The organism is Paracidovorax wautersii (assembly GCF_031453675.1).
Taxonomy (GTDB): Bacteria; Pseudomonadota; Gammaproteobacteria; order Burkholderiales; family Burkholderiaceae_C; genus Paracidovorax.
Window position 1 is genome coordinate 680011 of the sequence record NZ_JAVIZX010000001.1, and the last position, 905089, is coordinate 1585099.

A 905089-nucleotide genomic window follows, 5' to 3' on the forward strand; every position below is an offset into this window, starting at 1 on the left:
TCAGCCAGACCTCCTTGCAGTCCACCCCCAGTGCAGCGCCTCCCAGGCGCATCAGCGGGGTGGCGCGGATGAAGTCCTGCTGGGCGGACAGGCGTTGCTGGGCGGCAGAGATGGCGGCGCGGTCGATCATGGAAAAAGTATCCTCGTGTCGGGCAAACCGTGCAGTTTAGGGCGACGCGAACCTCGGGGGCCCGTTGCAACCAGGCGATACACAATCACCGCACAGAAGCGCCCTGCCGCTGCCGATAACATGGGCAGGGACTGCGACGCACCGGGCGTGCGCAGGCCATTCCCCCGGCAGGAGGTTCCGATGTTTTTCGTGTTCGGCCCATCAGGGCAGATGTACCGCGGCGGGCCCGAACAGCTGTCCAGCGTGGCACCGGTGCGGCGCGTGCAGCGGCCGCAGGCCCTGCGCACGCGCAGCGAAGAGCTGCCGCTGCCGGACCCCGCCTTCGTGCCCCCGGCGCCCACCCCACCACCGCCAGCCGCCAAGGACATCCGCACGCAGGAGGCCGTCAACGCGTACGCCCAGACGGAACAGGGGCCGCAGCAGGCGCGGCAGCCGCTGTCTCGGGTGCGGGATGTGATGACCCAGGGCGCGCTCTCCGTGCCGCCCGACGTGCGCGTGAACGACGCCTGGCAGACGCTGGCGGAGCACCACATCGCCCAGGCCCCCGTGCTCGACGCGCAGGGACGGGTCGTCGGCCTGCTGCTGCGCGCCGACATGGCCCCGCTGGACCTGCTGCCGGAACCCGGCAGCGTGAAGGACGCCATCGCCCTGGCCCGCCGCCCCGTGGCCGAGGTGATGGTGAGCCCGGTGCCGACGGTGGCCGAGGACACCGACCTGCGCCGAGTGGCCAGCGTGCTGCTGGACACGGGCCTGCCCGGCCTGCCGGTGACGGACGAGTTCGGGCGCATGACGGGCTTCGTGTCGCGCACCGACATCCTGCGCGCGGTGGCGGCCGACCCGCCGCTTGATCTCTGGAGCTGAGCGAGCCCGCTCGCCCCGGCGGCAGGCACACCCGCCACAGCGGCCAGAAACGACGAGGCCGCCCGCGGGCGGCCTGTTACAGAGGGTGGCAGGGCAGACGGCGCAAGCCGCCTCCCGCCATGCCGTTATTCGGCAGCCGTTGCGCCCGCCGTTTCCTCCAGCTCCACCGGCGGCACGCGGATGGCCAGCACCTTGTCGATGGTCTTGCCGTCCATGTCGACCACCTCGAAGCGCCAGTCTTCCCACTGCACGGTGTCGGTCACCTTGGGCAGTTTGCCCGTCAGCAGCATCACCATGCCGCTGAGCGTGTGGTAGCGGCCGCGGTCTTCCTCGGGCACGGTGTCCAGGTCGAGGCGATCCTTCAGCTCCGGCACGGGGATGTGGCCGTCCAGCAGCCAGCTGCCATCCTCGCGCTTCACGGCCCAGGAGGTCTCCGGGTCGCGCGCCTGGAATTCGCCGGTGATCGCCTCGATCAGGTCTTGCAGCGTGACGATGCCCTGCACCTCGCCGTACTCGTCGATGACGAAGGCCATGTGCACATCCGACAGGCGGAAGTTGTCCAGCAGCTCCATGCCGGTGATGGTCTCGGGCACGTACAGCGCCGTCTGCAGCGGCTGGGAGGCGAGTTCGCGCACCTCGGCGCCGCCCTCGCGCAGCGAGCGCGACAGCCACTGGCGCGCGTTCAGCACGCCCAGGATGTTCTCCATGCCGCCGCGCACCACCGGAAAGCGGGCGTGGTCGGATTCCTCGATGCGGCGCAGGTTCTCCTCAAAGGGCTCCTCCACGTCGAGGAAGGCCACATCGGCGCGGGGCACCATCAGCGAACCGATCTGGCGGTCGTCCAGGCGGAACACGTTGCGCACCATCTGGTGCTCGTGCGACTCGATCACGCCGGCGCTCGTGCCTTCGGCCAGCACGGCGTGGATCTCGGCCTCGGTCACCGCGCTGGCGGTGTTTTCCTTCACGCCCAACAGGCGCAGCAGCGTCTGCGTGGAGATGGACAGCAGGCGCACGAACGGCTTGGTGGCAATGGCCAGCCAGTTGATCGGGCGGGCCACCAGGCGGGCCAGGGTCTCGGGATAGCTCTGGCCCAGACGCTTGGGCACCAGCTCGCCGACGACGATCGAGAAGTAGGTGATCAGCACCACCACCAGACCGGTGGACAGGTAGCCGGCGTATCGGGTTTCCACGCCCACGCCGATGAGCCATTCGCTCAGGGGCTGCGCCAGCGCGGCCTCGCCCACGATACCGTTGAGCACGCCGATCGACGTGATGCCGATCTGGATGGTGGACAGGAAGCGGGTGGGGTCCTCCCCCAGCTTGACGGCTGCGACGGCGCCGCTATCGCCCTCATCGATCAGCTTCTGCAACCGCGTTTTGCGGGCGGAGACCAGAGCCAGCTCCGACATGGCGAACACGCCATTGAGCAGGATGAGGGCGAACAGTATTGCTATTTCCATAAAGGGGAAGCCCTGGGTGCTTCCTCGGGTGTGAACAAGCCTCTGATTGTAAGAAGTCACAGCCCGCGCAGGGTTTTACCCCTGCCGGGCCGTCAGGCGGGCGCCAGCCTGGGGGCCCCGCCGCCGGTTTCATCGCAGGGGGAGAATATGACCAAAACGACCTCCAGCGCTTATCCATCAAGCGCAAGCAGCTATCAAAATCATTGCAAGCGGCACCGCGCCGGGCGCTGCGGCAGGGCCCGCGCGCAGGCCGTCAGTGGGCGGCAGGGCCGGTTTCGGGGGTGCGCTGCGTGATCTCCAGCCCCGTGGCCGCGTCGATCTTCAGGCCCTTGGGCAGCGGGAATTTGATGGTTTCCTCGATGCCGTCCATCTTGCGCACCGACACGGCGCCCAGCGCCTTGATGCGGTCGATCACCTGGCGCACCAGGATCTCGGGCGCCGAGGCGCCGGCGGTCAGCCCCACGCGGGCCACGCCCTCGAACCAGACGGACTGCAGTTCCTCCGCACTGTCGACCATGTAGGCCGAGGTGCCCAGGCGTTCGGCCAGCTCGCGCAGGCGGTTGCTGTTGGAGCTGGTGGGGCTGCCCACCACGATCACCAGGTCCACCTGCGGGCTCATGATCTTGATGGCGTCCTGCCGGTTCTGCGTGGCGTAGCAGATGTCCTGCTGCTTGGGCTCGCGCACCCGCGGAAAGCGGGCACGCACGGCGGCGGTGATCTCGGCCGCATCGTCCACGCTCAGCGTGGTCTGCGTGACCACGGCCAGCTTCTCGGTCTGGCCGGGCTGCACGCGGGCCACGTCGGCCACGTCTTCCACCAGGTGGATGCCGTAGTCCAGCTGGCCCATCGTGCCCTCGACCTCGGGGTGGCCCTTGTGGCCGATCATGATGAACTCGTAGCCTTCCTTGGCGAGCTTGGCCACCTCGACGTGCACCTTGGTGACCAGCGGACAGGTCGCGTCGAAGATGGAAAAGCCCCGCGCCCGGGCCTCTTCCTGCACGGCCTTGCTCACGCCGTGAGCGCTGAAGACGAGCGTGGCGCCGGGCGGCACGTCGGACAGCTCTTCGATGAAGATCGCGCCCTTGGCCTTGAGGTCGTTCACCACGTAGGTGTTGTGCACGATCTCATGGCGCACGTAGATGGGCGCCCCGAACTTCTGCAGCGCGCGCTCCACGATCTCGATGGCGCGGTCCACGCCGGCGCAGAAGCCGCGCGGCTCGGCGAGGATGATTTCCTGGGGGGTGTTCATGCGCTCACAGCACCCCGATGAGCTGCACCTCGAAGGTGACCGGCACGCCGGACAGCGGGTGGTTGAAGTCGAACTTCACCGCGCCGTCCTCGCGCACCTCCAGCACCACGCCGGCGTACTGCCCCGTGCCGTCGGGCGTGGGGAACTGCACCACATCGCCCAGCGTGTACTGCTCGTCCGGGTCGCCCAGCTCGTTCAGCAGCTTGCGCGCCACCCATTGCTGCATGTCGGGGTTGCGGTCGCCGAAGGCCTCGCCGGCCGGCAGCGTGAACGTGGTGCGCGTGCCTTCGGCCAGGCCGAGCAGGCACTGCTCCATGGCCGGCGAGAGCTCCCCTGCGCCCAGCGACAGCGTCGCCGGCTTGTCGCCGAAGGTGTTGATCACGTCGCCCGCCGGACCGGCCAGGCGGTAGTGCAGCGTGAGGAAGGAACCGGGCTGCACGGTCGGGACGTCAGCGGCGGCGGAAACGGGGGAGGAAGAAGTCATGGGGCTCTCGATAAACTGCCCCCATTGTAAAAAACCGGGGTAACCCCCTTGGGCGTGGGCCCGGGCGGCGGCGCAGCCCCTGCCGCCATGTCGCTCAAGAACCTGCCTGCCGATGCGCAGCCGCGCGAGAAACTCCTGGCCCGGGGCGCCTCGGCGCTGACCGACGGCGAGCTGTTGGCCCTCCTGCTGCGCACCGGCATCGTGGGCAAGGGCGTGCTGCAGATGGCGCAGGAACTGCTTGACCCGCCTCAAGCCGACCGCGCCACGGGGCGTGTGACCGGCGGCTTCGGCGGCATTGCCGGCCTGCTGCACGCCAGCGCCGACGACCTGAAACGCATCAAGGGCCTGGGCCCCGCCAAGCGCGCCGAACTGGTGGCCGTGCTGGAGCTGGCGCGCCGCGCCCTGGCGCAGCAGCTGCGCGAGCGCGAGGTGTTCAGCTCCCCCGGCGCCGTGAAGGAGTACCTGCAGCTGCACCTGGCCGCCAAGGGACACGAAGTCTTCGCCGTGCTGTTCCTGGACAGCCAGAACCGGCTGGTGGCGATGGAGGAACTGTTCCGCGGCACGCTCACGCAAACGTCGGTGTACCCCCGCGAAGTGGTGCTCCGCGCCCTGCACCACGGCGCCGCCGCCGTCGTGCTGGCCCACAACCACCCCAGCGGCAGCGTCCAGCCCAGCCGCGCCGACGAGGCGCTGACGAAGACGCTCAAGACCACGCTGGCCCTGGTGGACGTGCGCGTGCTCGACCATGTAATCGTGGCGCCCGGTGCGGCGCTGTCCATGGCCGAAGAGGGGCTGGTGTAGGCAGCCTGCGAAGACCTTGCACTCCATGGCCTGGAACCCATCACGTTTTCGCGCCGCGTTGCCGGCCCTGCTGGCGGCCGTGCTGGCCGCTGGCTGCGCGTCCCCTGGAGCCCCACCGGCCCCCACCGCCCCGCCCGGCCTGCGCCTGATCGGCACCGCCGCCATCCCACCCGGCACCGACGTGCTGGGCACCCCCTTCGGCGGCATCTCGGGCATCGATTACGACCCGGCCACCGGCCGCTGGCTGCTCATCAGCGACGACCGCTCCGCGCTGCAGCCGGCGCGCGTCTACACGGCGCAGCTGCACTACACGGCCCACGGGCTCGATACGCCGGTGCTCACCGGCACGTACACGCTGCGGCATGCCAACGGGCGGCCCTATCCCTCGCCCCGCCGCCCCGAGGCGGGCATGGACGTGCCCGATGCCGAGGCCGTGCGCTGGCTGCCCGGCAGCGGCGGGCACTTCCTGTGGACCAGCGAGGGCGATTTCGCGCGCGGTTTCGGCCCGCAGCTGCGCGAGAATCGGCTGGGCGGCAGCGCCGTTCGCGACCTGCCCCTGCCCGACAGCTTCCAGCCCGATCCGGCGCACCGCCGCGGCCCGCGCGCCAACACCACGCTGGAAGGCCTGGCCTTCGCGCCCGATGGCCGCACCGCCTGGCTGGGCATGGAGATGGCGTGGCGGCAGGATGGCCCCGTGCCCACGCCGGGCGCGCCCGGCGGGCCGCTGCGCATCACGGCACTGGACGTGGCGACCGGCCGGCCGCTGCGCCAGATCGCCTACGTGCCGGACGCCGTGCACCACGCCCGGCGCATCCCCTGGGGGCCGCAGCTGAACGGCGTGAGCGAGATCCTGGACGACGGCCCGCACCACCTGCTGGTGCTGGAGCGCAGCTACAGCGCAGGCGCCGGTTTCGGCGCGCGCCTGTACCGCATCGACACCCGTACCGGCACGGACACCCAGGCGCTACCCGCCCTGGCGCCCGGCAACCATGTGCCGGTATCCAAGACGCTGGTAGCCGACCTCGCCACGCTGGGCGCGGGCGCGCTCGACAACCTGGAAGGCATGGCCTGGGGCCCGCCGCTGGCCGGCGGGGGGCGGGTGATCGTGTTCGTCAGTGACGACAACTTCAACCCCGCGCAGACCACGCAGTTCATCGCAGTGGAGTACCCGCCCGGCGGCGCCGAGGGCCGCTGAGCGCCAAGCCGGGCGCGCCCCGGCCGCAGCGCCGGGAAGGGGTTTGCTTTTCAGGTACAACCGGCGTTCCATGACCGTCAAAGTCCGTTCGCTGCAGGATCTGCAGCCGCTGCGCAAGGCCCTGGCCGACGCCGCCGCGCGTGAGGCCGAGCGCCTGCGCGAGCGGCAGGAGGCGGCGCGCCGCGCGCGCGCCGAGCGCATGCTGTTCCAGGACGCGGTCGGGCCCGTGCAGGCGCTGCGCGGCACGCAGGAGCGGCGCTGGCACGCGCCCGAGCCCCCCGAGCCGCTGCCCGTGCAGCGCGCACTGGACGAGGAACGCGTGCTGCTCGAATCCATCAGCGACGAGTTCGATGTGGCCACCTTGCTGGACGTGGACGACCAGCTGAGCTTTCGGCGCCCCGGCATCGGCGTGGATGTGACGCGCCGGCTGCGTGCCGGGCAGTGGAGCATCCAGCGCCAGCTCGATCTGCACGGCCTGCGCACCGACGAGGCGCGCGAGGCGCTGGGCGCCTTCATCCGCCTGGCGCACCGCACTGGGCTGCGCTGCGTGCGCGTCGTGCATGGCAAGGGCCTGGGCTCGCCGGGCAGGACGCCGGTGCTCAAGAGCCGTGTGCAGCGCTGGCTGGTGCAGAAGCAGGAGGTGCTCGCCTTCGTGCAGGCCCGCCCGGCCGAAGGCGGAGCCGGTGCTCTGGTGGTGCTGCTGCAGCCCGGCCGCCGGCGCACCGGCGGCTGAAGGCTTGCTGGCGCCCCCCGCACTTGGCGCCCGAAAATTCACAGCGAAAACAGGCTGTAGCGCCCGTCCATCAAGCGCAATAAGCTACTTTATTAATAGCAAAAATACGCTGGAGCGCATGGGCGCCCACGCGCCGGCCGCAGGCGCGGGCGCTGCTCGGGGCAGCCGCCGCACGCCGCCCGGGAACCTAGGGAACCTCTGCACGAATCACCGCGCCGTGTGCATCTGCGGCCTCGGGCAGTCTGCGGCGTTGCAAAGACTCGCAATAGCCACGCTATTGCTGCGTTTTGCGCCTTGCATCCCCTCCCGATCCGCAGCGCCCACTTGTCGCTCGATTCGTGCAGCGGTTCCCTAGCGCGACAGGTCGACCGCGTACTTCGAGGTGCCCTTGCCCGAGCCGTCGTCTGCCGCCACCAGCGCGATGTTGGCCAGGCCCGCCGCCTGCGCCACCGTGAGCGCGCCCGGGCCGGAGCTGAACACCACCGGGCCGGCCGTGGCCACCCGCGTGAAGCGCCAGCTCTTGGCCGCCCCGTTGGCGGCGCGGGTGACGGACGGGTTCTTGCGGATGTAGTCGATCACCACGTCGCGGTTGGCATCGGGCGACGCCCAGATGGTGGCCGAGCCGTCCAGCTTGTCGATGAAGCTCTTGCCGCTGGTGGCGCGGTAGTTGTTGGTGGCGATCACGAACTCCTGCGCCGGGTTGATGGCCGCGCCCAGATAGGTGAGGTTCTTGATGCGGCTGCCCTGCGGCTGCGTCACATCGATCTCGTACTGCACATCGGCGCTGGTGAACATGTCGAAGTTGTAGCCCGGGAAGGTGCTGATGAGCGCCTGCTCGGCCGTCCTGGCCGGGTCGATCCGGTTGAAGCGCCGGGCCGCGGCTTCGAGCCAGTTCTTGATGTCGGCGCCGTTCACCTTCACCGCATACACCGTGTTGGGATAGAGGTACAGGTCGGCCGCGTTGTTGATCGCCAGCGGGCCCACGGCCACGTCGGTGTAGTCGGCCGCGCCCTGGAAGCCCGACTTGAACGGCGCGCTCACCGACAGCACCGGCAGGCTGGCGTACTGCGGCAGGTTGGCCTGGAGGTATGCCGCCACGTAGGCCTGCTGGGCCTGGTTCACGATCTGGATGGCGCCCGGATCGCCCACGTCGGCGAACAGCGTGCTCATGCGGAAGTCGGTGCTGCCGATGGGCGTCTTCACGTAGGCAATGGCGGCCTGGTGCTGCGGCTCCACCAGCGGGGCGACGGTGGGGTCGGCGTCCACGAAGGTGGCGGCGCCGGCCGCGTTCTTGCCCTGGATGTTGCGCAGTTCCGATCGGGTGGCAGCCTTGTCCACGCTCCAGGCCTTGCCGTCCCACTTCAGCGCCATGCGGACCACGCCCAGCGCCTTGCCCCACGAGCTGGCCATGACGGCGGGCACGCCGTTGATGGTGCCGGCCTGGTTGTCCACGCCTGCCTGTGCGTAGGCGGGCGTGGCGGCCGTGTCGGGGAACACGCTGTGCTGGTGGCCCATCACCATGGCGTCGATGCCCGGCACCTGGGACAGGTACAGGCCGGGGTTCTCCATGGTGGGCGAATAGGCCGAGGCATCGAGCCCGCCGTGCAGCAGCGCGACGACGATGTCGGCGCCCTTGGCGCGCAGCTCGGGCACGTACTTCCGGGCGGATTCGACCGCGCCTTCGGTGGTGATCTTGCCTTCGAGGTAGCGCTTGTCCCAGTTCAGGATGCCGGGCGTGGTGAAGCCGATCACGCCGATCTTGATGGGCAGCTTCACGTCCTTGCCGTCGGCGCCCTTGGCGGCCAGCGTGCGCTCGAGCACCACATACGGCTGCACCAGCGGCTGGCCCGTCTTGCGGCTGTAGACGTTGGCCAGCGCCACGGGATAGCCGTTGCCGGCGCACTTGAGCGCGGCATCGACGCCGTCCACCTGCAGCCCGCCGCCCAGCACCTGGTTGAGGAAGGGCAGGCCGTAATTGAACTCGTGGTTGCCCAGCGTGCCGGCGTCGAAGCCCAACGCGCCCATGGCCTTGTACATCGACAGCTGCTGCGCGCAGGCGATGGGCTTCACCACCGCCTCGTAGTCGGCCAGCGCCGTGCCCTGGATGGTGTCGCCGTTGTCCACCAGCAGGGTGTTGGCGAACTCGCTGCGCGCCTGGCGCACCAGCGTGGCCGTGCGCTCGAAGCCGTAGGTCTTGTCCTCGGCCAGCTTGAAGTAGTCGTAGCTGCGCACATTGAAGTGCAGGTCGGTGGTTTCCAGCACCGCGAGCGTGGCCGTGGCGGCCTGCGGTTGCGGCGTCGGCGGCGTGCCGCCACCGGCCGTGCTGTCGCCATCGTCGCTGCCGCCGCAGGCCGCCAGGACGGCGGCACCGATCAGGGCGGCGCAGGCCGCGCGGCGCGGGAGAAAGATTGTGGTGTGAAAGGAGTCGTGCAGACGCATGCGGAAACCCATCCGATCAAGGAAAAGGGGCAGTGTCCCGGCGGGTGTTGACAGGCGTTTGACGGTCTGTTGACAGCCGCCTGACACGGCCGTGACGGCCAGGCGCCGCACGCTGCGGCCGCTATGATGTCGGCCCTCCATGTCCGCCCCTTTGCTCCTGCTCCGCTGGCTCGTGCTGGCCCTGTGCTTCCACACGGTGGCCGGGGTGCCGCTGCACGAGGCACAGCACCTGCGCGAGGCCGCCACGGCAACGCTGGTGGTGGTGGTGGCCCATGCCGACGCGGATGCCGCCCCCCTGGGCACGCCGTCCACGGACCCGGAACAGAACCAGGATGCCGAGGCCCACGGCCTGTGCACTTGGTGCCACGCCTATGCCAGCCAGGACCAGGGCCTGCCGGCCCACGCTCTGCCGCTGGCCGCACGCGCCCCGCCGGTGCTGCGCGCCCTCACCGGCGCGGTGGCGGTCGCCCACCCGGGCCACTGGCGCTTTGCCGCGCGCGACCCGCCGGCGTACCGGGCGGCCCTCGGCTGAATGGGGCGGACCCGGCGCGGCGACGTGGCGTTCATTGAACGCCGCGTCCCCGTGACGCAGCGCACGGTGCGGTAGACGCACCCCTGCCCGGAACACGGGCCCCCATCCTGCCTCGCCAGGCCGGCGCCGCCCTGCCCCGCGTTCCCTGTGCGGCCTCGCAGCCTCTGCGCCCGTCCGTCCGTCCGTTCCCGAGCCGGGCCGGACCCGCGCTGCGCCGTGCAGGGCCTTAGAGCCTGTTCACGATCACAGGGGATCGCGTTGAAGCGCAATCGGGATGAGTGGATGCTGCGGATGCGCCGCATGGGCTCGTGCCCATGCAAGCAGCCGGGGCCTCCAATCGCCCGATTTCGCTCCAACCCTTCGGGCAGTGGCCTTTGCGGGCGGTCTGCGGCGTTGCGGCGCTGGTGGATAGCCGAGCTATCCACGGCGCACCGCGCCTTGCACCCCATCCCGCAAAGGCCGCTGCGCGACCCCAGGAAGATCGTCAACAGGCTCTTAGAACCCTCCTCTCGATCCAATTCGCCTGCAGGCGGGCACTCCGGCGGCGGCACGCTGCCGGGGCGGCACGCCTGCGCTTGCCCTCACGGCACGGGGCGCTGCGGCGCCCCGGCCTTCCGTTCTTTTGCCCACCATGATCCACCACCCTGACCGGGCCCGCGCCAGTGCGCGCCCTGCTCTGCACCCCACCTTGCAGTCGCTCCTGCATCCCCTGGCGCTGGCGGCGGCCGCGTTCTGCGCTGGCCCCGCCCTGGCGCAGGACGCCGCGCCGGCAGATGCGGCCGCCATCGCCATCCCCCCCGCCGAGCCGGCGGCCGAGATGGCCACCATCGACATCGTCGGCCGTACCGAGTCCGGCGCCTACCACGCGGCCGAGGCGGCAGGCGCCAAGTCCGATCTGCCGCTGCGCGAGCTGCCTCAATCGGTGCGCATCGTCACGCGCCAGGCCATCGATGACCTGGGCGCCACCAAGCTCGACGAGGTGCTCGACTACGTGGGCGGGGTCTCGCGCCAGAACAACTTCGGCGGGCTGTGGGACAACTTCGCCATCCGCGGCCTGCCGGGCAATGAGAACACCGGCACGGCCACGCTGCTCAACGGCTTTGCCTCCAGCCGCGGCTTCAACGCGCCGCGCGACCTGGCGAGCGTGGAGCGCATCGAATTCCTCAAGGGTCCGGCCGCCGCGCTCTACGGCAGCAGCGAACCCGGCGGCACGCTCAACATCGTCTCCAAGCGCCCGCAGTGGAAGAGCGCCACCGCCGTGGAAGGCTATGCCGGCAGCCACGGCCTGCGCCGCGGTGCGCTGGACAGCACCGGCCCGCTGGGCGACCGCCTGGCCTACCGCCTGAACGTGGCCGTGGAAGACCGGGACAGCTTCCGCGACCACATCCAGGCCGAGCGGCGCGTGATCGCTCCAGCCTTCACCTGGAAGCTGGGCCGCGACTCGCTGCTGGAATACACCGGCGAGTTCCTGCGCCACGCCACGCCGCTGGACCGGGGCGTGACCGCCGTCAACGGCCGCCTGGGCGCCGTCTCCACCAGCCGCTTCCTGGGCGAGCCCGCGGACGGCGACGTGACGGTGGACAACCAGACGCACCAGTGGGTGCTGAGCCATGAGTGGAACGCCGCCTGGCGCAGCCGGTTCGGGCTGTCGTACCGCGAGACCTCCGTGGAAGGCTATTCCACCGAGGCCACCGCGCTGCGCGCCGACGGCCGCACGCTCACGCGCCAGCGGCGCTTTCGCGACTACACGTCCGACGACGTGGCGCTGCAGGCCGAACTGCAGGGCACGCTGGCCACCGGCGCCGTCGAGCACGAACTGCTGCTGGGCGTGGAGTCCTTCCGCTTCCACATGGATTCGCTGATGCTGCGCGCCAACCCGACTGCCGCCGCGCCCTATGCCATCGACATCCTCGCGCCGGTCTACGGCCAGGCCCAGCCCGTGCCCCAGCCCAACACCGACACCCGCGAACGCCAGCGCGCCACGGCCTTCTACGTGCAGGACGCGATCAAGCTCGCGCCGCAGTGGCGCCTGCTGGCGGGCGTGCGCGTGGACCGCACCGACCAGTCGCTGGACAACCGGCGCACCGGCCGCACCGACCGCCAGAGCCCCACGGCCACCTCGCCCCGGCTGGGCGTGAGCTGGCTGCCCACGCCGCAGTGGACGGTGTATGCGAATGCCGGCCGCTCGTTCCGGCCCAACGCCGGATCGGATGCCGCGCAGCGCGCCTTCGACCCCGAGCGCGGGCGCGCGCTGGAGCTGGGCGCCAAGTGGGAGAGCGCCGACCAGCGCATGGGTGCCACGGCCGCCCTGTTCGACATCCGCAAGCGCAACGTGCTCACGGCCGACCCAGCCAACAGCGGCTTCTCGGCCGCGGCCGGCGAGGTGCGCAGCCGCGGCGTGGAGCTGGACCTGGCCGGCCAGCTGTCGGCGCGCTGGCGCCTGAACGCCAGCCTGGTGGTGAACGACGTGGAGATCGCGCGGGACAACACGCTGGAGGTCGGCGGCCGCCTGCTGAACGTGCCGCGGGTGAACGGCAGCGTGCTGGCGATGTACGAGGACGCGCTGGCCGGCGGCCAGCGCTACGGCGTGGGTGCGGGCGCGACCTACATGGGCCGCCGCCTGGGCCAGGCCCGCACGCAGGCCGAGGCCAATGCCGGCACGCCCGCCTTCGATCTGCCGGCCTACACCACCGCCAAGCTGGTCGCCTACTGGCGGCTCACGCCCGCGGTGCGCCTGACGCTGGACGTGGACAACGTCTTCGACCGTAGCTACTACACCAGTTCGGTCAGCAGCCTGTGGGTGGCGCCCGGCAGCGGCCGGGCGGTGACGGTGGGGCTGCAGGCGCGGTTCTGAACGCAAGGGCCGGCGCGGCGCGGCAGCGCCGGCCCGCGCGGCCGGCGCTCAGCCGCCGCGGTTGCGCATCCAGTCTGCCGTACCCATGAAGCTCTCGGCCAGGCGCGTGCGCAGCGCCTCGGGCACGCCGGTCTCGCCCATGGCCTGGTCCATGCACGCCACCCACTCGTCGCGCTCCTTGATGCCGATCGAGAACGGCAGGTGCCGCGCGCGCAGGCGCGGGTGGCCGAAGCGGCTCTGGTAGTGGTCCGGCCCGCCCAGCCAGCCGCACAGGAACCAGAAGAGCTTGTCGCGGGCCTCGTCCAGCGTGGAGCCGTGCGCGGCGCGCAGCGCGGCGTAGGCGGGCTCCAGGTCCATCAGGTCGTAGAAACGGTCCACCAGGGCGCGCACCCGGGGTTCGCCGCCGATCCATTCGAACGGCGTAGCGGCGGCGGGGCGGGCGGAAGAGGGGCTGTCGTCGTCAACGGGCATGGCGGTGCGGAAATTGGAATGAAATGTGCCTGCAGCGCTTATCCATCAAGCGCAAGCAGCTATCAAAAGATGAGCAAACCATCGGATCAGCGGACCGGTGCCGCGTCCAGCCGGGCGGCCAGCGCATCCAGCACGGGCGCGATGGCAGGGCCTACGCGGATCTGCGGGTTGGAAAAGCCGTCGTCCTTGCCGGCGTCGATCTCGCGCTGGCGGATCAGCGGCACGGCGCGGGCGAAGGCCTGGGTGAACGAGTGCGTCTGGCGCAGCTGCTCGTCGAACACCGCGCGGCCGAAGAAGGTCAGCTCCGACAGGCGGCCGCAGCCGTACGAGGTGTGCGTGGCGTCCGCCGCCGTCATCACCAGCGTGGCCTCGGTGGCCAGCGGCTCGATCCAGCCGCCTGAATAGCAGGCCGACACGGCGACCACCCGGTGGCGGATGCCGGCCTGGTCGAGCAGCCGGCGCAGCAGTTCGGGAGTGACGGGCTCCACCTCCAGCGGCCAGTGGTCGGCGGCCAGCCGGTGGTCCTGCCCGCCGTGCGAGGTGAGGTAGACCACCAGCACGTCGTGCGCGCGGTCCATGCGGGCGCCCAGGGCGGCCACGGCGCGCTCCAGGTTGCGCGGTGTGGCCCAGACGTGCGTGGCCGCGGTGTCGGCATGGTTGAGCAGCTGGAGCACGCGCCCGCGCGCGCCGAAACGCTCTTCCAGCAGCTCGCGCACCATCGTGCTTTCGCGGCGGAACACGTTCTCGCCGGCGAAGGGGGCGAACACCAGGCCGTACACATCCACCACGCCATCGCGCTGCGGCACCAGGGCCTGCACCTGCCGCTCCCACAGCGCCTGCTGCGCCTCGAAGACCTCTTGCGACAGGCGCAGCGGCTCGGGCTCGAGCTCGGGGGCAGTGTCTGCATCGGGCTCGGCGTCGCCTTCGGCCCACACCGGGGCCTCCGGCGCTGCCTCGGTCCAGGACGGGCCGGGGTAGGTCCACAGTCCGGCGCCCGTCAGCACCACGGTCGCCAGCGTGAACAGGGCCAGTCGCGTGCGGGTGACGAAGAACGCCGCGCTCATGCGCAGCACAGCCACCAGGCCCAGCAGCACCAGGGCGAGCATGGCGCCGTCCAGCGCGCTCGGCCCCGGCCAGGCACCGGGATAGCGTACGGCCCACACCTGCAGCGCGCTCGACAGCAACAGCACTGGCAGCGGCGCCCACGAGGAGAGCGCGAACCAGGCCGCCAAGCGCCCGCCGCCACCGGCCGGCCCCGTGCCGCGCGGCAGGGCGCACCAGGCGCACCACAGCAAAGCCAGGCTGATCCACCAGGGCGCCAGCCAGGCGGCGGGCTCGAACTGCGCGGGCCCGGGCACGGTGAAGCGTTCGGCCGCCAACAGCGCCGCGGCCGGCAGCGCCACCAGCACCAGCAGCTGCCACGGGCCGGGGGCGGCATCGCCCGTGCGGGGGCGGAGGAAGGCTGCGCCCCGCAGGCCCTCCGCCATCCAGCGCCACAGCGGCAGCCGGCACGCGGGCTGCGGACCGGAAGATCCGGAAGGTGCGGGTGCAGTTGGCGGCACGGGCGGGGCCGGCGGCGTGCCGGCGTGGGCGGGGGGCAGGCCGGAGGCCGGGGAATCAGACATGGCGGGAATCATGCCACCGCCCGGGGCGTGCGCTGCCCCACGGCGCGGGAAGCAGCCACACCGGCGATCAGCATGAAAATGGCCCGCAGCGCTTTCTACACAAGCGCAATCAGCTATTCAATCAATAGCATTCCGCGATGCAGCGGACGGGGCGTGGGGCACGCCGCACGCACCCCACCGGCTCAGTCGGCCGCGCGCCGCAGCGTGTCCACCACCGGGCGGCGCAGCACCTCGCGCAGGCCCCACCAGCCCGCAGCCAGGGCCAGCACGGCGCCGGCCAGCGCACCGGCCAGCGGCACCCAGGGCGTGGCCGTCCAGGCGAAGTCGAACACGTAGCGCGCCAGCGCCCAGCCCACGGCCACCGCGACGAAGCTCGCCAGGAAGCCGGCCAGCAGGCCCACGCCGGCCAGCTCCGCGCGCTGCACTTGGCGCAGCAGCCGCGCCTGGGCGCCCACGGCGCGCATGATGGCGAACTCGCGCGCCCGCTCCTCGCGCGTGGCCGTCACCGCGGCGAACAGCACCACCAGCCCGGCGGCCAGCGTGAAGCCGAAGAGGAACTCCACCGCGCGGATCACCTGGCCCAGCACGCCCTGCACCTGGGCCAGCGTGGCGCTCATGTCCACGTTGGTGATGTTGGGGAATTCGCGCACCAGGGCGTTGTCGAAGCCAGGAGTGCTGGGCGCACGGTAGGCCGCCAGATACGTCGCAGGCAAGTCGGCCAGCTGGTCCACCGTGTACATGACGAAGAAGTTGGCGCGCAGCGAGCCCCAGTCCACCTTGCGCAGGCTGGTGATGCGCGCCTCGCTCGGAATGCCGCCGATGTCGAAGCGCAGCGTGTCGCCGAGCTTCAGGCCCAGCGTCTCGGCGATGCCCTCCTCCACGCTGACTTCGCCCGCGGCGCCGGGCGTCCAGGTGCCCGCCGTGATCTGGTTGTGCCCGGGCGCCTGCGCGGCGTTGGAGAGGTTGAACTCGCGGTCCACCAGGCGCTTGGCGCGGTCCTCGGTGTAGTCGTCCATGCCCACGTCGCGCCCGTTGATGGCCACCAGCCGGCCGCGGATCATGGGGTACCAGTCGTAGCGCGACACGCCGGCGCCGCGCAGCGTCTGCTGGAAGGCGTCGGCCTGCTCGGGCATCACGTTGATGACGAAGCGGTTGGGCGCGTCGGGCGGCGTGGCCTTCTGCCAGCTGCCGATGAGGTCGGTGCGCAGCAGCACCAGCAGCACCAGGGCCAGCAGGCCCACGGCCAGGCTGCTCACCTGCACCACCGCATACACCGGCCGGGCGGAGATCTGCCGCGTGGCCAACACCAGCCAGCGCGGGGCCGTGGCCTCGTTCACGCTCCGGCGCAGCAGCTTCACGGCCAGCCAGGCCAGGCCGGCGAACAGCAGTACCGCGCCGGCGAAGCCGCCCACGGCGATCAGGCCCAGCTTCAGGTCGCTGCTCACCGCCAGCAGCAGCGCGGCGAAGCCCGCCACCCCCACGCCCAGCACCAGCGCGGAGGCCGGCTTGAGGCCGCCCAGGTCGCGCCGGATCACGCGCAGCGGCGGCACCTGGGCCAGCTGCAGGACCGGCGGCAGGCCGAAGGCGAACATCAGCGTGAGCCCCATGCCCAGGCCGAAGGCCACGGGCCACGGACCGGGCGCGGGCAGCGCCGTTTCCACCAGCCCCGCCAGCAGCGCCACGAAGGCGAAGTGCACGGCAAAGCCCAGCAGCACGCCCAGCGCGCTGGCGAACAGGCCCACCAGGCCGAACTCCACGACGTACCCGCCCGCGATGGTGCGCTGGCTCTGCCCCAGCACGCGCAGCAGGGCCGCGCCGTCCAGGTGCTGGCTGGCGAAGCCACGCGCCGCCAGCGCCACGGCCACGGCGGACAGCAGGGCCGCCAGCAGCGCCACCAGGTTGAGGAATTTCTGCGCCCGGTCCAGCGTCTGGCGCATCTCGGGCCGGCCGGTGTCCAGCGACTCCAGCCGCACGCCGTGCACCTCGGGGCGCTTGAGGGTCTCGGCGGCCCAGTCGCTGAACTGCTGCACCGCCCGGGTCTCGCCCGCCACGGCGAAGCGGTAGGTCAGGCGGCTGGCGGGCTGCACCAGGCCGGTGGCCGGCAGGTCGGCCGCGTTCACCATGACGCGCGGCGCAAAGCTCATGAACCCGGCGCCGCGGTCGGGCTCCAGGGTGATGATGCGGGCGATGCGCAGCTGCGCGTCCCCCAGCAGCAGCGGGTCGCCCATCGCCAGGCCCAGCGCCTCCAGCAGGGGCGCGTCCACCCACGCCTCGCCGCGCGCCGGGATCTCGTCCGTGGCTTGGCCGGCCGCGCCCGGCGCCGGGGCCACCTGCAGGCGGCCCCGCAGCGGGTAGCCGGCCTCCACGCTCTTGAGGGCCACCAGCCGGCTGGCCCCGCCCTGCGCATCGTCCGCCCGGCCCATGGTGGGAAAGCCCAGCGTGGTCACGCTGCGCAGGCCCAGGGCGCGGGCGCGCTCGGTGAATGCAGCCGGGGTCGGGTTGTCGCTCACCACCACGGCATCGCCGCCCAGCAGCTGCAGCGCATCGCGCTCCAGCCCGCGCTGCAGGCGGTCGGCGAAGAAGCCCACCGAAGTGAGCGCCGCCACCGCCAGCGTGACGGCGACGATCAGCAGGCGCAGTTCGCCCGCGCGCAGGTCGCGCCACAGGGTCCGCCAGCCCAGGGACAGGACGTGTTTCAGCATGGTGGATGCACTCCTCGCGGCAACATCGAAAGCAACTTGGGGTCGATCAAAGAAAAGAGGCAGCAACGGGAACGGCGCACACGGGCGTGGCCGCCGCTTCCGGCCCGCTCAGACATAGCGCACGGCGGCAGGCGGGCGGCACATGCCCCACAGCTGCATGCCGGCCTCGCGGGCCAGCTGCAGCGCCAGCCCCGTGGGCGCGGAGATGGTGGCCAGCGCCGGCACGCCCAGGCGCGCGCATTTGCGCACCAGCTCGTAGCTGGTGCGGCTGGTCATGACGACGAAGCCCGGTTCCTCCAGCCGGCCGGCCAGCGCCAGGCGTCCGAGCAGTTTGTCGAGGGCGTTGTGGCGGCCCACGTCTTCGAGCACGTCGGTGAGCTGCCCGTCGGGCGTCGCCCAGCCGGCGGCATGCAGGGAGCCTGCCTGGGCATTGAGCACCTGCAGCGGCCCCAGTGCGGTGAACGCGCGGGCCAGCGTCTCCACATCCAGCCCGGCCACCCAGGGCGGCACCGGCACCGTCTCGGGATGCAGGTCCAGCGCCTGCAGGCTGTCGATGCCGCAGACGCCGCAGCCCGTGCGGCCCGCCAGGGCGCGCCGGTGCTCCTTGAGCCGGGCGAACTGGCGCGGCGCGATCTCCATGTGCACCGAGCAGCTCACGTCGGGCGTGCCTTCGCCATGGGTGAAGACTTCCAGGTCGCGGCAGTCCGCCGGGTCGACGACGATGCCTTCGCTGAGGGCGAAGCCCACGGCGAAAGCCTCCAGATCCTGCGGCGTGGCCATCATGACGGCATGCGAGATGTCGTTGAACACCAGCGCCACCGGCACCTCGGCGGCCACCGTGCGCTGCTGCGGCGCCGACGTGGCAGCGCCCGGCGCATCCTGCGGCGGCAGGCGCCAGGCCGCCACGGGCACCTCCCGCAGGGGCGCCGGCGTGCCATCGGCACCGGATGTGACGGGGGCCGCACACGCGGCTGAGGACGACTCTTGCATGGCCCGTACCATAACAGCCCGCCCCTGTCATGACGCAGCGCACACCTCGGGTTTGTTGAGGAAATTCGCCCCCGCGCGTAATAATGGCCGCGTCGTACAGGAGCCACGATGTCGCGCGCATCCAGCCACTCGCATCCCGGCAGCTTCCCGCTGTTGCGGACACCGCCTTGCCGGCCGGCCGCCCCCGCTTCCCATCGTTTCGCTTCTTCGTCTTCGAACCTGTTTCGGGCCAGCATCGCGCGTGCGCGTCGGTCTCGTGTGACAGGCGTTGCCCGCTTGCGGGCCATGCTCGGTTGCCACCTGGAATCCACCCGATGAAACACCCCCTCTCCCCGGGGCAGGAGGACATGTCATGGACATGAACCGCCGCCACTTCTTCCGCGTCAGCGGCGCCGGCCTGGTCGGCTCCAGTCTCGTCGCGATGGGCTTCTCGCCCGCCACGGCCCTGGCCGACGTGCGCCAGTACAAGCTGGCGCAGACCACGGTCACGCGCCAGACCTGCACCTACTGCTCGGTCGGCTGCGGCATCCTCATGTACTCGCTGGGCGACGGCGCCAAGAACGCCAAGCTGTCGGTCATGCACGTCGAGGGCGATCCGGACCATCCGGTGAACCGCGGCACGCTGTGCCCTAAGGGCGCCAGCCTGCTGGACATCGTGCACAGCCCCAACCGCCTGCTGTACCCCGAGTACCGCGCGCCGGGCTCCAACGAGTGGAAGCGCATGTCCTGGGACGATGCGCTCACCCGCATCGCCAAGCACCTGAAGGACGACCGCGACGCCCACTTCGTCGAGAAGGCGGAAGACGGCACGACGGTCAACCGCTGGCTCACCACCGGCATGCTGGCCGCCTCGGCCGCCAGCAGCGAAGCCGGATACATCACCCACAAAGTGGCCCGCTCCTGGGGCCTGCTGGCATTCGACAACCAAGCCCGTGTTTGACACGGCCCGACGGTGGCAGGTCTTGCCCCGACGTTTGGCCGTGGAGCGATGACGAACCATTGGGTCGACATCAAGAACGCGGATGTGATTTTGGTCATGGGCGGCAATGCCGCCGAGGCGCACCCGTGCGGCTTCAAGTGGGTGACCGAGGCGAAGGCGCACAACAAGGCGTACTTCATGGTGGTGGACCCGCGCTTCAACCGCTCGGCATCGGTGGCGGATTTCTACGCCCCCATCCGGTCGGGCAGCGACATCGCCTTCCTGGGCGGGGTGATCAACTACCTGCTCTCGAACGACAAGATCCACCACGAGTACGTGAAGAACTACACGGACTTCTCGTTCATCGTGCGCAGCGACTTCGACTTCGTCGACGGCATCTTCTCGGGCTACAACCAGGAAAAGCGCACCTACGAGAAGGCCAGCTGGGACTATGAGCTGGGGGCCGACGGGTTCGTCAAGACCGACCCCACGCTGCAGGACCCGCGCTGCGTGTACCAGCTGATGAAGAAGCACTACGCGCGCTACACGCCCGAGAAGGTGGAGAGCGTCTGCGGAACGCCTAGGGCCAAGTTCCTGCACATCTGCGAGAAGATGGCATCGACGGCCGTGCCCGGCCGCGCCATGACCATCCTGTACGCGCTGGGCTGGACGCAGCACTCCATCGGCGCGCAGATCCTGCGCACCGGCGCCATGGTGCAGCTGCTGCTGGGCAATATCGGCGTGGCGGGCGGCGGCATGAATGCGCTGCGCGGCCACTCCAACATCCAGGGCCTGACGGACCTGGGCCTGCTGTCTTCGAGCCTGCCCGGCTACCTGACCCTGCCCTCCCAGGTGGAGCAGGACTACGGCAAGTACATCGAGGCCCGCACCCAGAAGCCGATGCGCGCCGGCCAGATGAGCTACTGGCAGAACTACTCCAAGTTCCACGTGAGCCTGATGAAGGCCTGGTGGGGCCCTGCTGCCACGGCCGAGAACAACTGGGCCTACGACTACCTGCCCAAGCTCGACAAGCAGTACGACATGCTGCAGATCTTCGAGATGATGAACGAGGGCAAGGTCAACGGCTACCTGGCGCAGGGCTTCAACCCGCTGGCGGCGCTGTCCAACAAGGATCGCGTGCGCAGCGGCCTCGCCAAGCTCAAGTTCCTGGTCATCATGGACCCGCTGGCCACGGAGACCTCGGAGTTCTGGAAGAACCACGGCGAGTACAACGACGTGGACGCCTCCCAGATCCAGACCGAGGTGTTCCGCCTGCCCACGACCTGCTTCGCCGAGGAAGAAGGCTCGGTGGTCAGCTCCTCGCGCGTGCTGCAGTGGCACTGGAAGGCTGCCGAGCCCCCCGGCGAGGCGCACACCGACATCCACATCATGTCGGAGCTGCACATGCGCCTGAAGGCGCTCTACCAGAAGGACGGCGGCAAGTTCCCCGACCCCATCGTCAACCTCTGGTGGCCCTACGCCCAGCCGCACGAACCCACGGCCGCGGAAGTGGCCAAGGAATACAACGGCCGCGCGCTGGTGGACCTGGTCGACCCCAAAGACCCGACCAAGGTGCTGCGCAAGGCCGGCGAGCAGGTTTCCGGTTTCGGCGAGCTGCGCGACGACGGCACCACGATCAGCGGCTGCTGGATCTACGCGGGCGCGTGGACGCAGGCCGGCAACCAGATGGGCCGGCGCGACAACTCCGACCCGACCGGCATCGGCAACACGCTGAACTGGGCCTGGGCCTGGCCGGCCAACCGCCGCATTCTGTACAACCGTGCGTCGTGCGATCCGAGCGGCAAGCCGTTCAACCCGAAGCGCAAGGTGGTCAGCTGGAACGGCAGCGCCTGGGGCGGGGCCGACGTGCCCGACTTCGGCGCCAACCTGGCGCCCGAAACCGGTGCCGGCCCGTTCATCATGAACCCCGAGGGCGTGGCCCGTTTCTTCGCCCGTAAGGGTCTGAACGAAGGCCCGTTCCCCGAGCACTACGAGCCGTTCGACACGCCGCTGGGCTACAACCCCATGCACCCGAACAACAAGCAGGCCACCAGCAGTCCGGCGGCCCGCGTGTTCCCGGCCATCTGGGATACGTTCGGCGCAGCCAAGGACTTCCCGCACGTCGGCACCACGTACCGGCTGACCGAGCACTTCCATTACTGGACCAAGCACGCGCTGCTGAACGCCATCACCCAGCCCGAGCAGTTCGTCGAGATCGGCGAGGCGCTGGCGCAGGAAGTGGGCGTGAAGTCGGGCGAGCGGGTGAAGGTGAGCTCCAAGCGCGGCTACATCAAGGCCGTGGCCATGGTCACCAAGCGCATCAAGCCGATGCAGATCGAAGGCAAGACGGTGCATCACGTCGGCATTCCGATCCACTGGGGATTCAAGGGTCTGACCAAGCCGGGCTTCCTGGCCAACACGCTGACGCCTTTCGTGGGCGACGGCAACACCAACACCCCTGAGTTCAAGACCTTCCTGGTCAAGGTGGAAAAGGTCTGAGGAGCCGCCCATGTCATCACTGCAATCACTCGACATCAAGCGCCGCTCCGCCACCACCACGCCGTCGCCCAGCATCCGCGAGGCGCACGGCGGGGGCGAGGTCGCCAAGCTCATCGACGTCTCCAAGTGCATCGGCTGCAAGGCCTGCCAGACGGCGTGCATGGAGTGGAACGACCTGCGCGACAACGTGGGCACGGCCGCGGCCGGCGTCTACGACAACCCCACCGACCTCACCGAGCACTCGTGGACCGTGATGCGGTTCACCGAGTACGAGAACGAGGCCACGGGCAACCTGGAATGGCTGATCCGCAAGGACGGCTGCATGCACTGCGAGGACCCGGGCTGCCTGAAGGCCTGCCCCTCGCCCGGAGCCATCGTGCAGTACGCCAACGGCATCGTGGACTTCCAGGAAGAGCATTGCGTGGGCTGCGGCTACTGCGTGACGGGCTGCCCGTTCAACGTGCCGCGCATCTCCAAGAAGGACCACAAGGCCTACAAGTGCACGCTGTGCTCCGACCGCGTGGCGGTGGGCCAGGAGCCCGCCTGCGTGAAGACCTGCCCCACCGGCGCCATCATGTTCGGCACCAAGAAGGCGATGAAGGACCAGGCCGCCGAGCGCATCGAGGACCTGAAGGAACGCGGCTTCGAGAAGGCCGGCCTCTACGACCCGGCCGGCGTAGGCGGCACGCACGTCATGTACGTGCTGCACCACGGCGACCAGCCGTCGCTGTACCACGGCCTGCCCAACGAGCCGAAGATCAGCCCGATGGTCAGCCTGTGGAAGGGCGTCTCCAAGCCGCTGGCCATGGCGGCGCTGGGCGTGGCCGCCGTGGGCAGCCTGTTCCACTACATCACCAAGGGCCCCAACGACGTCTCCAAGGACCTGGAAGACGAGATGGAGCGCAAGGATGAGGAAGCCGAGGCGCGGGCCCGCGCTGCCACCCAGGAGGACCGGCCATGAGACGCAACCCCCGCGACCTGCAGCGCTACACGGCCTCCGAACGCGCCAACCACTGGATCGTAGGCATCTGCTTCATCCTGCTGGCGCTGTCGGGCCTGGCGTTCTTCCACCCGGCCTTCTTCCCGCTGACCGCCCTGTTCGGCGGCGGGCCGTGGACGCGCATCCTGCACCCGTACATCGGCGTGGTGATGGCGCTGTTCTTCATCCTGATGGCGCTGCGCTTCTGGCGGCTGAACGTGATCGAGCGGCGCGACATCGAGTGGCTGAAGAACGTCGACAAGATGGTGGACGGCAACGACCACCACATGCCCGAGCAGGGCAAATACAACGGCGGCCAGAAGGTGCTGTTCTGGGGCCTGGTGGTCGGCATGGCCGTCATCCTGGTCACGGGCGTGCTGATGTGGCGGGCCTGGTGGGCGCCGCCCATCACGGTGATCCGCGTGGCCTCGGTGCTGCATGCCGTGGCGGCGGTGTGGATGATCGGCCTGATCATCCTGCACGTGTACGCCGCCATCTGGACGCGCGGCACCATCCGCGCCATGCTCTACGGCACCGTGACCCGCGCCTGGGCCAAGCAGCACCACCGCGGCTGGTACCGCAAGGTCACTGGAGATGACAGTTAACCCCCTGAGTACCCCGCAACGAAGCACGCTTTGGTGAAAAACTGATACGCTGCTTTTGCCCTGCCGCCGGCGCAGTCGCTGCCCCGGCGGCAGTTCTCTTTCTGGAGTTCCGTTCCGTGCAAACACGCATTCTTCAACCGGGTGAAATCGAGACGCTGGACCGCACCAGCCCCATCCGCGTGCGCCTGCCGCAGCCAGCCAGCCTGTTCGCCGACCGCGCCGCGCGGCTGCTGCAGCGGGCCGAGGGCAATCCCATCGGCGACTACCTGCGCTTCGTGGCGCAGCTGGTGAAGGCCCAGCAGCAGGCCGCGGCCGCGGTGCAGACCGCCCCGCCCGACGCCGCCGCCATCGCCCAGGCGCAGGAACACTCCATGCCCCTGCTGCCGGCCGCCAGCCATGTCGACCCGGCCTGGCACGGCGTGCTCGACGGCATCCTGGCCGCGGTGCGCGAGAGCCCTGCCGTGCCCGAGGCGCTGGCCCCGGTGCTCGCCACGCTGCAGGCCCAGTCCGCCGCCGAGCGCGACACGCTGGCGCGCCGCGTGCTGGTGGGCCTGGTCAGCGAGCCCGAGGAACTGGCCGCCGCGCCGCTGGTCATGGCCGCGCTGCAGGTGGTGTTCGCCGACCGCGCCAGCCGCCTGAGCCTGGCCGACATTCCCTACACCGACCCGGCCACCGTCTGCCCCGTGTGCGGCACAGCGCCCGTGGCCAGCGTGCTGCGCATCGGCGGGCGCGAGGCCGGCCTGCGCTACCTGCACTGCGGCACCTGCTGCACCGAATGGCACATGGTGCGCGTGAAGTGCACGCACTGCGAGTCCACCAAGGGCGTGCGCTACCAGGGCCTGCAGAGCGAAGGCAGCGACCAGAAGGACGAAGTGGTGCTGGCCGAGACCTGCGACGCCTGCCACACCTACCGCAAGATCGCCAACCAGGAGAAGGACCCGCACGCCGAGCCCCTGGCCGACGACCTGGCCACGCTGCTGCTCGATCTGCTGATGGGCGAGACCGACTTCGCCCGCGCCAGCACCAACCCTTTCCTGCCCCTGGCCGACGTGGACGCCACGCCGCCGGCCGCGGACGGCACTGCGGCATGAGCGCCGCCGCGCCGGCCCAGCCGCTGCGCCTTCCCGCCGTGGACCGGGTGCTGTCGGCGCCTGCATTCCGCGCCCTGGCCGTCGACTACGGCACCCGCCTGACCACCGACACCCTGCGCGGCGTGATGGATGCCCTGCGGCCCGCCGTGGTGGCGGGCCAGGCCACGGCAGAGCAGATCGAACCCGCGGCGCTGGCCGCCCAGGTGCGCGCACAGCTCGACGCCCGTTTCGCCCCGCGCCTGAAGGCCGTGTTCAACCTCACCGGCACGGTGCTGCACACCAACCTGGGCCGCGCGCTGCTGCCCGACGCGGCCGTGCAGGCCGTGGTGCAGGCGCTGACCACGCCGGCCAATCTTGAATTCGACCTGGCCACCGGCGGCCGCGGCGACCGCGACGACCTGGTGAACGACCTGCTGCGCGAGCTGACGGGCGCCGAGGCCGCTACGGTGGTCAACAACAACGCCGCGGCCGTGCTGCTCACGCTGAACGCACTGGCCGCGCGCAAGGAAGTGATCGTCTCGCGCGGCGAGCTGGTTGAGATCGGCGGCGCCTTCCGCATCCCGGACATCATGGCCCGTGCCGGCGCCAAGCTGGTCGAGGTGGGCACCACCAACCGCACGCACGCCAAGGACTATGCCGAGGCCATCACCGAGCGCACCGCCCTGGTGATGAAGGTGCATTGCAGCAACTACGCGGTGACCGGCTTCACCAAGAGCGTGGGCGAGGCCGAGGTGGCACAGATCGCCCACGCGCGCGGCGTGCCGCTGGTGGTCGATCTGGGCAGCGGCACCCTGGTGGACCTGTCGCAATGGGGCCTGCCGCATGAGGCCACCGTGCGCGAGACCATCGCGGCCGGTGCCGACCTGGTCACCTTCAGCGGCGACAAGCTGCTGGGCGGCCCGCAGGCCGGGCTCATCGTGGGCCGCAAGGACCTGATCGCCAAGATCAAGAAGAACCCGCTCAAGCGCGCGCTGCGCGTGGGCAAGCTCACGCTGGCCGCGCTGGAGCCGGTGCTGCGCCTGTACCTGCGGCCCGAGCAACTGCCCGAGCAGCTGACCACGCTGCGCCTCTTCACCCGCCCGCAGGCCGACATGCGCGCCCAGGCCGATGCGCTGACCGCCCCGCTGCAGGCCGCCGTGGGCACGGGCTACACCGTGCATGCCGATGCCGTGTTCAGCCAGATCGGCAGCGGCGCCCTGCCCGTGGAGACGCTGCCCAGCTACGGCCTGGCGATCCGCCCGGTGAATGTCAAGCGCGCCGGCCGCGCACTGGGCCACCTCGAAGCCGCCCTGCGCGCCCTGCCCCGCCCCGTGATCGGCCACATCGCCAACGACACCCTGTGGCTGGACCTGCGCTGCCTGGAGGCGCGCGACGTGCCGGCCTTCACCGCCCAGCTGCCGCTGCTGGCCGAGGCGCTGGCGCAGGAATGATGATCCCTGTTGAACATCAAGTAAAAACAGGCTCCATCGCTTATCCATCAAGCGCAAGCAGCTATCAATTTTGAAAATGACGCAGCCGCAGGACTCCCGCCCATGATCATCGGCACCGCCGGCCATATCGACCACGGCAAGACCTCGCTGGTGCGCGCGCTCACCGGCGTGGAGACCGACCGCCTGCCCGAGGAAAAGCGCCGCGGCATCTCCATCGAGCTGGGCTACGCCTACCTGCATGTGCCCAGCAGCGAGGCCCCGGACGCCAGCGGCCCCCACCACCGCGCGGCCCTGTCGCTGGGCTTCGTGGACGTGCCCGGACACGAGCGCCTGCTGCACACCATGCTGGCGGGCGCCACCGGCATCGCCCACGCCTTGCTGGTGGTGGCCGCCGACGACGGCGTGATGCCGCAGACCCGCGAGCATCTGGCCGTGGTCGCGCTGCTCGGCGTGGCCCAGGGCACCGTCGCCATCACCAAGATCGACCGGCTGGACGCCAACACCCGCGCCGACCGGCTGCGCGCCGTACGCGCCGAAGTGGCGGCGCTGCTGGCGCCGACGCGGCTGGCGGGCGCGCCCGTGTTCCACGTCTCCGCCACCACCGGCGAAGGCATCGGCCCGCTGCGCGACCACCTGCTGGAGGTGGCCGCCCGCATGGACTCGGCACCCGCCGTGGGTGGCGCCGGCTCCACCACCGACGCCCCGCCCGCCTTCCGCCTGGCCGTGGACCGCGCCTTCACCCTGGCCGGCGTGGGCACCGTCGTCACCGGCACGGTCGCCAGCGGCAGCGCCCGCGTGGGCGACGAGCTGCAGATCGCCCCCGGTGGCCGCAGCGTGCGGCTGCGCGGCATCCACGCGCAGAACCAGCCGGCCGAGGTGGCCGCCGCCGGCCAGCGCTGCGCCCTGGCGCTGCACGGCGTGGCCAAGGACGAGGTGGGCCGCGGCGACTGGGTCTGCGCACCCGCCATCGGCCTGGCCACCACCCGCATCGACGTGGAATGCACGCTCTGGCCGGACGAGCCCAAGGCCCTGCGCTCCGGCACGCCCGTGCACGTGCACCTCGCTACCTCCGACGTAATGGGCAGCATCGCCCTGCTGCAGGGCGACACCCTGGCGCCCGGCGCCACGGCGCTGGCCCAGCTGGTGCTGCACGGCACCGTGGCCGCCTGGCACGGCGACCGCGGCGTGCTGCGTGATGCCTCGGCCACGCGCACGCTGGGCGGCATCCGCGTGCTCGACCCGCACGCGCCGCAGCGCTGGCGCCGCACCCCCGAGCGGCTGGCCCTGCTGGCCGCCCAGGCGCTGCCCGCTCGCGCAGACCGCATCGCCGCCCTGCTGGCCCAGGCCCCGCTGGGCCTGGACCTGGCCGCCACCGCCCGCGCCGAGGGCCTGGCCCGGCCGGACGACCTGCCCCTGCCGCCCGGCGCCGTGCCCATCGTCGGTGCCGGTGCCGGTGCCGGCCTCGTCGCCATCGCCCCGGCCGCGCTGGCCGCCCTGCAGGCGCAGGCCGTGGAGAAGCTGCGCGCCTTCCACGCCAGCACGCCGGAAGAGATCGGCCCCGACACCCGCCGCATCAAGCGCCTGGCCGCCCCGCGCGCCAGCGACGCGCTGTGGCAGCACGCCATCGACAGCCTGGTGGCGCAGGGCGCCATCGCGCGCAGCCACCACTGGCTGCATTTGCCGGACCACGCGGCCCGCATGAACGCGGCGGAAGAGCAGCTCGCGCAGCGCCTGATGCCCGCCCTGGCCGAAGGCGCGTTCGACCCGCCCTGGGTGCGCACCCTCGCCAAGGATCTGAACGTGGCTGAGGCCGTGGTGCGCCAGACCCTGGCCAGCATGGCGCGCCGGGGCATGGTCTTCCAGGTGGTGAAAGACCTGTACTATCCCGTCACCACGGTCGAGCAGCTGGCCGCCATCGCCCGCCGATGCATCGCGCAGGAGGGCAGCGGCACCGAACAGGGCCTGCAGGCCGCCAGCTTCCGCGACGCCACCGGCCTGGGCCGCAAACGCGCCATCCAGCTGCTGGAGTTCTTCGACCGCGTGGGCTTCACCCGCCGCGTGAAGGACGCGCACCTGCTGCGCCCCGGCACGCCGCTGTTCGGCGACCGCGGCTGATGCGGTGCGCGGTGGGTTGAGCGTTGGATGGATCGATTGATTAGATGAAGAGATGCTTTCGGCTGCAACGGCCGGAAGCCATGGAAGGGAAGCGCTCCCGGTGGGGCGCCCGGGCTTCAAACCCGGTGGACTGCGCCACGCGTGGTCGGTGGGTTCGACTCCCTCTCCCTTCCGCCCCACCGAGGCACAAAGGCGTTTATGACTCTAGATCCTTGGTCGGCAAATCCCGTTTGGCAAAATTTTTCCTCACTTGTTCGGGAAGCACATTCAGCCGAAGTTGCCCCCACAACAATGGAGCGCTCTCATCACCTGACGGCGGCCCTTTACTTTGGGATAGCAACCCTTGAAGCCTTCCTGAACCGTGTCATGCGAGCACATCTTGCTGCATCTAAAAGCGAACACGTGATTCTTGAAGTTCTACGTAAAGGACGATTCCTCGCCAAGCTGGATAAGTGGCCTCTAGAAATCATCGGAATCCGCCCTGCATTCCCTCAGCAGCAGAGAGATTTAATTGGACTATGCAACGATGTCCGGGGGAATCTAACGCACCCTAAAACGCTTGGTTATGACATTTATAAGCAGCTGCTCACAGTTCGCCCCGACGAGCTTGTTGATGCCGTAGCGACCTATATCGTTACGTTTCACGCAGCACAGCGAACACGTTTTCCTTATTGGATTTTTGGCTGGAACTACCTTAATCCCAGTCCCAGAACGCATGAGATATTTCTCATACATGATCAACAATTTAGTTTCTCACTACGCGCCTTAGGCTTTGATGTCCCTGCTTCCGACGCCATTCGCTCTGAAGCGTGGAGAGATCTGTACCTTAAGTCGTTGGAGGGCTACATAGCAATCAAGAATGCGCTTGACAAAACGTCGGGCTGTGAGCCAAAGGCTATTCCGTTCCCGCATCAGCCAACACTATGTCGTCGCTGGTGGATGGCAGAACATCACAGAAGCTGCGGCCATGTAAGTAAAGAATCGATTGCAGCTGCAAAGCGACTGGACAATATGTAATTCATTACCTATTCAGGACCGCTGTGTCGCGTTCTTATGGCTTACTCGCGAGCAGATGTGCGGGCCCCGCCTCCACTCGCCCCACTACCGCAGCCTCCCCAAACCCTTCCCGCTCAAACACTCCGAGCACGTCTCCCACTGACTCAGGCGCACACGCCACCAACAGCCCGCCCGATGTCTGCGGATCGGTGATCAAGCTCTGCGTTACCGCCGGTAGCCCTTCCGCCAGCACCACGTCCTTGCCATAGCCCGCCCAGTTGCGCCCGCTGGCGCCGGTGATGAAACCCGCCTCCGCCAGCTCCAACACCCCCGGCAGCAGCGGCACCCGGCTCCAATCGATATGCACCGTCACGCCCGCGCCGCGGGCCATTTCCAGGCCGTGGCCGGCCAGGCCGAAGCCCGTCACGTCGGTGATGGCGTGTACGCCGGGCAGTGCGGCCAGCAGCGGGCCAGGGGTGTTCAGGCGCGTCGTGCTGGCGATCATGGCGCGGTAGTGGGCGTCGCTCAGCTGCTCTTTCTTGAGTGCGGCGCTGTACACCCCCACGCCCAGCGGTTTGCCCAGCACCAGCACGTCGCCGGGCTGTGCGCCGGCGTTGCGGCGCACGCGGTCGGGGTGCACCAGGCCCATGGCGACCAGGCCGTAGATGGGTTCCACCGAGTCGATGGTGTGGCCGCCCGCGATGGGAATGCCCGCCGCGCGGCACACATCCTGCCCGCCCCGCACGATGGCGCCGATCACGTCCAGCGGTAGCTGGTTCACCGGCATGGCGACCAGGGCCAGCGCCATGATGGGTTGGCCGCCCATGGCGTACACATCGCTGAGCGCGTTGGTGGCGGCGATGCGGCCGAACTCGTACGGGTCATCCACGATGGGCATGAAGAAGTCGGTGGTGGCCACCAGCGCCTGCGTGTCGTTCAGGCGGTAGACGGCGGCGTCGTCGGCGGTTTCGATGCCGACCATCAGCTCGGGCGGCACGAAGCTTGCGGCGCCGCTGGACTTCAATATCTCCGACAGCACGCCCGGCGCGATCTTGCAGCCGCAGCCGCCGCCGTGCGACAGCGAGGTGAGGCGGGGGCCACCCGTCGGGGAAGAGGCTTGCGTCGGTGCGGCAGCGGCAGCGTTCATGGCAAAGAGGCTCGGGGCAATCGGGGGCCGTCAGTGTGCAACACCCCCGGCAGGGCCGCGCGCCATCCCCGCACCTGCGGTCGAGTTTTGTGCGCCGCACACCGGTTTGGCGGGCAAAAGTGGGATCATGCTGCGCCTGCTGCCTCACTGCGCCCTGCGCGCAGCCGATCAACACCCGGCCCCAGAACGATGACGACCACCCACAAGGAGTGCCCCCATGCAACGCCGCCACTTCCTCCAGTTCTCCGCCGCCACGCCCTTCGCCGGCGCCCTGGCACTGCCCGGCCTGGCCAGCGCCGCCGCGGCTACCGGCCCATCGGCCAGCGCCTGGCGCACCTATGACGTGACTACGCAGATCGACCTGGCCGAGCGCACCGCGCAGGGCCGCGTGTGGGTGCCGCTGCCGGCGCGCCAGTTGGGCGCGGGCCACAGCGTGCACCAGCGCGTGCTGGAGACGCGCTTCGAGGCCCCCGGCGCCCAGCGCGCCGAGATCGTCACCGGCACGGGCGGGGCCCAAATGCTGGCCGTGCAGTGGGCTGACCCTAGCGCACCGCAGCAGGTCAAGCTGGTGAACCGCGTGGCCCTGCGCGACCGCGCCGCCGACCTGGGTGCCACCACGCCCGTGCGCGCCGCCAGCGCTGCCGAACTGCGCCCCTGGCTGCAGCCCAGCACGCTCAAGCCCACCGACGGTGTGGTCGGCGAGACGGCCCGCAAGATCGTGGCCGACGCCGGCGCGCAGACCGATATAGAGAAGGGAAAGGCCATCTACGACTGGATCGTGGCCAACTGCCAGCGCGTGGGCAGCGTGCGCGGCTGCGGCACGGGCGATGCGGCCTATGTGCTGACCAGCGGCAACCTGGGCGGCAAGTGCGCCGACCTGAACGGCCTGTTCGTGGCCCTGGCGCGCGCCAGCGGCGTGCCGGCACGCGATGTGTACGGCGTGCGCGTGGACGATTCGGCCCACGGCTACAAGAGCCTGGGCAAGAGCGGCGACATCAGCCGCGCCCAGCACTGCCGCGCCGAGTTCTACGCGCAAGGCTACGGCTGGGTGCCGGTGGACCCGGCGGACGTGCGCAAGGTGATGCTGGAAGAAGCGCCCGGCGGCCTGCCTAAGACGGACGCCCGCGTGCGCGCCGCCAACGCCATGCTCTTCGGCGCCTGGGAGATGAACTGGATGGGCTACAACAGCGCCGAAGACGTGCGCCTGCCCGGCGCGCAGCAGGCGGCGGCCCCGCTCGCCTTCCTGATGTATCCCCACGGCGAGACCGCCCAGGGCCGGCTGGACAGCCTGGACCCGGCCACCTTCCGCTACACCATCCAATCCACCCGGGTGTGATCCTCCCCCTGAGGCGCTGCGCGCCTTCCCCCTCTCTCTTCGCGCTACGCGCTGCGGGAGGGGGACGCAGCCACCGCGGCGGGGCGGCCCTTGCGGGGCTGCCCGCGCCTGGGCCGCACCCGCTTCAAACGATGCGCACAGTGCTTTGCGCCCTAGAAGTCCGGTGAAACCATTGCACCGTAGGACCGACCTGCGGCGCCGCCACGCCCTCGCGCTGGCGCTGGGCGCTGCCTTGAGCGGCATGGCCGGCGCGCGCCAAGCGGGGGCGGTCACGGCGGCAGGGCCAGGCCCGGATGCGGGCGACACCGCACTGCAGCCCTGGCAGCCTGCGCAGGCGCCCGCGCTGCAGGCCACCGATCTGGCCACGGGCCAGCGCCGCAGCCTGGCCGATTTCGCCGGCCGCCCGCTGCTGGTGAACGTGTGGGCCACGTGGTGCGGTCCCTGCCGCGTGGAGATGCCCGGCCTGAACGCGCTGGCCGAGCGGCTGGGGCCTGAGGGCCTGCAGTTCGTGGCGCTCAACCATGGCGAGATGCCGGAGCGCGTGCAGCGCTTTCTGGCCGAGGTGCCCGTGCGCGGCACCGTCCTGCTGGACCGCAGCCAACTGCTGCTCAAGGCCTGGAGCGGCGGCCTGTCGCTGCCGGCCACCTTTCTCTTCGACGCGCAGGGCCGGCCGCGGCTGTGGGCGCAGGGCGAACGGGACTGGAGCCATCCGGACCTGGTGCGGGCCGTGCGTTCGGCGCTGACTTGATTGCAAGCCAAATCGGCCTCTAGCGCTTATTCAGCAAGCGCATGCAGCTATTATTTAAATAGCATCTTGGTTAGTAAATGGGCTGCAGGGCGCCCCTTTACACAGGCGTTCTGCATCACGGCATCAGCGCTGCGGAGGCCGCGCCCGCTGCACGACTCTTTAGGGCCCCGATCACCGGCCCCTCACCGCTTGCGCGCCGGCACACCCGCTGCTGCGGCAGCCTGCAGGCGCCGTGCGGCGACGGCAGCGACTACGCCCAGCGCCAGCAGCAGGCCATCCACGCCCCACACGGCGGCCGGCGTGTGGGCGATGGTGGCCGCGCCATAGGCCCCCGTCGTCCAAGCGTTGAGCGCCACGCAGGCCGGTGCCAGCACGGCGATGGCGCGGGCCTGGTCCCGCCAGGCCCGCGCACCGCGCAGATCCGTGTGCAGCAGCCCCGCGTGCAGCAGGCTGCCCAGCCAAACTGCACAGAACGCGGCGACCTCCAGCGCACCCCGGTCCAGCGCCAGGCCGGCGACGTTGACGGACGCATGGGCCGGCAGCAGGCGGTTGGCGGCCAGGTAGGCCAGCGTGGCCACGACCAGGCCGGCGGTGCCGGCCACGCTCAGCGCCGCCACCACGCGCCCGCCGGCATGCGGCGGCGTGCGGGCGCGGCGCGTGGCCAGCCAGTAGACCTGGCCGGTGGCGATCATCACGCAGCCGCACAGGCCCAGGCCGAAGTACAGCCAGCGCAGCAGCGCGTGCTCGAACTGCACGAAATGCAGGCCCGACAGAAAGCGCTGCACGCCCATGGCGGGCGCGGCCTCGAAGCGCTGCAGCAGCCGGCCGGTGCCGGCGTCGAAGTAGAGCTGACCGAGGTTCATCGACACCTCGCGCGCGTACGAGCGGCGGAACTCGACATAGCTGTCCGCGCGGCCTGGCTTCCACACGCGCACGAAGTACGGCTCCGCACCGCCGCCCCACACTTGGCGCGCCTGCGCTGCCATGGCGTCGAGCGAGGCCAGCGGCGCTGCCGCTGCGGGCGCCGCGCCGCCAGTTCCTGCAACGCCCGCGCCTGCGTCGCCCTGCCCGCGCGGCGGCCGGTAGCGCCCGTAGCCGTCGGCCTGCACAGCGGCCCGGGCCTGCGCGCCGGTGCCGTACACGCCCACATGCGCCTGAGGAAAGTAGATGGCCCAGAAGATCACCAGCCCCGACAGGGTGATGGCGAAGTGGAACGGCAGCGCCGCCACGCCCGTGAGGTTGTGCAGGTCCAGGCTGCTGCGCGGCAGCCGCTTGCGCGGGCGGAAGGTGAAGAAGTCGGCCAGCAGCTTGCGGTGGATGACCACGCCGCTCACCAGCAGCACCAGCATGCCCATGCCGGCGATGCCCACCAGCCACTTGCCCACGCCGTTCCAGTCGATGTGCAGGCCGTAGTGGAACGGGAAGAAGAAGCCGCTGGCGCCCCAGGTGCCCGCATCGGGGAGCACAGCCAGCGTGGCCGGGTCTAAGTGGCGCTGCTCGCGTGCGCCCTCGCGGGTCTGCCACGACAGGCGCAGCACGGGCGTGCGCGCGGTGGGCCAATCGATGCGCCACTGCCGGGCGCCCTCCGGCACGTGGGCCTGCGCCAGCGGCACCAGCGCGTCGAGCCGGGGCGGGGCCTGCGGCGCGGCCAGGCGCGTGGCGGGCATCATCCAGCGGTCGAGCTCGCGATCGAACACGCTGAGCGTGCCCATCCAGAAGATGGCGAACAGCAGCACGCCCAGCACGATGCCGGCCCAGGTGTGCACGCCGCCCAGGCGCTGGCGGTAGCCCGCGCCGCTCATGCCGCCGGCCCCAGCCGGGCGCACCACGCCAGCAGCGCGCACGCGCCGGCCAGGCCGCCCAACACGGCGGCCAGCCGGCGCAGGCTAGGGCAGGCCAGCGCCCACATCAGCAGAACCAGATAGGCGGGAAAGCCCAGCATGCCGGCCGTCACCACCGCCTCGGACCGCGCCATGCCGGCCCGCGCCAGCAGCGCGGCGCCGCCCATGACGGCCAGCGCGGTAACGGCGTAGCCGCCCGCGATGGCGACCAGCGCGCGCACGGCGGCCATCGCCCGGGCCATCGCCACGGAGCGGTGTCCTGCCGCCGCCTTCGCCACGCCCTGCCCTCTGCGCGTCAGAAGTCGAGCGAGTAGCCCAGCGTGAGCGTGCGGCCCCGCCCGGCGAAGTAGCGCAGCGGCTCCACCAGCGCGCTCTGCGAGTAGTAGGTGATGTAGTTGCGGTTGAACAGGTTGGCGACGGCCAGGCGCAGCGTGCCCTTCTTGTCGGCCAGCTTGTAGTTCATGCTGGCGTCCACCAGCGTGTAGCCGGTGAACTTCTTGGCCGGGTCGTCGAAGGTCTTGCTGAAGGCGTGCTGCACCTGCACGAAGGACGACAGCTGCCCGGTCCACTGCGCCGTCCACGAGGCCAGCAGCCGGTCGGGCGAGACATTCAGGCCGTCGAGCCGTGCGTCCAGCGTGCCGTTGTCATCGCTGTCGTAGCGGCCCTTGGTGTGCACGTAAGACAGCTTGCCCTTGTGGGCGCGGTTGAAGCGGTAGCCCAGGCTGGTGTCCACGCCGTCGATGCGGTTCTTCTCGCGCGCCAGCATGAAGGCGTCGTTCACGCGGATCACGCGGCTGCCGTAGTCGGACGACGAGCGGAACCAGCTCGCCTCGGCCTCCCAGGGGCCGCGCTTGAAGCGCGCGCCCAGCTCCACGCTCTTGGTCACGATGGGGCTCAGGCTCTGCATGTCGTCCACATCCTGGCCGGGCGTGTTGATGGCGCGCAGCACGCGGCCCACGTCGGGCATGCCGAAGCCTTCGGAGTAGCTGGCGAAGAGGTTCCAGTCCTTGGTGGGCTCGAAGACCACGCCGGCGTTGTAGAGCGTCTCGTTGAAGTCCAGCTTGCCGCCCTGCACGGCCACGCGGTTGTAGCGGGCCAGGGTGCGGTAGGAGTCGATGCGCAGGTCCGCAGACTCGCGGCGCACGCCGCCGTGCAGCGTCCATTTCTCGAACGGCTTGTACTCGCCCTGCACGAACAGCGACAGGTTGCGGTACTCGGACTCGGGCACATAGGTGCGGCCCGTGCCGTACAGGTCCTGCTTGCCCTTGTCCACCAGTGTGTCGAAGCCGGTGGTGAGCTTGAGCCGGTTGTCCAGCAGGTCGGCCTTGGTCAGCGTGACCTTGCTGCCCAGCTTCTTGGAGACGGCGCGCGACTGGTCGTACAGCCGGCCCACCGGCGCAATAGTGGCGTCCTGGAAGGTGGCCGAGTTGTCGGCACCGAACAGCCCCTCGAAATCCTGGTGGAACACCATGGCGGACAGCTCCATGCCGGCCAGGTCGTAGTGGTTGTAGCTGATGCTGGAGGTCCACACATCGTTCCACGGCGGCGTGCCCTCGGGCGTGCCGCGTACGGACGTGGTGGGCAGGCCCGTGGCGCGGTTGCCGGCCACGGCGAGGTAGTTGGCCTCGGACTTGATCTTGTAGCGGTTCAGCGAGAACTGCAGGCGCTGGTTGTCGTCCAGCCACCAGCCGATCTTGCCCAGCACGTCGTAGCTGCGCGAATCCATCAGGTCGCCCTGCGTGTTGTCCGCGCCGATGGAGCGGCCCTTGGCGTCGCGGTACAGGCCCTGGTCTTCGGCCGCGATGGCGAAGAGGTAGTCCAGGCGGTCCTGCCGGCCGCTGGCGCGGTAGGTGGTCTTGTAGCCCATCACGTCACCGCCGATGTCGGACGTGGGCATGGTGGCCTGCACGTCCACGTGCTGGTTGAAGGCGCCGTTCTCGGGCCGCTTGGTGATCAGGTTGATGGTGCCGCCCGTGGCGCCCAGACCGTTGACGGCGTTGGCGCCCTGCACCACCTCGATGCGTTCGACCATGGAGAAGTCGATGGTGTGCGCCTCGCGCCCCGTCGGGCGGATGGGGTTGGACTGCGGCACGCCGTCGATCAGGATCAGCGGGGTGCGGCCGCGCAGCGTCTCGCCGCTGCCGTTCATCTTGCCGCGGCTGGGGGTGTACGACGGAATCAGGTTGCTGAGCACATCGGACGAGTTGGTGGACAGGGCCAGTTGGCGGTCGATGTCGGCCTTGCCGATGATCTGCACCGTCTGCGGGGCCTTCTCGGCCTCGATGTTGGAGCGGGACGCCTGGACGACGACCGTCTCCAGGGCCTCGCCCTCCGCGGGCAAGGACGCGGCATCGGAGGCGGCCACCACGGCTGCGGCCTCCGGCGCCGCTGCTGCGGCCGCAGCAGGGGCCGGGCGTGCCGCGGGTGCCGCGGCGGGCACGGCCGGCGCGAGCAAGTAGCCCGCTTCGGTCTTCTGGATGGAATAGCCCGTGCCCTGCAGCAGGCGGGCGAAGCCTTCGTCCACGCCGTAGCGGCCGTCCAGGCCCTGCGTGCGCAGGCCGGCCACGCGCTGCGGGTCCACCACCAGCGCCACGCCCGCCTGCTGGGCGAAGCGGTTGAGGGCCGGCGCCAGCGGCCCGGCCGGGATGCTGAACGCCTGCGCATTCACCGCGCCGGGTGCCTGGGCATGCGCGCCGCCCGCCATGGCGGCAAGGGCCAGAGACAGGGAGAGCGCCAGGGGAGACAGGCAGCCGCGGCGGGCTGAAACGCTTTGCGTCGCGCATGGGAGGAGGTCCTTTTCCGTTTTCCGTTGAGTTCAACCGCCTTGACGGATGGCGAACGGAAAAGTGGAACCAGCCGCTAAAAATTTTTCTGGAGGACCGGTCAGGACGCCGGCTGCAGGTCCACCCAGACCCAGCGCGACGCCACGGATCGCAGGCGCAGCTGCGGAAAGTTCTGCTGCAGCAGGCGCAGCGCCTGCGCCGTGTCGTCTAGCGGCAGCACGCCCGAGACGCGGATGGCGGCCAGCGCCGCGCGGTCGAACTGCAGCGGCCCGGGGTGGTGCGGCGCCAGGCGGTCCAGCACCTCCGGCAGCGGCCGGTCGTGCACCACCAGCTGGTGCCGCTGCCAGCCCTGCTCCACGCCCTCCGGGTCCATGTCCTCCACCGCGCCGATGCCCTCGGCGCCGACATGCACGCGCTGGCCGGCCTGCACGACCACGGGCTTGCGCACCGCGGCGGCGCCATTGCCGTCATCGGGGGCCTGCACCGCCACGCGCGACTCCAGCATCTCCAGCGTCAGGCCGCCGTCATCGTAGGTGACGGCAAAGCGCGTGCCCAGGGCGCGGATGCGGCCGAGCGGCGTCTGCACGTAGAAGGGGCGCGTGGCGTCCTTGGCCACATCGACCAGCAGGCTGCCGCGCACCAGCTCGACCACGCGCTCGCGCTCGTCCGCGCGCCAGTGGATGGCGGCCACGCCGCTCAGGGTGAGCTGGGATCCGTCGCTCAGCGTGTGGCGGCGCCACTCGCCGGCGCTGCTGCGCACGTCGGCCCACAGGTGCGCGGGCGGGTGGCTGTGCAGCGCCAGCCACGAGGGCACGGCCAGCAGCGCCACCAGAGCCACGGCACCGGCGGCACGGCCCAGGGCCCGGCGCCGGCGGCTCTGGGCGCCCGGCTGCACCGCGTTCAGCGCCGCCCGGGCGGCCTGCGCATCGGCAGCGCCGGGGCCGGCGGCCTGCCGTACGCGGCCGATGAAGGCCTCCAGCCGGGCCGCGGCTTCCGCATGCTGCGGGCTTTGCGCGCGCCAGGCCGCAAAGCCGCGCTGCGCCCGGGCGCGCTCGTCCGCGTCGTCGCTGTCGAGCCCCACGATCCAGCCGGCGGCCTGCTCGGCCAGATCGGCCGGCGGTGCGTCGTCCCAGGCCCGCACCGCCGTCAGCCCTGCAGAACGCGCTGGCAATGGGCCAGCGCCTGGATGAGGTACTTCTGCACCATCTTGGTGGACACGCCCAGTTCGGCAGCCGCCACCGCGTGGGTGTGGCCTTCCAGGTAGCACAGCAGGAAGGCCTGGCGTGCCTTGGGCGCCAGCCCGTCGAGCGCGGCCTCGATCTGCAGCAGCGCCTCGACGGTCTGCGCCACCTCCTCGGCCGACGGTGCGGCGTCGAAGGTGGCCGCGGACGCGGCGGCTAATTCCTCCAGGTAGGTCTTTTCGATCAGGCGGCGGCGGGCCTCGTCGATCAGCAGCCGCTTGGCCGTGGTGACCAGGTAGGCGCGCGGCTCGCGCACGCCCAGCAGCGCGTCGCGCGAGCCGAGGATGCGCACGAAGGTGTCCTGCGCCACGTCGGCCGCATGGTGGCCGCAGCCGAGCCGGCGCCGCAGCCAGCCAAACAGCCATCCGTGATGTTCGCCATACAGCGCCTGCATTTGCAGCCGGTGCTGCTGCGCGGCCGCGTCCACCGCTGACATTGCCACCTCCAGTCCGCTCGCGGACCGCCATTGCGTTTGAGAATCCTTCTCATCTTACCGCACGTCGCCTTCGCACCCGCCGGCGCCTGTGCGGAAAGCGCGGGCCTGGGACTGGCAGGCGCTGCAGACGGCTGGTACCCGGCGGGCGGCAGAGCGGCCCCCTCTGCGGCAAGCGGTCCGCAGAAAGCGGATTCAAGGCACTTCGGCCTCCATCGCTTACCTAGCAAGCGCATGTAGCTATTAATTAAATAGCATTCACAATCGCGCTGCCGAAGGGGGATGGGCGTGGGCGGTTGCCAGGTGGCCCTCCGCGGCTACCCGCCCCGCGAGAAGGCCGAAGCCCGCGCCACCTGGTCCGCCGTGGGCCGCACGCCGGTGTACAGGGCGAACTGCTCGGCCGCCTGCAGCGCGATTACCTCCGCGCCGGTAAGGACTGGGCGGCCCTGGCGGCGGGCTTCGGCGATCAGCGGCGTCTCGGCCGGCAGGGCCACCACGTCGAACACCCAGGTCGCGCCCGCCACCTGCGCGGGCGTGAAGGCCAGCGCCTGGGCCTGGGCACCGCCCGCCATGCCGAGGGGCGTGGCGTTGACCAGCACATCGGCCGCGATGTCGCCCTGCGCATCGCCCTGCCAGGCGTAGCCGTGGGCGGCGGCCAGCGCCCGGCCGGCCACCGCGTTGCGGGCCACCACCGTGCCCTGGCGCAGGCCGGCATCGACCAGCGCGGCCAGCACCGCACGCGCCATGCCGCCGCTGCCGCGCACGGCCACCCGCAGGCCGGGCGGCACGCCGTGCTGCGCCAGCAAGGCCCGCACGGCGAGGTAGTCGGTGTTGTAGGCCACCAGGCGGCCGCCCTCGTTCACCAGCGTGTTCACCGACTGCAGCCGCGCGGCCGACGGGTCCAGCGCGTCGGCCAGCGGGATCACCGCCTCCTTGAAGGGCATGGAGATGGCACAGCCGCGCACGCCCAGGGCGCGCACGCCGGCGATCGCCGCCGACAGGTCGGTGGTGGTGAACGCCTTGTAGACGTAGTCCAGCCCCAGTTCCTCGTACAGGAAGTTGTGGAAGCGCGTGCCGATGCTGCTGGGCCGCGCGGCCAGGGACATGCACAGCTGCGTGTCCTTCGTCAGGCGCAGCGTCATGCCGCGGGCCCTGTGGCTGCCGCCGCCGCTGCCGGCGGCAGCCGCCGCTTGAGCACGCCCAGCGCCAGCCCCGTCACCACGGACCCGGCCACGATGGCGGCGGCATACAGCAGCACGTGGTTGACGGCGTTGGGAATGGCCAGCACGAAGATGCCGCCATGCGGCGCCTGCAGGCCGATGTTCCATGCCATCGACAGGCCGCCGGCCACGGCCGAGCCCAGCACGCAGGCCGGAATGACGCGCAGCGGATCGCGCGCCACGAAGGGAATGGCGCCCTCGGTGATGAAGGCCAGGCCCAGCACGGCCGACGCCTTGGACGCCTCGCGCTCCTCGGCCGTGAAGCGGCTCTTGAACAGCCAGCACGCCAGGGCGATGCCCAGCGGCGGCGTCATGCCGGCCGCCATGGCCGCGGCCATGGGGTTGGCCACGCCGCTGGCAATCAGCGTGGTGGAGAACACGTAGGCCGCCTTGTTCACCGGCCCGCCCATGTCGAAGGCCATCATGGCGCCCAGGATGATGCCCAGCAGCACGGCGCTGCCGGTCTGCAGGCCCTTGAGCCAGTCGGTCAGCGCGCCCATCACGGCGGCCATGGGCGCGCCGATCACCATCATCATCAGCACGCCGACGATGGCCGCGCCCAGCAGCGGCAGGATCAGCACGGGCTTGAGCCCGTCGAGCCCGCGCGGCAGGCGGATCCACCGGTTCAGCCAGTGCACGGAATACCCGGCGATGAACCCCGCCGCGATGGCGCCCAGAAAGCCCGCCCCCACGGTGCCGGCCAGCAGCCCGCCGATCATGCCGGGCGCAATGCCGGGCCGGTCGGCGATGGAATAGGCGATGTAGCCCGCCAGCGCCGGCAGCATGAGCGCGAAGCCCGCCTTGGCCCCCACCTGGAACAGCACCCAGCCCAGCGTGCCCTTGTGCGCGTCGTCGTACACGTAGATGCCGCCCAGCGCGAACGCCAGCGCGATCAGCAGGCCGCCCGCCACCACGAAGGGCAGCATGAACGACACGCCGGTCATCAGGTGCTTGTAGGCGCCCGCGGATTCACGCGGGGCCGCCGCGCCGGGCGCCGTACCGCTGCCCGCCTGCGCCGCTGCCGGTGCGGCCGGGCCGCCCCACACCGCGGCCTGCGCGCGCGCCTGGGCGAACACCGCCGCCGCATCGTGGATGGCGGCCTTGGTGCCGGTGGCGTACAGGCGCTTGCCGGCGAAGCGGTCGCGGTTGACCTGGGTGTCCGCCGCGATCACCACCAGGTCAGCCGCCGCGATGTCGGCCGCGGTGAGGGTGTTCTGCGCGCCGACGGAACCCTGCGTCTCCACCTTGATGCGGTGGCCCAGGGCCTGCGCGCCCTGCTCCAGCGCCTCGGCGGCCATGAAGGTGTGGGCCACGCCCGTGGGGCAGGAGGTGATGGCGACGATGTTCAACGGGCCGGCCGGGGTCTGCGCCGCCGCGGCAGAAGGCGCCGCTGCGGCAGGCAGGGCAGCGCCCGCAGCGCCGGTGCTCCGGGCCAGCGCCTCGCGCACCACGCGGGCGGCATCGGCCAGCACGGCCTGGGGCGTGGCCTCGTGCACAGGCGCGGCCAGTTGGCCCAGCAGTTCCTGCCGGTCCACGGGCATGTCGGCCGCCACGATGACGGCGGCGGCGCCAGCAAGCTCAGCATCGCTGAACGCGCCCTGCGTGCCCAGGCTGCTGTGCACGCTGAGCGCCAGCCGGTGGCCGGCGTTTTCCGCCGCGGCGCGCAGCGCCTCGGCCACCATGAAGCTGTGGGCCGGGCCGGCCTGGCTCGCGGCGATGGCAATGAGTTGGGCCATGGTGGGGGTCTCCTGCGTTCAGATCGGCTGCGCCGAGATGGCCGCGGCCAGGGCGTCCACCTCGCGGCGGGGCGGCAGGCCGGGCGCGATGCGCTGGATGCGCGCAGCCGCGCAGGCCATGCCGAAGAGGGCGGCGCCGGGCATGGGCTGCCCTTGCGACAGCGCAGCCAGCGTGCCGGCCACCAGCGCGTCGCCCGCGCCCACGGTGGTGGCCACGGGCACGCGCGGCGCGGCGGCATGCCAGCAGTGCGCAGCCGTGGCGATGACGGCGCCCTCGCCGCCCAGCGACACGGCCATCTGCCCCACGCCGAAGTCCTGGCACAGCCCGCGCGCGGCGGCGGCCACCTCGGCCCGCGTCGGCAGCCCGTGGCCGGCCAGCTCTTCCAGTTCGGCCTGGTTGGGTTTGATGAAGGCGACCGGCACCACCGCGCCGCGGGCCGGATCGGCCAGCACGCGCAGCAGGTCCCGCAGCACGGCGCCGCCGGTGTCGATGGCGATGTGCGCGCCCTGCGCATGCAGGGCGCGGGCGATGCGCTCCCACACGCCGGCATCGGCACCGGGGGGCAGGCTGCCGGCCAGCTCGCACCAGTCGCCGGGCTGCACGCGCTCGGCCAGCAGGGCGAGCAGCCCGGCCTCGGCGTGGGCCAGCGCATCGGGCGCCAGCGACAGGCCCGGCAGGTTGATGTCGGTGGAGTCGCCGCGCGACGCGTCGGCGATCTTGATGTTGGTGCGGGTGGCGCCGGGCAGGCGCAGCATGGCGTCGTCGATGCCGCGGGCCGCGAAGGCGTCGACGAACACACCGTCGTTGTCCGCGCCCAGCCAGCCGGTGGCGGTGACGGACCGGCCCAGCGCGGCCAGCACGGCCGCCACGCCCACGCCCTTGCCGCCGGCCTCGCGCTGGTCGCCCTGGGCGCGGTGGACGGCGCCGGGCACCAGCGCGGCCACGCGCACGGTGTGGTCGATGGCGGGGTTGAGCGTGATGGTGAAGAGGCGCGGATCAGCCATGGCGGGCTCCTGCGGCGGACCCGGCCCGACTCTTCAAGCCAAATCGGCCTCCAGCGCTTATTCCATCAGCGCAAGCAGCTATTGATTGCATAGCATCATCCTTTCGATGGCGCAGGGTTCAGGAAGCCGCCGCAGGTCGCAGCTCGGCGCCCAGGGCGCGCACCTCGTCGGCCGTGTCCACCTGCAGCGCGCGCTGGGCCAGCGCCTGCAGCTCGGCCAGGCTGTGGCGGCGCAGCAGGGCCTTGACGGTGCCGATGTCGCCGGTGCTCATGCTGAGCTCGTCCACCCCCAGGCCCACCAGCAGCGCGGCGCCCAGCGGCTCGCCGGCCAGCCCCCCGCACACGCCCACCCAGCGGCCGTGCGGGCGGGCGCCGGCCACCGTGCGCTTGATGAGGCGCAGCACGGCGGGGTGCAGGCTGTCGGCCATGCCGGCCAGCTCGGGGTGCTGGCGGTCCACCGCCAGCGTGTACTGGGTGAGGTCGTTGGTGCCGATGGAGAAGAAGTCCACATGCGCGGCCAGCCGGTCGGCGATGAGCGCGGCCGATGGCACCTCGATCATGATGCCCACCGGCACGGCAGGCGCCTTCAGTTCGGCGCGCACGGCTTCCATGCGCTGCCGCAGCGTGCGCACCTCTTCGACCGTGCTGATCATGGGGAACATCACCTGCAGCGGGCCGTGCCGCGCGGCGCGGTACAGCGCCCGCAGCTGGGGCACCAACAGGTCGTCGCGCCGCAGCGCCAGCCGCGCGCCGCGCACGCCGAGGAAGGGGTTGTCCTCCACCGGCAGGTCCAGGTGCGGCACCTGCTTGTCGCCGCCGATGTCCAGCGTGCGCACCACCAGGGGCTTGCCCTGCAAGGCCTCCGCCATGGCGCGGTAGGCCCTGTACTGGGCGTCTTCGTCGGGCACCGTGTCGCGCTCCAGAAAGAGGAACTCGGTGCGCATCAGCCCCACGCCCTCGGCGCCGGCCTCCAGCGCTTTCACCGCCTGGTCGGCGCGGTTGGCATTGGCGGCGATCTCCACCGTGTGGCCGTCGGTGGTGGTGGCGGGCTGCTGGCGGGTGCGGGCCTCTTCCTCCTGGCGGCGCGCCAGCCGGGCGATGCGCTCGCGCGCTTCGATCAGCGCGGTCTCGCTCGGGCCCACGTAGAGCCGGCCGCGGTAGCCGTCGAGGATGGCAACGGCGCCGGCCAGCGCGGGCGCCGACGTATCGCCCGCACCGTCCGGCAGCACGCCCGGGCCGGCCGCCACCACGGCGGGCAGGCCCAGCGCGCGCGCCAGGATGGCGGTGTGCGCCGTGGGGCCGCCGCGCGCAGTGCAGAAGCCGCGCACGCGGCTGGTGTCGATCTGCGCGGTGACGGAGGGCGAGAGGTCGTCGGCCAGCAGGATGGCGTCGTGCGGCCAGGCAGCGGCCACGTCGGCGGACTCGTGCCCGCGGCCCAGCAGGTGGCGCAGCACGCGCTCGCCCACGTCCTGCAGGTCGGCTGCGCGGGCGGCCAGGGTGGCGTCGGCCAGGGCGCGCTGCGCGGCCACGCGCTCGGCCATGGCATGGCGCCAGGCCCAGGCGGCGCCGTGGCGCTGCACCACCTGGCGGCTCACGGCCTGCAGCAGGTCGGCATCCTGCAGCAGGCCCTGGTGCGCGGTGAAGATGGCGGCCTGCTCGGCGCGGCCGCCGGCCTTCGCATCGTCCGCCAGTTGCTGCAACTGGCCCAGCGCAGCGGCCAGCGCGCGGTCCAGCTGGGCGGCTTCCTCGGCGATGGTGGTGAAGCGGTCTTCCACTTCCAGCTCGGTGCCTGCGGCCTGCACCAGCGTGCCCACCACCAGCCCGGGGCTGGCGGCGATGCCCGTGAAGGTGCGGCGCGCGGCGGGCTGCCAGTCGCCCAGCTCCGCGCCCAGCCCCTGGGCCTGCGCCTGCCGCGCGGCGGACAGTTCGGCCTGCCGGCTTTCCTCCTCGCCCAAGCGCTGGATGGTGGCGTGCAGCGTGGAGAGTGCCGCCGCCGCGTCCGTGCCCTGGGCCGACAGGCGCAGCTGTGCGCCCCGCCCGGCGCCCAGGCCCAGCAGCGCGGCCACGCTCTTGGCGTCGGCCACCGTGTCGCCGCAGCGCACATGCACCCGCGCGCTGAAGCGGCCGGCCACGCGGGCCCATTCGCCGGCGGGGCGCGCGTGCAGGCCGTTGGGGTAGTTCAAGGACAGCTCGCGGCCCAGGGGAAAGTCCTCCAGCACCGGCGGGGCGCCGCTGCCGCCCTGCGCACCGCCCATGGCATCGTCGCCTGTGAGGGCGCGCACGATCTCCCCGGCGTCGGTGGTCGTGGCCAGCCGGCGCATCAGCGCACCGTCGCGCATCACGCGGGTGAGACGGCGCAGCACCTGGATGTGCTCGTCCGACGACGCGGCGATCGCCACCACCAGGTGCGCCTGCTTGGCGTCGTCGCCCCAGCGCACGCCGGCCGGCACCTGCAGCACGGCCAGGCCGGTGCGGCGCACCAGGTGCTTGTCTTCCACCATGCCATGGGGAATGGCCAGGCCCTCGCCCAGAAAGGTGTTGGCCACCTTCTCGCGCTGCAGCAGGCTGTCGACATAGGCAGGCTGAATGTGGCCGGCCTGGGCCAGCAAGGCGCCTGCGGCCCGCACGGCGTCTTCGCGGTTGTGCGGGGCCGCGCCCAGGCGCACCTCGACCGGAATGGTGGACATGGCAATGTCTCCTGCGAAATTTGGTATCGATTCCAAAATGGGATTATGGGCTGCTCCTCTGGCTGCCAGCAAGCACTCTCGACGGCCCCACGCCTGAAAACCAAGGGAAAACACTGATCCGAAGGGTCTCTGCGCAGCCGTGGAGGACCCGAATGAACGCCTTGGTTCACCCGCGCTTTCCAACCTTGTGAGGAATCGATACCATTTCAGACGGTTCGTATTCCTTCTTTCGTCCCCACCCTTCTCAGGAGCCATCCGCGTGGCCAGCATCAAGGACGTGGCGCAACGCGCCGGCGTATCCACCACCACCGTCTCGCGCGTGCTCAGCACGCCCGGGGCCGTGCGCGCGCCGCTGCGCGAGCAGGTGGAGCGCGCCATCGCCGAACTGGCCTACCGCCCCAACCTGGCGGCACGCCGCCTGCGCCAGCGCCGTGCCTCGCTGGTGGGCTTGATCGTTTCGGACATCCGCAGCGCTTTCTTCACCGACGTGGGCCGCGCCGTGGAAGACGTGGCCTACCGCCACGGGCTGCGGCTCATCCTGTGCAACAGCGACGAAGACCCGGCCAAGGAGCAGTCGTACCTGGAACTGATGGCCGACGAGCAGGCCAGTGGCGTGATCCTGTCGCCCACCATGGCCGGCCTCAAGCAGCTGCGCCCGCAGGCCTGGCCCTTCCCCCTGGTGCTGGTGGACCGGGCGCTGGACACCACGCGCGCCGACCGCGTGGTGCTGGACAACCACGCCGCCGCCCGCCGCGCCACCGAGCATCTGCTGGACAACGGCTACCGCCGCATCGCCCTGCTGGCGGGCACCCACAGCACCACCGGGCAGCAGCGCCACGCCGGCTATGCAGAGGCCCTGGCCGCCCGCAGCCTGGCGCCGCAGCCGGTGTGGATGGACCCGACGCGCGAGGCCGGCGAACACGCCACGGCCCAGCTGCTGTCCGGCCCCGACCGGCCCGATGCGCTACTGGCCACCAACGGCCTGCTGCTGCTGGGCGCCCTGCAGGCCGTGCAGGCCGCCGGCCTGCGCCCGCCGCACGACATTGGCATCGCGGGCTTCGACAACAACGACTGGACTTCGTTGCCTGCGCTGGATGTCACCACGGTGGCGCAGCCCACCTACGACATCGGCCGCACGGCGGCGGAGCTGCTGCTGCAGCGCATGCAGGACCCGGCGCGGCCGGTGCGGCAGGTGGTGCTGGAAGGGGCGCTGGTGGTGCGGGGGTCCAGCGCGGGGCGCATTGCGGGGACCGTCAGACCCTGGCCACGAGGTCCGTGAGCAGCCAAAGCGCCATCCCCAGCATCGCCATCGCTGTCACCGCATCCACCATGCGCCAGCTCCTGGACGAGATCAGCCAGTGGCTGGCACCTCTTGCCAGAGCCACCCACGCAGTGAACCAGACGATGGACGCAAGAAAAGCGCCGGCAGAGAACGTCAGGCTGGCCGTGGCGGGAAGCGCCGCCCCCACCGAGCCCAGAATGACCATGGTGTCGAGCCACGAGGCAGGATTGCCAAGCGACATGGCCAGAAGACGACGTATCCACCTTCGGTCGCAGGGTTGTGCCGCAGGCGCCAGCGCGTCGGCAGACCCCAGGGCAGCAGCGCGCGCCGCTTGCAGGGCATGACCCGTGAGCAATGCCACTCCAGCAGCCTGCAAGAGCACCTGGAGAGCCGGGAAGGTTTCCAGCGCGGCAGAGACGCCCAGGACGCCCACCGCAATCAGGACCAGGTCGCTACCGCTGCTGATGGCGACGAGCGTCGCGCGAGAACGGCCCAAAAGGGCTTCACGAAAAACGAGAACGTCTTTAGGACCGGGACAGATGAAGAGGCCCAGGGCAAGCAAGAAGCCTTGCATGGCGGCAGCAGAGAGGTCGAGCATGTCGGAAGAACCGACAACCTCTCAAGCTGGACCGGTGGGTCAAAGAATGCCCAGGATTTTATCTGTGGCCCGGCTCATGCGGCAGGGCCTGCGGCTCAGCGGCCCGGTCAAGCCACCCGCGGCTTCACCTTCCCCGCCGCCAGCTTGGCATTGGCACGCGCGGTGTCTACATCGGCAGCCCGCGCCACGGCCACGCCCATGCGCCGCTTGGTGAAGCTCTCCGGCTTGCCGAAGAGGCGCAGATCGGTGCCGGGCACGGCCAGGGCTTCATCGACGCCGTCGAAGGCGATGCCTTGCGCATCCACGCCGCCGTAGATCACGGCGCTGGCGCCGGGGTTGCGCAGGCTGGGGTCCACCGGCAGGCCCAGGATGGCGCGGGCGTGCAGTTCGAATTCGCTCTGGTGCTGGGTGGCCAGGGTGACCAGGCCGGTGTCGTGCGGGCGCGGGCTGACCTCGCTGAACCAGACCTCGTCGCCCTTCACGAACAGCTCCACGCCGAACAGGCCCAGGCCCGAGGGCTGGCCGTCCAGGCCGCGGCCCAGATCGTCGGTCACGGCCTTGGCGATGTCCTTGGCGCGCTGCAGCGCCAGCGATGGCATGGGCTGGGGCTGCCAGCTTTCCACGTAGTCGCCGCTGACCTGCTTGTGGCCGATGGGTTCGCAGAAGGATGTCTGGATGCTGCCGTCGGCGGCTTTGGCGCGCACGGTGAGCAGGGTGATCTCGTATTCGAAGTCGATGAAGCCTTCGACGATGACGCGGCCATGGCTCACGCGGCCGCCGGCCATGGCGTAGTCCCAGGCCTTTTGCACGTCGGGCGGGCCGTCGAGCTTGCTCTGGCCCTTGCCGGAGCTGCTCATCACAGGCTTGACCACGCAGGGGAAGCCGATGGCGGGCTGGCCGTCGGTGCCGTCGATGGCAGCCTGCAGTTCCTCCACCGAATCGCAGAAGCGGTAGGGGCTGGTGGGCAGGCCCAGCGTTTCAGCGGCCAGGCGGCGGATGCCTTCACGGTCCATGGTGAGGCGCGCGGCGCGGGCCGTGGGAATGACGCGCACGGTGCCGGCGGCTTCCAGCTCTTCGAGCATGGGGGTGGCAATGGCCTCGATCTCCGGCACGACCAGGTGCGGACGCTCGGCTTCGACCAGGCCCTTGAGCTGCGCCGGATCGCTCATGGTGATGGTGCGCGCATGGTGCGCCACCTGCTGGCCGGGCGCGTTCTCGTACCGATCCACGGCAATCGTTTCGACACCCAGGCGCTGCAGGGCGATGAGGACTTCCTTGCCCAGTTCACCGCTGCCGAGCAGCATCACTTTGGTGGCGGAGGGCGAGAGGGGGGTGCCGAGGGTGGTCATGGGCAGATCAGGGCAGAAAGTTGGAGGGAGGGAGAGCGCCCAGTGGTGGGCGCTACACAGCCCGCGATGATAGAGCGACTGCGCTCCGCGGGGCACTGTCATCCATGGCGTTACTGCCGTCCGCGCCGCACGAGCGCGGTAAGGCTCCCTGCGCAGAACTCTAAGGGCTACGCTTCAAGCCAAGACCCGCGGCCTCCACCACTGGCACGGCCCAAGACCAGCAGCAGCCGAGCAAGGGCCGCCCCGCAGCGAGGGCTGCGTCCCCCTGCCCGCCGTGCGCAGCAAGGCGAGAGCGGGGGGAAGGCGCGCAGCGCCTCAGGGGGGTGTGCCGATGTCAATACTGCTTGTACGGCAGGAACTTCCCCGACAGCACCACGTTCACCCGGTCGCCCTTGGGATCGGCCTCGCGCTGGATGTCCATGCTGAAGTCGATGGCGCTCATGATGCCGTCGCCGAACTCTTCATGGATCAGCTCCTTGATGGTGGTTCCGTACACGCTCACCACCTCGTACCAGCGGTAGATCAGCGGATCGGTGGGCACGGGCGTGGGCAGGGAGCCCTTGTAGGGCACGACCTGCAGCCACTTCTGCTCTTCGGCCGTGAGCCCGAAGATCTTGCCGACGATCTTGGCTTGTGCGGGCGTGGCCGTCATCTGGCCCAGGCACAGGGCCGTCGTCCACTCCTTGGACTGGCCCACCTTCTTGGCGATGTCGGCCCATTGCAGGCCCTTGGACACTTTGGTGCTGATGATTTTTTCGGTCACTTCGAGACGGTTCATGGCTTGTGCCTCCGGTGGTGTGGAAAGAAGAGAAAGAGGAAGAGGAAGAAGAAGGAAAAAGGAAGAGCGCGGGCGAGCCGCTCAGTGCGCGTGGGCCCGCGTGACGAGGAAGTCGACGATGTGGTTGCGCAGCGCGTAGTAGCCGTCCAGGTGGTGCAGCCCGCTGCGGGTGCGGCTGCGGGGCAGCGGGTTGGCGACGACCTCGGCGATGCCGCCGGGCACATAGCTGGCGGGCGTGTCGCTGCCGTTGCGCATGAGCAGGATGCGGTCGGCCAGCAGGATGGCCTCGTCCACGTCGTGGGTGATCATGAAGACGGTCTGCTGCGTCTCGCGCACGATGCCCATCAGCTCGTCCTGGATGGTTCCGCGCGTGAGCGCGTCCAGGGCGCCAAAAGGCTCGTCCAGCAGCAGCATCTTGGGCTGGATGGAGAACGCCCGGGCAATGCCCACGCGCTGCTTCATGCCGCCAGACAGCTGCGACGGTTTCTTGTCGATGGCCGGCAGCAGGCCCACCATGGCGACGAACTTCTCCACGTGCGCCTTCACCTGTGCGGCCGTCCAGTCGGGCCAGCGCGACTTGACGGCGAAGGCGATGTTCTGGCGCACCGTGAGCCACGGCATGAGGGCGTGGCTCTGGAACACCACGCCGCGCTCCAGGCCCGGGCCGTCCACCTCGCGCCCGTCCATGAAGACGTGGCCCGCCGTGGCGCTGTCCAGGCCGGCCAGCACGTTCAGGATGGTGGTCTTGCCGCAGCCCGAGTGGCCGATGATGCAGACGAACTCGCCACGCGCGATCTCGAACGACACGTCGGCGAACACCGGCCGCGTGGGCGCGTAGGCCTTGCCGAGGCGCTCGATCTGCAGAAAGCGCGGAGCTGAGGATGCTGCCGCGTTTGCTGCTGTTGCGGCGGTGGCCACGCCGGGCTGGGCGGCTGCAGGGGCCATGGCGTTCTCATTCCACATAGGTCACCGCCTTCTGCAGGCCGGCGAAGGCCAGGTCGAGCAGCATGCCCACCACGCCGATCACCACGATGGCGAAGATCACGTTGGAGAGCGACAGGTTGTTCCACTCGTTCCACACGAAGTAGCCGATGCCGGTGCCGCCCACCAGCATCTCGGCGGCCACGATCACCAGCCAGGCAATGCCCATGCTGATGCGCATGCCCGTGAGGATGGTGGGCGCGGCGGCGGGCAGGATCACCAGGAAGGCCTTGCGCAGGGGCGAGACCTCCAGCGTGCGCGCCACGTTGAGCCATTCGCGCTTGACGGACGCCACGCCGAAGGCGGTGTTCAGCAGCATGGGCCAGACCGAGCAGATGAAGATCACGAAGATGCCCGAGATGGACGAATCCTTGATCGTGTAGAGCGCCAGCGGCATCCACGCCAGCGGGCTGATGGGCTTGAGCACCTGGATGAAGGGCGCGAAGGCGCGGTCGAGCAGCGGGCTCATGCCGATCACGAAGCCCAGCGGCACCGCCACCAGGCAGGCCAGCGCGAAGCCCAGCCCCACGCGCGCCAGCGAATGGCCGAGCTGGATCAGAAAGCCCTTGTCATTAGGCCCGTTGTCGTACAGCGGATCGGCCAGGTGCTTCCAGGCCGTGGCCCCGAACTGCGCGGGCGTGGGAAAGCCGCTGGCGGACGCACCGCCCCCGCTGCCGCCCGGGTCCTTGCCCAGCATCTTCTGGTATTCGATTTCCTCGGCGGTCAGGCTTGCCGCAGGGCTGCCGGCACCGGCTGTGTGCTGCGTGGCCGCCGCCCACAGGCCCAGCAGCGCCAGCAGCAGAAAGGCCGACACCAGGGCCGCCTTGATGGAGAGCGAGGCGCGCATGGCTCAGCCCTGCCGGCGAATGGGAAAGCCCTGCAGGTAGGCTTCCGGCTGGGCGGGGTCGAACGTCTTGCCCATGATGGTGAAGGGTGGGTACGCGCCGTCGGGCACCTTCTGGCCCAGCTCCTTCATGTGCTTCTTCGCGTCGGTCAGCAGGAACACCTTCTCGGCGATCTGCTTGTAGTTCACGTCGCCCTTGAGGTAGCCCCAGCGCTTCATCTGCGTGAGCATCCACACCGCCATGCTCTGCCACGGGATGGGGTCGAAGTCGGCGCGGTCGGGCACGTTCTGGATCTTGCCCAGGCCATCGGCGAATTTGCCCGTCAGCACCTGCGTGAGCACCGTTTCGGGTTGGTTGAGGTACTGGGAAGGTGCGATGACCTTGGCGATCAGCTCGCGGTTCTCCGCCTTGCGCGCCATAGCTGCCGCGGTGAGGACGGCACGGTAGAGCGCGGCAAAGGTCTGCGGGTTCTTCTGGATGAATTCGGTGCTGGTGCCGAAGGCGCAGCACGGGTGGCCGCTCCACAGGTCCTTGGTGAGCAGGTGCAGGAAGCCGATCTCCTCGTACACCGCGCGCTGGTTGAACGGGTCGGGGCCGAGGTAGCCGTCGATGTTGCCGGCCCGCAGGTTGGCCACCATCTCGGGCGGCGGCACCACGCGGATCTGGATGTCGGTGTCGGGGTTCAGGCCGTGCTCCGCCACGTAGTAGCGCAGCAGGAAGTTGTGCATGCTGTACTCGAACGGCACCGCGAACTTGAAGCCCTTCCACAGCTTGGGATCGCGCTTGTCCTTGTGCTTGTTCGCCAGGGTGATGGCCTGGCCGTTGGTGTTCTGGATGGTCGCCACATTCATGGGCACGGCGTTGGAGCCGGCGCCCAACGAGATCGCCAGCGGCATGGGGCTCAGGAAGTGCGTGGCGTCGTACTCCTTGTTGAGCATCTTGTCGCGGATGAGCGCCCAGCCGGCGGTCTTCACCACCTCCACGTTCAGCCCTTGCTGCTTGTAGAAGCCCAGGGGGTGGGCCATGATCAGCGGCGTGGCGCAGGTGATCGGGATGAAGCCGATCTTGAGATCCTTCTTCTCGATGGCGCCCTTCTCTTGCGCCATGGCCTGCAGGCTGGCCACGGGCAGCACGCTGCCGATGGCGGCCATGGCCGTGCCCTTGCCCACGGCGCGCAGGAAGCGGCGGCGCACCGCGTCGTGCGGAAAGAGCGCCTTGACCAGCGTGGCCTCGATGAACTCCTGGCTGTAGGCCTCGAAATCGGCGGTAAGGCTGCGCTCGCGCAGCGTGGCGGTGGCCTGCGCCGCCGCTTCGGCCTGGTGATCGGCCACGCTGTGGTCGCGGCCGCAGGAGCAGCGCATCATCAGCGGGCGATCGGCGTCGTAGGGCGAGAAGTAGTCGGACATGGGGCACCTCCGTGAAGACTGAAGACGATGCCGGCCTTCTCGCAAGCGGCGGGCCAGAACGCGCCCTGCCGGCCCCGGTGCAGCGATTTCATGCCCCCAAGCCCTACGGCCCGTAGTGCCAGCCCTACACGCTTTGCCGCCGATCCGCCGTGGATCAGCCGCCGGCGGCCTGCTGCGCCAGCAGGGCCAGTTCCACATCGTTGCGCGCGCCGGTCTTTTCCAGGATGCGGGCGCGGTAGGTGCTCACCGTGTTGGACGCCAGCCGCAATTGCGCACCGATTTCGCCCACGCTGTGCCCTGCGGTGAGAAGGCGAAAGACCTGGTACTCCCGGTGCGACAAGGCCTCCACCCCCGCCGCCCGGCCCCCGGCCGACCGCACCGCGCTGGTGCGGCCCACGGCGCCGGCCAGCGCCTGGGCTGCCGCATCCGACAGGTAGCAGCCGCCACCCGCCACCTTGCGCACCGCGGCCACCATGTCGTCCGGGTCGGCGCTCTTGTGCAGGTAGCCGGCCGCGCCCATCTGCAGGCAGCGTGCGGCGTACTGGCGTTCGGGGTAGGTGCTGAGCATCAGCACGGGCAGGTCGGGCCAGCGGCGGCGCAGGGTCTGCAGCACCTCCAGGCCGTCCAGTCCGGGCATGGCGATGTCCAGCAGCACCAGGTCCAGCCCAGTACGGCCGGCCAGCGCCTGCACGCGATCGAGCACGTCGTCCCCTTGCGTGGCCTCGGCGGCGATGAGGATCTCGGGCGCGCCGTTGGCCGGGTCGCACAGCACCTGGCGCAGCCCCTCGCGCACGATGCGGTGGTCATCGCACAGCAGCAGGCGGATGGGCGCGGCGCCCCCGGTCATGCCGGCGCCCCGCGCCGTGGTGCGGCAACCGCCCAAGGCACCTCCAGCAGCAGGCAGGTGCCCGCGCCGGGTGCGCTGGTGATGTGCAGCTGCCCGCCGAGTTGCCGCGCGCGCTCGCGCATGCCCATCACGCCGTAGGACGTGGGCGCCTCCAGCGCCTGACGCTCCACGCCTACGCCGTCGTCCTGTACACGCAGCTGCAGATGCCCCCCGCGCACCGCGATGTCCACCGCCACGGCGCCGGCGCGCGCGTGTCGGCCGATGTTGCTCAGGATCTCCTGGAAGATGCGGAACACCGCCGTGGCGTCGTCGTCGGGGAGGCCCCCGCCCGACCCGGGCACGGCGCAACGCCAGTCCAGCGCCATCTCGGCCGCCTGCGCAAACTCCTGGGCCTGCCATTCCAGCGCGGCCCACAGGCCCTGGTGGTCCAGGATGCTGGGGCGCAGGTCGGTGATGATGCGGCCCACGTTGTCCACGGCGGTCTCGATCGACCGGCTCATGTTCTGGCACTTGCAGCGCATCTGCGAGCGCATGGCGTCCGCGTCGCTGGCACTGCGCTGGGCCTGCTCGCCCAGCCGCTTGTGCAGCCAGTTCACGTCCATCTTCAGGGCCACCAGCAGGCTGCCCAGTTCGTCGTGCACCTCGCGCGCGATACGGGTGCGCTCTTCTTCGCGCACCCGTTCGGAATAGGCGGACAGCTCCCGCAGCTGCTGCAGCGCCTGCGACAGGGCCTGCGTGCGCTCGGCCACGCGCAGTTCCAGCCCGTCGTGGGCGCGCTGCAGTTCCTCGGCCGCGTGGCGGCGGGCCGTGATGTCCACGAAGGCGATCACCGCGCCCTGCACCGCCCCGTCCTCCACGATGGGGTGGCTGGAGTACTCCACCGCGAAGCTGCTGCCGTCCTGGCGCCAGAACACCTCGTTGTCCAGCCGGCAGGGCATGCCGCGGCGGAAGGCGTTGAAGATCGGGCAGTCCGCCTCGGCATAGTGGGCGCCGTCGGCATGGGAATGGTGCGTGAGCGCATGCATGTTGCGGCCCAGCACGGCCGGCGGTGCGCTGCCGATCATGCGCGCCGCGGCCTGGTTGATGAACATGCAGTTGCCGGCCAGGTCGATGCCGAACACGCCTTCATCGGTGGAATCGAGCAGCAGGCGCAGGCGGTGCTCCCAGGGGGTGTGCCCCGGGCCCGGCCATGCCACGTCCTGTGTCGTCTCCATGGCGACCAGGCAAGCAATGGGCATGCCCGGCACTGCCGATACCATCAGGGCATCCTTTTTCCTGACTTACCTTCGAAACAGAGGCATTCGATATGACGATCAGCACAGTGGGCATCATCGGCGCGGGCACCATGGGCAACGGCATCGCGCAGGCGTGCGCGGTTTCCGGCATCGACGTAGTGATGGTGGACATCTCCGACGCTGCGGTGCAGAAGGGCCTGGCCACCGTGGCCGGCAGCCTGGACCGGCTCATCAAGAAGGAAAAATGCACCGAGGCGGACAAGGCCGCCGCCCTGGCCCGCATCAAGACCTCGACGAACTACGACGACCTGAAGGCCGCGCAGCTCGTCATCGAGGCCGCCACCGAAAACCACGACCTGAAGGTCAAGATCCTCAAACAGGTCGATGCGCTCGTGGGACCCGAGGTGCTCATCGCCTCCAACACCTCGTCCATCTCCATCACCCAGCTGGCCGCCGTCACGTCCCGCCCGGACAAGTTCATCGGCATGCACTTCTTCAACCCGGTTCCGATGATGGCGCTGGTGGAGATCATCCGCGGCCTGCAGACCAGCGATGCCACGCACGACACGGTCAAGGCGCTGTCCGAGAAGCTCGGCAAGAGCCCCATCACCGTGAAGAACGCGCCGGGCTTCGTGGTCAACCGCATCCTGGTGCCGATGATCAACGAGGCCTTCTTCGTGCTGGCCGAAGGGCTGGCTACGGCCGAGGACATCGACGCCGGCATGAAGCTGGGCTGCAACCAGCCCATCGGCCCGCTGGCGCTGGCCGACATGATCGGCCTGGACGTGTGCCTGGCCGTGATGAACGTGTACCTGGAAGAGTTCGGCGACAGCAAGTACCGCCCCTGCCCGCTGCTCAAGGAATACGTGGCCGCCGGCCGCCTGGGCCGCAAGACGGGCCGCGGCGTGTACGCCTACTGATCAGGCTGGCAGGGCGCGCTCCGAAACGGCCGCGCCGATGCGCGCGGCACACGCCTGCATGGCGCCCACCACGGTCTGCAGCCGCGCCTCCGGCAGGCGCGAGGAGATCGTGGTGACCGCGATGCCGGCCACGGTCTTGCCGGCGGGCGTGCGCACGGGCACCGCGACGGCGCGCGTACCCCGCACCACGCCGTTGGCGGCATAGGCATAGCCCTGCACCCGTGCCTGAGCGCCGCGCTCCAGGATCTCGGCCGCCTGCAGCCGCAGGCCACGCAGCCGGCCGGCATTGCGCTCCATGATCTGCACCGCCTCCGGGTAGTCGAGCGCGGCCAGCAGCACCACCCCGCTGACCCCGACACCCAGCAGCCGGCGCGCCCCCACCTCGATCGACAGCACCTTGATCGGGTAGCTGCCGAGCGCACGGTCCAGGCACACGGAGTCATCGCCGTTGCGGATGGTCAGGAAGCAGGTGTCACCCAGCTCCTCGCTCAGGGCGCGCAGGTAAGGCGCGGCCAGCGACCGGAGGGGCAGGCCGGCGGGCCGGGCCAGCCCCATCAGCGAAACCTCCCGCCCGATCCGATAGCGGCGCGTGGCCGCGTCGTGCTCCACGGCGCCCTCGCCCACCAGTGCCCGCAGGATGCGGTGGGCGGTGGGGCGGTTCAGGCCGGTGGCGCCGGCCACATCGGTGAGCCGCACCCCATGCTCCTGCCCCGCCGCCACGATGCGCAGCACGGCCACCGCGCGGCGGATGCTCTGCGCGCCGTCACGGCGGTCGTGCGGGGCAGCCGCCGGCATCAGGCCCCGCCGCCCACCACGGTCTTGGCCGTCTGAGCCATGCCGCGCAAGGTGATGATCTCGCCGAGCGTGGCGTAGTTGGGCCCGCCGATGCGGCACACCGGGTCCAGCGCGCGCGTGTCGATCTTGCCCGCCTGCAGCAGGTCGCTGCGGACATGGAAAGCCAGCACCTCGCCCACGAAGAACTCCGCCCCGGTGAGTCCGAAGGGAATGACGCGCTCGAGCCGGCATTCCATCGACACCGGTGCATCGGCCAGCCGCGGCACGGCGATGTGGCCGCTCGGCACCGTGGCCAGGCCCAGCAGTTCGGCCTCGCTCACGTCCGGCGCATGCTCGGCGCTGCTCTCATGGATGGCATGCAGTTGCCCGCCATGCCCGATGTTCACCACGTATTCCCCACGTTCGTGGATGTGCGCGCCCGTGTCCTTGAGGCGCCCGGCCTTGCGGCCGATGTTCACCCCCAGCAGCGGCGGCTTGTTGGACACGAAGGTGAAGCACGAGAACGGCGCCAGGTTGACGACGCCCTGCGCCGACAGGGTCGTGATCCAGGCGATGGGCCGCGGCACGACGATGCCGCTCATCAGGCGATAGGTGGCCTCCGGATCGAGGGAGTCCGCGGCAAGGGTCGTGTGCGAAGGGGTCATGGTGCGTACGGCAGGTTCGGTCCGCCCTCGAAAACGGGCGCTGGCCGCCATTGTGCAAATCGCGGGCGCGGCCAGGCCATGCCGAAGCACCCAATCGTTCCACCATGTGGACGTTTTGGCGATACCGGCATTGTTGCGAGCGGGGTGCGCGGCCTACGATGCATTCACAACGAGACCAGGGCGGCCGCACCGCGGCACAGCCCCCAACGGAGACATCGCATGCACCGAAGATCCATCCTGCGCGCAGGCCTGCTCGCCTGCACCCTGGCCGCCCCGCTGGCCCACGCCCAGCCGCCGGGCAGCTGGCCCGACAAGCCCGTCAAGCTGGTCTTGCCCTACCCACCAGGGGGCAACGTGGACGGGGCCGCCCGCATCATCAGCGAGCAGCTGCAGCAACGCCTGGGCCAGCCCTTCGTGGTGGACAACCGCCCCGGTGCCGGCGGGCTCATCGCGGGCGAGGCGGTCGCCAAGGCCGAACCCGATGGCTACACCTTCTTCATGGGCGCCAATGGTCCGGTGCTGTTCTCGCCGCTGATCTTCAAGCGCAACGTCTACGACTGGAAGAAGGACTTCGTGCCGGTCAGCTCCGTGTCGTTCACGCCGCTGCTGCTGCAGGTGCATCCCAAGGTGCGCTTTCGCACGCTGGGCGAGCTGCTCGAGGCCGCCAAGGTCAAGGGCAACGACGTGATCATGGCCTCGCCGGGCGCCGGCACCACCAACCACCTGGTGAGCGAATACCTGCAGCGCGAAAGCGGCGCCCGCTGGACCACCGCGCACTACAAGGGCAACGCGCCCGCCACTACCGATCTGCTGGGCGGGCAGGTGCAGTTCAACTTCGACCAGCTGTCGGTCGCACTGCCCTTCGTGCAGGCAGGCCGCACCCGCGTGCTGGCCGTGACCTCGCCGCAGCGCCTGCCCCAGTTGCCCGACGTGCCCACGCTCGCCGAGTCGGGCTTTCCCCGCTTCAGCGCCGAGACCTTCACCGGCCTGCTCGCGCCCAAGGGCACCTCGCCGCAGATCGTGCAGCGGCTGTCCGCCACGCTGCAGCAGATCCTGGCCGACAAGGCCGTGCAGGAGCGCTTCCGCGCGCTCGGCTCGGAGGCCCGCGCCAGCACGCCCCAGCAATTCACCCAGTACCTGACCCAGGAAGACCAGCGATGGACACCGATCATCCAGCAAGCGCAGATCACGGCCGACTGAGCCGGCAGGCCCCGGCCGCGCGTACCAGCATCCACATCGGCGACTTCAGCCACAAGAACCCCATTCCGGCCGCGTGCCGCGTCGGCCCGCTGCTGGAGAGCGGCAGCGTGCTGGGCACCGACCCGGCCACGGGGGAGATTGCGCCCACCATCGAAGCGCAATGCCGCTTCATGCTGGACAACGTGCGCCGCATCGTCGAGGCGGCCGGCGGCAGCACGGCGGACATCGCCAAGCTGACCGTCTGGATGAAGGACCGCAGCCAGCGCCCGGCGCTGAACGCCCCGTGGCTGGCGATGTTCCCCGACCCGGCCTCGCGCCCGGCGCGCCACGCCATCCACGCGCCCGAACTCGACATGGGCAAGCTCATCGAGTGCAGCTTCACCGCCTATATCGCCTGAGCCCCCACACCCCGCGCCAACGCCCCCAAGACGCCCCATGCCCGACTACCTGCCCTTCGATCCGCAGCCCCGCGCGCCGGTGCCGCTGCCGCCCCCGCTGGCCTGCGACAGCCAGTTCCATGTGTTCGGTCCGCCCGCGCAGTACCCCGTGCGCGCCGGCGCTGCCTACGAGATGCCCTCCGCCACCTGGCAGGTGGCCCAGCGCCTGCATGCCACCCTGGGCATCACCCGGGGCGTGATCGTCCAGGCCACCACCTATGGCGCCGACCATGCGGTGGTGCTGGACGCCCTGGCCGCGCTCAATGCGGGCGGCGGGCCCAGCCGCTACCGGGGCTGTGCCAACGCGGCGGTGCTGCTGGATCGGGACGACGCCTACCTGCAGCGGCTGCACGAGGCCGGTGTGCGCGGCGCGCGGTTCACGCGCGGCGGCCTGGGCATCTCGTTCACGCCGGCGCAGATGGAGCGCGCCCTGGCACGGGTCGAGGAACTGGGCTGGTACGTGAAGGTGCAGCCCGAGCCCACCGGCATCGCCGAGCAGATGCAGCCCTTCGAGCACCTGCAGGTCCCCGTGGTGATGGACCACATGGGGCGCATCGACCCGTCGCGCGGCGACGCCGACCCCAGCCTGGCCTGCGTGCTGCGCCTGCTGGAGCGCGGCAATGTGTGGGTGATGCTGTCGCTGTCGGAAAAGCTGTCCCGCCAGGGCTTCCCGTGGGACGACGTGGTGCCGCTCGCCCAGCGGCTCATCGCCGCCGCGCCGGAGCGCTGCATCTGGGGCAGCGACTGGCCCCACCCCGTGTCGGTCAGGCAGCCGCCGAACGAAGGCGATCTGCTGGAACTGCTGTACCGCTTCACGCCCGACGCCGCCACGCGCGAGCGCGTCCTCGTCACCAACCCTGCCCGCCTGTTCGGGTTCGACACCGACTGACCCATGAAACTGCTGAGCTATACCTACCAAGGCCGCCCGGGTTGGGGCGCCGTGGCACCGTCGCCCGACGGGCGATCCACCCATGTCGTGGACCTCGGCGCCCGGCTGCCCTATGGCAGCGTGATGGCGCTGCTGGCCGGGGGCGAAGAAGCCATGGCCCGGGCCCGCGCCGCGCTCGGCGAGGCCACGCAGCCCGACCACGCGCTCGACGCGCTGGTGCTGGACCTGCCCGTACCGCAGCCGCGCAAGATCCTGTGCATCGGCGTCAACTACGCCCACCGCAACGCCGAGTACAAGGACGGCAGCGACCTGCCGCGCTACCCAAGCATCTTCATGCGCGTGCCCGGCTCCTTCGTCGGCCATGGCAGCGCCCTGCTGCAGCCGCACGAGTCGCAGCAGCTCGACTACGAAGGCGAGATCGCCATCATCATCGGCCGGGGCGGGCGCCGCATTCCGCAGGCCGACGCACTGGAACACATCGCCGGCGTGACCTGTGCCAACGAGGGCACGGTGCGCGACTGGGTGCACCACGCCAAGTTCAACGTCACGCAGGGCAAGAACTTCCAGGCGTCGGGCGCCATGGGTCCGTGGCTGGTGACGGCGGACGAATTTCCTCAGGGCTACGGCGGCCTGCGCGTGCAGACCCGCGTGAACGGCGAGACGCGGCAGGACGACACCACGGCCCGCCTGATGTTCGACTTCGCCTACCTGATCCACTACTGCTCGACCTTCACCGCGCTGGAGCCTGGCGACGTCATCGTGACCGGCACGCCCACCGGCGCAGGCATCCGCTTCGACCCGCCGCGCTTTCTGCGCCCGGGCGACGTGGTCGAGGTGGAAGTGAGCGGCGTGGGCACGCTGCGCAATGCCGTGGAGGCCGAAGCATGAGCGCGCCCGCCGCCCCCTTCGCCTTGACGCCGCAGCAGATCGATGCCGCGGCCGCCCAGCTGGATGCCGCCGAGCGCACGCGTGTGCCCTGCCGCCAGCTTTCCGCGCAGTACCCCGCCATGGGCATCGACGACGCGTATGCGGTACAGGCGGCTTGGATGCAGCTCAAGCGCGGCCAGGGCCGGCGCGTGCTGGGCCACAAGATCGGCCTGACCTCCAAGGCCATGCAGCGCGCGGTGCGCATTGCCGAGCCCGACTTCGGCACGCTGCTGGACGACATGTTCCACCGCGACGGCGCGGTCATTCCCACCGACCGCTTCCTGCAGCTGCGCATCGAGGCGGAGCTGGCCTTCGTGCTCGGCAAGCCGCTCTCGGGCCCCGACTGCACGCTGTTCCAGGTGCTGGACGCCACGGCCTACATCACGCCGGCGCTGGAGATCCTGGACGCCCGCATCCAGCGCGTGGACCCGGACACCGGCGCCACGCGCACGGTGGTGGACACCATCTCCGACAACGCCGCCAACGCCGCGCTGGTGCTGGGCGGCCGCCCCTTCAAGCCCGACCTGCTGGACGTGGACCTGCGGCGCATCGGCGCCATCGTCAGCAAGAACGGCGAGGTCGAGGAGACGGGCCTGGCCGCCGGGGTGCTCAACCACCCGGCCTACGGCGTCGCGTGGCTCGCCAACCGGCTGCACCGCCAGGGCGTGGCGCTGCAGGCCGGCGAGGTGGTGCTGGCGGGCTCGTTCATCCGCCCGATCGAGGTGGCGCGGGGCGACACCGTCGTGGCAGACTACGGCGAGTTCGGCACCGTGTCCTGCCACTTCGGCTGAGCCGCAGCGGCCCAAGCGCGGCCCGGCCTACCCGCCCGCCCATCGATCGCCCTCCTGCCTTCGCCTCCATGCCCACACCCAACCGCTTCAAACGCGCCCTCGCCGCCGGCCAGCCCCAGATCGGCCTGTGGTCCACGCTGGCATCGCCCTACGTCACCGAAATGCTCGCGGGGTCGGGTTTCGACTGGATGCTGCTCGACACCGAACACACGCCCAGCGACGTGCCGCTGATGCTGCAGCAACTGCAGGCGCTGGATGCCGAGCCCGCGCGCCACACCGCCGCCGTGGTGCGCCCGGCGTGGAACGACCCCGTGCTCATCAAGCGCTACCTGGACATCGGCGCGCAGACGCTGCTGCTGCCCTTCGTGCAGAACGCCGACGAGGCCCGCGCCGCCGTCGCCGCCACGCGCTACGCACCGCAAGGCGCCCGCGGCATGGGCGGATCGGTGCGCGCGTCGCGCTTCGGCCGCGACACCGCCTATGCACACGGGGCCGCGCAGGAGCTGTGCGTGCTGGTGCAGGTGGAGACGGCCGAGGCGCTGACCCACATCGAGGCGATCGCGGCCGTGCCGGGCGTGGACGGCATCTTCATCGGACCCGCCGACCTGGCGGCCAGCATGGGCCACGCGGGCCAGTCCGGCCACCCGGAAGTGCGCGCCGCCATTGCGGAGGCGATCACGCGCATCCGCGCCGCAGGCCGGGCGCCGGGCATCCTGGTGACGGACGAGGCCTGGGCGCGGGAATGCCTCGACCAGGGCGCCCTGTTCGTGGCCGTGGGCATCGACATGCTGCTGCTGCGCCAGGCGGCGGACGCCCTGGCAGCACGCTTGCGCCCCGGAGCAGTCGCGCCCGCGGTGGCCTCGCGGTACTGAGCCTGGGTGCGGCGCCAGCGCCGTAGCGAAGGTACCGCAGGCCGTCAATATTCATAGCATGGTGCGCTCTCCCTTAGGGCACTTCAAAGCTATTTGGCTTTGAAGCCCTTGTGGATCAAGCGCAGTGCGCTACTTTTTTTTTGGAGCACCTCCACCCAGCGCTAAGGCCCACCGTCGCTGCCGGCTGCGGGGGGACGGAGAGCCACGGTATCCGAGTGACAGGGCACGGGTAGCGGCACAGGCAGCGGCAGCAACATTGCCCGTGCCTGATCGCTGGCCTCCAGCCGCTAGTCGCGGCCGTACTTCGACTCCCACTGCGCATCGCGGGTGCAGAGAAATACGATGCCTTCGATGAAAGCCACGCACGAAGGAATGAAGGTCCAGACGAAGAGCAGGTAGAACAGCCCCCACCACTGACCCAGGTAGAAGCGGTGGATGCCAAGCCCTCCGAGAAAGAGCGCCAGCAGGCTTGCAACCAGCTTGCTCTTGCCCGGCGCTGCCGCCGGAGCGCGCTGCTCGGCACCGCAGTGCGGGCAGGCCCGCGCGCTGCTGTGGATCTCTTTGCCGCAACCCCGGCAAAACACCATTCCCTGCATATCTCTTCTCTTTCTGAAGCTGTGCAACAGCTCCGTTCAATGGACGGAGGCGCCCAGCGCCCCCAGCAGCCCGATGGCGCCCAGGACGATCCCGGCGATCGACATGCCCCGTCCCCGGGTCTGTGTGGCGACGCCCGAAATGCCGAGCACCAGCGCCACGCCGGACAGGAACAGCAGGCCCCGGACGGTGTCGGCGTCCCACGCGGTGTCGTCCAGCATGGCAAGCGCGGCGACGACGCCGCACACCAGCGCCGGTACGGGCAGCCACAGCGTTCCGCCCGGCTCCGAGGCTCCCGGTGCATGGTCTCGGCGCGCGACGGCCGCGCCCTGCGCGGCCCCGCAGTGCGGGCAGGTCGCGGCGGTTTCGTGCAGTTCCCGTCCGCAGCCCCTGCAGAACACCATGGCCTTTCGTTCCGCGCCTTGCATGTCAGCTGCCCTCCCAAGCGGTGCGGAAGGCCACCGTGTCTCCCGGTGCGACCACGCTGCCGGGCGCAGGAGCGATCCGGTACGGGCATCCGTAGCCCGGAAAGTCGGCGTCGTCCGGGCCGTGGACGGCCGCAGGCGCCGGGGTGAGCCCGACCTGCCGCAGCAGATCCGCATAACCCCGGTCGCAGTCGTCACGCGGCCTGGGTACGGCCACACCGTTTCTGCCTGTGGCAAGGGCAGCGCCCTCGCCCTGCGAGGGCAAGGAAACCAGCAGGCCGCCGGAGAATTCGGTGGGCGCCCCCTCCTTGCGCACGATGAGCCGCTGGGCATCCGTCTGCACCGCCACGGCTTCGGAACACCCATCGACCACGGCAGTGCTCGCGACGCGCTCCTCTCGCAGGTCGTAGCTGAACGCATAGGTGGTCGCGGGGCAGGATTGGCCGTATTCACCCGTCGAGACGACCAACAGGACGAGACTGTCGCCATACCGATAGGCGGCGTTCACATGGACATAGCCCGTCAGGCCCACGTCCGGCACCACCGACTCCATCAGGTTGACGGCCCCCCGCGCGGTAGCGCGCTCGATCGCCACGCCCCCCAGTTCCCCGCGGTGACGCAGCTGCAGCAAGCCGCCGATGCCGTCTGCGGAGACCTCCAGGGGAACATAGGGCGTGACTGCGGCGCCAGCCGGTGGGGTCGCGCTGGATACCCCTTCGGCGGAAGGCGCCGCAGGCTCCTCGAAAAGGCGCTTGGACCAGACCTCTGCGTCCGCATCGTTGCCGCGGGACTGGAGGACATAGCCCACCGCGATCGCAGCGCCCACGGCCAGCACGATGCCCAGAACCGCCACACCCCAGAGAGACCACTGCTTCTGCACGCGGTTGAAGTGCTCCACGCTCTCCCATTCGCGGTTGCGCCAGGCCCACTCGCGGCCCTTGACCCCGAGCACGACCGCGACGATGAAGCCCACCCAGGGAATCAGCGCCAGCAGACCGATCCAGGTGCGGTTACCGATGGCCCACACCCAGCTGAGGAGAAACGCGCCCCACGACCACCCTGCCACCCCGGGCGGCAAAGAGGCGTCTTCGCGCTTCACGTAGCGCTGCGGCGCTCCGCAGTGCGGGCAGGCCTGCGCGCCCACTTCCAGGGGTTTGCCGCAACCCCGACAAAATTGATGCCTCATCGTCGGTACTCCTGCCTCAGGCCAGCGTGCCGAGCAACGCGGCGGCGAAGCACACCACCCAGACGATGAAATAGGCCGGGGGCTGGTGCCCCAGCAGCGCAGCTCGCTTGAAGAGGTAGACCGGAACCAGGAATGCAGAGCCCAGGCGCTGGGTATCGACACCAGCCTTCGCCAAGCGCTTTTCATCGGTGACGCACAGCCCAATGTTCAGCAGCAGCGGGACCCAGAAGTAGCGCCCGCTGCCCAGCGCCGTCTCCGCCGCGTAGGCGGTGGCATGCAAGGCATGGGCAAGGACCCATGCCAACGCCTTGCCGATCAGCGGCGCGAAAGCCAGTGTCCAAACCACTGCATCCCCATGTGCCGCAGCCTTTGCTCCGGCCGAGCCCGGTCGTCCGTCCTCGTGGCCCTGGAACGCCCCGCAGTGCGGGCACGCGCTCGCGCTGTCATGGATTTACTTGCCGCACCCGCGGCAAAACACCATCGCCATTTCCCACCTCCCTCTTGTTGTGAAACCTTCGCCCTTCGGTGCAACACACCCGTACCACTGCGGCACCGAGCCCAGCGCCATGGCCTACAGGCAGCTTCGCCGCCCGCCTGCCGCCCGATGCCGCACTGCGTTCAGGATGCGCAGGCAGCCACGCACTCAGGGATGTCGCCCTGAATTCATCCGAAAAGGGACATTTTTTGTCAACTGTAATGGATTTTTACAGCGAGTTCCGTTGCCCACTCCGACGCCTATGAACGAAAAGCAGGAGTTCAGCCAACGGTTGCGGTCCGCCATGGAGGCCCAGCGACTGGCCCCGAGCGCGGCCGTGCTGGAACGCGAATTCAATTTGCGCTGGTCAGGCAACCCCATCCGCCGCCAAGCCGCGTGGAAGTGGCTCAACGGCGAGGCCATTCCCACGCAGGACAAGCTCCAGGAGCTGTCGCGCTGGCTGAAGGTGGAGCCGCATCAGCTGCGCTTCGGCGATCAAGTGCTGAGACACCTGCGGGTCGAACAGAAACGCTGGGACGAAGGCGTCGGCTATGTGGAGCGCGAGACCTTCGACGCCTTCCTGCAATTGCCTGCGCCGCAGCGCAAGCTGATCCGCGAGGTCATCCTGACCTTTGCCCAAGTGCACCGTAACGCGGACGGCAAGGACGAGTCCTAGGGCTCGCACCTTTGCGCACGCGCGCCAAGCCAGCGCCCCCTTTGCCCGCGGCGGCACGACCAGAGACGCCATCCGCATCGTCCCGCGTCTTCCACCGGGCATCCATCAAATTGCACGCAATTCAATTTTGCGCAATAATTCACCCCATGCCCCGCACCAGCGCCCTGTCCGCCACATCCAGTCCCGCCGCCCTGCTGCTGGACAACCAGGTCTGCTTTGCACTGTATTCGGCGTCGCTGGCCATGACCAAGCTCTACAAGCCGCTGCTGGACGGCATCGGGCTGACGTATCCGCAGTACGTGGTGATGCTGGCCCTGTGGGAGCGCGACGGCACGACCGTGTCCGAACTGGGCGGCCGCCTGTTCCTCGACTCCGGCACGCTCACGCCGCTGCTCAAGCGGCTGGAGTCGGCCGGCCTGCTGGCACGCCTGCGCGACGCGGAGGACGAGCGCCGCGTGCGCATCACGCTCACCACCGCCGGCCGCGCGCTGCGCAGCCAGGCCGAGGCCATTCCGGCCTGCGTGCTGGAAAGCTCTCAGTGCTCGGTGCCGCAACTCCAGGCGCTGACGCGCGAACTCGCCGACCTGCGCAACCGCATCACCCAGCGGCCCGGCTGATCCCGGACCGCACTTTTCCCCGGCCTCCGTGCCTCTTTTCGTTCATCTCCCACCGCAAAGGAAGTCACCATGACCACGCTCGACAAAGTTCTGTACACCGCCCGCGCCCACACCACCGGCGGCCGCGATGGCGCCTCGCGCACCGACGACGGCCGCCTGGACGTGAAGCTGTCTTCGCCCGGCACGAGCGGCACGGGCACCAACCCCGAGCAGCTCTTCGCTGCGGGCTACTCGGCCTGCTTCATCGGCGCGCTGAAGGCGGTGGGCGGCAAGATCGGCATCGCCGTGCCGCAGGATGTGTCGGTGGACGCCGAAGTGGACCTGGGCCCCATCCCCAACGCCTACGGCATCGCCGCGCGCCTGAAGGTCAGCCTGCCCGGCCTGGACAAGGAAAAGGCCCAGCAATTGGTGGACGCCGCCCACCAGGTGTGCCCCTACTCCAACGCCACGCGCGGCAACATCGATGTGACGATCACGCTGGCCTGATCCTTCGGGCTCCGCCGCCGCGCAGAGCCCCCGGATCACCGAGCCGCCACCGCCTCGAAACGGGCGCTGGCGGCTTTTTTGCGTCCTGCGGCCCACCCGACGGGCACGCTGCGGCGATTGCCCCAATAATGGGCGGCTGGGCGCCAGACCGCAGGCCGCCCTGGCACCGCCCACCGGCCGTGCCGCCCGTGCAGCCCCACGCCGCGCCCATCCGGCACGCGCCGCAAGACCGCCTTCAGCCAGCCGGCGCTTGGCCGATTTGGCAAGCCCCGCCCGACGCCCGCCCGAATCCACACCGCCATGAAGTTCGCCCTGCTGTCCGACATCCACGCCAACCGGCAGGCGCTCGACGCTTGCCTTGCGCACGCGCGCAGCCAGGCCGTGGACCAGTTCGCCCTGCTCGGCGACATGGTGGGCTACGGCGCCGAGCCGGCCGCCGTGGTGGAGCAGGCCATGCGGCTGGCCAGCGACGGCGCCCTGTGCGTGCTGGGCAACCACGACGCAGCGGCGCTCGAGCCGCCCAGCGCCGCACAGAGCCTGGGCGACCAGAGTTCGCAATGGACGCACCTGCAGCTCGGCGCCACGCACCGCGCCTTTCTCGCCGGCCTGCCGCTGACCGCGCGGCTGGGCGCCAGCGCCCTGCTGGTGCACGCCAGCGCCGACCACCCGGCCCGCTGGCACTATGTGACCGATGCCAACGCCGCCGAGCGCAGCATGGCCGCCGCCGCACTGATGGACCCGGCCATCCGCTACGTGTTCTGCGGCCATGTGCACGAACAGGCGCTGTATTTCCTGACGCCCACCGCCAAGCTCATGCGCTTCACGCCCGAGCCCGGCGTGCCGGTGCCCGTGCCGCCGCACCGGCAATGGCTGGTGATCGCCGGATCGGTGGGCCAGCCCCGCGACGGCGATGCCCGTGCCATGTATGCCGTGTTCGACAGCGGCGCCGCCACCATCACCTTCCACCGCGTGCCCTACGACCAGGCCGCCGCGGCTGCCGCCGTGCGGGCCACACCCCTGCCCGCCTTCTTCGCCGACCGGCTGGAGGTCGGCCGCTGAGCGCGCCCGGCCTCGCTCCACCGCCCCTGGCGCTCCCCTCCTCTCCATTCCGCGCATTCCCATGAAACTGCTGGCGCCCGGCACCCTGGTGGACGGCTTCGTCGTGCACGAGTGCATCCACGCCGGCGGCATGGCGCACATCTACCGCGTGGCCTGCCAGGACGCGGCCCAGGACCCGGGCTTTCCGCTCGCCATGAAGGTGCCGCGCATGACGGCCGGCGACGGCGCCGAGAACATCGTCAGTTTCGAGATCGAACTGCAGATCCTGCCTGCGCTCAGCGGCAGCCACGTGCCGCGCTTCGTCGCGGCGGGGGACCTGGCCCGCATGCCCTATCTGGTGATGGAGTACGTGGAGGGCCACACGCTGCAGCATTGGCTCGACCAGGCCCAGCGCCCGGACGCCGAAACCCTCGCGCGGCTGGGCGCGGCCATGGCGCTGGCAGCGCACAGCCTGCACCAGCAGAACGTCTGCCACCTGGACCTCAAGCCTGCCAACGTGCTGGTGCGGCCGGACGGCAGCGTGGTGCTGCTCGACTTCGGCCTCTCGTGCCACGCGCACTACCCCGATCTGCTGGCCGAGGAAATGCGCGAGGCCGTCGGCTCCCCCGCCTGGATCGCCCCCGAGCAGGTGGTGGGCGTGCGCGGCGACCTGCGCAGCGACCTGTTCGCCATCGGCGTGATCCTGTACGAGCTGGCCACCGGCGAGCTGCCCTTCGGCGCGCCCACCACCAAGGGCGGCTTGCGCCAGCGCCTGTGGATGACGCCCGCCCCGCCGCGCCAGCACCGGCCCGACCTGCCCGCGTGGCTGCAGGAGGCCATCCTGCGCTGCCTGGAGCCCGAGGCCGCGCAGCGCTACCCCAGCGCCGCGCACCTGGCCTTCGACCTGGCGCACCCGGAGCAGATTCCCGTCACCGAGCGCGGCCAGCGCCTGCGCGGACCGGGTCTGCGGGTGCACTTCAAGCGCTGGATCAAGGCCGCGGGCATGCACTACCAGCCCAGCCCGCTGCCCGCACGCCAGATCGAGGACGTGCCCATCCTGATGGTGGCCGTGCCGCACGACCATGCGACCGATGCCACGCTGCAGTCGCTGCGCCAGGCCGTGGCGCGCTCGCTGGGCATCCGGCCCGGCGCGCGGCTGGCCTGCGTGACGGTGATCTCGCCCTCGGCCAGCAGCGCCAGCGACCCGGACCGCAGCGAGACCACGCTGCAGCGCCTGCACCTGGTGCGGCTCAAGCAATGGGCGGCCGGGCTCGACCTGACGGGCCACAGCGCCAGCTACCACGTGATCGAAGCCAGCGACGTGGCCCAGGCGCTGGTGCGCTACGCCCAGGGCAACCGCGTCAGCATGATCATCGTGGGCGCAGCCACGCACGGCCTGCAGCTGCAGCGCTTCATCGATACCGTGCCCATCCGCGTGGCGCGCGACGCGCCGTGCACCGTCATCCTCGTCAAGCAACCGGTGGCGGTGGACGACTGAAGCGCAGCGGGCGCAACGCCGCGGCCTGGGCGGCGTCGCCGACAATGCGCGCATGGATCCAATGCCCGGCGGCAACGCCGCTTTACCTTCTTCGTCCTCTTCGCCCACCCACCCGTACGAAAGCCTCACGCCCGACCTGGTGCTGGACGCGCTCGCCAGCGTGGGCCAATACGGCGACGGCCGGCTGATGGCCCTGGGCTCGTACGAGAACCGCGTCTATCAGGTGTCGCTGGAAGACGGCACGCGCGTGGTCGCCAAGTTCTACCGCCCCGGCCGCTGGAGCGAGGCACAGATCGTGGAGGAACACGCCTTCGCCCTGGAGCTGGCCGAGGCCGAGGTGCCCATGGTGGCGCCGCTCGCCATCGACGGGCGCACGCTGCACCAGCATGCGGGGTTCGCCTTCTCCATCAGTCCCTGGCGCGGCGGCCGCCGGCCTGAGCTGGACGACTTCGAGGTGCTGGAATGGATCGGCCGCTTTCTCGCCCGCATCCACACCGTGGGCGCTGCGCGCCCGTTCCAGCACCGCCCTGCGCTCGATCTGCAGACCTTCGGGCGCGAGCCCTTCGACGGGCTGCTGGCCGCGCAGATCATTCCGCTGGACCAGCAGTCCGCCTGGCGCAGCGCCTGCGAGAAAGCTCTTGATTTGATAGCTGCAAGCGCTGATGGATCAAGCGCTGCAGGCACATTTGGCTTGAACTCTGCACGCCAGCTGCGCCTGCACGGCGACTGCCACCCCGGCAACGTGCTGTGGACGCCGCTGGACGAGTACGGCCGCGGCGGCCCGCACTTCGTGGACCTGGACGACGCCCGCACCGGCCCCGCCGTGCAGGACCTGTGGATGCTGCTCTCCGGCGACCGCCGCCAGCGCACGGTGCAACTGTCCGCCCTGCTGGACGGCTACGAGCAGTTCCGCAGCTTCGACCGCCGCGAGCTGGCGCTTATCGAGCCCCTGCGCACGCTGCGCCTGATCCACTACAGCGCCTGGCTGGCGCGCCGCTGGGCGGACCCGATCTTCCCGATCAACTTCCCCTGGTTCGGCAGCAGCGACTACTGGCGCGGGCAGGTGGACATGTTGCACGAGCAGATCGAAGCCATGGGCGAAGAACCGCTCGCCGCATGACAGGCTGACAGCGGAGCTGCCGGCTTGCGGCGCATCCGAACCAGCCGGGGTTCGGCGGGGCTGCCGCCCCGCAGCCGCAGCAGTAGCAGCAGGGGCCCGTCGGCTCGATATCCTGCCTCGGCCGGGTCTGTTCTGAGCCGCCGAAACCCGCGTGGCGTCTAGAACTCCGCGTGCAGGCGCGCCGAGAGCACGTCCACCGGCCCGCGGTCCCGGTTGTAGCCCGGCCGCTGGATGTGCTGGGCTCCGAGCGACACCGCCGAATGCAGCGTCCCCACAGCGGTCGGCACCGGCGGCATCTCCACGCGGTAAAAGGCTTCCCACACCCGCTCGCTGCCGTAGCGCAGGGCGCCATCGCCCAGGAACGCACCGTGCCCGCCTGCTGCCAGGTAGCCGCGGTGGCCGTCCGACAGGCCGTTGACCGCCAGCGCCGCGCCCATGCGGTCGGCCGGGCGGCCCCAGGCCGCGCCGGACCATTGGCCACCGGCGGACCACTGGCGATCGATCTCGGTGAAGGCAAACGTCTCCTGGCGCCCCCCGCTGCGGCTGGCGCGCACGAAGACGCCGGCATCGGCCCCCAGCGGCACCTCCAGCGTGGCCGCCCAGCCGCGCTTGGTCTGCAGGCGCCGCACGTCACCGACGTCCGGCACCGCACCAGTGGCGCGCACCTGGGCCAGCGCGTCGTGGAACGCCCCCATCACCGCCCGGTTGCGGAACAGCAGCACCCGGCCGCGCAGGGGTCCCGCGGGCAGCGCCAGGGGCAGATCGGACTCGACCTCGACCTGGTCCCCGTAATGCCGCCGCCATCCACGGTCCAGCGCGGGGCCGTTGGACTCCCGGGGCTGCAGCGCGCGACCGCCGCGCACCGTCCACTGCGGCGTGCGGTACTCCAGGATGCCGGCCCAGGTGTAGCCCCGCGCATCGGCCGCGTAGTCCCAGGCGCCCGGCGCCATGAAAGACCAGTTGAGGAACTGCTCGCGCGGGTCCTTGGCGTAAGGGTTGGGATCGAAATAGTCCAGCAGCGAGAGATTGCCCGCCACCAGCGTCCAGCGGTTCGCCGTGACGGTGCCGCCCATCTCGTTGAAGTCGGGATCTATGCGCTCGGCCTCGCCCCCGGCATTCCAGCGCTGCAACAGGAACAGCCGCGCCCGGTAGGCCTTAAGCTGCGCCCCGGACGAACGTGCCAATTCGCCATTGGAGAGCCCGCCCGCACCGGACAGATGGGACAGGGGCACGCCCTGAGCGGCCTCCGGGTTGAAGTGGATCTGCGCGCCGTCCCAGGCCCGCAGCGCCAGGTCTGCCGTGGCGGTGAACGAATAGGACCGCTCCCGCCCGGGTACCAGGCTGTTGGGGCCGGTATAGGCAGCGGCGAAGGACGGCTTGCGCTGCCACACGTAGGTGCTCTGCGCATGCAGCGCCAGCGGCGCATCGTCCTGGCCCTGATCGGCGGTAGGAGTCGCCGCCGCCTGTCCCGCCATCAGGGCGGTGGCGAGGGCAAGCGCAAGAGCAAGGACATCGGCGCGGGGGCGGCGCTGCGCCACGGAAGAAGGAGCGGCTCGCGTGAACATGGGCCGGCATTCTGGCTGTGCTCCATGGAGCTTTCGTGTACGTTCTGCCGGTGTGGTGCCAACGCTACGAGACAAACCGTGCCGGCGCCGGTCCGAGCAGCCGCAGCCCGAATAGCGGAGGACGAAGCGCGGACGGGCTGGCAGGCATGACCACCTGCCAGCCCCGCCGCAATGCTCACACCAGCAGCGCATTCACCCGCTTCACATACGCAGCAGGGTCTTCGGGCAACCCGCCTTCGGCCAGCACCGCCTGGTCGAACAGGATGTTCGCCAGGTCGTGGAAGTGCACGCTGCCGTCCAGCTTCTTGACCAGGGCGTGCTCGGGATTCACCTCCAGCACCGGCTTGGACTGCGGGGCTTCCTGTCCGGCCTGCTTCAGCAGGCGGGCGAGCTGGTTGCTCATGCCGTCGTCCTGCACGACCAGGCAGGCGGGCGAATCGACCAGGCGGGTGGTCACGCGCACGTCCTCGGCCTTGTCCTTGAGCGCCTCCTTGAGCTGGGCGAGCACGGGCTTGAAGGCTTCGGCGGCCTCTTCGGCGGCCTTCTTCTCGGCTTCGTCCTGGAGCTTGCCCAGGTCCACAGCGCCCTTGGCGACGGACTGCAGCGGGGTGCCGTCGAACTCGTGCAGGTAGTTCAGCGCCCACTCGTCCACGCGGTCGGTCATCAACAGCACCTCGATGCCCTTCTTCTTGAAGACTTCGAGCTGCGGGCTGTTCTTGGCCGCGGCCAGCGTGTCGGCCGTGATGTAGTAGATGGCCTCCTGGCCTTCCTTCATGCGGGCCTTGTAGTCCGCGAACGAGACGGACACGCCGTCGCTTTGCGTGGACGCGAAGCGCAGCAGCTTGGCCAGGCGGTCGCGGTTGCCGAAGTCTTCGCCCAGGCCTTCCTTGAGCACCGCGCCGAACTCGGCGTAGAACTGGCTGTACTTGCCTTCCTTGGCCTTGTCTTCCTCGCTCACCACGTCGGTCACGCCGTCGGCGCCTTCGCCAGCGGTATGGCGGTCATGCTTGGCCAGGTCTTCCAGCATGGAGAGCACGCGCTTGGTGGAGCCTTCGCGGATGGCGCGCACGTCGCGGCTTTCCTGCAGCAGTTCGCGGCTCACGTTGAGCGGCAGATCGGCCGAGTCGATCACGCCCTTCACGAAACGCAGGTAGGTCGGCATGAGCGCCTCGGCGTCGTCCATGATGAAGACGCGCTTCACGTAGAGCTTCACGCCGGCCTTTTTGTCGCGGTTCCACAGGTCGAACGGCGCCTTGGCGGGGATGTAGAGCAGCTGCGTGTACTCGGTGTTGCCCTCCACGCGGTTGTGGCTCCAGGTGAGCGGGTTCTCGTGGTCGTGGCTGATGGCCTTGTAGAACTCCTGGTACTGCTCGTCGGTCACGTCCTTCTTGGCACGCGTCCACAGGGCGCTGGCCTTGTTCACGGCCTCCCACTCGCCCGTCTTGACCATCTGGCCGGGATCGCCTTCCTTCTCGCCGTCCTTCCACTCTTCCTTTTCCATCAGGATGGGCAGGCTGATGTGGTCGGAGTACTTGCTGATGACCTGCTTGAGTTTCCAGGCGTTCAGGTATTCCTCGGCGTCGTCGCGCAGGTGCAGGATGATGCTGGTGCCCCGCTGGGCGCGGGTGATGGTCTCCACCTCGAAGTCGCCGGTGCCGCCGCTGATCCAGCGCACGCCTTCTTCGGGCGCGAGCCCCGCACGGCGGGATTCGACCGTGATCTTGTCGGCCACGATGAAGCCCGAATAGAAGCCCACGCCGAACTGGCCGATCAGCTGGGCATCCTGCTTCTGGTCGCCCGACAGGCGGCTCATGAAGTCCTTGGTGCCGCTCTTGGCGATCGTCCCCAGGTGGTCGATGGCCTCCTGCTGGCTCATGCCGATGCCGTTGTCGGTGATGGTCAGCGTCTTGGCGGCCTTGTCGAAGGAGACACGCACTTCCAGATTCGGCGCGTCCTCGTACAGGGCGGCGTTGTTCAAGGCCTCGAACCGCAGCTTGTCGCAGGCGTCGGACGCGTTGGAGATCAGCTCGCGCAGGAAGATTTCCTGGTTGGAGTACAGCGAGTGGGTGACCAGGTGCAGCAGTTGCGCCACTTCGGCCTGGAAGGAATGGGTTTGCTTGCTCATGGTGATTCGTTCGGAGTCAGGAACCGGATGAAAAAGGGAACGCCCCGCCAGTTAGGGGCCAGCCCGGGATTATCAAGGGGCCGCAGGGCGCCGCCCCTCGGCCATGCCGGCGCGCCCCGAAGGCCCGGCCCTGGCTAGTCCGCAGCCAGGGGGCCGCTGAGGAGCGCCATGAGCCGCTCATCCACGTAGTGCCCGTCGCCTGCGCGCCGGTAGAAGCCACGCAGCGTGCCCTCGTGCACGAACCCCAGCTTTTCGTAGAACCGGATGGCCTGGGGGTTGTCGGCCTCGGCACACAGTTCGATGCGCAGCACGCCCATCGCCTGCAGGTCGCGAACGGCGCCCAGAACCATCTCGCGCGCCACGCCCTGCCCGTGCCAGTGCGGATCCACGGCCAGGGTGCCCAGGCTCGCCACATGCTGCGCGCGGCCGGGATAGCGGGTGGTCTTGTAGAAGCCGGCCAGGCGGCCGTCCCGCTCGTAGACGTAGAAGCTGCCGCTGGCGCACAGCGCCTCGAAGAGCGGCCCGAACTCGGCCAGCGGCATGGGGTCGTAGCCCAGGAAGGGGATGACGCGCTCATGCATGTAGAGCGCGTACACGGCGGAAAGGTCGGAGGGGTTTGCAAGCCTGCGCATGGGGAGTCTCGGTTCTTGGGGCGGGGAGCCCGCCTGTGGGACGGCCGGCTGACCGACGATAGCAGGGGCCGTCACACCCCCTCCCCGCCGCGCCCCCTCCCCGTCACACGCCCCGCCACCGCACACACCCTGCGCCGCCACCGCAGGATCGGCGAAGATCTCCCGCCGAGCGGCCGGGCGCCGGGTGCCCTGGCATTCCCGTGCGGTACGCCGCACGGCCTCAGCGGTCGGGCTGCCACCTAGACGGCACATTCCCGTCCTTTTCCCGCTTTTTTAGTTTCAAGCAAGGCACCACCACCATGCGTCTATCGGATCAATGGGTTCTCGTCACGGGCGGCGCCCGGGGCCTCGGCGAGGCCATCACCCGGGCCCTCGCACGCGAAGGGGCGGGCGTGGTCATCAATTACCACCGCAGCGCCGCGGCCGCACAGGCGCTGGCCGAAGCACTCGGCCCGCGCGCCCTGGCCCTGCAGGCCGACGTGACCGATGCCGACGCCGTGCGGCGCCTGTTCGCCCAGGCGCAGGAGCGCACCGGCCAGGCCATCACCGGCGTGGTCAACAACGCGCTGGCGGACTTCCGCTTCGACGGCGACGCCCGGCCGCCGCTGGCCGACATGCCTTGGCAGCGCATGGCCCAGCAGTTCGAGGGGGCCGTGAAGGGCGCGCTCAACACCATGCAGGCCGCCCTGCCCGGCATGCGGGCGCAAAGGTTCGGCCGCGTGGTGAACGTGGGCACCAACCTGTTCCAGAACCCGGTGGTGCCGTACCACGACTACACGGCGTCGAAGGCCGCGCTGCTGGCGCTCACGCGCACGGCGGCGAACGACCTGGGGCCGGACGGCATCACGGTGAACATGGTCTCCGGCGGGCTCTTGCGCACCACCGACGCCAGCAGCGCCACGCCCGAGGCGGTGTTCGACCTGATCGCCGGCCTCACGCCGCTGCGCCACGTCACCACGCCCGCGGAGTTCGCCGACGCGGTGCTGTTCTTCCTCTCGCCCTGGGCGCGCGCCGTGACGGGGCAGAACCTGGTGGTGGACGGGGGGCTGGTGAAGGGCTGATCGCCGCCAGCCGCCCTCACGCTTACCAGTAGTACTTGAAGCTCACGTTGGCCTCGCGGTCCACGCCGCGAAAGATGCCTGCGTAGTAGGTCTTGTTGAACAGGTTGTTGATGGTCAGCGCGATGCGATATTTGGGCACTTCGTAGGCCAACGACAGATCGGCCACGGTGACGGCGTCGTTGACGTTCAGGCTGCCGTTGGCGGCCACGTTGTAGGGAGAGCGGCCCTTATAACGCACCCCACCGGCCACCATCACGCCCGGCAAGGCGCGTGGGCGGTAGTCCAGCCACACGTTGGCCATATGGCGGGTGGTCTGCATGGTCTGGCGGCCCACTTCGGCGGGGCGGGTGCTTTGTGTGGTGCGCGGGTCCAGCCAGGTGTAGCTGGCCAGGCTGCTCAGCTCGCGCGTCAGGCCCACCCGGGCGTCCAGCTCCACGCCCGTCGACCGCACTTCGCCTGTCTGGACGCTGAAGCGTGGGCGGTCCGGGTCCTGCGTGATGACGTTGGTCTGGCGCAGGTCAAAGACCGAGGCGGTGATCAGCGTGCTGCTGCCTGGGGGCTGGTACTTCACCCCCACCTCGTACTGCTTGCCACGGCGCGGCTGGAAGGCGCTGCCATCGTAGGCCAGGCCCGTCGTGGGATCGAACGAGGTGGCGTAGCTCGCGTACGGCGCCCAGCCGCTGTCGAACTGGTAGAGCACGCCGGCAGTGCCGGTGGTCGCGCTGTCGCTCATGCGCGGCTGGGTGGTGCTGTTCTGGGTGGTGCGGGCCGTGTCGTGGCGCAGGCTCAGGTTGGCGATCCAGCCGTTCCACTGCAACTGGTTGAGCGTGTAGATGCCGGTCTGGCGCAGGTCGGAGTTGCTGTCCTCCAGTTCCGGCACGGCAATGGACTGGCCGTAGCGCGGCGCGTCCAGGTCCAGGTTGGGCACATCCCAGCCAAACCCCAGGCCGCCGCGTTCCTTGTACTTGTTGTGGTCCAGGCCAAGCGCCAGGCGGTGCTGCACCTCGCCCCAGCGCAGGTCCTTCTGCGCCCGGTTGTCGATGGCCAGCGTCGTGCCCTTGGTGAGCTGCGCCAGGTTGGCGCGCGAGACGTTGTGGCCGTCCTCCAGCACATCCATGGCATAGATGTGGCGGTAGTCGATGTCGATCTTGGAGTAGCGCAGGTTCTGCATCAGTTGCCAGCCGCTGTCGGTCTGGTGCTTGAACTCGTAGCCCAGCGATTGGGTGTCGCGGTCGAAGCGGTCGAAGGCCGGGTCACCCGCCGTCAGCTTGGGGGAGACGTTCTTGATCTGCGGATAGGTGAACAGGCTCGGCCACCAGGACTTGGGCGTGCCGCGCTCGCGCGAGTAGGTGCCCAGCACGGTGAGCTGGGTCTGGCCCGAGAGGTTCCAGCGTAGCGAAGGCGCGATCGAGATGCGGTCGTCGCGCGAGCCTACGGTGCGGCCATCGCTGTCGCGCCCCTTGAGGTTCAGGCGGTACAGCACATCGCCGTTCTCGCTCAGCGCCCCGCCCAGGTCGGCCGTGAGCTGGGCGCGCTGGTAGCGGCCGTACGAAATGCCAACGCTGTTGACATGATCGGCCTCGGGCTTTTTGGACACCACGTTGATCACGCCGCCGGGCCGTCCCTGGCCGAAGAGCACGGAGGCCGGGCCCTTGACGACCTCGATGCTGTCGAGCTCGTCGATCTCGTCGTTCCACGATCCGTAGGTGCCGGCCGAGAACTGGCGCAGCCCGTCCTTGTAGTAGGAGCTGCCGTCGCTGAAGCCGCGGATGATGGCCCCGGTCATGCGCAGGTCGGCGCCCGTGACCTCGGTGGACACGCCGGCCGTGTACGACAGCGCCTGCTCGATGCTCTTGGGGGCCTGCGTCTTGATCTGCTCCTGGCTGACGATGGAGATGGAACGCGGCGTCTCCATCAGCGTGCTCCCCAGCTTGGTGGCAGTGGCGCGGCTGACCGCATAGCCTTTCACGGGGCCTTCGCCACCCGCTGGCTCGGCCTGCGCAGTCACCGTGACGGGCGCGAGCGTGGCGATGCCGCTCGGGCCGGCCTGAGCCACGCGCCGCAGCGCCCAGCCGCCGTTGCCCTGGCGCACGGCCTGCCATTCGGTGCCGGCCAGCAGCGCGCCGAAGGCGCCGTCCACCGTGTAGCTGCCGCTCAGGCCGCGGCTGATCTGGCCCACCGTCTGCTCCGGCGTGAAGGTGAGCGCCACGCCCGCCTGGGCGGCGGCGCTGCGCAGGGCCGCGTCCAGCGGGCCCGAGGGAATGTCGTAGCTGTGCTGCTGCCCCGTCTGGGCATGGGCGGCAGTGCCTGCCATCGACAGAGCGGTGGCAGCGCCCGCGGCCAGCGTCCATTGCACGGCACGGGCCAATGCGCGGTGGCGGGCCGCCGGCAGGGCGGACGAAGCGAAACGGCGGGCGGGCCGCGGGCGGTGGTGCGTAGGCATGGTGTGCGGGTTTCCTTGAATCCGGTGCGTTGAACAAAGCTCTCGGAACAAGGACGCGCGGCGCGCGCGATCGGGTCACCCTGGGGCGGAATTTTTCGCCTTCGCTACGCTATCGATAGCTGCCTGCGCTTATTTCATAGGCGCTTGATGCCAAAAACGCTCCAGGAAAGTTTCTGCGACATCAAGGCCCGCGGGGCTCCGCCGCCGCCGCCTCCACCACCACCCACCAGCGCGTGCGCCAGCGCACTTGCACGGGCAGCGAATTGGGCAGCATGGCCAGCACGGCATCGGTGTCGGCGGGCTCGCCGGGCGCGTCGGCCCCATCCAAGGGGAACACGCCGGAAAAGCGCAGGCCCGCCACCTCGGGCGCGGCGCGCAGCCAGCCCGGGCGGTAGCGGCCCAGCTCGGCCAGGAAGTCGTCGAGCCGCTGGTTGCCCACCCACAGTTGGCCGCGGCTCCAGGCGGCCTCGCGCTCGCCGGCCACGGTCGGCGCCAGCGCGCGCGTACGCTCGAAGGCCGCGGCCTGGCCGGCGTCCAGGCGCAGCGGCGCGGCGCCCGGGGCCGCACTGGCGGGGCGGATTTCCACCGCGCCCTCGAACACGGCCACGCGCGTCCACGCATCGTCCTGGCGCACGGAAAAGCGCGTGCCCAGCGCGCGCACGCGGCCTTCGGCCGTCTCGACGACGAAGGGGCGCGCGCCCCACTCGCCCGCCGGGTGGCCGGTGGTGAACAGCGCCTCGCCGTGCAGCAGCCGCACGCGGCGCTCGGCACCGCTCCAGTGCAGGGCGACGGCGCTGCGCGTGCCCAGCAGCAGTTCGGTGCCGTCGGGCAGGGTGTGGCGGCGGCGTTCGCCGGTGCCGGTGGCGTAGTCGGCCGCCAGTTGCTGCCACTGCGGCGTGCGCGTGGCCAGCCAGCCGGCGCCGGCCGCCGTGCCCACGCCGGCGATCACGCCCAGCAGGCGGCGACGCGCAGCCACGGGGCGCGAGCCGTGCAGCGGCGACAGGCTGCGGTAGGCCGCGCCGCCGGCATTCAGGCCGGGCAGCGCGCCGGTGACGGTCTGCAGGTGCTGCCACGCGCGGGCGTGGTCGGCGTGGGCGTCGTGCCATTGGCGCCAGCGGGCCTGGTCGGCGGCCGTGGCCTCGCCGGAGCGCAGCAGCGTGAACCAGTCGGCGGCGGCGCCAGCCACGGCCGCGTCCAATGGCTGGCCGCCCGCGCGAAGCTGCCTGACCGCGCCCGGCGCGGGCACGGTCAGGCGTGGAAGGGAGGTTCGGGAGGGCATGGCGGCCTGCTGTTCAGAACATCAAGAGGAAGCACTGACGGTGCGCTTGCGCGAGGTAGCGCTTCACCGAGGTCATCGATACGCCCAGCCGCTCGGCGATGGCGGCATAGGTCAGGCCTTCCAGGTGCGCCAGCAGAAAGGCCTCGCGCGCCCGGGGCGCCAGGGCGTCCAGCACCTGGTCCACCGCCTGCAGGGATTCGAGGGCGATCAGGCGCTCTTCGGGCGACGGGGCCAGGCCGTCCGGCATCAGCGCCAGCGCGTCGAGGTAGGCGCGCTCCAGCACGCGCCGCCGGTAGTGGCGGATGACGAGGTGCTTGGCGATGGTGGACAGGAATGGCCGCGGCTGCTCGATGCGTGCCGCCATGCCGGAGGCAATGACGTTGACGAAGGTGTCGTGCGCGATGTCCGACGCCTCGAACGCATTGCCCAGCTTGCCGCGCAGCCAGGCCTGCAGCCAGCCGTGGTGCTCGACGTACAGGGTGTGGACGGGATCGGCCGGAGCGGCAGGCGAAGAGGCGGTCACGGGGAACAGGTTGCGGCCACGCCGCGCGTCAACTTGAGAATGGTTCGCATTCTACGTGCCACCCTGCGGCACCGGGCAGAACCACGCTACGGCGGCGATGGCCCGATGTACATTCGCTCACATGAACGATCGCGTGCCCCGCCCCGGCCCTGGCGGCCTCTCCGCCACCGCGCCGCATTTCCTGCCCGACGGCACGCCCACGCACCCGTTGCTGAGCGGGACGGACTGGGCCCACTCTTCGCTTGGCGATCCCGCCGCTTGGCCGCGGCCGTTGCGGGCGGCGGTGTCCCAGGTGATGGACTCGGTGGCGCCGATGTGGCTGGCCTGGGGGCCGCGCCTGGGCATGGTCTACAACGGGCCCTACGCGGACATGCTGGGCGGCAAGCATCCCCGGGCCATGGGCGCGCCGCTGGACGCCGTCTGGGCCGAGGTCTGGCCGGACGTGGGCGAGCTGGTGGCCACGACCCTGGCGGGCCAGGCGTTGTACCGCGAGGACCTGCCGCTGGTGGTGAACCGGCGCGGCCACGACGAACCCGCCTGGTTCAGCTTTTCCTACACGCCGCTGCGCGACGAGGACGGGCGCGTGCAAGGCGTGCTCTGCACCGTCTGGGAAACCACCGACAAGATGCTGGCCCAGCGCCAGCTGGCCGAGAGCGAGTCGCGCCTGAAGGCGCTGACGCTGGCCACTGCCAATGCCGTCTACCGCATGAACGCCGACTGGAGCCGCCTGCTCGAGGTCAACGGCCAGGGCTTTGTGGCCGACACCGCGGAGCCGACCGCCCACTGGGTGGAAGAGTACGTGGCGCCCGAGGACCGCGACCGCGTGCGCGCGGCCATCGCCGAGGCCATGGCGACGCGCGGCCTGCTGGAGCTGGAACACCGCGTGTACCGCGTGGACGGCAGCATCGGCTGGGTCCTGTCGCGCGCCATGCCGCTGCTGGATGCGCAGGGCGAGGTGACGGAGTGGTTCGGCACGGCCACCGACCTGACCGCCCGCAAGGCCACCGAGCTGGCGCTGTACGAGAGCGAACGCCAGCTGCGCACGCTGTTCGAGACCATCGACGAGGGTTTTTGCGTGATCGAGTTCCTCGACGGGCCGCACGGTCCGCTGAGCGATTACGTGCACGTCTCGGCCAACCCGGCCTACCAGGCCAACGCCGGCATCGCCAACGTGGTGGGCCAGCGCGTGCGCGACATGGTGCCCCAGGAAGCCGACGCGTGGGTGGAGATCTACCGCAAGGTGCTGGTCACGGGCGAGCCGGTGCGCTTCGAGCGCGAACTGGTCAAGACCGGCCGCTACCTGGAGCTGGCGGCCTTCCGCGTGGAGCCCGTGGAGCGCCGCCAGGTGGCCGTGCTGTTCCAGGACGTGACGCAGCGCCACCGCGCCGAGCGCGCGCTGCGCGAGCTGAACAACGAGCTGGAGCAGCGCGTGGCCAGCGAGGTGGCCGAGCGGCTCAAGACCGAGGAGGCCCTGCGCCAGGCCCAGAAGATGGAGGCCGTGGGCCAGCTCACCGGCGGCATCGCGCACGACTTCAACAACATGCTGGCGGTGGTGCTGGGCTCGCTGGAGCTGCTGGACCGCCGCTTCGCCGCCGGCGAGCCGCGCGCCAAGCGCTACATCGACGCGGCCCGCGACGGCGCCCGGCGCGCCGCGCAACTCACGCAGCGGCTGCTCGCCTTCTCGCGACGGCAGCCGCTCAGCCCGGTGCCGCTGGATGCCAACCAGCTCGTCGCCGGCATGTCGGACATGCTGCGCCACTCGCTGGGCGGCGCGATCCGGCTGGAGACGGTGCTCGCCGGCGGCCTGTGGCGCATCCATGCCGACCGCAACCAGCTGGAGAGCGTCATCCTCAACCTGGCCGTCAACGGCCGAGACGCCATGGGCGATCTGGCCGATGGCGGCGGGCGCCTGACCATCGAGACCGCCAACGCCCACCTGGACGAGCGCTACGCCGCGGAGCACCTGGGCGTGGCGCCCGGCCAGTACGTGCTGATCGCTGTGAGCGACACCGGCGCCGGCATGCCGCCCGAGGTGATCGCCAAGGCCTTCGATCCCTTCTTCACCACCAAGGAGGTGGGCAAGGGCACGGGGCTGGGCCTGAGCCAGGTGTATGGCTTCATCAAGCAGTCGAGCGGGCACGTCAAGATCTACTCCGAAGTGGGCGCAGGCACGACCGTGAAGGTGTACCTGCCGCGGCGGGTGGACCCGGCCCTCGAAGAAGAGGCCGCGGCCGGCGGCGACGCGGCGCTGCCGCGCGGCGATGCGCAGGAGTGGGTGCTGGTCGTGGAGGACGAGCCGGCCGTGCGGCAGCTGTCCGTGGATGCGCTCGGCCTGCTCGGCTACCGCGTGCTGGAGGCCGACGGCGCCGCGGCCGCACTGAAGCTCATCGACGCGCATCCGGAGATCGCCCTGCTCTTCACCGACGTGGTCATGCCCGACGTGAACGGCCGCAAGCTGGCCGAAGAGGCACTGCGCCGCCGCCCGCAGCTCAAGGTGCTGTTCACCACCGGCTACACGCGCAATGCCGTGGTGCACAACGGCGTGCTGGACGCCGGCGTGCGCCTGATCGGCAAGCCCTACACGCTGGAAGACCTGGCGGTGCGGGTGCGCGAGGCGCTGGACGCGCCCCACACCGGGCTCCAACCTGCGGGCAGCTGACCGGAGCGCTGCGCAACGGCGGACCGCCTCAAAATTGATAGCTGCTTGCGCTTATTTTCTAAGGGATTCAATATCAAACGATGCTGAAGTCCTTTGCCAGCAAGCGCAAGTCGCTCCTCTTTTTGATCAGAACCGCTCGTTCGGCCCCAAGTAGCGCCACTGCCCCGCCGGCAGGTTGCCCAGCACCACGCCGCCGATGCGGATGCGCTTGAGGCCCACCACCTTCAGGCCGACCAGCTCGCACATGCGGCGGATCTGGCGCTTCTTGCCCTCCGTCAGCACGAAGCGCAGCTGCTCGGGGTTCTGCCACTCCACCTTGGCGGGCTTGAGCGCCTGGCCGTCCAGCGACAGGCCGTGGCACAGCCGCGCCAGCTGCTCGCGCGGGAAGGCGGCCTGCACGTCGGTGACCACATCGCCGTACTGCACGCGCACCAGGTATTCCTTGTCCACCGACGAATCCTCGCCGATCAGGTGGCGCGCCACGCGGCCGTCCTGCGTGAGCACCAGCAGGCCGACGGAATCGATGTCGAGCCGGCCGCACGGCGCCAGGCCGCGCAGCTGCGGCGGCGAGAAGCGGTTGCGGCTCGGGTCCTCGCGCCAGTGCGTGCGCGGGTTGATCAGCGCCACGGCGGGCGTGTGGCCGTCCTCCGCCTGGCCGCTCACATAGCCCATGGGCTTGTGCAGCAGGATGGTGACCTTCTGCTCCTGGAAGCCCTGCGCCACGCGCTCCACCTCGATGCGGTCGGTGGGCATGACCTGCAGCCCCATGGGCGCGACCACGCCGTTGACCTTGACCCATCCCTGGGCGATCCAGTCGTCCGCCTCGCGGCGCGAACACAGGCCCAGGTCGGCCATGCGCTTGTTCAGGCGCAGCGTGTCGCCGACCGCCACCGGGGCCGCGGCCCTCGACGGCGCGCCCGGGGCCACGCGCGCCCGCGCCGGGGCACCACCGGCCGCGGGGCGTGCGGCCCCGCCCTGCCCCGCCGGCCGCGCGGGCGCACCCGGGGCGGCGGGCCGGCCGAAGCCGCCCGGCGCGGCGGGTCGCGCGGAGCCTCCTGGCGCAGCGGAACGCGGTCCATTCGAAGGCGCCGCGGAGCGCGGTGAACTGGAAGGCACTGCGGAGCGCGGCGAACCAGGCGGGACCGCGGAGCGCGGTCCGGGCCGCGCGCCCGGCTGGGCCCGTGCCGGCGCGCGCGCGGGCGCCGGTGCCGGGGTGGCGCCCCGGCGCACCGGGGGCTGGACGGGCGCCGAGCCTTCGGGGCGGCGCAGCGTGGCGCGCGCCGGCTGGGAGGCGTCGGCCGGCGTAGGGGCAGCGGAGGGGGCGGAAGCGGGAGGGCGGGACGGCGTATCGGGCATGGGCCCTATTGTCTCGCGCCCGCAGCGACGCCGCCGTCGTGCCAGGCCAGGAACGCCTCCACCGGCAGCGGCTTGCTGATGTAGTAGCCCTGCGCGTCGTCGCAGCTCAGCGCCTGCAGCCGCTCCAGGATGGGGGCCGTCTCCACCCCCTCGGCCACCACGGTGAGGCCGAGGTTGTGGGCCAGGTCGATGGTGGAGCGCACGATCTGCGCATCGCCGTCGTCGGTGGCCATGCCCATCACGAACGACTTGTCGATCTTGAGTTCGTCCACCGGCAGCCGCTTGAGGTAGCCGAGCGACGAGTAGCCGGTGCCGAAGTCGTCGATGGACAGCTTGAAGCCCTGCTCGGACAGGCGGTTGAGCATGGCCTCGGCACGCTGCGGGTCGTCCATGATCGCGCTCTCGGTGATCTCCAGGCAGAACTGCGACGCACCGATGCCATGGCGCTCCAGCAACGCGCCCAGCTTGTGGCTCAGCTCCGGGTCCAGCAGGTCGCGCGTGGACAGGTTGACCGAGATGCGCAGCCCCAGGCTCCGCACGCGCGGATCGGCCAGCAGGGCCGCCGCCTGCCCGAAGATCCACAGCGTGAGCTGGCGCACGAAGCCCGTCTGCTCGGCGAACGGAATGAACAGCATCGGCGGCACCAGGCCGCGCTCGGGGTGCTGCCAGCGCACCAGCGCCTCGGCGGCGGTGCCCGGCTGGCCGTTGAGCGATACCTTGGGCTGCAGGTACAGGCGCAGTTCATCGCGGTCGATGGCGCGGCGCAGCTCGGTCAGCAGCGACAGCGTCTCCGGGCTGGTCGAGTCCAGCGAGGCGTCGTACTGCTGCGCGCCGCTGAGCCGGCGCTTGGCCGCGTACATGGCGATCTCGGCGTGGCTGAGCAGCGTGTCGGCATCGGCAGCGGGACCGGGCCAGCAGGCGAAGCCGATGCCGGCGCTCAGGTCGATGGTCTGGTCGTCGAAGGCCAGCGGCGTCTCGAAGGCGTGGGCAATGCGCTGCGCCATCTCCCGCGCGGCTGCCGCATCGGCCTGCGGCATCAGCATGGCGAACTCGTTCCCGCCCAGGCGCGCCACCACGTCCTGCGGCGAGCGCGCCTGCTGGCGGATGCGCTCGGCCACGGCCCGCAGCAGCCGGTCGCCCATGGCATAGCCCAGTACTTCGTTCACATGCTTGAAGCGGTCCAGGTCGAGCGTCAATACCGCGAGCGGCGCAGCGGCGCTGCCGTCCTCTCCGGCGGCGATGGCCTGCATGAGCGCCCGGCGGAAGCGCTCCCGGTTGGGCAGGCCGGTGAGGCGGTCGGTGTCGGCCAGGTGCTGGATCTCCGCCTGCTGGCTGGCGATGTCGATGCGCATGCGGTCGAACGAGCGCGCCAGCGTGCCGATCTCGTCCTTGCGCCGGGTGTGGCCCATGGGCACGGCGTAGTCACCGCGCGACAGGCCGCGCGTGGCCTCGATCAGCGAGCGCAGCGGCACCGCCAGGCGCAGCGCCATGGCCCCGGTGCCCAGGGCGAACAGCAGCACGCCGCCCAGCGTGATCGCGCCCAGCAGCACCTGCAGCCGGCGGTACGGGGCCAGCACCTGGTCGACGGACCGCAGGATGAGCGTCTGCACGTCGCCACCGACGCTGGGCAGGGGCACCGGGCGCGCCAGCAGCGTGCCGTCCCGCGTCGCCAACTCCGCCACGGGACCGCGTTCGCGCAGCACGTCCATGGCCTGCGCGGGCAGCGTGCTTACCGGCACCGTGGTGCCGCCCTGCGCCCCCGTGACCAGGACCGCCACGTCCACCGACAGCAGCTGCTTCATTTCATCGGCCAGCGCCTGGCTCACCGGAAAGCCCATCAGCACCCAGCCGATCACCACCGGCGCGCGCAAAGGCACCAGCACGAACTGGTACGGCCGCCCGTCCATCACCACGATCTGGCTGCCCTGGAACTGCTGCGACAAGGCCGGGATCACCTCGGTGAGCACCGACCCGTAGCGGTCGGACCCCTGGCCCAGGCTGACCGAGACCAGGTGCATGCGCGTGTCGAGCAAGGCCGTCACCGACGCACCGATCCGCTGGCCGTGGTTCTCCAGCACCGACTGGATGGTCTCCACCTCGCCAGAATTGACGGCCGAACGGAAGCCGTAGTCCGCCGCCAGCAGGGTGGCGCTTTGCTGCAGCCGCTCGGCGTTCTCCTCCACCAGCCGGCGCCACACGTTCTCGTCCAGGTCCAGCGCCTGCGCCACCTGGCTGCGGGCGTTCTGCTCGATGGAGGCCCGCACCACGGTGAAGCCCGCCACCTGCACGACCAGCAGCAGCAGGAGCGACAGCCCCACCAGCCGCACGATCAGGCTGCTGCGCAGCCGGGCCTGCTTCACGGCGCCGCCCCCTGCAGCTTGACCACCAGCGGCGCAGCGGCCGTGGCGGCCTCGGTCACGGTGATCGCCTGGTCGTGCGGCGCCGCGCCGACCGGCAGGCCGGCATGCCACACGCGCAGGCGGTATGCGCCGGGCGGCACCTTGTCCAGCCGGGCGACCGGCGCGGCCGCACTGGTCTGGGCGTAGAACGGCGTGTCGACCACCAGCAGCCAAGCCACCATCTGGTCATGGATGTTGCAGCCCAGCACCACCACGCCGGGCTGGTCGAACAGCACGGGGTTGGCGGGTGTGCCCGCGTACAGCTTGAGCTCGAACTTCTTGGCCGGAGAGAACGAGTACACGTGGTGCCGCACGGTGTCGTGGTTGGGAAAGCGCACCTCGGTGCCGACCGGGATCACCATCACGTCGGGCACGAACTGGCGCTTCTGCTGCACCATCTCCACGCCCTGGGCCGGGCGGACCAGCTTGCGCGCCTCGGCCGACTCCAGGAACACGATGGCGCCTGCCAGCGGCTTGCCGCTGCCGTCCTGAACTGCCACCTGCACGGTGGCTCCGATCGCATGCGCCGCCGCACCCGCGAGCAGCAGTGCCCCCACGGCCTGCGCCCACCGCCGCCATCCGCCCGAACCACGATGCATGACGCCCCCAAAATGTAACAACGCCCGTCGCGTGCCGCAGGCTCCGCAGCAGGTTGCACCAAAACCAGCCGCGAATCAACTGCTATTGATAATGTAGCTAACTGTGCATGCACCATGAGCGCCACGATGTCCACATGGAAAGCACTGTCATACGCCACCGGCGCGAAGGGGCTTACCATCCGCCCCGCGCGCTCGCCTGCCGCTTTGTAACAGGAGCGGAGAGCCTGCGTGCCTGCGGCCCTGTCGATGGCCGGGTACGCAGGCACTGTTTTTGCTGCGCTCATTCTGCTTTCCCGCGTACTGCTTCCCAAGGATTCCACCATGTCGTTCGTCGCCCGTTTCAGGTCCCTGTCCATTTCATGGAGGCTCGGGCTGGGCTTTGGCGGCATGCTGCTGCTGGTGATCGCCGTAGCCGGCGTCGGCCAGCTGTCGGTCGCGCAGATGCAGGGCCAGCTGCGGGAGATGACGGGCCCCAGCGCCACCAAGATGCGGCTGGTCAACAGCATGCTGGAGAGCACCAGCGCGCTGGGCCTGCAGAGCCGATCGGCCGCCATGCTCAACGAGGTCGACCCTAAGAGCGCCGCCGAACAGACCGCTGCCGTGGGACGGTCGATGGAGCAGTACACCCGCCAGCAGGCCGAACTGCAAAAACTGCTGGGCGACAGCGCACACGCCAGCGCCGCCGAGCGCCAGCTGTTCGCCGAGATCCAGGCCCTGGCGCAGCAGGCCCGCCCCGAGCTGGATTCCGCCATCAAGGCCACCAACGATGGCGACACCGTCAGCGCCACGCTGGGCCTGATGACGCGGCTGGCGCCCGTCGAGGCGAAGTGGCGCGCCAAGCTGGCCGAGATGATCGAGCTGCAGAACACGGAGAACGCCGAGGCCGTGGCAGCCGCCGAGCAGACGCAGGGCCGGGCCCGCCTGGTCAGCGGCGCGCTGGTGGCGCTGGGACTGGCCCTGGGCGCCCTGATCGCCTGGCGCACCACGCGCAGCATCACCGCGCCCATCGGCCGCGCCGTGGTGGTGGCCGAGCGCATCGCCCGGGGCGACCTCACCTCGCAGGTGGAGGTGCGCATCCACGACGAAACGGGCCGCCTGCTGGAAGCCGTGGCCGCCATGCAGGAGCGGCTGCGCGCCCTGGTGGGCGAGATCGGCGCGGCGGCGGACTCGATCCTGCTGGCCAGCTCCGAGGTGGCCTCGGGCAACCTCGACCTGAGCCAGCGCACCGAGAGCACGTCGCGCAGCCTGCAGGAGGCCGCCTCCGCGCTGGGCGACGTGACGCAGACGGTGGGCCAGAGCGCCGATGCCTCTCGCCAGGCCAACCACATGACGGCGACGGCCTCCGACGCCGCCACGCGCGGCGGCGCCGTGGTCTCGCAGGTGGTGCAGACCATGGACACCATCAGCGCCAGCTCGCGCAAGATCGCCGACATCATCAGCGTCATCGACGGCATCGCCTTCCAGACCAACATCCTGGCGCTCAATGCGGCCGTGGAAGCGGCCCGCGCCGGCGAGCAGGGCCGTGGCTTCGCCGTGGTGGCGGGCGAGGTGCGCAGCCTGGCCGGCCGCAGTGCCGAGGCCGCGCGCGAGATCAAGGCCCTGATCCTGGCCAGCGCCACCCATGTGCAGGAGGGCAGCGCGCAGGTGAACCACGCCGGCGCCACCATCCAGGAGCTGGTGCAGTCGGTGCGCCGCGTCTCGGACATCATGGGCGAGATCACCGCCGCCGCGCAGGAGCAGAGCGAACGCATCGGCCTGGTGAGCCAGTCCATGGGCACGCTGGAGAACATGACGCAGCAGAACGCGGCGCTGGTGGAACAGAGCTCGGCCGCCGCCGACAGCCTCAAGGAGCAGGCCGCGCGCCTGACGCGCGTGGTGGGCAACTTCCGCCTCACGCGCGAAGCCGCCGGCGCCCGCGACTGGGAACCGGCCGACGCCACGCCGGCACCACCCGCCACGCCCGCCCTGGGCCGGGCGCCCCAGCGGCCCGCTCTGGCACGCTGAACGCCCTGCGGCGCCCCCCTGGACGGGCGCCGCAGGCCCAGCGGTTCAGGCCCGGTCCGGCCGGTTCACGCAGCGGCCGCCGCGGCCGCCCCATCGGCCGAAGCGTCCCGCCGGCTCCCGCGGGTGACGAAGCCGCCGCTGCGCAGCGCCTCCAGGTCCAGCACGCGCAGCCCGCCGTACTCCACGCGGATGGCGCCCTGCGCCTCCAGTGCGGCCAGCGCCTCGTTCACGCGCTGGCGCGACAGGCCCACCAGGTACGCCAGCTCCTGCTGGGTGATGCGCAGCACCTCGCCCAGCCCCGGGTAGAGCACCGGGTTGAACAAGGCGGCCAGGCTGCGCGCCACGCGCACGTCCGGGTTGGCCATGCGGTCGATCTCGCGCGCGGCGATGAACTGCCCCAGCCGCTCGTTGAGCTGGTTCATCACGAAGCGGTTGAAGCCGATGGAATGGTCCAGCAGCCAGTGGAAGGTGTCGATCGGCAGGCCCGCCACCACGCTCCTGCGCAGCGCCTGGATGTTGTAGCGGTAGGGCTCGCGCTTGACGGCCGTGCCCTCGCCGAACCAGCCGCCCGGCGGGATGCCGGCAAAGGTCATGGTCTGGCCCTGCTCGTTGTCGGTGCTCATCTTGAGCAGCCCCTCGACCACGCCGAACCAGTAGGTCACGGGTCGGCCGATGCGGCAGACGTAATCGCCGGCCAGCGCATCGCCCACCAGCAGCGCCTCGACGGCGCAGGCGCGCTCGGCCGGCAGCAGCGACGCCAGCCACGGAATGCCGTCCAGCTCCCGCTCCGAGGGCGGCCGCCGGCGCTGGTGAAGGGATGCGTCCTGGTTCATGCGCGGAGCATGGCGCAGGAGAGCGCGCCTGCGGCACCGGGATTACCACGATGGCCAGCCCGTTCGCGGCGGCCGAGGACACCGGCCGCGGCGCGCCCCAAAGCAGAACTATCAAATTAATAGCTGGTGGCGCTTATATCCATTGGGCTGGGCGGCATATTTGCCCATACCACCCGCGCCATCAGCGCGACGGCATGCCGTAGCGATAGCCCTGGAACGACCAGACCGTGCGTTCGGGTTCGATGCGCTCCAGCCGCAGCCCGGGCGCGGCCTGGTCGCCCTCGTGCAGCACCTGGCCGTTGACGATGGCCATGCGGTAGCCCGCGTTGCTGGAATAGGTCACGCCGGCGATCTGCAGGTTGGGCAACTGCGCGCGCACGGCCTGGGGCAGGTCGTCCTGCGCGAACACGGTGCCCGTCACGCGGGCCGCGGGCGCAGCCCGTTCGGGGGTGGCAGCGGGACCGTTCCCTGCAGCGGCGGGCCGCCCGGCGTCTTCCGCCCGCGCGCGCTCGGCCGGCGCGGCGGGCTGCGCGCGCGGAGCGGGCGCGGCCGCGGGCACGGGGGCCTGGCGGAGCGGCGGGGCGGGCGGTCGCTCGGCTTTCACCGGCGCAGGGGCCGGCGCCGGCGGCACCGCCGTGGCAGTGCGCGTGGACGGCTGCGTACCCGTGCCCGTGGTCGCTGGTACTCCCGTCGTTGCGGGTGCGGGTGCCGGTGCCGTTTCGGCCACCGGGGCTGGGGCCGACGGCGGCGCCGCCAGCACCACCCGCTCGCCCGCCGGTGCCGCGGCAGGCCGCTGCAGCCACCAGCCGGCGCCGGCCGCCGCCGCGGCCAGCAGCGCCAGGGCGGCGACGAGCGCCGTGCGGCGCCCGCCCGCGGCATTGGGCGGCAACGGGCCATCGGGCACGGGCGCGGGTTGGGAGTGCAGCCCGGGCACGGCGCCGCGGCTGCGTTCGGTTTCCGCGCGGCGCAGCGCGTCGAGGATGTAGGACATGGATCAGGTTCCTGCGCGCAGGCGCGGTTCGCTCACACCGGCGGCGCGGTTGAGCAGCATGAGGGTCAGGGGGCCGGCCTGGCCGTCCGGCACCAGGCCCTGGGCGACCTGGAAGCGGTGGATGCGGGCGCGGCGCGCCTCGGCGCCGGCCGACACCCGGGCGGGGGCCGAGGCGGCGCCGGCCGGGCCTGTGCCGGCGACGGCGGCGGCCAGCTGCTGGTCCAGCCAGGCCAGGGCGGCCGGGGTGTCGGCGCGTTCGCTGCCGTCGGGCACGCCGGGCGGCGCGCGCCAGTAGGTGGCGATGTCGCCCTGCCACAGCGGGCCCAGCGCGGCCACGGGCACCTGCACCGTGCGTCCGCCACCGCCTTCCAGCGTGGCGGTGTCACCGTCCAGGCGGCGCAGCAGCACGCCCACGCCCCCGGCGCTGCCGGTGCCTGCCGGGAAGAGCGTCAACACCACCGGCCGGTCGAGCTGGCGCACCAGGGCCAAGCCTGCGCGGCGGTTGCGGTAGCAGCGCAGGCCCTCACCCAACATGGCGGCGCAGGGATCAGCGCCGGCAGCCACCGGCGGGGTGCCCCAGGCGGCGGCCAGGGTGCGCAGCGCGCCGGCCTCATCCCAGGGCTGCTGCTGCAGGAAGGCCTGCAGAGCCGCGGCGTCCGGCAGCGGCGCGGCGGCCGCGCCCCCGGCGGCGCTGGCCGCCGACGCGCTGGTGGCCGGCACGCGGGCCGCAGCCACCACGGACGTCTGCCCGGGCGACTTGCTCCCGCCGGTTCCGCCGGCCCAGCCGCCCAGTGCCCAGACCACGCCGGCCATGGCCGCCGCGCCGGCCACCGCGGCGCCACCGGCCAGGGCCCAGCGCGCAGCGCCCCCCGTGGGCCGCGGGGCCGCCGGGCCGAACACCTCCTGCGCGGCCTGCTGCACGATGGGCTCGGTCACCGTGCGCGTGCCGCTGGCGTAGGCGCCCAGCAAGGCCCGGTCGCACAGCAGGTTGATGCGCCGCGGCACGCCGCGTGACAGCGCATGCACGCGCTGCAGCGCACGGCGGTCGAACGGCACGGGGCCGGCCAGGCCCGCCACGGCCATGCGGTGGGCGATGTACTGCTGCGTCTCGGGCAGGCTCAGCGCGTCGAGGTGGAAGCGGGCGATCACGCGCTGCGCCAGCTGCTCCAGCGCGGGGTCGGCCACCATGCCGCGCAGCTCGGGCTGCCCGATCAGGATGATCTGCAGCAGCTTGCGTTCGCTGGTCTCCAGGTTGGTCAGCAGGCGCAGCTGCTCCAGCACGTCGGGCGAGAGGTTCTGCGCCTCGTCGATGACCAGCACGTTGTTGCGCCCGGCCGCATGCTGCGCCAGCAGGAAGGCATTGAGCGGGTCGATGCAGTCCTTGACCGTTTCGCCGCCCGGGGTGGACGGCGCATGGGCCACGCCGAACTCGTCGCAGATCGAGCGCAGCAGCTCGTTCACCGTGAGCTTGGGATTGAAGATGTAGGCGACGTTGCAGTGCGCCGGGATCTGCTCCAGGAAGCAGCGGCACACCGTGGTCTTGCCCGTGCCGATGTCGCCGGTGAGCAGCACGAAGCCGCCGCCCGCATCCAGCCCGTAGAGCAGATGGGCCAGCGCCTCGCGGTGGCGCTCGCTCATGAACAGGTAGCGGGGGTCGGGGGCGATGGAGAACGGCGCGTGCTGCAGGCCGAAGAACGGGACGTACATGGCCGCGAGGATACCGCCACCGCGTGGCACGCCCCGCAGGGCAAGGCCACCGTCGGCGCAGCGGTGCGCCGGGATGCGAGGCAGGGTTAGACCCGTCAGGAGTTTCCCGCAAATTGTCGTCGCGAAGACATGGGAGCGTCAAAGCGCTTCCTACCATGCATTGCATAGCGGGGGCACATCCCGCAGCCGCCGCGGCGGCCCGCCCCGCCACACCGTCCCACCAGGAGAGGTATGAGCACCACGTTCCCCCAACTGCTGCTGCGCCACGCGGCCGAGCGCCCCGCCGCCGCCGCGCTGCGCGAGAAGGAGTACGGCATCTGGCAGACCTACAGCTGGTCGGCCCTGGCGCAGCTGGTGGAAGGGCTGGCCGCCGGCTTGCATGCCGCGGGGCTGCAGCGCGGCGAGCACCTGGTGGTGATCGGCGCCAACCGGCCGCGCCTGTACGCCACCATGCTGGCCGCGCAGTCGCTGGGCGCCATCCCCGTACCGCTGTACCAGGACGCGGTGGCCGCCGAGTGCGCCTACCCGCTGAACAACGCCGAGGTGCGCTTCTGCGTGGTGGAAGACCAGGAGCAGGTGGACAAGCTGCTGGAGATCCGCGAGCAGTGCCCCGCCGTCACGCACATCTTCTATGACGACCCGCGCGGCCTGCGCAACTACGCCGAGCCCGGCCTGCAGGCGCTGGATGCGCTCGCCGCCGCCGGCCAGGCCCTGCTGGCGCGCGAAAGCGGCTGGTTCGCCGCCCGGGTGGCCGAGACGCAGCCCCAGGACGTGGCCGCCATGTTCTTCACGTCGGGCACCACCGGCAACCCCAAGGGCGTAGTGCACACGCATGCCACGCTGCTGGACCGCGCCCAGGCCGGCGCCGAGTTCGACCGGCTGGGCAGCGACGAGGAAGTGCTGGCCTACCTGCCGCCGGCCTGGATCGGCCAGAACATCTTCAGCTACGCGCAGTGGCTGGCCTGCGGCTACGTGGTGAACTGCCCTGAATCGGCTGCCACGGTGACCATCGACCTGAAGGAAGTCGGCCCCACGTACTACTTCGCGCCGCCGCGCGTGTTCGAAGGCTTGCTGACCAGCGTGATGATCCGCATGGAAGACGCGGGCGCGCTCAAGCGCCGCATGTTCCACACCTGCATGGCGCTCGCGCGCCGCGTGGGCCCGGCGCTGCGCGACGGCCAGCCCGTGGGCTGGCTGGACCGCCTGCGCTATGCCATCGGCGATCTGCTGGTGTACGGCCCGCTGCGCAACACGCTGGGCTTTTCCCGCGTGCGCGTGGCCTACACGGCGGGCGAAGCCATCGGGCCCGACCTGTTCACCTTCTACCGCTCGATCGGCATCAACCTCAAGCAGCTCTACGGCTCCACCGAGACCGCCGTGTTCGTCTGCCTGCAGCCCGACACCGAGGCCCGGGCCGATACGGTGGGCGTGCCGATCCGCGGCGTGGAGATCAAGGTGGCCGACAACGGCGAGATCCTCGTCAAGTCGGCCGGCCTGCTGCGCGAGTACTACAAGAACCCCACGGCCACGGCCGAGGTGCTGACCGAAGACGGCTGGTACCGCACCAGCGACGCAGGCTTTCTCGACGCACAGGGGCACCTCAAGATCATCGACCGCATCAAGGACGTGGGCCGCCTCTCCGGAGGTGCCAACGACGGCGCCATGTTCGCCCCCAAGTACGTGGAGAACAAGCTCAAGTTCTTCCCGTACATCAAGGAGGCCGTGGCCCTGGGGGACCAGCGCGAGAAGGTGTGCGCGCTCATCAACATCGACTTCGACGCCGTGGGCAACTGGGCCGAGCGCCGCAACCTGCCCTACGCCGGCTATACCGATCTGGCGGCCAAGCCCGAGGTGTACGAGCTGATCCGCGACTGCATCGAGAAGGTGAACGCCGACCTGGCCACCGACGAGCGCCTGGCCGGCAGCCAGGTGAGCCGCTTCCTGGTGCTGCACAAGGAGCTGGACGCCGACGATGGCGAACTCACCCGCACCAACAAGGTCCGCCGCGGCTTCATCGCAGACAAGTACGGCGTGCTGGTGGACGCGCTGTACGCCGGGCGCACCTCGCAGTTCATCGAGACACAGGTGAAGTTCGAGGACGGCCGCACCGGCCGCGTCAGCGCCGACCTGGTGCTGATGGATGCCAAGACCTTCACCCCCGCCCGCCGGGCCGCCTGAGACCGACGCAGGGAAGAGACCAGCAGATGACCACCAAGAAGATCGGCGACGTCATTCTCGACGTCCGCAACATCAGCCTGCGGTTCGGCGGCGTGAAGGCGCTCACCGACATCTCGTTCGATGTGCGCGAGCACGAGATCCGCTCCATCATCGGCCCCAACGGCGCCGGCAAGAGCAGCATGCTCAACTGCATCAACGGCGTGTACACGCCGTCCGAGGGCTCCATCACCTTCCGCGGCAAGACCTTCGACCACATGAACAGCCGCCAGGTGGCCGAGATGGGCGTGGCACGCACCTTCCAGAACCTGGCCCTCTTCAAGGGCATGAGCGTGCTGGACAACATCATGTCCGGCCGCAACCTCAAGATCAAAAGCAACCTGCTGCTGCAGGCCCTGCGCGTGGGCCCGGCCGTGGCCGAGGAAATCCGCCACCGCGAGGTGGTCGAACGCATCATCGACTTCCTGGAGATCCAGGCCTGGCGCAAGGCGCCCGTGGGCCAGCTGCCCTACGGCCTGCAGAAACGCGTGGACCTGGGCCGCGCGCTGGCCATGGAGCCGCAGGTGCTGCTGCTCGACGAGCCCATGGCCGGCATGAACGTGGAGGAGAAGCAGGACATGTGCCGCTTCATCCTCGACGTGAACGACGAGTTCGGCACCACCATCGTGCTGATCGAGCACGACATGGGCGTGGTGATGGACATCTCCGACCGCGTGGTGGTGCTTGACTACGGCAAGAAGATCGGCGACGGCGCACCCGAAGAAGTGCGTGCTAACGAAGACGTCATCCGCGCCTACCTGGGCGCCAGCCACTGATACCGGGAGTCAAGCATGGGATTTTTCCTCGAAACGGTATTCGGTGGCCTGATGGCCGGCATGCTCTACGCACTGGTGGCGCTGGGCTTCGTGCTGATCTTCAAGGCCTCGGGGGTCTTCAACTTCGCGCAGGGGGCGATGGTGCTGTTCGCGGCCCTGGCGATGGCGCGCTTCGCGGAATGGTTTCCGCAGTGGTTCGGCTTCAGCAGCTTGCTGCTGGCCAACCTGATGGCGTTCTGCGCGGCCGTGCTCTGCATGATCGGCGTGGCCTGGCTGGTGGAGCGCCTGGCGCTGCGCCGGCTGGTGAACCAGGAGGGCATCACGCTGCTGATGGCCACGCTGGGCATCACCTACTTCCTCGACGGAGCAGGCCAGCTCATCTTCGGCAGCGCCACCTACAAGATCGACGTCGGCATGCCCAAGGACCCGATGATCGTGCTGGAGAACGTCTTCGAAGGCGGCCTGCTGCTGTCCAAGGAAGACCTCTACGCCGCGCTGGTGGCGGCGATGCTGGTGGCCCTGCTGTCGGTGTTCTTCCAGAAGACCCGCACCGGCCGCGCGCTGCGCGCCGTGGCGGACGACCACCAGGCGGCGCAGTCCATCGGCATTCCGCTGTCGCGCATCTGGGTGATCGTCTGGTCGGTGGGCGGCATCGTCGCGCTGGTGGCCGGCATCATCTGGGGCAGCAAGCTGGGCGTGCAGTTCTCCATCTCGCTGGTGGCGCTGAAGGCCTTTCCGGTGGTGATCCTGGGTGGCCTCACCTCGGTGCCCGGCGCCATCGTCGGCGGGCTGGTGATCGGCGTGGGCGAGAAGCTCTCCGAGATCTACCTGGGTCCGTTCCTGGGCGGCGGCATCGAGAACTGGTTCGCCTATGTGCTGGCCCTGGCCTTCCTGCTGGTCCGGCCGCAAGGGCTGTTCGGCGACAAAATTATTGATCGCGTCTGACGCGGTGACATAGGAGCAAACGAATATGTTCTACCGCGAGAACGGCCAGTTCAAAAGCAACTACCGCGCCGACATGGGGCTGTTCCCCGTCGCGCAGGACCGGTGGGCCATCCTGGGCCTGCTGGCACTGGCCTTCGTGCTGGTGCCGCTGATGGGCAGCGACTACTTCTTTCGCGCCATCGCCATACCCTTTCTGATCCTGTCGCTCGCGGCCATCGGGCTGAACATCCTGGTGGGCTACTGCGGCCAAATCTCGCTGGGCACGGGCGCCTTCATGGCCGTGGGTGCGTATGCGGCCTACAACCTGCAGGCGCGCATCGACGGCATGCCGCTGCTGCTGGCGCTGCTGGGCGGCGGCCTGGTGTCCACGGTGTTCGGCGTGCTGTTCGGCATTCCCAGCCTGCGCATCCGCGGACTGTACCTGGCCGTGGCCACACTGGCCGCGCAGTTCTTCACCGACTGGTTCACCAACCGCGTGAAGTGGGTAACGAATGACTCGTCCTCGGGCTCGGTCAGCGTGGGTGGCCTGGACATCCTGGGCTACGCCATCCAGACGCCCGTGCAGAAATACCTGCTGTGCCTGGGCTTCGTGGTGGTGTTCGCGCTGCTGGCCAAGAACCTGGTGCGCAGCGCCATCGGCCGCGAGTGGATGGCCATGCGGGACATGGACGTGGCCGCAGCCGTCATCGGCATCCGCCCTGTGTACGCCAAGCTCTCGGCCTTCGCGGTCAGCAGCTTCATCGTGGGCGTGGCGGGCGGGCTGTGGGGCTTCGTGCACCTGGGCTCGTGGGAGCCGGCGGCCTTCGGGATCGAGCGCTCGTTCCAGCTGCTCTTCATGATCATCATCGGCGGGCTGGGCTCCATCTCGGGCACGTTCTTCGGCGCGGCCTTCATCGTGCTGCTGCCGCTGCTGCTGAACTACGTGCCGCACTGGCTCGGCCTGCCCATTTCGACCGCGACGGCCACCCATGTGGAACACATGATCTTCGGCGCGCTCATCGTCTTCTTCCTCATCGTCGAACCCCACGGCCTGGCGCGGCTGTGGTCCACCGCCCGGCAGAAGCTGCGGCTGTGGCCTTTCCCGCATTGATCCCCGCGGCCAATGCACTCACTGCTCCCAGCGTCCGTGTCCCGTTCTTCATTCACCACAAGCGCACCCCAGGTGCCATCATCCTTAGGAGACAAAGCCATGCAACTCAAGCAAAGAATCGCGCTGGCCACTGCGGCCGGTGTCACCGCCCTGGCAGCCTTCGTGCCGCTGGCGGCACAGGCCCAGGCCGCCGCCGAGCAGTTCGTGCCGCTGATGGTCTACCGCACCGGGCAGTTCGCGCCGCTGGGCATTCCATGGGCCGACGGCAAGCAGGACTACCTGAAGCTGGTGAACGCCCGCGACGGCGGCGTGAACGGCGTGAAGATCGCCTTCGAAGAGTGCGAGACGGCGTACGACGCCGCCAAGGGCGTGGAATGCTATGAACGCCTGAAGGGCAAGGGCAGCGGCGCATCGGGCTTCGATACGCAGTCCACCGGCATCACCTTCGCCGTGACCGACAAGGCCTTCGTGGACAAGATCCCCGTGGAGACCATGGGCTACGGCCTGTCGCAGTCGGTGGACGGCACGGTGTTCGAGTGGAACTTCCCGCTGCTGGGCACCTACTGGACGGCCGCCGACGTGATGCTGCAGGACATCGCCAAGAAGGAAAAGGGCAGCCTCAAGGGCAAGAAGATCGCGCTGGTCTACCACGACAGCCCCTACGGCAAGGAGCCCATTCCGCTGCTGCAAAAGCGCGCCGAGGCCGACGGCTTCACGCTCAGCACCTTCCCCGTCACGCCCCCCGGCGTGGAGCAGAAGTCGACCTGGCTGCAGATCCGCCAGCAAAAGCCCGACTACGTGCTGTTCTGGTCGGCCGGCGTGATGACGCCCGCCGGCATCCGCGAGGCGCAGGCCAGCGGCTACCCGCGCGAGAAGATCTACGCCATCTGGTGGGCCGGCTCCGACCATGACGTGAAGGACATCGGCGCGGGCGCCAAGGGCTACAACGCCGTCACCGTGCACAACAGCGCGGCCAAGGACAAGGTGCACGACGACCTGAAGAAGTTCGTCTACGACAAGGGCCAGGGCACGGGCGCCGCCACCGGCATCGCCACGCTGGCGCACACGCGCGGCATGATGATTTCCATGCTGCAGGTGGAGGCCATCCGCGCCGCGCAGGAGAAGTACGGCAAGGGCAAGGTGCTCACGCCCGAGCAGGTGCGCTGGGGCTTCGAGAACCTGGACCTCACGGCCGACAAGCTCAAGGCCCTGGGCTTCGGCGAGATCATGCGGCCCGTGAAGACGTCCTGCGCCAACCACATGGGCAGCGACTGGGCGCGCATCGTGCAGTGGGACGGCGGCAAGTGGGACATCAAGTCCGACTGGTACCAGGCCGACAAGACGCACATCGATCCGCTGGTCAAGGAGTACGCGGCCAAGTACGCCAAGGACAAGAACGTAAAACCACGGACGTGCACCCCCTGAGTCGCTGACGCGCCTTCCCCCTCTCTCGCTGCGCGGGAGGGGGACGACACCCTCGGTGCGGGGCCGCCCTTCCTCGGTGTCCCTCGCCCCCATGTCACAGGCCGCGCCAGTGGCTGGCGTGGTGGCTACGTTTGAATCTAAAAGAGGAATGGAATGACAACCACGACTGAATCGGCCGCACCGCTGCTCGTCGTCAACGGCATCGAGGTCATCTACAACCATGTGATCCTGGTGCTCAAGGGCGTGTCGCTGACGGTGCCCGAAGGTTCCATCGTCGCGCTGCTGGGCGGCAATGGCGCAGGCAAGACGACCACGCTGCGCGCCATCTCCAACCTGCTGGCGGGCGAACGGGGCGAGGTCACCAAGGGCAGCATCACGCTGCGCGGCGAGCGCATCGAGCAGCTCTCCCCCGCCGGCCTGGTGGACCGGGGCGTGGTGCAGGTCATGGAAGGCCGCCACTGTTTTGCCCACCTGACCATCGAAGAGAACCTGCTCACGGGCGCCTACACCCGGCGCGACCGGGGGGAGGTCGCCGCCAACCTGGAGAAGGTCTATGCCTACTTCCCGCGCCTGAAGACGCGGCGCACCAGCCAGGCGGCGTACACCTCGGGCGGCGAGCAGCAGATGTGCGCCATCGGCCGCGCGCTGATGGCCAACCCCAAGATGGTGCTGCTGGACGAACCCTCCATGGGCCTGGCACCGCAGATCGTGGACGAGGTCTTCGCCATCGTGAAGGACCTCAACGCCAAGGAGCGCGTGACTTTTCTGCTGGCCGAGCAGAACACGTCGATGGCACTGCGCAATGCCGACTACGGCTACATCCTGGAGAACGGCCGCGTGGTGATGGACGGCGCCGCCGCCGCCCTGGCGACCAACGAGGACGTCAAGGAGTTCTACCTGGGCATGGGCGGCGGCGAGCGGCGCAGCTTCAAGGACGTGAAGAGCTACAAGCGGCGCAAGCGGTGGCTGGCGTAGGGATGAACAACCCCCTGAGCGGCTGCGCCGCTTCCCCCTTCTCTCGTCTCGCTGTGCGAGTCGGGAAGGGGGACGACGCCAGCGCGGCGGGGCGGCCCTTGCGCGGCGTCTGCTGGCCTGGGCCGCGCTGCGGTGGAAGCTGCTTCCCATAGTCGCCACAAGCAAATACTCCTTATTTCATAGCTACTTGCGCTTGATGGATAAGCGCTAGAGGCCGATTTCATTCAAAACGCATTGGAGCCCCAGGCATGAGCACGTTCTATGACGACCTGGAAACCCGCAGCCCGCAGGAGCGCGAGGCCGCGTTGCTGGCCGCGCTGCCGGGGCAGATCGCGCATGCGCAGCAGCGGTCGGAGGCGTTCGCCGGGATCCTGGCCGGGGTGGATTCGGCGCAGGTCACCAGCCGGGCCGCGCTGGCGCGGCTGCCGGTCACGCGCAAGCACGAACTGCTGGAGCGCCAGCAGGCACAGCGCGCAGCGGGCGGCAATGTGTTCGGCGGCTTCAGCGCGGTGGCTTTCGGCGCCGGCATGCCGCGCGTGTTCGCCAGCCCGGGCCCCATCTACGAGCCGGAAGGGACGCGGCGCGACTACTGGCGCATGGCGCGGGCCATCCACGCGGCGGGCTTCCGCGCGGGCGAGCTGGTGCACAACAGCTTCAGCTACCACTTCGTGCCGGCCGGCTCCATGATGGAAACCGGCGCGCAGGCCCTGGGTTGCACGGTGTTCGCGGGCGGCACAGGCCAGACCGAGCAGCAGGTGCAGGCCATGGACGAATTGCGGCCTGCCGGCTACATCGGCACGCCGAGCTTTCTGAAGCTCATCCTGGAAAAGGCCGAGTCGCTCGGCGTTGCGCTGCCCAGCGTGGGCAAGGCGCTGGTGTCCGGCGAGGCCTTCCCGCCCTCGCTGCGCGACTGGTTCGCTGCACGCGGCGTGCAGGGCTACCAGTGCTATGCCACGGCCGACCTGGGTCTGATCGCGTACGAGACCAGCGCCCGCGAGGGGCTGGTGGTGGACGAGGGCGTGATCGTCGAAATCGTGCGCCCCGGCACCGGCGACCCGGTCCCGGAGGGCGAGGTGGGCGAACTGGTGGTGACCACCCTCAACCCCGACTACCCGCTGGTGCGCTTCGGCACCGGCGATCTGTCGGCCGTGCTGCCCGGCGCCTGCCCCACCGGCCGCACCAACACGCGCATCAAGGGCTGGATGGGCCGGGCCGACCAGACGACCAAGGTGCGCGGCATGTTCGTGCACCCGGGCCAGATCGCCGCGGTCACCAAGCGCTTTCCGCAGGTGCAGCGCGCGCGGCTGGTGGTGAGCGGCGAGATGGCCAACGACCAGATGGTGCTGCGGGTGGAAACCACCGAGACGGACGGCGGCCTGGCCCGCCAGATGGAAGAGGCCATCCGCGACGTGACCAAGCTGCGCGGCGAAGTGCAGATGGTGGCGCCCGGCACGCTGCCCAACGATGGCAAGGTCATCGAAGACGCCCGCAGCTACCGCTGAAGACCTGCCCGCCAACGCCTAGCCAATCAATATTGCTGGCGGCTTACAACGCAATTTTCATAGCGCCACAACAAGCAACAGCAAGCGCTCCAGGTCAAAAAACCTTCGAACACAGATCCCCTGAAGGCTAGTGATTACCTTGATGCTCTGCACAAAACGCGCCGATATCATGGCGCGTCTATAAAAAGGAGCATCATGAAAACCTCGTTCAAACTGGCCTGCGTCGCAGCGGCAGCCGCCGTGTCTTTCGGTGCCGCGGCACAGGACTTTCCCGCTGCCAACCGTTCGGTCACCATCGTGGTGCCCTTCGCCGCCGGCGGCCCGACCGACCGCGTGGCCCGCGACCTGGCAGAAGCCATGCGCAAGCCCCTGGGCGGCACGAGCGTGGTGATCGACAACGCCGTGGGCGCCGGCAGCTCCATCGGCACGGCCAAGGTGGCCCGCGCCGCACCGGACGGCTACACGCTGCTGCTGAACCACATCGCCATGTCGACGATGCCTTCGCTGTACCGCAAGCTGTCGTTCAACGTGGCCAACGACTTCGAGTACCTGGGCATCATCAACGACGTGCCGATGACGCTCATCGCACGCCCCAACATGCCGGCCAACAACTACAAGGAACTGGCCGCCTGGATCGCTCAGAACAAGGGCAAGGTCAACCTGGGCAACGCCGGCCTGGGCGCTGCGTCGCACCTGTGCGGCCTGATGTTCCAGAACGCCATCAAGACGGAAATGACCACCATCGCCTACAAGGGCACGGCACCGGCCATCACCGACCTGATCGGCGGCCAGATCGATCTGCTGTGCGACCAGACGACCAACACCACCTCGCAGATCGAAGGCAAGAAGGTCAAGGCCTATGCCGTCACGACGTCCAAGCGCCTGACCACGCCTTCGCTGAAGGACCTGCCCACGCTGGCCGAAGCCGGCGTGCCGAACTTCGAAGTGACCATCTGGCACGGCCTGTATGCGCCCAAGGGCACGCCCGCGCCCATTCTGGCCAAGCTGAACGAGGCCATGAAGGCTGCGCTGAAGGACCCCGAGTTCATCAAGAAGCAGGAAGGCCTGGGCGCCGTGGTCGCCAGCGACAAGCGCATCGAGCCCGCCGAACACAAGAAGTTCGTGCAGGCCGAGATCGAGAAGTGGGGCACGGTCATCAAGGCCGCCGGCACCTACGCCGACTGATCCTTCTTCCGGCATACAGGGGCGGCAAGCCAGCCCCTCTCTGCAGCCGCCTGCGCACCCGTGCCAGGCGGCTTTTTCGTGGGCGATGCAGCAGCACCGTGGCCGCAGAGCAAGCCATGTGCGATGGCTCCCACCGCACATCGAGACAGGGGGTTTTCACCAGCGGCCGGAGCGAGGCTTCACCTGTACAACGGGACGCAGCCTCACTTCACAGGAACCCTCCGCATGTTGTCTTTCGCAGTGGCTCCGCGCCGCAGGCTGCTGGCGCTGAGCGCCCTCGCCTCCCTCACCCTGTGGACCGGCACGGCTTGGAGCCAGGCGCCCGGCTGGCCCACCAAACCCGTGCGCATCGTCGTGCCGTTCGCACCGGGTGGCACGACCGACATCCTGGCCCGTGCCGTCGCACCCGAGCTTTCCAAGGCCTTCGGCCAGCAGTTCATCGTGGACAACCGCGGCGGCGCCGGCGGCAACATCGGCGCCGAGGTGGTCGCCAAATCACCGGCCGACGGCTACACGCTGCTGATGGGCACGGTGGGCACGCACGGCATCAACCGCGCGCTCTACAGCAAGCTGCCCTACGACCCGATCAAGGACTTCGTGCCCATCACCCTGGTCGCCGCCGTGCCCAACGTGATGGAGATGAATGCCGAGAAGGCCAAGGCGCTGGGCATCGCCAACGTGCAGGACTTCATCCGCTATGCCAAGGCGAACCCGGGCAAGCTCAACATGGCCTCCAGCGGCAACGGCACGTCCATCCATCTGGCGGGCGAACTGTTCAAGAGCATGACCGGCACCTACATGCTGCACATGCCCTACCGCGGCTCGGGCCCCGCCCTGCTGGACATGGTGGGCGGCAACATGGATGTGATGTTCGACAACCTGCCGTCGTCCATGGCGCAGATCAAGGCCGGCAAGCTGGTCGCCCTGGCCGTGACCAGCGCGCAGCGCTCGGCCGCCCTGCCCGACGTGCCCACGGTGGAAGAGGCCGGCGGGCCGGCGCTCAAGGGCTTCGAGGCCAGCTCCTGGTTCGGCCTCCTGGCGCCGGCGGGCACGCCGGCCGACATCGTCAACCGCATCCAGCAGGAGACCGCCAAGGCGCTGGCCACGCCCGCCGTCAAGGAACGGCTGCTGGCCCAGGGCGCCATTCCCGGCGGCAAGAGTCCGCAGGACTTCGAGCGCCACATCGACGCCGAACACCGCAAGTGGGCGCAGGTGGTCAAGGCCTCCGGCGCCAAGGTGGACTGACCGCCAGCCCGCGCGCCGCGCAAGGCGCAGGCTGCGAGGCAGCCGGCGCCCGGCGGACGCGGCGCTCACCAGGTGACGTCGTAGCCCTCGGCGGCGCTGCGGCGCAGGATGTCGATCAGCGGCGTGGCGCGCTGGCGCAGGCTGATGCTTTCGCTACGCTCCTGCGGCTCGTCGTCCTTCGCCTCCGGGGCGGAGGCCTCGGCGGTGCGCTGCGACCGTTGGGCCTCCTCGGAGGCGACGGCGGCCTCCAAGGCCGCGATGGCCGAAGGAATCTGCGCCGCCGTCACGATGCCGTGCGGGTCGGGCGATTTGCCGATGATCTGCAGCAGTTGCCGGCCATTAGGCTCCAGCATGATGACGTCGGCGGTGGCGCGGGATTTGAATTTGTAGAGCATCCGGTTCTTTTCTGGTGGATCGGTTCAGGACAAGGGAAAAGCAGGGAAAGCGTTCGCTGCGGGGCCGGCAGCCCCGCCGTAGATGTATTCGCGGTGGAAAGGATAGTCCGATTGCGCACCGCGCAGGGCGCCGTGCTCGATATCCCCGTCGGGCCGTGCCGCCAGCATCTGGTGCAGCGCCATCCAGCCGCGCTCGAAGCCCATGGCGCTGCCCGCCAGGTAGAGGCGGTAGGCGCGCAGCACGCGCTCGCCCTGCTCCGGCCCGGCCTGCGCCGTGAGGATCTGCCGGGCGGCGTCGAGCTGCCCCTCCAGCGCATCGGACCAGGCCCACAGCGTGCGCGCGTAATGCGGGCGCAGGTTCTCGGTGTCCACCATTTCCAGGCCCGCGGCCGCCATGTCGTGCAGCACCGTGCTCACATGCAGCAGCTCGCCGCCGGGAAAGATGTACTTCTCGACGAAATCGCCCATGCCGGCGCCCAGCTGGGCGTTGTCGACGCCGCCCGCGGTGATGCCGTGGTTGAGCAGCAGCCCGCCCGGCCGCAGCAGCCCGCGCACATGGGTGAAGTACTCCGGCATGCGGGCGCGGCCCACGTGTTCGAACATGCCGACGGAAGCGATCTTGTCGTAGTGGGCCGTCGCTTGCAGCTGCCGGTAGTCACGCAGTTCCACGCGCACGCGGCCTTGCAGGCCGCGCTCGTCGATGAGCCGCTGTACGTGCGCATGCTGGTTGCGCGACAGCGTGATGCCCGTGCCATCCACGCCGTAGTGCTCGGCGGCCCACAGCAACAGGCCGCCCCAGCCGGCGCCGATGTCCAGGAAACGCTCGCCCGGCCGCAGCCGCAGCTTGCGGCAGATCAGGTCGAGCTTGGCCTCTTGCGCCTGGGCCAGCGACAGGTCGGCAGCGCGGTAATAAGCGCACGAGTACACGCGCCGGGGGTCGAGCCACAAAGCGTAGAAGTCGTCGGAGAGGTCGTAGTGGAACTGGATCTGCCGCGCGTCGCGGTCCGGCGTGTGCGCGGCCCGCGAGCGCACCCAGGCGATGACCCGGGACCACCAGTCCGCGTGCGCGCGCGCCGGATCGCCCCGCAGCAAGCTGGCGGCATCGGCCATCAGGTCGCGCATGCGGCCCTCCAGTGCCACCCGGCCTTCGACGATGGCCGCCCCCACATCGCCCACATCGCCCAGCACCAGGGCGGACAGGGCCACCCGGTCGCGAAAGCGCAGCACGACGGGCGCGTCGGGCGACCCCAGCCGCTCACCGCTCGGCAGCTCCAGCGCCAGGCCCACCGGCAGAGCGGCGAGCCGGGCCTCCAGGGCGTGCTGCAGATGCTTCATGGAGGGCATTCTTGGAGCTTGCCCGGCCAGCGTCAATGGATGTTGTCTGACATGCGCCCCGTGCTGCACCAGCCGCTGTCCCTGCCGGCCTCCGACAAGAACGCCCTGGCATGGGCGCCGGCGCCGCAGGGCGGGTTTCCGGCGGCGGCGCCACCTATGGCCTAATAGCGTGTTTTCATCTTTCTCAGCAGGAGCCTCGAATGGGCAACAAGATCGTTACCGAAGCCGACCGCAAGCGCACCCCCGCCCCCAAGCCGCTGCCCGGCATGAGCCTGCCCACGCCCGGCCGTGGCCAGCGCGTGAGCCTGGAGCGTGGCGTGGCCACGCGCAGCAAGAAGAACCCGGGCAAGCGCTCCAAGAAGGGCGGCTGATCCCTGTGCCTGCGTCCGCGCAGGCCGCAATCCGCAGGAAAGCCCGCCACCCGGCGGGCTTTTTCTTTGCGCGGTGCAAGAGCGTGTTTACGATCTTCCAGGGGTCGCGCTGCGGCGGTGCACAATGGGCTCCCCTTCGCCAGGAGCAGCGCATGCCCCCCACCGCCCCACCGCCTTCCGACGATGCCGCCGCGCTGTATGCCACGCTGCAGGCCGGCCCCCTCGCCGGCCAGGCCGTGACCACGCTGCGCATCGGCGGCTCGCACACCACGCTGGCCAGCGGGGACGGCACCGCCGAGCCGGCGCTGCGGTCGCTGAACATCGGCTCCCGCGTGACCGCCGCGACCTGCTTCAGCCACAGCCCGCCCACGGGCGCCGAACTGGAAGGCGCGATCGCGCTGGTAGAAGACGCCGTCATGCCCGCCCGCGACATGCTCGCCGCCGGCTCCACGCTGTACACGGCAGATGCCGGCATCCGCCAGATCGCCATTGCCGCCGGGCTGGAGGCCCAGCCCGAGATGCAGCTCACGCTCGACGATGTGGAGCGCACCTTCGGCCACGTGGCCGCCGTCGCCGAGGGCCGGCCGCCCGCCGAGGACGATTGGAGCCTGGACCCGGCCTTTGCCGTCACGCTGCTCATCCTGCGCGAGAGCATGCAGCACCTGGCATTCGGCCACATCGTGATCCGCTCCGACGGGGTGCTGTAGGCGCGACGCGGCCGCTAGGTGACGCACGCCAACGCGCCGCTCATTGCAGGAAGGCCAGCAGCACCCAGGCGATCCACCCCCAAAACGATGCGTGCTTGCTTCGCCGGGCCGCCTCGGGGGTGATAGGCCACAGCTCCACGCGCCGCCACATCAGCATGGTGGCGCATGCCACCAGCAGAATCAGGACCACCGCCAGAAGCACCGAAGACCACACGGCTCCAGCGGTGATGGCCAGCACCAGGCCAAACATCGTCAGGCACGCGATGCCGCTGGACGTGCTGGCCAGCGCGTGGCTCAGCCGACCGCACCGCGGGCAGGTGCAGGGAGCCCCGCGGCTCGACCAGCGCACGCTCCGCCCCGTCAGGCTGGGCTGCCTGCAATGGGGACAGAGGTGGCGCATGGGAAATCAGCCGAGCCGAGGCGTCGGCAATTCGAATGCGTCGCGCGCCTGCTGCGCCCGGGCGCGCGTGGCGCAGCCTTCGAAATGGTCGTTCACCAGCCCCATGGCCTGCATGAAGGCGTACATGGTGGTGGGGCCGACGAAGCTCCAGCCGCGCTTCTTCAGGTCCTTGGAGAGGGCCACCGATGCGGCCGACGTGGTCATCGCCCGCGCGGCGTCCGCGGTCAAGCGCTCGGGCCGTCCCGCGGCGGCGGCCGGCGCAAAGCCCCACACGTAGCGCGCCAGCGTGCCGTGCTCCTGGCGCAGTTCCAGCACGCGCCGGGCATTGTTGATGGTCGATTCGATCTTGCCGCGGTGGCGCACGATGCCGGCGTCGGCCAGCAGGCGCTCCACGTCCGCCGGGCCGAAGCGCGCCACCTGCTCGGCATCGAACTGGGCGAAGCCCGCGCGGAAGGCCTCCCGCTTGTTCAGGATGGTGATCCAGCTCAGGCCCGCCTGGAAGCCTTCGAGGCACAGCTTCTCGAACAGCCGCCGGTCGTCCGCGACGGGAAAGCCCCATTCATGGTCGTGGTAGTGGCGGTACAGCGGCGTGGCCCGGCACCAGCCGCAGCGCGGGCAGCCTGCGGCATCGGTGAAGAGGCCGGTGGCAGGGTCCACGGGCGACAGGGCGGACGCATCCGCGGCGAGGGTGTCCACAGGCACAGACAGAGGGGGCATGGACCGGATTCTGCCCTCCCGTCGCGGACTTTGGCGGTCGGCGCGGCACACGGGTTCGCTATCCTTGGACGTCTGGGGTGCGCCTGCGCCGTCCCCGCCCACGCTCTGACTGCATGACGCCACCTGCTTCGCCCCGCCACCCCTGGCCCGCCCTCTCCCGCCCCGCACGCCCCATGGCGGTTGCCATGGCCGCCGTGGTCACCGGCATGCTGCTGGGCGGGTGTGCCGCCACGCGCGACTCGGCCGCCTACTACTGGCAGTCCGTGCGCGGGCACCTGCAGCTGATGCAGGCCGCCCAGCCCATCGACGACTGGATCGGCCGGCCGGACACGGCCGAGCCGCTGCGCCAGCGCCTGCGGCTCGCCCAGGAAGCCCGCCGGTTCGCCAGCGCAGAGCTGGCCCTGCCCGACAACGCCAGCTACCGCCGCTATGCCGACCTGGGCCGCCGGGCCGCGGTATTCAACGTGGTGGCGGCCGGGCCTTATTCGCTCACCCTGCACACCTGGTGCTTCCCCGTCACGGGCTGCATCGGCTACCGCGGCTACTTCGCCGAGGCGGACGCCCAGGCCGAGGCCGCGCGGCTGGCGCAGCAGCAGGGGCTGGAGGTGGCGGTGTACGGCGTGCCCGCCTACTCCACGCTGGGCTACACCAACTGGCTGGGCGGCGATCCGCTGCTCAACACCTTCATCGCCTGGCCCGAGGGCGAGTTCGTGCGGCTGCTGTTCCATGAGCTGGCCCACCAGGTGGTCTACGCCCAGGGCGACACGCTGTTCAACGAATCCTTCGCCACCGCCGTGGAGCGGCTGGGGGTGGAGCGCTGGCTGGCCGAGAAATCCACGCCGCAGGCGCGCGCCGACTTCGCCGCCAGCGAGGCGCGCCGCGCCGCCTTCCGCGCCCTGACGCGCGACACCCGGGAGCGGCTGCGCGCCATTTATGAAACAAATCAGCCTCCAGCGCAATCACAGCAATCGCTGGCAGCTATGAAATCTGAAGCAATGCAGCAATTCCGCGACCGCTACGCCGCCCTGCGCGCGCAGTGGCTGGCCGCGCAGGCCACGCCCCAGCAGCTGACCGGGCTGGACCGCTGGGTGCACGAGGCCAACAACGCCAGCTTCGGCGCCCAGGCCGCCTACGACGATCTGGTGCCGGCCTTCACCGCGCTGTACGAGCGCGAGGGCCGCGACTTCCCCCGCTTCTACGAGGCCGTGCGCGCCCTCAGCCGCCTGCCGCAGGCTGCACGCCACGCCGCACTGCAGGCCCTGGCTCCAAGCCCCGCCTGAGCGCGCTTATCTTCTTTTTGCCATCCAGCCGGAGATCGCCTTTGCCCGACATCCACATCCACCGCCCGCACCAGCTCGGCCTGCCGCAGGCCCGCCTGGCCGCCCGCCGCTGGGCCGACAAGGCCCGCGACAAATTCGACATGGAATGCACCTACGTCGAGGCGCCGGCACCTGGCGACGGTGGCGAGGCGGCCGCGCCGGACACGCTGCACTTCCAGCGCCCCGGCATGCAGGGCACGCTGCAGGTGGCGGCGGACGGCTTCGAACTGCAGGCGGAGCTGGGCTTTCTGTTCTCGGCGTTCAAGGAGCGCATCGAGCAGGAACTGCAGGCGCAGTTCGACAAACTGCTGCTGCAACCCGCGGGCTGACCGGGCCAGCGCCCGGGCGCGACGGACGCAGCATCGGTGCGCCCCGGAGGGCGCTCCGCTCAGCGCAGCGATTCGATCAGGTCGATGTACTGCTGCTGTGCGGCCTCGGCCCCCGTGCCCTTGAGCTTTTCCCAGGCATCCCACTTCGCGCGGCCGACCACGTCGGAAAAGCTGGGCTTCTTCTCGGTGTTGTCACCCGCCGTGGCCTGCTTGTACAGGGCGTAGATCTTCAGCAGCGTGGGGTTGTCGGGGCGTTCGCTGAGGTTCTTGGAGTTGGCAACGGCCGCTTCGAAGGCGGCATTCAGATCGGACATGGGACGGTCTCCTGCTAATGAAGCGCCCATCTTACGGCCCTTTCGAACGACCGTGCTTTTTTAGAAGGTTTCCCAGTCCGCCTCGTTGCTGGACCGCGCCGGACCACGTGGGGCCGCAGGGGGCGGCAGTGCCGGCCCGGCCGCGGCAGCAGAGCGCGAAGCCACCGCTGCCGCCGGCGCAGGGCCGGCCACCCGCGCAGACGGCGGCGCCGGCACCCGCGGGGCCGGCGGAACGGGCACCGGACGGGCAGCCGCCGGGGCCGCGACGGGGCGCACCTCGTCATAGGCCGCCGCTGCGCCATCCCCCGCCAGCCGGAACACGGCCGTGGCCCGCACCAGGGCCTGGGCCTGGCTGCTGAGGCTGCTGGCGGCGGCGGCCATCTCCTCGACCAGGGCGGCGTTCTGCTGCGTGGCCTGGTCCACATGGGTGATGGCCTCGCTGATCTGGTCCACGCCCGCGCTCTGCTCTGCGCTGGCCGCGCTGATCTCGCCCATGAGGTCCGTCGCGCGCCGGATGGAGCCCACCACCTCGGCCATGGTCTTGCCGGCCTGCTCGACCAGGGCGCTGCCGCGGTCCACGCGGCCCACGCTGGCCGTGATCAGCCCCTTGATCTCCTTGGCCGCCTCGGCGCTGCGGCTGGCCAGGCTGCGCACCTCGGACGCCACCACGGCGAAGCCGCGGCCCTGCTCGCCCGCCCGGGCCGCCTCCACCGCGGCATTGAGCGCCAGGATGTTGGTCTGGAAGGCGATGCTGTCGATCACGCCAATGATCTCGCTGATGCGGCCGCTGCTGTCCTGGATGCCGCGCATGGTCTCCACCACCTCGGCCACCTCGGCGCCGCCGCGCTCGGCGACGGACGAGGCCGTCTGTGCCAGTTCGTTGGCGCGGCGGGCGCTGTCGGCGTTCTGCCGCACGGTCGAGCCGAGCTGCTCCATGGAGGCAGCCGTCTGCTGCAGGGCCGAGGCCTGCCGCTCGGTGCGGGCGGACAGGTCGTGGTTGCCGGCGTCGATCTCGCTGCTGGCGCCGGACACGCTCTGTGCGCTGTCGCGCACCGTCTGCACCACGGCCGCCAGGCGGCTGCTCATGCTCCCCAGTCCTGCCATGATGCTGCGCTCATCGCCGGACCGCAGCGGAATCTCGGTGGCCAGGTCACCGCCGGCCACCGCCAGCGTGACGCGCTTGAGGTCGGACGGGTCACCGCCCAGGTCGCGCACCACCGAACGCAGATAGAGGGCCAGCCCGAGCAGCCCCGCGGCGACGATGAGCATGCCGCCCAGCGCCAGCGCGCGGTCGGTCGCCGCCAGCTCCTTGATCTCGTTGATGCGCGAGGACAGGCGCTCGCCCTGGCGCTCCTTCTCGGCGGCCAGCGGCGCCAGCAGCCGGTTGCGCGCGGGGATGGTCTGGTCGACGAGGAAGGCGAAGGCCTCCTCCTTGCGGCCGGCCTGGATGAGCGCCAGGTTCTGTTCGCCCACGGCCCAGAACGCCTGCATCAGGCCCGGCAGCGGGGCGAAGGCCCGGCGGCCCTCTTCGGAAATCATGTCGTCGCCCAGCCCCTTGAGCGTGGACTCCAGCAGGCGCCGCTTCTCGCCGATGTCGGCCAGCGTCTCGCCCAGCTCGGCCGGGGAGCGGGCCAGGATGGCATGCCGCAGCTGCAGCGATACCCGGGTCACGTTGAGCTCCAGCGCGGCAATGCGCTGCAACTGCGGCACGTTGGTGGCGCGCACCACCTCGGCGTCGTCCCTCAGCTGGCCCATCATGACCCAGATGGTCACGGTCATGGCGGCCAGCAGCGTGAGGATGCCGCCGTTGATCAGCACGAGACGGCGCGCGAGCGTCCGAGCTCCGGGAGTACGAGTCTGCATGAACCCTCCTGCCATTGAAATTGTTCGAGAACGCGTGCCGCGGTCTGCTGGACTGCGGCACGCGCAAGACCCTGTGCGGCTGGCCACCGCATGTAACGCATTGTTCTGTGGCTGGAAGAAAAACGCCAGTCCCGCGTGCGACCTGCGAAAAACATGCCACGGAAGCCCTGCGGTAGACAGAGCTGCAAGGCGGGGGTCAGGTGGGTGAGCGGCGGCTTTTGCGTAGGCGGCTGCCGCCGGCTGAGGGGGCGGACCGATCCGGGCGCCGGAAGGCGGCGGCGCGGTGGTCACACAGTGCCCCAAGAATTACGTATAGCCCCGCTGCGCGGGCGGGGCGGATTCGGAATGCAGAGCGGACGGCAGAGCGGGCCCTGCGGCGGAATGCGGGCCTCCGCGTGCGCGGCAGAGCGGAAGGGGCCAGCGGGGCGATTCACGGCACCGCACCGCACGGCACGGCGTTGCCGATGGGCTCTGGCTGTCCGAGCTCAAACTTCCTAGAGCGCTTCAAAAAGAAGAGCGGCTTGCGCTTGCCCCGTCATCAACTCAAGGTCTTTTACCCCTCAATTCAAGACAGAGAAAGCGCAAGCCGCTCCTGTTTTAGAAGCAGCACGCCCGCAGAGCCTGCCGCCGCGCCGCGGCCGTCAGGCGGCCTGGGCGCCCCTGGAGGCCAGCCAGTCCTGGGCCAGCCGCACCCAGTAGGTGGCGCCCAGGGGGATCAGGTCGTCGTTGAAGTCGTAGCTGGGGTTGTGCAGCGTGCAGGGGCCGCCGCCGTGGCCCATGGCGCGGTGGTCGCCGTCGCCGTTGGCGATGAAGCAGTACGCGCCCGGCTTGGCCTGCAGCATGAAGGCGAAGTCTTCGGCGCCCATGGTGGGCTCCTGCGGCACCACGTTCTCTTCGCCCACGATGCTCTGCATGATCTTGCGGGCGAACTCGGCCTCGGCCGGCGAGTTGACGGTGGGCGGGTAGTTGCGCACGAACTCGAACTCGCACGTTGCGTCGTGCGCGGCGCAGGTGTGCTCGGCCACCTGCTTCATGCGGCGCTCGATCATGTCCAGCACCTCGATGCTGAAGGTGCGCACCGTGCCCTGCAGTTCGCAGCTGTCGGGCACCACGTTGGTGGCCTCGCCCGTGTGGATCATCGTCACCGAGATCACGCCCGCATCCACCGGCTTCTTGTTGCGGCTGATGATGTTCTGGAAAGCCTGCACCATCAGGCAGGCCACGGGCACGGGGTCGATGCCCATGTGCGGCATGGCGGCGTGGCTGCCCTTGCCGCGGACGGTGATCTTGAACTCGTTGCTGGACGCCATCACCGGGCCGGGGCTCACGGCGAACTGGCCGGCCTTCATGCCGGGCCAGTTGTGCATGCCGAACACGGCCTGCATGGGGAACTGCTCGAACAGGCCGTCCTCGATCATCACGCGCGCGCCGCCGCCGCCTTCTTCGGCCGGCTGGAAGATCAGGTAGACCGTGCCGTCGAAGTCGCGGTGCTTGGCGAAGTGCTGCGCCGCGGCCAGCAGCATGGCCGTGTGGCCATCGTGGCCGCAGGCGTGCATCTTGCCGGCGTGCTTGCTGGCGTGCTCGAAGGTGTTGAACTCGGTGATGGGCAGCGCGTCGATGTCGGCGCGCAGGCCGATGGCATGGCCGCTGGCACCGCCGTCGCGACCGTGCACGATGCCCACCACGCCGGTCTTGCCCAGGCCGCGGTGGATCGGGATGCCCCATTCGGTCAGCTTGCCGGCCACCACGTCTGCGGTGCGCACTTCTTCGAAGCACAGTTCCGGGTGCGCGTGGATGTCGCGCCGGACAGCGGCGATCGCCGCGGCTTCGGTCACGATGGAGTCGATGATTTTCATATGCTATGTTCCTTGCAGCAAAGGCGGGGGCTGTCGGTGGGGCAGTCTAGCCCGCACCTCCGTTCCCTGCCATTCGGGGTTATTCGCCCCGCACCACGATGATCTCCGACCACGCCCTCGCACTGGCCCAGTCCCTGGTCCGCATGAACACGGTGAGCCAGAATTCGAACCTGGAACTCATCGACTTCATCCAGCAGCAACTGGCGCGCCTGGGCGTGAAGAGCCGGCTGACCTACAACGCCAGCAAGACCAAGGCCAATCTGTTCGCGACGCTGGGCGAAGGCAAGCCGGCTGGCGTCATCCTCTCGGGCCACACCGACACGGTGCCGTGGGACGGCCAGGACTGGACGGTGGACCCGTTGAGCGCCTTGGTGCAAGAAGGGCCGGAAGGCCCGAGCCTGTACGGCCGCGGCAGCGCCGACATGAAGGCCTTCATCGCCATCGCCCTGTCGCAGGCCGAAGCCTTCTTGAACAGCGATGCGCCCTTCGCCATCCACTACGCCTTCAGCTATGACGAAGAGGTGGGCTGCTTCGGTGCCAAGGAGCTCATTGCCGACCTGAAGGACGCGGGCATCCGCCCGTTGGCCTGCATCGTGGGCGAGCCGACCCGCATGGTGCCGGCCATCGCGCACAAGGGCGTGTACCGCTACAAGTGCTGCGTGCGCGGCAAGGAGGCGCATTCGTCGCTCACGCCGCATTCGGTGAACGCCATCGAGATGGCCGCACGCGTGGTGGGCCGGGTGCGCGACATGGCCGAGGGCTTCGAGCGCGAGGAGCCCCGCTTCGAGGGTTTCGACGTGCCCTTCTCCACCGCCAGCGTGGGCCAGTTCCACGGCGGCATCGCCGACAACGTGGTGCCGCGCGATGCGGAGTTCCGCTACGAATTCCGCGACCTGCCCACGGCCGATGCCGCGCAGATGCAGAGCCAGGTGGTGGCGTACGCCCGGTCGCTGGAGCCCGCCATGCAGAAGGTCGCGCCGCAGACGGGTTTCTCGTTCGAGACGATCTGCGAGATTCCGAGCTTTCTGGGCAGCAAGGACGACGCCGTGACGCGGCTGGCGCAGCGGCTGGCCCACGAGGCCGGCACCACGCTGGTGGCCTTCGGCACCGAGGCCGGGCTGTTCAAGAACGCCGGCATTCCCACCGTGGTGTGCGGCCCCGGCAGCATCCAGCAGGCGCACCAGCCGGACGAATACGTGAGCCTGGACCAGCTGGCCCGCTGCGAGGCCTTCATGCGCGGGCTGGCCGGCACGCGCACGCTGGACTGAGCGGCGCCGCGGTGCGCGGCAGCCCAGCGCGGCCCTCCCGAACAACAGCCGAACCAGGGCTGCCAGTAGCGAGGGCCGCATCCCCTGCCCTCCATGCCAAGCACAGCGAGAGCGAGGAACAGCACGCCTCAATCGAAGGCTTGCGCCCAGCAGCCGCCCCTCGTCGCAGGCCTTTGAAACCGGCGCGGCCCATTCCAGCGACAGCCAAGCAAGGGCCGCCCCGCAGCGAGGGCTGCGTCCCCCTGCCCGCGTGCGCAGCACGGCGAGAGCGGGGGGAAGGCGCGCAGCGCCTCAGGGGGGTGCTTTCAGATCACACCAGCACGCGCCCGTCGGCCTTGAGCATCGACATCTCGACGAAGCGCGAGCCGGAATGGTTGTTGCCGCTGAACGCCAGTTGGAAGCCCGACACCTGCGGTCCGACCGACTCCAGTCCGTTGATGAGCGCATCGCGCGATGCCTTGTCACCCGCGCGGCGCAGGCCCTCGGCGAACACGCGGGCCGCCAGGTAGCCTTCCAGGGTCGAATAGTTGGGCTTGACGGCGCCGCCGCCCTTCTTGATGGCGTCCAGGAATTCGCGGGACACCTGCTTGGTCGTCTGGAAGGGCGACGGCATCACCTGCGACACCACCACGCCATCGGCCTCGGCACCCAGCGCATCGGCCAGCGCCTGCGTGCCCACGAACGACAGGTTGTAGAACTTGCCGCCATAGCCGGCCTTGCGCGCAGCGCGGATGAAGGCCGCGCTGGCGGCGTACGTGGCCACCTGCAGCACGGCCTGGGGCGATGCCGCCACCAGCGTCTTGACGGCAGCCGCCACGTCTTCGGAGTTGCGCTCCACCGTGGCCACGGCGGCGGGCTTGAGCTGGTGCTCGGCCAGGGCCTTGGTCATGCCCTCCAGTCCGGCGCGACCGTAGCTGTCGTTCTGGTGGAACACGCCGATGCGCTGCATGCCCAGGTTGACGAGCTGGCGCGCGATGACGGCCGTCTCGTCGTTGTACGAGGCACGCACGTGGAACACCAGCCGGTTGAAGGGCTGGCGCAGCGCCTCGGCCCCCGTGAAGGGCGCGAAGAACGGCAGCTTCCCCTGGGTGGCCAGCGGCAGGGCCGCCAGGCTGGTGGGCGTGCCGACATAGCCGAACAGCGCGAACACGTCGTCGGCGATGAACTTGCGCGTGTTGGCGGCGCAGCGCTCGGGGTCATAGCCGTCGTCCAGCGTGCGCAGCTCGATGGTGCGCCGGCCCTGGGCGTTGTGCTGGTCGAAATACAGCTTGGCGCCCGCCTGGAACTGCACGCCCAGCTGGGCCGCCGGGCCGGTGAGCGGAGCCGACTGGCCCAGCACCACGGTGTCGCCCTGCGCACGCGCCAGCGAGAAGCCGCCCAGTGCCGCAGCGCCCAGGCCGATCGAAAATTGTCTCCGCCCCCACATATCGTTGTCCTTCATGGTGAAATGCCCGTCTGGTGCGTCCCCTGCGGATCCAGCCACCGGCCATGGAGTGCCCCACGCGGCGCGGCGCGCCCTTCCGTGACATGGTCACGCGAAAGGGCGGCGCGGCCCGGATGGGAGCACACCACGGTGGGTGCGGTGGCTTGCAGGAAACAGAACACCAGGGGCTTGGAAAAGGCCGTGCCACTCCCGCACAGCCAAGGCCCCGCAATGGCGATCCTCGCCGCCTGGCGGTCATCAGAGACCACAGGAGGGCGGGACCGTATTAGGGTTTGTACTTACTCAGATTATGACCAGCCTCACGACCGAAAGGCAACAGGTGCGCGGCGCCTGCCCCCACGACTGCCCCGATACCTGTGCCTTGCTCACCACAGTCGAGGCCGGCGTGGCCGTGCGCGTACAGGGCAATCCGGCCCATGAGCACACCAACGGCGTGCTCTGCGCCAAGGTGTCGAAGTACGCCGAGCGCACCAACCATCCGGACCGCATCCTCACCCCGCTCAGGCGCAGCGGCCCCAAGGGCAGCGGCCAGTTCACGCCCGTCAGCTGGGACGAGGCCCTGGGCGACATCGCCCATCGGCTGGGCGAGATCGCCGCCCGCGCGCCCCAGGCCATCCTGCCCTACAGCTACGCCGGCACCATGGGCCTGGTGCAGGGCGAGAGCATGGACCGGCGCTTCTTCCACCAGCTGGGCGCGTCCTTCCTGGGCCGCACCATCTGCTCCACGGCGGGTGGCGAGGGACTGATGTACACGCTGGGTGCCAAGGTGGGCATGAAGGTGGAGCATTTCGCCGAGTCGCAGCTGATCATCATCTGGGGCAGCAACTCCATCGGCAGCAACCTGCACTTCTGGCGCTATGCCCAGCAGGCCAAGCGCAATGGCGCCAAGCTGGTGTGCATCGACCCGCGCAAGACCGAAACCGCCGACAAGTGCCAGGAGCACCTGCAGATCCTGCCGGGCACCGACGGCGCGCTGGCGCTGGCGCTGATCCACGAGCTGATCCAGCACGACTGGCTGGACCACGACTACATCGCCCAGCACACCACCGGCTGGGAAGGCCTGCGAGAGCGTGCGCTCACCTTCACCCCGGAGCGCGCTGCGGCGATCTGCGGTATTCCGGCCGAACAGATCCGCCAGCTGGCGCGCGACTACGGCACGACCAAGCCGGCCGCCATCCGCCTGAACTACGGAATGCAGCGCGCGCACGGCGGCGGCAACGCCACGCGCGCCATCGTCTGCCTGCCGGCGCTGACCGGCGCCTGGCGCCACCGCGCGGGCGGCGTGCTGTTCTCCAGCTCGGGCCACTACCCGGTGCAGCGGGGGGCCCTGCAGCGCCCCGACCTGCTGGCCGGCGCCACGCCGCGCACCATCAACATGGTGACCATCGGCGACGACCTGCTCAAGGGCACCTCGCCCGCCTTCGGTCCCCGGATCGAAGCCGTGGTGGTCTACAACAGCAACCCCGTGGCCGTGGCGCCCGATTCCGCCAAGGTGGTGCAGGGGTTCGAGCGCGAGGACCTGTTCACCGTGGTGCTGGAGCACTTCCAGACCGACACGGCCGACTACGCCGACTACATCCTGCCGGCCACCACGCAGCTGGAGCACTGGGACGTGCACCTGTCGTACGGCCACACCGATGTGCTGCTGAACCGCCCGGCGATCCAGCCCATGGGCGAAGCCCGCGCCAACACGCAGATCTTCCGCGACCTGGCCGCGCGCATGGGTTTCACCGGGCCCTGCTTTGCCGACGACGACGAAACGCTGTGCCGCCAGGCCTATGGCGACCGGGTGGACTTCCAGCAGCTGCTGGACATCGGCTTCGCGCCGCTGGCCATCGACGAAGCGCCGTTCGCCCACGGCGGTTTCCCCACGCCCTCGGGCAAGGTGGAGATCTACAGCGAGCGCCTGGCCGCACAGGGCCTGGACCCGCTGCCCAGCTACGTGGCCAACCACGAGCCCGCCGGCGGCTCGGTCCGCTACCCGCTGGCGATGATCTCGCCGCCGGCGCGCAACTTCCTCAACTCCACCTTCGTGAACGTGACCAGCCTGCGCAACATCGAGAGCGAGCCGGTGCTGGAGATCCACCCCGACGACGCCGCCCCGCGCGGCATTGCCGACGGCAGCGTGGTGCGCATCTTCAACGACCGCGGCAGCTACGAATGCCGCGCCGCGGTGAATGCACGGGCGCGCCCCGGCGTGGTCAACGGCTTGGGCATCTGGTGGCGCAAGTTCGGCCTGAACGGCACCAACGTGAACGAGCTGACGAGCCAGGCCCTGACCGACCTGGGCGCGGCGCCCACGTTCTACGACTGCGCGGTGCAGGTGGAGCTGCGCGCCAGCTGAGCCACCCAGACGCTCCCAAAAATATAGCTGCCAGCGCTTACTGAATAAGCGCTGGCAGCTATATTTATGCCCAATCAGTGGGCGTGGCCGTGGTCGTGCCCCGCAGACGGCGCCTTCGCACTGCGCGCATCCAGCGCCAGGAAGTGGTGCACCACCGGCTTGTCCGGCCCCTGGTGGTAGCGCAGCGCTTCGGCCTGCAGGTCGGCGTCGGCCTTGGACACGCGGCCATGCTGGCGCAGGTGCTCGGCCCACGATTCGACCAGGAACCACTCGATCACCCGGCCCGGCTCGCCCGTGTGCTCGGCTACGCCCCAGGCGTAGGCACCGTCGCGGCGGCGTTCCTGCGCCACATGCTGCATGGCCTGGAAGAAGGCGGGCAGGTCTTCGCGGCGGATGCGGTAGTCGATCTGGATCATCACCGGGCCCCGGTCGTGCGCCACCGGTTCGGCCAGCAGCGGCTCGGGCCAGTGGTTGGAGGGCTGCAGGTCGGCCTCGCCGGCGGGCAGCCTCACGCGGTGGAAGAGGAAGGACACCGCCACCAGCCCGGCCGCGCCGACCAGCAGCGTGGTGGGCAAGCCCAGCTGGCCTGCCACCAGGCCCCAGCCCAGGCTGCCCGCGGCCATGGCGCCGTTGAACACCATCAGGTAGATCGCCAGGCCCCGGCCGCGCACCCAGTTCGGCAGCACCGCCTGCGCCACCCCGTTGAACGTGGTCAGCGCCAGGATCCAGCCCAGGCCCAGCACCAGCATCAGGGCCACGGCAGCCCACTGGGGCGGCGCCATCGCCAGCACGCCCATCACGGCGGCGGTCACGAGGGAGGCCAGCAGCACCAGGCCATCGGTATTCAAACGCTTGCGCAATTGGGGCAGCAGCACCGCGCCCAGGATGGCACCTGCGCCCACGGCGCCCAGCATCACGCCGTAGAAGCCGGCCGTGCCGCCCAGCATGCGGCGCGCCACCAGGGGCAGCAGCGCCCAGACCGAGCTGGCGAACAGAAAGAACACCGCCGCGCGCAGCAGCACCACGTGCAGTTCTCGGCTGGCGCGGGCATAGCGCACGCCGGCCCGGAAGGCGCCGAAGAACTGCTCGTTCAGGCCCGAGGCTTCGGCCTTGGGGCGCTTCCACCAGATCAGCGCGGCGATCACGAACACGTAGCTCAGCACGTCCAGGCCATAGGCCGCCGCCGCGCCGAAGCTGGCCAGCAGCAAGCCACCCGCCGCAGGGCCGATGGCGCGGGCGATGTTGATGCCCAGCGAGTTCAGCGCCACGGCGCTCTTCAGTTCGCTGCGCGGCACCAGCTCGGGCACGATGGACTGCCAGGTCGGGCCCATCAGCGCGGCGCCGATGCCGCCGACGAAGGTCAGCGCCACCAGGTATTCCACCGTGAGGGTGTTCGTCTGCGCCAGCACCAGCAGCGTGCCGCTGACGGCGCCCAGCAGCACCTGCACGCCGATCAGGAAGCGGCGGCGGTCCAGGATGTCGGACAGCACACCGGCGGGAATCGCCAGCAGAAAGACCGGCAGCGTGGCCGCCGTCTGGATCAGCGCCACGGCGGTGGGGCTGGACGACAGCTCCGTCACCATCCAGGCGCTGGCCACATCGCGCATGAAGCTGCCGATGTTGCCCAGCACCGTGGCGGCCCACAGCACGGCGAAGACGGGAATGACGAGCGGCGCGAAGCTGCCCGATGCTTTGGTAGCGGTGTTGGTGTTGTTGTCAGCCACGGTGGCCTCCCAGGTCGTGCCAGGCGACGAGCAACATGCCGCCCACCAGGCCCCAATGTTCAAAGAATGCGTTGGCGCTGCGCTGCCGTTCGGGCGGCGCCTCGGTCCAGAAACGGTCGGCCAGAAAGGCCGCGATGACGGTGAATCCCGCCAGGGCCAGCGCCCCCGCCCAGCGGTACCAGCCCGACACGATGAGCGCCGAAGCGCCCAGTTGCAGCGCGATGGTGGCCACGGCGATCGGCGCGGCGGGTGCCAGGCCGAAGCGCCGCATCTCGGCCACGGCGCCGCGAAAGTCGCGGGCCTTGTCCCAGCCGCCCTGCAGGTAGGCCGCACACAGGCACAGCAGGGCCAGCGACTGCACCCAGGGCGCGGTGGCGGCGGTGCGCAATGCGTCCACGGTCACACCGCCCAGCAGGCGCAACCTAAAGCGCCCCAGAAGCCCTTGAGGTCGGACACGGGCAGCTTGCTGCTCCAGGCCGTGGCATGCGCGTGGCCATGCATGTTGCAGCTGCTGGCGCAGCCGCAATTCGCTGCCGCGTTGCGCATCACCGATTGCAGCGGCGCGCCTTCCTGCACGCCCCAGGCGCCGTAGCCGCGAAAGGTGCGCACGGGCGACCAGTCTGGCATGGCCAGCGGCGGGGCCGATTCGTCGAACTCGGCGAAGTCGCCCACGCCGTAGACCACCTTGCCGCCCACCACGGTGAGCAGCGACGAGGTGTCGGCGATCTCGGACTCGGGGCAGGCGAAGAAGTCGCGGTCGGGCACGGTCAGGTCGGCCAGTTGGCCCACTTCGATGCGGCCCTTCTTGCCCTGCTCGTTGCTGAACCAGGTGACGTTCTCGGTCCACATGCGCAGGGCCTGATCGCGCGTCAGGCAGTTGCGCTGCGGCGTGAGCTGCAGGCCGCCCACGGTCTTGCCGGTGACAAGCCACGACAGCGACACCCAGGGGTTGTAGCTGGCCACGCGGGTGGCGTCGGTGCCGGCAGAGACGTTTACGCCCTTCTCCAGCATGCGCTTGACGGGCGGCGTGGCCTCGGCCGCAGCGGCGCCGTAGCGTTCGACGAAGTACTCGCCCTGGTAGGCCATGCGGTGCTGCACGGCCACGCCGCCGCCCAATGCGGCGATGCGGTCGATGGACTTTTCCGAGATGGTTTCGGCGTGGTCGAAGAACCAGTTCAGGCCGGCCAGCGGCGTGTCTTCATTGATCTTCTCGAACACGTTCAGTGCGCGGTCGATGGTCTCGTCGTACGTGGCGTGCATGCGCCAGGGCCAGCGGTTCTGCGCGAGGATGCGCACCACTTCTTCCAGCTCGCCTTCCATGCCGGGCGCCAGCTCGGGCTGGGGCTGGCGGAAGTCCTCGAAGTCGGCGGCGGAGAACACCAGCATCTCGCCCGCGCCGTTGTGGCGGAAGTAGTCGGTGCCCTGCTTGTACTGCGAGGTGGCCGTCCAGCGCAGAAAGTCGTCCTTCTCTTCCTTGGGTTTTTGCGTGAACAGGTTGTAGGCCAGGCGGATGGTGAGCTGGTCGGCATCGGCCAGCTCCTGGATCACGTCGTAATCGTCGGGGTAGTTCTGCATGCCGCCGCCCGCGTCGATGGCGCCGGTCACGCCCAGGCGGTTCAGCTCGCGCATGAAGTGGCGCGTGGAGTTGACCTGGTAGTCGCGCGGCAGCTTGGGGCCCTTGGCCAGCGTGGCGTAGAGGATGGCCGCATTGGGTTTGGCCAGCAGCAGCCCCGTGGGGTTGCCAGCGCTGTCGCGCACGATCTCGCCGCCGGGGGGCGACGGCGTGTCCTTGGTATAGCCCACGGCGCGCAGGGCGGCGCCGTTGAGCAGCGCGCGGTCGTACAGGTGCAGGATGAACACGGGCGTATCGGGCGCCACCGCATTCAGTTCGGCCAACGTGGGCAGACGCTTCTCCACGAACTGGTGTTCGGTGAAGCCGCCCACCACGCGCACCCACTGGGGCGCGGGGGTCACGTCCACCTGGGCCTTGAGCATGGCCATGGCATCGGCCAGGCTCTTCACCCCGTCCCAGCGCAGTTCCATGTTGAAGTTGAGCCCGCCGCGGATGATGTGCAGGTGGTTGTCGATCAGCCCCGGCAGCACGCTGCGGCCGCCCAGGTCGATGACCCGGGTCTGCGGGCCGGCCAGCGCCATCACCTCGCGGTCGTCGCCGACCTTCGTGAAGCGCCCTGCGGCAATGGCAACGGCGCTGGCCGTGGGATTGGCGCGGTCCAGCGTGGTGAAGCGGCCATTGCGCAGGATCAGGTCAGGGGTGGTGGCGGGTGGCGTCATGGTTCAGGCCTTCAAGAATTTCAGCAGTGGCAGAGCGCAAAAAAAGCAGGCACGGACTGCGCTGCAGCCCATGCCTATGTCATCAACCCTCGTGGGCGTTGAACATGGTTTTCGCGTACGTGATGCCCAGGCCATAGCCGCCGCCGAACTTCTTGGCGATGCCGGTCGTCATGTCGTACGTGTCGCCACGGGCCCAGTCGCGCTGCATTTCCAGCAAGTACTGCAGGGCGGTGATGGGCTGGGCGCCGGCCTGCACCATGCGCTCCATGGCGCGGTTATGGGCTTCGGTGGAAATGTCGCCGCAGGCATCGGCGATCACGTACACCTCGAAGCCCTGGTCGATGGCCGACAGGGCCGGGCCGACGATACACACACTGGTCCACAGGCCGGCCAGCACGATGCGGGGCTTGCCGATCTCGTTCACTTTCTTGATGACGGCTTCGTCTTCCCAGGTGTTCATGGACGTGCGGTCCAGCAGGGCCTGGCCGGGGAAAGGCGCGGTCACTTCGTCGAACATCGGGCCGGAGAAGCTCTTTTCGGCCACCGTGGTGAGGATGGTCGAGGCGCCGAAGCCGGCGGCGGCCGAGGCCACCAGGGCGGCGTTGGAGCGCAGCTGCACCGGGTCGATGGAGTGCGTGGCGAAGGCCATCTGCGACTGGAAGTCGATCATGATCAGCGTGTGGTCATGCGGGTTCAGCAGCTTGGCACCGGGCTTGGCGACGGCGACGGGACGGGCGATGGAAGCGTTGGCGTTGGTCATGGAAGGCTCCTGAAAGATCAAAGGTTAAGAAAGTAAAAAGACAGGGAAAAAACGACGGGGAAACAGGGAAATTCGGCGGGCCGGGCGGGGCTTCCCCCGCCCGTTACCTCAATGGGGCATGGTGGGCAGCTCGTTGGGGCGCAGGTCGAACACCAGCACCTCGGCGTTTTCGCCCTTGGCGAAGTGCAGGTCGCCGGCGTTGCGGATGCGGGCGCCGTCGCCTTCGTCCAGCCGCTCGCCGTTCACTTCGACGCTGCCGCGGGCCACGTGCACATAGACGTTGCGGTTGGCACCGATGGCCAGGTCGGCCGATTCATCCCCGTTGAACAGGCCGGCGTAGACCCGGGCGTCCTGGTGCACGGCCAGCGAACCGTTCGTGCCTTCCGGCGAGATGATCTGGCGCAGCTGGCCGCGCTTGTCGGCTTCGGTGAAGTGCACCTGCTGGTAGCGGGGCTGGGCACCGACCTTGTTCGGCACGATCCAGATCTGCAGGAAGTGCACGGGCTCTTCGGCCGAGTGGTTGAACTCGCTGTGCTGCACGCCGGTGCCGGCGCTCATCATCTGCACGTCGCCGGGACGGATCACCGAGCCCGTGCCCATCGAATCCTTGTGTTCCAGCGCGCCTTCCAGCACGTAGGAGAAGATTTCCATGTCGCGGTGGGCATGGGTGCCGAAGCCCTTCGAAGGCGTCACGCGGTCGTCGTTGATGACCAGCAGGTCGGAGAAACCTTGCTGGTTGGCATCGCGGTAGTGGCCGAACGAGAACGTGTGGCGGGAGTGCAGCCAGCCGTGGTTGGCGTTGCCGCGGTGGTGGGCTTTGCGGATGTCGAGCATGGTTTCAGTCCTTTCTACAATCGATGGGATTCACACTGAGCCTTGGGGGCCTGTTGCCTGGATTTCTCTAGGCTTCAGTGCTGCTGTGAATGAAGTATCTGGCGCCTTGACGTCGATCAGGTTGAAACGTTTGGGCCGCAATCATCGATAATTTCGATGATCCAAATCAAGGCGGTTTTGCCATGCTGAAACTCTCCCTGGAAGCCATCGAACTGGTGGACGCCATCGCCCGGCACGGCTCGTTCGCCGGGGCTTCCGAACGGCTGCACAAGGTGCCGTCCACGATCTCGTACGCCATCGCCAAGCTGGAGGAACAGCTGGGCTTTGCCCTGTTCACCCGCAACGGGCCGCGCGTGACGCTCACCCCCGCCGGGCAGGAAATGATCAAGGAGGGCCGCTGGCTGCTGGTGGGCGCCAAGCAGCTGGAATCGCGCATGCGGCAGATCGCCACGGGCTTCGAGTCCGAGGTGCGGCTGGTCCACGATTCGCTGATTCCCACGCACGCCTTCAACCAGGACATCTGCGCGTTCGAAGACCTGAACTGCGGCACGCGCCTGCGCATCGGCTGCGACGTGATGACCGGCACCTGGGAGGCCCTGCGCGAGGGCCGCGCCGACATCGTGGTGGCGGCCGGGGAAGGCCCGGCCGGCGGCGGCTACAAGGCCGTGCCGGTGGGCACGCTGCAGTTCGTGTTCTGCGTGACGGCCACACACCCGCTGGCCCAGCTCAAGCGCCCGCTCACGCGCGGCGACCTGCTGGAGCACACGGCCGTGGTGGTGGGCGACGGCGCACGGTCATCGAACGACCGGACCATCGGCCTGCTCTCGGGGCAGCGCCGCATCATCGTGCCGCACATGCACGCCAAGATCGCCGCGCAGGCCGCCGGCCTGGGACACGGCTTCCTGCCCCGCGCCTGCGTGCGCACCGAACTGGAAACCGGCATCCTGGTGGAGCTGGAGGTGGAGGCCCCGCGTCCGGACGAGCCCTTCTTCCTGGCCTGGCGGCCGGAGCACATGGGCGAGGCGCTGAAGTGGTGGCGCCAGCGCCTGGACCGGCCGCTGCTGCCGGGCATCCTGCCGTTTTGAAGGCGCCGCGACGGCCTGAGCCCGCGCACAAGCCATGGGGGCCGCACTGAAAGGCTGGGCCCGTCGCATCTAGCGCGATGGCGTCACCCTATTCCACCGGGCGGAGGCGGTGGACGCCAAAAGCGCCCAACGCTATTCATTCAATAGCAATCAGCGATTACCCAGCAGGCGCCAGAGGCCGATTTACCTCCTGACCAGCCGCATCACTTCAGCAACTGCAGCAGCGCCTTGGCGGCCGGCTCGGACGATGCGGGGTTCTGCCCCGTCACCAGCAGGCCGTCGGTCAGCACGAAGGGGGCCCAGTCGGCGCCCTTGGCGTATTCGCCGCCGTTGGCCTTGAGCATGTCCTCGACCAGGAACGGCACGATCTGGGTGAGCTGCACGCCCTCTTCCTCGGTGTTGGTGAAGCCCGTCACCTTGCGGCCTTTGACGAGCGGTTCGCCGCCGGGCGCCTTGGTGTGGCGCAGCACGCCGGGCGCGTGGCAGACCAGGGCCAGCGGCTTCTGGGCGGCCAAGGTCTGCTCGATCAGCGCGATGGACTGCGCGTCTTCCGCCAGGTCCCACAGCGGGCCGTGGCCGCCGGGGTAGAAGACGGCGTCGAAGTCTGCGGCTTTCACGCTGGACAGCGGCACGGTGGTGGCCAGGTGCTTCTGCGCCTCGGCATCGGCCTTGAAGCGGCGGGTGGCTTCGGTCTGGGCGTCGGGCTCGTCGCTCTTGGGGTCCAGCGGGGGCTGGCCACCCTTCGGCGAGGCCAGCGTGATCTGCGCACCGGCGTCCTTGAAGGCGTAGTACGGCGCGGCGAATTCTTCCAGCCAGAAACCGGTTTTCTTGCCGGTGTCGCCGAGCTGGTCGTGGGAGGTCAGAACCATGAGGATGTGGGCCATGTCGGGGTCGCTTTCTTGTACAGGAAGGGGACAGCAAACAACAAACAGGCCCGCACGGTAGCAGCGTTCGCGGCTGCGCCGCTGGGCTGCACGCCGGAACGCGGTTGCGGCCTACAGGGCCGCTTCCAGCACGCGGCGACTCACCTCGGGCGTCACGTCGCGGTGCTCGCCCAGTTGCGTCATGCCGTGCGCCTGCAGCTGCGCGATGACGGCGTCCACCGTCTCGCCGCCCAGCCGGTAGGCCGACAGGCGGGTGGGAATGCCCAGGCTCTCGAAGAAGGCGCGCGTGCGTTCGATGGCGGCGTCGATGCGCGCGTCCTCGCTGCCTTCGCGCAGGTCCCACACGCGCTCGGCATATTGCAGCAGCTTGGCGCGCTTGGCGTCGCGCCGCTCGTTCAGCATGGCGGGCAGCACCAGCGCCAGCGTGCGCGCGTGGTCGATGTGGTGCAGCGCCGTCAGCTCGTGGCCGATCATGTGCGTCGCCCAGTCCTGCGGCACGCCCACGCCGATCAGGCCGTTGAGCGCCATGGTGGCCGCCCACATGAGCGAGGCGCGGTCGTCGTACACCGGTTCGGGCGCGGCCACGATGCGCGGACCCACCTCGATCAGCGTGCGCAGCAGGCCTTCGGCAAAACGGTCCTGCACCGGCGCGTTGGCCGGGTAGGTGAGGTACTGCTCCATGGTGTGCACGTAGGCATCCACCACGCCGTTGGCCAGCTGCTTGATCGGCAGGGTGTATGTCTTGGCCGGGTCCAGCACCGAGAAGCGCGGGTAGGTGTGCGGGCTGCTGAAGGCCAGCTTGGAGCCGCGCTCGCGGTGGGTGATGACGGAGCCGTTGTTCATCTCCGAGCCCGTGGCCGGCAGCGTGAGCACGGTGCCGAAGGGCAGCGCCGCGTGGATGTTGCGGCCGCGCTTCTGCAAAATCTCCCACGGGTCGCCGTCGAAGCAAACCGCCGCGGCGATGAACTTGGCCGCGTCGATCACCGAGCCGCCGCCCACGGCCAGCAGAAAGTCGAAGCCGCCCTCGCGCACGCGCTGCACGGCCTGCAGGCAGGTCTCGAAGCTGGGGTTGGGCTCGATGCCGCTGAAGGTGTCGTGCACCCGCCCGTCCAGCGCCTGCCGCGCGCGCCCCAGCGTGCCCGAGCGCTCGGCGCTGGCGCCGCCCACCAGGATCAGCACCCGCGCCTGGGCGGGCACATGCTGGCCGATGTCGGCGATGCGGCCTTGGCCGAAGAGGATGCGGGTGGGGTTGTGGAAGTCGAAATTGAGCATGGCAGGCGGCTCCGGTGGAAGGGGTGCGCCCGGCCGGCCCCGCGCGGAGGGCCGAGCGCTGCAGCGCGGCCGGGATACTATCAAAAAAATAGCTAGAAGCGCACGCCAGTATTGCGCCAGAGCCCGATTTGACTATCAACTCTCAAAGCCCATAGCAGGAACCATCGTGCGGACGGGCGGGCGCCGGGAGGGCGGCCCGCGCCGGCGGGTGGTTTGACGGGGGTCAAGAGGGGCTCAGCCCCCGGGCTGGCAGGTGCCATCCGCCCCTTTCCGGCCGGCCTTCAGGCAACGGAAGGCAGCCGGGCGACCGCGTGCAACGGGCTGCGGCGCCCTCTGCGCAGGGCTGGCGCCAGCGCAGCCGCCACGCCGCTGCGCGGCCCGATCAGTCCAGCTTCACGCCGGCGGCCTTGATGGTCTCGCCCCAGCGGCGGGACTCGGCCCGTGCCATGGCGCGGAACTGCTCGGGCGTGCCGGGCAGCGCCTCCATGCCGAAGTCCTGCATGCGCTTGGCCACGGCCGGCGTGGCCAGGGCCTGGTTGATCTCTGCGTTCAGCCGGGTGGTGAGCGCGGCGGGCAGACCCGCCGGGGCCAGCACGCCCTGGAAGGCATAGACCTCGGTGTTCGGCACGCCGGCTTCGGCCAGCGTGGGCACGTCGGGCAGGGCCGCCACGCGGCGTGCCGAGCCGATGGCCAGCGCCCGCACCTTGCCGGCCTGGATCACGGGCAGGCCGGCCGCCAGGTCCAGGAACATGCACGGCACCTGGCCGCCCATCACGTCCTGCAGCGCGGGGGCCGCGCCGCGGTAGGGAATGTGCGTCAGGAAGGTCTGCGTGCGGTTCTTGAACATCTCCATCGCCAGGTGGTGCGGCGAGCCGTTGCCGGGCGAGGCGTAGTTGAGCTTGCCCGGGTTCGCCTTGGCATAGGCGATGAAGTCCTTGAGCGTCTTCGCCGCGAAGCCCGGGTGCACCACCAGTGCCAGCGGAAAGCGCGACAGCCCGCCGATGTACGTGAAGTCCTTCTCGGGGCTGAAGGGCAGCTTGCTGAACAGGTGCTCGTTGTAGGCCAGCAAGGCGTTGTCGGCCGACATCAGCGTGTAGCCGTCCGGCTTGGCCGTGGCCACCATCTGCGCACCGATGTTGGTGGACGCGCCGGGGCGGTTGTCCACCACGATCTGCTGGCCCAGCGGGCCGCGCATCGCCTCGGCCATGGTGCGGGCCAGCACGTCGGTGCCGCCGCCGGCCGGGTACGGCACGACCCAGCGGATGGGCTGGTTCGGATAGTCGGCCTGGGCGAACGCGCCCGGCGCGGCCGCTGCGCCGGCCAGGGCCAGGGCGTTCTGGAGCAGGTGTCTGCGCTGCATGGTGTTTGTCTCCTGTGTCGTGGGATGGAAGGCGGCCCCGGCCGCCGCGCCGCGCTACTTCTTTGGTAGCTGGTGGCGCTTACTGCTATTGCCTTGGCGGCCCTTTGGACGGTGAATCGGGTGCCGATGCCGGTGCCGTCGCGGCGAAGCGCACCCGCTCCACGCGGAAGCCCCGGGCCGCCAGCAGCGTGGGCAGCCCCTGCGGGCCGACCATGTGCAACGCGCCCACGGCGGCGAACACGCGCTGCCCCGCGCGGTGCTGGGCGGCGATGGCATCGGCCAGGCCCGGGTTGCGGCCGGTCACCAGGCGATCGAAGTCCTCGCGCTCCTCGGCCGTGTCCATGCACTGGCACCAGCTGCCGTAGTTCTCCAGCAGCTGCGTGCGCCCGTCGGACCAGGCCTGGACGAGCGTGCGCAGCGTGCCGCGCACGCTGCCGCCTTCCAGCGCCTGCAGGCCGGCCTCCACGGCCGCCACCGTGCGGACCGGATCGTCCGAGGTCAGCGCCTGCATCTGCTGCGCGGGCGTTTCCAGCGACACCACGGGCTTGCGCAGCCCCCGCGCCAGGCCGGCGAGCACGAAGTCGGTACCGTAGGCGGCGTCGATGCCGTCCCACTGCGCCGCCATCACGGCGAGCGAGACCACCTGCAGCTCCGGCCGCAGCTCGGCCAAGCCCGCCTCGGCGCAGGCGGCCGTACGTTGCGCATCCAGGCGGCGTTCCAGTGCCGGCGGCAGGGGCGGAGCGTTCGGCGGCTGGCGCATGGCCGCGACCAGGGCCTGGCCGACGGCCGGGTCCAGCAGATCCAGCTCCAGGGCGACGCGGTCGCTGGCACGCACGGCCGCCAGCACCTGCGGGCCGGGCAGCATCCAGTCGCGGTAGGCGGCATGCACGGTGCCGTACAGCCAGCTGGTGCGGCCGCCCTGCTCCACCCGCCACAGCACGCCCCGGTCCTGCGCGCGGCGCAGTCCCTGGGGAATGGTGGCCGGGTCCAGCGGCACGGCGGCAGGCGGGCAGGCGGCCGCGGGCCCAGGGAGGGAGGCAGCCGCCGCCGCGGGCGCCGGCACCCCGGCCGTGGCGGGCTGCGCGCCGGCCAGGGCGGGCCACAGCAGCGCCCAGCCGCAGGCCCATGCCAGCCGGCGGCGCAGGGCGGCGCGCAGCAGGCCTGCTGCGCCAGCGCTCATGCGGCCGGCCCTGCGATGGCCTGGTCGATGGCGCCGAAGACGCTCTGGCCGGCCGCGTTCTTCATCTCGATGCGGATGGTGTCGCCGAACTTCATGAATTCCGTGGACGGCTTGCCGTCCTGGATGGTCTCGATGCAGCGCTTTTCGGCGATGCAGCTGTAGCCCTTGGGCCACTCCATGCGGCCGTTCTGCTCCACGCCCTTGTTGCTGACCGTGCCGCTGCCGACGATGGAGCCGGCGCGCACGTTGCGGGTCTTGGCGATGTGGGCGATCAGCTGGCCGAAGTGGAAGGTCATCTCCGGGCCGGCGTCGCACAGGCCGACCTTGCGGCCGTTCCAGGTGGACTGCAGCGGCAGGTGCAGGCGCCCTTCGCGCCAGGCATCGCCCAGTTCGTCGAGCGTGACGGCCACGGGGCCGAAGGCCGTTGCCGGCTTGGACTGGAAGAAGCCGAAGCCCTTGGCCAGCTCGGCGGGAATGAGATTGCGCAGCGAGACGTCGTTGGCGATCATGACCAGGCGGATGCCGTCCAGCGCCTGCTCGGGCGTCACGCCCATCTTCACGTCGCCGGTGACCACGGCGATCTCGGCCTCGAAATCGATGCCCATGGCCTCGCTGGGCACCACCACGTCGTCGCACGGGCCGATGAAGTCGTCGCTGCCGCCCTGGTACATCAGCGGATCGGTGTAGAAGCTCTCGGGCACCTCGGCGTTGCGCGCCTTGCGCACCAGCTCCACGTGGTTGATGTAGGCCGAGCCGTCCGCCCACTGGTAGGCACGCGGCAGCGGAGCCATGCACTGGGCGGGATCGAACGGGAAGCCATGGCGCGAGCGGCCGGCGTTGAGCTGGTCGTACAGGTCCTGCAGCTGGGGCGAGAGGAAGCCCCAGTCGTCCAGCACCTGCTGCATCTTGCTGGCGATGCCGGTCGCATAATGGGCCGTGCCCAGGTCGCGGGAGACGACGACCAGCTGGCCGTCACGGGATCCGTCTTTGTAGGTGGCGAGCTTCATGCGATCAGGTCCACTTTTTTTCGTCTCCGCGCGGTGCGGCGCCGCGGCCACCCGCAGGCGTCTGGCATTGCCGCAGACCGCCGGCCTTACCCAGCACGAATTACGATTGGGTAAATTGATTTAACTAAACAAAACCTCGAAATTCTAGAACAGATGGACAAGGAACGTGCAGGGATCCAGTCGGTCGAGGTGGGGTTCGCGCTGCTGGACGGGCTGACCCGCGCCCGCGGCCCGCTGATGCTCAAGGACCTGGCCGCCGCCGCCGGCATGAGCGCCGCCAAGGCCCACCGCTACCTGGTGAGTTTCCAGCGCCTGGGCCTGGTGGTACAGGACGCGCGCACCGCCCGCTACGACCTGGGCCCGGCCGCGCTCAAGCTGGGGCTGGCCTCGCTGGCGCGGCTGGACGCCATGCGCCTGGCGCGCGAGCGCATGCCCGCGCTGATGGAGACCATCGGCCACACCCTGGCCCTGGCCGTGTGGGGCAACCGCGGCCCGACCATCGTGCACTGGGAGGAGTCGCCCCAGGCCGTGACCGCCAATCTGCGCCTGGGCGACGTGATGCCGCTGCTGTCGTCCGCCACGGGGCGCTGCTTCGCGGCGTTTCTGCCACGCGAAACCACCGCCGCGCTGCTGCAGGAGGAACTGCAGCAGCACGCCGCGCGCCTGGGCCGCACCGACCTGCCCACCGACGCCGCGGCCGTGGACGCGCTGCTGCACGAGGTGCGAGAGCGCGGCTCGGCCCGCGTGGTGGACACGCTCCTGCCCGGCATCGTCGCCTTCTGCGCCCCGGTGTTCGATGCCGACGGGCACCTGGCACTGGGCATCACCACGCTGGGCTCGGTCGCCACATTCGACACGGCCTGGGGCGGCGCCATCGACGCGCCGCTGCAGGCCGCCGCAGCCCAGCTCTCGTGCGATCTCGGCCGGCTGGACGGCGAGGCGGCGCAGCGCTGATGCCCCGCCGCGCGCTGCTCTGGCTCACCGCCGCGGTGCTGGCACTGCACTGGCTGGTGCTGCGCGGCCTGCCGCTGGGCGGCAGCGATGCCGATGCCGGCGCGCCGCAGCCGCTGGCCTTTCAGACACGCATGGTGGAGCCACCACCCCCTCCACCGCCGCCGCCTCCACCGTCCGTGCAGGAACCCGCGCCGGCTCCCCCGCCCCGCCCCGCCCCGGTGCGCAAGCCGCCACCACCGCCCCAGCCGCCCGCCCCGGCGCCCGTGCCAGCGGCCGCACCGCAGGAGCGAGCGCCTGCCGCCGAGGGGCCGGACATGCCGCAGCCCGCCCCCGCGGCGCCAGCGGAGGCCGTCCCCGCCGACGAGGGCATCGCCTCCCCCGCCGATCCGGCCTTGGCCGCTGCCTCCGCCGCGCAGGCGCCTGCCTCGCAGCGCGCAGAACCGGCCACGGCAACGGCCGCAGCGCCCGAGCCGGTCGCCGCAGCCTCCGCCGCCGAGGCCCCGGAGGCCTCCGACGCCGGCATCGACATCCGCCCACCGGGCGCCGCCAGCAATACGGCCGCAGGGGCCCCGCCGCCCGTGAAGTTGCCCGACCCGGCGCGGCTGGCGTTCGACGTCAGCGGCCAGGCCAAGGGCTTCAACTACAACGCCGGGGCCGAGTTGGTCTGGCGCCATGACGGCGCGGGCTACGAGGCGCGGCAGGAGGTCAAGGCCTTCTTGCTCGGCTCACGCGCCCAGACCAGCCGCGGCCAGATCACCGCCGCCGGCCTGCAGCCCGAGCGCTTCGGCGACAAGTCGCGCAGTGAACAGGCCGCGCATTTCGACTTCGGAGTCGGCAAGGTGGTGTTCAGCGCCAACACGCCGCAGGCGGGCGTCAGCCCCGGCGCGCAGGACCGGCTGAGCGTGTTCATCCAGCTCGGCGCCCTGCTGGCCGCCGCACCCGACCGCTACCCGCCCGGCACCCGTATCACGCTGACCACCGTCAGCGCGCGCAACGCCGACCGCTGGACCTTTACCGTGGAAGGCGCCGAAACGCTGGACCTGCCCGCCGGCCCCACGCCGGCCCTCAAACTGCAGCGCCTGCCCCGCAAGGACCACGACCAGAAGGCCGAGCTATGGCTGGGCACGCATTTGGGCTATCTGCCGGTGCGCATCCGCCTCACGCAATCGAACGGCGACTACGCCGACCTGCGGCTGAGCGACCACGGCACGCCCTGATGCCCCGCCGCGCGAGCCTGGGCCGCTGTACGCATCCGCCCACACCGGCGTGGGACGAATCCCCCAAAAGGCCCGCGAGCCCGCGCCGCCCGGTTTTCCGTGAAATACTGTGTTCCAGCAGCGCCCACAGGCCAGGGCTTGAACTGGCCGCCGGGGCTGCCATCTGAATCAGACGTACTGACAGGGGGAACTCCATGCACATGCTCTACGACTCTGACTCTTTTGTGGTGGTCCACATGCAGCCCGACGCGGGCCGCGAGGACGCCGAACTCGCCAGCCCGCTGGTCCCCCAGCTGGGACGGCACGGCTTTGAGATCGTGGACAAGCGCTCCGGCAAGGAGGTCTACCTCGACGGCTCCTGGGCCGAGATGTTCCAGGAGCAGATCCTGGCCTGGCAGCGCGACACGCCCACCCAGGAAGAGGTGGACGACACCCTGGACGGCTACGTAGGCCTGGCGCAGAACCCGGTCGTCGTGCACTAGATGACAACCCCCTGAGCGACTGCGTCGCTTTCCCTTCTCTCGGCTGCGCCGGGAAAGGGGACGACGCCAGTGGCCGGGCGAAGCCCGTTCCACGGCGTCTGCTGGTGGGGGGCGCGCAAGGCCTCTGCGCTGTGGGCAAACCTCAGCGTTCAAGGCCGCTGAAGGCCTAGCGCGGCCGTCGCCGACACACCATACCCAGCAGGACAACCCACACCGAGGCAAGAGCCGAGACCGGCAGCAACGCCGCAAGGGTTTTCAGCCCGCAGCCGTGGCCGGCCCCTGCGGCGGGTAGATCCACCGGTACATCGGCTCCACGATCAGCAGCACCGCGATCAGCCTGCAGACCTGGAAGGCGGTAACCACCGGCACGCCGAGCTGCAGCACCTTGGCGGTGATCGACATTTCTGCGATGCCGCCGGGCGACGTGCCCAGCACCATCGTCACCCAGTGCAGCCCGGTGACCCAGGACAGCGCCACGGCAAACAGGCCGCACAGCAGCATCAGCACCACCGTGCCCACGGCGATCGAGCCCAGCCAGCGCGGCGCGGTGTGCAGGAAATCCGCGCGAAAGCGCACGCCCAGGCTGACGCCGATGACCAGCTGCGCCGCATTCACCAGCGCTTGCGGCACGGCCGACAGCGTGATGCCGCACAGCGCGATGGCCATGGACACCACCAGCGCGCCCATGAACCACGGATTGGCACGGCCCAGCCAGCGCATCACCAGCGCCCCGGCCCCCGTGGCGGCCGCCAGCAGCGCCAGCCCGGCCGGATCGACCGTGCGCACCGCGGGCGGCAGCGTGTCCAGCCCATGCAGTCCGCTCCACTGCAGCGCGAAGGGAATCGTCACCGTCACGATGACCAGCCGCAGGCTGTGGCTGGCGGCCACCAGATCGGTGCGGGCGTTCTCGCGCTCGGACAGCAGCGTCATCTCCGATGCCGCGCCGATGGCCCCCGCGAAATAGCTCGTCGGGCGGAGCATCGCCGCCGGCACGCCGTGCATGCGCGGTGCATGCAACCGGTACAACCAGGCACCGAAGAGCCAGCCCAGCGCCAGCGCCCAGACAATGCCCAGCACGATCGCCCACCACAGCCCCGCGATCAGCGCGCCCACCTGCGGCGTGAAGTACAGCCCCAGGGCCGCGCCGATGGTCCACTGCCCGGCATTGCGCAACGGTCCGGCGCTGTCGGTCGGCGCACCGGCCATGGACAGCAGCGAGGTGGCGAGCAGCGGCCCGATCATCCAGGGCAGCGGCGTGTGCAGCGCCACGCAGGCCGCGGCCGCGATCCACGCAATGGCAAGGGTGAGGACGACGCGGGCGGGGAAAGGCAGGGACGGCAGCGGGCGCATGGGCGGCGGGAACGGCGAAGGCAGCAGGCGGGCAGGCAGACAGACAGGCCGTCCCGCAGGTGCCGGGCATCCGGCGCCCAGGTCCGGCGCAGACCATGCGGAGGCGGGCGGGAAGGCCTGCCAAGTATCGCCCAGCGGTGCAGGACCCGGCATGGCAGGGCGGGAGATTACGGGCTCTACAGGCCGCCAGCCCTTGTGGAATCAGCGCAGTCAGCTATTAAACCAAGAGCATGCATCTGCATGCCGCTCTGGGTGGCCGGCCCAGACGGAGAATTCTTCAGGGTCCTACAGGGCTCCAGCCCTTTCTGCACCAACGCAGACAGCTATCGAAAACAGAGCATCCAGCCTAGAGGTGCCTACAACGGCAGCCCGGCACGGGGGGCGCAACCGTGCGTAGAGCGAGGCCGGCCCTCAGCGCCCCCCGCGGCGCCGTGCCATTTCCTGGCCCATCTGCTGCACGGTGTCCGGCGCCAGCAGGGCCTGGGCGGCGGGGTAGACGGTGGCGTCTTCGTGCCGCAGGTGGTCGGCGTACAGCGCGGCGAACCGGTCGAAGGCCGCTTCATGGTCCGGCGCAAAGGCGTCGAGGCTCCCTCGCGCCAGGGCCTGCAGCGGCCCGCGCGCTGCGTCCCAGGCCGCGGCCATGGCGATGTGGTCGCGCTGCAGCTGGCGCACGAGCTGGGCAACCGCCTCGGCGGCTTGTGCCCCGCCATCGCTGTGGCCGGCGCCGGCGCGCGCCAGCAGAGGCGGGAAGACGTGCCGCTCCTCATCCTCATGGTGCAGCGGCGCCGCGATGTCGAAGTAGCGCAGCACATCCTGCGCCGCCTGCCGGGCGGACGCATCGCCGCCGTGGCTGCGCACATGGGCGCGCAGCCGCTGCAGCAGATCGAGCGAGCGCAGCACGCGTTCGTGGCAGGCCTCCAGCATCTCGAAGGGCTGCTCGAAACCCACGCCCGGCGAGCGCACACCGGGAAGCGACACCCGCGCGGTCATGGGCGGCCCATTTTTCGGTGCGCGGCGGCAGAGGGCGACGGCCCCAGGCAGCGGCCAGAAACACTTTGGCGCCAAAGGGGCCGCCCCGGCGCCGCGCGCTGCCCGGCGCAGGGACAGGGGCGGAGACAGAGGTGCGGCGGACGCTGCCGTTGCGGCTGCGCCTGCGCGGCGCACGGCGGTTGGGGGGAGCGAAAGAGAGGCCCATGCATGGAAACAGTCCGCAGGTCGGAACGGTACAAAGGAAGCGCTACAAAGAAAGGACGCGGCGGCGTTGCGGCACGAGCATGGCGGTCAGGCGTCAAGGCGCCACGGCCGGCGGCAGATGCAGCCCCGGCACCGGAGCGCCTTGGGGCCGGAGCGTGGACGTGTACGCATCGACGGCGGGGCGCGCCCGCGGCGCCTTGGCCACCACCACCGTGCCCAGGCTGACGAAGCACAGCGCCTGCTCGGCCGCGCGCAGACCGAACAGCGTGCGCAGCGCCTGCGACTGCAAGGACTGCCCGCTGGTCAGCGCGGAGCCGAAGCCCAGCGCCGTGGCCATGAGCAGCAGGTTCTGCACGGCGCAGCCAGCGGACACCCAGCGCTCCGGCGCAGGCACGGCGGCATCGGCCTGCGCGGCATCGACCACTACGAGCAACAGTTCCGGGCTGCGGTAGGCCTTCTCGCGCGCCTGGGCCAGCGCCTCGGGCTCCGCGGCGGGCTCGCGCTCCCGCAGCGCCTGCGCGAAGGCCTCGGCCAGCGCGTCCCGCGCATCGGCCGGCACCCGCACGAAGCGCCACGGCTGCAAGCGGCCATGGTCGGGCGCATGCGCCGCGGCGCCGACGATGGCGGCGAGCTGCTGCGCGTCCGGCCCGGGCGTGCCCAGACGGCGCGGCAGGGTCGTCTGCCGGGCTTGCAGCAGCACCTGCAACGCGGCGGCGGCCTGCAGGGGCTCGGGCCCGATCTCCGATTCCGCGGAACGACCGGCAGGCCCCTCGGTCTCGCCCGCCGCCGGCAGCGGCTCAGCGTCCTGCAGGCGTGCGCTCATCCGCAGCTGCCCAGCTGGCCGCATTGCGTGCAGTAGTCGCAGCCGTCCTTGCGGATGACCGCGTGGGCACCGCATTCGCCGCACTTCTTGCCGGCCATGGCGGGCGGCATGCCGGTGGGCATGGGTGGCTCGTCCAGCGGCAGCACCTGCTGGGCAGGCGCCTCGGCGCGGCGGGACAGGATGTTCTGGATGGCATAGGCCATGGCCGCCACCTCGGAGTCGTGCCACATCGGGACCTGCGTGCCGTCGTCCTTGCGGTGGGTGCCCAGGCGCACGGGGCCGCGGTCCCAGGCGACCTTGCGCATGTCGGACAGGGCCCGCTCCAGGAAGCCGCCGCGCGCCGCCAGCGACAGCAGGCGCATGCTGGAGGTGATCCACTGCTGCGACTCGCCGCTCTGGCCCACCGGCATGAAGAACTCGATGGCGCGGTCCACCGTGCTGCCGCGGCCGTCGGGCACGGGCAGGAAGGAGACGATGAGGTACAGCGTCTTGTGGCCCTCCTGCGTCCAGTACTCGATCTTCTCGGCCACGGCGGCCAGGCCGCCCTTGGGACGGGTTTCGACCACCACGCGCATCGGGTCCACCGGGGGCGCGGCCACCGGCGCCGGGGCCGGCGCGGCGGCCGCGGGGGCCTCGGCCGGCGCAGAAGCCGGCGTGGCCTCCAGCACGGCGCCCAGGATGGCGTTGGGCCGGTACGTGGCCAGACCTTTCAGGCGGGCGCGCCAGGCCTGCAGGTACAGGCCCTTGAAGTCTTCGTAGGGATAGTCCGCCGGTACGTTGACGGTCTTGGAGATGGCCGTGTCCACGTAGGGCTGCACGGCCTCCATCATCGCCACGTGCTCGGTGGCCGACATGGCGAGCGCCGAGACGAAATAGTCGGGCAGCCGGTCCACGTCCCCGCCCAGCGAGCGGTACAGGCGCCAGGCGTGGTCTTCCACCGCGTACTCGCTCCGGCTGCCGTCGGCCTCGCGCTTGCGGCGGGTGTAGGTCCAGGAGAACGGCGGTTCGATGCCGTTGGAGGCGTTGTCCGCGAAGGCCAGGCTCACCGTGCCCGTGGGCGCGATGGACAGCAGGTGGCTGTTGCGGATGCCGTGCTGGCGGATGGCCTCCTGCAGCGCCTGCGGCAGCCGGCTGGCGAAGGTGCCCGGCGCCAGGTAGCCCTCGGCGTCGAAACGGGGGAAGGGGCCCTTTTCCTTGGCCAGCTCGACCGAGGCCGCATAGGCCGCATCGCGCATGTGCTGGGCAATGCGCACCGCCATGTCGCGGCCTTCCTGGCGGTCGTAGCGCAGGCGCAGCATGGCCAGGGTGTTGCCCATGCCCGTGAAGCCCACGCCGATGCGCCGCTTGGCCGCCGATTCCTCGCGCTGCTGCGGCAGCGGCCAGAAGGTCACGTCGAGCACGTTGTCCAGCGCCCGCACCTGCGTGGCCACGGCGCGGCCGAAGGCCTCGAAATCGAACGACGGGGCCTCGCCCTGCAGGCCGAAGGGATGGCGCACGAAGCGGGTGAGGATGACCGGCCCCAGGTCGCAGCAGCCGTAGGACGGCAGGGGTTGCTCGCCGCAGGGGTTGGTGGCGGCGATGTCCTCGCAGTAGCGCAGGTTGTTGTCTTCGTTGATGCGGTCCAGGAAGAGGATCCCCGGCTCGGCGAAGTCGTAGGCCGACGTCATCACGGTGTCCCACAGCTCGCGCGCAGGCACGGTGCGGTACACCCACACCCCGTCCTCGCGCAGCCGCGCGCCCCCGGCCTTCAGCGCTTCGCCGGGCTCGGCGCGGTGCACCAGATCCCAGGGGCCATCGGCCTCCACGGCCGCCATGAACTCGCCGGGCACGGCCACGGAGACGTTGAAGTTGTTCCAGCGGCCCGGCGTGCGCTTGGCGGTGATGAAGTCCAGCACGTCCGGGTGGTCGATGCGCAGCACGCCCATCTGCGCGCCGCGGCGTGCGCCCGCGCTCTCCACCGTGGAGCACGACTGGTCGAACACGTTGATGTAGCTGCACGGCCCGGACGCCTGCGAGGCCGTGCCCTTGACGCGGGCGCCCCGCGGCCGGATGCGCGAGAAGTCGTAGCCCACGCCACCGCCGCGCCGCATGGTCTCGGCGGCCTCGCGCAGGGCTTCGTAGATGCCGGGGTAGCCGCCGTCGTCCACGCCCTGGATGCAGTCGCCCACGGGCTGCACGAAGCAGTTGATGAGCGTGGCCTGGATGTCCGTGCCGGCCGCACTCATGATGCGGCCCGCGCCGATGGCGCCGGCGCGCAGGTTGTCCAGGAACAGGGCCTCGCAGCGTGCGCGCTGCGCCGCGGGCTCGACCGAGGCCAGCGCCCGCGCCACGCGGCGGTAGAGCACCTCCACATCGTCCTCGCCCGGCTTGAGGTATTTCTCGCGCAGGACATCCAGGCTGATGGGCTGGGTGGGCAGGGGGGTGGCCGGAACGCTCAGGGCCAGGGGATCGGTGTCTCGTTTCATGTCGCAAGCTCCGTGTGCGGTGTTGTACCCAGGACGGCGACCGCCTTTCTACACCCGGGCGCCTGCCGGCGTGTGGACAAATGTCAATCGATCAAGACGGGTCCATCGTGCCAGGCACCGGGTGGTGGGGCGGGTGCGCTGCGCGCCGGCTGGAGCGGCCAAGCGGGCGGCACCTGCGCCCCCTGCCACCGCTCCGGACCGGCGCACGTCGCCGTCCTCCATGCGGCCGTGCCGCCGGACGCCAGACCTTTCCGGCCCAGGCAGCGGCGGCGCTACCGTCCTCGCTGGGAGCGGCGCGGCGCGGTGGGTCCGGGCGGCAGGTTCCTGGCTGGGGAGAAACCACACCATACGCCGCCCCGATAGCCTCACCGCCACTGTGGCCGGCCGTCTTGCCGGCCCGGCTCCGTGTCCGCGCACCGACCCGCGGCCCCCGAAGAGGCCCGGCGGCACCCGCGGGGGCAGCACTTTCTTTCCGCAATGCAAAAAATGGCGTCCCACTGTTGCCAAGGCGTGAACACAGTGGTGTCGCGCATCTCCTTGGTGGGGAGGGCGCCCGGCGGCACACTGACCGCCTTTGTCATCTGGAATCCTTCCATGTCTTCTGTCCCGTCCCATTCCGCCCCACAGGCCGCCTCCGGTGCGCCGGCCGATGCCTCCGGCCTCATCGAACGCCTGCAATGGCGCTACGCCACCAAGAAGATGGACCCGGCGCTCAAGGTGCCTGCCGACCGGCTCGACCGCATCCTGGAGGCCGCCCGCCTGGCGCCCACGTCCAGCGGCCTGCAGCCGTTCGAAATCATCGTGGTGACCGACCCGGCCGTGCGCGCACGCATCCAGGCCATCGCCTGGAACCAGGCCCAGATCGTGGACGGATCCCACCTGTTGGTCTTCGCCGCATGGGACAACTACACGCCCGAGCGCATCAACGCGATGTTCGACTACACCAACGAAGTGCGCGGCTTCAAGAACGAAGGCTGGGAGAACTACCGCCAGATGCTGCTGAACACCTATCCGCAGCGCGACGCGGAGGTGAACTTCCAGCACGCGGCACGGCAGGCCTACATCGGCCTGGGCGCCGCCCTGATCGCCGCGGCGCACGAAAGCGTCGACAGCACGCCCATGGAAGGCTTCGAGCCCAAGGCACTGGACGAGATCCTGGGTCTGGGCGAACGCCACCTGCGCAGCGTAGCGCTGCTGCCCCTGGGCTACCGCGCAACGCAGGGCGATTGGCTGGTGAACCTGACCAAGGTCCGCCGTCCGCGCGAGCAGTTCATCTCCCAGGTCTGATCAGAGACAGGGCTCTTGCGGGCTGCCGCTGCGGCGGCCCGGGGGCTGGGTAGGCCGCGCTAGGATGCCGCCATGCCCTCTTCCGACCGAACCCCTCGCACGGGGCGATCCGCTCTGGCGGCGGCCTGTTCCCTGGCGGCCCTGGCCGCCGCGCTGGCAGGTTGCGCCACTCCTGCAGCGCAGGCCCCCGCCCCGTGGCCGGCGCAGATCGCCACGCTGTTGCCCACCGACATCCTGCTCATCGGCGAGCAGCACGATGCCCCCGCACACCAGCAGTTGCAGCGCGAAGCCGTGCAGTGGCTGGCCGCGCGCCAGCAGCTGGCGGCCCTGGTGATGGAAATGGCCGAGGCGGGCCACAGCACGCAAGGCCTGCCCCGCGACGCCAGCGAGGCGCAGGTGCAGCAGGCGCTCGCCTGGCAGGACCGGGCCTGGCCGTGGGCCCACTACGGGCCGGTCGCCATGGCCGCGGTGCAGGCCGGCGTGCCGGTGCTGGGCGGCAACCTGCCGCGCGCGCAGATGCGGGACGCCCTGCGCGACGAGCGCTGGGACGGCCACCTGCCGCCGCAGGCGCTGCAGCAGCAGTACCAGGCGCTGCGCGATGGCCACTGCGGCCTCCTTCCTGAATCGCAGATCCCCGGCATGGCCCGCATCCAGATCGCGCGGGACGCCAGCATGGCGCGCGTGGCCGCGGCGGCGCGCGCGCCCGGCCGCGTGGTGGTGCTGGTCGCTGGCGGCGGCCATGTGCTGCGCCACCAGGGCGTGCCCACGCACTGGCCGGCCGGTTTGACGTCCAAAGTGGCACTGGCCCAATCAGGGCCAGCGCAGACAGCTACAAATTCCGAAGCAGACCTGGTCCTCCCCACCCCTGCGCTGCCGCCACAGGACCCCTGCGCCGACCTGCGCCGTGGCCTGGCCGGCTCCGGCGGCGCGCCGGCGGCTACGACGCCTGCTGCGCCAGCCGCAGCACCTGCGCCTGCAGCTGGGCGGTGAACACATCGGCCGGCAGGGGCCGGTCGCACAGATAGCCCTGGAAGCTGTCGCAGCCGCGCTCGCGCAAGAAGGCGAGCTGCGCGTCCGTCTCCACGCCCTCGGCCAGCACCGACAGCCCCAGGCTGTGGCCCATGGCGATGATGGCCGTGCAGATGGCCATGTCGTCGGCGTTCTGCGGCAGGTCCTTGATGAAGCCGCGGTCGATCTTGAGCACGTCGATCGGAAAGCGCTTGAGGTGGGCGAGCGATGAATAGCCCGTGCCGAAGTCGTCCACCGCCATGCGGACGCCCAGCTCGCGCAGGCGCAGCAGCACCTGGCGCGCCTCCTCGGGGCGCTCGGCCAGCGCGCTTTCGGTGATCTCCAGCTCCAGCAGCGTGGCGGGGTAGCCGGTGTCGCGCAGCGCCGCCGCGGCGCAGCCGACCAGGTCGGTGAGGTGGAACTGGCGTGGCGACACGTTGAGCGCCAGCGTCAGCGCCGGCAGGCCGGCCTCGCGCCAGCGCTGGCCCTGGTGGCAGACCTCGCGCATCACCCATTCGCCCAACGGTCCGATGACGCCGGAGCTTTCGGCCACCGGAATGAAGCGCGTGGGCGAGATCGGTCCCTCCTGCGGGTCCACCCAGCGCACCAGCGCCTCGGCGCCGGTGATGCGGCCTGTGGCGATGTCCACCTGCGGTTGGTAGTACAGCTTGAGGTGGCCCAGGGCCAGGGCCTGGCGCAGGCGCGACTCCAGCGCCAGGCGCTCGCGCGCGGCGGCCGTCATGCGCTCGTCGAAGAAGCACCACGCGCCGCGCCCGCGCGCCTTGGCGCCGTACACGGCCGCGTGCGCGCCCTGCAGCAGGGTCTGCGCCGTGGCGGCGTGCTCGGGAAAGAGGCAGATGCCCACGCTAGCGCCGGCCACCACCTCGAAGCCCTCGGGCGAGCGCCACGGGTCGGCCGCCGCGGCGATCATGTCGCGCGCCACGTCGGCGGCCTCCTCGTCGCTGCGCAGGTGGCGCGCCAGCACGCCCAATTCGTCGCCGGCCACGCGGCTGAGCAGGTAGCCGGGCCGCATGGCCGCCTGCACCTTGCGCGCGATGTGCCTGAGCACCTGGTCGCCCGTGGCGTGGCCGTAGCTGTCGTTCACGTCCTTGAAGCGGTCCAGGTTCAGCAGCAGCACGGCCATGTGCTCGCCGCTCGCGCGGGCCTCGTGCATCGCCTGCTCCAGCTGGTGCGCGAACCAGTTGCGGTTGGCCAGTTCGGTCAGCGGGTCGTTGTGCGCCAGGAACTCCAGGCGCTGGTGCCGCGCCTTCTCCTCGGAGATGTCGGTGAACATGCACACGTAGTGCGTGACCTTGCCCGCCGCGTCGCGCACGCTGGAAAGGGACATGTGCTCGGGGAAGACCTCGCCGTTCTTGCGCCGGTTCCAGATCTCGCCCTGCCAGTGGCCGGTGCGCACCAGGCGCTCCCACAGGGCCTCGTAGAAGATGCGGTCGTGCCGGCCGGACTTGAACAGCCGCGGCGTCTTGCCCAGCAGCTCGCGCTCGGTGTAGCCCATCAGCCGGGTGAAGGCGGCATTGACGGACAGGATGCGGTTCTGCGCATCGGTCACCACCACGCCCTCGACCGTGTTGTCCACCACCGTCGCGGCCAGGCGCTGGCGCTCCTCGTCGCGCCGCTGGTCGCTCTGGTCGGTGAGGATGCCGGTGAAGCGCTCCGGCCGGCCCATGTCGTCCAGGTGGCGCATGCCCCGCGCCATGAACCAGCGGAACTCCCCGTCGAAGCAGCGCAGCCGCGCACTCTCGGCAAACGGCTCGCCCGCCGCCAGCGCATAGCGGATGGAGGCCACCACGCGGCGCCGGTCGTCGGCATGCAGGCGGTGCAGCCAGTGGAAGTCGCGGCCGAAGTCGGTGCCCCCGTAGTGCAGCAGCCGCTGCACCCCGGCCGAGAAGCTGAGCTGGCGCCGCGGCAGGTCGCAGTCCCAGATGCCGCCGCCGCTGCCCTCCAGCGCCAGGCGCAGGCGCGTCTCGCTGCGCTCCAGCGCCAGGCGCGCATCGCGGATCTCGCTCATGTCCTGCAGCACGCAGACGAGGTGCTCGGGCCCCGTGCCATCGCCGCGCGGGGCCAGCGTGGTCGTGCCCAGCAGGGGCACGATCCGGCCGTCGCTGGCGCGGCGGCAGAGGTATTCGCCCACGTAGTGGTCGATCTGGCCGGACAGCAGGCGCTGCAGCTGCAGTTGCAGCGCGGCCCAGTCGGCATCGCTGCACTGCACCACGTCGCGGAAGTTGAGCGCATCCACCGTCTGCAGCGGCAGGGCCAGCAGGTGGCGCAGCCGCTCGTTCACCCACAGCACCCGGCCGGTGAGCGCGATGCGCGCGATGCCGGCGGGGGAATAGCGCACCATCAGGTCGCGCTCCCGGCGCAGGAAGCGGCGCGCCGCCTGCTCGGCGCGCACGCGGCGCAGCTGGCGCCACAGCAGGCCGGCCGCGGCCAGCACGAGCAGCGAGTCGCCCACGCGCCGCGCCAGGCGCAGGGCCTGCGCGTCGCCGGCCAGCGGTGCCAGCAGCGCATCGGCCCCCCACACCCACAGTGCGCCGGCCACGGCGGCGACCAGCGCACCCGCCCAAGGGGCGGAAAACCGGGCGGCCGGCGTGTCCCTGTCCATGAAACTCCTCTTCACACCATCCGGTGGCCGGGCCGTGCTGCGACAATCGCGGGGCTATGACCCAAGCCTACATTCTCACCCTGTCCTGCCCCGACCGCCTGGGGCTGGTGCACGCCGTCTCGGGATTCCTGCTGGAACAGGGCGGCAACATCGAAGAGGCCGCCCAATACAACGACCACGCGACCGGCCTGTTCTTCATGCGCCTGCAGTTCGCGTGCAGCACCCTCGACCAGTCCACGCTGCGCGAGCGCCTGGCGGCCTTTGCCGAGCCGCACCAGATGCGCTGGCATCTGCACGCCGCCAACGCGCCGGTCAAGACCGTCATCATGGTCAGCCGCGAAGGCCACTGCCTGAACGATCTGCTGTTCCGCTGGAAGTCGGGCCTGCTGCCGGTGCATATTGCCGCCATCATCAGCAATCACCGCGACTTCTACCAGCTGGCCGCCAGCTACAACGTGCCGTTCCATCACATTCCCGTGACAAAGGACAACAAGGCGCAGGCCGAGGCGCGGCAGTTCGAAATCATCGAACAGGAAGGCGCCGAGCTGGTCGTGCTGGCGCGCTACATGCAGGTGCTGTCGGACGACCTGTGCCGCAAGCTCGAAGGCCGGGCGATCAACATCCACCACAGCTTCCTGCCCAGCTTCAAGGGCGCCAAGCCCTACTACCAGGCCCATGACCGCGGCGTGAAGCTCATCGGCGCCACCGCCCACTACGTGACGGCCGACCTGGACGAAGGCCCGATCATCGAGCAGGACGTGGCCCGCGCCGACCACACCGACACGGTGGAAGACCTCACGGCCCGCGGCCGCGACACCGAGAGCCAGGTGCTGGCCCGCGCGGTGAAGTGGCACACCGAGCACCGCGTGCTGCTCAACGGCCACAAGACGGTCGTGTTCCGCTGAGCCCCGGACGCCGCTGCCGCTGGGGCGGCGGCGGTTGCTGCCGCTTCAGGCACGGCGGGCGGCCGCGCCCCTTGGCCGGCCGGTGCGCCGCATGCCGGCAGGGCGTGCTCGCCAGCTTACGGCTTTCGTTTGATCAAAAACATAGCGCCTTGCGCTTGACCCGCCTTGGATTCAGACACATAAGTGCCTGAAGTCCTTATAAATCAGGTGCATGCAGCTATGTTTTCAATAGCTCACGCCATCAGCCACGGGCGTGCGTCCAGCGCCGGCTGGCGAAGCGCGCCAGCGCATCCAGCCAGAAGCCCAGCACGCCGATGGTGAGAATGCCCGCCGTCAGCTCGTCGTAGGCCAGGCGATCGCGCGTGTCCAGGATGAAATAGCCCAGGCCGGCAGACACGCCCAGCATCTCGGCCGGCACCAGCACGATCCAGCCGATGCCCACGGCGAGGCGAAAGCCCGTGAGCACGTGCGTGACGATGCCCGGCAGCACCACGCGCGTGACCACCTCCCAGCGCGTGGCCGACAGGCTGGCCGCCAGCCGCAGCCAGGCCGGATCCAGCGCGGCGACACCGGCGGCGGTGTTCAGCATCACCGGCCAGACGGCGGCGAAGGCGAGCAGGAAGACCACCGGTGCCTCGCCCACGCCCAGCGCCATCACGGCCAGCGGCATCCACGACAGCGGGGACACCATGCGCAGAAACTGGAACACCGTGCCGCTGATGCGCGCGAACAGCGGCGACATGCCGAGCAGCACGCCCAGCGGCACGCCCACCGCCAGGGCCACGCCCAGCGCAATGAAGATGCGCTGCAGGCTGATGGCGATGTGGTGCCACAGGCTGCCGTCCGCCAGCAGCCGCCACCACGCCGCCAGCCCCGCCTGCGGCGAGAACGCGTCGCGGATGGCCGCCACGTCCGACAGCTGGCGCGCGCCCAGCGCCCACAGCCCGAGCGCGATGCCGAAGCCCAGCAGCGGCCAGCCGATGCGGCCGGCCCATCGTCGTGCCGCGCCGGCCATCAGACGGCGATGGTCTCGGTGCGGGTGAACGCGGCCGGCGCGCCGAACGCGGCCAGCCCGCCCACCTGCGCCAGCGCGGCCTTCACGAAGCGGTCGTCCACCAGGTCGCGCGCGGCGAAGGCCGGATCGAGCTGCTGCAGGAAGGCGGCGTCGCCTTCGACCTGGGTGGCGCGCAGCGCACGCACCAGTTCCTCGGTGTACGAAGGGTACGGGTAGGGCTGGAAGTCGATGCGCCGCTGGTACCAGCCCTTGTGCTTGACCACGCCGGCCTGCTCGTAGCCCGCGTAGTCCGACGCGGCCAGCACCTTGGACAGCACGGGCAGGCCGTGCGGCGTGTACTTGCCCTCGCCCGTGCTGGCCAGCAGCTTGGCGGTGTCGAGCTGGTTGTTGCGCGTCCACAGCTGGGCCTTGACGAGGGCATTGGTCACGCGCTGGGCCCACTCGGGGCGCTCGGCCACATCGCGTTCGGCCAGCGTCACCAGGCAGCAGGCGTGGTTCTTCCACACGTCGCCGATGAAGCGCAGCACCTTGCCGATCTTGAGGTTCTCGGCCGCGGCGTTGAAGGGCTCGGCCACGATGTAGCCGGCCACCGACTTGGCCGCCAGCGCCGACACCATCTCGGCCGGTGCCAGCACCACCAGGTTCACCTCCTTGGCGCCCAGCGCTGCGCTGCGCGGCTTGGACACGGGCGTGAGCCCTTCGGCGCGCAGGATCTGCTGCAGCACGATGTTGTGGATGGAGTACCAGAACGGGATCGCCACGGTCTTGCCGCCCAGGTCGCCCACGGCGTTGATCTCGTTGGCCACCGTGAGGGCCGAGCCGTTGACGTGGTTCCACGCCACCACCTTGGCCGGAAACTTCGAGCCGTAGCGCACCCACAGCGTGGTGGGCGACAGCAGGTGCACCACGTTCACCTGGCCGGCGATGAAGGCCTCGACGATCTGCGCCCACGAGCGGAACAGGCGCGGCTTCTCGGTGCGCAGGCCCTCGGCCTCGAACAGCTGACGGCCGTGCGCCACCAGCAGCGGCGTGGCGTCGGTGATGGGCAGGTAGCCGATGCGCACGGGCACATCGTCGCCCTTGAAGGACTGGGCCCGCGCGTCGCCCGCACGCAGCAGCGGCGTGGCGGCGGCGCCGCTCAGCGCGGCGATGCGCAGCCAGTCGCGCCGCGTGATGCCGCAGTCGCACTGGCTGGAGGCGCAGAGGTGCTGGTAGTTCAGCGATTCAGGGGAGCGGTGGTGGGACATGGGAAAGACCTTTCACGATGCCGATGGGAGAGGGGGAATACAGAAGCAGAAGCAAGGACGCTTACAGCGCCTGCGCCACAACGTGCGTGTCGTGCAGCGCGGCGAGGATGTCCAGCCGCAGCGCCGTGGTGGCCGCCGGGTGCGCATGGCGCGGGCGCGGAATGTCCACGCGCCATTCGCGCACCAGCGTGCCCGGCTGCCCCGCGACGCCGCCGCGCGGGCCCATCAGCACGATGCGGTCGGCCACCAGGATGGCCTCGTCGATGTCGTGCGTGACCAGCAGCGCGGCCGTGTGCCAGCGGTGCACCAGCTCCACCAGCAGGTCCTGCATGCCGGTGCGGGTGATGGCATCGAGCGCCGAGAACGGCTCGTCGGCCAGCAGCAGGCGCGGCTCGCGCGCCAGAGCCCGGGCCAGGGCCACGCGCTGCGCCATGCCGCCCGACAGCGCCGCCGGGTACAGGCGCTCGCTGCCCTGCAGTCCCACGGCGGCCAGGCAGGTCTGCACGCGCCCGCGCAGCGTGGCCGCGTCGATGGCCGGCTGGTGCTTGAAGTCGAGCCCGAACGCGGTGTTGGCAGCCACGTTCAGCCAGGGCAGCAGGCTGGCCTGCTGGAACACCACCGCCGCGCGCGGGTGCGGTGCCGTCAGCGGGGCGCCCAGAAACTCCACCGCGCCCTGCGTGGGCGGCTGCAGGCCCGCCAGCGTGCGCAGCAGCGTGGACTTGCCACAGCCGCTGCCGCCCAGCAGCGCGACGATCTCGCGGGCGTCGATGGCGATGGACACGTCCTCGAATACCGGCGCGCCGCCGCCCGCGTACCGGAAAGACAGGCCCGTGCCGCGCAGCGCGATGCCGGCACCCGCCTCGGCAGGCGGCTCGGACGACCCGATCGGAGGGGGCTGCGTGGCCAGCGCCATCAGGCCGCCACCCCGGCAGCGGCGGCCGCGGCGACCCCGGTGGCCGCGGGGGCCTGAACACCGGCCTGCGCCAGCGCCGCCTGCAATTGCGTGAGGCTGGGCGTGATCACGGGGATGAAGGCCGACTCGCGCCAGCGCCGGCCGAAGTCGGGCGCGCGGTCCAGCAGATAGGCCTTGCCGCCCGTGGCCTGCAGTTCGAGCTGCAGCGCCTCCTGCACCAGCGCGGCCAGCTGCAGCCGCACCTGGAACAGTGGCACGGGCTGGGCCTCGAACTGCCCGCTGAGCAATCCGTGGTCGATGGCCGCCACCGCGGCCTGCAGCGCCGCCTGCGCCGCACCGATGCGGGGCGCCAGCACCGCGCGGGCATCGCCCATGTGCTGCTGGGCCGATGCCAGCGCGGCCTGCGCCAGGCCGATGGACATGCCGCACTGCATGGCCAGGAAGCCGGGGCGCGCCGCCCGCAGGAAGCGCGGCCCGTCCACGGCCAGCACGGCGCTGGCGGGCACGGCCGCGCCCTGCAGGTCGATGGCGGCCGTGTGCGTGCCGCGCAGCGCGAGCAGGTCCAGATCGGCGCTGCGGCGCACGCCGGCGCTGCGGCTGTCGATGGACACGATGACCGGTGCATCGGTGCCCGGCACCCGCACCGCCGCCGCGACGAGGAAGCCGTCGGCATGCAGGTTGGTCACCCAGTGCATGCGGCCGCTCACCGACCAGCCGCCATGGCCGCCGCCCGTGCCGCCTTCTGCGGGCGTGGCCTGCAGTTGCAGCGGTTCGATGCAGGACAGGTACTTCATCGCGTTGGACAGGCCCGTGGCCCCGGCCTGCGTGCCGGCCAGCAGCGCGGGCAGGTGCGCTTGCTGCAGCGCGGGGCTGCCGCCCTGCAGCACGAAGTCGATGTAGCAGCGCTGCCCCCAGAGCACGAACGCGGCGGCCAGCGACAGGCGCGCCACCTCGGCGATGGCGGCCACGGCGTCGCGCGTGTCGCCGCCCGCACCGCCTTGCGCGGCCGGCACGCCCACGCGCAGCAGGCCGGCATCGCCCAGCCGGCGCAGCACCTCGGGCGCGGCGGCGGCGCTGGTGTCCAGCGCGGCGGCCTGCGCGGCCAGCCAGTCGCGGGTGGCCTGCGGCACGAAGCGCAGGGTCTGATCGATGGCGGCGCTCATGCGGCGAAGCGGCCGTGCGCGAACGGCTGCAGTTCGGGGTTGATGTCGCTCTGCGCCAGGTTGTTGGCGAAGTTGCACAGCGTGGCCAGGCTCACGCCCAGCACCACTTCGAGCGCCTGGTCGTCGCCATAGCCGGCCGCGCGCCAGGCGGCCAGTGCCGGATCGGGCACCGCGCCGCGCGTGGCGATGACGGCCGTGGTGAAGGCGGCCACGGCATCCAGCCGCGCGTCGCCGGTGGGCTGGCCGTTCTGCAGCGCCAGCACCTGCACGCCGGGCAGTTGCGCCTTCTTGGTGGCGACGGCCGTGTGCCCCGCCACGCAGAAGCCGCAGCCGTGGATGCGCGCGGCCGTGATCTGCACCACCTCGCGTTCGGCCAGCGGCAGGCTGGCACGGCCGTTGATGCCGGAGACCGTAAGATAGGTCTCCAGCGCCACGGGCGCATCGGCCAGCACGCCAATCAGGTTGGGCAGGTAGCCGTTGTTGGCGATGGCCCGCTCCATCAGCGGGCGGCTGGCTTCGGGGGCGGTCGCGAGGGTGTGCTGCGGGGTGCGGCTCATACAGTCTCCGGTCGGGAAGGGGGAGCGGTCCATTGTGCGATCGCGGGGACGAAAAGCCCTGCCCCACCGTCCCGCTTTTATGCCCCAGCGTCACATCCGCGTGCCGGTAGCCCGGCTGTCACGCGTCAATGCGGCGGCCGGGCGCCCGGCTGCATGCGCAGGCGCTGCCAGGCGCCGGGCTGCAGGCCGTTGGCCTTCTTGAACGCCCGGGAGAACGCCGCATACGACTGGTAGCCGACGTGTTCGGCGGCGCGGGCGATGCTTTCGCCGCGCTCCATGCGCTGCGCCGCCACCTGCATGCGCAGCGTGGCGAGGAACTGCGCCGGCGCCACGCCGCACGCGCTCTGGAATGCGCGGAAGAAGCGCGCGCGGGACATGTGCACGGCCTGCGCCATCTGCTCCACTGTCCACGCCTGGCCCGGCGCATCCAGCAGGCGCGCCAGCAACGGCGCCAGGGCCGGGTCGCGCAGCAGCCGCCACAGGCCGGCGGGCACGGAGCCCTCGCGCGCGGCGTGGCGCACCACGTAGAAGAAGAGCAGGTCCGTCAGCCGCGCCACGACGGGCGACAGCGCGGCGTCCGCGCCGTGCGCCGCGTGCGCCGACCGCGCCTCGCGCAGCATGCAGTCCACCAGCAGGGCGGCCGGCGCCGCATCGCCCGCGGCCCGCAGCACCAGCACCTGCGGCAGCGCGCGCAGCAGCAGGGCGCTGAGCGATCCGGTGAACTGGAAGAAGCCGCAGGCCAGCCCCGTGCCCTCGGCCGCACCCGCGGCGCCGGACGCCAGGGGCCGCATGGCCGGGCCCGCGCAGGCCGGCAGCGGCGCATCGGGCTGCGGCGACAGCGCATGCGGCGTGTCGGCCAGCAGAAAGACGCCATCGCCAGACGCCAGCGCCAGCGGCGGCTGGCCCGGCCGGTGCAGGTAGCACTGCCCGTGCAGCACGATGTGGAAGCCCGCCATGGCATGGCCAGCGGTGGAGGCACGCCAGCTTTCGCCGCAGTAGCGGCCCACATGGAACACGGTGGTCTCCCATTGCAGGCCGGCCAGCAGGCGGTCGATGGTGTGGTCGATGTCGGCAGGCAGGGGAGAGGCGGGACCGGTAGAGCAGGCGGTGGGCATGGCAGCGGATGGGGTGGCAGGGCGGACCTGCCATGCTCGCGCTGCGGGGCGGTCGCGTGAAATGCCATGCTCGCATATGCTTGCTCGCTGGGCGCATGAGCCCAGCCGCCCCGCCTATCCGCCGTTGCGCGAGTGGGCCGCTGCATGCGAGCATTCCCATCCGCCTGCCGCGCGCGCCGCCTGCGCACCGGCCGCCGCCCTTGCCACCACCGAGCCCATGCCACCGTCCACCGACCGCTTCACCTCCTCCGGCCGCCGCATCCCGCCCATCCAGTGCCTGCTCACCTTCGAGGCGCTGGCGCGTCTGCGCAGCGTGACCCAGACGGCCGAGGAGCTGTGCGTGACGCCCAGCGCCGTGAGCCATCGCGTCAAGCAGCTCGAACAGCTGCTGGGCACGCGCCTGTTCGGCCGGGCGGACTTTTCCCTCACCACCGAGGGCAGCGCCTACCTGTCGCAGGTGCGCGAGGGCCTGACCGCGCTGCAGCGCTTTCCCGGCACGGCCAGCGCGCCCGGCAAGCGCCGGCTGAAGCTGGCGGTGACGCCCACGTTCGCGCGGGCCATCCTCATCCCGCGGCTGCGCCAGTTCACCGACACCTATCCCGAGATCGACCTGGCGCTGCAGGTCTCCATCCCGCTGCTCGACGTGGTGGCCGAGGACGCGGACCTGGTGGTGCGCTTCGGTCCCGGCCACTACGCCGACATGGAGCATGTGGAGATCGCGCGCGACGTGGTCACGCCGCTGGCCTCGCCCGCCTTCGTGCGCGAGCACGGCCCCTTCGAGCGGCCCGAGGACCTGGAGCACGTGCCCCTGCTGCGCAGCCCGCTGGAGCCGTGGCGCAGCTGGTTCGCCGCCTGCAAGCTCGACTGGCCCGCGCCCACCGAGGGCTCGCAGTTCAACGACATCGGCCTGATGTGCGACGCCGCCGCCGCCGGCATGGGCGTGGCCCTGGTGCGCCTGAAGCTGGGCGCGCCCTGGCTGGACCAGGGCACGCTGGTGCGGCTGTTCGACATCCAGGCCGACAGCCCGCACGCGCATTACCTGTGCTGGCGCACCGGCACCATGGACCGCTGGGAATGCGCCGCCTTCGCCGAATGGCTGCGCCGGGCCATGGCCTGACTGCCCAGGCATTCATGCCAAAAAGGCCTCTGACGCTTATTTGACAAGCGCATGCAGCTATAATTTATATAGCAAACTGCTTTCTTGCCGGCGCGACCGCCTTCCCGCAGCTCCTCCACGCCCCGCCCCCTTACGCCCCGCCCCGATCCCACCCCATGGCCCTGCCGCAAGACGTCTCCTTCAAGAAGCGCTACCCCACCCTGGAGCAGAACGCGGTGCTCAACGCCACCGCCCGCGCGGTGCTGGTGAGCGCGCTGGCCGGCACCGGCAAGACCACCACGCTGGCGATCCAGGCGGCCGATCTGCTGCGCGCCCACCCGCGCAGCCGCATCCTGATGCTGGCGTACTCCGAGGCCGGGCTGGGCGCCATCGTGCGCCGGCTGGAGCAGTTTCTGCCCGCCGTGCCGCGCGAAGTGCAGGTCATGACCGTGGAGCAGCTGTGCGCCGGCGTGCTGCAATCGCAGGGCGACGCCGTGGATCGCGTGACCGAGCCGCTGCAGCGCCAGCAGCTGATCCGCCAGGCCCATGCCGCGCTGCTGCAGGAGCGCGGGGCGCACGGTGCGGACGCCGCCGAAAGCCTGGCGGGCGAGCTGGACGTGGAAGCCTTCACCGCGTTCGAGGCCCTGGCCAAGCAGCGCCTGCTGCTGCGCGACATCGCGGACTCGGGCCTGGGCCCGCAGGCCTACTGCGAGGAACATGCGCTGGACTACGGCCTGTACCTGCTGCTGCTCAAGTACGAGCGCCTGCGCCGCGGCCTGCAGGACGAGCCGGTGTTCTACGCGCCGGGCGACTGCACCTACGAGGTCGCCCTGCAGCTCGGCGCGCTCGACCTCGGCGCCGTGTTCGCGCCCTTGCAGGGCCGGTTCGACGCCGTGCTGTTCGACGAGCTGCAGGATCTGGACGAGGCCGCCCTGCAGGTGCTGCGCGCGCTGGTGGCGGGCGGCAACGGCCGCTTCGTCGGCGCGGGCGACTTCAACCAGCACATCCTGCCCGGCGCGTTCTCGGTCTTCGGCGACGGGCTGGCGCGCATCCGCCAGGCGCTGCCGGCCGACGCGCAGGTGCTCACGCTGCGCACCACCTACCGCTTCGGCAACGCCATCTGCCAGGCGCTGAACCCGCTGTTCGACGTGGCGTTTGCCGCGCACTACCCGAACAAGCCGGCCGGGTTCGAGCCGCGCCGCTACGTGGACGACGCCGACTGCGCGCGGCAGCTGCTGGAGATCCACGCGGCCGTGCTGCGCCAGCCGGCGCGGCCCGCCGGTCCTGCAGGCACGCCCGCCCCGGCGCCCTGCCTGAACGTGGTGCTGCGCTCGCCCGAGGATTCGGTGCTGCTGGAGTGGGTCTTCGCGCACGAAGGCGTGCACTACGCCTGCCTGGGGCTCAAGCGCTTCTACCAGCGCCGCGAGATCGCCCTGGTGCTGGCCCTCATGGCCGCCCTGCCCGGCTGCGGCGCCACGGTGCGGCTGACCCAGGGCATCCTCAGCAGCGCCATCGAGGGCCTGCTGCGCTACGCGCGCCGCACCAGCCAGCCCGACCCGGACGTGCTGGCCAACGGCCGCTTCGACCTGCAGGCGCTGGACAAGGAATCGCCCATGGAGCGCGACACGCGCGCCGTGGCGGCCGAGCTGATCGGCAAGCCGGCGCTGCTGCGGCAGTTTCTGCTGCGCGCAAGCTTCGACCCCAACGCGCCCGTGGCCTCGGCCGCCATAGAGCAGTGGCTGGAGCTGCCGCCCGCGGCCTGCGCCGACGCGGGCCTCCTGTGCACGCACCCGCTGCTGCTGCGCTTCTTCGCCCAGGCCCCCCTGAACCCCGACGAGCGGCGCCACATCCTGGACAGCCTGCAGGCGCTGGCCCGCATCTGCGCCGGCCTGGCCGTCGACGAATTCCTGGGCCGGCTGGCGCTCATGGTGAACGCCAGCATTGCGCAGCACCGCCAGCAGGAGCAGCCCAGCCTGCAACTGCTGACGGTGGAGCGCAGCAAGGGCCACGAATACGATCACGTGGCCGTGCCCCTGGTGGAGCGCGGGCGCTTCCCCCGCAGCGCCGCCGCGCAGGAGGCGTACCGCGAACGCAACCGCCTCTACGTGGCCATGACACGGGCCCGCCACCGGCTGTGGCTGCTGGAGGGCGAGAAGCGGCCGGTGAGCCCGGGGCCGGTCTGACGGCCGGGGCCAGAGCGGCCCTCCAGCCCAATCGGCCTCCAGCGCTTATTCGACGAGCGCATGCAGCTCACTTATCAATAGCATTGAGGACTGGCAGCCAATTCACGGCGCGCTGCAAGAAAACTCACGCACGGGCGCACGGCCTTCCTCTACAGTGGCGGGCATGAGCGCCGCCGTTGCCCCCTCCTCCGCATCCCCCGGCTCCACCAGCCCTGCCCCCCCGGCAACGCCCAGCGAACGGGCCGCGCGGCAGGCGCAGGTCGTCCAGGCCCTGGGCGCCCACCTGCCCGCGCACACCCTGCTCTGGCATGCGGAAGACACCACGCCGTACGAATGCGATGGCTTGACCGCCTACCGCCAGCGCCCGCTGGTGGTCTGCCTGCCCGAGACCGAGGCGCAGGTCCAGGCCGTGCTGCGCACCTGCCACGCGCTGCAGGTGCCGGTGGTGGCGCGCGGCGCCGGCACGGGCCTGTCGGGCGGCGCCATGCCGCACGCCATGGGCGTGACGCTGTCGCTGGCGCGCTTCAACCGCATCCTGCAGGTCGACCCGGTCAGCCGCACGGCCCGCGTGCAGTGCGGCGTGCGCAACCTGGCCATCAGCGAGGCGGCCGCGCCCTTCCAGCTGTACTACGCGCCCGACCCGTCCAGCCAGATCGCCTGCACCATCGGCGGCAACATCGCCGAGAACTCGGGCGGCGTGCACTGCCTGAAGTACGGTCTGACGGTGCACAACGTGCTGCAGGTGCGGGGCTACACCATGGAGGGCGAGCCCGTCACCTTCGGCAGCGAGGCGCTGGACGCACCCGGCTACGACCTGCTGGCCGCCGTGATCGGCAGCGAGGGCATGCTGGCCGTGGCCACCGAGATCACGGTCAAACTCATCCCCAAGCCGCAGCTGGCGCGCTGCATCATGGCCAGCTTCGACGACGTGCGCCGCGCGGGCGATGCGGTGGCCGCCGTGATCGCGGCCGGCATCATCCCCGCCGGACTGGAGATGATGGACAAGCCCATGACGGCCGCGGTCGAGGACTTCGTGCGCGCCGGCTACGACCTGGAGGCCGCCGCGATCCTGCTGTGCGAATCCGACGGCACGCCGGAAGAGGTGGAGGAAGAGATCGGCCGCATGAGCGAGGTGCTGCGCGCCGCCGGCGCCACCGCCATCACCGTGAGCCAGAGCGAGGCCGAGCGCCTGCGCTTCTGGAGCGGCCGCAAGAACGCTTTCCCGGCCAGCGGCCGCATCAGCCCCGATTACATGTGCCTCGATTCGACCATCCCGCGCAAGCGCCTGGCCGACATCCTGCTCGCCATCCAGGAGATGGAGAAGAAGTACCGCCTGCGCTGCGTGAACGTGTTCCACGCCGGCGACGGCAACCTGCACCCGCTGGTGCTGTTCGACGCCAACGACCCGGACGAACTGCACCGCTGCGAACTCTTCGGCGCCGACATCCTGGAGACCAGCGTGGCCATGGGCGGCACCGTGTCGGGCGAGCACGGCGTGGGCGTGGAGAAGCTCAACAGCATGTGCACCCAGTTCACCACCGAGGAGAACGCCCAGATGTTCGCCCTCAAGGCCGCATTCGATCCGGCCGGGCTGCTCAACCCCGGCAAGGTGATTCCCACGCTGCACCGCTGCGCGGAGTACGGAAAGATGCTGGTGCGCGCCGGGCAGATCAGCCGCCCGGACCTGCCGCGGTTCTGACCGGCCGCCCGGCCGCGCTGACAAGGCCGGCCCGGGACACTTGGCTGCCAATTCCGGGCGAGATCGAATCCGGCAGGCACGCTCGCCCCGCACCGCCGGCACCGCGGTCCTACTCTCCACCGCCGCCGCGGCCCTTCACGCCATGCTCCTGCGCGTGCAGGTCCCGCAGGCGCTGCGTGTTGTCCAGCATGCGGCGGATCTGCTCGCGGGTCAGTGGTGGAGGCGACCGCCGCCGCCCGCCCCCCAGCCGCGGCTCGGCCGAGGGGGGCCGTAGATCTGGCGACGCCGCCAGGACACCCGGGGTTCTCTGCTCGCTTTTTTTAGGCATTCCGCTCCCCTGCTCAAAAAGGCGGCACCCGCGGGCTACATTGCGCATCGCGCACGGTCTGCGCTCCCCCAACCCGTCGGCACCCACCTACGCGCCCAGTGTGGTCTGTTCTGCACTGTCACGTAACTATAAATCAAACAGCAACGTGACTCACACGCACAATTACGCCACACCGCCCCCGTCTCCCTAGGGTGCGCGCATGGACAACGCCAAGCAGGAATTCGCGCAGCGGTTACGCGATGCCATGGTCGCCGCCGGTTACGAACCGCGGGCGGCGGTGCTCGAACGCGAGTTCAATACCCGCCACTGGGGCAAGCCCATGACGCTTCACGGCGTGCGGCGGTGGCTGGTCGGGGAGACCCTTCCCGACCACAGAAAACTGACCACGCTGGCGGACTGGCTGCAGATCCCGGTGCAACAGCTCGGCTGGGGCGGCGACAGTGCCGCACCGCAAGCCCGCGAGCGCCAGGCGCCCTGGCATACGGCCGTGGGCTACCAGGACCGGGAGCTGTTCGATCTGTACCTGCGCCTGCCGGTGCCCAAGCGCCGCCTGGCGCGGGAGGTCATCTTGGCCATCGCCAAAGCCCATGCGGCAGAAGAGGCTGAGCAGCGCACGGCCCACCCCTAGGAAGCCTTCCCTGCCTCCGCCCCGGCAAGGCCGGGGGCCCGCGTCAGCCCCCGATGGTGCCGCGTGCCAGGGCGTACAGCTCCCGCGCATGCGACAGCGCGAAGAGCACCAGGCCGATGAGCCCGCCGACCACCGTGCCGTTGATGCGGATGTACTGGAGGTCGCGCCCGATGTGCAGTTCCACCAGGTGCGCCATCTCCTGCGCATCCCAGCGCTGCACGGTCGCGCGGATGTGCTCCGCCACGGACTGGGCCACGTCCGGCGCCCACTGCGCCGCCCACAGTTCCAGCCGCACATTCAGGCGCACGCGCAGGGCCGCATCGCCCGCCAGCGACATGCCCAGCCACTGCCCCATGTCGGCCACCTTGCGCGATATCTCGGACGATTCGTCGTGCAGGTCGCGCTGCAGGCTGGCGCGCAGGCTGCCCCACAGTTCTTGCACGTAGGCGCCCAGCGTCTGGTCGTTCAGCAGGTACAGGCGGATCTCTTCGCCGCGGCGGCCCCAGTCCGGGTCGGACTGCAGGCGCTGCACCAGGCGCTGCACGGTGGCGTCCAGCGTGTCGCGCAGCTGGTGCTGCGGGTCCTTGGCCACCTCTTGCAGCAGGCTCTCGATGGCATGGGCGATGGCGCCTGCGCCCTTGCTGCCCAGCCAGTCGGTGGGCAGCACCTTCTGCTTGAGCGGGTGCTCGCGCTTGATCCACTGCACCAGGGTGTCGGCGATGAAGGTGCGCGTCTCGGCCGACTGCAGCATGGTGCCCAGCCGGCCGAGCAGATCGTCCAGCAGCGCCTGGTGGCGCCCGTTGTGGGTGAGAGCCCCCAGCGCGGCGCCCATGGAGCGGCTCAGGTCCAGGCGGCCGATGAGGGAACGCAGCGCCTGGGCGAGCAGCTCCTGGATCTTCACGTCCTCGACCGTGTCGAGGGCGGCCAGCGCCAGCCGCGCAACCTGGCGGCCCAGCAGGCCGGCGTTGCCCGCCGAGGTGAGCCACTTCGCCAGCATGTCGGCCGGGTCGTGCCGGCGGATCATGGCGACCAGCGAGGGCCCGTCGAGGAATTCGTCTCGCACGAACTCGGACAGGTTGCCGCCGATGCGGTCCTTGTTGCGGGCGATGATGTCCGTGTGGCGCTGCAGTCCGGGCAGGGGAATGCGCCGGAACAGGGCCGAGACGGCGAACCAGTCGGCCAGGGCACCGACCATGGCGGCCTCGGCCACGGCGCGCACGCCCTCGACGGCCAGGCCGCGGGGAAAGAGATAGGTCAGGGCGAAGACGGCGACCACCGCCAGCAGCAGGCCACTGGCCTGCCACTTTGCGCGCCGAAGCAGCGCCTCATGGTTCTTTTGCGCAGCTTGCATGGGCGCAGAATAGCCGCGCGCCCCCGCCCTGGGCAAGCCGCAGGGCTTTGCCGACACAGCCGGCGCGCGGTCAGGCGGCCGGCAGCACCTTGTCCAGCGCGGTGCGCAGATGGCCCACCGTACGGTCCACGTGGTGCCACTTCTCCAGGCCGAACAGCCCGACGCGGAAGGTCTGGAAGTCCGCGCCCTCGCCGCACTGCAGCGGCACGCCGGCCGCCGCCTGCAGTCCGACCTCGGCGAACTTCTTGCCGTTCTGGATGCCGGGGTCGGTGGTGTAGCTCACCACCACGCCGGGCGCCTTGTAGCCGTCGGCGGCCACGCTGGGCAGCCCGCGCGACTCCAGCAGCTGGCGCACCTTGGCGCCCAGTTCGATCTGCTCTTCGCGCACCTTGTCGAAGCCGTAGTCGCGCGTCTCCAGCATCACGTCGCGCAGCTGCACCAGCGCATCCGTGGGCATGGTGGTGTGGTAGGCGTGCTGGCCCTTTTCGTAGCCCTCGGCGATCTGCATCCACTTCTTGAGGTCGCACGAGAAGCTGGAGCTTTGCGTGCCCTCGATGGCCTGGCGGGCGCGCTCGCTGAGCATCACCATCGCGCAGCAGGGCGAGCCGCTCCAGCCTTTTTGCGGCGCGCTGATCAGCACGTCCACGCCGGTGGCCTGCATGTCCACCCACATGGCGCCGGAGGCCACGCAATCGAGCACGAACAGCGCGCCCACTTCGTGCGCGGCCGCAGACACGGTGCGCAGATAGTCGTCGGGCAGGAGGATGCCGCTGGCCGTCTCCACGTGCGGCGCGAACACCACCTTGGGCCGTTCGGCGCGGATGGCGGCGGCCACCTCCTCGGCCGGGCAGGGCGCCCACGGCGCCTGCGGACCCTCGCCCTGCGGGCGCGCCTTGCACACCACCGCGCCGCCTCCCAGGCCGCCGGCGTCGAAGATCTGGCTCCAGCGGTAGCTGAACCAGCCGTTGCGCACGATCAGCACCTTCTCGCGGTTGGCGAACTGGCGGGCCACGGCCTCCATGCCGAAGGTGCCGCTGCCGGGCACCAGCACGGCCGTGTGCGCGTGGTAGACGGACTTGAGCGTGGCGAGGATGTCCTGCATCACGCCGGTGAAGCGGCGGGACATGTGGTTGAGGGCGCGGTCGGTGTAGACGACCGAGAATTCGAGCAGGCCGTCGGGGTCGACGTGGGACAGCAGTCCGGGCATGGTTTTTCTCTCCGAGACAGGGAAGTTGGCCGACGCGCGGGCGGCGACTGCCGGCCTAGACTCGGCCAGCTTAGCACGCGTGGTGGAGGGCGCAGCGAGGGTGCGGGCAGCGTCCGCACGGGCTCCGGCCGGACCGGGCGCGCCCGGCATTTACCCGATCTTTACCCTCGCGCCAAGGTTGGGCCACACCGCCTTGGCACACTCGCCGTGCCGGCCCTGCTCCGGCCTGAACGGCTTCTACAGACACCCATGCTTCAACTTCGCCGCATTCCTCCCGCCTTGCGCATCGTGCTTGCCCTCGCCGTCGTGGCGGCCCTCGCCGTCGGGGCCAAGCTGCTCTTCTTCCCCGCCAAGCAGGCACCGCGCTTCGTCACTGCCACGGTCACCCGCGGCAGCATCGAGGACGCCGTGCTCGCCACGGGCACGGTGCAGGCCTTCAAGCAGGTGAGCGTCGGCGCACAGGTGTCGGGCCAGGTGAAATCGCTCAAGGTCCAGCTGGGCCAGCGGGTGAAGAAGGGCGAGCTGATCGCGGAGATCGATTCCATCACCCAGCAGAACAACGTGCGCAACGCCGAGGCAGCCCTGGAGAACGTGCGCGCCCAGCTGGCCGCGCAGCAGGCCTCGCTGATCGAGGCCGAGCTGGGCTACAAGCGCCAGAAGCAGTTGCTGGACGCCGACGCCGGCTCGCGTGCCGACTTCGAGGCGGCCGAAGCCACGCGCAACACCACGCGCGCCAACATCGCCGCGCTGCAGGCCCAGATCAAGCAGGCCGGCATCACGGCCGACACGGCCAAGGTCAACCTGGGCTACACCAAGATCGTGTCCCCCATCGACGGCATCGTGGTGGCCCTGGTGGTGCAGGAAGGCCAGACCGTCAACGCCAACCAGACCACGCCGACGATCATCAAGGTGGCGCAGCTGGACACCGTGACGGTGAAGACGCAGATATCAGAAGCGGACGTGATCAAGGTGAAGCCCGGCCTGCCCGTGTACTTCACCATCCTGGGCGACCCGGACACCCGCTACAACGCCGAGCTGCGCACCATCGAGCCGGCCACCGACGCGATCCTGACGGAGACCACGTCCTCGTCGTCGAGCAGTTCCACGGCCAGCAGCTCGACCACCGCCATCTACTACAACGGCCTGTTCGATGTCCCCAACCCCGACAACAAGCTGCGCATCTCGATGACGGCGCAGGTGTCCATCGTGCGCGCCCAGGCCAAGGACGCGCTGCTCATCCCGTCGTCCGCACTGGGCCAGCGTTCGCGCGAGGGCTACACGGTGCGCGTGCTGGACGCGCAGGGCCAGCCCCAGGCGCGCAAGGTGCGCGTGGGCATCAACAACAACGTGAACGCCGAGGTCACCGAGGGCCTGGCCGAAGGCGACCAGGTGGTGGTGGCCGAGTCGGCCGCGCCGGGCGCCGGGGGCCAGACCAACATGCGCCGTCCGCCCATGCGCCTGTGAGGACGGCGCCATGAAGCAAGACCCCATCCACCCCACCACGCCCCCCGGGGCGCCGGCGGCGTCTGCCGGCACCCCGCTGCTGGAGATCCGCGAGCTGCGGCGCGAATTCCCGGCGGGCGAGGGCACGATCGCCGTGCTCAAGGACATCAACCTGTCCATCCACGCCGGCGAGATGGTCGCCATCGTGGGACAGTCCGGTTCGGGCAAATCCACGCTGATGAATATCCTGGGCTGCCTGGACAAACCCACCGCCGGCACCTACCGCGTGGCCGGCCGCGCCACCGGCCAGCTGGGCCCGGACGAGCTGGCGGCCCTGCGCCGCGAGTACTTCGGCTTCATCTTCCAGCGCTACCACCTGCTGGGCGACCTGACGGCGCGCGGCAACGTGGAAGTGCCGGCCATCTACGCGGGCACGCCGGCCGCCGCCCGGCACGACCGCGCCGCCGCCCTGCTGGGCCGGCTGGGCCTGGCCGAGCGGACGGCCCACCGGCCCGGCCAGCTGTCGGGCGGCCAGCAGCAGCGCGTGTCGATTGCGCGCGCGCTGATGAACGGCGGCAGCGTGATCCTGGCGGACGAACCCACCGGCGCGCTGGACACGGCCAGCGGCGAAGAGGTGATGAAGATCCTGCAGGAACTGCACGCCGAGGGCCACACCATCATCATCGTGACCCACGACATGGCGGTGGCCGAGCATGCCGAGCGGATCATCGAGATCCGCGACGGCGAGATCATCGGCGACCGGCCCACGGCCCGCATGGCCGACCAGCCGGCCCGCGTCGCCGCGCCCGCCCTGCCCCCGCGGCCGGCGGGCCGCAACGGCGTCGGCGCGCTGCGCGACCGCTTCGTCGAGGCCTTCCAGATGGCGCTGCTGGCGATGAACGCGCACCGGCTGCGCACCTTCCTCACCATGCTGGGCATCATCATCGGCATCGCCTCCGTGGTGGCCGTGGTGGCGCTGGGCGAGGGCTCCCGGCAGCAGGTGCTCAAGAACATCAGCTCCATCGGCACCAACACCATCGAGATCTTCTCGGGTTCGGGCTTCGGGGATACCCGGGCCTCGCGCGTGCGCACCCTGGTGCCTGCGGATGCCGAGGTGCTGGCCCGCCAGAGCTATGTGGACAGCGTGACGCCCACGCTCAGCGCATCGGTCACCGGGCGCTACCGCAACATCGAGGCGGCGATGACCGTGATGGGCGCGGGCGAGCAGTACTTCCGCGTGAAGGGCGTGAAGATCGCGCAGGGCAGCCCGTTCGGCGCGGACAACGTGGCGCGGCGCGAGCAGGTCGCCGTGATCGACGACAACACCCGCAAGACGCTGTTCCCCAACACCCCCGACCCGGTGGGCGAGGTGATCCTGCTGGGCAGCGTGCCGGTGCGCGTGATCGGCGTGGCGGCCAAGAGCGAGTCGGCCTTCGGAAACACCGAGGCGCTCAACGTCTTCGTGCCCTACACCACGGCCATGAGCCGCATCGTCAACCAGAACTACCTGCGCAGCATCACGGTGCGGGTGCGCGACGACGCGCCCACCAGCGCCGCGGAACAGGGCATCAACCAGATCCTGGAACGCCGCCACGGCCGCAAGGACTTCTACGTGCTGAACACGGACAGCATCCGCCAGACCATCGAGGCGACGACGCAGACGATGACGCTGCTCATCAGCTCCATCGCGGTCATCTCGCTGGTCGTGGGCGGCATCGGGGTGATGAACATCATGCTCGTCTCGGTCACCGAGCGCACGCGGGAGATCGGCGTGCGCATGGCCGTCGGTGCGCGCCAGAGCGACATCCAGCAGCAGTTCCTCATCGAAGCGGTGCTGGTGTGCCTGATCGGCGGCGTGCTGGGCATCCTGGCGGCCCTGGGCTTCGGCCAGATCTTCGCCCGCACCAGCAGCGATTTCCAGATGGTGTACTCGCACGGCTCGATGGCCGCCGCCTTCCTCTGCGCCACGCTGATCGGCGTGGTCTTCGGCTTCCTGCCCGCGCGCAGCGCCGCCCGTCTTGACCCTGTCGAAGCCCTGGCCCGCGAATGACCCTCCACCGCTCTTCCCCCTTCTTGCGCCCTGCCGCGCTGGCCCTGGCCCTGCTGCTGGCCGGCTGCTCGTCCCTGCGGACGCCGTACGAGGCCCCCGCCGTGGCCATCCCCACGCAGTGGCAGCACGCCACAGGCCCCGCCGCCGCCAACGGCGCCCGCGATGCCCAGGCCGCCACGGGCGCGTGGTGGAAGGCCTTCAACGACCCGGTGCTCGACAGCCTGGTCGAATCTGCCCTCGCCCGCAACAACGACCTGGCCGTGGCCACCATCCGCGTGCGCCGCGCGCAGCTGCAGGCGCGCCTGGCCGAGCACCGGCCACAGTTCAACGCCAGCACCAACGCCCGCACCAGCCGGCCCGTCGACGGCGGCGCCAGCACGCGCTCCAATTCCGTCTCGCTGGGCGTGAGTTACGAGGTCGACCTGTGGAACCGCCTGGGTGCCTCGCTGGACGTGGCCCGCTGGGAAGCGCTGGCCACCGTGCAGGACCGCGAGGCCACGGCCCAGGCCCTGGTGGGCACCACGGCCACGCTGTACTGGCAGCTGGGCTACTACAGCCAGCGCCTGGCGGCGGCGTCGGAAAGCATCGCCTATGCCGAGCGCACCCTGGCGCTGGTGCAGGCGCAATACGACGCGGGCGCCGTCTCGTCGCTGGAGGTGGCCGAGTCGCGCCAGAGCCTGGCCAGCCAGCGCGCCAGCCTGGCACTGCTGCAGCAGCAGTACGTGGAAACCTCCAATGCCCTGGTGCTGCTGTTCGACGGCTCGGCCATCGGGCCGGCCGCCCCGGGCTGGAGCGCGCCGCGGGCCTTGCCGACCCAGCCGCTGCCCGAGGTCTCCGCCGGGCTGCCCGCCGAACTGCTCGCCCGCCGGCCCGACCTGCGCGCGGCCGAGCTGCGGCTGCGCGAGGCCCTGGCGTCCGTGGACGCCACGCGCCTGTCGTACTACCCGCAGTTCTCGCTCACCGGCGCGCTGGGTGGATCCAGCGCCTCGCTGGGCAATGTGCTGGCCAACCCGATCGCCACGCTGGGCGCGGGATTGGTGCTGCCCTTCCTGAACCGCACGGAGATGCAGGTCAGCACCGACATCGCCCGCGCGGACTACGAGCAGGCCGTGGTCACCTTCCGACAGACGCTCTACCAGGCGCTCACCGACGTGGACAACGCCCTGTCGGCCCGCCTGCGGTACGAGGAACAGGCGGCCCAGCTGGAACAGTCGCTGGCCGATGCCCGCCGCGCCGAGCAGCTCTACGAGGTGCGCTACCGCGCGGGTGCCGTCGCCCTCAAGCCCTGGCTGGACGCCCAGGAAAAGCGCCGTTCCGCCGAGACGGCCCTGGCGGAAAACCGGCTCAACCGCCTGAGCAACCACGCCACGCTGTTCCAGGCGCTGGGCGGGGGTCTCTGACGCAAAGCCAGCGCCCCGACCGCGGCGGCCAGGCCGCCGGTGCGCGCCACCGCTGAGAACACCCGCACGCGCGCCCCGGAGCGCGGGGCGCTGGCGAGAGGCGGTCCTGCGGCGCCTCGGCGACGGCAGTATTCTTGGCGCCCGACCCGCCGCACGGCCCGCACACCCCAGCGGGCCCCGATCCCCTCCCCCCAAGGACCTTGCCCATGCCAGACTTTCGCAGCGACACCGTCACCCAACCCACCGCCGCCATGCGCGATGCCATGCTCCGTGCGCCCTTGGGTGACGACGTGTTCGGCGACGACCCCTCCGTGAACGCGCTGCAGGACCATGCGGCGCAGCGGCTGGGCTTCGAGGCCGCGCTGTTCGCACCGTCGGGCACGCAGACCAACCTGATCGCCCTGATGGGCCATTGCCAGCGCGGCGACGAGGCCATCGTGGGCCAGAGCTGGCACACCTACCGCTGGGAAGGCGGCGGCATGGCCGTGCTGGGTTCCATCCAGCCGCAGCCGGTGGAGACCCAGCCCGACGGCACGCTGCGCGTGGCGGACATCGCCGCGGCCATCAAGCCGGACGACCCGCACTTCGCGCGCACCCGGCTGGTGGTGCTGGAGAACACCACCGGCGGCCAGGTGCTGCCCACGCCCTACATCGCCGAGGTGGCGCAGCTGGCGCGCTCGCGCGGGCTGGCCATGCACCTGGACGGCGCGCGCGTGTTCAACGCCGCGGCCGCGAATGCCACGGCCCAGGGCACGGATGTGTACGACGAGGCGCGCGCCATCTGCGCGCACTTCGACACCGCCTCCGTGTGCCTGAGCAAGGGCCTGGGCGCGCCGGTGGGCTCGCTGCTGCTGGGCCCGCGCGACTTCATTCGCCAGGCGCGGCGCACCCGCAAGATCCTGGGCGGCGCAATGCGGCAGTCGGGCATCCTCGCCGCCGCCGGCCTGCATGCGCTGGAGCACCATGTGCGCCGCCTGGCCGACGACCATGCCCTGGCGCGCGCGCTGGCCGATGGCCTGGCCGAGGCGGGCCGCAGCCACCCCGTGCTGGCGGGCAAGCTGCAGGTGGCGTCCGCCCACACCAACATCCTGTTCACCGACGTGCACGCCGATGTGGCGGCGGACTTCACCGCCTGGCTGGCGCAGCACCAGGTGCGCGTGACCAGCGGGCTGTACGGTAGCCAGGTGCGCCTGCGCTGGGTCTGCCACCTGGACGTGGGGCCGCAGGACGTGGCCGACACGCTGGACTGCATCCACCGCTTCGGCACCGCATAACTCCTGATTTGATAGCTGCTTGCGCTTATCCCATAAGCGCCAGAGCCCGATTTGGCTTGAAATCGAGCGCAGGGCAGTAATTAGGCCGCGGGGTAGTGGCGTTCTCCGAAGATGCCGCTACCCACCCGCACCAGCGTGCTGCCGGCGCGCACGGCGGCTTCCAGATCGGCCGTCATGCCCAGCGACAGCGTGTCCACCGCGCCCAGGCCCTCGCCCTCCAGGGCGCGCACGGCGTCGAACACCGCCCGCACGCGGCCCATCACCGCGTCCTGCGCCGGTCCGGCGGGCAGCGCATCCGGAATGCTCATCACGCCGCGCAGGCACAGGCGGGGCAAGGCCGCCACCGCGCGGGCCAGGGCCACCGCGTCTTCGGGCGACACGCCGGCCTTGGTGGCGCCGCCATCCACATTCACCTGGATGCACACCTGCAGCGGCGGCAGGTGCGCGGGCCGCTGGTCCGACAGGCGCTGCGCCGTCTTGAGCCGGTCCACCGTGTGTACCCAGTCGAAGTGCTCGGCCACCAGGCGCGTCTTGTTGCTCTGCACGGGGCCGATGCAGTGCCATTCCAGCGGCCCGGGCAGTTGCATCGCCGCCACCTGGGCCATCTTGTCCACGGCCTCCTGGATGTAGTTCTCGCCGAAGCAGCGCTGGCCGGCCAGCGCCGCCGCGCGCACCGCATCCGCGCCGAAGGTCTTGGAGACGGCCAGCAGCGCCACGCTGCCCTGCGCGCGCCCCGCATCGGCACACGCCTGGCGCACGCGGGCCTGCACGGTCTGGAGGTTGTGATCGATCGTCGTCATAATGAGTGACCAAGCGTATCAAACGATCGAGGGACTCCGTGGACATCACCCAACTGCTCGCTTTCGGCGTCAAGAACAAGGCGTCGGACCTGCACCTTTCGGCTGGCCTGCCGCCCATGATCCGGGTCCACGGCGACGTGCGGCGCATCAATGTGGACGCGCTGGACCACAAGACGGTGCACGCCATGGTCTACGACATCATGAACGACCAGCAGCGCAAGATCTACGAGGAGTTCCTCGAGATCGACTTCTCGTTCGAGATCGAAGGGCTGGCGCGCTTTCGCGTCAACGCCTTCAACCAGAACCGCGGCGCCGCTGCGGTGTTCCGCACGATTCCCAGCAAGATCCTCACGCTTGAGCAGCTCAACGCGCCCAAGATCTTCGCCGACCTGGCGCTCAAGCCGCGCGGCCTGGTGCTGGTGACCGGCCCCACGGGCTCGGGCAAGTCCACCACGCTCGCGGCGATGGTGAACTACCTCAACGAGAACGAGTACGGCCACATCCTCACGGTGGAGGACCCGATCGAATTCGTGCACGAGTCCAAGAAGTGCCTGATCAACCAGCGCGAAGTGGGTCCGATGACGCTTTCGTTCGCTGCAGCGCTCAAGTCCGCGCTGCGCGAAGACCCGGACGCGATTCTGGTCGGCGAAATGCGCGACCTGGAGACCATCCGCCTGGCGATGACGGCGGCCGAAACCGGGCATCTGGTCTTCGGCACGCTGCACACGTCCAGCGCCGCCAAGACCATCGACCGGATCATCGACGTCTTCCCCGCGGAAGAAAAGGAGATGGTGCGCGCCATGCTGTCCGAGTCGCTGCAGGCCGTGATCTCGCAGACGCTGTGCAAGACCAAGGACGGCTCCGGCCGCGTCGCTGCGCACGAGATCATGCTGGGCACCAGCGCCATCCGCAACCTGATCCGCGAAGCCAAGGTCGCTCAGATGTACTCGGCCATCCAGACGGGCAACAGCATGGGCATGCAGACGCTGGACCAGAACCTGACCGACCTGGTGCGCCGCAACATCATCAGCCCGGCGGAAGCCCGCGGCAAGGCCAAGATCCCCGACAACTTCCCCGGCTGACCGGCCCCACCTCCCGGCCGTCCGCTGGCGGCCGCACCCATCGCACGACTGCACCACTGGAGCACACCATGAAAGGCATCCTGGGCCTGCTGAAGGCCAAATCCCGCAAGGGCCCGGAAGACCACGGCGACTCGGTCTTCTTCACCACGGCCTTCGCGGGCCAGGGGGTGGACGACTCCATGCTGGTGCCGTGGGAAGCGCGCGCCGTCGAGGTGGGCGCCAAGCGCCTGCCCGCCAGCCGCGGCGGCAAGCTGCTGCAGGCGCTGTGGGCCAAAGACCGGTACATGGCACACCTCGACAAGGATGCGGTGGAGCGCATGGAGCGCTTCTTCGAGTTCGCCGCCGTGCCGGCAAGCCGCGACGTGATCCGCCAGGACGAATACGGCAACTTCATGGTGGTGCTGCTGACCGGCACCATCGCCGTGGACCGCCTGCAGCCCTGGGGCGAGCACCTGCGCCTGGCGGAGACGCGGCCGGGCGACATCCTGGGAGAGATGTCGCTGCTGGACAGCGGCATCCGCTTCTCGGCCTGCACCACGCTGACCGACTGCGAAATCGCCGTGCTGAGCGCGGAGGCCATGGACGACATGATGTCCAAGGATCCTCAGCTGGCCGCCAGCCTGGTGGCCCTGCTGGCCCGCAAACTGTCGCTGCGCCTGCGGGTGGTGAGCGCCCGGCTGAGCGAGCACCAGAAATGACACCGCAACACGGACAGCGCGCACCGGCACGGAAGGAAGTCTGATGGAACGCGATCAGGCCAGTAAATTCATCAACGATCTGCTCAAGCTGATGGTCAGCCGCGGGGGCAGCGATCTTTTCGTCACCGCCGAATTCCCGCCGGCCATCAAGGTCGACGGCAAGGTCACCAAGGTCTCGCCGCAGCCCCTGACGCCCGCCCATACGCTGACGCTGGCGCGCTCCATCATGAGCGACAAGCAGGTGGCGGACTTCGAGCGCACCAAGGAGTGCAACTTCGCCATCTCGCCTGCCGGCATCGGGCGCTTCCGCGTCAACGCCTTCATCCAGCAGGGGCGCGTCGGCATGGTGCTGCGGACCATTCCGCTCACGCTGCCGACCATCGACGGCCTGGGTGTGCCGCAGGTGCTCAAGGAAGTCACCATGACCAAGCGCGGCCTGTGCATCCTGGTCGGCGCGACGGGATCGGGCAAGTCCACGACCCTGGCGGCCATGGTGGACTGGCGCAACGAGAACTCCTTCGGCCACATCGTGACGGTGGAGGACCCCATCGAATTCGTGCACCCGCACAAGAACTGCGTGGTCACTCAGCGCGAGGTGGGGCTGGACACGGACAGCTGGGAGGCGGCCCTCAAGAATTCGCTGCGCCAGGCGCCCGACGTGATCCTCATGGGCGAGATCCGCGACCGCGAGACCATGGAGCACGCCATCGTCTTCTCCGAGACCGGCCACCTGTGCCTGGCCACGCTGCACGCCAACAGTGCCAACCAGGCGCTGGACCGCATCGTCAACTTCTTCCCCGAGGAGCGCCGCGCGCAGTTGCTGATGGACCTGTCCCTGAACCTGCGCGCCATGGTCTCGCAGCGCCTGATCCCCAAGCAGGACGGCAAGGGCCGCGCTGCCGCCGTCGAGGTGCTGCTGAATACGCCGCTGATCGCCGACCTGATCTTCAAAGGCGATGTGGTCGAGATCAAGGAGATCATGAAGAAGAGCCGCAACCTGGGCATGCAGACCTTCGACCAGTCGCTCTTCGACCTGTTCGAGGCCAACGTCATCAGCTATGAGGACGCACTGCGCAATGCCGATTCGCTCAACGACCTGCGACTGCAGATCAAGCTCAACAGCCAGCGCGCCAAGACCACCGACCTGGCCGCGGGCACCGAGCATTTCGCCATCGTCTGACCGCACCGCCTTTTGACCGGCCCGCCCGACCGGCGGGCTTTTTCTTTCAAGGAGACACCCCGTGACCAGCATCAACACCCGCAGCTACGACGCCGCACCCGCCCGCCGCGTGGCCTTCCTCGGACTGGGCGTCATGGGCTTCCCCATGGCCGGCCATCTGGCACGCGCCGGCCACCAGGTCACGGTCTACAACCGCTCGCCGGCGAAGGCCGAGGCCTGGCAGCAGGAGTTCAACGGGGCCGGCCATGCGCCCACGCCGCGCGAGGCCGCCCAGGGCGCGGACATCGTCTTCTGCTGCGTGGGCAACGACGATGACCTGCGCGCCGTGACGCTGGGCGCGGACGGCGCCTTCGCCGGGATGCAACCCGGGGCCATCTTCGTGGACCACACGACCGCCTCGGCCGAGGTCGCCCGCGAGCTCTGCGGCGCCGCCCGCACGCTGGGCCTGCAGTTCATCGACGCGCCCGTATCGGGGGGACAGGCCGGCGCGCAGAACGGCCAGCTCACGGTGATGTGCGGTGGCGATGCGGCCGCCTTCGATGCCGTCCGCCCCACCGCCCTGGCCTTCTCACGCGCGTTCACGCGTATCGGCGACAGCGGCGCCGGCCAGTTGGCGAAGATGGTGAACCAGATCTGCATCGCCGGCGTCGTGCAAGGCCTGTCCGAGGCCATCGCCTTCGGGCAGCACGCGGGCCTGGACATGCCCCTCGTGCTGGACGTCATCAGCAAGGGCGCGGCGCAAAGCTGGCAGATGGAGAACCGGGGCAAGACGATGGTCGAAGGCCGCTTCGACTTCGGCTTCGCCGTGGACTGGATGCGCAAGGACCTGGGCCTGGTGCTGGACGAATCCAAGCGCAACGGTGCGCGGCTGCCCCTGACGGCGCTGGTGGACCAGTTCTATGCGGACGTACAGCAGGCGGGCGGACAGCGCTGGGACACCTCCAGCCTGATTACCCGCCTGGCCCGCAAGAAGGGCTGATCGGAGCCATCGCACCGGCCCGCGCGAAGCGGGCGCGGAGCGCTGCCGTCAGTTGCGCGGCGCGGTGGCCGCAGCCGGGTCCTGCGTCACCGGGGCCAGCTGCTGTTGCTGGACCGTTCCGCGCCGCAGGTCGTCGTCCGAGACGATCTCGAACACGCGCACCACCTTGCGCACGCCGTTGACGCCGCGGGCAATGTCGGTGGCGCGCGTGGCTTCGCGCTGGCTCACCCGGCCCATGAGATACACGACCTCCCGCTCGGTCACCACCTTGAAGGCACTGGCGTAGAGATCCTTGGCATCGACAAAGCTCGCGCGCACCTTGCCGGTGATGAAGGTGTCGTTGGAGCGCTGCGTCAGCGAGGTGTTGGGCATCACGGCCACATCGTTCACCACCGACCGAACGTTCTCCACGCCCAGCACGATCTGCTCGGCCCGCTGCTGGTCCGCGGCCGTCGCGGCCTCGCCGGTCAGCAGCACCTGGCGGTTGTAGCTGGTCACGTTGATGTGGGCCCGCTCGCCAAGTTGCTCGCGGATGCGGTTGGCGGCGCGCAGTTCAATGCCTTCGTCCTCCACCTGCGAGCCTGTCGTACGCCGGTCGGCCGCCATCATGGTGCCGACCGCGGCCCCCCCGATCACGATGGGCGCGCAGGCTGACAACGCACCTGCCAGGGCACACACCGCCAGCACCGTGCAGGCAGTCCGGGACATCTTCGACTTCATAGAGGTATCTCCTGTTCACCAAGTAACTGGGCGTCCACGCCATCGCACAGGCAGTGCAGGACGAGGGCATGGACTTCACGCACGCGCGCAGCGCGGTCATGCGGTACGCAGATCTGCACGTCGGTTTCGCGCAGCAGGCCGGCCAATGCGCCGCCGGTACGCCCGCTCAGCGCGATCACCGTCATGTCCCGCTCGTGCGCGGCCTGGGCGGCATCCAACAGGGCATCCTCGTCGCCGGTCGCGGTGATCGCGAGGAGTACATCGCCCGCCTGTCCCAGCGCACGCACCTGCCGGGCCAGGGCTGCCGCATCGGCCTTGCCTGCCGAAGGTCCCAGTGGGAGTGCGGCCAGCTCCGGACGTTCCCTTTCCAGCCCATCCACACAGAAGGCGGCGAACTGCTGGGCTTGCACGGCGGAGAGTCCTCCACCACAGGCGAGGACCTTTCCCCCGCCGGTGACGCAGGCCAGTATGGCCTGGACGGCCGAGGCAATGGGGTGGCTGAGGGCTTGCGCGGCCTGGTACTTCAGATCAGCGCTGTCAATGAAATGCTGTTGGATGCGTTGCTCGAGCATGGGCCGCCGATGATACCTGCGCATGCCTTCGCCGCTGTTGCAATCGGTAGGCGGCGAGCGGGGTGGACCACCGCAGCGTCCGGAAGCCGCAGGATGGTCTGCGGCAGCAGGCCAGAGCCAGAGCGAGGGCCAGAGTGAATGCTCCGCCGCCGAACCACCAGCGACGGCAACCCAAGCCGCTCAGGCAGCGTCGAAGGCCGCTCGCAGCCAGGTCAATTCGGCCGGCTCCACCAGCACGACATCGAACCGGCAAGGCGGTGGAGACGCCCAGCGCATCAGGAAATGGCGCGCCGCCAGCACGACGCGGGCCTGTTTGACCGCACCGATGCTTCCTCCCGCGCCGCCGAAGGCCGCACTCGAACGCTGCCGCACCTCGACGAACACCAGCGTGCCGTCGCCCTCGCGCATGACCAGGTCGATTTCGCCGCCGCCGCGCCCGGGCGTCCGATAATTGCGCTCGACCAGACGCAGGCCCGCCTTCTGCAGATAGCCCAACGCGCGGTCTTCGGCCGCATTTCCGCGGTCCCGCGTCGAGCCGGCCGCCACCGCCGGGGCCGCGCCCCTTTTGTTCTTGCCGAGGAATCCCATTGAGCGCCTCTTTCGCTTCAGCCCTGAACGCCGCACGTGAAGCGTCCGGTGCGCAGCATTATCCGCAAGGCGCCTTGTACGTGGTCGCCACGCCCATCGGCAATCTGGCGGACATCACGCTAAGGGCCCTGCATGTGCTGCAGACGGTCGATGCCATCGCCTGCGAGGACACGCGCCACACCCAGTCGCTGCTGCGGGCCTACGGCATCGACCGCAGCGGTTCGGCATGGCTGGCCGTGCACCAGCACAACGAAGCGCAAGCAGCCCAGCAGGTGGTGGAACGCCTGCAGCAGGGGCAACGCATTGCCTACGTCAGCGATGCAGGGACCCCGGGCGTGAGCGATCCGGGGGCACGGCTGGTCGCCGCCGTACGGGCCGCGGGACTGCGCAGCATTCCGCTGCCTGGCGCCAGCAGCGTGACGGCAGCACTGAGCGTCGCCGGCGCGGTGGCCGGGAAGACCGAGACCGGCGGATTCCTCTTCGCGGGTTTCCTGCCCACCAAGGCCCTCGAGCGCAGCACCGCCGTGCAGCACCTGGCCCAGGAGCCGCGCTGCGTGGCAGTGCTGGAAGCGCCCCACCGCATCCGCGACTTGGCCGAGGCCCTCGGCACGCTCGGCGTACGCCAGGTCACGCTGGCGCGAGAGCTGACCAAGCAATTCGAAGAGATCGTGACCCTGCAGGCGCAGGCGCTGGCAGGTTGGCTGGCGGAGAATGAGCAACGCGCGCGCGGAGAGTTCGTGGTTCTGCTCCATCCGCTGCAGGCGGCGCCGGCGGACGATGGGCAGGGCCTACGCGTGCTTCGGCTGCTGCTGGGAGAACTGCCGGTCAAGACGGCGGTGAAACTGGCGGCGGAGATCACCGGCGGCTCACGCAACGTTCTTTACGAGCAGGCACTCCAGCTCAAGCGCGGCGACGGTGCCGACGGCGAGGACTGAGCTTCCCGTCCGATCTGCCACCCCACGGGACCGCATGCCCGCAGGCTGGCATCAACCGCGCTGGGTCCAGGCCAGCCCCGACGCCACGCCACCGAACAGGTCGCCCTCCACCTGGGGTGTCGACGGAAACACCTCGTGCAGCGCGTCTCGCAACGCCTGCAGCGCGGAGGATCCGCCGGTGAGATAGATAGCACCGATGTCGGCCGGCACGACGCCGGCCAAGTGCACGCACTCCAGGGCACAGTCCGCGATCTGGGCGAGTGCCGAATGCAGGTGCCCCGTCAGGTGCTGCGGCCCGATCTCTGCGCCGAGGCCGGCCGCCAGCCAATCGAGCTCCAGGGTTGCCGCAGCCCGCGTCTGCGAAGCCTGGATCTTGGCCTGCTCCACGGCATGGACCAGGCGGTGTCCCCACCGCTCATTCAATACCGTCATCAAGCGGTCGTGCAACTGCGATTGCGCGTAATCGGAGCGCAACTGTTGCGCGTCCCGAAGCGCCTTCGCCGAGTATTGCCACGGTATGAGGTGCCAGGTGGCCAGGTCGAAGAAGACCCGGCTGGGTACTTCGCGACCGTGTGGGCCCTGGTGCCTGAATCCCAGCAGCGGCATCACCTGTTCGAGGTGGAGCTTGCGGTCGAAATCCGTACCGCCGATATGCACGCCCGTCGTCGCCAGGACGTCGGCCGAGCGGTCGGCGCGCTGGGCCCTCTGGGGCCCCAGCCGCACGACCGTGAAATCGGACGTGCCACCACCGATATCCACCACCAGCACCAGTTGCTCTGCACTGAGGCGCTGCTCGTAATCGAGCGCGGCAGCGATCGGCTCCAGCTGAAACTCGATCTGCGCGAACCCGGCCCGAGCCGCCGCGTCGCGCAGCGCCTCTTGCGCGGCCCCGTCCCGCAGCGGGTTGTCGTCCACGAAGTGCACAGGCCGTCCCAGTACGAGGCGCTCCGGGAGCGCTCCGAATTCGGCGACGACGCGGTCCGCAAGATGCTGCAGGAACATGGCGACGATGTCGCGGTAGCTCACCAAGCGGCCGTGCACGGAAGTCTTGTCCTCCAGCAGGGCGCTTCCCAGCAGGCTTTTGAGAGAGCGCATCAGGCGACCGTCGAACCCCTCCAGGTAGTGCCGCAAGGCATCCCGTCCAAAATGGGTTTGCGCAGTCTCGTGGTTGAAGAAGAGCGCGGTAGGCATGACGTCGCCGCCCGGCTCCAGAGGCAACAAGCGGACGGCGGCCTCCCCGTGCCGGCGCAGGGCGACCGCCGAATTCGAGGTTCCGAAGTCGATTCCCAGGGTGTATCCGTTCAACATATCCAGAAACTCAAAGGGCGGCAGCGCGACGACAAAGGGGAGCCGCACCAGATAGGCGAGCGCGGTGAAGCGAGACGCCTCGCCCCACCCGGTCTCCCTGGCTGCCATCAACGCAAAAACAAAAAAGGCCCGCTGAAATCAGCGGGCCTTTTGTCTGTTTGGTTGCGCGAGAAGGATTTGAACCTCCGACCTTTGGGTTATGAGCCCAACGAGCTACCAGACTGCTCCATCGCGCGGCAAGACAGAAATTATAACCTACTTTTAGGCTTGTGCCGAATCCGTCGTTTCAGCGGCAGGTGCATCCGCACGCTCGACGAGCTCGACGAAGGCCATCGGCGCGTTGTCGCCGACGCGGAAGCCCATCTTCAGAATGCGGGTGTAGCCACCGGGACGGGTCTTGAAGCGGGGGCCCAGGTCGTTGAACAGCTTGGTGACGCTGTCGCGGTCACGCAGGCGGTTGAAAGCCAGGCGGCGGTTCGCCACGGTGTCTTCCTTGGCCAGGGTGATCATGGGCTCGATCACGCGGCGCAGTTCCTTGGCCTTGGGCAGGGTCGTCTTGATGGCCTCGTGCTCGATGAGCGAGTTCATCATGTTCTGCAGCATCGCAAGGCGGTGCGAGCTGGTGCGGTTGAGTTTGCGGAGTCCGTGTCCGTGGCGCATGGTGCTTTTCCTTATCAGTCAATTAAAACGGGCAGCCGTATCAGGTACTGCCCGCAGCACTGGGTCCCCGAAATGGGGAGCCCGGGATTATAGATCAGCGCTTGTCCAGACCAGCCGGTGGCCAGTTCTCGAGCTTCATGCCCAGCGTCAAGCCGCGCGAAGCCAGCACTTCCTTGATCTCGTTGAGCGACTTGCGACCCAGGTTCGGGGTCTTGAGCAGTTCGTTCTCGGTACGCTGGATCAGGTCGCCGATGTAGTAGATGTTCTCTGCCTTGAGGCAGTTGGCCGAACGCACGGTGAGTTCCAGTTCGTCCACAGGACGCAGCAGGATCGGATCGAACGTGGCGTTGCCGCGGGCGCTGGCGGGCGCATCGAAAGCAGCCAGTTCACCGCCTTCGAGCTGTGCGAACACAGCCAGCTGCTCCACCAAGATCTTGGCGGATGCACGCACGGCGTCTTCTGCCGTAATGGCGCCGTTGGTTTCGATTTCGACCACCAGCTTGTCCAGATCGGTACGCTGCTCCACACGGGCGCTTTCGACCGTGTAGCTCACACGCTTGACCGGCGAGAACGAAGCGTCCAGCACAATGCGGCCGATCGACTTGGTCGACTCGTCAGCATAGCGGCGCAGGTTTCCGGGCACATAGCCACGGCCCTTCTCCACCTTGATCTGCATGTCGAGCTTGCCGCCGGCAGACAGATGGGCGATCACATGGTCAGGATTGACGATCTCGACGTCGTGAGGCGTCTGGATGTCGCGGGCCGTTACCACGCCTTCGCCGTCCTTGCGCAGGCTCAGCGTGACTTCGTCACGGTTGTGGAGCTTGAACACCACGCCCTTCAGGTTCAGAAGAATGTTGACCACATCTTCCTGGACACCGTCGATCGACGAGTACTCGTGCAGAACGCCTGCGATCGTGACTTCCGTTGCTGCGTAACCCACCATAGACGAGAGCAGCACACGACGGATGGCGTTCCCCAGCGTGTGACCATAACCCCGCTCGAATGGCTCCAATGCCACCTTGGCGCGGTTGTGGCCAAGCTGCTCGACATTGATTGCCTTGGGCTTCAGCAAATTGGTTTGCATGCAGACTTCCTCTCAATACCCCCAGCTCGTTACACCGGTAAGGCTGGTGAAGCGCCTAAACCGCGATGCCTCGCGGTTCAGGTACGGTTTTCTCGTAAATAGATCAGCGACGATTAGCGCGAGTACAACTCAACGATCAGGGATTCGTTGATGTCGGCACCGAACTCGTCACGGTCCGGCGTCTTCTTGAAGATGCCTTCGGCCTTGTCGACACTGACTTCCAGCCAAGCGGGAATGCCCACTTGCTGTGCCAGTTGCAGGGCTTCGACCACACGGGCCTGCTTCTTGGACTTTTCGCGCACGGCCACCACGTCACCGGTCTTGACCAGGTAGGACGCGATGTTCACGGATTGACCGTTCACGGTGATCGCCTTGTGCGACACCAGCTGGCGGGCTTCTGCGCGGGTCGAGCCGAAGCCCATGCGGTACACCACGTTATCCAGGCGGGACTCCAGCAAGAACAGCAGGTTGGCGCCGGTGTTGCCCTTGCGGCGATCGGCTGCCTCGAAGTAGCGGCGGAATTGCTTTTCCAGCACGCCGTACATGCGCTTGACCTTCTGCTTTTCGCGCAGCTGCAGACCGTAGTCGGAGGTGCGTTGGCCAGAGGTACGGCCGTGTTGGCCGGGCTTGGAGTCGAACTTGGCCTTGTCCGCGATGGAGCGGCGGGCGCTCTTCAGGAACAGGTCGGTGCCTTCACGGCGGGAGAGTTTGGCCTTGGGGCCGAGGTAACGTGCCACTTGAGCTTCCTTTTATTGTCATCTGCCGCAATGCAATTGCGGGAGCCAGCGGCGCGCAAGGCAGCCACTGGCGGTGGGCTTCATGAAGAGAATCAGATACGGCGGCGCTTTTGAGGGCGGCAGCCGTTATGGGGAACCGGCGTCACATCGGAAATGGACGTGATGCGGATACCCAGCGCACCGAGTGCGCGCACAGACGATTCACGACCGGGACCGGGGCCCTTGATCTCGACGTCCAGGTTCTTGATGCCTTGTTCAATGGCAGCACGCCCCGCCACTTCCGAAGCCACCTGGGCTGCGAAAGGGGTCGACTTGCGCGAGCCCTTGAAACCCTGGCCGCCGGACGACGCCCACGACAGGGCATTGCCCTGGCGATCGGTGATGGTGATGATCGTGTTGTTGAAGGAGGCATGCACGTGGGCGATGCCGTCCGACACGTTCTTACGAACCTTTTTGCGAACACGCTGAGCAGCGTTATTGGCGGGAGATTTAGCCATGTTGATCTCTCAATCTCTTTACTTCTTCAGTGCCGCTGCGCCCTTGCGCGGACCCTTGCGGGTGCGGGCGTTGGTACGCGTACGCTGACCACGCATGGGCAGGCCACGGCGGTGACGGAAACCGCGGTAGCAGCCGATGTCCATCAAGCGCTTGATGTTCATCGTGGTTTCGCGGCGCAGGTCACCTTCAATGGTGAACTGGGCGATTTGGTCGCGAATTTTTTCCAGATCGGCGTCCGTCAGATCCTTGATCTTCTTGGAATACTCGATACCGGTTGCTTCGCAGATCTTGCGAGCGCGGGTGCGACCGATGCCAAAAATGGCGGTCAGACCGATTTCCGCGTGCTTGTGCGGCGGAATGTTGATACCAGCGATACGTGCCATATGCGTCCTCTAATACTTTCCAATCAACCCTGGCGCTGCTTGTGACGCAGATCCGTGCAGATCACGCGCACCACACCCTTGCGGCGGATGATCTTGCAGTTGCGGCAGATTTTCTTGACCGAAGCCGAAACTCTCATTTCATTCTCCTAAAACTTGTCCACTCGTTCCGGCCTCAGCGCGGAACACAAAACTTGTGCCCGCGATGGATCGATGGGCATCAAAAATCGTTCAGTCCCCAGGCGAACCCGCGATGATACCGCAGTTGCCTGGTTGACTCCTAACCTCAGGTTCCGGGTGTTGCTTTGAAGTTGGCCTTCTTGAGCAAGGACTCGTACTGCTGCGACATCATGTAGTTCTGCACCTGGGCCATGAAGTCCATGGTGACGACAACGATGATCAACAGCGAAGTCCCTCCGAAGTAGAACGGAACGTTGTACTTCAGGATCAGGAACTCGGGCAGCAGACAGACGAACGTGATGTACACGGCCCCGGCAAGGGTCAGGCGCACCAGGATCTTGTCGATGTAGCGGGCCGTCTGGTCACCAGGACGAATCCCGGGGATGAATGCACCGCTCTTCTTCAGGTTGTCTGCCGTTTCACGGCTGTTGAACACCAGCGCCGTATAGAAGAAGCAGAAGAACACGATGGCCGCGGCGTAAAACATCACGTACACGGGCTGACCAGGGGTCAAAGCGGCCGAGATGTCACGCAGCCAGCGCATCGACTCGCCCGCGCTGAACCAGTTCACCACCGTCGCCGGCAGCAAGATGATCGACGAGGCAAAGATCGGCGGGATCACGCCAGCCATGTTCAGCTTCAAGGGCAGATGCGACGACTGGCCGCCATAGACCTTGTTGCCCACCTGGCGCCGCGCATAGTTGACCAGAATCTTCCGTTGACCGCGCTCGACAAACACCACGAAGTACGTCACCAGACCCACGACGATCACGATGAAGATGGCGGCCAGGATGCTCATCGCACCCGTGCGAACCAACTCCAGCAGACCGCCGATCGAGCTGGGCAGCCCTGCAGCAATACCAGCAAAGATCAGGATGGAGATACCGTTACCCAGGCCGCGCTCGGTGATCTGCTCGCCCAGCCACATGAGGAACATCGTTCCAGCCGTGAGGCTCACGACGGCCGTCATGCGGAAGCCGAAGCCAGGGCTCAGCACCAGACCGGCAGAGCTTTCCAGCGCCACGGCAATGCCGAGGGACTGGAAGATCGCCAGACCAAGCGTCCCATAGCGCGTGTACTGCGTGATCTTGCGACGGCCAGCTTCGCCTTCCTTCTTCAACTGCTCAAACGCCGGGAGGACGTACGTCATCAGCTGCATGATGATCGACGCCGAGATGTACGGCATGATCCCCAGTGCGAACACCGTGAAGCGCGACAGCGCTCCACCCGAGAACATATTGAACAGATTCAGAATGCCGCCTTGCTGGCCACTGAACAGCTGCTGAAGCTGCGCCGGATCAATGCCCGGAACGGGGATATGCGCCCCGATCCGGTACACGACCAACGCGAGCAGCAGAAAAACCAGCCGCCGACGCAGGTCGCCGAACTTTCCGGTCTTTGCAATTTGAGCTGCGTTAGTAGCCACGGATGCGTTCCTTCAGAACCAAATCAGGCCAGGCTGCCACCGGCAGCTTCGATCGCGGCCTTGGCACCTGCAGTGGCGCCGATGCCGGTCAGCTTGACAGCCTTCGTCAGAGAGCCGCTGTTGATGACCTTGACCACCTTGGCCAGCTGGCCCACCACACCGGCGGTCTTCAGCGCCAGCAGGTCGACTTCAGCCAGGCCCAGCTGCTCCAGGGTGCTCAGCGTCACCTCTGCATTGAACTTCAGCAGGTGCGACTTGAAGCCACGCTTGGGCAGACGGCGCTGCAAAGGCATTTGACCGCCTTCAAAGCCGACCTTGTGGTAGCCACCGGAACGCGACTTCTGACCCTTGTGCCCACGGCCAGCGGTCTTGCCCAGGCCAGAGCCGATGCCACGGCCGACACGGCGCTTGGCATGCTTGGCTCCTGCTGCGGGCTTGATGCTATTGAGTTCCATCATCAACCTCTCAGAGGACCTTGACCAGATAGCTGATCTTGTTAATCATGCCGCGCACTTCGGGGCTGTCCTGCAGTTCGCTGATGCTGTTCAGCTTGCGCAGGCCCAGACCGCGAACGGTGGCGCGGTGCGATTCCTTGGTGCCGATCGGGCTGCGCACCAGTTGAATCTTGACGGTTTGTTGCGTAGTCATTTGCTCAGCTCCGTTCAGGCGAAGATGTCTTCGACCGACTTGCCGCGCTTGGCTGCCACTTCCGAAGGGGTCGTGGAGTGCACCAGCGCGTCGAAGGTGGCGCGGACCATGTTGTACGGGTTGGACGAACCATGGCTCTTGGCCACGATGTCGGTGATACCCAGCACTTCGAACACGGCGCGCATCGGGCCGCCTGCGATGATGCCGGTACCCTTGGGAGCCGGAGCCATCATCACGTGAGCGGCACCATGGTGGCCCGTCACCTGGTGATGGATCGTGCCGTTCTTCAGCGACACCTTCACCAGATTGCGACGGGCTTCTTCCATCGCCTTTTGCACGGCAGCAGGCACTTCCTTCGACTTGCCCTTGCCCATGCCCACGCGGCCGTCACCGTCGCCAACCACGGTCAGTGCAGCGAAACCGAGAATACGGCCGCCCTTCACGACTTTGGTGACGCGGTTCACCGCGATCATTTTTTCCCGCAGACCGTCGTCTTGGCCTTCGCTCTGCACTTTGGGTTGGAATTTAGCCATTTTGTATTTCGCTCCGCTTAGAACTGCAGGCCGGCTTCACGGGCTGCGTCGGCCAAAGCCTTGACGCGGCCGTGGTAGGCGAAACCTGCGCGATCGAACGCCACCTTCTCGACACCAGCGGCCTTCGCCTTCTCCGCGATGCGCTTGCCGATGGCCTGGGCTGCGGCGGCATTGCCACCCTTGCCCGAGCCGCCGAGTTCCTTGCGGACATCGGCTTCGGCCGTGGATGCGCTGGCCAGCACCTTGGTGCCGTCGCCGGAGATCACACTGGCGTAGATATGGAGGTTCGTACGGTTCACCGTCAGACGGGCCACGCCTTGCTGGGCAATGCGGATACGGGTCTGACGTGCACGACGAAGACGCTGCTCTTTCTTGGTCAACATGCTGCAGCTCCTTACTTCTTCTTGGTCTCTTTGATCGTGACTTTTTCGTCCGCATAGCGGATGCCCTTGCCCTTGTAGGGCTCAGGCGGACGAACGGCACGGATCTCAGCGGCCAATTGGCCGACGCGTTGGCGGTCGGCACCCTTGATCACGATTTCGGTCGGCGTCGGGGTGGCCACCGTGATGCCAGCGGGCATCTCGAAGTTCACCGGGTGCGAGTAGCCAACGTTCAGGTTGAGCTTGGCGCCGGAAGCCTGGGCCTTGTAGCCCACGCCGATCAGGCTCAGCTTCTTCTCGAAGCCCTTGCTCACACCCACCACCATGTTGTTCACCAACTGGCGGAACGTGCCGCTCATCGCATTTGCTTCACGCGACTCGTTGACAGGCTCAAAGCTGAGCTTGCCTTCCTTGTTGGACAGCTTCACCAGGCGATTGGGGGTCAGCGACAGCGTGCCGCCGGAACCCTTCACACTGATTTGGTCATCCTTGATGGACACATCCACACCTGCGGGGATGGTCACCGGCGCTTTACCTACACGGGACATTTCAGTTTCTCCTCAATGCCACGTTAAGCGACGTAGCAAAGCACTTCGCCGCCGACACCGGTGGCACGCGCCTTGCGATCGGTCATCACGCCCTTGGGCGTCGTGACGATAGCCACACCCAGACCGTTCATGACTTGCGGAATGGAATCGCGGCCCTTGTACACACGCAGGCCAGGACGGCTTACGCGCTCGATGCGCTCGATCACCGGACGGCCGGCGTAGTACTTCAGCGAAATTTCGAGTTCGGACTTGCCAGCTTCGGTCTTGACTTCGAAGCCGTCGATATAACCTTCGTCCTTCAGCACCTGGGCGATGGCGATCTTCACCTTGGAAGAAGGCACGGCCACGGTGGTCTTGGAGACCATCTGTGCGTTACGGATGCGGGTCAGCAAGTCAGCGATGGGATCACTCATGCTCATGTTGTATCTCTCCTGCTTGCTTACCAGCTGGCCTTGGTGACACCGGGGATGTCACCGGCGAAAGCCAGTTCACGGATCTTCGCGCGGGCCAGACCGAACTGGCGGAACGTGCCGCGGGGACGACCGGTGATTTCGCAACGGTTGCGTTGACGCGTGGGGTTGGCGTTGCGGGGGAGCTTCTGCAGGCCCAGACGGGCTGCGTCACGCTCTTCGTCGCTACGCTTGGCATCGCCAGCGATCGCCTTCAGTTCGGCGTACTTGGCTGCGTATTTGGCGGCCAGTTTTTCGCGCTTCAGTTCGCGCTGGATCAAAGCTACTTTTGCCATACGCTGCCTTTAGTTCTTGAAGGGGAAACGGAAACCAGCGAGAAGCGCCTTGGCTTCTTCGTCGGTCTTGGCCGTCGTGGTGATGCTAATGTTGAGACCGCGCAAGGCATCCACCTTGTCGTACTCGATCTCAGGGAAGATGATCTGTTCTTTGACGCCGATGTTGTAGTTGCCACGGCCATCGAAGGCGCGGCCGGAAATACCACGGAAGTCACGGACGCGGGGCAGGGCCACGGTCACGAAACGGTCCAGGAATTCATACATCTGAACGCCACGCAGGGTCACCATGCAGCCGATGGCCTGGCCTTCGCGGATCTTGAAGCCGGCGATAGCCTTCTTGGCCTTCGTCACCACGGGCTTCTGGCCAGCGATCTTGGTCAGGTCGGCGACGGCGTTGTCCATCACCTTCTTGTCGGAAACCGCTTCGCTCACACCCATGTTCAGGGTGATCTTGGTCAGGCGGGGCACCTCCATGGGCGAGGTGTAGCCGAACTGCTTGGTGAGTTCGGGAGCGATCTTGTCGCGGTACTGTTGTTGCAGTCGTGCCATGTTGACTCCTTACGCCGCCTTGATTTCCGCGCCGCTGGACTTGAACACGCGAACGCGCGAACCATCCGCCTGCACCTTGAAACCCACGCGGTCAGCCTTGCCCGATGCGGCATTGAAGATGGCCACGTTGGACTGGTGGATAGGCATTGCCTTTTCCACGATGCCGCCGGTCGTACCCTTCATGGGGTTCGGCTTGACGTGCTTCTTGACCAGGTTGATGCCATCGATGACCAGATAGGAGTCATCCTTGCGCAGCGACACCGTGCCGCGCTTGCCCTTGTCGCGCCCGGTGAGCACGATCACTTCGTCGCCCTTGCGAATCTTGTTCATGGCGCGTCCTCAGAGAACTTCAGGAGCCAGGGACACGATCTTCATGAAGCGCTCGGTACGCAGTTCACGCGTCACGGGGCCGAAGATGCGGGTGCCGATGGGCTCCAGCTTTGCATTCAGCAACACAGCTGCGTTGCCATCGAATTTGACGAGCGAACCGTCGCCGCGACGGATGCCCTTGGCGGTGCGGACCACCACAGCGCTGTAGACCTCGCCTTTTTTGACGCGGCCACGCGGAGCGGCTTCCTTGATGGTCACCTTGATGATGTCGCCCACGCTGGCATAACGACGCTTGGAACCACCCAGCACCTTGATGCACAGGACGGACTTCGCGCCGGTGTTGTCGGCGACGTCTAACCGAGATTCTGTCTGGATCATTTCAATATTCCCAACTTGCACCAGAAGATCGACAGCCCCAGAGAACCTCTCAAGGGCCGAAATCAGCCAGTCAGTCTTGGGCCCGTCGTCCACGCCGCAAACCATTTGCAGCGCTTCCGTCTGGGCAGAAACCTCGCGCTTTGAACGCGAAGCCCTCGATTGTGGCAAAACCGCAGGCTTGCGTCAAGCGGCTTTTATGCAGGCACGGCTGCGTACTGTTGCGCCAGAGTCAGGAACGGCTCCAACTGCGGGTCTTGCCCGAGTTCGTCGCGCAGGATGGCCGCCACGGCAGGCGCTAACGTGGCCGCCAACCGGGCATCCAGGAACAGCACCCGGGCCCGGCGCGCCAGCACATCCTCGACGGTCCGGGCGTACTCATGGCGTGCGGCGAAGCGCACCATGGCTTCCGTCAGGCCGTCCGCCAGCACGGTGGAGGCGCCGGGCAGGGACTGAACGGCGTCGGCCTCGGTCCCGTAGGAATGCAACCCCTGGGCGTCGCTCAGGCGGTGCTGGACTCCGCCCCGGGGCGCGCCCACCACCGGCAGCTGGTTCGTGACGCCCGCGGGGCGTGACGGCAGGATGCGCTCGTCGAAGCACTTCTGCAGCACGTCCTCGGCCATGGCGCGGTAGGTCGTCCACTTGCCGCCGGTCACTGTCACCAGACCGCTGCGGCTCACTGCCACCGTGTGTTCGCGGCTGATGCTCTTGGTATTGCCGCCATCTTCGTCCTGCGGCTTGACCAGGGGGCGCAGACCGACCCAGATGCTGCGCACGTCCGTCGCCTGGGGTGCACGCCGCAGGTAGCGGGCGGATTCGCCCAGGATGAAAGCGACCTCTTCACGCAGCGCCAGGGGTTCGCGGGCCAGATCCTGGCGCGGGCTGTCCGTGGTGCCCAGGATGAGCTTGCCCAGCCACGGCACCGCAAACAGCACCCGGCCGTCGGCCGTCTTGGGCACCATCAGGGCGTGGTCGGAGGGGAGGAACTCACGGTCCACCACGATGTGCACACCCTGGCTGGGCGCCACCATGGGCTTGGCCGGGTGCCCGGTGGCTTCGCCGTCCTGCGCCCGCAGGCCGTCCACCCACACACCTGTGGCGTTGACGACACACTTCGCACGCACTTCGTAGCGCTGACCGGTTTCGGCGTCCTCGCACACCAGGCCGGCGACACGGCCTTCGGCATGGAGCAGCGCACGGGCCGGGCAGTAGTTCACCAGCAGCGCGCCATGCGCTGCGGCCGTGCGGGCCAGCGCCAGGGCCAGCCGGGCATCGTCGAACTGGCCGTCCCAGTACTTGACGCCGCCCTTCAGGCCATCGGGCAGGGCCGTGGGCAGATGGCGCAAAGCCTCGGAGCGGCCCAGGAATTCGGTGGCACCCAGGCCGGCCTTGCCGGCCAGGGCGTCGTACATCTTCAGCCCCACGCCGTAGAAAGGCGTTTCCCAGAACTTGTAGGAGGGCATCACGAAGGGCAGCGGCTGCGCCAGGTGGGGCGCATTGTTCAGCAGCGTGGTGCGCTCGTGCAGCGCCTCGCGCACCAGGGCGATGTTGCCCTGCGCCAGATAGCGGACGCCGCCGTGCACCAGCTTGGTCGCGCGGGACGAGGTGCCTTTGGCGAAGTCGTGGGATTCCACCAGCACGACACTGAACCCCCGGGCTGCCGCATCCAGAGCGACGCCCAGGCCCGTGGCGCCGCCGCCGATCACCGCCAAATCGTAGGCATGCGGCTGCGCGAGGCGGGCAAGCAGATCGGCACGGCGGGTGGGCAAGGGGGTGGTTTCGGTGTGCATGGAGAAAGACAGGGCCTGCACAGCAGGCTGTTCAGAACGATTAAGGGTTATCCCTTGATTGTCCAACCAAAAGACGCGCGGCCCGGGCACCTGAGATCAAGGGCCAGGGCCTGCGCGGGGTTTATCAGAGCGGCCGGAGCGCTCAATGCGCACCGGCCGCCCACGGGGGTCAGCGGGTCTTGCCGTCCTTCCAGGCTTGCAACAGCTTGTCGTAGGCGATGGTTTCGCCCTTGGGCTTTTCATTCGCCAGCTTCTTCCAGGGGGCCTGTTTGTCGCTCAGCCACTTGTTGGGGTCGCCCTTGGGGTTGAGCTTGGGCGCGCAATGGGCCATGCCGGCGCGCTCCAGGCGGGCCATCACCTGGTCCATCTCGTCGGCCAGCGTGTCCATGGCGCCCTGGGGCGTCTTCTCACCCGTGACGGCCTGTGCCACGTTCTTCCACCACAGCTGGGCCAGCTTGGGGTAGTCGGGCACGTTGGTGCCGGTGGGCGACCAGGCCACGCGGGCCGGGCTGCGGTAGAACTCCACCAGGCCGCCCAGCTTGGGCGCCGCGTCGGTCATGGCCTTGGACTGGATGTCGGATTCGCGGATCGGGGTCAGGCCCACCAGCGTCTTCTTGAGCGAGGTGGTCTTGGCCGTCACGAACTGGGCATACAGCCAGGCGGCCGCCGTCTTGTTGGCGTCGTGGCCCTTGAAGAACGACCACGAACCCACGTCCTGGTAGCCGTTCTGCATGCCGGGCTTCCAGTACGGGCCGTTCGGGCCGGGCGCCATGCGCCACTTGGGAGTGCCGTCGGCATTCACCACCGGCAGGCCGGGCTTGACCATGTCGGCCGTGAAGGCGGTGTACCAGAAGATCTGCTGGGCGATCTGGCCCTGCGCAGGCACCGGGCCCGACTCGCCGAAGGTCATGCCCATGGCTTCCTTGGGCGCGTACTTCTTCATCCAGTCCACGTACTTGGTCAGTGCGTAGACGGCGGCAGGCGAGTTGGTCGCGCCCCCGCGGGACACGGCTGCGCCGACAGGCGTGCACTTGTCGTCCGCCACGCGGATGCCCCATTCATCGATCGGCAGGCCGTTGGGTGCGCCGATGTCGGCGGTACCGGCCATGGACAGCCAGGCGTCGGTGAAACGCCAGCCCAGGGACGGGTCCTTCTTGCCGTAGTCCATGTGGCCGTAGATGGGCTTGCCGTCGATCTGCTTCACGTCATTGGTGAAGAACTCGGCGATGTCCTCGTACGCGCTCCAGTTGAGCGGCACGCCCAGGTCGTAGCCGTACTTGGCCTTGAACTTGTCCTTGATGTCCTTGCGCTCGAACAGGTCGGCGCGGAACCAGTACAGGTTGGCGAACTGCTGGTCGGGCAGCTGGTAGAGCTTGCCGTCGGGCGCCGTGGTGAACTTGGTGCCGATGAAGTCCTTGAGGTCGAGGCCCGGGTTGGTCCACTCCTTGCCCGCACCGGCCATGTAGTCGGTCAGGTTCATCATCTTGCCGTAGCGGTAGTGCGTGCCGATCAGGTCGGAGTCGCTGATCCAGCCGTCATAGATCGACTTGCCCGACTGCATGGACGTCTGCAGCTTCTCGACCACGTCGCCTTCCTGGATCAGGTCGTGCTTGACGGTGATGCCCGTGATCTCGGCAAACGCCTTGGCCAGGGTCTTGGATTCGTATTCATGGGTGGTGATGGTCTCGGACACCACCGAGATTTCCTTCACGCCCTTGGCCTGCAGCTTCTTGGCGGCGTCGATGAACCACTTCATCTCGGCCATCTGCTGGTCCTTGCTCAGCGTGGACGGCTGGAATTCGCTGTCGATCCACTTCTTGGCCTCGGCCTCACCGGCCCAGGCGGCCTGCCCCATCGCCATGGCCGCGGCGGCAAACGCCAGGGCGGTGTAACGCATCTTCATGTCGGTCTCCTCTTTGGATGGAATGTCCCCTGCTCACACTGCTTGGGCTGCCGGCCCCGGGGAACGGGGGGCCGGCAGGCACTGGAATCGAACGGACGTTCTCAGCCCTTGCGCATCACCAGCGCCAGCACCAGCATCGACGCCACGAAGCTGATCCACACCGAGGGCTCCTGCTCCAGGCCGAACCAGCCCGTCATGCGCCCGGCCAGGCCCACGAAGATCAGGTTGATGTAGGCGGCCAGCAGCAGGCCGATGAACAGCCGGTCGCCACGCGTGGTGGCGATGGGCAGAAAGCCCTTGCGCAGCGTGGTGGGAGACTTGACCTCCCAGACCGTCATGCCCGCGAGCATGAGCACGATGCACAGGAAAAAAACGGCCACAGGCGTGGTCCAGGCCATCCACTCAAACATGGTCGCCCCCCTGAGCGCCTGCCGCGCTTCCCCCGGAGGGGACGCAGCCAGTGGCCGGGCAAAGCCCGTTCCACGGCTGCTGCTGGCCTGGCGTTGCGCGCAAGCTCTGCGCTGAAGCTCGTTGTTTCATGCTCTGGGCCCCCTTCTATTTCAGACCCGCCCCATGGCGAAGCCTTTGGCGATGTAGTGGCGCACGAACCAGATCACGATGGCGCCCGGCACGATGGTCAGCACACCGGCCGCGGCCAGCGTGGCCCAGTCCATGCCCGAGGCGCTGACCGTGCGTGTCATGGTCGCCACGATGGGCTTGGCGTTCACGCTGGTGAGCGTGCGGGCCAGCAGCAGCTCCACCCAGCTGAACATGAAGCAGAAGAACGCCGCCACGCCCACGCCGGCCTTGATCAGCGGCAGGAAGATGGTGGCAAAGAAGCGCGGGAAGCTGTAGCCGTCGATGTAGGCCGTCTCGTCGATCTCGCGCGGAATGCCGCTCATGAAGCCTTCCAGGATCCACACCGCCAGCGGCACGTTGAACAGCAGGTGCGCCAGGGCCACGGCGATGTGCGTGTCCATCAGCCCCACGGTGGTGTAGAGCTGGAAGAACGGCAGCAGGAACACGGCCGGCGGCGTCATGCGGTTGGTCAGCAGCCAGAAGAAGACGTGCTTGTCGCCCAGGAACTGGTAGCGGCTGAACGCATACGCGGCCGGCAGCGCGACGGTGACCGAAATCACCGTGTTGATGGCCACGTAGATCAGGCTGTTGATGTAGCCCGAGTACCAGGACTCGTCGGTGAAGATGGTCTTGTAGTTGTCCCAGGTGAAGTGCTGGGGAAAGAACGAGAACGTGGACAGGATCTCCGCGTTCGTCTTGAAGCTCATGTTGACCATCCAGTAGATGGGCAGCAGGGCGAAGAGCAGGTACGCGAACAGGAAGATCGTCCGCTTGCGGAAACGGCGCTCAGGCATGATTACTCCTGTTTTTATAGCTGCATGCGCTTATCCAATAAGCGCTGGAGGCACTTTTGACCATTATTCCTGGCCCTCCGGCTTCTCGGTGCCCACGCGCTGCATCCAGTTGTAGAGGATGAAGCACAGCAGCAGGATGATGAGGAAGTAGATCAGCGAGAACGCCGCCGCCGGCCCCAGGTCGAACTGGCCCACGGCCTTCTGCGTGAGGTACTGGCTGAGGAAGGTGGTGGCATTGCCCGGCCCGCCGCCCGTCAGCACGAAGGGCTCGGTGTAGATCATGAAGCTGTCCATGAAGCGCAGCAGCACGGCGATCATCAGCACGCCGCGCATCTTGGGCAGCTGGATGTAGCGGAACACGGCGAACTTGCTCGCCCCGTCGATGCGCGCGGCCTGGTAGTACGCATCGGGGATGGAGCGCAGCCCGGCAAAGCACAGCAGCGCCACCAGCGGCGTCCAGTGCCACACGTCCATGGCCAGCACCGTCAGCCACGCCTGGGTGGCGTTGCCGGTGTAGCTGTAGTCGATGCCCACGTACTGCAGCGCCGCGCCCAGCAGGCCGATGTCGGCCCGGCCGTAGATCTGCCAGATGGTGCCCACGACGTTCCAGGGGATCAGCAGCGACAGCGCCACCACCACCAGCACGGCCGACGACTTCCAGCCCTGCGCGGGCATGGACAGCGCCAGGCAGATGCCCAGCGGGATCTCCACCGCCAGCACGGCCAGCGAGAAGGTGATCTGCCGCAGCAGCGCGGCGTGCAGCTCTTCGTCGCGCATCACCGCGGCGAACCATTCGGTGCCGACGAACACGCGGCGCTCGGGCGAGATGATGTCCTGCACCGAGTAGTTCACCACGGTCATCAACGGCAGGATGGCCGAGAACGCCACGCAGATGATCACCGGCAGGATGAGGAACCAGGCCTTCTGGTTCACGGGTTTGGTAGTCACGCTCATGCCAGAGTCTCCATAAGACTGATGCCAGCCACAGCACATGGCACGGGCGCAGCGCCATCAGCGGGACGCCCAGCAAGGGCCGCCCCGCAGCAAAGGGCGTCGTCCCCCTCACAGGGGGAAGCCGCGCAGCGGCTCAGGGGGTAGGCCGTCATCCCAGCAGCTCCTCGTTCTGGTAATAGCAGGTGTGGGGCCCCAGCACCTGCAGCCACACGGTGCCGCCGGCCGGGGGCAGCGGCAGCCCAGGGCCTACGCGGGCCTTGAGCAGGTGCTCGCCCAGGCGCGCCGTCAGCAGCTGGTAGGTGCCGATGTCCTGCACCTTCTCCACCACGCCGGGCAGCGCGCCGGCCTGGCCTTCGGCGGCCACAGCCAGGTATTCGGGGCGCACGCCCACCTTCAGATCGCCGCCTGGCAACGCCCGGCCGTCCGGCGGCGCCAGCGGCAGCCCGGCCACCGACAGCTGCCCGCCGGGCGCCGCCGTGGCGGGCAGGAAATTCATGCCCGGCGAGCCGATGAAGTGGCCGACGAAGGTGTGCTGGGGCCGCTCGAAGAGCGCGTCCGCCGCGCCCACCTGCACGGCGCGCCCCCGCGTCATCACCACCACCTCTTCGGCGAAGGTCAGCGCCTCCACCTGGTCGTGGGTGACGTAGATCAGCGTGAGCTTCAGCTCGTGGTGGATCTGCTTGAGCTTGCGGCGCAGCTGCCATTTGAGGTGCGGGTCGATCACGGTGAGCGGCTCGTCGAACAGCACCGCGCTCACGTCCTCGCGCACCAGGCCGCGGCCCAGGGAGATCTTCTGCTTCTGGTCGGCCGACAGGCCGGCCGCGCGCATGTCCAGTTGGTGGCTCATCTCCAGCATCTCCGCGATCTGGCCCACGCGCTGGCGGATGCGATCGGCCGGCACCTTGCGGTTCTTGAGCGGGAACGCCAGGTTCTCGGCCACCGTCATGGTGTCGTAGATCACCGGGAACTGGAACACCTGCGCGATGTTGCGCTCCTGCGGGCTGGCGCGGGTGACGTCGCGGCCGTCGAACAGCACGCGCCCCTGCGAGGGCACCAGCAGGCCGGACATGATGTTGAGCATGGTCGTCTTGCCGCAGCCCGAGGGGCCCAGCAGCGCGTAGGCGCCGCCGTCGCGGAACTCCATGGACAGCGGCAGCAGCGCGTAGTCGCTGTCCTGCTGCGGATTCGGCTTGTAAGAATGGGCCAGGTCGAGCTGGATGCGCGCCATGTCAGATCCCTCCCCGGCGCTGTGGCGCGCGCAGCAAGGCGCCGTCCGCGCCGAATACGTAGACATCGGCCGGCGACAGGTGCAGCACCAGCGATTCGCCCAGCTCGAAGTAATGCACGCCCGTGAACTGCGCCACTATCTCGCCCCAGGGCGTGTCGGCATGCACGAAGGTGTCCGAGCCCGAGATCTCCGCCAGCTCCACACGGCCGGTGATCGCCACGTCGCCCTCCCGCGGGCGGGCGTGCAGCGCACTGGCGCGCACCCCCAGCGTCAGTCCGGTCGCCGGTGCGTCCGCCAGCGCGGCGTCCGGCAGGGCGAGCACATCGGCACCGGCGGCCCGCACGCCGCCGGGCACGCGCTCGGCCGGCACCAGGTTCATCGGAGGATCGCTGAAGGCCCGCGCCACGCGCAGTGATGCGGGCGCGTGGAAGACCTCGGCCGTGGGGCCGTACTGCAGCAGTTCGCCCTCGTGCAGCACGGCGGTGTACCCGCCCAGGAGCAGCGCCTCGGCCGGCTCGGTGGTGGCGTAGACCACAGTGGAGTCGCCCGCCGCGAACAGCTGGGTCAGCTCGTCGCGCAGCTCTTCCCGCAGCTTGTAGTCCAGGTTGACCAGGGGTTCGTCCAGCAGCATCAGCGGCGCCCCCTTGGCCAGGGCGCGCGCCAGCGCCACACGCTGCTGCTGGCCGCCGGAAAGCTCTGCGGGATGGCGCTGCAGGAACATGTCGATGTGCAGCCGCTCGGCGAGGGAGCGCACGCGGGCGTCGACGTTCTTCTCGCCCCGCAGCTTCAGCGGCGAGGCGATGTTATCCGCCACCGTCATGGACGGGTAGTTGATGAACTGCTGGTAGACCATGGCCACGTTGCGCTCGCGCACCGGCACGCCGGTCACGTCGGCTCCGTCCACCAGCACCCGCCCGTGGGTCGGAGCGTCCAGCCCCGCCATGATGCGCATCAGGCTGGTCTTGCCTGCCTGCGTGGCCCCGAGCAGCACGGTGACCGCCCCGCTCTGCAGCGACAGGCCCATCTCGTGCAGCCAGGTCTGTGCCCCTACCCGCTTGCCGATGCTCTCCAATACCAGCTGCATGCAGCCACCCCTTGTTTGGTGTGACGCCAGCGCCGGTGCACGCTCGTGCAACGCCCGCTGCGCCAGGGCCAAGATCGTTCGATTGCGATCATTCTTGTTGCTTTGTGAGCGTTTCGAATCAAGGTTTACCCTGGGACTTTTCGTTTTGGTTCGCTTGCACACGGAACGAAAGGCATCAGCACCCCGTCGCAATTTACGAACGACCGTGCGTTTACCAGAGGTCCAACGCAAATACATCGCCGGGTTTTCCCCTGTCTCTAATGCAGCAAGCTCGGTAAAGCCACTCTTTACCGATTGAAACGTACCCCCTAGTCTCTGCTTCCACGGCACCACCCATTTCCTGGACCTGCCGAACCCATTCACCTTGCAACTCGGAGACGTTATGAAAAAAACCCATGCGCTGTCGGCAGTGGCTCTCGCCTGTGTGTCGTCTGTGGCGATGGCCCAGGCCACCACGCCCGGCGCAAGCAGCGTGATGATCTATGGTCTGGTCGACGTGGGCATCAACCACATCACCGGCGCACCCGGCGGCAGCATGACGCGCGTGACCAGCGGCAACATGGAAGGCTCGCGGCTCGGCTTCAAGGGCAGCGAAGACCTGGGCGGCGGTTACAAGGCCATCTTCACCATGGAAGCGCGCCTGGAAGCCGACACCGGCGGCCTGAGCAACCGCCCCATCTCCGGCGGCCGCCTGCCCGACCGCCTGAGCACGGCCACCTCGCTGGGCCTGCCCGCTGCGCTGCAGCCTGCCGTGACCGCGGTGGCCGGCCAGATCGGCAACTCCGTCGGCGTCAACCTGAACAACAGCTTCTTCGACCGCCAGATCTTCACCGGTCTGGTCACGCCGTTCGGCCAGTTCACCGTGGGCCGCCAGTACACGCCCGGCTACCTGGCCACAGCGAACTTCGATGTGATGAAGACCGAGTCCAGCCTGTCCCTGGGCCAGCTGGTGGCGATCCCCGCCTCGTTCGACATCCGGATCAGCAACTCGCTGCAGTACGGCCTGCAGGTCGGCGGCCTCACCGCCACGGCCATGTATGCCGCCGGCGAAGTGGCCGGCCGCACCACCGCACGGCGTCTGCTGGGCGCGATGGCCATCTACAAGGGTGACGGCTACTCCTTCGGCGGCGGCTACAACACCCGCAACAACGAACTGGGCCAGAAGTCCCTGACCACGGCCGTCATCGGCGCCACCGTGGACGTGGGCCCCGGCACGCTGACGGGCCAGTACGCAACCATCAAGGACAACAACCCGAGCGACTTCTCGGCCATCGCGGCGGGCCTGGCGGCCAACCCGGCCACGGCGCCCGTGGCCACCCTGGTGCAGAACGCCTTCCTGCAGGGCTTCCGCCAGGACACCCACCTGTACCAGATCGGCTACCGACTGACGAGCGGCCCGCACACCGTGGCCGTGGCCTACAACAACATGGACGACCGCCGGCCCTTCAATGCCGACCGCTACTCCTACGGCGCGGCCTACACGTATGCGCTGTCCAAGCGCACCGACCTGAATGCCGTGGTGACGCACCTGGAGAACAAGAACACCTCGCAGGATCTGCTGGGTGGCAACGGCTTCCTGGGCGGCGTGGCCTCGGCCCCGGGCAAGGACGTCAACAGCGTCACGCTGTCGATCCGCCACCGCTTCTGATCGGCGGCGCAGCACCGGCGGTCACTCGGACCGCTGGTTCGCTCGCTTCACCCGACCCACGATCCTCCACCCGGAGGATTTTTTTTGTCCGCTCGCGGAGCCTGCATGGCGGCGGGCCGCGCAGGCCTTGCATCGTCGCTCGCCGGGACGCTCCGGCCTGCGGATTCAGCGCGTTTGATCGCCGAGCGTGTTGCTTTGTGAGTGTTTCCACCCCACGTTTACCCTGGACCTTTTCGTTTGGGTTCGCTTTACAGTGAGGGCGGCAGTCCTTTCTCTGTGTTTCGGGCTGCTGCTAGCCGCTGGAAGCCCCGCCGTGAACACCAACCCCCGCCAACTGCGACTGCTTGAAGAAGTGCGCACCCGCCAGTCCGCCACGGTGGAACAACTGGCCGACACGCTGGGCGTGACGCTGCAGACCGTGCGGCGCGACGTGCAGCGGCTGGCGGAGCTGGGGCTGGTACGCCGCTTCCATGGCGGCGTGCGGGTGCCGGCCTCGACCGTCGAGAACCTGGGCCATCTGCAGCGCGAAACGCTGCATGCCGAAGGCAAGGCGCGCATCGCCCGCGCGGTGGCCAGCCAGGTGCCCAACGACTGCTCGCTGATCCTCAACATCGGCACCACCACCGAGGCCATCGCCCGGGCGCTGATGCACCACCGGGGCCTGCGCGTCATCACCAACAACCTGAACGTGGCAGCCATCCTGGCGGGCAACCCCGATTGCGAGGTGACAGTGGCCGGCGGCGTGGTGCGCGCGCGCGACCGCGGCATCGTGGGCGAGGCGGCGGTGGACTTCATCCGCCAGTTCAAGGTGGACATCGCGCTCATCGGCATCTCCGGCATCGAGCCCGACGGCTCCCTGCGCGACTTCGACCTGCGCGAGGTGAAGGTGGCCCAGACCATCATCGCCCACGCCCGCGAGGTCTGGCTGGCCGCCGACCACAGCAAGTTCAACCGGCCGGCGATGGTGCAGGTGGCCACGCTGGCGCAGATCGACCGCTTCTTCACCGACGCCCCGGCGCCCGAGCCCTTCCCGGCCCTGCTGCGCGAGGCGGGCGTGGACCTTGATGTGGCGCCGTGAATGGGGAACGCCCCCCTGAGGCGCTGCGCGCCTTCCCCCCGCTCTCGCCGTGCTGCGCACGGCGGGCAGGGGGATGCAGCCGTCGCTGCGGGGCGGCCCTTGCTTGGCTGCTGCTGGGCGGGGCCGCGCCGGCACCCACCGCCGTTGACGATGGATGCCCCGAAGAATGACAACCCCGACACGGGGCGCATCGTTCTCTCGCTCTCGCCGTGCTGCGCACGGCGGGCAGGGGGACACAGCCCTCGCTGCGGGGCGGCCCTTGCTTGGCTGCTGCGGGGCGAGGCCGCGCCTGCATCCACCCTCGTTGACGACGGATGCCCCGGAGAATGACATCCCCACGCGGGGCGCATCGTTCCCTCGCCCTCGCCGTGCTGCGCACGGCGGGCAGGGGGACGCAGCCGTCGCTGCGGGGCGGCCCTTGCTTGGCTGCTGCTGGGCGGGGCCGCTCTGGTATCCACCGCCGTTGACGATGGATGCCCCGAAGAATGACATCCCGGCATGGGGCTCATCGTTCTCTCGCCTTCGCCGCGGCAGTCTTGGAGGCCTTCGATGGCGCACCAGGGGGCCTTTGCCCCGTGCAGCGTCGCGCTCTTTTCACCGCTGGCGACGGCCGCCTTGGCGGGCGCGCTGCCGTATCCTCGGCGGCTATGACGATTTTCTTGTCCGTGCGCCTGCCGGGCGCTTGCGGCCCCGCTGCGGGGCGATCGCAGACCCTCGGGGCTTGCACCACGCATGCCGCTGTACGCCGCTGCGCCACAGCGCTGCCGCACACGGCGGCGGACGGCTGCACTCCCACGCGCTAGCCCGCCATGGACAGCACGCTGCACATCCGTGACGCACAGCCCTCCGATGCCGCCGCGCTGGCCGGCCTGCTCGGCGGCATGGGCTGGTTCACGGTCTATGCGGATTCGACGCCCGCCCAGGCCGAGGAACGGCTGCGCGCGCTGATCCAGTCCGCCGCAGGCGGGCAGCACGGCCTGCTGCTGGTGGCCGAGGACGGCGCGCAGCCGCGGCTGCTCGGCTACTGCGCCGTGCACTGGCTGCCGGTGGCGATCCAGCTGGGCTGGGAAGCCTATGTCAGCGAGTTGTTCGTGGCCGAGTCCGCGCGCGGCACGGGCGCCGGCAGCGCCCTGCTCGATGCCGCCGTGCAGGCGGCCCGCGAACGCCAGTGCGTCCGCATCTGGCTGATCAACAACCGCGAGCGCCCGTCCTATGCGCGGGGCTTCTACCCCCGGCACGGTTGGACCGAGCAGGCGGAGATGGCCCGCTTCGTCCTGCCGCTGGCAGCGCCGCCGCAACCTTCCGGAGACTCCCTGCCATGACAAACAAATCCACCACCACCTACCTGCTCGCCCTCGACCAGGGCACCTCCAGCTCGCGCAGCATCGTCTTCGACGACCGCGGCCGCATCGTGGCCCAGGCGCAGCTGGAGCTGCCCCAGATCTATCCCCAGCCCGGCTGGGTGGAGCACGACCCGCTGGAGATCTGGCGCACGCAGATCGCCACCGCCCGCCAGGCGCTGGAGCAGGCCGGGCTGCAGGCCGGCGACATCCGCGCTCTGGGCATCACCAACCAGCGCGAGACCGCCGTGCTGTGGAACCGCCGCACCGGCAAGCCCGTGCACCATGCCATCGTCTGGCAGGACCGGCGCGCAGAACCGCTGTGCGCCGAGCTGCGCAGCCAGGGCCACGAGGCCACCATCCAAGCCAAGACCGGGCTGCGCGTGGATGCGTATTTCTCCGCCACCAAGCTGCGCTGGCTGCTCGACAACGTGCCCGGCGCGCGGGCTGCGGCCGATGCCGGCGAGCTGGCCTTCGGAACGGTGGACAGCTGGCTCATCTGGCAGCTCACGGGCGGCAAGGTGCATGTGACGGATGTGAGCAACGCCGCCCGCACTATGCTGTTCAACGTGCACACCAACGACTGGGACGATGACCTGCTTGGCCTGCTGCGCATCCCGCGCAGCCTGCTGCCGCGCGTGCAGCCGTCCAGCAGCGATTTCGGCACCACCGACAGCGCCCTGTTGGGCGGCGGCATCGCCATCGGCGGCGTGGCGGGCGACCAGCAGAGCGCGCTCTTCGGCCAGGCGTGCTTTTCGGCCGGCATGGCCAAGAACACCTATGGCACGGGCTGCTTCCTGCTGATGCACACGGGCCATTCCTTCCAGACGTCCAGCAACGGCCTGCTGACCACCAGCGCGGCCCAGGCCACGGCGCGGCCCGAGTACGCCATGGAGGGCAGCGTGTTCGTGGGCGGCGCCGTGGTGCAGTGGCTGCGCGACGGCCTGCGCGCCATTTCGTCCAGCAGCGAGGTGCAGTCCCTGGCCGAGAGCGTGCCCGATTCGGGCGGCGTGATGATGGTGCCCGCCTTCACCGGCCTGGGCGCGCCCTACTGGAAGCCCGAGGCGCGCGGCACCATCACCGGCCTGACGCGCGGCACCACCATCGCGCACATCGCGCGCGCCTCGCTGGAGAGCATCGCCTACCAGAGCGCCGCCCTGCTGCAGGCCATGAGCCGCGACGCGGTGGCCGCCGGCGGCGCGCCGGTGAGCGAGCTGCGCGTGGACGGCGGCGCCTGCGTGAACGATCTGCTGATGCAGTTCCAGGCCGACCTGCTGGGCATTCCCGTGGTGCGCCCCGAGGTGGTGGAGACAACCGCCCTGGGCGCCGCCTACCTGGCCGGCCTGTCGTGCGGTGTGTACCGCGGCACCGAGGAGCTGTCCGCCCTGTGGCGCGCGCAGCGGCGCTTTCTGCCCACGCTGGGCTCGGCCCGCGCGCAGGCGCTCATGGCGCAATGGGAGCACGCCGTGGCACAGGCCACGCTGCCGCAGTAAAAAAAACATAGCACGCTGCGCTTACCCCTACTAGCTTTGCATGCCATTCAGCATCAAAAACCAAGAGGGGCAAGCGCAAGCAGCTATTTATTCAATAGCAAATCTCCGACGGCCGCGCCTTCCTGCGCAGGCCGCCGCGTACCGCCGCTGGCGCGCCCCGCCAGGCGCGACAATGCGGACCACCTTTTCCCTCCACCCCCTCTGCAGCAGCCCACCGCCATGAGCGCCCATTCACCCTCCCCTTCCGCTCCGTCCTCCTCGCAGCCCGTGATCGCCTTCATCGGCGGCGGCAACATGGCCAGCGCCATCATCGGCGGGCTGATCCGGCAAGGGCTGCCGCCCCACGCAGATCGAGGTCGTCGAGCCCTTCGGCGAGGCCCGCGCGGCGCTGCTGCGCGCCCACGGCATCACGGCGCTGGTCAAGCCCGGCCCGCAGCTGGAGCGCGCGCGGCTGGTGGTCTGGGCCGTCAAGCCGCAGACCTTCCGCGAGGCGGCCACCGAAGCCCGCGCCTTCACGCCCGAGGCCGTGCACCTGAGCGTGGCCGCCGGCATCCGCAGCGGCACCATTGCCGAGTGGCTGGGCACCGAGCGCGTGGTGCGCGCCATGCCCAACACGCCGGCGCTGATCGGCAAGGGCATGACCGCGTTGTTCGCCCGCCCGGGGCTGACGCCCGCCGAGCATGCCTCGGTCGAGCAGGTGATCGCCCCCACCGGCGACTTCCTGTGGGTGGACGACGAGAAGCACCTCGATGCCGTGACCGCGCTGTCGGGCTCGGGCCCGGCCTATGTGTTCTTCTTCCTGGAGGCCATGATCCAGGCCGGCGCCGACATGGGCCTCACGCGCGAGCAGGCGCACAAGCTGGCCGTGGGCACCTTCGTCGGCGCCTCCGAGCTGGCGCGCAAGTCGGACGAGCCGCCGGAGCTGCTGCGCCAGCGCGTCACCTCCAAGGGCGGCACGACGTATGCGGCCATCACCTCGCTGGAGCAGGACCAGGTGCACCTGCAGTTCATGCGCGCGCTGCACGCGGCCAAGCACCGGGCGCGGGAGCTGGGCGAAGAATTTGGGACATCCCCCTGAGCGGCTGCGCCGCTTCCCCCTTCTCTCATCGCTGCGCGATGGGAAGGGGGACGACGCCGTCGCTGCGGGGCGGCCCTTGCTGGGCGTCTACGGCCTTGGCCGCGCCGGTGGCAAAGGTTGTGTGCGATGCGGGCGCCGTAAGCCCTGCCCGAGGCAGGGCTGGAGCAATGGCCCAATATGCCGCTAGCGCCCTTGGATAAAGCGCAAACAGCTATCAAATCAAGAGCACATCAGCGCAGCGCGTAGCTGGCGGCAATGCCGGCGAAGAGCGTGAAGCCGATCCAGTGGTTCTGGCGGAAGGCGGTGAAGCAGCCTTCGCGCGTACGGCGGCGGATGAGGGTGAAGTGCCAGGCCACCTGGGCCAGCACCGCCGCGATCGCCAGCCAGAAGGGCCAGCCCAGGGCGAGGGGTGCCAGGGCCGCGGCCCAGATCGCCACCAGCAGCAGGTAGAAGGCGACGATGGCGGGCACGTCGAAGCGGCCCAGGGTGATGGCCGAGGTCTTCATGCCGATCCTGAGGTCGTCGTCGCGGTCCACCATGGCGTATTCGGTGTCGTAGGCCAGCACCCAGAACAGATTGCCCAGCACCAGCCACAGCGCCAGCCAGGGCACGTCGCGGCCCACGGCGGTGAAGGCCATCGGGATGCCCATGCTGAAGGCCACGCCCAGCACCGCCTGGGGCATCGAGAAGAAGCGCTTGGTGAACGGGTAGAGGATGGTCACGGCCAGCGCCGGCACCGACCAGGCGATGGTGGCCGCGTTGGTGGTCAGCACCAGGGCAAAGGCCACCAGCGCCAGCACGGCGCCCACGGCCAGCGCCTCGCGCACCGACACGGCGCCGCTGGTGATGGGCCGCTGCGCCGTGCGCTTGACGTGTCGGTCGAAGTCGCGGTCGGCCACGTCGTTCACGCAGCAGCCGGCGCTGCGCATGAGGATGGTGCCCAGCGTGAACACCGCCAGCAGGTGCCAGCCCGGAAAGCCGTCCGCCGCGATCCACAGCGCCGCCAGCGTGGGCCACAGCAGCAGCAGCCAGCCGGCGGGGCGGCTCCAGCGGATCAGGTCGAGGTAGAGCGCAAGGCGCGACGGGGGCGTGGCGGTGGTCGGCATGACAAGACAGGGGCGGAAAGGAAAACGCCCGCAGGCGCGGGCGTGGCGGGCTGCGGCGAACCGCGAGCTTAGAGCATGTTCATCACGGTCGCGCAGCGATCGCGCAGGCCGCAGGGGCGCATCACTCTTCCAGCAGCGAGCGCAGCATCCAGGCGGTCTGCTCGTGCACCGTCAGGCGCTGGGTCAGCAGGTCGGCCGTGGGCTCGTCGCTGGCCTTGTCGGCGATGGGGAACAGCTCGCGGGCCGTGCGGGCCACGGCTTCATGGCCTTCGACCAGGATGCGCACCATCTCCAGCGCCTGGGGCGGCGTGCTGGGGGCGTCAGGCAGCGTGGTCAGCTTGCCGAACTGGGCATAGGAGCCCGGCGCCGCGTGGCCCAGCGAGCGGATGCGCTCGGCGACCGGGTCGACGGCGTTCCACAGCTCGGTGTACTGGCCCATGAACATGGTGTGCAGCGTGTTGAACATCGGGCCCGTCACGTTCCAGTGGAAGTTGTGGGTCGTCAGGTACAGCGTGTAGGTGTCGGCCAGCAGGCGCGACAGGCCCTGGGCGATGGCCGCGCGGTCCTTGTCGCTGATGCCGATGTTGATGCGGGGCGCGCCCGTCTTGCTGAGGGGGGTCTTGGTGGCGGTCGTCTTGGCCATGGTCGCTCCTTGCGTGCAGTGGAAAACTCGGGGAAGCCTGCCCCGGCCAGCGTTGCCACGGCCGGGCGCAGTCCTGCGGAAACTGTAGCGCAAGCGCCAGGCCCGTCCCTGCGCGGGGACAAATGAAGTGCGGCGTCGCAGGCGGCCGGGCGGCTGCGCAGGCGCGTGGGCGGAAGAGGAAAGAAGCCGGCGTCAGGACAGGCGCGTCACGCCAGGCAGTTCGCAGGCGTACACGGCGTTGCGCAGCGCGGCGATGGCCTCGTAGCGCGTGAAGCTGCGGCGCCAGGCCAGCACCACGCGGCGCATGGGCGGCGGGCTGCCGTCGGCCTCGACGATGGGCATGTAGCGGATGTGCGTGTCGTCGCTCTTGCGGCGCTTGGAGCCGGCGTGCAGCGCATCGCGCGGCACCGACAGGCGGGGCACCAGGGTGACCCCCATGCCGGCCGAGACCATGTGCTTGATGGTCTCCAGCGACGAGCCCTCGAACGTACGGCGGATGCCTTCGGCATTGCTCGCATAGCGGGCGAACTCGGGGCACACCTCCAGCACGTGGTCGCGGAAGCAGTGGCCTGCGCCCAGCAGCAGCATCGTCTCGCTCTTGAGTTCCGACGTGGAGATGCTCTTGCGTTCCGCCAGCGCATGGCTGCTGGGCACGGCAGCCATGAAGGGCTCGTCGTACAGCGGCGCCATGGCCAGACCGGTGTCGGGAAACGGCTCGGCCAGGATGGCGCAGTCGATCTCGCCCGTGCGCAGCATCTCCAGCAGCTTCACGGTGAAGTTCTCCTGCAGCATCAGCGGCATCTGCGGCGTGCGCGCGATGGAGTGGCGCACCAGCTCGGGCAGCAGGTAGGGGCCGATGGTGTAGATCACGCCCAGCGTCAGCGGGCCGGCCAGCGGGTCCTTGCCGCGCTTGGCGATCTCCTTGATGGCGGCGGCCTGCTCCAGCACGCTCTGCGCCTGGCGCACGATTTCCTCGCCCAGCGACGTCACCGACACATCGCCCGCGCTGCGCTCGAACAGCTTCACCTCCAGCTCGTCCTCCAGCTTCTTCACGGCGACGGACAGCGTGGGCTGCGAGACGTAGCAGGCGTCGGCCGCGCGGCCGAAGTGCTTTTCCCGCGCGACGGCGACGATGTACTTGAGTTCGGTGAGGGTCATGGGCGGAGCGGCGGGTGAACCTGCGATTGTGCGCCAACTCGGCCGCCCGCGCCGCCGACCGTTCCGCAGAGCGGGCGACACCAGCGCGGACCGGTTCCTACCCTGGGGAACAGGGCGCGACCGCAGGCGCTGCGGCAGCGCGGCTTCGGCAACGCCACACGGCCGCCAGCCCACGCTGGCTGTACCGCCCTTCGCCCCAGGCCCATGGAGTCCCACGGCGCCTTGCGCCTTGTCAGCCCCGTGACCGGAGAGCCGCGCCGACGGTGCCTGATGCCCTTACCATCGGCGGCCGCATGCACGCAGGTGCGGCGTTTACAGAGCCGGGCCGGCCACGCGCGCACCCAGGCTCCATACCAACCAAGAGAGGGAGATTCCAATGAAACGATCGTATTTCGCCTGCATGGCGCTGGTGGCCGCCGCGGCTCTGACGGCCTGTGGCGGCGGAGGTGGCGACGACGGCGGCAGCAATGACCCGCGCGCCGATGCCATCGACAAGTATGTGGGCACGTGGAGCAATTGCTTCGCCGACAGCGGCGTGTCCGCCCGCCTCACGGCCACGTTCACCAAGACCTCGGCCACCGCCGGCAACTACACGCTGACGGCCGTGGGCTACCCCAGCACCAACTGCACCGGCACCAGCCCCGCCGGCGCCTCGAGCACGGACACCGGCACGGCCGCGCTGCAAGGCACCAAGGCCATCGGCGCGGAAACCGTGGACAGGATCCTCTTCACCAGCCCCACCCAGGGCCAGGACAAGCAGGTGGCGGTGATCCGCAACCAGCAACTGGTGCTGGGGCTGTCTGCCGACGACGGCGGCGCGGTCGACGCGGAGGGCTACCCCAACACGCTGGACAACGTTGTTCTGCTCAAGCAGTAAGCACCTGTTCTGTGAACGCCCGCCGGCGGCCTCACGCCTTCAGGAAATCCGACTTCCCCCCCAGCCAGCGCTGCACATGGCGTTCGGCCAGGGCGGGGTAGCGGTCCAGCATCACCGGCGCCAGTTCGCGCGCCCATTCCAGCAGAACCGTGTCGGTCGCCAGATCGGCGAAGCGCAGCAGCGCGTCGCCCGACTGCCGCGCGCCCAGGAATTCGCCCGGCCCGCGGATGTCCAGATCGCGCCGGGCGATCTCGAAGCCGTCGTTGGTCTCGGCCATGGCCTTGAGGCGGTCGCGCGCGGTCTCGCCCAGGCGGCCGCTGTCGTTGGTCGAATACAGCAGCACGCAGGCCGATGCCGCAGCGCCCCGACCCACGCGCCCGCGCAGCTGGTGGAGCTGGCTGAGGCCGAAGCGCTCGGCATGTTCGATCACCATCAGCGAGGCGTTGGGCACATCCACCCCCACCTCGATCACCGTCGTGCTGACCAGCACCCCCATCTGGCCGCCCTTGAACAGCTCCATCACCGCCTTCTTCTCGGCGCTGGGCATGCGCGAGTGCAGCAGGCCGACCGCCACGCCGGGCAGGGCCTCACTCAGGTCGGCGTGGGTGGCCGTGGCGTTGGACAGGTCCAGCGCCTCGCTCTCTTCGATCAGCGGGCACACCCAGTACACCTGCCGGCCGCCGGCCACCTGCGCGCCGATGCGTTCGATGACTTCGTCCTTGCGGCTGTCGGCAATCAGCTTGGTGACGATGGGCGTGCGGCCGGGCGGCAGCTCGTCGATGGTGGAGACGTCCAGGTCGGCGTAGTAGCTCATGGCCAGCGTGCGCGGGATGGGCGTCGCGCTCATCATCAGCAGGTGCGGCTCCATCGCAACCGTCTGCCCCCACGCTCCGCCGCTGCGCGGGTCACTGCCCCCCGAGGGGGCTGCATCGCCTTGGGGCGGCCCGGCGACGATGCCTGCGCCCAGCTTCTTGCGCAGCGCCAGCCGCTGGGCCACGCCGAAGCGGTGCTGCTCGTCGATCACGGCCAGGGCGAGGTTTCTGAACTGCACCTGGTCCTGGATGACGGCGTGCGTGCCCACGACCAGGGCCGCCTCGCCGCTCTCGACCAGCGCCAGCATGGCCGCGCGCTCCTTCTTTTTCTGACCGCCGGCCAGCCAGGCCACCTTCTTGCCGTGCGCAGCCAGCAGCGGCTCCAGCCAGCCGATGAGCTTGGCGAAGTGCTGCTCGGCCAGGATTTCGGTGGGCGCCATCAGCGCGCACTGCCAGCCCGCGTCCATGCACACGGCGGCCGCCAGGGCGGCCACCACCGTCTTGCCTGAACCCACGTCGCCCTGCAGCAGCCGGTGCATGGGCACGGGCCGCGCCAGGTCGCGGGCGATCTCCTCGCCCACGCGGCGCTGGGCGCCGGTCAGGCCGAAGGGCAGCACCGCCAGCAGCTGTTCATGCAGGGGCGCGGCAGCGCCGCCGGCCTGCGGGCGCAGCACGGGCGCCCGCAAGCGGTCGCGCTCGCGCTTGGACTGCTGCTGCGACAGCTGCTGGGCCAGCAGCTCCTCGGCCTTCAGGCGCTGCCAGGCAGGATGGCTGTGGTCCTGCAGCGTGGCCAGGGCGACGTCGGGTGTGGGGTGGTGCAAAAAAGTGAGCGCCTCGCGCAGATTCCATAAGCGCTGCAGGCCGTTTTGGCCATAAGCCCGCGCCACCGGCGGCTCCACGCCCGGCGGCAGCGTCTCGGACAGGTCTACGCGCAGCAGCGCGCCCACCACCGCCCGCCGCAGGTAGGCCTGGGGCAACTGCGCCACGGTGGGGTAGACGGGCGTCAGCGCCGCCGGCAGCTCGCCGCCGGCCAGGCGGAAGGCCGGGTGCAGCATCTGCCGCCCCCAGAAGCCGCCCTTGATCTCCCCGCGCACGCGCAGGCGCGCGCCCACCGACAGCGTCTTCTGGTGCGAGGGGTAGAAGCTGAAGAAGCGCAGCTCGCAGTTGCCGGTGTCGTCCTCCACCGTCACCACCAGCTGGCGGCGCGGGCGCATCTGGATATCGGACGAGACGACCGTGGCCTCGATCTGCACCGTGTCGCCGTCGCGCGCGTTGCGGATCGGGGTGATGCGGGTCTCGTCCTCGTAGCGCAGCGGCAGGTGCAGCGCCAGGTCGATGTCGCGCGTCAGGCCGAGCTTGTGCAGCGCCTTCTGGGCCGGGCTCGGGGCCTTGGCAGGCGGGCGCGCGGCCGCGGCGCCGCCCGGAATGGCAGGGACGCTACGGGCGGGCGGCATGGATCGTGGAATCTGTGAAAAAGGACAGCGCCGGCATGGACGGAAAAGGCTACCATGGCGCCGCGCTCCCGGGACCCTGCGGGCGCATTCCGTCCTCTCGCCTTCGATCATGCTCAAGCGCATCCATGTCCAGCATCTGTCCCTCGGCATGTACCTGCACCAGTTCTGCGGCTCATGGATGGACCACCCGTTCTGGAAAGCCGGGTTCGTCATCAAGGAGCCGAAGGATCTCGCGCGCATCCTGGGCAGCGGCATCCAGGAGGTGTGGATCGACGTGGCACGCGGCCTGGACGTGGCCGGCGGAGTCGCCTCCACCAGCCGGGCCGAGGCCGACGCCCAGATCGAGACCGACTTCGCCACCCTGCAGGACCTGCCGCCCCCGCCGCCTGCCGCCCCCGAGCCGCTGACGCCCCCCCGCTCCCGGAATCGCGCCCCTGCCACCATGCAGGCCGAGCTGCACGCCGCTGCGGGCATCTGCGTGCAGGCCAAGCAGGCCATGGTGTCGATGTTCACCGAGGCGCGCATGGGCCGTGCCGTGGAGACCGCCAGCGCCCAGGCCCTGGTGGACGAGATCGCGGACTCCGTCGCCCGCAACGCGAGCGCCCTCATCAGCCTGGCCCGGCTCAAGACGGCGGACGACTACACCTACATGCATTCGGTAGCCGTGTGCGCGCTGATGATCGCGCTGGCGCGCCAGATCGGGCTGGACGAGGCGCAGACGCGCACCGCCGGCATGGCCGGGCTGCTGCACGATATCGGCAAGGCGGCGATTCCGCTGTCAGTGCTGAACAAGCCCGGCCGGCTCACCGACGAAGAATTCACCGTGGTGCGCAGCCACCCCGAACGCGGCTGGCGCATGCTGCAGGCGGCCGGCGGCGTGGAGGAGGCCGTGATGGACGCCTGCCTGCACCACCACGAGAAGGTCGACGGGACGGGCTACCCCCACCGCCTGGCGAAAGACCAGATCAGCCTGGTGGCGCGCATGGCGGCCATCTGCGACGTGTACGACGCCATCACCTCCGACCGGCCCTACAAGCGCGGCTGGGATCCGTCCGAGTCCCTGCGCCGCATGGCCGAATGGAGCCGCGACCATTTCGACGCGCGGCTGTTCCAGGCGTTCGTGAAGAGCATCGGCATCTACCCCGTGGGCTCGCTGGTGCGGCTGACCTCGGGCCGCATCGGGGTGGTCACGGAGCAGGGCGCGGGCTCGCTGACCGCTCCGCGCGTCAAGGTGTTTTTCTCCACCCGCTCCGGCATGCGCATTCCGCCCGAGGTGCTCGACCTGGCCGCGCCCGGCTGCGCCGAGAAGATCGTCGCGCGGGAAGACCCCGACCAGTGGCGCTTTCCCGATCTGGCGCAGCTGTGGACCGGGGCGCCGCACGAGGCCTGAGAACGTGTTGACGATCTCCCTGGGGCCGCGCAGTGACGTTTGCGGGATGGGATGCAAGGCGCGGTATGCCGCCAATAGCTCGGCTATTGGCAAGTGCCGCAACGCCGCAGACCGCCCGCAAACGCCACTGCCCGAAGGGTTGGAGCGAAATCGGGCGATTGAACGCCTCGAATGCTTGCATGGGCATGAGCCCATGCGGCGCATCCGAGACATCCACTCATTCCGATTGCGCTTCAACGCGGCCCCTGCGAGATCGTCAACACGTTCTGAGGCCCGGCCACGGCGCGCCCCATTCCGGAGCCGGAGCAGCCCGCGGCGGCCGTCGGCCATGAACCGCCGGAGCCCCGCGACGCGCCGGCACTGGAGGGCACGATTTCTGCATGGGCGGGTGTTCCTTCATTCCGGACACCGACATGACCCGCTTTCACACGACGCGCCGCAGCGTGCTCCAGGCCCTCGGCGCGGGCGCTGCGGCGTTCGCGCTGCCGGCGCGCGCGCAATGGCCTGACAAACCGATCAAGATCATCGTGACCTTTCCGCCCGGCGGGGGCAGCGACGTCGTCGCGCGGCTGATGGCCGAGCAGCTGGCGAAGAAGCTGGGGCAGCCGGTCGTGGTCGACAACAAGCCCGGGGCGGGCGGCACCATCGGCGGCGCCCTGGTTGCAGCCTCGCCGGCCGACGGCTACACCCTCATGCTGTCCAACACCACGCCGATCGCCCTGGGTCCGTTCACCGTCGAGAAGCAGCCCTACGATCCCCTGACCGCCTTCACGCACGTGGCCTCGCTGGGGGGCGCGCCGCTCGTGGTCATGGCCAGCAAGCCGTCGGGCATCAAGAGCTTTGCCGAGTTCGAAGCGGCGGCGCGCAAGGCCGGGCCGATGGACTTCGGTTCGGGCGGGCCCGGCTCCGTCGGCCACATCCACGGCGAGCTGATGAAGAAGGCGCTCGGGATCAACCTGGTGCACGTGCCGTACCGGGGCGGTGCACCCATGACCACCGACCTGATCGCCAACACGATCCCGATCGGCATCGACGTCGTCACCGCCTACGTGCCCTTCTTCAAGAGCGGCCAGCTGGTGCCGCTGGCCGTCACCGGCGCGCAGCGTTCGCCGCTACTGCCGGACGTTCCCTCCGTCACGGAACTGAACCGGCCCACGCTGGTGCTGGAGAATTTCTTCGGCCTGTCCGGCCCGGCCCGGCTCCCGTCCGACATCACGGCCCGGCTGCATGCCGCGTGCAACGAGGTGCTGGTGCTGCCCGAGGTCCAGAAACGCCTGATCGACCTCGGCATCGTCGCCCGGCCCGAGACCACGGCTGCGTTCGAAGCCCTCGTCAAGGCCCAGGTCGGCACCTTCGAGCCGGCGGTGAAAGGCGCCGGCATCCGGCTGTAGCGGCAGCGGCCCGCGCACGGGCGTGGGACAATCCGGCATCCGACGGCGCCCTGCAGGCGCCGTTTCCGTTTTCTCCTTGGCACGGGCCTGTCAGGCCCTCAAGACATGTCGACCCCTGCCCGCACCTTCACGCTCAGCGACTTCGATTTCGAACTGCCCCCGCAGCTCATCGCCCAACACCCCGCCGCCGAACGCAGCGCCTCGCGCCTGCTCGACGGCCGCGCCACCGATCCGGTGGACCGCATCTTCCGCGAGCTGCCCGATCTGCTGCAGCCGGGCGACCTGCTGGTCTTCAACGACACGCGCGTGGTCAAGGCCCGGGTGTTCGGCGAGAAATCGAGCGGCGGCAAGGTGGAGCTGCTGATCGAGCGCGTGCTGGTCGGCGGCACCGGCAACGAGGTCGTGGCCCACATGAAGGTCAGCAAGAAGCCCCAGCTGGGCGGTGTGCTGCACATGGCCGGCGGCGCACGCGCCGGCGGCTTCGACGCCACGCTGCTGTCGCGCTGGCCCGATGCGGACGGCCCGCTGTTCCGCTTCGCCCTGGCCAGCGCCGACAGCGCCAGCCCCCACGATCTGATGGAGCGCCACGGCCACATGCCGCTGCCGCCCTACATCGAACGCCAGCAGCAGGCCGGCGACGATCCCGACGCCGCCGAGGACGCGCAGCGCTACCAGACCGTGTTCGCCCGCGCGCCCGGCGCCGTGGCCGCGCCCACGGCCGCCCTGCACTTCGACGACGGCGTGCTGGCCCGCCTGGCCGAGCGCGGCATCGAGCGCGCCAGCGTCACGCTGCATGTGGGCGCCGGCACCTTCCAGCCGGTCAAGACCGAGAACCTGGCCGAGCACCGCATGCACAGCGAGTGGTACGAAGTGCCCCTGCCCACGCTGGCCGCGCTGGAGCGCTGCCGCCAGCGCGGGGGCCGCGTGATCGCCGTGGGCACCACCACCGTGCGCACGCTGGAGTCGTGGGCGCAGAGCGGCCAGGCCACGGGCGACACCAGCATCTTCATCACCCCGGGCTTTGCCTTCCAGGTGGTGGACCTGCTGCTCACCAACTTCCACCTGCCCAAGAGCACGCTGATGATGCTGGTGAGCGCCCTCTCGGGCTACGAGCACGTCATGGGCCTGTACCGCCACGCCATCCGCCAGGGCTACCGCTTCTTCAGCTACGGCGACGCGATGCTGCTGGAACGGCGCGGCTGAGCGGCCCCTGCGCGCGCATGAACAGCACCACCGCTGACGCCGACGACCCCGCAGCGACGGCCGCAGCCATGCAAGCCACCGCCGCCGCCACGCTGGCCCAGCGCCGGCGGCAAGGCGCGCTGGCCGGCATCGGCCTTACCGTGACGGCGTGCGCCTGCTTTGCCCTGCTGGACACCGCCACCAAGTTCGTCAGCGCGGCGGTGCCGCTGTTCATGGCGCTGTGGTGGCGCTACCTGATCCAGTCGGTGCTGACCACCGCCTTCGTGCTGCACCGCGAGGGCATGGGCGCCCTGCGCACCACGCAGCCGCGCTTCCAGGCGCTGCGCGCCGCGCTGTTCGCAGCCACCAGCCTGTTCGGGTTCTTCAGCATCCAGCACCTGCCGCTGGCCGAGTTCACCGCCATCGTGGCGACCACGCCGCTGTGCGTGACGCTGGTGGCCGCGCTGTGGCTGCACCAGCCCGTGAGCGCGCTGCGCTGGGCGCTGGTGGCCGCCGGCATGGCGGGCACGCTGGCCATCATCCGGCCCGGGGGCGAGTCCTTCACCTGGGCCATGCTGCTGCCGCTGTGCCTGCTGGTGACGGGCACCGGCTACCAGGTCCTCAGCAGCAAGATGGCCGGCAAGGAAAGCCCCGCCACCACGCAGCTCTACACGGGCTGGCTGGCGACGGCGCTGGTGTCGCTGGGCGTGCCGTTCGCGTGGACGCAGATCGCCGACCCGTGGCTATGGGGCGGCCTGTTCGTGATGGGGCTCACCAGCGCGCTGGGCCACATGTTCCTGCTGAAGGCGTATGCGCGCACCACGCCGGCCACGATCGCGCCGTTCCTGTACTCGCAGATCGGCTTTGCGATGCTGGCCGGCTGGCTGCTGTACGACCACATGCCGGACGGCTGGTCCCTGGCGGGCATGGCCGCCATCGCCGCCAGCGGCGCGCTGAGCGCGTGGCTCACGGTGCGTGAGACGCGCTAGCCGCCCACTACCAAAATAATAGCTGCATGCGCTTATCCAGTAAGCGCTACAGCCCGATTTTGCTCAGAACGTGTTTACGATCTCCCAGGGGTCGCGCAGCAGTGTGGGCGGGAGGGGATGCAAGGCGCGGTGCGCAGTGGATAGCACGGCTATCCACCAGCGCCGCAACGCCGCAGGCCGCCCGCCCACGCCGCTGCCCTTCGGGTTGGAGCGAAATCGGGCGATTGGACGCCCCGGCTGCTTGCATGGGCACAAGCCCATGCGGCGCACCCGAAGCATCCACTCATCCCGATCGCGCTCCAACGCGACCCCTGCGAGATCGCAAACACGTTCTTAGAACGCGACGGCGTGGCCGTCCTTGCGCGGGTCCGAGCCGGCCACGTAATGGTCGCCGTCGCGCAGCACCAGCTGGGCGCCGCCGAAGGCGAAGACGCCATTGCCCTCCTCCACCGTCACCTCGTGGCCCATGGCGCGCAGCGCCTGGACGACGGCGGGGTCGAAGCCCGGCTCCACCGCCACGCCCTTGCCGCCCGTCACGCGCCAGCGCGGCGCATCCGCCGCGGCCTGGGGGTTCTGGCCGTAGCGCAGCACGCGCAGCGCCATCTGCGTGTGGCCCTGGCTCTGCATGGGGCCGCCCATCACGCCGAAAGCCATCTGCGGCGTGCCGTCGGCATGCATGGCGAACGCGGGAATGATGGTGTGCGAGGGGCGCTTGCGCGGCGCCACCTGGTTGGCATGGCCGGCCTGCGTGGTGAAGCCGTGGCCCCGGTTCTGCAGGCTGATGCCCGTGCCCGGCACCACCACGCCCGAGCCGAAGCCCATGTAGTTGGACTGGATGAACGAGACCATCATCCCGGACGCGTCCGCCGCCGCCAGGTACACCGTGCCGCCCGGGCGCGGGGCGCCGTAGGCCGGGTCGCCCGCCTGGGCGGTGTCGATGAGCGCGGCGCGCTCGGCCAGGTACGCCGGGTCCAGCAGCTGCGCAGGGGTCACGTCCATGTGGTCGATGTCGGCGTTGTACTGGTGCAGGTCGGCAAACGCGAGCTTCATCGCCTCGACGCTGGCGTGCACGGTCTCCACGCTGTCGAGCGCGTGGGCGCCCACGCCGCGCGCGTCGAGCATGCCCAGCGCCATCAGCGCGGCGATGCCCTGGCCGTTGGGCGGGATCTCGTGGATCACCGAGTCGCCGAAGCGCTGGCTCACCGTGCCCACCCAGTCGGCCTGGTGGGCGGCCAGGTCCTCGACCGTCATGGCGCCGCCGTGGGCCTGGGAATGCGCGGCCATCTTCTCGGCCAGCTCGCCCCGGTAGAAGGCCTCGCCTTCGGTGGCGGCGATCAGCTCCAGCGTGCGCGCATGCGCCTCGCTGCGGAAGATCTCGCCCGCCTTCGGCACCCGGCAATCGGGCATGAAGCACTCGGCAAAACCGGGCTGCTGGCCCAGCTTGGCGGCGCCCAGCGCCCACAGCCGCGCGATGGTGGGCGACACGGGGAAGCCGTTGCGGGCGTAGTCGATGGCGGGCTCGGCCAGCTTGGCGAATGGCAGCTTGCCCAGGCGCTTGGACAAAGCCACCCAGGCCGACACCGCGCCCGGCACGGTGATGGCGTTCCAGCCCATCTCCGGAATGCCGCCGAGCTTCTCGAAGTACTCCGGCGTCCACGCGGCCGGCGAGCGGCCGGAGGCATTGAGGCCATGCAGCTCCTTGCCATCCCAGACGATGGCAAACCCATCGCTGCCCAGGCCGCAGCCCGTGGGCTCGACCACGGTGAGCGCCATGGCGGCGGCAATCGCGGCATCCACCGCGTTGCCGCCTGCCAGCAGCATCCGCAGCCCCGCCTGCGCCGCCAGCGGCTGCGAGGCGGACACCACGTTGCGCCCCATCACCGCGCTGCGGTTGGAGGCATAGGGAAGGGACCAGTCGAGAGTTTTGGCGTTGTCTTGCATGAGGTTGTCTCCTATGAGGTGGGTAGCGGTGCGACGTCGCGTCGGGTGGTACGGGTTCGTACTGCCGAGTGAAACCATGCAACAAGCCTCAAGCGACTGTCACACGGCCACCCGTCGAAAGGCTGCGGAGCAGGCCAAGCCAGTGCACCCGCGGAACGGGCTTGGCCAGGCCGCTGGGTGCGTCCCCCTTCCCGGCAAAGCCGAGAGAAGGGGGAAGCGGCGCAGCCGCTCAGGGGGTTGTCACTCTAGGGTTATTTTGTGCTGCTTGATCACACCCGCCCAGCGCGCGCTGTCGGTCTGCACCATGGCGTTGAACTGCGCCGGCGTGCTGGGCGCCGCGGGCTCCACGCCCAGCTTGGCCAGGCTGTCGACCACCTCGGGCGACTGCACAGCCTTGGTGAAAGCCTTGTGCACACGCTCCACCAGCGCGGGCGGCGCACCGGCGGGCAGGTAAACGCCAAACCAGGTCACCGACGAGAAGCCGGGCAGGCCCGACTCGGCCAGTGTGGGCAGGTCGGGCGCGAGGGCGCTGCGCTTGGCGCTGGTCACGGCCAGGGCGCGCAGGCGGCCGCTCTTCACATGCGGCATGCCGGTGGGCAGCGAGTCGAACAGCACATGCACCTGTCCGGTCACCAGATCGGGAATCGCCAGCGCCGTGCCCTTGTAGGGCACATGGGCCATGTCGATGCCGGCCTGCGCGGCGAAGGCGGCCGTGTTCAGGTGCACGATGGTGCCGTTGCCGCTGGTGGCGTAGTTGAGCTTGCCGGGGTGGGCTTTGGCATAGGCGATCAGCTCGCCCACCGTCTTGACGGGCAGCGAGTTGGTCACCAGCAGCACGCTGGGCGCATCGGCCACGTGGGCGACGGGCGTGAAGTCCTTGCGCGGGTCGTAGGCCAGCCTGGGCAGCAGGTGGGGCGAGATGGCGTGCGTGCTGCTGGTGGTGAGCAGCAGCGTGTAGCCGTCCGGCGCGGCCTTGGCAGCCTCGGCCGCGCCGATGGTGCCGCCGGCGCCGGGCTTGTTGTCCACGACGAACTGCTGGCCCAGCTCCTGGCCCACACGCTGCGTGACCACGCGGGCCACCAGATCGGTCGCGCCGCTCGCCGGGAACGGCACGACCACGCGCACCGGGTGGGTCGGCCACGAAGGCGCCTGGGCGTGGGCACCCGTGGCGGCGGCCATCCACACGGCCAGCACGGAAAGAAAACGACGCATGAAAAGCTCCGGTAGAAAGGAAGAAGAGCGCCCAGGGCGCACGCAGAAGGCCCCGGAAACCGGCGGCCTCTTTCGTCCAACGGCGGCCATCTTAGAAAGCCGGGCGGGCACTGACCACCAGCAAACGGGCAAACCGGTTTGCCGTAGCGGCAAAGCAGCCGCATACTCGACCGGCTTCCCGGCAAATCGCAACGCCTTCGCCCTCTTCCACCATGCGCGCCCAATTCCTGCAGGACACCGCCCTGCGCTACTTTCTGGAGGTGGCGCGCAGCGGCTCGCTCACCGAGGCGTCCACGCGCCTGCATGTCGCCGCCTCGGCGCTGAGCCGGCAGATTGCCGGGCTGGAGTCGCAGCTGGGTACGCCCCTGTTCGAGCGCCATCCGCGCGGCATGGTGCTGACGGCGTCCGGCGAGGTTCTGGCCGCCCACGCGCGGCGCACCTTTCTGGACGCCGAACGCGCGCTGGGCGAGATCAACGCGCTGCAGGGCCTGCATGCCGGCCAGGTGCGGCTGGCTACGTCCGACGCCTTTGCCAACGAACTCATCCCGCGCCTGTGCGTGGAGTTCCAGCGGGCGTACTCGGGCATCGAGTTCAGCGTGCAGTCGCTGCCCACGCCCCAGGTGTCGGAGGCCGTGCGCGCCGGCGCGGCAGACATCGGACTGTGCTTCAGCCGCGCGCCGCAGAAGCACATCCAGGTGGCCTACCGCCAGAGCGCGCCCGTGATCGCCATCGTGCCGCCAGGCCATCCGCTGGCGGCCAGCCCGCACCTCACGCTGGCGCGCTTGGGCCAGTACGCGCTGGGCCTGCCGCCGCCGGAGACGGCCGTACGGCAGATGGTGGACATCGCCTGCAGCCGCCAAGGCCTGCACCTGTCGCCCGTGCTGGAAACCAACCACGCCAAGACGCTGCTGAACTTCGTCGCGCATGGCGGCGGCGTCTCGGTCTCCAGCGAGGTGAGCGCGCGCTACCTGGTGGCCGAGGGCCTGCTGGTGGCGCGGCCCCTGAAGGACCCGGGCATGGAACTGCGCGACATCGAGGTGCAGACCCTCACTGGCCGCAGCCTGCCCGTGGCGGCGCAGGCGTTTCTGCAACTGCTCACCCAGCGCCTGCCGCACGCCCAGCCCCCGTGAGCGGAGCCGCAGGGCGCCGTGGCGGCCGGCGAGGGACGGACGGCCTCACTGACAAGGCGTGTGCGCGGGCGTTTCGGTGCCCGGTGTGGTTCCCCAGTAGAGCGCCTGCCTGCCTGCCTGCCTGCCTGCCTGCCTGCCTGCCTGCCTGCCTGCCTGCCTGCCTGCCTGCCTGCCTGCCTGCCTGCCTGCCTGCCTGCCTGCCTGCCTGCCTGCCTGCAGCGGCGCACTGCAGATCGCGCAGCGCCACGGCCGGCGGGCGGGCGCCGCTGGCGCTTCAGCGTCCTGCGCCTTCGTGCTGCTGCCGGAAGGCCCGCGCCTGGCTGAAGTGCCCGTTGCCGATGAAGGGCACCGGCGGACGCAGCGCGGACAGCGGCGAGGGGTGGTTGGAGGTGAGCACCAGGTGCCCGCGATCGGCAGGAATGAACACGCGCTTGGACTGCGCGTGCGAGCCCCACAGCATGAACACCACGGGCCGCTCGCCCTCGGCCACATGGCGGATCACCTCGTCGGTGAGCAGCTCCCAGCCCTTGCCCGCGTGGCTGGCCGCCTGGCCCTCTTCCACGGTGAGGCCGGTGTTGAGCAGCAGCACGCCGTTCTTCGCCCATTTCACCAGACTGCCGCCCGGCTCGGGGAAGGTGGGGAACGGCGTATCCAGGTCGCGCTGCATCTCCTTGAAGATGTTGCGCAGCGAGGGCGGCAGCTGCACGCCGGGCGCCACCGAGAACGCCAGCCCCTCGGCCTGCCCGCGGCCGTGGTACGGGTCCTGCCCCAGGATGACCACGCGCACCGCCTCGGGCGGCGTGAGCTCCAGCGCGCGCAGCGGCTTGGGCGGGAAGATGACCGCGCCCGCCTCCAGCCGCGCCTGCAGAAACGCCAACAGGCCCTGGCCTTTGGCGCTGGCGAAGAAGGCATCGACCAGCGGCTGCCAGCCCGGCGCGACGGGCCAGTCGGCCGGGTCGGCGCTCATCAGTTGCGTGGCGGGGCGTGCAGCGTCATTCATGGTCAAATCGGCCTCCAGCGCTTATCCATCAAGCGTAAGAAGCTATTAAATATATAGCATCAACCAAACAGCTGCGCGAGGGCGAAGCCCGGGTCTTCCGCGCGCATGAAGGCCTCGCCCACCAGGAAGGCGTTGACGCCGGCGTCGCGCAGCGTCTTCACATCGGCGGGTTTCAGAATGCCCGATTCGGCCACCAGCAGGCGGTCGGCGGGCACGTGCTTCCTCAGGTCCAGCGTCGTCTGCAGCGACACCTCGAAGGTGCGCAGGTTGCGGTTGTTGATGCCCACCAGCGGCGTCTTGAGCTTGAGCGCGCGGTCCAGCTCGGCACCGTCGTGCACCTCGACCAGCACGGCCATGTCCAGGCTGCGGGCGATGGCCTCGAAGTCGGCCATCTGCGCATCGTCCAGGCTGGCCGCGATGAGCAGGATGGCGTCGGCGCCCATCGCGCGCGACTCGTAGATCTGGTACGCATCGACCATGAAGTCCTTGCGCAGCACCGGCAGCTGGCAACTGGCGCGCGCCTGCTTCAGGTAGTCGGGCTGGCCCTGGAAGAACTGGCGGTCGGTCAGCACCGACAGGCAGGCCGCGCTGGTCTTGCCGTCGCCGTCGGCATAGCTCTGCGCGATGTCGGCGGGAATGAAGTCGCTGCGCAGCACGCCCTTGGAGGGGCTGGCCTTCTTCACCTCGGCGATCACGGCCGCCTGGCCCTTGGCGATCTTGGCGCGCAGCGCGCCCTCGAAGTCGCGCGTGAGCACGCGGCTCTCGGCATCGGCGCGCATGGCGGCCAACGGCATCTTCTTCTGCGCCGCGGCGACTTCTTCGCGCTTGACGGCGTTGATCTTGTCGAGGATGTCACTCATGGTCGGGGACCTTCTTGGGAATGGGCTCAGGCGCCGGGGCACCCTGCTTCAGAACTTTGACGAACACGCGGTGCATCACGATGCCCACGACGATGAACAGCAGCGAGATGCCGATGGCGATCCACGCGCCGGGGTCGCGCCACATGGCGTGCGCCTCAGGCTGCCAGCGCGCGGCTGCGCGCGATGAGCTGTTCGAGCTTGCCGTGCGCCGCGCCGCTGGCAATCGCCGCGCGGGCCTTCTGCAGGCCGTCGGCGATGGAGCTGGCCACGTTGGCCGCATACAGCGCGGCGCCGGCGTTCAGGCAGACGATGTCGTGCGCGGGGCCGGGCTCGCCCTTCAGCACGGCGCGCAGCAGCTCGCGCGACTGCTCGGGTGTGTCCACCTTGAGCGTGCGGTTGCTGGCCATGGGCAGGCCGAAGTCTTCGGGGTGGATCTCGTACTCGGTGATCTCGCCGTTCTTGAGCTCGCCCACCATCGTGGCGGCGCCCAGGCTCACCTCGTCCATGCCGTCGCGGCCGTACACCACCAGCGCGTGGTCGGCGCCCAGGCGCTGCAGCGCACGCACCTGGATGCCCACCAGATCGGGGTGGAACACGCCCATGAGAATGTTGGGCGCACTGGCCGGATTGGTGAGCGGGCCCAGGATGTTGAAGATCGTGCGCACGCCCAGCTCCTTGCGCACGGGCGCCACATTCTTCATGGCTGGATGGTGGTTGGGCGCGAACATGAAGCCGATGCCCACGTCGGCGATGCACTGCGCAATCGCCTCCGGCGGCAGATTGATGTGCACGCCCAGCGACTCCATCACGTCGGCGCTGCCGCTCTTGCTGGAGACGCCGCGCCCGCCGTGCTTGCTGACCTTGGCGCCCGCCGCGGCGGCCACGAACATCGAGCAGGTGGAGATGTTGAAGGTGTTGGCTCCGTCGCCGCCGGTGCCCACGATGTCCACCAGGTGCGCATCGTCCAGCACGTGCACCTTGGTGGAGAACTCGCGCATCACCTGCGCGGCGGCGGTGATCTCGCCGATGGTTTCCTTCTTCACGCGCAGGCCGGTCACGATGGCGGCGGTCATCACGGGCGACAGCTCGCCGCGCATGATGAGGCGCATCAGCGACAGCATCTCGTCATGGAAGATTTCGCGGTGCTCGATGGTGCGCTGCAGCGCTTCCTGGGGGGTGATGGACATGGTGTTTCCAGTGTTTCTACGGCGGTGGCCGTCTGATTCAACGCGTGGGCTGATCCGTGAAGGCCAGCTTGAGGCCGAAGCCGATGAACATCGCGCCGGCCACGCGGTCCAGCCAGTGCATGCCGCGCTGCACCACGCCCATGCGCCGCGCCATCCAGCCCGCTGCCAGCGCCCAGCCGGTGTTGACCGGAATCGCATTGACGTTGAACAGCACGCCCAGCAGCACGAAGGCCAGCGCCTTGTTCTCGGTGCCCGGCGCGATGAACTGCGGCACGAAGGCCAGGAAGAAGATCGCGACCTTGGGGTTGAGCACGTTGGTCCAGAACCCGCCGAAGAAGACCTTCGACAGCGGCGTGGCGGCCTCGCCCGCTGACGCCTTGGCAGCCGCCAGCGCGGCCGCACTGCTTCCATCGCCCGCCGGTCGGGACAGCAGCATGCGCACCCCCATCCACATCAGGTACGCCGCGCCCGCCCACTTGAGCACGGTGAACGCCGTGGCCGAAGTGGCCAGCAGCGCACCCACGCCGATGGCCGCAGCGAAGATGTGCACGAAGCACCCCGCCGTGATGCCCAGGCCGGCGACGATGCCCGCGCGAATGCCGGACTTGAGCGCGTTGGACACGATGTAGAGCACGTCCGGGCCGGGCGTGAGGTTGAGCAGCCATCCGGCCGCGATGAACATGAGCAGTTGGTGGCTGTCAGGCATGGCGCTACGACCAGCGTCGCTCCGGTTGCAGGCGGTGCAGGAAGGTGGTGAGCGCGTCGCGCGGCGGCGGCACCGCATGCCCCGCCAGGATGCGGCCGGCCGCGCCCCGGTGGTAGGCGCCGTGGACCACGATGTGGTTCAGGATCTCGGCCCGCGTCATGGTGCCGGCGTCGCCATCGGTGAAGCGGAACGGCACGGGCTCGGCCAGTGCGCCTGCGTCGAGCCCGCCGGCGTACTGCAGATACCAGTCGTCCGACGCGCGGACCGCGTCCCGCAAGGCGGGCAGTGTCGGCGTCTCTTCGGTGTTGGTCGCTGCGTAGGCCGTCTGCGGCAGGCCCTGCAAGTGGCTCGCGAAGATGCGGTCCACCACGTAGGTGTGGTTCAGGATGCGCACGAAGAGCCGTCGGTCGTCTTCTGGCAGCGCGGCCTGCGATGACTCGCCCAGCGCGAGCAGTTCCTCGTTGGCCCAGCGCTTGTACTGGAACAGCTGGGCGAACGGGCCGGCGGCAGCGGGTGCGTCGCCCCCGGAGGGCGCCGTCATGCGCGCTGCTCCTGCAGGAAGTTCTTCAGCATGGCGTGGCCGTGTTCGGTGAGGATGCTTTCCGGATGGAACTGCACGCCCTCGATGGCCAGCTCCTTGTGGCGCACGCCCATGATCTCGCCATCCTGGGTCCAGGCCGTCACCTCCAGCACGTCCGGGCAGCTCGCGCGCTCGATCGACAGCGAGTGGTAGCGGTTCACGGTGAACTGCTCCGGCAGGCCCGCGAACACGCCCTTCTGCGTGGTGGTGATGACGCTGGTCTTGCCATGCATCAGCTCCTGCGCCCGCACGATGGTGCCGCCGAAGGCCGCGCCGATGCTCTGGTGGCCCAGGCACACGCCCAGAATCGGCAGCTTGCCGGCGAAGTGCCGGATCGCCGCCACCGAGATGCCGGCCTCGGCCGGCGAGCACGGGCCGGGCGAGATGACGAGCCGGTCGGGGGCGCGCGCCGCAATGCCCTCCAGCGTGATCTCGTCGTTGCGGAACACTTCGACTTCGGCGCCCAGCTCGCCGAAGTACTGGACGATGTTGTAGGTGAAGCTGTCGTAGTTGTCGACCATCAAGAGGCGGGTCATGCGGTGGGCTCCTGGCTCGGTTGCTTGCGGCCCGCAGCGACCAGCCGGTCGAACTCGCGGTGTTCGTAGGCGATGTACGCCTCCATCATGCTGCGGTAGATGGCCTCGATCACGTCGGGCTCGCCGCCCTCGGCCTCAGCCCGGGCACGCACGCGGCGCACGATGGTCTCGATGCGGTCTTCATCGCGCACCTGCGACTGCCGCGGCTTGTTGATCGCCGCCTGCGTCATGTAGCCCCCGCGCTCTACCAGCAGGGGCACCAGGATGTCGTCCAGCGCATCCACATGGGCCCGCACTTCGGCCATGCTCTTGCAGGCTTGGGTCTTGTCGATCGCGCGGGTCATTCCAGGCCTTCCTCTACGAGTTCTGCGGCGCGCAACAGCGCGCGCGCCTTGTGTTCGGTTTCCTTCCACTCCAGCTCGGGCACCGAGTCGGCCACCACGCCGGCCGCCGCCTGCACGTACAGCGTGCCGTCCTTGATGATGCCGGTGCGGATGGCGATGGCCACATCCATGTCGCCCGCGTAGCTCAGGTAGCCGCAGGCACCGCCGTACAGGCCGCGCTTGGAAGGTTCCAGCTGGTCGATCAGCTCCATGGCGTGCACCTTGGGCGCGCCCGTCAGCGTGCCCGCGGGGAACGTGGCTTTCAGCACATCCATGCTGGTCATGCCGTCGTGCAGGATGCCTTCGACGTTGCTCACGATGTGCATCACGTGGCTGTAGCGCTCCACCGCAAAGGCCTCGGTCACCTTCACGGTGCCGGTCTTGGCGATGCGGCCGATGTCGTTGCGCGCCAGGTCGATGAGCATCACATGCTCGGCGCGCTCCTTGGGGTCGTTGATCAGCTCGACCTCGGTCGCCTTGTCCTTCTCGGGCGTGGCGCCGCGCGGGCGCGTGCCGGCCAGCGGGCGAATGGTGATCTTCTGGCCCTCCGGTGTACTTTCTTGCCGCACCAGAATCTCCGGGCTCGCGCCCACCACATGGAAGTCGCCGAAGTGGTAGTAGTACATGTAGGGCGACGGGTTCAGCGAACGCAGCGCGCGGTACAGGCTCAAGGGGCTTTCGGTGTAGCGCTTGTGGATGCGCTGGCCCACCTGCACCTGCATGAAGTCACCGGCGGCGATCAGTTCCTTGGCGCGGTCCACGGCCGCCAGGTAGTCGGCCTTGGCGAAGCTGCGCTGGGCGGGGTGGCTCTCGGTCGGTCGCACGACGGGAGCGCTCACAGAGTACTTGAGCTGCTCCTTGAGCTCACGCAGGCGCTTCTTGGCCTTGGCATACGCCTCGGGCTGGGCCGGATCGGCGTAGACGATCAGGTAGAGCTTGCCCGACAGGTTGTCGATGACGGCCAGCTCCTCGCACTGCAGCAGCAGGATGTCGGGGCAGCCCAGCGTGTCGGGAGGGCAGCTGTCTTCGAGCTTCTTCTCGATGTAGCGCACCGCGTCATACCCGAAGTAGCCGGCCAGCCCGCCGCAAAAGCGCGGCAGCCCGGGGCGCAGCGCGACCTTGAAGCGCTTCTGGTAGTCGGCGATGAAGTCGAGCGGGTTGCCAGGCGCGGTTTCCACCACCTGGCCGTCGGTCACCACCTCGGTCTTGGCGGCGGCGCCGAAGCCCGTGGCACGCAGCAGCGTACGCGCCGGCAGGCCGATGAAGCTGTAGCGGCCGAAGCGCTCGCCGCCCACCACGGACTCCAGCAGGAAGCTGTACTTGCCGCCGTCCTTGCTGTGCGCCAGCTTGAGGTAGAGGGAGAGAGGGGTTTCCAGGTCCGCAAAGGCTTCCGCCATCAGCGGAATGCGGTTGTAGCCTTCGCCGGCCAGGCTTTTGAATTCGAGTTCAGTGATCACAGCAGTTCCCAGCTGCTGCGGTGGCCGTCGTACGCGCTCGGGCGCGGGCTACCGCAGTTCATTCATTCATGGTCTTGGCCCCTCAGGGCCACGGGCGCACGCTGGGAAGTGGCCCAGGTGCCATCAAACGGTCGATGAGACAGGCTTGCGCCAGGGCCAGGCTCCCCGGTCGCTACAACCTGTGATGAACACGTGATGAATGAACATGGGGGCAAAGTGTAGCAAAGCCCTGCCCTGCCGCGACCGATCACCCTGCTTCTGCGCTGGGACACGCGCACGGCGGGCGGACACGCTCGGAAACCCTGTTGTGGACCGGACCGACCGTTGGGGACAATGCCTCTCGACAAATAGCACGACCGTTCTTTTTTGGAGCCCTCCATGCCCTCATCCCTGCGGCGCGCCCTGTGCGCAGCACCTCTGCTCTATGGTCTGGGAGCAGCAGCGCAGCCAGCGCCAGCGGCCACAGGCGACGTGAAGTTCCCGCCAGCGGTGGAACTGCAGGGCGTCACCCTGCCGCTGAACGGCGCCGGGCTGCGCTACAAGGCGGTATTCAAGGTCTACGCGGCGGCGCTGTACCTGGAGCGCAAGGCCGCCACACCGGCGGAGGTCGCGGCCCTGCCCGGCCCGAAGCGCCTGGCGATCACCATGGTGCGCGAGATCGACTCGGCGGAGCTCGGCAAGCTGTTCTCGCGCGGCATGGAAGACAACATGGACAAGGCGCAGTTCTCCAAGCTCGTGCCCGGCATCGTGCGCATGGGGCAGATCTTTGCGGACCACAAACGGCTGGCCGCCGGCGATCGCTTCACCGTGGACTGGCTCCCGGGCACGGGCACCGTGATCACGGTGAAGGGGCAGGCACAGGGCGAGCCCTTCAAGGAGCCGGAGTTCTTCAACGCCCTGCTCGGCATCTGGCTCGGGGCACAGCCGGCGGACTGGAAACTCAAGGACGCCCTGCTCGGCAAGGCCGGCTGACCCCGGCGGCGGCGCCGACGGCCCCCGGGCCCCCTGGGAAATCCCCGCCTTCTGCCTTGCGGCAAAGCCGGTAAGGTGCGCTCCAGTATCCCAGGGCAGGAAGGAGCCTCCAATTGAACCAACTTCGCGTCGGCAGCCGGCTGGCCCTCTCGTTCGGCCTGGTGCTGCTCATCACCGTGATCGTCGCGGGCATCGGTGTCTGGCGTCTCCAGGAGCTGGCGGCCAGCGCAGAGGAGCTCACCACGACCGACAACGAACGGGCCAAGGCGGCCATGGAGTGGCGCCAGAGCATCGACCTGAACTGGATCCGCACGCGCGCCGCCGCGCTGGACTCCGACACCAGCCGCATGGGCGTCTGGATGGCGGAGATGGACAAGACCTCGCAGTTCACGCTGGCATCCCGCGACAAGGTGGCCTCGCTGATCCAGTCCGACGAGGGGCGCGCCATGATCGCCCGCATCGATGCGGCGCGCGAGGCCTACCGCGGCCCCCGCGCCGATCTGCTCAAGCGGCGCCAGGCCGGCGAGGACGTGTCCGCTGCACTGGACCAGACCATCCGGCCGCTGGCCGAGGCCTACATCAACGGCATCCGCGCGCTGGAGGAGCGCCAGCGCATGCTCTACGAGGCTTCCCGGCAGGAGGCCAGCGCCAAGGCGGCCCAGGGGCGCCTCATCCTCATCGTCGGAACGGTGCTGGCCCTGGCGATCGGTGCGGGCTGCGCCTTCGTGCTGAGCCGCTCCATCATCGGCCCGCTCACCCTGGCGGCCACGCGGGCCGGCCAGATCGCCGAAGGCGACCTGACCCAGCCCATCGACGCCCAGGGCCGCGATGAAGCCGCCGAGCTGCTGCGCGCGCTGCAGCACATGCAGCAGAACCTGGTGCGCGTGGTGTCCGGCGTGCGCAGCAACGCCGAGAGCGTGGCCACGGCCAGCGCCGAGATCTCGCAGGGCAACAACGACCTGTCGGCCCGCACCGAACAGCAGGCCAGCGCGCTGGAGGAAACCGCAGCTTCGATGGAGCAGCTGGGCTCCACCGTGCGCCAGAACGCCGACAACGCCCGCCAGGCCAACCAGCTGGCCATGAGCGCCAGCACCGTGGCCGCCCAGGGCGGCGAAGTGGTGGCCGAAGTGGTGGACACCATGAAGGGCATCAACGACGCCAGCCGCAAGATCGCCGACATCATCGGCGTGATCGATTCCATCGCCTTCCAGACCAACATCCTGGCGCTGAATGCCGCCGTGGAAGCGGCCCGCGCGGGCGAGCAGGGCCGGGGCTTCGCAGTGGTGGCCGGCGAGGTGCGAGCCCTGGCCGGGCGCAGCGCCGAGGCGGCGCGTGAGATCAAGGCGTTGATCGGCACCAGCGTGCAGCGGGTGGAGCAGGGCACGCAGCTGGTGGACCGCGCGGGCGCGACGATGACGGAAGTGGTGAGCGCCATCCGGCGGGTGACGGACATCATGGGCGAGATCAGCGCGGCCAGCAGCGAGCAGAGCGCGGGCGTGGGCCAGGTGGGCGAGGCGATCACGCAAATGGACCAGGCGACGCAGCAGAACGCGGCGCTGGTGGAGGAGAGTGCGGCAGCGGCGGGCAGCCTGAAGACGCAGGCCGGGCAGCTGGTGGAGGCGGTAGCGGTGTTCCGCCTGCCGCAGGGCGGCGGCTACGCGGTCCCGGTGGCTGCCCCACCAGCGCTCCGGCGCCCCATGCCGGCCGTTGCCTCGGCGCCCGCTACGGCAACCGGGGCGCAGGCAGCCCGCAAGCCCGCGGCAAAGCCGTCCCCCGCCCTCACCCGCCCCGCCGCGGCTGCGCCCACGGCCGCCGCGACTGCGCCGGCTGCCGTGGGCGCAGCCGCACCGCCGGGCGGAAGACAGAGCACACGCGCAGACAACGACGACTGGGAGAGCTTCTAGGCCCAGCCAGCTTGGCCCGGCCTGCCTGCCCTGTGCGAAAGCAGCGGCCTCAGCCCTCCACGCACTCCGTCAACGCATCCACATAGCCGTCGGCTTCCACCGAACGGGCCGGCTGGCCGTGGTTGTAGCCATAGGTGACCAGCACGACGGGGCAGCCCGCGGCACGGGCGGCGCGCGCGTCATTGCTCGAGTCGCCGATCATCAGCGTGCGGCCGGGCTCGGTGCCCAGCGCCTCGCAGGTCTTCAGCAGCGGCAGCGGATCGGGCTTCTTCCGCTCGAAGGCATCGCCGCCGAACACCTGCTCGAACAGGCCGCGCAGGCCCTTGGCCTCCAGCAGCGGCAGGGCGAAGTCGGTGGGCTTGTTGGTGAGACAGGCCAGCCGCAGCCCCGCGGCGCGCAGGGCCTGCAGGCCCTCCAGCACGCCGGGGTAGAGCGTGGCGAACTGGCCGTTGATCGCCAGGTAGTGGTGCTGGTAGCGGTCCCAGGCCTGCGGATACATCGCTTCGATTTCCATAGCTGCAGGCGCCCGCCCCTCTTGCACCAGCACATGATTGAGCACAGAGCGCAGCAGGTGTTCGGAGCCCTTGCCGACCATGGTTTCGATGTGGCGGGCCTCGATGGCGGGCAGGGCGAGATCGGCCAGCATGCGGTTGAGCGCTTCGGAGAAGTCGCCCAGCGTGTCCACCATGGTGCCGTCGAGGTCCACGATCGCCGCTTCGGAGCGAGCCACCAGCGCGGCTACGGAAAGATTCACCATAAGCTTGTTGTCCTTGTATCCATCGATAGGGAGACCAGGGCGGGCCCCACAAGCCGCGGAAGTGTACTGACAGGGCTGCGGGGCTGCTCCGGCACCGGTTGGGCGGTCCGTCCGACAGGGCGCCCGAGGCACTCCGCCTACGCTGGCGACCCTATCCATCGGCACACCGGCCGACCACCCCAAGGAGATTGCCATGCGATTCGCCCCCCGACTGTCCCTGCGCCTTGCCGCTCCGCTGGCCGCTGCCGTTCTCTCGTGCGGCGTGGCCCATGCCGCTGCTGACGCGGCAGGAACGCCCGCAACCTACAGCAAGGAGCGCGCGGTCTGCGAGAACATCGCCTCGCCCGAAAGCAAGGCGGCCTGCATCCGCGAAGCCGGCGCTGCCCAGCAGGCGGCCCGGGGCGGCCAACTGTCCAGCCGGGATGCCAACACCTACGGCCAGAATGCCGAACAGCGGTGTGCGGCTTTCCCCACGGCCAGCGAACGCGCCGAGTGTGTGAACCGCACGCAGAACCAGCCGGCATCCGGCTCCGTCCAGGGCGGAGGCGTGCTGCGCGAGTCCGAAACGACGACGGTCATCCCTGCGGCCAAGCCCTGACGGGCTTTCCCGCCTTGCCGCGCGGGGTGCCTCCGTGGAGGTTCAGCCCGCCAGCTGCTGGCGCATCGCGCTGATGACGCCCGCGTAATCCGGCTTGCCGAAGATGGCGCTGCCTGCCACAAACGTGTCCGCCCCCGCATCCGCCACACGGCGGATGTTGTCCGTCTTGATGCCGCCGTCCACCTCCAGGCGGATGTCCTTGCCGCAGGCGTCGATGCGTTTGCGCACGGCTTCGATCTTGCGCAGGGCCGAGTCGATGAAGCTCTGCCCGCCGAAGCCGGGGTTGACGCTCATGATCAGGATCAGGTCGATGTCGTCGATGACCCAGTCCAGCACGTCGAGCGGCTCGGCCGGGTTGAACACCAGTCCGGGCTTCACGCCCTTGGCGCGCAGCGCCTGGATGCTGCGGTGCACATGGCCCGAGGCATCGGGATGGAAGCTGATGTAGTCGGCGCCCGCATCGGCGAACGCGGCGGCGAGGGCGTCGACCGGTTGGATCATCAGATGCACATCGATCGGCACGGCCTGGCCGTCTGCCCTCTTGGCGTGCGGCTTCAGGGCCTGGCAGATCATCGGGCCGAACGTCAGGTTGGGCACGTAGTGGTTGTCCATCACGTCGAAGTGAATCCAGTCGGCGCCGGCGGCGATGACGTTCTTCACCTCGTCGCCCAGGCGGGCGAAGTCGGCGGACAGGATGGAGGGGGCGATGCGGTAGGGGCGGCTCATGCGCCGATTGTCGCAGTTGCAGTGCCGCACGGGGCAACCCGCAAGCCTTCCTGCCGCCGGTTCGCTGCGCCAACCCTTACCATTGCCCGATGCCGAAGTACCAGTTCCAGGCCGAAGTGCAACCCGAATACCTGCCCGAGCAATCCACACCGGAAGCCGGCGTGTTCAGCTTCGCCTACACCATCACCATCACCAACAGCGGAGAGGTGCCGGCCCAGCTGATCTCGCGGCACTGGATCATCAGCGACGCGGGCGGCCATACCGAGGAGGTGAAGGGCCTGGGCGTGGTCGGCCACCAGCCGTTGCTCAAGCCCGGCGAGTCCTTCCAGTACACCAGCGGATGCCGCCTGCGCACGCCCAGCGGCAGCATGCATGGGCGCTTCTTCTGCGTGGCGGACGATGGCGAACCCTTCGAGTGCCCCGTCGATCTGTTCGTGCTCGAAGCCACCGACGCCAGCGGCGACGGCCAGCCCTGGACCGACCGGGTGCTGCATTGAGGCAGGGCAAGCGACGGGCGGCCGACCTGGGCCGCCTGCTGGCCGATCTCGACCCCTCTGCTCCGCTCGCCCAGCGCCACCTGGCCCTGATCGCCCTTCTGGATTGGGTGCGCGGCACGGGCGAGTCCGTGGAAGGTGCGGTCGGGCGGGTTCACCTGCTGGTGGACACGCTGGAGAAGGACGCGGCCGCCCAGGCCCGCCTGCAGGCCTGGTGGAGCGCGCTGACGCACACGGTGGACATCACCACGCTGCTGGCCGACTTCGGCTTTGCGCCACGCACCGCGCTGGTCAGCGAGGTGGCCGAACGCTTGCGCTACAAGCTGCTGCCCGCCAGCCCGGAAACCATCGACGCCTCTGAGCTGTTCATGCTGGCCCTGCCCAAGGACGTGGACGCCCAGTGGCTGGCCACGCTGGACGAGCCGCTGCTGGAGCGGCTGCTCGCCCTGCTGGCGCCGCCGGACGACAGCGGCACCTCGCGCTGGCAGCGCTCGCTGCTGGACGCCATCACCTACTGCGCAGGGCAGATCCTCTCCACAGGGTTCGCGCCCGAGCTGCGCCTGCGCATGAGCGAGGCGGCGCGCGACGCCCAGCCCTTCCATGCACTGATCCGCGATGTGGAAAGCTTGCGCGTGGAGGTGCTGCACCCGCTGCGCACCACCGACCGGCTCGACGAGTCCGTGCAACGCCTGCGCGAGCGGCTGGACGCCTGCCGCGCCGCTGCGGCCACGGTGTATTCGCACTTCGAAGGCAACGGGATCTCGGTCGGACTGGTGTTCCGGCTGCGGCAGTTGCGCGAGCGCATCCTACGCGTGCGGGAGCTGCTGGAATGCCTGCTGTCGCCCACGCCGGCGCTGAGCGCAGCGCGGCTTCTGGCGCGCCTGGTGACCGTGGGGCGCGAGCGCCGCAGCCTGCGGGCGCTGATCGCCTCCAACTCGTCCCTGCTGGCGGCCAAGGTGGCCGAGCGCAGCGCCGAGACCGGCGAGCACTACATCACCCGCACCGCAGCCGAGTACCGCGCCATGGTGGGCAAGGCCGCCGGCGGCGGCCTGGTGATGGCCTTCACCACGCTGATGAAGTTCGGCCTGGGAGCCCTGGCGCTGTCGGCCTTCTGGAGCGGCTTCTGGGCGGGCATGAACTACGCGGTGAGCTTCGTGCTCGTGCAATTGCTGCACTTCACGGTGGCCACCAAGCAGCCGGCCATGACGGCGCCGGCCATGGCCGCCAAGCTCAAGGACCTGCGCACGGACGAGGCGGTGCAGGCCTTCGTGGATGAGGTGGCCTGCCTGGTGCGCTCGCAGGTGGCGGCCGTGCTGGGCAACGTGCTGGTGGTGTTCCCGCTGGTGGTGGGCATCACGCTGGGCATTGCGTGGTTCTCCGGGCAGCCCGCCATCACGCCCGCCCAGGCCGAGCATGTGCTGCATTCGCTGCATCTGCTGGGGCCGTCCCTGTTCTTCGCGGCGTTCACGGGGGTGCTGCTGTTCGCATCGAGCATCATCGCGGGCTGGGCCGAGAACTGGTTCGTGCTGCAGCGGCTGGACTCGGCCCTGGAGTACAACCCGCGCATCACCCGCCTGCTGGGCGTGCGGCGCGCCCCGCGGTGGGCGCACTTCCTGCGGGAGAACCTGTCGGGCTTCGCGGCCAACATCTCGCTCGGCTTCATGCTGGGACTGGTGCCCGTGTTCGCGGCCTTCTTCGGCCTGGGGCTGGATGTGCGCCACGTGACGCTGTCCACCGGCCAGTTGGGCGCGGCGGCCACGGCACTGGGCTGGAGCGCGCTGCACCAGCCGGCGTTCTGGTGGGCCGCGGCCACCGTGCCGCTGCTGGGGGCGCTGAACGTGTCCGTGAGCTTCTACCTGGCCTTCCGTCTCGCGCTGCGGGCGCACAATGTGAGCGGCGTGGAACGGGCCCGCATCTACCGCGCGTTGCGCACCCGCCTGCGCACGGCGCCACTGGGGTTCTTCATGCCCGTGCGGACGTCCCCCTGAAGCGCGCCCGCGAACGCTGCGCTGCCATCGGCGTGTAGTACAACCTACCGAATGCGGTCCTTCCGTTGCAGGTTGTGCGGGCCGCGCCAACGCCTCCTGATGGGGCGCGCCGTCCTACAAGGACTGCATGTATCCACAGGTAGATTCGGTCGGCCGCCGAACCGGGCCACATCCCGGGATGGGCTGGGCCTTGCAGGGCCGCACAGCGGGCCACCCGCAGATGGAAGAGGACACATAAAGAATGAATGAGCTGATGAGCTTCTGGGCGCAGTGGCTGCGCCCTTCGGCGGGGCTGCCCACCGTGCAATGGTCGATGCTGCTGGCGGTCGCCGCCATTTCCGGCTACCTGTTTCAACGCCATACCGGCCTGCCCAAGGTGGTGGGCTACACCCTGGTGGGCACGATCGCCGGCCTGCTGGGATTCAGCGGCGCGCTGTGGCCGCTGCAGGGCATCGGGCTGTTCCTGCTGGAGCTGGGGATCTCCGTGGTGCTGTTCGAAGCCGGCGCCCGCATTCCGCTGCGCTGGTTCCGTCACAACCCCATGGTGCTGGTGCAGAGCGTGGCGGAGTCCGTCTGCACGTATTTCGCCGTGTACTGGGTGCTGATCTGGCTGGACGTGCCTGACCGCGCCGCCGGCCCCCTGGCGCTGGTCGCGCTGGCTGCCTCGCCCGCCGTGCTGACGCGCGTGGTGACCGACATGCGCGCCGCCGGCCCCGTGACCGACCGCTCCATCGTGCTGGCCACGCTGTCCACCCTGTATGCGCTGACGCTGGGGAGCGCCCAGGCCGAACTCATCAACCGTCCCAACACCGGCTTCACCGACACCATCTACCCCGTGATGGTGGTGCTGGGCGTTTCCATCATCGTGGGCGCGGTGCTGGCGCTGGCCCTGCGCATGGCGCTGCGCTTCATGAGCCCGACGAGCGAGAACACCTCCATCCTGCTGCTGGCGCTGATCGCGGCCGGCACGGCCGTGGCGGCCTTCATGGGGGGCTCGGCCCCGCTGGCCGCGCTGCTGGGCGGCATGCTGCTCAAGCAGCTCAACCCGCGCCCCTGGGCCTGGCCGCGCCAGCTGGGCACGGCGTCCTCGCTGCTCACCATGCTGATGTTCGTGCTGGTCTCCACCGTGGCCGCGCAGGCCGACTGGAGCGGCCCGGTAGCTGGCGTGGTGCTGGCCCTGATCGCCGTGCGCCTGGTCGCCAAGGCCGTGGGCGTGGGCCTGGGCAACATCGGCAGCGGCGCGAGCTGGCGCCAGGCCCTGTGGGTGAGCTGCGCGATGACGCCCATGTCGTCCATCGCCCTGCTCATCGCCTCGCAGTTCGTGGTGGCCTCGGCCTCCACCGGCCACCTGATCGCCCGCGTGGCCCTGCCGACCATCCTGCTGATGGAAGTGCTGGGCGCGGTGATCGCCACCGTGGCCATCTACCGGGCGGGCGAAAGCTCCAAGCCCTGGGCGCCGCTGACCCGCGCCGGCCGCAACCCCTCCAGCAGCAGCAACACCGGAGACAGCCCCCGTGAGTCTTGAAGCCTTCCACCATTCCGAGCCGCTGACGCTGGGCGTCGAACTGGAGCTGCAGCTCGTCAACACCCACGACTACGATCTGGCGCCCTACGCGGAGGACATGCTGCGCCTGATGGAGAAGCAGCCCCTGCCCGGCAGCGTGGTGCCGGAGATGACCAACAGCATGATCGAGATCTCGACCGGCATCTGCCATTCGGGCAGCGAGGTGCTGGGCCAGCTCACGCAGATCCGCGACGCGCTGGTGAGAAGCGCCGACAAGCTCAACATCGCCGTGGTGGGCGGCGGCACGCACCCCTTCCAGCAGTGGCACGAGCGGCGCATCTACGACAAGCCGCGCTTTCAGGAGCTGTCGCAGCTGTACGGCTACCTGTCCAAGCAGTTCACCATCTTCGGCCAGCACGTGCACATCGGCTGCCCCGACGCCGATGCCGCGCTGCTCATGCTGCACCGCATGTCGCGCTACATCCCGCACTTCATCGCGCTGTCGGCCTCCAGCCCCTACGTGCAGGGGCAGGACACGGCGTTCGACTCGGCGCGGCTCAATTCGGTGTTCGCGTTCCCGCTGTCGGGCCGCGCGCCCTGCGTGCTGACGTGGACGGAGTTCGAGCAGTACTTCGAGAAGATGACGCGCACCGGCGTGGTCAAGAGCATGAAGGACTTCTACTGGGACATCCGCCCCAAGCCGGAGTTCGGCACCATCGAAATCCGCGTGTTCGACACGCCGCTCACCATCGAGCGTGCAGCCGCCCTGTCGGCCTTCGTGCAGTCGCTGGGCGCATGGTTCCTGGCCGAGCAGCCGTTCACCCCGTCGGAAGACGATTACCTCGTCTACACCTACAACCGCTTCCAGGCCTGCCGCTTCGGCATGGAGGCCGTGTACGTGGACCCCGCCACGGGTGAGCACATGCCGCTGCGCGACCACCTGCTGCAGACCATCGACCACATCGCCCGCCATGCGGGAGCGCATGGCGCTTCGGGCGCGCTGCACATGCTGCGCGGCGAGGCCATCGCCGGCCAGAACGACGCCCGCTGGCTGCGCGAACGCCAGCGCGAAGAGCAGCTGCTGGCCGAGGTCAGCCGCCAGGCCGCGCAGCGCTTCCGCGGCGACCGCGGGTAGACGCAGCGCCACCGCACGGCACGGCAGGCGGGGCCTTGCGCCCCGCGGCCGCCCTTCAGGATCGCTTCACGAGTTCGACACGGCGGTTTTGGGCCCGCCCTGCGTCGGTGGCGTTGTCCGCCACCGGCGCCGTGTCACCGAAGCCGGCCGACGACAGCCGGGCCGCATCCACGCCCTGCGCGGCGAGGGCGGCGACCACCGCCTTGGCACGGCCCTCGGACAGGGCCTTGTTGTGCGCCGCGTCGCCCGTGTTGTCGGTATGGCCGTTGACCGCCAGCTTCAGCGCCGCGTCCTGCCGCAGCAGCTGCACGACCTGTTCGATCTGCGGCTGCGAGTCGGGCAGGATGTCGGTCTTGTCCGTGGCGAAGTTGACGTGCAGCGCCACCTTGCCCGCCTTGTCGATCTGCGCCTTCAGCTCGCTGGCCGGCAACAGGCCGGCCGTGATCTGCAGCGGCTGGGTCTCTGCGATCAGCAGGCCGCCGCCGAACGGGTGGCTGCACAGGTGGATCCAGATGTCGCGGTCGGCACGGTGGACGACGAACACCTGCACGGGGTTGTTCCACACATCGCCCAGCCCGCTGTTGTACTTGGTCGCCACGTCGCGCGGCCACTCCTTGATCTTCTGCCCTGCGGCCTCCGGAATCCGGCCCTCAAAGATCTTCTTGCCACCGAGCGAGGCGACCACCGCCTCGATGTTACGCGCCAGCTCCAGGTCGGAGAAGGTCTTGCCCTGCTCGGCGGCGACGTTCGCGGACCAGACCTTGCCTTCCACCGGTTCCAGGCGGTCGCCCGTCCAGAACGGCACCTGGTCGAAATCGGCCATGTCCGGCGTGGTGCCTGTCACATAGCCGCTGGGCAGCTTGATGTAGGGGAAGGCGCCGAGCGGGGCGCTGGAGACCGGCAGGCTGGCGGTGTCGAAGCCTTTGCTCGCAGGGGCCGCCGCCGTCTGGGGCGCCGGTGCGCTGGCGGCTGGCGCGGCCGAGGCGGCGGGAGGGGACGGCGGAGCCGCGGCGGGCGCCGCAGCGTCTTGCTTGCGGCACGCACCCAATGCCGCGGAAAGGGCCAGAACCAGTGTGACGGCGACGGCTTTGTGCACGGAAATCCTCCTTGCCGGTGATCGAAGAGCTGGCAGTGTAGCGACCTGTCCCTGCGCCGACCGGCCGGCAGGCGCGCCGCCGCGCCGCCCTGCGCCGCAGGGCGGTCGGAGGCGGGGCCCCGCCCTGCCGGCCCCCCTGGGGGCGGCTCCCGCGCCGGTCAGCCCGCGCGGGCCGTGAGCCACTGGGTGGGCGGCAGCGGTGCGGCGGCCAGACGGATCTCGCCGATCTGGCCGAAGAAGCCGTCGGCACGCAGCCCGTCCCAGGAGCCCGCGCCCACCATCCACTGCAGGGCCGCCCCCGCCGTGGCGATGCCCGAGGCATCGCCGCTGTTGCGCAGCACGGGCGCGCCTTCCACGGACATCACGGTCTCGCGCTGCGCGGGGTCGCCGACGATGGCGACATGCACCCAGCGGTCCACCAGGATCTCGCCCGACCAGCTGGCCTGCGGCGCGCGCGTGCCGGCATGCGCGGGCACGATCTCCCACTGCACCTCCTTCAGGCTGGAGATGGCGAACAGCACGGGCGTGGCCTCCGGGTCCTCTCCCGAGAAGCCGGCGACGGTGCCGCGGTTGCCGGCGCGCGTCAGGATGTTCATCCAGGCGTGCAGCGAACGGCTCCAGTCCCGGTCGATCTTGATGAAGGCCTCCACCGTGAAGCCGCTGGTGAAGGTCTGCTGGTTGAGCGCCGCCGTCGCCTCGGTGACGAAGTAGCTCATGCGCGGCGTGTTCTTGTTGGTGTTGAGGAAGCGCACCGAGCCCGGCGCGGCCGAGAGCCGGTGCCGGTCGGCCGCCCACACCAGGTCGCCCAGCTCGGCGCCCTGCACGCCATTGACGTTCAGCGCCTCGCGGCGCACCGGGTTGGCACCGGTCTCGTCGGCCACCACATAGCCCACGGGCACCGGCTGGCCGGGTGTGCCGCCGAAGAAGCGCCAGTGCGCCACCGTGCTGGCCACCTTCACATAGTCGTTCGGGCCGGTGGGCTCCTTCTGCACCGGCGCGGCGGGCTCGGCGTAGCCCGCGAGCAGCGCGGCGCGGGCCTGTTCCACGATGGGTTGGCGGTTGGCGGTGCCGGCCTTGAACGTGGGATTGAAGCGGGCGAAGCGGCGCGCGAAATCGATGGAGATGCGAAAGCCTTCGTTGGCACCGGAAAGCACGGCCTGGTCGAATGGCGTGAGTGTGTCACGGGGCTTTTGCACCACCCAGGGCGAGAACGAGAACACGTCGATGGTGTTGTGCGTCAGGTCGAACTCGTACAGACGCATCTGGCCGTTGCCGCCCTGGTAGGCCATCTGGTAGTCCACCACCATTTCCTCGACCGGGTTGCCGAAGTCGTTGGTCTTGGTCAGCCGCGCGGCGCCGTGGTGGTGGCCGTTGAGCGTCATGAAGATCTGGTCGTTGTCGCGGATCAGGCGCTCCCACAGCATCTGGCCGTAGGGCGTCTCCAACGGGCTCGCGGCATCGGTGGCGATGTTGAGCAGCTGGTGGTTGACCAGGATCACCGGCAGCGTGGGGTGGTCCTTGATGACCTGGCGCGCCCAGGCGATGCCGTTGTCCGAGATGCGCCACGACAGCGACAGCACCATGAACTGCTGCCCCTCCACGCTGAACACGTGGTACTCGTGGAAGCCCGTCGCGTCGCGCCCGCCGAAGGTGGACTGGCGCTGAGCGCGGCTGGTGCCGAACCACTGCAGATAAGGCTCGTTGGCCAGCGTGCGCTGCGCGTCGGTGCCGCTGGACTGCGAATTCGCGTCCACGTAGTCGCGGTCGTCCAGCACGTCGTGGTTGCCGGCCAGCACCGAGTAGGGAAGCTTGGCGGTCTCCAGCACGCGCATGGCCTGGTCGGCCACCTTCCACTGGTCGGGCTTGCCCACCTGGTCCACCACGTCGCCCAGGTGGATCAGGAAGGGAATGTTCAGTTCGCGCGCGTTGCTGGCGGCCCAGAAGGTCTGGGCCATGAAGGGCTCGCTGCCGAACTTGCGGCTGAACTGCAGGTTCTCGGCCTGCGTGGCATAGCGGGCGTAGAACTGCGTGTCGGGCAGCACGGCCAGCGCGAAGCGCGAGCCGAGCGTGGCGTCTGCAGCGGGTGCGGGGGCCGGTGCAGGCGCAGGCGCAGGCGCGGGAGCAGGCGTTGGTGCGGGTGGGGGAGCGGGCGCTGGCGCTGGCGCGTCGTCATCATCACCGCCGCCGCACGCCGCCAGCAGGGCCGCCGAGCCCGTGGGCAGCAGCGCGGCCAGGCCGCCGCGCAACAGCCCCCGCCGTGTGGAGGCGATCTGCGGCGACGGCGCGGCGGCGCAGCCCGGGCCCGCATCGGAAGGCAGCGCCGCAGGCACGGGGGCGGCAGCGGCGCCGCCCGGGAAAGCATCTGTAGTCATGGTTTTTTGTCGATGGAACGGCCCAGGGACAGGGGGTCGGGACCTGCCGGCGCGCCCCAACGGCGCGCCGCGCGGCCCAAGGTAGCCACGGGCCATGACGCCGCGATGAAGCCGCCGTGAAATCCGCCGCCACGCCACACCACGCCCGCGGCCGGCCGGCCCCGAATGCCCCCGCCACCCCAGAGCCCGGCCCACCCGGCCTTATCCTTGCCCCATGGGTGAATTCGATCTGATCGCGCGCTACTTCACGCGGCCGGTGCGCCGCAATGCGCTGGGCGTAGGCGACGACTGCGCGCTGCTGGCCCCCGCGCCCGGCATGCAGCTGGCCGTGTCCAGCGACATGCTGGTCGAGGGGCGGCATTTCTTTGCCGACGTGTACCCCGCGCACCTGGGCCACAAGGCGCTGGCCGTGAACCTCAGCGACCTGGCCGCGTGCGGCGCCAAGCCGCTGGCCTTCACACTCGCGCTGTCGCTGCCGCAGGTGGACGAGGCCTGGCTCAAGGGCTTTTCCGAAGGCCTGCTGGCGCTGGCCGACGCGCACGAATGCGAGCTGGTGGGCGGCGACACCACGCAGGGCCCGCTCAATATCTGCGTGACCGTGTTCGGCGAGGTGCCCGCGGGCCAGGCCCTGCTGCGCAGCGGCGCGCGCACGGGCGACGACGTGTGGGTGAGCGGCACGCTGGGCGATGCGCGGCTGGCGCTGGACGCCCTGCGCGGCCAGTTGCCGCTGCCGCCCGCGTTGCTGGCCGCCGCCCGCGAGCGCCTGGAGCGGCCGACGCCGCGCGTCGCCCTCGGCCAGGCGCTGCGCGGCGTGGCCCGCAGCGCCATCGACGTGAGCGACGGCCTGCTGGGCGACCTGGGCCACATCCTGGCCGCCTCCTGCGTGGGCGCCCGCATCGACACGGCCCTGGTCACCGGCCTGGTGGCCGCCGGCGCCCAGGCGGCCGGCACGGACGCCGGCTTCACCCACGAGGTGCTGCTGCAGTGCGCGTTGGCGGGCGGGGACGACTACGAGCTGGCCTTCACTGCCGCCCCCGAGCGCCAGGGCGATGTGCTGGCCGCCGGCCGCGCGGCCGGCACGCCGGTCACCCGCATCGGCACCATCGAGGCCACGCCCGGTCTGCGCCTGGTGGATGCAAACGGCCAGCCGCTGAATGCGCGCTACGCGTCGTTCGATCACTTCGCCTGAGGAGCGGCAGCAGCAGCGCCCACCATCGCTACACAATACATAGCACACTGCGCTTTACCAGCGGGCGCTACAGGCCGATTTGGCATGCAATCGCCCGGCCGTACACCGCTGGCTGCTAGCATCCTGGCCTCACGCGCTCACCGTGTCCCTTTCGGCACGCCCTGCGCCAGCGAGGCTTTTCCATGACCCCATTGCTCCGCATACGCTGCGCCCCGTTCCGCACCACCGCCCCGCTGGCGGGGCTGCTCTTGGCCGGCGCCGTGCTGGCTCTGCCGATGGCCGCCGCGGCCCAGGCCACCAGTGCCCTGCTGCCCGCCGCGTCGGCCGCGCCCGCTGCCGGTGAACCGGCCTCGCGCATCGCCCGTGTCAAGCTCTACCCCGGCAGCGCCACCGTGGAGCGCGTGGCCCGCGTGCCCGCCGGGGCGCGCAGCCTCACCTTCCGCTGCCTGCCGGCCGGGCTGGACGCGCAGAGCCTGCAGGTGCAGGCCGATGCCAGCGTGCGCGTGGGCGAGACCAGCGTGCAGGTGCTGGACCGCGCCATTGCCGGCGGCTGCGCCAGCCCGCTGGACGACCGCGTGCGCGCCGCGCAGGACCAGCTGGCCGCCGCCAGCGCCGAGAGCGATGCGCTGGAGCTGGCGCACACCTACCTGAAAACGGTGGCCAACACGCCGCCCGCCGTGCAGGCCAGCGGCCCGGGCACGCCCGGCGCCGGCACCATCAACACCACCACCGAGACGCTGCGCCGCTCCGCGCAGGACACGCTGGTCAAGCTGCACCAGGCCCAGCGCCGGCAGGAGGCCGCCGAACTGGCGCTGAAAGCCCTGACCGCGGAGCGCGACCGCATCGCCGGCCCGGCCGCCCGCGTCGCGCTGGTCACCGTGACGCTCGCCGCCGAGCGCGACGCCGACGTGCGCCTGGCCTACCAGGTGCGCGGCCCCGGCTGGTCGCCCAGCTACCGCGCCTCGCTGGACACGGCGGCGGCCAGCGTGCGCCTGGAACGCCTGGCCCTGGTGGCACAGAACACGGGCGAAGACTGGGGCGGCGTGCAGCTGACGCTCTCCACCGGGCAGCCGACGCGCGCCACCAGCGGCCGCCTGCCGCGCCCCTGGACGCTGGACGTGGAGCCGCCGCCCCAGCCCGTGCCGCCCCCGGCCCCAGCGCCCGCCGCCGCGTCCCTGCAGCGCCTGGCCGCGCCCGTGGCGCCCGCCCCCATGGCCGAGGCCGCCGAGCCCCTGCCGTCGTTCGACGTCGCCGTGGCCGAAGGCGCCTACGCCACCGAATTCGCCGTGCCGCAGCGCATCACCGTCCCGTCGGGCGGCCAGCGCATCACGCTGGCGCTGGGCCAGACGGACGCCCGCGCGCAGCTGCTGTCGCGCACCGTGCCGGCCCAGGAAGAAGCCGCCTACCTGGTCGCCGTGCTGCCCGCACCGGCCGGCGTGTGGCCGACGGCGCCCGTGGCGCTCTACCGCGACGGTGCCTTCGTCGGCAGCGGGCAGCTGGACACGGCCGCCATCGCGCGCACGGGCCTGGCCTTCGGCCGCGACGAGCGCGTACGGGTGCGCGCCGAACCCGCGCGCGACGCCACCGGCAGCGCCGGCCTGACCGGCGCCCGCACCGAGCGCACGCAGCAGCGCGCCTACACCGTGGACAACCGCCACACGGCGCCCATCGCGCTGCAGGTACTGGACGCGGCGCCCGTCTCGCAGAACGAGCAGATCACCGTCGAGTCGCGCTACGAGCCCGCACCTGCCGACACCGCCTGGAACCAGCAGCCCGGCACGGTGCTGTGGAGCCAGACGCTGGCCGCCGGCGCCAGCGCGCGCTTCACCGCATCGCACACCGTGCGCTACCCCAAGGACGTGCGCCTGCAGGAGCGCCGCTGAGCGCGCCCTGTCCTGCCCCCCGTTCACGCCGCAGCCTACCGATCGCCCGCATGTCCGCCACGCCCCCCCGCCCGCCTCTTTCGCCGCACGCCCTGCGCGGCTTTCTCTTCGCGCACCCCGCCCACCTGATCGCGCTGGGCTTCGGTAGCGGCCTGGCGCGCAAGGCGCCCGGCACGGTGGGCTCGGCCTGGGGCTGGCTGTCCTTTCTGGTGCTGCAGATGTGGCTGCAGCCCGCGGGCATCGGCATCGTGATCGCCGTGTCGCTGGTGCTGGGCTGGTGGGCCTGCACGGTCACCGCACGCCACATGGGCGTGAGCGACCCCGGCTCCATCGTGTGGGACGAGATCGTCGCTGTCTGGATCATCCTGTGGCTGGCCATGCCCATGGGTTTCTGGGGGCAGCTCGCCGCCTTCGCGCTGTTCCGCTACTTCGACGCGGCCAAGCCGGGCCCGGTGAAGTGGGCGGACGGCCGCTTCAAGGGCTTCGGCTGGCGCGGCGGCTTCGGCATCCTGTTCGACGACCTGGTGGCGGCGTTCTGCACGCTGCTGGTGATCGCCCTGTGGCGCTGGTTCTGATGAGTCAGGCAAATGCTACAAAATAAAGAGCACGCTGCGCTTGATGCACAAGCGCTACAGGCCGATTTGACTGATATTTCGGATCTTCTGGTGGCCCGCGGCCTGATGCTGGCCACCGCCGAAAGCTGCACGGGCGGCCTGATCGCCGGCGCGTGCACCGACCTGGCCGGCTCCAGCGCCTGGTTCGACCGCGGCTTCGTCACCTACTCCAACGCCGCCAAGTCCGAGATGCTGGGCGTGCCGCCCGCCCTCATCGCCGCCCACGGCGCCGTGAGCGAACCCGTGGCCCGCGCCATGGCCGACGGCGCCGTCGCGCACTCGGCCGCGCAGGTGGCCGTGGCCGTCACCGGCGTGGCCGGCCCGTCGGGCGGCAGCGCCGACAAGCCCGTGGGCACAGTGTGGTTCGGCTGGTGCGTGGACGGCCGCACGCACAGCGAACGCCGCCGCTTCGACGGCGACCGCGCCGCCGTGCGCGCGCAAACCGTCGCGCACGCCCTGGCGCAGCTGCGCCGCTGGCTGGCGGCCGATCCGCACTGACGGGGCCGCGCGGCACACCACGTACGGATCGACGAAAGGCCCGCCGCCATGACCCCTGCCACCCGCCCCTTCCGCCTGCTGGCCCGCTACACCGCATGGGCCGACGAACGCCTGTACGCCGCCCTGGCCCAGGCACCGGCCGACGTGGTCACCGCGCCGCGCCCCGGCAGGCCTGCCGGGCTGGCCGGCACGTTGGGCCACATGCAGGTGGTGGATCGGATCTGGCAGGCCCATCTGCAGGGCCGGGCGCACGGCTTCACCACGCGCACGCTGGAGCCCCTGCCGCCGCTGTCCGCGCTGCACGCCGCGCAGCACGCGCTGGACCAGTGGTACATCGGCTTCGCCGATGCGCAGACCGAGACGGCGCTGGCCGAGGTCATCGACTTCCGCTTCGTGGACGGCGGCGCCGGGTCGATGGCGCGCGGGGACATGCTGCAGCACATCGTGCAGCAAGAACGTGTTGACGATCTAATAGGGGCCGCGTTGCAGCGCAATCGGGAGGAGTGGATGCTTCGGATGCGCCTCATGGGCCCGTGCCCATGCAAGCAGTCGAAGCGTTCAATCGCCCGATTTCGCTCCAACCCTGCGGGCAGCGGTATTTGCGGGCGGTCTGCGGCGTTGCGGCACTCGCCCATAGCCGGGCTATGGGCAGCGCACCGCGCCTAGCATCCCATCCCGCAAATGCCGCTGCGCGACCCCAGGGAGATCGTCAGCACGTTCTAAGACTTATCACCGCGGCTACGTGGCCGACATGCTGTACGAATCCGGCCTGCGCCCGCCGACGTTGGACCTGCCCGTGTACCTGCGGAACGCGGCACCCCCGCTCTAGGCGGGCCCGCCGCCCGCCGCCCGCCGCCCGTGGCCTGGGTCAGGCCGAAGGCCCCAGCCGGTCGATGAGCACGGCGCTGGCGGCGTTCAGCCCCACCACCTCGACCGTGCAGCCGTGGTGGCGCAGGCGCTGCACCACCTTGTCGAGCGCGGCCACGGCGGTGATGTCCCAGAAATGCGCGCCCGCCACGTCGATGCGCACGGCGCGGCCCTCCGCGCCCAGGATGTCGAAGGCCTCGATGAACGCATCGGCCGATGCGAAGAACACCTGGCCGCTCACGCGCCAGGTGCGCAGGCCGGTAGCGGCGTCGTCCTCGGCCCGCACGGCCAGCATGTGCGACACCTTCACGGCGAAGAACACGCCGCTCAGCAGCACGCCCACGGCCACCCCGGCCGCCAGGTTGTGCGTGGCGATGGTGACGACCACCGTGGCCAACATCACGGCGCTGGACAGGCGCGGGTGGCGCACCAGGGTGCCCAGCGACTTCCAGTCGAAGGTGGACGCCGACACCATCACCATGATGGCCACCAACGCGATCACCGGCACCCGCGACACCCAGTCCTTGAGCGCCACCATCAGGATCAACAGGAACACGCCAGCGAACAGGGTCGACAAGCGCCCGCGCCCGCCGTACTTCACGTTGCTGACGGCCTGGCCGATCATTCCGCAGCCGGCGATGCCACCGAAGCAGCTGGCCGCCATGTTGGCCAGCCCCAGGCCCGTGCATTCGCGGTTCTTGTCGCTGGGCGTGTCGGTCATCTCGTCCACCACGGCGGCGGTCAGCACGGATTCGAGCAGCCCCACCATGGCGATGGCCAGCGCGGGCAGCAGGATGATGCGCAGCGTCTCCAGCGAGGCAGGCACCTCCGGCAGGCCAAACAGCGGCAGCGCATCGGGCAGCCGGCCCAGATCGGACACCGTGGGCAGAGGCAACCCCAGGCCGGAGGCGATGAGCGTGAGCAGCACCACGCAGATCAGCGGCGACGGAATGGCCGTGAGCGCCCGCAGTTGCAGGCGCTGGCCCAGCCACGGCAGGCCGTAGATGACGGCCAGGCCCAGCGCCAGCATGGCCCAGGTGGCGGTGCCCGCGCCGTGCAGGTGCGGCAGCTGGGCCGAGAAGATCAGGATCGCCAGCGCATTGACGAAGCCCGTGCGCACCGAGCTGCTGACGAAGCGCATCAGCACCCCGAGCTTGAGCAGCCCGAACACCACCTGCACAGCCCCCGCCAGCAGCCCCGCCGCCAGCAGATAGCCCAGCCCGTGCGACTGCACCAGCGGCGCGGCCACCAGCGCCACCGAGCCCGCTGCGGCCGACACCATGGCCGGCCGGCCGCCGACGAAGGCGATCACGATGCTGATGACGAACGACGCGAACAAGCCCACCGACGGATCGACGCCCGCGACGAACGAGAACGCGATGACCTCGGGAATGAGGGCGAAGGTGGCGACAGCGCCCGCCAGCAGCTCGCGCGGGATGCTGGGCGCCCATTCGGCGCGCAGGCGGGTGAGGAAAGAGTGCGAGGGGTTCATGGAACGACAACGCGCGCCAGAGGCGCGCGTCGGATCAAGGGCTGGAAAGGGAAACGCTCAGCGCATCACGCCATCAGGCATTCGCGCCGCAGCACTTCTTGTACTTCTTGCCGCTGCCGCAGCTGCAGGCGTCGTTGCGGCCGGGCGTGGCTTCCTTGCGAATGGACTCGACGCGCGGGCCCATGCTCTTCCAGAGCTGGCGCAGGTCGTACACGGCCCAGATCGCTTCGCCGAAGGTCTCCACGCGCGCCTGGCTGGTGCTGGGCGGGCCGTCTTCGGTGTACATGCAGACTTCGGGCTTGCCGGTGTCGTCCTCGGTCAGCGCGACGATGGCGTCCATGGCATCGTCCAGCCACTGCGCGGCTTCCTTGTCGCGCGGCGCCGCCCAGTCCTCGGGCCAGTTCTCCACGGCGAACATGAAGCCCAGCGCCCAGACCTGGCCGAAGGAGGGGATCTCCTGGCCTTCCATGTCGGCGCGCTCTTCCTCGGGCAGGGCGGCGATGGCGCCGCGCATGTCCATGGCCTCGGGCTGGAACGCCATGTCTTCGTCGAGCGACTTCACATCGGCGTCGAGCTGGGCCGTCACCTCGTTCCAGCGCAGGTCCCACAGTTCCAGGAAGCGGGCCTGCTGCGCGGCATCCTTGAAGGCGGGGAGCAGCGGCAGCGGTTCGCCCTCGGCCACGTCCAGCTCGGCACCGTCGCCCAGCAGCATGGGCAGGTACTCGGCGGCCGGAATGGGCCGGCGCGTGCAGATCAGCGCGGTCAGGAAGCCGTCGCAGAACTCCCACTGCGGGATTTCCTCGGCGCGCGAGCGCAGGTCGTCCAGCAGCGTGTCGAGTTCGTCGAGCTCATCGGCGCCGAGCGCGGAGGTGACGGGCGCCGCGGTCGCGGCATCAGTGGCGGGAGTGGAGGCAGACATGGGGCAGAGGGGATCGAAAGGATTTCTTTATGATCCCGGATCCGGCAGCGTACCCCCTGACGGGCGCGCGCGGGTCGGGAAAAGAGGGCGGCCAGTGTAGCGCCTGCGTCCGCGCGCCGCTTTTTCCGACGATCCGAACCCACCCGCATGCGCCCCAGTCTCCGGCCGCCCATGGTCTTGCTGCCCCTTCCGTGTCCCGCCCCGCGCCCGACCGCGCACGCCATGCAGGAGGGGCAACGATGACGCAGCCCGCCCCCCACGCGCCCGCAGGCCCTGCGCAGGCCCCTGCCCCCGACTACGCCGCCTTCCTGGACCACCAGCTGGGCCTGCAGCGCTTTCCCATCGCCAGCTACCGCATCGGCGCCGAGCAGGTGTGGGTCAAGCGGGCGGGAGCGAGCGTGGGGCCGTGGGGCTACCGTGCGCTCGGCCTCTTCGCCACGCTGCTGGGCCTGCAGGCACTGCGGCCCGTGCCCAACCGCGGCGGCCGCGAGGCCATCGCCACCGAGGTGCGCCGCATGCACGAGCTGGCCGCACGCGGCCTGCGCGTGCCCGAGGTCCTGGCCGCCGCGCCCGACGGCTTTTTGATGCGCCACCTGGGCGTGCCCGGCATGGAGGCGCCCTCGCTCGGCAACGCCATGGAGGCGGCCGTGCCCGCCGGCCCGCAGGCGGTGCTGGCGCTGTGGCGCCAGGGCCTGGAGGCGCTCACGCACGTGCACGCCCAGGGCCTGTGCCTGAGCCAGGCCTTCGCCCGCAACATGGTGCTGTGCCCCGATGGCGCGCTCGCCTATGTGGACTTCGAGGACGACCCGCAGGCCGCCCTGCCCCTGCCGGTGTGCCAGGTGCGCGACATGCTCTGCTACGCCCACTCCACCGCCATCTACCTGCGCCAGACCGGCGCCCTGGAAGAAGCGCGCACGGATTGGGCCGCGTGGCTGCAGGCCCCGCACCAGCTGCCCGAGGCCCGCGCCGTGCTGGCGACGACCGCCCGCCGCCTGGCGTGGCTGCGCCTGCTGCCCCAGGACCGCCGCTGGGGCCGCGACGCCCAGCGCGTGCGCGCCGCATACGACCTGCTGGCGCCCTGAACGCGGCGATCCGGCGCCGCAGAACCAGCGACTCGCGCGTCCTACCCGTGGCCCCGGCGCATGCCGCGGCGCGTGGAGCCATGACCGCCAGGCCCTGCCCTTTCGCTTTCCGGCGCCGCGCTCACCAGCGCACGGCCCGTCCCAGCAGACGCCGTGGATCCGGCTCCGCCGGTCCACCGGCGTCGTCCCCCCTCCCGGCGCGCGCAGCAAGCCGAGAGCAGGGGGGAAGCGGCGCAGCCGCTCAGGGGGGAGTCGTCACTCCTCGCTGGTCCACTCCACCTGCACCCCCAGGCTGCGCAGGTTCTCCACGAAGCGCGGATGGGCGCGGCGGATGGGCGCGGCGTGGCGGATCTCGGAACGGCCGGGCGTGCTGGCGGCCACCATGAACAGGGCGATCGCCACGCGGATGATGTAGGGGCTCTCCACCACCGCCGGGGTCAGCGCATGCCCGCCGAAGGTGACGATGCGGTGCGGGTCGGACGAGAACACGTGCGCGCCGAACTTCGACAGCTCGCCCGTCCAGCCCAGGGCGCCGTCGTACACCTTGTTCCAGAACATGGCATTGCCCTCCGCCCGCACGCCCAGGGCGATGAAGATGGGCAGCAGGTCCACCGGAAAGTACGGCCACGGCGCCGCCTCCACTTTGGTCAGCACGTTGCTGGTGAAGGGCGTCTGCACCTTGAGCGGCCCGTCCACCACCGCGCGCGACCAACCGCCCTCGTGCACGATGCGCACGCCGAACTTGGCGAAAGTGCGGTCGATGAGGGGAAAGTTCTCGGGGGCGCTGTTCTTCACCACCACATCGCCGCCGGTGATGGCACCCAACGCCAGGAAGGTGGTGATTTCGTGGAAGTCCTCGTCGAAGCGGAACTCCCCGCCGCCCAGCGGCGTGCCGCCATGCACCGTCACGCGCGAGGTGCCGATGCCGTCGATGCGCAGGCCCAGCAGCGCCATGAAGCGGCAGAACTCCTGCACATGCGGCTCCGAGGCCGCGTTGGTGAGCGTGGACGCACCCGGCGCACCCGCCGCGCATAGCACGAAGTTCTCGGTGGTGGTGACGGAGGCGTAGTCCAGCCAATGGTCGTTCGGCGTGAGCGCGCCTGCCGAGCGCACCAGCAGCGAGCCCTCGGCCCGCTCCACCGTGGCACCGAAGCTGCGGAACACCTCCACGTGCGGATCGATCTCGCGCACGCCCAGGGTGCAGCCCTTCACGTTGTCCTCCAGCCGCGCCACGCCGAAGCGCGCCAGCAGCGGGGGCACCAGCATGATGGACGAGCGCATCTCCTCGGGCAGGCGGTGGCTGGCCGCATCGAACACCGTATCGCGGTGGTGCAGGTCCAGCGTGCCGCTGGCGTGGTCCCACTGCACCGTGCTGCCCAGCGTGCGGAAGATGTCGAGGATCTTGCGCACGTCGGTGATGTCGGGCACGCCGTGCAGGCGCAGCGGCTCGCGCGTGAGCAACGTGGCGCACAGCACGGGAAGAACGGCGTTCTTGTTGGCGGAAGGCGTGATGCGCCCGCGCAGGGGCGTGCCGCCGTGGACGATGAGGTTGGACATGGAATGGGAGACTAGAGGAAGGGCCGGCAACGGCAGCCCGGAAGTGCGTAGCCGGCACTGTAGCGCCATCGCAGGTGCCATGCACGCCGGCGGCGGCCCGCGTGTCGGCAAGGCGTCCTTAGCCGGCCAGGGGCGGCGTCCGACAGACCGGCGCCGGGCGCCCGCCTATCGTGCCTCAGCCCCCCCGGAACACCATAACAACACATGCCGTCCTCCGCCGCTGCCGCAGCATCGCCCGCATCCCCCCTGCCCGCCGCCACGGGCCCGTCCGGGGCCGATGCCCCCCGCCGCGCCCCCGGCCTGTCCATGGCCGCCTGGCGGCAGTTCATGAATGTGGCCAAGCCCTACTGGCAGGGCGACCGCAAGATGGCGGCCTGGTCGCTGCTGGGCCTGCTGGTGTTGCTGATGCTGTGCGAAACGCAGCTCGCCGTGATGCTGATCGACCGCACGGGCGAAATGACCTCGGCCCTGGCTGCGCACGACCGCGACCGCTTCTGGAGCGCCGTGCAGACCTGTCTGCTGGTGCTGGCCTTCGCGGTGCCGGTCTACGCCTTCTACTACTACATGCGCGATGCCTTCGCCAACCACTGGCGCCGCTGGCTCACCCACCGCTTCCTGGACGGCTACCTGGGCGGTCGCCGCTACTACGACCTGAATGCGCAGGGCGTGATCGACAACCCCGACCAGCGCATCAGCGAAGACATCAACACCTTCACGGGCCGCTCCACGCACTTCCTGCTGATCTTCCTCGGGGCGCTCATGCAGCTGGTCGCCTTCAGCGCCGTGCTGTGGTCCATCTCGCGCCTGCTGGTGGCTTTCCTGGCGGTGTATGCGCTGGTGGGCACGGTGGTGGCGCTGTATGTGTTCGGCGCCCCCCTGATCCGGCTCAATTTCTGGCAGTTGCGGCGGGAGGCGGACTTCCGCTTCGGGCTGATGCGGCTGCGCGAGAACGCGGAGTCGATCGCGTTCTACCGCGGCGAGGCGCAGGAGCGCGCCCAGCTGGACCACAGCTTCCAGGCGGTGTTCAACAACTACGCGCGGCTCATCAAGCGCCAGCGCTCGTTGAACCTGTTCCAGCGCGCGTTCAGCCAGCTCACGGTGGTGATTCCCAGCATCATCCTAGCCGACGCCGTGCTGTCGGGCGAGATGGAGGTCGGGCGCGCCATCCAGGCGGCCGGCGCCTTCACGGCCGTGCTGGCCGCCGTCTCGCTGATCGTGGACAACTTCGAGAGCCTGAGCAAGTTCGTGGCCGGCATCGGCCGTCTGGACACGCTGGGCCAGGTGCTGCTGGGCGCGCCGCGCGGTGATGAGCCCGAGGAGCCGGAAGCCGCCGCAGCCGCCCTGCGCCAGCGCCGGCGCGAACGGCTGGAGCGGCTGCGGGAACGCGCCCGCCGCAAGAAGGCGCAAGGGCTGCCGGCAGAAGCGGCAGGCCCGGCACCGGTCGCGCCGGCCCCGTCGGCCCCGTCGGCCGCCGGCCTGCCGGGCGCCGCGACCATCGAGTCGCTCGAAGGCGAGCGGTTTGCCATCGAGAACATGACGCTGTACACGCCGCAGGGCGGCCGGCTGCTGGTGAAGGGTTTGTCGCTCGAACTGCAGAGCGGCGATGCGCTGCTCATCACCGGGCCCAGCGGCTGCGGCAAGAGTTCGCTGCTGCGCGCCATCGCAGGCCTGTGGCGCGAGGGCGAAGGCGTGGTCCACCACCCGCCGCTGGACGACCTGTTCTTCCTGCCGCAGCGGCCCTACATGCAGCACGGCACGCTGCGCAGCCAGATGATCTACCCCGCGCAGGAAACGACCCTGAGCGACGACGAGCTGCTGCAGATGCTGCAGGACGTGCACCTGCCAGACCTGGCCGAGCGCGTGGGCGGCCTGGGCGCCACGCGCGAATGGGACAAGCAGCTGTCGATCGGCGAGCAGCAGCGCCTGGCTTTTGCCCGCGTGCTGGTGCGCCAGCCGCGCATCGTCATCCTGGACGAGGCCACCAGCGCCCTGGACAGCGCCAACGAGGCCGCGCTGTACCAGCGCGTGCGCGGCAGCGGCGCGTCGGTCATCAGCGTGGCCCACCGCCCCGCCGTGCTGGCGCACCATACGCATGTGCTGCAGCTGACCGGCGACGGCGGCTGGAAGGTGCATGCCGCGCAGGACTTCGAGTTCGAGGACTGACGCACCGACTGCGTCCGCCCCCGCATCGCCGCGCACCGGCGGCGCGGCGCGCTCACTCCGGCTGGATGTTGGCGGCGCGGATGATCTTGCCCCAGCGCTCCAGCTCGCGGTTCTGGAAGGTGGCCAGTTCCTTCGCGTCCATGAAGGCCGCCTCCTGGCCGGTCTTCTCGATCACCTGCTTGACGCCCGGCGCCGCCAGGGCGCCGCGCATCAGCTCGCCCAGGCGCTGCACCACCGGCGCCGGCGCGCCCGCAGGCGCGTACAGCGCATTCCAGTAGCCGAACTCATAGCCCGGCAGCGATTCGCTGATGGCCGGCACCTGGGGCACCAGGGGCGATCGCTGGGGGCTGCTCATGCCCAGCGCGCGCAGCTTGCCGGCCTGCACCTGGGGCAGGCTGGTGGTCAGGTCGACGATCATCAGGTCGATCTGGCCGCCCACCAGGTCCAGCACCGCCGGCGGGTTGGCCTTGTACGGCACGTAGTTGAACTGCGTGCCCGTGGCCTGCTGGAACAGCTCCGTGGCGACGCGGGCCGACGAGCTGCCCGAGCCGTAGTTGAGCTTGCCCGGCGAGGCCTTGGCCAGGGCTACCAGCTCGGCCACGTTGTTCGCCTTGATCTGCGGGTTCACGACCAGTGCCATGTAGCCCTTGGCCAGCAGCGCGACGGGCTGGAAGTCCTTGATCGGGTCGTAGCCGATCTTCTGCAGCAGGTGCGGGTTGGCGGACTGCGTGGTGTTGGTCGTCATGAACAGCGTGTAGCCGTCCGGTGGGGCCTTGGCCACGTACTGCGCGGCGATGCCGCCGAACGCACCGGCGCGGCTCTCCACCACCACGGCCTGCCCCGTGGCCTTGGTGACTTCCGCCCCGATGGCGCGGGCCAGGCCGTCGGTGGCGCTGCCGGGCGTGGAACCGATCACGATGGTGATCGGCTTGGCCGGATAGGCCGGTGCCTGGGCGAGCGCAGGCGAGGCCAGGGTGACTGCAGCGGCCGCGCAGGCGGCCAGGGTGAAGCAATGGCGGCGTTGGATCATGTCGTGTCTCCGATGGTTCTTGTGGGCAGGCGAAAAAAGCAAAAGGGGAAGCGCCTCAGCGCAGCAGGTTCCAGCCCTGCAGCAGCGCGCGCAGCTGCTGTGCAGGGCCGTCGGCCAGCGGCCAGGCCGATGGCGGGCGGGTGGCGCCGCAGTCGTCGCCCATGAGCTGCAGGGCGGTCTTCACGACCGTCACGTTGGTGCCGTTGTTCTCCTGCGCGCGCAGTTCCTCGAACGGCAGCATCTCGTCCACCAGGCGCATGGCGAGCGGATAGTCGGCCGCTTCGAGCGCGTTGTAGATGGCGACGGAGCGTTCCGGCAGCACGTTGATCAGCCCCGAGGTGAAGCCCCGCGCGCCCACTGCGTAGAACGGTGCGGCCCAGACCTCGGCCAGGCCACCCACCCAGGCGAGCTGCCGGTCCGCCACGCGGCGCATGGCGGCGGCCAGCACCAGCGGCGTGGGCGAGGCCCACTTGATGCCCATCACCTGCGGGATGCGGCACAGCGCCTCGATGGCCGGCAGGCCGATGTTCTCGTTGCGCAGGTACAGCACCAGCGGCAGGTCGCCCGCCGCGTCAGCGATGCGGCGCACATAGTCCTCCACGCCGCGCGGGGCCACGAACGGATCCGGCGGCTGGTGCACCATCAGTGCGTCCGCCCCGGCATCGCGCGACACGCGGGCCAGCGCGCAGGCCTCGTGCACGCTGCGGCCCACGCCGGCCACCAGGGGCACGCGCCCCGCGATGCACTGCGCAGACAGGTGCACGCCGCGCTCGGCCTCGCTGGCCTGCAGGCCGTAGAACTCGCTGGTATTGCCGTTGGCCACCAGCACCTGCACGCCGGCCGCCACGGCCCGGTCCACGATGGGTTGCAGCGGTGCGGCCACCACCTGGTCCTGCGCGTCGAAGGGCGTGACGAGGATGCCGGAGATGCCGTTGAGCGCTTCGCGCAGCGCCGGTTGCGAAAAAGAGGCCATGATCGGAGGGGAATGCAGTGGAATGAAGCTGCTACTCTAGAAATCGAGACAGGCGCCGTCCAATCCAAACAGGCGATGGCGCCATACAAGAATTGAATGGGCCCCTGCCGTGTTCCAGCTTTCCCAACTGCGGTGTTTCGTGGCCGTCGCCACCGAGCTTCACTTCGGCCGCGCCGCCGCCCTGCTGCACATGACGCAACCACCCCTCACGCGGCAGATCCAGCTGCTGGAGCACGAGGTGGGCGTGCAGTTGCTCGACCGTTCGGGCGGCGCGGTGCGGCTCACGCCGGCCGGCACCATCTTCCTGCGCGAGGCCGAGGACATCCTGCGCCGCAGCCAGGCCGCCACGCTGGCCGCGCGCCGCGCCATGCAGGCCGACGCCGGCAGCGTCACGCTGGGCTACATCGCCGCGGCCGGCCTGGCCGTGCTGCCGCAGGCGCTGGCGCGCATCCGCGAGCACTTGCCCGACGTGCACGTGGTGCTGCGCGAGATGCAGACCTTCGACCAGCTGGACGCGCTGGCGGGCGACCGCATCGACCTGGGGCTGGTGCGCCCGTTCGCGCCACGTCCGTTCGCAGACTCGGCGCCGCTGCTGCAGGAGCCCCTGCTGCTGGCCGTTCCCGCCAGCCACCCCCTGGCCGGTGCCGAGTCGGTGCCACTCACCGCGCTGCAGGGCCAGCGCTTCATCGAATACTGCCCTTCAGAAACGCGCTACATCTACGAGCTGATCGCCGGGCGCCTGCGCGCCGAGGGAGTGGCGCCCGACACGGTGCTCACCGTGAGCCACACGCATTCGATCCTGTCCTTGGTGGACGCCGGCTGGGGTGCGGCGCTGGTGCCGCAGTCCGCCACGCGCCTGGGTTTTGCGCAGGTGGCGTACCGCCCGTTGCAGGACCCGGCCGGCCTGCATGCCGAACTGCACCTGGCTTGGCGGCGCGAGAGCCGTCACCCGGTAGCCACACGGGTGCGTGGCGTGCTGCAGCAGCAGCCGTTCGGCAGCGCTGCGGACACAGCAGCCCACACTCCCCGCACTGCCGTTTAGGCGTGGACCGCCTCGTCGGAGGCAACCTCCAGCACCAACGCCGTCGCCACATCCGCGCCCAGGTTCATCAACCGCTTGCGCATGCAGATCACGGCCTTGTCCTTGCTGAGCAGAATGGCCGCGTGCGCCGCGGCCAAGTCGATGAACTTCTGGTCGTCTGCGTCTTTGCACACGTAGGCGACCTTGGGCGCGATGTCCACCAGGCGCGCCTGGGCGTCGAATGCGGCCAGCACCTGGGCGGCGCTCACGCGGTAGAAATTCATGCGCTCGACGATGTGCGTGTAGGCCAGCACACGCTCCAGTTCGTCGCGCATGATCTGCGTGGCGATCCAGGCCAGGCGGCCTTCGGCTAGCAACTGGCGAAGCGGCGCGGTGCGGGGGTCGGAAAAGACCAGCAGGTCGAGCGCCACGTTGGTGTCCACCACCACCGGGCGCACAGGCTCCTGAGCGCCGGCCGCGGCCGGCAGGCGCAGCTCCACCTTCATGCGCCGCCGCCTTCGGTCGGCGCCTTGGGCGCACGCTCGCGCACAGAGCCCTTGATCATGTCGAAGCGGAACATGCGGCATTCGATGGGGCCGTTCCACATCGGCACGCGACGCGTTTCCTTCAAGCGCATCTTGCCGGGCAGCTTGAGGTCGGGGGTGAGCATCCACGCCGTCCAGCCGCTGTAGTTCTTCTTCCAGTGCGAGGCGAGCTGGCTGAAGAACTCGCCGCCGTCCTCGGTCTGCGCGGTCTCGCGGCCGGCGCGTTCCACCTGGCCCATGCGCTCGGCGGAATTGCGGCCGGCGCTGCCGGCGGCGGCGATGCGCTCGCCATAGGGCGGGTTCAGCAGCATCACGCCGGGCTGCTCGCTGGGCGGCATGCGCTGCAGCGCGTCGCCGCCGCGCAGCTGCACGGCCTGGGCCACGCCCGCGCGCTCGGCATTGCGCTGGGCAAAGTCCACCATGCGGTGCGACACATCACTGCCAAAAATGGGCACAGCGCTTGCCTTTATTTCGCTGGCCGCTTCTTCTTTGATAGCAGACCAGACATGCGCCTGGAATGGCAGCATCTTCTCGAACGCGAAGCGCCGGCGCATGCCCGACGGGATGCAGCAGGCGATCTGCGCGGCCTCGATGGCGATGGTGCCGCTGCCGCAGCAGGGGTCGTACAGGGGCTGCGGGTCGTCGCCGTGCGGATCCCAGCCGCTGGCGGCGATCATTGCCGCGGCCAGCGTTTCCTTCAGGGGCGCGTCGCCCTTGTCCTCGCGCCAGCCGCGCTTGAACAGCGCCTCGCCCGAGGTGTCGATGTACAGCGTGGCCTCGTCGGTCGTCAGGTGCATGTGGATGCGCACGTCGGGCCACTGCGTGTCCACATCGGGGCGGGCGCCGCTCTTGTGGCGGAAGCGGTCGGCCACGGCATCCTTCACCTTCAGCGCGGCGAAGTTCAGGCTGGTGAGCGGGCTGTGCTGGGCCGTCACTTCGATCTTGAAGCTCTGGCGCGTGGTGAACCAGATCTCCCAGGCGACATCGCTGGCCATGCCGTAGAGATCGTTCTCGCTGCGGTACATGCGCTGGCCCACCTGCACCAGCACGCGCTGGGCCAGGCGGCTGTACAGGTTGAGCAGCAACGCGTCGCGCCAGGAGGCGCGAAGCAGCACGCCGCCCCGGCCGGTGAGCAGGTCGTGGCCGGTCAGCCCGGTGATCTGGTGGACTTCGTCCGCCAGGTAGCCCTCCACGCCGGCGGCGCAGGGCAGAAAGAGTTGAAGTTGGTTCATAGGGAAGCCCCCGAGGATACGCGCTGCGGTCCGCCGCATCCACGTCCGCGGCGTGGCTGAATTTCACACCGCGGCACGCTTCGATGCAACAATGGGTAACGACCTGTCGACAGGAGCCCCACCATGTCCCTCACCCTCCGCGCTCGCCTCATTGCGCTCAGCGTTGCGATCGTTACCGTGGCCATGCTGGCGCTGGCCACGGCCAACTTCCTGACTGTTCGCGGCCACGTCCAGTCCACAGTGGACGCGCAGAGCCGCCAGCTGGTGGCCGCGCAGGCGCGCGCGCTGGGCGACTGGGTCGAATCCAAACGCCTGCTGACCCACACGCTGACGCTGGCGATCGACCAGCCGGATCCGCGCGGCGTGCTGCAGGCCTTGCGCGACGGCGGCGGCTTCTCCGACGCCTACGTCGGGTTTCCGGACAAGCGCACGCTGTTCCTGAACCCCATGCCGGACAGCTACGACGTGACCTCGCGCCCCTGGTACAAGCAGGCCGTGCAGGAGGGCAAGCCCATCGTGACCGCGCCCTACCTGTTCACCTCGCCGCCCGAAGTCGGCGTGACCTTCGCCGAGCCAGTCGGCCCGGCAGGCAACCCCACCGCGGTCGTTGGCACCGACGTGCTGCTGACCACCGTGGTGCGCACCGTGGCGTCCATCCGCCCCACGCCCGACAGCTTCGCCTTCCTGGCCAACCAGGCCGGCGCCATCGTGACGCACCCGGACACCGCGCTGACGCTCAAGCCCGTGTCCACCCTGTCGCCCAACCTGCAGCCTGCCGCCATGCGCGAGCTGGAACAGGCCACCACCGGCATGCGCACGGACATCAACGGCACCGACTACCTGCTCTACAGCCACACCGTGCCGGGCACCGACTGGCAGTTGGTGACCGCCGTACACCGCGGGCAGGCGCTGGCCTCCATCGGCACGCTGCTCAAGGTGTCGGCGATCACCGTGGTGGTGTCGCTGACCCTCGCGATCCTGGTGCTGGGCGCGGCCATTGCCCGCTCGCTGCGCCGCCTCGCCCTGGTGCGCGACGCGCTGGACGACATCGCCTCGGGCGACGGCGACCTGACGCGCCGCCTGTCCACCCACGGCAACGACGAGCTGACGCAGATCGCCCGGGCGTTCAACCAGTTCGTGGACAAGATCGCCGCGGTGCTGGTGCAGATCCGCGATTCATCCGAGTCGGTGCGCGTGGCCAGCACCGAGATCGCCAGCGGCAACCAGGACCTGTCCGGGCGCACCGAGCAGCAGGCCAGCTCGCTGGAAGAAACCGCCGCCGCCATGGAGCAGCTGACGGCCACGGTGCAGCAGAACGCCGAGAACGCACGCCAAGCCAACCAGCTGGCCACGGGCGCTTCCGACATCGCCACGCACGGCGGCACGGTAGTCGGCCAGGTGGTGCAGACCATGGGCGGCATCGAGACCTCGTCGCGCAAGATCGCGGACATCATCGGCGTCATCGACGGCATCGCCTTCCAGACCAACATCCTGGCGTTGAACGCGGCGGTGGAAGCAGCCCGCGCAGGCGAGCAGGGCCGGGGCTTCGCCGTGGTGGCGAGCGAAGTGCGCACGCTGGCCCAGCGCAGCGCCACCGCCGCCAAGGAGATCAAGGCGCTGATCGACGCATCGGTGCAGCAGGTGAACGCCGGCAGCCGCCTGGTGCAGGACGCGGGAGCCACCATGGAGAAGGTGGTGGACAGCGTGCGGCAGGTGACCACCATCGTGGCCGAGATCAGCAACGCCAGCCAGGAGCAGAGCACCGGCATCGCCGAGATCGGCGGCGCGGTGACGCAGATGGACCAGGCCACACAGCAGAACGCCGCGCTGGTGGAGCAGGCCACCGCCGCCGCCCAGTCGCTGCAGCAGCAGGCCGCGCACCTGGCGGAAGTCGTCGCCGGCTTCAAGCTGGAGGCCCACGGGGCGGCAGCGGTGCGGCCGGCACAGGGCGCCACCGGCAGCGAACTGCGCGCCCTGCGCTGAAACCGCGGCATCGCCACGACCGGGCGGCGGCAGGCGGCGGGTGCCGCGGCTGCAAGCCCAGCGCCACCGGAGCGGCCGGTGCGATCCGGGGCTGGTGCACACAGGCCGGCCTGCGAGCCGCGGTGGTGCTCTTGTCCGCGCCGCGGCGCCGGTGCTGCCCACGCCGGTGGATTAGAATGAAAACAGGCCTTAGCCCTTACACAGCAAGCGCATATTGCTATTATTAATATAGCACTTTTCAAAAAATCACTCCCGCCGATGCCACGCCGTGTACAGCGCCCCCACACGGCCGCACTTCCCCCACGCTCCCGTACGCTCAATTCCATGGACAAAGACCAACGCTTCACCCAGGCCGCCGCTGAACTCGGCTATTCCTTCGATGGCGAGATCAAGATCGGCGGCCACTACGTGCCGCTGGTGCGCGACGGGAACACCGTGTACCTGAGCGGGCAGATCCCCCGCGTGGGCGATGTGGTGGTGGTGCAGGGGCGCGCGGGCGACACTGTCTCCCTGCCGCAGGCCCAGCACGCCGCGCGGGTCTGCGTGATGCGCGCGCTGGCGCTGCTGCAGCGGAGCCTGGGCAGCCTGGAGCAGGTACGCACGTTGCTGCGCATCACCGTGTATGTGCAGTGCACGGCCGACTTTACGCAGCAAAGCGAGGTGGCCGACGGCGCATCGGACCTGCTGTTTTCCATCCTGGGCGAGGCCGGCGCGCACACCCGCACCTCGGTGGGCGTGCAGCAGTTGCCCAAGAACGCGACGGTGGAAGTCGATCTGGTCGCCTCCGTGCACGGCCCGGCCTGAGCGCACACTGTGGCTGCCGCCAAGCAGGGCAGGCAGCCGGCCAGCGCCGCACGATCCGAACCCGATCTTCGGACGGGCGTGGGGCCAGTGCTACGTCGGCCATTCCAGCGCATTCGGAAGGCGCCAACGCCCGCCGCGCCGAAGCGCTGCCGTGCAGATCGCGGCGCCGTCCGACACGCGCGGCCCCCTGGCCGGCGCCCCGGCCCGCGCCGGGCGAGAGAAGATCTGCGCATGACCTCGCACACCGCCTCCCCCTCCTGCGCCCGTCCGGCGTCTCCCGGCTCCGCTTTGCCGCCTGCGCAGCCCCGCGGGCGGCAATGGCTGGCACTGGCCGGCTGGCTGGCGCTGGCCTTCGCCACCGCAGCCATCGGCAGCGTGGCCTCGGTGCAGGCACCGCAGTTCTATGGCCAGCTCGTGCAGCCGGAATGGGCGCCCCCGCCCTCCGTCTTCGGCCCGGTGTGGACGGTGCTGTTCGCCCTGATGGGCATCGCCGCCTGGCTGGTCTGGCGCACGCCGCAAGGCGCCGCACGGCGGCAGGCGCTGGCGCTCTTCTGCGGGCAGTTGGTACTCAATGCGCTGTGGAGCTGGCTGTTCTTCCAATGGCAGCTGGGCGCCTGGGCGCTGGCCGACATTGCCGCGCTGTGGCTGGGGGTGGCCGCCACGCTGGCGGCCTTCTGGCGCCTGCGGCCGCTGGCCGGCGCACTGCTGGTGCCCTATCTGGCCTGGATCAGCTTTGCCGCCGCCCTGAACTTCACGCTGTGGCGTCTGAACCCGCAGGTACTGGGCTGACCTGGGAAGTGCCACGCGCGCCGACGGCGCGCAGGCTCAGAGCGCCTTGCGCAGGTTGGCCGGCGCGATCTTGAGCGCCTCGCGGTACTTGGCCACGGTGCGGCGGGCGCACTCGATGCCCTGCTCTTTCAGCATCTCCGCGATCTGGCTGTCCGACAGCGGTTTGTTCGGGTTCTCGGCCGAGACGAACTGCTTGATGAGCGCCCGCACCGCCGTGCTGGAGGCATTGCCGCCCGTCTCCGTGCCCAGCCCCGAGCCGAAGAAGTACTTCAGCTCATAGGTGCCCTGCGGCGTGGCCATGTACTTGGCCGTGGTCACGCGGCTGATGGTGGATTCGTGCAGGCCCAGTTCGTCGGCGATGTCGCGCAGCACCAGCGGGCGCATGGCCAGTTCGCCATGGACGAAGAAATTCTTCTGCCGGTCCACGATGGCGCGCGACACACGCAGGATGGTGTCGAAGCGCTGCTGGATGTTCTTGATGAACCAGCGCGCCTCCTGCAGCCGCTGCTGCAGCGCCTGGTGGCCCTCGCCACCGCGGTTGCCGCGCAGCGCGCCGGCGTAGATGTCGTGCACGCGCAGGCGCGGCATCACATCCGGGTTGAGCTGCACGCTGAAGTTCTGCTGCGCGCCGCGCCCCGTCTTCTTGACGATCACGTCGGGCACGATGATGTTGCGCTCCACGTCCGTGAAGCGCCGGCCGGGCCGCGGCTCCAGCCGCGCGATGAGGGCCATGGCGCTGCGTGTGCGCTCCTCGCCGGCGCCGCAGGCCTGCGTCAGCCGCCGCACGTCGCGGCGGGCGAGCATGTCCAGCGGCTGGCGGCAGATGGCCAGGGCCGCCTGCAGCACCTCGGGGTCGCCTTCCTCGTCGTGCTGCAGCGCCTTGAGCTGCAACGTCAGGCACTCGGCCAGGCCGCGGGCGCCCACGCCCGTCGGCTCCAGGCTCTGCAGCAGGCGCAGGGCCACGGTGAAGCGGTGCACCAGCTCCTCGACCTGCTCGGGATCTTCCTCGCCGGCCAGGCTCACGGCCAGGGACTCCAGCGGCTCGTCCAGGTAGCCGTCGTCGTTGAGCGATTCGATCAAAAAGCGCAGCGCCGCCGTGTCCACCTCGGACAGCCGCAGGGACAGGGCCTGACGGTGCAGGAATTCGGTGAGCGACAGGTGGCTGCGCGCCAGCTCGGTGGCATCGGCCTCATCGCCCTCGTCGCCGCCGTTGCGGTTGCGCGCGGGGGCGTCGCCGCCCCACTCGCTGTCGTCGGGCGCCATGTCCACCGTGCCATCGCCTTCCCAGTCGGGCGTGTCGGTCGCAGCGTCGGCGGTGGCCGGGGTATCGGTATCGGATGAGGCTTCTGCAGCCGTGGTGCTTGCGCTGGATGTTCCTGAATACAGAGCATCTTCAGCGTGTCGGTCGTCTTCCTGTACGGGTGCATCGGCCTGCGCCAGGCCGAAGTCCTCGCGCGGCGCCTCTTCGGCCGTGCGCTCCAGGAACGGGTTGTCGTCGAGCATCTGCTCGACCTCCTGCGACAGCTCCAGCGTCGACAGCTGCAGCAGGCGGATGGATTGCTGCAGTTGCGGCGTGAGCGCCAGGTGTTGCGAGACGCGGAGGGAAAGGCCCTGCTTCATCGCATCAACCGGCGCACGCCGCGGCCGGGCCCATGGGGCGCCGCGTCCGGCACGAAGGGACGGATGGCAGGCAGCCCATGCTCACATCCGGAAGTGTTCGCCCAGGTAGACGCGGCGTACCTCGGGGTTGTCGACGATCTCGGCAGGCGTGCCCTGGGCCAGCACGCGGCCATCGCTGATGATGAAGGCGTGGTCGCAGATGCCCAGCGTCTCGCGCACGTTGTGGTCGGTGATGAGCACGCCGATGCCGCGCTCCTTCAGGAAGCCGATGATGCGCTGGATCTCGATCACGGCGATCGGATCGATGCCGGCGAAGGGCTCGTCGAGCAGGATGAAGCGCGGCTGCGTGGCCAGCGCACGGGCGATTTCCACGCGCCGCCGTTCACCGCCCGACAGGGCCAGCGCGGGCGACTGGCGCAGATGCTCCACGCGCAGCTCCTGCAGCAGGGCCGTCAGGCGCTCCTCGATCACGGCGCGCGTGAGCGGCTTGCCGTGCTCGTCCTTCTGCAGCTCCAGCACGGCGCGCACGTTCTCTTCCACATTGAGCTTGCGGAAGATGGAGGCCTCCTGCGGCAGGTACGACAGGCCCAGGCGCGAACGGCGGTGGATGGGCATGTCGGCCACCGACTGGCCGTCGATGCGGATGTCGCCGCCATCGCAGCGCACCAGTCCCACGATCATGTAGAACGACGTGGTCTTGCCGGCGCCGTTCGGGCCGAGCAGGCCCACGACCTCGCCCTTCTGAACCAGCATGGACACGTCCTTGACGACCTTGCGGCTGCCGTAGGACTTCTCGAGGTGCATCACCTCCAGGCGGCTTTCGCCCGTCGCCCTGGAGGCGGAGGGTGTGGAATTCGAATCGCTCACTTCGCGCCGTCGTTCAGTTGGGGGCTGGACCGCAGGGCCGGTGCCGGGGTGGCGGGCGCGTTGGCCGGCGCGGCACCCGACGCGGGCTCCTTGGGCGCCAGCACGGCACGCACGCGGCCGCCCGGCGTACCCGATGCCGTGCCGGCGGGCGCCGTGCGCTGGCCATCCACGGTGAACACATCGGTGACGTTGTTGTAGACGATGGTGGCCCCCTGCAGCTCGTCGGTCAGGGTGGCCTCGCGGTAGCGGCGCAGCTCGGCGCGGCGGATGAACTTCACGATGTCGGCCTTGCCGTCGTACTCGATCACCTCGCCCTCGCCCTCGACGTATTCGTCGGGCGCTCCGGGCAGCGTGTCGCGCTTTTGGCGGAAGAAGGCGCGCTGGCCGGCCTCCGCGGTGACCACGCCGTACTGGAAGCCGTCCGGATCCTGACGGACATCAAGCCGCGCGCCGCGCAGCACGATGGTTCCCTTGGTCATGACCACGCGGCCGGTGAAGACGCTGGTCTGCTTGAGCTCATCGTGGCGCAGCGCGTCGGCCTCGATGTTCATGGGCTTGTTGCGGTCGGCCTTCTCGGCGCGTACGCCCCATGAGGCACAGGCCAGCGCACAAAGCAGGAGGAGCGGGAGCAGTTGTTTTCTCATAGGGCACGAATCTTGCGGTCATTGTACTGACGCTGCCTGGCCTTTGCGCGGCAAAGACCCGCGATCCCGCAAAAGGCTGCACCGCACCGTCGCAGCACGCTGCAGAAAGCACAACGCGCCCGAAGGCGCGTCGCAGTCTGCGGGCATGCCGGCAGGGCCGGCACCGGGCCTCAGCCCTTGCGCGCCTGCGCTGCCAGCTGGTCGACCACCTGCAGCACGTTCTGCATGTTGCCGGCCATGGTGCCGTCGGTGTAGTAGCGGCCGGCCACGCCCATCGAGGGCACGCCTTCCACGCCATAGGCCTCCTGCAGCTGCGACGCCTTGCGCACCTGGTTGGAGACGGTGAAGGAGTTGTAGACCTCCTTGAACTTGGCCGCATCCACGCCCTGCTTGGCGATCCAGTCGAAGATCAGCTCGTCCTTGTTCAGTGGCAGGCGCTCGACGTGCACGGCGCGGAAGACCTTGGCATGCACCTCGGGCAGCTTGCCCATGCCTTCCAGCGCGAAGTACAGCTTTTGCTGCGGCACGAAGGTGGCGTTGAACGCCACCGGAACGCGGCGGATGTGCAGGTCCTTCGGGGCGGCCTTGATCCAGGCTTCCAGCGCCGGTTCGAAGGCATTGCAGTGCGGGCAGCTGTACCAGAAGAACTCGATGACCTCGACCTTGCCGGCCGAGACTTCCGTAGGCACGGGCTTGCCGAGCTTCACGTACTCCTTGCCTTCCTTGAACTGGCGGGCCTGCGCGAACGCGGGCGTGGCCAGGGGCAGCGTCAGGGCGGAGGCGGCCGCCGCAGTGGCGGCGGACAGGGAAAACTCGCGGCGTTTCATGAGACGGGACACTCCTTGGTTCGATCTGAGGTTTGTGAGCGGCAGGCGGTGCAAAAGTTCAGTTCAGCGCTGCACGCGCACCAGCGCGGATTCGACGGCCACGCCGTCCAGCTTTTCCTTCAGGGCTTCCGCATCGTCGCGCTTGGTGAACGGACCCACCCGCACCCGGAACACCGTGCGGCCGTTCTGCTCGCGCTCGCTCACCCGCGCCTCCCAGCCCAGCATGGCCAGCTTGGCGCGCTGGGCATCGGCATCGGCCTGCGTGCGGAAAGCGCCCGCCTGCACGAAGTAGTCGAACGGATCGGCACCGGGCGTAGCGGCGGCACGGGCGCGCGCCAGATCGCCCAATGGATCGGACGTGGTGGCCGGCTTGCTGGCCGCGCCGCGGGGCGCCGAGGCCGCGGCCACGGCGCTGCTGGCCGTGACGGCGGGCGTGGGCAGCGCCGGGTCGGCCACGGATGCGGCCGGCACGGTGGGGCGCGCCGGGTTCTTGCCGTACATCGGCGAATTCGGGTCCCAGTTCTTGTTGCGCTGGGCTTCGACGGCGTCCTGGTCGACCGTGCGCGGGCCGGTCTTGTTCAGGAAGGGCACGGGCACCTTGGTCACGTAGACGGCTACGCCCAGGGCCACGCCCAGGCCGACCACCACGCCCAGGATGAAGCCGACCGCGGTGCCGCCACGTTGCTGATTCTTCATACTTCTTGTACTCACATTCTTTGGGGCGCCGACACGCCCAGCACCGCCAGGCCATTGTGCAATACCTGGGCGGTGGCGGCGACCAGCGCCAGGCGTGCCTTCTTCACCGCTTCGTCGTCCACCAGGATGCGCTCGGCGTCGTAGTAGCTGTGGTAGCTGGCGGCCAGATCGCGCAGGTAGAAGGTCACGTCGTGCGGTGCCTCGCCGTCTGCGGCGGCGGTGAGCATCTCGGGGTACTTGGCCAGCTGCAGCATCAGCGCCTGGGCCTGCGGGCCGTCCAGGGCCGACAGGTCCACGTCCTTGAGCGAAGCCACGTCGCTGCCGCCGGCCTCTGCCCAGGCGCGCAGCACCGACTGGATGCGCGCATGCGCGTACTGCACGTAGTACACCGGGTTGTCGTTGTTCTGCGCCACGGCCAGGTCGACGTCGAAGGTGTATTCGGTGTCAGGCTTGCGGCTCAGAAGGAAGAAACGCACCGCGTCCTTGCTGGTCCATTCGATCAGGTCGCGCAGGGTGACGTAGCTGCCGGCGCGCTTGCTGATCTTGACCTCTTCGCCGCCCTTGACCACGCGCACCATGGTGTGCAGCACGTAGTCGGGGTAGCCCTGCGGAATGCCCACGTCGGCGGCCTGCAGGCCGGCGCGCACGCGGGCGATGGTGCCGTGGTGGTCCGTGCCCTGGATGTTCACGACCTTGGTGAAGCCGCGTTCCCACTTGGCGATGTGGTAGGCCACATCGGGCACGAAGTACGTGTACGTGCCGTCCTTCTTGCGCATCACGCGGTCCTTGTCGTCACCGTAGTCGGTGGACTTGAGCCACAGCGCGCCGTCCTGCTCGTAGGTGTGGCCGTTGGCCACCAGCCGGTTCACGGTGGCCTCGACGCGGCCGCTGGTGTACAGGCTCGATTCCAGGTAGTACTCGTCGAACTGGAGGTTGAAGGCCTGCAGGTCCTTGTCCTGCTCGTTGCGCAGGTAGGCGACCGCGAACTGGCGGATGTTGTCGTAGTCCTCGACATCGCCGTTGGCGGTGAACTCGCGGTCGTCGGCCTTGACGGTGGCCTTGGCCTTGAAGGCCTCGGCGATGTCGGCGATGTAGTCGCCGTTGTAGAAATTCTTGGCCAGCGGGTTCTCGCTGTCGGTGGGCCAGCACGCATCGCCCGGCTTGAAGCCCTTGGCGCGCAACTGCGTGCTCTTGGTGAGCGTGTCGATCTGCACGCCTGCGTCGTTGTAATAGAACTCGCGGTGCACCGTCCAGCCCTGGGTGCTGAACAGGTTGCAGATCGCATCGCCCAGCGCCGCCTGGCGGCCATGACCCACGTGCAGCGGGCCGGTGGGGTTGGCGGAGACGAACTCGACCAGCAGGCGCTGGCCGTTGTCCGGCTGGTAGCCGAAGCGCTCGCCCGCGGCCAGCACCTCGCGCACGATCTCTTGCTTGGCGGCGGGCTTGAGCCGGATGTTCAGGAAGCCGGGGCCGGCGATCTCGATGGCAACGACCCAGCGCGCAAAGGCGGGCGTGGCTTCCAGCGCGGCCTTGAGCTGCTCGCCCAGGGCGCGCGGGTTGAGCTTGAGCGGCTTGGCCAGCTGCATGGCGGCGGTGCAGGCGAAATCGCCGTGCGCGGCCACCTTGGGCGATTCAAAAGCAGCGCGCCCGGCAGCGCCGGGCGACAATTTTTCCAGCTCGCCGGCCAGCGCCGCGAGCAATTCCTGTTTGACGGAGAGCATGCACGGATTCTACGGGGCGGCCGTCATCCGCCGCGCGCCGGCCGGCGTTATGCTGAACAGCCTTGGTTGCTGGGCGCCGGGTGGCGTTCAGTCCGGGGCTGCTGTTCATCCCTACTGCAGGAGCATTACATGAAGAAACTGCTTTCCCTGATGACCGCCGCGGGCCTGGCCCTTTCGCTGTCCACCGCGACCCACGCTGCCGACGCCCCCGCGGCTGCGGCCTCTGCCCCCGCCAAGGCGCCCACGGCGCAGCAGAGCAAGATGACCGCCTGCAATGCCGACGCCAAGACCAAGGACCTCAAGGGCGACGAGCGCAAGGCCTTCATGAAGGAATGCCTCTCGGCCAACAAGCAGGAAAAACAGCAGGACAAGATGAAGACCTGCAACGCAGACGCCAAGACCAAGGCGCTCAGCGGCGACGCACGCAAGGCGTTCATGAAGGAATGCCTGAGCGGGAAGTGACATCCCCCTGAGGCGCTGCGCGCCTTCCCCCTTCTCTCGGCTACGCCGGGAAGGGGGACGCCGCCGGTGGCCGGGCGAAGCCCGTTCCACGGCGTCTGCTGGCATGACCTGCTCCGCGGCCTTGCGGCTCTGGGTGCACGCAAGTTGCCGGCGGATTTTGGCGGCGTCAAAGAGCGCAACGGGCATCAGCACTGCCCTTGGACTTGACGCCCCCACCTCCACCCTGCATGCCTCGCGCTGCAGGGTTTTCTTTTTTCAGCGGGTGAAGACGCCGCGCGCCAGGAACACGCCCAGCAGCGGAATGAGCACCAGCAGATGCGCCTCGATCATCACCAGGCGGCGCGTGCTGCGCAGGGCCGCTTCGTCCGGCAGGGCGCCGGTGGTGCGCAGGGCCTTGCGCCAGCGCAGAAAGCGCATGGTGGGCACGATGGACATCAGTCCGATCACGATGAACAGCGTCACTTTGGCGTGCAGCAGCGGCTGCGTGCCGTACCACGCCGCGCCCTTCATGCCCCAGACCACGCGGGCGGCGCCGGTGAGCAGTACCGCCAGGGCGGAGACGCCGTAGAGCAGGTCCACCCGCGCCAGGCGCTCGACCACGGCCGGGTTGATCCACTCCTTGCGGCACAGCGCCGCCTCACTGGCAAGGAAGGTGGCCATCATCAGGATGGTCAGCAAATGGGCATAGGCCAGCAGGGCTTCGGTGGTCATGGGCGCGGTTCTCGTGGGAGGGGGAATCGATGACAGGCGCGCATCCTAGCCCGGCCGTGCGGACGCGGCCAGGGGTTGGCATCAAGACGATAATGAAAACCATTCTTATCCATTATTTAGAATGCGGGACCATGCCGCCCCTGTCTTCCGCCACCGCCCCTGCCGAACCGATGCGACATGCACAGCAGCTGTATGCTGGGCACCATGCCTGGCTGCTGTCGCGCCTGCAGGCCCGGCTGCGCAACCTGGCCGAGGCGCAGGACGTGGCTTCCGAGACCTTCCTGCGCGTGTTGGCCGCACCCCAGCCCGTTGTGGTGCAGGAGCCCCGCGCGTTTCTCACCACCATCGCCAAGCGGCTGCTGTTCACGCTGTGGCGGCGCCGTGAGCTGGAGCGCGCCTATGCCGAGACCCTGGCACTGCAGCCGGAAGAGTTCGCGCACTCGCCCGAAGACCGCATCCTGCTGCTGGAAACGCTCGAATACATCGCCCAAACGCTGGACGGCCTGCCGCTCAAGGCGCGCCAGGCGTTTCTGCTCAGCCAAGTCGACGGACTGACGTACGCCGCCATCGCGCAGCAGCTAGGCATTTCCCAGAGCACGGTGCGGCGCCACATGGCCGAAGGCTTCCGCCGCATCGCGCGGGCGCTGGTGCGGCAGCAGGCCGGCGTCCCTCTGCCGTGCGTCGCGTGATGGCCGGGCGCTGCGCCGCTCCCGGCGACAGCGCGGCGGCGCTGGACGCCGCCACCGAGGCGGCTATCGGCTGGCTGGTGACCTTGGGCTCGGGCGAGGTGCAAGCCTGCGAGCGCCGCAGTTTCGAGCGCTGGCTGGCGGCCCACCCGCAGCACCGACAGGCCTGGAACGCCCTGAACCAGCCACTGGCACAGCTGCTGGACCCGTTGCGGCCCGCAGCGGCGGCCGCATCCGCATCCGCATCTGGATTGCACACCCCCGCCGCCGCACCGCCCGGCCGCCTGATGGGCGACGCGCTGGCCCGCGCGGAGGCGCGCACGCGGCGGCGGCGCCAGGTGCTGCTGCGCGGCGCCCTCGGCGTGGGCGGGGTGGCGGTGGGCGCGGCGCTGCTCGCCGACCGCTTTGCGCCGCTGGGCGGCTGGAGCGCGGATCTGCGCACCGCCACGGGTGAGCGGCGTGACTTCGCGCTGCCCGACGGCAGCACGGTGACGCTGGATGCGCGCTCCGCGGCCGACCTGCACTTTGCCGGCGGCCAACGCACGGTCGTCCTGCGCCAGGGGGCGCTGATGGCGCAGGCCGCGCCAGCGCGCCACGCGCCGGGCGGCGCGCCGTTCATCGTGCGCACCGCGCAGGGGCAGGTGCAGGCGCTGGGCACGCGCTTCGTGGTGCGGCAGGAGGTCACGCACACCCAGGTGGGCATGCTGGAGCACAGCGTCGCCATCACCACGCCGGCAGGAGACCGCCTGCAGCTGGACGAGGGCCAGAGCGCGCGCTTCGGCGGCCCCGGCGGCATCGAGCGCACGCCGCAGTCGCCAGTGGCCGCCAGCGCCTGGCAGCGCGGCATGCTGGAAGCCCATGACCTGCCGCTGGGCGAGGTGGTGCAGGCACTGCGTGCCTACCGCCCGGGTTTCATCCGCGTATCGCCCCAGGCGGCAGCGCTGCGCGTGTACGGCACCTACGCGCTGGACGACACCGACCGCGCCCTGGCCGCGCTCGCGGAGACGCTGCCGGTGCAGGTGCGCGTGTACCAGCGCGGCTGGCTGGTGCGCATCGAGTGAGCGCGAACAAAGGCAAAAGTGCCTCCCGCGCCCGATGGGAAAGCGCATGAAGCTATTCATTTGATAGCAAATCCGCCGGCGCGAAAAAAAGATGAACACTTTTCTTCGCCCGCGCGACAAGCCAGGGAGACCGCTTTTCATCCCTGTATCTGTCGAGAGAAACCGCATGCCGCTTCCCTGCCCCCTGCCCTTGCGCGCCCTGTCCATCGCCACCCTGCCTGCGCATTCAACGCCCAGGCCCAGTCCCCCGCCCCGTCGGCCCCGCCTTCCGCCGCCACCGCGCCGGCCGTGCGCAGCTACGACCTGCCCGCCCAGCCGCTGGGCAGCGCGCTGGCGCGCATCGCGGCCGACCAGGGCCAGCAGATCAGCATCGACGCCGAACTGGTACGCGGCCGCACCGCCCCCGCCGTGCACGGCAGCTACACCCCCGAGCAGGCGGCCCGCGCGGCCCTGGCCGGCAGCGGGCTGGCGCTGACGCATACCGGGCGCGGCAACTGGGGGCTTGCCCCTGCCCCGGCGCCCTCCGTCGCTATGCCTGCGGCACCCGCCACCGGCGCCCACGCCCTGCCGGCGGTGACGGTGTCCGGCAAGGCCGAGGGTTCGACCACGGAGGGCACGGGCTCCTACACCACCTGGTCCACCAGCAGTTCGACCCGGCTCAACCTGACCCCGCAGGAGACGCCGCAGCCCATCTCGGTCATCACGCGCCAGCGCATGGACGACCAGGCCCTCGTCGGCCTGAACGACATCATGGATGCCACGCCGGGCATCACCGTCAAGGCGTTCGGCGTGGGCGGCGACGGCCCGCAGATCTGGGCGCGCGGCGCCAGCATCACCAACTTCCAGATCGACGGCATCCCCAGCTCCACGTCGATGAGCAACTACCTGCAGAGCAGCGTGCTGTACGACCGCGTGGAAGTGGTCAAGGGCGCCACCGGCATGATGAGCGGACTGGGCACGCCGTCGGCCACCATCAACTGATCCGCAAGCGCCCCACGAAGGAGGCGCAGGCCAGCGTGACGGCCGAGGCGGGCAACTGGTCGCGCTACGGCACGGGGGCCGACCTGTCGCGCCCCTTGAACGACGACGGCTCCGTGCGCGGCCGCCTGGTGGCCGACTTCAAGCGCCAGGGCGCGTGGACGGACAACTACCGCCAGGACTACAGCGTGCTCTACGGGATCGTCGAGGCCGACCTGGGCCCGCGCACGCTGCTCACCGTGGGCGCCACGCACATCCAGCGCGACACGGACGCGCCGATCCGCGCCTTCCCCATCCTCTACGACAACGGCGTGCCCACCGGCGCCCGCCCTTCGGACGGCAAGGCGCCCGACTGGACCTATTACAACCACCAGCACGACAGCGTGTTCGGCTCGCTGGAGCACACCTTCGGCTCGGGCTGGAGCGCCAAGGCCGAGCTGACGCATGCGCGCTATACCTACGACGCCGTGATCGCCTCGCTCGGCGGCACCATCAACCAGGCCGGCACCGGCCTCTATGCGCAAAGCCCCCTGTGGGCCAACACGGCGCACCAGAGCAGCCTGGACGCCTACGTGACCGGGCCGTTCTCACTGCTCGGGCGCCGGCATGAGCTGATCGGCGGCGTCACGCTGTCGCGCGTGGCGCAGGACAGCCCCAGCTACCCTGTGGTGCGCCAGAACGTGCGCGGCATCTTCGGCTGGGCCGATCCGGTGCCAGCGCCCACGTTCCCGCAGACCGGCGAAAGCGAATCGACGGAATACCAGTACGGCGCCTATCTCAGCGCGCGCCTGCAGCTCAGCGACGCCACCAGCCTGCTGGCCGGCGGGCGCCTGACGAGCTGGAAGCGCGACACCCGCGGCCTGACCTACGCCAGCGGCGCGGTGACGCAGGCGCACGCCCGCGAGAACAGCGTGTTCATTCCGTACCTGGGCATCGTCCACGCGCTGAACGACACCTACTCGCTGTATGCCAGCTACACCAAGATCTTCCGCCCGCAGGACGCCGCCACGCTGCGCAACACCCTGAGCGGCGAGATGGCCCCGGAAGAAGGCGTGAGCTACGAGGCCGGCATCAAAGCCAGCTTCCAGGGCGGCGCGCTGACGTCCAGCCTGTCGCTGTTCCGCACCCAGCAGGACAACCTGGCGCTGTGGAACGCGGCCCTCTTCACGTATGAAGCCGTGAACGACGCCACCACCGAGGGCGTGGAGCTGGAGCTGAACGGCCAGCTCACGCCCGGCTGGCAGTTCGGCGCCGGCTACACCTACAGCGAAAGCCACAACCAGGCGGGCAAGCGCATCATGACGCGCATTCCGCGCAACACCGTCAAGCTGTTCACCACCTACCGCCTGCCGGGCGACTGGCACCGCCTCACGCTGGGCGGCGGCGCCAACTGGGAAACCCGCACGGGCGACCCGCTGGCCACCTACACGCAGAACAGCTACGCCGTGGTCAACCTGATGGCGCGCTACGAGGTGACGCCGCAGCTCACGCTGAGCGCCCACCTGAACAACGCGCTGGACAAGCGCTACTACGCCGCGCTGGCCGGCGGCTCGGGCATGTTCGGTGCGCCGCGCAACTTCATGCTGTCGATGAAGTACAGGTTCTGACCGGCGCCGGGCGCCCCGCGGTGGCACGGCGGGGCGGCGGGCATGCAAAAAAGTGAGCAGCCAGCGCTTGATAGGAATTGATTTCAACTAAAAAAGCATTTGAAACCTATATCTGACAAGCGCTGGCTGCTCTTTATTTTGACGACGCATGGCCACCGCGCAAGCGTCGCCCCACCCCAAGAAAAAAGCGGTGCGGCCCCGAAGGTCCGCACCGCCTTTGGCAGTGGACAGGTCGTGCGGCCGATCAGGCGGGCGTGGCGACCGGCGTGGCTTCTTCCGCCACGGTCACGGGCAGGGGCAGCGGCTCGCCGTTCAGGGCGGCATCCAGGCGCTCGTGGTCCAGCGCGTTTTCCCAGCGCGAGACGACCACGGTGGCCACGGCGTTGCCGATGAAGTTGGTCAGCGAACGGCACTCGGACATGAAGCGGTCCACGCCCAGGATCAGCGCCATGCCGGCCACGGGCACTTCGGGCACCACGGCCAGGGTGGCGGCCAGGGTGATGAAGCCGGCGCCGGTCACGCCGGCTGCGCCCTTGGACGACAGCATGGCGACCAGCAGCAGCGCGATCTGGTGGCCCAGCGTCAGGTGCGTGTCGGTGGCCTGGGCGATGAACAGGGCGGCCAGCGTCATGTAGATGTTGGTGCCGTCCAGGTTGAACGAGTAGCCGGTGGGGACCACTAGGCCGACGACGGACTTCTTGCAGCCGGCGCGTTCCATCTTCTCCATCAGCGACGGCAGGGCCGACTCGGACGACGACGTGCCCAGCACCAGCAGCAGCTCGGCCTTCAGGTACTTGATGAGCTTGATGACCGAGAAGCCGCAGGCACGGGCCACCGCGCCGAGAATGACCAGCACGAACAGCAGCGAGGTGATGTAGAACGTGGCGACCAGTTCGGCCAGGTTCAGCAGCGAGCCCAGGCCGAACTTGCCGATGGTGAAGGCCATGGCACCGAAGGCGCCGATGGGCGCGGCCTTCATGACGATGTTGACCAGCTTGAACACCGGCACCGTCAGCGATTCCAGGAAGTTGTACACCGGCTTGCCGGCGTTGCCCGACAGCGCCAGCGCCACGCCGAAGAGCACGGCCACCAGCAGCACCTGCAGGATGTTGTCGCCCACGAAGGGGCTGACCAGCGTCTTGGGAATGATGTCCATGACGAAGCCGGTCAGGGTCATGTCGTGCGACTTGGCGACGTAGGAACTGACTTCCTTCTGGTCCAGATCGGCCGGGTTGATGTGCATGCCGGCGCCCGGCTGCATCACATTCGCGACGATCATGCCGATCACCAGCGCCAGCGTGGAGAAGGTCAGGAAGTACGCCATGGCCTTGCCGAACACGCGGCCCACGCTGCTGAGCTGCGTCATGCCGGCGATGCCGGTGACGATGGTCAGGAAGATCACCGGGGCGATGATCATCTTGATCAGCTTGATGAACGCGTCGCCCAGCGGCTTGAGCGCGGCGCCGTAGGCGGGCTCGAAGTGGCCGAGCAGCACGCCCAGGATGATGGCGACCACCACCTGGAAGTACAGCTGGCGGTAGAACGGCAGGGGCAGCCGCGGGTGGCGGATGTCCGCGGTGGGAATGGCATGCATGGGGCAGTCTCCTGGATCGGGGTGAGGCACCACCAGGGTGCTTCGAGGGTGCCGGTTGTACTGCTGGCCGCCGCCGGGGCCGATAACCTATTGGTATTAGCCGCCGCGGCGCCCCTCGGGGCGCGCGCGCCCACCTAGGGAAAGCCCTAGGGTGCTGCGGCCTGCCAAGGGCCGACGCCCGCCCCGTTCACCCGCCTCGCGGACAATCGCCCGGTGCGCGCGCCCTCCACCCACCGACGGAATTTCTGGACCCTGCTCATCCTGCTGGGCGGCATGGCCGGCTGCATGCTACTGGCCGGGCAGCTGGCCTGGCGCCACTCGCTGCACGAGGAAAGCGAAACGGTGCAGCGCCAGCTGGCGCTGTACGGCCAGACGCTGGGCCAGCGCATCGACCGCTACCGCACCCTGCCCGAGGTGCTGGCGCTCGACGAGCAACTGCGCGACGCCCTGCGCCGCCCCCTGCCCGCGCAGGAGGTGGACCGGCTCAACCGCAAGCTGGAGCAGGCCAACGGCGCCAGCCAGTCGTCCACACTGACGCTGATCGATCGCCAGGGCCAGGCCGTGGCCGCCAGCAACTGGCGCAGCGCCACCAGCAACGTGGGCGTGGACTACAGCTTCCGCCCCTACGTGCAGCAGGCGCTGGCCCAGGGCAATGGCAGCTTCTACGGCATCGGCGTGACGACCGGCGAGCCGGGGTACTTTCTGTCGCAGGCCATCCGCGACGAGCAGGGGCGCACGCTGGGCCTGGTGGCCATCAAGATCGCACTGCAGGAGCTGGAGCGCGAGTGGCTGCAGACGCCCGACATCGTGCTGGCCTCCGACGCCCACGGCGTGGTGTTCCTCGCCAGCCAGGACGACTGGCGCTACCGCCTGCTGCAGCCCCTGACCGACGCCGAGCGCAACGAACTGAGCAGCACGCGCCAGTACGCCGACCAGCCGCTGCGCCCGCTGGAGTTCCGCGTGGCCGAGCGGCTGGACGACGGCGGGCGACTGGTCACGCTGCAGGCCCCCGCCCTGCCCGGCCGGGTGCTGTGGCATACGCAGCCGCTGGAGGGCACGGCCTGGCGGCTGCACCTGGTGCACGAGACGCACAGCAGCGTGGCCGACAGCCGCTGGGCGGCCGCGGCCGGCGCCGGCGGCTGGCTGGCCGGCGGCCTGCTGGTGCTCTTCATCCGCCAGCGCCAGCGCCTGGCCCGCCTGCGCCAGCGCAGCCGGCAGGAGCTGGAGACGGTGCTGCAGCAGCACGCGCAGGAGCTGCGCACGGCGCAGGACGGCATCGTGCAGGCCGCCCAGCAGGCGGCGCAGCAGACCGACATGGGGCTGTCGCGCAGCCTGGAGCACCTGCCGCAGGGCGTGGTCATCATCGACGCCGACCTGAAGCTGGTGGCCTGGAACTCGCGCTACGTGCAGCTGTTCCGCTACCCGGCCGATCTGATGGTGGTGGGCCAGCCCATCGAGGATCTGCTGCGCCACAACGCGCGCCGCGGCCTGCTGGGGCCTGGCCCGGTGCAGGAGGCCATCGACCGGCGCATCGCGCACCTGCGCAGCGGCACGCCGCACCTGCACGAAAGCGCCAAGGACGACGGCACGGTGCTGGAGATCCGCGGCAACCCGCTGCCCGACGGCGGCTTCGTCACCAGCTACGCGGACATCACCAGCTACAAGAACGCCGCGCGCGAGCTGCGCTCGCTGGCCGACGCCCTGGAGCAGCGCGTGGCCGACCGCACGCGCGACCTGGACGCCGCCCGCCAGGAGGCCGAGCGCGCCAACCGCTACAAGACGCGCTTCGTCGCCGCCGCCGTGCACGACCTGCTGCAGCCGCTGAACGCGGCGCGCATGTTCACCTCGCTGCTGCGCAGCCACCTGCAGGGCGAGGCGGCGCAGCGCGCGGCCGACAGCATCGACGGCGCGCTGGCCTCGCAGGACGCCATCCTCAACAGCCTGCTGGACATCGCGCGCATGGAGTCGGGCCAGCTGGAGGTGCGCGTGCGCGACGTGGCGCTGGGCCCGCTGCTGCAGGTGCTGGGCCACAACTTCGGCGTGCTGGCCGAGCGGCGCGGGCTGCAGCTCGCCTGCGTGCCCACGCGCTGCGTGGTGCGCACGGACGAGAACCTGCTGCGGCGCATCCTGCAGAACTTCGTCTCCAACGCCATCCGCTACAGCCGGCGCGGGCGCATCGTGGTGGGCTGCCGCCGCGACGGCCCGGACCATGTGCGCATCGAGGTGCACGACCAGGGGCCGGGCATCCCCGAGGCATTGCAGCGCGAGATCTTCGAAGAGTTCCGCCGCCTGGACGAAGGCCGCGACGACGACCGCGGCGCCGGCCTGGGCCTGGCCATCGTCGAACGCCTGGGCCGGCTGCTGGGCCACCCGATCGGCCTGCGCTCGCAGCTGGGGCGCGGCAGCGTGTTCTGGGTGCGCGTGCCGCTGGGCGACGCCGCCGCCGTGCGGCACATCGGCTCGGCGCCCGCTTCGGCGGAGTCCACCACGTCCTCGTCTCTGGCGTCATCGGCGGCGACCGTGCAGGAGGACGACGCGCCCCTCCACGGCAGCAGCGCCTGGGTGATCGAGGACGACGCGCCCACCTGCGCCGCCACGCGCGCGCTGCTGCAGCGCTGGGGCTGCCAGGTGCCGCTGGCCGGCGGCGCACAGGAGGCGCTGGACCAGGCCCGTCCGGGCGGGGCACCGCAACTGGTGCTGCTGGACGTGCACCTGGGCCCGGGCCTGCACGGGCCCGAGGTCTATGCCCAGCTGTGCCAGCGCTGGGGACAGTCGCCGGCCGTGATCCTGGTCACTGCCGAGCGCGACGCCACCCTGCGCCGCCAGGCCGCCGAACGCGGCTGGGGCTTTCTGGCCAAGCCCGTGCGTGCACCGGCGCTGCGGGCGCTGATGAGCCAGACGCTGCTGCGGCTGAAGTAAGGAACATCCCCCTGAGGCGCTGCGCGCCTTCCCCCTTCTCTCGCCTGGCTGCGCAAGGCGGGAAGGGGGACGCAGCCAGCGCGGCGGGGCGGCCCTTGCGCGGCTGCCGCCGGGGTGGGCCGCGCCCCTGCACGAACTGCGCTCCAGGATATCCGCCCCGCGAGGGAGTCCGTCTGCAGCAGCATCTCCCGTTTCCCCTGAAGCGCTGCGCGGCGTCTGCTGGCCTGGCCTGCTCCGCGGCCATGGGACGAGGAAGGCCGTCGTGGTTCCGGGCGCCCGGCTCCGTGGCTCGCTACCGGGACTGCAGCCTGGAACCCGGAGCGCCGCCAGAGCTATGCATTCGATAGCTACCTGCCCTGGATACACAAGGTCTGAAGGGCGATTTCACCCCATCACCCTGCCGCCGTCAGGCAGAAGCCCCGTCCTCCGTCTCCAGACTCTTGACCAGCACGGCGGCCTGGGTGCGGCTGTAGCACTCCAGCTTTTTCAGGATGGCGGTCACGTGCACCTTCACCGTGTTCTCGGCCAGGCCCAGTTCGTGGGCGATCTGCTTGTTCAGCAGGCCGTCGGCCAGGCACAGCAGCACGCGGAACTGCTGCGGCGTGAGCTGGGCCAGGCGGGCGGCCAGCTCGGCGTCGGCCTCGGAGCGCTCGGCCGCCATGGGCGGGAACCAGCTGCCGCCGTCCAGCACGGCGGCGATGGCATCGCCCATGGCGTCGGCCGGGGCCGACTTGGGGATGAAGCCGGCGGCGCCGAACTGCTGGGCGCGGCGGATCACGCGCGGATGATCGTTGGAGGAGATCACCACCACGGGTAGCTGCGGGTACTCGCCCCGCACGTGCAGCAGGGCCGAGAAACCGCGCGTTCCCGGCATGCTCAGGTCCAGCAGCACCAGCTCCACCTCGGGGTGCTCCTGCAGCGCCGTGCCCAGCGTGGCGGCGCTGGCCGCCTCCAGCGTGCGGAACTGGGGCAGGCGCTCGCGCAGCACATGCAGCATCGCAGCGCGGAACAGGGGATGGTCGTCGGCGACCAGGAGCGTGGGCTCGGACATAGCCCGCAGTCTGCCACGCCGCAAGAGGTATGGATCAGGAGGCCCGGCGGGCAAGGGGCTGCGGCTGCAGATGCGGCTGCGGCTGGCGGGGGTGCAGGCAGGCCATGGCTCGGCCGGTGCGCACAGCGCAGCGATGCAGACCGCGCGGCGCCCTGCCGTGGTGAACGACTCCGCGCCGTTTGCTTCCCGGTGGCAGGCAGAGCCCTCAGCCCTTGCGCGGAAACTCCGTGCGCACCCAGTCGTCCACCAGCGCCTTCTCGTGCGCCAGCGGGTCGCTGCCGCGCGCGCCGGGCCGCATCAGAAAGCTGGCGTCGCGCAGCTGGCGCCGGCCCTGGCGCAGCACGCGGCCGTCGGCAGCCAGCAGCTTGAATTCGAGGTCGATGCGCGGCGGGTAGATGTCGCGCACGATGCGCACGTCCGCCGCCTGCGGGCCGCGCCAGGGCTCGAAGCCGCCGGCGCGCTGGACGTCGGTGAGGTGCACTTCCAGCCGTTGCCCCTCGGGCAGGCGCGGCGCGGCCTGGTCGGCCAGGTGCAGGCTGAGGGCGTCCAGCCAGGCCTTGCGCGCCTGCGCGCTCTCGCGCTGCGGGGCATTGCGCGCATCGCTGAAGCGGGCGGGGTCGGCATAGGTGACGCTGACGATACCGGCGGGTACGCCGCCCGGGCCCTCTCCGGCGGGGCCTGCGAGCGGCGCCTCGGGCGCCTGCGTGGCGCAGCCGGCCGCCAGGCAGGCCAGGGCGGCGCCCAGCGCGCGCCGCCACCAGCGCGACAGCCCCGGCCAAGCGGGGGAGATCGTCATCGTCGTCATGGGCTGTCCTCTCTTCCTTGGTTCATTTCTTGTGCTGGCGCGGGGGCGCGTGCCTTCTGGGCTGCGTCAGGGCCTGTTCACACTATTTTTGCCAGTGCGAAGGCCTCCCCCGCCAGGCCAATCTAGACGCGTGACGACGCCAAGGCCGGGGCCTTGGCTAGGAACGCAACGACGAGTGGCCTGGCGAGGGAGGCCTTCCCTTCGGGTTGCGATGCCCACGGGCCATCCGCGGCGTTGCCAAGCCTCGCTGGGGCCGCACCCCAGCTTCGTTTGGCGCCTAGCGCCTGGCCCATGGGCAACGCAACGCATCTGGCAAAAATAGTGTGAACAAGCCCTAGGCCATCAGCTCGCCGGGCGGCCGGCGCCAGAACGCCGGCTGCGCGTAGTGGTGCTTGAGGTAGTCGATCCACAGCCGTACGCGCAGCGGCAGGTGCTTGCGCTGCGGGAAGACCACGTAGATGCCGTTGGGCGGCGCGGCAAACTCTTCCAGCACCGCTACCAGGCGGCCGGCGGCGATCTCGGCCTCCACCTCCCAGGTGCTGCGCCAGGCGATGCCCCAGCCGCCCAGGCACCAGTCGTGCAGCACCTGGCCGTCCGAGCAGTCCAGCGGCCCGCCAGGCTTGAAATGCATCACCTCCGCCGCGCCGTGCTCGCCCGGTACGCGAAACGCCCAGCCGCGTGTCTGCGAGGCGTCGCTCGACAGCGTGAGGCAGTCGTGCTGGGCCAGCTGGTTGGGGTGGGTGGGCACGCCGCGCCGCTCCAGGTAGGCCGGCGTGGCCACGCACAGGCGCCGGTTGTCGGCGATGCGCACGCTCACCAGGGCGGAATCCGGCAGGTCGCCCACGCGCACCGCGCAGTCGAAGCCCTCGCCCGCCAGATCCACCACGCGGTCGCTCAGGTTCAGGGAGATGGTGACCTCGGAATGCAGGTCGCGGAACAGCGGCACCAGCGGCGCCACGTGCCGGCGCCCGAAGCCGGCGGGCGCGGTGATGCGCAGATGCCCCGTGGCCTTCACGCCGCCGGCGGACACGCTGGCCTCGGCGTTGGCCACGTCGGACAGCAGGCGCTGGCAGTCCTCCAGGAAGGCGCTGCCCTCGTGCGTGAGGCTGATGCGCCGCGTGGTGCGCACCATCAGCTTGACGCCCAGGTGCTCTTCCAGCGCGTCGAGCCGCCGGCCCATGATGGCCGGGGCCACGCCCTCGGCCTTGGCGGCGGCGGTGAGGCTGCCGCGGGTGGCAACCGACACGAACGATTCAAAGGCCTTGAGCTTGTCCATGGCCGCCGATTATGCGGATGGAAGTCACGGATACCTACGGGTTACCAACGGATTGCGGACGTAGGATTCGAAGCCAAATAGGCCTCTTGCGCTGATACATCAAGCGCATCCAGCTATCAAAAGCAGAGTGCCCGGCCCGCAAGCCCCGCCGGGGGACACACGCCGGTGAGCCGCAATTGAGCGCGGCCTTCCCCAGGGCAGCAGATGCGGGCCCGGCAGCGGCCCGAGGCGTCAGCGCGTCGTGGCGCCGTGGCCGTAGGCGGGCGGCACCACGATGACGCGGGCCGGCTCCTGCATCAGCGGGGTCTGGGAGCCGCAGGCCGCATTGATCTGGGTGATGGCGGCGTTCACGCGCAGGCGCTTCTCTTCCTCGGAGATCGTGCGGATGCTGCTCACGAACTGCAGCTCTTTCTGCGCGCTCTTAGAACGTGTTGACGATCTCCCAGGGGTCGCGCAGCGGTGTGGGCGGGATGGGATGCAAGGCGCGGTGCGCAGTGGATAGCCTTTGCTATCCACCAGCGCCGCAACGCCGCAGACCGCCCGCCCACACCGCTGCCCTTCGGGTTGGAGCGAAATCGGGCGATTGAACGCCCCGGCTGCTTGCATGGGCACGAGTCCATGCGGCTCACCCGGAGCATCCACTCATCCCGATTGCGCTCCAACGCGACCCCTGCGAGATCGTCAACACGTTCTTACAGGCCCGTGAGTCGCTGGGCAGGGGCGCCGCCGCGGCGCTGCGCTCGGGCACGGTCGACAGCACGTCCTGCCGCAGGCGCTCGGCCGTCCGCTCACGGGCCTGCCGGTCGTTGGCCGCGGCGGCCTGGGCGCGTTCCTGCTGCAGTTCTTCGGGGCTCTTGTGCCGCTCGATGAGGCGGCCGGTCTGGCCCTCGCTGCAGGGCGCATCGGAATACACCGTGGCACCCGAGGCCGTGCTGCAGCGGTGGACCTGGGCCTGCGCCACCGGGCCGGCCAGCGCCCCCAGGGACAGGCACAGAAGCAGGATATGTCTCTTCATGGTTCAACCTCCGTACCGCCATGGTAGAGGCACGGCCCTTCCCCACCCTGACGCAGCACAACCGTCCGCTGGCGCAAGGCGCCAGAGCAGGGCGATCCGCCCTAGTGGCCCCAGCGCTCCGACCGCCGCCCCGACGTGCGCCCCCGGCAATGCCGCCCATTTGTGCGCAAAAAGTCACTGGTTTAGAACTTTGCAGGCGGTTTATGCGCAGAAAAATTTGCAATACAGTGGATCGTCACCGTGATGGCGGTCCGCCGCCCTCGCCTGTTTTCCCCCATTCCAACCCTTCTGAAGAGACAACCATGACCGACCGCACCACCGTTCACGGCCTGCAAGTGGCCACCTCCCTGCACCGCTTCATCGAAGAGCGCGTGCTGCCCGGCACCGGCGTGGACGCTGCGGCGTTCTGGAAGGGCTTCGATGCGCTGGTGACCGAGCTGGCGCCGCGCAACATCGCCCTGCTGGCCGAGCGCGACCGCCTGCAGGCCGAACTGGACACCTGGCACCAGGCCCACCCCGGCCCGATCGCCGACATGGCCGGCTACCGCGCTTTCCTGGAGCAGATCGGCTACCTGGTGCCCCAGCCCGCCCAGGTGCAGGCCACCACCGCCAACGTGGACGACGAGCTCGCCACCCAGGCCGGCCCGCAGCTGGTGGTGCCCATCCTGAACGCACGCTACGCACTCAACGCCGCCAATGCCCGCTGGGGCAGCCTGTACGACGCGCTGTACGGCACCGACGCGATCCCCGAAACCGACGGCGCCGACAAGGGCAAGGGCTACAACCCGGTGCGCGGCGCCAAGGTGATCGCCTTCGCCCGTGACGTGCTCGACCAAGCCGCGCCCCTGGCCACCCAGTCGCACAAGAACGCCACCGCCTACCGTGTCGAAGGCGGCCAGCTGGTGGTGGCGCTGGAAGGCGGCGCCACCACCGGCCTGAAGGACGCGGCGCAGTTCGTGGGCTACCAGGGCGACGCCGCCCAGCCCTCGTCCGTGCTGCTGCGCCACAACGGCCTGCACCTGGACATCCAGATCGACCGCAGCACGCCCATCGGCCAGACCGATCCGGCCGGCGTGAGCGACCTGGTGGTGGAAGCCGCCCTGTCCACCATCCTGGACCTGGAAGATTCCGTGGCCGCCGTGGATGCCGAAGACAAGGTGGCCGGCTACGCCAACTGGCTGGGCATTCTGCAGGCCACGCTGACCGAGCAGGTCACCAAGGGCGGCAAGACCTTCACCCGCGGCCTCAACCCCGACCGCGTGTACACGGCACCCGGCGGCAGCGGCGAGGTGCGCCTGCACGGCCGCTCGCTCATGTTCCTGCGCAACGTGGGCCACCTGATGACCAACCCGGCCATCCTGTGGAAGGACGCACAGGGCACGCAGCGCGAGATCCCCGAAGGCATTCTGGACGCCGTGGTCACCACCGCCATCGCCCTGCACGACCTGCAGGGCAAGGGCCAGAACGGCATCCGCAACTCGCGCAAGGGCAGCGTGTACATCGTCAAGCCCAAGATGCACGGCCCGGCCGAAGTGGCCTTCGCCAGCGACCTGTTCGGCCGCGTCGAGCAGCTGCTGGGCCTGCCCGCCAACACCGTGAAGCTGGGCATCATGGACGAGGAGCGCCGCACCAGCGTGAACCTGAAGGCCTGCATCGCCGCGGCTTCGGCTCGCGTGGCGTTCATCAACACCGGCTTCCTGGACCGCACGGGCGACGAGATGCATACCGCCATGCGCGCCGGCCCCATGGTGCGCAAGGGCGACATGAAGACCAGCGCCTGGATCCAGTCGTACGAGAAGAACAACGTGCTGGTGGGCCTCTCCTGCGGTCTGCGCGGCAAGGCGCAGATCGGCAAGGGCATGTGGGCCATGCCCGACCTGATGGCCGAGATGCTCAAACAGAAGGTGGCCCATCCCAAGGCCGGCGCCAACACCGCGTGGGTGCCCAGCCCCACGGGCGCCACGCTGCATGCGCTGCACTACCACCAGGTCAACGTGGCCGAGGTGCAGAAGGAACTGGAAAAGACCGACGCCAACGCCGAGCGCGACAACCTGCTGACCGGCCTGCTGACCATTCCCGTGGCGAGCGATCCGAAGTGGAGCGAGGCCGAGAAGCAGCAGGAGCTGGACAACAACGCCCAGGGCATCCTGGGCTACGTGGTGCGCTGGATCGACCAGGGCGTGGGCTGCTCCAAGGTGCCCGACATCCACAACGTGGGCCTGATGGAAGACCGTGCCACGCTGCGCATCAGCAGCCAGCACATCGCCAACTGGCTGCTGCACGGCGTGGTGACCGAGGCGCAGGTGAAGGAAACCTTTGAGCGCATGGCCGCGGTGGTGGACCAGCAGAACGCAGGCGACCCGCTGTACCAGAAGATGGCCGGCCGCTTTGCCGAATCCGCCGCCTACCAGGCCGCCTGCGATCTAGTCTTCAAGGGCGTGGAGCAGCCCAGCGGCTACACCGAGCCCCTGCTGCACGCCTGGCGCCTGAAGGTGAAGGCCGGCGCCGCGCGCTGACGGGACGCCCCGCCTCCGCCTCCTCGCGCCCCTTGCCGCCGGCCCGCCGCCGGCGTGCCTGTGGCCTGAAAGACACAGCCCTGCCCGCGCAGGCTGTGTCTTTGTCTTTTTTGGGAGCAGCCCAGCCGCGCCAGCACTGACGCTTGAACCCGCCGGGGGAAGCCCTGTCATCCAGAAGCGCTATCGATGCGTAAGGCTTTGTAGTTTTTGCGCTCAAGTCGCAAGGACAATGGCCGATTAATAAGGGTTAACCCTGATCTGGATCATGATTATTCAAAACATTTCCATCGGCAAGCGGCTGGGCCTGGCCTTCGCGGTGCTGATTCTCTTCATCGTCACCATGCTCGCCGTGGGCAAGTGGCGCCTGCAGGCCGTGGCCGAACAGACCGACGCCATGATGGCCCGGCCGCTCACCAAGGAGCGCCTGGTCTCGGACTGGTACCGCACCATCCACACCAGCGTGCGCCGCACCACCGCCATCGCCAAGAGCGCCGACCCCTCGCTGGCGACCTTCTTCGCGGCCGACACGGCCGAGGCCGGCCGCATGTCGACCGACCAGCAAAAGCAGATCGAAGCGCTGCTGGACACACCGGACGAGAAGGCCATCTTCGCGACCCTGTCGCAGGCCCGCCAGCAGTACATCGCCGCCCGTGACGCGGTCAGCAAGGCCAAGGCGGAGGGCCAGGCCGAGGAGGCCGAGCGCCTGTTCGCCACCGGCTTCCAGCCCGCCAGCGTCCGCTACCTGGAGAGCCTGCAGGCCCTGCTGGACCAGCAGCGCGCGAGCATCAACGCCACCGCGGCGGACATCCGCCGCGGCTACGAGCGCGGCAGCGCGCAGCTGCTGGCGCTGGGCATCGCCGCCCTCGTGGCGGCCCTCGCGCTGGCCGTGGTCATCACCCGCAGCATCACGCGGCCGCTGCACCAGGCTGTCAGCGTGGCCGAAACGGTGGCCGGCGGCGACCTGACCCTGCAGGTGGGCAGCACCGCCCGGGACGAGACGGGCCAGCTGCTGCGCGCGCTGGACACCATGGGCGCGCAGCTGCGCAGCACCGTGGGCCAGGTGCGCCACGGCGCCGACAGCATCGCGCTGGCCTCCAGCGAGATCGCCAGCGGCAACCTGGACCTGTCCAGCCGCACCGAAGAGCAGGCCAGCGCGCTGCAGCAGACGGCTGCCTCGATGGAGCAGATGACGGCCACCGTGCGCCAGAACGCCGACAACGCTCAGCAGGCCAACCAGTTGGCCAAGTCGGCCTCCGACATGGCGGTGCGCGGCGGCGAGGTGGTGGGCAACGTGGTCAAGACCATGGGCGACATCCATACGGCCTCGCGCAAGATCGTGGACATCATCGGCGTGATCGACTCCATCGCCTTCCAGACCAACATCCTGGCGCTGAACGCGGCCGTGGAAGCCGCCCGCGCAGGCGAGCAGGGCCGCGGCTTCGCCGTGGTGGCGAGCGAAGTGCGCACGCTGGCGCAGCGCAGCGCAACGGCGGCGAAGGAGATCAAGGGCCTGATCGACGATTCGGTGCAGCAGGTCGACGCAGGCAACCGCCTGGTGGAGGAAGCCGGCGCGGTGATCCGCGACGTGGTGGCCGGCGTGCGCCGCGTGACCGACATCGTGGGCGAGATCAGCGCCGCCAGCCAGGAGCAGACCAGCGGCCTGGAGCAGGTGAACCAGGCCATCACGCAGATGGACCAGGTCACGCAGCAGAACGCGGCCCTGGTGGAAGAGGCCGCCGCGGCCACCGGCTCGCTGGAGGCCCAGGCCGCGCAGCTGGTGCAGGCCATGGCGGTGTTCCGCGTGCAGGCCGGCGCGCTGGGCAGTGGCGCCGCGGCGCCCGCACTGGCGGGCTGGCAGGGCGCGGCAACGGCGCCCCGCCTGCCGGCCTGAGGACGCAAGCCACGTTAGCTATTAATTTAATAGCTACAACCGCTTATCGATAAAGCGCCAGAGGCCGATTCGGCTTGAACTCCTGGCCCAGCCACCGCGCTTCGGGCTGCTTGGCAGGAGCCAGGCGGGGGCGCGGGCGCCCCGTTCCCGGCATGATCCAGGGGCGGCTCTTTGGCCGCCGCCCACCATGCCGCACCCCCCGCTTCCTCCCCTCGACCCCGCCCACTGTCCGCTCTGCGGCCGGAGCAACCAGTGCGCCGCCGAGGCGGGCGCCGACCCCGCGACCTGCTGGTGCATGACCGCGCCCATCGCGCCCGCTGCCCTGGCGGCCCTGCCGCCTGCGCAGCGGGGCCGCGCCTGCCTGTGCCCCGCTTGCGCTGCGGCGCCCGGTCCTGCAGATCCGCCGGCCGATGCGCCGATATGATCGACCGGCTGTTTTCTCACTCTTCTACAAGGACCCCGACATGCCCACGTACCACATCGAAATGATGGAAGGCCGCACCATCGAGCAGAAGAAGAAGCTGGTGGAAGAGATCACCCGCGTTTCCGTCGAGGTGCTGGGCGGCACGCCCGAGATGGTCGACATCCTCATCACCGACGTGAAGCGCGAGAACTGGGCCACCGGCGGCAAGCTCTGGTCAGAGAGGCAATGAGCATCTCCCTGAGCGGCTGCTCCGCTTCCGCCGTCTCTTGCCCTGCTGCGCAATGCGGGAGGGGGTACGACGCCTGCTGGCCTGGGCCCTGCCCGCAGCCCAGCACGGAAGCCCATTCGGCCCATTCCAAGGCATGACATGAACGCGTCCGCCGCCCTGCTACGTGAACGCTACGGCGAACGTTACCGCTGGCTGCTGCTGCTCTCCGTGATGGTGGGCACGATGGCCTCGATCATGTCGTCCACCATCGTGAACGTGGCCATCCCCGACATGAGCCACTACTTCACGCTGGGCCAAGAGCGCGCGCAGTGGGTCAGCTCGGGCTTCATGGTGGCGACCACCGTCGCCATGCTCACCACGCCCTGGCTGCTGGCCCGCTACGGCTACCGCGCCACCTACGTCGGCGCGATGGTGCTGCTGCTCGTGGGCGGCGTGGGCGGCGGCCTGGCCAGCCGCTACGAATGGGTGCTGCTGGCGCGCGTGCTCGAAGGGCTGGCCGCCGGCGTGGTGCAGCCCATACCGGCCGTCATCATCCTCTACGCCTTCCAGCCCCATGAACAGGGCCGCGCCAGCGGCATCTTCGGCATGGGCGTGGTGCTGGCGCCGGCGCTCGGCCCCAGCATCGGCGGCCTGCTGGTGGACTGGTTCGGCTGGCGCTCCATCTTCTTCATGGTGGTGCCGTTCTGCCTGGCCTCGCTCTGGCTGGCCTACAAGTTCGTGCCGGTGAGCAGTCCCGGCGGCCTGGCGGCCAACCGACGCGGCGAAGCGCTGGACTGGCGTGGCCTGCTGCTCGGTGCCGTCGGCACGCTGGGCCTGCTCAACGGCCTGGTGGCGCTGCACAGCGGCCCCGCGGCGCAAGCGGGCGGTTTCCTGCTGGTGGCGCTGGCCTCGCTGATCGGATTCGTCTGGTGGCAGCGGCGCCTGCTGGCGCGCGGCGCCAAGCCGCTCATGGACCTGCGCCTGTTCCAGTACCGCCAGTTCGCCATGGGCAGCATCGTCGCCTTCATCTACGGCACGGCGCTGTTCGGCTCGACCTACCTGCTGCCGGTGTTCCTGCAGCTCGGGCTGCAATTGTCGGCCTCGCACGTGGGCACGCTCATGCTGCCGGCCGGCATCGTGCTGGCCATCACCATTCCCCTCGTCGGCCGGCTGGCCGACCGCCAGCCCACGCACCTGCTGGTGGGCACGGGCTTGGCGCTGCTGGCGCTGTCGTTCGGGCTGATGGTGTGGGTGGACCTGCAGACGGGCCTGTGGGTGCTGGTGGCCTTTGCCATTCTGGGCCGTATCGGCCTGGGCTTCATCCTGCCGTCGCTGAACCTCGGGGCCATGCGGCCCCTGGACAAATCCCTCATCGCCCAGGGCTCCAGTGCCATCAGCTTCGTGCGCATGCTGGGCGGCGCGGCCGGCGTGAGCCTGTGCGGCATCGTGCTGGAATGGCGCATCGCGGTCCATGGCGATTCGCTGCAGGTCGCACAGAGCAGCGCCGCGCGCATCGATGCCTTTGGCGAGACCTTCCTGCTGCTGATGGGTCTGTGCCTGGTGGCACTGGCCGCCGCCTGGCAGCTGCGCCCGGCGCCCAAGGCACAGCCCGCCCAGCCCCCCAGCGCCTGAAGCGCTCCGTTCACAGAAAGAAGCCCCGAATCCCATGTGCCAGCTGCTCGGAATGAATGCCAACACGCCCACGGACGTGACCTTCAGCTTCACAGGCTTCGCGCAGCGCGCCGGCGTGACGGCCGACCATTCGGACGGCTGGGGCATCGCCTTCTTCGAGGACAAGGGCCTGCGCCACTTCGTGGACCACCAGCGCGCCGTGGATTCGCCGGTGGCGGAGCTGATCCGCCGCTACCCCATCCAGAGCCGCAACGTGATCGCGCACATCCGCAAGGCCACGCAGGGCAGCGTGTCGCTGCAGAACTGCCACCCTTTCGTGCGCGAGCTGTGGGGCCGCTACTGGGTCTTTGCGCACAACGGCGACCTGAAGGACTTCCGCCCGCGCCTGCACGCCCACTTCAAGCCCGTCGGCAGCACCGACAGCGAGCACGCGTTCTGCTGGATCATGCAGGAGCTGTCCAAGTCCCACGCCGATGTGCCGAGCATTGCCGAGCTGACGATCACGCTGCAAGAGCTGGCCGCTCGGATCGCGCCGCATGGCACCTTCAACTTCCTGCTCTCCAATGGGCAGGCGCTGTGGGCGCATGCGTCGACCCAGCTCTACTACATCGAACGCCGCCACCCGTTCTCGCAGGCCCAGCTGTGCGACGAAGATCTGCGCATCGACTTCTCCGCCCACACAACGCCGCAAGACCAGGTGGCGGTGGTGGTGACCGCTCCACTCACTACCAATGAGGAGTGGACGGCCTTCCGGAGCGGAGAGCTGCGCGTCTTCGTGGACGGCCAGTGCCTGCCGCCGATCGGCAGCTGACGACCCGCCGCCGGGTCAGCCCAACGGTTTCCAGACCGGCGCTTCCGGCTCCGGCAGGAAGACGGCGTGCCAGGCTGCTTTGCCGGCGGGCAGCATCGCCTCGCGCTGGCGCTGGCGCTTGAGCTCGCGCGGCTTCAGGGTCTTCTCGGACAGGTGGCGATAGGTCTTGGACATCGTGAGGTCTCCAGCGGCCGCCCCACGCGCCACAAGGGCCGGGTGCGGAGTGGCTCTATTGGCGCACCGCCGCCAGCACCGCCCTGTCGGACGCCACCGATGCCGCGCATCGGATAAGCGCATCCGCCCTGCTCGGCGGTTTGCCAGACCTGCAAGCGACGCTTGCAACGGGCAATCCAAACCTGCATGGCTTGCGTACACAGCGCAACCAAACCACCGCGTCTGTCCAAGAACCACAGGAGTGCTGTATGTCCCAGGCCACCGCCGCCGCCATCCGCTGGGTTGAAAAAGGTCTGCTGCCCGATCCGATCGTGCGCTACGGCATCCGCCACCTGTTGCGCGACCGGCTCGCCGAGATGCACAGCGGCGACGCGGCCCGGGCGGCCGCGGCCACGCAGGAATTCCTGCGTGGCATGGGTGCCTCGGCACTCGCTCCGCTGCCCGAGAAGGCCAACGAGCAGCACTACGAGGTGCCGGCCGATTTCTTCGGCCGCGTGCTGGGTCCGCACCGCAAGTACAGCTGCGGCTACTGGACCGACGATACGGCGACGCTGGAAGACGCCGAGGCCCAGGCGCTGCGCATCACCTGCGCGCACGCGGGCCTGCAGGACGGCCAGCGGGTCCTGGAGCTGGGCTGCGGCTGGGGATCGCTCACGCTGTGGATGGCGGCGCACTATCCGGGAAGCCGCATCACAGCGGTGTCCAATTCGCATTCCCAGCGCGCCTACATCCAGGCCCAGGCACAGGCACGCGGGTTGCACAACGTCGAGGTGATCACCTGCGACTTCAATGTGTTCGATACGCCGGAGCGCTTCGACCGCATCGTGTCGGTGGAGATGTTCGAGCACCTGCGCAACTGGCCGCAGGCCTTTGCCCACGTGGCGCGCTGGCTGCAGCCGGATGGACGCTTCTTCATGCATGTGTTCGCGCACCGCGAAGCTCCCTACCCTTTCGAGGCGCGCGACGAGAGCGACTGGATGAGCCAGTACTTCTTCTCGGGCGGCATGATGCCCAGCGACGACCTGGCGCTGCACTGCCAGCAGGACCTGGCCCTGCGCGAGCGCTGGCGCTGGGACGGCACGCACTACCAGCGCACGGCCGAAGCCTGGCTGCGCAACATGGACGCCGAGCGCGCCGCGCTGATGCCGCTGTTCGAGCAAACCTACGGCGCTGAACAAGCATCGCTGTGGTGGCAGCGCTGGCGGCTGTTCTTCCTGTCCGTGGCGGAGCTGTTCGGTTACCGCGGCGGCCAGCAGTGGTGGGTGAGCCACTATGTGTTCGACAAGCGCGTGCCCTTGCCTGCGGACGCGGCGGCTCCGCTGCGGCTCCATGGGCGCTGACCTGCCCACCACCGCAGTCGCCGGCCTGGGCTGGACGGTCGCCATCGCGGTGCTGACCTGGATCGCCAGCGTATGGCGGCACGACGCCAGCTTGGTGGACCGCGTCTGGGCCGTGTGCATCGCCGGGGCCGGGTGGATGTACCTGCTGAGCCAGCCCGGCGCCGGGGCCCTCGGCTACGCCATGGTGGCCATCGCCACCATCTGGGCGCTGCGCCTGAGCCTGTTCATCACCTGGCGCAACTGGGGCCATGGCGAAGACAGGCGCTACCAGGCCATCCGCGCCCGCAACCAGCCGCACTTTGCATGGCGCAGCCTGTACCTGGTATTCGGTCTGCAGGCCGTGCTGGCCTGGCTGGTGTCGGCGCCCCTGCTGGCGGGCGCCGTCGACCGCGGCGGCTTATCCCTGTGGAGCGGCATCGGCGCAGCGCTGGCCGTGTTCGGCATCGGCTTCGAGGCGGTGGCGGACGCGCAGCTCGCCCGCTTCAAGGCGCAGGCGCAGCACCGCGGGCAGGTGATGGACCGCGGCCTGTGGCGCTATTCGCGCCATCCCAACTACTTCGGCGAGGCCTGCGTCTGGTGGGGCCTGTGGCTCATGGCCTGCACGGCGGAGGGCCGCCTGGGCGCATGGACCGTGGTGTCGCCGCTGCTGATGACGGTGCTGCTGCTGCGCGTCTCCGGCGTGCGGCTGCAGGAAGAGGACATCGCCGACCGGCGCCCGGCCTACCGCGCGTACATCCGCCGCACCAACGCCTTCGTGCCCGGCCCGCCCAAGGCCGGCTGACCCTTCACCCCTTGTCCACCCAGCACCTTCAGGAGCCACGCACCATGATCCGCCAGTACGCCATCGCCTACGGAACCGTTGCCCTCGTCTTCCTCGCCATGGATGCGGTCTGGTTGAGTGCCATGGCCGACCGCCTGTACCGCCCCGCCATCGGCCACCTGATGCAGCAGGGCTTCAGCTTGGCGCCCGCGCTGGTGTTCTACGTGTTGTACGTGGGCGGCGTGGTGGTGTTCGCCGTACGGCCCGCGCTGCAAAGCGGTTCTGCCTGGCATGCCTTGGGATGGGGGGCGCTGCTCGGCCTGCTGGCCTATGCCACCTACGACCTCACCAACCAGGCCACGCTCAAGGACTGGCCGTGGCAGGTGACCGTAGCCGACCTATGCTGGGGCACCTTCGCCACCGCCGTGTCCGCGGCCGCCGCGTGCCTGGCAGTGCAGCGCTTCGGCACGCCTTGACCGCGTGGGCCGCGGCGTACGCGGCGCCATCGCGCCGATCTACATGCCGACGAGCGCGCCCACGGTGCGGGCGATCGCCCCCTTGAACAGCACCCGGCCCTGCACCGTCGTCAGGCAGATGCACTCTTCCCCGGCGGCCACCACTGGTTGATGCACGACATCCCCGTCGGCCCCGTCGAAGTCGCCCGGGCCGTACCGTGAGCGGTCGTCGCCGAAGGTGCCATAGAGGACCTGGGTGAGTTCCAGGTCGCTGTGCGTGTGCTGCGGCAGGCGCTTGCCGGCACCGATGCGCAGCAGGAAGACGTTGGCCGAGCGGTCGTGCGGCACCGTGACCCGGCTCCAGCGCATGCCGGGGCCGAGCCAGCGCCACGGCGACACCGTGCACCCTTCGAGGGCGCGCGGCCACCGCGTGCCGGCCGGCAGCTCGGGCCGCGGGCTGCCTGCACGGGTCTTCGCCGGCAGGGGCGCGGCGGGCTCGGCCGCAACGTGCACGAGCGCCGTGCCGTCGATCGCGGCCAGCGCCCGCGTCAGCGCGTCGGGCTGCAGGGCCACCGGCTCGATGTCCTCCAGCAACGCGCCACCCACGGCCTGCAGCACATGCAGGCGGTCGCAGCAGGTCGGGCAGGCCTCCAGATGGCTCTCGACCACGATGGCGGCGCCCGCAGGCAGGCTGCCGGCCGCGTGGGCCAGCAACAGGGCATCATCTGGATGGTGACGGATCATGGCTCTAGAGCGCCGAGCAGGCGGCGCAGATGGTTCACGGCCAAACGAACGCGGGATTTGACGGTGCCCAGCGGTATGCCGAGCTCCTGTGCGATCTGGGCGTGGGGATGTTCTTCGAAAAACGACAGTCGCAGGATCTGCACCTGCTCGACCGACAGCTGCTTCATCGCTTCCCGCACATGCTCTTCGCGCTGGCGGATGCTCAACTGCTCGTCGGGCTCGGGGGCGGTATCGGGCATCTGCCCGTCGTCGCACTCCTCACCATCGGCGATGAGCGCATGGCCCTTGCGGCGGAAGTGGTCCACCCGCAGGTTGCGGGCGATGGTGAAGATCCAGGTGGATGCGCCGGCATGGCGGGGATCGTAGGTAGGCGCCTTGCGCCACACGCTCACCAGCGTTTCCTGCGCCAGGTCCTCGGCCTGCGCCTCGGCGCTGCCCAAACGCATCAGGTAGGCCTTGACGCGCGGCGCGAAATACTTGAACAGCGCGGCGAAAGCCTGCCGGTCTTCATGCGCGGCCACCGCCGTGATCCAGGCGGCCAGGTCTTCTCCTGTCGGCATCAATCCGGTGTGGTGCGGTGTCACGATCGACAGATAGGGAGGCCATGGCGTGGCCGGCTCGCGAGCCCACGCCGATGGCTGATGGACAGTGTTCATGCTGCTGGTACGCAGCGCTCGGCCCATTAGATCACAGCGCACCGCCGGACCGATCCAAAGCGCGGGACGGTGCGTACACAGCAGGCAGCGCAAGCGCGTGCCGCCACGCGAGCGAGCCCACAGACCAAGGAACCGACGCCATGACCTTCGCCGCAACGACGGGGCGGCCCCCAGCTCACCTGCGACCTGTGATGGACGTTGCCGTGATCGGCAGCGGCATTTCGGGTCTCTCCGCCGCCTGGCTGTTGTCTCACAGCCACCGGGTGACGCTCTTCGAGGCGGACAACCGCGCCGGAGGGCACAGCCACACCGTCGACGTGCCGAATGCTGGCAGCACCTTCCCGGTCGACACGGGCTTCATCGTCTATAACGAGTCGGCCTACCCCAACCTCACCGCGCTGTTCGCTCACCTGCAGGTGCCGACGGAGGCCACCGACATGTCGTTCGCGGTCAGCCTGGACCAGGGTGCGCTGGAGTACTCCGGCTCCGGCCTGGGTGGGCTCTTCGCCCAGCGCGCCAACGCCTTGCGCCCCCGGTTCTGGCGCATGCTGCGCGACCTGGTGCGCTTTTACCGCCAGGCGCCGGCCGAGGCAGAGCGCCTGGGCCTGATGCCGCTGGACGAGTACTTGTCGCAGCGCGGCTACAGCCGCGCCTTCCGGGAGGACCACCTCTATCCCATGGCCGCCGCCATCTGGTCCACCCCCGCGGCGCGGGTGGGCGAGTACCCGGTGGAGGCCTTCGTCCGCTTCTGCGAGAACCACCACCTGCTGGTGCTGGGCGACAGGCCGGCCTGGCGCACCGTGCGCGGCGGCAGCCGTGTCTACGTCGAGCGCATGACGCAAGGGCTGGGCTCCCGCCTACGGCTGGAGAACGCCGCCGTCGAGATCCGCCGCACGCCCACCGGCGTCTTCATCCGCTCTGCCGACGCACGGGAATCCGGCCGTTTCGACCAGGTGGTTGTGGCCACGCACGCCGACCAGGCGCTGCGCCTGCTGCCCGATGCATCCCCTGAAGAATCCCGCCTGCTGGGCGCCTTCGAATACAGCCGCAACCGCGCGGTGCTGCACAGCGACCCGCGCCTGATGCCGCGCCGCCGGTCGGTGTGGTCGAGCTGGAACTACCTGGCCGACCGCAGCCGCAGCGACGCGCTGTGCGTGACCTACTGGATGAACCAGCTGCAGCCGCTGCCCACAAAGCAGCCGGTGTTCCTGACGCTCAATCCGCTGCTCGAGCCCGCGCCGGACCAGCTCATCCGCAGCCAGGTCTACGAACACCCCCTGTTCAACACGGCGGCCCTGCGCGCCCAGCGCGAGCTCTGGAGCCTGCAAGGGCAGCGCCGGACCTGGTTCTGCGGCGCGTATTTCGGCTCCGGTTTCCACGAGGACGGCCTGCAGGCCGGGCTGGCCGTGGCCGAAGCCCTGGGCGGCGTGCGGCGTCCGTGGAACGTGAGCGACGAATCCGGCCGCATCCATGTGCCGCCGGCCACGCTGCGCGAGGAGCGCGCGGCATGACACCAGCGTCCGCGCTGTACACCGGGCGCGTGATGCACCAGCGCCTGCGGCCGGCGAGGCACCGGCTGGAGTACCGCATCTTTTCCCTGTTGGTGGATCTGGACGAACTGCCGGCGCTCGACAGCCGGCTGCGCTGGTTCTCGTTGAACCGGCGCAATCTGTTCAGCCTGCACGAAGCGGACTATGGCGCGGGCGAGGCCGGCGGACTGCGCGCGCACATCGACCGCACACTGGCGCAGGCCGGACTCCCCACCGGCGGACCGGTGCAGCTGCTCACGATGCCGCGCATCCTCGGCTACGCCTTCAACCCGCTCAGCGTCTATTTCTGCCACCGTCCGGACGGCGGCCTGAAAGCCATCGTCTACGAAGTGAACAACACCTTCGGCGAGCGCCACAGCTACGTGATCTCCGTCGGCTCCGACGAGGCCTTCGCCCCGCGACTGCGCCAGGGCTGCGGCAAGGACTTCCATGTCTCGCCCTTCATGGAACTGGCGATGCAGTACGCCTTCGACATCGCGCCACCGCGGCCGGAACGGGAGCATCTGCGCGTGGGCGTCACCGTGCACGATGCGCAGGGCCCGGTGCTGGCAGCCCGCTGGCTCGCCCGGCGCAGCGCCCTCACCGATGCGGCTCTGCTGCGAGCTTTCGGCACCCACCCGCTGCTCACCCTCAAGGTCGTGGGCGCCATCCACTGGGAGGCGCTCCGGCTCTGGCTCAAGCGGGTTCCCCTGCACCGCAAGCCGCCACCGCCGCCCCAAGCCATCAGCTTCATCGCCCGCAAAGACACCTGACATGCGCATTTCCCCGCCGACTTCGACGTCCCTGCCCAGCGCTTCGCCACCGCATGCCGTACGGGCCGGCAGCCCGCTGCGCCCGCTGCACGGCCTGCTCCGCAGGCTGCTGCGCCATCTGCAGTGCGGCAGCCTGTCGATCAGCCTGCCCGGCGGCCAGCGGCTGGAGGGCCATGGCGCGGCCCCCGGCCCGGCCGCCGCCGTGGTCCTGCACTCCTGGCGCCCGGTATGGCAGATGCTGCTGCACGGGGACATCGGCCTGGCCCGCTCCTACCGCGACGGCGACTGGATGACGCCCGACCTGACGGCGCTGCTGGAACTGGGTCTGCACAACGAGCAGGCCTGGGGGGCCGCCCTGCAGGCGAGCGCGCCGGCACGCTGGTTCCACCAGTTGGCGCACCGCCTGCGCGCCAACACCCGCACGGGCAGCCGCCAGAACATCGCTTTCCATTACGACCTGGGCAATGCGTTCTACGGCCAGTGGCTGGACCGCACCATGCTCTATTCCAGCGGGCTGTATGCCCACCCCGGCGCCACGCTGGAAGAAGCGCAGGCGCGCAAGCTGACACGCATCCTCGCGCTGCTGGACTGCCCGGAAGACGCCGAGGTGCTGGAGATCGGTTGCGGCTGGGGCGCCCTGGCAACCGAGGTGGGCCAGGCCGCGCCTGCAGGCCGGGTCACGGGCCTGACACTCTCGACCGAACAACTGGCGCATGCGCGGGAAAGGGTCGCCTCCGCAGGGCTGCAGGACCGCGTGGACCTGCGCCTGCAGGACTATCGCGATGTCGAGGGGCACTTCGACCGCATCGTGTCCATCGAAATGCTCGAAGCCGTTGGCGAGTGCTACTGGCCGGCCTACTTCGACACCCTGCGGGCACGGCTGAAGCCGGGCGGCACGGCGGTCGTGCAGGTCATCACGATCGCCGAGGACCGCTTCGAGCAGTACCGCCGGCATCCGGACTTCATCCAGCGCTTCATCTTCCCGGGCGGCATGCTGCCGACGGTGCGCGCGCTGGGCAAAGAAGCTGCGCGCGCCGGACTCACGCTGGAGACCGCGGAGACTTTCGGGGCCAGCTATGCGCTCACGCTGGCCGCCTGGAGGGCACGCTTCCTCGCCGCATGGCCCACCATCGAACCGCTGGGGTTCGATGACGCCTTCCGGCGGCTCTGGACGTACTACCTCAGCTACTGCGAGGCGGGCTTTCGCACGGGGCGCGTGGACGTGGGCCTGTACGTGCTGCGCCACGCGCACGGCAACGCCGACCAGGCGACGGCCTGACCGAAAAGGCAAAAGAACGGGGAAATGCTGTGTGAAAAACGCTTCGCCGAAAGGCGAAGTGGTGCGGCTGGCGGGGATCGAACCCACGACCCTTGGCTTCGGAGGCCAATACTCTATCCACTGAGCTACAGCCGCTGGACATCTGCGGGCCGGGTGGCCGCAAACAGCAGTGGATTATCGCACGCTACTCCACCCGGAAACCCAAACCCTTGAGATAGGTGTCCACGCTGACCTGGCTGACCGCCACCAGATCGAAGCTCGAATGGCTCAGCAACCACGCCTGCATCAGGCCTTCGAAGATGGCGCGCAAGCCGATGGCCGCCGTGGCCGGGTCCATGGGCAGGGCCACCTGGTACTGCTCTGCCGCCTCGCGGACGAAGCGTTCGATCTGCGACTGGAATCCCGCGCAGCCCTCGATGTGGCGATCCCGCACGTCTGCCAGATCGTTGACGTATTCGATCCGGTACATCGCGATCTCGAACACCCGGCGCGTACGCTCGTCATGGGCGATGCTGCGCTGCACAAAATCGATCAGGCGGCGCAAGCGCTCCAGCGGCGGCAGGCCGGCGGCGAAATCGTCGTCTTCTGTCGCCTGCTCGAGCGGCAAGGTTACGCGATCCATCATGGCGTTGAACAGGTCGAGCTTGTCCTTGAAATGCCAATAGATCGCCCCGCGCGTGGCGCCGGCCGCCTGAGCGATGTCGTTGAGCGACGCACGGGCAACGCCTTTTTCGTAGAACACCAATTCGGCCGCATCCAGCAAGCTGTTGCGCGTAGCATCGGCATCTTCTTTGGTACGACGGGCCATAGGGGCGGTTGTCTCCTGTAGGTGTTGGCCTGGTAACGATGTAATCGCAATTATACATTCATGTTTGTATGTACAATGGCGCCCACTTTCGTTTGCCCTCTTCTTTGATGCCGGTCAGCTGCATGCGTCCGGCATCGGGAATTTCTGTTTCTGCACCTTTCGCTTTTTGCCTTTTCTCAAAGGGATTTCCATGCAGCGCCTGAACGACGACCACTCCGTCCGCTCCGTCTCCCAACCCCCTTCCTTGAGGCTTCTCGCACTGTCCATCGGTTGCGCAGCCGTGCTCGCCCTGTCGGCGTGCGGCAAGAAGGACGCTGATGCCCAGGGCGGCGCCCCGCAGCAGCCCCCGCCGGCCGAGGTGGGCGTGGTGACGGTCACCCCCGGTGACGTCGGGTTGGTTACCGAGTTGCCAGGCCGCCTCGAGGCGTCACGCGTGGCAGAGGTGCGGGCCCGGGCGGCCGGCATCCTGCAAAAGCGCCTGTTCACCGAAGGCAGTGATGTGAAGGCCGGCCAGGCGCTGTTCGCTATCGACAACGCGCCTTACCGCGCCACGCTGGAAAGCGCGCAGGCCTCCGTCGCCCAGGCCGAAGCGAACGTGGCCCAGACCCGTGCACTCGCCGAGCGCTACAAGCCGCTGGTGGCCGTGAACGCGGTGAGCAAGCAGGAATACGACAACGCGGTCGCTTCCCAAAAGACGGCCGAGGCCAACCTGGCAGCCGCCAAGGCCTCGGTGACCACCGCGCGCATCAACCTGGGCTATGCCTCGGTGACCTCGCCCATCTCCGGCCGCATCGGCCGCGCCTTGGTGACCGAAGGCGCCCTGGTGGGCCAGGGCGAACCGACCCAACTCGCCGTGGTGCAGCAGATCGACCCGCTGTACGTGAACTTCACGCAGTCCGCGTCGGACGCCCTCAAGCTGAAGGCAGCCCTGACCAGCGGCAAATACAAGCAGGCCGGCAACGGTGCCGCCGGCGTGAGCGTGGTGCTGGAAGACGGCAGCGTCTACGGCCGCACGGGCCGCCTGCTGTTCACCGATCTGACGGTGGACGCCACCAGCGGCCAGGTCACGCTTCGCGCTGAAATTCCCAACCCCGACCGCCAGCTGCTGCCCGGCCTGTACGTGCGCGTGCGCGTCGAGCAGGCCCAGGTGGGCAACGGCGTCCTGCTGCCCCAGCAGGCCGTGACCCGCTCGGCCAAGGGCGACACGGTCATGGTGGTGGGCGAAGACAACCACCTGACGCCCCGCCCGATCAAGCTGGGCCCGGCACAAGGCACGAACTGGGTGGTGCTGGAAGGCCTGAAGGCCGGCGAAAAGGTCATGGTGGACGGCTTCCAGAAGCTGCCCCGCGGCAAGCCCGGCGATCCGATCGTCGTCAAGCCCGTGCCCTGGCAACCCGCCGGTGCCAAGCCCGCTGCGGCGCCCGCCTCTGCCGCTTCGGCTCCGGCCAAGCAATAAGTAAGACAACCAGGAGCGCGGCACATGGCCAAGTTCTTCATTGAACGGCCCATCTTTGCATGGGTCATCACGATCTTCATCATGGTGATGGGGGGAATCTCCATCGCCAAGCTGCCCATCGCCCAGTACCCGGCGGTGGCGCCACCGACCATCCAGGTGTCGGTCGCCTACCCGGGCGCCAACGCGCAGACGCTGGAAGACAGCGTGCTCGCAGTCATCGAACGCGAGATGAACGGCGCCAGCGGGCTGGCCTACATCGAAACGACGAGCCAAGCCAACGGCACCGGCTCGATCGTGCTGAGCTTCGAGCCTGGCACCAACGCCGATCTGGCGCAGGTGGACGTGCAGAACCGCCTCTCGCGCGCCACGCCGCGGCTGCCCAGCGCAGTGACGCAGCAGGGCGTGCGCGTGGAGCAGTCGCGTTCGAACTTCCTGATGTTCGCCATGCTCTCCACGGACAACCCCGACGTGAGCATCGAGGCGCTGAACGACTATGCCGCCCGCAACGTGGTGCCGGAACTGCAGCGCGTGGCCGGCGTGGGTACGCTCACCCAGTTCGGCTCCGAGCGCGCCATGCGCATCTGGGTGGACCCGGCCAAGCTCAAGGGTTTCAACCTGTCGCTCGACCAGGTGAATGCGGCGATCCGCGCACAGAACGTGCAGGTGTCGGCCGGCAATCTGGGTGACCTGCCGTCCGAACAGGGCCAGCCCGTAGCGGCCACCATCGTCGTGCAAGGCCAGCTGACCAATGCCGACCAATTCGGCAACGTGGTACTGCGCGCCAACACCGACGGTTCCGCCGTGCGCCTGAAGGACGTGGCCCGCATCGAACTCGGCTCGCAGAGCTACAACACCAGCGCCCGTCTGAACGGCAAGCAGGCCGTGGGCCTGGGCGTGCAGCCCACCCCATCGGCCAACGCGCTGGCGACGGCCAAGGCCGTGCGCGCCAAGCTGGAAGAGCTCAAGAAGTTCTTCCCGCAGGGCGTGAACTACGTGGTTCCCTACGACACTTCCAAATTCGTTTCGGTCTCGATCGAGAAGGTGGTGCACACGCTGATCGAAGCCGTGGTGCTGGTGTTCATCGTGATGTTCCTGTTCCTGCAGAACTTCCGCTACACCATCATCCCGACCATCGTGGTGCCCGTGGCGCTGCTGGGCACTTTCGGCGCCCTGCTGGCGATGGGCTTCTCGATCAACGTGCTCACCATGTTCGGCATGGTGTTGGTGATCGGTATCGTCGTGGACGATGCGATCGTGGTGGTGGAGAACGTCGAGCGGATCATGGCCGAGGAAGGCCTGCCGCCGCTGCAGGCCACGCGCAAGGCGATGGGCCAGATCTCGGGCGCCGTGATCGGCGTGACCGTGGTGCTGATCTCGGTGTTCGTGCCGCTGGCGTTCTTCGCCGGCTCCACCGGCAACATCTATCGCCAGTTCGCCGCGACGATGGCCACCTCGATCGCGTTCTCGGCCTTCCTCGCACTGTCCCTCACGCCGGCGCTCTGCGCCACGCTGCTCAAGCCCATCGATCCGGAACACCACGCCGAGAAGAAAGGCTTCTTCGGCTGGTTCAACCGCTCGTTCAAGAGCACCACGCACCGCTATGAAGGCTGGATGGCCAAGCTGCTGCGCCGCGGCGGCCGCATGATGATCATCTATGCCGTGCTGCTGGGCGCCGTGGCGCTGGTGTACACGCGCCTTCCCACCTCGTTCCTGCCCAACGAAGACCAGGGCTACATCATCACCAACGTGCAGCTGCCCCCGGGTGCCGCGCAGTCGCGTACCAGCGAGGTGCTGCAGCAGGTGGAAGGCTTCATGCTGAAGCAGCCCGAGGTGGAGAACATCGTGACCGTGGCAGGCTTCTCGTTCTCGGGCCAAGGCCAGAACGCCGGCCTCGCGTTCGTGATCCTGAAGGACTGGGCAGAGCGCTCCGGCGCCGACAGCACGGCCTCGGCCGTGGCCGGCCGCGCCTTCATGGCGCTGTCGGGCATCCGCGATGCCTTCATCTTCGCGCTGAGCCCGCCGCCCATTCCCGAACTGGGCACCGGCACCGGCTTCAACTTCCGGCTGCAGGACCGTGCCGGCCAGGGACACGACGCCCTGGTCAACGCGCGCAACCAGCTGCTGGGCATGGCCGGGCAGAGCAAGATCCTGGCAGGCGTGCGCCCCGACGGCATGGAAGACGCGCCCCAGATGCAGATCGACATCGACCGCGACAAGGCCAACGCCCTGGGCATCGGTTTCGACAGCATCAGCAGCGCGCTGTCCACGGCGCTGGGCTCGGCCTACATCAACGACTTCCCGAACCAGGGACGTCTGCAGCGCGTGGTCGTCCAGGCGGACGCCGCCGCCCGCATGCGGCCCGAGTCGGTGCTGGACCTGCCGGTGGTGAACAGCCGCGGCCAGACCGTGCCCCTGTCGACCTTCGCCACCACGCGCTGGATCACCGGCGCCATGCAGACGGTGCGCTACAACGGCTACCCGTCGATGAAGATCGCCGGTGATGCCGGCCCCGGCTACACGACCGGCGAGGCCATGAACGAGATGGAACGCCTGGCCGGCCAGCTGCCGCCCGGCTTCGGCTTCGAGTGGACGGGCCAGTCGCGCGAGGAAAAGCTCGCTGGCTCGCAGGCCATGATCCTCTATGCCTTCTCGCTGCTCGCCGTGTTCCTGTGCCTGGCCGCGCTGTACGAAAGCTGGTCGATCCCGTTCTCGGTGATGCTGGTGGTGCCGCTGGGCGTGCTCGGCGTGCTGCTGGCCACGCTGATGCGGGGCATGTCCAACGACGTGTACTTCCAGATCGGGCTGGTGACCATCATCGGGCTCTCGGCCAAGAACGCCATCCTGATCGTGGAGTTCGCGAAGGATCTGCAGGCCGAGGGCAAGAGCGTGCTGGAGGCGGCGCTGGAGGCCGCCCACCTGCGGTTCCGTCCCATCATCATGACCTCGCTGGCCTTCACGCTGGGCGTGGTGCCGCTGTTCATCGCCTCGGGTGCCAGCTCGGCGAGCCAGCGGGCCATCGGCACCGGCGTGATCGGCGGGATGATCACGGGTACCGTGCTCGCGGTGATCTTCGTGCCCGTGTTCTTCGTGCTGGTGCGCACCTTCTTCAAGGGCAGCAAGCGCCAGCAGGACCACGACGCCAAGGTCAACCAACAGCACCGCCGCGATGCGGAAGCGCTGGAATAAGCCCCATTTGCTGGAGAGAGAAACCATGCAACACATTTCCCCTCTGCACTCCGGCGCGCGCATGCCGCGCCTGGTGCTGACGGTCGTGGCGGCGGCAGCCTTGATGGCCGGCTGCAGCTTCATCCCGACCTACGAGCGCCCGGCAGCGCCGGTGCCCACCGCCTTCAACGCCGCCGAAGCCGCAGCGCCCGTGGGCGCGAAGGCGGCCTCGGACATCGACTGGAAGGAGTACTTCGCCGACCCGCGTCTGCAGCAGCTCATCGGCATCGCGCTGGAGAACAACCGCGACCTGCGCGTGGCGGTGCTCAACATCGAGCAGGCCCGGGCGCAGTTCCAGATCCAGCGCGCGGACCTGTTCCCCGCCGTCAACGGCATCGCCTCGGCCACCCGCCAGCCCAACACGGCCACCGGCCAGTACAGCAACCTGTTCCAGGTCGGCCTGGGCGTGTCGGCCTGGGAGATCGACTTCTTCGGCCGCGTGCGCGCGCTGAAGGAGCAGGCCCTGGCGCAGTACCTCGCCACGGACGAGGCGCGCAAGTCGACGCAGATCAGCCTGGTGGCCGCGGTGGCGCAGGCCTGGTTCAACCTGCTGGCGGACGAGGAGCTGCTCGACCTGTCGCGCCGCACGCTCGGCACCCGGGACGAGTCCGTGAAGCTGACGCGCCTGCGCCTGGAGAACGGCGTGAGCTCGGAGCTGGACAACAGCCAGGCCGAGAGCCTGGCGCAGACCGCCCGCGCAACGTACGCCCAGCAGCAACGCCAGCGCATGCAGGACGAGAACGCGCTGGTGCTGCTGCTCGGCCAGCAGCTGCCGGCAGACATCCGTGCCAGCCTGGGACAGGCACGGCTGGCCGACGCGCCGGCCATGCCCGGCCTCCCCGCGGGCATGCCCTCCGATCTGCTGACCCGCCGGCCCGACATCCGCCAGGCCGAGCAGCTGCTGATCGGCGCCAACGCCAACATCGGCGCGGCCCGTGCCGCGTTCTTCCCGCGCATTGCGCTGACGGCCCAGGCCGGCACGGTGAGCAACGAACTGTCGGGCCTGTTCAAGAGCGGCAGCTGGGCCTTCTCGCTGGCGCCGCAGCTGACGCTGCCGATCTTCAATGCCGGAGCCAACCAAGCCAATCTGGAATCGGCCCGCGCCGGCCGCGAGATCGCGGTGGCGCAGTACGAAAAGTCCATCCAGACGGCTTTCCGCGAAGTCTCCGACGCGCTCGCCGGCCAGGCCACGCTGCAGGAGCAGCTGGACGCCCAGCGCGCCACCCGCCAGGCGGATGCGCGCCGCACCGAGCTGTCGGACCTGCGCTACCGCAACGGCGTGTCCAGCTACCTCGACTTCCTGGATGCGCAGCGCTCGCTGTTCGCCTCAGAGCAGACGCTGGTGCAGACCCGCCTGCTGCAGCTGCAGAACCAGGTCACGCTGTACAAGGTGCTGGGCGGCGGATGGACCGAGCCGCCGCAGCAAGCACCACGTTCTTGATGTAGCGCAAGAGGGCGCGGCTGGCCGTTTTCCCTAACGGCCAGCCCTGGGGACCGCTTCCTATAATGAAGAGTTGATCCCCCACAAGCCCCCGATACCTCAGAGGACGTCATGAGCGACACCCACGAAGAAGCGCACACCGGCCCGATCAAGAATCCCAAGCAACTGCTGCTCACGGTCTTCCTGTCTTTCGTTCTGCCGGTCTTCGCCATCATCGGCCTCGTCGTGTTCGTGACGTCGGGCAACAAGCCCGCAGAAGGCGTGGCCAACCCCGAGATGGCCATCGCCCAGCGCATCCAGAAGGTGGGCATGGTGGAGGTGCGAGACGCCAACCGTCCGCTGCGCCCCGGCGAGGAAGTCTTCAAGGGCCAATGCGCCGCCTGCCACGCCACGGGCGCGGCCGGTGCGCCCAAGCTGGGCGATGCCGCGGCCTGGGCACCGCGCATCCAGACGGGCTTCGAAGCCCTGGTGCAATCGGCCCTGAAGGGCAAGGGCGCCATGGCGCCTCAGGGCGGCGGCGACTTCGACGACACGGAAATCGCCCGTGGCGTGGCCTACATGGCCAACGCTTCCGGCGGCAAGTTCGAGGAACCCAACCGTCCCGATGCCCCCGCGGCCGACGGCGCTGCTGCACCGGCCCCCGCAGCCTCTGGCGGCTGACCCGGCCCCCATACATACTGCGTCCCTCCCGAGCCGGCCCTGCGCCGGCTTCGTCGTTTCTGGGATGCCCGCAGCAGGGAAAAAGTGCACCGCTCCTAGAACGAGAGCGCGATGCGCTTATCACCAAAGGACTTCAACGCTCTAAAGGCTTCAATGCGCCGCCCGTTCAGCGGTAATAGCTATAGTTTTTGAGGCGAGCAATGGGGCGTTGGAGGGAGTGCAGGACACCGTTTCTGCGACGACGTGGGGCGGTATCGTGGGCAGTCTCTTTAGCCATGCGCTGCCTGCTTCATCGCGGCCGCTGCCCTGCGAGACCGGGATGAGGCAGCCGAAGCCCCTCTCACCCCCAAGGAACCGGCTGTGCCAGGCCATGCAGGAAGAAGCGAGAGCCCTGCAGCGCCCCGCGTCCATGGCACCGCCAGGGCGACCTGCGCTGCTTTCCGGCGGCGTCCCGCCGAGTCTCTCGCCCGCCTACTGCGCCGCGGCCGGGCTCCGCACGAATCCGTAGCGCTCCGGCAGGCGGTCCGCCTGCACCTCCTGCGGCGTCCAGCGGCCCTGTTCGATGGCTTCGGCCACCAAGCCCACGTCCAGGCTGTGCACCAGGCCCAGCCCCGCGCCGCTCGCCAGGTAGACCCGGCCCGCCTCGTCCAGCAGGCATTCGCCCGCGTCGGGCATGCGCAGGCCCGTGTGCGCGACGGGGACGCCGTCCGTACCCAGGCGCCAGACGAGCGGCGTGGCCTCCAGTTCGACATACACGCGCTGCGGCCCGTTCTGGAAGAACCAGCGGCCCTGCGCGTCCGACTCGTAGTTTCGGTGGATGAAATCGATCAGCTTCTCGTGCCGCAGCACCGCGCCGCGGGCTTGCGGGAACGGGCCCTGCGCCTGCGTGGCGTCATCGCGCATGTACCACTGGCCGCGCGCATCCAAGCCGAGCCAGCCGAAGCAGTCCGGAACGTTGGGCCACTTGGCAATGGCCTGCCTGACGATGTCATCCATGCGGCGATTCTGCCGCGGGTGCAGCGGGCAAGGCGTAGTCCGCTGCCCCGCCCTTCCGCGCCAGCCAATCGGCAACCTGCTCGGGCATGCGGCGTACGCTGCCGGGCCAGCCGCCGTGGGCAAAGCCGACGTGGCCGCCGTGCGCCGGCTGCCAGAGTGTGACGGGCGCGGCCCGCACCGCCTGGGGCCGCGGCAGGCTGTCGGCAGGCACGAAGGGGTCGTTCAGCGCATTGAGCACCAGGGCCGGAATGCGGATGTCGCCCAGCAGCGGCTTGGCGGAGGCGCGGCGCCAGTAGTCGTCGGTATCGCGAAAGCCGTGCAGCGGCGCGGTGAAGACGTTGTCGAAGGCGTACAGGTCCCGCGCGGCGAGCAATGCCTGCCGGTCGAACAGCCCGGGGTGTTGCGCCAGCTTGGCCAGGGCCTTGGGCACCATGGTGCGCAGGAACATGCGCGTATAGACCTGCCGGTTGAAACCGCGCCCGATGGCTGCACCGCCAGCGGTTAGGTCGATGGGCGAACTGATGGCCGCCACCGCATCGGCCTGCCGTGCAGCCCGCGCACCGGCTTCTGCGGCCCAGCGCAGCAAGGCATTGCCGCCCAGGGAGACGCCGGCGGCCAGCAGCGGCGCGCGGCCACCGCCCGGCAGCGCCTGCCCCTGGGCCAGGCGCGCCAGCAGCCAGCCGATCTCTTCATGGTCGCCGGAGTGGTAGGCCCGCGGCGCGTGGTTGATCTCGCCGCTGCAGCCGCGGAAGTGCGGCACGGCGAAGCGCCAGCCCCGCTCGCGCGCGACGTCGGCAAAGGCTTCGGCATAGTGGCTGCGCGACGAGCCCTCCAGGCCGTGGAAGAGCACCAGCAGCGGCCGCGCCGCGTCGTGCGCGGTCGGCGGCACGCGCACACCGGCATCTGCCGCTGCGCCGTCAGCCAGGAAGTCCACGTCCACGAAGTCGCCGTCCGGCGTGGCCCAGCGCTCGCGGCGGTACAGCGGCCGGGGGCCGACCGTGCGGCGGCTGAACAGGGCCGGCCAGATGGTCTGGGCGTGGCCTCCGGGCAGCCAGCGGGGCGCATCGCCGTGCGGTGGCCGCGGTGCAGCGCCAAGGTCTCCGATCATCCTCTCAGCCCCACATGGCGAGGCACTCCATCCCCGCCGCAGAACCGGCGCCCCCCCGCAGCGACGGCTGCGCCCCCCTGCCCGTCATGGGCAGCACGGCGAAGGCGGGGGGAGGAAACGGCGACGCCGCTCTGGAGGAGGCACTCCATCTAATGCAGCACCGGTGGCGGCGAACCCGGCGGCTGCGTCTCGCGCACCGTGCCCGGGCTGGCGTGGTGGGCCACCATGCGCCAGCCCTGCGGGGTCTTGTGGTACACGTTGGTGGCCTGCACGATGGCATTGCGCGGCCCGTCGGGCAGGGCCACCTCGACCTGCTCGACCACGCTGTGCACGGCACTGGCCAACGCCTGCACGCGGTGCACCTGCGTGGGCTTGGCGCGCAGCGCCCCGTGCTCGAACATCGCGGCGAAGGCGGCCCGGATGGCGCCCGGCCCCAGCAGGCGCGGGCCGCCCGGGTGCACGCAGACGATCTCGTCGTCGTCGGCCCAGCAGGCCATCAGCTGATCGATATCGCCCGTCTGCAAGGCTTCGTAGAACGCGGCCTCGGTTTCGTCGGGGGTGCCGCCGACGATGGCGGCGCGCAGGGAAGGTCGTGTCATGGCGTGGAGCGGACAGGGCGCGGCATGCAGGAAGCCGCCATTGTGTGCGCCGTGGCGGACGTTGTCACGGGCTGCCGGCTGGCAGGGCGCGGCCGGCGTGCAGGCACAATGGCCAGCGCCCGGGAAGCCCATGGCAACGTCGCCGGCTTTCGGCTCCCGCGCAGGCAGCCATGCAACGACTTCTCGCCCTTCTTGCCCTCGCCCTGGCCCTGACCGGCTGCGGCTACAACGACTTCCAGCGCCTGGACGAACAGAGCAAGGCCGCCTGGAGCGAGGTGCTCAACCAGTACCAGCGCCGCGCCGATCTGGTGCCCAACATCGTCGCCAGCGTGAAGGGCGAAGCGGCCTTTGAACAGGAGACGCTCACCCGCGTGGTGGAGGCGCGTGCCAAGGCCACGTCGATGCAGGTCACGCCGGAGACGATCAACAACCCCGAAGCATTCGCCAAGTTCCAGCAGGCGCAGGGCGAGTTGTCCAGCGCCCTCTCCCGGCTGATGGTGGTGGCCGAGCGCTACCCAACGCTGCAGGCCAACCAGGGGTTCCGCGATCTGCGCGTGACGCTGGAGGGCACCGAGAACCGCATCACCGTCGCCCGCAACCGCTACATCCAGACGGTGCAGGAGTACAACGTGCTGGCGCGCAGCTTCCCGACCAACGTGACGGCCAAGGTGTTCAGCTACGATCCCAAGCCGAGCTTCACGGTGCAGAACGAAGCGCAGATCAGCGTGCCGCCCACGGTGGACTTCTCGTCGCCCGCCGCAGCGCCGGCCTCCAAGCCGTGATACGGAGTTTGAGCCCAATATGCCTCTAGCGCTTGTCGTTCAAGCGTTCGTAGCTACACTTTTAATAGCTATAGGCGCGCCTGCCGCCTGGGCCCAGGCGCCCCAGCCCGTGCCCGCCCTCACCGCCCGGGTGGTCGACACGACCGGCACGCTGGCGCCTGCCGAGCGCCAGTCGCTCGAGACCCAACTGGCCGCCATCGAGCAGCAGCATGGCTCGCAGGTGGCGGTGCTGATGGTGCCCACCACGGCCCCCGAGGACATCGCCGCCTACGCCAACCGCGTGGGCAATGCCTGGAAGATCGGCCGCCGCACCGTGGGCGACGGCGTGCTGGTGGTCGTCGCCAAGGACGACCGCAAGATGCGCATCGAGGTCGCCAAGGCGCTGGAGGGCGCGATTCCCGACATCGCCGCCGCCCGCATCATCGACGGCGCGATGAAGCCGCGCTTCCGGCAGAACGACTTCGCCGGCGGGCTCACGGCGGCGGTGGACCAGATCGGCGCCCGCATCGCCGGCGAGCCCCTGCCCCTGCCCGAGCCGTCCGGCGACAGCCGCCAGCGCGGCGGCACCGCCAGTGGCTTCGACTGGATGGACATGGGCATCTTCCTGTTCTTCGGCGTGATGATCGGCGGGCCCATCGCACGTTCGCTGTTCGGCGCGGGGAAGGGCGGGCTGCTGATGGGTGCAGGCGCTGGAGGGCTGGCATTCCTCGCCACGGCCAGCGTGCTGGTGTCCGCTGGCGCGGGCCTGCTGGCCCTGGCGTACACCGCGCTGTTCAGCGCCGCCAGCCGGACCGGTCGCGGCGGCGGTCCCGGCGTCATCTTGAGCAGCGGCGGAAGCGGTGGGGGCTGGAGCAGCAGCGGCAGCAGTGGTGGCGGCGGCGGATTCAGCTCAGGGGGTGGCGGAGATTTTGGAGGCGGCGGCGCCTCGGGAGACTGGTGAACATGGCCATGGCATCACCCCACCCCACACTGCCTGCGCGCATCGCCCGGCTGGTACGACACCGTTGGTCCGAAGGCAGGCTGCTGCGCACCGCGCTACCGGCAGACCTCGTGGAGCGGCTCACCCGGCGCGTGGCAGCCAGCGAACGCCGCCACACGGGCCAGATCCGCATCTGCATCGAGGGCGGTCTGCCGCTGTCCTACCTGTGGCGCGGCGCCAGCGCCCGCGATCGCGCCGTGGCGCAGTTCGGCAAGCTGCGCGTCTGGGATACGGAGCACAACAACGGCGTGCTCATCTACCTGCTGCTGGCCGAGCACGCCATCGAGATCGTGGCCGACCGCGGTCTGGCCCGCACCGTGCCGCCAGAAACCTGGCGCACGCTCGTCGCGCACATGGGCGAGGCCTTCCGCGGCGGACGCTACGAAGACGGCCTGACCCAGGCGCTGGCGGAGGTTTCGGCCCTGCTGGTGGCGCATTTCCCGGTGCCTCCGGACGCCGCCGGCAGCGCCCACCCCGATGCCGATGAACTGCCGGATGCACCGGTCCTCGGTCGCCGGGGATGGGGCAGCGACAGCGGCGATTGACCGCCGAAGCGGCGCGACGTCTTTCACACAGGCCGGCAGGAGAGGCCCCGGCCCATCGCAGCGGGCGAAAACCAGGTAGAAGGGTGGGACCTATTGCCGCGCAGTGGCCAAGCGCCACGGCCAGCCCCAGCATGACAAAAGCCGCCCGAAGGCGGCTTTTTATGAAGCGATCGCAGCGCATGGTGTGCGCTGCCGTGCCGCGAGGCACTACCGGCAGCTCAGCGCTTCTGGCGGAACTTGCGCAGCGCAGCGATCTGAGCCGCCATGACGGCCAGCTCGGACTGCGCCTTCGCCAGGTCCAGATCGCTCTTGGCGTTCTTCAGTGCTTCCTCGGCGGCAGCCTTGGCGGCGTTGGCCTTCTCGTCGTCCAGATCCTTGCCGCGGATGGCGGTGTCGGACAGCACGGTCACGCGGTCGGGCTGCACTTCCAGGATGCCGCCGGCGACGAAGACGAACTCCTCGTTGCCGTCGGCCAGTTCGATACGCACCGAGCCCGGCTTGATGCGCGTGATCAGCGGCGTGTGCTTGGGCAGGATGCCCAGTTCGCCCGCTTCGCCAGGCAGCGCCACGAAGCGCGCCTCGCCGGCGAAGATGGACTCTTCGGCGCTGACGACATCAACGTGAAAGGTGTTGGCCATGGGTCGTTCCTTGAATGTTCAAAAAGAGGGAGCAAGCAGATCTGGAAGCACCGGATTTGCCACCAGGGCGCCTGGGATTTCGATGAACCCTCCAGTCGCTCCGGGGCAGCGGCGCCTACCGGTAGATGCTTGCTTACGCCAGCTTCTTGGCCTTTTCGAAGGCTTCGTCGATCGTGCCGACCATGTAGAACGCCTGCTCTGGCAGGTGATCGCACTCGCCGGCCACGATCATCTTGAAACCACGGATGGTTTCGGCCAGGGGCACGTATTTGCCAGGCGAACCCGTGAACACTTCGGCCACGTGGAACGGCTGCGACAGGAAACGCTGGATCTTCCGGGCGCGGGCCACGGCCAGCTTGTCTTCGGGAGCCAGTTCGTCCATGCCCAGGATGGCGATGATGTCGCGCAGTTCCTTGTAGCGCTGCAGCGTGCCTTGCACACCGCGGGCCACTTGGTAGTGCTCGTCGCCCACCACTTGGGGGTCCAGCTGGCGGCTGGTGGAGTCCAGGGGATCCACGGCAGGGTAGATACCCAGCGAAGCGATGTCACGCGACAGCACCACGGTGGAATCCAAGTGAGCGAAGGTCGTGGCAGGCGACGGGTCGGTCAAGTCATCGGCAGGCACGTACACGGCCTGGATGGAGGTGATCGAACCGACCTTGGTCGAGGTGATGCGCTCTTGCAGACGGCCCATTTCCTCGGCCAGGGTGGGCTGGTAGCCCACGGCGGAGGGCATGCGGCCCAGCAGCGCGGACACTTCGGTACCGGCCAGCGTGTAGCGGTAGATGTTGTCCACGAAGAACAGCACGTCGCGGCCTTCGTCACGGAACGATTCGGCGATCGTCAGACCGGTGAGGGCCACGCGCAGACGGTTGCCTGGAGGCTCGTTCATCTGGCCGTAGACCATGGCCACCTTGGAGTCCTCGAGCTTCTCGAGGTTCACCACGCCGGAGTCGGCCATTTCGTGATAGAAGTCGTTCCCTTCGCGGGTACGCTCGCCCACACCAGCGAACACCGACAGACCGCTGTGGGCCTTGGCGATGTTGTTGATGAGTTCCATCATGTTCACGGTCTTGCCCACGCCGGCGCCACCGAACAGACCCACCTTGCCGCCCTTGGCGAACGGGCAGACCAGGTCGATCACCTTGATGCCGGTTTCCAGCAGTTCCTGCGAAGGCGACAGTTCGTCGTACGCAGGGGCCTTGCGGTGGATGGAAGCCGTCAGCGTCTGGTCCACGGGACCGCGTTCGTCGATGGGCGCGCCCAGCACGTCCATGATGCGACCCAGGGTGGCCTTGCCGACGGGCACGTTGATGGGGTTGCCGGTGTTGGACACCACGATGCCGCGGCGCAGGCCGTCGGACGAACCCAGGGCAATGGTACGCACCACGCCGTCACCCAGCTGCTGCTGGACTTCCAGCGTCAGCGTGGAACCGTCGAGCTTCAGGGCGTCGTAAACCTTGGGCATCTGGTCACGCGGGAACTCCACGTCCACCACGGCGCCGATACATTGAACAATCTTGCCTTGTGCTTGAGCCATTTGTCGCTCCAATAATGTTTGTCTGTCGAGCTGTTGTTTACACAGCGGCGGCACCGGACACGATCTCGGACAATTCCTTCGTGATCGCTGCCTGGCGCGTCTTGTTGTAGACCAGCTTCAACTCGCCGATGACGCTGCCCGCGTTGTCGGTGGCGGCCTTCATGGCCACCATGCGCGCGGACTGCTCGGACGCCATGTTCTCGGCCACGGCCTGGTAGATCAGCGATTCCACGTACCGCACCAGCAGGTCGTCGATGACGCTCTGGGCATCGGGTTCGTAGATGTAATCCCAGCCGTGCTCGGTCGTTTCCGCCTGCATCTGCGCGGAGGACAGGGGGAGCAGACGCTCCACCACCGACTCCTGCTTCATGGTGTTGATGAACTTGGTGTAGCTCAGATACACCGCGTTGATCTTGCCTTCGGCGTAAGCGTCGAGCAGCACCTTGACGGGGCCGATCAGCTTGTCGAGGTGCGGCGTATCGCCCAGACCCGTGACATGGGAAACCACCTTGGCGCCGACGCGGTTCAGGAAGCCCAGACCCTTGTTGCCAATGGCCACGGCTTCGGTCGACACGCCAGCGTTCTGCAGTTCACGCAGTTGGGTCGTCACGGCACGCAACACGTTGGTGTTCATGCCGCCGCACAGGCCCTTGTCGGTCGTCACGACGATCATGCCGGCCACCTTGGCGTTCGTGTTTTCCTTCATGAAAGGATGCACGTACTCCGGATTGGCCTGACCGAGGTTGGCTGCGATGTTGCGGATCTTCTCGCTGTAGGGACGGGCAGCGCGCATCCGGTCCTGCGCCTTGCGCATTTTGGATGCGGCCACCATCTCCATGGCCTTGGTGATCTTCTTGGTGTTCTCCACCGATTTGATCTTGCCGCGTATTTCCTTGCCTGCTGCCATGATGGCTCCTCGTCCGGTTTAGGCGAACGACTTCTTGAACGCGGCGATGGCTGCGGTCAGTTCGGCTTCAGCGTCCTTGTCCATGGCCTTGGCCTGTTCCAGCTTGGCCAGCAGAGCGGCGTGGCTGGTCTTCAGGAACTGGTGCAGGCCGTGTTCGAAGTCGAGCACCTTCTTCACTTCGATGTCGTCCATGAAGCCCTTGTTCACAGCGAACAGCGTGGCACCCATCAGCGAGATGGGCAGCGGGCTGTACTGTGCCTGCTTCAGCAGTTCGGTCACGCGGGCACCGCGGTCCAGCTGCTTGCGGGTGGCTTCGTCCAGGTCGGAAGCGAACTGCGCGAACGCAGCCAGTTCACGGTACTGGGCCAGGTCGGTACGGATACCGCCGGACAGGCTCTTGATGATCTTGGTCTGGGCAGCACCACCGACGCGCGACACCGAGATACCGGCGTTGATGGCGGGGCGGATACCGGCGTTGAACAGGCTGGTTTCCAGGAAGATCTGGCCGTCGGTGATCGAGATCACGTTGGTCGGAACGAAAGCGGACACGTCGCCGGCTTGCGTTTCGATGATCGGCAGTGCCGTCAGCGAACCCGTCTTGCCCTTGACTTCACCCTTGGTGAAGGCTTCGACGTAGTCGGCGTTCACGCGGGCGGCACGCTCCAGCAGACGGCTGTGGAGATAGAACACGTCGCCGGGGTAGGCTTCGCGGCCTGGCGGGCGGCGCAGCAGCAGCGAGACCTGGCGGTAGGCCACGGCTTGCTTGGACAGGTCGTCATACACGATCAGGGCGTCTTCGCCGCGGTCGCGGAAGTACTCGCCCATCGTGCAGCCGGAGTAGGCCGACACGTACTGCATGGCAGCCGATTCGGAAGCCGATGCGGCCACCACGATGGTGTATTCCATCGCGCCGGCTTGCTCCAGAGCGCGCACGACGTTCTTGATGGAGGATGCCTTCTGGCCGATCGCGACGTAGATACACGTCACGCCCTGGCCCTTCTGGGCAATGATGGCGTCGATGGCGACGGCCGTCTTGCCGGTCTGGCGGTCACCGATGATCAGCTCGCGCTGGCCACGGCCCACGGGCACCATCGAGTCGATGGACTTCAGGCCGGTCTGCAGCGGCTGGTCCACGGACTTGCGGGCGATCACGCCGGGGGCGACCTTTTCGATCACGTCCGTCAGCTTGGCGTTGATCGGGCCCTTGCCGTCGATCGGCTGGCCCAGGGCGTTCACCACGCGGCCCACCAGTTCGGGGCCCACGGGCACTTCCAGAATGCGGCCCGTGCACTTGACGGTGTCGCCTTCGGAGATGTGCTCGTACTCGCCCAGAATCACGGCGCCGACGGAGTCGCGCTCGAGGTTCAGCGCCAGGCCGAAGGAGGCCTGGCCGTCCTTGGTGGCGGGGAATTCGAGCATTTCGCCCTGCATCACATCGGACAGGCCATGCACGCGCACGATACCGTCCGACACGGACACCACGGTGCCCTGGTTGCGGATGTCGCTGCTCGCTGCCAGACCTTCGATGCGGCTCTTGATCAGTTCAGAAATTTCTGCGGGATTGAGTTGCATGACTCTTTCCTTCTTTCTTTGGTTAGCCGAAACCCCAACGCCGTCAGGCGGTGAGGGCCGCTTTCATTTGTTCCAGACGGGCCTTGACCGAAGTGTCCAGCACCTCGTCGCCCACCACTACGCGAATGCCGCCGATCAGGGATTCATCCTGCTGTACCGAGACATTCAGCTTGCGGCCGAAGCGCTTCTCCAGCGCTGCGTCCAGACCAGCGAGCGCGGCGGTGTCCATCGGGAAGGCACTGAACACCACGGCATCCGAAGAACCGTTGCGCTGGTTGACGAGGGCACGGAACTGCGCCGCCACTTCGGGCAGGGCTTCCACGCGGCCGTTGTCGATGATCACGCGCAGGAAATTGCGTGCGGCATCCGGCAGCGGGGCGCGAACGACACCGGCGATGACCTCGAACACCTGGTCGGAGGTCACCTTGGGGTTGTCCGCGAGCTGGCGCAGCTGCGGGTTGGCGGCAATCGCCGCCACTTCTTCCACCCAGGCGACGGTGCCATTCAGGTCGGCGCCCGACTGGGCGGCGCTGGCCTTGAACAGGGCTTCCGCGTAAGGGCGGGCAATGGTGGCGAGTTCTGCCATGTTGCGTCGCTCCTTACAGCTCGGTCTTCAGGCGGTTCAGCAGATCCGCATGGACGCCGGCATTGACTTCCTTGCGGAGGATCTGCTCGGCACCCTTGACGGCCAGTGCGGCCACCTGCTCGCGCAGGGCTTCGCGGGCCTGGATCGTCTGCTGTTCGGCGTCGGCACGGGCTGCAGCGATGATCTTGTTGCCTTCTTCGGTCGCGCGGGCCTTGGCCTCTTCGATGATGGCCTGAGCGCGGCGATCGGCGTCCGCAATACGCGATGCCGTTTCGTTGCGCGTCTGGGCCAGTTCCTTCTCGACGCGCTGGTTCACAGCGGTCAGTTCGGACTTGGCACGGTCGGCAGCAGCGAGGCCATCGGCGATTTTCTGGGCTCGCTCATCCAGCGCCTTCGCGATCGGGGGCCACACGAACTTCATCGTGAACAGCACCAGGATCAGAAAGACGATGGCCTGAACGAACAGGGTCGCGTTGATACTCACGGCAACACCTTTCTAGTTGGGCGTTGAACGGAGCTTAGGCCAGGACGAAGGGGTTGGCGAAAGCGAACAGCAGGGCGATGGCCACACCGATCAGGAAGGCAGCGTCGATCAGACCGGCCAAGATGAACATCTTGGTTTGCAGTTCGTTGATCAGTTCGGGCTGGCGAGCGGAAGACTCGAGGAACTTGCCACCCATCAGGGCGATACCGATCGAAGCGCCGATAGCGCCGAGACCCACGATCAGACCACAAGCCAGAGCGACGAGACCGAGAACGTTTTCCATGATGACTCCTAGGATGAAAAGAAAGAAAGGTTGAGAAAGGAAAGAGAGGGATCAGTGAGCTTCATGCGCCTGGCCGAGGTAGATCAGCGCAAGCATCATGAAAATGAAGGCCTGCAGGGTGATCACCAGGATGTGGAAGATCGCCCAGATAGAGCCCGCAATGATGTGCCCCACGGGGAGCAACACACCGGAAAGCGACATGGCAGCAGCACCACCCATCAGGGCAATCAGCATGAACACCAACTCACCAGCGTACATGTTGCCGAACAGTCGCATGCCGTGCGACACCGTCTTGGCAACGTATTCAATGATCTGCATGAGCAGATTGACCACGCCCAGGATCAGGGCGAAGAAAGGATTCTTGCTGGTGCCGAAGGGAGCGGACACCAGTTCATGCGCCCAGCCGCCCAGACCCTTGATCTTGACGCTGTAGTACAGGCACAGCACCAGCACGGCGAAGGACAGGCCCAGCGTGGTGGACAGGTCGGCCGTGGGCACGACGCGCAGATAGGCGTGGTGCGGGTCGTGGCCGGCAGCACCGTAGATCTGCGCCCAGATGGCGGGCAGCAGGTCGACCGGCAGCATGTCCATGGCGTTCATCAGGAAGATCCAGACGAACACGGTCAGGGCCAGCGGGGCGATGAACTTGCGGCTCTCGGCGTTGTGGATGTTGGCCTTGGCCTGGTTGTCCACCATCTCGACGAGGATCTCGACCGCGGCCTGGAAGCGGCCCGGCACGCCGGAGGTGGCCTTGCGGGCGCACAGCCAGAACACGAAAAGTGCCAGCACGCCGAGAACCAAACCGACCACGACGGAGTCAATGTTCACCACGGAGAAATCGACGATGGACTTCTGCTTGATGTTCTGGAGATGCTGCAAGTGGTGAACGATGTATTCACTGGCAGTCGGGGCATGCGCTTCTGCGGCCATCGGACAACTCTTCTCTCAAATATCAAACCGGTTTGCGAACACCGGGCCGCGCCAGGAGCGCGATCCAGTACGTTTTCATCGTCACCACCATGCCGACCAGCAACGCCAGCCAGCTCAGGCCCGGCAACAGCCGGGGCGCCGCCGCCAGCATGGCAACGGTCAAAACAATCTTGGCCAACTCCCAACCGAACAGACTCGCCATCGCAGCGCCTGCAGACCCTTGCTGGCGTGCCATGCCCCGCGCAAACAGCGCGGCGGGCAGCACGACGGAGAAGGCGCCATAGGCGGCAGACACACCCAGATGCGGCTTGCCGGACACCAGCCACACCACCAGGGAGACCAGGGCACCTACCAGAGCCTGGAACCACACGATGCGCCAGATAGACACGTTCGGGTGGCGTTGCCGCCACTGCTGAGCCTCTTCGGCGGTCAGGGGCTTGAAGTCGGAATCTCCGGCCTCAGTTTCGGTCTCGGGTGCGATTGTTTTCATTTTTGAATGACGCCCGCGTTACAGACCGGAACTTTCACAAAGCCCCTGATTATAAGTAAAAACCGACAGGGCTCCGCAATCTCCTGCGTGTCACGGGCATTCGCAGCGCTGGGCGCAACCGCCTTCAGCCTGGGGGGGACGCAGAGCGCAGATGACGCACGGCGCCACACCGGCAATGTGACGCAGAGCGCAGTTTGCCTTGGTTCGCACCGGAGCCGTCAGCAATCCCCCACAATCGCACGGCTACTGCGCCGTGCGCGGACTCGAAAGCCACAGATGACGACACCCTCCACCCCCGCTGCCGGCGACGCCGCCGACTCCCGCAAGGACTCGTTGATCGAGTACCCGTCCCTGTTCCCGATCAAGGTGATGGGCGCCAAGGTCGACGGCTTCGTGCACGCCGTGACCGATCTCGCGCGCCAGTTCGACCCGGGCTTCGATGCCTCGACCATCGAACTGCGCGACAGCCGTGCCGGCAACTACCTCGGCGTGACCATCACCGTCACCGCCACCAGCCGCGAGCAACTCGATGACCTGTACCGGGCGCTGTCTTCGCACCCGCTGGTCAAGGTCGTGCTCTGATCGAGAGCGCGGCAGTGCAACTGCGCAACCTCGGCCGCGTGGACTATGGCGCGACGCTGCATGCCATGCAGCGCTTCACCGACGAGCGGGCTGTCGACACGCCTGACGAGCTGTGGATTTGCGAGCACGCAGCCGTTTACACGCAGGGCATTTCCGGCAATAGCGATCACGTTCTCAACCCGGGGAGCATTCCGGTGGCGGCCACCAACCGTGGGGGGCAGGTCACGTTCCACGGCCCGGGGCAGGTCGTCTGCTACCCGCTGATCGACCTGCGGCGCGCCGGCTACTTCGTCAAGGAGTACGTGTTTCGCATCGAAGAGGCCGTGATCCGCACGCTCATGCATTTCGGCGTGACGGGCCACCGTGTGGGCGGGGCGCCAGGCATCTACGTGCGCCTGGACGATCCCGCCAGCCACGCGCTGCTGCCGCAGCGCCCGCGCAAGGCCTCCGGCGATGGCCCCACGGCCCCGGTAGCGCCCGATTTCTCCGGCCTGGGCAAGATCGCCGCGCTGGGCATCAAGGTGAGCCGGCATTGCACGTACCACGGCGTCGCCCTGAACGTGGACATGGACCTGGAACCTTATTCGCGCATCAACCCTTGCGGCTACGCAGAGCTGCAGACGGTGGACCTTTCTACAATCGGGGTCCAAACCACTTGGGATGAGGCTGCTGCGGTGCTGGGCCACCAGCTTTCCATCCGCCTCGCACCCTGATCCTCCCAAACAGCATGAGCACTTCCGAAGTCGTCCGCGAAGCCCAGTCCACCGGGGCTTACAACCCGCTCGCCAAGCAGAAGGCCGCGGCCAAGCTGTCGCGCATTCCGATCAAGGTCGAGCAAGGCGAAGTGCTCAAGAAGCCCGAGTGGATCCGCGTCAAAGCCGGCTCGCCCACCACGCGCTTCTACGAGATCAAGGAAATCCTGCGCGAGCACAAGCTGCACACGGTGTGCGAAGAGGCCTCGTGCCCCAACATCGGCGAGTGCTTCGGCAAGGGCACTGCCACGTTCATGATCATGGGCGACAAGTGCACGCGCCGCTGCCCGTTCTGCGACGTGGGCCACGGCCGCCCCGACCCACTGAACAAGGACGAGCCGCTGAACCTGGCGCGCACCATCGCCGCGCTCAAGCTCAAGTACGTGGTGATCACCAGCGTGGACCGCGACGATCTGCGCGATGGCGGCAGCGGCCACTTCGTCGAATGCATCGAGAACATCCGCGCCCTTTCGCCCGCCACGCAGATCGAGATCCTGGTGCCCGACTTCCGCGGCCGCGACGACCGCGCGCTCGAGATCCTGAAGTCTGCGCCGCCCGATGTGATGAACCACAACCTGGAGACCGCGCCGCGCCTGTACAAGGAAGCGCGCCCGGGATCGGACTACCAGTTCAGCCTGAACCTGCTCAAGAAGTTCAAGGCGCTGCACCCCGGCGTGCCGACCAAGAGCGGCATCATGGTCGGCCTGGGCGAGACGGACGAAGAGATCCTGCAGGTGATGCGCGACATGCGCGCGCACGACATCGACATGCTGACCATCGGCCAGTACCTGGCGCCCTCCAACAGCCACCTGCCCGTGCGCCGCTACGTGCACCCGGACACCTTCAAGATGTACGAGGAAGAGGCCTACAAGATGGGCTTCACGCACGCCGCCGTGGGCGCGATGGTGCGGTCCAGCTACCACGCGGACCAGCAGGCGCACGCAGCCGGCGTCTGTGTCGAGAACTCGAAGTAAACGAGAAAATATCGAAGTAGTTGCGAAATTATCGGAGTGATGCGAAAAAAGTGATCTGGTGACCTGTGCTTGAACTTACGAGGCCTGCGACATTGCATCAGGGCGCAACGGACCCTGTGCTGCAAATCAGTGCATTTCCAACCGGTAGGGACATCTGGCGTGTTGACTGGTTCGGTCCCATTGCGTTTCCAAATCGAATGGAGCGCAAAAAGCACCCATCGGTGTTGGTGTATCTCTCGAAAGTGATTGCGCCATCTGCTCTGGAGGAACAGGGCCGCTTGCTCCTGCCAAGCTGCACTCTGCCAGCGCATCAACAGGCCAAAAGATGGGTCAGCGTTGGTACGACATTGCTATTGCGAATAGGTGATCTTTGGCAGGACCAGACACTTATCGGACGCCCGGTTTATGACGAAGCAACGCTCACCGACGTCACCATCGATCGTGAACATGCCAGTCTCACAAAGGCGGGGCTCAGCTTCGAAGACGGCAGCTTCCTACTGCCACTTTCCCATCACCCCTGGCACCTAAACAATACGCACTCTTACTGCGTTAACGTCAAGCTGCCAGATGGCCGAAGCTTGGTCGTGCCATGCATGGAATTGGTACGGTTCTACTTCGGCTCATCTAGCGAACTCATCTCACGCCTTTTCGCTCCACCGCTGACAAGAAGCCGCTTGTACGACAAGTGCTACACGTCGTCAAAAGGCCGGATGAATCTAGAGTTGGCAGAGCGCATTCCATCGGCGAGTGCTGAAGACATTGGACGAATCGCCGGAAGCGACTTCGCATGGCGTGCTGCGGCGCTTGTTACATCGTCATGCCTTAAAGCTTCAGCAGCTGGCCGAGACATCTACCCCCAGACAGTCTTCCCGTTTGAAGGCAACACGACACTCAAAGTAATTGGGAAATGGCTACCACGCGGCGACGTCGAGCAAGGCACTTTTCTTGCCTATCAAATTCTGAGCTGCAGTCACCCATTTCCCTTTCAGTCGCTTCACTTCAAACGAAATCAGGGCTCCACGCCAAGCCCTGGCAACACAGCGGCGAATGCTGGCGCGAATTTAGCCGAAGCACGTCCGCAGCGTACGGCAGCCCAACCGAAAACATCGTCCCTCCAGGAACATGATGCTTCGTCAACGCTTGCAGCCACAGTGAGAGTAGTGAGTGGACGCCGCCGATTCACAGATCTTGAACATAAGTTCATTCGGGCCGAGCAGGCAACCCGCCCTTCAATCGCACCAAAGACACACACCGGCTCATCACCTGCCGTAACGGACTTGGCCACAGGCGACCCTGGCTCCTCTAGGCGAATTCGCCCTGTCAGCCTCATCGACGCCAGTGCCCACGCGAGAACTGAACCGCCAAGCTTCCTCCGTACCGCCCTTGCGGCCATGGAGAGTATCGAAGGACTGCAAGTAAGTCTATTGCAGGCGAGTGAAGATCAAGACTGGACGGTCCCAGCAGCCTATCTCGCTGACGAGGATGGAGTTGTGCCCGGTCAACGGACGCTTCGTGGCAAGACCGAGAAGAGCTCGCGCACTGCGTCATTTGTTCTGAAGATGGGGACAACCAATGCCATAGCGACGGTTATTGAAGGCGTGTCGGCCCTGCTCGTTCTGAACTCTTTAACTCCCGAACAAGCCGCAGATCCAACCGCAGAGTGTTTGCGGATCGCCGCGCGCGGCGGTGCCCTATCTTCTTTTGGTGTGCGTAAGACCTTTATATCAGAGGCCATGCCAACTGGAGTGCCACTCGCCCGCCACGCGCTAATACAGGGGCTCGCGGACATCACACGCCAGCAAGCAAAGCGTCAAAGTCTCACTGCATGAACCGCAACCTTCAGCGACTTGAAACGCGGCAGCGCTATGTTTAGCAGAGCCGAGACCTCAGCAGCGGATTCGTTCAAAGCTGCCGCTCTGGCGTGACGGCGTGTCACACCCCGTAGATTTTCAATAAGGTATCCGTTTCGGGCGGGCCCGCGAGGCGCGTCAAAACGTCGACTCGGTCGGCGAGCATCCTCGCCGGCCAGCTTACTTCTCTGGGCTTCTTCACGAGCTGCTCATCAGCCGATTTCATCGCCTTCTCTAACCATGATGTTCCAGGTGAAGGAGCTGTACGGATGGAACTCAGGCAGGATGCTTCGAATCTGCCCATCAACCAGGAAGTGGTGCGCAATCCCCGGAAACAATTCAGGATCCACGGAATGGGTAGCAGAGGGGTTGTGATACATCGAAAGACCCTCTGCCCACGACTCGGTTATGTCACCTTGTTGCACGTCGTGCATAAAGCCCTTTGGCAACGCAGCATTTGGGTTGTGGTCATGCCGCACACCGAACCTGCGGATGATCTGGTTGGGCAGGCCGAATCCCGCCAGCTTGCCCATGCGATTGAACTTGGAGATCGTCCCCGACGCAGAGAAGAGCACCGCGCTGACATTTTCGGCGCATGGCTGAAGGAAGAACCCCGAGGGGATGACCTTGCCGTTGTACTCATGCGTCTCGATCTGCAGCGGCGAGATCACCAGTTGGCCAGCATCGTCGAACATAAAGTCATGCGTCACCCCGTAGAGGTACTCCATCAGGGCGGGCGATGTCCACGTCATGGATTGGTCCTCGTGGAAATCAGCGACTGCGAACACCAGGGGATGACCCCTGACGTGTTCCAGCTCCCAGTAGGGCTTGGCCCGACTGAGCTTCGAATACAGCGCGCTTCCAAAGCGGATGGGCATACGGGTCTTGAGCAGCTCACGAACGGCCTCCGGTGATCGCAGCTCCGGTATGCCGTTTTCGTCAAGCTCTAGCGGTGGATCCTTTGGCGACGGCCCGACGATGACCGCTTCGATGAACACTTTTTTGCCGTGGCGGTGGACCTCAAAATCAGGCGCTTCGCGGTCCTTGTTCACGAACAGGCCCATCTCAAGGAGCGCCGCGTAAAGGTAAAGCTCCCAAATGCGCGAGTCGAAAGCAGTCGTCTGGAACTGTTCGACGAAATTTCCATCGACATCGACGTAGTGCTTCATCATCTCCGTCATGATTCCCCGAGCGGGAATCCAGTGGTCGAGGGACTGGAGAATCTGGAAAGCTCGATGAAGCTTGTCTTCAGGGGCAATGATGGTGAAGAGATCAATGCCCGCCTTGTCGGTCGCTTCGTCGCCTTGGTCGAAGACGGTCTTCCCCTCGGCGACATGCCGCTTCACCGATGCGAACAAGGCGTGACGAGCCGCGGTCTTTTTGAAGCTCATATCGACGTCAATGCATCGGAAGCGCCCTTTCAGATCTCGTCCCAGGAGGACATACCCAAAATCCCGATCCGTGAGGTCCTTGATGACGACGCCGATCAGACTCTCATCTGCACTGGAGAAGAACTCCAGCTCTTTTCCAATGTCATTAGCGATGGGGGATCTCGTCCATGCAACGAACGCGTTATAGCGTTCGGGTGTCATCGCCGCGACCCCATTTGCTGTCAATAGGTCAGCAACTCGCTGCGCCTTGGCGCCTCTTCTCTTGGCTTCTCCCATGTCTACTCCCTGGAATTTCTCTGACCTCTGACATGACTAGCTGGCGTGGATGGGCAAACAAATTGACCATGCCCACGGTACTGTACGTCGACATCCTTGTCCTCGGATGCATCGCCAGAGCAGCTAGCCCGGACATCGTATGCACTTGGCACGTTGGGCAGCGTCTTGCTTCGCATGGTTTTCTTGGGCGAAACCCACGTTGGTTGCCGCGCGGCGCCTCACATATCTGACGGTGCGATCGAATGGCTGCAACCGTCGCGGCGTACCGAGCTCGAATGTCTCAGCTCAGCCTGACGCCGCCTACCAATCGAATGCTGCATCCAACAGCGTCTCAATAACAGATCCGATCAATGTGACTACATACCCATTACACGGCAAGCATAGAGATGCTTGCCGCGACCTCGGTCATCGATTGACACGTCCCCGAGACACCTTTTCCGCCGCCCTCACCCTAACGGGGGCCGTACTCGTCACAGGACTCAAGAGATCCCGTACATCAATTGGAAACGCCCGGCGATCTGGTAAAGCATCGTCAATGTGGGATTGGCGGAACCAGATTCGATCCGGCTCATGTAGGTGCGAAACAGCCCACTGCGTTCCGCCAGCTCTTCTTGGGTGAAGCCGTGCTCGGCGCGCAACTCTTTGATGCGCAGCCCAAGGCTTCGGCGTGGATCCATTTCGGACCGGCTCTTCCTTGCAGCAGTGGACGGGCTTCCTGACGACACGTCCCAGACTGTCTGCTATGTATCCTCATTGATACACACACCAATTCATACATTTGATATGAACGCAAGGGAGGTTCAGTGAAGTTCAAGCCATGGCAGCCGCTGAAGCTGCAGGATCGTCTGGTCGAAATCGGCCCCTCTGAGGTCACCCTCGAGTACACGAAATACGGATATCTCGAGTTCCGCGACGCGGGGCGGGTTCGCAACGTCACCGTGATCACCGATCTCGCGACCAAGCTTCAGGATGCGCTCGGTTCGGACAACGCCACCTTTCACCTCATTCAAGGGCAGCATGTGCAGACCGGTGACGTCACCAGCATGCTGGTAGCCGTAGGGATGGAGGACAGGCCCGTCTACGCGGCGGACATCGCAGGACGCGGGTCGGGTGATGCTGTTCAGCAGACAGAGCGCATGCGCAAGAGTGGCAAGAGGTTTCAATTCGCCGCGGTAGCCGTGGGCCTGATGGGCATCCCGTTGCTGATGGTCTTCATCGGCATCCCGATCATCGGAGGCGCCATCATGATGTGGCGCTCGGGCAAGAAGATGTCGGCATCCGCGGAGTATCAATTGGACTTTTTTGAGCAGATTTCATCGACGATGGCCAGGATCCCGGGTGCGAGGCTGGTCTGATCTCAGCACTGCGTTGCGCGTTGACCCCCCTCTAGACACGCTTGTCGGTGCTCTGTACTCTGTGGTTCATCCGAGATTCGTGGATCTAATCCTTATGCACCTCAGCCCATCCATACGCCACGCCGTCCCGATACAGCGACGCGCTGGTGTTCGTGTGGGTATATGACGTTGCGTCTTTTCCCTGCCATGCCAGCTTCCCTTCATCAGGTGCTGGCGTGTTCACTCCCGGTCATGACGGCACCCTACCCTGGATTCGCCCTTCATGTCCTTCGTTTCCGACCCTGCTGATTGCCCTCCGTGCGAGACACCGTTTCTCGCTGACGCTGATCGCTCCTCGCGTTGCGCGTTGACCCCCCTCGGAGTTCAAACTGCCTCACCTATGGAGCAGCGCTATCGTTGTTTCAGCACACCCTGGAACAGCAGGAGCGGCCACGACCTGATATCCACGGTGCCATGCTCCAGTTCGCGGACCAAGCTTTGATCGAACGGATCAGCGAGTCGATCCGAGTGGCCTGGCAGGGGGAAGAGCGGGTATGGCTTTCGGCAGACCTCCACTTAGGCCACCAGCGCGTCATTGACTATTGCAGCCGTCCGTTTTCCGATGCGCCCTCCATGGACGGCGCGCTGGTACGTCAGCTGCGCAAGGTCAGCACCGATGAGTGGCTGATTCTTGTGGGTGACCTAGCTATGGGCAATCACTTGCTGTCACTCCCGCTGCTTAGGCAGATCCCGGGACGCAAAGTGCTGGTCCTTGGTAACCACGACATCACCCGAGCTGGCATTTGCCATTACGTGGCCGCCACCAACGATGCAGGTTCCCCGTTGTTCGAGGCGGTAGTGCCGTTTCTCTTCTGGGCTGGGCACGGTGGCCAGCAGGTGATGGTGACCCACTATCCACTGCAGATGCCTGTTCCTGCCGTGCCACCTGTCGCAGACGATTCAGCACCCGCTCTGCCGCTGCTGAACTACCACGGCCATCTCCACCGAGACGTGCTGCCCCACAGCCCGCGAGTTCAGTACGTGAACGTGGGCTGGGACGTCGCTCAAGGCTTGGTGTGCCTCTAACCGTCGTTGTCGGCGGCTGTAGCCGCCGGCGGCTTGGTGCGAGACAGCGCGCCAGCAAGCGCAATATTTCATCCACAGCCAGGTACGCAGTGTCTCGACACAGGCAGCTGTGCACCTGACCGCGCATGCCGGCCCCTCATTCGTCTCACCACTCCTCAGGAGAGCCACATGTCTGAAGAACGCCCAGAGAAGCCCGACCTCGTTGCGGCCATGATCTGGCTGCTGGGGCCCGAGAGTCAAGAGGTCCGTTCGAAAGCACTGCTAGGCACCCACCGCGTCAACTGCGATCCCGACGATCCGACCCGCGCGTGGGAGACCCTACCGGACGAGACGGTCATCCGCGGACGGCTGCTGGACAACGGCGACTTCATTCCCGATGAGGAGACGGAAAGCGAACGCCCTCACCCCCCCGCCGATCACTAGCCGGTTCCAACTTCGAGGGTGCGCTTCGCTTGCGTGCTGAAAAGCGCGAAAGTGATCGCTAAAAGAGTATGGTTCTGAACTCAAGCAGAACCAGCAGAAGTCCTACCAGGGCCTACGACCTGAGCGGGAAGGATGGTCAGGTCGTCGTCATGGTCACGGCGAAGCGCATGCTGACAACCTATGCTGATGTGATCAAGGCTTTGGCGAAACGATGTTCTATACAGACACGGTTGTGGTTCTACGATGCGATTTTGGCGACAGAACCACGTGTCTACCGAACGCCGGTCTCATTGATCAACGGGCGAAGGAGTTTTTCAAGTGTTGCTCGACTGCTGACGCGCTTGTACCGACGGCCTGCACCGCAGCCTTGAGTTGCTCCGGTGTGACCGAGAATTTCTGCGACCAGTCGCGCAACTCGTAGTCCTCGTTGACGTTGATGCGAGTACGGTCTTGCCCGCCGGTCTTGGTCTTATCGTCTGCCATTTTTGCTCCTAAGGTGAGAGCGGCACGTGCCGCTTCTCACATCCTCTGAGCCTTAGGACGTCTCAGCGCCAGACTATCGCGGCAGAGCGTGCAAGACTGCTCCCACACTGCTGCTGACAGATGGTCCGCTGCGGCTCCTACAGGACGACTGGTTCTCGCTCGTGATGCTAGCGGCTGACCTGACGCATGCCTCTATGCGTGTCGAAACAGTACGCTCTTACCCCTCAGTATCGCGACGCTACGGCCCACACCATGCGGGTAGCCACCTGGAACATCAACAACGTCGTACGGCGGATCGACTTGCTGCTTGCCTGGCTGCAAAGCACGCAACCTGACGTCGTTGCGCTCCAGGAATTGAAAGCGCCAACGTCGTCGTTTCCAAGGGAGGCGCTGGCAGCCGCTGGCTACCGCTCGCTTGTGGTGGGCCAGCGTACATGGAACGGTGTTGCCCTGCTTGCCCGAGACCATGATCTGCTGCTAGTGAAAAAAGTGCTTCCGGGGGACGCCGAAGACCAGGAGGCGCGCTACATCGAGGCAGCGGTAAACGGCGTCCTCTATGCATGCTTGTATCTACCCAATGGCAACCCGCAACCTGGTCCGAAGTTCGAGTACAAGTTGCGGTGGTTTGAACGCCTGCGCAAGCGAGCGCAGGAACTCTGGGATTCCGGAGAACCCGTCGTTCTTTTGGGCGACTGGAACGTGGTGCCCACCGATGCTGACATCTACAAGCCGGACACCTGGCGGGACGATGCTCTGCTTCAGCCTGAACCACGAGCGGAGTTCGCTGCGGTTCTGAAACAGGGGTGGACAGATGCGCTGGAAAGCGTCCACCCCGGCGGCAAGCAGTTCACTTTCTGGGACTACCGGCGCAAGCGGTGGGAGCGCAACGCGGGTCTTCGCATCGATCACATCCTGGTTAGCAAGAAGCTCCAAGTGCTTGACGCCGGCGTCGACCGTGAGGAGCGTGGCAAGGAAGGCGCCAGCGACCATGCGCCCGTCTGGGCAGAACTGCAAGTCCGAACGTCAACCCGCGCGACGAGAGCCCGACCTGTCGCCTCAGCCGAGCCTGCATCGTCGAGGCGCCCACGCAGCGCCGGGTCGCCCTCCCTTCCGGGCGCCTCGAAGGCGAAACTGCCCGAGACCTTGTCCCCGCAGCTCGCCACTCTCGCGACCGGAAGCCTGCCTGCGGGAGATTGGGTATTTGAGTTGAAGTACGACGGCTATCGCATCCTCGCCCGATTCGACAAAGGGAGGGTGCGCTTGTTCACCAGGGCGGGACACGATTGGACGGATCGCATGCCCAGGCTTGCCAAGGAGCTTGAAACGCTCAAGCTGAAATCCGGTTGGCTTGACGGGGAGATCGTGGTGATGGGGCCGCAGGGCACCCCGGACTTCAATGCCTTGCAAAAGGCGTTCGATACCCGCTCAGCCGCCGACATTGTCTACTTCGTCTTCGATGTTCCGTTTTTTGATGGCATGGATCTGCGGGAGGTGGAACTCAGGCACCGGCGAGAGCTCTTGCACAGTCTTCTACGCCCCCACGACGGAGACTTCGTCAGGTACAGCGCTGATGTGGAGGCTGCGCCGACGGCGGTGCTGGAAGCCGCCTGTCGACTGCATCTGGAAGGTGTCATCGCCAAAAGGCTGGACTCGACGTACAACTCGCGCCGTTCCGAAACGTGGCTGAAGCTGAAGTGCAAGCAGCGTCAGGAGTTCGTGATCGCGGGCTACACAGACCGCACGAACGGACCACGACAGGTGGGCAGCCTGCTCCTGGGCGTATATGGAGAAAAAGACGAGCTCATATCCGTAGGCAGCGTGGGAACAGGTTGGGATGCTGCAGAAGCGGCGGCTTTGAAAGATCGCCTTCAGAAGCTGGAGACGAAGGAAGTGCCGTTCGCAGCCGGAGCTTCCAAGCCTGGTCGGTGGTCACGACGGGTGGCCGGCTCGGAGCACTGGGTCCAGCCCAAGCTTGTGGCGGAAGTCGAATTCGCCGAGTGGACGCCTGATGGCCAGATCCGTCATGCGTCGTTCGTCTCGCTCCGAAGCGATAAACCCGCGAAGGTGATCGTGCGCGAGAGGGCCAAGGTGTATTCGGGCACCGGAAGCACGTCGTCCAACACCAGTGGCGTCAAAGTGAGCCACGGTGACCGCGTGATCGACCCCACGACCGGCTTCACGAAGCTGGACTTGGTACGGTACTACGAAAGCGTGGCGCAATGGATGCTCCCCCATCTGAAAGGACGGCCCGTTTCGCTCGTTCGGGGACCCTCAGGTGTGAAAGGACAGCTCTTCTTCCAAAAACACGATGACAAGCTGTCGATACCAGGCCTGAAGGAGCTGCCGGCAGACTTGTGGCCTGGGCATCCAGCACTGCTCGAAGTGCCGACCGCCAAGGCCCTGGTGAGCAGCGCTCAGATGAATGTGATCGAGTTTCACACCTGGAACTCCCTCACGAAGAATATCGATAAGCCCGATCGGATGGTCTTCGACCTGGATCCTGGAGAAGGCACTCCATGGGCGCATGTGCAGGAAGCCGCTGTTCTGGTCCGTGCGCTGCTCGAAGAGCTTGGGCTCGATTGCTGGCTCAAGACTTCCGGAGGCAAAGGACTGCATGTGGTCGTCCCGATCACGCCCAAGCTATCGTATTCCACCGTCAAGGCGCTATCGAAGACCATCGTTCAGCACCTTGCGAAGACCATCCCACAGCGCTTCGTCGCGAAGAGCGGCCCGTCCAATCGCGTGGGAAAGCTGTTCGTTGACTATCTGCGCAACGGGCATGGCGCGACCACGGCGACTGCGTTCTCCGCGCGCGCCCGGCCGGGGATGGGTGTGTCCATGCCGATCGCCTGGGACGACCTGCCCAGTCTCAAGTCCGGTGCGAACTGGAGCATCGCTACCGCCCCTGAATACTTGGCCTCCCGGAATGCGGACCCTTGGAGCGGCTACTGGCAAAAGAAGCAGTCGCTAGCGTCCGCCGTGCGACTGCTGGGGTTCAAGCCGCAGCTCCAGTCTCAGAGCTGATCTCTGAAACGGCCCTCCAGACATTGGAAGAACTAGTCAAGACAGCTACCGGCGCGCCGTGAAAACGCAACAGCCGCTCGAAAAGTCCTGACAGCTTGTGGACAGCTTTCTACACTCGCAGCAAACGACTACAAGTTCGGGAGACACAGTGCGCCGCGACGCCGTCGGCGTCTGGCGCGCGCCCGTCCGTGGTCGCTACCCACAGAACCGGCGTACTCTATGAAATTCCTCACTCACATGTCCGTGGCTAAGCGCCTCGCCCTGGGCTTCGCGCTCGTCCTTTTGCTTTCCATGGGGGTTATCGCTCTGAGCATCGCTCGGTTGAACGCTTTGGCGGACGCTACCGAGGAAATGGTGCAGAACCCCATCAAGACGGAGCGTCTGGTGAGCGATTGGTCGCGCAATCTGCACACTGGCATCACCCGCACGGCGGCAGTGGCACGTAGCTCCGATCCGGTGCTGGCAGAGTTCTTCGCGGAAGACAGCAAGGCCTCCTCTAAGAGCTCTGGCGAACTTCAGAAAGCCGTCGAGGCTCTTATGTTCCTCGACTCTGAAAAGAAGAATTTTCAGGAGATCGGAGCGCTACGCGCGGTGTACCTCAAGAATCGCGACACCATTTTTGCCCTCAAAAAGGAAGGCAGAGTGGATGAGGCAAACGCGTTGCTGGAATCGCAGTTCATGCCTGACGCCAAGCGCTATGCGGCAAAGATGGACGAACTCCTGCGCAACCAGCGTGAGCAGGTGGACCAACTGGGCCGTGCAATCCAGGACAACCGCAGTTCCAGCCGCCGGTTGTTAGTGGTGCTGGGCGTGCTCAGCGTGGCATTGGGCGCCCTGTTTTCCTGGATCCTGGCACGGTCGGTCACGGCGCCGCTGGCGCAGGCATCACATCTGGCACGACGTGTGGCCGAAGGCGACCTCACTGCGCGCGTACCCGCACACGGCAAGGACGAAGTGGGAGAACTTCTGTCTTCGCTGGAGGTGATGCAGACCAATCTGGCTACCGTAGTAAGCCAAGTGCGCCGCGGTTCGGAGTCTGTGTCCAACGCTAGCACCGAGATCGCCCAAGGCAACAGCGACCTGAGCTCCCGAACCGAACACCAGGCCAGCGCGCTGGAACAGACCGCCGCCAGCATGGAAGAGCTGAACTCCGCCGTGCGTAACAACGCGGACAACGCGAAGCAGGCCAACCAGCTGGCACTGACTGCATCCAACGTCGCCGTCCAAGGCGGCGCCGTCGTCGGTGAGGTCGTGGAGACCATGAAGGGCATCAATGATGCCAGCCGCAAGATTGGCGACATCATCAGCGTCATCGACTCCATTGCGTTTCAGACCAACATCCTGGCGCTCAATGCCGCCGTTGAGGCGGCCCGGGCCGGCGAACAGGGTCGCGGTTTTGCAGTGGTGGCGTCTGAGGTGCGTAGCCTGGCCAGCCGCAGCGCTGAGGCAGCCAAGGAGATCAAGAGCCTGATCAACGCCAGCGTGGAGCGAGTGGAACAGGGAACCTCCTTGGTGGACAAAGCGGGGCAGACCATGAGCGAGGTGGTGACCAGCATTCGCCGCGTGACCGACATCATGGGAGAAATCAGCGCCGCGAGCAGCGAGCAAAGCGCGGGCGTCGCCCAAGTGGGCGAAGCCGTCACCTCGATGGATCAAGCCACACAGCAGAACGCAGCGTTGGTGGAACAGATGGCAGCGGCGGCGAGCAGCCTCCGTACCCAAGCACAGGACTTGGTGCACGTCGTAGCGGTGTTCCAGATCTCCGAATCTCAACGGCCTCAGGAGATGCTGCGTACGTCTGCGGCTGTGAAGCCCTACAGCCCCTCTGTGCCTGCAGCAACGACGCCAAAACGCGCCAACACCACTTCAGCCGCAAAAGTGCCGGTCGCGAAGAAGGCAACCGTGCCCGCACCGGCTCTTTCCAACGCGACACCTGCAGTCGATCGCTCCACTAGTGCCGGCAAGGACGATGAGTGGGAGGCTTTCTGATCCCGGAAGCGGTCTTGATCGGTTCAGGGATCGCCAGTTTCACCGACCAAGGGATGGCAAGCCATGGCAGTGTCATAGCACCGGCATCAGACTTCGGGGTATAAGCTCGAATCTGTTTTTCCCTCCGCTGGCCTACATGGACCCGCCCAAGGCTTCCCATGCGATTCAAAAGTCAGCTGTTCGCTCTCGTACTCTCGGTCCTCATTCCCGCGTTCATCGCGGCAATGTTGGCGGTCTGGTACGTCTACAGAGACGAGCAAATGGCACAGGAAGCGCGCTTCCTGGCTACCACGCGTGCCTTTTCACATCTCGTAGATAACGAACTCAAATCGCGTCAACGGATCCTGCAGACCATTGCCAACTCTCCAGCCCTTGCGGATGGCGATCTCGAGGCTTTCTACGCATTCGCCAAGAATAACGCCCCTACCGAAGACACCACCATCATTCTTTTCGATAAGACTGGGCGCCAGCTGATCAATACACGCGCTGCTTTTGGAGCAGCCCTGCCAGCGCAACGCGCTTCCACCATGGAAGCGTTGATGCAGCGTCATGGGGTTCTCAGTCCACTGGTCTCCGATGTCTTCTTTGCTCCCTTGGGCAAGCGATACGATTTCAGTATCCAAGTACCTTACATGGAACGAGGTGAGGTCAGCTACTTCGTGGCGATGGGTTTGAATGCAGCGGCCCTGCAGCAGTTGATGGCGCAGCAGAACCTCCCTCAGGACTGGCTCAGCGTGATCGTCGATCGCAAGGGCGTTCTCGTGGCGCGGTCCCGTGACCCTGAGAAGTTTGTCGGTAAGCCGGCGGACGAAGCCCTTCAACAGAAATTCTCGACCCAGGTCAGCGGAACTACGCGATCGGTGACGCTGGACGGCGTGCCCGTTAAAACATTTTTCTACAGAGTGCCCGCCGCAGACTGGACAGTAGTTCTCAGCATCCCAGAGAGCGAAGTACGCCAAAGTGCGGTCAGGGGTGCCATGGTTTTTGCGGCTACCTCGCTATTGATACTTGGTCTCGCACTGGTGATCGCAAGGCGAATCGGGCTGAGCGTGATCGCCCGCATGCGCAGATTGGAGTTGGCAGCTGAAGCACTCGGAAGAGGTGAGAGGGTTACGTACGAACCCCTGGGCTTGGTCGAGGTCGATGAGGTCGGAAAGCGTATCGCTCTTGCCAGCGATCAGCTCGGTGCAGCGCAACGCGAACTCGAGCTCCGCGTGGCGCACGCCGTGGAAGAGAGCGAGCGAGCGCAAAGAGCGTTGCTCCAAGCCCAGAAAATGGAAGCTTTGGGCCGCCTGACTGGCGGGATCGCACACGAGTTCAACAATCTTCTGCAGACGCTTGCCACGTCGCTGCAACTGGCCAAGAAGGCCAAAGATCCCGAGCGGGTGCAGTCTTTACTCGAGAGCTGCACGAAGGCGCTCAAGCGTGCCAAGACCCTTACCGGTCAACTGAGCTCCTTTGGTCGCACCCAGGATGCTCGGCTGGAGACGGTTTATCTGCCAAAGCAGGTGCGGGACTTCCGCCAGTTGGTTGAAAACGTACTTCCCGCCACTGTGTCGCTTGAAGTCGAGTTGGCTGAGGACGTGTGGCCGGTCACGATCGACCCGACGCAGTTTGAACTGGCTTTTCTCAACCTCGTGATCAACGCGAAGGACGCTATGCCGTCGGGCGGGAGCATCAAGGTCACTGTGATGAACGAGCTGAGGGTGCGTCCCGGTGCAGATCTTCCGACAGGTGACTATGTTCGCTTAACCGTCAGTGATTCAGGGTTCGGAATGCCGCCCGAGGTGATGGCCAAGGCCTTGGACCCATTTTTCACAACGAAGGAGGTCGGCAAGGGTACCGGTCTGGGCCTTCCCCAAGCCTTCGGCTTCGCGCGGCAATCTGGAGGACTACTGGTACTGAGTACCCAAGAAGGTGCCGGCACAAAGGTGGACATTTACCTTCCCAGAGCGGGGGACGCACCCGTCGAGCCTCCGGCCCGAACCGAAGACACTGCTGACAACCAGCAGCGTGTAAATGCGACGCTCCTGTTCGTTGAAGACGATCCGTTGGTTCGGGAGAGTGTCGCGCCCGCTCTCGAATATGCAGGTTACTTCGTGGTAATTGCAGAGAACGCGGAGGCGGCTCTCGCGTGCCTGGAAGCTGGAACCAAAGTTGACTTCGTATTTTCGGATGTCGTGATGCCGGGCGCGTTGAACGGTATCGACCTAGCCAAGGCTGTTCAAAGCCGGTTCCCACACATCAAGGTCGTTCTCGCGACCGGGTACTCGGAGAACCGAGTCGCCATTGCAGGAGTGAACGTTCTGGCGAAGCCTTATGACGTCACTGACGTGCTGCGCATATTGAAGAAAAGCGCGATCTCTGGGGGGTGAACCGCAAGGCCACCAGAGGGTGAGATCAGGCTCAAAGACGCCTTTTATGTCCGACGTGGGGCGAGGCGTCATCGGTCACACCTAACAATAAAACTCCGTATTGCAATTGCATTAGGTAGTCGGCGAAGGCGACCTCGGCTGGCGCAAGTTGCGTTTTGATCCGACAAAAAAAAGGCCCGCATGCGCGGGCAAATGCGACTTAGTCGCCAGAGGGTGCCGGGATTACCGGCGAGATCGATATTGCCACGGCTGATAGTTTTTGTTTGTAGGCATTTTCTTACAGTGTGAAAGTGCATGTGACGGGAGATGGTGAGGCGACGCGGCATCTTAAACTGGCTCCCCGTGGCGTCTCAGCCGCCGCGCTGATGGCTCGCGATGTCACGGAGAGCATCCGCATTGACGATGCGGACCTGTTTTTGGCTGACCTCTAAGATTCGTTCTTCCACTAGCTTGGAAAAGGTACGGCTAACAGTTTCAATCTTCATTCCTAAATAGCTGCCGATCTCCTCCCGGGACATACGCAGGATCATCTCTGTGCGCGAGAAGCCACGAGCATGCAACCGCTGGACGAGATTCAACAGAAAGGCAGCGAGACGCTCCTCTGCGCGCATGCTGCCCAGCAGGAGCATTACACCGTGTTCTCGCACGATTTCGCGACTCATGATTTTGTGCACGTGGTGCTGGAGCGCCGTGATTTCGCGCGACATCTCCTCTAGGCGGTCAAACGGCATGACGCAGACTTCGGCGTCTTCCAATGCGACAGCATTGCAGGTGTAGCGTTCGCTCACGATTCCGTCTAGACCGATGATTTCCCCTGCCATCTGAAACCCAGTAACCTGCTCGCGTCCGTCCTCTGTAGTCACGCACGTCTTGAAGAAACCAGTACGGATCGCGTACAGAGAACTGAAGGTCTCTCCATCGCTGTAAAGAGGGGCACCGCGTTCAACCTTGCGGCGCTTTGCAACGATTTCGTCGATGCGCCGCAGTTGCTTTTCATCCAGCCCCATCGGCATACACAATTCTCGCAAGTTGCATTTTGAACATGCAACCTTGATGGTTTGTAGGTCCATAATTGCGGCGCGCAGTCTACGTCTCGAGAGATCCCGCCCCTAACTGGAAAGTAAGCGATAAGGTCATTGTGGTGGGCGCGGCCGCTCGCTGCGGTGTAGGACCTAACCTCGGAATTCTGCGTACCCTTCCGAGAGGACGTTCGCGCCAAGGGTTCAATTAAAGCCGAGAAATCGACCTCGATGTCGGAGAAGACTTGCCTCGTACAAGCGCCGGTCCTGAAGGGCCGGCACTCGCAACCTGCTGTGTTTGAGTCTTAATCCGCGTTGACAAATCTCCCGACAATTCGACTTAAGGTATGCCTGCTCCACTCCCGGTCGGTTCTCGGCTGTCATGCGATCCGGTCATTAATCCGCTTTCCAGATTAACTAGGATTGCATTGATGAAACTCGAATTCATATATGATAGCGGACCATTTGACGTAGCCGTCTCGCCGCCTTTAAATGCATGTCCCATTGCTTTTAGCTTTTCCTTTGTGGCAACGGGAATGGCTTGGTAATCGAGAGAGGTTACATCAGGCAACCATTGGTGATGAATCCGGGGAGCATCCACTGCTTGCTTCACGTCAAGCTGATAGTCTAGAGCATTCATAATGACTTGAGCCACGCCACTAATAATTCGTGGGCCGCCTGCCCCTCCTACCACCATCGCTACTTTATTGTTCTTCGTAATAATGGTAGGTGACATCGAGCTAAGGGAACGCTTCTCAGGTGCAATCGAATTTGCCGGTCCTTGCACCAAGCCAAACGCATTTGGAGCACCGACCTTGGCGGTGAATCCAATCATGGTGTCATTGAGGAAGTATCCAGCCTCGCCGGCCACCTTACCCGTTCCAAACCTTAATCCGAGTGAGTAGGTTACTGAGACCGCGTTGCCCCACTTATCGACCACTGAATAGTGAGTCGTGAATCTTGATTCCTTCGCAACGGGAACTTTCTTCAAGTCATCAGAGCTGCCAGCCCTAGATGATGATATTTTGCTGCGGATTTCAGCAGCATAGCGCTTGTCCGTAAGCCTCGAGACATCATTGGTAACGAACCGAGGGTCGCCAATCTCCATGTTCCTATCGTGAAAAACATAACGGAAGGCCTCAATCAAATGATGCAGATTTTCAGGCGATTGATAGCCTTTTTCCGAAAGCGGAAATCCTTCCATTATGTTGAGGGTTTGACATATTGAAACGCCACCTGAACTGGGCGGGGCCGCAGATATTACGTTGTAGCCTCGATACGTACAACGCACCGGGTCGTACTCCAATGCCTGATATTTTTCGAAGTCGGACTGTGTGAGGATGCCACCAGCAGCAGAACTTGCGCGCACGGTCTCCGCTGGAATCCAACCTTGGTAGAAGGACTGAGCACCGTCATTTGCGATGGTCTGCAAGGTTTTAGCGAGATTCGGTTGCTTAAAGATTTCGCCGGCCTTGTAGGGCTCACCATTTTTCATGAAGAATCGACCGATATACGCATCACTTTTCGCAAGCGCAGCAAGCTCAGCGGAGTGCTCCACGATATCGTCCCATTGGGTCAACCTAAAACCATCATTCGCGAGTCTGACAGCGGGAATGACCAATGTCTTATGCGGAAGGGTTCCGAATTTATTCCGTGCAAATTCAAGTCCGGCCACGGTACCTGGCACGGCGACACCATTCCATGAACGGGCCCCCGCGTCGCCGACGACCTTGCCCTCCGAATCTAAATACATAGTAGGGGTAGCTCGGGCCGGCGCAGCTTCACGAAAATCGATCATGGTTTCGACGCCGTTTGCCATGCGAACAGTCATAAAACCGCCACCACCGATATTTCCGGCTCCCGGCACTGTGACCGCCATGGCATATCCGACGGCAACGGCGGCATCAATAGCGTTGCCGCCGTCAGACAAAATTGCAGCACCAATTTTGCTTGCCAAATGGTGCCCACTAGACACCATTCCATTTCGGCCGGCGGCCGCAGTATGCGCTGGCTGGTAAACCGCCACGCTGTCGACCAGCAGAGCCGAATTACTGACAACGGGCTTCGGTTCTGCGGCGTGGATCGAAATGGTGGAGATAAAAATGACCAGCCCAATCGGAGCTGAAAGTACAGCTCGACCATAAAGCGGCGCGCGCTTCTTCCCGGGGTCGCTATTTAGTTCGGCCATGATTGATTCCGTTGTAATGACAGCAGTCAGCTTAGCCAGAAACATTCAGATGAGATAACTAAATATTCGCATGCGAATATTCCAATCTGGAATGTTTATTCATACAAGCCAATACAATCCATCGCGTCAATAGGGTTAGCGCCAATCACGCGGATCCATCAAAGTAAGATATGCGTAAGCTTGGGGCGCGATTCGCGCGAGGAGGGTCTGACGGAGCCCTCACTTTTCTCATTTCCCAACCGGTAGCGATGAGAAATAGTTCCGCGCCGTATGGGTGTTTCCATGAGCTGCTTGCACCACTTGGCCCTAGCATTTGCCTGTATCGGCGCTAAAGGATCTGGAGTAAATTCCCTCAATTGCCCACTAAGCAGGCAAAAATCGGGTCTCCGCGTCGAGCACTTACGCTAGGGCAGCGGGATATGGGCATAGTCTGTCATGAGCTCGGCATCTACCTCAGCCACTCAAAATCCAGCTGATTTCGTTCAACGGCCTTATTCGCGCATACGACGAAGCAGATTCTCCGGTTCACACCATCTAGCGTCATCGACTTTGCCGCACTGCAGAAATCTGTGGTGCAAAAGGCCTTTTCCTACAGCTTCTGACATGCGTGGTAGCAGAGTTAACGCTTGCTCTGCGTGCCGATAAATGCCAATCGAAGCTCTCCTCGTCGAAGATAGCCCGGTGATCCGGGAAAACCTTATTCCAGTCCTGCAAGAGTTTGCTGATGTGGCAGTGTGTGCTACAGCGGAAACCGCTCTTGATGCCCTTAGACTGGCCCAAGCGTCGTCAAGCTGGAGGCTGATGGTCTTGGACCTTTTTCTGAAGGAGGGGAACGGTCTTATGATCTTGGAAGCCCTTAGGCGGCGACGAAGTGGGCAGGTGATATGCGTGCTTACGAACTACGCGACCGCAGCAACCCGGCAGAGATGTGAATCTTTAGGTGCCGACGCCGTCTTCGACAAATCTACTGAACTGGAGAGCTTTTTCGACTTCTGCGCCGCTCCCCCTCCGGGTTGAACGACTGCATGTTGTGTTGCGGACCGTTACTTTTGCTAGCTAATCCAGTAGCCTGTAATCCCAGTAGGCGTTGTATCTTTCCCGAATGCAATACAAGCTGCTTCGACGGGCTGCCGTTTCACCCGAGGCTTTGGTCTTGCGTGATGATTCTGAAATTCAGGCATTCCACGTGTTGCTCAGCAAGGGGCTAGTTGCTGGTCTACTTCACCGCCCCGAAGGCCAACCGATGTACGCAGTGATCCATTGCGTCACTCCTGATGGGCGGGCCCTGCTGTCCCTGACCGAATTTGTAGCCAGAGCTCGCCTTAGAGCCCTACTCGAGAATTGACTGGTCAGAAGCGAGTGCGTTTTGCTTGCCATCGTCTCCTAAACGTAGGTGAGCATTGGCAGAGTTTGCGATGGTCAGGTAGGGGGCAAACAGAGCGCTCGGCATTTGAAGCGTTCCGACCAACTCGTGCTCGGTGCGAGCCAGTGAATACCCTGGCCCGTCGGGCTCGTCGGTGAAACCTATCTTCAAGACAGTGGACCGACGTCCAGCTCGGGCGCCTAGAACCTCGATCACCCCAGTTGCTCGCGGTACCTCAAAGCCATCCTCGACGAAATTGGTTTGGCCTGAAAGTGCGATAACCCGGACGGACCTCACCCGGGTTACGACGGAAGCAACCCCAATATCTATCCCTTGAATGGCATGGCTTGAAATAGACATAGTCTCCCCGTCCGATCCTAAAATGCCCGCTCTAAGAGGGCTATAAATGGCTAGTGCCATGGTGGACTGCCGGGAACAGCCCAGAAATTCAAGCATGCCGTATCACCCGCGGTAGGGGTGTAAGACGTTTCCGCTTCACGGAATCGAAGCGGCGATGTTGGCGACCGGATTTCCAGATCCGGTTGCTCTTCGGCAAACCCATGAATCAGGCCAGGTAGGCGTGGCTCCCATGTTCGGCGACAGCCGCGCATTGAACGCGCGGGTCTTCCTCCAAGATAATCTTGAGAAGTTCTGCGGCTTCCCGCTCGTCATCGACTATCAGTAGGTGCAGGCCGTTCATGTGTTTTATCTCATCGTGGGACGGCTATGCGCCTTGCAGACTTTCTGGACCGTTACAGAGACGCCATCGTGGACGAGGCCGCGGAATTTGCGAAATCCTTGCCCAGCCTGAAGAACGCCACGGATGAAACGTTGCGGGACCACTTCGCGCAATGTCTTGAAGCCATTGCAACGGACATCCGCGCACCGCAGAGTAGGACACAGTCTATTGAAAAGTCGCAGGGCAAGGCCCCGCGCGGCCCCGCCACCACGGCGGCTGAAGAACACGGCGTGGCCCGTGCCAACAGCGGCCTGACCACCAGCCAGCTGGTGTCCGAGTACCGCGCCCTGCGCGCCAGCGTGCTGCGGCTCTGGCTGGACCACCATGCCGACAGCGGCCACATCGTGGACGACATCACGCGCTTCAACGAGGCGGTGGACCAGGCGCTGGCCGAATCCATCGTGCGTTTCGAGGAGCAGGTGGACTCGTGGCGCCACATCTTCCTGGGCGTGGTGGGGCACGACCTGCGCACGCGCCGCTCAATGCCATGGCGCTGACCGGCGAAGTGCTGCGCATCAAGACCCCCGAGGCCCTGCACAGGCATGTGGACGTGGTGGCCAAGGGCACCAAGCGCATCGGCAGCATGCTCGACTCCCTGCTGGAATACAGCAACAGCCAGGTGGGCACGCCCATGCCGCTGGCCAGGGAGGAAGCCAGCCTGTGCGCCGTCTCCGAGGACGAACTGGAGATCGTGCGCGCCGCGTTCCCCGAGGCGCAGATCGACCTGCACTGCGAAGGCCCGGGCAACGGCGTGTTCGACGTGTCGCGCGTGCGCGAGGCGCTGTCCAACCTCGTGTCCAATGCCGTGCAGCACGGCACCGACCGCAGCGTGCAGGTGGACGTGCGCGAAGATGGCGATCAGCTGGTGGTCACCGTGCGCAACCGCGGCGAGATCCCCGAGGCGGCGCTGCCCGGCATCTTCGAGCCCATGAAGCGGGGCCAGGGCTACCAGACGGGTCACCGCACCAACCTGGGCCTGGGCCTGTTCATCTGCAAGCAGATCGTCGATGCGCACGGCGGCCAGATCACGGCCTGCTCGGAGAACGGCATGGTCGAAGTGACCATGAAGCTGCCGGCCAGCGGCGCGCAGGCGTAAGAAGACAGGGAAGACTGCGCAGCCGCAAAGGCTGCGGATCGAGCAGCGCAGCCTCCCATCCGTCCAAGCTCTGCACCTGGGCCACCGCACAAGACGACGCTGGAAAAATCCGGTACTTCCATGTCAGACCACCGGGCAAGTACCGGATCCCTGTCCGAGCGGAGTGCCCTCAGTCGAGTCCTACAGTGGAGGCCTCGCAAGAAATTTTATCCGGGTAAGACGAACCAGCTCTCCATAGCTGATGGGTCGAGCGACGATTGCTGCGGAAGAATTTTCTTGCCAGTGGGCCCAGGCCTTACCGCGCGAGGGGTCGTACACCAGTTTGAACAGGTGCGTGGGCACGGCGACCCCCGTTGAGCCGATCTTACGAGCGCCAGGTTCGAACACAGGCCCCGTGATGACATAAACATCTCCACGGGCACGCATCACGTATTTGCGGGTGTCATCCTCAATCTTTGCCCACGAGCCGCCGTTTTGCTTGGGATCTTGAGGCACGATGTTCGCAAGACTGAACGACTGCGCCATGGATTCAGCCGTGCCCATATCTCCAGCGGGTGCCATGTGACCTCGAGACCAGCCTGAGCCTTTGTAGTCGTCCAGTTCGGCTCTTTCGCCGCGCGGCAGGCGTGCATCGGCAAAGAATTTGTCTGGGCGCTTCAAGCCTTGGCCAGAGATGAGGATCTGTCGATTGAGTCTCTGCGCTACGAAAACCGGCGTCTTGGTATTGCCTGAGTGCAGCACTGCGAAGGCATCGAAGCAGAGCTCGCGGAGTTTGGGCGCCGATGGCGTGACGGGTGGCCTTCCACCAGCGAAGTGCTGAGGACAGTCCCAAAACCTCCGCTGACAGGAGCACTGGATTGAACAGTCGCACGCGGCTCGTCCTGGCCGATGCCGGTCGGCACCATTCCGCAACCGGTTGCCTGCAGGCCTAAAACGCTGGCCGTAAACACTGCAATCAGCAGCCTTCTGACGCCGCTCGATCCCTTCACGAGTCGGACCGTAGGCTTACGGGAAGGCTTCTTCTTTCGCTTGCTTGTCATCGGCGGGCGAGTCTACTGGTGTGGATGTGCAAGGACGCTCGCAGGCAAGAACGGATGGCCCCGCAAGCCGATCAAGATTTCTTTTTCAGATTCCAAATTGCCCTCAAGCGCAAGTCGTGGCGCCGATGCTGGATTGGACGCTACGGAATGCGCAGCAATCTTCGGCCAAGGAGAAAAACTCCTACGCTCAAGGCTCGGGAGATCAATATACTGTACATAAATACAGTATTAAATCATGGCCTGCGCAGCACCATCGCTCACCCATCCACCGTCGAGCTTCGACCGGTGGCAGCTGCCCACCCATGTGGCGGAAGCGGTCTGGAAAGGAGACGAGCTGGGAGCGTCGGAAGGAAGAACTGTATCCACAGGCCATGAGCTTCTGGATCGGGCTTTGCCAGGCAATGGATGGCCCACAGCCAGCCTGTCAGAGGTGCTCCAGCCGCAGGCCGCGGTCTGCGAGTGGCGCCTGCTCTCGCCGGCCCTGTCGGGTCTGCTGGCAGACAAGGACTGCTGCCTTTATCTCGTCGCGCCGCCCAAGCAGCCCAGTGCGATGGGACTGGCGCAACTCGGCGTCCAGCCCAAGCAGGTGGTGTGGATCGCGGCCGACGGCCCCGCAGACCGGCTCTGGGTGACCGAACAGTTGTGCAAGTCCGATCCGGCAGGCGCCGTGCTGTCATGGCTTCCGCAGGCGCGGCCGGAGCAGATCCGCCGGCTCCAGGTACACGCCCACAGCTGTGACGCTCCGATCTTCCTGTTTCGCCCGGAATCAGCTCTGCGTGATACGTCGCCTGCGCCGTTGCGCCTGTCGGTGCGTCCGGGTGTCGGGTGGCACATCGATGTCCAGGTGCGCAAGCGCCGCGGTGCGTCGCTTGATGAGGTGCTGCACCTCCCGGCGATGCCAGGCAATCTCGACATCGTCATTCCCCCTCGGTTGCGCACACTTGCGCCGCTGCAGGTCAACGGCTCGGAGGTGACCCATGTTGTGGGCCGCACTGCTCCCCGTACCGACAGAATCCGAGTCGCCAACTGATCCGCTCCCTCTCAGTGTTTGGGCCCTGCAGTTCACGCCCCGCGTCGCGGTGGTTGAAGGCGCGGTCCTCTTGGAGGTAGGGGCAAGCGCGAGGCTGTTTGGCGGAGTTGAGGCATTGCAGGCGCAGGTCGCGGAAGGTGCGCATGAGCTCGGTGCCGCCGTGGCTTGGGCGCCGACAGGTCTTGCGGCCTTGGCACTGGTTCGGCATGGCATTGCTGACGGCCTGTCTACGCCCATCGCGCGGACCCTGGACAAGCTCCCTCTAGATTCCATCACTGCGATAGGTAGGCACCAGGCCACTCTCGCCCGTGTCGGTTGCCGCACGCTCGGCCAGGTGCGCGCACTGCCGCGCGGTGGTCTGGGCCGACGCTTCGACAAAGAACTCCTCACCGCCCTGGACCAAGCGTATGGCTTGCGCCCGGAAGCCTACGAGTGGCAGACGATCCCCGACACCTTCAGTGCCCGACTTGAACTCATGTCACGCGTCGAGACGGCACCCGCATTGCTGTTCGGCGCCCGGCGCCTCTTGCTGCAGCTGGTGGGATGGCTGAGATCCCGGCGGCTCGGCACTACCGCATTCACTTTACGCTGGTGCCACGACGTGATGCGATCCAAGGATGCGGGCACCGGTGGCGAGCTCACCGTCCGCACCGGATCCGCCACGCAGAACATCGAGCACCTGGCACGGTTGTTGGCGGAGCACCTGTCCAAGGAAACGCTGAAGGCGCCGGCAGGTGACATCGAGCTCGTGGTCAGCGAGGTGGCACCGCTCGTTGAAGAGAGCCGCTCCCTCATTCCCGATAGCGTCCGCCAGGGCGCGAGCATGGTGTTGACGTTGGAGCGCATCCAAGCCCGCCTCGGGGACGAGAGCGTGCGTCGCCCCACCATGCGAGAAGACCATCGGCTCGAATGGGCGCAGTCCTGGTGCTCGACGGCCAAGTGCAAGCCGGAGACGGTCATTTGGGCGCAGCAGCTGCCCGTGCCCACGTGGGTGCTGGACGAGCCCTTGCGCCTCGCAGAGCGAGACCACCGGCCCGTGTACCAAGGACTGCTGCAATTGCTTTTGGGCCCCGACCGGATCGAAGGTGGGTGGTGGCACCGAACATCAGCAGGTGAAGATGGGTCCACCCATAACGTGCAGCGGGACTATTGGCTGGCGCTGAGCCCAACAGCCGGAGTGCTGTGGGTGTTCCACACCCGCCTGGCTGGCGACGAGACCGCCTGGTTCCTCCATGGCCATTACGGCTGACAGCTAAGACCAGCCATGTCGTCCGAATCAACTTCTCTCCTGCCCGCGTATGCCGAGCTTCGCTGCATGTCGAACTTCACCTTTTTGCGGGGTGCCAGCGAAGCGCACGAACTCGTGCAGCGAGCCAAGCAACTTGGATACAGCGCGTTGGCCATCACGGACGAGTGCAGCCTGGCAGGCATCGTGCGCGCCCATGTCGCAGCGAAGGAAGCGGAACTGCCGCTGCTGATCGGTGCGCACTTTGTCGTCCAGCCCGAGAGCGAAGCCGAAGGCCGGTCCACATTGGTTGTGCTGGCCCAGGACCTGGAGGGCTACGGCAACCTCTGCCAATTCATTACGAAACTTCGGCGCGCTTCACCCAAAGGCGAATACCACCTCGCCACCCACGGGCTGAAGAAAGGCGAACTGTCCCATTGCCTTGCACTGCTGTGCCCCGACCGCGCCAGCACGGATGCGCAGCTGGAGATCATGGGGCGCTGGACGTTGCGGCATTTCACGGGACGAGCCTGGATAGGCGTCGACCTCGTCCGTCGCCTCGATGATGAACTGTGGCTGTACCGCATGCGCGAACTCTCCGCGCTGACCGCCCTCCCGCTGGTTGCCGTGGGCGATGTGCACATGCATGTGCGGTCACGCAAACCTCTGCAGGATGTGCTGACAGCCATCCGCGTGGGCAAGCCGCTGACCGAGTGTGGCTTCGAACTGGAGCGCAGCGCTGAGCGCCATCTGCGCAGCCGCTTGCGCCTGGCGCAGACCTTCCCGGCAGACCTTCTGGCGGAAACCCTCAACGTCGCCCAACGCTGCCAGTTCACCCTCGACCAGCTGAAGTACCAGTACCCCGACGAAGTGGTTCCACCGGGCCACACAGCGGCCAGCTACCTGCGCCAGGCGACCTACGAGGGTGCAGGCCGGCGCTGGCCTGCAGGCATTCCTTCTAAGGTGCAAAAGCAGATCGAGTACGAGCTCGACCTCATTTGCGAGCTCGGATACGAGCCGTACTTCTTGACCGTCTACGACATCGTGGTCTTCGCCAGGTCGCGGCACATTCTCTGTCAGGGCCGAGGGTCCGCAGCCAACTCGGTGGTCTGCTATTGCCTTGGCGTGACAGAAGTCGACCCCGGGCGAATGTCGGTACTGTTTGAACGGTTCATCAGCAAGGAGCGTAACGAACCACCCGACATCGACATCGACTTTGAACATCAAAGGCGTGAGGAGGTGATCCAGTACCTCTACGAGAAATACGGCCGCGACCGCGCTGCCCTGGCTGCAGCCGTGGCCAGCTACCACCCCCGCTCCGCAATACGCGACGTTGGCAAGGCTCTGGGCTTCGATCTGGAAACCGTAGACGCTATCGCAAAAGGCCAGATGTGGTTCGACGGCAAAGGGGTGCGCATCGAACGCTTCGACGAATTGGGCATGTCAGCAGACGGCCTGCAAGTGCGGCAGCTGCTCGAGCTGACCGACGAGCTCATAGGCTTCCCACGGCATTTGTCGCAGCACACGGGCGGATTCGTGCTGACGCGTGGGCCACTCACTCGCATGGTTCCTGTCGAAAACGCTTCGATGCCAGACCGCACCGTCATCCAATGGGACAAGGACGACCTTGACGCTGCAGGCTTGCTCAAGGTGGATGTGCTGGCGCTCGGCATGCTGTCCGCCATCCGGCGGGGACTCGAGTTTGTGAGCCTGCGCCGCGGATACGAGTTCACGATGCAGGACATTCCGGCAGAGGATCCGGGGACCTACGACATGATCTGCAAGGCTGACACTATCGGCGTGTTCCAGATCGAGAGCCGGGCACAGATGTCGATGTTGCCGCGGCTGCGTCCGCGGTGCTTTTATGACTTGGTGATCCAGGTCGCCATCGTGCGGCCAGGCCCAATCCAAGGCGGCATGGTGCACCCGTTCCTTAAACGCCGACAGGGGCACGAACCCGTCAGCTACCCCAGCGAGGCCTTGAAGGAGGCGCTGAGCCGCACCCTCGGCATCCCGCTGTTCCAGGAGCAGGTGATGCAAATCTCCATCCTGGCTGCAGGCTTCACCCCCGGGGAAGCTGACGGACTCCGGCGAGCGATGGCGGCGTGGAAGCGCAAAGGCGGTCTGCAGCGCTACTACGACAAGATCGTGGATGGCATGACGGCGCGGGGATACGAGCGCAGCTTCGCTGATGCCATCTTCGAACAGATCAAGGGCTTCTCGAGCTACGGCTTCCCGGAGTCGCACGCGGCTAGCTTCGCCTTGCTGGTCTACGCGTCATGCTGGCTCAAGCACCATGAGCCGGCTGCCTTCCTGGCGGCGATGTTGAACAGCTTCCCTTTGGGTTTCTACAGCCCAAGCCAGCTTGTCCAGGATGCCATTCGGCATGGCGTCGAGGTACGTCCCGTGGATGTCATGCACAGCCAGGTGGACTGCACACTTGAAGAACTCGAGCACCAGCCGGCTGTCAGGCTGGGCCTGCGCATGGTGGCTGGCCTCAGTGCCGACAGCGCGCAGCGGATCGAGGCTGCAAGAGCAGCAGGTCCCTTCACCGACGCAGAAGACCTGGCGCGACGAGCGCGGTTGGAGCTCCACGAGATGAAGCTGCTGGCGGCCGCAGACGCCCTGGCCTCGCTGTCAGGCCATCGCAGACAACAGGTCTGGGAAGCTGCCGCGCTGCATTCCCTGCCTGAACTGCTGCAGGACGCTCCAGTGGACGAGGAGGTCCTCGAGCTTGAAGCGGCCCGAGAAGGCGAAGAGGTCGTATGGGACTACGCATCCGTGGGCCTCACGCTGCGCAGCCACCCCATGAAACTGCTGCGGTCCAAGCTTGACCGGTGGAAGCTCAAGACATCGGGAGAGCTCCGACGAGTTCCGGATGGTCGCGTCGTTCGCACCGCAGGAATCGTGACGCTGAGGCAGCAACCGGATACCGCCAACGGGACGATCTTCGTCAGCCTGGAAGACGAGGACGGCGCCACCCAGGTGATCGTATGGCGGGACGTCAAGGAGAAACAGCGCCGCGTGCTACTTGAGTCCCGCCTGATGGCCGTGCAGGGCAAATGGCAACGCCAGGGTGAGGTCTGCAACCTCATAGCGGACAAGCTGGCCGACCTCAGCCATCTGCTGGGCCGCCTTGCCACCGAAAGCAGGGATTTCAAATGAATGAGAAAAGCGCGATGACCCGGCGCAGGCTGTTCGGAGACGATGCAGTCGTGGCAAGTCGGTGGCGATTTCGATCCGCAGATCGGAATAGTCCTCGAGCAAGGACCAGAGTCTTGGACACAGCAGTGGTCCGCCACGAGGTCGATCGCGGTAACCAAACCCCAAAATGCCTCTACAACCAAGGAAGTCTCATGGCATACACCGGATTCACCCCTGTAACCATCCAGGAAGACAGCGAAGCTGCCGACATCCCTTCAATGCGCGAGATGCCAGACGTGGGTTATTCGAAATACCTTGATGGAGGACTCTTTTTTACTGATCATCACGACGTCTTGAGAGCCGTCCACGGCGGCTACCCAATCGCAACTACTTCACGTCAAGTCGATTTGCTTGTTGAATACCTAGAGGGCGTCAAGTCACGAATGGTCTCCGCAGGTTCGTAAGCGACCAACTGTCGTAAGGCGCAAAATCAAGGACTTTACGGGACTCGCACCGCAGACTCAGACCAGTCTGCGTATGAATTAGCGCACTGGCCTTCAAGCGCGCCAAAGTTCTTTACCCTGCTTCTCGGCACTTGAAACCTGCAACTGTTGCCGTCGGTTGCAGACGAGGCTCCAACGGCAGAAATGGGGCCAGAAGCGGACGCCCGTTCAAGAGCAGAATCGGGGCCAACACCGGTTTTGCAGGCGCCCTCAGATGCTGCGCAAGTTCACCCTTTTCGATAGCGCCTCGGCGGACTCCCGCCGTTCGCTGTAGCGGTCCACCAAGTACGGCGTCGCACCCCGCGTCAGCCAGGTGAACTTCACCAACTCCTCCATCACATCGACCACGCGCTCGTAGTACGCGGAGGGCTTCATCCGGCCCGCTTCGTCAAACTCAGTGAATGCCTTCGCCACGGAGGACTGGTTCGGGATGGTCACCATGCGCATCCAGCGCCCCAGCACACGCATCTGGTTCACGGCATTGAAGGACTGCGACCCACCGCAGACCTGAAGCAGCGCCAGCGTCTTGCCCTGCGTCGGCCGTACGGCACCAGCCGTCAGCGGAATCCAGTCAATCTGGGACTTCAAGATGCCAGACATCGCCCCGTGGCGCTCCGGGGAGCACCACACCATGCCCTCGCTCCAAAGCGCCAGTTCGCGCAGTTCCTTCACCTTCGGGTGGTCGTCCGGCGCTCCATCCGGCAGCGGCAGCTCCCGAGGGTCGAAGAGCCGTGTTTCTGCCCCCATGGCCTGCAACAGCCGCGCCGCCTCCTCCGCCAACAACCGGCTGTACGAGCGCTCGCGGACCGAGCCGTAGAGCAGCAGGATGCGCGGGGGATGCGATGCTCGCTCTGTCGGCGCAAGTAGAGACGGGTCAAGCGGCTGAAACTGGGCGGGGTCGATGTTGGGCAGGTCAGTGGTATCGGTCATATGCATCTCAGAAATCAGCCTACGCTCAGGCGCAACGCAAGCGCAGCCAGCGTGACGGCCAGTACCGGAACCGTCAGAACGACCCCGACACGGAAGTAGTAGCCCCAGGCAATCGTCGTTCCCTTGCTGGACAGAACGTGAAGCCAGAGCAGAGTCGCCAAGCTGCCTATAGGCGTAATCTTGGGTCCCAGGTCGCAGCCAATCACGTTGGCGTAGACCATGGCCTCTTTAACCAAGCCCGTGGCGCCAGACTGGTCGATGGACAGTGCGCCGACCAAGACGGTGGGCATGTTGTTCATCACTGAGGACAGACCGGCTGTCAGGAAACCTGTTCCCATCGCAGCGCCCCACACACCACCCTCAGCAAAGACATCGAGCGCACGTGCCAGCGCACTGGTGAGCCCTGCGTTGCGCAGACCGTAGACCACCAGGTACATCCCCAGCGAGAACACCACGATTTGCCACGGCGCGCCCTTCAGGACCTGGATGGTGCTGATGGTCCGGCCTCGCGCGGCGACTGCCAACAGAAGCGCGGCGCACACCGCAGCCACCGCACTGACCGGCACACCCAGCGGCTCCAGCCAAAAGAACCCGACCAGCAGCAGCGCCAGTACCGCCCACCCTGCTCGGAAAGTGCTGATGTCCCGAATCGCGGAGCTTGGCTCCTTCAAGCGCTCCAAGGCATACGTCTGAGGCAAGTCCTTGCGGAAGTACAGGTGCAGCACGCCGAGACTGGCGCCCACGGCAGCGAGATTCACCGGGACCATGACCGATGCGTACTCGTTGAACCCAATACGGAAGAAGTCGGCCGAGACGATATTGACCAGATTGGAGACCACCAGCGGCAGACTGGCGGTGTCGGCAATGAAACCTGCCGCCATCACGAAGGCCAGTGTGCTTGCCGGCGAAAAGCCCAGCGCCACCAGCATGGCCATCACGATAGGCGTGAGGATGAGTGCAGCTCCATCGTTGGCGAAGACCGCTGAAACCGCTGCGCCCAGCAGCACGATGAAGGCAAAGAGCCGCTTGCCGCTACCGCCACCCCAGCGGGCCACGTGCAGCGCAGACCACTCGAAAAACCCAGCCTCATCAAGCAGAAGGCTGATGATGATGACCGCCACGAATGTCGCCGTCGCGTTCCACACAATGCCCCAGACGACAGCGATGTCAGCCCAGTGCACAACGCCCAATGCGAGGGCCACGATGGCGCCGAAGGATGCGCTCCAGCCGATGCCAAGCCCGCGCGGTTGCCAGATGACCAGGACGAGGGTGCAAACAAAAATCAGGATGGCCGCAAGCATGCTCTGTTCTTCTTCTCGGTGTGCGCGGCCGAGCGGCCGCAGGAGGCATCAGCTCTTGGACAGGTCGCGGGCGGACTGCTGCAAGGTCAGCTTGTCGATAGCCGATGGCGGCAGATTGATAAACACCTCCAGGCGCTGACGGATAGCAAACAAGGTCTGCCGGAAAGCGGCTACCCGTTCTTCATCGAAGCCTTTGACCTCGGAGGGGTCTGCATATCCCCAGTGGGCCGTGGCCGGATGACCTGGCCAGTACGGACAGGCTTCGCCTGCGGCGTTGTCACACACCGTGATGACGAGGTCCATGTGAGGCGCGTCCGATGCGCCGAACTCATCCCAGTTCTTGCTGCGCAAGCCTTCGGTGGGGACACCCACGCGCTCCAATGCCGCTATCGCCAGCGGGTTCGGCTGCTGGTTTTCGCGAGGGCTGCTTCCTGCGGAGAACGCCTTGAAGCGCCCACCGCCAAGGTGGTTCAACAGAGCTTCTGCCAGGATGCTCCGGGCAGAGTTGTGCGTGCACAGGAACAGGACGTTCAGAGGCTTCTCGGTGGTCATGGCAGGTAGTGGTCGTGGTGGTGGAACTGTCGGAATCAGCAGGACTTGCAGCTCACATCGGTCACTTCACATGCGGCGCCAGCGCAGCAGTTCTGCGTCATGTAGCCCAGAAGGCTGTTCATGCGGTCGAAGGCCGCGCGGTAGACCAGATTGCGGCTCGCACGCTCTTGTGTCACCAGACCCGAATGCGTCAGTTCCTTGAGATGGAACGACAGCGTGGTGTTGGCGGTCTCCAGTGCCTCGGCCATGACGCCAGGCGTCAGCCCTTCAGGGCCTGCGACCACGAGCGCGCGGAAGATGCGCAGGCGCAGCGGATGGGCGAGTGCTGCGAGAGAGTCGACGACTTGTGATTCATCCATGGCTCTAAATATACGATATTTCAACAAATATGAAAATAAGGAGGCAAAGAGCTGCTGGACGAACTGTGCGGAGGACCGCAATGGGAGTTGAACGACCGGTTCAGCCAGGGTCTGCTTTGGGCGCACTGCAGCCGCTCGGTCCTGCAGAAGCTCCGCACCATATCCATCACGGCCCCGCATCGCAAATGCCTCAGCTCATACAACAGAGTGGGTCAATACTCGATGAAGAGCGCGAGTGAGACCTCAGAGGAATACAAGAGAGATCTTAACCAAGCAGCATAATCTGCTCGCGCTAGTCGTCTGTTCGGCAGTTCCAAGCCCAAAGGGCATCTCGTGAATAGCTGCACCAGCTTCAGTGCAGCATTTCTCTGTACCTCCGCCATGCTCCAGCGTGCTGCCTAACGCAATCCAAGTACCACTGCGGTGGATCATCGAAATCTCTCAAGAAATGGTTGAACTGAACAGCTCGCGCAGCAATAGCTTGTTCAATTCGCTCACCTGGTGCGCACAACAACCAAGCGGCCCAAACAATGATGTTATGCCGTAAGTCGCTACCCAGTGATTCAATGACTACTCTTTTCGGACTGTTGATTTGCAAATCTTCCGCGCGAAAGATCTCAGTCAGATAAGCCTGCAGCCTCTGTTTGCGGCGATGCCCAAGCTGCATGGTGCATAAGTGACGAAGCACGGCGAGCGTACCTGGTGCAAGCAGAGTCGGATGGCCATCAGTGGCCACATCCAGAGCAGAAATAATTTTCCGTATGGCAAGAAACGCCTCGTCATCCCATATTGCCGGAGCAATCCGGGGACCACTGCCGAGCTCTTGCCCGCACTCGTGACACCGCGACAGCAAAGCATCTTCAACCCACTCTGCGTTCATATCCACACGATGAAATGCCACAGCGGCTCCGCAAGCATGACAGTGATCGAGCAGAAGGCAGTTGTGGATTAGACAGAAGGTTTTGAGACTGACTCGCCAAGTCTTCCGGAAGTACGGCGTTGAATCCGTCGCCAAGCACTCGGGACAGAACTGCTGACCTACCCCCTCCCGCTGCCGGTGGTACATCTGCATATTCTGAATCCACAACAATGTCCCAGAAGGGTGAAAGTGAGGATACAGCGTGCCTTCGAAAACTTGCAGGGTGGTTCTTCGCGCAATTTCAGCGGGCGTGCCAGTGTGCACGGCGAGCGCGTCAACAAGCCATGGCGGAGCCAAGCGGTCAATGTCCCGATTCCACACCTGCCGACGATTACCAAAGAGCAGGTTGCAGAAAGACTGAACTTTCAACCCATGGCCATGTGCCAGCCGTACGAGCCAGGAGGACAGCAACTCATCGGGCAAAGGCTTGTACCTGATCGGCCAAAGTGCAGCCTGTGCTCGGGGCCCATACTCGCCATCGGCATTCACAATGGCCGACGATACATCTTTCGTTTGGAAGGTGGCACCCATTCAAGCCTCGCAATCTGCTCAACAGATATGCACTCTTTTCCGGTGCGAATGGCATCAACGGCTGCTTCCTTTACAAGGTCACAGATGTCTCCGAGCATGGATTCGCTACGCGCGTGAATTGCCATCATCAATTCCGGAGCATGTAAATGCGAGGCGCGACGCAGCGGGCTCCGGCGTTCCAGTGTCATGAGCAGCGTGCCCAGCTCCCGACCAGGCGACCAACGGGGCATTTCAATAGGAACGAAGCGGCTCGACATTTGGGGATCAGCATTGAACGCGTTGTATGCCTCTTCAATGCCGGAAGCCACGATGCTGACCTTGGTTTCGTTGCTCAAGCTCTTTAGTGCGTTCCTGAACTCTCGCTGTCGGTTCGGGCTGCCCGCAATGAGATGGTGGATCTCGTCAATGATGAGAACCTTCACATCCATTTGCCGAAACAGACGCTTAACTTGCGAGTATTTTTCGTAGGCTGGCGCTGTCGGCTTGTAGGGCGTCATCAAAGCATCGAGGATCCGACTGTAGAAGTCGGCGATGTCAGGCTTGGGCGGAGCATCCACCATCAGCACAGGACAGATGGTTACCTCCTGAGATGGGTCAAGGTCAGGTGGATGCAACTCCATGAAGCGCTCCAGAATTGACGTCTTGCCACTGTACGAGGGGCCGACAAGCAAATAGCACGGCACCCTAGTAACTCTTGGGTAGCTGAGCAATTCCTCGAAGCGGTCCAACGCTCCTTTCGCGTGCTCCAAGGGCAACCACGCCCCCGCACGAATGTGGCGGATTCGATCAGCATCAGGAAGGTGCACGAGTTCGCGCGCCTTCGCATGCAGATGACTGAGATCGTCGCTGGTCTTACTCATCTTCCTCCAAAGGACGGATCTCGTTCGGGTTGTAGCCTTTCAAGGCGGGAGCTGTCACAGACGGTGATACTGAACTGACTGTTGGCAGATCCGTTTTCTTGCTCTCACGGGCCTTGGACTGCTGAACACGCTGCTGCTTTGCACGACGCGCTTTTTTGGTCTTGGCTGCGGCCGAGTCTTCAATCTCTCGCTGGCGGGTCAAGAGCGAGAAAACCTCCCGCTCGTCGTATACATCAATACCGATTTCCTCCGCCCGCTTCTGTGCTGCGCGCAACTCCCAAACACTGACAGGCGGGAGCCCGATGTCCCGATAAGGAATGGAGAAGTAGCGCTGAAGATCGGGGTCAAAGAAGTAAAGTGAACTAATGTCCCGCGGGTCATAGCGAAAGCGAAACTTGCGGGCATGTTTCGGGTGGCTAGGGTCACGTGCGTTGACCCATGGACGAAGCACATCGTGAAAATAGTGCACTCGATCAATGACCAACCCCGTAGTCTTGAACAGTGCGCTCCTCATAGGGCATAAAGTCGAGCCGGACCTTCTCAGTATCAGTGCGCCGCGCAGGAAGCCCTCGGCCCGGCTTCTTCTTCGTCCCGAGAATGCCCTCGCGCCATTTCGCAAGTGGCGTTGTACCGATGCCGGAATGGATGTCGCGGTGATAGCGGGCAAACATGATCACGAGCCATTTTTCTAGCTCATCAAACGTCATGCACGCGTTGCCCTCTGCGTCGTACTCTCCCTTTTCCGTTGGGCCAGAGAAAGTAGCGCCTTTTACCGCTTTGAGCTCCTGAGAGACCGTACCCATCAGGCGTTCAATGTATGCCCCGTAGTGCGGCTGTTTGACGGGTCGCAAATGGATGTCAATGTGGTACTCCTTGCCTGCGGCTAGAAGCATCCTTCCGCGGAATTCACGTGCGTTATCCATGTGCAGGACGTCCATCACGCCGTAGAAGGGCCACTCGATGTCGGCGCATCCCAGGCGAGCCATCCATGCTTCCTTCGGAAGAATGGCGTGCGACATGCACATGCCGGCTGACATGGCTGATGGTGGGTCCAACGATAAATGCATCCCCAAGCACACACGGCTATTCACATCAATTGCCAAGGTGATCCAAGCGCGATTGATCGACTTGCGGTGCTCATCGTCCACGATGATTACCGGCAGCAAGGTGTGATCCATCTGAACCATCGCCAACGGCCACTCCGCATCAGGAATGGAGCCTTTGTTGACCGCAAATCGCTGACGTGCCTCACGCGCCCCCTCCCTCCGTTTGACGCGCTCCTGCCCGTCAATCCAGCTCAAATGGCGATACACGGTCGAAATTGACGGGAGGGGGGTGAGTCCCGCGGCATCGCAAAGACGGCGTATCTCGCGAGCGCCTTCTGCAATGCTGGGCTTCTGCAAAGTGAGATGCCGACCCTGGATGTAGCTGTCCACGATCAGTTTCACTTCTGGATCCAAACGGCTACGCCCACGTCCGCCGGCCCCGTGCGGCAGGCAACAGGGATGACAAGAGGCCCGTGCTTGAATAGGCTTTCATCCACCGATAGATAGTCGCTGTAGCGACCCCCGCTTGCTCGGCCACCTCCGCATAGTCCTGCGGCGATCGGTCGATGCGATCACTAAACAATGGTTCCAGTGCCTTAAGCCTGAACTCAGCCTGAGCCCACGCATCCTCGCTGACCTCTTCCAAGGCCATTTCACGCGACACGAGTTGCAATTGTCCGGCGCGGGCTGGTGCATCAAGTGATCCGAGTTTGAGTATGACCTTTTCACCAGAGGCCACCTCTCGGGCAAGCACCAGATTAAGATCCACAACCCGGAGCACGACATACTCGCGTTCGTTGTGCAGCACGGTCGCACCTTTGGTGACGTTCAGCACAGCAGGAGTTTTGCGCGAAGACTCAGAGGAAGCCATACCCTCAGGCCTCCAGCCAAATTGCCACATCTGCACCGAACGGTGTGTCCAGATCGGCGCAAACGCGCTTAGAAGCGATCAGATGCCAGAGCACAGGCAACCAACGCGCACGCTCATCTGACTTGCCCGCCATGGTGCACACGATTTCATCCGAAGAGCTACGGCCGCCTCGTTCTTGCAACCGCGCCAGCATCAGCGCTATATCTGCCGGTGAGGGAACATCCCGCAGATACCGACGCAAAAACTTTGCGTTTGAAAGCCGAGGGGTCCGGATGTCCTTTTCCGTCTTCTTCAGGAATCGCCAACCCCGATCCGCCGCGAACTGATCGGCTGCGGCAAATTTGACCGCGTACTCGTCGGCAAAGCGATCTAGAAAGGCTTGCGTTTTCACCTCAACCAGTTCTCGCGGGGGCATCACGCCATTCGCATCTGGATGAAACCAGACCAAGAGATCGGGGGTGTAGAGAGAACCACCAGGTAGCGGAACATGTACAGGCTGGGCCTCGTATCCCGCCACCCGTGGATCAAAGTCCAGGAGCAGCATGTGCTCCTTCTCCAGAATCGACTCAAACTCGACCATCTCTGGAGAGAGATCGGTCGCATGACGACCTGTGACGAAGAGATAGTTTTTGGGAATTTTGCGAACGGGCATCCACGGATCCTTGCGCAAGTGCCCGGCGCCAATCCAGTCGCACTTACTTCGCTATTTATTCTCAACCTCTTCGATAAAAATGGCAACGAGAGATGCCATTTTTCTCATTTACTTCGATATTGAGTCAGTCTGAGTTCCGCCGCGCAGTAGCCCAAAAGGCGTCGCCGCATGGTGCGGGGCGCCTTTTTTTGCGGCGTGCCCCAGACGCGGCCACCGCGGTTCGCCGCGATTCGCCGCAGCGATTACAAGCCAAATCGGCCTGCAGCGCTTATAAATAAAGCGCAACCAGCTATATTAATAATAGCAAAATGATCAGCCTGCCGACAGCAGCGCCGCCGGGTCTTCGGACGCCATCACCTCCTGCGCCCAGGCCGCGAGCTTGCGGGTGTCGGCCCGCAGCACCTCCTGCTTGACGGCCAGGATCTGCGCCGGGTGCATGGAGAAGCTGCGCAGGCCCAGCCCGAGCAGCAGCCGCGTCATGGCCACATCGCCCGCGGTCTCGCCGCACACGCACACGCTCTTGCCCTGGGCCTGGCCCTCGGAGATCACATCGGCCACCAGGCCCAGCACGGCCGGGTGCAGCGGGTCGTACAGATGGGCCACGGCCTCGTCGGCGCGGTCGATGGCCAAGGTGTACTGGATCAGGTCGTTGGTGCCGATGGAAAGAAAGTCGAAGTACTTCAGGAAGCTGCGCACGATGAGCGCCGCCGCCGGGATCTCGATCATGGCGCCCAGTTGCACCGGGCCGAAGGCCGCGCCCCGCGCCTGCAGCTCCGCGCGGGCCATGTCGACCTGCGCCAGCGTCTGGCGGATCTCGCCCACATGCGCCAGCATGGGAAACAGCAGCCGCACAGGCCCGTGGACGGCGGCACGCAGCACGGCGCGCAGCTGCGTGCGGAACATGGCGGGGTCGGCCAGGCTCCAGCGGATGGCGCGCAGGCCCAGCGCCGGGTTCAGATGGCTGTCCTTGTGGCCCTTGTCCAACGGCTTGTCGGCGCCGACGTCGATGGTGCGCAGCGTGACCGGCAAGCCTTGCATGCCCTCCACGGCCTCGCGGTAGGCCTGGTACTGCGCCTCCTCGTCGGGCAGATGGCCATTGCGGCCCATGAACATGAACTCGCTGCGAAACAGGCCGACGCCCACGGCGCCCGCGCGCACGGCCGCCGCGGCATCCGCGGGTTGCTCGATGTTGGCCAGCAGCTCGACCGTCTCGCCGTCCAGCGTGACGGCCGGCGTGTGCCGCAGCCGGGACAGGCGCTCGCGCTCCAGTGAGCCCTGGCGCTGGCGGAAGCCGTATTCGGCCAGGATGATGGGCGACGGATCGACGATCATCACGCCCGCATCGCCGTCGATGATGACCCAGTCGTCCTGGCGCACCAGCTGGCTGGCGGCGCGCGCACCCACCACGGCCGGAATGTCCATGCTGCGCGCGACGATCGCCGTGTGCGAGGTCTTGCCGCCCACGTCGGTGACGAAGCCGGCGAACACGCTCTGCTTGAACTGCAGCATGTCGGCCGGCGAGAGGTCGTGGGCCACCAGCACCAGCGGCACATCGACCTTGTCGTCCAGCAGCAGGTCCTGCGTGCCCTTGCGGCGCGGGCTGCTGGGCGGCGGCGCCACGGGGCTGGCCACGCCCTTCATGTAGCGCAGGATGCGCTCGACCACCTGCTCCAGGTCGGCCTTGCGCTCGCGCAGATACTCGTCCTCCATCTCGTCGAACTGGCGCGCGATGATCTCCAGCTGCGTGGTCAGCGCCCACTCGGCGTTGTAGAGGCGGTCGGTGATCCAGTGCTTGACGCCGCTCACCAGTGCCTCGTCCTGCAGCAGCATCAGGTGCACGTCGAGCAGCGCGGCCAGCTCCGGCGGCGCATCGTGGGGCATCTCGGCCTGCAGGCGCTGGAGCTCGTCTACCACCGCGTTGCGGCCGTTGCGCACGCGCACGATCTCGGCCGCCACCTGGCCGGGCTCGATGAAGTAGTGCACCACGTCCACGCGGCTGGACGCGACCAGCACGGCCCGCCCGATGGCGATGCCGCGGGCGACGGCCAGGCCGTGGACGGCGAACGTCATGCGGGCCTCTCTGCGCAGGCCCCGCGCACCACAACGCTGAAGACCGCGCAGCCCATGCTCACTCGCCTTCGCCGAACTTGTTCTGGATCAGCGCCAGCAGGGCGTCCATGGCCTCCTGCTCCTGCGCGCCGTGGGTCTCCAGTTCCACCACGGAGCCGATGCCGGCGGCCAGCATCATCACGCCCATGATGCTCTTGGCATTGATGCGGCGGTCGCCCTTGGACATCCACACGTCGCAAGGAAAGCTGCCGGCCAGCTTGGTCAACTTGGCCGAGGCACGCGCATGCAGACCGAGCTTATTGCTGATGGTGATAGTGTTCTTGATCATGGTGTGAGCGTCGGTTCTGGTTCTGGGGTGCCGCCACGGCCACCTGCATCACGCCCTGCGTGCCGCCGATGACGGCGCGCGACACCAGCGCGTCGAGCGGCTCGGCGCGGTAGCTCACCGAGCGCAGCAGCATGGGCAGATTCACGCCCGTGACCAGGCGGGAACGCTCGCCATCCACCAGGCGCTGGGCCACGTTGCACGGCGTCGCCCCGAAGACGTCGGTGAGCACCAGGGCCGGCAGGTGCGCCCGCTGGTCCATCAGGATGCGTGCCGCGGCCAGGGTCTCCTCGGGCGGGGCGTTGGGATGCACATCGAGGGCCACCACGTCGTCGCCGCAGTCGGAGAACACATGCAGCGCGCATTCGCGCAGGGCATGGGCCAGGGGGGCATGGGCAATGATGAAGATGCAGGTGGTCATGGGCAAAACGGTATCGGCTGCATTATGGCGCCGGCGTGCGGGGCGCTGGCCCCTCGGCACCGCGCATCACCGCAGCCGCAGGCCCTCGAAGAAGGTACTGGCGGCTTCGCGCGGGGCCGCCGCCGTGTAGTAGACCATCGCATGGAAGAGCCAGGCGTGGCCGCCCTCTTCCCGGGCGAACCAGGCCGCCTCCGTCAGGACCGCGGTTCCATCCGCGGCACGGCCCTGCAGCAGCTGGCGCACCGACTGCGCCAGCGGCAGCGCCCCGCGGGGCACGAAGGCCGTCTGCGCCGGTGGAAGGTCGGCCGCACCGTCCGCTGCGGGTCCATGCAGCCGGGCGCGGACAGCGGCCTGCCACTGTTCCAGCAGGGCGGGCGCCCGGGCGGGGTCATCGAGGCGCAGATAGGAGACGGCAAAGGTCGTCCCGTCGACCTCGCAGCCATTCATGATCAGGACCACCTCGCTCCCCTGCGTCCATTCGACCGTGCGCACGGCCCGCTCCGGCTTGCAGGGCAGCAGCAGTTCCAGACCCGGGGCGTCGAGCGTCACGGTTCGCCAGTTCAGGGCGGGACTGCAGGCCGCCGCACACAGGCCCAGGAACAGCAGCAGGGCGGGCCGCAGGGAGCGCAGGTTCATACGGCATTATGGGCAGCAGCAGCCACCCCAACGGCGTCGGCCGTCGGTGGACCCGGCGAGCCCCCCGCCGGCGGCGCCCCGCGGGTCCTTCCCTCCGCGATCCTGACGCAGATCAATGCCGCGCGGCTTGGGCACAGAACTTCGGCACGGCGCGCGGGTCCATGTGATGGGGCCTTCGGGCGGCCTGCTGCACAATGGCAGCGGCCGCACAGCGACAGGCACGGGCCGGGCCGCGCGCAAGGCGCACTTTGGAAAGACAAGGGTATGCGTATCACACACGGAATCGCCGCCGCCGCACTGGTGGTATTCGCAGGCATTGGCGCCTGGGTGTTCCTGGGCGCCGGCAAGGCCGAGGCGCCCGCATCGACCTTCGTGCTGCTCGATGGCTCCCGCCAGACCACGGCCGACCTGCGCGGCAAGGTCACGCTGGTCAATTTCTGGGCGACGAGCTGCGTGACCTGCGTGGCGGAGATGCCGGAGGTGGTGGCCACGTACAACAAGTACCACGCCCAGGGCTTCGACACGCTGGCCGTGGCCATGAGCTACGACCCGCCAAGCTACGTGGTGAACTTTGCCGAGACGCGCAAGCTGCCCTTCAAGGTGGCGATCGACAACACCGGCGCGGTGGCGCAGGCCTGGGGCGATGTGAAGCTCACGCCCTCGACCTTCATCGTCAACAAGCGCGGCGAGATCGTGAAGAGCTATGTCGGCGCGCCCGATTTCCCCGAACTGCACAAGCTGATCGAACGCCTGCTGGCCGAGACCTGAGGCCGCGCGGCCGCTCCCGCCCATCTGTGGGCCGATTCTCGCAAGAAATCGGCCCTTGACGCAGCAGGCGCGGGCGCAAGCAGCTATTCAATCCATAGCAACACCCGGCGCGCCGCTCAGCGGTCGCGGTAGGCGTCGTGGCAGGCCTTGCAGCTGGCCGCCGTGGCGCTGAACGAGGTCTTCACGGCGTCCAGGCTGCCGGTCCTGGCGGCCGCAGCCAGCTGCGTCGACTGCGCCACCAGCTTGTCGGCATGCTCCTTGAACTTGGCGGGTTCGGCCCACACGGCCGGCCGGGCCTTGTGCGGCGCGCCCTTGTCGGTGCCGGGCTCGAACGCGGCCCATGGCAGCCTGGCCATGGCGGCGACCACGTCGGCGTTCTCCTGCGCCAGCTTGGCGTCGAAAGGCACCCGGCCATTGGCCATGGCGCCCAGGCGCGTGAAATGCTGGCCCAGCACGAACAGCGCGCTCTGGCGGTACTGGATCGCATCCTCCGGCTTGGCGAACTGCGCGGCGGCGGGCGTGGACAGGCTCAGGGCCGCAGGCACCCAGGCCAGTGCGGCAAGGACTCTCAGCTTCATCGGGACCTTCCCTTTCTTTCGGTGCGGGTGGTGGGCACACCCTCTTCGTCATCGTGGTGGCGCTGCAGGGCGGGCGCCACGTTGCGGCATCCCGGCAGCGCGCCCGACAATAGCGCCAAAACCGATTCCAAGGAACGCCGTCCATGAGCCACACCGTCGTCCGCGTCTGGGACCTGCCGACCCGCCTCTTCCATGGCGCATTGGCGGTGGCCGTGGTCGCGCTGGTGGTCACCGCCAAGACGGGTGCCATGGACTGGCATGTCCGGCTGGGCTACGCCGTCCTGGCAATGCTGGTGTTCCGGCTGGTCTGGGGACTGTTCGGTGGGCGCTGGTCGCGGTTCTCTCAGTTCGTGTACTCGCCCGGCCGGCTGGTGCGTTACCTGCGCGGGCAGCCCCATCCGCACGACGGCATCGGCCACAGCCCGCTGGGCGCGCTCTCGGTCTTCGCACTGCTGGGCGCCCTGGCCGTGCAGGTGCTGACCGGACTGACGGCCGACGACGACATCGCCTTCTCGGGGCCGCTCACCCGCTTCGTCTCCCGCGCGGTCGTCGGTCAGGCCACGGAATACCACACGGAGATCGGCCAGTACGTGGTGATCGGACTGGTCGCGCTGCATGTGCTGGCCGTCGGGTTCTACGCGGCCATCCAGCGCAGGCCCCTGGTTGGCGCCATGCTGCTGCACGGCAACCGCGAGGCGCCAGCCGGCGCGCCGTCATCGCGCGACGATGCGGCCACGCGCCTGGGCGCCGTGCTCCTGCTGGCCGCCAGCGGCGCCTTCGCGTGGTGGGTGTCCACGCTGTGAGAAAGCCGTCCGCCGCGGGCGGGGTTGCGCCAGCGCACGGCGATCCGTGGGGCAGGCCGCTACACTGACCGCTTATCCGACCCCCGCGCCCTTTCCGCCTGCGCCGCCTGTGGACCACCAACCCGCCATCATCCTGCAGACCCCGTCCAGCCCCGCCGAGATGGACGCGGTCCGCGACATCTTCCGCGAGTACGCCGACAGCCTGGGCATCGACCTCGCCTTCCAGCAGTTCGACGAAGAACTGGCGACCCTGCCCGGCGACTATGCTGCGCCGCGCGGCCAGATCCTGCTGGCCCTGGTCGAAGGCAGCGTGGCCGGCTGCTGCGCACTGCGCCCCCTGGACGCGGCAGACTATCCCAACGCCAGCGAAATGAAGCGCCTCTATGTGCGCAAGGCCTTTCGCGGCTTCGGCCTGGGGCGGCAACTGGCCGAAGCGACGCTCGACGCCGCGCGCCAGGCCGGCTATGCCTGTGTGCTGCTGGACACGCTGGACGGCATGGAGTCAGCCCGCGCCCTGTACGCCGACCTCGGGTTCGAGGAAATCCCGCCCTACTACCACAACCCCGTGGCGGGCTCGCACTATCTCAAGGTCGACATTTTTTGAGCGTTTTGGGCCTCCCACGCCCTACTGGCAAGCGCTTCGAGCTATTTAAAATATAGCAAACCACTGAAGATGGTGCGCTGACTGTGGCGGCACACCGTTAGGGCCCAGCAGCGGTGCGTGGCGCGGCCCTTCACCGCGCTGCGACACGCCCCGCCAGCCGCTATCGACCCGCGCCGGTCCCCATCCCGCCACCCGATGGACGAAAAAAAAAAGCGCCTCCCGTCGCCAGGAAGCGCTTGTCCCGAGGGCCGGCGGGCGTCAGGCGTTCTGCGCCTGGGCCAGCAGCGTGGCGGCGTCGCTCACCTCGAACTTGCCCGGGGCTTCCACGTTCAGCGTGACCACCTTGCCGTCCTTGACCAGGGCGGAGTAGCGGTTGCTGCGCAGACCCAGGCCCTTGCCGTTCAGGTCCAGCGTCAGGCCGGCCGCCTTGGCGAAGGCCGCATCGCCATCGGCCAGCATGCGGACCTTGCCATCCGTCTTCTGGTCGCGCGCCCACGCGCCCATCACGAACGCGTCATTGACGCTCAGGCACCAGATCTCATCGACGCCCGCGGCCTTGAAGGCTTCGGCATTCTCCACGTAGCCAGGCACGTGCTTGGCCGAGCAGGTGGGCGTGAACGCACCCGGCACCGCGAACAGAGCAATCGTCTTGCCCGCCGTGGCCTTGTCCACCGGCACGGGATTGGGGCCGAGGCTGCAGCCGTTGCCTTCGACTTCGGAATACTCCATCAACGTGGTTGCGGGCAGCGTGTCGCCGATCTTGATCATGGGTCTCTCTCCTGTGGAAATGGATGACGGGACAGGGCCGCCGCAGCCTCTGCGCAAATGCGGCCCCAAAAGAAAAACGACCCACATTGTGGGTCGTTTTTCGGGGCTTTGCAGCCTGGAGCCGGTGAAGGCTTAAACCAGGGCAGCCTTTTGGACCAGACGGGTCGCAACCCAGTTCTTGGTCTTGGAGATCGGACGGCTTTCCGTGATCTCGATGGTGTCACCCAGCTTGTACTCGCCCTTTTCGTCATGGGCGTGGTACTTGCTCGACTTGGCCACGATCTTGCCGTAGAGCTCGTGCTTCACACGGCGCTCGACCAGCACGGTCACGGTCTTTTCACGCTTGTCGCTGACCACCTTGCCGATCAAGGTGCGCTTGAGGGATTTTTTAGCTTCCGTCATGTTCGCTCCTCTTACTTGGCGGCTTGCTTTTGAGCAAGGATGGTCTTTGCACGGGCGATATCACGACGGGTGATACGCAGCGTGTTGGTGTTACCCAGTTGTTGCGTGGCCTTCTGCATGCGCAGACCGAAATGGGCCTTTTGCAAGGACTTGATTTCGGCTTCGATGCCAGCGACGTCTTTTTGGCGCAGTTCAGCAGCTTTGGTCATTTCAATTCTCCTGATCAAGCGCCGATCTGACGGGCAACGAACGTGGTGCGCAGCGGCAGCTTGGCAGCAGCCAGGCGGAACGCTTCGCGGGCCAGTTCTTCCGGCACGCCAACGATCTCGAACACCACCTTGCCGGGCTGGATTTCAGCCACGTAGTACTCGGGGTTGCCCTTACCGTTACCCATACGCACTTCTGCGGGCTTGGTAGAGATTGGCTTGTCGGGGAACACACGGATCCAGATACGGCCGCCACGCTTCACGTGACGGGAGATCGCACGGCGTGCGGCCTCGATCTGGCGGGCCGTCAGACGGCCACGGTCCGTGCACTTCAGACCGAAGTCACCGAAAGCCACCGAGTTGCCACGGGTGGCAATGCCGGTGTTACGGCCCTTCTGCTCTTTGCGGTATTTGCGACGAGCGGGTTGCAGCATCGTTATTCTCCTTTGCCGTCCGCTGCTGTAGCGGGCGCGTCAACCTTGCGAACGCGCTTAACGGCGGTTGCGTCGGTGCCACCGGCACCAGCGGGCTTGTCGCTGCCATCGGCCGGAGCGGCATTGCCACCCACGGGACGACGGGGACCACGGCCAGCACCTGCGCGATCACCGCCTGGGCGGCCATCACGACGGGGGCCGCGGGGGCGACGCTCTTCTTCAGGACGCGGCGTTTCTGCAGCAGGCAGATCGTTGCGACCCAGCGTGTCACCCTTGTAGACCCACACCTTCACGCCGATCACACCGTAGGTGGTCTTGGCTTCGGAGGTGCCGTAGTCGATGTCGGCACGCAGGGTGTGCAGCGGCACACGGCCTTCGCGGTACCACTCGGTACGTGCGATTTCGATACCGTTCAGACGGCCAGCCGACATGATCTTGATGCCTTGGGCACCCAGACGCATGGCGTTTTGCATGGCGCGCTTCATGGCGCGGCGGAACATGATCCGCTTTTCGAGCTGCTGCGTGATGCTGTCGGCGATCAGCTTGGCATCGATTTCAGGCTTGCGCACTTCTTCGATGTTCACTGCGACGGGCACGCCCAGACGCGTGGCGAGTTCCTTCTTCAGGTTCTCGATGTCTTCGCCCTTCTTGCCGATCACGACACCAGGACGCGCCGAGTAGATCGTGATGCGGGCGTTCTTGGCAGGACGCTCGATCAGGATGCGCGACACGGCGGCGTTCTTCAGCTTGGCCTTCAGGTACTCGCGCACCTTGATGTCTTCGGCCAGCATGCCGGCGAAGTCACGGTTGCTTGCGTACCAACGGCTGGCCCAGTTGCGGCTGACCGCCAGGCGGAAGCCGGTAGGATGGATTTTCTGTCCCATAGTCTTCCTTGGCCTCAGTTACCAACCGTCACGTACACGTGGCACGTGGGCTTGCTGATGCGGTTGCCGCGACCCTTGGCACGGGCCGTGAAGCGCTTGAGCGTGGTGCCTTGCTCGACGTAGATGGTCTTGACCTTCAGATCGTCGATGTCGGCGCCGTCGTTGTGCTCGGCGTTGGCGATGGCGGACTCCAGAACCTTCTTGACGATGCCAGCAGCTTTTTTCTGCGTGAACGTCAGGATGTTCAGGGCTTGGTCGACCTTCTTGCCGCGGATGAGGTCCGCGACCAGACGGCCCTTGTCGACCGACAGACGGACGCCCCGGAGGACTGCACGTGTTTCAGACATGGTCGTTCCTTACTTCTTCTGGACTTTCTTGTCCGCGGGGTGACCCTTGAAGGTGCGCGTCAGGGCGAATTCGCCCAGCTTGTGGCCCACCATCTGGTCGGTGACATAGACCGGCACGTGCTGCTTGCCGTTGTGCACGGCAATGGTCAGACCGATGAACTCGGGCAGAACCATGGAGCGACGCGACCAGGTCTTGACTGGCTTCTTGTCCTTGGTTGCGATGGCCTTTTCGACCTTGGCAATCAAGTGATGGTCAACAAACGGACCCTTTTTGAGAGAACGAGTCATTTGCTACCCCTTACTTCTTGCGACGCGACACGATCATGACCTGTGTGCGCTTGTTGTTGCGGGTGCGATAACCCTTGGTGAGATTACCCCAAGGATCGACTGCATGGCGGCCTTCGCCGGTACGGCCTTCGCCGCCACCGTGCGGGTGATCCACCGGGTTCATGGCCACGCCGCGAACCGTCGGACGGATACCCATCCAGCGCTTCACACCGGCCTTGCCCAGTTGGCGCAGGCTGTGCTCTTCGTTGGCGACTTCACCAATGGTGGCGCGGCACTCGATGTGGATCTTGCGCACTTCGCCAGAGCGCATACGCACCTGGGCGTACGTGCCTTCGCGGGCCAGCAGCGTGGCGGACGCACCAGCCGAGCGGGCGATCTGTGCACCGGCACCGGGCTTCAGCTCGATGCAGTGGATCGTCGAACCCACGGGGATGTTGCGGATCGGCAGCGTGTTGCCAGCGCGGATCGGGGCTTCCGAACCGGACAGCAGCGTTGCGCCGACTTCCAGGCCACGGGGAGCAATGATGTAACGACGTTCGCCGTCGGCATAGCACACCAGAGCGATGTGGGCCGTACGGTTGGGGTCGTACTCGATACGCTCGACCTTGGCAGGGATCGCATCCTTGTTGCGCTTGAAGTCCACCACACGGTAGTGGTGCTTGTGACCACCGCCCTTGTGACGGGTGGTGATGTGGCCGTTGTTGTTACGGCCAGACTTCTGGTGCTGGGGTTCCAGCAGGGGCGCGTAGGCTTCACCCTTGTACAGGTGGTCACGCGTGACCTTCACCACGGCACGTTGGCCAGGCGAGGTCGGCTTCATCTTGATGACTGCCATTTATGCGGCCTCCCCGGACAGGTTCAGCTCTTGACCTTCCTTCAGCGTCACATAAGCCTTGCGCACGTTGTCGCGGCGGCCCATGGTCTTGCCAAAGCGCTTGGTCTTACCCTTGGTGTTCACCACAGAGACGCCCTTGACCTCGACCTTGAACATCAATTCCACAGCGGCCTTGATTTCGGGCTTGGTAGCGTTCTGCAGCACCTTGAACGTCACAGCGTTGGACTTTTCGGCAACCATGGTGGCCTTTTCGGACACGATGGGAGCGACCAGCACTTGCATCAGACGGCCTTCGTCAAACTGGATCGTGCTCATGCGAACATCTCCTTGAGTTTGTCGATAGCACCCTTGGTGACGAGCACTTTCTTGTAGTGCACCAGCGACACGGGGTCTGCATAACGGGGTTCGACGACGAACACGTTCTTCAGATTGCGCGAGGCGAGGTACAGGTTTTCGTCGACTTCTTCGGCGATCACCATCACCGATTGCAGGTTCATGGCCTTGAACTTGTCGGCCAGCACCTTCGTCTTGGGCGATTCCAGCGTCAGCGAATCCACCACGGCCAGACGGCCTTCGCGGGCCAGCTGCGACAGGATGGAAGCCATGCCGGCGCGGTACATCTTCTTGTTGATCTTCTGCGTGAAGTTTTCTTCAGGCAGGTTCGGGAAGATGCGGCCGCCCCCACGCCACAGCGGGGAGGAGGTCATACCAGCACGTGCGTTACCCGTACCCTTTTGCTTGAAAGGCTTCTTGGTCGAGTGACGGACTTGTTCGCGGTCCTTCTGGGCGCGCGTGCCTTGACGGGCATTGGCGCGGTAGGCCACGACGATCTGGTGGATCAGGTCTTCGTTGTACTGACGGTCGAACACGGTTTCGGGCACGTCGATCTTCGAAGCAGCCTGGCCTTGCTCATTCAGGAGTTCGAGCTGCATTAGTTCGCTCCTTCAGCGGCTTTGGCCTTGATGGCAGGACGCACCGTCACGAAGCCACCCTTGGAGCCCGGAACAGCGCCCTTGATCAAGAGCAGTTGACGTGCTTCGTCGATGCGGATCACGTCGAGGTTTTGGGTGGTCACAGTGACGTCGCCGAGGTGGCCCGTCATGCGCTTGCCGGGGAAGACGCGACCGGGGTCTTGCGCCATACCGATGGAGCCGGGCACGTTGTGCGAACGGCTGTTACCGTGCGATGCGCGCTGCGAAGCCATGTTGTGACGCTTGATGGTACCGGCGTAGCCCTTACCGATCGAAGTGCCTTGCACGTCGACCTTCTGGCCCACGGCAAACACGTCCGCCACGGGCACGGCAGCACCCGCGGCGTACTTGCCGGCGGTTTCTGCGGTCACGCGGAATTCCTGGATGATTTCACCGGCTTCCACACCTGCCTTGGCAAGGTGGCCGGCTTGTGGCTTGGTCACGCGAGATGCCTTGCGCGAACCGAACGTGACCTGCAGGGCCACGTAGCCATCGTTCTCTTGGGTTTTGACCTGGGTCACGCGGTTGTTGGACACATCCACCACCGTGACGGGCACTGCGTCCCCGTCATCGGTGAACAGACGCATCATGCCCACCTTGCGGCCCAGCAACCCCAGGGAGTTGCTCAGACTCATTGGTTATTCTCCAAAACTTTCACCGCCCCGACTTCAATTGGCCGAAGCGTTTGCACGGGCGGTTGCCTACGGCGTTGACCGTTGTGCGCGAAAGAAGGTTGATAAAACTTCGCATGCCTGAACCCGCCGGGCGGGCGCAAAAATGCGAAGCCGCAAAGTATAACGCGGACTGCCTTTTCAGGCAAGCCCGCGTTATAGGGTGTGGTGCAGCGGTTGATCCGCCACACCCGCAGCCGCCGTTTACTGCAGCTTGATCTCGACGTCCACGCCAGCCGGTAGATCGAGCTTCATCAGAGCGTCCACGGTCTTGTCCGTGGGGTCCACGATGTCCATCAGACGCTGGTGGGTGCGGATTTCCAGCTGGTCGCGCGACGTCTTGTTGACGTGCGGCGAACGCAGGATGTCGAAGCGCTTCATGCGCGTCGGCAGGGGCACGGGACCCTTGACGATGGCGCCGGTGCGCTTGGCGGTGTCGACGATCTCGGCGGCGGACTGGTCGATCAGCTTGTAATCGAAAGCCTTCAGGCGGATACGGATCTTTTGCTTGGACATGGCAAGTTCCTTTATTGCTTAAAGATTAAGCAATGATCTTGGCCACGACGCCGGCGCCGACGGTACGGCCGCCTTCACGGATGGCGAAGCGCAGACCTTCTTCCATGGCGATGGGGTTGATCAGCTTGACGGTGATCGACACGTTGTCGCCGGGCATGACCATTTCCTTGTCGGCGGGCAACTCGATGGCGCCCGTCACGTCGGTCGTGCGGAAGTAGAACTGGGGACGGTAGTTGTTGAAGAACGGCGTGTGACGGCCGCCTTCGTCCTTGCTCAGAACGTAGACTTCGGCGGTGAAGTGCGTGTGGGGCTTGATGGAGCCGGGCTTGCACAGCACTTGGCCGCGTTCGACGTCTTCACGCTTCGTGCCGCGCAGCAGCAGGCCGACGTTGTCGCCAGCTTGGCCTTGGTCCAGCAGCTTGCGGAACATTTCCACGCCGGTGCAGATGGTCTTTTGCGTGTCGCGGATACCGACGATTTCGATTTCTTCGCCGACCTTGATGATGCCGCGCTCGACACGACCCGTCACCACGGTACCGCGACCGGAGATCGAGAACACGTCTTCCACGGGCATCAGGAAGGCACCGTCCACAGCGCGCTCAGGCGTGGGGATGTAGGTGTCCAGGGCTTCGGCCAGCTTGTCGATGGCTTGCTCGCCCAGGGGGCCCTTGTCGCCTTCCAGGGCCAGCTTGGCGGAGCCGCGGATGATGGGGGTGTCGTCGCCGGGGAAATCGTACTTGTCCAGCAGTTCGCGGACTTCCATTTCCACCAGTTCCAGCAGCTCTTCGTCGTCCACCATGTCGCACTTGTTCAGGAACACGATGATGTAGGGCACGCCCACCTGACGGGCCAGCAGGATGTGCTCGCGCGTTTGGGGCATGGGGCCGTCAGCGGCCGAGCACACCAGGATGGCGCCGTCCATCTGGGCAGCGCCGGTGATCATGTTCTTGACGTAGTCGGCGTGGCCGGGGCAGTCCACGTGGGCGTAGTGACGGTTTTGCGTCTCGTATTCCACGTGGGCGGTGTTGATGGTGATGCCGCGGGCCTTTTCTTCAGGGGCCGCGTCGATTTCGTCGTACTTCTTGGCTTCGCCGCCGAACTTGGCGGACAGCACGGTGGCGATCGCTGCGGTCAGCGTCGTCTTGCCGTGGTCCACGTGGCCGATGGTGCCCACGTTGACGTGGGGCTTGGTACGTTCGAACTTACCTTTTGCCATTTTGAATCTCCAAAGAGCATTGCCTGTGTCAGGGTTTAACGTCTGCACCCGATTGCTGATTCGTCCCGCACAGGGCAACGGGACGGCACCGGGTCGCAGATTGCAAGAATCTTGCTACTATTTTTATAGCTGCATGCGCTTACGGAATAAGCGCCGCAAGCCGATCTCATTCAAACCAACGGGAAGGAGCCACTACCGCGACCCCCTCCCGCCCCGGGCCTTTACTTGGCGCGGGCTGCCATGATGGCTTCAGACACGTTGCGAGGGGCTTCGCTGTAGTGCTTGAATTCCATCGTGTACGTGGCGCGGCCTTGCGTTGCGGAGCGCAGCGAGGTCGAGTAGCCGAACATTTCGGACAGAGGCACTTCGGCCTTGATGGCCTTGCCGCCACCGACCATGTCGTCCATGCCCTGCACCATGCCGCGACGCGAGGACAGGTCGCCCATCACGGTACCGGCGTAGTCTTCAGGCGTTTCCACTTCCACGGCCATCATGGGTTCCAGGATGACGGGACCGGCCTTGCGGCAGCCTTCCTTGAAGCCGAAGATGGCAGCCATCTTGAACGCCAGTTCGTTCGAGTCCACATCGTGGTACGAACCGAAGTGCAGCGTGACCTTGACGTCCACCACCGGATAGCCGGCCAGCACGCCTTGCGTGACGGCTTCGTTGATGCCCCTTTTCCACGGCCGGGATGAATTCGCGAGGAACCACACCGCCCTTGATGGCGTCGACGAACTCGATGCCCTTGCCGGCTTCGTTCGGCTCGATCTTGAGCACGACGTGGCCGTACTGGCCCTTACCACCGGACTGGCGCACGAACTTGCCTTCGGCTTCTTCCACCGTCTTGCGGATGGTTTCGCGGTAGGCCACCTGGGGCTTGCCCACGTTGGCTTCCACGCCGAATTCACGCTTCATGCGGTCCACGATGATTTCCAGGTGCAGCTCGCCCATGCCGGCGATCAGCGTCTGGCCCGATTCCTCATCGGTCTTCACGCGGAACGAAGGATCTTCCGCAGCCAGGCGTTGCAGGGCGATGCCCATCTTTTCCTGGTCGGTCTTCGTCTTGGGTTCCACGGCCTGCGTGATCACGGGCTCGGGGAACACCATGCGCTCCAGCGTCAGGATGGCTTCGGGGTCACACAGGGTTTCACCCGTGGTCACGTCCTTCAGGCCCACGCACGCGGCGATGTCGCCGGCACGGATTTCCTCGACTTCGATCCGCTCGTTGGCGTGCATCTGCACGATACGGCCGATACGCTCCTTCTTGCCCTTGACGGGGTTGTACACGGTGTCGCCCTTGGAGAGCACACCGGAATACACGCGCACGAAGGTCAGCTGGCCGACGAACGGGTCGGTCATCAGCTTGAACGCCAGAGCAGAGAACTTCTCGCTGTCGTCGGCCTTGCGGCTGGTTTCCTTCTCGTCTTCGTCGAAGCCGGGGACCGGGGGGACGTCGATGGGCGAAGGCAGGTAGTCGATCACGGCGTCCAGCATGCGCTGCACACCCTTGTTCTTGAACGCGGTACCGCACAGCATCGGCTGGATCTCGGTGGCGATCGTGCGCGTGCGCAGGCCGACCTTGATCTCTTCCTCGGAGAGGTCACCCTCTTCCAGGTACTTGTTCATCAGTTCTTCGGACGCTTCGGCAGCGGCCTCGACCATCTTCTCGCGCCATTCCTTGGCGGACTCGGCCAGCTCTGCAGGAATGTCCTGGTAGTCGAACTTCATGCCTTGCGAGGCTTCGTCCCAGATGATGGCCTTCATCTTCAGCAGATCGACCACGCCCTTGAAGCCTTCTTCGGCACCGATCGGGATCACGACCGGCACGGGGTTCGCCTTCAGGCGCAGACGCATCTGGTCGTAGACCTTGAAGAAGTTGGCGCCGGTGCGGTCCATCTTGTTGACGAACGCGAGACGGGGCACCTTGTACTTGTTGGCCTGGCGCCAGACGGTTTCCGACTGGGGCTGCACGCCCCCCACGGCGCAGTACACCATGCAGGCGCCGTCCAGCACGCGCATGGAACGCTCCACCTCGATGGTGAAGTCCACGTGACCGGGGGTGTCGATGATGTTGAAGCGGTGCTCGGGGTAGGACATGTCCATGCCCTTCCAGAAGCAGGTCGTGGCGGCCGACGTGATCGTGATGCCGCGCTCTTGCTCCTGCTCCATCCAGTCCATGGTGGCAGCGCCGTCATGCACTTCACCGATCTTGTGGTTCACACCCGTGTAGAACAGGATACGTTCGGTCGTCGTGGTCTTGCCAGCGTCGATGTGGGCCGAGATACCGATGTTGCGGTAGCGCTCGATGGGGGTCTTGCGTGCCATGATGTTTCTTTCGTTTAACGGCCAAGAGCCCGCCCGCCAAAAACTGGCGGATCGGGCTCCCAGCCTTCGAGATATGAGGACGAAACTCGGACTTAGAAGCGGAAGTGGCTGAAAGCCTTGTTGGCTTCGGCCATGCGGTGCACTTCGTCACGGCGCTTCATCGCACCGCCACGGCCTTCCGTGGCTTCCAGCAGTTCGTTGGCCAGACGTTGGGCCATGGACTTCTCGCCACGCTTGCGGGCGGCTTCCTTGATCCAGCGCATCGACAGGGCCAGGCGACGCACGGGACGCACTTCCACGGGCACTTGGTAGTTGGCACCGCCCACGCGGCGGGACTTCACTTCGACCATGGGCTTCACGTTGTTGATGGCAACGGTGAAGGCTTCCAGGGGGTCCTTGTCAGGGTGCTTCTTCTCGATCAGTTCCAGAGCGCCGTAAATGATGCGCTCTGCCACTGCCTTCTTGCCGCCTTCCATGATCACGTTCATGAATTTGGACAGCTCGACATTGCCGAACTTGGGATCCGGCAGGATTTCACGTTTGGGGACTTCGCGACGACGTGGCATTTTTCACCTCTATCTTTGCTTCAGTTGGCATCTTTTCAGACACCGCGAGAGCCAATGAAGGACTCCCACTTACTCGACCCGCGCAGAACGCCTGCGTTTGGGGCCACTACGCTGCTTCACCGCGCCACGCGGGAGACAGCACCGAAAATTCTTTGCAAAAAGCGCAGGGCTTACTCTTACTTGGCCTTGGGCTTCTTCGCGCCGTACTTGGAGCGCGCTTGCTTACGGTCCTTGACCCCTTGCAGGTCAAGCGAACCGCGCACGATGTGGTAACGCACACCGGGCAAGTCCTTCACACGGCCGCCGCGGACCAGCACCACGCTGTGTTCCTGCAGGTTGTGGCCTTCACCGCCGATGTAGGAGATGACTTCGAACCCGTTGGTCAGGCGCACCTTGGCGACCTTACGCAGAGCCGAGTTAGGCTTCTTAGGCGTCGTGGTGTACACACGGGTGCACACGCCGCGGCGCTGGGGAGAGTTTTCCATCGCAGGGCTCTTGGACTTGATCTTTTCGACCTCGCGCCCCTGACGGACCAGTTGATTGATGGTTGGCATTGAAATACGTCCCTAAACGTGAATTTTTCGTCAAAAACGAAAACGTGAATCCCTTCGGAAATTCCGAAAAGCCTTCTAATGTAGCAGGTTGCCTCTGGAGGGGCAATCGCCAGGGCTTGCGGCGCAGGCGCCCGCACCCTTCAAGGTAGCGCTCCCGCCACGCCGCCGCCCAACCCACGGCGTCCGGCAGCGGCCTGCAGCGGAAGCCCTACCTTTCGGCTGTCGGTCACTTGATCCAGAGGCGGATGGCGTCCCAGGCGCGGCCGAAGATGCCGGCCTGCTCCACACCTTCCAGCGCCACCAGGGGCACTTCGGCGAGTTGCTGCTCGCCCAGCATCACCTTGAGCGTGCCGATGGACTGGCCCTGGGTGAACGGAGCCACCAGCGGATCCTGGCGCACGACCTGGGTGGTCACCTTGCCGGCGCTGCCCGAGGGCACCGTGACGACGATGGCTTCCGGACGGCCGATCTTCAGCGTCTTCTGCGTGCCCTTCCACACGACCGGGGTGGCGGCGGGCTGGCCGGCGTCGAACAGCTTGACGGCGTCGAAGGCCGTGTAGCCCCAGTTCAGCAGCTTCTGGCTTTCGTTGGCGCGGGCGGTTTCGCTGGCCGTACCCAGAACGATGGACAGCAGGCGGCGCTGGCCCACGTTCGGGAAGTCACGCTTGGACGTGGCGACCAAGCAATAGCCCGCCGCTGCCGTGTGGCCGGTCTTGAGGCCATCCACCGTCGGGTCGCGGAACAGCAGGCTGTTGCGGTTGGAGCCGTTGGACGGCGGCGTGCCGGGGTAGGCGTAGTGCTTGGTGGAGTAGTAGTGCATGTACTCCGGGAAATCCTTCATCAGCCGCGTGGCGAGGATGCTCAGGTCGCGGGCCGTGGTCGTGTGGCCGGGCTCGGTGAGGCCTTCGGGGTTCTTGTAAGCCGTGCCCTTCATGCCCAGGGCCTTGGCCTGGTCGTTCATCAGCTTGACGAAGTTTTCGGCCGTGCCGCCCACGCCTTCGGCCAGGGCCATGGTGGCGTCGTTGCCGGACTGCACGATCATGCCCTTGATGAGGTCCTCGACAGGCACCTGCATCTTGGGGTCGATGAACATGCGCGAGCCCGGCATCTTCCAGGCGCGTTCGCTCACGGGCAGCCGCTGCTCCAGCGTGATCTTCTTGGCGCGCAGCGCATCGAAGACCAGATAGCCGGTCATGAGCTTGGTGAGCGAGGCCTGCTCGACCGGCGCATCGATGTCCTTGGCCGCCAGCACCTGGCCGGCCGTCACGTCCACCAACAGGTAGTTGCGGGCTGCGATCTCGGGCGGCTGGGGCGCCTGCGCCTGGGCCCAGAGGGCGGCAGGCGCCAGCAGGGCGGCGCAGACGAGGATTCGCAACGGGGACAGGAAGGAGGTCATGGACACAGGCATTCGAAAGGGAGACTGAACAGGGAAGAGGAAAGAGAGAGAACAGCGTCGGAGGGCGATGTGTGCGATGCGGCAAACCCGATCCAGGTGCGCCCCGGTGGCGGGCCGATCGACGGCGGCGCCCCGCGCGTCAGGCCGCCGGCAGGTCGGCCATGACGTGGCGCATGACCAGGTTCTTGAGCAGCGGCAATTGTCCGTGAAAGAAGTGGCCGCCCCCGGGCACGACGGTAACCGGCAGTATCTGCGGCCGCGCCCAGTCCATGACCGCGGCCAGCGGCACGGTGTCGTCGGACTCGCCGTGCACGACCAGGGTGCGCAGGTGCGCCTCGGGCGGCACCGGCGCGGCGGTGAAGCGGCTGGCGGCGGTGCCCACGAGCACGGCCCGTTCGACGGTGCGTTCGCTCCACAGCCGGGCCAGCGCATGGCTGGTGACGAAGGCGCCGAACGAGAAGCCGGCCAGGGCGATCGGCCCCTCGGGCGCCACCTGCTGCACCACGGCCAGCAGGTCGTCCAGCTCACCGCGGCCTTCGTCGTAGGTGCCGGCCGTGGCCCCCACGCCGCGGAAGTTGAAGCGCACCGCCGTCCAGCCGCTGGCCACGAAGGCGCGGGCCAGGGTCTGCACGACCTTGTTGTCCATGGTGCCGCTGAACAGCGGATGCGGGTGGGCGATGATGGCCACGCCGCGCGGCGCGCCGCCGGCCTCCGTGGCCGCCGCATCGCGGGCGGCTTCGATGGCACCGGCGGGGCCGGCCAGGGTGAGGCGTTCAGTCTGGGCGTTCACGTTGTGCTACCAATTCAATAGCTTGCAGCGCTCGTTGGTCAAGCGCTGGGGCCTGAAAACACTTGAAGTCCGTGGCTGAGTGGAAATCGGCGCGCGAGTTCCTTAGAACGTGTTTACGATCTCGCAGGGGTCGGGGCGTTGCGCTCCTGCCACCGCTGCGGGCCGGCCGTCCGGGAAGGGCCAGGCCGCAGCGCGGCAGATTCTAAGGCGCGCCCTCGCCAAGGCCTCACCCCAAAGACCTTGAACGGGCCTCAGGCGTCCCGGTCGCGCCGGGAGACGCGCAGCACCACGTAGACGAGCGCCGCGTAGGGCCAGAGCCAGCCCAGCCACTGCCCCAGTCCGTAGAAGCGGATGAAGCGGCCCTGCTCCCAGGCCTGCAGCGTCTGCGCGAAGTAGGCGCTGGTGGGCGCCTGGTTCAGCAGGTTCAAGTGCAGCGCCAGTGCCAGCAGCAACAGGGCGGCGCAGGCCCTGCGCGGCAGGGCCACCAGCGCCAGCGTGGCCGCCAGTGCGGCCCAGATGCCGATGCGGGTCGGCAGGTTCAGCCATTCCCAGGCGTGCGCGGGTCCGTAGCTCAGGGCGGACGACAGCGCCGTCACCGCCACGCCGATCAGCACCGTGGCCACGGCGAATGCCGCACGACGGCCCACGCTGCGCACCACGCAATAGCCCAGCAGGCAAGGCACCAGCAGCCCCAGCAGCACGGCCACCAGTTCGCCGCTGGCGGACAGCGCCTCCAGCGGGGTGTCGCGCACCGGCAGCCACTCCAGGAAGGGCGTGTCCTCGAGCAGATCGACCAGCGCCTGCTCCAGCCGCTCCCACATCTGCCCCAGGCCGAAGGGCACGGCGGCAGGGAACAGCAGCGCCAGCGGCCACAGGGCCAGCAGCACCAGCGCACCGCGCGCCTCGGGCACGAACCAGCGGGCGCGGAAGCGGCTCCAGCGGTCGATGGCGCCCAACCGCTCCAGCAGCGCCGCCACCATGGCGCCGAGCAGCGCGCCGCACGCATTCAGCGCCAAGTCCATGTTGGACGGCACGCGGCGCGGCAGGTAGATCTGCAGGAACTCCATCGCCAGCGACAGCAGGGCGCCGGCCAGCGCAGCCACCGGCACCGCCGCCCGCGGCCAGCCGGTGCGCAGCAGGGCCAGGCCCAGCAGAAAGCCCAGCGGGGCGTATCCGCCGACGTTGATGTTGACGTCGAACCAGGTCCAGTAGGGCGGCGGGATCGGGGCGGAGAAGAACACCCAGGGCGAAATGCCCTGTTCGCGCCAGCCGTCGAAAGGGAACAGGCTGGCGAAGACGATCAGAGCCGCATAGGTCAGCCCCAGGGGCCAAGCCGACGTCTTGTGCATCGGAGCGCCTGTCCAGCCTCTCAGAAGGGTTTGACCACCACCAGCACCACGGCGGCCACCAGCAGCAGCACGGGCACCTCGTTGAACCAGCGGAACCAGCGGTGGCTGCGCCGGCTCTCGCCGCTGGCCAGCTTGCGCAGCAGCACGGCGCAGGCGTGGTGGTAGCCCACGGCCAGGACGACGACGGTCAGCTTGGCGTGCATCCAGCCGTTGCCCGGCCCCTTGCCGATGCCGTAGCCCAGGAACAGCCACAGCCCCAGCCCCAGGGCGGGCACGGCCAGCAGCGTGGTGAAGCGCAGCAGCTTGCGCGCCATCAGCAACAGGCGGTCGCGCTCGGCCACCGAACCCGGCGGCACCAGGGCCAGGTTGACGAAGATGCGGGGCAGGTAGAACAGGCCGGCGAACCAGCTGGCCACGAAGACGATGTGAAAGGCTTTGACCCAGAGCATCGGCGCAGTTTACGTGCCAATCGGCCCGCCTGCAGCGCATCGCCGGACCCCCCCGCGGCCTTCTCTTGACGCGGCTCGCATCCGGCACCCAGCGAGCGGCCGGTGACGGCCAAGCGGGCCCTTGCGCGTCACATCCGCGTCGCGCGGCGCGGGGCGCAGCGCCCCTGTGGGCCCGGTGGCGCGGCGATGTGGCGCACAATTTGGGCATGCATCTGTCCAGCCCCACCCCCTTTCCGGCCAGCCGCCCCCGCCGCCTGCGGCGCGACGCCTTCACCCGCAACCTGGTGCGCGAGAACGTGCTCACGCCCCACGACTTCATCTATCCGGTGTTCGTGCATGAAGGCACCCATGTGCGCGAGGCCGTGCCCTCCATGCCCGGCGTGGACCGCCTGAGCCTGGATCTGCTGCTGCCCGTGGCGGAAGACTGCGTGAAGCTGGGCATTCCCGTGCTGGCGCTGTTCCCCTCGATCGACGCGGCGCTGAAGACGCCGGACGGCAAGGAAGCGCAGAACCCCGACGGGCTGATCCCCCGCGTGGTGCGCGCGCTGAAGAAGGAATTCCCCGACCTGGGCGTGCTCACCGACGTAGCGCTGGACCCCTACACCAGCCACGGCCAGGACGGCGTGCTCGACGCCACGGGCTACATCCTCAACGACGAGACGGTGGAGATCCTGGTGGGCCAGGCGCTGACGCACGCCGAGGCCGGCGTGGACATGGTCGCCCCCAGCGACATGATGGACGGCCGCATCGGCGCCATCCGCCAGGCGCTGGAGGCGCAGGGCCACGTCTACACCCGCATCATGGCGTACAGCGCCAAGTACGCCAGCGCCTTCTACGGCCCGTTCCGCGATGCCGTGGGCACGCGCGGCGCCCTGGGCAAGGCCGACAAGAACGTCTACCAGATGGACCCGGCCAACACCGACGAGGCGCTGCGCGAAGTGGCGCTGGACATCGCCGAAGGCGCCGACATGGTGATGGTCAAGCCCGGCATGCCCTACCTGGACGTGGTGCGCCGCGTGAAGGACGAGTTCCGCGTGCCCACCTTCGCCTACCAGGTGAGCGGCGAGTACGCCATGCTCAAGGCGGCCGCGGCCAACGGCTGGCTGGACCACGACGCCGTGATGATGGAATCGCTGCTGGCCTTCAAGCGCGCGGGCGCCGACGGCATCCTGACCTACTTCGCCCGCGACGCGGCCCGCCTGCTGCGCGCCTGATGCTATTAAAATAGCAGCTATTAGCGCTTATCCACAGGGCGCTGGAGCCCGATTTGACTGAAGAACACTCCGGTGCGATCCGCGTCTTCCACATCCAGCCCGGGTCCGCGCGCGAGCTGACGCAGCTGCCCACCGCCCTGCCCCCGCAGGGCTTTCTGTGGATCTCCTGCACCCGCCCGGCCTTCAGCGCCGAACTGCCGCGGCTGCAGGCCGCGCTGCAGGCCACGGCCGGCCTGCAGCTGGTGGACCTGCACATCTCCGACCTGCTCAACGCGCAGCTGCCCTCGCACTACGACTACACCTCGCAGTACGACCTGCTGGTCTTTCGCCGGCTCACGGCCACCCAATGCGACACCGCGCTCGCGCCGGTGGCAGGCCCGGCGCCCGCCACGGCAGCCGCCCCCGGCGCCACCGACGCTGCCGCACAGCGGCGGGGCGGCCCGCCCGTCCTGCGGCGCATCGACACCAGCCCGGTCGGCTTCGCCGTATTCGACCAGGTGCTGCTGACGGTGCACCCCGTGGACTGCACCGTGCGGGACGCCTACGCCGCACGCCTGCTGGCGCCCCCCCAGTCCGGCACGCCCGCACCGGCGGCCCCCGCCGCTGCCGCATCCCCATCCGCCAGCGAGCACGCGGCCACCGCCGCCACGGTGGCACCCGATGCCGCGCCACCCCACGGCGCACTCCTGCACCACACCCCGCCGGCAGCCATTGCGGCCGTCACCCCGGCCGAGACCGTGGCGCGCGATCTGCGCAATGGCGCATCGGCCAACACCCGCTTGCCGGCCAGCCCGGCCGACCTGATGCTGCGCGTGGTCAACCTGATCGTGGACAACTACCTCGACCTGCGCCGTGAGCTGTCGCGCCAGCTCGACCACTGGCAGGGCGAGCTGCTCAAGCCGCGCGCGCGCTTCGCCAACTGGAGCGCCCTGCTGGACGCACGCCTCACGCTGCACCAGCTCGACGAGATCTGCGAAGACCAGCGCGCCGCCGTGCAGGACTGGGTGGACACGCTGGAGACCTGGGCCGTGCCCGACAACCTGGCCGCGCTGCGCGAACTGGACCTGCTCAAGGTGCGCAGCCGCGACGTGCTGGAGCACATCGAGCGCGTGGTGCACCACGTGCGCCGGCTGGAGCAGAGCACCGAGACGGCCGTGCAGATGCACTTCAGCGTGCAGAGCAACCGCACCAACGACATCATGCGCACGCTCACGGCCCTCACCGCCGTGTTCCTGCCGCTGAACCTGATCGCCGGCATCTTCGGCATGAACTTCGAGTTCATTCCGCTGGTGCACAAACAGGACGGCTTCTGGTGGGCCATGGGCTCGATGACGGTGATCGCCGTCGCCCTGGTGGCGCTGTTCTGGCGCAAGCGCTACCTGGCCCGCACCGGGCAGCACTGACGCGGGCGCGCCCTTTCCTCCCGTCCCCCTCTGCCCTTGCCCCCACGCTCGCCATGTCCGTGCCCCCTGCCCGCCCCCTGCTCATCCTCAAGACGGGCGACACCTTTCCGCCGCTGCGCGCGCAGGCCGGCGGCGACTTCGAGGACTGGGTCCGCGCCGGGCTGGGCGACGACGGTGCGCTGCCCGTGCGGGTGATCGACACGCGCCACGGCGCCGACCTGCCCGCACCGCACACGGTGGCCGGCGCCGTGGTGACCGGATCGCATGCCATGGTGTCCGACCGCGAGGCATGGAGCGAAGCCCTGGGCGGCTGGCTGGCGGACGCGGTGCGCCAGCAGACGCCGGTGCTGGGCATCTGCTACGGGCACCAGCTGCTGGCCCATGCGCTGGGCGGCGAGGTGGGCTACCACCCGGGCGGACTGGAGATCGGCACGGTGGAGGTCGAGCCGACCCCCAACGCCGCGGCCGATGCCCTGCTGGGCGCCCTGCCCCCGCGCTTCGCCGCGCAGGTCGTTCACCACCAGTCCGTGCGGACCCTGCCGCCCGGCGCCGTGCCGCTGGCGCGCAATGCCCACGAGCCGCACCAGGCCTACCGCATCGGCCCCTGCGCCTGGGGCGTGCAGTTCCATCCGGAGTTCAGCGCGGACGCCATGCGCGGCTACATCGACGCGCTGGAGCCCACGCTGAACGCCGCCGGCCACCGCGCCGCGGTCCTGCGCGCGGGCGTGCAAGCCACGCCCGAGGCGGCGGCCTTGCTCGGCCGCTTCGCGCGGCTGTGTGCCGCCACGGCCTGACCCCTCACTCCGGCTGACCAGTCTCACCTGAAGGTGCCCGACCAGCACCTCGGCCCAGCCCTTGACTTGACAATACTTGTCTAGTCAATTATTGTTGCGGCCATGACTGACACAACAGCATCCAAGCGTGCCCAGCCCCGCTTCGTCCCGGAAGAAAGCGTCGGCTACCAGATGCGCCGCATCGTCACCTTGATCGGCCTGGAAGTCGAACGCCGCATGGAGCCACTGGGCCTGACCGATGCCCAGTGGAAGCCGCTGCTACGGCTGAGCCTGCAGGACGGCGCCACGGCCGCCAACTTGGCGCGCTTGTGCCACCTGGATGCCGGCGGCATGACGCGCCTGCTGGACCGGTTGGAAGCCAAGGGCCTGTGCCAGCGCGAGCGCTCGCAGGAAGACCGCCGCGTCGTCCACATCGCGCTTACCGAAGAAGGCCACGCTGCGGCCGCTCAGATCCCCGAGCAGCTGGAAAGCATCCATTCCGTGGCGCTCCAGGGCTTTTCGGCCGAGGAACGCGCGCAGCTGTCCGGCTTCATGGAACGCCTGTACGCCAATGTGCAGACCTTCGGCACGGGGGGCTGCATGGAGCCGGACACCCAGCCGTAAGGCGCGCTCCGCCCACCCCTTTGTCACCGAGAGCCCAACAACATGCAAAACCACACCCTCTCTCACCCTGAAACCCCGGCGCCCGCGCCGGCAGGGCGCTGGCGCGAAGGCGCCGCGCTGTACTTCGGCACGCTGGCCCTGGCGCTCATCGCCCTGCCCGGCCTCACCGGTTGCGCCGACATGTCCGGCATTGCGTCCAGGGCGCAGATGCGCGATGCCGCCTCGGTGGGCCTGGGCGCATCCGCACCGGCCGCGGCCGCACCGGGCACGCTGCAGGTCGATGGCGCCGTGTCCACCGACTGGTGGCGCGGCTTCGGCGATGCGCAGCTCGACGCGCTGGTGCAGCAGGCCTTGGCCACCAGCCCCAACCTGAAGGGCGCCGAGGCCCGCATCGCCCGCGCCACCGCGTTTGCCGAAACCGCACGCGCCGCCCAGGGCCCGCAGCTCAATGGCAGCCTGGACGCGAACCGCCAGCTCTACAGCCAGAACGGCGCCTACCCCGCCACCCAGGCCGGCCGCATCCTGAGTGTGGAGACGGCCCGGCTCACCGGCAGCTGGGAGATCGACTTCTTCGGCAAGAACCGGTCGGCCCTGGCAGCCGCCATCGGCGGAGCCAACGCCGCCCAGGCCGATGCCGAGGCCGCGCGCCTGCTGCTGGCCGCCAACGTGGCGCACCAGTACCTGCAACTGGCCCGCCAGCAGGCGCAGCTGCAGGTGGCCGAGCGCACGCTGGCCCAGCGCACCGAGACCCTGAAGCTGGTGCAAGGCCGCCTGGACGCCGGGCTGGACACGCAGTTGGAGCTGCGCCAGAGCGAGGGCGGCCTGCCCGAGGCGCGCCAGCAGATCGAGGCCCTGCGCGAGCAGATGGCGCTGACGCGCAACGCGCTGGGCGCGCTGGTGGGTGACCCAAATGCCGCACAAACGCTTGTTCCACCTGCGCTGACAGCTATCCAATCGGTAGCAATACCCGCCACGCTGCCGGCCGACCTGCTGGGCCGCCGGCCCGATGTGGCCGCCGCCCGCTGGCGCGTGGAGGCGGCCACGCAGGACGTGGCCGTGGCCCGGGCGCAGTTCTATCCCAACGTGAGCCTGACCGCCTTCGTCGGCCTGTCCAGCCTCGGCATCGACCACTTCCTCGAAGCGGGCAGCAAGGAGTGGGGCCTGGGCCCGGCCGTGCGCCTGCCGATCTTCGACTCGGGCCGGCTGCGCGCCAACCTGCGCGGCAAGTCCGCCGACCTGGACGCCGCCATCGAGAGCTACAACAGCGCGCTGATCGACGCCGTGCACGACGCGGCCGACCAGTTGGCCTCCACGGCGTCCATCGACCGCCAGCGGGCGGAGCAGGCCCAGGCACAGGAAGCCGCCGAAGGCGCCTACGCCATCGCCCGCCAGCGCTACGAAGCCGGGCTGGGCAACTACCTGAACGTGCTGACGGCCGAGACCAATGTGCTGGCCCAGCGCCGCCAGGCCGTGGACCTGGACGCCCGTCGGCTCGACAACCAGGTGGCGCTGATGCGCGCGCTGGGCGGCGGCTACCAAGCCGCCCCGGTGGCCACCGCCGCTGCAGCAGCCATCACGGCCACAGCCCACTGAGCGCCGGCTCCACGCCGCATCCACCGCTCGCCAGAACAAGACAGACAGAACCGTCCTCCCGCAGGAGCCCCTGACCATGACCGCATCGCAAAACACCGCATCCGCCGCCCCCGCTGCCGGCAATCCGCAACGCCGCAAGGCCCTCACCGCCCTGGCCGCCGCCGTCGTGCTGGCCGGCGGCGCCTGGGGCCTGTATGAATGGCTGGTAGCCAGCCACTACGAGAACACCGACAACGCCTACGTGCAGGGCAACGTCATCCAGATCACGCCGCAGACGGGCGGCACGGTGATGTCCATCCTGGCCGACGACACCGACTTCGTGAAGGCCGGCGCGCCGCTGGTGCAGCTGGACCCGGCCGACGCCCGCGTCGCCCTGGAGCAGGCCGAGGCCAACCTGGCCCAGGCCGTGCGCCAGGCGCGCACGCTGTACGCCAACAACGGCTCGCTGGCCGCGCAGGTCAGCCTGCGGCAGGCGGACGTGGCCAAGGCCCAGTCCGATGTGGCCCGCGCACAGGACGACCTGCGCCGCCGCCAGGCGCTGACCGGCAATGGCGCAGTCAGCAAGGAAGAGCTCAACCACGCGCAGAGCCAGCTGGAATCCGCCCGTACCGCGCTGGCCGCGGCGCAGGCCGGCGTGGTGTCGGCCCGCGAGCAGCTCGCCAGCAACCAGTCGCTGACGCAGGGCGTGGCCGTGGACCAGCACCCCAACGTGCTGGCCGCCGCCGCCAAGGTGCGCGAGGCCTTCCTGGCCGACCGCCGCACCGCCCTGCCCGCGCCCGTGGACGGCTACGTCGCCAAGCGCACCGTGCAGCTCGGCCAGCGCGTGGCCGCCGGCACGCCCCTGATGACCGTGGTGCCGCTCAACCAGGTGTGGGTCGATGCCAACTTCAAGGAAAACCAGCTGCGCAACCTGCGCCTGGGCCAGCCCGCCACCCTGACGGCCGACCTGTACGGCAAGAAGGTCGAATACCAGGGCACCATCGCCGGCATGGGCGTGGGCACGGGCTCGGCCTTTGCGCTGCTGCCTGCGCAGAACGCCACCGGCAACTGGATCAAGGTGGTGCAGCGCGTGCCGGTGCGCATCGCGCTGGATGCCGCCCAGCTGCAGGCCAACCCGCTGCGCGTGGGCCTGTCGATGGACGTGACGGTGAACACCAGCGACCGTGCCGGCGCCCTGCTGGCGGATGCGCCGCGCACCCAGGCCGTCGCGCAGACGGCCGTGTACGAGGCGCTGGACCAGGGCGCAGGCGCCGAGGTGGCGCGCATCATCGCCGCCAACGCCGGGCCGGGCTACAAGCCCAGCGTGACGGCCACCCCAACCGCGGCCCCGGCCGCCGTGGCCGCGCCCCTGGCCAAGGCCTCAGCGGGCCCGGTGCAGCACCTGGCCTCTGCCGCGGGCAAGGCCCCCGGCGCCACGCCTGCCGCGCACTGAGCGGCCGGCCCCCACCCGCAGACTGCACGCCCCGCCGGCCCGGCTCCGCTCAGAGGGCCCCGGTGCGCGCCAGCCGTAGACACAAGCACTCCAACACCCCCTACGCATGTCTTCCCCCTCCACCAAGCCTCTGCCGCCGCCTCCGCTGGAGGGCAGCGCGCGCCTGTGGGGCACGCTGGCCCTTTCGGCCGCGACCTTCATGAACGTGCTGGACACGTCGATCGCCAACGTGTCCCTGCCCGCCATCGCGGGCGACCTGGGCGTGAGCCCCACGCAGGGCACCTGGGTCATCACCAGCTTCGCCGTGGCCAACGCCATCGCGGTGCCGCTGACCGGCTGGCTGTCGCAGCGCTTCGGGCAGGTGCGCCTGTTCGTGGCCAGCGTCACGCTCTTCGTCATCGCCTCGCTGCTGTGCGGCATCGCGCCCAACATGGCCACGCTGATCGCCTTCCGCGCGCTGCAGGGCTTCGTGGCCGGGCCGATGATTCCGCTGTCGCAGTCGCTGCTGCTGTCCAGCTACCCGAAGGCGCTGGCCGGGCTGGCCATGGCGATGTGGTCCATGACGACGCTCATCGCGCCGGTGATGGGGCCGCTGCTGGGCGGCTGGATCACCGACAACATGACCTGGCCGTGGATCTTCTACATCAACGTGCCGGTGGGCATCGCGGCCGTGGCGGTCACCTGGGGCATCTTCCGCAACCGCGAGTCCGAGCGCCGCACGCTGCCGATCGACTCCATGGGTCTGGCGCTGCTCGTGATCTGGGTGGCCGCCATGCAGGTGATGCTGGACATCGGCAAGGAGCACGACTGGTTCGAGTCGCCCTGGGTGGTGGCCTGCGCCGTGGTGGCCGTGGTGGGTTTCCTCACCTTCATGGTCTGGGAGCGCGGCGAGAAGCACCCCGTGGTGGACCTGTCGCTGTTCAAGATCCGCAACTTCTGGGCCGGCGCGCTGGCCACGTCGGTGGGCTACGGCCTGTTCTTCGGCAACGTGGTGCTGCTGCCGCTGTGGCTGCAGCAGTACATGGGCTACACGGCCACCCAGGCCGGCATGGTGCTGGCACCCGTCGGCGTGCTGGCGCTGGTGCTGTCACCCATCGTGGGCAAGAACATCGCCAAGGTGGACCCGCGCCGCTTCGCCACCTTCGCCTTCCTGGTGTTCGCGCTGGTGCTGTGGATGCGCTCCAACTTCAACACCCAGGCCGACATCGCCACCATCATGGTGCCGACCATCATCCAGGGCATCGCCATGGCGTTCTTCTTCATCCCGCTGGTGACGATCACGCTGTCGGAGATCACGCCGGAGCGCATTCCGTCGGCTTCGGGGCTGTCGAACTTCATGCGCATCACGGCGGGCGCCATCGGCACGTCCATCTCGACCACGCTGTGGGAGCGCCGCGCCACGCTGCACCACGCGCAGCTGACGGAAGGGCTCCAGCAGGGCAACATCGCCGCCACCCAGGCGCTGCAGGGCCTGCAGGCGGGCGGCTTCACGCCCGAACAGGCGCTGGCGCAGGTGGAGCGGCTGGTGAATCAGCAGGCCTTCATGCTGGCGGCCAACGACATCTTCTATGCCTCGGCCGTGCTGTTCCTGCTGCTGATTCCGCTGGTGTGGCTGGCCCACCCGACCAAGGCCAGCGCCGGCAGCGCCGATGCGGCCGCGGGGGCGCATTGACATCACACGCTCTCAGTGCACCCCATCATCGTCCGGTGACGATGTGCCTCAGGGTTATCTCGCCAGCAAAGCGTTGCTGCGCTGCAGATGCGCGCGGAAGAGCCCCGGATACTCCTTGGATACGGCAGCCTTGACGCTTGGTCGCGCGCTGAGCTGCCTGCGCCAGGCGTCCACCTTGGGAAATTCTGCGGAACACGAAGTGCCCGTGTCTCCTTCGACAATATCGAAGTAGCGGAAGACCGGCGCAAAGACCAAGTCCACCATCCCAAAGCCCTCGCCGCCAAAGTACGGGCCGGCACCGAGCACTTTTTCGAGGGCGCCGAGCTTCTCGGCGAGCGACGAAGTTCGCGCTGCGGCGGCGGCTTGGTCCCTGGCGTTCAAATACCCCCAGGCCTCTCCCAGCGTTGCGGTGCCGAATTCGACCCAGGCACGGTGCTGTGCCCGTGCGAATGGATCTGCGGGGTAAAGGCTCGGCCCCGGCTGGGTTTCATGCACGTACTCGCAAATCGCCATGCTTTCAAAGAGTACCTGCGATGTGCCATCGTCCTCCTGTATCTGGAGCACCGGCACCTTGCCGGTGGGCGATAGGGTCATGAACCAGTCGGGCTTGTTTTGAAGGTCGACGTCGATGCGTTCAAACGGTACCTGCTTTTCCAGCAAGGCGATGGCCGCCCGCTGGACGAACGGACACAGTGGGTGGCTGACAAGGGTGAGCGTGGGCATGGTGAGATGGGGCTTGGCGTGGCATGGGTGAAGGACAGGGCACGAGAGGACTCCGTGCCCGTCTTCGGTGTGGTGCGCCGGTGCGTATGACCTTTCAGCCTGGCCCGTTCGTGCCGGCTTGCGCCTGGCGTCAGGCCGCGGCACGGGACCCGCTCCGGCGTTGACCGATCAGCGGTTCAGCAGGCGGCCGCCATCGACGACGATCTCAGAGCCGACCGTCCAGCGCGATTCGTCGGATGCGAGATACAGCACCGCCTTGGCCACCTCATCGGGCGTGCCGAAGCGGCCCAGCGGAATGGTCGCGGCGATCTGTTGGTTGACTTGCTCGCGGTAGGCGTCGGGAATGCCGAGCTTGTCGTACAAAGGCGTCTCGACCGGACCGGGACTCACGGCGTTGACGCGGATGCCCCGCGCCAGCAGTTCGGTCGAGAGCGTTTTCGACATGTTCAGGAATGCGGCCTTGGTGGCGGCATAGACGGAAGAGCGGTCTGCGCCTGCGTGGGCGCTGACGGAGGTCGTGAGAACCACGGAGGCGGGGTTCGAGAAAATCGGCAGCAGGGCCTGCAGCAGGAAGTAAGGCCCCTTCACGTTGATGTCGAACGAGCGCTCAAACATCTCTTCCGTCCATTCCTCCATGGGCAGCCACACGGACACGCCGGCATTGAGGAAGGCGACGTCGAGTTGGCCGTAATGGTCCTTGACGGTCTGCGCCAGTTCCTTCTGTGCGGCAACGCTGGCCGAATCGGCCCGCAGCACGGGCACTTCGGAGCCGAGTTCTGCCTGGGCCTTGGCAATGGAATCGGGGTTGACCCCCCGTCACGATGACGCGGGCACCTTCGGCCAGAAACTGCTTGGCGGTTTCCAGGCCGATACCGCTTGTTCCGCCGGTGATGAGAGTACGTTTACCTTGCAAGCGCGACATTGAATTCTCCTGTGAATGACGACCACCACGGCCGACAGAGACAAATGTGCGCCCATGCCATTCAATTGATAAGAACCCGATTTTGAATATGATTCATGCCGCAGTCACATGAATCCGGGGGTATCCATGGACCGATTTCTTCTGATGACGTGTTTCGCTCGCGCGGTCGAGACAGGAAGTTTTTCTGCGGCGGGCCGCGACCTGGGCCTGGGGCAGCCCAACGTCAGCCGCCACGTGGCGGCGCTTGAAGACCATCTTCAGACCCGCCTGCTGCACCGCTCCACCCGCAAACTTGCGCTCACGCCGGAAGGCGAGCGCTATTACGCCGACATCCGCCGCATTCTCGATGCGGTGGACGAATCCGAATCGTCCTTCCGAAACACCACCGATCCTTCCGGGCTGTTGCGGGTGGCCTGCCCGACGGCCCTCGCGCACGCCTTCGTTTTGCCGTATGTGCCGGAGTTTCTGGAGCGCTACCCTCGATTGACGCTGGACCTGCAGATCAACGATCGCTTCGTGGATTTGGTGAATGACGGCACCGAACTCGCCATTCGCATCGGAAATCTGGAAGACAGCGCCCTGCGCGCTCGCCGCATCGGTTCGTATGACCGCGTGTTCGTGGCCAGCAAGGACTATCTGGCCCGACGCGGGGTTCCGCAGACCCCCAACGACCTGCGCGACCACGACTGCGTGATCTACACCTTGCTCACTTCCGGTGCGACCTGGCATTTCCGAGACACCGAGATTCCGGTCTCTGGCAGGCTGCGGGTCAACTCGCCCGAGGCCGTCAGCGCAGCGGTCGCCGCAGGGCTGGGGGTGGGGCATGGACCGGCCTGGCTGTTCGAGGAAGGCTTGAAAAGCGGTCGCGTGGAATTCATCCTCAAGGGCTATGCCGCGCCTGCGGTCCCTGTACAGATCGTCTATGTCGCCAACAGATTGCTTCCGACCCGGGCCATCGTCTTCATGGATTTCATCGCGGATGTGTTTTCGAAGATTCCCGCCTTCAATCACCAGGACCGTTTGCCGGAGCTGCCGGGGCGCTGATGGCGCATCCGCTTGAAGCATTCCATCCGCCACCCACGCCCCTCACATTGCGGACATGGTGATCAACGCAGCGGGGAGGGGACGGAAGATCGCTCAGTGCGCATCGCCGTCATCGACCCCATCCGCTGCGCCTGATCGGGCCGGGGCCTCTTGCACGCGCTAGTCTCTCCGCGCCACGCCAAACAGCCCCGCCGCGTTGTCCCAGGCCACCTGGCGCGCCAGCGCCGGCGGCAGGCCGCCCAGCCACACGCGGTAGTCGGCCATCAGCGACTCGTAGTGCTGCCAGCGCTGGTTGACCCAGGTGTCCGAGCCGATCACGAAGCGCGTGGGGTACTTGGCGATCAGCGCGCGCCAGGCCGGGCACAGCTGTCCGCCGTCGCAGGTCAGCCCGGGGCGGTACGACAGCTCGCCCACCAGGCGCGGGTAGCGCGCCATGAGCGCGTCCACGCGCTCCACTGGCGCACCGCCGATGCCCGTGTGCGCCCACACCATGCGCAGCTTCTGTCCCTGCGTGGGCGAGTGCGCCATGAGGCGGTCGATGGCGTCGTCGTCCACATGGGCCAGCACCACCAGGTCGCGCTGCTCGGCCAGCACCATGAGCTTCTTCGCCACCGGGCCGTCGGCATTCGAGCTGTCGTACAGGTGGAATTCGCCGATGCCGCGGTACGGCCCCGCGGGCGTGCCGCGCGCCAGTTCGGCCTGCACCATGTCGTAGATGGTCTCGTCGCGGAACCAGTTCGTGTAGTCCGCCCGGTTGCGGTACAGGCGCACGAAGGGCACGACGGCGATGCCGGCGTCCTTGGCCAGGGCGCTGCCCGCGAGCGCCAGGGAGCCGGTGTTGGGGCGCGAGTTGGCGACGATGGCGCGCACGCCGCTGGCCTGCATGCGGGCGACCACATCGGCCGGCGGGTGTGGGCCGGTGCTGCCGTTCCAGGCTTCTTCGTTGTAGTGCAGGTGCGCATCGAACAGCGGCCCGGTGTAGCCGGCGGCGCTGGCCGTTCCGGCCGCGGCAGCCGCCCAGGCCGCCACTACCAAAAACATAGCTGCTTGCGCTCTCCCCGATTGGGCCAGAGCCCGAAAAGGCTTGAAATCCACCCCTGCTGCGCTGCGCGCCCCGGCCCGCATGGCGTCAGCCCACGTGCTTGGCGAAGAAGGCCAGCGTGCGTTCGCGCGCGGCGATGGCCGCGGCCTCGTCGTAGGAGCCGCGCTGGTCGCAGTTGAAGCCGTGGTCGGCGTCGTACACATGCACCTCCACCTCGGGGTGGGCGCGCCCGAACGCCTGCACGCTGTCGAGCGGGATGAAATGGTCGCGGCTGCCGAAGTGCGCCAGCACCGGCACGCGCGGCGTGCGCGCCACTTCGGCGCCAGAGGTCATCCCGCCGCCGTAGTAGCAGACGGCCGCGGCCAGGCCGTTCAGCTCGCAGGCGGCGCGCCAGGTCAGCAGGCCGCCCCAGCAAAAGCCGACGATGCCGACCTTGAGGCCGCCCGACAGCTGCGCCGCGTGGTCGATGGCGGCCTGGATGTCCGGCAGCACGCCGGCGCCGGGCAGCGACTCGGTCCGCGCCTTGAGGGCGATGCCGGCCTCCATGTCCTGCGCGCTGTAGCCCAGCTCCACGTTCGGCTCCACGCGGGCAAAGGTGGCGGGCGCCACCGTCACATAGCCGCGTGCGGCCAGCCGCTCGGCCACGGCGCGGATGTGCGCGTTGACGCCGAAGATCTCCTGCAGCACCACGACGGCGCCCCGCACCGGGCCCTCGGGCTGCACCACCCAGGCGGGCAGCTGGAAACCGTCGGCCGATGTCAGATCCACGAAACTGCCCATGCTGTTGCTCCTTGCGATGTGGTGAAAAGGGGAAGGCCGGCCGAAGTGCCGCAGCGCTGCAAGCAGCTTTCACGCCCGAGCGGGATTCCCGGGGCGGCAGCGGCCGCCGGCTGCCACAGCCGGGCGGCGCAATGCTGTAATGCGGAACTTCCTTCCGGCGACCCGGCGCCCGGCCATGCGGCATTCTTGCAGGAGACAGGTTTTGGACAAAGCGGCGAAAGTAGCAATCGTGACCGGCGGTAGCCGGGGCATCGGCGCGGCCACCGCGCTGCTGGCCGCGCGCCAGGGGTGGGCCGTGGCCGTCAACTACGCGCAGCAGGCCGGCGCGGCCGAGGCCGTGGTGCGGCAGATCCGCGAGGCGGGCGGCACCGCCATCGCCGTGCAGGGCGACGTGGCCGTCGAGGCCGATGTGGTCGCCCTGTTCGAGAGCGTGGACCGGCAGCTGGGCCGCGTGACCGCCCTGGTCAACAACGCTGGCGTGGTGGCCCCGCCGGCGCGCGTGGACGAGGTGACCGCCGAGCGCCTGCGCCGCCTCTTCGACATCAACGTGCTGGGCAGCTTCTTCTGCGCCCGCGAAGCCGTCAAACGCATGAGCACGAAACACGGCGGCGCGGGCGGCAGCATCGTCAACGTGTCCAGCGCGGCGGCGCGCCTGGGCTCGGCCCACCAGTATGTGGACTACGCGGCCACCAAGGGCGCGATCGACACGCTGACCATCGGCCTGGCGCGCGAGGTCGCAGCCGAGGGCATCCGCGTGAACGCGGTGCGCCCGGGCGTGATCGACACCGACATCCACGCCAGCGGTGGCCTGCCCGACCGCGTGCGCGACCTGGCGCCCAAGATCCCCATGGGCCGCGGCGGCACGGCCGAGGAAGTGGCCGAAGCCATCGTCTGGCTGATGGGCGACGCCTCGCCCTTCACCACCATGGCGCTGGTGGATATCTCTGGAGCCCTCTGATGGAATCGCTCAAGCCCCTGATCGCCCTGCTGGCCATCGTCAACCCGCTGGCCATCGTGCCCTTCTTTCATCCACTACACGGCCGGCTTCTCGTCGGCCGAGCGGCGCCGCACCATCCAGGTGGCGGCCTTCAGCGCGTTCTGCGTGATCGCCGCCTGCGCGCTGCTGGGCCTGCAGATCCTGGCGTTCTTCAACATCTCGCTGCAGAGCTTTCAGGTGGGCGGCGGCATGCTGCTCTTGATCAGCGCGCTGAACATGCTGAACGCCCAGCCGGCCGAAGCCAAGCCGCTGACCAACGAGCTGGAAGAAGGCGCCGAAAAGGCCGCGCAGGGCGACAGCATCGCCGTGGTGCCGCTCACCATTCCGCTGCTGACCGGGCCGGCCAGCATGTCCACCGTGGTGATCTACGCCGACCGCGCACAGACCTTCTGGCAGCACGCCGCGCTGGTGGGCTACGGCGTGGTCATCGCCGTGGCCACGGCGCTGTGCTTTGCGCTGGCCGACCCCATCGCCCGCGTGCTGGGCAAGACCGGCATCAACGTGATGACGCGGCTCATGGGGCTGATCCTCGCCGCGCTGGCCGTGGAGGTGATGGCCGACGGGCTGGGCAAGCTGTTCCCCATCCTGGCGAGGTGAACCGCGTGAGCGCGCGCCTGCTGCTGCTGGAGGACGACCCCGCCATCGCCCGCACGGTGGCGTACGCGCTGGAGCGCGAGGGCCTGGCCGTCGTCCACAGCCTGTTGCTGCGCGATGCGCGCGAGCAGCTGCAGCGCCACCCCTTCGACCTGCTGGTGCTGGACGTGGGCCTGCCCGACGGCAACGGCCTGGACCTGCTGCGCGAACTGCGCCAGGGCCAGCGCACCACGCCCGTGCTGGTGCTCAGCGCCCAGGGCGAGGAGATCGACCGCGTGCTGGGCCTGGAGCTGGGCGCGGACGACTACCTGCCCAAGCCCTTCAGCCCGCGTGAGCTGGCAGCGCGGGTCAAGGCGCTGCTGCGCCGCGCCGCGCTTCCCGCCGCATCGCCCGGGCCAGCCCGCAGCGGCGGCGCCTTCCGTGACGACGCCGCGGGCCAGCGGATCTACCTGCATGGGCAGGCCCTGGCGCTGACGCGGCGCGAGTACCGCCTGCTGTCGTGCCTGCTCGCAGGTGCCGGCCGCATCCACGCCCGCGACAGCCTGCTCGCCGCCGCCTGGGGCGACGACAGCGAGAGCACCGACCGCACGGTGGACACCCACATCAAGACCCTGCGCGCCAAGCTGCGCGAGGCCGACCCGGCGCGCGAGTACATCAGCACCCACCGCGGCATGGGCTATTCCATTGACTTGTGATTTCATGCCAAATCAGCCTCTAGCGCCCACCCAGTAAGCGCCAATAGCTATTCTTTTAGAAGCATCCATGCGCCTCGGCATCCGCCTGCTTTTCGCCTTCTTCCTCATCAACGGCATTGCCGCGTTCTTCGTGCTGCGCGTGTTCACCGCCGAGATCAAGCCCAGCGTGCGCGAGGTGATGGAGGACATGATGGTGGACACCGCCAACATCCTGGCCGAGCTGGCCAGCGACGACCTGGCCGCCGGGCGGCTGGGCGCGCAGGCCCCCGGCGCGCCTGAAAGCGCCTTCGCCCGCCACGTGCGCAACTACGCCAGCCGGCCCATCGACGCCGCCATCTGGGGCCTGTCCAAGCAGACGCTGGACTTCCGCATCTACGTGACGGACGCGGCCGGCAAGGTGGTCTTCGACAGCGAGCGCAAGGCCGTGGGCGACGACTACTCCCAGTGGCGCGACGTGGCCCGCACCCTGCGCGGCGAGTACGGCGCACGCGCCTCGCGCGACGTGGAAACGGACGACACTTCGGGTGTGATGTACGTGGCCGCGCCGGTGCGGGTGGACGGCCGCATCGCCGGCGTGCTCACCGTGGCCAAGCCCACGCGCACCGTGCAGCGCTTCATCGACCGCGCGGAACGCAAGGTGCTCAAGGGCGGCCTGCTGCTGCTGGCGCTGTCGGCCCTGGTGGGCATGGCGGTCACGGTGTGGACGGTGTGGCACGTGCGCCGCCTGCGCGACTACGCCCTGAGCGTGCAGGCGCCCGGCGACGCCATGGCCCCGCCCCCGCCCGTGCCGCAGGTGCCGGGCGAGCTGGGCGACCTGGCCCGCGCCATGGACCGCATGCGCGAGCGCCTGCAGGGCCGCGACTACATCGAGGGCTACGTGCGCGCCCTGACCCACGAGCTGAAAAGCCCCGTGGCCGCCATTCGCGGCGCCGGCGAGCTGCTGCAGGACGAGCTGCCTGCGGCCGACCGCGCCGCGTTCGCCACCCAGGTGGTGGAGCAGAGCGAGCGCCTGCAGCGCCTCATCGACCGGCTGCTGGAACTGAGCAAGCTGGAACAGCGCCAGCACGCCGAGGCCGCCGCGGTCCCCGTCGCGCTGCGCGACTGCGCCGAGCGGGCCGTGCAGCAGTGCAGCGCCCGGGCCCGGCAGCGCGGCGTGGCACTGGCCCTCAGCGGCGAGGGCGCCAGCGGCCCCTGGGAGGCCGACCTGGCCACCCTGGCCATCGGCAACCTGCTGGACAACGCCATCGATTTCTCGCCCGCCGGCGGCACGGTGCGCGTGCACTTGGACGGCGCTACGGTCACGGTGCAGGACGAAGGCCCGGGCGTGCCCGACTACGCCCTGGCCCGGCTGGGCGAACGCTTCTTCACCACCGCGCGGCCGGACGGCACGCGCAGCGGCTCGGGCCTGGGCCTGGCCATCGTGCAGCGGGTGATGGCGCTGCACGGCGGCAGCCTAGCCGTCGAGAACGGGGCGCCCGGACTGCGCGCCAGCCTGCACTGGCCATGCGCCTGAGCGCAGGCCCCCGCACACCGGAGCCGCGCGCATGATCGATCACGCGGGCATCCACGTCACCGACCTGGCGCGCAGCCAGGCGTTCTACACGCAGGTGCTGAAGACGCTGGGCCACGGCATCTGCCAGGAGCTACCGGACGCCGTGGGCTACGGTCCCCAGCCGCCGTCGCCGGGCGACGATCCGGGCGGCGGGTTCTGGATCGCCCAGGCCCCGCCGTTCGTTCCGCGCAGCCACGTGGCCTTTCGCGCCCGCGATGCAGAGCAGGGGCGCGCCTTTCACCGCGCGGCGCTGGCGGCCGGCGGCACCGACAACGGGGCGCCGGGGCTGCGCCCCCAGTACCACGCTGGGTGCTACGCGGCGTTCGTACTGGATCCGGACGGCTACAACATCGAGGCGGTCTGGCACGGGGCGGCCGGTCCGGCGCCAGCCGCCGGGTAAGGCGGCCGCACCGCCACTTCACGCCCGCCTCACAAACTTCATTTCCCTCTCACCCTCGGTGAGAACACTGCCCCTCCATGAACCACCCCTGGAGGAGCAGTCCCTTGAAACACCCCTTATTCACCAAGATCGCCGCGCTGGCGGTCATCGCCGCCCTGCTGCTGTTCGGCCTGGGCCTCGTCGAGGACGTGGTGCGCGACCGCCAGCGCTACCGCACCGAGGCCACCCGCAGCGTGGCGCAGAGCCTGGCCGGGCCGCAGACGCTGCTAGGGCCCTTCATGCACAGCGCCTGCGTGGAGAGCTGGGACGAAACCGTCGGCACCGGCGCCGACCGCCGCAGCGTGGAGCGGCGGCGCGAGTTTCTGCTGACCGCCATGCCCGAGCAGCTGCAGGTGCGCACGGCGGCCGTGATGGAAGAGCGGGCACGTGGCCTGCACAAGGTGAACGCCTACACGCTCAAGGCCCACCTCACAGCGCATTGGGCCGACCTGTCGGACCTGCGGGCCGAGACGACGGTCAAGGGCTCGCGCATGCAGTGCGGCGCACCGATCCTGATGGTGTCCGTGGGCGACGCGCGGGGCATCCGCACGGCGCAGCTTCAGGTCGGCGGGCAGGCAATGGCGCTCAAGCCCGGCACCTTCCATCCGCTCTATACCCGCGGCCTGCATGCCGCACTGCCCGAGGCCCTGCGCGACCAGCGCGGCGGGGTGACCGCCGACCTCGACCTGGAACTGGTCGGCACCGAGCGGCTCGCCATCGTGCCGCTGGGCGGCACCACCGACGTGCAGATGCAAAGCGGCTGGCCGCATCCGTCGTTCTCGGGCCGCTTCCTGCCGTCCGAGCGCGAATGGGGGGCGGAAGGCTTCACCGCCCGGTGGCGCCTCTCGTCGCTGGCCACCACGGCGCAGCAGGACGTGGCGGCCGGCCGCCGCATCTGCGAGCCCGGCGCCGCCGTGCCGGCCAGCTATGACGACGGCGAGGGCGAACGCACCGCCCCCGAGGCGGCGCAGCGCGGCTGCACCGACAGCTTCAGCGTGGGCTTTGTCGATCCGGTGAACCCGTATTCGCTCTCCGACCGAGCGACCAAATACGGCGTGCTCTTCATCGCGCTCACCTTCGTGGCCGTGGGCCTGTTCGAGCTGATGAAGAAGCTGCGCGTGCACCCCGTGCAGTACCTGCTGATGGGCAGCGCGCTGTGCAGCTTCTTCCTGCTGCTGGTGAGCCTGTCGGAACACCTGTCTTTCGGCCTGTCCTATGCCCTGGCGGCCGGCGGGTGCGTGTTGCTGCTGGCCTATTACGCCAGCCACATGCTGGGGGGCGTCCTGCGCGGCATCCCCTTCGGACTGGGCATCGGCCTGCTGTACGGCCTGCTGTATGTGCTGCTGCAGCTGGAGCAGACGGCGCTGGTGGTGGGCGCGATCGCGCTGTTCCTGGTGCTGGGCGCGGTGATGGTGCTGACCCGCAAGGTCAACTGGTACGGGCTGGCGCCGCAGCGCGGTGCGCCGGCCGCTGCGGCCACCACGGCGCAGGAGGCTTCTTGATGGAAGGCCATCCCACGAACGCCGGAGCGACCCGTAGAGCATCCCGCGGCAGCCAGCGCGGGCTGCCGCCGGGCACCGGCCCTGCCCTGTCGCTGGCGGAAGCGCAGCGGGTGCAGCACTACCAAGACCGGCTGGAGCAGGCCCTGCAGGCGAGGGACCGCGCGGCGCTGCGGCGCGCCAAGCAGGACGTGCTGCAGGCGGCCTATCTGCGGCAGCAGCAGCCCGCGACGCCGGCCTTGCGCACCGCTCTGCGCCGGCTGTCGTGGTGGATGGCCGGCATGCGCCTGTCGCGCGACCCGCTGGGCTGAGCGGCCAGGAGCCAAAGGCCCTGCGTCAGGCCGCGACGGGCTGGCGCTCGTGCGCCGCGTGTTCGTCGTCGCCACTGGAGCAGGCGCCGCCGCAACCCTGGATCAGGTCGTCAGGCAGCGCGGCGGGGGCGTTCACGATGCCGGTCACGGGGTCGAACCCCGCCCGGCGCAGATGCAGGGCCAGGGCCGCATCCATGCTCTGGGTGTGCTGTGGGAACCAGATCGCCAGTTCGGAGGCCATGCCCCGAAGCACATCGAGCTCGCCCTGCTCGGCCCGCTGCGTGCCTTCGCGCATCACCTGCAGCACCACCTTGTGCTGCAGGCTGTGGCAGTTGCTGGACGCGAAGCGGGTCGCCTGCATCCAGCGGTCTTCCTGGCCGAAGTGGCCTTCGGTGTGTTCCACCAGGGCTTTCCAGGCGTCCAGCAGGTGGGCGTCGTCCGCACGTTCGACGGCCTCCAGCAGTTGCACGAACTCCTGGTGCGTGTCGTCCATGAGCGGCAGGTCCAGTGCCAGACCGTCGGACCATTCGAGTGCGGCCATATCCATTCCCTTCATCAGCCAAGGCAAAACAGCGCCGTCGCGCGGCGAGGGGCCAGCTTACGAAGGCGTGCGCTCCCAGGCTTTGACGCAGGTCATGAAGCCATGGCCGGCGCGGCTCTGGCAAACCGCGCGGGCCAAGAAAAAGGGCCCTGCAGTGCAGGGCCCCCGAGGGCGCGGTCGATGGTCGCCGCAGCGTCAGCTTTTCGAGTTCTCAAAAGATGGCTGTATCAGACCATCGCGTTGCCAATAGGGATTACTGGCCGTACATGCGCTTGGCGTCGGCAACGCACTTGTCCTTGGCGTCACCGTTCATGGTGTCGCAGCGTTCCTTGGCGGCCTTGTAGTCGGCTTCACGCTTTTCTGCGGAAGCGTCCTTCTTGGCTTCAGCCACCTTGGCCTGCTGCTTGGCGGGGTCGTCCGTCGGCGTGGCGGCGGTACGTGCCACCTTGGCGTCTTCCTTGGCCTTCACTTGAGCGGCCTTGGCGTCCTTCTGGCACACGTTCTTGGCGTCGCCGGTCAGGTCGTCGCACTTTTCCTTGGCGACATCGTAGGCAGCGTTGGCGCGGGCATCAGCCACCTTCTCGTTGGCCTTGGCGCTGGGCTTGTACTGGGCTTCCAGTTCGGCCTTGGCGACGTTCTCGGCGCCCTTGGCTTCCTTCTGGCAGACGTCCTTGGCGTTGCCGCTCATGCCGTCGCACTTGGCCTTGGCGGCCTTGTAGTCGGCAGAGATGCGGTCCTTGGCAGCGCTGTGCTCTTCCTTGGTCATGGCCATGCCGGAGGTAGCCATCAGGCCGGCGATTGCGAGAGCGAGCAGGTTACGGGTGTGCTTCATGGAAATTCTCCTCGGATTGTCAAAAGGGGGTTTCTTGCGCCGCTGGCCCAAGCCGGCGGCCTGTTGTTCTGGGGGACCGGAACGTGTCCGTGTCAGTTGTCGAAACGGAAGTCGGGGTGGCGGGCCTGCCAGTCCTTGAGCTGCTTTTCCGCCTCGTCCTTGGCGATGCCCTGGCGCTCTTGCAGCTTGCCCAGGAACTGGTCACGCTTGCCGGCGATCACGTCGAGGTCGTCGTCGGTCATCTTGCCCCACTGTTCCTTGATCTTGCCGGTGAACTGCTTCCAGTTGCCCTTGATGCGGTCTTCGTTCATGTTGACTCCTCTACGGGTGCGATGTCTCGCCTTCACTGTCCTGCTGGTGGGCAGGACGCCTAGTTGCGAGGCGATGGAAGAACTGTAGGCAGGGCCCCCGGCGCCCGCCGTAGGTGGCGTGACGCAGGCGGCGTCAGCCCCCGCCTACCTCGCCGCGTAGGCTGGGGCGCCGCTGGCAAGGCAAAAAAAAGACGTGCCCGAAGGCACGTCTTTGGTGGGGTGCAATAGGCGCGAAACGCGCCTGGAGGGGCGGCTCTCAGTGCGACAGGTGCAGGCCGCACTCGCGGTTGTCTTCGCCCTTGGTCGGGTCGACATAGTCGAAGTTGTTCGGCAGGCCGTGCGTCTGGCAGTACTCGTACAGGTCCTTGGACGACCAGTGAAGCAGCGGCGCGACCTTGACCAGCCCATCGGGGTTGATGCTCACCGGGTCCATCTGAGCGCGCACGGCCGTATCGGTGGCGCGCAGCGCGGTGAACCAGACCTGCGGCGCGGTCTCGCGCAACGCACGGGCGAAAGGTTCGAGCTTGACCTCTTCGGTAAAGGCGGCGTGGCGCGGATCGTCCAGCGCCGGCGTGGGGCCTTCCACGGCCTCGCGGTGCGCGCGCGAGCGCCGCGGCAGGTAGATCTTCAGGTTCAGGCCCAGCAGGCGGGTGACCTCGTCGGCAAAGCGGTAGGTGGCCTCGGTGTTGTAGCCGTTGTCCATCCACACCACGGGCACATCGGGCTGGGCGCGCGTGACAATGTGCAGGATCACCGCCTCGAACGGGCGGAAGTTGGTGGTCACGATGGCGGGGCGGCCCAGGCCGATGGCCCAGTCCACAAGGCCCTGGGCATTGCGGCCAAGGGTGGCATTGATGTGTGCGAGGTCGATTGCGCTCATGGCGGTGCTCCGTCGGGTCTGCAGCGCGCCAGCGGCCTGGCCGGCGTGCGGGGCTCCGATTGTGCCTCCCGCGCCACACCTTGGCCGCGGCAGGGTCAAGCAGGGCCGAGGCGGCGCACAATATCAAGAATCATTCCCATTCGCTTTTTATAATTCGGCCCGCCATGCCGCTGTCCGACGCCACCGCCCTGCGCTCCCCTTCCCCTGCCGAGCCGCTGCTCGCCGTGCTGGTGCAGCACTACGAGGACCTGGTGCGCTCGCTGCGCCACCGCTTCGGGGAGGAATGCCATCCGCGCGAGATCGTCAACGACCTGTGCGTGCGGCTGCTGGAGCGGCCGGTGCCGGCGGACATCGCCAACCCGCTGGCCTTTCTGCGCAGCGTGGCGCGCGACCTGGCCATCGACCGCTACCGCCGCCAGACCCGCCGTCCCGAGACGGTGCTGGACGGCCTGGCGCTGGAGGAGCTGCCCGCGCCCACCGCCGCCCCCCGGCTGTCGCCGCCCGAATTGGCCGTGGCGGCCGCGCAGCACCAGCGCGCCCTGCTCGCGGCCATCCAGCAGCTGCCGCCGGCCAGCCGCGACGCCTTCATCCTGACCAAGCTCTACGGCATGCCGCAGGACGAGGCCGCCCGGCGCATGGGCATCTCGCGCGGCATGGTGGCGCGCCACCTCGCCCGCGCCCTGCGCGACGTGGAGCCGGTGCTGGGCACCCCGCCGGCACGCGCCTGCGCCGACCATGCCGGCTGACCGATCCGCCGCGGCCGGCCGCCCGCGCCCGCCCGGTCCCCGCAGCGCGCACCGCCCCATCGACGAGGCCCTGGCGCCCTTCGCCGATCTGCTGCGCCAGCAGCTGCCCACCCCGGAAGAGATCGAGCAGACGGCGGCGGCCCGCCGTCGTGTCCCGCGCACCGCCCAACGCACGGCCGCGGCCACTGCGGCGGCAGTGGCCGCCCTGGCCGTGCTGCTGTGGACCGATCCGGCCCTGCTGCGCCAGACGCTCGCCACCGCCGTGGGCGAGCGCAGCACCACCGTGCTGGCCGACGGCAGCGAGGTGCGGCTGAACACCGGCTCGCGCGTGGAGGTGGCGCAGCATCTGCGCTCGCGCCGGCTGGTGCTGGTCGCGGGCGAGGCGTCGTTCCAGGTGGCGCACGCGCCCTGGCATGGCATCGCGGCCGGTCTGGAGCGTCCGTTCACCGTGCAGGCCGGCCGTGCGGTGGTGGAAGACATCGGCACCGTTTTCAATGTGCGCCGCCACGGCGAAGAAGGCCAAGGGGACCAAGTGGGCCACGCAGGCGGCGGCCAGGGCACGGGCGTGGCCGTGCTGCAGGGGCGCGTGCGCGTGCACACCGTGGCCGGCGATGCACCGCCAGTGGAACTGGCCGCGGGCGAGTCGCTGCACATTCCGCCCCGCGGGGCGCTGCCGGCGCCGCGCCCTGCGTCGGAGGCGGCCGCTGCCGCCCAGGCCTGGCGCGACGGCTGGCTGGTGCTGGACGCCACGCCCCTGTCCGCCGCGGTGGCCGAGATGCAGCGCCACCGCGCCGCGCCCATCGTGCTGGCGGATGCGCAGACCGCCGCCCTGCGCGTGTCCGGCCAGTTCCACCTGGACCGGCTCGACCAGCTCATCGATCTGCTGCCGCGCCTGGCACCGGTGCAGGTGCTGCGCCAGGCCGATGGCAGCGTGCACATCGGGGCAGGGGCGCCCGCGCACAGGCACTGAGCGGGCGGAACACCGGCACCAGCGACGGGAAGGTTCAGGCATCCAATGACCCTCCAGCGCTCATCTATCAAGCGCATATAGCTACCAAATAAATAGCAACTACCTGCCGCGATTGCAGGCCGGCTTTTTTTGCAGCCCCAGGTGTACAAACCCGCGCGCTGCAGCGGCACACCTGCGCCGGGCCGGGCGCACTGCGCGCGCCGCCTCCGGCCCCGATCCATCCAGGAGCCTCTTTCCATGTTCACCCCGTCATCCTTCCTCCGCCCGCCGCAGCGCCTGCGGCAGGCCGCGGCCGCCGCCACCCTGGGCCTGGCCGCCCTTGCCCACGCGCAATCCGTCACCGTGGACCTGCCCGCGCAGCCGCTGGCCCAGTCGCTGAACGCGCTGGCGCGCCAGAGCGGCGTGCAGATCGTGTTCATCACCGAGGTCACGCAAGGCCTGCAGGCGCCGGCCGTGCGCGGCACGCTGGACGTGCGGGAGGCGCTCGACCGCCTGGTCGCCCGCACGGGCCTGGTGGTGCGCGCGCAGGATGCGCGCACCTTCACCGTGGAGCAGGCCGCCAGCACCGGCGCCGCCGCCCAGCCGCTGGGCGCTGCAGGCGGGGGCGCGGCCGGCAGCGCGACCCTGGGCGAGGTGCGCGTGCAGGCCGCCCGCGGGGAGGACACGGCCTATTACGCGCCGTCTTCCGCCAGCGGCACCAAGACCGAGGCCCCGCTGCGCGACGTGCCCCAGACCATCGACGTGATCCCGCAGCAGGTGCTGCGCGACCAGGGCGCCCTGTCGCTGCAGGACGCCCTGCGCAACGTGGCCGGCGTGGGCCTGTCGCACGGCGACGGCCAGCGCGACCAGGTGAGCATCCGCGGGTTCACCAGCATCGGCGACCAGTTCGTGGACGGCTTCCGCGATGACGCGCTGTACTTCCGCGACCTCTCCAACATCGAGCGCGTGGAGGTCGTGAAAGGCCCGGCCGCCGTGCTGTACGGGCGCGGCTCATCGGGCGGGCTGGTCAACCGCGTGACCAAGAAGCCGGGCGTGGACGTGTCCGACGTGGCCCTCACCGTGGGCAGCTGGGCCGACAAGCGCGCCGAGTTCGACGTGGGCCGCGCGCCGGCGGGCAGCGACTGGTCCTGGCGCGTGACGGGCGCGGCCGAAGACGCCAACAGCTACCGCAGCCAGCAGTTCCTGGAACGCCAGACCATCGCCCCGTCCGTGCTGTGGAAGCCGGACGGTGCCACCTCGCTGATGCTGCAGGCCGAGTGGCTGCGCGACAAGCGCGTGACGGACTTCGGCATTCCCGCCTACCGCGGCCGGCCGGTGGACGTGAACCCGCGCACCTATTTCGGATCGGCCAACGCGCGCGATGCGGACACGTCCGAGTCCACCGTCGGCTCGTTCACCGCCACGTTCAACCACCGCTTCTCGGACACGCTGCGCGTGCGCAACGCGCTGCGCTACTACCACTACGAGCTGGACCGCCAGAACACCCTGCCCGCCGGCACCACCAACGAGGCGGCCGGCACCGTGGCGCTCACGCGCTCGGGCGTGGACCGCTTCGAGCACGGCGTCTTCAACCAGACCGAGCTGATCCAGAACCTGCGCACCGGCAGCGTGGAGCACGAACTGCTGTACGGCCTGGAGCTGGGCCAGCAGAACAAGGACGCGCTGTCGTACACCGGCGGCACGCTGGCCACCGTGAACCTGTGGAACCCCGTGCTGCCTGTGGCGCCGCTCAACGGCGGCGGCGCCGTCTCGGCCAGCGCGCTCAACCGCTACACCACGCGCGCGCTGTACGTGCAGGACCAAGTTACTTTGAGCCCGCAGTGGAAGGTGCTGGCCGGCCTGCGCTACGACCGCTTCGGCCAGGAGACCGACAACCGCCTGGCCGGCCAGAGCGACTTCGACCGCACCGACACCACCTGGAGCCCGCGCGTGGGCCTGGTGTGGCAGCCCAGCAGCACGCAGTCGTACTACGTGTCGGTGAGCCGCTCGTACCAGCCCTCGGCCGAGATGTTCGCGCTGTCGTCCACCAACGCGGCCATCAAGCCCGAGCAGACGACCAACTACGAGATCGGCGCCAAGTTCGATCTGCTGGAAGGCCGCGCCACGGCCACGGCCTCGCTGTTCCAGCTGGAACGCACCGACATCAAGACCACCAACCCCGCCGCGCCCACGCAGCTGATCCCCATCGGCACGCAGCGCACGCGCGGGCTGGAGCTTTCGCTGGCGGGCGAACTGCGCCCGGGCACGCAGGCCACGGTGAGTTACGCCTACCTGGACGCGCGCGTGACCGAGTCCAACACCGTGGACGCCGGCCAGAGCGTGCAGGGCAAGCGCGCCACCATCACGCCCAAGAACGCCCTCTCGGCCTGGCTGAGCCAGCGCCTGGGCGATGCCTGGACGGTGGGCGCCGGCGTGAACTACGTGGGCGCGCGCTTCGCCAACCCGGGCAACACGGTCACGCTGCCGTCGTACGCCGTGGTGGACGCCATGGCGCAGTACCGCATCGGCCCGGCGACGACACTGCAGCTGAACCTGCGCAACCTGTTCGACCGCACATACATCGTGTCGGCCCACGGCAGCAGCCCCAACCTGAACCTGCCGGGCGCACCGCGCAACGCCTCGCTCACGCTGCGGCACAGCTTCTGACCGGCCGGAGTACCCGGCACACGAACGACAAAGGGCGCCTGAGGCGCCCTTTTTTCCATGGTGAGGTCGGCGGTGGCCGTGCAGGGCCGCACCGCAGAGTCAGCGGCCCAGCTGCTCCAGCCACTGCTCCAGTTCGGCAGCTGCCTGGGCCGCGGCGTCCGCCAGGGCGCGCGTGCCGCCGACCGCATCGGCCGTGGTGGCGGGGCGCTGCACGACGAACACGCGCTGCGCCACCAGCTTCTCGCCGCCGGTGGTCGATTCGCCGATGGAGGCGCGCAGCCGCACCAGGGCGTTGCTGGCGTCGGGGGCGGAAAACACCTGGCTGAACTCCTCCAGCTGCACGCGCACCACCGTGGGCGGGCGGCCGTTGTCCAGCAGCTGGGCGATGCCTTCCTCGCCCAACAGCACGGCGCGGCGCTGGCCCATCTGGTCGCGCAGGGCCTGCTGCACCAGCTGGGCGGGCGGCTGGCTCCAGCGGGCCTGGCCGTAGGGCCGCAGCTGCTGCGCGTTGGCATAGGCCAGGCGGTAGAGCACGGCCGTGCTGCCTTCGGGCACGCCGGTGGTGCTGACCTCGGCCAATGCGACGGGCGGCAGTGCGGAGGCCGGGCCGGTGGACGGGCTGGCGGCCGAGGCCGGCGCCGTCACCGCCTGCGGCTGCGCCAGGCCCGGGCCGAAGTCGAACACCACCGCCCGCGTGGGCGGGGCGGGCAGCACCGAGCACCCGGCCAGCACCGCTGCCAATATCAAGCCAAAAAGGCCTCTAGCGCTTATGCAGCAAGCGCAAGCAGCTATATTTTTAGTAGTAAACATGCCCATTCCTCCACACGTGCGTTCGGTCATTGCGCCGGGCCCAGCCGCGGCGGGGGCACGAAGCCGGGCTCGCCCGGGCCGGCCGAGCCGCTGCCGTTGCCGTAGATGAGCGACTGCGGGTTGTCGCTGATGCCGCTGGCGGTGCGGCCCAGGCGGCGGGCGGCGCGGGCGGTTTCGTCGGCGGCGTTGTTCAGGCGCGGCAGCGACACGCGGCCGAATCGGTCGGCCGCGAGCGACAGGGTCTGCGAGCTGTCGGCGATCTTGTCGATGGGGCCGCCCTCGGCGCTGAGCTTGGCCACGGCGGTGCGCACTTCGGTGGCGGCCGCGGCGGCGTTGTCGCCCGCCGTGCGCAGCGACTGCAGCGTGGCCTGGGCGTCCTTCGCTACCGCGGGCACGGTGGCCAGCGCCGGGTCGAGCCGGGTGGCCACGGTCTGGTCGATGCGCTGCGTCAGGGTGTTGACGCTGCCGGTGGCCTTGGCCAGGTTGTCCAGGGCCAGCGCGAAGCGGGCCTGGTTCTCGTCGCCCAGCAGGGTGTTGATGCGCTCGGTGGCCTGCTGCACCTGCGCCAGGATGGCCGGGCCCTGCTCGGCCAGCTGGCTGAACGACGAGCTTTGCAGCGGCAGGCGCGGCAGGCCGCTTTCGCCGCGCGGCGGGGGCTGCAGCGGCGCGTCGGCATCGTCGAGCTGGACGTGGGCCAGCCCGGTCACGCCCTGGTAGCCCAGCGTGGCGAAGGTGGTGGGGCTGATGGGCGCGGTCTCATTCACGGCGATGCGGATCAGCACGTTGCCGCTGGCTTCGGGGTCGAAGCCGATGCGCGTGACCTTGCCCACGGCCACGCCCTTGTAGCGCACCGCCGCCTGCGGCTGCAGGCCGCTCACGCTGTCCTTGCTGGAGAGTTCATAGAAGGTGTAGTCGGTGCGGTCGCGCGTGAGCCATAAACCCATGCCAGCCAGCAGCGCAGCCACCACCAGCACGAAGAGGCCCGCGGCCAGGGCGTGGGACTTGTTTTCCATCAGCGGTCCTTGTCCCCGGAGGCATCGAGCGGCACGGGCGCCATGGCGCGCCGTCCGCGTTCCCCGAGGAAGAAGTGTTGAATGAAGGGATGCTCGAAGCGCACCACCTCCTGCGGCGTGCCCGACACGATCACGCGCCGCTCGGCCAGCACGGCCACGCGGGTGGAGAGCGCGAAGAGGGTGTCCAGATCGTGCGTGACCATGATCACGGTGAGCCCGAGCGAGGCATGCAGCTCGCGCAGCAGGTCGCAGAAGTCGTCCGAGCTGTTGGGGTCGAGCCCCGCGGTGGGCTCGTCCAGCAGCAGCAGCGGCGGGTCCATGATGAGGGCGCGCGCCAGCGCCACGCGCTTGACCATGCCGCCCGACAGGTCGGCCGGCATGCGCGTGGCGTGCTCGGGCTTGAGCCCCACCATCTGCAGCTTGACCATGGCCGCATCGCACACCACGCGCGGCGGCAGCGTGCCCTGCTCGCGCAGCGCGAAGGCGATGTTGTCCAGCACATTGAAAGCCGAGAACAGCGCACCCTGCTGGAACAGCATGCCCACGCGGCTGGCCGCGCCGGCGCTGCCCAGCTCGGCCGCGGGCCGGCCCAGCACGGTCACGCGCCCCCGCGTGGGCTGCGTCAGGCCGAGGATGTGCCGCAGCAGCACGGTCTTGCCGGTGCCCGAGCCGCCCACCAGCGCGAGGATCTCGCCGCGCTGCACGGTCAGGTCCAGGTTCTGGTGCACGGTGAAGGCCTCGTCGCCCTTGCCGAAGACGGTGGACAGCCCGGCGATCTCCACCGCAGCCTGGGGCGCCCCGCCCTCAGACGGCGCGGCGGCATGCAGCGGAGCGCAGGTCAGGCTCTTCATCGGATGCCCAGGTTCTTGAAGCCGATGGCGAACAGCGCATCCACCACGATGACCATGGTGATGGCCGTGACCACCGAGGCGGTCGTGCCCTCGCCCAGGCTCTGGGTGTTGGGCTTGACGCGCAGGCCCCAGTGGCAGCCGATGAGCGCGATGCCGGCGCCGAACACCGCCGACTTGAGCATGGCCATCCACAGGTTGGTGGGGCTCACGGCCGCGGGCAGCGCCTGCGCGAAGTACGCGGGCGAGATGCCCATGGTGACGTCGGCCGCCAGCATGCCGCCGGCCAGCGCGGCCAGCGTGGTCCACAGTGCGATCAGCGGCATGGCCACGGCCAGCGCCAGCACCCGCGGCATCACCAGCCGGTAGCCGTGCGGAATGCCCAGCACGCGCATGGCGTCCAGCTCTTCGGTCACGCGCATCACGCCGATCTGCGCGGTGATGGCCGAGCCCGAGCGGCCCGCCACCAGGATGGCGCCCAGCATGGGGCCGAGTTCGCGCACCAGCGAGATGCCCAGGATGTTGACGATGAAGGTCTCTGCGCCGAACTGCCGCAGCTGCAGGCTCATCAGATAGGCCAGCACCACGCCGATCAGAAAGCCCACCAGCGCCGTGATGGGCAGCGCCGTGGCGCCCATGCGGTAGAGGTGGCCCGAGACGTCGCGCCAGGGCCCGCGGCGCGGGTGGGCGACGAGGCGGCCGATGTCCAGCACCAGCTGCCCGAGCAGCTCGGTCATCTGGCGCGCATGGCCCACGGCGTGCAGCACCAGCACGCCCAGGCGGTCCACCTGCTCGGCCAGCGACCAGGCCTCGTGCGGGGGCTCCTCGGTGCTGAACTGCGCCACGCGCTCCAGCATGTCGCGCTGCGCCTCGTGCAGTTGCAGGCGCGCGGGCCAGGCGCGGCCCCAGTGGTGCCACAGCAGCTGGGCGCCGACGTGGTCCAGCCAGGCGATCTCGCGCAGATCCCACCCCAGGCCGGGCGCCGCCGGCAGCGCCCGCAGCTGCGCCGACAGGGCCCGCCAGTCGCGGCGCGAGCCCAGCTCCGCCGCGCCCCAGCGCCCGAGCAGCACGGCGGACGCCCCTTCGGGCGTATCGGCGCGGTCGATGCGGGGCTGTGGATCGGTCATCGGCGAAGGGGTGGCGGCACCAGGACAGAGGGCGCGGCGGCGGCCGCGGGGCAGGCCATCGTAGCGGAGCGGCCGGGAAGCGGTGCGTCAGCGCATACCCCGTGTCGCACGGCCGCGGCGGCATGCAATTATTATCAAATCGGGCTGTAGCGCAATCAGCATAAGCGCATGCAGCTATTAAAACTGAAGCATACCGCGCTTACCCTATCGACAGGCGGGGTGGCTTGCGCACAATGGGCCGGCCCTGTTCCGGGGTATTCCATGCGGCGCCCGGCGCCGTCTGCAGCCTGTTCATGAGCGACACCACTTTCGACTACATCGTCATCGGCGGCGGCACCGCCGGCGCCCTGCTGTGCAACCGGCTCAGCGCCGACCCGCGGAACCGCGTGCTGCTCATCGAGGCCGGCCGCAAGGACGACTACCACTGGATCCACATTCCCGTCGGCTACCTGTACTGCATCGGCAACCCGCGCACCGACTGGCTTTACCACACCGAGCCCGACCCGGGCCTGAACGGCCGCAGCCTGCGCTACCCGCGCGGCAAGACGCTGGGCGGCTGCAGCAGCATCAACGGCATGATCTACATGCGCGGCCAGGCGCGCGACTACGACCAGTGGGCGCAACTGACGGGCGACGACGCCTGGCGCTGGGACAACGTGCTGCCGGCCTTCCGCCGCCACGAGGACCACTGGCGCCTGGACAGGCCCGGCGAAGCCGACGAGCACTTCAAACGCCTGCACGGCAGCAAGAGCACCGGCGGCTCGGGCGAGTGGCGGGTGGAGAAGCAGCGCCTGCGCTGGGACGTGCTGGACGCCTTCTCGCAGGCCGCGCAGCAGGCGGGCATTCCGGCCACGCAGGACTTCAACGGCGGCGACAACGAGGGCGTGGGCTACTTCGAGGTGAACCAGAAGGCCGGCTGGCGCTGGAACACCGCCAAGGCCTTTCTGCGCCCCATCTGCTACGGCCGCCCCAACTTCGAGATGTGGACCGCCGCCCAGGCCACGCAGCTGGTTCTGGAGACGCAGCCCGACGGCACGCGCCGCTGCACCGGCGTGCGGGTGTGGACGGGAGACGAGATGGTGACGGCGCATGCCAGCGAAGAGGTGATCCTGAGCGCGGGCGCCGTCAACTCGCCGCAGCTGCTGCAGCTGTCCGGCATCGGCCCGGCAGACCTGCTGCGCCGGCACGGCATCGACATGCAGGTGGACCTGCCCGGCGTGGGCGCCAACCTGCAGGATCACCTGCAGATCCGCGCCGTCTACAAGGTCAACCACGTGCCCACGCTCAACGTGCTGGCCGGCAGCTGGCTGGGCAAGGCGAAGATCGGGCTGGAGTACCTGCTCAAGCGCAGCGGGCCGATGAGCATGGCGCCGTCGCAGCTGGGCGCCTTCACGCGCAGCAGCCCCGACCAGCCGTACCCCAACATCGAATACCACGTGCAGCCGCTGTCGCTCGAAGCCTTCGGCGAGCCTCTGCACGCCTTCCCGGCCTTCACCGCCAGCGTGTGCAACCTGAACCCCACCAGCCGGGGCACGGTGCAGATCAAGAACGCGGACTTCCAAACCGCGCCGGCCATCGCGCCCAACTACCTCTCCACCCCCGAAGACCGCCAGGTGGCCGCCGACAGCCTGCGCGTCACGCGCCGCATCGTCGCCCAGCCGGCGCTGTCGCGCTACCAGCCCACCGAGTGGAAACCCGGTCCCCAGTACGAAAGCGACGAAGACCTGGCGCGGCTGGCGGGCGACATCGCCACCACCATCTTCCACCCCGTGGGCACGACCAAGATGGGGCGCGCCGACGACCCGATGGCGGTGCTGGATGCGCAGCTGCGCGTGCGCGACGGGCGCGGCGGCGTGGTGGCCGGCCTGCGCGTGGTGGATGCCGGGGCCATGCCCACCATCACCAGCGGCAACACCAATTCACCCACGCTGATGCTGGCCGAGAAGGCCGCGGAGTGGATCCGCGCCGCACGGCGTCCACGGGCTGCGGTGGGCGCCTGACGGCGCCGTCTGCTGCTAGCGGATGCCGCCCACGTAGCGCGGCGGCACGGGCGGTGGCGGTTCTTCGCCGTGGCGGCGCAGGCGCTGGGCCGCGGCCTCCATCAGCGGCTTGCGGGGCGCGGGCTCTGCAGCGGCCTCCAGCGTGAGCAGCTCCAGGCGGTCGGCCCAATCCAGCAGCTCGGGGATGGCGTCCTCACGCGCCCGCTCCCGCGCGAAGCGCACGATCTCCAGCGCGTAGTCCGCATTCACGGCCATCCACTCGGTGTCGGTCACGCGGCCGACCTTGCGGCGCAGCAGCACGTGCAGGTGGGCGGCCACGGAGAGCCGGTCGCGTCCCGGGCCGGCCTCGTCGTGCGGCGACCACATCATGCGCCGATGCGCTCGCGGTGCTGGGACAGATCGAGCCCCTGGAACTCCGCGGCGTCGCTGACGCGCAGGCCCAGCGTGCGGTCCACCGTCCACAGCAGCAGCGCGGACACGCCCAGGCTGTAGGCCATGACGGCGCCCACGCCCAGCGCCTGGGTGAGCAGGCTGCCTTCCACGCCGCCGATGCGCGGGCTGGCCAGCACGCCGGTGAGCAGGGAGCCGACGATGCCGCCGATGCCGTGCACGCCGAACACGTCCAGCGAATCGTCGAGCCCCAGCAGGCGCTTGAGGCCGGTGCTGCCCCAATAGCAGGCCACGCCTGCCACCGCACCGATGACGAATGCTGACCGCGGCGTGACGAAACCGGCCGCCGGCGTGACCGCCACCAGGCCCGCGACCAGGCCTGAGCACAGGCCCAGCAGCGAGGCGCGCCCGCGCGTCACCGCCTCGCCCGCCGCCCAGGCCAGCGCTCCGGCCGCAGCGGCGATCTGCGTGGCCGCCAGTGCCACCCCCGCGCGCCCGTCGGCCGCCACGGCCGAGCCGGCGTTGAAGCCGAACCAGCCGACCCACAGCAGCGCCGCGCCGGCCATGGTGAAGCCGAGGTTGTACGGCTCGAAGGCTTCGCGGCCGTAACCCTTGCGATGGCCCAGGAACCAGGCGCAGGCCAGGCCCGCCATGCCGGCGTTGACATGCACCACGGCGCCCCCGGCGAAATCGAGCGCACCCAGCTGCGCCAGCCAGCCGCCGGACTCCCATACCCAATGGGCCACCGGGGCGTAGACGCACAGCGACCACAGGCCGATGAACACGAGCATCGACGAAAAGCGCATGCGTTCGACGAAAGCGCCGACCACCAGCGCCGCGGTGATGATGGCGAAGGTGAGCTGGTAGGTGGCGTAGACGGATTCCGGCACGTTCGGCGCCAGATGGCTCACGGCCACCAGCCCGGCGCGCAGGTCGAAGTCCAGCCCCGCGAAGCCCATGCGGCCGACGCCGCCCAGCCAGGCGTTGCCCGGCGTGAAGGCCAGCGAGTAGCCCATGGCGAACCACAACAGGGTGACCAGCGCGGCGATGGCCACCACGCTGGCCATGGTGTTGAGCACGTTCTTGCGCCGCACCATGCCGGCGTAGAACAGGGCCACGCCGGGCAGCGTCATCACCAGCACAAGTACGGTCGCCGTCATCATCCAGCCGGTGTCCGCCGCATTCAACGAAGCAGTGGCCACCAGGCCCGGTGCGGCCAGCGCCGGCCCGGGCGTCACCTGCGCCGCGGCGCTCGGCACCGTCTGCGCAGCGGCACCCGCCATGCCCGCGCACCAGACCGCCATCGCCATCCATGGCGCCCTGTGCATTCCACACCGCATTGCCTGCCCTCCGCTGTCGTGCTGTTGACGCCGTACGTCGCACAACGCGTGCCAAGCGGCCGCTGCCGGCGCACGCGCAGGCGCCGGAACACCGGCGCGCCGCCGGCCGGCACGCCCCACAACGGTGTGCGGGAAACCACCAATGCACCACGCAAGTGCACGCCGTTACAGTCAATGCACTCGAGAGCGCGCCACGGCACGCCACGCGAGGGGACCGAGGAGACAACTCTACCTACCAACAATACATTCCAAGCATCCCCCATAAGATGCCCTCTTCCCAGGCGCCGGCGATCCCGGCGCCTTTTCTTTTTATGGCCGGTCCGCGCCGCACCGGCCGGGAGCGCACCAGGGTGCAGCAGGGCGGCAGGGGCGGTGCGACAATCGCGCCCCTATGGAATGGATCATCGTCTCGCTCGCCTCGCTGCTGGCCGGATTCGTGGATGCCATCGTGGGCGGCGGCGGGTTGATCCTGACACCGGCCCTGTTCGCCACGTTCCCCACCGCACCGCCCGCCACGCTGCTGGGCACCAACAAAAGCGCCTCGGTCTGGGGCACGGCCATCGCCACCTGGCAGTACGGGCGCAGGGTGCAGATGCGCTGGCAGGCCCTGCTGCCGGCCGCGGCGGCCGGATTCGCCGGCGCCTTCTTCGGCGCCTGGACGGTCACGGTGATCTCGGCCGACTTCCTGCGCAAGCTGCTGCCGGTGGTGCTTATCGTGCTGCTGCTGTACACGCTGGCGCGCAAAGATCTGGGGCGCCACCACACGCCGCGCTTCGCCGGACGCACCGAAACGCTGGCGGCCTGCCTGATCGGCGTCGTCATCGGCTTCTACGACGGCTTCTTCGGCCCGGGCACCGGCAGCTTCTTCGTCTTCCTGTTCGTGCGCCTGCTGGGCTACGACTTCCTGAATGCCTCGGTGTCCGCCAAGCTGCTCAACCTGGCGACCAATGCCGCCGCGCTGATCCTCTTCACCGCCAAGGGCCACGTGTGGTGGCACTTCGCGCTGCCCCTGGCCGTGGCCAACGTGATCGGCAGCGTGCTGGGCGCGCAGATGGCGCTCAAGCACGGCGCGGGCTTCGTGCGCGGCATCTTCATCTTCGTGGTCGGCGCGCTGATCCTGAAGACGGGCTACGACGCCTTCCTGCGATGAGCGTTGCCACCGCGCGGCGCCGCGGCCGTGCACCCCTTCCGGCGCGTGCGCCGGCGGACTACATTCTCTGCAGCCCACCACCCCGAGGATTCCTGCCATGACGACGACCACTCTCACCCTGATCGGCGCGCCCACGGACGTCGGCGCCAGCGTGCTGGGTGCCAGCATGGGACCGGATGCGCTGCGCATCGCGGGCATCGCCCGGGCGATGCGCGGACGCGGCTTCGAGGTGATCGACCGGGGCAACCTGGCCGGGCCCGGCAACCCGCAGGCCGAGCCGGCCAGCGGTTTCCGCCACCTGGCAGAGGTGACGGCCTGGAACGAAGCCGTGTACGCCGCCGCCCTGGCCGATCTGCGCGCGGGCCACGTGCCCTTGATGATGGGCGGCGACCACTGCCTGGCCATCGGGTCCATCAGCGCCGCCGCGCAGCACTGCCGCGAGCAGGGCAAGCGCCTGAAGGTGCTGTGGTTCGATGCGCATGCGGACGCCAACACGCCAGAGTCCACCCCCAGCGGCAACCTGCACGGCATGCCCGTGGCCTGCCTGCTGGGCCATGGCCCGGCCGGCCTCACGCACCTGGCCGGCGTGCCGGCCCTGCAGCCGGGGCAGATCGGCCTGATCGGCGTGCGCAGCGTGGACGCCACCGAGAAGCAGTTCGTGAACGAGCACCGCATCGAGGTCTACGACATGCGCACCATCGACGAACTGGGCATGCGCACGGTGATGGAGCGGGCGCTGGCGGGTGTCGATGCCGACACCCACCTGCACGTCAGCTTCGACATGGACTGCCTCGATCCCTCGGTGGCCCCCGGCGTGGGCACGGCCGTGCGTGGCGGGCCGACCTACCGCGAGACCCAGCTGTGCATGGAGATGCTGGCCGACTGCGGCGCGCTGCGCTCGGCCGATCTGGTCGAGCTGAACCCGGCGCTGGACATCCGCAACCAGACGGCGGAACTGGCCGTGGACCTGCTGGAGAGCCTGTTCGGCAAGTCCACGCTGATGCGCCCGGTGTGACCGGACGCGAGGGTGCTGCGGCTTGCCGGGCCCCGAACTTGCATGGGCTGCGGTCAGGGTTTGCAGCCTTGTGCCCGCACCGGGGTGCCTCCCTATAATGTGACCGCTCCATGACGCCTGCCCGCAAACCGGGCCGTGCAGGGGCGCAAGTTCCGGCTTTGCCAACCGCCAAGCCGGATTTTTTGTACCTGGAACCATCCCACGCAGGAACAGCAGATGAAGATGTTCAAGACGATTGCCACCGCCGTGGCACTGTGCGCCGCGTTTTCCGTGCAGGCCCGCACGGTCGACGCCATCAAGAAGGACGGCAAGATCGTCATCGCCACCGAGGGCCAGTTCGCCCCCTTCAACTTCTTCCAGGGCAACAAGCTGACGGGCTTCGAGGTCGAAGTGGCCGAGGCCGTCGTCAAGAAGATGGGCGTGAAGCTGGAATGGAAGACGCTGGGCTTCGACGCCCTGCTGACCGGCCTGGCCCAGGACCGCTGGGACGCCGTGATCGCCTCCCACGGCATCACCGAAGAGCGCGCCAAGGCCGTGACCTTCGCCGAACCCCACTACTGCTCCGGCGGCATCATCGTGTCGATCGACGGCAAGACCCGCACGGCGGATGACCTGAAGGGCAAGACCGTGGCCGTGCAGACCGGCACCAGCTACCTCACGCAGGTGCAGAAGCTGACCGGCGTGAAGGAAGTGAAGAACTTCCCGCAAGACACCGACGCCCAGCGCGCCCTGATCTCCAAGCGTGTGGACGCCTGGGTGAGCGACAAGTTCGTCGCCAAGGAAGCCGCTGCCAAGAACGCCAAGGCCGGCTTCAAGCTCGGCGATATGCTGTTCATCGAGCGCATCGCGCCCGCCGTGGCCAAGGGCAACACCGGCCTGGCCGATGCCTGGAACAAGGCCTTCGAAGAGATCCTGGCCGACGGCAGCTACGCAGCCATCTCCAAGAAGTACTTCAACGAAGACGTGCGCTGCACCAAGTAACCTGACCTAGAAGGACTTTCCGGCGCCCGTGGCTCACGCTGCGGGCGCCGGCCTCATTTCCATGCTGACCGCAATCTGGCCCACGCAGTGGAGCCGCCAGCAACGCAGCAATGCCACGCTGGTCACCGCCCTCGTGCTGATGGTGCTCGCCCTGTCGCTGCTGGGCTGGCTGCTTTCGTTCTTCCCCGATCCCATCGGCCCCAACGCCCAGGCCTTCTCGGACGGGGCGCGCACCACGCTGTGGCTCACGCTGGTGAGCGGCGCCGTGGGCCTGGTGCTGGGCACGGCCGCGGCCCTGGCGCGCACCGCGCGCTTCATCGGCCTGCGCTGGCTCGCGGGCTTCTACATCTGGGCCATCCGCGGCACGCCGCTGCTGGTGCAGATCCTCTTCGTGTACTTCGCGCTGCCGGTGCTGGTGCCGGGCGCCAACCTGCCCGACTTCGCCGCTGCCGTGGTGGCCCTGGGCCTGAACGTGGGCGCCTACAACGCCGAGGCCATCCGCGCCGGCCTGCTGGCCGTGCCGCGCGGCCAGACCGAGGCTGCGCGCGCCCTGGGCCTGTCGCGCACCTACGTGTTCTTCGACGTGGTGTTCCCGCAGGCGTTCAAGATCTCGCTGCCGCCGCTGGTGAGCAACTTCGTCGCGCTGCTCAAGGACTCGTCCCTGGCCTACGCCATCGGCGTGGTCGAGCTGACCAACGTGGGCAACCGCATCCAGTCGGCCACCTTCCAGCCCATCGCCACGCTGACCACCGTGGCCGTCACCTACCTGCTGCTGACCACGCTGGTCACCCAGGTGTCCAACGCCATCGAGCACCGTTTCGACGTGGAAGGACGGGTCAAGTAAATGAGCACCGGTAACCACTACATCGTCGTCGACCGCGTGTGCAAGTCGTTCGGCACGCACCAGGTGCTGAAGGATGTTTCCACGGCCTTCAACACCGGCGAGGTCACGGTCATCATCGGCGCCTCGGGCTCGGGCAAGAGCACGCTGCTGCGCGCCATCAACCGGCTGGAGCCGCACGACAGCGGCACCATCACCATCGGCGGCGCCGAGGTGACGGACGACGAGCGCTCGCTGCAACGCCAGCGCAGCGAGGTCGGCATGGTGTTCCAGCAGTTCAACCTGTTCGGCCACATGAGCGTGCTGGACAACGTGACGCTGGCGCCGCGCCGCATCCGCCGCACGCCGCGCGCCCAGGCCAACGAGAAGGCCATGGCCCTGCTGCGCCGCGTGGGCATGCAGGACCATGCGCACAAGTACCCGTGGCAGCTCTCGGGCGGGCAGCAGCAGCGCGTGGCGATCGCGCGGGCGCTGGCCATGGAGCCCAAGGTGATGCTGTTCGACGAGCCCACCTCGGCACTCGACCCCGAGATGGTGCAGGAAGTGCTGGACGTGATGCGCGAGCTGGCCCGCGGCGGCATGACCATGATCGTCGTCACGCACGAGATGGGCTTCGCCCGCGAGGTCTCCGACCGCGTGATGTTCTTCGACCAGGGCTGCATCGTGCACGACGCCCCGCCGGCCGAGTTCTTCGGCAACCCGGCCAACGACCGCATCCGCGCGTTCATCGGCCGCATGAGCAGCTGAGCCGAAGCCGCCGGCTGCGCGGTGACCCCGCGGCGCGCCGGACCGGCACCCCTTCCGGCGCCTCAATCGCTCCTAAAAATATAGCTGATTGCGCTGGCTAGCGTTGGCTTTCAAGGCATTTTGTATTTGAAACCCTTGCCTGGCAAGCGCAAGCAGCTCCTGTTTTAATACCGCCGTCTTTGTCGGCGGCCTACCGATCTCCTTGTTCCGTATGCGCTCCGAACGCCAGGGCCTGCTGGCCCTTCTGCTGGTCACCATGGTTTGGGGAACCACCTTCCCGGCGATGAAGATGCTGTCCGCTCACCTGGACGCGCTGCAGATCATCTGGCTGCGCTTCGCCATCGCCCTGGCCGTGCTCAGCCCGCTGTGGCGCGGCATGCGCCGCGCCGAGCAGCGCTGGGGCCTGCTGCTGGGCGCCCTGCTGTTCCTGGCGTTCTGGCTGCAGATCGAAGGGCTGGCGCGCACCAGCAGCAACCGCAATGCCTTCGTCACCGGCCTGAACGTGCTCGTCGTGCCGCTGCTGGCCATGGCCGCGCTGGGCCGGCGCTACGGCTGGACGCTGTGGGCCGCCTGCGGCATGGCCCTGGCCGGCATGGCGCTCATGTTCCACGAGAACGAACCCTGGAACCTGGGCGATACGCTGACGCTCGCCAGCACGCTGTTCTACGCCCTCTACATCCTCACGCTGGAGGAGTGCGCGCGCCGCACGGCCGCGGCGCCGCTGCGGGCCACGCGCATGGCGGCCATGCAGGCGCTGGTGATGTTCGGCGCCGCCACCGTGCTGGTGGGCGTGCGCCACGGCGGCTATGCCGGGTCGCTAGCGCAGATCGCGCAGCTGGCGGACGGCGCCTGGATCGCGGTGGCCTACCTGGGCGTGGTGGCCAGCGTGCTGGTGGTGACGCTGCAGGCCTGGGGGCAGCAGCGCGTGGACGCCATGCGCAGCGCCATCGTCTTCGGCCTGGAACCGGTCTTCGCCGCGCTCACCGCCTGGGCCCTGATCGGCGAGCGCCTGGGCTGGGCCGGCGTGGGCGGGGCCGCGCTCATCGTGGCCGCACTGATCGTCAGCCAGCTGCAGCCGCCGCGCGCGCCGCTGGCCGCCGGCTGAGGCCGGCCCGGCCTTCTCCATTCACCTGGGTCCGTGGAGCGGCGGGCCTGCCGGGCGCCGCAGCGCCGCGCTGTCAGGGCGCGGGCGCCGGCGCCATCACCGGCACGTCGGCCGCGCGGCGCGGCGTGCCGATGGGCGCGCCGGCCTGGCCCTTGGAGACGGCGGCCAGGTCCTGCTCGCTGGGGTAGTCGCCCTGCAGCCAGTAGTCGAACACGCGGCGCACGATGGGCGCCGCCGCGGCCGCGCCGAAGCCGGCGTTCTCGACGATCACTGCCACGGCGAGGCGGGGGCTCTCCACCGGCGCGTAGGCGGCGAACAGCGAATGGTCGCGCTGGTGCTCCTCCAGCGCCTTGGCGTTGTACTTCACGTTCTGGCCCAGGCTCACCGCCTGCGCCGTGCCGGTCTTGCCGGCCGCGGTGTAGGGCGCCCCGGCGAACACGCGCGTGCCCGTGCCGGCCTTGATCACGGCGGTGAGCCCGTTGCGCACGACCTCGACGTTCTTGGGCGAGTAGCCCAGGTTCTCGCCGGGCGGCTGCGGCACCTCGGTGACGGCGCCGGTCACCGTGTCGCGCACGGCCTTCACCAAATGCGGCCGGTAGCGCATGCCGCCGCTGGCCAGCGTGGCCTCGGCCGAAGCCAGCTGCAGCATGGTGAAGTTGTTGTAGCCCTGGCCGATGCCCAGCGACACCGTCTCGCCCGAATACCAGCGCTTGAGTTCAGGGCGCTTGTAGGTATTGCGCTTCCACTCGGTGCTGGGCAACACGCCGCGCACTTCGCCGTTGAGGTCGATGCCGGTGATCTGCCCGAAGCCCAGCGGCTTCATGAAGTCGTGGATGGCGTCCACGCCCATGTCCACCGCCAGCGAATAGAAATACGTGTTGCTGGAGAACTGGATGGCGCGCACCATGTCCACGCCGCCCAGGCCGCCCTCGTGGCTGCGGAAGGTGCGGCCGCCATACGAATAGAAGCCGGGGTCGTTGTAGACCTGGGTGGGCGAGCGCTTGTTCAGCTCCAGCGCCGCCAGCGCCATGAAAGGCTTGTAGGTCGAGCCCGGCGGGTAGGTGCCGCGCAGGGCGCGGTTGAGCAGCGGCTTGTCGATCGACTCGTTGAGCGCCTGCCAGTTCTCCACGTCGATGCCTTCGACGAAGAGGTTGGGATCGAACGTGGGCTTGGACACCAGCGCCAGGATCTCGCCGTTGCGCGGATCGATCGCCACCAGCGCGCCGCGCCGGTCGCCGAACATGTCTTCCACCAGCTTCTGCAGCTTGATGTCCAGCGACAGCATCACCGTGTTGCCCGGCGTGGCCGGGTGGCTGGCCAGGCGCCGAACGGCGTGGCCACCGGCCGAAGTCTCCATGCGCTCCACGCCGGTCAGGCCGTGCAGCGTGGTCTCGAAGCTCTGCTCCACGCCCAGCTTGCCGATGTGGTCGGTGCCGCGGTAGTTGGCCGCGTCCTCGGAGTCCTCGATGCGCTCCTTCTCGCGCTGGTTGATGCGCCCGATGTAGCCGATGGCGTGGCTGGCCACCTCGCCCAGCGGGTAGTTGCGGAACAGCCGCGCCTTGATGTCCACGCCCGGGAAGCGGTAGCGCTGCGCGGTGAAGCGCGCCACCTCCTGGTCGGTCAGGCGCGTGCGGATCGGCAGCGATTCGAAGCTGCGCGACTCCTCCATCAGCCGCTTAAAGCGGCGGCGGTCGCGCTGGTGGATCTCGACCACCTTGGCCAGCTCGTCGATGGTCTCTTCCAGCCCGTCGACCTTGGAGGGGGTGATCTCCAGCGTGTAGGCCGAATAGTTGGTGGCCAGCACCACGCCGTTGCGGTCCATGATGAGGCCACGGTTGGGCACGATGGGCACCACCGCCGTGCGGTTGCTTTCGGCCTGGTCGGCCAGATCGGCATGGCGCACCACCTGCAGCACGAACAGGCGCGCGACGATCAAACAGAACGCCAGGAAAACGACCAGCCCGATGACCAGCACCCGCCGCCGGAAACGCGCGGCGTCCGCCTCGGTGTTGCGCAGCTCGGTCATGTGCCGACTCCCGGGCCGACGCGGACCGGTTCAGGCCGCGCGGCGCAAGGGGAGAAGCCGGTGCGGGGGCGGCGCAGCCGCTCGGGGCGTTGCATCATCGTCAGAGCGGGCGGTTCTGGTCGCGGTCCGGCGGCCGGCGCTGCGGCGCCAGCAGCGCCCAGGTGGCCAGCGGCCACAGCAGCGCTTCGAGGAACGGCGCAAGAATGCCTTCGATGCCCGGCAGGATGCCGCCGGCCAGCAGGCGCACCAGCAATTCGATGGCATGCGCCACGATGAACAGCGGCAGCACCTGCAGCGCCTGCGACGGCACGCTGAACCACAGCAGCCGGCGGTGGGCGAAGATGGCGCCGTACATCAGCGCGCTGTAGGCCAGCGCGTGCTGGCCCAGCAGGGCGGCCTGGTACACGTCCATGCACAGGCCCATGGCAAAGGCCACGCCCATGCCCACGCGCGAAGGCTGGTGCACGCCCCAGAAGACCAGCAGCACCATCACCCAGTCGGGCGTCCACACCACGCGGCCCAGCGGCAGCATGTTCAGGGCCAGCCCGGCGATCAGGCTGGCGGCGATGAAGGCGGGGCTGACGGGCAGCAGCAGCGGCTGCCCCTTGGGCATGATCATCGGCGGCCTCCGCGCTTGGGTTGCACCGCCGGGGCCGGGCGTTCGGGCAGTTCGGCCACCAGCGGCTTGAGCACCATCACGTGCCGCGCGCCATACACCTGCGCGAGCGGCGTGCAGTAGATGCGGGCGAAGGCCGAGTCGGCGCGGCGCTCCACGCGCACCACGCGGGCCACGGGCAGGCCCGGCGGGTACAGGCCGTCCACGCCGCTGGTGGTGAGCAGGTCGCCCTCCTGCACATCGGCGTTGCCGGGCATGAAGCGCAGTTCCATGCCGCCGCCGTGCCCGGCGATCGGGTCGCCATAGGCCACGCTGCGGGCGCCGGTGCGCACGTTGAGCACGGGAATGGCCTGGTCGCGGTCGACGAGCAGCGTGACCTCGCTCAGGAACGGGTGCACGCGCGTCACCTGGCCCAGGATGCCGCCCTCGTCGAGCACGGGCGAGCCCAGCTCCACCCCGGCCGTCTGGCCGCGGTCGATCATCACCCGGCGGGTGTAGGGGTCGGCCGTGTCGTAGATGACCTGGGCGGCCTGCGACGGCGTGTCCAACCGCTCGCGCAGCTCCAGCAGCTTGCGCAGCCGGGTGTTCTCCTGCAACAGCAGCTCGGTCTGGTTGGCCCGCTGCGACATCTCGGCCATCCGCCGCTCGGCGGCATCCTTGCTCTCCTCGGCCGCCTGCAGCGACTGGAAATAGCCCGCCCCGCGCCCCGCGAACTCCACCGGCTGCAGCATGGTCCACTGCAGCGGGTACAGCACCGCCGAGATCGCCTTGCGCACGGGCTCGGTGATCTGGAAGCGCGCATCCGCCACCATCAAAAACAGCGCCAGGGCGCTGTAGAGGGCTAGACGGGAAAGAGGAGACGGCCCCTGCCGGAAAAAGGACGGCGCGGAACGGTCCAGGGTTCCCAGAGGCATCGGAGGAATCGTGTTGTGTCGACCGCGCAGCGCGCTATCACGCCGTCAAAAATCGGTGCGCATCCCCGCCAGCAGACGCCGTGGAACGGGCTTGGCCCGGCCACTGGCGTCGTCCCCCTTCCCGCATTGCGCAGCCATGCGAGAGAAGGGGGAGGCGGCACAGCCGCTCAGGGGGTTGGCTCCGCTGCATCACTCGCTCGTGAAGATGCTGCCCTGGCGGTCCATGCGCTCCAGGGCGATGCCGCAGCCGCGCACCACGCAGGTCAGCGGGTCTTCGGCCACCAGCACAGGCAGGCCGGTCTCTTCGGCCAGCAGGCGGTCCAGATCGCGCAGCAGCGCACCGCCGCCGGTGAGCATCATGCCGCGCTCGGCGATGTCGGCGCCCAGTTCGGGCGGGGTCTGTTCCAGCGCGTTCTTCACGGCGGAGACGATCTGGTTCAGCGGATCGGTCAGCGCTTCCAGCACTTCGTTGCTGGAGATCGTGAAGCTGCGCGGCACGCCTTCGGACAGGTTGCGGCCCTTGACTTCCATCTCGCGCACCTCGGAGCCGGGGAAGGCCGACCCGATGTTCTTCTTGATGGCTTCGGCCGTCGGCTCGCCGATCAGCATGCCGTAGTTGCGGCGGATGTAGCTGATGATGGCTTCGTCGAACTTGTCGCCGCCCACGCGGACGCTGCCCTTGTAGACCATGCCGCCCAGCGAGATCACGCCCACTTCGGTCGTGCCGCCGCCGATGTCCACCACCATGGAGCCCGAGGCTTCGGACACCGGCAGGCCGGCGCCGATGCCGGCGGCCATGGGTTCTTCGATGAGGTAGACGGCGGTGGCGCCGGCGGCCTCGGCCGCGTCCTTGATGGCGCGGCGCTCGACCTGGGTGGAGCCGCAGGGCACGCAGATGATGATGCGCGGGCTCGGCGTGAGCAGCGTGCGCGGGTGCACCATCTTGATGAACTGCTTGATCATCTGCTCGGTGATCACGAAGTCGGCGATCACACCGTCCTTCATCGGGCGGATGGCTTCGATGTTGCCCGGCACCTTGCCCAGCATGGCCTTGGCTTCGTGGCCGACGGCCTGGATGACTTTCTTGCCGTGGGGGCCGCCTTCGTGGCGGATGGCGACGACGGAAGGCTCGTCCAGCACGATGCCCTTGTCGCGGGCGAAGATCAGGGTGTTAGCTGTGCCAAGGTCAATGGCAAGGTCGGTGGAGAAGTACCGACGGAAAGCTCCGAACATTCAAGAATCCTCTCAGGCACGGCATGCACGTCGGCGTGCCGTCGCCGGGTATTAGGGGGTGTTTATTAGCTTTTTTCGCACAATGACCGGCAGTTTCGAGGCTATTGCGACAAAGCCGGGATAATACCCTATCCCCTGTGAATAACTCCCCGCGGCGTACTCCGGAATTGAGCTTTACATCCCGTTGCCCGCGCTGAAATCCCCTATGGCACTGACACCCCAGGACATCGGCCGCATCGCCAACCTGGCGCGGCTCGAATTGAGCCCCGCAGACAGTGAGCGCACGCTCACTCAACTCAATGACTTCTTCGGCATCGTCGAGAAGATGCGGGCTGTGGATACCACCGGCATCGCCCCCCTGCCGCACCCCATCGCGGTGATCCAGCCGGTCGCCCTGCGCCTGCGCGACGACGTCGCCAGCGAGCCCGACCAGCGCGAGGCCAACCAGCGCAGCGCGCCCGCCGTCGAGCGGGGCCTGTTCCTGGTGCCCAAGGTCATCGAGTGAAGGAAGCCGCATGACCGATATCAAGACTTCCGCCCTGCACGACCTCGGCGTCGCCGAGCTCTCGCGCCAGCTGGCCGCCAAACAGGTGTCCGCCGTCGAGGCGGCCCAGCACTTCCTGGCCCGCGCCCAGGCCCACCAGTCCCTGGGCGCCTTCGTGGCCGTCAACGAAGAGACCACGCTGGCCCAGGCCCGCGCGCAGGATGCCGCCATTGCCGCCGGCACGGCCGGCCCGCTGGCGGGCGTGCCCATCGCGCACAAGGACATCTTCGTCACACGCGACTTCCCCACCACGGCCGGCTCGAAGATGCTGGCCGGCTACCGCTCACCCTTCGACGCCACCGTGGTCACCCGCCTGGCCGACGCCGGCGCGGTGACCCTGGGCAAGCTCAACTGCGATGAATTCGCCATGGGCTCGGCCAACGAGAACTCCGCCGTCGCCCCCGTGGGCAGCGACGCCCCGGCGCCGGTGCGCAACCCCTGGGACACGGCCCGCGTGCCCGGCGGTTCGTCCGGCGGCAGCGCCGTAGCGGTGGCTGCGCGCCTGGCCCCGGCCGTCACCGGTACCGACACCGGCGGCTCCATCCGCCAGCCCGCCTCGTTCTGCGGCATCACCGGCATCAAGCCCACGTATGGCCGCGCCAGCCGCTACGGCATGATCGCCTTCGCCTCCAGCCTGGACCAGGCCGGCCCGATGGCCCGCAGCGCCGAAGACTGCGCCCTGCTGCTCTCGGCCCTCTGCGGCCCGGACCCGGACCGCGACTCCACCAGCCTGGATGTGCCGGCCGAGAACTTCAGCGCCCAGCTGAATGACAGCATCGACGGCCTGCGCATCGGCATCCCGGCCGAGTTCTTCGGCGAGGGCCTGGCGCCCGACGTGCGCGCCGCGGTGGATGGCGCGCTCAAGGAATACGAAAAGCTCGGCGCCCAGCTGGTACCCATCACGCTGCCGCGCACGGAGCTGTCCATCCCGGTGTACTACATCATCGCGCCGGCCGAGGCGTCGTCCAACCTGAGCCGCTTCGACGGCGTGAAGTTCGGCCACCGCGCCAAGGACTACACCGACCTGCTGGACATGTACAAGAAGACGCGCGCCGAAGGCTTCGGCGACGAGGTCAAGCGCCGCATCATGATCGGCACCTACGTGCTGTCCCACGGCTACTACGACGCCTACTACCTGCAGGCGCAGAAGATCCGCCGCATGATCGCCGACGACTTCCAGAACGCGTTCAAGGACTGCGACGTGATCGCCGGCCCGGTGGCGCCCACAGTGGCCTGGAAGCTCGGCGAGCACGGCAACGACCCGCTGGCCGACTACCTGGCCGACATCTTCACCCTGCCCGCGTCGCTCGCCGGCCTGCCCGGCATGAGCGTGCCCGCCGGCTTCGGCGAAGGCGGCATGCCCGTGGGCCTGCAGCTCATCGGCAACTACTTCCAGGAAAGCCGTCTGCTCAACGCCGCGCACCGCCTGCAGCAGGCGACCGACTTCCACCTCCGCCAGCCGGGAGGCCTGTGACATGACCACCAGCAAACTGATCCACGGCTACGAGGTCGTCATTGGCTTCGAGACCCACACCCAGCTCGCCACGCAATCGAAGATCTTCAGCCGCGCGCCCACGGCCTTCGGCGCCGAGCCCAACACCCAGGCCTGCGCGGTGGACCTGGCCCTGCCCGGCACGCTGCCGGTGATGAACCGCGAGGCCGTGGCCTGCGCTATCAAATTAGGACTGGCTCTCGGCTCCACGATTGCGCCAGAGAGCATTTTTGCCCGCAAGAACTACTTCTACCCGGATCTGCCCAAGGGCTACCAGATCAGCCAGTTCGAGATCCCCGTGGTGCAGGGCGGCGAGGTGTCGTTCTACCTGGGCGACGAGAAGAAGACCGTGCGCCTGGTGCGCGCCCACCTGGAGGAAGACGCGGGCAAGTCGCTGCACGAGGACTTCATCGGCCAGAGCGGCATCGACCTGAACCGCGCCGGCACGCCGCTGCTGGAGATCGTGACCGAGCCGGACATCCGCTCCAGCGAGGAAGCCGTGGCCTACGCCAAGGAGCTGCACAAGATCGTCACTTGGATCGGCATCTGCGACGGCAACATGCAAGAGGGCAGCTTCCGCTGCGACGCCAACGTGTCCGTGCGCAAGCCCGGCCAGCCGCTGGGCACGCGCCGCGAGATCAAGAACCTGAACTCGTTCAAGAACATGCAGCAGGCGATCGACTACGAGATCCGCTGGCAGATCGAGGAAATCGAGGACGGCCGCGCGATCCAGCAGGCCACGGTGCTGTTCAACCCCGACACCGGCGAGACGCGTTCCATGCGCACCAAGGAAGACGCTGCCGACTACCGCTACTTCCCCGACCCGGACCTGCCGCCGCTACAGATTTCGCAGCACTGGGTCGATGAACAGCGGGCGCTGATGCCCGAATTGCCGCGCGCCATGGCCGCGCGCTTCGTGGCCGACTACGGCCTGCCGGAATACGACGCCACGACGCTCACGCAGTCCAAGGCGATGGCGGCCTACTTCGAAGAGGCGGCGAAGGCCAGCGGCAGCCCCAAGCTGGTCAGCAACTGGATCATGGGCGAGGTCTCGCGCCGCGTGAACGCAGGCGAGCTGGACATCGCCGCCGCGCCGGTGAACGCTGCGCAGCTCGCGGCCCTGGTGCGGCGCATCGCCGACGGCACCATCTCCAACAACGCCGGCAAGCAGGTGTTCGAGGCGCTGTGGACCGGAGAGGGCCAGGACGTGGACGCCGTCATCGAGGCCAAGGGCCTCAAGCAGATGAACGACTCCGGCGCGCTGGAGAAGATCATCGACGAGGTGATCGCCGCCAACCCGGCCAACGTGGAGCAGTTCAAGGCGGGCAAGGACAAGGCGTTCAACGCCCTGGTCGGCCAGGCCATGAAGGCGAGCAAGGGCAAGGCCAACCCGCAACAGGTCAACGACCTGCTGCGCGCGCGACTCGCGGCGCTCTGAGCGCCGCTTCAGCCCCGGCAAACGACAACGGCCTCCTCGGAGGCCGTTTTTCTTGGGGTGCGGCGCAGCGTCAGGCCACTCTCTTCGGCGCCCGTTGGCACCGCAGCGGCTCAGGGCGCGCGGGTGCCCGGCACGGCCGCGTTCTGCGCCGCCCATAGCACGCGCAGCTGGGCCAGTTCGGCGTCGAAGCGCTGGTGCACGCGCCGCTTTTCCTGGTCCTGCGCGTCGATGAAGCGCCGCTGCTCGGCCAGTCCGTCGTCGATCTCGGCCAGTTGGCGGCGCAGCGGCAGGGGGGCCTTGGACGGGTCCTTGCGGTAGAACTCCATCTCGCCGTCGAGCTTGCGGCGGTCGCGCTGCAGATCATCTGCCCGCTTGTTCGCCACGGCCACGACCTCGTCGATCTGTTGCAGGGCCGCTGCGCGCTCCACATCGTGGGCCGCCTTGTCCGGGTAGCGGGTCACCAGGGCGCGCTCGCGGCGGCGCTCCTCGGCGATGCGCGCGCGTTCCTCGGCCTCCTTGCGGCGCTCGGCCTCCTGGGCCGCGCGCTCCAGTTCGGTCAGGGTCGGGCCGAGGCGGCGGCGCTCCAGGCCCGTGCCGTCCAGCACGCGCTGCTCACGGTCCACGCACTCGGCAATGGGCCGGTCCGCCGTCAGGCGGCGGCCCTGGCGGTCCACGCAGGAGTAGACCTGCCCGGAAGACGGGGGCTGCTGCGCCCAGGCGTAGCCGCCCAGCACCGCCAGCAGAAGGAAACCCGGGATCGCTCGCATCAACTCGGCCGCTCCTTGTGTGTCCGTTGCCTGTGTGCCGGGCCGCAGGGCCCGGCCCCGGCTCAGCCTTCCTGAACGCCGTAGCGCTGGCGGTAGGCCAGCACGCGCTCGTGGTGGCCGTGCACCTCGGCGCCGCCACCCTCCTGGGCCAGATACTGCAGCAAATCCGACAGCTTGGCGATGGTGCACACCTGCATGCCCAGGGTGTTGCGCACGTACTGCACGGCGCTGTGGTCCACGTCCTGTCCGTTCTCGGTGGCCTTTTCCTGGCGGTCCAGCGCAATCGCCATGGCATGCGGGGTGGCGCCTGCGGCACGGATCAGGGCGATGGATTCGCGCGCGGCGGTGCCGGCGGACATGACATCGTCCACGATCAGCACGCGGCCCTGCAGCGGCGCGCCGACCAGCGTGCCGCCCTCGCCATGGTCCTTGGCCTCCTTGCGGTTGTAGGCGAAGGGCACGTTGTGGCCGTGGCGGGCCAGCTCCACGGCGACCGTCGCGGCCAGCGGAATCCCTTTGTAGGCAGGGCCGAAGACCATGTCGAATTCGATGCCGCTGGCGATCAGCGCTTTTGCATAGAATTCCGCGAGCCGGCCCATCTTGGCGCCGTCGTCGAACAGCCCCGCGTTGAAGAAATACGGGCTCATGCGGCCGGCCTTGGTCTTGAATTCGCCAAAGCGCAGCACGCCCGATTCCACGGCGAACCGCACGAACGCCTGCGCCAGACGGTCCTTGTCTTCTTCTTTTGTCAGCGCTTGCGCGTTGTCAGTCACCATGGATGCTTCCTTGTTCAAGTTAACCAGCCTCAACCTCAACGGCATCCGCTCCGCAGCCTCCAAAGGGGTCGTGGAATGGATCGCCGCGACCCGGCCGGATTGTATTTGCGTGCAGGAGATCAAGGCCCAGTCGGCCGACATCCAGGGGCGCTTCGAGGAGCTGGCGGGCCTGAAGGGCCACTTCCAGTTCGCAGCCAAGAAAGGCTACTCCGGCGTGGGCATCTACACGCGGCACGAACCGAGCGATGTCGTCGTGGGCTATGGCTCGACGGAGTTCGACGCCGAGGGGCGCTACGTGGAGGTGCGCTTCGACACGCCGGCCCGCAAGCTGTCCATCATCAGCGCCTACTTCCCCAGCGGCTCCTCGGGCGAGGAGCGGCAGCTGGCCAAGTACCGCTTTCTGGCCGAATTCCACCCGCACCTGATGCGCCTGAAGGCCGAGCGCGAGTTCATCCTGTGCGGCGACATCAACATCGCCCACCAGCAGATCGACCTGAAGAACTGGCGCAGCAACCAGAAGAACAGCGGCTTCCTGCCCGAAGAGCGGGCCTGGATGACCCAGCTGCTGCACACCACCGAGGTGACGGGCGGCCTCATCGACGTCTATCGCCGCCTGCAGCCCACCGCCACCGACACCGCCTACACCTGGTGGAGCAACCGGGGCCAGGCCTACGCCAACAACGTGGGATGGCGGCTCGACTACCACCTGGCCACGCCGGCGATCGCCGCGCTGGCGCGCACCGAAGAGATCTACAAGCAGCAGAAGTTCTCGGACCACGCGCCCATCACCGTGGGCTACGACCTGGCGCTGTGACGGTGGGTGGTGGGCAGGAAGCGGCCGGCCGCGCGCCGCACCGCCGACCTGCGGAGCACACCGGCCACCGCTACTGAATTAGTAGCTATCTGCGCTTGATGGACGGGCGCCAGAGGCCATTTTCACTAGTAACAGCGGGACATCACAGCCGTAAGCTCCCCAGACCGGGCGCCGCCCACACCGGAGCCGGCACGGTACGGCGGGGCGCGCTCCCTGCAACCTGGACCCCCGGTCCCCGCCCGCCACGGCTGCCGCGCCCGGCGCGCCGGATCAGTCCGCAGCCACGCGGTTGCGCCCCCGGTCCTTGGCGCGGTAGAGCGCGCGGTCGGCCATGCGCAGCAGGCCGGCGACGGTGTCGGCCTCTTCCTCCTCGCCGCCCGCCACATCGCGCGCAGGGCGGCGCGTCACCGCGCCCACGCTGACGGTCACGTGGCCGCAGGGGCTTTCCGGGTGCGGCAGGCGCAGGGCATCGACGGCGGCACGCAGCCGTTCGGCCACGGCCAGGGCGCCCTCTTCGTCGGTGGAGGAGAGGATGACGACGAACTCCTCGCCACCGTAGCGGCTCACGACATCGCCCGGCCGGCTGGCGCCCTCCGCGAGCACCGCGGCCACGGCGCGCAGGCACTCGTCACCGGCGATATGGCCCAGGCGGTCGTTGTAGGGTTTGAAATAGTCCACATCGGCCATGCAGACCGACAGCGGGCGCTGCTCTCGGCGCGCCCGGGCGATCTCCCGCGACAGGCGCTCGTCGAGGTAGCGCCGGTTGTACAGGCCGGTGAGGTAGTCCTGCTGGGCGTAGTGTTCCAGACGGTAGTTGGCCTCGGTGAGCTGCTGCTCGACCTGCTTGCGCCGCGTGATGTCCGTCCACGCGACGGACAGCCCGATCACCCGGCCCAGCGCATCGTTCATTGCGGAGGACACCGCGTAGAACCACTGGCCCTGCCATTCGAACTCATGGTCTTCCAGCGGTTGCCCTTCCTGCAGGCATTGCAGCCCCGCAGCCATGCGCTCCCAGGCCGCCGGGAACAGCCGGGCCAGCAGCGTGCCCCGGAGGCCGTCGGTGGAGCCGCCCAGCATCTGGGCCATGGCCTGGTTGAGCAGCACCAGCCGGCCGTCCAGGTCGACCGTGCACAGCGCCACCGGCGCCGTGTCGTAGATGCCTTCCAGCTGCAGGAAGCGCTCGCCCAGATCCGACAGATCCCGGTCGATGCCGCGGTAGCCGCGCAGGCTGCCGTCGGGCGCGAACAGCGGCACGCCGCTGGTCTCGAGCACGACGATGCGGCCGTCCGGACGCACGTTGCGGTTGATCAGGCCCGAAAAAGGCCGGGCCGCCGAGACGATGGTGCCGAAGGCGCGGCCCACCCGCTCGGCCTCGGCCGGTGGCATGAAGTCGAAAGGGGTCTTGCCGATCACCTCCGCAGGCGTGCGCCCCAGCAGCTGCGTGACCATGGCCGAGCAGTAGGTGTAGCGGCCCTGCGCATCCACTTCCCAGATCCAGTCGGAGTTGTGGTCGAGGATGTCCTGCAGCCGTTCGAGGTCCTCCAGGCTGGCCAGGGGAAAGATGGGACGGGAACTCATGCCCGCGATCCTAGTGCAGCCGCAGGCACCGTCGGCCCCAGGCCCCAAGCTGCTGCCGCACGCGGCTCAGCAAACACGGCCCCGCACCGCCGCGGCGATCTGCTGCGCCAGCTGCCGGACGGCGGTCTGGTGCGCCTCGGCCAGACCCGCCGGGTCGGCCGGCGCGTCCAGCGCGATGCGGCTGCTGCAGGTGAGCCGGGTGGGAGCGTCTGACGAGAGATTGGCTGCCCAGTCGCTGTCCAGCAGCAACTGCCGGCCGGGCCAGGCGTCGAGCCGGCGCACTTCCACCTTGATGCGCCATACCGCGGCGCCTGGCTGGCGCGGCAGGCCGGCGGTGTCCGGCGCGCCCAGCTGGGATGCGAGCTGCGCGGACAACGCTGCCTGCAGTTCATCGCTGAGCGGGCTGGCCCAGCGTTGGCGGTCCAGCACGGCCACGCCGGCGTCGCCCTGGCGCACCACCAGCTGCGAGCGGTCGAGCATCTCGGGCATGCCCACGGGCAGCACTTCGATCAGGAACGGCGCGCGCGGCGCGGCGGCGGCTTCTGCCGGGGCGGGCGAAGCGAGCGTGTAGTACTGGACCGGTGCGGAAGAGCAGGCCGCCAGCGCGGCCAGGCCCAGCACGGCTGCGGCGGTGCGAAGAATGCGCGGCTTCATCGGTTCGTCTCCTGAAGGGGCTTGCGGGGAAGGGGCGACACGGCCTGCGGCTGCAGCGGCGCGTCCTTCGGGCGGCCGCTGAACAGCGATTCAGGATGCTCGCCGAGCAGATCGGTCAGTGAGCGCACCGAGCGGGCGGTGCGGCGCAGTTCCTGCAGCGTCTGGCCCAGGTCCTGCCGCAGGGGCGCATCTTCGGACACCAGCTCCTGCGCAGCGCCCAGGGCCTGCTGCGCGCTGCGCATGGTGTTGGCGGCCTCGGGCAGCACCTCGCCATTGACCTGGCCCAGCGTCTGGTCGAAGGTGCCGAGCGTCTTGTCCAGCGTGCCCAAGGTCTTGTTCATCGTGCCCAGCGAGGCATCGAGGTTGCGCCCGATGGAGTCGAGCGGCATCTTCTCGACCTTGGCGACGATGCTGCCGATCTGCTCCTGCAGCTTGTCGAATTCGCCGCGCACGGTGGGCAGCACCAGCGGGCGTGCCGCCACGTCGAAAGGCACGGACGGCGTGTTGCGGATGAAGTCGAGCGAAACGTAGAGCTGGCCCGTCAGGATGTTGGCCGACTTGGCCTGGGCCCGCAGGCCGTTGGCCACCATGATCTTCAGGAACTGCGCGCCCTGCTCGTCGGCCGTGCCCTGCAGGTTGGGCAGCTTCTGCAGAACCTTGCCCAGACGTTCCGGGAAGACCTCGGTGTCCACCACCGACAGGAACCGGCGGCGGGTGGCGTCGTAGTCCAGCTGGATGGACGTCACGTGCCCCAGGTCGATGCCCGAGAACTCGACCGGTGCGCCCACGGCGAGGCCGCGCAGCGACTGCTCGAAGTACAGACGGATCTGCTGCGCCGGGCCGTCGGGCGGCGCCAGCGCGGCCTGTTGGTCCTTCTCCAGCGGGAAGCGGGCGTTCTCGGGTGCCGGCTCGCCGCCTTGCGCGCCAGGCTGCGCGGCGAACGCGATGCCGCCCGCCAGCACCGTGGCGAGCGACTGGGTGTTGAGCTTGAGGCCGCTGGCGCTGAGCGACACATCCACGCCGCTGGCGTTCCAGAAGCGGGCATTGGTGGTGACGAACTTGTCGTACGGTGCATCGATGAACACCTGCACGCTGACCCCGCGGCCATCTTCGTCGAGGTTGTAGGCGGCCACCCGCCCGACCTGGATGCGCCGGTAGTACACCGGCGAGCCGATGTCCAGCGAGCCGAGATCGTCCGCCCGGACGACGAAGGTGCGGCCGGGCATGCCGCCGATGACGGGCGGGGGCGTTTCCAGGCCCGTGAACTCGCGGCCGGATTCTTCCGACGTCCCTTCGTCCACGCCGATGTAGGCGCCGGACAGCAGCGTGTCGATGCCCGAGACGCCGCCCGCCCCGATGCGCGGGCGCACCACCCAGAAACGCGAATCAGCGCGCGCCAGGCCGGCCGCGTTCTTCACCAGCGACACGGTCACGACCACGTGCGAGCGGTCCTCGCTCAGCGCGATGGCCGACACGCCCCCGACCGTGACGTCCTTGTATTTCACCGGTGTCTTGCCCGCCTCCAGGCCGGCCGCGGTCTTGAACCGGATCTTCACCTCCGGCCCGTTGGCATACCAGGCGTGGACGAGCATCGACAGGCCGATCAGGCAGGCGATCACCGGCACCAGCCACACCGGCGACACGCGCCAGCGCGAGCGCGCGATATCGGGGCCGGCCAGTTCCGGCGGGGGAAGGGGTGTGCTACTCATGGTTCTCTCCGTCCCACGTCAGCCGGGGATCGAAACTCATCGACGACAGCATGGTGAGGATCACTACCATGCCGAAGAAAAGGATGCCGATGCGCGGCTCGATGTCGCTCAGCGCATGGAACTTCACCAGGGCCGCGACGATGGCCACCACCAGCACGTCCAGCATGGACCAGTAGCCGATCATCTCCACCATCCGGTACATGCGGGCCCGCTCGCGCATGGCCCAGGTGCTGCGCCGCTGGGCGGTCACCAGCAGCAGGCCCAGCACCAGGAACTTGGTGCACGGCACCGCCACGCTGGCGATGAAGATCACCAGGGCGATCCCGTACGAGCCCGACTGCCAGAACTGCAGCACGCCCCCCATGATGGTGCTGTCTGCGCCATCGCCGAGCATGCGCGTGTACATGACGGGCAGGACGTTGGCCGGGATGTAGAACACCACCGCGGCCAGCAGCAGGGCCCAGGCCCGGGCGATACTGTCCGGCCGGCGGCGGTGCAGTGGGGCGCCGCAACGGGGGCATCCCGCGCGCGGGGAGGCGTCCAGCCAGTCCTCGCAGACCAGCCCGCAGTCGTGGCAGGCCACCACGCCCAGGCGGCGGGCGGTGGCGGGGGGCGCAGCGGACTCAGGCATCGGCCTTCCGCGGAGCGGTCAGGTCCCAGAGCCAGTGGGTGTCGCGGTTGGCGATCAGTGTGAGCAGCACCATCAACGCCGCGGTGGCCCAGATGCCCGGCCCCGGAGCCACCTGCATGTAGCTGGACAGCTTGATCACCGCCACCAGAATGCCCAGCATGCACACCTCGATCATGCTCCACGGCCGCAGCGCCACCAGCATGCGCATGGCCTGCGCGAAGCCCGGTGCTCGCCGGCCCCGGCGGGCGTACAGCAGCACCCACAGCAGCAGCATGATCTGCAGGAAGGGCACCAGGATGATGGACAGCGCCGTCGGCACGGCGATGGGTGCGGCGGCGCCGTGCACCAGCGCCGCCACCGACTGCCACAGCGTGGCCTCGTTGTGCAGGCCCTGCAGGCTGATGCGGACGATGGGGTAGACATTGGCGATCAGGAACACGATGGCCGCCGCCACGGTGAGCGCGAGCCAGCGCTCGACATCCAGCCCGCTGGCCCGGTACAGCACCGCGCCGCACCGGCTGCAGCGCGCCACTTCCCCTGCGGCCAGGGGCCGGCGCGCATAGACAGCGTCGCAGTGCTCGCAGACCGTGAGTCCGGGAAAGATCTTCATCGGGGCACCAGAAGAGGCGAATAGGAGGGAAAACGACGCTGGAAAAAATAGACGTATTGTTCTAGTCTAGGCGAAAATCGAAAGCAATACCCGGCCGCCGCCAAGCGCTGTCGGCGGGTTCCTACGACGCACCTCCCCCTCCTCGCTGCCGCCCATGGCCACCCGCAAACCCCGTGCCGCCGCTCCCCCCGTTTCGCCGCCCCCGGCCGGCGCGCAGGCCGCCGCGCCCGGTGCCCGGCGCCCGCGCCAGCCCCGGGGCGAGGCGCGGGTGGACCAGATCCTCGGCGCCGCTGCGCGGCTCATCGCCCAGTCCGGTACGGCAGCGGTGTCCATCCACGCGGTGGCGCGGGAGGCCCGCACCTCCATCGGCTCGATGTACCACTTCTTCGCCGACCGCGAATGCCTGCTGCTCGCGCTGGCCGAGCGGCACCGCGGGCACCTGAGGCGCATCAACGAAGAGATTGCCCAGACGCCGGCCGCCACCTGGCACCAGCTGTCGGCACCCGCGGCCGTGGCCGCTCTGGTGACCCCCTTCATCGACCACCTGCGTCGGCACCCGGACTTTCTGCCGCTGATGCACGGACGCATGCACAGCCAGGATGACGCCGACTTCATCCGCGGCATCCGCCGCATGCTGCGGGCGCGCATGCCCCAGGCCAGCGCCCGGCAGCACGACCGCTATGCCGCCGTGATCCATGCCATGACCGCGGGCGGCATGCATGTCGGCTACGAGCGTGACCCGGGACAGCAGGACCTGTACCTGGAAGAGATTCCGCGGGCCATCGCCGCGTACCTGACCTTGATCGAGGCCGAGGCCAACGGCACTGCCGCCGGCGGGGGCCCCGCGCCCGTCAGCGCCGGAGCGGCTGTAGCAGCGCCTTGATCCGGCGCGCGAGCACCGCGATCTCGAAGCGCTTGGTCGGCAGCACCTCCATGCCGCGGTCCTCCGCATCGTCGCCATCGGTGCCACAAAAGGCAGGGCTGCGGTGAGCCCGAAAAAAGGCCCGCCGGCGGCGGGCCAACTTGCCTTGCAGGCAAGGTCTGCTGTCCGTCGGCACCGTCTGCCGACCCGCCCACTCTGCGGACTGCCCGCGGGCTGCGGCGTAGGAGGAGATGCCCCTTGCCACCGACAGCCCGCGCGGTGCAGGTGCAGCTCAGTGCCGACGCACGGGCGCAGTAACGTGGCCGCACTGTGGGCCTCCACTACGGCAACCCCTCCTCAGCCACCGTAGCAAGCTCGGGGTGCAGCACGCCGGAGGAGAGTTCACCCGGCCTCGCGCCGCGGCCAGCAAGACTTTTTTCTTAGACTGTGCCGTTCCCACGAATCACCAGCGCCTCGCCGCGCCCCTCCCACGCCATGCTCCAGTACCTCACGGTCCCTGTGACCGCCTTCCAGCAGAACGCCTCGCTCGTCTGGTGCGACGCGACCTCGGCCGCCGCCGTCATCGATCCGGGCGGCGACCTGGACCGGCTGCTGGCCGAGGCCGAGCGTCTGCAGCTGCGGCTCGCGCAGATCTGGCTCACCCACGCCCACATCGACCATGCGGGCGGCGCCGGCGAGCTGGCCGAGCGCCTGCAGCTGCCCATCGTCGGCCCGCACGAGGGCGACCAGTTCTGGATCGACGGCCTGCCGCAGCAAAGTGCCATGTTCGGCTTCCCGCCTGCGCAGGCCTTCACGCCCACGCGCTGGCTGCACGACGGCGACACGGTACAGATCGGGCAGGAGACGCTGCACGTACGCCACTGCCCGGGCCACACCCCCGGCCATGTGGTGTTCCATGCGCCGCAGATCGAGCGCTGCTTCGTGGGCGACGTGCTCTTCGCCGGCAGCATCGGCCGCACGGACTTCCCGCAGGGCAACCACCAGGACCTGATCGACAGCATCGTGCAGCGGCTGTGGCCCATGGGCGATGCGACGGTGTTCATTCCCGGCCATGGGCCCGAGAGCACGTTCGGCCGGGAGCGGCGCAGCAACCCGTACGTCGGCGGGACCTGACGGCGGTGGCAGCCCCGCCGCCTGATTGACCCACGTCAAGAAACGGTGGCACACCGCGGCGGCAGCTCCGGGAAAACCCTTAGTCCAGCCCCATCCGGGGGTAGCATGGCTGCAAACAAGAGGGGAGTGGCCGCCATCGGCGCCCATCGGTTCTCTTCTTGCGCGACTGCAAAGGAGAAGGTCATGTCCACCGCCGCACCGCCGAGTGCCCCCATCCAATCCCCGTTGGAGCCCGATTCATCCCGCAAGCTGGGCTTTCTGCTGCTGGGCCTGGTCCTTTACGTCATCGTGCTGACGCTGCCCACGCCGGCCGGGCTCAGCCCCTCCGGCCAGGTGGCGCTGGGCCTGCTGGCGCTGGTCGTCACGCTGTGGATCAGCGAGTGCGTCTCGCCCGCCAACAGCGCCGTCATCCTGACCGGCGCGGCCGTGCTGGGGCTGATGGGCAAGACCCTCACGCCCACCGGCCCGGTCATGAAGTCTGCCGACGCGCTGGGGGTCATGCTGACGGGCTTCTCGTCCACCGCCGTGCTGCTGGTGGCCGCGGCCCTGTTCCTGGCGGTGGCGCTCAAGCACACCGGCCTGGACCGCCGCGTGGCCCTGCTGGTGATGAGCCGCATCGGCATCTCGCCGGCCCGGCTCACGCTGGGCGCCATGCTGGTGGGCTTCGCCCTGGCGCTGTTCATCCCCTCGGCCACGGCCCGCGTGGGTGCCGTGATTCCCATCATGATCGGCATCACCGCGGCGCTGAGCCTGCCCGTCAACAGCACGCTGGGCGCCACGCTGCTGATCGTGACCGCCCAGGCCTGCTCCATCTTCAACATGGGCTTCAAGACCGGCGCGGCGCAGAACCTCATCAGCCTGGACTTCCTGCAAAAGGCGTTCGGCCACTCCGTGACTTGGGGACAGTGGTTCATCACCGCCCTGCCGTTCACGCTGGGCATGAGCGTGGTGCTGTTCTTCGCCGCCATGTGGCTGCTGCGCCCGCAGGTGCCGGACCAGGCGCAGGCCGCCGCCAAGCTGCGCGAACAGCTGGCCGCCATGGGCCCGGTGAGCGCGCCCGAGAAGCGGCTGATCGCCGTCGCCCTGCTGCTGCTGGTGATGTGGTCCACCGAGGGCGCCCTGCACCCGTTCGACACCACCACCACCACGCAGATCGGCATCGCGCTGCTGCTGATGCCGCGCATCGGCGTGATGCACTGGGCCCAGGCCGAGAAGCTCGTGCCCTGGGGCACGGTGGTGCTGTTCGCGGCCTCCATCTCGCTGGGCACGCTGCTGTCCAAGAGCGGCGCCGCCGCTTGGCTGGCGCAGCAGACCCTGGGCCAGCTGGGCCTGGCAGCGCTGCCGGTGGTGGCGGTGATCGGCGCGCTGTCGGTGTTCAGCATCGTGCTGCACCTGGGCTTCGCCTCGGCCACCGGCCTGGCCAGCACGCTGATCCCCATCTTCATCGCCTTCGCGCAGACCCTGCCGGTGAGCAAGGAAACCGCCTTCGGCATCGTGATGATCCAGAGCTTCGTCGTGTCGTTCGGCTTCATCCTGCCCACCAACGCCCCGCAGAACATGCTGTGCTACGGCACCGGTGCCTTCAACACCATGCAGTTCGCCAAGGTGGGCGTGGTGATGACGCTGGCCGGGCTGGCGCTCATCCTGCTGCTGTCGGCCACGGTGTGGCCCATGATGGGGGTGCTCTGAATGAGACGACACCCCCCTGCGCCGCTGCGCAGCTTCCCCCCGCTCTCCCCGTGCTGCGCACGGCGGGCAGGGGGACGACGCCAGTGGCCTGGCAAAGCCAGTTCCACGGCGTCTGCGGGCCTGGCCTGCTCCGCGGCCATCGGACGGATGACGCCGCGCCGGTTTCGTAAGTTGCAGGTGGCGCACAGCGCCAGGGAGAACTGACATGGGAGCAAGGATCGGCGTCATCGGCGCGGGACAGGTGGGCGCCGCCGCGGCCTACCTGCTGTCGTCCACGCCCGGGGTGAGCGAGATCGTGCTGGTGGACCTGGACACGGCCCGGGCCGCGGGCGAGGCGGCGGACATCGGCCACGCGGCGGCCTTCGGCACCTCGGCGCGGGTGCGCGAGGGGCACTATGCCGACCTGGCCGGCTGCGCGGTGGTGGTGATCACCGCGGGCGCCAGCCTCAAGCCGGGCCAGACCCGGCTGGAGCTGGTGCAGCAGAACCTGCGCATCGTGGACCGGATCGTCGAGCAGGTGCTACAGGCCGCGCCCGGCTGCGTGCTGCTGTTCGCCACCAACCCGGTGGACGTGATGCCGGCGCTGGCCGTGCAGCGCTGGGGCGTGCCGCCCGGCCGCGCCATCGGCACGGGCTGCATGCTGGACTCGATCCGCTTCCGCGACCGGCTGGCCCACCACCTGGCCGTGGCGCCCGGCTCGGTGCACGCCTACGTGTTCGGCGAGCACGGGGACTCGCAGGTGCTGCACTGGTCGTCGGCGCAGGCTGGGGGCGTGCCCATCCTGGAATTTGCCGCGCAGCGCGGCCAGCCCATCGACGCAGCCCTGCAGCACACCATCGCCGAGGACGTGCGCACGGCGGCCTACCGCATCAAGGCCGGCAAAGGCGTGTCCAACTTCGGCATCGGCGGCTGCATCGCGCGGCTGGTGCGTGCCATCGTGGGCGATGAGCACAGCGTGTTCTCGGTCTCCACCTACCTGCCCGAGCTGCAGGGCGTGCGCAACACCTGCGTGTCCCTGCCCCACGTGCTGAATGCGCAGGGCGCCAGCGCCCCGCTGCAGCCCCAATGGTCGGCGCAGGAAGAGGCGGCACTGCGCGCCAGCGCGGCCGTGCTGTCGGACACCATTGCGGGTGCGCTGCAGTCACTGCCTGCGCGGAGTGTTTAGCTATTATTTTTATAGCTGCCTGCTCTTATCCATCAAGCGCCACAGGCCGATTTGACTTGAATATCGGCGGAACCGCCGGTTCAGGCTGCCGGCTGCAGCACCCCGTGCATGGCGGCGGCGAAGCGCGGGTCGGCCATGGCGCCCACGTTGCAGCGCGACCAGCGGGACGGCGCCGACGGGTCCACGTGGAAGACGCGCCCGGGCGCCATGGTCACCTTGCGGGCCATGAGCTGCTCGGCCAGCGGCAGCGAATCCGCCACGCCGGGGAAGGCCACCCACAGGTAGAGGCTCTGCGCGCTGCGCGCGAACACCTCGCAGCCCTGCGCGTCCAGCCATGCCAGCGCCTGCGTGGTGGCCTGGCCCAGCTTCTGGCGCAGGCGCACCAGGTGGCGCTCGTAGTGGCCCTCGCGCAGCATCACGTCCACCATGCGCTCGCAGTATTCCGAGCCGCTCACGTGGATCAGCGCCTTCAGGTCGGCCAGGTCGCTGGCCAGCGCGTCGTTGCAGGCGATGAAGCCCACGCGCAGCGCGGCCGAGAACGACTTGGAGAAGCTGCCGATGTAGATGGTGCGCTCCAGCTGGTCGAGCGTGGACAGGCGCACGGCCGAGGTGGGCTTGAAGTCCGCCAGCGGGTCGTCTTCCACGATCAGCAGGTTGTGGCGTTCGGCCAGCTGTAGCACCTTGTAGGCCTTGGCGGCTGTGATGTCCGATCCCGTGGGGTTGTGGGCGAGTGATTGCGTGAAGAAAAGCCGCGGGCGCTCCTGCTGCAGCAGCGCGTCGAGCGCCGCGACGTCGGGCCCGTCGGCCAGGCGCGGCACGCCGATCACCCGCGCGCCAGCCAGCTTGAGCTTGCCGAACAGCGGGTAGTAGCCCGGCTCGTCCACCAGCACCTTGGCGTCCGGCGGCACGAAGTAGCGGATGACCAGGTCCATCGCGTCGTTGGCGCCATGCGTCAGCACCAATTGGCCGGGCGTCGCCTGCAGGCCGAAGTTGCCCAGCTTGCGCACCAGGCTGTCCCTCAGCGGCGCATAACCATAGCGGCTGCCGTAGCGGAACAGCGAGCCCAGACCCGTGCGCACCACCTTCTGGTGGTAGCGGTCCAGCCGCATGTCGGCCAGCCATTCGACCGGCGGAAAGCCGTCGCCCACGGCCACGGCGCCCGGCTCGGTCTTGAGCTGCTCGCGCATCAGCCAGACGATATCCATGGCGCGGCCCAGCTGGCCGGCGTCTTCCTGCGCCCGTTGCGCGGACCGCGCCGTGCCCAGCACGTAGAAGCCCGAGCCCCGGCGCGGCTCCACCAGCCCGCGCGAAACCAGCAGGTCGAACGCCGCCACGATGGTGTTCTTGGCATAGCGGTGCAACTGCGCCAGCTCGCGCAGCGACGGCAGCTTGTCGCCCGGCCGGTACACGCCGTCGGCGATCTGCTGGCCGATCAGGTCGGCCAACGTGTCGGCGATCGGCGCCGAACGCCCTCTGCTTTCCGCCATCGCGGCCCCTCCGTTCATGTTGCACTGCGATGGTACTGTTCCCGCAAACTGTACCTTTTTAAGAGGGTACAGTTTGCCTACAGTCCGGCGATCCGATGGATTCAGACTTTCAGGAGATCGCCTTCATGGTTGCCGACTCGCGCCTGCCCAATTTCCGCGCCCTCACCCCCGCCCAGCGGTGGGATTTCCTCGCCGACGCCTGCGGCCTCACCGACGCCGAACGCGCGCTGGTGCGCCAGCCCGGCGCCCTGCCCCCGCAGCTGGCGGACGGCATGATCGAGAACGTGTTCGGCACGTTCGAGTTGCCGATGGGCGTGGCCAGCAACTTCCAGATCAACGGCCGCGACGTGCTGATTCCGATGGCGGTGGAAGAGCCCTCCATCGTCGCCGCCGCGTCGTACATGGCCAAGCTGGCGCGCGAGAGCGGGGGCTTCCAGACCTCCAGCACGCTGCCGCTGATGCGCGCCCAGGTGCAAGTGGTGGGCATCGCCGACCCGTACGGCGCGCGCATCGCGGTGCTGCAGGCGCGCGAGCAGATCATCGAGCGCGCCAACAGCCGCGACAAGGTGCTGATCGGCTTGGGCGGCGGCTGCAAGGACATCGAGGTGCATGTGTTCCCCGACTCGCCGCGCGGCGCGATGATCGTCATGCACCTGATCGTGGATGTGCGCGACGCCATGGGCGCCAACACCGTCAACACCATGGCCGAATCGGTGGCGCCGCTGGTGGAAGAGATCACGGGCGGCTCGGTGCGCCTGCGCATCCTGTCCAACCTGGCGGACCTGCGCCTGGCCCGCGCCCGCGTGCGCCTGACGGCCGACACGCTGAAAACCAAAGAGCGCAGCGGCGAAGAGATCATCGAAGGCATCCTCGACGCTTACACCTTCGCCGCCATCGACCCCTACCGTGCCGCCACGCACAACAAGGGCATCATGAACGGCATCGACCCCGTCATCGTCGCCACCGGCAACGACTGGCGCGCGGTGGAGGCCGGCGCCCATGCCTATGCCAGCCGCGGCGGGCACTACACCTCGCTCACGCGCTGGGAGAAGGACACCAGCGGCGCGCTGGTCGGCACCATCGAGCTGCCCATGCCCGTGGGCCTGGTGGGCGGCGCCACCAAGACGCATCCGCTGGCGCGCCTGGCGCTCAAGATGATGGACGTGAAGACCGCGCAGGAGCTGGGCGAGATCGCCGCGGCCGTGGGCCTGGCGCAGAACATGGGCGCCTTGCGCGCCCTCGCCACCGAAGGCATCCAGCGCGGCCACATGGCCCTGCACGCCCGCAATATCGCCCTGGTGGCCGGTGCCACGGGCGACGAGGTCGACGCCGTCGCCAAGCGCCTGGCCGCCGAGCACGACGTGCGCACCGACCGCGCGCTGGAAGTGCTGCAGGAACTGCGCGCCAAGCGCTGAACCCGATACCGCCCGGCGGCGGTAGGGCCGCGCGGGCGCCGCACGTGCCCCCCACCACCGAACCATAACGAGGAGACAAGCATGACAACCAAAGACCCCGCCACCTGGCGGCTGGCCGAAGTCTGGGGCGACACCGTCGACCTGCGGCACCTGGCCTGGTCCATCGTGATCGGCATCGGCATCAGCGTGGTCGGCTTCTACCTGGCCAGCCGCTGGCTGGCCACGGTGGTGGAATCGAAACAGCTGGCGCATGCCTACGCCATGCTCGCCGGCCTGGCCGGCTGCGTGACGGCCGGCGTGATCTGCGCACGCGCCTTCCCCCCGAAGCGCGAAGTGACCGAGCAGGACACCCCCACCGACCCGGCCTGGCGCCGCGAGGTGCTGGAGGAACTGGCCGCGCAGCCCGGCGGGCTGGGCTCCGTCACCGACCTGCCGCCGGTGGTGGTGCAGGAATTAAAGGAGTTGAAGCTCTACGACCTGTTCGTGCAGAACGCACAGAGCGCCGCCACTCCATCCACCACGCAGAACGTGGCCACCGGCCGCGCGACGCACTGACCCCGGGGAGCACGACATGGATCCGCAACTCCTCAACGACATCGCCGTCGCAGCCGCCATGGGGCTGGTCGGCGCGGTAGTGTTCGCCGCCATAGGTCTGGTCTCGGGCACCGATGAAACCACCACGCTCGCACCGCTCACCCTGCTGGTGGTGCTGCTGGGCGTGCCGCCCGCCGGCGTGTTCACTTTCTTCCTGGCCGGCGCCGTGGCAAAGCACATGACGCATGCCGTGCCCACCGCCCTGCTGGGCATACCGGGCGACACGCTGGCTACGCCGCTGCTGCAGGACGCCAACATGCTGCGCAAGCTGGGCGTGCCGCACATTGCCCTGCGCAAGATGGTCTCGGGCGCCATCGTCGCGGCCTTCGTGGCTGTGCCGCTGGCCGTGCTGTTCGCCGTCATGCTGGCGCCGTTCGGCTCCACCATCACCAAGACGGCGCCGTGGATCTTCCTAGCCGCCGCGCTGCTCATCGCCTACTTCTCGGCGGGCCGCTGGGCCTCGGTGGCGCTGCTGGTGCCCTTCGTGGTGGTGATCATCGCGCTGCAGGCGCTGACCGCGAAGTACGAGGTGAAGCTCAGCATCAGCTACTTCCTGGGCATCGCCATCGGCCCGCTGATCGCCGACCTGTTCACCGTGATCGCGCCAGCCGGCCGCCAGCGCATGCTGCGCGACCAGGTGCGCCAGTTCAACCTGGCGCCAGACGTGAAGGGCTGGTCGGGCTACTTCCCCAACCCGCTCAAGGTGATGGACCGCGTGCAGACCCGCTGGACGCTGATCACCGCCACGATCTCCAGCGCCACCTTCGTGTTCAGCCCGGTCGCCATGACGGTGGTGCTGGGCGAGCTGGTCGGCTCGCGCATCAAGCATGCCTACCACCGGCTGACCACCGTGCTGAGCGCGCGCAACGGCGTGACCGAGGCGACCTACATCGCCGAGGCGCTGATCCCGCTGATCGCCTTCGGCCTGCCGCTCAGCCCCGTGGCCGCCGGCCCGGCCGCGCCGCTGTTCAACGCGCCGCCGCGCTTCACCGTGGATGCCGCCACCGGCCAGACGCACAACCTGCACAACCTGCTGAACCACTGGGAGTTCCTGGGCTACGGCATGCTGTCGGTGCTGCTGGCCGCCGTGGTGTCGTACCCGTTCGCGATGAACTTCGCGCGGCGCGCGGCGCTGTTCGTCTCGCGCCGGGTGAGCCACGAGGCCATCATCGCCACCTTCGTGGGCCTGATCATCGTGATCAGCGTGTGGGAAGGCCAGCTGCTGGGTCTGCTGGTGATCCTGACCATGGGCCTGCTGGGCGGCCTGCTGTCGCGCAACTTCGGCTTCAACACCGGCGTGCAGTTCATGGGCTACTACACGGCGGTGCTGAGCGTGCCGGCGATCGTCAAGCTGTTCTGACCCCTCAGCCAGCGCCGGAGCGATGGCCGCGCACCCGGGCGGCCATCGCCCGCATTCCGCACGGGGGAGCACCACGAACGGCAGCGCCGCACCGTTGCGGACACGCAGCGGGCGGAACGCCCGCCCCAATACTTCAATTTTGATAGCTACCTGCGCTTATTCCATAAGCGCTAGAGGGCGATTCGACTTGAAAATCCTACAGCAGCTATGCGAGTTAGCCGCGCTGCTTGGCAGCGCGGTACAGGCCTTCGACGCGCGGCACGTTCTGCTCCAGCTCGCGGATGCGGTCCGGGCCGCTGGGGTGGGTGGAGAGGAACGCCAGGCCGCCCTGGTTCTTGGTCGCCTCCCCCATCTTGCGCCACAGGCTCACCGACGCGTTCGGGTCGTACGCCGCCCGCGCCGCCAGTTCCAGCCCGACCAGATCGGCCTCGGTTTCGTCGCTGCGGCTGAAGCGCAGCGACAGCAGCTCCGTGCCCAGGTTGGCCGCGGCGTTGCCCAGGTCGCCCAGGCCCAGTAGCTGCGCACCCAGCGACAGCCCCATGCTGGTGGCCTGCGTTTTGGCAATGCGGGCGCGGGCGTGTTCGCGCAGGGCGTGCGCCATTTCGTGGCCCATCACCATGGCGGCCTCGTCGTCGGTCAGCTTGAGCTGGTCGAGGATGCCGGTGTAGAAGGCGATCTTGCCGCCCGGCATGCAGAAGGCGTTGATCTGCTTGCTGCCGATCAGGTTGACCTCCCAGCGCCAGGATGCCGCGCGGCTGTTCCACTGCGACGAGAACGGAATGAGGCGCTGCGAGATGGTGCGCAGCTTGCGCAGCTGGGCGTTGGAATCCGACGCCAGCGCCTGCTTGGCCTTGGCCTGCGCCAGCATCTGGCTGTACTGCTGGGTGGCGGCCTCTTCCAGCGTCTCGGCGGGCACCAGCTTGCGCAGGCTGGAGCCGGAGCCCACGTCCACCTGCGCCAGCGCGGGCCCCGCCACCGCGGCGCCTGCGGCCAGCAGGAAGCCGCGGCGCGCGTTCCAGGTGCCCTTGCGCAGGGCGCAAAGCCGGCAGCCAGAACCAGACGCAGAAGGGCCGTCGTCAGGGGCGGCCGGGTGCATGGCGGAAGGGGGCAGATTCAGCATGGGCGGGAGTCTAGCCGCGGCATCGGCCGCCCGTCTGTAGGCCGGGCGCCCAGCAGGGCATGCGTTCCGCGGCACGGGCTGCGCCAGCGGCGGCGCCGTGGCGGCGACCTGTCAGCGGCGCCGCAGCTCGGCGCGGATGACCGCCAGCAGCCCCAGCAGCACCGCCCCCAGGCCGGCCCAGGCCGCCAGCGGCTGGTGCTCGCCCACCACTGCCACCGCCAGCCCGAAGGCCGCCACCGGCTCCAGCAGCGTGAGCGTGACGCTGGTGGCGCCGGCGATGTGGCGCAGCCCGCTGGAGAACGCCACATAGGCCAGGCCGGACACCACCACGCCCAGATAGACCACCACCGCCAGCGACGGCAGGCTGAAGCGCGGCGCGCCGGCCAGCAGGGCCGCCACCGGCAGCGCCAGCAGCGCCGCCCCGGAGAACACCCGCAGGTTGACGGCCAGCGGCGGCGCCAGCGTCACCAGCCGCTTGTTCACCAAGGCGTAGCCGGCATACGACAGCCCCGCCAGCAGGCACAGCGCCAGTCCCCACCACGAGGTCGTGGCCGCCGCGCCCTTGCCCAGCACCATCAGCGCGCCGCCGGCCACGCTGACGGCCGTGCCCAGCCACCACAGCCCGATCGGCGGCGAGCGCAGCAGTGCGGCCTGGATCAGCCCCGCCCAGATCGGGCCGCTGCCGATCGCCACCGCCGTGCCCACGCCCACGCCCGAAAGCTGCACGCCGGCGTAGAAGCAGATGCTGTAGCCCGCCACACCCGCCGAGGCCAGCGCCAGCAGCGGCACAGGCAGCGGGAGCCGCACCGGAGCGGGCGCAGCGCCGGACGCCACGCGCGGGCCTCGGCGCGGCAGCGCCGACAGGCCCCGCAGGCACGCGAAGAAGGCGCTGGCCACGGCCAGCTGCGCGGCGCCCACCCAGAAGGGCGAGAGGCCGCCCGCGCCCAGGCTCTGCGCCGTGCCCGTCGTGCCCCACAGCGTGGAGGCCAGCAGCACCAGCGCCACGCCCCGGGTGGATTCGGAAGAGGAAGTTGCGGTCATGCCGCCATGGTGGCGCGCACGGCCAGCGCAAATGTCGAGCAACGCGCGATGTGGTGCCGGGCGCGCCAGATTCGGCTCAGCCGCCCCGGCGCAGCGCGCGGGCCCCCACACCCCGTTCGCGCCGCAGGGCGTAGGCCAGTGCGCTGGCGCTGGCATAGCCCACGCGCAGCGCGGTCGCCTCCAGCGACTGGCCCCGCGCCAGCGCCTGCGCGGCGGCGTCGAGCCGGCAGTCCCGCAGCCAGGCCTGCGGGGTGCGGCCCGTCAGCTCCTGCCAGCGCGCATGAAAGCGCGGGGCGCTCAGCGCATACAGCGCCGCCATGCGGGCCGTGGGCCACTCCTCGTGCAGGGCCGCGCGCAGCGCCCGCTCCAGCACGGCCGGCGCGAGAGCCCGGCGCGCCAGCACGCGGGGCGACTGCAGCAGCTGCGCCAGGCGCACGGCCGCGTCGTGGCTGGGGTCTGGGCTGGTGGCCGGCCAGTGCCGGCAGGCGGGCGGCACGGCAAAGCGCCGCACCCGGTCCACGCTGGCGGCCTGCGCGGGCGCGTCGATGACCAGCAGGCACGAGCCCGCCTGCGCCAGAAAGCCGTGCGCCACGCCCGCGGGCACCACCATGCCGCAGGCCGTGTCCACGAAGGCTGCGCGGCCCGCCACCTCCAGCTCCATGCGCCCGGCCAGCGCGTACAGGACCTGGGCGTGGTCGTGCGCATGCGCCGTGTGCTCGCCGCTGTAGCGGCGCACGGAGGCCATCGGGGCCAGGAGGGGAGCGGTTGCCATGGCGCGATGGTAGTGGAGCGCGCCACAGCACCGCGCCGGGGCGCCGGGCGGCATGCGTGCGGATAATCCACGGCACCCTTTTGCCCGCCCGCCCATGTCCACCTCCCCTGCGCCGCTCCCGCCCTCCGCTCCTGACGCCCCCCGCAGCCGCTGGCGCGATGCCTGGCGCGTGTACGCCGAGCCGGCCAGCCTGCGCATGCTGGCGCTGGGCTTCTCGGCCGGCCTGCCGCTGCTGCTGGTGCTGGGAACGCTGTCGTTCCGGCTGCGCGAGGCGGGCATCGACCGCACCACCATCGGCTACCTGAGCTGGGTAGGCCTGGCCTACGGCGTGAAATGGCTCTGGGCGCCGCTGGTGGACCGGCTGCGCATTCCGCTGCTCACGGCCTGGCTGGGGCAGCGGCGCAGCTGGCTGCTGGCGGCCCAGCTCGCCGTCATGGGCAGCCTGGCGGGCATGGCGCTGACCGATCCGACCCGCTCGCTCGACACGCTGGTCGCCTTCGCGGTGGTGGTGGCGTTCGCGTCGGCCACGCAGGACATCGCGCTCGATGCCTTCCGCATCGAATCGTCCGACGCGCAGCGCCAGAGCGCGCTGGCCGCCACCTACCAGACCGGCTACCGGCTGGCCATGATCTGGGCCGGCGCGGGCGTGCTGTGGATCGCGGCACGCACGGCCGCGTCCGACGCGTATGAGCACGCCGCCTGGCAGGCAGCCTACCTGGTGATGGCCGCGTCCATGCTGGTTGGGGTGGCGACGGTGCTGCTGTCGCGCGAGCCCATCGCCCGCGACGCCGCGGCCGATCGCGCCGCGCGGGCGCAGGCCGCAGCCACGTTCGCACGCGACGGCCTGCGCTTCACCTGGCCGCAGGCCCTGCTGGCGGCGGTGCTCGTCGCCCTGCTGGCGGGCATGGTGCGCGCGGCGCTGGGCAACATCACCGCGCAGGAGACGGCCGTCTACCTGGCGCTGGGCGCCGTGGCGGCCTGGGGCCTGCGCGCCGGCTGGGGCAGCGCGCGCCCGCTGCGGGTGCCCGTGGCGCGCAAGGCGGCGCCCCTGGTGGCCTGGCTGGATGCGGTGATCGTGGAGCCGTTCGCCGACTTCATCGCCCGCTACCGCTGGCAGGCGGCGCTGATCCTGGCGCTGATCGCCGTCTACCGCATCAGCGACGTGGTGATGGGCATCATGGCCAACCCGTTCTACGTGGACATGGGCTACACCAAGGACGAGGTGGCCGCGGTGACCAAGGTCTTCGGCGTGATCATGACGCTGGCCGGCGCCTTCGTGGGCGGCGTGCTGTCGATGCGTGTGGGCGTGATGCGCGTGCTGATGCTGGGCGCGGTGCTGAGCGCCGTCAGCAACCTGCTGTTCGCCTGGCTGGGCATGCAGGGGCACGACGTGACGCTGCTGGTGCTGGTGGTGTCCGCCGACAACCTGGCGGGCGGCATCGCCTCGGCCGCGTTCATCGCCTACCTGTCGAGCCTGACCAACGTGCAGTACTCGGCCACGCAGTACGCGCTGTTCAGTTCGATGATGCTGCTGCTGCCCAAGTGGATCGCGGGCTTCTCGGGCCGCTTCGTCGATGCGTACGGCTACACCGAGTTCTTCATCGGCACCGCGCTGCTCGGCGTACCGGTGCTGGTGCTGGTGGCTCTGGCCGCACGAGCGGCACGCAAGACGGCCGGGTAACCGGCCGCAGCGGCGGTTTACCTAACTTTACCGGCACGACAACACGGCGAGATGCCCAGGCGCGACGATGAAACCGACCCGCAAGCCCTCTTCATCCTCTTTCTCCTTTTCTTCTTCCTCCACGCCCCGCACCGCCATGAGCTCCCAGCTGCTGATGATCGAAGACGACACCCGCCTCGCCCAGATGGTGGGCGAGTACCTGGGGCAGTCCGGCCTGCAGGTCACGCACAGGGCCGATGGCGCCAGCGGCATGGCGCAGCTCCAGGGCCCTGACGCCGGCCCCCTGCCCGACCTGGTCATCCTCGACCTGATGCTGCCCGACATGGACGGCCTGGAGGTCTGCCGCCGCATCCGCGCACTGCAGGGCCCCGCCGCCCACGTGCCGGTGCTGATGCTCACCGCCAAGGGCGACCCCATGGACCGCATCATCGGCCTGGAGCTGGGCGCGGACGACTACCTGCCCAAGCCTTTCGAGCCGCGGGAGCTGCTGGCGCGCATCCGCGCCATCCTGCGCCGCCGCGAAAGCGGGGCCCAGCCGGCGGCGCAGGTGCTGCGCTTCGGCTCGCTGGAGATCGACCGCGACGCGCGCACCGTCACCCTGGCCGGCCAGCCGGCCGAACTCACCTCCTACCAGTTCGACCTGCTGGTCGCCCTGGCCGAGCGCGCCGGCCGCGTGCTCACACGCGACCAGATCATGGAAGCCGTGCGCGGCCGCGAGCTGGAGGCCTTCGACCGTTCCATTGACGTGCACATGGGCCGCATCCGCGCCGCCATCGAGGTGGATGCCAAGAACCCGCGCCGCATCCTCACCGTGCGCGGCGTGGGCTACGTCTTCGCCAAGCAGCAGGATTGAATGGAGAGCATCCCCCTGTGGCGCTGCGCGCCTTCCCCCTTCTCTCGCAGCGCTGCGCGCGGCGGGAAGGGGGACGCCGCCGTCGCTGCGGGGCGGCCCTTGCTTGGCGGCTGCTGGGGCAGGCCGCGCCAGTTCGTGATGCGGTGCGCTGGGCTTGTCACGCTGGTTGGTGGAGGGGAGTACATCCCCCTGTGGCGCTGCGCGCCTTCCCCGTTCTCTTGCAGCGCTGCGCGCTGCGGGAAGGGGGACGCCGCCGTCGCTGCGGGACGGCCCTTGCTCGGCGGCTGCTGGGCCGGGCCGCGCGGGGTTTCGATGCCGCGCGGCAGGCTTGCCGCGCTGAATCCCTGGAAAGAGAACAGCCTCCCGTGGTTCGGCACACCGACCCTTTGCTCGCTCTGCGCTGAGCAGGTCGGCAAGGACGAAAGTCGCTCTCGCCGCGGGGCGGCCTGTGCTCGGCGGCTGCTGGGCACGGCCGGCAAGCAACGCTACGAGGAATGCTGAGATGTCCCTGCTGAGCCCCTTTTCCCGCCGTCTGTACCTGCGCATCTGGCTGGCCGTGGTGGGCGGCGTGGCGGTGTTCGCCGTCGTGGTGGGCCTGGCGTGGCGGGTGGCGGCCGAGCACAACGAACAGGTGCAGCGCATGCCACCCGCGCGCGAGCTGGTGCTGCGCGACAGCAGCGGCAAGGCCGTGATGCAGGGGCAGGCGGTACGCCAGCCCTTCGAGCCGGGCGATCCGATCGCGTTCAACATCGAGGCCGAGGACGGCTCGCAGTACGTGCTGCAGCTGTCGCCGCGCCAGCGCCCGCCGGGAGCTGACCGGCGCGACCGCGGCCCCGACGGCCCCTCCTTCTGGCTGCGTCCGCCGCTGGGCTTCCTGTGGATGCTGGCCGTCGTCGGCATCGCCGTCACCCTGGGCGTGTTCCCCGTCATCCGCCGGCTGCTGCAGCGGCTGGAGACACTGCAGCGCAGCGTGCAGCGCTTTGGCGAGGGCGACCTGTCGCAGCGCGTGCCCGAGCACGGCCACGACGAAGTGGCCGCGCTGGCGCGCCAGTTCAACGCTTCTGCGGCGCGTATCGAGACACTGGTGCAGTCGCACAAGTCGCTGCTGGCCAATGCCTCTCACGAGCTGCGCTCGCCGCTCACGCGCATCCGCATGGGGCTGGAGCTGATGCAGGGCAGCACGCCTTCTCCCGCCTTCCGCGAGGAGATCCTGCGCAACATCGCCGAGCTGGACCAGTTGGTGGACGAGATCCTGCTGGCCAGCCGCCTGGACGCCCGCGAGGCCGACGTGGGCACGGTGGAGCCGGTCGATCTGGTCGGGCTGGCGGCCGAGGAGTGCGTGCGCGTGGACGCCGAGCTGCAGGTGCAGGACGGCATCGATGCGCTGGACGTGAACGGCGTGGCCAAGCTGCTGCGCCGCGCGCTGCGCAACCTGCTGGAGAACGCCCGCCGCTACAGCCAGGGCGACATCACGCTGGGCCTGGAACGCCAGGGCCGGCAGGTCGTGGTGCGCGTGTGCGACCACGGCCCTGGCGTGCCGCCCGAGCAGCGCGAGCGCATCTTCGAACCCTTCTACCGCCTGCCCGGCGCCAGCGAGCGTGCCGGCGGCGTGGGCCTGGGCCTGGCGCTGGTGCGTTCCATCGCCGGCCGCCACAACGGCAGCGTGCGCTGCGAGGCCCGGCCCGACGGCCAGCCCGGCGCCTGCTTCGTGCTGACGCTGCCGCTGGCTTGATGACACCCCCCTGAGCGGCTGCGCCGCTCCGTGCAGCCGCCAGAGGCGGCAGCTCTTCGGGCACGTCCCAGCCTGCGCGGGCAGGCTGGGAGTCGCGGCCCTCAGCCCCCGCTCTCGTCGTGCTGCGCGCGGCGGGCAGGGGGACGCAGCCCTCGCTGCGGGGCGGCCCTTGCTCGGCTGCCGCTGGGGTGGGCCGCGCCGGTATCCAACGATTTTTACGGTGGTTAGCCCGAAGAATCACAAGCCGACACGGTGCGCGCCATTCACCCGCTCTTGCCGCGCTGCGTATGGAGGACAGGAGCAAGCAGCCTTCGCAGCGGGGCGGCCTTTACTGCACGACTGCCACACACCCCGGGGGCCGTGCGGTTGCACGCACGCGGTGGAACGGGGCCAGCGCCATTTTTATTTCCACATCATCTGTGCAGCGGCCAGCGCCAGGCCATGCCCGCCAGCAGCGCCGCGCCCAGCACCAGCGCGCCGGCAGCGGCCGCCAGCCCCAGCGTGAAGCCGTGCGCCGCCGAGGCGCTGTGGTGCAGCATCCAGGCAACCATCGGCGGCCCGGCGATCTGCCCCAGCCCGTACGCCGCGGTGAGCAGGCCGGGAAAGCTGTCGGCCCCGGCCGGCCATACGCGCCGCGCCTCCTGCAGCGCGTAGAACGTGATCGCCGTGAACGGCAGCCCCAGCAGCAGGCTGCCCAGCGCGAAGCCCGCCGCCGAGGGCCACACCACACTGAGCGCGATGGCGCCGGCCTGCACAGCGTAGGCTGCGGCCAGCAGCCAGCGGCGGTCCCACCGGGCCGGGGTGCGCGTGCTTAACGCCGCGCCCAGCGCCACGCCGGCACCGAACAGCGGCCAGAAGAGATCGGGCCAGGCCGAGCCGGCCGGCAGCGCGCCGCGCGCGATGACCGGCAAAAAGGTGGCCGTGACGATGTAGCCCAGCCCCGCCAGGCCATAGGCCAGCGTGAGCAGCGCCCGTGCCGGGATGCCGCCCGGAGGCGCAGGCGCCAGCGCTGCGCCAGCCGGCGCTGCCGCGGCCTGGCGCGCGGGCTCCGCCGCCCCCTGCACGACACGGCAGGCCGCCGCGCACAGCAGCGCAGCCAGTACCGCAAACGCGCACCAGCCGGCCGCGGCCGTCCAGCCGCCGGCCACCATGGCGCTGGCCGCCAGCCCGGTGATGAGAATCCCGAGGCCCGGCCCGCAGAAGATCAGCCCACCCAGAGCGGGCACGCCCAGCGTCTGCAGCCGCACCATGCACCACACCGACACGTTGAGGAACACAAGCGCGCTGGCCGCCCCTGCCAGAAAGCGCAGCGCCGGCCACGCCTGGTCCCAGGGCTGCGCCATGCCCAGCGTGAGCAGCACCGTCGCCACCAGCCCCCACCGCGTGAGCCGCGCCGAATGCCACACCACGCGCAGGCGTGGCGCCACCCACGGAAAGGCCATGCAGGCCAGCGCCCCGACCAGGTAGCCCACGTAATTGGCCGTGGCCAGCCAGCTGCCGCCGGCCAGCGAAACCACACCGTCGTGCAGCATCATGGGCAGCAGCGGCGTGAAGGCGAAGCGGCCGATGCCCATGGCCGCCGCCAGTGCCGCCATGCCCGCCAGGGCCACCGCCCAGGGGCGGTCCTGCAGCGGGCTGGAAGTGGAGGAGGACAAGATGGGCGATGGCGCAGAGGGCATAGGGAAAGTCGCTTTCGTTTCTTTTTTGAGATATATTTTTGATAAATCATCTCACAAAGAGAACGAAAGAGAACGTTTCATGGACCTTTGCGCGCTGGAGATCTTTCGCACCGTGGCCGCCGAGGGCAGCGTCACCCGCGCGGCCGAACGCCTGGGCCGCGTGCAGTCCAACGTCACCACCCGCGTGCAGCAGTTGGAAGAGCAACTGGGCAGCCCGCTGTTTCGCCGCGAAGGCAAGCGCATGCTGCTGACGCCGGCCGGCGAGGCGCTGCGCGGCTATGCCGACCGGCTGCTGGCGCTGGCCGAGGAGATGCGCCAGGCCGTGCGCGGCGGCGCGCCGGGCGGCCGGCTGCGCCTGGGCGCCATGGAAAGCACCGCCGCCGCGCGCCTGCCCCAGCCGCTGGCGCGGCTGCATGCGCAGTGGCCCGATCTGGAGCTGGACGTGCGCACCGGCGCCTCGTGCCTGTTGGCCGAGCAGGTGCTGGCCCACACCCTGGACGCCGCCCTGGTCGCCTGGCCCCCGCCGGGCCTGGACCCGGACGCCGCCCTGGTGCGCACCACGGTCTACCAGGAAGAACTGCTGGTAGCCCTGCCCGCCGGCCACGCCGCGCCCCAGCCCGGCCAGCGCCTGCCGCTGGACACGCTGGCCGCCTTTGCGCCCGGCTGCACCTACCGCAGCCTGGGCGAGGCGTGGATGCAGCAGCACCACCCGCACGGCCAGCCGCCGCGCGTGCTGGAGGTGGCCTCCTACCACGCCATCCTGGCCTGCGTGGCGGCCGGCCGCAGCGCCGGCGTGGTGCCACGCGCCGTGCTGGAGCTGATGCGCGAGCCGCCGCCGGTGCAGCTCGTGCCGCTGCAGACCTGCCCCACGGTGCTGCTGCACCGGCCCGGCTACGACACGCCGGCGCTACGCGCCCTGCAGGAGGCGCTGCACGCGGGCGCGCCGGTCGGCTGACCCATCCTTCCGTCCTTCGCACCGCGCCTCTCCCCGTTCAACGAAAGCCCACCCATGACCGACGCTGCCGCCCACCCCGCTGCCCCGCTCTTCGACCGCCTGGGCGTGCCCCTGCCCATCGTGCAGGGGCCCATGACCGGCTCCGACACGCCGGCCCTGGCCGCTGCCGTTTCGCAGGCCGGCGGGCTGGGCATGCTGGGCTGCGGCATGCGCTCGCCCGCCGCCATGGCCGAGGCAGCGGCCGAGGTGCGCCGCCGCACCGACCGTCCCTTCGGCATGAACCTGTTCGTGCAGGACACGCCCATGCCGGACGACGCCACCGTGCGCACCGCCCTGGAGCGCATCGCGCCGCTGTACGCGGCTTTCGGACTGAAGCCCGCCGTGCCGGCGCAGTGGTGCGAAGACTTCGCCGCGCAGTTCGAAGCGCTGATCGACGCACGCCCGGCAGTGGCCAGTTTCACCTTCGGCATCCTCACCGCCGCCCAGGTCGCGCGCCTGCAGGCGGCGGGCTGCACGGTCATCGGCACGGCCACCACCGTGGCCGAGGCCCGCGCCTGGGAGGCCGTGGGCGCCGACGCGGTCTGTGCGAGCGGGGTGGAGTCCGGCGGCCACCGCGGGACCTTCCTTGCCGACTTCGAATCCAGCCAGGTCGGCACGCTGGCCCTGGTTCCGCAGTGCGTGGACGCGCTGCGCATTCCGGTCATCGCGGCCGGCGGCATCATGGACGGCCGCGGCATCGCCGCCGCGCGGGCGCTGGGCGCGCAGGGCGTGCAGATGGGCACGGCCTTCCTGGCCTGCCCGGAGTCAGCCATCGGCCCCGCCTACCGCGCGGCCCTGGCCCAGGCCGGCGACACCGGCACACGCCTGACCCGCGTGTTCTCGGGCCGGCCGGCGCGCGGCATCGTCAACGCCACCATGGAGCAGCTGGCGCCCTTCGAGGCCGACGTGCCGGCCTACCCGGTGCAGAACGCGCTGATGGGCCCGGTGCGCAAGGCGGCGGCTGCGCAGGGCCGGGCCGACGCCCTGGCCCTGTGGGCCGGCCAGGGCGTGGCAGCCACGCGGCCAATGCCGGCCGGCGACATGGTGGCGCGGCTGGCGCAGGAGTGGCGGGCGGCCCGGTCCTGAAGCCAAAATGGCCTGCAGCGCCCTATCCGAAAGCGCCTGCAGCTATTCATTCGATAGCAACCGACCACTGGCAAGACCCTGGACGATGCGATCGGGGGGCGGCAGCGGGCTCAGTCCGCCATCAAGTAGCGTCCAACCAAGCTGTCGGGTAGGTACAGGCCTCGCGCCAAGTACTCGTCTAAGCGCTTGCGGTCAGGCCCGCGCAGTTTGACCACCGGCGGAACCGCCCTTGCCACGCGCGAGAACAGCAACCGCAGCTTGAGCGGCGTGCGGCGCCAGTCGCCTAGCAGGTGGTACTGGAAAGGCCCCTGCTCGGCATTGGTCAGGCTCAGCACATAGCCCCCACGCATGCGCATGGCGCATTGCATGGCCAGGTGGATGCTGAGGTAGCTGGGCAGATCGATGTTCTGGCGCACCAGGTCGTAGATGCCCTGCTCGCGCAAGCATTCGATGTACTCCTCGCCCGTGCGCGCGATCGCCCGGCCGTCGAACTCGGCCAGCGCATCGGCGGCAAAGCGACTGCCGGGCGGCGCTGCGAGAAACCAGCTTTCCACCACCGGACAAACCGGGTCGGTGGTGAAGCGGCCGAGGTAGTACGCCACCAGATCGCTCTGCGCCTGCTGCTGCGCGTCGATCACCCAGTCGAGCGACTGCGTGAGCACGGTACTGGCGTCGATCCAGATACCGCCGAAGCGGTGCAGCAGCGCCAGGCGGATCCAATCGGCGCGCTTGGCGGGCGCCACCTGCGCCAGGACGGGCGGCGCGTCGGGGATCAGCTCGCGCACCTGCGCATCGTTCAGCACCCGCACCTCGAAGCCTGGGTTCATGCGCCGCCAGTTGTCGATGCAGCGCGCAATCAGAAGCGGAAGCGTGTCGCTGTTCCAGTAGGTCCAGACCACGCGGGGAATAGCCGCAACAGGCGCTGCCCCCGTCGGCACGTCCTGCGCAGCGGGGATGCGATAGATCTCTTGGGCGACGGCAGGATGGGGCTCCAGCGTGCGGGGGAATGCGGTGAAGAAACGCTTCAGCCCTGCGGCAAGCCACAGCTCTCCACGGTTTTTGAGGGTGAGGGAGGAAGAGGGAGACGTCATCGTGGGCGGTAAGCGTACCAGCGGGTGAGCTTGGCGCGGCGCAGCCACCAGCCGCGCAGCAGGTAGGCGCGCAGCAGTTCGGACAGCGTCATGGGCGAGGCTTGCGCGAAGTCCTGCCGGAACCGGTCGGACGCCGCTTGCAAGGCAGCCCGCGGCTCCAGCTCCGCCCAGCGCGGCAAGCTGCGCTGGGCACCGATGAGGCTGCGCGCGCATTGGTGCGCCAACGCAAAGCGCAGGCTGTCCGGCAAAGGGTGGTTGCCGTGCGCGGCAGCATAGGCGTTCAAAAAGCCCGCCAGTGCGGCAGATTGGTCGTGCGCCTTGCGCAGATTCATGCTGGACAGAATGCTGCCATCGCGCTGGCGGTAGGCCACCCAGGGCCGGTCTACGTAGAAAAAGCTTTGAGCCAGCAGCGCCAGTTGGGGCATGGTGGCGAGGTCTTCGAAATAGCGCCCGGCGGGAAAACGCAGCCCGCCTGCCCACAAGGCGCGACGCGAGATCTTGGACCACGCATGCAGTTGCCCGGTGCGCAGCAGCCCAGCGGCGAGCAAGCGACCATCGCGCTGCGGGCCGCCGGCAGCACCGGCGAAGGTGCGCCTGTGGCGCTCTCCGCGCAGCCAGTGCTTTAATCGTTCACGCGCGCGCCACACCTGAAAGTCGCACACCACCACATCCACCGGGTGCTGGAGAACCACGGCATGCAGCTGTGCGATGGCGCCGGGGAGCAGCTTGTCGTCGGAATCGAGAAACCACAGGTAGTCGCCGCGCGCCGCATCGATCATCGTGTTGCGCGCAGCGCTCAAACCGACATTGGCCGCGTGGCGCAGCAATGTCAGGCGACCTGGCCAACGCGCCGCCAGGGCCTGCATGAGCGAGGCGGAGCCGTCGGTGGAGCAGTCGTCCAACAGCAGCACCTCAATGGCTTGGCCAGCAGCGTCGCCAGTGGGCCATTGCGCCATCACGGACTCGACGCATTCTTCAAGATAGTCCTGCACGTTGTACACGGGGATGAGGACGCTCAGCCAAGGCGTCAGCGATGGCGCCGCCGATGGAGAGACCGTCATGCGTGGCCTCTCGGCGGCTGTGCGATCACGCGCTGCAGCAGCGACTCGTAGCGCTGCGTCATCACCTGTAGCGTGTAGTGTTCCAGGGCGTCCTGGCGTGCCTGCAGCGCCATACGCTGGGCCTCCTGCGGCTGGGTCAGCAACTGATGCAGCGCATCGGCCAACGCGGCCGGGTCTTCATGCGCCACGCGCAGGCCGTTGCGCCCGTGGTCGATCACGTCCTGCACGCCGACCACGTCCGTGCCGACCACGGCACAGCCCGCCGCCATGGCTTCGATCAGCGCGAGCGGCATGCCTTCGTAATGGGTTGACAGCACGAACACCGCATGACGCATCAAAAGGCCTGGCATGTCGGCACAATGGCCCAAAAACTCCACCTGCTGCTGCAGGCCCAGACTGTCGCGCAAATGCTCCAGCTTGCGCTTCACGCCGGCCTTGCCGCCGCCTGCCAGCCGTACCGCCGGGGCCATGCCTCTGTCACGCAGGAGCGCCACGGCGCGCAGCAGCGTGGCGTGGTCTTTCTGGCGGGCAAAGCGTGCCGACATCACGATGGCAGGCTCGCGCGTGCTCAACGGGCGCTGACCGGCTTCGGCGAACGGCTCCGGGCGGATGCCGTTGGAGATCGCCTCGGTACGGTCAGATGGGAACCCCCGTGCCAACAGACTGCGGCGCACTCCCTCGGAGCACCCCACGATGGCAGCCGTGCGCTGGCTGAGCCACAGAGCCTGCCGCAGCCTCCAGGCGGTGTAGCGCTCGCGTGAGTTGTGTTCGACATGTACCAGGTACGGCACGCCGGCCAGCAGCCCCGCGTACCGGCCCCAAAGATGCTCGCTGAAGCCGTGCGCCACCAGCACGTCGGGGCGGTAGGCGCGGCACAGCGCGGCAAGCGCCCAAACGGTGGCTGCGTGCGACCAGCCTGGCACCACCTGCACTGGCAAGCCTTGGGCCCGCACCGCTGCCAGACGCTCGGGCGTCGTGGTGCGCTTGCGACGTAGCACCAGCAGGGGTTCCAACGCACCCGACTCCGCATGCGCTCGCACCAGATCGACGGCCACCTGCGTGGCGCCCGAAAAACCGCCTGTCACGAAGTGCAGCACGCGCGGCCTGCGCGCAAGCACCCCGGAAGGTGGGGCGAAACTCATGCTGCAGTCGCGTGCGCCGCGTCACGCTCCATTCCGACAACCGCCGCCCATTGCAGCATGGTGAGAAACAAGTAGCCCATGATGCCGCTGTTGTGTGCAAAAAAGACCTGCGTCAGGCCAAACCCAATGTACAGCACCGGAACACACAACCCGGATACCCGCATCGCCAGCCATTGAGCCTGCCAACCCGGGGATTGGTTCTCAAACGCCACCATCCTGCGTTTTGAAGGCCACAGCAGATAGATGGGCCAAAAATACAGTGCGAGCAGACAGGTGACTCCCACCAAGCCCGCCTTCACAAAAACATCGAGCACCTCGTTGTGCACATAAACGTATTCGGTGATGGCCGGCTGGTACAAGCCTGCAGCAACGCGCTTCGTTTTTTCCTCGATGTACTGCGCGGTTGTCCAACCGAATACGGGCCGCTCCCAGCCCAGGTCCCAGGCAAAGCGCCAATGTTCCAAGCGCTGGCCGACCGAAGAGTCCGCTGAGCCCTGATTCTGGTACTCCTGCACCTCGGTCTGCATGATCTGCCAACGTTCTTCCAGCACATGGCGATTGGCCACGCCCACGGCCATCACCACAACGGCCACGGCAACGATCACGCCGCCCAGCATACGGCGGTTGAACCGCAGCACAAACCACAGTCCCACTGGCAGTGCCAGCAGCAGCGCGAGCCAACCGCCACGGGACTGCGACAACACCGATGCATTGAGTGCACCGGCAGTCGCCAATGCCCCGACCGCGATGATCCAAGGACTCAGCCGCTTGCGCTGCGCCATCAACTGGGCCGCCAGCATGGCGCCCAGCAACAACGCGAGATTGCCCCACTGGATGGCGTTGGTACGGCCGGTCGGAAAGCCCGAGGCCCGGGGCTGGCCCTCCATCCAGACCTGCCAAAGAGCCACGCCGCCTGCGCCAATGCAGCCAACCAACAATCCCCAGAACGACGCCGATGGGCGCGGCGGGCACGCCACCACGAACAGCAGGCACACGGCACCCAGATAGAACTTCATGGGGCGATCCCACTGATTCCATCCAGGTTCTGGATAGGCAAGGATGAACCAGAAAGATCCCATGCCTACGATCAGGGCTGCGAACACCAGGCTCCTTCCATCCGGCTTGCGCGCAATCCAGTGCGGCAACGCAGCCAGTGCGCCCAGCAACAGGAGCAGGGCGCCGTAAGAGTAGCCCGAGGCAACCGCTACAGCCAAGGCCGGCACCAGGAACGCAGCCAGGGTGGTGAGCTGCCGCGGCCATGGAGCAGGGCCAACAAAAGATTGAAGATTCATCAAAAAGAGCTTGCCAGCGCGGCAAGCCGTTCAAAGTGGGGGAAAGGCCCGGACGCATCTCACGCCGCGTCAGACCGTTGTACAGCCATACGCTGTGGCGGCGGGATCGTAACCTGACGGACAAGGTGCCAGAATCCCACGGTCTGTTTTTGCACCATCGGGTACTTCCCTGACTCCATGACACGTTCTTTGCCCGCTGCCCTGTTCCGAACCGTTTATCGGCTTTTCACGCTGCTCAAGCCGAATCGCGGTAGTTCCTTTTCCAACGCTGCGCAGTCGCTTGTGTTCACCGGAAATGAATCAACAGCATCGGTTTCACAAACCGCCAAGCCACCGATCCCCCGGAAGATCTGGACCTATTGGAATGCGGAGACCCCGGACGCGATGGTGCGCCAATGCATCGCCAACTGGGCCACACAGTGCCCCGGATTCACCGTCCATGTACTGAACAGCCGAAATCTGACCGAGTGGATTCCTGAACAGGATTTGCCGACCCATTTCGCCACGCTGCATCCCACCAAACAATCGGACTGGGTCCGGCTCTATGTGGTCCGGCACCATGGTGGCTATTGGCTGGATGCCACCATCCTGCTCACGCAACCACTGTCGTGGCTGGACAGTGCTCGGGGCGGTATCTCAGCGGAGTTTGCCGGCTTTTATCTAGAAGGCTACACCCATGATGCGCACTTCCCGGTGATCGAAAGCTGGGCGTTCGGCGCCCCAGCCCATTCTTCCTTTGTGAGCGCTTGGCAGGACGAGTTTAACCAAGCCCTCATCCTTCAGGGAACTGATCAGTATCTGCAGGAAATCCAGGCCACAACCGAGGGCGAAACACTGCTGCAAGGCATAGCAGACCCGGCTTATCTGCTGATACATGTCGCCGCGCAGCGGGTTCTGCGGCGTACGAATGCCTATCGGCTGGCACTGTTCAAGGCAGAGGACACGGCCTTCTTCTACCAGAAGGCGGTGCGCTGGAAGTGGTATCTGCTCTACCCGCGGCTATGCCTGGTGCCAGCCGACGCGCAGATCGCGCCGTTGGTCAAGCTGCGCGGTGGCGAGCGACGGCATTTCGCGCAGCTCTTCGCGCAGCACGGGGAGCCTGCGGCCGACAGCCTGTGGGGCCGGGCCTGCCGCCCGGCGGCGCCGCGCTGAAGCCCTGCCGCCCCGCGGTCGAAGCGCGGGGGCCGGAGAGGCAGGGGGTCAGTGCCCCGCGTGCACCACCTCGCCCGCCTTCAGGCGGTACACCGTGCCGCAGTATGGGCACTTGGCCTCGCCGGTGTGGGCCACGTCCAGATACACCTTGGGGTGGGTGTTCCACAGCTTCATGTCGGCTTTGGGGCTGGGACAGAAGACGCCGCCCTGGGGATTGAGGTCTTTGGCGAGGAGTTCGATGACAGCTTGGGACATGGCGTTCAGACCTTGGCGAGCCAGTGGGCGTACTTGGGATTGCGGCCGTTGACGATGTCGAAGAAGGCCTTCTGGATTTTCTCGGTGACCGGGCCGCGGCTGCCGGCCCCGATGGCGATGCGGTCGAGCTCTCGGATGGGCGTGACTTCGGCCGCTGTGCCGGTGAAGAAGGCCTCGTCGGCGATGTAGACCTCGTCGCGGGTGATGCGCTTTTGCACCAGCTCGATACCCAGATCCTGGCAGATGTGGAAGATGGTGTTGCGGGTGATGCCGTTGAGCGCGCCGGCCGACAGGTCGGGCGTATAGACCACGCCGTTCTTGACCACGAAGACGTTCTCGCCGGCACCTTCAGACACGAAGCCCGAGGCGTCCAGCAGCAGCGCCTCGTCATAGCCGTCGTCCAGCGCTTCCATGTTGGCCAGGATCGAGTTGCTGTAGTTGCTCACGGCCTTGGCCTGCGTCATCGTGATGTTGACGTGGTGGCGGGTGTAGCTGCTGGTCTTCACGCGGATGCCGCGCTGCATGCCTTCTTCGCCCAGATACGCGCCCCAGGCCCAGGCGGCCACCATCAGATGGATCTGGTTGCCGCGGGGGGACACGCCCAGCTTCTGCGAGCCGATCCAGGTGAGCGGGCGCAGGTAGCACGATTCCAGCTGGTTCTCGCGCACCACGGCCTTTTGCGCCTCGTTCACTTCTTCCTTGCTGAACGGGATCGCCATGCGCAGGATCTTGGCGCTGTTGAACAGACGCTCGGTGTGCTCTTCCAGGCGGAAGATGGCCGTGCCCTGCTCCGTCTTGTAGGCACGCACGCCCTCGAACGCCCCGCAACCGTAGTGCAGCGTGTGCGTCAGCACGTGGATCTTGGCATCGCGCCAGTCGACCATCTGGCCGTCCATCCAGATCTTGCCGTCACGGTCGGCCATCGAGGGAACTACGGGGCTCATGGGTATCCTTTGGAATGGGAGAAGTAAATCGCCGAACCGGCAATTTTACGGTTCCGATGCCGGGAGCGCAGCGGGGGCGGCTTCCGGACTGTCCTGCACCGGCGGGCGCTCCAGCTCCCAGCGCACCAGGCGGCCCCCGCGGAATTCGCAGGTCACGTGGGACTGCGTGCCGTCGGTCCAGCGGTACAGCTCGGGCTCCTCGCCCTCCTTCGACAGGGGCTGGCCCAGCGCGCGCGTCATGGCCACCACATGCATGAGGTTCACGCCTTCGCGCAGCTTGGCATTGAGCATCACGGCGCTGCCCACGTAGCCGATGGGCCGGTTGGCGGCCTTGTTCATCACGTTCATGAGCCGGGTGAAATGCAGCAGCGCCCACATGATGAGGCCACCACCCACGGCCAACAGGCCCTGCCAGCCGTAGGAGCGCCAGGCCAGGCCCAGCAGCACCAGCAAGCCCAGGGGAATGAGAATTTTGCGCAGATTCATGGGCCGCATTGTCCTATGCGCACGCGGTCCCCTTCGTGTGGAAGGTGCGTAGGGGCTGGCCCTGAGAAGGTCAGTGGGCCCCAACGCCAGGACATCGCGGCCGGGCGACCTGGCGATCGCTGGGCAGGCCCTACGAACGACGTCCGACGGCGTAAGCCACCGCTGTCACGCGATGCCGCGCACCACGTTCATGGCTTCTTCCACGCGCTCCACGGCATGAATGGTCAGGCCCTCGATGGGTTTCTTGGGTGCATTGGCCTTGGGCACCACGGCCACGCTGAATCCCAGCTTGGCCGCCTCCTTCAGCCGCTCCTGGCCGCGCGGCGCGGGCCGCACCTCGCCTGCCAGGCCCACTTCGCCAAAGGCGATGAAGCCCTTGGGCAGGGGCTTGCCGCGCAGGCTGCTGGTAATGGACAGCATCACCGCCAGGTCGGCTGCGGGCTCACCGATGCGCACCCCGCCCACGGCGTTGACGAACACATCCTGGTCGGCACAGGCCACACCCGCATGGCGGTTGAGCACGGCCAACAGCATGGCCAGGCGGTCCTTGTCCAGCCCCACGGACAGGCGGCGCGGGCTCGGTCCGCCATCGTCCACCAGCGCCTGGATCTCCACAAGCATGGGCCGCGTGCCTTCGAGCGTGACCAGCACGCACGAGCCCGGCACCGGTTCGGCGTGCTGGCTCAAAAAGATGGCGCTCGGGTTGGTCACACCCTTGAGGCCTTTTTCCGTCATGGCGAACACGCCGATCTCGTTCACCGCGCCGAAGCGGTTCTTGATGGCGCGCACCAGGCGAAACTGGCTGTGCGTGTCGCCTTCGAAGTACAGCACTGTGTCCACCATGTGCTCCAGCACGCGCGGGCCGGCCAGCGCGCCTTCCTTGGTCACGTGGCCGACCAGGATCACGGCGATGCCCGTGCCCTTGGCCATGCGTGTGAGGTGGGCTGCGCATTCGCGCACCTGGGCCACCGAACCCGGCGCGCTGGTGAGCTGGTCGGAATAGACGGTCTGGATGGAGTCGATGACGACCACCGCCGGCTGCGTGGCCTCCACGGTCGCCAGGATCTTCTCGAGCTGGATCTCGGCCAGCAGCTGCACCTGGCTGCCGTCGATGCCCAGGCGCCGCGAGCGCAGCGCCACTTGCGCCCCGCTCTCTTCGCCCGTCACATACAGCGTGGGCAGGCCGGCGCGCTGCAGTGCGTCCATGGCCTGCAGCAGCAGCGTCGATTTGCCGATGCCCGGGTCGCCGCCGATCAGCACCACACCGCCCTCGACCACGCCGCCGCCCAGCACGCGGTCCAGCTCCTCGATGCCGCTCGGCGTGCGCGCCACGTCCTGTGCCTCGATGGAGGCCAGCGGCGTCACCGCCTGCGCCTGGGCCAGGCCTGCATAGCCCTGCGGCGTGCTCAGGCGGTTCTTGCCGGCCGATGATTCCGTGACGGTCTCCACCAGCGTGTTCCAGGCGCCGCAGGATGGGCATTTGCCCAGCCAGCGCGGGCTGGTGCCGCCGCATTCGGTGCAGGTGTAGAGGGTCTTGTCTTTGGCCATGGGGAGCGGGGAAGGGGGCGGAGGAAGGCAGCGTGGCAACGCCAGCGGGCAGGAGCGAAAACCGCGGGCGACGACTATAGCGCCGCGCTCGCCGTCGCCCCGGCGCCCGGGGCTGCCACGCCCTCGTCCGCAATGTAGATGCGCGCCAGCCCCTGCGTGATGGCCTCCACGATCTGCTCGCGCCGCAGGCCGATGTGCTCGTCCATCAGGCGTGCCGCCGCCGCTCCGTCGCGCGCGGCGACGGCCTGCAGGATGGCGCCGTGCTCCTGCTGGGTGAAGTCGCGCCCGGCCTTTTCCATGTCGATCCAGCGGATGAAGCGCACCCGCTCGTTCAGGCTGGCGAGCATGCGCTGCAACTCCCCATTGCGGGCCATGGCGGCAATGCGCAGATGGAAGGCCTCGTCCAGCTCCACCAGCGCGCGCACTGGCGTGTCGGGCGAGGCCGCGCGGCTGGTCTCCAGAAAGCGCTGCGCCTCGGCGATCTGCGCCTCGTCGGCGCGCTCCACGGCCAGGCGCAGGCACTCGCGCTCCACGGCCATGCGGGCCTCGTACAGGTCGATCGCCTCCTGCACGTCCAGCGGCCGGCGCATGAAGCCACGCGTGCACGGCACCAGGAAGCCCTCGGTCACGAGGCGGGTGAGGGCCTCCCGCACGGGCGTGCGGCTCACGCCCAGGCGGGCCGCCAGCTCGATCTCGCTGATGCGCTCGCCCGGACGCAGCTGGTAGCTGATGGCCATGTCGCGCAGCGTGTTGACCACGGCGCTGCCGCGCTCGCGGCGCACACGTGAGATGGGCGCCGCGCGGACCTTGGCCGGTGCGGCGGGCACGGACGGGAGCCGCGAAGACAGGCTGTGCTTCGTCATTTTTTTAAGTATACTGGAATGGATTCTTAACCGGCCCAGGAGATGTGACGATGTCGACGACCCCCATGAACGGCGCGGATGCCATGGTACGGATGCTGCAGCACAACGGCGTGCAGCACATCTTCGGGCTGTGCGGCGACACCAGCCTGCCGTTCTATGACGCCCTGGCCCGCCTGGACCACGGCATGGACCACATCCTCACCCGCGACGAGCGCAGCGCCGCCTACATGGCCGACGGCTACGCCCGCGTCACCGGCCGCGTAGGCGTGTGCGAGGGCCCCAGCGGCGGCGGCGCCACCTACCTGCTGCCCGGCCTGGTGGAAGCCAACGAATCGTCGGTGGCCGTGCTGGGCATCACGTCGGACGTCTCGGTGGGCGCGCGCGGCAAGTTCCCGCTGACCGAACTGGACCAGCAGGCGCTGTACCGCCCGCTCACCAAATGGAACACCACCATCGACCGGGTGGACCAGATCCCGCACGCCCTGCGCAGCGCCTTCCGCGCCATGACCACCGGCCGGCCCGGCGCGGCCCACATCTGCCTGCCCTACGACGTGCAGAAGCACGCCATCGATCCCGACACCGTCTGGGCCCAGCCCGGCCATGGGCATTTCCCCGCCACGCGCAGCGCGCCCGACCCGGCCGCGGTGGACGAGGCGGCCGAACGCCTGGTGCGCGCCCGGGCGCCGGTCTTCATCTGCGGCGGCGGCGTGGTGATCGCGGGCGCCAGCGCCGCGCTGGCGGCGCTCGCCGAACGGCTGAACGCCCCGGTCTGTACCACCGTCAGCGGCCAGGGCAGCCTGGCGGACACGCACCCCCTGAACGCCGGCGTGGTGGGCACCAACGGCGGCGTTCCGGCCACGCGGGCCGTGGTGGCGCAGGCGGACCTGGTGCTGTTCATCGGCTGCCGGGCGGGCTCCACCACCACCGAGCACGGCCAGATGCCGGGACGCGGCGTGACCATCCTGCACATCGATGTGGACGCCATGACCATCGGCACCAACTACCGCACCGACGTGGCCCTGGTGGGCGACGCGCGGCTGGCGCTGCAGGCGCTGGACGCTGCCGTACAGCGCCTGGGCACGTCCCGCCCCGCCGACGCCTCCGACGGCCGTGCCCTGGCCGCGCGCGCGCGGGCCGAGAAGCTCGCCTTCCTGGCGCCCCTGGCCGCGTCGCTGGACCAGCCCATCCGCCCCGAGCGCGTACTGGACGCCCTCAACCGCCTGCTGCCGCGCGAGGCCATCGCCGTGGCCGACCCGGGCACGCCCTGCCCCTACTTCTCGGCCTACTTCGACGCGCCCCAGGCGGGCCGGCACTTCATCACCAACCGGGCGCACGGGGCGCTGGGCTTCTCGCTGTCCGCGGCGTTCGGTGCGGCCATCGGCCGGCCGGATTCGGTGGTGGTCGCCGCCATGGGCGACGGCAGCTTCGGCTTCACCTGCGGTGAGCTGGAGACCGTGGTGCGCCGCGGCGTGCCGCTGAAGATGATCGTGTTCTCCAACGCCGTCTACGGCTGGATCAAGGCCAGCCAGAAGACCGGCTACGACGAGCGCTATTTCTCCGTGGACTTCAACCGCACCGACCACGCCCGCGTGGCCGAGGCCTTCGGCGTCAAGGCCTGGCGCGTGAAGGACCCGTCCGAGCTGGACGGCGCGCTCAAGGCGGCCCTGCACCACGACGGCCCCGCGCTCATCGACGTGATCTCGCAGCCGCTGCAAGATACGGCCGTGCCGGTGAGCCAGTGGATGGGCTGACCCACCACCCCGCTTCCGCCGGCCCTCCGCACGCCGGGCCCGGCCCCGATGCCCTCAGGTTTTCACAGGAAGGAGTTCGCGCATGACAGGTTCCGTACTCAACCGCCGCACCGCCCTTGCATGGGGCGCAGCGACCTCCGTCCTCGGCCTGGGCGGGCCGGCCCGCGCCAGCGACGACGCCTCGCTGCGGCTGGTGGTCACCTTCCCGCCCGGCGGCAGCACCGACATCGCCGCGCGCATCCTGCAGCCGCGCCTGGCCGAGGCCGCGGGCCGCCCGGTGATCGTCGAGAACCGGCCGGGCGCGGCCAGCCAGATCGCCACGCAGTACGTTGCCAAGTCCGCCCCGGACGGCAACACCGTGCTGGTGAGCTTCGACACGCACGCCATCAATCCCATCGCCAAGCCGCGCCTGCCCTACGACACCTTCAAGGACTTCGCGGGCGTGTCGCTGGCGCTGCGCTTTCCCCTGGTCATCGGCGCCAACGCCGCCACGGTCAAGGCCGCCAACCTGCGGGAGTTCGTGGCCGCAGCCAAGGCCGCGCCGGGCAAGTTCAGCTATGCATCCACCGGCCTGGGCTCCATGAACCATCTGGTGATGGAGGACCTCAAGCGCCGCGCAAGCATCTACGTGCTGCACGTGCCCTTCGGCGGCGGCGGCCCGGCCGTGCAGGCGGTGCTGGGCGACGTGACCAGCCTCACCCTGCTGAGCTACGCCGCGCTGCGCGGCCAGATCGCCGCCGGCAAGATCACGCCGCTGGCCGTCACCGGCGCGCGGCGCCTGCCCGAGCTGCCCAACGTGCCCACGGTGGCCGAGTCGGGCTTTCCGGGTTTCGAGGCGTATTCGTGGATCGGCATCTTCGCGCCCGCCGCCACGCCGCCGGCCGTGGTGCAGAAACTCACGCGCGACTTCCAGACCGCGCTGAACGCACCCGATGTGCATGCCAAGCTCACCCAGTCGGGCTTCGAGGTGATGGCCACCGACGGCCCCGGCGTGGACCAGCACCTGCGCCGCGAGTACGAACGCTGGAGCGCCTTCGTGCGCGAAACGCGGCTCAAGCTCGAAGAATGACCCGCCCCCTCGGCATCAGCACCCTGCGCCCATGACCCGCCCTCTCGACCATGTCGTCATCGCCGTGCACGACCTCGACCGCACCGTGCAGGACTACCGCGCGCTTGGCTTCACCGTCTACCCGGGCGGCCAGCACCCGGGCCGCACCTCGCACAACGCGCTGGTGGTGCTGGCCGACGGCGCCTATCTGGAGCTGATCGCCTGGCGCGGCCCGGCGCCGCAGGAGCGCTGGTGGCGCACGCTGCAGGCCGCGGGCGAAGGCCTGGTGGACTTCGCACTGCAGACACCCGATGCCGCGGCCGACCTCGCCGCCGCCCATGCGCGCGGCCTTGCGAGCCTGCACGGCCCCGTGGACGGCGGCCGCGTGCGGCCCGATGGCGAGCGCCTGCAGTGGCGCACCGCCCGCCACGACACGCCGGACGTGCCCTTCCTGTGCGGCGATCTCACGCCCCGCCGCCTGCGCGTGCCCGACGACGCGGCCGTGCAGCGCCACGCCAACGGCGCCACCGGCGTGGAGCGCCTGGCCCTGGTGGTGCATGACATCGATGCCACGCTGGGCCGCTGGCGTGCGCTGCTGGGCGAAGAGGGCGCCGTACCCTCCGCAGCCACGGACGATGCGCTGGCGGGCCTGCGCACCGCCACCGTGGCCCTGGACGGCTTCACGGTCGATCTGGCCACGCCCGCCGAGCAGCCCACGCCTGCGCAGCCCGTTGCGGGAATGCTGCGCGAGCGGCTTTCCCACCGCGGCGAGGGGCTGTGCGCGCTGGTGCTGCGCGGCATCTCCAGCCCGTGGAGCGTGCCCGGGCCGGAGCATGGACTGGCTCTGGCCACGCCGTGGCGCGCCGCCACCCGGGCCGGCTGATCCCCCAGGCGCGACGCGGCGCCCTCCGCGCAGGTAAGCAAATGCGTTGTCGGCCCTCTCCTACCCGGGCCGCACGCACCCCTTCCTAGGATGGGACTTCCCTGCGGCGGTTTCGCCGCGTCCACCATTCCAAGGAGATGCACCCTATGTCCAACAGCACGCCCCGTCGCTGGCTCGTCGCAGCGCCCCTGGTTCTCGTGTCCGCGCTGGCCCTCACCGCCTGCGATCGCAACAAGCCCGGTGAGCCACCCAACAGCACGCCCGCCCCGACCACGGCCCCCGAGCCCGTGACCCCCGCTCCCGCCATGCCCACCACCCCGGGCACGCCGGACGCCGGCAGCACGGGCACCGGCACCGGTACGGGCACCACGACGCCGGCCATGCCGTCCACCGACCCGGCCAGCACGCCGTCGATGGGCGCCAGCTCGCCGAGCTAAAGCGCTTCATCGCCTTCCCAGCGCAGCGGCCCGTCCGCTGCCTGCCCTGCAAACGCCGGCCCTGTGCCGGCGTTTGCGTTGGTGCATGGCCACCACCTAACATCCCTGAACAGACCTGGCTGGCCACCCCCGGGCCGGCTTTACGCAGCAACGCGAACACAGGGAGACGTTTCATGAAGGCATGCATTTACGGCGCCGGCGCCATCGGCGGCTGGCTGGGCATGGCGCTGGCCGACGCCGGCTGCACGGTGCAGATGGTGGCCCGCGGGACCACGCTGACGGCCTTGCGCCGGGATGGCCTGCGGCTCACCCGACCCGATGGCACCGTGGTGCATGCGGCCGTGCAGGCCAGCGACGCCCCGGCCGTGCTCGGCACGCAGGACCTGGTGGTGCTGGCCGTCAAGGCCCCTGCGCTGCCAGACGTGGCCGAGCGCATCGCTCCGCTGGTCGGCCCGCAGACGGTGGTGCTCACGGCCATGAACGGCGTGCCCTGGTGGTTCCTGCAGGGCTGCGAGGGCCCGGCCCGCGGCCAGCGCGTGCGCAGCGTGGAGGCCGACGGCCGCATCGCCGCGGCCATTCCGGCGGCGCAAGTGGTCGGCGGCGTGGTGCATGCCAGCTGCTCGTTGCTGGCGCCAGGCCACGTGCGGCAGCATTTCGGCAACCGCCTGCTCATCGGCGAGCCCGGCGGCGGGCCGAGCGAACGCACCACGGCGCTGGCCGAGGTGCTGCGCCTCGGCGGCATCGACGTGGAGATCTCGCCCCGCATCCAGCAGGACATCTGGTTCAAGCTGTGGGGCAACCTGACGATGAACCCCATCAGCGCGCTCACCGGCGCCACCACCGACCGCATCCTGGACGACGCGCTGGTGCGCGGCTTCATCTCGGCGGTGATGCAGGAGGCCAAGGCCATCGGCGAGCGGCTGGGCCTGCCGATCGACCAGCAGCCCGAGGACCGCCACGCGGTGACGCGCAAGCTGGGTGCGTTCAAAACCTCCATGCTGCAGGACGTGGAAGCCGGCAAGCCGCTGGAGATCGACGCCCTGGTGGCTGCCGTGCACGAACTGGGTACGCTCACCGGCACCGCCACGCCGCATACCGATGCCCTGCTGGGGCTGGTGCGGCTGATGGCACAGCAGCGTGGGCTGTATCCTGCATAGCTATATTTTTAATAGCTGCATGCGCTTATGGAATAAGCGCCAGAGCCCTATTTGATTCTGAACCCACCTTTTTTCATTCATTTCACCGACCGGAGACCTTGCCCCATGTCCACCGCCCTGACCCTTTATTACGCCCCCGGTACCTGCGCACTGGCCGTGCGCATCGCGCTCGAAGAAGCCCAGGCCGACTACACCCTGCGCCTGCTCGACTTTTCCGCGCAGGAGCAACGCGGTGCCGACTACCTGGCGATCAATCCCAAGGGCCGCGTGCCTGCGCTGGCCACCGAGCACGGCGTGCTGACCGAGGCGCCCGCCCTGCTGCTCTACGTGGCGCAGCGCTTTCCCCAGGCCGGCCTGGCGCCTACCGAACCGTTCGCGCTGGCGCGGCTGCAGGAGCTGCACAGCTACCTGGCCTCCACCGTGCATGTGGCCCATGCCCACGGCCGCCGCGCCGCGCGCTGGGCCGACGAGCCCGAGGCCCAGGCTGCCATGCAGCGCAAGGTGGCGGCCAACATGACCGAGTGCTTCGCGCTGATCGAGTGCCACTACCTGCCGACCGGCCCGTGGGTGCTGGGCGATCGCTACAGCGTGGGCGATGCCTACCTGTACACCGTGGGCACCTGGCTGCGCAGCGACGGCGTGGACATCGCCCAGTTCCCGCGCGTGCATGCCCACGCGCAGCGCATGGCCGAGCGGCCGGCCGTGCAGCGCGCACAGGCGGCCTGAGCCCGCAGGCCTGATTTGTTGCTGCCGAGCGGCCCCTGCCCTCAGCGCAGGGCGTCGCCGTCGGTCCAGTGGAAGGGCACGCGCGGCTCGATGTCCGCGATCTCCGCGCGCAGCAGCGCCGCCAGCCGCCCGGCCTCGCGCTGCGTGAGCCGCGCCACCGTGGTGGACAGGCTCATGGCCGCGAAGGCGCCGCCGCCGGCATCGCGCACTGCATGCCCCACGGCCGCGGTGTTGGTGTTGAGGCAGCCGCCGCTGCGCGCATGGCCCAGCGTGCGCGTCTGCGCGATGAGCGCGCGCAGGGCCAGCACGTCCAGCCCCCCATAGCGCCCCAGCGCGTCCGCATGCGTGTGCAGCGCGGCCTTGACCAACGCGTCGTCCTGCGCCGCGAGCAGGGCCAGCCCGGCCGCGCCCACGCCCAGCGGGCGGCGGCCGCCCACGGTCACCGACAGGGCCGCATCCGGCCGGGGCACGGCCGTGTGGTCGTAGCACACGGCCTCGTGGCCGCTGCGCACGAACACGTAGGCCGCGTAGCCGGTGGCCTCGGTCAGCCGCCGCAGGGCGGGTGCGAACAGCGGCGCCACATCGTGGCGCGCCCGCGCCGCCAGCCCGTGCTCGAAGGTCAGGCGGCCCAGCACATAGCCCCGGCCCTCGGGCAGCGGCGTGACCAGGCGGGCCGCCACCATGTCGCGCAGCAGGCGGTGCACCGTCGGGTGCGGAATGCCGGAATGACGCGCGATGTCGGACAGGGACAGCCCGCGCGCGTCGTAGCGCGAGAGCTGGTCGAGGATGCGCAGTGCGCGGTCGAGCACCAGGGTCGTCATGGCAGGAGGAGGAAGAAGAAAGGCGGCAAGACGGCCCGGCCGGCCGCGGTTGTCCACGGTATGGACAAGTCGATTGTAGGAATGCGGCGCCTCGCCACAATGCACGCAGACCCGGGACCGCGCGTACCCGGGCCCCGCATCCCTTCAACGACACGGAGACATCTTCCATGGCCCCCTTCCGTCCCTTTTCGCGGCGCGCCCTGGCGCGCGCGGCTGCCGCTGCCCTGCTGCTGGGCACCGCCGGCGCCCCCCTGCTGGCGCAGGAGGCCGCCTTCCCCACGCGGCCCGTGCGCTTCATCGTGCCGTATGCGGCCGGTGGCACGACCGACCTGGTGGCGCGCACCGTGGGCGCGCGCATGGCGCAGACGCTGGGCCAGCCTGTGGTCATCGAGAACCGCGCCGGCGCGGGCGGCAACATCGGCATGGACGCCGTGGCCAAGGCCGCGCCCGACGGCTACACCGTGGGCATGGGCGCCATCTCCACCAACGCGCTGAACCCGCACATCTACAAAAAGATGCCGTTCGACCCGCGCAAGGACTTCACGCCCGTGGGTCTGCTGGGCCAGTCCACCATCGTGCTGGAGGCCGGCCCGGGCCTGTCGGTCAAGACCGTGGCCGAGCTGCTGGCCCATGCGCGCCAGCACCCCGGCGTGCCTTACGCCACGGCGGGCGCCGGCACCTCGATGCACCTGGCGGGCGTGCTCTTCGCGCAGATGAGCCGCACGGAATGGGTGCACGTGCCCTACAAGGGCAGCGCCCCGCTCATCACCGACCTGATCGCCGGCCAGGTGCCGGTGGCGTTCGACAACCTGCCGGCCTCCCTGCCGCACATCCAGGCCGGCAAGCTGCGCGCCCTGGCGGTGGCAGGCACGCGCCGTTCGCCCGCGCTGCCGGACGTGCCCACGCTGGCCGAGGCCGGTCTGCCCGGCTATGCGGTGGAACCGTGGTTCGGCGTGTACGGCCCGGCGGGCCTGCCGCCGGCCGTGGCCCAGCGGCTTGAAAAGGCCTTGCAGGAGGCCATGGCCGACCCGGCGGTGGAGGCCAAGCTGCTGGCGGCCGGCTTCACGCCGCAGGGCTCCAGCGCCGCCGAGCTGGGCGCCTTGAGCCGCCGCGAGTACGAGCGCCTGGGCGCCGTGGCGCGCAACGCCCAGATGGCCGCCGACTGAAAAGAGGCGCGCATCCATGACCGATACCGCCACCGCACCGCGCATCGACGCCAGCCACGATCCGCGCCTGCGCAGCTGGGTCGCCTCCGCCAACGGGCCGGGTTGCGATTTCCCGATCCAAAACCTGCCCTTCGGCCGCTTCCGCGCTGCCGACGGCGCGCCCCGCATCGGCGTGGCCATCGGCGACCAGATCCTCGACCTGCGCGCCGCAGGCCTGGTGGACACGGACGACATGAACGCCTTGATGGCCGCGCCGCCCGCGCAGCGCCAGGCCCTGCGTGCGCGCCTGTCCGCCGGCCTGGCCGAAGGCAGCGCGCAGCAGCCGGCGTGGCAGGCCGCGCTGGTGCCGCAGGCGGGCACCGCAATGCTGGTGCCCTGCCGCATCGGCGACTACACCGACTTCTACACCAGCGTGCACCACGCCACCAACGTGGGCCGCCAGTTCCGGCCGGACCAGCCGCTGCTGCCCAACTACCAGTGGGTGCCCATCGGCTACCACGGGCGCGCATCGTCCATCGGCGTGAGCGGCCAGGCGGTGCGGCGCCCGCGCGGCCAGCTCAAGGCGCCGGATGCGGCAACGCCCGTGCTGGCGCCGTCGCGGCGGCTGGACTACGAGCTGGAACTGGGCTGGTTCATCGGCGCCGGCAACGCGCAGGGCGAGCCCATCGCCATCGCCCAGGCCGAGCAGCACCTGTTCGGCGTGGCCCTGTTCAACGACTGGAGCGCGCGCGACATCCAGGGCTGGGAGTACCAGCCGCTGGGCCCCTTCCTGTCGAAGAACTTCGCCAGCACGCTGTCGCCCTGGATCGTCACGCTGGAGGCGCTGGCCCCCTTCCGCGCGCCCTTCACGCGGCCGGGCGGCGACCCGCAGCCGCTGCCCTATCTGGACTCGGCCGGCAACCGCGCCCACGGCGCCTTCGCCATCACGCTGGAGGTGTTGCTGCAGTCCGCGCGCATGCGTGCCGAGGGCCTGGCGCCCCTGCGCCTGTCGCGCACCGACAGCGCACGCGCCGCGTACTGGACGCCGGCGCAGCTGGTGGCGCACCACACGGTCAACGGCTGCAATCTGCAGAGCGGCGATCTGCTGGGCTCGGGCACGCTCTCCGGTCCCGAAGAGGGCGAGGCCGGCTCGCTGTTGGAGCTGGCCGTGGCCGGCCAGCGCCCCGTGGCCCTGCCGACGGGCGAGCAGCGCAGCTTTCTGGAAGACGGCGACACGCTCACCCTGCGCGGCTGGTGCGAGCGCGAGGGCGCGGTGCGCATCGGCCTGGGCGAGGTGTCGGGCACCGTGGCGGGCGCGACCGGCGCCTGAGCCGGCCGGCTCGTCCGATCACGCCGCCAATAAAAAAAGCCGCCCCGTGACGGGAGCGGCTTTTTGCTGACCCCAGGGCCGCGCCGGCTCAGTTCACCTTCAGCACGCGCCAGTCGATGCGGTTGTCCGCGCGGTGGATGATCTCCACCTTCTGTGTGGCGGCCCACGGAATGATCTGGTTGTACAGCGGGATGTGCGAGATCAGCTCGTGGTCCTTCACCAGGGCCTGCTCGATGAGGCCGTTGCGCGTGGCGGTGTCGGTCTCCTTCTTGATGCGCTCGATCAGCGCGTCCTGCTGCGGATCGCTGAAGCGGCCCAGGTTGAAGTTGCCGTCGCCGCCGGCGCCCGGCGAGCGGATCAGCGACTGCAGCGAGTAGAACGCGTCGAAGGTCGGCACGCCCCAGCCCAGCAGGTAGATGCTGGCCTCGTTGCGCTGGATCATCGGGAAGTAGGTGGCGAAGGGCAGCGAGCGCAGCTTGGCCTTCACGCCCACCTTGGCCCACTGCGCCGTGATGGCCTGGCACAGCTGCTCGTCGTTGATGTAGCGGCCCGCGCTGCAGGCGAAGTCCACCTCGAAGCCTTGCGGGTAGCCCGCCTCGGCCAGCAGCTTCTGCGCGGCGGCGGGGTCGTAGGGCCAGCGCACGTCGGCCTTCGGGGTCCAGCCGTTCACCTGCCGCGCCACGATGGCGCCCGTGGGCTGCGCCAGGCCGCGCAGCACCACGCGCTGGATGGAGCCGATGTCGATGGCCTGGTACAGCGCCTTGCGCACGCGCACGTCCTTGAGCGAGTTCTTGCCCTTGACGCTGGAGTTCTGCAGCTCGTCGCGGAACTGGTCCATCCCCAGGAAGATGGTGCGGTTCTCGGCGCCGTCCAGCACCTTGAGCGCGGGCTGCTGGCGGATGCGCGGCACGTCCTGCAGGCTCGGGTCGAGCACGAAGTCCACCTCGCCCGACAGCAGCGCGGCGGTGCGGGTGGCGTCCGACTTGATGGGCGTGTAGACGATGTCCGTCACGTTGCCGGCGTACTTGCCCTTGCCCCACCAGTGCGGGTTGGCGGCCAGCACGGTGCGCTGGTCGGGCTGCCACGACTTGAGCACGAACGGCCCGGAGCCCAGCGCATTGCGGTGGGTGTAGGGCTCGTCGCTGGTCTTGATGTCCTTGGGGGTGGCTGCATTGTTCTTCTCGGCCCAGGGCTTGCTCATGATGCGCAGCTCGGTGAGCTGGTTCACCAGCACCGGGTTGGGGATGTCCGAGAAGATGTCGATCGTCTGCGCATCCACCACCTGCACGCGGTCGATGCCCTGTGTGTAGACGGCGTAGTTCGACGTCTTGGCCTTGGCGCGCTCCAGCGAGAACTTCACGTCCTCGGCCGTGAGCGCGGAGCCGTCGCTGAACTTCACGCCCTGGCGCAGCGTGATGCGCAGCTGCGTGGGGCTCACGCGCTTCCATTCGGTGGCCAGCTGCGGCTCGGGCTTGAAGGTCTTGCTGTTGTATTCGACCAGCGTCTCGTACACGGCCGAGTGCAGTGCGTTGTTCACGCCCACGTTCTGGGCGTGGATGTCCCAGGAGGACAGGTCCGCCGAGCGCGCGAAGCGGAAGGTGGCGGCCTGGGAGGCCAGGGGCACGGCGGCCGCAGCGATCACGGCGGCGGCAAGCAAGGAGGGAGCAAATCGCATGGTGTCTTGAAGGGTCTCTGAACAGGAAAAAGGGTGCGCCACTATCGCCCGCACCCCGCAGGGGGAGAACGATTTTCTGGTTGTAAACATATGCGCAGCCTGCGGCAAGCCATCACCACCGGCGTGCAGGGGTTCAGCGCTGTCGGTGCGCGGCCCCCTCTTCCAAAAAAAGGCCGGCACCCCCCGCAGGGCGCCGGCCTTCCAAAGCGGCCCGCGACCGGGCCGCGCTCTCACTCAAACGGCTGCGGCCGCTTCGTCTTGTCGCTGGAGGGCGGCAGGATGGGCAAGGTGATCTGCGGCTGCTCGCCCGTCAGCGTCTTGAGGAACGCCACGATGTCGGCGTTCTCCGCATCGCTGAACGTGCGGCCCAGCTGCAGGCGGCCCATGGTGTCCACGGCCTGGGCCAGCGTGTCGGCCGCGCCGTCGTGGAAGTAGGGGTAGGTCAGTTCCACGTTGCGCAGCGTGGGCACCTTGAAGTTGAAGCGATCGGCGTCCTTGCCGGTCACGGCGAAGCGCCCTTCGGCCGGGTTGGCGGTCTTGTAGGGCTCGACGACGCCCATGCGCTGGAACGACGAGCCGCCCAGGTTGGGGCCGTTGTGGCAGGCCACGCAGCCCGCGTTCTTGAACAGCTGGTAGCCGCGTAGCTCCTGTGCGTCGATGGCCTTCTTGTCGCCCTTGAGCCACTGGTCGAAGCGGGCATTGGGCGTGGTCAGCGTCTCCTCGAACGCGGCGATGGCCGAGGTCACTTCCTCGATGCTCAGCTTGTCGTGCCCGAAGACCTTCTTGAACTCCGCGACGTACTGCGGAATGGAGCGCAGCAGGTCCACCGCGAGCGCATGGGTGAAGGCCATCTCGCCCGGGTTGGCGATGGGGCCGCCGGCCTGCTCCTGCAGGTCCTTGGCGCGGCCGTCCCAGAACTGCGCCAGGTTCAGGCTCGAATTGAGCACCGTGGGCGAGTTGATCGGCCCCTTCTGCCAGCGGTCTCCGATGGACGTCTTGAGGTTGTCCGAGCCGCCCATGCTGAGGTTGTGGCACGAGTTGCAGGAGATGAAGCCGGACTTGGACAGGCGGGGATCGAAGAACAGCTTCTTGCCCAGTTCGATCTTGGCAGGCTCGATGGTCTTGACCGCCGGCAAGGGTTGCACGGGCTCCTGCGCCTGTGCCTGCACGGCGCCCGTGGCCAGCAAGCCGGCCACGGCCAGGGCGCCCAGGGCGAACCGCACGGAAGGGAAATGTTGTGTCATCGGGGGGGCTCCTCAGAGGTAAGGCGGTGAAGTGCGCCCTGAAGAGCGCATCGCGGTGCTTCACCGTGCGTTGATTCTTCGAGCGCCCCGCCCGACGCCGCTTGACGCACCGCAAACGAAGAAACATTTCAGGCAGAAGGGTCATTGCAGCTTGCGCTGAGACAGCCGCGGGGGTGCAGGGCGGCCAGCGGTGCGCCCGAAGCGCAGAAGCCGCAGGGCCGTGGCGCTCCGCAATGGCGGGCATCCGTGGGAACGCCCACGCAGGATTCAAGCGAAATTGGCCTCTAGCGCTTATGCAGAAAGCGCAAGCAGCTATCATTTTTGAAAAACCACCCGGTACGGATGTGGAGCCGCCACGCCCGCACCACCCGGCGGCGCCCGCTGTCTCTGCGCCGCGAAGCCAACCGCCGTCACGACGGCCCCGAACGATCTCGGCGGTCGGTGCACGGCCTGCCCGCCCCCGCCGCACCACAGGCCGCTTGCAACAACCCGCTTCAAAACTGCGCAATCTGCCATCGGGCGGTCAGGGACGCCTGGCCGGGTCCTGAGCGCGCGCCGCGCACCGCAACGCCCCGGATGGTGCAAATCCGCTTGCCGATCAAGCACTTACGAGCGCCCACGGAAACCGCATAAGCATGCGCCGATTCCTTTGCAGCGTGCGTGCTCCGGTGGGTCTTCAATCCAGCCCAACCACCCGCCGCGACGGTCGCGCCGGGGCATCCACGGAAGGACCCATCCCATGACGCGCAAGTACAAGGTCGTCGCCGTTTCCGGCAACACGCAGCGCCCCTCGCGCACGCTGGTGCTCGTCGAAGAGCTGATCGCCGCACTGAGCGAGGCGCTGCCCATCGAGGCCCACACCATCGAACTGGGGCCGCTGGCACCGCAGATCGGCGGCGCGATCTACCGCAACCAGCTGCCCGCCGCAGTGGAGGCGGAACTCGCCGCCATCGAATCGGCCGACCTGCTCATCGTCGCCAGCCCCGTCTACCGAGGCTCGTACACCGGTTTGTTCAAGCACCTGTTCGACTTCGTGCACCACGAGGCGCTGATCGACGTGCCCGTGCTGCTGGCCGCCACCGGCGGCAGCGACCGCCATGCGCTGGTCATCGACCACCAGCTGCGCCCGCTGTTCAGCTTCTTCCAGGCGCGCACGCTGCCGCTGGGCGTGTATGCGTCGGAGCAGGACTTCCAGGGCTACGAGATCGCACGCGGCGCCCTCCGCGACCGCATTGCGCTGGCCGTGCAGCGCGCGCTGCCGCTGGTCGGTATCGCCCCCCAGGCCGTACCCGCGCTGCGGCTGGCGCAGGCCGCCTGATCGGGCGATCGACCGGCCGCATCCCACCTCACCGCACAGGAGCATCGCCATGAGCCACGACACGACTTCCTCCGCACCCGCTTCCGACGGCATCCGGTTCGCCTACTGGGTGCCCAACGTCAGCGGCGGGCTGGTGGTCAGCACCATCGCCCAGCGCACCGACTGGAGCCTGGAATACAACCAGCGCCTGGCGCAGGCGGCCGAGAAGGCCGGCTTCGACTACGCCCTGAGCCAGATCCGCTTCACCGCCGGCTATGGCGCCGAGTACCAGCACGAGTCGGTGTCGTTCAGCCAGGCGCTGCTGCACGCCACCACCAAGCTGAAGGTGCTGGCCGCCATCCTGCCCGGGCCGTGGAGTCCCGCCGTTGTGGCCAAGCAGATCGCCACCATCGACCACATCAGCGCCGGGCGCATCGCCATCAACGTGGTGAGCGGCTGGTTCAAGGGCGAGTTCCAGGCCATTGGCGAGCCGTGGCTGGAGCATGACGAGCGCTACCGCCGCTCCGAAGAATTCATCCGCGCGCTCAAGGGCATCTGGACGGAAGACAACTTCACCTTCAAGGGCGACTTCTACCGCTTCAACAACTACACGCTGAGCCCCAAGCCCGTGCAGAAGCCGCACCCGGAGATCTTCCAGGGCGGCAGCTCGCGCGCGGCGCGCGACATGGCCTCGCGCGTGTCGGACTGGTACTTCACCAACGGCAACACGCCCGAGGGCGTGAAAGCGCAGATCGACGACATCCGCGCCAAGGCGGCCGAAACCGGCCACCGCGTGCGCATCGGCATCAACGCGTTCGTCATCGCCCGCGACACACCGAGGAAGAGGCCCGCGCCGTGCTGAAAGACATCATCGACCACGCGCACGTGGAGGCCGTGCACGCCTTTGGCGACGCGGCCAAGCAGGCCGGCCAGGCCTCACCCGAGGGCGAGGGCAACTGGGCGAAATCCACCTTCGAGGACCTGGTGCAATACAACGACGGCTTTCGCACCAACCTCATCGGCACGCCGCGCCAGGTGGCCGAGCGCATCGTGGCGCTCAAGGCCGTGGGCGTGGACCTGATCCTGGCCGGCTTCCTGCACTTCATCGAAGAGGTCGAGTACTTCGGTGAAAAGGTGCTGCCCCTGGTGCGCGAGCTGGAAGCCCAGGGGCGGGGTGCGCGCGCACCGGTCTTGACCGAAGAACCTGCCGAGGCCGTACCGGCCTGATCTCCGCTCAGGTCTTCACCCACCGACCCATCCACCGGCGTTCAGCGCCCCGCACGCCGCTCGCCTCCGCGAGGCGGCCCGGGCGCAGCCTTGCCCGAAAGCCCTGCACCACCATGTCCAGCACCTTGTTCGACGGCACCCTGGCCCCGCCCGCTATCACACCCGCAGCGCCGCGCCGACCGGCAGGGCAAGCGGGCGCAACGGGCAGCACCGAGTCCGCCTCGGCCGCTCCCGCGCTGGAGCTGCAGGGCGTCGACCTGTCGTTCGGCGGCGTGCACGCGCTGCGCGGCATCGACCTGCGCGTGGCGCCGGGCGAGCTGCGCGCCATCATCGGGCCCAACGGCGCGGGCAAGAGTTCGCTGGTCAACATCATCAGCGGCCTGTACCGGCCCGATGCCGGCCGCGTGCACATCGGCGGCAAGTCGTTCGCGCAGGTACCCACGCCGCGGCTGGCACACCTGGGCGTGGCGCGCACCTTCCAGAACCTGGCGCTGTTCAAGGGCCTCAGCGTGCGCGACAACATCGCCCTGGGCCGCGTGCATGCGGCGCGCGCCAGCTTTGCCGAGCGGGTGCTGGGCTGGGGCCGGGCGCGCCGCGAGTGGCGCGAGGCGCGCGAACAGGCGCGCGAGGCCATCGACTTCCTGGGTCTGGGGCACGTGCAGGACCGGCTGGCCGGCGGCCTGCCCTACGGCCTGCAGAAGCGCGTGGAGCTGGCGCGCGCGCTGGTGGCCCGCCCGCGCCTGTTGCTGCTCGATGAACCCCTGGCTGGCACCACCGCCGGCGAGAAGAGCGAGATGGCCGCGCTGATCCGCGCCGCGCGCGACCGGCAAGGCGCTGCCGTGGTGCTGATCGAGCACGACATCGGCATCGTGCTGGGCCTGTCGGACCGCGTGGCGGTGCTGGACTACGGCCGCAAGATCGCCGACGGCACACCGGCCGAAGTGCGGGATGACCCGGCCGTGATCGACGCCTATCTGGGCGTGGCACACGATGAAGACGACGCCGTAACTCCAGCCGCGGAGGCGCTGTGATGGAAGGCTTCGACTTCGCCTTCCTCGCCGAGGTGCTGATCGGCGGGCTGCTGTCCGGCGTGATGTATTCGCTGGTGGCCATCGGCTTCGTGCTGATCTACAAGACCTCGGGCGTGCTCAACTTCGCGCAGGGCGCGCAGCTGCTGTTCGCGGCGCTCACCTTCGTGAGCCTGGTCGAGCGCGGCCTGCCGTTCGCGCTGGCGCTGGGCATCACGTTTGCGCTGATGGTGGCGCTGGGCCTGGCGATTGAACGCACGGTGCTGCGCCCATTGGTCAACCAGCCGCCCATCACGCTGTTCATGGCCACGCTGGGGCTGTCGTATGTGATCGAGGGCGTGGCCCAGCTGGTGTGGGGCACGCAGGTGCATTCGCTGGAGCTGGGTGTGGACGACGCGCCCATCGAGGTCGCGGGCGTGCTCATCTCCACCTTAGACCTGTTCGCGGCCGGCGTGGCGGCGGTGATGGTGGCCGTGCTGTCGGCGTTCTTTCGCTACACCCGCGTGGGCCTGGCGTTTCGCGCGGTGGCCGACGACACCTTCGCCGCCCTGGCCGTGGGCCTGCGGCTGCCGGTGATCTGGGCCACCGTGTGGTCCGCCGCTGGCGTGATCGCGCTGGTGGCCGGGCTGCTGTGGGGCGCGCGGCTGGGCGTGCAGTTCTCGCTGTCGCTGGTGGTGCTCAAGGCGCTGCCGGTGCTGGTGCTGGGCGGGTTCGACTCCATCCTGGGCGCCATCGTGGGCGGGCTGTTGATTGGTGCGCTGGAAAAGCTGGCCGAGGTGTACCTGGGCCCCTACGTGGGCGGCGGCATCGAAAGCTGGTTCGCCTATGCCGCCGCGCTGCTGTTCCTGCTGGTGCGACCGGCGGGCCTGTTCGGGCAGCGGCCCGTGGAAAGGGCCTGACGCCATGGCACGCACATCATCTCCCTCCGCACGCTGGCCGCTGTGGGCCACGCCTGCCATCGCCTTGGTGCTGGCCTATGGCGTGGTGCCGCTGGTGGCTACCGACTACGTGTTCGATGCGCTGCTGATTCCCTTCCTGGCGCTGTCGCTGGCCGCCGTGGGGCTGAACCTGCTGACGGGCTACGCGGGCCAGCTGTCGCTGGGCTCGGCCGCCTTCATGGCTGTAGGCGCCTATGCGGCCTACAACTTCCAGCTGCGCGTCGAGGGCCTGCCGCTGCTGGCGGCCATCGCGTTGGGCGGCGTGGCCGCCACGGTGGTGGGCGTGGCGTTCGGCCTGCCCAGCCTGCGGCTGCGGGGCTTCTACCTGGCCGTATCGACCCTGGCGGCGCAGTTCTTCGTGCAGTGGGCGCTGACGAAGTTCGGCTGGTTCAGCAACCACAACCCCTCGGGCGTGATCGACGCCCCGCCGCTGGCCGTGGCGGGCGTGGTCTTCGACACCCCCGTGGGCCGCTACCTGTTCGCGCTGACCGTGGTGGCCGTGCTCACGGCGCTGGTCTGGCGCGTGACCCGCACGCCCACCGGCCACCACTTCATCGCCGTGCGCGACAACGAGCTGGCCGCCCGCGTGATCGGCGTGCCGGTGCTGCGCGCCAAGCTGCTGGCGTTCGCGCTGTCGTCGTTCGTGATCGGCGTGGCGGGCGTGCTGTGGGGCTTCGTCTACCTGCGCACGGTGGAGCCGGCGGGCTTCAACCTCGACCGCTCGTTCCAGATTCTTTTCATCATCATCATCGGCGGCCTGGCCACGCTGCGCGGCGCCTTTCTGGGCGCGGCCCTGATCGTCGTGTTCCCTCTGCTGCTCTCGCGCCTGGGCAGTCTGCTGCTGGGCCCGTGGTTCGACTCGGGCGTACTGGAGCTGTTCCAGCGCATCGCCCTGGGCGCGCTCATCGTCGGCTTTCTCATCGCCGAGCCGCGGGGGCTGGCGGCGCTGTGGGAGCGGTGGGTAGCCCGCTTGCAGCGCACCCGGCCGCCGCCGCAGGCCACGTGAACACGTCTGCCTTCCATCTTCCGCCTTCTGTTCGCCTTGCCCGATTCAACTCATCCACTTTTCCCAGGAGTGCTTTCCATGTCCCTCGTCCGCCATCTGAAAGCCGCCGCGCTCATCGGCGCGCTGGCCCTCACCGGCCTCCAGGCTGCCAACGCCCAGGCCGCCAAACCGCAGGAACAGTTCTTCCCGCTGCAGAGCTACCGCGTCGGCCCCTATGCGGCCGGCGGCACCGGCTTCTTCGGCGGCTTCATCGACTACCTGAACCTCGTCAACACCCGCGACGGCGGCGTGGGCGGCGTCAAACTGACCTGGGAGGAAGGCGAGACGCAGTACGAGGTGGAGCGCGGCGTGGAGGTGTACGAGCGCCTCAAGACCCGCCCCGGCATCGCCGCGTGGAACCCGCTGTCGGTGGGCATCGCCTATGCGCTGATCGACCGGGTGACGGCCGACAAGGTGCCGCTGCTCACCATCAACCACGGCCGCACCGACACCACCGACGGGCGCGTGTTCAAGTACATCTTCCCGTTGCTGGTCAACCCGTACAGCGAGACCTCGGGCATCGTGAACTACCTGGGCACCAAGGCCGGTGGCATCGACAAGCTCAAGGGCAAGAAGATCGTGGTGCTGTACCACGGCTCGCCCTACGGCAAGGAGACGATTCCGATCTACGAGCTGCTGGCCAAGCAGTACGGCTTCACGGTGCAGCAGATCGAGGTGCCCCACCCCGGCAACGAGCAGCAGTCGCAGTGGCTGACCATTCGCCGCGCCAAGCCCGACTTCGTGGTGCTGCGCGGCTGGGGCGTGATGAACCCGGTGGCGCTCAAGACCGCGCAGAAGACCGGCTTTCCGGCCGACCGCATCGTGGGCAACATCTGGTCCAACTCCGAAGAAGACGTGATTCCCGCGGGCGACGCCGCCAAGGGCTACGTCGCCATCACCTCGGTGGCGCCCGGCACGCAATACCCCGTGCTGCAGGACATCGTGAAGACCGTGTACGACGCCGGCAAGGGCAACCTGCAGGACAAGAAACGCATCGGCAGCGTGTACCACAACCTGGGTGTGCTCAACGGCATCCTGAACGTGGAGGCCATCCGCATCGCGCAGGCGAAGTTCGGCAAGCGCACCCTCACCGGCGACGAAGTGCGCTGGGGCCTGGAGAACCTGCAGATCGACGAAGCCCGCGCCGCCGCTTTGGGCGCCAAGGGCCTGTTCCATTCCATCCACGTGACCTGGGACAACCACGAAGGCGACGGCCGCGTGGCCTTCCAGCAGTGGGACGGCACGCAGTGGAAGGTCGTCTCCGACTGGATCGCGCCGGACTGGAAGCTGCTGCGCCCGATCATCGAGAAGTCGTCCCTGGCGTACGCCAAGGAAAAGAACGTGAAGGTGCGCAAGAGCATCGACGACTGATCCGTCTCCTTCTTCCATTCATCCGGAGCGACGCCATGACCACCGCTTACCGCACGCCCTCGATCCTCGGCCCGGCCTACGAGGCCATCGCTGACAAGTACCGCCCCGTCTTCGCGCGCATCCAGGCCACCGCGCTTGAGCGCGAGCAGCAGCGCCAGCTGGGCCATGAGCCCATCCAGTGGCTCAAGGACGCACGCTTCGGCGCGCTGCGCGTGCCCGTGGAACACGGCGGCGACGGTGCCACGCTGCCGCAGCTGTTCCAGCTGCTGGTGGAGCTGGCCGAGGCCGACTCCAACATCGTGCAGGCGCTGCGCGGGCACTTCGCGTTCGTCGAAGACCGGCTCAATGCGCCGCGCGATGCGGCCAACATCGTGTGGTTGCGGCGCTTTGCCGAAGGCGACCTGGCCGGCAACGCGTGGACCGAAGTCGGCAACGTGGCCATCGGCGACGTGATCACGCGCGTGACGCCCACGGAGGACGGCCGCTGGGTGGTCAACGGCCGCAAGTTCTACAGCACCGGCAGCATCTTCGCGGACTGGATCGACCTGTACGCCCGCCGAGACGGCCCGGGCGACGGCGACGGTCTGGACGTGATCGCCGCCGTGCGCGCGCGCCAGCCCGGCGTGACGCACCACGACGACTGGGACGGCTTCGGCCAGCGCACCACGGGCAGCGGCACCTCGGTGTACGAGAACGCCGAGGTGGAGCCGGAAAACATCTTTCTGTTTGCCGACCGCTTCAAGTACCAGACGGCCTTCTACCAGCTGTTCCACCTGGCCACGCTGGCCGGCATCGCCCGCGCCATCACGCGCGACGCCGCCGCCCAGGTGCGCGGCCGCCAACGCATCTTCAGCACCGGCAACGCGCCCAGCGTGGCGCAGGACGTGCAGGTGCAGCAGGTGGTGGGCGAGGTTGCGGCCATCGCCTATGCGGCCGAAGCCACCGCCGTGCGCGCCGCGTTTGCCGCCCAGCGCGCCTACGACGCGCACTGGCACGGCACGCCCGAGCAGGAAAAGCAGGCCAACATCGAGGCCGAACTGGAATCCGCGCAGGGCCAGGTGGCCCTCACCGACCTGGTGCTGCGCGCCGCCAGCCAGTTCTTCAACGGGCTGGGCGCATCGGCCGCCAGCAGCGCGCAGTCGCTGGACCGGCACTGGCGCAACGCGCGCACCGTGGCATCGCACAACCCGGTGATCTACAAGGCGCGCATCGTCGGCGACTGGCACGTCAACGGCACCGAGCCGCCCTACGTGTGGCAGATCGGCGCCGGCCCCGGCCGGCCCGCGGCATCGGCGCCCGCACCGGCCGCCGATGCCGGCGCGGCCAATGCAGCGCAGGCGCGGCCCCTGGCCCGCGCGGCCTGAGTGGGTGATTGAGCGCCATGGCAATCCCGCCCCCCGCGCTGCTCACGGTCGATGCGGTGCAGGCCGTGTACCAGGGCGCCATCGCCGCGCTGCACGGCGTGGGCTTCGAGGTGCGCGCCGGCGAGATCCACGCGCTGCTGGGCGCCAACGGCGCCGGCAAGTCCACCACGCTCAAGGCCGTGTCGCACCTGCTGCCGGCCGAACGCGGACAGGTCACCGCCGGATGCATCACCTACGACGGGCAGGACGTGGCATATGCCAGCCCGGCCACCCTGGTGCGCGCCGGGCTGGTGCCGGTGCTGGAAGGCCGGCACTGCTTTCCCAGCCTGTCGGTGGAGGACAACCTGGTCACCGGCGCCCTGGGCCGAAGCGCCCGGCGCGGCGAGATCGCGCACGACCTGGAGCGGGTGTACTCGCTCTTCCCGCGCCTGCGCGACAAGCGCCGCACGCCCGCCGGACTGTCATCCGGCGGCGAGCAGCAGATGACCGCCATCGGCCGGGCGCTGATGTCACGCCCGCGCCTGCTGGTGCTGGACGAGCCCTCGATGGGCCTGGCACCGCGTGTGGTGCAGGAGATCTTCGCGCAGCTCAAGCGCTTGAACCGCGAGGAAGGTTTGACGCTGCTGGTGGCTGAGCAGAACTCTGCGGTGGCGTTGCAGTATGCGGATCGGGCTACGGTGCTGGATGCAGGGCGGGCGGTGTTGTCGGGGCCGGCGGATACGCTGCGCCAGCGGGACGATATCCGGCACTTCTACTTCGGGCAGAGTACGCAGGCGCTCGCAGCTTAAGTAGGGACTCCCACGGATCGCCGCTATTACGGCGGCTAGGATCGCTTTGAGCTATGCCTCTTCGCGCGCCTGCTCATCCGTATCTTCAGACTCTTGGTGGCCGTCCTCATCTCCCTTACGTATCGCTCTAAGGCTTGTGAGAACTTGGTCACCATATGGCGTCAGTGTCCAGTAAGTTCCCGCGTCCTTGACGCTACGTGTCTTTTCGCTCTTAACGATTAGGCCGAGTGCGCGCAGCTGAATTTTGATCGTTTGGTAGTCATGGTCATCGATCCGGAAGTTGCGCAGATTTGTATGGTGGCGCAGCCTCTCTTCCTTAGACCGCTGAATACGGGAGCGAGCTTGGACCATCCTGTTCATAGACATGCGTAGGCCAGCTTCGGAAGTCTCATCAATCAGGTAAGGCCCAACGTCGTAGAAGATCTCGTTCCAGGAAACGTCAATTTTGAACGTCCACTCCCAACCGGCCCGAGAGGAATCGAGGGAGTCAAAACTGTAGCCAACCGAATACTCCTCGCATTCTTGCGACAGTTCTTCCGTCCCTGGGGGCGCAGAATTGCGGGCCGCCGTGAGCTTTGCTTCCAAGTCTTCGATCTGACGGCGTAAGCGGAGCACTTCCGCCGCTGCAGCGCCATCAATCAACTCGTTCGAGCGGACCCAACCCACCCCTGGCTGCTGCTTGATCAGTTTCACGACACTGCGACTAACTACTGAGCCAAGTTCCGAGGGACCGTCCCAGAACTTGCATAGCTTTTGACTCACAGACGATCGGAAGGCACTTAGCTTGGCTCTCCCTTCGTCGGTTTGCTCGCACTTTGCCGAAGGGATGTTCGCAGGCGTTTTATGAAGAAAGGCTAGCGTTGGTTTGCCTGTTTCCAGCGCATACCGATATTCCATTTCGGTGTAGCTAAGGCCGCTGGACGCAACGCTTCCGTAGCGGCCTGCGCAAATGATGATGTAGTAGTCGCACTCATCGATCACGCGCTTTATCAAGCTCCATTGCTCCTCATCAGCAGCAGGAAAAAGCTCCATACCTGATGGAATGCAGTCCAACTCCAGCAATGCTTGCATCACCTCTTGACGCTCAGCACGTAAGTCTTCATAGGTGGAACTAACGAATACTTGGTAGCGCTTGTCCATTGATAAAGGGGCCTAAGTATTGAAGAGCGGGTTAGTCGGCTGGACTTATCTGGGCTTGCCATCAAAATTGGCTTTGCAAAAGTGCTGCAAATGGCTCAAGCCTAGTTTCGCGGCACACGAACTGCAATGAATCACTGTATTGAATCCAGCCATAGGAACACCGTCTCTCCTGTCTTGAGCGCTATAGGTTGTTGGACCGGTCTGCAAGCGCGCTATATCCAAATACTATAGCTTTTGCATAGTCTTAAGCCACTGCTTGGCTCGTCCGCCATCAGATGACGCCTTTGCTTGTGTTACACGAAAGAAGGCTCTTAGGCGCACCGTCCACCAACCAATAACCGCGCATTTACATTGACGAACTGGCAGAGCCGCAAGCTCCATCCTCGCAAGCGCGCGCCGCAGCGAATGTAGCCCAAGCCCATCAGCGACAACTCGTCCAACGCATTCCCCCCCAACGAATCCCGCATATCGATGCGCCGATTCCTTCGCACCACACAGCCGCCTCTCGCCCTCCAATCGGGGCATGACTGCAAGACCGGCACTGCAACAACACCTGCCCGAGATTCCCACCGACGTGGCGCGGATCGCCACCGATACAGAGGCCATCGCCGCCGCGCACCAACTGGCGGCTGACTTCGCACCCGGCGCCTCCGAGCGCGATCGCGATCGCCGCCTGCCCTGGGATGAACTCAAGCGCTGGTCCGCCAGCGGGCTGGGCGCCATCACCGTGCCGCGCGCCTACGGCGGGCCACAGGTGTCTTACGCCACGCTGGCCGAGGTGTTCGTGATCCTGAACGCGGCCGACCCGTCCATCGGGCAGATTCCGCAGAACCATTTCGGCGTGCTGGGTGTGCTGCGCGAGATCGGCACCGAGGCGCAGAAGCAGCGCTTCTATGGCGAGGTGCTGGCCGGCCGCCGGCTGGGCAATGCCGGGCCTGAGCGCAAGGTGGACGGCGCGGCCACCATCCTGCAAAGCGGCACCCGGCTGCGCGCCACGCCGCTCGGCCTGCGCCTGACAGGCAAGCGCTTTTATTCCACGGGCGCACTCTTCGCGCACCGCATTCCCGTGCGGGCCCTCGACGACGCGGGCCGCGCCGTGCAGGCCTGGGTGCCGCGCGATGCGCCGGGCGTGGCCGTGGTGGACGACTGGGACGCCTTCGGCCAGCGCACCACCGCCAGCGGCACCGTGGTGTTCGACGACGTGCCGGTCGCTGCCGACGATGTGCTGCCCCTGTGGCAGTTGGCCGACCGGCCGGGCCTGTACGGCCCCTCGTCGCAGCTGCTGCAGGCGGCCATCGACCAGGGCATTGCCGAAGCGGCCGTGGCCGATGCGCAGCGCTTCGTGCGCGAGCGCGCCCGGCCCTGGGTGGATTCGGGCGTGCAGCACGCGCACGACGACCCCTACGTGATCGCCGACGTGGGGCGCCTGCAGATCGACCTGCATGCCGCACGCGAGGTGCTGCGCGAGACCGGCGAGCTGTTCGACACCCTGGCCGCGCAGGCCACCCTCAGCGCGGAGGACAGCGCCCGCGCCTCGGTGGCCGTGGCCGAGGCCAAGGTGCTGACCACCCGCATCGCGCTGGAGGCCAGCGAAAAGCTGTTCGAACTGGCCGGCTCGGCCGCCACGCGCGCCGCGCCCAACCTGGGCCGCCACTGGCGCAACGCCCGCGTGCACACGCTGCACGACCCCGTGCGCTGGAAGCTGCACCTGATCGGCAACCACCGCCTGAACGGCGCCCTGCCCGCGCGGCATTCCTGGAACTGAGAGCGACCCCATGGCCTTGTTGCAATCCATTGAACCGCTCGCGGCCGCATTCACGCCGGCGGAGCCCGCCCCGGCACTGCCCGCGGCCCGGCCGCCGCATCGCATCGCCACCGACGCCGAGGCCCTTGCCGCCGCGCAGCGCTATGCCGCGCGCATCGCCCCCGGCGCGGCCCAGCGCGACCGCGAGCGCCTGCTGCCCTGGGAGGCGCTGGACGATTTCGTCGCCATCGGCCTGTGGTCGATCACGGTGCCGCGCGAGTACGGCGGCCCGGGCGTATCGGCCGGCACGCTGGCCGAGGTCACGGCGCTGGTCAGCGCGGCCGATGGCTCCATCGGCCAGATTCCGCAGAACCATTTCTACGCGCTGGAGGTGCTGCGCGTGGGCGGCACCGACGCGCAAAAGCGCTTCTTCTACGGCCGCGTGCTGGCGGGCGATCGCTTCGGCAATGCGCTGGCGGAGATCGGCCACCAGGACTTTCAGCGCCGCACGCGCCTGGTGCCCGATGGCGAGGGCTTTCGGGTGCAGGGGCGCAAGTTCTATTGCACCGGGGCGCTCTATGCGCACTGGATTCCCACGCTGGTCGTGGCCAGGGAAGGCGGGCGCGACGTGACCTACCTCGCGTTCGTTCCACGCACCGCCGAGGGCGTGCACGTCACCGACGACTGGGACGGCTTCGGCCAGCGCGTGACGGGCAGCGGCTCGGTGCAGTTCGACGACGTGCGGGTCGAGGCCGAATGGGTCGTGCCGTTCCTCGCATCTTTCGAGCGGCCCACCACCATCGGCCCGTTGGCGCAGATTCTCCACGCGGCCATCGACCTGGGGCTGGCCCGGGGGGCCCTCGCGGCCACGCTGCCCTTCGTGCGCGAGCATGCCCGGCCCTGGATCGATGCGCGCGTGGAGCGCGCCGCCGACGACCCGCTGCTCATCCAGCAGGTGGGCGAGACCGCCGTGCGGCTGCGTGCGGCCGAGGCCCTGGTGCGCCGCGCCGGCCGCTTCGTGGATGCGGCCCAGGCCGACCCGACCGAGCAGCGCGTGGCCGAGGCCTCCATCGCCGTGGCCGAGGCGCGTGCGCTCACCACCACGGCGTCGCTGGATGCCGGCACGCGCCTCTTCGAGTTGGGCGGCACCTCGGCCACCACGGGCCAGAAGGGCCTGGACCGCTTCTGGCGCAACGCGCGCACCCACACGCTGCACGACCCGGTGCGCTGGAAGTACCACGCCATCGGCAATTTCCACCTCAACGGCCGCATTCCGCCGCGCCACGGCGCGATCTGATTTTTTTCTCTTCAAAGACCCAGCGACGACCATGAAGCCACGCCGTTTTCTGCACGCTCTTTTCACGTTCTTCACGTTCATCGGCGCGGCCCTGTTCGCCGGCAGCGCCTTGGCCGCACCGCTCAAGATCGGCGTGGTGCCGGGCATCTTTGCCGACTCGGTCGAGGTGGCGGTCAAGGAGGCCAAGGCCCAGGGACTGGACATTCAGGTGGTGGAGTTCACCGACTGGACGACCCCCAACGTGGCGCTGGAGTCGGGCGACATCGACCTGAACTACTACCAGAACAGCAACTACCTGGCGAACGCCGTGCGCAGCAAGGGCTTCCACTTCGTCAGCGTGCAGCCCGGCATCCTGTCGTACCTGGGGCTGTACTCCACCAAACATAGATCGTTGGCCGACGTGCCCAACGGCGCCAAGGTCGCCATCGCCAGCGACCCCGTCAACATCGGCCGTGCCCTGCGCCTGCTGCAGCACGCGGGGCTGATCACCCTGCGCCCGGACACCGGGCTGCTGGGCACGCAGGCCGACATCCGCTCCAACCCGAAGAACCTGCAGTTCATCGAGATCGAAGGCCCGCAACTGGTGCGCGCCACGCAGGACGTGGACCTGGCGCAGGGCTTTCCTTATTTCATCATTCCGTCGAAGGCGTTCGATGCGACGCGGGGGCTGGCCTACACCAGCTATGAGGACGACTCCTGGGCCATCCAGTTCGTGGCGCGCAAGGACAAGGCGGCGGACCCGCGCATTGCGCAGTTCCTGACCATCTACCAAAACTCCGACGCGGTGCGCAAGGCGATCCACGCCTTCTACCTGAACGATTCCAAGCTCTACCGCCTGACCTGGCTGAAGCGCTGAGACCGGCACAAGGACCGACCGTGACAAAAGCCAAGCGCCACATCCTGCTCAACGCGTTCAACATGAACTGCGTGGGCCACATCAACCACGGCCTGTGGACGCACCCGCGCGACCGCAGCACCGACTACCGCACGCTGGCCTACTGGACCGATCTGGCCCGCACGCTGGAGCGCGGCCTGTTCGACGGCCTGTTCCTGGCCGACATCGTGGGCACCTACGACGTGTACCAGGGCAACGTGGACGTGCCGCTGCGCGAATCCATCCAGCTGCCGGTGAACGATCCGCTGCTGCTGGTGCCGGCCATGGCCTCCGCCACGCAGCACCTGGGCTTCGGCGTGACGGTGAACCTGTCGTACGAGGCGCCCTACCTGCTGGCGCGGCGCTTTTCCACGCTGGACCATTTGACAAACGGGCGCATCGGCTGGAACGTGGTGACCGGCTACCTCGACAGTGCCGCGCGGGCCATGGGCCAGCCGCAGCAGCTGCCGCACGACGAGCGCTACGAGCGCGCCGACGAGTACCTGGAGGTGCTCTACCAGCTGTGGGAGGGCAGCTGGGAAGACGGCGCGGTGCGCCGCGACAAGGCCGCACGCGTGTTCGCCGACCCGGCGCGTGTGCACCCAGTGCAGCACCACGGCCGCTATTTCGATGTGGAGGGCTACCACCTGAGCGAGCCCTCGCCGCAGCGCACGCCGGTGCTGTTCCAGGCCGGCAGCTCGGGCCGGGGCCAGCAGTTCGCCGCGCGCCATGCCGAGTGCGTGTTCATCTCGCCCCCCAACAAAGAGGCTGCGCGCAAGACCGTGCAGGCCCTGCGCGAGCAACTGGTGCGGGCCGGCCGCCGGCCCGATGACGTGAAGGTCTTCGTGGGCGCGGCGGTGGTGGTGGGCCGCACCGAGGCCGAGGCGCGCGAGAAGCACGCGGACTACCTGCGCTACGCCAGCCGCGAGGCGGGCCTGGCGCATTTCGCCGCCAGCACCGGCATCGACTTCGCGCAGTACGACCTGGACGCACCCGTCGACTACTCGCCCGGCAACGCCATCGAATCGGCCAGCCGCACGGCCCAGCAGCACGGCTGGACGCGCCGCAAGCTGCTCGAACTCTTCTCGCTGGGCGGCCGCTACCCCGCCATCGTGGGCGATGCGCAGCAGGTGGCGGACGAACTGCAGTCGTGGGTGGCCGAGACCGGCGTGGACGGCTTCAACCTGAGCCGCACCGTGGTGCCGGAGAGCTACGAAGACTTCATCGACCTCGTGATCCCTGAGCTGCAAAGCCGGGGCGTCTACAAGACCGAGTACGCCGAGGGCACGCTGCGCAGCCGCCTCTTCGGCGAGGGCGACCGGCTGCCGGCCCGGCATGCAGTGGATGCCTTCCGGCGCCGGGCCCCCAGCGCCGCCATTCGCCCATCGCCCCAACCCCATCCCGCCCTGGAAGCACAGCCATGAAACGCCTGGTCCAACGCCTTCTTTCCTGGCTCGCGGCCTTCGCTGCCGCGGCGGCAACCGCGCAAACGCCCGCGCCGGCGCCCCTGCGCATCGGCGTCACGCCCGGTTCGCTGGCCGATTCCGTGCAGGTCGCCGCGCAGGAGGCGCGCCAGCAGGGGCTGGACGTGAAGGTCATCGAATTCACCGACTGGACCGCGCCCAACACCGCGCTGGCCGCCGGCGACATCGACCTGAACTACTTCCAGCACCAGGCCTTTCTGGACAACGCCGTCCGCGAACGCGGCTACGCCTTCGTCAGCGTGGCCACCGGGCTGCTGCCCAACATCGGGCTGTATTCGCTCAAGGTGCAGCGCTTTGCCGACCTGAAGGACGGCGCCCGCGTGGGCGTGGCCAACGACCCGGTGAACCAGGGACGCGGCCTGCTGCTGCTGGAAAAGGCCGGGCTGATCCAGCTGAAGGCCGGCGTGGGGGCGCGCGGCAGCGTGAACGACATCGTCGCCAACCCCAAGAAGCTGCGGTTCTCGGAGATCGAAGGCCCGCAGTTGGTGCGCGCGCTGGACGACCTGGACCTGGCCCAGGGCTATCCCGCGCACTACGTCAACGCCGGCAAGCCGCAGGTGGCGGGCAGCGCGCTGCTGTATTCCGGCATCGACGACCTGGCCTATGCGATCCGCTTCGTGGCGCGGCAGGACAACGCCCGCGACCCACGCATCGAGCGCTTCGTAAAGATCTACCAGCAGTCGCCTGCCGTGCGCGCGCAGATCAGCAAATCCTTCGCGGGCAATGACCGGCTGTACAGCCTGCCCTGGCTGCAGCACTGACGGCACTGCGCCGACCGCCTCGTTCCTTTTCCTCTCCCTTCATTCACTCTCCGCACCGCGGCCTCACCATGTCACTGCCCCGCCTCCTTCTTCTCGCCCCCCTCCTCGCCCTGTCGGCCCTCGCGTCGCTGCCCGCCCATGCGGCGGACAAGCTGCGCATCGGCGTGCTGCCGGGCGTCTATGCCGACGCCATCGCGGCGGCCGCCAAGGACGCCAAGGCGCAGGGCATCGACGTCACGGTGACCGAGTTCACCGACTGGACCACGCCCAACGTGGCGGTGGATTCGGGCGACCTGGACATCAACTTCTTCCAGCACCAGCCGTTTTTGGACAACGCCATCAAGAAGAATGGCTTCAAGCTCGCCAGCGCGGGCACGAGCTTTCTGGCCAACATCGGCCTGTATTCGCTCAAGCACAAGTCGGCGGCCGACGTGCCGGTGGGCGGCAAGGTCGGCCTGGCCAATGACCCGGTGAACCAGGGCCGGGGCCTGCTGTTGCTGCAGAAGGCGGGCCTGATCACGCTGAAGCCTGGCGTGGGCTTTCTCGGCACGGTGGACGACATCGCCCAGAACCCCAAGAAGCTGAAGTTCGTGGAGGTGGAAGGCCCGCAGCTGGTGCGCATCACCGGCGACGTGGACATCGCCCAGGGCTACCCGCACTTCATCGTGGCGTCCAAGGCGTTCGACCCCTCCAGCGGGCTGGCCTATTCAGGCATCGAGGACGCGCGCTTCGCCATCCAGTTCATCACCAAGGCCGACCGCACGAAGGACCCGGTGATCCAGAAGTTCGTGAAGATCTTCCAGAACTCCGAAGGGGTGAAAGCCGCCATCGACCGCGCCTTTGCCGGTGACAAGCGCCTGTACGTGCTGACCTGGACGCAGCAATGATGCGCGCTCCTCGATTTCTCAAAGCCGCGGCCCTCGGCTGGCTGCTGGCCGCATCCGCCCTCGCCGCGCATGCGGCCGACGTGATCCGCATCGGCTCCACGCCCGGCGTCACCTCCGACGCGGTCGAGGCCGTGACGGCCGAGGCCCGCGCGCAAGGGCTGGAGGTCAAGCTCGTCGAGTTCACCGACTGGACGCTGCCCAACGAGGCCGTGAACAACGGCGACATCGACCTGAACTTCTTCCAGCACCAGGCGTTCCTCAACAACGCCATCAAGGAACGCGGCTATGCGCTGCAGCTGGTGGGCCTGGGCCTGCTGCAGAACATCGGCATTTACTCCAACCGCATCCAGCGCCTGCAGGACGTGCCCGACGGCGCCAAGGTGTCGGTGGCGAACGACCCGGTGAACCAGGGGCGCGGCCTGCTGCTGCTCCAGAAGGCCGGGCTCATCAAGCTGCGCAAGGGCAATGCCGTGGGTGCCAGCGTGAACGACGTGGTCGAGAACCCGAAGAAGCTGCGCTTCTATGAGATCGAAGGCCCGCAGCTCATCCATTCCCTGCAGGACGTGGACCTGGCCGTGGTGTGGCCCAGCTACTTCGTCAATGCCGGCAAGAAGGGGCAGGCCAGCCGCGCGCTGCTGTATTCGGGCATCGACGATTCGTTCTATGCCATGGGCTTCGTCGCCCGCAAGGACAAGGCGCTGGACCCGAAGATCGCCCGCTTCGTGCAGCTGTTCCAGCAGTCGCCCAAGGTGCGCGAGGTGGTCTCCGCCCGGTTCAACAACGACCCCAAGCTCTACACGCTGCCCTGGAAGACGCCATGACCCTCACCGCCGCCTCCCACCCCGCCGCGTGGCGCGCTGCCGCCGGTGCCGCACCGCCGGCCGCTGCTACCCGCCACGCAAGCGCCCCGCCGCATCCCGAGGCCGACGCGCTGCGCGCCGGTTCCGCGCCCTCCACCACGCCCGCCGGCTCGGTCGTCTTCGACCGCCTGGGCAAGGTGTACGCCTCGTCCGCCGGGCCGGTGGCGGCGCTGGAGGACATCAGCCTGGACGTTCCTGCCGGCAGCATCTTCGGCATCATCGGCCGCAGCGGTGCGGGCAAGTCGAGCCTGCTGCGCACCATCAACCGGCTCGAATCGCCCACTTCGGGCCGCGTGCTGGTCGACGGTGTGGACATCGCCGGGCTGGACGACGACGGCCTGGTGGCGCTGCGCCGGCGCATCGGCATGATCTTCCAGCACTTCAACCTGCTGGCCGCCAAGACGGTGTACGACAACGTGGCGCTGCCGCTGCGCGTGGCCGGGGTGCGCCCGGCCGAGGTGCATCGCCGCGTCGAGGAACTGCTGGCGCTGGTGGGCCTGCAGGACAAGCACCGCACCTATCCCGCGCGCCTGTCGGGCGGGCAGAAGCAGCGCGTGGGCATTGCCCGGGCGCTGGCCACCGGCCCGGAGATCTTGCTGTGCGACGAGGCCACCTCGGCGCTGGACCCGGAGACCACGCATTCCATCCTGCAGCTGCTGCGGGACATCAACCGGCGCCTGGGGATCACGGTGATCCTCATCACGCACGAGATGAGCGTGATCCGCGAGATCGCCGACCAGGTGCTGGTGCTGGAGCAGGGCCGCATCGCCGAGCTGGGCGAGGTGTGGCGGGTGTTCGGCGCGCCGCAGCACGATGCCACCCGCGCGCTGCTGGCGCCGCTGCAGCACGGCCTGCCCGACGACCTGCAGGCCCGGCTGCAGCCCGAGCCACCGGTGCAAGGCCGCTTCGAGCGCGTGCTGCGGCTGGGCTACACCGGCGCGGGCGGGCTGGAGCCTGACTTCGCCCGCATCGCCGCCGCCCTGCAAAGCCCCGTGCGCCTGCTGCACGGCGGCATCGACCGCATCCGCGGCCACGCGCAGGGCCGGCTCATCCTGTCCCTTCCCGGCGCGGTGGCGCTGCCGGATCTGTCTGCCCTGGTGCAAGGCCCCGGCGCCATTGCCCATTCCATCGAGGTGATCGGCCATGTCGCTGACGTTGAGCATTCCCTTTGACCGCTACACCCAGGCGTTGGCCGACACGCTGACGATGGTGGGCACCTCCGCCGCCATCGCCTTCGTGGCGGGCATTCCGCTGGCGGTGCTGCTGATCGTGACGGCGCCCGGCGGCTTCCTCGCCTCGCCGCGCATCCACCGCGGGGTGGGCAGCGTGGTCAACGGCTTTCGGGCCACGCCCTTCATCGTGCTGCTGGTGGCGCTGATTCCGTTCACGCGGCTGGTCACGGGCACCACCATCGGCGTGTGGGCGGCCATCGTGCCGCTGGCCATCAGCGCCACGCCGTTCTTCGCGCGCATCGCCGAGGTGAGCCTGCGCGAGGTAGACCCGGGCCTGATCGAGGCCGCGCAGGCCATGGGCTGCCGCAAGTGGCACATCGTCTGGCATGTGTACCTGCCCGAGGCGCTGCCCGGCATCGTCGGCGGCTTCACCATCACGCTGGTGGCGCTGATCAGCTCGTCCGCCATGGCGGGCGCCGTGGGCGCAGGCGGCCTGGGCGACCTGGCGATCCGCTACGGCTACCAGCGCTTCGACACGCAGGTGATGCTGATCGTGATCGCCGTGCTGATCGCGCTGGTGTCGCTGGTGCAGTTCACGGGCGACCGCTGGGTGCGCTGGCTGCGCAGCCGCTGAGGAACGCCGCCGCAGCGCAGCGCAGCGCGGCGCGGCGCGGCGCGGCGCAAAGGAAGTGGAAAGGGCCGCCAGCGAGCGGCCCTTGCCGATGGATTTCAAGCCAAATAGGCCTCTAGCGCTTTATCCATAAGCGCAAGCAGCTATTACTTTTATAGCGAACCTGTGGCTGTATCTGCAGGCGAAGGTCCCGTCCCCACAGGCCGCCTCGCCTTCAGAACGCGTGCGCGTGTCGCAGGGCTTCCAGTACCCGCACGCGCAGCGCGCCCAGGGCCGCGTCTTCGCGGTGGCGCGGGCGGGGCAGCGGGTTGTCGATGACTTGCAGGGCCGCGCCGGCGCGGGCTTCCAGCACCAGCACGCGGTCGCTCAGCACCAGCGCCTCGTCCACGTCGTGCGTCACCAGCAGCACCGTCAGGCCATGGCGCTGCACCACGTCGGCCAGCAGCTGTTGCAGACGCGCGCGGGTGAAGGCGTCGACGGCGGAAAAGGGCTCGTCCAGCAGCAGCAGGCGCGGCCGCGTGAACAGGCCGCGGGCGATGGCCACGCGCTGCGCCTGGCCGCCCGACAGTTGCTTGGGCAGGCGGTCTTCAAAACCGGCCAGGCCCACTTCGGCCAGCAGCTCGCGCACCTGCGGGTGGCTGCGGCCGGCGCGGCCCAGATCGAACGCCACGTTCTCGGCCACGGTGAGCCAGGGGAACAGGCGCGGCTCCTGGAAGATGAAGCCGATGTCGCGGGTGATGCCCGGCTGCGGCACGCCGCCCAGGCGCACCTGGCCGTCGTACTGCGCGTCCAGCCCCGCGATGATGCGCAGCAGCGTGCTCTTGCCGCAGCCGCTGGCGCCCACCAGGCTGACCACTTCACCGGCGGCGAGGTCCAGCTGCACGTTCTGCAGCACGGGCTTGTCGCCGTAGGCCTTGCGGCGCACGCGGGCCTGCAGCAGCGGGCCGCCGGCCACGTCGATGGCCGAGAGGGCCAGGGCTTCCTGCAGGTTGGTCATGGCGTTCAGTCCCGCGCGGTGTTGTCGTAGGTGTCGCGCCAGGCCAGCAGCCGGCGTTCCAGCCAGGCCATGCCCGTGTCGGTGAGCTTGCCCAGCAGCGCCAGCAGCACGATGGCCGCCAGCACGATGTCCGCACGGCCCATCTCGCGGCCGTCGGTCAGCAGATAGCCCAGGCCGCGCGTGGCGGCAATCAGTTCTGCCGCCACCATGAACATCCACGCCAGGCTGAGGCCGTTGCGCAGGCCCGTCAGCACCGCCGGCAGCGCGGCGGGCAGCAGCACGCGGCGCACCAGGGCAACGGCGCCGAGCCGGTACATGCGGGCGGCCTCCACCAGCTTGCGGTCCACGTCGCGAAAGCCCGAGGCCACGCCCATGTAGACCGGGAAGAACGCGCCGATGGCAATCAGCGCGATCTTGGAGGCCTCGTCGATGCCCAGCCACAAGAGCAGCAGCGGCACCCAGGCCAGCGACGGGATGGCGCGCAGCGCCTGGAAGGTCGGATCCAGCAGCCCTTCGGCGCGGCGCGACAGCCCCACCAGCGCGCCGATGGCGATGGCCAGCACGGTGCCGAGGGCAAAGCCCGCCGCCACGCGCAGGCTGCTGGCCAGCACATGGCTGGCCAGGCCTTCGGCGCCGAAGCCGATCAGCGTCTGGACGATCTCGGTGGGCCCGGGCAGCAGGTGCGGGCTGACCCAGCCGGCGCGCACCGCGCCCTCCCACACGGCCAGCACCACGGCCGGCAGAATCCAGCCCGTGCCCAGCGCGCTCCCCACGCGGCGGCGCGGTGCGGCGGGCGCGGACCCTGCCACGGGACCAAGGCCAGGCAACTCCTGCGGGTGCACGGACATGGCGGGTTCAGGCCGGCGATGCAGCAGCCGGCGCGCCGGTCACGCTGCGGGCGAACTGCGTGTCCACCAGGTCGGTGACGACCTTGTTCAGCGCCGTGCCGGGCCGCACCAGGCCTTCGGACAGCAGCAACGGCGCAGCGCCCTGCAGCGCGGCGATGTGCTCCTGCGACGGCTGCGGATTCGACAGGTCGGTGCGCAGTTTGAGCTGCAGTAGCGCCACCTGCAGGCTGACCTTGGCCTCTTCCGAGAGGATCTTGGCCGCCTCGGTGGTGTTGGCCAGAATCCATTGGCGGGCTCGCTCGTAGCCGGCCAGCACGCGGCGCGTCTCGGCGGCGCGCTGGGCCAGGAATTCTTCGCGCACGTTCAGAAAGCCGTAGGTGTTGAATGCCACGTTGCGGTAGATGAGGCGCGAGCCGGCATCCAGCTCGCTGGCGGCCATCAGCGGGTCGAGGCCCGCCCAGGCGTCCACGCGGCCCTGCTCCAGCGCGGTGCGGCCATCGGCGTGCTGCAGCGCGACGATCTCCACGTCGTTGCGCTTGAGGCCCGCCACCTGCAGCGAGCGCAGCAAAAAGAGGTATGGGTCCGTGCCCTTGGTGGCGGCGACCTTCTTGCCCTTGAGTTCCTTCACCGACTGGATGGGCGAATCCTTGCGCACCACCAGCGCCGTCCATTCCGGGCGCGAGAAGACGTACGGCGTGCGAATGGGGTTGCCATTGGCCTTGGACAGCAGCGCGGCCAGCCCGGCCGACGAGCCGATGTCGATGCTGCCGGCGTTCAGGTATTCCAGCGCGCGGTTGCTGCCTGCGCTGAAGACCCACTTCACGTCCGTGCCTTCTTTCTTGAACGACTCTTCCAGCCAGCCGAAGCGGCGCAGCACCAGGCTGGAGGGGGAATACGTGGCGTAGTCCAGGCGCAGCTCCTTGAGCGGCGTGGCGGCCTGGGCGCTGCGTTCGGTGTACGCGGCCAGGGGCAAGGCCAGCGCTGCGGCGCCGGCCGACAGCAGGGAGCGTCGTTGCATGGTGAAGGTTCCTGTCACTGCGATGGGTGGTGTTGCGCCGCAGTATTGGGCGCGGCGTGCAGGGCGGCCAAGAACGTTATTCGTCTATTTTTATGCGGAACGTGCAACGCACGGCGTGCCTCTGGACACCGCTGCGGTGCCGGGCCCCGACCGGCTCTGCCCCCTGTGCGCGGCCCGGACCGCCTGCGCTCGGACCGACAGGCCCGCAACAGATTGCGCACGGATCGCACAGCGCCGCCCCAGCCCCGGCCCCGGGGCGGACACCAAGAAAAGCGGCCCGGACGCGCGGGCCCACAGGGTGCCACCCCACCGCCGCGCCTTGCGGCAGGCCTTCCTCGGGAAACGCATAAGCACGCACGAATTTCGCATGCCAGGCGGGCGCCCGGCTGCGCACACTGGCAGCACTTAGAACGTGTTTACGATCTCGCAGGGGTCGCGTTGAAGCGCAATCGGGATGAGTGGGCGATTCGGATGCGCCGCATGGGCTCGTGCCCATGCAAGCATTCGAGGCGTTCAATCGCCCGATTTCGCTCCAACCCTTCGGGCAATGGCGTTTGCGGGTGGTCTGCGGCGTTGCGGCACTTGCCAATAGCCGAGCTATTGGCAGCGCACCGCGCCTCGCATCCCATCCCGCCAACGCCACTGCGCGGCCCCAGGGAGATCGTAAACACGTTCTTAGGGCGCGCCGCAGCTCCTTCCTGCTTGCGTCTGGCCACCCGCCTGCGAGCCCGCCTCCACCCCTTGCCGACACCGCCCACCATGTCCTCACGCGATCCCCAACTGCACCCTGCCGGCGCATCGCCCGCAGCCCCGCCGCCATCACCGCTGGCCGTCGCCCAGGCGCTGGCCGACCGGTTCGCCACCACCGCGGCCGAACGCGACGAGCGCGGCGGCACGCCCAAGGCCGAGCGCGATGCGCTGCGCGCCAGCGGCCTGCTGTCGCTGTCCATCCCCGCGGCCCAGGGCGGCCAGGGCGCGGACTGGGCCACCATGCTGCAGACCGTGCGCACCCTGGCCCAGGCCGACAGCTCCGTGGCGCACGTCTACGGTTTCCACCACCTGCTGCTGGCCACGGTCCAGCTGTTCGCACGGCCCGACCAGTGGGTGCCGTGGCTGGAGCAGACGGCGCGCAAGCAGTGGTTCTGGGGCAATGCCCTCAACCCGCTGGACACGCGCACGGCCGTGCGCCGGGTGGACGACTGGTACGACTTCTCGGGCAAGAAGAGCTTCTGCTCGGGCGCGCTGGATTCCGAGATGCTGGTCGCCTCGGGCATCGACGAGCGCACCGGCCAGCTGCTGATCGCCGCCATCCCCACGGCGCGCGCCGGCATCACCCTCAACGGCGACTGGAACTGCATGGGCCAGCGCCAGACCGACAGCGGCAGCGCCCTGTTCGAGAACGTGCGGGTGGAGGCGGGCGAGCTGCTGCGCGACCCCGGCCCGCTGACCACGCCGCGCTCATCGCTGCGGCCGCTGCTGGCGCAACTGATCTTCGTGCACGTGTTCCTGGGCCTGGCCGAAGGCGCCTTCGCGCAGGCGCGGCACTACACGCTCAACGAGTCACGCCCCTGGTTCCGCTCCGGCGCCGAGCGCGCCAGCGAAGACCCCTACATCCAGTCGCACTACGGCGAATTCTTCGTGGGGCTGGAGAGCGTGCGCCTGCTGGCCGCGCACGCCGCCGCTACGTTCGATGCGGCCTGGAACCAGGGCGACGCGCTGGACGCCGAGGGCCGGGGCCGCGTGGCCGTGGCGGTGGCGACGGCCAAGGTGGCATCGACGCGCGTGGGGCTGGACGTGACCAGCCGGCTCTTCGAGACCACCGGCGCGCGCGCCACGCACGGCGCGCTGCGGCTGGACCGCTTCTGGCGCAACCTGCGCACGCAAACCCTGCACGACCCGGTGGACTACAAGCTGCAGGAGCTGGGCGACTGGGCGCTGCACGGCACGGTGCCGTCGCCGTCGTTCTATTCGTGAGCGCGGTGACGGCCTGGCGACCCACCGCAGCCACCGCACGCCCCACAGCCCGGACACCCCACGACACCATGGCGACCCTTCCCGCATGGCCTGCCGCCCCGGCCCGCGCCACCCCCGCCGCTGCACCCTCTGCTGCGCCGGCCGCCTCGGCCCGCGCGGATGCCGGCCCGGCCTGGATCCTGGAAGACCCGCGCTCGCAGGCGCTGCGGGCCGAGGTCGAACAGGTGGCGCCCAGCGATGCGGGCGTGCTGATCACCGGCGAGAGCGGCACCGGCAAGGAGCTGATCGCGCGCTACCTGCACAGCCGCAGCCCGCGCAGCGCCGCACCCTTCGTGGCCGTGGGCTGCGGCGCATTCTCCGAGGCGCTGGTCGATTCCGAGCTGTTCGGGCATGAGCACGGCGCCTTCCCCGGCGCCTTCGGCGCGCAGCCGGGCTGGTTCGAAGAGGCCCACGGCGGCACCATCTTCCTGGACGAGGTGAACGACCTGCCGCTGGCCGTGCAGAACAAGCTCCTGCGCGTGCTGCAGCAGCGCGAGGTGGTGCGCGTGGGCGGGCGCCAGCCCATTCCCATCGATGTGCGCGTCGTGGCCGCCGCCTCGGTGGACCTGCAGGAACTGGTGCGCCAGCAGCGCTTCCGCAAGGACCTGTACTACCGGCTGAACGTGGTGAGCCTGGAGGTGCACACCCTGCGCGAACGGCCCGGCGACATCGTTCCGCTGGCGCGCCATTTCATCGACGCCTACAGCCGCCGCCTGGGCTACCCGCGCCCGCAGCTCACGCCCGCGGCCGAGCGGGCCCTGCGCCAGTCCGCGTGGCCCGGCAACGTGCGCGAGCTGGAGAACACCATCCACCGCACGCTGCTGCTGGGCGACGGCCGCACGCTGGACGCGGCCGACCTGCGCCTGTCCGGCAGCGGGCGGCCCGCGGCCCCCGCCGAGGCCGATCCCGAGCCGCCCCACGGACCGCCCGCCGGCGCGCTCACGGACGCGGCGAACCCCGCCCTGCCCGGACTGCCGCTGCTGCGCCAAGCCGTGCGCCAGCTGTGCGAGGCGCATGTGCCGGCCCTGCACCAGACGGTGGAGGACGCGCTGCTGCTGGAGGTCTTCCGCTGGTGCCACTACAGCCAGAGCGAAACGGCGCGCGTGCTGTCCCTGAGCCGCAACGTGGTGCGCGCGCGGCTCATCCGCCTGGGCGAGGTGGGCGCGCCGCGGCGCGGCGCCACCGCGCCCGGCGCCGATGCCGCCCCGGCCCCTTCCGCATCACACATCGCATCCGACACCGCTTCCGAAAGCCCCACCCCATGAGCCTTGCCCCCGACATTTTCTGGTTCCTGCCCACCTCCGGCGACACGCGCTACCTGGGCACCTCTGACTTCGGCCGCGCGCCCACCAATGCCTACCTGCGCCAGATCGCCGTCACGTCCGAGCAGCTGGGCTACGACGGCCTGCTCATTCCCACCGGCAGCTCCTGCCTGGACCCGTGGGTCACCGCCGCCAGCCTGGTGCCCGTCACCCAGCGCATCAAGCTGCTGGTGGCCCTGCGCACCTCGCTGGGCCACCCCACCGCATCAGCGCGGCAGGCGGCTTCGCTCGACCAGGCGCTGGGCGCCGGCCGCCTGCTGCTGAACGTGGTGCCCGGCGGCGACGCGACCGAGCTGGCCGCGGACGGCGTGTTCTACAGCCATGACGAACGCTATGCGGCGAGCGATGAGTTCCTCACCATCTGGCGCCGCCTGCTGCAGGGCGAGAAGGTCGACTACGAAGGCCAGCACCTCAAGGTGCAGGGCGCGCAGAACTTCTTCGCGCCGGCCACGCAGCCCTATCCACCGCTGTACTTCGGCGGCTCGTCGCCCGCCGCGCACGACCTGGCGGCGCGCCACGTCGACGCCTACCTGACCTGGGGCGAGCCGCCCGCCGCCGTGGCCGAAAAGATCGCCGACGTGCGCGCGCGCGCCGCCGCCGCAGGCCGCGACCTCGACCGGCACCCGCTGCGCTTCGGCGTGCGCCTGCACGTCATCGTGCGCGAGACCAGCGAAGAAGCCTGGGCCGACGCCGACCGCCTCATCAGCCGCCTGACCGACGACGACATCGCCCGCGCCCAGCAGAACTACGCGCGCATGGATTCGCACGGCCAGCAGCGCATGGCCGCGCTGCACGGCGGCCGGCGCGACCGGCTGGTGGTGGGCCCCAACCTGTGGGCCGGCGTGGGGCTGGTGCGCGGCGGCGCCGGCACCTCGCTGGTGGGCAATGCGCAGGAAGTGGCCGACCGGCTGCAGGAATACGTGGACGTGGGTGTGGACCGCTTCGTGCTGTCGGGCTACCCGCACCTGGAAGAAGCCATCCGCTTCGCGGAACTGGTGTTTCCGCTGCTGCCGGGCAAGCAGGCGGTGACGCTGCGGGACCAGTCACTCACCGGAGGCGCCTTCGACGTGCGGGCCCGCCGGAACGCCCCGGCCCCGGCCGCCGTCCCCACGCCCGTGCCGGAGGCCGTGCGATGAGCGCCGCGCCCCGCAGCACCGCCCCGCGCGTGATCGACATGCGTTGCCGCCCCGCCTACCTGCACGACTTCTTCGGCAAGACGCCCGGCTCGCCCGGCGAGGACCTGGCGCGCTGGCTGAACCGGCGTGTGGGCACGCGCGGTGACGACGCGCACTTCATCCGCTCGCGCACGCCTGACGGCTTTCTGGCCGAGGTGCGGGGCGCCGGCCTGGCGCACGCCGTGGTGGTCGGCCGGCACACGCCCGGCCAGCACCTGCCCAACGACACCATCCACGCCATCGTGCAAGGCCACGCTGAACTCATCGGCATCGGCGCCGTGGACCCGGTGCTGCAGGGCGAGGCCGACGCGCTGGCCGAGGTGGAGCGCGCCGTGAAAACGCTGGGTCTGGCCGGCATCGACCTGGAGCCGGGCTTTGGCGCGCCCCCGCGCCATCCGGACGATGCGGCGTACTTCCCCGTCTACGACCTGGCGCAGCAGCTCGGCGTGCCGGTGTTCCTGATGACCGGGCCGACCTCGCCCGATCTGCGCTTCAACGACCCGGCGCCCGTGGCCCGCGTGGCGCAGGCCTTTCCGCGCCTGCCCATCGTGGCGTACCACGGCTGGTGGCCGAACGTGCAGCAGGCCATCGGCCTGGCCTTCCGCTACGACAACGTGTTGGGCGTGTCATCCACCAATGCCCCCACGCGAAAGCCATCCAGGCGGTGCAGTGCTAGGCGCCCTGAGTGCCGTGTAGCACCGCTACACAAGCGAAGGGCAACGACGCAATGTGCCGCCTGGCTGGCTTTCCCTTCGGGCTGGCCCCGCACTGCGGCGTCTGCTTTGTCGCACGATTTGCCAATAGCTCGCTATTGGCTGCGTCGCGCTTCGCGCATCCATCCGCATTGCGGGGCCAGCGCGCGGGGGTATTGATGGATGGCACGCCCTGGCCCGATATGTACCTGTTCCAGCCCGGCAGCGCGGCCTATGTGGACGCGGCCAACGGCTTTCTGGGCGACCAGCTGCTGTTCGGCTCGTCGTACCCCTTCCGGCCCATCGGCCAGTCCATCGACGACGCGCTGGCGCTGGGCCTGCGCGAGAGCGTGATCGACCGCGTGCTCTATGGCAATGCGGCGCGGCTGCTGGGCTTAGGCGGCGCCTAGCCGTCAACCCCTCGGTTATTTACGGGCCCAATCGGCCTCTAGCGCTTGATCTACAAGCGCCAACAGCTATATCTTCAATAGCAAAGGCCGCCCGCTTCAGAAGGTCTCCCAGTCATCGTCCGAGCGGGACGCCGGCTTGACCGCGGGCGGAGGCGCCGCAGGCCGAGGGGCTGCCGCCGGGGCGGACGCCGCCTTGGCCGGCAGCGGCGCGGCGATGGCGGGTGCTGCCGGCGCTGCGGCGGCGGCCCGGGGCATGGCCTTCGGGGCCGGCGCAGGTGCCGTCGCCGTTGCCGGCTTGCGCACGGGCGCCGCACGGTGGGGCGCGGCCACCGGCGCGGCCGGTGCGGCCAGGCCCTGGCTGTCGGCCGCCGCCACGCGGAACTGCGACACGGCCTGCTGCAGCTGCTTGGCCTGGGCGTCCAGCGACGACGCGGCCGCGGCCGCCTGCTCGACCAGCGCGGCGTTCTGCTGCGTGGCCTGGTCCATCTGCGCCACCGCCTGGTTCACCTGGTCGATGCCTGACGACTGCTCCTGCGAGGCGGCGGAGATCTCGCCCATGATGTCCGTCACGCGCTGCACCGAGGCCACGATCTCGCGCATGGTGGCGCCCGCGCGCTCGACCTGCTCGGAGCCGGCGTTCACCTTGCCCACCGAGTCGCCGATCAGATCCTTGATCTCCTTGGCCGCCGAGGCGGAGCGCTGCGCCAGCGCCCGCACTTCGCTCGCCACCACGGCGAAGCCACGGCCCTGCTCGCCGGCGCGGGCGGCTTCCACGGCTGCGTTCAGCGCCAGGATGTTGGTCTGGAAGGCGATGGAATCGATGACGTTGACGATCTCGGCGATCTTCTTGGAGCTGCCCGAGATGGCCTGCATGGTCACCACCACGTCCTGCACCACGGCGCCGCCGCGCTGCGCCACGTCCATGCTGCCGGCGGCCAGCTGGTTGGCCTGGCGGGCGCTGTCGGCGTTCTGCTTCACCGTGGACGACAGCTCTTCCATGCTGGCCGCGGTTTCCTCCAGCGAGGCCGCCTGCTGTTCGGTGCGGCCGCTCAGATCGGAATTGCCCAGCGCGATCTCCTGCGCACCGGTGTTGATCTCCTGCACGCCCTGGCGCACCTGCACCACCATGCGCACCAGGCCGTCCTGCATCTTGCGCAGCGAGGCCAGCAGCCGGCCGATCTCGTTGCCCGAGGACACCTCCACCCGCTGCGTCAGGTCGCCTTCGGCCACGCGCTCCAGCAGGGCGCCGGCGTCCCGCAAGGGGTGCAGGATCTGGCGGTTGATGAACACCCAGCAGCCGATGGCCAGCCCCAGGCCGAGCAGCACCAGCACGCCGGCCACGTTCTGCGACACGCGCTGCAGCTGCAGCGTCTGCTGGTACAGGCCCTCGTCGCGCGCCTCGGCCGAATCGAACAGCCCCTTCATCAGCGACTCGATCTCGGCCAGCAGCTTGTTGCGCTGGTCCACGATCTCCTTGGCGCTGTAATCGGCGCCATCGGCCTCGGCCAGGCTCTTGCTGCCGCGGCGCACCAGGCCGTCGTAAGCCTTGAAGGCCGTCAGCATGGCCTGCGCGGACTGGCGGTCCTGCGTGTACTCGGCCGGCATCTCGCGCACCACCTTCTCCAGGATGGCCTGGGCGTCGGTCATGGCCTTGTCGGCGCGGTCGGTCTGACCGCGGATGCTGGGCTTGGCATCGCCCCGCAGCAGGTTGCGGTGGCCCACGGCCAGCGCCACGCGATTGTCCCACATGCGGATCTCGGCCTGCTTGAGCGTCAGCATGATCTGGCTGAACTGGCGCTGGCTCTCGAAGGCCTCCACGCCGGAACGGGTGCCCGTCCAACCCACCCCGATGGCGACCAACAAGGCGCCGGTGAAGAACGCCAGCACCAGCAGCAGGCCGGCACGGACGGAAATATTGCGGAACATGTCTCTCTCCCTCTCTGGGTATGAACGATGCGGCAGCCGGGCGGCCCGCCGCCACAGCCCTCCGCCGGCCCGGCCCGCGGTGCGCTGCAATGGCCGGACTTCCTACAACGCACGGCCGGCAACACGGTGCACCATTTGGTTGCATTTTTCCTGCAAATCCACGGCATCGAAATAAAACAAACGTTTGATTGATCGTGCTTTAATCCGCCGCGATGCCCGACTTTCCACCCGATTCCGCGCCCGTGCCCGTGCCCGCGTCCGTCCCGTCCGCTGCGCCGGCCGACAAGGACCCGCCTGCCCGCACACGCCTGCTGCTGGCGGCGCTGCGCCTGTTCGCGCAGCAGGGCTACGCCAAAACGTCCATCCGCGCCATCGCCCAGGCGGCGCAGGTGAACGTGGCGGCCATCAGCTACTACTTCGGGGACAAGGCCGCCCTGTACGCCGCCCTGTTCACCGAGCCCGCCGGCAACATGCAGGACCTGATGCCCCAGGTCACCCAGCCCGGGCTGGACCTGCGCGAGGCCCTGCGCCGGTACTACCACGGCACCCTCGCACCGCTGCAGGACGGCGAGCTGGCGCGCCTGCTGGTGCAACTGCACATCCGCGAGATGCTGGACCGCACCGACCAATGGGAACGCGAACTGGAGCGGGACGTGCGCCAGCCCCACCAGGCCATGCTGGACCTGCTGTGCCGCCACATGGGGGTAGCGCAGCCGGACGCCGACATGCACCGCCTGACGCTCACCGTGACCGGCCTGGCCTTCCAGCTGTGGGCGCTGCAGGAGGCGATCGATGCCGTGCAGCCCCAACTCCTGGCCACGCCGCAGGCCGTGGACGCCTGGGCCGGCCGCATGACCGAATACGCGCTGGCGATGATCGAGACGGAGCAGCGCCTGCGCCAGAGCCCGGCCCCGGACCGTCGCGATGCCGCCCCCGCCACCCCCGCGCCCACCCCTTTGGCCAAGCCCTCCCGCCCCTCGACATGAACGCAGCCCCTTCCCTGTCTCCATCTGCCGCCCGGCGCCGGCCGGCACCGCGCGCCCTGGTGGCCGCCCTCGCCCTGCCCCTGCTGCTGTCCGCCTGCGCCGTGCAGCGCCCCCCGGCGCACGTGGCCGCTGCAGCGCCGGCGGGCTGGCAGGCGCCGCTGCCGCACCACGGCAGCGTGGGCGACCTGGCCCGCTGGTGGGAGCGCCAGCAAGACCCGCTGCTGGTGGAGCTGATCGAGGCGGGGCAGGCCGTGAGCCCCAGCGTCGCCCAGTCGGCCACGCGGCTGGCCCAGGCGCGCCAGGCCCGCGTGAATGCCCGCGCGGCCCTGCTGCCCACGCTGGACGGCCAGGGCAACCTGAGCCGCGGCTTCAACGAGAACGCCGGCGGCATCGCCACCACAGGGCAGATCGGCCTGCAGTCCAGCTGGGAGATCGACCTGTTCGGCGGCAACGCCGCGGCCAGCGACGCCGCCCGCGAGCGCCTGGCCGGGGCGCAGGCGCAGTGGCACGAGGCGCGCGTCTCGGTGGCGGCCGAGGTGGCGCAGCAGTACAGCAGCTGGCGCCACTGCGCGCAGCAGCTGGCAGTGGCCGAGTCGGACGCCCGTTCGCGCGGCGAGACGGCGCGCCTGTCGGGCGAGAGCGAACGCGCCGGCTTCACCGCGCCCGCTACCGCCGCCCTGGCCGATGCCAGCTTCTCCGAAGGCAAGGTGCGCGCGGCCCAGCAGCGCATGCAGTGCGAGGTGGATCTCAAGACCCTGGTGGCGCTCACCGGGCTGGACGAGCCCGCGCTGCGCGCGCGCCTGGCCGCTGCGGGGCCGCTGCAGCCCGCGCCCGATGCGCTGTTCACCATCGACAGCCTGCCGGCGCAGGTGCTGGCCCAGCGGCCCGATGTGTACGCGGCCGAGCGCGAGGTGGCCGCCGCCAGCGCCGACGTGGGCACCGCCCAGGCGCAGCGCTACCCGCGCCTCACGCTCGGCGGCTCCATCGGCCGCGGGCAGGTGCGCACGCGCGGCACCAGCGTGACCAGCAACGTCTGGTCCATCGGCCCGCTGGCGCTGAGCGTGCCGCTGTTCGACGGCGGGCAGCGCGCCGCCCAGGTGGACACGGCCCGCGCCCAGTACGACGAGGCCGCGCAGGTCTACCGCGCCACCGTGCGGCAGGCCGTGAGCGAGGTCGAGCAGGCGCTGGTGCGTCTGGCCAGCACCGCCGAGCGCAGCGGCGACGCCCAGCGCGCCGCCGCCGGCTACCGCCAGTCGTTCGAGGCCACGCAGGCCCGCTGGCGCGCCGGCCTGGCCAGCCTGGTGGAGCTGGAGGACGCCCGCCGCGCGCAGCTGGCGTCCGAGACCGCGCTGGTCACGCTGCAGCAGGAGCGCATGGCCGCCTGGATCGCGCTGTACCGCGCGGCCGGCGGCGGCTGGGATGCGCAACAGCCACCGCCGCCACCGCCGCAGGCGCTGGCCACAGGCACCGATGCAGCCCCACGCTGAACACCTGGCCCGCAGCCTTCACCGATTCGATTGACCGACAGACTGACCGACCGCATGACCGGAGCTTCCATGCAGCGTATGCCTTCCCCTTCCGCCCTTCTGGCCGTTGCGGCCCTGTGCGTGCTGGCCACCGCCGGCGCCCTGCTGCTGCCGTCCACCACCCGCGCCGCGGGCGATGACGCCAAGGCGCAGGCCCCGCGACCGGCCCTGGCCGTGACGGCCACCCAGCCCACGCGCTCGGCCATCGACCTGCGCCTGCCGGCCAACGGCAACATCGCCGCCTGGCAGGAGGCCGTCATCGGCGCCGAGAGCAACGGCCTGCGCCTGACCGAGGTGCGCGTGAACGTGGGCGACGTGGTGCGCGCCGGCCAGGTGCTGGCCACCTTCGCGCCCGAGACGGTGCAGGCCGATGTGGCGCAGTCGCGCGCCAGCCTGCTGGAAGCCCAGGCCAACGCCGCCGAAGCCGCCGCCAACGCCGACCGCGCCCGCACGCTCACGCAGTCCGGCGCGTTGAGCCAGCAGCAGATCCAGCAGTACGCCACGGCCTCGCAGACCGCCCAGGCGCGGGTGGAGGCGGCGCAGGCGGCCCTCAATGCGCAGCGGCTGCGGCTGCGCCACACGCAGGTGGTGGCGCCGGACGCGGGCGTGATCTCGTCGCGCACGGCCACGGTGGGCGCCGTGGTGGGCGCCGGCGCCGAGCTGTTCCGCATGGTGCGCAAGGGCCGCCTGGAATGGCGCGCCGAAGTCACGTCCACCGAGCTGCCGCGCATCCGCCCCGGCACCAAGGTGCGCGTGACGGCGGCCAGCGGCGCGCAGGTGGACGGCACCGTGCGCATGGTCGCGCCCACCGTGGACCCGCAGACGCGCAACGCCCTCGTCTACGTGGATTTGCCGGGCTTGCTGCCCGAGCCGCCGCCGGGCCGCCCCAAGGCGGCGAGCGCCCCCCTGGGGGGCAGCGAACCACGCGCAGCGGGGAGCGTGGGGGCGGTGCTGCCGGGCATGTTCGCGCGCGGCGATTTCCTGCTGGGCGCGCGCGACGCGCTCAGCGTGCCGCAGACCGCCGTGGTGGTGCGCGACGGCTTCAGCAGCGTGTTCGAGATCGGCGAAGGCAACCGCGTGGTGATGCGCCGCGTGCAGACCGGCCAGCGCGTGGGCGACCGGGTGGAGATCGCCTCGGGCTTGCAGCCCGGCGTGCAGATCGTGGAGCGCGGTGGCGCGTTCCTGAACGACGGCGATCTGGTGCGCGTGCAGGCCGCCGCGCCCGCAGGTTCAGCATCCAATCCGGCGCCAGCGCAATCAGCACCTGCGCAGCCAGCTACCAAATAAGGAGCAAGCCATGACTTGCACCCCCGCCCTGACCGCAAGGACCGCGCCATGAATTTGTCCGCCTGGTCCATCCGCAACCCCATTCCGGCGGCCATGCTGTTCGTGCTGCTCACGCTGGCCGGCCTGCTGTCGTTCCGCGCCATGAAGGTGCAGAACTTCCCCGACATGGATCTGCCGGTGGTGATGGTCACCGCCGCACTGCCCGGCGCCGCGCCGGGGCAGCTCGAATCCGACGTGGCGCGCAAGATCGAGAACGCCATCGCCACCACGCAGGGGCTCAAGCACATCACCACCACGCTGGTGGACGGCACGGCCACCATCGCGGCCGAGTTCCAGCTGGAAAAACCCGTGCAGGAAGCCGTGGACGACGTGCGCTCGGCCGTGAGCCGCGTGCGCGCCGACATGCCGGCCGACCTGCGCGACCCGATCATCGCCAAGCTGGAGCTGTCGTCGCAGCCCATCCTGGCTTTCGCCATTGCCTCCGACCGCATGGACGACGAGTCGCTGTCGTGGTTCGTGGACGACACGCTCACCCGCCGCCTGCTGGCCGTGCAGGGCGTGGGCGCGGTAAGCCGCGTGGGCGGCGTGCAGCGCGAGGTGCGCGTGGCGCTCGACCCGCTCAAGCTCCAGGCGCTCAACGCCACCGCGTCCGACGTGTCGCGCCAGCTGCGCGCCATCCAGGTCGAGAACGCGGGCGGCCGCGCCGACCTGGGGGGCACCGAACAGCCCCTGCGCACCATCGCCACCGTGCAGACCGCGCAGGAGCTGGCCGCCATGGACATCGCCCTGTCCGACGGCCGGCACATCCGCCTGGACCAGGTCGCCACCGTGAGCGACACCGTGGCCGAGCAGCGCACGGGCGCGCTGCTGGACGGCAAGCCGGTGATCGGCTTCGAGGTGTCGCGCAGCCGGGGCGCCAGCGAGGTGGACGTGGGCGCCGGCGTGCAGCGCGCGCTCGACGCCCTGCTGGCCGAGCACCCCGACCTGAAGCTCACGCGCACCTTCGACTTCGTGCGCATCGCGCAGGACGAGTACGACAGCTCCATGCGCCTGCTGTACGAAGGCGCCATCCTGGCCGTGGTGGTGGTGTGGCTGTTCCTGCGCAACTGGCGGGCCACCATCGTCTCGGCGGTGGCGCTGCCGCTGTCGGTCATTCCGGCCTTCATCGGCATGCACCTGCTGGGCTTTTCCATCAACATCATCACGCTGCTGGCGCTGTCGCTGGTAGTGGGCATCCTGGTGGACGACGCCATCGTGGAAGTGGAGAACATCGTGCGCCACCTGCGCATGGGCAAGAGCCCGTACCAGGCGGCGATGGAAGCGGCCGACGAGATCGGCCTGGCCGTGATCGCCACCACCTTCACGCTGATCGCCGTGTTCCTGCCCACCGCTTTCATGAGCGGCATTGCGGGACGCTTCTTCAAGCAGTTCGGCTGGACGGCGGCGCTGGCGGTGTTCGCCTCGCTGGTGGTGGCGCGGCTGCTCACGCCCATGATGGCGGCCTACATCATGAAGCCGCTGGTGGGCCAGGAGAAGGAGCCGCGCTGGCTGGCGCAGTACATGCGCGCCTCCGCCTGGTGCCTGAAGCACCGGGTGCTGACGCTGGCGGGGGCCTTCGTGTTCTTCATCGCGTCGCTAGCGCTGATTCCGCTGCTGCCCTCGGGCTTCATTCCGGCGGACGACAACGAGCAGACCCAGGTCACGCTGGAGCTGCCACCCGGCACCCGCTTGGCCGAGACGAAGGCCGTGGTGGCGCAGGCGGCCGAGCGGCTGCGCAGCGTGGGCCATATCGAGAGCATCTACACGGCCATCGGCGGCGGGGCCTCCGGCGCCGACCCGTTTGCGGGCTCCAGCAGCGGCGACCCGCGCAAGGCCACGATGACGCTGCGGCTGGGCGCGCGCGGCGAGCGCCCGCTCAAGCAGGCCATCGAGCAGCAGCTGCGCGCCGCGCTGGAAGACCTGCCCGGCGTGCGCGTGAAGATCGGCCTGGGCGGATCGAACGACAAGTACGTGCTGGCGCTGGCCAGCGAAGACCCGCAGGCCCTGGCCACGGCGGCCCGCGCTGTGGAACGCGACATCCGCACCATTCCCGGCATCGGCGGCGTGAGCTCCACCGCCAGCCTGGTGCGCCCCGAGATCGCCGTGCGGCCGGACTTCGCCCGCGCCGCCGACCTGGGCGTGACCAGCAACGCCATCGCCGAGACGCTGCGCGTGGCCACCGTCGGCGACTACGACCAGTACCTGCCCAAGCTCAACCTGGCGCAGCGGCAGGTGCCCATCGTCGTGCGCCTGAACGACACGGCCCGCCAGGACCTGTCGGTGCTGGAGCGCCTGGCCGTGCCCGGCGCCAAGGGGCCGGTGCGTCTGGGCGAGGTCGCCACGCTGGAAGTGGCCGGCGGCCCGGCCGTCATCAGCCGCTATGACCGCTCGCGCAACGTCAACTTCGAGATCGAGCTGGGCGCGCGGGGCCTGGGCGAGGTGACCGAGGCGGTGAAGCACCTGCCCGCCGTGCGCGGCCTGCCCGCCAGCGTGCGCCTGATCGACGTGGGCGATGCCGAGATGATGGGCGAGCTGTTCGCCAGCTTCGGCCTGGCGATGCTGACCGGCGTGGTCTGCATCTATATCGTGCTGGTGCTGCTGTTCAAGGACTTCCTGCAGCCGGTGACCATCCTGATGGCGCTGCCGCTGTCGCTCGGCGGCGCCTTCGTGGGGCTGCTGATCGCGGGCAAGAGCTTCTCGATGCCGTCGCTCATCGGGCTGATCATGCTGATGGGCATCGCCACCAAGAACTCCATCCTGCTGGTCGAATACGCCATCGTTGCGCGCCGCGACCACGGCATGAGCCGCTGGGACGCGCTGCTGGACGCCTGCCACAAGCGCGCGCGCCCCATCATCATGACCACGCTGGCCATGGGCGCCGGCATGATGCCCATCGCCCTGGCGCTGGGCAGCGCGGACATGAGCTTCCGCTCCCCGATGGCGGTGGCGGTGATCGGCGGGCTGATCACCTCCACCATCCTCAGCTTGCTGGTGGTGCCCGCCGTGTTCACCTATGTGGACGACTTCGAGCAGTGGTTCCAGCGCAAGGTGATGCGGCGCAAGCCGGCGGCCCCGCCACCCGCTGGCGCAGCAGGCGATACGCCGGCCTGACGGGAGATTGAAGCCTTTTCGGCCTCTGGCGCTTATTAGACAAGCGCATACAGCTATACTTATAATAGCAAAAGGCAGCGCGGGGCGGACATTGGGCACCCCGCCGGTCTGCTGAACAGCCGGGGTTTGCACGGGTTCGTGCAGGCTTCGGCGGGGTGCATGGCGCACGATAATCGCGCACCACCATGAACCTCGTCGCGCTGAACATCGACTCCATCCCGCTGGGCCAGCCCCTGCCCTTCATCCTGCGGGGCGAGGACGGCACGCTGCTGGCGAACAAGGGGTTCGTGATCCGCAATCGCGAGGAACTCAGCGCCGTGGTGGCCCGGGGCCGCGGCCTGTGCGTGGACACCGACGAGTCGGGCGACAGCCACCGTGCCTACCTGGCGCAGCTGCAGAAGATGCTGCTGTCGGACTCGTCCCTGGGGCAGATCGCCTCCATGAAGATCAGCGCCGGCGCGCAGGCCCAGCGCACGGACGACGCCCGCCCCTTCCCCGACTGGCCCGAACTGCAGCTGCGCACCACGCAGCTGCTGCGCGCCCCGCAGGCGAGCGACTTCCTGGACCGCTTCCATGCGCTGCACGACGAGCTGGCCCGCTGGACCGCCCAGGCACCTGACGCCACGTTGCTCGCGCTGATCTACCTGTCGGCCCAGGAAACGCAGATGTACAGCGCCACGCATGCCCTGCTCGTGGGCTGCGTGACCATGCTCAGCGCACGCGAGACCCTGCGCTGGCCCGAAGAGCGCGTGCAGCGCACCGGGCTGGCCGCGCTGTCGATGAACATCGCCATGACGGCGCTGCAGGACCAACTGGCGCTGCAGACGCAGCCGCTCACGGCCGAGCAGATGCACGCCATCGAAACGCACGCCGACCGCTCCGAGGCGCTGCTGCGCCAGCTCGGCGTGACCGACGCCAGCTGGCTGGAGGCCGTGCGCAGCCACCACCACCGCCAGCCCGGCCCGCTGGCGGGCCGCAGCGAAGGTTTGCAGATGGCGCGGCTGATCCAGCGCGCCGACATCTTCGGCGCCCGCATGGCGCCCCGCGCCACGCGCCATCCCATGGCCGTTACGGCGGCCATGCAGGCGAGCTATTACGACGAAGAGCAGCGCGTGGACGAAGCCGGCGCCGCGCTGGTCAAGACCGTGGGCGTGTACCCGCCCGGCGCCTTCGTGCGGCTGGCCAGCCAGGAAGTCGGCGTCGTCCTGCGCCGCGGCAGCAGCGCCACCACGCCGCGCGTGGCCGTGGTGCTCAACCGCAGCGGCATGGCCACGGGCGAACCCATCCCCCGCGACACCGCCCAGCCGCAGTGGAAGATCGCCGCCCCTGTGGCCCAGCGCGAGGTGCGCGCACAGTTCCCCCTGCAGCGCCTGTTGACGCTGGTCTGAGGGGCCGCCAGCGGCCCCGCCGCACACGTGAACCGACGGTCGCAGCGCCGCTTTCGCGCAACGAAGTGAAACCCCCGTTGCCAGCCACAGCATCACCGGCAGCGGTGCGCCGTCACCCGAAGCATGGTGCAATCCGCCGCACCACCGCTCTCAAGGACCGCCCATGCGCCGCCGCCTCTGCCTGCCCGCTCTGCTGACCGCCAGCCTGCTGGCCGCCCTGCCCGCTGCCGCGGCCGACGGCGCCGCGGGCCCCGCCCCCGCCTCTGCGGGCTGCCCCGCCCTGCTGAATCACAGTTTCGAGCGCCTGCAGGACGAAGCCCCCCAGTCGCTGTGCCAGTACCGCGGCAAGGTGCTGCTGGTCGTCAACACCGCCAGCTACTGCGGCTTCACCGGCCAATACAAGGGCCTGGAGGCGCTGTATGCCAAGTACCGCGACCAGGGCCTGGTGGTGCTGGGCTTCCCGTCCAACGACTTCGCGCAGGAAACCGGCAGTAACACCCAGATCGCCGACTTCTGCGAAAACACGTTCGGTGTGAAGTTTCCGATGTTCTCCAAGAGCCAGGTGCGCGGAAGCGGAGCCTCGGCGTTCTACCGGCAACTGGCCGAGCAGGGCGGACAGGCGCCGCGCTGGAACTTCCACAAGTACGTGGTGGGCCGCAGCGGCACCGTGGTCGGCAGCTTCGGCAGTTCGGTCGACCCGCAGAGCAAGCCGGTGGTCGACGCCATCGAGCGGCAATTGGCCGCCAAGCCCTGAATCGCCGGGCGCTTAGCACCCTTAGCTGACAATTAATTTACAATTTTGCGAATGGGGCTTGGAACTTCGGCAACAAGCCCCACTCTATTGGTGAAGGTTGCAGAAATACAACCACCCGTTTACTGTTGCGAAGCCTTTTGGATCGTTCGATTCAACTGAAACCCTGAAGCGCTTCTCCTCCCTCCCTCTCTTATTTCGTTTCGGGACGCTTCGCAACTTTTTTATGCCGCAAAAAAAGCGCCTTCTGCCACAGCAGACGGCGCTTTTTTCTTGGGTGACGCCCGGCTGCGGGCGGGCGCGCGAAGATCAGCGGGGAGCGGTCTCGGCGAAACTCGGGCGCTGCATCAGCTTGTCGAGCAGGCGCGCCAGGTTCGGGTGCTCGGCACGCCAGGCGATCTGCGGAAAGCGGAACTCCAGCCAGCCGAGCGCGCAGCCCACGGCGATGTCGGACAGGCTCAGGTGGATGCCGCTGCAAAAGGGCTTGTCGCCCAGGCCCTGCCCCATGGCCTTGAGGCTGGCCTGCACCTTGGCCATCTGGCGGTCGATCCAGGCCTGGCTGCGCTCGCCGTCGTGGCGGCCGGCCCAGGTCGCCTCCAGGCGGGCCAGGATGGCGGCGTCCATCAGGCCATCGGCCAGGGCTTCCCAGGTCTTGACCTCGGCGCGCTCGCGGCCCTGCTGCGGGATCAGCTTGCCCACGGGCGAGAGCGTGTCGAGGTACTCGACGATCACGCGCGAATCGAACACGGCCTCGCCGCCTTCCATCACCAGGCAGGGCACCTTGCCCAGCGGGTTGGAGACGCTGATGCCCGTATCCGCCGACCACACGTCCTCCTCCTGGAACCGGTAGTCCAGCTTCTTTTCGGCCATCACGACGCGCACCTTGCGGACGTAGGGGCTGGCAGAGGATCCGATGAGTTTCATGGTGTCGATTTCCGGAAAGCGGGGGGCAAGGCAATGGGGGCCGCCGATTCTAGGCGGTGTCCGGCACCGCCCGCCCGGCAGGCCTGCGGAGGCCCCACGCACCTACAATCGCGCACCATGAGCCTGTCCACGATCACCGCCCTCTCCCCCCTCGACGGCCGCTACGCCGCCAAACTGTCCGCCCTGCGCCCCATCATGAGCGAGCACGGCTACATGCACCGCCGCGTGCAGGTGGAAGTGGCCTGGTTCATCGCCCTGTCGGACGCCGGCTTTGGCGAGTTCAAGCCCCTGACAACCGGCGCCCGCGCCTACCTGCTCGGCCTGGTGAAGAACTTCTCCGAAGCGGACTCGCAGGCCATCAAGGACATCGAGAAGACCACCAACCACGACGTGAAGGCGGTTGAGTACTGGATCAAGTCCAAGTTCGAGGCCCGGCCCGAACTGGAAAAGGCCGCCGAGTTCGTGCACTTCGCCTGCACCAGCGAGGACATCAACAACACCAGCCATGCGCTGCAGCTGCGCTCGGGCCGCGACCAGGTCATCCTGCCCGGCCTGGACCGTGTCGTGCTCAAGCTGCGCGAGATGGCCCATGCCTATGCCGACGTGCCCATGCTGAGCCGCACGCACGGCCAGACCGCCAGCCCCACCACCGTGGGCAAGGAACTGGCCAACGTGGTCGTGCGCCTGCAGGCCGCCTGCGAGCGCATCGCCGCCGTGAAGATCCTGGGCAAGATGAACGGCGCCGTGGGCAACTACAACGCCCACCTGTCCGCCTGGCCCGACTTCGACTGGGAAGCCTTCAGCAAGAAGGTCGTCGAGACGCCCGAGCCGCTGGGCCTGGGCCTGACCTTCCAGCCGTACTCGATCCAGATCGAGCCGCACGACTACATGGCCGAGCTGTTCGACGCCATCGCCCGCGCCAACACCATCCTGGTCGACCTGTCGCGCGACATCTGGGGCTATGTGTCACTGGGCTACTTCAAGCAGCGCCTGAAGGCCGGCGAGATCGGCTCGTCCACGATGCCGCACAAGGTCAACCCGATCGACTTCGAGAACGCCGAAGGCAACCTGGGCCTGGCCAACGCCCTGCTGCGCCATCTGTCCGAGAAGCTGCCCGTCAGCCGCTGGCAGCGCGACCTGACCGACAGCACGGTGCTGCGCAACATCGGCGTGGCCATGGGCTACGCCGCCCTGGCCTACACCTCGCTGATGACCGGCCTGAACAAGCTGGAGCTGAACGAAGAGGCGCTGGCCGATGACCTGAACGCCAGCTGGGAAGTGCTGGCCGAGCCGATCCAGACCGTCATGCGCCGCTACGGCGTTCAGGGCGCCTACGAGAAGCTCAAGGAAGTCACCCGCGGCAAGACGGTGACGGCCGAGGCGCTGCACGCGCTGATCAACGGCCTGGAAATTCCCCAGGCCGACAAGGACCGCCTGCTGGCCATGACACCCGGCAGCTACACCGGCAAGGCCGCCGAACTCGCCAAGCGGGTCTGACGCCACCTTTTGAACCCAAATAGCTGCCAGCGCTTGATGGACAAGCGCTGGCAGCTATTGTTTATTGAGCACCGCATGGCTATCAAGTCCACCATCTTCAAGGCGAACCTCGCCATCGCCGACATCGACCACGGCTACTACGCCGACCACGCGCTCACCCTGGCCCGCCATCCCAGCGAGACCGACGAACGCATGATGGTCCGCCTGGCCGCGCTGGCGCTCAACGCCTGGCAGCTGCAGGCCGTGTGCCAGGGCGACGGCACGCTAGCCTTTGGCGCGGGCCTGTCCGACCCGGACGATCCGGACGTCTCGCTGACCGACTTCACCGGCCGCAAGCGCGTCTGGATCGAAGTGGGCCAGCCCGAAGACAAGCCGCTCGCCAAGGCGTCGTCCAAGGCCGACGCGGTGCTGGTCTACTGCTTCCACCATGCCGCCGAAGTCTGGTGGAAGGGCATCGAAAACAAGCTCACCCGGCAGGACAAGCTGCAGGTCTGGCGCATTCCGTCGCCGGCATCGCAGGAGCTGGCAGCGCTGGCCGAGCGCAGCATGCAGCTGCAGGCCACGGTGCAGGAGGGCGGCCTCACGCTCAGCAGCAACCTGGGCAGCGTGCACGTGGAGCCGGTGCGCTGGAAGTGAGCGCGCGCGGCGCACGGTGACGACCGCGGGAGCGGTGGCCACCCGCGATGCGGTCAGCGCGCCGCCGCAATGCGGGCGCACCCCAGCACGGACCGGTACGCAACGCCTCTATAAAGACAGGACATTCGGGCCAGGCCGCGTGCGGATCGCGCGGCCGCCCGGCCCCAGGCGACACAGCCGGCACACGGCACCTTCAATCTGGCAGGTTCCGGAAAACCACATTCGTCCACGAGAGGGAGCGATGGCGATGCGATACGGCCAACGACGGACAGCGAACCATCCGGGCAGGCACGGCGCCCGCCCGTCTCCGAGCGCCTGGCTGGGCGTTCTCGGCGGCCTGTGCTGGGTCACGTCACAGGCGCACGCGGCCGGCGGACACCATGCGGTCGACGACGCCGCCATCCTGGCGCCGGGCCAGTGCGAGATGGAAGTCTGGGCCGACCGGGAACGCCACGGCAGCCGCACCTTGTTCCACGCGGGGCCGGCCTGCCGGGTCGGCCCGGTCGAAGTCGGCCTGAATGCCGACCGCTTTCACGAGACCGGCGCAGGCTCCGCCACGTTCGCCGGCCCCCAGGTGAAGTGGGCCCACGCGGTGACGGACACCGTCGGCGTGGGCGTGCTGGCGGCCACGGGGTGGCGAGACCGCTCGCCCCGCGTCCGCAGCAGCCTGTGGCTGATCGCCGGGACCTGGCAGGCGCACGAGAACCTCGCCGTCCACGTGAACCTGGGCAAGGATTTCCACCGCGGCGGCGAGAGGCCCGATACACGCCGCGCCGGCGCGGCGGTGGAATGGGCGGCCACGCCCGCGTGGTCCTTCGTGGCCGAGCGCTTCCGCGAGAGCGACACGAATCTGTGGCGCCTGGGAGCCCGCTATGCGCTGAGCGAGGGCACCAGCCTGGACCTGAGCCAGGCGCGGGGCCTGCACGGCGGTGCGCCGCCGTGGTGGACGCTGGGCGTCACCTGGGCCTTCGACCGCTGACAGGCCCCCTCGCACGCGCGGTCCCGGGCCGCGTCCTGCCGAGCCGGTAAGTGGGCAAACAGACAGACAGGCAGCAGACGCGCATCCGCCTGCCCGGCCGGCGGTTCACGCTCGCGGCATGAGCGCGCCGCAGTGCCAGCACTGCTCGAAGCCGCCCTCGACCGTTTCGCCGCACACACAATGCCATCGGCGCTGCGGCAGGTTCTGCAAGGCCTGCAGCAGATCGCGGGCTCGGTCGGCGTGCTCGTCGTACTCCAGCCAGATCTCGGGCAGGCACTGGTCCGGCGGCAGGTGGCCGGCTGCCGCGTTGAGATACTGCCGCTGCACCGACGCGGGCATGCCGGCCTCGCGCAGCAGATCGCTCCACAGCGTGGCGATGGCGATGTTGGGAGCCTGGGTCAGACGCAGCATGGGCAAACCTTCGGCACACCATAGCCGCTGGCGGCGGGCCCGTAAAGCAGCGGCGTCCGCGCCGCAGCGCCCTGCGCGGTGTGGCCGCCCCGGTCAGTGGCCGGTGGGCAGCGCAGGAAGACGGGCGGCGACGGCAGCGCCCTGCGGGCCCTCCGCGGCGCGTTCGGCATAGCGGTTGAAGCGCCAGGCCGTGCCCTCCAGCGTGATGCGCCGCCACACCCCGCGCTTCTCGGCGGGCGACATCGCCAGCCAGTGCTGGACCTCGGCGAAGCTGCGGCCGCAGCCCTTGCACTGCTCGTCGCCCTGGCTGGTGGAGCAGATGGCGATGCAGGGCGTGTCAGGCGTGGTCTGGTACCAATCGTGCCAGGCCTCCAGCGCGGCTGCGGGCAACGCGCCATCGTCGATCGCCTCGTGGCGGCGGAAGACCATCAACGCATACACCTCCGCCAGCGCGAGCAGCGGCGGGCACAAGGCCCCTCCGTTGCTGGAGGGCGTGCGGGCGCGCCAATGGTTGATGGCGGCTTCGATGTCGGTGATGTGGATGGAGGCCATGGCGCGGGAAAGGGGGCCGATCATACCGGCGCAGCGGGCGCCGGGAGATCCCGCTACCCGGCACCCCTCCTGCCGCAATCGCTTCTGATTTCATAGCTAAGTGCGCTTGCCTATCAAGGGCTGGGAGCACTTTTCTTCACGGACCCACTCCTGCACGCCCCGTAACAGCTTGCTTCGCGCTTCGCCGCTGTGTTCCAATGCGGGCTTCGAAGGGGAGTAGCTCCCAACCTGGAGGGTTCTGATCTACATCAGGGCCCGCCCAGGCTTGTCGGTTCTGTCGTCAATACGAAGCGCATGCTTCCGGCAGCCCGGGTCTGCATGCGCGCACTGGCGCGCCGGACCGAGCAAGACCTTTGATGGGCCCCTGCGGGGCTGATCAAGGCCGACCCTCCCTTTCGACGCACCGCGCTCAGCGGGCGGGCAGCCCGATCTCTCCGTAGTAGTCCCTCTCGGTTGGAGAGGCTCGTCGCCACAGGGCGCCGAGCCTCTTCGTTTGGTCACTGATATTGAGGAATTTATGGAATTTTTGACTTCGCCCGAATTCTGGGTGGCGCTGGGTCAGATCATCATCATCGACATCCTGCTGGGTGGCGACAACGCGGTGGTGATCGCCCTGGCATGCCGCAAGCTGCCGCCCGCGCAGCGCCGCAAGGGCATCATCTGGGGCACCGCCGGTGCCATCATCCTGCGTGTGATCCTCATCGCCTTCGCGATGACGCTGCTGAGTCTGCCGTTCCTCAAGCTCGTGGGTGCGGTACTGCTGATCTGGATCGGTGTGAAGCTGCTGGCACCTGACGAAGAAGGCCATGGCGACGTGCAGGGCAGCGACAAGCTGCTGGCCGCCATCAAGACCATCATCGTGGCCGACCTGGTGATGAGCGTGGACAACGTGATCGCCATCGCCGGCGCTGCGCAGAACGCGGGCGAGCACTCGCTGCTGCTGGTGGTTCTGGGCCTGCTGATCTCCATCCCGATCATCGTCTGGGGCAGCCAGCTGGTCATCAAGCTGATGGAGCGCTTCCCGCTCATCATCACGTTCGGCGGCATGCTGCTGGGCTGGATCGCCGGCGGCATGCTGGTGACCGATCCCGCGTTCACGAACCCCGCCATCGTGGACTGGATGCCCAAGTGGGGCAGCGTGGACGAGAAGGGCCTGCCGGTCATCTCCGACACCCTGTACTGGGCCTCGCACATCGTGGGCGCCCTGCTGGTGCTGGGCTTAGGCAAGCTGGTGCTCGCGCGCCGCAAGTCCAGCCAGCCTGTGGCCCACGGTTGATCGGAACGCAGCGGGATGGGCGGGCGACCGCCTTCCCGCTTCCTCCCCTGCCGGGCGGCCCACGCAGGCGCCCCGGCAGGACCACGGAACTCCCCGGCGCGGCCGGCCTCCCATAGCAAGCCCTGCCACCCTCAAGGAAGCCCCATGGACAAAGTCATCGTGTACGTGGACGACGCAGCCCATGCGCGCCAGATCCTCCAGCCGCTCGCGGCGCAGGCCGCTGGTGCGGCCCCCACCCACTGGATCCTGGTGGCCTGCGCTCCGCGCATGACCCACCGCATCAGCAAATGGGTGAGCCACAGCGCCCGCGAGAACTGGCGCGCCAAGTGGGCGGAGAAGCTGTTCGCCCAGGTGCTCCCCTGGCTGGAGGCATCGGGCGCCCCGGTGACCACGGTGCTGGCCAAAGGTCCCCTCCCCGACCTGCTCGCCCAGCTGCAGGCCGAACATGGCGGCGTGGGCCAGGTGGTGGACGCGCGCCGGCCCAAGCAGGACCAGGAGCAGGCTGCGCCTGCCCCGGTCCTGGCGGCGGCACCCGTCATCGTCAAGAAGCCGCCCCGCCGCTGGTCGCTGCCAGGGACGCTCGCCAGCGTGCTGGGCGCGATGTTCCTTCTGGCAGCCGACTAAAGACGACAGGTCCAAGCCGCAGCCGAGCGGGCGGGAGCGCCCGCATTTCTCCGTCCAGCCGTACGCCCTACCGCAGCGTGCGGGAAGGCGGTCCGGCTGTTGCGCTTTGGAGGCGCGAAACGCGAGCTCGCGGTTCAGAGCCCTCCGGTGACGGCCCCTGCGCACCTGTCTCTTGCCGCCTAAAGGATGTTCGGTTTGCGGCCGGCGACGGCGCCAATGCCTGACGGCTCGAGCCGTCGGGGCGCCGGAATCGCTAGATCACGCCGGCCACCGAGCTTTCCTGTACGCAGGCCGAGTCCTTGCACGCGCGGCGGCGCGGCACAAGCCCGCGGTGCTATCCTTTCCGGCATGCGACTCCTACTCAAATGGCTCCTGAGCGCGGCAGCCCTGCTGTTCGTGGCGTACATCTACTCCGGCGTGGAGGTGAAGAGCTTCACCTCGGCCTTGGTAGCGGCGTTCATCATCGGCCTGTTCAACGTGGTGCTGCGCCCCGTGCTGGTCGTGCTCACGCTGCCGGTGACCATCGTGACGCTCGGACTGTTCCTCTTCGTCATCAACGCGCTCATGTTCTGGGCGGCCGCGTCCGTCCTGGGCGACGGGTTTCAGGTGCGCGGCTTCGGCGCGGCGTTGATCGGATCGCTCATCTATTCGGTGCTCGGCATCCTCATCGAATCAGCGCTCGGCGGCCTGTTCCTTAAGAAGTGACTCCACGGTGCGCAGGCGCGTATCGATGATCGACGCCTCGATGTAGTCGGCCCCGGCCGCCCCGCTGCGTCGCGCCAGGTCCTGCCCCGCCTTGAAGCGATCCACCGCAGCGGCATAGTCGTAGCGCGCCACCTGGACCTCGGCTTCCGCACGCACGGCCCGCAGCGGCTGCTTTTGCTGCTGCCATACGGCCGCCAGCAATTGCCAGGCGCCTGCGTCCCGCGGGTGGGTGGCCACCCAGGACTGCAGCGGGCCCGCCATCTCGCCCGCCTGCCCCTTGCGCAGGAGGGCCTGCGTACGCAGCACCATCTCCGGCCGCGGCATGCGCGCCGCGCCCGCTCCACCGCCCATCACCGCCGCAACGTCCAGAGGGGCCTTTGCTTCCGCCGCGGGCGTTGACGCCGGCAGGCTCTGCAGCGCGGCGTCCGCCTGGCCCGCAGCCAGTTCAATCTCGGCCGCCAGCAACTGCGCTTGCCGCACCGCCGGCGCATTGCCCTGCACCGCCTCCTGCAGGCCAGGCAGCGCCGCGCGGGCATCGGCAAAGTCCTGCAACTGCAGTGCACTGAGCGCCGCCGCATACCAGCCCGCCGCCCGGCGCGCAGCGGGCTGCGCCGCAAAGCCGGCACCCCCGCGGCTCAGCCACCCACTGCCGCCAGACATCCACCCCGGGACGCATCAGCACCCGGGCGCGCGCCGCCATCATGGCGTGGTCCAGCGTCGGCCCGGGCGCGGCCGCGGCACCCGAAGGAATGCGCGAATGCATGTCCGCGATGCGCTGCGTGGTCAGCGGATGGCTGCGCAGATAGGGCCAGCTGCCGTTGTCGTTGATCCGGTTGGCCTGCTGCAGCTTGTCGAACATGCTGACAAAGCCCTGCGGCGCAAACCCGGCCGGACTCATCAGGCCGTAGCCAATCCGGTCCGCCTCCCGCTCCATGTCGCGCGAGAAATTCAGCTGGTTCTGCACCGCCAGCGCCTGGCCCCCCATGATCATCGCTTGGCCTGCATCCGGGCTCTTGCTGGCGGCCAGTGCGCCCAAGACCATGGCGCCCAGCATCAACGGCGTCTGCCGCCCCTGCTGCGCCATCAGGCGGGAGATGTGCCGCTGCGTCACATGGCTCAACTCATGCGCCAGCACTGATGCCAGCTCATCGCGCGTGGTCACCACGCCGATCAACCCCAGATGCACACCGAAGTAACCGCCCGGCAGGGCAAACGCGTTCACCGTACGGTCGCGGCCCAGCAGGATCTCCCAGGCGAAGCGCTCGTCCAGTTCGGCCGACAGTTCCCCACGCTCACGCGCCGTCTTCACCAGCGGCAGGAAGATGCTCTGCACATACTCGTTGAGGATCGCGTCGTCGATGTAATCCGGATCGCGGTACAGCTGGCGGATGATGCGGTCGCCCAGCCGGCGCTCTTCGCTGGTGGTGATGTCGGAGCCGTCGCCCAGGGTGGGGAGACTGACCTGGGCGCGTGCGTTAAGAGCCCCACCGAGCCCAACAGCTATAAAAACAGAAGCAACCAGCGCTCTAACAATAAGCGCCAGAGCCTTTTTTTGCTCCGATGGCACGCGACGTCTCCCCCGTGGCCAGAGGGCTTGCCACCGCGACAGCCCCGCGCACGAACCCGTATGATGCCCTGACCCCTTGAATGTTTCGTGCAGGCGGGCCACCCGTTTGCCCTCATCCCATGAGCGACTCTTCCTCCTCCTCATCTTCTTCCGCAGCCTCCGGCTCGCCACTGACCCATTTCGATGCCCAAGGCCAAGCCCACATGGTCGACGTCGGGGCCAAGCCAGCGACGCACCGCGTCGCCATTGCCAGCGGCCGGATCGAAATGCAACCGGAAACGCTGGAACTCATCGCTTCCGGAACCGCTAAGAAAGGTGATGTCCTCGGTATTGCCCGTATCGCGGGGATCATGGCGGCAAAAAAGACGAGTGATTTGATTCCACTCTGCCATCCGCTCGCGTTGACGCGCGTGGCTGTGGAGTTTCAACTGAAGCCTGGCGAATCACCCTCTGTGCATTGCACTGCTACGGTTGAAACGGTGGGGCCGACGGGGGTCGAAATGGAAGCACTGACGGCAGTGCAGATCGCACTGCTCACGGTCTACGACATGTGCAAGGCGGTAGACCGTGAAATGTTGATTACCGACGTTCTGGTAAGAGAAAAACGCGGTGGGAAGAGCGGAGATTTCGCCGCGCGGATTTGATGGTGGGTTGGTAAATATTTCGTGAGAGTGCCGAATCGCCGGGCCGCAGTACCGGAACGTGCGGATCAAATGCGTCGAGCACGGATCACGTATTGCAAAGGAAGTACCACATCCGCAAGTTGCTCGGCGCTCACTCCCTTGTGTTGAGCCAATGGCTCCAGGAACTCGATCACTTCCCGCCCCTCCTCTTCCTGGAATACACGCGGCACCACGGCCTCGATCGACAAGAGTGGGTGGGCGAACAAAGCGTGTACATCCTGCAAAGCAAACCAGCGGATGTGCGTGCGGTCGAAAATGCCGGAATCCTGCCTAGGCCAGCTACCGAGGATCAATTGGAGAAACACGCGCCAATGCTGCACATTGGGAATCGAGGCGATCACGCTACCACCTGGCTTCAACCAGCGCGCCGCTTGGTCCACCGCCGTTTCTGGCGCATACAGATGTTCCAGCACGTCGCCAAAGATGATGCAGTCAAAGCCTGCCGTCGGCCGGCACGCTTTGAGCGAAGCGTTCTGTTCCCAGTCCGGGTAGTCGTCGAGACTCATCAGCACAGCATGGTCGAGTAGAGGCTTCGCCTCGTCTAACGCTGCCTCAGCAATATCAACGCCTGTGTAATCAGACGCAGGACTTTTTTTTCTAATAGCCCGAGCGAGACCACCCGCGCCGCAGCCGAATTCACAAAAAGTAATCGCATTACTGTCGACGAGTTCAAGAATCGTCGGATTGAAACCGTCGTAATAGCCAGTCATAAGCGTTCTAGTCGTCAATAGCGGTGTGTACAAAGACTCTGCCCGTCAATCGCTCCATTTAGCAAAATAGCGCGTGCGATTTGCCTGCCATTTGGGATCCCCTAGGTTGCCTTTACTGGCGTGCAGCACGTGAATCGGCCAGGTTCCGACCTTCAAGCCTCGCTGCCGAGCCGATCGGGAAAAATCCAGATCGTAGAAATGGAAATCGAACTGTTCATCGAAGCGCAGTCTCGTGCGGCGGAGTATGGAGGTCCGGGCTGCCAAAAACACGCCGTCCAACAGTTCGCAATCGGCGGGCCAACGGCCAAACTGGTTCAGTTGCGTCTTGAACATTTGCCCGTAGTGAACTGCTCCCGAAAGATAAGGCATGTCCAGAACCGTACCGCCAGCGCCGACCTGCCGAAGAAACCACGCAAATTGCCCAGGCAGCCTGCGGGTGTTGCCGGCAATTCCTACGAGGTCAAACCGGCGGATGCCTCGCCAGAGCTCTTTCAAAGCGTCGTGGTGAAGGAGCCATGCATCGTCATGAATAAAAACCAGCACGTCCGAAGCGTTTGCTGCATCAATGGCTTCGTTGTAGACCGCGGGCAGGCCTCTCCGATTTTCGAAAGCAATCCTCATCCGGACGCCAGGCATTTCCCGCCAATCCTTAAGCCGCTTGCCAAGCAACGACTTCTGCCAGAACTCGTCCTCGCGCATCCTGGTCGCTGCCACGAAGCAAATGGCGCTACGGCGATCACGGCGGTCAAAATACGCCTGGGTGACAATCCTGCCAACGAAAGCCCGTTCCAAGGCAGCTCGGAAAGCCTGTGCGATCCGGTGGAGAAAAATACCTGCGTGCATCAATGGTCCGCAATGAAAACCGGTGGAAGATCGACGGGGTCCTGCGTGAACCAGTGGAGTACCGAAGCAGCCTGCACTGCGGACGGCACGGAAACAGACCAAACGGTGGTTTCCTCGTCGGGAAACAGCCAAGGGTCGAGTTTCAGTGAATCCGCGATGAACAGCCGCGCCGGACCAAGGTACCGATCGTCCAGCGAAACGCGCCAATCCAGCGAGATGCCTAAGCGAGAGCAGGCGCCCACTCGTAACCCTTCCCGCGCAGCACAGTGACTAAAGTATTCCTCTAGCAGTGGACCTGCCTCTTCCAACTCTGGCATGAACTTCGGACCGCGCACAGATTTCAGCGCACGAAGATTGACAGCTACAAAGCAACCATCTACCACGCCCAGACCGGTGGCAATCCCTCCATCGTCCCGGCTCAAAGCGGAAACCTCCCAATATTCGTTTCTCTCTCCGGATGGGATGAGGTATCCGCCGGCCTTGTCCGGTTGGCTACACGTACGCCAGTCCAGCCGATCCCATCGCCGCGCGCCGTAGCATCCCACGACATCGCACTGCGCAAACGCCAGGTCCAATTGCGTCCAAAAGTCGTGACGCCAGAAATCAACGTTTGCGTGCACGCAGACCAGAAAATCTGTCTCACCGTCGTTTACAAGCCGCTCGTATGTACGCGACTTTTCACTGGATGCGCATTGCACAAAACGCATGTGGGCAGATGTAGGCGGATCAAGCTCGCTTAACCGCGCCGAATACTTCTCAAAAATGCTGCTGTCCTCCGTCACGATGCAAACAACGATCTGACGAGGCTCGGCCGATCCAGATGTCAGCAGATCGCCCTGCTGTGTAAGGACATGGCCGTCGGCGAGCACACGAGAGGCGCACTGCAGTAGGTCACGCTGGCAGCGCTCAGAATAGCTAAGCGTTTGAAACTGAAAGAGAGCCTGCACTGCTTCACTGGCTGCGCCGGGTCGCCCATCGAGTAGGAGAAAGCGGGCCTCATTGACCAACCCCTTGACTTGATCCTCCACCTCGGAGAATTCTGAGCGGCGCTCTTTCAAATAGTCGGCCGCCTCTCCGAAGCGTCCTAGGCTGGTCAAACGCTCCGTCCAGAGTACATGCGCTGCACCACAATATGGGTGCAGATCGAGACAATAATCTACGATGCGACGGGCAACGCCAAACTGCCCATACCGTAGCGCAATCAGGGAGCGACGCACTAACTCCTGCGCCGGAAGCACGTGGGATGCTTGATCGATCACCGGGTCGGGTGGCGCTTCAAGCCAGTTGCGGTAAAAACTTTCTACGTCGCGCGCGAACATCTCTCCGTTCCCAAGAGACGTTGTTTCAAAGCGCTGACGAGCTTCTCGACGAAAACGGCAGAGCTCCTCGATATCTTGTGCGCCACGCACCGCTTGGTCGACATAAGCCTGTGCGCTGTCCACTATCCAAGCTTCGGCACCAAGGTTCTTCATGATGGATTCACCCATGCGCGAAGCAAGCGCCCGCCCCTTACGCGATAACACAGGGACGCCTGAATACGTGGCAAAGCAGGTCGTCGTTCCACCGTTGAAGGGGTATGTGTCGAGGACGATGTCGATATCGTTGTACGCTGCGAATAAATCTCGAGGCATCGTGGGTGGGAGAAGTTCCACCTGTTCAGGGCGGATCCCGGAACGGAGGAGCGATGTCTCAAAGGCTGATTTGCGTAGCGGATCGGCAAAATTCACGGCACGAATCACCAAACGGCTTCCCGGCAAGCGAGCAAGCACCTGCCCCCAGCATTCCATCGTTTCCGCAGACACCTTTCCGATATTTCCAAAGCAGCCGAACGTGACGTAACCCTTGGACAAAACCGGCGGGTCTGAGGGGGCTGGTATTTCCGTCTTCGGATCAAAGCACCAGAAAGACTGAGGAAGAACCGCCGGCGCCTCGCTATATAGTGCAGGCATCTGCGGATCCACCAAGTGCCGATCCAGCAATTTGGCGTCAATCGTTTTCAGGCCGGTCGTGGGTGGATAGCCCAGCCCTGTCACCTGCAACGCTGCAAATCGGTAGCGCAGCATATCCAGGCGATTGGCTGAAGTATGGCCCGCCAGTTCAACCAAGACATCCAATTCGTGGCTATGCAGCAATTCGGCTAGCTCATCATCACTCATCGGTGCGACGGCAAAAAAATGGTCTGCAGCGCTTTTCATAAGCGCCGTTTGCTCGTCCTCACTGTAATGGTCGTGGTACAAAAAAATCTCGATCGCAGCACGATCGTGCCCTTCCAGCAAAGGCCGGAAGAAGTACCGGACAGAATGTTCACGAAAATCGGGTGACCAATAACCCACCCGCAACTTGCGCCCCTGGACAGAGGCGGGGCGCCGGTGGGTAGCAGGGAGAGCAGGGCCTATTTCGTGAGGGCGAGGCAGTAACGTGTTCGCCCAGAACTTGTGCTCTGCCGCCAGACGAATCTCGTTTTGCTCTACATATGTGGCTGTAAAAAGAAAGAGGTCGGCCGCCCTGGGCGCGTCGAAATCACCGAGCCAAGCATGGAGCGTATGCTCGATGGAAGCCTCCGCTTCTCCCATCGAAAAAAGCAAAGATGCATAACCGGCCCTCATGCCAGGCAGGCCAGGGGCCTGGATCCGGGCCTTAGCCAACAAATCCAGGGCTTCCGCAGTTCGACAGCGGCCCTTCAACACATTCGCATAGTTAGCGATAGACGGCAAATGGCTGTCATCCAGCGAGTATGCCAAGTCAAAATATCGAATGGCATCGTTTTCTCTGCCAACAGTCGCAAGAGCCGCCCCTAAGTTGTTCAAGGCATCCACGTCATGCGGCCGATGCTTGAGGTACTTTATCCATACCTCGATCGATTCCCTGAGCCGGCGCTGGTCGTAAAGTTTGGCGGCATCGCTTAGTAACGCCCCTACATCGGCGGCCGATGATTGCGTCAAAGAATTAGCGGACCGTCGTACAAATAATCTCTTGGCATATTCCAACAGCATGGGCGGCAGGGTCTTTAGAGTTGATCTGGTTTTCGACGCGAAGACTCTACGATGAGACCTTCGACCGCGATATCGATAAACTGCTTCGGGTAGCCCGCATCTTTTAACGCCCATCGGAAATTATTGGCCAGCACGGCCCTGCCCCAAAATCCCCGACCGACTTCAACCTCTTGATTGAGCTTACCGAAGGCCTGCTCCAACACCCGCGTAATACGATTTGCAGATAACGTGTGAATTCGATCACTCACAGTCTTCGGTGGAAGGCTTCTGATCAAGTGCTCAGCCACGCCTGCTGCCATTTGCTTTTCACGCTGAAAGGAAAACCTTTCAAATATGGACATTCTAGGAGCCCCGTTGTACTGTTTCATTTTCTACTCGCAAAACAATGTCAAGAAGCGTTGGCTGCCTGCATGAGGACTGGATGCAGACACCACCGGATGCTCTCAATAAGAACATACGGACTGAAGCTGCAAATTCGGCCCCATACTTCAACCGGCTCTGTCGAAATAGACGCCAAAAGCGAATCAGCAAAAAAAAACCTGGCTGGATGAGCAGCCAGGCTTACCGCACCACCGAGAAGACGGACTCTTCTCGGAAGCGGCGACTTTCGCAAATACGATCAGCCGCGGCAGGACGACGGCAGGTACTTAGCAGGCGTACCGCTGCAGGTCCATGTGATCGTACCACCCGTGGTGACACCACTGAGAGACACCGTGACGGCCGAAGGACCGCCCACTGCAGAAGACGCGCCAATGACGGTGATCGCGGCACCGCTCGTAGCGGTTCCGACGCTTGCAGACGAGACCTTGCCGATTTGCGCGATAGAACAGTCCGAACTGATAGCAGCAGGCAACGAGCCGTTAGCCTGGAAGGCCTCCGTCACGCACGTACGTGCGGAGCTCGCCGCCAGAACCAGTTCCGACACTTTCGCGCGGACCGTGTAGTCTTGGTAAGCAGGCAGTGCCACGGCAGCCAGAATACCGATGATCGCCACCACGATCATCAGTTCGATCAGGGTGAAACCCTGTTGCAGAGTACGCTTCATAAATCTCTCCTTGGAGTAATTGCACGAACCTGCAGAAAATTCTCCAGGTCATGCTTGTACAGCAGTTACCGTGCCATGACCCATTACGCGAGTAGTACCTTAGCGCGCCTCCACTTCGACATTTTTGTCACTCCAGGCGGACGCATTTCGTTGCCCGGGGCAACACATACTGACGCGTTTGGCACATCCTAAAGCTGAGCAAACTCCATGGCGGTGCCGGCTAACTCCACCCGATCTCCGTCCTTCAGCGCGACAGGTTCGGCCCCCAGGGACTGACCATTTAGTAACGGCGGCTGAACGCCATCCACATGCGCCAGCACGAAGGCGTGCGGGCGCCGAGTGATCGACGCCACCGTGGATCCGGGCTTGCCTATGGTGGTAACGACCTTGGTCAAGGCCAGTTCGCGGCCGGCTGCTGCGCCCGAGAGCACGCGAATGGAGCCATTCAGAGCCACAGGCTGCGCGGCGGCCGTCGACGTCAGCGGGGCTGGCCTCGAAGTCAAAGGTCGCGGAGCCTCCATACCGGGCGTGAAAACCAAGGTCTTGTCGAAGCTATCCGCCTCTGCGTCGCCTACGAAGCGGATTTTGTACTTGCCCACTTCGATCATGTCGCCGTGGTTGAGCGCCTGGCGCTTGGTGGATTGCCCGTTGACGTAGGTGCCGTTGGTGCTGCCCAGGTCTTCGATCTCCACGGCGTCGCCCACGATGTGGAGGACGGCATGCTCGCCGCTGATCGCTAGGTTGTCGATCACCACGTCGTTGTACGGCCGGCGCCCGAGCGTTGTGCGCTCCTTGAGCAACTGGACTTCCTTGATCACCACCCCGTCAATCGACACGACCATTTTGGGCATGTTCCGCTCCTCGCTCATTCAGCCAACGGCTTGTTTGTAGATTTGTTCTTTGCTCTGCCCATGCCCATCCCATGGACACACGGCACTCGATGCGATGCGCGCCTGCGGTCCGCTAGGCCGCCGCACTTTGCACCAGCACGACGCTGACGTTGTCCCGCCCGCCAAGGGCATTGGCCAAGGACACCATCTGCTGCGCCTTGTCTTCCAAAGCAATTGGCATGCGCGCCACGGAGGCAAGATCCTCGTCGTTCACCATGTCGGTCAGCCCATCTGAGCACAGAATAAAGAGGTCCCCAGGCCGCACCGCGAATTCGTTGATGTCCGGCTCGGCGATGACATCCACGCCCAAAGCCCGGGTCACCAGGTTCCGGCAACCGGAAACTGCGGCTTGCTGCGGAGTCATGAACCCTGCGTCGATCTGCTCCTGCAGCCACGAATGGTCTTTGGTGATCTGCTGAAGCACCCCGCCCCGCAGCCGATAGCAGCGGGAGTCTCCGATGTGTGCCAAGGTCAGGTGCGTGTCGTGAAAAGCGGCCACCACCAGCGTCGTGCCCATGCCAGCGTAAGCGGCATTGGAGAGAGAGGCATCCAGGATGGCCCGATTGGCACTGTCGATGCAGGCGGCCAGAGCCCGCCGCACGCCAGACAGGGCTGCGTCTTCGCCCCACTGAGCCAGCCAGAGAGCAAGCTCATCGCCCACCAGCGATGTGGCCATCGCCGCCGCTACTTCCCCCGCGTTGTAGCCCCCCATGCCATCGGCCAACAGCGCGAGCCGGGCGGGTACATGGAAGGCCACCGAATCCTCGTTGTTTGCCCGGACCTGCCCCCGGTCGGTCACCGCGCAGAACTCGTAGCGCAGCGCGGAGGGGCCGGTCAGGCGCACCATGCGAGACCTCTGCAGGGCGGGATGCCGGCGGGCGCAGCGGACTCTACCGACGTGTCTAAAAATGGCGCCATGTCGTGCTTTGGTGCGTTGGACCGGGCATCATAGACGACAGTTTCCGAAACACGCGTCGCCATAGGTTGTGCATAACAGCACAGCGACGGGACGGCCAAGCCAGAAGACTGCGAGCGGGCGGGCCTGCCGCCCATCAGGACGCGGCCAGAGCACGCAGTCTCTAACCGAAAAGGCGCTCAGCCGGCAACCGCTGCCCTCTGCGAGCGGGCCTGAAGGAACTTGCCCAACCCCACCACGAACAACGCTCCCAGGCCGGCCGCGATGTAATGCAACGCAGGATGTGCCAGCGCGTAGTCGCGCAGGAAGGCGTCGCTGGCGATCGTTTCGCCGCCCACCCAGCCGATCAGGCCGGCACCCAGCAGGATGATGATGGGGAAGCGCTCCATGAGCTTGATCATCAGCGTGCTGCCGAAGATCACCAGCGGGATGCTGATGGCCAGGCCGAGGATGAGCAGGACCATGTTGCCGTGCGCGGCTGCGGCCACGGCGATCACGTTGTCAAGGCTCATCACCAGGTCGGCGATTAGGATGGTGCGCACGGCCGCCATGAGGCCGCCACCCGACTTGCCTTGTTCGCCTTCGTCATCACTGTCGGTCAGCAGTTGCAGACCGATCCACAGCAGAAGGCAGCCGCCGACGATCTGCAGGAACGACAGTTCCAACAGCTTGGCCGCCACCACGGTGAGCACGATGCGCAGGAACACGGCGGCGCCGGAGCCCCAGAAGATGGCTTTTTTCTGCTGATGCGGGGGGAGGGAGCGCGCTGCGAGCGCGATGACGACGGCGTTGTCGCCCGAGAGGATGATGTTGATCCAGACGATCTTCACCAGGCCGATCCAGAAATCGGCCGAATTCACGAATTCCATTGCAATAGCTCCGCTGTTATGAATGAAGAAGCGCCCGGAACATGCGTTACGGGCGCTTCTCTTTTTTGGAACTGGCAGTGTATCGGGCGCATGCACCCGCTTCGTCCGTAGTTCTGCTTATGCAGCAGAACCGCGGCGATGGGCTTATTACTTCAGTTGGGCCTTCAGCAGCTTGCCCAGTTCGGACGGGTTGCGCGTGATGATGAAGCCGGACTCTTCCATGATGGCGAGCTTGGCATCCGCCGTGTCGGCACCACCGGAGATCAGCGCACCGGCGTGGCCCATGCGCTTGCCGGGAGGGGCGGTCACGCCAGCGATGAAGCCGACGATGGGCTTCTTCATGTTGGCCTTGCACCATTGGGCGGCTTCGGCTTCGTCCGGACCACCGATTTCACCGATCATGATGACGGCGTCGGTATCGGGATCGTCGTTGAAAGCCTTCATCACGTCGATGTGCTTCAGGCCGTTGATGGGGTCGCCACCAATGCCCACGGCGCTCGACTGGCCCAGGCCGACTTCCGTCAGCATGGCCACGGCTTCGTACGTCAGCGTGCCCGAACGGGACACCACGCCGATACGGCCCTTGCGGTGGATGTGACCGGGCATGATGCCGATCTTGATCTCGTCAGGCGTGATCAGGCCGGGGCAGTTGGGGCCCAGCAGCAGGGTCTTCTTGCCGCCGGCGGCTTCCTTGGCCTTCATCTTGTTGCGCACTTCGAGCATGTCGCGCACGGGGATGCCTTCGGTGATGCAGATGGCCATGTCCAGGTCGGCCTCGACGGCTTCCCAGATCGCGGCCGCAGCGCCTGCGGGCGGCACGTAGATCACCGACACGGTCGCACCGGTCTGCTGAGCGGCTTCCTTGACGCTGCCGTAGATCGGGATGTTGAAGATCGACTCACCGGCCTTCTTGGGGTTCACGCCGGCCACGAAGCAGTTCTTGCCGTTCGCGTATTCCTGGCACTTCTCGGTGTGGAACTGACCGGTCTTGCCCGTGATGCCCTGGGTGATGACCTTGGTGTCTTTGTTGATGTAGATCGACATGAGTGTTCTCCGGGCTTACTTGACGGCAGCAACGATCTTGGTCGCGGCTTCGGCCATGGTGTCTGCGGCGATGATGGGCAGGCCGGACTCGGCCAGCATCTTCTTGCCCAGCTCTTCGTTCGTGCCCTTCATGCGCACGACCAGCGGCACGTTCAGGTTCACGGCCTTGCAGGCGGTGATCACGCCCGTGGCGATGGTGTCGCACTTCATGATGCCGCCGAAGATGTTGACCAGAATGCCTTCGACCTTGGGGTTCTTCAGCATGATCTTGAAGGCTTCGGTGACCTTCTCGGGGGTGGCACCGCCGCCCACGTCCAGGAAGTTGGCCGGCTCGCCGCCGAACAGCTTGATGGTGTCCATGGTGGCCATGGCCAGACCGGCGCCGTTCACCAGGCAGCCGATGTTGCCGTCCAGGCTGATGTAGGCCAGGTCGAACTTGGAGGCTTCCACTTCGGCCGGATCTTCTTCGTCCAGGTCGCGGAAGGCCACGATTTCAGGATGGCGGAACAGCGCGTTGGCGTCGAAGTTGAACTTCGCGTCCAGGGCCATCAGGTTGCCCTTGGAGTCGCAGTTCAGCGGGTTGATTTCCACCAGCGATGCGTCGGTTTCCATGTAGCACTTGTAGATCTTCGCGAAGATGTCTACGGCTTGGTCGATGGAAGCGCCGGTCAGGCCGATGGCGGCCGCGACCTTCTTGCTTTGCTCGGTGGTGATGCCGGCGATGGGGTCGATCATCTCGGTGATGATCTTCTCGGGCGTGGAGTGGGCCACTTCCTCGATGTCCATGCCGCCTTCGCTCGAAGCGATCAGGGCGACCTTCTGCGTGGCGCGGTCGGTGACCAGGGACACATACAGTTCGTTCTTGATGTCGGCGCCGTCTTCGATGTACAGGCGGCGGACCTTCTGGCCTTCGGGGCCGGTCTGGTGGGTCTTGAGCTGCATGCCCAGGATGTCACCGGCCAGCTTCTTGACGTCGTCCAGGCTCTTGGCAACCTTCACGCCGCCGCCCTTGCCACGGCCACCGGCGTGGATCTGGGCCTTGACCACCCACACGGGGCCGCCGAGCTTCTGGGCTGCTTCCACGGCTTCTTGCACCGTGAAAGCGGGAATGCCGCGCGGAACGGGCACACCAAAATTGCGCAAGATTTCCTTGCCTTGGTATTCGTGAATCTTCATGAGGTCTCTCTCAGGAAAGGATGGTAGTTACCCGTTTGCCATGATCGGATGTCTGGCCGCGGGATGGGGACATGGCAACCAACGACTGTATCATGCTGCGACGCACCATCCATGTGGATATAACTTACAGCCCCGCTGGCGCAGCAAGCCCCGCGCCGGTCTCTGCAGGAGCACACCATGACCAAAGTCTTCATCGACGGCGAAGCCGGCACCACGGGTCTGCAGATCCGCGAGCGCCTGCAGGCCATGCCGCAGATCGAGCTGGTCAGCATCCCGTCCGAACTGCGCAAGGACCCGGAGACCAAGCGCACGATCATGGCCGGCGTGGACCTCGTCATCCTGTGCCTGCACGACGATGCCGCGCGCGAATCCGTCGCCATGATCGACAGCTTGCCCGGCAAGAAGCCGCGCATCATCGACGCCAGCACCGCCCACCGCACGGCCGAGGGCTGGACCTATGGCTTCCCCGAGCTGTCGCGCGATCAGCGTGCCGCCGTGCAACAGGCCGAGCGCGTGGCCAACCCCGGCTGCTACGCCACGGGCGCCATCGCCCTGCTGCGCCCGCTGGTCGATGCCGGCGTGCTGCCGCCCGACTACCCCGTCGCCCTGCCCTCCATCAGCGGCTACACCGGTGGCGGCCGGCAGATGATCGAGGCCTACGAGGCCGGCGGCGCGCCTGCGCACGAGCTGTACGCGCTGGGCCTGAACCACAAGCACCTGCCGGAAATCATGCGCCATGGCCGTGTGACGCGCCGGCCTCTCTTCATCCCCGCCGTGGGCAACTTCGACCAGGGCATGCTGGTGGAACTGCCGCTGCACCTCGACCTGCTCCCCGGCCGCCCCACGCTGGCGCGGCTGCAGGAGGTCTACGCCGCGCACTACGCGGGCAGCGAGTGGGTGACCGTGGACCCTGCGCCCGAGTCGGGCAAGCTGGACGCCGTGGCGCTCAAGGACACCAACCGGTTGGAGATCCGCGTCTTCGGCAACGAGGACGCCGGCCACGCCGTGGTGGTGGCGCGGCTGGACAACCTGGGCAAGGGCGCCAGCGGCGCCGCGGTGCAGAACCTGGAACTGATGCTGGGGCTATGACCCCGGGCCGCCGGCCCGCCTCTGCCGGGTGAGTGCCGCGGCGTTGGGTAGGTTCACCGGCGGGATGCAGGCCGCGGTGGACTTTGGCTTGAGGGCGTGGCGATCCGCGCGCACTGCGATGCCGCTGGCCGCCTGCCAAGGCGGCGCCCCAGGGTGGCGGCGCACGCACTGCGCCGACCGCTTCCCCAGCAAGGCGTGTGGCGCAGTCGCAAGCGGTCAGCCGCCCAGAGGTTTTGCTCTCAAAAAGAGAGCATGCTGCGCTTGACCCTCTTGGTTTTCAGATACCTTTCTATCTGAATCGCAGCTTCAACAAGCGCAAGAAGCTACGTTTTTAATAGCGCCTGGAGCCACGGCAACCCGCAGCCTTCACGCACGCCCGACACGCTGGAACAGGCCGCCGGGAAGCCGCGCCACATGGCCATCGAGCTCCAGCTCAAGCAGGCCCGCCTGCAGCGCTGCGGCGCCCAGGCCCGTCCGCGCGACCAGCGCGTCCAGCCCCACGGGATCGAAGCCCAGGGCCTGCAGCAGGCTGCCGTGCGCGGATCCGGCGCCGGCCGCTGGGGGCTGCGGCGCCTCGCCCGGCGGAACCGCAGCTGCCGGAGCGGCGGCCACCGCTGGCAGCAAGGGCAGCTCTTCCAGCACGTCCTGCGCCGACTCGACCAGCTTGGCGCCCTGCCGGATCAGTGCGTGGCAGCCGCGGGACTGCGGCGCATGGATGGAGCCGGGAATGGCGAACACCTCCCGCCCTTGCTCGGAGGCCAGGCGGGCCGTGATGAGCGAGCCCGAGGCGAGCGCCGCCTCGACCACCAGCGTACCCTGCGACAAGCCGGCGATGATGCGGTTGCGCTTGGGGAAGTTGCCCGCCAGCGGCGGTGTGCCCAGCGGGTATTCGCTCACCAGCAGCCCGTGCTGCGCGATGCGGCGGGCCAGGTCGAGGTTGCGGCGCGGGTAGACGCGGTCCAGGCCGGTGCCGACCACGGCGATGGTGGCGGGCTCTGCGGCCGCACCGCCCGGCGTGCCTGCGCCCGGCAGCGCGTCGGGCAGATCGGCCAGCGCGCCCTCATGCGCGGCGGCATCCACACCCAAAGCCAGGCCGGAGACAATGCACAGCCCCACAGCCCGCAGCGCGCGGGCGAACTGGCGGGCGTTCTCCTCGCCCTGCGCCGTCGGGTTGCGGCTGCCCACCATGGCCAGGCAGCGCTGCGCGGGAAAGGGGCCGGCGGCGTTCCACACCAGGTGTTCGGGCCCCGTCAGGTAGAGCAGCAGCGGAGGGTCGGCGGTTTCGAGCAGCGCCGCCGGATAGCCGGCATCGCCCAGCGTCAGCACCCTGCGCGCGGGCGTTCCCGCAGGCGGGGCGGCGCCCGCATCCAGCCAGGCGAGCGTCGTCTGCACCAGGGCGTCCAGCCCCTCGGGCGGCGCGCCCAGAGCCTGCACTTGGGCCGGTGTGGCGTGCAGCGACAGCGCGGCCGCGTCCTGCAGGAAGATCTGCTGCGGCAGACCGAAGGCCGCCAGCAGGCGCCGGGCCGTGGTGTTGCCGATGCCGTCGCTGAGGGTCAGGCGCAGCCAGGCCGTGAGTTCAAGGCGATCCATAGGGCAACCAGCTTCCGATGCGGCTCCGGAGGCGCGCCCGCCGTCAGCCGGCGGCGCGCTCCGGCCGCGGCTGCCGCGGCGCGGGGTTACTGAGGGGTGACCAGCCGGTCGCCCACGCGCACGCCGTTCTCGACCTGCAGCAGGAGCACGTAGGAGACGCGGTCGAAGGTGCGAAAGACCATGGCCGTGCCGTTGGCCTCGCTGGGCAGCTTGACCACGGCGCCGGGCTCGCCGGTCTTGTCCTTCACGCGGTCGCCCTGCGTGAGCACCGTCAGCACGTGGCCCGACTCGATGCCGTCGCGCGTGCCCTTGTTGATGGCGACCACCTGGTTCTGCGCCGCGTAGCGCACGGCCGTGCTGCCGTAGATGGACACCACGCGGGCATCCACCGCGAACTGCGGGGAACGGGGCGTGTAGTTGTTGTAGCCGCGCTCGGGCGCCGGCAGCAGGCGGTCGCCGGCGCGGATCTCTTCCTTGGCGCGGCTCAGGTCGACCGTGGCGGGCACGACGTCGATGGTGCTGCCGCCCTTGCCGTCCGGCGTGGTTTCGGTCGTCTGGCTGCGCACCAGTTCGGCCCGGCCCACGTACTGGGCCTCGTAGCCGAGGATCTCGCCGGAGGCGGGGTCCTTCAAGGGCACGGCGCTGCGGAACACACGGTATTGGCGCGGCACGCCCGGGGCCAGCACCAGCGGGCGCTCCTGCGGGCCCAGGGCGTAGGCGCGGTCGCCGCTGGCCATCAGCACGCGCTCGTCGGTGGTGGCGACGATGCGCGGTGCCTGGGACAGCGACAGTTCGTCCACCACCAGCGGCTCGACCAGGAAGGGTTCGATCAGGTGGGGCTGGAGCGTCGGCAGCGCGGTATCGGCCAGGCTGTCGTAGCGCGTGCGGGGCGATACGCGCACCGTCTCGGTGGGCTCGGCCGAGCCGCCCGCCGGCCGGGTGCGCAGGCGCGCATAGCCGTCGGACTTCTCCAGGTACAGCGTCTGGCCGGGGAAGATCAGATGCGGGTTGGGAATCGTCTGCAGGTTCATGCCCCACAGCTCAGGCCAGCGCCAGGGGCGCTGCAGGAACATGCCCGAGATGCCCCACAGCGTATCGCCGCGGCGCACCACGTAGGTGTCGGGCGCAGTGGGGGACAGCTCCTGCAGCGGCACGCCGCGCGACGCGACCTGCTGGGCCGTGGAGCGCTGGTCGGCCGTGACGGGGTAGTTCTGCGCCAGGGCAGGCAGGGCGAGCAGGGCTCCGGCCAGCAGCGCCAGTGCGCCGCGCGCGGTGTTGAGCCCCCGATCGTGGGCCGCCCTGTCGTTCGTTGTCCCAAGCATTTGCACTACGCCCCCCTCACTGGCACCGCAGCGAACGGGTGGCCCGATCGAACTGCGGCAATATGTAAAAAAGCCTGGGGGATTCTCAGCCCAAGCCCTTCTTAGGGCAACGATTATTGCGAACGCCCCCGGCGGCCCCGGTCAAAAGTGGCGAAAATAGCGACATATTCTTCCCCCGGCCATGGCAATTCTTCCCATCCTCTGTTATCCCGATCCCCGCCTGCACAAGGTCGCCCGACCCGTGGAGGCGGTGGACGACCGCGTGCGGTCCATCGTGGACGACATGCTGGCGACCATGTACGACGCGCAGGGCATCGGCCTGGCTGCCACGCAGGTGGACATCCACGAGCGCATCGTCGTCATCGACGTGTCCGAAGACCGCGACACGCCGCTGGTGCTGATCAACCCCGAGATCGCCTGGGCCAGTGACGAGAAGCAACTGGGCGACGAGGGCTGCCTCTCCGTGCCCGGCATCTACGACGGCGTGGAACGCTCCACCGCCGTGCATGTGCGCGCGCTAGACGCCCAGGGCCAGTCCCGCGTGATCGAGGCCGAAGGCCTGCTGGCCATCTGCATGCAGCACGAGATGGACCACCTGATGGGCAAGGTGTTCGTCGAGTACCTCTCCCCGCTCAAGCGCAACCGCATCAAGACCAAGCTGCAGAAACTGCAGCGCGAGGAACGCCGCGCATGAGCGTGGCAGGCGCCGAACCGGCGGGCCACCCCGGCCTCTGGCGGGGTGCCGCAGGCCGCTGCGCCCGCGTGGCGCTGGCCGCCGGCATGGCCGCGCTGCTGGCGGCCTGCATGTCTTCGCCGCTCGCCCAGCGGCCCGGGACGGACCGGTCGGCCGTGCTGGCGCAGCTGGGCCAGCCGCTGTCCGCCACCGCCCTGCCGAACGGCGGCGAGCGCCTGCTGTATTCCACCCTGCCCGCCGGCCGCGAGGTCTACCACGTCGACCTCGGACAGGACGGGCGCGTGGTGCGCACGGAGCAGGTGCTCACTTTGCGGCACTTTTCCGCCCTGAGCCAAGGCGGCTGGACGGCCCTGGATGTGCATGCGTTCTTCGGCCCGCCTTTCGAGGTGCAGCGCGTGTCCAGCTTCGAGGGTGCCGTCTGGACCTACCGGTTCATGGACGACATCAACCTGCGCCGCATGGCGCATGTCCACATCGACCCGCAAGGCATCGTCCGCAAGGTCATGTTCACGGATGAACCCCTGCCCGGCGATGACCGGGTGTTCTGAGAGCGGCAGGCGCCAACCGCGCCCGCCCGTGTTTCCATGAAGATCATTTTTGCCGGCACGCCGGAGTTCGCCCGCGTGGCCCTGGAGCGCTTGCTGCAGGCCGGCTTCACCATCCCGCTGGTGCTCACCCAGCCCGACCGCCCCGCCGGCCGGGGCATGAAGCTGCAGGCCTCGCCCGTCAAGCAGTGCGCGCTGGAGCACGGCATTCCCGTCGCCCAGCCGCGCAGCCTGCGCCTGGACGGCAAGTACCCGGAAGATGCCGCCGCCGCGCGCGAGGCTCTGGTCGCCGCCGGGGCGGATGCCATGGTGGTGGCCGCCTACGGGCTGATCCTTCCGCAGTGGGTGCTGGATCTGATGGGCACCGCACGCCCGCCCGAAGGCGCGAAGGCTCCCTCAGGGGGCGTGCGGACCCAGGGGCTGGGCTGCCTGAACATCCACGCCAGCGTGCTGCCGCGCTGGCGCGGGGCGGCGCCCATCCACCGCGCCATCGAGGCCGGGGACGCCGAAACGGGCGTGACCATCATGCAGATGGATGCCGGCCTGGACACGGGCGACATGCTGCTCGTCGAGAAGATCGCCATCGCGCCCACCGACACCACGGCCACGCTGCACGACCGGCTGGCCGCTTTGGGTGGCCGTATGGTGGTGGAGGCGCTGGAACTGGCGGCCTGCGGCGGGCTCACCGCCACGCCCCAGCCGGCCGAAGGCGTGACCTACGCGCACAAGATCGAGAAGGCCGAGAGCACCATCGACTGGGCGCTGCCGGCCGAGGCCATTGCCCGCCGCGTGCGTGCGTTCGACCCCTTCCCGGGTGCCGCCACTGCGTTCGGCACCGAAGCCATCAAGATTTGGAGCTGCGAAATTGATAGCAGCCTGTGCTCTACAGACGGGCGCTGCGGGCAGATTTTGTGCATAGACGACCACGGCATCGCCGTGGCCTGCGGCGATGCGACCGCGCTGCGCCTGACCACGCTGCAGCGCGCGGGCGGCAAGCGGCTGGCGGCGGCGGACTTTCTGCGGGGCTTCCCGCTGGCGCCGGGCCAGGTGCTGGGACAGCCGCCGGCCGCCGAAGGCGCGGCGCCATGACGCCGCCGGAGCGGCCTTTTTCAACCGAGGTCGACGTGCGCGCCTGGGCGCGCGATCCGTACGCCCGGCTGGGCGTGAAGGACATGATCGGCACCTGCCTGGGCATCGGCGCTTGGGGCCTGGTGACGGGCGTGGCCATGGTCAAAAGCGGCATGGAGGCCCCCATGGCCATCTTCATGTCGCTGCTGGTCTACGCGGGCAGCGCACAGCTGGCCGTGCTGCCGCTGCTGGCCGTGGGCGCGCCGCTGTGGGTGGTGTGGCTCACCGCCTCGTGCGTGAACCTGCGCTTCGTCATCTTCAGCAGTCTGTGGCGCAGCTACTTCCACTACCTGCCGCGCCGCCAGCGGCTGGCCGTCGCCTACTTCAGCGGCGACGTGATCTTCGTGGCGTTCATGAAGCGTTTTCCCAAGCCCGAGCCGCGGCCCGAGCAGGTGCCCTACTTCTGGGGCGCCGCGGCCGCCAACTGGGTGGCGTGGCAGGTGCCGTCGATCGCCGGGATCCTGCTGGCCAATGCCGTGCCGCTGTCGTGGGGCCTGGGCTTCGCGGGCGTGCTGGCGCTGCTGGGCGTGCTGCTGTCCATGCTGCAGGACCGCGCCACCTGGCTCGCCACGGGCGTGGCCGGCACGGCGGCCATTGCGGCCTTCGCGCTGCCGCTCAAGCTCAACATCCTGGTGGCGATCGCCGCGGCCGTGGCGGCGGGGCTGCTCATCGAGGCGGCCGACCGCCATCTGCGCCGGCCCGCCTGGCGGCTGACCACGCGCAGCCGGGCCGATGAGCCCGTGCCGGCGCCCGCGCCGCAGGAGCCGCCCGTGGCGGCACCGTCCGAGGAGCGCCGGCCATGAACTGGGACAGCGTCGAAACCGTCATCGCCATCGTCGGCCTGGCGGCGATCACATTGGTCTCGCGGGCGTTCTTCATGATTCCCGAGCGCGAGTTGCCGCTGCCCGACTGGCTCAAGCGCGGCCTCAAGTACGCGCCGCTGGCCGCGCTCACGGCCGTGATCGCGCCCGAGCTGCTGATGACGCAGGGCCGTTTCATCCACACCGTGGTCGACGCGCGCCTGCCCGCCGTGGTCTGCGCCGTGGGCTACTACTTCTGGCGCCGGGACATCCTGGGCACCATCGTTGTGGGCATGGCGATCTACCTGCCGCTGCACATCGGCCTGGGCTGGTAGCGTCCGCCAAGGCCGGCAAGTGCGGGCGGGCGGGCGCCGCTCCAGCCCAGAGGCGCGGTTACCAGTCGGTTACCACGTGCCGCCTACAATGCGGCGCAGTGTTTTCCAACCTTCCCACGCCTTCGCGGCCCCTCAGCAACCATGCACATTCTTCGCTTTTCTGACCTCTGTTCCCAAGGCAAGGCCCGTGGCCAACGCGTGTTCATCCGTGCCGATCTGAACGTGCCGCAGGACGATGCCGGCCGCATCACCGAAGACACGCGCATCCGCGCCTCGGTCCCCTGCATCCAGATGGCACTGGACGCCGGCGCCGCCGTGATGGTGACCAGCCACCTCGGCCGCCCGACCGAAGGCGCGTTCCAGCCCTCCGACTCGCTGGCCCCCGTGGCCGCGCGCCTGTCCGAGCTGCTGGGCCGCGAGGTGCCGCTGGTGGCGGACTGGGTCGACGGCGTCACGGTGCAGCCCGGCCAGGTCGTGCTGCTGGAAAACTGCCGTGTGAACAAGGGCGAGAAGAAGAACGCGCCTGAGCTGGCGAAGAAGATGGCCCAACTGTGCGACATCTACGTGAACGATGCCTTCGGCACCGCCCACCGCGCCGAGGGCACGACCTACGGCATCGCCGAGTACGCGCCCATCGCCAGCGCCGGCCCGCTGCTGTCGGCCGAGATCGACGCCATCACCAAGGCGCTGGCCCAGCCGGCCCGCCCGCTGGCCGCCATCGTGGCCGGCAGCAAGGTGTCCACCAAGCTCACCATCCTGAAGAGCCTGGCCGACAAGGTGGACCAGCTCATCGTGGGCGGCGGCATCGCCAACACCTTCATGCTGGCCGCGGGCCTCAAGATCGGCAAGAGCCTGGCCGAGCCCGATTTGCTGGACGAGGCCCGCGCCGTGATCGACGCCATGAAGGCGCGTGGCGCCGAGGTGCCGATCCCCACCGACGTGGTCGTCGCCAAGACCTTCGCCGCCGATGCGCCCGCCACCATCAAGGCCGCCAGCGACGTGGCCGATGACGACCTGATCCTGGACATCGGCCCCGAGACGGCCCAGAAGCTGGCCGCGCAGCTCAAGGCCGCCGGCACCATCGTCTGGAACGGCCCGGTGGGCGTGTTCGAGTTCGCCGCGTTCGAGAACGGCACCAAGGCCATCGCCCAGGCGATCGCCGCATCGCCCGCCTTCAGCATCGCCGGCGGCGGCGACACGCTGGCCGCCATCGCCAAGTACGGCATCGAGAAGGACGTGGGCTACATCTCCACGGGCGGCGGCGCCTTCCTGGAAGTGCTGGAAGGCAAGACGCTGCCGGCCTTCGAGATTCTGCAGAAACGCGCCAACGGCTGAGGGCCGGCGACCCGCTTTTTTCAGAGCCTTTTAGGCCTCCGGCGCTTGTCCAGCAAGCGCAGGCAGCTATCAAAACAAGAGCCCGCCGGCACCCAGTCTGCGGGCTCTTCTTCATTCGTGCACGCGCCGCTGTCGGGACGCCTGCGCCGTCAAGGCAAGGCGACGGCCGAATTCAGCGTGTACAGGCCGGTCAGGCTGGCCTGCCCCAGCACCGGTGCCTTCGCCAGCGCGGCGCGCACGTTGGCGCCGGTGAGCGGGCCGTCGACCTGCAGCGTGGGCGTGCCCAGCGCGTACACCGTGAACACGTAGTGGTGGACGATGGCGTCGTTCCACGGCGGGCAGGGGCCGTCGTAGCCGAAGTAGTCGCCGCTCATGTCCTTGTCGCCGGCGAACCAGCCCGTGTAGTCGTTGATGCCATGGCGCAGGCCCTCGGGCGCGGCGGGGCCGGGCTTGCCGCGCGGCGTGACGGCGCTGGAATGCGCACCGGCCGCGATCTCGGTGCGGCTGGCGGGAATGTCGAGCAGCAGCCAGTGGAAGAAGTCCACGCGTGGCAGGCTGGCGGGCACGGTGCGGCCTTCCTGGTTCACATCGTCGCCCTGGCTGGGCACGTCGGGGTCATGGCAGACGACGACGAAGGACTGTGTGCCGGCCGGTGCGCCACTCCAGACCAGGTGCGGATTGCGGTTGGCGGACAGCGCCACGTGCGTGGCCGCATCGGGCACGGCGAAGGCGAATTCGCCGGGAATGGCTTGGCCGTCCTGGAAGCTGTGGCTAGTGAGTTGCATGCGTGAAGGCTCCTGTGCGGTGAGGGAACAAGAAGGGAGGCAGAAAGAAACAAACGGCCCCGGCGGACCGAAAGCACTTCTTGCATTCTAGGAACCGTGCGCGGCACCGCAGGCAGCGCAGCCGATCAGATCGAGGCCAGATCCCGTCAATCTGGCGGGATATGTGCCGTCAGGCTTTCCGGCTCGGCCACAGCACCGAGGCAATGGCGGCCACCATGAGCGCCACGGCGGCCCAGTCCTGCCAGTGCAGCCGCTCGCCCAGCCACAGCGCGCCGCTGAACACGCCCAGCACCGGGATGAACATCACCGATAGCGTGGAGGCCACCGGCGGCAGCCCGCGCGCCAGGTAGAACCACGCCGGCTGCGCGAAGCCGAAGGCCAGCACGGCGTTGTAGAGCACGGCGCCCCACACGGTCGGCGTGGGCACCACCCAGCGGCTCTGCTCGAACAGCACCGAGAGAACGGCCAGCACCGCCAGGGTCTGCACCGTCATCCAGAACGACAGCGTGAGCGTGGGCACCGGAATGGCGCTGCGCCGCAGCAGCTGCGTGCCCAGGCCCCAGCCGGCCGCGGCAGACAGCATCAGCAGCACGCCGAAGGGCCGCCCGCCGAGCGCGCTCAGCTCGTGCCACAACAGCAAGAGCACGCCGCCCGCCGCCGCGGCCACGCCGGCCCAGGCGCGGGGCGCCAGGCGCTCGCCGAAACAGGCCGCGCCCAGCAGGGCCGAGAAGATGGGCATGGTGTAGCCCAGGATGGCGGCGCGGCCGCTGGAAAGTTCGGGAATGGCCAGGATGGCCAGCACATGCCACACCACCATGTTGGCCAGGCCCAGGCCGGCCAGGGGCCACCAGTAGGCCCGCGGCACGGCGAAGGGCACACGCAGGGCCACCAGCACCACGCCGAGCAGCGGCAGCCCCAGGCCCAGCACCAGCGCGCGGAAGGTGAGCGGCGGAAAGCCCGTCACGCCCAGCTTCATTACCGGCCAGTTCAGCCCCCAGACCAGGGTCAGGAGGACTAGGACGAGCAGCTGGCGGGAGGTGAGGGCGGGCATGGGCGCGCATTGTGCCGCCATGGCACGGCCCGCGCAGTCGTGCGCGGCACCTGGCCGGCGCCAGGGGGGGGCGCCTTCTACAATCCCGGCCATGACCTTCATCGACATGCTGCGCGACGCCACCACGCAGAACGCCTCCATGCTGTGCGTGGGCCTGGACCCCGAACCCACGCGCTTCCCCGCCCCGCTGCAAGGCAGCGCGCACAAGATCTACGACTTCTGCGCCGCCATCGTCGATGCCACGGCCGACCTCGCCTGCGCCTTCAAGCCGCAGATCGCCTACTTCGCCGCGCACCGCGCCGAAGACCAGCTCGAACGCCTGATGCAGCACATGCGCGCCAACGCCCCGCACGTGCCGGTGATCCTGGACGCCAAGCGCGGCGACATCGGCTCCACCGCCGAGCAGTACGCCAAGGAGGCCTTCGAGCGCTACGGCGCCGACTCGGTCACGCTGTCGCCCTTCATGGGCTTCGACTCGATCTCGCCCTACCTGGCCTACCACGGCAAGAGCGCCTTCCTGCTGTGCCGCACCTCCAACCCGGGCGGCGACGATCTGCAGGCCCGCGCGCTGGCCGACGTGCCCGGCCAGCCGCGCATGTTCGAACACATCGCCGCGCTGTCGCAGGGGCCGTGGAACACCAACGGCCAGCTGGGCCTGGTGGTGGGCGCCACGCGCCCGCAGGAGATCGAGCGCGTGCGCGAGCTCGCCCCCACGCTGCCCCTGCTGATCCCCGGCGTGGGCGCCCAGGGCGGCGACGCCGTGGCCACCGTGCGCGCCGGCCTGCGCGAGAACGGGCCGATCATCGTCAACTCCTCGCGCGCCATCCTGTATGCGTCGCAGGGCGACGACTTCGCGGCGGCCGCACGCGCCGCCGCCCTCGCCACGCGCGACACGCTGAACGCAGCCCGGGCCTGACCGCCCGGCTGCCCGCCATGCAGCTCAAGTGGCTGGAAGACTTCATCCTGCTGGCGCAGGAGCGCAGCTTCACGCGCGCGGCGGAGCTGCGCCACGTCACCCACCCGGCGTTCGGCCGGCGCATCCGCTCGCTGGAGGCCTGGGCCGGCACGCCGCTGGTCGAGCGCGGCGGCGGGCCCGTGCGGCTCACGCCCGCGGGCCAGGTGCTGCTGGACAGCGCCGAGCAGATGGCGCGCAACCTCGCGCAGTCGCATGAAGAGATGCAGGCCGTCGCCGGCCGGCAGGCGCGCACCGTCACGCTGGCCACGGGCCGCACGCTGGCGCGCACCGTGGTGGCCGACCTGCTGGTGCGCCTGCGCCCGGTGCTGGCCGACGGCGAGCTGCGCATCCTCACGCGCACCCTGGCCGAGGCCGTGGGCGAGATGCAGCGCGGCGAGGCCGACTTCTCCCTCATCTACCACCACCCCACACTGGTGGTGCCGCTGGACGCGCGCCAGTTCTCGCACCTGACGCTGGCCAGCGACCGGCTGGTGCCGCTGTCGCGTGCGGACGCCAGCGGCGCGCCGGTGTTCCGCTTCGCCGCGCAGGACGGCCCCGTGCCCTACGTGGCGTATGCCCGCACCCTGGCCCTGGGCCGGCTGGTGGAAGACCACCTGGCCAACCACCGCGCGGCGCCGCGCCTGCAGCGGCTGGTGGAATGTGATTCGCCCGATGCGCACTACGAATACGTGCTCAAGGGCCTGGGCGTGTCGTGGCTGCCGTGGTCGATGGCGCATGCCGACGTGAAGGCGGGCCGGCTGGCCGCCGCCGGCGACAAGCGCATGGAGATCCGCTTCGATGTGCGTCTGTACCGCCCCAAGCGCCGCCTGGGTGCGCTGGCCGAGACGCTCTGGACGCTGATGAGCCGGCGCTGAGAACGTGTTTACGATCTCGCAGGGGTCGCGTTGAAGCGCAATCGGGAGGAGTGGACGCTTCGTATGCGCCGCATGGGCTCGTGCCCATGCAAGCATTCGAGGCGTCCAATCGCCCGATTTCGCTCCAACCCTTCGGGCAGTGGCGTTTGCGGGCGGTCTGCGGCGTTGCGGCGCTGGTGGATAGCCGAGCTATCCACGGCGCACCGCGCCTTGCATCCCCTCCCGCAAACGCCGCTGCGCGGCCCCAGGGAGATCGTCAACACGTTCTGAGGCCGCACGCCGCGTCCTCGCTGCACTCCGGCGGCGGCTGCAACCAGGCCCAATCGGCACGGCTTCGTGCCATTTCGGCACCATGCTGCAGTGCACGCCTTCGCACAATCGGCTCCATCACCCCCCGAAGGAGCCCCCCCATGAAGACCGCCTCCCTGCCGCGCCGCGGCGCCCTGGCCCTCGCCGCCGGCGCCACGCTGCTGGCCGCTGCGCCCGCCGCATTCGCCCAGGCCCCGGCCTACCCCACCAAGCCCATCACCATCGTGGTCGGCTACCCGGCCGGCGGCAGCACCGACCTGGTGGGCCGCATGGTGGGCACCGAGCTGTCCAACCGCCTGGGCCAGCCCGTGGTGATCGAGAACCTGGGCGGCGCGGGCGGCTCCATCGGCGCGCAGAAGGTCGCCAACGCGCAGCCCGACGGCTACACGCTGCTGGTGGGCGCGAGCAATGAGCTGGCCATCACCAACCTGGTCAACAAGAAGATCAAGTACGGCATCAAGGACTTCACGGCCATCGGCATGGTGTCCTCGCAGCCCATGGTGCTGGTCGCCTCGCCCAGCGCGGGCGTGAAGACCGCCGCCGAGTTCACGCAGCTGGTCGCCAAGAACCCTGGCAAGTTCAGCTACGGCAGCTCCGGCGTGGGCACGGCGCTGCACCTGACGGGCGAGATGGTCAAGGAACAGGGCAAGCTGTTCATGACGCACATCCCCTACCGCGGCGTGGCGCCGCTCACCAACGACCTGATCGGCAACAACCTGGAGTTCGGCGTGTTCGTGCTCTCCAGCGGCCTGCCGCACATCCGCAGCGGCAAGGTGATCGCGCTGGGCACCAGCGAAGCCAAGCGCTCGGCCATCACGCCGGACATCCCCGCCCTGTCGGAGACGCCGCAGTTCAAGAACGTGGACATGACGATCTGGTTCGCGCTGATGGCCCCCGCCAACCTGCCCAAGCCCATCCACGAAAAGCTGAAGAAGGCGCTGAACGACACGCTGCAGTCGCCCGACTTCCGCAAGAAGATGGAAGCCAGCGGCTCCGTGGTGGCCTCGCCCACCGTGGACATCGACAAGTACCTGGGCAGCGAGATCGCCAAGTACCAGAAGATCGTGCAGTTCGCCAAGATCGAGGAATGATGAGCACCCACGCGCCCCTCACCTTCACCCTGCCCGCGCCGGACATCGCGCCCTGGCGCGCCGGCAACACCGGCACCGAAGGCGTCTGGAAGTTCGACAGCGGCCAACCCGGCCGCGACGTGATGATCAGCGCGCTGGTGCACGGCAACGAGCTGTGCGGCGCCTGGGCCCTCAAGGGCCTGCTGGAGGCCGGCGTGCGCCCGCAGCGCGGCACGCTCACGCTGGCGTTCTGCAACCTGGAGGCGTTCGACCGCTTCGATCCGCAGAACCACGACGCCTCGCGTTTCATCGACCAGGACATGAACCGCCAGTGGCTGGACGAGCGCATGGACGCCGGCGACAGCCGCGAACGCCGCCGCGCCGCCGCGCTGCGCCCGTTCATCGAGCGCGCCGCCTGGCTGCTGGACATCCATTCGATGCACGAGCGCGCCGCGCCGCTGCTGCTGACCGGCGTGCAGCCGCGCAACCTGCAGCTGGCCAAGGCCATGGGCGCGCCGGAACACATCGTCGTCGATGCCGGCCACAAGGACGGCGTGCGCATGCGCGACTACGGCCGCTTCGGCCTGGCCGATGCGGACGCGGGCGATTCGCGCTCGCTGCTCGTCGAATGCGGCTTCCACGGCGACGTGGGCAGCCGTGACGTGGCCTACGACCAGTGCGTGCGCTTCCTGGAAGCCGCCGGCACGCTGGACGCCGCCGACACCGCGCGCCTGCTGCCCGGCTGGCGCCAGCCCGATGCCCCGCGCCAGTGGGCGCTGGAAGTCACCGGCCCGGTCGTCGCCAAGAGCGAGCGCTTCCGCTTCACCGAGCCCTTCTCGGGTCTGGAAGTGATCGCCAAGGCCGGCACCGTCATCGGCGACAACGACGGCGAGGCGGTCGCCACGCCGTACGACGACTGCGTGCTGGTGATGCCCTCCACCCGCCAGGCCCGCGCCGGCGTGACGGTGGTGCGCTACGCGCAGCGGCGACGGATGGAGTGAAGCCCCGCCGAGCGGCTGTGCCGCTCCCGGCGGTCGCCCTTCGGGCGCGTCCAGGCCTGCGCAGGCAGGATGGGAGCCGCGGCACATAGCCCTCGCGCTTACCGCGCTGTTGCGCGGCCAGGCAGCACGGGTCTGCCTGCCAAGGGCGGCACACTGCTATACATTGAATAGCTGACCGCGCTTATTCGACGAGCGTTAGCAGGCAAAAAGACCAATATCGGGCTACCGCCGCGCCCAGCGGGGCCCCAGCACCACGCAGGCCAGCGCCGCGACCACGCAGGCGACGCCCGCCCACTGCCAGGCCGTCACCACCTCGCCCAATACCAGCAGCCCAGCCGCCAGGCCCACCACCGGCACGCCCAGGCTGAACGGCGCGACGCGGTTGGCAGGAAAGCGGGTGAGCAGGCTGGTCCACAGGCCGTAGCCGATGATGGTGGCCACCCAGCCCAGATAGGCCACGGCGCCCCAGCCCAGCAGCGGCACGCCGGCCCAGGCCTCGGCGTGCAGCCAGCGGGCGGCGTCGGCGTCGAAGAGCGCGGACAGCGCGGCGAACGGCAGGATGGGCACCAGGCTGATCCAGGCCACGAAGGCCAGCGGGTCGTAGCCCGGGGAGGACGCCTGCGCCAGCCGCGCCACGATGTTGGACACCGCCCAGGACGCGGCCGCGCCCAGGGTGAGCAGCACGCCCAGGGCCGTGACCTCGCCCGCGCTGGCAGCCGGGCCGATGAAGTTCATGGCAAAGCACGCCAGCCCCAGGGCGGCCAGCGCCATGCCCAGCACCAGCGGCCGGCCCGGCCGCTCGCGCAGGGCCGCGAAGGCGAAGAGCGCGGTGAAGAACACCTGCGTCTGCATCAGCACGCTGGCCAGTGCCGCCGTCATGCCGACGCGCAGCGCGAAGAAGCCGAAGCCGAACTGCCCCACGCCCTGGAACAGGCCGAACAGCACCAGCCAGCGCCATTGCACCCGCGGTGCCCGCACGAACAGCACCAGCGGCAAGGCGGCGCACAGGTAGCGCGCGGCCCCCAGCTGGAACGGCGTGAAGTGGCGCAGGCCCCATTTCATCGCCACGAAGTTCACGCCCCAGATGACGACGACCGCCAGCGCGGCGAGCAGATCGCGTAACCCCATCACGGCCGCCGGGGACCGGGTCGGAGCGTTCATGGGCAAGCCCTCGCCAGGCTGTGCGCAGGGCCGTGGGGCGTGGTGAGAGAGGGGCCGCGGCGCCGGCCGGTGCAAGGGGAGGAATCCATGGGAAGGTGCATCGCAGTAGGGAAAAGGCAACGCTCCGGGGCGCAGCAGCCGTCCGAGTATCCACGGCAGCGGACACCAGCGGGGCAGACAGGGCACCGTTTTCCAAACGCCGGCGCAATTGACGTACATCAAGCCCTTACTTGGCACGCATCAATACATTGCGTTACACCCTCATGGAATGCACCAACCTGGTGCCTGTGCAGGGCGCACGCATTTTGCTGAAGAACCGCCATGAACGCCCTACTCACTCGCCTCCCGCTCCTGCAGAAATTCATCATCCTCGCGCTGGTGAGCATGCTGATGAGCGTCGTCCCGATCTACCTCCATGTGAGCAGCGCGCTGGGCGACATCCGCCATGCCGCCCGCGAGGTGCAGGGCGCACCGCCGCTGCTGGCGGTCTACAAGGCCGTGCAGGTGATCCAGGTGCACCGGGGGCTTTCGGCCGGCATGCTGGGCGGTGACGAGGGCCTGGCGGCGCGCCGCCCGGCCGCGCGCGATGCGGTGGCGAAGGCCATCGAGCAGGTCACCGCCCAGCTGGCGGCGGCCGAGGCGCCCTCTGCCGAGCAGGCCGCCTGGGGCCAGGCGCGCAGCCGCTGGCAGGAGCTGGAGCAGGCCGTGGCCGCACGCTCGCTGCAGCCGGGGCAAAGCACCGCCCGGCACACGGCGCTGATCGCCGAGGTGATGCTGATCGGCGACACGCTGCGCCACCACTACGGCCTGCAGGTGGACGCGGACGACGACCGCAATGCGCTGATCCAGGCCTCGCTGGTGCACGCGCCCATGCTGGGCGAGAAGCTGGGCGTGATGCGCGCGCTGGGCTCCGGCTTCCTCGGCCGCAAGGAGGCACCGCCCGAAGGCCGCGCCACGCTGGCCGCGCTGCAGCAGCGGGTGCTGGAGCTGCGCGGCGATACCTTCCGCGGCTTCGACCGCGCGGTGCGCGACAACCCGGTGTTCCGCAGCCAGCTCACGACGCAGACGCAGGCCGTGGCCGCGCAGATCGACGCGGCCCTGCAGCTGGCGGACCAGAACGTCATCCAGGCGACCGAACTCACCCTGCCCACGCAGGAGTACTTCGACGCCTTCACCCGCACCATCGACGCGCTGAACGCCGTCAACACCGAGGCCATGAACACGCTGAACGACGCGCTGCAGGCCCACATGCAGGCGCTGCGCCAGGCCCTGGTGCTGCAGGCGCTGGTACTGCTGGCGACGGGCGCCGTGGCCATCGCGCTGATGGTGGTGTTCGTGCGCTCCATCACCGGCCCGCTGTCCCAGGCCGTGGCCCTGTCCCAGGCCGTGGCACGCGGCGACCTGTCGGGCGGGCCCATCGCCCACGGCAGCGACGAGGTGGGCCGCCTCATGGCCGCGCTGCTGCAGATGCGCGCCCAGCTCACCCAGGTGGTGGGCCGCGTGCGCAGCGGTGCCGAAGGCGTGGCCACGGCCAGCGCCGAGATCGCGCAGGGCAACACCGACCTGTCGGCCCGCACCGAGAGCCAGGCCAGCGCGCTGGAGGAGACCGCCGCGTCCATGGAGCAGATGACGGCCACCGTGCGCCAGAACGCCGACAGCGCCGCACAGGCCAGCCAGCTGGCCGCCAGCGCCAGCACCGTGGCGCTGCAGGGCGGCGAGGTGGTCACGCAGGTGGTGCAGACCATGCAGGGCATCCACGCGTCGTCCGGCAAGATCGCCGACATCATCGGCGTGATCGATTCCATCGCCTTCCAGACCAACATCCTGGCGCTGAACGCCGCCGTGGAAGCGGCCCGCGCGGGCGAGCAGGGCCGGGGCTTCGCCGTGGTGGCCGGCGAGGTGCGGGCCCTGGCCGGGCGCAGCGCCCAGGCGGCCAAGGAGATCAAGACCCTCATCACCGAGAGCGTGCAGGGCGTGGAGCAGGGCAATGCGCTGGCCGCCCGCGCCGGCAGCACCATGCAGGAGGTGGTGGACGCCGTGCGTCGGGTGACCGACATCATGGGCGAGATCAGCGCCGCCAGCCGGGAGCAGTCGCAGGGCGTGGCGCAGGTGGGCGAGGCGGTGACGCAGATGGACCAGGCCACGCAGCAGAACGCCGCCCTGGTCGAGGAAATGGCCGCCGCCGCCAGCAGCCTGCGCGGCCAGGCGCAGGAGCTGGTGTCGGTGGTGGCGGTGTTCCGGCTGGGCGCCGGCGGCGACGCATCCGCCACTACCGGCGGCACAATGCTATTGAATTAATAGCTACATGCGCTTATTGCATAAGCGCTACAGGCCTAAAACGCTCTAAACCCTCTGCTGCGCCAGATACGGCGCCAGGTAGCGTCCGGTGTGGCTGGCCGGGTTCGCCGCCACGTCCTCGGGCGTGCCCTCGGCCACCACCGTGCCGCCGCCGGCGCCGCCTTCCGGCCCCATGTCGATGACCCAGTCGGCCGTCTTGATGACGTCCAGGTTGTGCTCGATCACGACGATGGTGTTGCCCGCGTCGCGCAGCTGGTGCAGCACCTTGAGCAGCAGGTCGATGTCGGCGAAGTGCAGGCCGGTGGTGGGCTCGTCCAGGATGTAGAGGGTGCGGCCGGTGTCGCGCTTCGATAGCTCCTGCGCCAGCTTCACGCGCTGCGCCTCGCCGCCCGACAGCGTGGTCGCGCTCTGGCCCAGGCGGATGTAGGAGAGCCCCACGTCCAGCAGCGTCTGCAGCTTGCGGGCGATGGTGGGCACGTCCTGGAAGAAGGCGTGCGCGTCCTCCACCGTCAGGTCCAGGATCTGGGCGATGTTCTTGCCCTTCCACAGCACCTCCAGCGTCTCGCGGTTGTAGCGCTGGCCGTGGCAGATGTCGCAGGGCACGTACACGTCGGGCAGGAAGTGCATCTCCACCTTCACCATGCCGTCGCCCTGGCAGGCCTCGCAGCGGCCGCCGGCCACGTTGAAGGAAAAGCGCCCCGGGCCGTAGCCGCGTTCGCGGGCGGTGTTCACCTCGGCCATCAGCTCGCGGATGGGCGTGAACAGGCCGGTATAGGTGGCCGGGTTGCTGCGCGGCGTGCGGCCGATGGGGCTCTGGTCGACGTTGATGACCTTGTCGAAGTACTCGATGCCCTCGATGGCTTCGTGCTCGGCCGGCTCGTCGTGCGCGCGGTAGAGCTGGCGTGCCACCGCGGCGTACAGCGTGTCGTTGACCAGCGTGCTCTTGCCCGAGCCCGAGACGCCCGTCACGCAGGTGAGCAGCCCCACGGGAAACTCCACGCTCACGTGCTTCAGGCTGTGGCCCGTGGCGCCGATCACCCGCAGCGCCTGCAGGCGGCCCTGGGTGGCGCGGTGCTCGGCCAGGCGCTCGGCGCGGCGCTTGCTGGCGTCGGTTTCAGGGAAGCGCGGCTTGCCCTTCCTGGCCGGCTCGGGCGCGGCCTGGGGCGCCTCCAGCACCGGCAGCCACGGCGTGCGGCGGGCGGGCACGGCAATCACCTTGGCGCCCGACAGGTACTGGCCGGTGAGCGATTGCGGGTGCGCGCGCACCTCGTCGTACGTGCCCTGCGCCATCACGCGGCCGCCGTGCACGCCGGCGCCGGGGCCCATGTCGATGACATGGTCGGCGGCGCGCATCATGTCCTCGTCGTGCTCGACCACGATCACGCTGTTGCCGATGTCGCGCAGGTGCTGCAGCGTGGCGATGAGTCGGTCGTTGTCGCGCTGGTGCAGGCCGATGCTGGGCTCGTCCAGCACGTACATCACGCCCGTCAGGCCCGAGCCGATCTGGCTGGCCAGTCGGATGCGCTGGGCCTCGCCGCCCGAGAGGGTTTCTGCGCTGCGGTCCAGGCTCAGGTAGTTGAGGCCCACGTCGTTCAGGAAGGTGAGGCGCGTGGCGATCTCGCGCACCACCTTGTCGGCGATCTCGGCCTTGGCGCCGGTGAGCGTGAGCTGCTGGAACCAGCCCAGCGCCTCGGCCAGCGTGGCGCGGCTCACCTCGTAGATGGCGCGGCCCTGTTCGCCCTCGCCCACCCGCACATGGCGGGCCTCGCGGCGCAGGCGCGTGCCGTGGCAGTCGGGGCAGGGCTGGGTGCTGCGGTAGCGGGCCAGGTCCTCGCGCACGACGACCGAGTCCGTCTCGCGGTAGCGCCGCGCCATGTTGGGCAGGATGCCCTCGAACGGGTGTTTCTTGGTGACCGACTTGCCCTTGTTGGCGCCGCTGTCCAGGATGTAGCTGAAGGCGATGTCTTCCTCGCCCGAGCCGTGCAGCACGGCGTGCTGCACCCGCTCGGGCAGCGACTCGAACGGTGCCTCCACGTCGAAGCGGTAGTGCTTGGCCAGGCTCTCCAGCATGGCGAAGTAGTAGCCGTTGCGCCGGTCCCAGCCCTTGATGGCGCCGCTGGCCAGGCTGAGCGAGGGGAAGGCCACCACCCGCGCGGGGTCGAACACCTCCTGCTGGCCCAGGCCGTCGCAGGTGGGGCAGGCGCCCATGGGCGCGTTGAAGGAGAACAGGCGCGGCTCCAGCTCGGGCAGGGAGAAGCTGCAGACCGGGCAGGCGAACTTGCTGGAGAAAAGGTGCTCCTGGCCGGAGTCCATCTCCAGCGCCAGCACGCGGCCATTGCCGTCGGCCGCCTGGCCCACGCGCAGCGCGGCCTCGAAGCTCTCGGCCAGGCGTTGCTGCACGTCCGTGCGCACCTTCAGCCGGTCGATCACCACGTCGATGTCGTGCTTCTCGGTCTTCTTCAGCTGCGGCAGGCTCTCCACCTCATGGATCTGCCCGTCCACGCGAAAGCGCACGTAGCCCAGCGCCTGCATCTGCGTGAACAGCTCGGTGAATTCACCCTTTTTGTCGCGCGCCACCGGGGCCAGCACCATCAGGCGCGTGTCCTCGGGCAACGCCAGCACCGCGTCGACCATCTGGCTCACCGTCTGCGACGACAGCGGCAGGCCGTGGTCGGGACAGTACGGCGTGCCGGCGCGGGCGTAGAGCAGGCGCAGGTAGTCGTGGATCTCGGTCACCGTGCCCACGGTGGAGCGCGGGTTGTGGCTGGTGGCCTTCTGCTCGATGGAAATCGCCGGCGACAGGCCTTCGATCAGGTCCACATCGGGCTTGTCCAGCCGCCCCAGGAACTGCCGCGCATAGGCCGACAGGCTTTCCACGTAGCGGCGCTGGCCCTCGGCATACAGCGTGTCGAACGCCAGGCTCGACTTGCCCGAGCCCGACAGCCCCGTGATCACCACCAGCTGGTTGCGCGGGATGTCGAGGTCGATGTTCTTGAGGTTGTGCGTGCGCGCGCCGCGGATGCTGATGCGCGCCTGCTGGAGCGCCTGGCCCAGGTAGCGGCCGGCGGGAGCGTCAGCGGAGGGCGCGGAGGACGGATCGGTGGAAGGGTTCACGGCGGGCGCGGCTTCGTGCGGGGAAACCCACCATGATAGGGGAGCGGGTGCAATCCGGCAGGCCGTTCCGTGGCCGGCCCCTGCGGCCGCCCTGGGGCCCCAGTGGGCGCACTCATGAATTGATAGCTGCCTGCACCCGCCCTGCCTGCGCAGCGGGGCATTTTGACCCCATACGCCCCCGGACGGCCTGCACTTTCATAGGATCACATCAATGCCCGCCCACAGAGGGATGGGCGAGAATCACGCTTTGCCCGGTGGCCCGGGCACGCCCCACACGATTGCACCCATGTCTTCAGGCACCACCGTGCTGCCCCCGCCCCCCGCCGCCCCAGCGGCCGGCGCGACCGGGGCCACCACCATGACCCCGCTGGAGCGGCGCTCCAGCATCAGCCTGGCGCTCATCTTCGCGCTGCGCATGCTGGGCCTGTTTCTCGTGCTGCCCGTGTTCGCGCTGGAAGCGCGCAAGTACCCCGGCGGCGACGATCCCGCGCTGGTCGGCCTGGCCATGGGCCTGTACGGCCTCACCCAGGCCGTGTTGCAGCTGCCGCTGGGCCTGGCTTCCGACCGCTTCGGCCGCAAACGCGTGATCGTGCTCGGCCTGCTGGTGTTCGCCGCTGGCAGCCTGGTGGCCGCGCTGGCCGACACCCTCACCGGCCTGCTGATCGGCCGCGCGCTGCAGGGCGCGGGCGCCGTGTCGGCCGCCGTCACGGCCCTGCTGGCCGACCAGACCCGCGACGGCGTGCGCACCAAGGCCATGGCCCTGGTCGGCGGCAGCATCGGGCTGATGTTCGCCGTGGCGCTGGTGGCCGCGCCGCCGCTGGCCGCGCGCTTCGGCCTGTCCGGCCTGTTCGCGCTGACCTGCGCCCTGGCGCTGGCCGGCATCGCCGCCGTGCTGTGGGTGGTACCGCCCGAGCCGCCGCGCCATGCCCATGCCCCACGGGGCCGGCTGGCCGACGTGTTCGCCCATGCCGAGCTGCTGCGCCTGAACCTCGGCGTCTTCGTGCTGCACACCGTGCAGCTGTCGATGTGGGTGGCCGTGCCCGCACTGCTGGTGCAGGCCGGCCTGCCCAAGAGCGATCACTGGCACATCTACCTGCCGGCGGTGGTGCTGTCGTTCCTGATGATGGGCGGCCTGTTCTCGCTGGAGCGGGCCGGACGCCTGCGCGGTGCGTTGCTGTCGGCCATCGGCCTGGTGCTGCTTGTGCAGGCCGGACTGGGCCTGGTGACGGCCCAGGCGCTGCCGGCCAGCCTGTGGGTGCTGGGCGGCCTGATGTTCCTGTTCTTCTGCGGCTTCAATGCACTGGAAGCCAGCCAGCCCAGCCTGGTGTCGCGCACGGCCCCGGTGGCCCTGCGCGGCGCGGCCCTGGGCGCCTACAACACGCTGCAGTCGCTGGGCCTGTTCGCCGGCGGCGCGCTGGGCGGTGCCCTGGTGCGCTGGGGCGGCCCCACGGCCCTGTTCGCCACCACGACAGCGCTGTGCGCCGCGTGGCTGGCGCTGGCCTGGGGCATGCGCGCCGTTTCCCGGCAGGACGCGGCCGCCGGCCACTGATCCACGCGCGGCCGGCGGCGCGGCAGACCGCCCGCGGCCAGGGCGGATGCGGCACAATCGCTTTCCCGTTGCACCCGCAATGCGTGCGCGCCCTGCGGGGCGGCACCGGCCGTAGTGCCCCCTCCCCTCCATTCTCTACAGGCCCCTACACACCATGGCATCCGTCAACAAAGTCATCATCGTCGGCAACCTCGGGCGCGACCCCGAGATGCGCACCTTCCCCAGCGGCGACCAGGTCGCCAACGTCACCATCGCCACCACCGACCGCTGGCGCGACAAGAACACCGGCGAGAACAAGGAAGCCACCGAGTGGCACCGCATCGTGTTCAACGGCCGTCTGGCCGAGATCGTGGGCCAGTACCTGCGCAAGGGCTCCCAGGTCTATGTGGAAGGCAGCCTGCGCACCCGCAAGTGGACCGACCAGTCCGGCCAGGAAAAATTCACCACGGAAATCCGCGCCGACACCATGCAGATGCTGGGCAGCCGCCAGGGCATGGGCGGCGGCCAGGGCGGTGGCGGCGGCTATGACGACGGCGGCCAGGGCGGCGGTGGCTACGACGACGGCGGCTACGGCGGCGGCGGCAACAGCGCCCCGCCCGCACGCCGCCCGGCGCCCCAGTCGGCAGCCCCCCGGCCGGCTCCGGCTGCACGCCCTGCACCGGCCCCTGCGCCCCAGCAACCGCGCGCGGCTTCGGGGTTCGACGACATGGACGACGACATTCCGTTCTGATCGGAGCCCTTCCGCTCCGGCCCGTTGAAAAGCCTGCCAGGCTCCTGGCAGGCTTTTTTTTCGTTGCAGTGGATTCCGGTGCCGGGCCTTCCCCGACCACCGCCCATGGGTTGCGCAATACAACCGATGGCCTCAGCGAAAGACCGACGGATGGCGAACGATTCCCCGTCGGTGGACGGGCTGCGCGCTGCGTCGCGATGGATGGTGCATGCCCTGGGCTTCCTGGGCGGCGATTTCGCGGGCCCGGCCTGTCGCCGTCGGTCGTGCATCCGGCGCCGGACCTTCGGGCTGCACCGCACCGCACTGCGCCGCCGTCAGCTGGCGAATTCCGCCAACACTTCCAGCACGTGGGTGACCGCGCTGTCGGGGTCGGGCAGGTTGCGGTGGGCCACGGCCATCGGTCTCATCAGCGGGGGCGACAGCGGGCGCACCTGCAGTTGCTGCGAGCGGGGCTCATCCTCGGCCTCCTCCCGCGGAAGGATGGCGGCGCTGTGGCTGGCCGCCGCCAGGCTTTTCAGCCCGCCGGGATAGCTCAGCGTGAGGTACGGACGCGGGTTGAGGCCCGCCTGCCCGAACCACGCCGCGATCAATCCGTGCATCTGCGTGGCCGGAGCGAACGACGCCCAGCGGCGGCTGGCCAGCCATTGCGGTGTGACCTCGTCCGGGGCATCCCAGTCCGCAGGCAGCAGCACCACCATCGCGTCGTTGCGCCAGGGTACCAGCCGCACCTCTGCCATGGCGGGCTGCGGGCTGGCGACGATGCCGACGTCGAGCGTGCCGGCCTTCAGGCGCTGCAGCGTATCGGCCGAGCCCACCGCCTCCAGCCGCACCTCCACCGCCGGGTTGCGCCGGTGCAGCGCCTGCAGCATCAACGGCAGCAGGCGGGTGCTGACCCCGGCCGACACGCCCACGCGCACGACGCCCTCGCGCCCCGAAGCGCGCCGGCGCACCCGGTCCGCCAGGTCGTCGCTGGCGGCCAGCAGCTGACGGCCTTCCCGCACCAGCACTTCGCCGGCGGGTGTTAGCTCCGCCTGCCGGCGGCCACGCACCAGCAGCACCGCCTCCAGCCGCGACTCCAGCTCCTTGATGTGGAGGCTGACGGTGGGCGGCGCCAGGTGCAGCGCCTGTGCCGCGGCAGCGAAGGTGCCCAGGTCGGCAATCGCAACCAGTGTCTGCAGCTGGTCCAGGTTCAGGTTACGCATCAGTTTTTCTGACTATCTGGTTCACTTCATTCAACTTTACAGACTTTGGCGGGGCGCGGAGCATTCCGCCCATGTCGCAAGCCCCCTCTTCTGCCTCTTCTGCCTCTTCTGCCTCGTCCGCTCCACCGCTTCACCTCGATGACCCTGCCCGTGTTGAAGCGGCCACCTGTCTCACGACAACCGACCTGGGACCGCCTGCGCTGAGCGGGTGGAAGCGGTGGTGGTACGTGCTGCAAGAGGCAAGCGACCGCGCTGAGCGGCATGCGATGGCGCGCTTTCGCCAGCCGCCCGGCGGAGGCTGAAATGCTGCGATGAGCCCCTGGTTTAGGAGCATGCCGGCCCCTTCCTACCCGGCCTCACGCCGTCTGCCCACCCGATGGCGCCGTACCCCACAGGATGCTGTGAAGCCCGAGGCCAACCACCTTCCGTGGGGCCGACCAGACCACAGGAGCATCGCCATGCGCACACCGCCCGACAGCCCCCTCCACGCAACCGAACAGCCCGGCATCGACCGCAGCGACGACCCTAATGCCGAGCTACCCGAGGGCGACGACATCAACGACCGCCTGAGCGCCGAGGACGATGTGTCCGACTCGCTCAACGACGTCTCGGCCCACGCGTTCGACGACATGCCGCAGGACGGCCCGCTCAATTTCGACGACGGCACTGACATGGGCCACCCCCGCGGCAACACTACGCGCGCTGGCGGCACCTGGGAGGCCGAAGGCAGCGACAGCGGCGACCTGGCGCCGCCCGCCGAGCTGCTGTCGGACCGCAACGGCCCCAGCGACCCGGAAGGGCGCCGCCAACGCTGAGCGAACGCAGAGGCCGGTGCGCTCGCGCGCGCTCCGGCTTTTTTTGCGCGCCGGCCCGCCCTTGTAGGAGCCGTCGCGCCGAGTCGTAGGAAAGCACCGCGTTTTGCTGCGATTTGCAGGCAAATGCCCGGCAAAACACACGCCGTTGCATCGAAGCCGTCAGGATTTCGACACACTCCGAACCCATGCAACGACCCGAACGACGTCATTTCTTGCGCACCCTGGGCCGCGGCGCCGCCCTGGCTACCGCCGGCGGCCTCGGCCTGAACTGGACGCAGGCCTTCGCCGCCCTGAAGCCCCTGGGCGCCGCCCAGGCTTTTGATTTCGCCACGCTCAAGGGCCAAGCCCGCGCCCTGGCGGACAAGCCTTACGTGTCCCATGAAGGCGAACTGCCCGCCTCCGTCAGCCAGCTCGACTGGGACCAGTACCAGTCCATCCAGTTTCGGCCCGACCACGCCCTGTGGGCGGACGAGAAGCTGCGCTTCCAGGCCAAGTTCTTCCATCTGGGCCTGTTCTTCAAGAAGCCCGTGCATTTGTTCTCGGTGGCGGAGGGCCGCGCCCAGGAACTGGCCTACGACCCGGCCATGTTCGACTACGGCAAGAGCGGCCTGAAGGCCGGCGACCTGCCCGCCAACCTCGGCTTCGCGGGCTTCCGTCTGAACTTCCACACCGACCCGGTGCGCGACGTGGCCGCCTTTCTGGGGGCCAGCTACTTCCGCGCCGTGGGCAGCGAGTGGCAGTACGGCCTGTCTGCCCGGGGCCTGGCCATCGACACCGGCATGGAGCGGCCCGAGGAGTTTCCCGATTTCACCGCGTTCTACCTGGAGCGCCCCGCCCCGGGCTCCAGCACCGTTGTGGTGATGGCGCTGCTCGACTCGCCCAGCATCACCGGCGCCTACCGCTTCGCCATCACCCCGGCCGAGGGCGGCAACGACCTGCAGGTGATGGATATCGATGCCGCGCTCTACCCGCGCAAGGCCATCGAGCGCTTGGGGATCGCGCCCTGCACCAGCATGTTCCAGCACGGCGAGAACGACCACCGCATGGCCAACGACTGGCGCCCGGAGATCCATGATTCCGACGGCCTGGCCATGTGGCGCGGCAACGGCGAATGGGTGTGGCGCCCCATCACCAACCCGCCCACGCTGCAGTTCAACGCCTTCGCGGACGAGAACCCGCGCGGCTTCGGCCTGCTGCAGCGCGACCGCAACTTTGACCACTACCAGGACGACGGCGTGTTCTACGAGCGCCGCCCTTCGCTGTGGGTGGAGCCCAAGGCGGGCTGGGGCAAGGGGTCCATCCAGCTGGTGGAGATTCCGACGATCGACGAGACCTTCGACAACGTCGTCACCTTCTGGCATCCCGAGCGCAAGCCGCAGCCCGGCGAGGAATGGCTGCTGGGCTACCGTCTGTTCTGGGGCGCGCAGCCCCCGGCACAGTCGGCCCTGGGGCGTTGCGTGGCCACGCGCACCGGCCTCGGCGGCGTCGTCGGCCAGCCGCGCAAGTACTTCTCCTGGCGCTTCGCGGTGGACTTCGCGGGCGAGGTGCTGGCCCGACTGGGGCCGGACGCCCAGGTGGAACCGGTCATCACCGCCAGCCGGGGCAAGATCGAGATCACCTCCGCCCGCCCGCTGGCATCGGTGAAGGGCTATCGGGCGATGTTCGACATCCGCCCCGAGGACGAAAGCACCGAGCCCATCACGATCCGCCTGTTCTTGCGCAACGGCAAGGAGCCGATCACGGAGACCTGGCTGTACCAGTGGGTGCCGCCTGCGGCGGCGGAGCGCAAGCCGTACTAGAGAGCATCCCCCTGAGGCGCTGCGCGCCTTCCCCCTTCTCTCGGCTTCGCCGGGAAGGAGGGACACCGCCAGCGCGGCGGGGCGGCCCTTGCGCGGCGGTTGCTGGTCTCGGGCCGCGCTTCAGCGCACGCAGTGCTCATGGCTCGTCTCGGTGAAGCGCAAAGGTCCACACTCGGCGCGCATAGCCCTTGGCGCGCTAGCGCCGGATTGGGGTATCGCCGTATGCGGAGGCGCGCGTGCGCCGCTAGAATTGCGTAACTTTTAAGCAGAACACCGCAGGAGACAACGCATGGCACACGACAACACCACCGCGCCGCACGCTGGCGAGACGCATGTTCCCGACGCCGTCGAGGCGGTGGTGCCGTTGATGCCCATCGTGCTGCCCGTCGTGGGCGGGGTGCTGATGTTCCTGCTGGCGTTCATCGCGATCTACATGGCCTGAGGCGCCCGGCGCCCGCGCAGCAGCCCCGCACCGCGGGGCTTTTTTACGTCCCGGCGCACTGCCACCCTCTGTTCCTTTCCTTTTCTTTCCTTTTTTCTGCCATGACACCGCCCATGAGACCCGGCCACGCACTTGTCCTCTTTTCCGGAGGGCAGGACTCCACCACCTGCCTGGCCTGGGCGCTCACGCACTTCGGGCATGTGGAGACCATCGGCTTCGATTACGGCCAGCGGCACCAGGTGGAGCTGGCCGCACGGCAGGAGGTGCTGGCCGCATTGCGTGAGCGCTTTCCCCAGTGGCGCGAGCGCCTGGGCGAGGACCACATGGTCGACCTGGCCGTGCTGGGGCAGATCAGCGACACGTCCCTGACGCGCGACACCGCCATCCAGATGACGGCCGCCGGCCTGCCCAATACCTTCGTGCCGGGGCGCAACCTGCTGTTCTTCCAGCTGGCCGCGGCCGTAGGCTACCGGCGCGGGCTGCAGACGCTGGTGGGAGGCATGTGCGAGACGGATTTCTCCGGCTATCCCGACTGCCGCGACGACACGCTCAAGGCGCTGCAGGTGGCCGTGTCGCTGGGCATGGGCCAGCGCTTCACCTTTGAGACGCCGCTGATGTGGATCGACAAGGCCGCGACCTGGGAGCTGGCCCGCACGCTGGGCGGCGACGCGCTGGTGGACATCATCGTGCAGCAGTCGCACACCTGCTACCACGGCGTCCGGGACACGCTGCACGCCTGGGGCTACGGCTGCGGCACCTGCCCAGCGTGCGAATTGCGCCGGGCGGGCCATGCGCAATGGAAGCAGCAGGCGGTGTGACTGGCATGTAATGCACATAACCCCATGCATCTTTTGCATGGATTAGGCCGAAGTCTGACAGACATTTACGGGGCGGGTTCATAAAATCGTCATCCCAGCCGACCCGCGGATGCCGTGGAACTGCCGCCGGTTCTGCCTGCGGCGCCTGCTCCCTGCACCCGCCCGCCGACTGAGCTCCAAGCCGTTTTTTCAAAGGCAGCGCTCAGACCGTTTTGTGCGCAGGCCGCCGTCGTACCGTTGTGGTTCGCTTCCTTTGAAAAAACGTTTTTCAACTTCAGGAAGCTCCGCGATGAACGCACCCACCATGCAAGGCCTCGACCTCCAGGCCCCCGCATACGTCAAAAATGCCCGCCTGCTGGCCTGGGTGGCCGACATGGCCGCCCTGTGCAAGCCCGCCAACATCCACTGGTGCGACGGCTCGCAGGAAGAGTACGACCGCCTCTGCCAGCAGCTGGTGGATGCCGGCACCTTCAAGAAGCTCAACCCCGCCAAGCGCCCCGGCAGCTACCTGGCCTGGTCCGATCCGTCGGACGTGGCCCGCGTGGAAGACCGCACCTACATCTGCTCGGCCCAGAAGGAAGACGCCGGCCCCACCAACAACTGGATGGCCCCGGACGAGATGCGCGCCACGCTGCAGCCCCTGTTCGACGGCTGCATGAAGGGCCGCACCATGTATGTGGTGCCCTTCAGCATGGGCCCCCTGGGCTCGCCGATCGCGCACGTGGGCATCGAGCTGTCCGACAGCCCCTACGTGGCCGTCAACATGAAGATCATGACCCGCATGGGCAAGGCCGTGTACGACGTGCTGGGCGTGGAAGGCGACTTCGTGCCCTGCGTGCACACCGTGGGCGCACCTTTGGCCGCCGGCGAGAAGGACGTGTCCTGGCCCTGCAACAAGACCAAGTACATCGTGCACTACCCCGAGACGCGCGAAATCTGGTCGTACGGCTCGGGCTACGGCGGCAACGCGCTGCTGGGCAAGAAGTGCTTCGCGCTGCGCATCGCCTCCACCATGGGCCGCGACCAGGGCTGGCTGGCCGAGCACATGCTGATCCTGGGCGTGAGCAACCCCGAAGGCAAGAAGTACCACGTGGCTGCGGCCTTCCCGAGCGCCTGCGGCAAGACCAATTTCTCGATGCTGGTGCCCCCGAAGGCCTTCGAAGGCTGGAAGGTCACCACCATCGGCGACGATATCGCCTGGATCAAGCCCCAGGCCGACGGCAGCCTGCGCGCCATCAACCCCGAGGCCGGCTACTTCGGCGTGGCCCCGGGCACGAACTACCACACCAACCCCAACTGCATGGCCAGCCTGAACAAGGACGTGATCTTCACGAACGTCGCGCTGACCGATGACGGCGACGTGTGGTGGGAAGGCATGGAGAAGGACACCGGCGGCCTGCCCGATCACCTGATCGACTGGCAAGGCAAGGACTGGACGCCCCAGATCGCCAAGGAAACCGGCGCCAAGGCCGCCCACCCCAACGCCCGCTTCACCGTGGCCGCCACCAACAACCCCGCGCTGGACGAGGCCTGGGACGACCCCAAGGGCGTGAAGATCGACGCCTTCATCTTCGGTGGCCGCCGCTCGACCACCGTGCCGCTGGTGACCGAGGCCCGCAACTGGACGGAAGGCGTCTACATGGCCGCCACCATGGGTTCGGAAACCACCGCCGCCGCCTTCGGCGCGCAGGGCGTGGTGCGCCGCGACCCGTTCGCCATGCTGCCCTTCATGGGCTACAACATGAGCGACTACTTCCAGCACTGGCTGAGCCTGGGCGCCCAGCTGGCCGGCCAGGGCGCCACGCTGCCCAAGATCTACACGACCAACTGGTTCCGCAAGGATGCCGACGGCAAGTTCGTCTGGCCCGGCTACGGCGACAACATGCGCGTGCTGAAGTGGATGATCGACCGCATCGAAGGCAAGGCCACGGGCGAGAACACGCCTTTCGGCACCGCGCCCCAGTACGCCGAGATCAACTGGACGGGCCTGGACTTCTCCGCCGACCAGTTCCAGACCGTGACCAGCATCGACAAGGCTGCCTGGGCCGAGGAACTGAAGCTGCACACCACGCACTTCGACCAGCTGGCCTACCACCTGCCCAAGGAGCTGCTGGAAACCAAGGCCGCCCTGGAAAAGCGCCTGGCGGCCTGACCACCGGGCCTCTTGCGGGCCCTTTGCGGGCCCGTACGCGCCCTGCCCGCCGCTTGCGGCGGGAAAGGTAGCTACCAAATAAATAGCTGACTGCGCTTGCTAAGCAACGGACTCCGATAGAAAACTATTGGAATTCCATGCATGGCAAGCGCAGGCGGCTATTGTTTTTGATAGTTCCCTGACCACCGATACAGCGGCCGCTGCTGCTGCTGCGCCGTACTGCCGTGCGGCGACCGGGCTGGCGAAGGGTCGCGGAAGAAGCCACGGCACCGCGCCCCCATGCGCCCCTGTTGCTGAGTCGCTGAGTCGCTGGGCCGTTCATTCCTGCGGGCATTCCGGCGCCGGCACAGCGTGGGGGCCGCCGTTGCCAGGCCCGGCCACCGCTTCCGGCGCAGCCGCGGCCCACGCGCGCCGCCTTGGCCGGTCCCGCTGGCGGACCCAATAGGCACTTATTGCCAGTCATTCTCATTTGAGCCAGCAGGATCGGCTACAGTCCCGGGGCCCGCCCGGCGGCAGCAGCCGGGTGGTGGCCGATGCGGCGCCCTGCGGGCACCCGGCCCGCCCCGCCCATCCGCCTTCAGCGCCCACGCCTACGCCCTCCGACGGTCCGATACCCATGGTCCCAACAGTTTCTGAGAATGCGCCGCCTGCCTCCACGCGGCACCTGTGGCTGCGCGTGCTGGCCGTGCTCGTGCTGGCCGCCGTGGCCGCCACGGCCTGGTACGCGATGCGGCGCCCGTCGCAACCGGCCGAGGCCGGCCCCAACCCGTGGCGCGGTCCGATTCCGGTGCGCCTCGCGCCGGTGCAGCAGCGGCCGCTGACCGAACAGATCAAGGCCATCGGCACGGTCACGCCGCTGCAGACCGTGGTGGTGCGCAGCCGCGTGGACGGCACGCTGGCGCGCGTGCTGTTCCAGGAAGGGCAGGAGGTGCGGCGCGGCCAGCTGCTGGCCGAGATCGACCCCGAGCCCTACCGCGTGCGCCTGGCGCAGGCCGAGGGCCAGCAGCAGCAGAACCAGGCCCAGCTGCAAAGCGCCGAGCGCGATCTGGCGCGCTATCGCAGCCTGTTCCAGCAGGACTCTATCGCCCGCCAGCAGCTGGACACCCAGGAGGCGCTGGTCGCCCAGCTGCGCGGCAGCGGGCAGGCCGTGCGGGCGCAGGTGGCCGAGGCGCGGCTGCAGCTGTCGTACACGCGCATCGAGGCGCCGGCGGCAGGCCGCCTGGGCCTGCGCCGCGTCGATGCCGGCAACCTCGTTTCCGCCGCCGACACGCAGGGCCTGGTGACCCTCACGCAGACCCGGCCCATCGCCGTGGTGTTCTCCGTGCCCGAAACGCAGCTGGCCGCCGTGCGCGCCAGCAGCCAGGGCGGCGCGCGCCCGGTGGTGCAGGCCTGGGACCGGGCCGAGCGCCAGCAGATCGCCGCCGGCCGCCTGACCACGCTGGACAACCAGATCGACACGGCCACCGGCACGCTGCGCCTGAAGGCCCAGTTCGACAATGCCGACGACGGCCTCTTCCCCAACCAGTTCGTGAACGTGCGGCTGCAGGTGCGCACGCACCCCAGCGCGCTGGTGGTGCCCGCCGATGCCGTGCAGTACGGCAGCCAGGGCCCCTACGTCTACACCGTGCAGGAGGGCAAGGCCCGGCTGCGCCGCGTGACGCTGGGCGCCAGCGACGGCGAATACGTGCTGGTGCAGGCCGGGCTGGAGCCGGGCGCGCAGGTGGTGCTCGAAGGCCTGGACCGCCTGCGCGACGGCGCCGACGTGGTGACGGTGGCCGACGGCGCGCCACCGCAGACCGTGCAGCAGCTGCGCCAGGCGCAGGCCCCGGCATCGCACGCCTCGGCGCCTTCGCCAGCGCCCGTGGCCTCCGCGGCGTCGGCCGCGCGCTGAGGCGCTGCGCCGCCTTCGGACCCTCCCGCTGTCGCCATGAACCTGTCGCGCCCCTTCATCCTGCGGCCCGTGGCCACGGTGCTGCTCATGCTGGCGCTGTGCATCGCCGGGCTCATGGCCTGGCGGCTGCTGCCGGTGGCGGCGCTGCCGCAGGTGGACTTTCCGGTCATCCAGGTCTTCACCTTCCAGCCCGGGGCCAGCCCCGACGTGACGGCTCGCACCATCACCGCGCCCCTGGAGCGGCGGCTGGGCCAGATCCCGAGCCTGCGGCAGATGTCGTCCACCAGCTCCAGCGGCGCGTCGGTCATCACCTTGCAGTTCGTGCTGGACGCCAACCTCGCGGTGGCCGAGCAGAACGTGCAGTCCGCGCTCAACACGGCCGCCACGCTGCTGCCGGCGGACCTGCCCGCGCCGCCCATCTACCGCAAGGTGAACCCGGCGGACGCGCCCATCCTCACGCTGGCCATCACCTCGCCCTCGCTGCCGCTGCACGAGGTGCACGACCTGGTGGAGACACGCATGGCGCAGAAGCTCGCGCAGCTGTCGGGCGTGGGCATGGTCAGCCTGGCGGGCGGCCAGCGCCCGGCCCTGCGCGTGCGCGCCAACCCCACGGCGCTGGCCGCGCACCGCCTGAGCATGGAAGACCTGCGCCTGGCCATCGCCGGCGCCAACGCCAACCAGCCCAAGGGCAGCTTCGACGGCCCCTACCGCACCACGCTGCTGGACGCCAACGACCAGATCACCTCGCCCGAGGCCTACCGCCAGCTCATCGTGGCCTGGCGCACGCCGGACGGCAGCGTGGTGGCGGCCAACCGGGCCGGCAGCGCGAATGCCGGCACGGGCAGCGGCGCCACCACGGCCACCGCAGCGGGTTCTGGCACGGCGGCGGCGCGCACGCAGCCCGGCGCGCCCATCCGCCTGGGCGATGTGGCCAGCATCGAGAGCGGCCCCGAGGACCGCTTCCTCGCCGCCTGGGCCGACCGCCAGCCGGCCGTGCTGCTGAACGTGCAGCGCCAGCCCGGCGCCAACGTGATCGACGTGGCCGACCGCGTGCGCGCCTTGCTGCCGCAGCTCACCGCCACCCTGCCCGCCGCCGTCGACGTCACGCTGCTCACCGACCGCACGCAGAGCATCCGCGCCTCGGTGCGCGACGTGCAGATGGAACTCGTCTTCGCCGTGGGCCTGGTGGTCATGGTGACCTTCCTGTTCCTGCGCAGCGCCACGGCCACCTTCATCCCGGGCGTGGTGGTGCCGCTGTCGCTCATCGGCACCTTCGCGGTGATGTACCTGCTGGGCTTTTCGGTCAACAACCTGAGCCTGATGGCGCTGACCATCGCCACCGGCTTCGTGGTGGACGATGCCATCGTGATGCTGGAGAACATCGCCCGCCACCGCGAGGACGGCCTGCCGCCGATGCAGGCGGCGCTCAAGGGCGCGTCGGAGATCGGCTTCACGCTGGTGTCGCTCACCGTGTCGCTGGTGGCCGTACTGATCCCGCTGCTGTTCATGCGCGACGTGGTGGGCCGGCTGTTCCATGAGTTCGCGCTCACGCTGGCCGTGGCCATCGGCATCTCGCTGCTGGTGTCGCTCACGCTCACGCCGATGATGAGCGCGCGGCTGCTGAAGAAGCCGCTGCACCACGGCGTCGGCCCCGGCGCCGACGGCACGCCGCGCCAGGGCTTCATGGACCGCGCCATGGACCGCTACGGCCGCGCCATCGACGCGGTGCTGCGCCACCAGGGCCTGACGATGCTGGCCATGCTCGCCACCCTGGCGCTCACCGCCGTGCTCTACGTGCTGGTGCCCAAGGGCTTCTTCCCGGTGCAGGACAGCGGCGTGGTGCAGGTGGTGACCGAGGTGCCGCCCGACAGCGCCTTCACTATCGTCGCCCAGCGCCAGCAGGCGGTGGCGGATGCGCTGCTGCAGTCGCCGGACGTGGCCAGCCTGTCGTCCTTCATCGGCGTGGACGGCAGCAACAGCGCGCTCTCCAGCGGACGCATGCTGGTCAACCTGCGCCCGCACGGCGAGCGCAGCGCCAGCGCGGAGCGCATCCTGCAGGACCTGCGCGAGCGTGCCTCGCAGGTGCCGGGCATCGCGGCCTGGTTCCAGCCGGTGCAGGAGCTGTCGATCGAAGACCGCGTGAGCCGCACGCAATACCTCTTCACGCTGACCACGCCGCAGGCCGCCGTGCTGGAAGCCTGGGTGCCGCGCCTGCTGGAGCGCCTGCGCACCCGCCCCGAGCTGGCCGACGTGGCCAGCGACCTGCAGCAGCAGGGCCGCCAGGCGCATGTGGAAGTGGACCGCGACGCCGCCGCGCGCCTGGGCCTGACGGTGGCCGACATCGCCACCGCGCTGCAGAACGCCTATGGCCAGCGGCAGGTGGCCACGCTCTTCACCCAGGCCAGCCAGTACCGCGTGGTGCTGGAGGTGGCGCCCGAGCAGGCGCGCGGGCTGGACGCGCTGCAGACCACCTTCGTCACCACGGCCGGCGGGCAGAGCGTGCCGCTGTCGACCGTGGCCCGCGTCTCGCAGCGCACGGCACCGCTGCAGGTGTCGCAGCAGGGGCAGTTCCCCGCGGCCACGGTGTCGTTCAACCTGGGCGCGGGCGCCTCGCTGGGCGCGGCGGTGGCCGCCATCGAGGCCGAGCTGCAGGCCGCGGCGCTGCCGCCGCAGATCGAGGTGCGCTTCCAGGGCGCGGCGGAGGCCTTCCGCGCCTCGCTGTCGAACACGCTGTGGCTCATCCTCGCGGCCGTGGTCACCATGTACATCGTGCTGGGGGTGCTGTACGAAAGCACCATCCACCCCGTCACCATCCTCTCCACGCTGCCCTCGGCCACCGTGGGCGCCCTGCTGGCCCTGCTGGTCAGCGGCCGGCCGCTGGACATGATCGCCGTGATCGGCATCGTGCTGCTGATCGGGCTGGTGAAGAAGAACGGGATCATGATGGTGGACTTCGCGCTCGATGCGCAGCGCACCCTGGGCCTGCCGGCCGAGGAAGCCATCCGCCGCGCTGCGCTGCTGCGCCTGCGGCCCATCCTCATGACCACCCTGGCCGCCCTGGTGGGCGCGCTGCCGCTGATGCTGGCGGGCGGCTCCGGCGCCGAGCTGCGCCAGCCCCTGGGCATCGTGATGGTGGGCGGGCTCATCGTGAGCCAGGTGCTCACGCTGTTCACCACGCCCGTGGTCTACCTGTACTTCGACCGCCTGTCGCAGCGGCTCGCGCGCCGCCGCGGCGCGGCCACGCCATGAACCTGGCGCGCCTGTCCATCCGCCGGCCGGTGGGTAGCTGCCTGCTGGCCGTGGCGCTGGTGCTGCTGGGGCTGCTGGCCTGGCGCCTGCTGCCGGTGGCGCCGCTGCCGGAGGTGGACTTTCCCGTCATCAAGGTCTCGGCCAGCCTGCCCGGCGCCAGTCCCGAAAGCATGGCCGCCACGGTGGCCGCGCCGCTGGAGCGCGCGCTGGGCGCCATCGCCGGGGTGCAGGGCCTCTCGTCGTCGAGCAACCAGGGCACGACGCAGGTCACGCTCGAATTCGCGCTGGGACGCGACCTGGAAGCCGCTGCGCGGGACGTGCAGGCCGCCCTCAACGCCGTGCGCGGCCAATTGCCCGCGGGCATGAAGAGCAACCCCAGCTTCACCAAGCAGCAGGCGGCGCAGCGGCCCATCGTGGTGCTGGCGCTGTCCTCGCCTCACCTGCCGCCGTCTGCGCTGTACGACGCGGCCTCCACCATCCTGGCGCAGCGGCTGTCGCAGGTGCCCGGCGTGGCGGAGGTGACCGTGGGCGGTGCCTCGCTGCCGGCCGTGCGCGTGCAGGTCGATCCGGCCGCGCTGGCCCACCAGGGCGTGGCGCTGGACGCGGTGCGCACGGCCATCGTGCGCTCCAGCGCCGTGCAGCCCATCGGCGCCATCGAGGACGCCGGCCACCGCTGGCAGGTGGCGATGGACGATGCGCCCATGCGCGCGGCCGACTTTGCGCCGCTGGTGGTGCGCTGGGTGAACGGCGCCGCGGGCCAGGCCGGCGGCGCGCCGGTGCACCTGGGCGACGTGGCACGCGTGAGCGATTCCACCGAGAACCGCTACAGCAGCGGCTTCCACAACGACAAGGACGCGGTGATCGTGCAGGTGCGCCGCCAGCCCGGCGCCAACGTGGTCGCCACCGTGGATGCCGTGCAGGCCCAGCTGCCCTACCTGCGCACGCTGATGCCGCCCGATGCGCAGCTCGACATCGTGCTGGAGCGCTCGCAGGGCATCCGCGCGTCCCTGGCCGAGGCGCACTTCACCCTGGTGCTGTCCATCGCGCTGGTGGTGGCCGTGGTGGCGGCGTTTCTGGGCCGGCTGCGCACGGCGCTGATCCCCACGGTGGCCATTCCGGTGTCGCTCATCGGCACCTTCGCCGTCATGTACGCGGCCGGGTTCTCGCTCAACAACCTGTCGCTGATGGCGCTGATCGTGGCCGCCGGCCTGGTGGTGGACGACGCCATCGTGGTGCTGGAGAACGTGGAGCGCTACATCGACCAGGGCCTGCCGCCGCTGCGCGCTGCGCTGCGGGGGGCGGGCGAGGTGGGCTTCACCCTGGTGGCGATGACGCTGGCGCTGGTGGTGGTGTTCATCTCCATCCTGTTCATGGGCGGCATCGTGGAACGGCTGTTCCGCGAGTTCTCCCTCACGCTGGCCGCCGCCGTGGCGATCTCGCTGCTGGTGTCGCTCACGCTAACGCCCGTGCTGTGCGCCTACGGACTGCAGGCGCGGCGCAAGGCGGGCGCGGTGCCGCTGCCCGCGCGCGCGGGCTGGGTGCAGCGGCAGTCCCGCGCCGGCGCGTTGATGCGCGCGGACGTGCGCCGCGCCTATGACCGCAGCCTGGTCTGGAGCCTGCGGCACGGCGCGCTGGTGCTGCTGGTGCTGGCGGCAGTCGTCGGCGTGAACGTCTGGCTCTACATCACTTTGCCCAAGATCCTGCTGCCCCGGCAGGACACGGGCATCGTGCACGCCTTCATCCGCGGGGACGACGGCTTCTCCTTCCAGATCATGCAGCCCAAGATCGAGGCCTACCGCCGCCTCATCCTGGCCGACCCGGCCGTGGCCCACGTGGCGGGCACCAGCGGCGGCATCGGCAGCATCGCCAACAGCTTCCTGCTGGTAAGCCTCAAGCCCCTGGCCGAGCGCGGCGGCGAGCCCACGCAGGCCGTGGTCAACCGCCTGCGGGCGATGGCGCCGGCCGTGCCCGGCGGCGTGCTGAGCCCGTCCATCGAGCAGGACATCCGCATCGGCGTGTCATTCGGCGAAGCGGACTCGGCCGTCATCCTGCGCTCGGGCGAGGTACGCGGGCTGCGCGGCTGGGCGCGCAAGGTGTCGCAGGCCTTGGCACAGCGGCCCGAGTTCGCCGACGTGGAGACGGTGAGCGACGGCGGCGCGCAGCAGGTCGTGGTGGACATCGACCGCGAGGCCGCGCGGCGCCTGGGCGTGGACATGGACACCATCGCCGCGGTGCTCAACAACTCGTACTCGCAGCGGCAGGTGGCCACGCTGTACGACCGGCTCAACCAGTACCGCGTGGTGATGGAGGTGGACCCGCGCTTCACCGCCCAGCCCCAGTCGCTGGCGCAGCTGCAGGTGATCGGCGCGGGCGGTGCGCGCGTGCCGCTCACCGCCTTCGCCACCTGGCGCTACGGCCTGGCGGACGATCAGGTCTACCACGACGCCATGTTCGCCTCGATGTACATCGGCTACAACCTCGCGCCCGGCGTCACCGCCGAGCAGGGCCGCCAGGCGCTGGACGCCGTGCTGTCCGGGGTGATGCTGCCCTCCAGCGTGCACGTGGCGCCCTCGCGCGAGGACGCGGCCAGCGCCCGGGCCGTGCGCGGCCAGCCGCTGCTGGTGCTGGCCGTGGTGCTGGCGGTGTACCTGGTGCTGGGCGTGCTGTACGAAAGCACGCTGCACCCGCTCACCATCCTGTCCACCGTGCCGCCGGCCAGCGTGGGCGCACTGCTGGCCCTGTGGCTGACCGACACGCCCTTCAGCCTGATGGCCCTGCTCGGCCTGTTCCTGCTGATCGGCGTGGTGATGAAGAACGCCATCCTGATGATCGACTTCGCGCTGGCGGCGCAGCGCCGCGAGGGCCTGCCCCCGCACGAGGCCATCCGCCGCGCCGCGGGCCTGCGCCTGCGCCCCATCCTGATGACCAACCTGGCCGGGCTGCTGGGCGCGCTGCCGCTGGTGCTGGGCACCGGCGAAGGCGCCGAGCTGCGCCGGCCGCTGGGCCTGGCCATCGTGGGCGGACTCGCCGTGAGCCAGCTGCTCACGCTCTACACCACGCCCGTCGTCTACCACTACCTGGAGCGCTGGCGCCAGCGCTGGGTCCGCCCGGGGCATGACGGCCCCCTGCTGGCGCCCGCCGCTGCCGTGCATTCCTGAATCCCATGACCTTTGCCGACGCCCCCCGCCCCCTTCTGCCCGGCCCGCGCCGCCGCCCGGCCGGACCGGTCCTGGCGCTGCTGCCGCTGGCGCTGCTGCTGGGCGCCTGCACCGCCGGCCCGGACTACCGCCGCCCCGAGGTCGCCGCCCCCGCAGCCTTCCGCCACGACGCCGGCTGGCGCACCGTGGCCGCCATCACGCCGCCTGCCGCCGGCACCAGTGCGCTGCGCCCCTGGGCCGCGTTCGCCGACGGCACGCTGCAGCGCCTGGTGGACGAGGCCGCCCAAGGCAACCTGACCCTTGCCCAGGCCGAAGCGCGCTACCGCCAGGCCCTGGCCGTGCTGGACGCCAGCCGCGCGGAGCGCCTGCCCACGGCCGGGGCCCGCGCCAGCGCCACCCGGTCTGGCGGCGGAGGCGGCGGGAGCACGGCCGGCACGTCGCGCAGCGGCACCGCCTATGCGGCGGGCCTGGACCTCAGCTGGGCGCCCGACCTGTGGGGCCGCGTGGCGCGCCAGGTGGAGGCCGACCAGGCCCGCCTGCAGGCCAGCGACGCCGACCGCGCCGCCGCCCGGCTCGCGCAGCAGGTGCTGGTGGCGCAGGCGTACTTCCAGCTACGCATCCTCGACCGGCAGGATGCCCTGCTGCAGCAGACCCTGGTGGCGTACGACCGGGCGCTGCGGCTCACGCGCAACCAGTACGAGGCCGGCCTGGTGGCGCGCGCCGACGTGATCCAGTCCGAAACCCAGCGCGAGTCGCTGCGCGTGCAGATCTTCGCGCTGCAGCGCCAGCGCACCCAGGCCGAACACGCCATCGCCGTGCTGCTGGGCCGCGTGCCCGGCCAGTGGCAGCTGGCGCCGGCGCTGGACACGCCGCTGGCGCTGCCCGCCCTGCCGGCGCAGCTGCCGTCCGAGCTGCTGTTGCGCAGGCCCGACATTGTTGCGGCGGAGCGACAGGTGGCGGCCGCCAACGCCACCATTGGCGTCGCCCAGAGCGCCTGGTGGCCCGAGCTGACGCTGGGCGCCAGCGTGGGCGGCAATGCCGCGCGCTTCGCCCAGTTGCTCGATACGCCGAACCGGGTGTGGTCCCTGGGCCCCAGCCTGGCCGCCACGTTGTTCGATGGCGGCCGCCGTGCCGCCGCCACGCAACAGGCCGAGGCGGTGTACGACGAGCGCGTGGCCGCCTACCGCCAGAGCGCCCTCACCGCCTGGCAGGAGGTGGAAGACGCCCTGGCCGGCCTGCAGTCGCTGCAGGCCCAGGCCGCGCAGCAGCAGCGCCTGGTGGCGCTGGCGCAGGAGAACGAGCGGGTGGTGACCAACCGCTACCGCGAGGGACTGGTGAGCTTCCTGGAACTGAGCACGGCGCAGAACCTCACCTACACCAGCCAGCGCGCCGCCCTGGACACGCTGGGCGACCAGCTCGCCACCGGCGTGCGGCTGCTGGGAGCGCTGGGCGGCGGCTGGGTGACACCGGCGGCGACGCCGGGCTCTTAGAACGTGTTCACGCCCATGCGGCGCATCCAAGGCATTTACTCATCCCGATTGCGCTTCAACGCGACCCCTGCGAGACCGTGAACACGTTCTTAGAACCTGTTCAAAGGCTTTTCAGCCTCTGGCGCTCTACCAGCAAGCGCAGCGCGCTACTGTTTCAATAGCACGATCCGGCGGGCAGAAATGCAAAAGGGCACCCGAAGGTGCCCTGGTGGCGCGGAAGGGGAACCCTTCCTGCGGCGGCCGCTCAGTAGTAGCGGCGGATGTTGTCGACGGCGATGCCGTTCATGGCGCGGCTCAGGTCGGCCATGATGCGGGCGTCGTGCAGCGCGGCGTTCCAGGTCTTTTCGTCTTCGGCCTGGCGGCGGCGGGCTTCGGCCCAGCCGCGGCTGGCAGCGCGCAGGGAGGACACGGCGCGGCGCACGGGCGTGGCCAGCAGGGCCAGGCCGGTGAAGGCGATCACCCACAGCACCATCCAGGCAGCCAGCAGGTGGCCATCGCCCCAGGTGTCGATGACCTGATTGGCCACCACCAGGAGGGCGGCCACGACGGCGGCCAGCAGCATGGAGGCGGCGCCACGGGCGGCGTCGAAGCCGGTTGCCACGTTCTTGAAGGCGGTGGCGGCCTGTTCCAGGCGGGTCACGCCGGGATGATCGGTACGGTAGTCGATGTGAACGAAGCTGGTCATGATGGGAACCCTTTTAAGCCGCTTGTGGCGAAATTGCCGGGCTAGTGGGATGAATCTTAGGGTTTACCCCATGGTTGTTCAACTTTATATGTTGAATCTCAGTCATTCATTTGAATGATGATTGGCGCATGCAACCCATCAACTTCCGCACGCTGGACCTGAACCTGCTGCGCGTGTTCGACGAGATCATGGCCGAGCGCAACCTCACGCGCGCGGCCGAGAAGCTGTCGCTCACCCAGCCGGCCGTGAGCAACGCCCTGCGCCGCCTGCGCGAGGTGCTGGGCGACGACCTGGTGGTGCGCAGCGGCCAGGGCGTGCAGCCCACGCCCCGGGCGCTGGCGCTGTGGCCGTCGGTGCGCGGCGCATTGGCGCAATTGCAACAGTCGCTGGCGCCGGGCGCATTCGACCCGGCCTCGGCCAACTCCACCTTCGTGGTCGCCATGGCCGACGCCACGGGCGCCACGCTCATTCCACCGCTGGTGGAGATCATCGAGCGCGAGGCGCCCGGCGTGTCGCTGCGCGTGGTGCCGCTCACCACGCGCGACCCGCGCCAGCTGCTGGACGACGAGAGCGCCGACATGGCCGTGGGCTACTTCCCCGCCGTGATGGCCGACCTGACGGCCCGCGCGCAGAGCGACAGCCTGGTGGCCTACGAGAGCGCCCGCCTGTACGACGGCGAATACGTCTGCGTGATGCGGCGCGAGCACCCGCTGGCGCAGGCGCCGCTCACGCTCGACCAGTACTGTGCGGCGCGCCACCTGCTGGTGAGCTTCTCGGGCAAGCCCTATGGCTTCATCGACGAGGCGCTGACGGCGCTGGGCCGCGAACGGCGCATCGTGCTCACCGTGAACCAGTTCTTCACCGCCGGCCGGGTGGTCGTCAACACCGACCTGCTGACCGTGCTGCCGCGCCACTTCGTCGGCGTGGCCAGCCTGGAGGGCGACCTGGCCTGGCGCCCGCTGCCCATGCCGCTGCCCACGGTGCACGTGGACGCGCTCTGGCACCGCCGCCGCCGGCACGACCCGGCCCACCGCTGGCTCCAGGACGCCCTGGGCCGCGCCGCCCGGCACACGGCGCCGGCGGTGTCGGAACGGGCGGATCTCATCAAAAACAATAGCTACTGGCGCTTGATAGACGGGTGATTGAAACTCCTTCCGCCTTCAAAAGCTTATGGGTCAGGCGCAAACAGCTCTTTTATTCATAGCGCGATCGTGTTTTGTGGCTTCGCCGCCAGATCGGACGGCGGCATCGCCCCCGCGCAGCCCGCTGGGACAGCGGCGCGATAGCGCAATGCGGGGCGGTCCTGGACCGCAGCCTCGGCCATCTGCGGCGGCTGCGCCCACCCTTTTCCGAGACAGCGCAGGATCGTCTTCCGACGCCCATGGGCCGGCGAGGCAACGACGGCGCAGACAGGCCCGGCGTTACGCCCTGCGCGCGCAACGCCCCGGTGCGTGCGCCCTATCCATGCCCGAACGCTATACCTGCTGTGCCGATCTCCCGGTATCGCGCAGGTCCGTCCCCTGCCACAGTCGGCCGGAGGGCGGCGCTGGGCCGGCCGGGAGACACCATGCGCAGGCGACAGTTCGGACAGTGGGGCCTGGCCCTCGGCGCCGGTGCCACCCTCGCGCCCGCCCGGGCGCAGGCGCCGGGCCCGCTGCGGATCGTGGTGCCCTTCGGCGCCGGCGGGATCGCCGACCTCACGGTCCGGGTGCTGGCCCAGGAATGGGCCCGTTCGTACCAGCAGAGCGTGGTGGTCGACAACCGGCCGGGCGCCGGCGGCGTGGTGGCGACGGATGCCGTGGCCAAGGCGCCGGCGGACGGCAAGACGCTGCTGCTCCTGTCCAACGCCACCGCCATCAGCGCCGGGCTCTTCCGGTCGCTGCCCTTCGATGTGCGCACCGACCTGCAGCCCATCTCCCTGCTCGGGGTCTTCGACTTCGCGGTGCTGGTGCCGGGCCGGAGCCCGCTGGCCTCCTTCCAGGCCTTCCTCGCCGAAGCCCGGCAGCGGCCCGGTGCGCTCAACGTGGGCACCATCAACAAGGGCAGCACGCAGCACCTCAGCGCCGAGCTGCTGCTCAGCACGCTGGGGATCCGCGCCGAGGTCGTCCCGTTCAACGGCTCGCCGGCGCTCCTGAACGCGCTGCGGGGACAGCAGGTGGACATCGCCGTGGAGGGGCTCGCGCCCACCCTGGGCGCGGTGCGGGACGGCGCGCTGCGGGCACTGGCCACGCTGGGGCTGCAGCGATCGCAGGCGATGCCGCAGACCCCCACCGTCGCGGAGAGCGACCTGCGCGCCAAGGGCTTTCAGGTGACCTCGTGGAATGCCCTGGCCGCGCCCGCAGGCACGCCGGCGGAGGCCATCGCCCGCCTCCACCGGATGGCCAGCGAGGCGCTGGCAACGCCGCGCGTGCAAGAGGCCCTGCGCCACTTGGGCGTGGAAGCCCGCAGCAGCACGCCGCAGGAACTGGCGGCGCTACTGGCGCAGGAGACGGCGAAATGGAAAGCCGTCATCCAGCGGTTGGGGCTGGCGCAGTGAGGCATGCGCTGCGGCGAACCAGGCGCTAGAGCCGCGCGGACACGCCGCGCGTCCGGCGATGGGCTCATCCGCGGCACGGGTGGCGCCGCCGCTGGCCCGCCGGAATGGCGCGCCCCGGGTCTGCCGCGTAACGGCTTGTGGGCTGTGAGTTGTGGCCCGTGGCAGGTCGATGGCCGCAGCAGCGCCGGCGGCGGCCGCTCAGCCCGCGGCGCCGAAGTCCAGCGGTAGGCCCACGTAGTTCTCGGCGATGCTGCGCTGGCCGGCCTCGGAGTGCACCAGGTAATCCAGCTCTGCCGCCCGCAGCCGGGCCTCCATGGCGTCGTCGTCCGGAAAGTGGTGCATGAGGTGCGTGAACCACCACGAGAAGCGCTCGGCCCGCCAGATGCGGCGCAGGCAGCGCTCCGAATACGCCAGGATGCCGGCTTCGCTGCGGTCCTGGTAGAACTCGATCAGGGCGGCCGACAGGTATTTCACGTCGGTCGCGGCCAGGTTGAGCCCTTTCGCCCCGGTGGGCGGCACGATGTGCGCCGCATCCCCGGCCAGGAACAGCCGCCCGAACCGCAACGGCTCCGAGACGAAGCTGCGCAGGGGCGCGATGCTCTTTTCGATGCTCGCGCCGGTGACCAGCCGCTCCTGGGCCTGCGGATCGAGGCGATGGCGGAGTTCGGTCCAGAACCGGTCGTCGCTCCATTGCGCCACGGTGTCGGTCGAGGGCACCTGCAGGTAATGGCGGCTGCGCGTCGCACTGCGCTGGGAGCACAGCGCAAAGCCCCGGGCACTGCGCGCGTAGATGAGCTCGGCGTCGACCGGCGGCGTGTCCGACAGCAGGCCCAGCCAGCCGAACGGATAGACCTTCTCGTAGGTCTGGAGGGCCTGTGCCGGCACGCTGGCGCGGCACACGCCATGGAATCCGTCGCAGCCGGCGATGAAGTCGGCGTGGACCGTGTGTGCGGCGCCTTCCGCATCGAAGGTCACCGTGGGCCGCTCGGAATCGAATCCGTGCAGGCGCACGTTCTCCACCTGGTAGAAGGTCTTCAGGCCAGCCGCTGCGCGGGCAGCCATCAGATCGCGGGTCAGCTCCGTCTGACCATAGACCATGACGTGCTTGCCGCCCGTCAGCGCGGCCAGGTCGATGCGGTGGCGCACCTGGTCGAGCAGCAGGGTGAATCCGTGGTGCACCACGCCTTCCTGGTGCATGCGCTGTCCGACGCCCGCCTCGTCGAGCAGGTCCGCGGTGACCTGCTCCAGGATCCCCGCCCGGATCCTCGCCTGGACGTGGTGGGCCGATTGCCGCTCGATGAGGATGTTGTCGATGCCGGCGCGGTAGAGGAGCTGTCCGAGCAGCAGGCCGGAAGGGCCGGCGCCGACGATGACCACGGGGGTGCGCTGTTGCATGCTGGTGAGGTCTCCAGGGAAGCCGCCGCGCACAAGCGCAGCGCGCCACAGTGTGTCTGGCTGATCAGGCGGCTGCGTTCAGTTGCTGCTCCAGCTGGTGGAGCACGCGGTAGCACGGCAGGACCTGCGCGATGCTGGCATTGGGTTCGCGCCCTTCGCGGATGGCGGCGAAGAATTCACGGTCCTGCAGCTCGATGCCGTTCATCGACACATCGACCTGGGACACGTCGATCTTTTCTTCGCGGCCGTTCACCAGATCGTCGTACCGGGCCACGTAGGTCGCCGAGTCGCCGATGTAGCGGAAGAAGGTTCCGAGCGGCCCGTCGTTGTTGAAGCTCAGCGACAGCGTGCAGATCGCTCCGCTGCGGCTGCGCAGCTGGATGGACATGTCCATGGCGATGCCCAGCGTCGGATGGATGGGGCCCTGCAGGGCATGCGCCTGGACGATCTCGCCCGCCTGGTACGCGAAGAGATCCACCGTATGCGCCGCGTGGTGCCACAGCAGATGGTCGGTCCAGCTGCGGGGCTCCCCCAGCGCGTTCATGTTGGTGCGGCGGAAGAAGTACGTCTGCACGTCCATCTGCTGGAGGTTGAACGCCCCGGCCTGGACCTTCCGGTGGATGTACTGGTGGCTGGGGTTGAAGCGGCGCGTGTGCCCGCACATGGCCACCAGGCCGGTGCGCTGCTGGGCCTGCAGCACCTGCTCGCCGTCCGCCAGCACGTCGCACAGCGGGATCTCGACCTGGACGTGCTTGCCGGCGTTCAGGCATGCGATGGCCTGGGCCGCGTGCATCTGGGTGGGCGTGCAGAGGATGACGGCATCCACGGTTGGGTCGGCCAGCACGTCGTCCAGGTCGGTGGTGGCGTTCGGTATGCCGTACTTGTCAGCGATGGCGCGGGTCTTCTCCAGGTCGCGGCTGACCAGCCAGGCCACCTCGACGCCGTCGATATTACGGATGCCGTCCAGGTGCTTGATGCCGAAGGCGCCCGCACCGGCGAGCGCGACCTTGATGGGGGGGGTAGGGCGCATGGGCTTCAGTTCTCGAGGATCAGATGGCCCACCGCCGTGTTCGAGGCAGGCACGTGGTAGAAGCGCTGCCGCACGCGCGGCGCGGCGCCGCCGGCGACATCGGCCATCGCCCCGCGGGCAATGAGCCACATCACCAGCTCGATGCCTTCGGAGCCCGCCTCGCGGACGTAGTCCACGTGCGGCATCCGCGACAGCGTGTCGGGGTCGCTGATCAGCTGATCGAGGAACGCGTTGTCCCATGCCCGGTTGATCAGGCCGGCGCGCGGCCCCTGGAGCTGGTGGCTCATTCCGCCCGTGCCCCAGATCTGGACATTCAGGTCCCCGTCGAAGGACTCCACGGCGCGGCGGATGGCCTGGCCCAGCATGAAGCAGCGCCGGCCGGAGGGGGCCGGGTACTGGACCACGTTCACCGCGAAGGGGATGACCGGGCAAGGCCAGTGGAACGCCTCCACGGGAGGCTGCCCGCAGAGCAGCGACAGCGGCACGGTGAGGCCGTGGTCCACATCCATCTTGTTCACGATGGTGAGGTCGAAATCGTCCTGGATGACGCTCTGCGCAATGTGGGCGGCCAGCTCCGGATGGCCGACGACCGGGGGCACCGGACGCGGCCCCCATCCTTCGTCCGCCGGCGCATACAGGCTCCCCGTGCCGATCGCGAACGTGGGGATCAGGTCCAGGCTGAAGGCGGTGGCATGGTCGTTGTAGACCAGGAAGACGGCGTCCGGCGTGTTCTCCTTGAACCACTCCCGAGAAGGCCCGTAGCCCGTGAAGACGGGCTGCCAGTACGGGTCCGCCGTGCGGTCCAGATCCATGGCGGACCCCATGGCCGGCACGTGGGACGTGTAGACGGATGCAGTGATGCGCGCCATGTCAGATCGCTCCTTTGCCCTGGGATCCCGCGGCCCCCTGCGGCTGGCGGTGGGGTTGCGCATCGCCGTGCTCGCCCAGGACCCGGTTGCCCTCCACGGAGCGGCCGCCTGCCAGCATCATGGCCCGGTACTCGTCCTCGGTCATGCCGGTCATGCTCCCGGCCATCTGCTGGAAGCTCTTGCCGTCGGTGGCGATGATCTTGGCCAGGAAGTAGATGTTGCCTCCCAGGGCGATGCAGCGGTTGAGGTCGCGCGACAGCACCGCGAGCTTCTGCGCCTCGCTCATGGGCCATGCGTCGAGGTAGGCCCGCTCGTCGGCCTTGAAGCGCGCGCGGTTCTCTGCACGCATCAGCGACATGCAGAACTGGTTGAGCCAGTAGCCCAGCCGCGATTGCTCCGCATCGAACACCGTGGTGCCGGGGATGTCCTGGTAGGGCTTGTGCAGTGCCATGGTCACGCCTCCTCGGGCCAGTACAGCCGCATGGGGTTGTCGACGAGCAGCTTGCGCTGCAGCGCTTGCGTTCGGGCGATGTGGGGGATGAAGTCCACCAGCAGGCCATCGTCGGGCATGTGGTCCTTGAGGTTCGGGTGCGGCCAGTCGGTGCCCCAGAGCACCCGGTCGGGAAACTGCTCCACCACGCACCGTGCGAACGGGACCACGTCGCGGTACGGGTGCTGCTCGCCGTCCACCGCCTTCGGGCCGCTGACCGAGAGCCGTTCGGGACAGCTCACCTTGCTCCACACGTGGGGGTGTTCCCGCAGGAAGCGCAGGAAGAGCGCGAACTCCGGGCTGTCCACGCCCTTGCCCACATCGGGACGCCCCATGTGGTCCACCACGACGTCGGTAGGCAGCGCGGAGAAGAAGTCCCACAGCTCGGGCAGGTCCACGGCCTCGAAATAGACGACGACATGCCAGCCCCAGTGCTTGATGCGCTGCGCAATCTCCAGCAGCTCGTCCCGGGGCGTGAAGTCCACCAGCCGCTTGACGAAGTTGAACCGGACGCCGCGCACGCCGGCCGCGTTCAGTGCTTCCAGCTCCGTATCGGTCACGGAGCGGCGAACCGTGGCCACGCCCCGCGCCCGCCCGGCCGAATGGGTCAGGGCATCGACCATGGCCCGGTTGTCGTCGCCATGGCAGGTGGCCTGAACCACCACATTGCGCGCAAAGCCCAGGTGGTCGCGCAGCGCGAAGAGCTCATGGCGGGACGCATCGCACGGGGTGTACTTGCGCTCCGGGGCATAGGGAAACACGTCGCCCGGCCCGAACACGTGGCAATGCGCGTCGACGCTGCCCGGCGGCAGCGTGAAGCGGGGCCGGCTCGGTGCCGCATGCCAGTCGAGCCAGCCCGGGGTCTTGGTGAAGTTTTCCATCGCGTGCGGTCAGTCGAGGGTCACGTTGGCGGCCCGGATGACGTCACCGAAGCGCCGGCTCTCGTCCTGGATGAACTGAGCGAACTGGGCGCGGGTGGTGACCGGAAAGGGCTCGTAGGCAAAGCTGCCGAACTTGGCGCGCACTTCGGGCGTCTGGAGCGCCTCCTCCACGTCCCGCTTGATCTTGTCGGCCGTGCCGGCCGGCAGACCCGCAGGCGCGACCAGGGCATTCCAGCCCGTGACCTGGAAGCCCCGCCGGGCCGCCCGATTCGCCCACGGTGGGCACGTCCGGGTAGTCGGCCGACCGCTGCGGGGCCGCGATGGCGAGGAACCGCAGCCGGCCCGCGCGCTGCAGGGGACCGGCGGTCGCCGCGCTGCCCAGGGCAAAAGCCAGATCGCCCGTGGAAACGGCGGTGTACAGCTGCGTCGTTTCCTTGAAAACCACATGCTCCATCCGGGTGCCGGTCGTGGACTCGAAGAGTTCCGAGCCCAGATGCACCGGATTCCCCACGGACCAGGAGCCGTAGTTCAGCTTGCCGGGATGGGCCTTCGCGTCGGCGATCAGCGCGCCCACGGACTGGTACGGGCTGTGGGTCGCGACGGTGAAGAAGAAGTAGGTCTTGAAGAGCGGGAGCAAGGCCTCGAAGTCCTTGGCCGGGTCGTACGGAAGTTTCTTGAACAGGCTGGGGTAGGCCGCCAGGTGGACGTTGTCCACCACCATCAGGTCCGTGCCGTCCTTGGCCCCGCGCTTGAAGGCATCGATGGCGATGAAGCCGTTGCCCCCGGGGCGGTTTTCCACGGTCACGGGCTGGCCCCACATGCGCGACAGGCGGTCCGCCATCAGCCGGGCGACGCCATCGGGTCCGCCGCCCACGGGAAAGGGGGTGATGATGCGCACCGGCTTGGCCGGGAACTGCTGCGCCAAGCCCGTGTGCGGCTGGGCGAACAGGCCCATGAGGCACACCATGCCTGCGTGCGTGAGCCAGCGAATGCGTCGGGTCCCTGTCATGCGTGTGTCTCCGTGGTCGCTCGTTGGTGGTTTCAGTCGATGTAGCGCAAGCCCGCGGCAGCGAGCGGCTCGCGCATCTTGTACATGTCCAGGCCCAGCACGCCAGAGGCCAGTTTCAGGCGCTTTTCTTCTTCGAGCGAAGCGCGTTGCCGCGCGGCCTCCAGCGTCTGGCCGGCGCGGGCGGCAGGAACACAGACCACGCCGTCGTCATCGGCCACGATGACGTCGCCGGGCGTGATCCACATCCCGGCGCACACCACGGGAATGTTGACCGAACCGATGGTGCCCTTGATGCATCCCTTGCTGCTCACGGCCTTGCTCCACACCGGGAAATCCATGTCCTGCAGCGTGCGGACGTCGCGCACGCCGGCGTCGATGACCAGGGCCCGCGCGCCGCGGGCGTGGAAGCTGGTGGCCAGCAGGTCGCCGAAGTACCCGTCGCTGCAGTCTGCGGTGATGGCGGCGACCACGATGTCGCCGGGCTGGATCTGCTCCGCCACCACGTGCATCATCCAGTTGTCTCCCGGATGCAGCAGCACCGTGACGGCCGTGCCCGACACCGCGGCGCCCGGGTAGATCGGGCGCATGTAGGGCTTGAGCAGGCCCACCCGCCCCATGGCCTCGTGCACGGTGGCAGACCCGAATGCACCGAGACCGTCGGCAGCGCCGCGGTCTGCGCGCTGGATGTTGCGATAGACAACGCCGAGTTCGTACATGGGCAGTTCCTGTGGGTTTCAACGGCCGCGTGACTTCAGCGCAGCATCGAGGCGCGGAAACACGCGGCGGGCATTGCCCTCGAACACCTTGAAGCGGTCGGCCTCATCGAGATGGGCGGTGGCGTCGATGTACCGCCTCGTGTCGTCGTAGTAATGGCCGGTTTCCGGGTCGATGCCCCGCACCGCACCGATCATTTCCGAAGCGAACAGGATGTTGTCGACCGGAATCACCTGGGTGAGCAGATCGATGCCGGGCTGGTGGTACACGCAGGTGTCGAAGAAGATGTTGTGCAGCAAGTGCTCCTGCAGCAGCGGTTTCTTCATCTCCTGCGCCAGCCCCCGGAAGCGCCCCCAGTGGTAGGGCACTGCGCCGCCGCCGTGCGGAATCACGAACTTCAGCGTCGGAAAGTCCTTGAAGAGGTCGCCCTGGATGCACTGCATGACCGCCGTGGTGTCTGCATTCAGGTAGTGGGCCCCCGTGGTGTGAAAGCAGGCGTTGCAGCTGGTGCTCACATGCACCATGGCCGGAATGTCCAGTTCCACCATCTTCTCGTAAATCGGGTACCAGTGGCGGTCGGTGAGGGGCGGGCTGGTCCAATGCCCGCCGCTGGGATCGGGATTCAGGTTGATTGCCACGAAGCCGTAGTGCTTCACGCATTTCTCCAGCTCCGCAAGGCAGTGCCTGGGGTCGCTCCCGGGCGACTGCGGCAGCATGGCGGCGCCCGCGAAATGCGCGGGAAAGAGCTGGCTGACGCGGTAGCACAGCTCGTTGCAGATCGCGGCCCAGGTGCTGGAGACTTCCTGGTCGCCGATGTGGTGGGCCATGAAGCTCGCCCGGGGGCTGAAGATGGTCAGATCGCAACCGCGCTCGCGCATCAGACGCAGTTGGTTGCTCTCGATGGATTCGCGCAGCTCGTCGTCGCTGATCTTCAGGTCCGCGACCCGCGGGCGGACCGACGGGTCCTGGATGCCGGCGATCTGGGCGTTGCGCCACCGCTCCAGCGCCGGGGGCGCCGTGGTGTAGTGGCCGTGGCAGTCAATGATCATGGAAGGTTCCAGAGTGAGGGGCGATTCAGACAGGCGCCATCCCGTGCCGGCGCTTGGTGGCAGCCGTCTCGGCAGACGACAGGAACTCCAGCAGGCGCGCCGCATCGTCACGCCGCGCGCTTTCTCGGGTGATGGCCCCGCTGAAGACCGTGGTGACTTGGGTGCCGGGCGGCAGGTCCCGGAGGACCTGGATTCCGGCGACATGCATGAGCTCGCTGTACTGCTGGAATCCCAGTTCGACGGTGCCGTCCGCGATCAGGCTGCCCACCGGCGTGCCCGGCGGCGCCTGGACCACCTTCGCGCGGACGGCATCCGCGATGCCCCACTTCTGGAACAGCTGCTGCAATGCCACGCCGCTGGGGCCGGTCGAATAGCCGATGGATGCGGCGGCCAGCACCGCGCCGCGCAACTCCGCCTCGGTGCGCGCGGAGGGGAGCGCAGCGCCCTTCCGCACCGCCATGGCCACCGACGACTTCGCCAGAGGCACCGCGCCGGGCGGGGCCAGGCGGCCTTCGTCGCCCAGGGCGGCGATGGCGTCCGCGGCCAGGATGACCACATCGAAGGCCGCGCCGGCCCGCACGCGTTTCAGCGCCTCCACCCCGCCCAGCGACTCCAGGGTGGCCGGGGGCGTGCGGTGGGCCGTCCACTGCTGCAACAGCTCGGCCATGAGGGCACGGGTGGCCATGGACGAAACAGCGCAGACAGCAGGGGCCAAGGGAATGTCTCCAGGAAGGCACCGGCTGGACTGCCGGCGCTGGAGTGCATTCTGCGTGGCATAGCAGCCAGCGCATACGGGCATGTACCACTACCTGATATAGCGTCTTGGCATACCATGCGGACGCGTGGCCCGCGGTCCTGTAGTGCCTGCTGGGGCGCAGAAGGAACGGCCATGGACCTCAAGCAAATCGAATATTTCGTGCGCGTCGCAGAGCTGGGAAGCTTCACGCGCGCGTCGGTGGCCCTGTCCATCGCGCAACCGGCGCTGAGCCGCCAGGTGCGGGAGCTGGAGGTGGACCTGCGCCAGCACCTCCTGCAGCGCCATGGCCGCGGGGTCACGCTCACCGACGCGGGCAAGCTCATGCTGGAGCATGGGCGCGGGATCCTCCACCAGGTGGCACGCGCGCGGGAGGACCTGGACCGCGCCCGGGGCGCGCTGACCGGCCAGGTGAGCGTCGGGCTGCCGCCCAGCCTGGCCCGGGTGCTGACCGTCCAGGTCTGCCGGGCCTTCCGCCAGCACCTCCCGGAGGCCACGCTGTCCATCACCGAAGGGCTCTCGGCACAGATGCAGGACTGGCTGCAGACGGGGCGGCTGGACGTAGCCCTGCTCTACAACGCGCCGGTGTCTTCGGAGCTGTCGATGGACCCTTTCATGGAGGAAGAACTCTTCGTGGTGTCGCCCCGCCCTGACACGCGCGCGGGACTGGGCGAGGACACCGAGCGGCCGGCGCGGCTGGAGGAGCTGGCGCGCGATCCCTTGATCGTTCCCAGCCGCCCGAACGCGCTCCGCATGGTGGTCGAACGGCGCATGGCCGACCTCGGCCTGGCGCCGCGGATCGCCATGGAGATCGATGGCGTTCCGGCGATCCTGGATCTGGTGTCGGAAGGCCTGGGCTACGCCGTGCTTCCGCGCCATGCCGTCCTCACCGCCACCAAGCCCGAGCGCTATCTGCTCCGCCCCGTCCACCCGGCCCGCCTGGTGGCAGAGGTTTCCATCGTGACCTCGACCCGGCGGATCACCACGGCGACCCAGCAGCGGACCATCGAGCTGGTCAAAGCAGCGGCCCTCTCGCTCCAGGCCAAGCCTTGAGAGCGTGTTGAGATCTCCCAGGAGTTGCGCGGGGAAGCGCGGGCAGGGCCGTCGCGGCGGACCGATTTCCCCCGCGCACCAGGCTAACGGACCTCGATCACCATGGGATCCACGAAGGTCTCCTGCTCGCCCTTGCTGCGATAGCCTCGCGGGTTCGCCAGCACCCTGCATTTGCGGGGACCTGCGGCGCTCTCCGTGGTCACCAGATAGTCATTGGGGCAGTGCAGATGGCCGTGAAACCACCAGTCGGCTTGGCTGAACAGCGCATCCAGGCTGTTGCAGAAACCCGCCGTGCCTGGGCTCAGGCCGTACCGGGGGTCGGCACTTCGCAGGCTGGGGGCGAAATGCGTGACGACGACCGTCGTCCCCTCGAACGGGACATCCAGCGTGGCCGACAGCCAGGTCTGGCACTCCAGCGCCAACTCCCTCAGATCCGCCGCCAGCATCTTTTTGCCGCCCGCGAGCGTGGAGTACTTCTGCAGATAGAAGTTGGCCGCCCGGTACGCTTTCTCCCGCACCTGCAATTGGCGGGTGAGGCCATCCGAAGGCTCGACCATCGCGTCGAAATCGCTCCACAGCGTCGTGCCCACGAAGCGGATGCCATCGATGACGACCACCTGCTTCTCCAGCCATCCGATGCCCAGGCGCTGGCACACCTCTTGGAGACGCCCGTGGGTCTCCAGGTAATCCAGGCCGTCGTACTCATGGTTGCCCGGGGTGAACAGCACCCTCTTCCACCGCGCGTCGGCGCCCAGGGGCGAAAACTGGGCAAGGCCGAAGCAGCCATCGTCGATGCCGGATCCCTCCTGGTAGGACCCGATGTCGCCGGCCAGGATGAGGAGGTCGGCATCTTGGGCCGCGGCAGGACGGAAGTCGGGATACCTCTCCAGATGCAGGTCGGACAACAGTTGGATCTTCATCGTGAAGGAGTTTATCCAGCCGGCCCGCCGCGCCGGGCGCCGCAGGCCCGTGGTCGGGCGCGCGCGATGCGGCCATGCCCTCAAGGGCGAGCAGGCCTCCTACCAGCCGCACGGGGCCGCCGCCGTATGATGGCCGCGGACCGGCGCCGGGGCAGCGCCCCGCAGGCCGGCCGAACGCACCGCGCGGCATAACAAAGATGACCCAGGTCAAGACAACAGACGCAAGCGCCCTTTAGTCTGAGAACCTACCTATCGGAGTCATCGCATGAACATCCTGCTCGCTGTCGACGGCAGTCCCTACACCAAGAAGATGCTGGCCTACCTGGCCACGCACGACGAACTGTTCGCCGGCTCCCATACCTATACCGCGATCACCGTGCAGTCCCCGCTGCCGCCCCGGGCCCGCGCCGCGCTGGGCAAGGAAGTGGTCGAAAAGTACTACGCCGAAGAGGGCGACAAGGTCATCGCCCCGGTGGCCAAGTTCCTGGGGCGCCACGGCCTGCAGGTCAAGAGCCTGGTGAAGGTGGGCGCCGTGGGCGAGACCATCGCCAAGGCCGCAGAGAGCGGCAAGTACGACCTGCTCATCATGGGCACGCACGGCCATGGCGCTTTGGGCAAGCTGGTGATGGGCTCGGTCAGCACGCAGGTGCTGGCCAACAGCACGGTGCCCGTGCTGCTGGTGCGCTGATTCCTGCGGGCGCGGAGGCCGGCGGCGCCGGCGCTCAGGCGCCCGGCCCAGCGGCCTGCGGCGGACGTGCCGCCAGGCCGTTCATGCAGGTTTCCAGGGCCCACTCCAGGATCTGCGCATCGCTGTAGGTGCCGCGGTCGCGCAGCATGGTCAGCAGCGGATCGGCCGACCGGGCCAGCAGTGCGCACAGCACCACGTCCGGCGGCAGCGCGGGGTTGATCTGGCCGGCCTGCTGGGCCTCGCCGATCCAGCCCAGGATCTGCACGCTGATGTGCTGGAGCGACTCCTGGTAGGCGCCGCATTCCTTGAGCGGCCCGGCCAGGCCCGAGTTGCGGCTGAGCAGGATGGGCATGTCGTCGGACAGCTGCATCTCGATCGTCCAGCGCAGCAGCGCCCGCAGGCGCTCCATGGCGGGAAGGCCCGCCGGCTGCGCGGCGATGAAGCGCTGCACGCGCTCCACCACATGCACCATCGCCGCGGCGCACAGGTCGTCCTTGCCGGCAAAGTGCTTGTACAGGCTGGCCTTGGCGATGCCCACGGCGGCGGCCACCTCGTCCACCGTCATCGCCTCGAAGCCCTTTTCGCCCAGCAGCCGGCTCGCCGCGGCCACGATGGCTTCTTCGCGCGCATGGTGCATCTGCTGCTTGAAGGAGTGGCGGGGCTGCTGAAGGGAGTTCATCGGCCGCGATCTTAGCGAGAGCGGACGCGGCGGCCGGGGGAAAAACCCCAGGCCCGGCGGCGGGCTGTGGTGCAACGGTCACGGGTCCGCGTGCGGGGCCCTGCCCGCGCACACGGGGGCACGGCGGCAAGGCCGCGTGTTCAGGCCACCAGCGTGCGCCGCGCGGCCGCCGTGAGCGCCTCGGTCAGCGCGTTCAGTACCACCGACTCCAGGTTCCAGCAGTGCCAGTAGAGCTGCACCGGCAGGGTGTGGCCGGGCGCCAGGTCCACCAGCTGGCCCGCGGCCAGCAGCGGCTGGGCGAGCAGCTCGGGCACCACGCTCACGCCCCAGCCGGCGGCCACGGCACGCACCTGGCCTTCCGAACTGGGCACGAACAGCTGGTTGAGCGTGACGCGCTTGAGCCCGAAGGTGCGGGCGACGAACTCGGCCTGCAGGTCGTCCTTGCGGTTGAAGGCGACGAAAGCCACGTCGCGGAAGTTGTGGGCCGTCAGCCCCTGCGGCAGATAGCGGTTGGCCAGATCGGGCGCGGCCACGGCCACGTAGCGCATGGCACCCAGCGGCACGACCCTGCAGCCGCGCAGCGCGTTCTTGAGCGTGGTGACGCAGCCCAGCACCTGGCCGGAGCGCAGCCATTCCTGCGTGAAGTCCTGGTCGTCCGCGATGATCTCCAGCGGCAGCCGCTCGCGCACCAGGCCCTGCAGCGCGTCCAGCGCCCAGGTGGCGATGCTGTCGGCGTTGATGGCGATGGAGATGCGTTCGTCCTCGCGCCCACCGCCGGGCGCGCTGGGCGCCAGCTCCTGCAGATCGCGCTCCAGATCGGCGCGCAGCAGGCGCAATTGCTTGGTGTGCTTGAGCAGCAGCTGCCCCGCGCTGGTGGGCTTGAGCGGCCGGCTGCGCACGATGAGCACCGACCCGACCTGCGCCTCCAGCGCGCGCAGGCGCTGCGACACCGCCGATTGCGTGACGTTCAGGCGCTGGGCGGCGCGCTCGAAGCCGCCCTCCTCCACGATGGCGGCCAGGCATTCCAGGGCGGCGGGGTCGTAGCTGCTCATGGCACTCTCTTCATTAGTCGTTCTGATGAATTTGGAGGAAGTTTAATTTCACTTTTCAACGCCGGCAACGCGCTCCACACTCCGGCCCCATGAAAACCATCGTTCTCGGCGCCGGCATCATCGGCATCTCCACCGCCTGGCACCTGCTGGAGCGCGGCCATGAGGTCGTCGTCGTCGACCGCCAGCCCGACGCGGCGCTGGAGACGAGCTTTGCCAACGCGGCGCAGATCTCGGTGAGCTACTGCGAGCCCTGGGCCAACCGCGAGGCGCCGTGGAAGGCGCTGAAGTGGATGTTCGACAAGGAGGCGCCGCTGCTGTTTCGCCCGCAGCTCGACTGGGACCAGTGGCGCTGGGGCCTGAAGTTCCTGGCGCAGTGCAACGACGCGGCCTTCGAGCGCAACGTGCAGCAGATCGTGGCCCTGGGCGCCTACAGCCATGCGGCGCTCAAGGACGTGGTGCGCGCCACGGGCATCGACTACCACCGGCTGGAGCGCGGCATCGCGCACTTCTATTCCGACCAGCAGTCCTTCGACGCGGCTGGCCATGCCGTGGAGGTGATGCGCCAGTTCGGCGTGCAGCGCCGGCTGGTGAGCCGCGAGGAGCTGCTGCAGATCGAGCCGGCCTTCCGCGCCTACGGCGACCGCATCACCGGCGGCACCTACACCAGCACCGACGAGAGCGGCGACGCCCGCGTCTTCACCCAGGCCCTGGCCCGGCGCTGCGCCGAGCGTGGTGTGCAATTCCTCTACGGCCACGATGTGGTGCGCTTGAACCAGGTCGGCGGCGCTATCGAATCCGTAGCTTTACGCGCCCGTGCATCAAGCGCTGCAGGCCAAAACGACCAAAACCTCACGGCCGATGCGGTGGTGGTGGCCTGCGGCACCTACAGCGCGCCGCTGCTGCGCACGGTGGGCGTGGATCTGCCCATCTACCCCGGCAAGGGCTACAGCGCCACCTTCAAGCTGCTGAAGCCCGAGGCGGCGCCGATGGTGTCGACCATCGACGACGCCAAGAAGCTGGCCATGAGCCGGCTGGGCGACACGCTGCGCGTGGCGGGCACCATCGAGCTGGGCGGCTACGACCTGTCGCTGGACAGCCCCGTGGCGCGCGCGCGCTGCCACCTGCTGTCGCGCCGCATCGAGGCCATCCTGCCCGGCGTGTGCGACACCCGCACGCCCGAGGAAGGTGGCGATCCGCAGTACTGGACCGGTCTGCGCCCGGCCACACCGACCAACATCCCGTTCATCGGCCGCACCAAAGTGAACAAGCTGTGGGTGAATGCCGGCCACGGCACCCTGGGCTGGACGCACGGCGCGGGCTCGGGCAAGGCGATGGCCGAGCTCATCAGCGGCGAACGCCCGGCGATGGCCTTCGGCTTCCTGGGCATGGAGCCCGCCGCGCGCACGGCACCCGCTGCGGCGCTCGCGGCCTGAACGCGCCCCGGCGCGGTCGCCCGCCCGCTCAGGCCGGCTGCGGCCCGGGCACCCCGTCTTCCACCACGAAGCGCGCGAGCGTGGACACGCCGCTGTCCTCGCGCGCCACGTCGTCCACCACGCGCAGGGCCGTGTGCCAGCGCTGGGGCGTGACCTCCGCCACCGCGTAGCCGCGCCGGTCGGGCCGCGCCAGCAGCACGTGCGGGTTGGCCGCCACGATCTGCTGCGCCCGCTCCAGCGGCACCTGGCTGGCCGAGGAGATGGACGTACCGCAGAACTCGCTGGCCAGCACCGGCGATGCGGCGTCGGCAAAGTCCGCCATGACGCGGCACACGTAGTTCTGGTGGATGTCGCCGCCGATGAAGACCGCATTGCGCGGCTGCGCGGCCTGCAGCGCGTCCAGCACGCGCTGGCGGCCGGCGGGGTAGCCGTCCCAGGCATCGGAGCCGACCCGGTGCTGCGCGCCGGCCCGGGCGTTGCGCGGCGAAAACAGCGTCTGCTGCGCCAGCACGCTCCAGCGCACGCCGCCGGCCGCATCGGCCGCCAGCCCCTGGGCCAGCCAGCGCTCCTGGTCGGCGCCCAGCAGCGTGCGGGCCGGGTCGCGCAGCTCCGGGCAGCGGGCGGCCGATACGGCGCCTTCGGCCGGACTGCCGGGCGTGCGGCAGGCCTGGCGGTCGCGGTACTGGCGCGTGTCGAGCACGTGGAAGTCCAGCAGCCGGCCCCAGCCGTAGCGCTCGTGCACGCGCAGCGCGTCGTGCGTGCCCAGGCCGGCCAGCCCGTGGCGCAGGGCCGTGGCGCGCAGCGGCATGTTCTCGTAGAAGGCCTGGTAGCCGGCGTTGCGCCGCTGCAGGAAGGCTTCCGCCGCGCCCAGCCCGCCTAGGCCCGCGTAGTCGTTCTGCACCTCGTGGTCGTCCCACGTGACGATCCACGGGCAGGCGCGGTGCATGGCCTGCAAATGCGGGTCGCTGCGGTAGAGCGCGTAGCGGTCGCGGAAGTCCTGCAGCGCGGCGGCCAGCGGCAGCGTGTGGGTGCGCACCAGCGGCGTGGCCGGCGGCGTGCGCGGCATGGCGTATTCGTAGATGTAGTCGCCCAGGAACAGCACGGCGTCCAGCTCTTCATGCTGCATGTGGCGATAGGCGGCGTAATGGCCCTGCTCCCAGCGCTGGCACGAGGCGAAGGCGAAGCGCAGTCTGCGCGGCAGCGCGTCCGCCGCGGGTGCCGTGCGGGTGCGCGCGGCGGGCGTGGCCGCATCGCCGTGCAGGAAGCGGTAGAAGTACCAGCGGTCCGGCGCCAGGCCCGCCACCTCTACATGCACGGCATGGCCGAGCTGCGCCAGCGCCGTGGCCTGGCCCTGGCGGACGATGCGGCGAAAGCCCTCGTCCTCGGCCACCTCCCAGCCCACCGTCACGGCCGGGGGGAGCGCGGTGCGCGGCGCGCCGAAGGGCACGCTGCCGGGCACGGGGCCATCGAGCAGCCGCGTCCAGAGCACGAAGCCATCGGGCGACGGCGCACCGCTGGCCACGCCCAGCGGGAACAGGTCGCGCCCGCGCACCGGGTTGGACCAGGCCCAGCGCGGCAGCGTGCCGGCCACGGCCAGGGCCGAGGCCAGGCGGATGAGTTCACGGCGTTGCATGGATCAGACTCCTTGGCTAGGCGGGCGCGGCGGGTCCCACCGTGGGGCTCACAGCCCCGACAGCCGCACCGCCGCACCCAAGGCGCCGCACAGCGCCAGCACCGGCACCACGCCCCAGCGCAGCCGCATCAGCGCCACGGCGGCCAGCAGGCCGATGGCGGCCGCCACGGCATCGAACCCGCCGCCGGCGCCCTGCGGCCACAGCACGTGGTAGGCGAAGAACACGGCCAGGTTGGCGATGACGCCGACCACGGCCGCCGTGATGCCGGTCAGCGGCGCGGTGAAGCGCAGCTGGCCGTGCGTGGATTCGATGAACGGCCCGCCGACCAGGATGAAGACGAACGAGGGCAGGAAGGTGAAGAAGGTGACCACCACCGCGGCCGCCGCGCCCGCCAGCCAGAGCGCCTCGGGGCCGAACAGCGCCTGGCCCCAGCCGCCGACGAAGGCCACGAACGCCACCACCATGATCAACGGCCCGGGCGTCGATTCGCCCAGCGCCAGCCCGTCCATCATCTGCGCGGCGCTCAGCCAGTGGTAGTGTTCCACCGCGCCCTGGTAGACGTAGGGCAGCACGGCATAGGCGCCGCCGAAGGTCATGAGCGCGGCCTTGGTGAAGAACCAGCCCATCTGCGTCAGCGCCCCGTGCCAGCCCCACAGCGCCCACAGCCCGCCCAGCGCAGCCAGCCACAGGCCGGCGCCCACGACCAGCACCCGCCGGCAGCGCGCCCAGGAAAAGCGGGCATGCGCCGGCGCGGGCGTGTCGTCGTCGATCAGCGCAGGGGCGGCCGGCTTCGCCGCGGCGCGGGCGTGCCCGGCCTGCCCGGCAAACGCCTGTGGCACGAAGCGCCCGCCCAGGTGCCCGGCCAGCGCGGCAGCCACCACGATGAGCGGAAACGGCAGCCCGAACGCCAGCAGCGCCACGAAGGCCGCCACCGCAATCGCCCAGAGCCACCGGTTGTGCAGCGTGCGCGAGCCCACCCGCCAGGCCGCCTGCACCACGAGCGCGGTCACGGCAGGCTTGATGCCGTAGAACACGCCGGCCACCAGCGGCACGTCGCCCTGCGCCATGTAGAGCCACGACAGGCCGATCATCAGCACCAGCGAAGGCAGCACGAACAGCGCCCCGGCCAGCATGCCGCCCCAGGTGCGGTGCAGCAGCCAGCCGATGTAGGTGGCCAGCTGCTGCGCCTCGGGCCCGGGCAGCAGCATGCAGTAGTTCAGCGCATGCAGAAAACGCTTCTCCGAGATCCACCGCCGGCGCTCCACCAGCTCCTCGTGCATCAGGGCGATCTGCCCCGCCGGGCCGCCGAAGCTGATGCAGCCGAGCCGCGCCCAGAAGCGCAGCGCCTCCGAAAGTCGCAGCTGCGCGGGTGCAGGCGTTGCGGTGATGGTCGCGTGGGGGTCTGGGACAGGGTCCACGAAAGCTCCTGGATGCGCAAGGACGCGGGCACGCCGGGCCGCCCTGCGTGCTCCGGCAGCCGCGCATCTTAGGCGTTGGCGCCACAGGTGCACCAGGCAACCACGGCCTCAGCCTGCGCACGGCTGCGGGTCGAAATAGAATGATTCTTATTTTCGGACCGCGCCAGCATGCTGCAAGGCTGCTCCGTCCCACTGAGTCATCCATGCTGGAGCGCTTTTACCGCGAACTGCTCAACTTCCTGCACCGCCAGGTGAACGACCGCGACACCGCGGCCGACCTGGCGCAGGAGAGCTATGCGCGTGTACTGGCCGTCCAGCATGCCGGGCGCCCGGTACTGGACGTGCGCGCCCTGCTCTACAGCACCGCCAGGAACCTGGTGACCGACCAGTACCGCCGTGCGGAGGTGCGGCGCCACGAGAGCCTGGACGCCATCGACGAGCCCGACCAACTGCTGGCGCCGCGCCACCTGCAGCCTGACGAGGCGCTCGGCTCGCGCCAGGCCATCGCCGCCTACGCCCACGCCATCGACAACCTGCCGCCGCGCTGCCGCGAGGCCTTCGTGCTGCACCTCATCGACGGCCTGCCGCAGGCGGAGGTCGCCCAGCGCATGGGCATCTCGGTGAGCATGGTGGAAAAGCACGTGGTGCGCGGCATGCTCGCCTGCCGCCAGTGCGAGCACGACCTCGGTGCCGGGCAGGGCGGCGACGCCCGGCGCGAGGGCTGAGAGCCGGGCCGCCGACCTGGGCGGCCCGCCGGCGGGCCGCGCCGGCGTCTATAGTCCACCGTTCTCTCCATGCCCGAGCCCCTCACACCGACCGACGACCGTGCCGCCCCCGCTGCGTCCGGTGCACGGTCGCGCGCGGACGAGACAGCCGTGGAACAGGCTGCCGCCACCTGGGCGCTGCGCCGTCGTGCGGGGCTGGACGCAAACGGCCGTGCCCAGCTGCAGGCGTGGCTGGCGGCCGACCCGCGGCACGCCGACGCGCTGGAGGCTTTGTCCGCCACGCTGGAACGCGTGCGCGCCCTGCCTGCGGAAGACGCCCAACGCTGGCGCCCGCAACCCGCCCGGCCGGCCTCCGCGGCCCGCCGGGTGGGGTGGCGGCCCTGGCTGCCGCAGGCCACCGCCGCCGTGCTGGCAGTGGCCGTGGTGGGCACGGCGGGGCTGGGCTGGTGGCGCCAGCCCACCTTCGAGCAGACCTACGCGACGACACGCGGCCAGCAGATCCGGGCCACGTTGCCCGACGCCTCTGCCGACGGCAGCACCGTGCAGCTGGACACGGCCACGCGGCTCCATGTGCGCCTGTTCCGTGACCGGCGCGAAGTGGAGCTGCGCGACGGCCAGGCGATGTTCGCCGTGCACCCCGACAGCACCCGGCCCTTCCACGTGCTGGCCGGCGGCCTGCGTATCACCGTGGTGGGCACGCGGTTCTCGGTGCGGCACACGGCCACTGGCGTCGGCGCAGGCCACACCACCGTCGCCGTGGAAGAAGGCCATGTGCGCGTGGCGCCCGTGGCCCGCGGCGCACCGGCCGCTGGCGCATCCGTGGCCTCCGCGGCCTCCGTGGCCGCGATGGTCCCCGTAGACCTGCGGGCCGGCCAGACGGTCTCCGCCACTGGCCAGGGACAGTTGGGTGCCGTAGCCACCCTGGCCCCCAGTACCGTCGCCCCCTGGCGCGCCGGCCGCCTCAGCTTCCACCAGGTGCCGCTCGCCCAGGCGCTGGCGGAGTTCGAGCGCTATGGCAGCACCCATCTCGTGGTGCGCGACCCTGCCGTGGCCGCGTTGGAAGTGAGCGGCAGCTACGGCGTGCTGCAGTCGCAGCGCTTCGCCGAGTTCCTGCCGCAACTGCTGCCCGTGCGGCTGCAACGGCAGGGCGCGACGACCGAGATCGTGGCGCGCTGAAGGCGCCCGCAGAGCGTTCTTACCGGCCCTTCATTTTTTTCTCCTTTTTTGAGCAGCCGACGTGTGGATCGGTGAACTCCGTGCGTCTTCAGCGGGTGGGAGCGCGGCGCCGCAGGCGCGTGGCCTCCCCTTGTCCCCGCCGACCCAGGAGCTTCCTTTTCCATGCGCACCGCATCCCTGTCTCTGTCCCGCCGCCGCAGCCAGCGCCGGCCCGCGGCCACCGTTCTGGCGGCCGCCGCACTCGCCGCCCTGTCCGTACCGGCCGCCCAGGCCCAGGCCGATGCACCGGCTTCCACGGCACGCAGCTTTGCCATCCCCGCCCAGCCGCTGGCGCACGCACTGAACGAACTCGCACACCAGGCCAACCTGCAGATGGGCTTTGCCCCGGCTCTGGTGGCGGGCAAGACCTCGGCGGCCGTGTCCGGCGAATTCACGGCGCAACAGGCGCTGGATCGTCTGCTGGCGGGCACGGGCCTGGCCGGAGCCATCCGCCAGCAGTCGGTGCTGGTGCAGCCTGCACCGCAGGGCGGGGCCGGGGCGGTGCTGCCCACGGTGTCGGTGCTGGGTGCCGCCCCGGTTTCGCTGCCGCTGCCCCAGGCGTATGCCGGCGGCCAGGTCGCCCGCGGTGGCCGGGTGGGGCTGCTGGGCAACCGCGACGTGCTGGACACGCCCTTCAGCGCCACGCAGTACACCGCGCAGCTGGTGGAAGACCAGCAGGCGCAGACCATCGGCGACGTGTTGGTCAACGACCCCTCGGTGCGCAACACCTATGGCCGCAGCGCAGGTCGCGAGGAATTCAACATCCGCGGCTTCACGCTGTTCAACTACGACGTGTCCTTCAACGGCCTGTACGGCGTGTCCCCGCGCAATGCAGCGTCGCTGATCGGCGTTGAGCGCGTGGAATTGCTGCGCGGCCCCAATGCGCTGCTCAACGGCATGGCGCCCGCCGGCTCGGTGGGCGGCGGCATCAACCTGGTGCCCAAGCGCGCCGCCGCCACGCCGCTCAACCGCGTGACGGTCTCCACCGTGGACGACGGCCAGCTCGGCGCGCATGCCGATCTGTCGCGGCGCTTCGGGCAGGACCAGGAATGGGGCGTGCGGCTCAACGCCGCCAAGCGCTCCGGCGACACGCCGGTGCACGGTTCCAAGGAGCGGGTGGACGCGCTGGCGCTCGGGCTGGACTACCAGGGCGAGCGCGTGCGCCTGGAGGCCGACATCAACTACCAGAGCCGCGTGACGCACGGGCGCAGCAGCCTGCTGTTCCCGCCCGGCTCGGGCACAGCCATTCCCGCGGCGCCCGACAACCGCACCAACTTCCAGCCGGCCTGGAGCTTCTGGGACGCCCGGGAGCGGGCCGCCGTGGTCCGCGCCGAGGCCGACCTGGCCCCCGACCTGGTGGCCTTCGGCGCCCTCGGCGCCATGCAGTACGACTTCGACAGCCTGCAGACCACGTCCCTGCTGACCGGCGTGCAGGGCGGCCTCATGGCGCGGCCCTACCGGCTCAAGGAGTCCGTGGACACGCAGACGGGCGAGGCCGGACTGCGCGGCCGCGTGCGCACCGGCCCGCTGCAGCACGAGTGGGTGCTGAGCGCCAGCGCCTACGCGCAGGACAACGGCCTGCTGCGGCGCAACGGCACGGTCTACACCTCCGACCTCTACACGCCGGCCGACGTGCCGCGACCCGCCATCGCCCTGGACGGCTCCCTGCCGCGCACGGGAGAGACCCGCCTGCGCAGTCTGGCGCTGGCCGACACGGTGTCGTTAGCAGACCGGCGCGTGCAGCTGACGCTGGGCGCGCGCCACCAGCAGGTGCTCAGCCGCAACTTCGACGGCGCGAGCGGCGCGCTGTCTTCCCGGTACGACCGGTCCGCCATCACGCCCATGGCCGCCGTGCTGTGGAAGGCGGCCGACGGCGTCTCGCTCTACGCCAACTACATCGAGGGCCTGGGCCAGGGACTGACCGCGCCGGAAGGGTCGGCGAATGCCGGCGAGGTGTTTCCGCCCTCCAAGTCGAAGCAGGCCGAGGTGGGCGCCAAGTTCGACACCGGGCGCCTCACCACCACGGTGAGCCTGTTCCAGATCGAGCGGCCCAGCAGCCTGCTCGACACAGGCACCAATCCGCCCGTCTTCCGCATGGCGGGGCGCCAGCGCAACCGCGGCCTGGAAGTGCTGACCCAGGGCGAAGCCGCCCAGGGCGTGCGCCTGCTGGCCGGCGCGGCCTACACGCAGGGCAAGCTGACCAAGACCGAGGGCGGCACCCTGGACGGCCGCACCGCGCCGGCCACGCCGCGGCTGCAGCTCAACCTGGGCGGCGAGTGGGACACGCCCTTCCTGCCCGGCCTGACGCTGACGGCGCGGGGCCTGCGCACCAGCACGCAGTACGTGGACATGGAGAACACCCAGCGCCTGCCCGCCTGGACGCGCTGGGACCTGGGCGCACGCTACCGCTTCAACGCCGGTGCGCACCCGGTCACGCTGCGCGCCTCGGTGGAGAACGTGTTCGGCAAGAACTACTGGCAGTCCGCCGCGCGTGAAGGACTCACCATGGGCGCGCCGCGCACGCTGCTGGTCTCGGTGACCACTGATTTCTGAGCGCATGCGCCCGGGTGGCGGACGCAGTGGCGCGCACGGCAGGCAGCGCCGGCCGTGGGAGGTGCTGGCACGCGGCCTGGCCGGCGGCGTGGGCGGCTACGGGCTGGCGCAGGTGCTGCCCGTGGCCCTGGTCGCGCCCTGGCCCCTGGCGCGCGCCGACGCCGCCCTCATTGCCCTGCAGTTGAGCTTTGCGGTCTATGCGGGTGCCGTGCTGTGGGCCTTTGCCGCGCGCAGCGCCGGGCGGGCGTGGGCCGGCATCGCCCTGATGGCGCTGGCGGCCGGCGCCGTGGCCTGGCTGGTTACGCCATGAGCCGCGGCCTGCGCCCCGCGCTGGGCTGGCTGCACACCTGGCTGGGCCTGCTGCCCGGCTGGCTGCTGTACTTCATGTTCGTCACCGGCACGGCGGGCTATCTCGACACCGAAATCGACCGCTGGATGCGGCCGGAACTGCCGGTGGCCCAGTACCCGCTGCCCGCGCTACCCGCCGCCACGCAAGCCCTGGCCTATCTGCAAGCGCAGGCGCCGCAGGCACGGCGCTGGTCCGTCCAGCTGCCCGTGGACCGCAACGAGCCCTACCTGCACGTGGCCTGGCAGCCGGCCGGCGGCGGACCCCAGGGCTCGGCCTGGCTCGATCCGCACACCGGCGCTCCACTGGCCGCGCGCGCGACGGCCGGCGGGCAGTGGCTCTACCAGTTGCACTGGAAGCTGCACTACCTGCCCGAGGGCATGGCGCAGTGGGCGGTGTCCATCGCCTCCATGGCGCTGCTGCTGGCGCTGCTCACCGGCATCGTGGTGCACCGCCGCTTCTTCGCGGACTTCTTCACCTTCCGGCCCGGCAAGGGACAGCGCTCCTGGCTGGACATGCACAACCTGGCCGGCGCCATCTCGCTGCCCTTCCAGCTGATGATCACCTACTCGGGGCTGGTCTTTCTGATGTTCTCGTTCATGCCGCTGGTCGCCAGCGCGTGGTACGGCCCGGCGCCCGGCGCCGTCCGGGCGCTGTATGCCGACCTCTTCCCGCCGCTGGCCGCCGCGCCCGCCGCCGGCCGGCCCGCGCCCCTGGCCCCGCTGGCCCCGGTGCTGCAGGACGCACAGGCCCGTTGGGGCGGCGCCCCCGTGGCCACGCTGGACGTGCTGCACCCGGGCGATGCCAACGCGCGGCTGCAGGTGGCGGGCTCCTTCGCCAGCGGGCCGGTGCGCACCGCCGGCATCCTGGTGTACGACGGCGTGACCGGCGCGCTGCTGGCCGACCGGCCGGCCTGGCGCGGCGCCCCCGTGGCCTCGCGCGACCTGCTCCTGGGCCTGCACGAGGGCCTGTTCGCGCCGCCCGTGCTGCGCGGGCTGTACGTGCTGTCGGGCCTGCTGGGCTGCGTGATGATCGCCACCGGCCTGCGGCTGTGGGCGCTGCGCCGCACGGCCGCCCGCCATGACGGCGGCGCCGTGGAGCGCACCAACGTCGCGGTGCTGCTGGGCTTGCCCTGCGCCATCGCCGGCTACCTCTGGGCCAACCGGCTGCTGCCGCTGGACCTGCCGCAGCGCGCGCACTGGGAGATGCAGGCGCTCTTCCTGTGCTGGCTGGCGCTCGGCGTGCATGCGGCCTGCACGCCGCCGCGCGGGGCCTGGCGGGTGCAGGCCACGCTGGCGGCCGTGCTGTTCGGCGCGCTGCCGCTGCTCAACGCGCTGACCACGCAGCGCCATTTGGGCCGGTCGCTGGCCGATGGCGACGCGGTGATGGCTGGCGTCGACCTGGGCCTGCTGGCGCTGGGCGCCGGCTTCGCGCTGCTGGCGCGGGCCTGCCGCCGCGCGGCGGGACATGGGTGATGGGCGTGCCGCCTCACCGCTTCGCTACCATGCGCGCCATGCCTTCCCCGCACCATCTCTTCCTCACCACCTCCACCCGCGAGCCGGGCCATGTCGGCAACACCGAATGGCTGGCGCGCCAGGCCGCGGCCGCGCTGCCGGCCGATGGCGCGCAGACCTGGCTGCACCTGGCGCAGCTGGAGTTGCCGCCGTTCGTGGACCTGCGCCACACGGCCGGCCAGTACCCCGCGCCCACGGGCGACATGAAGACGCTGCTGGACGCCACGCTGGCGGCGACCGACATCGTGTTCGTCGCGCCGGTCTACTGGTTCAGCATCCCCTCGCCGCTCAAGACCTATCTGGACCACTGGAGCGGCTGGATGCGCGTGCCCGGCCTGGGCTTCAAGGAGGCGATGGCGGCCAAGACGCTGCACCTCGTCACCACCAGCGGCGACCGCGCCAAGGCGCAGCCCATGGTCGATTCGGTGCAGCTGTGCGCGCAGTTCCTGGGCATGCGCTTCGCCGGCGCGCTCTGGGGCAAGGGCGGCCCGCCGGGCGCGGTGCAGGCCGACGCGGCCGCCGTGGAGGCTGCCGCTTCATTTTTGATAGCTGACTGCGCTCATCCATAAAGCGTTGGCGGGTCTTTTGGCTTCAAGAACGTAGGGGCAATCTCGCCAGGGGATCGTCCCTACGTTCTAAGGCCCGGCGCAACGCAGAGCTGCCGCAGCGGCAGGGCTTCAAGGCTCCGCCAAATGGCGGTCCATCCAGCGCAGCAGGTCGCGCCACATGGTGCGCACCTCGTCGTCCTGCGGCATCTTCAGCTCGTGCTGCAGTTCGATGGTGACCACGGGCAGCCCCAGGTGCACGCTGCCGTAGTGGCCCAGCGAGCCCGGGAACACGCCCAGCTGGTCCAGCCGCAAGCGGCCCAGGCGGCTGGGCGGCGGCTGCGGGCCGTCGAAGTCGAGCACGCCATAGGGCGCATGGATGCTCACCACCAGATCGGGATCGAACTGCGCCATCTGCGCGTGCAGGAACTGCGACTCGGGCTCGGACAGCGGCGTGGGGCCCGGCCAGCGGCGCGGGTCCTTGCGGGTGCGCTTGTCCCAGTAGATGGGCGCGTCGCGCTCCCAGTTCGGCGTGGGGAAGTTGCGGTTCAGGTCCACGCCGCGCGCGTTCACGCGGGTGGGCTTCTTCTCCAGCATGCCGTCGGGGTTGAGCACGGGAATGAAGCGCCAGTGCACCGGCCGCCGCGTGGGCAGGGCCTGCGACTCGGCCAGCGCGATCCAGCGCAGCGCGAGCGAGGCGGCGGTGAGTTCGTCGCCGTGCATGGCGCCCACCACCAGCACCTGCAGGGGCGTGCCCTCCACGAACCCCCGTGCGCCCCGGGGCGGCGGCGGCACATCGCGCCAGTACAAGGGCATGCCGTTGACGGAGCGGGCGCCGCTGTCCACCAGGCGGGTCTGCGCGCACTGCGCGGCCTTGATGCCGGGCAGGCGGGGCAAGAGCGGCTTGCAGGCCTGCTCGGCCATGGCGCGCACGGCTTCCTCGCTGAGCGCGGGCGCCGGCGCCGGCCGGGCGGGAGCGGCCAGCGCCTGCGGATCGGACGCTGCGCGGCGGTGCGGCGCGGGCGCCACGGCCTCACCGGCATCGGCCTGCGGCACGATGCGGCCGTGCGGGCCCACCAGCAGCGGGCGCTCGGAATCGATCGCGAAAAGCGCGGCGCTGCCGGGCGCGGCCCCCGCGCCGGCCACGGCCTGGGGGAAAGGCGGCAACCGCGCGGCGCCCCAGGCCAGGGCCAGCACGGCGCCAGCGGCCAGGGCCCAGATCCAGATGACGCTCGCAGCGGCGGCGGGGGCGGTGGCCCCGGAAGAGCGATCGCCCGCCATCAGTGCAACACCCGGGCCGAGGACGCCAGAAAGTCCAGCAGCGCGCCGTCGAAGCCCTCGGGGTCTTCCAGCTGCGGCCAGTGGCCGGCGTGCGGCAGCGTGATGTGGCGCGCATCGGGCAGCACATGGGCCAGCGCCTGCAGCGCCTCGGGCGGGTTGCAGCGGTCCTGCGCGCCGCCGACGATCAGCGCAGGCATGTGCAGCCGGGCCAGGTCGGCCGCGTTGCGCGCGAAGGTGGGCAGGGCGTGCAGCGCGCGGCGGTAGGCCGAGGGATGCACCTGCCCCATCGCGTGCGTGGCCAGGCGCACGCCCTCGGGCAGGGCGCCGGTGCCGATCTGCCGTGGCACCAGCGTCTGCGCGATCTCTTCCATCGACCGGCCGGACTCCAGCGCCTCCAGGCGCGGCGCCACCCACTGCTCCAGGCTGGCGTTGTCCAGGGCCAGGCCGCCGGCGCACAGCACCAGGCGCTGCACGCGCTGCGGCTGACGCAGGGCCAGTTCCACGGCCACCAGGGCGCCCAGGCCGTGGCCGACGAGCGTGACATGGCGGGCCTGCAGCGCCTCGATGAGCAGGCCGCAGCTTTCGGCCAGGCCCTTGAAGCCATAGGGTTCGATGGGAGCGCTGCGGCCGTAGCCGGGCATGTCCCAGGCGACGGCGCGGTAGCCTGCGCTGGCCAGGGTCTCGACCTGGGGCGCGAAGGTGAGGTGGTCGCCGTCCGCGTCGTGCAGCATCAGGACGGTGGGGCCGGAGCCCAGCGTGGTGAAGGTGGGTAGGAGAGCCATGGATACTGAAAGAGGGTTGCCGCCCGGCCGCAGCTGCGCTCCGTGGCCATCGGCGGTGGCCTGCCCGCGGCACGGACCAGGGCCAGCGGCCGGGCCCGGCCGCCGCGAGGCCCCAAGGCCGCCAGGGGCGGTACGGCGCCCGGACTGCACGTTCGCGGGGCGCGGACCATAATAGCCGACCCACCTTTTGCGGCCCCTGCGCCCGCGCCTTCGTGAACAGCCCCCTGCCCCGCCCGACCTCTGCCCGCCCGCCCGGCTTCTCTCCCCGCGAATTCCGCGATGCGCTGGGCATGTTCGCCACGGGCGTGACCATCGTCACCGCGCGCGGTGCGCAGGGCGAGCTGATCGGCATGACGGCCAGCTCGTTCAACTCGGTGTCGCTGGCGCCGCCGCTGGTGCTGTGGAGCCTGGCGCACAAGGCCTCGTTGCTGCCCGCCTTCGCGGCCGGCTCACACTACGCGATCAACGTGCTGGCGGCGGATCAGCGCGCGCTGGCCGAACGCTTCGCCACGCGCGGCATCGACCGCTGGGCCGGCGTGGACCATGCGCCGGGCATCGCCGGCGCACCGGTGCTGGCGGGGGCGGCCGCGGTGTTCGAGTGCTTCAACCGCAGCCAGTACGTGGAGGGCGACCACACGATCTTCGTGGGCGAGGTGGAACGCTGCAGCCACCTGGAAGGCGCCTCGCCGCTGCTCTACCACGGCGGCATGTTCTATACCGAACACCCGCTGGGCGCCGCGCCGGCCACGGCGCAGACGACGCAAAAATGATAGCTACCTGCGCTTGATACACAAGCGCTGGAGGCCATTTTGAGGCATAAACCAGGCCTCTACGGTACCCCCGCGCAAGGCGTCGGTGCCGGGAGACCGCGAACCCGCCCTTACTTGGCCGCAGCGTCCGGCAGTTCGATCTTCACCTCGAGCACTTCCAGGTTGTCCTGGCGCTCCAGCTGCACCTTGAGGTCTTCGGGGCTGATCTTCACGTACTTGGAGATCACGGCCACCAGCTCGCGCTGCAGCGCGGGCAGGTAGTCGGGCTCGGACGCATTGCGGCCGTTGCGCTCGTGCGCCAGGATGATCTGCAGCCGCTCCTTGGCGACGCTCGCAGTCTTCTTCTTTTCCCCCAGCAGAAAGGACAGGAATGAGGCCATGTCTTATTTGCTCCCGAAGAGTCGCTTGAAGAAGCCGGGCTTTTCGGCGTCGATGAAGCGCAGGGGTTTGTCTTCGCCCAGGAAGCGGGCGACGATGTCCTTGTAGGCCTCGGACACGTCCGTGCCCTGCAGATGCACGGCGGGCGTGCCCTGGTTGGAGGCCTGCAGCACGCTTTCGGACTCGGGCACCACGCCGATGAGCTTGATGCGCAGGATGTCCTGGATGTCCTCCAGGCTTAGCATCTGGCCGTCTTCCACGCGGCTGGGGTTGTAGCGCGTGATCAAGAGGTGCTCCTTGATGGGCTCCTTGCCTTCGATGGCGCGCTTCGTCTTGCTGCCCAGCATGCCCAGGATGCGGTCCGAATCGCGCACGGACGACACCTCGGGGTTGGTCACCAGCAGCGCCTCGTCGGCGAAGTGCATGGCCATGAGCGCGCCGCTCTCGATGCCGGCGGGGGAGTCGCAGACGATGTACTCGAAGTCCATCGCGGCCAGGTCCTTGAGCACCTTCTCCACGCCGTCCTGCGTGAGCGCGTCCTTGTCGCGCGTCTGGCTGGCGGCCAGCACGAACAGGTTGTCGCACTGCTTGTCCTTGATGAGGGCCTGGTTCAGGTTGGCCTCGCCGTGGATCACGTTGATGAGGTCATACACCACGCGGCGCTCGCAGCCCATGATCAGGTCGAGGTTGCGCAGGCCGACGTCGAAGTCGATCACGGCGGTCTTGTGGCCGCGCAGAGCGAGGCCGGAAGCGAAGCTGGCGCTGGTGGTGGTCTTGCCCACGCCACCCTTGCCGGAGGTCACGACGACGATTTTGGCCATGTTGTGCAAAGTCCTTGCGTTGGTCCGAATGGATAGAAAAACAAAAAGGTCCGAAAGATTCAGAGCGGCTCGATGAGCAGCTTCTCGCCGTCCAGCCGCACCTGGGCCGGCTTGCCGCGCACGTTGTCGGGCAGCTCGGTCTCGGTGGTGCGGTAGATGCCGGCCACGGAGACCAGTTGCGGCTCCAGGCAGGTGCTGAAGATGCGCGCCTCGGTGTTGCCGCGCGCGCCGGCGATCGCCCGGCCGCGCAGGGGCGCGTAGACGTGGATGTTGCCGTCCGCGATCACCTCGGCGCCGAAGCTCACCACGGCCATCACCACCAGGTCGCCGCCGCGGGCGTACACCTGCTGGCCCGAGCGCAGCGGCTTGTCGACCACCACGGTGGTGGGGCCGGCCACGGGCACCTCGACCGGCACCTCGACCTCACGCACCACCTCGCGGACCACTTCGCGCACGGCGGGTTCCGGTGCCTGCTGCACGCGGGCGGGCGGCGCCTCGGGCGCGGCCACCAGGCCGGCGGCGTGGGCGGCCTGCATCTGCGCGGCATTGCCGCCGCGCACGGCCACGGGCTGCGTGCGATGCTGGCGCAGGGCCTGGGCCACTGCGTCGAAGTCGATGGGCGACTCGGCGTCGCGCACGGCCGCCAGGTCGATCAGCACCGGATCGTTGTCGAAGAAGTCGGGGTCGTCCGCCATGCGCGCGGCCAGGTCGGTGGCCAGGACGTCGGCGTCGGTGGTCTTGAGCGCCACGGCCACCACCGGCAGCTGGGCGCTCTTGAGGTCAAAGCTGGTGCGGGCCGAGCCCGCCGTATCAACGGCCATGAAGAGAAGAGGTGCGGGGAAGAAGGCGCTGCACAGAAGGAGAAGGGGCCGGCTGGCGCCTTCTCGAAGCCGCGAAGTGTACCCCGCGCCAGCGCCGGCCCTGCATCCGAACGTGTCCTGGCGCGCCGGGGTGCCGGCAGCCACCGCGCCCGGCTTCCATAATCGCCCGATGTCCCTGCGCCCCAAGTCCCACCTCGACGCCCTCGCCGTTGCCATCCTGCTGGGCTGCTGCCTGTTCTGGGGCTTCCAGCAGGTGCTGGTGAAAACCACAGTGGCCGAGGTGGCGCCGGTGTTCCAGGCCTTCGTGCGCTTCGCCATCGCCACGGCGGCCATCGCCGCCTGGTGCGTCTGGCGCGGCGTGCCGCTGCGCAGCACGCGCGAGCCGGCGGGCGCCTGGGGCGCGGGCCTGCTGGCCGGCGCATTGTTCGCGGGCGAGTTCGCGTGCCTGTACATGGGCATCCAGTACACGACGGCCTCGCGCATCACCCTCTTCGTCTACTGCGCGCCGTTCTGGGTGGCGCTGCTGCTGCCGCGCTTCATTCCGGGCGAGCGCCTCGCCGGCCTGCAGTGGCTGGGCCTGGCCGGCGCCTTCTGCGGCGTGGCACTGGCCCTGGGCGACAGCCTGCTCGGCCCGTCGAATGCCAGCCACCCGTTGGGCTGGCTGGGCGATGCGCTGGGCCTGCTCGGCGGCTTGCTGTGGGCGCTGACCACGGTGGTGATCCGCTCCACGCCCTTCGCCCGCGTGGCGCCCGAGAAGCAGCTGCTCTACCAGGTGGCGATGAGCGCGGCCACGCTGCCGCTGCTGTCCCTTGCCCTGGGCGAGACCTGGAGCCTGCAGCTGAGCGCCTACGCCTGGGGCTCCATCGTGCTGCAGTCGCTGGTGGGCGCCTTCATCAGCTACCTGGCCTGGATGTGGATGCTGGCCCACTACCCGGCCACGAAGATCTCCGTCTTCGTGTTCCTCACGCCGGTGTTCGCCCTGCTCTTCGGCGCCGGCCTGCTGGGCGAACCCGTCACCGCCACCCTGGTGGCCGCCCTGGCCCTGGTGGCGGCCGGCATCGTGCTGGTGAACCGGCGCCCTGCCGCGACGGCACAAGCCAAATAGGCTTCTAGCGCTTATCCATCAAGCGCCAACAGCTACAGTATTAATAGCAAAATCATCAAGACACGCGGCCATGGATAGGCTTCACGCCCGATAGGTGGGACTGCGAAGGCTTCCGTTCCGCCAGACCAGGGCGTTACTACCGCCGGCCGCTCCTAGCCTCTATAAAACCAGAAGGCCGCGGAGCAGGCCATGCCAGCGGACGCCGTGGAACCGGCTCCGCCGGGCCACTGGCGTCGTCCCCCTCGGGGGAAGGCGCCGCAGGCGACTCAGGGGGGCGTCAGAACTTCGGTATGCGGATCCGGCTGATCATCAGCGAGCCCGACACCGCGAACAGCAGCACCAGCGGGTGCAGCGTGAAGCCGCCGATCAGCACCTTGCCGAACCACAGCTGGTCACGCACCGCACCCATCGACGCCGCCAGGGCCAGCAGCCCCACGAGCACGATGGAGGTGGGAATGGGCGTGCCCTCGAAGTACTTGACCTTGCCGTCGCCGCCGGACAGCGTCTCCGCCGTGACGTTGTAACGCGCCAGGCGCGACACGCCGCAGGCCACGAAGAAGGCCAGCACCACGCGGTCGTACATGCCCTGCATGCCGCAGGCGTACGCGATGATGGCCGGCGCCACGCCGAAGGAGATCACGTCGGCCAGCGAATCCAGCTCGCGGCCCATGGCCGAGGACTTCTGGCGCCAGCGGGCGATGCGGCCGTCGAACACGTCGAAGATCAGCGCCGCCAGCACCAGCGCAGCAGCGAAGTAGATGTGCCGCACTTCCGACGTTTCCAGGAAGGTCATGGAAGAAAACAGCGCGCCCACGCCGCACACCGCATTGCCCAGCGTGAACCAGTCCGCGAGATGGAACTCGCGGATCATCGAAAAGCGCTTGGGGGGCGTGGTGCTCATGGATTCCCTTTTTCTGTCGGTACGGCGGCAACGGCCAGCCGCGGCGGCCGGCTGAAGCATTATGGAACGCAGCCACGGCACGGCCGGTCAGCCAAGTCCTACGGTGCCCACACGCCAGGGCGGAGGGTGTGGACGATGGAGCCCGAACGCGTGCATGGCGGCTTCCTAAAAAACCACGGCACTAATCACGCCGCCATGCGCCTCCGCGTCATCGGGCAGTCTGCTGCGGCACGCGCTGTCCGCCCGATGCATGCAGAGTCTCTCTAGCGGCTGCGCGCAAAGTCCACGTACCACCCCAGGCACGCCGGATTGGCCATGGCATCGCGGTTGACCACCTTTTCCAGAGGCTGGCCCAGCAACAGCTTCTTGATGGGCAGCTCCTGCTTCTTGCCGGTGAGCGTGCGCGGCACCTCGGCCACGGCAAAGATGTCGTCGGGCACGAAGCGCGGCGACAGCGCCGTGCGGATGGCGCCGGCGATGCGCTGGCGCAGGGCGTCGTCCAGCGCCACGCCGCTGCGCAGCACCACGAACAGCGGCATGTAGCTGTCGCGGCCCAGGTATTCCAGGTCGATCACCAGGCTGTCGAGCACCTCGGGCAGCGCCTCGACGGCGCGGTACAGCTCGCTGGTGCCCATGCGCAGGCCGTGGCGGTTGATGGTGGCGTCGCTGCGGCCGTAGATGGTGCAGCCGCCGTGGGCACCCACCTTGAGCCAGTCGCCGTGGCGCCAGACGGCGCCCATCTCTGCAGGGCCGTCGCCGCCGCCGGGAAGCCTTCCGTGACCGGCCGGGTACATGTCGAAATAGCTGGCCAGATAGCGCGGACCGAATGCGTCGCCCCCACGCTCCCTCACTGCGTGTGGGTCGCTGCCCCCCGAGGGGGCCTTCGCACCTTGGGGCGGCCCGGCGGTGCTCACTTCGCCCCCACGCTCCCTCACTGCGTGTGGGTCGCTGCCCCCCGAGGGGGCCTTCGCACCTTGGGGCGGCCCGGCGGTGCTCAAGTCGCCGCCCCGCTCCTCTCCAGCGTGTGCGTCGTCGCGCACGTCGCCCCAGAAGTACAGCGGCATGGACGGCAGCGGCTGCGTGCAGACCAGTTCGCCCACGGCGTCGACCACCGGGCGGCCCTCTGCGTCCCAGGCTTCCACCGCCGCGCCGAGCATGCGGCACTGCATCTCGCCGGGCACCTGGGGCAGCTCGCGGTGGCCGCCGATGAAGGCGCCGCAGAAGTCCGTTCCGCCCGAGATGTTGTCCCACCAGATGGGTTCGCCCCCGCGCTCCCCCACTGCGTGTGGGTCGCTGCCCCCCAAGGGGGCCGCGCCTTGCTTGGGGCGGCCCGGAGCGGCGGCGGCCGGGACGGTGGGCACGGCGCGCAGGCGCTGGAACTGCGCTGTGCCCCACTCCTGCACCTCGGGCGAGAGGGGCGAGCCCGTGGTGCCCAGCGCCCGCACGCGGGAGAGGTCGCCGCAGTCCGCCAAGGTCAGGCCGGCCTTCATGCAGCTGGCATAGAACGCGGCGCCAGCGCCGAAGAAGGTCACGCCGGTCTCGGCGGCGAAGCGCCACAGCGTGCCCCAGTCGGGCCGGTCCTTGCTGCCGCCCGGGTTGCCGTCGTAGATGACGCAGGTGGTGCCCGACAGCAGGCCGCTGACCTGGGCGTTCCACATCACCCAGCCGGTGGAGCTGTACCAGTGGTAGCGCTCGCCGAAGCTGTTGGCCTCGTAGCTGCAGCCGATGTCGTTGTGCAACACCTTGAGCTGCAGCGCCACCAGCAGCATGCCCCCGTGGCCGTGCACGATGGGCTTGGGCAGCCCGGTGGTGCCGCTGGAGTAGACGATCCACAGCGGGTGGTCGAACGGCACCCAGCGCGGCGCGAAGGCCGCCGTTTCTGCGTCGTTTTGCCCTGTAGCGCTGGTGTAGCTTGCGCAGTCAGCTATGTTTTTTGCAGTACCCAGCTGGTCCACCACGATCACATGCTGCAGCGTGGGCAGCTGCGCGCGCAGTTCCTCCACCACCGCGGTGCGGTCCAGGTCGCGGCCGCCGTAGGCGACGCCGTCCACGGTGATCAGCACCTTGGGCTCGATCTGGCGGAAGCGGTCGAGCACGGCCTGCGTGCCCATGTCCGGTGCGCAGATGCTCCAGATGCAGCCCAGGCTGACGGTGGCCAGCAGGGCCACCATGGCCTCGGGAATGTTGGGCAGGTAGGCCACCACGCGGTCGCCCGGCTGCAGGCCCTGGCGCTGCAGGTGCAGGGCGAGCGATGCGACCTGCTGACGCAGCGCGGGCCAGGACAGCTCGCGGTGCCGGCCCTTCTCGTCACGGCTCACCACCGCGGGCAGGCCGGCGGCATGGGCGGCCTCGACATGCCGCAGTGCCTGCTGCGCATAGTTCACCTGCGCGCCGGGAAACCACTGCGCCCCCGGCATGGTGTTGCGGGCCAGCACGGCCGTATGCGGCGTGGGCGACTGCAGGTCGAAGTAGTCCCACATCGACTGCCAGAAGGCATCCAGATCGGTGACCGACCAGCGCCAAAGAGCCTGGTAGTCGTCGAACGCCAGGCCGCGCTCGGTGCGCAGCCAGTCCTGGTAGAGCCGCATCTGCGGAACGAACGGGGGGGTGCCGGCCCCGCCCGCGGCCGGGTCCGCCGTCTCGGCGGGAGGTTGTTGTGTACTTGTCTCCATGCGGTGCAGCGTAGCGTGCGCCTCGCCGTGCGTCATCCCGGGATCGTCCCCGGATTGACAGGGCCGGGGCGGAAGGCGCGCGCCCCGTCAGGGCGGCGTCCGCAGTCCATTGATGCGCACCGCCAGCCACCAGCGCGCTGGGGATGTCCTGCTTCCGCATCGCCCGGCAATGCCAGAGAAAGGAGGAAGCGGCCTCGGCCGCCCAGGGGCAGGCCCCTCAGTCCGTCTGCTCGCGCACGCTGGTGATGGCGTAGCCCTTTTCCCGCAGCTGCTGGCCGGGTTCCGGAATGCCGAAATCGTCCCAATGCGCGGCCTCTTCATCGAGCTCCTGGCCCTGCAGTTCGCTCTCCCAGTCGGTGTTGATCGCTTCCTGGGGGATGGGGCGGCCCTCGGGCACCACCAGGTGCGAGAACTTGCCCTCGGCTTCGGCTCGGCGGTAGATGTCCACGCGCATGTGTCGACTCCTTCAGTAGTGGGAACACGAACGACTCTAATGGTGCCCCCCGGCGGATGGCGTAGGAATAGGCGCTCCGGCATCAGGGGAAATTCCAGGGCGGTGGCGCAGGCGGCCCGGCCCCCGCTTGCCTTGCCCGGACAGCGCCGTTATGCTCCCACTTATCAGACATCAGACAACATTATGAGCAACACCCTCCAATCCATCGACGCCCGCACGGGCCAAACCCACGGCGACGCCTGGGCCGAATCCACCCCCGCCCAGATCGAGGCCGCCGTGGCCGCAGCCGCGCAGGCTGCGGACGCGTTTGCCGCCACCCCGGCCGCCGACCGCGCTGCCCTGCTGCGCGACCTGGCCAGCGCCCTGGAAGCCCAGCGCGAGACCCTGGTGCCGATCGCCGACCGCGAAAGCGGCCTGGGCCCCGTGCGCCTGAACGGCGAACTGGACCGCACCGCGTTCCAGTTGCGCGGCTTTGCCGATGTGATCGAGCGCGGCGATGCGCACGCCACCATCGACGACCCGGCCGTGGCCGGCGCGCCGCCCGCCGGCCGCCCGCGCATGCTGCGCGTGCGCGTGCCCGTGGGCCCGGTGGCCATGTTCTCGGCCAGCAACTTCCCGTTCGCGTTCTCGGTGCTGGGCGGCGACACCGCTTCGGCCCTTGCCGCCGGCTGCCCGGTGGTGATCAAGGGCCACCCGGCCCACCCCGAGCTGACCCGCCAGACCGTGGCGCTGGCCCAGAAGGTTGTGGCCGCGCGCGGCCTGCCGGCCGGCGTGTTCCAGGCCATCGAAGGCGGCTCCATCGCCGCCGGCGTGGCCCTGGTGCAGGCGCCCGCGATCGCCGCGGTGGCGTTCACGGGCTCGTTCAAGGGCGGCACCGCCCTGGCCAAGGTGGCCGCCGAGCGCCCCCGCCCGATCCCCTTCTACGGCGAGCTGGGTTCGGTGAACCCGCTGGTCGCGCTGCCCCCGGCGCTGGAAGCCAACGGCGCCGCCCTGGCCGAGACGCTGGCCGGCTCCATCTGCCTGGGTTCGGGCCAGTTCTGCACCAGCCCCGGCGTGATCGTCGTGCGCAAGGACGCCGCGGGCGATGCCTTCGTGGCCACGCTGGCCGAAAAGCTCGCCGCCCTGGCACCGCACGCCATGCTGACTCCCGGCATCCGCAGCGCTTTCGACAAGGGTGTGGCCGCCTGGAAGGGCCACGCCAAGCTCAAGGCGCTGGTGAGCGACACGGCCGCTGCCGGCGCCACGCCCCGCCCGTTCCTGGGCGAGGTGCAGGCCGCCGACTTCATCGCCGACGCGCACCTGCATGAAGAAGTGTTCGGCTCCGCCGCCCTGGTGGTGCGCGTGGGCTCGGTGGCCGAGACCATCGACGTGCTGAAGGCCGTGGGCGGCTCGCTCACGGTGACGGTCTGGGGCGCCGACGCCGACACCGCCGAGAACCGCGACCTGGTGCGCGCCGCCACGCAGATCGCCGGCCGCGTGCTGTTCACCGGCGTACCCACGGGCGTGGCCGTCACCGCCGCCCAACACCACGGCGGCCCGTTCCCCGCCTCCACCGCGCCGTTCACCACCTCGGTGGGCTATGCCGCGCTGGACCGCTTCCTGCGCCCCGTGGCGCTGCAGGATGCGCCCGCCTGGCTGGCGGACCGCAAGGGCGTGCCGGCCTGAACGGGCTCCGGGCCCTGGATGAAAAAAGCGCCGCCTGCCGGCGCTTTTTCTTTGAGGGGCCGGTCTTTTCGGGCTGCGGCGCTGACCGATCCAGCGGTGCTCGCTATAAATTTTGAATCGCCGAATCGGGCGAGGGCGCAGGCGCGTGCGCAGGCACGGCGGGCGGCTCCGGCTCGGCCCAGCGCGGCGTCTCGAACCATTCGGCCAGCAGGTCGATGAGCCGGCGCACCTTGGGCGGCACGTGGCGGCGGCTGCCGTAGACGGCGTAGATGCCCAGCTCCAGCGAGCGGTAGCCGGGCAGCAGCTCCACCAGCCGGCCGGCGGCGATGTCCTCGCCCACGATGAAGCCCGGCTGCAGGATGATGCCCTGGTGCTGCAGCGCGCCGGCGCGGCAGATGTCGCCGTTGTTGGTGCGGATGCACGGGTGGGTGAGCACGGTGATCGGCCCGCCCGGGCCGTCGAAGGTCCATTCGTCGCGGCCGGACCAGAGGCTATAGCCCAGCACCGCGTGCTGCGCCAGCTCGGCCGGGTGCGCGGGCGTTCCGGCGCGGCGCAGGTACTCGGGCGAGGCGCACAGGATCACGCGCGTGGACGACAGCTTGCGGCACACCAGGCTGGAGCTGGGCAGTTGGGCGATGCGCACGGCCAGGTCGATGCCTTCGTCCACCAGATCCACCACCCGGTCGGACACCGTCACGTCCAGCGTCACCTGCGGGTGGCGCGCGCGGAAGGCGCCCCAGACCTGCGCCAGGTGCAGCACGCCGAAGCTCACCGGCACCGTCACCTTGAGCTGGCCGACGGCCTCGCCCGTGCGGGAGGTGACCTCTGCCTCGGCCTCGCCGATGGCCTCGATCACCTCGCGGCAGCGCGTCTGGAAGACCTCGCCCTCCTCGGTGAGCGACAGGCGCCGGGTGGTGCGGTGCAGCAGGCGGGCGCCCAGGCGCGCCTCCAGCTCACCCACGTGGCGCGACACGGCCGTCTTGGAGACGCCCAGCGTCTCGGCCGCGCCGACGAAGCTGCCCGCATCCACCACGGCCAGGAAGGTGCGCATCTCCAGGTACTTGTCCATGGCGCCATTGTGCGGGGCCGGCGGGCGCCGGGGCCATGCCGGGGCGCGGAAAACGGCCCGCTTGCGCTGCTGTCCTGCACGGCCTCCGCGCGGGACGCGGTGTGATCCATCTTGCAGCGGCGCAAGCCCCGTGCGCTGCCGCGGAGAACATCAAAATTGATAGCTACCTGCGCTTTACCAGCAAAGAATTTCAATACAAAACCCATTGAATTCCTTTCAGGACAAGCGCAAGATGCTCCTAAATAGTGAGTACACGCCCGACAGGCCACGCCGCGGCGCGCATTGACACACTGCAACCCCGGGCCGGCGCCCACCGACGACAATGGGAACCCCGCCGAGCGGGCGTCCGCAGCCGGTTCCGCGCGCTTCGCCCGTTTTGCTTTTTTCTTTCCTGCTTTCTGCCCATCCCGGAGACCCGCATGCCCCAGCAGACCCCGACGACCCGCCGCAGCCCCGCCCGCAGCGATGTGCTCATCGTCGGTGCCGGCCCGGCCGGTCTGTCGCTGGCCATCTCCCTGGCCGGCGCCGGCTTCACCGCCACCGTGCTCGACCAGCAGCCCGAAGCGGCGCTGGCCGATCCCGCGCCCGACGGCCGCGAGATCGCGCTCACCCATCCCAGCGGCGACACACTGCGCCGCCTGGGCAGCTGGCAGCACCTGGCGCCGCACGAGATCGGCCGCATCCGCGAGGCGCAGGTGCACGACGGCCCGGTGGGCCTGCGCTCGGCGCTGGAGCTGGACGCCGTGGGCAGCGGCTGCGACCACCTGGGCTGGATCGTGCCTAACCACGCGCTGCGCCGCACCGCCTACCAGGTCGCCGCGCGCACGCCGGGCGTGACGGTCATCGCCGGCGCGCAGGTCAGCCGCGTGGCCGCCCTGCCCACGCACGCCGAGCTGGAATACACCCCCGCCGGCGCCGCCCCCGACGCCGCGCCGCTGCGGCTGGAGGCCCCGCTGCTGGTGGCCGCGGACAGCCGCTTCTCGGCCGCGCGGCGGCAGCTGGGCATCGGCGCCAGCATGACCGACTTCGGCCGCACGGTCATCGTCTGCCGCATGCGCCACGACGCGCCGCACCACGAGGTCACGCACGAATGCTTCGGCTACGAGCGCACGCTGGCCATCCTGCCGCTGCCCGACGACATCGTGGACGGCGCCCAGCAATGCTCGGTGGTGGTCACCGCCAACACGGCCGACGCGCAGCGCCTGATGGCGCAGGACCCGGAGACCTTCGCCGCCGAGGTGGCTGCCCAGTTCCAGCACCGCCTGGGCGCCATGCGCCTGGTGGGCGAGCGCCACGCCTACCCGCTGGTGGCCGTGTACGCGCACCGCTTCTCCGGCACGCGCTGCGCGCTGCTGGGCGACGCCGCCGTGGGCATGCACCCGGTGACGGCGCACGGCTACAACCTGGGCCTGTCGGGCGTGGAGCATCTCACCCGTGTGCTGGTGGACGCGCGTGCCGCGGGCACCGACATCGGCGCCGCCGGCGTGCTGGAGCGCTATGCCCGCGCCCACCACCGCCATGCCTTCCCGATCTACCAGGGCACGAACGCCATCGTGAAGCTGTACACGGACCCGCGGCCCCTGCCCAAGCTGCTGCGCCAGGCCGTCATCCAGGGCGCGCGCCGCCTGCCGCCGCTGAAGGCCGCCATCGTGGGCCAGCTCACCGGCCGCGGCCTGGCCGGCGCCCTGCGCGCACCGGCGCGCTGACGCCCTGCGGGCCGCACGCCGGCACCAAAGGCATCACTGGCACCACCGGCGGCACGGACGCCCCGGACGGCGGGGGCGGGCGCCCCGGCCCCTGCACGCGGCGCGGACGGCGCCTGCACACGACCGCAACATAAGCCGCCTACGCTGGCGGCCTGTGCGGCGCGCGCCCGGTCTTCACCTCGCAAAGCGCGTTCCGATCCCCGCAACCTGCGCCTGCCCCGTCCGTCCGTTCGTCCGCCCATGACCGCCCCGTCGCGCCGCGAATTCTTGCCCCGCCAGACCGTGGAGGCGCCGCCCAACCGCTGGGACTGGGCGCTGCTGCCCCTGGTGCTAGCCGCCATCGTGCTGGGGGCGTACGGGGCCGCGCAGATGGCGCAGCCTTTCCACCTGGGCGATGCGCTGCCGCTGTCGCTGGACCCGGCGCAGCTGCCCTACTACCTGCTGCGCACCACGCTGCGCATGGCCGTTGCCATGCTGGCGTCGCTGGTGTTCGCCTGCGTGTTCGCGGTGCTGGCCGCCAAGTACCGCCTGGCCGAACGGGTGCTGGTGCCGCTGCTGGACATCCTGCAGTCCATTCCCATCCTGGGCTTCCTGTCCATCACCGTGACGGGCTTCATCGCGCTCTTTCCGGGCAGCCTGCTGGGCGTGGAATGCGCGGCCATCTTCGCCATCTTCACCTCGCAGGCCTGGAATATGGCCTTCAGCCTCTACCAGTCGCTGCGCACCGTGCCGGCCGAGCTGCAGGAGGCCGCGCGCGTGTTCCAGCTCTCGGGCTGGCAGCGCTTCTGGCGGCTGGAGCTGCCCTTCGCCATGCCGGGGCTGCTGTGGAACATGATGATGTCGATGTCCGGCGGCTGGTTCTTCGTGGTGGCGTCGGAGGCCATCTCGGTGTCGCACCAGGACATCAAGCTGCCCGGCGTGGGCTCGTACATCGCTCTGGCCATCGAGGCGCGCGACCTGCCGGCGATCGGCTGGGCCATCGCCTGCATGCTGGTGGCCATCCTGCTGTACGACCAGCTGCTGTTCCGCCCGCTGGTGGCCTGGGCGGACAAGTTCCGCTTCGAGGAAGGCAGCGCCGATGCCGCCCCGCGCTCATGGCTGCTGGGCTGGCTGCGCCGCGGCCGCGCCACGCAGCGCATGGCCGGCTGGTGCCAGCGGCAGCTGGGCCGCACGCTGACGCTGTTCCAGCGCCGCTACGACGGCACCTCGATCCGCGCCCGGCCCGCCGCGCCCTCGCCGCGCGCGGAGCGGGTGTGGGATGCCGTGCTGGCCGCGGGCGTGCTCTTCGCCATTGCGCGGCTGGTGCACTTCGTGCACGCCGAGGTGGGCTGGCGCGAGGTGGCGCATGTCTTCGCCCTGGGCGGCTACACGCTGGTGCGCGTGCTGGTGCTGATCGCGCTGGCAGCGCTGGTGTGGGTGCCCGTGGGCATGTGGATCGGCATGAACCCGCGCTGGGCGGGGCGGCTGCAGGCGGTGGCGCAGTTTTTGGCCGCTTTCCCGGCCAACCTGTTCTTTCCGGTGGCGGTGATGCTGGTGGTGCACTGGAGGCTCAACCCCGACGTGTGGCTGTCGCCGCTCATGATCCTGGGCACGCAGTGGTACCTCCTCTTCAACGTGATCGCGGGCGCCTCCAGCATTCCCAACGAACTGCGCCTGGCCGCGCAGAACGTGGGTCTGACGGGCTGGCTGAAGTGGAAGCGCTACCTGCTGCCCGCCGTGTTCCCGAGCTTCGTGACCGGCGCCATCACCGCCAGCGGCGGTTCGTGGAACGCCAGCATCGTGGCCGAGTACGTGACCTGGGGCGACACGACACTGCAGGCGCAGGGCCTGGGCAGCTACATCGCGCAGATGACGGCCACGGGTGACTTTCCGCGCATCGCCCTGGGCATCGGCGCCATGGTGGTGTTCGTGATGGGGCTGAACCACTTCCTGTGGCGGCGCCTGTACCGCCTGGCCGAAGACCGAATGCATTTCTGACCCGCCCCGAACGTTGTCCGTTGAATGAACGCACCACCACCATGACGCAATCCATCATCGAACTCCAGGGCGTGGGCAAGCGCTTCCGCTCGTCCGACGGCCGCGAACGCCCTGTGCTGAGCGGCGTGGATTTCACGCTGCGCGAAGGGGAGATCGTCGCGCTACTGGGCCAGTCGGGCTCAGGGAAAAGCACACTGCTGCGCATCATGGCCGGACTGATCGCCGCCGACGAAGGCGGCGTGCGTTACCGCGGCCAGCCGCTGCACGGGCCGGCGCGCGCGATCAGCATGGTGTTCCAGTCGTTCGCGCTGTTCCCGTGGCTGACCGTGCAGCAGAATGTGGAACTGGGCCTGGAGGCGCGGGGCGTGCCGCAGGCCGATCGCGCCAAGCGGGCCGAGGCCGCCATCGACCTCATCGGCCTGGCGGGCTTCGAGGGCGCGCTGCCGCGCGAGCTGTCGGGCGGCATGCGCCAGCGCGTGGGCATCGCCCGCGCCCTGGTCACCGAGCCCGACGTGCTGCTCATGGACGAGGCCTTCTCCGCGCTCGACGTGCTCACCGGCGAACGCCTGCGCGAGGACATCCTGCAGCTGTGGCGCAGCGGCACCATGCCCACCCAGGCGATGCTGGTCGTGTCGCACAACATCGAAGAGGCCGTGATGATGGCCGACCGTGTGCTGGTCTTCGCCAGCGACCCGGGCCGCATCCGCTGCCAGCTGGCGATCCAGCTGCCGCATCCCCGCAGGGCCGACAGCGAACCGGTGCGCGCGCTGATCGACGAGGTCTATGCCCTGATGACGGCCGGCGCCACCCGACCTGGGGCGGTGGCGGGCGAGGCCCCCGCGGAGCAGCCCGAAACCGCCGCCCTCACCGACCGCCTGCCCGCCGCCGACGTGGCGCGCATGGACGGCCTGCTGGAACTCCTGGCGGAGCCCCCTTTCGGTGGCCGCGCCGACCTGCCGCGCCTGGCCGAGGAGACCAGCCTGACCGATGCCGAACTGCTGCCCCTGGCCCACGCGGTGGCCCAGCTCGGGCTGGCGGCGCTGGAGGGGGGCGACCTGCAGATCACCCCGCTGGGCCGGCGCTACGCGGAAGGCGGCCACGGACTGCGCCAGCAGCTCTTCGGCCAGCAGCTGCTGGCCCATGTGCCGCTGGTGGCGCACATCCGCCACAGCCTGGAGCAGGAGGCGCAGGGCGAGCTGCCCGAGGCGCCCTTCCTGCGCCTGCTGGCGGAACAGCTGGGCAGCGCGGAGGCCGAAAGCGTGCTGCGCACGGCCATCACCTGGGCGCGCCACGGCGAGGTGTTCGAGTACGACTTCCACACCGGCGTGATGCGGCTGCCCACCGGCGACGCAGCACCCGCCTGAACGGCGAAGCGCAGCGGCCCGTTCATCAGTCCGCAGGCTGGGCGGCGCCGACGGCGCGCCACCACGGCTGCGTGCCCGTGGGCGCGGCGATGTCCACGCGCTCGCCCATGGCGGGCGTGACCAGCGGGACGCCGCGTTGCGCCGCCAGGGCTGCGATGCGCTCGAACGGGTCCGTCCAGGCGTGCAGCGACAGGTCGAACGTGCCGTTGTGGATCGGCATCATGTGGCGGCCCCGCACGTCCAGGTGGGCTTGCAGGCTCTGCTCGGGCTGCATGTGCACGTCGGGCCAGTCCTCGTTGTAGGCGCCCGTCTCCACCAGCGTCAGGTCGAACGGGCCGTAGCGCTCGCCGATGGCCTGGAAGCCGTCGAAGTAGCCCGTATCGCCGCTGAAGAAGATGCGGGTGTCTGCGGTCATCAGCACCCACGAGGCCCACAGCGTGCGGTTGCCGTCCGACAGCGTGCGGCCCGAGAAATGCTGGGCCGGCGTGGCCACCAGCTGCACGCCGCCGAGGGTCGTGCCCTGCCACCAGTCGAACTGCTGCACCTTGGCCGCCGGCACGCCCCAGGCGATGAGCCGGTCGCCCACGCCCAGCGGCGCCACGAAGTGCTCGGCTTTCGGCGCCAGGGCCAGGATGGCGGCATGGTCCAGGTGGTCGTAGTGGTCGTGCGACAGCACCACGCCGGTCAGCGGCGGCAGCTCGTCGATGGCGATGGGCGGTGCGTGGAAGCGCTTGGGGCCGGCGAACTGCACAGGCGAGGCGCGTTCGGAGAACACCGGGTCCGTCAGCCAGAAGCCGCCGTTCAGCTTCAACAGCATCGTGGAATGGCCCAGGCGCCACAGGCTCCCGTCAGGCGCGGCCAGCACCGCCGCGCGGGTGAGCGGCTGCACCGGAACCGGCGCGCTGGGCACGGTGTCGGCCGGTTTGTTGCCGGTGAGGAAGTTCCAGAACACGGACACCGTCTTGGCAAAGCCCAGCGCATGGCGCGGCGCGCGGTTGCGGAACTTGCCGTCCACGAACTGCGGTGACGCGGTGTGGGCCGCGGGAGGGGCAGGAGGAGCACAGAAGCGGAGGATGGCGGCCATGGCGATCAGAAGGATGAAGAGCCAGAAAACCCGGTGCCGATGGAGCAAGCGCATGGGCGTCGGAATGAGAAAGTACACCCGAAAGTGTAATTCAAAGAGTCGAAAAGTAAACTTGAGAGTGTAAAATTTGACCTATGCCCGCCCCCGCCACGCCCACCCGCCTTACCGACCGCAAGCGCACGGCCATCGTTCAGGCGGCCATTGCGGAGTTTCGCGAGCACGGCTTCGCGGGGACGAGCATGGACCGCGTGGCGGCCGTGGCCGAAGTGTCCAAGCGCACGGTCTACAACCATTTCCCCAGCAAGGAAGAACTGTTCGAGGCCATCCTGCTGCACCTGTGGGACCGCAGCCATGCCCTGCCCGAGGTGCGCTACGACCCGGCCCGGCCCTTGCAGGAACAGCTGCGCGCCGTGCTGGACACGAAGATGCGCCTGCTGGACGACCCGAGCTTCATCGCCCTGTGCCGCGTGGCCATGGCGGAGATGATGCACAGCCCCGAGCGCGCCCGGGCCATGGTGGCGCGGCTGTCGGAGAAGGAAGAGGACCTGCCGGTGTGGATCCGCGCAGCGCAGGCCGACGGCCGGCTGCGCGCGGGGGTCGACCCGCAGTACGCCGCGCACCAGCTGCATGGCATGGTCAAGGCCTTCGCCTTCTGGCCGCAGATCGCGCTGGGACAGCCGCCGCTGACGGGCCCGCAGCGCGAGCAGGTGCTGGCCGATGCGGTCGAGATGTTCCTGGGCCTGTACGCCCCCTCCCCCGCGGCGCGGGGCTGACCCTCCCCGGCGCGCCCGGCCGGGCGGATCTGGCGCCAGGGAACTTCTGCACGAATCGAGCGGCAAGTGGGCGCTGCGGATCGGGAGGGGATGCAAGGCGCAAAACGCAGCAATAGCGTGGCTATTGCGAGTCTTTGCAACGCCGCAGACTGCCCAAGGCCGCAGATGCATACGGCGCGGTGATTCGTGCAGAGGTTCCCTAGCGCAGCACCCCGCGCGCTGCGGCCATGGCACTGTGCGCCAGCGCCTCCAGGCGCGGCGACTGCTGCGCCCAGCGGTGCCAGTACAGCGGCACGTCGGTCGCCGCCTCGGGCAGTACGTCCACCAGCTCGCCCCGCTCCAGCGCGTCGCCGATCTGCAGCTGCGGCACCATGCCGTAGCCCAGCCCCAGGCGGATGGCGGCCACGAACGGCTCCGACGCCGGCACGTAGTGGGTGGGGTAGGCGCTGGCCGGCAGGCCCAGCGTGCGCAGCAGCGCATCGGCATGCAGCAGGTCCTTGCGGTTGAAGACCACGGCCGGCGCCCGCTGCGCGGCGGCCCGCGTCAGGCCGCGGCGGAACCACTGCGCGGCGAAGGCCGGCGTGGCCACCAGCCGGTAGCGCATGGTGCCCAGCGGCTCGGCCACGCAGCCGCGCATGGCATGCGCCTCGGCCGCCACGCAGGCGTTGACCAGCCCCGCCGCCAGCAGCGCATCGGTGTGGGCCTGGTCGTCCACCACCAGCTCCAGCACGATGCGCTCGCGCGCCAGCACCGGCGCCAGGGCGGGCAGCAGCCAGGTGGCCAGCGAATCCGCATTCACCGCCAGCGCGGCCTGGAAGAAGCCCTCGCCGCCGTCGGGCGCTCCTGCCAGGCCGGAGAGCAGATCCTGCTCCATCAGCCGCGTGCGCTGCAGGTGCTGCAGCAGCTGGCGCCCCGCGCGCGTGGCGCGGCAGGGCCGCCCCCGCACCACCAGGGCCTGGCCCAGCGCCGTTTCCAGCGCGCGCACGCGCAGCGAGACGGCCGACGGCGTGAGGTGCAGGCGCACGGCCGCCTGCTCGAAGCTGCCCGTCTCGGCCACGCCCAGAAAGGCTTCGCATTGCTTGGAATCGAGTGCCATCGCGCGCTAGACCACCAAAGTGAAGAAATTCTCAGCCATCCCGATATTTTCCAAGATGTGCTGCATCTTGAGGACTGCGTCCGCACAATGCCGCCCATGTTTGCTTCCCTTCCCTGGATACCGCCACTGCTGCAGGGCTTCGGCATGGGCGCCGGGCTGATCATGGCCATCGGCGCGCAGAACGCCCATGTGCTGCGCACCGGCCTGCGGCGACAGCATGTCGGGCTGACGGTTGCCGCCTGCATCGCCGTCGACGTGATCGCCATCGCCGCGGGCGTGGCGGGCATGGGGGCGCTGGTGCAGCGCAGCCCCGTGCTGCTGGCGCTGGCACGCTGGGGCGGCGCGGCCTTCCTGGCCTGGTACGGCCTGGCCGCGGCGCGCCGTGCGCTGCACCCGGCGGCGGCCCTCACCGCCGGTCCGCAGGCGGGGCCCGCGCCCTCGCGCCGCACCGCGCTGGCGGCAGTACTCGCCGTTTCGCTGCTTAACCCGCACATGTACCTGGACACGGTGGTGCTGCTCGGCGCGCTGGGCGGCCAGCAGCCGCCAGGCCTGCAGGGGTGGTTTGCGGCGGGCGCGGCCACGGCCTCCACGCTGTGGTTCGTGGCCCTGGGCTGCGGGGCACGCCTGCTGGCGCCGTGGTTCGCGCGGCCCCAGGCGTGGCGCGCATTGGATGCCTTGGTGGCCGCGGTGATGGGGGCACTGGCGCTGACGCTCGCGCTCGCGCCGCTCGGACCCGCCGCACCCCTTTCCTCGTCCGCGGCACCCTCCGCCCCCACCGCACCATGACTACTCGACACATCACCCTGCAGCCTCTGGCCGGCACCTACGCCATCGCGCGCCTCGCCCCCGACAGCGCGTTTCCCGCCTGGGCCGACGGCCCCGGCTTCGTCACCGTCTCGCGCACCCGCGACGAGCTGTCGGTCACCTGCCTGGAGGAGCGCGTGCCCGCAGACATGCAGGCCGACCGCGGCTGGTGGGCATTGCGCTTCGTCGGCCCGTTCGCGTTCGGTGCAACGGGCATCGTCCTGTCCGTGATCCGCCCGCTGTCGGAGAACGGCATCGGCGTGTTCGTGGTGTCCACCTTCGACGGCGACCACCTGCTGGTGCAGCAGGCCGACCGCGAACGCGCGTGGGCACTGCTGTGCGCCGCCGGGCACACGCTGCTGGCGCCGGAGGATGCAGCCGCAACCTGACGCGGTGGGCACAGGCGCAGGCAGGCCGATGCAGTACGCTCGGCCGCCATCCGTCCGCTGCTTTTTCACCAAGCCCCGCCATGCCCCTCTCCCCCTACCTCGATACCGCGCCCATGCTGGAAGCCGGCGCCTTCGTCCACCCTTCGGCCCAGGTCATCGGCGATGTGCAACTGGGGCCCGACAGCTCCGTGTGGTGCAACGCCGTGCTGCGCGGCGACGTCCACCGCATCACCGTGGGTGCCTGCAGCAACGTGCAGGATCTGAGCATGGGCCATGTCTCGCACCGCAACCCTGCCAAGCCCGAGGGCTCGCCGCTGGTGATCGGGGACCATGTCACGGTAGGCCACGGGGTGATCCTGCACGGCTGCCGCATCGGCAACGAATGCCTCATCGGCATGGGCTCCATCGTGATGGACGACGCGGTGATCGAAGACCGCGTGATGCTCGGTGCCGGCAGCCTGGTGCCGCCGGGCAAGGTGCTGGAGAGCGGCTACCTCTACATCGGCCGCCCCGCGGCACGGCAGCGGGCGCTGACCGAGGCCGAAATCGCCTACCTGAAGTACTCCGCCGAGCACTATGTGCGGGTGAAGAACAACTACCAGGCCCCGCCTACTCCCACGGAAGCGCCGCAACCGCCCTGAAGCCGCGCCAGCCGCACAGGCTGCGGGAGCTCACTCCGCTGCGCGGCCAGCCTCGGCAATCGCCTGCACGACGGCCTGGAGCGCGCGGCCCAGCGGCTTGTCGTTGCGCAGCACCAGGCCCATGCGGCGATGCAGCCGGGGGGTGAGCGGGCGCACCTCCAGCTCGGCCGCGGCACCCGGCCCGCTCACCGCCATGCGCGGCAGCAGGCCGACGCCCAGCCCGGCACCCACCATGGCCTTGATGGCCTCCACGCTGTCGAACTCCATCTGCGGGCGCGGCACCGCCCCGCCGCGCCGCAGCCAGGCATCGGCGATCTGCCGCGTGGTGGCGGTGGCATCGAAGGCCAGCAGCGGCAGCGCCGCCACGGCGCGCGGCGTGCAGCGGGCCGGCAGCGCAGGCGTGCCGCCGACGCGGCCCACGGCCACCAGCTCGTCCTGCAGCACTTCCACCACGCTGAGCGCGCGTGAAGCCACGGGCAGGGTCACCAGCGCCAGGTCCAGCGTGTTGTGCTCCACGCCGCGCAGGCAGTGCTCGGTGTTGCCGGTGCTGACCACCACCTCCAGGCGCGGGTGGGCGGTGCGCAGCCGGTGCAGCACCGGCGGTAGCAGGTACAGGCAGGTGGTGAGCCCCGTGCACAGGCGCACCCGGCCGGCCACCTCGCTGGCGTGCGTGCCCACGGCGCGCAGCGCGGCCTCCAGCGCGGCGGCAATGGCGGGCACATGCTGCAGCAGCTCCGCCCCGGCGGCGGTCGGGCGCACGCTGCGGCCCACGCGCTCCAGCAGGCGCACGCCCAGGCGGCGCTCCAGCTGCCGCACCTGCAGGCTGACGGCCGGCTGGGTCAGCCCCAGGCGCTCGGCGGCGGCCGAGAACGTGCCTTCGCGCGCCACCAGATCGAAGGCGCGCAGCGGCTCCAGCGGCAGCTCGGAAGGCAAAGAAAATTTTATGCGTTGCATGCGTTACCCAAGATTCCTTGCGCAAGCATAGCGGGGCACCATAGTCGGCATGGACACCCGCCTTCCCACCGCCCCTCCCTTCCCCACGCCCGCCGCCAGCCCGGCCGCGCCTGCACCGCCCCAAGCCGCCCCCGCCGATCTGCCGCTGGACCCGGCCCGCCTGTGGCGCCGGCTGGAGGCCCTGTCGCGCTTCACCCGGCCCGACCTGCCGTGGACGCGCCGCGCCTTCTCGCCCGAGTTCACCGCCGCGCGGGCCTGGCTGGCCGGCGAGTTCGCCAGCGCCGGCCTGGCTGTGCACACGGACGCGGCGGGCAACCTGATCGGCCGCCGCGAGGGCCGCGTGCCCGGCTCCCCGGCGCTGGTGAGCGGGTCGCACAGCGACACGGTGCTGCAGGGCGGCCGGTTCGACGGCATCCTGGGCGTGGTGGCGGCGCTGGAGGTGGCCCATGCGCTGCACGACGCCGGCCAGACCTGGCACCACCCGCTGGAGGTGGTGGACTTCCTGGCCGAGGAACCGACGGACCATGGCGTCTCCTGCGTGGGCAGCCGCGCACAGGCGGGCCTGCTGGACGTGCCGCTGCTGCAGGCCGCGGACGCCCAGGGCGAGACGCTGGCCCAGGCGCTGCAGCGCATCGGCGGCGCACCCGAGCGGATCGACAGCGCCCGGCGCGCACCGGGCAGCGTGGCGGCCTTCGTCGAGCTGCACATCGAGCAGGGGCCGGTGCTGGAGCAGGAGGGCCTGGCCATCGGCGCGGTGACGCACATCGTGGGCATCCACCGGGTGGAGGTCACCGTGACCGGCCAGCCCGACCACGCCGGCACCACGCCCATGCACCTGCGCCACGACGCCCTGGCCGGCGCGGCGGCGATCATCACGCTGGCCCACCACCGGGCCCTCGCCCTGAGCCAGCCGGGCCGCTACGTGGTGGCCACCGTGGGCCGCCTGGCCGTCGAGCCCAACGCCACCAACACGGTGCCCGGGCGGGTGCGCATGAGCCTGGAGGTGCGCAGCGACGACCCGCAGGTGCTGCGCACGTTCGTGGACGAACTACTGCAGGCCACGGCCGGCGAGATGCAGCGCTGCCGCGTCTCGGCCGCCGCGCGCACGCTGACGCAGACGCAGCCCACGCAGGCGGACGAGCGGGTGATCGCCGCCATCGAGCAGGCGGCGCGCCGCCACGGCCACGCGCACCGGCGCATGCCCAGCGGCGCGGGGCACGATGCCGTGCCGATGGCGCGCCTGGCCCCCATGGGCATGGTGTTCATTCCCTGCCGCGGCGGACGCAGCCACTGCGCCGAGGAGTGGAGCGAACCCGCGCAGGTGCTGGCGGGCACGCAGGTGCTGGCCGCGGCGCTGCAGGGGCTGGACGCTCAGCTGGCCGCACCACCCCTCCAGTGACCGCCTGCGGCCGGGCCGGTGCCGTCAGTCGGCGCTCATGCGGGGCCCGGGCGGCCACGGCGCGCATCAGCGGCAGCTCGCGCTCCAGCAGCGCGTCGGCCTGCTTGGCGGGGCCGACCACCGCTTCGACGCCCTGGTCCGCCAGCGCCTTGCGCACGCCGGGGTCGGCCATGGTTTCCATCAAGGCCTTTTCCAGCTTGGCGTGCACGGCCGCCGGCAGGCCGCGCGGCGCCATGACGGTGCCCCACGATTCCAGCACCACGTCGGGGAAGCCCGCCTCGGCGAACGTGGGCACCTGCGGCAGCGTGGGCAGGCGCTTGGGCGAGGCCACGGCGATGGCCTTGACCTTGCCCGCCTTGATCTGCGGCGCGGCGGTGACCACGGTGTCCATGGCCAGCGGCAGCTGTCCGCCGATGAGGTCGGTGAGCATGGGCGCGCTGCCCTTGTAGGGCACGTGCAGCAGCTGCACGCCCAGGGCCAGCCAGGCGATCTCGGCCGTGAAATGCGAGGCCGTGCCCGCGCCGAAGGAGGCATAGGGCAGCTGGCCCGGCGCCTTCTTCGCGGCGGCCTGCACCTGGGCAACCGTGCTGAAGGGCGCGTCCTTGCCGGCCAGCAGCACCATGCCGGCGCGGCTCAGCATGCCGATCTGCTCGAAGCTCTTCACGGAGTCGTAGGGCAGGTCCTTGCGCACGGCCGGGTTCAGCGTGAGCATGGAACCCGAGCCGATCAGCAGCGTGTAGCCATCCGGCGCGGAGCGCGCCACGTAACCGGCCGCCACGGCTGTGCCGCCGCCCGGGCGGTTGTCGATGACCACGGGCTGGCCCAGCTTCTCGCCCAACTTGGGCGCGATGGCGCGGCCGATGGTGTCGCTGCTGCCGCCGGGCGGGAAGGGCACCACCAGCGTCACCGGGCGCGAGGGGTAGGCGGGCTGCGCCAGCACCCCCGCAGAGCCCACCCATGCGGCAGCGGCCACGGCCGCGACTTTCCAGGCCCAGGCCCGACGTTGCATCTTCATCACTACCTCTTGCTTGCAGAAAAAACCGAAGCCGCGATGGTATGCAAGCCCACAGATGAGCCTGGCATATCGATAGATGCCATTGCCACAGTGCCTCGGCCTGAGTGTCCCTGCCTGAGCGCGGCGGCCCACCGGCCGGGATAATCGGGGGCCCTCCCGCCCCACGCCTTCCATGTCCGACACCGCCTGCCGCGTGCTGGCCGTCATCCCGCCGATGACGCAGCTGAACACGCCCTACCCGTCCACCGCCTACCTCACGGGCTTTCTGCGCTCGCGTGGCGTGGCCGCGTTCCAGGAGGATCTGGCGCTGGCGTTGGTGCTGCGGCTGCTGTCGCCCGAGGGGCTGAAGGCCGTGGCGGCGCGGGTGGAGGCCATTCCTCCGAAGAAGCGCAGCCCCGCCGTGCAGTCGTTCGCTGCGCAGCAGGACCGGTACCTCGCCACCATCGGCCCGGCCATTGCCTTCCTGCAGGGGCGCGACAGCACGCTGGCGCACCGCATCGCGGGCCGCCACTACCTGCCCGAGGGGCCGCGCTTCGCCACGCTGGACGTGTACGTGGACGACGAAGGCGGCGATCCGCTGGGCTGGGCCTTCGGCGCCCTGGGCCTGACCGACAGGGCCAAGCACCTGGCCACGCTGTATCTGAACGACCTGGCCGACGTGCTGCGCGACGCGGTGGACGAACGCTTCGAGTTCGTGCGCTATGCCGAATCGCTGGCCGGCAGCCAACCGACTTTTGATCCGCTGGCCGAAGCCCTCGCCGCGCCGCCGACGCTGGTGGACGACCTGCTGCAGCAGCTCACGCACGAGGCCATCGAGCGCCACCAGCCCACGGTGGTGCTGCTGTCCGTGCCCTTCCCCGGGTCCGTGTATGCGGCCTTCCGCATCGCCCAGGCCATCAAGGCGCGGCACCCGCACATCGCCACCGTGCTGGGCGGCGGCTTCGTGAACACCGAGCTGCGCGAACTGGCCGATGCGCGCGTGTTCGACTTCTTCGACTACGTGACGCTGGACGCCGGCGAGCGCCCGCTGCTCGCGCTGCTGGAGCACCTGCAGGGCCAGCGCGGCCGCCAGCGCCTGGTGCGCACCTTCGTGCGCAACGACGCAGGCGCCGTGCAGTACGTGAACCTGATGGAGGCCGACGTCGCGTTCGCGGAGGTGGGCACGCCCACCTGGGACGGCCTGCCGCTGGACCGCTACCTGTCGCTGCTGGACATGCTCAACCCCATGCACCGGCTGTGGAGCGACGGGCGCTGGAACAAGCTGACCGTGGCGCACGGCTGCTACTGGAAGAAGTGCAGCTTCTGCGACGTGAGCCTGGACTACATCGGCCGCTACGAAGGCGCCAGCGCCGAGGTGCTGGCCGACCGCATCGAGGCCATCGTGCGCGAGACGGGCCAGACGGGCTTTCACTTCGTGGACGAGGCCGCACCGCCCAAGGCACTCAAGGCCCTGTCGCACGAACTGATCGCGCGCAACGCCGGCATCAGCTGGTGGGGCAACGTGCGCTTCGAGAAGACCTTCACGCCCGACCTGGCCGAGCTGATGGCCGACAGCGGCTGCATCGCCATCTCGGGCGGGCTGGAAGTGGCGTCGGACCGGCTGCTGAACCTGATGAAGAAGGGCGTGAGCGTGGACCAGGTGGCGCGCGTGACCAAGGCGTTCAGCGATGCGGGCATCCTGGTGCATGCCTACCTGATGTACGGCTTTCCGACGCAGACGGTGCAGGACACGGTGGACGCGCTGGAATACGTGCGCCAGCTGTTCGCCAACGGCTGCATCCAGAGCGGGTTCTTCCACCGCTTTGCCTGCACGGTGCATTCCCCGGTGGGGCAGAACCCGGCCGAGTACGGCGTGACGCTGGCACCGCTGCCGCCCGGAGACTTCGCCAAGAACGACGTGGCGTTCATCGACCCGACGGGGGTGGACCATGATGCGCTGGGGTTGGGGTTGAAGAAGGCGATCTACAACTACATGCATGGGATCGGGTTGGAGGAGGATGTGCGGGCTTGGTTTCCGTTTCATGTGCCGAAGACCACGGTGAACCGCCGGCGGATTGAGAAGGCTTTGATGGCTCGGGCTTGATCTTCTTTTGGTCGAATTGGCTTCTAGCGCTTATATGGTGAGCGCATGCAGCTATCATTTTTGAATGTTGCTGAGCGACTGCTTCCCGGGGCCGGGGGGTGCGCCCGGCGGCGCACTCACTTTCTTTCGCTTCGCCGAAAGAAAGTGAGCAAAGAAAGGGCGACCCTACTGCCCGCGTCCCCTTCGCTTGCGCTACGGGGCAGCCTGCGATGCTCGCGCAGACAGGGCCGCCGTGGAACTCACTGCGCTGCGGAGCAGCTCCGTTCGGACAGCCACGGCGAGTCAGTTCACGAGGCATGCGCGCTCCGACGCGCATGCGCCCTGCCCGCGCTCGGCTTCTCGGCACGGGCAGAAGGGAACCCGAACGCCCCACACGGGCCGTCGCTGCGCTCGGCCCTTACGGGGCGGAGTGCGCGTGCTCTGCGCTTGCGCAGGCGCGCAGCGCCGCGAAGGCCGGGTCGAGCGCAGCGATGACCCGAGTCGTCCCACTTCCCTTTTGGATGCGCCGAGGAGCGCAGCGGGTGGGGTGGGCATGTGTGCCGAAGGACACACATGCTTCGTGCACTGACTGGCCGCAGTTGTCCGAACTTAGCGCTGCAAGCGCGCAGTGAGTTCTGCGGCCCACCCCACCCGCGAGCACCACAGGTTGCCCCGTAGCGAAGCGAAGGGGACGCAGACAGCAGGGCCCTTTTTTTTGCTTACTTTCTTTTGGCGAAGCAAAAGAAAGTGAGTGCGCCGCCGGGCGCACACCCCGGCCCCGGTAAGCAAACGCTCAGCCACACCCCAAAAGGCCCCTGAAGACAACTACCAAATCAATAGCTACCAGCGCTTACCCCATAAGCGCCAGAGCCCCAAAACACCCCCATCAAGGCGCCGGATGCAACGGCTCCGGCACCCCCTGCCTCCGGGACTTCTCCTTCTGCCCGGAAGGCGCATTCTTCCCCCCCGCCGCAGGCGCTTCCGGCGTATCCCCCCCGCCAAACACCCGCCGCAACGTCTCCCCGATCCGTGCCCCCAGCACCGTCCCCACGCCCGGCGCCACCACCGTCCCCACCGCCGCACCGGCTGCCGCGGCCGGCGGCAGGCTGAGGCTCACGTCCGACACCGGCCCGCTGAACTCCAGCGGCACGCCCACCACGCCGTCCACCAGGTCCACGGCCACGTTGCCCGACACCCGCTGGTCCTGCACCGTGGCCTCGCCGGTCGCGGTGAGCACACCCGAGGTGGCCTTCAGATCGCCGTAGCGCACGATCGTGCCCCGCGGGTGGCCTTGGGTGTGCGCGGTGCCGGTCAGGCTGTCGAGCTGCGTGGTGCCCTGGTGCTCACGGCCGGCGGTCTTCACGGCGCGCTCCAGGTCGAAGGTGAGCAAGCGGGCGCGCGCCACGGTGAAGCGCGTGTCGGTGCGCAGCGCGCGCAGCGCCTTGGCGGGGTCGGCGCCCTCGGCCACCAGGTCGGTGCGGCCGCGCGCCTTGCCGGCCACCAGGGATTTGCGCTCGAAGGCCGCCAGCATGCCCACCACATCCACGCCGGTGAAATCGACCTGCCCGGTGATGCGGTAGCGATCGGCGGTCTGCTGCAGGCGCAGCTCGCCCTCTTCGGTGCGCCCGCCGGCGGTCACCCAGGCGCGCCAGCGGTCTTCCTGCGCGTGGCGTTCGATCTTCAGGGCGGCGGGCATCGGCTCGGCGCCGGCGCGTTCCAGCAGGCCGGTGCGCGGGCGCCACAGCGGGTCGAAGTCCACCGCGCCGGAATAGGCCAGCGCGCGGCCGCGCCGCGTGACCCAGCGCACGTCGCGCCAGGCCGCATGCTCCACGGGGATGTCGGCGATCTGCAGGCCCAGGGGCAGATCGGCCGTGCTCCGGCTCTCGTCGCCCTGCTGCTGCACGTCGAAGCCCGACAGCGATACCTGCGGCACGGTGGCGTCCTGCAGTTCCAGGCGGGTGAGCGCCAGGCGGCGCTGGCCCAGCAGCTGGCCCCAGCGGGCTTCGGCCTCGATGCGCTTGGCGGTGAGCGGCGCCTCCTGCTCGGTGCGCACGTCCTCCAGCACCACGCGCGGCTGCGGCCACAGCGACCACTGCAGCCGCCCCACCACCACGGTCACGCCGACGGCCTCGCTGGCGGCGGCGCCGGCGCGCTGCGCCAGCTCCTCGTCGGAAGGCAGCCACCAGGCGATGGCAAGGGCCGCCACCGCGATGAGCGCGGCCACGGTTCCCAGAACGATCCAGAGCGTGCGGCGCATGGCGGTGAGGTCGAGGTTGGAGAAGACAAGAGGACGGGGAAAAGGCCAGGGCCGGCCGCCGTGCCCGGTGCAGCGGCAGCCACACGGGAGCGGGGCCGGCTCAGCAGCCACCGTAGCGGAAAACCAGGGCCTCGCCGGGTCATCCGTTTCCGACGAAGCGCGTGCGCCATCGGCCCGGGCAGCCCCTACACTCGCGCACGTTCCAAAAAAAGTCCAAGAGGAGTTCCTGTGTCCACCTACTTCCCCCGCTGGCGCGAGACGCGTGCCACCCAAGGCACCGTCGTCGCGCCCGACGAGCGCCTGCCCTGGGGCCAGACCGCCGCCATGGGCGTGCAGCACGTCATCGCGATGTTCGGCGCCACCGTGCTGGCGCCCATCCTCATGGGCTTCGATCCCAACATCGCCATCCTGATGAGCGGCCTGGGCACGCTGATCTTCTTCATCGTGACGGGCGGCCGCGTGCCCAGCTACCTGGGCTCCAGCTTCGCCTTCATCGGCGTGGTGATCGCCGCCTCGGCCTATGCCGGCAAGGGCCCCAACGCCAACATGGCCGTGGCGCTGGGCGGCATCATCGCCTGCGGTGCGCTGTACACGCTGATCGGCGTGATCGTGCAGGCCGTCGGCACGGGCTGGATCGAGCGCTTCATGCCGCCCGTGGTGACGGGCGCCGTGGTGGCCGTGATCGGCCTGAACCTGGCTGGCGTGCCCATCAAGAACATGGCCGCCAGCAACTTCGACAGCTGGATGCAGGCCGTGACCTTCGTCTGCGTGGGCCTGGTGGCCGTGCTCACCCGCGGCATGCTGCAGCGCCTCTTGATCCTGGTGGGCCTGATCCTGGCGAGCGTCGTCTACGCCGTGCTGACCAACGGCTTGGGGCTAGGCAAGCCGCTGGACCTGTCCGGCGTGGCCGCCGCCGCCTGGTTCGGCCTGCCGACCTTCACCGCGCCCGTGTTCAGCGGCCCCGCCATGCTGCTGATCGCCCCCGTGGCCATCATCCTGGTGGCCGAGAACCTGGGCCACATCAAGGCCGTGACGGCCATGACGGGCCAGAACCTGGACCGCTACATGGGCCGCGCGTTCATCGGCGACGGCATCGCCACCATGGTGAGCGGCAGCGCCGGCGGCACGGGCGTGACCACCTACGCCGAGAACATCGGCGTGATGGCCGCGACCAAGATCTATTCGACCGCCGTGTTCCTGGTGGCCGGCCTCATCGCGCTGGTGCTGGGCTTCTCACCGAAGTTCGGCGCGCTGATCCAGGCCATCCCGCTGCCGGTGATGGGCGGCGTGTCCATCGTCGTGTTCGGCCTGATCGCCGTGGCCGGCGCCAAGATCTGGGTGGACAACCGCGTGGACTTCTCGGACAACAAGAACCTGATCGTGGCCGCCATCACGCTGATCATCGGCACTGGCGAATTCACGCTCAAGTTCGGTGACTTCGCGCTGGGCGGCATCGGGACCGCCACGTTCGGCGCGATCATCCTGTACGCACTGCTGAATCGTCGCAGCGCATAAATCGGAAAGCACCGCCAGCGCTCGCGGTGCCCCTCCCCCGTCAGCAGACACCGCGCAAGGGCCGCCCCGCAGCGCTGGTGTCGTCCCCCTTCCCATCGCGCAGCGATGAGAGAAGGGGGAGGCGGCAAAGCCGCTCAGGGGGTTGTCACCTCTTCAACCAGTTCCAGACGAGGTCGACGCCGATCTCCAGCAGATCGAAGCGGGTCTGCGTTTCGGTGAAACGTTCCTTCTGCCGCTCGCGCAGCTCCCGGTTGCGGTCACGCTCGATGGCGATCAGCGCGTCCGCCAGGTCGGTGGGCCGCGCCGGCTCCTCGGTGCGGCGGGCGGCGCGGCTGTGCCGCTCCAGCGCCTCGTCCACGGCTTTCGGGTCCAGCAGCGACAGCGCCGAGCGGCAGTACGGGCAGGCGTGGTCGTTGCGGATGTCCACCGTGCCGCCGCAGTTGGTGCAACCGATGGTGCCCACGCGCTGGGCCAACGCCTCGATCTCCATCGACGAGAGATGCCGCACGAAGCCCTTCTCGACCATGAACGAACCGAAGGTGCTGAAGCGCCCGTGCCCGGCAGCGCAGCGGTAGGTCATGTAGCGGCCGAACTTGGCCATGTCGTAGCCGGCATCCAGCGCCTTCGGGCAGCGCGGGCAGTGCAGGCGCTGCGCCAGCGGCTGGTGCGCCTCGCCCCGGCGTTCGTGCAGTAGCTCGAACAGCTCCAGCACCGCCGCGGGCGCCAGGCGCGTGTTCTCCTGCGGGTCGAACCACAGGCCCTGGCAGGCGAAGCACAGGTCCAGCTCCAGGGTGCCGCCGCCGTGCGCGGCGAAGCGGCGGATCTCGGTGGGCTGGCGGCAGGAGGGGCAGCGGGGCGTGAACGGCATGGTGGCGCGCATGGTACCGCCCCGCCCAGGGTGACGGGCGCCGCATACCGCGCGCATAGGGCGGCGGAATGCAGGTGCGGCGCCGGGCAGTGGCACAGGCCGCTGCTACCATGCAGGCGTGAACCGCAAGCCGCCCCCGGGCGGCATTTTTTCGACCGGAGAGGCTCCCATGACCTTGGCAGAGCGCGTGCGCTACGCAGACTTCCACCCCCGCATCATGTCGGCCGACGCGGCTGCCGCGCTGATTCCCCACGGCACCAACGTCGGCATGAGCGGATTCACCGGCGCGGGCTACCCCAAGGCCCTGCCCCAGGCCATCGCCGCCCGCGCCCGGGCCGAGCACGCCGCCGGCAAGCCCTACAAGATCAACGTGTGGACGGGCGCCTCCACCGCGCCCGAGGCCGACGGCGTGATGGCCGAGGCCGACGCCCTGGGCCAGCGCCTGCCGTTCAACACCGACCCGATCGCGCGCCGCAAGATCAACGAAGGGCAGATCGACTTCATCGACATGCACCTGTCGCACGTCGCGCAGCACGCCTGGTTCGGCTTTCTGGGCCCCATGCAGGTGGCGGTGGTCGAGGTGCTGGGCGTGACGGCCGACGGCCTGCTGATCCCGTCCACCTCGGTGGGCAACAACAAGACCTGGCTGGAGATCGCGGACCACGTGATCCTGGAGGTGAACACCCAGCTGCCCGCGCGCATGGAGGGCATGCACGACATCTACTACGGGACGGCCATTCCGCCGCGCCGCGTGCCGATCGCCATGACGCATGCGGACGACCGCATCGGCGAGCCCTACCTGCGCGTGGATCCTTCCAAGGTGGTGGCCGTGGTGGAGACGCACCGGGGCGACCGCGACAACGTGTTCGCCGCGCCGGACGCCAATTCCCACCTCATCGCCGCATCGATCATCGACTTCCTGGCGCACGAGATGAAGATGGGCCGCCTGCCCAAGGAAATGCTGCCCGTGCAGTCCGGCGTGGGCAACGTGGCCAACGCCGTGCTGGCCGGGCTGATGACGGGCCCGTTCGAGAACCTGCTCGGCTTCACCGAGGTGCTGCAGGACGGCATGCTGGACCTGCTGCGCGCCGGCAAGATGAGCAAGGCCTCGGCCACGGCCATCTCGCTGAGCCGGGCGGCGTTCGAGGACTTCGAGAAGAACATCGACTTCTACCGCGAGCGCATCCTCCTGCGGCCCCAGGAGATATCGAACCACCCCGAGCTGGTGCGGCGCCTGGGGATCATCGCCATGAACTCGATGATCGAGGCCGACATCTACGGCAACATCAATTCCACGCACATCATGGGCTCGGCCATGATGAACGGCATCGGCGGCTCGGGCGACTTCGCGCGCAACGGCTACCTGTCGTTCTTCGTCACGCCGTCGGTCGCCAAGAACGGCGCCATCAGCTGCATCGTGCCCATGGTTTCGCATGTGGACCACACCGAGCACGACACGCAGATCATCGTCACCGAGCAGGGCCTGGCCGATCTGCGCGGCCTGAGCCCGCGCCAGCGCGCGCAGGTCATCATCGACCGCTGCGCCCATCCCGACTACCGGCCCCTGTTGCAGGACTACTTCGACCGCGCCCGGGCGCAGGGCGCGCAGCACACGCCGCACCTCCTGGGCGAGGCGCTGGGCTGGCACCAGCGCTGCCTGGCAACGGGCACGATGCGGCCCGCGGCCTGACCGCGCCGCCTTCCGGCACGGCCAAGGCGCGCTCCCGGATGCGGCGGGCACCGGCCTGGCGCGCCCGTCGCGTGCGTGTCTGGCGGCGCGGGGGGCGCGCCAGATAATGGGCCATTGCCCAAGAGCCAAGGAGCCGCACCGCCATGTCCATCTGGAAGAAGCCCATCACCCTCGCGCAACTGAACACCGGCGCCGCGAACGCCGTCACGCACCTGGGCATCGAGATCACCGAGATCGGCGACGACTTTCTGCGCGGCCGCGTGCCGGTGGACGACCGCACCCGCCAGCCCTTCGGCCTGCTGCACGGCGGCGTGAGCGTGGTGCTGGCGGAATCGCTGGGGTCGATGGGCGCGTTCTACGCCGCGCCCGAGGGCTGGACGGCCGTGGGCCTGGACATCAACGCCAACCACTTGCGTGCCGTCAAGGACGGCTGGGTCACCGGCACCGCGCGGCCCGTGCACATCGGCCGCACCACGCAGGTCTGGCAGATCGACATGGCCAACGAGGCCGGCGAGCTGACCTGCGTGTCGCGCATCACCATGGCCATGCTGGCGCCACGCTGAGCGCAGCAGCAGGCATCAAAATCGATAGCTGCCTGCGCTTGCCCATCAAGAGATTCAAAACCATTTGGCCTTGAACTCCTTGTTCGATGAGCGCATGCAGCTATTGTTTGGATAGCTAAACGCCGGCACAGATGCCGTCGGCGCGCGGGTCGGTGGCGCCTTCGATGCGCCCGTCCGGGTGCACGGCCACCGCGCCGGCGTGGCCCATCATGTCCTCGAAGGCGCCCACGACCTGCACGTCGTGCCCGGCGCTGCGCAGCGCCTCGACCAGGGCCGGATCGAAGCGCGACTCCAGCTTGAGGTTGGTGGACTGGTCGCCCCAGGTGCGCCCCAGCAGCCAGCGCGGCGCCGTGATGGCGGCCTGCATGTCCTGCCCGAACAGCACATGGCGCGTGAAGAACGCCGCCTGCGTCTGCGGCTGGCCCTCGCCGCCCATGGTGCCGTAGGCCAGCACGCGGCCGTCGTCCAGCAGCGCGAGCGCGGGGTTCAGCGTGTGAAACGGCAGGCGGCCCGGCACCAGCTGGTTGGGCCCGGCATCGAGCGTGAACGAGGCGCCGCGGTTCTGCCACTGCACGCCCGATTCGGGCAGCACCACGCCGCTGCCGAACTCCCAGTACACGCTCTGGATATAGCTCACCACACGGCCGTGCGCGTCGGCCGCGCCGAGCCACACCGTATCGCCGGGCGCCGTGGGCACGGGCCAGGGTGCGGCGCGCTGCGCATCGATGTGTGCGGCCTCGGCATCCAGCGCGCCGGGCTGCAGAAACGCGGCCGGGTCGGCCTGCATGGTGGCCGGGTCGCCCACATAACGGTTGCGCCAGGCGAAGGCGCGCTTGGTGGCCTCCACCACGCCATGCACATGCGCGAAGCCTTCGGCCTGCGAAACGCCCAGCCGGTCGAACAGTCCCAGGATGGCCAGCGACGACACGCCCTGCGTGGGCGGCGGCTGGTTGAACACCCGGCCGGCCGACAGGCGCACCGACAGCGGCGCCACCGGCTGCGCACGCCAGCCCTGGAGATCGGCCAGCGCCAGCGGGCTGCCCACGGCCTGCAGGTCGCGCGCCATGCTCTGCGCCAGGTCGCCGCGGTAGAAGTCGTCCAGCCCCGCATGGGCCAGCCGGTCCAGCGTGGCGGCGATGCGCGGCTGGCGCAGCGTGTCACCCACGCGCGGCACGCCTTGGGCGGCAAAGGCTTCAGCGAAGCCGGGCACGCCGGCCAGCTCGCCCCACTTGGCCTGCGTGAGCCCCACCTGCGATCCGGTGACGGGCACGCCCTCGCGCGCATGGCGGATCGCATCGGCCAGCAGGTGCGGCAGCGGCAGCGGCTTGCCCCAGGGGCGCGCCACGGCCAGCGCCTCGGCCCAACCGCCGACGGCGCCGGCCACGGTGAGCGCCGCACGCGGGCCGCGCGTGGGAATGGCCGCATCGCCGTGCGCGCGGTAGAAGGCCGCATCGGCCGCCTGGGCCGCGCTGCCGCAGGCGCGCACCGCCACGGGCGCGGCCATGCCGGGCTCGTGGATCAGCCAGAAGCCGTCGCCGCCGATGCCGTTCATGTGCGGGTAGACCACGGCGATCGTGGCCGCCGCGGCCACCATGGCCTCCACCGCGTTGCCGCCATCGCGCAGCACGGCCGCACCGGCCTGGGCCGCCAGGTGGTGGGGCGCCGTGACCATGCCGCCCCGGCAGTGCAGGCTATGCAGCATGGGCCACCTCCTTCGGTGCATCCATGAGCGAGACATGCGCCGCCACCACGCACCAGCCCTGGTCCGGCGTGCGCAGCCAGGTCTGCTGCTGGCGGCCGATGCGCGCGCTGCCGTCGCGCGTGAACTCGGTGCTGGCCGTGGCCAGGTCGCGCCCGTAGGTGGTGATGCAGGTGTTGCGCAGCGTGCGCGCCAGCCCGGCGGACGGGCGGGCATGGCGGAACGCACGGATGGCGTCGATGCCGTAGAGGTTCTCGGTGGCGCCATAGCGCACGGTGTGCGGGCTGTGGAAGAACAGCGCGTCGAGCGCCTCGACCTCGTTGTGCACCAGCGCGTGCTCGTAGCGCGCGAAGGCGGCCCTCACTTCGGCCAGCACCTCGGGCAGGTTGACCAGGATCGCTTCAGGCATGCAGTCGTCTCCGTTCTCTTCGTGTTCCGGCGATTGTGGGGCGTGGCGCGGGGAGGGGGAGTCACCCACGTTCAATGCCCGCCGCCCAGGTAGGCGCGCGTGAGCGCATCGTTGGCCGCGATCTCTGCCGCCGTGCCCTGCGCCACGACGCGGCCGCCTTCCAGCACATAGGCGCGGTCGGCCAGCGACAGCGCCAGCGCGGCCATCTGGTCCACCAGCACCAGCGTCATGGCCTCGCTGCGCAGCGTATCGAGCGCGGCGAACAGCTCCTCGATGACCTTGGGCGCCAGGCCCAGCGAGGGCTCGTCGAGCAGCAGCACCCGCGGTTTCGCCATGAGGGCGCGCGCGATGGCCAGCATCTGCTGCTCGCCGCCCGACAGCAGGCCGGCGCGCTGGTGCAGGCGCTCGCGCAGGCGCGGAAAGCGCTGCAGCATTTCCTCGACACGCGCCTCGCGCCCCTCGGGCACGAGGAACGCGCCCAGGCGGATGTTGTCGAGCACGGAGAGCTCGGGGAACACCTGCCGGCCTTCCGGCACCAGCACCAGGCCGCGCGCCACCACCTGTTCGGCCCGCAGCCCGCCCAGTTCCACGCCACCGAGGTGGATGCCGCCCTCAAGCGGCCGGTGCAGCCCGGCCAGCGAGCGCATCAGCGTGCTCTTGCCTGCGCCGTTGGCGCCCAGCAGGGCCACCAGTTCGCCCTCGCGCACCATCAGGTCCACGCCGTGCAGCACGGGCTCGGCGCCGTAGCCGGTGGTGAGCTGGCCCACGCCCAGCACCTCGGCCGCGCCGGGCGCCAGCGTGCGGGCCGGGACTGCATGCACGGCCACGGCACCGCCCGCGCCATCGCCCAGGTAGGCCTGGCGCACGGCGGGGTGGGCCTGCACCTCGGCGGGCGTGCCTTCGGCCAGGTGGCGGCCGGATTCGATCACCACCACATGGTCCGACAGGCCCATCACCAGCGCCATGTCGTGCTCCACCAGCAGCACGCCCACGCCCTGGTCCGCGATGCGGCGCAGCAGGGCGGACAGGCGCTCCTTGTCTTCATGCGACAGCCCGGCCGCGGGCTCGTCGAGCAGCAGCACCTCGGGGTCGGTGGCCAGGGCGCGTGCGATCTCCACCAGGCGGCGGTCCACATGGGCCAGGTCCGATGCGCGCGCTTGCGGCTCACCCGTGTAGCCACACCAGGCCAGCAGCGCCAGTGCCTGCGCACAGGCCTGCGGCGAGCGGATGCGCCCGGCCCCGAGCACGAAGCCAAGCCGCCCGCGCGGCAGGGCCAACGCCACGTTGTCGACCACGCTCAGGCTGCCGAACAGCTGCGAGGTCTGGTAGCTGCGGGCCACGCCGGCCCGCGCGATGCGCCAGGCGCCCACGCCCTGCACGGGCGCATCGCCCAGCAGGCAGGCGCCCTGGGTGGGCGTGTAGAAGCCGCTGAGCATGTTGAGCACCGTGCTCTTGCCCGCGCCATTGGGACCGATGAGGCTGGTCACCGCACCGGGCGGCACGCTGAACGAGAGCTGCGAGACGGCCTTCACGCCGCCGAAGACCATGGACAGTTCCTGCGCCCGCAGCGTGCGGCGCGGGCGCTGGCCCAAAGCCGGTGCGGCATCCGTCGCCCCCGGGGCCGCCACAGGCGATGCCGCAGCACCCGCCCGGCGCGGCCACAGCCGCACGGCCAGGCCCACCAGCCCCTGGGGCGCAGCCCACAGCACGGCCAGCAGCAGCGCGCCGAAGAACAGCAGACGGTATTCCTCCAGGCGCGCCAGCATCTCCGGCAGCAGCCCCACGATGAGGGCGCCCACCAGCGGCCCGGCGATGCTGCCCGAGCCGCCGATCATCACCACCAGCACGAACAGGATGGACTGCAGGAACGAGAAGCTGTGCGGCGTGACGAAGCCCGACAGCGGCGCATACAGCCCGCCGGCCACACCGGCCAGCAGCGCCGACACGGTAAAGGCCACGGTCTTCACGGTGAGCGGGTTCAGCCCGATGGATTCGGACGCGGTCTCGGCATCGCGCACGGCGCGCAGCGCCGCCCCCCAGCTGCCGCGCGACAGCTTGATGAAGCCGATCAGCGCCAGCGCCGCCGCCACGATGGCCAGCGCCGCCACGGCGCGTTCGCCGCGCAGTGCGTCCCAGCCCAGGCTGGGCGCGGCGATGCCCATGACGCCGTTCTGCCCGCCCGTCAGGTCGCGCATCTCGACGGCGCTGTGCTCCACGATGAAGCCGAAGGCGATGGTGACCATGGCGAGATACGGGCCGCGCACGCGCAGCGCGGGCAGCGCCAGCAGCGCGCCCATGGCGCCGGCAGCCAGCGCCGCCACGGGCCATGCGGCCCAGAAGCTCCAGCCGGCCCGGGTGGTGAGGATGCCCACCGCATAGGCGCCGATGGCATAGAAGCCCACGTGCCCGAAGGACACCTGCCCCGACAGGCCCAGCAGCACGTTCAGGCCGATGCCCACGATGGCCAGCAGGGCCACGTTGGCCAGCACGAAGACGTAGTAGCCGTTGACCGTGGCGGCCAGCGCCACGCCGGCCAGCACGGTAGCCAGACCCAGGGCCCAGGGCCACAGGACGGTTCCCAGGCCGGGCACGCGGGCGCCGGGTTGTGCGTTGTGTCGTTCCACCATGGTCATACCTTGCGCACCTGGGCGCGGCCGAAGAGCCCGTTCGGGCGCACGGCCAGCGCCACGATCACGAGCGAGAAAGTGAGGATCTGCGTGTAGCCCGAGCCCAGCGTGGCGGTGATCAGCGCCTCGACCACGCCGAACAGCAGGCCGGCCAGCATCACACCCCAGGCGCTGGAGACGCCGCCCAGAATCGCCACCGCAAAGGCCTTGAGCCCGAACAGCGTGCCCATGTCGGACTGCACGTTGAACAGCGGCGCGATCAGCACGCCCGCCACGCCGGCGAACAGCGCCGACACGGCGAACGCCGCGGCCACCACGCGCCCGATGGGAATGCCCATGAGGCGCGCGGCATCGCGGTTCTGCACCACGGCCAGCATGGCCGTGCCCCAGCGCGTGCGCCGCGCCACCAGGTGCAGCACACCGGCCAGCGCCAGCCCGACCAGCGGGATCAGCAACTGCAGCGGGTACACGCCCAGTCCCAGATCCCCCAGCGTGAGCGGCGTCTGAGCCAGCGGCGAGGGCAGGCTGCGCGGCTCCTTGCCGAAGGTGAACATGGCGATGTTGTCGACCACGATGCCCAGCGCCACCGTGGCCATGAGCCAGGCGTCGGAGCCGCGGCTGGCGAACGGGCGCACGGCCACGAACTCCACCACCAGGCCGTAGAGCGCGCACAGCAGCAGCGCCAGCGCGATGGCCACCGGCATGGGCCAGCCCAGCGCCACGGCGAAGCCGTAGGTGAGCACGGCGCCGAGCATCATGGAGCTGCCTTGCGCGAAATTCACCGTGCCGGAGACGACATAGGTGACGTGAAAGCCCAGCGCCATCAGCCCGTACATGCTGCCCAGGCCGATGCCGCTGATAAGGGCGGAGAGAAATAGCATCGTGGTGATCGATCGAATGCTGTGAAGGAATGGCGGCAAGCCGCGTTGGAAAGCGGCTTGCCGCGGTCAAGAAAGCGCAGCGCAGCGGCTCTGGCCAGGCGCTACTGCCAGAAGCGCTTGAGGGGCCGCGCTTACGGCTTGTCCAGCCCCACGGGCAGGATGCGGTTGCCGATGAACTGCGCCCACACGTAGTCGTTCTCGCTCAGCGCATCGTGGTTGGCTTCGCTGAACGGCTTGTCGTAGGTCTTGATCAGGCCTTCGTACTTGTCGATCTTGTAGAAGCCCTGGCGCACGGCGTCGCCGTCGGTGCTGCCCGCCTTGGCGATGGCCTGCGCGGCCAGGTGCAGCGCGTCATAGCCGTTGGCCACGCCCACGGCCGGCGTGATGTTGTCCGGGCCCTTGATGTCGGGGTACTTGGCCTTGAGCGCCGCCACCACCTTGTCGCCCACGGGCGACTGCTTGCCGAAGAAGCTGTAGGTCTGCACGAAGTGCACGTTCTTGGCGTTGGGACCGCCCAGTTCGGTGAAACGGCCACCGGCCGGGCCCCAGTGCGAGACGATGGGCACCTGCCAGCCCATGCGGTCCAGCGACTTCACCACCTGGGCCGAGGGGCCCACGTTGCCCACCATGAAGAGCGCGTCGGCGCCGGCGGCCTTCAGGCGCGTGAGCTGCGGCACCACGTCCACATCGCTGTCGTTGAACTTCTCGATGGCCGCGGCCTTCATGCCCTTGGCCGTCAGCGCGGCCGTCAGGCCCTTTTCGTTCGATTCGCCCCAGGGGTTGTTCACCAAAATCATGCCGGGGTTCTTGGCGCCGAAGGTCTTCTGCGCATAGGCCAGCATGCCGCGGTCCACGATCTCGTCCACGGCCGAAACACGGAAGGCGAAGTTGGGCTTGGCGCCGTTCTTGGTGATCGGCGTGCCCGCCGCCCAGGGGCCCATGAACGGCACCTTCTCCTGGTTGGCCAGCTGCACGATGGCGATCGACACGGGCGTGTCGAGCCCGCCGAACAGCACGGCCACCTTCTCGCGGTAGATGAGTTCACGCGCGGCCGTCACGCCCTTGGCGGGGTTGGCCTCGTCGTCGCGGCGCACCAGCTCCAGCTTGCGCCCGCCCAGCAGGCCGCCCTTGGCGTTGATCTCGTCGATGGCGACGGTCATGCCGCGGGTGATGGCTTCGCCCGCCAGCGCCGACTGGCCCGACAGCGCCGTCACCAGCCCGATCTTGATGGGCTCGGCGGCCTGGGCACTACCCAGGAACGAGGCGGCCGCCAGGGCGGCCAGGGTGAAGCGGCGACGGGTCGTGTGGGAACTCATGGTGGTACTCCAGGCTGGGAAGGGTCTGCGGCAATCCGCGGGGCGTTCACCGCACCGCATGCCCACTCCCTGCAAACACCATGCCAGCGTCAACCAAACGACATCTGTATTGGCGACATACAAGAATTTGGATTGTCGACAATCTGGCACACGCTTTGCTCACACCATTTTGGAACGGCCTTTCAGGCCACAAGGCACCGAACCGGTGCGACAACTGGAGGACAACCATGCAGCACGCCCCCCTTGAGGGCATCCCCGCACCGACGCAGGACCCGGGCGCCGTAGTGGAGGAGTTCCTGCGGCTCATCATGATTCCCGCGCCCGAAGAAGCCAGCCGCCTCGTGTCGGAGCAGCTCGCCATCCGCTTCACGGGGGGCCGCGCCCTGCAGCGCCCCGCCGATTGCGCGGCCTTCAACGCGCAGCGCTACGCCTGGGTGAAGAAGCGCTTCGAGCGCACCGATGTGGCCCAGGGCGCGACGGACGAAGAAGCCGTGGTCTACAACACCGGCACGCTGTACGGCGCCTGGCCCGACGGCACGCCGTTCGAAGGCAACCGCTACATCGACCGCTACGTGGTGCGGCACGGCCGCATCGTGCAGATGGACGTGTGGAACGACAGCGCCGAATGGATGCTGGTGCGCGCCGGCCTGGCCGCGCCGTGGCCGTCGCCCATGCAGCCGGCCGCGGCGGAGGGGGCATGAGCAGCACCTACGGCCTGGGCCCCCTGCCCTCGCACGAGCGCTTCGGCTATGCGCCCATCGGCCAGCGGCCGGACTACACCTGGCCGAACGGCGCCCGCCTGGCGGTGTACCTGGGCTTCAACCTGGAGCACTTCGCGTTCGGCGAAGGCCTGGGCGCACGCATCGGCCCGGCCTCGCCCGAGCCGGACGTGCTCAACTACAGCTGGCGCGAATACGGCAACCGCGTGGGCGCCTGGCGCTGCCTGGAGCTGTTCGACCAGCTGGGCCTGCCCACGGGTTGCCTGCTGAACACGGCCCTGTACGACCACTGCCCCGACCTGGTGGCGGCCTTCGCCGCGCGCGGTGACGAGCTCATCGGCCACGGCCACACCAATGCCGAGCGCCAGGGCACGCTGGCCGAGGACGCGGAACGCGCGCTGCTGGCCGGCTGCCGCGACCGCATCGCGCAAGAGAGCGGCACGGCCCCGCGCGGCTGGCTGTCGCCCTGGATCTCGGAGAGCCGCACCACACCCGACCTGCTGGCCGAGACCGGCTACGCCTACACGCTGAACTGGGCGCACGACGACCAGCCCCTGCCGATGCAGACGCGCACCGGCCAGCCGCTGTGGTCCGTGCCCTACCCGCAGGAGCTGAACGACATCCCCATGATCATTGCGCGCAACCTCGACGGCCGCGACTTCGCCCGCATGGTCACCGACAACTTCGACGAGATGCGGCAGCAGAGCGCACGCCAACCCCTGGTGATGGGCATCGCCCTGCACCCCTACCTGGTGGGCCAGCCCTACCGCCTGCGCCACCTGCGCCACGCGCTGGAGCACCTGTGCCGCGCACGCGATGCGGGCCAGGTGTGGTTCACCACGCCTGGGGCGGTCTGCCGCCACATGGAAGCGCTGTTCCCCCACGCCGCGGCCACGCAGCGGCTCGCGGCCTGACCGGCCCCTTTCACCGATTCCCTTTGCATCTTCCGCCCATGACCACCCGCCCATCGACCGCCCCGTTTTCCATCGAGGACACCGCCCATGCCTGGGTGCCCCACGGGCACTTCACCATGCAGGGCGCGCCGTCCGGTCCGCTGGCCGGCCTGCGCTTCGCCGCCAAGGACGTCTTCGACATCGCGGGCCACACCACCGGCGCCGGCAACCCCACCTGGCTGGCCACGCATGCGCCGGCCGAGCAGCACAGCCCGCTGGTGGCGCAGCTGCTGGCCGCCGGTGCGGCGCTGCACGGCAAAGTGATCTCGGACGAGCTGGCCTACAGCATCCACGGCCACAACCTGCACTACGGCATGCCGCTCAACGCGGCGGCGCCCGACCGCATTCCGGGCGGTTCGTCCAGCGGATCGGTGGCCGCCGTGGCTGCGCGGCTGGTGGACTTCGCCCTGGGAACCGACACGGGCGGCTCCACCCGCGTGCCGGCCAGCTACTGCGGCGTATGGGGCCTGCGCACCACGCACGGCCTGCTGCCGCGCGAGGGGCTGGTGCCGCTGCACCCGAGTTTCGACACCGCCACCTGGTTCGCGCACGAGGCCCGCACCTTCGCGCGCGTGGCCGACACGCTGCTGCCCGCCCAGGCCTTCACCCCGCGCCGCGCGCTGCGGCTCGAAGACGCGCAGGCCGAGGCCGATGCCACCTTCGCTCCGCTGCTGGACCGGGCCGCCGCCGCGCTGCAGGCGCAGCTGGGCACGGCGGTGGAGCCGGCTTTGGCCGCAGGCGTCGGGGCCACGCTGGAGCAATGGCGCCAGCACTACGTCGCCTGGGGCGCCCACGAAGGATGGGAAACCCATGGCGCGTGGATCAGCGCCCATCAGCCCGCGTTCGAGGACGCCATCGCCGGCCGCTGGCAGGCCGCCAGCCAGGTCAGCCCCGAGAGCGCCAGCGCGGCCCGCGCCGCCGGCCAGGCGGTGCGCGAACGCGTGCGGGCCCTGGTGGGCGACGACACCGTGCTGCTGCTGCCTTCCGCCGCCACCGTGGCGCCGCTGCGCGATGCGAGCGGGCCCGAGATCGACGCCACCCGCATGCGCACCCTGCGCATCTGCTGCATCGCCGGCCTGGCGGGCCTGCCCCAGGTGAGCCTGCCGCTGCGCACAGCCGAAGGCCTGCCTGCAGGCGTCTCGCTGATCGGCCCGGCCGGCAGCGACCAAGCGCTGGTGCATCTGGCCGTGCAGGTGTGGGAACGGCTGCAGGCCGTGCCGGCCTGAACGGCCGCACCCTCCCAAGGAAAGCGCGACAATCGCCGCCGAACACTGACCCCCGCGGCATGGTCGACAATGCCTGCCGCACGCTCCATGGCCACCTCCACCCCACCTCGCCCAGCCCCCCGGCCCCGCGCTCCCGCCCGCAAGAAGGCGGCGGCAGCACCCCAGAAGAGCGCCGCCTTGCCCGTGGCCGCTCTGCCCGCCGACCAGGCCGGGGCACTGCCGGGCCTGCGCACGGGCGACGATGTGGAGACGCGCATCTACAACACGGTGTTCGAGAGCGTGATGACGCAGCGCCTCACCCCCGGCACCAAGCTGCCCGAGGCCTCGCTATGCACCCTGTTCGGCGTGCGCCGCGCCACCGTGCGCAAGGTGCTGCAGACGCTGGCCCACGACCACATCGTGGAGCTGCGGCCCAACCGCGGCGCCGTGGTGGCCGCGCCCAGCCCGGAAGAGACCCGCAAGATCTTCGAGGCGCGCCGCGCGCTGGAGGCCGCCATCGTGCGGCTGGCCACCCGCCACGCCACGCCGGAGGACCTGGCCAGCCTGCGCAGCCAGCTGCAGCAGGAGCATGCGGCCATGCACACCTTCACCCAGCCTGCCTGGGCCCGCCTGGCCAGCTCGTTCCACCTGCGGCTGGCGGAACTGGCGCGCAACCCCATCCTGCAGCGCTACCTTATGGAGCTGGTGTCGCGCTGCTCGCTCATCGTGGCGCTGTACGAGCCGCCGGGCAAGGCCTCGTGCGAGCACGAGGAGCATGCGCGCGTGGTGGACCTTATCGAGCAGGGCGACGCCGAGGGCGCCGTGGCGGTGATGGAAGAGCACCTGCTGGAGCTGGAGCGCAGCGTGTGCATGCAGCACGAGGCGCCCGGCAACAGCCTGGCGCGCATGCTCGGCATGGCCTGACGGCGCAAGGCCCGCGCAGCAGGCCGGGGCTTATCCGCCCAAGAGCGAAGCCACAGCGGCGCACGGCATGCCCGGCCGCGCCCCGCGCAGCCCGGCACCGCCGCAGCCGTGCGCTCAGCGCAGGAAGGCGGGCTTGGCGTAGCCGGCGAACTTGGCGTCCAGCACGGCCTTGTACTCGGGCGTGCGGTAGGCGGCGGCCAGGTCCTTGGCCCACTGCGTGTCCTTGTCGCGCGTCTTCACGGCGACGATGTTCAGGTAGTGGTCGGGCGTCTTCTCCAGCACCACGGCCTCGGTGAGCTTCAGGCCCGACGAGATGGCGAAGTTGCCGTTGATGATGGCGAATTCGGCGTCGTCCAGCGAACGCGGAAGGTGCGCGGCATCCAGCGGCAGCAGCTTGATCTTGCGCGGGTTGCTCGCCAGGTCCAGCTCGGAGATGCGCATGGGGTCCACGCCCTCCTTCACCGTCACCAGCCCGGCCTGCTGCAGCAGCACCAGCGCGCGCGCCAGGTTGGTGGCGTCGTTGGGCAGGCTCACGCGGTCGCCGTCCTTCAGGTCGGCCAGGGTCTTGCGCTTCTTGGAGTAGATGCCCATGGGCGCGATGGGGCCCTGCGTCAGCGCCGTCAGGTCCAGCTTGCGGTTGTTCTTGAACTGGTTGAAGTAGACCTCGTGCTGGAAGAAGTTGGCGTCCAGCGAGCCGTCGGCCAGGGCCAGGTTGGGCTGCACGTAGTCGTTGAACTCCACCAGCTTCACGGTGTAGCCCTTCTTCTGCAGCTGCGGCACGATGCCCGACTGCAGCTGGTCGTAGTTGGAGCCGGCCGTGGCGCCGATCACGATCTGCTTCTTGGCCGGATCCTGCGCAGCGGCGGGCACCGACAGCGAGGCGGCAACGGCCAGGGCCGCCACCGTGAGGGCGCGGCGGCCCAGGGCGCCGGAGGCGGCGGCAGAAGACTCGGTGGAACGCTGGGCGGACAGGAAACGCAGGGACATGGCGCGGTCTCTCTTGGGCTATAGGTCTGGGGGTGGGCGGATGTGCGCCGGGGATCACCCGCGCTCCCGCCGGGAGAGCCGGCAGTATCGAATCTGGCGCCCCGACAACCAAAGAATAAAAAGCTCTCTGCTTATTCCAAAGCAAGCCATGGAAAGCCGCCCTGGCCGGCGACCAGCCCCGCGCACGCACGGCCCGGAGATTCAGATCAAAACGGCCTGCAGCGCAGGCGCATCAAGCGCAAATAGCTATTGATTCAATAGCAAACGAGCCAGCTGGCGCAGGGCGTCTTCCGCCGTGGCCTCCAGCCCGCACGAGCGCGTGATCATGAGGTTGAGGCGCTGGCCACGGCCCTCCACCTCCATGCCGGTGGCGCTTTCGCGCACCACGCCGTCGGCGCCGCGCATGCAGGGCATGGCGGCGCTGACCCGCTCCGCGTAGCTCTGCGCGGGCACGTGGTAGGCCACCACCGGCTTGCCCAGCGCAATGGCATAGCCCACTTCGAAGACGGTGCCCGAATCCGGCTCCAGCCCGCGGAAGGCCTCCAGATTGGCGGCCACGCCGTCCGCCTGGCGCAGCAGCGCGATGTTGCCGTCGTAGATGCGCTGGGCGAGCGTGTCGTCGTCCGAGCCGCGGCCGGGGTGCGTGTCCACCTGCGTGTCGGTGGGAGCCACGCCCTCCAGGCCCAGGGCTGCGCACTGGGCCTTCAGCCGGGCGAAGCGCGCTGGCGCGTCGGGGCGGAAGACGTCGGGGCCCGCGAGATAAATGCGCGGGCGACGCGGGGAGGCCGTGGCAGCGGCGGTCACAGTCCCAGCTGCGACAGCGCGGCCTGCAGGCCGGCCAGCCCGCCCACGCGCTGGTCGTTGATGAAGACCTGGGGCATCTGGCGCACGGACGGGCCGCACTTCTGGAAGAACGCGAGGCGCTCGGCCTCGTCGTCGATCTTGATCTCCTCGAAGGCGATGGAGCGCGTCTTCAGCAGCATCTTGGCGGAATCGCACTGCGGGCAGGCGGACTTCGAGTAAATGACGATCTTCAGTTCCATGGGCGGTAGTTTATGCGGGCGGCCCGGGGCGCGCCGGGCGGAGGATATCGCCGCCACCGCGCCCCCCGTGGGCCGGGCTCAGCGCCCGAGCAGCCCCTGCAGCCGCGCGCGCAGGGCGCCGAACTTGTCGCCGCTGGCGTTGACCGCCTCGCACCGGCCCTCCACCGTGCGCGCCGGCTCGGCCAGCGGCCGGTAGGCCAGCAGGGTCTCGCAGTCGCAGCGCAGGCGGGCCTTCAGGACGTGCGTGCGGCGGTCGGTCACCTCGGCCACCCAGCAGGCGTCGGCGCAGCCGCAGGTGCGGTACGTCAGCACCTCGTCGCTGCGTTCCCAGTCCAGCGTTTGCGCAGCCGGCCGGAGCGGCGTCTGCGCCTGGGCTGGGGCACCGGACAGGGCGAGCAACAGCCCGGCGCATACCAGCCCCGCGCTCAGGCCCGCGCGCCGCGTCATGTGGGCTCGCCGCCCTGCCGCGCCAGGCGCTCGCTCTTCCAGTACACGTCGTCGCCGCCGTCCACGCGGTTGAGCACGCGGGCCAGCACGAAGAGCAGGTCGGACAAGCGGTTGAGGTAGCGCCGGGGCGCATCGCGCAGGGGTTCGGCGGCGCCGAGCGCCACCACAGCGCGCTCGGCCCGGCGCGCCACCGTGCGGCACACGTGGGCCTGCGCCGCCGCGCGCGTGCCGGCAGGCAGGATGAACTCCTGCAGGCGCGGCAGCGTGGCGTTGTACAGCGCCAGGGCCTCGTCGAGCTGCAGCAGCGCGTCGTCCTTGAGCAGCGCGAAGCCGGGGATGGACAGCTCGCCGCCCAGGTTGAAGAGCTGGTGCTGCACGTCCACCAGCAGCTCGCGCACGCCCTGCGGCAGCGGCTCGCACAGCAGCAGGCCGATGTGGGAGTTGAGCTCGTCCACGTCGCCCATGGCGTGCGGGCGGCCGCTGTCCTTGGAGACGCGGCTGTTGTCCCCCAGGCCCGTGGTGCCGTCGTCGCCCGTGCGGGTGGCGATCTGTGACAGTCGGTTGGCCATGTGTGCGGTCCCTTTCCTTGCTTTCGTTGGTGTGGCAGCCGAAGGCATTGTGCGGGAGAGCCGGCGGGGCCCCTGGGGACACGCCGCTGCCAGCCGGCGAACGGGGTGCGCGTTACATCCATGGGCAAATGTGTAGCCGGGCAACAGCTGGCAAAAGTGCTCGCGCGGGCGGCCGCCCTGCGGTGCAATGCGCCCGTGTTCAATGCTTCCCGGAGCCCTTCCATGCCCCATGACGGTACGCCGCGGCGTCCCCGCACCCTCACCTTCGATGCGCGCAGCGTGCTGCTGTTTGCAGCCCTGTCCATGGGGGGGGCGGCCCTTCAGGCGCAGACGTCTTCCTCGTCGGCGCAGGGGTCTTCGTCTTCGTCGTCGTCTTCCTCATCGACGTCCTTGCCGTCCCTGCGGCTGCAGGCGCCCGGCAGCGGCGGCGCGTCGTCCGGCACGGGGCTGCGGGCGTCGGGCGGAAGCACCAGCGCCAACGCCAGCGGCGTGTCCCGCAGCGCTGGCAACGGCAGCCACGGCGACGCGGGTGCCGGCAGCACGCACACCGCGCAGGCGGACGTCCACGCGGCCTTCCGGCGCGCCGACAAGAACCAGGACGGCCAGCTGAGCCCCGCCGAGGCCAGCGCCTTCCCCGCCATCGGCAACCGCTTCAAGGAGCTGGACAAGGACCGCAACGGCAGCCTGTCGCCCGAGGAGTTCCAGGCCGGCGCTTCGTCGTGAACCGCGCCCCGCGCCCGGGAGCCGCCAGCGCGGCCCTGCGCAAACCGCTCTCCAAACCGTAGCGCGCTGCGCTTGCCAGTATTGATATTTAGGCTAAAAATTCCTTGAACTTCAATCCGTAACAGCGCAAGCAGCTATAGATACGGGAGCAAGACCCGCGGCCGATCAGTCGTGCAGCGATGACAGGAACTGCTGCAGTTCCGGCGTCTGCGGGTTGCCGAACACCTCGGCCGGCGGGCCCATCTCGTGCACCCGGCCCTGGTGCATGAAGATCACGCGGTCGCTCACCTTGCGGGCAAACGCCATCTCGTGCGTGACCATCAGCAGCGTCATGCCTTCGGCGGCCAGGCTCTCCACCACGCGCAGCACCTCGCCCACCAGCTCGGGGTCGAGGGCGCTGGTGATCTCGTCGCACAGCAGCACGGCCGGCTCCATGGCCAGGGCGCGGGCAATGGCCACGCGCTGCTGCTGGCCGCCCGAGAGCTGCTCGGGCATGGCGTCGAACTTCTCGGCCAGGCCCACACGCAGCAGCAGCCGGCGCGCCTGCTCGGCCGCGTCGACCTTGTCGGTCTTCTTGACCAGCGTGGGCGCCAGCATGATGTTGCGGCCCACGCTGAGGTGCGGGAACAGGTTGAAGCTCTGGAAAATCATGCCCACGCGCTGGCGCAGCGCACGCATGGCCATGGGGCTGTCGTGCAGCAGCGGCTTGCCGTCCACCGTGAGCGCGCCGTCCTGGAACTCCTCCAGCCCGTTGATGCAGCGCAGCAGCGTGCTCTTGCCCGAGCCGCTCTTGCCGATGATGGCGATCACCTCGCCGCGGGCCACCTTCAGGTCGATGCCCTTGAGCACCTCATTGCTGCCGTAGGACTTGCGCAGCGCGGTGATGTGGACGATGGGCGCACCCGGAGCGGCGGAGGCGGTCACGGAGGGTTCAGCGACGGCTTGCATGGATCTTCCTTTCCAGGAACTTGGCGTAGAGACTGATGGGGTAGCACAGCGCGAAGTACATCAGCGCCACGCAGGCGAACACCGTGAACGGCTGGTAGGTGACGTTGGAGATCATGTTGCCGGCGCGCGTGAGCTCGACGAAGCCGACCACCGAGGCCAGCGCCGTGCCCTTGATCACCTGCACCATGAAGCCCACCGTGGGCGCAATCGCCATGCGCGTGGCCTGCGGAATGACCACGTGGCGCAGCAGCTCGCCGAACGAGAGCGCCAGGCTCTGCGCGGCCTCCCACTGGCCCTTGGGAATGGCGACCACGCAGCCGCGCCAGATCTCGGTGAGGAAGGCGCTGGTGTAGAGCGTGAGCGCCAGCGTGACCGAGAACCACGCCGACACGTTGATGCCGAACAGCCCGATGCCGAAGTACGCCAGGAACAGCTGCATCAGCAGCGGCGTGCCCTGAAAGACCTGCACATAGGCGCCGACCAGGCGGTCCACCCAGCCGATGCGCGTGAGGCGGGCCACCAGCAGCAGCGCGCCCACGAGGCCGCCGCCGATGAAGGCGATGAGCGAGAGCACCACCGTCCAGCGCGCGGCCAGCAGCAGGTTGCGGAAGATGTCCCAGAAGGTGAAGTCGACCATGGTGCTTACCGTCCGAAGATGAACCGGGGACCGGCCCAGTTGAGCGCGCGCCGCAGCGCGATGGACAGCACCAGGTAGATGGCTGTGGCGACGATGTAGGCCTCGAAGGTGCGGAAGTTCTGCGCCTGGATCACGTTGGCCGAGTAGCTCAGCTCCTCGGTGGAGATTTGCCCGCAGACGGCCGAGCCCAGCATCACGATGATGATCTGGCTGACCATGGCCGGCCACACGCGCTTGAGCGAGGGCGGCAGCACCACGCGCGTGAAGACCTGCACGCGGTTGAGCGCCAGGCTCTGCGCCGCCTCGATCTGCCCGCGCGGCGTGGCCTCGATGCCGGCGCGGATGATCTCGCTGGCGTAGGCGCCCAGGTTGAGCACCATGGCGATGACCGAGGCCAGCTCCGGGCTCAGCTTCACGCCCATCGACGGCAGGCCGAAGAAGATGAAGAACAGCTGCACGATGAAGGGCGTGTTGCGGATCAGCTCCACATACGTGCCCACCACCACGCGCAGCGCGAGCGGCCCGCTGGCCCGCGCCCACGCGCAGGCAATGCCCACCAGCATGCCGATGGCCATGGACACGGCCGTCAGGCCCAGCGTCCACAGCACCCCGCGCAGCAGGAACGGCCACTGCACCAGCACCGCCGCAAAATCGAGTTGGATTTGCATATCAATTCATCCCGTGCGCTGCACTGCGCGCAGCACACAACCCTTTGAAACCGTCACGCGCCCCCCGTCAGAAGGCCGCGGAGCAGGCCAAGCCAGCGGACGCCGCGGAACGGGCTTCGCCCGGCCGCTGGCGTCGTCCCCCCTCCCACGCGCAGCGTGAGAGAGGGGGTGAAGGCGCGCAGCGCCTCAGGGGGGTGCCCTTTATTCCGTCAACGGCAGATCACCCGCGGTGCGGCCGAGCCACTTCTTGGCCATGGCATCCAGCGTGCCGTCCTTCTTGGCGGCCAGGATGATCTCGTTGACCTTCATGCGCAGCGCGTCCTCGCCCTTGGCCACGCCGATGAAGTTGGGGCTGTCCTTGATGAGCAGCTTGTATTCGGCGTTGAGCTGGGGGTTCTTCTGCATCATCAGGCCGGCGTTGGACACGCTGGTGGCGATCACCTGCGTCTGCCCGGCCACGAAGGCGGCGGTGGACGCGGCCTGGTCTTCATAGCGCTTGAACTGCATGGAAGCGGGGCCGACCTTGGCCAGCTCCTGCTCTTCCATGGCGCCCTTGGCCACCGCCACGGTCTTGTTGGCCAGGTCGTCGAAGGACTTGATCTGCAGGCTCTTGGAGGCATACACGCCCTGGAAGAACGGCGCGTAGGCGTGCGTGAAGTCGATCACCTTCAGGCGCTCGGGGTTCTTGCCCAGCGTGGAGATCACCAGGTCCACCTGCTTGGTCTGCACGTAGGGAATGCGGTTGGCGCTGGTGACGGGCACCATCTCCAGCTTCACGCCCAGCTGCTTGGCGATCAGCTCGGCCATGGCGATGTCCAGGCCCTGGGGCTTGAGGTCCAGGCCCACGAAGCCGTAGGGCGGGTAGTCGGTGGGCACGGCGATCTTGATCGTCTTGGTCTGCGTGACCTTGTCCAGCGCGTTCTGCGCGTGGACGGCGGCCGTGCCCCCCAGCAATGCGGCAGCGGCCAGGGCCAGCGTGAGGCGGCGGCGGGAGAAGATGGCGGCGGGGGTCATAGAAGCGCTCCTAGGTAGGTCGAGGGGGGATCGGCGTCGTGGCCCGACGTCGGGGACGGGGAAGAAGAAGAGGAAGAAGGCGAGGACGTGGCGGCAGCAGCCGCAGCCGGTCCGCGCCGTTTTGCGGAGGTGGAATGCAATGCCCGTGCCTGCGCCCGCGCCCGCGCGGCAGGGGCGGCAGCGCCGCCGCTGCCCGCCTTGTCCACGGGCGCGAGCGCGCCGCGCAGCTGCGCCAGCGGATCGGCATGCGCGGGCAGGCGCAGATGGCTCTGCACGGACCCGATGTGTTCGGACATCAGCGCCTCGGCGCCGGCGATGTCGCCCGCCTCCAGCGCGGCGACGATGCGCACGTGGTCCTCGCACGACTGCGCGGCGTCGTGCGAGGACTGGTACAGCATGGCGATGAGCGTGGTGCGCGCGGTGAAGTCGCGCAAGGTGTCGGCCAGCAGGTGGTTGCCCAGGCATTCGGCCAGGCACACGTGGAAGTCGCCCAGCAGAAAGCTGCGCGCACCCACGTCGCTGCCGCGCACGGCCGCCTTCTCGCGGGCCAGGTGGGCCTTGAGGGATTTGAGGGCCGGCTTGTCCAGCGGCTTCATGCCGCGGATCAGCCCCAGTTCGATGACGCGGCGGGCCTCGAAGGCCTCGCGGGCGTCGTCCTGCGAGGGCTCGATCACGTACCAGCCGCGCCGCGCGCTCACGGTGACGATGCCGCGCACCGACAGCCGCGTGAGCGCCTCGCGCACGATGGTGCGGCTGCAGTCGAACAGCAGGGCCAGCTGCTGCTCGCCCAGGCGGGAGCCGGGGGCGAGCTTCTGCGCCATCACCGCTTCGATGATGCGGTCGCTGATATCGGTCGAGGAAATCGCCATGGCCTGCATACCAGCAGGAACCATGCCCACTGGTATACAAGCCGGATGCACAACTCTGGTTCAGCGGCGCGCTGAACCGGCGGCGGGCGGCACCAACTTGGCGAGGCGCGCACGGCGTCCGTGCACGCCGGCTCCGAAACGGGTGAGCGCGCTCAGAGCCTGTTTACGATCTTCCAGGGGTCGCGCAGCGGTCTTTGCGGGATGGGATGCTAGGCGCGGTGCGCAGTGGATAGCCCGGCTATCCACCAGCGCCGCAACGCCGCAGACCGCCCGCAAAGACCGCTGCCCGAAGGGTTGGAGCGAAATCGGGCGATTGGACGCCCCGGCTGCTTGCATGGGCACGAGCCCATGCGGCGCACCCGGAGCATCCACTCATCCCGATTGCGCTCCAACGCGATCCCCTGTGAGATCGTAAACAGGCTCTCAGGCCGCCAGCAGCCCCTGCGCCAGCCACTCCGTGCCCTGCAGGAAGTCGCCGATGTCCATCGCCTCCTGCGGGTTGTGCGAGCCGTGGGCATTGCGCACGAAGAGCATGGCCGCCGGAATGCCAGCGGCCGCGAAGACGGCGGCGTCGTGCCCCGCGCCGCTGGGAATGCGCTCCAGCGTCTGCCCCGCCCGCTCGGCCACGGCCTCGAAGCGCTGGATCCACGCTTCGTCCATGGTCGCGGGGGCGGTGTACAGCCGGTCGTCGAACTCGAAGCGCACGCCCCGCTCCGCCGCAATGGCACGGCATTCGTCCTGCATCAGCGCGTGGAAGCGCTCCAGCGTGGCCGCATCCTGGCTGCGCGCCTCGAAGCTGAACTGCACCTCGCCCGGAATGACCGAGACCGCATGCGACTGCGCGGGCGTGGTGCAGATGCCGCTGGTCATCACCAGGTCCATGCCCATCTGCAGCAGCACGCGCCAGTGCTCGTCCATGCGCGACAGCAGCTGCGACACGGCCAGCACCGCATCCTTGCGCAGCCAGCGTGGCACGGCGCCGGAGTGCCCGGTCTCGCCCAGGCAGCGCACCCGGTTGTGGCGCACGTTGCCGCGGATGCCCGTCACCGCCGCCACCGGCCAGCCGCGCGCCACCATCACCGGGCCCTGCTCGATGTGCAGCTCCAGGTACGCGGCCACGGCGCAGGGCAGCAGCGGCGTGCCCTGCGCGATCGCCACCAGGTCGGCGCCGCAGCGCGCCAGGGCATCGGCCAGCGTGCCGTGCTCTGCGCCGGCGCGGTGCGGCAGCTGCAGCGCCGCGGCAGGCAAACGGCCCAGCAGCGCCATGGAGCCCATGTAGGCACGCCCATACCAGGCGCTTTCCTCGCCGCGCAGGGCCAGCACGCGCACGGGGGGCGCATCGCCGTGGCGGCCCCGCAGAGCGGACAGCACCAGCATGCCCGCCACCACACCGGCCAGGCCGTCGTAGTTGCCGCCCTGCGGCACGGAATCCACATGCGAGCCGATCACCACCACCGGATCGGTCCGCGCGTCCTCGGGCAGACGCATCCACAGATTGCGGGCGCGGTCGTATTCGCAGGCCAGCCCCAGCGCGGCGGCGTGGCGCTCCAGCAGGCGCAGCGCCGCGTCTTCGCCCGGGCCATAACTTTCCCGCGTGATGCCGGGGCCATCGCGGGTGGCGTCAGCCACCTCGCGCAGCAGCGCATCGGCCTGGGAGCGCCAGGCGGCGGTGGCCAGGGGTTCCATGACCGCGCTCATGCCGCACCTCCGACCGGACTGGCACCTGTGCCGCCCGTACCACCATGGGCCAGCGACCACTGCGTGGGCGACGCGGTGAACTCCGCCAGCGTCTGCGCCTGCGAGGCGCTCAGGCGCCCCGCTTCCAGCAAGGCCACGTGCAGCTGCGCCCACGAGGCCAGCGCGTGCAGCTGCAACTGCTGCTGCGCCAGGCGCTGCGGCGTGTCGGGGTAGATGGCGTAGTCGAACAGCACCAGGGCGTCGGCCACGTCCACGCCCACCTGGCGCAGCGCTTGGGCGGCGGCCATCTTGGAGCGGCCGTCGGTGGTCACATCGTCCACAAGCAGCACCCGGGCCGGCAGGCCGTCGGTGCTGCGCGGCAGCCGTCCCTGCAGCTGGGCCTGCACACCCCAGCCGATGGGGCGCTTGCGCAGGTACAGCATGGGCAGGCCCAGCCGGTCGGCCAGCCACGCGGCGAACGCGATGCCGGAGCTCTCGGAGCCCACCACGGCGGCGAGTCCACGCTCGGCCACGAGCAGCGCTACGGAGCGCGCGGCCGCATCCATCAGCTCGGTGCGCCAGGCCACATCGGACAGCAGGGCGTGGGCGTCCACGTAAACCGGGCTGGCCCAGCCAGAGGTATAGAAGAAAGGCGTGTCGCCGGCGATGCGCACCGCATCGGTGGCCACCAGGGCCCGCGCCATGCGCGCGGCATCTTGGGGAGAAAAGATCATTGCAGAGCCTGCCAAAAGCAAGCGATGCATCGTAGGCCGCGCTCCGGCGGCAGAGAAGTGCAAAAATCTCCGGCAGCCGTTCCCAAACGCGATGGCTCGCCGTTGCCTCCTCTTCTGCCCTCCTCCGCATCCATGTCCCGCCTGATTTCCCCCCGCAGCTTTCTGCGCCAGCTCGACCTGGGCTCGCTCGACCTCTTCATGCTGGTGTGCGAGACCGGCAGCATCGCCCGCGCCGCCGAGCGCGGGCAGATGGCCGCGTCCGCCGTGAGCAAGCGCATCGCCGAGCTGGAAGCGCTGGCGCAGGCCCCGCTGCTGGCGCGTCATGCCCGCGGCGCGCGGCCCACGCCCGCAGGCCAGCAGCTGCTGCAGCACGCGCACGCCATCCTGCTGGCCGTGGAACATCTGCATGCCGATCTGGGCGAGTTCGCGCAGGGCGTGCGCGGCCACGTGACGGTGTGCGCCAGCGCTTCGGTGGTGGAGCAGTTCCTGCCGGCCGAGATCGCCGGCTTCATGCAGCGGCACGCCGACATCCGCATTGACCTGCGCCAGGCCGCCAGCCGCGCGGTGGCGCAGGCCGTGCGCGAGGGCACGGCCGATATCGGCATCTGCGGAGCGAGCGACGAGGTGCTGGGCCTGCAGGCCCGCCCCTACCGGCGCGAGCAGCTGGTGCTGGTGGTGCCGCGCGGCCACGCGCTGGCGCGCCTGCGCAAGGTGGCCTACGAACGCGCCCTGGCCTACCCGCAGATCGGCCTGCGCGACAGCAGCACCGTGCAGCAGGCGCTGGCGCAGGAGGCACGCGCCACGCGGCGCGTGCTGGGCCGCCGCATGGAGGTGGACAGCCTGAGCGCCCTGTGCCGCATGGTGGAGAGCGGCCTGGGCCTGGGCGTGATGCCCGCGGGCGCCTTCCGTGCGCTGGGCGAGGCCACCACGCTGCACGCCGTCGCGCTGACCGATGCCTGGGCCGACCGCGAACTCAACCTGTATGCCCGCAGCTTTGCCGACCTACCCGCCGCAGCCCAGCGCTTTGCGGACCATGTGACGCCGCAGGCGTGAGCGGCGAGCCTGCCTGACGCCCCTGGCGCCGCCGTGGCGAAGCACCGATCCCTACAATCCAACGACCCCCCGCGATTGCCAGGAGACACCCCCATGAACGCCCCCGCCACCCCTGCCCATCTGCTGCCCGGCGCGCCGCTGCGCCCCGTGCCCGATGCCTTCATCGATGCCCTGCGGGCGCGCTTCGGCGAGCAGTGCTCCACCGCGCTGGCGGTGCGCGAGCAGCACGGCCGCGACGAGGGCTCGATCCAGGCGCCCCCGCCCTCGGCCGTGGTGTTCGCCGAGACCACGCAGGACGTGGCCGACGCCGTGAAGCTGGCCGCGCAATGGGAGGTGCCCGTGATTCCCTACGGCGCCGGCTCGTCGCTCGAAGGCCACCTGCTGGCCGTGCAGGGCGGCATCAGCATCGATGTGGGCCGCATGAACCGCGTGCTGCGCGTGGATGCGGACGACCTCACCGTCACCGTGCAGCCCGGCATCACGCGCAAGCAGCTCAACGAGGCGATCAAGGACACGGGCCTGTTCTTCCCCATCGACCCGGGCGCGGACGCCAGCATCGGCGGCATGTGCGCCACGCGCGCCAGCGGTACCAACGCCGTGCGCTACGGCACCATGCGCGAGAACGTGCTGGCCCTGGAAGTGGTGACGGCCAGCGGCGACATCATCCGTACCGGCACGCGCGCCAAGAAGAGCGCTGCGGGCTACGACCTCACACGGCTCATCGTGGGCAGCGAAGGCACGCTGGGCCTCATCACCGAAGCCACCGTGCGCCTGTACCCGCTGCCTGAGGCCGTGAGCGCCGCCATCTGCTCGTTCCCGAGCATCGAGGCCGCCGTGCGCACGGTGATCCAGACCATCCAGCTGGGCGTGCCGATCGCGCGCGTGGAACTCATCGACGCGCAGACCGTGCGCCTGGTCAACGCCCACAGCAAGCTCGGCCTGCGCGAGGAGCCGCTGCTGCTGATGGAGTTCCACGGCTCGCCCGCCAGCGTGAAGGAGCAGGCGGAGACGGTGCAGGACATCGCGGGTGAGTTCGGGGGCAATGCCTTCGAATGGGCCACCACGCCCGAGGAGCGCACCCGCCTGTGGACCGCGCGGCACAACGCCTACTTCGCCGGCGTGCAAAGCCGCCCGGGCTGCCGCTGCATCACCACCGACACCTGCGTGCCCATCAGCCGCCTGGCCGACTGTCTGCTCGACTCGGTGGCCGAGGCGGATGCCAGCGGCATCCCCTACTTCCTCGTCGGCCACGTGGGCGACGGCAACTTCCACTTCGGCTACCTGATCGACCCCGACGACGCCGACGAGCGCGCCAAGGGCGAGGCCCTGAGCCACAGCCTGGTGGCGCGCGCGCTGGACATGGGCGGCACCTGCACTGGCGAACACGGCGTGGGCATCCACAAGATGGACTTCCTGCTGCAGGAAACGGGCGACGGCGCGGTGGACATGATGCGCGCCATCAAGCGGGCGCTGGACCCGAAGAACATCCTGAATCCGGGGAAGATCTTCGCGCTGTGATGGTGCCACGGCCTGACGCCAGCGCGTAATGTTTCCGATCCGACAGTGGCTCTCCTCTGGCCGTTTCTGTTCCACATCCAAGGATCGCATGCCGCCGCCCACCGCTCAGGTTCTCGATCACTGGCCCCAGCCTGGCACATGTTCTGAAGCACGCGTGCTCGCTTCGGAGACGCAGTTGGTCCTGCAGTACACCACCCGGGATGATGCCGTCGCGCTCATCCAGTTTCCCTTGGTACTCGCTTTTCAGTTCGGCTCGCCCAACGACGAGGCGCTCGGGGGCCACCCGCTGGCGCGGTTGGGCCTCCAGCGCTATCAGGTCCACCGCGTGGAGCACTCCTCTTGGATCGAGGAACTCGAGAAGCGCAACGCGGTGCACCCACGACATGACAAAGACACCTTCCTGGCGCATCTCGTTCACTACATCTTCACGTTCCAGGACGCCACCCTGGAATGCATCGCATGCGAGAGGCCTTTTGGGAAGGCGGAGGTACGGGTGTTTGCATCAGCGACCGACTCCCAGGCCGCGTGGGCCCAGCTGGTCGCAAAGGTGTTCCTATGACACAGCGGCGGGCACCCCCCGTTCAACCTGGTGTGGTGGGCCGTGCCGGCCCGCCGCCGATACGCCGAGCCGGGCGCCACACGTTCCCGGGCCATCCCATGAAAGCTTTTGCCATCGCCGTGTCCTTGCTCCTGGGAGCGACGCTCTGCCATGCCCGGCCACTCAGCACGGACGAGGTCCTCGCCCTCCCGATCACCGAGGTCGAGGCCAACCTGCCGGACTCGCATCCGGCCGTACTCTATGCCTACGCCAAGCGCTTGTTCGCGCAGGAGCAGCGCAGGAATGAAGCGGTGATGTGGTTCTACGCGGGCCAGATGCGGTTCCGCTTTCTCCTCGCAGCACAGCCGGCGCGGCCACCGGACCGCGAGGCGGGCATCATGGCCTCGCTGAACTCCACCATCGGCCAGACACTGAACGAATGGGCCGGCGGCTCGCCGCAGGATTGGGCGGCGTCCATCGACCAGGCCCTGGCCTGGGATGCCGCGCACGGCAACGCCGTGACATCGCAGCAGACCCATGAGAAGGCGTGGCAGGAAACGCGCAGCGGCCTGGCCGGGCTGCGTGATTCCATCCTGGCGAACGCGCAGGACATCCGCAAACAGCGCGCCCAGCGCGGGCTGGAGAACCGGTGAGCCCGGGCCCCGAAGGAACGCGGTGCCGCAAGGTGGCGATGGCCCGCGCAGCCTGCCTGCTGCTCGCCCTGCCGCTCAGCGCCTGCTACACGCCGGACGCCGCGCGCCTGTCCGCACAGGTCGAGCGGCTGGCCAGGGCGGGCATGCCGGTCTCCACCGCCGTCGACCGCCTGGAGCGCGATGGCTTCCGGTGCGACACCACCAGCCAGGCACCGGCGATCGATTGCAGCCGCAACCGGCACGGTGCCGTGCTGGCGACCTGCATCGAGCGGGTGCTCCTGCAGCCGGACGCGGCAGGCCGCCGGGTGGATGCGGCCATGGTGCCGCCCATCGCCTGCGCCGGCCTGTAGCCACGGCGGCCACGGCAGCGGGGCTTGATCCACAGGTCGTTCGACCGGTATCGTCCCCCCATCCACCGCCCCTAGTCCGCCATGCGCCCTCTTCGCCAGCTGCTTGCATTCCTCGGCTCCGCACCGGCCAAGGCCCCCGCGCCTGCCGTCCAGGACACGGACCCGATCGACTACGACCAGCTCATCCCGCTCGATGCCGAGCGGCTGGCGGAGCAGGGCATTGCGGCCGCGTATGCCGAGGTGCTGCCCCAGCTCCAGCGCTACGCGGCGTCACCGCTGGCGGTGCACGAGGAGGTGGACGACGACACCGGCGCCTATGCCGTGCGCGCCGGCCCGCACCGGTTTGCCGTGTACGGCCCGGGCCTGGACAGCGGCGAGGACTGGGCCCGTGCGGCGGTGGCGCTGTTTGCGCTCGTGAACGCGAACCTGGAGGGGTCGCCGTACCGCTTCTATGCGCTGTACGGCGATAACGACCTGGCCGGTGTCTTTCTCACCGAGGAACAGTGCGCGCAGGCCCGGCGGGCGATCGCCTCGCGCTCCAGCTGGCCGTACATGCCGGTCATGCAGCCGCCGCACTATGGCTTTCCGGTGGGCGGCGGAGGGTGAGGCCTTCCACCAGGTCGCGGTTCCTCCGGGTGTTCTTTTAAGCGCCCTTTAAGTCGGCGCTCCTACGCTGGCACCGCCGCTGAAGCGCACCGCCCTGCTCCGGCGGTCTGCCTCAACGGCAAGGTACCGCGGCGGCCCGCCGTGGCGCCCTGCGCCCTGACGGATGCAGACGCCGCACGGCAGAGCGCTGGCGGATTGCACGGGCGCTTCGCCGCTCGCCCCTTCGTCCAGGAGAACACCATGAGAGTGCTTGCCAGCCTGTCCGCCCTGTCCCTCGCCGCCGTGACCGCCACCGCAGCGATGGCGCAGACCCCGAGTCAGCCGGTCGCGCCGGCCAGGCCGGCCGTGAAGACGACCTGTGCGGACTACATCGGCATGAAGGAAACCGTGAAGCCGCAGTTCATCTACTTCGCCGTGGGCCACGGCAAGCAGGGCGGCCAGGACGCGGTGTTCGAGGAAGGCGTGGTCGAGAAGGTCAAGCCCGAGCTGGACCAGTACTGCGCGGTGCACCTGACCCACTCCGCCTATGAGAAGGTGCTGGCGGCCAGCATGGCCTCGGAGCCCGCAGGCGCCGCCGCGCGACACCCGGGCCCGCACAGCGCGCATGCAAACAAGCCGGCTGCAGCGGCTGCGGCCAAGATGCCGGCGGCCCCCCAATAGGCAACGCTCAGTGCACTGCGGCACCCATCGGCCCGCTCCGCAGAGAGCGGCGCCGGAGCCGGCCGATCAGGCCATGGCCGCGCGCTGGCTGCGCGCCCGCGCCGCCACGCCGATGCCGACGACCCCCGCGGACGCCACGCCCAGCACCAGCGCTGCGGCCGAGCCGTAGAAGATGCCGGAGGTCATGCCCGCATCCAGCATGGCGCCGAAGACCGGCGCGGCCACGCAGAAGCCCAGGTCCAGCCCCGAATACACGGTGCCGTAGACGCGGCCGGTGGCGCCGGGGGGCGCTGCGCGCTTGATGAGCATGTCGCGCGAGGGGCCGGCCAGGCCGGTGCCCACGCCCGCGAGCGCCACCAGCACCATGGCCGCCATTCCGGGCAGCACGCCGGTACCGGCGATCACCAGCATGGCCGCCGTGGCCAGCAGGCAGACGGTGATGGTGCGCTCCAGCCGCGCCACGCGGCCAGCCAGAAAGCCGCCCACCACCATGCCGGCGGCGCCGCACAGCATGTAGCCCGTGACCACCATGGACGTGACGGACAGCGGCAGGCCGTACATCTTCTGCAGCGTGGGGCTGGCGAAGCTCTGGATCACGCTGAGCGAGCAGGTGGTCCAGAAGAAGAACGAGAAGCACAGCCACACGGAGGGCAGCTTGAGAAAGGCCATGGGGTGCTCGGCCCCGCCTGCGGCCGTAGGGGCCGCCTTGGCGGCCGCAGCCGTACCGGAGCCCTGCCGATCGTCCAGCGCGTCGCGATTCCAGACCATGATGGCCAGGATCACCAGCGCCAGCAGGCCGCCGCACAGACAGGCCACGCGCCAGGAGCCCGTGGCCGCGGTGATGCCGGCCATGAACACGGGTGCCGTGGCCCAGCCCAGGTTGCCCGAGATGCCGTGCACCGAGAAGCCGTGCCCCAGCCGCTGGGGCGACACGCGCTTGTTGAGGATGGTGAAGTCCACCGGGTGGAAGGGCGCATTGCCCAGCCCGGCCAGCGCAGCGGCCACCATCAGGCCCGCATAGCCGCCCGCCGTGCTGGCCACGATGCCGGCGGCCACGAAGCTCGACAGCGCGAAGAACAGCACGGGCCGCGCGCCCACGCGGTCCACCAGAAAGCCCGACAGCGCCTGGCCCACGCCCGAGATCACGAAGAACACCGACACCAGCAGGCCCAGCTCGGAATAGCTGAAGCCGAACTCCGCGATCAGGAACGGGAACAGCGGCGGCAGCAGCAGGTGGAAGAAGTGCGAGGAGCCGTGCGCCAGCCCGATCAGGCCGATGGTGCGGGCGTCCTGGCGCAGCGGGGCGGACGAGGCTGCGGCGGTGTCGTTGAGGGAAGTCATGGCGGTGATCTTACGGAGGCGATCCGCGTCCGATATGCGATAGTCGGCCAATGACTGTCGCCAACCCGCCAAGCACACCAGCGAACATCGCCGGACCCGGCCGCGCACCGCAGCTGCGGCCGGTGCGGCCGATGTCGTACGTGGACTCGCTCACGCCGCACCTGTTCGTGCCCAGCAGCGCCCGGCCGGTGCGCGCCAAGACGCGCCAGCTGCGCGCCGACACGCAGGTGATGCCGCACAGCCACCCGTGGGCGCAGGTGGCCATCTCCACGCAGGGCGTGATCCGGCTCACGGTGGCGCAGGGCACGTACATCGTGCCGCCGTCGCGCGCGCTGTGGATTCCGCCCGGCGTGGAGCATGCGGTGACCATGGTGGAGGACGCCGATCTGCGCACCCTGTACTTTCACCAGGCGCGCGGGCGCTGCGGCCCCGGCGTGCCGCGCGCCGAGGAGGCGCCCTGGCGCCAGTGCCGCGTGCTCGAGGTGTCGGACCTGCTGCGCGCGCTGGTGCGCGAGATGCCGACCACGCCCGACGACACCGCGCCCCCGCTCTCGGCCGACGCGCTACGCCGCGAGCGCCACCTGAGCGCGCTGATCGTCGAAGAGCTGCGCCGCGCCAGCGCCGTGAAGCTGGGCGTGGACCTGCCGCGGGACAAGCGCCTGCGCCACCTGTGCGAGGCCGTGCTGGCCGACCCCACGCGCCACGAGACGCTGGCCGACTGGGCGCAGGACACGGGCGCCAGCCCGCGCACCGTGGCGCGCCTGTTCCGCCAGGAGCTGGGCAGCACCTTCACGCAGTGGCGGCAGCAGGTGATCCTGGCCAAGGCGGTGGCGCTGGCCGCTGGGCGCCGGCCCATCAACCAGATCGCCGCGGAGCTGGGCTACAACAGCCCCAGCGCGTTCAGCGCCATGGTGCGCCGGGCCGTGGGCGAGGCGCCGGCGCGCTTCCTGGGATCGCAGCAAGGCTGAGCCGGCCGGCGGAGCGGATGGCTGCGGCGCTGTGGTCCGGCGGAGGGCGGGCATCCGACGTTTTGTCCGACGCCGTGCGGCCAATGCCCGGCCTAGGCTGGATGCATCGATTGCCATGGAGGCCCATGATGGACACCACCACCGACCGCAACACCGGCAGGCCCGACCTGCCGCAACACACCCGCCGTGCCCCGCCAGGGCAGGACCGCCGCCGTGCGGCTTGGATCATCCTGGCCGTGGTCGCCGCAGCGCTGGCGCTGGGCGCGATCCTGACCTTCACCGGGTCGGACGAAGACCCCTACCTGCCCGAGGCCCGCACGGCGACGGGCGCCGAGGCGCCTGCGATACCGGTGCCCCCCGCACGCAGCAATTGACGATCTTGATGGCGGGCGCCGCTCGCCCGGCTCAGGGCGTGCTGCCCGCCGCGGCGGGGCCTGTGGGCAGGCCCGTGTCCAGCGCAGCGACAAGCGGCGGCTGGATCCAGCGACCGAACACCACCGCGCAGGCCAGGGCCATGCACGCCCAGAAGGTGGCGGCGATCCAGGCCGTGGCCTGCAGGAAGCGGGCGTCCAGCGCCTGCAGCTGGCGGTGGGCCTCGCCGCTGAAGCCCGCCAGCGGATCCGCCGTGATGTGGGGCGCGCCCCACACGAAGGGGGCCGCCAGCAGCACGGCGGCCAGTGTGAAACGCCATGCCCGCCTGCCGAAGGCCAGTACTGCGCAGGCCGCGGCAGCACTGCCGGCCGCCATCAGCCACCAGCCCTGGCGTGAGCCCAGCCGGGCAGCGTCCATGCCGGGAATCTCGGCCGGCAGGCCCAGCGCCGGCCACTGGTAGAGGCTGAGCCAGCCGGCGGCAGCCACGGCCGCGGCCAAGCGCAGCGGCGAACGCGCGGCGCCCCGCTGCCAGACCCACACGCCCATCACCGCCAGCACCAGCAGCGCCATGCTCAGCGCGTGCAGCACGTTGGCCACCCACGTCCAGAAGGTGCGCTCCGCGCCATCGGACGGGCTCCAGGGTTCAGGGGCCGGGGCATCGGCGGCTGCGGCGGCCGCCTGCGCGGGGGCGTGCGCGGCATGGGCGCTGTGGCCGGGCTGGGCGGCTTCAGGCACCGGGGCCGCGGCGGCCGGTTCGGCCTTCTGGTCCTCGAAGGTCTCTGCCGCCAGGATGATGGGCACGGCCCAGCGCTGGTGCACCCCGGTTTGCACGGAACCCACCAGCAGGGCCGCGGCCAGGGCAGCCCAGAGCAGACGTTGGAACAAGGCCATCAGACAGTCCTCCTGCGCGTGGCGCGCCGATGCGGCTCAGTGGCAGGGCTTGACGGTGACGTGGCGCACGTCGTGCGCGGCGTTGTGGGCCAGGGGGCTGTCGGCAAAGGCCACGCCGTACAGCAGCACCAGGCCCAGGCCGGCCGCAGCGGCCAGCGGGCGCCACAGCTGCGTGGCCTGGACAGAAGCGACGGCGACGGGGTCCGTGCTCTGCACGGCAGGGGCGGAAGACGAAGGCAGGGGATTCATGGCGCACAACCTCGGCAGGCAGGGGTGGAACACAGCCAGAACGACAGGACTTGGCAAGATGCCGCCAGGCATTCGCGCTGGCACGTCGGTGATGGCACGGCGCAGTATAGGGCGGAGCGCAGCTGGGAGACATTTCTTATGAAACCAATGGGGCCTCAGCCCTTTCATATCAAGCGCATGCAGCTATTATTTTGGTAGCAATTCACATCCTGGCGCCCTGGTGTATCGTTTTGCGCCATGAGCACGCCCGCCCCCTCTTCCTCCGCCCCGTCGCCATCCTCCATCCACAGCTACACGCCGCGCGACGGCCATGGGCTGCCGCACGATCCGTTCAACGCGATCGTGGGGCCGCGGCCCATCGGCTGGATCGCCAGCCGCAGCGCGGCCGGGGCCGTCAACCTCGCGCCCTACAGCTTTTTCAACGCCTTCAACTACACGCCGCCCATCGTCGGCTTTGCCAGCATCGGCGCCAAGGACACGCTGCGCAACGTGCAGGAGACGGGCGAGTTCGTGTGGAACCTGGCCACGCGCCCGCTGGCCGAGGCCATGAACCAGACCTGCGCCGCCGTGGCGCCCGAGGTGGACGAGTTCCAGCTGGCCGGCCTGACCGCCCTGCCCTCCGACGCCGTGGCCGTGCCCCGCGTGGCCGAGAGTCCGGTCACCTTCGAATGCCGCTGCACGCAGATCCTGCAGCTGCAGGGCGTGGACGGCGTGGCCGTGCCCACCTGGCTGGTGCTGGGCGAGGTGGTGCGCGTACACATCGACCGCACGCTGCTGGTGGACGGCATCTACGACACGGCGGCGGGCCAGCCCATCCTGCGCGGGGGGCGGGCCGGCGGATTACTTCGGCATCGGGGCGGAGCAGCGCTTTCTGATGCACCGGCCCCGCTAAGAACGTGTTGACGATCTCGCAGGGGTCGCGTTGGAGCGCCATCGGGATGCGTGGAGGCTGCGGGTGCGCCGCATGGGCTCGTGCCCATGCAAGCGGCCGGGGCGTCCAATCGCCCGATGTCGCTTCAACCCGAAGGGCAGCGGTGTGGGCGGGCGGTCTGCAGCGTTGCGGCGCTGGTGGATAGCCGGGCTCCACTGCCTACCGCGCCTTGCATCCCGCCCGCACCGCTGCGCAACCCCTGGGATCGTCAACACGTTCTAAGAAGCTGTTCAAAGCCGCACCGTCGTGGCTCAGCGCATGCCGGTGGCGGCCTGCAGGCGCGCCAGCGTCCAGCGGCGGCCGAGCAGAAAGCGGCGCGTCTGCAGTGCGTCCCGCACCGGCGGCGACACGGCCGGGCCCAGGTAGGTGAGCGCCTTGTCCTGCACGCGCACATAGCCGCTCAGGTGCTCGCAGGCCAGCCGGTCCCACAGCGCATGGGCCCCCGGCGACTGGCGGGCGCCGGTGATGAGGCACATGCCGCCGTCCAGCGCCCAGCGGTACACGGCGGTGGCCAGGCCGCGGCGCTGGTAGGCCGGGGCATAGCGGGAATGCGGCGCGCGCAGGTGGCGGTCGGCCTGGCGGTTCAGTTCGACCAGGCGGTTGAAGACGGTGGTGCCTGCCAGGCACCCACGGCGCAGGTCTTCGATGTAGACATACGACTCGCCATCGGCCTCGCGGTAGTGCACCACCAGGTCGGGGTCGGTGAACAGGGGCATGCGGTCGATGCCGTGCAGGCGGTCGCCGGGCGTATGCAGGCGGCGGTACAGCGCGGCCAGTTCGTCTTCGAGCGTGGCCGCGGGTGGGGCCACGTCGATGCGCAGCTCGGCAGGGCGCAGGGGAGACGGTGCGGCAACGCGCGGAAAGCCCCAGAGGGCTGGCCACGGTAGCGGAGGCGGCTTGGGCCAGGGCAGCCAGGATGAACCGCAGGGCGACAGAGACAGGGACAGGTGCATGGGACGGGCTCCAGCGTGCGCGCCGCGCCCGGTGCGCGGCCCTCCGCAACGACAAAGCCGCGCATGCTAGGGCGAGATCGGCCGGTCGGGGCGATACCGCACCGGGGCAGTGCGACATCGGACCCCGCCCTCCTCTCCAGAACGGCCCGGCAGAAACGGCAACGCGGCCCGGAGGCCGCGTTTCGGTGGGAGTCCGAGGGCAGGCCCGGGGCGCTCGCGCCCTGGGGCCCGCCCGTCAGGCTGTGCCGCTCAGCGCGACAGCGCGCCCTGCGTGGCCGTGTCCAGGCGGCCCGTCTGCGGAATGCCCTGCGCCTTCTGGAACTCGCGCAGCGCCTTGGTCGTGCGGGGACCGGCCGAGCCGTCGGGCGTGCCCACGTCGTAGCCCAGCGCGTTCAGGCGCTCCTGTGCCTCGCGCGTGGACATGGCCGCGCCCGCGCGCGTCTGCGATGGGGCCGCCGCGCCGTCCACCGTCAGGCGCCCGCCGCCGCCCAGGCCCTGGCCCTGCACGCTTTGCGCCTTGTAGTTGCGCAGCGCCACGACCATCTGGTTGTATGCGTCCATGAATGCCGCCGTCAGCACCTTGCCTTGCGCGGTGTTCTGGTAGCCGCCCAGGCGGCCGCCTGCGCTGGAGCCGAACAGCTCGCCCATGCCCGCGAAGTCGCTCTTGGAGGCGCTGCCTTCGGAGGCCGACACCTGCACGCCCGAGCGGTTGTCCACCAGGGTCAGCATGGCGCTGGCTTCGCGCGTCTTCAGGCTGCCGCCGATGGCGGCAATGGCTGCGCCGCCGCGCCCGCCCAGCAGGCCGCCCAGCGAGCCGCCGATGCCGCCGGCGTCGTTGTTGGAGAACACGATCTCGGGCGACAGGCCGTAGTCGGATGCGACCATCTGGCCGCGGCCGAAGTTGCTGCCGCCGCGCATTTCGCCCGAGCCCATCAGCTGGCGTTCACGGTCCATGGCGCGCATGCCGGCGGCGCCGCGCTCGACCACGATGAAGCAGTTGGATTGCTGGATCAGCAGGCGCAGCAGGTTGGAGGTGGGGGGCAGCTTGTATTCGTTGCGCAGAATGGTGTACCAGCCGGCGTCCTGGTTCTCGACCAGGGAGACGGTGCCCATGGGGCTGGAGCACTTCTCCAGCTGGGTGTTCTCGTTGGCGGCATTGGCACCGCCGGCGGCGCCCGTGGCGACCGTCTTGGCGTCCGCACTGCCCATGCGCATGTTGGTGGTCTCGCAGCCGGACAGCAGCATGGCGGCGCAGGCAGCGGCAGCCACCAAGGGCAAGGTCTTCTTGGACATGGAACGATTCCTCTCTCTCTATGAATGGATGGGACGGCCGTCTGCGGGCCCGCCACGCGGTGAGCGCCTCGCCTGCGCCCTGCCAGAGGGCGCCGGATGCAACCAGCGGCGTCGGATCATAGCGCTGGGGAAACGGTTGACAGCGCTACTTGCAAGTTGTTTCCATTCCGCACTGATGCAGCGCAGGCACCGCTGCCGAACCGTCCTGGCCTACCGTTGCGGCATGCGGTAGAGCCAGGCGGTGCGACCGCCCGGCAGCTGCCAGCGGGCGTCGGCCGTGCGGCCGGGCACGGCAAACTCCAGGCTGACCAGCCAGCAACCCGGCGCCAGCTCGTACGCGGCCTTGGCGAAGGCGCGTTCCATGCTCTCCGGGCGCTGGAACAGGTAGACCAGCTGGTAGCTGCTCCAGTCGGCGCGCCAGATGTCGCCGCGGCGCACCCGCGCCCAGGGGCAGCGCAGGGCGCACAGGGCGCGCAAGGGCCAGCTCCATTCCAGCCCGTGCAGCCGCGCCTGCGGGTAGGCCCGGCGCAGGGCGATGAGGCCGTCGCCCAGGCCGCAGCCGGCGTCCAGCACCGCGGCGCCGGCCGGCAGGGGCGCGATGCCGTGCAGCCCGTCGAGGGCGCCGTGCGGCGTGGGAAACAACGGCGCGTCGCGCCAGGCATTCAGGGGGTAGACCAGCAGCAGCAAGGCCAGCGGCAGCAGCCAGGCCCAGGCCGGCACGGCACCCGCGGCGCCGGTGAGCGCAGCCGACAGGGGAAAGCCCGCGGCGATCAGCGTGCGGCGCCACCAGCCCTGGCCCAGCAGGCTGGCCGCAGACCCCACGGCGCAGGCGACGGCCAGCGCGGCCACGGCCGGCAGCTGCAGGCCGCGCTGCAGGCCGGCGAACACCAGCCAGGCGAGGGCCCACGCCAGCAACGCCGGCAGCGGCCACGGCAGCCGGGAGCACCGGCGGTCCGGGGCGGCAGCCTCGGCACCATCACGCGGCGGCGGCGGAGGCGAAGACGAAGTCACGCGGACTGATGCAGCAGGGGGGTGGGCTGGAGAGGAACGGCTGCCGCAGCAGGCGCCCGTCAGGCCCCGCCGCGCAGGCGGTCGATGAGCCCGTTGAGGGCTTCCAGCGAACCGAACTGGATGGCCAGCTCGCCCACTTCTTCCGTGCGGCCGTTGCGCTTGACGCGCTTTTTCACGCGCACCTCGACCTCGGCCATGAGCAGGTCGGAGAGTTCTTCTTCCACGCGCTTCATGTCGCGCGACTTTTCCTTCTTGGGCTTTTGCGGCACCAGGCTGAACTCGGCGCCCAGCTTCTTGACCAGCGATTCCGCCTCGCGCACCGAGAGCTTCTTGGCGGCGATCTGGTTACCGGCCGTGATCTGCGCGGCGCGGTCCAGCGCCAGCAGCGCGCGGGCGTGGCCCATGTCGATGTCGCCGGCCATGAGCATGGTCTGCACCGGCTCGGCCAGGTTCAGCAGGCGCAGCAGGTTGCTGGCGGCGCTGCGCGAGCGGCCCACGGCCTGCGCGGCCTGCTCGTGTGTGAGGCCGAACTCCTTCACCAAACGCGCCAGGCCCTGCGCCTCTTCCAGCGGGTTCAGGTCTTCGCGCTGGATGTTCTCGATCAGCGCCATGGCGGCGGCGGCCTCGTTGGGCACCTCGCGCACCAGCACCGGCACCTCGGCCAGGCCGGCCAGACGGGACGCGCGGAAGCGGCGCTCGCCGGCGATGATTTCGTACTTGCCGGCGTTCTCGCCGTCGGCCAGGCGCCGCACCAGGATAGGTTGCATGATGCCCTGGGCCTTGATGCTTTCGGCCAGCTCGTACAGCGCGCCTTCGTCCATGCGCGTGCGCGGCTGGTAGATGCCGGCGACGAGTTCGGTCAGCGGCAGCGTGCTGGGCGCGCCAGCAGGCTGTGCGGGCGCTGCGGTGTCCTGGGCGCGGGGCTCGGCGACCTTGGGGCCCAGCAGGGCTTCGAGTCCGCGGCCGAGGCCCTTGGGTTTCTTGGTGGCCATGGTTCAGTCCTTGGTGTTCATGAGGGGGGCGAGCAGGGCCAGCCCTGCGGGCCAGTCGCCCAGCCCGGATTCGGCGTTGATGTGGCCGCGCTCGCCCAGGTCGACGAACTCGGCGCCCCAGGCCTGGGCCAGGGACTGCACGCGCTCATAGGTGCAATACGGGTCGTTCCGGCTACCCACCAGCACGGTGGGAAAGGGCAAGGTCTGGCGGGCGATGGGCGTCCAGCCGGGCAACAGCGGGGCGACATCGGGGTGCTCCACGTCGCCGGGCGCCACCAGCAGCGCGCCCTGCACCTTGTGGGTGTTGCGCGAGTGGGCGGCCCACCAGGCGGTGAGGATGCAGCCCAGGCTGTGGGCGACGAGCACCACGGGGCCGTCGGCGTCCACCACCGTCTCTTCCAGCCGGGCGCTCCAGTCGCCACGCAGCGGGCGCATCCAGTCGTGCTGCTCCACGCGGTGCCAGCCGTGCTGCTGCTCCCACAGGGTCTGCCAGTGGCCGGCGCCGGAGTTCTGCCAGCCCGGCAGGATCAGCACGTTGGAGGGCTTCATGCGGTAATGCTACTTATTTGATAGCTGCATGCGCTTATCCAGCAAGCGCTGCAGCCCGATTTGATCTGAAAAAGGCCGCAAGCCTCACATGGTCTGCACGCGCACGACCATCTCGCGCGCGAACTGGACGAAGGCCTGGCTGCCCTTGGCGTTGGGGTCGAACACCACGCCGGGCAGGCCGTAGCTGGGCGCCTCGGCCAGCCGCACGTTGCGCGGGATCACGGTGTCGAACACCTTGTCGCCGAAGTGGTCCTTGAGCTGCTCGCTCACCTGGCTCTGCAGCGTGATGCGCGGGTCGAACATCACGCGCAGCAGGCCGATGATCTGCAGCTCGCGGTTGAGGTTGGCATGCACCTGCTTGATGGTGTTGACCAGATCGGTCAGGCCCTCCAGCGCGAAGTACTCGCACTGCATGGGCACGATAACGCCGTGCGCGCTGCACAGGCCGTTGAGCGTGAGCATGCTCAAGCTGGGCGGGCAGTCGATCAGCACGAAGTCGTAGTCGGCATCTACCTCGGCCAGGGCCGCCTTCAGGCGCCGCTCGCGGTGCTCCAGCGTCACCAGCTCGACCTCGGCACCGGCCAGCTCGCGGTTGGCGCCCAGCACGTGGTAGCCGCACTTGTCGGCCAGCACGGCGGCCTCCTTGATCGAGGCGGACTCCAGCAGCACGTCGTACACCGTCATGTCCAGCGCGCGCTTGTCCACGCCAGAGCCCATGGTCGCATTGCCCTGCGGGTCCAGGTCCACCATCAGCACGCGCTGGCCGATGCTTGCCAGCCCGGCGGCGAGGTTGACGGAGGTGGTCGTCTTGCCGACGCCGCCCTTCTGGTTGGCGATGCAGAAAATATGGGCCATGGCTGCGAGCTACTTCGGTTACTTGGAGATGGCCAGCTTGATGCCAAAGCCGATGAGGAAGGTGCCGGCGAGCTTTTCCAGCACGCGCGCAATGAGGGGCTGCGCCCGCATGCGGGCTGCCAGGTGGTGGGTGAGCAGCACCACGACCACGCCATACAGAAAGGTAAGCGCCGCGATCGTCGCCGCCATGAGGCCGAAGGTGACCAGGCCCCGGTGCTGGGCCGGGTCCACGAACAATGGGAAGAAGGCCATGTAGAAGATGATGGCCTTGGGATTGAGCAGGGTGATGAGGGCGGCCTGCCGGAAATACTGGCGCGGCCTGATCTGCAGCACGGGCGCGTCGCCCGGACGGGCCGTCACCATCTTGAACCCCATCCATGCCAGGTAGGCCGCACCCAGCCACTGCACGGCATGGAAGGCCGCCGGGTACGTGGCGAGCAAGGTTGCCACGCCGGCCACGGCCAGCCACAACAGCACCTGGTCACCCGCGATCACGCCCAGGGTGGCGGCCATGCCGCCTTTCAGTCCGCCCTTGCCGGTCGAGGTGATGAGTGCCAGATTGCCCGGGCCAGGAATGGCCAGAAACAGCACTATGGCGGCGACGAAAGCGCCGTAATCAGCTACGCCCAACATGTTCGTGACTCCCGGAATGGACGGTGAGTTTAAGCGACCGGCGCGGCGCGCCCTGTGTCGGGTTGCAGCGCGCGGCGGTTTGCGGCGTCAGGCGGGGCGGCGCGGGCGCATCCAGACAATGCAGCGCTCTGCATCCAACCCCGGCACGGCGAGCTGTTCCACGTGAAACACCTCGACGGAGGACGGCAACGCGGCGATCTCGTCCACAGGGTGCTTGCCCTTCATGGCCAGCCAGACCGCGCCATCGCCCACCGCCTGGCCCGACCAAGTGGTGAAGTCCGGCAACGAGGCAAAGGCGCGGCAGCTCACTACGTCGAAGGCCTGCTGCAGGCTTTCCACGCGGGCATGGATCCCGTGCAGGTTGGGCAGCCGCAGTGCCGCAGCCGCCTGCTGGATGAACGCGGCCTTCTTGGCCACCGTGTCCACGCAGCTCACATCTAACTCCGGGCAGCAGATCGCAAAGACCACGCCCGGCAAGCCACCGCCAGAGCCCACGTCCAACAGACGCGCCCCGTTGGCGCCCTGCCCTGGCCCCTGGGCACGGCGCTCCGCCAGATGGCGGCGCAGCGGGAGCACGGCGGCCAGGCTGTCCAGCAGGTGGTGGGTCAGCATCTCCTGCGGGTCACGCACGGCCGTCAGGTTGTAGACCTTGTTCCACTTCTGCAGCAGGGCCAGAAAGTCGAGCAACTGGCGCATCTGCGCCTCGGACACATCCAGGCCCAGGGCTTCCACGCCCTGGCGCAGCGGGGCGTCCAGCAGGCTGACGGCGCTCATGCGGTGGCTTCCGCATCGGCGGCAGCGGGTTGGGCGCCCGCGCCAAAGCCCTTGAACCCGCCCTTCTTCAAATGCACCAGCAGCAGAGAGATGGCCGCCGGCGTCACGCCGGAAATGCGCGAGGCCTGGCCCAGCGTCTCGGGCCGGTGCTTCTGCAGCTTTTGCCGCACCTCGATCGACAGCGCCGCCACCTGAAGGTAGTCCAGCTCGGCTGGCAGGCGCAGGTTCTCGAAATGGGCGGCGCGCTGGATCTCGTCCTTCTGGCGGTTGATGTAGCCGGAATACTTGGCGGCAATGTCCAGCTGCTCGATGACTGGCTCGGCCAGTTCGCCCAGCGTTTCACGCGAAACATCGGCACTGGCGTACTTGCCGCCATCCAGACCCATCAGCGCGGTGTACGACACGTCCGGGCGGCGCAGCAGCTCGAACAGGTTGTACTCATGCTCGATCGCCTTGCCCAGCACCCGGGTGGATTCGTCGGCCGGCAGGATGCGCGGGTTCACCCAGGTGCTCTTGAGCCGTTCGGTTTCACGTGAAACAGCATCGCGCTTGCGGCTGAAGGCCTCCCAGCGGGCGTCATCCACCAACCCCATGCGGCGACCAGTCTCGGTCAGGCGCATGTCGGCATTGTCTTCGCGCAGCTGCAGGCGGAACTCGGCGCGGCTGGTGAACATGCGGTAGGGCTCGGTCACACCCTTGGTGATGAGATCATCCACCAGCACGCCCAGGTAGGCCTCGTCACGGCCGGGCAGCCAAGGCCCGTCGCCCCGGCATTGCAGAGCCGCGTTGATGCCGGCAAACAGGCCCTGTGCCGCTGCCTCTTCATAGCCCGTCGTGCCGTTGATCTGCCCGGCAAAGAACAGACCCTGGATCTGGCGCGTCTCGAAGCTGCTCTTGAGGGAGCGCGGGTCGAAATAGTCGTACTCGATGGCGTAGCCCGGGCGCAGGATGTGCGCGTTTTCCATGCCCTTCATGCTACGCACCAGGTCGTACTGCACGTCGAACGGCAGGCTGGTGCTGATGCCGTTGGGGTAGAACTCGTGCGTGGTCAGCCCTTCCGGCTCCAGGAAGATCTGGTGGCTGTCCTTGTCGGCAAAGCGGTTGATCTTGTCTTCCACGCTCGGGCAGTAGCGCGGGCCCACGCCCTCGATCTTGCCGGTGAACATGGGGCTGCGGTCGAAGCCCGACCGGATGATCTCGTGCGTGCGCTCGTTGGTGTGGGTGATCCAGCACGGCATCTGCTGCGGGTGCATGGAGGCACGGCCCATGAAGCTGAACACGGGCACCGCGCCCTCGTTCACGCCGCCGGGCATGCCGTCGCCCGGCTGCTCTTCACACTGGCTGAAGTCGATACTGCGGCCGTCGATGCGGGGGGGCGTGCCGGTCTTGAGGCGGCCTTGGGGCAGCTGCAGTTCTTTCAGGCGCGCACTCAGCGACACGGCGGGCGGGTCCCCTGCCCGGCCGGCAGCGTAGTTGTTCAAGCCCACATGGATCTTGCCGTCCAGGAAGGTGCCCGCGGTCAGCACCACGGTGCGGGACCGGAAGCGGATGCCGACCTGCGTGACGGCACCCACCACCCGGTCGCCCTCCACCATGAGGTCGTCCACCGCCTGCTGGAACAGCCACAGATTGGGCTGGTTCTCCAGCATCCGGCGGATGGCGGCCTTGTACAGGATGCGGTCGGCCTGGGCGCGCGTGGCCCGCACGGCTGGGCCCTTGGAGCTGTTGAGGATGCGGAACTGGATGCCGCCCTCGTCCGTGGCCAGGGCCATGGCGCCGCCCAGCGCATCCACCTCCTTCACCAGATGTCCCTTGCCGATCCCGCCAATGCTGGGATTACAGCTCATCTGGCCCAGCGTTTCGATGTTGTGGGTGAGCAGCAGCGTCTTGCTGCCCATGCGGGCAGCCGCCAACGCGGCTTCAGTGCCGGCATGGCCGCCGCCTACGACGATGACATCGAATTCCTGGGGGTACAACATGGAGTGCTCCGGGGCCTGCGCGGCCCGTAATGACAAGTCCCGGCGAACCATGCCCGGGCCCCTGCCCTGCCATCCGCCGGCCCCATGGCAGCGCTAGCGCCCGCCAGGCAAGGCTGGAAGGACTGCAGGGCAGCAATGGGGAACCCGCGATTTTCCCACTTTGGGGCGATCCTGTCTGTGGCTGTCCGGAGCGCCCTGGCTGGAGCACGGTTTCCTCCATGTTGTTTCACGTGGAACAGCGGGGCTTGCGCGGTCCCTGCCATGCAGGATTCATGCATCCGGGCTGTGCTTCAATGGTGCCACCATGCCAAAACTCCTCGTCTTCGCGGGCAGCACCCGCGCCCAGTCCTTCAACCGCCGCCTGGCCCACGCCACCGCGGAGATCGCGCGTGCCGCCGGTGCCCAGGTGACGCTGCTGGAACTGTCGGACTACGACATCCCCATGTACAACGCCGACCTGGAAGCAGCCGGCACGCCGCCCGACGTGCTGCGGCTCAAGGAAGTGCTGGATGCGCACCCCGCCTGGATCATCTGCTCGCCGGAGTACAACGGCAGCTACACCGCCCTGCTCAAGAACACCATCGACTGGGCCTCCAGCCCCGTAGCGGGCCACCCTGTCTGGAGCGATGGCGCGCGACCCTTCGCCGGCAAGGTGGTGGGCATGCTCAGTGCGTCCAATGGCGGCCTGGGCGGTCTGCGGTCACAGAGCCATCTGGCGCCACTGCTGGTCAATCTGGAGTGCTGGCCGGCGCCCCGGGCGTTCGCCTTAGGCCAAGCGGGCAGCGCATTCGACGCGCAAGGAGGCCTGGTGCAGGAAGCGCACCGTGACCGGGTCAAGGCGGTCGTGGACCAGGTCCTGTGGGCAGCCGACCGGTTGCAGACGGTTGCAATAGCCTGAGGTCGGCGCGGAAGCGACTTGCAACGGTCACTGGATGGGGCTGGAAACGGCCAGGTCGCCCTCTACACGCCAGACCTCAATCCTGTTTTGATAGCAGGCGCGGGCCCCGGCGGAGACACCCGGCGGCCCAGTACCGGGGTTGCGGTGTGGGTCTTCGGCCTAACGGGCGCAGAAAGCTGTCACCATGGTTGCTCCCCTGTCTCTGCCCATGACGCTTCCGACCGATCTATCCCAGTTCATCTATTGCAGCGTGCTCAGTCCCGACGCCGCGCCGACCTGTGTCGCCGACATCATCCGGACCGCCCGCCGCGTGAATGCAGAGCGAGAAGTCACCGGCGTGCTCGTGTTCGACGGCCAACGGTTCTGCCAGTACATCGAAGGGCCCACGCCGCACATCGCCGACCTGGCCCGACGCATCGAACGCGATCCACGGCATACCGACTTCAGCCTCCAGCACCACGGCCCGATGTGGGGAGCGCGGCGTTTCGCCCAGTGGTCCATGGCCTACGCCCTGGCCCCCGACCTGGAACCCTTGGACCGCCTGCGCGGGCTGCGCGGACTGCCTGCCGTCGAGTTGCTGCAAGAGCTGCTGCCCGATCTGGACCTGGGGCCTCTGCAGCCCGCCTGAGGCGTACGGGCCCTCCCCGGTTCCGCCAGGAATCTGCGGCGCCGCCCTACAGAGGGCACCGAGCACGGCCACGCGCTTCGCGCTAGCATGGTGGACTGTCCAATCCTCTCGGGTTTCCCATGAAGCTTTACTACAGCCCCGGCGCCTGCTCGCTGTCTCCCCACATCGCGCTGCACGAGGCCGGCCTGGCGTTCACCCCTGTGCTGGCCAGCACCAAGAGCCACAAGCTGCAGGACGGCACGGACTACTACACCATCAACCCGCTGGGCTACGTGCCCCTGCTGGAGCTCGACGACGGCACCCGCCTGCGCGAAGGCCCGGCCATCGTCCAGTACATCGCCGACCTGGCCCCGCACAAGAACCTGGCCCCCGCCAACGGCACGCTGGCCCGCTATCGTCTTCAGGAGTGGCTGACCTTCATCGGCACCGAACTGCACAAGGGCTTCGCCCCCCTGTTCAGGCCCACCACGCCCGAAGACTACAAGGGCATCGCCCGCCAGCAACTACAGTCCCGCCTGCAATGGGTGGACAGCCAGCTCGACGGCAAGGAGTGGCTGATGGGCGAGCACTTCTCGGTCGCCGACGGCTATCTGTTCACCGTCTGCAACTGGAGCAAGTCCGTGGGGGTGGATCTGTCCACGTTCCAGCACCTTCAGGCCTATCTGGCCCGCGTGGGCGCCCGCCCTGCCGTACAGACGGCACTCAAGGCCGAAGGCCTGCTGAAGTAAGGGCTTCGCCAGCTTGCCTGCCAGGCCCGCGTCCGCTTACCGGAGTGCGGGCCTTTTGCTTTCCCGGCTACGGCAAAACGTTCCACGTGAAACAACGGCCGCCCGGCTAGCACAAAACGCAAGAGCCCACCGCTGGTTGGTGCACTGCAGCAAAAGAGGTTTCCGGGTAACGTTCCTCCAGCTGCTGTACTGCAAGCGGCACCTCTCGATCTGCATCCAACACGAACAAAGGATTTACCGATGAGCACTCTTTTCGATCCGATCCAGGCCGGCGATCTGCAACTGGCCAACCGTATCGCGATGGCACCGCTGACGCGCAACCGCTCGCCCAACGCCATCCCCAAGGACATTACGGCCACCTACTACGCCCAGCGCGCCACGGCCGGCCTGCTCATCACCGAGGCCACCGCCATCAGCCACCAGGGCCAGGGCTATGCCGACGTGCCGGGCCTGTACGGCACGGAGCAGCTGGACGGCTGGAAGAAGGTGACGGCGGCCGTGCATGAGCGCGGCGGCAAGATCGTCACCCAGCTGTGGCACGTGGGCCGCATCTCGCACGTGGATCTGCAGCCGGACGGCGGCAAGCCCGTCGCGCCCTCGGCCATCACGGCCAAGTCCAAGACCTACCTGATCGACAAGGCCACCGGCAAGGGCCACTTCGCGCCCACCTCCGAGCCCCGCGCGCTGGACGCCTCCGAGCTGCCCGGCATCGTGCACGACTACGCCGCAGCCGCGCGCAACGCGGTGGAGACGGCCGGCTTCGACGGCGTGGAGATCCACGGCGCCAACGGCTACCTCCTCGACCAGTTCCTGAAGACCGGCGCCAACCAGCGCACGGACGACTACGGCGGCAGCATCGAGAACCGCGCCCGCCTGCTGCTGGAGGCCACGCGCGCCGCGGTGGACGCCATCGGCGGCGGCAAGGTCGGCATCCGCCTGTCGCCCGTCACGCCTGCCAATGACATCGTGGACGCCGATCCCCAGCCGCTCTTCGACTACGTGGTGCGCCAGCTCGCACCGCTGGGCCTGGCCTACATCCACGTCATCGAAGGCGCGACCGGCGGCCCCCGCGAAGTGGAAGGCCGTCCCTTCGACTACGCCGCGCTCAAGGCCGCCTACCGCGCCGCTGGCGGCACGGGCGCCTGGATGGTGAACAACGCGTACGACGGCGCCCTCGCCGCCCAGGCCGTGGCCACCGGCGATGCCGACATCGTCGCCTTCGGCAAGGCCTTCATCTCCAACCCCGACCTGGTGGAGCGCCTGCGCAAGGACGCACCGCTGAACCCGTGGGACCAGAGCACGTTCTACGGCGGCGGCGAGAAAGGCTACACCGACTACCCGACGCTCTCCTGAACGGAGCACGGATGGCCCGGCCGCGGCGTCCCGCCGTGGCCGGCCGGGCCGGGCCGTGGGGTGACGGCGGCGGCGGGGTTGCTCAGGACTCAGAGTGTTTTTGCCCTTCCGCGCTTATTCCATCAGCGCAAGCAGCTACCAAAGTAGTAGCATCACACCATGATCACCTGCACCCTGCGCTACATCATCGATCCCTACAAGCTGGCCGAGTTCGAGCACTACGGCCGGTTGTGGATCCCGCTGGTCGAGAGGTTCGGCGGACGCCACCACGGCTACTTCCTGCCCTCGGAGGGCGCCAACAACATCGCGCTGGCGATGTTCACCTTCCCGTCCCTGGCGGCCTATGAAACCTACCGCCAGCAATCGCTGCAGGATGCCGAATGCCTGGCCGCGTTCCGCTACGCGGAAGAGACGCGCTGCATCCTGAGCTACGAACGGAGCTTCTTCCGGCCGGTGTTCGGAGACAGCTCCTCCGCAGCGGGCTGACCACCGCCGCCGGCGCTTGAAGCGCGTGAAGCGCGGTGTCGCCCGGCAAGGGGCGTAGCCAACGTCCGCGCGGCCTAGACCGGCGCGAACACCAGCCCCACGCGCAGCCCCTGTCCGTCCGGCCCGGTGCCCAGCACCAGTCGCGCACCCAGCAGATCGGCGTAGCGCGCCACGATGGCCAGCCCCAGGCCGGCGCCCTGCCCCAGGCGCTCGCCTTCGCGGCCCTGCGCCCAGCGCTGCAGCAGCTCCGCGCGCAGGTCCGGGTCGATGCCCGGGCCGTTGTCCAGCACGGTCAGCACCACGCGGGCCCCGTCCGGCCCCTCAGGGCCCTCGCGCACGATCTCCACCGTGATGCGCGGCACGACGCCGTCGTCCTCCGGGCGGCCATAGCGCAGTGCGTTGTCGATCAGGTTGTTCACCACCCCCTCGATGAGCACCGCCTGCCCCGCCACCCGCACCGGCTGCTCCAGCCCGCGGGCGCCCAGGTCCACGCCAGCGGCATCGGCACGCGGCAGAAAGGGCAGCACGGCATCGCGCACCAGTTCGTTCAAGGCCAGGGGCTGGCGCGGCATGGCGCCGCGCACCTCGTCCGCCAGGGCCAAGGCCAGCAGCTGGTCCACCAGGTGGCTGGTGCGGGCCTCGCTGTCGGCCACGCCGGCGAGCTGCTCGCGCCACACGGCCGGGTCCTTCTGAGCCAGGCCATAGGCCGCCAGGGCGCGGATGCCGGCCAGCGGCGTGCGCAGCTCGTGCGCCACGTTGCCGGCAAATTCGCGCTGCGCCCGCACGCCCTGGGCCACGCGCTCCAGCAGGCCGTTCACCGCCCCGCCCAGGTGCTGCAGATCGCGCGTGGACGACGCCACCGCCACCGGCTCCAGGTCCCGTGCATCGCGGTCCGCCAAGGCCGCCTGGAAGTCCGCCAGCGGCTGCAACTCGGCCTGGATGGCCCGGCGCATCCAGAACGCCAGCAACCCCAGCAGCAGCACCTGGGAGACCGCTGAATACAGCAGCACGCCGCGCAGCATGGCACTGCGCGCGTGCACCGTCTGTGCCGTGATGACCTCGAAGGCCTGCGGCTCGTTCACGCGCACGCGCACGGCGCGCAGGGCCCGGCCGCGGTAGCTGATGTCCGAGAACCGGTAGGCGTCGTCGCCGCGCGGCGGCGGCACGGGCAGGCTCGCGTTGCCCGACAGCTGCGTGCCGTCGGGCAGCAGCACCGCGAAATAGACCGTCTCCACCTGGTCGAAGAGCACCGACTTGAGTTCGCGCGAGGTGAGGGCCAGATCCAGAGCGCCTTCGTTGAGCCGCACGTTGGCCGCCACGGCATAGGCGTCGTCGAGCAGCGACCGGTCGAAGGCCCGCTGCGTGAAGCCGTTGGCCACCAGCACCGAAATGGCAGCGCCCGCGAACCAGGTCAGCGCCAGCGGCACCAGCACGTGGCGCAGCAGACGTGAGCGCAGGGACGGCAGGACGGGCGGCGCGACCGCGGGCTGCGGTGCGCTCACGGAGCGGACTCCGGCAGGCCGGCAACGGCGCCCCCGGGGTCGGCCTCCAGCATGTAACCCAGCCCGCGCATCGTCCGGATGCCCGCGCCGCTGCCCTGCAACTTCCTGCGCAGGCGCGAGATGAAGGCCTCCAGCGCGTTGTCGCCCAGCGTGTCGTCGAAGTCCGAGAGCTTCTCCGACAAGGTGCGCTTGCTCACGACGCGGCACGGCGGCGTCATCAGCTCCCACAGCACCTCGAACTCGCGCGCCGGCAGCTCGAAGGGCTGGCCCTGCAGCGTGAAGCGGCGGGCGCGGCGGTCCAGCTCCAAGGTGCCGGTGCGGGTGCGGTCGTCGGCGCTCTGGCTGCGGCGCACCAGGGCGCGCAGTCGGGCTTCCACCTCGTCCAGATCGAACGGCTTGCCCAGGTAATCGTCGGCGCCGGCGTCCAGCCCGGCGATGCGCTCTTCCTTGCGATCGCGCGCCGTGAGCACCAGCACGGGCGTGCGGTCGCCCCGCGCCCGCGCAGCACGCAGGGCCGACAGGCCGCTGCCCTGCTGGCTGAGCGGGCGCCCGTCCAGCGGCAGGTTCAGATCCAGCAGCACGGCATCGAAGGGCTGCACTTTCCAGAAATGGTCGGCATCGGCCACGGTGCTGGCGGCGTCCACGCGATGACCGGCGTCGGCCAGGCTGCGCTGCATCACGCCGCGCAGCACGGCGTCGTCTTCGACCAGGAGGATGCGCATAGGAGAAAGGCAGGAAGGAATAGAAACGCACGGCACCGCCGGCAGGCGGGCCCCAGGGTGCATACCCCGCATTGTGTCGCGCTCCGGGTGCTTCGGGCGCTCCGGGGGCGGGGCGCGCGCGTCGGCTTGGTCAGGCCGTGGTCAGGTTCGCCCGCCGATAAAGGCTGCCATGCGCTCCACGACCCCTTCTCCTTCGCTCCGCCGCCCTGCCGCGCTGCGGGCCGCCGCTGCCGCCAGCCTGCTGGCCTGCGGCGCCGCATGGCTCACGGCCGTGCCCGCCCATGCCCAGAATGCGCTGCCGACGCCCGCCGCCAATGCCGCAGCATCCACGGGCACCGGCTGGACCCTTGCCCAGGCGCTGGCCGCCGCCCGCGACAACAGCGACGTCAACCAGGCCCGCCAGGAACTGGCCGGCGCGCGCGCCGATGTGCTGGGCGCCAACCACGCCCCGCTGCCCTCGCTGACCACCAAGGCCAGCTCCATCGATCTGCAGCACGGCCCCGGCCCGGGCAACGTGTTCACGCGCAAGCGCATCGACAAGTCGGTGGGCATCGACTGGACCTGGGAGCGCGGCGGCAAGCGCGCGCTGCGCACCCAGGCGGCCGAGCGCGCGGCGGACGCCGCCCAGGCCGACGTGGAGGGCGTGCAGGTGCAGCAGGCGCAGGCCGCCCTGTCCGCCTATTACGACCTGCTGGCCGCGCAGGACCGGCTGCGCGAGGTGGCGGCCATCGAGCGCAGCCTGGGCGACGTGGCCGGCCTGGCCGACCGCCGCGTGAAGGCCGGCGATCTGTCCGCGCAGGACGCGGCCCGCACCCGCATCGAGGCCGACCGCGCCCGCGCCGACACGCGCGCGGCCGAGCAGGCGCGCGACGACGCGGCCCTGGCGCTGGCACAGGTCACCGGCAGCACGGGCAGCCGCCTGGAAGCCGTGGACACGCCGTGGCCCGCCCTGGCCGGGGACCCGCCCGCCACCGATGCCGACCTGGCCGCCTGGGCCGAAACCCGTGCCGACGTGCGCGCCGCCCTGGCCCGCGCGCAGGCAGCGCAGGCCGCGCTGGACGGCGCCAACGCGCTGCGCCGATCCGACTGGACGGTGGGTGCCTCCGTGGACCACTTCCCGGGCACCTCCACCCGCCAGGTCGAGTTGCGCGTGCAGGTGCCGCTGCAGTGGGGCTACCAGTACCAGGGCGAGATCGGCCGCGCCCAGGCCGACTACGCCAAGGCGCAGGACGCGCTGGACAACACGCGCCGCCTGGCCCTGCTGGACCTGCAGCGCCTACACCAGACGCAGGAGAGCGCCGCCCGCCGCGCCGCCGACTACGACCAGGGCGTGCTGCCCCGCGCGCGCCAGGTGGCCGACAGCGCCGAGCTGGCCTACCGCAAGGGCGCTCTCGCGCTCACCGACCTGCTGGATGCCCAGCGCACCCTGCGCGCCACGCTGCTCGATGCGCTGGCCGCCCGCGCCGACTACGCCAAGGCGCGCGGGGCCTGGCTGCTGCGCACACGGCCCCAGGTGCTGGCCGGCGCGCCCTGACCCCGCCGTCGCTGCCCCGCCCCTACCCGTCGCATCCCCCCGCTTTCCCTGCTTCCCTTCCCGGACCTCCCACCATGATGGCTCCCCTCCTCTCCCGTCCCGCCCGGCGCCCGTCCGCCCGCGGCCTGCTGGTCCTGGCCGCGCTGGGCTCGGCCTGCGCCCTGCTCCTGCCCGGCTGCGGCAAATCCGCGGCCGATGCGGCCTCTCCGCCCGAGCCCGCGCCGCCGGTGGTCCAGTCGGGCCAGCTGCGCTTTCCCGCCGGCCACCCGCAGCTCGCCCTGCTGGGCACGGTGGAGGCCCGCGCCGCCAAGGACGTGGTCGTGGAGCTGCCCGCGCGGCTGGTGTGGAACGAGGAGCGCACGCAGCGCATCTACCCGGCCTTCGCCGGCCGCGTGACCGCCATGCAGGCCGACCTGGGCCAGTCGGTCAAGGCCGGGGCCCCGCTGGCGCTGCTGGCCTCGCCGGACTTCGGCGTGGCCCAGGCCGACACGGCCAAGGCCCAGGCGGGCCAGTCGCTGGCGCAGCAGGCACTCAAGCGCCAGCGAGAACTGTTCGAGGCCGGCATCATCGCCCGCAAGGACCTGGAGCAGGCCGAGGCCGAGGCCGCCGGCGCCCAGGCCGAGGTGGCCCGCGCAGCGGCGCGCACCCGCCTGTATGGCAGCGCCAGCGGCGTGAACCAGCAGCTCGCCCTCACCACCGGCATCGCCGGCGTGGTGGTGGAGCGCAACCTCAACCCCGGCCAGGAGGTGCGCCCCGACCAGAACGGCCCGGCGCTGTTCGTGGTGACCGACCCGACCTCGCTGTGGGTGCAGATCGACGCGCGCGAGAGCGATCTGGCGTCCCTGCGGCCGGGCGATGCCGTCACGCTGCAGGTGCCGGCCTATCCCGGCACGACCTTCACCGGCAAGGTGACGGCCACGGCCGATGCCATCGACCCCGGCACGCGGACGATCAAGGTGCGCGGCGTGGTGCCCAACACGGACCGGCGCCTGAAGGCCGAGATGCTCGCCACCGCACGCGTGCAGGAAAGCCGCGCCGGCGGCGTGGTGGTGCCCGCACCGTCCGTGGTGCTCGACGGCACGCAGCACGTGGTCTACGTGCGCCGCGAGGCCGGGGTGTTCGAGCCGCGCAAGGTCGACCTGGCCCATGAAGGGCCGGGCGAGGTCGTCGTCGCCTCCGGCCTGCAGCCCGGCGAGGCCGTGGTGAGCCAGAACGTGCTGCTGCTGGCCCGCCAGTTCCAGGCCATGGCCGAGGACACCGCCGCCCCGAAGAAAGAGGCCCCATGAAGCGCCTCATCCACTTCGCGGTGCACCAGCCGCTGTTCATCGTGCTGGGCGTGCTGCTGTTCGCCCTCGCGGGCGTCATGGCCTTCAAGAACCTGTCGGTGGAGGCCTTTCCCGACGTGACCGACACGCAGGTCACCATCATCGCGCTGTACCCGGGGCGCGCCGCCGAAGAGGTGGAGAAGCAGGTCACCCTGCCCATCGAGGTGGCGCTGTCCGGCCTGCCCAATGCCATCCGCGTGTTCTCGCACACGCAGTTCGGCCTGTCGTTCACCGTGGTCACGTACGACGACAACGCCAACGTCAACCTGGTGCGCCAGCAGGTCAGCGAGCGCCTGCGGGGCGTGGACCTGCCGCCGGGCGTGGAAGCCGATATCGCCCCCAACGCGACGCCGGTGGGCGAAATCATGCGCTACCGCGTCAAGGGCGACGGGCACTCCACCACCGACCTGCGCACCACCGAGGACTGGACCGTGGAGCGGGCGCTGCGCCAGGTGCCCGGCGTGGCCGACGTGGTGGCCATGGGCGGCTCGATCAAGCAATACGAGGTGCAGCCCGACCTGGACAGGCTGCGCGCGTACAAGCTCACCTTCCAGAACCTGCTGGATGCGCTGGGCCGCGGCAATGCCAACGCCGGCGGCAGCTATGTGGCGCAGGGCGCACAGCAGTACGCCATCCGCGGCATCGGCCTGCTGCAGTCGAGCGAGGACATCGGCCGCATCGTCGTGGCCGCGCACGGCGGCACGCCCGTGCTGATCCGCGACGTGGCCCAGGTGAAGGTGGGCGCGGTCCCGCGCCTGGGCACCGTGGGGCAGGACGACGACGACGACGTGGTGACCGGCATCGTCGTCATGCGCAAGGGCGAGAACGCGAGCGTGGTGCTCAAGAACGTCAAGGACAAGATCGCCGACCTGAACGCGCGCGGCCTGCCGCCGGGCGTGCAGATCGTGCCGTTCTACGACCGCACGTGGCTGATGGACAAGACGCTCACCACCGTGTTCCGCAACCTCGTGGAGGGTGCGCTGCTGGTGTCGCTGGTGCTGTACCTGTTCCTGTCCAACCTGCGCGCCAGCCTGGCCGTGGTGGTGGTGATTCCACTGTCGCTGCTGGCCACGTTCATGGGCCTCAAGGTGATGGGCGTGCCGGCCAACCTGCTGAGCCTGGGGGCCATGGACTTCGGCATCATCGTGGACGGCGCGGTGATCGTGATCGAGAACATCATGCACCGCCTGGCCGAGCGCGGCGAGGAGATGGACGACCGCGACCGGCGCGACACCATCATCGAAGCGGCGGGCGAAGTGGGCCGGCCCACGCTGTTCTCGATGCTCATCATCATCGCGGCGCACATCCCCATCTTCGCGCTGCAGCGCCACGAGGGCCGCATCTTCCAGCCCATGGCGCTGTCGGTCACCACCGCGCTCATCGGCTCGCTGATCTTCTCGCTCACCCTGGTGCCGCTGCTGGCCTACTGGATGCTGCGCAGAAAGCTGCCGCACGGGGACAACCGGGTGGTGGGCTTTGCCAAGCGCGCCTACGCGCCGGTGCTGGACTGGGCCTTGAACCGCCGCCGCACGGTGGTGGTGGTGGCGCTGGCGGTGTTCGGGCTGGCGCTGGTGGCGGCCTCGCGCCTGGGCTCGGAGTTCCTGCCCGAACTGGACGAAGGCACCATCTGGGTCAACGTGCGCCTGCCGGCCAGCGTCTCCAACGACGAGGCGGCGCGCATGCTGCGCCAGGTGCGGCAGGCCCTGCGCACCGTGCCCGAGGTGCGCACCACGGTCTCCAAGGCCGGGCAGCCCGAGGACGGCACCGATCCCAAGACCATCTCCATGGCCGAGGTCTTCGTGGACGTGAAGCCCGCCGAGCAGTGGCGCCCCGGCCTCACGCATGCGCAGCTCATCGAGGAGATGGACCGTGCCGTGTCGGCCATTCCCGGCATGGAGCCAGCGTTCTCCCAGCCCATCCGCGACAACGTGCTCGAATCAATCTCGCAGATCGACGGACAGATCGTCATCAAGGTGGCCGGCGACGACCTGGTGCAGCTCAAGCGCCTGACGCAGTCCATCGAAAGCGAGATCCGCCAGGTGCCCGGCGTGTACCGCGCCGAGATCGACCGCCTGGGCGACCTGCCGCAGCTGGTGATCGACATCGACCGTGACCGCGCCGCGCGCTACGGCCTGAACGTGGGCGACATCCAGGACGTGATCGAAGCCGCGCTCGCGGGCAAGACCACCACCAACCTGTGGGAGGGCGAGCGCAAGTTCGCCGTGGCGGTGCGCATGCCGGAAGACCGCCGCGCGCTCTCCCGCCTGCCCGACACGCCCATCGCCACGCCGGACGGCGGCTACACCACGCTGGGCAGCGTGGCGCGCATCCGCGAGACCAGCGGCGCCATGAACATCGCCCGCGAGGCCGGCCGCCGCACCATGGCCATCGGCATCTTCATCAAGGACCGCGACATGGGCTCGGTCGTGAAGGACATGCAGACCCGCGTGCAGGCGAACGTGCCGCTGCCGGCGGGCTACCAGGTCAACTGGTCGGGCGAGTTCGAGAACCAGGAACGCGCCATGAAGCGCCTGTCGGTGGTCGTGCCCATCTCGCTGCTGCTGATCTTCGTGCTGCTGTTCGACGCCTTCAAGTCGTTCAAGATGGCCTCGCTGATCCTCATCAACGTGCCCCTGGCGCTCATCGGCGGCTTCGTCGCGCTCTGGGTCTTCGGCATTCCGCTGTCGGTGTCGGCGGCCATCGGCTTCATCGCGCTGTCAGGGCAGGCGGTGCTCAACGGCGTGGTGATGCTGTCGGTGTTCCAGCAGCTCCAGGCGGGCGGTGCGAGCGTGGTCGAGGCCGTGCGCCAGGGCTCCATGCAGCGCCTGCGCACCGTGCTCATGACCGCCCTGCTCGCCATGCTGGGCCTGCTGCCCATGGCGCTCTCGCACGAGATCGGCTCGGAGACGCAGCGGCCCCTGGCCATCGTGGTCATCGGCGGGCTGGTGACCGCGACGCTGCTCACGCTGGTGGTGCTGCCGGCGCTGTACGTGGCGTGGTTCGGACCGAAGGACCGGGCCCCCTCAGGCCAGCCCACCACGGCGTGAGCCCGCGGCTCCCGGAGGCCGCTCCCTTCGGCACCACCCCGGCATCAAGGTGCCCCGGCGGTGGCTGCCGGCCCGCCGGCAGGGCGAAAAAAAGGGCGCCCTGCGGGGCGCCCTTGGTGTTTCTGCGAAGCCGCCACGCGGCAGAGCGTTCGCGCCCTGCGGCCCTGCGGCGGCCGCGCCGCTCAGGCCGGCAGCAGCGCCGGAGCGCGGCCGGAGGCCAGCGTGGCCGGTGCGGGGTGCCCGGCAGCCCCTGCCGCGTGGGCATCGCCCAGGTGGAACTGCTGCACCACCTGCGACAGGCGTGCGGCCTGCTCGCGCAGCGACTCGGCCGCGGCGGCAGACTCTTCCACCAGCGCGGCGTTCTGCTGCGTCATGCGGTCGATCTCGCCCACGGAGCTGTTCACCTGGCCGATGCCGGTGGCCTGCTCGGCGGCTGCCGAATTGATTTCGCCGATGATGTCGGACACGCGCTGCACGCTGTCTACGATTTCCTTCATGGCCTTGCCGGCGTCTTCCACGTGGCGCACACCGCCATCCACGGCCGACACGCTGGTGCTGATCAGGCCCTTGATGTCGCTGGCCGCAGCGGCGCTGCGCTGCGCCAGGCTGCGCACTTCGCTGGCCACCACCGCAAAGCCCCGGCCCTGCTCGCCCGCTCGGGCCGCTTCCACCGCCGCGTTCAGCGCCAGGATGTTGGTCTGGAAGGCGATGGAGTCGATCAGGCCGATGATGTCGCTGATCTTGCGGCTGGACGCCGAGATCTCATGCATGCTGGACACGGCCTGCTGCACGACGCTGCCGCCGCGCGTGGCGATGCCCGACGCCGAGCTGACCAGCTGGTTGGCCACCTGCGAGGACGACGCCGTCTGCTGCACCGTGGCCGTGAGCTGGGCCAGCGAGGCCACGGCCTCCTGGGCGTTGCTGGCGGTCTGCTCGGTACGGGCGGACAGATCCTGGTTGCCGGTGGCGATCTCCTGGCTGGCCGTGGCGATGTTGCCGCTCGAATCGCGTACCTGGGACACCAGCGCGCTCAGGCTGTTCTGCATTTCCACCAGCGAGCGCTGCAGATCGGCCACTTCGTCCTTGCCCTCCACCTGCATGCGCTGGGACAGATCGCCCTTGGCGATGGACTGGGCCAGGGCCCGAGCAGCCACCAGCGGGCGCACGATGGACACCATGTTCAGCAGGGTCAGCGGCACCACCACCACCACGGTGATCAGCACGGCCAGCAGGAACAGCCACTTGGTCTGCTGCGAGGCGCTCTCCTGGTTCTTGATGACGCTGTCCACCTCGGCGCGCAGGCGCGTGTCCAGTGCCAGCAGCAGCTTGTCGGCCTCGCCGAACTCGGCCACGGCCTTGCCGCTCATGCGGTTGGCAATCGTGGCCGTGTCGTAGCCGCCGGACTCCAGCTGGCGCGCCACATGGGCGAACTGGTCGCGGTAGCTGTCCAGGCGGCGCACGATCTCCTGCGCGAAGTTCGTGTCCGAGATGCCCGACAGGCGCTCGAAGCGCGCGGCCACCTGCTTGGCACGGTCCAGCGCGGCCAGCCACTGCGTGTGCGCCTGCTTCACGCCTTCGGGCTTTTCGTACTGGATGATCATGTCCTTCTCGTACTGGCGGATGGCCCCCATCTCGCCGCGCAGCTGCGCGAGGTAGCCCACTTCGGCATACGAGTGACCGATGAAGTCTTCGCTCATGGAATAGATGCGGAACATGCCCAGCATGCCCGCACCGCCCAGCAGCCCCAGCAACGCCAGCACTACACCGATGGCTCCGATCATCCGGAACCGGATGGTGAACAGCCGCATGAGCGAAAACAAATTCATGGTCGTCATCCTTACGCTTATCGCGGCGCGCCACAGCGCGCGCAGGTATTGCAACAAAACGTTGCAGTTTGCCAGACCCACGCGGCCGCGGCATAGGTATTTGTCACATCCGCCAGCGCTTCAATAGCAAAGCGTTCGCCATCACGCTCACGGAGCTGAGCGCCATGGCGGCACCCGCCACCACGGGGCTCAGATACCCCAGCGCCGCCAAGGGGATGCCGGCCACGTTGTAGGCGAAGGCCCAGAACAGGTTCTGCCGGATCTTAAGCACGGTGCGGTGCGAAATCTCCAGCGCGGCGGCCACCAGCTGCGGATCACCCCGCATGAGTGTGACGCCCGCCGCATGCATGGCCACATCCGTGCCGTTGCCCATCGCCATGCCCACATCCGCCGCCGCCAGCGCAGGCGCGTCGTTCACGCCGTCACCCACCATCGCGACGGTGTGTGGGCCCCCACGCTCCGCCGCTGCGCTGGGTCGCTGCCCCCCGAGGGGGCCCTCGCGCCTTGGGGCGGCCCGGCGGCGCTCATCGTCTGGCGCGCGCTGCCCGATGGCCGTGTCGTCCCCAGACCGAAGGGCGGCGATGGCGGCGGCCTTGTCGCCCGGCAGCACCTCGGCCAGCACCTCGCCAGCTGCCGGGTCCAGGCCCAGGCGCCGGGCCATGGCCTCCGCCGCGCCCCGGTTATCGCCAGAGATCATGACCGTGCGGATGCCGCGCTGGCGCAGCGCCTGCAGAGCTGCTTGCGCCCCCGGCTTGGGCTCGTCGCCGAAGGCCAGCAGCGCACACACGGCTTCGCCGGCTTCCGTGTGCACGGCCACGGCCGATACGGTCGCGCCCTCGGCCTGCAGGGCCTGGGCCCGGGCCTCCAGCGCGCCCAGCGGCAGGCCCAGTTCGTCCATCCAGCGCAGGCTGCCCACGCGCCAAGTGTGGCCCTGCACGCGGCCTTCCGTCCCGCGGCCAGGTACCGCGCGCACGTCCTGGGCCGCGGCCGACTCCAGCGCGCGCTCCTGGGCGGCCTGCACCACGGCGCGGGCCAAGGGGTGCTCGCTGCCGCTCTGCACGCCGGCCACGGCGGCCAGCACGGCAGCTTCGTCCTGGCCCGGCGCCACCTCAAACCCCGCCAGGCGCGGGCGGCCCACGGTGAGCGTGCCCGTCTTGTCGAACGCCACCGTGTCCACGCGGTGGGCACGCTCCAGCGCCTCGGCATCCTTGATGAGAATGCCGTGCCGGGCCGCCACGCCCGTGCCGGCCATGATGGCGGCGGGCGTGGCCAGGCCCAGCGCGCAGGGGCAGGCGATCACCAGCACCGCCACGGCATGGATCAGCGCAGCCTCCATGCCCGCGCCGGCCCACCACCAGCCCAGCAGCGTGCACAGCGCGATCAGCAACACCACCGGCACGAAGACGGCCGAGACACGGTCTACCAGCCGCTGGATGGGCGCCTTGGCCGACTGAGCGTCCTCCACCAGCCGGATGATGCGCGCCAGCACCGTCTCGCTGCCCACGGCCGTGACCTGCACCACCACGCGGCCGTCCCCGTTGATGGAGCCGCCCGTCAGCGCCCCGCCCGGTTCGCGCGCCACCGGCAGGGGCTCGCCGGTCAGCATGGATTCGTCCACCTGCGTATGCCCTTCCAGCACCGTGCCGTCCACGGGAATGCGCTCGCCGGGCCGCACCACGATGCGGTCGCCGGCCATCACCTCGGCCACGGGCACATCCACTTCGCCATCGCGGCCGATCAGGTGCGCCACGTCGGGCCGCAGCGCATGCAGCGCGCGGATGGCGGCGGTGGTCTGGCGCTTGGCGCGCGCCTCCAGCCACTTGCCCAGCAGCACCAGGGTGATGACCACCGCCGAGGCCTCGAAGTACAGGTGCGGCGCGTGCCCTGGCTGCGCCGTGAGCCACAGCCAGACCGACAGCCCGTAGCCTGCGCTGGTGCCGATGGCCACCAGCAGATCCATGTTGCCCGCCAGCGCCCGCGCGGCGTGCCATCCGGCCCGGTAGAAGCGCGCGCCCAGAATGAACTGCACCGGTGTCGCCAGCACGAACTGCAGCCATGCGGGCAGCATCCAGTGCCGGCCGAACAGATCCCCCAGCATGGGCAGCACCAGCGGCGCCGACAGCGCCAGCCCGATCGCCACCGGCAGAAAGCCCGCCCAGGGCGACGCCTGCTCCGCGCCCGCTTCCTGCTCCTGCAGCGAGCGCGGCTCGTAGCCCGCATTGCGTACCGCCCGGCGCAGGAGGGCTTCCATCTGCGCGGCCGACTCGCCCGCCGGTGCGGCATAGGCCACATGCGCGCGCTCGGTCGCCAGGTTCACCGTCGCGTCCTGCACACCGGGCACCTTGCGCAGCGCGCGCTCCACACGGCCCGAGCAGCTGGCGCAGGTCATGCCCGCAATGCCCAGATCGAGGGAACCGGCGGTACCGGAGGACGGAGGGACGACGGAGGCGGCAGACGTGTTCATGTCCTGCACCATAAACCTTGACAGCGTGGCAAGGTCAAGCAGGCAGATCAGCCCTCCACCAGTCCGAACGGCTTGACTCTGCCACCATGTCAGGGTTCATCATCGGCAACGGCTGACCTTTCAACCCTTTCACAGAACGGAGCACCCCATGCAACACATCCTCCAAGTCCAGGGCATGACCTGCGGCCATTGCGAACGCGCCGTCGTGCACGCCGTGCGCCAGGTCGATCCCGAAGCGCTGGTGCAGGTGGACCTGCCCACCGGCAAGGTGACGGTCGAAAGCGACCACGCCCGCGAGCCGCTGGCCGCGGCCATCACGGAAGAGGGCTACGCGGTCGCCGCATGAGCGCCCGCACCGCCCCGGCGGCGGCGATTGCGGCCGCACGCGGCCCCGTGCCCATCGGCACGGCGGCCGAGCGCGCGGGTGTGTCGCCGCGCATGGTGCGCCACTACGAATCGCTGGGCCTGCTGGCGCCCGTGGCGCGCACCGACAGCGGCTACCGGCAGTACACCGAGGCCGACGTGCACACGCTGCGCTTCATCCGCCGCGCGCGCGACCTGGGCTTTGCCATGGACGAGATCGCCACCCTGCTCGGCCTGTGGCAGAACAAGCGCCGCGCCAGCGCCCATGTGAAGAAGATCGCCCAGGCGCACATCGACGACCTGGCCCAGCGCATCGCCGCCATGCAGGCCATGCAGCGCACGCTGCAGTCGCTGGTGGGCTGCTGTCACGGAGACGACCGGCCGGATTGCCCGATCCTGGATGATCTGGCGGCGGACGAAGGCGCGCCCCCGGCACGCCCCGCCCCGCGCCCTCAAAATTCATAGCTGCTTGCGCTCTATCTACAACGCTTTTCGATAGATTCATATTGCAACGCCTTTTGTAATAAGCGCATGCAGCTCCTGAAAAAGGAGCATCCATGGAAGCCACCTCCCCGCTGCAGGTCGACCGGCACGGCGCCATCGTCACGCTGCAGTTCCACCGCCCCGACGCGCTCAATGCCGTCGACGTGCCCATGGCCACCGCCCTGCGCGACGCCGCGCGCCAGATCGCGGCCGACCGCAGCGTGCGCGCCGTGGTGCTGCGCGGCGCGGGCAAGGCCTTCATGGCGGGCGGCGATCTGCCCACGCTGCAGGCCGACCCGGCGCAAGGCGCCGCCGACCTGCTGGGCCCGTTGAACGAGGCCATCACCCTGCTGTCGGCCATCGACGCGCCGGTGATCGCCCAGGTGCACGGCGTGGCCGCGGGCGGCGGCATGAGCCTGATGCTGGCGGCCGACTTCATCCTGCTGGCCGAAGGCACGCGCCTGAACCTGGCCTACATCAACCTGGGCACCAGCTGCGACCTGGGCGCGTCCTGGGCATTGCCGCGCCTGGTGGGCCTGCGCAAGGCGCTGGAGATCGCGCTGCTGGGCGACACCCTCACCGCCGACGACGCGCTGCGCCTGGGCCTGGTCAACCGCGTGCTGCCCGCTGCCGAACTGGACGGCGCCGTGCAGCAGTTGGCCGAGCGCCTGGCCGCCGGCCCCACCGTGGCGCTGGGCCACATGCGCCGGCTGATGCGCACCAGCTTCGACCGCGACTTGCCCGACCAGCTCGCCGCCGAGGCGCGCGCCTTCCACGAATGCGCACTCAGCGCCGACCTGCCGGAAGGCATCGAGGCCTTCTTCGCCAAGCGCAAGCCGCAGTTCACCGGGCGCTGAGCGTCTAACCGATTCCCACCTCCACCCCACCATTGCCATGACCGCATCCCCCCACCGCGACGTCTTCGTCGTCAGCACCGCCCGCACCGCCATCGGCACCTTCGGCGGCGCGCTGAAAGACGTGCCCAACACCCAGCTCGCCACCACCGCCGTGCGCGCCGCCATCCAGCGCAGCGGCCTCGCGCCCGATGCCATCGGCCATGTGGTGATGGGCAACGTGATCCCCACCGACACCAAGGACGCGTACCTCTCGCGTGTGGCCGCCATCGACGCCGGCTGCCCGGTCGAAACGCCCGCCTTCAACGTCAACCGGCTGTGCGGCTCGGGCCTGCAGGCCATCGTGTCGGCGGCGCAGGCCATCGGCTACGGCGACTGCGACGTGGCCGTGGGCGGCGGCAGCGAATCGATGAGCCGCGGCCCCTACTTCGACACCGCGGCGCGCTGGGGCGCGCGCATGGGCGATGCGAAAAGCATCGACTACATGCTGGGCATCCTGCACGACCCGTGGCAGAAGATGCACATGGGCATCACCGCCGAAAACGTGGCCGAGCGCTACCGCATCAGCCGCGAACAGCAGGACCGCCTGGCCGCCGAGAGCCAGCGCCGCGCCGCCGCAGCCATCGACGCGGGCTACTTCAAGGAGCAGATCGTTCCGGTGGAAATCGCCACCCGCAAGGGCACCACGCTGTTCGACACCGACGAGCACGTGCGCGGCACCACCACGGTGGAAGTGCTGGCCGGCATGAAGCCCGCGTTCAAGAAGGACGGCGGCACCGTCACGGCGGGCAACGCCTCGGGCATCAACGACGGCGCGGCCGCCGTGGTGCTGGTGGCCGGCGACCGGCTGCAGGCGCTGAACGCGCGCCCGCTGGCGCGCCTGGTGGGCTATGCGCACGCCGGCGTGGACCCGGCCTACATGGGCATCGGCCCGGTGCCGGCCACGCAGAAGGTGCTGCAGCGCACGGGCCTCACGGTGCAGGACATGGACGTGATCGAGGCCAACGAGGCCTTTGCCGCCCAGGCCTGCGCCGTCATCCAGGAACTGGGCCTGGACCCGGCCAAGGTGAACCCCAACGGCTCGGGCATCTCGCTGGGCCATCCGGTGGGCGCGACGGGCGCGATCATTACCACCAAGGCCATCGCCGAGCTGCACCGCACGGGCGGCCGCTACGCGCTGGTGACCATGTGCATCGGCGGCGGGCAAGGCATCGCGGCGGTGTTCGAGCGGGTGTGATGGCGGCGTGCACCGGCGCTGCGGCGCCGGCCGCCACGGTGTGTATATCAGCGAGGTGGCCGCGCGATGAAGGCGCGCTTGTCGTCGCCATCGAAGCCCGCAGACGCATAGAACTGCAGCTCGCTCGCGCGCACCTCGCGGATGTCGCAGCGCGCCATCGGCCGGCCTTGCTTACTTGTAGAAGGCCTCGACCGTGCCCTTGAGCGTGATCAGCAGCGGCCGGCCCTTGCGGTCCAGCGTCTTGCCGGCAGGCACCTTGATGAAGCCCTCGCTCACGCAGTATTCCTCGACGTCGAAGCGCTCCTTGCCGTTGAAGCGGATGCCGATGTCGTGCTCGAACACGGCGGGCACGTGGAACTTGCTGCGCGGATCGACGGAGAGGTGGTCGGGCAGTTCGGGGCGTTGCGGGGTGTCGGTCACGGCATCTTCTTTCTGAGTCAAAGGGAAACACAATCCAGGGGCCGATTGTCCAAGGTTTAGGCTGCGGTCCGGCGCATGCCGCCCCGCGGCGGCGGCACGACACGGCAGTGGCCCCATGAAACAGGAGATCCGATGGAAGCATTTGCCTTTGGCGGCCAGGAGCGGGAGCGGCTGGAGGTCGCCATCGCCGGCTATGAGCGCACGCCGACAGGCGACTACTACGATGACAACTGGCTCACGGCGGACATCTCCGTGCACTGCGGCGCGTTCCAGGGGCGCTTTGCAGCCGCCCTGCTCACGCATGAGCTGCAGACTTTCCATGACCAACTGGCCGCGCTGTACCAGTCCCTGTCGGGCAACGCCGCCTTCAACACACTGGAAGGCCAGCTGGCACTGTCGGTGACCGGCGATGGCCGGGGGCATCTGCGGATCACCGGCGAGGCGACGGACCAGCCCGGCAGCCCGCAGCGCCTGGCGTTCGAGATCGCCATCGACCAGACCCAACTGCGGCAGTCCCTGCACGGCCTGGCGGCCGTGCTTGAGGCGTATCCAGTGCGAGGGTGACGAGCCGCCTCAGCGCAGCATGGCATAGCCCACGCCGATCGCCGCCGCCAGCCCCGCGGCATCGGCGAACAGCGCGCAGGCCAGTGCATGGCGGGCGTGCTGGATGCCCACGCTGCCGAAGTACACGGCCAGCACGTAGAACGTGGTCTCGGTGGAGCCCTGCACGATGGCCGCCAGCCGCCCGGCGAACGAATCCACGCCGTGCACCTGCATCACGTCGATCATCAGCCCCCGCGCGCCGGCACCCGACAGCACCTTCATCAGCCCCACGGGCAGCGCCGGCAGAAAGTCGGTGTTCCAGCCCAGCGCTGCCACGCCCGCGCCGATGGCCGAGAGCAGAAAGTCCATGCACCCCGCCGCGCGGAACACGCCGATGGCGACCAGGATGGCGATGAGGTAGGGCACGATCTGGATCGCCACGCCGAAGCCTTCCTTGGCGCCGTCGATGAAAGCGTCATACACGTTCACGCGCCGCACGGCACCCGCCAGCACGAACAGCATCACCACGCCCAGGATGACGGCCGCGCCCGTGGTGCCCGCGATGCGCGCGGCCTGCTCGGCCGGCAGCCGCGCCAGGGCCGTCACCGCCGCCGCCAGCAGGCCCGCCACCACGGCCACCGGCACCAGAAATCGCGCGCGCCACAGCGGCAGCCGCTGGCACACGGCCACCGCCAGCACGCCGGCCAGCAGCGAGATGAAGGTGACGATCAGCGTGGGGAGAAAGATGTCCGCCGCGTTGAAGCCGGCGCCCAGGCCCTGCTTGAGCGCAATGCTCTGGCGGATGGCGATCACCGAGGTGGGAATGAGCGTGAGGCCCGCGGTGTTCATCACCACGAACATGATCTGCGCGTTGCTCGCCGCATCAGGCTGGCGCGTGTTGAGCGTCTGCAGCTCGCGCATGGCCGTCAGGCCCAGCGGCGTGGCGGCGTTGTCCAGCCCCAGCAGGTTGGCCGAGATGTTCATGGTCATCGCGCCCTGCGCCGGGTGGCCCTGCGGCACCTCGGGGAACAGGCGCCGCAGCAGTGGCCCCGCTGCGCGGGCCAGCAGTTCGACCATGCCGGCGCGCTCGCCCACGCGCATCAGGCCCAGCCACAGCGCCATCACGCCGGCCAAGCCCAAGGAAATTTCGAAGCCCGAGCGTGCGCCGTCGAACAGCGCCGCCAGCAGCGCCTGGAAGATGCCGTCCTCGCCCAGCAGCCAGCGCGCCACGGCGGTGGCGAATGCCACGGTGAAGAAACCGATCCAGACCCAGTTGAGCGCCATGGACGGCGATGGTAGCGGCAGCCGCCGCGCCCGCTACAGAAGAAAGCCGATCCAGCGGCCCGCCAGCAGCGCCCCGAGCCACAGCCCCAGCGACAGCACCGCCTGCAGTCGCGCGATGCCACCGGCCCGGCCCGCCTGCAGCGTGGCGGCCCAGCGCCGGGTGCCGTGCATGGCAGCCACATTCGCCAACGCCAGCCCGATCAGGGCGAGCTTGGCGAGGAAGGCGGGGTTGGCCAGGTATTCGCTGCCGCGCACCGCGAACAGCCACAGGCCGGTGGCCGCCGCCAGGCCCAGCCCGGCGGCCGCGGCCCGCGACAGAAAGGGCCCGATGAGCGCCAACGGCAGCGCCCGGCCCACGGCCTGGAGCAAGCGCAGGTCCAGCAGCACCGCGGCGCCCACCCCCAGCCCCAGCGCGGCGATGTGCACGGCATTCACCACCAGGTAGGCGGTGCCTGAATGCACCAGCCACGCCACGGGCGGCAGGGCAGGCAGGGCGTCGAGCACGGCGGACAACACGGCGGGGCCTGGATCCAGGGGTTCGAAAAAGGGTGGGGGGCTTCAGTGCGGGTGGCAAGCGGCCGGCTGCGGCCAGAGCGGCCGGAGCGACCACATGGCCGCGATGCCCCGGCCGGTCAGCGCTTTTCCACGCGCTCGGGGTACATCACGTACGGCTTGCCGCCCACCGTGATCTGCACCGCCTTCATGCGCTGGCGCGTGGCGTCCTTGTCGCGGTTGCCCACGACGGTGATGGCATCGCCGGCCCGGGCGGACTGGGCGGTGAAGCCCGAGCGCTCGGTCTGCGTCGGGTTGCCCAGGTCCACGCGCCAGACCTCGCCCTGGGCCGTCTTCACGTCGATCCACGGATGGGGCGGCGCCACCTGCACGCGCTGCACGGTGCCGGCCAGTTCGCTCTGGGCGTCTTCGGCCCAGGACCAGCCGTGGTGGGCATGGGCCAGGCCGGGTACGGCGGCCCCGGCGGCCAGCGCGGCGGCCAAGGACAAGCGGCGGACGGAAATCAACATGGCAATACCTCCGGTCGTGGTCGGTCAGTCGAAGGTCCGCATCGTGCCTGCACCCGGGCGGCAGCGCCACACCATGCCCCCTGCGCGCACGCGGGATGGCGCGGTGCAGGGCGGCGCCCCGGGTTCAGAACGGTGCGTCGTCGTCCTCGGCCGTAGTGGCCGGGGCTGCCGTGGCGGAGGCCGCCGGCTGCCCTTGCGGTGCGGCGGGTGCGGCAGCTCCGCCGAGTTCGGTCCGGCCCTCGCCGCCCAGCGCCTCGACCAGGTCAGGGATCAGCTTGGTCAGCTCACCCGTGGCGATGGCCACGTCGGTGTCGAAGCCGCCGTCGTCCTTGCCCGTGCCCTCGAACACCGTGTCCAGGAACGACACCTTCTTGACCTGCAGCCCCTCGCTCAGCACGAAGGACACGCGGTCGTCCCAGGTCATGGCCAGCTTGGTCGGCAGCTTGCCGGCGGCGATGTGCGCCTGCACCTCTTCGATGTCCAGCGGGTGGCGCGAGTAGCGCACCACGGCCTTGGATTCGTCGGCACTCTTCAATTCGCATTCGCGGTCCACGCTGAAGCCCACGGGCGGCTCCTGCGTGCTGAGCCAGTGGGACATGGCCGCCTGGGGGCTGGTCTGCGTGTCCAGCAGCGCCACCGACAGGCCGGGCAACGCATCCACCAGCAGGCTCACCACCTCGTCGGCACGGCCCTGGCTGCTGGTGTCCAGCACCAGCAGATGCGCCTGCGGGTCGATCCACACCCACATCGATCCCTGCTTGGTGAACGCCATGGGCAGCAGGTCGAGCTTGGCCTCTTCCTTGAGTTCCTTGCTTTCCTTCTTGCCGGGCTTGCGGCCGGTCTCCTGCTCGATGCGCGCGGCCTTTTCCTTGACCTTGCGTGCCAGCACCGAGCCGGGCAGCACCTTGGACTCGACCATGAAGCGCAGGATCCACTGCCCGCCCACCGATTCGGCGAACAGCCCGTGGGCATCGCCCCGCGGCGGCACCCAGCCGATCGACTTTTCCTGCGTGGCACCGCACTCCGCAAACGGCGTCTTGGTCAGCGCCTCTTCCAACTGCGTCAATTCGACCTGCCACTGCGGCGCAATGCGGTACACGATCATGTTTTTGAACACGGACTCACCCTTCGTACATCTGAACTCTGCTGTGCCGGCGCGCGCTCGCGGTCGCCGCACCGGGCCGCCATTGTCGGCGCTCGCGCTGCTGCCTGCGGGCGAGACTACGCACCGTTACGCCCCGCCAAGCATACGCTACATTTTTAATAGCTATATGCGCTTATGGATAGGGCGCTATCGGCCTATTTGACCTGAAACTGCCCCAGCCTGCACCCGGCCGTGCGTCGGCGCCGCATCCGGGCGGCGCAACCGAACGTTGGCACAACTTTACACACCCACATGCGCCGCGCATGGCGCAGATACATCGGCGCCAGACACTGCATCCAGGCGCCAGGGCTTCGTGCTTCCTCCGGATCCCGCCCCGGCGCTTCTCCTTCCACCGTGAAGACCACCGAAAGGAAACACCATGGCCCGCCTTCTCCCCCAACGCATCGCCTCCACCTCGCTGGCCGCCGCCCTGCTGGTCGCCATCGCCACCCCCGTCCTGGCACAGCCCGCACCGTCTGCCCCGCCGGCTGCCGCCACGGCACCCGCCCCGGCCGACGGCGCGCAGGGGCCGCGCCACCAGCGCGCCCATTCGCCGGAACGGTTCAAGGAGCGCATGGCCCAGCGCGCGGCGCAGCTCAAGCAGAAGCTGCAGCTCACGCCGGCACAGGAACCCGCTTGGACGGCCTTCACTACCGCCATGCAGCCGCCCGCCGGCCCGCGCCACGCCAAGCTGGACCGCAAGGAAATGGACCAGCTGACCACGCCAGAGCGCATCGACCGCATGCGGGCCCTGCGCGCCCAGCGCTCGGCTGAAATGGACCGCCGCGACGAGGCCGTGAAGACCTTCTATGCCGCGCTGACGCCTGCGCAGCAGAAGACCTTCGACGCTGAAGCCCACCGCATGCATCCCCGCATGGACGGCGGCCCTGGCCACCGCGGCGCCGACGGCGAACCCGGCAAGGACGGCCGCCCGGGCAAGCCCGCTGCGCCCGCAGCACCGGCGGCGCCTCAGTAAACGACGCTGGCCGCAGAAAGGGGGGGCCACTGGCGGCACACGCCTGCCGCCTCCCGCCTGCACCACCTCGCACCCACCCGGCTTCGGCCGGGTGTCCGTGTTCTGGGCCGCCGGAAACCGGTCTGCCCGTCGCCACGGTGGAGCGTGGTGTGGCGCACATCCCGGGGCCGTTGTAAAGCACATACACCGATGCCCGACAACCGTCCATGGTCGAGGCAGCCGCCTACAAGCGCTCGGCGCAACGGAGGAATAGAGTCGTTACATATTTTTATAACCCTGACTGCCCATGTTGCACTCTGCTCTGCACCGTCCACTCTTCCAGGGCCGCCGCCCTGCCAGCGCACGCTTCGCATTTCCGCTGACGATCGCTGCCGCAGCCATCTCCTGGGGCGCCGGCCTCGGCAGCGCACAGGCCCAGCCCGTGTCGGATGCGTACCACGCCCCCTCGGTCTATGTGCAGGGCAACTGGGCCGAACACGGCAGCGATGCGGCAACCATCGGCGTGACCCTGCCCTGGAGCCAATGGCGCAGCGAATTCTGGGGCAGCGAACTGCGCGGCCACTGGGACATCAACCTGAGCCGCTGGTCGTTCGACGGCGTGGCCGGCTACAACAGCATCAACGTGCTGAGCGTGACCCCCACGCTGCGCCTGCGCCCCGACCAGGGACGCTCCGCCTGGTTCTGGGAAGCCGGCATCGGCGCCACGCTGGCCGATGACCGCTACCGCACCACCAACAAGGAATTCAGCACCTCGTTCAACTTCGCCTCCCACCTCGGCCTGGGCGTGAACTTCGGCGCCCAGCGCCAGCACGAGGTGTCCGTGCGCGTGCAGCACGTCTCCAACGCCAGCATCAAGCGCCCCAACCCCGGCGAGAACTTCGTTCAGCTGCGCTACGGCTTCCACTTCTGAGCTGAGCGGCGGCGACCCGCGCCCCACCACCAGGCCCTTCGGGGCCTTTTTTTTCGGCTGCGATCGACCGCCCGGCGGAGCCGGCTGTGGAAAAGCCTGGGGATGGAATCGGAACAACCGCAGGCTTATCCACAGCGCAAGCCGCCACGCCGAAGTTGTTGTCGGCGGCTCCCGGCGTTCCCCCGGGTTCCGGCCACAGGGTTGAACGGAAGCCAAGTCCTTGGCAGGCAAGGAAAAAAGCGGCTTGTCCACACAAAGGGGCGCGCTCTACTACTACTGCTATTGATTTATAGAACTTCTAAGGAATAACCAGAACCGAGAGGCCGCGCTTCAGAACAGGCCATGCACGGCGCGATCCACCGGAGCAAAAGGCCGTGGCGAAGACCCTCAGGCCCTGGCGCCGCATGAACGAAGCACCCGTGCGGCGGGGCCCGGGTTCCCTTCGCGTCGACCTTGTCGTGCAGGGGCGAACGGCCGTAGGGCTGGGCACAACACTGCGGTGGCGCGCAGGGCACAGGCCGGACGGGATGCAGGGTGACGCCACGGCCTTTGCCGGGCCATGGAAGGCTTGTGCAGCGCGTTCGATGCCCCAGGAGCAAGCCCTTGGCTGCAGATGCCCGTGCGGCCACCACGGGGCGGTCACTGGCGAATCGGCTACCTGGGGACGGGTCCCAGATCGGCGTCCGGTTGCCCGAGCGGGAACAACCATGGGGACAGTTGTGGAACAACCGGGCAGTTGTCCACAGAAAAAGAAGGCCGCTTCTCTTTATCCCCTTTCAGGGTGCAGTGCGCGCGGGGGGACACCCACAGGCTTGTGCGCGGGCCAATGCGTTGATCCGCTGGGGCAAAAGCGACTTATCCACAGACAGCTCCCGCCTCTACTACTACCACTATGTTTTTATAAAAGAAATAAAGAAGAAGACAGGGACAACAGCAACCTCCCCGGGCACCGGTTTTTCGTGATGGAGGTCCGAGGAAAGCCCGTTGAGCGTGCGAGGTGGGTCGCTGGGATCGGTGCCGGGCGAGACAGGCCGAGAAAACGGGGGAGAAGGGGACTGGCCGAACCCGATACGCGGGGGTTGGGCAAGGGAGAGAACGTCTTTGCAAGGCTCCTAGAAGGCCTTTGCCGGGCTTCAGGGGATGCTTTCAGGGGGGAGCTGACCGGCGAAGGCGCCGGGGTCCGGAAGATCGCTGCGTACGGACGACGCGCGGAGGGATGTGGAGGGATGTCAGATGGCGAACGCTTCGCGGTCCTTGCCCGCGATCCACTTCGGCGGCTTGCCCCGGCCGGACCAAGTGGCGCCCGTCACGGGGTTGAGGTACTTGGCCGGCGCCTTGCGGGGCTCCGGCTGCCAGGGAAAGACCTGCTGTGCGGTGAAGCCGAATTCTTCCACCAGCTGTTTCACGGTGACGAGGGCGGCTTCGGAGGCCTGTTTGCGGGCTTGGGCGATCTGTGCGTCGAGCGCCTTCTTCTGGGCGAGGAGTTCTGAGTAGCTGGCCATCTGCAGTTGCGGTGTGGAAAAGCGCAACAGCATAGGGGATGGACAGGCAGGCGCACGCCGCGTGGTCGGAAGCCCGCCGGGACGCTGGCCTGGTCAGCCCCGCGCGGGGCGCGGCATGGCGACGCCTGCGGCGCGCTGCACCAGAAACTGCTCCAGCAGGTCCACCGGCAGGGGCCGGCTGAACAGATAGCCTTGGTACAGGCGGCAGCCGGCGCGGGCCAGGCGGTCGCGCTGCTCAGCCGTTTCCACCCCTTCGGCGATCACTTCCAGGCCCAGGCTGCGCGACAGGCCGATGATGGTGTCCACGATGGCGGCGTCGTTCGGATCGGTGAGCAGGTCGCGCACGAAGCTCTGGTCGATCTTGAGCTGGTCCAGCGGCATGCGCTTGAGGTAGGCCAGGGAGGAATAGCCCGTCCCGAAATCGTCGAGCGAGAACCCCACGCCATAGGAGCGCAGCGCCGCCATGGTGGCGATGGTGGTTTCCATGTCCTCCACCAGCAGGCTCTCGGTCAGTTCCAGCTTGAGCTGCCCGGACGGTGCTCCGGTGATGGCCAGCACCCGCGCCACGTCGTCCACGAAGCCGGCGTGGCGGAACTGCCGCGAGCTCACGTTGACCGCCATGGTCAGGTGCGAGCGGTCCGGATCGTCCTGCCACATCGCCAGGGTCTTGCAGGCGGTGTGGAGCACCCAGCGGCCCAGGGCCAGCACCAGGCCGGTCTCCTCGGCCAGCGGAATGAACTGGCCGGGCGGGACCATGCCGCGTTGCGGGTGGGCCCAGCGCAGCAGCGCCTCGACGCCGACGACGCGGTGGGCGTCGTCCATCTGCGGCTGGTAGTGCAGCAGGAACTCTTCCTGGGCCAACGCAGCGCGCAGGTCCGTCTCCAGCGTGGCGCGCGCGGTGACCACGTCCTGCATGTCCGGGTCGAAGAAGCGCAGCGTGTTGCGGCCCGCCGTCTTGGCCTGGTACATGGCGAGGTCGGCCTGCTTGAGCAGTTCGCCCACGCTGGTGTGCGCGTCGTTGAACGGGGCGATGCCGATGCTGGGCGTGGTGCGGTAGTGGTAGCCCGCCAGCGTATAGGGCGCGCCGAGGACCGACAGCACCTTCTCACCCAGGCTGCGCGCGTGCAGCGCCAGCTCCTCCGGAGCGGCGCTCAGTTCCTCGACCATCACGACGAACTCGTCGCCGCCCAGCCGGGCCACGGTGTCGATGCTGCGCACACAGGTGTTGAGCCGCTGCGCCACCTGCTGCAGCAGCAAGTCGCCCTTGTCATGCCCCAGGGTGTCGTTCAGCGTCTTGAAGTTGTCCAGGTCGATGAACAGCAGCGCCCCGCCCTGGTGCCGGCGCTGGGCATTGGCCAGGGCATGGGCCATGCGGTCCATGAGCAGCATGCGGTTGGGCAGGCCGGTGAGCGCGTCGTAGAAGGCCAGGCGCTGGATCTCCCGCTCGGTCGCCTTGCGCTGGGCGATATCGGAATTGATGGCCAGGATGGATTCCGGCCGCCCCTCGTCGTCGCGTACCAGCGTCCAGCTGCCTTCCACTTCCAGGGGCTGTCCGCCGGCGTGGTACTGCGTGATCTCGCCCGTCCACTCGCCCTGCTCCAGCGTGATGGCCGTGGCCCGCAGGAACTCCTGCAGGTCGTCCTGGTACAGCAGTTCGCTGATGCGCCGGCCCATCGCCTGCTCGCTCGGCCAGCCGTACATGCGTTCGGCGCCCTGGCTCCAGAACAGGATGCGGTGGTCCAGGTCGCGCACGATGATGGCGTCGCGTGCCTTGTCCAGCAGCGAGGCCTGGCGGCGGTTGCGCAGGTCGGCGGTCTGCCGCTCGATCTCGGCGCTGGCGCGCGCCGCGAAGATCTGCAGCGTGTTGACGACGAACTCCGGGTCCTGCAATGCGTGGCGGAACATCACGAAGATCAGGCCCATCGGCTGGCCGTCGCTGGCCGTCAGCTGGTGGCCGACATAGCTGCGCGCCTGCGCCCGCTGCACCAGGTTGGCGTGGGGGTACTCCCGCAGTGCGTCGTCGACCACCACCAGCTGCCGCTGCGTCACCAGAGCGTGGCCCGGCGTGCCTTCCAGCCGGTACTCGGAGTTGGGCAGGCTCTCGCCCAGCAGGATGCGCGACAGCGTCATGGCCCGCTGGGGGGCGCCGCCGGTGCCGGGCAGCAACCGTGCCACCCCGGCTGCCTGCGCACCGAGTGCATCCGCCATGTTGTGGGCCAGCGTGCCGAAGAATTCCGCCCCCGTGCTTGCCGACACGGCGGACGCCACCTTGAGCAGCGTGGCCTGCAATCGCTCCTGCTCTTCGCGTACGCGCAGCGTCTCCAGGCCGTACGCCACATCGGTGGCCAGCTCTTCCAGCAGCTGGGTCTCCTGGGCGCTGATGTGCAGCACCTCGGGGGCATACAGGTACAGCACGGCGAACGTGCGGTGCGCGTTGCGCAGCGGCAGGCAGATCACGGCGTGGAAGCCGTGGCCGATCATCTGGTCGATGTCCTGGGCGAAGGTGGCGCTGCGGCGGATGTCCCGCACGATCACGGTCTTGCCGCTGCGGATGGCCACGCCGGCCGGGCCGCGGCCGGCCGGTGAGTCCGCAGACCAGCTCAGCTGCAGTCCCTGCAGAAAGTCCTCGTTATGGCCGGCGTGCGCGACGGGGTCGACGGTCTTGCCGGCATCGTCGCAGGCCATGCCCACCCAGCCCATGCGGTAGCCGCCGATCTCCACGGCGATGCGGCAGATGTCGTGCAGCAGGTCGGTGCGCGAGCGGGCGCGCACGATGGTCTCGTTGCAGGCGCTCAGCAGCCGCTGGGCGCGGCCCAGCCGCGCCAGCTCGCGTTCCACGCGCAGGCGCTGCGTCACGTCCGAGCCGAGCACCTGCCGCGCCGCCACGCCGTTGAAGTGGATGCCGCCCACGGAGATCTCCATGTCGATCACCGTCCCGTCCTTGCGCCGGTGGCGGCGCAGCACGTTGCTGCAGGGCTCGTGGTGGGCCATGGCTTCGGTGGCGGCCACCAGCTGTTCCCGGTCCTCGGGAAGCCACAGGTCGCGCATGTTCATGCGCAGCAGCTCCTCTTCGGTGTAGCCGTAGTGCTCCACCATCGCGCGGTTCACGGCCAGGATCTGCAGGCTCTTGAAGTCGTACACCCACAGGGGCTGCGGGTGGTCGGCGAACAATGCGCGGTACTGCTGCTCGGAGGCGCGCAGCTGTGCGTCCACCCTGCGCAGTTGCACCGTGGCCCCGAGCGATTCCGCCAGGATCTGCAGGTGCACGGTGTTGCGCGCCGAGAAGGCACCGGCCTGCCGCGACAGCACCTTGAGCAGGCCCACCACGTCGTCGCCCGCGCGCAGCGGCGCGGCGATGAAGCTCTCGCAGTCTGGGCAGTCCGTGGCCTGTGCCGCGGTGGCGGCTGACAGGTCGCAGCTGGTGACGGTGCGGCCGGCGGCCAGGCGCTCCCACAGCGGGTGGTCCTGCAGCGCGGTGCGGGTTCCGGGCTGCGGCGCCAGCGGCGCGTCGCCCGCACTGCCCTGCACCTGCAGTTGCGTGCCATCGACCAGCGCCACCATCGCAGCGTCGGCTTGCGTGAGGCTGCGGGCCGTGGCGGCCACCAGCTGCAGCACGTCTGCCAGCGGCACGTCCAGCGACGAGATCCGCTGCTGCACGCGCACCAGCTCGGCGTGCGTCTGCGCCTCGTGCTGGGCCTCCAGCTCGGCCTCCTTCTGCGCGCTGATGTCCGTCATGCCGCCGACCATGCGCACCGCACGGCCGCTGGCGTCGCGGATCAGGAAGCCCCGGTCCTGCACCCAGGCATAGCTGTCGTCGTGGCGGCGGAAGCGGTAGGTGGCCGTCCAGAACTCCTGGTCGCCCTGCATGGCGGCGTGGAGTCCGTCCTGCACCGATGGGCTGTCCGCGGGATGCAGGCGCAGCGTCCAGGAGCTGCTGTCCGCCGGCAGCGTGTGCAGCGGAACGCCGAAGAGCGTCTGCATGCCCTCGTTCCACCACATGGCGTCGGTCTCCAGGTTCCAGTCCCAGATGGCATCGGCCGTGGCCCGGGTGACCAGATGGAAGCGCTCCTCGCTCACGCTTCGAGCGGTCTCTGCCGCTAAGGGCTCGCCTACGCTCCGCGGGACGCTGGGAAGCCGGTCGACCACGCCGCCGTGATCGGCGGCCAGTGGGGTCACCGAACGATGGCGCCGGCGCATTGCCAGCAGGGCCAGGACTTGTTCGGCCACGGCCTGCAGGGCCTCGCGCTGCGGCGGCTCCAGCGGGCGTACCTGCGTGTCCATGGCCACCACGGCGCCCAACACCAGGTGCTCGGCGGTCACCAGCGGCATGCAGGCCACGGCGCGCACATGCGGCGCGTGGGCCACCAAGGGATGGCTGTGCAAGCTCGGGTGCTGGGTGGCGTCATCGACCCACACCAGCTGTCCGGCGGCGGCGATGGCGCACAGCCCGTGGTCTCCGTTCAGGGCCGCGGCGGGCACGCCGGTATGGGCCTTGAACCACTCGCGGCCATCGTCCAGGAAGCCGATCGCGGCCATGGGCATGCTGCACAGATGGGCTGCGAGCCGTGCCAGTTGCTGGAAGGTTTCTTCGGGCGGGGTGTCCAGAATGCCGCAGGCCCTCAGGGCTTCATGCCGGGCTTCGATCGCGGTGGCGGCGGTCGGCGGCTGCATGGCTCAGGCCGCCCGAGGCAGGGGGCGCAGGTCGTGGCACAACGCAGCGATGGATGGCACCGGCATGGAACGGAAACCCGGAAAAGGGGGACGCGGTGGGAGGGTTGATGAATGCTACACCGCCCCATGGCGCCCCCGCGCCTGCTGCCGTGCCGCAGGGCGGCACGAAGCCGCACACGTGCTGCCACTGTTGGTTTACTGCCAAAGGGAGCGGTGTACGTCTTCTTCCTGAATGGTTGGGCGCCAGGGGCGTGGCGCGGGCCACGCCCGCGGATCAGGCGTTGCGCGCGCGCCGGGCCCGCACGGCGGCGGCCAGGCTCTGCAGCACGGGCACGGTCTGCTCCATGCTGATGCAGGCGTCCGTCACGGAAATGCCGTGGGCGAGCGGCTGGCCGGGCACGATGTCCTGGCGGCCTTCCTGCAGGTGGCTCTCGATCATCAGGCCGGTGATGCGCGTATCGCCTGCGGCGATCTGTGCGGCCACGTCGGCCGCCACCTCGATCTGGCGGCGGTGCTGCTTGCTGCTGTTGGCGTGCGACACGTCGACCATGACCTGCTCGCGCAGGCCGGCGCCCTTGAGCAGGGTGCACGCAGCCTCGACATCGGCCGCGCTGTAGTTGGGTTGCTTGCCGCCGCGCAGGATCACGTGGCAGTCGGTGTTGCCGCGCGTTTCGAAGATCGCAGCCTGGCCCATCTTGGTCATGCCCATGAAGGCATGCGGCGCGCGCGAGGCGAGGATGGCATCGCTCGCCACCTTCAGGCCGCCATCCGTGCCGTTCTTGAAGCCTACCGGGCACGACAGGCCGCTGGCCAGCTGCCGGTGGCTCTGGCTTTCCGTGGTGCGCGCGCCGATGGCGCCCCAGCTCACCAGGTCGCTGATGAACTGCGGCGACAGCAGGTCGAGGAACTCGGTGCCCACGGGCAGTCCCAGCGCCAGCACGTCCAGCAGCAGTGCGCGGGCCATCTCCAGCCCTTCGTTCATGGCGAAGCTGTCGTCCATGTGCGGGTCGTTGATGTAGCCCTTCCAGCCCACGGTGGTGCGCGGCTTCTCGAAGTACACACGCATCACCACGAGCAGGTCCTGCGCCAGCGCATCGGCCTGCACCTTGAGCTGGCGCGCGTAGTCCATGGCCTGGTCGTGGTCGTGGATGGAGCATGGCCCCACGACGACGATGAGGCGGTCGTCCTGCCCGTGCAGCACGCGCGAGATGGCGGCGCGGCTGTTCTCCACCAGCGTATGGGCGGCATCCGGGGCGGGCAGCCACTCCTGCAGCAGCGCGGGCGTCACCAGGGGGCGGACGGCGCGGATGCGGGTGTCATCGATGCGGGTGGTGTCGTGGGTGGAAAGCGGCGCGGCGGCGCGGTGGGCATGCGTGGTCATAACCCGTGATTGTCGCGCGAGTGGTGTGCGGCGCTTCACCCGCGTGGCGCCGCGGGCTGGGCAGCGCTGGAAAAGCGTCCGCTCAGGGCCGGCGGTACGCCGTGGGCTGGCGTGCCCAGTAGCCCGAGGTGAGCCGGTCCAGCCGCACCGTGCCCCCGGTCGACGGCGCATGCACGAAGCGGCCTTCGCCCACGTAGATGCCCGCGTGCGACGGCCGGCCGGAGCCGAAGACCACCAGGTCGCCCGTGCGCAGTTCGCCGGCATCCACGGGCTGGCCGAAGCCCGACAGCTGCGCCACGGTGCGCGGCGGGGACACGCCGGCGCGGCTCGTGTAGACGTAGCCGATGAGACCGCTGCAGTCGAAGCCGCCTTCGGGCGTGTTGCCGCCGAAGCGGTAGGGCGTGCCCACCAGGCCCAGGGCGTGGATGGCGATGTCGCTCGACTGTTCGGGCGTGAGGACGGGGTACGACACCGCGCTGCGGGCGGGCCGCGAGGGCGGCGCCGTGCTGCAGCCGGCCAGCAGCGCAGCAGTCGCCGCGGCGGCGATCAGGCTGGAGAGTGCGGTACGCATGGGGCGAGAGGGTAATGGATGTCCACGGGGGCTGCGTCTGGCAGGGGCAATCGCCCTGGGACCCGGCCATCGGCGGAAAGTTTGGCCTGGATCAAATTTTTACGCCCTTCCGAACGCCTGCCTGCGCCCGGCAGGGCGGCATATTCGGAAGCTGATCGATCGGCTGGCCGGCCCGCTCCGGCTCGGGGACTGCACCATGGCAAGGCATTGGGGATACAGGATGGGGGGCGCCGCACTGGCCCTTGCGGCCACGCTGGCTGCACCGGTGGCGACGGCGCAGCCGGCACGGGCGCGCGCATCGGCCCGCGTGGACCTGGACGCCCGCCTGCGCGAGGCCCAGGCCAGTCCGGCGCTGGAGCAGGGCCTGCTCAAGACAGGGCGCCGCGTGGCCGCCGTCTGCGCCCACTGCCACGGTGAAGGCGGCTCCAGCGTGAAGCCCGACATCCCCAACCTGGCCGGCCAGAACCCCGCCTACCTGATGGAGCAGCTGCGGCAGTTCGCCGACGGCCGGCGGCGCAACGAGTTCATGGAAGGCATGATCCGTGCGATGGACAGCGACGAGAAGGTGGGCATGGTGCTGTTCTATGCCAGCCAGCCCGTGGCGCCGCGCCCGCCGGCGCCCGCCGCGCTGGTGGCCGCGGGCCGGGAGTACTACGGCAAGGTGTGTTTCCGCTGCCACGGCACGGACGGATACGGCAACACGCTCATCCCCCGCATCGCCGGCCAGCAGACGGGCTACCTGCGCACGACGCTGCAGCGCTACCGCGCCGGATCGGGCGTGCGCGTGGAACCGCTGATGTCCGCCAGCACGCGCCTCATGTCCGATGCGGAGATCGACGCCGTCGCGGCCTACGTGGCGTCGATGCCCTGACGCGGCGAGCGGCCCTTCCGCTCAGGCCGTCACGGTGGTGGTCACCGCAGGCTGCGGCTCGCGCTGCGCGAGGCGGTTGGCCGCGCTCACCACCGCCTGCACCGAGGCCGTGACGATGTTGTGGTGCAGGCCCACGCCGAAGGTCGAGCCGGGCTGTCCTTCCAGCGCGGCCTCCACGATGGCCAGCGCCTGGGCGTTGGCACCGGCGCCCGTCGCGCGCTCTTCGTAGCTGTGCACGCGCAGCGGCAGGCCGAGCGCATCCACTGCCGCGTCGATGGGGCCGTTGCCCTGCCCCTGCAGGGTCTGGCGCTCGCCGTGGATGGTCACTTCCAGCTCGATGCTCTGCCCGTCGTCGGCCAGGCGGTGTGCATGGCACACGATGGCGCTGTCCGGCTGCTCCGGCGTGTTGAGGTAGGTGGCCTGGAACAGCGACCACAGCGCCGCACCGGTCATCTCGGTCTCGCTGCTGTCGGTGTGGCGCTGCACGATGGCGCTGAACTCCACCTGCATGCGCCGCGGCATGACCACGCCGCGCTCGCGCTCCATCAGGAAAGCGATGCCGCCCTTGCCCGACTGGCTGTTCACGCGGATCACGCTCTCGTACGTGCGGCCCAGGTCCTGCGGGTCGATGGGCAGGTAGGGAATTTCCCAGAGGCCATTCGGATCGTGCGCGGCAAAGCCCTTCTTGATCGCGTCCTGGTGCGAGCCCGAGAACGACGTGAACACCAGGTCGCCCACGTATGGGTGGCGCGGGTGGATGGGCAGCGAGGTGCATTCCTCGGCCACGCGGGCCACGGCGTTGATGTCGGAGAAATCGAGGCCCGGGTGGATGCCCTGGGTGTAGAGGTTGAGCGCCACCGTCACCACGTCGAGGTTGCCGCAACGCTCGCCGTTGCCGAACAGGCAGCCTTCCACGCGCTGGGCGCCGGCCAAGAGGGCCAGCTCGGCCGCGGCCACGCCGGTGCCGCGGTCGTTGTGCGGGTGCACAGACAGCACGACATGCTCGCGGGGGGCGAGGCGCCGGTGCATCCACTCGATCTGGTCGGCGAACACGTTGGGCGTGGCGTTCTCCACCGTGGTCGGCAGGTTGATGATGATGGGGCGCCCCGGGCCCGTGCCCCAGGCTTCGATGGCCGTCTGGCAGGCCTTGAGCGACACGTCGAGTTCCGTCGCGCTGAAGCACTCGGGCGAGTACTGCAGCGTCCACTGCGTCTCGGGCTGCGCGTCCGTCAGGCGCTTGAGGTGCGAGACGTGCTCGTGGATGAAGGCCATCACCTGCGTCACGTTCATGCCGAACACCACGCGGCGCCACACGGGGGCCGTGGCGTTGTACAGATGCACGATGGCGCGCTTGGCACCGTGCACCGCCTGCACCGAGCGCTCGATGAGGTCGCTGCGCGACTGCGTCATGACCATGATGGTCACGTCGTCGGGGATCAGGTCCTCGTCGATGAGCCGGCGCACGAAGTCGTAGTCCGTCTGCGAGGCGGCCGGAAAGCCCACCTCGATCTCCTTGAAGCCGATGCGCACCAGCTCCTGGAAGAGCTTCATCTTGCGCTCGCCGTTCATCGGCTCGAACAGCGCCTGGTTGCCGTCACGCAGATCGGTGGAGAGCCAGACGGGCGCGCGGGTGATGGTGTTGGAGGGCCAGGTGCGGTCGGTCAACGCGATGGGGGCGAAGGCCTGGTACTTGGTAGACGGTTGGGCAATCATGATCGGCTCCACGAAACATTCGGACGGGTGAAAAACACGGTCGAATTCCCCTGCAGCCCTCCACAGGGGTGGAGGCTGGTTCGCGGGCCGGGGTCAGGGGGAAAACGGGTGTTGCGCTTTTAGGCAACGGTGATGGCGAACGCAGGCAGACCCCGGCCAGGCACTAGGCCTAGCGATAGCGGGGATAGGGACATGCGGCGTTGCATAGGGTTTGCATGCTATCACAGGCTTTTTGGCGCGTGTTGCGGGCTCGCCCTCTGTTCGCCGGCGGCCGCTGCGCGCCCAATGCAGCCCAGCGGCGGGGCGACGGGCCTTGCCGGCATCACAACAGCCCAGGAGCCCTGCGATGCAGCACCGCCAGATGTTCGTCAACCTGCCCATCCGCGACATGGCCCGCTCGCGGGCCTTCTTCGAGGCGCTGGGCTATTCGTTCAACCCGCAGTTCAGCAACGACCAGGGCGCCTGCCTGGTGCTGGGCGAGCATGTCTTCGCCATGCTGCTGGTGCACGACTTCTTCCAGACCTTCATCGACCGGCCCATCGGGGATGCGACGCAGACCGCCCAGGTGCTGGTGGCCCTGCCCTGCGGCAGCCGCGACGAGGTCGATCAATTGGTGGATGCGGCCCTGGTCTGGGGCGCCACCACGCCGCGCGGCGTGCAGGACCTGGGCTTCATGTACAGCCGGGCCTTCGCCGATCTGGACGGCCACATCTGGGAGCCGTTCTACATGGACGAGGCCGCGGCGCAGGGCGGATGAGAAAGGAAAGGGCCTGGCAGGCACCGCTGCCGCCAGCGCGCAGGGTTGCAAGCTCAACAGGGCGATAGCGCCCGTCCATTAAGCGCAGTTAGCTATAAAATAAATAGCAAAAGCGTCAGGCGACGAGCGGCGCGGCGCACCCGGCCAGGAACTGCCCCACCTTGGGCTTGGCGCAGCGCTGCAGGGTGCTGAGCAGCGCATGGTCGGGCCGCTCCACGCGCCAGCGCGCGCGCAGGTCGTGCTGCATGCGGGTGAGCAGCGACGCGGCCATCTCGGCATCGGCCAGCGCCCGGTGGGCGCGCCCGGCGCGAGGCAGGCCGAGGTGGTCCACGATATGGCCCAGCTTGTGGCTGGGCGCGTGCGGGTACAGGCGCCGCGACAGCAGCACCGTGCAGGCAAAAGCGTGCGGTGCGGGCAGGTCCGCATGGGCGAGTTCGTGGCCCCAGAACTTGCTGTCGAACGCCGCGTTGTGCGCGACCATGGGCGCATCGCCCACGAAGCGCGCAGCGTCGCGCATCACGCTTTCGGCAGCGGGCGCTTCGGCCACCATCGCGTTGGTGATGCCGGTCAGCTGCGTGATGAAGGGCGGAATCCACACGCCGATGCGCATCAGGCTCTGGAAGCGGTCCACGACCTGGCCGTCCTGCACCAGCACGATGGCCACTTCGGTGGCGCGGGCGCCCTGGGCGGGCGTCATGCCCGTGGTTTCAAAGTCGATGACGGCAATCGTGGAACGCATGCCGCGATTGTCCACAGCGCGCCGCAGCGCACGGCAGCGATGTCCCTGCACCGCACTTCGTTGCTATCAAAAGCAAAGCTGCCAGCGCTGGTCACGCCAGCGCTGGCAGCTCTTTTGGCGTAAACCCGCCGCGGCGGGATCAGCCTGCGCCGCGGCCGCCCCCACCGGACGAACTGCCGGCCGAGCCCTGCCGCGATTGCACCTGGTTGCCGCTGCCGATGTGGGCGTCGCGGTCGTGGCGGCTCTCGGGCGTGCGGCGGCCCTCGTTCTTCTGCGTGGGCTCCTGGTCGCCCTGGCGGTTGTGGTCGTTCTCCACCTTGCCGGTGCCGGGTTCCTGCTTGTCGTTGGCCATGGTTGTCTCCTCGAAAAGGGAAGGAAGAAAAGAAGGGCGGCGCACGTGGCGCCGCGGGCGCTTCAGGGAGCGTGCGGGCAGCGAACCCGTGCGCTCCGGCGATCAGCCCACCGAGAGCTTCTTGTGCTCGCCCAGATCGCGCGGCGGCTCGCCGGTGATGGCGGCCTTGGCCATCTTGAACAGCTGCACCATCTTGCTGTCGTCCACGTCCCAGTACTCGGCGTGGTCGATATGGATGGCCAGCAGCACCAGGTTGGGGTCGGTCACGCCTTCAGGGAACCAGGCCTTGGCCATGGGGCTCCACAGCGCTTCCTTCTTGGCCTGGTCCTCGATGAAGCCGGCCGTGCCGGAGAGCGACACGTAGCTGTCCTTGCCGGGGTCGCTGTAGGTCACGTTGACCTGGCTGTCGCGGTGCAGCCGCTCGTACAGCTCGCCGTTGCGCGGGATGAAGAAAAACAGCTGCGACTGCTCGTCGATGGACTTGTTCTGCGTGGTGAGCGGGTGGGCATGCAGCATGCCGCTGGCAGCGCGGTGGGTCAGCATGCCGAAGCGGATGTCCTTGATCAGCTTCCACAGCGTGTCGTGGCTCGATTCGTTCTGGCTCATGGGGCCTCCGTCGGTCGGTGAAGGGAATGGAGAGGTACAGCGGTGGTGGGATACCGCCCGCACCGTGTCCATTCACCTTAGGCCGCAGAAGGGCCGCCGCGGGTCGGTGTGCGGCCCCGCCGGGTGTGGGGCCCGTCCGACAGTGCGCCGCAGTGCCCAGGCCTCGGGGCACGTTCCCTAGCGGCAGACCATGCGGCTACCGGACGGAGGCGGACAACGGCCTTGCGCCCGTGCGGCGCTCAGGCTTTCTTGAGGAACTCGGACTTCAGCAGCAGGCTGCCCAGGTCGGTCTTGCAGTCCACGTTGTGGCCGTCGGCGCCGTCCACCAGGCGGATGCCCTTGATCTTGGTGCCCTTCTTGAGCGTGGCGCCCGCGCCCTTCACCTTCAGGTCCTTCACCAGGATCACGGCGTCGCCATCGGCCAGGGCGTTGCCGTGGGCATCGCGCACCACGCCGTCGCCGGCATCGGCCTCGTCGGTGGCCGCTGCGGCGGCGCCGTCCATGGGCCATTCATGGGCGCAGTCGGGGCAGATGTACTGCGTGCCATCGGGGTAGGTGTTCTCCAGGCCGCATTGGGGGCAGGCGGGCGTCGTGTGGGGCATGTATTGCGTTCGTGAGCGAGTGGAAAAAAGAGAGGAAGGCGCGGCCGGGGCCGCAGCGCGCTCAGGCCGAGCGCCGCTCCAGCGCGAACGGCGGCAGGCCCTTGAGTAGGCGCTGCCCGTACGACGTGCGCACCAGGCGTTTGTCGTAGCAGTACACGTGGGCGCGGTCTTCTTCGGTGCGGATGGCGCGGCCCACCCACTGCGCGAGGCGGATGGCGGTGGCGGGCACCACCAGCTCGCTGAACGGGTCGCGGCCGGCGGCGCGCAGCCATTCGGCACGCGCCTCGCCCACGGGGTCGTCGGGCGGCGCAAAGGGCAGCTTGGTGATGAAGAGCGATTCGCACAGCGCGCCGGGCAGGTCCAGCCCTTCGCCGAAGGACTGCATGCCGAAGATGATGGACGGCTCGCCGTTCGCCACGCGCTCGCGGTGGCGCGCCAGCAGCTGTGCGCGCGGCAGCGCCGTCTGCACCAGCACCGTGCTGCGCATGGCGGTGGGCAGCGCATCGACGGCCTGGCGCATCTGGTCGCGCGAGGTGAACAGCACCAGCGCGCCGGATTCGACGAGGGCCAGGTCGGTGAGCAGGCAGTCCACCATCTCGGCGGTGAAGGCCTGCGCCTCGCGCGGGTCGGCCGTGGTCTCGGTAGCCACCAGCGTGCCCTGCAGGGCGTAGTCGAACGGGCTGGGCACCTCCAGCGTGGTGACGTGGGCGTCGCCGTGCAGGCCGGCCTCGCGCAGGAAGAAGTCGAACTGGCCGCAGCTGGTGAGCGTGGCCGAGGTGAGCACCGCGCCGCGCACGGCGGACCACAGCTGGTGGCGCAGCGTGTTGCCCGGCAGCACCGGGCTGGCATGGCCCTTGACGACGATGTAGTCGCCGTCGACTTCCAGCGTGAACCACTTGGCGGCTGGCACGGCGCCCTCGGGCGCGTCCTGCAGCAGCAGCTGGGCGGCGGCATGCACCGCCTCCAGCCGCGGCGCCAGCGCGCCGATCTGCGCGTACAGCGTGGACAGGCGGCGGGCCTCGTCCGGCTTGTCGCGGATCTCGGCGCGCAAGGCCTTGGAGATGGCACGCAGCGCATCGAGAAAGCCCTCTGCATGGTGGGCGGCCTGGCTGAAGGGCTCGACCAGCGCGGCTGGCAGCACGCCGCCCGGCACGCGGGCGCGGGTGGGCACGCCGGGGGCCTGCGCGCGGGCACGGCCGCCCCAGCCGGGGCGCGGCGCGCGCAGCTCTTCGCCGTACACGTCCATCACCAAGCGGGCGGCCTCCGTCAGCGCGGTACGCAGGCGGGCGGCGTGCTGGGGGATGTCGGCGATCTCTTCCACTTCCACCAGCGCGCCCACGCGCAGGGCGCGGCTGGAGAGCTTGTCGATCCAGGTCAGGCGGGACAGATCGGCCTCGCAGGCGAACTGCTGCAGCGCGGTGGCCGGCAGATGGTGCGCTTCGTCGAGCACCAGCAGGCAGTTGTCCAGCTCGGGCAGCAGCCGCGCGCCCAGGGACGACAGCAGCAGATCATGGTTGGCCACGATGACCTGCGCGGCCACCAGCGCCTTGCGCCGGTCGTAATAGGTGCACTGGCTGAACACCGGGCAGTGCTTGCCCGTGCAGCTGCTGGCCTCGGCAGCCACGGGGCTCCACACCTCGGGCTCGGGCGGGGTGTCCAGCGTGTCGCGGTCGCCGTCCCAGCCGGCGGTGGCGAGCGCGTCGGCCATGGAGGCGTAGAACTTCATGCGCGCCTCGGATTCGTGGCGCGGGCGTTTGGCGCGCTGCTCGGCCTCTTCCTCGGCGAAGAGGTCGTCATCGGGCGCGTCGCCCTCGGCCGTGCCGCCGGTGGCCAGGCGCTCCAGCTTGAGCTTGCACACGAAGCGGCCACGCCCCTTGGCCAGCGCGAACTTGAACGGCTGCTCCATGCGCGCCGCCAGCGCCGGCAAATCCTTGTTGACCAGCTGCTCCTGCAGCGCCACCGTGGCCGTCGAGATCACCACCCGGGTGCCGCGCGCCACCGCCATGGCGATGGCCGGCACGCTGTACGCGAGCGACTTGCCCACGCCCGTACCTGCCTGCACCACGGCGATGGAGCGCGTGGGCGCGGGCGCGTCGCCGCCGCTGGCCTCGTCGCCGCCCTCCTCCAGCTTGCCCAGTTGGGCCTGGGCGAAGGTGTGGGCGACCTGCTCGGCCATGCGCCGCTGGCCGGCGCGGCTGCGGAAACCCTCGGTGGCACCGACCACCGCATCGAAAGACTGCAGGGCCTGCGCGGCCCATTCCTGTTGAGACATACAGTAGTAGTGTGGCATGGAAGCGCTGCGGGCACCGTGCCGCCGCCCATCCGCGATGCGTTCTGACGCGCCCGGCTGCGACACCGGGCCTGCCTCCCTGCCTACAGCCACTGCGTGCAGCCCGCGCCTAGCATGGGCCATTCCTATCAAGACAAGGCCCCGACCATGACCCGCCCCACCCCCGGAGCCGGCAAAGACCCGGAAACCCAGACCCCGCCCGACGCGCCCGCCACGTCTGTGCAGCGCTCGGTGGACACCCAGAACCCCCGCGTGCCGCCCAGCGGCGATCTCGAAGGCGAGGACGGTTCCGTCCCCCAACTGCCCCACGAGCGCGACCAGTCCGTCGGCATGACGGACGGCCAGCCCGACGAGAACGTCGAGCAGGCCTACCGCGACGTGAGCCGCGGCCTGCAGGACACCGACCGCGGGCCTCCGGCGGACCGGGCGTACCAGAAGCAGAAACAGCAGTAGAGCGGCAAGCCGGGGGGCGCCCCGCCGGTTCGCCGGATAACGCTCATCTATTGATAGCTGCTTTCGCTTATTGGATAAGCGCTGGCGGCATATTTTTCTTGTACCCAGGCTGTGGCGGCAGGCCCGCTGCCGGTACGCTTCGTCCCGTCCGCCTTCCCCACTCCCCCGGCTCAGCGCAGCGCGAGCGCGCCCACCACCCGCGCGGCTGAGCGGATCTCTGTCTCGGCATAGCCCGCATAGCCCAGCAGCCAGCCCCGCCGTGGCGACGCGACCGCGTAGCGTGACAGCGGAGCCAGCATCACGCCCGCGGCCTGCGCGCTGCGCGCCAGGCGCTCGTCGTCGGTGTCGGCGGGGACTTCGTGCAGCAGATGCATGCCCCGGTCGCTGGGGGACAGCTGCCAGAGGCCGTTGCTGGCGTCGGCCAAGGTGCCGATCAGCACCTGCTGGCGGTGCTGGTACAGATCGCGAACCCGGCGCAGGTGGCGCAGCAGATGCCCCTCGGCAATGAAGCGGGCCAGCACGGCCTGCGTGTCGCCCGGCGCATGCCGGTCGGTGATGGCGCGGGCCATGGCAAAGGCCTCGACCAACGCAGGCGGCACCACCACGAAGCCCAGGCGCAGTCCGGGGTGCAGGGTCTTGGAGAACGTGCCCACGTACAGCACACGCTCCGACCCTGGCAGGCTGCACAGCGCCGGTACACGCTGGGCGGCGCTGCCGTACTGGAACTCGCCGTCGTAGTCGTCTTCCACCACCCAGGCGTCCTGGTCGCGTGCCCATTGCAGCAGGGCCTGGCGGCGCGGCAGGTCCATGCGCACCCCGGTGGGGAACTGGTGCGTAGGCGTGACCACCGCCATGCGTGCGGCCGGCCACTGCGCCGCGCCCTGCGCAATGCACAGGCCGCTGGCATCCGTCGGCACTGGCCGGGCCAGCGCACCGTGGCCCACCAGGCTGGCGCGGATACCGGGGTAGCCGGGGTCTTCCACCAACACCTCGTCACCCACGTCCAGCAGCAGGCGCGCGATGAGGTCGATGCCCTGCTGCGAGCCCGAGCACACCACCACCTGCGCCGCATCGCACCGGATGCCGCGCGACGCCCACAGCCACTGCGCCACGGCTTGGCGCAGATCCGGGTCGCCCGCCGGGTCGAGGTACTGCGCGCGGGTGATGCGCTGGGCTTGGGTGGCCTGGCGGGCCAGCCGATCCCACACCCCAAACGGAAAACCCGCCACGTCGGGCGCGCCGATGCGAAATGCCCGCGCGGGTACCAGCGGCGGGCGCCAGCGCATAGCCGTGTCCGCCACCAGCTGCCCCCGCCGCGACAGGGCCCGGGGCGAGGCCACCAGCGCTGCTTTCGCGCCCGGCGTGCCCGGCGCACGGGCCGCCAGTGCGCGGCCCACATAGGTGCCGTCGCCCACGCGGGCTTCCACATACCCTTCGGCCAGCAGGCGCTGCACGGCCCACAGCACCGTGTTGCGCGATACGCCCAGCAGCTCGGCCTGCGCGCGCGACGGCGGCAGCCGCGTACCCGCGGGCCAGCGGCCTTGTTCGATGGCGCTGCGCAACTGCGCATACACCTGCTGGCGCAGCAACGGGGCTGCGGCGGATGTGGCAGACGGCGCAGCCGCAGGGTGGGCACGCACAAGCGCGGCATTGGCTCTGGGTGTGGGCACGAATTGGCTCCTTGGCTGCCTGGATGGGTGCCTAAACTGAAGAACCATTTTAGAAATCGGAAAGACTCCCTCCATGGCCGCATCGCACACCGCCACCGTCGTCTGGACCCGTGGCACCGATGACTTCCTCGACAAGCGCTACCACCGCGGCCACCAGTGGCAGTTCGACGGCGGTGCCATGGTGGCCGCGTCGTCATCGCCGCATGTCGTGCCGCTGCCTTATTCCGATGCGGCGGCGGTGGACCCGGAAGAGGCCTACGTCGCCGCGCTGTCGAGCTGCCACATGCTCTGGTTTCTGGACCTGGCCAGCCGCGCAGGCTGGCGCGTGAACCGCTACACCGACGCCGCGGTGGGCACCATGGCCCCCGATGCGCAGGGCCGCATCGTCGTGAGCCAGGTGCAGCTGCGCCCCGTCACCGTGTTCGACGCGGCCCACGCCCCGACCGAAGCGGCCCTGGCCGAAATGCACCACCGCGCCCATGCGGCCTGCTTTCTGGCCAACTCGGTCAGAACGCAGATCAACTGCAGCCCGGTGCTGGAGGTGGAGGGGCCGGGCGCCTGAGCTGCTCGCGCCGGGCTCCGGTGCCGGGTATCGGCCCCGGAGCGCGTCGCAGGCGCCGTTGCGCGATCGCCCGGTTTGGCAGTGAGCCTCGCAGTGGGCTCCCGCCGCCCTCAACCCTCCAGCATCTCCACCCGCAGCGCCACCACCGGCCCTGCCACCGCCGGGTGGGCGGCCAGCGCGTGCACCGCCAGGTCCACCGTGGCCTGGCGCACGGCATCGGTCAGCACCAGCACCTGGGGCGTGCCGCAGGCGGGCAGTGTCTTTTCGTTCGCCAGCTCCATGCGCTGCACCGGCACCTGCTGGGCGGTCAGCCAGGCGCCTACCGCCTCGATCTGCGGGGCCTGGTGCACCGGCACGCGCAGGTAGTGGCGGGTGTGCACGGCAGCGCGGGGCAGCACGGCCAGCTGTTCGTCCACGGCATGGGGGTGGAAGCCCAGGTGCGGCACGCGCTGCTGTGCGGCCACGGTGCCGGCGGGCAGTCGGGCCACGTCCACCAGATCGGCGATCACGGCGGAGGCCGTGGGCTCCGCGCCCGCCCCGGCGCCGTAGTACATCGTCACGCCCGACGCATCGCCCTTCACCATCACGGCGTTCATCGAACCGTCCACCTGCGCCAGCAGGTGCTGCGCAGGAACAAACGCCGGGTGCACGCGCAGCTCCACGCCTTCGGCCTGGCGCCGGGCGATGCCCAGCAGCTTGACGCGAAAGCCCAGCTGCCGCGCGCATTCCACGTCCAGCGCCTGCAGCGTGCGAATGCCCTCCACCTGGGCCTGGTCGAAGCGCACCGGCATGCCGAAGGCGTTGGCCGCCAGCAGCGAGGCCTTGTGCGCGGCGTCCACGCCGTCCACGTCGAAGGCGGGGTCGGCCTCGGCATAGCCCAGTGCCTGGGCCTCGGCCAGCGCGGCGGCGAAGTCCACGCCGTCCTCGCGCATGCGGGTCAGGATGAAGTTGCTGGTGCCGTTGATGATGCCGGCCACCCACTCGATGCGGTTGGCCGTGAGCCCCTCGCGCAGCGCCTTGATGATGGGCAGGCTCACCGCCACCGCGCCTTCGTAGGCCACGGCCACGCCCTGCCGCTGGGCGGCGGCGAAGACCGTCTGCCCGTGCACGGCCAGCAGCGCCTTGTTGGCGGTCACCACATGCTTGCCGTGGGCGATGGCGGCCAGTACCCATTCCAGCGCCGGGCCGGTGCCGCCGGCCACTTCCACCAGCACGTCGACCTCGGGGTGCGTGGCCACGCGCAGCGGGTCGCGGGTCAGCTCCACGCCCGGCGCGTCCTGCAGCACGGCGGCTGCGCGTTCCAGGTTGCGGGCCGCCACGGCCACGATCTCGATGCCGCGTCCGGCGCGCGCCGCGATCAGCGTCTGGTTGCGCTGCAGCACCGCCCAGGTGCCGCCGCCCACCGTGCCGATGCCGATCATGCCCACGCGCAGCGGGCGCATCGCGGTGGCAGGCGCGGCAGCGCTGCCGGGCAGGGATCTCAGGTGGGGCTCATTGAACATGGTGGGTCACTCTCTCCAAAAGGCCGCGGTCCCCAAAGGTAAACGGCCAACAAAAAACCCAGCTGCCAGAGCTGGGTTCGTTCGGGGAGGGAATGACACCAGGTGGCCGCCGGTACGGCCACCCCGCGCAAGCTAGGTAGCCGCGGTGGTAATGGTGGTAATCATTCGTGCGTTCAACCGCGCCTGGGCCGAGGCGGCAGGCAAGGTGTGGAAAGCGGTGTGAAGGCACGACATGGTGGGCCGAGTGTACAGGACGCGCTGCGCCTGGCCGATCGCTCATGAATTAATAGCTGCTTGCGCTTATGGAGTAAGCGCTGCAGCTGTTTTTGACTTGCATCGCCCGGGGCAGGGCGATGCGGGGCCTCACTGCACCAGCGTGGCGTTCAGGGTGATTTCGGGCACGCCGGCCAGGGCCTTGGACAGCGGGCAGTTGGCCTTGGCGCCTTCGGCCAGTTCCTGGAACTTCGCCTCGTCGATGCCGGGCACCTTGGCCGTCAGCGTAAGGGCGATACGGTCGATCTTGAAGCCTTCGCCGTCCTGCACCAGGCGCACCTTGGCGGTGGTGTCCACGGTTTCCGTCTGGATGCCGGCTTTGTCGGCGGCGAACGAGAACGCCATGGTGAAGCAGGCTGCATGCGCCGCGCCCACGATTTCCTCGGGGTTGGTGCCCTTGCGGTCATCGCCGAAGCGGCTGGCGAAGCCATAGGGGTACTTGTTCAGCGCGCCGGTCTCGGTGCTGATCTGGCCCTGGCCGGCCTTGCCGGCGCCTTCCCAGTGGACGGATGCGGTTTTTTCTGCGGACATGGAGGGCTCCTTTGCGGTGTGGATGGGTGGTACGAGGACGAAGGAGAAATCACACCATGGCCGGCCCGCGCGGTGCTGTGGGACAAGCGCGCGTGGGGCTGCCCTACGCCACCGCAGTTCCCCACGGTGGAGCGCGGAAAACGGCTGCGTGCTGCGGGTTGCTTGTCCTACGCGGGGGGGGGCATGCGGATTTCTACGATCGGGCCTTCGTCTCTCCGAAAGTCGCACGCTTGGCCGCCTCTTCCAACGAACCGCTTCCCCCGCTGCCCATGGCTGCGCCCGACCTCCGCGCACCGCAGACCGTGCTGGTGGTGGACGATCTCGAAGCGCACCGGCAGGTCCTGCAGGAGCTGCTGAGCGAGCAGGCCGATGTGCTCATCGCCGCTGGCGGCGCCGAGGCCCTTGAGGCCGCCCGCGACCTTTGCCCCGATCTGGTCCTGATGGACATGCTGATGCCCGACATGGACGGCCTGCAGGTGCTGCAGGCGCTCAAGGCCGATCCTCAGACGCGGGACATTCCCGTCATCTTCCTCACCGCGCTGCACCAGCCCGAAAGCGAGGCGCAGGCGCTCGCCCTGGGCGCGGTCGACTACATCACCAAGCCCGTCCATTCGCCAGTGATCATGGCGCGCGTACAGGCCCAGCTGCGCATGGCGGCCGAGCGCCGGGCGATGCTGGAGCTGGTGTTCATCGACGAGCTCACCGGCATTCCCAACCGCAGGCATTTCGACGAGGCGCTGCGCATCGAATGCGGCAAGGCCCGCCGCACCGGCCGGCCCTTGAGCGTGGGCATGGTCGATGTGGACTGCTTCAAGCAGTTCAACGACCGCTACGGCCACGTGGCCGGCGACGACGCCCTGCGTGCCGTGGCGGGCGCCCTGCGCCAGGCGTTGCGCCGGCCGGGCGACTTCGTCGCGCGTTTCGGGGGCGAGGAGTTCGCCTTTCTTGTGCCCGACGGCGGGCGTGGGGCCGGTGCCGCTGCCGCGCAGATCGCACAGGCGGCGTGCGATGCCGTGCGCGCCCTGGGTATTCCGCACGAGGATTCATCCGCCGCGCCGGTGCTCACCGTCAGTGTGGGCCTGGTGACCGGCCATTGCGTGCGCGGCGAGGAAGGCCTGCCCCTGCTGGACCAGGCCGACCAGTGCCTGTACGCCGCCAAGGAAGCCGGCCGCAACCGCGTGGTGGTCCGCAACGCCTGAGGCGCCGCCGCGCGCCGCTCCGCTGTTTCCGCTCTCAGTCTTCACCGGCCAGCGTCGCGCCCGCAGGCCGGCGCGCCATGCGGATCGCGTCGAACGGGCAGCGTACCGCGCAGAGCGCGCAGCCGGTGCAGCCCGGCACGTCGTGCAACACCGAGCGCTTGGGCCCCCAGGGCTGCGGCCCCTGCACCTGCACCTGCAGCGCTAGCACGTGGGGCGGGCACACGGCCACGCACCAGCCGCAGCCGGTACAGCGGCTGGTGTCGATAACCGGCAGGGCTTTGCGGGCGGCGGACATGGGGCTCGGCGTCAGCGGATGGCGGCGGCTGCAGTGGTGGGACGGAACGCCCAGTGTGCGCCATGCAAGGCCTTGCCGTGGCGGATTGCACCGGGCACACCACCGGGCGATAGGAAGGGCCTGCTGCGCCCGGCGATTCGGCGCTGCGTACCCAGGAGTCCTTCATTACATTGCTGCCATGCCAGATACCCCCGTCCCCTCCTCCTCTTCTTCTGCCGCCCCTTCCGCCCCCACCCAGGCCATCACCCGCCACCTCGCCATCCATGGCCGGGTGCAGGGTGTGTACTACCGCCAGTCGATGGTCGACGCCGCCGCACCCCTGGCCGTGCGGGGCTGGGTGCGCAATCGCAGCGATGGCTCGGTGGAGGCTCTGGTGCAGGGCGCGTCGCACGCGGTACAGGCCCTGCAGGACTGGGCCCGCCGGGGACCGGCCGGCGCCCGGGTGGATGCGGTCGTGGCGACGGACCTCCTCGCTCCGCCGGACGAACTGGGTGCCGGCTTCGTGCGCCGGCCCACTGTGTGACGGGGCAGCGGGGGCTGCCGCGGGCGTGCAGCAGGCTCCGTGTGACGCAGCGCGCGGCCGCGTCTGACCGATGGGCTACCGCGGCCGTCCGCGCTGCGCGGCACTGGTGGCGCCGTAAGCGCAATAACCGGGCTTGGGGCTCTTCTTCTGGGGGTGCAGGCGGCAGGTGTCGGGCCGCTGTTCGTACACCGTACAGCGGCGCGTGTTCGCATCCAGAAAATGGCAGTCGCCGCTGGCGCGCCGTGCCATGGTGAACACCACGTTCTTGTGATTGAAGTGGTCGATCAGCCGCGCCTTCTGCAGCCGCTTGGCGATGTGCCGTGGTTCCTCGTGCTCGGCCTCGAACGCGTCCACCAGGCCCAGCCGCACCAGGTCGGACAGCTGCACCTCCAGCGGCATCGTGCAGCAGTTGGCGGCGCAGGTATCGCACAGGCCCGCGCGGTAGCGGGACCAGGTGTCCAGCCGATCGACGTCAACGATGGAGATGGGCGAGCGCATGCACCGATTGTCGGTCCTGCAGGTGGTGCGCGCGTCTGCCTGGCAGGGACGGTCTACCCGCCGCGCTCGGGCAGCCACTCCACGCCGGTGCGCCGCACCAGTTCTTCGTAGCTGATCGGGCGCGAAGCCTTCTCGTCGTCGCGGTTGGCCTGCCAGTGCGCCCAGGCACGCTGCGTGTGGCTGTCGTACACCAGCTTGAAAAGATGCGTCGGCACGGCCACCCCACGGGGCCCGATGCGCGGGCCGCCCGGCTCGAACACCGGCGCGGTGATCACGTAGACATCGCCCTGCGCGCGCTGCACGTACTTGCGCGTGTCCTGCTCCACCTTGGCCCAGGCGCCGCCGTTGTGCTTCTGCGCCTGCGGAACGATGTTGGCCAGCGAGAACGACTGCGCCATGGCCGCCTCGGTGGCCATGTCCGCCGCCGGCGCCATGTGCCCGCGCGAGTAGCCGGAGCGCTTGTAGTCGTCCAGCTCCGCCCGCTCGGCCCGGGGGAGCCGCGCATCGGCAAAGAACCGGTCGGACTTGGCCCGCGGAATGCCGCCCAGCGCGTTCTTGTTGAGCCGCTGCGCCACGAATACCGGCGTGCGCGTGTCGCCGCTATGCAGCACCGCGAACGCGTCGAAACACAATTCCCGCTGGCGCGGCTGCCGCGGCACCGCTGGCGGTTGCCCGCCTGCGAAGAAAGCCGCGCATTGCCTGAACGACGCAGGTAGCCGGGCGATGTCGGTGGTGGGTTGGGAGGACGCGGCACCCACGGAAGGGGCCGCAGCGAGAAGGGGCGACGCGATGGCACACGCCGCCAGGGCCCACCGCAGGGCGGGCCGGGCAAACACAGAACGCACGGAAGAAAAAACCTGTCAGCTGTCGATCGGACGAAGCGGCGGATTGAACCACCGATCGCTATGCGTCTTGAGCAAGATCAAGCCCGTTTTGGTAACGGAATGCGCACGTTTCCGCACCGTGGACCGCGCGCGATTCATACCTTCTGCGTCGCCGTCCGACACACGGAACAGTCCCCCTGTGCAACAACAGGGGCAGCTGGTTGCGGAGCCGGCAGGCGGGGGTCATCCGCCTGTTGCCCTGCCTTGCGCTCCCGCCGCTCGCTTCCTGTTCTCACCGCACCGCATGCTTGCGGAGATGCCCGCCATGACGCCTCCCTCGACGACGACCACCAGCCCCCACACCACCACCTTCCGCGAACTGCACAAGAAGGCCATGGCATGGTGCCGCGACTTCGAGCAGTACAAGGAGGACTGCAAGGTGTTCGGCGAGCAACTGCGCGTGGACTACATCACCTACCTGGGCGCCCGCTCGACGGACGTGGAGTTCCACGTGCTCGACGAGCGCCTGGAACGCGTAGCCTCCGAAGGCACCACGCTCTCCCCCCGGCTGAAAGTGGGCGACGATGGTTTTCTGTACTTCGGCCTCACGCTGTTCTTCAAGGAGGCTGGCCACTGCCTGGACGAGCACATCCGCGTCGGCGTGCAGCGCAGCCGCAGCCAATGGATGTTGCGCTGGGGCCGCATCGAGTCCACCTACGCCGTCAACGGCTCCCACACCGCTTTCTTCGACCGCATGACGGCCCCGCTGGTCGACAAGTTCGCCACGCCGTTTCACAAGGTGCGCGGGCAGCTGGGCTTCGTACCGTACGTGAGCAACGACGAGCACCTGGTACTGGCGCCCGTGGGAGAGCCGCGGATCGTGGGGGAAAGCGGGGAGCTGCCCAGCGCGTGACTGTGCGCAGCACCCTCAGTCGCGACGCCGTGCGCGTCGAAGCGATCGCCGCCGTTGCGCACTCGTCGCGCTGGACTCAGTAGTTCATTTGCGCAACTCGCTGTCGCATGGCTTTGTCTAGCCGAACCATGGCGTCCACCATGTTGACGTGAATACCATGCCATTGGTCGATGGGGGACTTGTAGCCACCTTCGATAACGTAGCGGATTCGGCAGCCTTCGCCCTCCGGCAGTTCCTGCCATTCCAGCGCAGCACCAAAGTCGGCCTCGATGGCTGCTTTGTGAACCTCCAACGCTTTGAACGCTGCCTTGTTTTTTGCCGCTTGCCCAGTGCCGTGGGCGATCCAAAGTTCCACCTGTGAATCAGTGCGACGGGTGGTGTAGGTCAAGGTAAATCCGAACCGGTTGATGCCGCCACTGAGCCAGCCATCAGATGTCGGCTTGCGGTTGGCATGCACATCACTCTTAGTTTTGGCAACCTCAAGTAACCCCTCCCAAAACTTCAAGCGCAAGTCGTGCCGATCAGTGCGGCTTTGGCGTTCGGCCTGCTTCTTTACGCCGATCTGGGTTTGGAAGGCAGTGGCCTCCGGCAGCGGGATCAACTGTTGCACGTCCAGCAAGAGAGTCCCGTCGGCCATGCGATAGGGCTTCATACGGATGCATCGAATATCGATGCCCCTGTCAATAAGCCACATCACTGCTGTGGTGAGTTCTTTACTGAAGTCCGCTGCGGCCAGAAGAATTCTGGTGTCCTGGGCGAACTGGTCCTCATAAACCTCATCCCACCCGAGGTACTCCATAATTGACGCTTTGGCGGCGTCGGTGTCTGGGCTTGCTTTATTCCAATAGCGAGCGTGGGTGTCGACCAACTGCTCGAAGGTCATAGCCGAGACCATAGCTGCGTAACGCAAAGCCTGCAGCTCCATATGTCCACCATCGTCCGTGCGCTTCAACTCGACGACGACTAAGTTCGCGTCCGCATCGATGCAAAGCAGATCGATGCGGCGGGAACTATCGACCCAATCGCCAAATTCTTCGGCAATCACCATCAGACGCTCGTCAAGAACGCAGATCTGGTTGCGCAGCATCCGCTGGATGTCCTTGCGCTCCATGATGCCTTCGGCACCAAAGGATGTTTCGGAGACTGGCTTCAGCTCTTTCTGGCTGACTTGGAAGATGGCCATCCCTCTGTCTCCCTGAAATGGCAGGTGGCGCAGACCGAAATGGCTGCCTGCACCACCAGTTACATTCTACTAACCTAAACCTGCAGATGAGTGCATGAATGGACGGACATGGACTCTGTGGGTTCTCATTGATCATGCGAATTTCGGCCTCTGCCTCTCAATGGACTTTGCAATTTCAACGAGAACGCCTTTGCAAGCCATTCTCACAAGCTTGCAAACATCCTACCGACCTCTCTCACGCCGAGGGAGTCAAACCGTTTCTATTTAATAGGCGCAGTCTTTCCCGAGCATCTTGCGGGACATACAGGGCCTGCTCAAGCGCACCACCCAGAGTGGGAAGATGCTACTTCATCGGTCGGCCGATCAAGGGAATGTTCGGCGGGAAGTATATCGGCAGCATGGACTTCGAAGCTGCAGGATGTGAATCCGGGATATGCAATGTCGACAACTTATCCCTAGTGGCGCCGCAAAGCGTTCCGCTCGGTGGCCTACCCGTACTTTTCTCCCGCAAGCCTCTGCCCGGTCGTTGTCGAACTTTCCTGGCTGAATGCAGCCGCCATTTGCGTCACGGCTCAAAATTGATGCAGGCCACGACGAGAACACATACATTTCACAGTCATGTCTGCCGCATCTTTAATTGCCACCCACTTGAACGCACCCTACGGCAAGGTCGTAACCGCCGAAGATGTGATTGAGTCTTTGAGAAGCGGCCATTTTGCAGCGGCCAGCGAGGAGGCGAACGGCATACTGGAGGCATTGTTTACCGAGGTGTCACCAGACCTCATCCTGCAGTGCGCAGATCAGGTTGGTGCGCCTCCGGAGAAGGTAGCCCATCTCTACGAGATGGCGCTTGAGTTAGGCGTCATGCGTAGTCCAGCTTGGGAAGATGCTACTTCATCGGTCAGCCGCCTCCAGGAGTAACCAGCGGGAAGTAACTCGGCAGCCCAGCACTTCGAACTGGCAAGAAGTGGCCAAAAATTTGCAAAGGTGCTCAGCTACCCCTAGCGAGGGAACAGGGTGCTCTTTTCATTGACTCTCGTGCGCTTTCTAACGAAAGCGCCCTACCGGCTCGTTGTCAAACTTTCCTGGCTGAATGCAACTGCCATTCACGCAGGTCACCCCGCAAAACCCAACACCAAAAGCCTCGAAACCCAGGCGCGTCCGATCGCGACCGTAGTCCAGGCGGTCGTGGTGGTGACCATGGAACGCTTTGGTAACGCCGAGGCTGCGCGCCAGCTCGTCAATGGCCTCAAAACCATGAGGATGTGAGCTGGGCGCCTCATGCGTCACCAAAATGTCGGCCCGCTGAGAGACCAGACGAAAGTAATCCGCAGGGAAGATGGAGCTTCGATGCTTGCGGGGTAGGCCCTCTCGCCAACGATTGCCGGCACCGCAGCGCGCGGTGAGCTCTTCAGGCGACTCATACAGCCAGCCCACAGGAGGCGTCCACACCTGCCCGCGGAACACACCACCCAAACCTGCAATGCGCATGCCATCGACCAGCACCACTCGGCCGTGCAAGTTGCGATCTGCCAGCGCTGAGCCGAATAGATGGTCGTAGTCGGCATCGGAATCTGTGTCGTGGTTCCCGTGAATGAACCAGACCTCAGTCATGCCCAGAATGAATTCCAGCTCAGCCTCCAGGGGACGCTGTGCTTGCAGGTCACCCAGAAAGACAATCGCTGCTGGCCTGTCTCTAGAGACGATCTCCAGCACATGCTGGAAGTGCCCGTGGGTGTCGCCAAAAAAGTAAATCATGGAGCTGCCCTTGGCAGGAAAACGTCTTTTGCACTCAGCAGTTCTTGCTGGTGCATTTCCCATGGCAGGGCCTGCTCTGTCTGCTGTAAGAGGGCAGCGATTTCATCCTGGCGTGCTATCTTGAGTAGCAACGCCCACCCTTCGTGTAGTGCGTCTGCTTGACCTAGGATCAAGGGCTGGACGTTGTTGGTTGGCATTTTCGAGTCTTGCAAAGTCGTGTGATTTCAGGTGGCGCTTACACCCACCCGACGGAAAGAAGATCAGTCCGGCGATACACAATTTGCCTGCAATCTCCCACACGGCGGCTCGCGACTGGCTCTATTCCCTTTCTCGTTAGTGCATCAGCTATGGTTGCGCTGGAACAGCCCTTCGACTGAGCCAGCGCAGTAGCGAAGACATACTCAGTTTCGAACTTTTCTATCGCTCCAGGGCTTACTCCACGAGCAGTGCGTCTGCCCACGACTGTCGGCGAAGTTTCCAACAAAGAAAGTCGAGCTAGCGCATATCCAACCTCTTGCTTGACCCCCAGGTACTTTGCTGCGTTGGGAATTGTCATGATGCCTTTGCTGGGCGCTCCGTACCTCGCCAGAACCTCGGCTTGGTTAAATACGAGGCTTGCCAGGCCGCTTTGCGTTGGATCTCTTCCTATGGCAAAGAGTTTTCCCCGCTCTATATCGATGAGAAGGTGCACCAGCTGGTTGTTGCCCAACGGGCCGTACCGGAGCAAACGACCAAGAGAGGTGGCCGAGGACGAAAAACCGGTGATTGATTTCACACTGTTGATTCGAGCTATCCACGCTTGCACCCAATCGTTCGGTATGAGCCAAGGTGTGCCTGCCAGCGTACTTTTCCTGGCTGACGGGCAAATAGAGGGGAGCCAACGGCTTAGTCTTTGGCGCTTGATGCCTAAATGTATGGACGCCTCGACGAGACTAATGTCCCTCTGCCGGTCCTTCGGAAGAGCCTCAATATCGACACGTCTGACCATGACGAATTCTCGACCTGAGGGCGTTTTTTTGCGTGATATCTGGACTGTGCCTGCATTGGCAAGGTCAACAATGCTCTGTTTCGAGAAGGCTCCTGAGCTCATTGCGCTCGCCAGTGGCATCCACGAAAGCCGCTCTTGCAGTGCGGCAGGCATACGCCTGTTGCGGCGGCCCATGGCGCCTGTCCAGCTGTTGGCGATGAAGACTTCGAATGCAGTTCGTACCCAGTCGAACTCGAAACCACGCAAGCCCTGGTAGAGAACGCGGTAAAAACCACCGAATACACCTGTCATGCGCCTTGACTGCTCGCAGTTCAAGGATCGACTGGACTGCAACTCAAGAAATCGATAAAACTTTGATGGCCAGTCTGCAAGCACCTCGGCTGCAGCAGTGCTGACTCTCCATGAGACTGCGAGCTGGTCTGCTCGCATGATTTTCTGGGGAGCGCGTTCTATATCCGGTCCACCATAGGCGCCGATTAACCGTATCAGCTTGGTACATTGAAGTGGGGATAACTCACCGAGCTGGGCTATCTCGGTTTCCTTGTTCCCCAAGCAAAGTTGCTCCAATGACATGGCCAATCTTCGCACTGCAAGTGGCGCAAGTGAAGAGGTCTGTTCCGTCAATAAGGCTCCGCACTTGCATCTATCAAGGCAAGCTCGGGACCAAGTCACAGCCCCACCGCATTCCAGGCAGACATCCGCAAGCCAGTGCCCGCACAACGTACATGCGTCAGCGAACAGCACCTCCCAGCCGAGCCTGCCATATCCCGTATTTGCAAGGCACCCAGGACACCATCTTGCACGGCGATGCACCCACAGAGACGGTGCATTTTTCAGAGCGTTCCAGCGTTCAAGAACACGCTGTTCACTTTGTGTACCTGCGTGGCTAAATATCGCCCCATCAACGGATCCAAACGAAAGCATGTTCGCTTGAGCGACCCGCATCGTGAAGCTTCTTGGACCTTCGAAGTCTTGAGGTGACGGCCATAAAAGAACGCTCACAGCAATTCTCCAGCTTGTCTGGCAAACTCAGGATCGAACGGGTTGGCACCTGCTATGACGCGATTGCGGTAGAACCTTCTAATATTAAGAACGTGATCACGCCATTCCTGAATGCGACATCTCGTCTTGACCGGACTAGGCCCGTGGATTAAGGCGTGTGGCACTGCGAGATCCGAGATCAGTTGCGAATAGTTGCGATGGAGATCTCCGAGTCCTTGCCCAAGCTGGAGTTTTGATGTGAAGGAGAAAGGATCACCTGCGGCATGCAGGAACATCATCTCCCAAAGGTATCGTCTGAAGCAATCATCCACGAGGATTTGGAGAAGCAACTGCCGTTGGTGCCGCGCATCACCTTGACGCGTCGAGTGCCTCACCAAAACCAACTCTTTGACGACCTCTGACATCAGTAGTAGCTTGCTCAGCCGCATGCTTTCAAGGGTAGGCTTATTTTTGCAAGTCGCTTTTCCCTGGATTGAGAAGCTCACGGCAAGCTTGATCTGCTGGGCCCATCTCACCTCATAGCCTGCAGCAGGTTTTGGTCTTAATCGTGGCGAGAGTGTGGCCGCAAAAACAGTGAAGCAACTCGGTAGTGTTCCACGTCAAGTTGCGGTTGCAGGAGTTGCACCGTGATGCGAGCTCCACTCGGTGCCGAGGGCACGCCGTGAACGACTTCAGCTCCCACTCGCTACGGGACCACGCAGACCCTCGCAGGCAAAGGGGGCAGACCCTCCGGCTTCGGATCAAAACGTACTTGGACGGAATCCACTCCTCGCCCAATCTCAAGGGAGGGTTGATGTCCATGACCGTATGCGGTGGTGCTAGCCTGTTTTCTAGCCGCCCTTGAAGGCCTGGATCGCGATTTGCAACGAGTTTCATGAAAATCGCTGCGCTGTCGTAGATTGTCGAACCCTGTGTGTACAGCCGAGGATAGGCATTGATCTGCGCGACTCTGAACATATAGGCGCGCAGACTTTCCGTGTCCTTGATCTGTGGGAGTAGGAGGATACTGTTGGAATAAATTTCCATTCGCAGACCCCTACCGTGATCGTGAACTCAGGGTGTATGCGCTGGGGTCATCCCAGACGGCGAACGGCTCATTGCGGCTGTGCAAGCGGCGAGGCTTTACCTTGGGGTTGAATGGATTGAGTTTGTCGGGAGCTTCGCTCCAGATTTGTGTCCTGAAGGCTTCTTGCAAGCGATCAAAGGAGATTTCAGTGGACTCGCCGTCGGGGGAACTCACCACCAGCTCATCGACTATCTTGATCACGTAATCAATGAGACCGTTCGTCGCGAAGTGAAATCTCATCGCCACCTCTGGCTGGCTGATATCGAGCCCGCTTTTTCGAGGTACCAGGCTTTGGAGGTGGGCAAGTACTCCGCGAAACAATGTCTGCTCCTCAGCTGCTTGAAATCCAAACTCTTTGAGATGAAGAGGTGCCGCGAAACGTCGCCGCAATTGTTCATTCGAATAAAGCGCAGATATTGCTCGGGGAAGTCCGAACAGAATGACTGGCACTCCGCACTCATTGATCAGATTTTTTAGCCAGTCTGTCACGCGCCTCCTTTCGGATTTATTGCTATCGCAAAAGTGATGGAACTCGTCGATGAGGATCACCTGCACCTCGCATTCCTTAATGAAGTGCATGATGCGTTGCGTTTTGACTGCCGCTGAGCCCTTGGACGCAGCCATGTCGCCCAGCGCTACCAAGATCGCTTCTGTGAATGAACGAACGGTTGGAGCCTCGGGCGTGACGATTCGAAGCACGGGGATGCGGATTTTTCTGGGGGTAATCTGGCGCGGAAACTTTCCCAAGTAGTAGCGTAAAACAGTGGACTTTCCGGCTCCGCTTTGCCCATAGATCAGGATGGCTCCCGGCAGTTTGGCGGCAATCCATCGCTCGTGGACCCCAGCAATGGCCCGTACCGCGCGAGTAAATTCAGGGTGCTCGATGATTTTGTCTCGAACAGTAAAAACACGGTGTTCATATGCCGATGCGTCGTTCGATTCGGTTCCCAGCCCTAGCCGACAAAGATCTTGGAGGTTCGTCATATCTCCCCCAAGGACTGAACGGTGAGGTTGAATGTGGGAAGCAGGGCTGCCGTCGCAAGCATAGGCAGTTCAGGCGTAGGATCTAACGGGGCCGGTTCGAGAGAGTCATCCAGGGCCTGTTGTGCCCCAAGATTCATGACTGCTTCGCTGTCGTTCAGCTTTTGTGCGGCGGCCACCTTACGTTTGCCCGCCTTGTGGGAGAACACCGTCCTCAATCATCTGTCGCACTTCGGCTCTCGTGGCTCTGAGCTGTTGTTGCGTCCACTGATCGCCGTATCGCTTTTTGACAATCCGCATGACCAAAATGTGTGCATGGCGGTTGATACCACGGCAGTCATCTGCATCAATAGCTGGAACCCGGACATATTCAGTGGTCCCCGGCATCAGCACATCTATATATGAGATGTCGTGCTCATACACTCGAATTTGGACAATGGTCTTTTTCGATGTCTGCTCGGGTAGGGTTTGAAGAATCTCTGAGTTGTAGAAAACGTTGTCGTATTGCACTCCATAGCTAAACACCGTGCGAGTAGCGATCTGCCCAACAATGAGGTCCAGTTGTCGGGGATACGCAGGCAGTTCAAAAATTCTCTTGCCCTCTAGCTCCTGCCATACGGCCAGGGGCGTGCGGCCTTGCATGTCGCGACCCCGGTGAGGGGTGCTGTGGTAAACGTCCACTATCCACTTGATCAGAACATTGTTAAGGACGTTGATATCGATCGCGGCGAGTTTCTCTGAAGGGTAGTCACCGCGCGCTTCCACGCAGTGAAAGACTGTCCCGGGCATCTGGTGAAAGAGATCGTGGCTCAATGTTCTAAACATTCGCTCGATGGCCCCTTTCATCTCTGGATTCGCGGCTCCGCAATATTGAATTTCGATGGCCGCTTCGAGTGCGAAATTCTCAAGCGCATTCGAGTGGAGGTCCATCCCGTTGTCCAGCACCAAGAGGCGTGGAATGCCTCGCGCTGGCCAGGGATTGCGAATACCCGGGATGGCTGCGATCAGTGAATCCTTTGGCTGTATTGCCATCCGAAGCGCATATAGCACCGAGTAAGCGGAAGGGGCGTGAAAGCTGATGTAGAAGCCAAGGACCATGCGGCTTTTACGATCAAGGATCAACGTCAACCACGGACGCCCAAGCACCATGCGCGTTTTCGTGCACACGACCAATAGATCGATTGGGGTATGGTCGACCTCAACCCGTTGCAGCAAATCGTCTACTTTGACCGTTCCGGTGACCGTTCTCAGCTCCCGCTTGGTGTAGGCCTTTCCAAGCCTTGCTTCATCAACAACCTTCCTGCAAAGATTGTTCAGCCACCGATAGACGGTTGCGGGTGCTGGTGGCGTGAGTTGTTGATCAGTGCCTACTCCCTGATTCATGCGATAGATACGGTCGTTGATTGCATCCACGACCGCTTTTCCTGGCATCCTTTGAGGCGTGAGGAATATCTCGTTGACAATTTCCTCGAACACGCTGAACTGAACTACATCGGTCTTGTAGCCATTGCGTTGTCTTCCATCGATCACTTTGGAAAAGCACTGTGTTCCCTTGTAGTCGTTCCACCAACGCCAGCATGTAGCCCAGTGGGGAGGTCTCGCATCACTGAGCTCTTCAGCAACTACCTGGATAACTTTCGTGATCGCCGCTGGACTGCATAAAACATCAGCTTGATCCTCACCCTGCAAGCGTTTGACGCCTTCTAGATAGGCGAGCTTGCGTTTGACCGGAGCCTGTTCTTTCTCCGTCAAGGAGCTGAAATCTCTTGGCGTGGCAAGGTAGAGGAGTTCTTTGGTCAGGCCCAGAGATGCTTCGTCAACAATCCATCGACCATCTTGCATACGCTCATAGACCTGCGCAGGACTGAGCATGACGATTTCTCCAGTGTTTTCGCACTCAAACTGAAGCTGCGATGTCACTGTTTGGCGCATCAGTGTCCACATGGTGGAGCCCTGTGCTTGCTTAAAGCGCAGGCCCTTCCTAAAGCTGAAACGCACCATCACCGGCCTCCCAATTTTTAGATGACCAGATAAGGCTGTCAGGACCTAGAGGCTTCTCCAGATCGGTCCTGAGCCGACCGTCAGCAATGCCCGCCAAAATAAGTGGCTTGCCACCGACGACCGTCATCAGCTCGTTGAGCGTGAATTGCTGGGTGGTTCCGAGCGCATCAATCGCTTGTGCTGCTTCCAGACCGATGCACGCGACACGACTTGCTTCCCACAGATGGTGGAGGTTGGTTCGCAGTGGTTCGCGACGGATTTGGGTTTCTGACAGGATTCGATAGGGCCGCTCTTGCTCAGCGAACCTCAGGGCGATGAGCCCGAGCTTCTCTGCAACTGATGGCCTATCGAGATCGACGTTGCGCTTGATCTCTATAAGGATCTGACCGCCGTGTGCTAGGCGAAGAAGAAAGTCTGGATAGCAAGATTTGGCTTGGCCCGATCTGTCGTAGTAGATCTCCTCGCTCGGCTGCTCTTGATACGAGATAACCAGGGGATGCATTTCAAACAGCATGATGGCGTCTCGCTCCAGGAGAGACTCCCAGTGGACAACCTTGTCCATTTTTTTGCTCGGAAACTTGCCTCTGATCCCGCGTCCGCTGCGGGTAATCACTTTTCTAGCGCGCATTGCACAGCACTCCGTGGGGTCTTGCCGTAAAGGCTGACCTTGGGTAATACGAAATCGGGCAGCTACAAGCATTCGGCGTGGCGGATGCTTAGCATTCTTGCCCGTAGCGGCGGTAGCCGAGCGACTTGTGAAAGGGGGGGCGCTAGATGCTTGACCGCCGGTAAATGCAGCAGTCATGGCGTGGTTCAACGGAATGGGTCCCGACTAACTAGTTAGTCGGGAACGTGTCCTCGTTGAGCTAGCTGTAGTCGAAATCTCCCGCTCGCCCCAACGCAGTTGTGAGCGCGAGAGATTTGACCTCCTGCCATGTCCAAAGTGATGGATGTTGCCCACAAATTAGGGCGAACTCATCCATCCCGAGCCCTCATCTGTTGACGCGGGGTGGTGGCAGGTTCATACTTGAGCTGTTCCCTTCGAAAGAACGCACGCAGTAGACCTGCACGAAAACGCCTGAGCTTGCTCAGGCGTTTTCGTTTCTGGCTTTCATCTTCATGTCATCCCATGTACATGCCCTCTGTCTTGATTGGTGAAATGACCGCGTCAAGCGGTTACCTTGTTGATGTCTGCTGGTTGTGCAACCCTTGATGGCTCACTGTTTGATTAGAAGCCGACTCCATCGCACCGGTAATTTCCAACAACTTGCGGCGAACGTGGAAGGCCTCACCCCGCACTCCTTTGATGCGGCCCGACAGCACGGCGTAAACCAATTCTTTTGAAAACCCGTGGCTCGCTGCCCAGGTGCAAATCGTCGTGCCGGTGTCGGTGAACCACTGCCTTGATGTGGTGAGTTCCTGGGCCATGTTGACCAAAATTTGTACGAATGGATAGAAGATTACTTGATCCAATTCATGGTGCACAGGGGGCTTTTCGAGATGCGTATTTCAATTTCTGCAGCATCCGTTTTTCGCGCTTTTTCGAAGTTAATACGTTCGCGGTAGGTTTTTTCGACAGATCAAAATCGATGTGCTCTCTCTGACTTCAGATTGGTTTTCCCATTGTTTTTTTGACACTGAAAAGTGTCTGAAAACCTATCGTTTTGTGCACTAAAAGCACAGAAAAGCTTTTTTCAAATGTTCGAAGGCTTGTGGCGTCTTCCCCACAATTGCGTGGTCTTAATCGAAAAATCAGGCACTTCTTTGGTCGTGACTATCTATAGCGCTTGCCACGCCTAGTAACTCGATCAAAGGTAAAAACGTGTTCCTGAGGTGATTCCACACAGCAGCCAAATAACCTGCGCCGTTCATTCCCCTCTCCATAGCGCAGCTCAATTGCAGCTGCGCACTCTGGGCATGTGCCGGTATAGCGAACTAAGCCGATTACGCGCTCTTCCCCTGCCCTGAAGCTTTCCAGCTGGGCGGGGGCCTCCTTCCAACTTATAAATACCTCCGAGGCTGGGGCGATCCGATCTGCAAGCAACCACCAGCTGTCGCGGATCGTTCCCCACAATAGCCAGCAGCCCAGAACTGCCAGAACGGCGAAGGCCAGATCAGAAGTGGCGATGGGACGGTGGACATAGAGGTGCAGCCATCCAATCCCCGCCAATAGCAGCATGCACAACGCTGGTCCGATGATGGTGCTGGCGAAGGCGAGGCCCCGAACCGATCTGATCTTGAACGCCCCTGTGCCCAGTAGCGGTCTGGCGATTAACGAGCACCTCACCGAGCCTGCCTCCGCATAGTCATACTGGATTTGTTGAGCTGTGGCGTCTGACGAGCGTTCAACCAGTTGATCACCGGGTTGTCCGTCTGGGGTGTCCGCTTGCTTCTCCAGGGAGTAGACCTCCAGAAACCATTGCGCACGATGCCGTCCACCCGGAGAGTGTTTCTTAAGCTGAAGCGCATGGTGGAAACCCCGCCCCTCAAAGAATGCTTCAACACTCGACCGTCGACTCTCGAGATAGCGAGCCAAGTTAGCGTTTTTGACCTTGAGTGCGGATGCTTCATAGTCTGTCTGCTCCGGCATACCGCAAGCTTCAGTCAGTTCCTGTGCATCGAATTCAGGCGGCTGCCCTCCCTTGGAATTGGCACTCAGGGTGATGGATTCGCTCACCAATGCGCGCACAAGCTTCGATGCCGTGGCCTCATCGCGCTGGACATCCAGCCAGTCGCGCATACACAGCAACAGATCGTGAAAAGTGGGCTGGGTCAACCCGTTGGCAACCGGTTCAGGGCTGGTTGGCAGGGATTCGGATCGCAACACTTGGTTTTCCTTCACTCAACTCTTGGAATCCCTATGTTGTCACTATTCGCATTGCACGAATCCAATCGTTTTGTTCATGTGAGCGAGGTCGAGCGTGGCTTGGCCTGTGAGTGCCGATGTGCTGTTTGCGGTGAACCGGTTATTGCCCGGCAGGGCGAACTCAGGGAGCACCACTTTGCGCACAGCTCGAACGCCGAACCCTGCGCTACGAACTACGAATCAGATCTGCACCGCTTCGCCAAGAGAGTAATCATCGAAGCCCGAGGGTTGGTAGTCCCAGTGACTCCCGCTGCATCTCAAGCGCTGGGATTCGGCGGGCGGTTAGATCCATCTATCCTTTTGGCGTGCACTGACATTGAGGAAGAAGTTGTTGTTGGAGAGTTGCGGCCCGACTTATTGGCAGCGACGGCTGCAGGGATGACGGTTGCCATTGAAGTCGCCTACTCGTCTTTTTGCAGTGCGGACAAGTGCCTAGCCTACGAGCAGCTAAAACTACCTGCTTTGGAGATTGATCTCCGTGCGTTCACCCCCACCGCCTTTGATGTTGCCAAAGTCAAACATGCCATCTTGGAGGATGTCGCTGGAAAAGCTTGGCTCTGGCCCGAGAACACTGTGGCCGAGCAGCCGGTAGATGCTTCTGCTGAGAACGCCCCTACGCAACGCTTCCTCCCGGAGGAAATCGTGACGATCCATGGACGTTGGATATCGGTAAAAGAGCTGCCCAGCGGAGATATCGCCATCAAAGCAGTGCGATATGACCCAGATGTCGTCTCTGTTGTGCGAACCGTCGCACGCGCGCATTTTGGTCGGTACCGTGAGGCGTACCACAACTGGGTCATTCCACGCTTCAGGGCGCAAGCAGCTCGGTTGCAACTGCGTTCTATTGCTTCAGCCGACCTGTGTTGAGCGTCAGCTGGATGATGTTGCGCAACTTCAAGTAACATGAAAGTTACAGAAAACTCATCAAGGGAGTGGGAATGAGTGCAGTACCCGCATTAAAGGCTGTGCCGGGAGTTGGCTCCATGACCGATCAAGATGAAAAAACAGCCAAGGATCGGATTAAGGGCACCCACACACCCGAAATTGTCATCGCATTGTGCGGTCCATTGGGCACACCGTTGCATGATGTAGCCAAGATCTTTCAGCAGCTGCTGCGCGGGCAAGATTACGGTTATACCCACGTCGACATCATAAGATTGAGCGATGAGATCCGGGAGATGGCAGCTCTCCCTGCAGAAGCTGATATTGCAGCACTCATCAAAGCGGGGAATGAACTCCGCGAAAAGCAGGGTCGTGCAGTCTTAGTGCAGCGAGCTATTCGACGCATTTCCCTCACTCGTCAGAAGAAGGGAGGTGACAACGCTGACCCTTCCAACCAGCCTAAGCTTTTTGATGATGAAGTAGCCGACGCAGTTATCCCCACCCCCATCGAGTGGAACTGTCACATCATCGATTCGATAAAGAACGAAGAGGAGCTTGAACTGCTGCGCTTCGTTTATGGTGACATGCTGCATATCGTTGGTGTCTATGCGCCCATCGAACAGCGAATCGCGCGCTTGCAGAAAAAGATTTCTAAGCCGGCGCAAATACACACGTTGATAAATCGCGACTCTGGCGAAGAGTTGGACCACGGACAGCAAGTTCAGAACACGTTTCCGCATTCTGATTTCTTCCTTAGGGTTGATGCAGGTACAGATTCGCAACTGACGTCACGTGTCCGTCGATTCTTGGATTTGATGCTCGGCACCAGGATCATTACACCGACGGTGGCGGAGCGTGCGATGTACGCAGCGTCGTCGGCTGCAATGAATTCGGCATGTCTGTCTCGTCAGGTAGGCGCTGCGCTTACTAGCTCCAGCGGGGAGTTGATAGCCACGGGATGGAATGATGTCCCTAAAGCGTTTGGCGGCCTCTACGAAATTGAAGACCTGCGCGCCTCTGCAGATGACGATCATCGTTGCTACAACAAGGACGGCGGAAAGTGCTTCAACGATGAAGAAAAGGACTTGATCGCACGGACCGTCATCGACAAGATGGTCGCCAACGGCATCGTGGAAAAAGATAAGACCGAAGAAGCTGTGAGGCTTATTAGGCATGACTCCCAGCTTCGAAGCCTAATTGAGTTCTCTCGGGCGGTTCATGCCGAAATGCATGCGCTCCTGAACGCGGGAGCGCAGCATGGTTCGAAGGTTCGAGGTGGAAAGTTGTTCGTTACCACGTATCCCTGCCATTCATGTGCGAGGCACATCGTCGCGGCAGGAGTGCGTGAAGTCTATTTCTTAGAGCCCTACCGCAAGAGCTTGGCGACCAAGCTCCATGAAGATGCGATAACAGAGCAGGAAACAAACACTCTAAAAGTCAGAATCGTTCCATTTGACGGCGTTGCGCCATCACGCTTCCTCAAATTTTTCGAGGGTAACGACCGTAAGGACAGCATCACGGGAATGATGCGAAAGAAACCTGCGCGACCGGTGACTGCTGTCACTATGGAAGCGGTCTCGTCTCTTGAAGGCATCGCGATACGTTCTATACAATAGTGCGGTTTGCCGGGACACAAGATCTTTGCCTGATGTCCCGTCCCAAAAGATCTGGAGCCTCCCATGACCCGCGATTCCGAGAAGCAATTGGAGTTGGACTTCGACGGAGATACCGAGTCGAGCGAGCGAACCTTACACGTGCAGAGCGCGCGTGCTTCTGGTTTGGTCGTCTGCTTCAGCACACACCTCCAATTGCGCCGCGCCCACGAAGAAAAAGCGAAAGACGCCAAGATGCTTGAACGCATCACTAGTCGCGTTCGGCATTTCCGGTAACTTCCCCTAGCGCTGGCTTAATAGCCAGACAGCAACAGAAGCAATACGGCAATCTGACTCATTTTTCAGTACAACTGACCCGTGATTGCTGTGTGGCTCGACCATCTGACGCTCATAGAGAAAAGCCGGCGCAAGCCGGTTTTTTCACTTCTGAGGCCTGACTTGACAGTAACACACGGCGCAGGTTTGGGTTAGCAGCGATTGCGGCCCGTCAAGTTGGGTAGAGCACTATACAACTAGCCTACTACGTGTCACCCGCACTGCAAAGTGCGGCAACGCGCTACCTATCGGTGTGGTGGGCAGCTCTGTCAGCTCCAGACGGAAACCAGCTCGGCAATCTTGGTTGCAACGACCGCCATGGGGTCTTCTGAAGTATCAAGTCCGCTTCTCGACACCACCATGGGGCTTACATCTCGACCGGGAGTGAGCCACCGGATTCCAGTTCAATCTTCAAACACAGACTAGCCAGCTGAGGTGCACGCTTGCGTTTTTGGCCGCCTGTTTGTCACGCACAATGTCATCAACCTGATTATTTAATTCGACCGTCAATGGACAAACATATAACCAATTGCAGTCTTTTAGTCGTCTGCCTTGGATGAGGAGTCATCGGTGACCCAACCCCAGCGCGGCGAAACCTTGAGCCACGCCCAGCGCGAGCGGCTGGCTTACATCGACTTCAGGCTCTACTTCTTTGGTGAGATCGGTCGCCCAGACCTGATTGAGCGCTTCGGTGTGGCTCCGGCAGGGGCGACACGCGATTTGGCGCTGTACCGGGAAATCGCGCCGCAGAACATCACCTTCGACGGCAGCAACAAGATCTACCGTATCGGCAAGACGTTCTCCCCGATCTTCGAGCACGCGACGCAGCGTGTCTTGTCGGCGCTTGCTCTTGGGTTTGGCGACGGAGTGAGCGTCGAGTCGCAACTGCTGCTGCCCTGCGAATCCCCCGTAGCTTTGAGCAGCCCCCGGATGGATGTGCTGGCACCTATTTGCCGAGCCATCCACGCCAAGCGAACCGTCGCCATCCGCTACCACTCGATGAGCAGCGGAGAGTCCGAGCGGATCATCGTTCCCTTTGCGCTGGTTGATACCGGCCTGCGCTGGCACGTCCGGGCCTTTGATTGCAAGAGCGGAGAGTTTCGGGACTTCGTCGTCACCCGTATCGAAGCGCCGACGCTGCTCGACGAGGAGCCACAGGCCAACGAACGGCCGGACAACGACATCCAGTGGACGCGCATCGTCGAGCTGGACTTCGTGCCGCACCCGCGCCTTGAACGCCCCGAGATCATCAGGATGGACTACGGGATGACCGACGGCTCGATCCGGATGCGCGTTCGCGCCGCTGTCGCGGGCTACATGCTGCTGCGCTGGAGCGTGGACTGCTCGCCTGACCACCGGCTCAAGGAAGAACAGTACCGCCTGTGGCTCAGCGATCCGCTGGCGCTGTACGGCGTTGAGAACGCAAAGCTCGCGCCGGGGTATCAGGCCCCGGCAGCAAAGACATTACGCAAAGGGTAAAAACAATATGGCACAGAACGACACCGCCAAAAACGGCAACGGGGGCAACCTCGGCTTCGAGGCTGACCTATTCAAGGCCGCTGACAAGCTGCGCGGCAATATGGAGCCCAGCGACTACAAGCACGTAGCGCTTGGGCTCATCTTCCTGAAGTACATCTCCGACGCCTTCGAGGCCAAGCACAAAGCACTGCTGGCCGAAGACGCACAGGCAGCAGAGGACAAGGACGAGTACCTCGCGGACAACGTGTTCTGGGTGCCGAAGGAGGCGCGCTGGTCGCATCTGCAGGCCAACGCCAAGCTGCCCACCATCGGCACCTTGATCGATGACGCGATGCGCGCCATTGAGAAAGACAACGAATCGCTCAAGGGCGTGCTGCCCAAGGACTACGCCCGTCCCGCGTTGAACAAGGTGATGCTGGGTGAGCTGATCGACCTGATCTCCGGCATTGCGCTCAACGAGGAAGGAGACCGTTCGAAGGACATCTTAGGGCGTGTGTACGAGTATTTCCTGGGCCAGTTCGCCGGTGCCGAAGGCAAGCGCGGCGGCGAGTTCTACACCCCACGTTCCGTGGTGCGCGTGCTGGTCGAAATGCTCGAACCGTACTCGGGCCGCGTCTACGACCCGTGCTGCGGCTCGGGCGGGATGTTCGTCCAGTCGGAAAAATTCGTGCAGGAGCACGGCGGCCGCATTGGCGACATTGCGATCTATGGGCAGGAATCGAACTACACCACGTGGCGACTAGCCAAGATGAATCTGGCCGTGCGGGGCATCGATTCCGACATCCGCTGGAACAACGAGGGCAGCTTTCACAAAGACGAACTGCGCGACCTCAAAGCCGACTACATCCTCGCCAACCCCCCCTTCAACATCTCCGACTGGGGTGGTGACCGCCTGCGTGAAGACGTGCGCTGGAAGTTCGGTGCGCCACCCGTGGGCAACGCCAACTACGCTTGGCTTCAGCACATCTACCACCACCTCGCCCCCAACGGTACGGCTGGTGTGGTGCTGGCCAACGGCTCGATGAGCTCCAACCAGTCCGGCGAGGGCGATATCCGCAAGGCAATGCTCGAGGGCGACGCTGTGGACTGCATGGTGGCGCTGCCCGGGCAGCTCTTTTACTCCACGCAGATCCCCGCCTGCCTGTGGTTCCTGGCCCGCAACAAGAACCCGGGCCGTGGTCTGCGTGACCGACGCGGGCAAGTGCTGTTCATCGACGCCCGCAAGATGGGCGTGCTGGTGGATCGCACCCGGCGCGAACTCACAGACGAAGAAGTCCAGAAGATTGCTGACACCTACCACGCTTGGCGCGGTGAGACAGACGCTGGGGAGTACGCCGACGTGGCTGGCTTCTGCAAGTCGGCATCGATGGAAGACATCCGCAAACACGGCCACGTGCTGACACCGGGGCGATATGTCGGCGCGGCAGAACAGGAAGACGACGGCGAGCCCTTCGAGGAAAAGATGCTGCGGCTCTCGGCGTTGTGGCGCGAGCAGCGGGCGGAAGCGGCCAAGCTGGATGCCGCAATTGAGGCCAACCTGAAGGAGCTTGGGTATGGCGAATGATTGGCGCGCAGTCTCACTGGGTGAACTATTCAGGGTCAAGCATGGATTCGCTTTCAAAAGCGAATACTTCACTGACGAACCGCAAGACACTGTTTTGGTTACGCCAGGCAATTTTGCTATTGGCGGAGGCTTTCAAGACGGCAAGCGCAAGTACTACAACGGTCAATTGCCTGAGGATTACGTTCTCAAGCCGGGGCAAGTTGTCGTGACGATGACAGATCTCAGCAAAGAATCTGACACCCTCGGATACGCCGCGAGTATTCCAAATGACTCGACTATTTGGTTGCACAATCAGCGAGTTGGCCTGCTCGAATTTAAGACCGAGATACCTACGTCGCCACGATTCATTGAGTACCTATTGCGAACGCACGAATATCGTTCATGGATTGTCGGCTCTGCTACGGGAACAACGGTAAAACACACTGCGCCGGGGCGAATCGAGAGCTTTGCTACACGCATTCCGCCTATCGAAGAACAACGCGCCATCGCCCACATCCTCGGCACGCTTGACAACAAGATCGAACTCAACCGGCGTGCAAACGAAACGCTGGAGGCGATGGCCCGCACCTTGTTCAAGGCGTGGTTCGTGGACTTCGAACCTGTGCGCGCCAAGATGGACGGCCGCTGGAAGCGAGGCGAATCGCTGCCCGGCCTTCCGGCACACCTCTATGACCTCTTTCCCGACCGACTGGTTGAATCGGAGTTGGGGGAGATTCCGGAGGGGTGGGAGATGCGTTCGCTGGACTCGATTGCGAACTATCTCAATGGCCTTGCATTACAGAAGTTTCCACCTGAAAGCGAGACTGAGTTTCTTCCAGTCATCAAGATCGCGCAATTGCGTGCTGGAAACACAAATGGAGCTGATAAAGCAAGCACGCAAATCAAGCCCGAGTATGTGGTTGTCGATGGCGATGTGTTGTTCTCGTGGTCTGGCTCGCTAGAAGTTGAAGTGTGGAACGGTGGGCGTGGCGCATTGAACCAGCATCTGTTTAAGGTTACCTCCACCGAGGTGCCGAAGTGGTTCTACTTCTTCGCCACCCGTCATCACCTGCCAGACTTTCGCACTATCGCCGCTGGCAAGGCTACGACGATGGGACACATTCAGCGCAAGCACCTCACGGATGCTCGGATTGCTGTTGCTCCAATGGAGAGCATGAAAAAATTTGACGCAGTCATTGCTTCGCAATTCGATCAATTGATGAGCAACGCGCAGCAATCCCGCTCGCTGGCCCAACTCCGCGACACGCTGCTGCCCAATCTAATCTCCGGCGAGTTACGTTTACCTGATGCCGAGCGCATCGTCGGGGCTTGATCAGATGAAGCTTCAGCTCGACCCCAATAATTATGAGGCCTGTCCACCATACAACGAATGGTTGGATGAGCAGTACTCAGAACAGTCGGGCGGAACACTCGACATCCTTGGTTATCAGCCAAGGCCAAGTTTTGTTCTTTTCACCATGAGTCCGGATACCTATGAAGCTACATTTTCGGACTTCACACAACAGCGCGAAGAAGGAATAAAGGAATCCGTATGCAATCAATTTCCATCACCGATTGCCTACTATTTCTACCGATTCGAGAATGGGTACGAAAGTGATCTGCAGCGCCTTCATCTTCTCCGCGACACCTGGGAGTCAGTCATCGACATCCTGCACGCGCTCGCGGTGGCGGAATGCCGTCATCGAAATATTCAGGTCGTAGATCCGCTCAAGTTTAAGGACTTGTTCACCGACAGTGTTGCAAAAAGGCTCGAAAACATCGAGGGAATAACTGCCCAGCTGAGTGCCGCAGGAATTTTACCAGCCGTCGCAAAAATATCTCCAGCGGCGACACTCGCAGCGATGAAGGAGCTCAACCAGTCCCGAAACGCCTTCTCACATAGCGCTGCGCAGTCTGAAGCGCAGGCACGGAGCTGGATCAGCGAATGCTATGTAGACGTCGTTGAGGTTCTTGCAGAGCTGGATGGCCTGGAAGACATCCAAATCGTTCGGTATTTGAGTCAGGTCGATGGAACAACTCTGAGATGTGAAATATTCAGAGGACACAGTTCTACCAGGACAATTCAGAATATCAAGATCAGTCATCAGCAAATGCTTGACTCTGCGAAATATTTCCAGCAAGGGCAGATGCTAGTGATTGCTGATGGGTTAATTTTTGGGCTTCGTCCAATGGTTTATTTTCGTGAGGACGGCGTGGGTCACACGACTCGTCTTTGCATCTTTAGAAAGACACGAGGGGAAGAGCCCGATCGGCGGCTTGAGTACGAAGTTATTGGTGAAGCCGTGCGTCACGAAGAAAGCCGAAAAAACTTCGCAACAGAAATAAATGAGTTGCGGGGGGTTTTTGGATTGGGGGCTGAATAGAAATGTACAAATCCAGAATCGCAGGAGAACAATAATGGCTTTTCTATCTGAGGCCGCGGTCGAGCAGGCGCTACTGGATCAGCTGCGATCTCTCGATTACAGCATTGAACGCGAGGAGGACATCGGCCCCGATGGACATCGACCGGAGCGTGAAAGTCACGATGAGGTTGTGCTCAAGAAGCGGTTTGAAGACGCCGTCGCGCGTCTGAATCCTGGTCTTCCGTTGGAGGTGCGTCAGGATGCCGTGCGGCGGGTGATGCAATCTGAGCTGCCATCGCTGCTTGAAGAGAACCGCCGCCTCCACAAGCTGATGACGGAAGGCGTGGACGTCGAGTATTACGCCGACGACGGCACGCTGACCGCTGGGAAGGTCGCGCTCATCGACTTCCAACATCCGGAACTGAACGACTGGTTGGCGGTAAGCCAGTTCGTTGTGATCAACGGCCAGAACAACCGGCGGCCCGATGTGGTGGTGTTCGTGAACGGCTTGCCGCTGGGCGTGATAGAGCTGAAAGCGCCGGGCAGCGCGGGCGCGCATCTGCTGGGTGCATTCAACCAACTGCAGACCTACAAGAAGCAGATTCCGGCGCTGTTCAACACCAACGCGCTGCTGGTCACTTCAGACGGTATTGCAGCCCGCGTAGGGTCACTGTCGGCAGACCTTGAGCGCTTTATGCCGTGGCGTACCACCGACGGTACGGACATTGCCCCGAAAGGGGCACCGGAACTCTCGACGCTGATCGAAGGCGTGTTCGAGCGTCGCCGCCTGCTCGATCTGCTGTGTCACTTCACGGTCTTCGGCGAAACCGGTTCCGGGCTGGCCAAGATCATCGCGGGCTACCACCAGTTCCACGCGGTGCGACACGCGGTCAACAGCACGGTGACGGCGTCCTCGCCGGAGGGCAATCAGCGGGTGGGCGTCATCTGGCACACCCAAGGCTCCGGCAAAAGCCTGCTGATGGCGTTCTACGCCGGGCAACTGGTCAAACACCCGGCAATGGCCAACCCGACGCTGGTGGTGCTGACTGACCGCAACGACCTCGACGATCAGCTCTTCTCGACCTTCTCGATGTGCCGTGACCTGATCCGGCAGACGCCGGTGCAGGCAGAGAGCCGCGAAGATCTGCAGAAAGTCTTGAGCCGGGCATCCGGCGGGGTGATTTTCACGACCTTGCAGAAGTTCGGCGAGATCGCGGAGCCGCTCACCACGCGCCGAAACGTTGTCGTCATCGCGGATGAGGCGCACCGCAGTCAATACGGCTTCAAGGCCAAGGTGGACGCGAAGACCGGCGAAATCTCCTACGGCTTCGCCAAATACATGCGAGACGCCCTGCCGAACGCATCCTTCATCGGCTTTACCGGCACGCCCATTGAGGCGGACGACGTCAACACCCCGGCAGTGTTCGGCAACTACATCGATGTCTACGACATCAGCCGTGCTGTCGAGGATGGCGCGACCGTACCGATCTACTACGAGTCGCGGCTGGCGCGTATCGAACTGGACGAGGAAGAGAAGCCGAAGATCGACGCCGAGGTCAACGAATTGACCGAGGAGGACTCCGAGGCCGACCAGGAGCGCTTCAAGAAGAAATGGTCAACGGTCGAAGCCCTGGTTGGCAGCGACAAGCGCCTTGCTCTGGTGGCCAAAGATATGGTCGCTCACTTCGAGGATCGCGTGGCAGCCCTCGACGGTAAAGCGATGGTGGTGTGTATGAGCCGCCGCATCTGCGTCAAGCTCTACGATGAGATCGTCAAGCTGCGCCCGGACTGGCACAGCACTGATGACAACGCGGGAGCGGTCAAGATCGTGATGACGGGCGCAGCGAGCGACCCGCAGGAATGGCAGCAGCACATCGGCAACAAGGCCCGACGCGATCTGCTGGCTAAGCGTGCCCGCGATCCCAAAGACCCGCTCAAGCTGGTGATCGTGCGGGATATGTGGCTGACCGGCTTTGACGCGCCGTGTATGCACACGATGTACGTGGACAAGCCGATGCAGGGGCACGGCCTGATGCAGGCGATTGCGCGCGTGAACCGCGTGTTCCGCGACAAGCCTGCCGGGCTGATCGTGGACTACATCGGCATTGCGCAAAACCTGAAGTCGGCGCTGCAGCAGTACTCCAAGAACGACCAGGAAAATACTGGCGTCGACGAAGCACAGGCCATCGCGGTAATGATGGAGAAGTACGAGGTCGTGCGGGACATGTACCACGGCTACGACTACGTCTCCGCGATGAGCGGCACCCCACAGGAGCGCCTCGCGATGATGGCAGGCGCCATCGAGTGGATTCTCGACCTGCAACAGAAGCTGGCAGCGAAAGAGAAGACGAAGGAAGGCAAGAAAAACGCTCACCGCCGATACCAGGACGCCGTGCTGGCGTTGTCCAAGGCCTTCGCCCTGGCATCCGCCTCCGACGAGGCCCGCGAGATTCGGGAGGAAGTCGGTTTCTTTCAGGCGATCCGTGCCGCGCTGGTCAAGAGCAGCACGGGCTCGGGAGTGACCCAGCAAGAGCGCGAGTTGGCCATCCAGCAAATCGTCAGCCGAGCGGTGGTCTCGACCGAGATCGTGGACATCCTGGCTGCTGCGGGCACCAAGAGCCCGGACATATCCATCCTCTCGGACGAATTCCTCGCCGAAGTGCAGCAGATGGAGAAGAAGAACCTTGCGCTGGAAGCCTTGCGCAAGCTGATCAACGACGGCATTCGCTCACGCAGCAAGGCCAACGTGGTGCAGACCAAGGCGTTCTCGGAGCGATTGGAGGACGCGGTAGCGCGCTACCACGCCAACGCCATCACCACCGCCGAGGTGCTGCAGGAGCTGATCCAGCTGGCCAAGGACATCCGTGCGGCGCGCCAGCGTGGTGAAGAGTCCGGGCTGTCAGACGAAGAGATCGCCTTCTACGACGCCCTGGCCGAGAACGAAAGCGCGGTGCAGATGATGGGCGACGACAAGCTCAAGCTGATCGCCCACGAATTGCTGATGAGTCTGCGCGAAAACGTGTCGGTCGACTGGGCCCACCGGGACTCTGCCCGCGCACGGATGCGGGTGCTGGTGAAGCGCATCCTTCGCAAGTACGGTTACCCGCCCGATCTCCAAGACACGGCAGTGCAAACGGTACTGCAACAGGCCGAAGCGTTGTCGTCGGGGTGGTCGGTTTCGCATCGCGGAACTGCTCAATGAGCATTGGCGAGAACCGTCACGTCACTGACGCAAGAACAAAGGGAATCTGAGAGTTATGGCCCGCATCGAAAACCACAAATACAGCATCGAGGAGGCGTTCCGGGAATGCTTCTACATCGTCCCGGACTACCAGCGCGAGTACGTCTGGACGGACAAGGAAGTGCATCAGCTGCTGGAGGACATCGGCGAGCAGATCGATGTGGGCACAACACGCGAATACTTCATCGGTACCGTGCTGGTGTCGCCGACCGACCAGAAGAACCACTACGAGGTCATCGACGGCCAGCAGCGTCTGACCACGTTCTTCCTGTTGCTGTGCGCATTGCGGCATCTCTTGCAACAGGAGCCGGAAGCCCAGCACCTCAACCGGCTAATTTCCGACAGCTACACCGGCAGCACCGGGATCGTGACTCGTCTCAAGCTTGACCCTCGTTATGAAAGCGCGGCTGAGGTCATGGCCAAGGTGGTCGAGATCAACGGCGATCCCGTGGCCTTGCGCTCCGGCGTTCAGGCATCGGGGATTGCCAGCTTCGGATCTCTAGAAAACCTCATCAACGCCTACTCAACTTTGTACCGTTATCTGAAAGACAACTACGACGACGCCGTCAAGCTCAAGAGGTATTGGTTCTATCTGGCTACAAACGTCGTGTTCATCCAAATCTCTACCGACGTGAGCAGCGCGCTGAAGATTTTCGAGACCATCAACGAGCGCGGCGTGGGCCTGAACCCGATGGACCTGCTCAAGAACCTGCTGTTCACGCAGGTCAAGCAAGCTCAGTTCACCCAGCTCAAGGACGAGTGGAAAAAGATCACTAAGCCGCTGGAGAAGGAGAAGGAAAAGCCGCTGCGCTTCCTGCGCTACTTCCTGATGGCCAACTACGTCATCAAAAACGAGCGCGGCGACGCGGTGGTGCGTGAGGACGAAATCTACGACTGGTTCATAGCCAAGGACAACGCGGCGCTGTGCGATTACGCAGGCAAGCCCTTCGAATTCGTGCGCAAAGTGATCCGCAACGTCGAGCACTACCTGGCCTTTGCCAACGGGCTGGGCAACGACGGCAGGCCAAGTCTGGCAATGGACAGCCTCAAACGGCTGGCAGGCGGCGCGTTCAGCTTGCACTTCGTCCTGCTGCTCGCAGCGGCGAATTTCCCCAAGCCGCTGTTCGACCATTTCGTGGCGCAGCTGGAGAGCTTCCTCTTCTACTACATCTTCACCAAGACACCGACCAAGGATCTAGAACGCAGCTTCTCCCAGTGGGCCGACGAGCTGCGCGTGATTGCTGAGACCGGCGATCCGGTGAAACAGAAGGTGCAGCTTAACGCGTTCATTGCCGAGCGCTTCGAGAAGAACATGGCGGGCAAATCACAGGAGCTGGCCGACGCCCTCAAGCGTTTCACCCTGTACTCGATGCAGCAGTACCGCACGCGTTATCTGTTGGCGCGCCTGACGCAGCACGTCGATATGGCTTTCAGCGGGCTGAAGGCGCCAGGCAGCCTGGAGCCGTTCACCAATCTGGAAATCGAGCACATCCTGCCCAACAAGCCAGAGGACGATCTGCGCAGCAAGTGGGCTACGGAGAATCCGGGGATGGCCTACGACGACTTCAAGAACCGATTGGGCAATCTGACTTTGCTGGAGAAGCCCATCAACATCGTCGCAGGCAATGATTTCTACACGGCCAAGCAGATCGAATACAGCAAGAGCGGCAACTATCTGACTCGCAGTCTGGTGGCGCTGACCGACGTTGGGCAAAACACGTCCATCTCGCGGATTAACGCAAAGCTGGAGGCTTTCCCTGCGTGGAATGCGGCAAGCATCGAACAAAGGCACGCAACGCTTATAGCGTTGGCGCAGGACGTCTGGAAGACCAACGCCATCGATGTCTAGTCAAAGGGGGGGCGGCACTGCGCTCACTTGTAACCTGCCCGAGAGCAAAAGCCGATGACCAGGTCGGCGTCGTTGGCTCAGGGTTACCTGGTGCAGCCAGCCGAATGACCGGACCTATTCGAAGCAGGCGTCCAGACCGCCTCACGAATGAACCCAAACAACCTCAAGCTGCCCACCATTGCTCGCGCAACTTCAAAAATCAAGAAGCTATTGATCTAAGTGTTACGACTGCCCCCGCGACAAAAAAGGCGCTTCAGATGAGCGCCTTTTCCATTTTCTCTAACTGCACTGTTGCACTAACTTGGCAAAGTTTGCACTTTCTCTGTTTGAGAGGACATGCAGCGAGATTTGCAAATAGTGAGAATATTTGCAAGATCAATGAGAACCTACAGACTCAAACGTCGATATTGCCCGCGCGCAGCGCGTTGGTCTCGATGAAATCCCGGCGCGGCTCCACCTCATCCCCCATCAGCATGGTAAACACGCGGTCGGCCTCGATCGCATCGTCGATCTGCACGCGCAGCAGGCGGCGCACTTCGGGGTCCATGGTGGTTTCCCAGAGCTGCTCGGGGTTCATCTCGCCCAGGCCCTTGTAGCGCTGGCGGCTGGTGGTGCGTTCGGCCTCGGAGATGAGCCAGGCCATGGCCTGGCGGAAGTCGCCGATCTTCTCTTCCTTCTGCTTCTCGCCTTCGCCACGCAGCGCCTTGGCGCCTTCGCCGATGAGGCCGCGGAAGGTGTTGGCGGCTTCGGCCAGGGCGGCGTAGTCGGCGCCGTGCACGAAGTCCTGCGTGATGATGCTGCTCTTGACGTTGCCGTGGTGGCGGCGGCTGATGCGCAGGATGGGCTTGTCGGTGCGGGCGTCGAACTCGCCGGCCACTTCGGCGGGAATGCCGTTGGTGGACAGCTCGCGCAGCTTGGCCTGCAGGGCGACGGCGCTGGCTTCGGCGTCCGCCACGGTGTCCAGGTTCAGGCTGATGCCGTCGGCGATGGCGCGCAGCGCTTCCTGGTCCATGAAGGCGGACAGGCGGTCGATGACGTGCTCGGCCAGCTGGTGCTTGCGCGCCAGCTCGGACAGCGTCTCGCCGGTGATGGTCTGCGCGTTGGCGCCGCCGGTGGTCACGCTGGCGTCCTTGAGCGCCACGCGCAGCAGGAAGGTGTCCAGCGCGGGGCCGTCCTTGAGGTACAGCTCTTCCTTGCCGGCCTTCACCTTGTAGAGCGGCGGCTGGGCGATGTAGATGTGGCCGCGTTCGACCAGCTCCGGCATCTGGCGGTAGAAGAACGTGAGCAGCAGCGTGCGGATGTGCGCGCCGTCCACGTCGGCGTCGGTCATGATGATGATGCGGTGGTAGCGCAGCTTGTCCACGTTGAAATCGTCGGCGCCGCTCTTGCCGTCCGACGGGGTGCTGCCGGCCTTGCCGATGCCGGTGCCCAGGGCGGTGATCAGCGTGAGGATTTCATTGGAGGTGAGCAGCTTCTCGTAGCGCGCCTTCTCCACGTTCAGGATCTTGCCGCGCAGTGGCAGGATGGCCTGGAACTTCCGGTCGCGGCCCTGCTTGGCGGAGCCGCCGGCGGAGTCACCCTCGACGATGTAGATCTCGCACAGCGACGGGTCTTTTTCCTGGCAGTCGGCCAGCTTGCCGGGCAGGCCCATGCCGTCGAGCACGCCCTTGCGGCGCGTCATTTCGCGGGCCTTGCGCGCGGCTTCGCGGGCACGGGCGGCTTCGATGATCTTTCCGCACAGGATCTTGGCGTCGTTGGGGCGCTCTTCCAGGTAGTCGGTCAGCGTCTTGGCGACGATGTCCTCCACCGGCGCGCGCACTTCGCTGGACACCAGCTTGTCCTTGGTCTGGCTGCTGAACTTGGGCTCGGGCACCTTCACGCTCAGCACGCAGCACAGGCCTTCGCGCATGTCGTCGCCGCTCACCTCGACCTTGGCCTTCTTGGCCAGTTCGTTGGTTTCGATGTACTTGCCGATGACGCGCGTCATGGCGGCGCGCAGGCCGGTCAGGTGGGTGCCGCCGTCGCGCTGCGGGATGTTGTTGGTGAAGCAGAGCACCTGCTCGCTGTAGCCGTCGTTCCACTGCATGGCGACTTCGACGCCGATCTCGGTGCCGGGAATGCCGCCGTAGGTGTCGGCCGGGCGCGAGCCCGTGGCGTAAAACGCCGTGGGGTGCAGCACCTTCTTGCTGGCGTTGATGAAGTCCACGAAGCCCTTCACGCCGCCGGCGCCCGAGAAGTCGTCTTCCTTGCCCGTGCGCTCGTCTTTCAGGCGGATGCGCACGCCGTTGTTCAGGAAGGAGAGCTCACGCAGGCGCTTGGCCAGGATCTCGTAGTGGAAGTCGTTGTTCTCTTTGAAGATCTCGGTGTCGGGCAGGAAGTGCACCTCGGTGCCGCGCTTGTCGGTATCGCCCGTAATGCGCATGGGCGAGATCTCGACGCCGTCCACCGTCTCGATGATGCGGTTCTGCACGAAGCCCTGGCTGAACTCCAGCACGTGCACCTTGCCGTCGCGGCGCACCGTCAGGCGCAGCATCTTGCTGAGCGCGTTCACGCAGCTCACGCCCACGCCGTGCAGCCCGCCGGACACCTTGTAGCTGTTCTGGTTGAACTTGCCGCCGGCGTGCAGTTCGGTCAGCGCGATCTCGGACGCCGAGCGCTTGGGCTCGTGCTTGTCGTCCATCTTCACGCCCGTGGGAATGCCGCGGCCGTTGTCGGTCACGCTGATGGAGTTGTCCGAATGGATGGTGACGACGATATCGTCGCAGTGGCCGGCCAGCGCTTCGTCGATGGAGTTGTCCACCACCTCGAACACCAGGTGGTGCAGGCCCGTGCCGTCCGACGTGTCGCCGATGTACATGCCCGGGCGCTTGCGCACGGCCTCCAGGCCTTCCAGGATCTGGATGGCGCCTTCGCCATATCCCTCGCTGGCCCCGGCCTGTCGGGTGTCGATCTTGTGCGTGGGCTGCATGTCGCTCGCGCCGGTGGGGGTGGGCTCGGGCAGTTGGTTCTCAGCAGTCATGGTGGCCTTGGGGTCCGTTGCAAGCGCGGGGCTTGCCAGTCATTCAATAAGAGTCAAATATGCCTCTGGCGCCCTACCCAAAAGCGCTTGCAGCTATCAAAATAATAGTGCAAGCCTGCAGGGCGCCAGAGCCGCCGTCAGATGCGCATCGGCATCACGACGTACTTGAAGGTGTCGTTCTCGGGAATGGTCAGCAGCGCGGAGCTGTTGCCGTCCGACAGCTCCACCTTCACCATGTCCTGGCCCATGTTGGCCAGCGCGTCGATGAGGTAGGTGACGTTGAAACCGATCTCGATGGTGTCGCCGCCGTAGTCGATGTCCAGCTCGTCCACGGCCTCTTCCTGCTCGGCGTTGTTGGACGCCACGCGCAGGGTGCCGGGCTCGAGGTTCAGGCGCACGCCCTTGAACTTGTCGCTGGTCATGATGGCGGTGCGCTGCAGGCTGGCCAGCAGCGGCGCGCGGCCCAGGGTGACGCTGTTCTTGTGGTTCTTGGGGATCACGCGGTTGTAGTCGGGGAACTTGCCCTCGACCAGCTTGGTGACGAACTCCATGCCGCCGAAGGTGAACTTCGCCTGGTTGTTGGCGAACTGCATCTCGATGTGGGGCTGGTTCTCGCCGCCCGCGTCCGACAGCAGGCGCTGCAGTTCCAGCACGGTCTTGCGCGGCAGGATGACTTCCTGCTTGGGCACTTCCACATCCAGCGTGGCGCTGGCGAAGGCCAGGCGGTGGCCGTCGGTGGCCACCAGGCTCAGCGTATTGCCCTCGGCCACGAACAGGATGCCGTTGAGGTAGTAGCGGATGTCCTGCACCGCCATGGCGAACGACACCTGGCCCAGCAGGTCCTTCAGCACCTTCTGCGGCACGCTGAACGCGGGGCCGAAGGCGGCCGATTCCTGCACCAGGGGGAAGTCTTCAGCGGGCAGCGACTGCAGCGTGAAGCGGCTCTTGCCGCCCTTGAGCACCAGCTTGGCGGCCTGCGATTCCAGGCTCACGGTCTGGTCGCCGGGCATGGTCTTCAGGATGTCGATCAGCTTGCGCGCGCCCACCGTGGTGGTGAAGTCGCCCGTGTCGCCGCCCAGCTCGGCTGTGGTGCGGATCTGGATCTCCAGATCGCTGGTCGTGAGCTGCAGCGCATTGCCCGTCTTGCGGATCAGCACATTGGCCAGGATGGGCAGCGTGTGCCGGCGTTCGACGATACCGGACACCGACTGCAGAACTGCGAGAACCTTGTCTTGTGTTGCCTTCAGGACAATCATGTCGTCAACCCTTGGTGGTTTTAGGAAGCGTGTTCGGACGGCGGCATGGGCCATGCCCCCTCATGCCGTCCAACACGCCATTTTGCCCCCGAACGGAGCGGTTTCCGGAAGGGTGCGCGGGCCACGCTGGGCTCAACCCTTCAAGGTCTGTTCCAGCACGTGCAGTTGCTGGTTCAGCTCGGTCAGCTGCTGGCGCTCGCCGGCGATCTTGCGCACGGCATGCAGCACGGTGGTGTGGTCCCGCCCGCCGAACAATTCTCCGATTTCGGGAAGACTCTTCTGCGTCAGCTCCTTGGCCAGGTACATGGCGATCTGGCGCGGCCGGGCGATGCTGGCGGGGCGCTTCTTGCTGTACATGTCCGCCACCTTGATCTTGTAGTAGTCGGCGACGGTCTTCTGGATGTTCTCCACGCTGATCTGCCGGTTCTGGATCGACAGCAGATCGCGCAGGGCCTCGCGCGCCAGCTGGATGGAGACTTCCTTCTGGTTGAAGCGCGAATACGCCAGGATCTTGCGCAACGCGCCTTCCAGCTCGCGCACGTTGGAGCGCACGTTCTTGGCGACGAAGAAGGCCACCTCTTCCGGCATCTCGGCGCTCTCGGCGCGGGCCTTGTTGATCAGGATGGCCACGCGCATCTCCAGCTCGGGCGGCTCCAGCGCCACCGTCAGGCCGGAATCGAAACGTGACACCAGCCGGTCGTGGATGTTGGTCAGGCCCTTGGGATAGGTGTCCGACGTCATCACGATGTGGCTCTTCTTGGTCAGCAGGGCCTCGAACGCGTTGAAGAATTCTTCCTGCGTGCGGTCCTTGTTGGCGAAGAACTGCACGTCGTCGATCAGCAGCAGATCGAGCGAGTGGTAGCGCTCCTTGAACTCGTCGAAGGTGCGGCGCTGGTACGCCTTAACCACATCCGACACGAACTGCTCCGCATGGATGTAGAGAACTTTGGCGTCCGCCTTGTCCTGCAGCAGGCGGTTGCCCACCGCGTGCATCAGATGGGTCTTGCCCAGGCCGACGCCGCCGTAGATGAACAGCGGGTTGTACAGGTGGCCGGGCGAGCCGGCCACGTGCATGGCCGCGGAGCGCGCCATGCGGTTGGCCGTGCCCTCCACCAGCGTCTCGAAGGTGAGCGCCGGGTTCAGGCGGGTACGGAAGGCACCGGCACCGGGCGCGGCCTCGTCCGGAGCGGCGGAAGGCAGGGCCTCGCTGGGCGCGGAAGGTTCGGCGGCAGCAGGGCGAATGAACGTCCTGACAACGGATTCCCGCTGAGCGAGCGCTAACTCAAGCGTCACGGGCTGGCCGTACAGGCCTTCCAGCAACGAGGCGATGCGGCCGGCGTACTGGGCACGGATCCAGTCGAGCTTGAAGCGGTTGGCCACCAGCAGCGTGACCTTGCTGAAGTCGGGTGCGACCTGTGCCGTCAGGGGCTTGATCCAGGTGTTGAACTGCTGTTCGGGGAGGTCCTGTGCGAGCTGTTCCGCGCAGGCTTGCCACAGCCCCTGGCCGGCATCGTCTTCGGCATCGTGGCGGGGGCTGCGAGAGGGTTCCTCGGTCATTGCGGGTGTTTTCTTGTTGTGGATAGAGGAACGGTACGAGGCGGCGGATTGTAGCTTGTCAAGGAGTTATCCACAACCGGACGGGCCGGGTGCCCGCGCCCTCTGGCGGGCCTTTGCGGCGCCCGGCAAAGGCCTTCGCCAAGGCTGCCTGAAGTAAAGGGCATTGCCACCGCCGGGCAGTCCTGCAATAATCGCGGGTTTCCCTGGATGCGTTCAGGGTGATCCAGTCCGGGCGGCTGCTTCGTGAGGCAGTTTCCAGGCGGGCGATGGCCGATCGAAGCCGCGCCTGTAACCGAACCCTCAAGGAATAGACCAAATGAAACGTACCTACCAGCCTTCCAAGACGCGCCGTGCCCGCACCCATGGTTTCCTCGTGCGCATGAAGACGCGCGGCGGCCGCGCCGTGATCAACGCTCGCCGCGCCAAGGGCCGCAAGCGTCTGGCCGTCTAAGGCCCAGGCCGTTCGGCTTTCGGCCCGCTCCGGTTTGCGCCGTCAGGTCTCCCAGACGGGAACGCAGCTGCCATGCAACGGCTGAAAACCCGCCCCCAGTTCCAGGCCGCCATGGCCGGAGGCACGGTCTCCCGTACGGCGCATTTCGCGCTGCACCGATTGGGACTGGACGCCGCTGGCGCTCTCCCGGCACCGCCTTCCACAGGGCCCGGCCCCTTGCCATCCGTGCAAGGGCCGCAGGCCCTGTTTGGCGTTCCTGGCCAGCCGGGCGCTGCGCTGTGGCTGGGTGCCATGGTGCCCAAACGCTGGGCCCGTCGCGCCGTGACGCGCAACACCATCAAGCGGCAGATCTATGCAGTGGCCGCGGCTTACGAGCTGCAGCTGCCGCTGGCCGCGCATGTGGTGCGCCTGCGCTCCGGTTTCGACCGCAAGCAGTTCGTGAGCGCGACATCCGATGCGCTGCGGCTGGCGGTGCGCACCGAGCTGCAGCAGCTGTTCGCCCACGCGGTGCGCAAGGAGCGCGCCCCGGCGCCCGTGCCGCGTCCCGCAGCGGAGGCCCTGCCATGATGCAGGCGCTGTTGATGGGCATCGTGCGCGGCTACCGCCTGCTGCTCAGCCCATGGCTCGGGTCGGCCTGCCGGTTCGAACCCACGTGCTCGGCGTATTCGCTGCAGGCGCTGGAGCGCCACGGTGCCGCCGGCGGCAGCTACCTCACCCTGCGCCGGCTGGCGCGATGCCATCCCTGGTGCGACGGCGGGCATGATCCCGTGCCGGAGGAGCTGCCCCGCGCGCTGCGGCTGTTCTCCCGGTTGGCGCCCTCCACTTCCCCCTCTTCCTCACCAAAGAAGACTTCATGAACGACATTCGCCGCACCATCCTGTGGGTGATCTTTGGCTTTTCCATGGTTCTGCTGTGGGACAAGTGGCAGGTCCATAACGGACACAAGGCCACCTTCTTCCCTGCGCCCGCCGCGCAGACGGCGACGGCCCCTGCCGCGCCGGCCTCGGCGGCCAGCAGCAGCTCCGCGGCCGTGCCCACGGCCACGCCAGCGCCGGCCGTGGCAGGCGCGCAGCAGGTGCCGGGCGGTGCGTCCCAGCCTGCGGTGGCCACGCCCCGCGAGCGCGTGACGGTCACGACCGATGTGCTGCGCCTCACGTTCGACAGCGAGGGCGGCACGCTCACGCACGGCGAACTGCTCAAGTACCCGGAGATGGCCGACAAGAACAAGCCGTTCACCCTGCTCGACGAGAGCAGCCAGCGCGTGTACGTCGCGCAGACGGGCCTGATCGGCCCGGCCGGGCTGCCCACGCACAAGACGGCGATGGCCGTGGTGCCCGGCGCGCGTGAGCTGCGCGAGGGCGAGAACGAGCTGAGCATCCGCTTCGAGTCGCCCGACCTGGGCGGCGTGAAGCTGGTCAAGACCTGGACCGTCAAGCGTGGCGGCTACGACATCGCCGTGAAGCACGAAGTGGTCAACACCGGTACGGCGCCCGTGTCGCCGCAGCTGTACCTGCAGCTGGTGCGCGACGGCAACAAGCCGCCGGGCGAGTCGTCGTTCTACTCCACCTTCACCGGCCCGGCCGTCTACACCGAAGCCAAGAAGTACCACAAGGTCGAGTTCAAGGACATCGAGAACGGCAAGGCCGAGATCGACAAGTCCTCCACCAACGGCTACGTGGCCATGGTGCAGCACTACTTCGCCACGGCCTGGCTGCTGGGCGATGGCCTGCAGCGCGATCTGTTCGTGCGCAAGGTGGACACCAACCTGTATGCCGTCGGCATGATCACGCCGCTGGGCGAGATCGCTCCCGGCCAGGCCAAGGCCATCGACGCGCGCCTGTTCGCCGGCCCGCAGATCGAAACCATGATGGAGAAGCTCACCCCGGGCCTGGAACTGGTCAAGGACTACGGCTGGCTCACCATCCTGTCCAAGCCGCTGTACTGGCTGCTGGACCAGCTGCACAAGCTGCTCAACAACTGGGGTTGGTCCATCGTGGCGCTGGTGCTGCTGCTGAAGATCGCCTTCTACTGGCTCAACGCCAAGGCCTACGCATCGATGGCCAAGATGAAGGCCATCAACCCCAAGATCATGGAGATGCGCGAGCGCCTGAAGGACAAGCCGCAGCAGATGCAGCAGGAGATGATGCGCATCTACCGCGAGGAGAAGGTCAACCCGATGGGCGGCTGCTTCCCCATCATGATCCAGATCCCCGTGTTCATCGCGCTGTACTGGGTGCTGCTGTCCAGCGTGGAAATGCGCAACGCGCCCTGGATCGGCTGGATCACCGACCTGTCCTCGCCCGACCCGTACTTCATCCTGCCCTTGCTGATGACGGCCAGCTCGCTGCTGCAGACCGCGCTCAACCCCGCGCCGCCGGACCCGATGCAGGCCAAGATGATGTGGTTCATGCCGCTGATCTTCAGCGTGATGTTCTTCTTCTTCCCGGCCGGCCTGGTGCTGTACTGGCTGACGAACAACATCCTGTCGATCGCCCAGCAGTGGATCATCAACACCCGCATGGGCGTGCCGCCGCAGTTCAACCTGCCAAAGTTCCGCTGAGCCTCGCGCCCCCAACGTGACGGGCGCCGCATTCGCGGCGTCCTCCGTGTAATCCCTAGCGGCCACCTTCGGGTGGCCGCTGTCTTTTGGGTACGTTCATTGCTAGTCTTGCGGCTTCCTTACTGAAACTGTTTTCGGAGGCTTGCTTGATGAACCAGCGTTTGACTTTCACTCTCGGTGCCGTGGCCATGGCGGCCTTCATGGCAGCAGGTTCCGCCAGCGCCGCCACCATGCGCTGGGCCGGGGCGAATGACATCCTGACCGTGGACCCCCACGCGCAGAACCACCAGACCACGCACGCTTTCCTGCAGCAGGTGTACGAAAGCCTGGTGCGCTACGACGAGAAGTACCAGATCCAGCCGGCCCTGGGCACGAAGTGGACGCAGGTCTCCCCGACGCAGGTGCGCTTCGAGCTGCGCAAGGGCGTCAAATTCCACGACGGTGCGCCCTTCACGGCCGATGACGTGGTGTTCTCGCTCACCCGCGCCATGACGCCGCCGTCGAACATGCAGTCCGCCGTGCAGAGCATCAAGGAAGTGAAGAAGGTCGACGACTTCACCGTGGACCTGATCCTCAAGGGCCCGAGCCCCGTGCTGCTGCGCGAGCTGACCGAGGCGCGCATCATGAACAAGGCCTGGGCCGAGAAGAACAACTCGACCAAGGCGCAGGACTACGCAGGCAAGGAAGAGAATTTCGCCTCGCGCAACGCCAACGGCACGGGCCCGTTCAGTCTGGTGGGCTGGCAGCCCGACGTGAAGGTCACGCTCAAGAAGAACGCCAGCTGGTGGGACAAGCCCAAGGGCAACATCGACGAGGTGGTCTTCACGCCCATCAAGTCGGCCGCCACGCGCTCGGCCGCCCTCATCTCCGGCCAGGTCGACTTCGTGGTCGACCCACCGCCGCAGGACTTGGCCCGCATGAAGGCCAGCCCCGACATCAAGCTGATCGAAGGCGCCGAGAACCGCACCATCTACCTGGGCCTGGACCAGTTCCGCGACGAACTGCCGGGCGCCGGCACGCCGGGCAAGAACCCGCTCAAGGACAAGCGCGTGCGCCAGGCCATGTACCAGGCCATCGACTCCGCCGGCATCCACAGCCGCACCATGCGCAACCTGTCGGTGCCCGCGGGCACCATGATCGCGCCCATGGTCCACGGCTGGAGCAAGGCGCTCGACGAGCGCGCCGCCAAGTACGACGTGGAAGGCGCCAAGAAGCTGCTGGCCGATGCCGGCTACCCCAACGGGTTCTCGCTCAAGCTCGACTGCCCGAATGACCGCTACGTGAACGACGAAGCCATCTGCCAGGCCGTGACGGCCATGTGGACGCGCATCGGCATCAAGACCACGCTGCAGGCCGCGCCCATGTCGCAGTTCGTCAGCCGCGTGATGAACAACGACGTCAACGCCTACCTGTTCGGCTGGGGCGTGGCCACGTTCGACGCGCTGTACTCGCTCGATTCGCTGATGTCCACCAAGGACGGCAAGAGCGCCGCCGGCGTGTACAACGGCGGCCGCTTCAGCGATGCCAAGCTCGACGGCATGATCGGCCAGATCAAGGTGGAGATGGACGCCGCCAAGCGCGACGCGCTGATCGCCGACGCGCTCAAGCTGGTCAAGGACGAGTACTACTACATCCCCCTGCACCACCAGATCCGCCCCTGGGCGATGCGCAAGGGCGTGGAGACGCAGCACCGCGCGGACGACCGCCCGATGCCGACCTGGACCACGATCAACTGATCGGCCGCTGCAGGCAGTTCGTCAGTGCTATGCATTGAATAGCGCTTGGCGCTGGTGATGGCTGGGTTCTGAGGTCGTTTGATTCTCAAATCCAGTCAACACCAGCGCAGCCAGCTATTGTTTCAATAGCGAAGCTGCCCCATCCAGGGCCCGCCCCGTGCGGGCCTTGTGCCGTGCGGCGGGCGGGGCGCGGGCTATCATGCCCGTCCCCTTCCGCTCCCGGCCCCCGTGGCCCGCCGTGCTGCCATGCTGCCCCGCCATTCCGATCCCATCGTCGCCGTCGCCACCGCTCCCGGGCGCGGGGCCGTGGGCATCGTGCGGGTGTCGGGCAAGCGCATCGGCCCGCTGGTCGAGACGCTCTGCGGCCGGGCGCTGAAGCCCCGCGAGGCCACCTACCTGCCCTTCCGCGACGCCGCCGGCCAGGCCATCGACCAGGGCCTGGCGCTGTACTTCCCCGCGCCGCACAGCTACACCGGCGAGGACGTGCTGGAGCTGCAGGCCCACGGCGGCCCCGTCGTGCTGCAGCTGCTGGTGGCCCGCTGCCTGGAGGCCGCCGCGGCGCCGGCGCCGGGAGCCCCAGTCCCTTCCTCGCCCTGCCTGCCCGGCCTGCGCCTGGCCGAGCCCGGCGAGTTCACCGAGCGCGCCTTCCTCAACGACAAGATCGACCTGGCCCAGGCCGAGGCCATCGCCGACCTGATCGGCGCCAGCACCGAGGCGGCGGCCCGCAGCGCCAGCCGCTCGCTGGCCGGCGCCTTCTCGCAGGAGATCCACCGCCTGCGCGACGCGCTGGTGCACCTGCGCATGCTGGTCGAGGCCACGCTGGACTTCCCGGAGGAGGAAATCGACTTCCTGCGCAAGGCCGATGCGCACGGGCAGCTATCGAATCTGCAGCAATCGCTGGCCGACGTGATGCGCAAGGCCAGCCAGGGCGCGCTGCTGCGCGAGGGCATCAAGGTGGTGATCGCAGGGCAGCCCAACGCCGGCAAGAGCTCGCTGCTGAACGCGCTGGCGGGGGCCGAGCTGGCCATCGTCACACCGATCGCCGGCACCACGCGCGACAAGGTGCAGCAGACCATCCAGATCGAAGGCGTGCCGCTGCACGTGATCGACACCGCCGGCCTGCGCGAGAGCGACGACGAGGTCGAGAAGATCGGCATCGCCCGCGCCTGGGACGAGATCGCCGCCGCCGATGCCGTGCTGTTCCTGCACGACCTGACGCGCACCGCCGAGCCCGGCTACGCCGCGGCCGACACCGCCATCGACGCCCTGCTGGGGGAGCGCCTGCCGGCCGGCATCCCGGTCATCGAGGTGTGGAACAAGACCGACTCGGCCGCCGCCGAGGCACCCGGCCCCGCCACGGAGGGGCGCACGGCCGTGCGGCTGTCCGCCCGCACCGGCGCGGGCCTGGACGACCTGCGCCGCCTGCTGCTGGAGATTGCCGGCTGGCAATCGGCCGCGTCCGAAGGGCTGTACATCGCCCGTGCGCGGCACATCGCCGCCCTGCAGTCGGTGGACGCCCATTTGATGGAGGCGGCGGCCCAGCTGCACGCCGCCGGGCCGGCGCTGGACCTGCTGGCCGAGGAGCTGCGCCTGGCCCAGCAGGCGCTGAACGCCATCACCGGGGAATTCACCTCGGACGACCTGCTGGGGGTGATCTTCTCCAGCTTCTGCATCGGCAAGTGAGGCGCCGCGCGCCGGCCTTTGTGTAAGAGGAGGTAAGGGGCGCTTGCCTCGGCAGGGCGTGCGCGGTACGTTCGCCGCCGATGAACGCGATCCTCTCTCCCGCTGCCCCTTCTTCCTCCTCCTCCTCGGCGCCCCAGCTGCAGGGCCTGGTCCAGGCCATCGCCCAGGCCGTGGCGGAAGACAGCGTCAGCAACCTGCTGTCGCGGGAGCAATGGGAGCTGCTGGGGCCCTATCTGCTGCCCCTGTCCATGCCGGCCGGGCAGGTGCTGTTTGCCCAGGGCGAGAACGACCGTACGCTCTACTTGGTCGAAAGCGGCAGCCTGAGCGTGCACTACGAGGACGAGAAGGAACGCCTGCGCCTGGCCATCGTCGGCGCCGGCTCCATCGTGGGGGAAGGTGCCTTCTTCTCGCACCGCCCGCGCAGCGCCACCGTACAGACCGCCTCGGCCAGCCGGTTGTGGAGCCTGACGGCGCTGCGGTTCACCGAGCTGTCCAACCGCCAGCCTGCCATCGCGCTGCAGCTGGCCATGGCCGCTGGTGCCGTTCTCGCCAAGCGCCTGGGCAACCGCCGCCGCCGTATTGCGGCGACCTGAACGGTAGTCGTATCCCGCCCGCCCGCAGCTGCAAAGAGGACGGTCGCAGGTACACTGTTACTGATTGTTCCCGCGCTATTCCAAGAAGGCTTGGCATGTCCCTGTTCAGCTGGTTCTCCCGCAAAAACCCGCCCGCGCGGCCGCGTCCGCCGGTCGAGCCCACGTCCCCGCTGCTCAACGCCGACGCGACCGTGCCCCTGGTGCCGGGCCGGGCCGGACAGCCCCGCGCCGAGCCCTCGCCCGCCGACCCGGCCGCCAACCGGCGCAACGAACGCATGGAGCGCCGCGAACTGCTCTACACCGTGGTGCGCGACGCCATGGTCCGTGCCGGCGTGCTGTCTGCCGGCTACAAGTTCAAGGTGCTCTCGCTGGACCAGCGCGGCCGCCAGTTCCTGGTGATGATGGACATCGCACGCGATTACGGCGGCGAGACCTCGCGGCTCAGCGAGATCGAAGCCCTCATCGCCCAGACGGCCAAGGCCCGCTTCGACATCCTGGTGACGGCGGTGTACTGGCGCATCAACGACCACGTCGCCGTGGGCATTCCTCAGCGCGGTGGCGTGCCGGCACCGGCCCATGTGCCCGCCCAGCCGCCTGCAGCGGTGGCGCCGCCCCGCGCCGCGCCGGCGGCCCCGCCGCTGGTGCGCCCGGCCCCTGCTGCGCCTCTGGTGCCGCCCGCTTCGTCCCCCGCTCCGCTGGCCGCAACGCCTGCCGCCGCCACGGCGCGCCCTGCACCGCGCTACGAGCCTATCGAGGCCGACGAGGTCGCGGCCTTCAAGCGCGCCCTGAGCGCCGCTGCCGCCGCCAAGCCGCCGACCCCTTCCGCAGCGCCTGGCGTGGCCGTGCGCTCGGGCCCCATCCTGGGCTCCGCCGCCGCGCTGACGGGTTTCGAGGACACCGAGATGCCCGACCAGCACGGCAGCCAGGGCGGTCGCTCCCAGGAACTGAGCAATACGCAGTACGGCGATCTGTGAAGAAAGACGGCGCCGAAGGCGCCGTCTTTTTGGAGGGCCCGTCGCCCCGGTCCGCTCAGTGGCCGGCGAAGTCCACCAACGTGTGGACCGACAGGCCCGTGTCCCGGATGCGGCGCGAGCCGCCCAGTTCCGGCAGGTCGACGATGGCCGCGCCCTCGGTCACGGTGGCGCCCAGGCGCTCCAGCAGCTTCTTGCCGGCCATCATGGTGCCTCCGGTGGCGATCAGGTCGTCGATCAGCAGCACGCGGTCACCGGCCTTCACCGCGTCGGCGTGCAGTTCCACGGTGGCGCTGCCGTACTCCAGCTCATAGGTTTCCTCCACCGTGGTGAAGGGCAGCTTGCCCTTCTTGCGGATGGGCACGAAGCCCACGTTCAGCTCGTAGGCCACCACGGCACCCAGGATGAAGCCGCGCGCATCCAGCCCGGCCACCACGTCGGGGCGCAGCGCGCGGTCCATGTAGCGGTGCACGAAGGCGTCGATCAGCACGCGGAACACCTTCGGGTCCTGCAGCAGCGGCGTGATGTCGCGGAACTGCACCCCGGGCGCCGGCCAGTCGGGAACGGTGCGGATGTGCTGGCGCAGGTAGTCGTTGACGCTGAGGGGCTGCATGGAAATCGGTCGGGAATCAAAAAAAGCGGAGGAACCGGACAGCGCGGCCCGCCGAGCGTTCCGCCCTGTGGTCGCGAAGTGACAGGGTTGCGCCCAAGTGTAAACAGGCTGGTTCTGCCCCCCATAATGGCTGGTCGACCCCGACACGCCCAGCCCCTGCGGCCCGCAGGGGGTTCCCACGAAAGCATGGCGTCATGCCCGTTGCTGTTTTGCTTGTTGACCACGACGCTGTGCACGCGCACGCGGCCGTTCAGGCATTGGCAGACGCATGGCGGAACTGGACCGTGGCGGTGGCCGACAGCGTGGCACACGCGGGGCGCTGCCTGGCCGTCGAGCCGTTCGACGTGGTCATCGCTGCCGACCGTCTGCTGGACGGCACGGCCTTCGACGTGCTGGAGGCGGCACACGGCCTGCCCGTGCTGATCGCTGTGCCCGAAGGCCAGGAGGCCCAGGCGGCCGTGGCCATGCGCCACGGCTTCAGCGACTTCGTGGTGCGCGACGCCGCCCAGGCCTATCTGCTCACCCTGCCGGCCCAGATCGAAGCGGTGATCGAGCACGCCCGTGCCGGCCAGGCCCGCCGCGCCGCCGAGGCGATGCTGGCCCGCCAGCACCGGCTGCTGGAGGCGATCTCGCGCACGCAGTCCCTGTTCATCACCGCCGGCGCCACGCGCGCGGCGTTCGAAGGCTGGCTGCAGGAAATGATGGCGCTGACGCACAGCCCCGTCGGCTTCGTCGGCACCCTGGTGCCCGGGCCGGGCGCCGGGCTGGTACTGCAGCCGCACGCCGTGGCCGTGTCCCCGGAGCCGGCTGCGGCGGACACCGCCGCGCCGCAGGCCTGGCGCCACGCCGCGGCCGCCGCGCCTTGGCCGCTGGACCGCGCCGGCAGCCTGCTGGCGCACGCATTGGACGCCGCCGGGGAGCCGTCGCTGCATGCCGCGTGCGGCAGCGATGTCCCGCTGGAGGTGGGCTGGCCGGCGGACGGGCCGGCCGTGCGGACTTTCTTCGCCCAGACCGTGCAGGCGGCGGGCGCGCCGGTGGCGGTGGTGGGCCTGGCCAACGCACCCGCGGGCTACGTGCGGGCCGATCTGCAAACGCTGCAGCCCCTGTTGAGCACGCTGGGCCAGATGGAGATGGCGCGCCGGGCCGAAGAGGAACGGCGCATGGCGCAGGAGGCGCTCAACCGCACGGCGGCGCTGCTGTCGGACAAGAGCCGTGCGTTGAAGGAGACCCTGGACGCCGTGGCCCAGGGCATCACCAAGGTGGACGCCGAAGGCCGCATCCGCGTCTACAACCGCCGCTACCTCGAGCTGCTGGACATGCCCGAGGCCTTCATGGCCCAGGCCCCGACGCCGCTGCAGGTGCTGCATTTCCAGATGGAGCGCGGCGACCTCGGCCACGATCTGGAGCTGATGGATGCCCAGGGCCGCCGCCATGCGCACGCCGTGCTGGGCGACGGGACCCCGCAGGAGGCGCACGAGGCGCCGGAGTTCTACGTGCGCCGCTCGCCGGGCGGACGCTACCTGGAGGTGCGCACCCGGCCGGTGGTCGGCGGCGGACGCGTGCGCACCTTCACCGACGTGACCGACTATGTCGCCGCGCAGGAGGCGGTGCGCGCCAGCGAGGCGCGCTGGCGCAGCCTGACGCAGCTGTCCTCCGATTGGTACTGGGAGCAGGACGCGGACCTGCGCTTCGTGCGGCTGGAGGGCGCCTACCACCGCGACCTGGGCATCTCCGAGACCGAGTTCCACGGCGCCCTGCGCTGGGACCTGGAGCACAGCGGCGTGACGCCCGCCCAGTGGCAGGCGCACCAGGCGCAGCTGGAGGCGCGCGAGACCTTCCACGACTTCGAGATGCAGCGCCGCTCGGCAGATGGCTCGCTGATCTGGCTGTCGATCAGCGGCGAGCCGATCTTCGATGCGACGGGCCGCTTCACCGGCTACCGTGGCGTGGCGCGCAACATCACCGAGCGCAAGCGTGCCGAGGCCGAGATCGAGCGGCTCGCGTTCTTCGACGAGCTGACCGGCCTGCCCAACCGCCGCCTGCTGATGGACCGGGTCGAGCGTGCCGCCGTGACCAGCCTGCGCACTCCATCGTATGCCGCGCTGCTGTTCCTGGACCTGGACAACTTCAAGAGCATCAACGACACCCTGGGCCACGCCTGGGGCGACCGCCTACTGGCGCAGGTGGGCGCGCGGCTGGCGGCCACGCTGCGGGCCACGGACACCGTGGCACGCCTGGGGGGCGACGAGTTCGTGGTGGTGCTGCAGGCCCTGGGCGCGCAGGAGGTGGACGCCGCGATCGAGGCCGAAGGCGTCGCGCAGAAGCTGCTGCTGGCGCTGAACCGGCCCTACGCCCTGAGCGGGCGCGAGGTGCACAGCACGCCCAGCATCGGCATCACGCTGTTCAAGGGGCGCGAATCCACGGCGCTGGAGCTGCTGCAGCGCGCCGACCTGGCCATGTACCAGGCCAAGGCCGAGGGGCGCAACACGCTGTGCTTCTTCGATCCCGCCATGCAGGCGGCGGCCACGGCACGCTCGGTGATGGAGGCCGACCTGCGCCTGGGGCTGCAGCGCGCCGAGCTGCTGCCCTACTACCAGCCGGTGGTGGACGCCGACGGCCGCATTCTGGGCGCGGAGGCGCTGGTGCGCTGGCGGCATCCCGAACGCGGCATGGTGCCGCCGGGCGAGTTCATCGCCGTGGCCGAGCAGACCGGCCTGATCATGCCGCTGGGCCGCATGATGCTGCGCGCTGCCTGCCACCAGCTCGCGGCCTGGGCGCAGCATCCGCAGACGCGGGAGTGGTCGCTGTCGGTGAACGTGAGCGCGCACGAGTTCAAGCACGCCGACTTCGTGCGGCAGGTGCTGGACGCGCTGGACGAGTCCGGCATCGACCCGCGGCGCCTCAAGCTCGAACTGACCGAGAGCCTGCTGCTGCAGAACGTGGAGGACAGCATCTCCAAGATGCAGGTGCTGCGCAAGCTGGGCGTGGGCTTCTCGCTGGACGACTTCGGCACGGGCTACTCGTCGCTCAGCTACCTCAAGCGGCTGCCGCTGGACCAGCTCAAGATCGACCAGAGCTTCGTGCGCGACGTGCTCACCGATGCCAACGACGCCGCCATCGCCTGCACCATCGTCACGCTGGCGCAGAGCCTGGGGCTGGACGTGGTGGCCGAGGGTGTGGAAACCGAAGGCCAGCGGGAGTTTCTGCTGCGCCACGGCTGCCGGCGCTTCCAGGGCTATCTCTTCGGCCGCCCCGCGCCGGAGATGGCCGTGCCGCCATGGACGGCGGAGGAGCATCCGCAGGCCGTCCGCTGAATGCTATCGATTGTGTAGCTTGTGGCGCTTGTCAAATAAGCGATTCAAGGTCAAATGGCGTCGAAAGTGTGGATGGGCAAGCGCATGCTGCTCTCATTTTTTGAATGCCGAAGGTTCGCCCTGGCCTGGATCAGGATCAGCCGCGCAGCAGCTTGTCTTCCGCCAGCGCCAGCGACGTGGGGTGGCCGGACAGCACCAGCGTGTCGCCCTCGGCCAGCAGCGCGTCGTCGTCCGGCGGCGCCATCGCGCCGGTGCTGCGCCGCAGGTTGACCACCTGCGCGCCCATGGCATGCAGCGCCAGCTGCCCCAGCGCCTGCCCGATGGCGGCGGCCTCCGGCGGCAGGGTGATGGAAGCGAGCCGCTCCTGGTCGCGCTCGGAGGCCGTGTCGTCGTCCGCGCCGTGGAAGTAGCCGCGCAGCAGGTTGTAGCGCGCATCGCGCTGGTCCTGCACCAGGCGCAGCACGCGCCGCATGGGCACGCCCACCAGCGCCAGCGCGTGGCTGGCCAGCATCAGCGAGCCTTCGATCGCCTCGGGCACCACCTCGGTGGCTCCGGCGGCCTGCAGCTTGTCCAGGTGCAGGTCGTCCTGCGTGCGCACCACCACCGGCACGTTGGGCGCGTGCGACCGGGTGTTGGCCAGCACCTTGAGCGTGGCCGGAATATCCAGGTAGGTCACCGCCACCGCGCTGGCGCGCACCAGGCCGGCGGCCATCAGCGCCTGCAGGCGCGTGGCGTCGCCGTAGACCACTGAGTCGCCTGCGGCGGCCGCCTGGCGCACGCGGTCGGGGTCGAGGTCCAGCGCCATGTACGGGATGTGCTCGCGCTCCAGCATGCGCGCCAGGTTCTGGCCGCAGCGGCCGTAGCCGCAGATCAGCACATGCTTGCTGGTGTTGATGGATTTGCGCGCAATCGTCGTCATCTGCAGTGATTGCTGCAGCCAGTCGCTCGCAACCAGCGTCATCACGATGCGGTTGCTGTACAGGATGAGGAACGGCGTGGCCAGCATGGACAGCACCATCGCCGCCAGGATCGGGTTCATCAGCGCCGGGGAGACCAGGCCATGCTCCTGCGTGAGCGACAGCAGCACGAAGCCGAACTCGCCGGCCTGCGCCAGGTACAGCCCGGTGCGCAGCGACACGCCCGTGGTGGCACCCATGCCCCGCGACAGCGCCAGGATGATGCCCATCTTGAGCAGCAGCGGCACGGCCAGCAGCAGCAGCACCATCGCCCAGCGCTCCAGCAGGATGTGCCAGTCCAGCATCATCCCCACGGTGATGAAGAACAGGCCCAGCAGCACGTCGTGGAAGGGCCGGATGTCGGTGCCCACCTGGTGGCGGTACTCGGTTTCGGACACCAGCACGCCGGCGATGAAGGCGCCCAGCGCCAGCGACAGGCCGGCCTCTTCCGTCAGCCAGGCCAGGCCCAGGGTGATCAGCAGCAGGTTGAGCATGAACAGCTCGTCGCTCTTGCGCCGCGCCACCAGCGTGAGCCACCAGCGCATCACGCGCTGGCCGCCCGCCAGCAGCAGGCCCACCAGCACCGTCGCCTTCAGCAGGGCCAGGCCCAGGGCCACGAAGAGCTGCTCGGGCGGCGAGCCCAGCGCCGGGATCAGCACCAGCATGGGCACCACCGCCAGGTCTTGGAACAGCAGAATGCCCAGCACGCGGCGGCCGTGCTCGGTCTCCAACTCGGCCCGCTCGGCCATCAGCTTCACGACGATGGCGGTGCTGCTCATCACCAGCGTGCCGCCCAGGGCCAGCGCGGTCTGCCAGCCCATGTCCCAGATGCCGCCCAGCCAGCGCGACAGCAGCAGCATGCCCGCCATGCCCACCGCCATGGTGGCCACCACCTGCAGCAGGCCCAGGCCGAATACGAACCGGCGCATGGCGCGCAGCTTGGACAGACTGAATTCCAGCCCGATCGAGAACATGAGGAAGACGACCCCGAACTCGCCCAGATGGCGCACGCCTTCGGAGTTCTGCGTCAGCGCCAGCGCGTGCGGCCCGATCAGGATGCCCGCCGCCAGGTAGCCCAGCATGGGCGGCAGCTTCAGGCTGCGGCACGCCACCACCCCCAGGACAGCGGCCAGCAGGTAGAGCAGCGTGAGGGCGAGCGAAGACATGCCCGATGCTAGCCGAGGGCCGGGGCCCCGGCCGGCCTGCAGCCGCCGGCTTTTACGCCGTGCAGGGCCATCGGCGCACTTTCCGCGGGCCCTGGGGCCCACCCGTAGAATCCAGCCATGCCGTCCACCGCAGCCGTCGCCGCCCCGCCGCCCGCCTTCGATGCGGACCAGGTTCTCCGCCTGGGCCGCGAAACCTTCGAGACCGAGGCCGCCGCCCTCGCCGCCCTGGGCGCCCGCCTGGGCCAGCCCTTCGCGCAGGCCGTGCAGCGGCTGATGGGCACGTCGGGCCGCGTGGTCGTCATGGGCATGGGCAAGAGCGGCCACGTGGGGCGCAAGATCGCCGCCACCCTGGCCTCCACCGGCACGCCCGCCTTCTTCGTGCACCCGGCCGAGGCTAGCCATGGCGACCTCGGCATGGTCACGGGCGGCGATGCGGTGCTCGCCATCTCCAACAGCGGCGAGAGCAACGAACTCACCGTGCTGCTGCCGGTGCTCAAGCGCCTGGGCGTGCTGCTCGTCGCGATGACGGGCGGCCTGCAGTCCACGCTGGCGCGCCACGCCGACATCGTGCTGGACTGCAGCGTCGAGCGCGAGGCCTGCCCGCTCAACCTGGCGCCCACCACCAGCACCACGGCCCAGCTCGCCATGGGCGACGCCCTGGCCGTGGCCCTGCTGGACGCGCGGGGCTTTCGCCCGGAAGACTTCGCCCGCTCGCACCCTGGCGGTGCGCTGGGCCGCAAGCTGCTGACCCATGTGGGCGACGTGATGCGCTCGGGCGACGACGTGCCGCGCGTGCCGCCGCAGGCCACGTTCAGCGAACTCATGCGCGAGATGAGCGCCAAGCGCCTGGGCGCTTCGGCCATCGTCGATGCCGAAGGCCGCCTGCAGGGCATCTTCACCGACGGCGACCTGCGCCGCCGCGTCGAGTCCGGCGCCGATCTGCGCGATCTGCGCGCCGCGGACGTCATGCACGCCGGCCCGCGCACCATCGCTGTGGACGCCCTGGCCGTGGACGCTGCCCAGGCCATGGAGCGCCACGGCATCACCAGTGTCCTGGTGACCGACGCCACCGGCGTGCTGGTGGGGGTGGTCCACATCGGCGACCTGATGCGGGCCAAGGTGATCTGATGGCGCTGGACACCGTGACCTCCCTGCCCGCCCTGCAGCCCGCGCTGCGCTTCGCCCCCGAACTGCTGCTCAAGGCCCAAGGCGTGCGCGTGGCGTTCTTCGACGTGGACGGCGTGCTCACCGACGGCAGCCTGTACTTTTCGGCCGAGGGCGAGACCCTCAAACGCTTCCATACGCTCGACGGCCACGGCATCAAGCTGCTGCAGCGCGCGGGCATCACGCCGGCGATCGTGACCGGCCGGGATTCCGCGCCGCTGCGGCTGCGGCTCAAGGCGCTGGGCGTGCAGCACGCGCGCTTCGGCACCGAAGACAAGCGCCCCGCGGCCGAAGCCATTCTGGCCGAACTCGGCCTGGACTGGAGCCAGGCCGCCGGCATCGGCGACGACTGGCCGGATCTGCCCGTGCTGCGCCGCTGCGCCCTGGCAAGCGCGCCCGCCCACGCCCATGCCGAAGTGCTGGCCGTGGCGCACCACATTCCGCAGGCCCCGGCCGGCGCGGGTGCCGCGCGCGAGTTCTGCGACCTGCTGCTGGTGGCCAGCGGCCGCTACGCGGACCTGCTGCAGGAGTACGCGGCATGATCCTGCGTCTGCGCCAAGGTTGGGAGCGCCTGTCGATCTACCTGCCCGTGCTGCTGATGGGCTTGCTGGCGCTGGGCACGTGGTGGCTGGTGCGCAACGCGCCCAAGGCGCCGCAGGCCGCCGTCGCGCGCGCGCCCACGCACGAGCCCGACTACTTCATGCGCACCTTCTCCATCAAGACCTTCGATGCCACCGGGCGGCTGGAGAGCGAGATCGTGGGCGACGTGGCGCGCCACTATCTGGACACCGACACGCTGGAGATCGACAAGGCCCGCATGCGCTCGGTCACGCCCGAAGGCCGGGTGACGACGGCCACCGCCAACCGCGCGCTCACCAATTCCGACGGCTCTGAAGTGCAGCTGTTCGGCAATGCCGTCGTCACTCGCGAATCGCAAGCACGTCCGGGCCAGACGCCGCAGCCGCGGCTGGAGTTCCGCGGAGAGTTCCTGCACGCCTGGGTCAACACCGAGCGCGTGAAGTCCGACCAGCCGGTCACCCTCACGCGGGGCGGCGACCGGTTCACCGCGGACAGCATGGACTACGACAACCTCGACCAGATCGTGCAGCTCAAGGGCCGCGTGCGGGGCATGCTCATGCCGGGCACGTCGCCGGGCAGCCGCTGACCGGCCCGAACCCAGGAGCGCGCACGATGGCACCCACCGAGCATCCGCTGGTCTTCATCACCGGCGCCTCCAGCGGCATCGGCCAAGCGCTCGCCTGGCGCTTCTACCAGGCGGGCTACCGCCTGGCGCTGGTCGCCCGCCGCACCGGCGAGATCCAGGCCTGGGCCCAGGCGCAGGGCCTGGACGCCGGCCGCTACGCCATCTACGGCGCCGATGTGGCGGTGCCGGCGAGCATCGCGGCTGCAGGGCAGGCCTGCATCGCGCAGCAGGGGCTGCCGGACGTGGTCATTGCCAATGCGGGCATCAGTGTCGGCATGGACACGGGCATCCTCGACGACATCGAGGTCATGGCGCGCACCTACGCCACCAACAACGTCGGCATGGCTGCCACGTTCCAGCCCTTCATCCGGGCCATGGAGCAGCGCGCCAGCGGCACCCTCGTGGGCATCGGCAGCGTGGCCGGCATCCGCGGCCTGCCGGGGCATGGCGCCTACTGCAGCAGCAAGGCCGCCGCCATCAGCTATTGCGAGAGCCTGCGCGGCGAATTGCGCCCGGCAGGGGTGCAAGTGGTCACGATCAGCCCCGGCTATATCGACACGCCGCTCACCCGGCAGAACCGCTACTCCATGCCCTTTTTGATGGCGCCGGAAGCGTTCGCCGAGCGCGCGTTCAAGGCGATCCGGGCGGGGGCCAGCTACCGGGTGATTCCCTGGCAGATGGGGGTGGTGGCCAAGCTGCTGCGCCTGCTTCCCAACTCCGTGTTCGACCGCTTGCTGGCGGGGCGGCCCCGCAAGCACCGGCAGGACGCCACGCCGCGTTGAGCCGGCGGCGGGCGCGTTGGGAGCGCTACGCCGGTGCTGCCTGATGGCGCACCGTTGGGCGAATCGGGCGCCCGGCCACCTCAGCAGCGCTACCGCCCAGGGGCCGAGCCCACAGACAAGCCGCCCCGACCATGAAAAAGGGCTCCCGAAGGAGCCCTGTCTGATGCGTGCCGTGAATCAGTAGCCGCCGTTGCCGCCACCGCCGTAACCACCACCGCCGCCGCCACTGCGGCCGCCGCCATTGCGCGAGCCCGTGCCGTAGGGGCTGCGGAAGCCGCCGTCGCCCCGGCCACCGCCGTAGCCGCCACCTCCGTCACCGCGGCCGCCTTCGCGGCTGCCGCCGTAACCACCGCCGCCGCCTCCGTAGCCACCACCACCTCCGCCGCCGCCGCCATAGCCGCCGCGGTTGCCACCGCCGCCATAACCGCCACCACCACCACCACCGCCGCCGAAGCCACCACTGCGGGGCGGACGGGGTTCCATGGGGCGCGCTTCGTTCACCACGATGCTGCGGCCGCCCAGCGGCTGGCCGTTCATGCCGTTGATGGCGGACTGGGCTTCTTCGTCGCTGCCCATCTCGACAAACCCGAAGCCCTTGGAGCGGCCGGTGTCGCGTTCCATCATGACCTTGGCGCTCGTCACCGCGCCAAATTGCCCGAAGGCCTGTTCCAGATCACTATCGCGCACGGAGTAGGGAAGGTTGCCGACGTAGAGTTTGTTGCCCATCAGGGGACTCCTCAAAAACACATTGATAAAGCGATGGAGTCCCGAAACCGCAGCCAATGGATGACAAAAAAGGCCCGTGCGCGAAACTGACGATCACCGCAAACCTCGACGCGAGAATGCCCCGCGCAAAACATTATGCGCCACAACAATTGAAAAGATGCAAGGGTTTGCAGCGGGCACAAACCCGGTGCCGCGCCCATGAAAAAGGGGCCCCGAGGGGCCCCATTTTGGTGAAGGATCGGGGCGGTTGACCGCCTTGTCCTTCGCTCCTGTGCTTAGTAGCCGCCGCGGCCGCCGCCGTAGCCGCCGCCGTCACCACGGCCACCGCCGTAGCCGCCGCCATTGCCGCCACCGAAGCCACCGCTGCGGCCACCGCCGTAGCCGCCGCCACCATTGCCGCCGCCGAAGCCGCCGCTGCGGGGGGGACGGGGTTCCATCGGACGGGCTTCGTTGACCACCAAGTCACGGCCGCCGAAGTTTTGGCCATGCACGCCTTGGATGGCGGATTGGGCTTCGGCATCGCTGCCCATTTCCACAAAGCCGAAACCCTTGGAACGGCCGGTATCGCGCTCCATCATGACCTTGGCGCTGTTCACCGAGCCGAATTGGCTGAAGGTCTGCTCGAGGTCTTGGTCGCGGAAGGAATAAGGCAGATTGCCCACGTACAGCTTGTTGCCCATGAGGGACTCCTGAAAAAACATGAAAACGCGATGGAGCCTTACGCAATCAACAAACCTGTGACGACTTCAAAGACGCGAAACCGACCAAACACCGCAGCTTGCATTCCTGCAAGGCAGAAAGGCGAATTCATTATCAACCATGAATACGACAGTTTTGGTTGCCCATTGGTGTGTTCGCCACATTTTTTCCTCCGTATTTACCCGTGTGTTCCCTGGGTGCGACAGGATTTTTGTTACACTCCGGCCCGTCTTTGGGGAGTAGCCCGCTCCGCGCGTCCCGCGCAGGAGGGCATGCATCAACAAACTTGGGCCCCTCGCGGGTCTATGGTGCATGCGGCGCCGTCGGCGCTGGGCGAGACCATTGACTGCATACCGATCCCAAGGCCGGAGTCGGGGTGCAGTCAATGCTGTCTGTTCACCATCCGGCCGGATAAGTGACCCCGCCCCATGGAAGCCTTCTTCGTTTCGACCGCCCTCGTCGCCCTTGCCGAGATGGGCGACAAGACCCAACTCCTGTCCCTCGTTTTGGCGGCCCGGTTCCGCAAGCCCTGGCCGATCGTGCTCGGCATCCTGGTGGCCACGCTGGCCAACCATGCGCTGGCCGGCGCCGTGGGCGCCTGGGTGACGACGGTCGTCGGCCCCCAGGTGCTGCGCTGGGGGCTGGGGCTGTCGTTCATCGCCATGGCGGTGTGGATGCTCATTCCCGACAAGCTCGACGACGACGAAGCCGCCACGGCGCCGCGCTTCGGCGTCTTCGGCACCACGCTGATTGCCTTCTTCCTGGCGGAGATGGGTGACAAGACCCAGGTGGCGACGGTGATGCTGGCCGCGCAGTACAGCGCCTACCTGTGGGTGGTGGCCGGCACCACGCTGGGCATGATGCTGGCGAATGCGCCGGTGGTCTGGCTGGGCGAGCGCATCACGCGCCGCGTGCCGATCCGCGCGGTGCATGTGGTCTCGGCGCTGATCTTCCTGGTGCTGGGCGGTATCGCGCTGCTGGCGCCGGCGGGTGCCTGACGGGACGGGGCCTGCTTTGGTATAGTGGCCGCACGCGCCGATTTGCCACAGCTTGCGGGCGCTTTATAAATCCTGCTAAAGACCGTCCGCGACGTGACTGATTGAAGTACCGACCCGGCCTCGTTTTTAGCGATGCCGGGTTTTTTCATGTCCTTCATCGCCACACCGCTCTCCATGCACTTCGCCGATGCGCTGCCCCTGCAGGGCGGGGCATCGATCCGCGACTACACCCTCGCTTACGAGACCTACGGCACGCTCAACGCCGACCGGTCCAACGCCGTGCTCGTGTGCCATGCGCTCAACGCCTCGCACCATGTGGCCGGCGTGTACGAGGGCCAGCCCAAGAGCGAGGGCTGGTGGGACAACATGATCGGACCGGGCAAGCCGGTCGATACCAACTGCTTCTTCGTCATCGGCATCAACAACCTGGGCTCGTGCTTCGGCTCGACGGGGCCGATGCACACGCACCCCGACACCGGCGAGGTCTACGGCGCCGACTTTCCCGTGGTCACGGTCGAGGACTGGGTGAACGCCCAGGCGCGCCTGCTGGACCGGCTGGGCATCCGCCAGCTGGCGGCCGTGCTGGGCGGCAGCCTGGGCGGCATGCAGGCGCTGTCGTGGACGCTGCAGTACCCCGACCGCATGCGCCATGCGGTGGTGGTGGCCAGCGCTCCCAATCTCACGGCCGAGAACATCGCCTTCAATGAAGTGGCGCGCCGCGCCATCGTGACCGACCCGGACTTCCACGGCGGGCATTTCTACCGGCACGGCACGGTTCCGAAGCGCGGCCTGCGGATCGCACGGATGATCGGCCACATCACGTACCTGAGCGACGATGTGATGAACGAGAAGTTCGGCCGCCAGCTGCGCCAGCGCATCATCGAGCACTCGCCGCTGGGGTCTCTGGGCACGCCGGCCGCCGCACCGGCCGGGGCCGATCTGCCGGCCGCTGCCGCGCCCACCATGGGCGCCTACCGCTACAGCACGCAGGACATCGAGTTCGAGATCGAGAGCTACCTGCGCTACCAGGGCGACAAGTTCAGCGATTACTTCGACGCCAACACCTACCTGCTGATCACGCGCGCGCTGGACTACTTCGACCCCGCGCTGGCGCACGGCGGCAACCTGACGCTGGCGCTGGCACAGGCCACCGCCAAGTTCCTGCTGGTGAGCTTCACCACCGACTGGCGCTTCTCGCCGGCCCGCAGCCGCGAGATCGTGAAGGCGCTGCTCGACAACCGCCGCGACGTGAGCTACGCCGAGATCGACGCGCCGCACGGCCACGACGCCTTTCTGCTGGACGATCCGCGCTACCTGCACCTCATGGCCTCGTACTTCGACACCATCGCCCAGGAGGTCGCCGCATGACCGAAAAAGCCACCATGCACGCCATCGCCCGCCTCGTGCCCGAGGGCAGCCGCGTGCTCGACCTGGGTTGCGGCGACGGCGCGCTGCTGTCGTACCTGCTGCGCGAGCGCGGCTGCACCGGCTACGGCGTGGAGATCGATGACGCCAACGTGCTGGCCTGCGTGCGCCGCGGCGTGAACGTGGTGCAGCTCAACCTGGACGAAGGGCTGGCCATGTTCGGCGACAACTCCTTCGACGTGGTGCTGCAGATCGACACGCTGCAGCACCTGCGCAATGCCGAGGTGATGCTGCGCGAGACGGCGCGCGTGGGCAAAAGCGGCATCGTCGCGTTTCCCAACTTCGCGCACTGGCCCAACCGGCTGTCCATTCTGCGCGGGCGCATGCCGGTGACGCGGCGCCTGCCCTACCAGTGGTACGACACGCCCAACATCCGCGTGGGCACGTTCAAGGACTTCGAGGTGCTGGCGCACAAGAACCGCCTGCGCGTGATCGACGCCTTCGGCCTGCAGGACGGGCGCGAAGTGCGCTTTCTGCCCAATGCGATGGCGGGCACGGCGGTGTTCCACTTCGAGCACGACTAGGGCCGGCGCTCGCGGGTTGGCGGCGCCGTCGGCTGGGCCCTGTCCGGCCCACGGGCTTTGTTGAATGCTCCTGTATTGATAGCTGGTGGCGCTTGATCTGATGGGTTCCTGGCATCGAAGATGCCTGAATCGGCCGGAGAACCAGCGCATCCAGCTCTGCTATTGATAGCGCAACGCCGTCTGCCCGGTGCATGCGCGTTCGCCCCGATCGCCGCTGCGCGCAGGACCGAATGGTGAGCTGGCGGCCTGTCCGGGCGCGCCGTGCATACTGCGCGCCGGGAGGGACTGCCGCGCACCGCGGCAGGCGGCCTGCGGGCCGCTGTCCCCAAACATCCGACACAACAGCAGGAGCGCGCATGAGCAAGAGATGGGGAGCATCGGTAGGCCTGGCCCTGACGGGCATCACTTTGGCGGCGGGAACCGCCACGGCGCAGCCCGGCGGCAGCGCCGCAGGCAGCAGCGCAGGCCCGCGGGAGAAGCTGGTCGTGGCCATGCCCAAGACCTACGCCAAGACCGAGACCATGGGCCTGTGGGGCGACTATTTCTCGCACCTGGGCCGCTGCGGCAACATCGACATCCAGAACCTGCAGGGCGAGTCGCTGGAGCGCAGCGCCAACGTGGACACGCTGGGCGAGAAGGAGCTGATCGACAGCCTGCTCAGCGGCAAGGCGCAGCTGGCGCAGGTCAACCCCGGCCTGGTGCCGCAGCTGGTGGGCGCGGGGCAGCCCGCGCCGTTCGCCGTGCCGGGCAACAAGGCCAGCGGCAAGCCCAACTCGTACCATCTGATCCTGATCGCGCGGGTGGACAGCCCGTACAAGGTGCCCAAGGACCTGATCGGCAAGAAGATCGCGCACAGTACGCCCACGTCCAACTCGGGCAACCTCGCGCCGCGCGCGCTGTTCCCGGCCATCGGCCTGGTGCCGGACAAGAACTACGACGTGGTGTTCTCCAACGGGCACGAACGCTCCGTCACCGGCGTGATGTACGGCTTCTATCCGGCGGCGGCCGTGGCCAGCGACCTGTACCAGCGCATGGTGGTCAAGGGCGACGTGAAGGGGTCGAGCATCCGCACGCTGTGGGAAAGCCCGCCGTTCATGACCGAGACCTGGACGATGGGCAAGGACGTCTCGCCGGAGCTGCAGGCCCGCGTCAAGAAGTGCTCGTACAGCTACGCCTTCTCGCCCAAGCTGCGCCAGATGCTGCCGGGCAACGACACCTTCCTGCCGGTGCGCTTCGAGCGCGACTTCGCCACGGTGATGGAGGTCTACCGCAAGACGCAGGAAGCGCAGGCCGGCAAGTAAGTTTCTTCTGGTCCCGCCGCGGCCGCCGGTGCGGCGCGCGGCCCTCTCGGTTGATGGAGAACGCACGCATGAACGCCTGGAACCTGAACCGCTGGACGCGCCACCTGGGCATGGCAGCGCTGCTGGCCGGCATGGTGGCCGCCCACGCGGCCGGGCCGGTGGCGCCGCCGCCCGCCGCGCAAGCACCGTCCGCCGCCCGGCCCGCGCACCCCGTGTTGATCGCGCACCGCGGCGCATCGGCACTGCGGCCCGAGCACACGCTCGCGGCCTACCGGCAGGCCATCGCGGACGGGGCGGACTTCATCGAGCCCGATCTCGTCATCACCCGCGACGGGTTCCTGGTGGCGCGGCACGAGAACGCCATCGCCATCCTCCATGCGGACGGCTCCGTGAAAGAGGCCACCACCGACGTGGCCGACCGCCCCGAGTTCGCCGCCCGGCGCACCACCAAGACCATCGACGGCGAGCGCATCACCGGCTGGTTCACCGAGGACTTCACGCTGGCCGAACTCAAGACGCTGCGCGCCCGCGAGCGGATTCCGAAGGTGCGCCCGGCCAACGTGCGTTTCGACGGGCAGTTCGAGATCCCCACGCTGCAGGAGGTGATCGACCTCGCCCGGGCCGAGACGCAGCGCACCGGCCGCACCATCGGCATCTATCCCGAGACCAAGCACCCGACCTACTTCCAGTCCATCGGCCTGCCGCTGGAGCCGCCGCTGCTGGCCGCGCTGGAGGCCCAGGGCTGGAACCATGCCGGCGCGCCCGTGTTCGTGCAGTCGTTCGAGACGGCCAACCTGCGGGGGCTGCGCGCGCGCAGCACAGTGCGCCTGGTCCAGCTGGTGGCCGGCAGCGGCCGACCGTACGACTTGGCGGCGCAGCCCGGCCCCGGGCCGGCCCGCACGTACGCGGACCTGCTCACGCCCGCCGGGCTGGCCGAGATCGCCACCTATGCCGACGGCATCGGCGCCAGCAAGGGCCTGGTCGTGCCGGTGCGCGATGGCGCCCTGGCGGCCCCCACGCCGCTGGTGGCACGGGCCCATGCGGCCGGGCTGCTGGTGCATGTGTGGACGCTGCGCCCCGAGAACGCCTTTCTGCCGCTCGCCCTGAAGGCCGCGCCCGCCACCGATGGCGCCGTGCGCGGCGATGGGCAGGCCGAGGTAGACGCCTTCTTGGCCACCGGCGTGGACGGCATATTCACCGACGATCCGGCCACCGCCCGTGCACCGCTGCAGCGCGCGCGCCTGGCAGCCGTGCCCCGCTGAGCCCCTCAGCCGAGCCTGCCGGAGACGTCGCTGGCGAGAAAAAGCGGCTGCATGCGGCTCGCCTACGGCGTTTCGCTCTGGGGCCGCAAGTCCAAATAAGCACTAGGTCAGGCAGGATCGGCCGCACCTCGGCGACCTTTTGCTATACCAATGATAGCTGTTTGCGCAATAAGGACGGGCGCTGCAGGCAATTTTGGCACTTCATACCCACCGTGCGGGCGGCCGCGCCTTCGGCCGGTAACCGGTCCCAGGTTCCACCCCGCGGAAGCGTAAACGTGGTTTTGGCCCCACGGGCAACCTAGGGTAACTACGGATTTCTGCGTTACTTTTCATTACTCCAGGGGACAATCCGACGCCCTTTTGTTCTAAATCAAGGACTTAACGATGACCGCCCCTGCCGTTTCCAACCGCTCTGTCGCCCGCCGCGTGACATTGCTGGCGCTCAGCCTGGTCGCCGTGGTCCTGCTGCTGGTCAGCCTGGCCATCGCCTCCATCACCAACCGCGCCACGCGCACGCAGGTGATGTCGGGTGTGGGCAATGCCGCCGAAGGCGTGGCGCGCTCGCTCGATTCGGTGGACGAAGCCAACCGCGAGCTGATCCGCCGCGGCGCGACCGTGTTCCGCGGCTACTTCGAGCCGACGATGGCGCTCGATGACGCCACCGGCGAGCTGCGCAACTTCGGCAACGTGCTCAACGGTGACTACGCCATCGTGGACAAGTTCAACGCGGACACGGGCGGCATCGCCACCGTGTTCGCGCGCAAGGGCGACGACTTCGTGCGCATCACCACGTCGGTGAAGAACGAGAAGGGCGAACGCGCCGTGGGCACCCAGCTCGACCGCGCCAGCCCGGCCTATCCGCTGATGCTCAAGGGCGAGGCCTACACGGGCCGCACCATGCTGTTCGGCCGCCCGTTCATGGCGCACTACGAGCCGCGCAAGGATGCCTCGGGCAAGGTCATCGCCATCCTGTTCGTGGGCAACGACCTCACCGTGTTCCACGACCTGATCCAGAAGCAGGTGGCCGACATGCGCTTCTTCGAGCACGGCGGCGCCTATGTGATCGACCCGCGCAAGTCGCTGGACGACGCCGTCTTCGTCGCCCACCCCACCGCACGGGGCAAGAAGGTGCTGGCCGCCTATCCGCAGGCACGCGAATACCTGCAGGCCCTGGCCGACGGCGACCAGGTGCAGCGCGCGCTGCCGCTGCTGGCCGAGCAGGGCGAGGAGCCCTGGGCCGTACGCCGCAAGACGCAGTCGGGCTGGTGGGTGGTGGCCGAGGTGTCCGACCTGGAGGCCATGGCCGGCCAGCGCAGCGCGCTGTGGGCGGTCTGGGGCGCCATGGCGCTGGCCGTGCTGGTGCTGGGCGGCGGCCTGTTCCTGATGCTGCGCCGCGGCGTGAGCCAGCCGCTGCGTGAGCTGACCGGCGCCATCACCACGGTGGCCCAGGGCGACCTGACCCAGGCCTTCACCACCACGCGCCGCGACGAGATCGGCGCGCTGGTGAACGAGGTGGAGGGCATGCGCCAGCGCTACCTGCAGGTGCTGCAGCAGGTGCGCACGGCGGTGGACAGCATCAGCACCGCCAGCGCCGAGATCGCCACCGGCAACCAGGACCTGTCGGCACGTACCGAGTCCACCGCCAGCAGCCTGGCCGAAACCGCGCAGAGTATGGAGCAGCTCACGGGCACCGTGCGCCAGTCGGCCGACGCGGCACGCCAGGCCAACCAGCTGGCCAATTCGGCGGCCGAAGTGGCCGCACGCGGCGGCCGCGTGGTGGGCGAGGTGGTGACGACGATGACCGACATCAACGATGCCAGCCGCAAGATCGCCGACATCATCGGCGTGATCGACGGCATCGCCTTCCAGACCAACATCCTGGCGCTGAACGCGGCCGTGGAAGCGGCCCGCGCGGGCGAGCAGGGCCGGGGCTTTGCGGTGGTGGCGGGCGAAGTGCGCAGCCTGGCCGGCCGCTCGGCCGAGGCCGCGCGCGAGATCAAGCAGCTCATCGGCGCCTCGGTGGACAAGGTCGAGACCGGCGCGCGCCTGGTGCAGGACGCGGGCACGACCATGGACGAGATCGTCGGATCCGTGCAGCGCGTGGGCGACATCATCGGCGAGATCACCGCGGCGTCGTCGGAGCAGTCCGACGGCATCGGCCAGGTGAACACCGCCGTGGCGCAGCTCGACCAGATGACGCAGCAGAACGCCGCGCTGGTCGAGGAGTCCGCCGCGGCCGCGCAGAGCCTGCGCGACCAGGCCACGCGCCTGGCCTCGGCCGTGCAGGTCTTCCGCCTGTCCAGCGGGCCGGACGAGGCCGTGCCGGCGGCCCACCGCGGCGCCGCCAGCGGCAGTGCGCCGCGCCTGTCTGCGCACTGAGCCGCCGCTGCGCTGTCCGCGCGTGCTGGCAGGGCGCACCGCGGTGGGTAACGGCCGTAACGGCCCGTAAATCGGCGTCCGGTGGGCTACAGGGGGCTCCCGCTGCGGCGCGGGGGGCCTTCGTTTATCCTGCCGGCTTTGCCGCGCCAGTGCCCGGGCGGTACCGGCGGCGTGCACCGCCTCAGCCCGCCCCTCTCCCGCTCCCTTTCCCGCGCATGCCATCGCTTCTGCACCTGCCGACCTTGCTGCTGACGACCGTCGTCGCCTCCGTGGTGATGGCGCTCGGCCTGCTCGTCGTCGGCTCGGACCGGCGGCGCGAGGGCGTGGGGCTGTGGGCCGCCGGCCTGCTGATGCAGGCGCTGGCCTATGTGCTGCTGGCCGGGCGCGGCCGGCTGCCCGACATGGTGTCCATCGTGGTGGCGAACGCGCTGCTGTCGGGCGTGTTCGCGTGCGTGCTCGGCGCGGCGTTCCAATTCCGCGGCAAGCCGCTGCCCTGGGCGCGGATGCTGGTGCCGGTTGCGGCGACCATCGTGCTGTTCATCGTCTACATCGACAACTACGTCGCGCGGCTGGTGATCGCGGGCGTGGTGTTCCCGGTGCAGCTGGCGCTGCCGTTCTGGGAGCTGTGCCACCGCGGCCGGCATACGGTGGGCCGCGGCGCCTGGCTGGTGGGCGTGGGCCTCTTGCTGCAGCTGGTGGTGCTGGTGGTGCGCGCCGTCATGGCGGCCACCGGCACCATGCCGCTGGAGAGCCTGCTGCAGGACAGCATCGCCCAGCACGTCACCTTCCTGGCCACCTTCATCACCGTGCAGGCTTCGTCCTTCGGCTTCGTGCTCATGGCCAAGGACCGGGCGGACGAGGCCAACCGGCGCATGGCGGCACTCGACCCGCTGACCGGCGTGCCCAATCGCCGCTCCACCATCGCCGCGCTGGACCGGGACATGGCGCGCGCCTTGCGCACGCGCGAATCGCTGGCGCTGATGATGGTGGACATCGACCATTTCAAGCGCATCAACGACGAGCTCGGCCACCTGGCCGGTGACCAGGTGCTGTGCCATGTGGTGCAGGTCTTGGGCCAGCGCCTGCGCTCGCAGGACATGATCGGCCGCTACGGCGGCGAAGAGTTCCTGGTGTTGCTGCCCGACACCTCGCTCGCCGGGGCGCTGGAGCTGGCGCGCCAGCTGTGCAGCGCGGTGGAGCAGTCGCCGCTTCAGGTGCAGGGCCGCGCGGTGGCCGTGACGCTGAGCATCGGCGTGTGCGGCGGGCGCCCGGAACCCGGCGACAGCTGGGACATGCTGATCGCCGCCGCCGACCGGGCCATGTACCGGGCCAAGGCCGCCGGGCGCAATCGCGTCGAATCCGCCGGCAGCCTGCATGCGCCGGGGATGGCGCAACCCGCCGGGCTGCACGACAATCCCGAGACCCACCCCACCACGGCCCCCCCGGGCCCGTGACCCGGCAGCAGGCGGCCTCCGCCGACCGCGCGGGACCACGGCCGGGAGACGCGCCAGTCGCCAAGGAACCGCCATGAACGCCCGCACCGCCCCCGACCTGTTGCAGCCCGCCGAAGCCCTGGCCCACCTCAGCCGGCAGTGGGACGACGACATCGTGCGCCAGCTCACCGACTACATCGCCATCCCGGCCAAGTCGCCCGGCTTCGCCCCGGACTGGGAGCAGCTCGGCTTCCTGGACACCGTGCTGCGCAACGCCGCCCAGTGGGTCGAGGCGCAGAAGGTGGCCGGCCTCACGCTGGAGATCGTGCGCCTGCCCGGCCGCACGCCAGTGCTGTTCTTCGAAGTGGCGGGCACGCAGCCGCAGTCCAGCCAGACCGTGCTGATGTACGGCCACCTGGACAAGCAGCCCGAATTCGAAGGCTGGCGCCGCGATCTGGGCCCGTGGACGCCCAAGTACGAAGACGGCAAGCTCTATGGCCGCGGCGGCGCGGACGATGGCTATGCGGTGTACGCCAGCATCGCGGCCGTGCAGGAACTCAAGCGTCAGAACGTGCCGCACCCGCGCATCGTGGGCCTGATCGAGACCTGCGAGGAAAGCGGCTCGGGCGACCTGCTGCCCTACATCGACCTGCTGCGCTCCCGCATGGGCGAGGTGGCGCTGGTGATCTGCCTGGACAGCGGCGCCGGCAACTACGACCAGCTGTGGCTCACCACCAGCCTGCGCGGCATGGCCAGCGGCACGCTGAAGGTGGAGATCCTCACCGAAGGCATCCACTCCGGCGACTCGTCCGGCCTGGTGCCCTCGTCGTTCCGCATCATGCGCCAGGTGCTGGACCGGCTGGAGGACAGCAAGACCGGCCGCCTGCTGCCTGCCAGCTTCCACTGCGAAGTGCCGGCCGACCGGCTGCAGCAGGCGCGCGCCACGGCCGCCATCCTGGGCGAAGAGGTGTACCGGCGCTTCCCGTGGGCGCATTACGACTGCGGCGGCTCCACGGTGTTCGCGCTGCCCACCACCACCGATCCGACCGAGGCGCTGCTCAAGCGCACCTGGGAGCCCACGCTGAGCGTGACGGGCGCCGAGGGCTTTCCTGCGCTCAAGGACGCCGGCAACGTGCTGCGCCCCTACACCGCTTTCAAGCTCAGCCTGCGCCTGCCGCCCCTGGTGGATGCCGCCCAGTGCGTGCAGGAGATGAAGGCGCTGCTGGAAGACAACGCGCCTTACCAGGCCCGGGTCACGTTCGAGGGCGGCGGCGCCGCCAGCGGCTGGAACGCGCCGGCCATCGTGCCCTGGTTCGAGAACGCGCTCAACGCCGCCAGCCGCGCGCACTTCGGCGCCTCGTGCGGCTACATCGGCCAGGGCGGCACCATTCCCCTCATGAACATGCTGAGCCAGGGCTTCCCGAAGGCGCAGATGATGGTCTGCGGCGTGCTGGGACCCAAGAGCAATGCGCACGGCCCGAACGAGTTTCTGCACGTGCCCTACGCCAAGAAGCTCACCGCTGCCGTGGCGCAGGTCATCGCCAGCCTGCCCGCCGACGGCGCACTGGCGCCTGCGGCGGTGGGCGCCTGAGCCTGCAGTCGCTGCGGCGCTGACCGCAGGCCGCAGCCCGAGGGCCGGGCCGGGCCACGGCGCTCCGCGTCGGCGGCGCTGTGCCCGCCGCCCCGCGCGGACGCGGCCTTCCTCGCATGCCACTCCGCGCTTTGGCGCAGGGCCTGTTCCTTCCCCCGGCCCCGCGAGGCCTTTGGCATGATGCGCGTGAGCGCCGCCCGCGGCAGGCGCGTCGTGCGGGCGCCCGGCCCGGCCGGGACGCCCGTGACCTTCGTCAATACGGTGCCGGTGGCCTGGATCGGCTCCATCTGATGCTATATAAATAATAGCTATTGACCGATGGCAGGACTGGGCTGTGGCCGACATCGCCGCGGCGACGTGCGCCGGAATTCTGTCCGCCGGTTGATAAATGTCAGCGGCCGCCCGGTGGCCCCGCCGTAAGGTGCGAGCCATGGCGCCCGCATGCCATGACGCCGGGGCCGTGCCGGGGCCGCGTCCATTGGCACGTGCGCCGCGGCCTCGTGCCCGGCCGCCTGCGATGGCCCGCCTTCCGGGCCAGCAACGATGGTCCTGACCCATGTCCTCCTCCACCCTGATTGCCCCGGTCGCGGGCGATGTTGCCGGCGCCGGCGCCGTGCCTTCTGCCCCGGTGCTGCCGGCCACCGCGGCTGCGCCGCTGCGCCCCGACCTCGTCTGCCCGGCCGGCAGCCTGCCCGCGCTGCGGGCCGCGGTGGACCATGGCGCCGACTGCGTGTACCTGGGCCTGCGCGATGCCACCAACGCGCGCAACTTCGCCGGCCTGAACTTCGACGACGCCGCCATTGCCACGGGGATCCGCTATGCGCACGACCGCGGCGTGAAAGTGTTCATGGCGCTCAACACCTACCCGCAGGCTTCCAATCCCCAGCCCTGGCGCGAGGCGATGGACAAGGCCGCGGGCATGGGGGCCGACGCGGTCATCCTGGCCGACCCGGGCCTGATGCAGTACGCCGCCCACAGGCACCCGCAGCTGCGGCTGCACCTGTCGGTGCAGGGCTCGGCCACGCATGCCGAGGCGATCAACCTCTACCGCGAGCAGTTCGGCATCACGCGCGCCGTGCTGCCGCGCGTGCTGTCGGTGGAGCAGGTGCGGCAGGTGATCGACCGCACGCCGGTGGAGATCGAGGTCTTCGGTTTCGGCAGCCTGTGCGTGATGGTGGAGGGGCGCTGCGCCCTCTCCTCCTATGCCACGGGCGAGTCGCCCAACACGCATGGCGTGTGCTCACCCGCCAAGGCCGTGCGCTGGCAGGAGACGCCGCGCGGGCTGGAGGCGCGCCTGAACGGCGTGCTCATCGACCGCTTTGCCGAAGGGGAAAGCGCCGGCTACCCCACGCTGTGCAAGGGGCGCTTCGACGTGGGCGACGAAAGCAGCTACTACGCCATCGAGGAGCCCACCAGCCTCAACACGCTGGCCCTGCTGCCGCAGCTGATGAAGGCCGGTGTGCGCGCCATCAAGATCGAAGGCCGCCAGCGCAGCCCGGCCTATGTGGCCGAGGTCACGCGCGTGTGGCGCGAGGCGCTGGACCACTGCGCCGCGCAGCCGCAGACCTACGTGCCGCGCGCCGGCTGGATGGGCCGCCTGGAGCAGGTGGCCGAGGGCCAGCAGCACACCCTGGGCGCCTACCACCGCCCCTGGAAGTAGCGCCGCGCCGGCCGACCCTGCCCCGTTGCCCGCCCTGGAGACCCACGATGCACCCCTCGAACGACTTCGCCGACACCCTGCCCTCGCCCCCTCCTGCCGTCCCGTTGCTGGCGCTGGGCCCGCTGCTGTACTACTGGCCGCGCCAGGAGGTGCTGCGCTTCTACGCGGCCATGGAGGCGCTGCCGCTGGACGTGGTCTACCTGGGCGAGACGGTCTGCTCGCGCCGCCACGAGCTGCGCCTGAACGACTGGCTGGCCATCGCCCAGCGCCTGAAGGGCGCCGGCAAGCAGGTGGTGTTGTCCACGCAGGTGCTGATCGAATCCACGGCCGAGGCCACGGCCCTGCACCGCATCGTGGAGAACGGCGAGTTCCTGGTCGAGGCCGGCGACATGGGCGCCGTGCACCGCCTGGCTGGGCGCATGCCCTTCGTCGCCGGCATGCACCTGAACCTCTACAACCCCGCTGCGCTGGCGTGGATGGTCGGGCTGGGCGCCACGCGCTGGGTGATGCCGCTGGAGATCCCGGCCACCGAACTGGCCGTGCTGCAGGCAGCGCGCCCGCCCGGCCTGCAGACCGAGGTGTTCGCCTACGGCCGCATGCCGCTCGCGTATTCGGCCCGGTGCTTCACTGCGCGCCACCGCAACCTGCCCAAGGACGACTGCCGCTTCAGCTGCCTGCAGCACCCGGACGGCATGACGCTGCGCACACGCGAGAGCGAGGCCTTTCTGGTGCTCAACGGCACGCAGACGCAATCCGCGCGCGTGTTCAACCTGGTCGACGAGATGGACGCGCTGTGCGCCCTGGGCGTGGACGTGCTGCGCCTGAGCCCGCAGGCCGAGCACATGGAAGAGGTCGTGCGCCTCTTCGACGCGGCCCGCCAGCGCACCGTGGCGCCTGCCGAGGCGCTGCGGCAGATGCAGCCGTGCATGCCCGACCTGCCCTGCAACGGCTACTGGCACGGCCAGCCGGGGCTGGAGCAGGGCCGCACCCCCGCGCCGCTGGCGGCCTGACCGCCCCTCGCCATCTCCCTTCCACCCGCACTGCCGCCATCTCCGCACGCCACACCATGCCCCACGCTCCTGCCGCCTCCTCCACCCCGGCCCCCTCGCCCCATGGCCTGCCGCAGCCGCCGCTGCGCATTCCCGCGCCGGTGGGCCGCCTGCTGTCCCACCTGCCTGCCTATCCGGGCTCGGTGCTGCTGGTCACCGCGCTCAACGGGGCACTGGCCCGCCATCTGCCGCCGGATGTGCGCGCCCTGCTGCTGCACCGGCGCCTGCGCGTGGAAGTGCGCGATGCGCAGCTGGCGTTCGACTTCGCCTGGGCCGGCGGGCGCTTCACCGCCTGCGCGCCCGGCCCGCAGCCGGACCTGACGCTGCGCGCCTCTGCGCACGACTTCGTGCGGCTCGCCCAGCGCAAGGAGGACCCGGACACGCTGTTCTTCAGCCGCCGCCTGGCGATGGAAGGCGACACCGAGCTGGGCCTAGTCGTCAAGAACGCGTTGGATGCCCTGGAGCTGCCCGTGCTCGATCCGCTGCAGTGGACGCCGGCCCGCGTGCTGCGCCGCTGGCTGGACGGCGGTGCGCAGGCCGGCCGGGGAGGCCGCGATGCCTGATGCTGCCGATGCGCCCCGGGCCCGCGCCGCCCTTCCCCTGGTGTATGCCTGCTCGGGCTGCTCCAGCGCCGCGCAGCTTGCCAACCACGTCGCCGTGCAGCTGGACCGCCGCGGCGTGGCCGAGATGTCGTGCATCGCCGGCGTGGGGGGCGACGTGCCCCACCTGCTGCGCATCCTGGAGGGCGGCCGTCCCGTCATCGCGCTGGACGGCTGCCCGCTGGTGTGCGTGGCCAGCAGCCTGGCGCGGCACGGCCGCACGGCCGACCGGCACTACCAGCTGCAGCGGCACGGCGTGAAGAAGCGGGCGCACGAGGACTTCGATCCGGCGCAGGCCCGCGCCGTGTACGACACCGTCGTCGCCGACCTGGCGCGGGAGCCGCTGGGCGACGCGCATCCCGCTGCGCAAAGGCTCCGCCATGGCTGAGCCGCTGCCCCTGCCGCTGCGGCGCATCGTCGTAGGCATCACCGGCGCCAGCGGCGCGGTGTACGGAGCCCGCCTGCTGCAGGCCCTGCGGGCGCTGCCGGGCGTGGAAACGCACCTGGTCGTCTCCGACACCGGCTGGCGCACGCTGCGCCACGAGCGCGGCGACGCACCCGACGAGGTGCGCGCCCTGGCCCATGTGGTGCATGACGTGCGCGACCTGGGCGCCAGCATCGCCAGCGGCTCGTTCCCCGTGCACGGCATGGCCGTGGCGCCCTGCTCCATGCGCACGCTGGCCGCCATCGCCCATGGCCTGGCGGACAACCTGCTCACGCGCGCGGCCGACGTCACGCTCAAGGAGCGCCGCCGCCTCGTGCTGCTGGCGCGCGAGACGCCGCTGCACCTCGGGCACCTGCGCAACATGGTGGCGGTGACGGAGATGGGCGCCATCGTCTGCCCGCCCGTGCCCGCCTTCCACCTGCGCCCGCAGACGGTGGCCGAGATCGTGGACCACGGCGTGGCCCGCGCGCTGGACCTGTTGGGGCTGGACCATGCCCTGTCGTCCCGCTGGGCCGGCATGCCCTCCACCGCTGCCTCTTGACTATCAAAAGCATAGCTGTCTACGCCCGTTTAATAAGCGCTGGCCGTCTGTTTGGCTTGAAACTGCATGACCTACCGCGACCTGCGTGACTTCCTCACCCAACTGGAGGCAGCCGGCGAGCTGCGCCGCATCGCCACGCCCGTGTCGCCCCACCTGGAGATGACCGCCCTGTGCGACCGCGTGCTGCGCGCGGGCGGCCCGGCGCTGTGGTTCGAGCAGCCCACCGGCCACGCGATGCCGGTGCTGGCCAACCTCTTCGGCACGCCCCAGCGCGTGGCGCGCGCCATGGGCGTGGCCGACCTGCGGGCCGTGCGCGCGCTGGGCGAGGCCCTGGCCGATCTGAAGGAGCCCCAGGCGCCGCAGGGCGTGCGGGGGCTGTGGGCGCAGCGCGGGCTGCTCAAGACGCTGTGGCACATGGCGCCGGCGCAGTGCCCATCGCCGCCCTGCCAGGATGTGGTGTGGGAGGGCAGGGATGTCGATCTGTCGCGCCTGCCCGTGCAGCACTGCTGGCCGGGCGACGTGGCACCGCTCATCACCTGGGGGCTCACCATCACGCGCGGCCCGCGCAAAGCGCGCCAGAACCTGGGCATCTACCGCCAGCAGGTGCTGTCGCGCAACCAGCTCATCGTGCGCTGGCTGGCGCACCGCGGCGGGGCGCTCGACTTCCGCGACCACTGCGCCGCGCACCCGGGCGAGCCCTACCCTGTGGCGGTGGCGCTGGGCGCCGACCCGGCCACGCTGCTGGGCGCCGTTACGCCCGTGCCCGACAGCCTGTCCGAGTACCAGTTCGCCGGCCTGCTGCGCGGCGCGCGCACCGAGGTGGCGCCCGCGCTGGGCGTGCCGCTGTCGGTGCCGGCGCGGGCCGAGATCGTGCTGGAGGGCCACATCCGCCCCGATGCGCAGCACGCCAGCGGCTGGCAGCATGCGCTCGAAGGCCCTTACGGCGACCATACCGGCTACTACAACGAGTGCGCCGAGTTTCCCGTGCTCACCATCGACCGCATCACCCTGCGGCGCGGCGCGCTGTACCACAGCACCTACACCGGCAAGCCGCCGGACGAGCCCGCCATGCTGGCTGTGGCTATGAACGAGCTGTTCGTGCCGCTGCTGCAGCGGCAGTTTCCCGAGGTGGTGGACTTCCATCTGCCGCCCGAGGCCTGCAGCTACCGCATGGCCGTGGTCAGCATCCGCAAGGCCTATGCGGGCCACGCGCGGCGCGTGATGATGGGCGTGTGGAGCCACCTGCGCCAGTTCATGTACACCAAGTTCATCGTGGTGGTGGACGAGGACATCGACGTGCGCGACTGGAAGGAAGTGGTCTGGGCCCTCACCACCCGCGTGGACCCGGCGCGCGACACGCTGCTGGTGGAGCACACCCCCATCGACTACCTGGACTTCGCCTCGCCGGTATCGGGCCTGGGCAGCAAGATGGGGCTGGACGCCACGAACAAATGGCCCGGGGAGACCACGCGCGAGTGGGGCCGGCCCATGCACATGGCGCCCGATGTGGCGGCGCGCATGGACGCGCTCTACCAGCAGCTGGGGCTGTGACGGCGCGCGGCCGCGGGCCCTGACCCGCCCGCCGCACACGGCGTAAGTTGTACTAAAGTACACGCCCGCATCCGCCGGGGGCCAGCGGGCGGGGCGGGCCCATCCGCCCTCCGCCCGTGCCTGCGGACGCCGCCGGCCTGCGCCCAGCGCGCCGGCTTTGTTCCAACCGACTCCACAACAGCATGAAACGACTGCCTACCCTGGTCGAAGGCCTGGACGACATTCTTCACGGCGGGCTCTTCGAAGGCGGTGTCTACATCTTCGAGGGCCCACCCGGCGTCGGCAAGACGACGCTGGCCAACCAGATCGCCTACACGCTGGCGCGCCGCGGCGGGCGCACGCTGTACCTCACGATGCTGGCCGAGTCCCATGCGCGCATGCTGCAGCACATGGAGCAGCAGGTCTTCTTCGACCAGCAGGAGGTGGGCTCCACCGTCTTCTACATGAGCGGCTACCGCGAGCTGGACAGCGGCGGCCTGCGCGCCGTGGTCGAGCTGGTGCAGGGCGAACTCGCCCGCCACCAGGCCACGCTGCTGGTGATCGACGGCTTGGTGGTCGACAACCTGGCCTCCACCGCCAACGATTCCGTGCGGCAGTTCGTGCACGAGCTGCAGAGCCTGGTGAGCGTCATGTCCTGCACCTGCCTGGTGCTGACCAGCGGCCACAGCAACGTGCTGAGCGCCGAGCAGACCATGGTGGACGGCATCTTCACCTTCGAGGACCACGGCTTCCACTGGCGGGCCGAGCGGCGCGTGCACGTGCGCAAGTTCCGCGGCAGCCAGATCCTGCGCGGGCAGCACACCTTCTGCATCTCCATGCAGGGCTTGCAGTTCTTCCCCCGGCTGGAAAGCCTGCCGCTGGTGGGCGCCAATGCCCGGCTCGGCCAGGGCGTGCTGTCGACCGGCCATGCCGCCATTGATGGTGTCCTACACCAGCCGGGTTTCCTGTCCGGCAGTGCCACGGCGCTGATCGGACAGACTGGCTCCGGCAAGACCAGCCTGGGGCTGGCGTTCGCCACGGCGGGCACGCCGGAAGCGCCGGCCCTGTTCCTGGCCTGCACCGAGCTGGGCGGCGACCTGCGCCGCCTGGGCTCCGAGGTGCGGGTGGATGTGGAGCAGGCCCAGCGTGCCGGCGCCTTGACGATCAAATCACTGGCGCACGAGGATGAATCGATGGACGAGTTGGGCCACAAGCTGCTGCGCATGGTCGATGAGCTGAAGGTCCGGCGGCTGGTGGTCGATGGCCTGGCCGGGCTGGCCGACACCCTGGCCTTCCCCGAGCGCGGCTACCGCTTTCTGGGCCGCCTGCTGCACGAGCTGCGCCGCCGCGAGGTGACCTCGGTGTTCACCATCGATCCCGACGCGCTGGCCGCTGCCGCCGGCACGCCGCTGGCACCCGGCGTGGCGGGCTGGTTCGACAACGTGCTGGAGTTCGCCGCCGTACCGGAAGGCGAGCGGCGGGTCGACGTGCGGCCCCTCCACATCACCAAGGTGCGGGGCGGGCGCGCCCGGCAGCCTTCGGTGGACCTCTACCTCTCGTCGCCGCAAGCCGTGGCTCCACCCCCCTGAACAAGGTGCGCCTGATGAAACTGATTCTGGTTGTGGAAGACGAGTACGGCAACGCCGAGGTGCTGCAGATGCTGCTCGAAGCGGAGGGCTTCCGCGTGGCGCTGGCCTCCAACGGCAAGGCGGCGCTGCAGCTGCTGGCCGAGGGCGAGAAGCCGGCGCTGATCCTGTCGGACTTCATGATGCCCGTCATGACGGGCGGCGAGTTCGGTCTGGCCCTGCGCGGCGACCCGGCGCTGGCGCGCATTCCCTTCGTCTTCATGAGCGGCACGAACGAGGAGGTGGTGCGCCGCGCGTTCGCCGACTACGACGCCTTCGTCGTCAAGCCCATCCAGTTCGCGGCCCTGTCGGTGGTGCTGCACCGCCTGATCGCGGAGGGCCGGCCCAGCGCATCCGGCGCCTCCAACCGTCCGGTGCCCCTCGCGCGGATCGAACCGTCCCGCTAGGGATCCTCGCGGTACGTGCGCCCGCCCGTCCGGGCTCTGGCCATCCGGCTCGCGCGCTGCCGGGCGGTCCGGCTCAGCCCAGCCAGCCCTTGGGCACCTTGTCGGCCTTGTGCTCCACCGGGTTCGCGGTGAGCGACTGGGCCGGGTAAGGGCGCAGGAACTCCTTGGCCTTGGCCACCGGGGTGCTCAGCCAGGCGGCGTGGGCGCCTTCGCCCAAAATCACCGGCATGCGCCTGTCGGCGCCCGGCGGGCCGTAGCGGTTGAGCAGCCCATGCGCCTGGGCGCTCACCGTGATCAGCGCATAGCTCAGCAGCACCTCGCCATCCGGCCCCTCCCAGCGGGCCCACACGCCGGCCACGCCCATGGGCGCGCCGTCCACGCGCGCGATGCGCGTGGGCACGGCCTTGCCGCTGCGCCAGTCGTCTTCGTAGAACGACTGCATCGGCACGATGCAGCGCTGCCCGTTCAGCCACGCATCGCGGAAGGCCGTGCCGGTGGAGACGGTATCGGTGTACGCGTTGACCAGCTTGGGCGCGCGCAGCCGGCCGTCCGACGCCGATTTGACCCAGTGCGGCACCAGGCCCCACTGCGCCGCGATCAGTTCGCGCGGCTGCCCGCCAGGCGGGGCGGCGGGCGCCTCCGCGGGCTGCGCTGCATCCGCCGCGGCGCCATCAGGCCCGGGCTGCGGCGTGTGCGAGGGCACGGGTACGGGCACGGCCCGCAGCATGAACCCGGTGCCGCGCGGCTTGATGTGGCGCGCGCCGGGCTCCTGCGGGGGCGGCACCTTGAACACATCGGCGTAGGCGGCCGTGGCGGGGAGGGCTTCGTATCGGGCAGTCATGCGCGCATCGTAACGGGCCCGGGCGGCGTTTGGGGTCAAATAGGCCCGTGGCGCTTGATGGTCAAGCGCGTGCAGCTATTAAAGTGATAGTGGTTCGTCAGGCCGGGGCGGGCGCGCTTGCGGGGCCGCCGGCCTGGTGCCAGACGATGCAGTCGCGCCCCTGCGCCTTGGCCGCATACAGCGCGCGGTCGGCGTGTTCCAGCGTCTGGTCGATGGTCTGGCCGGGCTGGTACCGGGTGACGCCGATGGACACCGTCATGCGGATGGGCGGGCGGCCCGGTCGCTCCATGCGCTGCGCGGCCACGGCCCGCCGCACGCGCTCCAGCAGGTCCGCCGCGTCTTCCGGCCGGGTGTTGCAAAGCATCAGGATGAATTCCTCGCCACCCCAGCGCGCCAGGGCGTCCGAGCCGCGAACGCACTGGCGCACGGTGTGGGCGAAGTTCTGCAGCGCCGCATCGCCCACCGCATGGCCGTGGGTGTCGTTGATGGTCTTGAAGTGGTCCAGGTCGAGCTGGGCCAGCAGCAGCGGTTGACCGCTGCGCTCGGCGCGCAGCATCTCCATGCGCATCATCTCCAGCATGTAGCGGCGGTTGGGCAGACCGGTCAGGTCGTCGTGCGTGGCCAGCTCGCGGATCTGCTCCAGCGCCTGGGCCAGCTTCTCCCGCTGGCGGCGCAGGTGTTCCCGCGTGGCCTGCACGCGGCGGGTCAGGAAGGTGCTGCTGAGCAGCACCACCACGATGATGATGCCGTAGGCCACCGACAGCGCGCGGGAGTGGCCGGGCTCCTGGCGCAGCTCCACCACGATCCACGCCAGCCCGAACACGCCCAGCCCGTAGACCAGCACGCCCAGCATCTGCCGGGGCGTGAGGCCGAACATGCCGAACATCATGATCACCGCCAGGATCGGCGGCGTGATGCCGCGCGCCTGCCCGCCAATGGCGTAGGCCACGGCATTGCAGGCGATGGCGTAGAGGATCTGGACCAGCGTGAGAGACGGGTCGCTGAAGCGCGTGGAGTATCCGGTGCGGATGGCCGCCAGCACCAAGGTCAGGCCGAGGGCGCTGGCCAGCGTCCACCAGAGCACGTGCGTGCGGTTGGCCATGCCGGCGGCCGCCACGATGTGCATGGCGATCATGCAGCCGGTCATGAGCAGCGCTGCCAGCCCGGCCATGGTCACGCGCAGGCGCTGGCGCCGGTCGGTGCCCAGCAGCGCGTCCATGAGCCGCCGCAATGCGCTGCTGCGGGGCGTGCCGGCATCGGCGGCTGCGTGGTTCACGCGGATCCCTTTCCCTGGTCAGGAGGTGTCTTCTTGCACCGCGCAGGCGGGAGGCCGCCCGGCCAAGGGTGCCGGACTGCCACGCGGTGTTGTCTCACCACAGATTCTAGGGACGAGCGGCAGTCCGCAGAGGCTCCTGCGTGTCAGCGCACACCGCAAAACAGGGAAAACCCCGCCTTTCCGCCAGGCGGGCCGTCTGGCGGGGCCTGTCAGGCCGGCACGGCCTCCAGCACCGGTACGCCGCGCCGCTTGGCCACGGCGATGGGCGGGGCCCAGCGGCTGTCCTTGGGCTTCTTGCTGGTCACCAGGGTGATCTCGGCGGGCTCGAACACCTCCAGGTTGTGCGTGATGGGCGTGGTCAGCACGTACTGCGCCTGGGTGGAGCGCAGGAAGTGGCCCACCAGCTGGATGTTGCGCACGTCCAGGTGGGCGAAGGGCTCGTCGATGAAGACGAAGCCGCCCGATCCGCTCTCCTCGTCCTTGAGCAGGCCCACCAGCAGGATCAGCGACTTGATCACCTGCTGCCCGCCCGAGGCCTCGCCGTCGTTCAGGCCGATGCTGCCCTTGCCGTCGAAGGCGAAGTGCACCTTGAGGCCTGCCTGGGCGAGCACGGTGTCGTCGTTCTCCAGCAGCGGCAGGTCGGCTGCCACGTCCACGCCGGCCAGCGCGCCCAGCTCCTGGATGTTCTTGCGGTAGCGGCGCACGGTGCTGCGCAGCACCTCGATGTAGCTCTCGCGCGCGTTCAGCACGGCGGTGGCGGCCTGGGCGTTCTTGACCTGGTGGTCCGACAGGCTGCCCGCCTGCTCGCGCACCGTCATGTCCATGCGGCGGTGGCGCTCTTCCACCGTGGCGTCCCGCTCCCAGGTGCCCTGCTCCAGCTCCTGCTCCACGGCGTGCAGGCGCAGCTTGGCCTGGGTGTCGTTGACGTACTCGTCGACCAGCGCGGCCAGCGTGGCGGGCGCGATCCAGCGGGCCGGAAAGCGCGCGCGCTGGGCCTGGCTGTGCGCCACGGCGCCGGTGTGGTGGCGGCGGCGCGCCGTCCATTCCTGCGCCGCGCGTTCGCTGTCGCCACGGGCACGCCTGAGCTGCGCCTCCAGCCGCTGGTGCTCGTCGGTGAAGGCGCGGTGGCGTTCGTGCGCGCGCGCGGCCTCGGTGTCCAGCCTCTGCCACAGCTGGGCGGCGCCGATGCGCGCCTGCTTGGCGGCGGGCAGGTCCTGCCGGGCCTGGGCGAACTCGTCGCTGCGGCGGGCCAGTTCCTCGGCGGCGCTGTGGCCTTCGAGCGCGCGGCGCGTGTCGGTGATCTGGCGCTTGAGCGCCATGAGCCGCTCCAGCACCGGGGCGAGCTGCGCATCGATCTGCGCCAGATCGCGCTCGGCGGCACCGCGGCGGGCGTGCACGGCGGCGGCGCCGAACTGGTGGTCGCGCGGCTCCACCCACATCGAGCGGGCGCCGCGTCCGTCGTGCATGTAGGCCTGCGGCGTGATCCAGGTCCCGCCCAGGCGCTTGCCCTCGCGCGGGTCGGCCACGCAGCGCAGTTGCTGCAGCTGCTGCACCAGCCAGCGCGGCACGGGCGCGGTGAAGCGCACGTGGGCCAGCAGCGTGCCGGGCTCGCCCTTGAGCACCTTCTCGCCGGGGCCGACGAGGTAATGCCGGTAGCGCTCGCGCTCGCCGATGTCGTAGGCCTCGGCCAGGTCGCTGTCCTTGTCGAGCAGCACCACCCAGCGGTGGCCGCGCAGCACGCCTTCGACCGCGGCGCGCCAGGCTTCTTCCACCACCTCGACCACCTCGGCCACGAACTGGTGGCCGATGCCCTGCGCCACCAGCCGCTTGCGGAACTGCTGCACCTCGGCCGGTTGCGGCGGCAGGCGCTGGCCTTCCAGCGCCTGCAGCGCGTCGTGGGCGAGGCGGCGGCGCTGCTGCAGCGTGCTGCGTTCGTCCTGCGCGTCGGCCTCCTGGCGTTGCAGGTCGGCCAGATGCGCCTGCAGCTCGTCGGCATTGCTGCCCTTGTCCACCAGCGCGAGCAGCTCCTGCTCGCGCTGGGCGAGCTTGTCCAGCGGGGCTTCGTGGCGCATGGCGGCATCCAGCTGCACGCGCGCCTGGTCGCGCTCGGCGTGCAGGCGCTCGGCATCCGCCTGCGCGCGCCCGCCTTCGTCCAGCAGGTGCAGCAGGCGCTTGTTCTGCACGGCCTGCTCGGCCAGCGCGGCGCGGTGCTGGGTCTTCTGGCGGCGCAGTTCGCGCGCCTGCTTGGTTAGGCCTTCGCGCTCGCCATGCCAGGTCAGTACGGGCAGCACCTCGGTGGCCAGGCGTTCGCGCTCGGCCAGGCGCAGCTGCCAGGTCTTGTAGTTGGTCACGCGGTTGCTCAGTTCGGTGAGCTGGGCGCGGCTGTGGTCCAGTTCGCGCTCGGCCTGGGCCATTTCGCGCACCAGCTGCTGCTGGTGCTCGCGCGCCTGGTCGTAGTCGTCCAGCACCTGCTGGTCGCCGAACACGTCGAACACCAGGCGCAGCAACTCGCGTGGGGAGAACTCGCACAGCCGGTCGGTCTGGCCCTGCTCCAGCGACAGCACGCGCGCGATGGCGGGCGACAGGCCGGCGGCCGACAGCACGCGGCCCCAGGCCTCCACGCCCATGAAGCCCAGGTCTTTCTCCGGCGTGTCGCGCAGCTGCTCGATGCTGGCGTCGCCCTCCACCAGGCAGTAGCGGCGCTGCCAGTCGCCGCCGTTCTTGTCGATGCGGCAGGCCAGCGTGACCTGGTCGGTGTAGATCAGGCGGCGGGCGAAGGGGCGGCTCGACGTCTGCCGGCTCTGCGCGCGGTTGTCCACCACGGCGCGCAGCCAGGCCGTCTGCGCGCCGGCGTGGCGCGCGTAGGTGCGGTAGTCGCGCGGGGCCGAGCAGCGCAGGCCCAGCAGCGTGCGCATGGCGTCCAGCAGCGTGGTCTTGCCCGAGCCGTTGGGGCCGGCGATGGTGATGATGGAGGCGTCCAGCGGCAGGGCCACGCGCTGGCAGTAGTCCCAGTGGACGAGTTCGAGGGTTTGCAGGTGGAACATGCTCAGAACGTGTTCAATGTCTTTTTGGAGATCGCGTTGGAGTGCAATCGGGATGGATGCATGCTCCAGTTGCGCGGCATGGGCTCATGCCCATGCAAGAAACTGGGGCGTGAAGGCGCCCGATTTCACGCCAACCCTTCGGGCAAGTGCCTTGTCGGGCGGTCTGCGGCGTTGCGGCGCTTGTGGATAGTCGAGCTATCCACTGCGCACCGCGCCTTGCATCCCATCCCGACAAGGCGCTTGCGCGACTCCAAAAAGGCATTGAACACGTTCTTACTCCTGCACTTCGGTTTTGATAGCTGACTGCGCTGGTGTATCAAGCACTGCAGCCTGTTTTGGCTCGGATTCTTCCTGCGCGGCGCGCTCGCGCAGCAGCACGTCGGCCAGGGCGCCGTCCAGGATGCGCGGGGCCAGCACGTCGTAGTCCAGCAGCACGTCGAGCAGCGGGCCCTCGGCGATGTCGTCCTGCCGGCGCAGGATGAAGCCATGGCGCTCCAGCAGCTTGAGGTTGGTGTCCAGGCGCACCTTCTTGCCGAGCTGGTTGCCGTAGTCCTCCAGCAGCGTCTTGTACGACAGCACGGGGCTCACGTGGCGGGCCGCGGGCAGGGGCTTGGCGCCGGGGAACATGTCGTTCTGGCCGGCGTCGGCCTCTTCCACGCGGCTGGTCTGGCGTTCGCGCTTGGGTAGCACGATCAGCGCCCACAGCACCACCAGCAGGGCCTGCGCGTCGCGCGGCAGCTCCAGGTTGTTGTTGGCGTTCAGCCCGGCTTCGCCGAGCACGCCGTTCTGCGCGGCCGGCAGCAGGGCCACACTCACGTGGTCGGCATAGATGCTGTCCATGAAGCGCAGGCCGGATTGGGCCAGGCGCTGTTCGACCTGGGCAAAGAGTTCGGCGTCGACCAGCGCGCGCTTCACGCGCGGGTGGCTGCGGGGCAGCCAGCGGCGGGTGAGCAGTTCGGCGATCAAGAGGGCGGCGTCATCCATCGGTAAGGTCTTTGGCTTTCTTTTTCTTCAATGCGGATCGGCGGGCGCGGCGGTGCCCGGGGCGTCGCTTACGGGCGCAGGGACGTTGTTGCCGTGGCCCGCGGGCACCAGGCGGCCGCGGCTCAGCAGGGCGATCTGCGGGTGCTTGATCTTCTTGGCGCTGGCCTCCCACTGCACGCGCCAGGGCTGGCGGGCCAGGTCGCCCGTGAGGCCGGGCAGCACGGCGGCCTGCGGGTCGCCCAGCAGCGGCAGCAGCTGGGCCTTGTAGGCCACCTGGGCATAGCGCGCATCGGCAGGCGTGGTGCCCAGCAGGGCGTCGGCCACATCGTGCGGGCCATGGGCGTCGGCAGGCTCCAGGTCCCACGCGGCCAGCAGTTCCGACAGGTCGTTCAGCTCGCGCGGCAGGGCCACGGCGGCCAGCGTGCCGGCGGGGGCGGGCGTGGCGCCGGGCAGGTCTTCCGCGGCGGCGGCCTGCGGGCGGTCGCGTTCGAACTCGGCCTCGACCACGTCGAGCAGCTCGTGCGGCGCCAGCGTGGCGAACGATGTGGGCGTGCCCAGGGCGTCCTGCAGCAGCGCATGGGTGCGCGGCAGCGCCTGCAGCCAGCGCTTCACGTCGGTGCTGGTGATGCCGGTGGTGCCCAGCGTCACGCGCTGGCGGTCCACCTGCTGCAGCGCGCGGTTGAACTGGCTGGCCATGGCCAGCAGGCGCGACTGGGCCTGGCCCAGCCCGCGCGCCGCGCGCTCCAGCGCGATGTGGCCGTGGGCGTTGCTGATGATGGCGGTGATGGCGTCCGACGCGCGGTCGATCAGCGTGGCGGCGCGGTCGTAGCGCTTGCGTGCCTCGCGCAGGCGGAACTCGGAGCCGCTGGCAATCGCGTCGGCGAATTCGCCGTGCAGGCGCGCCAGTTGTGCGTGCAGCAATTGCACCTGGCCTGCGTCCACATGGCCGAGCTGGTTGGCGCCCACCACCGAGCCGAGCAGGTCGGCCAGCTCGCCGCCCTCCTCGGCATCGCCCGGGGGCGCTTCGTTGGCCAGGGGCGAGAGCAGCCCGGCCACCCGCTGGGCCAGCGGCGGCAGGGTGTAGGCGCGCTGGGTTTCGTCCCAGGCCAGCAGGCCCACGTCGCGAAAGCGCTTGAGCACGGTTTCCAGCGCCTCGGGGCGCAGGGCGCGAAAGAGGTCCTCGATGCGCTCGCGCGGCAGCAGGGCTTCGCCCTGGGCGGCCAGTTGCAGAAAGACCCACAGGCGCAGCTGCACCAGCGCGGCCGGGCCGTGGAACAGGCCGCTGAGCGCCTGCGTCAGCTCCTGCTGGCGCGCGATGCGCCACAGCAGCGGCGAATCGGCGGCCGCGTCGGCATCGCGGAAAAAGTCGGTCAGCGCACTTTCGGGGCTGTCCGTGGGCAGATCGGGCGAGAGGATTGCGCTCATCCGAATACGAGCTGCGACAGCGCAGCGACGGAGGCGGTTTCGGCCCGCAGCACGCGCGCGCCCAGGCTGGCGGGCGCGAAGCCCTGGGCCAGGGCGGCGTCTTCTTCCTGTGCGGTCAGCCCGCCCTCGGGGCCGTGCAGCACCCAGACGTCGCCCTCCGCACCCGCAGCATCGCGCAGGGGCTGGCTGCCGGCCCGCAGCGACAACAGCAGGCGGGTGCCCTGCGGGGGCGCGTCTTTGCGCAGCCAGTCGCTGAGGGCCATCGGGGCGTGGACGACGGGCACGCGGTTGCGGCCGCACTGCTCGCAAGCGGACACGGCAATCGCCTGCCAGTGGGCCTGGCGCTTGGTGGCGCGCTCGCCCGACAGCTTGAGCACGCTGCGCGCGGCGGCAATGGGCTGAATGCTGGTGGCGCCGAGTTCGGTGGCTTTTTCGACCAGCCAGTCCATGCGCTCGTTGGCCGGCATGCCGACGACGAGGTGCACGGCGCGCGCGGCTTCGCGCTCGACGGGGTCGTGCGCGCCGACCTCCACGTCCACATCGGAGCGGCCCATGCGCGTGACCGTGGCGGCGTACTCGCCCCCGCGTCCGTCGAAGAGCGTGATGGCATCGCCGGGCTGCAGGCGCAGCACCTGCACATGGCGTGCGGCCGTGGGCGGCAGCGTGAGCTGCGCGCCGGTGGCCAGGGGCAGGGGGCAGTGAAAGCGGGGCATATGCTTCAAAAATAGGAGCTACTGGCGCTTATGGAATAAGCGCCAGAGGCCATTTTGACCATGATTCTGTGGGAGCCTAAATCCGGCCGTAGGCAAAGCCGACGAGCGGCTGCGTGCCCTCGATCTCGTCCACCAGGCGCAGCAGGGGCGCCAGCTCGCGGTAGCGGCTGGCCGTGGAGCGGATGTAGCCAATGAAGCGGGGCGCATCGGCCAGGTACTTGGGCTTGCCGTCGCGCAGCGTCAGCCGGGCGAAGATGCCGGCGACCTTCAGGTGGCGCTGCAGGCCCATCCATTCGACGGCGCGATAGAACTCGCCGAAGTCCGCGCCCCAGCCGCTGGCGCTCGCCGCGCCCAGCAGGCCGGCCTTGCGGGCCTTCTCCCAGTAACGCACGGTAATGTCGATGACGAAATCCTCGTCCCAGCTGATGAACGCGTCGCGCAGCAGGCTGGCGATGTCGTAGGTGATGGGGCCGTAGACGGCATCCTGGAAGTCGAGCACGCCGAGTGCGTGCCGGGATGCACCAGCCGAGCCGCCGCCGGGCCGCCCCAAGGCGGCGAGAGCCTCCTCGGGGGGCAGCGAACCACGCGCAGAGGGGAGCGCAGGGGCCATCAGATTCCGCGTCATGAAGTCGCGGTGCACGAAGACGCTGGGTGCCGCCAGGTTCTGCGCCACGATGGCATCGAAGGTGCGGGCCAGCGTGGCCTGCTGCGCATCGCTCAGCGCCACGCCGCGGTGGCGCGCCAGGTACCAGTCGGGGAACAGGGCCAGTTCGCGGCGCAGCAGGGCGTCGTCGTACGCCGGCAGCACGCCCGGGCGCGAGGCCTTCTGCCAGTCGAGCAGCACGTCGGTGGCCTGCAGATACCAGTCGCGGGCGGCGGTGGGCGCCTCGGGGTCCAGCAGCTCGATCAGCGTCTGGTGGCCCAGGTCGGTCAGCAGCATGAAGCCGTGGGGCTCGTCCCAGTCCAGGATCTGCGGCACGCGCAGGCCCGCGTCCTGCAGCAGGCGCTGCACCTGGACGAAGGGGGCGCAGTTCTCCTTGTCGGGCGGGGCATCCATGACGATGCGGGTGCTGCCGTCCGCCGCATCCAGGCGCAGGTAGCGGCGGAAGCTGGCATCGGCCGAGGCCGGGCGCAGGCTGGCGGGCAGCAGGCCGTGCCGTGCGGCTAGCGGGGCGAGCCAGGCCTCGAAGGCGGCGTGCCGGGCGGCATCGCTCCAGGCGACGGTGGGGGCGCTGTCGGCGGGCGCCGCGTCCGCCGGGGCGGGAGTGGGGGAGTCAGGGTGGCTCATGGATAATCCGATTTTACAAACCGGTCTGCCCCGGACCGGGCGGACTTGTCCGCCGCTGTGCCGCCGACTGGCCGACTTCATGGACCGTTCCTCCTTGCCCGCTGCCCTGTCTTCCCCGACGCCTCATCCGATGCCCGCCCCCGCTGCCCGGCGCCCCCGCCGCGGCACGCGCGCCGTGCCGGCCTTCCGGCTGCGCACGCTGGCCCGGCTGGCCGCCTGGATGGTGTGCGGCGCACCGCTGGCCGTGCTGGCCCAGGCCACCGAGGCGGGCGACCCTGCGCCGGCGGCCGACGCCGCTCCCGTGCTGCGCACCAGCCCGCGCCTGCAGGAAACCCTTCCCGACGCCGTCCGTCCCCAGCTGCCGGTCTTCGTCAGCGGCGACCACGTGACGGGCCAGCCGGACATCAAGGCCACCATCGAAGGCGACGCCGAACTGCGCCGCGGCGATACGGTCATCAAGGCCGACCGCATGGATTACACGGTGGCCGACGACTTGGCCAAGGCCAACGGCCAGGTACGCATCAACCGCGCAGGCAACACCTACGCCGGCTCGCAGCTGGAACTGCGCGTGGACGCCTTCAACGGCTTCTTCACCGACGCGAACTACCGGTTCCTCGAAACCTCGGCCCATGGCGAGGCCTCGCGCGTGGATTTCATCGACCGTGACCGCTCCGTGGTGTACGACGCCACCTACACCACCTGCCAGCGCACCGACGAGGCCAGCTGGCAGCCCGACTGGATCCTGCGCGCCCGCGTGATCCACCTCGACCGCGAGGAGGACGTGGGCCGTGCCGAAGGGGCGGTGCTCGAGTTCAAGCGCGTGCCCATCCTGCCCTTCCCGGGCCTGTCGTTCCCGCTGTCGGACCGCCGCAAATCGGGCCTGCTCCCGCCCACGGTCGGCCTGGACAGCGTGAGCGGCTTCGAGTACTCGCAGCCCTACTACTGGAACATCGCCCCCAACCGCGACGCCACCATCACCCCCACGGTGATGAGCAAGCGCGGCGTGAACCTGGGCACCGAGTTCCGCTACCTGGAGCCGAGCTACAGCGGCGAGGTGGCCCTGGACTACATGCCGGGCGACAAGCTGCGCGACCGGGACCGCTGGTCGTACAAGCTGCGGCACGGCCAGAGCCTGGACACCCCCGTGGGCGGCGTCTCCCTGGGCATCGACGTGCAGCGGGTGAGCGACGACAACTACTGGCGCGACTTCAACACGCGCAACCTGGGCACCGGCACCCTCGGCTCCAGCGGGCTGCTGTCGCAACGTCTGCTGCCGGGCCGCTTGAACCTGGGCTGGGGCCGCGGCGACCACTCGCTCAGCCTCAATGTGGTCAAGTGGCAGACGCTGCAGGACGTCAACTCGCCGATCACCCCGCCGTATGACCAGCTGCCGCAGCTGCACTGGCGCTACGCGCCCACGGAAACGCTCCCGGGCGGTTTCGAGACCAGCATCGACGGCGACTACACCCGCTTCCAGGCGGACCGGTTCTACACGGGGCAGCCCAATGCCGACCGCAGCTACCTGCTGGCGCAGATCAGCCGCCCCTTCCTCGCGCCGGCCGGCTTCATCACGCCCAAGGTGCAGCTGCACACCTCGCAATACCAGTTCGACGGCATGCTGGCCAACGGCCAGCGCAGCTACGACCGCACGCTGCCCACCTTCAGCCTCGACAGCGGCCTGGTGTTCGAGCGCGACACGCGCTTCTTCGGCCGCAACTTCTTGCAGACGCTGGAGCCGCGCGCTTTCTACACCTACACGCCCTACCGCGACCAGAGCATGGTCCCGGTGTACGACACCGCGGTGAAGGACTTCAACTTCTCGTCGGTCTACACCGAGAACGCGTTCGCGGGCAACGACCGGCTGGCCGACAACAACCTGCTCACGCTGGGCGTGACCACCCGGCTGCTGGACGCCGACACCGGCGCCGAGGCCGCCCGCTTCGGCATCGCGCAGCGGCTGCGCTTCTCAGACCAGAATGTGACCATGCCCGGCGGCACGCCCGTCAGCGAGCGGCTGTCGGACGTGCTCCTGGGCGCCGGCATCAACTGGACGCCGCAGTGGGGCTTCGACTCCACGGTGCAGTACAACCCCAAGACCGATCGCTCGCTGCGCTCCACCGTCAGCGCGCGCTACACGCCGGGCAACTACCGCACCATCAGTGCCGCCTACCGCATGCAGAAGGAGACCAGCCTGATCGCAGAGCCCAGCGAGCAGGTCGATGTGGGCTGGCAGTGGCCGCTGAACGCCCTGTGGGGTGGCGCCAACGAGCGCCCCACGGCCGACAAGGGCCGCTGGTTCACCGTGGGCCGCCTGAACTACAGCCTTAAGGACCGCCGGCTGGTCGACAGCGTGGTGGGCTTCGAATACGAAGCCTGCTGCTGGATCGGCCGCGTCGTCCTCGAACGCCTGCAGAGCAGCACGACGACGTCCACGTCGCGCGTGATGTTCCAGCTGGAATTCACCGGCTTCTCGCGCCTGTCGCTGGGCTCCAACCCGCTGGCCAGCCTGCAGCGCAATGTGCCCCGCTACGAGATGCTGGGCCAGAACCGCAACATCCCGAGCCGCTTCTCCAACTACGATTGATGGATGGATGCATCCCCTGCGCATTCCGCCGGCCGCGCCGCTGCCCGGGACGCCGCCCGTATCCTTTGACTGAGACGCCATGAAACAACGCGCTTTTACCTGGGCCCTGGCCGGCCTTGCCGCCCTGGCATCCCTCGCTCCGCAGCACGCCGTGCAGGCCCAGGGCCTGCGGTCCCCCGGGAGCAGCGGCGGCGGCCTCACCCGCACGCCGCCGCCGATCATGCTGCCGGCCCCGGGCAGCAGCCTGCCGCGCCAGGCCGACTACATCGTGGCCGTGGTGAACTCCGAGCCCATCACCAACAACGACGTGCGCATCCGCCAGGCCCGCATCGAGCAGCAGATCGCCGCGCAGGGCGGCGAGTTGCCGCCGCGCGACCGCATCGGGCGCGAAGTGCTCGAGCGCCTCATCCTGGAGAAGATCCAGACCCAGCTGGCGACCGAGGGCGGCATCAAGGTCGATGACCTGGCCGTGACCCAGGCGGAGCAGGGCGTGGCCCGCCAGAACAGCGTCACGCTGGAGGAGATGGAGCGCCGGCTCGCGGCCGATGGACTGACGCGCGAGCGCTTCCGCCAGGAGCTGCGCAGCCAGCTGCAGCTGCAGCGCCTGCGCGAGCGGGAGGTGGAGTCCCGCGTGCGCGTGACCGAAGCCGACGTGGACCAGTTCCTGCGCGATCAGCAGACCAACGCGGACCCGTCCAGGACCGAGCTCAATCTGGGCCACATCCTCATCCTCGTGCCCGAGGGCTCCAGCCCCGAGGTGGTGGAGCAGCGCCGCGAGCGCGCGCAGAAGGCGGCCGACGAAGTGCGTGCCGGCAAGGACTTCGGCACCGCCGCGCGCGAGTACTCCGACGCGGCGGAAGGCAAATCCGGCGGCGAGCTGGGCCTGCGCCCCGCCGACCGCTACCCCGAGCTGTTCCTGAGCGCGACGCGCCAGGCGCCGGTGGGCGGCCTGGTCGGCCCGGTGCGCTCGCCCGCCGGCTTCCACGTGCTGAAGGTGATCGAGCGCAACCGCGGCGGCGTGCCGTCCGTGGCGGTGCAGAACCATGCGCGCCACATCCTGCTGCGCACCGGCGCGCAGCTGTCGGAGTCCGCCGCTGCCGAGCGCCTGGCCGACTACCGCCGCCGCATCGAAAGCGGCACAGCCGACTTCGCCTCTCTGGCCCGCGAGTACTCGCAGGACGGCAGCGCCAAGGACGGCGGCGACCTCGGCTGGGCCAGCCCCGGCCGCTACGTGCCCGAGTTCGAAGAGGTCCTGAGCAGCCTGCGGCCCGGCGAGGTCAGCCAGCCGGTGGTCTCCCGCTTCGGCGTGCACCTGATCCAGCTGCTGGAGCGCCGCGAAGCCAAGCTCACGCCGCGCGAGCAGCGCGACATGGTGCGCGACATGGTCCGCGAGAAGAAGCTGGACGAAGCCTACGCCAACTGGATGCAGGACATCCGGGGCCGTGCCTACGTCGAGTACCGCGACGCGCCGCAATGACGCCCGCCGTCCGCGCCATCCCGCTGCGCTCCTGGGGCCGTCCGGCCGCACTGGCATGAAGCACATTCCCCGCAAGCGCTTCGGCCAGCACTTCCTGAGCGACCACGGCATCATCGACGCCATCGTGCGCGCCATCGGCCCCGTCGCCGGCCAGCCGGTGGTCGAGATCGGCCCGGGCCTGGCCGCGCTCACGCAGCCGCTGGTGGAGCGCCTCGGCCGCATGACGGTGATCGAGCTCGACCGCGACCTGGCGGCGCGCCTGCGCACGCACGGCCAGCTGGACGTCATCGAATCCGATGTGCTGAAGGTGGACTTCGCCCAGGTGGCGCAAGCGCTGGGCGCTCCCAAGATCCGCGTGGTCGGCAACCTGCCGTACAACATCTCCACGCCCATCCTGTTCCATCTGCTGGAGCACGTGGCCGTCATCGAAGACCAGCACTTCATGCTGCAAAAGGAAGTCATCGACCGCATGGTGGCCGAGCCCGCCACGGCCGACTACGGCCGCCTGTCGGTGATGCTGCAGTGGCGCTATGCCATGGAGAACGTGCTGTTCGTGCCGCCCGAGAGCTTCGACCCGCCGCCGCGCGTCGACAGCGCCGTGGTGCGCATGGTGCCCCGCGCCGAGCCGGCTGCCGTGCAGCCGAAGCTGCTGGAAGAACTGGTGCAGGTCGCTTTCAGCCAGCGCCGCAAGCTGCTGCGCCACACCCTGGGCCGCTGGCTCGAAGCCCGCCAGTTCGCCGGCACCTTCGACACCCAGCGCCGCGCCGAGGAAGTGCCCGTGGCCGACTACGTGGCCCTGGCGCAGGATTGCTCCTGAATTAATAGCTGTAGGCGCTTGTTTATCAAGCGCTACAGGCCTTTTTGACCATGGTTTCAGTGCATTGCAAGGCCCGCCGCCGCGTTGGGACCTATTCCAGGGGCTGTTGGGCATTGGCCCCCATCAGGACGAGATGACCAACCGTCCTTGAAACTGGCGCGACCCAGGCCAGCAGCAGCCGCGCAAGGGCCGCCCCGCCGCGCCGGCTGCGTCCCCCTTCCCATCGCGCGAAGCGCGTAGAGAGAAGGGGGAAGGCGCGAAGCGCCTCAGGGGGATGTACCGAATTCAGGCCGCAGCGAGCCAGTACCCCGCATTGAACGGGCTGCTCATGCGCAAAGCCAGAGGGGACACGTCCACGAGCTTGTCCGTGGGCATCTTCTCGCCGGACGACGGCTCGACGGTGATCTGGATGGCCGGGACCGGGGCGGCTTCGCTCGCCTCGGCAGCCCGTTCTGCTTGGCCAGTGGATGCAGAACGGGCTACAGAAAAGAATAGAAACAGCGGAACGGGATCTTGCGGTCGGCCCAGTAGTCGGCGGCGTCGCGGAAGATGTCGAGCAGCTGCTCTCGCGCTTCCTTGTCGAACTTGACCGTGGTGGGGATCTGCTCCAGCACCACGATGAAGCCCGGCTGCGGGCCCGATTTGTGCAACGGGTCCGTCATGCAATCGTACAGCGCGTCGAAGTTCTTGCCGAAGTGCGCCGGGAAGGTGAACTGGCCTGCGATCAGGTCCAGCACGTCCTGCTTGGACTGGGCATGTGCCAGGTTGGCATACAGGAAGTGGTGACCCAGGCCGCGCGCCGAATCCTGCAGGTCCTGGATCCGGAAGGCGCGGATCGACTGCACGATGTTGGCGCGCACGCCCCGCAGAGGGGTGTCTTGGTCTTTACGAAGTGGCATTTCCATCTCCGCTGCTCTTTCTTTTAGAAGTCCACAAACAAGGTGTTCCGGAAGACCGGTGGGGGCTGTCGACCAGAAGGGGATCTCTCACCAACCCATCCGCCGGGCACAGGATCCACTGCCGGCCGAGAACGCGCAGGCGGCGTCCAGCGTTCATTCCTTAATTTCTCGAAAGCTCGCGTAGTGATCGCTGGTGTAGTAGCAGGCGTCCGGCGTGCGGGGCTTGCCGCCACAGACGATGCGCCGGGCTCCCCGATCGCGCGACCCTGGTGTTCTGACGGTGTATTCGCGGTAGTAGCCGCGTGTCTGCGCCGGCAGCAGCCGCTCACGGTTGCCGAAGACCGAGCCATCCTTGTCGTACGGGAACGGCCCGCCGTCTCGGATCAACTGGTAGGTCGTGCGTCCCTGCGAAGGCAGTTCAGCCAGCGAAATGGAGTGAAGTGCCGCGGTTTCCGCGGACTTGCGGGCTGATGCGGACACCGGTGCAAGCACCAATCCGAGTCCCAGAATGCACGCCCAACTTGCCTTGTACGCCTGGACGGCGACAGCCTTCAACATCAACGACACCTTTCAGAAACCCCGGGTTAACCCGAAATTTCGAGCCGCTAGTGTGACGGAAAGGGCCCCGGAATGCAAGCATCTGCCCATTATTTGGGCAGATGCCTTGCGCCGCAGCAAGGCTAAAAAGTTAGCGCTTGCTTTTTTGCCGGGCCTTATCGCGAAGCGTTTGCGTCGGCGACGGTCAACGCCGTCATGTTGACGATGCGGCGCACGGTGGCGCTGGCCGTCAGGATGTGCACCGGCTCCGCGGCCCCCAGCAGCACCGGGCCGATGGCGATGCCGCCGCCGGCCGCCGTCTTGAGCAGGTTGTAGGAAATGTTGGCGGCATCGATGTTGGGCAGCACCAGCAGGTTGGCGCTGCCGGCCAGCGTGCTGTGCGGCATCACCTGGGTGCGCTGCGCGGCATCCAGGGCGATGTCGCCGTGCATCTCGCCGTCCACTTCCAGCCACGGCGCCTGCACGCGCAGCAGTTCCAGGGTCTGGCGCATCTTGACGGCGCTGGGCTGGTTGCTCGAACCGAAGTTGGAGTGCGACAGCAAGGCGGCCTTGGGCTTGATGCCGAAGCGCATCATTTCCTCAGCGGCCATGATGGTGATCTCGGCCAGCTGCTCGGCGGTCGGGTCGTAGTTGACGTGCGTATCCACCAGGAAGATCTGGCGATCGGGCAGCATCAGGCCGTTCATGCAGGCATAGGTGTTCACGCCGGCGCGCTTGCCGATCACCTGGTCGATGTACTGCAGGTGGTGCGACGTATGGCCCCAGGTGCCGCAGATCATGCCGTCCACTTCGCCCTTGTGCAGCAGCATGGCGGCGATGAGGGCCAGGCGGCGGCGCATCTCGATCTTGGCGATGGGCACGGTGATGCCCTTGCGCTCCGTCATGCGGTGGTAGGTCTGCCAGAAGTCGCGGTAGCGGTGGTCGTTCTCGACGTTCACCACGTCGTAGTCGATGCCCTCCTTCAGGCGCAGGCCGAATTTCTCGATGCGCTGGGCGATGATGGCGGGGCGGCCGATCAGCGTGGGACGGGCGACCTTCTCGTCCACCACGATCTGGGCGGCGCGCAGCACGCGTTCTTCTTCGCCTTCGGCATAGGCCACGCGCTTCTTGGCGGCGGTCTTGGCGGCGGTGAAGATCGGCTTCATCGTCGTGCCCGAGGCATAGACGAAGGTCTGCAGGTGGTCGCGGTAGGCGTCCATGTCGGCGATGGGGCGCAGGGCCACGCCGCTGTCGGCGGCGGCCTGGGCCACGGCCGGAGCGATCTTCATCATCAGCCGGGGATCGAACGGCTTGGGGATCAGGTATTCGGGACCGAAGGCCAGGGGCTCACCCACATAGGCGGCGGCCACCACTTCGCTCTGCTCGGCCTGGGCCAGTTCGGCGATGGCGTGCACGGCGGCGATTTCCATCTCCAGCGTGATGGTCGTCGCGCCGCAGTCCAGCGCGCCGCGGAAGATGTACGGGAAGCACAGGACGTTGTTGACCTGGTTCGGGTAGTCGGTGCGGCCGGTGGCCATCACCACGTCGCCACGCACGGCGTGCGCATCTTCAGGCGTGATTTCGGGGTTGGGGTTGGCCAGCGCGAAGATGACGGGGCGGGCGGCCATCTTCGCCACCATGGCGGGCTTGAGCACGCCACCGGCCGACAGACCCAGGAACACGTCCGCGCCGTCGATCACTTCTGCCAACGTGCGCGCGTCGGTCTTCTGCGCGAACTGGATCTTGTCCTCGTCCATCAGCTCCGTGCGGCCTTCGTAAACCACGCCGGCCAGGTCGGTCACGAACACGTTCTCGCGCTTGAGGCCCACCTTCAGCAGCAGGTTCAGGCAGGCCAGCGCGGCGGCGCCGGCGCCCGAGGCGACCAGGCGCACTGCGCCGATGTCCTTGCCGACCACCTTGAGCGCGTTGAGCATGGCAGCCGCCACCGTGATGGCCGTGCCGTGCTGGTCATCGTGGAAGACGGGGATGTTCAGGCGCTTGCGCAGTTCGCGCTCCACGTAGAAGCACTCGGGCGCCTTGATGTCTTCGAGGTTGATGGCGCCGAAGGTCGGCTCCAGGGCCGCAATCACCTCGACCAGCTTGGCCGGGTCCTTCTCGTTGATCTCGATGTCGAACACGTCCACGCCGGCGAACTTCTTGAACAGGACGCCCTTGCCCTCCATCACGGGCTTGGAGGCCAGCGCGCCAATGTCGCCCAGGCCCAGCACCGCCGTGCCGTTGGAGATCACGCCCACCAGGTTGCCGCGGGCCGTGTAGCGGAACGCCGCCGCAGGATCCTTCACGATCTCTTCGCAGGGGGCGGCTACGCCGGGCGAGTAGGCCAGGGCCAGGTCGTGCTGGTTGACCATCTGCTTGGTGGCGGCGATGGCGATCTTCCCCGGCTTGGGAAACTCGTGGTACTCCAGGGCCGCGCGGCGCAGCAGGGCTTTCTTGTCGGGCGTGGCGTTCACCGGGGTGGTCTCGGACATCAAGCGTCTCCAGCTCAGGGTTGGTGCAGTACCCGCATTCGGACCGGCTCAGGCGGGCTGCCTGCTATAGGGGAGTGCGATTGTAGTCAGCGTTGTGCAAGAAGCCGACTAAGCAAATCCGGCTAGAAGGGGCGAAACAGCTTTGCCTTGCGCGGTGGTTCGGTAGCCTGCACGGGTGCCGCTTCCGAAGGGGCGTCCTGGCTGGTAAGCGGGGCCGCACAGGCCGAGGCCCTCGGGCTTGGTTCTTGCTGGCTGACCGGGGATGCACGCCGATCCTGTTCCTCCCACCCCGTCCCTGCTGGTGCCCCAGCCTCTCACCACTGCAGCGTTTGCGCCGTACGGCACCGTGCTGGAAGCGCCTGAGACACCGGGCCAATCCATCAACGCAGGCAATGCCCGGCGATTCGATCTGGTGGATGACCTGCAGCTGAATGCAGCCGGCGGCCATGCGCTGCTGGCCCTTTTTCGCGCACTGCCGAGGAGTTTCCCCGTTCCGGTCCGGGAACTGGAACGCCATGTGCTGGGCAGCCAGAGCTTCGTGCCACTGGGCGAACGCCGCTTCGTCATCGTCGTGGCACCCGCAGGCCCGGCGCCGGCGGCCACCGCGCTGCGCGCCTTCATCACCAACGGACAGCAAGGCGTCACGCTGCACCCTGGCACTTGGCACCACGCGCTGCTGGCGGTGGACGGCGGCGACTTCATCGTGCTCGAGCGGGCCGCCGAGGCGGTGGACTGCGATCTGGCCACGCTGGAGCGCGCGTTGTCGCTCATACTGCACCCACAGGCTTGACCCGCCCCGCGGCCTGCACTGTCTCAGGACCAAGGCGCGGCGACGCGCTCTGCCAGGGCGATCAGCGACCGGTCGCTGCCCGCCGGCCCCAGCAGAGAAAGGCCCAGCGGCGCGCCATCACGGCTCGCCAGCGGCATCGACAGCTGCGGGAACCCCGACAACCCGGCGATGCAGAGCATCTGGATGGCCCGGTTGCGGTAATCCTCCAGGCTGGCCTCCGCGGCCGAGCGCAGCGGTGCGATGTCGGGCATGGTGGGCATGAGCAGCACGCCGTCGCTGCCGAGCAGCGCCGCCAGATGCGTGCGGAAGGTTGTCCGGAACGCCTGCGCCTGCGCCACCTGCGCATCGGTCACCGTGCTCGACCAAGCGAAGCGCTCCGCCACGCCTGGGCCGAGGGGCGGGGCGAATCGTTCGATGAAGGGCCCGTCGGTGGTCCAGGCCTCGCGGCCCTGGAGGTATCGAAAGCTCCAGTACATCGCGTCGAACGACTCCAGCGCCACCACGGTGTCTGCGGTCGCACCCAGCGCGGCTTCCACTTGCACGCAGGCTTTGGCCAGTGCACCGCTCACATTGCCATCCAGCAGGCCCCACACATCGCGCGGGCGCAGCAGCCGCACGGCCGCGGCGGGCAGTGGCGCCGCATCCGGCTCCAGCAGCACGTCGGCCACCTGCGCGAAGGTAGTGACTTCGCGGGCGAACCAGCCGCAGGTGTCCTGGCTGGGTGCCAGGTCCAGCGCGCCCGCCAGGCTGATGCGGCCGTGGGTCGGGCGCAGCCCGTACAGCCCGCAGTGGTTGGCCGGTGCGCGCACCGAGCCGCCCGTGTCGGTGCCCAGCGCGAAGTCGCACAGCCGGGACGACACTGCAGAGGCCGAGCCCGAGGACGAACCGCCGGTGATGCGGTCGGGCGCCGCGCCGTTGAGGGGCGCGCCGAAGTGCGCGTTGTTCCCGTTCATCGAAAACGCGAACTCGTCGGTCACCGTCTTGCCGACGAAGCGCGCGCCCGCGTCCAGCAGCCGCTGCACCGTCGGCGCGTTGCCTGACTTGATCCCCGACTGTGCCAGCACCAGCGGGTTGCCGCCGCCAGTCGGGTAGCCCTCCACATCGAACAGGTCCTTCACGCCGAAGCACAGGCCGGCCAGCGGACCGGTGGCGGCGTGGGCTACGGGAACGTCGGGGTAGGGGACGAAGGCGTGGGCGGGGTCGTGCAGCGGCATGGTGGTGAATGCGGTGTTGAATCGGCAAGAACGTGGCGGCAGGTCAAACCGGCACGGCAACAGGCGCCAGCACCGGCGCCAGGGCCGCTGCGTCTTCCGTGCGGAAACACCGCGCCTGGTGGCCCGGGGCGAGGACGACCGGAGGCGGTACGGCGCTGCGGCAGGCATCCACGGCCAGCACGCACCGCGCGGCGAAGGCGCAGCCTGGGGGCGGCGCCGTCAGGTCGGGCGGCGCGCCGGGAATGGTCTCCAGCGCCGCCCCCCGCGCCATGGCGCCGTGCGCGCGGCTCTTCAACAGGGCGATGGTGTAGGGGTGCCGGGGCGAACGGATCAGCTGGCGCGCCGTGCCTTCCTCGACGATGCGGCCGGCGTACATCACGGCGATGCGGTCGGCCACTTCGACGGCGGCGCCGATGTCGTGCGTGACGAACACGATGGACAGGCCCAGGTCGCGCTGGAGCTCGCGCAGCAGCAGCAGGATCTGGATCTGCACCGTGGCGTCCAGCGCGGTGGTGGGCTCGTCGGCCAGCAGCACTTGCGGGTTGCAAGCCAGGGCCAGCGCGATCATGGCGCGCTGGCGCATGCCGCCCGACATCTCGTGCGGATAGGCCTTCAGGCGTTGTTCGGGGCTGGGAATGCGCACGCGCTCGAACAGCGCCAGGGCGCGTTGCTGCGCCTGGGCGGCGGTCACCGCCTCATGCCGGCGGATCGACTCGACGATCTGCGCGCCCACGGTATAGACCGGGTCCAGCGCCAGCAGCGGCTCCTGGAAGATCATCGACGTGGTCTTGCCGCGGTAGGCGCTCAGCGCGCCTTCCTTCATGGCCAGCAGATCGTGGCCTGCCACGCGCACCGTGCCGGCCATGCGCGTGCGGCGCTCAGGGTGCAGGCGCAGCAGCGTTCGCAGCGTCACGCTCTTGCCCGAGCCCGATTCGCCGATCAGCGCCACGGTCTCGCCGCGCCGCACGTCCACGCTGACGCCGCTGACGGCCTGCACGGGCTTGCGCCCGCCGGTGAACGTCACGCTGAGGTCGCGCACATGCACCACGGGCTCGCCAGCGGGATCGGGCGCGGCGGCAGAAGCGGGGGAAGTGGAAACGGACAGGTTCATGGAAGCCTCGGTGCGTTGCGTCTTCAGGCGGCCTGCGCCAGGGGCGCGGCCAGCGGGTGGCCGCTGCCGGGCTCATGCACCAGACAGGCCGCCACATGCAGCGCTCCGGCCGATGACAGGCGGGGCAGCCGCTGGGCACACACCGGCGCAGCCAGCGGGCAGCGCGGGTGAAAGCGGCAGCCCGGCGGCGGATTGATCGGATTGGGCGGGTCGCCGGCCAGCGGGGGCTGCTCGGTGCGGCGGTCCGGGTCCATCGACGGCATGGAGGACAGCAGCGCGCGGGTGTAGGGGTGCGCCGGGGCCTGGAACAGTGCGTCGGACGAGCCCACCTCGGCCACCTGGCCCAGGTACATCACCATCACCCGGTCGCTCATGTAGCGCACCACGCCCAGGTCGTGGCTGATGAACACGTAGGTCAGACCGAACTCGGTCTTCAGGTCGGACAGCAGGTTCAGCACCTGCGCCTCGACTGATTTATCGAGCGCCGACACCGCTTCGTCCAGGATCACCATGCGCGGGCGCAGTGCCAGCGCCCGGGCGATGTTCACGCGCTGGCGCTGGCCGCCCGACAGCTCGTGCGGGTAGCGCTCGGCAAAGCGCGCGGGCGCCAGGCCCACGCGGTCGAGCAGGTCGCGGGCGCGGGCCACCGCGTCGCGGCGCGTCACGCCGTGCACCTGCGGGCCGAAGGCGATCGAGTCTTCGATGGTCAGGCGCGGGTTCAGCGAGGCGTAGCTGTCCTGGAACACCATCTGCACCTGCCGGCGGAACTCCTTCAAGGGCAGGTCGGGCGTGCCCACCGTACGGCCGTCGAAGACGATCTCGCCCGCCGTCGGCGCGATCAGCTGCATCAGCAGCCGCGCGGTAGTCGACTTGCCGCAGCCCGATTCGCCCACCACGCCCAGGGTCTCGCCCTTGAGCACTTCGAAGTCCACCCCGTCCACCGCCCGTACCAGGCCGCCACCCCGGCCCAGCGGGTCCTTCTTGAGCGGAAAGTGCTTGGTCAGGCCGCGAATGCGCAGCAGCGGCTGCGCCGGGCCGCCCACGTCTTTGGCCAAAGGAAGTACGGACGAATTCGGCATGGCTCAGCCCTTGTTGTCCATGGCGGCGCGCAGGCCGTCGGAGAGGAGGTTGAACGAGATGGAGGTGATGAAGATCATCACGCCGGGCAGTGCCGCGATCAGCGGCTGGGTGTAGATGGCCGTGCGCAGCGTGTTCAGCATCAGGCCCCATTCGGGCTCGGGCGGCTTCACGCCCAGGCCCAGGAACGACAGGCCCGAGGCCAGGATCATCGACACCGCGATCAGGCTGGTGGCGTAGACGAAAATGGGCCCCAGCACGTTGCCCAGCACATGCACCCGCACGATGGTGAAGGGCCCGGCGCCGGTGGCGCGCGCGGCTTCCACGTAGTCGCGGTTGCGGGCCTGGGCCGTCACCGACTCGGCCACCCGCGCGATCTGCGGAATGAACACGATGGTCAGCGACACCAGCGAATTGAAGACGCCCGCGCCCAGCGCGCCCGACAGCGCAATGGCCAGCAGCACCGACGGGAAGGCGTAGAACACGTCGATGGTGCGCATGATCACGGTGTTGGTGCGGCCACCGGCGTAGCCCGCCAGGATGCCGATGCCCGCGCCCATCACGAAGGCCAGCAGCACCGGCGTGATGCCCATGAACAGCGACAGCCGCGCGCCCACGATCAGGCGCGAGAGCAGATCGCGCCCCAGTTCGTCGGTGCCCAGCAGAAAGCCCGGCGTGCCGACGGGCCGCAGCCGTTTGAACATCGATGCGGCGTACGGGTCGGCCGGCACGATCCACGGGCCGATGGCGGCCATCAGCAGCAGCAACAGCACGACGATGCCGGCGCCGACCGCGACCGGGTTGCGCACGAAGCGCGCGCCGACGGAGGCCCAGTAGCCGCGTGAACGGGCGGCCGGCAGCGCGGCGACCGTGGCGGGCGATGGAGAGAGGATGGCGTTCATGGCGAAGGTCTCCCGGTCCAGTCTCAGGCGCGGGCGATGCGCGGGTCGAGCAGGGTCTGCACCACGTCCACCAGCAGGTTCAGCAGCACGAAGAACAGCGCCAGCACCAGGATGCTGCCCTGAAGCAGCGGCAGGTCGCGCTGGAAGATCGCCTGGTTCAGCAGAAAGCCCGTGCCGGGCCAGGAAAACACCGTTTCGATGAGGATCGAGCCGCCCAGCAGGTAGCCCAGCTGCAGCCCCATCACGGCCAGCGCCGTCGGTGCCACGTTCTTCACCACGTGGGCGAAGATGCCCCGGTGCGTCAGGCCCTTCGCGCGCAGGCCGACGATGAATTCCTGGTCGAGAATCTCGGACACCAGCGCCCGCACGGTCCGCGCGATGATGCCCATCGGAATCACCGACATGGTGATGGCCGGCAGGATCATGAACTGCACGTGCGCCCAGTCCCAGGCCCAGTCGCCCGAGCCTCCAGGGCCGGCGCCCGTGGCCGGCAGCCACATCAGCAGCGACGAGAACACGATCACCATCACCATGCCCAGCCAGTAGTGCGGCACGCTCACGCCCAGCACCGATAGCAGGGACGCCACGCGGTCCAGCCACGAGTTGCGGAAGTACCCGGCCACGAAGCCGAACAGGCTGCCCAGCACGAAGCCGATCAGGGTGGCGACCAGCGCCAGGCGCAGCGTGTTGACCACGGCGCGAAGCACCTCGCCCGTCACCGGGCGGCTGGTGGCGATGGACATGCCCAGATCGCCCTGCACCGCGCGCCAGATCCAGCGGCCGAACTGCTCGGGCAGCGGCCGGTTGAAACCGTACAGCTCGCGCAGCTGGGCCTGCAGCTCGGCCGATGCGTCGGCCGGCAGTACCGACACCAGAGGGTCGCCGGGCGACAGATGCACCAGCGCAAAGCAGACCAGGGCCACGCCCAGCATGATGGGGAGCGTGTAGAACACGCGGCGTATCAGGTAGGCGAACATGGTGGCTGGCTCGGTGGGCTGGCGGGGCGTCAGGCGCTGTGGCGGCGACTGCGGGCAGGAGGGCGAACGCGCGCGGAGACGGCGGGCGCGGCGGTGCAGCCGCCGCTTCCACCGGCCTGCGGCCTCAGTTCATCGTCATCGTGGCGATGTCAATGAACCAGCTCTGCGGCTGCACCACGTTGCCCACCTTGGCCGACATGGCGCGCGGGCCCACGTCGTGCGCCACGAAGAGGAAGGGCGCTTCGTCCACCACCTTGGTGTGCAGCTGGGCCAGTGCAGCGTCGCGGGACTTCTCGTCGAAGGTGGTGCGGGCCTTCTCGATGATGGCGTCCACTTCCTTGTTGCTGTAGTAGCCCCAGTTGTTGGACAGCGGCGGGAAGGCCTTGGTGCTGACGAAGCGCACCATCGCGAAGAACGGGTCCATGGTGGCGGCCGTCACGTTGGTGGCGTGGGCGCCATGCGCGCTCGGGTCTTTCGCGCCCAGGCGCCAGCCGGAAAACAGCGTGTTCCATTCGACCACGTCGAATTCCACGTCGAAGAAGCAGTCCTTCAGGTTCTGCTGGATGAACTCGTTCATGGGCAACGGCTGCATCTGGCCCGAGCCCGATGCCGAGGTCTGCACCTTCACCTTGATCGGCTTGGCGGCGCTGTAGCCGGCCTGCGTCATCAGCGCCTGGGCGGCCTTCACGTCGTACTTGATCTGGAACGTGGGGTTGCCGCGCCAGGGGTGGCCGGGCTCGACGATGCCGGTAGCCTCTTCCATCAGCCCGCCCAGCAGCTCCTTCATGGCCGTGCGGTTCACGCACAGGTTGGCGGCCTGGCGCACGCGTTTGTCGGTCCAGGGCGAGCCTTCGACGAACGAGAATTGCCAGGGCCAGATGTGCGGCTGCAGCGTGGCGTACATCTTGAAGCCGCGTTGCTTGATGGTGGCCACGGCGTCGGGCGCGGGCGCTTCGATCCAGTCCACCTGGCCGGACAGCAGGGCGGCGGTGCGCGAATTGGCCTCGGGCAGTGGCAGCAGCACCACGCGATCGATCTTGGGACGGCGCTTGGGGTCCCAGTACTCCGTGTTCTTGACCATCTCCAGGCGCTCGCGCGGCACGAACCGCGTGGCCTTGAAGGGGCCCGAGCCCGACGGATCGGCGGCGAAGGCCGTCCAGGCCTGCTTGCTGCGCTCGGCAGCGTCGGTGACCGAGGCCGGCACAGCGGCGAGCTTCTTGTCCCAGTGCGAGGGCGACGCCATGAACAGGTTTGACAGGTTGATGGGCAGGAAGGAATCGGGCTCGGACGTGGTCAGCTCCACCGTCAGGTCGTCGATCTTGCGGGCCGAGCGCAGCGTGGGCATGCGCGAGGCCGTCACGCCCACCTGGGCTGCATCGAAATGGGGCGCGGTCTTGTCCAGCACCTTGCGCACGTTCCACACCACGGCGTCGGCGTTGACGGGCGAGCCGTCGTGGAACTTGACGCCGGGGCGCAGCTTGAAGACCCACTTGGTGGTGTCCTTGGCGTCCACCGCCCACGACAGCGCCAGGCCGGGGATGAGCACGCTGGGCTTGGTGCTGGAGCTCAGATCCCACTGCGTGAGCGCGTCGTACATCGGGATGCCGGTGAAGCGGTTGCCCTCGAACCCCTGGTCTGGCTGGCCCGATGTGCGCGGAATGTCACCGGCCGTCATCGCGATGCGCAGCACCTTCTCTTGCGCCAGTGCGGCGCCGCCCACCAGGGACAGGCCCAGCAGAACGGCCAGGGCTCCGGCGCTGCGGCGCGGAGAGAGAGACGGGGTCGGAAGCGCTGCATGCATGGGACTCACCTTCGGGTTGGTTGAGAAGACCTCCCTCTGCTTGCAAGCACCGTGCCTGCACTGAAATATCGTTTAACGATACTTGTGGTGTTCTTTGGAGGTATATGGCTTGCTTATTGCTGATAGACGGGCCTTCGCCGGATGCCGGCTCCCTTTTTTGAGACCCGCCCCATGACCTCGCCCTCTACGCCCCGAATCGATGCCGACCGACTGTGGAAGTCGCTCATGGACCTGGCCCAGGTTGGTGCAACGCCCAAGGGCGGCGTGCGCCGTATCGCGCTGACCGATCAGGACCGCGCCGGCCGCGACTTGGTGACGCAGTGGTTTCGCGACGCCGGCTTGCAGGTGCGGGTGGACGAGGTCGGCAACGTCTTCGCCCGCCGGCCCGGCACCGACCCCGCTGCGCGCGCGGTGGCCACCGGCAGCCACATCGACACCCAGCCTTCGGGCGGCAAGTTCGACGGCAATTTCGGTGTGATGGCCGGGCTGGAAGTGATGCGCACGCTGAACGACCAGGGCATCGCCACCCGCGCCCCGCTGGAGGTCGCCTTCTGGACCAACGAAGAGGGCACGCGCTTCACGCCGGTGATGATGGGGTCGGGCGCGTTTGCCGGCGTCTTCACGGCCGAGTCGGTGCGCGCACAGAAGGACGCGGACGGCCTGACCGTGGGCGACGAACTGCAGCGCATCGGCTACCTGGGCACGCAGGCCTGCGGCGACGTGCCCGGCGGGCCGTATGCAGCGTATTTCGAATCGCACATCGAGCAAGGCCCGGTGCTGGAGGCGGCAGGCCTGCCCATCGGCGTGGTCAGGGGCGCGCTGGGCCAGCAGTGGTACGACGTGACGGTGACCGGCATGGACGCGCACGCAGGCCCCACGCCCATGGCGCTGCGCCGCGACGCGCTGCTGGCCGCGTCGCGCATGGTGGACGCCGTCAACCGCATCGCACTGGCCGAGGCGCCGCACGGCCGCGGCACCGTCGGGCATCTGCAGGTGCTGCCCAATTCGCGCAACGTGATTCCGGGCCAGGTCACGTTCACCGTGGACTTCCGCAACCTGGCGCAGGCCGGCCTGGACCGCATGGACGCCGACATGCGCACCACCTTCGCGCAGCTGGCCGCTGCCTGCCAGTGCACGGTCGACATCACGCAGGTGGTGAAGTACGAACCGTGCCTGTTCGACGCCGATTGCGTGGCCAGCGTGCGCCGCGCGGCCGAGGCGCTCGGCTTGCCGCACATGGACGTGGTCAGCGGCGCCGGCCACGACGCCGTCTACGTGAACGGCGTGGCCCCGGCCGGCATGATCTTCGTGCCCTGCAAGGACGGCATCAGCCACAACGAGATCGAAGACGCCCAGCCCGAACACATCGCTGCCGGCGCCAACGTGCTGCTGCTGGCGATGCTGGAGCGCGCGCAGTGAGAATTTAGCTTAAACAGGCCCCTAGCGCTTATCTGATAAGCGCAAGCAGCTATTAAAGTTATAGCTAAACTGCAAGGTTGCGTGTACCGATGGCGCGCATCGTCTGCGTCACCACGACCTCACCTGTCAGAAGGCCGCGGAGCATGCCATGCCAGCAGACGCCGTGGAACGGGCTTTGCCTGGCCACCGGCGTCGTCTCCCTTCCCGGCGAAGCCGAGAGAAGGGGGAAGCGGCAGCCGCTCAGGGGGTTGTTCCCTCAATCGCCCGCGCGCATTCCAGCACCATGGGCGCCAGCTTGCGCTGCGCCTCTTCCATCGTCCAGCGGCTGGTGGGCGGCGACAGGTGCACGGCGGCCACCGGCTGGCCGCGGCTGTTGCGGATCGGGGCGGCCACGCCCATGTCGCCCAGAAACAGCTCTTCGCAATTCGTGGCAAAGCCCATCTGGCGGCAGGCGGCGATGCGCTCCACGATGACGTCCACATCGGTCAGCGTGGCGGGCGTGCGCGCGGGGCGGGGCGCGGCGGTCAGCAGGGCGCGCACCTCGGCGTCGGGCAGGGCGCTCAGGTAGGCGCGGCCCGAACTGGTGCAGTACATCGGAATGCGCATGCCCACCGGCGTCAGCACCGGAATGAACTGCGTGGTCTGCAGCTGCGCCACGTACACCATCTCCAGCCCGACCGGCTCGGTCAGGCTGGCGGTCTCGCCGCTGGCCGTGGCCAGTTGCGCCAGGTAGGGATGGGCCGCGCGGATGATCGGGTGCGCCGCCAGGTAGTTGAAGCCGATCTCGATCACCTTGGGCAGCAGCTGAAAGCGCCGCGTCTGCGGGTGCTTGCCCACATAGCCCAACACCTGCAGCGTGTGCACCGTGCGCTGGGCCGACCCCTTGGTCATGCCCGTCAGCTGCGCCAGCTCGGCCAGCGTCAGCGTGCGGTGCGCGGCGGAGAAGGCACGCAGCACATCCAGGCCCTTTTCCAGCGACTGGTTGAAGAGCGGGTCCGGCGCGCGGCGGGGGGTTGGCGCTTGCTCGTCGGGGTTGGTGGCGGGCGAAGAAACAGCGGAGAGGGCAGGGGCGCGCTTGGCAGGCATGGGGGTCGAACACGGCGGACGGGCTGCCCGCACCGTCCGTACGGTGGAATCGATGTTCGATTTTAGGCGGTTGCGGCCGGAGTCTGCTCGGCCGCCGGGGCTCCGGCAGGCGGGGCGCTGGGCGCTTCCACGCGGTTGCGGCCCTTCGTCTTGGCGGCATACAGCGCCTGGTCGGCGCTGGCCATCAGCCGCTGAGGATGGCGGGCATGTTCCGGAAAGCTCGCTACGCCGCACGACAGCGTGGCCGACAGCGCGGCGCCATCGACCTCGACCACCAGCGTCTCGAACGCCCGGCGCAGGGCCTCGGCCCGTTCGCGTGCCGCGGCCGCCGGCGTCCCGTCCAGCAGCAGCACGAACTCCTCGCCCCCATGGCGGCAGGCCATGTCGCCGGGCCGGGCATGGCGCTGCAGCAGCCGGGCCAGCGCCTGCAGCACGGCGTCGCCGGCGGGGTGGCCGTGGGTGTCGTTGATGCGCTTGAAGTGGTCGATGTCAATCATCACCACCGACAGCGCTCCGCCGGCCTGCGCACTGCGTTCGATGGCCGGTCCCAGGTCGGCGTCGAGCTGGCGGCGGTTGAACAGCCCGGTCAGCGGGTCGCGCATGGCCTGCTCCTGCAGACGGGCCTGCAGGGCCTGGATCTCGTCGAACTGCTGTTGCAGCCGCTCATGGTTGCTGTGCTGCTGCATGGCGCGCATGTAACCGTCGTGCGCGAAGGCGATGAAGTACACGGTGAGTGCGCCGATGCACGCCAGGCTGGCAGGCAGGTCGGTCTCGGGCTGCAGCGGCCAGTGGCCGGTCGCGGTCACCCAGCCAGCAGCCGAGAGCGCCATGCCGCCGCCCATGGCAAGCACCAGGCGCGGCAGGCCGGCCAAACCGTAGAACACCACCATGTTGATGCAGTTGCCGATGGTCAGCGTGAAGCTCAGCCACACCGGCAGGCCGAGCGCTGCGGACCAGACGCCGCCGAGCACGGCATCGATCCACATGTTGCGCATCTCGGTGCGCCGCTGGTGCGCCGAGCGCCGCGCCCACCAGTACGCCAGCTGCGGGTACAGCAGGAACTGCAGCGCGACGACGGTCCACAGCGCGGGGCCGGCGTCCGGCAGGCGGTGCGCCAGGTGCAGCGCGATGGCCACGCCCAGCATGGCGTAGAACGCCGAGCGGTTGCGGCGGTTCATGCGCACAAGCCAGTGCACGGTGCGGGAAGGTGCGGAAGACGGGAGGGCGGCGGACATCGAGGGCGGGGCAGTGCTCGAATTCACTGTAGCAGGGCGCGTGCGGCGCTGCCTGCGGACATTCCCGTCGGCCGGGGCCGCGCGGGGGGCGGCCGGCTGGGTGGACAATCAGGGGATGGCCTGCCGCCCCACCGGCCAGCCCTTCCCTTGCTTTGTCTGCCCGGCCCGCAAGGCCGCTGGCGCCCCGATTTCAGGTGATTTCCATGCTCCTGCGTACCCGCAAACGCCGCGCTGCCGCGGCCTTCCTGCCCTGGTCCCTCGCGGCGGTGGCCGCTGCCGCGCTGGCGGGCTGCACGTCGGTCTCCCTGGCGCCCGCACCGGCGGCCCCTGCTGCGGTCGCCGCCGCGCCGGAACCTGCCCCGGCCGTGACTGTGCCTGCAGCCCCTGCCGCCACGCCCGCTGTGGCCGCGCCCGCGGCCCCGCTGCGCCTTCCGGACGATGGCACGGTGGCCCAGTTCTCGGGGGCCGAGACGGCGCTGCCGTCGCAGGCGGTGGCCCTGCTCGAATCCGTGGCGGCCGATCCGGCGCAGCGGTCGTGGCGCTGGGAGATCAAGGGCTACAGCCAGCGCAGTGCGCAGGCCAATGCACGCGACATAGCGCTCGCCCGGGCCTGGGCGGCGCGCAAGGTGCTGGTGGAACGTGGCGTGCCGCCCCAGCAGATCAAGGTGCTCTACAGCACGGAGCTGCCGCGGGAAGCCGTGACGCTGCAGCCGCAGCGGCCCGCCGCGGCCGCGCCAGCGCCAGCGCCTGCGGCAACCGCACCGGCGCCCGCCGCCGCACCCCAGCCGCCGCGCAAGAGCGGGGCGCAGAAATCCTCTGCCGCGAAGGCGCCGGCCAAGGCGTCAGCCAAGAAGGCCGTGGCGCGCAAGAACGCCAAGGCGGGCACGCCGCAGGCGCACAAGGCCGCCGCGCACAAAGCGGGCGCGGCGCAGCCCAAGAAGGTGGCCAAGGCCGCCAGCCATCCGGCCGCTGCGCAGGGCCAGAGCCGCCATTGAGGCGAGCGGCTCAGGCCGCCTGCGCTCAGCGGCTGCTCGGGAAGGCGAACACCGCGCCTTCGCGCACGCCGGCCGAGGGCCAGCGCTGCGTGATGGTCTTGCGCTTGGTGTAGAAGCGCACGGCGTCCGGCCCGTAGGCGTGCAGGTCGCCGAACAGGCTGCGCTTCCAGCCGCCGAACGAGTGGTAGGCCACGGGCACGGGCAGGGGCACGTTCACGCCCACCATGCCGACCTGGATGTGGTCGGTGAAGTAGCGGGCGGCTTCGCCGTCGCGCGTGAAGATGCAGGTGCCGTTGCCGTACTCGTGGTCGTTGATGAGCTGCATGGCCTCCTGCAGCGTCTTCACGCGCACCACGCCCAGCACGGGGCCGAAGATCTCTTCCTGGTAGATCTTCATGCCGGGCTTGACGTTGTCGAACAGGCAGGCGCCCAGGAAGTAGCCGGCTTCATGCCCTGCCACCTGCATGCCACGGCCATCGACCACCAGCGTCGCACCTTCGGCCACGCCGCTGTCCACATAGGCCTTCACCTTCTCGAAGTGCGATTGCGTGACCAGCGGGCCCATGTCGTTGCCGCCGTTGTCGGTCTGCGTGCCGGGGCCGACCTTCATCTTGGCGATCTCGGTCTTCAGGCCGGCGATCACCGCGTCGCCCACTTCGTCGCCCACGGCCACCAGCAGCGGGATGGCCATGCAGCGCTCGCCGCACGAGCCGTAGGCCGCACCCATCAGCGCGCTGACCGCGTTGCCCACGTCCGCATCGGGCATCAGCACGGCATGGTTCTTGGCGCCGCCAAGGGCCTGCACGCGCTTGCCGTGTTTGCAACCCTCGGCGTAGATGTACTCGGCGATGGGCGTGGAGCCGACGAAGCTCACGGCCTTCACGCGGGGGTCGCGCAGCAGCGTGTCCACCGCCGTCTTTTCGCCGTTGACCACGTTCAGCACGCCGGGCGGCAGGCCGGCCTCCAGCGCCAATTGGGCAATGAACAGCGTGCTGCTCGGGTCGCGCTCGGAGGGCTTGAGCACGAAGGTGTTGCCGCAGGCCACGGCCATGGGCCACATCCACAGCGGCACCATCGCCGGGAAGTTGAACGGCGTGATGCCGGCCGTGACGCCCAGTGCCTGGAACTCGCTCCACGAGTCGATGTTCGGGCCCACGTTGCGGCTGTGCTCGCCCTTGAGCAACTCGGGCGCGTAGCTGGCGTATTCCACGTTCTCGATGCCGCGCTGCAGCTCGCCGTGCGCATCGCTCAGCACCTTGCCGTGCTCGGCGGTGATGAGTGCGGCGATCTTGTCGGCGTTCTCTTCGAGCAGCACCTTGAGTTTGCTCATCACGCGGGCGCGCTTGAGCGGCGGGGTGTTGCGCCAGGCGGGGAAGGCCGCCTCGGCCGAGGCGATGGCGGCCTCCACGGTGGCCTGCGATGCCAGCGCCACGCTGGTGGTCGACTGGCCGGTGGCGGGGTTGAACACCGGCTGCGTGCGGGCGGAATCGGCCACGATCTGGCCGTCGATCAGGTGGCCGACGGTGGAGGTAACGGACTTGTCGTGTTGCATAGGATTTTGAAGTTAAATCGGCCTGCAGCGCTTATGGGTTAAGCGCTGGCAGCTATCAAATCAGGAGTTCAAGCGGTTTCGGCCAGGGCGTCGCCCAGCGCGCTCACCAGGCGGTCGATCTCGGCCTCGGTGCTGATGAACGGGGGCGCCAGCTGGATGGTGTCGCCGCCGTAGCGCACGTAGAAGCCCTTGTCCCAGCACTTCATGGCGATCTCGTACGGCCGGCGGGCCGGCTCGCCCGGCAGCGCCGCGATGGTGAAGCCGGCGGCCAGGCCGTAGTTGCGGATGTCGGCGACATGCTTGGCGCCCTTCAGGCCGTGCACGGCGTTCTCGAAGTTGGGCGCCAGCGCCTTGACGCGGCCGGGCATGTCTTCCTTCTGCAGGATGTCCAGCACGGCATTGCCGGCCGCGCAGGCCACGGGGGTGGGCCGAGTACGTGTAGCCGTGGGTGAACTCCAGCATGTACTCGGGGCCGCCGGCCGCCATGAAGGTGTCGTAGATCTCCTTGGTGGCCACGATGCCGCCCAGCGGCTGCGCGCCGTTGGTCACCTGCTTGGCGAAGTTGAGGATGTCCGGCGTCACGCCGAAGGCCTCGGAGCCCGTCCAGGCGCCGCAGCGGCCGAAGCCGGTGATGACCTCGTCGAAGATCAGCAGGATGTTGTTCTGCGTGCAGATCTCGCGGATGCGCTCCAGATAGCCCTTGGGCGGAATCACCACGCCGGCCGAGCCCGAGAACGGCTCCACGATCACGGCGGCGATGTTGCTCGCGTCGTGCAGCGCGATCACATCGAGCAGCTTGTCCGCCAGCGCGCGGCCGCCGTCGTCGGCCATGCCGCGCTGGAAGGTGCCTGCGGGCGGCTGCGTGTGCGGCAGGTGGTCCGCTTCGATGCCCTGGCCGAAGGTCTTGCGGTTGCCCACGATGCCGCCCACCGAGATGCCGCCGAAGTTCACGCCGTGGTAGCCCTTCTCGCGGCCGATCAGGCGCGTCTTTTGCCCCAAGCCCTTGGTGCGCCAGTAGGCGCGGGCGATCTTGAGCGAGGTGTCGGCCGACTCCGAACCCGAGCCGGTGAAGAACACGTAGTCGAGCCCCTGGGGCGTCAGCTCCTTGATCTTGTTGGCCAGCGCGAACGACGCGGGGTGGCCGAACTGGAAGGCGGGCGAATAGTCCAGCGTGGCGGCTGCCTTGCCAATCGCTTCGGCGACCTCCTTGCGGCCATGGCCCAGGCCCGAGCACCATAGGCCCGAGAGGCCGTCGAAGATCTTGCGGCCATCCACGTCGGTGTAGTAGGCGCCCTGGCCGCTCACGATCATGCGCGGCTGGGCCTTGAACTGGCGGTTGGCCGTGAAAGGCATCCAGTGCGCGTCGAGCCAGGCGGCGTCCAGGCGGGACGCCTCGGTGGCGGAAGAGGGGGTATCGAGGGGGACGAAGCTCATGCGGGCCTCCGGCAGTGGGCGAACAGTGGGCGGGAAAGAGAAGAAGAGGGCACCGGGCGCGCGAACGGCCCGGACCCGGCATTGTTCCGGCGCGCAATAATGCGTCCAATGGTGCAATATCAATGTTTACTTGACGAATCATGCAAGTAAAAAAGCCGGTCTCTTCGCTTTCCGCGCCCCCGCAGGCGCCGGCCCCGCGCCAGCGCGCCGTGCTGGGCCAGGTGGCCGACATGGACCTGCGCCTGCTGCAGGTGTTCAAGAGCGTGGTCGACTGCGGCGGCATGGCCGCGGCCGAGTTGGAGCTGAACATCGGCACCAGCACCGTGAGCCGTCACGTGAAGGACCTGGAGACGCGGCTGGGCCTCACGCTGTGCCGGCGGGGCCGGGCGGGGTTCGCCCTCACGCCCGAAGGCCAGCGCGTGTACGAGGAGACCTTGCGCCTGCTGGCGGCGGTGCGGGGATTTCGCGACGGCATCGACGACATCCATGCCCGCATGGGCGGCCAGCTGGCCGTGGCCGTGTTCGACAAGACGGCCAGCAACCCCGCCGCGCACATCGACGCGGCGATTGCCGCCTTCACCGCCGAAGCGCCCGATGTGCAGCTGCAGCTGCACGTGGGCTCCATCAACGCCATCGAGCGCGGCGTCATCGACGGCAGCTACCAGGTGGGCATCATCCCGGCGCACCGCAGCTCGCAGAGCCTGGTCTACACCGATCTGTTCACCGAGACCATGCTGCTGTATTGCGGCGCGGGCCACCCGCTGTTCGGCGCCGACCATGCCGCGCTGGACTGGGACGCCGTGCGCGCATATCCCTTCGCCGGGCTGGGCTACCACTCGCCCAACATGGAACTGAGCCACCAGGCGCGCCTGACGCGCAGCGCCACCGGGTTCGATCAGGAGTCCATCGCCACGCTGGTGCTGTCGGGCCGCTATCTGGGCTTTCTGCCCGACCACTACGCCGAGGTCTTCGAGCGCCAGGGCCGGCTGCAGCCCGTGGGGCCGGAGCGCTTCTTCTACCGCTGCCAGTTCGTCAGCCTGGTGCGCCGCTCGCCAGCGCCCAGCCGCGCGGCGCAGGTGTTTGCGCAGAGCCTGGCACGGGCGCACGGGGCTGCCGGATAGCTTTGGAGCAGGAGCGTCAGCGGCACGTGCTGCGAGGTTCTATGGGTTTTTGGCCTCTGGCGCTTGATGGTGAAGCGCAAGGCGCTATGGTTTGGATAGCGAACGGGAAACCCCCCAACTCGGTCATCCATGGCTGCCCGGACGGGCCCCGCCGCGCACCGGGCAGGGGCTTTGCAGTCCGCCGCTTGGCGCCCGGGGGCGCGGCTTCGATAATCGACCCTGGCGTCCGCGCCGTCGTCTGCCCGCCCATCCACCACCTCTCGGGAGTGCCCGCCATGTCCTCCATCGGATCGATCGCCTCGTCCGGCCTGCGCGCCGCGCAACTGCAGCTGGACAGCGCCGCCCACAACGTGGCCAACGCGGCCACGCCGGGCTTTCGGCGCCAGGAGGCGGAGCTGCAGTCCGAGGCCGACCAGAGCGGCGTGCGCGCCCAAGCCGTGCGCGCGCAGCAGGAGGGCGCCGCGCTGGAGGCCGACGCGGTCAACCAGATCGCCAGCACCTACTCGTTCGCGGCCAACCTGCAGATGCTCCGCACCGAGGACCGCATGATGGGCGCCCTGATCAACACCAAGGCCTGACCGGCCCTGAGTTTCTGGCCGGCCTGCGCGGGCCGCTTCAGCGGCTGGGCGCCAGCCCGGCCAGGCGCTCAAGCAACCAGGGGCCGAAGCCTTGCCCTCCCTGGCGGATCGATCCTGACAGCAAGGCCGGGGTCCTCATGCCGGCTGGGCCTGTGCCGGCACCTCTGCCGCCGCTGCAGACGGTTCGGCGGCGGCCTTGCGCCGCAGCGCCGCGCGCTCCCAGGCCTTTTCATGGAAGAAGAACGCCACGGCCTGTACCGTGGGCTCCAGCAGGCTGAGCGTGAGCGAGGCGATCAGGTTGCCGGTGACGGCATACGCCACCAGGGCGGCCACGCAGATATGGATGAGGTAGTAGCTGCCCGTCTTGGCGAGCGTGGGGAGGTTCTGGTGCGTGAGCGTGCGGATGCGGGACATGGCGGGGCTCCTGGTTCCTGGATGATTGAATGCTAGTTATTCGCATCCAATGGCGCCAATTGATTGCATGCAATGCCGCGATAGGCAGCCCGCCAACGGCCCCGGCGCCTCGCTATGATGGCCGCACTTTTTCCCTCTCATCCCTCACTTCACAACGACCGGGAGCGTTCGCATGGCCCTCATGGACTTCATCAAGAAGCAGTTCATCGACATCATCCAGTGGACGGAGGAGGGCGACGGCACGCTGGCGTGGCGCTTCCCGATGCGGGACATGGAAATCCAGAACGGCGGCACGCTGGTGGTGCGCGAGTCGCAGATGGCCGTGTTCGTCAACGAAGGCCAGGTGGCCGACGTGTTCGGCCCCGGCACGTACAAGCTCACCACGCAGACGCTGCCGGTGCTGACCTACCTGAAGAACTGGGACAAGCTCTTCGAGTCCCCGTTCAAGAGCGACGTGTACTTCTTCAGCACGCGCCAGCAGGTGGACCAGAAGTGGGGCACGCCCCAGCCCATCACCATCCGCGACAAGGACTTCGGCGCCGTGCGGCTGCGCGCCTTCGGCAACTACGCCTACCGCGTGGCGGACCCGAAGCTCTTCCACACCGAAATCTCCGGCACGCGCGAGTCCTATCCCGTGGCCGACCTGGACGGCCAGCTGCGCGGCCTGGTGCTGCAGAACATCAGCAACGCCATCGCGGGCAGCGGCCTGCCGTTCCTTGATTTGGCGGCCAACCAGGTCATGTTCGCCGACGCGCTGGCCAAGGAACTGCAGCCGGCCTTCGCCAAGATCGGCCTGAAGCTGGAAGGCATGACGGTGCAGAACGTCTCGCTGCCCGAAGAGCTGCAGAAGGTGCTGGACCAGAAGATCGGCATGGGCATGGTCGGCAACGACATGGGCAAGTTCATGCAGTACCAGACGGCGCAGGCGATCCCCAAGTTCGCCGAAGGCTCGGCGAATGGCGGTGGTGGCGGCATTGCCGGCGACGCCATGGGCCTGGGCGCCGGCGTGGCGCTGGGCCAGGTGCTGGCGCAGAACCTGCAGCAGGGCCTGCAGAACCCCGGCAGCGCTGCGGCGCAGGCGGCGGCCGTGGCCGGCGCGCCGGTGCAGGGCGTGAAGCCCGAGGACGTGATGGCCACGCTGGAAAAGCTGGGCGAACTCAAGGCCAAGGGCATCCTCACGCAGGAAGAGTTCGACGCCAAGAAATCCGAGCTGCTCAAGAAGCTGGTGTGATCCCGGTATTGTGCTATTAAATATATAGCTAATGGCGCTTGATACATAAGCGCTAGAGGCCAAAAACACTTAAAACACTTCGCATGGCCGACAGCGGCACCCAGCGTCATTACCGCGCGCCCTGCCCCGGCTGTGGCGCCCCGGTCGAATTCCAGAGCGCGCAGTCCACGCACGCCGTCTGCCCCTACTGCCAGAGCACGGTGGTGCGCAGCGGCGACGTGCTCAAGCGCATCGGCAAGATGGCCGAGGTCTTCGACGACCACAGTCCGCTGCAGCCCATGGCCACGGGCCGGGCTGTGCTGGACGGCAAAGACCAGCCCTTCACGCTCATCGGCCGCCTGCAGTACCAGGGCGACGCGGGCACGTGGACGGAGTGGATCGCCCTTCTGAACGACGGCACGACGGCCACGCTGGGCGAGGACAACGGCGCCTACGTCTTCACGCGCCCGGTGCCCGCCGACCGCACCCTGCCCGAGGCCGCGCACTTTCGTCCCGGCGCCACCACCGCCGTGGCCGGCAAGACCTACAGCGTGGCCGCCAACGTGCAGGCCCGCCTGGTCGCCGCCCAGGGCGAGCTGCCCAAGCTGCCGCCGCTGGGCCAGCCGTTCAGCGTGGTGGAACTGCGCAGCGACGACGGCGAGGTGCTGTCCATCGACTACGGCAGCGTGCCGCCGAAGGTCGAGCGCGGCCGCGCCGTGCGACTCGACGACCTGAAGCTGCAGGGCCTGAAGGACGAGTCGGTCAAGAACGAGAAAGGCCGCCAGTTCAGCTGCCCGAATTGCGGCGCGCCCGTGGCGGTGAAGCTGTCCAGCACCAAGAGCCTGACCTGCCCGTCCTGCCAGAGCCTGATCGACGTGTCGGGCGGCCTGGGCGGCAAACTGCGCCACGCCGAGCAGCACGAGCCCGTGCGCCTGCTGATCCCGCTGGGCAGCCAGGGCACGCTGGAGGGCGTGCACTGGCAGGTGGTGGGCTTTCAGCACCGCATGGGCGTGGAGCCGGGCGACGACGAACACTTCGGCTGGGACGAATACCTGCTGTACCACCGCAAGCGCGGCTTCGCCTTTCTGGTGGATGCGAGCGATGGCTGGAGCCTGGTGCGCCCCGCCACCGGCGCGCCCAAGCTCTCGGCCAACGGGAAGGGCGCGCACTACCTGAACACGCCCTACCAGCTGGAATACAGCTACGAGGCCGAAACCACCTACGTGCTGGGCGAGTTCTACTGGCCCGTGGAGCGTGGGCAGAAAACGTTCAACCGCGACTTCGCCAGCAGCACCGGCCGCGGCATCCTGTCGATGGAGCAGACGCCCCAGGAGGTGACCTGGTCCGTGGGCAGCAAGCTCGACAGCGCCGTCGTCGCCAAGGCCTTCAAGCTCGACGGCCAGGCCGACCTGTTCAAGCGCGAAGACGCCGCGCCCTTGGCCGGCGCGGGCGGCATCGGCTGCGGCACGTGGATCGTGATCCTCTTCCTGCTGCCGCTCATCGTGATGCTGGTGCTGGGCGGCAGCTGCAGCTCCTGCGACCCGCAGCGCGAAAATTGCACCTCGTCCAGCTACCGGTCTTCCGGCGGCTCCTACGGCGGCTATTCCAGCGGCGGCGGGCACAAATGAGAGCCTGCCGCCGCGCTCCCGATTGCTTCATCTTTTTCATCCATCCCACCGACGGAGGTCTTCATCATGGCTCTTGAATGGCTGCGGCCTGCCGCTTTCTTCGGCTCCATCCTCTTCGCGCTGATCGGCGTGCTGGTGTTCTGGGTCAGCTTCATCATCATCGACAAGATCACGCCCTACGACCTGTGGGCCGAGATCGTGGAGAAGCAGAACAAGGCGCTCGCCATGGTGGTGGCGGCCATGTGCCTGGGCATCAGCATCATCGTGGCGGCGGCGATCCACGGCGGGTAAAGGCGGCGCCGGGCCGCCGCCGCATGCGGCCCGCGGCATTCGTTGCGGGCGTTGCCGGCAGCAGAGGGCACCCCCGAGACGATCGGCGCGTGCATACGGGCCGTGCAAAGCGTGTTGTACGGCTGACACAAATCCCGTACGGTACGCAAAATATTGAATAAGAATAATTATCGTTACTGTTACATTCGCTCGCTTTCCGACACGGGCCGTTGACACCGCGGCCCATTTGCCTTGCCGAGGAAGCGAACATGAACCGAAAGAACCGGCCCACCGGTCCCGCCTACCCTTTACTGCCAACCGCCGTCGCCATGCTCCTGGCATGGTCCTGCGCCGCAACCACCGCGAGCGCCCAGCCGGCGCCTGACGAGGCCCCTGCCCTGCCGGCCGCTCTCCAGCAGCTCCCTGCGGTACATGTCAGCGGATCGCAGTACGACCCGGACGACGTGCGCCCCGAAGGCGTGACCACCGCCACCAAGACGTACATGGCCCCCAGGGACATCCCGCAGACGGTCGATACGCTGGAGGTCAACAAGTACAAGAGCTACGGCATCAACGACCTGGCCACCATGCTCGACGGCGTGCCCGGCGTGAACACCAGCTACGACATGCGGGGCGAGGGCGTGATGATCCGCGGCTTCCAGGCCGATGCCGGCGACATCTACCGCGATGGCGTGCGTGAAAGCGGGCAGGTGCGCCGCAGCACGGCGAACGTGGAGCGCATCGAGATCCTCAAGGGCCCGGCTTCGGTGCTGTACGGCCGCAGCGCTGGTGGCGGCGTCATCAATCTGGTGAGCAAGCAGGCGCGGTTCGACGGCAAGAGCAGCGTCACCCTGCGCGGCGGTTCTTGGGACAACGTGGGCGGCACCATCGACATCAACCAGGTGATCAACCCGAACGTGGTCGTGCGGCTGACGGCCGACCGCGAGCAGGCGCACAGCTTTCGCAGCGGCATCCGCAACAAGAACGAGATGGTCTCGCCCAGCATCCTGGTGGACAACCGCAAGGGTCTGCGCTGGACGGGGCAATACACCTACGACAACGTCTGGCGCGTGCCCGACCGCGGTCCGGCGTACGACCAGTTGCCGGCCGGCGTGTCCATCCGCCAGGGCTTTGCCCAGCCTGGGGACTACGTCGAGGACCGCCTACGCGTGTGGCGCTCAGACCTGAGCTATGACTTCAACCCCGCCTGGAGCGTGCGCTGGGTGGCCAGCCGCCGCGAGGCCGACCAGGACTTCGACCACTACTATCTGGGCACGTACTGCAATGCGCAGGGACGCACGTCCACCAACGCCACCTGCACCAACCGCAGCCAGGTGCGCCAGAGCTATGCCTGGCAGCAGACGGCCAACAAGACCACCTCGCACACGGTGGACCTGACCGGCCGGTTCGACCTGGCGGGCATGCGGCACGATCTGCTGGTGGGCGTGGAGCACAGCGAGGAAGAGCGCGCGCCGCGCCTGTTCTCCACCGCCAACAGCAACGGCTTCATCGATCCGTTCAACCCGGTGTTCAACGCCGTGCGTCCGGCGCAGGGTGCGCCGACGCAGGACAACCTGCACATCGGCAAGGGGCAGGCACTCTATGTGCAAGATCTGATCGAAGTTGCTCCGCAATGGAAGCTGCTGCTCGGCGCGCGCTACGACAGCTACAAGTTCGAAAGCACCAACCGCATCAACGGCTTTCAGCGCGACACGGACGGCAGCTCCGTGAGCCCGCGCGTGGGCGTGGTCTGGCAGCCGGTGCGCGACCACAGCGTGTACGCCTCCTGGAACAAGAGCTTCTCGCCCTACGGCGGACGCGGCACGCTCAGCGTGGACACCGCGGCCACGGCCGTGCTGGACGAGGCGCCCCAGCACTCGCGCCAGGTCGAGATCGGCCTCAAGAGCGACTGGCTGCAGGGCGCGTTGTCTACCCAGCTGGCGGTCTACCAGCTGGAGCACTACAACATCCGCTACCGGCCGGAACCCGACACCGACCCCTTCACCTTCGCCATGCGCGGCAAGGAGCGTTCGCGCGGAATCGAGTTCAGCGCCGCTGGGCGGGTCGCTCCCTCTTGGTACGTACGCGGCGGCGTCGGCGTGATGAGTGCCAAGGTGCTGGGCGACCGCAGCGTGCCCGCCAATGAAGGCAACTACCTGGCCAACACGGCCCAGCGCAACGGTAACCTGTTCCTGCGGTATGCGCCTCCCGGCGCCTGGTACGGCGAGGTCGGCGTGACGCATACCAGCCACCGGTACACCAACCTCGCCAACACCAGCATCCTGCCGGGTTACACCCGCTGGGACGGCTTGGTTGGCTGGCGTGCCGCGCCGTGGACGGTCACGCTCGCCGTGTCGAACCTGCTGGACAAGGAATACTGGCGGTCCAGCAGCATGCCCGGTACGCCCCGCAGCTTTCTGCTGAGCGCCAATTACCAGTTCTGAACCCCGTGCCGTCCACGCCCGCCCCGGGGGCCCGCCGAACGCTTCTGTGGGCCGCGGCGGCCGGCGTGCTGGTGGCCGGGCTGGCCGCCGCAGGCGGCTGGCTTTGGCACCGGGACGCGCCGCCCCGCGCGGCCTTGGCGCAAGCGCGGTCCCTGGCTTGGCCGCCTGCTCCGGCCTCCGCGCCGGTTCCGATGGCCGACTTTCCTTGGGATCCGCTGCTGGGGGGGGGCGCCTGCCGACACTGCAGAGACGCTCCACGCACCGGAACGCGGCGCCTCCTTCGCACACGCCACCACCTCCATGGACCCGCCCGCACAGCCTGTGTGGGAGATGCTGCGCGACTACCGTGGCCCGGATCTCGGCCGTGCCGCCGAGGATGTCGAGGTGCTGTCAGCGCTCTCGTGGTGCGCGACGCGCGAGGCCATTCCCGAATGGCTGGGCGCGGCCCGGTCGCAGGGCGACGCACCCGAGCCCGTGCAGGCGCTGGCTGCCGAACATGCGCAGGTGCAGCGCCTGTGCGCGCGGCTGTCCGACCGCGACTACGCGCTGCGCCTGTCCATCCTGCGGCTGCACGCCCGGGCCGGCCAGGTGGAGGCACAGTTGGCCTTCCTCGATGTCGGGCCCACGGGGCGGTGGCTAGATCCCGATCGGGAGCACCTCCCGCTCGACGGCCCGCAACTGGCGGCGTGGCGCCAGGAGCTGCTGGAGTATCTGTCCCAGGCGGCCGCGGTCCGCCCGGGCGATGCACTCAGCACCCTGGCCTTCCTGTACGACCCCGGCACCCCGGTGCAGGCGGACGACCCGGTATTCGGGCCGCTGCGCGACCCTGTGGAGGGGCATGCCTACCGCCTCCTGTGGCAGGACTATCCCAGTAGTACCGTGTCCCCCTCGTCGGCGGCTGCCTTCGTGCGGCGCGAGGCGGCCCGGCTGACGTCCGAGCAACGGGCGCAGGCGCACGCGCGGGCCGCGGTGCTGCGCAGGCAATGGGCGCTGCCACCGCCGCCCGTCGCTGCGTCCCGCTGAGCAGGCCGACGTGCCGGCGCCGATCACAGGGCCCGGGGCCGGGCCGCCGTCTCGCAGCACAATACCCGCCGTGTCCACGCCGCCCGCCCCCACTTCATCCCCCCGCCCCATCGACATCGCCCTGCTCGCCAGCGTCTTCGTCGTCGCCGCCTGCGGGCTGCTCTACGAACTGGCGGCGGGCGCATTGGCGTCGTATGTGCTGGGCGATTCGGTGCTGCAGTTCAGCACCATCATCGGCACCTATCTCTTCGCCATGGGCGTGGGCTCGTGGCTGTCGCGGTATTTCGAGCGGCAGTTGCCTGCCCATTTTCTAAGGATCGAATTGCTGGTGGCGCTCATCGGTGGGGCGCTTCCAGCTACGCTTTTCATAGCGAATGCCTACGTACCGGGCGCGTTCCGCATCCTGCTGTACGGCATGGTGTTCGCGGTGGGCACGCTGGTGGGGCTGGAGATTCCGCTGGTCATGCGCATCCTCAAGCGCAATGTGCAGCTCAAGGACCTGGTCTCGCAGGTGCTCACCTTCGACTACCTGGGCGCGCTGGCCGTGTCCATGGCATTCCCGCTGCTGCTGGTACCGCACCTGGGCCTCATCCGCACGGGGCTGCTGTTCGGCGTGATGAATGCGGTGGTGGCGGTGTGGGCGCTGTGGCTGTTCCGGCACGAGCTGCGCCGGCTGCGCGCCCATGCGTTCGCCTGCGCCGCGGTGCTGGGCGTGCTGGCCGCGGGGCTGTGGGGCGCCGAGCACCTCACGCGGTTTGCCGAGGACAAGTTCTACCAGGACCGCATCGTGATGAGCAGCGTGTCGCCCTACCAGCGCATCGTGGTCACCAACGGCAAGGCGGGCCATCGGCTGTACCTGAACGGCAATCTGCAGTTCGCCGAGCGTGATGAGTACCGCTACCACGAGGCCCTGGTGCACCCGGCGATGTCCGCGCACGGCGCTCCTCGCCGGGTGGCGGTGCTGGGCGGCGGCGACGGCATGGCGGTGCGCGAGATCCTCAAGTACCCCAGCGTGGAGTCGGTCACCCTGGTGGAGCTGGACCCGGCCATGACGGCCCTCTTCCGCGAGAACCCGGCCCTGGTGCGGCTCAACGGCAACGCGCTCAACGACCCCCGCGTGCATATCGTCAACGCCGATGCGTTCCAGTGGCTGCAGGAGGGAGACGCGGAGGCCCCCGCACGGCAGAGCGTGGGGGCCCCCATGAGCGCCGCCGGGCCGTCCCAAGGCGCGAAGGCCCCCTTGGGGGGCAGCGACCCAGCGCAGCGGCGGAGCGTGGGGGCCCACATGAGCGCCGCCGGGCCGTCCCAAGGCGCGAAGGCCCCCTTGGGGGGCAGCGACCCAGCGCAGCGGCGGAGCGTGGGGGCCCACAGTACTTTCGACGTGATCGTCGTGGACTTCCCCGACCCCACCAACTTCAACATCGGCAAGCTCTACACCAACAGCTTCTACGCCCTGCTGGAGCAGCGGCTGGCTGCCAGCGGCTACGCCGTGGTGCAGACCACCTCGCCGCTGGTGGCGCGCCAGAGCTTCTGGACCGTGGTGGAGACCATGGAATCGGTGGGCTTGCGCACTGCGCCGTACCACGCGCACGTACCGAGCTTCGGCGAATGGGGCTTCGTGATCGCCAGCCGCAGGCCGTGGCGCCTGCCTGCGCAACTGCCCGAAGGCCTGCGCTTCCTGTCGCTGCCCACGCTGCCGCTGCTGTTCGACTTTCCGCTGGACATGGCGCGGCTGCCGGCGCCGGTCAACCGCCTGTCCAACCAGGCGCTGGTGCACACCTACGAGCAGGAGTGGGGGCGCGTCACGCACTGAGAGGAGCGTGAGAAGGCTGGGCGCTGGGGTGCTGTCACCGCCGGCGCCTTGGATGTCCGGATATTCCGTCGGCCAGAATGGCCGATTGAAAAAATGCAATCGCACCCGCCGGGCGCGAATGCGCAGACTATCGGAGGCGCGATTTCCGGCACAATCGCGCGCTGCCTCCAACTTCCGTACGCTCCATGCTCGAGAAATTCTTCGTTGCCGGCGTCGAGCGGAACGCTTCTCTCCACCTTGCGAGCCACGATCCCTGGCTCGTCGCGCTATCGGTCGCCCTGGCCGTCGCCGCCTCTGCCATGGCGCTGCGCCTGGCCTCGCTGGCGGCGCAGGCGCCTTCCGGGCTGCACCGCCGGCTCACCATCGCTGCCGGCTCGATCGCGCTGGGCGGCGGCATCTGGGCCATGCACTTCGTCGGCATGCTGGCCTACGAGCTGTGCGCGCAGGGCCGCTTCGTGCCCTGGGTGACCCTGCTTTCCTTCCTGCCCAGCGTGGCGGCCTCGTGGATGGCGCTGCATGTGCTGGCGCAACGGCGGCCGGGCGTGCGCTCGGTGCTGTGGGGCGGCGCCATCATGGGCGCGGGCATCGGCGGCATGCATTACGCGGGCATGTCCGCCGCAGAGCTGGCGCCCGTGCTGCGCTACGACGTGGGCGGATTCATCGCCTCGGTGGTGTTCGCCGTGGCCATGGCGACGGCCGCCCTGGCGCTGAGGCTGGTGCTGCTGCGGCGCTGGAGCCACCGCCCCGGCGCCGTCGCGCTGCTGAGCGGGCTGGTGATGGGGCTGGGCATTGCCGGCATGCACTATGTCGGCATGGACGCGCTGCGCGTGGTGGGGCCGGTGGAGGTGGCCTCGCCGGCCGACCCGGAGGAGGCGCGCTACATGGCGCTGGCCATCGCGCTGCTGGCGGTGCTGGTGGGTCTGGCCGTCACCGTGATCCTGGTGGGGCTGCGTGCCCGCATGCTGCTGCGCACCACCACGCAGAGCGAGTCGCTTCTGCGCGCCGTGGTGGAGACGGCCATCGACGGCATCGTCATGGCGGATGCCGACGGCACCATCCAGTCCTTCAACGGCGCAGCCGAGCGCTTGCTCGGCTGGCGTGCACACGAAGCGGTGGGCCGCCACATCGCCCTGATCGCCGACCCCGCCCACAGTGATGCGATGGAGCGCTACCTGCCCCGCGACCTGGCGCGCGGCGAGGCCCGCGCCATCAGCGGGCCGCAGGGCGTCTTCGCCCTGCACAGGAGCGGTGCGCTGGTGCCCGTGCGCCTGGTGGTGGGGCGGGTGGATCTGCCTGGCCCCCCGGTGTACGTGGGATACCTGTCCGATCTGACCGAGCGCAACGCCATCGAGCAGGAGCGCCTGCGCGGCGAACAGCAGCTGCGTTCGCTGGTGAGCAACATCCCCGGCGTGGCCTTCCGCTGCCGCAACGATGCGGACTGGACCATGCTGTTCGTGAGCGATGCGGTGGAGCCCCTCACCGGCTGGCCCGCCGCCGATTTTCTCGAGGGCCGCATCACTTTCGGCCGCATCCTGCACCCCGAGGACCGCGACCGCGTGGCGGCCGAGGTGGCGCAGGCGCTGGACGCCGGCCTGCCCTATGCGCTGGAATACCGCATCACGGCGCGCGACGGCGGCCTGCGCTGGGTGTCGGAGACGGGCCGCGGCGCGCGGCATGGGCAGCAGGGGGCTTTCACCTGGATCGATGGCGTGATCGTGGACGTGACGGAGTCGAAGGCGCGAAACGCCGAGTTCGCCGGCACGGTGCAAGCCATCGGCCGCTCGCAGGCCATCATCGAGTTCGACCTCGAAGGCCGCGTGCTGACCGCCAATGCCAACTACCTGGCGCTGATGGGCTACACGCTGAAAGAGGTGCAGGGACGCCACCATGCGCTGTTCTGTGCGCCCGCTTTCGTGCTCGAAGGCGGCTACCAGGCGTTCTGGCAGTGCCTGGCGCGGGGCGAGGTGCAGGCCGGGGAATACCTGCGCCTAGGCAAGAAGGGGCGCGAGGTCTGGCTGTACGCCACCTACAACCCCATCTTCGATGCGGAAGGCCGGCCGTTCAAGGTCATCAAGTTCGCCACCGACCTGACCGGGCGCCGCGCGATGGAGCAGGACCTGCGTGCGGCCAAGGAGCGTGCCGAGCATGCCGCCACGGCACGCAGCACCTTCTTGGCCAACATGAGCCACGAGATCCGCACGCCCATGAACGCCATCATCGGCTTCACCGAGGCGCTGCTGGAGACGCCGCTGGAGGGCACGCAGCGCCGCCACCTGGGCACCGTGCACCATGCCGCCCGCTCCATGCTGAGGCTGCTCAACGACATCCTGGACACAGCCAAGCTGGAAAAGGGCGCGGTGGAGCTGGAGCTGGCGCAGTTCAGCCTGCGCGAGCTGTGCGACCAGATCCTGGCCTCGCTGCGCATCAGCGCCGCCCGCAAGGGACTGGACCTGCAGCTGGACTACCCGCCCGACGTGCCCGAAGGCTGGCTGGGCGATGCGTTCCGCATCCAGCAGGTGCTGCTCAACCTGCTGGGCAACGCCATCAAGTTCACGCACGAAGGCCAGGTGGCGCTGCGGGTGCGCGGCAAGGACGGCTGGTTGGCGCTGGAGGTGCAGGACACCGGCATCGGCATCGACGAAGCAGGCATCGGACGCATCTTCGACCCGTTCGCCCAGGCCGATGCCTCCACCACGCGCCGCTATGGCGGCACGGGGCTGGGCACGACCATCGCCCGGCAGCTGTGCGAACTCATGGGCGGCAGCATCGCCGTGCACAGCCAGGTGGGACACGGCAGCACCTTCACCGTGACGCTGCCGCTGCGCGTTCAGGACGCCGGGCCGGCGGACGAGCGGACGCCGGGCGGTGGCTGGCGCAGCGCGGCGCTGCCCACCTTGCGGGTGCTGGCCGTGGACGACGTGCCTGCCAATCTGGAGCTGCTGCAGATCTCGCTGCAGCGCGGCGGCCACAAGGTCACGCTGGCCGCCAGCGGCGCCCAGGCGCTGGCGGCGTTTTTGCAGCAGCGCTTCGATGTGGTGCTCATGGACCTGCAGATGCCCGACATGGACGGCCTGGAGACTACGCGCCGCCTGCGCGGCATCGAACACGCGGAGCAGCGCCAGGCCACGCCCATTGTGGCCCTCTCGGCCAGCGTGCTGGAGCAGGACCGCCGCAACGCGCGTGCGGCCGGCATGGACGGCTTCGCCACCAAGCCTGTCGACTCGCTGCGCCTGATGGCCGAGATCGCGCGGGTGATCGGCGTGCGGGGCGAGGCCCGCCTGGCGGGCGCCTATGCGGGAGAGGGGGCGGACGACCCCGCTCCGCCGCAGCCCGCACCGGCCCAGGCCATCGACTGGGAGCGCGGTCTGCGGCTGTGGAGCCAGGCGCGCTATCTGCGCGAGGCCATCGAGCGCTTCCTGCAGGATGCCGAGCCGATGGTGGCTGCGCTGCGCTCCGCGCTGGACGCAGCCGACTGGGGGGCGCTGGCGGCCGGCGCGCACCGCCTGCGCGGGGCCACCGCCAACCTGGCACTGGCCGGCATGGAAGACCAGGCCCTGCGCCTGGAGCGCAGCGCGGGCCGGGGTGATCCGGACGGCGTACGCCAGGCGCTGGAGGCCTTGGCCCCCGCGCTGGCCGCGGTGCGGGCGGCGCTGGTCCATCCACAGGCCCCCGATGCCCAGTTGCGCGGCACCACGCCTGCGCCGGCTCCGCTGCCGCCCGCCGAGCAGCAGCAGGTGCTGGCGGCCCTCGATGCCCTGGCCAGCGCGCTGGCGCATGGCGAGCTGGCCGCAGGCCCGCTGGGCCAGCTCGACCGCGGGCTGCCGGCGGTGACCCTCAGTACCTTGCACGAGGCACTGGACCGCTTCGATTTTGACGAGGCCCTGGCCTGCCTGCGCGCCTTGCGCAGGCACCTCGCGCCGCCGCTGCCGGCCGCCGCCGGCCCTTCGCAACCCGCCCCGCCTCCCTCTGCGCCCACGCCATGATCACGCCCCAGGAAGACCATCGGCCCCGCCTGCTGCTGGTGGACGACGAGCCCACCAACCTGCAGGTGTTGCGCCACATGCTGCAGGACGACTACCGCCTGCTGTTCGCCACCGATGGCGAGCGCGCGCTGCAGCTCGCCCGGCAGCAGCAGCCCGATCTGCTGCTGCTCGACGTGATGATGCCGCAGCTGGACGGCCACGCCGTGTGCCGCGCGCTCAAGGAAGACCCCGCCACGGCGGGCATTCCGGTGATCTTCGTGACGGCCCTGACCGAATCCCGGGACGAGGCCCGCGGCTTCGAGGTCGGTGCGGTGGACTACATCACCAAGCCCGTCAGCGCGCCGGTGGTGCGCGCCCGCGTGCGCACCCACCTGTCGCTGGTGCGCACCGAGGAATTGCGCGCCACGCGGCTGCAGATCGTGCAGCGCCTGGGCCGCGCGGCCGAGTACAAGGACAACGAAACGGGCATGCACGTCATCCGCATGAGCCACTTCGCCCAGGTGCTGGCCCTGGCCCTGGGCTACCCGCCCGCGTGGGCGGAGGACGTGCTCAACGCGGCTCCGATGCACGACGTGGGCAAGATCGGCATTCCCGACGCGGTGCTGCGCAAGCCCGGCCCGCTGGATGCGGACGAGTGGACCGTGATGCGCCGCCATCCGCAGATCGGCGCCGAGATCATCGGCGAGCACGCGGGCGGCGTGCTGCGCCTGGCCCATTCCATCGCGCTCACGCACCATGAGAAGTGGGACGGCAGCGGCTACCCGCAGGGGCTGGCCGGCACGGCCATCCCGGTGGTCTCGCGCATCGTCGCCCTGGCCGATGTGTTCGACGCGCTCACCGCACGGCGTCCGTACAAGGAGCCCTGGAGCATCGACGACACCGTGGCCTACCTGCGCGCGCACGCGGGCCGGCACTTCGACCCCGGCATGGTCGAGGTGTTCATCGCCCAGATGCCGCAGCTCATCGCCATCAAGGAACGCTGGCCGGACTGACGCCGGACGCCGCGCCTGTCCTCAGCTTCGCTTCATCTTCGGCCCGTACACTGCGCCGATGCGCGTACTCCTGGCAGAAGACGACGCCTCTCTCGGCGAAACCCTCCAATCCTGGCTCCAGTGCGACGGGTATGCCGTGGACTGGGTGCGCGACGGCGCGCTGGCCGACGCCGCCCTGGACACCCACGACTACCAGTGCGTGCTGCTGGACCGCGGCCTGCCCGGCCTGGAGGGCGACGCCGTGCTGCGCCGGCTGCGCGCGCGCCAGGCCACGCTGCCGGTGATCTTCATCACCGCGCGCGACACGGTGAGCGACCGGGTGGCGGGCCTGGACATGGGCGCCGACGACTACCTGGTCAAGCCGTTCGACCTGGAAGAGCTCTCGGCGCGCATGCGGGCCGCCCTGCGCAAGCAGGCACAGCAGCCCAGCGTGGCGCTGTGCCATGGCGATCTGTCGCTGGACCCGGCCGGCAAGACCGTGACGCAGGCCGGCGAGCCGGTGCCGCTCACCGCGCGCGAGTTCATGGTGCTGGAGGCACTCATGCGCCAGCCGACGCACGTGGTGCCCCGTGCCCGCATCGAGGAGGCGCTGTACGGCTGGGGCGAAGAGGTGGAGAGCAACGCCATCGAGGTGCACATCTACAACCTGCGGCGCAAGCTGGGCAGCGGCAGCATCGTCACCGTGCGCTACCAGGGCTACCGCATGGCGGCGGCGTGATGCGCGTGCCGGGGCTTGCCCGCCTGTGGCCGCGCCGGGCGGCGTCCGCGCCTGCCACCGCCAGCGCGCGGGGCGCGTACTCGCTGCGCCGCCGGCTCATCGCCACCATCCTGGGCAGCAGCGTGGCCCTGTGGCTGGTCTGCGTGGGGCTGGTGGTGCACGTGGCCTGGAAGGAGACCAGCGACGTCTTCGACGACGCCCTCAAGGAAAGCGCCCGCCTGGCCCTGGTGCTGGGCGACCGGCTGCACCGCAGCGGCGCGCTGGCGCAGGACGATCCCGCCGCTGCCGGCGAGCCCGCCAAGCTCAAGCTCTACTACCAGCTGGTGGCGCGCGACGGCCAGGTGCTGCGCCGCGCCAGCAAGGCGCCGGAGCAGGCCTTTGTGCCGCAACTGGACGAGGCCAAGGGCTTCCACCGCAACGTGTTCCTGGGCGGCGAGCCATGGCGCGTGTACGTGCTGCCCTCGCGCGACGGGCAGTTCTCCGCCCAGGTCGGCCAGCCCTGGGCCGACCGCACCGAACTGCTGGCCGAGATGGCCGAGGATTTGGCCGTGCCCGCGCTCGGGCTGCTGGCGCTGCTGGCGCTGGTGTGCTGGGTGGCCATCCGCCAGGCGCTCCGGCCGCTGGACGCCACCGCGCGCCGCGTGGCGGCCAAGTCGCCGCAGGATCTGTTACCCATGCCGCCGGAACATGACCCGCGCGAGCTGCAGCCCATCATCGGCGCGCTCAACGCCGTGCTGGGCCGGCTGTCGCATGCGCTCGATGCGGAGCGCCGCTTCACCGCCGACGCCGCGCACGAGCTGCGCACGCCCCTGGCCGCGCTGCGCGGCCGCATCCAGCTGATGCAGCGGCGCGGAGGCGCCCCGGCCGATCCGGCGGCGCTGCAGCCCCTGCGCGACGACGTGGACCGCTGCACCCGGCTGGTCGAAAACCTGCTCACCCTGGCCCGCATGGACCCGGAGCGCCCCGACACCCTGGCGCGCGAATGGCTGCCGCTGGCGCCGTTGCTGCAGACCCTGCGCGACGAGCGGGCCCTGCTGCCGGGCGAAGGTGGAGAAGGCGCGCCCCAGTTGGAGCTGGAGTGCCATGCGGACCGGATCCATGCCCACCCGGTGCTGCTGCACGGCGCCCTGCGCAACCTGGTGGAGAACGCTGCGCGCCACGGCCCGCGCGGCGGGCGCATCGTGCTGCGGGCCGAGCCCCTGCCCGGCGGCGGCGTGCGCACCGCCGTGCTGGACGACGGCCCCGGCGTGGACCCGGCCCTGCGCCAGCGGCTGAGCGAACGTTTCTTCCGCGTGCTGACGTCGCCGCAGGAGCGGGCGGGCGTGCCGGGCGGCAGCGGGCTCGGCCTGTCCATCGTTGCGCGCACGGTGGAACTGCACCGGGGCACGCTGCGCTTCGAGGACGGGCTGCCGCGCGCCGCCACGCCCGACGGGCGCACGCACGGCCTGGGCGTGGTCATCGACTGGCCCGCCTGAGCGGCCGGCCGGCCCGCCCGCACACCGCCATCGACACGTGCGCAGGCGCAGGCGCCTGCACGGCCCGCCGGGCCGGGCGCACCCCACATGCAAAAAAGTCCGAAGAATGCGGCGCCCTCAGGTGGGCTTCATGTTCGCGCGGTGCAATGGAGTCCTCACCTACCCATTCATCCCAAGGAGGTTCACCATGCCCTATCCCATGACCATCGCCGCTTCCGTGATCGCTGCCTCGGCCTTCCTGCTCGCCCTTCCGGCCCACGCCGAATACACGGGTCCGAGCAGCGTGCCGCAGGCCACCGTGCAGCAGCTCACCAAGAGCGGCCGCGACGACGAGTACGCCGTGCTGCGCGGCCGGGTCGTCTCCCATGACGGCGGCGAGAACTACACCTTCGAGGACGCCACGGGCCGCATGGCCGTGGAGATCTCGCCCAAGCGCATGCCCGTGGGCCGCAGCTTCGACGCGAACCAGGCGCTGGAGCTGACCGGCAAGCTCGACCGTGACTTCTCCAAGACCGAGTTCGAGGTCAAGCAGATCCGCTTCGTCGACTGACCGGCTGTCCGCAGGCGCTGCGGCCGGCTTGCGGCGCCGGTAGCCGATCCCCCGGCAGGGGGACGTCAAGGCCCCTTCACGCGCGTGCCGTAGAGTGGGGCCATGTCCCAGACACCCTTTTCCCCCGTGCGCCGCCGCACGCTGCTGCAGGCGGGCGCCGCGGCCGCAGCGGGCCTGGCCCTGGCCGGCTGCGAACGCGAGCCCGCCGCACCGGCCGGCGGCTTCACCGGCATCGATATGGAACGCGGCCATGCGCTGCGCGACCGGCTGGCCAAAGGCGAGCCCTGGCCCGAGCCTTCCATCGTGCGCCGCACGCAGGTCGTGATCGCCGGCGGCGGCGTGGCAGGGCTGGCCGCCGCGCGCGGTCTGCGGCTGGCCGGCGTGGATGACTACATGCTGCTGGAGCTGGAGGACGCTCCCGGCGGCAACAGCCGCGCAGGCCAGGTGGGCGGCATCGCCTGCCCGCTGGGCGCGCACTACCTGCCCGTGCCCGGCAACGATGCGCGCGAGGTGCAGGACCTGCTGGAAGAGCTGGGCCTGCGCCGGCGCGAGGCCGGGCGCTGGCGCTACGACGAGCGCCACCTGTGCCACAGCCCGCAGGAGCGGCTCTTCATCGGCGGCCAGTGGCAGGAAGGACTGCTGCCCGTGGCCGGCGTGCCGGAGTCCACCCTGGCGCAGTACCGCCGCTTCGCCGCCAGCGTGGCCGAGCTGTCGCGCGCCGCGCGCTTCGCCATGCCCACGATGAAGACCTGGACGCCCGGCCGCCCGCTGGCGCCCGCGGTGCTGGCGCTGGACGCCCTGACCTTCGACGCCTGGCTCACGCGCGAGGGCTTCGACGACACCTATCTGCGCTGGTACCTCGACTACTGCTGCCGCGACGACTACGGCGCCGGCCCGCAGCGCGTGTCGGCCTGGGCGGGCATCCACTACTTCGCCAGCCGCCACGGCTTCCACGCGCCCGGCGAATCCGCGCCGCCCGACGAGCGCGACGGCGTCCTCACCTGGCCGCAGGGCAACGGCTGGCTCACCGAGCGCCTGGCCGCACCGCTGGCCCAGGGCGGGCAGATGCGCACCGGCAGCACCGTGCTGCGCATCGCCGAGACGGCCCGCGGCGTGGAGGTGGACACCTACCACCACGCCAGCGACAGCGTGGAGCGCTGGCAGGCGCGGCGCTGCATCGTCGCGCTGCCGGTGTTCGTGGCCGCGCGCGTGGTGCAGCCGCAGCCGGACTTTCTGCGCGAGGCGGCGCAGCGCCTGCAGTGGGCGCCCTGGCTGGTGGCCAACATCCACATCGACGCGCCCCTGGCCGATCGCGAAGGCGCGGCGCCCGCCTGGGACAACGTGCTCTACGCCGACCGCAACCCCGGCGGCCTGGGCTACGTGAGCGCCGGCCACCAGCGGCTGGACCCGCGCGCCGCGCTCACCGGCCCCAACGTGCTGAGCTACTACCAGGCGCTGGGCGACGTGCCCGACGGCCGCCGCCTGCTGGCCGAACAGCCGTGGACGCACTGGCGCGACGCCATCCTGCAAACCCTGGCCGTGCCGCACCCCGACCTGGCCCAGCGCGCCACCCGCGTGGAGATCACGCGCTACGGCCACGCCATGTCCATCCCTGTACCCGGGCTGCAGGCATTTTTGAGCAAAATCGGCCTGCAGCGCCCGTCCAATAAGCGCTACCAGCTATCAAATGGAGAGCGCGTAGCCGTTCCGCCCACGCCGGGCACGGCGCGGCTGGCGTTCGCGCATGGCGACTGGTCGGGCTACTCGGTCTTCGAAGAAGCCTTCACCCGCGGCCACGCTGCGGGGCTCGCCAGCGCTTGACGGCGGCCCTGACCGGCGCGAGCCGGTCCGAACGTCCGCCTCGCCTGCGTACCCGCTCTACCCGCGCCAGCGCGCCCCATTTGGCAGCGGCCGGGTGGGCGATCCGTGCCTCGCCCGGCCTGACCGCCCGGGCCTTCATCGCCCCACTGCCCGGCGCCCTCGCCGGTGAGCCGCCATGCGGCGAATGCGGCACTGGTGACACGCCGCCTGGTCCGGGCCTGCCGGCAAGCCGGACTGGCGCGCGCTGGCGGGGCCACAGCCCCTGTCCAGACCCTGACGCAAGCAAGGGCACTGCGGGTCCCCTGCGATCAAAGCCTTCAATTCGATATATCGTGCGTTAAAAGATATATCGAAAGAAGACCATGAACGATCCTGAATTCCTCGACCTGCGCAGCCGCTCGCCCGCCACGCGGCGGGGCGGCGGGCGCGTTTTCGGCCACGGCGGCCTGCGCCTGGTGCTGCTGCAGCTCATCGCCGACAAACCCCGCCACGGCTACGAACTCATCAAGGCCATCGAAGACCGCCTGGGCGGCACCTACAGCCCCAGCCCGGGCGTGATCTACCCCACGCTCACGCTGCTGGAAGAGACCGGGCTGGTCACCGTCTCGGCCGAGGGCGGCCGCAAGCTGCACACCCTCACCGACACCGGCCGCGGCCATCTGGAAGCCCACCGCGCCGAGGTCGATGCGCTGCTGGCGCGCATGGACAGCGGCGCCGCGGTGCGCGGCGGCATGCCGGGCCACGGCCCGCGCCCGGCGCCCGTGGAGCGGGCCGTGCACAACCTGCGGCAGGCGCTGCACATGCGCCTGGCCCGCGAGCCGCTGGCCGATGCGCAGATCCACGCCATTGCCGACGCGCTGGACGCCGCGGCGCGCCAGATCGAGCGGCTGTAGGCCCGGCGTGCGTACTCCGGCGGACCCTGCCTGCCTGTCTGCCTGCCGCCCGCCGGCGGACCTGTCCGTTCCATTCCTTCAAAGGATGCATTCCATGACCTTGCCCGACACCCCTGCCGCTCTCGCAACCCCCGTGGCTGCCGTTTCCCGCCGCCCCGCGCCGACGGACGCCCAGCTCGCCGCCCGCGCGCCTCAGCGCCTGCGCCACGAACTGCGCCGCCGCGTGCTCACCGTGCAGTCCGCGCAGCGCCTCACGCCGCACTGCATGCGCATCGTCCTGGCCGGCGAGGCGCTGGAGGGCTTTCACAGCCCCGGCTTCGACGACCACGTGAAGCTGCTGTTGCCTGATGCGGCCACGGGTGTGCTGCAGCTGCCCGAGGTCGGCCCCGACGGCCTGCCGCTGCCGGGCGGCCCGCGCCCGGCCATGCGCGACTACACGCCCCGCGCCCACGATGCCGCCGCCGGCACCCTCACCATCGACTTCGCCCTGCACGACGCCGGCCCCGCCACCGCCTGGGCGCTGCAGGCCGCGCCGGGCCAGCAGATCGGTGTCGCCGGCCCGCGCGGCTCCTTCCTGTTGCCCACCGCGTTCGACGGGCACCTGCTGATCGGCGATGACACCGCGCTGCCGGCCATCGCCCGCCGCCTGGCGGAGCTGCCCGCGGGCGCGCCGGCTTGCGTGGTGGTGGAGGTGGACGGCGCCGCGGACGAGCAGCCGCTGCCCACGGCCGCTGATCTGCAGGTCCACTGGGTGCACCGCTACGGCGCCGCGGCGGGCGATGCCACGGCCTTGCTGGCCGCCGTGCGCGCGCTGCCCCCGCTGGCTGGCGACTGGCATGCCTGGGTGGCCTGCGAGACCTCGGCTGCCAAGGCCCTGCGCGCGCACCTGGTCGACGAACGCGGGTGGTATCCGCGCTGGGTCAAGGCGTCCGGCTACTGGCGCCGCGGCAGCGCCGGCACACACGAATCCATCGAGGACTGAAGCGCGCCAGATCGCTGCATGTGTGATGCTATTTAATTGATAGCGATATACGATTGCTGGATAAGCGCTGCAAGCCATTTTTGCTTGAAAAGCGCGGACGGCAGCGTGAACGGCTGACGGGGGCGCGCACGCCGTCATCGCGCGGCACGGGCCCGCGGGCGCGGCCGGGGCCGTATCCCTTCCCAGGCCACAGGCCATCGGCACCGTCTGCTAAGGTTCTGAGAGCGCGAAAGCGAGGCGTCTTCGGTGCGCGGATGGCTTTCTAGATAGCTACACCAGCGAGGGGGGAGCGAAGGATGCGATGGCAATGCGGCCCGGTGTGGGCCATGGGACTGGTGTGGCTGGCGGGGTGCTCGGCGCCGGTGGCGGCCTCTGCGCCGCCGCAGGAGATCTATCTGGTCCGGCAGAGCATCACGGTGGACGGCCAGCAGGTGATGCCTGAGCGATCGAGTTTCAGCGCGGTGACCGTGACCCCCGGAGCCGATGGCAGCCAGACGGTGCGCCAACGGACCTTGTGGTTCGGGCCAGCGGGCACAGGCTCTGGGTCGGGTTCCCTGGCACTGAGCCCAGACGATCCGCAGGAGCAGCAGGTGCTGGCCGTGATCGGCAGCGGCTTCGAGATGACGGTGGACGCGCAGGGCGTGGCCCGCGGCGTCCGTGCCGTCGACGCCCCGGCCTTTGCGGCCCTGCAGGCGCGCCACCCGGAGCTTGCCGACGGCATGGCTCCCCGCGAACAGGTGGCCGGCCTGCGCCCGCTGCGGTTGCCAGAGGGCTTGGCCGTGGGCCAGGAGATCGTGCGCGAGGAGCCTTCCGCGCAATGGGGCGTGCTCACCTCGCGCCTGCGGGTGCGTGCGCTGACCGACGACGTGGCCGTGATGGACGTGGGCCTGGAAGGTACGGGCATGCGCGGCCAGGGGCGCCAGGCCCTGCGCCGCCGCGACGGCATGCCGGTCGAGCTGCGGCTTGAACTGCAGACCGAGGCGCGCGGAGGGCGGCCGGCCGCCACACTGCGCTTGAACGCCACCCATCTCGGCGAGGGCCCCGATCTGACGCAGACCAGCGACGCCGACACCTACCGGCAGATCCGCGACGACATGCTGCAGGCTCTGGCGAACCCGCCCTTTTCCGCGCCCTCGGACGATCCGGGCGCCTACCGGCCCGTGCGGGACAAGGAGGGCGAGCTGGCGGACTGGATGCTGCCCGCCTCCGCGCTGGACACGCTCGAAGAGCAGCTGCTGTTTGCGGCGCGCCCGAATGCCAAGGGGCACCGCCCCTGGTTGGCGATCGGAGGGCAATTCGGCGTGGCACCCCCGGGCACGACCGATGAGGGCGTGATGCCCCCGATGGTCGTGGCCCATCTCCGCTCGGTCGCCCTGCTGGACGCCCAGGGCGCCGCGCTGCCCGGCGTCGCGCCGGTGCTGACCCTGCGCAAGCTGGTCGCCGCGGATCGGTACCGCGTGAACGAAAACGAGGTGATGTTCCCGTTCCGCCTGCCGCTGCAGGCCACGGCGGCCCAGCTCCAACCGCTGGACGCGGTGCGCATGGCGGTGGATGTGGAGGTGTATGAATGGGCGGAGGCCGAACGGGTCGCCGCCGGTGCGCAATCGCAGGGCAACCCGAACGCCCGTATCGTGTGGACCGCGCCGCAGCGCCTGTCCATCGACCAGGCAAGGCCCCCGGCCGCGGTGCGCGAAGGGCTCTGGACCCTGGCCGTTCCGCTCGACGCCCAGGGGCGCGAAATGCCGTCAGCCAGCATGCTGGCGCCCCGGTACATCGACGACCCCGGGGCGCGGGACCCCCAGGCGCCGCTGCCGCTGGCCTGGGAGGTCGGCGCCATGCCGCTGCGCATCGACATCGCGGCGGCGCAGCCCATGGCCGCCGTGCAGCTGCGCCACTACCGATGGAAGCAGGTGCCGCGCGAATGGACGTTCCGCGACGCGCGAATCTTGGCGCGCCCTCCGGCTCCGAAGGCTGAAGCCCACCGGCCCTGAGCGGCATCCACCCCTGCCACCGCGGCTGCAGGCGCAGCAGTACGGTGCTGCGGTCCTCCGCCGCCGGCTCAGCCCGTTGCCAGGGCCGCCGCCAGGTGGTCGATCCAGGCCCGGGCCCGCGCCGGCAGAAAACGGTTGGGTGGGTACAGCAGCCAGGCCGTTCCGGAATAGGCGGTGGTGTGGCGCCAGCCGGCCAGCACACGCACCAGCGTGCCGGCTTCGATCGCGGCCCGCGCCGTGAAGCCGGGCAGGCTGGCGATGCCCAGGTGCGCCAGGGCGGCGTCGCGCCGCATCTCGCTGTGGTTGGTGACGTAGCGACCGCGCACGGCGACGGTGGTGGTGTCCGCACCCGTGTCGGTGCGGCTGGCGCCGCCCGCGCGCACGAAGCGCCAGTGCCGGTCGCGCTCGTCCTCGCCCAGCGGCAGGCAATCGTGCCGCGCCAGGTCGCGCGGGTGCTGGGGCATGCCGCGCTGCGCCAGGTAGGCGGGGCTGGCGCAGACCACATGCTCCACCGTCTCCAGTGGCCGTCCGGCCAGGCCGGGCGGAGGCGTATCGGTGATGCGCAAGGCCAGGTCGATGTCTTCGGCGAACACATCCACCGTGCGGTCGGTCACGACCAGCTGCAGATCCACCTCGGGATGCGCTGCGAGGAAGGCCGGCACCAGCGGGTGGATGCGCTGGCGGCCATAGGCCTTGGCCACGCTCATGCGCACCAGCCCGCGGGGCGTGCCGTCCGCATCGCCGGCCAGGGCCAGCACCTCGCGCGCAGCCGTTTCCAGCGGCTGGCACCGCGCATAGGCGGCACGGCCGGCTTCGGTCAGACGCAGCTGGCGGGTGGTGCGTTCCAGCAGCCGCACGCGCAGCACGCCCTCCAGCCGCGCCACCTGCCGGCTCACGGCCGAAGGCGTCAGCCCCAGCCCGCGCGCCGCGGCAGAGAAGCTGCCGGCCGCCACCACGCGCGCGAAGACGGCCATGTCGGGCAGGCTGTCGAGGGCTTCATTCGTGCGCATATGGAAGAGATCTTGTGCTGAACGGATGGATTATCGTCAGTGGTGCGCAAATCTACGATGCGCCCCATGTCTGTGTCCTCTCCCGCTCTCGCGGCTCTTTCTCCTTCTTCCCCCTGGCTGCTGCGTGCTGCCGACGCCGCGCTGCTGCTGGTCGCCATCGTCTGGGGCACCAGCTACGGCGTGGCCAAGGGCGCGCTTGCGTTCTACCCGGTGCTGGGTTTTCTGGCCGTGCGCTTTCTGCTGACCGCCGTGCTGCTGGCCCCGGCCTGCGTGGGCGCCAGCCGCGCGCAATGGCGGGCCGCCCTGCGCGCCGGTCTGCCGCTGGGCGGGCTGTTGACGGCGATCTTCCTGTGCGAAACCTATGGCGTGGCGCTGACGCAGGCCAGCCATGCGGCCTTTCTGATCAGCCTGTGCGTGGTGTTCACGCCGTTCGCGGAATGGGGGCTGCTGGGCCGCCGGCCGGCGCGCGCGGTGTTCGCCTTTGCGGCCGTATCGCTGGCAGGTGCCGCGCTGCTCGCGGGGGGCTGGCCGCAGCATTGGAATGCAGGCGACGGCCTCATCCTGGCCGCCGCCGTGCTGCGGGCCCTGACCGCCTGCGCCACCAGCCAGCTCACGCGCCGCCATGCGCAGGCGCCCATGCTGCTGCTGACGGCGGTCCAGTCGGCCGTGGTCGGCATCGGCTGCCTGCTGTTGGCCGTGGGAGCCGGTGGCCTGCCGCCGCTGCCGCAAGCCCCCGCCTTCTGGGGGGCCACGCTGTACCTGGTGCTGGGTTGCACGGTGTTCGCCTTCTTTGCGCAGAACTGGGCACTGCGCCACGGCTCTCCCAGCCGCGTGGGGCTGCTGATGGGGACGGAGCCCGCCTGGGGCGCGCTGTTCGCCGTGGTGTGGATGGGTGAACGGCTGGATGCGGGCGGGTGGCTGGGGGCGGCGCTGATCGTGGCGGCCGCCGGGTGGATGCTGCGCCGCGGCAGCGGTCGGTAGCAAAGGGCAGGAAGCACTCCGCAGGGGGCCAGCCGTCGTTTGTAGGCCAACGCCGCGAGGGGTGATCCGGTAACGAAGTGTGTACGTAGACGCTAGGACCGCACCGGATTGGGGCATGACATGTCTCGACCTGGTGCGTTGCAGGTCCCCGATCGGCCTGTTTTTGGTCATTTCGCCTCTTACAAAACTACGACTGCTTCGGCCCCTATGACTGCCTGGATCACCCAACTGCGCTTTTCGCGCAAGTTCGCCCTCATCGGCGCACTTGCCTTCCTGCTTTTCGCCGTACCTACGGCGCTGCTCCTCCAAGCCACCGCCGAGAAGGTGGCGGTGGCCCAGCGCGAACGGCTGGGACTGGCGCCCGGCAGCGAACTGCTGCGGCTATTGCAGCAGACCCAACAGCACCGCGGGCTGTCGGCCGCCTTCCTGAGCGGCGCGGCGTCCGCCGGCGCCACCCGGCAGGAGCGCCAGAAAGAGGTGGAAGACACCCAGGCGCGTGTGCGCACCGCCCTGGCCCCGTTGGCGGACGGTGCGCTGGGAAGCCGGCTGGACGGCATCGTCACCGAATGGCGGGCCTTGGTGGCCGGCGTGTCGGGCAAGACGCTGACGGGGGTGCAGAGCAACCAGCAGCATGCCGCCCTGATCGCCCACCTGCTGGAGCTGATCGACGACGTGGCGAACAGCTCCGGCCTGGCGCTGGACCCGGACGCCAGCACCTACTACGTGCAGCGCGCGGTGCTGGGGCCGTTGCCCCGGCTGACCGAATCGCTGGGCCAGATGCGCGCGCGGGGCGCCGTCGTGCTGGGCCGCGGCGATGCGTCGCCCGAGGACCGCGCCCGCATCGACGGGCTGGCCGAGCGCTCACGCCAGAACTACGAAGACGCGCGCAAGGCGCTGGAATTGGCCGCCGGCCGCGACGGCCTGCCCGCCGCCGTGGAGCGTGCGCGTGCCGCCGCGGTCACGTCAGCGCAGGAGGGCTTCAAGCTGGCCGATGAATCCATCATCCAGCCGCAGACCCTGACGCTCGCGTCCACGGAGTGGGTCGACCGCATGACCCGCGTCATCGATGCGCAGTTCGTGTTGGTCACCAATGCGTTCGACCTGCTGCGCGACTCGCTGGACGCGCAGATCAGCACATTGCGCCAGGGCCTGATCTGGCTGTGCGTGGCGCTGGCCGCACTGTCTTCGCTGGCGCTGTGGGTGATGGTGATGGTCACGCGCACGACCACCCGGTCGCTGGACAGCGCCGTGCGCCTGGCCGAAGCCGTGGCCGCCGGTGACCTGTCGATGCGGGTGCAGCCCCAGGGCCGCGACGAGGTGGCGCGGTTGCTGGCAGCCATGCAGGGCATGACCGTGCAGCTGAGCGGCGTGGTGGGCAGCGTGCGGTCCAACTCCGAGAGCGTGGCCACGGCCAGCGCCCAGATCGCCCAGGGCAATGCCGACCTGAGCCAGCGCACGGAAGAGCAGGCCAGCGCGCTGGAGGAAACCGCCGCGTCGATGGAAGAGCTGGCCTCCACCGTGCAGCACAACGCCGACACCGCGCGCGAGGCCAACGAGCTGGCCCGCAGCGCGTCGGACGTCGCATCGCGCGGCGGCGCCGTGGTGCAGCAGGTGGTGCAGACCATGCAGGGCATCAACACCAGCTCCAGCCGCATCGCCGACATCATCGGCGTGATCGACTCCATCGCCTTCCAGACCAACATCCTGGCGCTGAACGCGGCGGTGGAAGCGGCCCGCGCGGGCGAGCAGGGCCGGGGCTTCGCCGTGGTGGCCAGCGAGGTGCGCAGCCTGGCCCAGCGCTCGGCCGCCGCCGCGCGCGAGATCAAGGAACTCATCACTGCCAGCGTGAGCCAGGTGGGCGAGGGCACGCAGCTGGTGGACCATGCCGGCCGCACCATGCAGGAGATCGTCACCTCCATCCAGAAGGTGAGCGATCTGGTCGGCATCATCAGTGCGGCGACGGCGGAGCAGAGCGCCGGCATCGCCCAGGTGGGCGAAGCCGTGGCGCAGATGGACACCACTACGCAGCAGAACGCCGCGCTGGTCGAGGAAAGCGCAGCCGCGGCCAGCAGCCTCAACGGCCAGGCGCAGCAGCTGGTGCAGGCCGTGGCAGTATTCCGCCTGGCATGACCCCTCCCGCCCCGCAGCCCGTCGCCGCTTCCGCACCCGCTATCGCCCGCGCAGTCCACCACGGCGCGGGGCGTGGCCCGCTGCGCGCCATCGCCGGCTTCGAGGCGCTCAAGGGCGCGCTGGCGCTGCTGGCCGGCGCGGGCCTGCTCAGCGTGCTGCACCGCGACCTGCACCAGCTGGCGGTGGCGCTCATCGGCCATATAGGCCTGAGCCCGGGCCAGCGCTACCCCGCGCTGTTGCTGTCGCAGGTGGATGTGTGGGCGCATGAAGACCTGCACCTGCTGGTGATGGCGGCAGGCGCGTATGCCGCGCTGCGCTTTGCCGAGGCCATGGGCCTGTGGCGCGGCCGCGCCTGGGGCGAGTGGCTGGGCGCGCTGTCGGGGGGGCTCTACATCCCGTTCGAACTGTGGCATTGGGCGCACCGCCCCACCTGGCTGGCGAGCGCGGTGGTGGTGTTCAACGCGGCCGTGGTGGTTTATCTGGGATGGCAGTTGTGGGTGCGGCGATTGACCGCGCCTGCGGAGGTTTGAGCCCCAGCGGCTCACGTTAAAACCCAGAAGAATATCGAACCGCGTTCAAATGCAGCCCAAGGATATAATCTAGCGCTGTGCATCCCGCGGCTACGGCACCGCACCCCCACCGCAGTGCCTGCCCCCAGAGCGCAAGCTCTGGACCCCGCCGTCTTGCCCACCCTGAGGCGGGTGAAAGCTGCCGAGCGCAGCCCAACCGGTACCGAGGCGTGCATACCGAACGCCCGGCCCCTGCCAGAGGCTGCGGCTCCGAACCACCATCCCCTTCCAACAGCGCGCCTTCGTCGCGCTCCCTCTTCAGAAAGACGCTTTCCATGAGCACCAAGATCTATGTGGGCAACCTGCCCTATACCGTCGACGATGAAAGCCTGCGGAGCAACTTCGCCGAGTTCGGCGGCGTCTCTTCCGCCAAAGTCATGATGGACCGTGAAACCGGCCGCTCCAAGGGCTTCGGCTTCGTGGAGATGGAATCCGCGGAAGTTGCGCAGGCAGCCATCACCGGTCTGCACGGCGTGTCCGTCAATGGACGCTCGATCGTCGTGAACCTGGCCCGTCCGCGCGAAGCGGGTGGTGGCGCGGGCGGCGGCTCGGCAGGCTACCGCGCCAGCGGGCGCGCGGACGTGGGCTATGGCAACGGCGGCTTCGGCGGCGGCCGCTACTGAGCGGTAGCCACCGCTTGAAAAGACCGGCTCCATCGGGCCGGTTTTTTTCGTCCCGATGTCCGCGATGCCCTCCGCGGCCGCGACGGACCAGCAAGGCACGGCGCGGCGCTGCCGGTCCGCGCGGCGGTCTCCGTCACGGCCTTGTCACGGCGGCCCGGCATCGTCCGGCTTTTGTTCCACGCAAGAGCCGTTCGCATGTTCCCTCGCTCCCGTCTCGCCGCCTGTGCCGCACTGGCCTGTGCCTTTCTCTCCCCCGCACACGCCCAGCAGGCCTTTCCCGCCACGCTCGCCGGCCACGCCGTGCTGCCCGCGCAGTCGCTCATCGCCTCGCCCCAGGATGCACCGGCCGACCTGCAGACCAGCGGCAAGTTCACCACGCCCCGGCGCGTGGACGCGCTGGGCAGCGTCGAAGGCCTGTCCTACGGCCGTCCCACGGGCGTGTCGCTGCCCTTCAAGGGCCAGCCTGCCCAGGGCCACTCGGGCATCAAGCGCATGGCCGACGGCACGTTCTGGATCCTCACGGACAACGGCGCCGGCGCCAAGGCCAACTCGCCCGACTTCATGCTGTACCTGAACCACTACGCGGTGGATTTCCAGACCGGCCATTTCAAGCGCCAAAAAACGGTGTTCCTGCACGACCCCGACAAGAAGGTGCCGTTCCGCATTGCCGAAGAGGGCACGAAGCAGCGCTACCTGACGGGCGCGGACTTCGACCCCGAGAGCTTCCAGTTCGCGGGTGGCGCGCTGTGGATCGGCGAGGAGTTCGGGCCGTACCTGATCAAGGCCGACCTGCAGGGCAAGGTGCTGGCGGTGTTCGAGACGCAGGTGGACGGCAAGGTCGTGCGTTCGCCCGACCACCCGGCCATCACCGCGGCGGCTGCGCCGGATGCCAAGGCGCCGGCCTTCGAGGTCAAGCGCTCCAAGGGCTTCGAGGGCATGGCCTCTTCCAAGGACGGCAGCAAGCTCTACGCGCTGCTGGAAGGCCCCCTGTGGAACGAGTCCGCCAAGGCCTATGAGGCGGTGGAGGGCGGCAAGCAGTACCTGCGCGTGCTGGAGTTCGACGTCAAGGCCGAGCAATGGACCGGCCGCCACTGGAAGTACGTGCTGGAGGCCAACCACCACGCCATCGGCGACTTCAACATGATCGACGCCACCACGGGCCTCATCATCGAGCGCGACAACGGCGAGGGCACGGCCGACCAGGCCTGCCCCGAAGGCCAGAAGCGCACGGACTGCTTCCACGACCTGGCGAAATTCAAGCGCGTCTACAAGGTGGAGCTGACCGATGCCAACGCCGGCGGCGAGCTGCGCAAGGTGGACTACATCGACCTGATGAACCTGCAGGACCCGCAGCGCCTGGCGAAGAAGCCGCTCAACCACGGCGTGCTGACCTTCCCGTTCTTCACCATCGAGAACGTGGACGTGGTGGACGCCACGCACATCGTCGTGGGCAACGACAACAACCTGCCGTTCAGCAGCAGCCGCGCGCCGAACCAGGCGGACGACAACGAGCTGGTGCTGCTGGAAGTCGGCGAGTTCCTGCGCGCCAAATAAGGTCTGCGCAGGCGGGGGCCGGCGCCTGCAGGGGCCGCGCCCGCTCCTTGGCGTGGCGCAAGGGCGCGTGCGGCAGCGCGGTGTATAAGCGGCGCACCCGATTTCCGCCCTGCACCGCGCCAGCCATGTCCTTGCCCGATCCCGCCCCTTCGCATTTCGAACGCCAGCATGCGTGGCTGGACGCGCAATTGCATGCCCACCTGCTGGACGTGGCCGGGGGCGACTTCGGCAGCGCGCTGCAGCGACTGCAGCAGTGGTGGGCGCATCTGGAACGCCACATCGACATCGAGAACACCCGGTTGCTGCCCCACGTGCCCGAGGGCCCCCGCTGGGCGGCGCGGGTGTACCGGCTGGAGCACGAGCGCATCGCCGAACTGGCGGGCGACTACCTGCAGCGCGTGCAGCAGGTGGTGCGCCATCCGCCGCAGGACGAGACCGGCCGGCGCCGCGCCGTGCTGATGCTGCTGGACTCGGCCCACACCCTGCGCCATGTGCTGGAGCACCACCACGAGCGCGAGCACACCGCGCTCGCCCGCGAGCTGCCGCTGGACGTGCAGCAGGCCGCCTGGGCCGGCGAGGGCGCTGCCGCCGGCTGAACGAACCGAACGCGCACGCGGCGCAGGGGCCCGCCGGCAGCGCCCGCGCGCGCCACGCGGGCATGGGCCGGCTGGCACAATCGATCGAACGCCTTTCCCTCACATCCCTTCTTCCCCCTTCATCCGCGCCATGTTCACCGGCATCGTCCAGGCCACGGCAGGCATTGCCGCCATCCACGACCGCGCAGGCCTGCGCACCTTCACGCTCGACTTTCCCGAGGGCTTCTGCGAAGACCTCGCCATCGGCGCCAGCGTCTCCACCGACGGCGTGTGCCTCACGGTGACCGAGATCCTGTCGCCCACGCAGGCCAACTTCGACGTGATGCTGCAGAGCCTGAACATCACCACGCTGGGCCGCTATGCCCAGGGCGACCGCGTGAACGTGGAGCGGGCGGCCAAGGACGGCGCCGAGATCGGCGGCCACCCGCTGTCGGGCCATGTGGACTTCACAGGCACGCTCATCGAGCGGCGCGAATTCGACAACAACCTGGTGTGGCGCGTGGCCGTGCCGGAGGCGTTTCGCCGCTACATCTTTGCCAAGGGCTACATCGCCATTCACGGCGCCAGCCTGACGGTGGCCGAGGTGAACCGCCAGGAGGGCTGGTTCGAGGTGTGGCTGATCCCTGAGACGCGGCGCGCCACCGTGTTTGAAACCAAGCAGGTGGGCGACCGCCTGAACATCGAAATCGAACGCAGCACCCAGGTGGTGGTGGACACCGTGCGCGAAGCAGTGCAGGAAAGCCTGGGCCGCCTGCAGCCCGTGCTGGAGGCGCTGCTGAAAGAAAAGGGCCTGTCGCTCGACGACTTCGTGCAGGCGCCCGTGCTGCCGCAGGGATAAGGGAAGAAGGCGGCGTTGGCGCGATGACGACGACAACGGTGCGCCCGTTGGTCACCGCCGACCTGCCCGGCCTGCTTGCGGTGCAGCTGGCCTGCTACGGCGAGGGCTACGTGGAAAGCGGCGAGGTGTTCGCCCGGCGCCTGGCCAGTGCGGCCAACTGCTCGCTGGTGCTGGAGCGCGCGGGCGTGGTGTGCGCGTACCTGGCAGCCTACGGGTCTGTGCGGGGCAAGGTGACACCGCTGCACGGCGACTTTGAAGAGGTGCCGCAACCCGACACGCTGTACCTGCACGACATGGCCGTGCTGCCCGCGTGCGCAGGCCAGGGCTTGGCCCGCGCGCTGCTGCGGCCGATGTGGGACGTTGCGCGCAGCCGGGGCCTGCGGCACTCCGCGCTGGTGTCGGTGCAAGGATCGCAAAACTATTGGGAGCGCCAGGGCTACGCGGTGCAACCCCTGGCCGATGCGGTGCAACGCGCGCAGCTGGCCCGCTACGGCGAAGGCGCCGTGTACATGGTGCGGGCGCTGTAGCCGCCCTGGGCTCGCGCCGCCACACCTTGGAACTTGAAATGGGGCGCGGCAGTCCGAGCGCAGCGCGTCATGCTGCCTCGTCATAATGCGCGCCATGCCCAACCGCTGGAAACCCAACGTCACCGTGGCCGCGCTCGTCGAGCGCGAGGGCCGCTTTCTGCTGGTCGAGGAAGAAACCACCGACGGCCTCAAGCTCAACAACCCCGCCGGCCACCTGGACCCGGGCGAGTCGCCCATCCAGGCCTGCGCGCGCGAGGTGCTGGAAGAAACCGCGCACGAATTCGTGCCTACGGCGCTGGTCGGCGTGTACCTGAACCGCTTTATCAAGACGCGCACCGGAGACGACATCACCTACATGCGCTTTGCGTTTGCCGGCACGCTCGGCACGCACCACGGCTGGCGGGCGCTCGACACCGGCATCGTGCGCACGCTGTGGATGACGCCCGACGAGATCCGCGCCTGCCCCGAGCGCCACCGCAGCCCGCTGCTGCTGCGCTGCCTGGAGGACTACCTGGCGGGCCAGCGGTTTCCGCTGTCGCTGGTGCACACCGATCCCTCGGTGACTGAGCCAGCGGCCGGCTGAGCGGAGCGCGTGCCGCGCCCCGGGCCGTTGGGGTAGCCGGTGGTCCCCACGCTGCGCCTTGTCATGCCTCCACGGCGATCCTGTGGGTCTTGACTATGTTCCTGTAGAACTGGATGCGCTGCTGCACTTCCTTGCGGAAGTCGACGGGCTTGAGGGCTTCCGGCAGCATTGCGCCGCGGTCGTTCCAGGCCTTGTGCGTGGCGGGGTCTCGCAGCACCGTGCGCATGGCCTCATACAACTGGGCAATGATGGGCTCGGGGGTCTTGGCAGGTGCCGCCAGGCCCGTCCAGGAAGTCAGGTTCAGTTCGGGCAGCTTGAGTTCGTCGAACGTGGGTACATCGGGCAGTTGCGGCGCGCGGATGGGCGAGGCCACCGCCAGCGCGCGCAGGCGGCCGCTTTGCACCATGCTGAGGTTGGATGAGAGGTTGTTCCAGGTCATGTGCACCTGGCCCGACTGCAGGTCGGTGAGCGCCGGGCCAGCGCCTCGATACGGGATGTGGGTGATGGACAGGCCCAGCTTGGCCTTGAGCAACTCCATGCTCAGGTAGGCCACCGAGGCGTTGCCTGAGGAGGCGTAGTTCAGCTTGCCGGGGTTCTCCTTCACGTACTTCACGAACTCGGTGAAGTTTTTCACCGGCAGGCCCGGGGTCACCAGCAGCACATTGGCCAGCCGGTCGATCATCGTGATGGGCGCGAAGTCGTTCACTGCGTCGTAGGGCAGGTTGGGCGTGAGGATCGGGTTGATCACGTGCGTGGTCTGCGAGGTGACGACCAGCGTGTAGCCATCGGGCTGCGCCTTGGCGACTTGCGTGCTGCCGATGGCGCCACCGGCGCCGCCCTTGTTCTCCACGATCACGGTCTGCCCCAGCACGCGCCCGAGCCGGTCGGCCATGGCGCGGCCGGCGCTGTCCACCGAACCGCCGGGCGGGAACGGCACCACCAGCGTGATCGGGCGGGAAGGGTAGCGGTCGGTGGCCTGGGCCAGCGCCGGCAGGGCGGTGGCGCTGGCCAGGGCGGCGCTGGTCTGGATGAAGCGGCGGCGGGTGACGGACGTGGGCATGGCGGGATCCTCAGGGTCAGGGGTTCAAGTGGGGGTCGAAACGGAAGGGGCAGCGCAGGACGGGCGGATGCGCGCAGCCAGGTCGTGCAGCACGCCCGCGATGTCCTCGCGCAGGCGGTGCGCCTGGGGCAGAAGCTCGCGGGTGTGCTCGTTCAGGTAGAGCGCGCGGTTGATCTCGATCTGCAGGCTCTGGTGTCCGCGCAAGGGCGCGCCGAACGTGCGCAGCAGCGCCTGCCCCGCGTAGGGGTCGTTGATGGCCACGGTATAGCCGCGCTGGCGAAACGCCTGCGCGACCTGCCGCGTGAATTCGCCATCGCAGCTCTCCCCGTGCAGGTCGCCCAGCACCACGTCGGCCAGCGGGCCGGGGGCCACGCGGCCCAGGCGTTCATAGGCGTTGCTGGGCATGGAGTGCAGGTTCAGATGCCAGCGTGCGCCCTCGGGGCCTGCGGCGGCCGCCTCCAGCGCCTCGGCCAGCGCCTGCCGGTAGGGACGCCAGTAGTGGTCGATGCGGTGGGCCACTTCGTGTGCCGCGAGGCGGCGCGCATAGATGGGCTGGCGGGCTGGGGTGTGGGTGGGCACCAGCCCCATGCCCAGCTCCAGGGTGCGCGCGGTGGGCGCCGTGGGACCGGGCCAGGCGTCGGCCAGCATGGCGGGGTGGATGTCCTGCACGTCCCGGTTGGGGTCGATGTAGCTGCGCGGGAAGGTGGCCTGCACCAGGGTGCCGCCAACCTGGGGCACGGCGTCCCACAGCCAGTGCACATGCGTGTCCTCGCAGCGGCGCAGGTCGCCGGTGGCGACGGCATAGCCAAAGTCGGGGGGGTAGTCCGTGCCGCTGTGGGGCGAGTCGCACACTAGCGGGATGGCGGTGCCGGCGGCGGGCCCCAGCACCTGCACGGGCTCACGGGGGATGGGAAACGAAGGTAAGGCGGGCATGGTCTGGCGCGGGGTCGCTGAGTTCGATACGGATGGGCCAAGCGTAGGCAGCCCTGCGCCTGCGGGCAAACGACAATTTCGTCGTGCGTGATAACCGGATGTAATCACCCCATGCAGTTCAAATCCCCCTCGCTGCCCGAGTTGCACGCGTTCCTGGCGGTGTGCCAGCTGGGCAGCTTCCGGCAGGCCGCGGGGGTGCTGTTCGTGACACAGGCCGCCGTGAGCCGGGCCGTGCAGCGGCTGGAGCAGCGGCTGGAGTGCACGCTGCTGGACCGCAGCGGCCCGCGCGTGCTGCCCACGGCCCGGGGCCGCGAGTTCCAGCAGCTGGTCGAGGCCCACGTGGCGGGCCTGGAAACCGCCGTGGGCCGCTTTGGCGTGCGCACTGCCACCGCCCGACGCCGGTTGCGCGTGTGCGTGGTGCCCACCCTGGCCGCGCGCTGGCTGGTGCCACGGCTCTGGCGCTTTGGCGGGCTGCACCCCGACGTGGAGATCGAGCTGCGACCCTTCCACCACGACGAGGACTTCACCCGCGACGACGTGGACCTGTGGATCCACCTCAAGCGCCCGGCGCGCGGCTGGCCACGCGGCATCCGGGCACGCTACCTGACCGGGCGTGAGATCGTGCCCGCGTGCACCCCGGCCCTGGCCGCTGCGCTGCGCGAGCCGCGCGACCTGCTGCGGGCCACCCTGCTGCACCACACCAACTACCCTGAAAACTGGGCGCTGTGGCTGCGCGCGGTGGGCGGTGTAAAAACCGAGCCCGTGCTCGGCCCGGGGTTCGACCTAGGCAACCACCTGATCGTCGCGGCCTGCGCTGGCATGGGCGTCACCCTGATCCAGCCACTGCTGATCGAAGCCGAACTGGCCTCGGGCCAGCTGATGTTGCCCTTCACCCAGGCCGTGGACACGGGGCGCGGCTACTACCTGTGCAGCCGCGCGGCGCTGGCCGAGAACGAAGCCTTTGTGCTGTTCACACGCTGGCTGCTGGACGAAGCCAGGCCAGCAAGGCGCAGGTGAAGCTGCCGCCTTGCACGAAAGCCTGAGCGCAGCGCACGCCGCCGTGGGCCGCCGGCCGCTTCCGATCACTCCGCCGTGAGCTTGCGCTCCGCCCTGACAGGCCGCGTGGACACGGCAAAAAAATACAATCAGGGCAATGACTGCTCCCACCAAACAGCGCGTTGTCGTAGGCCTCTCCGGCGGCGTGGACTCCGCCGTGACCGCCCACCTGCTCAAAAAGCAGGGCCATGAGGTCGTCGGCATCTTCATGAAGAACTGGGAAGATGACGACGACAGCGAGTTCTGCTCGTCCAACATCGACTTCGTGGACGCGGCCGCCGTGGCCGACGTGATCGGCATCGAGATCGAGCACGTGAACTTCGCGGCCGACTACAAGGACCGCGTGTTCGCCGAGTTCCTGCGCGAATACCAGGCCGGCCGCACGCCCAACCCCGACGTGCTGTGCAATGCCGAGATCAAGTTCAAGGCGTTTCTGGACCACGCCATGCGCCTGGGGGCCGAGAAGATCGCGACGGGCCATTACGCCCGGGTCCGCCGCGTGGCGGCCGACCCGGGCTCCATGCCCCAGGGGCATGACAGGATGGAATCGCACGCGACCGCGCGCGATGGCGCCCTTGAATCGGAGTGGCGGTACGAGCTGCTCAAGGGCCTGGACCCGTCCAAGGACCAGAGCTACTTCCTGCACCGGCTGAACCAGGCCCAGCTGTCGAAGACGCTGTTCCCCGTGGGCGAACTGCACAAGACCGAGGTGCGGCGCATTGCCGAAGAGATCGGCCTGCCCAACGCCAAGAAGAAGGATTCGACCGGCATCTGCTTCATCGGCGAGCGGCCGTTCCGCGAGTTTCTGAACCGCTACATCAGCCACGCGCCCGGCCCCATCCAGGACGACCGCGGCCGCACGCTGGGCAAGCACGTGGGCCTGTCGTTCTATACGCTGGGCCAGCGCCAGGGCCTGGGGATCGGCGGCGTGAAGGACAAGGGCGCGCAGCGCGGCGGTGGGGAGCACGAGCCGTGGTTCGTGGCCCGCAAGGACCTGGAGAAGAACACGCTGCGCGTGGTGCAGGGCCACGACCACCCCTGGCTGCTGTCGCACACGCTGGAGGCCGCCGATGCGAGCTGGGTCGCCGGCCACCCGCCTGCGCTGGGCGCCTGCGCCGCCAAGACACGCTACCGCCAGCAGGACGCCGCCTGCACCGTGCTGCAGGCCGAGGGCCGCAGCTTCCGCCTGGAGTTCCCCGACGCGCAGTGGGCCGTCACGCCCGGGCAGTCGGCCGTGCTGTACGACGGCGAAGTCTGTCTGGGGGGCGGCGTGATTTCGGCCTGCGCCTGAGCGCCGCTCAGCGCGCCCTCCCAGGCTTTCGCGCTGCATCGCACTAGCGCTGCACAAACATGGCCGCGGCCGGTGGCGTGCCGGTGCGGCCGGCCGCGCTCGCTTCCACCGCCTTCGCCTTTCACGATGCCCGCCAGCGCCGATGGCTGGGCCGTGGCGCCTCTCTGTCCTGACCGGCCTGTCCTGCAGGCGACGCCCCGCCCCCTTGCGCCTTGGGGGTTTCAAGCGCCCAATGCACCGCACAGCGGCGCGGCCGCAGCGGACACGGCGCCTCCCGGCGGCCAAAGCGCTGCGGGGCAGCAACACTTCTTACGCGGCGCTGACGCGCTTTGAAATCGGCTCACCGGCAGGCTGCAGGTTTTTCACGCAGCCCGGGGAACTTTGTTTCTAAAGTGGATCGGTTTGTGCCAGCTCAGAGCCGCGAGAGACGGCCGCCGGTGCGATTTCCTCAACGCATCTCGGAGACAAGCCACATGATTTGGCAGCAAATTTACGATCCGTTCGGCAACATGGTCATCTCCACCGCGCTCGCCGCGATTCCGGTGGTGGTCATGCTGGCGGCGCTCGGCTTCTTTCACATCAAGGCGCACATCGCCGCGGGCCTGGGCCTGATCGCCGCGCTCATCGTGGCCATCTTCGCCTACGGCATGCCCGCCGAGATGGCCGGCCGCGCGGCGCTGTTCGGTGGTTTCACCGGCCTGCTGCCCATCGGCTGGATCGTGCTGAACATCATCTTTCTGCACCAGCTGACCGAGCAGAACGGCAGCTTCAAGGTGCTGCAGGATTCGCTTTCGGGCATCACCGAAGACCGCCGCATCCAGCTGCTGCTCATCGCGTTCTGCTTCGGCGCGTTCTTCGAGGGCGCGGCCGGCTTCGGCACGCCGGTGGCCGTGACGGCCGCCATCCTCATCGGCCTGGGTTTCTCGCCGCTGGCGGCATCGGGCCTGTCCCTCATCGCCAACACGGCGCCCGTGGCCTTCGGCGCCCTGGGCACGCCCATCATCACGCTGGCCAAGGTGCACGGCTATGACGTGATGGAAGTGACGGCCATGGTAGGCCGCCAGCTGCCTTTCTTCTCGCTGCTGGTGCCGTTCTGGCTGATCTGGGCCTTCGCCGGGCGCAAGGGCATGATGGAAATCTGGCCGGCCATCCTGGTCACGGGCGTCTCGTTCGCCGTGCCGCAGTTCCTGGTGGCCAACTACATCGGGCCCGAGCTAGTGGACATCATCGCGGCCATCGTCTCCATGGTCAGCCTCACGCTGTTCCTGCGCGTGTGGAAGCCCAAGAAGGTGTGGACGTCTCCTTCGCTGCGCGGCAACGACGTGAGCGCGTCGGAAGCCAAGCCGCCACAGCCCGTGGTGGCCCACAGCCGTGCCGAGCTGGTCGCTGCCTGGATGCCCTGGGTCATCCTGTCGGTGTTCGTGTTTATCTGGGGCCTGCCGCCCGTGAAGGCCTGGCTCAACAGCCTGTTCGCCCCGGCCTTCCCCATGGGCGGCCTGCACAACCTGATCGAAAAGGTGCCGCCCGTGGTGCCGCAGCCCACCAAGGAGGGCGCGGTCTACACGCTGAACCTGCTGTCGGCCACCGGCACGGCGATTCTGCTGTCGGCCATCGTCAGCGCGTTCTTCATGAAGTACAACCCGGTCGCCATCGTGCGCACCTTCTTCAAGACGATCTGGCTGGTGAAGTATTCGCTGCTCACCATCGTGCTGATGCTGGCGCTGGGCACGCTCACCCGCTACTCGGGCACCGACACCACGCTGGGCCTGGCGTTCGCCAACACGGGCGTGTTCTACCCGTTCTTCGGCACGCTGATGGGCTGGCTGGGCGTGGCGCTCACCGGGTCCGACACGGCCTCGAACGTGCTCTTCGGCGGCATGCAGAAGGTGGCGGCCGAGCAGCTGGGCCTGTCGCCCAACCTGATGGGCGCGGCCAACAGCTCGGGCGGGGTGATGGGCAAGATGATCGACGCGCAGTCCATCGTGGTGGCCTCCACCGCCACGCGCTGGTTCAACAAGGAAGGCATCATCCTGCGCTACGTGTTTTTCCACTCCATCGCGCTGGCCTGCCTGGTCGGCCTGTACGTGACGCTGCAGGCGTATGTCTGGCCGTTCTCGCTGATGGTGGTGCGCTGAGCGAGCAGCGCTGCACCGCAGTTCCGGCCCCATCGGCCGCCCAGCGCAGGGGAATGAATCAGCGCAGGCAGCGATGTGGGCGATAGCAAAAAGGGCGCCGTATGGCGCCCTTTTGTCATCCAGGACCGGCGGTGCCGCGGGGGTTCGTTCGGGCCGCGGCAGCCGGTCTGGGGCCTCAGGCGATGCCTGGCCCGGCCAAGGATCATGGGGAAAACAGCGCGCGGTGCCCGTCCAATAAGCGAAATCAGCTATTGAAAATATAGCAATGGCGCGGCGGCGGGCCCCCCGCAGGTCCGGTCAGATCAGCTGCGCTTCCATCTGCGCGGCGCGCAGCGCCTCCAGCACCTGCTGCACATGCGCCTGGCCGCGGGTCTGCAGCACCAGTTCGATCTCGACGTTCTGCGCCGCCAGCAGCGTGAAGGCGCGCTGGTGGTGCACCTCTTCGATGTTGGCGCCGGCCTCCGCCACGGTGGCGGTGATGCGGGCCAGCACGCCGGGCACGTCGCGGGCGCTGACCTTGATGCGCGCCAGCCGGCCCGAGCGCACCATGCCGCGCTCGATGATGGCGGCCAGCAGCAGCGGGTCGATGTTGCCGCCGCTGAGCACCAGGCCCACGCGCTTGCCGCGGAAGCGCTCGGGGTGGCGCACCAGCGCGGCCAGGCCGGCGGCGCCCGCGCCCTCCACCAGCGTCTTCTCGATCTCCAGCAGCATCAGCACGGCCTGCTCGATGTCGCCCTCGTCCACCAGCAGCAGGTCGTCCACCAGGCGGGCCACCACCTCTTGCGTGATCTTGCCGGCCGTGCCCACGGCGATGCCCTCGGCGATGGTGGAGGTGCCCATGGGGTGCTGCGCGCCCTGCACGGCGTTGAGCATGGAAGGAAAGCGCACCGTCTGCACGCCCACGATCTCGATGGACGGCTGCAGCGCCTTGGCCGCCGTGGCCATGCCCGCGATCAGCCCGCCGCCGCCGACCGAGATCACCAGCGCGTCCAGATCGGGTACGGCGCGCAGCATCTCCAGGGCGACCGTGCCCTGGCCGGCCGCGATGGCCTCGTCGTCGTACGGGTGCACGAAGACCAGGCCGCGTTCCTCGGCCAGCGCATAGGCGTGCTGGCGGGCGGCCTCCAGCGTGTCGCCGTGCAGCACCACCTCGGCCCCGAAGCCGCGCGTGCGCTCCACTTTCACGCCGGGCGTGAAGCGCGGCATGACGATCACCGCGCGCACGCCCAGCCGCTGCGCATGGTAGGCCACGCCCTGGGCGTGGTTGCCGGCGCTCATGGCGACCACGCCGCGCTGGCGCTCCTCGGCCGAGAGCTGGCCCAGCTTGTTGCTGGCACCGCGCTCCTTGAACGAGGCGGTGAACTGCAGGTTCTCGAACTTGAGGAACACCTGCGCGCCGACGATCTGCGAGAGCGTCTGGGATTCCACGCAGGGCGTGTCGAGCACCTGGCCCTGGAGCCGCGCGGCGGCGGCCTGGATGTCTTGGAGGCTGAGCATGGGGCTGATTGTGGCGCAGGCCGCGCGGCCCACCGGCCCTGTCTAGCGATCCCTCGATACCGTCGCTTAGAAGTCCACGGTGGCCGACAGCTGCACGCTGCGCGGCGCGCCGACCAGCAGCGTGCCCCAGGTGGACGAGCCTGCCCAGTAGTCGCGGCCCGTGGCGTTGCGCACGGTGGCGCGCAGCACCGTGCTGCGGCCGGCCACCTGCAGGCGGTAGCGCAGTCCCAGGTCCACGGTCGTCCACGACGGCAGGCGCTGCAGGTTGGCCTGGTCGGCGTACTGGGCGCCCGTGCGGGTGAGCCCGGCGGTGGCCGTGAGGCCGGGCACCCAGGCCAGGTCGTGCTCGGCGTTCAGCGTGAACTGCGTGCGCGGCACGCCCACGGCGGCATTGCCCTGCGTGGCGGCGCTGTTGGTGCGGGTGAGTTCCGCGTCGATCCAGGTCGCGCCGCCGTACAGGCGCCAGCCGGCGGCCGGCTCGCCGTACACCGACAGCTCCAGCCCGCGGTTGCGCTGCTCGCCATCCACCGCGAAACGGTTGTTCTGCAGGTAGCCGCTGGGCTTGCGGATCTGGAAGACGCTGGCCGTGGTCATGAGCGTGCCGTGGTCGATCTTGATGCCCACCTCCTGCTGGCGCGTCTTGTACGGAGCGAAGACCTCGCCCGCGTTGACGGCGCTGCTCGGGGCCGTGTCGCCGCGGCTCAGGCCTTCGATGTAGTTGGCGTACAGCGACACGCCCTGCCAGGGCTTAAACACCGCGCCCGCCAGCGGCGTGGTGGCGCTTTTTCCGTAGGTGGCCGTGCGCACGCCGCTGGTGTCGAAGTTGTCCGCGTCCACCTGCTGGTGGCGCAGGCCCAGGGTGAGCAGCAGCCGCTCATCCAGGAGGCCGATGGTGTCCGACAGCGCGAAGCCGCGCAGTTCGGTGGCCGAGCGCTTGGGCAGGCTGCCGGGCGCCGCCACGGATTGCGCGGGCCGCTCGATGGGCGCGTACAGGTTGGAGGTGTAGGCCGCGCCCGCCACCGAGCCCATGCGGTAGCGGTCCTCGTAGTGGCTCCACTGCAGCGTGGCCTGGTGGCTGGCCGCGCCGGTGGTGAAGCGGCCGCGCACGCCCGCCTCCACCACCTGGCGCTCGATATCGAACTGCGCCCGCGTGGGGGTCACGCGCGTGTCGCCGGCGGCCGAGGTGATGGTGGGCGTGTTGAAGAGCCGGTCCACTTTGGACTGCGCGGCGCCCACGCTGGCGAAGACCGACCAGCGGTCCGTCAGCTCGTGCCGGGCCTTGAGCAGGGCGGACTCCTCCGTGCTCTCGTACCACTCCCAGCGCTGCGTGATGTTGCGGCGCGCATCCGGTGCGGCAGGCACGGCCAGGCCCGCTGCGATGGAGGGGCGGCGCGTGGGCGCGTCCACGTCCTCGCGCTGGCGGATCAGGTCCAGCGTGACCTGGGTGCGTTCGGTGGTGTAGTCCAGCGCCAGCGCGCCCACGGTGGCCTCGCGGCGCTGGTGGTCCATGGGCGTGCGGCCGTCGCGGTAGCTGCCGTTGAAGCGCACGCCGAACTGGCGCGCATCGCCCCAGCGCCGCGCCACGTCGATGTGGCCGCCGCCCTGCGAGCGCGTGCCGTAGTCGGCGCGTACGCGCGTCAGGTCCTGCGTGGCGCGCTTGGGCACCACGTTGATGCCGCCGCCCACGCCGCTGTTGGGCGACATGCCGTACACCATGGCGGTGGGGCCCTTGAGCACTTCCACGCGCTCGGCGTAGTCGGTCAGCAGGCGGTAGTTGGGCGCCACGCCGTACAGGCCGTCGAAGGCGATCTCGCCGATGTTGTTGTCCCCGATGGCGAAGCCGCGGATGAAGAACGCGTCCGCCACGTCGCCGCTGGGCGCTGTGCTGCGCACCGACGGGTCCACCGCCAGCGCGTCGGCCAGGGTGGTGGCCTGGCGGTCCTCGATGGCCTGTGCGGTGTAGCTGGTGATGTGGAAGGGCGCATCCATGGCGTCCGTCTGGCCCAGCAGGCCCAGCCGGCCGCCGCGCGCGATCTGGCCGCCGGCGTAGGCGCCAGGCAGCAGGTCGGGCTGCACCGGCGCGGCGGCCGTCACGCGCACTTCCGACAGGGCCGTGGTGGCGCCGGCGGCCGTGCCTTGCGCAGGCGCGGCCTCCGGCAGGCGGCGCAGCGTGTAGGCGCCGCCGGCACCGGCCACGGGCTCCAACCCCGTGCCGACCAGTAGCTGGCCCAGGGCCTGCGCGAGCGTGGGCGCGCCCTGCACGCCGGCGGTCTGCAGGCCCGCCACGAGATCGGGCGCGAAGGTGATCAGCGCGCCCGACTCCCGGCCCAGCCGGTTGAGCGCCGGGCCCAGGGGCCCCGCAGGAATGGCGTAGCTGCGCGGTGCAGCGTCCTGGGTGGCGGGCTGGGCCTGCGCGCGGGACGGCACCGCCAGCAAGGCCGCGCCGTAGGCTGCGGCCAGGCTGGCGCACAGCAGTTGCGCCGCAGCGGCCGTGCGGCGGCGGGGCCGCGGAAGGGCAGGGGACAGGGCAGAGGAAGGGACGGCAGAGCGGCGCATGCGGCAGGTCTTTCAGGCAGGAAGGGTGGCGAAGCGGTCAGCACCCCCCGCGGCAGGCGAGGGGCTTTCCTGTGCTTGACACCCGGCGGTGCCGGAATGGCCGCTTTTTTTGAAGATTCAGTATGAAATATGCCCAAAGCGCCCGCGGAATAAGCGCATGCAGCTATTGAAAATATAGCTAACTGCGCCGCTCCACCGTCACCCACCAGCGGGTGCGGGTGTGGATCTGCACCGGCAGCGACAGCGTGAGGGCCGCGAGCACCCGGTCGGTGTCGGCCAGCGGGTACGAGCCCGACACGCGCAGCGCCGCCGCGTCGGGCGCGCAGCGCAGCACGCCGGGCCGGTGGCGTGACAGCTCGGCGAGGAAGCTGTCCAGCGGCATGCCGTCGGCCACCAGCATGCCCTCGGCCCAGGCGCTGGCGCCGTCCTGCGCCGGCTCGGCGGCGCCGGTGGCCGCGCGGCTGAAGCGGCCCTGCTCGCCGGCGGCCAGGCGCAGCGCGGGGACATCGCCCTGCGCGGGGGTGAGCTCCACCGCGCCCTGCAGCACGGCCACCTCGGTATGGCCGCCGTGCTGGCGCACGGTGAAGCGCGTGCCGATGGCACGCACCTGCCCCTCGGCGGTGCGCACGCGCAAGGGGCGGGCGGTGCCGGTGGCGCCATCGGGCGCGTTGTCGGGCGCGCTGTGCACCAGGATCTCGCCGGCGCGCAGCACGATCAGGCGCTCGGTGGCGGTGTAACGCACGTCCACGGCCGACGCGGTGTTGAGCCACACGCGCGTGCCGTCCGGCAGCTGCGCATCGCGCCGCTCGCCCGTTCCGGTGGACAGATCGGCCGCCAGCTGCTGCCAGGCCTGTGCGCCCAGGCCGGTCTGGCGCGCGGCCAGCAAGCCGCCGGCACCGGCCGTCAGCAGCACGGCCAGGCGTACGGCATGGCGGCGCTGCAGCCCGGGCGCGACCAGCGTCTGCAACGCGACGGAGGCCGGCACGTCGCGCAGCTGGCCGTCCACCTCGGCAATGCGCTGCCAGGCGCGTGCGTGCCGCGGGTCGGCGTCCAGCCAGGCCTGCCACTGCTGGCGCGCGTGCCGTGCGGCGGCGGGCGCGGTGGGTGAGCCGTCTTCGGGCCGCAATTCCAGCAGCCAGTGCACGGCCTGGCGCGCAATGGCGGGAGAAATATCGTTGGGTGCCATGTCAGGTGTGGCCAAGAGGCGCGGTGGATGCGGTGGGCGCGGCGCAGGCCAGCAGGCACCGAGCAAGGGCCGTCCCGCAGCGAGGGTGCCGTCCCCCTTCCCGCAACGCGAAGCGATGCGAGAGAAGGGGGAAGCCCCGCAGCGGCTCAGGGGGTTGCCGCTGCATCGCCGAAGTAGCAGCGCTCGGCCGCGGCGGCCAGGTGGCGGCGCACGGTGGTGCGGGACAGCCCCAGCTGCGCCGCGATCTGCTCCTGCGTCAGCTCCTCCAGCCGCCACAGCAGAAAGGCCTTGCGCGCCACGGCGGGCAGCCCGTCCAGCAGGCGGTCGATGGCGACCAGGGTTTCCAGCACCATCAGGCGGGCGTCGGGCGGCGGGGCCACGGGCTCGGGCAGCAGGGCCAGCGCATCGAGGTAGGCCCGCTCGATCTGCCGGCGCCGCAGGTGGTTGGCCAGCAGGCGCTGGGCGATGGTCGTCAGGTAGGCGCGTGGCTCGGCCACCTCGTCCAGCCGCTGGCCGGTGGCGGTGAGCACGCGAACGAAGGTGTTCTGCGCTAGATCCGCCGCGTCCCACGCGCAGCCCAGCTTGTGCCGCAGCCGGCCGACCAGCCAGCCGTGGTGCTGCAGGTACAGGGCCTGGGTGGCCTCGGCGTGGAGGGTGGGGGCGGGCGCAGGCATGGCGGTTTTGCAAATGCGAATTGGTCGCATTTTATGCCGCCATGCCGATTCCGGCGCGTGCGGCCCGGCGGGCCAGGCGCGTGGCGGCTCAGAAGTCGTAGCGGGCGCTGACGTTCACGCTGCGCGGCGCGCCCCAGGTGTAGAACAGGCCCTGTGCGCTGAAGTTGGTCACACCGGCGAAGTACCGCTTATCGAACACGTTGTTGAGGTTGGCCGAGATGCTGAGCTGCCGGCTGACCTGGTAGCGCGCCATCAGGTCGAACAGCCAGTAGGCGTCCTGGCGCAGGGTGGCCGAGCCGCGGCTGGTGGCAATGGCGCTTTGCCAGCGCAGGGCGCCGCCCACCGTCAGGCCCTGCAGGGCGCCGTCGCCGAAGCGGTAGCTGCTGCCCAGTTTGAACTGGTGCCTGGGCGTGGTGGAGGCGCTGTCCAGGTTGCTGCTGTTCATCACATAGCTGCCCTGGGCCTGCCAACCGCGGGCCAGCTCGCCGGACAGTTCCAGCTCGTAGCCGCGCCGCGTCGCGCCCTTGACGGCACGGTAGATGCTGTCGCCGTTGGCGTTCAGCCCCACCTCCTCGGCCGTGTTGTCGGTGCGCATCCAGAAGTGGGCGATGCTGGCGTTCAGGCGCTTGTCGAAGAACTCGCCCTTGGCGCCCAGTTCATAGGTCCGGCCTTCCTCGGGGGGCAGCGTGCGTTCGCCGGCGTCCTTGGCGCTCTGGGGCTGGTAGATGCTGGCGTAGCTGCCGTAGACCGAGACCTGGGGCGCCACGTCCACGATCAAGCCGGCATAGGGCGTGACGACGCCCCGCTCGCGCATGTCGTAGTTGTACCAACCGATGTCGGTCACGTCCTTCTGGTCGTAGTCGCTCACGCGGGCGCCGGCGATCAGCTTGACGGGGTCGGCGATGTTGAAGCGGCTGGCTGCGTAGAGGTAGCGGTTCTTGCGGCTGAACAGGTCGTTGGAATAGGCCATGCTGTTCCAGTCCGGCTCCGGCACGCCGGCGCCCCCGTCGGCATAGTCGATGCCGGCCGCGGTGAGGGTGGAGCTGGCGCCGCTGCCGCGCTGCAGCGTGGTGCGGGCCCGGGTGCTGCCGGCGCCGATCAGCAGGTCGTGCGTGCGCCCGAAGAGCTGGAACGGGCCCTGCACGTCCAGGCTGATGCTGTCGTTGCGGTCGTCGATGCCGGCGTAGCGGTTGTATTGGATCTGGCCCGGCAGCGCGTAGCGCAGGTAGCCGATGCGCATGTCCGGCGTGTCCACGCTGTCGCGCGCCACCTGCAGCTTGGCCTTCCAGCCACCGGCGAAGCGGTGCTCCAGCCGGGCGAAGAGGCCCAGCGACTCCTGTTCGTAGCCCGCCCAGGAGGCGCCCACGTTGAACGACCGCGGCATGCGCGGCACGGCCACGCCATCGCCCGAGAACGCCTGGATGGGCGTGGTGCCGGTCGCGCCGCGCAGCGAACGTTCCTTGTAGGTGATGCCGGCCCCCACCACCGTGTCGGGCGTGATGTCGGCCTCCAGCGTGCCGTACAGCGTGGTGTTGCGGTGGTGCTGCCGGTCACGGAAGGCATCGGCATCCTTGTGCGCGGCCACCAGGCGGCCGCGCAGCGTGCCCGCTTCGTTCAGGGGGCCGCTGATGTCCGCGTCGGCCCGGTAGCTGCTCCAGCTGCCCACGCCGGCACTGGCATGGGCCTGGAAGTCGCGCGTGGGGCGCTTGCGGATCAGGTTCACCGTGCCGCCGTAGTTGCCGTCGCCGCTCATCAGGCCCGAGGAGCCCTTGAGCACCTCCACCCGGTCGATCTCGGCCATGTCGTCGAGCGCATACAGGATGTGGCTGTTCCAGCCCCAGCCACTGGCCAGCAGGCGGTTGCCGTCCACCTTGAGGTTCACGGTGGAGCCGCGCACGTTGAAGGTGGTCATGTCGCTCTGGCGCGAAACGGTCACGCCCGGCGTCTGGTCCAGCACGTCGCTCAGCGTCTGCAGCTGGAAGTCGTCCATGCGCTGGCGCGACATCACCGAGACGGACTGCGGCGTCTCGCGCAGCGTGAGCGGCAGGCCGGTGGCCGCGGCGCTCGGGCCGGCGGCGGTGTAGCTGCCGGTGCCCTCGGTCGTGCCGTCGTTGCGTTCGGCCTGGGCGGCCACGCGCACTTCCGACAGCGTCAGCGCACCGGCGGGCGTGGCCGCTGCGGCGGCGGCCGGCGCGGCGCGCAGCGTGTAGCCGCCGCCTTCGTGCGGCACGGCCTGCAGCCCGCTGCCCGCCAGCAGGGCGGCAAAGCCCTGGCCCACGGTGTAGCGGCCCTGCAGCCCGGTGGTGCTGCGCCCCTGCGTCTGCGCCGGCGTGAACGACAGGTTGACGCCGGACTGCGCCGCGAAGGCGGCCAGCGCCGGGCCCAGCGCGCCGCCGGGGATGGCGTAGGCCTTTTCGGAAGACGACGCAGCGGCGGCTTCCTGGGCGGAAGCGGCCGGCGCGAAGGTGGCGCCTGCCCCGGCCGTGGCCAGCAGGCAGGCCAGGGCCACGGGGTGCAGCGCGCTGGCGCGCGGGCGGGGGGATGCGGGATCGGTCATGCGGTGAATCACTCCTGTCGGTGCGGATGGGGGCCTTGTGGAGAAGGCGATCCCTCCCTTGCCGGACAGGAGCGGGTGAAAGTGCCAACCGGCGCAAGATTTTTTTCTGTTCTTGTTGTCCACGGTGCTGTGCATCACCCACGGCCCTGGCACCGCAGCGGCACCAGCCGTCCGATGGCCGCGGGAGCGGATCAGCGGGGCGTCACGTCAGCCGGCGCCGGGCGCGGTGCCCCGGGGCACCACGGTCACCCACCAGCGCGTGCGCAGCACCACCTGCACGGGCAGTGTCTCGCGCAGCAGGGCCAGCACGTAGTCGGTGTCGGCCAGCTGGAAGGCGCCGGAGATGCGCAGGTCGGCTACCTCGGGCGCGCAGCGCAGCACGCCGGGGCGGTAGCGCGCCAGCTCGGCCAGGAAGTCCGCCAGCGGCAGGTTGTCCGCGTAGAGCACGCCCTGCAGCCAGCCCGGGGCGCCGTCCGGTGCGGCGGCCGGCTGCAATGCCGCGGGCTGCGGCGGCGCGATGGCGGTGGGCGTGAAGCGCGTGGATTGGCCCGCCTCCAGGATCTGTGGCGCGCCGCCACCGCGGGGAGCGATCTCCACGCGGTGCTCCAGCACGGTCAGCCGGGCCGTGCCGTCCCCTCCTGCATCGGCCGGCAGCAGGCGCACGACGAAGCGCGTGCCCAGGGCGCGCAGGCGGCCCTGCGGCGTATCCACGACGAAGGGGCGCTGCAGGCCGGGCGCGTCGGGCGCGGTGCGGATGTGGATCTCGCCCCGGTGCAGGCGCACCTGGCGCAGCGTGTCGCTGAAGGCCACGTCCACGGCGCTGCCGGTGTTCAGGCGCAGGCGGCTGCCGTCGGCCAGCACGACCTCGCGGCGCTCGCCGGTCGCGGTGGCGTAGTCGGCCGTCCAGCCCTGCCACGGCGCGTGGCGCCAGCCCAGCCAGGCGGCGGGCGCGGCCACGCCCAGCACGGCCAGGGTGCGCAGTGCGGCGCGGCGGTGGGCGTGCGCGCTGCGGCGCGTGAGCACGGGCACGCCCAGCGCGGGCGGCACGGCGCCGAACTGCTGTGCCATCCGCTCGGCCTTCTGCCAGGCCTGCTCGTGCGCCGGGTGGGCGGCGCGCCAGCGCGCGCAGCCGGCCAGGTCGCCCGCGTCGGCCTCGCCCGAATGCAGGCGCACCAGCCACTGCGCGGCTTCGCGGATGACGCGGGGCGGCAGCTCCGCCGGGGGCGGGCTCATGCCAGCGCCAGGCACAGCTCGAAGCCCTGCGCCATGTAGCGCTTGACGCTGCGCTCGCTCACGCCCACCTGCTGCGCGATCTGCGCATAGCCCAGGCCCTGCAGCTGCGACAGCACGAACACCTCGCGCGCCTTGGGCGCCAGGTGGCTCAGCAGGTCGTCCAGCTGCTGCAGCGTCTGGAGGATGGCGAGGGTGTCTTCGGGCGACGGGGCCAGTTCGTCGGGCAGCGCGGCCAGGGTGTCGAGCCACGCCTGCTCCAGCGAGCGGCGGCGCCAGTGGTCGCACAGCAGGCCGCGGGCGATGGTGGTGAGGTAGGCGCGGGGTTCGCGCACGGCGGGCAGGGCCTCGGGCTTTTGCAGCACCCGCACGAAGGTGTCGTGCGCCAGATCGGCCGCGCCGTCGCGGCATTGCAGGCGCCGGCGCAGCAGCGCCACCAGCCAGCCGTGGTGCGCCTCGTACAGCGCCTGCACGGAATCGGCGGTGGCGCTGGGCGGAAGAGGGGAGCAGGCGGCGGCGGGCATGGGCGCGAGGGCAGGTCCATCAGATGCGAATGGATCGCATTCTATTCGCCGCCATAGACCTCTGGGTTTGATGCTATGGAATGAATAGCTGTATGCGCTTGCCCAGCAAGCGCTGCAGGCCGAAAAGGCTTGAAGTGATCGCCGCCGGCTGCCGCTGAATGCGCGCAGCCGGGGCGGCTTCATTCGGGCAGGGCCCGCGCCAGGATCGCCGCCACCTCCAGGCCGCGTACGTCCATGGCGCCCACCACCCGGCCGGCGCCGGGCTCCGCCAGCCGGGTGGCGATGAAGCCATCGGCCACGGCCGCCGGCGCCTGCTGGCGCAGCAGGCAGGCCTGCGCCAGCAGCACCAGGCGCTGCACCAGCAGGCGGCCCAGGGCTTCGAGTGCGTCTGGCGGTGCGGCGAGCAGCGCCTGCAGATCGCGCAGCGCCGCGGCGATCCGGGGCTCGTCCTGCGCGGCGGTCGCCAGCTCGGCCAGCAGGGCGTGGGCGGTGTCGGGCTCGCGGGCCAGCGCGCGCAGCACGTCCAGGCACATCACGTTGCCCGAGCCTTCCCAGATCGAGTTGACGGGCGACTCGAGAAACAGCCGGGCCATCACGCCCTCCTGCACATAGCCGTTGCCGCCGAAGACCTCCATCGCCTCGCCGGCCAGCTCCACGCCGCGCTTGCACACCCAGAACTTGGCGGCCGGCGTCATCACGCGCTTCCAGGCGCGGTCGGCCGGGCCGGCGGTGCCGTCCTGCTCGCGCTCGAAGGCCTGGGCCAGGCGCATCAGCAGCGCGAGCGCGGCCTCGCTCTCCAGCGCCAGGTCGGCCAGCACGGTGCGCATCAGCGGCTGCTCGGCCAGCGCCTTGCCGAAGGCGTGGCGCCGGCGCGCATAGGCGATGGCCTGCACCGTGGCCTGGCGCAGGATGGCAGCGCTGCCGGCCACGCAGTTGAGCCGTGTGTACGACGCCATCTCGATGATCGTGGGGATGCCGCGCCCCTCCTCGCCCATCAGCACGCCCCAGGCGTCTTGGAACTCCACCTCGCTGCTGGCGTTGCTGCGGTTGCCCACCTTGTCCTTCAGGCGCTGCACGCGCACGGCGTTGCGCGTGCCGTCGGGGCGCCAGCGGGGCACGTAGAAGCAGGCGAAGGGGCCGTCCGCACCCACGCGCGCGGTCACCAGATGGGCGTCGCTCGTGGGCACCGAGAAGAACCATTTGTGCCCGCGCAGCAGATACCCGGCGCCGCGCCCGCCCGCGCCGGTGGGCGTGGCAACGGTGGTGTTGGCGCGCACGTCCGAGCCGCCCTGCTTCTCGGTCATGCCCATGCCGATCCAGAGGCTGGCCTTGTCGGCCGCCGGCACGTCGCGGGGGTCGTAGGCGGTGCTGCACAGCGGCTGCTGCAGCTGCGCCCACAGCGCGGGCTCCTTGCGCAGCAGCGGGATGCTGGCCTGCGTCATCGTGGCCGGGCACAGCGTGCCCTGCTCGATCTGGCCGTGCAGGTAGAAGCCCGCGGCCCAGGCCGTCCAGCGGCCGGGGCGGTCGCTGTCGAAGGGCTGCGAGACCAGTCCCTGCGCGCGGTACAGCGCCAGCAGCGCGTGCCATGCAGGGTGGAACTCGACCTGGTCGATGCGCTGCCCGCGCGCGTCGAAGGCATGCAGTGCGGGCGGGTGCTGGTTCGCCTGGCGGGCCCACTCGGCCGTCTCCGCCAGGCCCAGCTGCCGGGCATAGGCGGCCAGGCCGGGCTGCGCCCACTGCGCCTGGGCGCGGTTCAGCGCCTGCTGCAGCGCGGGGTCCGTCGCCAGCAGGTCGTACCCGCTCAGCTCGGGCACCTGGTTGAAGACGTGGTGCGTGTGCCAGTCCATGGGATGTGTCTCCTGTCGGTTCCTGTCGCTGGCGGGCCATCGGCCCGGCTGCCGAGCGTTGAAGCCAAAACGGGCTCTGGCGCCCTATCCATCAGCGCAGCAAGCTATGTTGTTGATAGCGATTCTGTTCAGCGCAGCACGCGGCAGTTGCCGAACTCGCAGCGCACGGCCAGCGCGTCGCCGTTGTCGCAGGCCACGCTGTAGGTCTCGAAGCCGGGACCCTTGGCGGCCAGGGTGGCCACCGGCTGGACGCTGCACGACTGGGCGCGGGCCAGCCGTTCGGCGCTGAAGCCATCGGTGCCCGAGGGGCGTGCAGCGGGCGCCAGCGCCGGCTCGCGCGGCGGTGCCGGCGCGGGGAGGGGCCGTAGCGGCGCTGCGGCCACCGCGCCGGGCGCGTGGCCGCGGGCGGACAGGCAGGTGGCGACCGCCTGGCGGCGGCGTTCCAGCGCGTTCAGGCCCTGGGTGCTGCCCAGCACGCCGCCGGCCACGGCCCAGTCGCGCGCCACGTCGCCGCGCTGGCCGGCGCTCCAGACCAGCGCCGCCGCGATGAGGGCGCCCTGGACGATGCCGTCCAGCGTCTCCTGCACCACGCCGATCTGCTGGGCGTAGGCCTGGCAGGTGGCCAGGTCGGCCGCATGGCGCTCGCGCAACTCGGCCTCGGCGGCCTGCGCGTCCGCGGCGGAGGCCTCCGGGCGCGGAGCGGCGCAGCCGGCCGCCAGCAGCGCGGCGAGCGCAAGGGCCGCGGCGCGGGTGCCGCGGGAACGGGAGGGGCGATCGAGGTGCGGTGGGGACGGCATGGCAGGCTCCTGGTGCGGCGGCCAGCTGCGATCTTGCCCGCATGCGCGCCGCGGCGCCAGCGCCGCCGGTCCGGGAGGTGGGCGCCCGTCAGGCGGGCGCCACCGCCGCAGCCGGCAACTGGGCGCTGGGGCCCGCGCTGCGCTGCGCCATCCAGAACACGGGCAGCGCCAGGAGCGCGCAGCCGGCCAGCACCGCGAAGGCCAGCCCGAAGTGGCCCTGCGCGCCCACCACGCTGTTGGCGATGGCCGGGCTGAGCGAGGCGCCCACGCCCTGCAGCGTCATGACCAGTCCCAGGGAGGCGTTGTAGCGGCCGCTGCCGCGCACGTAGCGTTCCACCATCAGCGGCGTGGCCACGCCCAGCGCACCGGCGGCCAGGCCGTCCAGGATCTGCACGGGGATGTTGGCCCACGCCTCGGGAATCGCCCAGGCCAGCACGCCACGCACGGGCAGCGCCAGGATGGCGAGGTAGACGAACACCGGCAAATCGAAGCGCCGGCTGCGCGCCACCCACAGCGCCACCGGCACCATGGTGAGCTGGGCGACGACGATGGCGATGCCGGTCCACAGCAGCGGTGCGGAGTCCGGCACGGTGGCTGCCAGCCGCTGGTTGAGCAGCGGCAGCATGGCCGCATTGCCCAGGTGGAACAGCGCGCAGGCCAAGCCGAACAGCCACAGCGTGCGGTGCGAGAGGAAGGCGCGCCAGCCCTCGGCGCGGGCCGCCTCGGTGGCAGAGGGCGGGGCGGTGTCGGGCGCGCCGCCCCGGGCGGCGACGTGGTCGATGTCAGGCGCGCGGATGGCCGCCAGGCAGGCCAGGGCGCCCACGGCCATGGCCGCCATCATCACCAGCATCCACGGCGCCCCCAGCCAGTGGGCCAAGGCGGCGGCTCCCAGCGCGGAGACGATGTTGCCGCCATGGCTGTAGGCCTCGTTGCGGCCCGTCTGGTGGCGCAGGCCTGCGCTGCGCGCCAGGCCCAGCGTGAGGGCGGCCAGGCCCGCGGCCAGCAGCGCGCCGGCCACGCCGGTGAGCACCTGCGACAGCACCAGCACGGCGGGCGCGTGGCTGCGGAAGGCCACGGCGCTGGCGCCCAGGAGGGCCAGCGCGGCGACGGCGATCAGCACCCGCTTGGCGCGCATGCGGTCGGCCCAGGCGCCGGCCAGCGGTGTCGCCAGCATGCCGGCCAGCCCGCCGGCGGACAGGATGAGGCCGATGGTGGTCTGATCGATGCGCTGCGTCTGCAGGTAGGTGGCGAGGAAGGGGCCCAGGCCGTCCCGCACATCCGCCATGAAGAACGCCATCCAGGCCAGGGCGGTCAGCGAGGCGGCCGTGGCGGGCCCCGGGGCCGGGGCGCTGGCGAAGGCGCCCGCCGCGTCGGCAGGCCGGGGGCTGTCGGGGTGGTGCGGTGCGGCGGGCATGGCGGCGTTACCTTTTTACTTGTGGGGCTTGGGCGCGGGCAGGGCCTTGCCGTTGACGGTGTGCGCCTCCACCACGTGGCCGGCGCCGCCTTGCAGCGCGCGGGCCGGGCCGCTGGCGGTGACGGCATCGCCCGGCTTCAGCCCCAGGCGGGCGAAGCCGTCCGGGCGGGTGTGGACGAAGTCGCCGCTGTCCAGCACCACGCCGTTGGGCTCGCCATGGCGGGCATGGTGGAGGCGCACGACGCGGCCCTGCACCTGGCGCACGGCTTCCTGCACGGCGGGCGGCTGGCCGTCCACGGCCACCAGGCGCTCCAGCGCGTAGACCTCGTGCGGGGCGTCGCCGCGGGGCGGCACCACCGTGCCTTCGGCCACCAGCGACTGGCCGGGCCGCAGCGCCGCAAAGGCCTGGGCCGCGGCCTCGTCATGCGGGGCCAGCACGAACTGCACGGGCACGCTGTCCACATCCAGCAGCGCGCCTTCCACGCGGCCACGGGGGCTGTACAGCAGGTGCTGCAAACGTCCTTCGAGGGACCAGACATCGATCATCTTTTCAACGGCTTGGCTCATGGGTGTGTCTTTCTGAACGGGTGATGAAGGGGGCGACGGGACGGCGTGGCTCAGGGGCGGCGCGCCATGGGGCCGCGCAGCATGTCCTGCAGCGCATCGGGCGTGGCGCCCAGCTGCGCCGCCTCCAGCGAGGTGCCCAGGGCATTGCGCGTGCCCCAGCCGCGGGCCGACACGGTGGCTCCGGGGCGCAGCAGCGGCGCCACTGCGGCGGCCATGTGCGGCGGGAAGCGCACCACCGCGCCATCGTCCAGCAGCAGGCCGTGGGCGTCGCCGCGGCTGTTGACCAGCACGCGGGCGACGCGGCCGTCGGCCCGCAGCGGGGCCAGCGCGTCCTGCCGGGGCGGCGGCGGGCGCATGCCGGGCGCGGGCGGCATGTCTTCCACCGCGCGGCCCTGCGAGCGGACCACGCTGGCACGCAGCACGGGCGTGTCGGCGCGGCGCCAGCCGCTCACCTCGACCGGGTCGCCCGGACGCAGCCAGCCGGTGAGCGCGTCCGACAGGTGGGGCGGGAAGGCGATCTGCGTGCCGTCCTGCAGCAGCAGGCCGTCCGCTTCGCCGTTGGGGTTGGGCAGCCAGCGCTGCACGCGGCCGCTGGCAGTGGCCTGCTCCAGGGCCGCGGGCTGGGCGAAGGGCGGTGGTGGCACGGCGGCGCCGGGCGGCGGCGGAGGCAGGGGCCCAGGCTGGGCCGGAGCGGCCACCGCCACAGCGGCCAGTGCGGTGGCGGCCAGGGCCGCGCGGGCGGTGCGGCGCAGGAAGGAGGTGTCTCGGGACATGGCAGTCATCCTTGCGGAAGTGGAAGATGCCAAAAAGGTCTCAAGAGCCGTGCCAGCGCAGAAATCCTTAAGAATCAAGCACTTGCATGCGGCGGACGGGCTGCGGCGTGGATGACCGGGCGACAGCTTGTCCGGTTTCAGGACAGTGCCGGCCGGGCGCCTTCAGTGCGGCTCAGTCCAGCCCGTACTGCGCCAGCTTGCTGTACAGCAGCTGGCGGTGGATGCCCAGGTGCCGCGCGGCCTGCGAGCGGTTGCCTTCGGCCTGCGCCAGGGCGCGCTCCAGCAGCAGGCGCTCCAGCCGCTCCACGGCGGCGGGCAGGGGCAGCTCCAGCCAGTCCGCGGGCAGCGGGCCGGCGCCGCTGGCAGCGTCCGGTGCGCCTGGGAGCGCTTCGCCCCGCAGATCCAGGTCGGCGGCGGTGATGGCCGGGCCGCGCTGCAGGGCGTGGCAGCGTTCCATCACATTGCGCAGCTCGCGCACATTGCCGGGCCAGGCGTGGTCCAGCAGCGCCCGCGCCGCATCGGCCGCCAGGCGCTTGGCCGGGCGCGGCGCGGCCGCCCGGCGCAGGAAGTGCTCGGCCAGCGGCACGATGTCGGCCAGCCGATCGCGCAGGGGCGGCAGGGCGATGGTCAGCACCTCCAGGCGGTAGCGCAGGTCTTCGCGGAAGCGGCCCGCGCGCACGGCGGCGGCCAGGTCGCGGTGCGTGGCGGCCACAACGCGCACGTTCACCTTCACGGGCCGGTGGCTGCCCAGCGGCGTGACCTCGCCCTCCTGCAGCGCGCGCAGCAGCTTGGCCTGCACGTCGGGCGCCATGTCTCCGATCTCGTCGAGCAGCAGCACGCCGCCGTCCGCCGCGCGAAAGCACCCGGGCCGCTCGCCGGCGGCGCCGGTGAAGGCGCCCTTGACGTGGCCGAAGAGTTCGCTCTCCAGCAACTCCTTCGGGATGGCCGCGCAGTTCAGCGCCACGAAGGGGCCGGCGCTGCGGGCCGAGTGCCGGTGCAGCGCACGTGCCACCAGCTCCTTGCCGGTGCCCGTCTCGCCCTGCACCAGCACCGGCACATCGCTGGCGGCGGCCAGGCCGATGCGCTTGTGCACCTCGCGCATGGCCTCGCTGATGCCGATCAGCTCGCCCTCGTCTTCGGCGCCGGCCGGGCGCGCGGCAGCGGCCGGCGGCAGGGCGTCGTCGCCATCGCTCCGCGTGCGCAGCGCCCGGTCCAGCACGTCGATCACCGCCGCACGGCCCACTGGTTTGGTGAGGTGGTCGAAAGCGCCCAGGCGCATGGCCTCGATGGTGCCCGAGCCGCTGGCATAGGCCGTCAGCACCACCACCGGCGGCAGCTGCGGCAGGCGCGCGGCCAGGGCCGCCAGCGTCTCCAGGCCGTCCATGCCGGGCATGCGGTGGTCCAGGAAGATGGCGGCGTAGCGGTGCCGCTGGGCCAGGTCCAGCGCCTCGGGGCCGCTGGCCGCCTCGTGCACTTCATGGCCCAGGCCCTGCAGGGTCTCGGCCAGCGATTCGCGGAAGGCCGCGTCGTCGTCGACGGCTAGGATGCGCGCCATGGCAGCTCCAGGGTGAAACGGGCGCCGCCGCCCTCGCCCTCGCTCTCGCTCTCGCGCGGCGCGTAGTGCAGTTCGCCGCCGTGGGCCAGCGCCACCTCGCGCGCCAGCGCCAGGCCCAGGCCGTTGCCGTCGGTGCGGCCGGTGGCGAAGGGCTCGAACAGCTGGGCGCGCAGCGCGGGCGGCACGCCCGGGCCGTCGTCTTCCACGGTGATGCGGCACAGGGAGCGCGCGGCATCGGTCTCGGCAGAGAGGACCGCCTCGCCCCCGGCGGGCGCGTGGCGCACGGCGTTGTCCAGCAGGTTGTCGATGGCGCGCGCCACATGCACCGGGTCGAACACGGCCGTGGCCGGCGGCTCGCCGCGCAGCGCCAGGCGCACGCCGCGCGCGGCAGCGGCCGGGGCGGCGGTGTCCAGCCGCTCCTGCAGCCACGCGCGCAGATCCACGGTGCGCGGCGCCAGCTGCAGCGGCTGCACCAGGGCGAGCAGGCTCTGCACCAGCCCTTCGAGCCGGTCGATCTGCGTGCCGATGGCGGCCAGCGCGTCGGCATGGCGCGCGGGCGGGGCGGCCAGGGCGTTGTCGGCCTTGAGCCGCATGGCGGCGATGGGGTTGCGGATCTCGTGCGCCACCGAGGCCGTCATGCGGCCCAGGGCCGTGAGGCGCAGATCGCGGTGGCGCTGCGCCAGCGCTTCCTGCAGGCGGCGCTGGGCGTCCTGCAGGCGTGTGCCGAAGCCGTTGAATCCGTCCACGATGCGGTCCAGCTCACGGATGCCGGTGCGCTGCAGCACCGGGACGCCGTCGCCGTCCGCATGGGCCAGCGCGTGCTCCAGCCGCTGCACCTGGCGCAGCCCGCGCAGCAGCACCCAGCCGAGCCACGCGCCAGAGACGACCACCAGCAGCGCCAGCGCGGCGATGCCGGTGCGCAGGCTGTCCTGCGCGGCCAGCGCACCGGGGTGCACGCGCGTCATGGTCCACACGGCCGCGTCCGGGTGGGCGGCCAGGGGGCAGGCGGCGACGATCAGCACCTCGCGGCTGCCGCGCACCAGGTTCACCTGCGGCTGTTGGCCGGCGCTGGCCTGGCGGGCCAGCTCCACGATGAGGGGGGCCTCGGCGGCCGGCACGTCGCTCTTGACGCCGCTGCCTTCGTAGGTGGGATAGGCATAGGCCAGCATGTCGTGTCCGGCCCGCCAGACGCCGCCCTCGACGCGCGGCGCCTCCAGCAGCACCACGTGCAGCAGCACGCGCAACAGGTCCAGATGCGGGCTGCCGGCCACTGCCGAGGGCACCGAGCGGGCATAGCGCGTGGCGATCTCCTCGCAGGCCTGGGCGGCCCGCGCGCGGCCCGCGGCCACCTGGGCGCCGGCGCCGCTCTGGTAGAGCGCGACGAGGACGACGGCCACCAGCGCGCACGCCGCCAGCAGCAGGGTCCAGAACAGAAGCAGTTGGATGCGCAGGGAACGCACGGCGGGCGGAAAGGGTGGACGACGGCGGATGGTAAGGCCCGCCGTCCACCGCCCGCGTCAGCCGAGGGCGCGACGGGGCGGCTGCGCTGCGCGCGTTAGGCCGCTTCGGGGTAGAAGAGGCGCCGCGCCGGCACCGGCGCCACCGCGCGACCGATGGCGGCGATGTGGTCCGGCGTGGTGCCGCAGCAGCCGCCCACGATATTCACCAGGCCCTCGGCGGCGAACTCGTGCACCAGGCGGCTGGTGACCTCGGGCGTCTCGTCGAAGCCGGTGTCGCTCATCGGGTTGGGCAGGCCGGCGTTGGGGTAGCAGCTGATGAAGGTGTCTTCCGCCACGCGGTTCAGCTCCTGGATGTAGGGGCGCATCAGCGTGGCGCCCAGGGCGCAGTTGAGGCCGATGGCCAGCGGCCGCGCGTGGCGTACGCTGTGCCAGAAGGCCGTCACCGTCTGGCCCGACAGGATGCGGCCGGAGGCGTCGGTGACGGTGCCGCTGATGATCAGCGGCAGGCGCTCGCCGCTCTTTTCGAAGAACTCGTCGATGGCGAACAGGGCGGCCTTGGCGTTCAGCGTGTCGAAGATGGTCTCGACCAGCAGCACGTCGGCGCCGCCTTCGACCAGGGCTTCGGTCTGCTCGTAATACGCCGCACGCAGCTGCTCGAAGTCCACGTTGCGCGCGCCGGGGTCGTTCACGTCGGGGCTGATGCTGGCCGTCTTGGGCGTGGGGCCGAGGGCGCCGGCCACGAAGCGGGGCTTGTCCGGCGTGGAGTACTTGTCGCAGGCGGCGCGCGCCAGTTGGGCGGAGCGGAGGTTCATCTCGCGCGCCAGGTCGGCCATGTGGTAGTCCTCCTGCGCGATGGTCGTCGCGCCGAAGGTGTTGGTCTCGATCAGGTCGGCGCCGGCGGCCAAATAGCGCTCGTGGATGTCGCGGATCACGTCCGGGCGGGTGAGCGACAGCAGCTCGTTGTTGCCCTTCACGTCGCGAGGGAAGTCCTGGAACCGGTCGCCCGCGCCGTCGGCGCCGGTGTAGCCCTCGCCCCGGTACTGCGCCTCGCCCAGCTTGAAGCGCTGGATCATGGTGCCCATGGCGCCGTCGAGGATGGCGATGCGCTCGGCCAGGATGGCGGGCAGTTGCTGGGCACGGGTGTAGCAGGGCAGAGTCATCCCGCGATTGTAGGAAGTGCCGTCACCCTGTGCCGACAGAGGCCATGTCGAGAAAGGTGCGCAATGCTGGCGTGACGGCGTCCTCATGCCATGCCAATACCCCTACGGTGGGATGCTGCAGGCCGGCGATGGGAACGAAACGCACCCCCTTGACGGCGGCCTGCGCCATGGAGGCAGGCACCAGCGCCACGCCGATGCGCATGGAAACCAGGGCCACGACGGTGAGCCACTGCCGGGCTGCGTGGCGGGTGTGGGGGTGGATGCCGGCGCGGTAGAACAGGGCGATCACGTTGTCGTGGTTGGCAGGGGCGACTTCGCGCGAGAACATCACGAAGGTCTCACCGGCCAGGGCGCGCAGGTCCACGCAGGCTTGCTGGGCCATGGCATGGTCTTCGGGCAGGCAGCAGACGAAGTGGTCCGGCGCCAGCGGCAGGCTCGCCAGATGGTCGGGCACGGTATCGGCATTGAGAAACCCGGCATGCAGCTGGCGATGCAGCAGCGCATCGATCTGCTCGCCAGATGACATCTCCCGCAGGTTCACCTCGATGCCTGGTGCGCGCTCGCCGAAAGCGCGCACGATGGCAGGCATGTCACGATAGACCATCGATCCCGTGAAACCGATCTCGAGCCGGCCTCGCAACCCTGCCGCCACGGCGCGGGCCAGGTCGCCTGCGCGGTCCACTCGGTCCAGCACCACGCGCACCTCGACCAGGTAGGCTGTGCCTGCGGGCGTCAACGAGACGTGCTTGCTGGTGCGTTCGAAGAGCTTCACGCCCAGCTCGTCCTCCAGCGCCTTGATGCCGGAGCTGAGGGGTGGCTGCGTGATGGCCAGCCGCTCGGCGGCGCGGCCGAAATGCAGCTCTTCAGCCAGCACGGCGAAGTAGCGCAGCAGATGCAGTTTCATGCCGCCGATGATGCCAGCGCCGCTTGGCGGTCAGGTCGCAGGCTCGCTGCGGTCAATACGACTTGGGCAGGCCCAGCACCTTCTCGGCGATGAAGCACAGGATGAGCTGCGGGCTCACTGGAGCGAGGCGGGGAATCCATGACTCGCGCAGGTAGCGCTCCACGTGGTATTCCTTGGCGTAGCCCATGCCGCCATGGGTGAAGATGGCGCGTTCGCAGGCGTGATAGCAGGCCTCGGCCGCCAGGTACTTGGCGCTGTTGGCCTCTGCCGCGCAGGGCTGGTGCTGGTCATAGAGCCAGGCCGCCTTCTGCACCATGAGGTGGGCGGCCTCCAGCTCCATCCACGACAGGGCCAGCGGGTGCTGCACGCCCTGGTTCTGCCCAATGGGGCGGCCGAACACCTCGCGCTCATTAGCGTAGCCCGCAGCGCGCGCCAGGGCGGCGCGGCCCAGGCCCACGGCCTCGCTGGCGATCAGGATGCGCTCCGGGTTCAGGCCGTGCAGGATGTACTGAAATCCCTTCCCTTCCTCGCCCACGCGGTCTTCGACGGGGATGCGCAGCCCGTCGATGAACACCTGGTTGGAGTCCACGCACTTGCGGCCCAGCTTGTCGATCTCGCGCACTTCCACCGTGCTGCGGTCCAGGTCGGTATAGAACAGGCTCAGGCCCTCGGTGCCCGTGCATTCCTCGACTGGCGTGGTGCGCGCCAGCAGCAGGATCTTGTTGGCCACCTGGGCGGTGCTGATCCACACCTTCTGGCCGTGCACCACGTAGTGATCGCCTTCGCGCACGGCGCGTGTCTTCAGCTTGAGGGTGTTCAGCCCGGTGTTGGGCTCGGTCACCCCGAAGCAGGCCTTGTCCGTGCCCTGGATGAGCGGCGGCAGCCATCGGGCCTTTTGTTCGTCGGTGCCGAACACCACCACCGGGTGCAGTCCGAAGATGTTCATGTGCACGGCCGAGGCGCCCGACAGGCCTGCGCCCGTGGCTGCAATGGTGTGCATCATCAGCGCGGCCTCGCTGATGCCCAGGCCCGCACCGCCGTATTGCTCGGGCATGGCGATGCCCAGCCAGCCGGCGTCGGCCAGCGCGCGGTGGAAGTCGTGCGGGAAACCGCCTTCGCGGTCCTTGGTAAGCCAGTAGTCGGCATCGAAAGGCGCACAGACACGTTCTATGGCGTCCTTGATCTGCGCGTGTTCGGTAGAGAGGGCGAAGTTCATGCTCATAGGGCAGGACGGATGACTTTGTCTGGCGACTCCCCATACGGCGGGCTGTAGATCACCAGCAGCTTCACGGGTGTGTCGCTGGTCACCCTGAACACGTGCATCTGATCGGCCGGAAAGAAGCACATGTCCCCCGGCACCATGTCGAAGCATTCGCCGGCCACCTCGGCGCGGGCAGTGCCCTCCAGCAAGTAGCACGACTGCTCGATGCCCGGGTGCGCGTGGGGCAGGGCGCCGCCGCCCCTGTGCAGCGTGCCCAGCAGCACCTCCATCTGCTGCGCGCCCACGGTTTCGGGGCCGATCAGGCGCTGGTTGTGCGTGTGGTGGTGGTTGGCGGGCTGGTAGCTGGGCACCTGGGCCTGGCGCACCAGGTAGCGGGGCGTGGGGTGGGTCATGCGGGTTCTCCGTGGGATGTGCGGCAGGCGCCCTGGGCCAGCAAGGCATCGATCTGGGCGGGGGTGTAGCCGGCCTGCGCCAGCAAGGCGCGCGTGTGCTGGCCCAACTGGGGGGCTGGGGGCAGGTCGTGCGCGGGCGGGGTGGCCGACCAGCGCGTGGGGTGGGCCATGGCGTGCATGGGGCCTTCGGTGGGATGCAACGTGTCGTGCAGAAAACCGGTGGCGCGTAACTGCGGGTTGGTCAGCAGGTCGGCCGGCGAGTTCATGGGCATGTGCGGCACATCGGCGGCGTCCAGCAGCGTTTGCCATTCGGCGGTGGTGCGGCTGCGCAGGATGCGGGCGACCTCGGCGTAGACGGCATCGATGTGCGCGGCCCGCGCGCTGTGCGTCGCAAAGCGTGGATCGCGGGCCAGCCCCTCGGTCTCGCCGATGGCCGCGAAGAAGCTGCGCCAGTGCTTGTCGTTGTAGATCAGCACGCACAGCATGCCGTCGGCTGTGGCGTAGGGCTTGCGGTGGGCGGTGAGCAGGCGGGCATAGCCGGGCTCACCCTGGGGTGGATCGAAGGTCAGGCCGGCCATGTGGTCGCCCAGAACGAACTGGGCCATGGCCTCGAACATAGGCACGACGATGGCCTGGCCCTGGCCGGTCTTTTCGCGGGCATAGAGTGCGGCGGTGACGGCATACACGGCGTGCAGGCCGGTCACCCGGTCCGACAGCGTGGTGGGCGCATAGCTGGGCTCGGGGGCGCCGTACTGCTGCATGAGCCAGGGGATCCCGGTGGCGCCCTGGATCAGGTCGTCGTAGGCAGGGCGCGCGGCGTCCGGACCGTCCTGGTCGAAACCGCAGCAGCTCACGTGGATGATGCGCGGATTGCGCGCCTGCACGGCGTCGTAGTCCAGGCCCAGGCGGGCCAGGGCCTGCGGGCGCACATTGCTGATGAGTACATCGCAGCCTTCGGCCAGCCGCAGTGCCGCTTCGCGCCCTTCGGGGTGTTTCAGGTTCAGCGCAATGCTGTGCTTGCCGACGTTGGCATGCAGAAAGATGTGGCCCATGCCAGGGTGGCGCATGGGGCCCACGTGGCGCATGTTGTCGCCGTCGGGCGTCTCCACCTTGATGACCTCGGCACCCAGTTGCGCCAGGATCTGCGTGGCAAAGGGGCCCATGATCACGGAGGTGAGATCGAGCACGCGCACGCCGGCCAATGGGCCCGTCCGTGGCGTGGGCGGAGTAGAGCAAGAAGAGTCGTCTGTCATATCATGTTCCGTTGAACAGGCCTGTTCGGCAGCGTTGCCCATGGCCATCGCGCAGCGCGGCCCAGACCAGCAGACGCCGTGGAACTGGCTCTGCCAGGCCACTGGCGTCGTCCCCCTTCCCATCGCGCAGCGATGAGAGAAGGGGGAAGCGGCGCAGCCGCTCAGGGGGATGCTTCCTTTACTCAGGCTTGATGCCTGCCTGTCGGATGAGTGAGCCCCAGTGCGTGAGCTGTTGTGCGACGTACTGGCTGAACTCTTCCGGTGTCTTGCTGGGCCAGACCTGGAAGCCGATCTGGGCCAGCTTGTCCTGCGTGTCCTTGTCGGCCAGCACGGCCTGCAGTTCGGTGTTGATGCGGTTCACGACGGTAGGCGGCATGCCAGCCGGGCCGAAGACGCCGTTCCAGGACGTGAGATCGAACCCCTTCACCGTCTGGCCGATGGGCGGCACGCCCGGCAGCAGAGGGGAGGGTTGGGCCGTGGTGATGGCCAGCGTGCGCACCTTGTCGCCCGTGAGCATGCTCTTGCCCGAGCCAAGGTCCACCACATAGGCCAGCACCTGGCCGCCCAGCAAGTCGGTCAGCGCCTGCGGACTGGACTTGTAGGGCACGCCCAGGATGTCCACCTTGGCGATGTGCTTAATGCTTTCCATGGCCACCAGCGAGGTGCTGTTGGGCGTGGCGTAGCTGAGCTTGCCGGGGTTGGCACGGGCGTAGTCGATGAACTCCGCCATGGTCTTGGCGGGCACGCTGGGGTGCACGACCAGGGCAAAGGGCAGCTCGCCCGTGCGGGCCACGGGCGTGAAGTCCTTGATGGGGTCGTACTTCAGATTGCTGTACAGCGCCGGATTGGCCGAATGCGAGGTGTTGGTCGTCATGAACAGCGTGTAGCCGTCCGGTTTGGCCTTGGCCACGATCTGTGCGGCCACCTGGCCATTGGCGCCGGGCTTGTTATCCACCAGCACCGGCTGCTTGAGCCGGTCGGCCAGCTTCTGGCCCACGGTGCGGGCCACCGCATCGGTGCCGCTGCCGGCCGCAAACGGCACGACCATGGTGATGGGGGCGTTGGGGTAGGGCTGCTGGGCGAGTGCGGGTTGGCCGGTCGCCAGCACACCGCAGGCCACCAGCGTGGCGCGGAAGAGTCGTTGCATGTCTTTGTCTCCTGATCGTTCGGTACATGCCCCTGTGCCGGGGCTGAGGGGCATCTTGGCGGCGCTAGCCATTTGCGTCCAATTGAATAATCGGACCGATTCATTCGCTCTGCGAATCGTTGAGATGCCTTCTTGCGAATGCGGGAGGATGGAGCGCGGGGCGCACAATAGCGGCCTTGCGTGCATGCGGGGCCCGGGCGGCTTCCGGTGCATGGATCTCAGCCAAATTGGCATGTAGCGCTTAATGACGAGCGCTGTTAGCTATCAAATAGAGAGTATTCGAGTTTGTCTCCCGCGCATTTCGTCCTGCACGACGTCTTTGGCTACGAGCATTTCCGCGGCCCGCAGGAGGCCATCGTCCGGCATGTGATCGATGGCGGCGACGCGCTCGTGCTCATGCCCACGGGCGGCGGCAAGTCGCTGTGCTACCAGGTGCCGGCCATCGTGCGGCGCGATGCGGGCAAGGGCGTGGCCATCGTGGTGTCGCCCCTCATCGCGCTCATGCACGACCAGGTGGGCGCCCTGCACGAGGCCGGCGTGGACGCCGCCTTCCTCAACTCCACGCTCGACTGGCAGCAGACGCAGGACCTGGAGCGGCGCGTGGCGCGCGGCGACATCACCATGCTCTACGCCGCCCCCGAGCGGCTGACGACCCCGCGCTTCCTGGAGCTGCTGGACGGCCTGCACCAGCGCGGCCAGCTGTCGATGTTCGCCATCGACGAGGCGCACTGCGTGAGCCAGTGGGGCCACGACTTCCGCCCCGAGTACCGCGCGCTCACCGTGCTGCACGAGCGCTATCCGGGCGTGCCGCGCATCGCGCTCACCGCCACGGCGGACGAACTCACGCGCGCCGACATCGTCGAGCGGCTGCAGCTCGAGAGCGCGGAGCACTTCGTCAGCAGCTTCGACCGCCCCAACATCCGCTACACCATCGTCGAGAAGAAGGAGCCGCTGGCGCAGCTGCTGCGCTTCATCGAGCGCGAGCACCCCGAGGACGCGGGCGTGGTCTATTGCCAGACGCGCAAGCGGGTGGAAGAGATGTCCGCCGCGCTGGTCGATGCCGGCCTGAAGTCGCTGCCCTACCACGCCGGCCTGCCGCCCGAGGTGCGCCAGGAGAACCAGGACCGCTTCCTGCGAGAGGAAGGCATCGTGATGGCCGCGACCATCGCTTTCGGCATGGGCATCGACAAGCCGGACGTGCGCTTCGTCGCCCACGTGGACATGCCCAAGAACATCGAGGGCTACTACCAGGAAACCGGCCGTGCCGGCCGCGACGGACTGCCCGCCGATGCCTGGATGGCCTACGGCCTGCAGGACGTGGTGAACCAGCGCCGCATGATCGACGAGAGCCCGGCGGGCGAGGAGTTCAAGCAGGTCATGCGCGGCAAGCTCGACGCACTGCTGGGCCTGGCCGAGGCCACGGACTGCCGGCGCGTGCGCCTGCTGGGCTACTTCGGCGAGGCGTCCGAGCCCTGCGGCAACTGCGACAACTGCCTGAACCCGCCCGCGGTGTGGGACGGCACGGACGCGGCGCGCAAGCTGCTGTCCACCATCTACCGCGTGCACGCGGCGAGCGGGCTGACCTTCGGCACCGGGCACATCATGGACATCGTGCGCGGCAAGGACACCGACAAGGTGCGGCAGTTCGGGCACGACAAGCTCTCCACCTTCGGTCTGGGCAAGGAGTACTCCGAAGCGCAGTTGCGCGGCGTGCTGCGCCAGCTGCTGGCCACGGGGGCCGTGGGCCTGCACAAGGTGCAGATGGAGAACGGCCACAGCTTCGACACGCTGAGCCTCACGCCCGCATCGAAGCCGGTGCTCAAGGGCGAAACGGCGGTGCAGCTGCGCGAGTCCACGGCCAGCGCGCCGGCCAAGCGCACGCGCCGCAGCACCGCGCCGCCCGCGGCAGCCGCCAACCTGGGGCCGGATGCGCAGGTGCGTTTCATCAACCTCAAGGCCTGGCGCGCCGAGGTGGCGCGCGAACACAACCTGCCGGCCTACGTGATCTTCCACGACGCCACGCTGGCGGCCATCGCCGAGCGCAACCCCACCGCGCTGGAAGATCTGCACGGCATCACCGGCATGGGCGCCAAGAAGCTGGAGGCCTACGGCGCCGACGTGCTGCGCGTGTGCCAGGCGGCTTGATGCGCATCACGGCGCGGCCCGCGGCGCCTTGATCTGCGGCAACGGGGCGCGAGGAGATTCGGCTGCGCGGCGCGACGATGTGTGCCCTGTTTGGCGATTGAATGCGGCCGTTGGCCGCCGTACAGTGAATTGACCCTGCAAGTGGGCGGGGTTCCCAGGCAGGGCCTCAGGCCGCGCCGCTCCGCCCGCGTGGGGTCCTCCGTCCCTCACGAGGCTCGCCATGTCTTCGGTTGCCCTGTCTTCGTCTTCTGCGCTCCCGGCCCGGGCCGGTGGTGCGCCTGCCGTCTCTTCGGTTTCGGCTTCCATGGTCGCTCTGCGGGTGCTGGTGGGGCTGTACTACCTGCCGCACGTGTGGTCCAAGATCAGCGGTTTCGCCGGAACCGTCGTGTTCTTCGGCAAGGCGGGCTTCCATCCGGCCGAAGCCTTCGTCGTCTTCTCCGGCGCCATGGAGCTTGCCGTGGGGCTGGCCCTGGTCTTCGGGCTGTGGACCCGCTACGCCGCCGCCCTGTCATCGGTCCTGTTGCTGGTGGCCGCGTATGCGATGGCGACCGTCAACGGACTGGCCTGGTACTGGAACGTGAAGGGGATCGAATACCTGCTGTTCTGGGCCGCGGCCTCGGCGATCGTGTGCGTGGACGCATGGCGCCGCGAACCGGGCGGGCTCCGGTCCCTCATCGGTACCGCCCGCTGAGCCCCGGCCGGTGCGCGAAGCCGGCGTCAGCCCGGGTTCTTGCGGTCGGCCAACACCGTCTGCGTGATCGCGCGGCCCACCGCCTCGAAGGCCTTGCCGGCTTCCTTCTGCTCGTCCAGGCCCTGCGCGCAGGTGGCCACCACGATGGCGTTGCGTCCGCCGTCCTGCGGGTCGATCACGCCCATGTGGCAGGCGCGGTGCAGCTGGGTGCCGGTCTTGTGGACGAAGCGCACGGTGCGCGGCAGGCCGGCCTCCAGGCGGTAGGCGTCGTAGGTGTCGAACTTCAGGTCCTTGTACAGCGCCTGCAGCTGGGGCGGCTTGACCAGCTCGCCGCGCACCAGCCGCTCCAGCATGCCGCCGTAGCCGGACAGCGTGGCGGTGTTGAACTGCTGGCGGTAGTAGCGGTCGTACGCCTCATCCATGGTGCGCACGTGAAAGGTGTCGGCATCGACGTCCAGCGCGCGGGCCAGGGCCTGCACGCGCTTGGGGCCCATGGGCGCGCCGGCCACGCGCACCAGCGCGGTGTTGGGCAGGTCGCGGGCGCGGGGCGTGAACTCGGAATACACGGCGCGGCGGACCTCGGTGAAGTCGATGAGGCGGCCCGTGCCGGTACCCAGCAGCTTCTGCGCGTTCTGGTTCAGCCGGTCGGCGCCCACGGTGCGGATCAGCATGTTGGCGGCCGTGTTGTCGCTCTCCATCAGCATGCGCTGGAGCAGGTCGTCTACGCTGTGGCGCGTGCCGTTGGCCTGCCACACCACGGCGCCCGAACCATCGACCTTGTCGCTCTCCTGCAGGGTGAGCGATTGGTCAGCGCGCGGCCGGCCCTGCTCCACGTCCTGCAGCACGGTGATGGCCACCACCAGCTTGGCCGAGGAGGCCAGGTACCACGGCTGGTCGGCGCGGTGTGCGAAGGTTTCGCCGTTGTCCAGCCGCTTCACGTACACGCCCAGCTCGCCGGGCGTGTCACGCTCGATGCGGTCGATCCGCTCGCGCAGCGCATCGGCCCAGGCGGGCGTGGGGGCCGCCTGCGCGCGCTCAGGGCTCGTCGTCGCGAAGATCGCCGCCAGCGCCGTCGCCAGGACCGCCAGGGCGGCCCACAACGGCCGGCGCCACCGGGTCGGTGCCCCGGGGGGAGGAGGCGCTTTGGCAGATCGATGCATGGGAACTCCCGTCAGACAGCAGGCCCGATGTGCACAGGGCAGCGCCCACATGCCGGAGCGCGCGGTCGGACCGGGCCGTGGAAGGTTCGCCGCGCGTGCAGGCCACCACGATGATGCGCCGGTCATGGGTCGCTCCCGGCACGGTCACAAGGCCCGAATCGCATGTTCGGGCCCGCTGCGTACCGGTCTTGTGGGCGAAGCGCGCAGCCGGCGGTAGGCCGGCCTTGATCCGGCGCGGCCCCGTCTTCACGCGCTCCATCACGCCGAGCAGGTAGGCCGTGTGCTGCGCGTTCAGCGCCCGTCCCTGCACCAGCTGCACCAGCAGGGCGGCGTAGGCATCGAGCCGGCCCGAGTTGAGGCCTTCGGCGTAGTAGGCCTCGTAGGCCTCGGTCAGGGACAGCGGCTGCAGGCGCGTGGGCGGCAGGTGCAGCAGGCGCGCCAGCGTGGCCTTCACGTCGGCCTCGGTGCGCTGCTGTTTGAGCAGCAGGAAGTCGCGGCCGGACAGGTGCTCGGCCTGCGGTGCCAGGTGGCCGTAGGCCTGGCGCCGCACGTCGGCCAGCGTCGTGATGCGCTCCAGGCCCTGGGGCACCAGGGCCTGGGTGACGGCGTTCACCTCGGCGATGCCCGCCAGCCCGATCAGCATGTCGCTGGCGGTGTTGTCGCTGTAGACGATCATCTGTTCGAGCAGCCAGCGCACCGTCAGCGCCGCGCCCACGGGCTGGGCGTTCGTCGGGCCCGCGCCGTCCACGTAGTCGCCGGCCCGCAGCGTGACGGGGGTGTCGAGGGTGAAATCGCCGCGCTCCACCCCGCGCAGCACCGCGATGGCGACGGGCACCTTCACCGACGAGGCCAGGTACCAGCGCTCGTCGGCATGGAAGGACATGCGCTGGCCGGTGTCCAGGTCGAGCACGTAGGCGCCGAAGACCGTGCGTTCCTGCCGGGCGAAGCGGGCCAGGTCGCGCTGCATCGTGCGCGCCCAGGGCGCCATGCCGGGCTCGGGCGGCGGGGCGCCCGCGGCGGTCGCCGGGTCCTTGGCCTGGGCGCCCGCGGGGAGGGGGGTCAGGCCGGTACCCAGTGCGGCGACCAACAGGGCCAGGGCGGCCAGGGCGGAGCGGTGCGGGTTCAGGCGAAAGGTCATGCAGCGGCGGCCAGGTGCGGGGGGACGAAGGAGCGGCAACGAAAACGGCCACCGTACCGCGCCGCTGCAATCCCGTGCGTAGCGCCGGGGCAGGCATCGCTGTCGGACAGGGCGCACAGTAAGCTGGCACTGTTTTTATAATCAGTGCTTTGACCTCCTCCATGACGACCTTCCAAACCAGCCGCCTGCACCGCACCCGCCTTCTGCAGGTGTGGCGGTCGGCTGGCTGGCCGTGCCGGGACGGGCTGGAGATCGACCTGCTCGCTGCCGGCCTGCTGGCATTGCAGACGGATGCGCAGGGGCACGAGGTGCTGCGTCTGACCGATGCCGGCATCCGTGAACTGGCCGAGGCACGCCAGCGCGGCACGCGCGCCCTCAGCATGCACGACCGCCTCGCGCAGCGCTTTGCCCAGCACCTGCTGGCGGCGGGGCGCATCGTGTGGCATGAGCTGTCGCTGCGCGCGGCCATCGAAGGCGAGGCGCCGGGGCCGGCGATCGCGCCCCCGCCGGCCGTGGCGCCCCGTTCGGCGCCCGGCCTGGCGCTGTGGGGCGACGACGAAGGCTTGCCCACGCCCCAGGCCCGCGCCGCGGCCCAGGTGTGGCGCATGGCGCGGCCCGATCTGTTCTCGGTGCGCAACACCACGGTGCCGGCCTACCTGCAGCCCATGGTGCACGAGGTCAAGGCCAGCCGTGCGGATCTGCTGTCCGACCTGCGCCACGCCGCCAAGCGCCAGGCCTACCAGTGGCTGTGCGAGGAGTGCTACTACGTCTTCCCCGCCGGCGTGGCGGAGGTGGAGGAGATTCCCAACCCCTTCGGCGTATGGGTGCTGCACGGCCCCGTGGACACGGGCCGGTTCGAGCTGCTGCGCCCCGCCCGCCATGCCGGCTGCCGCCTGCCCTTCGCGGTGTGGATGGCGCTGTGCAAGGCCACGCCCCTGCGGCCGGACAGCGACCCGTGCCAGGTACAGCTGGGCGATGCCGGCCTGGGCGAGCCGCCGCAGCCCCCAGAACCCGGGGAGGCGGTGTGAGCTATACCGTGGCGGTGCGCGAGCTGTGTGCCTTCACCGCCAAGCAGGGTGATCTGGACCTGCGCTTCACGCCGGCACCCACGGCGCTGGAGGGCATCGCCGGCCACGCCGTCGCCGCCAGCCGCCGCGGCGCCGGCTACGAGGCCGACGTGGCGCTGGAGGGCGTCTACCAGGACCTGCGCGTGCGCGGCCGGGCCGATGGGTTCGACCCCGCCGCGGGCCGGGTGGACGAGGTCAAGACCTTCAAAGGCCGGCTGGACCGCCAGCCCGCATCGCACCGCGCGCTGCACTGGGCGCAGGCGCGGGTGTACGGCTGGCTGCTGTGCGAGGCGCGGGGCCTGGCGCACATCGACGTGGCGCTGGTGTACTTCGACATCGGCAGCCAGCAGGAGACGGTCTTCACCGAGCGCTGCACGGCTGCGGCGCTGCGCGCGCATTTCGAGGCGCTGTGCGAGCGCTTCCGCGGCTGGGCCACGCAAGAGGCCGCCCACCGCGCCGCGCGCGACACGGCGCTGCGGCAGCTGCCCTTTCCGTTCGGCGATTTCCGCACGGGCCAGCGCCCGCTGGCCGAGGCGGTGTACCGCGCCACCGCCACGGGCCGCTGCCTGCTGGCCCAGGCGCCCACGGGTATCGGCAAGACGGTGGGCACGCTGTTCCCGGCGCTGCGCGCGCTGCCGGGCGCGGGCGTGGACCGGCTGTTCTTCCTGGTGGCTAAGACCTCGGGGCGGCAGCTGGCACTGGATGCGCTGGCACGGCTGGGGAGCGCAGCGCAGCCCGTGCCCGCCACGCCGGACGGACCGGCCGTCCCCTCGCCCTTGCCGCTGCGGGTCCTGGAGCTGGTGGCCCGCGACAAGGCCTGCGAGCACCCGCAGAACGCCTGCCATGGCGACTCGTGCCCGCTGGCGCGGGGCTTCTACGACCGCCTGCCCGCGGCGCGTGCCGAGGCGGTGGCGTTGCCGGCGCCCACCGGCGACGGCGTGCCGCCCCTGCTGCTGGACCAGGCCCGCGTGCGCGCCGCGGCGCTGGCGCACCAGGTCTGCCCCTACTACCTGGCCCAGGAGCTGGCGCGCTGGGCCGACGTGGTGGTGGGCGACTACAACTACTACTTCGACGGAGGCGGCCTGCTACACGGCCTGGCGCAGGCCAACCAGTGGCGCGTGGCGCTGCTGGTGGACGAGGCGCACAACCTGGTCGAGCGCGGCCGGCGCATGTATTCGGCCGAGCTGGCGCCGCACACGCTGCAGCAGGCGCGCCGGTCGCCCACCGCCGCCGCGCAGCCCCGTGTGAAGAAGGCGCTGGACCGCGTGCGGCGCGCCTGGGTGGCGCTCGACAAGGCGCAGACGGCCGATTACGCCGTGTTGGAGGCCTTTCCCGAGAAGCTGCTGCAGGCCCTGCAGCAGGCGGCCAGCACGCTCGGCGAGCACTTCGCCGACCATCCCGAACAGATGGACGGCGCGCTGCAGGCCTTCTATCTGGAGCTGCTGCAGCTGCTGCGCATGGCCGAGTTGCTGGACGCGCATTCCCTGGTGGACGTGAGCCGCCCCGCGCGCGCCGAGGCCGGCGGCTCGGTGGTTTGCGTGCGCAACCTGGTGCCGGCGCCGTTCCTCGCGCCCCGCTGGGCGGCGGCGCACGGCGGCACGCTGTTCTCGGCCACGCTCCAGCCCATGGACTACTACGCCGACCTGCTCGGCCTGCCGCAGGGCCACGTGCGGGTGGAGGTGGCGTCGCCCTTCCAGGCCGCGCAGCTGCAGGTGCGGGTGGCGCGGCACATCTCCACGCGCTACGCCCACCGTGCGGCATCGGCGCAGCCCATCGCCGACCTCATGGCGCAGCAGTTCGGCGTGCGGCCGGGCAACTACCTGGCTTTTTTCAGCAGCTACGACTACCTGCAGCAGGTGGCCGACGTGTTCGCGCAGCGGCACGCCGGCGTGCCGCACTGGTGCCAGTCGCGCCGCATGCAGGAGGCGGAGCAGCGCGCCTTCCTGCAGCGCTTCACCGAGGACGGGCAGGGCATCGGTTTCGCCGTGCTGGGCGGCGCTTTCGCCGAGGGCATCGACCTGCCGGGCCGCCGGCTGATCGGCGCGTTTCTGTCCACCCTGGGGCTGCCGCAGGTGAACCCGGTGAACGAGCAGATCCGCGGGCGCATGGAGCAGCTCTTCGGGGCGGGCTACGACTACACCTACCTCTACCCTGGCTTGCAGAAGGTGGTGCAGGCCGCGGGCCGGGTCATCCGCACGCCCGAGGACGAGGGCGTGGTGCACCTCATCGACGACCGCTTTGCGCGGGCGCAGGTGCGCCGGCTGCTGCCGGCCTGGTGGGCGGTATGAGGGCTGTGTGAGCGCGCACCGCGGGCCGTTGCCACCGCCGCCGCCGCCGCCGCCGCCGCAGCAGCAGCAGCAGCAGCAGCAGCAGCAGCGTGCCTTCAGGCGCTGCGCAGGGTGAAGCCCGCAAAGCGCTCGCTCAGCAGGGCGGCGTGGGCGCGGTCCAGGCCCGGCGTGGCCGCGTGGGGCCGCTGCGGGTCGCGGCAGGGCTGTAAGGCCCAGTGGGTCACGCCCGCGTCCGCCAGCCGGTGGGCCAGCCCGCGCAGCTCGTTCTCGCCGTACAGGCCGGGGTGCCAGGTGGTGCGGCATTCCAGCGCCACGCCGCTGGCCCGCACGCGCTGCAGCGTGTCCCAGGCCTTGGCGCCGCTGCCGGGCACGCCGGTGATCGCGTCGTAACGGTGCAGCGGGCCCTTGATGTCCAGGCCCACCCAGTCCAGCAGGCCCAGCACGTGGTCGATGCGCTCGGGGTACATGCCGGCCGTGTGCAGGCCGGTGGCAAAGCCCATGGCCCGCACGCGGGCCAGCGCATCGGGCAGGCCGGCCTGCAGCGTGGGCTCGCCGCCGGAGAACACCACGCCATCGAGCAGGCCCCGGCGGCTCTGCAGAAAGTGTTCCACATCCGCCCAGGTGTGGGCGGTGGGGCCGGCCGCGTCGAGCAGCTCCGTGTTGTGGCAGTAGGTGCAGCGCCATGGGCAGCCCTGGCAGAACACCACGGCCGCCAGCCGGCCCGGAAAGTCGATGGTGGTGAGCGGCGTCAGCCCACCGATGCGCAGCGCGTCGGCCGCCCGGGCCGCGGGTTCAGCAGTGGCTGGCAGGGCAGGCACGGCCAGGCTCGGCGAAGAAGCGGCGCTCGTGGTGTTCTCCCTGCTTGCCGGTGTTGAAGCTGGCCACGGGGCGGTGGTAGCCCATCACGCGGGTCCAGACCTCGCAGGGCTGGCGCTCGTCGTCGGTCAGTTGCACGTCGGAGGCCGCGGCGAGGGCGCCTTGTTCGGCAACGGAATACTGGCTCATGGAAGGTCCTTTCGGTGGTGGAGAAAATGCTTCGGTATTGATAGCTAGATGCGCTTGTCCATCAAGCGCTTGAGGCCGATTTGGCTTGAAATCCTCAGGCCGCCAGGCGTTGGCGCTTGGCCTGCAGGCGTTCTTCGTCGCAGGTGGGGCAGAACGGGTGTTCGCCCGCCAGGTAGCCGTGCGTGGGGCAGATCGAGAACGTGGGCGTCACCGTGATGTAGGGCAGGCGGAAGTTCGTCAGCGCGCGCTTGACCAGCTGGCCGCAGGCCTCGCCGCTGGAGATGCGTTCACCCATGTACAGGTGCAGCACCGTGCCGCCGGTGTACTTGGACTGGAGTTGCTCCTGGCGCGTGAGTGCCTCGAACGGGTCGCTGGTGTAGCCCACGGGCAGCTGCGACGAGTTGGTGTAGTACGGCTGCTCGGCCGTGCCGGCCTGCAGGATGGCGGGCCAGCGCTTCTTGTCTTCCTTGGCGAAGCGGTAGGTCGTGCCCTCGGCGGGCGTGGCCTCCAGGTTGTACAAGTGGCCGGTTGCTTCCTGGAAGTCCGTCATCCGCACGCGCACATGGTCCAGCAGCCGCACCGCGAAGGCGTGGCCCCACTCGCTGGTGATGTCATGCGCGTCGTGCGTGAAGTTGCGCACCATCTCGTTGATGCCGTTCACGCCCAGCGTGCTGAAGTGGTTGCGCAGCGTGCCCAGGTAGCGCTTGGTGTAGGGGAACAGGCCCTGGTCCATCAGGCGCTGGATCAGCTTGCGCTTGGTCTCCAGGCTCTGCTTGCCCAGCTCCATCAGCCGGTCCAGCGCATCGAACAGGCCGGCTTCATCGCCCGCATGCAGATGGCCCAGGCGCGCGCAGTTGATGGTGACCACGCCCAGGCTGCCCGTCTGCTCGGCGCTGCCGAACAGGCCGTTGCCGCGCTTGAGCAGCTCGCGCAGATCCAGCTGCAGCCGGCAGCACATCGAGCGCACCATGTTCGGCTCCAGCTCCGAATTGATGAAGTTCTGGAAGTAGGGCAGGCCATACTTGGCCGTCATGTCGAACAGCAGGCGCGCGTTCTCGCTCTCCCACGGGAAGTCCTTCGTGATGTTGTATGTGGGGATGGGGAAGGTGAACACGCGGCCCTTGGCGTCGCCCGTGGTCATCACGTCGATGTAGGCGCGGTTGATGAGGTCCATCTCGGCCTGCAGGTCGCCGTAGGCAAAGGGCATCTCCTGGCCGGCGATCATGGGCACCTGCTCGCGCAGGTCCTCGGGGCAGGTCCAGTCGAACGTGAGGTTGGTGAACGGCGTCTGCGTGCCCCAGCGCGAGGGCACGTTCAGGTTGTAGACCAGCTCCTGGATGCACTGGCGCACGGCGGCGTAGTCCATGGCATCCACGCGCACGAAGGGCGCCATGTAGGTGTCGAACGAAGAGAACGCCTGCGCGCCGGCCCACTCGTTCTGCAGCGTGCCCAGGAAGTTCACGATCTGCCCCACGGCCGAAGACATGTGCTTGGCAGGGCCCGCCTCCACCTTGCCGGGCACGCCGTTCAGGCCCTCGTGCAGCAGCGTGCGCAGCGACCAGCCGGCGCAGTAGCCGCTGAGCATGTCGAGGTCGTGGATGTGGATGTCGCCATTGCGGTGCGCCTCGCCGATCTCGGGCGTGTAGACGTGCGACAGCCAGTAGTTGGCCGTGACCTTGCCCGCCACGTTCAGGATCAGCCCGCCCAGCGAATAGCCCTGGTTGGCGTTGGCGTTCACGCGCCAGTCGGCCCGCGTGAGGTATTCGTTGATGGAGCTTTCCACATTCACCAGCGTCTGCCGGTCCGCGCGCAGCGTGGCGTGGCGCTCGCGGTAGGCGATGTAGGCGCGGGCCGTGGCCAGGTGGTTGGCGGCGATCAGCGTCTGCTCCACCACATCCTGGATCTGCTCGATGGTGGGGGCCTCGCCATGGAAACGGTGGATCAGCACCTTGGTGGCCTGCGCGGTCAGCAGCTGCGCCTCGTCGCCGTCGAACTCACCCGTCGCCGCGCCTGCGCGCTGCAGCGCGGAGCGGATCTTGCCGGCATCGAAAGCGGCGTGTTGGCCGCTGCGCTTGATGACGTCGCGGGGCAGGGAGACGAGGCTGGATGGCATGCAGGAACACTCCGGTCGGATGGCTTGAAAACACTACCTATGGTGTGCACCATACCTGCCGGACGCTATAGGTAGTTTGATGAAGCGCAAGGGCGGAGACCGCGATGCACCCGCACCCTGCGCCCCTTGGTTCCCCGCGATTCATTGACATACGAGATGTATGTGAATAGCATGCGCCCCACAATGACCCAGGCCCCAGCCCCCCCGCCCAAACGCCAGCGCCGCAGCCGCGCGGCCATGATCGAGTCCACCCGCGCACTGCTTGTCGCCACGGCGCGGCGTGCGTTCGCGGCGCAAGGCTATGCCCAGACCTCGATGGATGACCTCACCCGCGAGGCCGGGCTGACCCGCGGCGCGCTGTACCACCACTTCGGCGGGAAGCCCGGGCTGCTCGCCGCCGTCATCGGACAGATCGAGGCCGAGGTGGGCGCGCGGCTGGACGCCGTCTCCCGGGCGGCGCCCACGCCGTGGGAGGGCTTCTGCGGGCGCTGCCGCACCTACCTCGAACTGGCCCTGGAGCCGGAGATCCGCCGCGTGATCCTGCAGGACGCCCGCGCCGTCTTCGGGGACGTGCCCCAGCCGGCGCAATCGGTGGGCATCGCCGCGCTGGAGGCGGCCCTGCAGCAGCTGATCGCCGAAGGCTCCGTGGCGCCGCTGCATGCCGGCGCCATGGCGCGCATGTTGTACGGCGTGGTCACCGAGGCGTCGTTCTGGATCGCCGAGTCCGATGGTGATCCCGAGTCGCGGCTGGCCGATGCCCTGCAAGGCCTGGGGCGGCTGCTCGATGGTTTGCGGCCACGGGCCTGACCGCTCGCCTCCCCATTGCCCCGTTTTTGTCGTTTTCGCCTCTAGGAGTCCGGCCCATGCGATGGACCAACACCGCCACCCGCTACGGCGCCCTTGCCCAGTTTTTCCACTGGACGAGCGCCGCCGCCTTCATCGGCGCGTATGCCATCGTGTACTACGTCATCTGGTTCATGGACGACATGTCCGATGAGGCCCTGCCCGTGCTCAACATCCACTGGGCGCTGGGCCTGTTGGTCGGTGCGCTGGTGCTGCCGCGGCTGTGGTGCCGGTGGCTGGACGTCCCGCCGCAAGACCCGCCCGGGTCGGCCCTGGAGCACGCGCTGGCGCACACGGCGCACTGGGCGCTCTACGGCTTGCTCGTGGTGATGCCGCTCACGGGCTACCTCGGCACCGGCGCGCCGACGGACTTCGGGCTGTTCACCGTCACAGGCTTCAACGAGACGGCCCTCTTCGGCTGGATCGGCCGCACCGGGTCCGTGGGCTGGGAGGCGTTCGAGGCACCCATCGATGCCGTCCACCACTTCCTCGGCAAGTATGTCGCCTGGGTCGTCGTGGCCCTTCACGTGGCGGCAGCGCTGACGCACCACTGGGTGCGGCGTGACGATGTGCTGCTGCGCATGCTGCCGGGCCGGCGCTGAGCGAGGGCCAAAAAAAACCGGCCCAGCGGGCCGGTGAAAGGCAGAGGCCGGAGCCCGCCGATGGATGACTGATAGAAGGGAATACGAAAGAAGATGCGGCGCCAGGGCCCGGCCATCAGGCGGGAACGGCGTCCAACGCTTCGATGCGCGGATAGAAATCGCGGTTCTCGCGCTGCATGCGCTCGTGCACGCGGCGCAGCACGATGTTGGCGTCCCGGCGAAAGCCCGTGCCATCGGCCCGCACGCTCGCGGGCGTGTTCCAGCGCCGCGCGAAGGCGTCGTAGTCCTGCGCGATCGAGGCCATCTCCTGCTGGTACTGCTGACCCATGCGGGCCAGTGCAGCATCGCCCTCGTGCTGCAGCGCGGGGTACAGCGCGCGGTCTTCGGCGGCGAGATGCAGCTTGATGGTGCTGCTCATGGCGACGATCTGGCGCGCGATCTCGGTGGCGTGGTCTTCCACGCCCGCATGGGACAGGTGGCGCAGCGTGGCGATGCTCTGCAGGATGTCCACGTGCTGGTGCTTGAAGCGGTCGAGGTTCACGGTGTGCGTCCTTTCGGGGGTGTCGGGCCTTTGGAGAGGCTGCTTGATGCAACGCAAGCCGCAGGCCAACCCCGCGCCCTTACGAATCAAGCGCTTGCACGAGCTGATGGTGAAATCAACCGTTGTGAATGGGGTAATAATGACCTGAACGGGTTTAAAACACCATGCTGTCTGCCGCGCCCCTCCTCGCCGATCTGAATGCCGATATGCCACTGCCTGAGCGCATGCAGCATCTGGTCGACCATTTGCGCCATCTCTTCGGCTGCGGGGCGGTGGCCCTGCTCAAGCTGGAGGAAGACCATCTGCGGCCGCTGGCCGTGACCGGGCTGGTCGGCGACGCGCTGGGCCGGCGCTTCGCCGTGGGCCAGCATCCCCGGCTCGCAGCCATCCTGGGGCGGCGCCAGGTAACCTCGTTCGAGCACGACAGCACGCTGCCCGACCCCTACGACGGACTGCTCGACACCCGCATCGGCGAGCCCTTGCCTGTGCACGATTGCATGGGCGTGGGCCTGCAGGTCGACGGCGCCGTCTGGGGTGTGCTGACCCTCGACGCGCTGCAGACGGGCGCCTTCGATGCGGCCGCCCGCGAGCGCCTTGCCGAGTGCGCCCCGCTGGTGGAGGCGGCCATCCGCATGTCGCGGCTGGAACAGGAAGTGCGGGCGCTGCGTGCCGCGGCCGATGTCCCGGCGGGCCCGGGCGCAACGGATGCGCGGCCGCACGCTGCCGCCCCCCGCGAGGTCGAGATCGTCGGCCGCAGCGACGCCATCACCCGTCTGCTGCATGAATTGGGCGTGGTGGCCGCATCGGAGCTGCCGGTGCTCCTGCTGGGCGAGACGGGCGTGGGCAAGGAACTGTTCGCGCACCTGCTGCACCAGCGCTCCGGCCGGCGGGCGCGGCCGCTGGTGCATGTGAACTGCGCGGCGTTGCCGGAGTCCCTGGCCGAGAGCGAGCTGTTCGGCCACGTGCGAGGCGCCTTCTCCGGCGCCGTGGCGGACCGCGCCGGCCGCGTCGAGGCCGCAGACGGTGGAACCCTGTTCCTGGACGAGGTGGGCGAGCTGCCGCTGCCGGTGCAGGCCAAGCTGCTGCGCACCTTGCAGAACGGCGAGATCCAGCGCCTGGGTGCGGACCGCCCGCGCCGCGTCGATGTGCGCGTGGTGGCCGCCACCAACCGCCAGCTGCGCGAACAGGTGGCCAGCGGTGCCTTCCGGGCCGACCTGTACCACCGCCTGTCGGTCTACCCGGTGCCCATCCCACCGCTGCGCGAACGCGGCGACGACGTGCTGCTGCTGGCAGGCCGGTTCCTGGAGCTCAACCGCGCCCGCCTGGGCCTGCGCAGCCTGCGCCTGGCGCCGGATGCCCAGGCCGCACTGCGGCGCTATGCGTGGCCCGGCAATGTGCGCGAGCTGGAACACGTCATCAGCCGGGCCGCGCTCAAGCTGCTGGCGCGCGGGGTCGACCGCAACGCCATCGCCACCCTGGAGGCCGGCCTGCTGGACCTAGATGCGCTGGACACGCCAGCGTCCGCGGCCCTGCCCCGTGCGCCAGCGCCCGCTCCGGCGATGGCGCTGCGCGACGCGGTGGAGGCCTGCCAGCGCGAGGCGGTGGCGGCGGCCGTGGCGGAGCACCGCGGCAACTGGGCGCGTGCGGCGAAAGCGCTGGACATCGACGCCAGCAATTTGCACAAGCTGGCGCGGCGGCTCGGCCTCAAGCCCTAGGGCGTCTGCGCCCATCACCGCACCTTCTGCCTCTGCATCTGCCTTTGCCTCTGCGGACGCGCCGCTTGCACGTTGCCCGGCGACGACGTCCGCAGCGGGGGAGACGATCGCTCCTCTGACGACGAGGGCCGGCGCCTGCCTACGCTGGCGTCGCGCGGCCTCGGCGACAGTGCGCTCTCTTTCCTACCGTGGAGGTTTCTATGAAGAACAAAGTTGTCACCGCGCTGGTCGCATCCGGTTTCCTGCTCTGCGCGGGTGCCCAGGCCATGACCTCGGACCAGTACAAGGCGGCCAAGGCCAAGGTCGAAGCCGACTACAAGTCGCAGAAAGTCCAATGCGATGCACTGAAGGGCAACGCCAAGGATGTGTGCGAAGAAGAGGCCGAAGCGAAGGAAAAGCTGGCGAAGGCGGAACTGGACCAGCAGTACGAACCCAGCGCCTCCCATGCACGGAAGGTGGACGAGGTGCGCGCGGAAGGTATCTACGACGTGGCCAAGGAAAAGTGCGAATCCCTGTCGGGCGATGCCAAGAGCGCGTGCAACAAGCAGGCCGAAGCCGATCACGACATCGCCAAGGCCGACATCAAGGCCAAGAAGTACTGATCCGGTGGCAGCTCCCCGCGCCTGCCGCGGCGAGGGGGCTGCGCATCCTGCGCCGGTTCGCCACCGGCTGCCGGCGCAGACATTCATCGCGGCTGCCGCGGCGTCACGTCGGCCGCCCGCCGGGTAAAGCGGGTGATGGCGTCCGATCGGGATAACGGCAGACTCCGTAGTTCTGGTACTGCATTCCTGCTGCCCTGATCCGGCCATTGCTGGCCCGCAAAACCCGGCAGTGGCGGGCATGGTCGCCGCCGCGCGCACCCCGCCCGGCGCTTGACGCCCGGGCGCTCCGGGCTCCAAGATCGTCCTCCATGGCCGCCCCCATCGACCCACCCCGCACCCCGCTCCCACCGGTCGCCCGGATGCTGGCCGAGGCGGCACTGCAGCGGCAGAACATGCTGCTGGGCACCGAGCGGGCCGGGGGCGCTTCGGCGGCCAGCGCGTTCCCCGAAGTGCCCCTGCCACCGGGCACGCCGCTTCCCCTCCCCGCGCCTGCGCTGCGCCCGCCGCTGCCTGTGCCGGCGGACCGCGTCAGCCTGTCCGAGCAGGGCCGCGCCGGCCTGGCGGGCGATGCGGCCGGCGGGGGCGGTGGCGGCGCACGCAGCGGTCCGCCGGTGCTGGCACGGTTGCCGGGAGGCGCTCCAGGCCCCGGCGCTGCGGGTCAGGTGGCCGGCACCA

General features: G+C 68.9%; 809 protein-coding genes, 3 tRNA genes, 10 pseudogenes and 1 riboswitch (2 of these 823 running past the window's edge). Of the genes and pseudogenes, 397 read left to right on the forward strand and 425 right to left on the reverse strand.

The genetic code is table 11. From position 1 onward, the window contains the following. Window positions 1-130, reverse strand: partial view of a threonine/serine dehydratase gene (locus QE399_RS03150; protein WP_309826032.1) — the 5' end (the start) only. It extends 812 nt beyond the left edge of the window; only the first 130 of its 942 coding nucleotides appear in the window; the start codon lies at window positions 128-130; its stop codon lies off the left edge, out of view. Between the two features lie 180 nt (window positions 131-310). Here QE399_RS03150 and QE399_RS03155 point away from each other — a divergent pair, with 180 nt between their 5' ends. Then, window positions 311-991, forward strand: a complete 681-nt coding sequence (locus QE399_RS03155) for a CBS domain-containing protein (RefSeq protein ID WP_309826033.1) — start codon at window positions 311-313, stop codon at window positions 989-991. Window positions 992-1116: 125 nt separating this feature from the next. On the opposite strand, the gene QE399_RS03160 is transcribed toward QE399_RS03155, so the two are convergent. The 3 genes from QE399_RS03160 to QE399_RS03170 all read right to left on the reverse strand — a co-directional run bounded on the left by QE399_RS03160 (window position 1117) and on the right by QE399_RS03170 (window position 4184). Next, a complete protein-coding gene (locus QE399_RS03160; protein WP_309826034.1) occupies window positions 1117-2451 on the reverse strand; it encodes a hemolysin family protein in 1335 nt (444 codons plus the stop codon). A gap of 253 nt (window positions 2452-2704) precedes the next feature. Further along, the gene (gene ispH, locus QE399_RS03165; protein ID WP_309826036.1) at window positions 2705-3700 is read right to left on the reverse strand and encodes a 4-hydroxy-3-methylbut-2-enyl diphosphate reductase; all 996 of its coding nucleotides are present in this window, start codon (window positions 3698-3700) and stop codon (window positions 2705-2707) included. Window positions 3701-3704: 4 nt separating this feature from the next. After that, a complete protein-coding gene (locus QE399_RS03170) occupies window positions 3705-4184 on the reverse strand; it encodes an FKBP-type peptidyl-prolyl cis-trans isomerase (RefSeq protein ID WP_309826038.1) in 480 nt (159 codons plus the stop codon). A gap of 87 nt (window positions 4185-4271) precedes the next feature. On the opposite strand from QE399_RS03170, the gene radC reads away from it, so the two are divergent. The 3 genes from radC to QE399_RS03185 all read left to right on the forward strand — a co-directional run bounded on the left by radC (window position 4272) and on the right by QE399_RS03185 (window position 6913). Beyond that, on the forward strand, window positions 4272-4985 hold the full coding sequence (gene radC / locus QE399_RS03175; protein ID WP_309826040.1) for a RadC family protein: 714 nt from the start codon (window positions 4272-4274) through the stop codon (window positions 4983-4985). A 25-nt stretch (window positions 4986-5010) separates the two neighbouring features. Beyond that, window positions 5011-6180 (forward strand): esterase-like activity of phytase family protein, encoded by a 1170-nt coding sequence (locus QE399_RS03180; protein ID WP_309826042.1) that lies wholly within the window; start codon window positions 5011-5013, stop codon window positions 6178-6180. A gap of 70 nt (window positions 6181-6250) precedes the next feature. Beyond that, window positions 6251-6913, forward strand: coding sequence for a Smr/MutS family protein (locus tag QE399_RS03185; RefSeq protein WP_309826044.1), 663 nt, complete (start codon window positions 6251-6253; stop codon window positions 6911-6913). Window positions 6914-7264: 351 nt separating this feature from the next. Here QE399_RS03185 and QE399_RS03190 read toward each other — a convergent pair whose 3' ends face one another. After that, entirely contained in the window at window positions 7265-9352 is a 2088-nt protein-coding gene (locus QE399_RS03190) for a bifunctional 2',3'-cyclic-nucleotide 2'-phosphodiesterase/3'-nucleotidase (RefSeq protein ID WP_309826046.1), read from the reverse strand. Window positions 9353-9491: 139 nt separating this feature from the next. Between QE399_RS03190 and QE399_RS03195 the strand changes: the two genes are divergently transcribed. After that, window positions 9492-9884 carry a hypothetical protein gene (locus QE399_RS03195; RefSeq protein ID WP_309826047.1) on the forward strand — a complete coding sequence of 131 codons (393 nt, stop codon included), beginning with the start codon at window positions 9492-9494 and terminating at the stop codon, window positions 9882-9884. Window positions 9885-10515: 631 nt separating this feature from the next. Further along, window positions 10516-12738 carry a TonB-dependent siderophore receptor gene (locus tag QE399_RS03200; protein WP_309826051.1) on the forward strand — a complete coding sequence of 741 codons (2223 nt, stop codon included), beginning with the start codon at window positions 10516-10518 and terminating at the stop codon, window positions 12736-12738. Window positions 12739-12786: 48 nt separating this feature from the next. On the opposite strand, the gene QE399_RS03205 is transcribed toward QE399_RS03200, so the two are convergent. From QE399_RS03205 to fdhD, 4 genes are all read right to left on the reverse strand, one after another. Next, the gene (locus tag QE399_RS03205) at window positions 12787-13209 is read right to left on the reverse strand and encodes a group II truncated hemoglobin (RefSeq protein ID WP_309826053.1); all 423 of its coding nucleotides are present in this window, start codon (window positions 13207-13209) and stop codon (window positions 12787-12789) included. An 86-nt stretch (window positions 13210-13295) separates the two neighbouring features. Continuing rightward, window positions 13296-14834, reverse strand: a complete 1539-nt coding sequence (locus QE399_RS03210) for a C13 family peptidase (RefSeq protein ID WP_309826054.1) — start codon at window positions 14832-14834, stop codon at window positions 13296-13298. Window positions 14835-15016: 182 nt separating this feature from the next. Continuing rightward, entirely contained in the window at window positions 15017-17536 is a 2520-nt protein-coding gene (locus tag QE399_RS03215; RefSeq protein WP_309826055.1) for an ABC transporter permease, read from the reverse strand. A 108-nt stretch (window positions 17537-17644) separates the two neighbouring features. Next, window positions 17645-18526, reverse strand: coding sequence for a formate dehydrogenase accessory sulfurtransferase FdhD (gene fdhD / locus QE399_RS03220; protein ID WP_309826056.1), 882 nt, complete (start codon window positions 18524-18526; stop codon window positions 17645-17647). Between the two features lie 352 nt (window positions 18527-18878). Here fdhD and fdnG point away from each other — a divergent pair, with 352 nt between their 5' ends. The 8 genes from fdnG to QE399_RS03260 all read left to right on the forward strand — a co-directional run bounded on the left by fdnG (window position 18879) and on the right by QE399_RS03260 (window position 29181). Continuing rightward, on the forward strand, window positions 18879-21944 hold the full coding sequence (gene fdnG, locus QE399_RS03225; protein WP_309826057.1) for a formate dehydrogenase-N subunit alpha: 3066 nt from the start codon (window positions 18879-18881) through the stop codon (window positions 21942-21944). Window positions 21945-21954: 10 nt separating this feature from the next. After that, entirely contained in the window at window positions 21955-22905 is a 951-nt protein-coding gene (fdxH, locus tag QE399_RS03230) for a formate dehydrogenase subunit beta (RefSeq protein ID WP_309826059.1), read from the forward strand. Then, entirely contained in the window at window positions 22902-23528 is a 627-nt protein-coding gene (locus QE399_RS03235) for a formate dehydrogenase subunit gamma (RefSeq protein ID WP_309826062.1), read from the forward strand. The genes fdxH and QE399_RS03235 overlap by 4 nt, the downstream gene beginning before the upstream one ends. Before the next feature lie 116 nt (window positions 23529-23644). After that, a complete protein-coding gene (fdhE, locus tag QE399_RS03240; RefSeq protein ID WP_309826063.1) occupies window positions 23645-24619 on the forward strand; it encodes a formate dehydrogenase accessory protein FdhE in 975 nt (324 codons plus the stop codon). Then, window positions 24616-26049, forward strand: a complete 1434-nt coding sequence (gene selA / locus QE399_RS03245; protein ID WP_309826065.1) for an L-seryl-tRNA(Sec) selenium transferase — start codon at window positions 24616-24618, stop codon at window positions 26047-26049. Before fdhE ends, selA begins: the two co-directional genes overlap by 4 nt. Before the next feature lie 102 nt (window positions 26050-26151). Next, entirely contained in the window at window positions 26152-28164 is a 2013-nt protein-coding gene (selB, locus tag QE399_RS03250; protein ID WP_309826067.1) for a selenocysteine-specific translation elongation factor, read from the forward strand. A gap of 82 nt (window positions 28165-28246) precedes the next feature. Further along, a tRNA-Sec gene (locus QE399_RS03255) sits at window positions 28247-28338 on the forward strand. Between the two features lie 24 nt (window positions 28339-28362). Continuing rightward, window positions 28363-29181 carry a hypothetical protein gene (locus tag QE399_RS03260; RefSeq protein ID WP_309826068.1) on the forward strand — a complete coding sequence of 273 codons (819 nt, stop codon included), beginning with the start codon at window positions 28363-28365 and terminating at the stop codon, window positions 29179-29181. A gap of 34 nt (window positions 29182-29215) precedes the next feature. On the opposite strand, the gene selD is transcribed toward QE399_RS03260, so the two are convergent. Further along, window positions 29216-30307 carry a selenide, water dikinase SelD gene (gene selD / locus QE399_RS03265; RefSeq protein WP_309826069.1) on the reverse strand — a complete coding sequence of 364 codons (1092 nt, stop codon included), beginning with the start codon at window positions 30305-30307 and terminating at the stop codon, window positions 29216-29218. 217 nt (window positions 30308-30524) lie between these two features. Between selD and QE399_RS03270 the strand changes: the two genes are divergently transcribed. Both QE399_RS03270 and QE399_RS03275 read left to right on the forward strand, forming a co-directional pair. Continuing rightward, window positions 30525-31643 carry a transglutaminase-like domain-containing protein gene (locus QE399_RS03270; RefSeq protein WP_309826070.1) on the forward strand — a complete coding sequence of 373 codons (1119 nt, stop codon included), beginning with the start codon at window positions 30525-30527 and terminating at the stop codon, window positions 31641-31643. Between the two features lie 163 nt (window positions 31644-31806). Continuing rightward, window positions 31807-32391, forward strand: a complete 585-nt coding sequence (locus QE399_RS03275; protein ID WP_309826071.1) for a TlpA family protein disulfide reductase — start codon at window positions 31807-31809, stop codon at window positions 32389-32391. A 182-nt stretch (window positions 32392-32573) separates the two neighbouring features. Here the strand turns inward: QE399_RS03275 and QE399_RS03280 are convergent, their stop codons facing one another. The 9 genes from QE399_RS03280 to ptsP (QE399_RS03320) form a co-directional block, all read right to left on the reverse strand. Continuing rightward, window positions 32574-34235: a PepSY-associated TM helix domain-containing protein gene (locus QE399_RS03280; protein WP_309826072.1), complete on the reverse strand. Its 1662-nt coding sequence runs from the start codon at window positions 34233-34235 to the stop codon at window positions 32574-32576. Then, a complete protein-coding gene (locus QE399_RS03285) occupies window positions 34190-34480 on the reverse strand; it encodes a hypothetical protein (RefSeq protein ID WP_309826073.1) in 291 nt (96 codons plus the stop codon). The genes QE399_RS03280 and QE399_RS03285 overlap by 46 nt, the downstream gene beginning before the upstream one ends. Window positions 34481-34527: 47 nt before the next feature. Beyond that, window positions 34528-36936, reverse strand: a complete 2409-nt coding sequence (locus tag QE399_RS03290) for a TonB-dependent receptor (protein WP_309826074.1) — start codon at window positions 36934-36936, stop codon at window positions 34528-34530. Window positions 36937-37115: 179 nt separating this feature from the next. Beyond that, window positions 37116-38186, reverse strand: coding sequence for a FecR family protein (locus tag QE399_RS03295; RefSeq protein ID WP_309826077.1), 1071 nt, complete (start codon window positions 38184-38186; stop codon window positions 37116-37118). Continuing rightward, entirely contained in the window at window positions 38162-38692 is a 531-nt protein-coding gene (locus QE399_RS03300) for a sigma-70 family RNA polymerase sigma factor (protein ID WP_309826079.1), read from the reverse strand. Before QE399_RS03300 ends, QE399_RS03295 begins: the two co-directional genes overlap by 25 nt. A 314-nt stretch (window positions 38693-39006) precedes the next feature. Continuing rightward, a complete protein-coding gene (locus QE399_RS03305; RefSeq protein ID WP_309826081.1) occupies window positions 39007-39831 on the reverse strand; it encodes a shikimate 5-dehydrogenase in 825 nt (274 codons plus the stop codon). After that, entirely contained in the window at window positions 39828-41645 is a 1818-nt protein-coding gene (locus QE399_RS03310) for a fructose-specific PTS transporter subunit EIIC (protein ID WP_309826082.1), read from the reverse strand. Before QE399_RS03310 ends, QE399_RS03305 begins: the two co-directional genes overlap by 4 nt. Before the next feature lie 18 nt (window positions 41646-41663). Further along, complete coding sequence (locus QE399_RS03315; RefSeq protein WP_309826084.1) at window positions 41664-42650, reverse strand: 1-phosphofructokinase family hexose kinase; 987 nt, start codon at window positions 42648-42650, stop codon at window positions 41664-41666. A gap of 118 nt (window positions 42651-42768) precedes the next feature. Next, window positions 42769-45336 (reverse strand): phosphoenolpyruvate--protein phosphotransferase, encoded by a 2568-nt coding sequence (ptsP, locus tag QE399_RS03320; RefSeq protein ID WP_309826085.1) that lies wholly within the window; start codon window positions 45334-45336, stop codon window positions 42769-42771. A 259-nt stretch (window positions 45337-45595) separates the two neighbouring features. On the opposite strand from ptsP (QE399_RS03320), the gene QE399_RS03325 reads away from it, so the two are divergent. Beyond that, window positions 45596-46615 carry a LacI family DNA-binding transcriptional regulator gene (locus QE399_RS03325; protein WP_309826087.1) on the forward strand — a complete coding sequence of 340 codons (1020 nt, stop codon included), beginning with the start codon at window positions 45596-45598 and terminating at the stop codon, window positions 46613-46615. Here QE399_RS03325 and QE399_RS03330 read toward each other — a convergent pair. The 8 genes from QE399_RS03330 to QE399_RS03365 form a co-directional block, all read right to left on the reverse strand. Then, a complete protein-coding gene (locus QE399_RS03330) occupies window positions 46590-47216 on the reverse strand; it encodes a LysE/ArgO family amino acid transporter (RefSeq protein ID WP_309826091.1) in 627 nt (208 codons plus the stop codon). The two genes, QE399_RS03325 and QE399_RS03330, sit on opposite strands and share 26 nt — an antisense overlap. Before the next feature lie 107 nt (window positions 47217-47323). Continuing rightward, window positions 47324-48565 carry a formate-dependent phosphoribosylglycinamide formyltransferase gene (gene purT, locus QE399_RS03335; RefSeq protein WP_309826093.1) on the reverse strand — a complete coding sequence of 414 codons (1242 nt, stop codon included), beginning with the start codon at window positions 48563-48565 and terminating at the stop codon, window positions 47324-47326. 334 nt (window positions 48566-48899) lie between these two features. Then, window positions 48900-49343 carry a cyanase gene (cynS, locus tag QE399_RS03340; RefSeq protein WP_309826095.1) on the reverse strand — a complete coding sequence of 148 codons (444 nt, stop codon included), beginning with the start codon at window positions 49341-49343 and terminating at the stop codon, window positions 48900-48902. 81 nt (window positions 49344-49424) lie between these two features. After that, window positions 49425-50288, reverse strand: a complete 864-nt coding sequence (locus QE399_RS03345) for an ABC transporter ATP-binding protein (protein WP_405043120.1) — start codon at window positions 50286-50288, stop codon at window positions 49425-49427. 7 nt (window positions 50289-50295) lie between these two features. Then, a complete protein-coding gene (gene ntrB / locus QE399_RS03350; protein WP_309826098.1) occupies window positions 50296-51171 on the reverse strand; it encodes a nitrate ABC transporter permease in 876 nt (291 codons plus the stop codon). Window positions 51172-51174: 3 nt separating this feature from the next. Beyond that, window positions 51175-52575: a CmpA/NrtA family ABC transporter substrate-binding protein gene (locus QE399_RS03355; protein WP_309826099.1), complete on the reverse strand. Its 1401-nt coding sequence runs from the start codon at window positions 52573-52575 to the stop codon at window positions 51175-51177. Window positions 52576-52729: 154 nt separating this feature from the next. Continuing rightward, window positions 52730-53422, reverse strand: a complete 693-nt coding sequence (locus QE399_RS03360) for a response regulator (protein WP_309826100.1) — start codon at window positions 53420-53422, stop codon at window positions 52730-52732. Then, entirely contained in the window at window positions 53419-54636 is a 1218-nt protein-coding gene (locus QE399_RS03365) for a sensor histidine kinase (RefSeq protein WP_309831913.1), read from the reverse strand. Before QE399_RS03365 ends, QE399_RS03360 begins: the two co-directional genes overlap by 4 nt. A gap of 92 nt (window positions 54637-54728) precedes the next feature. On the opposite strand from QE399_RS03365, the gene QE399_RS03370 reads away from it, so the two are divergent. Continuing rightward, entirely contained in the window at window positions 54729-55577 is an 849-nt protein-coding gene (locus QE399_RS03370; protein ID WP_309826101.1) for a 3-hydroxybutyryl-CoA dehydrogenase, read from the forward strand. Here QE399_RS03370 and QE399_RS03375 read toward each other — a convergent pair whose 3' ends face one another. Both QE399_RS03375 and QE399_RS03380 read right to left on the reverse strand, forming a co-directional pair. Continuing rightward, window positions 55578-56372: an IclR family transcriptional regulator gene (locus QE399_RS03375; protein ID WP_309826102.1), complete on the reverse strand. Its 795-nt coding sequence runs from the start codon at window positions 56370-56372 to the stop codon at window positions 55578-55580. Beyond that, window positions 56372-57016: a flavin reductase family protein gene (locus QE399_RS03380; protein ID WP_309826103.1), complete on the reverse strand. Its 645-nt coding sequence runs from the start codon at window positions 57014-57016 to the stop codon at window positions 56372-56374. Before QE399_RS03380 ends, QE399_RS03375 begins: the two co-directional genes overlap by 1 nt. A gap of 219 nt (window positions 57017-57235) precedes the next feature. On the opposite strand from QE399_RS03380, the gene QE399_RS03385 reads away from it, so the two are divergent. From QE399_RS03385 to QE399_RS03410, 6 genes are all read left to right on the forward strand, one after another. Continuing rightward, window positions 57236-58216 (forward strand): Bug family tripartite tricarboxylate transporter substrate binding protein, encoded by a 981-nt coding sequence (locus QE399_RS03385; RefSeq protein ID WP_309826104.1) that lies wholly within the window; start codon window positions 57236-57238, stop codon window positions 58214-58216. Continuing rightward, the gene (locus QE399_RS03390) at window positions 58174-58614 is read left to right on the forward strand and encodes a RidA family protein (RefSeq protein WP_309826106.1); all 441 of its coding nucleotides are present in this window, start codon (window positions 58174-58176) and stop codon (window positions 58612-58614) included. The genes QE399_RS03385 and QE399_RS03390 overlap by 43 nt, the downstream gene beginning before the upstream one ends. 37 nt (window positions 58615-58651) lie before the next feature. Then, window positions 58652-59542 (forward strand): amidohydrolase family protein, encoded by an 891-nt coding sequence (locus tag QE399_RS03395; protein ID WP_309826108.1) that lies wholly within the window; start codon window positions 58652-58654, stop codon window positions 59540-59542. A 3-nt stretch (window positions 59543-59545) separates the two neighbouring features. Beyond that, window positions 59546-60430, forward strand: coding sequence for a fumarylacetoacetate hydrolase family protein (locus tag QE399_RS03400; protein WP_309826110.1), 885 nt, complete (start codon window positions 59546-59548; stop codon window positions 60428-60430). After that, window positions 60427-61260 carry a 2-oxo-hept-4-ene-1,7-dioate hydratase gene (hpaH, locus tag QE399_RS03405; protein WP_309826113.1) on the forward strand — a complete coding sequence of 278 codons (834 nt, stop codon included), beginning with the start codon at window positions 60427-60429 and terminating at the stop codon, window positions 61258-61260. The genes QE399_RS03400 and hpaH overlap by 4 nt, the downstream gene beginning before the upstream one ends. A 68-nt stretch (window positions 61261-61328) precedes the next feature. Further along, window positions 61329-62132 (forward strand): HpcH/HpaI aldolase family protein, encoded by an 804-nt coding sequence (locus QE399_RS03410; RefSeq protein ID WP_309826116.1) that lies wholly within the window; start codon window positions 61329-61331, stop codon window positions 62130-62132. Window positions 62133-62419: 287 nt separating this feature from the next. Here QE399_RS03410 and QE399_RS03415 read toward each other — a convergent pair whose 3' ends face one another. The 4 genes from QE399_RS03415 to QE399_RS03430 are packed head-to-tail and all read right to left on the reverse strand — an operon-like array spanning window position 62420 to window position 64683. Beyond that, window positions 62420-62755, reverse strand: a complete 336-nt coding sequence (locus QE399_RS03415) for an NINE protein (protein WP_309826117.1) — start codon at window positions 62753-62755, stop codon at window positions 62420-62422. 9 nt (window positions 62756-62764) lie between these two features. Then, a complete protein-coding gene (locus QE399_RS03420; RefSeq protein WP_309826118.1) occupies window positions 62765-63154 on the reverse strand; it encodes a zinc ribbon domain-containing protein in 390 nt (129 codons plus the stop codon). Between the two features lies 1 nt (window position 63155). Continuing rightward, complete coding sequence (locus QE399_RS03425) at window positions 63156-64337, reverse strand: zinc ribbon domain-containing protein (RefSeq protein ID WP_309826120.1); 1182 nt, start codon at window positions 64335-64337, stop codon at window positions 63156-63158. A gap of 16 nt (window positions 64338-64353) precedes the next feature. Further along, window positions 64354-64683 carry a hypothetical protein gene (locus QE399_RS03430; RefSeq protein WP_309826122.1) on the reverse strand — a complete coding sequence of 110 codons (330 nt, stop codon included), beginning with the start codon at window positions 64681-64683 and terminating at the stop codon, window positions 64354-64356. 391 nt (window positions 64684-65074) lie between these two features. Between QE399_RS03430 and QE399_RS03435 the strand changes: the two genes are divergently transcribed. The 6 genes from QE399_RS03435 (at window position 65075) to QE399_RS03460 (ending at window position 70247) form a co-directional block, all read left to right on the forward strand. Beyond that, a complete protein-coding gene (locus tag QE399_RS03435) occupies window positions 65075-65488 on the forward strand; it encodes a transcriptional regulator (RefSeq protein ID WP_309826123.1) in 414 nt (137 codons plus the stop codon). A 146-nt stretch (window positions 65489-65634) separates the two neighbouring features. After that, entirely contained in the window at window positions 65635-66105 is a 471-nt protein-coding gene (locus QE399_RS03440) for a MarR family winged helix-turn-helix transcriptional regulator (RefSeq protein ID WP_309826124.1), read from the forward strand. A 69-nt stretch (window positions 66106-66174) separates the two neighbouring features. Next, window positions 66175-66591 carry an organic hydroperoxide resistance protein gene (locus QE399_RS03445; RefSeq protein ID WP_309826125.1) on the forward strand — a complete coding sequence of 139 codons (417 nt, stop codon included), beginning with the start codon at window positions 66175-66177 and terminating at the stop codon, window positions 66589-66591. A 300-nt stretch (window positions 66592-66891) separates the two neighbouring features. Beyond that, complete coding sequence (locus QE399_RS03450; RefSeq protein WP_309826126.1) at window positions 66892-67650, forward strand: metallophosphoesterase family protein; 759 nt, start codon at window positions 66892-66894, stop codon at window positions 67648-67650. Window positions 67651-67711: 61 nt separating this feature from the next. Continuing rightward, window positions 67712-69127: a protein kinase domain-containing protein gene (locus QE399_RS03455; RefSeq protein ID WP_309826128.1), complete on the forward strand. Its 1416-nt coding sequence runs from the start codon at window positions 67712-67714 to the stop codon at window positions 69125-69127. A 61-nt stretch (window positions 69128-69188) separates the two neighbouring features. Then, window positions 69189-70247 carry a serine/threonine protein kinase gene (locus QE399_RS03460; protein WP_405044063.1) on the forward strand — a complete coding sequence of 353 codons (1059 nt, stop codon included), beginning with the start codon at window positions 69189-69191 and terminating at the stop codon, window positions 70245-70247. Window positions 70248-70405: 158 nt separating this feature from the next. Here the strand turns inward: QE399_RS03460 and QE399_RS03465 are convergent, their stop codons facing one another. The 3 genes from QE399_RS03465 to QE399_RS03475 all read right to left on the reverse strand — a co-directional run bounded on the left by QE399_RS03465 (window position 70406) and on the right by QE399_RS03475 (window position 74569). Beyond that, entirely contained in the window at window positions 70406-71812 is a 1407-nt protein-coding gene (locus QE399_RS03465; protein ID WP_309826130.1) for a carbohydrate porin, read from the reverse strand. Between the two features lie 175 nt (window positions 71813-71987). After that, a complete protein-coding gene (gene htpG / locus QE399_RS03470) occupies window positions 71988-73937 on the reverse strand; it encodes a molecular chaperone HtpG (RefSeq protein ID WP_309826132.1) in 1950 nt (649 codons plus the stop codon). A gap of 134 nt (window positions 73938-74071) precedes the next feature. After that, entirely contained in the window at window positions 74072-74569 is a 498-nt protein-coding gene (locus QE399_RS03475; protein ID WP_309826134.1) for a GNAT family N-acetyltransferase, read from the reverse strand. 299 nt (window positions 74570-74868) lie between these two features. On the opposite strand from QE399_RS03475, the gene QE399_RS03480 reads away from it, so the two are divergent. Further along, window positions 74869-75630, forward strand: coding sequence for a 3-oxoacyl-ACP reductase (locus QE399_RS03480; protein WP_309826136.1), 762 nt, complete (start codon window positions 74869-74871; stop codon window positions 75628-75630). Between the two features lie 22 nt (window positions 75631-75652). On the opposite strand, the gene QE399_RS03485 is transcribed toward QE399_RS03480, so the two are convergent. The 3 genes from QE399_RS03485 to QE399_RS03495 form a co-directional block, all read right to left on the reverse strand. Continuing rightward, complete coding sequence (locus tag QE399_RS03485) at window positions 75653-77944, reverse strand: TonB-dependent siderophore receptor (protein ID WP_309831915.1); 2292 nt, start codon at window positions 77942-77944, stop codon at window positions 75653-75655. Window positions 77945-78254: 310 nt separating this feature from the next. After that, on the reverse strand, window positions 78255-79352 hold the full coding sequence (locus QE399_RS03490) for a FecR domain-containing protein (protein ID WP_309826138.1): 1098 nt from the start codon (window positions 79350-79352) through the stop codon (window positions 78255-78257). 13 nt (window positions 79353-79365) lie between these two features. After that, window positions 79366-79875 (reverse strand): sigma-70 family RNA polymerase sigma factor, encoded by a 510-nt coding sequence (locus QE399_RS03495; protein ID WP_309826140.1) that lies wholly within the window; start codon window positions 79873-79875, stop codon window positions 79366-79368. A 121-nt stretch (window positions 79876-79996) separates the two neighbouring features. Here QE399_RS03495 and QE399_RS03500 point away from each other — a divergent pair, with 121 nt between their 5' ends. Next, a complete protein-coding gene (locus QE399_RS03500) occupies window positions 79997-82534 on the forward strand; it encodes a PAS domain-containing protein (protein WP_309826142.1) in 2538 nt (845 codons plus the stop codon). A 126-nt stretch (window positions 82535-82660) separates the two neighbouring features. Here QE399_RS03500 and QE399_RS03505 read toward each other — a convergent pair whose 3' ends face one another. From QE399_RS03505 to QE399_RS03515, 3 genes are all read right to left on the reverse strand, one after another. Continuing rightward, window positions 82661-83389 (reverse strand): pseudouridine synthase, encoded by a 729-nt coding sequence (locus QE399_RS03505; RefSeq protein WP_309831917.1) that lies wholly within the window; start codon window positions 83387-83389, stop codon window positions 82661-82663. Window positions 83390-83895: 506 nt separating this feature from the next. Continuing rightward, complete coding sequence (locus QE399_RS03510) at window positions 83896-86250, reverse strand: putative bifunctional diguanylate cyclase/phosphodiesterase (protein WP_309826144.1); 2355 nt, start codon at window positions 86248-86250, stop codon at window positions 83896-83898. Beyond that, on the reverse strand, window positions 86247-86888 hold the full coding sequence (locus tag QE399_RS03515; RefSeq protein WP_309826145.1) for a methylamine utilization protein: 642 nt from the start codon (window positions 86886-86888) through the stop codon (window positions 86247-86249). Before QE399_RS03515 ends, QE399_RS03510 begins: the two co-directional genes overlap by 4 nt. A gap of 321 nt (window positions 86889-87209) precedes the next feature. Between QE399_RS03515 and QE399_RS03520 the strand changes: the two genes are divergently transcribed. Continuing rightward, on the forward strand, window positions 87210-88892 hold the full coding sequence (locus tag QE399_RS03520) for a methyl-accepting chemotaxis protein (protein ID WP_309826146.1): 1683 nt from the start codon (window positions 87210-87212) through the stop codon (window positions 88890-88892). Between the two features lie 65 nt (window positions 88893-88957). Here the strand turns inward: QE399_RS03520 and QE399_RS03525 are convergent, their stop codons facing one another. The 3 genes from QE399_RS03525 to QE399_RS03535 all read right to left on the reverse strand — a co-directional run bounded on the left by QE399_RS03525 (window position 88958) and on the right by QE399_RS03535 (window position 92423). Continuing rightward, entirely contained in the window at window positions 88958-89725 is a 768-nt protein-coding gene (locus tag QE399_RS03525; protein ID WP_309826148.1) for a Crp/Fnr family transcriptional regulator, read from the reverse strand. Between the two features lie 181 nt (window positions 89726-89906). Then, on the reverse strand, window positions 89907-90716 hold the full coding sequence (locus QE399_RS03530; RefSeq protein WP_309826150.1) for a general secretion pathway protein GspB: 810 nt from the start codon (window positions 90714-90716) through the stop codon (window positions 89907-89909). Window positions 90717-90719: 3 nt separating this feature from the next. After that, complete coding sequence (locus QE399_RS03535; RefSeq protein WP_309826152.1) at window positions 90720-92423, reverse strand: AAA family ATPase; 1704 nt, start codon at window positions 92421-92423, stop codon at window positions 90720-90722. A 231-nt stretch (window positions 92424-92654) separates the two neighbouring features. On the opposite strand from QE399_RS03535, the gene QE399_RS03540 reads away from it, so the two are divergent. The 9 genes from QE399_RS03540 to QE399_RS03580 all read left to right on the forward strand — a co-directional run bounded on the left by QE399_RS03540 (window position 92655) and on the right by QE399_RS03580 (window position 103780). Then, on the forward strand, window positions 92655-94601 hold the full coding sequence (locus QE399_RS03540; protein ID WP_309826153.1) for an AMP-dependent synthetase/ligase: 1947 nt from the start codon (window positions 92655-92657) through the stop codon (window positions 94599-94601). 26 nt (window positions 94602-94627) lie between these two features. After that, window positions 94628-95413 carry an ABC transporter ATP-binding protein gene (locus tag QE399_RS03545; RefSeq protein ID WP_309826155.1) on the forward strand — a complete coding sequence of 262 codons (786 nt, stop codon included), beginning with the start codon at window positions 94628-94630 and terminating at the stop codon, window positions 95411-95413. A 15-nt stretch (window positions 95414-95428) separates the two neighbouring features. Next, window positions 95429-96358 (forward strand): branched-chain amino acid ABC transporter permease, encoded by a 930-nt coding sequence (locus tag QE399_RS03550; RefSeq protein ID WP_309826157.1) that lies wholly within the window; start codon window positions 95429-95431, stop codon window positions 96356-96358. 25 nt (window positions 96359-96383) lie between these two features. After that, window positions 96384-97448 carry a branched-chain amino acid ABC transporter permease gene (locus QE399_RS03555; RefSeq protein ID WP_309826159.1) on the forward strand — a complete coding sequence of 355 codons (1065 nt, stop codon included), beginning with the start codon at window positions 96384-96386 and terminating at the stop codon, window positions 97446-97448. A 99-nt stretch (window positions 97449-97547) separates the two neighbouring features. Further along, entirely contained in the window at window positions 97548-98873 is a 1326-nt protein-coding gene (locus tag QE399_RS03560; RefSeq protein ID WP_309826162.1) for an ABC transporter substrate-binding protein, read from the forward strand. 153 nt (window positions 98874-99026) lie between these two features. Then, a complete protein-coding gene (locus tag QE399_RS03565; RefSeq protein WP_309826164.1) occupies window positions 99027-99848 on the forward strand; it encodes an ABC transporter ATP-binding protein in 822 nt (273 codons plus the stop codon). Between the two features lie 248 nt (window positions 99849-100096). Then, window positions 100097-101350 carry a phenylacetate--CoA ligase family protein gene (locus QE399_RS03570; RefSeq protein ID WP_309826165.1) on the forward strand — a complete coding sequence of 418 codons (1254 nt, stop codon included), beginning with the start codon at window positions 100097-100099 and terminating at the stop codon, window positions 101348-101350. 195 nt (window positions 101351-101545) lie between these two features. Then, window positions 101546-102535, forward strand: a complete 990-nt coding sequence (locus tag QE399_RS03575) for a tripartite tricarboxylate transporter substrate-binding protein (protein ID WP_309826166.1) — start codon at window positions 101546-101548, stop codon at window positions 102533-102535. Between the two features lie 225 nt (window positions 102536-102760). Continuing rightward, window positions 102761-103780 (forward strand): Bug family tripartite tricarboxylate transporter substrate binding protein, encoded by a 1020-nt coding sequence (locus tag QE399_RS03580; RefSeq protein WP_309826167.1) that lies wholly within the window; start codon window positions 102761-102763, stop codon window positions 103778-103780. Between the two features lie 65 nt (window positions 103781-103845). On the opposite strand, the gene QE399_RS03585 is transcribed toward QE399_RS03580, so the two are convergent. After that, window positions 103846-104175 (reverse strand): DUF1840 domain-containing protein, encoded by a 330-nt coding sequence (locus tag QE399_RS03585; protein ID WP_309826168.1) that lies wholly within the window; start codon window positions 104173-104175, stop codon window positions 103846-103848. Window positions 104176-104199: 24 nt separating this feature from the next. Beyond that, window positions 104200-105510: a class I SAM-dependent methyltransferase gene (locus QE399_RS03590; protein WP_309826170.1), complete on the reverse strand. Its 1311-nt coding sequence runs from the start codon at window positions 105508-105510 to the stop codon at window positions 104200-104202. Between the two features lie 39 nt (window positions 105511-105549). On the opposite strand from QE399_RS03590, the gene QE399_RS03595 reads away from it, so the two are divergent. The 3 genes from QE399_RS03595 to QE399_RS03605 all read left to right on the forward strand — a co-directional run bounded on the left by QE399_RS03595 (window position 105550) and on the right by QE399_RS03605 (window position 106588). Next, on the forward strand, window positions 105550-105675 hold the full coding sequence (locus tag QE399_RS03595; protein WP_309826172.1) for a hypothetical protein: 126 nt from the start codon (window positions 105550-105552) through the stop codon (window positions 105673-105675). A 35-nt stretch (window positions 105676-105710) separates the two neighbouring features. After that, a complete protein-coding gene (locus QE399_RS03600) occupies window positions 105711-105881 on the forward strand; it encodes a hypothetical protein (protein ID WP_309826174.1) in 171 nt (56 codons plus the stop codon). 152 nt (window positions 105882-106033) lie between these two features. Beyond that, window positions 106034-106588, forward strand: a complete 555-nt coding sequence (locus QE399_RS03605; protein WP_309826176.1) for a hypothetical protein — start codon at window positions 106034-106036, stop codon at window positions 106586-106588. Between the two features lie 40 nt (window positions 106589-106628). Here QE399_RS03605 and QE399_RS03610 read toward each other — a convergent pair whose 3' ends face one another. Further along, the gene (locus tag QE399_RS03610) at window positions 106629-106826 is read right to left on the reverse strand and encodes a hypothetical protein (RefSeq protein ID WP_309826178.1); all 198 of its coding nucleotides are present in this window, start codon (window positions 106824-106826) and stop codon (window positions 106629-106631) included. Window positions 106827-106994: 168 nt separating this feature from the next. After that, window positions 106995-107705 carry a DNA-3-methyladenine glycosylase I gene (locus QE399_RS03615; protein WP_309826179.1) on the reverse strand — a complete coding sequence of 237 codons (711 nt, stop codon included), beginning with the start codon at window positions 107703-107705 and terminating at the stop codon, window positions 106995-106997. A gap of 173 nt (window positions 107706-107878) precedes the next feature. On the opposite strand from QE399_RS03615, the gene QE399_RS03620 reads away from it, so the two are divergent. Both QE399_RS03620 and QE399_RS03625 read left to right on the forward strand, forming a co-directional pair. Further along, window positions 107879-108985: an aminopeptidase gene (locus QE399_RS03620; protein ID WP_405044065.1), complete on the forward strand. Its 1107-nt coding sequence runs from the start codon at window positions 107879-107881 to the stop codon at window positions 108983-108985. A gap of 41 nt (window positions 108986-109026) precedes the next feature. Continuing rightward, window positions 109027-109353 carry a polyhydroxyalkanoic acid system family protein gene (locus QE399_RS03625; protein ID WP_309826181.1) on the forward strand — a complete coding sequence of 109 codons (327 nt, stop codon included), beginning with the start codon at window positions 109027-109029 and terminating at the stop codon, window positions 109351-109353. A gap of 59 nt (window positions 109354-109412) precedes the next feature. On the opposite strand, the gene QE399_RS03630 is transcribed toward QE399_RS03625, so the two are convergent. From QE399_RS03630 to QE399_RS03640, 3 genes are all read right to left on the reverse strand, one after another. Then, window positions 109413-109667 carry an acyl-CoA-binding protein gene (locus tag QE399_RS03630; protein WP_309826183.1) on the reverse strand — a complete coding sequence of 85 codons (255 nt, stop codon included), beginning with the start codon at window positions 109665-109667 and terminating at the stop codon, window positions 109413-109415. Window positions 109668-109727: 60 nt separating this feature from the next. Then, window positions 109728-111530, reverse strand: coding sequence for a methyl-accepting chemotaxis protein (locus QE399_RS03635; protein ID WP_309826185.1), 1803 nt, complete (start codon window positions 111528-111530; stop codon window positions 109728-109730). Between the two features lie 641 nt (window positions 111531-112171). Then, window positions 112172-113386: a M20 aminoacylase family protein gene (locus tag QE399_RS03640; protein WP_309826187.1), complete on the reverse strand. Its 1215-nt coding sequence runs from the start codon at window positions 113384-113386 to the stop codon at window positions 112172-112174. A gap of 98 nt (window positions 113387-113484) precedes the next feature. Here QE399_RS03640 and argE point away from each other — a divergent pair, with 98 nt between their 5' ends. Further along, a complete protein-coding gene (gene argE / locus QE399_RS03645; protein ID WP_309826189.1) occupies window positions 113485-114654 on the forward strand; it encodes an acetylornithine deacetylase in 1170 nt (389 codons plus the stop codon). 310 nt (window positions 114655-114964) lie between these two features. Here the strand turns inward: argE and QE399_RS03650 are convergent, their stop codons facing one another. Beyond that, window positions 114965-116080 carry an ABC transporter substrate-binding protein gene (locus QE399_RS03650; RefSeq protein ID WP_405044067.1) on the reverse strand — a complete coding sequence of 372 codons (1116 nt, stop codon included), beginning with the start codon at window positions 116078-116080 and terminating at the stop codon, window positions 114965-114967. A 307-nt stretch (window positions 116081-116387) separates the two neighbouring features. Between QE399_RS03650 and QE399_RS03655 the strand changes: the two genes are divergently transcribed. Further along, window positions 116388-118442: a molybdopterin-containing oxidoreductase family protein gene (locus QE399_RS03655; protein WP_309826193.1), complete on the forward strand. Its 2055-nt coding sequence runs from the start codon at window positions 116388-116390 to the stop codon at window positions 118440-118442. 74 nt (window positions 118443-118516) lie between these two features. Here QE399_RS03655 and QE399_RS03660 read toward each other — a convergent pair whose 3' ends face one another. The 5 genes from QE399_RS03660 to QE399_RS03680 form a co-directional block, all read right to left on the reverse strand. Then, a complete protein-coding gene (locus tag QE399_RS03660) occupies window positions 118517-120166 on the reverse strand; it encodes an MFS transporter (RefSeq protein WP_309826196.1) in 1650 nt (549 codons plus the stop codon). Then, window positions 120159-120563 carry a DoxX family protein gene (locus QE399_RS03665; protein WP_309826198.1) on the reverse strand — a complete coding sequence of 135 codons (405 nt, stop codon included), beginning with the start codon at window positions 120561-120563 and terminating at the stop codon, window positions 120159-120161. Before QE399_RS03665 ends, QE399_RS03660 begins: the two co-directional genes overlap by 8 nt. A 2-nt stretch (window positions 120564-120565) precedes the next feature. After that, on the reverse strand, window positions 120566-122458 hold the full coding sequence (locus QE399_RS03670) for an amidohydrolase (RefSeq protein WP_309826201.1): 1893 nt from the start codon (window positions 122456-122458) through the stop codon (window positions 120566-120568). An 82-nt stretch (window positions 122459-122540) separates the two neighbouring features. Beyond that, window positions 122541-123218, reverse strand: coding sequence for an isochorismatase family protein (locus QE399_RS03675; RefSeq protein ID WP_309826203.1), 678 nt, complete (start codon window positions 123216-123218; stop codon window positions 122541-122543). Between the two features lie 108 nt (window positions 123219-123326). Further along, complete coding sequence (locus QE399_RS03680) at window positions 123327-124052, reverse strand: pirin family protein (RefSeq protein WP_309826205.1); 726 nt, start codon at window positions 124050-124052, stop codon at window positions 123327-123329. Window positions 124053-124234: 182 nt separating this feature from the next. On the opposite strand from QE399_RS03680, the gene QE399_RS03685 reads away from it, so the two are divergent. Continuing rightward, window positions 124235-125137: a LysR family transcriptional regulator gene (locus QE399_RS03685; protein WP_309826207.1), complete on the forward strand. Its 903-nt coding sequence runs from the start codon at window positions 124235-124237 to the stop codon at window positions 125135-125137. A 203-nt stretch (window positions 125138-125340) separates the two neighbouring features. Here the strand turns inward: QE399_RS03685 and QE399_RS03690 are convergent, their stop codons facing one another. The 5 genes from QE399_RS03690 to QE399_RS03710 form a co-directional block, all read right to left on the reverse strand. Beyond that, a complete protein-coding gene (locus QE399_RS03690) occupies window positions 125341-126021 on the reverse strand; it encodes a type 1 glutamine amidotransferase domain-containing protein (RefSeq protein ID WP_309826209.1) in 681 nt (226 codons plus the stop codon). 111 nt (window positions 126022-126132) lie between these two features. Then, window positions 126133-127293: an iron-containing alcohol dehydrogenase gene (locus QE399_RS03695; protein WP_309826212.1), complete on the reverse strand. Its 1161-nt coding sequence runs from the start codon at window positions 127291-127293 to the stop codon at window positions 126133-126135. A gap of 382 nt (window positions 127294-127675) precedes the next feature. Then, window positions 127676-128653: a Bug family tripartite tricarboxylate transporter substrate binding protein gene (locus QE399_RS03700; protein WP_309826214.1), complete on the reverse strand. Its 978-nt coding sequence runs from the start codon at window positions 128651-128653 to the stop codon at window positions 127676-127678. 85 nt (window positions 128654-128738) lie between these two features. Continuing rightward, window positions 128739-129833 carry a TraB/GumN family protein gene (locus tag QE399_RS03705; protein WP_309826216.1) on the reverse strand — a complete coding sequence of 365 codons (1095 nt, stop codon included), beginning with the start codon at window positions 129831-129833 and terminating at the stop codon, window positions 128739-128741. Further along, complete coding sequence (locus QE399_RS03710) at window positions 129830-130840, reverse strand: fumarylacetoacetate hydrolase family protein (protein WP_309826218.1); 1011 nt, start codon at window positions 130838-130840, stop codon at window positions 129830-129832. The genes QE399_RS03705 and QE399_RS03710 overlap by 4 nt, the downstream gene beginning before the upstream one ends. Before the next feature lie 153 nt (window positions 130841-130993). Between QE399_RS03710 and QE399_RS03715 the strand changes: the two genes are divergently transcribed. The 3 genes from QE399_RS03715 to QE399_RS03725 all read left to right on the forward strand — a co-directional run bounded on the left by QE399_RS03715 (window position 130994) and on the right by QE399_RS03725 (window position 133493). Further along, the gene (locus QE399_RS03715) at window positions 130994-131794 is read left to right on the forward strand and encodes an IclR family transcriptional regulator (RefSeq protein ID WP_309826220.1); all 801 of its coding nucleotides are present in this window, start codon (window positions 130994-130996) and stop codon (window positions 131792-131794) included. Next, a complete protein-coding gene (locus QE399_RS03720; protein WP_309826222.1) occupies window positions 131794-133011 on the forward strand; it encodes a DUF3108 domain-containing protein in 1218 nt (405 codons plus the stop codon). The genes QE399_RS03715 and QE399_RS03720 overlap by 1 nt, the downstream gene beginning before the upstream one ends. Before the next feature lie 194 nt (window positions 133012-133205). Continuing rightward, on the forward strand, window positions 133206-133493 hold the full coding sequence (locus tag QE399_RS03725; RefSeq protein ID WP_309826224.1) for a BTH_I0359 family protein: 288 nt from the start codon (window positions 133206-133208) through the stop codon (window positions 133491-133493). 255 nt (window positions 133494-133748) lie between these two features. Here the strand turns inward: QE399_RS03725 and QE399_RS03730 are convergent, their stop codons facing one another. From QE399_RS03730 to QE399_RS03745, 4 genes are all read right to left on the reverse strand, one after another. Continuing rightward, the gene (locus tag QE399_RS03730; protein ID WP_309826226.1) at window positions 133749-134843 is read right to left on the reverse strand and encodes an AbrB family transcriptional regulator; all 1095 of its coding nucleotides are present in this window, start codon (window positions 134841-134843) and stop codon (window positions 133749-133751) included. 411 nt (window positions 134844-135254) lie between these two features. Continuing rightward, a complete protein-coding gene (locus QE399_RS03735; protein ID WP_309826228.1) occupies window positions 135255-135833 on the reverse strand; it encodes a hemerythrin domain-containing protein in 579 nt (192 codons plus the stop codon). A 298-nt stretch (window positions 135834-136131) separates the two neighbouring features. Beyond that, entirely contained in the window at window positions 136132-136860 is a 729-nt protein-coding gene (locus QE399_RS03740) for a nitroreductase family protein (RefSeq protein ID WP_309826230.1), read from the reverse strand. Continuing rightward, window positions 136857-139325: an adenosylcobalamin-dependent ribonucleoside-diphosphate reductase gene (locus QE399_RS03745; RefSeq protein WP_309826232.1), complete on the reverse strand. Its 2469-nt coding sequence runs from the start codon at window positions 139323-139325 to the stop codon at window positions 136857-136859. Before QE399_RS03745 ends, QE399_RS03740 begins: the two co-directional genes overlap by 4 nt. Before the next feature lie 594 nt (window positions 139326-139919). Here QE399_RS03745 and QE399_RS03750 point away from each other — a divergent pair. Both QE399_RS03750 and QE399_RS03755 read left to right on the forward strand, forming a co-directional pair. Further along, window positions 139920-140612, forward strand: coding sequence for a nitroreductase family protein (locus QE399_RS03750; protein WP_309826234.1), 693 nt, complete (start codon window positions 139920-139922; stop codon window positions 140610-140612). Between the two features lie 72 nt (window positions 140613-140684). Then, window positions 140685-141602: a ChaN family lipoprotein gene (locus QE399_RS03755; RefSeq protein WP_309826237.1), complete on the forward strand. Its 918-nt coding sequence runs from the start codon at window positions 140685-140687 to the stop codon at window positions 141600-141602. Here QE399_RS03755 and QE399_RS03760 read toward each other — a convergent pair. Beyond that, window positions 141550-144243, reverse strand: coding sequence for a sensor domain-containing protein (locus tag QE399_RS03760; RefSeq protein ID WP_309826239.1), 2694 nt, complete (start codon window positions 144241-144243; stop codon window positions 141550-141552). The genes QE399_RS03755 and QE399_RS03760 overlap by 53 nt on opposite strands. Window positions 144244-144299: 56 nt before the next feature. Here QE399_RS03760 and purU point away from each other — a divergent pair, with 56 nt between their 5' ends. Continuing rightward, window positions 144300-145148 carry a formyltetrahydrofolate deformylase gene (purU, locus tag QE399_RS03765; protein WP_309826241.1) on the forward strand — a complete coding sequence of 283 codons (849 nt, stop codon included), beginning with the start codon at window positions 144300-144302 and terminating at the stop codon, window positions 145146-145148. 241 nt (window positions 145149-145389) lie between these two features. Here the strand turns inward: purU and QE399_RS03770 are convergent, their stop codons facing one another. The 6 genes from QE399_RS03770 to QE399_RS03795 form a co-directional block, all read right to left on the reverse strand. Beyond that, entirely contained in the window at window positions 145390-146163 is a 774-nt protein-coding gene (locus QE399_RS03770) for an ABC transporter permease (protein ID WP_309826243.1), read from the reverse strand. Then, window positions 146163-147410 carry an ABC transporter substrate-binding protein gene (locus QE399_RS03775; protein ID WP_309826244.1) on the reverse strand — a complete coding sequence of 416 codons (1248 nt, stop codon included), beginning with the start codon at window positions 147408-147410 and terminating at the stop codon, window positions 146163-146165. Before QE399_RS03775 ends, QE399_RS03770 begins: the two co-directional genes overlap by 1 nt. A 61-nt stretch (window positions 147411-147471) precedes the next feature. After that, window positions 147472-148323, reverse strand: a complete 852-nt coding sequence (locus QE399_RS03780) for an ABC transporter ATP-binding protein (protein ID WP_309826246.1) — start codon at window positions 148321-148323, stop codon at window positions 147472-147474. Next, the gene (locus QE399_RS03785) at window positions 148323-149486 is read right to left on the reverse strand and encodes an acyl-CoA dehydrogenase family protein (protein ID WP_309826248.1); all 1164 of its coding nucleotides are present in this window, start codon (window positions 149484-149486) and stop codon (window positions 148323-148325) included. The genes QE399_RS03780 and QE399_RS03785 overlap by 1 nt, the downstream gene beginning before the upstream one ends. Next, on the reverse strand, window positions 149483-150043 hold the full coding sequence (locus QE399_RS03790; protein WP_309826250.1) for a carboxymuconolactone decarboxylase family protein: 561 nt from the start codon (window positions 150041-150043) through the stop codon (window positions 149483-149485). Before QE399_RS03790 ends, QE399_RS03785 begins: the two co-directional genes overlap by 4 nt. Before the next feature lie 125 nt (window positions 150044-150168). Continuing rightward, window positions 150169-151158, reverse strand: a complete 990-nt coding sequence (locus QE399_RS03795; RefSeq protein WP_309826252.1) for an AraC family transcriptional regulator — start codon at window positions 151156-151158, stop codon at window positions 150169-150171. 217 nt (window positions 151159-151375) lie between these two features. Here QE399_RS03795 and QE399_RS03800 point away from each other — a divergent pair, with 217 nt between their 5' ends. The 4 genes from QE399_RS03800 to QE399_RS03815 all read left to right on the forward strand — a co-directional run bounded on the left by QE399_RS03800 (window position 151376) and on the right by QE399_RS03815 (window position 157092). Further along, window positions 151376-152275, forward strand: a complete 900-nt coding sequence (locus QE399_RS03800; protein WP_309826254.1) for a LysR substrate-binding domain-containing protein — start codon at window positions 151376-151378, stop codon at window positions 152273-152275. A 155-nt stretch (window positions 152276-152430) separates the two neighbouring features. Further along, window positions 152431-154437, forward strand: a complete 2007-nt coding sequence (locus tag QE399_RS03805; protein WP_309826257.1) for a 3'-5' exonuclease — start codon at window positions 152431-152433, stop codon at window positions 154435-154437. 163 nt (window positions 154438-154600) lie between these two features. Then, window positions 154601-156136 (forward strand): FAD-linked oxidase C-terminal domain-containing protein, encoded by a 1536-nt coding sequence (locus tag QE399_RS03810; protein ID WP_309826260.1) that lies wholly within the window; start codon window positions 154601-154603, stop codon window positions 156134-156136. 527 nt (window positions 156137-156663) lie between these two features. Continuing rightward, window positions 156664-157092, forward strand: a complete 429-nt coding sequence (locus QE399_RS03815; RefSeq protein WP_309826262.1) for an XRE family transcriptional regulator — start codon at window positions 156664-156666, stop codon at window positions 157090-157092. 43 nt (window positions 157093-157135) lie between these two features. Here the strand turns inward: QE399_RS03815 and QE399_RS03820 are convergent, their stop codons facing one another. Both QE399_RS03820 and QE399_RS03825 read right to left on the reverse strand, forming a co-directional pair. Further along, a complete protein-coding gene (locus QE399_RS03820; RefSeq protein WP_309826263.1) occupies window positions 157136-158443 on the reverse strand; it encodes a DUF445 domain-containing protein in 1308 nt (435 codons plus the stop codon). Window positions 158444-158513: 70 nt separating this feature from the next. After that, entirely contained in the window at window positions 158514-159650 is a 1137-nt protein-coding gene (locus QE399_RS03825) for an aminotransferase class V-fold PLP-dependent enzyme (RefSeq protein ID WP_309826265.1), read from the reverse strand. Between the two features lie 249 nt (window positions 159651-159899). Between QE399_RS03825 and QE399_RS03830 the strand changes: the two genes are divergently transcribed. From QE399_RS03830 to ltaE, 4 genes are all read left to right on the forward strand, one after another. Then, window positions 159900-161114 carry an efflux RND transporter periplasmic adaptor subunit gene (locus QE399_RS03830; protein ID WP_309826269.1) on the forward strand — a complete coding sequence of 405 codons (1215 nt, stop codon included), beginning with the start codon at window positions 159900-159902 and terminating at the stop codon, window positions 161112-161114. Between the two features lie 10 nt (window positions 161115-161124). After that, on the forward strand, window positions 161125-163143 hold the full coding sequence (locus QE399_RS03835) for a MacB family efflux pump subunit (RefSeq protein WP_309826272.1): 2019 nt from the start codon (window positions 161125-161127) through the stop codon (window positions 163141-163143). Beyond that, window positions 163140-164543 (forward strand): efflux transporter outer membrane subunit, encoded by a 1404-nt coding sequence (locus QE399_RS03840; RefSeq protein ID WP_309826274.1) that lies wholly within the window; start codon window positions 163140-163142, stop codon window positions 164541-164543. Before QE399_RS03835 ends, QE399_RS03840 begins: the two co-directional genes overlap by 4 nt. A 206-nt stretch (window positions 164544-164749) precedes the next feature. Next, window positions 164750-165817 carry a low-specificity L-threonine aldolase gene (ltaE, locus tag QE399_RS03845; protein WP_309826276.1) on the forward strand — a complete coding sequence of 356 codons (1068 nt, stop codon included), beginning with the start codon at window positions 164750-164752 and terminating at the stop codon, window positions 165815-165817. 80 nt (window positions 165818-165897) lie between these two features. Here ltaE and QE399_RS03850 read toward each other — a convergent pair whose 3' ends face one another. After that, window positions 165898-166617: a YggS family pyridoxal phosphate-dependent enzyme gene (locus tag QE399_RS03850; RefSeq protein WP_309826279.1), complete on the reverse strand. Its 720-nt coding sequence runs from the start codon at window positions 166615-166617 to the stop codon at window positions 165898-165900. A gap of 38 nt (window positions 166618-166655) precedes the next feature. Between QE399_RS03850 and QE399_RS03855 the strand changes: the two genes are divergently transcribed. From QE399_RS03855 to QE399_RS03870, 4 genes are all read left to right on the forward strand, one after another. Continuing rightward, on the forward strand, window positions 166656-167699 hold the full coding sequence (locus QE399_RS03855) for a type IV pilus twitching motility protein PilT (RefSeq protein ID WP_309826281.1): 1044 nt from the start codon (window positions 166656-166658) through the stop codon (window positions 167697-167699). Window positions 167700-167767: 68 nt separating this feature from the next. Beyond that, window positions 167768-168397 carry a cyclic nucleotide-binding domain-containing protein gene (locus QE399_RS03860; protein WP_309826283.1) on the forward strand — a complete coding sequence of 210 codons (630 nt, stop codon included), beginning with the start codon at window positions 167768-167770 and terminating at the stop codon, window positions 168395-168397. Between the two features lie 43 nt (window positions 168398-168440). Further along, a complete protein-coding gene (locus QE399_RS03865; protein WP_309826284.1) occupies window positions 168441-169577 on the forward strand; it encodes a PilT/PilU family type 4a pilus ATPase in 1137 nt (378 codons plus the stop codon). 61 nt (window positions 169578-169638) lie between these two features. Next, window positions 169639-170556: an NAD(P)-dependent oxidoreductase gene (locus QE399_RS03870; protein ID WP_309826287.1), complete on the forward strand. Its 918-nt coding sequence runs from the start codon at window positions 169639-169641 to the stop codon at window positions 170554-170556. A 48-nt stretch (window positions 170557-170604) separates the two neighbouring features. Here QE399_RS03870 and QE399_RS03875 read toward each other — a convergent pair whose 3' ends face one another. From QE399_RS03875 to QE399_RS03885, 3 genes are all read right to left on the reverse strand, one after another. After that, window positions 170605-171276 carry a BON domain-containing protein gene (locus QE399_RS03875; RefSeq protein ID WP_309826289.1) on the reverse strand — a complete coding sequence of 224 codons (672 nt, stop codon included), beginning with the start codon at window positions 171274-171276 and terminating at the stop codon, window positions 170605-170607. Then, window positions 171273-171848, reverse strand: coding sequence for an SIS domain-containing protein (locus QE399_RS03880; RefSeq protein WP_309826291.1), 576 nt, complete (start codon window positions 171846-171848; stop codon window positions 171273-171275). The genes QE399_RS03875 and QE399_RS03880 overlap by 4 nt, the downstream gene beginning before the upstream one ends. 180 nt (window positions 171849-172028) lie before the next feature. Then, window positions 172029-172436 carry a YraN family protein gene (locus tag QE399_RS03885; protein WP_309826293.1) on the reverse strand — a complete coding sequence of 136 codons (408 nt, stop codon included), beginning with the start codon at window positions 172434-172436 and terminating at the stop codon, window positions 172029-172031. On the opposite strand from QE399_RS03885, the gene rsmI reads away from it, so the two are divergent. Beyond that, window positions 172436-173371, forward strand: a complete 936-nt coding sequence (gene rsmI / locus QE399_RS03890; RefSeq protein WP_309826295.1) for a 16S rRNA (cytidine(1402)-2'-O)-methyltransferase — start codon at window positions 172436-172438, stop codon at window positions 173369-173371. The genes QE399_RS03885 and rsmI overlap by 1 nt on opposite strands. Before the next feature lie 51 nt (window positions 173372-173422). Here the strand turns inward: rsmI and QE399_RS03895 are convergent, their stop codons facing one another. The 26 genes from QE399_RS03895 to QE399_RS04020 form a co-directional block, all read right to left on the reverse strand. Next, complete coding sequence (locus tag QE399_RS03895) at window positions 173423-174679, reverse strand: Hsp70 family protein (protein WP_309831921.1); 1257 nt, start codon at window positions 174677-174679, stop codon at window positions 173423-173425. A 159-nt stretch (window positions 174680-174838) separates the two neighbouring features. Further along, a tRNA-Met gene (locus QE399_RS03900) sits at window positions 174839-174915 on the reverse strand. A 25-nt stretch (window positions 174916-174940) separates the two neighbouring features. Then, complete coding sequence (rplQ, locus tag QE399_RS03905) at window positions 174941-175339, reverse strand: 50S ribosomal protein L17 (protein WP_309826297.1); 399 nt, start codon at window positions 175337-175339, stop codon at window positions 174941-174943. 94 nt (window positions 175340-175433) lie between these two features. Beyond that, window positions 175434-176426 carry a DNA-directed RNA polymerase subunit alpha gene (locus tag QE399_RS03910; RefSeq protein ID WP_309826302.1) on the reverse strand — a complete coding sequence of 331 codons (993 nt, stop codon included), beginning with the start codon at window positions 176424-176426 and terminating at the stop codon, window positions 175434-175436. A gap of 113 nt (window positions 176427-176539) precedes the next feature. Next, window positions 176540-177163 carry a 30S ribosomal protein S4 gene (gene rpsD, locus QE399_RS03915; RefSeq protein WP_309826305.1) on the reverse strand — a complete coding sequence of 208 codons (624 nt, stop codon included), beginning with the start codon at window positions 177161-177163 and terminating at the stop codon, window positions 176540-176542. Window positions 177164-177255: 92 nt separating this feature from the next. Then, complete coding sequence (gene rpsK / locus QE399_RS03920) at window positions 177256-177660, reverse strand: 30S ribosomal protein S11 (protein WP_011793799.1); 405 nt, start codon at window positions 177658-177660, stop codon at window positions 177256-177258. A gap of 18 nt (window positions 177661-177678) precedes the next feature. Continuing rightward, window positions 177679-178044 (reverse strand): 30S ribosomal protein S13, encoded by a 366-nt coding sequence (rpsM, locus tag QE399_RS03925; protein WP_309826330.1) that lies wholly within the window; start codon window positions 178042-178044, stop codon window positions 177679-177681. 23 nt (window positions 178045-178067) lie between these two features. Next, window positions 178068-178181 (reverse strand): 50S ribosomal protein L36, encoded by a 114-nt coding sequence (rpmJ, locus tag QE399_RS03930; protein ID WP_005793651.1) that lies wholly within the window; start codon window positions 178179-178181, stop codon window positions 178068-178070. Between the two features lie 146 nt (window positions 178182-178327). Continuing rightward, the gene (secY, locus tag QE399_RS03935; RefSeq protein ID WP_309826364.1) at window positions 178328-179647 is read right to left on the reverse strand and encodes a preprotein translocase subunit SecY; all 1320 of its coding nucleotides are present in this window, start codon (window positions 179645-179647) and stop codon (window positions 178328-178330) included. Window positions 179648-179670: 23 nt separating this feature from the next. Then, entirely contained in the window at window positions 179671-180102 is a 432-nt protein-coding gene (gene rplO / locus QE399_RS03940) for a 50S ribosomal protein L15 (protein WP_309831922.1), read from the reverse strand. Window positions 180103-180112: 10 nt separating this feature from the next. Beyond that, entirely contained in the window at window positions 180113-180295 is a 183-nt protein-coding gene (rpmD, locus tag QE399_RS03945; RefSeq protein ID WP_056670941.1) for a 50S ribosomal protein L30, read from the reverse strand. A 14-nt stretch (window positions 180296-180309) separates the two neighbouring features. Continuing rightward, entirely contained in the window at window positions 180310-180828 is a 519-nt protein-coding gene (gene rpsE / locus QE399_RS03950) for a 30S ribosomal protein S5 (RefSeq protein ID WP_272549406.1), read from the reverse strand. 17 nt (window positions 180829-180845) lie between these two features. Further along, window positions 180846-181211 carry a 50S ribosomal protein L18 gene (gene rplR / locus QE399_RS03955; protein ID WP_309826369.1) on the reverse strand — a complete coding sequence of 122 codons (366 nt, stop codon included), beginning with the start codon at window positions 181209-181211 and terminating at the stop codon, window positions 180846-180848. An 11-nt stretch (window positions 181212-181222) separates the two neighbouring features. After that, the gene (gene rplF, locus QE399_RS03960; RefSeq protein ID WP_309826370.1) at window positions 181223-181756 is read right to left on the reverse strand and encodes a 50S ribosomal protein L6; all 534 of its coding nucleotides are present in this window, start codon (window positions 181754-181756) and stop codon (window positions 181223-181225) included. Window positions 181757-181779: 23 nt separating this feature from the next. Beyond that, the gene (gene rpsH / locus QE399_RS03965) at window positions 181780-182175 is read right to left on the reverse strand and encodes a 30S ribosomal protein S8 (protein WP_309826371.1); all 396 of its coding nucleotides are present in this window, start codon (window positions 182173-182175) and stop codon (window positions 181780-181782) included. 20 nt (window positions 182176-182195) lie between these two features. Then, window positions 182196-182501, reverse strand: a complete 306-nt coding sequence (gene rpsN / locus QE399_RS03970; RefSeq protein ID WP_005793633.1) for a 30S ribosomal protein S14 — start codon at window positions 182499-182501, stop codon at window positions 182196-182198. A 9-nt stretch (window positions 182502-182510) separates the two neighbouring features. Next, entirely contained in the window at window positions 182511-183050 is a 540-nt protein-coding gene (gene rplE / locus QE399_RS03975) for a 50S ribosomal protein L5 (RefSeq protein WP_309826372.1), read from the reverse strand. A gap of 9 nt (window positions 183051-183059) precedes the next feature. After that, on the reverse strand, window positions 183060-183380 hold the full coding sequence (gene rplX, locus QE399_RS03980; RefSeq protein ID WP_309826373.1) for a 50S ribosomal protein L24: 321 nt from the start codon (window positions 183378-183380) through the stop codon (window positions 183060-183062). 9 nt (window positions 183381-183389) lie between these two features. Next, the gene (gene rplN / locus QE399_RS03985; protein ID WP_309826374.1) at window positions 183390-183758 is read right to left on the reverse strand and encodes a 50S ribosomal protein L14; all 369 of its coding nucleotides are present in this window, start codon (window positions 183756-183758) and stop codon (window positions 183390-183392) included. A 194-nt stretch (window positions 183759-183952) separates the two neighbouring features. Then, window positions 183953-185545 (reverse strand): glycerol-3-phosphate dehydrogenase/oxidase, encoded by a 1593-nt coding sequence (locus QE399_RS03990; protein WP_309826375.1) that lies wholly within the window; start codon window positions 185543-185545, stop codon window positions 183953-183955. A gap of 169 nt (window positions 185546-185714) precedes the next feature. Then, on the reverse strand, window positions 185715-187448 hold the full coding sequence (locus QE399_RS03995; RefSeq protein ID WP_309826376.1) for an ABC transporter substrate-binding protein: 1734 nt from the start codon (window positions 187446-187448) through the stop codon (window positions 185715-185717). A gap of 101 nt (window positions 187449-187549) precedes the next feature. Beyond that, window positions 187550-187858: a DUF2160 domain-containing protein gene (locus QE399_RS04000; protein WP_309826377.1), complete on the reverse strand. Its 309-nt coding sequence runs from the start codon at window positions 187856-187858 to the stop codon at window positions 187550-187552. 150 nt (window positions 187859-188008) lie between these two features. After that, entirely contained in the window at window positions 188009-188821 is an 813-nt protein-coding gene (locus QE399_RS04005) for a carbohydrate ABC transporter permease (RefSeq protein WP_309826378.1), read from the reverse strand. A gap of 63 nt (window positions 188822-188884) precedes the next feature. Continuing rightward, entirely contained in the window at window positions 188885-189775 is an 891-nt protein-coding gene (locus QE399_RS04010; protein ID WP_309826380.1) for a carbohydrate ABC transporter permease, read from the reverse strand. Between the two features lie 148 nt (window positions 189776-189923). Further along, window positions 189924-191003 (reverse strand): ABC transporter ATP-binding protein, encoded by a 1080-nt coding sequence (locus tag QE399_RS04015; RefSeq protein ID WP_309826382.1) that lies wholly within the window; start codon window positions 191001-191003, stop codon window positions 189924-189926. 1 nt (window position 191004) lies between these two features. Then, a complete protein-coding gene (locus QE399_RS04020; RefSeq protein ID WP_309826383.1) occupies window positions 191005-192087 on the reverse strand; it encodes an ABC transporter ATP-binding protein in 1083 nt (360 codons plus the stop codon). A gap of 382 nt (window positions 192088-192469) precedes the next feature. On the opposite strand from QE399_RS04020, the gene QE399_RS04025 reads away from it, so the two are divergent. The 5 genes and pseudogenes from QE399_RS04025 (at window position 192470) to proC (ending at window position 198724) form a co-directional block, all read left to right on the forward strand. Then, window positions 192470-193735 (forward strand): porin, encoded by a 1266-nt coding sequence (locus tag QE399_RS04025; RefSeq protein ID WP_309826386.1) that lies wholly within the window; start codon window positions 192470-192472, stop codon window positions 193733-193735. A gap of 313 nt (window positions 193736-194048) precedes the next feature. Further along, window positions 194049-194813: a DeoR/GlpR family DNA-binding transcription regulator gene (locus QE399_RS04030; RefSeq protein ID WP_309826388.1), complete on the forward strand. Its 765-nt coding sequence runs from the start codon at window positions 194049-194051 to the stop codon at window positions 194811-194813. An 809-nt stretch (window positions 194814-195622) separates the two neighbouring features. Further along, complete coding sequence (locus QE399_RS04035) at window positions 195623-196135, forward strand: GNAT family N-acetyltransferase (RefSeq protein WP_309826390.1); 513 nt, start codon at window positions 195623-195625, stop codon at window positions 196133-196135. After that, window positions 196132-197646, forward strand: coding sequence for a glycerol kinase GlpK (gene glpK, locus QE399_RS04040; RefSeq protein ID WP_309826392.1), 1515 nt, complete (start codon window positions 196132-196134; stop codon window positions 197644-197646). Before QE399_RS04035 ends, glpK begins: the two co-directional genes overlap by 4 nt. 219 nt (window positions 197647-197865) lie before the next feature. Continuing rightward, window positions 197866-198724 (forward strand): annotated as a pseudogene (gene proC / locus QE399_RS04045) (pyrroline-5-carboxylate reductase). Between the two features lie 230 nt (window positions 198725-198954). Here the strand turns inward: proC and ubiA are convergent. From ubiA to QE399_RS04060, 3 genes are all read right to left on the reverse strand, one after another. Beyond that, window positions 198955-199830: a 4-hydroxybenzoate octaprenyltransferase gene (gene ubiA, locus QE399_RS04050; protein ID WP_309826394.1), complete on the reverse strand. Its 876-nt coding sequence runs from the start codon at window positions 199828-199830 to the stop codon at window positions 198955-198957. 121 nt (window positions 199831-199951) lie between these two features. Beyond that, entirely contained in the window at window positions 199952-200473 is a 522-nt protein-coding gene (locus tag QE399_RS04055) for a Dps family protein (protein WP_309826395.1), read from the reverse strand. A gap of 192 nt (window positions 200474-200665) precedes the next feature. Beyond that, window positions 200666-201631, reverse strand: coding sequence for a LysR substrate-binding domain-containing protein (locus tag QE399_RS04060; RefSeq protein ID WP_309826397.1), 966 nt, complete (start codon window positions 201629-201631; stop codon window positions 200666-200668). A 376-nt stretch (window positions 201632-202007) separates the two neighbouring features. Here QE399_RS04060 and QE399_RS04065 point away from each other — a divergent pair, with 376 nt between their 5' ends. Then, the gene (locus tag QE399_RS04065) at window positions 202008-202508 is read left to right on the forward strand and encodes a hypothetical protein (protein ID WP_309826399.1); all 501 of its coding nucleotides are present in this window, start codon (window positions 202008-202010) and stop codon (window positions 202506-202508) included. A gap of 31 nt (window positions 202509-202539) precedes the next feature. Here QE399_RS04065 and recG read toward each other — a convergent pair whose 3' ends face one another. Beyond that, window positions 202540-204774, reverse strand: coding sequence for an ATP-dependent DNA helicase RecG (gene recG / locus QE399_RS04070; protein ID WP_309826401.1), 2235 nt, complete (start codon window positions 204772-204774; stop codon window positions 202540-202542). 109 nt (window positions 204775-204883) lie between these two features. Between recG and QE399_RS04075 the strand changes: the two genes are divergently transcribed. From QE399_RS04075 to QE399_RS04090, 4 genes are all read left to right on the forward strand, one after another. Beyond that, window positions 204884-206164, forward strand: coding sequence for a cyclic di-GMP phosphodiesterase (locus tag QE399_RS04075; RefSeq protein WP_309826402.1), 1281 nt, complete (start codon window positions 204884-204886; stop codon window positions 206162-206164). Between the two features lie 413 nt (window positions 206165-206577). Beyond that, entirely contained in the window at window positions 206578-207555 is a 978-nt protein-coding gene (locus QE399_RS04080; RefSeq protein ID WP_309826403.1) for a Bug family tripartite tricarboxylate transporter substrate binding protein, read from the forward strand. Window positions 207556-207660: 105 nt separating this feature from the next. Beyond that, complete coding sequence (gene queA, locus QE399_RS04085) at window positions 207661-208758, forward strand: tRNA preQ1(34) S-adenosylmethionine ribosyltransferase-isomerase QueA (RefSeq protein ID WP_309826405.1); 1098 nt, start codon at window positions 207661-207663, stop codon at window positions 208756-208758. Between the two features lie 68 nt (window positions 208759-208826). Next, complete coding sequence (locus tag QE399_RS04090) at window positions 208827-209726, forward strand: DMT family transporter (RefSeq protein WP_309831924.1); 900 nt, start codon at window positions 208827-208829, stop codon at window positions 209724-209726. 333 nt (window positions 209727-210059) lie between these two features. Here the strand turns inward: QE399_RS04090 and QE399_RS04095 are convergent, their stop codons facing one another. After that, window positions 210060-211667 (reverse strand): gamma-glutamyltransferase family protein, encoded by a 1608-nt coding sequence (locus QE399_RS04095; RefSeq protein ID WP_309826407.1) that lies wholly within the window; start codon window positions 211665-211667, stop codon window positions 210060-210062. Between the two features lie 240 nt (window positions 211668-211907). Continuing rightward, entirely contained in the window at window positions 211908-212846 is a 939-nt protein-coding gene (locus QE399_RS04100; RefSeq protein ID WP_309831926.1) for a Bug family tripartite tricarboxylate transporter substrate binding protein, read from the reverse strand. Between the two features lie 245 nt (window positions 212847-213091). On the opposite strand from QE399_RS04100, the gene QE399_RS04105 reads away from it, so the two are divergent. Further along, window positions 213092-214009, forward strand: coding sequence for a LysR family transcriptional regulator (locus QE399_RS04105; RefSeq protein WP_309826410.1), 918 nt, complete (start codon window positions 213092-213094; stop codon window positions 214007-214009). 274 nt (window positions 214010-214283) lie between these two features. Here the strand turns inward: QE399_RS04105 and QE399_RS04110 are convergent, their stop codons facing one another. From QE399_RS04110 to trpE, 9 genes are read right to left on the reverse strand one after another with little or no spacing between them, the layout of a single operon-like run. Then, entirely contained in the window at window positions 214284-215009 is a 726-nt protein-coding gene (locus QE399_RS04110; RefSeq protein WP_309826411.1) for a uracil-DNA glycosylase, read from the reverse strand. Window positions 215010-215068: 59 nt separating this feature from the next. Beyond that, on the reverse strand, window positions 215069-215869 hold the full coding sequence (gene trpC / locus QE399_RS04115; protein WP_309826412.1) for an indole-3-glycerol phosphate synthase TrpC: 801 nt from the start codon (window positions 215867-215869) through the stop codon (window positions 215069-215071). Then, window positions 215862-216014 carry a hypothetical protein gene (locus tag QE399_RS04120; RefSeq protein ID WP_309826413.1) on the reverse strand — a complete coding sequence of 51 codons (153 nt, stop codon included), beginning with the start codon at window positions 216012-216014 and terminating at the stop codon, window positions 215862-215864. Before QE399_RS04120 ends, trpC begins: the two co-directional genes overlap by 8 nt. Before the next feature lie 10 nt (window positions 216015-216024). After that, entirely contained in the window at window positions 216025-217056 is a 1032-nt protein-coding gene (trpD, locus tag QE399_RS04125) for an anthranilate phosphoribosyltransferase (protein ID WP_309826415.1), read from the reverse strand. 37 nt (window positions 217057-217093) lie between these two features. Continuing rightward, window positions 217094-217762 (reverse strand): LysE family translocator, encoded by a 669-nt coding sequence (locus QE399_RS04130; protein WP_309826417.1) that lies wholly within the window; start codon window positions 217760-217762, stop codon window positions 217094-217096. A 4-nt stretch (window positions 217763-217766) separates the two neighbouring features. Further along, window positions 217767-218303, reverse strand: a complete 537-nt coding sequence (locus tag QE399_RS04135) for a DinB family protein (RefSeq protein WP_309826418.1) — start codon at window positions 218301-218303, stop codon at window positions 217767-217769. Next, on the reverse strand, window positions 218300-218878 hold the full coding sequence (locus tag QE399_RS04140; RefSeq protein WP_309826419.1) for an anthranilate synthase component II: 579 nt from the start codon (window positions 218876-218878) through the stop codon (window positions 218300-218302). Before QE399_RS04140 ends, QE399_RS04135 begins: the two co-directional genes overlap by 4 nt. Next, complete coding sequence (locus QE399_RS04145; protein ID WP_309826421.1) at window positions 218875-219222, reverse strand: chorismate mutase; 348 nt, start codon at window positions 219220-219222, stop codon at window positions 218875-218877. Before QE399_RS04145 ends, QE399_RS04140 begins: the two co-directional genes overlap by 4 nt. After that, window positions 219219-220718 carry an anthranilate synthase component I gene (gene trpE, locus QE399_RS04150; RefSeq protein WP_309826423.1) on the reverse strand — a complete coding sequence of 500 codons (1500 nt, stop codon included), beginning with the start codon at window positions 220716-220718 and terminating at the stop codon, window positions 219219-219221. The genes QE399_RS04145 and trpE overlap by 4 nt, the downstream gene beginning before the upstream one ends. Window positions 220719-221096: 378 nt before the next feature. Here trpE and QE399_RS04155 point away from each other — a divergent pair, with 378 nt between their 5' ends. Together QE399_RS04155 and QE399_RS04160 are read left to right on the forward strand one after the other, a co-directional pair. After that, window positions 221097-221690: a chalcone isomerase family protein gene (locus tag QE399_RS04155; RefSeq protein ID WP_309826425.1), complete on the forward strand. Its 594-nt coding sequence runs from the start codon at window positions 221097-221099 to the stop codon at window positions 221688-221690. Between the two features lie 113 nt (window positions 221691-221803). After that, on the forward strand, window positions 221804-223594 hold the full coding sequence (locus QE399_RS04160) for a methyl-accepting chemotaxis protein (RefSeq protein ID WP_309826427.1): 1791 nt from the start codon (window positions 221804-221806) through the stop codon (window positions 223592-223594). Between the two features lie 49 nt (window positions 223595-223643). Here the strand turns inward: QE399_RS04160 and gph are convergent, their stop codons facing one another. Next, the gene (gene gph, locus QE399_RS04165; protein WP_309826430.1) at window positions 223644-224351 is read right to left on the reverse strand and encodes a phosphoglycolate phosphatase; all 708 of its coding nucleotides are present in this window, start codon (window positions 224349-224351) and stop codon (window positions 223644-223646) included. Window positions 224352-224544: 193 nt separating this feature from the next. On the opposite strand from gph, the gene QE399_RS04170 reads away from it, so the two are divergent. Continuing rightward, on the forward strand, window positions 224545-224949 hold the full coding sequence (locus QE399_RS04170; protein WP_309826433.1) for a hypothetical protein: 405 nt from the start codon (window positions 224545-224547) through the stop codon (window positions 224947-224949). A gap of 42 nt (window positions 224950-224991) precedes the next feature. Here QE399_RS04170 and rpe read toward each other — a convergent pair whose 3' ends face one another. After that, complete coding sequence (gene rpe / locus QE399_RS04175; protein WP_309826436.1) at window positions 224992-225675, reverse strand: ribulose-phosphate 3-epimerase; 684 nt, start codon at window positions 225673-225675, stop codon at window positions 224992-224994. Window positions 225676-225764: 89 nt separating this feature from the next. On the opposite strand from rpe, the gene apaG reads away from it, so the two are divergent. The 4 genes from apaG to QE399_RS04195 all read left to right on the forward strand — a co-directional run bounded on the left by apaG (window position 225765) and on the right by QE399_RS04195 (window position 230796). Next, entirely contained in the window at window positions 225765-226172 is a 408-nt protein-coding gene (gene apaG, locus QE399_RS04180) for a Co2+/Mg2+ efflux protein ApaG (protein WP_309826439.1), read from the forward strand. Beyond that, window positions 226169-228157, forward strand: coding sequence for a site-specific recombinase (locus tag QE399_RS04185; RefSeq protein WP_309826441.1), 1989 nt, complete (start codon window positions 226169-226171; stop codon window positions 228155-228157). The genes apaG and QE399_RS04185 overlap by 4 nt, the downstream gene beginning before the upstream one ends. Before the next feature lie 241 nt (window positions 228158-228398). Next, entirely contained in the window at window positions 228399-229682 is a 1284-nt protein-coding gene (locus QE399_RS04190) for a cation:proton antiporter (RefSeq protein ID WP_309826442.1), read from the forward strand. Beyond that, entirely contained in the window at window positions 229672-230796 is a 1125-nt protein-coding gene (locus QE399_RS04195; RefSeq protein ID WP_309826444.1) for a YbdK family carboxylate-amine ligase, read from the forward strand. The genes QE399_RS04190 and QE399_RS04195 overlap by 11 nt, the downstream gene beginning before the upstream one ends. Before the next feature lie 55 nt (window positions 230797-230851). Here the strand turns inward: QE399_RS04195 and QE399_RS04200 are convergent, their stop codons facing one another. Both QE399_RS04200 and QE399_RS04205 read right to left on the reverse strand, forming a co-directional pair. Further along, window positions 230852-231892, reverse strand: a complete 1041-nt coding sequence (locus QE399_RS04200) for an OmpA family protein (RefSeq protein WP_309826446.1) — start codon at window positions 231890-231892, stop codon at window positions 230852-230854. A gap of 158 nt (window positions 231893-232050) precedes the next feature. Further along, the gene (locus QE399_RS04205; protein ID WP_309826448.1) at window positions 232051-234264 is read right to left on the reverse strand and encodes a LamG-like jellyroll fold domain-containing protein; all 2214 of its coding nucleotides are present in this window, start codon (window positions 234262-234264) and stop codon (window positions 232051-232053) included. Window positions 234265-234478: 214 nt separating this feature from the next. Between QE399_RS04205 and thiL the strand changes: the two genes are divergently transcribed. The 5 genes from thiL (at window position 234479) to QE399_RS04230 (ending at window position 239114) form a co-directional block, all read left to right on the forward strand. Next, on the forward strand, window positions 234479-235453 hold the full coding sequence (gene thiL / locus QE399_RS04210; protein WP_309826449.1) for a thiamine-phosphate kinase: 975 nt from the start codon (window positions 234479-234481) through the stop codon (window positions 235451-235453). 182 nt (window positions 235454-235635) lie between these two features. After that, a complete protein-coding gene (locus QE399_RS04215; RefSeq protein ID WP_309826451.1) occupies window positions 235636-237336 on the forward strand; it encodes a DUF4139 domain-containing protein in 1701 nt (566 codons plus the stop codon). Between the two features lie 50 nt (window positions 237337-237386). Next, window positions 237387-237911: a phosphatidylglycerophosphatase A family protein gene (locus QE399_RS04220; protein ID WP_309826453.1), complete on the forward strand. Its 525-nt coding sequence runs from the start codon at window positions 237387-237389 to the stop codon at window positions 237909-237911. Window positions 237912-237923: 12 nt separating this feature from the next. Then, window positions 237924-238448, forward strand: a complete 525-nt coding sequence (locus tag QE399_RS04225; RefSeq protein WP_309826456.1) for a CinA family protein — start codon at window positions 237924-237926, stop codon at window positions 238446-238448. A 48-nt stretch (window positions 238449-238496) separates the two neighbouring features. Beyond that, a complete protein-coding gene (locus tag QE399_RS04230; RefSeq protein WP_309826458.1) occupies window positions 238497-239114 on the forward strand; it encodes a DinB family protein in 618 nt (205 codons plus the stop codon). A gap of 202 nt (window positions 239115-239316) precedes the next feature. Here QE399_RS04230 and QE399_RS04235 read toward each other — a convergent pair whose 3' ends face one another. Together QE399_RS04235 and QE399_RS04240 are read right to left on the reverse strand one after the other, a co-directional pair. After that, entirely contained in the window at window positions 239317-240807 is a 1491-nt protein-coding gene (locus tag QE399_RS04235) for a SulP family inorganic anion transporter (protein WP_309826459.1), read from the reverse strand. A gap of 73 nt (window positions 240808-240880) precedes the next feature. Next, window positions 240881-241726 (reverse strand): UPF0149 family protein, encoded by an 846-nt coding sequence (locus QE399_RS04240; protein ID WP_309826461.1) that lies wholly within the window; start codon window positions 241724-241726, stop codon window positions 240881-240883. 239 nt (window positions 241727-241965) lie between these two features. Between QE399_RS04240 and QE399_RS04245 the strand changes: the two genes are divergently transcribed. Further along, window positions 241966-242808 carry a BUD32 family EKC/KEOPS complex subunit gene (locus tag QE399_RS04245; protein WP_309826463.1) on the forward strand — a complete coding sequence of 281 codons (843 nt, stop codon included), beginning with the start codon at window positions 241966-241968 and terminating at the stop codon, window positions 242806-242808. A 255-nt stretch (window positions 242809-243063) separates the two neighbouring features. Here the strand turns inward: QE399_RS04245 and QE399_RS04250 are convergent, their stop codons facing one another. Beyond that, window positions 243064-244365 carry a UDP-N-acetylglucosamine 1-carboxyvinyltransferase gene (locus tag QE399_RS04250; protein WP_309826465.1) on the reverse strand — a complete coding sequence of 434 codons (1302 nt, stop codon included), beginning with the start codon at window positions 244363-244365 and terminating at the stop codon, window positions 243064-243066. Between the two features lie 327 nt (window positions 244366-244692). Here QE399_RS04250 and QE399_RS04255 point away from each other — a divergent pair, with 327 nt between their 5' ends. Then, window positions 244693-246528, forward strand: coding sequence for an ABC transporter ATP-binding protein/permease (locus tag QE399_RS04255; protein ID WP_309831928.1), 1836 nt, complete (start codon window positions 244693-244695; stop codon window positions 246526-246528). A 52-nt stretch (window positions 246529-246580) separates the two neighbouring features. Here QE399_RS04255 and QE399_RS04260 read toward each other — a convergent pair whose 3' ends face one another. Both QE399_RS04260 and QE399_RS04265 read right to left on the reverse strand, forming a co-directional pair. Then, window positions 246581-247558 (reverse strand): Bug family tripartite tricarboxylate transporter substrate binding protein, encoded by a 978-nt coding sequence (locus QE399_RS04260; protein ID WP_309826467.1) that lies wholly within the window; start codon window positions 247556-247558, stop codon window positions 246581-246583. 55 nt (window positions 247559-247613) lie between these two features. Further along, window positions 247614-248531, reverse strand: a complete 918-nt coding sequence (locus tag QE399_RS04265) for a dihydrodipicolinate synthase family protein (RefSeq protein ID WP_309826469.1) — start codon at window positions 248529-248531, stop codon at window positions 247614-247616. Window positions 248532-248640: 109 nt separating this feature from the next. On the opposite strand from QE399_RS04265, the gene QE399_RS04270 reads away from it, so the two are divergent. Then, complete coding sequence (locus QE399_RS04270) at window positions 248641-249573, forward strand: LysR family transcriptional regulator (RefSeq protein ID WP_309826471.1); 933 nt, start codon at window positions 248641-248643, stop codon at window positions 249571-249573. Here QE399_RS04270 and QE399_RS04275 read toward each other — a convergent pair. Both QE399_RS04275 and QE399_RS04280 read right to left on the reverse strand, forming a co-directional pair. After that, on the reverse strand, window positions 249570-250058 hold the full coding sequence (locus tag QE399_RS04275) for a putative toxin-antitoxin system toxin component, PIN family (protein WP_309826472.1): 489 nt from the start codon (window positions 250056-250058) through the stop codon (window positions 249570-249572). The two genes, QE399_RS04270 and QE399_RS04275, sit on opposite strands and share 4 nt — an antisense overlap. Continuing rightward, the gene (locus QE399_RS04280) at window positions 250055-251329 is read right to left on the reverse strand and encodes a THUMP domain-containing class I SAM-dependent RNA methyltransferase (protein WP_309826473.1); all 1275 of its coding nucleotides are present in this window, start codon (window positions 251327-251329) and stop codon (window positions 250055-250057) included. The genes QE399_RS04275 and QE399_RS04280 overlap by 4 nt, the downstream gene beginning before the upstream one ends. Window positions 251330-251452: 123 nt before the next feature. Between QE399_RS04280 and QE399_RS04285 the strand changes: the two genes are divergently transcribed. The 3 genes from QE399_RS04285 (at window position 251453) to QE399_RS04295 (ending at window position 254905) form a co-directional block, all read left to right on the forward strand. Further along, window positions 251453-253312, forward strand: a complete 1860-nt coding sequence (locus QE399_RS04285; RefSeq protein WP_309826474.1) for a methyl-accepting chemotaxis protein — start codon at window positions 251453-251455, stop codon at window positions 253310-253312. A gap of 324 nt (window positions 253313-253636) precedes the next feature. Beyond that, window positions 253637-254116 carry a RidA family protein gene (locus QE399_RS04290; protein WP_309826475.1) on the forward strand — a complete coding sequence of 160 codons (480 nt, stop codon included), beginning with the start codon at window positions 253637-253639 and terminating at the stop codon, window positions 254114-254116. A gap of 231 nt (window positions 254117-254347) precedes the next feature. Then, on the forward strand, window positions 254348-254905 hold the full coding sequence (locus QE399_RS04295) for a TspO/MBR family protein (protein WP_309826476.1): 558 nt from the start codon (window positions 254348-254350) through the stop codon (window positions 254903-254905). A gap of 36 nt (window positions 254906-254941) precedes the next feature. Here the strand turns inward: QE399_RS04295 and QE399_RS04300 are convergent, their stop codons facing one another. The 6 genes from QE399_RS04300 to argS form a co-directional block, all read right to left on the reverse strand. Next, window positions 254942-256525 (reverse strand): RNA polymerase factor sigma-54, encoded by a 1584-nt coding sequence (locus QE399_RS04300; RefSeq protein ID WP_309826477.1) that lies wholly within the window; start codon window positions 256523-256525, stop codon window positions 254942-254944. Between the two features lie 81 nt (window positions 256526-256606). Next, entirely contained in the window at window positions 256607-257329 is a 723-nt protein-coding gene (lptB, locus tag QE399_RS04305) for an LPS export ABC transporter ATP-binding protein (protein WP_309831930.1), read from the reverse strand. 59 nt (window positions 257330-257388) lie between these two features. Beyond that, window positions 257389-258036, reverse strand: a complete 648-nt coding sequence (gene lptA, locus QE399_RS04310) for a lipopolysaccharide transport periplasmic protein LptA (protein ID WP_309826479.1) — start codon at window positions 258034-258036, stop codon at window positions 257389-257391. A 170-nt stretch (window positions 258037-258206) separates the two neighbouring features. Further along, window positions 258207-258863 carry a thiol:disulfide interchange protein DsbA/DsbL gene (locus QE399_RS04315; RefSeq protein ID WP_309826480.1) on the reverse strand — a complete coding sequence of 219 codons (657 nt, stop codon included), beginning with the start codon at window positions 258861-258863 and terminating at the stop codon, window positions 258207-258209. Between the two features lie 63 nt (window positions 258864-258926). Continuing rightward, window positions 258927-259559: an SPOR domain-containing protein gene (locus QE399_RS04320; protein ID WP_309826481.1), complete on the reverse strand. Its 633-nt coding sequence runs from the start codon at window positions 259557-259559 to the stop codon at window positions 258927-258929. An 11-nt stretch (window positions 259560-259570) separates the two neighbouring features. Beyond that, on the reverse strand, window positions 259571-261280 hold the full coding sequence (argS, locus tag QE399_RS04325) for an arginine--tRNA ligase (RefSeq protein ID WP_309826482.1): 1710 nt from the start codon (window positions 261278-261280) through the stop codon (window positions 259571-259573). A 129-nt stretch (window positions 261281-261409) separates the two neighbouring features. On the opposite strand from argS, the gene QE399_RS04330 reads away from it, so the two are divergent. Further along, complete coding sequence (locus tag QE399_RS04330; RefSeq protein ID WP_309826484.1) at window positions 261410-261742, forward strand: PsiF family protein; 333 nt, start codon at window positions 261410-261412, stop codon at window positions 261740-261742. 255 nt (window positions 261743-261997) lie between these two features. On the opposite strand, the gene QE399_RS04335 is transcribed toward QE399_RS04330, so the two are convergent. Then, complete coding sequence (locus QE399_RS04335; protein WP_309826486.1) at window positions 261998-262453, reverse strand: DUF2214 family protein; 456 nt, start codon at window positions 262451-262453, stop codon at window positions 261998-262000. A 131-nt stretch (window positions 262454-262584) separates the two neighbouring features. Here QE399_RS04335 and QE399_RS04340 point away from each other — a divergent pair, with 131 nt between their 5' ends. The 4 genes from QE399_RS04340 to QE399_RS04355 all read left to right on the forward strand — a co-directional run bounded on the left by QE399_RS04340 (window position 262585) and on the right by QE399_RS04355 (window position 266785). Further along, entirely contained in the window at window positions 262585-263142 is a 558-nt protein-coding gene (locus tag QE399_RS04340; RefSeq protein WP_309826487.1) for a sigma-70 family RNA polymerase sigma factor, read from the forward strand. Beyond that, on the forward strand, window positions 263142-264200 hold the full coding sequence (locus tag QE399_RS04345; protein ID WP_309826489.1) for a FecR family protein: 1059 nt from the start codon (window positions 263142-263144) through the stop codon (window positions 264198-264200). Before QE399_RS04340 ends, QE399_RS04345 begins: the two co-directional genes overlap by 1 nt. Window positions 264201-264488: 288 nt before the next feature. After that, a complete protein-coding gene (locus tag QE399_RS04350) occupies window positions 264489-265181 on the forward strand; it encodes a TonB-dependent receptor (protein ID WP_309826490.1) in 693 nt (230 codons plus the stop codon). Window positions 265182-265216: 35 nt separating this feature from the next. Beyond that, window positions 265217-266785: a TonB-dependent siderophore receptor gene (locus QE399_RS04355; protein WP_309826492.1), complete on the forward strand. Its 1569-nt coding sequence runs from the start codon at window positions 265217-265219 to the stop codon at window positions 266783-266785. 244 nt (window positions 266786-267029) lie between these two features. Here the strand turns inward: QE399_RS04355 and QE399_RS04360 are convergent, their stop codons facing one another. After that, entirely contained in the window at window positions 267030-268379 is a 1350-nt protein-coding gene (locus QE399_RS04360; RefSeq protein WP_309826494.1) for a dicarboxylate/amino acid:cation symporter, read from the reverse strand. A 273-nt stretch (window positions 268380-268652) separates the two neighbouring features. Here QE399_RS04360 and QE399_RS04365 point away from each other — a divergent pair, with 273 nt between their 5' ends. Continuing rightward, window positions 268653-271298 carry a hybrid sensor histidine kinase/response regulator gene (locus QE399_RS04365; RefSeq protein WP_309831932.1) on the forward strand — a complete coding sequence of 882 codons (2646 nt, stop codon included), beginning with the start codon at window positions 268653-268655 and terminating at the stop codon, window positions 271296-271298. Window positions 271299-271704: 406 nt separating this feature from the next. Here the strand turns inward: QE399_RS04365 and QE399_RS04370 are convergent, their stop codons facing one another. The 5 genes from QE399_RS04370 to QE399_RS04390 form a co-directional block, all read right to left on the reverse strand. Beyond that, entirely contained in the window at window positions 271705-272349 is a 645-nt protein-coding gene (locus QE399_RS04370; RefSeq protein ID WP_309826496.1) for a LuxR C-terminal-related transcriptional regulator, read from the reverse strand. 205 nt (window positions 272350-272554) lie between these two features. Next, window positions 272555-273154, reverse strand: a complete 600-nt coding sequence (locus tag QE399_RS04375) for a DUF3016 domain-containing protein (protein WP_309826498.1) — start codon at window positions 273152-273154, stop codon at window positions 272555-272557. Between the two features lie 334 nt (window positions 273155-273488). Then, a complete protein-coding gene (locus tag QE399_RS04380) occupies window positions 273489-274430 on the reverse strand; it encodes a LysR family transcriptional regulator (protein WP_309826500.1) in 942 nt (313 codons plus the stop codon). A gap of 231 nt (window positions 274431-274661) precedes the next feature. Next, a complete protein-coding gene (locus QE399_RS04385) occupies window positions 274662-274826 on the reverse strand; it encodes a hypothetical protein (protein WP_309826501.1) in 165 nt (54 codons plus the stop codon). 229 nt (window positions 274827-275055) lie between these two features. Beyond that, on the reverse strand, window positions 275056-275445 hold the full coding sequence (locus QE399_RS04390) for a DUF4124 domain-containing protein (protein ID WP_309826503.1): 390 nt from the start codon (window positions 275443-275445) through the stop codon (window positions 275056-275058). A gap of 302 nt (window positions 275446-275747) precedes the next feature. Between QE399_RS04390 and QE399_RS04395 the strand changes: the two genes are divergently transcribed. From QE399_RS04395 to QE399_RS04420, 6 genes are all read left to right on the forward strand, one after another. Then, entirely contained in the window at window positions 275748-277961 is a 2214-nt protein-coding gene (locus QE399_RS04395) for a malate synthase G (protein ID WP_309826504.1), read from the forward strand. 265 nt (window positions 277962-278226) lie between these two features. Continuing rightward, the gene (locus tag QE399_RS04400) at window positions 278227-279852 is read left to right on the forward strand and encodes a methyl-accepting chemotaxis protein (RefSeq protein ID WP_309826505.1); all 1626 of its coding nucleotides are present in this window, start codon (window positions 278227-278229) and stop codon (window positions 279850-279852) included. Between the two features lie 187 nt (window positions 279853-280039). Further along, the gene (locus QE399_RS04405) at window positions 280040-280276 is read left to right on the forward strand and encodes a cysteine-rich CWC family protein (protein WP_309826506.1); all 237 of its coding nucleotides are present in this window, start codon (window positions 280040-280042) and stop codon (window positions 280274-280276) included. 40 nt (window positions 280277-280316) lie between these two features. After that, window positions 280317-280505, forward strand: a complete 189-nt coding sequence (locus QE399_RS04410) for a 4-oxalocrotonate tautomerase (protein WP_405043184.1) — start codon at window positions 280317-280319, stop codon at window positions 280503-280505. A gap of 138 nt (window positions 280506-280643) precedes the next feature. Beyond that, complete coding sequence (locus QE399_RS04415; protein WP_309826511.1) at window positions 280644-282116, forward strand: DHA2 family efflux MFS transporter permease subunit; 1473 nt, start codon at window positions 280644-280646, stop codon at window positions 282114-282116. Window positions 282117-282150: 34 nt separating this feature from the next. Beyond that, on the forward strand, window positions 282151-282927 hold the full coding sequence (locus tag QE399_RS04420; protein WP_309826513.1) for a class II glutamine amidotransferase: 777 nt from the start codon (window positions 282151-282153) through the stop codon (window positions 282925-282927). Between the two features lie 15 nt (window positions 282928-282942). On the opposite strand, the gene QE399_RS04425 is transcribed toward QE399_RS04420, so the two are convergent. Next, a complete protein-coding gene (locus QE399_RS04425; RefSeq protein ID WP_309826515.1) occupies window positions 282943-283101 on the reverse strand; it encodes a hypothetical protein in 159 nt (52 codons plus the stop codon). Between the two features lie 248 nt (window positions 283102-283349). Between QE399_RS04425 and QE399_RS04430 the strand changes: the two genes are divergently transcribed. From QE399_RS04430 to QE399_RS04440, 3 genes are read left to right on the forward strand one after another with little or no spacing between them, the layout of a single operon-like run. Beyond that, window positions 283350-284441 (forward strand): SAM-dependent methyltransferase, encoded by a 1092-nt coding sequence (locus QE399_RS04430; RefSeq protein ID WP_309826517.1) that lies wholly within the window; start codon window positions 283350-283352, stop codon window positions 284439-284441. After that, entirely contained in the window at window positions 284431-285222 is a 792-nt protein-coding gene (locus tag QE399_RS04435) for a DUF1295 domain-containing protein (protein WP_309826519.1), read from the forward strand. The genes QE399_RS04430 and QE399_RS04435 overlap by 11 nt, the downstream gene beginning before the upstream one ends. A gap of 44 nt (window positions 285223-285266) precedes the next feature. Then, complete coding sequence (locus QE399_RS04440; protein WP_309826521.1) at window positions 285267-285677, forward strand: DUF2177 family protein; 411 nt, start codon at window positions 285267-285269, stop codon at window positions 285675-285677. 39 nt (window positions 285678-285716) lie between these two features. Here QE399_RS04440 and QE399_RS04445 read toward each other — a convergent pair whose 3' ends face one another. Both QE399_RS04445 and QE399_RS04450 read right to left on the reverse strand, forming a co-directional pair. Beyond that, window positions 285717-286400 carry a ChrR family anti-sigma-E factor gene (locus QE399_RS04445; protein ID WP_309826523.1) on the reverse strand — a complete coding sequence of 228 codons (684 nt, stop codon included), beginning with the start codon at window positions 286398-286400 and terminating at the stop codon, window positions 285717-285719. Beyond that, window positions 286397-287083 (reverse strand): sigma-70 family RNA polymerase sigma factor, encoded by a 687-nt coding sequence (locus QE399_RS04450; RefSeq protein WP_309826524.1) that lies wholly within the window; start codon window positions 287081-287083, stop codon window positions 286397-286399. Before QE399_RS04450 ends, QE399_RS04445 begins: the two co-directional genes overlap by 4 nt. A 113-nt stretch (window positions 287084-287196) precedes the next feature. Between QE399_RS04450 and QE399_RS04455 the strand changes: the two genes are divergently transcribed. The 3 genes from QE399_RS04455 to QE399_RS04465 are packed head-to-tail and all read left to right on the forward strand — an operon-like array spanning window position 287197 to window position 290637. Beyond that, window positions 287197-288567 (forward strand): NAD(P)/FAD-dependent oxidoreductase, encoded by a 1371-nt coding sequence (locus QE399_RS04455; RefSeq protein ID WP_309826525.1) that lies wholly within the window; start codon window positions 287197-287199, stop codon window positions 288565-288567. Then, window positions 288564-289358, forward strand: coding sequence for a DUF1365 domain-containing protein (locus QE399_RS04460; protein ID WP_309826527.1), 795 nt, complete (start codon window positions 288564-288566; stop codon window positions 289356-289358). Before QE399_RS04455 ends, QE399_RS04460 begins: the two co-directional genes overlap by 4 nt. A gap of 1 nt (window position 289359) precedes the next feature. Beyond that, entirely contained in the window at window positions 289360-290637 is a 1278-nt protein-coding gene (locus tag QE399_RS04465) for a class I SAM-dependent methyltransferase (protein ID WP_309826529.1), read from the forward strand. Between the two features lie 59 nt (window positions 290638-290696). Here the strand turns inward: QE399_RS04465 and QE399_RS04470 are convergent. The 3 genes from QE399_RS04470 to QE399_RS04480 form a co-directional block, all read right to left on the reverse strand. After that, window positions 290697-290772: transfer RNA gene (locus QE399_RS04470), tRNA-Arg, on the reverse strand. A 49-nt stretch (window positions 290773-290821) separates the two neighbouring features. Beyond that, window positions 290822-291445 carry a TetR family transcriptional regulator gene (locus tag QE399_RS04475; protein ID WP_309826531.1) on the reverse strand — a complete coding sequence of 208 codons (624 nt, stop codon included), beginning with the start codon at window positions 291443-291445 and terminating at the stop codon, window positions 290822-290824. 58 nt (window positions 291446-291503) lie between these two features. Continuing rightward, the gene (locus QE399_RS04480) at window positions 291504-291659 is read right to left on the reverse strand and encodes a hypothetical protein (RefSeq protein ID WP_309826533.1); all 156 of its coding nucleotides are present in this window, start codon (window positions 291657-291659) and stop codon (window positions 291504-291506) included. On the opposite strand from QE399_RS04480, the gene QE399_RS04485 reads away from it, so the two are divergent. The 4 genes from QE399_RS04485 (at window position 291636) to QE399_RS04500 (ending at window position 298227) form a co-directional block, all read left to right on the forward strand. Further along, window positions 291636-292901, forward strand: coding sequence for an efflux RND transporter periplasmic adaptor subunit (locus QE399_RS04485; RefSeq protein ID WP_309826534.1), 1266 nt, complete (start codon window positions 291636-291638; stop codon window positions 292899-292901). The two genes, QE399_RS04480 and QE399_RS04485, sit on opposite strands and share 24 nt — an antisense overlap. A 24-nt stretch (window positions 292902-292925) precedes the next feature. Continuing rightward, a complete protein-coding gene (locus QE399_RS04490) occupies window positions 292926-296087 on the forward strand; it encodes an efflux RND transporter permease subunit (RefSeq protein ID WP_309826535.1) in 3162 nt (1053 codons plus the stop codon). Window positions 296088-296112: 25 nt separating this feature from the next. Continuing rightward, window positions 296113-297567 carry an efflux transporter outer membrane subunit gene (locus QE399_RS04495; RefSeq protein ID WP_405043189.1) on the forward strand — a complete coding sequence of 485 codons (1455 nt, stop codon included), beginning with the start codon at window positions 296113-296115 and terminating at the stop codon, window positions 297565-297567. 111 nt (window positions 297568-297678) lie between these two features. After that, window positions 297679-298227 carry a c-type cytochrome gene (locus QE399_RS04500; protein WP_309826536.1) on the forward strand — a complete coding sequence of 183 codons (549 nt, stop codon included), beginning with the start codon at window positions 297679-297681 and terminating at the stop codon, window positions 298225-298227. Window positions 298228-298698: 471 nt separating this feature from the next. On the opposite strand, the gene QE399_RS04505 is transcribed toward QE399_RS04500, so the two are convergent. The 3 genes from QE399_RS04505 to QE399_RS04515 form a co-directional block, all read right to left on the reverse strand. Further along, window positions 298699-299223: a DUF2946 family protein gene (locus tag QE399_RS04505; RefSeq protein WP_309826538.1), complete on the reverse strand. Its 525-nt coding sequence runs from the start codon at window positions 299221-299223 to the stop codon at window positions 298699-298701. Continuing rightward, window positions 299216-300331 carry a YheT family hydrolase gene (locus QE399_RS04510; protein WP_309826539.1) on the reverse strand — a complete coding sequence of 372 codons (1116 nt, stop codon included), beginning with the start codon at window positions 300329-300331 and terminating at the stop codon, window positions 299216-299218. The genes QE399_RS04505 and QE399_RS04510 overlap by 8 nt, the downstream gene beginning before the upstream one ends. A 149-nt stretch (window positions 300332-300480) precedes the next feature. Continuing rightward, window positions 300481-300930: a YybH family protein gene (locus QE399_RS04515; RefSeq protein ID WP_309826541.1), complete on the reverse strand. Its 450-nt coding sequence runs from the start codon at window positions 300928-300930 to the stop codon at window positions 300481-300483. Window positions 300931-301100: 170 nt separating this feature from the next. Between QE399_RS04515 and QE399_RS04520 the strand changes: the two genes are divergently transcribed. Genes QE399_RS04520 through QE399_RS04530 form a run of 3 tightly spaced genes read left to right on the forward strand, consistent with a single transcriptional unit; the run spans window position 301101 to window position 303236 of the window. Then, entirely contained in the window at window positions 301101-301712 is a 612-nt protein-coding gene (locus QE399_RS04520) for a LemA family protein (RefSeq protein WP_309826543.1), read from the forward strand. A 19-nt stretch (window positions 301713-301731) separates the two neighbouring features. Continuing rightward, on the forward strand, window positions 301732-302652 hold the full coding sequence (locus QE399_RS04525) for a TPM domain-containing protein (protein ID WP_309826545.1): 921 nt from the start codon (window positions 301732-301734) through the stop codon (window positions 302650-302652). 8 nt (window positions 302653-302660) lie between these two features. Further along, window positions 302661-303236 (forward strand): TPM domain-containing protein, encoded by a 576-nt coding sequence (locus tag QE399_RS04530; RefSeq protein ID WP_405043191.1) that lies wholly within the window; start codon window positions 302661-302663, stop codon window positions 303234-303236. Between the two features lie 218 nt (window positions 303237-303454). Here QE399_RS04530 and QE399_RS04535 read toward each other — a convergent pair whose 3' ends face one another. The 9 genes from QE399_RS04535 to QE399_RS04575 all read right to left on the reverse strand — a co-directional run bounded on the left by QE399_RS04535 (window position 303455) and on the right by QE399_RS04575 (window position 310666). After that, entirely contained in the window at window positions 303455-303874 is a 420-nt protein-coding gene (locus tag QE399_RS04535; protein ID WP_309826547.1) for a F0F1 ATP synthase subunit epsilon, read from the reverse strand. A 133-nt stretch (window positions 303875-304007) separates the two neighbouring features. Further along, window positions 304008-305414 (reverse strand): F0F1 ATP synthase subunit beta, encoded by a 1407-nt coding sequence (gene atpD / locus QE399_RS04540; protein ID WP_309826548.1) that lies wholly within the window; start codon window positions 305412-305414, stop codon window positions 304008-304010. 37 nt (window positions 305415-305451) lie between these two features. After that, a complete protein-coding gene (gene atpG, locus QE399_RS04545) occupies window positions 305452-306321 on the reverse strand; it encodes a F0F1 ATP synthase subunit gamma (protein WP_309826550.1) in 870 nt (289 codons plus the stop codon). 18 nt (window positions 306322-306339) lie between these two features. After that, window positions 306340-307893 (reverse strand): F0F1 ATP synthase subunit alpha, encoded by a 1554-nt coding sequence (atpA, locus tag QE399_RS04550; protein ID WP_309826551.1) that lies wholly within the window; start codon window positions 307891-307893, stop codon window positions 306340-306342. A gap of 43 nt (window positions 307894-307936) precedes the next feature. Then, entirely contained in the window at window positions 307937-308479 is a 543-nt protein-coding gene (locus QE399_RS04555; RefSeq protein WP_309826553.1) for a F0F1 ATP synthase subunit delta, read from the reverse strand. Window positions 308480-308492: 13 nt separating this feature from the next. Continuing rightward, the gene (locus QE399_RS04560) at window positions 308493-308963 is read right to left on the reverse strand and encodes a F0F1 ATP synthase subunit B (protein ID WP_309826555.1); all 471 of its coding nucleotides are present in this window, start codon (window positions 308961-308963) and stop codon (window positions 308493-308495) included. A 34-nt stretch (window positions 308964-308997) separates the two neighbouring features. Further along, entirely contained in the window at window positions 308998-309246 is a 249-nt protein-coding gene (atpE, locus tag QE399_RS04565) for a F0F1 ATP synthase subunit C (RefSeq protein WP_166309855.1), read from the reverse strand. Between the two features lie 51 nt (window positions 309247-309297). Beyond that, window positions 309298-310176, reverse strand: a complete 879-nt coding sequence (gene atpB / locus QE399_RS04570; RefSeq protein ID WP_309826556.1) for a F0F1 ATP synthase subunit A — start codon at window positions 310174-310176, stop codon at window positions 309298-309300. Between the two features lie 22 nt (window positions 310177-310198). Continuing rightward, window positions 310199-310666, reverse strand: a complete 468-nt coding sequence (locus QE399_RS04575; protein WP_309826557.1) for an ATP synthase subunit I — start codon at window positions 310664-310666, stop codon at window positions 310199-310201. A gap of 276 nt (window positions 310667-310942) precedes the next feature. Between QE399_RS04575 and QE399_RS04580 the strand changes: the two genes are divergently transcribed. The 4 genes from QE399_RS04580 to QE399_RS04595 all read left to right on the forward strand — a co-directional run bounded on the left by QE399_RS04580 (window position 310943) and on the right by QE399_RS04595 (window position 314803). Then, window positions 310943-311248, forward strand: coding sequence for a YbeD family protein (locus QE399_RS04580; protein WP_309826558.1), 306 nt, complete (start codon window positions 310943-310945; stop codon window positions 311246-311248). A gap of 14 nt (window positions 311249-311262) precedes the next feature. Further along, window positions 311263-311961: a lipoyl(octanoyl) transferase LipB gene (gene lipB / locus QE399_RS04585; protein ID WP_405043195.1), complete on the forward strand. Its 699-nt coding sequence runs from the start codon at window positions 311263-311265 to the stop codon at window positions 311959-311961. A 14-nt stretch (window positions 311962-311975) separates the two neighbouring features. Continuing rightward, entirely contained in the window at window positions 311976-312974 is a 999-nt protein-coding gene (gene lipA / locus QE399_RS04590; RefSeq protein WP_309826559.1) for a lipoyl synthase, read from the forward strand. A gap of 116 nt (window positions 312975-313090) precedes the next feature. Then, entirely contained in the window at window positions 313091-314803 is a 1713-nt protein-coding gene (locus QE399_RS04595; RefSeq protein WP_309826560.1) for a hypothetical protein, read from the forward strand. A 233-nt stretch (window positions 314804-315036) separates the two neighbouring features. On the opposite strand, the gene QE399_RS04600 is transcribed toward QE399_RS04595, so the two are convergent. Both QE399_RS04600 and QE399_RS04605 read right to left on the reverse strand, forming a co-directional pair. After that, window positions 315037-316491, reverse strand: a complete 1455-nt coding sequence (locus tag QE399_RS04600; protein WP_309826561.1) for a hypothetical protein — start codon at window positions 316489-316491, stop codon at window positions 315037-315039. A gap of 479 nt (window positions 316492-316970) precedes the next feature. After that, the gene (locus tag QE399_RS04605; protein WP_309826562.1) at window positions 316971-317168 is read right to left on the reverse strand and encodes a helix-turn-helix domain-containing protein; all 198 of its coding nucleotides are present in this window, start codon (window positions 317166-317168) and stop codon (window positions 316971-316973) included. Between the two features lie 126 nt (window positions 317169-317294). Between QE399_RS04605 and QE399_RS04610 the strand changes: the two genes are divergently transcribed. From QE399_RS04610 to QE399_RS04620, 3 genes are all read left to right on the forward strand, one after another. Next, a complete protein-coding gene (locus QE399_RS04610; protein ID WP_309826563.1) occupies window positions 317295-317846 on the forward strand; it encodes a hypothetical protein in 552 nt (183 codons plus the stop codon). 453 nt (window positions 317847-318299) lie between these two features. Continuing rightward, a complete protein-coding gene (locus QE399_RS04615) occupies window positions 318300-318911 on the forward strand; it encodes a metallophosphoesterase (protein WP_309826565.1) in 612 nt (203 codons plus the stop codon). Window positions 318912-319079: 168 nt separating this feature from the next. Further along, window positions 319080-319334 (forward strand): hypothetical protein, encoded by a 255-nt coding sequence (locus QE399_RS04620; RefSeq protein ID WP_309826567.1) that lies wholly within the window; start codon window positions 319080-319082, stop codon window positions 319332-319334. Window positions 319335-319628: 294 nt separating this feature from the next. Here the strand turns inward: QE399_RS04620 and QE399_RS04625 are convergent, their stop codons facing one another. Continuing rightward, on the reverse strand, window positions 319629-319817 hold the full coding sequence (locus QE399_RS04625) for a DUF3606 domain-containing protein (RefSeq protein ID WP_309826569.1): 189 nt from the start codon (window positions 319815-319817) through the stop codon (window positions 319629-319631). A 252-nt stretch (window positions 319818-320069) separates the two neighbouring features. On the opposite strand from QE399_RS04625, the gene ligD reads away from it, so the two are divergent. The 3 genes from ligD (at window position 320070) to QE399_RS04640 (ending at window position 327205) form a co-directional block, all read left to right on the forward strand. Next, window positions 320070-322841: a DNA ligase D gene (ligD, locus tag QE399_RS04630; RefSeq protein WP_309826570.1), complete on the forward strand. Its 2772-nt coding sequence runs from the start codon at window positions 320070-320072 to the stop codon at window positions 322839-322841. Window positions 322842-323060: 219 nt separating this feature from the next. Beyond that, complete coding sequence (locus QE399_RS04635) at window positions 323061-324830, forward strand: methyl-accepting chemotaxis protein (protein WP_309826572.1); 1770 nt, start codon at window positions 323061-323063, stop codon at window positions 324828-324830. A 158-nt stretch (window positions 324831-324988) separates the two neighbouring features. Next, the gene (locus QE399_RS04640) at window positions 324989-327205 is read left to right on the forward strand and encodes a hybrid sensor histidine kinase/response regulator (protein ID WP_309826573.1); all 2217 of its coding nucleotides are present in this window, start codon (window positions 324989-324991) and stop codon (window positions 327203-327205) included. Between the two features lie 350 nt (window positions 327206-327555). On the opposite strand, the gene fnr is transcribed toward QE399_RS04640, so the two are convergent. Then, window positions 327556-328275, reverse strand: a complete 720-nt coding sequence (fnr, locus tag QE399_RS04645) for a fumarate/nitrate reduction transcriptional regulator Fnr (protein WP_309826575.1) — start codon at window positions 328273-328275, stop codon at window positions 327556-327558. Between the two features lie 289 nt (window positions 328276-328564). Next, entirely contained in the window at window positions 328565-330412 is a 1848-nt protein-coding gene (ggt, locus tag QE399_RS04650) for a gamma-glutamyltransferase (RefSeq protein WP_309826577.1), read from the reverse strand. 645 nt (window positions 330413-331057) lie between these two features. Here ggt and QE399_RS04655 point away from each other — a divergent pair. Beyond that, a complete protein-coding gene (locus QE399_RS04655; protein WP_309826578.1) occupies window positions 331058-331429 on the forward strand; it encodes a response regulator in 372 nt (123 codons plus the stop codon). 911 nt (window positions 331430-332340) lie between these two features. On the opposite strand, the gene QE399_RS04660 is transcribed toward QE399_RS04655, so the two are convergent. Then, window positions 332341-332475: a hypothetical protein gene (locus tag QE399_RS04660; protein ID WP_309826580.1), complete on the reverse strand. Its 135-nt coding sequence runs from the start codon at window positions 332473-332475 to the stop codon at window positions 332341-332343. A gap of 26 nt (window positions 332476-332501) precedes the next feature. On the opposite strand from QE399_RS04660, the gene QE399_RS04665 reads away from it, so the two are divergent. Next, window positions 332502-333011 carry an RsbRD N-terminal domain-containing protein gene (locus QE399_RS04665; protein WP_309826583.1) on the forward strand — a complete coding sequence of 170 codons (510 nt, stop codon included), beginning with the start codon at window positions 332502-332504 and terminating at the stop codon, window positions 333009-333011. Further along, window positions 333002-333610 (forward strand): sensor histidine kinase, encoded by a 609-nt coding sequence (locus tag QE399_RS04670; protein ID WP_309826585.1) that lies wholly within the window; start codon window positions 333002-333004, stop codon window positions 333608-333610. Before QE399_RS04665 ends, QE399_RS04670 begins: the two co-directional genes overlap by 10 nt. Before the next feature lie 180 nt (window positions 333611-333790). On the opposite strand, the gene QE399_RS04675 is transcribed toward QE399_RS04670, so the two are convergent. Continuing rightward, entirely contained in the window at window positions 333791-334468 is a 678-nt protein-coding gene (locus tag QE399_RS04675) for a DNA/RNA non-specific endonuclease (RefSeq protein WP_405044070.1), read from the reverse strand. A gap of 417 nt (window positions 334469-334885) precedes the next feature. On the opposite strand from QE399_RS04675, the gene imuA reads away from it, so the two are divergent. From imuA to QE399_RS04695, 4 genes are all read left to right on the forward strand, one after another. After that, a complete protein-coding gene (imuA, locus tag QE399_RS04680) occupies window positions 334886-335680 on the forward strand; it encodes a translesion DNA synthesis-associated protein ImuA (RefSeq protein WP_309826586.1) in 795 nt (264 codons plus the stop codon). Beyond that, window positions 335628-336929: a Y-family DNA polymerase gene (locus QE399_RS04685; RefSeq protein WP_309826588.1), complete on the forward strand. Its 1302-nt coding sequence runs from the start codon at window positions 335628-335630 to the stop codon at window positions 336927-336929. The genes imuA and QE399_RS04685 overlap by 53 nt, the downstream gene beginning before the upstream one ends. A gap of 66 nt (window positions 336930-336995) precedes the next feature. Beyond that, a complete protein-coding gene (locus QE399_RS04690) occupies window positions 336996-340070 on the forward strand; it encodes an error-prone DNA polymerase (protein ID WP_405043200.1) in 3075 nt (1024 codons plus the stop codon). Window positions 340071-340261: 191 nt separating this feature from the next. Continuing rightward, window positions 340262-340513 (forward strand): hypothetical protein, encoded by a 252-nt coding sequence (locus tag QE399_RS04695; RefSeq protein WP_309826591.1) that lies wholly within the window; start codon window positions 340262-340264, stop codon window positions 340511-340513. 249 nt (window positions 340514-340762) lie between these two features. Here QE399_RS04695 and arsH read toward each other — a convergent pair whose 3' ends face one another. From arsH to QE399_RS04765, 14 genes are all read right to left on the reverse strand, one after another. Beyond that, window positions 340763-341482 carry an arsenical resistance protein ArsH gene (arsH, locus tag QE399_RS04700; protein WP_309826593.1) on the reverse strand — a complete coding sequence of 240 codons (720 nt, stop codon included), beginning with the start codon at window positions 341480-341482 and terminating at the stop codon, window positions 340763-340765. A gap of 14 nt (window positions 341483-341496) precedes the next feature. Further along, window positions 341497-342783 (reverse strand): arsenic transporter, encoded by a 1287-nt coding sequence (locus tag QE399_RS04705; RefSeq protein ID WP_309826594.1) that lies wholly within the window; start codon window positions 342781-342783, stop codon window positions 341497-341499. 48 nt (window positions 342784-342831) lie between these two features. Next, entirely contained in the window at window positions 342832-343335 is a 504-nt protein-coding gene (locus QE399_RS04710) for an arsenate reductase ArsC (RefSeq protein ID WP_309826595.1), read from the reverse strand. A gap of 35 nt (window positions 343336-343370) precedes the next feature. Then, window positions 343371-343694, reverse strand: coding sequence for an ArsR/SmtB family transcription factor (locus QE399_RS04715; protein ID WP_309826597.1), 324 nt, complete (start codon window positions 343692-343694; stop codon window positions 343371-343373). A gap of 352 nt (window positions 343695-344046) precedes the next feature. After that, window positions 344047-345144 carry a TniQ family protein gene (locus QE399_RS04720; protein ID WP_309826598.1) on the reverse strand — a complete coding sequence of 366 codons (1098 nt, stop codon included), beginning with the start codon at window positions 345142-345144 and terminating at the stop codon, window positions 344047-344049. After that, window positions 345099-346004 carry a TniB family NTP-binding protein gene (locus QE399_RS04725; RefSeq protein WP_309826599.1) on the reverse strand — a complete coding sequence of 302 codons (906 nt, stop codon included), beginning with the start codon at window positions 346002-346004 and terminating at the stop codon, window positions 345099-345101. Before QE399_RS04725 ends, QE399_RS04720 begins: the two co-directional genes overlap by 46 nt. Continuing rightward, on the reverse strand, window positions 345997-346488 hold the full coding sequence (locus tag QE399_RS04730; RefSeq protein ID WP_309826600.1) for a Mu transposase C-terminal domain-containing protein: 492 nt from the start codon (window positions 346486-346488) through the stop codon (window positions 345997-345999). Before QE399_RS04730 ends, QE399_RS04725 begins: the two co-directional genes overlap by 8 nt. After that, entirely contained in the window at window positions 346478-347452 is a 975-nt protein-coding gene (locus tag QE399_RS04735) for a hypothetical protein (RefSeq protein WP_309826601.1), read from the reverse strand. Before QE399_RS04735 ends, QE399_RS04730 begins: the two co-directional genes overlap by 11 nt. A 16-nt stretch (window positions 347453-347468) precedes the next feature. Continuing rightward, the gene (locus tag QE399_RS04740; RefSeq protein ID WP_309826602.1) at window positions 347469-347885 is read right to left on the reverse strand and encodes a hypothetical protein; all 417 of its coding nucleotides are present in this window, start codon (window positions 347883-347885) and stop codon (window positions 347469-347471) included. A 40-nt stretch (window positions 347886-347925) separates the two neighbouring features. Continuing rightward, complete coding sequence (locus tag QE399_RS04745; protein WP_309826603.1) at window positions 347926-348573, reverse strand: TnsA endonuclease N-terminal domain-containing protein; 648 nt, start codon at window positions 348571-348573, stop codon at window positions 347926-347928. 312 nt (window positions 348574-348885) lie between these two features. Then, window positions 348886-350643, reverse strand: coding sequence for a phosphoenolpyruvate--protein phosphotransferase (gene ptsP / locus QE399_RS04750; protein ID WP_309826605.1), 1758 nt, complete (start codon window positions 350641-350643; stop codon window positions 348886-348888). A 58-nt stretch (window positions 350644-350701) separates the two neighbouring features. After that, on the reverse strand, window positions 350702-350971 hold the full coding sequence (locus QE399_RS04755; protein WP_309826606.1) for an HPr family phosphocarrier protein: 270 nt from the start codon (window positions 350969-350971) through the stop codon (window positions 350702-350704). Next, the gene (locus QE399_RS04760; protein ID WP_309826608.1) at window positions 350940-351389 is read right to left on the reverse strand and encodes a PTS sugar transporter subunit IIA; all 450 of its coding nucleotides are present in this window, start codon (window positions 351387-351389) and stop codon (window positions 350940-350942) included. Before QE399_RS04760 ends, QE399_RS04755 begins: the two co-directional genes overlap by 32 nt. Window positions 351390-351455: 66 nt before the next feature. Continuing rightward, complete coding sequence (locus tag QE399_RS04765) at window positions 351456-352025, reverse strand: hypothetical protein (RefSeq protein ID WP_309826610.1); 570 nt, start codon at window positions 352023-352025, stop codon at window positions 351456-351458. Between the two features lie 264 nt (window positions 352026-352289). On the opposite strand from QE399_RS04765, the gene QE399_RS04770 reads away from it, so the two are divergent. Further along, a complete protein-coding gene (locus tag QE399_RS04770) occupies window positions 352290-352793 on the forward strand; it encodes a TlpA disulfide reductase family protein (RefSeq protein WP_309826612.1) in 504 nt (167 codons plus the stop codon). A 116-nt stretch (window positions 352794-352909) separates the two neighbouring features. Here QE399_RS04770 and QE399_RS04775 read toward each other — a convergent pair whose 3' ends face one another. Continuing rightward, window positions 352910-353371 (reverse strand): c-type cytochrome, encoded by a 462-nt coding sequence (locus QE399_RS04775; RefSeq protein ID WP_309826614.1) that lies wholly within the window; start codon window positions 353369-353371, stop codon window positions 352910-352912. A 143-nt stretch (window positions 353372-353514) separates the two neighbouring features. Between QE399_RS04775 and QE399_RS04780 the strand changes: the two genes are divergently transcribed. Beyond that, the gene (locus QE399_RS04780; protein WP_309826616.1) at window positions 353515-354174 is read left to right on the forward strand and encodes a cytochrome b/b6 domain-containing protein; all 660 of its coding nucleotides are present in this window, start codon (window positions 353515-353517) and stop codon (window positions 354172-354174) included. 160 nt (window positions 354175-354334) lie between these two features. After that, the gene (locus QE399_RS04785) at window positions 354335-354778 is read left to right on the forward strand and encodes a GNAT family N-acetyltransferase (RefSeq protein WP_309831938.1); all 444 of its coding nucleotides are present in this window, start codon (window positions 354335-354337) and stop codon (window positions 354776-354778) included. A gap of 258 nt (window positions 354779-355036) precedes the next feature. Here QE399_RS04785 and QE399_RS04790 read toward each other — a convergent pair whose 3' ends face one another. The 20 genes and pseudogenes from QE399_RS04790 to QE399_RS04885 all read right to left on the reverse strand — a co-directional run bounded on the left by QE399_RS04790 (window position 355037) and on the right by QE399_RS04885 (window position 369745). Then, entirely contained in the window at window positions 355037-355546 is a 510-nt protein-coding gene (locus tag QE399_RS04790) for a peroxiredoxin (protein WP_309826618.1), read from the reverse strand. A 132-nt stretch (window positions 355547-355678) separates the two neighbouring features. Continuing rightward, window positions 355679-355948, reverse strand: a complete 270-nt coding sequence (gene rpsQ, locus QE399_RS04795; RefSeq protein ID WP_309826620.1) for a 30S ribosomal protein S17 — start codon at window positions 355946-355948, stop codon at window positions 355679-355681. Window positions 355949-355959: 11 nt separating this feature from the next. Next, entirely contained in the window at window positions 355960-356157 is a 198-nt protein-coding gene (rpmC, locus tag QE399_RS04800) for a 50S ribosomal protein L29 (RefSeq protein WP_309826622.1), read from the reverse strand. 14 nt (window positions 356158-356171) lie between these two features. After that, on the reverse strand, window positions 356172-356588 hold the full coding sequence (rplP, locus tag QE399_RS04805) for a 50S ribosomal protein L16 (RefSeq protein WP_309826624.1): 417 nt from the start codon (window positions 356586-356588) through the stop codon (window positions 356172-356174). A gap of 2 nt (window positions 356589-356590) precedes the next feature. Continuing rightward, window positions 356591-357472: a 30S ribosomal protein S3 gene (rpsC, locus tag QE399_RS04810; protein WP_309826626.1), complete on the reverse strand. Its 882-nt coding sequence runs from the start codon at window positions 357470-357472 to the stop codon at window positions 356591-356593. A 14-nt stretch (window positions 357473-357486) separates the two neighbouring features. Continuing rightward, the gene (gene rplV, locus QE399_RS04815) at window positions 357487-357819 is read right to left on the reverse strand and encodes a 50S ribosomal protein L22 (RefSeq protein WP_309826628.1); all 333 of its coding nucleotides are present in this window, start codon (window positions 357817-357819) and stop codon (window positions 357487-357489) included. Window positions 357820-357828: 9 nt separating this feature from the next. After that, complete coding sequence (gene rpsS / locus QE399_RS04820; RefSeq protein ID WP_309826629.1) at window positions 357829-358107, reverse strand: 30S ribosomal protein S19; 279 nt, start codon at window positions 358105-358107, stop codon at window positions 357829-357831. A 10-nt stretch (window positions 358108-358117) separates the two neighbouring features. After that, window positions 358118-358942: a 50S ribosomal protein L2 gene (gene rplB / locus QE399_RS04825; RefSeq protein WP_309826630.1), complete on the reverse strand. Its 825-nt coding sequence runs from the start codon at window positions 358940-358942 to the stop codon at window positions 358118-358120. Further along, a complete protein-coding gene (gene rplW / locus QE399_RS04830) occupies window positions 358943-359257 on the reverse strand; it encodes a 50S ribosomal protein L23 (RefSeq protein ID WP_309826632.1) in 315 nt (104 codons plus the stop codon). Further along, entirely contained in the window at window positions 359254-359874 is a 621-nt protein-coding gene (gene rplD / locus QE399_RS04835) for a 50S ribosomal protein L4 (protein WP_309826633.1), read from the reverse strand. Before rplD ends, rplW begins: the two co-directional genes overlap by 4 nt. After that, window positions 359874-360548, reverse strand: a complete 675-nt coding sequence (gene rplC / locus QE399_RS04840; RefSeq protein WP_309826634.1) for a 50S ribosomal protein L3 — start codon at window positions 360546-360548, stop codon at window positions 359874-359876. The genes rplD and rplC overlap by 1 nt, the downstream gene beginning before the upstream one ends. Before the next feature lie 240 nt (window positions 360549-360788). After that, window positions 360789-361100 carry a 30S ribosomal protein S10 gene (rpsJ, locus tag QE399_RS04845; RefSeq protein WP_005796953.1) on the reverse strand — a complete coding sequence of 104 codons (312 nt, stop codon included), beginning with the start codon at window positions 361098-361100 and terminating at the stop codon, window positions 360789-360791. Window positions 361101-361125: 25 nt separating this feature from the next. After that, window positions 361126-362316, reverse strand: coding sequence for an elongation factor Tu (gene tuf, locus QE399_RS04850; RefSeq protein ID WP_309826679.1), 1191 nt, complete (start codon window positions 362314-362316; stop codon window positions 361126-361128). A gap of 221 nt (window positions 362317-362537) precedes the next feature. After that, window positions 362538-364641 (reverse strand): annotated as a pseudogene (gene fusA, locus QE399_RS04855) (elongation factor G). A 92-nt stretch (window positions 364642-364733) separates the two neighbouring features. Continuing rightward, on the reverse strand, window positions 364734-365207 hold the full coding sequence (rpsG, locus tag QE399_RS04860) for a 30S ribosomal protein S7 (protein WP_056668881.1): 474 nt from the start codon (window positions 365205-365207) through the stop codon (window positions 364734-364736). 176 nt (window positions 365208-365383) lie between these two features. Continuing rightward, a complete protein-coding gene (rpsL, locus tag QE399_RS04865; RefSeq protein ID WP_010104110.1) occupies window positions 365384-365761 on the reverse strand; it encodes a 30S ribosomal protein S12 in 378 nt (125 codons plus the stop codon). A 226-nt stretch (window positions 365762-365987) separates the two neighbouring features. Further along, the gene (locus tag QE399_RS04870) at window positions 365988-367157 is read right to left on the reverse strand and encodes a D-alanyl-D-alanine carboxypeptidase family protein (protein WP_309826685.1); all 1170 of its coding nucleotides are present in this window, start codon (window positions 367155-367157) and stop codon (window positions 365988-365990) included. Between the two features lie 139 nt (window positions 367158-367296). After that, the gene (locus QE399_RS04875; RefSeq protein ID WP_309826686.1) at window positions 367297-367947 is read right to left on the reverse strand and encodes an alpha/beta hydrolase; all 651 of its coding nucleotides are present in this window, start codon (window positions 367945-367947) and stop codon (window positions 367297-367299) included. A 251-nt stretch (window positions 367948-368198) separates the two neighbouring features. Beyond that, complete coding sequence (locus QE399_RS04880; RefSeq protein WP_309826688.1) at window positions 368199-369296, reverse strand: VanZ family protein; 1098 nt, start codon at window positions 369294-369296, stop codon at window positions 368199-368201. A gap of 20 nt (window positions 369297-369316) precedes the next feature. Further along, on the reverse strand, window positions 369317-369745 hold the full coding sequence (locus QE399_RS04885; RefSeq protein WP_309826690.1) for a CopD family protein: 429 nt from the start codon (window positions 369743-369745) through the stop codon (window positions 369317-369319). Between the two features lie 206 nt (window positions 369746-369951). Between QE399_RS04885 and hemB the strand changes: the two genes are divergently transcribed. From hemB to QE399_RS04920, 7 genes are all read left to right on the forward strand, one after another. Next, the gene (gene hemB / locus QE399_RS04890; protein WP_309826693.1) at window positions 369952-370959 is read left to right on the forward strand and encodes a porphobilinogen synthase; all 1008 of its coding nucleotides are present in this window, start codon (window positions 369952-369954) and stop codon (window positions 370957-370959) included. A gap of 53 nt (window positions 370960-371012) precedes the next feature. Beyond that, window positions 371013-372362, forward strand: coding sequence for a magnesium transporter CorA family protein (locus QE399_RS04895; protein WP_309826695.1), 1350 nt, complete (start codon window positions 371013-371015; stop codon window positions 372360-372362). A 53-nt stretch (window positions 372363-372415) separates the two neighbouring features. Continuing rightward, window positions 372416-373156 (forward strand): glutamine amidotransferase, encoded by a 741-nt coding sequence (locus QE399_RS04900; RefSeq protein WP_309826697.1) that lies wholly within the window; start codon window positions 372416-372418, stop codon window positions 373154-373156. Between the two features lie 102 nt (window positions 373157-373258). Then, the gene (locus tag QE399_RS04905; protein WP_309826699.1) at window positions 373259-373759 is read left to right on the forward strand and encodes a MarR family winged helix-turn-helix transcriptional regulator; all 501 of its coding nucleotides are present in this window, start codon (window positions 373259-373261) and stop codon (window positions 373757-373759) included. A gap of 42 nt (window positions 373760-373801) precedes the next feature. Continuing rightward, on the forward strand, window positions 373802-375352 hold the full coding sequence (locus tag QE399_RS04910) for an efflux transporter outer membrane subunit (RefSeq protein WP_309826701.1): 1551 nt from the start codon (window positions 373802-373804) through the stop codon (window positions 375350-375352). Between the two features lie 76 nt (window positions 375353-375428). Next, window positions 375429-376784 carry an efflux RND transporter periplasmic adaptor subunit gene (locus tag QE399_RS04915; protein ID WP_309826703.1) on the forward strand — a complete coding sequence of 452 codons (1356 nt, stop codon included), beginning with the start codon at window positions 375429-375431 and terminating at the stop codon, window positions 376782-376784. Between the two features lie 106 nt (window positions 376785-376890). Next, the gene (locus QE399_RS04920; protein ID WP_309826704.1) at window positions 376891-378456 is read left to right on the forward strand and encodes a DHA2 family efflux MFS transporter permease subunit; all 1566 of its coding nucleotides are present in this window, start codon (window positions 376891-376893) and stop codon (window positions 378454-378456) included. Window positions 378457-378510: 54 nt separating this feature from the next. Here QE399_RS04920 and QE399_RS04925 read toward each other — a convergent pair whose 3' ends face one another. Both QE399_RS04925 and QE399_RS04930 read right to left on the reverse strand, forming a co-directional pair. Beyond that, the gene (locus QE399_RS04925; RefSeq protein ID WP_309826705.1) at window positions 378511-379179 is read right to left on the reverse strand and encodes a glutathione S-transferase family protein; all 669 of its coding nucleotides are present in this window, start codon (window positions 379177-379179) and stop codon (window positions 378511-378513) included. Between the two features lie 168 nt (window positions 379180-379347). Beyond that, window positions 379348-380101, reverse strand: a pseudogene (locus QE399_RS04930) (SDR family oxidoreductase). A gap of 126 nt (window positions 380102-380227) precedes the next feature. On the opposite strand from QE399_RS04930, the gene QE399_RS04935 reads away from it, so the two are divergent. Further along, window positions 380228-381145: a LysR family transcriptional regulator gene (locus tag QE399_RS04935; RefSeq protein ID WP_309826706.1), complete on the forward strand. Its 918-nt coding sequence runs from the start codon at window positions 380228-380230 to the stop codon at window positions 381143-381145. A 159-nt stretch (window positions 381146-381304) separates the two neighbouring features. On the opposite strand, the gene QE399_RS04940 is transcribed toward QE399_RS04935, so the two are convergent. Both QE399_RS04940 and QE399_RS04945 read right to left on the reverse strand, forming a co-directional pair. Next, window positions 381305-382186 carry an amidohydrolase family protein gene (locus QE399_RS04940; protein WP_309826708.1) on the reverse strand — a complete coding sequence of 294 codons (882 nt, stop codon included), beginning with the start codon at window positions 382184-382186 and terminating at the stop codon, window positions 381305-381307. A gap of 88 nt (window positions 382187-382274) precedes the next feature. Continuing rightward, complete coding sequence (locus QE399_RS04945; protein ID WP_309826709.1) at window positions 382275-382967, reverse strand: dienelactone hydrolase family protein; 693 nt, start codon at window positions 382965-382967, stop codon at window positions 382275-382277. Between the two features lie 175 nt (window positions 382968-383142). Here QE399_RS04945 and QE399_RS04950 point away from each other — a divergent pair, with 175 nt between their 5' ends. The 7 genes and pseudogenes from QE399_RS04950 to QE399_RS04980 all read left to right on the forward strand — a co-directional run bounded on the left by QE399_RS04950 (window position 383143) and on the right by QE399_RS04980 (window position 389054). Beyond that, a complete protein-coding gene (locus QE399_RS04950; RefSeq protein WP_309826711.1) occupies window positions 383143-383925 on the forward strand; it encodes an SDR family oxidoreductase in 783 nt (260 codons plus the stop codon). Further along, window positions 383925-384561: pseudogene (locus tag QE399_RS04955) on the forward strand (MarC family protein). The gene QE399_RS04950 and the pseudogene QE399_RS04955 overlap by 1 nt, the downstream one beginning before the upstream one ends. A gap of 5 nt (window positions 384562-384566) precedes the next feature. Beyond that, entirely contained in the window at window positions 384567-385253 is a 687-nt protein-coding gene (locus QE399_RS04960; protein ID WP_309826712.1) for a response regulator, read from the forward strand. 67 nt (window positions 385254-385320) lie between these two features. Then, complete coding sequence (creC, locus tag QE399_RS04965; RefSeq protein ID WP_309826714.1) at window positions 385321-386766, forward strand: two-component system sensor histidine kinase CreC; 1446 nt, start codon at window positions 385321-385323, stop codon at window positions 386764-386766. A 31-nt stretch (window positions 386767-386797) separates the two neighbouring features. Then, window positions 386798-387205 (forward strand): VOC family protein, encoded by a 408-nt coding sequence (locus QE399_RS04970; RefSeq protein WP_309826716.1) that lies wholly within the window; start codon window positions 386798-386800, stop codon window positions 387203-387205. Between the two features lie 104 nt (window positions 387206-387309). After that, window positions 387310-388746, forward strand: coding sequence for a cell envelope integrity protein CreD (gene creD, locus QE399_RS04975; RefSeq protein WP_309826718.1), 1437 nt, complete (start codon window positions 387310-387312; stop codon window positions 388744-388746). Continuing rightward, window positions 388746-389054 carry a hypothetical protein gene (locus tag QE399_RS04980; RefSeq protein ID WP_309826719.1) on the forward strand — a complete coding sequence of 103 codons (309 nt, stop codon included), beginning with the start codon at window positions 388746-388748 and terminating at the stop codon, window positions 389052-389054. The genes creD and QE399_RS04980 overlap by 1 nt, the downstream gene beginning before the upstream one ends. 25 nt (window positions 389055-389079) lie before the next feature. On the opposite strand, the gene QE399_RS04985 is transcribed toward QE399_RS04980, so the two are convergent. The 4 genes from QE399_RS04985 to QE399_RS05000 all read right to left on the reverse strand — a co-directional run bounded on the left by QE399_RS04985 (window position 389080) and on the right by QE399_RS05000 (window position 391618). After that, on the reverse strand, window positions 389080-389595 hold the full coding sequence (locus QE399_RS04985; protein ID WP_309826721.1) for a hemerythrin domain-containing protein: 516 nt from the start codon (window positions 389593-389595) through the stop codon (window positions 389080-389082). A gap of 253 nt (window positions 389596-389848) precedes the next feature. Next, a complete protein-coding gene (locus QE399_RS04990; RefSeq protein WP_309826725.1) occupies window positions 389849-390427 on the reverse strand; it encodes a hypothetical protein in 579 nt (192 codons plus the stop codon). Window positions 390428-390519: 92 nt separating this feature from the next. Then, window positions 390520-390738 carry a CsbD family protein gene (locus tag QE399_RS04995; protein WP_309826726.1) on the reverse strand — a complete coding sequence of 73 codons (219 nt, stop codon included), beginning with the start codon at window positions 390736-390738 and terminating at the stop codon, window positions 390520-390522. Between the two features lie 256 nt (window positions 390739-390994). Further along, complete coding sequence (locus tag QE399_RS05000) at window positions 390995-391618, reverse strand: phosphoadenosine phosphosulfate reductase domain-containing protein (protein WP_309826728.1); 624 nt, start codon at window positions 391616-391618, stop codon at window positions 390995-390997. Between the two features lie 164 nt (window positions 391619-391782). Here QE399_RS05000 and QE399_RS05005 point away from each other — a divergent pair, with 164 nt between their 5' ends. The 3 genes from QE399_RS05005 (at window position 391783) to QE399_RS05015 (ending at window position 395980) form a co-directional block, all read left to right on the forward strand. After that, a complete protein-coding gene (locus tag QE399_RS05005) occupies window positions 391783-392364 on the forward strand; it encodes an RNA polymerase sigma factor (RefSeq protein WP_309826729.1) in 582 nt (193 codons plus the stop codon). Next, window positions 392354-393334, forward strand: a complete 981-nt coding sequence (locus tag QE399_RS05010; RefSeq protein ID WP_309826730.1) for a FecR family protein — start codon at window positions 392354-392356, stop codon at window positions 393332-393334. The genes QE399_RS05005 and QE399_RS05010 overlap by 11 nt, the downstream gene beginning before the upstream one ends. A gap of 237 nt (window positions 393335-393571) precedes the next feature. Then, a complete protein-coding gene (locus QE399_RS05015) occupies window positions 393572-395980 on the forward strand; it encodes a TonB-dependent siderophore receptor (RefSeq protein WP_309826732.1) in 2409 nt (802 codons plus the stop codon). A gap of 99 nt (window positions 395981-396079) precedes the next feature. Here the strand turns inward: QE399_RS05015 and QE399_RS05020 are convergent, their stop codons facing one another. The 4 genes from QE399_RS05020 to QE399_RS05035 are packed head-to-tail and all read right to left on the reverse strand — an operon-like array spanning window position 396080 to window position 399778. Further along, on the reverse strand, window positions 396080-396790 hold the full coding sequence (locus QE399_RS05020) for an ABC-type transport auxiliary lipoprotein family protein (protein ID WP_309826734.1): 711 nt from the start codon (window positions 396788-396790) through the stop codon (window positions 396080-396082). A gap of 26 nt (window positions 396791-396816) precedes the next feature. Then, window positions 396817-397803, reverse strand: coding sequence for an MlaD family protein (locus QE399_RS05025; RefSeq protein ID WP_309826736.1), 987 nt, complete (start codon window positions 397801-397803; stop codon window positions 396817-396819). Next, window positions 397803-398654, reverse strand: coding sequence for an ABC transporter ATP-binding protein (locus QE399_RS05030; protein ID WP_309826738.1), 852 nt, complete (start codon window positions 398652-398654; stop codon window positions 397803-397805). The genes QE399_RS05025 and QE399_RS05030 overlap by 1 nt, the downstream gene beginning before the upstream one ends. Then, window positions 398651-399778: an MlaE family ABC transporter permease gene (locus QE399_RS05035; protein WP_309826740.1), complete on the reverse strand. Its 1128-nt coding sequence runs from the start codon at window positions 399776-399778 to the stop codon at window positions 398651-398653. Before QE399_RS05035 ends, QE399_RS05030 begins: the two co-directional genes overlap by 4 nt. Before the next feature lie 293 nt (window positions 399779-400071). On the opposite strand from QE399_RS05035, the gene QE399_RS05040 reads away from it, so the two are divergent. Further along, window positions 400072-401778, forward strand: coding sequence for a GMC family oxidoreductase (locus tag QE399_RS05040; protein WP_309826742.1), 1707 nt, complete (start codon window positions 400072-400074; stop codon window positions 401776-401778). 15 nt (window positions 401779-401793) lie between these two features. Here QE399_RS05040 and QE399_RS05045 read toward each other — a convergent pair whose 3' ends face one another. Together QE399_RS05045 and QE399_RS05050 are read right to left on the reverse strand one after the other, a co-directional pair. After that, window positions 401794-402147: a hypothetical protein gene (locus QE399_RS05045; RefSeq protein WP_309826744.1), complete on the reverse strand. Its 354-nt coding sequence runs from the start codon at window positions 402145-402147 to the stop codon at window positions 401794-401796. Next, window positions 402144-403451, reverse strand: coding sequence for an ammonium transporter (locus QE399_RS05050; RefSeq protein WP_405043218.1), 1308 nt, complete (start codon window positions 403449-403451; stop codon window positions 402144-402146). The genes QE399_RS05045 and QE399_RS05050 overlap by 4 nt, the downstream gene beginning before the upstream one ends. Window positions 403452-403899: 448 nt before the next feature. Here QE399_RS05050 and QE399_RS05055 point away from each other — a divergent pair, with 448 nt between their 5' ends. From QE399_RS05055 to QE399_RS05080, 6 genes are all read left to right on the forward strand, one after another. Next, window positions 403900-404658: a sulfite exporter TauE/SafE family protein gene (locus QE399_RS05055; protein ID WP_309826746.1), complete on the forward strand. Its 759-nt coding sequence runs from the start codon at window positions 403900-403902 to the stop codon at window positions 404656-404658. A gap of 97 nt (window positions 404659-404755) precedes the next feature. After that, window positions 404756-405673 (forward strand): arginase, encoded by a 918-nt coding sequence (gene rocF, locus QE399_RS05060; protein WP_309826748.1) that lies wholly within the window; start codon window positions 404756-404758, stop codon window positions 405671-405673. Window positions 405674-405889: 216 nt separating this feature from the next. After that, entirely contained in the window at window positions 405890-406654 is a 765-nt protein-coding gene (locus QE399_RS05065; RefSeq protein ID WP_309826750.1) for an ABC transporter substrate-binding protein, read from the forward strand. Between the two features lie 61 nt (window positions 406655-406715). Further along, window positions 406716-407498 (forward strand): amino acid ABC transporter permease, encoded by a 783-nt coding sequence (locus tag QE399_RS05070; RefSeq protein ID WP_309826752.1) that lies wholly within the window; start codon window positions 406716-406718, stop codon window positions 407496-407498. Further along, window positions 407499-408242 carry an amino acid ABC transporter ATP-binding protein gene (locus QE399_RS05075; protein ID WP_309826754.1) on the forward strand — a complete coding sequence of 248 codons (744 nt, stop codon included), beginning with the start codon at window positions 407499-407501 and terminating at the stop codon, window positions 408240-408242. A gap of 211 nt (window positions 408243-408453) precedes the next feature. Beyond that, the gene (locus tag QE399_RS05080; RefSeq protein WP_309826756.1) at window positions 408454-409347 is read left to right on the forward strand and encodes a DMT family transporter; all 894 of its coding nucleotides are present in this window, start codon (window positions 408454-408456) and stop codon (window positions 409345-409347) included. Between the two features lie 73 nt (window positions 409348-409420). Here the strand turns inward: QE399_RS05080 and mrdA are convergent, their stop codons facing one another. From mrdA to QE399_RS05100, 4 genes are all read right to left on the reverse strand, one after another. Further along, entirely contained in the window at window positions 409421-411373 is a 1953-nt protein-coding gene (mrdA, locus tag QE399_RS05085; RefSeq protein WP_309826758.1) for a penicillin-binding protein 2, read from the reverse strand. 100 nt (window positions 411374-411473) lie between these two features. Continuing rightward, complete coding sequence (gene mreD / locus QE399_RS05090; protein ID WP_309826760.1) at window positions 411474-411992, reverse strand: rod shape-determining protein MreD; 519 nt, start codon at window positions 411990-411992, stop codon at window positions 411474-411476. Beyond that, window positions 411989-412903, reverse strand: a complete 915-nt coding sequence (mreC, locus tag QE399_RS05095) for a rod shape-determining protein MreC (RefSeq protein WP_309826762.1) — start codon at window positions 412901-412903, stop codon at window positions 411989-411991. The genes mreD and mreC overlap by 4 nt, the downstream gene beginning before the upstream one ends. Window positions 412904-413092: 189 nt before the next feature. Beyond that, window positions 413093-414136 (reverse strand): rod shape-determining protein, encoded by a 1044-nt coding sequence (locus tag QE399_RS05100; RefSeq protein WP_309826764.1) that lies wholly within the window; start codon window positions 414134-414136, stop codon window positions 413093-413095. Between the two features lie 205 nt (window positions 414137-414341). Here QE399_RS05100 and gatC point away from each other — a divergent pair, with 205 nt between their 5' ends. The 3 genes from gatC to gatB are packed head-to-tail and all read left to right on the forward strand — an operon-like array spanning window position 414342 to window position 417610. Continuing rightward, window positions 414342-414641 carry an Asp-tRNA(Asn)/Glu-tRNA(Gln) amidotransferase subunit GatC gene (gatC, locus tag QE399_RS05105; RefSeq protein WP_309826766.1) on the forward strand — a complete coding sequence of 100 codons (300 nt, stop codon included), beginning with the start codon at window positions 414342-414344 and terminating at the stop codon, window positions 414639-414641. A gap of 10 nt (window positions 414642-414651) precedes the next feature. Further along, complete coding sequence (gatA, locus tag QE399_RS05110) at window positions 414652-416154, forward strand: Asp-tRNA(Asn)/Glu-tRNA(Gln) amidotransferase subunit GatA (protein WP_309826768.1); 1503 nt, start codon at window positions 414652-414654, stop codon at window positions 416152-416154. Window position 416155: 1 nt separating this feature from the next. Further along, complete coding sequence (gene gatB / locus QE399_RS05115; RefSeq protein WP_309826770.1) at window positions 416156-417610, forward strand: Asp-tRNA(Asn)/Glu-tRNA(Gln) amidotransferase subunit GatB; 1455 nt, start codon at window positions 416156-416158, stop codon at window positions 417608-417610. Window positions 417611-417720: 110 nt separating this feature from the next. On the opposite strand, the gene QE399_RS05120 is transcribed toward gatB, so the two are convergent. Continuing rightward, window positions 417721-418377 carry a DUF4124 domain-containing protein gene (locus QE399_RS05120; RefSeq protein WP_309826772.1) on the reverse strand — a complete coding sequence of 219 codons (657 nt, stop codon included), beginning with the start codon at window positions 418375-418377 and terminating at the stop codon, window positions 417721-417723. Between the two features lie 62 nt (window positions 418378-418439). Next, complete coding sequence (gene pyrE / locus QE399_RS05125; protein ID WP_309826774.1) at window positions 418440-419153, reverse strand: orotate phosphoribosyltransferase; 714 nt, start codon at window positions 419151-419153, stop codon at window positions 418440-418442. Window positions 419154-419163: 10 nt separating this feature from the next. Between pyrE and QE399_RS05130 the strand changes: the two genes are divergently transcribed. Then, the gene (locus QE399_RS05130) at window positions 419164-419967 is read left to right on the forward strand and encodes an exodeoxyribonuclease III (protein WP_309826777.1); all 804 of its coding nucleotides are present in this window, start codon (window positions 419164-419166) and stop codon (window positions 419965-419967) included. A gap of 270 nt (window positions 419968-420237) precedes the next feature. Here QE399_RS05130 and QE399_RS05135 read toward each other — a convergent pair whose 3' ends face one another. The 5 genes from QE399_RS05135 to QE399_RS05155 all read right to left on the reverse strand — a co-directional run bounded on the left by QE399_RS05135 (window position 420238) and on the right by QE399_RS05155 (window position 425149). Beyond that, the gene (locus tag QE399_RS05135; protein ID WP_309826779.1) at window positions 420238-421545 is read right to left on the reverse strand and encodes a sensor domain-containing diguanylate cyclase; all 1308 of its coding nucleotides are present in this window, start codon (window positions 421543-421545) and stop codon (window positions 420238-420240) included. Between the two features lie 66 nt (window positions 421546-421611). After that, complete coding sequence (locus QE399_RS05140) at window positions 421612-422199, reverse strand: PqiC family protein (RefSeq protein WP_309826781.1); 588 nt, start codon at window positions 422197-422199, stop codon at window positions 421612-421614. Then, window positions 422196-423908 (reverse strand): PqiB family protein, encoded by a 1713-nt coding sequence (locus QE399_RS05145; RefSeq protein WP_309826783.1) that lies wholly within the window; start codon window positions 423906-423908, stop codon window positions 422196-422198. Before QE399_RS05145 ends, QE399_RS05140 begins: the two co-directional genes overlap by 4 nt. Further along, a complete protein-coding gene (locus QE399_RS05150) occupies window positions 423901-424539 on the reverse strand; it encodes a paraquat-inducible protein A (protein WP_309826785.1) in 639 nt (212 codons plus the stop codon). Before QE399_RS05150 ends, QE399_RS05145 begins: the two co-directional genes overlap by 8 nt. Next, window positions 424532-425149 (reverse strand): paraquat-inducible protein A, encoded by a 618-nt coding sequence (locus QE399_RS05155; RefSeq protein WP_309826787.1) that lies wholly within the window; start codon window positions 425147-425149, stop codon window positions 424532-424534. Before QE399_RS05155 ends, QE399_RS05150 begins: the two co-directional genes overlap by 8 nt. 154 nt (window positions 425150-425303) lie before the next feature. Between QE399_RS05155 and QE399_RS05160 the strand changes: the two genes are divergently transcribed. From QE399_RS05160 to QE399_RS05175, 4 genes are all read left to right on the forward strand, one after another. After that, window positions 425304-426032: a TetR/AcrR family transcriptional regulator gene (locus QE399_RS05160; protein ID WP_309826789.1), complete on the forward strand. Its 729-nt coding sequence runs from the start codon at window positions 425304-425306 to the stop codon at window positions 426030-426032. Window positions 426033-426506: 474 nt separating this feature from the next. Then, window positions 426507-427145, forward strand: a complete 639-nt coding sequence (locus tag QE399_RS05165) for an MBL fold metallo-hydrolase (RefSeq protein ID WP_309826791.1) — start codon at window positions 426507-426509, stop codon at window positions 427143-427145. A gap of 183 nt (window positions 427146-427328) precedes the next feature. Then, window positions 427329-428834: an SLC13 family permease gene (locus QE399_RS05170; RefSeq protein ID WP_309826793.1), complete on the forward strand. Its 1506-nt coding sequence runs from the start codon at window positions 427329-427331 to the stop codon at window positions 428832-428834. A gap of 205 nt (window positions 428835-429039) precedes the next feature. Beyond that, window positions 429040-429999 (forward strand): lactate/malate family dehydrogenase, encoded by a 960-nt coding sequence (locus tag QE399_RS05175; protein ID WP_309826795.1) that lies wholly within the window; start codon window positions 429040-429042, stop codon window positions 429997-429999. Window positions 430000-430079: 80 nt separating this feature from the next. Here QE399_RS05175 and QE399_RS05180 read toward each other — a convergent pair whose 3' ends face one another. After that, a complete protein-coding gene (locus tag QE399_RS05180; RefSeq protein ID WP_309826797.1) occupies window positions 430080-431486 on the reverse strand; it encodes an aminotransferase-like domain-containing protein in 1407 nt (468 codons plus the stop codon). Window positions 431487-431611: 125 nt separating this feature from the next. On the opposite strand from QE399_RS05180, the gene QE399_RS05185 reads away from it, so the two are divergent. The 3 genes from QE399_RS05185 (at window position 431612) to QE399_RS05195 (ending at window position 434855) form a co-directional block, all read left to right on the forward strand. Then, on the forward strand, window positions 431612-432901 hold the full coding sequence (locus QE399_RS05185) for a hydroxymethylglutaryl-CoA reductase, degradative (RefSeq protein WP_309831941.1): 1290 nt from the start codon (window positions 431612-431614) through the stop codon (window positions 432899-432901). 81 nt (window positions 432902-432982) lie between these two features. Then, complete coding sequence (locus tag QE399_RS05190; RefSeq protein ID WP_309826798.1) at window positions 432983-433456, forward strand: hypothetical protein; 474 nt, start codon at window positions 432983-432985, stop codon at window positions 433454-433456. A gap of 16 nt (window positions 433457-433472) precedes the next feature. Further along, entirely contained in the window at window positions 433473-434855 is a 1383-nt protein-coding gene (locus QE399_RS05195) for a tripartite tricarboxylate transporter permease (protein ID WP_309826800.1), read from the forward strand. 214 nt (window positions 434856-435069) lie between these two features. Here QE399_RS05195 and QE399_RS05200 read toward each other — a convergent pair whose 3' ends face one another. The 3 genes from QE399_RS05200 to QE399_RS05210 form a co-directional block, all read right to left on the reverse strand. Further along, entirely contained in the window at window positions 435070-435951 is an 882-nt protein-coding gene (locus QE399_RS05200) for a M48 family metallopeptidase (RefSeq protein WP_309831942.1), read from the reverse strand. A 135-nt stretch (window positions 435952-436086) separates the two neighbouring features. Further along, on the reverse strand, window positions 436087-437016 hold the full coding sequence (locus QE399_RS05205) for a DMT family transporter (protein ID WP_309826802.1): 930 nt from the start codon (window positions 437014-437016) through the stop codon (window positions 436087-436089). Window positions 437017-437092: 76 nt separating this feature from the next. Continuing rightward, on the reverse strand, window positions 437093-437788 hold the full coding sequence (locus QE399_RS05210; protein ID WP_309826803.1) for a helix-turn-helix domain-containing protein: 696 nt from the start codon (window positions 437786-437788) through the stop codon (window positions 437093-437095). A gap of 94 nt (window positions 437789-437882) precedes the next feature. Between QE399_RS05210 and QE399_RS05215 the strand changes: the two genes are divergently transcribed. From QE399_RS05215 to QE399_RS05225, 3 genes are all read left to right on the forward strand, one after another. Continuing rightward, the gene (locus QE399_RS05215; protein WP_309826804.1) at window positions 437883-439469 is read left to right on the forward strand and encodes an AmpG family muropeptide MFS transporter; all 1587 of its coding nucleotides are present in this window, start codon (window positions 437883-437885) and stop codon (window positions 439467-439469) included. Between the two features lie 136 nt (window positions 439470-439605). Next, window positions 439606-440322, forward strand: a complete 717-nt coding sequence (locus QE399_RS05220; protein WP_309826807.1) for a response regulator — start codon at window positions 439606-439608, stop codon at window positions 440320-440322. 502 nt (window positions 440323-440824) lie between these two features. After that, window positions 440825-442054, forward strand: coding sequence for an ATP-binding protein (locus QE399_RS05225; RefSeq protein WP_309826808.1), 1230 nt, complete (start codon window positions 440825-440827; stop codon window positions 442052-442054). Window positions 442055-442467: 413 nt separating this feature from the next. Here the strand turns inward: QE399_RS05225 and QE399_RS05230 are convergent, their stop codons facing one another. Further along, a complete protein-coding gene (locus tag QE399_RS05230) occupies window positions 442468-443733 on the reverse strand; it encodes a YbfB/YjiJ family MFS transporter (RefSeq protein ID WP_309826810.1) in 1266 nt (421 codons plus the stop codon). Between the two features lie 79 nt (window positions 443734-443812). On the opposite strand from QE399_RS05230, the gene QE399_RS05235 reads away from it, so the two are divergent. Then, complete coding sequence (locus tag QE399_RS05235) at window positions 443813-444688, forward strand: LysR family transcriptional regulator (protein ID WP_309826811.1); 876 nt, start codon at window positions 443813-443815, stop codon at window positions 444686-444688. A gap of 54 nt (window positions 444689-444742) precedes the next feature. Continuing rightward, window positions 444743-445813 (forward strand): NAD(P)H-dependent flavin oxidoreductase, encoded by a 1071-nt coding sequence (locus tag QE399_RS05240; RefSeq protein WP_309826813.1) that lies wholly within the window; start codon window positions 444743-444745, stop codon window positions 445811-445813. A 110-nt stretch (window positions 445814-445923) separates the two neighbouring features. Here the strand turns inward: QE399_RS05240 and QE399_RS05245 are convergent, their stop codons facing one another. From QE399_RS05245 to QE399_RS05260, 4 genes are read right to left on the reverse strand one after another with little or no spacing between them, the layout of a single operon-like run. Beyond that, the gene (locus tag QE399_RS05245) at window positions 445924-446904 is read right to left on the reverse strand and encodes a glycosyltransferase family 32 protein (protein ID WP_309826816.1); all 981 of its coding nucleotides are present in this window, start codon (window positions 446902-446904) and stop codon (window positions 445924-445926) included. Continuing rightward, window positions 446901-447965: a glycosyltransferase family 2 protein gene (locus tag QE399_RS05250; RefSeq protein WP_309826818.1), complete on the reverse strand. Its 1065-nt coding sequence runs from the start codon at window positions 447963-447965 to the stop codon at window positions 446901-446903. Before QE399_RS05250 ends, QE399_RS05245 begins: the two co-directional genes overlap by 4 nt. Then, window positions 447962-449107, reverse strand: a complete 1146-nt coding sequence (locus tag QE399_RS05255; RefSeq protein ID WP_309826820.1) for a glycosyltransferase — start codon at window positions 449105-449107, stop codon at window positions 447962-447964. Before QE399_RS05255 ends, QE399_RS05250 begins: the two co-directional genes overlap by 4 nt. Continuing rightward, window positions 449104-450399 (reverse strand): O-antigen ligase family protein, encoded by a 1296-nt coding sequence (locus QE399_RS05260; RefSeq protein WP_309826823.1) that lies wholly within the window; start codon window positions 450397-450399, stop codon window positions 449104-449106. Before QE399_RS05260 ends, QE399_RS05255 begins: the two co-directional genes overlap by 4 nt. 177 nt (window positions 450400-450576) lie before the next feature. Here QE399_RS05260 and QE399_RS05265 point away from each other — a divergent pair, with 177 nt between their 5' ends. Beyond that, complete coding sequence (locus QE399_RS05265) at window positions 450577-451551, forward strand: glycosyltransferase family 32 protein (RefSeq protein WP_309826824.1); 975 nt, start codon at window positions 450577-450579, stop codon at window positions 451549-451551. Window positions 451552-451599: 48 nt separating this feature from the next. Here QE399_RS05265 and QE399_RS05270 read toward each other — a convergent pair whose 3' ends face one another. The 5 genes from QE399_RS05270 to QE399_RS05290 all read right to left on the reverse strand — a co-directional run bounded on the left by QE399_RS05270 (window position 451600) and on the right by QE399_RS05290 (window position 455647). Beyond that, window positions 451600-451806: a zinc-finger domain-containing protein gene (locus QE399_RS05270; protein WP_309826825.1), complete on the reverse strand. Its 207-nt coding sequence runs from the start codon at window positions 451804-451806 to the stop codon at window positions 451600-451602. A 5-nt stretch (window positions 451807-451811) separates the two neighbouring features. Further along, window positions 451812-452750 carry a branched-chain amino acid transaminase gene (locus tag QE399_RS05275; protein WP_309826826.1) on the reverse strand — a complete coding sequence of 313 codons (939 nt, stop codon included), beginning with the start codon at window positions 452748-452750 and terminating at the stop codon, window positions 451812-451814. 45 nt (window positions 452751-452795) lie between these two features. Then, the gene (locus QE399_RS05280) at window positions 452796-453236 is read right to left on the reverse strand and encodes a glycerate kinase (protein ID WP_309826827.1); all 441 of its coding nucleotides are present in this window, start codon (window positions 453234-453236) and stop codon (window positions 452796-452798) included. Between the two features lie 165 nt (window positions 453237-453401). Next, window positions 453402-454784, reverse strand: a complete 1383-nt coding sequence (gene radA, locus QE399_RS05285) for a DNA repair protein RadA (RefSeq protein ID WP_309826828.1) — start codon at window positions 454782-454784, stop codon at window positions 453402-453404. A gap of 74 nt (window positions 454785-454858) precedes the next feature. Beyond that, window positions 454859-455647, reverse strand: coding sequence for a GntR family transcriptional regulator (locus tag QE399_RS05290; protein WP_309826830.1), 789 nt, complete (start codon window positions 455645-455647; stop codon window positions 454859-454861). Between the two features lie 50 nt (window positions 455648-455697). Between QE399_RS05290 and QE399_RS05295 the strand changes: the two genes are divergently transcribed. The 6 genes from QE399_RS05295 (at window position 455698) to QE399_RS05320 (ending at window position 461649) form a co-directional block, all read left to right on the forward strand. Continuing rightward, window positions 455698-457398 carry a thiamine pyrophosphate-binding protein gene (locus tag QE399_RS05295; RefSeq protein WP_309826832.1) on the forward strand — a complete coding sequence of 567 codons (1701 nt, stop codon included), beginning with the start codon at window positions 455698-455700 and terminating at the stop codon, window positions 457396-457398. Between the two features lie 82 nt (window positions 457399-457480). Further along, window positions 457481-458467, forward strand: a complete 987-nt coding sequence (locus QE399_RS05300) for a tripartite tricarboxylate transporter substrate binding protein (RefSeq protein WP_309826834.1) — start codon at window positions 457481-457483, stop codon at window positions 458465-458467. Window positions 458468-458498: 31 nt separating this feature from the next. Next, window positions 458499-459329 carry a VOC family protein gene (locus tag QE399_RS05305; RefSeq protein WP_309826837.1) on the forward strand — a complete coding sequence of 277 codons (831 nt, stop codon included), beginning with the start codon at window positions 458499-458501 and terminating at the stop codon, window positions 459327-459329. A gap of 146 nt (window positions 459330-459475) precedes the next feature. Further along, window positions 459476-459766 (forward strand): hypothetical protein, encoded by a 291-nt coding sequence (locus QE399_RS05310; RefSeq protein ID WP_309826839.1) that lies wholly within the window; start codon window positions 459476-459478, stop codon window positions 459764-459766. A gap of 173 nt (window positions 459767-459939) precedes the next feature. Further along, a complete protein-coding gene (locus QE399_RS05315; protein WP_309826841.1) occupies window positions 459940-460923 on the forward strand; it encodes a 2-dehydropantoate 2-reductase in 984 nt (327 codons plus the stop codon). Window positions 460924-461028: 105 nt separating this feature from the next. Further along, window positions 461029-461649, forward strand: coding sequence for a glutathione S-transferase family protein (locus QE399_RS05320; RefSeq protein WP_309826842.1), 621 nt, complete (start codon window positions 461029-461031; stop codon window positions 461647-461649). Between the two features lie 41 nt (window positions 461650-461690). Here the strand turns inward: QE399_RS05320 and QE399_RS05325 are convergent, their stop codons facing one another. Next, on the reverse strand, window positions 461691-462470 hold the full coding sequence (locus tag QE399_RS05325; protein WP_309826845.1) for an IclR family transcriptional regulator: 780 nt from the start codon (window positions 462468-462470) through the stop codon (window positions 461691-461693). Between the two features lie 167 nt (window positions 462471-462637). On the opposite strand from QE399_RS05325, the gene QE399_RS05330 reads away from it, so the two are divergent. Both QE399_RS05330 and fahA read left to right on the forward strand, forming a co-directional pair. Then, window positions 462638-463636, forward strand: coding sequence for a Bug family tripartite tricarboxylate transporter substrate binding protein (locus tag QE399_RS05330; RefSeq protein WP_309826846.1), 999 nt, complete (start codon window positions 462638-462640; stop codon window positions 463634-463636). Window positions 463637-463652: 16 nt separating this feature from the next. After that, window positions 463653-464945, forward strand: coding sequence for a fumarylacetoacetase (fahA, locus tag QE399_RS05335; protein WP_309826847.1), 1293 nt, complete (start codon window positions 463653-463655; stop codon window positions 464943-464945). Between the two features lie 88 nt (window positions 464946-465033). Here fahA and QE399_RS05340 read toward each other — a convergent pair whose 3' ends face one another. Further along, complete coding sequence (locus QE399_RS05340) at window positions 465034-466620, reverse strand: ABC transporter substrate-binding protein (protein WP_309826848.1); 1587 nt, start codon at window positions 466618-466620, stop codon at window positions 465034-465036. Window positions 466621-466850: 230 nt separating this feature from the next. After that, on the reverse strand, window positions 466851-467864 hold the full coding sequence (locus tag QE399_RS05345; RefSeq protein WP_309826849.1) for a cytochrome-c peroxidase: 1014 nt from the start codon (window positions 467862-467864) through the stop codon (window positions 466851-466853). Window positions 467865-468603: 739 nt separating this feature from the next. On the opposite strand from QE399_RS05345, the gene msuE reads away from it, so the two are divergent. From msuE to QE399_RS05385, 8 genes and pseudogenes are all read left to right on the forward strand, one after another. Beyond that, the gene (gene msuE / locus QE399_RS05350; protein ID WP_309826850.1) at window positions 468604-469182 is read left to right on the forward strand and encodes an FMN reductase; all 579 of its coding nucleotides are present in this window, start codon (window positions 468604-468606) and stop codon (window positions 469180-469182) included. 49 nt (window positions 469183-469231) lie between these two features. Then, window positions 469232-470388, forward strand: a pseudogene (gene sfnG / locus QE399_RS05355) (dimethylsulfone monooxygenase SfnG). A 113-nt stretch (window positions 470389-470501) separates the two neighbouring features. Further along, the gene (locus tag QE399_RS05360; protein WP_309826852.1) at window positions 470502-471419 is read left to right on the forward strand and encodes an ABC transporter ATP-binding protein; all 918 of its coding nucleotides are present in this window, start codon (window positions 470502-470504) and stop codon (window positions 471417-471419) included. Further along, complete coding sequence (locus QE399_RS05365) at window positions 471419-472315, forward strand: branched-chain amino acid ABC transporter permease (RefSeq protein ID WP_309826853.1); 897 nt, start codon at window positions 471419-471421, stop codon at window positions 472313-472315. The genes QE399_RS05360 and QE399_RS05365 overlap by 1 nt, the downstream gene beginning before the upstream one ends. Before the next feature lie 4 nt (window positions 472316-472319). Beyond that, complete coding sequence (locus QE399_RS05370; protein ID WP_309826854.1) at window positions 472320-473360, forward strand: branched-chain amino acid ABC transporter permease; 1041 nt, start codon at window positions 472320-472322, stop codon at window positions 473358-473360. A gap of 78 nt (window positions 473361-473438) precedes the next feature. Further along, on the forward strand, window positions 473439-474770 hold the full coding sequence (locus QE399_RS05375) for an ABC transporter substrate-binding protein (RefSeq protein WP_309826856.1): 1332 nt from the start codon (window positions 473439-473441) through the stop codon (window positions 474768-474770). A gap of 35 nt (window positions 474771-474805) precedes the next feature. Then, the gene (locus tag QE399_RS05380) at window positions 474806-476134 is read left to right on the forward strand and encodes an acyl-CoA dehydrogenase family protein (protein ID WP_309826858.1); all 1329 of its coding nucleotides are present in this window, start codon (window positions 474806-474808) and stop codon (window positions 476132-476134) included. A 17-nt stretch (window positions 476135-476151) separates the two neighbouring features. Continuing rightward, the gene (locus QE399_RS05385) at window positions 476152-476922 is read left to right on the forward strand and encodes an ABC transporter ATP-binding protein (RefSeq protein ID WP_309826859.1); all 771 of its coding nucleotides are present in this window, start codon (window positions 476152-476154) and stop codon (window positions 476920-476922) included. A gap of 51 nt (window positions 476923-476973) precedes the next feature. On the opposite strand, the gene QE399_RS05390 is transcribed toward QE399_RS05385, so the two are convergent. Next, a complete protein-coding gene (locus tag QE399_RS05390) occupies window positions 476974-478062 on the reverse strand; it encodes a DUF4062 domain-containing protein (protein WP_309826860.1) in 1089 nt (362 codons plus the stop codon). 523 nt (window positions 478063-478585) lie between these two features. On the opposite strand from QE399_RS05390, the gene QE399_RS05395 reads away from it, so the two are divergent. The 9 genes from QE399_RS05395 (at window position 478586) to QE399_RS05435 (ending at window position 487775) form a co-directional block, all read left to right on the forward strand. Continuing rightward, complete coding sequence (locus tag QE399_RS05395) at window positions 478586-479827, forward strand: SfnB family sulfur acquisition oxidoreductase (protein WP_309826862.1); 1242 nt, start codon at window positions 478586-478588, stop codon at window positions 479825-479827. Between the two features lie 10 nt (window positions 479828-479837). Further along, the gene (locus tag QE399_RS05400; protein WP_309826863.1) at window positions 479838-481103 is read left to right on the forward strand and encodes an SfnB family sulfur acquisition oxidoreductase; all 1266 of its coding nucleotides are present in this window, start codon (window positions 479838-479840) and stop codon (window positions 481101-481103) included. Between the two features lie 31 nt (window positions 481104-481134). Next, on the forward strand, window positions 481135-481959 hold the full coding sequence (locus QE399_RS05405; protein ID WP_309826865.1) for a MetQ/NlpA family ABC transporter substrate-binding protein: 825 nt from the start codon (window positions 481135-481137) through the stop codon (window positions 481957-481959). A 20-nt stretch (window positions 481960-481979) separates the two neighbouring features. Beyond that, window positions 481980-483401, forward strand: coding sequence for an LLM class flavin-dependent oxidoreductase (locus QE399_RS05410; RefSeq protein ID WP_309826868.1), 1422 nt, complete (start codon window positions 481980-481982; stop codon window positions 483399-483401). After that, entirely contained in the window at window positions 483398-484222 is an 825-nt protein-coding gene (locus tag QE399_RS05415; protein WP_309826870.1) for a MetQ/NlpA family ABC transporter substrate-binding protein, read from the forward strand. Before QE399_RS05410 ends, QE399_RS05415 begins: the two co-directional genes overlap by 4 nt. A gap of 68 nt (window positions 484223-484290) precedes the next feature. Continuing rightward, window positions 484291-485109 carry a MetQ/NlpA family ABC transporter substrate-binding protein gene (locus tag QE399_RS05420; protein ID WP_309826872.1) on the forward strand — a complete coding sequence of 273 codons (819 nt, stop codon included), beginning with the start codon at window positions 484291-484293 and terminating at the stop codon, window positions 485107-485109. Next, complete coding sequence (locus tag QE399_RS05425) at window positions 485106-485930, forward strand: MetQ/NlpA family ABC transporter substrate-binding protein (protein WP_405043240.1); 825 nt, start codon at window positions 485106-485108, stop codon at window positions 485928-485930. Before QE399_RS05420 ends, QE399_RS05425 begins: the two co-directional genes overlap by 4 nt. Continuing rightward, window positions 485927-487141 carry a methionine ABC transporter ATP-binding protein gene (locus tag QE399_RS05430; protein ID WP_309826873.1) on the forward strand — a complete coding sequence of 405 codons (1215 nt, stop codon included), beginning with the start codon at window positions 485927-485929 and terminating at the stop codon, window positions 487139-487141. The genes QE399_RS05425 and QE399_RS05430 overlap by 4 nt, the downstream gene beginning before the upstream one ends. Further along, on the forward strand, window positions 487113-487775 hold the full coding sequence (locus QE399_RS05435; RefSeq protein WP_309826874.1) for a methionine ABC transporter permease: 663 nt from the start codon (window positions 487113-487115) through the stop codon (window positions 487773-487775). Before QE399_RS05430 ends, QE399_RS05435 begins: the two co-directional genes overlap by 29 nt. A gap of 211 nt (window positions 487776-487986) precedes the next feature. Here the strand turns inward: QE399_RS05435 and QE399_RS05440 are convergent, their stop codons facing one another. The 3 genes from QE399_RS05440 to QE399_RS05450 are packed head-to-tail and all read right to left on the reverse strand — an operon-like array spanning window position 487987 to window position 490635. Then, window positions 487987-488769, reverse strand: coding sequence for an ABC transporter ATP-binding protein (locus tag QE399_RS05440; protein WP_309826875.1), 783 nt, complete (start codon window positions 488767-488769; stop codon window positions 487987-487989). A gap of 5 nt (window positions 488770-488774) precedes the next feature. Beyond that, the gene (locus tag QE399_RS05445; protein WP_309826877.1) at window positions 488775-489617 is read right to left on the reverse strand and encodes an ABC transporter permease; all 843 of its coding nucleotides are present in this window, start codon (window positions 489615-489617) and stop codon (window positions 488775-488777) included. Between the two features lie 7 nt (window positions 489618-489624). Continuing rightward, window positions 489625-490635, reverse strand: coding sequence for an aliphatic sulfonate ABC transporter substrate-binding protein (locus tag QE399_RS05450; RefSeq protein ID WP_309826879.1), 1011 nt, complete (start codon window positions 490633-490635; stop codon window positions 489625-489627). Between the two features lie 759 nt (window positions 490636-491394). On the opposite strand from QE399_RS05450, the gene QE399_RS05455 reads away from it, so the two are divergent. The 5 genes from QE399_RS05455 to QE399_RS05475 all read left to right on the forward strand — a co-directional run bounded on the left by QE399_RS05455 (window position 491395) and on the right by QE399_RS05475 (window position 496247). Beyond that, on the forward strand, window positions 491395-492609 hold the full coding sequence (locus QE399_RS05455) for an acyl-CoA dehydrogenase family protein (protein ID WP_309826881.1): 1215 nt from the start codon (window positions 491395-491397) through the stop codon (window positions 492607-492609). Between the two features lie 68 nt (window positions 492610-492677). Further along, entirely contained in the window at window positions 492678-493913 is a 1236-nt protein-coding gene (locus tag QE399_RS05460) for a sigma-54 interaction domain-containing protein (protein WP_309826883.1), read from the forward strand. Continuing rightward, window positions 493910-495106 (forward strand): FMNH2-dependent alkanesulfonate monooxygenase, encoded by a 1197-nt coding sequence (gene ssuD, locus QE399_RS05465; RefSeq protein ID WP_309826885.1) that lies wholly within the window; start codon window positions 493910-493912, stop codon window positions 495104-495106. Before QE399_RS05460 ends, ssuD begins: the two co-directional genes overlap by 4 nt. Further along, window positions 495103-496017 (forward strand): amidohydrolase family protein, encoded by a 915-nt coding sequence (locus QE399_RS05470; protein ID WP_309826886.1) that lies wholly within the window; start codon window positions 495103-495105, stop codon window positions 496015-496017. The genes ssuD and QE399_RS05470 overlap by 4 nt, the downstream gene beginning before the upstream one ends. Then, a complete protein-coding gene (locus tag QE399_RS05475) occupies window positions 496017-496247 on the forward strand; it encodes an amidohydrolase family protein (RefSeq protein ID WP_309826888.1) in 231 nt (76 codons plus the stop codon). Before QE399_RS05470 ends, QE399_RS05475 begins: the two co-directional genes overlap by 1 nt. Window positions 496248-496343: 96 nt before the next feature. On the opposite strand, the gene QE399_RS05480 is transcribed toward QE399_RS05475, so the two are convergent. Next, window positions 496344-498173: a methyl-accepting chemotaxis protein gene (locus tag QE399_RS05480; RefSeq protein ID WP_309826890.1), complete on the reverse strand. Its 1830-nt coding sequence runs from the start codon at window positions 498171-498173 to the stop codon at window positions 496344-496346. A 212-nt stretch (window positions 498174-498385) separates the two neighbouring features. Between QE399_RS05480 and QE399_RS05485 the strand changes: the two genes are divergently transcribed. From QE399_RS05485 to QE399_RS05510, 6 genes are all read left to right on the forward strand, one after another. Beyond that, a complete protein-coding gene (locus QE399_RS05485) occupies window positions 498386-499159 on the forward strand; it encodes a CerR family C-terminal domain-containing protein (RefSeq protein ID WP_309826891.1) in 774 nt (257 codons plus the stop codon). Next, entirely contained in the window at window positions 499156-500646 is a 1491-nt protein-coding gene (locus tag QE399_RS05490; RefSeq protein ID WP_309826893.1) for an efflux transporter outer membrane subunit, read from the forward strand. Before QE399_RS05485 ends, QE399_RS05490 begins: the two co-directional genes overlap by 4 nt. Before the next feature lie 54 nt (window positions 500647-500700). Continuing rightward, the gene (locus QE399_RS05495; RefSeq protein ID WP_405043244.1) at window positions 500701-501972 is read left to right on the forward strand and encodes an efflux RND transporter periplasmic adaptor subunit; all 1272 of its coding nucleotides are present in this window, start codon (window positions 500701-500703) and stop codon (window positions 501970-501972) included. A 48-nt stretch (window positions 501973-502020) separates the two neighbouring features. After that, complete coding sequence (locus tag QE399_RS05500) at window positions 502021-505122, forward strand: efflux RND transporter permease subunit (RefSeq protein ID WP_309826894.1); 3102 nt, start codon at window positions 502021-502023, stop codon at window positions 505120-505122. Between the two features lie 185 nt (window positions 505123-505307). Continuing rightward, the gene (locus QE399_RS05505; protein WP_309826896.1) at window positions 505308-506510 is read left to right on the forward strand and encodes an HD-GYP domain-containing protein; all 1203 of its coding nucleotides are present in this window, start codon (window positions 505308-505310) and stop codon (window positions 506508-506510) included. A gap of 163 nt (window positions 506511-506673) precedes the next feature. Then, complete coding sequence (locus tag QE399_RS05510) at window positions 506674-507264, forward strand: glutathione peroxidase (protein WP_309826898.1); 591 nt, start codon at window positions 506674-506676, stop codon at window positions 507262-507264. A gap of 306 nt (window positions 507265-507570) precedes the next feature. Here the strand turns inward: QE399_RS05510 and QE399_RS05515 are convergent, their stop codons facing one another. Beyond that, entirely contained in the window at window positions 507571-508185 is a 615-nt protein-coding gene (locus QE399_RS05515) for a glutathione S-transferase C-terminal domain-containing protein (RefSeq protein WP_309826899.1), read from the reverse strand. 117 nt (window positions 508186-508302) lie between these two features. Here QE399_RS05515 and purB point away from each other — a divergent pair, with 117 nt between their 5' ends. The 3 genes from purB (at window position 508303) to QE399_RS05530 (ending at window position 511297) form a co-directional block, all read left to right on the forward strand. Continuing rightward, complete coding sequence (gene purB, locus QE399_RS05520) at window positions 508303-509682, forward strand: adenylosuccinate lyase (protein WP_309826901.1); 1380 nt, start codon at window positions 508303-508305, stop codon at window positions 509680-509682. A gap of 75 nt (window positions 509683-509757) precedes the next feature. Continuing rightward, a complete protein-coding gene (locus tag QE399_RS05525) occupies window positions 509758-510318 on the forward strand; it encodes a YaeQ family protein (protein ID WP_309826903.1) in 561 nt (186 codons plus the stop codon). A 241-nt stretch (window positions 510319-510559) separates the two neighbouring features. Then, on the forward strand, window positions 510560-511297 hold the full coding sequence (locus QE399_RS05530) for a hypothetical protein (RefSeq protein ID WP_309826905.1): 738 nt from the start codon (window positions 510560-510562) through the stop codon (window positions 511295-511297). A gap of 105 nt (window positions 511298-511402) precedes the next feature. On the opposite strand, the gene QE399_RS05535 is transcribed toward QE399_RS05530, so the two are convergent. Continuing rightward, window positions 511403-511708 (reverse strand): putative signal transducing protein, encoded by a 306-nt coding sequence (locus tag QE399_RS05535; RefSeq protein WP_309826907.1) that lies wholly within the window; start codon window positions 511706-511708, stop codon window positions 511403-511405. 93 nt (window positions 511709-511801) lie between these two features. Continuing rightward, entirely contained in the window at window positions 511802-512260 is a 459-nt protein-coding gene (locus QE399_RS05540) for a DUF3717 domain-containing protein (RefSeq protein WP_309826909.1), read from the reverse strand. 517 nt (window positions 512261-512777) lie between these two features. Here QE399_RS05540 and QE399_RS05545 point away from each other — a divergent pair. From QE399_RS05545 to QE399_RS05555, 3 genes are all read left to right on the forward strand, one after another. Further along, window positions 512778-513536 (forward strand): TerC family protein, encoded by a 759-nt coding sequence (locus QE399_RS05545; protein WP_309826910.1) that lies wholly within the window; start codon window positions 512778-512780, stop codon window positions 513534-513536. Window positions 513537-513680: 144 nt separating this feature from the next. Next, complete coding sequence (locus QE399_RS05550) at window positions 513681-514160, forward strand: hypothetical protein (RefSeq protein ID WP_309826911.1); 480 nt, start codon at window positions 513681-513683, stop codon at window positions 514158-514160. A 348-nt stretch (window positions 514161-514508) separates the two neighbouring features. Continuing rightward, window positions 514509-514865: a phage holin family protein gene (locus tag QE399_RS05555; RefSeq protein ID WP_309826913.1), complete on the forward strand. Its 357-nt coding sequence runs from the start codon at window positions 514509-514511 to the stop codon at window positions 514863-514865. Here QE399_RS05555 and QE399_RS05560 read toward each other — a convergent pair. Continuing rightward, window positions 514833-516399 (reverse strand): annotated as a pseudogene (locus tag QE399_RS05560) (M48 family metalloprotease). The gene QE399_RS05555 and the pseudogene QE399_RS05560 overlap by 33 nt on opposite strands. Before the next feature lie 152 nt (window positions 516400-516551). Here QE399_RS05560 and moaC point away from each other — a divergent pair. Continuing rightward, window positions 516552-517076, forward strand: coding sequence for a cyclic pyranopterin monophosphate synthase MoaC (gene moaC, locus QE399_RS05565; protein WP_309826915.1), 525 nt, complete (start codon window positions 516552-516554; stop codon window positions 517074-517076). A gap of 65 nt (window positions 517077-517141) precedes the next feature. On the opposite strand, the gene QE399_RS05570 is transcribed toward moaC, so the two are convergent. The 10 genes from QE399_RS05570 to sucC all read right to left on the reverse strand — a co-directional run bounded on the left by QE399_RS05570 (window position 517142) and on the right by sucC (window position 527601). Next, window positions 517142-517825: a class I SAM-dependent methyltransferase gene (locus QE399_RS05570; RefSeq protein ID WP_309826917.1), complete on the reverse strand. Its 684-nt coding sequence runs from the start codon at window positions 517823-517825 to the stop codon at window positions 517142-517144. Between the two features lie 45 nt (window positions 517826-517870). Then, the gene (locus tag QE399_RS05575; protein ID WP_309826919.1) at window positions 517871-518668 is read right to left on the reverse strand and encodes a glycosyltransferase; all 798 of its coding nucleotides are present in this window, start codon (window positions 518666-518668) and stop codon (window positions 517871-517873) included. Further along, window positions 518668-521661: an O-linked N-acetylglucosamine transferase, SPINDLY family protein gene (locus tag QE399_RS05580; protein WP_309826921.1), complete on the reverse strand. Its 2994-nt coding sequence runs from the start codon at window positions 521659-521661 to the stop codon at window positions 518668-518670. The genes QE399_RS05575 and QE399_RS05580 overlap by 1 nt, the downstream gene beginning before the upstream one ends. A 14-nt stretch (window positions 521662-521675) precedes the next feature. Continuing rightward, entirely contained in the window at window positions 521676-522029 is a 354-nt protein-coding gene (locus QE399_RS05585) for a hypothetical protein (RefSeq protein WP_309826923.1), read from the reverse strand. A 251-nt stretch (window positions 522030-522280) separates the two neighbouring features. Further along, on the reverse strand, window positions 522281-522706 hold the full coding sequence (locus QE399_RS05590; RefSeq protein WP_309826925.1) for a pilin: 426 nt from the start codon (window positions 522704-522706) through the stop codon (window positions 522281-522283). A gap of 188 nt (window positions 522707-522894) precedes the next feature. Then, window positions 522895-523557 carry an FHA domain-containing protein gene (locus tag QE399_RS05595; RefSeq protein ID WP_309826928.1) on the reverse strand — a complete coding sequence of 221 codons (663 nt, stop codon included), beginning with the start codon at window positions 523555-523557 and terminating at the stop codon, window positions 522895-522897. Between the two features lie 112 nt (window positions 523558-523669). Further along, complete coding sequence (locus QE399_RS05600) at window positions 523670-524443, reverse strand: Stp1/IreP family PP2C-type Ser/Thr phosphatase (RefSeq protein WP_309826930.1); 774 nt, start codon at window positions 524441-524443, stop codon at window positions 523670-523672. 248 nt (window positions 524444-524691) lie between these two features. Next, window positions 524692-525381, reverse strand: a complete 690-nt coding sequence (locus tag QE399_RS05605) for a TerC family protein (RefSeq protein ID WP_309826931.1) — start codon at window positions 525379-525381, stop codon at window positions 524692-524694. 147 nt (window positions 525382-525528) lie between these two features. Further along, on the reverse strand, window positions 525529-526425 hold the full coding sequence (gene sucD, locus QE399_RS05610; protein WP_092832956.1) for a succinate--CoA ligase subunit alpha: 897 nt from the start codon (window positions 526423-526425) through the stop codon (window positions 525529-525531). Between the two features lie 15 nt (window positions 526426-526440). Further along, entirely contained in the window at window positions 526441-527601 is a 1161-nt protein-coding gene (gene sucC, locus QE399_RS05615) for an ADP-forming succinate--CoA ligase subunit beta (RefSeq protein ID WP_309826934.1), read from the reverse strand. Window positions 527602-527778: 177 nt separating this feature from the next. Here sucC and argC point away from each other — a divergent pair, with 177 nt between their 5' ends. Further along, on the forward strand, window positions 527779-528690 hold the full coding sequence (gene argC, locus QE399_RS05620; protein ID WP_309826936.1) for an N-acetyl-gamma-glutamyl-phosphate reductase: 912 nt from the start codon (window positions 527779-527781) through the stop codon (window positions 528688-528690). Window positions 528691-529056: 366 nt separating this feature from the next. On the opposite strand, the gene dprA is transcribed toward argC, so the two are convergent. Both dprA and QE399_RS05630 read right to left on the reverse strand, forming a co-directional pair. Further along, on the reverse strand, window positions 529057-530280 hold the full coding sequence (dprA, locus tag QE399_RS05625; protein WP_309826938.1) for a DNA-processing protein DprA: 1224 nt from the start codon (window positions 530278-530280) through the stop codon (window positions 529057-529059). Between the two features lie 86 nt (window positions 530281-530366). Next, on the reverse strand, window positions 530367-531602 hold the full coding sequence (locus QE399_RS05630; protein ID WP_309826940.1) for a LysM peptidoglycan-binding domain-containing protein: 1236 nt from the start codon (window positions 531600-531602) through the stop codon (window positions 530367-530369). A 181-nt stretch (window positions 531603-531783) separates the two neighbouring features. On the opposite strand from QE399_RS05630, the gene def reads away from it, so the two are divergent. The 6 genes from def (at window position 531784) to QE399_RS05660 (ending at window position 536439) form a co-directional block, all read left to right on the forward strand. Then, window positions 531784-532296: a peptide deformylase gene (gene def / locus QE399_RS05635; protein ID WP_309826942.1), complete on the forward strand. Its 513-nt coding sequence runs from the start codon at window positions 531784-531786 to the stop codon at window positions 532294-532296. Next, complete coding sequence (locus QE399_RS05640) at window positions 532293-532844, forward strand: hypothetical protein (protein WP_309826943.1); 552 nt, start codon at window positions 532293-532295, stop codon at window positions 532842-532844. The genes def and QE399_RS05640 overlap by 4 nt, the downstream gene beginning before the upstream one ends. A gap of 36 nt (window positions 532845-532880) precedes the next feature. Next, entirely contained in the window at window positions 532881-533930 is a 1050-nt protein-coding gene (gene fmt, locus QE399_RS05645) for a methionyl-tRNA formyltransferase (protein ID WP_309826945.1), read from the forward strand. After that, on the forward strand, window positions 533927-534772 hold the full coding sequence (locus QE399_RS05650; protein ID WP_309826946.1) for an AzlC family ABC transporter permease: 846 nt from the start codon (window positions 533927-533929) through the stop codon (window positions 534770-534772). Before fmt ends, QE399_RS05650 begins: the two co-directional genes overlap by 4 nt. Then, window positions 534769-535104, forward strand: a complete 336-nt coding sequence (locus QE399_RS05655; RefSeq protein WP_309826948.1) for an AzlD domain-containing protein — start codon at window positions 534769-534771, stop codon at window positions 535102-535104. The genes QE399_RS05650 and QE399_RS05655 overlap by 4 nt, the downstream gene beginning before the upstream one ends. Window positions 535105-535245: 141 nt before the next feature. Next, a complete protein-coding gene (locus tag QE399_RS05660; protein ID WP_309826950.1) occupies window positions 535246-536439 on the forward strand; it encodes a phosphoglycerate kinase in 1194 nt (397 codons plus the stop codon). A 149-nt stretch (window positions 536440-536588) separates the two neighbouring features. Here the strand turns inward: QE399_RS05660 and QE399_RS05665 are convergent, their stop codons facing one another. Beyond that, window positions 536589-537224 carry a YbhB/YbcL family Raf kinase inhibitor-like protein gene (locus tag QE399_RS05665; protein WP_309826952.1) on the reverse strand — a complete coding sequence of 212 codons (636 nt, stop codon included), beginning with the start codon at window positions 537222-537224 and terminating at the stop codon, window positions 536589-536591. Window positions 537225-537393: 169 nt separating this feature from the next. Next, a complete protein-coding gene (locus tag QE399_RS05670) occupies window positions 537394-538275 on the reverse strand; it encodes a DMT family transporter (RefSeq protein WP_309826953.1) in 882 nt (293 codons plus the stop codon). A 91-nt stretch (window positions 538276-538366) separates the two neighbouring features. Between QE399_RS05670 and pyrF the strand changes: the two genes are divergently transcribed. The 4 genes from pyrF (at window position 538367) to QE399_RS05690 (ending at window position 542485) form a co-directional block, all read left to right on the forward strand. Further along, a complete protein-coding gene (gene pyrF, locus QE399_RS05675; protein WP_309826955.1) occupies window positions 538367-539191 on the forward strand; it encodes an orotidine-5'-phosphate decarboxylase in 825 nt (274 codons plus the stop codon). A gap of 17 nt (window positions 539192-539208) precedes the next feature. Next, complete coding sequence (locus tag QE399_RS05680; protein WP_309826957.1) at window positions 539209-540105, forward strand: LysR family transcriptional regulator; 897 nt, start codon at window positions 539209-539211, stop codon at window positions 540103-540105. Window positions 540106-540515: 410 nt separating this feature from the next. Then, window positions 540516-541505 (forward strand): Bug family tripartite tricarboxylate transporter substrate binding protein, encoded by a 990-nt coding sequence (locus tag QE399_RS05685; protein ID WP_309826958.1) that lies wholly within the window; start codon window positions 540516-540518, stop codon window positions 541503-541505. Beyond that, entirely contained in the window at window positions 541502-542485 is a 984-nt protein-coding gene (locus QE399_RS05690; RefSeq protein WP_309826959.1) for a M14 family metallopeptidase, read from the forward strand. The genes QE399_RS05685 and QE399_RS05690 overlap by 4 nt, the downstream gene beginning before the upstream one ends. Before the next feature lie 222 nt (window positions 542486-542707). On the opposite strand, the gene QE399_RS05695 is transcribed toward QE399_RS05690, so the two are convergent. Beyond that, on the reverse strand, window positions 542708-543646 hold the full coding sequence (locus tag QE399_RS05695; protein WP_309826960.1) for an EamA family transporter: 939 nt from the start codon (window positions 543644-543646) through the stop codon (window positions 542708-542710). A 321-nt stretch (window positions 543647-543967) separates the two neighbouring features. On the opposite strand from QE399_RS05695, the gene QE399_RS05700 reads away from it, so the two are divergent. Beyond that, a complete protein-coding gene (locus QE399_RS05700; RefSeq protein ID WP_309826961.1) occupies window positions 543968-545944 on the forward strand; it encodes a methyl-accepting chemotaxis protein in 1977 nt (658 codons plus the stop codon). A gap of 45 nt (window positions 545945-545989) precedes the next feature. Here the strand turns inward: QE399_RS05700 and uvrA are convergent, their stop codons facing one another. Continuing rightward, window positions 545990-549058, reverse strand: a complete 3069-nt coding sequence (uvrA, locus tag QE399_RS05705; protein WP_309826962.1) for an excinuclease ABC subunit UvrA — start codon at window positions 549056-549058, stop codon at window positions 545990-545992. Window positions 549059-549416: 358 nt separating this feature from the next. Between uvrA and QE399_RS05710 the strand changes: the two genes are divergently transcribed. Both QE399_RS05710 and ssb read left to right on the forward strand, forming a co-directional pair. Further along, the gene (locus QE399_RS05710) at window positions 549417-550607 is read left to right on the forward strand and encodes an MFS transporter (RefSeq protein ID WP_309831947.1); all 1191 of its coding nucleotides are present in this window, start codon (window positions 549417-549419) and stop codon (window positions 550605-550607) included. Between the two features lie 154 nt (window positions 550608-550761). After that, entirely contained in the window at window positions 550762-551337 is a 576-nt protein-coding gene (gene ssb, locus QE399_RS05715) for a single-stranded DNA-binding protein (RefSeq protein ID WP_309826963.1), read from the forward strand. A gap of 314 nt (window positions 551338-551651) precedes the next feature. On the opposite strand, the gene QE399_RS05720 is transcribed toward ssb, so the two are convergent. Then, on the reverse strand, window positions 551652-552539 hold the full coding sequence (locus QE399_RS05720) for a LysR family transcriptional regulator (protein WP_309826964.1): 888 nt from the start codon (window positions 552537-552539) through the stop codon (window positions 551652-551654). A gap of 458 nt (window positions 552540-552997) precedes the next feature. Between QE399_RS05720 and QE399_RS05725 the strand changes: the two genes are divergently transcribed. The 9 genes from QE399_RS05725 (at window position 552998) to QE399_RS05765 (ending at window position 568353) form a co-directional block, all read left to right on the forward strand. After that, complete coding sequence (locus QE399_RS05725) at window positions 552998-553354, forward strand: serine/threonine protein kinase (protein WP_309826966.1); 357 nt, start codon at window positions 552998-553000, stop codon at window positions 553352-553354. 185 nt (window positions 553355-553539) lie between these two features. After that, the gene (locus QE399_RS05730) at window positions 553540-555153 is read left to right on the forward strand and encodes an OpgD/OpgG family glucan biosynthesis protein (protein ID WP_309826968.1); all 1614 of its coding nucleotides are present in this window, start codon (window positions 553540-553542) and stop codon (window positions 555151-555153) included. Between the two features lie 289 nt (window positions 555154-555442). After that, window positions 555443-555595, forward strand: a complete 153-nt coding sequence (locus tag QE399_RS05735) for a hypothetical protein (RefSeq protein ID WP_309826969.1) — start codon at window positions 555443-555445, stop codon at window positions 555593-555595. Window positions 555596-555708: 113 nt separating this feature from the next. After that, on the forward strand, window positions 555709-556413 hold the full coding sequence (queC, locus tag QE399_RS05740; RefSeq protein WP_309826971.1) for a 7-cyano-7-deazaguanine synthase QueC: 705 nt from the start codon (window positions 555709-555711) through the stop codon (window positions 556411-556413). A gap of 289 nt (window positions 556414-556702) precedes the next feature. Then, a complete protein-coding gene (locus QE399_RS05745) occupies window positions 556703-558565 on the forward strand; it encodes a phosphoenolpyruvate carboxykinase (GTP) (protein WP_309826973.1) in 1863 nt (620 codons plus the stop codon). Between the two features lie 616 nt (window positions 558566-559181). Continuing rightward, complete coding sequence (locus QE399_RS05750) at window positions 559182-560456, forward strand: efflux RND transporter periplasmic adaptor subunit (protein ID WP_309826974.1); 1275 nt, start codon at window positions 559182-559184, stop codon at window positions 560454-560456. A gap of 36 nt (window positions 560457-560492) precedes the next feature. Further along, complete coding sequence (locus QE399_RS05755; RefSeq protein ID WP_309826976.1) at window positions 560493-563705, forward strand: efflux RND transporter permease subunit; 3213 nt, start codon at window positions 560493-560495, stop codon at window positions 563703-563705. Beyond that, window positions 563702-566863: an efflux RND transporter permease subunit gene (locus QE399_RS05760; RefSeq protein ID WP_309826978.1), complete on the forward strand. Its 3162-nt coding sequence runs from the start codon at window positions 563702-563704 to the stop codon at window positions 566861-566863. The genes QE399_RS05755 and QE399_RS05760 overlap by 4 nt, the downstream gene beginning before the upstream one ends. A 5-nt stretch (window positions 566864-566868) precedes the next feature. After that, window positions 566869-568353, forward strand: a complete 1485-nt coding sequence (locus tag QE399_RS05765; RefSeq protein WP_309826980.1) for an efflux transporter outer membrane subunit — start codon at window positions 566869-566871, stop codon at window positions 568351-568353. 244 nt (window positions 568354-568597) lie between these two features. On the opposite strand, the gene QE399_RS05770 is transcribed toward QE399_RS05765, so the two are convergent. Further along, window positions 568598-569038, reverse strand: coding sequence for a hypothetical protein (locus tag QE399_RS05770; protein WP_309826981.1), 441 nt, complete (start codon window positions 569036-569038; stop codon window positions 568598-568600). Window positions 569039-569166: 128 nt separating this feature from the next. Between QE399_RS05770 and QE399_RS05775 the strand changes: the two genes are divergently transcribed. Together QE399_RS05775 and QE399_RS05780 are read left to right on the forward strand one after the other, a co-directional pair. Beyond that, on the forward strand, window positions 569167-570180 hold the full coding sequence (locus QE399_RS05775) for a LysR family transcriptional regulator (RefSeq protein ID WP_309826983.1): 1014 nt from the start codon (window positions 569167-569169) through the stop codon (window positions 570178-570180). 425 nt (window positions 570181-570605) lie between these two features. Then, a complete protein-coding gene (locus QE399_RS05780; protein WP_309826985.1) occupies window positions 570606-571574 on the forward strand; it encodes a tripartite tricarboxylate transporter substrate-binding protein in 969 nt (322 codons plus the stop codon). 198 nt (window positions 571575-571772) lie between these two features. Here QE399_RS05780 and pobA read toward each other — a convergent pair whose 3' ends face one another. The 9 genes and pseudogenes from pobA to QE399_RS05825 form a co-directional block, all read right to left on the reverse strand. After that, the gene (gene pobA / locus QE399_RS05785; protein WP_309826987.1) at window positions 571773-572969 is read right to left on the reverse strand and encodes a 4-hydroxybenzoate 3-monooxygenase; all 1197 of its coding nucleotides are present in this window, start codon (window positions 572967-572969) and stop codon (window positions 571773-571775) included. A 64-nt stretch (window positions 572970-573033) separates the two neighbouring features. After that, complete coding sequence (locus QE399_RS05790; RefSeq protein ID WP_309826988.1) at window positions 573034-573999, reverse strand: Gfo/Idh/MocA family oxidoreductase; 966 nt, start codon at window positions 573997-573999, stop codon at window positions 573034-573036. Window positions 574000-574004: 5 nt separating this feature from the next. Then, window positions 574005-574868: a class III extradiol dioxygenase subunit beta gene (locus QE399_RS05795; protein WP_309826990.1), complete on the reverse strand. Its 864-nt coding sequence runs from the start codon at window positions 574866-574868 to the stop codon at window positions 574005-574007. 1 nt (window position 574869) lies between these two features. Next, window positions 574870-575319, reverse strand: coding sequence for a protocatechuate 4,5-dioxygenase subunit alpha (gene ligA / locus QE399_RS05800; RefSeq protein ID WP_309826991.1), 450 nt, complete (start codon window positions 575317-575319; stop codon window positions 574870-574872). A gap of 2 nt (window positions 575320-575321) precedes the next feature. Further along, window positions 575322-576239: an amidohydrolase family protein gene (locus tag QE399_RS05805; protein WP_309826993.1), complete on the reverse strand. Its 918-nt coding sequence runs from the start codon at window positions 576237-576239 to the stop codon at window positions 575322-575324. A 9-nt stretch (window positions 576240-576248) separates the two neighbouring features. After that, a pseudogene (locus QE399_RS05810) lies at window positions 576249-577206 on the reverse strand (Bug family tripartite tricarboxylate transporter substrate binding protein). A 74-nt stretch (window positions 577207-577280) separates the two neighbouring features. Further along, on the reverse strand, window positions 577281-577964 hold the full coding sequence (gene ligK / locus QE399_RS05815) for a 4-carboxy-4-hydroxy-2-oxoadipate aldolase/oxaloacetate decarboxylase (RefSeq protein WP_309826995.1): 684 nt from the start codon (window positions 577962-577964) through the stop codon (window positions 577281-577283). 18 nt (window positions 577965-577982) lie between these two features. Then, window positions 577983-579011, reverse strand: coding sequence for an amidohydrolase family protein (locus QE399_RS05820; protein ID WP_309826997.1), 1029 nt, complete (start codon window positions 579009-579011; stop codon window positions 577983-577985). A gap of 25 nt (window positions 579012-579036) precedes the next feature. Next, entirely contained in the window at window positions 579037-579726 is a 690-nt protein-coding gene (locus QE399_RS05825; protein WP_309826999.1) for a substrate-binding domain-containing protein, read from the reverse strand. A gap of 174 nt (window positions 579727-579900) precedes the next feature. Between QE399_RS05825 and QE399_RS05830 the strand changes: the two genes are divergently transcribed. Then, the gene (locus tag QE399_RS05830) at window positions 579901-580818 is read left to right on the forward strand and encodes a LysR substrate-binding domain-containing protein (RefSeq protein ID WP_309827001.1); all 918 of its coding nucleotides are present in this window, start codon (window positions 579901-579903) and stop codon (window positions 580816-580818) included. An 83-nt stretch (window positions 580819-580901) separates the two neighbouring features. Here QE399_RS05830 and QE399_RS05835 read toward each other — a convergent pair whose 3' ends face one another. Then, complete coding sequence (locus QE399_RS05835) at window positions 580902-581738, reverse strand: metallophosphoesterase (protein ID WP_309827003.1); 837 nt, start codon at window positions 581736-581738, stop codon at window positions 580902-580904. Between the two features lie 265 nt (window positions 581739-582003). Here QE399_RS05835 and QE399_RS05840 point away from each other — a divergent pair, with 265 nt between their 5' ends. Next, on the forward strand, window positions 582004-582426 hold the full coding sequence (locus QE399_RS05840) for a universal stress protein (RefSeq protein WP_309827005.1): 423 nt from the start codon (window positions 582004-582006) through the stop codon (window positions 582424-582426). A gap of 34 nt (window positions 582427-582460) precedes the next feature. On the opposite strand, the gene QE399_RS05845 is transcribed toward QE399_RS05840, so the two are convergent. Both QE399_RS05845 and QE399_RS05850 read right to left on the reverse strand, forming a co-directional pair. Beyond that, window positions 582461-583105, reverse strand: coding sequence for a TetR/AcrR family transcriptional regulator (locus tag QE399_RS05845; protein WP_309827007.1), 645 nt, complete (start codon window positions 583103-583105; stop codon window positions 582461-582463). Window positions 583106-583245: 140 nt separating this feature from the next. Further along, complete coding sequence (locus QE399_RS05850; protein WP_309827009.1) at window positions 583246-584157, reverse strand: LysR family transcriptional regulator ArgP; 912 nt, start codon at window positions 584155-584157, stop codon at window positions 583246-583248. A gap of 89 nt (window positions 584158-584246) precedes the next feature. Here QE399_RS05850 and QE399_RS05855 point away from each other — a divergent pair, with 89 nt between their 5' ends. Next, complete coding sequence (locus QE399_RS05855) at window positions 584247-585590, forward strand: D-amino acid dehydrogenase (RefSeq protein WP_309827011.1); 1344 nt, start codon at window positions 584247-584249, stop codon at window positions 585588-585590. A 28-nt stretch (window positions 585591-585618) separates the two neighbouring features. Here the strand turns inward: QE399_RS05855 and QE399_RS05860 are convergent, their stop codons facing one another. Both QE399_RS05860 and chrA read right to left on the reverse strand, forming a co-directional pair. Next, window positions 585619-587223: an alkaline phosphatase D family protein gene (locus QE399_RS05860; protein WP_309827013.1), complete on the reverse strand. Its 1605-nt coding sequence runs from the start codon at window positions 587221-587223 to the stop codon at window positions 585619-585621. 48 nt (window positions 587224-587271) lie between these two features. After that, a complete protein-coding gene (gene chrA / locus QE399_RS05865) occupies window positions 587272-588642 on the reverse strand; it encodes a chromate efflux transporter (RefSeq protein ID WP_405043257.1) in 1371 nt (456 codons plus the stop codon). Window positions 588643-588845: 203 nt separating this feature from the next. Between chrA and QE399_RS05870 the strand changes: the two genes are divergently transcribed. From QE399_RS05870 to QE399_RS05895, 6 genes are all read left to right on the forward strand, one after another. Beyond that, complete coding sequence (locus QE399_RS05870) at window positions 588846-589367, forward strand: sigma-70 family RNA polymerase sigma factor (protein ID WP_309827015.1); 522 nt, start codon at window positions 588846-588848, stop codon at window positions 589365-589367. A gap of 69 nt (window positions 589368-589436) precedes the next feature. Then, the gene (locus QE399_RS05875; protein ID WP_309827017.1) at window positions 589437-590543 is read left to right on the forward strand and encodes a FecR family protein; all 1107 of its coding nucleotides are present in this window, start codon (window positions 589437-589439) and stop codon (window positions 590541-590543) included. Between the two features lie 162 nt (window positions 590544-590705). Further along, entirely contained in the window at window positions 590706-593135 is a 2430-nt protein-coding gene (locus QE399_RS05880) for a TonB-dependent siderophore receptor (protein ID WP_309827019.1), read from the forward strand. A 4-nt stretch (window positions 593136-593139) separates the two neighbouring features. Beyond that, window positions 593140-593445, forward strand: coding sequence for a DUF3649 domain-containing protein (locus tag QE399_RS05885; RefSeq protein ID WP_309827020.1), 306 nt, complete (start codon window positions 593140-593142; stop codon window positions 593443-593445). After that, on the forward strand, window positions 593442-594956 hold the full coding sequence (locus QE399_RS05890) for a PepSY-associated TM helix domain-containing protein (RefSeq protein WP_309827021.1): 1515 nt from the start codon (window positions 593442-593444) through the stop codon (window positions 594954-594956). Before QE399_RS05885 ends, QE399_RS05890 begins: the two co-directional genes overlap by 4 nt. A 38-nt stretch (window positions 594957-594994) precedes the next feature. Then, window positions 594995-595564 (forward strand): NAD(P)H-dependent oxidoreductase, encoded by a 570-nt coding sequence (locus QE399_RS05895; protein ID WP_309827023.1) that lies wholly within the window; start codon window positions 594995-594997, stop codon window positions 595562-595564. Between the two features lie 108 nt (window positions 595565-595672). On the opposite strand, the gene QE399_RS05900 is transcribed toward QE399_RS05895, so the two are convergent. Both QE399_RS05900 and QE399_RS05905 read right to left on the reverse strand, forming a co-directional pair. Next, window positions 595673-596821: a M14 family zinc carboxypeptidase gene (locus QE399_RS05900; protein ID WP_309827024.1), complete on the reverse strand. Its 1149-nt coding sequence runs from the start codon at window positions 596819-596821 to the stop codon at window positions 595673-595675. Beyond that, window positions 596821-597603 carry an alpha/beta fold hydrolase gene (locus tag QE399_RS05905; protein ID WP_309827025.1) on the reverse strand — a complete coding sequence of 261 codons (783 nt, stop codon included), beginning with the start codon at window positions 597601-597603 and terminating at the stop codon, window positions 596821-596823. The genes QE399_RS05900 and QE399_RS05905 overlap by 1 nt, the downstream gene beginning before the upstream one ends. Window positions 597604-597815: 212 nt before the next feature. Here QE399_RS05905 and QE399_RS05910 point away from each other — a divergent pair, with 212 nt between their 5' ends. Continuing rightward, window positions 597816-598373 (forward strand): flavin reductase family protein, encoded by a 558-nt coding sequence (locus QE399_RS05910; protein WP_309827027.1) that lies wholly within the window; start codon window positions 597816-597818, stop codon window positions 598371-598373. Window positions 598374-598483: 110 nt separating this feature from the next. Here the strand turns inward: QE399_RS05910 and minE are convergent, their stop codons facing one another. The 3 genes from minE to minC are packed head-to-tail and all read right to left on the reverse strand — an operon-like array spanning window position 598484 to window position 600393. Further along, complete coding sequence (minE, locus tag QE399_RS05915) at window positions 598484-598753, reverse strand: cell division topological specificity factor MinE (protein ID WP_309827029.1); 270 nt, start codon at window positions 598751-598753, stop codon at window positions 598484-598486. A gap of 3 nt (window positions 598754-598756) precedes the next feature. Next, window positions 598757-599572, reverse strand: a complete 816-nt coding sequence (minD, locus tag QE399_RS05920) for a septum site-determining protein MinD (protein ID WP_309827030.1) — start codon at window positions 599570-599572, stop codon at window positions 598757-598759. Window positions 599573-599631: 59 nt separating this feature from the next. Then, the gene (gene minC / locus QE399_RS05925; protein ID WP_309827032.1) at window positions 599632-600393 is read right to left on the reverse strand and encodes a septum site-determining protein MinC; all 762 of its coding nucleotides are present in this window, start codon (window positions 600391-600393) and stop codon (window positions 599632-599634) included. A gap of 169 nt (window positions 600394-600562) precedes the next feature. On the opposite strand from minC, the gene QE399_RS05930 reads away from it, so the two are divergent. Beyond that, window positions 600563-601498 (forward strand): DMT family transporter, encoded by a 936-nt coding sequence (locus tag QE399_RS05930; protein ID WP_309827034.1) that lies wholly within the window; start codon window positions 600563-600565, stop codon window positions 601496-601498. 277 nt (window positions 601499-601775) lie between these two features. Here the strand turns inward: QE399_RS05930 and pssA are convergent, their stop codons facing one another. The 3 genes from pssA to QE399_RS05945 form a co-directional block, all read right to left on the reverse strand. Beyond that, a complete protein-coding gene (gene pssA, locus QE399_RS05935) occupies window positions 601776-602399 on the reverse strand; it encodes a CDP-diacylglycerol--serine O-phosphatidyltransferase (protein WP_309827036.1) in 624 nt (207 codons plus the stop codon). A 263-nt stretch (window positions 602400-602662) separates the two neighbouring features. Then, window positions 602663-605071: an acetoacetate--CoA ligase gene (locus QE399_RS05940; protein WP_405044073.1), complete on the reverse strand. Its 2409-nt coding sequence runs from the start codon at window positions 605069-605071 to the stop codon at window positions 602663-602665. 217 nt (window positions 605072-605288) lie between these two features. Further along, window positions 605289-605525, reverse strand: a complete 237-nt coding sequence (locus tag QE399_RS05945) for a DUF6139 family protein (RefSeq protein ID WP_309827038.1) — start codon at window positions 605523-605525, stop codon at window positions 605289-605291. 183 nt (window positions 605526-605708) lie between these two features. Here QE399_RS05945 and QE399_RS05950 point away from each other — a divergent pair, with 183 nt between their 5' ends. After that, on the forward strand, window positions 605709-607190 hold the full coding sequence (locus QE399_RS05950) for an aldehyde dehydrogenase (NADP(+)) (protein WP_309827040.1): 1482 nt from the start codon (window positions 605709-605711) through the stop codon (window positions 607188-607190). Between the two features lie 103 nt (window positions 607191-607293). Here QE399_RS05950 and QE399_RS05955 read toward each other — a convergent pair whose 3' ends face one another. Further along, window positions 607294-608259, reverse strand: coding sequence for a LysR family transcriptional regulator (locus QE399_RS05955; RefSeq protein WP_309827041.1), 966 nt, complete (start codon window positions 608257-608259; stop codon window positions 607294-607296). A 419-nt stretch (window positions 608260-608678) separates the two neighbouring features. Between QE399_RS05955 and ubiM the strand changes: the two genes are divergently transcribed. The 3 genes from ubiM to QE399_RS05970 all read left to right on the forward strand — a co-directional run bounded on the left by ubiM (window position 608679) and on the right by QE399_RS05970 (window position 613306). Beyond that, window positions 608679-609965 (forward strand): 5-demethoxyubiquinol-8 5-hydroxylase UbiM, encoded by a 1287-nt coding sequence (gene ubiM, locus QE399_RS05960; RefSeq protein WP_309827042.1) that lies wholly within the window; start codon window positions 608679-608681, stop codon window positions 609963-609965. A gap of 240 nt (window positions 609966-610205) precedes the next feature. Continuing rightward, window positions 610206-611942, forward strand: a complete 1737-nt coding sequence (locus QE399_RS05965; protein WP_309827043.1) for an ABC transporter permease — start codon at window positions 610206-610208, stop codon at window positions 611940-611942. Between the two features lie 41 nt (window positions 611943-611983). Continuing rightward, on the forward strand, window positions 611984-613306 hold the full coding sequence (locus QE399_RS05970) for an ABC transporter ATP-binding protein (RefSeq protein WP_309827044.1): 1323 nt from the start codon (window positions 611984-611986) through the stop codon (window positions 613304-613306). 25 nt (window positions 613307-613331) lie between these two features. Here the strand turns inward: QE399_RS05970 and QE399_RS05975 are convergent, their stop codons facing one another. Continuing rightward, window positions 613332-614390: an MBL fold metallo-hydrolase gene (locus QE399_RS05975; protein ID WP_309827046.1), complete on the reverse strand. Its 1059-nt coding sequence runs from the start codon at window positions 614388-614390 to the stop codon at window positions 613332-613334. 134 nt (window positions 614391-614524) lie between these two features. Between QE399_RS05975 and QE399_RS05980 the strand changes: the two genes are divergently transcribed. Next, the gene (locus QE399_RS05980) at window positions 614525-615163 is read left to right on the forward strand and encodes a TetR/AcrR family transcriptional regulator (RefSeq protein ID WP_309827047.1); all 639 of its coding nucleotides are present in this window, start codon (window positions 614525-614527) and stop codon (window positions 615161-615163) included. 199 nt (window positions 615164-615362) lie between these two features. On the opposite strand, the gene QE399_RS05985 is transcribed toward QE399_RS05980, so the two are convergent. Continuing rightward, window positions 615363-616259 (reverse strand): LysR family transcriptional regulator ArgP, encoded by an 897-nt coding sequence (locus tag QE399_RS05985; RefSeq protein WP_309827048.1) that lies wholly within the window; start codon window positions 616257-616259, stop codon window positions 615363-615365. A 96-nt stretch (window positions 616260-616355) separates the two neighbouring features. On the opposite strand from QE399_RS05985, the gene QE399_RS05990 reads away from it, so the two are divergent. The 3 genes from QE399_RS05990 to QE399_RS06000 all read left to right on the forward strand — a co-directional run bounded on the left by QE399_RS05990 (window position 616356) and on the right by QE399_RS06000 (window position 618093). After that, window positions 616356-617045, forward strand: coding sequence for a LysE/ArgO family amino acid transporter (locus tag QE399_RS05990; RefSeq protein WP_309827049.1), 690 nt, complete (start codon window positions 616356-616358; stop codon window positions 617043-617045). Next, a complete protein-coding gene (locus QE399_RS05995; RefSeq protein WP_309827050.1) occupies window positions 617042-617452 on the forward strand; it encodes an ACT domain-containing protein in 411 nt (136 codons plus the stop codon). Before QE399_RS05990 ends, QE399_RS05995 begins: the two co-directional genes overlap by 4 nt. 80 nt (window positions 617453-617532) lie before the next feature. Next, entirely contained in the window at window positions 617533-618093 is a 561-nt protein-coding gene (locus QE399_RS06000; protein ID WP_309827052.1) for a gamma carbonic anhydrase family protein, read from the forward strand. 30 nt (window positions 618094-618123) lie between these two features. On the opposite strand, the gene QE399_RS06005 is transcribed toward QE399_RS06000, so the two are convergent. Then, window positions 618124-619047, reverse strand: coding sequence for a LysR family transcriptional regulator (locus QE399_RS06005; RefSeq protein WP_309827053.1), 924 nt, complete (start codon window positions 619045-619047; stop codon window positions 618124-618126). Window positions 619048-619096: 49 nt separating this feature from the next. Between QE399_RS06005 and QE399_RS06010 the strand changes: the two genes are divergently transcribed. After that, on the forward strand, window positions 619097-620446 hold the full coding sequence (locus QE399_RS06010) for a Zn-dependent hydrolase (RefSeq protein ID WP_309827055.1): 1350 nt from the start codon (window positions 619097-619099) through the stop codon (window positions 620444-620446). Between the two features lie 91 nt (window positions 620447-620537). Here QE399_RS06010 and QE399_RS06015 read toward each other — a convergent pair. Then, window positions 620538-621668: pseudogene (locus QE399_RS06015) on the reverse strand (Bug family tripartite tricarboxylate transporter substrate binding protein); the annotation flags it as partial. Between QE399_RS06015 and QE399_RS06020 the strand changes: the two are divergent. Beyond that, window positions 621634-623544 carry a B12-binding domain-containing radical SAM protein gene (locus QE399_RS06020; protein ID WP_309827057.1) on the forward strand — a complete coding sequence of 637 codons (1911 nt, stop codon included), beginning with the start codon at window positions 621634-621636 and terminating at the stop codon, window positions 623542-623544. The pseudogene QE399_RS06015 and the gene QE399_RS06020 sit on opposite strands and share 35 nt — an antisense overlap. Window positions 623545-624409: 865 nt before the next feature. On the opposite strand, the gene QE399_RS06025 is transcribed toward QE399_RS06020, so the two are convergent. Continuing rightward, the gene (locus QE399_RS06025; RefSeq protein WP_309827058.1) at window positions 624410-625780 is read right to left on the reverse strand and encodes an AsmA family protein; all 1371 of its coding nucleotides are present in this window, start codon (window positions 625778-625780) and stop codon (window positions 624410-624412) included. A 228-nt stretch (window positions 625781-626008) separates the two neighbouring features. On the opposite strand from QE399_RS06025, the gene QE399_RS06030 reads away from it, so the two are divergent. Beyond that, on the forward strand, window positions 626009-627295 hold the full coding sequence (locus QE399_RS06030; RefSeq protein WP_309827059.1) for a solute carrier family 23 protein: 1287 nt from the start codon (window positions 626009-626011) through the stop codon (window positions 627293-627295). A gap of 145 nt (window positions 627296-627440) precedes the next feature. Here the strand turns inward: QE399_RS06030 and QE399_RS06035 are convergent, their stop codons facing one another. Further along, the gene (locus QE399_RS06035) at window positions 627441-628163 is read right to left on the reverse strand and encodes a TFIIB-type zinc ribbon-containing protein (protein WP_309827062.1); all 723 of its coding nucleotides are present in this window, start codon (window positions 628161-628163) and stop codon (window positions 627441-627443) included. A gap of 169 nt (window positions 628164-628332) precedes the next feature. Here QE399_RS06035 and QE399_RS06040 point away from each other — a divergent pair, with 169 nt between their 5' ends. Further along, window positions 628333-629853 carry an acetyl-CoA hydrolase/transferase family protein gene (locus tag QE399_RS06040; protein WP_309827063.1) on the forward strand — a complete coding sequence of 507 codons (1521 nt, stop codon included), beginning with the start codon at window positions 628333-628335 and terminating at the stop codon, window positions 629851-629853. A gap of 143 nt (window positions 629854-629996) precedes the next feature. Further along, a complete protein-coding gene (locus tag QE399_RS06045) occupies window positions 629997-630416 on the forward strand; it encodes a hotdog fold thioesterase (protein WP_309827064.1) in 420 nt (139 codons plus the stop codon). A gap of 115 nt (window positions 630417-630531) precedes the next feature. On the opposite strand, the gene QE399_RS06050 is transcribed toward QE399_RS06045, so the two are convergent. From QE399_RS06050 to QE399_RS06070, 5 genes are all read right to left on the reverse strand, one after another. Next, window positions 630532-632118, reverse strand: a complete 1587-nt coding sequence (locus QE399_RS06050; protein WP_309827065.1) for a gamma-glutamyltransferase family protein — start codon at window positions 632116-632118, stop codon at window positions 630532-630534. Next, window positions 632108-632524 (reverse strand): oxalurate catabolism protein HpxZ, encoded by a 417-nt coding sequence (gene hpxZ, locus QE399_RS06055; RefSeq protein ID WP_309827067.1) that lies wholly within the window; start codon window positions 632522-632524, stop codon window positions 632108-632110. Before hpxZ ends, QE399_RS06050 begins: the two co-directional genes overlap by 11 nt. Before the next feature lie 71 nt (window positions 632525-632595). Continuing rightward, window positions 632596-635151, reverse strand: coding sequence for a branched-chain amino acid ABC transporter ATP-binding protein/permease (locus tag QE399_RS06060; RefSeq protein WP_309827069.1), 2556 nt, complete (start codon window positions 635149-635151; stop codon window positions 632596-632598). Window positions 635152-635153: 2 nt separating this feature from the next. Beyond that, window positions 635154-636032 (reverse strand): branched-chain amino acid ABC transporter permease, encoded by an 879-nt coding sequence (locus QE399_RS06065; RefSeq protein ID WP_309827070.1) that lies wholly within the window; start codon window positions 636030-636032, stop codon window positions 635154-635156. 131 nt (window positions 636033-636163) lie between these two features. Then, on the reverse strand, window positions 636164-637348 hold the full coding sequence (locus tag QE399_RS06070) for an ABC transporter substrate-binding protein (RefSeq protein WP_309827073.1): 1185 nt from the start codon (window positions 637346-637348) through the stop codon (window positions 636164-636166). A 227-nt stretch (window positions 637349-637575) separates the two neighbouring features. Between QE399_RS06070 and QE399_RS06075 the strand changes: the two genes are divergently transcribed. From QE399_RS06075 to QE399_RS06090, 4 genes are all read left to right on the forward strand, one after another. Continuing rightward, window positions 637576-638049 (forward strand): nuclear transport factor 2 family protein, encoded by a 474-nt coding sequence (locus QE399_RS06075; RefSeq protein ID WP_309827075.1) that lies wholly within the window; start codon window positions 637576-637578, stop codon window positions 638047-638049. Then, window positions 638046-638981 carry a polysaccharide deacetylase family protein gene (locus QE399_RS06080; protein WP_309827077.1) on the forward strand — a complete coding sequence of 312 codons (936 nt, stop codon included), beginning with the start codon at window positions 638046-638048 and terminating at the stop codon, window positions 638979-638981. The genes QE399_RS06075 and QE399_RS06080 overlap by 4 nt, the downstream gene beginning before the upstream one ends. A gap of 38 nt (window positions 638982-639019) precedes the next feature. After that, window positions 639020-640246: an amidase gene (locus tag QE399_RS06085; RefSeq protein ID WP_309827079.1), complete on the forward strand. Its 1227-nt coding sequence runs from the start codon at window positions 639020-639022 to the stop codon at window positions 640244-640246. 87 nt (window positions 640247-640333) lie between these two features. Beyond that, window positions 640334-641149: a GntR family transcriptional regulator gene (locus tag QE399_RS06090; RefSeq protein WP_309827082.1), complete on the forward strand. Its 816-nt coding sequence runs from the start codon at window positions 640334-640336 to the stop codon at window positions 641147-641149. 114 nt (window positions 641150-641263) lie between these two features. Here the strand turns inward: QE399_RS06090 and QE399_RS06095 are convergent, their stop codons facing one another. From QE399_RS06095 to QE399_RS06115, 5 genes are all read right to left on the reverse strand, one after another. After that, window positions 641264-642136 (reverse strand): MetQ/NlpA family ABC transporter substrate-binding protein, encoded by an 873-nt coding sequence (locus tag QE399_RS06095; RefSeq protein WP_309827084.1) that lies wholly within the window; start codon window positions 642134-642136, stop codon window positions 641264-641266. A gap of 246 nt (window positions 642137-642382) precedes the next feature. After that, complete coding sequence (locus QE399_RS06100) at window positions 642383-642940, reverse strand: nucleoside 2-deoxyribosyltransferase (protein ID WP_309827085.1); 558 nt, start codon at window positions 642938-642940, stop codon at window positions 642383-642385. After that, window positions 642937-643179 (reverse strand): glutaredoxin family protein, encoded by a 243-nt coding sequence (locus QE399_RS06105; RefSeq protein WP_309827088.1) that lies wholly within the window; start codon window positions 643177-643179, stop codon window positions 642937-642939. Before QE399_RS06105 ends, QE399_RS06100 begins: the two co-directional genes overlap by 4 nt. A gap of 78 nt (window positions 643180-643257) precedes the next feature. Then, entirely contained in the window at window positions 643258-643626 is a 369-nt protein-coding gene (locus QE399_RS06110; RefSeq protein WP_309827090.1) for a hypothetical protein, read from the reverse strand. Next, on the reverse strand, window positions 643623-644195 hold the full coding sequence (locus QE399_RS06115; RefSeq protein ID WP_309827091.1) for a cob(I)yrinic acid a,c-diamide adenosyltransferase: 573 nt from the start codon (window positions 644193-644195) through the stop codon (window positions 643623-643625). The genes QE399_RS06110 and QE399_RS06115 overlap by 4 nt, the downstream gene beginning before the upstream one ends. A 222-nt stretch (window positions 644196-644417) precedes the next feature. On the opposite strand from QE399_RS06115, the gene QE399_RS06120 reads away from it, so the two are divergent. Then, a complete protein-coding gene (locus tag QE399_RS06120) occupies window positions 644418-644918 on the forward strand; it encodes an EF-hand domain-containing protein (RefSeq protein WP_309827092.1) in 501 nt (166 codons plus the stop codon). A gap of 165 nt (window positions 644919-645083) precedes the next feature. Here QE399_RS06120 and QE399_RS06125 read toward each other — a convergent pair whose 3' ends face one another. The 7 genes from QE399_RS06125 to QE399_RS06155 all read right to left on the reverse strand — a co-directional run bounded on the left by QE399_RS06125 (window position 645084) and on the right by QE399_RS06155 (window position 651465). Continuing rightward, window positions 645084-645866 (reverse strand): amino acid ABC transporter ATP-binding protein, encoded by a 783-nt coding sequence (locus QE399_RS06125; RefSeq protein WP_309827094.1) that lies wholly within the window; start codon window positions 645864-645866, stop codon window positions 645084-645086. Then, complete coding sequence (locus QE399_RS06130; RefSeq protein WP_309827096.1) at window positions 645850-646503, reverse strand: amino acid ABC transporter permease; 654 nt, start codon at window positions 646501-646503, stop codon at window positions 645850-645852. The genes QE399_RS06125 and QE399_RS06130 overlap by 17 nt, the downstream gene beginning before the upstream one ends. Before the next feature lie 5 nt (window positions 646504-646508). After that, complete coding sequence (locus QE399_RS06135; protein WP_309827099.1) at window positions 646509-647171, reverse strand: amino acid ABC transporter permease; 663 nt, start codon at window positions 647169-647171, stop codon at window positions 646509-646511. Window positions 647172-647372: 201 nt separating this feature from the next. Then, window positions 647373-648185, reverse strand: coding sequence for a transporter substrate-binding domain-containing protein (locus tag QE399_RS06140; RefSeq protein ID WP_309827101.1), 813 nt, complete (start codon window positions 648183-648185; stop codon window positions 647373-647375). Further along, complete coding sequence (locus QE399_RS06145; protein WP_309827103.1) at window positions 648182-649054, reverse strand: GntR family transcriptional regulator; 873 nt, start codon at window positions 649052-649054, stop codon at window positions 648182-648184. Before QE399_RS06145 ends, QE399_RS06140 begins: the two co-directional genes overlap by 4 nt. Before the next feature lie 423 nt (window positions 649055-649477). Continuing rightward, on the reverse strand, window positions 649478-650752 hold the full coding sequence (locus tag QE399_RS06150) for a hydantoinase/carbamoylase family amidase (protein ID WP_309827105.1): 1275 nt from the start codon (window positions 650750-650752) through the stop codon (window positions 649478-649480). After that, on the reverse strand, window positions 650749-651465 hold the full coding sequence (locus QE399_RS06155) for an orotate phosphoribosyltransferase (RefSeq protein ID WP_309827107.1): 717 nt from the start codon (window positions 651463-651465) through the stop codon (window positions 650749-650751). The genes QE399_RS06150 and QE399_RS06155 overlap by 4 nt, the downstream gene beginning before the upstream one ends. A 132-nt stretch (window positions 651466-651597) precedes the next feature. Here QE399_RS06155 and QE399_RS06160 point away from each other — a divergent pair, with 132 nt between their 5' ends. The 7 genes from QE399_RS06160 (at window position 651598) to QE399_RS06190 (ending at window position 656843) form a co-directional block, all read left to right on the forward strand. Then, entirely contained in the window at window positions 651598-652518 is a 921-nt protein-coding gene (locus QE399_RS06160; protein WP_309827109.1) for a LysR family transcriptional regulator, read from the forward strand. Between the two features lie 93 nt (window positions 652519-652611). Beyond that, on the forward strand, window positions 652612-654036 hold the full coding sequence (locus tag QE399_RS06165) for an FAD-binding oxidoreductase (protein WP_309827111.1): 1425 nt from the start codon (window positions 652612-652614) through the stop codon (window positions 654034-654036). An 88-nt stretch (window positions 654037-654124) separates the two neighbouring features. Next, a complete protein-coding gene (locus QE399_RS06170; RefSeq protein ID WP_309827113.1) occupies window positions 654125-654595 on the forward strand; it encodes a hypothetical protein in 471 nt (156 codons plus the stop codon). 98 nt (window positions 654596-654693) lie between these two features. Beyond that, entirely contained in the window at window positions 654694-655227 is a 534-nt protein-coding gene (locus QE399_RS06175; RefSeq protein ID WP_309827115.1) for a hypothetical protein, read from the forward strand. After that, window positions 655224-655577: a hypothetical protein gene (locus QE399_RS06180; RefSeq protein WP_309827117.1), complete on the forward strand. Its 354-nt coding sequence runs from the start codon at window positions 655224-655226 to the stop codon at window positions 655575-655577. Before QE399_RS06175 ends, QE399_RS06180 begins: the two co-directional genes overlap by 4 nt. 81 nt (window positions 655578-655658) lie before the next feature. Further along, window positions 655659-656183 carry a hypothetical protein gene (locus tag QE399_RS06185; RefSeq protein ID WP_309827119.1) on the forward strand — a complete coding sequence of 175 codons (525 nt, stop codon included), beginning with the start codon at window positions 655659-655661 and terminating at the stop codon, window positions 656181-656183. 240 nt (window positions 656184-656423) lie between these two features. Beyond that, window positions 656424-656843 (forward strand): HdeA/HdeB family chaperone, encoded by a 420-nt coding sequence (locus QE399_RS06190; protein WP_309827120.1) that lies wholly within the window; start codon window positions 656424-656426, stop codon window positions 656841-656843. A gap of 66 nt (window positions 656844-656909) precedes the next feature. Here the strand turns inward: QE399_RS06190 and QE399_RS06195 are convergent, their stop codons facing one another. Further along, window positions 656910-658184: an MFS transporter gene (locus tag QE399_RS06195; protein ID WP_309827121.1), complete on the reverse strand. Its 1275-nt coding sequence runs from the start codon at window positions 658182-658184 to the stop codon at window positions 656910-656912. 50 nt (window positions 658185-658234) lie between these two features. Here QE399_RS06195 and QE399_RS06200 point away from each other — a divergent pair, with 50 nt between their 5' ends. Together QE399_RS06200 and QE399_RS06205 are read left to right on the forward strand one after the other, a co-directional pair. Further along, on the forward strand, window positions 658235-659152 hold the full coding sequence (locus QE399_RS06200) for an AraC family transcriptional regulator (RefSeq protein ID WP_405043273.1): 918 nt from the start codon (window positions 658235-658237) through the stop codon (window positions 659150-659152). Between the two features lie 125 nt (window positions 659153-659277). Next, entirely contained in the window at window positions 659278-659526 is a 249-nt protein-coding gene (locus tag QE399_RS06205; protein WP_309827125.1) for a hypothetical protein, read from the forward strand. Window positions 659527-659557: 31 nt separating this feature from the next. Here the strand turns inward: QE399_RS06205 and QE399_RS06210 are convergent, their stop codons facing one another. After that, the gene (locus tag QE399_RS06210) at window positions 659558-660415 is read right to left on the reverse strand and encodes a CbtA family protein (RefSeq protein ID WP_309827127.1); all 858 of its coding nucleotides are present in this window, start codon (window positions 660413-660415) and stop codon (window positions 659558-659560) included. A 36-nt stretch (window positions 660416-660451) separates the two neighbouring features. Further along, window positions 660452-660664, reverse strand: a complete 213-nt coding sequence (locus QE399_RS06215; RefSeq protein ID WP_309827130.1) for a CbtB domain-containing protein — start codon at window positions 660662-660664, stop codon at window positions 660452-660454. A 237-nt stretch (window positions 660665-660901) separates the two neighbouring features. Between QE399_RS06215 and QE399_RS06220 the strand changes: the two are divergent. After that, window positions 660902-661556: pseudogene (locus QE399_RS06220) on the forward strand (flavin reductase family protein). Between the two features lie 290 nt (window positions 661557-661846). Here QE399_RS06220 and QE399_RS06225 read toward each other — a convergent pair. The 9 genes from QE399_RS06225 to mnmG form a co-directional block, all read right to left on the reverse strand. Further along, window positions 661847-662542, reverse strand: a complete 696-nt coding sequence (locus tag QE399_RS06225; RefSeq protein ID WP_309831953.1) for an N-acetyltransferase — start codon at window positions 662540-662542, stop codon at window positions 661847-661849. Window positions 662543-662797: 255 nt separating this feature from the next. Continuing rightward, window positions 662798-663841, reverse strand: a complete 1044-nt coding sequence (locus QE399_RS06230) for a peptidoglycan-binding protein (RefSeq protein ID WP_309827132.1) — start codon at window positions 663839-663841, stop codon at window positions 662798-662800. A 210-nt stretch (window positions 663842-664051) separates the two neighbouring features. Next, window positions 664052-664777 (reverse strand): class I SAM-dependent methyltransferase, encoded by a 726-nt coding sequence (locus QE399_RS06235; protein ID WP_309831955.1) that lies wholly within the window; start codon window positions 664775-664777, stop codon window positions 664052-664054. Between the two features lie 134 nt (window positions 664778-664911). Continuing rightward, entirely contained in the window at window positions 664912-665844 is a 933-nt protein-coding gene (locus tag QE399_RS06240) for a ParB/RepB/Spo0J family partition protein (RefSeq protein ID WP_309827133.1), read from the reverse strand. 3 nt (window positions 665845-665847) lie between these two features. Beyond that, window positions 665848-666393 (reverse strand): RBBP9/YdeN family alpha/beta hydrolase, encoded by a 546-nt coding sequence (locus QE399_RS06245; protein WP_309827135.1) that lies wholly within the window; start codon window positions 666391-666393, stop codon window positions 665848-665850. Between the two features lie 84 nt (window positions 666394-666477). Continuing rightward, window positions 666478-667248: a ParA family protein gene (locus QE399_RS06250; RefSeq protein ID WP_309827136.1), complete on the reverse strand. Its 771-nt coding sequence runs from the start codon at window positions 667246-667248 to the stop codon at window positions 666478-666480. 18 nt (window positions 667249-667266) lie between these two features. Continuing rightward, the gene (locus QE399_RS06255; RefSeq protein ID WP_309827137.1) at window positions 667267-667881 is read right to left on the reverse strand and encodes a LysE family transporter; all 615 of its coding nucleotides are present in this window, start codon (window positions 667879-667881) and stop codon (window positions 667267-667269) included. 87 nt (window positions 667882-667968) lie between these two features. Continuing rightward, window positions 667969-668655 (reverse strand): 16S rRNA (guanine(527)-N(7))-methyltransferase RsmG, encoded by a 687-nt coding sequence (gene rsmG / locus QE399_RS06260; RefSeq protein ID WP_309827138.1) that lies wholly within the window; start codon window positions 668653-668655, stop codon window positions 667969-667971. Beyond that, entirely contained in the window at window positions 668652-670634 is a 1983-nt protein-coding gene (gene mnmG / locus QE399_RS06265; protein ID WP_309827139.1) for a tRNA uridine-5-carboxymethylaminomethyl(34) synthesis enzyme MnmG, read from the reverse strand. Before mnmG ends, rsmG begins: the two co-directional genes overlap by 4 nt. Before the next feature lie 304 nt (window positions 670635-670938). Here mnmG and QE399_RS06270 point away from each other — a divergent pair, with 304 nt between their 5' ends. The 5 genes from QE399_RS06270 (at window position 670939) to QE399_RS06290 (ending at window position 674727) form a co-directional block, all read left to right on the forward strand. Then, a complete protein-coding gene (locus QE399_RS06270) occupies window positions 670939-671532 on the forward strand; it encodes an NADPH-dependent FMN reductase (protein ID WP_309827141.1) in 594 nt (197 codons plus the stop codon). 208 nt (window positions 671533-671740) lie between these two features. Then, the gene (locus QE399_RS06275) at window positions 671741-672160 is read left to right on the forward strand and encodes a BLUF domain-containing protein (RefSeq protein WP_309827143.1); all 420 of its coding nucleotides are present in this window, start codon (window positions 671741-671743) and stop codon (window positions 672158-672160) included. Window positions 672161-672279: 119 nt separating this feature from the next. Beyond that, on the forward strand, window positions 672280-672888 hold the full coding sequence (gene gstA / locus QE399_RS06280) for a glutathione transferase GstA (protein ID WP_309827145.1): 609 nt from the start codon (window positions 672280-672282) through the stop codon (window positions 672886-672888). Between the two features lie 240 nt (window positions 672889-673128). Further along, on the forward strand, window positions 673129-674241 hold the full coding sequence (locus tag QE399_RS06285) for an alkene reductase (RefSeq protein WP_309827147.1): 1113 nt from the start codon (window positions 673129-673131) through the stop codon (window positions 674239-674241). Between the two features lie 159 nt (window positions 674242-674400). Continuing rightward, window positions 674401-674727 carry an NIPSNAP family protein gene (locus QE399_RS06290; RefSeq protein ID WP_309827148.1) on the forward strand — a complete coding sequence of 109 codons (327 nt, stop codon included), beginning with the start codon at window positions 674401-674403 and terminating at the stop codon, window positions 674725-674727. Window positions 674728-674801: 74 nt separating this feature from the next. Here QE399_RS06290 and QE399_RS06295 read toward each other — a convergent pair whose 3' ends face one another. Further along, a complete protein-coding gene (locus QE399_RS06295) occupies window positions 674802-676229 on the reverse strand; it encodes a sensor histidine kinase (RefSeq protein ID WP_309827150.1) in 1428 nt (475 codons plus the stop codon). Continuing rightward, window positions 676226-676951: a response regulator transcription factor gene (locus tag QE399_RS06300; protein WP_309827152.1), complete on the reverse strand. Its 726-nt coding sequence runs from the start codon at window positions 676949-676951 to the stop codon at window positions 676226-676228. Before QE399_RS06300 ends, QE399_RS06295 begins: the two co-directional genes overlap by 4 nt. A gap of 169 nt (window positions 676952-677120) precedes the next feature. Here QE399_RS06300 and QE399_RS06305 point away from each other — a divergent pair, with 169 nt between their 5' ends. The 3 genes from QE399_RS06305 (at window position 677121) to QE399_RS06315 (ending at window position 682857) form a co-directional block, all read left to right on the forward strand. Next, window positions 677121-678485 carry a TolC family protein gene (locus QE399_RS06305; RefSeq protein ID WP_309827154.1) on the forward strand — a complete coding sequence of 455 codons (1365 nt, stop codon included), beginning with the start codon at window positions 677121-677123 and terminating at the stop codon, window positions 678483-678485. Between the two features lie 74 nt (window positions 678486-678559). Next, window positions 678560-679771: an efflux RND transporter periplasmic adaptor subunit gene (locus QE399_RS06310; protein ID WP_309827156.1), complete on the forward strand. Its 1212-nt coding sequence runs from the start codon at window positions 678560-678562 to the stop codon at window positions 679769-679771. Further along, on the forward strand, window positions 679768-682857 hold the full coding sequence (locus QE399_RS06315; protein WP_309827158.1) for an efflux RND transporter permease subunit: 3090 nt from the start codon (window positions 679768-679770) through the stop codon (window positions 682855-682857). The genes QE399_RS06310 and QE399_RS06315 overlap by 4 nt, the downstream gene beginning before the upstream one ends. 182 nt (window positions 682858-683039) lie before the next feature. On the opposite strand, the gene QE399_RS06320 is transcribed toward QE399_RS06315, so the two are convergent. Both QE399_RS06320 and QE399_RS06325 read right to left on the reverse strand, forming a co-directional pair. Next, on the reverse strand, window positions 683040-684683 hold the full coding sequence (locus QE399_RS06320; RefSeq protein ID WP_309827160.1) for a methyl-accepting chemotaxis protein: 1644 nt from the start codon (window positions 684681-684683) through the stop codon (window positions 683040-683042). Between the two features lie 103 nt (window positions 684684-684786). Continuing rightward, window positions 684787-687147, reverse strand: a complete 2361-nt coding sequence (locus QE399_RS06325) for a heavy metal translocating P-type ATPase (protein ID WP_309827162.1) — start codon at window positions 687145-687147, stop codon at window positions 684787-684789. A gap of 148 nt (window positions 687148-687295) precedes the next feature. On the opposite strand from QE399_RS06325, the gene QE399_RS06330 reads away from it, so the two are divergent. From QE399_RS06330 to QE399_RS06345, 4 genes are all read left to right on the forward strand, one after another. Continuing rightward, entirely contained in the window at window positions 687296-687493 is a 198-nt protein-coding gene (locus QE399_RS06330; RefSeq protein ID WP_309827164.1) for a heavy-metal-associated domain-containing protein, read from the forward strand. Further along, window positions 687490-687975, forward strand: a complete 486-nt coding sequence (gene cueR, locus QE399_RS06335; RefSeq protein WP_309827165.1) for a Cu(I)-responsive transcriptional regulator — start codon at window positions 687490-687492, stop codon at window positions 687973-687975. The genes QE399_RS06330 and cueR overlap by 4 nt, the downstream gene beginning before the upstream one ends. Window positions 687976-688067: 92 nt before the next feature. Beyond that, a complete protein-coding gene (locus QE399_RS06340) occupies window positions 688068-688850 on the forward strand; it encodes an enoyl-CoA hydratase/isomerase family protein (RefSeq protein WP_309827167.1) in 783 nt (260 codons plus the stop codon). 37 nt (window positions 688851-688887) lie between these two features. Further along, on the forward strand, window positions 688888-690084 hold the full coding sequence (locus tag QE399_RS06345; RefSeq protein WP_309827168.1) for an acetyl-CoA C-acyltransferase family protein: 1197 nt from the start codon (window positions 688888-688890) through the stop codon (window positions 690082-690084). A 171-nt stretch (window positions 690085-690255) separates the two neighbouring features. Here the strand turns inward: QE399_RS06345 and QE399_RS06350 are convergent, their stop codons facing one another. Then, the gene (locus QE399_RS06350) at window positions 690256-690504 is read right to left on the reverse strand and encodes a DUF3297 family protein (protein ID WP_309827170.1); all 249 of its coding nucleotides are present in this window, start codon (window positions 690502-690504) and stop codon (window positions 690256-690258) included. Between the two features lie 132 nt (window positions 690505-690636). Between QE399_RS06350 and QE399_RS06355 the strand changes: the two genes are divergently transcribed. Then, a complete protein-coding gene (locus QE399_RS06355) occupies window positions 690637-691068 on the forward strand; it encodes a WapI family immunity protein (protein ID WP_309827171.1) in 432 nt (143 codons plus the stop codon). 9 nt (window positions 691069-691077) lie between these two features. Here the strand turns inward: QE399_RS06355 and QE399_RS06360 are convergent, their stop codons facing one another. The 4 genes from QE399_RS06360 to QE399_RS06375 form a co-directional block, all read right to left on the reverse strand. Continuing rightward, window positions 691078-692331: a nucleoside recognition domain-containing protein gene (locus QE399_RS06360; RefSeq protein ID WP_309827173.1), complete on the reverse strand. Its 1254-nt coding sequence runs from the start codon at window positions 692329-692331 to the stop codon at window positions 691078-691080. Between the two features lie 33 nt (window positions 692332-692364). Beyond that, window positions 692365-692847, reverse strand: a complete 483-nt coding sequence (locus QE399_RS06365; protein ID WP_309827175.1) for a DUF2214 domain-containing protein — start codon at window positions 692845-692847, stop codon at window positions 692365-692367. A gap of 116 nt (window positions 692848-692963) precedes the next feature. Then, entirely contained in the window at window positions 692964-693353 is a 390-nt protein-coding gene (locus tag QE399_RS06370) for a DUF6152 family protein (protein WP_309827179.1), read from the reverse strand. 124 nt (window positions 693354-693477) lie between these two features. Then, window positions 693478-694470: a recombination-associated protein RdgC gene (locus QE399_RS06375; RefSeq protein WP_309827180.1), complete on the reverse strand. Its 993-nt coding sequence runs from the start codon at window positions 694468-694470 to the stop codon at window positions 693478-693480. Between the two features lie 406 nt (window positions 694471-694876). Between QE399_RS06375 and QE399_RS06380 the strand changes: the two genes are divergently transcribed. Together QE399_RS06380 and QE399_RS06385 are read left to right on the forward strand one after the other, a co-directional pair. Next, window positions 694877-695473, forward strand: coding sequence for a Spy/CpxP family protein refolding chaperone (locus tag QE399_RS06380; RefSeq protein WP_309827182.1), 597 nt, complete (start codon window positions 694877-694879; stop codon window positions 695471-695473). A gap of 286 nt (window positions 695474-695759) precedes the next feature. Then, window positions 695760-696383 carry an acyloxyacyl hydrolase gene (locus tag QE399_RS06385; protein ID WP_309827184.1) on the forward strand — a complete coding sequence of 208 codons (624 nt, stop codon included), beginning with the start codon at window positions 695760-695762 and terminating at the stop codon, window positions 696381-696383. 1229 nt (window positions 696384-697612) lie between these two features. On the opposite strand, the gene QE399_RS06390 is transcribed toward QE399_RS06385, so the two are convergent. From QE399_RS06390 to QE399_RS06405, 4 genes are all read right to left on the reverse strand, one after another. Beyond that, window positions 697613-697918 carry an H-NS histone family protein gene (locus QE399_RS06390; protein WP_309827186.1) on the reverse strand — a complete coding sequence of 102 codons (306 nt, stop codon included), beginning with the start codon at window positions 697916-697918 and terminating at the stop codon, window positions 697613-697615. A 60-nt stretch (window positions 697919-697978) separates the two neighbouring features. Beyond that, window positions 697979-702556, reverse strand: a complete 4578-nt coding sequence (locus tag QE399_RS06395; RefSeq protein ID WP_309827188.1) for an EAL domain-containing protein — start codon at window positions 702554-702556, stop codon at window positions 697979-697981. Between the two features lie 274 nt (window positions 702557-702830). Then, entirely contained in the window at window positions 702831-703937 is a 1107-nt protein-coding gene (locus QE399_RS06400; protein WP_309827189.1) for a 3-deoxy-7-phosphoheptulonate synthase, read from the reverse strand. 82 nt (window positions 703938-704019) lie between these two features. Further along, window positions 704020-704508, reverse strand: coding sequence for a C40 family peptidase (locus QE399_RS06405; RefSeq protein ID WP_309827190.1), 489 nt, complete (start codon window positions 704506-704508; stop codon window positions 704020-704022). 220 nt (window positions 704509-704728) lie between these two features. Between QE399_RS06405 and QE399_RS06410 the strand changes: the two genes are divergently transcribed. After that, a complete protein-coding gene (locus QE399_RS06410) occupies window positions 704729-705379 on the forward strand; it encodes a c-type cytochrome (RefSeq protein ID WP_309827192.1) in 651 nt (216 codons plus the stop codon). 21 nt (window positions 705380-705400) lie between these two features. Here QE399_RS06410 and leuA read toward each other — a convergent pair whose 3' ends face one another. Further along, the gene (gene leuA / locus QE399_RS06415; protein ID WP_309827193.1) at window positions 705401-707092 is read right to left on the reverse strand and encodes a 2-isopropylmalate synthase; all 1692 of its coding nucleotides are present in this window, start codon (window positions 707090-707092) and stop codon (window positions 705401-705403) included. A 346-nt stretch (window positions 707093-707438) separates the two neighbouring features. On the opposite strand from leuA, the gene QE399_RS06420 reads away from it, so the two are divergent. Then, window positions 707439-707849: a VOC family protein gene (locus QE399_RS06420; RefSeq protein WP_309827195.1), complete on the forward strand. Its 411-nt coding sequence runs from the start codon at window positions 707439-707441 to the stop codon at window positions 707847-707849. 115 nt (window positions 707850-707964) lie between these two features. Here QE399_RS06420 and QE399_RS06425 read toward each other — a convergent pair whose 3' ends face one another. From QE399_RS06425 to dinG, 5 genes are all read right to left on the reverse strand, one after another. Then, a complete protein-coding gene (locus tag QE399_RS06425; protein ID WP_309827197.1) occupies window positions 707965-708588 on the reverse strand; it encodes a 3'-5' exonuclease in 624 nt (207 codons plus the stop codon). A gap of 139 nt (window positions 708589-708727) precedes the next feature. Next, complete coding sequence (locus QE399_RS06430; RefSeq protein ID WP_309827199.1) at window positions 708728-708940, reverse strand: hypothetical protein; 213 nt, start codon at window positions 708938-708940, stop codon at window positions 708728-708730. A 102-nt stretch (window positions 708941-709042) separates the two neighbouring features. Further along, window positions 709043-709546, reverse strand: a complete 504-nt coding sequence (locus QE399_RS06435) for a pyridoxamine 5'-phosphate oxidase family protein (protein ID WP_309827200.1) — start codon at window positions 709544-709546, stop codon at window positions 709043-709045. Window positions 709547-709785: 239 nt separating this feature from the next. Beyond that, window positions 709786-710148, reverse strand: a complete 363-nt coding sequence (locus QE399_RS06440) for a zinc ribbon domain-containing protein YjdM (protein ID WP_309827202.1) — start codon at window positions 710146-710148, stop codon at window positions 709786-709788. 61 nt (window positions 710149-710209) lie between these two features. Next, window positions 710210-712420: an ATP-dependent DNA helicase DinG gene (gene dinG / locus QE399_RS06445; protein WP_309827203.1), complete on the reverse strand. Its 2211-nt coding sequence runs from the start codon at window positions 712418-712420 to the stop codon at window positions 710210-710212. A 165-nt stretch (window positions 712421-712585) separates the two neighbouring features. Here dinG and QE399_RS06450 point away from each other — a divergent pair, with 165 nt between their 5' ends. Continuing rightward, a complete protein-coding gene (locus QE399_RS06450) occupies window positions 712586-712891 on the forward strand; it encodes a hypothetical protein (protein WP_309827204.1) in 306 nt (101 codons plus the stop codon). A 170-nt stretch (window positions 712892-713061) separates the two neighbouring features. Here QE399_RS06450 and pdxR read toward each other — a convergent pair whose 3' ends face one another. Continuing rightward, on the reverse strand, window positions 713062-714561 hold the full coding sequence (gene pdxR / locus QE399_RS06455) for a MocR-like pyridoxine biosynthesis transcription factor PdxR (RefSeq protein ID WP_309827205.1): 1500 nt from the start codon (window positions 714559-714561) through the stop codon (window positions 713062-713064). A 73-nt stretch (window positions 714562-714634) separates the two neighbouring features. Here pdxR and QE399_RS06460 point away from each other — a divergent pair, with 73 nt between their 5' ends. After that, window positions 714635-715123 (forward strand): OsmC family protein, encoded by a 489-nt coding sequence (locus QE399_RS06460; protein ID WP_309827206.1) that lies wholly within the window; start codon window positions 714635-714637, stop codon window positions 715121-715123. Between the two features lie 110 nt (window positions 715124-715233). On the opposite strand, the gene QE399_RS06465 is transcribed toward QE399_RS06460, so the two are convergent. Then, a complete protein-coding gene (locus QE399_RS06465) occupies window positions 715234-716625 on the reverse strand; it encodes a homoserine dehydrogenase (RefSeq protein ID WP_309827207.1) in 1392 nt (463 codons plus the stop codon). Window positions 716626-716988: 363 nt separating this feature from the next. Beyond that, a complete protein-coding gene (locus QE399_RS06470; RefSeq protein ID WP_309827208.1) occupies window positions 716989-717429 on the reverse strand; it encodes an OsmC family protein in 441 nt (146 codons plus the stop codon). A 269-nt stretch (window positions 717430-717698) separates the two neighbouring features. Here QE399_RS06470 and QE399_RS06475 point away from each other — a divergent pair, with 269 nt between their 5' ends. Continuing rightward, a complete protein-coding gene (locus QE399_RS06475; protein ID WP_309827209.1) occupies window positions 717699-718628 on the forward strand; it encodes a diguanylate cyclase domain-containing protein in 930 nt (309 codons plus the stop codon). 34 nt (window positions 718629-718662) lie between these two features. Here the strand turns inward: QE399_RS06475 and QE399_RS06480 are convergent, their stop codons facing one another. Then, window positions 718663-718923, reverse strand: coding sequence for an ATP-binding protein (locus QE399_RS06480; RefSeq protein ID WP_309827210.1), 261 nt, complete (start codon window positions 718921-718923; stop codon window positions 718663-718665). A gap of 178 nt (window positions 718924-719101) precedes the next feature. On the opposite strand from QE399_RS06480, the gene QE399_RS06485 reads away from it, so the two are divergent. After that, window positions 719102-719446 (forward strand): acylphosphatase, encoded by a 345-nt coding sequence (locus QE399_RS06485; RefSeq protein ID WP_309827211.1) that lies wholly within the window; start codon window positions 719102-719104, stop codon window positions 719444-719446. Between the two features lie 75 nt (window positions 719447-719521). Here the strand turns inward: QE399_RS06485 and QE399_RS06490 are convergent, their stop codons facing one another. Then, window positions 719522-719944: a YkgJ family cysteine cluster protein gene (locus QE399_RS06490; RefSeq protein ID WP_309827213.1), complete on the reverse strand. Its 423-nt coding sequence runs from the start codon at window positions 719942-719944 to the stop codon at window positions 719522-719524. A 53-nt stretch (window positions 719945-719997) separates the two neighbouring features. Beyond that, complete coding sequence (locus QE399_RS06495; RefSeq protein ID WP_405044075.1) at window positions 719998-720750, reverse strand: DNA/RNA non-specific endonuclease; 753 nt, start codon at window positions 720748-720750, stop codon at window positions 719998-720000. A gap of 343 nt (window positions 720751-721093) precedes the next feature. On the opposite strand from QE399_RS06495, the gene QE399_RS06500 reads away from it, so the two are divergent. After that, complete coding sequence (locus tag QE399_RS06500; protein ID WP_309827217.1) at window positions 721094-721681, forward strand: hypothetical protein; 588 nt, start codon at window positions 721094-721096, stop codon at window positions 721679-721681. 76 nt (window positions 721682-721757) lie between these two features. On the opposite strand, the gene QE399_RS06505 is transcribed toward QE399_RS06500, so the two are convergent. Beyond that, complete coding sequence (locus QE399_RS06505; protein WP_309827219.1) at window positions 721758-722864, reverse strand: DUF4268 domain-containing protein; 1107 nt, start codon at window positions 722862-722864, stop codon at window positions 721758-721760. A 618-nt stretch (window positions 722865-723482) separates the two neighbouring features. Here QE399_RS06505 and QE399_RS06510 point away from each other — a divergent pair. Then, the gene (locus tag QE399_RS06510) at window positions 723483-723785 is read left to right on the forward strand and encodes a hypothetical protein (RefSeq protein WP_309827220.1); all 303 of its coding nucleotides are present in this window, start codon (window positions 723483-723485) and stop codon (window positions 723783-723785) included. A 126-nt stretch (window positions 723786-723911) separates the two neighbouring features. Here the strand turns inward: QE399_RS06510 and QE399_RS06515 are convergent, their stop codons facing one another. From QE399_RS06515 to QE399_RS06555, 10 genes are all read right to left on the reverse strand, one after another. Then, the gene (locus QE399_RS06515) at window positions 723912-724622 is read right to left on the reverse strand and encodes a metallophosphoesterase family protein (protein WP_309827224.1); all 711 of its coding nucleotides are present in this window, start codon (window positions 724620-724622) and stop codon (window positions 723912-723914) included. Then, entirely contained in the window at window positions 724619-724819 is a 201-nt protein-coding gene (locus QE399_RS06520; protein WP_309827226.1) for a hypothetical protein, read from the reverse strand. Before QE399_RS06520 ends, QE399_RS06515 begins: the two co-directional genes overlap by 4 nt. A gap of 38 nt (window positions 724820-724857) precedes the next feature. Continuing rightward, window positions 724858-726183 carry a hypothetical protein gene (locus tag QE399_RS06525; RefSeq protein ID WP_309827227.1) on the reverse strand — a complete coding sequence of 442 codons (1326 nt, stop codon included), beginning with the start codon at window positions 726181-726183 and terminating at the stop codon, window positions 724858-724860. Window positions 726184-726608: 425 nt separating this feature from the next. After that, window positions 726609-727097, reverse strand: a complete 489-nt coding sequence (locus QE399_RS06530) for a hypothetical protein (RefSeq protein ID WP_309827229.1) — start codon at window positions 727095-727097, stop codon at window positions 726609-726611. Between the two features lie 31 nt (window positions 727098-727128). Then, window positions 727129-727638, reverse strand: a complete 510-nt coding sequence (locus tag QE399_RS20780; RefSeq protein WP_405043288.1) for a TniQ family protein — start codon at window positions 727636-727638, stop codon at window positions 727129-727131. Window positions 727639-727648: 10 nt separating this feature from the next. Next, on the reverse strand, window positions 727649-728662 hold the full coding sequence (locus QE399_RS06535; RefSeq protein WP_309827230.1) for a TniB family NTP-binding protein: 1014 nt from the start codon (window positions 728660-728662) through the stop codon (window positions 727649-727651). Window positions 728663-728839: 177 nt separating this feature from the next. Then, window positions 728840-730603 (reverse strand): DDE-type integrase/transposase/recombinase, encoded by a 1764-nt coding sequence (locus QE399_RS06540; protein WP_309827231.1) that lies wholly within the window; start codon window positions 730601-730603, stop codon window positions 728840-728842. Between the two features lie 37 nt (window positions 730604-730640). Further along, window positions 730641-731174, reverse strand: a complete 534-nt coding sequence (locus QE399_RS06545) for a TnsA endonuclease N-terminal domain-containing protein (protein ID WP_309827232.1) — start codon at window positions 731172-731174, stop codon at window positions 730641-730643. 662 nt (window positions 731175-731836) lie between these two features. Then, the gene (locus QE399_RS06550) at window positions 731837-732088 is read right to left on the reverse strand and encodes a helix-turn-helix domain-containing protein (protein ID WP_309827234.1); all 252 of its coding nucleotides are present in this window, start codon (window positions 732086-732088) and stop codon (window positions 731837-731839) included. Window positions 732089-732434: 346 nt separating this feature from the next. Beyond that, complete coding sequence (locus QE399_RS06555; protein ID WP_309827236.1) at window positions 732435-733487, reverse strand: hypothetical protein; 1053 nt, start codon at window positions 733485-733487, stop codon at window positions 732435-732437. A gap of 33 nt (window positions 733488-733520) precedes the next feature. Here QE399_RS06555 and QE399_RS06560 point away from each other — a divergent pair, with 33 nt between their 5' ends. The 9 genes from QE399_RS06560 (at window position 733521) to QE399_RS06600 (ending at window position 746811) form a co-directional block, all read left to right on the forward strand. Beyond that, window positions 733521-734393 (forward strand): competence protein CoiA family protein, encoded by an 873-nt coding sequence (locus QE399_RS06560; protein ID WP_309827237.1) that lies wholly within the window; start codon window positions 733521-733523, stop codon window positions 734391-734393. A 71-nt stretch (window positions 734394-734464) separates the two neighbouring features. Beyond that, window positions 734465-736024 carry an anti-phage dCTP deaminase gene (locus tag QE399_RS06565; protein WP_309827239.1) on the forward strand — a complete coding sequence of 520 codons (1560 nt, stop codon included), beginning with the start codon at window positions 734465-734467 and terminating at the stop codon, window positions 736022-736024. Between the two features lie 63 nt (window positions 736025-736087). Continuing rightward, the gene (locus QE399_RS06570) at window positions 736088-736297 is read left to right on the forward strand and encodes a hypothetical protein (RefSeq protein ID WP_309827241.1); all 210 of its coding nucleotides are present in this window, start codon (window positions 736088-736090) and stop codon (window positions 736295-736297) included. 609 nt (window positions 736298-736906) lie between these two features. Next, complete coding sequence (locus tag QE399_RS06575) at window positions 736907-737815, forward strand: helix-turn-helix transcriptional regulator (RefSeq protein ID WP_309827242.1); 909 nt, start codon at window positions 736907-736909, stop codon at window positions 737813-737815. 7 nt (window positions 737816-737822) lie between these two features. Further along, entirely contained in the window at window positions 737823-739379 is a 1557-nt protein-coding gene (locus QE399_RS06580) for a class I SAM-dependent DNA methyltransferase (protein ID WP_309827243.1), read from the forward strand. Continuing rightward, window positions 739369-740691: a restriction endonuclease subunit S gene (locus QE399_RS06585; protein WP_309827244.1), complete on the forward strand. Its 1323-nt coding sequence runs from the start codon at window positions 739369-739371 to the stop codon at window positions 740689-740691. The genes QE399_RS06580 and QE399_RS06585 overlap by 11 nt, the downstream gene beginning before the upstream one ends. Then, window positions 740666-741742, forward strand: coding sequence for a hypothetical protein (locus QE399_RS06590; protein ID WP_309827245.1), 1077 nt, complete (start codon window positions 740666-740668; stop codon window positions 741740-741742). Before QE399_RS06585 ends, QE399_RS06590 begins: the two co-directional genes overlap by 26 nt. Window positions 741743-741776: 34 nt before the next feature. Continuing rightward, the gene (locus QE399_RS06595) at window positions 741777-744923 is read left to right on the forward strand and encodes a type I restriction endonuclease subunit R (RefSeq protein WP_309827246.1); all 3147 of its coding nucleotides are present in this window, start codon (window positions 741777-741779) and stop codon (window positions 744921-744923) included. A gap of 55 nt (window positions 744924-744978) precedes the next feature. Then, a complete protein-coding gene (locus tag QE399_RS06600) occupies window positions 744979-746811 on the forward strand; it encodes a DUF262 domain-containing protein (protein ID WP_309827248.1) in 1833 nt (610 codons plus the stop codon). 394 nt (window positions 746812-747205) lie between these two features. Here the strand turns inward: QE399_RS06600 and gyrB are convergent, their stop codons facing one another. The 3 genes from gyrB to dnaA all read right to left on the reverse strand — a co-directional run bounded on the left by gyrB (window position 747206) and on the right by dnaA (window position 752643). After that, window positions 747206-749830: a DNA topoisomerase (ATP-hydrolyzing) subunit B gene (gyrB, locus tag QE399_RS06605; RefSeq protein WP_309827249.1), complete on the reverse strand. Its 2625-nt coding sequence runs from the start codon at window positions 749828-749830 to the stop codon at window positions 747206-747208. Window positions 749831-749967: 137 nt separating this feature from the next. Continuing rightward, window positions 749968-751086, reverse strand: coding sequence for a DNA polymerase III subunit beta (gene dnaN / locus QE399_RS06610; RefSeq protein WP_309827251.1), 1119 nt, complete (start codon window positions 751084-751086; stop codon window positions 749968-749970). Between the two features lie 132 nt (window positions 751087-751218). Then, on the reverse strand, window positions 751219-752643 hold the full coding sequence (gene dnaA / locus QE399_RS06615) for a chromosomal replication initiator protein DnaA (RefSeq protein WP_309827253.1): 1425 nt from the start codon (window positions 752641-752643) through the stop codon (window positions 751219-751221). Window positions 752644-752959: 316 nt separating this feature from the next. Between dnaA and rpmH the strand changes: the two genes are divergently transcribed. The 8 genes from rpmH to QE399_RS06655 all read left to right on the forward strand — a co-directional run bounded on the left by rpmH (window position 752960) and on the right by QE399_RS06655 (window position 760640). Beyond that, window positions 752960-753094: a 50S ribosomal protein L34 gene (rpmH, locus tag QE399_RS06620; protein WP_005798102.1), complete on the forward strand. Its 135-nt coding sequence runs from the start codon at window positions 752960-752962 to the stop codon at window positions 753092-753094. A gap of 72 nt (window positions 753095-753166) precedes the next feature. Then, window positions 753167-753661: a ribonuclease P protein component gene (locus QE399_RS06625; protein ID WP_309827342.1), complete on the forward strand. Its 495-nt coding sequence runs from the start codon at window positions 753167-753169 to the stop codon at window positions 753659-753661. Next, window positions 753658-753951 carry a membrane protein insertion efficiency factor YidD gene (gene yidD, locus QE399_RS06630; RefSeq protein ID WP_309827344.1) on the forward strand — a complete coding sequence of 98 codons (294 nt, stop codon included), beginning with the start codon at window positions 753658-753660 and terminating at the stop codon, window positions 753949-753951. The genes QE399_RS06625 and yidD overlap by 4 nt, the downstream gene beginning before the upstream one ends. After that, window positions 753948-755654 carry a membrane protein insertase YidC gene (yidC, locus tag QE399_RS06635; RefSeq protein WP_309827346.1) on the forward strand — a complete coding sequence of 569 codons (1707 nt, stop codon included), beginning with the start codon at window positions 753948-753950 and terminating at the stop codon, window positions 755652-755654. Before yidD ends, yidC begins: the two co-directional genes overlap by 4 nt. A 149-nt stretch (window positions 755655-755803) precedes the next feature. Beyond that, entirely contained in the window at window positions 755804-757390 is a 1587-nt protein-coding gene (locus tag QE399_RS06640; protein WP_309827348.1) for an ABC transporter substrate-binding protein, read from the forward strand. 246 nt (window positions 757391-757636) lie between these two features. Beyond that, window positions 757637-759073 (forward strand): tRNA uridine-5-carboxymethylaminomethyl(34) synthesis GTPase MnmE, encoded by a 1437-nt coding sequence (mnmE, locus tag QE399_RS06645; protein ID WP_309831956.1) that lies wholly within the window; start codon window positions 757637-757639, stop codon window positions 759071-759073. Window positions 759074-759153: 80 nt separating this feature from the next. After that, window positions 759154-759666, forward strand: a complete 513-nt coding sequence (locus QE399_RS06650; protein WP_309827350.1) for a Crp/Fnr family transcriptional regulator — start codon at window positions 759154-759156, stop codon at window positions 759664-759666. A 95-nt stretch (window positions 759667-759761) separates the two neighbouring features. Then, complete coding sequence (locus QE399_RS06655; RefSeq protein ID WP_309827352.1) at window positions 759762-760640, forward strand: hypothetical protein; 879 nt, start codon at window positions 759762-759764, stop codon at window positions 760638-760640. A gap of 55 nt (window positions 760641-760695) precedes the next feature. On the opposite strand, the gene QE399_RS06660 is transcribed toward QE399_RS06655, so the two are convergent. Continuing rightward, on the reverse strand, window positions 760696-761250 hold the full coding sequence (locus QE399_RS06660; protein WP_309827353.1) for an adenine phosphoribosyltransferase: 555 nt from the start codon (window positions 761248-761250) through the stop codon (window positions 760696-760698). Window positions 761251-761444: 194 nt separating this feature from the next. Here QE399_RS06660 and QE399_RS06665 point away from each other — a divergent pair, with 194 nt between their 5' ends. Next, the gene (locus QE399_RS06665; RefSeq protein ID WP_309827355.1) at window positions 761445-764564 is read left to right on the forward strand and encodes an EAL domain-containing protein; all 3120 of its coding nucleotides are present in this window, start codon (window positions 761445-761447) and stop codon (window positions 764562-764564) included. 136 nt (window positions 764565-764700) lie between these two features. On the opposite strand, the gene QE399_RS06670 is transcribed toward QE399_RS06665, so the two are convergent. Next, a complete protein-coding gene (locus QE399_RS06670) occupies window positions 764701-766686 on the reverse strand; it encodes a monovalent cation:proton antiporter family protein (RefSeq protein ID WP_309827356.1) in 1986 nt (661 codons plus the stop codon). A 117-nt stretch (window positions 766687-766803) separates the two neighbouring features. Between QE399_RS06670 and QE399_RS06675 the strand changes: the two genes are divergently transcribed. Genes QE399_RS06675 through QE399_RS06690 form a run of 4 tightly spaced genes read left to right on the forward strand, consistent with a single transcriptional unit; the run spans window position 766804 to window position 769836 of the window. Beyond that, a complete protein-coding gene (locus tag QE399_RS06675; RefSeq protein WP_309827358.1) occupies window positions 766804-767814 on the forward strand; it encodes a KpsF/GutQ family sugar-phosphate isomerase in 1011 nt (336 codons plus the stop codon). Then, on the forward strand, window positions 767814-768392 hold the full coding sequence (locus tag QE399_RS06680) for a KdsC family phosphatase (RefSeq protein ID WP_309827359.1): 579 nt from the start codon (window positions 767814-767816) through the stop codon (window positions 768390-768392). The genes QE399_RS06675 and QE399_RS06680 overlap by 1 nt, the downstream gene beginning before the upstream one ends. Continuing rightward, on the forward strand, window positions 768389-769015 hold the full coding sequence (gene lptC, locus QE399_RS06685; protein ID WP_309827361.1) for an LPS export ABC transporter periplasmic protein LptC: 627 nt from the start codon (window positions 768389-768391) through the stop codon (window positions 769013-769015). Before QE399_RS06680 ends, lptC begins: the two co-directional genes overlap by 4 nt. 26 nt (window positions 769016-769041) lie before the next feature. After that, window positions 769042-769836 carry an SDR family oxidoreductase gene (locus QE399_RS06690; RefSeq protein WP_309827363.1) on the forward strand — a complete coding sequence of 265 codons (795 nt, stop codon included), beginning with the start codon at window positions 769042-769044 and terminating at the stop codon, window positions 769834-769836. Window positions 769837-770013: 177 nt separating this feature from the next. On the opposite strand, the gene QE399_RS06695 is transcribed toward QE399_RS06690, so the two are convergent. Both QE399_RS06695 and QE399_RS06700 read right to left on the reverse strand, forming a co-directional pair. Next, the gene (locus QE399_RS06695) at window positions 770014-770562 is read right to left on the reverse strand and encodes an RNA recognition motif domain-containing protein (protein ID WP_309827367.1); all 549 of its coding nucleotides are present in this window, start codon (window positions 770560-770562) and stop codon (window positions 770014-770016) included. A 275-nt stretch (window positions 770563-770837) separates the two neighbouring features. Then, the gene (locus QE399_RS06700) at window positions 770838-771242 is read right to left on the reverse strand and encodes an RNA recognition motif domain-containing protein (protein ID WP_309827369.1); all 405 of its coding nucleotides are present in this window, start codon (window positions 771240-771242) and stop codon (window positions 770838-770840) included. A gap of 240 nt (window positions 771243-771482) precedes the next feature. Then, window positions 771483-771665: riboswitch (yybP-ykoY riboswitch) on the forward strand. 24 nt (window positions 771666-771689) lie between these two features. Here QE399_RS06700 and QE399_RS06705 point away from each other — a divergent pair. The 16 genes from QE399_RS06705 (at window position 771690) to QE399_RS06780 (ending at window position 790030) form a co-directional block, all read left to right on the forward strand. Further along, window positions 771690-772259 (forward strand): TMEM165/GDT1 family protein, encoded by a 570-nt coding sequence (locus QE399_RS06705; RefSeq protein ID WP_309827371.1) that lies wholly within the window; start codon window positions 771690-771692, stop codon window positions 772257-772259. Window positions 772260-772406: 147 nt separating this feature from the next. Beyond that, window positions 772407-773627 (forward strand): homoserine O-acetyltransferase MetX, encoded by a 1221-nt coding sequence (gene metX / locus QE399_RS06710; protein WP_309827373.1) that lies wholly within the window; start codon window positions 772407-772409, stop codon window positions 773625-773627. Beyond that, window positions 773624-774208, forward strand: coding sequence for a methionine biosynthesis protein MetW (gene metW / locus QE399_RS06715; protein WP_309827375.1), 585 nt, complete (start codon window positions 773624-773626; stop codon window positions 774206-774208). The genes metX and metW overlap by 4 nt, the downstream gene beginning before the upstream one ends. A gap of 356 nt (window positions 774209-774564) precedes the next feature. Continuing rightward, the gene (locus QE399_RS06720) at window positions 774565-775509 is read left to right on the forward strand and encodes a PhnD/SsuA/transferrin family substrate-binding protein (RefSeq protein WP_309827376.1); all 945 of its coding nucleotides are present in this window, start codon (window positions 774565-774567) and stop codon (window positions 775507-775509) included. Window positions 775510-775577: 68 nt separating this feature from the next. Beyond that, window positions 775578-776771 (forward strand): glycerophosphodiester phosphodiesterase, encoded by a 1194-nt coding sequence (locus tag QE399_RS06725; RefSeq protein ID WP_309827377.1) that lies wholly within the window; start codon window positions 775578-775580, stop codon window positions 776769-776771. A gap of 384 nt (window positions 776772-777155) precedes the next feature. Continuing rightward, window positions 777156-779150, forward strand: coding sequence for a methyl-accepting chemotaxis protein (locus tag QE399_RS06730; protein ID WP_309827380.1), 1995 nt, complete (start codon window positions 777156-777158; stop codon window positions 779148-779150). A gap of 215 nt (window positions 779151-779365) precedes the next feature. Then, window positions 779366-780604, forward strand: a complete 1239-nt coding sequence (locus QE399_RS06735) for a GGDEF domain-containing protein (protein ID WP_309827382.1) — start codon at window positions 779366-779368, stop codon at window positions 780602-780604. Window positions 780605-780677: 73 nt separating this feature from the next. Beyond that, window positions 780678-782174, forward strand: coding sequence for a M20 family metallopeptidase (locus QE399_RS06740; RefSeq protein WP_309827383.1), 1497 nt, complete (start codon window positions 780678-780680; stop codon window positions 782172-782174). Between the two features lie 556 nt (window positions 782175-782730). Then, on the forward strand, window positions 782731-783834 hold the full coding sequence (gene ubiU / locus QE399_RS06745; protein WP_309827385.1) for a ubiquinone anaerobic biosynthesis protein UbiU: 1104 nt from the start codon (window positions 782731-782733) through the stop codon (window positions 783832-783834). Window positions 783835-783881: 47 nt separating this feature from the next. Beyond that, entirely contained in the window at window positions 783882-784844 is a 963-nt protein-coding gene (gene ubiV, locus QE399_RS06750; protein ID WP_309827387.1) for a ubiquinone anaerobic biosynthesis protein UbiV, read from the forward strand. Between the two features lie 56 nt (window positions 784845-784900). After that, window positions 784901-785446 carry a ubiquinone anaerobic biosynthesis accessory factor UbiT gene (gene ubiT, locus QE399_RS06755; protein ID WP_309827388.1) on the forward strand — a complete coding sequence of 182 codons (546 nt, stop codon included), beginning with the start codon at window positions 784901-784903 and terminating at the stop codon, window positions 785444-785446. Beyond that, window positions 785439-785870: a putative zinc-binding protein gene (locus QE399_RS06760; RefSeq protein ID WP_309827389.1), complete on the forward strand. Its 432-nt coding sequence runs from the start codon at window positions 785439-785441 to the stop codon at window positions 785868-785870. Before ubiT ends, QE399_RS06760 begins: the two co-directional genes overlap by 8 nt. Beyond that, a complete protein-coding gene (locus tag QE399_RS06765; RefSeq protein ID WP_309827391.1) occupies window positions 785863-786468 on the forward strand; it encodes a UbiX family flavin prenyltransferase in 606 nt (201 codons plus the stop codon). The genes QE399_RS06760 and QE399_RS06765 overlap by 8 nt, the downstream gene beginning before the upstream one ends. 66 nt (window positions 786469-786534) lie before the next feature. Further along, a complete protein-coding gene (ubiD, locus tag QE399_RS06770; protein ID WP_309827393.1) occupies window positions 786535-788019 on the forward strand; it encodes a 4-hydroxy-3-polyprenylbenzoate decarboxylase in 1485 nt (494 codons plus the stop codon). Window positions 788020-788201: 182 nt separating this feature from the next. Continuing rightward, the gene (locus tag QE399_RS06775; protein WP_309827395.1) at window positions 788202-789587 is read left to right on the forward strand and encodes an RAD55 family ATPase; all 1386 of its coding nucleotides are present in this window, start codon (window positions 788202-788204) and stop codon (window positions 789585-789587) included. Window positions 789588-789601: 14 nt separating this feature from the next. Beyond that, the gene (locus QE399_RS06780) at window positions 789602-790030 is read left to right on the forward strand and encodes a response regulator (protein ID WP_309827397.1); all 429 of its coding nucleotides are present in this window, start codon (window positions 789602-789604) and stop codon (window positions 790028-790030) included. Between the two features lie 73 nt (window positions 790031-790103). Here the strand turns inward: QE399_RS06780 and QE399_RS06785 are convergent, their stop codons facing one another. The 7 genes from QE399_RS06785 to QE399_RS06815 form a co-directional block, all read right to left on the reverse strand. Continuing rightward, entirely contained in the window at window positions 790104-790871 is a 768-nt protein-coding gene (locus QE399_RS06785) for an SOS response-associated peptidase (protein ID WP_309827399.1), read from the reverse strand. A gap of 97 nt (window positions 790872-790968) precedes the next feature. Continuing rightward, window positions 790969-792147 (reverse strand): diguanylate cyclase, encoded by a 1179-nt coding sequence (locus QE399_RS06790; RefSeq protein ID WP_309827401.1) that lies wholly within the window; start codon window positions 792145-792147, stop codon window positions 790969-790971. 209 nt (window positions 792148-792356) lie between these two features. After that, window positions 792357-795191 carry an ATP-binding protein gene (locus QE399_RS06795; RefSeq protein ID WP_309827402.1) on the reverse strand — a complete coding sequence of 945 codons (2835 nt, stop codon included), beginning with the start codon at window positions 795189-795191 and terminating at the stop codon, window positions 792357-792359. Window positions 795192-795464: 273 nt separating this feature from the next. Next, window positions 795465-796175, reverse strand: a complete 711-nt coding sequence (locus QE399_RS06800) for a hypothetical protein (RefSeq protein WP_309827404.1) — start codon at window positions 796173-796175, stop codon at window positions 795465-795467. Between the two features lie 27 nt (window positions 796176-796202). Next, window positions 796203-797600, reverse strand: a complete 1398-nt coding sequence (locus QE399_RS06805; RefSeq protein WP_309827406.1) for a hypothetical protein — start codon at window positions 797598-797600, stop codon at window positions 796203-796205. Beyond that, the gene (locus QE399_RS06810) at window positions 797597-798313 is read right to left on the reverse strand and encodes a 16S rRNA (uracil(1498)-N(3))-methyltransferase (protein WP_309827408.1); all 717 of its coding nucleotides are present in this window, start codon (window positions 798311-798313) and stop codon (window positions 797597-797599) included. Before QE399_RS06810 ends, QE399_RS06805 begins: the two co-directional genes overlap by 4 nt. 76 nt (window positions 798314-798389) lie before the next feature. Beyond that, window positions 798390-799601 carry an aminoglycoside phosphotransferase family protein gene (locus QE399_RS06815; RefSeq protein WP_309827410.1) on the reverse strand — a complete coding sequence of 404 codons (1212 nt, stop codon included), beginning with the start codon at window positions 799599-799601 and terminating at the stop codon, window positions 798390-798392. 79 nt (window positions 799602-799680) lie between these two features. Between QE399_RS06815 and QE399_RS06820 the strand changes: the two genes are divergently transcribed. The 3 genes from QE399_RS06820 (at window position 799681) to rsmA (ending at window position 804479) form a co-directional block, all read left to right on the forward strand. Beyond that, complete coding sequence (locus QE399_RS06820) at window positions 799681-802185, forward strand: LPS-assembly protein LptD (RefSeq protein WP_309827411.1); 2505 nt, start codon at window positions 799681-799683, stop codon at window positions 802183-802185. Between the two features lie 79 nt (window positions 802186-802264). Then, window positions 802265-803662 (forward strand): peptidylprolyl isomerase, encoded by a 1398-nt coding sequence (locus QE399_RS06825; RefSeq protein WP_309827413.1) that lies wholly within the window; start codon window positions 802265-802267, stop codon window positions 803660-803662. Between the two features lie 55 nt (window positions 803663-803717). Next, complete coding sequence (rsmA, locus tag QE399_RS06830; protein ID WP_309827415.1) at window positions 803718-804479, forward strand: 16S rRNA (adenine(1518)-N(6)/adenine(1519)-N(6))-dimethyltransferase RsmA; 762 nt, start codon at window positions 803718-803720, stop codon at window positions 804477-804479. 479 nt (window positions 804480-804958) lie between these two features. Here rsmA and QE399_RS06835 read toward each other — a convergent pair whose 3' ends face one another. The 3 genes from QE399_RS06835 to QE399_RS06845 all read right to left on the reverse strand — a co-directional run bounded on the left by QE399_RS06835 (window position 804959) and on the right by QE399_RS06845 (window position 808404). Beyond that, entirely contained in the window at window positions 804959-805384 is a 426-nt protein-coding gene (locus tag QE399_RS06835; RefSeq protein WP_309827416.1) for a barstar family protein, read from the reverse strand. Between the two features lie 147 nt (window positions 805385-805531). Beyond that, entirely contained in the window at window positions 805532-805936 is a 405-nt protein-coding gene (locus tag QE399_RS06840; protein WP_309827417.1) for a guanyl-specific ribonuclease, read from the reverse strand. A gap of 155 nt (window positions 805937-806091) precedes the next feature. Further along, window positions 806092-808404, reverse strand: coding sequence for an NADP-dependent malic enzyme (locus QE399_RS06845; protein ID WP_309827418.1), 2313 nt, complete (start codon window positions 808402-808404; stop codon window positions 806092-806094). Window positions 808405-808666: 262 nt separating this feature from the next. Here QE399_RS06845 and QE399_RS06850 point away from each other — a divergent pair, with 262 nt between their 5' ends. Beyond that, entirely contained in the window at window positions 808667-809194 is a 528-nt protein-coding gene (locus QE399_RS06850) for an ureidoglycolate lyase (protein WP_309827420.1), read from the forward strand. Window positions 809195-809217: 23 nt separating this feature from the next. Here QE399_RS06850 and QE399_RS06855 read toward each other — a convergent pair whose 3' ends face one another. The 6 genes from QE399_RS06855 to QE399_RS06880 all read right to left on the reverse strand — a co-directional run bounded on the left by QE399_RS06855 (window position 809218) and on the right by QE399_RS06880 (window position 816276). Then, window positions 809218-810408 carry an amidase gene (locus tag QE399_RS06855; protein ID WP_309827422.1) on the reverse strand — a complete coding sequence of 397 codons (1191 nt, stop codon included), beginning with the start codon at window positions 810406-810408 and terminating at the stop codon, window positions 809218-809220. 43 nt (window positions 810409-810451) lie between these two features. Next, window positions 810452-811519: an ABC transporter ATP-binding protein gene (locus tag QE399_RS06860; RefSeq protein WP_309827424.1), complete on the reverse strand. Its 1068-nt coding sequence runs from the start codon at window positions 811517-811519 to the stop codon at window positions 810452-810454. A gap of 23 nt (window positions 811520-811542) precedes the next feature. Continuing rightward, on the reverse strand, window positions 811543-812598 hold the full coding sequence (locus QE399_RS06865; RefSeq protein ID WP_309827426.1) for an ABC transporter ATP-binding protein: 1056 nt from the start codon (window positions 812596-812598) through the stop codon (window positions 811543-811545). A 3-nt stretch (window positions 812599-812601) separates the two neighbouring features. After that, the gene (locus tag QE399_RS06870) at window positions 812602-813498 is read right to left on the reverse strand and encodes an ABC transporter permease (protein ID WP_309827428.1); all 897 of its coding nucleotides are present in this window, start codon (window positions 813496-813498) and stop codon (window positions 812602-812604) included. 23 nt (window positions 813499-813521) lie between these two features. Beyond that, window positions 813522-814475: an ABC transporter permease gene (locus QE399_RS06875; protein WP_309827431.1), complete on the reverse strand. Its 954-nt coding sequence runs from the start codon at window positions 814473-814475 to the stop codon at window positions 813522-813524. Window positions 814476-814599: 124 nt separating this feature from the next. Then, window positions 814600-816276, reverse strand: a complete 1677-nt coding sequence (locus QE399_RS06880) for an ABC transporter substrate-binding protein (RefSeq protein ID WP_309827433.1) — start codon at window positions 816274-816276, stop codon at window positions 814600-814602. 171 nt (window positions 816277-816447) lie between these two features. Between QE399_RS06880 and QE399_RS06885 the strand changes: the two genes are divergently transcribed. Beyond that, on the forward strand, window positions 816448-817695 hold the full coding sequence (locus QE399_RS06885) for a Zn-dependent hydrolase (protein ID WP_309827436.1): 1248 nt from the start codon (window positions 816448-816450) through the stop codon (window positions 817693-817695). 240 nt (window positions 817696-817935) lie between these two features. Here the strand turns inward: QE399_RS06885 and QE399_RS06890 are convergent, their stop codons facing one another. Both QE399_RS06890 and QE399_RS06895 read right to left on the reverse strand, forming a co-directional pair. Further along, window positions 817936-818781, reverse strand: coding sequence for an IclR family transcriptional regulator (locus tag QE399_RS06890; RefSeq protein ID WP_309827437.1), 846 nt, complete (start codon window positions 818779-818781; stop codon window positions 817936-817938). Window positions 818782-818843: 62 nt separating this feature from the next. Then, window positions 818844-820016, reverse strand: a complete 1173-nt coding sequence (locus QE399_RS06895) for a sensor domain-containing diguanylate cyclase (RefSeq protein ID WP_309827438.1) — start codon at window positions 820014-820016, stop codon at window positions 818844-818846. Window positions 820017-820219: 203 nt separating this feature from the next. Here QE399_RS06895 and QE399_RS06900 point away from each other — a divergent pair, with 203 nt between their 5' ends. Further along, window positions 820220-821011, forward strand: coding sequence for an OmpA family protein (locus QE399_RS06900; RefSeq protein ID WP_309827439.1), 792 nt, complete (start codon window positions 820220-820222; stop codon window positions 821009-821011). A 25-nt stretch (window positions 821012-821036) separates the two neighbouring features. On the opposite strand, the gene QE399_RS06905 is transcribed toward QE399_RS06900, so the two are convergent. Beyond that, window positions 821037-822563: a CoA-acylating methylmalonate-semialdehyde dehydrogenase gene (locus tag QE399_RS06905; protein WP_309827441.1), complete on the reverse strand. Its 1527-nt coding sequence runs from the start codon at window positions 822561-822563 to the stop codon at window positions 821037-821039. Window positions 822564-822631: 68 nt separating this feature from the next. After that, a pseudogene (gene aptA, locus QE399_RS06910) lies at window positions 822632-823997 on the reverse strand (omega-aminotransferase AptA). Between the two features lie 140 nt (window positions 823998-824137). Here aptA and QE399_RS06915 point away from each other — a divergent pair. Together QE399_RS06915 and QE399_RS06920 are read left to right on the forward strand one after the other, a co-directional pair. After that, complete coding sequence (locus QE399_RS06915) at window positions 824138-825118, forward strand: LysR family transcriptional regulator (protein ID WP_309827442.1); 981 nt, start codon at window positions 824138-824140, stop codon at window positions 825116-825118. A gap of 275 nt (window positions 825119-825393) precedes the next feature. Next, entirely contained in the window at window positions 825394-825696 is a 303-nt protein-coding gene (locus QE399_RS06920; RefSeq protein WP_309827443.1) for a flagellar basal body protein, read from the forward strand. Between the two features lie 135 nt (window positions 825697-825831). On the opposite strand, the gene QE399_RS06925 is transcribed toward QE399_RS06920, so the two are convergent. Then, the gene (locus QE399_RS06925) at window positions 825832-826110 is read right to left on the reverse strand and encodes a DUF2061 domain-containing protein (RefSeq protein ID WP_309827444.1); all 279 of its coding nucleotides are present in this window, start codon (window positions 826108-826110) and stop codon (window positions 825832-825834) included. A gap of 172 nt (window positions 826111-826282) precedes the next feature. Here QE399_RS06925 and QE399_RS06930 point away from each other — a divergent pair, with 172 nt between their 5' ends. From QE399_RS06930 to QE399_RS07000, 15 genes are all read left to right on the forward strand, one after another. Further along, window positions 826283-827341, forward strand: coding sequence for an SPFH domain-containing protein (locus tag QE399_RS06930; RefSeq protein WP_309827446.1), 1059 nt, complete (start codon window positions 826283-826285; stop codon window positions 827339-827341). A gap of 83 nt (window positions 827342-827424) precedes the next feature. Beyond that, entirely contained in the window at window positions 827425-828948 is a 1524-nt protein-coding gene (locus tag QE399_RS06935; RefSeq protein WP_309827447.1) for a DUF4178 domain-containing protein, read from the forward strand. A gap of 66 nt (window positions 828949-829014) precedes the next feature. Further along, window positions 829015-829239 (forward strand): DUF350 domain-containing protein, encoded by a 225-nt coding sequence (locus QE399_RS06940; RefSeq protein ID WP_284412655.1) that lies wholly within the window; start codon window positions 829015-829017, stop codon window positions 829237-829239. Window positions 829240-829547: 308 nt separating this feature from the next. Continuing rightward, window positions 829548-831662, forward strand: a complete 2115-nt coding sequence (locus QE399_RS06945; protein WP_309827450.1) for a TonB-dependent receptor — start codon at window positions 829548-829550, stop codon at window positions 831660-831662. Between the two features lie 300 nt (window positions 831663-831962). After that, complete coding sequence (locus QE399_RS06950; protein WP_309827452.1) at window positions 831963-832685, forward strand: hypothetical protein; 723 nt, start codon at window positions 831963-831965, stop codon at window positions 832683-832685. A gap of 70 nt (window positions 832686-832755) precedes the next feature. Next, entirely contained in the window at window positions 832756-834498 is a 1743-nt protein-coding gene (locus QE399_RS06955; RefSeq protein ID WP_309827454.1) for a polyamine aminopropyltransferase, read from the forward strand. Between the two features lie 185 nt (window positions 834499-834683). Next, window positions 834684-838481, forward strand: coding sequence for a PAS domain S-box protein (locus tag QE399_RS06960; RefSeq protein ID WP_309827456.1), 3798 nt, complete (start codon window positions 834684-834686; stop codon window positions 838479-838481). Further along, window positions 838478-839473, forward strand: coding sequence for a response regulator (locus tag QE399_RS06965; RefSeq protein WP_309827458.1), 996 nt, complete (start codon window positions 838478-838480; stop codon window positions 839471-839473). Before QE399_RS06960 ends, QE399_RS06965 begins: the two co-directional genes overlap by 4 nt. Before the next feature lie 58 nt (window positions 839474-839531). After that, window positions 839532-840191, forward strand: coding sequence for a response regulator transcription factor (locus QE399_RS06970; RefSeq protein ID WP_309827460.1), 660 nt, complete (start codon window positions 839532-839534; stop codon window positions 840189-840191). Window positions 840192-840196: 5 nt separating this feature from the next. Beyond that, window positions 840197-841666 (forward strand): ATP-binding protein, encoded by a 1470-nt coding sequence (locus QE399_RS06975; protein WP_309827462.1) that lies wholly within the window; start codon window positions 840197-840199, stop codon window positions 841664-841666. A 187-nt stretch (window positions 841667-841853) separates the two neighbouring features. Continuing rightward, a complete protein-coding gene (locus QE399_RS06980) occupies window positions 841854-842216 on the forward strand; it encodes a YgiW/YdeI family stress tolerance OB fold protein (RefSeq protein WP_309827464.1) in 363 nt (120 codons plus the stop codon). A 102-nt stretch (window positions 842217-842318) separates the two neighbouring features. Continuing rightward, window positions 842319-844037, forward strand: a complete 1719-nt coding sequence (locus tag QE399_RS06985; RefSeq protein WP_309827465.1) for an NAD(P)-binding protein — start codon at window positions 842319-842321, stop codon at window positions 844035-844037. Window positions 844038-844399: 362 nt separating this feature from the next. Next, window positions 844400-844930 (forward strand): PadR family transcriptional regulator, encoded by a 531-nt coding sequence (locus QE399_RS06990; RefSeq protein ID WP_309827467.1) that lies wholly within the window; start codon window positions 844400-844402, stop codon window positions 844928-844930. 94 nt (window positions 844931-845024) lie between these two features. Then, window positions 845025-845912: a siderophore-interacting protein gene (locus QE399_RS06995; RefSeq protein WP_309827469.1), complete on the forward strand. Its 888-nt coding sequence runs from the start codon at window positions 845025-845027 to the stop codon at window positions 845910-845912. A gap of 326 nt (window positions 845913-846238) precedes the next feature. Further along, entirely contained in the window at window positions 846239-847903 is a 1665-nt protein-coding gene (locus QE399_RS07000) for a hypothetical protein (protein WP_309827470.1), read from the forward strand. A 68-nt stretch (window positions 847904-847971) separates the two neighbouring features. On the opposite strand, the gene QE399_RS07005 is transcribed toward QE399_RS07000, so the two are convergent. Next, window positions 847972-848913: a LysR family transcriptional regulator gene (locus QE399_RS07005; RefSeq protein ID WP_309827472.1), complete on the reverse strand. Its 942-nt coding sequence runs from the start codon at window positions 848911-848913 to the stop codon at window positions 847972-847974. A 66-nt stretch (window positions 848914-848979) separates the two neighbouring features. Between QE399_RS07005 and QE399_RS07010 the strand changes: the two genes are divergently transcribed. From QE399_RS07010 to QE399_RS07050, 9 genes are all read left to right on the forward strand, one after another. Then, the gene (locus QE399_RS07010) at window positions 848980-849894 is read left to right on the forward strand and encodes a DMT family transporter (protein WP_309827474.1); all 915 of its coding nucleotides are present in this window, start codon (window positions 848980-848982) and stop codon (window positions 849892-849894) included. A gap of 207 nt (window positions 849895-850101) precedes the next feature. Next, window positions 850102-852024: a methyl-accepting chemotaxis protein gene (locus QE399_RS07015; protein WP_309827476.1), complete on the forward strand. Its 1923-nt coding sequence runs from the start codon at window positions 850102-850104 to the stop codon at window positions 852022-852024. Then, window positions 852021-852554, forward strand: coding sequence for a DUF2127 domain-containing protein (locus QE399_RS07020; RefSeq protein WP_309827477.1), 534 nt, complete (start codon window positions 852021-852023; stop codon window positions 852552-852554). The genes QE399_RS07015 and QE399_RS07020 overlap by 4 nt, the downstream gene beginning before the upstream one ends. A 314-nt stretch (window positions 852555-852868) precedes the next feature. Continuing rightward, window positions 852869-853216 (forward strand): RNA recognition motif domain-containing protein, encoded by a 348-nt coding sequence (locus tag QE399_RS07025; RefSeq protein ID WP_309827479.1) that lies wholly within the window; start codon window positions 852869-852871, stop codon window positions 853214-853216. Window positions 853217-853411: 195 nt separating this feature from the next. Then, window positions 853412-854770 carry an esterase-like activity of phytase family protein gene (locus QE399_RS07030; protein WP_309827481.1) on the forward strand — a complete coding sequence of 453 codons (1359 nt, stop codon included), beginning with the start codon at window positions 853412-853414 and terminating at the stop codon, window positions 854768-854770. A gap of 125 nt (window positions 854771-854895) precedes the next feature. Then, complete coding sequence (locus QE399_RS07035) at window positions 854896-855366, forward strand: hypothetical protein (protein ID WP_309827482.1); 471 nt, start codon at window positions 854896-854898, stop codon at window positions 855364-855366. Between the two features lie 130 nt (window positions 855367-855496). Continuing rightward, window positions 855497-856204, forward strand: a complete 708-nt coding sequence (locus QE399_RS07040; protein WP_309827483.1) for a riboflavin synthase subunit alpha — start codon at window positions 855497-855499, stop codon at window positions 856202-856204. Window positions 856205-856227: 23 nt separating this feature from the next. Further along, on the forward strand, window positions 856228-856731 hold the full coding sequence (locus QE399_RS07045) for a GNAT family N-acetyltransferase (RefSeq protein ID WP_309827484.1): 504 nt from the start codon (window positions 856228-856230) through the stop codon (window positions 856729-856731). A gap of 94 nt (window positions 856732-856825) precedes the next feature. Beyond that, complete coding sequence (locus QE399_RS07050; protein ID WP_309827486.1) at window positions 856826-857314, forward strand: NUDIX hydrolase; 489 nt, start codon at window positions 856826-856828, stop codon at window positions 857312-857314. 61 nt (window positions 857315-857375) lie between these two features. On the opposite strand, the gene QE399_RS07055 is transcribed toward QE399_RS07050, so the two are convergent. Together QE399_RS07055 and QE399_RS07060 are read right to left on the reverse strand one after the other, a co-directional pair. Further along, window positions 857376-858374: a Bug family tripartite tricarboxylate transporter substrate binding protein gene (locus tag QE399_RS07055; RefSeq protein WP_309827488.1), complete on the reverse strand. Its 999-nt coding sequence runs from the start codon at window positions 858372-858374 to the stop codon at window positions 857376-857378. Window positions 858375-858398: 24 nt separating this feature from the next. Beyond that, window positions 858399-859307, reverse strand: coding sequence for an N-formylglutamate amidohydrolase (locus QE399_RS07060; RefSeq protein ID WP_309827489.1), 909 nt, complete (start codon window positions 859305-859307; stop codon window positions 858399-858401). Window positions 859308-859418: 111 nt separating this feature from the next. Here QE399_RS07060 and QE399_RS07065 point away from each other — a divergent pair, with 111 nt between their 5' ends. From QE399_RS07065 to QE399_RS07075, 3 genes are all read left to right on the forward strand, one after another. Further along, entirely contained in the window at window positions 859419-860324 is a 906-nt protein-coding gene (locus QE399_RS07065) for a LysR substrate-binding domain-containing protein (protein ID WP_309827490.1), read from the forward strand. A gap of 136 nt (window positions 860325-860460) precedes the next feature. Then, a complete protein-coding gene (gene mnmA, locus QE399_RS07070; protein ID WP_309827491.1) occupies window positions 860461-861654 on the forward strand; it encodes a tRNA 2-thiouridine(34) synthase MnmA in 1194 nt (397 codons plus the stop codon). 473 nt (window positions 861655-862127) lie between these two features. Beyond that, on the forward strand, window positions 862128-863789 hold the full coding sequence (locus QE399_RS07075; protein WP_309827492.1) for an L-lactate permease: 1662 nt from the start codon (window positions 862128-862130) through the stop codon (window positions 863787-863789). Window positions 863790-864086: 297 nt separating this feature from the next. Here the strand turns inward: QE399_RS07075 and QE399_RS07080 are convergent, their stop codons facing one another. From QE399_RS07080 to QE399_RS07175, 20 genes are all read right to left on the reverse strand, one after another. Beyond that, window positions 864087-865286, reverse strand: a complete 1200-nt coding sequence (locus QE399_RS07080; RefSeq protein ID WP_309827494.1) for a threonine ammonia-lyase — start codon at window positions 865284-865286, stop codon at window positions 864087-864089. Between the two features lie 66 nt (window positions 865287-865352). Beyond that, window positions 865353-867842 (reverse strand): TonB-dependent siderophore receptor, encoded by a 2490-nt coding sequence (locus QE399_RS07085; RefSeq protein ID WP_309827495.1) that lies wholly within the window; start codon window positions 867840-867842, stop codon window positions 865353-865355. A gap of 178 nt (window positions 867843-868020) precedes the next feature. Continuing rightward, window positions 868021-869028: a FecR domain-containing protein gene (locus QE399_RS07090; protein WP_309827496.1), complete on the reverse strand. Its 1008-nt coding sequence runs from the start codon at window positions 869026-869028 to the stop codon at window positions 868021-868023. 146 nt (window positions 869029-869174) lie between these two features. Beyond that, a complete protein-coding gene (locus tag QE399_RS07095; RefSeq protein WP_309827498.1) occupies window positions 869175-869702 on the reverse strand; it encodes a sigma-70 family RNA polymerase sigma factor in 528 nt (175 codons plus the stop codon). A gap of 88 nt (window positions 869703-869790) precedes the next feature. Further along, window positions 869791-872259, reverse strand: a complete 2469-nt coding sequence (locus tag QE399_RS07100) for a TonB-dependent siderophore receptor (RefSeq protein ID WP_309827499.1) — start codon at window positions 872257-872259, stop codon at window positions 869791-869793. A gap of 207 nt (window positions 872260-872466) precedes the next feature. Further along, complete coding sequence (locus QE399_RS07105) at window positions 872467-873492, reverse strand: FecR domain-containing protein (RefSeq protein ID WP_309827500.1); 1026 nt, start codon at window positions 873490-873492, stop codon at window positions 872467-872469. Beyond that, window positions 873489-874013 (reverse strand): sigma-70 family RNA polymerase sigma factor, encoded by a 525-nt coding sequence (locus QE399_RS07110; protein WP_309827501.1) that lies wholly within the window; start codon window positions 874011-874013, stop codon window positions 873489-873491. Before QE399_RS07110 ends, QE399_RS07105 begins: the two co-directional genes overlap by 4 nt. A gap of 179 nt (window positions 874014-874192) precedes the next feature. Further along, a complete protein-coding gene (locus QE399_RS07115) occupies window positions 874193-875860 on the reverse strand; it encodes an isovaleryl-CoA dehydrogenase (RefSeq protein ID WP_309827503.1) in 1668 nt (555 codons plus the stop codon). A 128-nt stretch (window positions 875861-875988) separates the two neighbouring features. Further along, window positions 875989-876657, reverse strand: coding sequence for a glycine zipper family protein (locus QE399_RS07120; protein ID WP_309827505.1), 669 nt, complete (start codon window positions 876655-876657; stop codon window positions 875989-875991). 88 nt (window positions 876658-876745) lie between these two features. After that, window positions 876746-878071: an MFS transporter gene (locus QE399_RS07125; RefSeq protein ID WP_309827507.1), complete on the reverse strand. Its 1326-nt coding sequence runs from the start codon at window positions 878069-878071 to the stop codon at window positions 876746-876748. 15 nt (window positions 878072-878086) lie between these two features. Continuing rightward, window positions 878087-878638, reverse strand: a complete 552-nt coding sequence (locus tag QE399_RS07130; RefSeq protein WP_309827509.1) for a hypothetical protein — start codon at window positions 878636-878638, stop codon at window positions 878087-878089. A gap of 50 nt (window positions 878639-878688) precedes the next feature. Then, window positions 878689-879411, reverse strand: a complete 723-nt coding sequence (locus QE399_RS07135; RefSeq protein WP_309827511.1) for a hypothetical protein — start codon at window positions 879409-879411, stop codon at window positions 878689-878691. 172 nt (window positions 879412-879583) lie between these two features. Next, the gene (locus tag QE399_RS07140) at window positions 879584-880966 is read right to left on the reverse strand and encodes a sigma-54-dependent transcriptional regulator (RefSeq protein WP_309827513.1); all 1383 of its coding nucleotides are present in this window, start codon (window positions 880964-880966) and stop codon (window positions 879584-879586) included. Continuing rightward, window positions 880951-882426 (reverse strand): sensor histidine kinase, encoded by a 1476-nt coding sequence (locus QE399_RS07145; RefSeq protein WP_309827516.1) that lies wholly within the window; start codon window positions 882424-882426, stop codon window positions 880951-880953. Before QE399_RS07145 ends, QE399_RS07140 begins: the two co-directional genes overlap by 16 nt. 95 nt (window positions 882427-882521) lie before the next feature. After that, window positions 882522-883586, reverse strand: a complete 1065-nt coding sequence (locus QE399_RS07150; RefSeq protein ID WP_309827517.1) for a homocysteine S-methyltransferase family protein — start codon at window positions 883584-883586, stop codon at window positions 882522-882524. Window positions 883587-883608: 22 nt separating this feature from the next. Next, entirely contained in the window at window positions 883609-884490 is an 882-nt protein-coding gene (locus tag QE399_RS07155; RefSeq protein WP_309827518.1) for a LysR family transcriptional regulator, read from the reverse strand. Window positions 884491-884542: 52 nt separating this feature from the next. Beyond that, window positions 884543-885706, reverse strand: coding sequence for an acyl-CoA dehydrogenase family protein (locus QE399_RS07160; protein WP_309827521.1), 1164 nt, complete (start codon window positions 885704-885706; stop codon window positions 884543-884545). Window positions 885707-885708: 2 nt separating this feature from the next. Further along, window positions 885709-886104 (reverse strand): cupin domain-containing protein, encoded by a 396-nt coding sequence (locus tag QE399_RS07165; RefSeq protein ID WP_309827524.1) that lies wholly within the window; start codon window positions 886102-886104, stop codon window positions 885709-885711. Further along, window positions 886101-887357, reverse strand: coding sequence for a CaiB/BaiF CoA transferase family protein (locus QE399_RS07170; protein WP_309827526.1), 1257 nt, complete (start codon window positions 887355-887357; stop codon window positions 886101-886103). Before QE399_RS07170 ends, QE399_RS07165 begins: the two co-directional genes overlap by 4 nt. Before the next feature lie 178 nt (window positions 887358-887535). Further along, window positions 887536-888504 carry a Bug family tripartite tricarboxylate transporter substrate binding protein gene (locus tag QE399_RS07175; RefSeq protein WP_309827528.1) on the reverse strand — a complete coding sequence of 323 codons (969 nt, stop codon included), beginning with the start codon at window positions 888502-888504 and terminating at the stop codon, window positions 887536-887538. 285 nt (window positions 888505-888789) lie between these two features. Here QE399_RS07175 and recQ point away from each other — a divergent pair, with 285 nt between their 5' ends. Then, entirely contained in the window at window positions 888790-890649 is a 1860-nt protein-coding gene (recQ, locus tag QE399_RS07180) for a DNA helicase RecQ (protein ID WP_309827530.1), read from the forward strand. 220 nt (window positions 890650-890869) lie between these two features. Beyond that, window positions 890870-891340: a DoxX family protein gene (locus tag QE399_RS07185; protein WP_309827532.1), complete on the forward strand. Its 471-nt coding sequence runs from the start codon at window positions 890870-890872 to the stop codon at window positions 891338-891340. A gap of 26 nt (window positions 891341-891366) precedes the next feature. Here the strand turns inward: QE399_RS07185 and QE399_RS07190 are convergent, their stop codons facing one another. Together QE399_RS07190 and QE399_RS07195 are read right to left on the reverse strand one after the other, a co-directional pair. Next, window positions 891367-892440, reverse strand: coding sequence for a serine hydrolase (locus QE399_RS07190; protein WP_309827534.1), 1074 nt, complete (start codon window positions 892438-892440; stop codon window positions 891367-891369). Further along, on the reverse strand, window positions 892376-893638 hold the full coding sequence (locus QE399_RS07195; protein WP_309827536.1) for a serine hydrolase: 1263 nt from the start codon (window positions 893636-893638) through the stop codon (window positions 892376-892378). Before QE399_RS07195 ends, QE399_RS07190 begins: the two co-directional genes overlap by 65 nt. A gap of 161 nt (window positions 893639-893799) precedes the next feature. On the opposite strand from QE399_RS07195, the gene QE399_RS07200 reads away from it, so the two are divergent. Beyond that, window positions 893800-894666, forward strand: coding sequence for a hypothetical protein (locus tag QE399_RS07200; RefSeq protein ID WP_309827538.1), 867 nt, complete (start codon window positions 893800-893802; stop codon window positions 894664-894666). Further along, complete coding sequence (locus QE399_RS07205; protein ID WP_309827541.1) at window positions 894663-896993, forward strand: ATP-dependent DNA helicase; 2331 nt, start codon at window positions 894663-894665, stop codon at window positions 896991-896993. The genes QE399_RS07200 and QE399_RS07205 overlap by 4 nt, the downstream gene beginning before the upstream one ends. A 95-nt stretch (window positions 896994-897088) precedes the next feature. Here QE399_RS07205 and QE399_RS07210 read toward each other — a convergent pair whose 3' ends face one another. From QE399_RS07210 to QE399_RS07220, 3 genes are all read right to left on the reverse strand, one after another. After that, complete coding sequence (locus QE399_RS07210; protein WP_309831958.1) at window positions 897089-897802, reverse strand: anaerobic ribonucleoside-triphosphate reductase activating protein; 714 nt, start codon at window positions 897800-897802, stop codon at window positions 897089-897091. Continuing rightward, window positions 897786-897998, reverse strand: a complete 213-nt coding sequence (nrdD, locus tag QE399_RS07215) for an anaerobic ribonucleoside-triphosphate reductase (protein ID WP_309827542.1) — start codon at window positions 897996-897998, stop codon at window positions 897786-897788. The genes QE399_RS07210 and nrdD overlap by 17 nt, the downstream gene beginning before the upstream one ends. Window positions 897999-898092: 94 nt before the next feature. Continuing rightward, window positions 898093-900111 carry a ribonucleoside triphosphate reductase gene (locus tag QE399_RS07220; protein ID WP_309827546.1) on the reverse strand — a complete coding sequence of 673 codons (2019 nt, stop codon included), beginning with the start codon at window positions 900109-900111 and terminating at the stop codon, window positions 898093-898095. A gap of 237 nt (window positions 900112-900348) precedes the next feature. On the opposite strand from QE399_RS07220, the gene QE399_RS07225 reads away from it, so the two are divergent. Together QE399_RS07225 and QE399_RS07230 are read left to right on the forward strand one after the other, a co-directional pair. Continuing rightward, a complete protein-coding gene (locus tag QE399_RS07225; RefSeq protein ID WP_309827547.1) occupies window positions 900349-900918 on the forward strand; it encodes a TetR/AcrR family transcriptional regulator in 570 nt (189 codons plus the stop codon). A gap of 56 nt (window positions 900919-900974) precedes the next feature. Then, window positions 900975-901556, forward strand: coding sequence for a cytochrome b (locus QE399_RS07230; RefSeq protein WP_309827548.1), 582 nt, complete (start codon window positions 900975-900977; stop codon window positions 901554-901556). A 115-nt stretch (window positions 901557-901671) separates the two neighbouring features. Here QE399_RS07230 and QE399_RS07235 read toward each other — a convergent pair whose 3' ends face one another. Continuing rightward, complete coding sequence (locus QE399_RS07235; RefSeq protein ID WP_309827550.1) at window positions 901672-902097, reverse strand: hemerythrin domain-containing protein; 426 nt, start codon at window positions 902095-902097, stop codon at window positions 901672-901674. Between the two features lie 164 nt (window positions 902098-902261). Between QE399_RS07235 and norR the strand changes: the two genes are divergently transcribed. The 3 genes from norR to QE399_RS07250 all read left to right on the forward strand — a co-directional run. Then, the gene (gene norR, locus QE399_RS07240; RefSeq protein WP_309827556.1) at window positions 902262-903812 is read left to right on the forward strand and encodes a nitric oxide reductase transcriptional regulator NorR; all 1551 of its coding nucleotides are present in this window, start codon (window positions 902262-902264) and stop codon (window positions 903810-903812) included. Between the two features lie 200 nt (window positions 903813-904012). After that, window positions 904013-904414: a hypothetical protein gene (locus QE399_RS07245; protein WP_309827558.1), complete on the forward strand. Its 402-nt coding sequence runs from the start codon at window positions 904013-904015 to the stop codon at window positions 904412-904414. A gap of 308 nt (window positions 904415-904722) precedes the next feature. After that, window positions 904723-905089, forward strand: the beginning of a protein-coding gene (locus QE399_RS07250; protein ID WP_309827559.1) for a hypothetical protein. The gene runs 701 nt beyond the window's last position; the window shows 367 of its 1068 coding nt (coding positions 1-367); its start codon is at window positions 904723-904725; the stop codon falls past the right edge of the window.

What these genes read in the sequence shown, in the direction of transcription:
- QE399_RS03155 (WP_309826033.1), top strand. Translation starts at nt 311, where the DNA reads ATGTTTTTCGTGTTCGGCCCATCAGGGCAGATGTACCGCGGCGGGCCC.
- QE399_RS03160 (WP_309826034.1), bottom strand. Translation starts at nt 2,451, where the DNA reads ATGGAAATAGCAATACTGTTCGCCCTCATCCTGCTCAATGGCGTGTTC.
- ispH (WP_309826036.1), bottom strand. Translation starts at nt 3,700, where the DNA reads ATGAACACCCCCCAGGAAATCATCCTCGCCGAGCCGCGCGGCTTCTGC.
- QE399_RS03170 (WP_309826038.1), bottom strand. Translation starts at nt 4,184, where the DNA reads ATGACTTCTTCCTCCCCCGTTTCCGCCGCCGCTGACGTCCCGACCGTG.
- radC (WP_309826040.1), top strand. Translation starts at nt 4,272, where the DNA reads ATGTCGCTCAAGAACCTGCCTGCCGATGCGCAGCCGCGCGAGAAACTC.
- QE399_RS03180 (WP_309826042.1), top strand. Translation starts at nt 5,011, where the DNA reads ATGGCCTGGAACCCATCACGTTTTCGCGCCGCGTTGCCGGCCCTGCTG.
- QE399_RS03185 (WP_309826044.1), top strand. Translation starts at nt 6,251, where the DNA reads ATGACCGTCAAAGTCCGTTCGCTGCAGGATCTGCAGCCGCTGCGCAAG.
- QE399_RS03190 (WP_309826046.1), bottom strand. Translation starts at nt 9,352, where the DNA reads ATGCGTCTGCACGACTCCTTTCACACCACAATCTTTCTCCCGCGCCGC.
- QE399_RS03195 (WP_309826047.1), top strand. Translation starts at nt 9,492, where the DNA reads ATGTCCGCCCCTTTGCTCCTGCTCCGCTGGCTCGTGCTGGCCCTGTGC.
- QE399_RS03200 (WP_309826051.1), top strand. Translation starts at nt 10,516, where the DNA reads ATGATCCACCACCCTGACCGGGCCCGCGCCAGTGCGCGCCCTGCTCTG.
- QE399_RS03205 (WP_309826053.1), bottom strand. Translation starts at nt 13,209, where the DNA reads ATGCCCGTTGACGACGACAGCCCCTCTTCCGCCCGCCCCGCCGCCGCT.
- QE399_RS03210 (WP_309826054.1), bottom strand. Translation starts at nt 14,834, where the DNA reads ATGTCTGATTCCCCGGCCTCCGGCCTGCCCCCCGCCCACGCCGGCACG.
- QE399_RS03215 (WP_309826055.1), bottom strand. Translation starts at nt 17,536, where the DNA reads ATGCTGAAACACGTCCTGTCCCTGGGCTGGCGGACCCTGTGGCGCGAC.
- fdhD (WP_309826056.1), bottom strand. Translation starts at nt 18,526, where the DNA reads ATGCAAGAGTCGTCCTCAGCCGCGTGTGCGGCCCCCGTCACATCCGGT.
- fdxH (WP_309826059.1), top strand. Translation starts at nt 21,955, where the DNA reads ATGTCATCACTGCAATCACTCGACATCAAGCGCCGCTCCGCCACCACC.
- QE399_RS03235 (WP_309826062.1), top strand. Translation starts at nt 22,902, where the DNA reads ATGAGACGCAACCCCCGCGACCTGCAGCGCTACACGGCCTCCGAACGC.
- selA (WP_309826065.1), top strand. Translation starts at nt 24,616, where the DNA reads ATGAGCGCCGCCGCGCCGGCCCAGCCGCTGCGCCTTCCCGCCGTGGAC.
- selB (WP_309826067.1), top strand. Translation starts at nt 26,152, where the DNA reads ATGATCATCGGCACCGCCGGCCATATCGACCACGGCAAGACCTCGCTG.
- QE399_RS03260 (WP_309826068.1), top strand. Translation starts at nt 28,363, where the DNA reads ATGACTCTAGATCCTTGGTCGGCAAATCCCGTTTGGCAAAATTTTTCC.
- selD (WP_309826069.1), bottom strand. Translation starts at nt 30,307, where the DNA reads ATGAACGCTGCCGCTGCCGCACCGACGCAAGCCTCTTCCCCGACGGGT.
- QE399_RS03270 (WP_309826070.1), top strand. Translation starts at nt 30,525, where the DNA reads ATGCAACGCCGCCACTTCCTCCAGTTCTCCGCCGCCACGCCCTTCGCC.
- QE399_RS03290 (WP_309826074.1), bottom strand. Translation starts at nt 36,936, where the DNA reads ATGGCGGGCGGCGCGCATGCCCAGGCACCCGGCGCGGTGAATGCGCAG.
- QE399_RS03300 (WP_309826079.1), bottom strand. Translation starts at nt 38,692, where the DNA reads ATGTCAGCGGTGGACGCGGCCGCGCAGCAGCACCGGCTGCAAATGCAG.
- QE399_RS03305 (WP_309826081.1), bottom strand. Translation starts at nt 39,831, where the DNA reads ATGACGCTGCGCCTGACGAAGGACACGCAGCTGTGCATGTCCCTGGCC.
- QE399_RS03310 (WP_309826082.1), bottom strand. Translation starts at nt 41,645, where the DNA reads ATGGCCCAACTCATTGCCATCGCCGCGAGCCAGGCCGGCCCGGCCCAC.
- QE399_RS03315 (WP_309826084.1), bottom strand. Translation starts at nt 42,650, where the DNA reads ATGGCTGATCCGCGCCTCTTCACCATCACGCTCAACCCCGCCATCGAC.
- ptsP (WP_309826085.1), bottom strand. Translation starts at nt 45,336, where the DNA reads ATGTCCACCATTCCGGTCGAGGTGCGCCTGGGCGCGGCCCCGCACAAC.
- QE399_RS03330 (WP_309826091.1), bottom strand. Translation starts at nt 47,216, where the DNA reads ATGCTCGACCTCTCTGCTGCCGCCATGCAAGGCTTCTTGCTTGCCCTG.
- purT (WP_309826093.1), bottom strand. Translation starts at nt 48,565, where the DNA reads ATGACCACCCTCGGCACCCCCCTCTCGCCCTCCGCCACCAAAGTGATG.
- cynS (WP_309826095.1), bottom strand. Translation starts at nt 49,343, where the DNA reads ATGAACCGTCTCGAAGTGACCGAAAAAATCATCAGCACCAAAGTGTCC.
- QE399_RS03345 (WP_405043120.1), bottom strand. Translation starts at nt 50,288, where the DNA reads ATGGCCCCTGCAGCCGCCCAGCCCGGCGTGGCCACCGCCGCAACAGCA.
- ntrB (WP_309826098.1), bottom strand. Translation starts at nt 51,171, where the DNA reads ATGCGCGCCTCGCTCTCCATCAAGGCGGCCCTGGTGTCGGCCTTTCTG.
- QE399_RS03355 (WP_309826099.1), bottom strand. Translation starts at nt 52,575, where the DNA reads ATGTCCGACTACTTCTCGCCCTACGACGCCGATCGCCCGCTGATGATG.
- QE399_RS03360 (WP_309826100.1), bottom strand. Translation starts at nt 53,422, where the DNA reads ATGACCGGGGGCGCCGCGCCCATCCGCCTGCTGCTGTGCGATGACCAC.
- QE399_RS03365 (WP_309831913.1), bottom strand. Translation starts at nt 54,636, where the DNA reads ATGGAGACGACACAGGACGTGGCATGGCCGGGCCCGGGGCACACCCCC.
- QE399_RS03370 (WP_309826101.1), top strand. Translation starts at nt 54,729, where the DNA reads ATGACGATCAGCACAGTGGGCATCATCGGCGCGGGCACCATGGGCAAC.
- QE399_RS03375 (WP_309826102.1), bottom strand. Translation starts at nt 56,372, where the DNA reads ATGCCGGCGGCTGCCCCGCACGACCGCCGTGACGGCGCGCAGAGCATC.
- QE399_RS03380 (WP_309826103.1), bottom strand. Translation starts at nt 57,016, where the DNA reads ATGACCCCTTCGCACACGACCCTTGCCGCGGACTCCCTCGATCCGGAG.
- QE399_RS03385 (WP_309826104.1), top strand. Translation starts at nt 57,236, where the DNA reads ATGCACCGAAGATCCATCCTGCGCGCAGGCCTGCTCGCCTGCACCCTG.
- QE399_RS03390 (WP_309826106.1), top strand. Translation starts at nt 58,174, where the DNA reads ATGGACACCGATCATCCAGCAAGCGCAGATCACGGCCGACTGAGCCGG.
- QE399_RS03395 (WP_309826108.1), top strand. Translation starts at nt 58,652, where the DNA reads ATGCCCGACTACCTGCCCTTCGATCCGCAGCCCCGCGCGCCGGTGCCG.
- QE399_RS03400 (WP_309826110.1), top strand. Translation starts at nt 59,546, where the DNA reads ATGAAACTGCTGAGCTATACCTACCAAGGCCGCCCGGGTTGGGGCGCC.
- hpaH (WP_309826113.1), top strand. Translation starts at nt 60,427, where the DNA reads ATGAGCGCGCCCGCCGCCCCCTTCGCCTTGACGCCGCAGCAGATCGAT.
- QE399_RS03410 (WP_309826116.1), top strand. Translation starts at nt 61,329, where the DNA reads ATGCCCACACCCAACCGCTTCAAACGCGCCCTCGCCGCCGGCCAGCCC.
- QE399_RS03420 (WP_309826118.1), bottom strand. Translation starts at nt 63,154, where the DNA reads ATGCAAGGCGCGGAACGAAAGGCCATGGTGTTCTGCAGGGGCTGCGGA.
- QE399_RS03425 (WP_309826120.1), bottom strand. Translation starts at nt 64,337, where the DNA reads ATGAGGCATCAATTTTGTCGGGGTTGCGGCAAACCCCTGGAAGTGGGC.
- QE399_RS03435 (WP_309826123.1), top strand. Translation starts at nt 65,075, where the DNA reads ATGAACGAAAAGCAGGAGTTCAGCCAACGGTTGCGGTCCGCCATGGAG.
- QE399_RS03440 (WP_309826124.1), top strand. Translation starts at nt 65,635, where the DNA reads ATGCCCCGCACCAGCGCCCTGTCCGCCACATCCAGTCCCGCCGCCCTG.
- QE399_RS03445 (WP_309826125.1), top strand. Translation starts at nt 66,175, where the DNA reads ATGACCACGCTCGACAAAGTTCTGTACACCGCCCGCGCCCACACCACC.
- QE399_RS03450 (WP_309826126.1), top strand. Translation starts at nt 66,892, where the DNA reads ATGAAGTTCGCCCTGCTGTCCGACATCCACGCCAACCGGCAGGCGCTC.
- QE399_RS03455 (WP_309826128.1), top strand. Translation starts at nt 67,712, where the DNA reads ATGAAACTGCTGGCGCCCGGCACCCTGGTGGACGGCTTCGTCGTGCAC.
- QE399_RS03460 (WP_405044063.1), top strand. Translation starts at nt 69,189, where the DNA reads ATGCCCGGCGGCAACGCCGCTTTACCTTCTTCGTCCTCTTCGCCCACC.
- QE399_RS03465 (WP_309826130.1), bottom strand. Translation starts at nt 71,812, where the DNA reads ATGTTCACGCGAGCCGCTCCTTCTTCCGTGGCGCAGCGCCGCCCCCGC.
- htpG (WP_309826132.1), bottom strand. Translation starts at nt 73,937, where the DNA reads ATGAGCAAGCAAACCCATTCCTTCCAGGCCGAAGTGGCGCAACTGCTG.
- QE399_RS03475 (WP_309826134.1), bottom strand. Translation starts at nt 74,569, where the DNA reads ATGCGCAGGCTTGCAAACCCCTCCGACCTTTCCGCCGTGTACGCGCTC.
- QE399_RS03480 (WP_309826136.1), top strand. Translation starts at nt 74,869, where the DNA reads ATGCGTCTATCGGATCAATGGGTTCTCGTCACGGGCGGCGCCCGGGGC.
- QE399_RS03485 (WP_309831915.1), bottom strand. Translation starts at nt 77,944, where the DNA reads ATGGCAGGCACTGCCGCCCATGCCCAGACGGGGCAGCAGCACAGCTAC.
- QE399_RS03490 (WP_309826138.1), bottom strand. Translation starts at nt 79,352, where the DNA reads ATGCCCTCCCGAACCTCCCTTCCACGCCTGACCGTGCCCGCGCCGGGC.
- QE399_RS03500 (WP_309826142.1), top strand. Translation starts at nt 79,997, where the DNA reads ATGAACGATCGCGTGCCCCGCCCCGGCCCTGGCGGCCTCTCCGCCACC.
- QE399_RS03505 (WP_309831917.1), bottom strand. Translation starts at nt 83,389, where the DNA reads ATGGCCGACCTGGGCCTGTGTTCGCGCCGCGAGGCGGACGACTGGATC.
- QE399_RS03515 (WP_309826145.1), bottom strand. Translation starts at nt 86,888, where the DNA reads ATGCATCGTGGTTCGGGCGGATGGCGGCGGTGGGCGCAGGCCGTGGGG.
- QE399_RS03520 (WP_309826146.1), top strand. Translation starts at nt 87,210, where the DNA reads ATGTCGTTCGTCGCCCGTTTCAGGTCCCTGTCCATTTCATGGAGGCTC.
- QE399_RS03525 (WP_309826148.1), bottom strand. Translation starts at nt 89,725, where the DNA reads ATGAACCAGGACGCATCCCTTCACCAGCGCCGGCGGCCGCCCTCGGAG.
- QE399_RS03530 (WP_309826150.1), bottom strand. Translation starts at nt 90,716, where the DNA reads ATGTCCTACATCCTCGACGCGCTGCGCCGCGCGGAAACCGAACGCAGC.
- QE399_RS03535 (WP_309826152.1), bottom strand. Translation starts at nt 92,423, where the DNA reads ATGTACGTCCCGTTCTTCGGCCTGCAGCACGCGCCGTTCTCCATCGCC.
- QE399_RS03540 (WP_309826153.1), top strand. Translation starts at nt 92,655, where the DNA reads ATGAGCACCACGTTCCCCCAACTGCTGCTGCGCCACGCGGCCGAGCGC.
- QE399_RS03545 (WP_309826155.1), top strand. Translation starts at nt 94,628, where the DNA reads ATGACCACCAAGAAGATCGGCGACGTCATTCTCGACGTCCGCAACATC.
- QE399_RS03550 (WP_309826157.1), top strand. Translation starts at nt 95,429, where the DNA reads ATGGGATTTTTCCTCGAAACGGTATTCGGTGGCCTGATGGCCGGCATG.
- QE399_RS03555 (WP_309826159.1), top strand. Translation starts at nt 96,384, where the DNA reads ATGTTCTACCGCGAGAACGGCCAGTTCAAAAGCAACTACCGCGCCGAC.
- QE399_RS03560 (WP_309826162.1), top strand. Translation starts at nt 97,548, where the DNA reads ATGCAACTCAAGCAAAGAATCGCGCTGGCCACTGCGGCCGGTGTCACC.
- QE399_RS03565 (WP_309826164.1), top strand. Translation starts at nt 99,027, where the DNA reads ATGACAACCACGACTGAATCGGCCGCACCGCTGCTCGTCGTCAACGGC.
- QE399_RS03570 (WP_309826165.1), top strand. Translation starts at nt 100,097, where the DNA reads ATGAGCACGTTCTATGACGACCTGGAAACCCGCAGCCCGCAGGAGCGC.
- QE399_RS03575 (WP_309826166.1), top strand. Translation starts at nt 101,546, where the DNA reads ATGAAAACCTCGTTCAAACTGGCCTGCGTCGCAGCGGCAGCCGCCGTG.
- QE399_RS03580 (WP_309826167.1), top strand. Translation starts at nt 102,761, where the DNA reads ATGTTGTCTTTCGCAGTGGCTCCGCGCCGCAGGCTGCTGGCGCTGAGC.
- QE399_RS03585 (WP_309826168.1), bottom strand. Translation starts at nt 104,175, where the DNA reads ATGCTCTACAAATTCAAATCCCGCGCCACCGCCGACGTCATCATGCTG.
- QE399_RS03590 (WP_309826170.1), bottom strand. Translation starts at nt 105,510, where the DNA reads ATGAAGCATCTGCAGCACGCCCTGGAGGCCCGGCTCGCCGCTCTGCCG.
- QE399_RS03595 (WP_309826172.1), top strand. Translation starts at nt 105,550, where the DNA reads ATGTTGTCTGACATGCGCCCCGTGCTGCACCAGCCGCTGTCCCTGCCG.
- QE399_RS03600 (WP_309826174.1), top strand. Translation starts at nt 105,711, where the DNA reads ATGGGCAACAAGATCGTTACCGAAGCCGACCGCAAGCGCACCCCCGCC.
- QE399_RS03605 (WP_309826176.1), top strand. Translation starts at nt 106,034, where the DNA reads ATGCCCCCCACCGCCCCACCGCCTTCCGACGATGCCGCCGCGCTGTAT.
- QE399_RS03615 (WP_309826179.1), bottom strand. Translation starts at nt 107,705, where the DNA reads ATGCCCCCTCTGTCTGTGCCTGTGGACACCCTCGCCGCGGATGCGTCC.
- QE399_RS03620 (WP_405044065.1), top strand. Translation starts at nt 107,879, where the DNA reads ATGGCGGTTGCCATGGCCGCCGTGGTCACCGGCATGCTGCTGGGCGGG.
- QE399_RS03630 (WP_309826183.1), bottom strand. Translation starts at nt 109,667, where the DNA reads ATGTCCGATCTGAATGCCGCCTTCGAAGCGGCCGTTGCCAACTCCAAG.
- QE399_RS03635 (WP_309826185.1), bottom strand. Translation starts at nt 111,530, where the DNA reads ATGCAGACTCGTACTCCCGGAGCTCGGACGCTCGCGCGCCGTCTCGTG.
- QE399_RS03640 (WP_309826187.1), bottom strand. Translation starts at nt 113,386, where the DNA reads ATGAAAATCATCGACTCCATCGTGACCGAAGCCGCGGCGATCGCCGCT.
- argE (WP_309826189.1), top strand. Translation starts at nt 113,485, where the DNA reads ATGATCTCCGACCACGCCCTCGCACTGGCCCAGTCCCTGGTCCGCATG.
- QE399_RS03650 (WP_405044067.1), bottom strand. Translation starts at nt 116,080, where the DNA reads ATGTGGGGGCGGAGACAATTTTCGATCGGCCTGGGCGCTGCGGCACTG.
- QE399_RS03655 (WP_309826193.1), top strand. Translation starts at nt 116,388, where the DNA reads ATGACCAGCCTCACGACCGAAAGGCAACAGGTGCGCGGCGCCTGCCCC.
- QE399_RS03670 (WP_309826201.1), bottom strand. Translation starts at nt 122,458, where the DNA reads ATGACGCCACCCGCCACCACCCCTGACCTGATCCTGCGCAATGGCCGC.
- QE399_RS03675 (WP_309826203.1), bottom strand. Translation starts at nt 123,218, where the DNA reads ATGACCAACGCCAACGCTTCCATCGCCCGTCCCGTCGCCGTCGCCAAG.
- QE399_RS03680 (WP_309826205.1), bottom strand. Translation starts at nt 124,052, where the DNA reads ATGCTCGACATCCGCAAAGCCCACCACCGCGGCAACGCCAACCACGGC.
- QE399_RS03685 (WP_309826207.1), top strand. Translation starts at nt 124,235, where the DNA reads ATGCTGAAACTCTCCCTGGAAGCCATCGAACTGGTGGACGCCATCGCC.
- QE399_RS03690 (WP_309826209.1), bottom strand. Translation starts at nt 126,021, where the DNA reads ATGGCCCACATCCTCATGGTTCTGACCTCCCACGACCAGCTCGGCGAC.
- QE399_RS03695 (WP_309826212.1), bottom strand. Translation starts at nt 127,293, where the DNA reads ATGCTCAATTTCGACTTCCACAACCCCACCCGCATCCTCTTCGGCCAA.
- QE399_RS03700 (WP_309826214.1), bottom strand. Translation starts at nt 128,653, where the DNA reads ATGCAGCGCAGACACCTGCTCCAGAACGCCCTGGCCCTGGCCGGCGCA.
- QE399_RS03705 (WP_309826216.1), bottom strand. Translation starts at nt 129,833, where the DNA reads ATGAGCGCTGGCGCAGCAGGCCTGCTGCGCGCCGCCCTGCGCCGCCGG.
- QE399_RS03710 (WP_309826218.1), bottom strand. Translation starts at nt 130,840, where the DNA reads ATGAAGCTCGCCACCTACAAAGACGGATCCCGTGACGGCCAGCTGGTC.
- QE399_RS03715 (WP_309826220.1), top strand. Translation starts at nt 130,994, where the DNA reads ATGGACAAGGAACGTGCAGGGATCCAGTCGGTCGAGGTGGGGTTCGCG.
- QE399_RS03720 (WP_309826222.1), top strand. Translation starts at nt 131,794, where the DNA reads ATGCCCCGCCGCGCGCTGCTCTGGCTCACCGCCGCGGTGCTGGCACTG.
- QE399_RS03725 (WP_309826224.1), top strand. Translation starts at nt 133,206, where the DNA reads ATGCACATGCTCTACGACTCTGACTCTTTTGTGGTGGTCCACATGCAG.
- QE399_RS03730 (WP_309826226.1), bottom strand. Translation starts at nt 134,843, where the DNA reads ATGCGCCCGCTGCCGTCCCTGCCTTTCCCCGCCCGCGTCGTCCTCACC.
- QE399_RS03735 (WP_309826228.1), bottom strand. Translation starts at nt 135,833, where the DNA reads ATGACCGCGCGGGTGTCGCTTCCCGGTGTGCGCTCGCCGGGCGTGGGT.
- QE399_RS03740 (WP_309826230.1), bottom strand. Translation starts at nt 136,860, where the DNA reads ATGAGCGCACGCCTGCAGGACGCTGAGCCGCTGCCGGCGGCGGGCGAG.
- QE399_RS03745 (WP_309826232.1), bottom strand. Translation starts at nt 139,325, where the DNA reads ATGAAACGAGACACCGATCCCCTGGCCCTGAGCGTTCCGGCCACCCCC.
- QE399_RS03750 (WP_309826234.1), top strand. Translation starts at nt 139,920, where the DNA reads ATGTCTTCTGTCCCGTCCCATTCCGCCCCACAGGCCGCCTCCGGTGCG.
- QE399_RS03755 (WP_309826237.1), top strand. Translation starts at nt 140,685, where the DNA reads ATGCCCTCTTCCGACCGAACCCCTCGCACGGGGCGATCCGCTCTGGCG.
- QE399_RS03760 (WP_309826239.1), bottom strand. Translation starts at nt 144,243, where the DNA reads ATGGACAGGGACACGCCGGCCGCCCGGTTTTCCGCCCCTTGGGCGGGT.
- purU (WP_309826241.1), top strand. Translation starts at nt 144,300, where the DNA reads ATGACCCAAGCCTACATTCTCACCCTGTCCTGCCCCGACCGCCTGGGG.
- QE399_RS03770 (WP_309826243.1), bottom strand. Translation starts at nt 146,163, where the DNA reads ATGGCCGGCGCGGCACGACGATGGGCCGGCCGCATCGGCTGGCCGCTG.
- QE399_RS03775 (WP_309826244.1), bottom strand. Translation starts at nt 147,410, where the DNA reads ATGTCCCACCACCGCTCCCCTGAATCGCTGAACTACCAGCACCTCTGC.
- QE399_RS03780 (WP_309826246.1), bottom strand. Translation starts at nt 148,323, where the DNA reads ATGGCGCTGGCCACGCAGCCCCCTCCGATCGGGTCGTCCGAGCCGCCT.
- QE399_RS03785 (WP_309826248.1), bottom strand. Translation starts at nt 149,486, where the DNA reads ATGAGCGCCGCCATCGATCAGACCCTGCGCTTCGTGCCGCAGGCCACC.
- QE399_RS03790 (WP_309826250.1), bottom strand. Translation starts at nt 150,043, where the DNA reads ATGAGCCGCACCCCGCAGCACACCCTCGCGACCGCCCCCGAAGCCAGC.
- QE399_RS03795 (WP_309826252.1), bottom strand. Translation starts at nt 151,158, where the DNA reads ATGCCCACCGCCTGCTCTACCGGTCCCGCCTCTCCCCTGCCTGCCGAC.
- QE399_RS03800 (WP_309826254.1), top strand. Translation starts at nt 151,376, where the DNA reads ATGCCACCGTCCACCGACCGCTTCACCTCCTCCGGCCGCCGCATCCCG.
- QE399_RS03805 (WP_309826257.1), top strand. Translation starts at nt 152,431, where the DNA reads ATGGCCCTGCCGCAAGACGTCTCCTTCAAGAAGCGCTACCCCACCCTG.
- QE399_RS03810 (WP_309826260.1), top strand. Translation starts at nt 154,601, where the DNA reads ATGAGCGCCGCCGTTGCCCCCTCCTCCGCATCCCCCGGCTCCACCAGC.
- QE399_RS03815 (WP_309826262.1), top strand. Translation starts at nt 156,664, where the DNA reads ATGGACAACGCCAAGCAGGAATTCGCGCAGCGGTTACGCGATGCCATG.
- QE399_RS03820 (WP_309826263.1), bottom strand. Translation starts at nt 158,443, where the DNA reads ATGCAAGCTGCGCAAAAGAACCATGAGGCGCTGCTTCGGCGCGCAAAG.
- QE399_RS03825 (WP_309826265.1), bottom strand. Translation starts at nt 159,650, where the DNA reads ATGCCCGGACTGCTGTCCCACGTCGACCCCGACGGCCTGCTCGAATTC.
- QE399_RS03830 (WP_309826269.1), top strand. Translation starts at nt 159,900, where the DNA reads ATGCTTCAACTTCGCCGCATTCCTCCCGCCTTGCGCATCGTGCTTGCC.
- QE399_RS03835 (WP_309826272.1), top strand. Translation starts at nt 161,125, where the DNA reads ATGAAGCAAGACCCCATCCACCCCACCACGCCCCCCGGGGCGCCGGCG.
- QE399_RS03840 (WP_309826274.1), top strand. Translation starts at nt 163,140, where the DNA reads ATGACCCTCCACCGCTCTTCCCCCTTCTTGCGCCCTGCCGCGCTGGCC.
- ltaE (WP_309826276.1), top strand. Translation starts at nt 164,750, where the DNA reads ATGCCAGACTTTCGCAGCGACACCGTCACCCAACCCACCGCCGCCATG.
- QE399_RS03850 (WP_309826279.1), bottom strand. Translation starts at nt 166,617, where the DNA reads ATGACGACGATCGATCACAACCTCCAGACCGTGCAGGCCCGCGTGCGC.
- QE399_RS03860 (WP_309826283.1), top strand. Translation starts at nt 167,768, where the DNA reads ATGAAAGGCATCCTGGGCCTGCTGAAGGCCAAATCCCGCAAGGGCCCG.
- QE399_RS03865 (WP_309826284.1), top strand. Translation starts at nt 168,441, where the DNA reads ATGGAACGCGATCAGGCCAGTAAATTCATCAACGATCTGCTCAAGCTG.
- QE399_RS03875 (WP_309826289.1), bottom strand. Translation starts at nt 171,276, where the DNA reads ATGAAGTCGAAGATGTCCCGGACTGCCTGCACGGTGCTGGCGGTGTGT.
- QE399_RS03880 (WP_309826291.1), bottom strand. Translation starts at nt 171,848, where the DNA reads ATGCTCGAGCAACGCATCCAACAGCATTTCATTGACAGCGCTGATCTG.
- QE399_RS03885 (WP_309826293.1), bottom strand. Translation starts at nt 172,436, where the DNA reads ATGGGATTCCTCGGCAAGAACAAAAGGGGCGCGGCCCCGGCGGTGGCG.
- QE399_RS03895 (WP_309831921.1), bottom strand. Translation starts at nt 174,679, where the DNA reads ATGTTGAACGGATACACCCTGGGAATCGACTTCGGAACCTCGAATTCG.
- rplQ (WP_309826297.1), bottom strand. Translation starts at nt 175,339, where the DNA reads ATGCGCCACGGACACGGACTCCGCAAACTCAACCGCACCAGCTCGCAC.
- QE399_RS03910 (WP_309826302.1), bottom strand. Translation starts at nt 176,426, where the DNA reads ATGCAAACCAATTTGCTGAAGCCCAAGGCAATCAATGTCGAGCAGCTT.
- rpsK (WP_011793799.1), bottom strand. Translation starts at nt 177,660, where the DNA reads ATGGCTAAATCTCCCGCCAATAACGCTGCTCAGCGTGTTCGCAAAAAG.
- rpsM (WP_309826330.1), bottom strand. Translation starts at nt 178,044, where the DNA reads ATGGCACGTATCGCTGGTATCAACATTCCGCCGCACAAGCACGCGGAA.
- rpmJ (WP_005793651.1), bottom strand. Translation starts at nt 178,181, where the DNA reads ATGAGAGTTTCGGCTTCGGTCAAGAAAATCTGCCGCAACTGCAAGATC.
- rplO (WP_309831922.1), bottom strand. Translation starts at nt 180,102, where the DNA reads ATGGAACTCAATAGCATCAAGCCCGCAGCAGGAGCCAAGCATGCCAAG.
- rpmD (WP_056670941.1), bottom strand. Translation starts at nt 180,295, where the DNA reads ATGACTACGCAACAAACCGTCAAGATTCAACTGGTGCGCAGCCCGATC.
- rpsE (WP_272549406.1), bottom strand. Translation starts at nt 180,828, where the DNA reads ATGGCTAAATTCCAACCCAAAGTGCAGAGCGAAGGCCAAGACGACGGT.
- rplR (WP_309826369.1), bottom strand. Translation starts at nt 181,211, where the DNA reads ATGTTGACCAAGAAAGAGCAGCGTCTTCGTCGTGCACGTCAGACCCGT.
- rplF (WP_309826370.1), bottom strand. Translation starts at nt 181,756, where the DNA reads ATGTCCCGTGTAGGTAAAGCGCCGGTGACCATCCCCGCAGGTGTGGAT.
- rpsH (WP_309826371.1), bottom strand. Translation starts at nt 182,175, where the DNA reads ATGAGCATGAGTGATCCCATCGCTGACTTGCTGACCCGCATCCGTAAC.
- rpsN (WP_005793633.1), bottom strand. Translation starts at nt 182,501, where the DNA reads ATGGCAAAAGTAGCTTTGATCCAGCGCGAACTGAAGCGCGAAAAACTG.
- rplE (WP_309826372.1), bottom strand. Translation starts at nt 183,050, where the DNA reads ATGGCACGACTGCAACAACAGTACCGCGACAAGATCGCTCCCGAACTC.
- rplX (WP_309826373.1), bottom strand. Translation starts at nt 183,380, where the DNA reads ATGAACAAGATTCGCAAGGGCGACGAAGTGATCGTGCTCACCGGGCGC.
- rplN (WP_309826374.1), bottom strand. Translation starts at nt 183,758, where the DNA reads ATGATCCAGACAGAATCTCGGTTAGACGTCGCCGACAACACCGGCGCG.
- QE399_RS03990 (WP_309826375.1), bottom strand. Translation starts at nt 185,545, where the DNA reads ATGCACACCGAAACCACCCCCTTGCCCACCCGCCGTGCCGATCTGCTT.
- QE399_RS03995 (WP_309826376.1), bottom strand. Translation starts at nt 187,448, where the DNA reads ATGAAGATGCGTTACACCGCCCTGGCGTTTGCCGCCGCGGCCATGGCG.
- QE399_RS04000 (WP_309826377.1), bottom strand. Translation starts at nt 187,858, where the DNA reads ATGTTTGAGTGGATGGCCTGGACCACGCCTGTGGCCGTTTTTTTCCTG.
- QE399_RS04005 (WP_309826378.1), bottom strand. Translation starts at nt 188,821, where the DNA reads ATGCCTGAGCGCCGTTTCCGCAAGCGGACGATCTTCCTGTTCGCGTAC.
- QE399_RS04010 (WP_309826380.1), bottom strand. Translation starts at nt 189,775, where the DNA reads ATGAGCGTGACTACCAAACCCGTGAACCAGAAGGCCTGGTTCCTCATC.
- QE399_RS04015 (WP_309826382.1), bottom strand. Translation starts at nt 191,003, where the DNA reads ATGGCGCGCATCCAGCTCGACCTGGCCCATTCTTACAAGCCGAATCCG.
- QE399_RS04020 (WP_309826383.1), bottom strand. Translation starts at nt 192,087, where the DNA reads ATGCAGCTGGTATTGGAGAGCATCGGCAAGCGGGTAGGGGCACAGACC.
- QE399_RS04025 (WP_309826386.1), top strand. Translation starts at nt 192,470, where the DNA reads ATGAAAAAAACCCATGCGCTGTCGGCAGTGGCTCTCGCCTGTGTGTCG.
- QE399_RS04035 (WP_309826390.1), top strand. Translation starts at nt 195,623, where the DNA reads ATGGACAGCACGCTGCACATCCGTGACGCACAGCCCTCCGATGCCGCC.
- glpK (WP_309826392.1), top strand. Translation starts at nt 196,132, where the DNA reads ATGACAAACAAATCCACCACCACCTACCTGCTCGCCCTCGACCAGGGC.
- ubiA (WP_309826394.1), bottom strand. Translation starts at nt 199,830, where the DNA reads ATGCCGACCACCGCCACGCCCCCGTCGCGCCTTGCGCTCTACCTCGAC.
- QE399_RS04055 (WP_309826395.1), bottom strand. Translation starts at nt 200,473, where the DNA reads ATGGCCAAGACGACCGCCACCAAGACCCCCCTCAGCAAGACGGGCGCG.
- QE399_RS04060 (WP_309826397.1), bottom strand. Translation starts at nt 201,631, where the DNA reads ATGACCCTCACCGAACTCAAGTACATCGTCGCCGTCGCGCGGGAAAAG.
- QE399_RS04065 (WP_309826399.1), top strand. Translation starts at nt 202,008, where the DNA reads ATGAAACGATCGTATTTCGCCTGCATGGCGCTGGTGGCCGCCGCGGCT.
- recG (WP_309826401.1), bottom strand. Translation starts at nt 204,774, where the DNA reads ATGCCGCCCGCCCGTAGCGTCCCTGCCATTCCGGGCGGCGCCGCGGCC.
- QE399_RS04075 (WP_309826402.1), top strand. Translation starts at nt 204,884, where the DNA reads ATGCTCAAGCGCATCCATGTCCAGCATCTGTCCCTCGGCATGTACCTG.
- QE399_RS04080 (WP_309826403.1), top strand. Translation starts at nt 206,578, where the DNA reads ATGACCCGCTTTCACACGACGCGCCGCAGCGTGCTCCAGGCCCTCGGC.
- queA (WP_309826405.1), top strand. Translation starts at nt 207,661, where the DNA reads ATGTCGACCCCTGCCCGCACCTTCACGCTCAGCGACTTCGATTTCGAA.
- QE399_RS04090 (WP_309831924.1), top strand. Translation starts at nt 208,827, where the DNA reads ATGCAAGCCACCGCCGCCGCCACGCTGGCCCAGCGCCGGCGGCAAGGC.
- QE399_RS04095 (WP_309826407.1), bottom strand. Translation starts at nt 211,667, where the DNA reads ATGCAAGACAACGCCAAAACTCTCGACTGGTCCCTTCCCTATGCCTCC.
- QE399_RS04100 (WP_309831926.1), bottom strand. Translation starts at nt 212,846, where the DNA reads ATGGCCGCCGCCACGGGTGCCCACGCCCAGGCGCCTTCGTGGCCGACC.
- QE399_RS04105 (WP_309826410.1), top strand. Translation starts at nt 213,092, where the DNA reads ATGCGCGCCCAATTCCTGCAGGACACCGCCCTGCGCTACTTTCTGGAG.
- QE399_RS04110 (WP_309826411.1), bottom strand. Translation starts at nt 215,009, where the DNA reads ATGAATGACGCTGCACGCCCCGCCACGCAACTGATGAGCGCCGACCCG.
- trpC (WP_309826412.1), bottom strand. Translation starts at nt 215,869, where the DNA reads ATGAGTGACATCCTCGACAAGATCAACGCCGTCAAGCGCGAAGAAGTC.
- QE399_RS04120 (WP_309826413.1), bottom strand. Translation starts at nt 216,014, where the DNA reads ATGTGGCGCGACCCCGGCGCGTGGATCGCCATCGGCATCTCGCTGCTG.
- trpD (WP_309826415.1), bottom strand. Translation starts at nt 217,056, where the DNA reads ATGTCCATCACCCCCCAGGAAGCGCTGCAGCGCACCATCGAGCACCGC.
- QE399_RS04130 (WP_309826417.1), bottom strand. Translation starts at nt 217,762, where the DNA reads ATGCCTGACAGCCACCAACTGCTCATGTTCATCGCGGCCGGATGGCTG.
- QE399_RS04135 (WP_309826418.1), bottom strand. Translation starts at nt 218,303, where the DNA reads ATGACGGCGCCCTCCGGGGGCGACGCACCCGCTGCCGCCGGCCCGTTC.
- QE399_RS04140 (WP_309826419.1), bottom strand. Translation starts at nt 218,878, where the DNA reads ATGACCCGCCTCTTGATGGTCGACAACTACGACAGCTTCACCTACAAC.
- QE399_RS04145 (WP_309826421.1), bottom strand. Translation starts at nt 219,222, where the DNA reads ATGACCCGCGCGATCGACAAGACCCAAGCCTGCAAGAGCATGGCCGAA.
- QE399_RS04155 (WP_309826425.1), top strand. Translation starts at nt 221,097, where the DNA reads ATGCCCTCATCCCTGCGGCGCGCCCTGTGCGCAGCACCTCTGCTCTAT.
- gph (WP_309826430.1), bottom strand. Translation starts at nt 224,351, where the DNA reads ATGGTGAATCTTTCCGTAGCCGCGCTGGTGGCTCGCTCCGAAGCGGCG.
- QE399_RS04170 (WP_309826433.1), top strand. Translation starts at nt 224,545, where the DNA reads ATGCGATTCGCCCCCCGACTGTCCCTGCGCCTTGCCGCTCCGCTGGCC.
- rpe (WP_309826436.1), bottom strand. Translation starts at nt 225,675, where the DNA reads ATGAGCCGCCCCTACCGCATCGCCCCCTCCATCCTGTCCGCCGACTTC.
- apaG (WP_309826439.1), top strand. Translation starts at nt 225,765, where the DNA reads ATGCCGAAGTACCAGTTCCAGGCCGAAGTGCAACCCGAATACCTGCCC.
- QE399_RS04190 (WP_309826442.1), top strand. Translation starts at nt 228,399, where the DNA reads ATGAATGAGCTGATGAGCTTCTGGGCGCAGTGGCTGCGCCCTTCGGCG.
- QE399_RS04205 (WP_309826448.1), bottom strand. Translation starts at nt 234,264, where the DNA reads ATGACTACAGATGCTTTCCCGGGCGGCGCCGCTGCCGCCCCCGTGCCT.
- thiL (WP_309826449.1), top strand. Translation starts at nt 234,479, where the DNA reads ATGGGTGAATTCGATCTGATCGCGCGCTACTTCACGCGGCCGGTGCGC.
- QE399_RS04215 (WP_309826451.1), top strand. Translation starts at nt 235,636, where the DNA reads ATGACCCCATTGCTCCGCATACGCTGCGCCCCGTTCCGCACCACCGCC.
- QE399_RS04220 (WP_309826453.1), top strand. Translation starts at nt 237,387, where the DNA reads ATGTCCGCCACGCCCCCCCGCCCGCCTCTTTCGCCGCACGCCCTGCGC.
- QE399_RS04225 (WP_309826456.1), top strand. Translation starts at nt 237,924, where the DNA reads ATGCTACAAAATAAAGAGCACGCTGCGCTTGATGCACAAGCGCTACAG.
- QE399_RS04230 (WP_309826458.1), top strand. Translation starts at nt 238,497, where the DNA reads ATGACCCCTGCCACCCGCCCCTTCCGCCTGCTGGCCCGCTACACCGCA.
- QE399_RS04235 (WP_309826459.1), bottom strand. Translation starts at nt 240,807, where the DNA reads ATGAACCCCTCGCACTCTTTCCTCACCCGCCTGCGCGCCGAATGGGCG.
- QE399_RS04240 (WP_309826461.1), bottom strand. Translation starts at nt 241,726, where the DNA reads ATGTCTGCCTCCACTCCCGCCACTGATGCCGCGACCGCGGCGCCCGTC.
- QE399_RS04245 (WP_309826463.1), top strand. Translation starts at nt 241,966, where the DNA reads ATGACGCAGCCCGCCCCCCACGCGCCCGCAGGCCCTGCGCAGGCCCCT.
- QE399_RS04250 (WP_309826465.1), bottom strand. Translation starts at nt 244,365, where the DNA reads ATGTCCAACCTCATCGTCCACGGCGGCACGCCCCTGCGCGGGCGCATC.
- QE399_RS04255 (WP_309831928.1), top strand. Translation starts at nt 244,693, where the DNA reads ATGAATGTGGCCAAGCCCTACTGGCAGGGCGACCGCAAGATGGCGGCC.
- QE399_RS04260 (WP_309826467.1), bottom strand. Translation starts at nt 247,558, where the DNA reads ATGATCCAACGCCGCCATTGCTTCACCCTGGCCGCCTGCGCGGCCGCT.
- QE399_RS04265 (WP_309826469.1), bottom strand. Translation starts at nt 248,531, where the DNA reads ATGGCCTCTTTTTCGCAACCGGCGCTGCGCGAAGCGCTCAACGGCATC.
- QE399_RS04275 (WP_309826472.1), bottom strand. Translation starts at nt 250,058, where the DNA reads ATGAAGGTGGAGCTGCGCCTGCCGGCCGCGGCCGGCGCTCAGGAGCCT.
- QE399_RS04280 (WP_309826473.1), bottom strand. Translation starts at nt 251,329, where the DNA reads ATGAACCAACTTCAACTCTTTCTGCCCTGCGCCGCCGGCGTGGAGGGC.
- QE399_RS04285 (WP_309826474.1), top strand. Translation starts at nt 251,453, where the DNA reads ATGTCCCTCACCCTCCGCGCTCGCCTCATTGCGCTCAGCGTTGCGATC.
- QE399_RS04290 (WP_309826475.1), top strand. Translation starts at nt 253,637, where the DNA reads ATGGACAAAGACCAACGCTTCACCCAGGCCGCCGCTGAACTCGGCTAT.
- QE399_RS04295 (WP_309826476.1), top strand. Translation starts at nt 254,348, where the DNA reads ATGACCTCGCACACCGCCTCCCCCTCCTGCGCCCGTCCGGCGTCTCCC.
- QE399_RS04300 (WP_309826477.1), bottom strand. Translation starts at nt 256,525, where the DNA reads ATGAAGCAGGGCCTTTCCCTCCGCGTCTCGCAACACCTGGCGCTCACG.
- lptB (WP_309831930.1), bottom strand. Translation starts at nt 257,329, where the DNA reads ATGCACCTCGAGAAGTCCTACGGCAGCCGCAAGGTCGTCAAGGACGTG.
- lptA (WP_309826479.1), bottom strand. Translation starts at nt 258,036, where the DNA reads ATGAGAAAACAACTGCTCCCGCTCCTCCTGCTTTGTGCGCTGGCCTGT.
- QE399_RS04315 (WP_309826480.1), bottom strand. Translation starts at nt 258,863, where the DNA reads ATGAAACGCCGCGAGTTTTCCCTGTCCGCCGCCACTGCGGCGGCCGCC.
- QE399_RS04320 (WP_309826481.1), bottom strand. Translation starts at nt 259,559, where the DNA reads ATGAAGAATCAGCAACGTGGCGGCACCGCGGTCGGCTTCATCCTGGGC.
- argS (WP_309826482.1), bottom strand. Translation starts at nt 261,280, where the DNA reads ATGCTCTCCGTCAAACAGGAATTGCTCGCGGCGCTGGCCGGCGAGCTG.
- QE399_RS04330 (WP_309826484.1), top strand. Translation starts at nt 261,410, where the DNA reads ATGAAGAAACTGCTTTCCCTGATGACCGCCGCGGGCCTGGCCCTTTCG.
- QE399_RS04335 (WP_309826486.1), bottom strand. Translation starts at nt 262,453, where the DNA reads ATGACCACCGAAGCCCTGCTGGCCTATGCCCATTTGCTGACCATCCTG.
- QE399_RS04340 (WP_309826487.1), top strand. Translation starts at nt 262,585, where the DNA reads ATGCCGCCCCTGTCTTCCGCCACCGCCCCTGCCGAACCGATGCGACAT.
- QE399_RS04345 (WP_309826489.1), top strand. Translation starts at nt 263,142, where the DNA reads ATGGCCGGGCGCTGCGCCGCTCCCGGCGACAGCGCGGCGGCGCTGGAC.
- QE399_RS04360 (WP_309826494.1), bottom strand. Translation starts at nt 268,379, where the DNA reads ATGCATGCCATTCCCACCGCGGACATCCGCCACCCGCGGCTGCCCCTG.
- QE399_RS04365 (WP_309831932.1), top strand. Translation starts at nt 268,653, where the DNA reads ATGGCCGGCTGCATGCTACTGGCCGGGCAGCTGGCCTGGCGCCACTCG.
- QE399_RS04370 (WP_309826496.1), bottom strand. Translation starts at nt 272,349, where the DNA reads ATGTCCGAGCCCACGCTCCTGGTCGCCGACGACCATCCCCTGTTCCGC.
- QE399_RS04375 (WP_309826498.1), bottom strand. Translation starts at nt 273,154, where the DNA reads ATGACGACGATGACGATCTCCCCCGCTTGGCCGGGGCTGTCGCGCTGG.
- QE399_RS04380 (WP_309826500.1), bottom strand. Translation starts at nt 274,430, where the DNA reads ATGGACAAGCTCAAGGCCTTTGAATCGTTCGTGTCGGTTGCCACCCGC.
- QE399_RS04390 (WP_309826503.1), bottom strand. Translation starts at nt 275,445, where the DNA reads ATGAAGAGACATATCCTGCTTCTGTGCCTGTCCCTGGGGGCGCTGGCC.
- QE399_RS04395 (WP_309826504.1), top strand. Translation starts at nt 275,748, where the DNA reads ATGACCGACCGCACCACCGTTCACGGCCTGCAAGTGGCCACCTCCCTG.
- QE399_RS04400 (WP_309826505.1), top strand. Translation starts at nt 278,227, where the DNA reads ATGATTATTCAAAACATTTCCATCGGCAAGCGGCTGGGCCTGGCCTTC.
- QE399_RS04405 (WP_309826506.1), top strand. Translation starts at nt 280,040, where the DNA reads ATGCCGCACCCCCCGCTTCCTCCCCTCGACCCCGCCCACTGTCCGCTC.
- QE399_RS04410 (WP_405043184.1), top strand. Translation starts at nt 280,317, where the DNA reads ATGCCCACGTACCACATCGAAATGATGGAAGGCCGCACCATCGAGCAG.
- QE399_RS04415 (WP_309826511.1), top strand. Translation starts at nt 280,644, where the DNA reads ATGAACGCGTCCGCCGCCCTGCTACGTGAACGCTACGGCGAACGTTAC.
- QE399_RS04420 (WP_309826513.1), top strand. Translation starts at nt 282,151, where the DNA reads ATGTGCCAGCTGCTCGGAATGAATGCCAACACGCCCACGGACGTGACC.
- QE399_RS04425 (WP_309826515.1), bottom strand. Translation starts at nt 283,101, where the DNA reads ATGTCCAAGACCTATCGCCACCTGTCCGAGAAGACCCTGAAGCCGCGC.
- QE399_RS04430 (WP_309826517.1), top strand. Translation starts at nt 283,350, where the DNA reads ATGTCCCAGGCCACCGCCGCCGCCATCCGCTGGGTTGAAAAAGGTCTG.
- QE399_RS04435 (WP_309826519.1), top strand. Translation starts at nt 284,431, where the DNA reads ATGGGCGCTGACCTGCCCACCACCGCAGTCGCCGGCCTGGGCTGGACG.
- QE399_RS04440 (WP_309826521.1), top strand. Translation starts at nt 285,267, where the DNA reads ATGATCCGCCAGTACGCCATCGCCTACGGAACCGTTGCCCTCGTCTTC.
- QE399_RS04445 (WP_309826523.1), bottom strand. Translation starts at nt 286,400, where the DNA reads ATGATCCGTCACCATCCAGATGATGCCCTGTTGCTGGCCCACGCGGCC.
- QE399_RS04450 (WP_309826524.1), bottom strand. Translation starts at nt 287,083, where the DNA reads ATGGGCCGAGCGCTGCGTACCAGCAGCATGAACACTGTCCATCAGCCA.
- QE399_RS04455 (WP_309826525.1), top strand. Translation starts at nt 287,197, where the DNA reads ATGACCTTCGCCGCAACGACGGGGCGGCCCCCAGCTCACCTGCGACCT.
- QE399_RS04460 (WP_309826527.1), top strand. Translation starts at nt 288,564, where the DNA reads ATGACACCAGCGTCCGCGCTGTACACCGGGCGCGTGATGCACCAGCGC.
- QE399_RS04465 (WP_309826529.1), top strand. Translation starts at nt 289,360, where the DNA reads ATGCGCATTTCCCCGCCGACTTCGACGTCCCTGCCCAGCGCTTCGCCA.
- QE399_RS04475 (WP_309826531.1), bottom strand. Translation starts at nt 291,445, where the DNA reads ATGGCCCGTCGTACCAAAGAAGATGCCGATGCTACGCGCAACAGCTTG.
- QE399_RS04485 (WP_309826534.1), top strand. Translation starts at nt 291,636, where the DNA reads ATGCAGCGCCTGAACGACGACCACTCCGTCCGCTCCGTCTCCCAACCC.
- QE399_RS04490 (WP_309826535.1), top strand. Translation starts at nt 292,926, where the DNA reads ATGGCCAAGTTCTTCATTGAACGGCCCATCTTTGCATGGGTCATCACG.
- QE399_RS04495 (WP_405043189.1), top strand. Translation starts at nt 296,113, where the DNA reads ATGCAACACATTTCCCCTCTGCACTCCGGCGCGCGCATGCCGCGCCTG.
- QE399_RS04500 (WP_309826536.1), top strand. Translation starts at nt 297,679, where the DNA reads ATGAGCGACACCCACGAAGAAGCGCACACCGGCCCGATCAAGAATCCC.
- QE399_RS04505 (WP_309826538.1), bottom strand. Translation starts at nt 299,223, where the DNA reads ATGGATGACATCGTCAGGCAGGCCATTGCCAAGTGGCCCAACGTTCCG.
- QE399_RS04510 (WP_309826539.1), bottom strand. Translation starts at nt 300,331, where the DNA reads ATGATCGGAGACCTTGGCGCTGCACCGCGGCCACCGCACGGCGATGCG.
- QE399_RS04515 (WP_309826541.1), bottom strand. Translation starts at nt 300,930, where the DNA reads ATGACACGACCTTCCCTGCGCGCCGCCATCGTCGGCGGCACCCCCGAC.
- QE399_RS04520 (WP_309826543.1), top strand. Translation starts at nt 301,101, where the DNA reads ATGCAACGACTTCTCGCCCTTCTTGCCCTCGCCCTGGCCCTGACCGGC.
- QE399_RS04525 (WP_309826545.1), top strand. Translation starts at nt 301,732, where the DNA reads ATGCCTCTAGCGCTTGTCGTTCAAGCGTTCGTAGCTACACTTTTAATA.
- QE399_RS04530 (WP_405043191.1), top strand. Translation starts at nt 302,661, where the DNA reads ATGGCATCACCCCACCCCACACTGCCTGCGCGCATCGCCCGGCTGGTA.
- QE399_RS04535 (WP_309826547.1), bottom strand. Translation starts at nt 303,874, where the DNA reads ATGGCCAACACCTTTCACGTTGATGTCGTCAGCGCCGAAGAGTCCATC.
- atpD (WP_309826548.1), bottom strand. Translation starts at nt 305,414, where the DNA reads ATGGCTCAAGCACAAGGCAAGATTGTTCAATGTATCGGCGCCGTGGTG.
- atpG (WP_309826550.1), bottom strand. Translation starts at nt 306,321, where the DNA reads ATGGCAGCAGGCAAGGAAATACGCGGCAAGATCAAATCGGTGGAGAAC.
- atpA (WP_309826551.1), bottom strand. Translation starts at nt 307,893, where the DNA reads ATGCAACTCAATCCCGCAGAAATTTCTGAACTGATCAAGAGCCGCATC.
- QE399_RS04555 (WP_309826553.1), bottom strand. Translation starts at nt 308,479, where the DNA reads ATGGCAGAACTCGCCACCATTGCCCGCCCTTACGCGGAAGCCCTGTTC.
- atpE (WP_166309855.1), bottom strand. Translation starts at nt 309,246, where the DNA reads ATGGAAAACGTTCTCGGTCTCGTCGCTCTGGCTTGTGGTCTGATCGTG.
- atpB (WP_309826556.1), bottom strand. Translation starts at nt 310,176, where the DNA reads ATGGCCGCAGAAGCGCATGCCCCGACTGCCAGTGAATACATCGTTCAC.
- QE399_RS04575 (WP_309826557.1), bottom strand. Translation starts at nt 310,666, where the DNA reads ATGAAAACAATCGCACCCGAGACCGAAACTGAGGCCGGAGATTCCGAC.
- QE399_RS04580 (WP_309826558.1), top strand. Translation starts at nt 310,943, where the DNA reads ATGACGACACCCTCCACCCCCGCTGCCGGCGACGCCGCCGACTCCCGC.
- lipA (WP_309826559.1), top strand. Translation starts at nt 311,976, where the DNA reads ATGAGCACTTCCGAAGTCGTCCGCGAAGCCCAGTCCACCGGGGCTTAC.
- QE399_RS04600 (WP_309826561.1), bottom strand. Translation starts at nt 316,491, where the DNA reads ATGGGAGAAGCCAAGAGAAGAGGCGCCAAGGCGCAGCGAGTTGCTGAC.
- QE399_RS04605 (WP_309826562.1), bottom strand. Translation starts at nt 317,168, where the DNA reads ATGGATCCACGCCGAAGCCTTGGGCTGCGCATCAAAGAGTTGCGCGCC.
- QE399_RS04615 (WP_309826565.1), top strand. Translation starts at nt 318,300, where the DNA reads ATGCTCCAGTTCGCGGACCAAGCTTTGATCGAACGGATCAGCGAGTCG.
- QE399_RS04620 (WP_309826567.1), top strand. Translation starts at nt 319,080, where the DNA reads ATGTCTGAAGAACGCCCAGAGAAGCCCGACCTCGTTGCGGCCATGATC.
- QE399_RS04625 (WP_309826569.1), bottom strand. Translation starts at nt 319,817, where the DNA reads ATGGCAGACGATAAGACCAAGACCGGCGGGCAAGACCGTACTCGCATC.
- ligD (WP_309826570.1), top strand. Translation starts at nt 320,070, where the DNA reads ATGCGGGTAGCCACCTGGAACATCAACAACGTCGTACGGCGGATCGAC.
- QE399_RS04635 (WP_309826572.1), top strand. Translation starts at nt 323,061, where the DNA reads ATGAAATTCCTCACTCACATGTCCGTGGCTAAGCGCCTCGCCCTGGGC.
- QE399_RS04640 (WP_309826573.1), top strand. Translation starts at nt 324,989, where the DNA reads ATGCGATTCAAAAGTCAGCTGTTCGCTCTCGTACTCTCGGTCCTCATT.
- fnr (WP_309826575.1), bottom strand. Translation starts at nt 328,275, where the DNA reads ATGGACCTACAAACCATCAAGGTTGCATGTTCAAAATGCAACTTGCGA.
- ggt (WP_309826577.1), bottom strand. Translation starts at nt 330,412, where the DNA reads ATGGCCGAACTAAATAGCGACCCCGGGAAGAAGCGCGCGCCGCTTTAT.
- QE399_RS04655 (WP_309826578.1), top strand. Translation starts at nt 331,058, where the DNA reads ATGCCAATCGAAGCTCTCCTCGTCGAAGATAGCCCGGTGATCCGGGAA.
- QE399_RS04660 (WP_309826580.1), bottom strand. Translation starts at nt 332,475, where the DNA reads ATGAACGGCCTGCACCTACTGATAGTCGATGACGAGCGGGAAGCCGCA.
- QE399_RS04665 (WP_309826583.1), top strand. Translation starts at nt 332,502, where the DNA reads ATGCGCCTTGCAGACTTTCTGGACCGTTACAGAGACGCCATCGTGGAC.
- QE399_RS04670 (WP_309826585.1), top strand. Translation starts at nt 333,002, where the DNA reads ATGGCGCTGACCGGCGAAGTGCTGCGCATCAAGACCCCCGAGGCCCTG.
- imuA (WP_309826586.1), top strand. Translation starts at nt 334,886, where the DNA reads ATGGCCTGCGCAGCACCATCGCTCACCCATCCACCGTCGAGCTTCGAC.
- QE399_RS04685 (WP_309826588.1), top strand. Translation starts at nt 335,628, where the DNA reads ATGTTGTGGGCCGCACTGCTCCCCGTACCGACAGAATCCGAGTCGCCA.
- QE399_RS04690 (WP_405043200.1), top strand. Translation starts at nt 336,996, where the DNA reads ATGTCGAACTTCACCTTTTTGCGGGGTGCCAGCGAAGCGCACGAACTC.
- QE399_RS04695 (WP_309826591.1), top strand. Translation starts at nt 340,262, where the DNA reads ATGGCATACACCGGATTCACCCCTGTAACCATCCAGGAAGACAGCGAA.
- arsH (WP_309826593.1), bottom strand. Translation starts at nt 341,482, where the DNA reads ATGACCGATACCACTGACCTGCCCAACATCGACCCCGCCCAGTTTCAG.
- QE399_RS04705 (WP_309826594.1), bottom strand. Translation starts at nt 342,783, where the DNA reads ATGCTTGCGGCCATCCTGATTTTTGTTTGCACCCTCGTCCTGGTCATC.
- QE399_RS04710 (WP_309826595.1), bottom strand. Translation starts at nt 343,335, where the DNA reads ATGACCACCGAGAAGCCTCTGAACGTCCTGTTCCTGTGCACGCACAAC.
- QE399_RS04715 (WP_309826597.1), bottom strand. Translation starts at nt 343,694, where the DNA reads ATGGATGAATCACAAGTCGTCGACTCTCTCGCAGCACTCGCCCATCCG.
- QE399_RS04720 (WP_309826598.1), bottom strand. Translation starts at nt 345,144, where the DNA reads ATGGGTGCCACCTTCCAAACGAAAGATGTATCGTCGGCCATTGTGAAT.
- QE399_RS04725 (WP_309826599.1), bottom strand. Translation starts at nt 346,004, where the DNA reads ATGAGTAAGACCAGCGACGATCTCAGTCATCTGCATGCGAAGGCGCGC.
- QE399_RS04745 (WP_309826603.1), bottom strand. Translation starts at nt 348,573, where the DNA reads ATGCCCGTTCGCAAAATTCCCAAAAACTATCTCTTCGTCACAGGTCGT.
- ptsP (WP_309826605.1), bottom strand. Translation starts at nt 350,643, where the DNA reads ATGACGTTCGCCGTCCACGGCCTGGCCGTCGCCCGCGGCATCGCCATC.
- QE399_RS04755 (WP_309826606.1), bottom strand. Translation starts at nt 350,971, where the DNA reads ATGATCAAGAACACTATCACCATCAGCAATAAGCTCGGTCTGCATGCG.
- QE399_RS04760 (WP_309826608.1), bottom strand. Translation starts at nt 351,389, where the DNA reads ATGACCACCTGCATCTTCATCATTGCCCATGCCCCCCTGGCCCATGCC.
- QE399_RS04765 (WP_309826610.1), bottom strand. Translation starts at nt 352,025, where the DNA reads ATGAACCTGCGCTCCCTGCGGCCCGCCCTGCTGCTGTTCCTGGGCCTG.
- QE399_RS04770 (WP_309826612.1), top strand. Translation starts at nt 352,290, where the DNA reads ATGCGTATCACACACGGAATCGCCGCCGCCGCACTGGTGGTATTCGCA.
- QE399_RS04775 (WP_309826614.1), bottom strand. Translation starts at nt 353,371, where the DNA reads ATGAAGCTGAGAGTCCTTGCCGCACTGGCCTGGGTGCCTGCGGCCCTG.
- QE399_RS04780 (WP_309826616.1), top strand. Translation starts at nt 353,515, where the DNA reads ATGAGCCACACCGTCGTCCGCGTCTGGGACCTGCCGACCCGCCTCTTC.
- QE399_RS04785 (WP_309831938.1), top strand. Translation starts at nt 354,335, where the DNA reads ATGGACGCGGTCCGCGACATCTTCCGCGAGTACGCCGACAGCCTGGGC.
- QE399_RS04790 (WP_309826618.1), bottom strand. Translation starts at nt 355,546, where the DNA reads ATGATCAAGATCGGCGACACGCTGCCCGCAACCACGTTGATGGAGTAT.
- rpsQ (WP_309826620.1), bottom strand. Translation starts at nt 355,948, where the DNA reads ATGACGGAAGCTAAAAAATCCCTCAAGCGCACCTTGATCGGCAAGGTG.
- rpmC (WP_309826622.1), bottom strand. Translation starts at nt 356,157, where the DNA reads ATGACCAAAGCTGCTGAACTGCGCCAAAAAGACGTCGCTGGCATCGAA.
- rplP (WP_309826624.1), bottom strand. Translation starts at nt 356,588, where the DNA reads ATGCTGCAACCCGCTCGTCGCAAATACCGCAAAGAGCAGAAGGGCCGT.
- rpsC (WP_309826626.1), bottom strand. Translation starts at nt 357,472, where the DNA reads ATGGGACAGAAAATCCATCCTACCGGCTTCCGCCTGGCGGTCAGCCGC.
- rplV (WP_309826628.1), bottom strand. Translation starts at nt 357,819, where the DNA reads ATGTCTGAAACACGTGCAGTCCTCCGGGGCGTCCGTCTGTCGGTCGAC.
- rpsS (WP_309826629.1), bottom strand. Translation starts at nt 358,107, where the DNA reads ATGACTCGTTCTCTCAAAAAGGGTCCGTTTGTTGACCATCACTTGATT.
- rplB (WP_309826630.1), bottom strand. Translation starts at nt 358,942, where the DNA reads ATGGCAGTCATCAAGATGAAGCCGACCTCGCCTGGCCAACGTGCCGTG.
- rplW (WP_309826632.1), bottom strand. Translation starts at nt 359,257, where the DNA reads ATGAGCACGATCCAGTTTGACGAAGGCCGTCTGATGCAAGTGCTGGTC.
- rplD (WP_309826633.1), bottom strand. Translation starts at nt 359,874, where the DNA reads ATGCAGCTCGAACTCCTGAATGAGCAAGGCCAGGCTGCTTCGAAGATC.
- rplC (WP_309826634.1), bottom strand. Translation starts at nt 360,548, where the DNA reads ATGAGTCTGAGCAACTCCCTGGGGTTGCTGGGCCGCAAGGTGGGCATG.
- rpsJ (WP_005796953.1), bottom strand. Translation starts at nt 361,100, where the DNA reads ATGTCCAAGCAAAAGATCCGTATCCGCCTGAAGGCTTTCGATTACAAG.
- tuf (WP_309826679.1), bottom strand. Translation starts at nt 362,316, where the DNA reads ATGGCAAAAGGTAAGTTCGAACGTACCAAGCCCCACGTCAACGTGGGC.
- rpsG (WP_056668881.1), bottom strand. Translation starts at nt 365,207, where the DNA reads ATGCCACGTCGTCGCGAAGTCCCCAAACGTGAAATCCTGCCGGATCCC.
- rpsL (WP_010104110.1), bottom strand. Translation starts at nt 365,761, where the DNA reads ATGCCAACCATCAATCAACTGGTCCGTCAGGGGCGCGAGGTCGAAAAG.
- QE399_RS04870 (WP_309826685.1), bottom strand. Translation starts at nt 367,157, where the DNA reads ATGACCTCCTTCCTGTCCCCGTTGCGAATCCTCGTCTGCGCCGCCCTG.
- QE399_RS04880 (WP_309826688.1), bottom strand. Translation starts at nt 369,296, where the DNA reads ATGCACAAGACGTCGGCTTGGCCCCTGGGGCTGACCTATGCGGCTCTG.
- QE399_RS04885 (WP_309826690.1), bottom strand. Translation starts at nt 369,745, where the DNA reads ATGCTCTGGGTCAAAGCCTTTCACATCGTCTTCGTGGCCAGCTGGTTC.
- hemB (WP_309826693.1), top strand. Translation starts at nt 369,952, where the DNA reads ATGCATCTGTCCAGCCCCACCCCCTTTCCGGCCAGCCGCCCCCGCCGC.
- QE399_RS04900 (WP_309826697.1), top strand. Translation starts at nt 372,416, where the DNA reads ATGTCCGTGCCCCCTGCCCGCCCCCTGCTCATCCTCAAGACGGGCGAC.
- QE399_RS04905 (WP_309826699.1), top strand. Translation starts at nt 373,259, where the DNA reads ATGACTGACACAACAGCATCCAAGCGTGCCCAGCCCCGCTTCGTCCCG.
- QE399_RS04910 (WP_309826701.1), top strand. Translation starts at nt 373,802, where the DNA reads ATGCAAAACCACACCCTCTCTCACCCTGAAACCCCGGCGCCCGCGCCG.
- QE399_RS04915 (WP_309826703.1), top strand. Translation starts at nt 375,429, where the DNA reads ATGACCGCATCGCAAAACACCGCATCCGCCGCCCCCGCTGCCGGCAAT.
- QE399_RS04920 (WP_309826704.1), top strand. Translation starts at nt 376,891, where the DNA reads ATGTCTTCCCCCTCCACCAAGCCTCTGCCGCCGCCTCCGCTGGAGGGC.
- QE399_RS04925 (WP_309826705.1), bottom strand. Translation starts at nt 379,179, where the DNA reads ATGCCCACGCTCACCCTTGTCAGCCACCCACTGTGTCCGTTCGTCCAG.
- QE399_RS04935 (WP_309826706.1), top strand. Translation starts at nt 380,228, where the DNA reads ATGGACCGATTTCTTCTGATGACGTGTTTCGCTCGCGCGGTCGAGACA.
- QE399_RS04940 (WP_309826708.1), bottom strand. Translation starts at nt 382,186, where the DNA reads ATGTTTTTGGTAGTGGCGGCCTGGGCGGCTGCCGCGGCCGGAACGGCC.
- QE399_RS04945 (WP_309826709.1), bottom strand. Translation starts at nt 382,967, where the DNA reads ATGGGCAGTTTCGTGGATCTGACATCGGCCGACGGTTTCCAGCTGCCC.
- QE399_RS04950 (WP_309826711.1), top strand. Translation starts at nt 383,143, where the DNA reads ATGCGGCATTCTTGCAGGAGACAGGTTTTGGACAAAGCGGCGAAAGTA.
- creC (WP_309826714.1), top strand. Translation starts at nt 385,321, where the DNA reads ATGCGCCTCGGCATCCGCCTGCTTTTCGCCTTCTTCCTCATCAACGGC.
- QE399_RS04970 (WP_309826716.1), top strand. Translation starts at nt 386,798, where the DNA reads ATGATCGATCACGCGGGCATCCACGTCACCGACCTGGCGCGCAGCCAG.
- QE399_RS04980 (WP_309826719.1), top strand. Translation starts at nt 388,746, where the DNA reads ATGGAAGGCCATCCCACGAACGCCGGAGCGACCCGTAGAGCATCCCGC.
- QE399_RS04985 (WP_309826721.1), bottom strand. Translation starts at nt 389,595, where the DNA reads ATGGCCGCACTCGAATGGTCCGACGGTCTGGCACTGGACCTGCCGCTC.
- QE399_RS04990 (WP_309826725.1), bottom strand. Translation starts at nt 390,427, where the DNA reads ATGAAGCACACCCGTAACCTGCTCGCTCTCGCAATCGCCGGCCTGATG.
- QE399_RS04995 (WP_309826726.1), bottom strand. Translation starts at nt 390,738, where the DNA reads ATGAACGAAGACCGCATCAAGGGCAACTGGAAGCAGTTCACCGGCAAG.
- QE399_RS05000 (WP_309826728.1), bottom strand. Translation starts at nt 391,618, where the DNA reads ATGAGCGCAATCGACCTCGCACACATCAATGCCACCCTTGGCCGCAAT.
- QE399_RS05005 (WP_309826729.1), top strand. Translation starts at nt 391,783, where the DNA reads ATGCCGCTGTCCGACGCCACCGCCCTGCGCTCCCCTTCCCCTGCCGAG.
- QE399_RS05010 (WP_309826730.1), top strand. Translation starts at nt 392,354, where the DNA reads ATGCCGGCTGACCGATCCGCCGCGGCCGGCCGCCCGCGCCCGCCCGGT.
- QE399_RS05015 (WP_309826732.1), top strand. Translation starts at nt 393,572, where the DNA reads ATGTTCACCCCGTCATCCTTCCTCCGCCCGCCGCAGCGCCTGCGGCAG.
- QE399_RS05020 (WP_309826734.1), bottom strand. Translation starts at nt 396,790, where the DNA reads ATGTTTACTACTAAAAATATAGCTGCTTGCGCTTGCTGCATAAGCGCT.
- QE399_RS05025 (WP_309826736.1), bottom strand. Translation starts at nt 397,803, where the DNA reads ATGGAAAACAAGTCCCACGCCCTGGCCGCGGGCCTCTTCGTGCTGGTG.
- QE399_RS05030 (WP_309826738.1), bottom strand. Translation starts at nt 398,654, where the DNA reads ATGAAGAGCCTGACCTGCGCTCCGCTGCATGCCGCCGCGCCGTCTGAG.
- QE399_RS05035 (WP_309826740.1), bottom strand. Translation starts at nt 399,778, where the DNA reads ATGACCGATCCACAGCCCCGCATCGACCGCGCCGATACGCCCGAAGGG.
- QE399_RS05040 (WP_309826742.1), top strand. Translation starts at nt 400,072, where the DNA reads ATGAGCGACACCACTTTCGACTACATCGTCATCGGCGGCGGCACCGCC.
- QE399_RS05045 (WP_309826744.1), bottom strand. Translation starts at nt 402,147, where the DNA reads ATGATGTGGTCGCCGCACGACGAGGCCGGCCCGGGACGCGACCGGCTC.
- QE399_RS05050 (WP_405043218.1), bottom strand. Translation starts at nt 403,451, where the DNA reads ATGGCGGGTGCCGCTGCGCAGACGGTGCCGAGCGCCGCGGCGCAGGTG.
- QE399_RS05055 (WP_309826746.1), top strand. Translation starts at nt 403,900, where the DNA reads ATGGAATGGATCATCGTCTCGCTCGCCTCGCTGCTGGCCGGATTCGTG.
- rocF (WP_309826748.1), top strand. Translation starts at nt 404,756, where the DNA reads ATGACGACGACCACTCTCACCCTGATCGGCGCGCCCACGGACGTCGGC.
- QE399_RS05065 (WP_309826750.1), top strand. Translation starts at nt 405,890, where the DNA reads ATGAAGATGTTCAAGACGATTGCCACCGCCGTGGCACTGTGCGCCGCG.
- QE399_RS05070 (WP_309826752.1), top strand. Translation starts at nt 406,716, where the DNA reads ATGCTGACCGCAATCTGGCCCACGCAGTGGAGCCGCCAGCAACGCAGC.
- QE399_RS05075 (WP_309826754.1), top strand. Translation starts at nt 407,499, where the DNA reads ATGAGCACCGGTAACCACTACATCGTCGTCGACCGCGTGTGCAAGTCG.
- QE399_RS05080 (WP_309826756.1), top strand. Translation starts at nt 408,454, where the DNA reads ATGCGCTCCGAACGCCAGGGCCTGCTGGCCCTTCTGCTGGTCACCATG.
- mrdA (WP_309826758.1), bottom strand. Translation starts at nt 411,373, where the DNA reads ATGACCGAGCTGCGCAACACCGAGGCGGACGCCGCGCGTTTCCGGCGG.
- mreD (WP_309826760.1), bottom strand. Translation starts at nt 411,992, where the DNA reads ATGATCATGCCCAAGGGGCAGCCGCTGCTGCTGCCCGTCAGCCCCGCC.
- mreC (WP_309826762.1), bottom strand. Translation starts at nt 412,903, where the DNA reads ATGCCTCTGGGAACCCTGGACCGTTCCGCGCCGTCCTTTTTCCGGCAG.
- QE399_RS05100 (WP_309826764.1), bottom strand. Translation starts at nt 414,136, where the DNA reads ATGTTCGGAGCTTTCCGTCGGTACTTCTCCACCGACCTTGCCATTGAC.
- gatC (WP_309826766.1), top strand. Translation starts at nt 414,342, where the DNA reads ATGGCACTGACACCCCAGGACATCGGCCGCATCGCCAACCTGGCGCGG.
- gatA (WP_309826768.1), top strand. Translation starts at nt 414,652, where the DNA reads ATGACCGATATCAAGACTTCCGCCCTGCACGACCTCGGCGTCGCCGAG.
- gatB (WP_309826770.1), top strand. Translation starts at nt 416,156, where the DNA reads ATGACCACCAGCAAACTGATCCACGGCTACGAGGTCGTCATTGGCTTC.
- QE399_RS05120 (WP_309826772.1), bottom strand. Translation starts at nt 418,377, where the DNA reads ATGCGAGCGATCCCGGGTTTCCTTCTGCTGGCGGTGCTGGGCGGCTAC.
- pyrE (WP_309826774.1), bottom strand. Translation starts at nt 419,153, where the DNA reads ATGGTGACTGACAACGCGCAAGCGCTGACAAAAGAAGAAGACAAGGAC.
- QE399_RS05135 (WP_309826779.1), bottom strand. Translation starts at nt 421,545, where the DNA reads ATGAGTTCCCGTCCCATCTTTCCCCTGGCCAGCCTGGAGGACCTCGAA.
- QE399_RS05140 (WP_309826781.1), bottom strand. Translation starts at nt 422,199, where the DNA reads ATGAAGCCGCGCATTCTTCGCACCGCCGCAGCCGTGCTGGGCCTGGCC.
- QE399_RS05145 (WP_309826783.1), bottom strand. Translation starts at nt 423,908, where the DNA reads ATGAGTAGCACACCCCTTCCCCCGCCGGAACTGGCCGGCCCCGATATC.
- QE399_RS05150 (WP_309826785.1), bottom strand. Translation starts at nt 424,539, where the DNA reads ATGCCTGAGTCCGCTGCGCCCCCCGCCACCGCCCGCCGCCTGGGCGTG.
- QE399_RS05155 (WP_309826787.1), bottom strand. Translation starts at nt 425,149, where the DNA reads ATGAAGATCTTTCCCGGACTCACGGTCTGCGAGCACTGCGACGCTGTC.
- QE399_RS05160 (WP_309826789.1), top strand. Translation starts at nt 425,304, where the DNA reads ATGGCCACCCGCAAACCCCGTGCCGCCGCTCCCCCCGTTTCGCCGCCC.
- QE399_RS05165 (WP_309826791.1), top strand. Translation starts at nt 426,507, where the DNA reads ATGCTCCAGTACCTCACGGTCCCTGTGACCGCCTTCCAGCAGAACGCC.
- QE399_RS05170 (WP_309826793.1), top strand. Translation starts at nt 427,329, where the DNA reads ATGTCCACCGCCGCACCGCCGAGTGCCCCCATCCAATCCCCGTTGGAG.
- QE399_RS05175 (WP_309826795.1), top strand. Translation starts at nt 429,040, where the DNA reads ATGGGAGCAAGGATCGGCGTCATCGGCGCGGGACAGGTGGGCGCCGCC.
- QE399_RS05180 (WP_309826797.1), bottom strand. Translation starts at nt 431,486, where the DNA reads ATGGCGGAAAGCAGAGGGCGTTCGGCGCCGATCGCCGACACGTTGGCC.
- QE399_RS05185 (WP_309831941.1), top strand. Translation starts at nt 431,612, where the DNA reads ATGGTTGCCGACTCGCGCCTGCCCAATTTCCGCGCCCTCACCCCCGCC.
- QE399_RS05190 (WP_309826798.1), top strand. Translation starts at nt 432,983, where the DNA reads ATGACAACCAAAGACCCCGCCACCTGGCGGCTGGCCGAAGTCTGGGGC.
- QE399_RS05195 (WP_309826800.1), top strand. Translation starts at nt 433,473, where the DNA reads ATGGATCCGCAACTCCTCAACGACATCGCCGTCGCAGCCGCCATGGGG.
- QE399_RS05200 (WP_309831942.1), bottom strand. Translation starts at nt 435,951, where the DNA reads ATGCACCCGGCCGCCCCTGACGACGGCCCTTCTGCGTCTGGTTCTGGC.
- QE399_RS05205 (WP_309826802.1), bottom strand. Translation starts at nt 437,016, where the DNA reads ATGACCGCAACTTCCTCTTCCGAATCCACCCGGGGCGTGGCGCTGGTG.
- QE399_RS05210 (WP_309826803.1), bottom strand. Translation starts at nt 437,788, where the DNA reads ATGGCAACCGCTCCCCTCCTGGCCCCGATGGCCTCCGTGCGCCGCTAC.
- QE399_RS05215 (WP_309826804.1), top strand. Translation starts at nt 437,883, where the DNA reads ATGTCCACCTCCCCTGCGCCGCTCCCGCCCTCCGCTCCTGACGCCCCC.
- QE399_RS05220 (WP_309826807.1), top strand. Translation starts at nt 439,606, where the DNA reads ATGAGCTCCCAGCTGCTGATGATCGAAGACGACACCCGCCTCGCCCAG.
- QE399_RS05225 (WP_309826808.1), top strand. Translation starts at nt 440,825, where the DNA reads ATGTCCCTGCTGAGCCCCTTTTCCCGCCGTCTGTACCTGCGCATCTGG.
- QE399_RS05230 (WP_309826810.1), bottom strand. Translation starts at nt 443,733, where the DNA reads ATGCCCTCTGCGCCATCGCCCATCTTGTCCTCCTCCACTTCCAGCCCG.
- QE399_RS05235 (WP_309826811.1), top strand. Translation starts at nt 443,813, where the DNA reads ATGGACCTTTGCGCGCTGGAGATCTTTCGCACCGTGGCCGCCGAGGGC.
- QE399_RS05240 (WP_309826813.1), top strand. Translation starts at nt 444,743, where the DNA reads ATGACCGACGCTGCCGCCCACCCCGCTGCCCCGCTCTTCGACCGCCTG.
- QE399_RS05245 (WP_309826816.1), bottom strand. Translation starts at nt 446,904, where the DNA reads ATGACGTCTCCCTCTTCCTCCCTCACCCTCAAAAACCGTGGAGAGCTG.
- QE399_RS05250 (WP_309826818.1), bottom strand. Translation starts at nt 447,965, where the DNA reads ATGACGGTCTCTCCATCGGCGGCGCCATCGCTGACGCCTTGGCTGAGC.
- QE399_RS05255 (WP_309826820.1), bottom strand. Translation starts at nt 449,107, where the DNA reads ATGAGTTTCGCCCCACCTTCCGGGGTGCTTGCGCGCAGGCCGCGCGTG.
- QE399_RS05260 (WP_309826823.1), bottom strand. Translation starts at nt 450,399, where the DNA reads ATGAATCTTCAATCTTTTGTTGGCCCTGCTCCATGGCCGCGGCAGCTC.
- QE399_RS05265 (WP_309826824.1), top strand. Translation starts at nt 450,577, where the DNA reads ATGACACGTTCTTTGCCCGCTGCCCTGTTCCGAACCGTTTATCGGCTT.
- QE399_RS05270 (WP_309826825.1), bottom strand. Translation starts at nt 451,806, where the DNA reads ATGTCCCAAGCTGTCATCGAACTCCTCGCCAAAGACCTCAATCCCCAG.
- QE399_RS05275 (WP_309826826.1), bottom strand. Translation starts at nt 452,750, where the DNA reads ATGAGCCCCGTAGTTCCCTCGATGGCCGACCGTGACGGCAAGATCTGG.
- QE399_RS05280 (WP_309826827.1), bottom strand. Translation starts at nt 453,236, where the DNA reads ATGAATCTGCGCAAAATTCTCATTCCCCTGGGCTTGCTGGTGCTGCTG.
- radA (WP_309826828.1), bottom strand. Translation starts at nt 454,784, where the DNA reads ATGGCCAAAGACAAGACCCTCTACACCTGCACCGAATGCGGCGGCACC.
- QE399_RS05290 (WP_309826830.1), bottom strand. Translation starts at nt 455,647, where the DNA reads ATGACGAAGCACAGCCTGTCTTCGCGGCTCCCGTCCGTGCCCGCCGCA.
- QE399_RS05295 (WP_309826832.1), top strand. Translation starts at nt 455,698, where the DNA reads ATGTCGACGACCCCCATGAACGGCGCGGATGCCATGGTACGGATGCTG.
- QE399_RS05300 (WP_309826834.1), top strand. Translation starts at nt 457,481, where the DNA reads ATGACAGGTTCCGTACTCAACCGCCGCACCGCCCTTGCATGGGGCGCA.
- QE399_RS05305 (WP_309826837.1), top strand. Translation starts at nt 458,499, where the DNA reads ATGACCCGCCCTCTCGACCATGTCGTCATCGCCGTGCACGACCTCGAC.
- QE399_RS05310 (WP_309826839.1), top strand. Translation starts at nt 459,476, where the DNA reads ATGTCCAACAGCACGCCCCGTCGCTGGCTCGTCGCAGCGCCCCTGGTT.
- QE399_RS05315 (WP_309826841.1), top strand. Translation starts at nt 459,940, where the DNA reads ATGAAGGCATGCATTTACGGCGCCGGCGCCATCGGCGGCTGGCTGGGC.
- QE399_RS05320 (WP_309826842.1), top strand. Translation starts at nt 461,029, where the DNA reads ATGTCCACCGCCCTGACCCTTTATTACGCCCCCGGTACCTGCGCACTG.
- QE399_RS05325 (WP_309826845.1), bottom strand. Translation starts at nt 462,470, where the DNA reads ATGACGACCCTGGTGCTCGACCGCGCACTGCGCATCCTCGACCAGCTC.
- QE399_RS05330 (WP_309826846.1), top strand. Translation starts at nt 462,638, where the DNA reads ATGGCCCCCTTCCGTCCCTTTTCGCGGCGCGCCCTGGCGCGCGCGGCT.
- fahA (WP_309826847.1), top strand. Translation starts at nt 463,653, where the DNA reads ATGACCGATACCGCCACCGCACCGCGCATCGACGCCAGCCACGATCCG.
- QE399_RS05340 (WP_309826848.1), bottom strand. Translation starts at nt 466,620, where the DNA reads ATGCGATTTGCTCCCTCCTTGCTTGCCGCCGCCGTGATCGCTGCGGCC.
- QE399_RS05345 (WP_309826849.1), bottom strand. Translation starts at nt 467,864, where the DNA reads ATGACACAACATTTCCCTTCCGTGCGGTTCGCCCTGGGCGCCCTGGCC.
- msuE (WP_309826850.1), top strand. Translation starts at nt 468,604, where the DNA reads ATGACGCGCAAGTACAAGGTCGTCGCCGTTTCCGGCAACACGCAGCGC.
- QE399_RS05360 (WP_309826852.1), top strand. Translation starts at nt 470,502, where the DNA reads ATGTCCAGCACCTTGTTCGACGGCACCCTGGCCCCGCCCGCTATCACA.
- QE399_RS05365 (WP_309826853.1), top strand. Translation starts at nt 471,419, where the DNA reads ATGGAAGGCTTCGACTTCGCCTTCCTCGCCGAGGTGCTGATCGGCGGG.
- QE399_RS05370 (WP_309826854.1), top strand. Translation starts at nt 472,320, where the DNA reads ATGGCACGCACATCATCTCCCTCCGCACGCTGGCCGCTGTGGGCCACG.
- QE399_RS05375 (WP_309826856.1), top strand. Translation starts at nt 473,439, where the DNA reads ATGTCCCTCGTCCGCCATCTGAAAGCCGCCGCGCTCATCGGCGCGCTG.
- QE399_RS05380 (WP_309826858.1), top strand. Translation starts at nt 474,806, where the DNA reads ATGACCACCGCTTACCGCACGCCCTCGATCCTCGGCCCGGCCTACGAG.
- QE399_RS05385 (WP_309826859.1), top strand. Translation starts at nt 476,152, where the DNA reads ATGGCAATCCCGCCCCCCGCGCTGCTCACGGTCGATGCGGTGCAGGCC.
- QE399_RS05390 (WP_309826860.1), bottom strand. Translation starts at nt 478,062, where the DNA reads ATGGACAAGCGCTACCAAGTATTCGTTAGTTCCACCTATGAAGACTTA.
- QE399_RS05395 (WP_309826862.1), top strand. Translation starts at nt 478,586, where the DNA reads ATGACTGCAAGACCGGCACTGCAACAACACCTGCCCGAGATTCCCACC.
- QE399_RS05400 (WP_309826863.1), top strand. Translation starts at nt 479,838, where the DNA reads ATGGCCTTGTTGCAATCCATTGAACCGCTCGCGGCCGCATTCACGCCG.
- QE399_RS05405 (WP_309826865.1), top strand. Translation starts at nt 481,135, where the DNA reads ATGAAGCCACGCCGTTTTCTGCACGCTCTTTTCACGTTCTTCACGTTC.
- QE399_RS05415 (WP_309826870.1), top strand. Translation starts at nt 483,398, where the DNA reads ATGAAACGCCTGGTCCAACGCCTTCTTTCCTGGCTCGCGGCCTTCGCT.
- QE399_RS05420 (WP_309826872.1), top strand. Translation starts at nt 484,291, where the DNA reads ATGTCACTGCCCCGCCTCCTTCTTCTCGCCCCCCTCCTCGCCCTGTCG.
- QE399_RS05425 (WP_405043240.1), top strand. Translation starts at nt 485,106, where the DNA reads ATGATGCGCGCTCCTCGATTTCTCAAAGCCGCGGCCCTCGGCTGGCTG.
- QE399_RS05430 (WP_309826873.1), top strand. Translation starts at nt 485,927, where the DNA reads ATGACCCTCACCGCCGCCTCCCACCCCGCCGCGTGGCGCGCTGCCGCC.
- QE399_RS05435 (WP_309826874.1), top strand. Translation starts at nt 487,113, where the DNA reads ATGTCGCTGACGTTGAGCATTCCCTTTGACCGCTACACCCAGGCGTTG.
- QE399_RS05440 (WP_309826875.1), bottom strand. Translation starts at nt 488,769, where the DNA reads ATGACCAACCTGCAGGAAGCCCTGGCCCTCTCGGCCATCGACGTGGCC.
- QE399_RS05445 (WP_309826877.1), bottom strand. Translation starts at nt 489,617, where the DNA reads ATGTCCGTGCACCCGCAGGAGTTGCCTGGCCTTGGTCCCGTGGCAGGG.
- QE399_RS05450 (WP_309826879.1), bottom strand. Translation starts at nt 490,635, where the DNA reads ATGCAACGACGCTCCCTGCTGTCGGCCGGCGCCGCAGCGCTGGCCTTG.
- QE399_RS05455 (WP_309826881.1), top strand. Translation starts at nt 491,395, where the DNA reads ATGTCCTCACGCGATCCCCAACTGCACCCTGCCGGCGCATCGCCCGCA.
- QE399_RS05460 (WP_309826883.1), top strand. Translation starts at nt 492,678, where the DNA reads ATGGCGACCCTTCCCGCATGGCCTGCCGCCCCGGCCCGCGCCACCCCC.
- ssuD (WP_309826885.1), top strand. Translation starts at nt 493,910, where the DNA reads ATGAGCCTTGCCCCCGACATTTTCTGGTTCCTGCCCACCTCCGGCGAC.
- QE399_RS05470 (WP_309826886.1), top strand. Translation starts at nt 495,103, where the DNA reads ATGAGCGCCGCGCCCCGCAGCACCGCCCCGCGCGTGATCGACATGCGT.
- QE399_RS05475 (WP_309826888.1), top strand. Translation starts at nt 496,017, where the DNA reads ATGGATGGCACGCCCTGGCCCGATATGTACCTGTTCCAGCCCGGCAGC.
- QE399_RS05480 (WP_309826890.1), bottom strand. Translation starts at nt 498,173, where the DNA reads ATGTTCCGCAATATTTCCGTCCGTGCCGGCCTGCTGCTGGTGCTGGCG.
- QE399_RS05485 (WP_309826891.1), top strand. Translation starts at nt 498,386, where the DNA reads ATGCCCGACTTTCCACCCGATTCCGCGCCCGTGCCCGTGCCCGCGTCC.
- QE399_RS05490 (WP_309826893.1), top strand. Translation starts at nt 499,156, where the DNA reads ATGAACGCAGCCCCTTCCCTGTCTCCATCTGCCGCCCGGCGCCGGCCG.
- QE399_RS05495 (WP_405043244.1), top strand. Translation starts at nt 500,701, where the DNA reads ATGACCGGAGCTTCCATGCAGCGTATGCCTTCCCCTTCCGCCCTTCTG.
- QE399_RS05500 (WP_309826894.1), top strand. Translation starts at nt 502,021, where the DNA reads ATGAATTTGTCCGCCTGGTCCATCCGCAACCCCATTCCGGCGGCCATG.
- QE399_RS05505 (WP_309826896.1), top strand. Translation starts at nt 505,308, where the DNA reads ATGAACCTCGTCGCGCTGAACATCGACTCCATCCCGCTGGGCCAGCCC.
- QE399_RS05510 (WP_309826898.1), top strand. Translation starts at nt 506,674, where the DNA reads ATGCGCCGCCGCCTCTGCCTGCCCGCTCTGCTGACCGCCAGCCTGCTG.
- QE399_RS05515 (WP_309826899.1), bottom strand. Translation starts at nt 508,185, where the DNA reads ATGAAACTCATCGGATCCTCTGCCAGCCCCTACGTCCGCAAGGTGCGC.
- purB (WP_309826901.1), top strand. Translation starts at nt 508,303, where the DNA reads ATGAGCCTGTCCACGATCACCGCCCTCTCCCCCCTCGACGGCCGCTAC.
- QE399_RS05525 (WP_309826903.1), top strand. Translation starts at nt 509,758, where the DNA reads ATGGCTATCAAGTCCACCATCTTCAAGGCGAACCTCGCCATCGCCGAC.
- QE399_RS05530 (WP_309826905.1), top strand. Translation starts at nt 510,560, where the DNA reads ATGGCGATGCGATACGGCCAACGACGGACAGCGAACCATCCGGGCAGG.
- QE399_RS05535 (WP_309826907.1), bottom strand. Translation starts at nt 511,708, where the DNA reads ATGCTGCGTCTGACCCAGGCTCCCAACATCGCCATCGCCACGCTGTGG.
- QE399_RS05540 (WP_309826909.1), bottom strand. Translation starts at nt 512,260, where the DNA reads ATGGCCTCCATCCACATCACCGACATCGAAGCCGCCATCAACCATTGG.
- QE399_RS05545 (WP_309826910.1), top strand. Translation starts at nt 512,778, where the DNA reads ATGGAATTTTTGACTTCGCCCGAATTCTGGGTGGCGCTGGGTCAGATC.
- QE399_RS05550 (WP_309826911.1), top strand. Translation starts at nt 513,681, where the DNA reads ATGGACAAAGTCATCGTGTACGTGGACGACGCAGCCCATGCGCGCCAG.
- QE399_RS05555 (WP_309826913.1), top strand. Translation starts at nt 514,509, where the DNA reads ATGCGACTCCTACTCAAATGGCTCCTGAGCGCGGCAGCCCTGCTGTTC.
- moaC (WP_309826915.1), top strand. Translation starts at nt 516,552, where the DNA reads ATGAGCGACTCTTCCTCCTCCTCATCTTCTTCCGCAGCCTCCGGCTCG.
- QE399_RS05570 (WP_309826917.1), bottom strand. Translation starts at nt 517,825, where the DNA reads ATGACTGGCTATTACGACGGTTTCAATCCGACGATTCTTGAACTCGTC.
- QE399_RS05575 (WP_309826919.1), bottom strand. Translation starts at nt 518,668, where the DNA reads ATGCACGCAGGTATTTTTCTCCACCGGATCGCACAGGCTTTCCGAGCT.
- QE399_RS05580 (WP_309826921.1), bottom strand. Translation starts at nt 521,661, where the DNA reads ATGCTGTTGGAATATGCCAAGAGATTATTTGTACGACGGTCCGCTAAT.
- QE399_RS05585 (WP_309826923.1), bottom strand. Translation starts at nt 522,029, where the DNA reads ATGAAACAGTACAACGGGGCTCCTAGAATGTCCATATTTGAAAGGTTT.
- QE399_RS05590 (WP_309826925.1), bottom strand. Translation starts at nt 522,706, where the DNA reads ATGAAGCGTACTCTGCAACAGGGTTTCACCCTGATCGAACTGATGATC.
- QE399_RS05595 (WP_309826928.1), bottom strand. Translation starts at nt 523,557, where the DNA reads ATGCCCAAAATGGTCGTGTCGATTGACGGGGTGGTGATCAAGGAAGTC.
- QE399_RS05600 (WP_309826930.1), bottom strand. Translation starts at nt 524,443, where the DNA reads ATGGTGCGCCTGACCGGCCCCTCCGCGCTGCGCTACGAGTTCTGCGCG.
- QE399_RS05605 (WP_309826931.1), bottom strand. Translation starts at nt 525,381, where the DNA reads ATGGAATTCGTGAATTCGGCCGATTTCTGGATCGGCCTGGTGAAGATC.
- sucD (WP_092832956.1), bottom strand. Translation starts at nt 526,425, where the DNA reads ATGTCGATCTACATCAACAAAGACACCAAGGTCATCACCCAGGGCATC.
- sucC (WP_309826934.1), bottom strand. Translation starts at nt 527,601, where the DNA reads ATGAAGATTCACGAATACCAAGGCAAGGAAATCTTGCGCAATTTTGGT.
- argC (WP_309826936.1), top strand. Translation starts at nt 527,779, where the DNA reads ATGACCAAAGTCTTCATCGACGGCGAAGCCGGCACCACGGGTCTGCAG.
- dprA (WP_309826938.1), bottom strand. Translation starts at nt 530,280, where the DNA reads ATGGATCGCCTTGAACTCACGGCCTGGCTGCGCCTGACCCTCAGCGAC.
- QE399_RS05630 (WP_309826940.1), bottom strand. Translation starts at nt 531,602, where the DNA reads ATGCTTGGGACAACGAACGACAGGGCGGCCCACGATCGGGGGCTCAAC.
- def (WP_309826942.1), top strand. Translation starts at nt 531,784, where the DNA reads ATGGCAATTCTTCCCATCCTCTGTTATCCCGATCCCCGCCTGCACAAG.
- QE399_RS05640 (WP_309826943.1), top strand. Translation starts at nt 532,293, where the DNA reads ATGAGCGTGGCAGGCGCCGAACCGGCGGGCCACCCCGGCCTCTGGCGG.
- fmt (WP_309826945.1), top strand. Translation starts at nt 532,881, where the DNA reads ATGAAGATCATTTTTGCCGGCACGCCGGAGTTCGCCCGCGTGGCCCTG.
- QE399_RS05650 (WP_309826946.1), top strand. Translation starts at nt 533,927, where the DNA reads ATGACGCCGCCGGAGCGGCCTTTTTCAACCGAGGTCGACGTGCGCGCC.
- QE399_RS05655 (WP_309826948.1), top strand. Translation starts at nt 534,769, where the DNA reads ATGAACTGGGACAGCGTCGAAACCGTCATCGCCATCGTCGGCCTGGCG.
- QE399_RS05660 (WP_309826950.1), top strand. Translation starts at nt 535,246, where the DNA reads ATGCACATTCTTCGCTTTTCTGACCTCTGTTCCCAAGGCAAGGCCCGT.
- QE399_RS05665 (WP_309826952.1), bottom strand. Translation starts at nt 537,224, where the DNA reads ATGCAACTCACTAGCCACAGCTTCCAGGACGGCCAAGCCATTCCCGGC.
- QE399_RS05670 (WP_309826953.1), bottom strand. Translation starts at nt 538,275, where the DNA reads ATGCCCGCCCTCACCTCCCGCCAGCTGCTCGTCCTAGTCCTCCTGACC.
- pyrF (WP_309826955.1), top strand. Translation starts at nt 538,367, where the DNA reads ATGACCTTCATCGACATGCTGCGCGACGCCACCACGCAGAACGCCTCC.
- QE399_RS05680 (WP_309826957.1), top strand. Translation starts at nt 539,209, where the DNA reads ATGCAGCTCAAGTGGCTGGAAGACTTCATCCTGCTGGCGCAGGAGCGC.
- QE399_RS05685 (WP_309826958.1), top strand. Translation starts at nt 540,516, where the DNA reads ATGAAGACCGCCTCCCTGCCGCGCCGCGGCGCCCTGGCCCTCGCCGCC.
- QE399_RS05690 (WP_309826959.1), top strand. Translation starts at nt 541,502, where the DNA reads ATGATGAGCACCCACGCGCCCCTCACCTTCACCCTGCCCGCGCCGGAC.
- QE399_RS05695 (WP_309826960.1), bottom strand. Translation starts at nt 543,646, where the DNA reads ATGAACGCTCCGACCCGGTCCCCGGCGGCCGTGATGGGGTTACGCGAT.
- QE399_RS05700 (WP_309826961.1), top strand. Translation starts at nt 543,968, where the DNA reads ATGAACGCCCTACTCACTCGCCTCCCGCTCCTGCAGAAATTCATCATC.
- QE399_RS05710 (WP_309831947.1), top strand. Translation starts at nt 549,417, where the DNA reads ATGACCCCGCTGGAGCGGCGCTCCAGCATCAGCCTGGCGCTCATCTTC.
- ssb (WP_309826963.1), top strand. Translation starts at nt 550,762, where the DNA reads ATGGCATCCGTCAACAAAGTCATCATCGTCGGCAACCTCGGGCGCGAC.
- QE399_RS05720 (WP_309826964.1), bottom strand. Translation starts at nt 552,539, where the DNA reads ATGCGTAACCTGAACCTGGACCAGCTGCAGACACTGGTTGCGATTGCC.
- QE399_RS05725 (WP_309826966.1), top strand. Translation starts at nt 552,998, where the DNA reads ATGCGCACACCGCCCGACAGCCCCCTCCACGCAACCGAACAGCCCGGC.
- QE399_RS05730 (WP_309826968.1), top strand. Translation starts at nt 553,540, where the DNA reads ATGCAACGACCCGAACGACGTCATTTCTTGCGCACCCTGGGCCGCGGC.
- QE399_RS05735 (WP_309826969.1), top strand. Translation starts at nt 555,443, where the DNA reads ATGGCACACGACAACACCACCGCGCCGCACGCTGGCGAGACGCATGTT.
- queC (WP_309826971.1), top strand. Translation starts at nt 555,709, where the DNA reads ATGAGACCCGGCCACGCACTTGTCCTCTTTTCCGGAGGGCAGGACTCC.
- QE399_RS05745 (WP_309826973.1), top strand. Translation starts at nt 556,703, where the DNA reads ATGAACGCACCCACCATGCAAGGCCTCGACCTCCAGGCCCCCGCATAC.
- QE399_RS05750 (WP_309826974.1), top strand. Translation starts at nt 559,182, where the DNA reads ATGGTCCCAACAGTTTCTGAGAATGCGCCGCCTGCCTCCACGCGGCAC.
- QE399_RS05755 (WP_309826976.1), top strand. Translation starts at nt 560,493, where the DNA reads ATGAACCTGTCGCGCCCCTTCATCCTGCGGCCCGTGGCCACGGTGCTG.
- QE399_RS05760 (WP_309826978.1), top strand. Translation starts at nt 563,702, where the DNA reads ATGAACCTGGCGCGCCTGTCCATCCGCCGGCCGGTGGGTAGCTGCCTG.
- QE399_RS05765 (WP_309826980.1), top strand. Translation starts at nt 566,869, where the DNA reads ATGACCTTTGCCGACGCCCCCCGCCCCCTTCTGCCCGGCCCGCGCCGC.
- QE399_RS05770 (WP_309826981.1), bottom strand. Translation starts at nt 569,038, where the DNA reads ATGACCAGCTTCGTTCACATCGACTACCGTACCGATCATCCCGGCGTG.
- QE399_RS05775 (WP_309826983.1), top strand. Translation starts at nt 569,167, where the DNA reads ATGCAACCCATCAACTTCCGCACGCTGGACCTGAACCTGCTGCGCGTG.
- QE399_RS05780 (WP_309826985.1), top strand. Translation starts at nt 570,606, where the DNA reads ATGCGCAGGCGACAGTTCGGACAGTGGGGCCTGGCCCTCGGCGCCGGT.
- pobA (WP_309826987.1), bottom strand. Translation starts at nt 572,969, where the DNA reads ATGCAACAGCGCACCCCCGTGGTCATCGTCGGCGCCGGCCCTTCCGGC.
- QE399_RS05790 (WP_309826988.1), bottom strand. Translation starts at nt 573,999, where the DNA reads ATGCGCCCTACCCCCCCCATCAAGGTCGCGCTCGCCGGTGCGGGCGCC.
- QE399_RS05795 (WP_309826990.1), bottom strand. Translation starts at nt 574,868, where the DNA reads ATGGCGCGCATCACTGCATCCGTCTACACGTCCCACGTGCCGGCCATG.
- ligA (WP_309826991.1), bottom strand. Translation starts at nt 575,319, where the DNA reads ATGGCACTGCACAAGCCCTACCAGGACATCCCCGGCACCACGGTGTTC.
- QE399_RS05805 (WP_309826993.1), bottom strand. Translation starts at nt 576,239, where the DNA reads ATGGAAAACTTCACCAAGACCCCGGGCTGGCTCGACTGGCATGCGGCA.
- ligK (WP_309826995.1), bottom strand. Translation starts at nt 577,964, where the DNA reads ATGTACGAACTCGGCGTTGTCTATCGCAACATCCAGCGCGCAGACCGC.
- QE399_RS05820 (WP_309826997.1), bottom strand. Translation starts at nt 579,011, where the DNA reads ATGATCATTGACTGCCACGGCCACTACACCACGGCGCCCCCGGCGCTG.
- QE399_RS05830 (WP_309827001.1), top strand. Translation starts at nt 579,901, where the DNA reads ATGGACCTCAAGCAAATCGAATATTTCGTGCGCGTCGCAGAGCTGGGA.
- QE399_RS05835 (WP_309827003.1), bottom strand. Translation starts at nt 581,738, where the DNA reads ATGAAGATCCAACTGTTGTCCGACCTGCATCTGGAGAGGTATCCCGAC.
- QE399_RS05840 (WP_309827005.1), top strand. Translation starts at nt 582,004, where the DNA reads ATGAACATCCTGCTCGCTGTCGACGGCAGTCCCTACACCAAGAAGATG.
- QE399_RS05845 (WP_309827007.1), bottom strand. Translation starts at nt 583,105, where the DNA reads ATGAACTCCCTTCAGCAGCCCCGCCACTCCTTCAAGCAGCAGATGCAC.
- QE399_RS05850 (WP_309827009.1), bottom strand. Translation starts at nt 584,157, where the DNA reads ATGAGCAGCTACGACCCCGCCGCCCTGGAATGCCTGGCCGCCATCGTG.
- QE399_RS05855 (WP_309827011.1), top strand. Translation starts at nt 584,247, where the DNA reads ATGAAAACCATCGTTCTCGGCGCCGGCATCATCGGCATCTCCACCGCC.
- QE399_RS05860 (WP_309827013.1), bottom strand. Translation starts at nt 587,223, where the DNA reads ATGCAACGCCGTGAACTCATCCGCCTGGCCTCGGCCCTGGCCGTGGCC.
- QE399_RS05870 (WP_309827015.1), top strand. Translation starts at nt 588,846, where the DNA reads ATGCTGGAGCGCTTTTACCGCGAACTGCTCAACTTCCTGCACCGCCAG.
- QE399_RS05875 (WP_309827017.1), top strand. Translation starts at nt 589,437, where the DNA reads ATGCCCGAGCCCCTCACACCGACCGACGACCGTGCCGCCCCCGCTGCG.
- QE399_RS05880 (WP_309827019.1), top strand. Translation starts at nt 590,706, where the DNA reads ATGCGCACCGCATCCCTGTCTCTGTCCCGCCGCCGCAGCCAGCGCCGG.
- QE399_RS05885 (WP_309827020.1), top strand. Translation starts at nt 593,140, where the DNA reads ATGCGCCCGGGTGGCGGACGCAGTGGCGCGCACGGCAGGCAGCGCCGG.
- QE399_RS05890 (WP_309827021.1), top strand. Translation starts at nt 593,442, where the DNA reads ATGAGCCGCGGCCTGCGCCCCGCGCTGGGCTGGCTGCACACCTGGCTG.
- QE399_RS05895 (WP_309827023.1), top strand. Translation starts at nt 594,995, where the DNA reads ATGCCTTCCCCGCACCATCTCTTCCTCACCACCTCCACCCGCGAGCCG.
- QE399_RS05900 (WP_309827024.1), bottom strand. Translation starts at nt 596,821, where the DNA reads ATGGCGGGCGATCGCTCTTCCGGGGCCACCGCCCCCGCCGCCGCTGCG.
- QE399_RS05905 (WP_309827025.1), bottom strand. Translation starts at nt 597,603, where the DNA reads ATGGCTCTCCTACCCACCTTCACCACGCTGGGCTCCGGCCCCACCGTC.
- minE (WP_309827029.1), bottom strand. Translation starts at nt 598,753, where the DNA reads ATGGCCTCATTCCTGTCCTTTCTGCTGGGGGAAAAGAAGAAGACTGCG.
- minD (WP_309827030.1), bottom strand. Translation starts at nt 599,572, where the DNA reads ATGGCCAAAATCGTCGTCGTGACCTCCGGCAAGGGTGGCGTGGGCAAG.
- minC (WP_309827032.1), bottom strand. Translation starts at nt 600,393, where the DNA reads ATGGCCGTTGATACGGCGGGCTCGGCCCGCACCAGCTTTGACCTCAAG.
- QE399_RS05930 (WP_309827034.1), top strand. Translation starts at nt 600,563, where the DNA reads ATGTCCCTGCGCCCCAAGTCCCACCTCGACGCCCTCGCCGTTGCCATC.
- pssA (WP_309827036.1), bottom strand. Translation starts at nt 602,399, where the DNA reads ATGAGCACCACGCCCCCCAAGCGCTTTTCGATGATCCGCGAGTTCCAT.
- QE399_RS05940 (WP_405044073.1), bottom strand. Translation starts at nt 605,071, where the DNA reads ATGGAGACAAGTACACAACAACCTCCCGCCGAGACGGCGGACCCGGCC.
- QE399_RS05945 (WP_309827038.1), bottom strand. Translation starts at nt 605,525, where the DNA reads ATGCGCGTGGACATCTACCGCCGAGCCGAAGCCGAGGGCAAGTTCTCG.
- QE399_RS05950 (WP_309827040.1), top strand. Translation starts at nt 605,709, where the DNA reads ATGAGCAACACCCTCCAATCCATCGACGCCCGCACGGGCCAAACCCAC.
- QE399_RS05955 (WP_309827041.1), bottom strand. Translation starts at nt 608,259, where the DNA reads ATGGACAAGTACCTGGAGATGCGCACCTTCCTGGCCGTGGTGGATGCG.
- ubiM (WP_309827042.1), top strand. Translation starts at nt 608,679, where the DNA reads ATGCCCCAGCAGACCCCGACGACCCGCCGCAGCCCCGCCCGCAGCGAT.
- QE399_RS05965 (WP_309827043.1), top strand. Translation starts at nt 610,206, where the DNA reads ATGACCGCCCCGTCGCGCCGCGAATTCTTGCCCCGCCAGACCGTGGAG.
- QE399_RS05970 (WP_309827044.1), top strand. Translation starts at nt 611,984, where the DNA reads ATGACGCAATCCATCATCGAACTCCAGGGCGTGGGCAAGCGCTTCCGC.
- QE399_RS05975 (WP_309827046.1), bottom strand. Translation starts at nt 614,390, where the DNA reads ATGGCCGCCATCCTCCGCTTCTGTGCTCCTCCTGCCCCTCCCGCGGCC.
- QE399_RS05980 (WP_309827047.1), top strand. Translation starts at nt 614,525, where the DNA reads ATGCCCGCCCCCGCCACGCCCACCCGCCTTACCGACCGCAAGCGCACG.
- QE399_RS05985 (WP_309827048.1), bottom strand. Translation starts at nt 616,259, where the DNA reads ATGGCACTCGATTCCAAGCAATGCGAAGCCTTTCTGGGCGTGGCCGAG.
- QE399_RS05990 (WP_309827049.1), top strand. Translation starts at nt 616,356, where the DNA reads ATGTTTGCTTCCCTTCCCTGGATACCGCCACTGCTGCAGGGCTTCGGC.
- QE399_RS05995 (WP_309827050.1), top strand. Translation starts at nt 617,042, where the DNA reads ATGACTACTCGACACATCACCCTGCAGCCTCTGGCCGGCACCTACGCC.
- QE399_RS06000 (WP_309827052.1), top strand. Translation starts at nt 617,533, where the DNA reads ATGCCCCTCTCCCCCTACCTCGATACCGCGCCCATGCTGGAAGCCGGC.
- QE399_RS06005 (WP_309827053.1), bottom strand. Translation starts at nt 619,047, where the DNA reads ATGCAACGCATAAAATTTTCTTTGCCTTCCGAGCTGCCGCTGGAGCCG.
- QE399_RS06010 (WP_309827055.1), top strand. Translation starts at nt 619,097, where the DNA reads ATGGACACCCGCCTTCCCACCGCCCCTCCCTTCCCCACGCCCGCCGCC.
- QE399_RS06020 (WP_309827057.1), top strand. Translation starts at nt 621,634, where the DNA reads ATGTCCGACACCGCCTGCCGCGTGCTGGCCGTCATCCCGCCGATGACG.
- QE399_RS06025 (WP_309827058.1), bottom strand. Translation starts at nt 625,780, where the DNA reads ATGCGCCGCACGCTCTGGATCGTTCTGGGAACCGTGGCCGCGCTCATC.
- QE399_RS06035 (WP_309827062.1), bottom strand. Translation starts at nt 628,163, where the DNA reads ATGCCGTTCACGCCCCGCTGCCCCTCCTGCCGCCAGCCCACCGAGATC.
- QE399_RS06040 (WP_309827063.1), top strand. Translation starts at nt 628,333, where the DNA reads ATGACCTTGGCAGAGCGCGTGCGCTACGCAGACTTCCACCCCCGCATC.
- QE399_RS06045 (WP_309827064.1), top strand. Translation starts at nt 629,997, where the DNA reads ATGTCCATCTGGAAGAAGCCCATCACCCTCGCGCAACTGAACACCGGC.
- QE399_RS06050 (WP_309827065.1), bottom strand. Translation starts at nt 632,118, where the DNA reads ATGCTGCATAGCCTGCACTGCCGGGGCGGCATGGTCACGGCGCCCCAC.
- hpxZ (WP_309827067.1), bottom strand. Translation starts at nt 632,524, where the DNA reads ATGCCTGAAGCGATCCTGGTCAACCTGCCCGAGGTGCTGGCCGAAGTG.
- QE399_RS06060 (WP_309827069.1), bottom strand. Translation starts at nt 635,151, where the DNA reads ATGGTGGAACGACACAACGCACAACCCGGCGCCCGCGTGCCCGGCCTG.
- QE399_RS06065 (WP_309827070.1), bottom strand. Translation starts at nt 636,032, where the DNA reads ATGCTATTTCTCTCCGCCCTTATCAGCGGCATCGGCCTGGGCAGCATG.
- QE399_RS06070 (WP_309827073.1), bottom strand. Translation starts at nt 637,348, where the DNA reads ATGAGTTCCCACACGACCCGTCGCCGCTTCACCCTGGCCGCCCTGGCG.
- QE399_RS06075 (WP_309827075.1), top strand. Translation starts at nt 637,576, where the DNA reads ATGCAGCACGCCCCCCTTGAGGGCATCCCCGCACCGACGCAGGACCCG.
- QE399_RS06080 (WP_309827077.1), top strand. Translation starts at nt 638,046, where the DNA reads ATGAGCAGCACCTACGGCCTGGGCCCCCTGCCCTCGCACGAGCGCTTC.
- QE399_RS06085 (WP_309827079.1), top strand. Translation starts at nt 639,020, where the DNA reads ATGACCACCCGCCCATCGACCGCCCCGTTTTCCATCGAGGACACCGCC.
- QE399_RS06090 (WP_309827082.1), top strand. Translation starts at nt 640,334, where the DNA reads ATGGCCACCTCCACCCCACCTCGCCCAGCCCCCCGGCCCCGCGCTCCC.
- QE399_RS06095 (WP_309827084.1), bottom strand. Translation starts at nt 642,136, where the DNA reads ATGTCCCTGCGTTTCCTGTCCGCCCAGCGTTCCACCGAGTCTTCTGCC.
- QE399_RS06105 (WP_309827088.1), bottom strand. Translation starts at nt 643,179, where the DNA reads ATGGAACTGAAGATCGTCATTTACTCGAAGTCCGCCTGCCCGCAGTGC.
- QE399_RS06110 (WP_309827090.1), bottom strand. Translation starts at nt 643,626, where the DNA reads ATGACGCGGCGCGCGGGCCTGAGCGCGGGGCTGGTATGCGCCGGGCTG.
- QE399_RS06115 (WP_309827091.1), bottom strand. Translation starts at nt 644,195, where the DNA reads ATGGCCAACCGACTGTCACAGATCGCCACCCGCACGGGCGACGACGGC.
- QE399_RS06120 (WP_309827092.1), top strand. Translation starts at nt 644,418, where the DNA reads ATGCCCCATGACGGTACGCCGCGGCGTCCCCGCACCCTCACCTTCGAT.
- QE399_RS06125 (WP_309827094.1), bottom strand. Translation starts at nt 645,866, where the DNA reads ATGCAAGCCGTCGCTGAACCCTCCGTGACCGCCTCCGCCGCTCCGGGT.
- QE399_RS06130 (WP_309827096.1), bottom strand. Translation starts at nt 646,503, where the DNA reads ATGGTCGACTTCACCTTCTGGGACATCTTCCGCAACCTGCTGCTGGCC.
- QE399_RS06135 (WP_309827099.1), bottom strand. Translation starts at nt 647,171, where the DNA reads ATGCAAATCCAACTCGATTTTGCGGCGGTGCTGGTGCAGTGGCCGTTC.
- QE399_RS06140 (WP_309827101.1), bottom strand. Translation starts at nt 648,185, where the DNA reads ATGACCCCCGCCGCCATCTTCTCCCGCCGCCGCCTCACGCTGGCCCTG.
- QE399_RS06145 (WP_309827103.1), bottom strand. Translation starts at nt 649,054, where the DNA reads ATGGCGATTTCCTCGACCGATATCAGCGACCGCATCATCGAAGCGGTG.
- QE399_RS06150 (WP_309827105.1), bottom strand. Translation starts at nt 650,752, where the DNA reads ATGAGCGCGGTCATGGAACCCCTGGCCACCGCCGCCTGGCGCTCCCAG.
- QE399_RS06155 (WP_309827107.1), bottom strand. Translation starts at nt 651,465, where the DNA reads ATGATCTTTTCTCCCCAAGATGCCGCGCGCATGGCGCGGGCCCTGGTG.
- QE399_RS06160 (WP_309827109.1), top strand. Translation starts at nt 651,598, where the DNA reads ATGTCCCGCCTGATTTCCCCCCGCAGCTTTCTGCGCCAGCTCGACCTG.
- QE399_RS06165 (WP_309827111.1), top strand. Translation starts at nt 652,612, where the DNA reads ATGAACGCCCCCGCCACCCCTGCCCATCTGCTGCCCGGCGCGCCGCTG.
- QE399_RS06170 (WP_309827113.1), top strand. Translation starts at nt 654,125, where the DNA reads ATGCCGCCGCCCACCGCTCAGGTTCTCGATCACTGGCCCCAGCCTGGC.
- QE399_RS06175 (WP_309827115.1), top strand. Translation starts at nt 654,694, where the DNA reads ATGAAAGCTTTTGCCATCGCCGTGTCCTTGCTCCTGGGAGCGACGCTC.
- QE399_RS06185 (WP_309827119.1), top strand. Translation starts at nt 655,659, where the DNA reads ATGCGCCCTCTTCGCCAGCTGCTTGCATTCCTCGGCTCCGCACCGGCC.
- QE399_RS06190 (WP_309827120.1), top strand. Translation starts at nt 656,424, where the DNA reads ATGAGAGTGCTTGCCAGCCTGTCCGCCCTGTCCCTCGCCGCCGTGACC.
- QE399_RS06195 (WP_309827121.1), bottom strand. Translation starts at nt 658,184, where the DNA reads ATGACTTCCCTCAACGACACCGCCGCAGCCTCGTCCGCCCCGCTGCGC.
- QE399_RS06200 (WP_405043273.1), top strand. Translation starts at nt 658,235, where the DNA reads ATGACTGTCGCCAACCCGCCAAGCACACCAGCGAACATCGCCGGACCC.
- QE399_RS06205 (WP_309827125.1), top strand. Translation starts at nt 659,278, where the DNA reads ATGATGGACACCACCACCGACCGCAACACCGGCAGGCCCGACCTGCCG.
- QE399_RS06210 (WP_309827127.1), bottom strand. Translation starts at nt 660,415, where the DNA reads ATGGCCTTGTTCCAACGTCTGCTCTGGGCTGCCCTGGCCGCGGCCCTG.
- QE399_RS06215 (WP_309827130.1), bottom strand. Translation starts at nt 660,664, where the DNA reads ATGAATCCCCTGCCTTCGTCTTCCGCCCCTGCCGTGCAGAGCACGGAC.
- QE399_RS06230 (WP_309827132.1), bottom strand. Translation starts at nt 663,841, where the DNA reads ATGTCCAAGAAGACCTTGCCCTTGGTGGCTGCCGCTGCCTGCGCCGCC.
- QE399_RS06240 (WP_309827133.1), bottom strand. Translation starts at nt 665,844, where the DNA reads ATGGCCACCAAGAAACCCAAGGGCCTCGGCCGCGGACTCGAAGCCCTG.
- QE399_RS06245 (WP_309827135.1), bottom strand. Translation starts at nt 666,393, where the DNA reads ATGAAGCCCTCCAACGTGCTGATCCTGCCGGGCTGGCAGAACTCCGGC.
- QE399_RS06250 (WP_309827136.1), bottom strand. Translation starts at nt 667,248, where the DNA reads ATGGCCCATATTTTCTGCATCGCCAACCAGAAGGGCGGCGTCGGCAAG.
- QE399_RS06255 (WP_309827137.1), bottom strand. Translation starts at nt 667,881, where the DNA reads ATGTTGGGCGTAGCTGATTACGGCGCTTTCGTCGCCGCCATAGTGCTG.
- rsmG (WP_309827138.1), bottom strand. Translation starts at nt 668,655, where the DNA reads ATGAGCGCCGTCAGCCTGCTGGACGCCCCGCTGCGCCAGGGCGTGGAA.
- mnmG (WP_309827139.1), bottom strand. Translation starts at nt 670,634, where the DNA reads ATGTTGTACCCCCAGGAATTCGATGTCATCGTCGTAGGCGGCGGCCAT.
- QE399_RS06270 (WP_309827141.1), top strand. Translation starts at nt 670,939, where the DNA reads ATGCCAAAACTCCTCGTCTTCGCGGGCAGCACCCGCGCCCAGTCCTTC.
- QE399_RS06275 (WP_309827143.1), top strand. Translation starts at nt 671,741, where the DNA reads ATGACGCTTCCGACCGATCTATCCCAGTTCATCTATTGCAGCGTGCTC.
- gstA (WP_309827145.1), top strand. Translation starts at nt 672,280, where the DNA reads ATGAAGCTTTACTACAGCCCCGGCGCCTGCTCGCTGTCTCCCCACATC.
- QE399_RS06285 (WP_309827147.1), top strand. Translation starts at nt 673,129, where the DNA reads ATGAGCACTCTTTTCGATCCGATCCAGGCCGGCGATCTGCAACTGGCC.
- QE399_RS06290 (WP_309827148.1), top strand. Translation starts at nt 674,401, where the DNA reads ATGATCACCTGCACCCTGCGCTACATCATCGATCCCTACAAGCTGGCC.
- QE399_RS06300 (WP_309827152.1), bottom strand. Translation starts at nt 676,951, where the DNA reads ATGCGCATCCTCCTGGTCGAAGACGACGCCGTGCTGCGCGGCGTGATG.
- QE399_RS06305 (WP_309827154.1), top strand. Translation starts at nt 677,121, where the DNA reads ATGCGCTCCACGACCCCTTCTCCTTCGCTCCGCCGCCCTGCCGCGCTG.
- QE399_RS06310 (WP_309827156.1), top strand. Translation starts at nt 678,560, where the DNA reads ATGATGGCTCCCCTCCTCTCCCGTCCCGCCCGGCGCCCGTCCGCCCGC.
- QE399_RS06315 (WP_309827158.1), top strand. Translation starts at nt 679,768, where the DNA reads ATGAAGCGCCTCATCCACTTCGCGGTGCACCAGCCGCTGTTCATCGTG.
- QE399_RS06320 (WP_309827160.1), bottom strand. Translation starts at nt 684,683, where the DNA reads ATGAATTTGTTTTCGCTCATGCGGCTGTTCACCATCCGGTTCCGGATG.
- QE399_RS06325 (WP_309827162.1), bottom strand. Translation starts at nt 687,147, where the DNA reads ATGAACACGTCTGCCGCCTCCGTCGTCCCTCCGTCCTCCGGTACCGCC.
- QE399_RS06330 (WP_309827164.1), top strand. Translation starts at nt 687,296, where the DNA reads ATGCAACACATCCTCCAAGTCCAGGGCATGACCTGCGGCCATTGCGAA.
- cueR (WP_309827165.1), top strand. Translation starts at nt 687,490, where the DNA reads ATGAGCGCCCGCACCGCCCCGGCGGCGGCGATTGCGGCCGCACGCGGC.
- QE399_RS06340 (WP_309827167.1), top strand. Translation starts at nt 688,068, where the DNA reads ATGGAAGCCACCTCCCCGCTGCAGGTCGACCGGCACGGCGCCATCGTC.
- QE399_RS06345 (WP_309827168.1), top strand. Translation starts at nt 688,888, where the DNA reads ATGACCGCATCCCCCCACCGCGACGTCTTCGTCGTCAGCACCGCCCGC.
- QE399_RS06355 (WP_309827171.1), top strand. Translation starts at nt 690,637, where the DNA reads ATGGAAGCATTTGCCTTTGGCGGCCAGGAGCGGGAGCGGCTGGAGGTC.
- QE399_RS06360 (WP_309827173.1), bottom strand. Translation starts at nt 692,331, where the DNA reads ATGGCGCTCAACTGGGTCTGGATCGGTTTCTTCACCGTGGCATTCGCC.
- QE399_RS06370 (WP_309827179.1), bottom strand. Translation starts at nt 693,353, where the DNA reads ATGTTGATTTCCGTCCGCCGCTTGTCCTTGGCCGCCGCGCTGGCCGCC.
- QE399_RS06380 (WP_309827182.1), top strand. Translation starts at nt 694,877, where the DNA reads ATGGCCCGCCTTCTCCCCCAACGCATCGCCTCCACCTCGCTGGCCGCC.
- QE399_RS06385 (WP_309827184.1), top strand. Translation starts at nt 695,760, where the DNA reads ATGTTGCACTCTGCTCTGCACCGTCCACTCTTCCAGGGCCGCCGCCCT.
- QE399_RS06390 (WP_309827186.1), bottom strand. Translation starts at nt 697,918, where the DNA reads ATGCTGTTGCGCTTTTCCACACCGCAACTGCAGATGGCCAGCTACTCA.
- QE399_RS06395 (WP_309827188.1), bottom strand. Translation starts at nt 702,556, where the DNA reads ATGCAGCCGCCGACCGCCGCCACCGCGATCGAAGCCCGGCATGAAGCC.
- QE399_RS06400 (WP_309827189.1), bottom strand. Translation starts at nt 703,937, where the DNA reads ATGACCACGCATGCCCACCGCGCCGCCGCGCCGCTTTCCACCCACGAC.
- QE399_RS06405 (WP_309827190.1), bottom strand. Translation starts at nt 704,508, where the DNA reads ATGCGTACCGCACTCTCCAGCCTGATCGCCGCCGCGGCGACTGCTGCG.
- QE399_RS06410 (WP_309827192.1), top strand. Translation starts at nt 704,729, where the DNA reads ATGGGGGGCGCCGCACTGGCCCTTGCGGCCACGCTGGCTGCACCGGTG.
- leuA (WP_309827193.1), bottom strand. Translation starts at nt 707,092, where the DNA reads ATGATTGCCCAACCGTCTACCAAGTACCAGGCCTTCGCCCCCATCGCG.
- QE399_RS06420 (WP_309827195.1), top strand. Translation starts at nt 707,439, where the DNA reads ATGCAGCACCGCCAGATGTTCGTCAACCTGCCCATCCGCGACATGGCC.
- QE399_RS06425 (WP_309827197.1), bottom strand. Translation starts at nt 708,588, where the DNA reads ATGCGTTCCACGATTGCCGTCATCGACTTTGAAACCACGGGCATGACG.
- QE399_RS06430 (WP_309827199.1), bottom strand. Translation starts at nt 708,940, where the DNA reads ATGGCCAACGACAAGCAGGAACCCGGCACCGGCAAGGTGGAGAACGAC.
- QE399_RS06435 (WP_309827200.1), bottom strand. Translation starts at nt 709,546, where the DNA reads ATGAGCCAGAACGAATCGAGCCACGACACGCTGTGGAAGCTGATCAAG.
- QE399_RS06440 (WP_309827202.1), bottom strand. Translation starts at nt 710,148, where the DNA reads ATGCCCCACACGACGCCCGCCTGCCCCCAATGCGGCCTGGAGAACACC.
- dinG (WP_309827203.1), bottom strand. Translation starts at nt 712,420, where the DNA reads ATGTCTCAACAGGAATGGGCCGCGCAGGCCCTGCAGTCTTTCGATGCG.
- QE399_RS06450 (WP_309827204.1), top strand. Translation starts at nt 712,586, where the DNA reads ATGACCCGCCCCACCCCCGGAGCCGGCAAAGACCCGGAAACCCAGACC.
- QE399_RS06460 (WP_309827206.1), top strand. Translation starts at nt 714,635, where the DNA reads ATGGCCGCATCGCACACCGCCACCGTCGTCTGGACCCGTGGCACCGAT.
- QE399_RS06465 (WP_309827207.1), bottom strand. Translation starts at nt 716,625, where the DNA reads ATGTTCAATGAGCCCCACCTGAGATCCCTGCCCGGCAGCGCTGCCGCG.
- QE399_RS06470 (WP_309827208.1), bottom strand. Translation starts at nt 717,429, where the DNA reads ATGTCCGCAGAAAAAACCGCATCCGTCCACTGGGAAGGCGCCGGCAAG.
- QE399_RS06475 (WP_309827209.1), top strand. Translation starts at nt 717,699, where the DNA reads ATGGCTGCGCCCGACCTCCGCGCACCGCAGACCGTGCTGGTGGTGGAC.
- QE399_RS06480 (WP_309827210.1), bottom strand. Translation starts at nt 718,923, where the DNA reads ATGTCCGCCGCCCGCAAAGCCCTGCCGGTTATCGACACCAGCCGCTGT.
- QE399_RS06485 (WP_309827211.1), top strand. Translation starts at nt 719,102, where the DNA reads ATGCCAGATACCCCCGTCCCCTCCTCCTCTTCTTCTGCCGCCCCTTCC.
- QE399_RS06490 (WP_309827213.1), bottom strand. Translation starts at nt 719,944, where the DNA reads ATGCGCTCGCCCATCTCCATCGTTGACGTCGATCGGCTGGACACCTGG.
- QE399_RS06500 (WP_309827217.1), top strand. Translation starts at nt 721,094, where the DNA reads ATGACGCCTCCCTCGACGACGACCACCAGCCCCCACACCACCACCTTC.
- QE399_RS06505 (WP_309827219.1), bottom strand. Translation starts at nt 722,864, where the DNA reads ATGGCCATCTTCCAAGTCAGCCAGAAAGAGCTGAAGCCAGTCTCCGAA.
- QE399_RS06510 (WP_309827220.1), top strand. Translation starts at nt 723,483, where the DNA reads ATGTCTGCCGCATCTTTAATTGCCACCCACTTGAACGCACCCTACGGC.
- QE399_RS06515 (WP_309827224.1), bottom strand. Translation starts at nt 724,622, where the DNA reads ATGATTTACTTTTTTGGCGACACCCACGGGCACTTCCAGCATGTGCTG.
- QE399_RS06520 (WP_309827226.1), bottom strand. Translation starts at nt 724,819, where the DNA reads ATGCCAACCAACAACGTCCAGCCCTTGATCCTAGGTCAAGCAGACGCA.
- QE399_RS06525 (WP_309827227.1), bottom strand. Translation starts at nt 726,183, where the DNA reads ATGTCATTGGAGCAACTTTGCTTGGGGAACAAGGAAACCGAGATAGCC.
- QE399_RS20780 (WP_405043288.1), bottom strand. Translation starts at nt 727,638, where the DNA reads ATGGAAATTTATTCCAACAGTATCCTCCTACTCCCACAGATCAAGGAC.
- QE399_RS06535 (WP_309827230.1), bottom strand. Translation starts at nt 728,662, where the DNA reads ATGACGAACCTCCAAGATCTTTGTCGGCTAGGGCTGGGAACCGAATCG.
- QE399_RS06540 (WP_309827231.1), bottom strand. Translation starts at nt 730,603, where the DNA reads ATGTGGACACTGATGCGCCAAACAGTGACATCGCAGCTTCAGTTTGAG.
- QE399_RS06545 (WP_309827232.1), bottom strand. Translation starts at nt 731,174, where the DNA reads ATGCTGTTTGAAATGCATCCCCTGGTTATCTCGTATCAAGAGCAGCCG.
- QE399_RS06550 (WP_309827234.1), bottom strand. Translation starts at nt 732,088, where the DNA reads ATGGCCCAGGAACTCACCACATCAAGGCAGTGGTTCACCGACACCGGC.
- QE399_RS06560 (WP_309827237.1), top strand. Translation starts at nt 733,521, where the DNA reads ATGTTGTCACTATTCGCATTGCACGAATCCAATCGTTTTGTTCATGTG.
- QE399_RS06565 (WP_309827239.1), top strand. Translation starts at nt 734,465, where the DNA reads ATGAGTGCAGTACCCGCATTAAAGGCTGTGCCGGGAGTTGGCTCCATG.
- QE399_RS06570 (WP_309827241.1), top strand. Translation starts at nt 736,088, where the DNA reads ATGACCCGCGATTCCGAGAAGCAATTGGAGTTGGACTTCGACGGAGAT.
- QE399_RS06580 (WP_309827243.1), top strand. Translation starts at nt 737,823, where the DNA reads ATGGCACAGAACGACACCGCCAAAAACGGCAACGGGGGCAACCTCGGC.
- QE399_RS06585 (WP_309827244.1), top strand. Translation starts at nt 739,369, where the DNA reads ATGGCGAATGATTGGCGCGCAGTCTCACTGGGTGAACTATTCAGGGTC.
- QE399_RS06590 (WP_309827245.1), top strand. Translation starts at nt 740,666, where the DNA reads ATGCCGAGCGCATCGTCGGGGCTTGATCAGATGAAGCTTCAGCTCGAC.
- QE399_RS06595 (WP_309827246.1), top strand. Translation starts at nt 741,777, where the DNA reads ATGGCTTTTCTATCTGAGGCCGCGGTCGAGCAGGCGCTACTGGATCAG.
- QE399_RS06600 (WP_309827248.1), top strand. Translation starts at nt 744,979, where the DNA reads ATGGCCCGCATCGAAAACCACAAATACAGCATCGAGGAGGCGTTCCGG.
- gyrB (WP_309827249.1), bottom strand. Translation starts at nt 749,830, where the DNA reads ATGACTGCTGAGAACCAACTGCCCGAGCCCACCCCCACCGGCGCGAGC.
- dnaN (WP_309827251.1), bottom strand. Translation starts at nt 751,086, where the DNA reads ATGATTGTCCTGAAGGCAACACAAGACAAGGTTCTCGCAGTTCTGCAG.
- dnaA (WP_309827253.1), bottom strand. Translation starts at nt 752,643, where the DNA reads ATGACCGAGGAACCCTCTCGCAGCCCCCGCCACGATGCCGAAGACGAT.
- rpmH (WP_005798102.1), top strand. Translation starts at nt 752,960, where the DNA reads ATGAAACGTACCTACCAGCCTTCCAAGACGCGCCGTGCCCGCACCCAT.
- QE399_RS06625 (WP_309827342.1), top strand. Translation starts at nt 753,167, where the DNA reads ATGCAACGGCTGAAAACCCGCCCCCAGTTCCAGGCCGCCATGGCCGGA.
- yidD (WP_309827344.1), top strand. Translation starts at nt 753,658, where the DNA reads ATGATGCAGGCGCTGTTGATGGGCATCGTGCGCGGCTACCGCCTGCTG.
- yidC (WP_309827346.1), top strand. Translation starts at nt 753,948, where the DNA reads ATGAACGACATTCGCCGCACCATCCTGTGGGTGATCTTTGGCTTTTCC.
- QE399_RS06640 (WP_309827348.1), top strand. Translation starts at nt 755,804, where the DNA reads ATGAACCAGCGTTTGACTTTCACTCTCGGTGCCGTGGCCATGGCGGCC.
- mnmE (WP_309831956.1), top strand. Translation starts at nt 757,637, where the DNA reads ATGCTGCCCCGCCATTCCGATCCCATCGTCGCCGTCGCCACCGCTCCC.
- QE399_RS06650 (WP_309827350.1), top strand. Translation starts at nt 759,154, where the DNA reads ATGAACGCGATCCTCTCTCCCGCTGCCCCTTCTTCCTCCTCCTCCTCG.
- QE399_RS06655 (WP_309827352.1), top strand. Translation starts at nt 759,762, where the DNA reads ATGTCCCTGTTCAGCTGGTTCTCCCGCAAAAACCCGCCCGCGCGGCCG.
- QE399_RS06660 (WP_309827353.1), bottom strand. Translation starts at nt 761,250, where the DNA reads ATGCAGCCCCTCAGCGTCAACGACTACCTGCGCCAGCACATCCGCACC.
- QE399_RS06665 (WP_309827355.1), top strand. Translation starts at nt 761,445, where the DNA reads ATGCCCGTTGCTGTTTTGCTTGTTGACCACGACGCTGTGCACGCGCAC.
- QE399_RS06670 (WP_309827356.1), bottom strand. Translation starts at nt 766,686, where the DNA reads ATGTCTTCGCTCGCCCTCACGCTGCTCTACCTGCTGGCCGCTGTCCTG.
- QE399_RS06675 (WP_309827358.1), top strand. Translation starts at nt 766,804, where the DNA reads ATGCCGTCCACCGCAGCCGTCGCCGCCCCGCCGCCCGCCTTCGATGCG.
- QE399_RS06680 (WP_309827359.1), top strand. Translation starts at nt 767,814, where the DNA reads ATGGCGCTGGACACCGTGACCTCCCTGCCCGCCCTGCAGCCCGCGCTG.
- lptC (WP_309827361.1), top strand. Translation starts at nt 768,389, where the DNA reads ATGATCCTGCGTCTGCGCCAAGGTTGGGAGCGCCTGTCGATCTACCTG.
- QE399_RS06690 (WP_309827363.1), top strand. Translation starts at nt 769,042, where the DNA reads ATGGCACCCACCGAGCATCCGCTGGTCTTCATCACCGGCGCCTCCAGC.
- QE399_RS06695 (WP_309827367.1), bottom strand. Translation starts at nt 770,562, where the DNA reads ATGGGCAACAAACTCTACGTCGGCAACCTTCCCTACTCCGTGCGCGAT.
- QE399_RS06700 (WP_309827369.1), bottom strand. Translation starts at nt 771,242, where the DNA reads ATGGGCAACAAGCTGTACGTGGGCAATCTGCCTTATTCCTTCCGCGAC.
- QE399_RS06705 (WP_309827371.1), top strand. Translation starts at nt 771,690, where the DNA reads ATGGAAGCCTTCTTCGTTTCGACCGCCCTCGTCGCCCTTGCCGAGATG.
- metX (WP_309827373.1), top strand. Translation starts at nt 772,407, where the DNA reads ATGTCCTTCATCGCCACACCGCTCTCCATGCACTTCGCCGATGCGCTG.
- metW (WP_309827375.1), top strand. Translation starts at nt 773,624, where the DNA reads ATGACCGAAAAAGCCACCATGCACGCCATCGCCCGCCTCGTGCCCGAG.
- QE399_RS06720 (WP_309827376.1), top strand. Translation starts at nt 774,565, where the DNA reads ATGAGCAAGAGATGGGGAGCATCGGTAGGCCTGGCCCTGACGGGCATC.
- QE399_RS06725 (WP_309827377.1), top strand. Translation starts at nt 775,578, where the DNA reads ATGAACGCCTGGAACCTGAACCGCTGGACGCGCCACCTGGGCATGGCA.
- QE399_RS06730 (WP_309827380.1), top strand. Translation starts at nt 777,156, where the DNA reads ATGACCGCCCCTGCCGTTTCCAACCGCTCTGTCGCCCGCCGCGTGACA.
- QE399_RS06735 (WP_309827382.1), top strand. Translation starts at nt 779,366, where the DNA reads ATGCCATCGCTTCTGCACCTGCCGACCTTGCTGCTGACGACCGTCGTC.
- QE399_RS06740 (WP_309827383.1), top strand. Translation starts at nt 780,678, where the DNA reads ATGAACGCCCGCACCGCCCCCGACCTGTTGCAGCCCGCCGAAGCCCTG.
- ubiU (WP_309827385.1), top strand. Translation starts at nt 782,731, where the DNA reads ATGTCCTCCTCCACCCTGATTGCCCCGGTCGCGGGCGATGTTGCCGGC.
- ubiV (WP_309827387.1), top strand. Translation starts at nt 783,882, where the DNA reads ATGCACCCCTCGAACGACTTCGCCGACACCCTGCCCTCGCCCCCTCCT.
- ubiT (WP_309827388.1), top strand. Translation starts at nt 784,901, where the DNA reads ATGCCCCACGCTCCTGCCGCCTCCTCCACCCCGGCCCCCTCGCCCCAT.
- QE399_RS06760 (WP_309827389.1), top strand. Translation starts at nt 785,439, where the DNA reads ATGCCTGATGCTGCCGATGCGCCCCGGGCCCGCGCCGCCCTTCCCCTG.
- QE399_RS06765 (WP_309827391.1), top strand. Translation starts at nt 785,863, where the DNA reads ATGGCTGAGCCGCTGCCCCTGCCGCTGCGGCGCATCGTCGTAGGCATC.
- ubiD (WP_309827393.1), top strand. Translation starts at nt 786,535, where the DNA reads ATGACCTACCGCGACCTGCGTGACTTCCTCACCCAACTGGAGGCAGCC.
- QE399_RS06775 (WP_309827395.1), top strand. Translation starts at nt 788,202, where the DNA reads ATGAAACGACTGCCTACCCTGGTCGAAGGCCTGGACGACATTCTTCAC.
- QE399_RS06780 (WP_309827397.1), top strand. Translation starts at nt 789,602, where the DNA reads ATGAAACTGATTCTGGTTGTGGAAGACGAGTACGGCAACGCCGAGGTG.
- QE399_RS06785 (WP_309827399.1), bottom strand. Translation starts at nt 790,871, where the DNA reads ATGACTGCCCGATACGAAGCCCTCCCCGCCACGGCCGCCTACGCCGAT.
- QE399_RS06795 (WP_309827402.1), bottom strand. Translation starts at nt 795,191, where the DNA reads ATGTTCCACCTGCAAACCCTCGAACTCGTCCACTGGGACTACTGCCAG.
- QE399_RS06800 (WP_309827404.1), bottom strand. Translation starts at nt 796,175, where the DNA reads ATGGATGACGCCGCCCTCTTGATCGCCGAACTGCTCACCCGCCGCTGG.
- QE399_RS06805 (WP_309827406.1), bottom strand. Translation starts at nt 797,600, where the DNA reads ATGAGCGCAATCCTCTCGCCCGATCTGCCCACGGACAGCCCCGAAAGT.
- QE399_RS06810 (WP_309827408.1), bottom strand. Translation starts at nt 798,313, where the DNA reads ATGCCCCGCTTTCACTGCCCCCTGCCCCTGGCCACCGGCGCGCAGCTC.
- QE399_RS06815 (WP_309827410.1), bottom strand. Translation starts at nt 799,601, where the DNA reads ATGAGCCACCCTGACTCCCCCACTCCCGCCCCGGCGGACGCGGCGCCC.
- QE399_RS06820 (WP_309827411.1), top strand. Translation starts at nt 799,681, where the DNA reads ATGGACCGTTCCTCCTTGCCCGCTGCCCTGTCTTCCCCGACGCCTCAT.
- QE399_RS06825 (WP_309827413.1), top strand. Translation starts at nt 802,265, where the DNA reads ATGAAACAACGCGCTTTTACCTGGGCCCTGGCCGGCCTTGCCGCCCTG.
- rsmA (WP_309827415.1), top strand. Translation starts at nt 803,718, where the DNA reads ATGAAGCACATTCCCCGCAAGCGCTTCGGCCAGCACTTCCTGAGCGAC.
- QE399_RS06835 (WP_309827416.1), bottom strand. Translation starts at nt 805,384, where the DNA reads ATGGAAATGCCACTTCGTAAAGACCAAGACACCCCTCTGCGGGGCGTG.
- QE399_RS06840 (WP_309827417.1), bottom strand. Translation starts at nt 805,936, where the DNA reads ATGTTGAAGGCTGTCGCCGTCCAGGCGTACAAGGCAAGTTGGGCGTGC.
- QE399_RS06845 (WP_309827418.1), bottom strand. Translation starts at nt 808,404, where the DNA reads ATGTCCGAGACCACCCCGGTGAACGCCACGCCCGACAAGAAAGCCCTG.
- QE399_RS06850 (WP_309827420.1), top strand. Translation starts at nt 808,667, where the DNA reads ATGCACGCCGATCCTGTTCCTCCCACCCCGTCCCTGCTGGTGCCCCAG.
- QE399_RS06855 (WP_309827422.1), bottom strand. Translation starts at nt 810,408, where the DNA reads ATGCCGCTGCACGACCCCGCCCACGCCTTCGTCCCCTACCCCGACGTT.
- QE399_RS06860 (WP_309827424.1), bottom strand. Translation starts at nt 811,519, where the DNA reads ATGAACCTGTCCGTTTCCACTTCCCCCGCTTCTGCCGCCGCGCCCGAT.
- QE399_RS06865 (WP_309827426.1), bottom strand. Translation starts at nt 812,598, where the DNA reads ATGCCGAATTCGTCCGTACTTCCTTTGGCCAAAGACGTGGGCGGCCCG.
- QE399_RS06870 (WP_309827428.1), bottom strand. Translation starts at nt 813,498, where the DNA reads ATGAACGCCATCCTCTCTCCATCGCCCGCCACGGTCGCCGCGCTGCCG.
- QE399_RS06875 (WP_309827431.1), bottom strand. Translation starts at nt 814,475, where the DNA reads ATGTTCGCCTACCTGATACGCCGCGTGTTCTACACGCTCCCCATCATG.
- QE399_RS06880 (WP_309827433.1), bottom strand. Translation starts at nt 816,276, where the DNA reads ATGCATGCAGCGCTTCCGACCCCGTCTCTCTCTCCGCGCCGCAGCGCC.
- QE399_RS06885 (WP_309827436.1), top strand. Translation starts at nt 816,448, where the DNA reads ATGACCTCGCCCTCTACGCCCCGAATCGATGCCGACCGACTGTGGAAG.
- QE399_RS06890 (WP_309827437.1), bottom strand. Translation starts at nt 818,781, where the DNA reads ATGCCTGCCAAGCGCGCCCCTGCCCTCTCCGCTGTTTCTTCGCCCGCC.
- QE399_RS06895 (WP_309827438.1), bottom strand. Translation starts at nt 820,016, where the DNA reads ATGTCCGCCGCCCTCCCGTCTTCCGCACCTTCCCGCACCGTGCACTGG.
- QE399_RS06900 (WP_309827439.1), top strand. Translation starts at nt 820,220, where the DNA reads ATGCTCCTGCGTACCCGCAAACGCCGCGCTGCCGCGGCCTTCCTGCCC.
- QE399_RS06905 (WP_309827441.1), bottom strand. Translation starts at nt 822,563, where the DNA reads ATGCAACACGACAAGTCCGTTACCTCCACCGTCGGCCACCTGATCGAC.
- QE399_RS06915 (WP_309827442.1), top strand. Translation starts at nt 824,138, where the DNA reads ATGCAAGTAAAAAAGCCGGTCTCTTCGCTTTCCGCGCCCCCGCAGGCG.
- QE399_RS06920 (WP_309827443.1), top strand. Translation starts at nt 825,394, where the DNA reads ATGTCCTCCATCGGATCGATCGCCTCGTCCGGCCTGCGCGCCGCGCAA.
- QE399_RS06925 (WP_309827444.1), bottom strand. Translation starts at nt 826,110, where the DNA reads ATGTCCCGCATCCGCACGCTCACGCACCAGAACCTCCCCACGCTCGCC.
- QE399_RS06930 (WP_309827446.1), top strand. Translation starts at nt 826,283, where the DNA reads ATGGCCCTCATGGACTTCATCAAGAAGCAGTTCATCGACATCATCCAG.
- QE399_RS06935 (WP_309827447.1), top strand. Translation starts at nt 827,425, where the DNA reads ATGGCCGACAGCGGCACCCAGCGTCATTACCGCGCGCCCTGCCCCGGC.
- QE399_RS06940 (WP_284412655.1), top strand. Translation starts at nt 829,015, where the DNA reads ATGGCTCTTGAATGGCTGCGGCCTGCCGCTTTCTTCGGCTCCATCCTC.
- QE399_RS06945 (WP_309827450.1), top strand. Translation starts at nt 829,548, where the DNA reads ATGCTCCTGGCATGGTCCTGCGCCGCAACCACCGCGAGCGCCCAGCCG.
- QE399_RS06950 (WP_309827452.1), top strand. Translation starts at nt 831,963, where the DNA reads ATGGACCCGCCCGCACAGCCTGTGTGGGAGATGCTGCGCGACTACCGT.
- QE399_RS06960 (WP_309827456.1), top strand. Translation starts at nt 834,684, where the DNA reads ATGCTCGAGAAATTCTTCGTTGCCGGCGTCGAGCGGAACGCTTCTCTC.
- QE399_RS06965 (WP_309827458.1), top strand. Translation starts at nt 838,478, where the DNA reads ATGATCACGCCCCAGGAAGACCATCGGCCCCGCCTGCTGCTGGTGGAC.
- QE399_RS06970 (WP_309827460.1), top strand. Translation starts at nt 839,532, where the DNA reads ATGCGCGTACTCCTGGCAGAAGACGACGCCTCTCTCGGCGAAACCCTC.
- QE399_RS06980 (WP_309827464.1), top strand. Translation starts at nt 841,854, where the DNA reads ATGCCCTATCCCATGACCATCGCCGCTTCCGTGATCGCTGCCTCGGCC.
- QE399_RS06985 (WP_309827465.1), top strand. Translation starts at nt 842,319, where the DNA reads ATGTCCCAGACACCCTTTTCCCCCGTGCGCCGCCGCACGCTGCTGCAG.
- QE399_RS06990 (WP_309827467.1), top strand. Translation starts at nt 844,400, where the DNA reads ATGAACGATCCTGAATTCCTCGACCTGCGCAGCCGCTCGCCCGCCACG.
- QE399_RS06995 (WP_309827469.1), top strand. Translation starts at nt 845,025, where the DNA reads ATGACCTTGCCCGACACCCCTGCCGCTCTCGCAACCCCCGTGGCTGCC.
- QE399_RS07000 (WP_309827470.1), top strand. Translation starts at nt 846,239, where the DNA reads ATGGGACTGGTGTGGCTGGCGGGGTGCTCGGCGCCGGTGGCGGCCTCT.
- QE399_RS07005 (WP_309827472.1), bottom strand. Translation starts at nt 848,913, where the DNA reads ATGCGCACGAATGAAGCCCTCGACAGCCTGCCCGACATGGCCGTCTTC.
- QE399_RS07010 (WP_309827474.1), top strand. Translation starts at nt 848,980, where the DNA reads ATGTCTGTGTCCTCTCCCGCTCTCGCGGCTCTTTCTCCTTCTTCCCCC.
- QE399_RS07015 (WP_309827476.1), top strand. Translation starts at nt 850,102, where the DNA reads ATGACTGCCTGGATCACCCAACTGCGCTTTTCGCGCAAGTTCGCCCTC.
- QE399_RS07020 (WP_309827477.1), top strand. Translation starts at nt 852,021, where the DNA reads ATGACCCCTCCCGCCCCGCAGCCCGTCGCCGCTTCCGCACCCGCTATC.
- QE399_RS07025 (WP_309827479.1), top strand. Translation starts at nt 852,869, where the DNA reads ATGAGCACCAAGATCTATGTGGGCAACCTGCCCTATACCGTCGACGAT.
- QE399_RS07030 (WP_309827481.1), top strand. Translation starts at nt 853,412, where the DNA reads ATGTTCCCTCGCTCCCGTCTCGCCGCCTGTGCCGCACTGGCCTGTGCC.
- QE399_RS07035 (WP_309827482.1), top strand. Translation starts at nt 854,896, where the DNA reads ATGTCCTTGCCCGATCCCGCCCCTTCGCATTTCGAACGCCAGCATGCG.
- QE399_RS07040 (WP_309827483.1), top strand. Translation starts at nt 855,497, where the DNA reads ATGTTCACCGGCATCGTCCAGGCCACGGCAGGCATTGCCGCCATCCAC.
- QE399_RS07045 (WP_309827484.1), top strand. Translation starts at nt 856,228, where the DNA reads ATGACGACGACAACGGTGCGCCCGTTGGTCACCGCCGACCTGCCCGGC.
- QE399_RS07050 (WP_309827486.1), top strand. Translation starts at nt 856,826, where the DNA reads ATGCCCAACCGCTGGAAACCCAACGTCACCGTGGCCGCGCTCGTCGAG.
- QE399_RS07055 (WP_309827488.1), bottom strand. Translation starts at nt 858,374, where the DNA reads ATGCCCACGTCCGTCACCCGCCGCCGCTTCATCCAGACCAGCGCCGCC.
- QE399_RS07060 (WP_309827489.1), bottom strand. Translation starts at nt 859,307, where the DNA reads ATGCCCGCCTTACCTTCGTTTCCCATCCCCCGTGAGCCCGTGCAGGTG.
- QE399_RS07065 (WP_309827490.1), top strand. Translation starts at nt 859,419, where the DNA reads ATGCAGTTCAAATCCCCCTCGCTGCCCGAGTTGCACGCGTTCCTGGCG.
- mnmA (WP_309827491.1), top strand. Translation starts at nt 860,461, where the DNA reads ATGACTGCTCCCACCAAACAGCGCGTTGTCGTAGGCCTCTCCGGCGGC.
- QE399_RS07075 (WP_309827492.1), top strand. Translation starts at nt 862,128, where the DNA reads ATGATTTGGCAGCAAATTTACGATCCGTTCGGCAACATGGTCATCTCC.
- QE399_RS07080 (WP_309827494.1), bottom strand. Translation starts at nt 865,286, where the DNA reads ATGCTCAGCCTCCAAGACATCCAGGCCGCCGCCGCGCGGCTCCAGGGC.
- QE399_RS07085 (WP_309827495.1), bottom strand. Translation starts at nt 867,842, where the DNA reads ATGCGCCGCTCTGCCGTCCCTTCCTCTGCCCTGTCCCCTGCCCTTCCG.
- QE399_RS07090 (WP_309827496.1), bottom strand. Translation starts at nt 869,028, where the DNA reads ATGGCACCCAACGATATTTCTCCCGCCATTGCGCGCCAGGCCGTGCAC.
- QE399_RS07095 (WP_309827498.1), bottom strand. Translation starts at nt 869,702, where the DNA reads ATGCCTGCGCCCGCCCCCACCCTCCACGCCGAGGCCACCCAGGCCCTG.
- QE399_RS07100 (WP_309827499.1), bottom strand. Translation starts at nt 872,259, where the DNA reads ATGACCGATCCCGCATCCCCCCGCCCGCGCGCCAGCGCGCTGCACCCC.
- QE399_RS07105 (WP_309827500.1), bottom strand. Translation starts at nt 873,492, where the DNA reads ATGAGCCCGCCCCCGGCGGAGCTGCCGCCCCGCGTCATCCGCGAAGCC.
- QE399_RS07110 (WP_309827501.1), bottom strand. Translation starts at nt 874,013, where the DNA reads ATGCCCGCCGCCGCCTGCTCCCCTCTTCCGCCCAGCGCCACCGCCGAT.
- QE399_RS07115 (WP_309827503.1), bottom strand. Translation starts at nt 875,860, where the DNA reads ATGGACTGGCACACGCACCACGTCTTCAACCAGGTGCCCGAGCTGAGC.
- QE399_RS07120 (WP_309827505.1), bottom strand. Translation starts at nt 876,657, where the DNA reads ATGCCGTCCCCACCGCACCTCGATCGCCCCTCCCGTTCCCGCGGCACC.
- QE399_RS07125 (WP_309827507.1), bottom strand. Translation starts at nt 878,071, where the DNA reads ATGCCCGCCGCACCGCACCACCCCGACAGCCCCCGGCCTGCCGACGCG.
- QE399_RS07130 (WP_309827509.1), bottom strand. Translation starts at nt 878,638, where the DNA reads ATGAGCCAAGCCGTTGAAAAGATGATCGATGTCTGGTCCCTCGAAGGA.
- QE399_RS07135 (WP_309827511.1), bottom strand. Translation starts at nt 879,411, where the DNA reads ATGTCCCGAGACACCTCCTTCCTGCGCCGCACCGCCCGCGCGGCCCTG.
- QE399_RS07140 (WP_309827513.1), bottom strand. Translation starts at nt 880,966, where the DNA reads ATGGCGCGCATCCTAGCCGTCGACGACGACGCGGCCTTCCGCGAATCG.
- QE399_RS07150 (WP_309827517.1), bottom strand. Translation starts at nt 883,586, where the DNA reads ATGACTCTGCCCTGCTACACCCGTGCCCAGCAACTGCCCGCCATCCTG.
- QE399_RS07155 (WP_309827518.1), bottom strand. Translation starts at nt 884,490, where the DNA reads ATGAAACTGCATCTGCTGCGCTACTTCGCCGTGCTGGCTGAAGAGCTG.
- QE399_RS07160 (WP_309827521.1), bottom strand. Translation starts at nt 885,706, where the DNA reads ATGAACTTCGCCCTCTCTACCGAACACGCGCAGATCAAGGACGCCATA.
- QE399_RS07165 (WP_309827524.1), bottom strand. Translation starts at nt 886,104, where the DNA reads ATGACCCACCCCACGCCCCGCTACCTGGTGCGCCAGGCCCAGGTGCCC.
- QE399_RS07170 (WP_309827526.1), bottom strand. Translation starts at nt 887,357, where the DNA reads ATGACAGACGACTCTTCTTGCTCTACTCCGCCCACGCCACGGACGGGC.
- QE399_RS07175 (WP_309827528.1), bottom strand. Translation starts at nt 888,504, where the DNA reads ATGCAACGACTCTTCCGCGCCACGCTGGTGGCCTGCGGTGTGCTGGCG.
- QE399_RS07185 (WP_309827532.1), top strand. Translation starts at nt 890,870, where the DNA reads ATGTCTTCGGTTGCCCTGTCTTCGTCTTCTGCGCTCCCGGCCCGGGCC.
- QE399_RS07195 (WP_309827536.1), bottom strand. Translation starts at nt 893,638, where the DNA reads ATGACCTTTCGCCTGAACCCGCACCGCTCCGCCCTGGCCGCCCTGGCC.
- QE399_RS07200 (WP_309827538.1), top strand. Translation starts at nt 893,800, where the DNA reads ATGACGACCTTCCAAACCAGCCGCCTGCACCGCACCCGCCTTCTGCAG.
- nrdD (WP_309827542.1), bottom strand. Translation starts at nt 897,998, where the DNA reads ATGAGCCAGTATTCCGTTGCCGAACAAGGCGCCCTCGCCGCGGCCTCC.
- QE399_RS07220 (WP_309827546.1), bottom strand. Translation starts at nt 900,111, where the DNA reads ATGCCATCCAGCCTCGTCTCCCTGCCCCGCGACGTCATCAAGCGCAGC.
- QE399_RS07225 (WP_309827547.1), top strand. Translation starts at nt 900,349, where the DNA reads ATGATCGAGTCCACCCGCGCACTGCTTGTCGCCACGGCGCGGCGTGCG.
- QE399_RS07230 (WP_309827548.1), top strand. Translation starts at nt 900,975, where the DNA reads ATGCGATGGACCAACACCGCCACCCGCTACGGCGCCCTTGCCCAGTTT.
- norR (WP_309827556.1), top strand. Translation starts at nt 902,262, where the DNA reads ATGCTGTCTGCCGCGCCCCTCCTCGCCGATCTGAATGCCGATATGCCA.
- QE399_RS07245 (WP_309827558.1), top strand. Translation starts at nt 904,013, where the DNA reads ATGAAGAACAAAGTTGTCACCGCGCTGGTCGCATCCGGTTTCCTGCTC.